Genomic DNA, 894,309 nt, shown 5'->3' with positions numbered 1-894,309 from the left:
GGCCACCGTCAGCACCCCGGCGCTGTTACAGCAACTGATCCAGCTCGGCACCTATCAGGGGCTGGAATACGAGATCCGCGGCCACCTCAACGTCGGCCGCGACTGGCTGCGCGACATCCGCGTTCCCTTCGAGGCACACGGCAATCTGGATTTCTGGCGTTTCATCGACGAACAGGCGATTCCCCGTCCCCTAAGCCCCGAGTGATGGCCGTTCCGCTGCGCATCGACGACCACCGCCGCGACAGCGCCGGATTCACCTATGTGTATCCGGTGGTGTCACGCCGGGCCGGGGGGGTCTCCATCGGCATCAACTTCAATCCCAACAGCGCCTGCAACTGGCGCTGCATCTATTGTCAGGTCCCCGGACTCAGCCGCGGCGCCGCCCCTCCCCTGGATCACCCCCGCCTGCGGCGTGAACTTAAGGCCATGCTCGACAGCATCGTCCACGGCGACTTCTACCGCCGTTTCCAGGTACCCGCGTCCCACCGCAGGATCTGCGACGTCGCCATCTCCGGAAACGGCGAGCCGACCACGCTCAAGGATTTCGACGCCGCCATCGACACCGTGCTGGCCACCCTGACGGACTATCCATTGCCCGGTCTGGCCCGGGTCATCATCAGCAACGGCAGCCGGATTCACCAACCCGCCGTGCAGCGCGGACTCGGGCGCTGGGGCCGGGCCGGAGGCGTGCTGTGGTTCAAACTCGACCTGGCGACGCGCGCCGGCATCGCCCAGGTGAACCAGATCCATCTTTCTCCGCCGCAGATCCTGGAACGGCTGGAACAGGCGGCCGGCCTGTGCCCGGTCTGGATCCAGACCTGCTGGTTCGCCCTCGACGGCCATCCGCCCCCACCGCAGGAACGGCAGGCCTATCTGGAACTGCTGGCGCAGGCCAAACGCCGCGGCCTGCCCCTCGAGGGCGTCCTTCTGTACGGCCTGGCCCGCCCCTCCCGGCAACCGCAGGCGTCCCGGCTGTCGCGGCTGCCAGCGGAAATCCTGGAGGAACTGGCCGCCGACATCCGCCGCTGCGGCTGGCCGGTCAGGGTGACCCCCTAAACCTTTCAAAACACGTGGTATTATGATTTCCGCTTCGACACCCAGCCGAGGAAACATCATGGAACACAAAGTCTTCATCCACACCAATCACAAGCAGTGGCTCGGTGCTGTGGTCGCCGCCTACAGCATGAAGCGCAACTCCCCCAACGCCGACAAGTTCGAGGTGGAGATCATCCATCACAAGGATTATCCCTGGCTCCACCAGCGCGAAGGCCAGGAATATCTGCGTGACGGTCAGAGACGGGTCTGGCTCAACGATGACCTGCAGTCCTTCACGCCGCTGCGGTTCATGCCGCCGCAGCTGATGAACTATCAGGGCCGCGCCGTGGTGGTCGATCCCGACGTCTTCGCCGTCGGCGACGTGTGGGAGCTGCTCAGCCGCGACATGGGCGACGCCGGCATCATGTGCCGCCCCCGCACCGGCAAGAAAGGCAAGGAGGGATGTCTGGCCAGCAGCGTGATGCTGCTCGACAACGCCAAGCTCACCCACTGGAAACCGGAGGCAACCGTCGCCAAGCTGTTCGAGTTCGAGGTCGATTACATGGACTGGATCTGCCTCAAGCTGGAGCCGCGCGCGCTCATCGAGCTGTTCGAGGACGCGTGGAACGACTTCGACCACCTCACCCCCAGGACCAAGATGCTCCACACCACCAAGCGCAAGACCCAGCCCTGGAAAACCGGCCTGCCGGTGGACTTCCGCCCGGCGGAGAAGAAGAACCTCTGGGGGATGATCCTGCGCGCCCGCCGCCATCTGTTCGGCGAGTACGCTTTCCTCGGCCACTACAAACCCCACCCCGATCCCAACATCGAGCGCTATTTCTTCGGCCTGGTGAAGGAGTGCCTGGAAAACGGCCTGGTCACCGAGGATGACATCCGCCGGGAGATGTCCCTCAACCACGTGCGCCACGACGCCTTCGAAGTCCTCGAACGCATCGAGCCGCTGGCGCCGCCGCCAGGGCATCCGCTGGGCTGGGACAGCGCGGCCCAGAAACAGGCTGCCTAGGCCAGCAGGGCTTTCACCCGCGCCGCCGTCCGTGCCAGTTCATCCGGCAGCGGCGGCGACGGATGACGCAGCGTCTCGCCGAGCCAGGCGGCGTGACCGCCGTCAATCAGGGCCCGGTGCATGGGGCGGATGTCCCGGCGCAGGCGCTGCGGCGCCAATCGCAGGGCCAGATCGCTGCGCCAGGCTTTGAGCCGGCGGCGGTGCCACCACGGCAATTGCGGGAGGATTGGGGTATCCGGGCGCATCGCCCAGCGGCCATGGCCGAAGGGAAAGAGGAACACCGGCCTGCCGCTGGCGCAGGCTTCGGTGATCATGGAGATGCTGTCGCCAGTGACCACGACCGCCTCGGCCAGGCCCAGAAAAGCCCGGTAGGGATTGTCGCCCTGTCCGTAGCGGTGCAGCTGCATCGGCACCGTCACGGCTGCCTCGAAGGCGGAAACAGCCTCCGCCGACGTGCGGGCGCTGCTGGTCACCAGCAAGGAGGCTCCCTGCGCCGCTGCCAACTGACTGACCTGACGGGCCAGCTGCCGGGCCGCGGCGGCATCGAACAGATACGGACCGCTGTCGCCCCCCAGCAGCACGGTGACGAACGGCCCCGGCACCCGCAGGCGGGGACGCCAGCGCTCGGCCTCCTGCTGCAGCGCTGCCTGATCCAGATCGTGCAGCGGCAAGGTGTTGACCAGGACGTTGTCCCGGGGCGGGAGCCGATACTGCGGGGTGGTGACGATGAGGTCAAAACGCTCCAACGGCGCCCAGGGCCGTCCCACGTGAACGATGCGTACCGGCCGGCCGGCCTGTTTTCTGATCCATAGGGCGGCCGCCTCGTTGCGGCGGCCGGCGGTGAGCACCAGGTCGGGCCAGGGCGGGGTGAGCGCATCGCTGCGGCGGCGGTCGATGCCTGCCAGGGTGGCGCCGAAGCGCCCCACCAGCAGTTCGTAGGGGCGGTAGGTCAGGCGTTTGATCTCGTAAGGCCAGCCCAAGGCCCGCGCCAGGGCCAGAAGCTGGGCGTTGTCCCCGGCCTTGTGGCCGCACAGCAGCCAGACCTGCGGGGGGGATGGGGTATAATTCTCTACCATTTCACTGGGATTAGGTTCATGTCGCGGATCGCCACCCTGCTGCTGGGACTGCTTTTCGCCTTTGGCGTTCAGGCCGAAGCCGTCGTCCACATCGCCTTCCTCGGCAAGGAACCGGAGGACATCCGCCCCGCCACCGCCAACCTGGAGCCAGTCTATGCCGATGTGGGCCTCAGAGGAGCGGAACTGGGCATCGAGGATAACAACACCACCGGCCGTTTCACCGGCCAGCGCTTCCGCCTGCTGGGCGCCGTGCTCGGCCGGGACGAGGAGCCGCAACGGGCGCTCTATTTTCTGCTCAAGGAAGGCTACCGCCACATCGTGGTCAACCTGCCCGCCGCCGATCTGCTGGCCCTGGCGGACATGGAGGGGGCGGAAAACGTTCTATTGTACAATGCCGGCGCCTACGACGACGTCCTGCGCAATCAGCAGTGCCGCGCCAACGTCCTCCACACCCTCCCCAGCCACGCCATGCGCGCCGACGCCCTGGGGCAGTACCTGAAGAAGAAGCGCTGGGAAGCATGGTTCCTGGTGCCCGGCACCCGCGAGCAGGACAAGCGCTTCGCCGCCGCCCTCAAGCGCACCGCCAGGCGCTTCGGGCTGGAGATCGTCGCCGAAAAGCCCTGGATCTACGGTTTCGACGCCCGCCGCACCGCCCAGTCCCTGGTGGCCACCTTCACCCAGGGAGTCGATTACGACATCCTGCTGGTGGCCGACGAGGCCGGCCTGTTCGGCGATTACTTTCCCTACCGCACCTGGCTGCCGCGGCCGGTGGCCGGCACCCAGGGGCTGGTGGCCACCGCCTGGCATCCGGCCCACGAACAATGGGGCGCGGTACAGCTGCAGAACCGCTTTCGCGAGCACGCCGGCCGCCGGATGAAACCCCGCGACTATGCCGCCTGGCTGGCGGTGCGGGCCATCGGTGAGGCCGCTACCCGCACCCGGAGCGCCGATTTCGCCAAAATCCGGGAATTTCTCCTGAGCGACCAGCTGGCCCTTGCCGGCTTCAAAGGCCGGCCGTTATCCTTCCGCCGCTGGAACGGTCAGCTGCGTCAGCCCATCCTGCTGTCCGGCCCCCGGGCGGTGGTGGCAGTGGCGCCGCTGGAGGGTTTCCTGCATCCGGTCGATGAGCTGGATACCCTGGGTTATGATGAACGGGAATCCAGTTGCCATTTAGCGAGGAACTGACCTCATGTTGCAAATCATGCTCGCCATTCTGTGCATTTCCGCCGCCTTCCTGGTCCACGCCGACACGGTTCTAGTCACCCTGGAGAAGGACAACGCCCTGGCGGTGGTGGACGGCGATGCCCTGGCGCTGAAAAAGACCGTCAAGATCGGCCGCCGGCCGCGCGACATTAAGCTCAGCCCAGATTTCAAGAAAATCTACGTCGCCGCCAGCGACGACGACACCATCCAGGTGCTCGATGCCGAAACCTACAGGGTCATCGGCCATCTTCCCTCGGGCGAGGATCCGGAAACCTTCGCCATCGCCCCGGACGGCAAACGCATGTACGTCTCCAACGAGGACGACAATCAGGTCACCGTGATCGACCTGGAGACGGCGCAGGTGATCAAGGCGATCCCTGTGGGGGTGGAGCCGGAAGGCATCGCCGTCAGCCCCGACGGCAAGTGGGTGGTGAGCACCTCGGAAACCACCAACATGGCCCACTGGATCGACCCCCGGCGCCTGGAGATCGTCCACAACACCCTGGTGGACCCGCGCCCGCGAGCGGCCGCCTTCACCGCCGACTCCAAACAGCTGTGGGTCACCTCCGAGATCGGCAGCACCCTGACCATCATCGACACCGAAAGCAAGGCGATCGTCAAGAAAATCCGCTTCCAGATCCCCGGCGTCACCCAGGCCCTGGTGCAACCGGTGGGGGTCATCATCGATGACCGGCGCCGCTACGGCTACATCGCCCTGGGGCCGGCCAACCGGGTGGCGGTGATCGACGCCCAGAAGCTGGAAGTGGTCGATTATCTCATCACCGGCAAGCGGGTCTGGCACCTGGCCTTCTCCAGCGACGGCAAACGGCTGTTCACCACCAACGGCGCCAGCCACGACGTCACCGTGATCGACACCGGCAAGCTCAAACCGATCAAGTCGATTCCGGTGGGACAGTGGCCCTGGGGGGTGGCAGTCCGGCCATGACCACACCCGCCCTCGAAGTCGAACACGTCAGCTTCGCCTACGGTCCCCAAAAGGCCCTCGACGATGTCACCTTCAGCGTCGAGGCGGGCCGCTGCGCCATCCTGCTGGGGCCCAACGGCGCCGGCAAGACCACCCTGTTCAATCTCATCACCCGGCTGTTCGACAGCCCCACAGGCGCCATCCGCATCGCCGGCTACGACAACCGCAGGCAGCCGTGCCAGGCCCTGGCCCACCTGGGGGTGGTGTTCCAGCAACCGACTCTGGACCTGGACCTGACCGTGGCACAGAACCTGCGCTACCACGCCGCGCTCCACGGTCTGAGCCGGCGCGAGGCCGACCGCCGCATCGCCGCCGAACTGGAGCGGCTGGAGATGATCCAGTACCGCAAAACCAAGGTCCGGGCCCTCAGCGGCGGTTACCGCCGCCGGGTTGAGATCGCCCGCGCCCTGCTCCACTGCCCCGCCCTGCTGCTGCTGGACGAGCCCACGGTGGGGCTGGATATTCCCAGCCGCATGGCGCTGGTCGAGCACGTCCACGGCCTGGCCCGCGAGGGCATGGGGGTGTTGTGGGCCACCCACCTGATCGACGAGGTGGAACCCTCCGACGCGCTGATCGTACTGCATCGGGGCAAAGTGCGCGCCACCGGCATCGTCACCGAGGTGATCCGGCGGCTGGAGGTGACCACCTTGGCCGAGGTGTTCGAGGTGTTGACGGCGGAGGAGACGGCCTGATGCGTCTGCTCCATTACCTGCGGGCCCTGAACGCCATCGTCGGCCGCGAGCTGCTGCGTTTCCTCCACCAGCGCGGCCGCTTCGTCGCCGCCCTGGTGCGCCCCCTGGTGTGGCTGTTCATCTTCGCCGCCGGCTTCCGTTCCACTTTGGGGATCGCCGTCATCCCGCCGTATCAGACCTACATCCTCTACGAGGAGTACATCACCCCCGGCCTGGTGGGGATGATCCTGCTGTTCAACGGCATGCAAAGCTCCCTGTCGATGGTATACGACCGCGAGATGGGCAGCATGCGCATCCTGCTGGTGGCCCCGCTGCCGCGCTGGTATCTGCTGTCGAGCAAGCTGCTGGCGAGCACCTGCGTGTCCATCCTGCAGGCGTACGTGTTTCTGGCCATCGCCTATCTTTACGACATCCAGCCGCCGCTGCTCGGTTATCTGGAAGTGCTGCCGGCTCTGGTGCTGGTGGGCCTGATGCTGGGGGCGTTGGGGATGTTCCTGTCGTCGTTCATCAAACAGCTGGAGAACTTCGCCGGGGTGATGAACTTCGTCATCTTCCCCATGTTCTTCCTCTCCACCGCTCTCTATCCCCTGTGGCGGCTGCAGGAATCCAGCCCGCTCCTGGCCACCCTGGCCCGCTACAATCCCTTCTCCCAGGGGGTGGAGCTGATCCGCTTCGCCCTCTACGGCCAGTTCAACCGCTATGCCTTCCTCTATACTTTGGTTACCATGTTCATTTTCCTGGCCCTGGCCATCTGGGGCTACAACCCGTCCAAAGGACTCATGACCCGGAGAGGCAGATGACCCGACCCACCTGGCTGGTGACCGGCGGCGCCGGTTTCATCGGTGGCAACTTCGTTTTGAAGCAGATCCGCGAGCGCCGCGCCCGCATCGTCAACCTCGACGCCCTGACCTACGCCGGCAACCTCGACACCCTGGCGCCGGTGATGGACGGCCCCGACCACATTTTCGTCCACGGTTCCATCGGCGACCGGGAATTGGTCCGCCAGCTGCTGGCCGAGCACCGCCCCCAGGCGATCATCAACTTCGCCGCCGAAAGCCACGTGGACCGCTCCATCGACTCGCCGGGGGATTTCATTCACACCAACGTGGTCGGCACCTTCGAGCTGCTGGAGGCGGCCCGCGGCTACTGGCGGGAACTGCCGGCCGCCGAACGGGAAGCCTTCCGCTTTCTGCACGTCTCCACCGACGAGGTCTACGGCTCCCTGGGGGAGACCAGCAAGTTCACCGAAGAAACCCCGTACCGGCCCAATTCCCCCTACTCGGCCTCCAAGGCCGGTTCCGACCATCTGGTGCGCGCCTACCACCACACCTACGGCCTGCCGACCCTGACCACCAACTGCTCCAACAACTACGGTCCCTACCAGTTTCCGGAAAAGCTGATCCCGCTGATGATCCTCAACGCCCTCGAGGGCAAGCCCCTGCCGGTGTACGGCCAGGGACTCAACGTGCGCGACTGGCTCTACGTGGAGGACCACTGCTGCGCCATCGAGCGGGTTCTGGCCGCCGGCAGGCCCGGTGAGGTGTACAACATCGGCGGCAACAACGAGAAGAAGAACATCGAGGTGGTGCGAACCATTTGCCGCATCCTCGACGAACTGCATCCCGAGGGCGCCCCCCACGAGCGCCTCATCACCTTCGTCGCCGACCGCCCCGGCCACGACCTGCGCTATGCCATCGACGCCTCCAAGATCAAACGGGAGCTGGGCTGGAGCCCGCGGGAAACCTTCGATTCCGGCATCGAAAAGACGGTGCGCTGGTACCTGGACAACCGCGACTGGTGCCAACGGGTCTGCGACGGCAGCTACCGCCGCGAGCGCCTGGGGGTGGCGGTATGACGCGCCGGGGCATCATACTCGCCGGCGGCAGCGGCACCCGCCTCCATCCCCTCACCTACGCCGTCAGCAAGCAGCTGTTGCCGGTGTACGACAAGCCGATGATCTACTACCCCCTCGGCACCCTGATGCTGGCGGGCATCCGCGACATCCTGGTCATCACCACCCCCCACGACGCCCCCCTGTTCCAGCGCCTCCTCGGCGACGGCAGCCAGTGGGGGATCGCTCTGCATTACGCAGTCCAGCCCAAACCGGAGGGACTGGCCCAGGCCTTTGTCATCGGCGAGGACTTCCTCGCCGGCGATCCCAGCTGCCTGGTGCTGGGGGACAACATCTTCTACGGCCACGGCCTCACCGACATGCTCCAGCGCACCAGCGAACGCACCGAGGGGGCCACGGTGTTCGGATACTGGGTCAAGGATCCCGAACGCTACGGGGTGGCGGAATTCGATGACGCCGGGCGGGTGATCGGCCTGGAGGAAAAACCGGACCGCCCCCGCTCCCACTGGGCGGTCACCGGCATCTACTTCTATGACGGCCAGGTGTGCGAGCTGGCCAAATCCCTCAAACCCTCGGCCCGGGGGGAGCTGGAGATCACCGACCTCAACCGCCGCTATCTGCAGCAAGGCCGGCTTCACCTGGAACGCCTCGGCCGCGGCATCGCCTGGCTCGACACCGGCACCCACGAATCGCTCATGCAGGCCTCCCAGTTCATCCAGACTATCGAGGAACGCCAGGGGCTCAAGGTCTGCTGCCCGGAGGAGATCGCCTACGCCCAGGGCTGGATCGACGCCGAGCAGTTACTCCGCCAAGCCGAGAAGCTCAACAAGAACGAATACGGCGCCTACCTGCGCCGCATTCTGGAACAGGAACTACCATAACGCCGCAAGCAAAAATTCGCGAGGCATTGATGCCTGAAATCAGCCGATTCTTTGGTATCGTTATCGCCATGTTCTATAGTCTGGTGATGGAGTGGGCTGCCAGACACCAATCGGAGCTGATGGACAATTGGCAACGGGCGGAACGCTATGCCCCCTTGAAACCGATACCACCATTGGAGTGACCCATGCTCGTCGATCTCATTGAAGCCCGTCCGCTCGACAACCACCGTGTCTATTTACGCTTCGAGGATGGCCTTGAAGGCGCGCTGGATTTGGGGGCCTATCTTTCTTTCCGTGGCATCTTCGCGCCGCTGCGCGATCCTGAATGCTTCCGAAAACTTCGGGTGGACCCGACCTTGGGTACGATCTGTTGGCCCAACGGCGCCGATGTCGCCCCGGAAACGCTTTATTCCTGGCTTAAAAAAACGTTAGAAGAATACGAAAAAACCCAACCCGCATCCGCATGAAAATCGCCCAAACCAAACTCCCTGGCGTGCTGCTGATCGAACCGGACGTCTTCGGCGACCGGCGCGGTTTCTTCATGGAAACCTGGAACCGGCGCCGCTATGCCGAGGCCGGCCTGGACCTGGACTTCGTCCAGGACAACCTGTCCCTGTCGCGCCGGGGGATCCTGCGCGGCCTCCATTACCAGTGGCCCCAGCCCCAGGGCAAGCTGGTGCAGGTGCTTAAAGGGGCGGTGTTCGACGTCGCCGTGGACATCCGCCAAGGCTCGCCCACCTTCGGCCACTGGGTGGGGTACGAGCTTTCGGCGGACAACCACCGCCAGCTCTACGTCCCCGAGGGCTTCGCCCACGGCTTCTGCGTCCTGAGTGACGAGGCCCTGTTCGCCTACAAGTGCACCGACTTCTACAATCCGCAAACCGAGCACAGCCTGCTGTGGAACGACCCGGACATCGGCATCGACTGGCCGGTAACCGAACCCCTGCTGTCGGACAAGGACCGTCACGGACTGCGTCTGCGTGACATCGCGGCAACCGACCTGCCCCGCTATCACCCATGACCCGCCCCATTCTCGTCATCGGCCGCCGGGGCCAGGTGGCCTTCGAACTGCGCCGCGCCCTGCTGCCCTTGGGTCAAGTGATCGCCCTGGACCGCCGCAGCGAGCCGGCCGTCGATCTGGCTGATCCCGACAGCATCGTCGCCGCCCTGCGACAGATCAGGCCCGCCGTGATCGTCAACGCCGCCGCCTACACCGCCGTCGACCGGGCCGAGGCGGAACCGCAGCTGGCCGAGAAGATCAACGCCACCGCTCCCGGCATTCTGGCGGAAGAAACCCGCCGGCTGGGGACCGGGCTGATTCATTACTCCACCGATTACGTCTTTGCCGGCGACGGCGACCGCCCCTACCGGGAGGACGATCCCACCGGTCCCCAAAGCGTCTACGGGCGCACCAAACTGGCAGGCGAAGAGGCGATCCGCGCCAGCGGCTGCGACCACTGGATCCTGCGCACCGCCTGGGTCTATGGTGCGCGCGGCAAAAACTTCCTCCTTACCATGCTGCGGCTGCTGCGGGAAAAGGAGCGGATCGGCGTGGTGGCCGACCAATCGGGCACCCCCACCTGGAGCCGGGTCATCGCCGAAACCACGGCGCAGATGCTGGCCCGCCGGGCCGTATCCGACACCTGCGGCACCTATCACCTCACCTGCACGGGGGCGACCACCTGGCACGGTTTCGCCGACGCCATCCGCCGCCGGGGAATCGACGCCGGGCTGTTGCCGGAGACCGCCGCCCGGATTGACCCCATCACCACCGCCGACTATCCCACCCCCGCCCGCCGCCCGGCCTGGTCGGTCCTGGATACCGGCAAACTCACCGCCACCTTCGGTCTCACCCCGCCCGCCTGGGACACGGCCCTGGCGCTGTGCCTGGAGGAGCTGGCCGGACAGTCATCCCCACCGCAAACGCGCCTGTAACCTGCGGTAATCGGCGGCCGCCAGGGCGTCTTTCCAGACCGGCACGGCGAGAAAATCCCCCCGGTCCGTACGCCAGTGCAACACCGTGAGCCAGGGGCTCATCCAGGTGGAGGGACACAGCCGGGTGGCGACCGGACGCCCCCTGGCATCCTGCAGGCGCCATTGACCGTCACGGTAGCTGAGGCGCCAGCCGGCGAAGCGGTGGCGCGCGAACCACAAGCCGGCGGCATGGGCCAGCACCAGCAGCGTCAGTACTATGGGCCAGGGCGGCGGGATCGCACTCAACACCACGGCCGTCAGGACGAGGCCGTGACTGCCCAGCAGCCAGAGCGACTGCCAGCGGGAAGGGCGGAAACGGAGGTCTAGACCGAAGCGCGGATCCGACGGCACAGGGCGGTCAGCTCTTCGTCGGGTCCGGGGAGACCGGCCACCAGCCAGTCCCACAGCAGGGGATCGGGATAGCTCAGCAGCCGCGCAAAGGCCGCCCGTTCCACCGCCGTCGCCGTGTCCCAATGGCGCGCCAGCCACCTTTCCAGCAGGACGTCCAGCTCCCGCATGCCGCGGCGGCAGCGCCAGCGCAACGGTTGCGGTGCGGTCACAGCTTGCGTTCGATGAGAAGCTTCTTGATCTCGGCGATGGCTTTGGCGGGGTTGAGCCCCTTGGGACAGGTGTCCGTGCAGTTCATGATGGTGTGGCAGCGGTACAGCTTGAAGGGATCTTCGAGCTGGTCGAGGCGTTCGCCGGTGGCCTCGTCGCGGCTGTCGGCGATCCAGCGGTACGCCTGCAGCAGCACCGCCGGCCCCAGATACCGGTCGCCGTTCCACCAGTAGCTGGGACAGGACGTGGAGCAGCAGGCGCACAGGATACAGTCGTAGAGGCCGTCGAGCCGGGCGCGTTCCTCGGGGCTCTGGAGACGCTCGCGGTCGGCCGGCTCCGGGGTGAGGGCCTTGAGCCAGGGCTGGACTGAGGCGTACTGGGCGTAGAAGTGGGTCATGTCCACCACCAGGTCCTTGTGCACTTCCAGGTGGGGCAGTGGATAGAGGGTGAGGGTGTCGCCCACCTCGGCCAGCGGCTTGATGCAGGCCAGGGTGTTGCGGCCGTTGACGTTCATGGCGCAGGAACCGCACACCCCCTCGCGGCAGGAGCGGCGGAAGGCAAGGCTGGAGTCGATCTCGTTCTTGATGTGGAACAGGACGTCGAGCACCATCTTGCCGCAGCGGCTGCGGTCCAGCAGATAGGTATCGAGGCGGGGATTGTCGCCGGATTCGGGATCGTAGCGGTACAGCTTGACCGTGAGGATGTCCTTGGCCCCTTCCGGGGCGGGCCAGGTTTTCCCCGGCTTGACCTTGGCGTGGGGCGGCAGGGAGAATTCCACCATCTCAGTACACTCGCGGCTGGGGTGGGATGGGCGCGACGTCGGCGGTCAACGGCTTGAGATGCACCGGCCGGTAGGCGATGCGGGAAGCGTTGCCGTGGTCGAGCCAGATCAGGGTGTGCTTGAGCCAGTGGTCGTCGTCGCGCTCGGGATAGTCTTCTCGGGCATGGGCGCCGCGGCTTTCGGTGCGGTTGAGGGCGGCGGCGACGGTGACCAGGGCCTGGGGCAGCAGGTTGGCCAGCTCCAGGGCTTCCACCAGATCGGTGTTCCACACCAGGGAGCGGTCGCTGAGGCGGATGTCGTCGAAACTGGCGGCGATTTCCCTGAGCTGGTCCAGACCTTCCCGCAGCACCTCGGCGTTGCGGAACACGGCGGCGTGATTCTGCATGCAGCGCTGCATGCGCGCGCGCACCTCGGCCACCCGCAGGCTGCCGTCGGCGTGGCGGATGCGGTCGAAGCGGGCCAGCAGCGGCTCGAGCGCGGCAGCGGACAGCGTCTTGTGGGGACGGCGCGGCTTGACCAGCTCGGCGCAGCGGATGGCGGCGGCGCGGCCAAAGACCACGATGTCCAGCAGGGAATTGGAGCCCAGGCGGTTGGCGCCGTGGACCGACACGCAGGCGGTCTCGCCGATGGCCATCAGCCCCGGCACCGGGGTTTCCGGGTCGTCGTTCCTGAGGGTGACCACCTCGGCGTCGAGGTTGGTGGGAATGCCGCCCATGTTGTAGTGGGCGGTGGGAATGACCGGAATCGGCTCCCGGGTGACATCGACCCCGGCGAAGATGCGGGCGGTCTCGGCGATCCCCGGCAGGCGTTCGTGGATGATCTGCGGGTCCAGGTGTTCCAGGTGCAGCAGCAGATGATCCTTGTGGGGACCGACACCACGGCCCTCCCGGATTTCGACGGTCATGGCGCGGCTGACCACGTCGCGCGAGGCCAGATCCTTGGCGTGGGGGGCGTAGCGCTCCATGAAGCGCTCCCCCTCGGAATTGGTCAGATAGCCCCCCTCCCCGCGGACGCCCTCAGTGATGAGGCAGCCGGCGCCGTAGATGCCGGTGGGATGGAACTGGACGAATTCCATGTCCTGCAGCGGCAGGCCGGCGCGCAGTACCATGGCGTTGCCGTCGCCGGTGCAGGTATGGGCCGAGGTGCAGGAGAAATAGACCCGCCCGTAACCGCCGGTGGCGATCACCGTCATATGGGCGCGGAACAGGTGCAGGCTACCGTCCTCCAGGCACCAGGCCAGCACGCCGCGGCAGACCCCGTCTTCGTCCATGACCAGATCGAGGGCGAAGTATTCGATGAAGAACTGGGCCTGATGCTTGAGGGACTGCTGGTACAGGGTGTGGAGGATGGCATGGCCGGTGCGGTCGGCGGCGGCGCAGGTGCGCCGGGCCTCCCCCTTGCCGAAATGGGTGGTCATGCCGCCGAAGGCGCGCTGGTAGATCTTGCCTTCCGGGGTACGGGAGAAGGGCACCCCCATGTGCTCCAGCTCGATCACCGCCGGGATGGCCTCACGGCACATGTACTCGATGGCGTCCTGGTCGCCGAGCCAGTCGGAACCCTTGACGGTGTCGTACATATGCCAGCGCCAGTCATCCTCCCCCACGTTGCCCAGAGCGGCGCTGATCCCTCCCTGGGCGGCGACGGTATGGCTGCGGGTCGGAAACACCTTGGTGATGCAGGCGGTCTTGAGCCCCCGCGCCGCCATTCCCAGGGTCGCCCGCAGGCCGGCGCCGCCGGCGCCGACCACGACGGTATCATAAGTATGGGTGGTGATGGGATAGGCCGGCTTCATCCGGCACCTCCGGTGGCGATGATGCGAATCAGGGCGGCCACCCCCACGAGCACCACCCCCCCCATTCCCAACCTGACACCGATCAGGGCGGTCAGTTTGAGGGCCGGATGATGCACGTAATCCTCGATGACCACCTGCAACCCCAGGGCGGCGTGAAAACCGGCGGTAACCAGATAGGCCAGCAGCAACCCCGCCTGCCAGGGCCGGGCCAGCCAGGTCAACATCTCACTATGAGGTAGCCTGCTCAGCTGCACCAGAAACCAGATCAGCCAGCCGGTCAGCGGAACCAGGGCGATGGCGGTCAGCCGTTGCAGCCACCAGTGCCCGCTGCCGCTGTGGGCGCTGCCGAGGCCGAGCGCCCGGGCCAGGGGAGCGCGGAATGCAGTCCTCAAATCCATAACCAGGCCAGGCAGGTCAATCCCAGCGCCGCCAGCAGTTCCACCAGGCTGTGGCGCGGCAGCCGCTCGCGCTCGAAACCCAGGATCACGTCCCAGAGCAGATGGCGGATGCCGTGGCAGAAATGCAGAAACAGGGCCAGCAGCCACAGCAGCAACACTGTCTGACTCCAAAAACCGTGCAGAAACGCTTGCAGGGTCTGATAGCCCTCCCCGGCGCCGGCAATCACCAGCAAAATGCCCACCAGCACCACCAGGCCGAAACTGAGCACGACCCCGGTGATCCGGTGGGTGATCGACAGCCAGGCGGTCAGCGGCAGCCGGTAGATCTGCAGGTGCGGGGACAGGGGTCGGTTCACGGCCGGGCCTCGAATGCCGGGGGGATGAATTACACGGCGAAACGAAAGGAATTTTAGGGCCTCGTCCGCCGGGCCGCAACCCATTCTTCCAGAGGCTGGGGCTTGCCGATGCCGTACCCCTGGGCGAAATCGACGCCGATCTCACGCAAACGCTGCAGGATCTCGTCGTCCTCGACGAACTCGGCAATGGTCCGTTTGCCCATGATGTGGCCCACCTCATTGATAGTCTTCACCAAAGCATAATCGATGGGATCACGGACCAGATCCTTGATGAAAGAGCCGTCGATCTTGAGGAAATCCACCGGCATGTGCTTCAGGTAACCGAACGACGACATCCCGGTACCGAAGTCGTCCAAGGCGAAGCAGCAACCCAGATCGCTCAGGGCCGCGATCATGCAGCGGGCGTGCTCAATGTTGGCGATAGCCACGGTTTCGGTAATCTCGAAACACAGCTTGCTCGGATCGATACCGCTGGCTTTCACCTGACGCAGGATGAAATCGAGAAAATGGGTATCGGAAACCGAGGTGCCGGAAATGTTGATGGAGGCCAGTGCCAGATCCTCCTGATGCGCGGGATTTTCCCCCAGCCAGGCCAGGTAGGCCTCGATCACCCAGCGGTCGACGAGGCCAATCAGGTCGTAACGTTCAGCCGCCGGCAGGAAGGCTCCGGGCGGCACCAGCTTGCCGTCCTCGGTGTACATCCGCAGCAGGATCTCGTAGTGGTCGCCTTCCCCTTCGCCCCGCACCGGCACGATCGGCTGCACGTACAACGCGAAATCGTCCCGCTCCAGCGCCCGGTGGATGCGCGCCACCCAGTGCATCTCCTGGCACCGCTGCACCAGTTCGCGGTCGTCCGGCTGGTACACGTGGACCCGGTTGCGGCCTGCGTCCTTGGCGGCGAAGCAGGCCTGGTCGGCGGCGCTGAGCACGTCAGCGGGATTCTGCTCGGCGCCGCGGAAGGGCACCAGACCGATGCTGACCCCCACGGCGAAGGTGTTGCCCTGCCAGGGAAAACGGAAATCCTGGACCGCCTGACGCAATTTTTCGGCGCAGGCCAGGGCCTGTTCGAACGGACAGCAGGGCAGGATGATGGCGAACTCGTCGCCCCCGAGCCGGGCGAGAATGTCGCTGCGGCGCAGGCGCGCCTGCATCACCGCAGTCAGCTGCTTGAGCAGGGCGTCGCCGGCGGCATGGCCGCAGGTGTCGTTGACCACCTTGAACTGGTCGAGATCGAGATAGAGCAGCGCGTGCTCCTTGCATTCGAAGTCCTCGACCAGATCGCGCAGTTTCTGCTCGAAGGCCCGGCGGTTGAGCAGGCCGGTCAGAGGATCGTGGGTCGCCTGGTAATTCATTTCCTCTCTCATGTGCTGCTGCTCGGTCACGTCATGGAACACCAGCACCGCGCCGAGAACGACGCCCTCGCGGGTGCGGATCGGCGCCGCCGAATCCTCGATGACATACTGCTGACCGTCACGGGCATTGAGTTTGACATAGCCTTCGAGCAGCACCACGTCGTCCGCCTCCAGCGCCCGGCTGACGGGATCGTTTTCGATCCGCTCGCCGCTCTCACCGTCGACGATGAAGAACACCTCGCGAATGGACAGGCCGACAGCCTCGTCCCGGCGCCAGCCGGTCAGTTTCTCCGCGACCGGATTGAGATAGGTCACCCGCCCGTAACGGTCGGTGGTGATGACCGCATCGCCGATGGAGTGGAGCGTCACCTCGGCCAGTTCCTTGGCGGCATGGGCCTCATCCAGCGCCTTTTCGAGCGCCGCCTGCTGCCGGCGGCTCTGCGCCATCAGCTCGAGGGTCCTGTTGACCGTTTCCGTCAGCAGGCGCAGTTCCCGGCTGCCTTTCGGAGGCAGGCGGGAGCTGCCCTCCCCCCGGGAGAAAGCCTCGGCATGGCGGCAGATACGCCGCAACGGCCGCACCGCCAGCCAATGAACGATGGCGAGCACCAGGAACAGAAGCGCGGCCAGAGGGACGGTCGTCGCCAGCCAGACCCGCACCGTCCGGGCCTCCAGCTGCTGCCGGATACGTTCCGAAGTCCAGGCCAGGGAGATTTCGCCGAGCCGTTCCCCGTCGAACGCAACCGGCCCGCTGAAATGCAGCTGCTCGTCATGGGGGCCGGAACGGGACCATCGCACCAGCACGTCCCCGTCAGCATTGCGCACGACGATCTCGCACAGATCCGGGTCGGCACGGGCGACCCGTTCCACAACGGTCCGGATGACCGGAATGTCTTCACTCAGCAACGGTTCCAAAAGCGAGGCCGACAGCAGCGACAGCGTGCTGTCGCTGTGACGCGCCAGCTCGGCCTGAAGCTGTTCCCGATCCAGCCGGGCGGCGATCTGTCCGGCGGCGAACCCGACACCGATCACGGCAGCGCTCAGCGCCAGGAAGAGGACGAAAGGCAGGGAAAACCCGGAGCGGATCCGCGACCGCATCGTTCAATCTCCGAAAAAGCGCGCGCTTCGTTCGATGGCGTCACGAATGACCGCGAAATCGCCGTCATCACCGGGAAGAAAGGCTTCCGGCCCCAGCGACAGCATCGCCGCCCGCAGGCGCTGGAAAACCGCTTCGTCGAGCTGGGGGGCGGCGACCCAGGGTTTGGTGACGTTGGGGAACGTCGCCAGGATCCGCAACGGCGCCCCGGCCTTGACCACCTTGTTGAAAGTCGATTCCTTCAGCGCCCCGGCGTCGAACTGACCCATCGCCACCGCCCAGCCGACCTTGTCATGGCGGCCCAGGTATTCGAATCCGGCCAGATCGTCGGCACGGATGCCGTGATCGAGCAGGTAGGCCTGGGCCAGGTAACGGCCGATGGTGGAGCGGCGGTTGCCGAAGGCGAAGCGTTTGCCGGCCAGTTCCGCGACCGACCGGATCGGGCTGTCCTGCCGGACCGCGATGACGCCTTTGAAACGTGTTCGCCCCTTGCGGCTCTCCAGAGCCAGAACGCGGACGGCGGGATTGCGGGATTTGGCTTCCACATACGAGGCCGGTCCCAGGCGGGCGAAGTCCACCTTTCCCCGGAGCAGCTCGTCCAGCCCTTTCTCGTAGCTGGGCGCAATGCGATAACGCAGCACCACCGGCTCTTTCCCGGCCCCGTTCAGGGCCGCCTCCAGCGCCTTCAATCGCGGCTTGATTTTCTTCAGGGTCGTGGTCGGCTTGTCGGCCGCATAGGTGCCGAAAATCAACACCCGGGGCTCCGCGCCGGCCATTGAGGCCCACAGCAGCGCCAGCGCCGCTCCGAAACGGATCCATCGCATCATCAATCAGCCCCTCGTTGCATGCGGAAAAACATACCGGCCAAACCGCGGCCGGTATGTTAAGCCTAGCCCAATTTCCGCCACCCGTGATTCAGGCGGCGTCGAGCTGCGGCGGCATGACTTCCAGGGGCTCCCGGAAACGCAGGCCGTACTCCCCCGCCCCGGTCATCCGCACCACCTCCGCCGGCAGGGGCTGGTCGAGCAGATCGAGCGCGACCGTGACCACATCGCCCGGCGCCAGTCCGGCGTCGGTACGGATGCGGGCGCCGCTGCGGCTCATGTCGCGCAGCTCCGCCCCCACCCGGCGGCCACCCTGGATCACCGTCAGCGGCGCCTGCACCGGAATGCGCGGATCGACCCGCCGGTCGGTCAGCTTGACGATGCGGCCGTCGCGGCCGAGGCGCACCAACTCCCCGTCGCTCAGCTGGCGGGTCACGCTGGCGGCGCCGACGATGGCGGTGAGGTTGTATTCCCGCGCCACGATGGCGGCATGACTGAGCCACCCGCCCACCTCGGTGATCAAACCCTTGGCGCGGGCGAACAGCGGCGTCCAGGTGGGATCGGTGAAGCGCGCCACCAGGATATGGCCTTCGCGGAAGGTTTCCAGGTCGCGGGGATCGCGCACCACCTGGACCGGGCCGATGGCGTCGCCTTCCCCGGCGACCCGGGTGCCGCACAGCTCAGCGGCGCTGTCCCCGGCCGCGACATCCGCCTGCCCCAGGGTTTCGAGGAACGCTGCCGACAGGCGGGCCGGCAGTTCCCGGCTCTGCCAGCGCCGCTGCCGCTCGTCCCGGGCCGCCGCCAGCGCTTTCGCGCCGGCGGCGAAGCCGGGCTCGGCAAGCCGTTCGACTTCCGCCAGGGTGAGCTGGAACACCCCGTCGCCCAGGCCGAAGCGCGCGCCGATGGCGCAGAGCAGCCGGCGGAGATTGGCCAGCTGGCGCAGGCAGTCGTGCTTGGCCTCCTCCTTGAGGGTCTGGAAACGCCGGGCCCGCTCGACCGCCAGCGCCAGCACCTTCCCAGGAGGCGGCTCCACGGTTTGCGGCGGCCGGGAATGGCCGGCACGCTGGGCCAGCGCCGCCACCAGCTCCGGGTCCTCCCGGTAGCGCGGCTGGGCCAGCTCGTAGTCGTTGGGAGCGCGGTGGCCGAAGCACCGGAGGAAGGCTTCGAGCGCGGCAGGCTCCCGCTCCCTGCGGGCCAGCAGGCTCATGGCCTCGTGCACCACCGTGGCGTCGCTGACGGTCAGATAGCGGGCCGGGTCGAAGCCCGCCTTCTCCAGCTTGGCCGCGGCGGTCTTCCAGTAGAAATCGGCGGCGACATTGATGACCTCGGCCTGCACGTAGGTGCGGGTCACGAATTCCTCGACCCAGTCGTGCAGCAGTTCCAGCAGCTCCTGCTTGCCGAAGCGCCCCAGATCGAGCGCTTCCTGCAGGCGCATCTGTTTGTGGAACCGGGGCAGGAAGAGCTCCCTGAAATCCCGCTCGATCCAGTCCGCCCCCCGGGCGAGGCGGAAGGCGGCCGCCGCCCCCGCCCCCTTGCCGGCGCGGCGCCGGCTTTCGGGGCGGTTGACGTAGAGCGCTCCGGCCGGGTGACCGCGGGCGATTGCTCACCCGCGGTTCCCACAGATCCGGACGTGCCCGATTAAGGCATCCGGCTCCTCGGACTATGGCGTCGCTACGCAACGGGCAATTCCGTGAACCACGCGCGGTGGGGGGAGTGGGTATCGTTTGTACAGCCGCCCAAAATGGTCCCGGTTCATCCGTTCCCGGTTGCGGCGGGACAACCATTTGTACCAGCGCCGTCTGACCTCGTACAGGAAGCGGGCCAGCGATTGGCTGTTGCCGACGATCCCATAGTAGGCATAATGCCCCTTGAGTTTGCGGCTCAGGGCCGCTTGTTGGTCTGCAACCGGCCAGTGGCGGTGCATCCGGCACCAGTGGTTGATCGCCTGCAGGGAGCGGCTGAGCCGGGCTTGGGCGGTCTTGCGTTTGACGACCCAACGCCCTTTCCTTGAGCGTCCCCAGTAGTGGGTGAATCCCAGGTATTGGAAGCTCTGGCCTTTCCGTCCGGGTTTTCTGAAGTCGAGCAGGCGGGTTTTGTCCGGGTGCAGGCGCAGGCCGTATTTGGCCAGGCGCTTGCCCAGAACGGCCAATACCCGCCGGGCGTCTTCTTCCCGTTTGAACACCAGGACCGCATCGTCGGCGAACCGGACTTCGAAGGCGCTGCCTTGCAGTCGCGGTTTGACCGTCTGCTCGAACCACAGGTCGAGCACGTGATGCAGGTAGAGGTTGGCCAGCAGTGGGGAGATCACCCCACCTTGCGGTGTCCCTTGTTCGGGGTAGTGAAGCTGTCCGCCTTCCATGACACCGGCATTCAGCCATTTACCGATCACGCGGCAGATCACGCCGTCGCGCACCCTCTGCCCCAGAAAGTTCCGCAGCCGGTCCCGGTCCACATCGTCGAAGAAGTTTTGGATGTCCAGGTCGATGACCCAGCCACCGCCCATGGCCATCAGCCCGCCCCATAGCCTCTCCAGGGCCTGGTGGGCACTGCGTCCGGGCCGGAACCCGTAGGCGCAGTCGAGAAAGTCCTGCTCGAAGATGGGTTCCAGCGCCATCAGCACCGCCCGTTGCAGCACCTTGTCTTCCAGCGTGGGAATGCCGATCGGGCGGGTCTTTCCCGTTCCCGGCTTGGGCAGGTGGACGCGCCGTACCGCAGGCGCCCGATACCGGCCGGTCTTGAACCGTTCCAGCAGGCGCGTCAGGTTCTCCTCTAAGTCGGCTGCGTATTGGGATGCAGTCACGCCGTCCACCCCGGCGGCCCCGTCCTTGCGGGTGCGCCGCCAGGCTTCTTCCAGCCACACCACGTCGATGTGGTGGGCAATCGTGGTCAGTTCCAGCTTCGGTTCGATCCGGGCCAGTTCCGCTAGCTTCCGTTGTCGTGTTGAGATGTTCTCCTGGCTCGATGTCCCGGCCATCTGTCCCTCCGAAAGCCCCATCGTCCGACCTGCCGCTTCCCTCCATCGGGTCCCTTGGGGCAGGTTCCCCGACTTCCCAGGTACTATCGGCAGGCTCCGATTGCTCGATCACCTTCCCAGCGCGCTTCGTCGCCTTCGCGCGCCGGTACCCTGCTTCGTGTCCCGTTCGCTCCCATCGGCCGGACACCGCTCCGATGGGCCTGGGCCTTTTCTCACACGGCGCCCGCACCGCTCTTCCCGCAAGGAGTGATCGAGCCCTCCCAGGTTCCTGGGCGACCCTTGCCCTGCATGCCCCGCTCTTCGACCCCGGCGGAGGGATGATGCCAGGCCAGTACAGCACCACCCCTGTTGCCTTCCGTCCGTTCAACAACGTCGGCTCCGCATTCCGTACTTTCGAGGCTCCATCACGCGGCCTACAGGCCCCCTGTGTACGCTTCGCAGTCGGGATCGCTCCTCGACCACGCAACACTCGGTTCCGGCTGGTGGCCAGCCTTGGCCGGACAGGACTTGCACCTGTCAGGTCGCTCTGAAGGTTTCAGCGATGTCTTTCCTTCTACATAACTTCCTCCTTCTCCAGGCTTGGCCTGGCGCAAGCCGGGTGACCGCGGGCGATTGCTCACCCGCGGTTCCCACAGATCCGGACGTGCCCGATTAAGGCATCCGGCTCCTCGGACTATGGCGTCGCTACGCAACGGGCAATTCCGTGAACCACGCGCGGTGGGGGGAGTGGGTATCGTTTGTACAGCCGCCCAAAATGGTCCCAGTTCATCCGTTCCCGGTTGCGGCGGGACAACCATTTGTACCAGCGCCGTCTGACCTCGTACAGGAAGCGGGCCAGCGATTGGCTGTTGCCGACGATCCCATAGTAGGCATAATGCCCCTTGAGTTTGCGGCTCAGGGCCGCTTGTTGGTCTGCAACCGGCCAGTGGCGGTGCATCCGGCACCAGTGGTTGATCGCCTGCAGGGAGCGGCTGAGCCGGGCTTGGGCGGTCTTGCGTTTGACGACCCAACGCCCTTTCCTTGAGCGTCCCCAGTAGTGGGTGAATCCCAGGTATTGGAAGCTCTGGCCTTTCCGTCCGGGTTTTCTGAAGTCGAGCAGGCGGGTTTTGTCCGGGTGCAGGCGCAGGCCGTATTTGGCCAGGCGCTTGCCCAGAACGGCCAATACCCGCCGGGCGTCTTCTTCCCGTTTGAACACCAGGACCGCATCGTCGGCGAACCGGACTTCGAAGGCGCTGCCTTGCAGTCGCGGTTTGACCGTCTGCTCGAACCACAGGTCGAGCACGTGATGCAGGTAGAGGTTGGCCAGCAGTGGGGAGATCACCCCACCTTGCGGTGTCCCTTGTTCGGGGTAGTGAAGCTGTCCGCCTTCCATGACACCGGCATTCAGCCATTTACCGATCACGCGGCAGATCACGCCGTCGCGCACCCTCTGCCCCAGAAAGTTCCGCAGCCGGTCCCGGTCCACATCGTCGAAGAAGTTTTGGATGTCCAGGTCGATGACCCAGCCACCGCCCATGGCCATCAGCCCGCCCCATAGCCTCTCCAGGGCCTGGTGGGCACTGCGTCCGGGCCGGAACCCGTAGGCGCAGTCGAGAAAGTCCTGCTCGAAGATGGGTTCCAGCGCCATCAGCACCGCCCGTTGCAGCACCTTGTCTTCCAGCGTGGGAATGCCGATCGGGCGGGTCTTTCCCGTTCCCGGCTTGGGCAGGTGGACGCGCCGTACCGCAGGCGCCCGATACCGGCCGGTCTTGAACCGTTCCAGCAGGCGCGTCAGGTTCTCCTCTAAGTCGGCTGCGTATTGGGATGCAGTCACGCCGTCCACCCCGGCGGCCCCGTCCTTGCGGGTGCGCCGCCAGGCTTCTTCCAGCCACACCACGTCGATGTGGTGGGCAATCGTGGTCAGTTCCAGCTTCGGTTCGATCCGGGCCAGTTCCGCTAGCTTCCGTTGTCGTGTTGAGATGTTCTCCTGGCTCGATGTCCCGGCCATCTGTCCCTCCGAAAGCCCCATCGTCCGACCTGCCGCTTCCCTCCATCGGGTCCCTTGGGGCAGGTTCCCCGACTTCCCAGGTACTATCGGCAGGCTCCGATTGCTCGATCACCTTCCCAGCGCGCTTCGTCGCCTTCGCGCGCCGGTACCCTGCTTCGTGTCCCGTTCGCTCCCATCGGCCGGACACCGCTCCGATGGGCCTGGGCCTTTTCTCACACGGCGCCCGCACCGCTCTTCCCGCAAGGAGTGATCGAGCCCTCCCAGGTTCCTGGGCGACCCTTGCCCTGCATGCCCCGCTCTTCGACCCCGGCGGAGGGATGATGCCAGGCCAGTACAGCACCACCCCTGTTGCCTTCCGTCCGTTCAACAACGTCGGCTCCGCATTCCGTACTTTCGAGGCTCCATCACGCGGCCTACAGGCCCCCTGTGTACGCTTCGCAGTCGGGATCGCTCCTCGACCACGCAACACTCGGTTCCGGCTGGTGGCCAGCCTTGGCCGGACAGGACTTGCACCTGTCAGGTCGCTCTGAAGGTTTCAGCGATGTCTTTCCTTCTACATAACTTCCTCCTTCTCCAGGCTTGGCCTGGCGCAATGAACGGGTACCATCCATGCCACCCTGACCCCGCAGCAGGAAGCGATCGTCGTCTGTCTGCGCGAAACCCTGCTGCTGCCCCTGGACGACCTGCTGGCGGTCGTTCACCGCTTCATCCATCCCAAGATGTCCCGCTCGGCTCTGGACCGGCTGCTGCGCCGCCATGGGGTCTCCAATCTCAAGGAACTGATCGCTGCCAAGGAAGGGGAGAACGCCCCCGCCAAGGCCAAAAAGAAAGGCTTCAAGGACTACGAGCCCGGGTTTGTCCACATCGACATCAAGTACCTGCCCAAGATGCCCGATGAGACTCGGGGCCGTTACCTCTTCGTCGCCATCGACCGGGCCAGTCGCTGGGTCTACCTGGAAATCCATCCCACCAAGGAAGCCCAGGTCGCCGCCGCCTTCCTCGACCGCCTGATCGCCAAGGCCCCCTTCAAAATCACCAAGGTCCTGACCGACAACGGCAAAGACAAATCCGCCGGGAGCGGATTTGGACCGCGCAGCGGCCCCCGAAGGGGCGAACCCCAGGGATGGGGTGAGCAATTCACCGACCGCTTCTGCGCCACCGGGGAACGCGAACCGACCGGCCGTCACCTTTTCGACCAGACCTGCCAACGCCATGGCATCGAGCACCGCCTCATCCCACCCAAACATCCGCAGACCAATGGGATGGTAGAACGTTTCAACGGTCGGATCGCCGAGATCCTCAAAACCACCCGCTTCCGCAGCAGCCAGGATCTGGAACGGACCTTGATGCAGTATGCCAGTGTCTACAACCATCAGATCCCCCAGAAGGCCCTGGGACACATATCACCAGTACCGGCCCTCAAAGACTGGCAGAAGAAGCGACCGGAGCTCTTCAAAAAACGTGTATACAAGCTCACGGGGCTTGACAGCTACAGCCTTTCAGCATCTTTGGCTGTTCGGGATTCACGAGCGTTCCAGCGATGCTTCACTTTCGTTCGCCATACTCTCCGTCCCTAGCCCCCTGCCACGTGATGCTCGCAGCTCCGCTTCTCCCTCACGGGGTCCGCTTCACCCTTTCGGGATGGGGTGCATTGTCGGGACAGCTTCGGACCGGATCGTTGCCGATCCCGCCCGTGTCCCTAGGGAACCGATGGGAGCACATCGGGTTTTGTCATGCACTTCCTTTTGCAAGCAAAACAATCACTTACACGACTTCACGTCGCACTGAGCCCTTTCCCCCCGGAACAGATCACGGCAACGCAAGCCCCCGAATCCGCTGATACAGTTCCACCGCGTAGGAATCGGTCATGCCGGCGATGAAGTCGCTGGCAAGGAGTGCATGTTGATACGGCGAGAGGATGGCTGGGTCTGGCAAGGGACGGGGCATCAGTTGCAGCAGGGTGCGGCCGCGGTTACCGGCGCTGCTGCCCCTGCTGGCCTGGGGGTGGATAGAACGGCGAGGCGCGCAAATACTTGGCCATCACCGCCAGCATGGCACAAGTCATTTGCAGGCGGCCGGGATGGCCAAATTCTGCAGCACTGTCAGGGTAAGAAAGACCCGGGCGTAGTCCTCAAAGCACAGCAGATTCTGGCGTACACCCTCGGACAGGGTGTCCAGGCCCGACCAGGCGGCAAACCCACAGATGGACGTTCCTTCCAATTAGTACGGCGACGGATCCCGTCAAGAAGGGCCTGTCCTTGGAATCCAAAATACCGTATTCGAAACCAAATCGAGAGAGACAACCACCCCAAAAAGCAGCAAGACAGGCGCCTGAGTATCGCGAGTGCGAATGCCGCAGCCAGAAAAGGCGCCTGATACGGCCAGCCTCCGCATCCCCTACTGGCGACTGCAGCCGCATCAGACCTGCAACCTCAGTTTGGGCCAGTGCGTGCGAAACCTTGGGAACCAGTGTTCCTGAGTCAGGCTGTCACAGTTGAGCATCGCTTGCTTATTGAAATTTGGTTTGACATGTTAATGATAACCATTATCATTAACATTCAAAAGCAAGGAGGAGACCCATCATGACTCTGGTTACGGCAACCCACATCAAAACTGACCGTGCTCACCGGCGCAAAATCTGGCAACTGGAACACCGATTTCATTGCAGCGTGGCTGGCACCTGCATGACCCTGGATGAATTGATACAGCTTTGTCACAAAGCGCGCATGACGGTGCCGGCCGATTTCAGCGACTATCAACTGCATTGCGCCTTCGTGACCGCCATCTCCCAACCGGGGCCCTTGGCCAAGCTGACGCAGAAACATCTGGACCGCAAATATGCCAATGAACTGAAGCGTTTTCGCCAAGCCAAGGACGTTCAGGCGCTGGCCGAAATGTGGCAGGCGGCTTTTGCCGCCGGGGAGATCCCTGGTGCGTTCTGGGCCGGCATTACCCATCCTTGCGCGGATGAGGCGTTGATGTTCCGCTTGTTCGGGGATGTGCACATGCTGTCGCACCTGCAAGGTGCCAGTCTGCGCATCGATATGGAACGCTTCAACCGCTACCGACATTTGGTGCCCCGTCTGCAACGGGAGTTGCACAAAACCCGCAGCGACGCCCAGCGTCGTCTGCAGGCGAAAGAAAAGGAACTCATGGAACTCCGGCATCAACTCCGGGATTTGGCGGCATTGAGCCACCGCCTCCAGGCGACGGAACAGCGGTTGCGTAACGTGGAAACCGGAGAGGCGCACGCCCGCCTGCAAAAACGCCTCGACGAAGCCCTCGCTGACTGCCACCGCTTGGCTGCCCGCTGGCCGGGTGACCGCGGGCGATTGCTCACCCGCGGTTCCCACAGATCCGGACGTGCCCCATTAAGGCATCCGGCTCCTCGGACTATGGCGTCGCTACGCAACGGGCAATTCCGTGAACCACGCGCGGTGGGGGGAGTGGGTATCGTTTGTACAGCCGCCCAAAATGGTCCCAGTTCATCCGTTCCCGGTTGCGGCGGGACAACCATTTGTACCAGCGCCGTCTGACCTCGTACAGGAAGCGGGCCAGCGATTGGCTGTTGCCGACGATCCCATAGTAGGCATAATGCCCCTTGAGTTTGCGGCTCAGGGCCGCTTGTTGGTCTGCAACCGGCCAGTGGCGGTGCATCCGGCACCAGTGGTTGATCGCCTGCAGGGAGCGGCTGAGCCGGGCTTGGGCGGTCTTGCGTTTGACGACCCAACGCCCTTTCCCTGAGCGTCCCCAGTAGTGGGTGAATCCCAGGTATTGGAAGCTCTGGCCTTTCCGTCCGGGTTTTCTGAAGTCGAGCAGGCGGGTTTTGTCCGGGTGCAGGCGCAGGCCGTATTTGGCCAGGCGCTTGCCCAGAACGGCCAATACCCGCCGGGCGTCTTCTTCCCGTTCGAACACCAGGACCGCATCGTCGGCGAACCGGACTTCGAAGGCGCTGCCTTGCAGTCGCGGTTTGACCGTCTGCTCGAACCACAGGTCGAGCACGTGATGCAGGTAGAGGTTGGCCAGCAGTGGGGAGATCACCCCACCTTGCGGTGTCCCTTGTTCGGGGTAGTGAAGCTGTCCGCTCTCCATGACGCCGGCATTCAGCCATTTACCAATCGCGCGGCAGATCACGCCGTCGCGCACCCTCTGCCCCAGAAAGTTCCGCAGCCGGTCCCGGTCCACGTCGTCGAAGAAGTTTTGGATGTCCAGGTCGATGACCCAGCCACCGCCCATGGCCATCAGCCCGCCCCATAGCCTCTCCAGGGCCTGGTGGGCACTGCGTCCGGGCCGGAACCCGTAGGCGCAGTCGAGAAAGTCCTGCTCGAAGATGGGTTCCAGCGCCATCAGCACCGCCCGTTGCAGCACCTTGTCTTCCAGCGTGGGAATGCCGATCGGGCGGGTCTTTCCCGTTCCCGGCTTGGGCAGGTGGACGCGCCGTACCGCAGGCGCCCGATACCGGCCGGTCTTGAACCGTTCCAGCAGGCGCGTCAGGTTCTCCTCTAAGTCGGCTGCGTATTGGGATGCAGTCACGCCGTCCACCCCGGCGGCCCCGTCCTTGCGGGTGCGCCGCCAGGCTTCTTCCAGCCACACCACGTCGATGTGGTGGGCAATCGTGGTCAGTTCCAGCTTCGGTTCGATCCGGGCCAGTTCCGCTAGCTTCCGTTGTCGTGTTGAGATGTTCTCCTGGCTCGATGTCCCGGCCATCTGTCCCTCCGAAAGCCCCATCGTCCGACCTGCCGCTTCCCTCCATCGGGTCCCTTGGGGCAGGTTCCCCGACTTCCCAGGTACTATCGGCAGGCTCCGATTGCTCGATCACCTTCCCAGCGCGCTTCGTCGCCTTCGCGCGCCGGTACCCTGCTTCGTGTCCCGTTCGCTCCCATCGGCCGGACACCGCTCCGATGGGCCTGGACCTTTTCTCACACGGCGCCCGCACCGCTCTTCCCGCAGGGAGTGTTCGAGCCCTCCCAGGTTCCTGGGCGACCCTTGCCCTGCATGCCCCGCTCTTCGACCCCGGCGGAGGGATGATGCCAGGCCAGTACAGCACCACCCCTGTTGCCTTCCGTCCGTTCAACAACGTCGGCTCCGCATTCCGTACTTTCGAGGCTCCATCACGCGGCCTACAGGCCCCCTGTGTACGCTTCGCAGTCGGGATCGCTCCTCGACCACGCAACACTCGGTTCCGGCTGGTGGCCAGCCTTGGCCGGACAGGACTTGCACCTGTCAGGTCGCTCTGAAGGTTTCAGCGATGTCTTTCCTTCTACATAACTTCCTCCTTCTCCAGGCTTGGCCTGGCGCAATGAACGGCTGACGTTGCGTCTGGAGGCGGCGCAACAGACCCTGGAGGAACATCAGGCGAAGGCGCGTGCCCTGCAGGCCCGGTTAGAGCAGGAACAGCGGGAACGTCAGGCGCTGGAATGGATACTGAACGCCCAGGCGGAAGGAGAACGGCAGGTCAGTCTGCAGGGGCGGCGGATTTTGTATGTCGGCGGCCTCAAAAGTCACCTGGCCAATCTGCGCCGGCTGGTTCAGCGCTGGCAGGGGGAATTGATCGACCACGACGGCGGTCAGGAGGACAACCGCATCTTGCTGAGGGAGCTGGTGGCCCAGGCCGACTGGATCCTGTGCCCCCTGGATCGGGTCAGTCATGACGCGGTCCACCGCCTCAAACGGGAGTGCCGCCATCACGGCAAGCCCTGCCTGTTGCTGCCCCGCTCGAGCCTGAGCGCCTTCGTACAGGGATTGCAGGCACTGGCCGGGAAATCCACCGCCGAGGTGTCGTCGTGGCGCGCCGTCTCGATTTCATAGCTGCGCCCGTAAACGTGACCGTCGAGCCGGGATTGAAACTGGAACTGTCCCCGGCCACGGTGTTGCGGTTGTTGCGGGAAGGTCGGCTGCATGCGGCCGATTTCCGCTGTCTCGATCGCGAAACCCACCGCCGGGTCAGAACACTGTTGCTGAAAGCCTGTTCCCAGTCCCTGCGGCAGGGGCCGGGATCTTTGTCACAGGAGGGGAAACATGAGCCAGTCACCGGCAAAATCGGATCAGGCGCCGGACTTTACCGCCCTGATGACCGTCACCCAACATTTGATGACCTGCTACACCCTTCGGCCCTGCCCGGTACTGGCCAGAAAAGTGGCCTATCACCTGGGTGTGATCCTGAGTCCGCCCTATCGGGAGGCGCTGGGTGATTGGAGGGGCGCCATCGGCAAACTGCGGGAACAATGGCAGCGTTTGGCGACGCTCGACCACGAGCGGTTGCGGCGGCAGGCCGCGAAGGTGCCCGTAGGGGATATTCATTGGAATAGTAATGATTATCATAAGCTTTTGTAATTATGTTTGCCTTTCAACAAGGCATGCTGATCTCGGGTGAAGCGATCATGAAGCCAATACACCAAAAAAGTGCGGCAGCGGCGATACTGCTCGGCCTGTCCTGGCCCGCCCGGGCGGAGACCCCGGCCAACGTGATTCAACTGGAAGGCATGGTGGTGACGGCCAGCCGGGGTGCTTATGACGTGCTCGATCTGCCCGAATCGGCCACAGTGCTCGATGGCGAAGCCATCCAGCGTGAGCAGGCTGGTGATCTCGGTGACCTGCTGCTGGAACTGCCCAATGTCGACATTGCCGGTGGACCGAGAAATGTCGGCCAACGCACGGTGATCCGGGGTATCGGTGACGAACGGGTCTTATACCTGCTCGATGGTGCCCGGCAGAACTTCGTCCGGGGCCACAACAGCCGAATGTTCATCGATCCCGATCTGCTCAAGCGGGTCGAAGTCGTACGCGGGCCGGTTTCCGCCCTGTGGGGCAGCGGTGCCATCGGCGGCGTGGTCTCCTTGCAGACCAAGGACGCCGTCGATCTGGTGGCGCCCGGTCAGCGCTTCGGGGCAAAGGTCAAAGGCGGCTTTCAAAGCGTCAGTGACCAGGGGTTGGGCAGTGCGGCCGTCTATGGACTCTTGGGTGAGCGGTTCGATTATCTGTTCCATTTTGCCTTCCGGGGCAGCGAGGACATCCAGCTTGGGCGAGGACGCCTGGAACATTCCGGCTTCGATGCCTATTCCGGCCTGGCTAAATTCCGTTTCAGCCCCCATCCGGACCACTCCCTGAGTTTTTCCGCCCAGAGCCTGGGGCAAAACCAGCAGGTGCCCTTCAACCCCCAGTCCCGGGACGGGAGCGGGAATCCCCTGGTGGACCGGGAAACCCAACAGCACAATTTCATTTTCAACTATCGTTTTCAACCGCAGCATCCCTGGCTCGATCTCAACATGACCGCCTATCACAACCAGGTTTTCATCCGGGAAAAAACCCGAAGGGCGAACCGCCGGCGTGACGAGACCGATTTCACCACCACCGGCGTCAACCTGCTCAACCGCTCTGACCTGGGACAGTGGGGCGCCGTATCCCAGCGCCTGACCTACGGCATCGACTACTACCACGACCAGGGCAAGGCGGACCGAAACGGCGAGCCGCGTTCCAGCTTCCCGGATGCCGAATCCGATGTGGCTGGGATCTACCTTCAGGATGAGATGCGGATTTTCGACCCCCTCACCCTGTTCGGCGGGGTACGCTGGGATTATTACCAGCGCCAGAGCCAAAGGGGAGACCTGGAGCGGAGCGCCGGCGAGGTCACTTTCCGGGCGGGCGCGCTGTGGTGGCTCACCGACTGGCTGGGCTTGAGCCTCGCCTACAACGAAGCCTTCCGATCCCCGGATCTCAATGAACTGTTCGTTTCCGGCACCCACTTCACCTGCGGGCCCGGGTGTGCCAACCGTTTCCTTCCCAACCCCAACCTTGACCCGGAGAAGGCCCACAACAAAGAGGTGGGCTTGCGGATCAAAAAAAACGGATTGTGGTTCGCGGACGACCGCCTGCGAATTCGGGCCAGTTTCTTTCGCAATCAGGTGGACGATTTCATCGATACCATCGTGGTATTCTCGCCCCGCCCCATGCCGCCGCTCAATCCGGGGCCGGGCGGCTTCACCACGCACCGCAACGTTCGTGACGCCGAGCTGGAAGGGTTCGAAGCCGAGCTGAACTACCAACAGCGCTACGCCTGGCTGGGATTCGCCTATTCCCAGACCCGCGGGCGGGACAAAACCGAGCACCGGCCGCTGGCCAATGTGGCCCCGGACGAGTGGGTGATCCAGGCCGGCCTGCGTCATCCCGAGCTGGGTTTGTCCCTGGGCTGGCGGACCCGGATCGTCGAAGACCAGGACCGGGTGCCGGCCGGCATCGAAGACACGCCGGGGTTCACCGTGCACGATCTGCGTCTGTCCTGGCAGCCGCGCCATAAGGCACTGGCCGGCCTGCGGGCCGATTTCGCCATCGACAATCTGGGTGACCGGGACTACCGCGAACACCTGTCATTGCTCAAGTCCCCGGGCCGCAATTTCAAGATCAACCTGTCCTATCGGTTCTGACCCATGATGGCTCCCCACCCTTTCTGGCGCGAACATCCCTTAGCCCACCTGCGGCCTGCCATCCTGGAAGACCGGGTTCAGCGTTTGATCCAGGACTACCGCAGCGCACCGGATCCACGATTGGCAGGCACCATCGCCGCCCTCTATCGGTTGTTGTGCCTGCATCCGGATTTTCACACCGATGCCGTCACCTGGTGCCATTACCGCCACCAGGTCCTGTACTGGCAATGCCTGGCCCGCCGGGAGCAGGCCCGTTGTGACTTCAAAGCCCGAATCAACACATCGTAAGGAGGCCATACCATGACCATTGATCCTGAAGCAATCCGCCGCGAAGCCCTGGCCTATCCAGGCCACTTTCGCACCCTGTTCATCGCCAGCGTGGACCGCGAAGGGATGCCCCATGCCAGCTATGCGCCCTTTGTCGCCTTCGACGGCGACTATTACGTGTATATCAGTGACACGGTGCAGCGGACCCGCAACTTCATGGACACCGGCCGTGCCGGCATCCTGTTCGCCGATGACGAGCGCGACACCGTCAATCCCTTCGCCCGCCGACGGCTGAGTTTTCAATGCCAGGCCGAAGAGATCCCTCATGGAACGGAGCCGCATCGGCAGGTGGTGCGCTGTTTTCATGAAAGCTTCGGCAAGTATTTCAAACCGCTGGAGGAATTGGCCGATTTCCATCTGTTCTGCCTGCATCCCATCCGGGGACTGTACGTCAAAGGCTTCGGCCTGGCTTTCGCCCTGGAAGGCGTGGGATTGAGCGAGATCCGCCATCTGACCGGCCAGGGGCATCGGCGCCGGGATGGACAGCCTCTGCCTGATCCAGCCGCCTTATGATGGCGCATCCGGGCGTCGCTCACCGGGCCCTGCAGGTGAGCAGGGTGCTTTTTCTGGTGCTGTTCGGGCTTCCCGCCCTGGGCTATGAACGGATCGTCGTCGCCGGTGGCGCCCTGACCGAAATCGTCTATGCCCTGGGCGCCGAAGACCGGCTGGTGGGGGTCGACAGTACCAGCCGTTATCCGCCCCAGGCGGCGCGACTGCCCCAGGTGGGCTATCTGCGCAATCTGTCGACCGAAGGCGTTCTGTCGCTGCGGCCGGACCTGGTGCTCACCACCGAGGCGGCCGGACCGCCCCAGGTGCTGGATCAGCTGCGTGCGGCAGGAGTAAAGGTGATCCAGTTGAGCGAAGACCACTCCCCCAAAGGTGTCCTGGACAAGATCGCCCAGGTGGCGGCCATCCTGGGGCGTGAAGCCGAAGGGGAAAGACTGAAACGCCGGGTGGCCGAGGGTTTCGCCACCCTGGCGCGGCGTCTGGCGGCGATCGACCGCCGTCCGCGTGTCGTGTTTCTGTTGCATTTGGTCCGGGGTTCCCCTCTGGCGGCGGGCAAGGATACGGCGGCGGACCGGATGATCGTCCAGGCCGGCGGCGTCAACGCCCTGACGCACCGGGGGTACCGGCCGGTTTCCACTGAAGCGATGATCGCCGCTGCCCCCGAAGTGGTGGTCATCAGCGAACAGATGGCCGAAGCCCTGGGCGATCCGGAGACAGTCTGGCAATTGCCCGGACTGGCGCTGACGCCAGCCCACCTGTCCCGTCGGCTCGTGGTCAGGGACAGCCTGTATCTGCTGGGCTTCGGACCCAGGACGCCGCAGGCCGCTCTGGAACTGCTGGAAAAACTTCATCCGCCAAAACCATGAGCAGTTCGGTGCTTTCCAGCCGGAGGGCAATGCCGCGCCGCCCGGTTTGGATGTTGGGCGGTCTGATACTGATGGTGGCGCTGATCGTTCTGGTTTCCCTGGGGGTGGGCGCGGTGCCGATCGCCCCGCGGCAGGTGTCGGCCATCCTATCCAAAGCGTTGGCGGGGGTGGACAACGGTGATTTTGCGACAAACGTCGTATTGCTGGTTCGGTTGCCGCGGGTGATCCTGGGGTTGGCCGTCGGCGCCGTCCTGGCTCTCAGTGGCGCCGTCATGCAGGGGCTGTTCCGCAACCCGTTGGCCGATCCGGCCTTGATCGGTATTTCTGCCGGTGCGGCTTTGGGCGCAGTGGCCGCCATCGTACTGGATTGGCACCGTTTCGGCCCGGCCACGGTCTCTCTGGCCGCTTTCGCTGGCGGCCTGGGCGCGACCCGGCTGGTTCAGTTCTTCGCCAGCATTACCCGTCCCGGCGACACCGCCGGACTGCTGCTGGCCGGCATCGCCGTCAATGCCCTGGGCGGAGCGGTCACCGGTCTGTTTACCTATCTGGCCGACGACCAGCAGCTGCGGGCCCTGACTTTCTGGAGCATGGGCAGCCTGGGCGGTGTCACCTGGACGCAGTTGCGAGTTGGGCTGCCGCTGTTGCTCGCCGTCGTGATCCTGCTGCCTTGCTGGTCCAAGGCCCTCAACGCCCTGTTGCTGGGAGAGGCCGAAGCCGGCCATCTGGGCTTTGCGGTTCAACGGCTCAGGCGAACCCTGGTGGCCTTGGTCGCGCTGGGGGTGGGAGCGGCGGTGGCCCTGACCGGGATCATCGGTTTTATCGGTCTGGTGGCCCCACACCTGGTGCGCCTGTGGCTGGGGCCTGATCATCGCAGCCTTTTGCCCGGGGCGGCGTTGACGGGTGCCGCCCTGTTGCTGCTGGCCGACCTGGGCGCCCGCACCCTGGAGGCGCCGGCGGAACTGCCCATCGGCATTCTGACCGGATTGCTGGGTGGGCCGTTCTTTTTGTGGCTCCTGTACCGTAGCGGCCGGGGGCGGATGGAGTGCTGAAGGCGGACGGGATCAGCGTCGTTCGGGGGGGCCGACCCTTGCTGCAGGAGATCTCGGTTCATTTGACCGCCGGTGAGGTGATGGTGGTAGCCGGCCCCAACGGCGCGGGCAAATCCACCCTGTTGAAAGTGCTCAGTGGCGAATGGTCGCCCAGCGCAGGCCGTGTGTGGCTGGCGGACACCCTGTTGCAACGGTGGACTCCCAGGGCCTTGGCCCGACGGCGGGCGGTGCTGCCGCAACGCAGTGATCTCCAGTTCTCCTTCACCGCCCTGGAAGTGGTGCTGATGGGGCGCATCCCCCATACAACACCCGGCGACTACAATTTGGCGGTGGCCCGGACCGCCATGGCTCTCACGGACATTCAGGCGTTGGCCATGCGGCAGTACCCCACCCTGTCGGGGGGTGAGCGCCAACGGGTCCAGTTGGCACGGGTGCTGGCACAGATCTGGAACGATAACGGCCCCCGCTGGTTGTTCCTCGATGAGCCGACCGCTCCGCTCGACCTGGCCCATCAGCATCGCATCCTTGCCTCCCTCCGCCACTTCGCGCGCCGTCACCGGGTGGGAATACTGATCGTGCTTCACGACCTCAATCTGGCCGCCGCCTACAGTGACAGAATCATGATTCTCGCCGCCGGCCGCAAGGTGGCAGAAGGCGCACCCGCCGAAGTCTTACAGGAACCGTTGTTGTCGGAAGTGTTCGCCTGGCCGGTCAAAGTGCTGCCCCATCCCCTGGCCGAAAACCGGCCTTTGGTGGTGGTCGCCTGAAAGTTCCGCCGGCCGATTCGGGCACGATTCGGAAACAAATTTGTCCAAATTCAAAATAATTCTTGGTGTTGGGGGCAGCGGCGGCTTATGAAGCAAATCCGATGGTCGATACTGTTGATCGTTTCGTTTCTGGGGGTGGCGGCATCCGCTTCGGACGATACGCGCAAGACGGATGGAGCCCTTGTTGATAGCCAGCCATATGTCCTTGAAGCCTGCTTTGCCTATTACCGCGCCGGACCTGGAAAGTCCGATCTGGACGCGACGGTCAAAAAACTGGGCCGGTTCGACCGCTGGGAGTGGTATCTGATCCAGCAGCGGATGATCCAGGTGGGGATACGCAAAGAGGTGTTGGCCTGCGCCTACGGCAGACCGATGCTGGTCAGGCGGGCAAAACGTAGCTGGGGCCTCCATGAACAGTGGATCTATCCCAGCCCGTTCTATGGCCAGTACGTCTATCTGCGCAACGGCAGGGTCACCGCCTGGCAGGATTGGTAGCTCGCTACATCTGGGATTGCAGATAATTCTGCAGACCCACCTTGTCGATGAGATCCAGTTGGGTCTCCAGCCAATCGATGTGCTCCTCCTCTTCATGGAGCATATGCGCCAGCAGATCCCGGGTCACGTAATCGCGCACCGACTCACAGCAGGCGATCGCCTCCTGGAAATAATCGTGAGAGGACCGTTCCATCTCAAGATCGTTTTCCAGCATCTCCTTGACGTTCTCACCGACCATCAGCTTGCCCAAATCCTGGAGATTGGGCAGTCCTTCGAGAAACAGAATCCTTTCAATCAGCGCATCGGCGTGCTTCATTTCTTCGATCGATTCCTTGTAGGTGTGCTCGTTGAGCTCCGAAAACCCCCAGTTCTTGAACATACGGGCATGAAGAAAATACTGGTTGATTGCAGTCAGTTCGTTTTTCAGTGCGCCATTGAGATATTTGATGACTTCGCTGTTGCCTTGCATCGTTCTATACTCCGTCTAAGTTGCAAAAGCTTGAATACCGGGAAATGCGAAAGGCCGTTCCCCAGCATTGAAAACGCGCCTGTTTGTAAGATACTCCATCCGCCAAACCGGGAAAAGCAAAAATGGCCATAAATTGCTTTGAATACAAACAGTTATCATATGCATTTGAATTGCCGCCTCAAATGCATTTGACAATGATTCTCATTTGCACTATTAATACACTAATACAGTCAAATCATGTCGAAACGAATCATGTATGTATGCCTTTGCCATGGGGTGACGGACAGGGATATCAGGCAATCAGTCCATCAAGGGGCGACCACGATGTCGAAGCTGTGCAAACGGGTGGGTTGTGGTACCCAGTGTGGCAAATGTGTGGCCCATGTCCGGCAAGTTCGCGATTTGGCTTTAGCGGAGATCAACGACCGGATGGCCACTGAGGCCCGCATCGGCTGCCGGTTTCATACCACATAGCGTGCCGGCAGGCAGTCGTGACATTTTTGCTGCAGCTCCGGGTTGAGGGCCTGAATTCTAGGTGCTGCCGTCACGAGAATATGCGATTCTGAGTCCCCATGGGGGCACTGGGAATGATGGCCCCTGCACATCCTGGCCACAACATCTCAGACCGTGTTTGGCAGAACCCCTTACACCTGGCCGTCAAGGTGCCTGGGGTTGCGCGGAACAACCGGCAGTTCAACTTATGGCAACGCAATCCCCCGAATACGCTGATACAGCTCCACCGCGTAGGAGTCGGTCATGCCGGCGATGAAGTCGGTGGCGAGCAGCAGGCGCTGGTAAAGCGGCAGTCCGGCTGGGTCGGCCAGCGGCCGGGGCATGAGCTGCAGCAGGGTGCGGCTGCGGGAGGAGGGGCTGCCGCCGGCGGCGTCCTCGATGGCGTGGACGAAGGCATCGAGCAGGCCGGCGATGACCTCGAAACCGCAGGCTTTCACTTCCACTACCGGGCGGGCGTAATAGACCCGGGATTCGGCCACCTGTTTGAAGGCGGCGAAAGCGGCGGCCTGGTCGATGTGGTCGAGCAGCGGGGCGTCGAAGCGGCCGGTGAGGACCTCGTCGTAACGGCGCTCGAACACCGCAACGGCCTGGCGGATCACCCGGTCGATGGTGACCGAGCGGCAGTAGCTGGCCCGCTGGGCGGGGTCGTCCAGACGTTCGAGACGCTGGCGGTGGCGCTGTTCGAGAAAGGGATGGTGCAGTTGGTAAAGGGTGGCGAAATCCACCACGCCGGCCTTGAAGCCGTCCTCGATGTCGATGACGTGATAGCAGATGTCGTCGGCGGCCTCGAGCAGGAAGGCCAGCGGATGACGGTGCCAGGCCAGACCGCCGCCGGGTTTGGGCGGCAGGCCGACGGTTTCGGCCACCTCGCGGAACAGCCCGACCTCGCTCTGGAAGAAACCGAACTTGCGTCCGCCGGCTCCTTGCGCTTGGGCTGGATCGACCACCGAGGCGCGGGGATACTTGGCCATCACCGCCAGCATGGCGCAGGTCATCTGCAGGCCGCCGGGCTGGCCGGGGTTCTGCAGCACCGTCAGGATGCGGAAGCCCTGGGCGTTTCCCTCGAAGCGGAGCAGATCTTCCCGTTCGCCCGCCCCCAGCGTTTTCAACCCCGGCCAGGCGGCGAACCACTCGCGGATGGCGTCCTCGCCGGCGTGGCCGAAAGGCGGATTGCCGATGTCGTGGGCCAGGCAGGCGGCGGCCACCAGGGTGCCCACGTCCTGGGGCACGACTGTGTCCCGCAGGTCCGGCTCGCGGCGGCGGATCACCTCGGCGGCGAGCATCCCCAGGGAGCGGCCGACGCTGGCCACCTCCAGGCTGTGGGTCAGGCGGGTGCGGACGTAGTCGCTCTTGGCCAGGGGAAAGACCTGGGTCTTGTCCTGGAGGCGGCGGAAGGCGGAGGAGAAGATCAGGCGGTCGTAGTCACGGGCGAACTCGGTCCGCGGCGGCTGGCCGCCCGGGGCGGTGGACGCTTTGCCCAGGCGCCGGGTGGACAGCAGCCGGTGCCAGTCCATGCGCTTCAGTTCGGCCACAGGCGTTTCCACCAGGGTTCGGGCGGGTTCTTCAACCCCATCTCCCGGTAGATTTCCGCCAGCGGCCAGCCGGTCAGTTCGTGGAGGTTCTCCGCCTGCCGGCGCAGGCGCTGGGGCAGGATCTCGCCGCGGTACCGCCTGGCCTCGGGGCAGTCGTCGCTGCCATCCCAGGGGTGGCGTAGCACGTAGCGGGCCTGGAAGTTGCCGCGGTCGCCGGTCTGATGCAGGCGCAGGTCGTCGGGGAAGGTTTCGGCGTCATACTGCAGGTGCAGGCGGGTGACGAAAACATCCACCGGCCGTGGCGGTATTATCTGGGGCTTGGCGCGCGGCAGGGGACGGATGGGCGGTTCTTCGGCCAGCCACATCACCCCCAGCTCGCGCAGCTCGCTGCGGCTCAGGGGCTGGGCGGCGCAGGGATCGCACCAACCCATGTCCCAGGCGTATTCGGTGAACACCGCCCGGCCGCCGTGCTTTTCCACCTGACGGGCGAACAGGTCGCGGTAGAAGTCGGCGAAACGGTCCTTGACGTACAGCGGGATTTCCTGCCCGGAAGGGATCTTCACCGTCGGGTAGTTGGCGGTCTCCACCCGGCCGCTGCGGGTCAGGGTCCAGAGGAACAGCTCCTGTTTGCCGCGGGCGTTGAGGGTCCCCAGACGGATCGGCAGCATGAACTTGGGGCTCTCGTAGGCCACCTGCAGGGGACGCAGGTAGTTGAAGCCGGTCTTTTCGAATGCCTCCAGGTTGACCCTGGCGACGAAGAAGCGCATTCCCTGCCTGATGTAGCTGTTCACCACCGGTTCCGCCCCCTGCGGCAGGCGGTAACCGTTCTCCTTGAGCCAGGTGATCAGGCCGGCGCTCTCCTGGGCGGACAGGATCAGGATGTCGTATTCGCCCACGGTGTAGCGGGCCTCGATGGTCACCCCCAGGGCCCTGGCGCGGGCCGCCGCGCCTTTGTCCGCCGCCGCGCTCATGGCCTTCATTTCCAGGCGGTAGAGCCGCTGGCAGGGATTGGGATCGAAATACTCCACCAGGCGCGGTGCGGTGTAGGCGTCGAGATGATCGATCACCGCCGAGGAGCCCACGTGGATCTGCTCCCGCTCGATGAAAGTGGGCACCGGCACCACCACGGCAAAGTCCTTGACGTCGCCCTGGAAGTCGTTGGCCATGGTCAGCACCGTGCGCTCGCCGTCGCGCACCAGCACCACCTTGGAGGAACGGTTGAACAGACCGGTCCCGGCGCGGGCCACGTAGAAGCCGCAGAAGGCCTGGACCAGGGTCGGCAGCGACAGCAGAAACAGCAGCAGGATACGCATGGATCACCTCCTGGAGGGAACGCTCCGGGGCCAGCGATAGCGCACGCCCGGCAACCGGCGGTTGAGCAGCGGCGCCAGCGGCGCGGCCAGAGCCAGGGCGTAGAACAGGCCCTCGTTGACGTACAGATGGTATTGAAACACATAACCGGCCGCCGCCACGACCACCGCGAAGGCGATGCGGGCGGCGCGCCGGTCCGGCAGGGTCATGGGATCGGAGAGCATGAAGAAGGCGAAGATCAGCAGGGCGACGTTCTGCAGCTGCAGCCAGGGGATGGCGGGTGGATCGCCGAGCCACAGGGCGCGGCCGAACACCAGAGCGGCCCAGGAGGCCAGAAACGCCCAAGTGGCATCGCTCCTGCGGGTGCGGCGCAGCACCATCAGCCCGCCCAGCACCGCCGCAAGGGCCAGAAACGCCCCCAGCCCCCACTGCCCCGGCGACACCCAGGCCCGGTCGGTCAGCGAAATCGCGGCCACGATGCCCAGATTGGCGGGATTGAAGACGTGGCGACCGTCGATGCGGAGCAGGAACTTGCCGGCAATGGCGACAGCCGCCGCCGTCACCGCCCACGGCAGCGCCTGGGTGTGCAACAAAAGCCCCAGGGACAGCGACGTGATCAGCGGACTGCGGAAGTCGAAGGGCAGTCCCAGGGTACGGCAGAAAAGCCCCTGAGCCGTGAGCGCCGTCAGTGGATAGACGGCGTAGATCCAGAGCGGTCCTGGAAAATCGCGCCATCCCAGGCCATAAAGCAGCAGCCCGGCCAGAATCAGGATCTGGAAATGGCGCGGATCGCTCATGCCGCCTTGGTGAAAGCCCCCAGCTCCGCCCGCGCCAGCAGGCGGCGCAGATCGGCGCTGCGCAGCGACAGCGACCAGCCCAGCACCCCGGCGCCGATGAACACCCGCTCGTGGGCGAAGATGCCCTCGTCCACCAGAACCCTGAGATCCTCGGGTAGGGCGACGGGCGGCACCGCGCCCACGGGATAGCCGGTGGCCGCCAGCACCTGTTCGGATTCCGCCATGGTCAGACGGCGTTCGCCCGTGTGCTTGCGCAGCTTGCCCCAGTCGGCCCGCGCGGTGGCGGGTGCGGCCAGCAGCAGGAAGCCGCCGCTGCCGGTGCGGAACACCAGGCTGCGGACGATCTGGGCCGGGCTCAGGCCGCGGGCCTCGACCAGTTCCTCCAGGCTGCGGATCGGCTTGCGCTCCGGGTCCAACGGAATCTCCACCCATTCATACGCGATGCCTTCCCGTTCCAGCAGTTCGCTCACCGGCGACGACACCTCGCTCATTCGTTTCTCCCTCGTAAGTGGTTACAATGCGGAAAACCATGATAGGGCTTTCCAGGAGGCGATGCCATGACTTGCCTGCTCTACACCCACCCCGCCTGTCTGGAACACGACACCGGCCCCGGCCATCCGGAGCGCCGCGCCCGTCTGGAGGCGATTTTGCGGGCGCTGGATGCCCCCCGGTTTCAGGCGTTGATCCGCCGCGAGGCCCCGCGGGCCGATGACGGGCTACTGCGCCTGGTCCACACCGACGACCACATCGAAACCGTGTTCGCCGGTATTCCCAAACAGGGACACGCCTGGCTCGACCCGGACACCGTGGTCTCCCCCGGCTCCGGCGAGGCGGCCCGGCGGGCCGCGGGCGCCGTGTGTGACGCCATCGACGCCGTGCTCGGAAAAGAGGCCCAAAGCGCCTTCTGCGCTGTCCGCCCGCCCGGACACCACGCCGAACCCCGCCGGGCCATGGGCTTCTGCCTGTTCAACAACGTCGCCATCGCCGCCCGCCATGCCATTAACCTGGGTCTGGAACGGGTCGCCATCGTCGATTTCGACGTCCACCACGGCAACGGCACCCAGGCCGCCTTCGAGCGGGAGCCGAGGGTACTGTACTGCTCCACTCACCAGTATCCCTGGTATCCCGGCACCGGGGCGGAGACGGAAACCGGCGTCGGCAACATCGTCAGCGTCCCCCTGCCCGCCGGCACCGACGGCCCTGCCTTCCGCAAGGCGGTGGAGGACCGCATCCTACCCGCCCTCGCCCGCTTCCGGCCGCAACTGCTCTTGGTTTCCGCCGGCTTCGACGCCCACCGCCTCGATCCTCTGGGAATGCTGGAACTGGAAGAGGAGGATTACCGCTGGATCACCCGCCGCCTGCTGGATTTTGAGGTCCCCGTCGTCTCCGCCCTGGAAGGCGGCTACCATCTGCAAGCCCTTGCCGCCAGCGTCGCCGCTCATGTGGAAACCCTGCTTCGGAGCTGATAGAATATTCAGCTTCCTTGGAGAGGTGGCCGAGTGGTCGAAGGCGCACGACTGGAACTCGTGTACACCCTAACCGGGTGTCGAGGGTTCGAATCCCTCCCTCTCCGCCAAATAACCTCTCGAGCCCGCATCAAGCGGGCTTTTTTGTATATCTATTCGGGATAGCACCGGGCAGACGATGAGGAGGGACTTATGTGCACTGAAGTGACTGCCAGACGTATCCTCGAAGCGGTAAAAGACCTGCCTGAGGAGGAAGCCCTCGAGGTGTTGGATTTCGCCGAATTTCTGAAAGCCAGACAGCGGCAGGAGCGCCAGGAGGATATCGAGGAAGCCGGGGAGCTCTTACGGCGGGTCGAGCAAGGGGAGGAAGAAACCATTCCCTGGGACGATGTAAAGGCTGAATATGGCCTATAAGATCAGGTTGACAGCCTCGGCCAAGAAAACCTTGGACAAGCTGCCAAAAGACATTCAGAAGCACCTTGCCGTTGCCATCGACAACCTGTCACAGACACCCAGGTCGCCTGGAGCCATCAAGCTGACAGGGGCGGACCTGTACCGCATCCGCGTTGGTCATTACCGAATCATCTACCACATCCAGGACGACCGCCTGCTCGTGTTGATCGTAAAGATTGGACACCGACGGGAAGTGTACCGCTAGCCCAGCGGTGCCAACAGCACTTGCAGATCCTCCGCCGTCAGCGTAGGGGCGGTTTTGGCCTTCCTGCCGTAGATTCCCTGTGCCAATGCCTGTTTGCGGGCCTGTAGCTTGAGGATGCGTTCCTCCACCGTCCCTTCGGTGAGGAGCTTGTAGACGAACACCGGCTTGTCCTGGCCGATGCGGTGGGCGCGGTCGGTGGCCTGGGCTTCGACCGCGGGGTTCCACCAGGGATCGTAGAGGATGACGGTGTCGGCCTCGGTGAGATTGAGGCCGACGCCCCCGGCCTTGAGGGAAATCAGGAACAGATCGACGTCGCCACGCTTGAAGCGCTCGATGGCCTCGTCGCGCTTGCGGGTCTGGCCGGTGAGCTTGGCATAGGGGATGCCTTGGGGCTTGAGAATCGCCTCCTCGATCCGCCCCAGCATCGAGGTGAACTGGGAGAACAGCAGCACCCGCCGGCCCTCGGCCAAAAGCTCCGGCAGCATTTCGGCCAGCAGGTCGAGCTTGGCCGAAGGGACCACCTTGGCCTTGTCCAGTTTCACCAACCGGGGATCGCAGCACACCTGACGCAGCTTCAGCAGGGCGTCGAGGATGGCGATCTGGCTGCGGGCCAGTCCCTTGGTTTCGATGGCCTGGCGCACCTGGCTCTCCATCGCCACCCGAATGCTCTCGTAGACCGCCGCCTGCTTGGGGTGCAGCGCAACGCTGCGGACCATCTCGGTCTTGGGCGGCAGATCCTTTTCCACCTCGGCCTTGGTGCGGCGCAGCAGAAAGGGCGCGACCCGGCGCGCCAGACGCCGGCGGCAGTCCTCGTCGCCGTGCTTCTCGATCGGGGTACGGTAGAGACGGGTGAACTGTTCCAGGTCGCCGAGAAATCCGGGCATGAGGAAGTCGAATTGGGCCCACAGCTCCCCCAAGTGGTTTTCCAGCGGGGTGCCGGTCAGGCACAGGCGGTGACGGGCCTGCAGGCGGCGCACGATGCGGGCGGCTTGGGTGCGCGGGTTCTTGACCGTCTGGGCCTCGTCCAGAATCAGAAACGACCACGCCTGGGCCTTCAGCACTTCCTCGTCGCGGGGCAGCAGCGGATAGGTGGTCAGCACCAAGTCGTGCTCTCCGATCCGGGAGAAATGTTCGTGGCGCTGGGGGCCGTGGAGCACCAGCACCTTCAGATCCGGGGCGAAGCGTTCCGCCTCGCGGCGCCAGTTGCTCATCAGGCTGGTGGGAGCGACCACCAGGGCCGGCCGGTCCAGACGCCCCTGCTCCTTCTCCAGCAGCAGGTGGGCCAGGGTCTGGACTGTCTTCCCCAGCCCCATGTCGTCGGCGAGGATGCCGCCCAGCTCGTATTCGCGCAGGAACTGCAGCCAGCTCAAGCCGAACGCCTGGTAGGGACGCAGCTCGCAGCGCAGTCCCCGCGGCGGGGAAACCGGCGCCAGTCCCTGGAAATCCCGCAGCCGGCGGCCCAGCTCGCGCAGTTTTTCCGCTCCCTTCAGGCGCAGGCTGGCGTCCTCCAGCTCCGCCAGGCGGGCAGCGTCGTAACGGGACAACTGGAGCGAGTCGGACTCGCGGTCGTACAACTCGTAGAGGATCTCCAAAAACGGCCGCAGCTTCTCGGCCCGCAGGGTCAGAAAACGCTGTTCCCCCAGAGGCACAGTGACGGTCTCCGGCAGGTCCTCGGGACGGTCGTAACGCTCGAGCAGCGGCACCAGCAGCGGCAGCACCGGGACCTTCTGGCCGTCCAGGTCCAGATCGAAGCGCAGATCGAACCAGCCGGCCTCGTCCTCCTCTGTGCTGGCCTCCAGCTGGTCCTCGTCGAGGAAGCGAGGATTGAAACCGGCCTCGCGTTCGATCCGCCAGCCCTCCGCCTCCAGGCAGGGCAAAACCTCCTCGACGAAATGCCGCAGCCGACCGGCATCCGCGTCGGCGGGAACCAGCACTCCCTCCTGCTCAAGCACGAAACCGGCCGTCTCCAGACGGCCCAGGGCCGCCGTCTCGGCGGCTTCGTCCCGGCGGAAGCGGATCAGTTTGTCCTTGCCGCGAAACAGCCCTACCGCCGCGCCGCCTGCCATCACGCGGATTCCCTGATAGTCAAAACCCAGCCGCAGGCGGTAGGGCAGATCGCCTTCCCCGTGCAGCGCCAACGTCAGTTCCGGGACCGGCGTCTGTCCCTGGATCTCCTCCAGCGGCAGCTCCACCGGCGGCGGCACCGGCAGCTCGGGGAATTCCAGCAGCAACTGGGAGGTGAAACGGGGGATGTCCGTCTCCGGCAGGAAGGGGGCGGTCAGAAGTTCCGGCCGGGGCACCTGCGCCAGCGGCCCTGCCTCGCCCCGTTCCAGGTCGAGCCACAACGGCGGGTCGGTGGGAATCACCCGGGCTTCCGGTTCGGCGATTGCCTCCAGAATCTTGCCGCCGGACACCGGGCGCCATTGGAACCGCACCGGACGGACTTCCTCGGTCAAACGCAGCGGTCGGTCCACACCCCCGACGAAACAACGGCCGGTGTCGATCATCTGCCGCAACGCCAGACAGCCCAGACGGCCCTTCAGCAGCGGCAGGGAGAATTCCTCCCGCAGCGCGTCGATCAGATGCACGATGGGGCGGTCCTCCGGATTGACGTAATCGGGGAAATGGTACCGGCTGCCGTAGTAGGGATCGGACATCATCCCGGCTTTGGCCGGCCGCAAGGCGCCGGGCTGGCCGTTCTTGCGGATACGCGCGTAACACAACTCCACCAGCGGCGCCGCTTGCTCCCGGTCCAGGGTGATGCGGTAAAACAGCACCGTCTCCCCCGGCTGCCCGGGCCCGCCCACGGATTGGGGGGAACGGAGCAGATCGAGCGTCAACCGGGGGCGATCGCCGTACAGATTCAGATAACGGAAACAGGCGGCGACCACGTGCTTGCAGTTGTAGCCCACCGGGCAGGAACACTCGCCCTTCAGCGCCAGACTGCCGTAGCGCTCCTGGATACGGACGAACTGGCCGTAAACGCGCCCGCCGCTGCCACGCACCTGGGCGCGGAACACGATCAGATTGTCCGCTTCCCGTTCGACCTCGAGGGAGATGACCCGGCCCTGTTGGTAGTAGTCCCGCCCGCGCTCGAAATAAAGATCATCACAGAGGCGGCGGATCTTGGTATATGTGAGGTTCAATGGCATGATGATGGTTATCGCTTGCCCGGTGGTTTGACCGGTAAATTTTTTCAATTCTCCCACAAACGAGACAGAAGGACATCCATGCCCGCAATTCCGGAACTCATCCAGGCCGCACTGGCGGCCATCGACGCCCACGCCGAGGAGGTCACCGAACTGGACAAAACCCTGGGCGACGGCGACCACGTCACCAACCTGCAGCGGGGCCTCAAAGCCCTACTGGCGCAAAGCGACGAACTGGCCGCGCTGGACGACTGGAGTCAGGCGCTGCAAAAGATGGCCATGACCCTCATGAGCCAGATCGGCGGCGCATCCGGCTCCCTCTACGCCACCCTGTTCATGACCCTGGCGAAACAGCTGAAGGGCAAGGAGATGAATCTAGCCAACTTCGCCGAAGCCCTCGAAGCTGGGGTCGAGGCCATGAAACAGCGCGGCCGCTCCGATGTGGGGGAAAAGACCATGTTGGACACCCTGGTTCCCGTGGCCGCCTATCTGAAACGGGCCGCCGGGGAGGGCAAGGACCTCAACCAAGTATTGGAGGAAGTCAAAGCGGTGGCCACCGAAGGGATGGAATCGACCCGCGACATGCTGGCCACCAAGGGGCGGGCCTCCTATCTGGGCGAACGCGCCCGCGGTATCGTCGATGCCGGGGCACGGACCGGCCAGCTGATGATTTGCGCGGTTGCGGACAGGCTGGCGGAAGAGATGACGCGCTGAAGCCGTCGCTCGGCTCTGCGTTAAGCGGGCCCGTCCCGGTCTGCTTACCGACAGGGATAACTGGCTGGCAATGAAGCGCAGCGGAATTGCCAGTCCATGTTGACCCACTTGTTAGCTGTTGGGTCCCGTGTGATCATATCCCCAGCGCAACGCCGCCGTATGCACCGGCGCATCCCACAGGCGGATCATCTCGTCGTCAAGGCGGGTGAGGGTGACGGAGCATCCGGCCATGTCCAGGGCGGTGGTATAGTTGCCCACCAGGGAGCGGGCGATTTCCACGCCTTCCTGGTGCCAGAATTCGTGGGCCAGTTCATAGACCAGGTACAGCTCCATCAGGGTGGTGGCACCGAGGCCGTTGACGTGGAGCAGGACCTTGTCGCCCCGTTTCGGCTGCAGTTCCTCGTTGATGGCCTCCACCATGCGCTTGACGATCTCGGTGGCGCTGGCGAATTCGGCGATCTCGCGGCCGTGCTCGCCGTGGATGCCGACGCCGAATTCGATCTTGTCCGGCGGCAGCTCGAAGGTGGGGCCGCCCAAGGCCGGTACGTGACAGCCGCTCAGGGCCACGCCGATGCTGGCTGTGTTTTCCGCCACCCGGTCGCCGAGGGTCTTGAGGTCGTCGAGGGAGCGGCCTTCCTCAGCGGCAGCGCCGACGATCTTCTCGACGATGGTGGTGCCGGCCACCCCGCGGCGGCCGATTTCGTGCTCCTTGGGTAGGGCGATGTCGTCCTGCACCAGCACCGTGCGGCTGGGACAGTCGAGCATTTCCGCCGCCATCTCGAAGTTCATCACATCGCCGGCATAGTTCTTGACGATGAACAGCACCCCCTGATCGCCGGCGACCGCCTCGGCGGCGGCAAGCATCTGGTCCGGGGTGGGCGAGGTGAAGACCTGCCCCGGACAGGCGGCGTCGAGCATCCCCCTGCCGACGAAACCGGTGTGGAGCGGTTCGTGGCCGGCCCCACCCCCGGAAATCAGCGCCACCTTACCCGGGGCTACCTCCTTGCGGCGCACGAAACGCGGACTGAAGCTGACCTCCACCAGATCGGCATGGGCCTTGGCGAAGCCCCGCAGGCTCTCGTCGAGCAGGGTATCGACGTGGTTGATGAATTTTTTCATGTCGCCTCCCTTGGATTTATTCGAACGCCGGCCCCGGCCGCTTGCCCAGCTTTTTGAGCAGGATCGCCAGCGGGCAGAAACCGGTGAAGGCCGACTGCAGCATGTTGGCGCCGACGAAGGCCGTCAGCCACAGCCAGCGCTGGTCGTGAAACACCGCCAGCAGCACGGAGATCAGGATCAGGCTGCCGGCGACAGCGAGAACGATACGGTCGATGGTCATGGTTCCCCTCCTCTTGCAATGATCGTCCCGCCATTGTAATCCTTCCTATATCAACCTTCCTCCAGAACCCGGGTAACCTCGCGGATGTCGGCCAGAATCCAGTCGGGCCGGTAGTCCACCTGGGCCAGGTCGGCTTCCCTGGAGACGCCGGTCAGCACCATCAGGCTGCGGATGCCGGCCCGCACCGCGCCGAGGATGTCGGTCTCCAGCCGGTCGCCGATGGCCACCACGTCCTCCAGCGCGGCTTCGAGGCGTCGCAACGCCTGACGGTACAGTTCCGGTTCCGGCTTGCCGATGATGGTGGGCTCACGGCCGGTGGCGGCGGTGAGGGCGGCGAGGATGGCGCCGTTGCCGTGGCTGATGCCCAGCTCCATCGGCAGGGTGACGTCGGCATTGGTGCCGATGAACTCGGCGCCGCGGTTGAGGTTGAGGGTGGCGGTGGCGAGCTTGTCCCAGGTCAGGGTTTCGTCCTTGCCCACCACCACCACGTCGGCCTGCCAGTCCTCGCCTTCCTTGTGGCTGCAGGCCAAAGTGAAGCCTTCCTGCCGCAGCGGCTCGGTCAGCCCCGCCTCGCCGATGGCATAGACCCGGGTGGAGGCGGGATCGCGGCGCTGGGCCAGCCACGCGGCGGTGGCGATGCCGGAGGTGAGGATTTCATCCTCGCTCACCTCGACGCCCATGCCGGCCAGCTTGGCCACGTACTGCGCCGGGGTGGAACTGGCGTTGTTGGTGGCCAGGACGAAGGGCAGCCGCCGCGCCCGCAGGGCGGCGAAGAATTCCCGGATGCCGGGCAGCGGCTGACTGCCGTGCCACAGCACCCCGTCCATGTCGATGATGAGGGCGCGCGCGCCCGCCAAAGGTCGTTTCTTATCCACGTGATTGCTTTCTCCCGATTCAGATCGCACTATCATACTTCGCTATAATCGTCCCGCCCAAGCCACAAGGAGATCCTCATGACCACGCAGGACAAACCCTGGGGCGGCCGTTTCAGCCAGCCCACCGACAAATTCGTCGAGGAATTCACCGCCTCGGTCTCTTTCGACCAGCGCCTGGCCCCCTACGACATTCAGGGCTCCATCGCCCACGCCCGGATGCTGCACAAGATCGGCGTGCTCACGGAGGCGGAATGCCGGGCCATCGTTTCCGGGCTGCAGCGGATATTGGACGAGATCGAGGGGGGGGAATTCCAGTGGTCGGTGGCCTTGGAGGACGTCCACATGAACATCGAGGCGCGCCTGACCGAGCTGATCGGCGATGCCGGCAAGAAGCTCCACACCGCCCGTTCCCGCAACGACCAGGTGGCCACCGACATCCGCCTGTGGCTGCGCGACGAGATCGACCGGATCCTGGCCGAGTTGACGCGGCTGCAGACCGCCCTGCTGGACCTGGCCGAACGCGAGGCCGACACCATCATGCCCGGCTTTACCCATCTGCAGGTGGCCCAGCCGGTCACCTTCGGCCATCACCTCCTGGCCTGGTTCGAGATGCTCCAGCGCGACCGCGAGCGCCTTCTCGACTGCCGCCGCCGGGTCAACGTCATGCCCCTGGGCGCCGCCGCCCTGGCCGGCACCCCCTACCCCATCGACCGTTTCTACACCGCCGGGCTGCTGGGCTTCGAGCGGCCGGCGGCCAACTCCCTTGATGCCGTCTCCGACCGCGACTTCGCCATCGAATTTGCAGCCTGCGCCTCCCTGATCCTCATGCACCTGTCGCGCTTCTCCGAGGAACTGGTGCTGTGGACCTCGGCCCAGTTCGATTTCGTCGAGCTGCCCGACGCCTTCTGCACCGGCTCCTCGATCATGCCGCAGAAGAAGAACCCAGACGTGCCGGAACTGGTGCGCGGCAAGAGCGGGCGGGTGTTCGGTCACCTGATGGGACTTTTGACGCTGATGAAGGCCCAGCCGCTGGCCTACAACAAGGACAACCAGGAGGACAAGGAACCGCTGTTCGACGCCGTCGACACGGTGCGTGCCTGCCTGCGCGCCTTCGCCGACATGATGCCCCACGTCCGCCCCAAGCGCGAGCGGATGAAGGCCGCCGCCCGCCAGGGGTTCGCCACCGCCACCGATCTGGCCGATTACCTGGTGCGCAAGGGCGTGCCCTTCCGCGACGCCCACGAAATCGTCGGCAAGGCGGTACGGCAGGCGATGGAAGCAGGCTGCGATCTGGCCGAGCTGCCGCTGGCGGCGCTGCAGGCGCTGTGTCCGGCCATCGGGGAGGACGTTTATGAAGTGCTGACCCTGGAAGGCTCGGTCGCCGCCCGCCGTCATTACGGCGGCACCGCCCCGGAGCGGGTGCGGCAGGCGGTCGAGGAAGCACGGGCGCGGTTGGCACAGCTGCCGGGCGGCAAGCCCCCGCACGGGACTTGACCCCTATCTGAGCAGTTGTGCCATACTGTCAGAATCATCCGCATCTATGGGAAACTCCTCATGATCGTCACCCAAGATGACCTGAGCGTCGCGCTCGACAAGGCCCCCTTGGCTGTCCTCATCGTCCGCCAGAACCGGATCGCCTGGCTCAATCAGACCCTGGCCGATCTGGCCGGCCGCCCCAAAGGGGAATTCATCGGCCGCCCCTTGGCGGACACGCCGCTGAGTCTGTGGCGGGAGGATCTGGTGGAGGTCGCCACGCCCGACGGGATCCGCTGGTTCCAGCGCCACTCCGTCCATGCGCTTCCCGAAGGGGAAGCGCATTATTTCGCCGACGTCACCGAGCAGCGGCGCATGATCGACGAGCTTGAAGCGCTGCGGCAACGCCTCGAAACCCTGGAAACCCGCGATCCGGTCACCGGGCTGCAGAACCGCCGCGCCATCCTGCGGGAGCTGGACCGTCAGATCAGCCGCAGCCGCCGTTACGAGAACCCGCTGGCGGTCATCCGCCTCAGTCTCGAGATCGACAGCGACGAGGCCCGGCGCCGGGAGCTGATGCGGACGCTGAGCCAGGCGCTCAAGGACAAACTCCGCTGGGCCGACGAAATCGGCCTCCTGGACGACAACACCTTCCTGCTGGTGCTGCCGGAAACCGGCCTGGAGGATGCCCGCGAGCTGGCGGTCAAGCTCCTCAGCGACCGCGCCGCCGTCCAGCTCCAGGACGGCGAAGGCAAGATCCGCTACGGCGTCGCCGCCTGGAACAAGGGAGACGATCTGGGCAAGCTGCTCAAGCGGGTGTCCCAGGATCAGGAAATCGACCTCAGCGCCTTGCTGTCCTGAGCGCAACTTGAACCGGGCACGCGCCATCCGTCTGGCGGCGCCGGGCGGAGAAATCAGCCGCCGCGATCTCAACCACCTGATCCGGCGCTTCCTCCATTTCCACCGCCAGCGGCTGCAGCTGCTGGCGAACACCTTCAGCCCCCGCCAGCGCGACGCCCTGGCACTGCTGCCGCTGCTGCTGCACCAGCACCATCCCGCCCTGCCCGGCTACGATCTCGGCCCGGCTCCCGCCGGCATCCGCGACTATCGTCCCGATCCCTTCATGCGCCGGGCGGCCAGACGCCACTTTCCCGGCCTCGACCACCGCCTCCGCGGCCATTCCGAAGCCCCGCTGCTGGCGCTGTTTCTGATGGGCAGCGTCGGCAGCATCGCGTTTTCCCGCGGCAGCGACCTGGATCTGTGGATCTGCCACCGCAGCGATCTGGAGGTCGGCGATCTGGCGGCCCTGCAGGCCAAATGCCGCGCCATCGAGGACTGGATGGCCGGTTTCGGGCTGGAGCTGCACTGCTTCCTGGTGTCGCCGGAGGCATTGCGCCGGGGGATCCCGCCCGCGCTGTCCAAGGAAAGCGCCGGCAGTACCCTGCACATCCTGCTGCTGGAGGAGTTCTACCGCACCGCCATCCATCTGGCCGGGCAGCGGCCGTTGTGGTGGCTGGTGCCGCCGGAATGGGAAGGGCGTTACCGTGAATACGCCGATTTTCTCCTCGGCAAGCGTTTCATCGATCCCGGCGGCCTCATCGACCTCGGCGGCCTGGAACGGCTGCCGACGCAGGAACTGGTCAGCGCCGGCCTGTGGCATCTGCACAAGGCCCTCGACGCCCCCCACAAGGCCCTGCTCAAGCTGCTGCTGCTGCTCGACTACGCCGCCGACCACCCGCGGCCGCGCTGGCTCGCCACCACCATCAAGGCCGCGGTGCACGCAGGCACCCCCGATCCCTTCGCCCTCGATCCGTATCTGCTGCTGTACCGCCGCGCCACCGAGGCCGCCCAGCGGACGGGAGCGCCAGCACTGGTGCAGCTCACCCGCCACTGCTTCGCCCTCAAGATCGGCGACACCGAGCGGCATCCGGACTACCGCCGCCTGGCGGCGACCCTGGTACAACGCGGCGAACTGCCGCCACCCCGCCGTCGCGGCACGCTGACGATCACCCAGGCGCTGGAGGAATGGCAGGCGCTGACCGACGCCCTGGAGAACGCCTACGCCACGATCCGCCGCCTCGCCGGAGAACCGGAGACTCCCACGGCGGACATGCAGCTGCTGACCCGGCGCCTGCAGGCGGTGCTCGGCAGTCGCCCGGGCAAGGTTCCGGTCCTGCGCCTGCGCGCCGATCCGGAACCGTGGCTGCAGCTGTCCCGGGATCCGGAAACCGAACGGTGGCAGATCGCCCTTCCCGGCGAATCACCGACGCCGTTGCATCAGGCCGACACCCTTCTCGGCGCCCTGGCCTGGAGCTGGGTCAACCGGCTCGCCGTCCCCGCCACCCGCTGGCAACTGCCGCCCGAGACCCCGGTGACGGCGGCGGAACTGGCCGCCCTCAACCGCGAACTCCGGTGTTTTCTCGAGGCCGCCGGGGAACCGGAACTGGACGCCTTCGCACGGCCGGCAAGACTGCAGCGGGCCTTGCTGGCCGCCAATCTGGGCCGTCCCACCCGCCCCCGGCGCGGGGATTTCGAGATCGCCAGCGCCCGCTTCGATCCGCTCGACTACGGCGCCGAACGCCAATGCCTGCTCCAGACCCTGGAAATCCTCACCCTCAACACCTGGGGGGAATGGGAAAGCCACCGCTATCAGGAACTGGAAGGCTGGCTCGACGCCCTCTGCCGCCTGTATCAACAGGGCGGGGAGGCGCTGACGTTGCAATCCTTCTGCTTTTCCGCCCCGACGCTGGCCCGGCGGATAACGGCCTGCTACCAGCAGCTGAAGGAAGATCTGCCGGCCGGGCATCCTGCCGAGCTCACCGCCGCCGGCCGGCTTTACCGCTTTCAGCAGCGGCAGGGACGTCTGGTCTGGTACCCGGCGGACTAATTCCAACCGAAGCGCGCCAGCAGCCAGCGGCGCAGGATGGCGAGCTCCTCGGCGCATACCGAATGGGCCATGGGGAAGACGTGCCATTCCACGGGATAACCCAGCGCCTCCAGCAGGCGGCGGCTGTCCTCTGCCAAGGCCGGCGGCACGATGGGATCGAGGCTGCCGTGCATCATCAGGATGGGGGCCGCATCCGGCGGCGCCGGGGGGAATTCGTCCGCCAGGGCGACGTAGGTTGACAGGGCGACGATCCCGGCCAGGGGCGGGCGGCGGCGCACCCCGGTTTCCAGGGCGATCACCCCGCCCTGGGAGAAACCGCCGAGGACGATCCGCCCCGGCGGGATGCCGGCGGCGATCTGGGTGTCGAGCAGACGGTCGATCGACGCCTGGGACCGGCGGATGCCCGCCGCGTCCACCCGGAGACGCAGGTCGGGGCTGGCGATGTCGTACCAGGCCCGCATCGCCATGCCGCCGTTGATGGTCACCGGCCGCACCGGCGCATGGGGAAAGATAAAACGGACCGCCCCGGGCAAGTTCAGCTCCGCGGCGATGGGCTCGAAGTCGTGGCCGTCGGCCCCCAGCCCGTGCAGCCAGACGATGCAGGCGTCGGGATCGGGACCGGTTTCCACCACGACCGCTTCCAGGGAGGAATCCTGCATCGTGTTGACGCCTCTCAAGCGGGGGAGTAAAACGTTAGCGGAACTTCAACCGGGGGAATCCGCGCCATGATCCAGCTCGACCTCAGCGAAAAAGAAAGAAACCACCTCATAGAGGCCCTGGAAAGCTATCTGTCCGACCTGCGTTACGAAATCGCCGACACCGACTCGGCCGACTTCCGCGAGCGGCTCAAAGAGAAGAAGGCCGCCCTGGAAAAGGCGCTGACCCAGCTCAAGACGGCCTGAGCCTACAGGCTGCGCGCCCGCATGAAGGCGTATTCGGCGATGCCCGACCACGCCGACACCTGGCGGTGGAAGCTACGGTAGGAATCGTACACTTTGCGGGCGAAGGGGTCGCCGGCGGCGATCTCCTCCACCACCTGATCCGCCAACCGGTGCAGGGTCCTGAGCACCTCGTCCGGCAGCGCCTTCACCTGGACCCCGTGTTCTTTCACCAGGGTCTCCAGCGCCTGCTGGTTGCGGGCGGTCATCTCCGCCAGCATGTCGAGGTTGGCGGCCTGGCAGGCAGCCAGAACGATCTGACGCAGATCCTTGGGCAGCGTCTCGAACGCGGCCTTGTTGATGAAGCACTCGATCACCGAGCCGGGCTCGTGCCAGCCGGGATAGTAGTAGTACTTGGCCGCCTTGTAGAGCCCGAAGGCCAGGTCGTTGTAGGGACCGACCCATTCGGTGGCGTCGATGGTGCCTGACTGCAGGGCGGTGAACAGCTCGCCGCCGGGAATGTTGACCGGGGTGCCGCCGGCACGCTTGAGCACTTCGCCCCCCAGTCCCGGAATCCGCATCTTCAGTCCCTTGAGGTCATCGAGGGACTTGATTTCCTTGCGGAACCAGCCGGCCATCTGGGTGCCGGTGTTGCCGGCGGCGGTGGGCACCAGGCCGAAGTTGGCGTACAGCTCGCGCCACAGCGCCATGCCGCCGCCGTAATAGAGCCAGGCGTTGACCTCCTGGGGGGTGAAGCCGAACGGCACCGCGGAGAAGAACTGGAACACCTCCCCCTTGCCCTTCCAGTAATAGGCCCCGGCGTGGCCCATCTGGGCGGTGCCGCGGGAAACCGCGTCGAAGACCTCGAAGGCCGGCACCAGCTCGCCGGCGCCATAGACCTTGAGCCGGATGCGGCCGCCGCTCATGGCGGTGATGCGTTCCGCCAGGCGGTTGGCGCCGGTCCCGAGGCCGGGAAAGTTCTTGGGCCAGGCGGTGACCATCTTCCAGCGGAAGGTCTTTTTCGCCACTGCCACCGAGGGGGCGGCCAGGGTCGCCCCGGCGGCGAGGGCACCGGTTCCCAGTCGGCGCAGAAAACGACGTCGCTGCATAACGCGCTCCTTGGTGTCAAAGATTGGCAGTGGCAGCCTTGGGGCGGTCGTCGGCGCTAAAACGATACCCACGTTGGAGGCAATGGTCCAGCCACTTGTCGAGAAAATAGTTCATCTGCCACTTGTGCTCGAGCACCTGCCGGTCCACCGGCCCCCGGATCCGCAGCGGCGGGCGTTCGGCATCTTCCAGCACCTCCACCATGCCGGCATCGAGATAGACCCGCAGCCTGAGGGCCGGTTCGAACAGCGGCTGCGGCCCGTGATCGAAGCAGTAGCTCAGCTCCAGGGTCAGGGTGAAGGGCGCCTTCTCCAGCAGCCTGACGTGCAACGCCGGCTGGCCGTTCTGCAAGGCGACCGCCCCGCTTTCCAGCTGCCGGAGGCCGGGAATGAGGCGGCGCAGCTTGCGGTAGTTCGACTCGCACAGATCCTGCAGGGTGCGGAGCGGATGGATGGGTTTCAGACTGGGCATCGGTTTCAGCGCCGGTAACGCGCGCAGCTGGTGTCGGTCTCCCACAGCGCGACCTCCGTGACCGGATAGCCCTGCGCCTCGAGGTGTTCGAAGATCAGCCGCGCCAGCACCTCCGCGGTCGGATGTTCGGCCAGCGTCAGAAAGCGCTCGCCGGCGTCCCGCAGCAGCGGCACCAGCGGATCGGCCTCATGGAGCAGCAGGTTGTGATCCAGGGTTTCCTGGACGTATCCGGCGACCGCGCGTTTCAGATCGGCGAAATCGCACACCATCCCCTGTGCGTCCAGCGCGGCGGCGGACACCGTCACCGCCGCCCGCACGCTGTGGCCGTGCAGGTGGCGGCACTTGCCCGGATGGTTCATGAGCCGGTGTCCGTAACAGAACCGGATTTCCTTGGTGACCGAATAACTCATGTTCGCTTTGTCAGCCCTTGATGCCTTTGATTTCCGCCGCCACCGCGTATTCGCCGTCGCGCTTTTCCACCCGCAGCACCTCCACGAACGCCTCCAGCGGCGGCGTCACCGCACTTTCCGGTTCGATGCGGATTTCCAGCGCTTTGCCGACTTCGACGGCACGGTCGGTGGTGAACAGCACCCCCGCGCCGCTGAGATTGTGGCAGGTGGCGGTGAATTCCTCGTCGCTTTGAGGAATCCGGCAATGCATTTTACACCGGGCTTCCATGCGGATAAACCGGCGTCTTTCTCCGTGGTCGAGCATGGCGAAACCTCGTGGGGAAGTTGCTACAGTCCAGCTTTCATCATAGCCCAACGGCGACTGCCCAACAGCCGCCAAATCTGCTATGTTGAGGCTTCTGTCACGGAGAACGGTCATGCGTATTCTCATCGTCGAAGACGAAGCGCCGCTGCTGGCGCAGCTGCGGGACTTTTTCGCCGCCAAGGGCTATGCGGTGGACGCCGCCGCCAATGCCCGGGAAGGCCAGTATCTGGGGGAGGAGTATCCCGTCGACGTCGCCATCGTCGATCTGGGGCTGCCGGACATTTCCGGTCTTGAGCTGATCCGCAGGTGGCGTGCCGCCGGGCGCGATTTCCCCATCCTGATCCTCACCGCCCGGGGGCGCTGGCAGGAGAAGGTGGAAGGACTGGAGGCGGGGGCCGACGATTACCTGGTCAAGCCGTTTCACTTCGAGGAGGTGTGGGCCCGCATCAACGCCCTCATCCGCCGCGCCGCCGGCCAGGCCCGGCCGCAGGTAAAGCACGGCCCCATCACCCTCGACACCGCCGCCCAGACCGTCACCCGCGACGGCGAGCCGGTCGCCCTGACCGCCTTCGAATACAAGGTGCTGGAATACCTGATGCTGCATCCGGGCAAGGTGGTCTCCAAGGCGGAGCTGACCGAGCATCTTTACGACCAGGACTTCGAACGCGACAGCAACGTGCTGGAGGTCTTCGTCGGCCGGCTGCGCCGCAAGCTCGATCCCGACGGCACCCTCCAGCCCATCGAGACCCTGCGCGGCCGCGGCTACCGCTGGACGCTCGCCGAACGCCGATGACCCTGTCGCTGCACGCCCGCCTCGGCATCGCCGCCGGGGCGATCCTGATCGCGTTCCTGGGGCTGGCCGGCATCGCCTTGGAACGCGCCTTCCGGGAAGCCGCCGAGAAGGCTACCGAAGAACGCCTGCAGGCCTACATCTACACCCTGCTGGCCACCTTCGAGATCGATCCGGGCGGACGGGTGACCATGGAAACCCGCCGCCTCGACCGGCGTTTTTCCACCCCGGGCTCCGGACTCTACGGCTTCATCTTCCTCTACGACGAGGTGCTGTGGCAGTCCCCCTCCGCCCTGGGAATCTCCGTGCCTTCCGTCCGCCTCAGCGGCGGGCGGCGTTTCTTCACCCGTCTGGATGGCAGCCCCTCCCTGTGGGTGCTGTATCAAGGGATCACCTGGGAAACCGAGCGCGGCCATCCGGTTCCCCTGGTGATCGCCGTGGCCACCGATGCCGCCACCCTGGTCGCCGAGGTCAACGATTTCCGCCGCACCCTGTGGGTCTGGCTGGGCGGACTGGGGGTGCTGCTGCTGGGGACGCAGATCGCCATCCTGCGCTGGAGCCTCAAACCCCTGCGCACCATCGCCGGCGACCTGAGCGCCATCGAGGCCGGCCGCAAGCAGCGCCTCGAAGGCCGCTATCCCCGGGAACTGCAACGCCTGGCCGCCAACCTCAACGCCCTGCTCCACAGCGAACGCGCCCACCTGACCCGTTACCGCAACACCCTCGCCGACCTTGCCCACAGCCTCAAGACCCCGCTGGCCGTCCTCCGCGGCCTGGAGCGCGAGGCGCTGCCGGCGGACGCCCGCCGCACCCTCGCCGACCAGGTGGCGCGGATGCAGCGTCTGGTGGACTATCAGCTGCAGAAGGCGGCCGCCCAGGGTGCCGCCTCCCCGCTGCGATCGGTGCGGCTGCGTCCCGTGCTGGAACGGATCTGCGCCAGTCTGGACAAGGTCTATCGCGACAAGGGCGTGACCCTGACGCTGGACTGCGACGCCGAACTCCGCCTCCCGCTGGACGAGGGCGATCTGTACGAGCTGCTGGGCAACCTGCTCGACAACGCCTACAAGTGGTGCCGCCACCGGGTGCGGGTCGCAGCGGATGCCAGCGGCGGGGAGATCCGTCTGTGCATCGAGGACGACGGCCACGGCATCCCCCCACAAATGCGCCAGGCGGTGCTCGAACGGGGCGTGCGCGCCGACCAGTCCACCCACGGCCACGGCATCGGCCTGGCGGTGGTCAACGAACTGGTGCGGCTCCACGGCGGCACCCTGCGCTACCATGCCAGCCCCTGGAGCGGAGCCGGCTGGGAAATCCGGCTGCCGGTTTCAAGCTGAAGGTGAAGGAAAATGCGTTACGAATACGAGATCCTCGAAGAGGAAGTGGCCTACCGCGGTTTTTTCAACCTGCTGCGGCTGAAGCTGCGCCACCGGCTGTTCCGCGGCGGCTGGAGCCGGGTGCTGGTGCGGGAACTGTTCCAGCGCGGCAATTGCGTCGCCGTGCTGCCCTACGATCCCCGCCGCGACGAAGTGCTCCTGGTGGAACAGTTCCGGGTCGGACCACTGAAAAACGGCGACCCCGCCTGGATGCTGGAGATCGTCGCCGGCGCCATCGAGCCCGGGGAAACCCCGGAGGCGGTCGCCTGGCGCGAACTGCAGGAGGAGTGCGGCTGCCGGGCGCGCGCCATGACCCGCATCACCGAGTTCTACACCAGCCCCGGCGGCTCCTCGGAGAAGATCACCCTGTTCTGGGCCGACGTCGAGGCCGCTCAGGCCGGCGGCATCCACGGCCTGAGTTGCGAGGACGAGGACATCCGCGTCCACGTGCTGCCCTTCGAGGCCGCCTACGCCAAGGTGGAAGACGGCGAGATCGACTCAGCCATTCCCATCCTCGCCCTCCAGTGGCTGGCCCTGCACCGGGAGCGGCTGCGCGCCCTCAGCAGCCCTCCGGAGGATCGACCCTGAGAAAGATCCGCTGGTGCCGGCGCTCGGTGGTCTGCCGCAAACCGATCCCGCCGCCGGCCACCGTCCCCGCCCGGTCGCTGCCGCCCAGTTCGATCCAGCGGCCCGCGGGCACTTCCACCACGGTGGCCGCCGACCGCACCTCGATGCGGGCGTCCCCCAGATCTCCCGCCCGCTGCGACCAGGGGGCGATCTCCAGCCGCACCCGGCAGCCGACCACCCGGGGCACGACCCTGAAGCCGCTGGTGACCGGCTTGTAGGCGATACCGCCCATTACCGCCGGCGGCTGGCCCCCGACCCAGATCCTGGGGACCGGACGCTCCTCGCCCACGGCGATGAACGCCGGCTGGCCCTCGAGTACCTTGAGATGCTGGGCTTCGGCCACACCGCGGTCGGACTCGGTGCGGTAAACGTGGCCGCGGGCGCGGATCGGCCCCTCGGTGAGGGTAGCCGAAAACCCGCCGCCGGCCTCCAGTTCGTCCCGGGTCAGGCGGTCGCTCTGGATCACCCGGATGGTCAGGGTTCTGAGCGGCCGGTCCAGCTGCTTCACCAACCGGCGGATCTCCCCGACCCGCCCTTCCGGCGCCTTGACCACCAGGGCGTCGGGAACCGGCACCACCGCCTCGTCCCGTTCCAGCAGCGGCGCCAAGATGCGCGCCAGCTCGGCAGGCGGGCGGTGGGAAACCGGTATCGTCACCGTCGCCGCCTGCAGCGGCGGGAACCACAGCAACAGCGCCAGCATCCAAATTTTCGTCATCGCTCGACCTCGTGCGGGGTTTTCCTTTAACCTTATCCCAAATTCAGCGCCGATGGAGTTCACTATGACCGCAAACAGAACGTTTTCCCTCTCCGCCGTCGCCCTCATGGGGCTGATGGCCGCGACCCGTTTCCACCACTTCGGTGACTTTCAGACCCTGCCCGACGCCTCCCTGGCGGTGTTCTTCCTCGCCGGGCTGTTTATCTCCCGCCCGACTTTCTTCGCCGTGCTGCTGCTGGAAGCCGGCCTCATCGACTTCATCGCCATCCGCTACGGCGGCGTCAGCGGCTGGTGCGTCACCCCCGCCTACCTGTTCCTGATTCCCGCCTACGGCGTCCAGTGGCTGGCCGGATACGGGTGCCGGCGCCTGTCCCCGGACAACGCCGCCGCCGTCGCAGCGACTCTGCTGGCGGCGACCGCCGCCACCACCCTCGCCTTCGTGATCTCCAACCTCGGCTTCTACGGATTCTCGGGGCGCTTCGGGGAGATGAGCCTGACGGAATACGCCATCCGGGTCGCCCGCTACCTGCCATCCTACCTGGGCACCACCCTGGCCTATACCGGCCTGGCGCTCGCCGGGCGCTGGGCTGTGCGCCATTGGCGTAGCAGCGCAACCGCGCCAACCACACCCTGACTCATCTGTCACTTCTGCCCAAGGGGGCGGGAGAAGGGTCTGTCAGCGGCCAGGGAGGGCCGCGCCGGGCCTAAATTCACGGATGAATTTCGGTCCGGCAGACCCTTCCCCGACCCCAGAGGTAACAGGGTCCTGAGTTGCATTTCTCCCGCCACCCCCTACAATAGGCGCCCCTGCCAGGTGCTCTGCAAAGGGTGAAACGGGAAGCCGGTCGAAGTCCGGCGCTGCCCCCGCAACGGTAGGTGAGTCAAGGCGGCCAAGATGCCACCGGGTCAGGGAGACCCGGGAAGGCGGTCCGCCGGCCCAAGCGGCACTCACGAGCCCGGAGACCGGCCTGGTAGGTGGGTGCGGCGCCGCCGGCGCCGTGTCGATCCACCTTGGGGCGTGCGGTGGGCACGCCCGCTGGGAGACATGCCATGACTTGCAAACTTCGTACACTGCTGCTGGCCCTGCCGGCAACCGCGGCCCTGGCCGCCGATCCTCCCCCCAGCCGCCTCGACACCCTGACCGTCACCGCCAGCCGGATCCCGGTCCCGGTGCGTGAGAGCGGTAGCAGCATCACCATCATCACCGCCGAAGACATCGCCGCGCGCAAGGTCTTCACCGTCGCCGACCTGCTGCGCAGTGTGCCCGGCCTCGACGTGGTCCAGAACGGCGGCCTGGGCAGGACCACCTCGGTGTTCCTGCGCGGCGCCAATTCCCAGCACACCCTGGTGCTGATCGACGGCATCGAGGTCAACGACCCGGCCAGTCCCGGCGCCGGTTTCGATTTCGCCCATCTGACCGTGGATAACATCGAACGCATCGAAATCCTCCGCGGCCCCCAGAGCACTCTGTACGGCGGTGACGCCATCGGCGGCGTGATCCAGATCTTCACCAAACAGGGCCGAGGCCAACCCCGCTTCGGTTTCAATGCCGAAGGCGGCAGTTACGGCACTTGGAAGCTGGGCGGTAACGCCAGCGGCGGATACGACCGCCTGGGTTACAGCATCGCCGCCAGCCAACTGCACAGCGACGGTTTTTCCGCCGCCGACAGCCGCCTGGGCAACCACGAGGACGACGGTTACAAGAACACCACCGTCTCGGCCCGCGCCGACTGGCAGGCGCTGGACAATCTGAGCCTGGATGCGGTGGTGCGTTTCCATCACAGCGAGGCCGATCTCGACAACTGCGGCGGCCCCGGCTGCGACGATCCCAACTACCGTCAGGACAGCGATCAGGTCTTCGCCCGCACCCAGGGTACCCTGGATTTGTTCGACCACCTGTGGCGCCAGCAGCTGCGCCTGTCCTACAGCCGCACCGAACGCCACACCCGCGACCGCCCCGATCCGGCCGACACCTTCGTCGACAACAGCGCCTTCCGCGGCGAAAAGTTCAAGCTCGACTGGCAGAACACCGTCACCCCCACCGACTGGGATACCCTGGTGTTCGGCGTCACCAGCGAAACCGAATGGATGAACGCCGACACCCTCCCCACCCACTCGGCCACCATCAACGGCTATTACGGCGAGAACCGGGTCAAGTGGCTGGAGCGTTTCGTCACCAGCGCCGGGGTCCGCTTCGACGATCACGAACACGCCGGCGACAAGGTCACCTGGCGCGTCACCCAGGCGGTGCTGATACCGGAAACCGGCACCAAGCTGCGCGGCAGCTACGGCAAGGGCTTCAAGGCCCCGAGCCTGTATCAGCTGTTCGCCCCGGCCGGAGCCTTCGGCCCTGTCGGCAACCGCGACCTGGAACCGGAGCGCAGCCGCGGCTGGGAGGTGGGGGTGGACCAGAGCTTCTGGGACGAACGGATTCTTTTCGGGGCGACCTGGTTCCACAACCAGTTCAGCAACCTGATCGACTTCCAGTTCGGCACCGGCTACGTCAACGTTGCCAGCGCCCGCAGCGCCGGGCTGGAAACCTATGCGGAAATCCGGCCGCTGGATTTTCTAACCCTGCGCGGCACCTACACCTACACCAACACCGAGGACGACCAGGAGCAGCAGTTGCTGCGCCGCCCCCGCCACAAGGGCAGTTTCGACGCCGACCTGACCCTGACCGAGGCGGCCCACTTCCACGTCAACGTCCTGACGGTGGGCAGCCGCCGTTTCAGCGCCTTCAGCATCAAGCGCAAGCTGCCGGGCTACGTGGTGGTCAACCTGGCCGGCGACTACCGGATCAACCGCTGGCTGACCCTGTACGGCCGCATCGACAACGCCTTCGACCAGGAATACGAGGAAGTGCCCGGCTACGGCACCAGCCGGGTGGCGGGATACGGGGGATTCCGGCTGACCTTCTGAGGCGCGCCTCGGCAGTTGTTATTCAACTTGCGTCGGGGGGAAGGCCGCCCCGGACCTAAATTTACGGACGAATTTCGGTCCGGCGGGTCCTTCCCAGCCCCCTCCCGAAAGGTAAAATGTCGATGAAGACTCCTTACGAGGATTCGCCATGCCCACCGCCGCCCTGCCCCGGGAGACCCGCCGCTGGACCTACGAGGATTATCTGGCGCTGGACGATGAGCGCCGTTACGAGATCATCGCAGGAGAACTGCTGATGGTTCCCGCGCCTTCCTCGTTTCACCAATGGTACTCCCGCAATCTGGAAGTGCTGCTGTTCGAGTTCGTGCGGGAGCGCAAGCTGGGATACGTCTTCCACGCTCCCATCGACGTCATCCTCAGTCCCGAAAACGTCGTCCAGCCGGACATCCTGTTCGTCGCCCGGCAGCGCCGCGACATCATCCAGGAACGGGGCATCTTCGGCCCGCCCGACCTGGTAGTGGAGATCGTCTCCCCGTCTTCGGTCCACCGCGACTACGCCCTCAAGCAGCGCTTGTACGAACGCTTCGGGGTGCGGGAATACTGACTGATGGACCCGGGCAACCGGGCAGTGGACGTGCTGGGGCTGGACGGCGGCGCCTACGCTTCGGTCAGCTTCGCCAGCGGCGAGGGCACCGTGACCCCGAAAGTGCTGGACGGCCTGAGCGTGACCCTGGAAGCCGTCTTCCAGACCGAGATCTGACCCGCTTTCCGGCAAAAGCCGCACGGCTGCGGCAAAAGCCCCAGCGCCTCTCCCACAGCCGAAGCAAGTCCTTGATCTGTATGGCATGAATCCTGGCACGGTTCCCGCTTGGGAATCTATCCCCACCTGTGGACAGGAGCATCGCCATGCAGACCGCGATCAAGAATCTCCCGCCCCCGCGCAAACCGCTGTGCTTTCGCAGCGACGAACGCTACTTCTGCCGCAAGCGCAACTGCCCGCTGCGCCGGGAATGCCTCCGCCTGGTGGCCGTCTGGCGGCGCTGAGGCAGGAGAGAGTTCTCAATCCTGGTAGCGGGTCGGATCCGCCACCCCGGCGGCGCGGAAACCCTCGGCGCGGAAGCGGCAGGCGTCGCACTTGCCGCAGGCCCGGCCCTCGGCGTCGGCGGCATAGCACGACACCGCCAGACTGTAGTCGGCCCCCAGTTCGATGCCTTTGCGGATGATCTCGGCCTTGCTGAGCCGGATCAGCGGCGCGTGGATGGCAAAGCGCCCGCCTTCCACCCCGGCCTTGGTGGCCAGATTAGCCAGCCGCTCGAAGGCCTCGATGTACTCGGGGCGGCAGTCGGGATAACCGGAGTAGTCCACGGCGTTGACGCCGATGAAAATGTCGAACGCCCCCAACACCTCCGCGTATCCCAGGGCGAAGGCGAGAAACACGGTGTTGCGGGCCGGCACGTAGGTCACTGGAATCCCTTCGCTGGGGGTTTCCGGCACGGCGATGGCGGCGTCCGTCAGCGCCGAACCGCCGATATCGTCGAGGCCGATGCGGACGACCTTGTGGGCCGCGGCGCCGTACCTTTGGGCGATGCGCCGGGCCGCCTCCAGCTCGGCCCGCTGCCGCTGGCCGTAGTCGAAGCTGAGGGCGTGGCATTCGAATCCCTGCGCTTTGGCGATGAGCAGGGTGGTCATGGAATCGAGCCCTCCGGAGAGGAGGACGACGGCTTTTTTGCGTGCTACCATGAATCTTGTCTGACTGCTGCGTTGTGACAAAGCCGATGCTGAAACCGGAATATCTTCCCCACTATACTGTCACCGACTATCGCAAGTGGGAAGGCGACTGGGAACTGATCGAGGGCATCCCCTACGCTATGGTACCCAGTCCTTCTTTCCTCCACCAACGCATCGCCGGACGCCTGTTCGTGCAGATCGAAACTGCTCTGGAATCCTGCCCCGACTGCATCGCAGTTTACGAAACCGATTGGATCGTAAGCGATGACACCGTGGTCAAGCCGGACATCCTGGTGACCTGCGAACCGGTCAGCGAGGACTACCTGACCCACCCTCCCCGGCTGATCGTCGAGGTTTTGTCCCCGGCGACCCGCAGCAAGGATGAACAACTCAAGCGCCGACTCTACGCCAAGCAGGGCGTGCGTTTCTATCTCATCGTCGATCCCGCCGAACGCCGCCTCAGGGTGCTCGAACTGACAGGCCGGGATTACCAGGAACACCCTCCCGCCACCGCCGTACTGACCCTCGATCTTGCCCCCTGTGCTGTGAAGATCGACCTGCAGCGGCTCTGGCCCTGAACCTTCCCTCACCGTCCGGGCTGATCGCCCCATAACAGTTTGTGAAGCTGTAACTGGAACCGCACCGGCAGGCGGTCTTCCAGAATCCATTCGGCCAATCGCCGCGGCGGAAGTTCTCCCGCCACCGGCGAGAACAGCACCTGACAGCGCCCGGCCAGGGCGTGACGCGCCACCTGTTCCCGGGACCACTCGTAGTCACCGCGGTCGGCGATGACGAACTTGACCTGGTCGGCCGGCTGCAGGAAAGCCAGATTCTCCCAGCGGTTGCGCGCCGCCTCGCCGGAGGCGGGCGGCTTCAGATCCATGACCTTGACCACCCGCGGATCGACCCCGGAAACGTCCAGCGCCCCGCTGGTTTCCAGGGACACGGCAAAACCAGCGTCGGCCAGCCGGGTCAGCAGCGCCAAGCAGGCGGGCTGGGCCAGCGGCTCACCGCCGGTGACGGTGACATGGCGGACCCCATAATCACCGACCCGGGCGACGACGGCCTCAAGACTCAGGCGCTCGCCGCCCTGAAAGGCATAGGCGGTGTCGCACCAACGGCAGCGCAGCGGACAGCCGCTCAGGCGCACGAACACTGTCGGCCAGCCGGCCGTGTCCGCCTCCCCCTGAATCGAGAGGAAGATTTCCTTGATCTTCAGGGTTTCGCTCACAGACTCAAGGACGCGCTTGTTCCATCCGCGCCAGGCGTTCGGCGGCCAGTTGGGCGGCGTGGGCGGTGGGCCAGGTGTCGCGCACCTTCTCCAGATAGCGCCTGGCCGCCTGTCGGTCCCCTTGGGCTTCAGCGATGTAACCGAGCTTGAGCAGGGCGTCCGGCACCTTGGCGCTGTCCGGGAAGTGTTCCACCACCTGGCGGAAGGCATCGGCGGCGGCGCGGAAATCCCGCTTGACGTAATAGGCCTCGCCGAGCCAGTAGTAAGCGTTGGGAGCCAGGGGAGCATCGGGATGACGCTGCAGGAAGGTGGAAAAGGCGTCGATGGCGGCATCGTAATGCCCGGCCTGAAGCAGGTCGAAGGCCTGGCGGTAGGCCTGCCGGATCGCCTCGGGATCGGCCGGCTGGGCCTGTTCCTCAACGGCCGGGGGCGATGCCGCCGCGGCGGGAGGCACAGGCGGCGCCTCCGGCGCGGACGTCACGGTCGCCGGGGCTGCCCCGGCAGGGGCAGCCTGACGCAGCCGCTCCACCTCGTGCTGCAGCGCTTCCACCTGGCCGCGCAGAGCCTGGACCTCCCGCTGCAGGGTATCGACCCGCTGCAGCATGTCCATCAGCGCCTGGCTGGACAGGCGCTGCTCCAGCAGCCGGACCCGGCGTTCCAGGTCCTCGTCCCCGGCCAGGGCCGGAAACGCCGCCGCCAGCCCCAGCGCCAAAACCGCGCGCTTAACGGCCATAGACGATCTCCACCCGCCGGTTCTTGGCCCAGGCGGTCTCGTCGTGGCCCAGGGCCACCGGCTTTTCCTCACCGTAGGAAACGACGTGGATGCGCCGGGCCGGCACGCCGTTCAACTCCAGCAGCCGCGCCACCGCCTTGGCCCGGGCCTCGCCCAGGGCGACGTTGTATTCGCGCGAACCGCGTTCGTCGGTATGCCCTTCCAGAGTGACCTGCAACTGCGGGTGATCGACCAGATAGCGGGCGTGGGCCTGCACCACCGGCACGTCCTCCGGCCGCACCTGGGCGCTGTCGAAGTCGAAGTACAGGGTACGGCGCTGCAGCAGGGCGCCGGCATCGGCGCCGGGCCCTGCGTCTTCGGAAACGCCGCGCTGCACCTCGTAGAGAGTCGCCCCTTCCTCACCGGCCAGCCCCTGGGTGCGCGCCGCCTCGGCCTGCGCCCCCGCCGCCCGGGCGCCCGCCCGGGATTCCTGATCGCTCCCAGTCAGGGTCTTGCAACCTGCCAGGGCCAACACCAATCCGAGTCCCAACCATCGTTTCATCGTTTTATCCTCCGCTTCAAAACGGCGACCACGCCGGTTCGCGCACGTCCCCTTTCTCGGTCCCGAGCCGCTGCCGGACCCGGCCGTCCACCGACACCGCCGCCAACTGGCCGCGGCCACCCGCCTGGGTGGCATAGAGAATCATACTGCCATTGGGGGCGAAACTGGGAGATTCGTCCAGGGGGCCGTCGGTGAGGACCTGCAGCCGGCCGCTGGCCAGATCGAGCACGGCAATGCGATAGCCCTCTCCCCCGTGGACCAGAGCCAGTTTGCCGCCGTCCGGGGAGAAGGTGGCGCGGGCGTTGTAATTGCCCTGGAAGGTCAGGCGCCGCACCGCCCCGCCCTTGGCGGGGATGGTATAGATTTGCGGGCTGCCGCCCCGGTCGGAAGTGAACACCAGGGTCTTGCCATCCGGCGACCACGCCGGCTCGGTGTCGATGGCGAAGCTGTGGGTCAGGCGCCGCAGGCGGCGGCTGGCCAGATCGAGCACATAGATGTCAGGACTGCCGTCCTTGGAAAGGGTCAGCGCCAGCCTGCCGCCGTCCGGTGACCACGCCGGCGCGCCGTTGATGCCGGGGAAGGCGGCGATCTTCTCCCGCGCCCCGGTGGCCAGGGTCTGCACATAGATGGCCGGACGGCGGCGCTCGAAGGACACGTAGGCGATCTGCTGCCCGTCCGGCGACCATGCCGGCGACATCAAGGGTTCCGGGGAAATCACCACCGTGCGCGGGTTGTAACCATCGGCATCGGCGATCTGCAGCCGGTAGATGCGGCGGCCGTCCTCCTCGGTGACGGTGACGTAGGCGATGCGGGTGGCGAAGGCCCCCGGCCTGCCGGTGATCTTCTCGTAGATGAGATCGGCGATGCGGTGGGCGGTCTTGCGCAGGCCGGTGGATTTTGCCGGCAGACGGTAGCCCGCCAGCGCCTCCTTGCGGTAAACATCGAGCAGGTGGAACTGGACTTCGTAACGTTCCGGGCTGGGGGATTCCACCCGGCCGATGACCAGATAATCCTGTCCCAGGGTCTGCCACACCCGCCAGTTGACCGCCTCGGGGACAGCGGCGGGACGGGTGAGCATTTCCCGGGGCGGGAGGGGGCGGAACTGACCGCTGCGGGCCAGATCGGCCCGTATCACCGCCGCCACGTCCACCGGCGGGGGCGTGGGCCCCGTCCAGGCGAAGGGCGCCACGGCGATGGGAATGGCCCCTTCGATGCCGCGGGTGATCTCGATGGTCAGTTCGGCACGGACGGCGCTGCACAGCAACAGCGCCAGACCCAGCCACGAAGCCAAGAATCTGCGTCGCATGGAAGGTTATCCTATCGGATTGAACACTAAATTGAATTCCCGGAATTGTCCGGCCACCTCGGCGTCGTCCGGGATCGGCAGCGGCGAGGCCTTGCGCACCGCCACCTCGGCGCTGCGGTCGAAACGGGGATCGCCGCTGGACTTGACCACCCGCGCCCCGGTCACCCGGCCGCCCGGCGCCACCTGAACCCGAATTGTACAGGAAAGCCCGGGATGGAAACCCGGCGGCCGCAGCCACACCCGTTCCACTGCCCGGGCGATCCGGGCCATGGTCTGACTGACCTGCCTGTCCACTTCCTGGCGGCGCTTTTCCTGCTCCGCCCGGCGCTTGGCCTCGAGGGCCTTGCGGCGGGCTTCTTCGGCCTGGCGTTTTTTCTCCGCCTCGGCCCGGCGGCGGGCTTCCTCGGCCTGGCGTTTTTTCTCCGCCTCGGCCCGGCGGCGGGCTTCCTCGGCCTGGCGTTTTTTCTCCGCCTCGGCCCGGCGGCGGGCTTCCTCGGCCTGGCGCTTCCTTTCCGCCTCCCGGCGTTTCTGTTCCTCCAGACGCCTGCGCTCCGCCGCCTTGCGTGCTTCCTCCAGGCGCTTGAGGCGCTCGGCCTCCTCGCGCTGGCGTTGCTTCAGTTCCGCCAGACGCCGGGCTTCAGCTTCCGCCTTGCGGCGTTTGGCCTCGGCCAGCGCTTTGAGGCGCCGGCGTTCCTCCTGCTGGCGGCGGCGCAGCTGTTGCAGCCGCCGCTCCTCGGCCAGACGCTGGCGTCTGAGCTGCTCGCGGCGCTGGACTTCGGCCTGTTCCCTGGCTTTGAGACGCTGGAGTTGTTCCTGGACCGCGGTCTCGTCCACCGCCACCGCCTCGATGATTTCCGGCGGCTGCGGCGGGGCCGGGGGCGGTGTCGGCGCCGACCGCCAGCTCAGCAGCAGCACCGCCAGCAGCACGCCGTGCAGTCCCAGGGACTTGAGCCAGGGAATCAGCCAGTCCCTCATGACGGCGGCCGGGTCAGCAGTCCCACCTGTTCCACGCCGGCCCGCTGCAGCACCGCCATCACCTGGACCACCCGGCCGTAGGCCACCTTGTCGTCGCCGGCCACCAGAATCTTGGTGCCGGGCTTGTATTTCCGCACCGCCTGCACCTTGGCCAGCAGGGTCTTGACGTCCACGGTTTCCCGCTCTCCGCCCAGATCGACCCGGAAACCACCATCGGCCCCGACGGTGACGATCAGCGGCGGGGTGTCCGCGGGCGGAACCGGCTTGGCGGCCGCCTGGGGCAGGTTTACGTCCACGCCGTTCTGCAGCAACGGGGCGGTGACCATGAAGATGATCAGCAGCACCAGGGTGACGTCGATGTAGGGAACCACGTTGATGTCCGCCAGCGGTCGGCGGCGCGGCGTGCGGGATTTCATGGTTTTTCCAGAGCCTTGCGCTGCAACAGGCAGAGGAACTCGTCGGCGAAACGTTCGTAGCGGCGTTCCAGGCGGTCGATGCGGCTGGTGTAGCGGTTGTAGGCGATCACCGCCGGAATGGCGGCGAACAGCCCCATGGCCGTGGCCACCAGGGCCTCGGCGATGCCAGGCGCCACCAGCGCCAGGGTGGCCTGCTGCACGTGGCCCAGGGCGCGGAAGGCGTTCATGATCCCCCACACGGTGCCGAACAGGCCCACGTAGGGACTGGTGGAACCGACCGTGGCCAGCAGGGGCAGATGCTGGTCGAGGCGGTCCAGCTCGCGGCCGATGGCCACCCCCATGGCGCGTTCGACGTTCTCCGCCAGCAATCCCGCCGGGGCGTTCTGCCGGAACAGGCGGGCGAACTCCCGGTAGCCGGCGAAGAACACCGCCTCCATCCCGGCCACCTCCTCGCGCTTGGCCAGCTGGCGGTAAAGGTCCGCCAGATCGATGCCGGACCAGAACCGCGCCTCGAACGCCTCCGCCGCTCGTCCCGCCTCGCCCAGCTGGCGCGACTTGCGGAAGATCAGCGCCCACGAGGCCAGCGAGGCGGTCAAAAGCAGCGCCATCACCGCCTGCACCACCGGGCTGGCGCCGGTGATCAGATCCAGAATCGAATTGCTACCCATCAATAATCCTTTGTATCAGCGTGGGGGGAATCGGCCTGGGGCGGAAACTGCGGGCGTCGAGACAGGCGATCCGCACCGCCGCCTCGCACAATACCGTATCGCCGCGCCGCACCTGCTGGGAAAACGCCAGGCTGGCGCGTTTGACCTCGGTGACCTCGCAGCTCACCGTCAAAAGGTCGTTGAAGCGGGCCGGACGGCGGTAATCGGCCTGCACCGAGCGCACCACAAACAAAATCCCCTCCCGCGCGAGCAGTTCATCCTGTTCGAACCCCAGGGCGCGCAAAAATTCCGTCCGCGCCCGCTCGAAGAATTTCAGGTAATTGGCGTAATAGACCACGCCGCCGGCGTCGGTGTCCTCGTAATAGACCCGCACCGGCCAGGTAAATTCAGCCATCCTGCCTCCTTTGCAGTCCCTCGGCGGCCAGACGCCGCATCCTGGCCAGGTTGTCCGCCGGGCCGCCCTCGGGGTGGAACAGGCTGCGGGTGCCGGCCACCAGCCGGTCGGCCCCGGCCGCCACCAGATCGGCCAGATTGTCGAACCCGACCCGGCCGTCGATCTCGATGGCGACGTGGCCTGCCCCGCGCTTGTCGAGAAAACGGCGGCAGGCGGCCACCTTGCGCCGGGCGTAGGGCACCTGGGCCTCCCCCTTGTGACCGGCAAAGCCGGGGTTGATGAGCATCAGCAGGACGAAATTGATGCGCTCGAGGCAGTATTCCAGCACCCCCAGCGGGGTGGCCGGCTTCAGCGCCACGCCGGGCGCGACCCCGGCCGCCTGAATCGTCTGCAAGCGGCGGTCGATGTGGGGTTCGGCTTCCAGATGGAAGCACAGGCGCTGCACCCCGCAGTTGAGCAGGGCGTCGATGAAATAGTCATGGTCGGCCACCATCAGGTGGACGTCGAACGGCAGTTCGGTCTCCCGCCGCAGCTGTCTGACCGCCTCGATCCCCAGCGGCAGCGAAGGACTGAAGTGGCCGTCGAGAATGTCCACGTGCAGGCCGTCCACCCCGAGGGATTCCAGTTCCCGGACCGCATCGGAGCGGCGGTTGGGATCGGCGCAAATCAGGGAGGGAAGGATCTCAACCATCGAACAAATCCTCGCTGACCGCAGTCGGCGGCGTCAGGCCGAAATGCAGATACGCCCTGGGAGTCGCCATGCGCCCGCGGGGGGTGCGCATCAGGTAGCCCTGCTGGATCAGGTAGGGTTCGAGCACGTCCTCGATGGTGCCGCGCTCCTCGCCGATGGCGGCAGCCAGGCTGTCGAGGCCGACGGGGCCGCCGTCGAACTTGTCGATCAGGGTCTTGAGCAACTGGCGGTCGAGGGGATCGAAGCCGCAGGGATCGACCTTGAGCATTTCCAGGGCGGCGGCGGCGATCTCGCGGCTGACCCGGCCGTCGCTTTTTACCTGGGCGTAGTCGCGCACCCGCCGCAGCAGGCGGTTGGCGATGCGGGGGGTGCCGCGGGCGCGGCGGGCGATCTCCTCGGCGCCGCCCGCGTCGATCTCCAATCCCAGGATGCGGGCGGAACGGGTGACGATGCTGCCCAGATCGGCGACTGAATAGAACTCCAGGCGCTGGACGATGCCGAAGCGGTCACGCAGGGGCGAGGTCAGCAACCCCGCACGGGTGGTGGCCCCCACCAGGGTGAAGGGCGGCAGATCCAGCTTGATGGAGCGCGCCGCCGGGCCCTCGCCGATGACGATGTCGAGCTGGAAGTCCTCCATCGCCGGATACAGCACTTCCTCCACCACCGGGCTGAGGCGGTGGATCTCGTCGATGAACAGCACGTCGTGAGATTCCAGGTTGGTGAGGATGGCAGCCAGGTCGCCGGGTTTTTCCAGCACCGGCCCGGAGGTCTGGCGCAGGTTGACCCCCATCTCGGCGGCGATGATGTGGGCCAGGGTGGTCTTCCCCAGGCCCGGCGGGCCGAAGATCAGCACGTGGTCGAGGGCCTCGCCGCGCCCCCGGGCGGCCTCGATGAAGATCGCCAGCTGCTCCTTGAGCTGGGGCTGGCCGATGTAGTCTTCCAGCCGCCGGGGGCGGATGGCGCGGTCGAGGGCGGCCTCGTCGCGGCTTTGGACGGGGGTGACGAGGCGCTCCGCGGTCATCGGCTCCCCACCTGCTTCAACGCCAGCCGGATCAGTTCCTCCACCGAATCGGCCTCGTCTGCCACCTGCTTCAACAGCCGCCCGGCTTCGGCGGGTTTGAAGCCGAGGGCCACCAGCGCCTCGGCAGCCTCACCCACAGGATCGGCGGCTGTCCCGGCGGGCAGGGTGACGGTGGCGTCGGACGGTTGCGGGAGACGGTCGCGCATCTCGACGATGAGGCGCTCGGCGGTCTTCTTGCCGATGCCGGGAAGGCGCTGGAGGGTGGCGGCGTCGCCGAATTCGATGCAACGGTGGAAGTCCTCGCAGCTCAAACCGGAGAGGATCGCCAGGGCCATCTTGGCGCCCACACCGTTGACCCGGATCAGGGCGCGGAACAGGGCGCGTTCGGCCTCGGTGGCGAAACCGAACAGGGTGTGGGCGTCCTCGCGCACCACCAGATGGGTGTAGAGCATCACCTCTTCGCCGGTTTCCGGCAGCTGGTAGAAGGTGGACATGGGAGCATCCACCTCGTAACCCACGCCGCCCACGTCGAGCAGCAGGGAGGGCGGTTGCTTGAGAGCCAGACGGCCGCGGAGGAAACCGATCATGGGGATGGGCTCCAAAAAAGGTGGAGGGGATGTCCAGCTGCAGGGCGTACCCGGCCTGGATGGCCGGGTATCGAGCTTACAGGGACGTACTGGCAGCGTCCCGGAAGCTGGACATCCCCTCTGCCTTTCCTCATCGTGCCGACACCGCCAGCCGCTGCCGGGTCTGTTGATAATGGGCGTGGCACAGGGCCACGGCCAGAGCGTCGCTGGCATCCAGGGCCAGTTCGCCCCGGAAGTTGAGCAGCAGCTTCACCATGTACTGCACCTGCTGCTTGTCCGCCCCGCCCCTGCCCACCACCGCCTGCTTGACCTGGCGGGTGGCGTATTCGTGCACCGGCAGATCCCGCGCCAGACCGGCGCAGATGGCCGCCCCGCGGGCCTGACCCAGCTTCAGGGCGGAATCGGCGTTCTTGTGCATGAAGACCTGCTCCACCGCCAGCACCTCCGGCCGCCAGGTTTCCACCACGGCCAGGATGCCGTCGTAGATCGCCTTGAGGCGGGCGGGAAAATGCCTGGACGCGGTGGCCACACACCCTGCCTCCACCAATTGCAGCCGGGCGCCTTCGGCGTCGACGATGCCGTAGCCGGTGATCCGGGAGCCGGGATCGACACCGAGAATCCGCACCATCTAGGCGATCTTTTCCAGCACGTCCTCGCTGATGTCGGCATTGGAATAGACCTGCTGCACGTCGTCCAGATCCTCCAGCCGCTCCAGCAGACGGATCATCTTCTCCGCATCCCCCGCGCCGAGGCTGACGGTGGTGCTGGCGCGCATGGTCACTTCCGCCGACTCCGGCTTCAGACCGGCATCCTCCAGGGCTTTCTTGACCGCCTCGAAGTCCTCCGGCGCGGTCAGCACCTCGATGCTGCCGTCGTCGTGAACGACGACATCCTCAGCCCCGGCCTCCAGCGCCGCTTCCATGATGGCGTCCTCGTCGCTGCCGGCGGGGAAGTTGATCACCCCGGCCTTGCTGAACAGGTAGGCCACCGAGCCGTCGGTGCCCAGGTTGCCGCCCGCCTTGGTGAAGGCGTGGCGCACCTCGGCCACGGTGCGGTTGCGGTTGTCGGTGAGACAATCGACCATCACCGCCACCCCGCCGGGCCCGTAGCCCTCGTAGCGGACTTCTTCGTAGTTGCTGTCGTCACCGGCGCCCGTGCCCTTGTTGATGGCCCGCTGGATGGTGTCCTTGGGCATGTTGTGGGACAGGGCCTTGTCGATGGCGGCGCGAAGGCGCGGGTTGTTGGCCGGATCGCCCCCGCCCATGCGGGCGGCCACGGTCAGCTCGCGGATCAGCTTGGTGAAGATCTTGCCGCGCTTGGCGTCCTGCGCGCTCTTGCGATGGCGAATGTTCGCCCATTTACTGTGTCCTGCCATAGTCTCTCGTCACGGTTGGTTGGATTGGCCTATTATACCCGCCTGTAAGATGTCCACGCGAAGGAGACCACGATGCGCATCTGGCGACTGTTCCCGCTGCTGCTTATTTTGCTGAGCCCGGCGCTCGAGGCCGCCGATCTGACCCGTCAGCAGGTCATCGCGCTGCTGCACCAGGCCACGCCCGACAAACCGGCGGATCTGCGGCGCAAGGATCTCAAGCACGTCGACCTTTCCGGCCTGGATTTGCGCCGTGCCGATCTGTGGGGGGCCGACCTGCGTTACGCCGATCTGTCCCACACCAACCTCCAGGGCCAGAATCTGGATCTGACGGTGATGCGCGGCGCCAAGCTGGTGGGAGCCAATCTGGAAGGGGCGAGCATCTTCGGCGTCATCATGATCGACGCCGACCTTACCGGGGCCAACCTGAGGAACACTCGGGTCGTCGCCACTCTCGACCGGGCCAAGCTGGCAGGGGCGGACCTCGAAAACGCCTACTGGGGCGCCGACATGAAGAACCAGAGCATGGGCCTGATGCGGGCCAGCTGCAACAAGGCGGATTTCACCGGCGCCCATCTCAAAAACGCCGACTTCAACCGGGTGCTGCTGCGGTTTGCCAAACTGGACAAGGCCAATCTGGAGAACATCAATCTGTACCGGGCTGACCTATCCGGTGCCAGCCTGCGCCAGGCCAAGCTCAAAAACGCCGACCTGCGCGAGGCCCATCTGGACAACGCCGACTTCACCGGGGCCGATCTGCGCGGCGCCGGACTCGACGGCGCCTTGGGGCTGGACAGCGCCGTCGGCCTGAAGCGACCGTTTCCGAAAATCGTGATTCACTGAGGCTGCCGATCCGCCAGCAGCTGCGCCTGGGCCGAGAACGGCCTGCCCCGGCGCCGCACCCGGCGGTATTCGCCATCAGAACGCAGCTCCCAGGCGCCGGCGGTATCGCGCAGGTAATAGCGCAGCGCCTCGCGGATCGCCTGGCGCTTGAGGGGGCGGGGCTGGATGGGGAAGGCCACCTCGACCCGGCGGTGCAGGTTGCGGATCAGCCAGTCGGCGCTGGATCCGTACACCACCGGGTCGCCGTCGTTGCCGAAGTAGAACACCCGGCTGTGCTCCAAAAACCGTCCCAGGACCGAGCGCACCCGGATGTTCTCCGACAGTCCCTCGACGCCGGGCCGCAGGCAACAGATGCCGCGGACGATGAGGTCGATCCGCACCCCCGCCTGGGAGGCGGCGTAGAGGGCGTCGATGATCTCCGGATCCTCCAACCCGTTCATGCGGGCGATGATGCGCCCCTTGCGGCCCTGGCGCGCCAGTTCCGTCTCGCGCTGGATGCGGTCGAGGAGGAAGCAGTGGAGGCCGAAAGGCGCCTGGACCAGCTTGTTGAGCGCCACCGCGTGGCCCAGGCCGGTGAGCTGGAGGAACACCCGCTGTACGTCCTCGGCCAGCACCGGATCGGCGCTGAGCAGGCCGATGTCGGTGTAGAAACGGGCGGTGATCTCGTGGTAGTTGCCGGTGCCCAAATGGACGTAACGGCGCACCCCCTTCCCCTCGCGGCGGACGATCAGCAGCATCTTGGCGTGGGTCTTGTACCCCACCACCCCGTAAACCACGTGGACGCCGGCCTGATACAGCCGCTCGGCGAGACGGATGTTGTCGGCCTCGTCAAAGCGGGCCCGCAGCTCGATCACCGCGGTCACTTCCTTGCCGTTCCGGGCCGCCTGCACCAGCGCGTCGGCGATAGCCGAGCGCGAGGCGGTGCGGTAGAGGGTCTGGCGAATGGCGAGCACGTCGGGATCGGCGGCCGCCTGGCGCACCAGATCCACCACCGGGGTGAAGGCGTCGTAAGGATGGTGCAGCAGCACCTCGCCGCGGCGCAGGACGGCGAAATAGTCCTCCGCGTCTTCCAGCCGCGCCGGCAGCACCGGGGTGAAATCGGGAAACTTGAGATCGGGACGGGAAACGTCGTCATAGACCGATTCCAGCCGGTGCAGATTGACCGGCCCGTTGACCCGGTACAGGTCCTCCGCTTCCACCTGCAGCTGACGGCACAGGTATTCCGCCACGGCCTCGGGACAGTTGTCCGACACCTCCAGGCGCACCGCGCGGCCGAAGCGGCGCTGCTGTTCCAGCCGGCCCTGGAGCTCGCGCTTGAGGTCCTCCATTTCCTCCTCGTCGATGTAGAGCTCGGTGTCGCGGGTGACGCGGAACTGATAGCAACCCTCCACCGTCAGCCCCGGAAACAAGTCGCCGACGAAGGCGTGGATCACCGAGGAAAGGAACACGAAGGCGACGCCCTCCCCAGCCACCTCATCCGGCAGCTTCACCAGCCGCGGCAGGGTGCGGGGAATGGGAATCAGGGCATAGCGGTGGCTGCGCCCGAAGGCGTCCTTGCCGTGGAGGCTGACGATGAAGTGCAGATTTTTGTTGGCGATGCGCGGGAACGGATGGGCCGGATCGATGCTCAGGGGCGTCACCACCGGCAACACCCACTGGCGCATGTAATCGGCCAGCCAGGCGCGCTGCCGCGCGTTCCAGTGGTCCCGGCGCAGGAAGTAAATGCCCTCGCCGGCCAGGGCGGGAATCAAATCCGCGTTGAGCAGGCGGTACTGGTCGTCGATCATCGCCCGCACCCGCTGCCGCAATGCTTGCAGCAGGGCGACCGGATCGGCCTTGTCCACGCCGGTCTCGCGCACCCTGAGCGCGATCTTCTGCTTTACCGCAGCCACCCGCACCTCGAAGAACTCGTCCAGATTGGAACTGGAGATGCACAGAAAGCGCAACCGCTCCAGCAGCGGCAGGGACTCATCCTCGGCCATCGCCAGCACCCGGCGGTGGAAAGCCAGCAGGCTCAGTTCGCGGTTGAGATAGCGGGGTTCGGACATCGGGGCTCCCGGTTGCGGTTGACGGTGCCAAGTTTAACCGATGTTGGCGAACCTCGCCGTTACCCTGCGCCCTCAGAGGGCCTCGAGATAACGCCGCACCCAGCCGTACCCCACCCGCTCCTGCTCCAGCCGCACCCGCTCGCCGAGACGGTCGCGGCGCAGATCGCCGTAGAGGGCGCGTTCCTCCGGCGTCAGCCGGGAGAGATCCGCAGCCGTGGGGGACGGCTCCTCGACCCAGGCGTGGCGGTGGACCAGCAGGGTGGCGCGGTCCATGAGCAGGCTGTGGACTCGCGGCAGGTGGGCGCGCAGCCGTGAGAGGATGGCAAAGCCGTGGGTGTCGATGTCGCCCCAGTAATGGATGTCCCGCTGCTGCAGCCATCCGATCTCCCCCAGCACCGAGACGTTGAAGCCGCGACCGAAGATCACCAGCCCCCGCGCGACCGGCGGAAAGGCGAGAAAGTTGACCTCGTTCTCGGTGACGAAGAGCCGTTCCGCCTGAGGTTCCAGCCGGGCGAACTCCGCCAGGGGCACGGACAGATCGGTCAGGCCGTGCAAATACAACCCCGGATCCAGCAACCGGAACCGGATCAGGACCGGCTTGGGACGCAGGCCGTAGCGGGCCTCGAAGCCTGCGGCGCCGCGCTGGGTGGCATCGATGGCTTCCGGCGGCAGCACCCGGTCGAGCAGGTCCGCAAACAGCTTCCTGCGGGATTCGATGAACTTGGTGTCCACTCCGGGGATGTCGAGCTGGCGCAGGTACAGGCCGCTGCGGGGATGGTCCTTGAACCAGTCGAGGACGGCGAGCACTTTGTCCCAGTGCGCCGCCTTTTTCAGAACAGTTAACGGATGGCGTTGGAGCCAGTCGGCCAGTTCGGGGAAACGCTCCAGGGTTTCGGCCTCCAAGACCTCGAAACGGCGGGCGTCCTGCGCCGCCTGTCGTCCCAGAAAGCGCAGCAGCCGCGCCCGGTCGGCGAACACCACCGCCGCCGGCAGCCTTTGGCTGCCGATGGCGGCCCGGACGCTGCGCCATTCCAGTTCCAGGCGCCCTTCCTGCGCCTGCCAGTCCCGCACCCAGGCGCGCACCGCCTCGAACCGTCCGGTCACCGCCGCCGCCGTCGGCCCTTTCAGGGGCAGGCGCAGGGGGAAGGCCACCGCGCCGGTAAGAAAATCCCCCCGCCGCCAGCGTTTTTGCAGGCGCCGGCGCAGATCGGCGGGGGTGGTCCAGGTCGCCGCCGTCATTCTTCTAGCGATTGCCGGGCGTCACGCTCGGCCCGGTAGGTCTCCACCGTCAATTGGCGCAGCAGCGACTGGCGGCCCTCGCGGTTGAAGACGAAACCCACCGCCGCCACGTAGGGTTCGATGACGTGGATCTTCTGCAGCGGGGTGACGATCAGAAGCTGCAGCCCGAGACGCTGGAACAGCTCCAGGCCGTAGCGGGCCGAGTCGTCGGATCCGCGGCCGAAGGCCTCGTCGATGACCACCAGGCGGAAACTGCGGGGGCGGTGGGGAGCGGTGGCCAGACCGAACTGGTAGGCGAGGCTGGCGGCGAGGACGGTGTAGGCGAGCTTTTCCTTCTGACCGCCGGACTTGCCGCTGGAGTCGGCGTAGTGCTCGTGCTCGCTGTCGTCCTCGCGCCAGCACTCGGAGGCGGCGAACAGGAACCAGTTGCGCACGTCGGTGACCTGGGCGGTCCAGCGGCGGTCGCTCTCGGCGCTGCCCTCGCGCCCGCGGAAGCGTTCGATCAGGGCCTTGACCCGGAGGAAACGCGCCTCGGCCTCGGCGGGATCGTCGCCGGAGATGAGGGCCCCTTCGGTGCACAGGCGCAGCTCGTGGCGGAAGCCGCGGATGTCGGGATCGACATTGTCGCGGGCCTCGAGACGGATGTAGCGGCCGGGATTGTAGTCGATACCGCGGAGGGCCTGATTGATGGCATCGATGCGCTCGCCGATGGCCTGGCGCTCCTGGTGCAGATGGGCCTGGAAGTTGGCCACCTCGCGCAGGGTGTTCTCGTTGAGCAGGGCGCGGAAACGGGCCTCGAAGCGCGGCAGGTCGTCCCGTTCCAGGGCTTCCAGCATGGCGCGGTAGTCGCCGGCGGCGGCCGGGTCGGCGTCCACTTCCCGGGTGTCGGCGGGATAGGCGTGGCGGTAGTCGGTCATGGCGCGGACGATGCGTTCGCGCAAGCGGCCGATCTGCTTGTCGAGACGGTCGATGGCGGCCCCGAGCCAGGCACGGTAGTCGCGCTCGCGGGCATCGCAGGTTTCCAGGATTAGGCGGGCGTCTCCCAGGGCCTCGGCCTGCCACTGGCGCAGGTCAGCCAGGGCGGCCTCGGTTTCCGCGGGGCGGTCGGCCAGCAGCGTCTCGCACTCGGCCTGCTGCGCCCGGCACTGGTCGATCTGCACTGCCTTGGCCTGGATGTCGCCGAGGCAGTCGTCGCGCTGCTTCTCCACCGCCTTCAGTTCCGCTTCCAGCGCTTCCAGCTGGGCCTGGAGGGTGCGGAGCACGTCGGAGGCTGCCTTCAAAGCCTCGAACTGGCGTTGCAGCGCCTCGAGCTCCAGGGCCAGGGGCTGCCAGTCCAGAAGCTGGAAGTCGTCGAACTGGGCCAGCCGGGTCAAGGTGTCCTGGCGCGTCTCCAGGTCACGCCGTTCCTTCTCCAGGGCGGCGATGGTCTCGGCGGCCCGGTGGATCTGTACTTCCAGGGCCTCACGGTCCTGACGCAGGGCGGCGAGCTTGGCGGCGTTGCTCCAGCCCAGGACGTAGTGGCGGCGGTCGCCGATGGGGTGGCGGTCGTCCTTCTCGTGGCGGTCGCCGCCGCTCTTGACCTGACCGCTGGCAGTGACGGCGCGGTCGGCGCGGCGGAAGTCCGCCAGATCGTCGCAGCAGCGGTAGTCGAAACGGTGGGACAACTCCCGCTCCAGCCACGGATAGAAAGCTGAGTCGGGTTTGATCTCCAGCTTGTCCACCAGACTGTCGGGCTGGGTCCGTTTGCGGGGGGCGACCTGATCCCGCACCCGGTAATAGACCAGGCGGCCGCCGAGGTGGGTACGGTCCACCCAGGCGCTGACCGCCGCATAATGGGCATCGGGCACCAGCAGGGAAAGGCCGAACGGGTGCAGCAGGCGCTCGGCGGCCCCCTCCCAGGCGCGCTCGTCCTCGCGCACCTGGAGCAACTCGCCGGCGAAAGGCAGTTCCTCTTCCGCCAGTTCCAGGGCCTGGCACAACGCCTGACGCAGCCGCTGCATCTGCGCAGGGATGTTGGAGCGGCGCTGTTCCAGGGATTCGATCTCCGCGCTCAGCTCCCGGTGGCGCTCGTTGAGACGGCGGAATTCGACGCTGGCGTCGGTGTAGCGGTTCTGCAATTCGGCGCGGCGGTCCTCCAGCGCTTCGCGCTCGGCCGCGACAGCCCTGCGGTTGGCGACGAAAGTGGCCGCATCCGGCCGGGACGGGAGTCCCAGGGCGGCGGCCAGCTCGGCGTAGCGTTCGGACTGCCTGCGGCGCTGTTGGCATTCCCGGTCTTTCTGGCCGATGTTGTGTTCCAGGCGCGCCAGCCGGTCGCCGCCCTGTTCGGCGATGGCGTGGCGCAGTTCGTCGCGCTGGGCCTGCAATTCGCCGCGGCGACGGTCGAGCGCCGCCAGTTGCGCCTGGCCCCGGTCGCGCTCGACCGCCAGTTTCTCCAGGCGCTTTGCCAACAGCTCGCGCTTGAGGGCGGCGAAATGGAAACCCAGCGCCTCGCGGGCCCGGCGCAGTCGGCCGGCCTCGGCTTCCAGCTGCTGGTGGCGGTCGCAGTCGGCCACCAGGGGTTTGAGGCGTTCGATCTGGTCCCGGGCCTTGAGGATGGCCTGGTGGGCGCGGGTAAGGTCGTCGAAGTGGGCGACCAAAGCCTCGATGCGACGCTGCACCTGGGGCGGCTCCAGCATGTGGCGGCGGACGAAGTCGGTCAGGTTGCCCACCGACTTCATCGACACGGTCTGGTGGAACAGCTCCAGGGCCAGTTCCGAGGGGATGCCGAGGCGGCGGCGGAAAGCCGCCCCATAGGCGCTGAAGCTGTCGAACAGCTCGCAGCCGGACTGGCGCAGGCGCTTCTTGAGACGGCCGATCTCGCCGCCGAAACCGCCGAAATGTGCGGCGATGGCGAGCGCCCGCTCGGCCAGGACATAGAAACGCGCCGGCTGGCCCGCCGGGTCGCGGAACCAGAACACCTGCGCCAGAGTGAGATCCTGGTCCAGATCCTCGCTGCGGAAGTGGGCGAGAATGACGCTGCAGCAACCGGGGTCGCGCAGCGAAACCGGTTTGGCCCCCCTGACGCCCGCCGCCTCCTCGCTGCGGGCCGACTTGTAGTAGCCGAGCACGTAGCTTCGAAAATCGCGCTCCCTGGCCTCGGCCCCGGCGGCGCGGTTGTAGGCCAGCTTCTGGGGCGGCACCAGCAGGGTGGTCAGGGCGTCCACCAGGGTGGACTTGCCGGAACCGATGTCGCCGGTGAGCAGCAGATCGGCCCCGCTCGGTTCCAGTTTCCAGACCTTGTCGTGGAAGGTGCCCCAGTTGCGCACTTCCAGACGATGGAGCCGGAAACCGGGGCGGTCGCCGGCAGCGAAGGGGAGAAGTTCGATTTGAGCGGCCATGTCAGTCTTCCTCTTCCAAATGCTTGCGATACGCCGCCAGCCGTTCGTTGAATTCCCCCAGCCACTGGGCGTCGACGAAGCTCTTGAGAATCCGCTGCACCTCGAACAGGTGTTCCTGCCCCTTGAGGCGGCGCAGGAAGCCCAATTCCTCGATGCGCTTGAGGTCGCGGTCGAGGCGGTCGAGCAATTTGGCCTCGTTGCTGGATTCGGGCAGGAACACCCGCACCATTTCGGCGATGTCGTCGCGGTGCAGCACCAGGCGGGTGTCTGCGCCGCTCTGGTCGAATTCCAGCAGGCGGCGGCGCAGCAGCGCCAGCAGCAGGCTCACCGGAAAGCTCAGGGGGCGGCGCGGCACCAGCCGCGGCAACGGCGTTTCCTCCGCGACGAATTCCCGCTGGCGCAGGAAAGCGTGGCCTTCGGCCTCGTCGATGATCAGCTCCAGGCCCATGAGGCCCGTCACCTCGCGGATCCTCGCCTGCAGGTCCAAAAGCTTCTGCCAGCGGGGCGGGTCGGCCTCGGCATAAACCACCCCTTTGAGCAGCGGAATCAGCACCTGGGGCAACGGGTCTTCCATTCGGTTCCTCAGCGGCAGTACAGAATCAGGGGCACACGGGCGCGGCGGACGACGCCGTCGCCGCCGGTCCAGTCGATGGTTTCGCTGCGGCCGTCGTCCACCACCGCCCTGGGGTCGGCCTCGGCCAGCTCCAGATAGGTCAGCAGTTCCGCCAACCCTTCCGCCAGGGGGCGGGCCGCCACCACCTGGGCCAGGGACACCCGGGACTGGGAGCGCAGCAGGCGGCGGATGTGGTCCGCCAGCGCCTCGCGGTCGACGAAGCGCTGCTTGAACAGGGCCTCGTCAAGCGTCCCCGCCTCCCCTTCCACCACCACCCGGTCCTCGATGCGGATGCGGGCGGAAGGCTGGAACAGGGGGCGCTCCATCACCAGTTCGATGGCCGGGGCGGCGGCGTCCACGGTCATGAAATCCCCCGGCGGCGGGCACTCGCGGACGGCGATGGCGTGCTGCTCGATGTCGCGCAGCAGGGCCATGATGCGGCGGTTCTCCAGCCAGGTCTGGTCGTCGAGCCAGCGCCGCAGCTGCTGGGACAGCCGGGCGACGGTGCGCTGGGTGGCCTCGCCGGCCTCGAGCCAGTCGTAGTGGATACGGCGCAGGCGCGGGTCGGGGCGGAGCTGGCGGATCGGTTCCAGCGCCAGGATCTTTTCCAGCAAGCCGGTCAGCGTCTCCTGGCGCCGCGGGTCCATGAGGAAATCCCAGAAGGCGCGGAAGCTGCGGCCTTCGTCGGAATCGGCGATGGCGTCGGTATGGCCGAACACTTCCGCCAGCAACTCCCCCTTGCCGCCCTCCCAGGTGGCGATGCGCTCGCGCACGCGGCGGTCGAGTTCGCGGAAGTTCTGTTCCACGGCGCGGAAATCGGCCAGCAGGCGACGGGCGGTGTCCTGCATCTGCAGGAAACGGTCGCGCAGGCGGGTTGGGTCCATCAGTTCCAGCTGGCCGCTGCGGATGCGTTCGATCTCGGCGTCGATCTCGCCCCGGCGGCGTTCCAGCTCGGCGATGCGGGCTTCGGGGTCGGTCTCGCTGCCCTCGGCCATCTGCCGCAGCAGCTCGAAGACCAGCAGCAGACGCGATTCGGTGCCGACGAACTCGCGCCGCTGCAACCCGGCCACCCACTCCAACGCCTGCACCGCCGCCGGGGTCAGATCGTAGTGGGGCTCGTCGCTGTCCTCGGGATAGTACTTACGCAGCCAGCCCTTGTCGTCCCCGGCCCAGTCGTCCAGATAGGCGGCCGCCGCTTTGGGAAAGGCGTCCCCGCCCACCTGCTGGCGCAGGTCGAAAAGCAGGTCGTCGAGGAGGGCGATCAACTGCTGGCGGGGCAGAGCACGGCGGTTGGGAGCGATGAAGGCAGTATGCAGCAAGGTGAGCACCAAAGGCGCATGGGCGGCGGCCAACAGGCGCCAGGCCGGATGCTGCTGGCGCAGCAAGACCAGGTCATGGTAATCGGGAAAACGGCTGGAATCGGATGCCAAAGACGGAGCGCTGAAACGGATGAAATCGGCATTCTACCCGAATCCCCTGCCGGGCGACAGCTCGCCCTTGTGCTACCATACGGAGTCAAATCCCAAAGAATGGCAGCGACCGTCATGCCTTCCGTCATCGATCTTTACGAGCGCCTTGCCACCGCGCCGGACGACAAAACCCGCGCCAAGATCATCGCCGAGGCGTTCGAGGCGCTGGAGGAACGCTATCCCAACCTGGGGGACATGGCCACCCGCCGGGATCTGCGGGAAACCGAATTGAAGCTGCTCAGGGAGATCGAGCAGGTTCGCAAGGAAATCGAGCAGATCAGGGCGGAACTCCGGGTGGAAATCGAGCAGGTCCGGGCCGATCTCACTAAGGAAATCGGGCAGGTCCGCGCCGGTCTCAAGGTGGAAATCGAACAAGTCCGTACCGACCTTACCAAAGAGATCGAGAAAGTCCGCGCCGATCTCACCAAGGAAATCGAACAGGTTCGCGCCGATCTCACCAAAGAGATCGAACAAGTGCGGGCCGATCTCAAAGTGGAGATTGAGCAGGTTCGCACCGATCTCACCAAGGAAATCGAAAACCTCCGGCTGGAAACCGAAAAGGTGAGATCCGAACTCAAGGTGGAAATCGCCCGGCTGCGGGTGGATTTGAATTCCGATATCTCCCGGGCCCAGCTCACCTGGCTCAAATGGAGCTTCCTGTTCTGGATCTCCCAGTTCGGCGCCATTTTGCTGCTGCTGTGGCGGGTGTGGCCGAAATGAAGACCGAAGCCTTCGTTCTCGCCGTCACCGCCAGGGACCGTCCCGGCATCATCGCCGCCATCACCGAAGCGGTGTTCGCGCTGGGCGGCAACGTCACCGAGCTGAGCCAGACGGTGATGGGCGGCTACTTCACCCTGATCCTGCGCGCCGACCTGCCGGCGGGGCTGGACCCGGCCCGCATCAAGCAGGCCGTGGAACAGGCCCGCCCGGAACTGGGACTTGCGGTCCACGTGCGCCGCTATCGGCCCGAACCGCTGTTCCAGCCGGCAGAGGGCGCCCAGGTCCACTTCCTCACCGTCCAGGGACCGGACCGGCCGGGGCTGATCGCCGCGGTCACCCGGTTTCTGGCCGGGCATGACGTCAACATCGAGGATCTCTACACCCGCAGCGAGGCAGGGAACATCACCATGATCTTTCAGGTCCATCCCCGCAATGCCGCTGCCCTTGAGGGCCTGCGCACCGGGTTGCCGGCACTGGCGGAAAGGCTCGGCGTCGATCTCCACCTGCTCCACCGGGACATCCTCCGCACCACCAGCGAGGTGGGCGCCATCCGCCGCCTGGTGCAGCCATGATGCGCATCGAGGACATCCTCATGACCCTGCGCATGTTCCAGGACGAGAACTGCGACGTGCGCACCGTGACCCTGGGGGTCAACCTGATGGACTGCGCCGATCCCGACCTGGCCGCCTGCTGCGGCAAGGTGCGGGACAAGATCCATCGCCTCGCCGGCCGGCTGGTGACGGAGGGACGGGCGGTCTCGGACCGCTACGGCATCCCCATCGTCAACTACCGCATCGCCGTCACCCCGGTGGCCTGGTGGGCCGCCGGTCACGACCACGACGGGCTGGTGCGCATCGCCCGGACGCTGGACCAGGCGGCGGCGGACAGCGGCGTCGATTTCATCGGCGGCTTCTCCGCCCTGGTGGAAAAGGGGGAAACCGAGGCCGACCGCCGCCTCATCGCCGCCCTTCCCGAGGCCCTGGGAGACACCTTGCGGGTGTGCGGCTCGGTCAACGTGGCCTCCTCCCGCGCCGGCATCAACATGGACGCGATCCTGGCGGTCAGCCGCTCGCTTCTGGAACTGGCCCGGCGCACCGCCGAGGCCGACGGCTTCGGCTGCGCCAAGCTGGTGGTGTTCGCCAACGTCCCCGACGACAATCCCTTCATGGCCGGGTCCCTGCACGGGGCCGGGGAGCCGGAATGCGTCATCAACGTCGGCGTCTCCGGTCCCGGCGTGGTCAAGCGGGCGGTGGAGCGGCTGCGGGCGCATACCGCGCACCCCGATCTGGGGGAAATCGCCGAGGAGATCAAGCACACCGCCTTCCGCGTCACCCGCATCGGCGAGCTGATCGGCACCGCCCTGGCCCAGCGCCTGGGGGTACCCTTCGGTATCGTCGATCTGTCCCTGGCGCCGACTCCCAAGATCGGCGACTCGGTGGGGGAGATCCTCCAGGCCATGGGAATCGAAAACATCGGCGCCGCCGGCTCCACCGCCGCCCTGGCCCTTTTGACCGATGCGGTCAAGAAGGGCGGGGCCTTCGCCTCCTCGTCGGTGGGCGGGCTGTCGGGGGCCTTCATTCCGGTGAGCGAGGACACGGTGCTGGCCCAGGCGGCCGCCGCCGGCCATCTGGCCATCGAGAAACTGGAGGCCATGACCGCCATCTGCTCGGTGGGGCTGGACATGGTGTGCATCCCCGGCGACACCGCCGCCGAGACCCTCGCCGGGATCATCGCCGACGAATGCGCCATCGGGGTCATGAACCACAAGACCACCGCCTGCCGCCTGATCCCGGTCCCCGGCAAGGGGCCGGGGGAGGTGGCGGTGTTCGGCGGCCTGTTCGGCGAGGCGCCGGTGATGCCGGTGCGCGCCGGCGGCGAGGGCTTCATCCGCCTCGGCGGGCGCATCCCGGCGCCGATCCACGCCCTGCGCAACTGAGCCGCTGCCACGTCGCGGACGCCGCCAAGATCAAACCTCCGTCCTGTCTGCTGTCCTTTAACATCCCCCGGGTTTGGATACTGATGTTTGCAATCCCGAGAGTTTCAACGCCGGGGCGCGGAAGCCCAGGAACGCGACGCGGCCCTCGCCCGCCTGCTGCAAGGGCAGGAAACGGCCGAGATGAGATCCGCCGCCGGCTGAAAAGCCCTCAGCCTGCCACTGTCACAATCCGCTCCAGCGCCTGTTGCAGATTCTCCATGCTGGTGGCGATGGAAATGCGCACGTGTCCAGGGGCGCCGAAGGCCGAGCCGGGCACCAGGGCCACGCCCGCCTTCTCGATCAGGTATTCCGCCAGGGCCACGTCGTCGTCGATGCCATCGAGAGCGGCGATCATGCCTTCCACATTGGGAAAGACGTAGAAGGTGCCGTCGGTGGCCAGGCAGTCGATGCCGGGGATGCGGTTGAGCCGTTCCACCACGAAGTCGTGGCGCTGTTTGAAGGCCTTGAGCATTTCGGCGATGCAGGACTGGTCCCCCTCCAAGGCCGCCTGGGCGGCGGCTTGGGAGATGGAGGTGGGATTGGAGGTGCTCTGGGACTGGATCTTCTTCATCGCCTGGATGACTTCCTTGGGTCCCCCGGCGTAACCGATGCGCCAGCCGGTCATGGAATAGGCCTTGGAGACGCCGTTGAGCACCAGGGTGCGGTCGTACAGCTCGGGGCAGACGTTGAGGATGTTGCAGAAACCGCCCGCCTCCCAGACGATGTGCTCGTACATGTCGTCGCTGGCGATGACCACCTGGGGATGCTTCAGCAGCACCTCGGCCAATCCGGCCAGCTCCTCGCGGCTGTAGGCCTGCCCCGTGGGATTGGAGGGGCTGTTGAGGACGAACAGTTTGGTCCGGGGGGTGATGGCCGCCTCCAGCTGGGCGGGGGTGATCTTGAATTTCTGGTCCTGTCCTGCGGCGACGATCACCGGCTTGGCGTCGGCCAGCAGCACCATGTCGGGATAGGACACCCAGTAGGGGGCGGGGATGATCACCTCGTCGCCCGCGTCCAGCAGCGCCTGGGCCAGGTTGTAGAAGCTCTGCTTGCCGCCGCAGGACACCAGGATCTGGTCCGGCTGGTATTCCAGGCCGTTGTCGCGGCGGAACTTGGCGATCACCGCCTGTTTCAAAGAGGGAATCCCGTCCACGGGCGTATACTTGGTCATCCCCGCCCTGATGGCCTCGATGGCCGCCTGCTTGATGTGCTCGGGGGTGTCGAAGTCCGGCTCCCCGGCCCCGAGGCCGATGACGTCATGGCCTGCGGCGCGCATGGCGGCGGCGCGGGCGGTGACGGCGAGGGTGGGTGACGGCTTGATCCGCTGGACGCGCTGGGACAGTGGGATGGTCATAGGCTTGGCCCTGAATTCGTGACTGGAGTTGACAGATGAAATCCCCGGAAATCGGTTCCCGCCGCTCGGTCTATCGCAAGGTGCTGGACCGGACGCGGGAGCAAAGCGACAACATGATACCCGATGACGCCCGGGTGCTGAATCCCAAAACCGGCAGGCCCTTCAAACTCCACAGCCCCTACCAGCCCGCCGGCGACCAGCCCGAGGCGATCCGCCGGCTGGTGGCGGGACTGCGCCACGGCGAGCTGCACCAGACCCTGCTGGGGGTGACGGGTTCCGGAAAGACCTTCACCATGGCCCACGTCATCGCCGAGATGCAGCGCCCGGCGCTGATCCTGGCCCCCAACAAGACCCTGGCGGCCCAGCTCTACGGGGAGATGAAGCAGTTCTTCCCGGAGAACGCGGTGGAGTACTTCGTCTCCTACTACGACTACTACCAGCCGGAGGCGTATCTGCCGGCCTCGGACACCTACATCGAGAAGGACGCCTCCCTCAACGAACACATCGAGCAGATGCGCCTGTCGGCCACCAAGGCGCTGCTGGAGCGGCGCGACGTGGTCATCGTCGCCACCGTGTCCTCCATCTACGGCCTGGGCGAGCCGGCGGCCTACTTCGAGATGGTGCTGCACCTGCGCCGCGGCGACCTCATCGACCAGCGTTCGATCCTGCGCCGTCTGGCGGAAATGCAGTACACCCGCAATGACACGGAGCTTCGGCGCGGCACCTTCCGGGTCCGCGGCGACGTCATCGACATCTTCCCGGCCGAGTCCGAAACCGAGGCCCTGCGGGTGGAGCTGTTCGACGACGAGGTCGAGCGCCTGAGCCTGTTCGATCCCCTGACCGGCGAGGTGCTAAGTCCGGTGGCGCGCTACACCGTCTATCCCAAGACCCACTACGTCACCCCGCGCCAGACCCTGCTCAGGGCCGTGGACGCCATCAAGGCCGAACTGCAGCAGCGCCTGGAGGAACTGCGCCGCGACGGCAAGCTGGTGGAGGCCCAGCGCCTGGAGCAGCGCACCCGCTTCGACCTGGAAATGATCCTGGAGGTGGGCTACTGCTCCGGGATCGAGAACTACTCCCGCCACCTGTCCGGGCGCAAACCGGGCGAACCACCCCCCACCCTGTTCGACTACCTGCCCGACGACGGCATCGTCTTCATCGACGAAAGCCACGTCACCCTTCCCCAGCTGCGCGCCATGTACCGCGGCGACCGCTCCCGCAAGGAGACCCTGGTGAACTACGGCTTCCGCCTGCCCTCGGCCCTGGACAACCGCCCCCTCACCCTCGAGGAGTTCGAGGCCCGCGCCCCCCAGCGCATCTACGTCTCCGCCACCCCCGGCCCTTACGAGCAGGAACATTCGGGCGCCGTGGTCGAACAGGTGGTGCGCCCCACCGGCCTGGTGGATCCGGAGGTGGAAGTGCGCCCGGCCCTGACCCAGGTGGACGACCTGCTGTCGGAGATCAACCGGCGGGCGGCGAAAAACGAGCGCGTCCTGGTCACCACCCTCACCAAGCGCATGGCCGAGGATCTGACCGATTACCTGATGGAGCACGGCGTGCGGGTGCGCTATCTGCACTCGGACATCGACACCGTCGAGCGGGTGGAGATCATCCAGGACCTGCGCAAGGGGGAATTCGACGTGCTGGTGGGCATCAACCTGCTGCGTGAGGGCCTGGACATGCCGGAGGTGTCGCTGGTGGCGATCCTGGACGCCGACAAGGAGGGCTTCCTGCGCTCCACCGTGTCCCTGATCCAGACCATCGGCCGCGCCGCCCGCAACGTCCACGGCAAGGCCATCCTCTACGCCGACACCGTCACCGAGGCCATGCGCCGCGCCATCGAGGAGACCGAGCGCCGCCGCGCCAAGCAGATTGCCTACAACGAAAAGCACAGCATCACCCCCAAAAGCGCGGTCCGCTCCCTGGGCGACATCCTGGAGCTGCCGGTCCCCGGCGCCGGCGGCAGAAGATCCCGCAAGGTGGCGGAGCAGCCGGGGGACTACGAGGCCCTGCCCCAATCCCCCAAGGAAACCGCCCGCCTCATCAAGCAACTGGAGGAACGGATGTACCGCCACGCCCGGGAGCTGGAGTTCGAGGAGGCGGCCAAAGTGCGCGACCGCATCGCGGCCCTGAAAGCCCGCCTGGCGGCAGGCTGACGCCGATCCTAGAACGGGACCTGTGCTAGACTTCGGTTCCAATCCCCTTCGGGCTGACTGACACGGCGCTCGCCGAAGAAGACCTGAAACAGATCCGCGAGAAAGTCTTGCAACAACGACACAAGGAAAACGGCATGGGAAAGACCGCCACCCTACTCGTCATCGCCGCCCTGACCCTGTTCCTGGCCGGCTGCTCGAGCATCCGGGCCCGGGACGCCAGCCCGCTGGCGGAACGGACCGTCTATCCCGGCGTCCGCCAGGACCTGCGGGAAATGGCCGAGATCGTGACCGGCCAGCGCCGGGAACCGGTCTGGATTCAGACCCTGGTCGCCACCATCCTGACCGCCGATCTGCCGGTCTCGGCCGTGTTCGACACCCTTGTACTCCCCTACGACCTGTACTGGCTCCATGCCCCGGAAACGGACAGCCGGCAGTAACCCTCCCTTCGGCTGTTTCCTTTTCCGGCTCTGGCTTGCGCTGCTTTTCCTCGCCGCCGCCCTCCCCGCCCGTGCCCTCGACCTGACCCCCGAGGAGCGCGCCTTCCTCGACGCCCATCCGGTGATCCGCCTGGGCGTGGACGGGGATTACGCCCCCTATTCCTTCTTCGACGAGGAGGGGCGCTTCCGCGGGGTGGCGGCGGACTTCGCCGCCCGCCTGGAGGCGATGCTCGGCATCCATTTCCAGCCGGTGGCGGGGCTGGCCTGGACCGAGATCCTGGACGCCGTCCGCAAGCGCCGCCTCGACGCGGTGGCCACGGTGGTGAAGCTGCCGGAGCGGGAAAGCTATCTGGCCTTCACCGCAATCTACCTCCCCACCCCGCTGGTGATCATGACCCGCACCGACACCCCGCCCCTGCCCGGGCCCCAGGCCCTGACAGGGATGGAAACGGCCCTGGTGAAGGGCTATTCCTCGGCCCGCCAGGCCCTGGAGCGCTATCCCGGCATCGTCCCGGTGTGGGTGGACACCCCCCTGGCGGGGCTGCGGGCGGTGGCCGCAGGAGAAGCGGACGCCTACGTCGGGGTGCTGGGGGTCAACACCTGGCTGATGCAGCATTACGGCCTCACCAACCTCAAGGTCAACGCCGCCTTCGACATGGTGGAGAACGGCCAGCGCTTCGGGGTGCGCAAGGACTGGGGGATCCTGGCCCGCATCCTCGACAAGGCCCTGGCGGCCATCCCCCAGGCCGACCGGCAGGCCATCTTCCGCCGCTGGCTGCCGGTGGCGGCCGAGTCCATCCCGGTCCTGGGCACCGGGATCACCCTGGCGGAACAGCGCTGGCTGCAGCGGCTGCCGCCGCAGCGCATCGGCATCCCGGCCGCCGCCGCGCCTTTCGCTTTCATCGACGACCAAGGCAACCCCGCCGGCATCGCCGTGGACATGCTGCACTGGATCCAGGACCGCACCGGCCTGACCCTCGCCTACCGCCCCGCCCCCCACCGGGAAGCGCTGCTGGCGATGCTGCAGCGGCGCGAGCTGGAGCTGGCGGTGGTCGCCACCGCCGACGACACCCCCCTGCCCGGCGTGCGCCTCACCCCCCCCCTGCACCGCACCACGCTGATGATCTTCGGTGGCAACAAGCCCCACTTCAGCGGCGGTCTGGCGGAGCTGGCCGGCCGCCCGGTGGCGGTCTGCCGCCACGGCCCTGCCTACGACCTCCTGAAACGCCAGCCGGGCCTGCAGCTGGTGGCGGTGGAAAAGCCCGCAGAGGCGCTGCAGGCGGTGGCCCGGGGGCGGGCGGAGGCGGCAGTGATGGAGGTGACCCTGGGCCTGCAGGCGCGGGAGGCCGCCGGGCTGGAGGCGGTCCAGCCCCACGCCCCGGTGACCGAGGCGACCCTGACCCTGCGGCTGGCGGTGCGCGCCGACCGCCCCCGGCTGGCGGAACTGCTGGACCGCCTGGTGCGCGCCATTCCGCCTCCGGAGCGGGCCGCCATCCTGGCGCGCTGGCTGGGACTGCCCCGCCGCGGCCTCGACCCCCGGGTGCTTTGGTGGCTGGGCGGCGGCGCCGGGGCCGCGGTGGTGATCGTCCTGCTGGTGCTGCTGTGGAACTGGATGCTGCAGCGCGAGCTGGCCCGGCGCCAGCGCCGCGAGCACGAGCTGCTGGAACAGGCCCAGGCGCGCCGGGCGCTGCTGGAGGCCCTGCTGGATTCCATCCCCGACCTGTTCTTCCGTATCGGTCCCGACGGCACCATTCTGGAGGGACACAGTCCCAACCCCGACCTGTTCTATGTGCCGCCGCAGCAGTTCCTCGGCAAGACCATGCAGGAGGTCCTGCCGCCGCCGCTGGCGGCGCGCTTCAGCGAGGCCCTGGAACGGCTGCGGCAGGACGGGGGACCGGTGACCCTGGAGTACGCCCTCGAGGTGCCCGGCGGCAAACACTGGTTCGAGGCCAAACTCAGTCCCGTGCGCGGCAGCGACGAGGCCGTCGTCCTGGTGCACGACATCACCGCCCGCAAACAGGCCGAGGCGGCGCTGCAGGCCGCCCGCGACCGCCTGGAACAGCGGGTGGCCGAGCGCACCGCCGAGCTGAGCGCCGCCAACCGGGAGCTGGAGGCCTTCACCTACGCCGTCTCCCACGACCTGCGGGCGCCGCTGCGGGCCATCCAGGGCTTCGCCCAGGCCCTGGAGGAGGACTACGGTGAGGCCTTGCCCGCCGGGGCCGGGGAATTTCTGGATGAGATTGCCGCCGGCGCCCACCGCATGGGGGAGTTGATCGACGGCCTGCTGACCCTGTCGCGCATCAGCCGCGCCGAACTGGTATGCCAGCCAGTGCGGCTCGACCAGATCACCCACGAGATTTTCGCGGAACTGCGACGCCGCGAGCCCCACCGCCGGGTGCGCCTGGAGATCCCCGGCCCCCTGGAGGCGGAAGCCGACTTGCGCCTGTGCCGGATTCTGGTCCAGAATCTCTTGGAGAACGCTTGGAAGTACACAGCAGGCCGGAAGGACGCCTGGATTCGTTTCAGCGCCCGGGAGGAGGACGGCGAACGGGTCTTCTGCCTGGAGGACAACGGCGCCGGCTTCGACATGGCCTTCGCCGCCAAGCTGTTCGAACCGTTCCAACGCCTCCACGCCCAGAGCGAGTTTCCCGGGTTGGGCATCGGGCTGGCGACGGTGCAGCGCATCGTCCGCCGCCCCGGCGGCTGGATCCGCGGCGAGGGCACAGTCGGCGGCGGGGCGCGCTTCCTGTTCACCCTGGCCCCCAAAGGAGGGCAGCATCATGGACATCCGAACCCTACTGCTGGTGGAGGACAATCCCCAAGACGAGAAGCTCACCCTCCGGGCCCTGGACAAGATCCACGTGGCCAACCGGGTGGAGGTGGTGCGTGACGGCGCCGAAGCCCTCGACTATCTGTTCGCCACCGGCCCCTACGCCCACCGCGCCGGCAAGGAACTGCCCGCCGTGGTGCTGCTCGATCTGATGCTGCCCAAGCTCAGCGGTCTGGAGGTGCTGGCGCGGATCCGCGGCGATTCCCGCACCCGCCGCCTGCCGGTGGTGATCCTGACCTCCTCCGACGACGAAAAGGACCTGGTGCGCAGCTACTACCTGGGGAGCAACAGCTACGTGCGCAAGCCCATTGATCCCGGCGAGTTCACTCGCGCCGTCGCCCAAGTCGGGCTATATTGGCTCGCGCTCAACCAACCACCGCCTCCTTCCCAATGAACCCGGCCGACCTGAACATCCTGGTCATCGAGGACAGCGATGCCGACTTCCACCTCCTCGAGCGCCACCTGCGCAGGGGCGGGCTGCAGGCCAGACTTCACCGCGCCCGCGACGCCGCCGAATTGAAAGCCGCCCTGGAAACCCAGGCGTGGGACCTGATACTCACCGATTACACCCTACCCGGCATCGACATCCGCACCCGGCTGCAGTGGATCTTCGAGCATCTCCCCGAGGTCCCGGTGATCATGGTCTCCGGCACCGTGGGGGAGGAAACCGCGGTGGACCTGCTCAAGGCCGGCTTGGAGGACTTCGTCAACAAGGACAATCTCGCCTGGCTGCTGCCCGCCATTGACCGCGCCCTCAAGAGGGTCGCACTGCGGCGGCGGCAGCACCGCGACGAGGCAAGGCTGCGCCTGTGGGACACGGTGTTCGAACACGCCGCCGAGGGTATCTTCATCACCGATTCCGAGGGACACATCCTCCAGGTCAACCGTGCCTTCACCGAGATCCTCGGCTACGCCCCGGAGGAAATCATCGGCCAGACTCCGAGGCTGTGGAAGTCCGGCCGCCACGACCGCAGCTTCTACCAGAATCTGTGGGACAGCCTCAAGAGAACCGGCCACTGGCAGGGAGAGATCTGGAACCGGCGCAAGGACGGCGACCTGGTGGTGGAGTGTCTCACCATCAGCGCCGTGCGCGACCCGGGTGGCGCCACCACCCATTACGTGGCCATGTTCTCCGACATCAGCCGCCTGAAGCGCACCGAGGAGGAGCTGGCCTATCTGGCCTACCATGACGTCCTGACGGGCCTGCCCAACCGCGCCCTCCTCAACGCCCGCCTCAACGCCCGCCTCGACCACGCCCTGGAACACGCCCTGGAACACGCCCGGCGCCACCGCACCCAGCTGGCGCTGCTGCTCCTGGACCTGGACCGCTTCAAGCACGTCAACGACAGTTTCAGTCATGCGACCGGGGATACGCTGCTGCAACAGGTGGCCGCACGGCTGCGAAACTGTGTGCGCCAAGACGACACAGTGGCCCGCCTCGGCGGGGACGAGTTCGTCTTCCTGCTGGAGAATCTCCATGAACCGGAGAACGCCGCCCTGGTGGCCGACAAGGTGATCGCCGCGCTGAAGCGGCCCTTCCAGATCGGGGGGCACACCATCCCGGTCAGCGCCAGCCTCGGCATCAGCATGTTCCCCCGCGACGGCGAGGACGCCGCCACCCTGCTGCGCAACGCCGATGCCGCCATGTATCAGGCCAAATCCGAAGGTGCCGGCAGCTACGCCTTCTACACCCGGGAGATGACCGAGCGGGCACGGGAACACATCCTGCTGGAAAGCGCCCTGCGCCGGGCGCTGGAGGCCGGCGAGCTGCAGCTGCACTTCCAGCCCCAGGTGGACATGGACGACGGCCGCCCCATCGGCTGCGAGGTCCTGGCGCGCTGGCACCATCCGGAACTGGGGACGGTGTCGCCGGCGCGCTTCATCCCCCTGGCGGAGGAAACCGGCCTGATCCTGGAACTGGGGGCCTGGGTGCTGGAGAACGCCTGCCGGCTGGCGAAAGGCTGGCTCGACCGGGGGCTGGACTTCGGGCGCATCGCCGTCAACGTCTCCGGCTGCCAGATTCGCCACCGCGTCATCTGCGATCAGGTGGCCCAAGCGCTGGCCCGTTCCGGACTGCCGCCGTCCCGGCTGGAACTGGAGGTGACCGAGGGCTTCATCATGGAGAAGGCCGAGGACGCCATCGGTATCCTGGAAGCCCTGCGGGACCAGGGCATCACCCTGGCCATCGACGACTTCGGCACCGGCTACTCCTCCCTGGTTTACCTGAAGCGCCTGCCGATCCACTGCCTCAAAATCGACCAGTCCTTCGTCCGTGACCTGCCCGAGGACCGGGAGGATGCCGCCATCTGCCAGGCCGTCATCGCCCTGGGCCAGGCCCTGGGCCTGGAGACCCTCGCCGAAGGCGTGGAAACCGAAGCCCAGCGCCGCTTCCTGCTGCAACACGGCTGCCGGCTGGGGCAAGGGTATCTCTTCAGCCGCCCGCTGCCTGCAGAAGCATTCGAAAAATGGCTGACGCGATGAACCGCCCCGTCAACCTGACGCTATGGCACAAATAGTTCATACTTAAGGCGACTGGAAACCGAAGCCGATCTAAGGTTAAATCGCTCTCACCGACCATCAATCCGTCCACCATGCACAAAAACATCCGCTGGCACAACGCCACCGTCACCCGCCGCGACCGCGAGCGCCTCAACGGCCACCGAAGTTTCATCCTATGGTTCACCGGGCTTTCAGGCGCCGGCAAATCCACCCTGGCCCACCGGGTCGAGGAACTGCTGTTTCTGCGCGGCTGCCGCACCTATGTCTTCGACGGCGACAACGTCCGCCACGGCCTCTGCAGCGATCTGGGCTTCAGCGCCAAGGACCGCCACGAGAACATCCGCCGCATCGGCGAGATGAGCAAGCTGTTCGTGGACGCCGGGGTCATCGCCCTGACCGCCTTCATCTCCCCCTTCCGCCGCGACCGGGAAATGGTGCGCCAGCTGGTGGAGCCGGGCGACTTCATCGAGATCTACTGCAACACCCCGCTGGAGATCTGCGAGCAGCGCGACGTCAAGGGGCTGTACCAGAAGGCCCGCCGCGGCGAGATCAAGGATTTCACCGGCATCTCTTCCCCTTACGAGCCGCCGGAAAATCCGGAAATTGTGGTCAACACCGGCAGCGACCCTTTGGACGAATGCGCCCGCCGGATCCTTGATTACCTGGAAAAAAACGGCAAGATCGCCGCCATCCCCGAAGAACTCAAACAATGGGAGAAATGCCCGTGAAGCTCAGGAAAGCCGTCTTCCCCGTCGCCGGCCTCGGCACCCGTTTCCTGCCGGCCACCAAGGCCAGCCCCAAGGAAATGCTGCCGGTGGTGGACAAACCCCTGATCCAGTACAGCGTCGAGGAAGCCCAGGAGGCCGGCGCGGCGCTGATGGTGTTCGTCACCGGCCGCAACAAGCGCAACATCCCCGATCATTTCGACAAGGCCTTCGAGCTGGAAATCGAGCTGGAACGGCGCGGCAAGAGCCGGTTGTTGGAAATGGTGCGCAACATCCCGCCGGCCGGCGTCCGCTGCGCCTACACCCGCCAGCCGGAGGCGCTGGGGCTGGGCCATGCGGTCCTCTGCGCCCACCCCCTGGTGGGGGACGAACCCTTCGCGGTGCTGCTGGCCGACGATCTCATCGCCAACAACGGCGGCCCCGGCTGCCTGAAACAGATGGCGGACATCTACGACCGCCACAAGGGCTCGGTGCTGGCGGTGCAGGAGGTCCCCCGCGAGGCCACCGCCAGTTACGGCATCGTCGCGGTCGAGCCGGTGGACGACCGTCTCGGCCGCATCACCCACATCGTGGAAAAACCCAAGCCGGAAGACGCCCCCTCCAACCTGGCCGTGGTCGGCCGTTACATCCTCACCCCCCGGATCTTCGCGCTGCTGGAAACCACCCCCTGCGGCGCCGGCGGCGAGATCCAGCTCACCGACGCCATCGCCCGGCTGCTGGCCGAGGAGCCGGTCTATGCCTACCGCTTCGAAGGCAAGCGTTACGACTGCGGCTCCAAGCTGGGCTATCTGGAAGCCACAGTGGACTATGCCCTGCAGCATCCCGAGGTGGCCGGGGCATTTAAAAACTATCTTGCCGGTTTGAAACTTTAAAATTTCTCCCGTCAAGCGGAAGCATTGTTACGGGTCGCAAAAATACTCCACCGGTGGCTGGCCATTGTCATCGGCATCCAGATTCTGGCTTGGGTTATCGGTGGGATTTACTTCAGCTGGACCGATCTGGACTGGATCCACGGTGATCACCTGCTCCGGCGGCCCCAGCCGGTCGCCGCCGGGGAGATCAACCCCCGGGTGCTGGCCACCGTACTCGCGCACCTGCAGGCGCGCGAAAATATTCGTGCCTGGAAACGCATCGATTTCATCGAGCCGCTGGACAAGGCGGTCATCCGTATCCGCTATCGGAACGATGCAGGGGAACGAACCGCATTGTTCACAGCCGCGGATGGCCGCCGGCTGCCGCCCCTGAACCGGGATCAGGCGCGCAAACTGGCCGAGCGCGTTTTTGTGCCCGATGCCCCGGTCAGCCGGATCGACTATCTGACCGAGCTGCCGCCGGGACACGAATACCGCGGCCATCCGTTGCCGGCCTGGGCGGTCCACTTCGACCATCCCGGCCATCCGACCGTCTATGTGGCCGCCGAACTTGCCGCCGTCACGGCGATACGCCACGACGGCTGGCGGGTTTTCGACTTCCTGTGGATGCTCCACACCCTGGACTTGCACAGCCGCGACGACATCAACAATCCGCTGCTGCGGACCCTGGCATTGGCGGGTCTGGCGGTGGTCCTGAGCGGTTACGGCCTGTATCTGGCGCTACGCCGGTTTCAGGGACAGCGCCGCTCCCGCCGGGCGCAGCGCAGCCAGTAACGGGCCTGCCGGGCCAGTTTCCTGTGGCGGCTAGCGGCGCGCAAATGCCTTACGGCCAGAGAGTGGCGGCCGGCCCGCAGGGCGGCGATTCCCGCCAGCAGATGGGCTTCCGCCGGGTTCACGCCTGCCTGCAGGGCGTGTTCCGCCGCCGTCAGGGCTGCCGGCCAGCGCTCCCGCTCCAGCTCGATCCGGGCCAGGGCCAGCCAGTCCTCCCCGCGGCCGTAACGCTGGGCCAGGGTGGCATAGACTGTGGCGGCGCGGTCCCGCTCCCGGGCCGCCAGCCATAGTTGTGCCTCCAGCGACAGCGTCTTCAGGTCATCGGGCAGGCGCTTTTCCTCGCGCCACTGCCGCAACAGGCGGGCGGCCTTTTCCGGAATGCCGAGGTGGGCGTGGAGCTGGACGATCTCCATCAGCGTCTGCCGCTTCAGGTCACCGGCGTGCCAGGCCAGCACCAGGGCGGCCAGCGCCCGGTGGATCTGGTTCTCCGTCAGATACAGGGCGGTCAGCTGGCGCCACAGGGCGGTATCGCCGGGATGGCGCTGCAACAGAGCTTTAAGGGCGGTTTCCGCCTCCCGGTAGCGCTTGCTTTCCAGGTAACAGGCCAGCAGCAGCCGGTACCAGTCTTCCGGCGCCTGGGCACGCAGTTTCAGGGCCCGGCGCAGGTGGCCGATGGCGCTGGAATAATTCTTTACCCGGTAGCGGGCATAGGCGGCCAGATACAGCACCTGAGGATCGGGCTTCTCCATCGCTGTCAGGGCTTTTTCCAGCCATGCGGCCGCCTGGCGGAAGCGCCTCCGCTGCAGTTCGATCTGCCCCAGTAGCAGCATCAGCTGGGGACGCAGGTCTCCGGGAAGATCGGGCGATTCCAGCGCCCTGCGGGCGGCGGCCGCCGCTTTGTCCAGGTGGTTCAGCCCCAGCTCGGCGTAGGCCAGATAGGTCTGCACCAGGGCCCGTTCGAGGCCGTTTCCCGCCTGCCGCTCCAGCTTCCTGAGCCTTTCCAGGGAAGCGGCGTAGTCGCCCTGCTGCTGCAGCTTCTCCACCTGCTGCAGGCCCCGGTACAGGGTGGGCGAAACCGTCGCCGCCTGCGCTGCACCCAGCCACAGAAACAGCAGCAGCCAGACCCGCTTCATCGCCGCAGCCGGAATTCCAGTTTCTGCTGCGCCCGCACCGCCACCGGCCTGCCGTCCCACTTCTTTGGCCGGAAACGCCAGTGCCGCACTGCCCGCAGCACCGCCCGGTCGAACACCCCCGGAGGACGGGATTCGATGATTTTGGGGTTCTTGACTTCGCCGGTTTCGGTGACGGTGAATTCCACCACCACATAGCCCTCGATCCGCCTCCGCTTGGCTTCGGGGGGATAGACCGGCGGGATACGGGCCACGGGGATCAGCTCCGAAGCGGAGATGAATGAAGGTGGCTGCGGTGGCAGGTGAACCGGACCCGGCGGACCACTCGTCTCCCCCTCCACCAGCAGGGACGGCAACGCCGGCGCCGCCACCTTGACCGAAGCCGCCAGCGGCACTTCCACCTTGAGAGCCAGATCCGGCACCGGAAGTTGCCGCACCGTGCCCCGCACCGGGGCCGTGGGCTGCGATGACGGCGATGGCGGCCGGGACGGGGGCGGCGGTTCGGGAACCGCCCGCCGGCGCGGCGGGGGCGGTGCCGCCTCGGCCTCGGGAAGACGGATGAAGTCGAGACGGTGGACGTGGAGGATTGGCCGCGATCCCAGCCGGTGACGGGCGATCAGCCCTGCCATGAACTGGAACAGCAGCAGATTGAGAGCCAGAGCCAGTACGGCGCACAGGGTCACGCGCATGGCATCCTCCTGGTCATGGATACGCCAATGGCGTACAATCGGCATGCATGATCACCGTCGCTGAAACCGGCGTCTTCCAACGCAAGGCTGCCAGTCTGTTGACGCCCGAGGAAAAAGCCGCCCTGATCGCTTATCTGGCCGAGCACCCCCAGACCGGCGTTCTCATCCCTGGCACCGGCGGGTTGCGCAAACTCCGCTGGGGCCGGGGTGTCAAAGGCAAACGCGGCGGTCTCAGAATCGTTTATTACTATCACAATGCGACCATGCCGCTGTATCTGTTGACCGTCTTTGGCAAGAACGAGCGTGTAGACCTGTCCGCGGAGGAAAGAAAACGCCTGGCCGCGATGGTCGAACAACTGATTGCCCAATGGAGAAAGCATTATGACCAAAGCATTTGACGAAATCGCCGCCGGCCTTGAGGAGGCCATCGGCCATGCCCAGGGAAAACCGACTCCGACAACCTTGCACCAGCCCCACATACCTGACGTCAAGGCAATCCGCCGGCGTCTGGGCATGAACCAGGAAAGCTTTTGCGCTGCCTTTGGCATCTCTCTGGGCACCTTGCGTCACTGGGAACAGGGCCGCCGCCAACCTCGCGGCGCCGCACGGGTGCTGTTGCAGCTGATCGAACGCAATCCCAAGGCGGTTCTGGAAACGCTGCAGGATTGACTTCACGGCTTGACCGTCGCCGCCACCGCCACGTGCTCGGCCCCGGCCAGGCGGGCGGCGTCGAGCGCTTCCAGCACCACCCCGGTGGGGGCGCGCTTGTCGGCCAGAATCACCACCCCGGCCTTGGGGTTCTCGGCCAGGAGGCGGGCCACGTGGGACTGGACGTCGCGGGGATCGACCACTTTCTTCTCGATCCACACCCGGCCGTCGGCGGTGACGGCGATAAACAGGGTAGCGTGTTCCTGGACCACCGCAGTGCTGGCCGCCGGCCGCTCCACCTCGACCCCGGCCTCCTTGGTGAAGGAGGCGTTGACGGCGAAGAAGATCAACAGGATGAACACCATGTCGATCAGGGGGGTGATGTTGAGGCTCGGGGGCGCGGGCGGCTCGAAACGCTGGCGCGGCACGGCTCAGTCCTCCCCGCTCAGTTCCAGGGCCAGGCGGTCGCGTTCAGCGCGGGCCCGCTGCCGCAGATAGCTGGCAAGCCACAGTCCGGAAAGCGCGGTCACCAGCCCCGCCAGGGTGGTGATCAGGGCCTCGGAAATGCCCGCCGCCATGGCGCGGGCGTTGGCGGTACCGAACACGGTGAGAACGTCGAAGACCTTGATCATGCCGGTGACCGTGCCCAGCAGCCCCAAAAGCGGCAGCGCCTGGGTCAGGGCGTCGATCAGCACCAGGGGGGCCGCCAGCCGCACCTCGGCCTGCAGCAGCACCGCCTGACGCTTGCGCTCCGCCACCGCAGGCTTCATCGGCGGCCGCCAGTTTTGCAGGATACGGCAATGCAGCCGCGGCCACAGGCGGCGGAGGAAATCCAGCCGCTCCAGGATCAGGGTCCACAGCAGGCAGGACAGGGCCAATATCACCCACAGCAGGCTGCCGCCACGGTCGAACAGGGTCCACAGTCCGTCAGCCATGATCGGCCTCGCTGTAGCGTTCCAGCAGTTCGGCCCCGGCCTGACTCACCTCGGCGACGAGGCGGTCGGCGCGGCTGCGCAGCAGGCTGTGGATCAACAGCAGCGGCACCGCCACCGCCAACCCTTCCTGGGTGGTCACCAGCGCCTGGGAGATGCCGCCGGACATGAGCTTGGGATCGCCGGTGCCGAACAGGGCGATGGCGTCGAAGGTCTCGATCATGCCGGTGACCGTCCCCAACAGCCCCAACAGCGGCGAGATCGTCGCCAGCAGCGCCAGGAAGGTCATACCGGCATAGAGACGCCGGCTCTCCTGCTGGATCAGCTCGTCGAGATACACCGCCAGCGCCTCCTCGCCGCCGTGGTTGTGCCGGGTCAGGGCCAGCTGCAGGCGGCCCAGGGGGTTGTCCGGACGCGGCTCGTCGCTGCGGCGCTGGCGCTCGATGCGCCGGGCGACCCGGCCCAGGACCAGACCCCGCACCAGCGCCAGCAGCAGCCCCAGCGCCCCCAGGGCGAGGATCAGGTAACCGATCACCCCGCCCTGACGCAGGCGCTCGCGCCAGTCGGGCTGCTGGATCATCAGCGCCAGCAGGGCGCCGCGGGAAGGATCGAGCGCCACCGGATGCCAGCCTTGCTGGGCCTGCTCCAGTTCGGCGGCCAGACGGCGGAAGCGGGCCGGCGGCTGCTGAGCCGGCTCCAGCAGCCGATCGCTGCCGGCGAGATAACGCAGATAATGACCGCCGGAAAAGGCGTTGAACACCCCGACCCGCACCACCGCACGCTTACCCTCGGTGCCGTCGGGGGCGATGACCGGCGCCTGGAAGCGCACCACCCGGCCGGCCTCGGCGATCTCGTCCAGGAGCAGGTCCCAGAGCCGGCGCAGATCGGCCAAGGTGGCCCGGTGGCGGGGTTCGGTGAGGGCAGCGAGAAAGTCCAGCCGCCCCGGCTTTTGGGCGTTGACCAGGGAGCCGGCGAGCATCGTCTTGATGGCGCTGGCGTTCTGACGCGCCTGGGTGAAGAGGTCCTCCATGTCCCCGGCCTCCTGGCGCCACTTTTGGTCCAATTCGGCCAGTTTTTTCTCGTTGGCCTCGAACCGGCTACGGAGGGCATCGGCGCGGGCCCGGGCGGCCTCCACTTTGGCCTCGAGCTGTTTCAGCAGACGCTGACGCTCCTGGTGATGCTCGAGGAAACGCTGCAACCGGGCTTCCTGGTGGCGATGCTCCTGCACCCCCTCTTTGCGGATGGTCTCGATCAACTGTTCCAGGGTGACGGCCTGAATCTGCACGGGCAGCAACATCAGCAACCACCACAACCATAAGAAAGGTGGGAATACTCGGCCTGGACGGCCGAGTACCGAGCGTCCAGGGACGGATTCACAGCGTCCCTGGAACCGGATTCCCACCTTCCTGCCCCCCAAGCTCATGGGACCTCCGGCGCCGGCACGGGCAGCACCACCAGATCCGGCGGCGCCTGCTTGGCGGCGATTCGCAGGGCGTGATCCAGGGGACGGAGGAAATCTTTCCCCAGCCGGCGCCAACTGCGGGTGTTCTCGTCCCACATCCCGGCCTCGTGACCGTCGAGGGTCAGGTAATACAGCCCGGTGCGGCCGAAGCGCAGGAAACGCACCGTGCGTCGCCGGCCGTCGTTTACCAGCGGCCCCTCGTAGGTTTCGGTGTTGTGACCGTAACGGGCCTCGATGCGGAACGCCTCCATCAGACGGCGGTATTTTTCCGGCAGGGCCACGTCGGCGCGGTTCATCAGCTCGCGCAGCGCCTTCACCCGCTGGCGGCGCTCCTCGGTGAGGAAGGGTGTGTCCACCTCAACGATCTTTTCCAGCGCCGTCAGCATTTCCAGCATGAACGGAAACAGCCTGCGCTTGAGGGTCTCCAGTTCCGCCAGCTGGCGCTCGCGCAGGGCCAGCTCCTGCTGCTGGTCGGCGACCAGCTTTTCCAGCTGGCCGTTGTAGCGTTCCAGTTCGTCCAGCTCCGCCAGCTTGGCGCGGTATTCTGCCACCATCCGGCGGGTCTCGTCGTCGAGCTGGTCGATGCGCTTTTGGATCTTGGCGGAATCCTGCTGGGTCTGCACCTGAAGATCGATGGCGCGGCCGACCGGATCGGCCCAAACCAAAGCCGGCACCAGCCATCCCGCCAGCAGGATGCTTCGCGTCATCGTCAGCACCGCTGCAGCCGCAGGGAATTGAGCACCACCGACACCGAACTCAAGGCCATGGCGCCGGAGGCGATCATGGGATTGAGCCGGCCCAGGGCCGCCACCGGGATCGCCACGGTGTTGTAGCCGAAGGCCCAGGCCAGGTTCTGGCGGATGACCCGCAGGGTGAAGGCGGAGATGTCGATGGCCTCGGCGACCTTTTCGATGTCGCCCTGGACCAGGGTGATGTCGGCGGCGTGGATGGCGATGTCGGTGCCGCTGCCGATGGCGAAACTGACATCGGCCGCCGCCAGGGCCGGGGCATCGTTGATACCGTCGCCGATCATCCCCACCTTTTCGCCTTCGGCCTGGAGCCGGCGGATGATCCTGAGCTTGTCGTCGGGCCTGGCGTGGGCCACGACCTCATCGATGCCGACTTGCCGGGCAATGCAGCGGGCCGCGGTTTCCACGTCTCCGGTCACCATCAGGGTACGAATGCCCATCCGGTGGAGGCGCTCGATGGCGGTGCGGGCGTTGGGCCGGGGCCGGTCGGCGATGCCGATCAGCGCCGCCGGCCATCCGTCGAGGGCCGCCAGCACCGGGGTCTTGCCCTCGCCCGCCAGCCGCTCCATCGCCTCTTCCAGCCCCTCCAGGGGGATCTCGTGACGCGCCAGCCAGCTTTGGTTGCCGATCAGCAGCCGGTGGCCGTCCACTTCGGCAGCGATGCCCTCGCCGGGCCGGGTTTCGAAGTCTTCCGCCGGGGCCGGTTCCACGCCACGATCCTGGGCGTACTCGACGATGGCGCGGGCGAGGAAGTGTTCCGAGCGCACCTCGGCCCCGGCGATCCAGGCCAGCAGCGCGGTGGCGTCGACCCGGTCGCTCAAGGGGATGAAGTCAGTCACCTGGGGCCGGCCTTCGGTGATGGTGCCGGTCTTGTCGAAGACGATGGCGGTCAGATGGGCCGCCAGTTCCAGGCTCTCGCCGTTCTTGATGTAGATGCCGCGGCGGGCCGCCTGGCCGGTGCCCACCATGATCGCCGCCGGGGTCGCCAGCCCCAGGGCGCAGGGACAGGCGATCAGCAGCACCGAGATGGCATTGCCGAGGGCGGTGGTAAAGCGGGCCCCGGCCGCCAGCCAGCCGCCGAAGGTCAGGGCCGAGATCCCCATCACCGTGGGCACGAACACGGCGGAGATCCGGTCCACGGTCTTCTGGATCGGCAGCTTGCTGGCCTGGGCCTGGTCCACCATTTGGACGATGCCCGCCAGCACCGTGTCCGGCCCCACCGCGGTCGCCTTCATCTTGAAGGCGCCGGGGCCGTTGATGCAGCCGCCGATCACCTTATCGCCGGGATTTTTCACCACCGGCATCGACTCGCCGGTGAGCATGGATTCGTCGACGGTGGTGGTGCCCTCGATCACCTCGCCGTCGGTGGGAATGCGTTCGCCGGGCCGCACCAGGAGGATGTCGCCCACCTGGACCTGATCGATGGGGACGATCTCTTCCCTGCCGTCCCGGATCCGGGTGGCGGTCTCCGGCTGCAGGTCGAGCAGTTTGAAGATGGCCTCGTGGGCCTGGCCCTTGGCCTTCTCCTCCAGCCAGCGGCCCAGAAGCACGAAGGTGATGATGCCGGCGGCGGCCTCGAAATAGAGCTCGCGATGGCGCCCCAACAGCAGGGCCGGCACGCTGTAGCCATAGGCGGCGCCGGTGCCCAGGGCCACCAGGGTGTCCATGTTGGCGCGGCGCTGCTTGGCCAGGGCGAGGGCCTTGTCGAAAAAGGGCCGGCCGCTGCCGAAAACCACCGGGGTGGTGAGGAAGAACTGGACCCAGTGCCAGATCCGCGCTTTGGGCATGACCATGGCGATGACGATGGCGGGGGCGCTGAGCAGCGCGGCACGGACGCAGCGGCGTTTGGCATCTTCGATGCGCCGCCGCTCGCGTTCCATCAGCAGCTTGCGCTGGCTCAGGGTGTCGAGGGGGTGGGCGCGGTAGCCGAGCCTCTCGATCAGGCGGTAGATGTCCTCCTTGGGCAAGGCCCCGCAGACGGTGGCGGTCTCGCTGGCGAAGTTGACCTGGGCCTCGCGGATGCGCGGGTCGCGCTGCAAGAGCATTTCGATCAGCAGGGCGCAGGAGGCGCAGGTCATGCCCTCGACGGCGAACTGGGTCTCCACCACCGGGGCGTTGGGATCGACGGGCTTTTTCTCGACGATCTGCGGTTTGGCGGTGGCCAGGTTCTCGAGGATGGCGTCGCAGATCCTGAGCAGGTTCTCGGCCGGCAGGGCCTTGGGATCGAACCAGACGGTGACCGAGCCGATCTCCGGCACTGCCTTGACCTGCTTGACCTCCGGGCGCTTGGTGAGGAGGATCTCGAACAGGTAGGTCTTTTCCGGATCGCCCTTGAGCACGGGCGAGATGATGCGGATCCGTCTTCTCAAGCGGTGGGCGGTCTGGAAATGTTTCGGCATCGTATTTCCCCAATTCTGGGGCCGCAGGGAACGGGTGGAGGAGCGTACTCGGCCTGGATGGCCGAGTATCGAGCCCCAAGGGAAGGGTTCACGGCGTATCCGGAACCCATTTCCTGCGGCTCCACCACAGCGTGAAAATGGTTAATGCTTCGGCAGCCGTGACTTCACCAGCAGATAAGTCAGGTAGAACACTGCCGCCCAGTTGTAGCGGTTCCTGACCGGGTGGGGCAGCCAGTCGTGGACAATGCGGTGCCAGTGGACCTTGATGAGATACAGCACCAGCACGTCGTTGGCGAACTCGAAGGCGAACTTCCGCGGATCCTCGATGATGGCGCCGCCTTTTCCCAGCACTCCGCGGCGGGCGAGGATGCCGAAGGCGGTGGCGGTTTCCCTGAGCGCCTGGAGCTGATTGCGGATCCAGAGCACCGGGCGGCTTCCCTTCACCCGCGCCAGCAGCGGGCGGCGGGGCGCCGGCGAGCGGGCTTCCAGCTTGCCGCTGCGTTCCAGCTCGGTGACGATGCGGTGCAGGTGGCGGGCCAGCTCCTGGAAGGAAACGAAGGGCTCGTGATAGCGGATCGACAGCTTGTTGCCGCCAAGACGCACCCGATACACCCCGTCCACTTGGCGCAGCGCCGCCACCAGTTCCTGAGCCGCCGGCGGCCGACACAACTGCGGCGGCAGCTGAAAGCGCACGTGCCCGGGGGCGCGGTAGCGCAGAATGATCTTGCGGGTGAGCATCAGGACTTGGTTTCGCCTTCTTCCTGGGTTTCGGCGATGATATCCTCCAGATTCTCCTTGGCGCCGAGAACGAAGTCCTTGCCTTTCTCACCGACGCCGGCGACCGTGGCGATGATCTCCTTGCGGTACTTGTACACCACGACCCCGGCGACCACGCCGAGACCGAACATCAACAACGGGTGACGGGATAGACGACTCATCAAACCTCCTCCAGTGGTAACAACAGCGGCTTTGACCACATGGGCGCCGGGATTGCCGGCCCCATGCATCATGGGGTGCATTTCCATCATCATCGGGCCGTGGGGGCCGGAACCCATCGGACCGTGGGGACCGGGCATGACAGCCTTGGCAGCATGGGCGGCCGCCTCGGCCATTTTCTTCTTGTCGCCGTGTACGTGAGCCATGATTACCTCCTACTTGGTTTTTTCTTCCGCGGTCTGCGGATCTTCGACGATCTCGTCCTCGTGCAGCATGCGGTAGATCCCCAGACAGCCCTCGCAGCAGAAGCGCTTGACGCCGTCTTTGGTCTTCAATTCGAAATCGGGGATTTCCACCAGCAGGGAACAGAGATCGCAGCTGGGTTTTTCTTCGCTCATTCAAGCCACTTGGGGTTGCAATACCGACCCTGCAATTCTAACACCGACCCTGGGGGATAATAAAAAACGGGCGCCCTCCCTGGCGCCCTTCTCCAGCCGACAGGTTGGAAGATTAGAAACTCAATGACAACTGAAACCTCCGCCCACATCGCCGCATTCCTCGGTTTTGCCGCCGTTGACCGCCCGGCTCGAGGCGCGCATCAGCGCCATGCGCATCGCCCCGGTCAGGGCCGTGCCCAGCCCCAGCCGGGAGGCCACGGCAGGCACCAGGATCAGGGCGGCGACCGTCAGGGTCGTCCCCAGCAGCAGCGATCCGGTATCGTATTGGGATGCTTGGGAAACCGTGGCAATGGCTTTTTCACTCATGGCAGTCACCTCGTGAATACGGTCGATAACACTATCGACCTTATTAGGCACTAAATGTGCCGTATTTTTTAATCTATTGTTTTTATTAATGTTTTTATAAAATACCATGAAATACTTCCGGAAAAGACTGCGGCATATCCAGCAAAGTGCTGGATATGCCGCAGTCCTAGCATCCCGCTTTCCACAACTGCAGCCGCGAAACCGCTGGATTTCAGAGATTACATGATTCTTGCTTAACTCAAAGGTTCATCGCCGATCAACCACGGAGATTTCCGCCCCATGCCCGCAACGCTAAAACGCTGGCTCGGCTTGGCCTTTGGCCTGCTGGGCATTCTGTTCATCGTCTGGCTCGACGCCCGGTCGGGCTTTCACGGCCACCGCCCCCTGTCACAGGTCAACTACACCCTGGCGCTGATGATCGGCTTCATGACCAGTTTCCACTGCGTGGGCATGTGCGGCGCCCTGGTGCTCAGCTATACCACCCAGGATGCCGCCCTGGGAAGGCCCCGCTATCTCTCCCACTTCTGGTACGGTCTGGGAAAGACCCTGTCCTACACCGCCATCGGTGCGGCATTTGCCACACTCGGCGGCATTATCGCCTTCACCCCGGGGCTGAGGGGGGCGATCGCCATCGCCGCCGGGATCTTTCTGATCCTGTTCGGCCTCAACCTGCTGGGCATCATCCGCCTGCGGGTACAGCTGCGCACCCCGCCGGCGCTGATGCGCTTTCTCGGCCGCCAGTACAAGAAGCACAGCCACCCCTTCGTCATCGGCCTGCTCAACGGCCTGATGATCGTCTGCGGGCCGCTGCAGGCCATGTACATCCTCGCCGCCGGCACCGGCGACCCGCTCCAGGGGGCGGCGCTGCTGTTTTGTTTCGGCATCGGCACCCTGCCGCTCATGCTGGGTTTCGGGATCTTCGCCAGCACCCTGGCCAAGAGCGTCGGCCCGGTGCTGGTGAAATTCTCCAGCGTGGTGGTGATCCTGATGGGGGCGGTGATGCTCAACCGCGGCCTGATCCTGACCCGCAGCGATTACGATCTTGCCAGCCTGATCGCCCGCGCCGAAACCTGGGTGAGCCAGATGCGTTCCCCGGCAAAGCCGCTGCGGATCATCCGCATGCAGGTCAACGCCGAGGACTTCGAGCCGGATCACTTCGTGCTTCAGGTCGGCACGCCGGTACGCTGGGAAATCGAGGTGGCGGAAAACGCCTTCTGCCGCAGCGAGCTGGAAGTGCCCAGCTTCGGGCTGAAGATCGCGCTGACGCCGGGCAGCCATGCGGTGGAATTCGCCCCGCCGCGCACCGGGCTGATCCTGTGGCGCTGCACCGAACCCCAGCGCTGGGGGGCATTCACGGTTCAGTGATGATGGTGCTCATGCCCGGAAGCGTGGCTGTGGGGAACAATTTCGTGCAGCCATTCCCGGATCTCGTCCCAGGCGCTGCCGTGACGATGGCCTGAGGCACCGGGCGGCCAGGCCGGCACCGCCTTCACCCCGACGCCGTACTTGTACACCATCAGCCCACCGTAGTCAGCCGCCAGCACCAGATTGAGCACCATGAACAGCGCCAGCAGCAAATGGAACAGCCGGCCAAGCAGACAGAACCGCCCGCGGTTGAGAAAACGCCAGATCAGCAGCAGCCAAGCCAGGGCGGTGGCGTTGAGGGCGAAGTAACGGTGGGTTTCCAGGATCTCGTGGACCTGCGGCGGATGGGGAACGGTCAACGCCGCCTGCAGGCCGAAAGCAGCCGCGACGCTGGCTCCCAGCGCCCCCAGCCCCAGCAGCCAGTTGGCCACCACGAACAGGGGGCGGCTGCGCAAAACCGCCGCGAGCAGATCGACGAGGAAAAAGACGCTGAGAAAGGCGATGGGAAAATGCACCCAGAGGGGGTGCCAGTTCATCATCTCCCGCAAACCGGGAAAAATCTCTACAATGAAGGTCATGGCGCGCGCCCGTTTCCATCCGTTGCCGACAGCATAGCGGCCGCGCCGGGACCGGGCAAGCCGGGTGACGGCTTGCTAAGATAGGTCCCCGAATCCCATCCGATTCACGAGCAACAAGGAGTCATCATGCAGATACCATTGCAGGTCACCTTCCGCGGATTGCCGCATTCCGACGCCATGGAAGCCAAGATTCAGGAAAAAGCGCAGAAGCTGGAGCGCTACTACGACAAGATCACCAGCTGCCGCGTCATGGTGGAACGCACCCACCACAAGCATCAAAAGGGCGATCTGTATCACGTCCGCATCGACCTGACCGTGCCCGGCAAGGAAATCGTCATCAGCCGCGAGCACCACGACAACCACGCCTACGAGGACGCCTACGTCGCCATCCGCGACGCTTTCCAGGCCGCCGCCCGTCAGCTGGAGGAATACGCCCGTATCCAGCGCGGCGAGGTCAAGGGCCGGGGCAACCAAAAAGCCGCCCTGGGCTGATCCCCTCTCAACCCGCCCGTTCCGCCATCCAGACCGCCACTTCGGTCAGCAAGCGCTGGGGAACGGGCGGTTTCATGCCGTGCACCAGCAGCAGGCCGCCCCGAGGCCTTTCGGCTTCCCGCCACAGCAGGTGCAGCGGTTCCCGACGGTGGGGAACCGCAACGAAATAGCTCTCCCCCCAGCGGGGATAGGGGCGGGTGACCCACTGGCGGCAGGCGCTGTCCTTCAATCCCCTTCCCGGTCGATGTCACAGCAGTGGCGTTCGGTCACCAGGACGCTGCCGCGGACCGGATTGGGGCGATACGTGGTGCAACCCTTCAGACCCAGCTCGTAGGCGCGGTGATAGACGTCGCGGAAGGCTTCGAAGGGATAATCCTCAGGGATGTGGATGGTCTTGGAGATGGCGCTGTCCACGTGGCGCTGCAGCACCGCCTGCATCGCCAGATGGGCCTCGGGAGACAGTTCGGTGGCGGTGACGAAGAAATCCGGCAAGGCGCCGTCGCCGTAGCGCCGGCGCCACAGGGACCAGGCGGGGTCGGTCACCTCCACCAGGCGGCATTCCCTGCCCCCCAGCTGCAGGCGGCGCTGATAGCGCCAGGCGAATACCGGCTCCAGGCCGCTGGAGACGTTGCCCGCCAGCAGGCTGATGGAGCCGGTGGGGGCGATGGCGAGCAGATGGCTGTTGCGCAGGCCGTGGGCGGCAATGCCGTCGCGGATGTCCTGCGGCAACCGGGCGACGAAGGGACCCTGGGGATAGACCCGGGGTTCGAACAAGGGGAAGGCGCCCTTTTCCCGGGCCAGGGCGATGGAAGCCCGGTAGGCGGCGTGACAGATCGTCGCCATCACCTTCTCGGCCAGCCGGCGGGCGGCGTCGCTGTCGTAATGCAGCCCCAGGAAGATGAGGGTGTCGGCCAGGCCGGTCAGCCCCAGGCCGATACGGCGGGTGGCGCGGGCGCGGCGGCGCTGCTTCTCCAAGGGGAAGCCGGACAGGTCGATGACGTCGTCGAGAAAACGCACCGCCACCGGCACCAGGGCGGCGATGGCGTCCAGATCCAGCCGGGCCCGGTCGCTGAAGGGCTCGCGCACGAACCGCACCAGGTTGATCGAGCCCAGGTCGCAGGCGCCGTAGGGCGGCAGCGGCAGTTCGGAGCAGGGATTGGTGGTGTGGATGCGCTCGCAGTAATGGAGATTGTTGAGCCGGTTGATGCGGTCGAGAAACAGCACGCCCGGCTCGGCCACCTCGTAGGTGGCGTGCATGATCCGGTCCCACAGCTGGCGGGCCCTGACGGTCTTCAGAATCCGGCACGGCACCGGTTTGTCGTAACCGGGCCAGTCCCGCAGCACGCTGCCCTCGCCGCAGCCGGGGGTCAGCTGCTCGGCGGGAAACACCAAAGGCCAGTCGCTGTCCTGTTCCACCGCCGCCATGAAGGCATCGGACACGGTCACCGACAGGTTGAAGTTGCGCAGCACCTGCGGGTCGCGCTTGGCCTCGACGAATTCCTCCACGTCGGGGTGGTCGCAGCGCAAGGTCGCCATCATCGCCCCGCGGCGGCTGCCGGTGGACAGCAGCACCGCGCATCCGACATCGAAGATGTGCATGAACGACACCGGCCCGGAAGCCACGGTGCCGGCGCTTTCGGCCCGGGTGCCGCGGGGACGCAGGGTGGAAAAGTCGTAGCCCACACCGCCGCCCTGCTGCATGGTCAGGGCGCCTTCCTTGAGGGCCTCGAAGATGCCGTCGAGGCTGTCCTCCATCGGCCCCATGGCGAAGCAGTTGAACAGGGTCACCTGGCGGCGGATGCCGGCGCCGGCGAGAATGCGGCCGCCGGGGAGGAATTTGAAATCCGCCAGCAAATCCAGGAACCGGTCCTGCCACAGCGCCGGCTCCACCTCCACACTGGCCACCGCCTGCGCCACCCGCCGCCAGGTTTCCCGGATGTCGGCCTCGCCCGGAGCGCGGTACTTGCTCTCCCAGACGATGCGGGAGATTTCCTGGGGGAACGGCGCCCCGGTCACGGCCGCCACAGCCCTTCCCGACGCATGCGCTCCTCCAGCTCGGCCAGTTCGCGCTCGCGCTCCATGCCGGCGACGGCGTGGACCTGACCGTCCCTGACGAAATAGGCGATGAAATCGTATCCGGCCGGATCGCCGTCGTAGCGGATCTCGTCCCAGTCCGCGGCGTGGCCGAAATACTGCAGGGTGCGGTTGTACTGGCGGGTCCAGAAGTACGGCACGCCGCGGTATTCCAGACCGGCGCCGGCCACGTTGGCGCCGGCGAGGCGGCCGTGCTGGGCGGCCACGCGCCAGTGCTCGACCCGGATCGGCGCGCCGCTGCGCCAGTCGGGAAAGCAGGCCAGATCGCCGGCCGCATACAGTCCCTCCGCCGCCCGCAGGCCCGCATCCACCAGGACTGCGCCGTCGTCGGCCTTGCTGACGCCGGTGACGAAATCCGTCGCCGGGCGCACCCCCACGCCCACCACCACCAGATCGGCCGCCAACTCGCTGCCGTCGTCCAACGAAACCCGCTCGACCCGGCCGTCGCCTTCGAAAGCCTTTACCGTGCGTCCGAGGCGGAACGCCACCCCGTGATCCTCGTGCAGCCTGTGCAAGGCGGCGCCGATTTCCGGCCCCAGCACCCGTTCGAAGGGCACCGTCTCCGGCGCCACCACCGTCACCGCGATGTCCCGCCGGCGCAGGCTCTGGGCCACTTCCATGCCGATGAAGCCGGCCCCGACCACCACCGCCCGGCGGGCCGCCTCGGCGGCCTGGCGCAGCTGTTCGCCATCGTCCCGGGAACGCAGGAAAAAGACCCCGCCCAAATCGATGCCCGGAATCGGCGGCCGGCGGTTGACCGCGCCGCTCGCCAGAATGGCGGCATCGTAAGCGAGCGCCGTGCCGTTGCTGAGCGTCGCCTGCCGGGCATCGGCCGCCAGGGCGGTCACGGACGCCTCAACCACTTCGATGTCGCGGGCGGCATAGAAATCCGGCGTTCGCAGCGGCAGCCAGCTCTCCGGCGCCTCGCCGCTCAGATACCCCTTGCTCAGCAAGGGGCGGTCGATGGGGGGAAACTCAGCGCCGGTGACCCACACGATCCGGCCGCCGAAACCGTGGTCACGCAGTACTTCCACCGCATAGGCCCCGGCACAGCCGCCGCCGATCACCACGCACAGACGGGAATCGGCGGGATCGCGCCGCGACGGTGGCGGCGACTGGCTTTGCTCGGGGATCGTGACCCAGACCTCGCCGTCATCGACCCGCACCGGATAGACCGGCAGGCCATCCAGACCCGGCGGCTCCAGCAACGCCCCGCTGCGGGCGTCGAAGCAGGCGTGGTGCCAGGGGCAGACGATACGGCCGTCGCACAGGGTCCCGGCCGCCAGCGGCGCCTCGTAGTGGGGACACAGCGCCCCCAGGGCATGGAAACCGTCCTCCAGCCGCAGCAGCAGGACAGCGGTGGCGCCGGCCTGAACCTGTTTCATCCGGCCGACGGCCAGATCCGCTTCCCGGGCGACTTTGAATTCGGCCATGACGCACCTCCTCCGTTTACGGCGATTATCGTCCCGTCGCCGCCTTGCATCAAGGGCCGCAAGCCCGATGGAGCTGGGTGATCTGCGGTTCCGGAAGCTCAGTCCCTGCGGTATTCCGCCGTCACCGTGGTATAGATGCCGCCACGGACGTTGAACCTGGCCTCGATCCGCATCCAGCGCGGCCGGCAGGCGGCCACCAGGTCGTCGAGAATCCGGTTGGTGACGGCCTCGTGGAAGGCGCCCTCGTCGCGGTAGGACCACAGATACAGCTTGTAGGACTTGAGTTCGATACAGCGCTGGTCGGGAACGTACTCGATCAGAATGGTGGCGAAATCCGGCTGGCCGGTCTTGGGGCACAGGCAGGTGAATTCCGGCGACTCGATGCGGATGGTGTAGTCGCGCTGCGGGTTGGGATTGGGGAAGGTTTCCAGCTGCTTGCTCGGTTTGGCGGTCATGGTGTTTTCTGAAGGAATGGGAGAAAGGTCGATATAATAAGCGATTCTTCGCTTAGACGCCCTGCGGGCGGCACCATTCCATGCGCCTGGAAAAGATCAGACTGGCCGGCTTCAAATCCTTCGTCGATCCCACCACCCTCGTCCTGCCGGGGCGGCTGATCGGCATCGTCGGCCCCAACGGCTGCGGCAAGTCCAACCTCATCGACGCGGTGCGTTTCGTCATCGGCGAAAGCTCGGCCAAACACCTAAGAGGCAGCGCCATGAGCGACGTCGTCTTCAACGGCGCCGCCGGGCGGGCGCCGGCCTCGCTGGCGACGGTGGAGCTGATCTTCGACAACAGTGACGGCCGCGCCGGGGGCGAGTGCGCCAACTACGCCCAGATTTCGGTCAAACGCCAAGTGTCCCGTGAGGGCCAGTCCCAGTATTTTCTCAACGGCAGCCGCTGCCGCCGCCGCGACATCATGGACCTGTTCCTGGGCACCGGCCTGGGGCCGCGCAGCTACGCCATCATCGAACAGGGCATGGTGTCGCGCTTCATCGAAGCCAGACCCGACGACCTGCGCCTGTTCATCGAAGAGGCCGCAGGACTGTCCAAGTACAAGGAAAGGCGCCGCGAGACCGAACTGAAGCTGGAGCACACCCGCGCCAACCTGGAACGGGTCGCCGACGTCCGCGCCGAACTGCAGACCCAGGTCAACCGCCTCGCCCGTCAGGCCAAAAAGGCGGAGAAGTTCCGCGACCTGGCGCGCCAGATCCACATCTGCCAGCATCAGCTTCTGGCCCTGCAGTGGCGCGTGGCCGACGACGAATACCGCCGCACCCAGGCCCGGCTGGCCGAAAGGGAGCGCGACCTGAAGCAGCACGAGGCCGCCTGGCGGCAGGCCGAAGCCGAAGCCAGCGCCGCCCGGGAGCGGGTCGATCGGCTGGAGAAGCAATTGCAGCAATGGCAGGCCAAACGGTACCAGCTGGACGCCGACATCGGCCACAGCGAGCAGACGGTCAAGCATCTGGAGGAAAAAAAGGCCCAGCGCCGCCAGACCCTGGAAGAATGGCGCCGGGAACTGGAGCGCACCCGCGCCGCCCTGGCGCAGGACCGCCAGCAGCTGGAGGAACTGGCTCGCCAGCGCCACCAGCTGGAAACCGAGCTGGAAGAAGCCCGGAAGCAGGCCCACGCCGATACCGAGCGTCAGCGTCAGACCGAAGCCGAATGGCAGGAAGCCCGCCGCCGCTTCGCTCAGTTGCGCGACCGGCAACGCCAATACCGGCACGAAGCGCAGCTGGCGGAATCCGAAACCGGGCACCTGCAGCGCCAGCAGGCCCAGCTGCAAAAGCGCCTGCAGCAACTCGATGCCCAGCGCGAAGCACTGGAACAGGCCCAGGGCCGCTTCGATGCCGCCGCCTGGCAGCAGCGCCTCGACCAGGCCCAGAGCGCCCACCGCCAGTGCCGCCAGCAACTGGCGCAGCTGGCAGCCGAAATCCAGTCTCTCGAGCAGCAGCGGGAACAGCAGCGCCGGGAACTGGCCCGGCTGGAACGTGAAAGCCACCGCATTCAGGGCCGCATCAGCGCCCTGGAAACCCTGCAACGCCACGCCCTGGGCAAGGATCAAAAAGCGCTGCAGGACTGGCTGACCCGCCAGGGCTGGCAGGAACTGCCCCGGCTGGGGGAAACCCTGGAGGTGGAACCGGGGTGGGAACAGGCGCTGGAGGCCGCGCTCGGCCACTGGCTCGAGGCCCTGTGCCATGAAAGCCTGCCGATGCCGCCGGAGACGCCGCCGGCCAGCCTTTCCCTGCTGGCCACCGCGACCGCCGCCCCCCCGCAGCCAGACACCCTGGCGGCCAAAATCCTCAAGGGCCCGGTGCCCGCCTTCCTGAACCGCTTCCGCTGCTGCGCAGACCTCGCCACCGCCCTGGCCCGGCGCGACCGCCTCGCCCCTCACGAATGCTGGATCACCCCGGCCGGCGAACAAGTCGGTCCCGATCACTGCCACCTCCCCCGCCCCGCCGACGAGGAGGCCGGGGTGCTGGCGCGGCAGAAGACCCTGCGCGAGCTGCGCGACCGCCTGGGCCGGCTGCAGCGTCAGCACCGCAGCGTTCAGGCCGAACTGACCCGGCTGCAGGAAACCCTGCAAACCCACACCCGGCAGCAGGAAACCCTGCAGGCCCGCGAACGCGACCAACACGCCGCCCTGGCCCGGTTGCAGGCCGAACACCAGGCTGCCCAGCGCCAGCACCGGGAAACCGGCCAGCGCCTGGAACAACTGGCGCGCGAACGTCAGGAAACCGAACGGGAAAGCAGCCGGATCGACGCCAAACTGGCCTCCCTGGACCGCCGGATCGCCACCCTGCACCAACAGACCACCGAACTGACCGATCAGATCCAAGGCCACGAGGCCCGGCTCGACCGTTGCCGCCAGCACCACGAGACCGCTGCCGCCCAGGCCCGTCATAGCCGCGAACAGGTCACCCGGCTGGAAGCCGCGCTGGAACACGCCAAGCGCACCGCCGACCTGCTGGCCGGGCAACTACAGCGCGGCGACCGGCAATGCCGGGAACTGTCCCAGCGCCTGGCCGAGGCCGAAGCGCGCCAGGACGCGGAGGCCGAACCCCTCGCCCGTGCCCACGAGCAACTGGAGGCGTTGCGCGCCCGCCGTCCGGAACTGGAGGCGGCGCTGGCCGCCTGCCGGCGGGAACTGGAACAGGCCGTGGAAACCTTGCGGACCCTGGAAGGCCGGCGCCGCCAGCAGGAACAGGCCCGCGACCAGGCCCGTCAGCAGGTGGAGCAGGCCCGTCTGGCGGCCGAGGCGGCGCGGGTGCGTTTCGACGCCGCCCGCGCGCAAGTGACCGACGCGGATGTCGAGCTGGCACCCCTGCTGGAGACCCTGCCGCCCGAGGCCGATCCGGCCGTGTGGCAGCAGCGCCTCAAGCAGCTGGAACGGGATCAGGACCGCCTGGGGGACGTCAACCTGGCCGCCATCGAGGAACACAAAACCCATCGGGAACGGCTGGACTTCATCGACAGCCAGTATCAGGATCTGGAAGCCGCCCTGGCTCTGCTGGAGAAGGCGATCCGCACCATCGACCGCGAAACCCGGACCCGCTTTGGGGAGACCTTCACCGCTGTGGACGGTCATTTCCGCCAGCGTTTTCCCGCCCTGTTCGGCGGCGGCGAGGCGCGGCTGGAGCTGACCGGGGACGACCCGCTCGAAGCCGGGGTGCGCATCGTCGCCCGGCCGCCGGGCAAGCGCAACAGCTCCATCCATCTTCTCTCCGGCGGCGAGAAGGCCCTGACCGCCGTCGCCCTGGTGTTTTCCTTCTTCGAGCTCAATCCCGCCCCCTTCTGCATTCTCGACGAGGTGGACGCCCCGCTGGACGATGCCAACGTAGGTCGCTTCTGTCAGCTTCTGCAATCCATGGCGGAGCGGGTACAATTCCTGTTCATCACCCATAATAAAATCACCATGGAGATCGCCGACCAGCTCATCGGCGTCACCATGCGCGAGCCCGGGGTGTCGCGCATCGTCTCCGTGGATCTTAAACGCGCGGCCGAAATGGCGGCCTAGAGGGGAGTGGAGATGGAATCGCTGGACAAGACCACCTTGCGCATCGTGCTCGCCGTCGCCGGCGTGCTGCTGCTGGTGGGCGTCTTCCTGTGGGACTCCTGGAAGAAACGCCGCCGCGAACTGAAGGACACCTTCGAAACCCTGGACCGGGCTTTGCCGGAGAACGATTTTGAAGTGGACGAGATCGACGCCGTCTCCCTCAACCCGGCGGAGGAAAACCTCACCCCCGACGTGGACGTGGCCGACGCCGAGCAGGCCGAGGCGGAAGCCGCCGCGGAACCGGCGGACGAAACGCCGCCACCACCCGATCTGCCGGAAGTCATCCAGCTCAGCATCGCCGCCCCCAAAAATCAGCCGTTCCGGGGTCCGGAACTGCTGCAGGCGCTGACCGACCTCGGCCTCGAATACGGCGAGATGGAAATCTTCCACTACCGCCGTGGCGGCGAAACCCTGTTCAGCCTCGCCAGCCTGGTCAAGCCCGGCACCTTTCCCATCGAACGGATGGAGGAATTCCACACCCCCGGTGTGACCCTGTTCATGCAGCCTCCCCTGCTCAAGCGCCCCCTGGAAAGCTTCGAGATCATGGTGAAAACCTGCCACGCCCTCGCCCAGCGCCTCGGCGGCAGCGAATGGGACGACCGCCGCCAGCCGCTCACCGCGGTACGCCTGGCCCAGTGGCGCCGCCAGCTCAGAGGGGAAGCCTGAGTGGCGGTCCCGGAGGAGATCCGCAGGCGGGTCGAACAGCTGCGCCGCGAGATCGAATACCACAACTACCGCTATTACGTCCTCGACGAACCGGTCATCTCCGATGCCGAATACGACGCCCTGATGGCGGAGCTGCGGCGTCTGGAGGCACAGTATCCCGAGCTGATCACCCCCGACTCCCCCACCCAGCGCATCGGCGCTCCGCCCTCGGAAGCCTTCGCCCCGGTGCGCCACGAAGTGCCGATGCTGTCGCTGGACAACGCCTTCAGCGACGAGGACGTCATCGACTTCGACCGCCGGGTGCGCGAGCGTCTGGGGGTGGAACAGGTCATCTATTCCTGCGAGCCTAAGCTCGACGGCCTGGCCGTGTCCATCCTCTACGAGCACGGCAGCCTGACCCGGGCCGCCAGCCGCGGCGACGGCTACACCGGCGAGGATGTGACCGCCAATGTCCGCACCATCCGCTCCATCCCGCTGCGCCTGCGCGGCAGTGGCTGGCCGGAGCGTTTCGAGGTCCGCGGCGAGGTGTTCATGTCCATCGAGGGCTTCAAGAAGCTCAACGAATGGGCCCTGAAGCACGGGGAAAAGGTCTTCGCCAATCCCCGCAACGCCGCCGCCGGCAGCCTGCGCCAGCTCGATCCCAGGATCACCGCCCGCCGCCCCCTGGATTTTTTCGCCTACGGCTACGGCATCTTCCCCGAAGATCAGTTGCCCAAGACCCATCACGAACTGCTGGACCGGTTCCAGGACTGGGGCGTGCCGGTCGCGCCCGAACGCGAGGTGGTCGAAGCGGTGACGGGCTGTCTCGACTACTACCGCCGCATGCTCGCCAGACGCGAGTCGCTCCCTTATGAGGCCGACGGCGTGGTCTACAAGGTGGACCGTTTCGACTGGCAGCGCCTGCTCGGCTACACCGCCCGCGCCCCGCGCTGGGCTATCGCCCACAAGTTCCCCGCCCACGAAGCCACCACGGTGGTGGAGGCCATCGAGGTCCAGGTGGGACGCACCGGGGTGCTGACCCCGGTGGCCAAGCTCAAACCTGTGCAGGTGGGCGGGGTGACGGTGTCGAGCGCCTCGTTGCACAATTTCGAGGAGGTCAAACGCAAGGACGTCCGTGTCGGCGACACGGTCCTGGTGCGCCGCGCCGGCGAGGTGATTCCGGAAGTGGTCAAGGTCATCCTGGAGAAACGGCCGCCGGATGCCAAACCGGTTCAACCCCCGACCCATTGCCCGGTATGCGGCGCCGAGGTGGTCGCCGATCCCGGCGGCGTCATCCTGCGCTGCAGCGGCGGGCTCTACTGTCCCGCCCAGCTCAAGGCCTCGATCAAACACTTCGCCTCCCGCGAGGCGATGGACATCGAAGGGCTAGGGGAGAAACTCATCGATCAGCTGGTGGACAAGGGACTGGTCAAGGATGTCGCCGACCTTTACGATCTCACCTTCGACCAACTGATCCAGCTGGAACGTATGGGGCCGAAATCGGCGCAGAACCTGCTGAAAGCCATCGAACGCAGCAAGCACACTACCCTGCCCCGCTTTCTCTATGCCTTGGGGATCCGTGAAGTGGGGGAGGTAACCGCCCAGCTGCTTGCCGAACATTTCGGCTCCCTGGAACGGATCATGAACGCCGGCGAAGAGGAGCTGGCCCGGATTCCCGGCATCGGCCCGGTCGTCGCCCGCCACATCGTTACCTTCTTCCGCCAACCCCACAACCGCGAGGTCATCGAACGCCTGCGCCGTGCCGGCGTCCATTGGGAGGAAGGCGCGCCTGCGGAAAAACCCAAACCGTTGGCGGGCAAGACTTTCGTCTTCACCGGCACCCTCGCCGCCATGACCCGCGAGGAAGCCAAACGCCGGGTCGAGGCCCTCGGTGCCAAGGTGAGCAATTCCGTATCGAAGAAGACCGATTATGTGGTGGTGGGGGAAAATCCCGGCTCCAAGCTGGACAAGGCCCGCCAGCTGGGGGTGGAAATCCTCGACGAAAACGCGTTTCTCGACTTGCTGAAAAGGTATTCCTGATGAGCCAGGTGGATCCGGTGACGGAGATCGAAGCCCTGCAGACCGAACTCTGCATCCTGCAGAGCCATCTCGACCGGATGATCGAACGCATCCGCCAGAACGACGACAAGCTCCACCGCTTTCACACCCTGGAAACCGAGTTGCTCGCCCTCAACTCCCTGCGCGAACTGGTCGAGCACGTCCTGGCCGACACCCGGGCGGTGTTCGACCTGGCCCACGTCAGCCTGACCCTGATCGACCGCAAGGGGGAATTGCGCCAGTTCCTGATGGAAGACGGCCTGCAACCGGAAAAACTGCCAGGACTGATCCTGGTGGCGGAGGAAAACCCGCTCAAGGACTGGTTCGGCCGCACCTTCCGTCCTTATCTGGGGGATTGCAAAGCCCGCCACCGCCATCTGTTTTCCGGCGAGTGCCCCGCCAGCATCGCGCTGCTGCCGCTGGGGCGGCGCGGCCAGCTGCTCGGCAGCCTCAACCTGGGCAGCGACGAGGCGGACCGTTTCAGCTACGGCATGGCGACCGATTTCCTCGACCGGCTGCGCTCGGTGCTGTCGGTGTGCCTGGAAAACACCCTCAATTTCGAGCTGCTGCGCCGCACCAGCCTGATCGACACCCTCACCGGCGTCAACAACCGCCGCTTCTTCGAACAGCGCCTGAGCGAGGAGATCGATCGCGCCCAGCGTACCCGCGAACCGCTGACCTGCCTGTTCCTCGACATCGACCATTTCAAGAAAATCAACGACACCTACGGCCACCAGACCGGCGATCTAGTGCTGGCGGAGGTAGCCCAGCAGATCCGCACCCAGCTGCGCAGCAACGACGTCCTGGCCCGCTATGGCGGGGAGGAGTTCGTCGCTCTGCTGCCAGGCGCGAACCTCGAACGGGGCATCGAGGTGGCCGAGCGCATCCGCCAGCGCATCGAGAACCTGGAGATCGTCGACCACAATCAGAATACGGTTTCCCTCACCCTTTCCATCGGAGTGGCGGAATACGATCCCGAATTGGTTTCTCCGGTGGGCAAGGAAGATCTCATGCGCCTGTTGGAACTCGCCGACCAGGCCCTTTACGTCGCCAAGCGCGAAGGCCGCAACCAGGTGGAAAGCGGCGGGGTTCTGACCCGGCTCGAACACAAGGCGGCCGGATAGAAGAAAGGCGCCTGACGGCGCCTTTCCAAGCTTTTGGAATCCCCAGATTCAGGGCGTTGCGGTTTCGGCCGGCTGGGGCGCCGGGGCGGCCTCCTGCGCGGCGGTTTTCAGCTGGATGTCCGCCTTCTGTTTGAGTTCCTGAATGTGCTGCTGGATCAGCTTGCGCTTGAGCATCTGCTCGATCTGCGGCTTGACCTGTTCGTAAGGGGGCGGAGTCTTGGCCCGGGACTGTTCCCGCAGGATCACGTGCCAGCCGAAGCGGGTCTGCACCGGTTCTTTGGTGTATTCCCCGTCCTTGAGCGCAACCACCGCATCGGCGAAAGGCTTGACCATGCGCTGCGGCACGAACCAGCCCAGGTCGCCGCCGTTCTTGGCCGAGGGACCGATGGAGTACTGCTTGGCCAGCTCGGCGAAATCCTTGCCCTGGTCCAGCTGCTTGATGATTTCCTCGGCTTCTTCCTTGCTCTTGACCAGGATGTGGCGGGCCTTGAATTCCTGCTGTTTCATCGCCCCCACCAGGCGGTCGTATTCGGCCTTGATCTGTTCCTCGGTGACAGGATGCTGTTTCAGGTATTCCTGGGCGCCGGCCTGGGACAGCACCGCCCGCTCGGTATAGCGGATTCGGGTGGCCACATCCGGCTGACGGGGCAGCTGTTTCTGAACCGCTTCCTGGCGCAGCAGTTCGCGGTTGACCAGCTCCTCGACCAATTTATCTTCCGGGATGTTGATCTTGGCATGGGGATTGCCGCGGGTGATTTCCGCCTTGATGTAGTCGAGCTCCTGGCGCGAGATCGGACGGCCGTTGACGGTGGCGACGATGTCCTTTTCGTCCACCGGCGCCAGGGACAGACCCTCGGAAGCTTTGTTGCCGCCGGCGTTGCAGCCGCTCAGCATGGCGAAAGAGAGGGCGGTGAAAAGTAGCGTTTTCTTCATGGATTTCATCCTTTGGTTGCAAATTCTTCGGGGGTGTAGGCCTGGATGCTGAGGGCGTGGATTTCGCTCTGCATCATGTCCCCAAGCGCCTGATAGACCAGCTGATGGCGCTGGACCGGCCCCTTGCCGGCGAAAGCCGCGGAGACGATGGTGAGATAGAAATGCCCGGCGCCGCCCGCCTGGGCGTGGCCGGCGTGGGCGGCGCTGGCGTCCACAAGCTCCAGATGTTGCGGAGAGAGGGTCTGTTGCAAACGGTCCTTGATCCGCGCGACGCGATCGCTCATCTTGGAAATACCTGCAGGAAGGGTTTAACGATGACGCGGGCATAGACGCCCGCCTTGTGATAAGGATCGGCTTCGGCCCACGCCCGGGCCGCTTCCAGACTGGGAAATTCCGCCACGATCAGGCTGCCGCTGAAACCGGCCTCCCCCGGATCGGGGCTGTCGATGGCGGGATGGGGTCCGGCCAGCAGCAGACGGCCTTCCGCCTGCAGCGCTTCCAGGCGTTGCAGATGGGCGGGACGGTTCTCGCGGCGCAACCCCAGGGTGCCGGGGGCGTCCTCGGCAAGGATGGCGTACAGCATGGTCATTCCTGTTCTGATTCCGGTTCGGGCAGATAACGGGACAGGAAAGCCGCCTGCAGTATGACGAAGGCCAGGGTCAGCCCCAGCATCCCGAACAGTTTGAAATTGACCCAGGTGTCGGTGTCGAAGGTATAGACCACCACCAGATTGACCGCCCCCAGAAACAGGAAGAACAGCGCCCAGCTGAGATTGAGCCGGTACCAGACCGGCCGCGGCAGTTCGATGTTGCCGGCCATCATCCGCTGGATGAAGGGTTTGTCGCCGAAGAACTGGCTGGCGAGAAAAGCGATGCCGAAGAGCCAGTTGATCACCGTGGGCTTCCACTTGATGAACTGCTCGTCGTGGAGATACAGGGTCGCCCCCCCGAAGACCACGATCAGCGCCAGGGTGACCAGATGCATGGTTTCGACCCGACGGTGGCGCAGCCACATCCAGCCCACCTGGACGAAAGTGGCGGCGATGGCCACCACCGTGGCGGCATAGATGCCTTCGATCTTGTAGGCGACGAAGAACAGAATGATGGGGAAAAAATCGAACAATAACTTCATACGTAAACGTCCACGCCGAACAAGGTTGCCGCTGCGGTTTCCGGCGCGCTATGGCTCAGATAAGCCTCGAGCGCCTGACGTACCCGCCGGTCGGTGGGCAAATCGGTCAAGGCAGCGCCGGACCGCTGAACGAATTCGCTCAGCGGACGGCGCAAGTCCTCCTGAGGAACCGGCCGCACCGCTTCGACCGCCCTGACGGGAACCGGGTTCCGGCCTGCGTTATGCGGTACGGGAGCGTGAAAAAACCGGTCTATCCGCATACAGCTATCTGAATTGATCCGATCCGGCTATGCTATCCTGTCCCCTTCCCCTGTGCAACAATGGATCTTCCGAACCAACCTCCCCGGAAAACCATGATGGACGAACGACTCCAGACCGAAATCGAAGCGGCCGCCTTCCGCCGCCTGGTCGAACATTTGCGCAGTCATCCGGAGGTGCAGAACATCGAGCTGATGATCACCGCCGACTTCTGCCGCAACTGTCTGGCCAAGTGGCTGAAGGCCGAGGCCGAGGCCCGGGGCGTCGAACTGGACTACGAAACCGCAAGGGAGCGGATCTACGGCATGCCGTACGCGGAATGGAAGGCCAAATATCAGACCGAAGCGACCCCGGAACAGCGCAAAGCCTACGAAGAGCGGCAGAAACGCAAACAGGCATCCCAATGACTTCCTGAAGAGGTGACGACCATGAAACCGTTTTTCTGGCTGATTTTCATCCTGGGGCTGGCGCTCGGCGGCTGCAGCGAGGACAGCGGCAGCGTCACCGGCCGGGGTCCTGTAACCATCAAAGGGCTGGTCAGCGACGACAACGGCCCGGTGCCGCTGGCGGTGATCGAGGCGACCGACGAGGAAGGCCGTCTGTTGGCGACCGCGGATGCCGACGCCAGCGGCCGCTTCGAAATCACCCTCCCCGCCACCGCTCCCTATCCCCTGCTGCTGGTGGCCAAGCTGCCCAACGACAAACAACTGCTGGCGGTGGTCACCAGCAATCAGGCGGTGGAACAGGACATCAGCCCCTACACCGATCTGGTGGTGAAATCCGCCCGCCAGCTCGGGGGCCTGACCCCGGAGAACATCGCCAAGGCGGCCGGGGCGGCGATCAACATGCGCCCCAGCCAGGGAGGCAAACGCTCCTCGACCGGCTTCAAGGGCGACCTGACCAAGCAGTACGGCGGCTGGCACTGAGCCGCAAAGGGCCGGTCGCGACCGGCCCTTTCCTTCCCCGCTTTAGAACGTCCCGCCGTTCCAGCCCCAGAATTTCCGGGGAATGTCGATGAACTCGATATAGACCCGGTCCGGCGCGATTCCCAGCTCCTTTTCCAGAAAGACGCACAAAAAGCGCGACAGCGGCTGGGTCTGGCCTTCCGGCAGGCCGATGCTCTTCAGCTCCACATAGGCGGCCGGTTCCCGGCTGGCGTCGAACATCAGCGCCGCCCCGCCGGTCGCCTGCACCATCACGTAGCGTTCCGGCTTGCCCAGCTCCGCCGCGATCGCCTTGGAGGCGGCGGACAGCAAGTGGTCGGTCTTGGCGTCATCCAGCTCGACGTTGGTCTCGATACGCAGATACGGCATGGTTTCCTCCCTTCAGGCGTGACTGCCCGGCAAGATTATAGCCTCATTGCACCAGAAATTCGGTGAAAAACACGTCCTTGAGGCCGTCGCTGTCGGAATAGGTGTCGAGCAGTTTGCGGATTTCCGTCAGCGCCTTCTCCCGCAGCTGCTCGCGCTGGGAAATGTCGGCGACCTGCTCCGGCGGCAGACCGCTGAACAGCATGATCAGGGCATGACGGATCAGCGGCGTGTGCTTCTGGATCCGCTCCTTGTTGTCCTTGCCCTTGATCATCAGCTGCACATCGGCGCTCAGATAGTGGCGGCGGCCGGCCAGGTTGACGATCAGCTTCGGCTGCAGGGCCAGATATTCGATCTCCGGGGCCGCCTTCTCCCCCTCCTCCTCGTCGTCCCCGGCCCAGGCCGGCACGGCCAGAACCAGCAGCGCCAGCAGCCACCATCCGCTCAGGCGATAGGCGTGTCTCATTTCTTACTCCCGAAAAAATTGCTTCAGGAGAAGTATAGACCGCCGCGTCCCTGCCTGCGGGAGGAGGGCTGGGAAGTGTCTTCCCAACCTCTCGGAAAAGCAATGGAGGGGCGGGTCAGACCCGGTAGGTCGCCAGCCAGACGTCGTGCAGATTGCACATGCTGAGCAGGTAGATCTGCCCCCGGTAGGTGCCCAGGTTGAATTCGGACACCGGCACCTTGTCCTTTTCCGGGTCGAAGACGTGCTCGTCCAGGAAGCGGTATTTGCCGTCGAGAACCACGTGCTTGACGATGTAATGACGGCAACCGTCCATCGGGTGGGCGGTGGTCACCTGGATATGGAGGCCGCCGACCCGCCCCAGCACCTCCATCCGCGGCACATGGCCGGCCTCCTTGCCTTTCCAGCGACCCGGCAGGTCCTGGGTATAATAGACACCGCCGGCAGGCGACGGCGGGGCGGCCAGCACGGGCGGCACTGCCCCGGCGGCGGCCAGGGCGGCGGCGCCGGTCATGAAGTGGCGTCGTTTCATCGTTTCCTCCTCAAGGTTCACTTTGGAAACGCTGACTCTACTCCACCGTCACCGATTTGGCCAGATTGCGCGGCTTATCCACATCAGTGCCGCGGATCACCGCCACGTGATAGGCCAGAAGCTGCAGCGGCACGGTGAAGATCACCGGCGACAGCTCGTTTTCGGTGGGGGTCACGGTCAGCACGTGGGTATGGTCATCGGGTTGCACGTCCAGGGTCTCGTCGGCGAACACGTACAGCTCGCCGCCGCGGGCCTTGACCTCTTGCAGGTTGGATTTGAGCTTTTCCAACAGGGAGTTATTGGGCGCCACGGCGATCACCGGCATGTCGGCATCCACCAGCGCCAAGGGGCCGTGTTTGAGCTCTCCGGCGGGATAGGCTTCGGCGTGGATGTAGGAAATTTCCTTGAGCTTGAGGGCCCCTTCCATGGCGATGGGGTAGTGACTGCCCCGCCCCAGGAACAGGGCGTGCTGCTTGTCTGCGAAGCGTTCCGACAGCGCGCGGATCCGGTCGTCCAGTTCCAGCACGTCCTCGACCCGGGCCGGCAGGGCGAACAGCTGGGAGGCGATGCGCTTTTCCGTCACCCGGTCGAGGCGGTGACGCCGTCCCAAGGCGAGGGTCAGCATCATCAGGGCCACCAGCTGGGTGGTGAAGGCCTTGGTGGAAGCGACGCCGATCTCGGGACCGGCGCGGGTCAGCAGCACCAGGTCGGATTCGCGCACCAGCGAGCTTTCCTGCACGTTGCAGATGGCCAGGGAATGGAGCGCGCCGCGGCGCTTGGCCTCCTCCAGCGCCGCCAGGGTGTCGGCGGTTTCCCCGGACTGGGAGATGGTGACCACCAGGGTGTCGGGCAGCAGCACCGGATCGCGATAGCGGTATTCGCTCGCCACCTCGACGTTGCAGGGGATGCCGGCCAGGGATTCCATCCAGTAGCGCGCCACCAGGCCGGCATGGTAACTGGTGCCGCAGGCGAGGATCTGCACTGCCTTGACCCGGTCGAACACCGCCGGCGCATCGTTGCCGAAGGCTTCCTCGATCAGTTTCAGGCCGTTGAAGCGCCCCTCCAGGGTCTCGGCGATGGCGCGGGGCTGTTCGAAGATCTCCTTCTGCATGTAATGGCGGTATTCCCCCCGTTCCACCGCATCGAGCTGGACCTCGCTGTCCTTGACCGGCCGCTCCACCGGGTTGCCGGCTTCGTCGAAGATCCGCACGCCCTCCGGGGTCAGCTCGGCGATGTCGCCGTCCTCGAGGAAGATGAAGCGCCGGGTCACCGGCAGCAGGGCGGCGATGTCGGAGGCGATGAAGTATTCACCGATGCCGAGGCCGATCACCAACGGGCTGCCTTTGCGGCAGGCCACCAGTACATCCGGCTCGGTGACGCTGATCACCCCGATGGCATAGGCTCCCTCCAGTTTCGCGACCGTGGCCTGGACCGCCTCCAGCAGGGAACCGGTGCGCTGGAGCTGGTCGTAAACCGCATGGACCACCACCTCGGTGTCGGTCTCGGAGGTGAACTCATATCCGGCGGCGATCTGTTCCTCGCGCAGGGTTTCGTGGTTCTCGATGATGCCGTTGTGGACCAGGGCGACGGTGTTGCGGCACACGTGGGGATGGGCGTTGCGTTCGCTCGGCACCCCGTGGGTGGCCCAGCGGGTATGGGCGATGCCGATCCGGCCCTCGATGGGATCGGCCTCGATGGCGGCGGCCAGCTCGGCCACCTTGCCCTGTTTGCGGCGGCGGCGGATCTCGCCGTCCTGAATCACCGCCACCCCGGCTGAATCGTAACCGCGGTATTCCAGCCGCCGCAGGCCTTCGATCAGAATGGGAACCACATTGCGTTGCGCGATGGCGCCGACGATGCCACACATATTACTTGCCTCGCTTCAAGATTTCTTCTGGGGACGTTGCCAGTGTTCGACGGTGACCTGTTTGCTGCGGCTGAGGGTCAGCTTGCCGGCGGGGGCGTCGCGGGTGATGGTGGAACCGGCGCCGATGGTGGCGCCCTCGCCGACCTGCACCGGCGCCACCAGCTGGGTGTCGGAGCCGATGAAGGCGCCGTCCCCGATCACCGTGCGGTGCTTGTTGACGCCGTCGTAGTTGCAGGTGATGGTGCCGGCGCCGATGTTGACCCCGGACCCCACCTCGCTGTCCCCGACATAGCTCAGATGATTGATCTTGGAACCTGAACCGACGCTGGATTTCTTGATCTCGACGAAGTTGCCGATATGGACGTGATCGGCCAGCACCGTCTCCGGACGCAGGCGGGCGAAGGGACCGATGCGGCACCCGGCCCCGACGCGGACGCCGTCGATGACGCTGTAAGGCAGGATTTCAACGTCGTCGCCGATCTCGGCGTCGCGGATGACCGCACCCATCCCGATCCTGACCCGGTCACCGAGGCGGATCCGGCCTTCCAGCATCACGTTGGGATCGATCTCCACGTCGCGGCCGGCCTCGACTTCTCCGCGGACGTCGAAGCGCTCCGGATCGCGCAGGGTCACGCCCAGATCCATCAGTGCTTCGGCCTGACGGCGCTGCCAGACCCGCTCCAGTTCCGCCAATTGACGCTTGTTGTTGATCCCCTCGACTTCGTCGGGCTCGGCGCCGACCGTCTCGATGGGCACCCCGTCGGCCACGGCCATGGCGATGATGTCGGTCAGGTAGTATTCCCCCTGGGCGTTGTCGTTGTTCAGCCGCCCGAGCCAGACCTTCAGCGCCTCGGCCGGCACGGCCAGAATGCCGGTGTTGACCTCGCGGATGCGCTTCTCCTCCGGGGTGGCGTCCTTTTCCTCCACGATCCGCAGCACCTGGCCGGTACCGGAATCGCGGACGATGCGGCCGTAACCGCTGGGATCTTCGAGCTCGACGGTCAGCAATGCCAGCTTGCCGCCGGCGCCGGCTTCGAGCAGGCGCAGCAGCGTGGGTTTGCGGAGTAAGGGAACGTCGCCGTAGAGAATCAGCACCTGCCCCCGCTCCAGGTGGGGCAGGGCCTGCTGCACCGCGTGGCCGGTGCCTAACTGCCGGACTTGTTCGACCCAGTGCACCGGCCAGGCGGAGAACCGTCGTCTCACCTGTTCCCCGCCATGGCCATAGACGATGGTGAGCGAATCCGGCCGCAGGCTTGCCGCCAGCTCGTAGACATGCTGCAACAGCGGCTTGCCGCCGATGGTGTGCAGGACTTTGGGAAGATCGGAACGCATCCGCGTCCCCTGGCCGGCGGCCAGTATCACCACGTTCAACATGGGTATCGCCTTACTCGAATCGGAACAATTAGAAAGGTAGTCCAAAAGAAAAAGCCCGCCAAGACCTTTACTGGCGAGCCTTCGGAAATCGCAACTCCATGGCCGACAATCGCTATTTTTCGAAGCTCCCCTTGTGCTTCTTGTAGCGCTCGAGAATCTGCAGCTGTCGCACCGCTTCCGCCAACTCCGCCTGGGCCTTGGCGTAGTCGATCTTGCCGGAACGGTCCTTAAGGGCCTCCTCGGCCCGGCGCTTGGCCTCCAGGGCGGCGGCCTCGTCGATGTCCTTGGCCCGGATGGCGGTGTCGGCCAGGACCGTCACCACGTGGGGCTGGACCTCGATGATGCCGCCGGAGACGTAGAAGGGCAGTTCCTCGGAAGCCGACACCTTGACCCGGACCTCCCCCGGAATCAGGCGCGACAGGAACGGGGCGTGGCGGGGCGCGATGCCCACCTCGCCCAGTTCCGCCGGCGCGAAGACCATTTCCGCGGTCCCGGAATAAATCTCCGCTTCGGCACTCACGATATCCACATGAATGGTCATGGCCATGTTCCCTTACCTCAGGCAGCCAGTTTCTTGGCTTTTTCCAAGGCTTCGTCGATGGTGCCGACCATGTAGAAGGCCTGCTCGGGAACGTCGTCGTATTCGCCGTCGACGATCCCCTTGAAGCCGCGGATGGTTTCGGAGAGGGGCACGTACTTGCCCGGGGCGCCGGTGAACACCTCGGCGACGAAGAACGGCTGCGACAGGAAGCGCTGGATCTTGCGGGCCCGGGAGACGGTGAGCTTGTCCTCCTCGGACAGTTCGTCCATCCCCAGGATGGCGATGATGTCGCGCAGTTCCTTGTAGCGCTGCAGGGTGGACTGGACCCGGCGGGCGACCTCGTAGTGCTCGTGGCCGATGACCAGCGGATCGAGCTGACGGCTGGTGGAATCGAGGGGATCCACCGCCGGATAGATGCCCAGTTCCGCGATCTGGCGCGACAGCACCACGGTGGCATCCAGATGGGCGAAGGTGGTAGCCGGCGACGGGTCGGTGAGGTCGTCGGCGGGCACGTACACCGCCTGGATGGAGGTGATGGAACCGGTCTTGGTGGAGGTGATGCGCTCCTGCAGCATCCCCATTTCCTCCGCCAGGGTCGGCTGGTAGCCCACCGCCGAAGGCATGCGGCCCAGCAGTGCCGACACCTCGGTCCCGGCCAGGGTGTAACGGTAGATGTTGTCGATGAACAGCAGCACGTCGCGGCCTTCCTCACGGAAGTACTCGGCGATGGTCAGGCCGGTCAGGGCCACGCGCAGGCGGTTGCCCGGCGGCTCGTTCATCTGGCCGTACACTAGGGCCACCTTGTCGAGCACGTTGGATTCCTGCATTTCGTGGTAGAAGTCGTTCCCCTCACGGGTCCGCTCCCCCACGCCGGCGAACACCGAGTAACCGGAGTGCTCGATGGCGATGTTGCGGATCAGCTCCATCATGTTGACGGTCTTGCCCACGCCGGCGCCGCCGAACAGGCCCACCTTGCCGCCCTTGGCGAAGGGGCAGATCAGGTCGATCACCTTGATGCCGGTTTCCAGCAGTTCGGTGGCCGGCACCTGATCCTCGTAGCTCGGCGCCTTGCGGTGGATGGGCCAGCGTTCCTTCTCGCCGATGGGGCCCTTTTCGTCGATGGGCTGGCCGAGCACGTTCATGATCCGGCCCAGGGTTTCGGTGCCCACCGGGGTGGTGATGGGAGCGCCGGTGTTGGTGACGCCCATGCCGCGGCGCAAACCGTCGGTGCTGCCCATGGCCACCGTCCGCACCACGCCGTCGCCCAGCTGCTGCTGGACTTCCAGGGTCAGGTCGGCATCGTCCACCTTGAGGGCGTGATAGACCTTGGGCAGGTTCTCGCGGGGGAATTCGACGTCGACCACCGCGCCGATGATTTGTACGATCTTACCCGAACTCATGTGAAGTTCCTCTTGAAAGCTGATGTTGGTATCCGGTTACTGCTGAATCGCCGCCGCACCCGAAACGATCTCGGAAATCTCCTGGGTGATGGAAGCCTGACGGGCCTTGTTGTAGAGCAGCTGCAGCTCGTCGATGAACTTGCCGGCGTTGTCGGAGGCGCTCTTCATCGCCACCATCCGCGCTGCCTGTTCGCATGCCTTGTTCTCCACCACCCCCTGGAACACGATGGACTCAACGTAGCGCATGAGCAGCTCGTCGAGCACCTCCTTGGCGTCGGGCTCGTAGATGTAGTCCCAGTGATGCTTGAGCTGGTCCTCTTCCGCTTCCACCTCGGCCGGCAGCAGTTTTTGGATCACCGGCTTCTGGGTCATGGTGTTGACGAACTCGTTGAACACCAGATAGAGCTGGTCCAGCTCGCCAGCGTCGTACTTGTCGAGCATGACCTTGACCACGCCGATGATGTCCTCCAGATGCGGTTCGTCCCCCAGCTGGGTCTTCTGGGCCACGATGTTGGCGCCGACACCGGAGAAGAAGGAGGCGCCCTTCTGGCCGATGACGCTCAGCTCCAGCGTGTGGCCGTCGTCCTCCCATTCCTTCATCCGCCGCAGCAGACCGCGGAACAGGTTGGCGTTGAGACCGCCGCACAGGCCGCGGTCGGTGGACACCAGCAGGATACCGACACGCTTGCCGTCCCGCGGCAGCAGATAGGGATGGCGGTATTCCGGATGGGCGTGGGCCAGGTGACGGATGATCCGCTGCATCCGCCGGGCGTAGGGACGGGTGGCCTGCATGCGGTCCTGGGTCCTGCGCATCTTGCTGGCGGCCACCATCTCCATGGCCTTGGTGATCTTCTGAGTATTCTTGATACTCGAGATCTTGGTGCGAATCTCTTTGCCGACTGCCATGGACCGTTACCAAGCGTGGGTGGATTTGAACTTCTCGACCGCTTCCTTGAGCTGTGCGGCGATTTCGTCGTTGTAGTCGCCGCTGCGGTTGATCTCCTTGAGGAGAGCGGCGTATTCGGACCTGACGAAATCCTGCAGCGCGGCCTCGAAATCCTGGACCTTGTCGACCGGGACATCGTCCAGGTAGCCCTGGGTGGCGGCGAACAGCGACACCGCCTGCTCGGCGATGCTCATCGGCCGATACTGGGGCTGTTTGAGCAGCTCAGTGATGCGCTGGCCGCGTTCGATCTGCTTGCGGGTGGCCTCGTCCAGATCGGAGGCGAACTGGGCGAAGGCCGCCAGTTCCCGGTACTGGGCCAGGTCGAGACGGATCCCCCCGCCGAGCTTATTGATAATCTTGGTCTGGGCCGCACCACCGACGCGGGACACCGAGATCCCCGGGTTCACCGCCGGGCGGATGCCGGCGTTGAAGAGGTCGGTTTCCAGATAGATCTGGCCGTCGGTGATCGAGATCACGTTGGTGGGCACGAAGGCGGACACGTCGCCGGCCTGGGTTTCGATGATCGGCAGCGCGGTCAGGGAACCGGTCTTGCCTTTCACCTCGCCGTTGGTACGCTTTTCCACCTCGGCGGCATTGATGCGCGCGGCGCGCTCCAGCAGCCGCGAGTGGAGGTAGAAGATATCGCCGGGATAAGCCTCGCGGCCCGGCGGACGCCGCAGCAGCAGGGACACCTGACGGTAGGCCCAGGCCTGCTTGGTGAGGTCGTCGTAGACGATGAGGGCGTCCTCGCCGCGGTCGCGGTAGTATTCGCCCATAGCGCAGCCGGCATAGGGGGCGATGAACTGCAGCGCCGCCGATTCGGCCGCGGTGGCCGCCACCACGGTGGTGTATTCCATCGCACCGTGCTCCTCGAGCTTGCGGACGATGTTGGCGACGGTGGACTGCTTCTGTCCTACCGCCACGTAGATGCACTTCACCCCGGTGCCTTTCTGGTTGATGATGGTATCGACGGCGATGGCGGTCTTGCCGGTCTGGCGGTCGCCGATGATGAGCTCACGCTGGCCACGGCCGATGGGGATCATCGAGTCGATGGCCTTGAGACCGGTTTGCAGCGGCTGGTCCACCGACTGCCGGGCGATCACCCCGGGGGCGATCTTCTCGATCTCGGAAAAGTGTTCGGTTTCGACCGGCCCCTTGCCGTCGACGGGACGACCGAGGGCATCGACCACGCGCCCCAGCAGTGCCTCGCCCACCGGCACCTGGAAGATCTTGCCGGTGCACTTGACCCAGTCACCCTCGCTCAGGTGTTCGTAGGAACCCATGACCACAGCGCCGACCGAATCGCGCTCCAGGTTCAGGGCCATGCCGAAAGTGTCGCCGGGAAACTCCAGCATCTCCCCGTGCATGACGTCCTGAAGACCGTGGATGCGGACGATGCCGTCGGTAAGGCCGACGATGGTGCCCTGGGTGCGGGCCTCCACCGCACCTTCGAATGCCTTGATCTTCTCTTTGATGAGATCGCTGATTTCCGCAGGATTCAATTGCATAATTCTGTTCTCGCTCTAGCTGTAGAGTCTTTTTGCCAAACGCTCGAGCCGCCCGCGCACCGAGCCGTCGATCACTTTGTCACCCGCGCGGATGACCACCCCGCCGATCAGATCGCGGTCCTCGGCGAGCTGAAGACGTATTTTCCGGCCCAGGGCCTTTTCCAACGCCCGGGTCAGTTTGGCCTGATCCTCTTCTTCCAGGGGATAGGCGGTCCTGACCTCCACGTCCACGATCCCTTCGTGCTCGGCACGATAGCGCTCAAACAGCTCATGGATTTGCGGGGCCAACGTGATGCGGCCGTTGTGAACCAGCAACTTGACGAAATTCTGCCCTTCCTGATCCAGATAGCCCTTGCCGATGTCGAGCAGGATCTGGAGAAACCGCTCCTTGCCGATCTTGGGATTTTGGGCCAGCGCCGCCAGTTCGGGATCGGACAAGGCCGCGGCGAGGAAAGCGAGCATCTCGGACCACTGCTCGAGCTTGCCGCTCTCCAGGGCGTGCTTGAAAGCGGCCTCGGCATACGGTCTTGCCAGCGTGATCGGTTCGCTCATGGCACTTGTTCCAGTTGCTGGGTGACCTCTTCAAGGATACGGCGATGTTTGCCGGCGTCGATCTCTTCCTGGAGGATCTGTTCGGCTGCGGTCACTACCAGTTGGGAAACCTGCTCCCTAAGGCTCTCCTTGGCCCGCTGCATTTCCTGCTCGATCTCAGCCTTGGCCGTCGCGATCAGGCGCTCGCCTTCCTGACGGGCGGCTTCCTTGGCGTCGTCGATGATCTCGTTCGCCCGTTTCTGGGCCTTGTTGAGGATCTCGTTGGCTTCCTCGCGGGTTTCGCGCAGCAGCTCCTTGGCCCGTTTTTCGGCCAGTTCCATCTCTTGCTTGCCGCGCTCGGCCGCTTCCAGCCCCTCGGCGATCTTGCGTTTGCGCTCCTCAAGCGCTTCCATCAGGGGCGGCCAGACGTACTTCATGGTGAACCACACCAGAAGCGCGAAGGTGATCATCTGCCCCAGAAGGGTAATGTTGATACTCACGACCCTTTGCCTCGTTCAGTCGTTGATTAAGGGACGGTCAGTCCGCCGGCGGCGGACGCCCTCAGCCGCCGGTGACCGGCGCCAGGAACGGGTTGGCAAAGGTGAAGAACAGGGCCATCCCCACGCCGATCATGGTCACGGCGTCCAGGAGACCTGCGACGATGAACATCTTGACCTGCAGCATCGGCACCATTTCCGGCTGGCGCGCGGCACCTTCCAGGAATTTGCCACCGAGCAGGCCGAAACCGATGGCGGTCCCCAGGGCGCCCATGCCCAGAACCAGACCCACAGCGATGGCGGTGAGACCTTGAATGTCAGCGATCAGAGCCAGATTTTCCATCATTTCCTCCGTTTTGGATGTCGTGTCGTTGTAAAAATCAAATCAATGGGATGCGTGCGCCATGCTGAGATAGACGATGGTCAGCACCATGAAGATGAAAGCCTGCAGGGTGATGATCAGGATGTGGAACACCGCCCAGGGAAAACTGAGCAACGGCTGCAGATACCAGGGCATCAGGGCGATGAGGATGAAGATCAGCTCCCCCGCGTACATGTTGCCGAACAGTCGCAGGGCCAGGGAAACCGGCTTGGCCAGCTCCTCGACCAGACGCAGCAGCAGGTTGAAGGGAATGAACCAGACCCCGAACGGGTGCAGCAGGATATCCTTGAGATACTCCCACGGCCCTTTCACCTTGAAGCTGTAGAAAATGATGAGGAAGAACACCGTGATCGACATGGCGAAGGTGGCGTTCAGATCGGTGCTCGGCACCACCCGCAGATAAGGGATCCCTTCCAGGGCGGCGACGGTGGGCAGCAGGTCCACCGGAAGCAGGTCCATGGCGTTCATCAGGAATACCCAGCAGAAGATGGTGAGCGCCAGCGGGGCGATGACCGGATTGTGGCCGTGGAAAGTGTCCTTGACCTGGCTGTCGACGAATTCCACCAGCATTTCAGCGAAATTCTGAATCGGCCCCGGCACCCCGGCGGTGGCCCGCTCGGCGGCGAACTTGAAGGTCAACACGAAGGCCAGGCCGAGCACGGCGGAGAAGAACAGCGTATCGAGGTGCAGGGTCCAGAAACCCTCGCCCACGTGCAGGGGGGTCAGGTGGTGAACGATGTACTCGGTAGGACTTTTAGCCATGACGCCTCACTTGGTCTTCTTTTCCAGCAGCAGGGCGAGCCAGAACGCGCCCAAAACCGCCGCAAATCCTGCAAACAACGGCCCGAACTGCAGTCCGGGCATCCTCAGTACCAGAAAAAACAGGGTCGCGGTCAACACCAGCTTGACCACTTCCCCCAGGTAGAAGCCGCGCACGATCTGCTTCGGCGTCTGCCCGCGGCTGCGGGCGATCCTGAGGGCGAAATAAGCATTGGGAAGGAATGCGATCAAAGCCCCCAGCGCGCTCGATTTGGCCGCCGGCCAGCCCCAGAACAGTCCGATCCCCAGCGAAACCAGGCCTCCGACCGCCAGCTGCAGGATCAGAACCCGACCGACGGCGGCTGCGACGTTGATCGCCATCGCTTCCCCGCACACACAAGACCCGGATTCTATCGGCGCCTCTGATTGAAATCAAGGAGAACGACGACTTTATCTCATCCGGGTCAACAATCCCTCCAGCTGTTCCAGATCGCTGTAACGGATCACCAGGCTGCCCTTGCCGCCACGGCCGTGGCGGATGGTGACCGGCGCCCCGAGCAGGGAGGACAGCTCCTCCTGCAGCCGCAGGATGTCGGGATCAGGCCGGTCCTGCCGGGATTTCTCCCGGGGTTGTTGCAGTTTCTTCACCAGGGCTTCGGTGGCGCGCACCGTCAGTTTGCCGTCGGCCACCTGGCGGGCGATTTGCACTTGCTGCTCGCCGGCCAGTCCCAGCAGGGCGCGGGCGTGGCCCATCTCGATCCGGCCTTCGGCCAGCAACTGTCTGACCTCCGGTTCGAGATCGAGCAGGCGCAGCAGATTGGTGATGGTGGTGCGTGACTTGCCCACCGCTTCGGCCAGTTGCTGGTGGGTCATGTCGAATTCCTCCAGCAGCCGGCACAGGGCTTCGGCCTGTTCCAGCGGATTGAGATCCTCGCGCTGGATGTTCTCGATCAGGGCCAGGGCCAGGGCGGTGCGATCGTCGAGCCGGCGCACCACCACGGGAATTTCCGTCAGCCCCGCCAGACGCGAGGCCCGCCAGCGCCGTTCGCCGGCAATCAGCTCGTAACGGTCGTTTTCGCGGGGGCGGACCACGACCGGCTGGACCACCCCGTGGGCACGGATGGATTCAGCCAGTTCCGCCAGGCGCTCGGGATCGATGTCGCGGCGGGGTTGGAAGCGGCCCGGCTCGATCCGCTCCAGAGGCAGGGTCTGGGGCGACTCGGCCCGGGGCAGGGCCGCTTCTCCCAGCAGCGCGTCGAGGCCGCGTCCCAGGCCGCGTTTTTTTTTACCGGCCATGAGCGTTTTCTCCTTGGTGTCGGCCGACCAGCTCTCCGGCCAGGGCCAGATAGGCCAGGGCGCCACGGGAGGATTTGTCGTAGTGGAGTACCGGCAGACCGTGGCTGGGCGCTTCGGCCAAACGGATGTTGCGGGGGATGCAGGTCCGCAGCAGGCGGTCGCCGAAGTGTTCCTGCAGTTGTTCGGAGACGTCCCGGGTCAGGCGGCTGCGGGGGTCGAACATGGTGCGCAGCACCCCCTCGATCTGCAGGCGGGGATTGACGCTGCGGCGGATGTCAGCGATGGTTTCCAGCAGGGCCGACAGGCCTTCCAGGGCGTAATACTCGCACTGCATCGGGATCAACACCCCGTCGGCGGCCACCAGGGCATTGAGGGTCAGCATGTTGAGGGACGGCGGACAGTCGATGAGGATGTAGTCGTAACGGGACCGGACCGGCTCCAGGGCCTCGGCGAGGCGGCGTTCGCGGCGGTCGGCCTGCATCAGCCGGACTTCGGCGGCGGTCAGATCGGCGTTGGCGGGAATCAGGTCGAATCCCAGTTGCGGCCGCGGCGTCAACACCGCTTCGGCGCCGGTCTCCCCCAGCAGCAGATCGCAGCAGTTGGGCTCGGCCTCGTTCTTGTCCACCCCGCAGCCCATGGTGGCGTTGCCCTGGGGATCGATGTCCACCAGCAGCGCCCGGCGCCGGGTCGCACCCAGGGAGGCGGCCAGGTTGACGCTGGTGGTGGTCTTGCCCACCCCGCCCTTCTGGTTGGTGACGGCGATGATTCTGGTCATTCGGTTTTCGGTGTGATTTCGATCAAGTGGCGCCGGGCCTCCAGACCGGGCACCTGCAGGGGGATCACCCGGTGCGGGGCCTGGAGCGCCGCCAGTTCCTCGGCCGGATGGCGGCCCTTCATCACCAGCAACCTGCCGCCCGGCGCCAGCAGGTGACCACTCTGGGACAGGCTGCGGCCGGCTTCGGTGACGGCCCGGGTGACGATGGTAGAAAATCCCGCCGGGTCTGTATAGTCCTCCACCCGGGCGTGGACCGCCTCTACGTTGTTCAATCCCAGCTCCAGGGCCATCTGGCGCACGAAACGGATCTTCTTGGCCACCGCGTCCAGCAGCACAAAACGGCGCTCGGGAAAGAAGACCGCCAGCGGCAGGCCGGGAAAGCCGGCGCCGGTGCCCACGTCGAGAATCCGCCCGCCGTGCAGGTACGGATGAATCGCCAGGCTGTCGAGGACGTGGTGGGTGACGAACCGCGCCTCGTCTTCGATGGCGGTGAGATTGACTACCCGGTTCCAACGCACCAGTCCGCGGTAAAGCTGCTGGATGCGGCCGATGCGGTCGGGCGTCGGCGCCAGTCCCAGAGCCTCGATGCCGGCGGTCAGAATACTTGCGGCCATCAGGCGCTTTTCTTCCGGAGGTGAACCAGCAGCAGGGAGATGGCCGCTGGAGTCACGCCGGGAATCCGGGCTGCCTGCCCCAGGGTGGCCGGCTTGCGGGCCGCCAGTTTCTCCTGCACTTCCCGCGACAGACCGACCACGTTGCGGTAGTCGAGGCTTTCGGGCAGCCGCAGATCCTCGTAGCGGCGGGTGCGTTCGATCTCGGCCCGCTGGCGTTCGATGTAACCGGCGTACTTGGCCTGAATCATCACCTGTTCCACCTCCGCCGGCGTGTAAGCGGCGCTGTCCACCTCCGCCAGTTCGAGCAGGCGGGCGATGTCCACTTCCGGGCGGCGCAGCAGTTCCAGCAGGCTGGCTTCCCGCTGCAGGGGATTTTTCAGCACCGCCGCAAGCCGCTTGGCAGTCTCGCTGTCGGGTTGGATCCAGGATCGTTCCAGTTCGCCGCGCAAGGTTTCGATGTTTTCCACCTTGCGTTCGAAGGTCCGCCAGCGCGCGTCGTCCACCAGCCCCAGCTCCCGGCCCTTGGGAGTGAGGCGCAGATCGGCGTTGTCCTCGCGCAGCAGCAGGCGGTATTCGGCCCGGCTGGTGAACATGCGGTAAGGCTCGCTGGTGCCGCGGGTGATGAGATCGTCGATCAGCACGCCGATGTAGGCCTCGTCGCGCCGCGGCCACCAGGGTTCCAGCCCTTTGGCCTTGCGGGCGGCGTTGAGCCCGGCGATCAGGCCCTGGGCGGCGGCCTCCTCGTAGCCGGTGGTGCCGTTGATCTGGCCGGCGAAGAACAGATTTTCCATGGCCCTGGTTTCCAGGCTCGGCTTCAAGCCGCGGGGATCGAAGAAGTCGTATTCGATGGCATAGCCGGGACGGGTGATGTGGGCGTTCTCGAAGCCGCGGATCGAGCGGATAAAGTCCAGCTGGACATCGAAAGGCAAGCTGGTGGACACCCCGTTGGGATAGACCTCGTGGGTGTTGAGCCCCTCCGGCTCCACGAAAATCTGGTGGGAATCGCGCTCGGCGAAACGCACCACCTTGTCTTCGATGGAGGGACAGTAGCGGGGGCCGACGCCTTCGATGGCGCCGCTGAACAGGGGGGAGCGGTCCAGGCCGGCGCGGATGATGGCGTGGGTACGTTCGTTGGTGCGGGTGATGTGGCACGCCACCTGGGGGGGATGTTCTTCCGGCGTGCCGAGGAAGGAAAACACCGGCGTCGGCTCGTCCCCCGGCTGCGGGGTCATCGCCCGGTAGTCGAGAGTGCGGCCGTCCAGTCGCGGTGGGGTGCCGGTCTTGAGCCGGCCCACCTGGAAATCCAGCTCCCGCAGGCGGCGGGCCAAAGCGTTGCTGGGACTGTCACCGGCGCGTCCTCCCTCATAGTTGGCCTCGCCGATGTGGATTACCCCACCGAGGAACGTGCCCACGGTCAGGACCACGCAGCGACCTTGGAATCTCAGCCCCATCTGGGTGACGACACCGGCTGCCTGCCCCCGTTCGACGATCAGATCCGCCACCGTCTGCTGGAACAGCCACAGGTTGGGCTGGTTCTCCAGCGTCTGCCGGATCGCCTGCTTGTACAGAGTCCGGTCGGCCTGGGCCCGGGTGGCACGCACCGCCGGTCCCTTGGAAGCGTTGAGGATACGGAACTGGATGCCGGCACGGTCGATGGCCCGCGCCATCACCCCTCCGAGGGCGTCGATCTCCTTGACCAGATGCCCCTTGCCGATACCGCCGATGGCGGGATTGCAGCTCATCTGGCCCAGGGTTTCGATGTTCTGGGTCATCAGCAGTGTCCTGGCACCGGTGCGGGCGGCCGCCAGCGCCGCCTCGGTGCCGGCATGACCGCCGCCGACCACGATGACGTCAAAGACTTTGGGGAACTCCATAGATGTCCGGTAGGGAAAATTGGCTAAACATTATACAGTCTCCAGTCCCTCCATCTGACAACTCTTAGTCTTTGTCTTTTTTCTTGAAGAAAGATTTGGTTGTTGTAAGCCGGCGCGTTTTTCCGGGATAACCGGTTTTTTTCCTTATAAATCAAATTGATGTGTTACCTAAAAGTTGTCCACAAGGGTGTGGACAGGATGGGGAAGCCTGTGGAGGAATCGGGGATAAAATTTTCTCCCGTCTGTGTCCCCCGGTTATCCACAGGCTTGGGAACAGGTTGTCCCGCCTGTTTTCACATCACCAGCCAGGGCCAGAAATACCAGGCTGTAAGACAGATGACCAAGGTCGCCAGCCAGTAGCCCCAGTGATGGCGGGTGCGGTCGAGGGCGAGAAAGAAAAACAGACCGAAAGCGGTCGCCATCATGGCCCGCAGGCCTGCCCCCTGGAAATCGTCGAAGGTTAAACTGTAAAGGCCGGTCAGCAGACCATAGCCGCCGGCAAGGAGGACGGGATGACGGAAACGCAGGCCGGTCAGGGCCAGAAGAAACAGAACGATGACACCCAGCATGGAGAATCGCGCCTTGTGAGTCGGAACGACAACTTAGACGGCATCAAGGCGGTTTTATTCGATTTCGGCGGCGTGATCGCCGAGGAAGGCTTCCGCGACGGACTCAGGGCCCTGGCCCGGCAACAGGGGTTGGATGAGCAGTCCATCTTCGAGGCCGGCATGGATGCGGTGTACGACAGTGGCTGGGTGACGGGGCGGGGCACCGAGGCCGATTTCTGGCGCCTGATGGCCGAATGGACCGGTCTGAAGGGCGATCCCGTCTCCCTGCGGGCGGTCATTCTGGAACGGTTCCGGGTCCGGCTGTCGATGCTGGCCCTGGTGGACCGGCTGCGCCGTGCGGGATACGTGGTCGGCCTGCTGAGCGATCAGACCGAGTGGCTCGACGAACTGGACCGCCGCTACCGCATCTATGATCACTTCGATCGTCTCTACGTCAGCTACCGCCTCGGCAAGGGCAAGCGCGATCCTTCCCTGTTCGACGACATCGCCCGCGATCTGAATTTGGCCCCGGAGGAAATCCTCTTCATCGACGACAGCCCCGGCAACGTGGAGCGAGCCCGCCGCCGGGGCTGGCGGGCGCTGCTGTTCCAGGACGAGGCGGACCTGCGCCGCCGGTTGCGGGAGATGGGCATCCCTTTGCCTTGAGTGATAAGCTGAAGGCTTGTTTCTACGGTTGGAGGTTGGCGATGACTGCGTGCGACATCAACGATCCCTCCCTCGCTCCCCAGGGCTGGAAGCGGATCGAATGGGCCGGGGCGGAGATGCCGGTACTGGCTCGGATCCGCAAGGCGTTCACGGAGACGAAACCCTTGGCCGGCGTGCGCATCGGTGCCTGCCTGCACGTTACCACCGAAACCGCCAATCTGGTGCTGACCCTGCAGGCCGCCGGGGCCGAAGTGGCCCTGTGCGCCAGCAATCCCCTCAGCACCCAGGACGATGTCGCCGCCGCCCTGGTGGAAAAGGGCATCGCCGTGTTCGCCCGCCGCGGGGAGGACGAGGACACCTACTACGGTCACATCCGCAGCGTCCTCGACACCCACCCCCGGATCACCCTGGACGACGGCGCCGATCTTGTCACCACGTTGCACCGGGAGCGCCCGGAACAGCTGGCCGAGATCGCCGGCGGCACCGAGGAAACCACCACCGGCGTCATCCGTCTGCGGGCCATGGACAGGGACGGGGTGCTGAAATATCCCATCGTCGCCGTCAACGACGCCCTGACCAAGCACCTGTTCGACAACCGCTACGGCACCGGCCAGAGCGCCCTGGACGGCGTCATCCGGGCCACCAACATCCTGCTGGCGGGACGCAACTTCGTGGTCTGCGGTTACGGCTGGTGCGGCCGCGGCATCGCCATGCGCGCCCGCGGTCACGGGGCCCACGTGATCGTCACCGAGGTCGATCCCCTGCGGGCCCTGGAGGCGGCGATGGACGGCTACCGGGTGATGCCCCTGGCGGAAGCGGCCCGGATCGCCGATTTCATCGTCACCGCCACCGGCGACAAGCACGTGGTGGATGCCGAACACCTGGCGGTGATGAAGGACGGCTGCATTCTCGCCAACGCCGGCCACTTCAATGTGGAAATCAACATTCCCGCCCTGGAACGGCTGGCCGAAAACCGGCACCGCCCCCGTCCCCACGTGACCGAGTACCGCCTCGCCGACGGCCGCCGCCTGCGGCTTTTGGCCGAGGGCCGGCTGGTGAATCTGGCCGCCGCCGAGGGGCATCCGGCGGCGGTGATGGACATGAGCTTCGCCAACCAGGCCCTGGTGGTGGAATACCTGTGGCGCAGGCAAGGGCAGCTGCCGGTGGCGGTTCATCCGGTGCCGGCGGAAATCGACCAGGAAGTGGCAAGACACAAGCTCGATGCCCTGAATATCGCCATCGACACCTTGACGGCGGAACAGCAGGCCTATCTGGCTTCCTGGCAGGAGGGCACCTGAGATGCGTTCGCCGTTTTCGCTGCTGCACTTTCTGCTGTTCTTCTTCCTGCTGGTGTTTCTGCTGACCTTCATCCAGCTCCAGCTCATCACCCTGTCCTTCGAGCGCCTGGGGCTGTCCCCCACCGCCACCCTGCTGATGCTGCTGGGTTCCCTGCTCGGCAGCGGCATCAACATTCCCCTGTTCAGCATCCGCGCCGAGCCGCCGCCGGAGGTGATCGAAACCCCCTTCGGCCTGCTGCGGCCTCCGCCCCTGCCCTTCACCGGGCGGACGGTGATCGCCGTCAACGTGGGCGGCTGCCTGATTCCGCTGCTGTTTTCGCTGTACCTCATCACCAGACTGGACCTGCCCCTGCCGCCGCTCCTTTTGGGCACCGCCATCGTCGCCCTGCTCAGCTATGTCTTCAGCCGCCCGGTTCCGGGAATGGGGATCGGCATGCCGATGCTGCTGCCGCCGCTGATCGCCGCCACCGTGGCCGTGGTGCTGGGCGGGGAGGAATACCGGGCGCCGTTCGCCTACATCTGCGGCACCCTGGGCGTGCTGATCGGGGCCGACGTGTTGCACCTGCGGGACATCCCCCGGCTCGGAGCGCCCATGGCCTCCATCGGCGGGGCCGGCACCTTCGACGGCATTTTCATGACCGGGGTGCTGGCGGTTCTGCTGGCTTGAACCAGAACGTTTCCGCTCCGGCGCTAGCCCTTAATGCAGACCAGGGGCCGCAGCCGCGCCACCAGCCTGGCCAGTCCCGCCTTGTCCGCGGCCCTCACCACGGCATCCACCGGCTTGTAGGCCTGCGGCGCCTCCTCGGCGACCCCGCGCATCGACGGACTGCAGACGATGATGCCTTGGCGCTCCAGCTCCGCGATGACCTGCTGCCCTTTCCAGGTTTTGGTGGCCTGGCGCCGGCTCAGGCAGCGCCCGGCGCCGTGGCAGGCCGAGGACAGGGAGCGGCGTTCGCTCTCGGTGGTGCCCACCAGGATGTAGGAGCCGGTTCCCATGGAGCCGCCGATGATGACCGGCTGCCCCACCAGCCTGAACGCTTCCGGCAGGGCCGGATGGCCGGGGCCGAAGGCCCGCGTCGCCCCCTTGCGGTGGACGAAGACCCGCCGCCGCTTGCCGCCAACCTCGTGTTCCTCTTCCTTGCAGGTGTTGTGGGAGACGTCGTAAATGAGCTTGAGATCGTGGTCGGGGAAGAATTCGGCGAACACCTTGCGCACCAGGTGGGTGATGATCTGGCGGTTGGCCAGCGCGCAGTTGATTCCGGCGCGCATGGCGCCCAGATAACGCTGCCCTACCGGGGAGCGGATCGGGGCGCAGGCCAGCTCCCGGTCCGGCAGTTCGATTCCCGCCTCCTTGGCCGCCTTCTGCATCAGCTTGAGGTATTCGCTGCCGATCTGGTGGCCGAGGCCGCGGGAGCCGCAGTGGATGGTGACCACCACCTCGTCCGCCTCCAGGCCGAAGACCTTGGCCACGTCCGGGTTGAAGATCTCCTCCACCACCTGGACTTCCAGATAGTGATTGCCGGAGCCGAGGGTGCCCATCTCCCGGCGCTGGCGCTCGCGGGCCCTTTTCGACACCTGGGCCGGGTCGGCACCGGCCATGCAGCCGTGTTCCTCGATCCGTTCCAGGTCCTCCTCGCGGCCGTAACCCTGTTTCACCGCCCAGGTCGCTCCGCCCTTGAGCATGGCGTCCATTTCCGCATCGTTCAGGGAGATCGAACCCTTGCTGCCGACTCCGGCGGGAATGTGGATGAACAGCGCCTCGGCCAGGGATTTCTTCAGCGGTTCCACCTCCTCGCGCTTGAGGCCGGTGGTGAGGGTGCGCACCCCGCAGGAAATGTCGAAACCGACCCCGCCGGCGGAAATCACCCCGCCCTCGGCGGGATCGAAAGCCGCCACCCCGCCGATGGGGAAGCCGTAGCCCCAGTGGGCGTCGGGCATTACGTAACAGGCCCCGACGATGCCGGGCAGGGAAGCGACGTTGCCGGCCTGCTCGGCCACCTTGTCGTCCATGTCGCGGATCAGATCCTCGTCGGCATAGATCAGCACCGGTACCCGCATCTTGCCGGTGGCCGGAATGCGCCAGCAGGTTTCGTCGATGCGTTCGAGCTTGCTGATGTCCATCGCTTCACCTCGTCATACGTCCAGCACGCACTGGGCGACCCAGCGGCCGTCGTCGCTCCGGGTCACTTTCAGTTCGGTGAAGGTCGCTCCCTTCACTTCCACCGCCGGCTGGTGTTTGGCACGGTCGACCGGCTCGCCCCACAGGGTCGCCCGCAGGCGGCGGTCGTCGATCTCGACATCGAAGCGGCTGAACAGCATTTTGCGCACCGCCATCTCGTAGATGACGGCGTCGAGAAAGTCCACCAGCAACAGTTCCAGGTCGCCGTCGTCGTCGCGTTCCAGCTCGATGGTGACCGCCTGTCTGGGTTCGACCCGGGCCGGGTCGGTGACGACCGCGGTCAAGGCCAGGGCCGCTTGGGCGAAGGCTTCCTCCAGGGTGGGGCCCCAGCCGCGGACGCCGATGTCGGCCATGTGTTCGAAATGTTCCCAGCCTGCTTCGGCCATCCGTTCTCCCCCTGTTATGATGGCTTGCCCGTTTGTTCATCTTGGGGATGGCCGTGCTGGAATTCAAGCTGTTGTGCCTGCTGCTGGTGGCCAACGGTGCGCCGGTGGTTGCCTGGGATCTGTTCGGCGAGCGTTTCGCCTGGCCGGTGGATTTGGGGCGGCGCTGGCGGGACGGCCGTCCGCTGTTCGGCCCTTCCAAGACCTGGCGCGGACTGCTTGCCGCCCTGTTGGCCACGCCGGCGGCCGCCCTGATGCTCGGCCTGTCCTGGGAGACCGGTTTAATGGTGGCTTTGGGAGCGATGGCGGGCGATCTGCTGTCCAGCTTCCTCAAGCGGCGCCTGGACATCGAGCCCAGCGGCAAGGCCCGCGGCCTGGATCAGATCCCCGAAAGCCTGCTGCCTTTGTGGTGGATCCGGGAGCGGTGCGGGTTGCGCTGGGAGGACATCTTCTTGCTGGTGGCGGTGTTCTTCGTCCTCGAGGTGAGCATCTCCCCGCTCCTGTACCGCTTGGGAATCCGCAAGCGGCCTTATTGAGCCCGCAGGGTGTGGAGCGTCACTTCCGGCGGGCAGTTGAGGCGCACGTCCACCACGCTCACGCCGCAGCCGCGCGAGGTGTAACCCTGAAGTTTGTCGTAGCGCCAGGGGCCGTTGCAGAGGCGGTAGGGAGCGGCGGCGTTGCGCATCAGGGCGATGCCGCCGGGCAGGCAGATCTGGCCGCCGTGGGTATGGCCGCACAGGTACAGGTCGCAGCCGGCATAGGTGGCCTGGCGGTACAGTTCCGGGGAATGGGCCAGCAGCACGGTCACCTGCCCTTCCGGCACCGCATCCAGGGCCTTTTCCAGATTGTCGGCGCGGTAGTAATGGGGATCGTCGACGCCCGCCAGCCAGATCGTCTGTCCCTCCCGCTCGATGGTGACCGCCTCGTTCAGCAGCATGCGGATTCCCAGCGCCTCCAGCCCGGGAACCATACGCACCGTGTCGTGGTTGCCGAGAATGCCGAAGGCGGGTGCGGTCAACTGCGGGACGACCTGGGCCAGCGCCGCCAGCGCCGGTTTCCAGGGGCCGAAAGTGCGGGCGCGGAAGTCGCCGGTGAGCACGCAGAGGTCGTATTCCAGCCCGCTCACCGCGGCATTCAGGGCTGCCGGCAGATCGGGGCTCATGTCCAGATGCAGGTCGCTCAGGTGCAGCAGGGTGAAACCGTCGAAGGCGGACGGAAGATGTGGAATCGTCACCTCGTTGCGGATCACCCGAATGCGGCGGGCGTTGCGGCGGCCGCGTCCGTGCAGGCCCGCCAGCCGCAGGCAGCCGCGGATGAAACCGTGAACCGAGTACCAGTTCTCGAGGTGAAAGAAATTGCGCGCCAGACCGCCGAAGACCCGGCGTTCGAAGTCGGCCTCCATCCCCAGGCGCTGTTCCAGGTGGGTGCGGCCTAGGCGCAGCCTCAGCAGGGTCATTTCCTGGCTGTCAAGCCGTTTCGTCATTGCGGCTGCCCTTTGAACTCTTCACTACCCGAACCTGATTGCGTCCGCCTGTTTTGGCCTGATAGAGGGCCGCATCTACCTTTGCGAACAGGGAGACGAGATCGTCGTGACGCTGATAGCAGGCGACTCCGAAACTGGCGGTGACCGGCAGGTCCAGACCGAAATCGTGCTGTTCCACTGCTTTACGCAGTCTTGGCGCCAAGCGTTCGGTTTCTGTCAGATCGGTTTCCGTCGCTACGATCAGAAATTCCTCCCCGCCCCAGCGGCCCAATGTGTCTGTGTGTCGCAGATGTATTTCCAGAACCCGACACAGTTGCTGCAGCACGTGGTCTCCTTGCTGATGACCGTAAGTATCGTTGATATGCTTGAAATGATCCACATCGGTCAAGATGACGGAGAGCACCTTGTCGTAGCGGTCGCAGCGCAGTATCTCGTTCTCCAGCACTTGCTCCAGTTTGCCGCGATTGGCCACTCCGGTGAGGGTGTCGGTCGTGCTGAGTCTCTCCAGCGCCCTGTTTCTGGCCTCCAGCTGCTGATTCACAATCTCCAGTTGCCGGGTCCTTTCCGCGACCTGACGCTCCAGGTTGTGCTGAAGCTGTTCCAAGGCTTTCTTGCTTTCAGCTAGGCGTCCACCCATGCGGGAGAAAGCCCGGGCCAATCGCGCCACTTCGTCATCGCCATGGACAGGACCGAGTTGTTGCGCTAGCCGGTCGATCTGCTCCTTCCCCCGTTGCATCTCCGCCCAGTTCAGTTTGGAAATCCGGTCTTCCAGGGCATGAAGGGGTTCGCCGATGAGGCGGCGCCCGAACCAGCTCAGAATCATCCACAGGGCCAACGTCTTGAGGAGGGCGTTGCCGATCAGCACCAGATAAGGCCAACGCAGCCGCGCCAGGATGATGTCGGGTTCCGCGTACAGCGTCAGTTTCCCGATGGGATACGGCGGGTCCAGGTCCAGGAACAGCGTTTGGACATGGCGAGGCTGAAACCTTTCAATATGGCCCAGGCGTTTTTCATGCCCGGCGTATGTCAGGCTCACGCCAGCGATGGATGGCAGAGACAGCATGCCGCTCAGCAGGGCGTCGATCTGGGATTGATTGAGATCCCACACCGCCTTTTCCAGGGAATTCCGATAGGCCTGGGTCAGCAGCGCCAGTTCCCTGGCCAGGTTGCCTTGTTCCTGACGCCAGGAAACCGCCATTTGGATCGCTGTCAGAACCAGGGTGATGCCCAGATAGCTGGCGAAGGTCAGGCGGATGAGCTTTTGGACGACGGAGCGGGGTCGTTTCATTGGGACAGGCGGTGCCAGTAACGGGCGGGGATGGCACGGGTTTCCGGTGTCAGGGAGGGATTGGGAATTTCCAGTACGAGGCGATCGGTCAGGCGTCCTCGCGATAAGGATTCCCGGATCTCGGAACGTTGATAAAAGAAGCGTTCGAAACGGCCGCTGCGATAGGCCTTTTCGAAGCCCTGCCGCAAGGCGGCGGCGAGGCGGGGTTGGCTGGGGGAAACGAAAAAGAACATGGCGAAGGGATAATGTAGCGCCAGACGATCCTCCACCGCCAAATGGGGGTAGCGCTGCCGCCATTCGTCAAGCTCGGAAAAGATCTCCGTGACCCCCCGGGAAAAGTAGTCTATCCGGCCGGCATCGAGCAACAGGAACAGATCTTCGTAAAGGTGTTGGCGCTGTTTCAATCCCGCCTTTTCCAGAATGGCGACGTCGCTCCATCCAATTCCCTGACCGCCGATAAATTTCCCCAAGTCTTCCGCACTGCGAACGGAATCGAAATCGGTCTGGCGATCGTCGCGGATGAACAGCAGCCGATAGCCTAGCAAGCCGCGATCGATGGGATACCGTACCGGCAGTAGGCGACGTTCCAGTTCCGGCGAAGTGCCCATCCAGTACAGATTGATCAGTTTTCCCTGGGTCAGCTCGTGGATGATGCGGGCCTGGGAGAAGCGTACGGGGACGATCGTGATGCGATAATCGACGCCGGCCTCGTCCAGAAGCAGGCGCAGCAAAGCCCGTTGATAGGCGTCCCGGCTCTGGCCGGTGCCGGTCAAAGGCAGCCGGATCTCCAGCGCGGCGCGGCCCCGACCGTTGCGGCTAGCAGCAACGCGATGAGGATGAACAGCGCCCGCATACGGTTCCCCCTTTTATGACAGGGGCCTGCCGAATCCTTCCGCCGCCTGGCGATACAGAAGGTCGGGATTTTGCTGATGACGCGCGGAAAAATGAAACGGCACCAGGCGTTTGGCGCCGACACGCCGGGCGATGTCGCCCGCCTGCCAGGCGGTCAGATGATATTTTTCCCGTGCCATCTCCGCCTCCTCCTGGGAAAAGGCCGCTTCGATGTAAAGCCGGTCCACACCGGAAAGTATAGCCTGCAAATTTTTGAGGTTTTGCGGGTCGTAGCGGCAGTCCACCACATAGCCGACGCGCAGCCCGGGGACGATTCTGAGGATTTTCCGTTTCAGTTCGCCCAGGGTGAAGCGGCGTTCCCGGGGGATCGTTCCGTCGCGCCAGCGGGCGGTGATGATCAGGTCATCCGGTTTTCCGGCCAGAACGGCCTGTTTCAGTTCCTGCAGCCAGGGGCCGGTGGGAACGCCCAGTTCCTCCAGGCGGTTCTTCCAGATGTTGACGTGTTCGGTTTCCTCCAGACAGAAGGCTAGGCAGGGAATCTTGTGGTCGAGGACCGCGGCGCGCACCTTCAGGCCCGGCTCGGCCGCCAGGGTCCGGTCCTCGACCGGCACCGCGCTTAGGTTTTCCCGGGCAAAGGCCCGGCGGCAGCGAAAGCGGGCCCGGGCCATCGTCGTCCCGCCCTCCCATTCGTGGGCGATGAAGACCAGTTCGTCGGCGTAATTTTCCACCAGATTCCAGGTGTAGCCGCCGAGACGGTGCTCGACCCGGTCGATGAAACCTGCGGGGCCGTAGAGGCGGAGGGTCATCGCCCGCCCCAGGCACACCCGCAGCAGGTAGTCGAAGCCGTAGAAATGGTCCATGTGAGCGTGGGAGACGAAGACGTGGCTCAGGCGCAGCAGCTTGCGCGGGCTGAGGGCGTGAATGTCGCCGAGGTCGAACAGCAGGGCCCGTTTCTGGAACAGAAACTCCACGTACAGGGCCGGATCGCCGAAGGGATCGTTGACCAGTTGGGGCTGGAAGGTGGGTTTCACTAGGCCTGACGCTGCGTTTGCAGAATGGTTTTCAGGGGTACCGATTGACCGACGAAGAAACCTTGGGCGTAATCGACCCGCAGATCTATCAGTTGTTGCATGATCGCTTCGGATTCGACGAACTCGGCCACCGTCCGCTTGCCGAGAATGTGGGCGACCTCGTTGATGGAGCGGACCATGGCCAGGTCCACCGGATCTTGGCTGAGATTGCGGATGAACTGGCCGTCGATCTTGAGATAATCCACCGGCAGCCGTTTCAGATAGGCATAAGAAGAAAAGCCGGTGCCGAAATCGTCCAGCGCCAGACGGCAACCCAGGGATTTGAGGGTGGCGAGGAAGGGTTGGGTCTGGGCCAGGGGTCAAGCCAGTCCTGGCAGTTCCTCCCACGCCTGCCAGCGTAAGGTGTGCCAGTCATGGGTCCTTTCGATCAGGGTCCAGCCCTGGCGCACGGTCATCAGCAGAAGCATCAGGACCAGAAAACCGATGCGCCAGTCACGGATGCGGTGCCAGACCCGCAGGGAGACGAGGAAGGCGATGAGACGAATGCTGATGGAGAGAACCAGGATTGCGCTCACCGCCGCCTCATTGCTTTGCCCCTGTTTATTTTGGGGGCTCCTGGAGTATCCTGCCGCTGGCCGCGTCCACCCGGATGTGGCGGACCCGCCCGTTCGGGGTCAGGATGCGGATGACGTGGATCTTCCGTCCGTCTTCGGTGACGGTTTTGGCGCCCAGGACCCGGCCCTTGATCTGTTGCTGTACCGCCTTGGCGGCCTCCTCGACGGTGATCGCCGCCACCCCGGAGGCGATGAGGGCAAAGCCCAACGCCAGTGCGATGCGGATCGGCTTCATGGCCCCAGCCTCGCGCTGCCGACGGCTGCGGCCAGCATCGTTCCCAGCGAGGTGCCGAAACGCCGGGCCAGGCGTTCCCAGACGTTCTCCTCCGGGGTGAAGTCGACGATCTTTTCCACGCCGATCACCTCCCGGGCGACGCTGTAGGTGTCGCCGATGGCGTCGGCCAGTCCCAGTTCGATACCCTGGTGGCCGACCCAGATCAGGCCGGAGAAAATTTTGGGGTCGTCCTTGAGGCGCGGTCCCCTTCCCTGTCTGACCGCGGCGATGAACTGGCGGTGAACCTCGTTCAGAAGCCCCTGCACGTGGGCCTTTTCCTCCGGTTTGACCGGGGAGAAGGGATCGAGCAGCGCCTTGTGCTCCCCGGCGGTGAGCAGGCGGCGTTCGATGCCGAGCTTCTTCATCGCCTCCACGAAACCGAAACCGTTCATGATGACGCCGATGGAACCGACGATGCTGTAGGGGCTGACGTAGATCTTGTCGGCGGCGGCGGCGATGTAATAACAGCCGGAGGCGCACATGTCCTGCACCACCGCCACCACCGGCAGATCCGGCTTTTCCTTTTTGAGGCGGCGGATGGCGTCGTAGACCAGCGCCGCCTGCACCGGACTGCCGCCGGGAGAGTTCATCTCCAGCAGGATGCCTTTGGCGTTGGGCGCCTTCGCCGCCCGTCTCAGCCCTTCGATCAGCGCCTTGGCGTTGGCAGGCGAATCGGGCAGGAGGATGCCTTCCACCTTCACCTTGGCGGTGATCTGGGCGTTGCCGGCCAGCCCTTCCGGGGACCAGGGCTTCATCAGGCTCAGGGTGACGGCGATCAGGTAGGCGAGGAACACCAGGCGGATGGCGACGTTCCAGCGCCGGGCCCGGCGGCGTTCGGCGAGGGTCTCGCTCGCCAGGCGTTCCAGGACCTGGCGTTCCCAAGGGGTATCGGTGTCTTGGCTCATGGCGATCGCTTTTCTTGAATCCTGCTTCAACTGTAGCCCATCGGAAATGAATCGCGGCCAAACGTCAGCGGCGGTAGTCGATGCGGTAGATGACCCCGCGCAGGTCGTCGGAGACCAGCAGCGACCCGTCCGGCAGCTGGAGCACGTCCACCGGCCTGCCCATCACCCGGCCGTCCGGCCGCAGCCAGCCTGCGACGAAGGGGTGCTCGGCCACCGGCCGGCCGTGGTCGAATTCCAGCCACACGACCCGGTAGCCGACCGGCCGCGAGCGGTTCCAGGAGCCGTGTTCGGCGACGAACAGCTGCCCCCGGTAGCGCTTGGGAAAGCGGGCGCCGGTGTAGAAGCGGATTCCCAAGGGGGCGACGTGGGCGGGGAAGCGCCAGGCCGGCGGCTCGAAACGTTTGCAGTCCACGTCCCGGCCGAAACGGGGATCGGGGATGTCGCCGCCGTGGCAGTAAGGATAACCGAAGTGAAGACCGGGGCGGGGGGCGTGGTTGAGCTCGTCGGGCGGTCGGTCGTCGCCGAGCCAGTCGCGGCCGTTGTCGGTGAACCAGAGGGTGCCGGTCTCGGGGTGCCAGTCGAAACCGACGCTGTTGCGGACCCCTTTGGCGAAGATTTCCAGGCCGGAGCCGTCCGGGTTCAGGAGCACCAGGGTGGCGTAGATCTCGTCGGCCGGTTTGCAGATGTTGCAGGGGGCGCCGACGCCGGTGTAGAGCTTGCCGTCGGGGCCGAAACGCAGGTATTTCCAGCCGTGCCAGAGATCGGTGGGGAAGCCGTCGAAGACCACCTCAGGCCTGGGGGGATCGGCGAGGCGGCCGGAGATGCCGGGAAAGCGCAGAATGCGGGAGACCTCCGCCACGTAGAGCGCCCCGTCGCGGAAGGCCACGCCGTTGGGCAGGGTCAGGCCGCTGGCGATGACGAAGCGGCGCTCGGCCCTGCCGTCGCCGTCCTCGTCGCGCACCGCATAGACCTTGCCGGCCTTGCGGCTGCCGACGTAGACGGTGCCGTCATCCCCCAGGGCCAGCGAGCGGGCGTCGGGCAGGTCCCGGGCGTAGAGGTCGATGTGAAAGCCCGGCGGCAGTTTCAGCAGCGTGGTGACCGGATCGTTGAAGGCGTGGGCGGAAGCCAGCCAGCACCAGAGCAGAATCGTGAGACGCAACATGGATCGGCCTCCTCCGAAAGGGCGATGGCGGTTATTATCGGCTGTGCGGGCGGCGGCGTCCACCATCGCGGGGAGGTTGTGATAAGCTTTTGGGAAACAAAGGCTTGAATCCTGCGGTCATTGTCTTCATTCATCCCATTCGAACCAACGTTTCCATAAGGAGTGACATTCATGCTGCGTATCCTGTTGTTTGTGGCGACCAACGCCGCGGTGCTCGTCATGATCACCGCCCTGTTCCAGTGGCTCGGGTTGGGCGAATTCCTCGACCGTCAGGGCGTGCATCTGAACCTGAACGCCCTGTTGATCATGTCGGCGCTCATCGGCATGACAGGCTCCATCATTTCCCTGGCGCTGTCCAAATGGATGGCCAAGACCTCAATGGGAGTCTATGTCATCGACCGGCCCCAGAACCGCACCGAGGCCTGGCTGGTGAGCACGGTGGAGCGCTTGGCCCGGCAGGCGGGCATCGGCATGCCGGAGGTGGGCATCTTCCCCAGTCCCGATCCCAACGCCTTCGCCACCGGTATGGACAGGAACAACGCCCTGGTGGCGGTCAGCACCGGCCTTCTGGAAACCATGGACGCCGAGGAGATCGAGGCGGTGCTGGGGCACGAGGTCAGCCACGTGGCCAACGGTGACATGGTCACCCTGGCGCTGCTCCAGGGGGTGCTCAACACCTTCGTCTATTTCTTCGCCACCATCATCGGCCACATCGTCGACAGAACTCTGTTCCAGTCCGCCGACGAGGAGGGCAATTACTACGGCTACGGCCCCGGCTATTACATCACCCAGATGCTGGCCCAGATCGCGCTGGGGATTCTGGCGACCATCCTCGTCATGTGGTTCTCGCGCTGGCGGGAATTCCGCGCCGATGCCGGCGGCGCCCGGCTGGCGGGCCGCCACAAGATGATAGCCGCCCTGGAGGCCCTGCGCCGCTACGCCGAACCCCGGGATCTGCCGGGCGAGTTCGCCGCCTTCGGCATCAACGGCGGCATCGGCCGCGGGCTGGCGCGCCTGTTCATGAGCCATCCCCCCATCGAGGAGCGCATCGAAGTGCTGCGGCGGATGCGGGGGTAAATCTTCCTGGCATCCCGGCCTCATTCTGACCCCGGCGACAGCCGGGGTTTTTGCTTGCTTGTCATGTATCTTCCCGTCCTCCATAATCGGGGCAACGCAATTGTTCCCATGAAATCCTTCTGGGAAGGAGGACCTATCCGTGTCACGCGTATCGGCTTTCCTCCTGTGGGGGACAATGTTTTTCGCCGGCGGGGTTTGGTGCGCCCCGTCCTGTGACCGGTTGGCATGGATGCCAGAGCGCAGCCGCGGCGTCGTACCGCTGAGCGCCCGTTGTCCTCAGAAGCCACAGCTCGCGCTGGGAAGTATCCTGCAGCTGTTGCCCGGATCCCGCCTTTGGCTCCAGTCAGCGTCAGGCGAGGAAATGGTCTGCCAGAGTCGCTCCGATTCCCCTATCGCCCTGCTGATCAATCGGACAGATCCCCCCTGGTTCAGCTCCGCCCGCTTGCCCGATTGTCGTTGGCAGGAAAGGCGGTGGCGCTGTGGTGACGGGCGCGGGAAGATGCTGCTTCTTTGTGTGCTGGCGGAAAACCGGGGCGAAGAGAAACGAACCGATACCCCCCAGCCGGCGACTTCCCTCGTCTTGCGTTCTCCGCCCGGGGTGGCCGGACAGGACTGCCGGACCGTTCCCCAGGCGGTAAGGCGCGGTCTTCGCCTGTGTCTCGAACTGACGGGCAGGACCGATCCTGTTTCCCTGAGCTGGCAGACGGGGGAGGATGGCAGGGTGAAGGAAATTCACCTGCCCCCGTAATGGGAACGGGCGCATCCCCGGTCGGCAGCCTGCCTGGTCGATGTAATACGCAGTTTCCGTCATCCTCCCGCCTGTACCTTCCGCGAACCTGCCGATCAATGACATGGTCCTCCGGGTCGCGGCTCCGTTTGTCATCATGGCGTTCGGAGCCGGCATCGTGCTGGACGATTTGGGCATCGTTCCAGATCACTGGATCCACGATGCCGCCGTGGTTCATCAGGCACGCAGTGCTTGGCCCCATGTGGCCATCGTGGCGTTCGACAGGGACATCCCCATGCAGGTCGGTCGGCGTCAGGCTTTGCCGTTGGTTGCCAGGGCAGCGGAACGGTTGATCGAGGCCGGGGCCAAAGGGATCTTCCTGGACGTGCGTCTGGCCCGGGAGCAGGAACCGGCGATGCCTTACGCCCTTTGTCTGGAAGTGGACGGGAAGGTCCGCTGGTCCAGGCCGCGTTGTTTCGCCAGCGAAGCCGGTGTCTGCCGGTTGTCGGCCAGCGAGGCGGGCATGGCGCCTTTGGCCATGAGCCGTCAGACGCTGAGCCGGTTGTGGATCGCCCCCTTTCTGGACGGGCAGGAAGACTGGTCCAACTTTCTGCTGTTCGGACCTGCGGCCGAAGGTTTCGGTCGGCCGCTGACCGCCGACGATGTCCTGGTGGGGCGGGATCCATCGGTCATGCGGTGGATGCCGCTCGACGGTCGTCACGCGGTGGTGCAGATGGCTCGTTTGGCCGATCCTGCGGCCGCCGCCCAGGCATTGCGGCCCCGGCCGGAAGACGAACGCTGCCAGGCCGAGCGACGCTGCCGGCGGGTGCGTTTCAGCCCGCCCCTGCATCGTCTCCAGCCGGCCGGTTCGCGCACGTTTTTCCCCCTGAGCCGGTTGGCCGCCTGCGATGTGGAAACGGCCCGCCGGGCGGCAGATCCCTTGCGCGGGAAAGTCGTCATCCTGCAGCTGACCGGCCCGGCCGAAGCCACCGATCTGGTGGTGACCCCCATGACCACCGCCTGGAACAGCCCCCACATGCTCACTTCCGGTGCCCAGTATCTGGCCGATGCCATCGAGACGCTGTTGCACCTGGATCACCCTCGTTCGCCACCTGAGCCGGCCAAATGGGTGTTGTGGGCTGGGGTGGCAGGTTTCAGTGTCTGGCTCGGACTGCGGCGGGGAATGATCTGGCTGTGGGGATGGGGGGCACTGCTGGCGCTGGGTATGATGGCGCTGTGTTTTTGGGTTCCCCGGGTCCAGCTATGGCCGGTCAGCGCCACGCTGGCCACTTATCTGGTGGCCGCCGTCCAGGTCACCGGATTGCAGATTCTGGTCGGATTCCGGGAAGGACGGTTGATTCAGCGCTACATGCCACCCCCGGTCCACGATCTTCTGATCACCGCACCGGGTTGCCGTTTTCGCAACCAGCGTTACCGCGTCATCGTCCTTCAGTCCGATCTGGCCAACTACACGACCGTCACCAGCCTGCTTCAGGATCCGGTCCTGGTGCTGACCCTGATGAACGATTATCTGGAAGCCACCGCCCAGGTGCTGCAGTCGCGCTACCAGGGCTGGCTGGAATCCTACGTCGGGGATATGGTCTGCTACTACTGGCCGGTATGGCAGGACTGGGAGACCACCTGTCGCCATGCGCTGACCGGGGCGATGGAGTTGGCTGATCTGCAATCGCGTTTTTTCGACTCCCTCCCCGACCGCTATCAGGGCAGGCTGCCCCCCGGTCTCTTGAAAAGTCTGCGGGAACTGATCGATGCGGGTATCGGTCTGGCCGGAGGCATGGCGGTGATGGGGGATCTCGGCCCCCGGCACGGTGTAAGACGGTTCGGTCTTCTGGGTGATCCGCTCAATTTGGCGGCCCGGCTGGAAGCCCTGACCCGTCACTTCGGCGACACCATCCTGGCCGATGACTCCCTGGCGAGGATGGCCCCGCGATACGGGTTGTGTCGCCGGCGGCTGGGAACGTTCCGCCTCAAGGGACGTCCCGAGCCGGCCCGGGTCTTCGCTCTGGGAGCGGCAAGCTGGCCGCGATTCGCTCCCGATCGGATCGCCGGTTGGGAAACTTGGCTGACCGCTCTCGAACGCGGTCTGTCCCCCCTGCCCGATTGCCCGGAGATCTATGCCCGGGACCGGCACACTCTGCTCACTTGGTGGAAACAGGGCCGTTTGCGCGACGGGATTTGGGAGCCCGGGGAAAAATGAGTCAGCGGGTGCGTCCGGCCAGCAGGGCCTGGCGTAATAAGGGCCGTAACGCTTCGTCCAGCACCTGGTAGCTGAAATAACGCTGCGCGGTAAAATGGGCATAAGCCATTCCTTCGTCACCGCTGGCGTGGCTGATGACCAGGCGGGCCGGGTGGGACAGACGCCGCACCAGTTCGACCGAATGCTCGATTCCCTTGCGGGCGACCACCCGGGTGGGTTGCAGGATCAGCCATTCTCCTTCGCTGATGCCCAGCTGACGGCGCAACGTCTGCACTGCGGAAAGATTGGGCGGCGGTGGGTGGGCGAAATCCATGATATTGGGCACGACATGGCAGTACAGTCCGGTACGGCGGCTGAACTCTTCCGCTGCCATCTGGTTGATGACCACGTGCTGAATCCGTGGCAGGGCCGGGGGAAAAGCGTAACGCAGCAGGTCATCCACCTGGCTGTCCAGATAGCGCTCCCTCTCCCAGTAGAAATCGTGGTGATGGGCGATGCATCCCAGGGACAGTTCCTCCAGGGACCAGACCAGGGCGACTCCAAGCGGCAGGTTCATGGGGATGGTCAGGGCGTTCTCTGCGATGACCACATCGATGCCGAAACGCTGCAAAGCCTGATTGAGCGCGTCGCGGATCGCCCCTGCCCGCTGGAAGATGCGTTCGGTCAGGGCTGACGGCCGCCCACCCCGGCGGCCGAACGCCTCTGCGGTGATGGCGGTGATCTCCGGATGGCGAAAATGGGCGGCTTCGATGATTGCGCTGCGCTGATCCGGACGGTCGCATTCACCGGCTATGTAAAAACATTCCGCACCCAGTGCTTCCAGCACGGTCGCCCATTTCTCGATCTCCAGAGACACCCCGTCCTTGCCGGCGATACGGGTGGAAACGAAGGCCACCCGTAAGCCGCGGAATTCATGGTCCTGTCGTGATGTTGCATGCATGAAGTGATTCCCCCTCTGCGCCGGTTATGGCAGTATGGCCTCGAAAGCAGTACCGAATCAAGCGGCGGCATCGGAGGGATGGATCGTGACATTGCAGGAACTGTTCGAGGAATACGGCAGGCTGTGCCGTTATCGGGCCGGAGAAGTGATCTTCCAGGCCGGGGATGCAGGTGAGGAGATGTATCTGATCCGCCGCGGGCAGGTGGACATCCTCGACGGATCCCGCCTCATCCGCTCACTGGGGCCCGGGGCGCTGTTCGGGGAAATGGCCCTGATCTGCCACGAACCCCGCAGCGCCACTGCCCTGGCCCGCACCGACTGCGAACTGCTGCCGGTGGATGAAAGCCGCTTCCTGTTTCTGGTACAGCAGAGCCCTTACTTTTCCCTCTACGTGATGGAAGTGCTGGCCAGCCGTCTCCGGGACCGGCCGTGACGGCTCAATCGAACAGCGTCTCGGTGCCGGCGACCACGCCCTTCTCGAAGAACTCGACGGCGTTGCCGTCCGGATCGCGGCAGAACAATGCCCGGCGGCCGGATTTGCTCGGTGAATAGGGCCAACCGGCCGCCTCCAGGGCCCGGTGGATGACTTCCAGATCGGGCACCACCAGGGCGAAGTGACGGTCGCGGCCGCCGTGGGCCGGGCGGCCTTCCACCGGGTCGGGGCTGGGGAGTTCCAGCAGATGGATCTGCTGGTGTTCGGCGATCTGCAGCCAGGCGCCTGGAAACGGCAGCTCGGGGCGTTCGGTCTGCGCCATGCCGAGGATGCCGCAGTAGAAATCCAGCGCCCGTTGGGTGTCGGACACCAGCAGGCTGACGTGATGGAGATGGAAACGGTAACCGCTCATGATCGGGATTTCCTCGTTGCGATGACAGAGGATCCCATTTTACGCGGTTTCGCCGTCAGGCCGTCACCACCCGGTCCCGTCCCTGGCGCTTGGCGCGGTAGAGGGCGTCATCGGCGCGTTTGAGCATCTGCTCGGGGGTTTCCTCCGGGTGGTTGAGGGTCGCCACCCCGATGCTGGTGGTGATGCGCAGGTTGGGGGCGATGTCGCTGCAGTCCATGTCGCGGATGCGGCGCCGCAGGCGCTGGGCCAGCAGGGTCGCGCCCGCGGTGTCGGTATTGCTCAGCAGGATGACGAATTCCTCACCGCCGTAACGGAAAATGATATCGCTGGCGCGTACGCCCTGACGCAGACAGTCGGCGATCTTGACCAGGGCGGCGTCGCCTGCGGGGTGGCCGTAGGTGTCGTTGATGGCTTTGAAGTGGTCGATGTCGAGCACCAGGATCGACAGCGGGGTGTGCAGGCGCTGGGCCAGTTTCCATTCCCGCTGCATGGCGCTGTTCAGGGCGGTGCGGTTGTAAACCCCGGTCAGGGGGTCGGTATGGGCCGACTCCAGCGCCCGGTAGTAAAGCAGGGCGTTGCGCAACGGATAGAGGAGGCTGCAGAGCAGGGTCTCGAAGGTTTCCAGCTCCTTCTCGCTGAAGCGCTTGCGCCGCGTCAGGGTCAGTTCCCCCAGCGACTCGCCCTCCAGGGTCAGGGTGTAATGGCAGCTGTGGACCGCCCGCTCGCCGCCGCGGATCTGCAGCCCCAGATCCTGGTAGCGGTAGTGGAAACCGTCATGGGGAACCCATTGGCGGATCGATTGGCTGAAAATCTGCAGTAGCTGGTCGAGTACCAGCGTGGTCTGGAGGATGCCGCTCAGTTCCAGACGCTGGATCTGCTCCGGGGTGGCAACCTGCTCCTTGTGCTGGAAGGCCGGGTTGGGGATGACCTCCAAAGTGGCTTGTTCCTGTCGCATGACTCTCCCCTCTTGTATCGGGCCATTGTGTGCCGCAATGCTTCAAGGGGTGACTAGCGAAACCCGTGCCAAAAATTTTTTTCAATGAAATCAGTCTGTTGGAATCGGCTTTCGCCAGAGGGCGGCAAGCGACGGAAATTTGACTGCCTGAGGCTGGCAGCCGCTTGCCGCCTCAGATCATGCCCAGCTGCAGTTTGGCGGCCTCGGTCATCATGTCCCGCGACCAGGGGGGATCGAAGACGACTTCGACCTGGACCTCCTCGACCCCGGGGAGGTTCTTCACCGCCATCTCCACGTCTTGCTGGATCACCGGCCCCATGCCGCAGCCGGGGGCGGTCAGGGTCATGACGATCTCGACCCGGTTTTTGCCTTCCTCGATGGGCGTGACGCGGACGTGATAGACCAGGCCCAGATCGACGATGTTGACCGGGATTTCCGGGTCGTAGATGGTCTTGAGCACCTGCCAGACGTTGTGCTTGACGGTTTCCGGGTCGGTGCCTTCCTTGAGATCGGGGATGAGCGGCGGTTCCTTGCCGAGGGCGTCGGCGTCGCCCGCGCTGATGCGCGCCATGGTGCCGTCCTCGGTCAGCACCGTGTAACTGCCGCCGAGCGCCTGGTAGATGGTGACGATTTCGTCCTTGTGGAGCTTGACAGGTTCGCCGTCGGGAACGCGCACCGCCTCGACGTCGCGCTGGAGGACGATGCTTTCACCCTGACCGTAGAACATGATTCTCGTCCTGGAAAGTGAACACTTGGCCGCTGTGGTCCCGGCTTTCCGGCCCCAGCAGATAAACATACAGTTTTGCTAAGGAATGTGGACCGGTCAAGTCTTTTTCCGTTCCCGGGAAGGCCCGGTGGCGCATCGGGCTTGCCACCGGACCCGGCACCAGGACGTTGGCGCGCAGATGATCGTTGACCTGCCATTCCCGTCCCAGGATGCGGGCCAGGGTCTCCACGGCCACCTTGCTGACGCCGTAGGCGCCCCAGTAGGCTTCCGCCTGACGGGCGGAGGAGTCGGAGGTGAAAACGACGCTGGCGTCGCTGCTGCGCTGCAGCAGCGGCAGGAGATGGTGGACCAGGAGATAAGGCGCGTGCAGGTTGACCTGCAGACTCTGGAACCAGCGCTCGGGCGGCAGGCAAGCGATGGGTTCCAGATGGTCCAGGTGGGCGGCGCTGTGGAGCAGGCCGTCGAGGCAGGGGGCGTGGCGCTCCAGGGTGGCGGCCAGTTCCCGGTAGTGCTCGGGGCCGGCACCGGCCAGATCGAAGGGAAACAGACTCAAGGCCGCGCCCGGCTGGCGCGTCAGAATTTCGTCACGCAGGCGCTCCAGCGCCGGGACGTCGCGGTCGAGCAGGATCACCTCGGCGCCGGCGCTGAGGCACGCCGCCACCGCCACCCGTCCCAGGGCGCCGGCGGCGCCGGTGACCAGAATGACCCGGCCGGCGAGGGTGTCCGGGGTCGGCAGGGGAAGGGGAATCCGCATCAGGCGGCGCTGACGGTTCCGGCCGGGCGGGCCGCCGGCAGCCAGCCCTCCAGCAGGGAATGGATGTCGCCCGGTTGTTCGATCAGGTGGTCGGCGCCCCAGTGCTCCGGTTTGTCCCCCGGGGCCAGATAGCCGTATCCGACCGCCACCGTGATCATGCCGGCGCGGCGGCCGGCCTCTATGTCGCGGGCGGCATCGCCGATATAGACGCAGCGGGTCGCCTCCACGCCGGCTTCCCGGCAGGCCAGCCACAGGGGTTGGGGGTTGGGTTTGCCCAGGGGCGTATCGTCGCCGCAGACCACGGCATCGGTCTGCGCCAGCAACCCCAGTTCGCGCAGCAGGGGAATGGTCATGTAACGGCGCTTGTTGGTGACGATGCCCCATTTCAGACCCCGGCCTTCAATGTCTTCGAGCACCGTTTCCATGCCGGGGAACAGGTGGGTGCGGTCGGTCAGGTGGTCGAGATAGACTTCCCGCAGCCTGGCCATGCGGCGGGCGAAGTCTTCCTTGTCCTGGTCTTCGCCGAAGGCCAGCTGCACCATCCCCGGGGCGCCGTCGGAAACCGCCCTGCGGATGACCGCCTCGGCCAGGGGCTGGCGGCCTTCCTCGGTCAGCATGGTGTTCACCGCCAGGGCCAGGTCCGGCAGGGTGTCGAGCAGGGTGCCGTCGAGGTCGAAGAGGATGCACTGCAGGGTCATGACGCTTTCTCGAAAGCCATCAGGTAGTTGACGTCGATGTCGCCGCTCAGGGAGAAGCGCCGGGTCAGCGGATTGTATTCGATGCCGCGGATCGCCACCGGTTCCAGGTCCACCGCCCGCGCCCAGGCCGCCAGTTCCGAGGGGCGGATGAACTTTTCGTATTCGTGGGTGCCCTTGGGGATGATGCCGAGGAGGTATTCGGCGCCGACGATGGCCAGCAGATAGGACTTGAGGTTGCGGTTGAGAGTGGAGAAGAATACCTTGCCGCCGGGTTTGACCAGCCGGGCGCAGGCGGCCACCACCGAGGCGGGGCGCGGCACGTGTTCGAGCATCTCCATGCAGGTGACCAGATCGAAGCTTTCCGGCTCGCGTTCGGCCAGCGCCTCGGCGCTGATGCGTTCGTATTTCACGTTGTCCACCCCCTGTTCCAGGGCATGCAGTTCGGCCACGTCGATCAGTTCCGCGCTCAGGTCGATGCCGAGGACTTCGGCGGCCCCCGCCTTGGCCAGGGCCTCGCTGAGGATGCCGCCGCCACAGCCGACATCGACGATGCGCTTGTCTTCGATAGCGGCCGTTTCGCGGATAAATTGAATCCGCAGCGGATTGACCCGGTGCAGGGTCCAAAGCTCCCCTTCCGGGTCCCACCAGCGCTCGGCCTGATTGCCGAACTTGGAGATTTCCTCGGGATGGACGTTTTCCTGGCTCATGTGCTTTCCAAGGGTTGAGCGAGTCGAAGTTGCCATTCCGTCACGTTTTCCCGCAGGGCCGGCCAGTCGAGGGTGGTCAGCCGGCGTTCCCGCAGCAGGCGGCGGCCGCCGACCCAGACGTCGGTGACCTGCTCGCGGGTGGCGGCATAGACGATCTGGGAGACGGGGTCGTAACAGGGTTGGGTTTCCGGCCGGCCCAGATCGATGGCGACGATGTCGGCGTACTTGCCGGGTTCCAGGGAGCCGATGCAGTGGTCGAAATGCAGCGCCTCGGCCCCGCCCAGGGTGGCCATTTCCAGAACCCTGGCCGCCGGTAGCGCTTCCGGGTCGCCGGTCACCCCTTTGGCCAGCAGCGCCGCCGTGCGCATCTCGCCGATGAGATCGAGGTCGTTGTTGCTCGCCGCCCCGTCGGTGCCCAGCGCCAGCGCGGCGTTGCGGTCGGCCAGCCGGGCCACGGGGCAGAAGCCGCTGGCGAGCTTGAGATTGGATTCGGGGCAGTGGAGCACGTGGACGCCGCGCTCGGCGACGGTTTCGATTTCCTCTTCGGTCAGGTGGACCATGTGGGCCGCCAGCAGGCATTCGTTCACCAGTTCCAGCCGCTCCAGGCGGGCCAGGGGGCGCTCGCCGTAACGGTCCAGGCTCTCGTGGATTTCCTGCGTGGTTTCGTGCAGGTGGAGGTGCACCCGGAGATTGGCGTGATCGGCCAGTTCGGCGATGCGTTCGAAGGTGGCGTCGCCGACCGAATAGGGGGCATGGGGCGCCAGCAGCCACTGGACTTGGTCGTCGGCCGGAAAGCGCTGCAGCAGCGCCCGGTTCTTCTCCAGATACTCCTCCGGGCAGCGGGCCCAGGGGGTGGGAAAGTCCACGAAGATCAGCCCCAGGGCGGCGCGGATGCCGGTTTCCCGCACCATCTCATAGGCGGCATCGGGGAAGAAGTACATGTCCGCGAAGCAGGTGGTGCCGCCCCGCAGCATTTCCGCCACCGCCAGGCGGGTGCCGGTGCGGACGAACACGGCATCGACCCAGCGCACCTCCCGCGGCCAGATATGGTCGTTAAGCCATTCCATCAGCGGCACGTCGTCGGCGATGCCGCGCAGCAGGGTCATGGCGGCGTGGGTGTGGGCGTTGACCAGGCCGGGAATCAGGGCGTGGTCCGGCAGGGACACGGTTTCCGCCGCTCGGAAGCGGCGTGCGGCTTCCTCCCGGCTGCACAGGGCGACGATGCGGCCGTCCGCGACGGCCACGGCGCCGTCCACCAGTAGCTCTCCGGCGGGGACGACCGGTATAATCCAGCCGGCCTGAATCAGGATATCTACGGGTTCCATAGGGGGCCTCGGGTTTCAGAGCCGACAGACTTTAGCACGGAAAGCCGCGACATGCATCCATCCGCACACGACCGGGTCCGTCCCCTGCGTTGGACCGGAACCGCTCTCGAAGTGCTCGACCAGCGCCTGCTGCCCGACCGCTGCGCGTATCGCCGCTGCACCACCGCCGCCAAAGTGGCCGAGGCCATCGCCGCCATGCAGGTGCGCGGGGCCCCCGCCATCGGCATCGCCGCCGCCTACGGCGTGGTCCTGGCGGTGTGTCAGCGCTTCCGGGAGGCGCCGCAAACCTGGCGCCAGGCCATCGAGGCCGATTTCGAACGCTTGGCCCGTTCCCGCCCCACCGCGGTCAACCTGTTCTGGGCCCTGGAACGGATGCGTCGCGTGGTGCTGGCGGCCGAAGGGGATCCCTGCCCTGCCGCGCTTGCCGAAGCCGAAAGGATCCATGCCGAGGATGTCGCCGCCAACCGCCGCATGGGGGAACTGGGGGCCGAGGTCATCGGCGACCTGAGCGGCATTCTGACCCACTGCAACACCGGCTCCCTGGCCACCGGGGGGTTCGGCACCGCCCTGGGGGTGATCCGTACCCTGTGGCAGCGGCAACCCGGTTTCACCGTCCACGCCACCGAAACCCGCCCCTGGAACCAGGGCGCCCGTCTGACCCTGTGGGAACTGGAGCAGGACGGCATCCCGGCGATGCTGATCGCCGATTCCGCCGCCGCCTTCCTGATGCGCCAGGAGCGGGTCCAGTGGGTGGTGGTGGGTGCCGACCGCATCGCCGCCAACGGCGACGTCGCCAACAAGATCGGCACCTACGCCCTGGCGGTGGCGGCGCGCCGTCACGGGGTGAAACTGATGGTGGTAGCGCCCACTTCCACCATCGACTGGAACACCCCTCACGGCGGTCTGATTCCCATCGAGGAACGCGATCCGGCCGAACTGCTGCCGGCCTACTACCAGCGGGAGGACAGCCTGGCGGGCGCCTGGAATCCGGTCTTCGACGTGACCCCGGCCGATCTCATCAGCGCCATCGTCACCGAGAAAGGCGTGGTGCGGCCGGGCCGGGATACGCTGGAGACCCTGCGGGACTGATGTTCGACGTCGTCCTGCTGGAACCGGAGATCGCCCCCAACACCGGCAACGTCATCCGCCTGTGCGCCAACACCGGCTGCCGCCTGCACCTGATCGAACCGCTGGGTTTCGATCTGGAGGAAAGGAAACTGCGCCGCGCCGGTCTCGACTACCACGATCTGACCGTGGTCCGCGTCCACCGCAGCTACGCCGCCTTTCTCGATGCGGTCGCCCCGCACCGGATTTTCGCCTTCACCACCAAGGCCCGGCGCCGGCACACCCAGGCGGCTTTCGAACCCGGCGACGCCCTCCTGTTCGGCCCGGAAACCCGCGGTCTGCCGCCGGCACTGCTGGAAACGTTTCCCGAGGGGCGGAGGCTGCGCCTGCCGATGGTGCCTTCGAGCCGCAGTCTGAATCTGTCCAACGCCGTGGCGGTGGCGGTTTACGAAGCCTGGCGGCAGCAGGGGTTTGGCGGGGCTTGCTGATAACGTACGTTGGCGATAAGATGGCGTACGAATCAAACGGATCGCTATTTCATGATCGAAGCGTTCACACCCTCCCGGTTACGGGCGAATCTGTACCGCATCCTCGATCGCATCCTGGAAACCGGCCAGGCGGTGGAAATCAAGCGCAAAGGGCGGCGCTTGCGCATCGTCCCTGAGCGGAAGATCAAACTGGAACTGCTCAAGCCCCATCCGGATTATCTGAAAGTCCCTCCCGATGACATCGTTCACATGGACTGGTCGGAAGAATGGCGTCCCTGATTTATCTCGACACCCATGTGGTCGTGTGGCTGTATGCCTTGGGGAAAGACGCCGTCCCTCCGTTGGTAATGGAAAGATTGCTGGCGACCGAGGAAATACGCATCTCGCCGATGGTTCGGCTGGAATTGCAATATCTGTATGAGATCGGGCGCGTCTCCCAGCCGCCTTTGCCGGTACTGGACACTTTGACCACAGCCCTCGATCTGCAATTTTGCCCCGCCCCTTTTGCGGCGGTGATCAGGGAGGCGGAATCCCAAACCTGGACCCGTGATCCTTTCGATCGCCTCATCGTCGCGCAGGCAGCGCTTTTCGGTGCCATGCTGATCAGCAAGGATTCCACGATTCAGGATCACTATCCACACGCTTTCTGGGAGTAAGTCCATGGCCAATCTCCTCATCACCGGCATCGGCTCCGGCCTCGGCAAGGCCCTGGCCGGGTATTATCTGAACCGGGGCGATCGGGTCTTCGCTCTCAGCCGCCATCTGCCCGACGATCTTGCCGGCCGTCCCGGACTGCGCTTCCAGCCCTGTGACCTGCAGCAGTTGGAGGCGGTCGGCCCGGCCCTGCACAAGCTGCTCGCCGACGCCGAGCGGCTCGATCTGGTGATCCTCAACGCCGGGGTGCTCAGCGCCATCAAGGACATGACCGCAACCCCGCTGTACGAAATCGACTGGGTGATGACGGTCAACGTCTGGGCCAACAAGGTGCTGCTCGACACCCTGATCGACCTGGGGCTGCCGGTGGAGCAGATCGTCGGCATTTCCTCGGGGGCGGCGGTCAACTGCAACCGGGGCTGGAACGCCTATTCCCTGTCCAAGGCCGGTCTCAACGTCCTGCTCAAGCTCTACGCCCGCGAGATGGCGGGCACCCACCTTACCGCCTTGGCGCCGGGCATCATCTGGACCCCGATGCTGGCCAAGGTGGTGGAGACGGCGGACACGGAGAAATACCCTTCGGTCAGGCGCATCCGGGAGGTGGAGAAGCTGTCGCCGGAGGAAGCGGCCGAACGGCTCGCCGCCACCTTCCCCCGGCTCAAGGAATACGAAAGCGGCTCGTTCCTGGACGTGCGCACCCTATGAGGCGGGCTCGGCTTCGGCGGTGATGCCGAACACGTCCAGGTCGATCAGCACGAAGGCGGCCAGCCACAGGAAGGAATCCCAGAAATCCAGGAACTCCCCCTTGACGCCCCAGAAAACCGCCCCGCCCAGCAGCCCCAGGTAAAGGACCGCCTTGATAATCTCGCTGGTCTTGAGCACCCAGCCTTTGAGTCTGTCCCGCTCCTTGAGGTAGACGTCCAGTTCCAGGATGGCGACCACCAGAAGCCAGGTGGTGGCATAGAGCACGTCCACCCAGGCCATGAAACGGGTCTCCTCCAGGGTCGCCGGGTCGGCGACGATACGGGTGCCGGCGATCAGCGCCAGGGGCAGCTCCCGCAGACGCTGGCAGCTTGCCGCATCCAGGGGTAGGTATTCGTCCAGTCCCTGCAACCAGGTGTAGCCCCGCCCTGCCAGTTCGCAGACATCGGCCGCCGGCAGCGGCGCCGTGTGCGTGAACAGCAGGTATTTGGCGATGTAGCCGTAGTAGGACGACAGCACGAAGAAGTAGCACACCGCGCGGATGCCGTGGAGCAGCCACGACACCCGGCCGCGGAGCTTCTCCGGCGGCAGCCACACGGTTTCCACCTCGAAGCACAGCAGCAGCACCAGCCACGAGGTCACATCGATAGTGATGGCGAAGCTCTCAACGAACTGGTGATAGCTGAAGCCACCGCCCAGAATCTGGCGGCTGGCGGCATAGTCCTGCTGGAAGTACTGCCAGGCATCGTAGGCCAGCAGCAGATAGATCAGGTATTTGAGGGTGTGGAAGACGGTCGTTCTGGACAGGTGCGTCATCGCCTTTCCCCACGAAAAAAGGCGGACCGAAGCGGTCCGCCTTCCTGATGGTTGCGGCCGCCGCGGTCAGCGCAGCTGATGCAGCGGTGTCAGCTTCCAAATGTCCTGATTGTATTCGCTGATGGTGCGGTCGGTGGAGAACCGCCCGCTGGCGGCGGTGTTGAGAATGCTGGAACGGGTCCAGGCCTTCTGATCCCGGAAGCGGGCGGCGGCCTGCTTCTGGGCCTCCACGTAGCTGCGGAAGTCGGCGGCGGTCATCCACGGATCGTGGGGGTTTTTGACCGAGCCGATGATGTCGTCGAAGATTCCCGGTTCGAAGCGGTTGAAATGACCGGTTTCCAGCAGGCGCATGACCCGGCTCAGATCCTCGTCGCGGTTGATGAAAGCCATCGGATCGTAGTGGCGGCGCATTTCCTCCACCTGCGCGGCGGTGAGGCCGAAGAGAAAGAAATGCTCCTCGCCCACTTCCTCGAGGATCTCGATGTTGGCGCCGTCCAGGGTGCCGATGGTCAGGGCTCCGTTCATCATGAACTTCATATTGCCGGTGCCCGAGGCCTCCTTGCCGGCGGTGGAGATTTGTTCCGACAGATCGGCGCCGGCACAGATCACCTCCATCGCCGAGACCCGGTAGTTGGGCAGGAACACCACCCGCAGCAGCCCTTCGGTGTCCGGGTCGCTGTTGACCACCTGGGCGACGTTGTTGATCAGCTTGATGATCTTTTTGGCCATCAGGTAGCCGGGGGCGGCCTTGCCGCCGATGATCACCGCCCGCGGGGTCCAGTCGGCCACGTCGCCGCGCTTGATGCGGTCGTACAGGTGGATGACGTGGAGGATGTTGAGGAGCTGGCGCTTGTACTCGTGGATGCGCTTGACCTGGACGTCGAGCATGAAGTTTGCGGGGATTTCCACGCCGGTTTCCCGCGCCACGAAGTCGATCAGCCGCTGGCGGTTATGCTGGCGGATTTCCTGCCAGCGCTTCTGGAACTTGGGTTTGCCGGCCAGCGGCGCCAGTTCCCGCAGGCGGTTCAGGTCGGTGACCCAGCCCTCCCCCAGCGTCTCGGTGATCAGCGCGCTCAGCTCGGGGTTGGCCCAGGCCAGCCAGCGCCGCGGGGTGATGCCGTTGGTCTTGTTGTTGAATTTGTGGGGCCACAGTTCGTAGAAGTCGCGGAACAGCCCCTCGGTGAGCAGGCGCGAATGGAGGGCGGCGACGCCGTTGACCGAGAAGCTGCCGACGATGGCCAGATAGGCCATGCGCACCTGGGGTTCGTGCCCCTCCTCGATCAGGGACATCCGCGCCAGGCGCTCGCCGTCGCCTGGCCAGCGTTTGTCCACTTCAGCCAGAAAGCGGGCGTTGATCTCGTAGATGATTTCCAACAGCCGCGGCAACAGCTGCCGGAACAGCCGCACCGGCCACTTCTCCAGCGCCTCCGGCAACAGGGTGTGGTTGGTGTAGGCCATGGTGCGGGTGGTGATGCTCCAGGCCTCGTCCCAGCCCAGCCCGTGCTCGTCCATCAGCAGGCGCATCAGTTCCGGCACCGCGATGGCCGGGTGGGTGTCGTTGAGCTGGAAGGCGTTCTTGTCGGCGAACTGGCTGAAATCCTCGCCGTGGGTCCAGACCCAGCGGCGCAGCACGTCCTGCAGGCTGGCCGAGGCGAGGAAATACTGCTGGCGCAGGCGCAGTTCCTTGCCGTTCTCGCTGGTATCGTTGGGGTACAGCACCAGGGAGATCTGCTCGGCCGTGTTCTTTGCTGCCACCGCCTCGGGGTAGTCCCCGGCGTTGAATTCCTCCAGGTCGAACTCGTCGGTGGCCATGGACTTCCACAGCCGTAGGGTGTTGACGGTGTCGTTGTGGTAACCGGGGATCGGCACGTCGAATGGCACAGCCAGGATATCGTGGGTATCGACCCAGCGCACCCGCTGGATGCCGCCGTTGCCGTCGCTGATGACCTCGGTGCGGCCGCCGAAGCGTAACCGCACGGTCAGTTCGGGCCGTTCCAGTTCCCAGACGTTGCCGTTGCGCAGCCAGTGGTCCGGCTCCTCCACCTGGTAGCCGTTGTCGATCACCTGGCGGAACATGCCGTATTCGTAGCGGATGCCGTAGCCCATGACCGGCAGTTCCAGGGTGGCGCAGCTGTCGAGGAAGCAGGCCGCCAGCCGTCCCAGGCCGCCGTTGCCCAGTCCGGCGTCCGGCTCGATCTCGATCAGCTCCTCCATCTCGATCCCCAGTTCGTACAGCGCCCGGGTGGCGACGTCCTTCAGCCCCAGGTTGAGCATGGCGTTGCCCAGGGTGCGGCCGAGGAGGAATTCCATCGACAGGTAATAGGCCTGCTTGCACAGAGAAGTGCTGCACAGATGGCGGGTATCGCGCCAGCGCTCCATGATGCGGTCACGCACCGCCAGCCCCAGGGCGGTGTAGGCGTAGTGGGCCGAGCGGCAGTCGCGGTCGCGGCCGAGGGTATAGTTGAAGTGGCGCTTGTAGTCGCGCTGAATCGATTCGGGATCCATCCCCAGCGGTTCCAGTTCGGTGATCGATTCACAGGGTTGGCTTTTGACCAAAGGTTGCACGGGCATAGGCGATTTCCGCTAAGGAGTTGATGAGTTGATAAGGAAAAACTTCCATTGTAAGCAATCCCGGGTGTTCGTGCCAAACCTCATATACGGAAAAAAGGTTGACAATCTGGAAACGAGTGCTTATATTTACGCACTCTCTGAACGCAGCGCCCGTAGCTCAGTTGGATAGAGTACCTGGCTACGAACCAGGTGGTCGGAGGTTCGAATCCTTCCGGGCGCGCCAATTGTAAGATACAATTCAGTTTCCACTCCCCGGTAGCTCAGCTGGTAGAGCAGGTGGCTGTTAACCACCGGGTCGGCGGTTCGAGTCCGTCCCGGGGAGCCAGATTACAATCCGCCAATTTGGGCGGTTCTTGGTTGACGCGAGACCCCGTCGGGATGACCCGGCGGGGTCTTTGCTTTTCTCCTTGATTGACTCGGGCCGTCCCTGGCCCTCGCCCCTTGCGGGGCGCGCCTTCGGCGCGTCCAAATCGGCCCTCCTGCCGATTTGTCACGCGGACTTACGGCCCCGCGTACATCCCCCTTGATTCTCCGGTTCGAGATGAAGCGCGTGGGGTCCAAGCGCAACCCCCAGGGTTGCAGGCGCAACCCACGCATATCCTCTTCGAACTCTCCGATTCTCCGTTTCACAGCCCGTCTTGTTTAACAGCCAGGTTGCAGGCACGGAACAAAGGATAGCTCCTTTTGGGGATATGATCACACGGGACCCAACATTCCACCGAGAACCGGGTGATCTCCGCCATCGGAATCTACTTCACCCGCAAGGACGCTTCCATCCCGGTCACCGTCCAGATCCGGGGCGTGACCACTGGCCTGCCCAACGAGGTGGTCCTGGCCGAAAAGGTGGTCTCGCCCGACGAGGTCAACCTGGGCGCGGAGACCAAGGTGGTCTTCGACGACCCCTTCTACGCCGAGGCCAACACCAGCTACGCGGTGGTGCTCCTGACCAACAGCACCGAGTACCGCGTGCGCATCGCCACGCTGGGCCAGATGGGCCAGAACGGCGTCATCACCCGCCAGACCTACGCCGCGGGCGTGCTGCTGGAGAGCTCCAACGCCGAGACCTGGACGCCCCTCAACGGCTCCGACCTCACCATGAAGATCTACGGCTACGACTTCCAGCCCACCGGCGAGGTCCGCTTCCTGCCCGTCACCGGCGTGCAGTTCTCCGACCTCAACCTGGACGAGTACTCCTCCATCCCGGAAGGGACCGGCATCGTGTGGGAATACTCCAACGACGGCGGCGCCACCTGGGAGCCGATGTCCATTGAGTCCACGCGGGAGATCGACCAGGAATGGACCGAGTACACCCTGACCCGCACCTTCTCCGACCCCACGGGAAACAAGGTCCGCTACAAGGCGGAGATGACCGGCAACAACCTGGTCTACCCGCGCATCCACACCCTCGGGGCGACGTTGAGCTGACGGAGGGAGCCGCATGATCGTCCGGCGACAAGGAGACATGACCGAGTTCATCCCCTCGCCCCGTGAGAAGCGGGAGGGGCTGATCCGCGACCACGCGCTCGAGCTCCTCGCCAACCTGGACGCCCGGCTGCGCCGCATCGAAAAGGCGCTCGGCCTGCCGCAGGAAGGCGCGAGGGCCTTCGCCGACGTCATGGCGCGTATCCGGCGCGAGGAACAGGAGACGCGGCTGATCAACCGGAAGCTGATGGACGCCGGGATAGCACACGGAGAGGAAGTATGACCATGAGCATCACCATCCAGAGCAACACGGACACCGTCCTGGAACTGCCCGGCCTGGCGGGCACCCTCGGGCCGGGGAAGACCGTGGCCGTACCGGCCATGACCGAAGACCTCGTGCGGGCCGTGGACCTCGGGCTCCTGCTGGTCCCTTCCGGGGCCGAGCCGCCGCCCGGGCTGCCGCCGGTGCTGTTCGAGCACCACTACCCGCACGTGCTGCCGCTTTCGGCCGACCGCGCCTACTACGTGCGGGTGCTCCGCGCACCCGGCGGCTTCCACGACGGGACCCGACCCAGGGACTTCGTGGCCTACTACGGCGACGGAGACGGCATGAGCTGCGCCTTCTCCGACGACGGGCTCGCCTGGGACAACGAGAAGAAGGTCTCCGGCATCGCGGAGAGCGGCTACCACGTGGTCTGCGCTCTCGAGACCCCGGACCGCCTGCGCATCCTCTACTGGGACCCGGACGTCCCCGACCAGCCCTACAACATGGCCGGTCTGAGGACCGCCGCGTGCAACCCGAAGACCGACGCGGCCGCCTTCACGGAGGACGCGGCCTGCACCGGGAACCTGGTCACCGCGGGCGGCGATCCCGCCTGGAACCGGGGGCACTACGGGCCGTCCTTCCTCTGGTACAACCCGGAGCCCACGTCCATCCCCGGCAGGCCATTCACCTGGCGCTACGCGCTCCTTTTCATCGCCACCACGGGCGGCAACGACAGCCTCGGGCTCGGGTGCTCGGACGACGCACTGGACTGGCGCCTGTACGGCGACGGCCCCGTCCTCTCCGGTCTGGTCGACACCCAGCCCTGGGAGGGCGACAACGGCTACGTCTCCGCGGCCCACGTGGAGCGCCTGGCCGACGGCCGGTGGTGGATGCTCTACTCCGGCGGCCCGGCCGGGAACGCCGGCATCGGCTACGCCTGGTCCTGGGACCGCATCCACTGGACGAAGGCCGCCTTCAACCCCGTCTTCCGCGCCGGCGGCGGGCCCTTCCTCGAGCGCTGCTACACGCCCAGCCTCGTGCGTGACGCCGACGGCTCCCTGCTGCTCTACCGCTCGGGACGCGACGACGCCTCCTACCGCACCTTCGTCTCGCGCCTCAGGGCCCAGACCCTCGACTGGCAGGACCTGCTGGCCGCCGACCACCTGGGCCAGGGACTCGCCCCCCGGAGCGCCGTCCGGCGCGGCAGGGGTTCCGAGGCCGAACGGGACGCCGCCATCCCCAACCCGGCCCTGGGCGACGAGTGGTTCAACACCGACCTCTCCGGCGGCGGGAAGTGGGAGAAGTTCACCGGGACCGATTGGAAGAGGACCTGAGGGCTGTTCTTTTTCCCAGGTCTCCCGAACACCCGCCCCGGGCAAGGGACCGCGCAAACCCCGAGTTTGATGCTCGCCGTCCCTGGCTCGCACCCCTTCGGGGCGGCCTGGCGGCCGTCCAAATCCGCTTTCCTGCGGATTTGTCCGCCGGTTGCGGCCCGATGTACAAAACACGTTGAAAACAAAGGACTTATCTTCGACGAAACCGGCGGAATCGCCTTGCTTTCTGTTCGGAAAGAAGCCTGTATGTGTGTGAACACGCGCCGGAACACCTTGCGGCGCAACGGCTTACAGAAGGCAAGGAGACGACGATGGACCTTCGGGAAATCAGTTTCGGAGTCGAGATCGAGACGGTCAAGCGCAGGCGCGAACGGGTGGCCCGGGCCATCCAGCCGGTGGTGGGCGGCGAGGTGCGCCACGTGGGCAGCCCGGCCTGCTTCGACCCCTGGGAGGTCACCGACACCCAGGGGCGCGTCTGGAAGGTGGTGGCCGACGGCTCGCTCATCAACGTACCCGGCCACCTGCGGGCCGAGGTGGTGAGCCCGGTCCTCGCCTACGAGGACATCCCCACCCTCCAGGAGGTCATCCGGGCGGTGCGCCGCTGCGGGGTCAAGGTGGACGAGAAGTGCGGCATCCACATCCACGTGGACGCCCGGCCCTTCGACGGGCGGACCCTCGCCAACCTCGCCAAGATCATCTACAAGCAGGAGGCGCTCATCCTCACGGCGCTCGGAGTCAACGAGAACCGGCTCCGCAACTACAGCAAGCCGGTGAGCGACAAGCTCATCAGGAAGATCGAGCGCAGCCGCCCGCGGACCAAGGACCAGCTCAACCGCATCTGGTACGGCTACCACAACCGCCGGCCCCAGCACTTCGACTCGACCCGCTACTACGGCGTGAACCTGCACAACGTCTGGTACCGGGGCACCGTGGAGTTCCGCTGGTTCGAAGGGACGCTCCACGCGGGCAAGGTCCGAGCTTACATTCAGCTGGTCCTGGCCGTAGCCGCCAAGGCCCTGAACGGTCGGGCCGCTTCCAGCCGCAAACGCAGCTACGACCCGCAGAGCGCCAGATACGACTTCAGGGTTTTCCTCCTGCACCTGGGACTCATCGGCGACGAGTTCAAGACGGCGCGCAAACATCTTCTTGCCGCTTTGCCGGGCGACTCGGCATTCAAGCGAGGAAGACCCAAACCCGAACAACAAACCGCCACCAAGGCGGAATCTCCCACGGAGGCCGGGCCACACAATTCGGCAGGACAGCCGAATTGGACGTGCCGAAGGCACGCCCGAAGGGGGCGAGCCATGGACGGCGAGCATCAAACCCGGCCTCCGGCGTTTTACAAGCCACGTCCTGTGGCTCGCCCTGCGGGCCCGCCTGCGGCGGTTCAAATCCGCTGTCCTGCGGATTTGTCAGGGGACGAACCTGCGGTGACGGATGATGGAGGTACGTCATGAAGGTTCTCATAAAGAACACCGCCCTGGACGGCCGCCCCCTCGATGGTGACGGTGAAGTTTTCACCGGCCGGTCCCCTCTCGATGTGGTCCTGGCCATGAAAGGGGCGACCCTGTTTTCCGACCATCGGGATTGCGAGGACTACATCGACATGGTCCTGCGCAACGCCAAGATGCTGGCCGGTATCGAACTGGTGGTCAAAGGGGAAACCATCGAGGAGAAGGCCGCGTCCTTCCTCGACGCCCTCGTGGCCGGCGGCCTGGCCGAGTTCCCGGACGACACCGCAAAGGAGGAAAGCACGGCGCGCCGGCACGTGCCCGGGGTGCGCGTTCCGGCGGCGGTGCTGGAGGGCATCCTGGCGGTGCGCCGCTGCGGCCTCACCAACATGCTGGACCGGCCGGTGGTGGCGGACCTGGCGGAGAAGCTCGGCTTCCCCGATGCCGCCCGCTGGATCGAGACCCATCCCAGGGACTACGCCGAGGGCGTGTTCCGGGGCTTCGAGGCCGAAGAAGGAGGTGGGCGCTGATGTGCGGGCTGGCGGGCGTCATCTTCGGGAAGAAGCGGCGGCGCGCCGAGGAACGGGAGTACCTGGCATGGCTCTTCACGCGGCTGCTGGTCATGAGTGAATGCAGGGGTCCTCACGCCACGGGTGTCGCCTGGCTCAACCGCGACGGCGAACACCGGCTCTTCAAGCGGCCGGCACGCGCCGGGCAGTTCGTTACGGACAAGGCATATCAAGAGGTATTGTCCGGCATCGACAATCGCACCACGATCCTGCTCGGACACACTCGGTGGCGCACCCGAGGGGATGAGCGCATCAACCGCAACAACCACCCGATCCGGGCCGGCGACGTCATCGGAACCCACAACGGCACGATCTACAACGCTGGCTACCTTTTCCGTCGGTTCAAACTGCGGCGCTTCGCCCAGGTGGACAGCGAACTGCTTTTCCGCCTGGCCCACAACGCCGTCCGGGACGACCGGATTGATATGGAGAGGTTCAGGGCGCGCCTGGAGCTCTGCCGGGGCCAGTTAACGGCGGTGCTCGCGTCCCGGCTCGATCCCGAAACCATCCTCGTGCTCAAGGGGAACAAACCGCTCGAACTGCGGGCCCACCGCCGGTACCGGGTGGTGCTCTACGCCTCGGACCCCGCCTTCCTGGACGCCGTCCTGACCGACGAGCGCGGCTGGCGGGAGCTGCCTGTTCCTGCCATGAGCATGGTTGTGTTCAGGCACGAGGATCTTATGGAGTTCTCGAGGGAGTCTCTCGAGTTCATCGCTCAGGCAAAAAGGGGGAAAGCACCATGACAGAATCGGCAATGAACCGAAGAGAACAGTCAATGAATCCCAATGAACCATCGAAGGAGAACACAACAGGCATCCTGAGACTCTTCGTCTACGGCACCCTCAAGCGGGGCTACTGGAACCACGACCGCTTCTGCCGGGGCGCGCTGCATGTACAGGAAGCTGTGGTTCGCGGCCGCCTATACGAGATGCCCTCCGGTATCCCCGTCCTGGAGGTGCCCGAGACGGACATCCTGGCCCACGGCACCGCCGACCCGCTCGCCGACGTGGCCACACAGGCGCGCCTGGCCGCGGAGTTCGCCGCACGCGCCGCACACCCCGACCCCGGGGAGAACGGCGCCCCGGGCGGCCGCTGGGGCCCCGTGTACGGCGAGCTCCTGACCTTCGACGATCCCGAGACCCGCCTCCCGGCCATCGACCGCCTCAAGGGCTTCCTGCCCGGCGGACTTTGTCTCTACGAACGCGTTCTCGTTCCGGCAGGTATTGAACGAGGCATGTTCCCGGCCTGGCTGTACCACGGCGGTGCCCGGCAGTGGCATGCCATGCGGTATCTGCCGACCGGTATTTGGATGGATTGAGGACGACGTCGAGAAAATCGCTTGACAGCAACTGACAGCAACTGTAAACTACGAGCTTGGTATGAGGTATAATTCGAGAACTATGCCTTGCGGCCAGAGAGGTGCTTCCGATGGATGAAAAACCAGGCGCCGTCCTGACCATTGACGAGTTGTCTGCCTACCTGAAGATACCGAAGTCGACGCTCTACAAGCTCGTTCGGGAAGGCAAAGTCCCGTGCCAGAAGATTGGCCGCCATTGGCGCTTCCGCAAAGTTGCCATCGACCGCTGGTTGGAAGAGACACACGGCGATACGACAAATCGGCAGGACAGCCGATTTGGACGTGCCGAAGGCACGCCCGAAGGGCGAGGGCCAGGGAAGGCCCGAGTCTAAGACGGAGGAAACGAGTAATGGCGGAGCCCTTGGCGGATCAGGTCCTGCGAAAGATCGGCGAGGTGTGCTCCCTCTATCACCGCCTGATCCTGATGGTGGGCCCGGCGGGAAGCGGGAAGACGTCCGCGTTGCAGGAGGTGTCGGCCTCGACCTCCGCACCGCTCATCAACGTCAACCTCGAGCTGTCTCGCCGGATGCTGGACCTGACCGGACGGGGGCGGGCTCTGCAGCTACCGCGGCTCTTGGGCGAAATCGTGGGTGAAGCCACAGGCGAGCTGGTTTTGCTCGACAACATCGAGATCCTTTTCGATGTTCACCTGAAGCAGGATCCTTTGCGTCTGCTTCAGGGATTGTCCCGGAACAAGACGGTCGTGGCCGCCTGGAACGGATCCATCGTGGATGGTCACATGACCTACGCCGTCCCGGACCACCCCGAATACCGCCGCTACCCGATTCGCGATTTTCTGGTGGTGAGTCCCTCGGTGACGACATGAAGGAAACAAGAAGCGAAGCTGCAAGGGGGCATGTGCAATGAGATACAAAGACCTGATCCAGTTCGAGCCCATCGAGTCCGTAGTCCAGCTACGGGATGCCGATGAGGCCGCTGCTGCCCGCCAGTTGGTCAGCACCTATGTCATCTCCGACGAGATGGCAGAGAAGCTGACCGGTCTTGTGATCCCCCAGCTTGGAGGCCATCTTCGACAGCCCCCGTTTCGCCTTCGTGGCCGACAGCATCCGCCGGGTCAAGGACCGCTTCGAGCAGATCCTCATCGCCCGCAAGGACGTGAAGTTCGTCGTCGCCGAGCGCCTGCTCAAGAAGACCGGCGAGCAGCAGGTCAAGATCCGCGAGTACCTCACACCGTTCGCCAAGTTCTACGGCCACATGAACGGGGAGCTGCGCGACGCGCTCTGTCTTTACCAGCCCGGCATCGAGGACCTGGGCGGAGACCCGGCCGACGACCTCCTTTTCCAGGTGGAAACTGTACCGATTCAAGCCTTTTATCCGCCAGGTCGCAAGAATATTTCCGACGAGGCGCTAGCAGTGAATGAACTGAGGACAGCATGAGCATGAATGTGTTGAAAGAACAAGAAATAGAAACCCAACTCATAGAGAAGCTGAAGGCGCTCAAATACACCTACTGCCCCGACATCCGCGACCGCGAGGCGCTGGAGCGCAATTTTCGCGAGAAGTTCGAATCGCTCAACCGGGTGACGCTGACCGATAGCGAGTTCCAGCGCCTGCTGGACGAGATCGTGACGCCCGATGTCTTCGCAAACGCTGAGCGCCTGAGAAACCGCAATACCTTCGAGCGTGAGGACGGCACCCCCCTGCACTACCAGCTTGTCAACCTCAAGGACTGGTGCAAGAACACCTTCGAGGTCGTCAACCAGCTGCGCATCAATACCAAAAGCAGCCATCATCGCTACGACGTCATCCTGCTCATCAACGGCCTGCCGTTGGTGCAGATCGAACTGAAATCGCTCCAGGTCTCGCCGCGCAAGGGGATGCAGCAGATCATCGACTACCGCAACGACCCCGGCAACGGCTACACCAACAGCCTGCTCTGCTTCATGCAGTTGTTCATCGTCAGCAACCGCAGCCAAACCTGGTACTTTGCCAACAACAATAACGAGCACTTCGCTTTCAATGTGGAGGAACGCTTCCTGCCGATTTACCGCTGGGCTGCGCCCGACAACAAGAAAATCACCCACCTCGACGCCTTTGCGGATGCCTTCCTCGCCAAGTGCACCCTGGCCGAGATGCTCAGCCGCTACATGGTGCTCATCCAGAATGAGCGCAAGCTCATGATGATGCGCCCTTACCAGATCTATGCCGTCAAGGCCATCGTTGACAGCATCCACGAGAACCGGGGCAACGGCTACATCTGGCACACCACCGGCAGTGGCAAGACGCTGACCTCCTTCAAGGCCTCTACCCTGCTCAAGGACAACGCCGACATCGAGAAATGCCTGTTCGTGGTCGACCGCAAGGATCTCGACAAGCAGACCCGGGAGGAATTCAACCGCTTCCAGTCGGGGTGCGTGGAGGAGAACACCAACACTGAAACCCTCGTGCAGCGGCTGCTCTCGGACGACTACAAGGACAAGGTCATCGTCACCACCATCCAGAAGCTGGGCCTGGCGCTCGATGCCAATCATCGCAAACAATACCGCCAGCGGCTGAAACCCTTGTGCGACAAGCGCATCGTGTTCATTTTCGACGAGTGCCACCGCTCCCAGTTCGGTGACAACCACAAGGCCATCCGCGAGTTCTTCCCCAGGGCCCAGCTCTTCGGCTTCACCGGCACGCCCATCTTTGAGCAGAACGCCACCTATCGGCGCATCGAAGGCGATGAGGCACGTCTGGCCACCACTAAGGACATCTTCGACAAGCAGCTGCACGCCTACACCATCACCCACGCCATCGACGACGGCAACGTGCTGCGTTTTCATGTGGACTACTTCAAGCCAAAGGGCGCCCCCGTCAAGCCGGGCGAAGTCCTCGCCAAGCGGGCCGTGGTCGAGGCGATTCTGGAGAAGCACGACGCCGCCACCAACGAGCGCAAGTTCAACGCGCTCTTCGCCACCGCTTCCATCGACGACGCCATCGAATACTTCCATCTGTTTCAAGAGATCCAGAACGAGCGGGCCGAGGCGGACGAGAATTTCATCCCCTTGAATATCGCCTGCGTCTTCTCGCCCCCCGCAGAAGGCAACCGTGACGTCGCCCAGCTGCAGGAGGACCTGCCGCAGGAGCTGGAAGACAACAAGGTCGATCCTAATCGTAAGAAAGCGGCGCTCAAGGAGATCATCGCCAACTACAACGCGCGCTATGGAACCAACCACGATCTGGCCAATTTCGACAGCTACTACCAAGATGTGCAGCAGCGCATCAAGGACCAGAAATACCCCAACAGCGACCTGCCGCGCAAGAAGAAGATCGACATCACCATCGTGGTGGACATGCTGCTCACCGGCTTCGATTCGCAATATCTCAATACCCTCTATGTGGACAAGAACCTGAAGTATCACGGCCTGATCCAGGCCTTCTCGCGCACCAACCGGGTACTCAATGACTCCAAGCCCTATGGCAACATCCTCGACTTCCGCGCACAGAAAAATGCAGTGGACGAAGCCATCGCGCTCTTCTCGGGCGAGGCGCCTGATCGGGCCAAGGAGGTCTGGCTGGTGGATCCCGCGCCCAAGGTGATCGAAAAGCTCGAAGAAGCCACGCAAAAGCTCAAGGAATTCATGGCCGCCCAAGGCCTGGACGCCCGCCCCGAAGAGGTGGCCAACCTCAAGGGCGACGAGGCCCGCGCCGGCTTTATCGAACGCTTCAAGGAAGTGCGCCGGCTCACCACCCAGCTGGGCCAGTACACCGACCTGGACGAAGAGCAAAAAGCAAAGATCGAGACGCTGATGCCCAGCGACGACCTGCGCACCTTCTCGGCCCAGTACCTGGAGACCGCCAAGCGCCTGCAGGAAGAGGGTAAAACGCGAAAGGACGACCCCGACGACCCCATCCAGCAGCTCGATTTCGAGTTCGTGCTGTTCGACTCGGCGCTGATCGATTACGACTACATCATGAAGCTCATCGCCCGCTTTAGCGGCCAGCCGCCCAAGAAGCAGAAGATGACCCGCGAGCAGCTCATGGGGCTGCTTGCCTCCAGCGCCCGGCTGATGGACGAACGCGAAGATCTGGAAGCTTACATCGCCACCCTCAAGGAGGGCGAGGGCCTGAGCGAAGAAGAGGTCCGCAAAGGCTACGAACAGTTCAAGGCCCGGCGCCAGGCCGAGGAGCTGGCTCGCATTGCCGAGAAGCACGAGCTCCCCGTCGAGGCGTTACAGGACTTTGTCGATCACATCCTGGATCGCTACATCTTCGACCCGGATGCGCTGACCGAACTGTTCCGGCCCAAGGGTCTGGGCTGGAAGGCTCGCGCTCGCGCTGAGCTGGCACTAATGGAAGACCTGATCCCGCTCTTGCGCCGCAAGGCCGAAGGGGGTGAGCTCTCTGGACTGGAGGTGTATGAAGATGCTTGAGAAGAAAAAGCCCGCCGTGCCCCGACTGCGCTTCCCCGAATTCCGTGATGCGGGGCCGTGGGAGGTGCGAACCATCGAAGACCTTTCCGAGAGAATTGCCCAAGGCGGTACGCCAAAGACGTCTGTATCCGCCTACTGGAACGGCGAAATCCCTTGGATTACGCCGGCGGAAATGGGCAACGACGCTGAGCACCACCATACGGAAAAGACAGCGCGCTCGATTTCGGCGGAGGGCCTGCGTAACTCATCGACCGAACTCCTGCCGGTCAACTCCGTAATCATCTCAAGCCGCGCGCCTATCGGATACGTCACGATCAACACGGTCGAAATGGCCACAAATCAGGGCTGCAAAGGGATCGTTCCGAAGAACGGCGTGTCCCACGAATTCCTCTATTTCAGCCTCTTGCGGGCGAACGCTCGGCTAAACGTTTTGGGCGCCGGCGCGGGCTTTAAGGAGATTTCAGCAGCGACGTTGCGGTCATTTGAGGTTCCAACCCCAACCTTTACCGAACAACAAAAGCTCGCCGATTGCCTCGGCTCGCTCGACGATCTTACTCGCGCCGAGGAGGCGCGGCTGGGGGCGCTGAAGGACCACAAGCGCGGCCTGATGCAACGCCTCTTCCCCCGCGAAGGCGAAACCACCCCCCGCCTCCGCTTCCCCGAATTCCGCAATGCGGGGCCGTGGGAGGTGCGAACCATCGAAGACCTTTCTGAGAGAATTGCCCAAGGCGGTACGCCAAAGACGTCTGTATCCGCCTACTGGAACGGCGAAATCCCTTGGATTACGCCGGCGGAAATGGGCAACGACGCTGAGCACTACCATACGGAAAAGACAGCGCGCTCGATTTCGGCGGAGGGCCTGCGTAACTCATCGACCGAACTCCTGCCGGTCAACTCCGTAATCATCTCAAGCCGCGCGCCTATCGGATACGTCACGATCAACACGGTCGAAATGGCCACAAATCAGGGTTGCAAAGGGATCGTTCCGAAGAACGGCGTGTCCCACGAATTCCTCTATTTCAGCCTCTTGCGGGCGAACGCTCGGCTAAACGATTTGGGCGCCGGCGCGGGCTTTAAGGAGATTTCAGCAGCGACGTTGCGGTCATTTGAGGTTCCAACCCCAACCTTTACCGAACAACAAAAGATCGCCGATTGCCTCACGTCGCTCGACGATCTGATCCGGGCGCAGGCCGAGAAGATCGAAGCCCTCAAGCAGCACAAGAAGGGCTTGATGCAGCAGCTCTTTCCGCAGGAGGTCGGTTGAGCCATGGCACAAGGAAATAGCGTTCAGACCTTTGCCAACCTTAACGCCCTCGCGGGCTATCTGCGCCAGCAGATCGAGGACAGGGCCAAGAAGGTCACGCTCATCTTCGCCCACAACGGCACCGGCAAGACGCGCCTGTCGATGGCCTTCAAGGAAGAGGGCAAGTCCTACGATAAGGATGGCCAGACCACGACGCGCGACACGCTCTATTTCAACGCCTTCACCGAAGACCTGTTCAGCTGGGACAACGACCGCGAGCGTGTCCTGCGAATGAATATGGCTTCCGCCTTCTTCGACGGCCTCGCCGAGCTGGAGATGGAAAACCGTATCCGCCCGCTGCTGCACCGCTATTGCGATGTCCAGTTCCAGATCGACTATGACGCGGGCACGGTGATGTTCTGGCGCGAGACCGAGAAGGATTCAGACGGCAATGACGTGCCCGTGCCGATCAAGATTTCGCGAGGCGAGGAAAACATCTTTATCTGGTGCTTCTTCCTGGCCATTGCCCAGCTCGCCGTCGACGGCCAGGAGGCCTATGACTGGGTAAAATACCTCTATATCGACGATCCGATTTCCTCACTCGACGAGAACAATGCCATCGCGGTAGCCGCCCATCTGGCGCAGATGCTCAAGGAGCAGGAGCAGCTGAAGGCGGTCATCTCCTCCCACCACACGCTGTTCTTCAACGTACTGTGCAACGAAATGAAAAAGGCGCAGCGTTACTTTCTGAACCATGACGAAGAGGGCTATCACCTGCGCGACACAAAAGACACACCTCGCTTCTACCACGTCGCCATGCTCAAAGAGCTACACGAGGCGGCGGAGACGGAAAAAGAAAAACTCTATACCTACCACTTCACCATCCTGCGTAGCATCATGGAAAAAGCCGCCACTTTCCATGGCTTCAACCATGTGGGGGATATCATCAAGCGCGATCCCGATGACGAGGATGGCACGCTGCACTTCCGCTATGTCCAGCTTCTGAGCCATGGGGGCTATTCGCTTTTCGAGCCGGTAGAGATGATGCCTGAGAATAAACGGATCTTCCGCAAGATACTGCGCAATTTTATGAATGATTACCGCTTCAACCCCGAGCTGTTTCCGGCGGTTGAAGCAGAGGAGGCAACTGCATGACAAAACAAGACCAAATACAACTGGGCAAGACGCTCTGGGCCATCGCCGATGAGCTGCGCGGCTCCATGAACGCGGACGATTTCCGCGACTATATGCTTTCGTTCCTGTTCCTGCGTTATCTCTCGGACAACTACGAGGAGGCCGCCAAGGCTGAGCTGGGCGCCGACTGGCCCGAACTGCCAGCGGATGACCGCCGTTCGCCGTTGGCGGTATGGTACGAACAGAACCCCGAAGACATCGAGGAATTCGAAAAAGTCATGCGCCGCAAGGTGCACTATGTCATCAAACCCGAATTCCTCTGGAGCTCCATCGCGGAGCTTGCACGCACGCAGAACGATGAGCTGCTGCATACCCTGCAGCGCGGATTCAAGTTCATCGAGAACGAATCCTTCTCCAGCAGCTTTCATGGACTGTTTTCCGAGATCAACCTCGACTCCGAAAAGCTCGGCAAGAACTACAAACAACGCAATGACCGCCTGTGCACCATCATCCAGAAGATTGCCGAGGGCCTGGCGGAATTTCCCAGCGAGCGCGACCTGCTGGGCGATGCCTATGAATACCTGATCGGACAGTTCGCCGCCGGCAGCGGCAAGAAGGCAGGCGAGTTCTACACCCCGCAGCAGATCTCCAGCATCCTCTCAGGTATCGTGACCCTCGACAGCCAGGAGCCTGCCACCGGCAAGCGGGACAAGCTGAACCGGCTCTATGACTTCGCCTGCGGCTCTGGCTCGCTGCTACTAAATGTCCGGCGGCACATGGGCAAGCACGGCGTTGGCAAGCTCTACGGACAGGAGAAGAACATCACCACCTACAACCTGGCTCGGATGAACATGCTGCTGCACGGCGTGCGCGATACCGAGTTTGAAATCCATCACGGCGACACCCTGGAAAATGACTGGGATATTCTGCGCGAGCCGAACCCGGCCAAAAAGATCGAGTTCGATGCCGTGGTGGCCAACCCGCCGTTCAGCTACAAGTGGAACCCCTCTGAGGAGATGGCCAAGGACTTCCGCTTCAAGGACTACGGGCTAGCGCCCAAGTCCGCGGCGGACTTCGCTTTTTTGTTGCACGGTTTCCATTTCCTCGCCAAGGACGGCACCATGGCGATCATCCTGCCGCACGGCGTTCTGTTCCGGGGGGGCGCCGAGAAAAAGATACGCACCAAGCTGCTCAAAGATGGCAATATCGACACCGTCATCGGCCTGCCGGCCAAGCTGTTCTATTCCACGGGCATTCCGGTCTGCATCCTGGTGCTAAAAAAGTGCAAACGCACCGATGACGTGCTCTTCATCAACGCTGCCGAACTATATGTCCCGGGCAAACGCCAGAATACCCTGTTGCCTGAGCACATCAACAAGATCATAGATACCTACCAGTACCGCAGGGAGGTCAGTGAGGAGCTGGATAACGGCTCCATATTCGCCTCCCGCTGCGTGAGCATGGAGGAGATCGAGGAAAACGACTTCAACCTCAACATCACCCGTTACGTGAGTACTGTCAAGCCTGAACCGGAAGTGGACTTGCAACAGGTGCACGCGGAACTCGTGGACTTGACCAGCAAGGAAAAAGAGGCGCAGGCCCGCCACAACGCGTTTCTGAGAGAACTCGGATTGCCGGAGTTGCCGTGACCGGTGCTTGCGCGGAGCGGACGCTAAGACAAAAGCCCCCTGGACTCGAAGAGCGCAAGCAGGTCCAGGACGCATTCGCCAAGGGTGCCCGCATCCTCATCTCGACGGACGCCGGTGGTGAGGGTCTCAACCTCCAGTTCTGCCATGTGGTCATCAACTACGACATCCCCTGGAACCCGATGCGCCTGGAACAACGCATCGGCCGGGTGGACCGCATCGGCCAGACCCACACGGTGCGCGCCATCAACTTCGTGTTTGAGGACTCGGTCGAACACCGTGTCCGCGAGGTCCTGGAGGAGAAACTGGCGGTCATTTTCGAAGAGTTCGGCATCGACAAGACCGGTGACGTGCTCGACTCTGCCCAGGCGGGCCAGATCTTCGATGATCTGTATGTGGAAGCCATCCTCAATCCCGATGTGGTGGAAACGAAGGTCGACGAGGTACTGAAAAGCATCCAGGAGCAGGCCCGGGAGTCCCGGCAGAGCGCTTCCGTGCTCGGCGAGACCTCGGACCTGGACCCTCGCGAGGCCCAGCGGCTGCTGGCCCACCCGCTCCCGCATTGGGTGGAGCGCATGACGGTAAGCTACCTGCAGGCTCACGGCGGCAAGGCTGAGAGAAAGAACGGCGCCTGGGATCTCACTTGGCCCAACGGCGAGCGACTGACCAATGTCGTTTTCAGCAGCAAGGAGGCTGAAGAGAAGCCTCTGAGCCGCCACGTGACGCTGGAAGATCCCAAGGTGCGTGGGCTGGCCATGCGCCTTCCTCCCTTTGCCCCGGGACAACCGGTCCCGGTCATCACGCTTCCTGGCCTTGCCCCAGAGATCATGGGTTTCTGGTCGCTCTGGCGAATCTCGATCTCGACCGCCGACCTGCCTGGCTGGCAGACAGGCTGGAATCGTCGCCGGATCATGCCTTTGTTCCTGGCCGACGACGGTCGGGTGTTTGCGCCGACTGCTCGGCACATCTGGGATCAACTGCTGGTCACGAAGCCCACGATCCTCCGGCATTTGGACGTCGAGACCTCGCATCAAGCCTTCGAGCGACTGCAGGAGGCGGCGGAACAACAGGGGAAGACGATCTACGACGAGCAGGTAGTCGCTCACCGGGAGCGCCTTGCTCGGGAGCGCGAAAAGGGCGAGTACGCCTTCGCTGCGCGACGCAGAGCCATCGAGCGCATCGGACTGCCCCAGGTCCGTAACCATCGCCTTAGACTCTTGGAGCAGGAGGAAGAACGCTTCCACGAACAACTCGAGCGCTGGGCACAGATCTTGCCGGAAATGGCGCCCCTGCTTCTCGTCCGCGTGGAGGGAGGCGCCCATGGGTAGTTGGTGTGACCAAATCCTGAGTGAGTTCACACCCCAGGTCGCCCGGCTTACCCTGGTCGCGGATCCGGATGGCCTGCTCCTTGAAGAAGGTGTCCTCGAAGGGATCCGAGAACGGGGCTTTGAGCTGATCCCGTTCGAGGATCATGTCGCCTTTCGCTATGCCTACGAATCCAAGTTCCGCTCCCGCTGGGACCGTGGCGAGAAAACCGATCTGGTGGTGGTGCTGAGATCGGCCTCACACAATCTCAATGCCTTGCCCTTTGATCTGCTGCAGGCAGGCCGTAAGCTCTCGTTCAACCTGGGCGATCTCTTCCCAAATCTCAGTTATCCCGTGGTCGCGGCGCTCGACCGGGCTGATCTCGACGCCTTGTACGATGCGCAATTGAAACACGCGCCGGGGCAGCTCGGCGACAATGCTACGAAGGATTTCGTCCTTCGTCATGTGTTCGAGATCGCGCCGGAACTCATCAAGCAGCCATCGGACCTGCTCCGGGTCTTGCTGCGCCGCCATTACCGCGGACAACGAATTCCGGCCATCCTCGATGAGCATTTCATCAAGATTCTTCGTCACAAATCGGCAGGACAGCCGATTTGGACGCCCGCAGGCCGCCCCGAAGGGGTGCGAGCCAGGGATGGCGAGCATCAAAACGGCCTGTTTGAGGATTGGCCTCTGGAAGCCATCATTCCGGACGCGCAAGCCTTCTTTGCGTTCCTGCAGGAGCGCTGGCCGGTGTTCCTGGATTCGCTCGCCAAGCCGAAGGACGATGCCGTTCCCGAGGACGCGGCGGACTACGACTTCGACCAATCTGCAGGACAGCAGATTGGGACGGCCGAAGGCCGCCCCGAAGGGGTACGAGCCAGGGATGGCGAGTATCAATTCCCAGGACCGGCGCTTTTGCCTTTCGATCACCACGATGTCCGCATTTACATCGACAACCTTTTCCTCGAGGGCCTGCTCCAGCCGGTTCCTCACGAGCAATCGCAAGCGCTCGCCAAGACCTGGGTGGCTTACGGCATCAAAGTCTCCCCCGTGGAGAACCGTCGCCGCCGCATGGAGGGGCTGCTGGATTCCATCGAGAAGACGATCCCCACGGTGCAGGCACGTCATGGGGAGTGGCTTCATTTCGCCTACCGTTGGGCGGAACTCGTCGCCTTGGAGCTGGAGCCGGACACCACCCTGCCGGAAGAATACCGGGAGCGCCTGGAAGCCTTGAGATCCCGGATCGATTCCGCGCTCACCGATTGGGTGATAAAGCGCTACGCGAGCCTGATCAACCTTCCGCCCGCGCCGCCGGTGATGCTGCATCACATCCCGCGGTACCTCGCCCGAAGCCTCGGAGACGACCGGCGCACGAAGATCGCATATCTCGTGGTGGACGGCCTCGCCCTGGACCAATGGATCGCCTTGCGCGAGGTACTCGGAGAGCAGGATGCGACGCTGCGGTTCCGTGAGGACGCCGTTTTCGCCTGGATTCCCACCATCACCTCGGTTTCCCGGCAGGCCGCCTTTGCCGGCAAGCCGCCCATCTACTTCCCGGCGAGTATCCATACCACAGACAAGGAGCCGAGCCTTTGGACGCAGTTCTGGGTCGATCAGGGGCTGACGCAGCACGAGGTGGCTTATGCCAAGGGGCTGGGCGAGTACCCGTTCATTGCGCCAGGCCAAGCCTGGAGAAGGAGGAAGTTATGTAGAAGGAAAGACATCGCTGAAACCTTCAGAGCGACCTGACAGGTGCAAGTCCTGTCCGGCCAAGGCTGGCCACCAGCCGGAACCGAGTGTTGCGTGGTCGAGGAGCGATCCCGACTGCGAAGCGTACACAGGGGGCCTGTAGGCCGCGTGATGGAGCCTCGAAAGTACGGAATGCGGAGCCGACGTTGTTGAACGGACGGAAGGCAACAGGGGTGGTGCTGTACTGGCCTGGCATCACCCCTCCGCCGGGGTCGAAGAGCGGGGCATGCAGGGCAAGGGTCGCCCAGGAACCTGGGAGGGCTCGAACACTCCCTGCGGGAAGAGCGGTGCGGGCGCCGTGTGAGAAAAGGTCCAGGCCCATCGGAGCGGTGTCCGGCCGATGGGAGCGAACGGGACACGAAGCAGGGTACCGGCGCGCGAAGGCGACGAAGCGCGCTGGGAAGGTGATCGAGCAATCGGAGCCTGCCGATAGTACCTGGGAAGTCGGGGAACCTGCCCCAAGGGACCCGATGGAGGGAAGCGGCAGGTCGGACGATGGGGCTTTCGGAGGGACAGATGGCCGGGACATCGAGCCAGGAGAACATCTCAACACGACAACGGAAGCTAGCGGAACTGGCCCGGATCGAACCGAAGCTGGAACTGACCACGATTGCCCACCACATCGACGTGGTGTGGCTGGAAGAAGCCTGGCGGCGCACCCGCAAGGACGGGGCCGCCGGGGTGGACGGCGTGACTGCATCCCAATACGCAGCCGACTTAGAGGAGAACCTGACGCGCCTGCTGGAACGGTTCAAGACCGGCCGGTATCGGGCGCCTGCGGTACGGCGCGTCCACCTGCCCAAGCCGGGAACGGGAAAGACCCGCCCGATCGGCATTCCCACGCTGGAAGACAAGGTGCTGCAACGGGCGGTGCTGATGGCGCTGGAACCCATCTTCGAGCAGGACTTTCTCGACTGCGCCTACGGGTTCCGGCCCGGACGCAGTGCCCACCAGGCCCTGGAGAGGCTATGGGGCGGGCTGATGGCCATGGGCGGTGGCTGGGTCATCGACCTGGACATCCAAAACTTCTTCGACGATGTGGACCGGGACCGGCTGCGGAACTTTCTGGGGCAGAGGGTGCGCGACGGCGTGATCTGCCGCGTGATCGGTAAATGGCTGAATGCCGGTGTCATGGAAGGCGGACAGCTTCACTACCCCGAACAAGGGACACCGCAAGGTGGGGTGATCTCCCCACTGCTGGCCAACCTCTACCTGCATCACGTGCTCGACCTGTGGTTCGAGCAGACGGTCAAACCGCGACTGCAAGGCAGCGCCTTCGAAGTCCGGTTCGCCGACGATGCGGTCCTGGTGTTCGAACGGGAAGAAGACGCCCGGCGGGTATTGGCCGTTCTGGGCAAGCGCCTGGCCAAATACGGCCTGCGCCTGCACCCGGACAAAACCCGCCTGCTCGACTTCAGAAAACCCGGACGGAAAGGCCAGAGCTTCCAATACCTGGGATTCACCCACTACTGGGGACGCTCAGGGAAAGGGCGTTGGGTCGTCAAACGCAAGACCGCCCAAGCCCGGCTCAGCCGCTCCCTGCAGGCGATCAACCACTGGTGCCGGATGCACCGCCACTGGCCGGTTGCAGACCAACAAGCGGCCCTGAGCCGCAAACTCAAGGGGCATTATGCCTACTATGGGATCGTCGGCAACAGCCAATCGCTGGCCCGCTTCCTGTACGAGGTCAGACGGCGCTGGTACAAATGGTTGTCCCGCCGCAACCGGGAACGGATGAACCGGGACCATTTTGGGCGGCTGTACAAACGATACCCACTCCCCCCACCGCGCGTGGTTCACGGAATTGCCCGTTGCGTAGCGACGCCATAGTCCGAGGAGCCGGATGCCTTAATCGGGCACGTCCGGATCTGTGGGAACCGCGGGTGAGCAATCGCCCGCGGTCACCCGGCCGGTCTTGCCAAGTGCCTGAAGATTCAGGAGAATGCGGGCCATGGAAAGACTTGATCTGGACCTGAGCCGCCCACCTCCCTTGCCCGAGACGGTGGAGGAATGCCACCGGGTGATCGAAGCGCTTTGGCGGGCGCTGGGAGAATTTCAGCAGATCCAGGCGCGGGTGGAAGAACTGGAGGAACAGTTGGCCTTGGGGTCCGACAATTCCTCCCAACCACCTTCCCAGGACAGCCCGAAGAAGCGCGCCGAGCGCAAGGGCAAGCGACCGACGGGACGCAAGAAAGGGGCGCAGGTGGGACATCCCGGGCACGAGCGGGCTCTGGTTCCGGCAGAAGCAGTGGACGAGGTCCGGCATTACTTTCCCCATGGCCGCTGCGAGTGCGGTGGGTCGGTGGCGGTGCGGGGATTCCGTCCCCATCAGGTGTTCGACCTGCCCGAGATTCGTTACCGGGTGGTCGAACACCGGGTGTATGAAGGCCGCTGTGGGTGTTGTGGTCAGAAGCACCAGGGGCGGCTACCGGATGAGGTGCCCCGCGGCCAGATGGGACCTGGGCTGGTGGCGTGGATTGGCTTGATGACGGGGCGCTATCACCTGTCGCTGCGGGAAGTCGAAGCGCTGCTGGAAGAACAATGGGGTCTGAGATTCAGCCTGGGGGCGATCAGCCAGAGCCAGATCCCGCTGCAGGCGTGGCTGGGTCCGGTCTACAACCAGATTGGCGAAGCGGTCAGAAAAGCGCTGATCGCCCATGCCGACGAGACCCGCCACTACCGGGGCCGCAGCATCTATTGGCTGTGGGCGCTGACGACCGATCAGATGGCGTATTTCCTGACCCATTATTCCCGCGGCAAGGGTGCGGCCGGTGAGCTGTTGGGGGATTTCCAGGGAATCCTGGTGACCGACCGCCACGGGGCCTACAACGACCATCCCCAGGACTCACACCAATACTGCTGGGCGCATCTCATCCGCAACCTGGAACGGATCGCCGGGCGCAAGGGACAGGCCGGCGAAGATGGCGAACGCCTGCTCCGGGCCGCCCGCCTGACGGTTCACTACGGCAAGCTCTGGCAACAGAGCCATTACCCATCCGACCGCTACCGAAGGCGATTGGAACGCCTCAAAGCCCTCTTCCGGCGCGAACTGGAACAGGCCGCCCAAAGACATGGCGACAACAAAACCGGTCGCAGCTGCCGCAAGTTGTTGGACGATTTTCCCAGGTTCTGGACCTTCCTGGACCATCCCGGGGTACCGATGACCAACAACACGGCAGAGCGTGCCCTACGCCCCTATGTCATCTGGCGCAAGACCAGTTTCTTCAGCCAGTCGCATCGCGGTGACTGCTTCCGACCCATGATCCTGTCGCTGGTCGAAACCTGCAAGCGCCTCAAGATCGGCGTCTATCAGACCCTGCGGACCATCTGCGCCCAGGGCATGGCAGAGGGCGAGGTCACCTTCCGCCTGCCCCTGCCGGAACCTCAACCACTTCCAGTGGCAAGCCCGTGAACGGTAACCTGGGCGACGGGGACCTGGACGAGGTCTCCGAGCTCCTCTCCCGGCCCAGGCTACGCGTGGTCGGACTGGTCATCGACAAGGTCGACCGGATCATGCACGGCATGGAGCTGGGTGCAGCGGGGATGCACAACCAGGTTCGGCAATGGGCCAGGCAGGGATTCATGCGGGACCTTCTTGGCCTGCTCCAGACCCAAGGTTTCCAGGTCTACCTTGCCTCGGACCACGGCAATATCGAGGCGAGAGGTGTAGGGCGGCCTGCCGAGGGGGCGGTCGCGGACCTGCGCGGCGAGCGCGTGCGTGTCTACTCCGATCCCAGGCTCAGGGCTCAAATCAAGGAGCGATTCCCGGAGTCCTTGGAGTGGCCGTCGGTGGGCCTCCCAGAGGACTACCTCGCCCTCATCGCGCCACCCCGGGCTGCTTTCGTGCGGGCGGGTGAAACCCTCGTCGGTCATGGAGGCATTAGTGTCGAGGAACTGCTCGTCCCTTTTGTCCAGATCGATAGGAGGGACCGATGACAAATCGGCAGGACAGCCGATTTGCACGGCCGAAGGCCGCCCGTAAGGATGGCGCACAGGGAGGTGCGCCATGAACAGTCGCCTGACCCAGATCGGTTTCAGCCAGCGGGTCCGTCTTGAATGGCTGGAGAGAACGGCCAACCTGGTGCTTGCCGGAAACGACGAGGCGTCCATCTACAACGCCCTCCAAGAGCTGCTCGAAGACAAGCTGTCTGTCGGCGGGAATGCCAAACGCGGCAATCGGGAGAAGGTGATCACCATCCTGATGAAGATCTGGGTCCGCCCCCCGCGCGACCTCCATCCCCTTCAGCGGGAAGGCCTCAAGCTTCTCTCACACCTGCCGCGTGAGGACCATATCGCGGTCCACTGGGGCATGGCCATGGCGGTTTATCCGTTCTGGGGGGCCGTAGCGGCCCATGTGGGGCGACTGCTCAGGCTCCAGGGAACCGCAAGCCATGCCCAGGTACGCAGGCGCATCATGGAACAATACGGTCAGAGACCGACCGTGAAGGATGCCGTGCGACGGGTCCTGCGTTCCATGGTCGACTGGAAAGTGTTGAGAGACGCCCAGACGCATGACGCTCGACGCAAAGGCGGCACATACGTGCCCGGGCTTTCACTCGCCATAGCTCAGGTGGAGCTTATCGCCTGGTTGGCCGAGGCCTTCTTGCACGCTCATCCCAACGGTTCGGTGGCTCTGAGAACGGTCCTCGATTCCACGAGCCTGTTCCCGTTCCGTCTCAGCCCAATATCCGCAGACCACCTGGTCGCGGTATCCGGAGGGCTCGATGTGCTGCGACACGGCCTTGACCAGGACTTGATCATGCTCCGCACGGAAAGCCTGCCAGCGGCGAAGGGAGGCGGATCATGACGCTCGTGCAATCCGCATCCCAGAAGCGCCGGGTCGTTCAAAGGGGCGTCGCGCGCTCTCACTTTCACGGTTTCCCAGACACGACCCTGTTTGAGTCGGGCGCACTTCCGATTGCCGACATCGCTGAACTTGCCATGCGGGAAGGTCAATGCACGAACCCGCTCTATCGGGTTCACCGCTGGTTCGCCCGACGCCTCGGTTCTCAGTTCCGGTCAATCTTGACCGGCCTTTCGCTTGATGCTGATGAAGCGAACCGCTTTTGGGACACCTTCCTGGGTGAGGTGCCGCTGGACGGCGCGGTGGTCCTGGATCCCTTCGTCGGAGGGGGAACCAGCCTGGTGGAAGCCATGCGCTGTGGCGCCCACGGCCGGGTGACCGCGGGCGATTGCTCACCCGCGGTTCCCACAGATCCGGACGTGCCCGATTAAGGCATCCGGCTCCTCGGACTATGGCGTCGCTACGCAACGGGCAATTCCGTGAACCACGCGCGGTGGGGGTAGTGGGTATCGTTTGTACAGCCGCCCAAAATGGTCCCAGTTCATCCGTTCCCGGTTGCGGCGGGACAACCATTTGTACCAGCGCCGTCTGACCTCGTACAGGAAGCGGGCCAGCGATTGGCTGTTGCCGACGATCCCATAGTAGGCATAATGCCCCTTGAGTTTGCGGCTCAGGGCCGCTTGTTGGTCTGCAACCGGCCAGTGGCGGTGCATCCGGCACCAGTGGTTGATCGCCTGCAGGGAGCGGCTGAGCCGGGCTTGGGCGGTCTTGCGTTTGACGACCCAGCGCCCTTTGTCAAGCGACACCAGAAATTGACCCTCTTGCGACACTTGGAACTTCCCCCCCTGGTTTACAAGGTTGTTGCGTTGGATTTCCCGGCTTGCTCAGTCCCGGGGAGGTGGGAAGCGGGCCTGATAAGGCCGGCCCGCCGTTTCTCCCGCAGGCGATAGCTTTCGCCGCGGATGGTGATGACATGGCTGTGATGTAACAGCCGGTTCAGGATGGCGGTGGCGACCACCGCGTCTCCGAAGACTTCTCCCCATTCGCCGACACTGCGGTTGCTCGTAATCAGCAGGCTGCCCCGCTCATAGCGCCTCGAGACCAGTTGGAAGAACAGGTGGGCTGCCTGGGATTCGAAAGGCAGATACCCCAGTTCATCGACAATGAGCAGCTTGGGTTTGCTGTAGTGCGTGAGACGTTCCTCCAGCCTGCCCTGGGCTTGTGCCTGGGTGAGGGTGGTCATCAGGGCTGTGGCGGTGGTAAACAGCACCGAATAACCTTTGTGGATGGCCTCACGGCCTAAGGCGACGGCCAGGTGGGTTTTGCCGACTCCCGGGGGACCGAGCAGCAGGAGTGCGTCGCCGTTGGCGATCCAGCGTCCTGTGGCCAGTTCCCGGATCTGTTTGGGATCGACCGACGGCTGGGCCTGGAAGTCGAACCCCTCCAGGGTGCGCACGTAGGGGAATTTGGCAATGCTGGTGGCCATGTGAACCCGGCGCTGGTCCTTCCTGGCGATTTCGGCTTCGCACAGGAAGGTGAGGGCCTCCCGCAGGTTGAGGTCTCTTCGGGCGGCCTCGTCGAGCAGGGTGTCGAGGCCGTCGCGAATGGCAGTGAGCTTGAGCCGGGTGAGCATGGCGTCGAGGCGGTCGTTGTTCACCAGGCACCTCCTGCGATCTGCTCATACTCGGCCAGGGGGCGTAACAGCTCGGAAGTGGCGGGCTCGACCGACGGGGATGGGGCCGGATGCGGGGAGCTGATCACGCCCTTGAGGTGGGCCGGATCGAGACGGCGCTGACGTTTGCCGACCGCTTCGGCATGGCAGGCGACCAGCACGCCGCCGTGGTAGATCTTCACCTGGCCGGTTTCGATCTGGACCTGGGTTTGCTGGCCGATCAGCCGCCAGGGAACGCTGTAGCGGTTGGTGTCCACTTCGACGCAGGCATCGGCGTGGACCTTGCGGCTCAACTCCCGGATCTGCTGGAAGGGCGCCCGGTCTTTCAAGGACCCAAGCGCCTGCCGCTCTTGTGCCTGGAAGCGGTCGATGGGACGCTCACCGGTGGTGCCATGGATGCGCACGTCGGCCACGGCCGCCATCCAGTGTTCCAGATGGGCCTGGAGCTCGGCAAACGAGCCAAACTCACGTCCGGCAATGGCGTTGCGCTTGACATAGCCGACACCATTCTCGCATTTGCCCTTGGTACAGGCGGGGCGCAGGCCTTGGGCGTCACCCCCCAGTAACGGCAGAAGGCATGGAAGCGCTCGTTGAAGCTGACTTCCCGGGTCACCGGATCATGCCGATCCACCAACGCCCGGGCATTGTCGAGCAAAAGCTGCTCGACAACCCCGCCAAAATGCCGGAAGGCCGCCTCGATCCCCGCCAGCCAGGAAGACTGGCGTTGATGGGTAAACGCCATCACAAAGCTCCGCCGGCTGTAACCCAAGGTCGCCACAAACAGATGCACCCGCATCTTCTCCCCGGCAATCACCACCACACATTGACCAAAGTCGATCTGCATCTGTTTGCCGGGCGGCGTCTCGAACCGCACCGTCGCCCTGCCCTCCGCTTCCAGGCGCCGGCGAAGACCTGCCACAGCCCGCTCCACCGTCCGCAAGGAAACCTCAACCCCATGCACCCGTTGCAACTCCTGGCGCACCACCTCGGCATTGCCGCGATGACGGCGGAACTGCTCCTCCACAAAGGCCTCCAACCCCTCCAACTTGCAGGATCGTTTGGGCTTGGCAGATGGTTTCCAACCCCCCTGGCGTACATAACGCCTGACCGTGTTGCGGCTCATGCCAAGTTCTTTGGCTATCCGCCGGCTCCCCCATCCCTTGGCATGTAAGCTCATCACCGCCGCTACCTCCTCTGGCAGCTTCATCTCTTCCCTCCTTTTTGCTACCGGGCAAAAAGGCAGGACCGTATCACTTTCTCTCTTCATTGACCTCTCCTCTGTCTCTTCAAGGGAGGGTCAATTCTTCGTGTCGTTATAGGGTCATTTTTGCATGTCGCCTCACAGGAACGACATGAATGGAGGTGAAACAATGCCAAGACGTAAGACTTACCATGTGACTCCTCGGACCGACGGCGGCTGGAACGTCAAAGAAGAAAATGCGTCAAGGGCGTCCAGCAGCCACGATACGAAGGCCGAGGCTATAGCCCGTGCCAGGGAATTGGCGAAGAAGCAGGCGCTTGGACAGGTGATCATTCACAAGCAGGACGGTACGATCCAGACGGAACACACATACGGCAAGGATCCGTATCCGCCCGAAGGGTAACAGGGACGTTTCGGATGAGCTTCCGCTTTTGGCGAAGAATCAGGATTGCACCAGGAGTAACCCTGAACCTGAGCAAGTCGGGCGGGTCACTCTCGTTCGGGCCGCGCGGGGCGAAGTTCACCGTCGGTCCGAGGGGCAAGCGGGCCACGGTGGGCATTCCGGGAACAGGCCTTTTCTACACGACCACGCTTCCGAGCGGGAGGTCCAGCGGTAAGAGGAGCGCGTCCTACTCCGCTCCGGCCGTTCCAACGGTCCGCCCGGAAGACCGGCTGACGCTGGGTTTCTTCAAGCGTCTCATCACGCCGGACGACGAGGAGGCCCTGGTGGACGGGTGCCGGGAGTTGGTCCTCGGCAACGAAGAGAAGGCCCTCGAACACCTCGAGAAGGCCGTCCACCTGGCCGACGGCGCGTACCTCGCCGGTTTCCTGGCGCTCAAGAAGGAGCGGCTGAATGAAGCCGCGAACTACCTGGCGATGGCCGCCGAGAAGCACAGCCGTCTGGGCCGATACTTCTCCAAGTACGGCATCTCCGCCACCATGAGCCTCCCCATCACAGACGAGGTATCCGCGCATGTGGGCCCGGATCTCCGCGGCGTGCTGTTGGGCCTGGTGGAGGTCTACCAGCGCCAGGAGCGCTGGGAGGATGCAATTGCCTGCCTGGAAAGGCTGCAACGGCTCGAACCCGACGACGTGGTGGTGAAGCTGTCCCTCGCGGAGCTGCTGTTGGACGCCCGCCCGGCCGACAAGACAAATCGGCAGGACGGCCGATTTGGACGTGCCGGAGGCACGCCCGAAGGGCGCGAGCCAGGGACGGCGAGCGTCAACGTCTGCCGGAAGGTTGTGCGGTTGGCCGAGGGCATCGAGAACGAGACGCCGGTCCACACCGCGCTGCTCTTGTACAAGGCCAGGGCCCTGCGCGGGCTCAGTCTCCTGGACGCGGCGCGGGAGACCCTGACGGGCGCCCTGCACCGGAGGAAAGCCCGCTCCGAGGAGCTGCTCCGGGCGCTCCGGTACGAACGGGCCCTGGTCTATGAGTACCTCGGCCAGCGCCGGCGGGCGCGCAGCGAGCTCGAGAAGCTCTACGTCGAGGACCCGGACTACGAGGATGTGGCGGCCCGGTTGGGACTGTAGCGGAAATCCGCATCAACGCCGTTTCCGCCCCCTCGGGAATGTGCCGCTCTTTGAAAAGATGTTGTGTATCAACGGGTTAGGTTATATCCTGGCGGTGGAGAGTGGTTATGAAGAGGGTTGCAAGCGGGGAGCCAAGCAGCAAAGGCCCATCCGTAGCCCTTCGGATGGGCCTTTCTTCTTTTAGCGCTTCCTTCGCTGCGCGATTCCCCAACCCAGCAACCCGATAAACAAGGTGGCGAGCGGCCAGTCGTGCCAGCGCACGTAAGGCGTGGCGCCCTGCAGGGGGACAAAGGTCGCCGTCAGGGAGGTGCGGACGAAAGGGGCGGCCTGGGCCAGAATGCGGCCGTGGGGACCGATGACCGCGGTCAGGCCGGTGTTGGTGGCCCGCAGCAGGTAGCGGCCTGCCTCCAGCGCCCGGGCCTGGGCCATCTGCAGGTGCTGGGCCGGGGCGATGGTGTCGCCGAACCAGGCGTCGTTGCTGACGTTGACGATGTAGGCCGCTTGCGGCAGGTAGCGCAGGGTGTCGCGGGGGAAGGCGTCCTCGTAGCAGATCGTCGGCGCCAGGGGGTGGCCGGCGGCCTGTAGCGGCGGCTGATCGTCGCTGCCGGGGGTGAAATCGCTCATGGGGAACTGGATCAGTTCGAGGAAGAAACCCAGCAGCGGCCGCAGCGGCAGGTATTCCCCGAAAGGCACCAGGTGGCGCTTGAAGTACATGCCGGGGGTCTTGCCCAGGCTGACGAGGGCGTTGTAGTAGCGGCCTTGCCCGTCCTTGACCGGGATGCCGATGAGCAGATCGGCGCCCTGTCTCAGGGCCTCCTGCTGCAGCGGGTCGAGCAGGTCCTTTTCGGCCTGATGGTGGAAGTAGGGCACGGCCGTTTCCGGCCATACGATGACGTCGGCGCCCCAGCGCTGGCGGGTCATCTCCACATAAGTGGCGACGATCTGCCGGCGGCTTTCCGGGCGCCATTTCATTTCCTGGGGGATGTTGCCCTGCAGCAGGCTGGCAGTCAGGGGCGGGCCGGCCGGTTCGCTCCAGTCGATCCGGTGCAGGCCGGCGCCGGCCAGCCAGAGGACGGCCACCGCCGCGACCCAGCGGTGCAACGGCCGGCGTCGCAGCAGCTGCACCAGGACGATGGCGGTCAGCGCCAGGACCCAGCTGGCGCCGAGGACGCCGAAGACCGGCAGATAACCGGCCAGGGGGGCGGCGGTCTGGCTGTAACCCAGCTGCAGCCAGGGAAAGCCGGTGAAAATCCAGACCCGCAGCCATTCCAGCGCCACCCAGGCGGCCGGGTAGAGCACCACCGGCCGCCACGGCGGGGTGTCGGCGTCCGCCAACCAGCGGCTCAAACTTGCGGCGAGCATGGGAAACAGGGCCAGCACGCTGACGAACAGCAGCGTCAGCAGGCCGGCCACCCCGGCCCCAGCTCCGGTATAGGTGTGCATGCTCACGAACACCCACCAGACGCCAAGGCCGAACAGGCCCAGTCCGAACAGGAATCCGTCGCGGGCGGCCCCGCCCACGCTGCGGGCGTGCAGCCACAGCCAGAACGCCACCGAGAGGGTGAGCGGTGCGATCCAGCTCTGATGGAACGGCGCGAAGGCCAGCGGCGTCAGAGCGCCGGTGCCGAAGGCCAGCAGCGGCCGCAGCCGGTCAGTCGGCACGGGACTCCTGTAGCTTGGGTTCCAGCAGCTTCACCTTGAGCAGGTGGATGCGGCGGTTGTCGGCGCGCAGGACCTCGAACTCGAAGCGGTCGATCTGGATCTTCTCGCCCCGCTGGGGCACGTGACCGAGGGTGTGGACGATGAGGCCGCCGATGGTGTCGAAGTCCTCGTCACTCAGATCGGCGTCGAAGTAGGCGTTGAATTCTTCGATGGGGGTGATGGCCTTGACGGTGTAGACCTTGTTGCTGCGGCGGAAGATGTATTCCTCTTCCAGGTCGTGTTCGTCGGCGATCTCCCCCACGATCTGTTCCAGAATGTCCTCGATGGTCACCAGACCGGCCGCGGCGCCGTATTCGTCGATGACGATGGCCATGTGCTGGCGCTGCTGGCGGAATTCCCGCAGCATGACGTTGAGGCGTTTGCTTTCCGGAACGAACAACGCCTTGCGCATCAGCTTCTTGACCGGCACCTGGAGGCTGCGGCGGTAGGCATAGGGCAGAAGGTCCTTGGCCAGCAGGATGCCGACCACCTGGCTGCGGTCCTCGCCGATGACCGGAAAACGGGAGTGATGGGTGTCGATGACGATGGGGAAGATGTCGCTGAGGGAGGCGTCCTGGTGAACCACGTCCATCTGCGCCCGGGGCACCATGATGTCGCGGACCCGGAGCTCCGAAACCATCAGGACCCCTTCGATCATCGACAGGGCATCGCGGTCGATGAGGTGACGCTTCTGGGCGTCGCGGAGAATGGCGAGCAGATCTTTGCGGTCCTTGGGCTCACCGGTGAAAAACTGACTGAGACGCTCGACCCAACTGCTACTGTCGGCGACTTGTTCGTTCATGATGACGTCGGTTCCTCGGTTTGATAGGGATCGGGGAAACCCAGGCGGGCCAATATCTCGCGCTCGCGCGCTTCCATGATTTCGGCCTCGCCCGGATCGATGTGGTCGAAGCCCCGCAGGTGCAGCACGCCGTGGACCACCATGTGGGCCCAGTGGGCCTGGGGTGTCTTGCCCTGTCGTTCGGCTTCCAGGTTGACCACCGGGGCGCAGATGACCACGTCCCCCAGAAAATCCAGGTTTACCCCCGGCGGGGCGTCGAAGGGAAAGCTGAGGACGTTGGTGGCTTTGGCCTGGTGGCGGTAGCGGGTGTTGAGATCGGTGATTTCGGCCTCGTCCACCAGGCGCAGGGAAACCTCGCCGCCCTTGCCTTCGAGGGCGGCCTCGGTCCAGCGGCACAGGTCTTCCGGTTCCGGGTGGGGGGCTGCGGTGGCGATCTGGACCGCCACCTCGGGAGGGTGGGTGTCCACGGCTCAGACGGCTCCGTCGGCTTGCGCCTGCCGGAGCTCGTGGGCCTCGTAGGCGGAGACGATGCGCTGCACCAGCGGATGGCGGACCACGTCGCGGGCGTCGAAATAGGTGAAGCTGATGCCCTCCACCTCCCGGAGCACCTCGAGCACATGCTTGAGGCCCGACTGGCGGTCGCGCGGCAGGTCCACCTGGGTGATGTCGCCGGTGATCACAGCGGTGGAACCGAAGCCGACCCGGGTCAGGAACATCTTGATCTGTTCCACCGTGGTGTTCTGGGCCTCGTCGAGGATGATGAAGGCGTCGTTGAGGGTGCGGCCGCGCATGAAGGCCAGGGGCGCGACCTCGATGACGTGGCGCTCGATCAGCTTGCCCACGCGCTCGAAGCCGATCATCTCGTACAGGGCGTCGTAGAGCGGGCGCAGGTAGGGATCGACCTTCTGGGCCATGTCCCCGGGCAGGAAGCCCAGGCGCTCGCCGGCCTCCACCGCCGGGCGGGTGAGGATCAGACGCTTGACCCGTTCCTCCTCCAGGGCCGCCACCGCACAGGCCACCGCCAGGTAGGTCTTGCCGGTCCCGGCCAGGCCGATGCCGAAGTTGACGTCGTGGGACTGGATGTTTTTCAGATACTGCTGCTGGTGGGCGCCGCGGGGCTTGATCACCGCCTTGCGGGTGCGGATGGTGACCGGCGCCTCCTCGTCTTCGTCCTGCAGCAGGGCATCGAGATGGGCCCTTTGCAGCGACAGATGGACCCGTTCCGGCGTGATGTCCTCGGAGGAGGAGACTTGGAACAGCTGTTGAATCAGGCGGGAGGCGGCCTCCACCGGTTCGCTGGCGCCGGCGATGCGGAAACGGTTGCCGCGGTTGGCGATTTCGACGCCGAGGCGCTGTTCGATCTGCTTGAGGTTTTCGTCGTACTGCCCGCACAGATTGGCCAGTCTCTGGTTGTCGGCGGGCTCCAGGGTGATCTGCAGGGTTGTGGCTTGTCGGTCTGTCAATGAAGTTGGGTTGAGCCCTTGACCGGGCTGGTTGAACACCTCTTGTGCGCGTGCCTTTCGGCTAGCATAGCTTAGACCAGACGGCCCCGCAAGGAGTTCGGCAGCGCCTCGGTGATGACCACCTCGGCGAAGCGGCCGATGAGCTGGGAGGGACCGATGAAGTTGACCACCCGGTTGTTTTCGGTCCGCCCGCACAGCTCGCGCGGGTTCTTGCGCGAGGTGCCTTCCACCAGAATGCGCTGGCGGCTGCCGACCATCTTTTCCGAAATCGCCCGGGCCTGGCGCTGGATCAAGGCCTGCAGCCGGGCCAGGCGTCGTTTTTTGACTGCCAGGGGCACGTCGTCGGCCAGTTCCGCCGCCGGGGTGCCGGGACGGGGGCTGTAGATGAAGCTGTAGGAATGGTCGAAGCCGACGGTTTCGATCAGGTCCAGGGTTTGCTCGAAGTCTTCCTCGGTCTCGCCGGGGAAGCCGACGATGAAGTCCGACGATAACGACAGGTTCGGGCGCACTTCCCGGAGCCTGGCGATGCGCCGCTCGTAGTCGCGGCGGGTGTAGCCGCGTTTCATCGCCGCCAGGATGCGGTCGCTGCCGGCCTGGACCGGCAGGTGGAGGTGATCGACCAGCTGGGGGATCGCGGCGAAGGCCTCGATCAGATTGTCGTCGAACTCGGCCGGATGGGAGGTGGTGAAGCGGATGCGTTCGATGCCGTTGATGGCGGCGATCTCGAACAGCAGCAGGGCCAGATCGGCCTCGTCGCCGTCTGCGGTCGCGCCCCGGTAGGCGTTGACGTTCTGACCCAGCAGATTGACTTCCCTGACGCCCTGGCGCGCCAGATCGGTCACCTCGGCGACCACGTCCGCCAGCGGGCGGCTGACTTCAGGCCCGCGGGTATAGGGCACCACGCAGTAGGTGCAGTACTTGCTGCACCCCTCCATCACCGACACGTAAGCCTTGGGGCCTTCGGCGCGCGGCTGGGGCAGGGAATCGAATTTTTCGATTTCCGGGAAGGAAATGTCCATCACCGGCCGCCGTTCGCTGCGGGCCTGCTCCAGAAGCTCCGGCAGGCGGTGCAGGGTCTGGGGACCGAAGACGATGTCCACGTAGGGGGCGCGGCGCTGGACTTCTTCCCCCTCCTGGCTGGCGACGCAGCCGCCGACGCCGATGACCACGCCGGGGCGCCTGCGCTTGAGGGGTTTCCAGCGCCCCAGCTGCGAGAACACCTTCTCCTGGGCCTTTTCCCGCACCGAACAGGTGTTGAGCAGGAGAACGTCGGCTTCTCCCGGATCGTCGGTCAACTCCAGGCCGTGGGAAGCTGCGAGCACGTCACGGATCTTGGCCGAGTCGTACTCGTTCATCTGGCAGCCGTAGGTCTGGATGTAGAGTTTTTGCGCCATGTTCGATCGACTCATTGCAGGGTAACGTGTAAATATACCAAATCGACACCGCCAGGGAGTGCAAAAGATGCGACGAATCCCCGAACCGGAACTGATGGACGATCCGGAACAGGCCGCCGCCTATGCAGCGGCCGATTTCAGCGACGCCAACCGTCTGTTCCTCGCGCTGTTCGCAGAAAAATTTCCCGGCCACGAACCACGGCAGGTGGTTGACCTCGGTTGCGGTCCCGGCGACATTCCCCTTGCTTTCGCCCGCCGTCACCGGGCCTGCCGGGTCGTTGGCATCGACGGCAGTGCGGCCATGCTGGCTATCGCCCGCCGGCAGCGGGAATCCTGTCCGGAATTGCGGGAACGGCTGGATTTCCGCTTGGCCAGGTTACCGGGGGCGGCGCTGCCGGCCGGTTTCGATACCGTGCTCAGCAACAGCCTGCTCCACCATCTGGCCGATCCCCTCGATCTGTGGAGGGAGGTCCGCCGTCTTGGCAGCCCTGGTGCGGCGGTGCTGGTGATGGATCTGATCCGTCCCCGAAGCGAAGGTGAAGCGCGGGATCTGGTGCACCGTTATGCCGTCGGGGCGCCGCCCGTTCTGCAGCGGGATTTTTTTCACTCCCTGCGGGCGGCCTATACGGTGGCCGAGGTTCGAAGCCAGCTGGTCGATGCGGAATTGGCCGGATTCGAGGTCGCTCCGGTGAGCGACCGGCATCTGGCGGTCTGGGGACGGCTGCCATGAAAGACGGGCGCCGGATGGCGCCCGTCCGTCGGTTGCAGCCTGCTGCGGGATTATTTGACGAAGTCGAAGGTTCTGCCCGGCGTGGCCGGCAGGCGCGGCAGGTCCTGTTTGGGGAACTGGCCGGTCAGGGCGTTGAGGAAGGCGACGATGTCTTCCACCTGCTGGTCGGACAGATCCTTGTTGAGCTGCAGCTTGGCCATCACCCGCACCGCTTCGTCCAGGGTCTTGACCGCGCCGTTGTGGAAATAGGGTGCGGTCAGGGCGATGTTGCGCAGGGTCGGGACCTTGAACAGGTGCTTGTCGGCCTCGTTCTTGGTGACCTCGTAGCGGCCCAGGTCATTCTTGAAGTCGTACTTGCCCTCGAAGTAGGGGTTGTCGAACATCGGGAATTTCTGGAACACCCCGGTACCCTGCCCCATCTGGCCGCTGAAGGCGGGCCCCGAATGACAGCCGATGCAGCCTACTTCGGCGAAGGTCTTCATGCCGCGGACCTGCTGTTCGGTCAGGGCCGACTTGTCGCCCTTGACGTAACGGTCGTAGGGGCTGTTGGGGGTGATCAGGGTGCGCTCGTAGGCGGCGATGGCTTTGACCGCGTTGTCCTCGCTGATTTCGGCGTCCGGGCCGAAGGCTTCCTTGAACAGCTGCGGGTATTCGGGAATCTGTTTCAGGCGGGCGACCACGTCGTCCCAGCTCTTCATCCCCATTTCGATGGGATTGGTCACAGGGCCCCGGGCCTGATCCTCCAGACTGGCGGCGCGGCCGTCCCAGAACTGGGTGGCGTTGAAAGCGGCGTTCCAGACCGTGGGGGCGCTGCGGCCGCCGGTCTGGCCGTGGACGCCAGCCGCCACCGGACGGTTGTCCTCACCCCCGGCCATGACGTTGTGGCAGGAATTGCACGATACGGTGCCGGTGGACGACAGCCGCGGGTCGAGATACAGCAGTTTCCCCAGCTTGACCTTGGCGGGGGTGGTGGGGTTGTCCGCCGGTTCCGGTGCCTTTTCCGGCAGGGCCTGCCACTGGGCGGCGCTCGCCAGCCCGGTCACGCCGGCGAGCGCCAGCGCTGCGACGATGGATTTGCGTTTGAACATGGATGCCTCCTCGAAACGGAATTGTTGTTGTGCAAAACTTGACGCAAGGTGCGAGGCGATATTGAAGCACAAGCGCAGGCAGCTTGCCACCGGGCGAGGCATTCAACGAAAAACCCGCTCCGAAGAGCGGGTTTTTCGGGAACAACGGTTAAGACCGTCGATCAGCGGCCGGAAACCGGGAAGTTCTTGACCTGTTCCAGTGCCTGCTTGATCTGCTCCTCGGCGCCGGCCAGATCGCCACGGCGGGCCATGCCGCGGGCGCGGCGCACGTTGGTCATCAGACGCTGCACCGGCATGCCGAACTGGTCGCCGGTGATTTCCTTGGCCGCCTGCTTGACCGCGCCCAGCGCATCCAGCACGGCGCGGGGGTCGGTGCCTTCTTGGGCCAGCTTCAGGGCCTCTTCCAGATTGGCCTTCACTGCGGCGACGGCGGCGGTCACGCCCTCGGCGGTTTCAGCGGCCAGCGGCGCGGTGGGATACGCGGTGATCACGCCTCCGGAGACGGCGATGATGGCGGCGGTCAGAACGGTCTTCATGGTTTTTTTCATAGTTAAACCCCCTCACAAGGTATTGGTTGTTTAGTGACGTACAGCGTCATTCAAAGGATCGCCCGATGCAGCTTAATCGATGCTTAATTCGTGATTTGGGCGTACGGGACCGATTCTATCACAACATGGGTGATTGCAAAGATTGTGGCCGGGGCTTCGTCGTCCATTCCAGCTGAGGCAGGCAGTCTGCTTCGAAAGACGCCGTCAATACCTCCCTGTAGGCTCCACGCCGGCCTCCCTGCCGGCGAGGCTTCCAAAGCAGACCGCCTGCCTCTTCAATCAATCCGTTACGGGTTCAAATGACCGGTCATGGGATTGCGGCAGCCATCGCGGCCGCACCGCCGGGGTTCGGTCCGTCAGCTCGGCACACCAGAGACCGGCCACGGCCACCAGTTCTTCTCCGAGATATACCAAGGGCAGGTGGTGCCGTTTCCACGGCGGAACCCTTTGCTCCTGAAGGAACTTTTTCAACGGGCGCCGGTGGCCGTGTTGGCGGAGGATTTCCCCGCCCCGGCGGTAGCGGACCGTGATGGGGCGCTCCTGCCACAGGGCAAGGGGAATGCCGCGTGGCGCCGGGACCGCTTCCAGCCGGGAGCCGTCGGGCAGCAGCAGCGCGGCGCGCCCGTCCCAGGGGCTTTGCCAGTCGGTAGCGGGCGGCGGCGGGGTGGCAAGAAAATACAACCGCCCCCGCCAGCGCCGCACTTCCCCGCCGCGCCAGCGGATACAGGGAATCCGGTCGCTTGCGGCCTGGCGGCACTCGCTGAGGATACGGTCGAGATAGACGGTGCTGGGTGGTCGCGTGCCCTGGCGTTTCAGCCAGGTCCGCAGCAGTCCGCGCTGTTGCGGTTCCGGGCGGGTCGTCAGCGCGGCGAAATCGAGACTGCCGTCCGCTGCCATCAGCGCATCCAGGGCGGGATTCGTTGCCGCCTCCAGCAGCGCGACCGTCTCGGCGCAGTGACGGGCGCTGCGGGCCAGGGTGCGGTCTGCAGCGGGCCAGCGCCGGCGCAGCAGCGGCATGACCCGGTGGCGGAGGAAGTTGCGGTCGTAGCGGGTGTCGGTATTGCTGGGATCGTCGATCCAGTGCAGTCCCTCAGCTTTGGCATAAGCTTGCAGGGTTTGACGTGGCACGTCGAGCAGCGGTCGCAGCAGCCATCCCTGACCCAAATCAGTGCAAGCCGGCATCCCCGCCAGACCGGCGGGACCGGCGCCCCGCAGCAGCTGCAGCAGCACGGTTTCGGCCTGATCGTCCTGATGCTGGGCCAGCAGCAGCGCCTCGTTCGCCCCTAGCGTTTCGCGGAAGGCCCGGTAGCGGGCCTTCCGGGCGGCTTCCTCCGGGCTTTGGCCGGGCCGTGGGGTGGCATCGACCTGTACGGCCCGGAACGGCACCTGGAGCGATTCGCAAATCGCCCGGCAGTGGTCCTGCCAGACCGGCGCATCGGGATGGAGTCGGTGGTTGACGTGGAGCGCGGCGAAAACGGGGCCGGTTTCCGCCCGTAATTCCGCACAGAGGTGCAACAGCACGTGAGAATCCAGTCCGCCGCTGTAACCGATCCAGTAGCGGCGGGCCGGATGGGCGTTTAGGAAGCGATGGAGCCGGTGGCGCAGTTCATTCACTCTCGTCGTAGACGCCGTAACGCATCAGGCGCCGGTAGCGCTCGTCGAGCAGGTGGGGCAGCGGCATCCGTTCCAGTTGTTCCAGATGCTTGAGCAGGGCGGCCTTGATGTTGGCGGCGGCCTGTTTCTTGTCGCGGTGGGCGCCGCCTAAGGGTTCGGGGATGATTTCGTCGATCAGCCCCAGCGCCTCCAGGCTTTCGGAGGTGATGCCCATGGCCTCGGCCGCCAGTTCGGCCTTGTCGGCGCTCTTCCACAGGATGGAGGCGCAGCCTTCCGGTGAGATCACCGAATAGGTGCTGTACTGCAGCATCAGCAGGCGATCTCCGACCCCGATGGCGAGCGCCCCCCCAGACCCCCCCTCGCCGATGACGGTACAGATGATCGGGGTCTTGAGCTGGGACATGACGTAGAGGTTGCGGGCGATGGCCTCGCTCTGGCCCCGCTCCTCGGCATCGATGCCCGGATAAGCGCCGGGGGTATCGATGAAGGTCAGCACCGGCAGGTGGAACTTCTCCGCCAGCTGCATCAGCCGCAGGGCCTTGCGGTAGCCCTCCGGGCGCGGCATGCCGAAATTACGGCGGATCTTCTCCTTGGTGTCGCGGCCCTTCTGGTGGCCGATCACCATCACCGGCCGCCCTTCCAGCCGCGCCAGGCCGCCGACAATGGCGGGATCGTCGGCGAAGGTGCGGTCACCGTGGAGCTCGTGGAAGTCGGTGAAGATCTGCTGGATGTAGTCCAGGGTGTAGGGCCGCAGGGGGTGGCGCGACAGCTGGGAGATCTGCCAGGCGGACAGATTGGAGAAGACCGAGGCGGTGAGCTTGCGGCTCTTCTCCTCCAGGCGGGCGATCTCCTCGGAGATATTGATTTCGTTGTCGAAGCCGACCCGGCGCAGCTCCTCGATCTTGGCTTCCAGTTCGGCAATGGGTTGTTCGAAGTCGAGATAGTTGAGGGGGTTTTTCATCGGGCGTTGAACAGTTCTTCCAGGAAGTTGCGCATTCCGATCCACGAGCGCCGGTCGGCGTCCGGGTTATAGACGGTGCCGAAATCCGGATCGTTCGCTTTGGGATTGGTGAAGGCGTGCATGGTGTGACCATAGACGTGCACCTGCCAGTCGCAGCCGGCCTTGGTCAGCTCGGTTTCCAGGGCGACCACGTCTTCCACCGGCACCATGGGATCGTCGTGGCCGTGGAGCACCAGCACCTTGGCCTTGATCGGGTTGCCGGCGGTGTTGCCCGGCGGCTTGAGCAGGCCGTGGAAGCTGACAACCCCGCCTACTTCGGTGCCGGTGCGGGCCAGATCGAGCACGCACAGGCCGCCGAAGCAGTAGCCGATGGCGGCGGTCTGGGCGGGATCGACCATGGACTGCTGGCGCATGGTCTCCCAGGACAGGATCATGCGCCGCTGCAGCAGGGCGCGGTCGTCGAGGAACGGCTGCATCAAGCGGGCGTTTTCCTCCGGGCCGCTGCCGGTCCTGGCGTCGCCGTAGAGATCCAGGGCGAAACCGGCATAGCCCAGCTCCGCCAGAGCCACGGCCTTGTCGCAGACGAATTGTTCGCGCCCGCCCCACATGTGGGCGATCAGCACCCCGGGCATGGGGATGGTGCGGGTGTCGTCCCAGGCGAGAAAGCCGACCAGACGGGTGTCGCCGTCGAAATATTCCACTTCACGGGTCTGAATCGTCATCGTTTGTCCTCCTCCGAGTCGGTTTCCAAACCGTTGCGCCAATGATGGTCGTCGCGGTCGAACAGGGCGCGGGCTTCCTCCGGCCCCCAGCTGCCGGCCGGATAGGTGGGGATGTAGTCGCGTTCCACCGCCCAGGTCTTGAGAACTGGGTCCACCACCCGCCACGCCCACAGTACCTCGTCACTGCGCAGGAACAGGGAGTGGTCGCCGGCGATCACGTCCAGGAGCAGGGTTTCGTAGGCTCCCAGGCGGTCGAGGTCGATGCCGCAGGTGGTGGCGTCGAGCTGGATCTTGCGGATTTTCATCGCCGTGCCCCGCTCGCGCACGTAAACTTCGGCGCGGATGCACTGGTCCGGCTGGATGCCGAGCAGGAGCCAGTTGGGTTCGAGGCGTTCGATGTGGGCGCTGCGGAACAGCTGCTGTGGGGGATGCTTGAAGCGGATGGCCACCAGGGCCCGGTCCCGGGCCAGGCGCTTGCCGGTGCGCAGGTAGAAGGGCACGCCGCGCCAGCGCCAGTTGTCCAGATAGAGCTTGAGGGCGGCATAGGTTTCGGTGGTGCTGTCGGGGGCGACACCTTCCTCCTCCAGATAGCCGGGCACTTCCCGGTCGCCGACCCGGCCGCGGGTGTACTGGGCCCGAAAGGCGTGGGCGTGGACCGCGTCGGGGCGGATCGGCCGCACCGACTTGAGGGCCTTGACCTTCTCGTCGCGCAGGGACTCGGCGTCCAGGCGCGGCGGCGGTTCCATCGCCACCATCGCCAACATCTGCAGCAAGTGGCTCTGGATCATGTCGCGCAGGGCGCCGGTGCCGTCGTAATAGCCGGCCCGGCCCTCGACGCCGGCGGTTTCCGCGTGGGTGATCTGGACGTGGTCGATGTGATTGCGGTTCCAGAGTGGTTCCAGCAGCAGGTTGGCGAAGCGGAACACCAGGATGTTCTGGACCGTTTCCTTGCCCAGGTAATGGTCGATGCGGTAGATCTGCGACTCGGCGAAATCGCGGTGCAGGCTGTGATCGAGAACGCGGGCGCTTTCCAGGTCGTAACCGAACGGTTTTTCCACCACCAGCCGGCGCCACCCCTGAACCTCGCGGTTGAGACCGTGGGCGGCGAGATGGCGGGCCACCTCGGCGTACTGTTGCGGCGGGATCGACAGATAGAACACCCAGTTGGGCGGAAAAGCCGCCTCGGCCACGGTGGCGGCCAGGTTGGCGAAGGTCTGCGGCCGGTCCAGGTCCACCTGGACGAAGTGCAGGCGTTCCAGGAAGCGGGCCAGGGCGGCCTCGTCGAGGGTCAGGCGTTCGCCGAGTTGCTCGGCGACGATGCCGCGCCAGGTGGCTGCGTCCCAGTCGCGGCGGCCGACGCCGACGATTCGGGTCGGCCCGCTCAGGCGTCCGGCCTCATCGAGGCGGTAGAGGGCCGGCAGCAGCTTGGTCCGGGCCAGATGCCCGGTGGCGCCGAAAATGGCGAAGGAGCAGGCTTGCGGTGTGGCCACGTCAGGGCGCCTGTCGCTGACGGCGTTCCTGTAAATGGGCGAGCAGACCTTCGCAGGCGTCTTCGATCATGTCGAGGACGCGGTCGAAGCCCGGTTCGGTGCCGTAGTAGGGATCGGGAAGGTTGCGGGTCTTGAGGTGGGGGGCATAGTCGAGGAGATAGCCCAGTTTGTGCTGATATTTGCGGGCGCTGGTGAACAGCAGGGTGTCGTAGTTCTGCTCGTCCATCACCAGGACCAGGTCGAATTCCTCGAAATCCCCCGGCTCCACCTGGCGGGCGCGCAGGTGGGAGATGTCGATGCCGCGCTCGCGGGCGGCGCGGATGGCGCGCTCGTCCGGTGCCTTGCCCAGGTGATAGGCGTGGGTGCCGGCGGAATCGATCATGACCTGATCGGCCAGTTCCTCCCGTTCCAGCAGTTTCTGGAACACCCCTTCGGCCATGGGGGAACGGCAGATGTTGCCCATGCACACGAACAGGATACGAATCATGACGCTTACCTCGAAATGGTGGTTTCAGCCCTGGCGCTGCCGCAGCACATGGTCCACCCTTTCCAGATCCTCGCGGGTGTCCACGCCCGGTTCCGGCGCATGTTCCACGCTCAGCACGACGATGCGCTCACCGTGCCACAGGATGCGCAATTGTTCAAGCGCCTCGGCCTGCTCCAGCGGTGCCGGCGGCCAGTGCACGTAGCGGTGCAGCAGCCCGACCCGGTAAGCATAGACGCCGATGTGACGCCAGTAGCAGGCGGCTGCGAGATCGGGGCGGTCGGTGGCGAAGGATTCGCGATGCCAGGGAATGGGGGCACGGCTGAAATAGAGGGCGTAGCCGGCCTGGTCCATGACCACCTTGACGGCGTTGGGATTGAAGATCTCGGTCTCGCTCGCCGGCGCCGCCAGGGTGGCGACCATGGCGTCCGGATGTTCATCCAGGTCGCAGGCCAGGCGGTTGACCAGGCGCGGGTCCAACAGCGGCTCGTCCCCCTGCCAGTTGACCACGATGGTGTCGTCGTCCCAGCCTTTGAGGCGGGCGGTCTCCTCGATCCTTTCGGTGCCGCTGGTGTGGGACGGGCAGGTCAGGACCGCCTCCACGCCGGCGCCGCGGGCGGCCTCGGCGATACGGGCATCGTCGGTGGCGACCACCACCTCGTCGGCGTCGGCCTTGAGCGCTTGGCGGCAGACGTGGGCGATCATCGGCTCGCCGGCCAGGTGCAGCAGGGGTTTGTCGGGCAGGCGCGAGGAGGCGGCGCGGGCGGGGATGACGATCTTGAAGCCGGTCATCGGTCCTTGAGACGGTCGTATTCCTCCAGGCTCAGCTTGCGGGCCTCCTCTTCGAGCATCACCGGGATATCGTCGCGTATCGGATAGGCCAGCCGGTCGGCCTTGCAGATCAGCTCCTCGGTCTCGGCGGCGTAGATCAGTTTGCCCTTGCAGACCGGGCAGACCAGGATGTCCAGGAGTCTCTTGTCCATCGGTTCACTCTTGGGTGGTTTCGGTGGCGAAGGAGATGTGGCTCAGGCCCAGCTGGCGGGCGGCGTCGAGCACCCGGATCACCGCCTGATGGGGAGTGCGCTTGTCGGCGACGATGACCACAACCGGCCGCACGCCCTGTTGCAGCGCCCGCTGCATGGCCCTTTTCAGGGTCTCCAGGCGGGTGTTGACCAGTTCGTGCTCGCCGATGTAGTAATGGCCGGCGGCGTCGATGACCACCTCCAGCGGTTTCTGCCGGGGGCTTTGGACCGCGCTTTTGGCCTGGGGCAGTTCGAGCTTGAGCTGGGCCTGGCGCTCGAAGGTGGTGGTGACCATGAAGAAGATCAGCAGCAGGAACACCACGTCGATCATCGGCGTCAGGCTCAGTTCGAGGCGCTCGCGCCGGGTGGTGCGGAAGTTCATTCCCCTTTCGGCTCCTCGTGGTCGGTTTCGCTGTACATAATGTCGATGAAGCGCAGGGCCTCGTTTTCCATTTTCAGCACCAGATCCTGCACCTTGGCCTGAAAGTGGCGGTAGAAGATCAGGCTGGGGATCGCCACCGACAATCCGGCGGCGGTGGTGATGAGGGCTTCGGAAATGCCGCCGGCGAGCACCTTGGGGTCGCCGACGCCGACGGCGGTGATGGCGCTGAAGACCTTGATCATCCCCATCACCGTGCCCAGCAGGCCCAGCAGCGGGGTGACCGAGGCGATGGTGCCGAGCAGATCGAGGAAACGCTCCAGCTCGTGGGCCACCTGACGGCCGACGTCCTCGATCGCCTCCTTCATCACCTCGCGCCCGTAGCGGTAGTTGCTCAGGCCGGCGGCCAGAATCGCCCCCAGCGGGGAGCTGGTCTGCAGTTGCCGGATGTGGTTCGCGTCCAGCTCTCCCTGGCGGAACATGCGCCAGACCTGGGTGACCAGGTGCGGCGGGATGATGCGGGTAGTCCGAAGGCTCCAGAAGCGTTCGCAGACGATGGCGGTCGCCAGCACGGAACAGGCCAGGATCGGCCACATGAGCCAGCCGCCCGCTTCGATGATTTCCAACACGCTCGGATCTCCTCGGGAAAAACCGGTTAATTGTAACCCAGTCTCGGCCGGCAGGCAGGCGGCAAAAAGCCCGCACGGAGGCGGGCTTTGCCGATGGGATGATCCGGCTGCGGCTTACAGCAGCAGACTGAAGATGTCGGCGACCCGGTTCCAGTGCTCGGTCTGGGGATTTTTCAGCGTCGGGTCGACGATCTTGAAGGTCTTGGCCATGGCGTAGGTCAGGCCGCCGACGATTTCCGGCAGTTTGGCTTCCACGTCCTCACCGTAAGCCAGTTCCAGCGGCGGCAGCTTGGCTAGCTGGTCCAGGATCGGCTGCAGCTCCAGGGCCAGGTCCAGCTTGCGGAACTGGTGGATGCTTTCCTGCAACCCCTTGGTGATCGGCAGGTCGTGCACCAGGATGACGTCGCGGCCGTTGGCCTTGGCGGTGGCCACGCCCATCAACAGCAGGTCGTGCAGTTTCTGGTTGATGAAGTCCGACAGGCGCTTGAGGTCGTTCTTGTCCACGTCCAGGGACGCGGCTTCACGGAAAAAGCGCTCGAACTGGCTGATGCCCATGATACTCATCAGTTGGATCTCCTTGGTTCTTTCAGAGTTGGCTACACGACAAATCTGGGGTCGGCCGGCCGTTTCTCAAGAGCGGCGAACCGGGAACTGCCGCCGGAACGGCTGAATTTTGTCATAATAACATCGCCGCAACCATTCAGCGTGACAAAAATTTTCATGACTACCCAACCTCTCGTCGGCGTGATCATGGGTTCCCAATCCGACTGGGACACCATGCACCACGCCACCGATATGCTGGAGCAGCTCGAGGTCCCCTTCGAGGTGCGCATCGTCTCCGCCCACCGTACCCCGGATCTGCTGTTCGAATACGCCGGCAGCGCCAGGGAGCGCGGCCTTCGGGTCATCATCGCCGGCGCCGGCGGGGCTGCCCACCTGCCGGGCATGGCGGCGGCCAAGACCACCCTGCCGGTGCTCGGGGTGCCGGTGCAGTCGCGCACCCTCAACGGCCTGGACTCGCTGCTGTCCATCGTGCAAATGCCGGCCGGGGTTCCGGTCGGCACCCTGGCCATCGGCCGCGCCGGGGCGGTCAACGCCGCGTTGCTGGCGGCGGCGATCCTGGCCCCGGAATACCCGGGGATCGACGCCGCGCTCGTTGCCTACCGCCAGCGCCAGACCGAAACCGTGCTGGCCCATCCCGATCCCCGCGAGGTAGCCTCATGAAGATCGGCATCATCGGCGGCGGCCAGCTGGCGCGGATGCTGATTCTAGCCGGTTACCCCCTGGGGCTGGATTTCGCCGTCCTCGACCCGGCCCCGGATGCCTGCGCCGGCCCCCTGGCCGAACACCTGGTCGCCCCCTATGACGATCCGGAGGCGCTGGCGCGGCTGGCCGACACCTGCCAAGTCATCACCTACGAGTTTGAGAACGTGTCCCTGGAAGGGCTGAGCAGGCTGCAGGACCGCACCCGCATCTATCCACCGCTGGCGGCTCTGGAAGCCAGCCGCGACCGCCTGCGGGAAAAATCGCTGTTTCGCAGCCTCGACATTCCCACCCCGCCCTTCGTCGCCATCGACAGCCGGGAGAATCTGGAGGAGGCGCCCAAGCAGCTGGGCTGGCCGTTCCTGGTCAAGACCCGCCGTTTCGGCTACGACGGCAAGGGGCAGTTTCTGATCCGCACCGCCGCCGACATGGATGCCGCCTGGGCCGAGCTGGCAGGCCGGCCGCTGATCGGCGAGGGCTTCATTCCCTTCGACCGCGAGGTTTCGGTCATCGCCGTGCGCCGCGCCAGCGGCGAGACAGCCTTCTATCCCCTCAGCGAGAACCTCCACAAGAACGGCATTCTTCATCTCGCCCGCTGCCGCCCGGGCGATCCCGCCGCGGTGCAGGCACAGGAATATGCCCGCTGCCTGCTTGAACGTCTCGATTATGTCGGGGTCTTAGCTCTGGAGCTGTTCGAGGTGAACGGCCGCCTGCTGGCCAACGAGATGGCGCCCAGGGTGCACAACTCCGGTCACTGGACCATCGAGGGGGCGGAAACCAGCCAGTTCGAAAACCACCTGCGCGCCATCCTCGACCTGCCCTTGGGCGGCACCGAGCCGGTGGGACATGCGGCGATAGTGAATTTCATCGGCGTGCTGCCGGCGCTGGCCGACGTGCTGGCGCAACCGGGTGTCCACTGCCATTTCTATGGCAAGGCCGAGCGCCCGGGGCGCAAGGTCGGTCACGCCACAGTGCGGGCGGCCTCGGCCAAGGCCCTGGAGGCGCGCCTGCACCACCTGTTGGCCCTGTTACCCTAGATCATCAGCCGAACGAGGTGAGACGATGGCACAGATCCCCGTGGAACGAATTTCCGGGCCGGAACCGGCCCCGCCCGCCAGCGTCCCGCCTCTGCCCTGGTACCGGCAGCGCCGGGTCCAGGTGTTCACCGCCGTCGCCGCCGCGACCCTGTTGCTGGGCTGGCTGGTCGTGTTTCTGCGCCCGGCGATCTATCAGGCCGGCGCCACCCTGCTGACCACTCCGCCGCCGGCGGCCGATGCCAACGAGATCGTCGTCGATCCCCAGCACATCGCCATCCAGCGGGTCCTGCTTACCGGCCAGCCGCTGCTGGAGGAAACCCTCAAACGGCTGGAATGGGATGGCCGCCTGCCGCCGGGCCTGACCCCGGCGGCGGTCAGGGAGATGCTGCGGGTGGAACCGGTGCCCGACACCAATCTGGTGCGCCTGATCGCCGAAGGCCCGGACCGCGACCTGCTCGCCCCCCTGGTCAACACCTGGGTCGAAGTCTACCGGGAGGCGCGGGCGCGGGAGATCGAGGCTTCCACCGGCGCCACCCTGCGGGCGCTGCGCGAACGGCTGGCGGCGCTTCAGGGCAAAATCGCCGCCCGCCGCAAGGCCCTGGAGGATTTCCGTCAGCGTTACGACATCGCTTCCCTGGAGCGCGGGGAAAACACCGTGCTCGCCCGTCTCAACGGTCTGACCGAGGCCCTCAACAAGGCCAACGAGGCGGTGATCGAGGCCAGGTCGCGGCTGGATGCGGTAAAAGCGGCGGTCGCCGCCGGCAAGCCCGTGGTCCCCGAGGAAGACCAGCAGGTGCTGGCGGTGCTGGAGCAGCGGGCCCAGGCGCTGCGGGAAAAGTTGACCGCCATGAAGCAGCGTTTCACCCCCCAGTACATCCGCCTCAATCCTGCCTACCGCAAGGTGCCGCAGCAGCTGCGGGAGGTGGAGGCCAAGATCGCGGCGCTGGTGGAACGGGGGCGCCGGGTGGTGCTGGCCCAGGCGCAGCAGGATTACGCCGCCGCCCTCCAGACGGTGGAAGAAACCCGGCGCCAGCTGGAGGCGCACAAACGCCAGGCGCAGGAATTCAGCACCCGCTTCGCCGAGCACGAGTCGCTGGTGAAGGACCTGGAACAGCTGGAAGAACAGCAGCGCGAGCTCCAGGCCCGCATCACCCAGCTGGAGGTCAAGCAGCTGGAACAGTATCCCCAGGTGGAGGTGGTCGAAAAGGCCTACACGCCGGAAAGCCCCATCCGGCCCCATTACTGGCGTGATGCCGGGGTGGTGGTGCTGCTCGCCTTCGGGCTGGGACTGGTGGCGGTCTGGCTGCTGGAATTCCTGACCCGGCGGGAGGCACGGCTGCCGGACACCCGGCTGACCCTCGCGGGGGTGCACGTTTATGCCGATCCCGGTCAGGCTCCCCTGTTTTCCCGACCGCCGCCGGCCGAAGCTCTGAGGACGGAAACGGTGCCGGAAAGGCTGCCTTCCCAGCCGCAGGAGCTCGATACCGGGACGCTGCAACGCCTGATCGACCACGCCGACCTGAAGACCCGCCAGACCATCGCCCTGCTTCTTAGCGGCCTGACCCCGGAAGAGCTGACCCGCCTGGAAACCACGGATGTGGATCTGGCCCATGCGCGTCTGCTGGTCCCGCCCCCGCACCGGCGCTCCCTGCCCCTGGCTCCGCGGTTGAAGACCTGGCTGGCGGCCAGCGGGGGGACGCCCCTGGTGCCCGGCGATCCGGAAGCGGTCCGCAAATCGCTCTATCTGGCCGCGGTCGAAGCCGGACTGGAAGATCCGGAAAGCGTAACCCCGGAAGCGCTTCGTCATGCTTACATCGTCCATCTGCTTCGCCAGGGATTGAAACTGACTCAGCTGGAAGCCCTCGTCGGTCCCCTGCCACTGGAGGAACTGAGCCGTTACCGGCCGCTCGCCATCGCGGCGGACAAAGACGTGGACCAGATCGACCCGGTTTATCCCTGTCTGCGCCCTTGAAGCCCATGTCCCGCACCGCCGCCCTGCCGCCGCGCCGCTACGACTGGCGCACCCTGATCCGCCTGAGCCTGCGTCACCGGCGCAAGCTGCTCCTGGCCCAGGCGGTGGCGCTGCTGGCGGCCCTGGCGGCGGTGCCGGTGCCGCTGCTGATCCCGACCCTGGTGGACGAGGTCCTGCTGGGACATCCGGGACCGGTGACCGCTTTCATCGACCGCTGGCTGCCGCCGCCGGCGGCGTTCCCCTGGGACCGGGCTCTGTGGTACATCGGCGCGGTGCTGGTGCTGTCGTTCCTGCTGCGGCTGGCGGCCCTGGGCTTCAACGTCTGGCAGACGCGCCAGTTCACCGAGATTTCCAAGGACGTCACCTACCGGCTGCGCACCGATCTGCTCAAGCGCCTGGAACGGGTGTCGATGGCGGAATACGAGTCCCTCGGCAGCGGCACCGTGGTCACCCACCTGGTCACCGATGTCGACACCCTGGACCAGTTTCTCGGCGCCACCATCAGCCGTTCCCTCATCGCCGCCCTCACCATCGTCGGCACCGCGGCGATCCTGCTGTGGATCCACTGGCCCCTGGCCCTGTTCATCCTCTGTCTCAACCCCCTGGTGATCTATTTCACCCGCGCCCTGGGAAAACGGGTCAAGCAGCTCAAGAAGCAGGAAAACGGCGCTCTGGAGGCGTTCCAGCAGGCCCTGACCGAAACCCTGGACGCCATCCAGCAGATCCGCGCCAGCAACCGCGAGCGCTATTACTTCGAGCGCCTGCGCGATCGCGCCGACCAGGTGCGCCACCGCGCCGGCCAGTACGCCTGGAAGAGCGACGCTCTCAACCGCTTCAGCTTCGTGGTCTTCCTCCACGGCGTGGATCTGTTCCGCGCCACCGCCATGACCATGGTGCTGTTCTCCGATCTCAGCATCGGCCAGATGCTGGCGGTGTTCGGTTACCTGTGGTTCATGATGGGGCCGGTGCAGGAACTGCTCGGCATCCAGTACGCCTTCTACAGCGCCCAGGCGGCGCTGGCGCGGATCAACCGCCTGCTGGCGTTGCGCCAGGAGCCGCGTTACCCGCATCAGGTCAATCCCTTCCGCGGCAAGCCCACGGTGTCCATCCGGGTCGAGGATCTGCACTTCCGCTACGACCGGGGGGACGAAGTCCTCAAGGGCGTGAGCCTCGACGTCGGCGCGGGTGAAAAGATCGCCCTGGTGGGCGCCAGCGGCGGCGGCAAGTCCACCCTGGTGCAGGTGCTCATCGGCCTCTACGCGCCGACACGGGGGATGGTCTATTACGACGGCGAGCCCATCACCCGCATCGGCATGGAAGTGGTGCGCGAACACGTGGCCACGGTGCTGCAGCAGCCGGTGCTGTTCAACGACACCATCCGCGCCAACCTGACCCTGGGCCGCGATCTGGACGACCGCCGCCTGTGGCAGGCCCTGGAGACCGCCCAGCTGGCCGACACCGTCGCCGCCCTGCCCGCCGGCCTGGACACCGTCATCGGCCGCAGCGGCATGCGTCTTTCCGGAGGACAGCGCCAGCGCCTCGCCATCGCCCGGATGATCCTGGCCGAACCCAAGGTGGTGATCTTCGACGAGGCCACCTCGGCGCTGGACACCGAAACCGAGCAGCGCCTCCACGAAGCGCTGTCCCGCTTCCTGGCGCGCCGCACCACGGTGATCGTCGCCCACCGCCTCAGCGCCGTGAAACAGGCCGACCGGGTCTACGTGTTCGAGGACGGCCGCATCTGCGAACAGGGCGGCCATGCCGATCTCCTGGCCCAGGGCGGCCTTTACGCCAGGCTGTACGGCAAACGCCAGCAGGCCTTGCCATGACCTCGGCGTTCGATCTCCACTGTCATTCCAGTGCCTCCGACGGTGCCCTGTCCCCGGCCCGGGTGGTGAGGCGGGCGGCGGAGAACGGCGTGCGTCATCTGGCCCTTACCGACCACGACAGCGTCGCCGGCATTGCGAGCGCCCGCCGCGCCGCCGAGGTGCTCGGTGTCCGCCTGATCGCCGGGGTGGAAATCTCCGTCACCTGGGAGAAGCGCTGCTTCCACATTCTCGGTCTGGGCGTCGATCCCGCCAATGAAACCCTGTGTCGGGGGTTGGCCGGCCTGCAGCGGATCCGCCGCGAGCGGGCGGCGGCGATGGCCGAGAATCTGGCCAGACACGGCATCGAGGGCAGTCTGGCGGCGGTGGAGGAAATGGCCGGTGAGGGCATGATCACCCGCACCCACTTCGCCCGCTTTCTGGTGGCCCGGGATTATGCCGCTTCGGTGGCCGAGGTCTTCGACCGCTATCTGGTGCGGGGCAAACCCGGTTACGTCGCCACCCGCTGGGCCGGGCTGGAAGAGGCCCTGGAATGGATCCGCGCCGCCGGCGGCGTCGCGGTGCTGGCCCATCCGCTGCGCTATCAGCTCACCGCCAGCTGGCTGCGGCGCTTTCTGTCGGCGTTCCAGTCCGCCGGCGGGGTGGGAATCGAGGTGGTCAACGGCAACAGCACCCCCAACCAGATCGCCACCTGCGCCGATTACGCCCGCCGTTACCGTCTGGCCGGGTCGGTGGGGTCCGATTTCCACGATCCGGCCTTTCCCTGGATCGATCTCGGGCGGCTGGAGCCGCTGCCGCCGGGCGTCGAGCCGGTGTGGAACGCCTTCAACCTGTAACCTTCGGCCGAGGAGATCGCTCAACTTGGGTCAGGAAATCGAACGTATCCGCTTCATGCCGGCGGATTTCGAGTGCTTCCGCCGCCGGGTCGCCGAAGAAACCCGCCTGCTGCGGGTGCTGGAGGACGAAGACCGTCTTTCCGGACGCGAGCCGGTGGGCGGCTTCGAAATCGAGGCCTGGCTGGTGGACCGCCGGTTGCGCCCGGCGCCGGACAACGTCCGCTATCTTAAGGCCCTGGCCGATCCCCTGGCCTCGGCGGAGCTGGCGCGCTTCAACGTCGAGCTCAACAATCAGCCCCGTCCGTTGCGTGAGGACGCTTTGCGCCGCTTCCATCACGAGCTGACGCAGCTGTGGCGCCGGGCCGATGCCTGCGCCCGCCGCCTCGACCTGGCGCTGCTGATGATCGGCATTCTGCCCACGCTGCGGCAGGCCGATCTCAGCCTGGCCAACCTGTCGCCGCTGAACCGCTATCTGGCGCTCAACGAGCAGATTCTGAAACAGCGGGGCGGCCAGCCGCTGCAGCTGGACATCCACGGCCTCGAACATCTCAAGTGCCTGCATCACGACGTCATGCTGGAGTCAGCCGCCACCTCGTTCCAGATTCATCTGCAGGCCCCCCGGGGGCGGGCGGTGGCCCTTTACAACGCATCGATCGTCGCCTCGGCGGCGACGGTGGCGGCCGGGGCCAATTCGCCGTTCCTGTTCGGCCGCGATCTGTGGGCCGAAACCCGCATCCCCCTGTTCGAGCAAGCCATCGAAGTGGGCGGTTACGGGGCGGCGGTGCGCGGCCCCCTGCGCCGGGTCGGCTTCGGCAGCGGCTACGCCCGCCGCCAGCTGAGCGAGGTGTTCGAGGAGAACCTGCGGCATTTTCCGCCGCTGCTGCCGATCTGCTTCGACACCCCGCCGGAGAAGCTGGCCCATCTGCGCCTGCACAACGGCACCATCTGGCGCTGGAACCGCCCGCTGGTGGGGTTCGACGCCGACGGCACCCCCCATTTCCGCATCGAGCACCGGGTGCTGCCCGCCGGCCCGACCCTGGTGGACATGATCGCCAACGCGGCGCTGTACTACGGGCTGGCCGAGTCCCTCAGCCACGAAAAGCCCCTGCCCTTCGCCGTCGCCCGGGACAATTTCTACCGCGCCGCCAAACACGGCTGGGACACGCGGGTGACCTGGACCGGGGGCCAGCGCTGGCACCTGTCCAGACTGCTGCGTGACGAGCTGATTCCGCGGGCGCGGGAGGGACTGCAGCGGCTGGGGATATGCCGCCGTGACCGCGAATTCTATCTCGACATCGTGCGCCAGCGGGTGCTGGCCGACCAGAACGGCGCCCTGTGGCAGCGCCGCTTCGCCGCCGCCCACGGGCGGGACTTCACCGCTCTGACGGCAGCCTATCTTCATCATCAACGCCAAGGAGACCCTGTCCATACATGGCCGATCTGACCCTGCATCAAATCGACTGCGTTCCCGAAGGTCTGCTCGACATCGAGGCCCGCGACCTGCACACCCTGCTGCCGGGCCCCACCCTGCTGCATCTGCCGGGCCGCGAGACGCGCCCCCTGTTCGTTTCCGTCCTGTTGCACGGCAACGAGGTGACCGGGCTGCAGGCGGTTCAGCGCCTCCTGCGCAAATACCGGGCTGCGCCGCTGCCGCGCTCCCTGTCGGTGTTCTTCGGCAATGTCGCCGCTGCGGCGGCGGGAATGCGGCGGCTCGATGGCCAGCCGGACTACAACCGGGTCTGGCCGGGAACCGACCACCCTGACTGCCCGGAGGTGCGGCTGATGCGGCAGGTGTGGGAGATCATGCGCCGGCGCCGGGTGTTCGCCAGTATCGACGTCCACAACAACACCGGCCGCAATCCCCACTACGCCTGCGTCAATAAACTGGAGCGGCCGTTCCTCCACCTGGCGGCGCTGTTCGGTCACCTGGTGGTGTATTTCCTGCGGCCCCGCGGGGTGCAGTCGCTGGCCTTCGCCGAACTGTGCCCGGCGGTGACCCTGGAATGCGGCAGGCCCGGGGTGGAACGCGGCGCGGTCCATGCCGCCGACTTCATCGACACCTGCCTGCATCTGCGCCAGGTTCCCGACAAACCCATCGGCCGCGGCGCCATCGACCTGTTCCACACCGTGGCCCAGGTCAGGATTCCCGACGACATCCGCTTCAGTTTTCACGACGAGAGCGCCGATCTGGTGCTGCGCGGCGACCTGGACCACCTCAACTTCACCAAGCTGCCGCCCGGCGTTGCCTGGGGCGAGGTGCACACCGAGCGGATGCCGGTGCAGGTGGTGGACGAGGAAGGCCGGGAGGTGACGGGGCGCTATTTCGCGGTGGAAGACAGTAGGCTGATCCAGTGCCAGCGGGTGATGCCGTCGATGCTGACCCTGGACGCGCGTGTCATCCGTCAGGACTGCCTGTGCTATCTGATGGAGCGTCTGGACGAGACTGATCCCTAAAGGATCCGGGGCGGCGGCCGCTAACGGCAAAGAGGCGGTTTCTACGGTGACGGGTATGCAGGTTCATTCCACCTCCCCGGCGTTTCTTCCCCACGTTCAGGTGGCCGGTGCGGATGCGGCGGCGGGCCGTGACGCCGAAAGCGAGGGCAAACCCAAGAGTGGTACGGAAAACCGCCTGCAGCTGGACCAGGCTCAGCTGCGGCAGGTGGAACAACTGCGCCAGCGCGACCGGGAAGTGCGGGCCCATGAAATGGCCCATCTGGCCGCCGCCGGTTCCTACGCCCTGGGCGGGCCGACGTTCGAGTACCAGGTGGGACCGGACGGCCGGCGCTATGCCATCGGCGGTCATGTCAACATCGACACCTCCCCGGTTCCCGGCGATCCCGAGGCGACCTTGCGCAAGGCGGAAACCATCCGCCGCGCCGCCCTCGCTCCCGGCGATCCCTCGCCCCAGGACCGCAGCGTCGCCGCCGCCGCGGCGGCGATGGCGATGAAGGCACAGATCGAGATCCAGCAGCGTCAGGATGGCGGCAACAATCCCCTGCGCCGGAACGTAGGGCAGGAAGCGGGCATCAGCGCCTACGGCTACGTTCGGGTTGCCGAAGCGTCGCTGGGGCTGGATCTTTACGGCTGACGGCTGTCCCTGACGCGGGGTTCTCGGTGGACTTTGATCAGCTCGAAGCGATCCAGGGCGATATAGTTGGAACCGATGTGCTGGTCATAGTAGCCCCGCGCCAGGGGATCGCCATCAACCACCTTGAGCCTGGCTTTGCCGTCGGCGGTGAGATCGACGATTTCGGCGATCAGTTTGTAGCGCTTTTTTTCCACCTTGATCTCGAAGGCCACCTTGTCGCCGATTTTGTAGGTCGTCCCTCCGACCTCGACCTCCGTGGCCGGCTGATAAGGCTCCAGAAACATCGGCTTCCAGAGATAGGGGGTGCACAGGATCGGTTGGGTGTCCTTGTCGAACTTGACCTCGTAACCGGTGGCCCGCACCCGTTTGATCCAGCCGCGCAGGTAGTTGTCCTGACAGCGGGCCAGCACCTTGTCCTTCTCTTGGTATTGCGCCTCCTCGCCGGAGAACAGGGCCCAGCCGACGATCACAGCCAGCCCAATGCCGCCGCCGATCAACCAGTGCTGCAGGGGCCGGTCCCACAGTTGTTTCGTTTCGCTCATCGCAGCGCTCCTCCAAAAATTCGCTTTTTCTTAAGGAAAATAGGGTTTTCGGCGGGGGAAATCAACCGCCACGGCGCAACCATACCACCATCAGTCCGTAGCCGGCGACGGTGACGGCGATGGCGATGGCCAGGCTGAGATAGAAATGCAGTCCCCGCTGCAACAGCAGCGGGAGGATCGCGAACAGCAGCAGGGACGGCAGCACCAGCCACAAGATGTCGCGGGCGAAGGCGGCGATCTGGGCCACGTCGTGCTGCTCGTGGTACATCCAGATCATCGCCAGTACCGAAACCAGCGGGATCGACGCCAGCACCGCACCGATCAGTGGGCTGCGCTTGGCTGCTTCGCTGGCGGCGGTGATGATGAGGGCGTTAATGACGGTTTTGGCGAGCAGATAGAGCACGGTGTCGTCTCCTGAGTCGGTGCCGCAGCCACAGCCACAGACCGGTGCAGGCCAGCAGCAGCGGCAGCAGGCCGGTGAGAGCCAGCAACGGCAGGGTTTCGGGCGGGACGGCTGCGCCGCTGTGAAGCGGGAACATCCAGCGCAGCAGCGTCTCCCGCCAGGTGGGCGGTGGCGCAATCCGGCCAGCAAGGCGGGCGTGCCAGGGATCGATCCAGACTTTGTCCCAGCTCGGCGGCGCGTCGTAGTCCCCCTGGCGGTGAAACTCCAGCAGCCAGGGATCGGTTTCGCTGCGCGGCGGCGACAGGGCCCGCAGTTCCAGGCGTGGATGGCGGCGGACGATGCGGGTCACCAGGGTGTCGATGTCCAGCGGTGCGGTGTCCGCCGGCTCCAGGACAGGCGGGCGTGGCTCGCTGACTATGGCCGGATACAGCGCCGGCAGCCAGGCGTGGGGGATGGCGAGATAGAGCCCGGTGAGGGTGCTGAACAGCAGCAGCGGGCTGCCCAGGGCCCCCAGCCAGCGGTGGCTGCCGGCCAGATCCAGGGGCAGGCGGCGGCGGGTCGGCCACCACAGGAACAGGCCGGTGGCGATGAGGATCGCCAGAACCGCCCCCAGGGCGGCGCTGAGCAGCTTTCCTTCCTCCAGCAGCCAGGTGGAATGGAAGCGGTACAACCACCCTTCGAACCAGTCCCTGTCCTTCTCGAAGGCACGCAGGACCTCGGCACGGTACGGATCGATCCAGACGATCACCTCCCCTTCCGGGCCTTCGAAGGGGTCGTCGCTGACATAGGTGGCCTTGGCCGGCTCGCCGGCTTGCGTGGGCAGCACCAGCCGCCAGGCGCCGGAGTCGGGGGGATACAAGGTGAAAGCGGCGTCGAGCAGGCGTCCCAAAGGCGCGGGCTGCTCCCTGATCTGAATCCGGGTCTGGGGATGCAGCAGCCGGTACAGCGGGTCGCGATAGACCAAGAGGCTGCCGCTCAGCCCCAGCAGCACCAGTAGCAGGGCGGTGCCCAGGGCGAGCCAGCGGTGCAGGCGGAAAGCCCACCGCCGGCCGGTGATCAGCCAGCGGTGGCTGTGGGATTTACGCCTGTGTGGCCTTGCGGGCGCCACGGAAATGGGAAATGAAGAAGATCACCATAGTGAAGAACACCACGATGGCGGCTGCCGCAGCGTATTTGATGAAGGGAATATGCGCCCAGGGTGAGGTCAGGGCCACGGTCAGAGGAATCCGCATGATGTCCTCCTCCAGCGCGTCCTCGCCGCCGAACTGGATGATCAGGGCGTAGTGTCCCTGCTTGTCGAAATCCACCCGCAGGTCGGCGACCCCCTGGGGATACAGTTTGGGCGGAACTTCCTTGATCACCCGTGTGACCTGCGACTTGCCTTCCTCGCCAGCGCCCGGTTTTTCCTCCACCACTTTCATGCTGATGGGCATCTCCCGCACGTCGCGGTCGATGAAGTCCATGCCGAGATAGGTGGTGCCGGTGCGCGGCAGCTCATGACAGTAGGGACGGAAGGCCTCCTTGCGCTCGGCGTCGGTTTCAGGCTTCTTGGCCGGGGGCTGGAAGGCCGAGAAGTGGACGATGTAGAAGTCGGTGGTCACCATGCAGGCGCGTCCCTTCATGTTGGGGGCGGCTTGTCCGGGAAGGGAGAAACCGGCGACCAGCAGCGCCAGCAGGGTGATGAAAATGCGCAGATTCATTGGTCATCCTCGACGACGGTGAACTGGAAACGGCCCGTGATGATGTGGGTGTCGGCGGACTGGACCCGGTAGCGGACCAGATATTTGCCCGGCTGGAGCGGTTCCTTGAAGCTCGCCCGCACGATGCTGGGATCGGTGAAATCCCGGTCGGCGTCCTTGGCGTCCACCCGCTTCTTGCGGCTGCGGTCGATCACTGCCAGCGCCAGGTAACGCTCACCGACGCCGGCGTCGAAGCGCAGCCAGATCTCCTTGGGCGCCTCGCTCACCTTGATGACCGATTTCGGAGCCGGATTGGCCTCTACCAGGATGGCGTGGGCTTGGGCCCACAGCGGCAGTAAGGCCGCCAGCCAGAACAGCAACAATCGCCTCGTAGCCATAAAAATCCCCTTAGATTCGAATCGCAGGATTGGATTGTCCGTGCGGAGGTTAGTTCCGGCTCCGATCCATCACCTCAGAAGAACAACTGCACCGTGCCGCGGAACTGCCGTGGCATGAACGGATGGAAGTGATAGTCCTCTACCCCCTGTGCGGGTTCGCCGGGCAGGCGGGAGGCATAGTAGTACTGGATCTCGGAGTCATCGCTGTCGGTCAGGTTGAGAATGTCGAGAGACACCCGCAGCCGGTCGCGCCAGCGCCAGCCGACCCCCATGTTGACGATGGTGGAACTGTCGGCATCGTGGGTGCCGCTTTCCTCCAGGGGCATGGCACCGAAGTGACGTACCCGAATGGAACCGAAGGCGCCGGTGGGATGATCGACGGTGATGCCGCCGGTGATGACGCGGCCGACGGAGTTGGGGACATTGTTGGCGTGGCTGCCGGCGTTGAGGAAGCGGGCCCGGGTCAGGGCCATGTCGAAGTCCAGGGTGAGCCAGTCGAGGGGCTTGTAGGTGTTGCTCAGCTCGATGCCGTAGCGCTTGCTCTCCCCGCTGGGCTCGGTGGTGCCGGCGTCACCCACGAACACCAGCTCCGAATCCAGTCGCAGCTGCCACAGCGCCAGGGTGGTGCTGAGGTTGGGAATCCAGTAGGTGCGAAGGCCGGCCTCGAAGCCGCGCGAACCGACGATGGGATCGACCGGCCGGACCGGTGCGCCGCTTTGGGGATCGACCTTGGTGACGGTACCGCGGGCGTCGTTGCTGTGGAAGCCGAAACCGTAGTTGAAATACAGTTCGGTGTCGTACCACGGCCCCAGGACGATGCCGAACTTAGGACTGATCTTGTAATCGGAGGTGTCGCCGCTGTTGGCGTCGATGAAGCGGTCCTGGACGTCGAAGAAGAAAATGTCGCCCCGCAGGCCGGCGATGGTGCGGACCTTCTCGTGCCAGCGGGTGTTGTTCTCCAGGAACAGGCCCACGTGGGTTTCGTTGACTTCGTCGATGCGGACCGGATTGATGATGCGGCGCCGCTGGGTGTGGTACAGGGCGACCTTGGGAATGAAGTCCTGGCGCACCTGGGCGCCGAGCTTGAAGCCGGCGTCGATGCCGTGGAACACCCAGTGCCAATGATGGCTCAGCTTGCCGCCGAGGACGAAACGGCGGTCCTTCTGGAAGATCTGGTCGCCGTGGACCGGATCGTCGAGAAAGTAGGTGAAATTGGAATACAGCCGCAGGTCGGAATAATAGGTGTACAGGGTCAGGCGGGTCTGGCCCCAGCGGGAATCGTTCCAGCCGTTGAAGGTGAGACCGAAGCGATGCACCTGGGCGCCATCACTGGGATCGATGGTCCCCAGACGGGAGATCAGGCCCTGCTGGACAGCGCGTTCCGGGATGTGGTCGGTGGAAGTCCAGTCATTGAAGTAGGCGTTGGCGCTGATGTCGAAGCCGCGGCCGATGCCTTCCCAGGAATATTTCAAAAAGCCCTTGTAACGCTGCATGTCCATGGGTGTGTCCCAAGGACCGTCGAAGAAGCCGATTTCAGTCGCCCCCAGCAGGGTCCCCTGGCCGATATCGATGGAGTCGGCGACCACGGTGCGGAAGTATTTGTCGCTGCCGAAGGTCTGTTTCAAGAAGCCTCTTTCCAACCGGTTGGCGGTGTGGAATTTGGCGTAGCCGGCGGAGGCGAAGTCGCCGATTTCGGAATAATAGGGCCCCTTGCCGTATTCGATGTAATCGATCAGCTCCGGGATCATGAAGTTGAGATCCAGCCACCCCTGCCCGTGTCCGTGGGTCGGCAGGTTGAGGGGGACGCCGTCGAGAAAGCCGGCGAAATCGGTGCCGTGGTCCAGGTTGAAACCACGCAGGAAATACTGGTTGGCCTTGCCTTCGCCGCTGTGCTGGGTCGCCACCATGCCGGGGACCACTTCCACCAGCTCCCCCACCCGCATCCAGGGGCGGAACTCGAATTCCGGCCGGCCGACGAAACCCTCGGACGCCGAAGAGGTCATCCCAAGCACGTTGCTGGCGCGGCTGACCACCTCGACGGTTTCCAGCTGCAGTTCATCGGCGGACGGAGCGAGCGAGACGGCAAGCAGGCCGGCGCAGGAAAGCAGCAGCGAGCCTTTTCTTGTAATCATGGGACGCGACTCCAATCGGGGATCGAACCAAAAGCCGCGATTATAGCAACGGGGAAACCGCGTTTGAAGTGGAGAAATAGGGCGGGAAATGGTCGGGGTGACTGGATTTGAACCAGCGACTTCCGCCTCCCGAAGACGGCGCTCTACCAAGCTGAGCTACACCCCGAATCTGGTCGGATTCAGTAAGACCGTTGCACCGAAAATTCGGCCACGGCAACCATCGCCTCCTTGAAGGGAGAGGCGGCGATGGGTGCCAGCGCCGCGATCGCGTTGCGCGCCTCGTCTCTGGCACGCATTTCAGTGTACGCGATTGCGCCGGTGGATTCAACGATTTTGTAGACCTCGGCGAATGCGTCGCGGTTCCCTTCCTCGATGCTGCGGCGGATGAGGCCGGCATCGTCCGCCCCGGCCTGCTGCATGGCGTAGATCAGCGGCAGGGTCGGCTTGCCTTCGGCCAGGTCGTCGCCCAGGTTCTTGCCCAGGCTATCCGGATCGGCGCGGTAATCGAGGGCGTCGTCGATGAGCTGGAACGCCGCGCCCAGATGCATACCGTAGCGGCGCAGGGCCTCCTCGGTGGCGGCGTCGCTGCCGGCGATGACCGCGGCCAGCTGGGCGGCGGCGCTGAACAGAATGGCGGTCTTGCGCCAGATCACCTCCAGATAGCGCTGCTCGCTGGTGGCCGAATTGTTGACGTTGAGCAGCTGCAGGACCTCACCCTCGGCGATGGCGGTGGTGGTCTTCGACATCACCTCCATCACCCGCATCCGTTGCAGCCGCACCATCATTTCAAAGGCGCTGGAATAGAGATAGTCGCCTACCAGCACGCTGGCGGCGTTGCCCCACACCGCGTTGGCGGTGTCGCGGCCGCGGCGCAGCTCGGATTCGTCCACCACGTCGTCGTGCAGCAGGGTGGCGGTGTGGATGAACTCGATGACCGCCGCCAGGGTGATGTGGTCCTCCCCTTCGTAGCCGAGGGCGTTGGCCGCGAGCAGATGCAGCAGCGGCCGCAGACGCTTGCCGCCGCTGCTGACGATGTAACGGCCGATCTGATTGATGAGCACCACGTCGGAACTGAGCTCCGCCAGAATCAGCCGGTCGACGGCCTCGACCTGGTCGGCGACCAGGGCACGGACCTGCTCGAAAGTTTGCTGCGGGGAGGCGGACGTGTTCTCGGAAACCGTGTCCGTCATTGCGGAAAAAACCGTGCTGCGATGGTCGGATGAGTCCCGGAATAATACAACAGGACTTTACCCTTGACCAAATTTAATCACGGCTATAAAATTCCCAGTTTACGTTGGAAGATTGCAACGGCTTGCCAAGGGAGCAGATAGCCATGTACGCGGTAATCAAAACAGGCGGCAAACAGTACAAAGTCAGCGCCGGCGACAAGCTCAGGATCGAGAAGCTGAACGCGGCCGAAGGCGACACGGTGGCGTTCGACAAGGTTCTGCTGGTGCGCGCCGACGACCGGGTCGAAACCGGCAAACCTTACGTGGAAGGCCGCAAGGTGGTCGCCCGGGTGATCGCCCACGGTCGCCACAAGAAGATCAACATTCTCAAGTTCAAGCGGCGCAAGCACCACATGAAGCGCCAGGGTCATCGGCAGTATTATACCGAAGTCGAGATCACCGACATTTCCTGATTTTCAGCGGAGGCAACCATGGCTCACAAGAAAGCGGGCGGCAGCAGCCGCAACGGCCGCGATTCGATTTCCAAGCGCCTCGGCGTGAAACGTTTCGGCGGCCAGCAGGTCAAAGCAGGCAACATCATCGTGCGCCAGCGCGGCACCCATTTCCACCCGGGCGAGAACGTCGGCCTGGGCAAGGATTACACCCTGTTCGCGCTGACCGATGGTAAAGTGGTCTTTCAGGTCAAAGGGCCGAAGAAGCGCAAGTTCGTCAGCGTCATGCCTGCCTGACGGCGCCACCCCCAAGCGAATCCCAAGGCCCTGTCATCGACGGGGCTTTTTTATTTGATGAACCCATGAAATTTGTCGACGAAGCGGAAATCAAGGTCGAAGCGGGCGACGGCGGCAACGGCTGCGTCAGCTTCCGGCGCGAGAAGTACATCCCCAAAGGCGGCCCCGACGGCGGCGACGGCGGGGATGGCGGGGACGTGTACCTGGTCGCCAGCGACAGCATCAACACCCTGGTCGATTTCCGCCACCAGCGTCTGTTCCGGGCCGGCCGGGGTGAGAACGGCATGGGACGGCAGATGACCGGCAAGCGCGGCGAGGACTGCCGCATTCCGGTGCCGGTGGGGACCCTGGTGTACGACGCCGACACCGGCGAGCTTATCGGCGATCTCACCGCGGCCGGTCAAACCCTGTTGGTGGCCAGGGGCGGCCGCCGCGGGCTCGGCAACGTCCATTTCAAAAGCAGCACCAACCGCACCCCGCGCCAGTCCACCCCGGGAACGCCGGGGGAGCAGCGGCGCCTGAAGCTGGAGCTGAAACTGCTCGCCGATGTCGGCCTGCTGGGGCTGCCCAATGCCGGCAAGTCCAGCCTGATCCGCCGGATTTCCTCGGCCCGCCCCAAGGTGGCCGACTATCCCTTCACCACCCTCCATCCCAATCTGGGGGTGGTGAAGGTGGATGCGCTGCGGCATTTCGTGGTCGCCGACATCCCCGGCGTCATCGAGGGGGCGGCTGAAGGCGCGGGTCTGGGGATCCAGTTCCTCAGGCATCTGGGCCGGACCCGGCTGTTGCTCCACGTGGTGGACATCGCCCCCTTCGACGGCCACGACCCTGCCGAGGACGTGCGCCAGATCGAAACCGAAATCCGGTGCTGGAGCGACGCACTGGCGCACAAGCCCCGTTGGCTGGTGCTCAACAAGATCGACCTGGTGCCGGCCGACGAGGTCGAATCCCGCCGCCGCGCCCTGGTCGAGTCGCTGGCTTGGGAAGGGCCGGTGTGCGCGATTTCCGCGGTCGACGGCCGCGGCACCCGCGAGCTGGTGCAGGCGGTGATGAACTTTCTCGGAGAGGCCGATGCGCAGCCGCAAAGCGCTTCATCGGGCCAATAAGATCATCGTCAAGATCGGCAGCTCGCTGCTGACCGCCGGCGGCCAGGGGCTCGATCACGCCGCCCTGACCCACTGGGCCGACCAGATCGCCGCGCTCTGGGACGAGGGTCGTCAGACCCTGCTGGTGTCCTCCGGGGCGGTGGCCGAGGGGATGGCGCGACTGGGCTGGCGCCGCCGGCCGCAGCAGCTCAACCTGCTCCAGGCCGCCGCCGCCGTGGGCCAGGCGGGACTGGTGCAGGCCTACGAATCCCAGTTCCAACGCCACGGCCGCCGCAGTGCCCAGATCCTGCTGACCCACGAGGATCTCGGCCACCGTCAGCGTTACCTCAACGCCCGCAGCACCCTTGCCACGCTGCTGGAATACGGCGTGGTGCCCATCGTCAACGAGAATGACACCGTGGTCATCGACGAGATCCGCTTCGGTGACAACGACACCCTGGCGGCCCTGGTGGCCAATCTGATCGAGGCCGAGCTGCTGGTGATTCTCACCGACCAGCCGGGGCTGTTCGACCGCGATCCCCGCGATGATCCGGAGGCCCGCCTGATCGCGGAGGCTTCGGTCAACGATCCGGTGCTCGACCAAGCGGCTGGGGAAAGCCGCAGCGGCCTGGGGCGCGGCGGGATGATCACCAAGATCCGCGCCGCCCGCCTGGCGGCGCGCTCCGGTACGGCGACGGTGATCGCCGACGGCAAGACCCCGAACGTGCTGCAGCGGCTCCTGGCCGGGGAGCCGTTGGGCACCTTTTTGATCCCCGACTGCGAACCGCTCGATGCCCGCAAGCGCTGGCTGGTGGGACAGCGTCAGCTTAAGGGAAAATTGTGGCTGGACGCCGGTGCGGTGACGGCGCTGCAGACGCAGGGAAAAAGCCTGCTGCCGGTCGGGGTGAAACGGCTGGAAGGGGATTTCCGCCGCGGTGACGTAGTGGCCTGTCTCGATCCGGAGGGGCGGGAGATCGCCCGCGGGTTGGTCAATTATGCCGCCGAGGAGGTGCGCCGGATCCAGGGGTGCTCCAGCCGGCATATCGCCGAGGTGCTCGGTTACGTGGACGAGCCGGAGCTCATCCACCGCGATAATCTGGTGCTGCTCTAGGCAATACGAAACCACCGCAGCGCCTGACGCTGCGGTGGTTGAAATTTCTGCCGGTTCGGCCTTAGGCGGAAGCCTGCTGTGCCAGCGCCTTCAGGCGGGCGTTGAGGCGGCTTTTCTTACGGGCGGCGTTGTTCTTGTGGATGATGCCCTTGTTGACCATCGAATCAATGACCGGCACCGCCTTGCGATAGGCTTCCTGGGCCGTCGCCAGATCACCGGCCTCGACCGCCTTGATGGCCTTCTTGATGAAGGTGCGCATGCGGCTGCGATGGGATTTGTTGAGCGCGTAGCGCTTCAGGTTCTGGCGCGCGCGCTTTTTTGCAGATGCGATGTTAGCCAAGTCGCTCCCCTATGATTGCCGTTGATTCAGGAAAAACCCTATTATCGTGGGCCGTGGGGGCGATGTCAAACGAAGGAAATGACCAGGGCAATCGCATGAATATACCCCACGAAGACGATGGTTTAAGATTCGATGACTTGCAGCAGATTACTTGCAGATTAGAGACTTCTTCTCTGAGGAGCATGCTTTTTGTGGGAGGCACAGATGCTGGAAAAGCCCCTGGCGCTGAGCGAGGTGTTCGTATCGATTCCGGACCCGCGACAATCATCGAAGGTAACCTACGATCTGGTGGAAGTGCTGGTGGTTGTGGTGTGTGCGGTGATCTGCGGTGCCGATACGTTGGTGGAGATTGAACTTTGGGGCAAAGAGAAGCTGGATTGGCTGCGTCGATATGTGCCCTTGCCGCATGGGATTCCGTCCCATGACACCCTGGGGCGGATTTTGGCGATGATCGATCCGGAAGCGTTCGGATCGGCCTTCCAGCGCTGGGCGGTGAGCGTGGTTCCGGCATTGGAAGGTCAGGTGATCGCCATCGACGGCAAGACCAGTCGGCGTAGCCGGTCCAAGGGGCAGGATCCCCTGCATCTGGTCAGTGCCTTTGCGGCTCAGTACCGGTTGGTGGTCGGTCAAGAGGCGGTGGCCGACAAATCCAACGAGAAGACGGCCATTCCCGCCCTGCTGGAGACCCTGGCCTTGAAAGGATGCGTGGTGACCCTCGATGCCATGGGGACCGATCCCAAGATTGCCAAGGCCATCCGTGACCGGGGGGCCGACTATGTACTGGCGGTCAAGGACAACCAGCAAGGTCTGGCCGAATCGATCCGGGATTTCTTCCAGGCCTTTCAGGACGCGCCAAAACCCCGCATCAGCAATGCGAGACGGTCGACAAGGCGCATGGTCGCCTGGAAGTGCGCCGCTGCTATGTGTTCGACCAGCTCGACAGCCTGGACCGGCCCCAGCGCTGGCCGGATCTGGCCTGCTTTGCCGTGGTCGAGTCCGAACGCACCGTCGCCGGCAAAACCACCCGGGAACGGCGTTTCTACATCAGCAGCCTGCCGGCCGATGCCGAACGGCTGGCCTCGGCGGTGCGCCAGCATTGGGCGGTGGAGAACCCGCTTCACTGGTGTATGGATGTCGTATTCAACGATGATCAGGTGCGCCTTCGAACCCGACATGCGGCTCATAACCTGGCGCTGCTCAAACAGATGGTGCTCAATCTCTTTCGCCTCGACCCCACCAAACGCCGCGGGGGCATCAAGGCAAGGCGGCTCCTGGCCGCCTCCAGTGACCACTATCGGGCTCAGTTGCTTGGATGGACGTAGCGTTCATGCGATTGCCCTGAGGAAATGACAAAAAACTTGGTTTTTTTTCCCATCGGAGTATGATGGGAGGTTAGTTTCCATTGTGCAATATAAGGTTCGTTTCATGCAAGTTTCTGAAAACAAAGTCGTTTCCATCCACTATACGCTGAAAAACGATGCCGGTGAGGTGATCGACAGCTCCGAAGGCCGCGAGCCGCTGACCTATCTCCACGGTGTCGGCAACATCATTCCCGGGCTGGAGAAAGCGCTCGAAGGCAAGGACGTCGGCGAACACGTGGATGTCAGCATCGCTCCGGAAGAAGCGTATGGGGAGCGGAACGACGCCCTGGTTCAGGCGGTGCCGCGCAGCGCCTTCGAAGGGGTGGACGAAATCAAGCCGGGCATGCAGTTCCAGGCCCAGACGCCGGCGGGTATGCAGATCCTCACCGTGGTGAAAGTCGAGGGCGACGAAGTCATCGTCGACGGCAATCATCCCCTGGCCGGTGAAACCCTGCACTTCTCCGTGGACATCGCCGACGTGCGCGACGCCACCGAGGAAGAAAAGCGTCACGGTCAAGTCCACTGACCGGCTGACCTTCCGACCGGAATTGTCATTATCCGGGGCGGGTTCTCCCCCCCGCCCCTCTCCTGCCCTTCTGCCGCCGTCTTTCTCCTTGTTTCCGTTTCCTTGACGTATTACCCTTAATTCCTTTTTGAACGTTTGCCGTAGGACAACAGGGGCGGCTATCTATGGGAATGGGTAACTGGAAGAGAGGGTTGATCGTCGCCTTCGGCGGTCTTTTGTTCCTGGCGCTGCTGCTGTTGGTGCTGGGGATTCTTTTCAGCCACTTTCTCATCGATCTGTGGTGGTATCTGTCCCTCAACTTCGGCGGCTATTTCTGGCTGCGCCTCCTGTACCGCTACATTCTCGCGGGCGGGGTGACGCTGTTTTTCTTCATTCTCTTCTTCGCCAACTTCTGGATCGCCTCCCGCTATCTGGGGCGCAGCGCCCGCGGCCGGGTTTCCAAAGGCTGGATCCACAAATTCCAGACCGGGGCGATGGAGGTCTATACGCCCCTGTCGCTGGTGATGGGGATCATTCTGGCGATCCCCTTCTACCAGCAGTGGGAAGCCGGGCTGTTGTTCTTCTTCGGCCCCGGGGCCGGGGTGGACGATCCGCTTTACGGCAACGACGTCTCCTTCTATCTGTTCCGCCTGCCGATCTTTTTGATGCTGCAGCGGGGGCTTCTGGCCACCTTCCTGATTCTGTTCGTGGGGGTGGGCTTCCTTTACTGGCTCGAGAACCGGGTGATTCCGGTCGAGCGCCAGGAATTTCCCGAAGGCGTGCGCATCCATCTGTCGATTCTCGCCTTTCTGTCGGCGCTGGTGCTTGCCTGGGGGCTGATGCTGCAGCGTTTCGCCCTCCTTTACGTGGACGATCACGAGCCGACCTTCTACGGCCCCGGTTTCGTCGAGGTTTACTATCATCTGCCGCTGATCTGGCTGGCGCTGCTCGCCTTTCTGATCGCAGCGGTGGCCTTCATCTTCTACGCCAATCTGCGCCGGAGCCTCTATCTGGTCATCGGCATCACCGGCGCGGTGGTGTTCCTGGTCGCGGCAGGACTGCGCCATGTCACGCTGATTCCAGAGATGTTGAATCAGTACATCGTCAAGGCCAATCCGGTAACCACCGAAGGCCGCTTCATGAAGAACAACATCGAAGCGACCCTGGCGGCCTACCGCCTGGACGGGGCCACGGCGGTGAACTTCGAGGTCAGTCAGCGGCCGGAAACGGACATCGGCGAAGATGTGGCCGACTACATCAACAACATTCCGGTCTGGGACGAGAACTTTCTCTATGACGTCTATCAGCAGCTCCAGGGGCTGCGGCCGTACTACCGCTTCTCGCCGGTGGACGTGGCCCGCTACACCATTCACGGCCGGGTGCAGCAGGTCAACCTGGCGGCCCGCGAGCTGAACCTGAGCAAGCTGCCGGCCTCGGTGGTGGAAAACTGGGAGAATATCCACCTGCGCTACACCCACGGCTACGGCGTGGTGATGACGCCGGCGGCCCAGGAAGGCGACCGGCCGATGGAATGGTACATCCGCGACCTGACCCTGTATTCGCCGGTCGGTTTCAAGATCGACACTCCCGACATCTATTACGGCCAGGAGAACCTGACCTACGCCATCGTGCCCAACAAGCTGGAAGTCGCCGAGCTGCCGGGAACGAAGGTAACACCGCAGCAATACCAAGGTGGCGGCGGGGTCGAGATCAAATCCCTGTTCCGCAAGCTGATCGCCGCGGTCTATTTCCAGGACCCCAAGATCTTCTTCTCCATCAACATTGGTGAGGAGAGCCGCCTGCGCATCCGCCGGAACATCATCGAACGGATTCGCGAGCTGACGCCCTACCTGATGATCGACAGCGATCCTTACGTGATCGTCACCGACGACCGGCTCTACTGGCTCATCGATGCCTACACCACCTCCGACTGGTATCCGATCTCCAAGCCCACCACCCTGGAGGGGCGGGAGCGGGAGATCAACTACATCCGCAATTCGGTCAAGATCGTCATCGACGCCTACGACGGCCACGTGGATTTCTACGTCGCCGATCCGGAAGATCCCATCATCCGCGCCTATGCCCGTGCCTTTCCGGGGGTGTTCAAGCCCATCGGCGCCATGCCCCACGTGATCCAGACCCAGTTGCGCTATCCGCGTGACTTCTTCCGCATCCAGATGCAGATCTACGCCAAGTACCACCAGCGGGAGCCGGAGCTGTTCTTCCAGCAGGCCGACACCTGGGACTTCGCCAAGGTCAAGGACGTGCCCAAACTGCCCTACTACCTGACGGTCCAGCTGGTGGAGAAATCCCACCCCCAGCTGCAGCCCTTCGTGCAGATCAGCCCCCTGACCCCGATCGGCCGCGACAACCTGCGGGCACTGGCGATCGCCGGGGTCCGCGACCTGACCGAAGGACCCTACGTGCCGGAGCTGGTGGTCTACCAGTTCAAGAAGGAAGTACAGGTGGACGGCCCGGCCCAGATCGACGCCCTCATCGACCAGGATCCGGAAATCTCCGCCGCCTTCACCCTGTGGAACCAGCAGGGCTCGGAGGTCAAGCGCGGCCGCATCATCGTCCTGCCGGTGGGACACTCGGTGCTGTACGTGCAACCGGTCTATCTGATCGCCGCCGGCGAGACCCGCATTCCGCAGCTGACCCGCATCATCGTCTCCATGGGCAATGTAGTGGTGATGGAGCGTTCCCTCAAGGAAGCGTTCGACAGGCTGCGTCAGGAGCTGATCGCCAAGACGATGCGGGAGCTGGAACTGCGCGGGCAGACCCTGGAGGGCGTCAATCCGGGGGCGCCCTTGCTACCATTGCCGGAACCTGCGCGCGAGGCCGTCTCCCCCTGAAACGCAAAAAGCCCGCGTAGCGGGCTTTTTGATGGGGGTTGGCGGGAGAAGGTCTAACGGTTCAGGGTCTTGACGCCATCCGGGGTGCCAAGCAGGACCACGTCCGCCGGCCGCAGGGCGAAGATGCCCACGGTGACCACGCCGGGAATGTTGTTGATGGTTTGTTCCATCTCGATGGGTTTGAGGATCTCCAGGTTGTGGACGTCGATGATCTGGCCGCCGTTGTCGGTGATGAAGCCTTCGCGCCACTGCGGCTGGCCGCCGAGTTTGACCATCTGCCGGGAGACGTAGCTGCGGGCCATCGGGATCACTTCGATGGGCAGCGGGAAGCGGCCAAGCACGTCCACATACTTGCCCTCGTCGGCGATACAGACGAACTTGCGGCTGGCGGCGGCGATGATCTTCTCCCGGGTCAGGGCGCCGCCGCCGCCCTTGATCAGCTGCAGATGGGGATTGATTTCGTCGGCCCCGTCCACGTAGACCTCCAGGTCGCCGACCGCATTGAGGTCGAGAACCGGGATGCCCAGCTTCTTCAGGCGTTCGGTGCTGGCCTCGGAACTGGAGACAGCGCCCTCGATCTGGTGCCTGAAATCGGCGAGCAGATCGATGAAATGGTTGACGGTGGAACCGGTGCCGATGCCGAGGATGGGAATGCCGCGCACGTATTCGAGGGCGGCTTCGGCGGCTTTGCGTTTGAGGTCGTCGGCAGAGCTCATGGACTTCTCCTTGGGTGGTTTCGGAATTCGGAGCCGACGATGATAGCGGCCGTGGCCGCCGCTTGGCAACGGAGGTTAGCGGCGGGCCAGTTCCAGCAGAAACCGCCAATGCTCCGGCGCCACCGGCATCACCGAAAGGCGATTGCCGCGGCGGAGCAGCGCCAGTCCCTCCAGGCGGTCGCTGTGGCGTTTGATCTCCGCCAGCGTGAGGGTGCGGGGGAAACGTTCCGTCAGGCGCACGTCCACCATGAACCAGCGCGGATTTTCCGGCGTGCTTTTGGGATCGTAATAGGGGCTGTCCGGGTCGAAGGCGGTATGATCAGGGTAGCTGGCGCGGACAATTTCCACGGTGCCGACGATGCCCGGCTCCTTGCAGTTGGAGTGATAGATGAAGGCCTGATCGCCCACCTGCATCCGGTCGCGGAGGAAATTGCGGGCTTGGTAATTGCGAACCCCGTCCCAATGGGTGGTCTGGTCCGGGCAGGCGGCCAGGTCGTCGATACCGAAGGTGGCCGGTTCGGATTTCAGCAGCCAGTAGCGGCAGGTGGATGGGCTCATGAAAGCGCCGATAGATAAGGAATGTATCCCCCGCCGGCGCCGTAACGTCCCTTTGCTCTTGAACCGGTCGGTTCAAGTGGGAGCTTCGGTGGCGAATCAGGCTTCCCGCACATGGCGGACGTGCACACCAGCGCCAGGCACCCGCTCCCAGGGTTTGGAATTAGGCTCAAGAGGTAACCCCGGGACGTTTCGCACGCTGCAGGGGATACTGGTTTAATTGTACACCAAGATGGCGGAACGGAAGTCAGGATGCGTCTTCTTCCTGCAAAATCCGGGTGACGATCCGGTTCAGATCCTGGGCCTGCTGCGTCAGCCGGCGGCGCAGATCGTCGTTTGCACGCTGCAGCAGCACCAGCTCGTGGGCGATGTTGAGGGCGGCCAGCAGCAGCACCCGTTCGTTGCCGATGAGTTGGGAGCGGCTCTGGATCTGCCGCATTTCCCGGTCGAGGCGGGCGGCGGCGGCAAGCAGGGCATCGCGCTCGTCCGGGGCGCAGCGGAGGCGGTATTCCCGGCCGAGGATTCTGACGCTGATCAGATCTTCGCCACTCATGTCCGGCTCAAAGTCTGCAGCCGTTCCAGCATGGCCTCGACCCGCTGCCGCGCCGCCTGGGTGCGCTGGTTGAAGTGTTCGCGTTCGGCCAGCAGCCGGTCGCGTTCGTCCCGCAGGGCGCGGTTCTCCGCCCGTAGCTGCTGACACAGCGTGGCCAGCTGGTCGAGCTGTTCGGCCAGACGGGCCAATTCCTGTTCCGGGTCGGGTACCGATGTCACGGGCGGGCTGGTTTCAAGCGATCAAAAACTAATGCTAGCATAAGACATCGCAACGATTGAGTGGAGACGATGACCAAAGCCGATGCCTATACCGAATTCGACGCCGCCCTGGCGGCCGCCGGCCGCCCGTGTTCCGCGGCCGAAGCCCACGGCCTTTGGAGCGGCTTGCTCTGCGGCGACGTGAACGTCCCGGCGGACCGGGCCATTGCCGCCCTGGACGACGAACCGGCCGTCGAGGCCGGCGTGGCCGGGCGGCTGCGGCCCCTGTTTGCGGCCACCCGCAAAGCGCTGGAGGACGACAGTCTGGGGTTCCAGCCCCTGCTTCCCGATGATGAAACCCCGCTGCCGGACCGGGCGCAGGCGCTGGCACAGTGGTGTCAGGGGTTCCTCTACGGCCTGGGGCTCAGCGGGCGGCAGTCGTGGCCGGCGCAGATCCAGGAGATCCTACGCGACTTTCAGGCCATCGCCCAGCTGAATCCGGACGCGGAAGGCGAGGAGGACGAGCGGGCCTTCGCCGAGCTGGTGGAATACCTGCGCGTCGGCACCCAGCTCATCTTTGCCGAGGGTCTGCTGGAGGACGAGCGGGAGGCCGGGAATGAATCCTGAGGTGTTCGCCCGCCGCCGGGCTGCTTATCTGGCGCGGCTGGGAGACGACGAGGTCGCCGTGTTCGCCGCCGCCCCGGACCGGCCCCGCAGCCGCGACGTGGACTACCCCTACCGCCAGGACAGCGATTTCTACTATCTGACCGGTTTCCCCGAACCTGATGCGGTGGCGGTGTTTCTGCCCGGCCGCAAGAAGGGGCAGTACGTGCTGTTCTGTCGTGAGTACGATCCGCACAAGGCTATCTGGGAGGGGCGCCACGCCGGCCTCAAGGGGGCGCGCAAGCAATACGGCGCCGATCAGTCCTTCGCCATCGACCAGCTTGACGAGGTGATGCCCGAGCTGTTGGCCAACCGTACCCGGCTCCATTATGCCCTGGGGCGGGATGCCGGTTTCGATCGCAAGCTGGCGGGCTGGCTCCAGGCGGTCAAGGCCCAGGTGCGCAAGGGGGTGCGGGCGCCGGAGGAGATCGTCGATCCCGACCGCGACCTGCACGAGATGCGCCTCGTCAAAGGGGCGGAAGAGATCGCGGCGTTGCGACGGGCAATGGAAATCTCGGCCCGGGCCCATGTCCGGGCCATGCAGGTCTGCCGGCCGGGTCTGTACGAGTATCAGATCGAGGCGGAACTGGTGCATGAGTTCATGCGCGGCGGTGCCCGCTCGCCGGCCTATCCCAGCATCGTCGCCGGCGGCGACAACGCCTGCATCCTCCATTACACCGACAACGATGCCCAGCTGCGCGACGGCGATCTGCTCCTCATCGACGCCGGTGCCGAATACGACTGTTACGCCGCTGACATCACCCGCACCTTCCCGGTCAACGGCCGCTTCAGTTCCCCCCAGCGGGCCATCTACGAACTGGTGCTCGAGGCCCAGCTGGCGGCGATCGACAAGGTCCGGCCCGGCAACCATTGGAACGAGCCCCACGAGGCGGCGGTGAAAGTGCTCACCAAAGGGCTGGTGAAGCTGGGCCTGCTCGAAGGTCGCCCCTCGCGGCTGATCAAGAAGGAAGCCTACAAGGACTTCTACATGCACCGCACCGGCCACTGGCTCGGCATGGACGTGCACGATGTCGGCCACTACAAGGTCGGGGACGCATGGTGCGAACTGCAGCCGGGCATGGTGCTGACCGTGGAGCCGGGCCTATATATAAGCAGGGATTGCAAGCAGGTCAACAAACGCTGGCGCGGCATCGGCATCCGCATCGAGGACGACGTGCTGGTGACCGAGGACGGCTGCGAGGTGCTGACCGCGGCGGTGCCGAAAACGGTGGAAGCCATCGAAGCGGTGATGGAGGCGGCCCGTGACTGAGGAATACGACGTCGTCATCGTCGGCGGCGGGCTGGCCGGCGCCAGCCTGGCCCTGGCGCTGCAGCCGACGGGATTGAAGGTGGTGCTGGTGGAAAGCCAGACCCCGGAGGCGAAATGGAATTCCCCCGCCGGGGACCGGGCCCTGGCGCTGGCGTTGGGATCGGTGGAGATCTTCCAGGAACTGAACGTCTGGCCCCGGGCCGCAGACAAAGCCACCGCCATCCGCCGGATCCACGTTTCCGACCGCGGCCATTTCGGCAAGACCCGGCTGGAGGCGGCGGACCTGGACGTGCCGGCCTTCGGCTACGTCATGCCGGCCCGGGAGCTGGAAAAGGCGGTGGCCGAGGCCTGTTCCAGCCAAGGGGTGGAGGTCATTTGCCCGGCCGAAGTGCAGGGCATGACCTGGCAAGGCAACCGGGTTGAATTGACCCTGGCTCGGGATACGGGGCCGCTTTCCTGCCGGACCCGCCTGGTGGTCGCCGCCGACGGCGGGCAATCGAAAGTACGCCAGTGGGCCGGAATCGGCCAGCAGGAGCGGGATTACGGTCAGGTCGCCGTCGTCACTACGGTAGAAGCGGAACGCCCCCACGAGGGAACCGCCTACGAACGCTTTACCGCATCGGGGCCGCTGGCCCTGCTGCCCCTGGGCCACCGCCGCGCTGCCTTGATCTGGACCCACGATCGCCGGGCCGCACGGGAGATCATGGCCCTGGAAGCGCCGGCTTTCGAGGCCCGCCTGCAACAGGCTTTCGGCTGGCGTCTGGGACGTCTGCGCGTGGTCGCCCCGGTGCGGGGATTTCCTCTGCGCCTGATCCGGGCCAGGCGCCTGTTCGGTGAGCGGGTGGCGGTGGTCGGGAATGCCGCCCATCAGCTGCACCCGGTCGCAGGGCAGGGCTTCAACCTGGGGCTGCGCGATGTCATGACCCTCGCCGGATTGCTCCGCCGCCACGTGCGCCAGGGTGGCGATCCCGGTGCCTTGATATTACTAGAGCGCTATGCCCATGCCCGGGCCCGCGATCACGACCGCGTCATCGGTTTCAGCGACCGGCTGATCGAGTGGTTCACCTCCCCTGCCCCGCCGTTGGCACTGGCGCGCAATCTCGGCTTGGTCGCGCTCGATCACTTGCCCCTGGCCAAACGCTGGTTCACCCGCCAGGCGATGGGCAAGGCGCAGAGGCTGGGTGTTCCCGAAAGGCAATGAACGACGAGCGCTGGAAACGCGGCCTTGGTGTCGCTGGCGTTTCCCCCTACGAGACGGTCCGGGCCAAGAGGCTGGGGCGATGGTTCGAATGGCCGATGCTGGCCCTGGCCGTCCTCATCCCGTTTCGCTGGTACTTCGAATTCAAGGGCCGTCTCGATCCCCGTCTGGCTTACGGGTTCGACTGGATCATCTGGGGGCTGTTCGTCCTCGAGGCGGTGCTAATCAGCCTGAACGTGCGCGATCCGAAACGCTATCTGCGGGAGAACTGGCTCAATCTTTTCATCATCATCGTCATCTTCCCACCCCTGTGGAAAATTTCCGCCCTGCCCGCCAGCCTGCGCCTGCTGCGCCTGGTGGTGCTGGTGGATTTGCTGCTCCGCCTGCTCAAGGTGATCTTCCAGGTGCTGCGGCGCAACACCCTGGGTGCCACATTGATCGCCGCCAGTGTCATCATCGTCGTCTCCGGGGTCGTTATGTCCGCCATTGATCCGGCCTTCGAGACGCCTTTCGATGGCATTTGGTGGGCCTGGGTCACCGTCAGCACCGTCGGTTACGGCGATTACGTCCCTGTCTCCACCTGGGGGCGGATACTCGCCATTTTCATCATTCTGCTGGGTATCGGCCTGTTCGCGCTGTTGACGGCACAGATCTCCGCCGCTCTGATCGGCCGGGTCGGGGAAAATCTGGGGGAGGTTGAGCGCGAGGTCCAGCGTCTGGAAATCGACGAGGCCGCGATTCATCTCCACATCGAACAACTGGAACGCAGGCTGGAGCGGATCGAGCGTCTTCTGGAGGCCCAAGTGGAGGCCGGCGGCAAAAAGAGGCCGCAGGCACTTGACGAGAAGAAAACGAATCCATAAAATGCTCCGTCTCTCAGGACTGTGTTCCTGAAGGAACGAGGCAAGGAGCCTCAGAAAGCGCAAAAACGCTTGACGTTTCATTTACAGGGATGTAAGATGTTTTGCTCTTTCGGCGGGAGGTCCGGGAGCTGTTTTTCAGGGAAGGGAACTTGTTGGCTGGGTGGGAGTCTCAGCTGTTGCGCCACAGGGAGGGGCGTCCCGGAGCAGGAATTTGGGTCCGGGTGTTGACACAGGGAGGGGGTGTGATAGAATTCTTCTTCTCGCTTCGGCGGGCAGTTCTTTAAAAAACAGATCGAATCATCCGTGTGGGTCCTTGATCGGGTCGTCCGGGCGGAAGAGAAATTTTTCTGCTTTGGATGAAGAGTTTGATCATGGCTCAGATTGAACGCTGGCGGCAGGCCTAACACATGCAAGTCGAGCGGTAACAGGCCCTTCGGGGTGCTGACGAGCGGCGAACGGGTGAGTAACGCGTGGGAACCTACCCCTCGGTGGGGGATAACCCGGGGAAACCCGGGCTAATACCGCATACGCTCTACGGAGGAAAGCGGGGGACCTCTTCGGAGGCCTCGCGCCGAGGGATGGGCCCGCGTCCTATCAGCTAGTTGGTGAGGTAACGGCTCACCAAGGCGACGACGGGTAGCTGGCCTGAGAGGGTGGCCAGCCACACTGGGACTGAGACACGGCCCAGACTCCTACGGGAGGCAGCAGTGGGGAATCTTGGACAATGGGCGAAAGCCTGATCCAGCCATGCCGCGTGAGGGAAGAAGGCCTGCGGGTTGTAAACCTCTTTCGGCAGGGACGAAGGGCTCTGGGGCCAATACCCCCAGGGTTTGACGTTACCTGCAGAAGAAGCACCGGCTAACTCCGTGCCAGCAGCCGCGGTAATACGGAGGGTGCTAGCGTTAATCGGAATTACTGGGCGTAAAGCGTCCGTAGGCGGCCTGCTCAGTCTGATGTGAAAGCCCCGGGCTTAACCTGGGAATTGCATTGGATACTGGCAGGCTAGAGTCTGGTAGAGGGTGGTGGAATTCCCGGTGTAGCGGTGAAATGCGTAGATATCGGGAGGAACACCAGTGGCGAAGGCGGCCACCTGGACCAAGACTGACGCTGAGGGACGAAAGCGTGGGGAGCAAACAGGATTAGATACCCTGGTAGTCCACGCCCTAAACGATGTCGACTAGCCGTTGGGCCCGATTGGGGCTTAGTGGCGCAGCTAACGCGATAAGTCGACCGCCTGGGGAGTACGGCCGCAAGGTTAAAACTCAAATGAATTGACGGGGGCCCGCACAAGCGGTGGAGCATGTGGTTTAATTCGATGCAACGCGAAGAACCTTACCTGCCCTTGACATTCCAGGAACCCTGCCGAGAGGCGGGGGTGCCTTCGGGAACCGGGTGACAGGTGCTGCATGGCTGTCGTCAGCTCGTGTCGTGAGATGTTGGGTTAAGTCCCGTAACGAGCGCAACCCCTGTCCTTAGTTGCCAGCGGTTCGGCCGGGCACTCTAAGGAGACTGCCGGCGATAAGCCGGAGGAAGGCGGGGATGACGTCAAGTCATCATGGCCCTTATGGGCAGGGCTACACACGTGCTACAATGGCCGGTACAGAGGGCTGCGAAGGGGCGACCCGGAGCGAATCCCAGAAAGCCGGTCGTAGTCCGGATTGCAGTCTGCAACTCGACTGCATGAAGCTGGAATCGCTAGTAATCGCGGATCAGCAATGCCGCGGTGAATACGTTCCCGGGCCTTGTACACACCGCCCGTCACACCATGGGAGTCGGCTGCACCAGAAGCCGGTAGCCTAACCCTTCGGGGAGGGCGCCGTCCACGGTGTGGTCGATGACTGGGGTGAAGTCGTAACAAGGTAGCCGTACCGGAAGGTGCGGCTGGATCACCTCCTTACTATTTTGCCCGGGCGTCTCGGTTTAGGGCCCACACGGATGATTCGACAAAGTCTGTCGGTGGCGCCAGGAGGCAGGAAATTCCAGGATGGAAAGGGCGACAGACCGAAGTTTATGGGTCTGTAGCTCAGTTGGTTAGAGCGCACCCCTGATAAGGGTGAGGTCGGTGGTTCAAATCCACCCAGACCCACCAGGATTGGGGCCATAGCTCAGCTGGGAGAGCGCCTGCCTTGCACGCAGGAGGTCGGGAGTTCGATCCTCCCTGGCTCCACCAAGGATAGATCTTTAACAATTTGGGTAAAACTGTACACTGTATCGATGTTCCTAGACCCTTTTGGGTTATAGGGTCAAGCGACTAAGCGCATACGGTGGATGCCTAGGCGGTAGGAGGCGATGAAGGACGTGGTAGCCTGCGATAAGCCTCGGGGAGCTGGCAAACAAGCTTTGATCCGGGGATTTCCGAATGGGGCAACCCGGCCACCCATAGGTGGTCATCCCGGCTTCGGCCGGGAGGCGAACCCAGGGAACTGAAACATCTAAGTACCTGGAGGAAAAGAAATCAACCGAGATTCCCTCAGTAGCGGCGAGCGAACGGGGAACAGCCTGGCACGATTTAGCCAACGCCCTAGTGGAACGGTCTGGAAAGTCCGACCTGAGAGGGTGATAGTCCCGTACACGAAAGGGCGTTGGTGGAACTAGGCGTGCGAACAAGTAGGGCGGGACACGTGTTATCCTGTCCGAAGATGGGGGGCCCACCCTCCAAGGCTAAATACTCCCTACCGACCGATAGTGAACCAGTACCGTGAGGGAAAGGCGAAAAGAACCCCGGAGAGGGGAGTGAAATAGAACCTGAAACCGTATGCGTACAAGCAGTCGGAGCCCGCTTCGGCGGGTGACGGCGTACCTTTTGTATAATGGGTCAGCGAGTTACTCTCAGTGGCAAGGTTAACCGTCGTAGGGGAGCCGTAGGGAAACCGAGTCTGATAAGGGCGCCAAGTCGCTGGGAGTAGACCCGAAACCGGGCGATCTACCCATGGCCAGGGTGAAGGTGGGGTAAAACCCACTGGAGGCCCGAACCGGTTGGTGTTGCAAAACCATCGGATGAGCTGTGGGTAGGAGTGAAAGGCTAAACAAGCTCGGAGATAGCTGGTTCTCCCCGAAAACTATTGAGGTAGTGCCTCGTGTGGACACTTCCGGGGGTAGAGCACTGTTTCGGTTGGGGGCCCCATCTAGGGGTACCCCGCCGAGGCAAACTCCGAATACCGGAAAGTGATGCACGGGAGACAGACGGCGGGTGATAAGGTCCGTCGTCGAGAGGGAAACAGCCCAGACCGCCAGCTAAGGTCCCTAAATCACCGCTAAGTGGGAAACGATGTGGGAAGGCTTAGACAGCCAGGAGGTTGGCTTAGAAGCAGCCACCCTTTAAAGAAAGCGTAATAGCTCACTGGTCGAGTCGGCCCGCGCGGAAGATGTAACGGGGCTCAAGCGGTGTACCGAAGCTGCGGATCTGCCCTTCGGGGCAGGTGGTAGGGGAGCGTTCCGTAAGCCTGCGAAGGTGTGTCGAAAGGCATGCTGGAGGTATCGGAAGTGCGAATGCTGACATGAGTAACGTTAAAGGGGGTGAAAAACCCCCTCGCCGAAAGCCCAAGGTTTCCTGCGCAACGCTAATCGGCGCAGGGTTAGTCGGCACCTAAGGCGAGGCCGAAAGGCGTAGTCGATGGAAAACCGGTTAATATTCCGGTACCTGCCGTGACTGCGATGGGGTGACGGAGAAGGCTAGGCGCAGCCGGGTGACGGATGTCCCGGTCCAAGCGTGTAGGGGGTGGCTCCAGGCAAATCCGGAGCCACGTCAACCCCGAGACGTGATGGGGAGCCCCATTAGGGGCGAACTGGCCGATGCCATGCTTCCAAGAAAACCCTCTAAGCTTCAGGTCACGGGAGGCCGTACCGCAAACCGACACTGGTGGGCGGGGCGAGAAGCCCAAGGCGCTTGAGAGAACCCGGGTGAAGGAACTAGGCAAAATGGCACCGTAACTTCGGGAGAAGGTGTGCCCGCATTAGGTGTAGGCCCTCGCGGCCGAAGCCGAGGCGGGTTGCAGTGACCAGGGGGCTGCGACTGTTTACCAAAAACACAGCACTCTGCAAACGCGCAAGCGGACGTATAGGGTGTGACGCCTGCCCGGTGCCGGAAGGTTAAGGGATCCGGTTATCCTTTTTGGAGAAGCCGGTGAACGAAGCCCCGGTAAACGGCGGCCGTAACTATAACGGTCCTAAGGTAGCGAAATTCCTTGTCGGGTAAGTTCCGACCTGCACGAATGGCGTAACGATGGCCCCACTGTCTCCACCCGGGACTCAGTGAAGTTGAAATCGCTGTGAAGATGCAGTGTACCCGCAGCAAGACGGAAAGACCCCGTGAACCTTTACTACAGCTTTACGCTGGATGCTGGGCTTGCCTGTGTAGGATAGGTGGGAGGCTGTGAAGCCAGGGCGCCAGCCCTGGTGGAGCCGCCCTTGAAATACCACCCTGGCAAGTCTGGTGTTCTAACCCAGGGAAGTCATCCTTCCCGGGGACAGCGTATGGCGGGTAGTTTGACTGGGGCGGTCTCCTCCCAAAGGGTAACGGAGGAGCACGAAGGTACCCTCAGCGCGGTCGGAAATCGCGCGGTGAGTGCAAGGGCACAAGGGTGCTTGACTGCGAGACCGACGGGTCGAGCAGGTGCGAAAGCAGGTCCTAGTGATCCGGTGGTTCTTCGTGGAAGGGCCATCGCTCAACGGATAAAAGGTACTCCGGGGATAACAGGCTGATACCACCCAAGAGTTCATATCGACGGTGGTGTTTGGCACCTCGATGTCGGCTCATCTCATCCTGGGGCTGAAGCCGGTCCCAAGGGTATGGCTGTTCGCCATTTAAAGAGGTACGCGAGCTGGGTTCAGAACGTCGTGAGACAGTTCGGTCCCTATCTGCTGTGGGCGTTGGAGACTTGAGGGGAGCTGCTCCTAGTACGAGAGGACCGGAGTGGACGGACCTCTGGTGGTCCGGTTGTCACGCCAGTGGCACAGCCGGGTAGCTAAGTCCGGACGGGATAACCGCTGAAAGCATCTAAGCGGGAAGCCTCCCCCAAGATGAGGTCTCCCAGGACCCTTAGAGGTCCCTGAAGGGCCGTTCAAGACCAGGACGTTGATAGGCCGGGTGTGGAAGCCCAGCAATGGGTGAAGCTGACCGGTACTAATTGCCCGTGAGGCTTGACCCTATAACACCAAAGGGGTCTGGGACGTCGATCCAAAGCAAGTGTACAGTTTTGCCAACCCGTTTTGCCTGGCGGCCATAGAGCGCTGGAACCACCCGATCCCATCCCGAACTCGGCAGTGAAACAGCGCTTCGCCGATGATAGTGGAGCAACCGCTCCGTGAAAGTAGGGCACCGCCAGGCGCCTTACATCCAAAACCCCCATCCAGTGATCTGGATGGGGGTTTTGTTTTTCCCTCCCCTGCCCTGTCACACCTGGGCTTCCACGCAGTGGTACAGGATTTCCTTGACGTTTGCCGGCTCGAACGGTTTGTCGCAGATGGCGGACACACCTGCCTGTTGTACTGCGCCCAGGCGGGTCTGGTTCTGCTCGCTGGTGACCATGATGATCGGCAGGAACGGATTGTCGAGCTGTTCGCGGATGAACTGGGTCAGCGCCATGCCGTCCATATGGGGCATGTTGTAATCGGTCACCACCAGATCGAATTCCTGCTCTGCCAGCAGTTGTACCGCCTGCTGCCCGTCCTCGGCTTCGGCGATGTTGTCCAGTCCCATGTCGTTGAGCACGCGCACGATGTGGCGGCGCGCCAGACGACTGTCGTCAACAACCAATACCCGCAGCTGTTCGACGTCGTAATTCTCCAGCTCGATTTCAGACGGTTCCAAATATTGCAGCGTCGCTATCAGCGCCCGGTGAAGATCGTTGCGGTTGAAAGGCTTGGTCAGAATGGCGACCACGCCAGCCTGACGGACCGGTTCGAGTTCACTCAGGCGGGTCTCGCTGGAAACCAGCATGAACGGCAGGCTTTGATAACGGGGTTCGGTGCGCAGCTGGGTGAGCAGTTCCACAGCGGTCATGTCCGGCAAATACATGCTGCTGACCACCAGGTCAGGAGTGTAATGCTCCAGCTGGGCCATGGCATCGTTGCCGTTGGCCACCCAGTCTACCTTCTCCACCCCCTCGTCATGCAGCTGGTCACGAATGATCTTGGCCTGGGTGTTCGAGGGTTCGATCAGCAACAGGGTGAGGTCTTCGATCGCCAGGGGTTCCACGTTTCGCTCCTTTTCGATGGTCCGATTCTTCTAAGCATAGTCACCTGGGGTGAATTTTGCCCCCTGCCCGCTCGCTGTGAGCCAACCGGAATCGCTGTGGGGCGGCATCGGTTCGCGTAAAATACCTCGGGAAACAACGTCGGGCGTCCCAGTCCCGGGATGACGGGCGCTTGGTCAGTTTCTCGTCACATCAGGGGGAAAGGCATGACCGTCGGGAATATCTGCAACCGCGAAGTGGTGATCGTCCACCGCGACGAAGATGTATTGGCAGCCGCCAGGTTGATGCGGCAATTCCATGTGGGCAGTGTGGTGGTCGTGGAGGAGCAGGACGGCAAACGCATCCCTGTCGGTATCGTGACCGACCGGGATATCGTCGTCAAGGTTCTGGCCCGTGGTCTGGAGCCTGCCCATCTGCGGGTGCAGGAAATCATGAGCGCCGGGGCGGAAACCGTGGCCGAGACGGCGGAAATCCTGCCCACCGTCGAACGCATGCGCGATGCCGCCATCCGCCGCTTGCCCGTGGTCGCCGCCGACGGCAGCCTGGTCGGCATCGTCACCCTGGACGATCTTATCGATTTGCTGGCGGAAATGCTGGGTGACCTGGCCCGACTCGTGAAGCGGGAACAGCAGCGTGAAGTCCGCACCCCGTGAAAGTTATGCACAGATCGCCAGGAGCTTCTTTCCTGCGTTTGTCAAGTCCTGAGCGGGTATTGGACGCATCTTGCAAGCCATTGATTTGAAGGTGGTAATTTGGGATGGCCAAAATTTTTACAATTTGAAGAAAGGCAAGGAAATGCGTTGTCTGGCGGCGATTTTCAGCAAGTTGTTCACAAAGTTTTCCACAGATTCTGTGGAAAATCGTGCCGCCTTCGGCACTGGCGTCATTCTCGGATTATCCACAATGAGATTTCAGCAAACGGCAGCGATATTTCTTTGTATATCGTTGATTTGAAAAATAAGTTTGTCCTTTACACCGTTTGCCGACAGTTTCCTCCCTGATTTTCCACAAAGTTATCCACAGGTTGCTCCATGTCTGACCTTCTCAACGGCCCTATTCAGATCACCCCCGACGGTGCCCTCGAGGTTCTGTCAAAGAAGGAAGTGGCGCTGCTGCTCGATAGTGCCCACAGCGAATTGTTCGAAACCTTCCGCAAGTGCGCCCTGGCGGTGCTCAACTGCGGCACCCATCTTGATGATTCCAAGGCGGTGTTCGAGCGTTACCGCGATTTCGCCATCCACATCCGCCAGCAGGAGCGCGGCATCAAGTTGGAGCTGGTCAACGCGCCGGCATCCGCCTTCGTGGACGGGCAAATGATCCGCGGGATCCGCGAACATCTGTTCGCCGTGTTGCGCGACATCGTCTATACCAGTCAGCAGATCGTCGAAAGCGGGGCATTCGATCTGAATTGTCCCGGTGACATCACCGATGCGGTATTCCACATTCTCCGCAACGCCCAGGTGCTCATTCCCCATCGCCCGCCTGATCTGGTGGTGTGTTGGGGCGGTCATGCCATCAGTCCGGCAGAGTACGACTACAGCAAGCAGGTGGGTTACGAACTGGGCCTGCGCGGGATGCACATCTGCACCGGCTGCGGTCCGGGAGCGATGAAGGGGCCGATGAAAGGGGCAACCATCGGTCATGCCAAGCAGCGTCTCTACGACGGCCGTTATCTGGGGATTTCCGAGCCCGGCATCATCGCCGCCGAGCCACCCAATCCCATTGTCAACCAGCTGGTTATCATGCCCGATATCGAAAAACGCCTGGAGGCTTTCGTCCGGGTCGGGCATGGGGTCGTAGTCTTCCCGGGCGGGGTCGGCACGTTCGAGGAAATCCTCTACCTACTCGGCATCTTGCTGCATCCGGCCAACGATGACCTCCCCTTCCCTCTGCTGTTCACCGGACCGGAAGCCAGCCGGGCCTATTTCGAGCGTATCAACGCCTTTCTGGTCCAGGTGTTGGGAGAGAAGGTGCGGACGCGTTACCGTATCGTGGTCGGGGACGCGGCCACCGTGGCCCGGGAGATGCAGAAAGGACTGCAGGCGGTGCACCGCTACCGGATCAAGGTGCACGGCGCCTATTACTTTAATTGGCGCCTGGTAATCGACCCGGCGTTCCAGCAACCCTTCCTCCCCACCCACGAAAAGGTGGCCAGACTGCGCCTGAGCCTGGATTTGCCGCCCCATGAGCTGGCGGCCGAGCTGCGCCGGGCCTTCTCCGCCATCGTCGCCGCCAATGTCAAGGAACTCGGCATCCTCGAGGTGGAACACCACGGTCCATTCGAGATTCGCGGTGACTGCCGCATCCTGGAACCACTCCAGCGCCTGCTGGATGATCTAGTGGCGCAGAAGCGCATGAAGCTGGCCGATCACTACGAACCCACCTACCGCCTGATTCCCTCGTGAAATGGACACCGACGCCTGGGTCAAGCTGCGCTGGGAGAAAGAAAGCCGTTATTACGAGGCCCATCTGCACCAGGATCTGTGGGGCGAATGGATCGTGACCCGGGTCTGGGGTCGGCGCGGCGGCCGCCTGGGCCGGGTTCTGCACGTGCCCTGCCCGTCCCGGGCCGACGGCATGAAACTGCTGCGGCAGATCGACCGCACCCGTCAGCGCCACGGTTACCGCTGCGTGCGTATCGACGGGCCTTATTCGGTAAACAGCGGCTGAGTTGGCTCCTGCGGCGCCAGACAGCGGGGATCGTCGTGGTGAGGGTTGTTGACGTAGGTGCTGACGGGATAGGTACGCAACAGCGTGTCCCGGCACGGCCTCAGCAGCGTCTGGGGAGCGGGGTGGGACGGATCGAGCCAGGTGTTCCAGTGCTCCGGTTCCAGCACCACCGGCATGCGGTGGTGCAGCGGCTTGAGGGTTTCGTTGGCATCGGTGGTGATGATGACGCAGGAGCGTACGGTTTCTTCCGTCTCCGGATTGCGCCAATCCTCCCACAGGCCGGCGAAAGCGATCAGGCGACCGTCGCGGGGGACGACAGCGTAAGGCTGTTTGCGCCGGCCGCTGCGGGCCCATTCGTAGAAGCCGCTGGCGGGAATCAGGCAGCGCCGTCGCCGCAGGGCGGCCCGGAAGGCGGGGCGCTCGTGGAGATTCTCGGCGCGGGCGTTGATAAGGCGCTGGCCGATCTGGGCATCCTTGGCCCAGAAGGGGATCAGCCCCCAGCGTGCCAGTTCGGCGAGGCGGCCGGGTGCGTCACGGCGCACCTGGGGAATCGGCTGCGACGGAGCGATGTTGTAACGCGGCTGCCAGTCGATGGTATTGACAGTGGCGAAAGTCCGGCGTATTTCCTCGCCGGAAGCGGTCAAAAAGAAACGGCCACACATTGATGTAACAGGACCTGATGAAAGCGTTGATCGTTGCACCTGATGACACTGCCCTGCAATGGCAGCGGGCGCCCCTGGCCGCGGATGATTACCAGCGGCTGCTCACTGCCGTGCGCCAGCTGGAAAGTCCGGGGTTGGCAGCACGCCTGTCCAATTATATCGGCATGCCCGTGGAAAAGGCGCTGGCGAGCCTGCCCGAAACCTGGGTCAAGCCGGTCACGCGCCTCACCCAGGAAGCCCTGGGAAAAGCCCTGGATGCCGCCCTGCTGACCATGCCCGCCGGGGCGGTGCCGCGGCCGGCTCCCAAACTGAGTCACAAGCTGTTGGCCGGTCTCAGCGGCGCGGTGGGCGGCAGCTTCGGTATCGCCAGCCTGGCCGTGGAGTTGCCGGTGTCGGCCACGCTGATGCTTCGCGCCATCGCCGCGACTGCCCACGAGCATGGCGAAGACCTGGATGACCCCCGGGTCCGCCTGGCCTGCCTCGAAGTGTTCGCCCTGGGCGGAAGCAGCCGCAGCGACGACAATGCCGAAATCGGGTATTACGCAGTCCGGGCTTTTCTCTCCAAAACCCTGGAGGAATCGGCCAAACATATCGTCAAAAAAGGCTTGGCCAAGGAAGGGGCGCCGGCGTTGGTAAGGTTCATGAGCGCGGTCGCCCAGCGTTTCAGCGTTCAGGTTTCACAGAAGCTGGCGGTTCAGTCGCTGCCGCTGCTGGGAGCAGCGAGCGGCGCGACGGTCAACGTCATCTTCATGGACCACTTCCAGAAAACCGCCCAGGCCCACTTCACCCTCCGCCGTCTGGAGCGCATCTACGGTCGGGGACGGATTCAGGCGGCATATCGGCAGGCAGCGCCAACCATTCAGTGAAACAAACCGGTCGCACCCTGTGGCGTTAAAAACGCCGGGCTGTTTGCGCCTAACATCGCGCATAGCCCCAAGAAAAAAGCCCTATCGGAAAGATCCGGTAGGGCTTTGATTTTATTGGTGGCCAGGGACGGAATCGAACCGCCGACACGGGGATTTTCAGTCCCCTGCTCTACCAACTGAGCTACCTGGCCAGAAAGAAAGAAAGTATTAAACTAGGCCGTTGGGATGCTGTCAAGTCCGATCGAGGGTTTCCGGCGGCGGTATGTAGCCTTCGGGCGTGGCGGTGCCGCCCCCGAAGAGGAATTTTTCCCGTTCGCGGGCCAGGAATTCCTTGGCCTCCGGTTCGAATACTACCAGCCGGTGCTCGTTGATGATCATGGTCTGGACCTGCAACCATTCTTCCCAGGCCTGTTTGGAGATGTTTTCGTAGATGCGCTGGCCTTCCGGGCCCGGGAAGGGGGGCGCGTCCAGTCCTTCGGCTTCGATCCCGAGTTTGGTGCATTTGACCGTGCGTGGCATGGTGAAGACTCCGTCGATTGAAACGAATCCGTTTATATTAGCATGCCGCTGTGTCCAATTCGGTGATCAGGTTCCGGACCGGGGCAGGCAGGGCCAGATCCAGCGCTTCTTGGGGGTAAAGCCAGTTTCCCGGGTGATCGTGACATTGGGTGACGGAAATTGCGTTCGCGATGACCGGGTGGTAGTGCAGCCGGAACTGGGTGAAGGTATGGCGCCGGGAGGGCAGCGGAGTCAGGGATTCGGGCGCGATGCCCAGACGATGGCAATGGTGCGTCAGCGCATCGGAATCCGGCCATTCGGGGAAGGCCCAGAGACCGCCCCATACCCCGGCAGGCGGGCGTCGTTCCAGATAAATTCGCCGCCGGGCGTCGCGCAGGACCAGCCAGTAAGCGGTGCGTTGCGGCAGTTGGCGCTTGGGCCGGGGGACGGGCAGCCGGGCTTCGATGCCGGCCTTTCTGGCCTGACAGGAAGGCTCGAACGGACATTCGTTGCACCGGGGCCGGGTGCGCGTACAGACCGTGGCGCCAAAGTCCATCAGCGCCTGGGTATAGTCGGCAGCCCGCTGTCCGGGCAGATGGATTTCACTGAGCTGCCAAAGACGGCGCTGGGTGGCGCTGTCTCCGGGCCAGGTGTCGATGTGGTAGAGGCGGCACCAAAGGCGCCTGACGTTACCGTCGAGGATGGGGGCCGGCTGCTCGAAACCGAGGCTCAGAATCGCTCCGGCCGTCGAACGGCCGATGCCGGGCAGCGCGGCTAGAGTCTGCGGATCGGCCGGAAGTTCGCCGCCATGCCTTTCGACGATCTGACGGGCGGCAAGGTGGAGGTTGCGGGCGCGGGCGTAATAACCCAGCCCGGACCAGAGCCCCAGCACCTCGTCGAGCGGCGCGTCCGCCAGGTCCTGGGGATGGGCGAAACGGGCGGTGAAGCGCTCGAAATAGGGAATGACAGTTGCCACCTGGGTCTGCTGCAGCATGATTTCCGAGATCCAGACCCGGTAAGGGGTGCGGGGATGCTGCCAGGGCAGGTCCTTGCGCCCGTGGCGGTCGAACCAGTCCAGCAGGCGGGTGGCGAATTCGGCCGGGGTCATGGTCCGAACAGTCCTTTCAGCAGCTGGCCGGCGCCCGGCCCCAGTTTTTTCTCCAATTTTTCACCGAGCTTCTGTTCCAGCTTGGCTTTCTTCTTCTCGATCTTTTCCCGGAATTTCTCCTGCGCCATCTGAACCAGATCGAGACGGTATTTCGGTTTGGCCAGGGGACCTTCAATGCGGACGATGATGGGCAGATCGCGGGCGATCTTGCCGAGTTTGCTGCCGGGCTTGCGGTTGCCGCTGGTGTGCAGGGCGCGGATGCGGTAATCCAGCCGTTCGCGGACCAGGTCCACCGTACCCGTGCCGGTGATCTTCAGTTTCGGATTGTCGATCAGCAGGCGCTCCGTTTGGATGACGCCGTCATCCATGTTGGCAAGAAAGTCCAGGGTGACGAAATCCAGCTGCTGAAGCTTTTCCGCCACCTGGACGGACTCGCCCCGGGCCTGCCACCAGGCCAGCCCCTGTTCGAGCATCTGCAGCAGTTCGCTGTTGGCGAGACGGCCGTTCTGCACCTGCAGGGCGATCCGGCCGTCGAGGCTCCGTTTCAGGGCTGTTTCCGTCTGGCCGTCTGCCCGGAGATTGAGATTCAAGTCCGCCGTTCCGGTCAGGGGTGGCTGCTTGGCGAGATAATCCTGCAGCAAGTTGCCGATCTTCACCTGTTCCAGTTGCGAGGTCAGGGCAAGGTGTGGGGTTTTCCTCCGGGCGTCGATTTGTAGCCGCCCCTGATAACGTCCCTGATAAAGTTGCAGTGAGGGTGTGAGGGTCGCAATCCCGTGGTCGCCCTTGAGCTTTAGGCGCACGTTTTGTATCTGCAGACGCTGCGCCTTGAGGCGATCTATCCGTACCACCCCGTCCACGCGCTGGGCGGCCAGGGCCGCCAGCGGCAACGGTTTTTCCAGGGCTGCTTTGGGGGCGGCGGCAGCCTTTCCGGCAGGTTCCAGTGCCGGTTTGGGAAGATAACGGTTCACATCCAGAGTATCGGCCTTGAGATCGAAACGAACGAACGGGTGGGCGAAGTTTGTCACCTTGAGCCAGCCACCGAGGGTAGTGTCGTCGAGTTTGGCCTGAAGGGCGTCGATGGCCATGTTCTGGCGTTCGGCCTGCAGTTTGAAGGCCAGTTGCAGCTGCTGCATCGCTTTGGGGTCGGCGGGGGCGATGGCGACGGCCAGTGCCGTCAGGGTTTCCTTGAGAGGCGCTTCCAGTTGGAACTTGCCCTGGAATTTTGGCGCGTCCACGATGGTGCTGCCCTCCAGTTCTCCCCGAAGCTGTGCCTTGGCGGCGGAAAGCAGCAGTTCCCTGGCCTCGAGGGTCTGGCGGGTCAGGTCGGCGATGATCGCCGCGGCACTCAGTTCGGCGCGGAGCTGTTTGCCGGGAAGGGATTCCCCTTCGCTATGGGAGTGGACTTCCAGTTGCGCCAGCTCGAAACGTTGCAAATCGGCGCCGACGGTGAGGCGGGTTTCCAGCGCCAGGGTCTCCTTGAGATGTGCTTGCGGCAATGTCAGCACAAAGCCGAGCGCCAGATCGGCAGGGCGGCCAAATTCGAAATCTCCGAGATCCAGATTGACATGCGCCAGCTGGATTTTCTTGCCGCTTTGGCGATCCTCCCAGAAGATCTCCCCGTCCTTGATCGTCAGGCCGCCGATGACCAGGGCTGGAAGCGGTTGCGGCCGGGTGCTTTTTTCCGCCGGGGCGGACGGCCGGGTTTCACCGGTGGAAAATTCCCAGTTCCCCCGTCCGCCGGCGTCTTTGATCAGATGGATGCGGGGAGCCGCAAGGACGATGCGGTCCAGTTCCACCTGTTTGTGCAGCAGGGGAAGCAGCTTGACCCGGATCTCCGCACCCTCGACCCGGAGCATGGGTTCATCCCCGAAACCGGGCGGATTGGCGAGCGCCAGCGGGCCGGTACGGATTCCCAGCCAGGGAAAGACGGACAGATGCAGATCGCCCTCAATGGTCAGAGCGCGGCCGGTTTTTTCTTCGACCACCCTGGCGATGTCGTCGCGGTACGCATTGGGGTCGACGAAAAGGGCCAGTCCGGCGACGGCCACGATGACCACGAGTATCAGACCGGCAAGGACGTACAGCAGGTATCTCATTTTTCCCTTCTCCTACGGCGGGGATTCCAACGGAGAACATCATCGGTCCGGCAGGCTGAATTCCGCCTGAAACTGCCCTATCATGTACGGGCTTATCATAACAAGCAAGAGAGGAGGCAGATTATGCTCGGAGGACTCGTTGCCCTGGCGATCGCCATCTGGTTCTACCGCACCGCGGTGGAGATCGACGACCCCAAACCCTTCATGTGGGCGGCCAATGGCGTCATCGTCTATTACATCGTCGTTTTTTTGTGGTGGTTTCTGGTGCTCAAGCCCGCCAGCGCCGCCTTGCACCATCAAAGCCAGGCCATGTTGGCGGCGCTCAAATACGGCGGTATTTTGGCAGGATTGGCAGTTGTCTGGTTCGTCCGCAGCCGCTGGGTGGCCAGCCAGCGCAAGCAGGATTCAGAGGAATGAAAAAAAGGCTGCCGAACGGGCGTTCGGCAGCCTTCCCTAAATAAAGCGGGTACGCAGGGATCAGAGTTCCTGCGCGTGCTTGGCCAGATATTCGGCCACGCCCTGGGGATCGGGCTTCATGCCCTCCTGACCCGGTTTCCAGTTGGCCGGGCATACTTCGCCGTGCTGTTCGAAGAACTGCAGGGCGTCGACCATGCGGATCAGCTCGTCCATGTTGCGCCCCAAAGGCAGATCGTTGATCACCTGGTGGCGCACGATGCCTTCCTTGTCCACCAGGAAGCTGCCGCGATAGGCCACGTGGGCGCCTTCGGCCTCCACGTCATAGGCACGCACCACTTCATGACCGATGTCCGCCGCCAGGGTATAGCGCACCGGACCGATACCGCCCTTCTCCACCGGGGTGTTGCGCCAGGCGTTGTGGGTGAACTGGGAGTCGATGGAAATGGCGATGACTTCGGTGTTGCGCTTGGCGAACTCGTCCACACGGTGGTCGAGGGCGATCAGCTCGCTGGGGCAGACGAAGGTGAAGTCGAGGGGATAGAACACCAGAACGGCGTATTTGCCCTTGGTGGCTTCGGAAAAGTTGAATTCGTCGACAATCTGGCCGTCGGCCAGGACTGCCGGAACGGTGAAATCAGGTGCCGGTTTGCCTACGAGTACGCTCATCGCAATCCCTCCAGATAGTTTTGGTTTCTTGTTGCAAAGTCCCTTCGTTGCAGGGACGAACGGATTGATTTTACACTAATTTACTCTGAAATGCGCCGCTTTGCGCATCAGGTCTTTCTGATGTTTGCGCGCGCCCGGCGATTTTTGTAAGATTATTCCGACAGCAGGCGACGCGAGCCGCCTGCTGTCCACAACAACAATAACCACTTAACTTTCAGGTTGGAAGATTATGGCTGAACATAAACACATCACCGAGCCCGATCCGTTCGGGTATCAGGTGCGAATCGTGCGCCGGGGGGTGGAACGGAGCCGTTATTTCTCTCACAAGCTGTGGGGCGGGAAGAAGAAATCCCTGCAGGCCGCCATCCGCTGGCGGGATCAGATGCTGGTGATCCTCAAAGGCAGCCGTACCCGCTTCATGAAGACCCCGCGCAACAAGATTTCCACCGGGGTGACCGGGGTTTCGCGGACGATCAAGTACGACAAGCGCAAGGACAAGAGCTACTTGTGTTACACCGTTTTCTGGATCAAGGACGGCAAACCGCGCAACAAGACTTTCCAGGTCGGCAACGTCAAGAGCGTGACCGCAGACCAGGAGCTGCACGCCTACCGGACCGCGGTGGCGTTCCGCAAGGCCTATGAGTATGCGATCGACCACGACCGTCCTTTCGACGATACCCTGTTCCGCAACTGGAAGCGGATCCGGCTTTACGAGCTTCCGGAAGAAAGCGCGGCGCGAAACGACCGTCTTTCTTCGCCGGTGGCGGTGCAATCGGCCATCGCCTGAGGCGGGTTCACTTCCACCGCGAAACTGACGGGCAGCGAAACAAAAGCCCCGGCACCTGCAAATGGTGCCGGGGCTTTTTTGCTGAAGTTTCTGGATTCCGGTCAGCGACTCAGTCGGCCCACACGGCCTGGTCTTCGCCGACGCGGGCAACCGCTTCGTCGTAGACCTCACCGCACAGCGGCTTGCCAATCAGATTCAGGAAGCTGGCAAAAACCTGCAGCAGCAGCCCCAGAATCGACAGCGCAAACCAGCCAAACACCACAAAGCCATAGTGCAGCGGCGCCACAAACAGCTCTTCCATGAACCAGAAGGTGTGACCCCATTCGTTCAGACCCACGTTCGGCAAAATCATGAACGGCCCCACCACCGTGATCAGGTACGGCAGCGACAGACCCTTCTTCTGATAGTTGAAGTACGGAAGACGGGTGTGCGCATAAATCATCGCCGCAAACCCGGTGATGATGTAGATCGGGTAGCTAAGATAGAACTCGATAATGTGGCTCGGCGTGAAGTCCGTGTCACGAACGATGGTCTGGTGCCAGGTGCCGTCCTGTTCGGTGAAGTAGCTCGCTCCCCAGTAAATCGCCCACGCATAGGCCACCAGCCAGATCAGGTGGGTGAAGTTGCGGCGCAGCTCTTCACGGGTCCCTTCCACCGCTTCAAGATTGCGGTCACGGGTCCGCCACAGATAACCCCACAGCACCGAGGCAGTGACCACCTCAGCCACAATCTCCGTGTACAGGAAGTTCATCCAGTAAGTTTCAAATTCCGGTGCAAAAGAGTCCAGACCGGCACTCCAGCCGTAAACCCCTTCGTACCACCGGACCCACAGATAAAACACGGTGTAAATGCTGATCGCAAAAGCAAGCCAGCCCTTGTGCACAAGGGGGGCTTCCTGCGTTGCGCTGACAGCTTGAGTTGTTGCAGCCATCTCTTACCTCCTATGGGAAGAATTGTCGGGTTGACGATTCTATGACTATATAATTTCGAAAAAGTTCCCGAAAACGTCACGGCTCGAAATCTTCCGGCGGGGAGGGCTGGCCGTCTTCGGCGGGCGGGCCGGGAATGTAGCGCTTTTCCGTCGCCCATTCCCCCAGGTCGATCAGCTTGCAGCGCCGGCTGCAAAACGGCCGGTAAGGATTGTCGCGGCGCCATTCCACCGGTTTGCGGCAAATCGGACAGGGAACTTGCATGGCTCAGAAAAGGCAGCGGGTGAGTTGGAAGGGAATATCGGCCTCGGTCTGACGCGGGCGCTCCTCGAACGCCGGTTCCATGAAGCGGATGGTGAAGCGGTGCTTGCCGCCGCTGATTTCCGCGAACACCGGCAGTTCCTCGTCAAGGGTGACGCGCAACATCTGGTACGGCAGGGAGCGGTCCAGGTTTTGCTGGAAAAAACCCGCCTGGGCCAGCTCGGTGGTCGGCAGGGCGCTGTGGCGGATGGTGTCGAGCACGAAGCCGAGGGCATCCTGAATGGGGCTGAAGGGGGCGATCCAGGCGCCTAGATCGGCCTGGCGCTGGCCGGCCGGTTGCTGCAGCCAGTAGTGGTAGCCGGGAATATCGAAGTTGCAGGTCCCCCCGGGGATGGCGCTGCGCTGGGCGATGCTCTTGAACAGGCCGTTGCTGTTCAGCTGGGCGCTCAGTTTGCCGTTGATGCTCCGCAGCCGCTCGCTGAGCGTGTCGATCTGTGCCACCACCGCCTGCAGCTTGTCGCGGTCGATGCCCTGGCTGCGGGCGATGCGGGCCAGTACCTTGTAATGGCGCTCCAGTTCCTTGAGCAGTTCGGAGCGGATGTCGTTGCGGCTGAAGATGGCGAGAATGTCCAGCAGGCCGTCCACCGCCGCACGGCTGTCGTATTCGGAACCGCCGCGGGCGAAATGGTGCAGGTGTCGAAACAGTTGCTCCAGGCGGATGAAAGTCCGCATCCGCTCGTTCAGGGGAAATTCGTAGGTGATATGGCCGTTCAACGTGACAGCGATCCGCTTGGGGGTGGAAGGTGAATGAAAAAATTATTGTAGAGCCTTTTCCGGGCCGGCGCAGCAAACTTAGAGGTTGAAGTTTTCGCCCAGGTACACTTCCCGCACCTGGGGATGGGCCAGGATCTGTTCCGGGGCGCCGGTGGTGAGAACCCGGCCCTGATTGATGATGTAGGCCCGCTGGCAGATCCCCAGGGTCTCGCGCACGTTGTGGTCGGTGATGAGCACGCCGATGCCGCGCTCGCTCAGATGGCGGACGATTTTCTGGATGTCGAGGATGGAAATGGGATCGACGCCGGCGAACGGTTCGTCCAGCAGCACGAAACGCGGTTCCAGCGCCAGGGCACGGGCGATTTCCAGACGTCGGCGTTCGCCGCCGGAAAGGCTGGCGGCCTGCTGCGGGGCCAGCGGGGTCAGGCCGAATTCCTGCAGCAGCTCGGCGGCGATGAGTTCCCGCTGTCCCGGGGTCAGTTCGGGACGCAGTTCCAGCACGCCCAGAAGATTGTCCATCACGCTGAGACGGCGGAAGACCGAAGCCTCCTGGGGTAGATAGCCGATGCCGAAATGAGCGCGGACGTGAATCGGCAGGGCGGTGATGTCCTGGCCGTCGAGGCGGATCCTCCCGTCGCTGGGGGCGATCAGGCCGACGATCATGTAGAAGGTGGTGGTCTTGCCGGCGCCGTTGGGCCCCAGCAGGCCGACGATTTCCCCGCTTTTGAGGGTCAGTGACACGCCATCCACCACGGTGCGACGACGGTAGCGTTTGACCAGCCGTTCGGCTTCGAGCAGCGCCGCCATCTCAGTCCTTCTTCGGTTGGAGCAGGATCTTGACCCGCTTGGTGTCCGAGGTGGGTTCGCCAGCCCTGATCAGGCCCTTGATCTGATCATATTCGATGCGGTCGCTGGCGTATTTGTTGCCGTTCTGCCAGACCACGGCATCGCCGATGAGGACGATCAGCTCCTTGTCCAGATAGTATTCGGCCTTTTTCGCGGTGCCGTGGATCTCCTCGTTGGGTTTGGGTTTCCGCCAGAAGCGGACCGGCTTGCCGTAGGCGATCACTTTCTGGACCTCACCGCCGGGGCTGTAGGCGACCAGTTTGTCGGCCTCGACCCGCAGGCTGCCCTGAATCAGGATCACCTTGCCGGTGTAGGTGCTGGTGTCGGTCTTTTCGTCGTAGTGGGCGCTGTTGGCCTCGATGTAGACCGGCTTTTCCGAATCGTCCTCCAGCGCCAGCGCCGGGTGCGGCGCCAGCAGGGCAAGACAGAGCAGCAGCCGCTTCATCGCAAGTACTCCCCGATGGCTGCATCCAGAGTCTGCTGTGCCGCCATGACGAGATCGCAAACCTCCCGGGCCGCGCCCCGGCCGCCGGGCAGTGCGGTGACCCAGTGGACATGACGCTTGACCACCGGGTGGGCGTCGGCCACGGCAATGGCCAGATGCACCCGGGTCAGCAGCGGCAGGTCGAGCACGTCGTCGCCGACGCAGGCCATCGCCTCCGGGGCGATGCCGGTGGCCTGCTGCAGGGACTGCAGCGCCAGGCGCTTGTCCTCGTAGCCCTGATAGACGTGCTCTATCCCCAGGCTCTCACAGCGCAGCGCCACCGAGCGGGAGGAGCGGCCGGAGATTACCGCCGTCGCCACGCCGCTGCGGCGCAGCAGTTTGAGCCCGTGGCCGTCGCGGGCGTGAAAGCCCTTGTACTCCCGGCCTTCGTGGTCGAAGAACAGCCGGCCGTCGGTAAGGACGCCGTCGACGTCGAAGATCACCAGGCGCACCCGCCTGGCCCGTTCCAGAATTTCGGCTCGCATCAGAACACTCCCGCGCGCAGCAAATCGTGCATGTTCAGGGCCCCCACCAGGCGGTTGTCGTCATCAACCACCAGCAGGGCGTTGATCTTGCGGTCCTCCATCAGCTTGACCGCCTCGGCGGCGAGCATCCCCGGCGGAGCGGTGGCGCAGCCCCGGGTCATGACCTCGCGGATCGGGGTGGTGTGGATGTCGCAGTCGCCGCGCTCGAACAGCCGCCGCAGGTCGCCGTCGGTGAAGATGCCCTGCACGCGGCCGTCCCCGTCCACCACCGCGGTCATGCCCAGTTTCTTGGCGGTCATTTCCAGCAGCGCCTGATCGAGGGTGGCGGTTTCGGGCACCCTGGGGATGGCGTCGCCGGTGTGCATGATGTCGTCGATCTTCAGCAGCAGCCGCCTTCCCAGGCTGCCGGCCGGATGGGAACGGGCGAAATCCTCCCGGGTGAAGCCGCGAGCCTCCAGGAGGGCGACCGCAAGGGCGTCGCCCATCGCCAGGGCGGCGGTGGTGCTGGCGGTCGGCGCCAGGCCCAGCGGACAGGCCTCCTGCGCCACGCTGACGTCGATGTGGACGGTGGCCTGGCGCGCCAGGGTGGAATCGGGGCGGCCGGTCATGGCGATCAGCGGCACCCCGAGGCGTTTGATCAGGGGGATGATGAAGACCAGCTCGTCGGTCTCGCCGGAATTGGACAGCGCCAGGACCACGTCCCTGGGCGTGATCATCCCCAGGTCGCCGTGACTGGCCTCGCCGGAGTGGACGAAGAAGGCCGGCGTGCCGGTGCTGGCCAGGGTGGCGGCGATCTTGCCGCAGATGTGGCCGGATTTCCCCATTCCGGTCACCACCACCCGTCCCTCGCAGCGCAGCATCAGCTGGCAGGCGCGGGCGAAGTTGGCGTCGATGCGCCGCGCCAGGCGGGCGACCGCCTCCGCTTCCAGGCGGATGACCTCCTGTCCCAGTTGGTACAGACGCTGATGTTGAGTTTCAGTCATGAATGCAGGCTACGGTAGAGCAGGAATTGATAGGTGCAGAAACCGGCCAGCAGCACCAGGCCGCCGAGGCGGCCGATCTGCGGGGAGCGGCGCCAGCCGTTGCCCAGTATCAGCAGGGCGACGGTGAAGCCGAGCATCCAGGGGAAATCCCGCCGGATCACGACCGCTTCCAGACGGCCCGGATGGATCAGGCCGGGCATGGCGAACACCGCCAGTATGTTGAACATGTTGGAACCGACGATGTTGCCGATGGCCAGATCGTCCTCCTGTTTGAGCACGCTGGCGAGGGAGGCGGCCAGTTCCGGCAGGCTGGTTCCCAGGGCGACGATGGTCAGGCCGATGATCAGATCGCTGATGCCGAAGGAATGGGCGATGCCGCTGGCCGACCACACCAGCAGCCTGGAGCTGAGCACCAGTCCGAACAGCCCGAAACCGAACCAGAACCAGGCCTGGCCGGTGGGAAGTGGGGCCGGGATTTCGCTTTCCACCTCCAGGGCCACCGGGGCGGTGGCCGGCGCCCGGCGCGCAATCCATCCCAGCCAGCCCAGGAAGGCGATCAGGGCGGCCAGCAACAGCCCCCCTTCGAGACGGCTCAGTTCCCCGTCGTAGCTGAGGCCGAAGGCCGTCAGGCAGGCGGCGAGGAGCATGGGGATCTCGCGTTTCAGGGTGCGCGAATGCACCGCCACCGGCGCCAACAGGGCGGTGCAGCCCAGAATCAGGCCGATGTTGGCGATGTTGGAGCCGATGGCGTTGCCCACCGCCAGGCCGGTGTTGCCGTGCCAGGCCGCCACCGAGGCCACCAGGATCTCCGGCGCCGAGGTCCCGAAGCCGACGATGGTCAGGCCGATGATGAGGGACGGCACCCCCAGATTGCGGGCGATGCTCGCGGCCCCGATCACGAAACGGTCGGCGCAGTAAACCAGGGCGATGAGGCCGACGACGAGGGCGTCGGCATAGATCCACAAGTCGGTCGTCATAAGCCGGTCATTATAACCAGTTGCCTTTTCCTCCGTGGGAATTAAGATGACCGCATCGTCACCGCAGGATTCCAGCCATGACCAATCCCCTGTTGCAAGCTTACGAGTTTCCCCCCTTTTCCCGTATCCGTCCCGAGCACGTGGAGCCGGCCATCACCCGGATCCTCCACGACAACCGCCAGCAGGTGGCGCGCCTGCTCCAGCGCGGCGGCCCCTACACCTGGGACAATCTCATCCGACCCTTGGAAGATCTGGACGACCGCCTCGACAAGGCGTGGTCGCCGGTGCGCCATCTCAACGCCGTGGTCAACAGCGAGGCGCTCCGCCAGGCCTACAACGCCTGTCTGCCGAAGCTGAGCGACTACGCTACCGACCTGGGCCAGAACGAAGCCCTCTACCAGGCCCACCAGACCATCGCCGCCAGCGAGGAATTCCAGCGCCTGGATCCGGCCCAGCGCAAGATCATCCAGGACGCCCTGCGCGACTTTCGCCTGGCCGGCGTCGCCCTGCCCCCGGAACGCAAGGCGCGCTTCAAGGCCATCGAGCAGCGCCTGTCGAAACTGGCGAGCCGCTTCGAGGAGAACGTCCTCGACGCCACCAACGCCTGGACCAAGCACGTCACCGACGAAGCCCGCCTCCAGGGCCTGCCGGAGACCGCCAAAACAGTCGCCCGCCAGGCCGCCGCCGCCCGGGGGCTGGACGGCTGGCTCCTGACCCTGGAGTTTCCCTGTTATGCGGCGGTGATGACCTTCGCCGATGACCGCGGTCTGCGTCGGGAACTGTACGAGGCCTACGTCACCCGCGCCTCCGATCAGGGCCCCCACGCCGGCCGTTGGGACAATACCGAGGTGATGGAGGAGATCCTGCAGCTGCGTCACGAAAAGGCCCGGCTTTTGGGGTATGCCAACTTCGCCGAGCTGTCGCTGGCCACCAAGATGGCGGAAACCCCGCAACAGGTGCTGGATTTTCTCCACGAGCTGGCGGCCCGCTCCAAACCCGTGGCCGAGCGTGATCTGACCGAATTGCGCCGCTTCGCCCGCGACCATCACGGGATCGACGAACTGCAGGCGTGGGACCTGATGTACTATTCGGAAAAGCTGCGCCAGCACAAGTTCCGGCTGTCCCAGGAGGAGGTCAAGCAGTACTTCCCCGCCACCCGGGTGGTGCCCGGGCTGTTCCGGGTGGTCGAGCGCCTGTACGGACTCGACATTCAGGCGCTGGAGGGGATCGACGTCTGGCATCCGGACGTGCGCTGCTACGAGATCCGCGACGCCCGGGGCGAGGTCCGCGGCCGTTTTTATCTCGATCTCTACGCCCGCCCCAAGAAACGCGGCGGGGCCTGGATGGACGAGTGCGTCGCCCGCCGCCGGCTCCAGGGCCAGGTGCAGGTGCCCATCGCCTTCCTCACCTGCAACTTCACCCCGCCGGCCGGAAACGATCCCGCCCTCTTGACCCACGACGAAGTCCTGACCCTGTTCCACGAATTCGGCCACGGCCTCCACCACCTGCTCACCCAGGTGGACTACAGCGGCGTTTCCGGCATCCGCGGGGTGGAATGGGACGCGGTGGAGCTGCCGAGCCAGTTCATGGAGAATTTCTGCTGGCAGCGCGAAACCCTCGATCTGATTTCCGGCCACTACCGCAGCGGCGAGCCCCTGCCGGAGGCGCTGTTCCAGAAGATGCTCGCGGCCAAGAATTTCCAGGCCGGCATGATGATGGTGCGCCAGCTGGAGTTCGCCCTGTTCGATTTCCGCATCCACCTGGAATACGATCCGGCCCGGGGCGGGCGCATCTACGAGATTCTGGAGGAGGTGCGCGATCAAGTGGCGGTGTTCAGGCCCCCGGCCTTCAACCGCTTCGCCCACAGTTTCTCCCACATCTTCGGCGGCGGTTACGCGGCCGGCTACTACAGTTACAAGTGGGCCGAAGTGCTGTCGGCGGACGCCTTCTCCCGCTTCGAGGAGGAGGGCATCTTCGACCCGGCAATCGGGCGGGCCTTCCTCCAGCACATCCTGGAAGTGGGCGGCAGCCGCCCGGCGCTGGAATCCTTCAAGGCCTTCCGCGGGCGCGAGCCGAAGATCGACGCGCTGCTGCGCCACAGCGGCATCAGCACCGAAGAGTGATCAGGCGCCGCCCTGCCGGCCTTGGTCCGTCAGCAGGGCTGTGACTTCCTCCTCAGGCACGTCGTACCAGTGGCGGTAGGCTTCGGCCACGGCGTAGACCCAGCCGCCGCGGACATTGGGACAGTAGATCCTGTCCACCAGCGGGGCGATGCGCCGCAACGCCTGCCGGTGGGCGGTGGGGACGGCGACGATGATTTTGCCGGCCCCGAGCCTCTTCAGCGCCCTGATGGCCACCTCCATGGTGTAGCCGGTGGCCAGGCCGTCGTCCACGAGGATGACAGTGCGGCCGCGTACCTCCGGCATGCCCGCCTCCCCCAGGAAGTTCCGGTAACGGCGGGCCACCTTGGCCCTGGCCTGGGCCAGTCCCTCGGCGACTTCCGCCTCGCTCAGCCCCAGCCGTTCGACGGCCTCGGGGTTGACAAGCTCGGTGCCGTCGAAGGCGACGGCGCCGAAGCCCACTTCGGTGTTCCACGAGGGCGTCGCCTTGCTGGTGACCAGCAGCGACAGGGGCGCCTTCAGCCGCCGGGCGATGACCGCCGCCACCGGCACGCCGCCGGCGGGGATGGCGAGGACGACCGGCTTTTCCCCGGCCAGCCCGGCGAGCATCTCCGCCAGCACCTCACCGGCCTCGGCGCGGTCCTCGAAGACGCCGACGGTGTCGCGCAGCTGCGGTTGGTCGATGACGTTGGCGGGCAGATCGGTCACAGGTTCATTGCCTCCTTTGGGTCGCAGGTTGGCCCATGCGCCGCTCCGGCAGGTATTCCACCGTCGGCATGCGCTTGACCGGCTGCGGGTACAGGCTCATGAGCTGCAGGAACTCCTCCGGCATGTCGGTGTTGACCGGCAGCCCCATCCGTTTGGCCTCGTCGGCGGTGATGGGATAGTCGTGGGTCCAGGTGCCGGTGGACAGCAGCTCGGCCAGTTCGCGGGCTTTGTCTTCCGGGAACTTGGGCCTGAGCAGTTCGTAGACCGCCTCGCGCACCTGACGAATGGCCTTTTCCGACTGGTCGGCGAGGATCAGGGTCTGGTCGTCGACCTCGTTGACATCCTTCTGCGATACCGCCTTGATGATGGAGGCGGCGGCGTACTGACCCAGCTGGGGATCGACCGGGCCGAGGACGGCGTGCTCGCACAGGATGATCTCGTCGGCGGCCAGGGCGATCAGGGTGCCGCCGGACATGGCGTAATGGGGCACGATGACCCGCACCCGACCCCTGTGGCGGGCGATGGCGCGGGCGATCTGGAGGGCGGCGAGCACCAGGCCGCCGGGGGTGTGGAGCACCAGGTCGATGGGCACTTCCGGATCGGTCAGGTGGATGGCGCGGATGACTTCCTCGGAATCGTTGACGTCGATGTAACGCACCACGGGGAAGCCGAGAAGATTCATGGACTCCTGGCGGTGGATCATGAGGATCACCCGGCTGCCGCGCTTGGCCTCGATGCGTGAGATCAGGCGGGCCCGACTGGCCTCCAGCATGCGCTGGTGAATGACCGGCTGCAGCGCCGACAGAATGAAGAACAGCCAGAACAGGGAAGCGAAATCCATCACGAGTCTCCTTTGAGTTTTTCTTTGGGTTCGTCCAGGGCGACATCCCAGGCGTTCTCGAAGGTAAATTCATCCTTGTAAAAGTGTTGACGCCGGTTGGGATCGAGGAACGGCTTGCACAGAATCATGCCGGCGATGAAACCGCCGATGTGGGCCCACCAGGCCACTCCGCCCACCTGTTCCGGCCCCAACAGGGCGGCGACGCCGGAGAACAGCTGGGAAAAGAACCAGATCAGGATGAAAGTGGCCGCCGGCAGGGCGACGAAGAGCGGATAGAAGAACAGCGGGATCAGGGTGATGATGTGGGCGCGCGGATAGAGCAGGAGATAGGCGCCCATCACTCCGGCGACGGCCCCGGAGGCACCCACGGTGGGCACCGGGGAATGCAGGTTGGTGGCCCAGTGTACGATGCCGGCGATGACGCCGCACAACAGATAGAAGATCAGGAACCGCCACGGGCCCATGCGGTCTTCCACGTTGTCGCCGAAGATCCACAGGGCCCACATGTTGCTGATGAGATGGAGCCAGCCGCCGTGGAGGAACAGGCAGGTCAGGAGGGGCCAGTAATTGTCCACCGGCAGACCCAGGATCATGGCCCATTCGGGATGGGTGTAGCGGGCCGGGACGATGCCGAACCAGTAGAACATCGCCTGCAGCTGTTCCGGCGGCAGCGCCAGTTCGAACAGGAAGACCCCGCAGTTGGCGCCGATCAGCGCCCAGGTCATCAGCGGCGGTGAATGGCTGGAAATGGTGTCGCGTACCGGAAACATGGGCTTGCCCCCCTATTGTCGTTTGCCTGCCATTGTAAAACAGGCCCTCTCGTTTCTTGGCCTATAATTTCGACCTTCGTGACATTCGAGCGGAGCAACATGTCCGACTATCGCCGCGCCCCCCTGGCCATCCCGGAAATGCCGCCGGGCATCCCCTTCATCGTCGCCAACGAGGCGGCCGAGCGCTTCAGCTATTACGGCATGCGGGCGATCCTGGTGGTGTTCATGAGCCGGTATCTGAGCGATTCCCTGGGCCGCCCCGATCCCATGACCGAGGAGGAGGCCAAGGGCTGGTTCCATCTGTTCGTGTCCGCGGTTTATCTGACCCCGCTGCTGGGGGCGCTGCTGGCCGACGGCCTGTGGGGGAAGTACCGCACCATCGTCACCCTGTCGCTGGTGTACTGCCTCGGGCATTTCGTCCTCGCCCTCGATGCCACCCGCACCGGCCTGCTGCTGGGCCAGTCCTTGATCGCGCTGGGGGCCGGCGGCATCAAACCGTGCGTCTCCGCCCACCTGGGGGATCAGTTCGGCGCCAGCAACCGCCATCTGCTCGGCCGGGCGTTCGGCTGGTTCTACTTCGCCATCAACCTCGGCGCCTTCAGCGCCATGCTGATCACCCCTTACCTGCTGCACCGTCACGGTCCTGCGGTGGCCTTCGCCGTGCCCGGCATCCTGATGGCGCTGGCCACGCTGATCTTCTGGCTCGGCCGCTACCGTTACGCCCACGTCCCGCCCCAGGGCATGGGCTTCGTGCGCCAGGTGTTCAGCCGCGAGGGGTTGCAGGTGGTGGGGCGACTCAGCCTGGTCTACGTTTTCGTCGCCATGTTCTGGGCCCTGTTCGATCAGACCGGCTCGTCCTGGGTGCTGCAGGCCGAACGCATGGACCGGCACCTCTGGGGCTACGAGGTGCTGCCCTCCCAGATTCAGGCCAGCAATCCCCTGCTCATCATGCTCCTGGTGCCGCTGTTTTCCTACGTCATCTATCCCGCCGTGGGGCGCCGGGTGGAACTGACGCCGCTGCGCAAGATCGCCGCCGGCCTGTTCGTCACCGCCCTCGCCTTCGCCCTGGCGGCCTGGCTGCAGGAAAGGATCGACGCCGGCCAGACTCCGTCCATCGCCTGGCAGCTGCTGGCGTACGTGATCCTGACCTGCGCCGAGGTGATGGTATCGATCACCTGCCTGGAGTTTTCCTACACCCAGGCGCCCAACGCGATGAAGTCCTTCATCATGGCCTTCTTCATGCTCTCGGTGGCGGCCGGCAACCTGTTCACCAGCGCGGTCAATTTCCTGATCCGCAACCCCGACGGCGGCAGCCGCCTGGCCGGGGCGGACTATTTCTGGTTCTTTACCGCGGCGATGCTGGTCACCGCCCTGTTGTTCCTGATCGTGGTGCGCCACTACCGCGGGCGCAGCTATGTTCAGATCGAAATCCCCCTGGAGCGGCTATGAGCCTGACACCCCCTTCCCCGGCCAACGCCTGGCTGGCGGAGCACACTGAACGGCTGCGGCGCAGTTTCCGTCACTGGACCGGGCGCGATCTGGTCGATCCGGCGCTGGATCCGGTGGCGGCGGCGCGCCGGCTGTACCGGGCCCCTTTCGCCCTGGTGTCCCACGATGACCAGGCCGATCCCCGCTTCGATTACGCCAATCTCACCGCCCAGCGTCTGTTCGAACGCCGCTGGGAGGAATTCGTCGGCCTGCCTTCACGCCTTTCCGCCGAGGCACCCCTGCGTGAGGAGCGTCGGCGCTTGCTGGAGCAGGTGTCGCGCCACGGCTACATCGGTGATTACCACGGTGTCCGCATCAGCCGCAGCGGCCGCCGTTTCCTCATCGAGCAGGCGACGGTCTGGAACGTGCTCGACGCCCAGGGGCGCCTCATCGGCCAGGCCGCCTGCTTTTCCCGCTGGCGCTGGCTCGAGACGCCATGACGGGCGGGGCTGGTTGATTTCGCCTGGGTTTGCACCTAAGCTGCTGCGCAGCCATGAGAAAAACCACAACGGAATCCCGGAGGAGAGGTTTATGCAGGAAGGAGTGGTCGATATCCAACTGGTCGTCTTTCAGTCGCTGGTGGTGCTGTCCCTGCTGGTGATCCTGGTCGGGGTGCTCCGGCCCCAGTGGTTCCTGGGGTGGATGAAAAATCCCAAGCCCGTCTATATGTTCGCCGCCGGTTCGCTGCTGTTTCTGGTCAGCTATTTCTTTTTCAGTCTGCGCCTCGGCAATCCCTGGCAGGTCGCCGCCATCCACGCGGTGGTGCTGTTTTCGGTGATCTTCCTGATCTTCGGATTGATCAATCCCCGCTGGGTCTTCGGCACCGACAGGCTGGACCGCCTGTGGGTGATGGCGATAGCGGCGGCGCTGTTCATGGGCTTCATGACCCTGCTGGGAATGTACTACGGCCCCAGGAACAAGCGCCGGGTGCCGCCCCCCGGCCGCAAGCCGGCGGTGACGGCGCCGCAAGCGAACCAAACCCCCGCAGCGCCCGCCCCCGGACCGGCCGATGAGGCGCCGGCGCCATGAAACGTGCGCTGATCCTCGCCCTGATGCTGGGGCTGTCCGCCTGTTCCCTCGATCCCCTGTTCACACCGGGGCCGGTGGTGCAGCCGCAACCGCGTTACCCGGCCCCGCCGGCCCATCCTGCGCCTCAGGCCCGCCAGTCCGCCCCGCCGCCACCGGCTAGTGCAGCGCCTCCACCGCCGGTTCGCGCAGAAGCGCCCCCGCCGGCGGTGGTGGCGCTCGTGGCACAGGCCCGGGAGGACCGCCGCCGCGGGGACCTGGAGCGGGCCGCCGGGCGCCTGGAACGGGCTTTGAGAATCCAGCCGGAAAACGCCCGGCTGTGGTACGAACTGGCCGTGGTGCGGCTGGAACAGGGCCAGCCGCGGCTGGCCGAGGAACTGGCCAAGAAATCCCTGCAGCTGGCCCGGGGCGACGTCGAATTGCAGCAGCGCGACTGGCGCCTGATCGCCGAGGCCCGCCGCCGCAGCGGGGATGCCTCCGGAGCGCGCGAGGCCGAGCGCCACGCCGCCGGTTACTGATTGTCGAAGCAGGCGAACCATTGCCCCGCCCCGCCGGGGCCGGCGGGATCGTAATGCAAGGTGCGCAGGGTCAGGTGGCCGGCCGGTCCCAGTTCCGGCCCCGGCACCATGGTGCGGAACGCCTCCCCGCCCATGAGCTGATGGGTGATGGTCTGATACAGTCGCTGCAGGTGGCCGCTGCGCACCACGGTGTCGAGCATGGCGGGGCCGGCGATGAGATAGATACTGCGAAAGCCCAGTTCCCCCAGGATGGGGATCAGGCGGCGTCCTTCCACCAGGGTGTCGCGGCCGGCGAAGATGACCGGATACCCTTCCTTGCGCCAGGCGGTCACCTTGTCGGGGTCGGCGCCTTCCCCGGTGAAGATGAACACCTGCTGGCGGTGCGTCCGGACCGAGTCGGGAATGACGAAATCCAGGCTGGCGCTGGCGATGGCGATGGCTGGCTGCGGCGCCAGCCCCTGCTGCCGGCGCCACGGGACCAGATCCGCCCCGCTGGGATGGGTGCCGATCTGGAGGATGTTGCCCAGCCTCCCTTCCGCGAGGGCCCGCAGATAGCCGCCGTGGGTGATGAGACAGTCGGCCTGGGCCTCCAGCTCCAGAAACAGGCGGAAGTCGGCCGGGGTGGTCAGGCTCTTGGGCAGATAGGGCTGGCCCGTGTGCAGATCCTCCAGGGCGATGCGGCCGTCGAGGCTGGCGAGGAAATTGGCATAGACGAAAGGCTTTTGCGGCGATCCCAACGTGAAGACCCGGTGCTGCAGATACAGCCCGGACAGCGGGACTTCCGCAAAGGGCGCGGGATAGAGACGAAAAATTTGTTTTTGCATATCGGCCACGTAATAATTGGTGAAATCTGCCGTCTGCGGCGCGCTGCAACGGTTTCCGGTCAACAAGAACAAGAGTCCGTCCGATGGAAAAACCCTACATCCTTCACATGCTCACCACGGAGAAGAATCTCAGCCCCTTCGATGTCAACATGGCCCAGGACGCCGGCTGGCAGGTAACCATGCCGTACCTGCAGGTGGAAGAAGGCGAGGTTCAGGGCCTGATCCAGGATGCGATCTTCTCCCGTGGACCCAAGGGCGTCAAGCGCACCGCCGCCTTCATCGGCGGGCGCGATCCCGAGGCGGCGATGAAGATGCTCGAGACCGCCCGCACCTCGATGGTGCCGCCCTTCGAGATTTCGGTCCTGGCCGATCCCTCCGGTGCTTTCACCACCGCCGCCGCCATGGTCGCCGCCGCCGAGCGCGAACTTGCGGACAAGTTCGACACCACCCTGAGCGGTTGCAAGGTGCTGATTCTCGCCGGCACCGGTCCCGTGGGCCAGATCGCCGCGGTCCTGTGCGCCAAGGCCGGCTGCGACGTGAGCATCCTTGGCCGCCAGCAGGAAAAGTCCGAGCGTATTGCCAAACTGTGCAATGAGTTCTTCGGCCAGGGCCAGACCCGCATCAAGGGGCTGGGCAACGACAAACTGCCGGAGCTGTTGCCGGAGGCCGAGGTCATCTTCGCCACCGGGGCGGCCGGCATTCAGTTGCTGACCGCCGAACAGGTCACCGCCGCCACCAAGCTGATGGTAGCCGCCGACGTCAACGCGGTGCCGCCGCCAGGGATAGCCGGCATCGACCCGCAGGCCGACGGCGCGCCGATCGAGGATTCCCCCTCGGGGGCGGTGGGCATCGGTGCCCTGGCCATCGGCAATATCAAATACCAGACCCACGCCCGCCTGCTCAGACAGATGCGTGAAACCGAAAAGCCGGTCTATCTAGCCTTCGACGAAGCCTTCGCAACGGCCCGGGAAATCGTTCAAGCCAAACGAGGATAATGCCGATGACCACGCGCACCGTACTCCACATGCTCAGCCCCCGGCCTCAGGTCAGCCCGTTCGACATCAACATGGCGGTCGATGCCGGTTTCGACATGATCTTCCCCCACGCCAATGTCGAACCGGATCAGGTTTACGGGCTGACCCAGGACATCATCTTCTCCCGCGGACCCTCCGGGGTGAAACGGACCGCCATCTTCATCGGCGGCCGCGACATCGGCCTCGCCCTCGACATGATGGAAACCGTCCAGAAGGCGATGGTGCCGCCCTTTGAGGTTTCTGTTCTGGCCGACCCGTCCGGGGCTTTCACCACCGCCACGGCGCTGGTGGCGGCGGTGGAGAAGCAGCTCAAGGAAAAACACGGGCTGGAGATGCAAGGCTGCCGTGCCATCGTCTTCGGCGGCACCGGGCCGGTGGGGATTTCCACCGGCGTCATCGCCGCCCTGGCGGGGGCCGACGTCACCATCGTCGATCACCTGAGCCTGGACACGGCGATGCAGATCGCCTCGGAATACAGCCGCCGCTGCGGCTGCAACATCAAGGGAACCTTCGCCAGCTCCGGGGCCAGCAAGGCCTGGCTGGTGAGACGGGCGGACATCATCTTCAACACCACCAAGGCCGGAATCCAGGTCCTCGACGAGGAAATCCTCGAAGACGCCCGCCGCCTCAAGGTAGTCGGCGACGTCAACGCGGTGCCGCCGGCGGGGATCGCCGGCGTCAAACCCCGCGACATGGGGACGCCGCTGAGCACCGCCCCCAACAGCCCCGGCGCGGTGGCGGTCGGTCCGCTGGCGGTCGGCAACCTCAAGTACAAAATCCAGAACGCCATGCTGCGCGATCTGCTGCAGACCGAGAAACCGGTTTACTTCGACTTCCACGAGGCCTTCAACCGCGCCCGCAAGTGGGTGTGAGCCCGCTACACCAGCAGCACCGGGCAGCGCGCCACCTGCGGTAACCGCGCGGCCCGGGGCTGACTGCGGGGGCAGACGACGGCGCTGCATTCCCGGCCGGCGAGGAAGTCGGCCAGCTGTTCGGGAGGAACCGGCGTCACCGGTTCCGGCAGCTCGGGATGCTGCTGGGGCGGGGCGACGACCCTCAGCGGACAGCCTTCGGCGGCGGCCAGTTCCCGGGCCAGCCGCAAGGCCCGTTCCCCCGCCTCGCTGCCGTCGTACCAGACCCAGACCGGCGGCTGGGTGCGGGCGGCGTATGACGCCGGGGTGGCGAGCACCAGCAGGTCGCTGTCCCGGCTCCAGGCCAGGGCGGTTTCCGGATAGCGGCCGGTTTCGATCCGCATTTGGCCCGGCAGGGCGTGGCGGGACAGCCAGCGTTCGATTTCCTGACGGCGCTGTTGCCACCAGCGCCGCAGCCTTTGGGGATCGAAAGGTTGCAGGCTGGCCGACAGGCGGTCGATCTCCCGCACCCAGGGCAGTTCGGCGGCCCGCTGCAGGTCCACGCTTTCGATGAGGAGCACCGTCAGCTCGCGGCGCTGGATCAGCGCCAGGCGGGCGCCGATCTCCAGGGCCCGGTACTGCCGGCAGTGCAGATCGATGGCGACGATGATCCGGTTCATGCCTCTTCGCCCCCGCGATTGTCCTGATCCTTACTCTTGGCGAAGCGGCGCCGCAGTTCGGCGAATTCCTGCAGCTGCCGCTCCACTCGGCCGTTGACCGTCTCGGGCGGGAAGCGCCCGTCGGGACCGCGTTCCCCGGCGGGCACGCCGAGCAGCAGCTCCAGGGCCTGATCCACGGTGGCGACGGCGTGGATGCGGAATTTGCCGTCGCGGGCCGCTGCCACCACGTCCTGGCGCAGCATCAGGTTCTGGACGTTGGCTTGGGGGATGACGACCCCTTGGGTGCCGGTCAGCCCCTTGCGGCGGCAGATGTCGAAAAAGCCTTCGATCTTCTCGTTGACTCCGCCGATGGGCTGGACCTTGCCGTGCTGGCTGACCGAGCCGGTCACCGCCAGATCCTGGCGCAGCGGTAGGTCCGCCAGCGCCGACAGCAGTGCGCACAGTTCGGCCAGCGAGGCGCTGTCGCCCTCCACCGGCCCGTAGGATTGTTCGAACACCAGGCTGGCGGCCACGGACAGGGGCTGGACCCGGGCATAGCGGGCGGCCATGAAGTTGGCCAGAATCATCACCCCTTTGGAATGGATCGCGCCCCCCAGCTCGGTTTCGCGTTCGATGTCGATGACCTTGCCGTCGCCGAGACGGGCGGTGGCGGTGATCCGCGACGGGCGGCCGAAGCTGAAATCCCCCAGGGAGATCACCGACAGTCCGTTGATCTGGCCCACCTGGCTGCCTTCAGTGTCGATCAGCAGAACGTCGCGCTCGATCAGTTCCTGGATACGCTCGCGCAGGCGGCTGTTGCGATCGATACGGGCGTCGATGGCCGCCTCCACGTCGGCCCGGGTGATGTGTCCGCGCCCGGCCTGGCGGGCGCGGAAGTCGGCTTCCTTGAGCAGATCGGTAACGCCGCGCAGATGGGCGCTGACCTTGTGGGCGTCCTCCACCTCGCGGGCTCCCTGCTCCACCATGCGGATGACCGCATCGCGCGCCAGCGGCAGCAGTTTCTCCTTGCGCGCCAGGGTGGCGAGCACGCGGGCGTAGAGCTGGTGGGTTTCCGGGCTGCGGGGCAGGTCCTCCTCGAAATCGGCGGCGACTTTGAACAGATCGCGGAATTCGGGATCGAGGGCGTCGAGCAGGTAGTAGAGCAGGCGGTCACCGAGCAGGATCACCCGCACGTTCAAGGGGATTGGCTCCGGTTCCAACGGCACGGTGCTGATCAGGCTCAGGGTGCGTTCCAGCGATTCGATCCGGATCTCGCCGGCCTGAAGGGTGCGCTTGAGGGTGTCCCAGGCGTGGGGCTGAAGCAGCACCTTGCGGGCGTCGAGGATCAGGAAACCGCCGTTGGCCCGGTGCAGGGCGCCGGGTTTGATCATGGAGAAGTCGGTCACCAGGGTGCCCATGAAGGCGCGGTAATCGATGCGGCCGATCAGGTTGGTGTGGTTGGGGAGCGCTTCGTGGACCACCGGGGCGCCGCGGGTTTCGCTGTGATCCACCAGCAGGTGGACCCGGTAGTGCTTGAGGCGTTCCTCGGCCCGGTTGATGAGGAAGGGCAGCGGGATGGGCGGGGCCGGCTGGGGCAGGAAATCCTCCAGGTGGTCGACGATGTCCTGCTGGATCGCCTCCAGGTGGGCCAGCACGCCCTCGAATTCCCGGTACTTCTCCCGCAGGTCCTCGATCAGATGGCCGACGGCGTTCTGGGTGACCTGGCGGTTGAGCTGGCGCAGCTTCTCGCGCATTTCCTTACGCCAGGCGGGGAACTGGCGCACCACCTTTTGCAGTTCCTGCTGCAGTTCGGCGACCGTGGCCTCGATCTGCTTCTGCACCTCCGGCGGCAGCTGGTTGAAGACCTGGGGCGGCATTACCTGACCTTCGTGGGTCAGGGGGGCGAAGGCGAAGCCGGTGGGGGTTTCCAGCAGGGCGATGCCCTTCTCCCGGGCCTTCTGGCGCAGTTCCTCGATGGCCCTGGCTTCGCGCTCGCGGGCGGACTGCTCCAGTTCCTCCACCCGGGCGCGGTATTCCTCGCCTTCGAAAGCGGCCGGAATGGCGGTGCGCAGCTCGTCGATCAGTTCCTGGATGTCCTGCTGCAACCGGCGGCCGTGCCCGGCCGGCAATTGCAGCCGCTTGGGTTTGAACGGGTCCTTGAAGTTGTGCAGGTAGCACCAGTCCGGAGGCGCCGGTCGCTGGGCGGCCCGCTGGCTCACCACGTCCGTGACCGCGGTCTGCTTGCCGACACCGGTGGGGCCAGGCACGAAGACGTTGAAGCCGGGATCGGCCATGTCCACGCCGAAATGCAGGGCCTCCATGGCGCGGCGCTGGTCGAACACCAGGGGAACGTCGGGCAGTTCCTCGGTGGTGGAGAAAGGGAAGTCGGCCGGGTCGCAGGCACGGTAAAGCTGATCGGGGGAAAGCGGTTCGTGCGGGTCCATGGGCGCTCCTCCGTGATGTTTTCCCTGGCATTGTAGGTTTGCGCCGCCGGCGGGGCAAACGCTATGCTGAGATTCGGAGATTTTCCAGGGAAACGACATGGAAGACTATCTGATCCTGTTCCGCAATCTGCTGATCGCTCTGGCGCTGGGGTTCCTCATCGGTCTGGAGCGGGGGTGGTCCAAGCGCGAGCTGGAACCGGGGCGGCGCATCGCCGGCATCCGCACCTTCGGCCTCATCGCCCTGCTCGGCGCCCTGACCATGCTGCTGGCGCGCGAGTCCAGCCTGTGGGTGATCACCCTGGCCTTTGCCGGCCTGGGGGTGCTGATCGCTGCGGTCACTTACGTGGAGGCCCAGAAGACCGGGGAATACGGCATCACCACCGAGGTGGCGGCCTTCATCGCCTTCGTCCTGGGGGCGCTGACGATGACGCCGCATGTCAAACTGGCTGCCGCCGCCGCGGTCATCACCACCATCGTCCTCGGCACCAAGCCGGTGCTGCATGCCTGGATCCGGCGGCTGTCGCCGGAGGAACTGCAGGCGGTCTTCAAACTGCTGCTGATCTCGGTGGTGCTGCTGCCGATTCTGCCGAACCGGACCTTCGATCCCTGGAACGCTCTCAACCCTTACGAGATCTGGTGGATGGTGGTGCTGATCTCGGCGATCTCCTTTCTGGGCTATTTCGCCATCAAGATCGCCGGTCCCGGCCGGGGCGTCCTGCTGACTGGCCTGCTGGGCGGGCTGGTTTCCTCCACCGCCGTGACCTTGAACCTTTCGCGGCTGGCCCGCCTGCAGCCGGGAAGCGAGCGTTTGCTGGCGGGCGGGATCGTCATCGCCTCCACCACCATGTTCGTGCGCATCCTGATCGTCACCTTGCTGCTGCGGCCTTTGTTGACGGAGTATCTGGCCGCGCCGTTGCTGGCCATGACCGCTGCCGGCTATCTGGGGACCTGGCAGCTGGTGCGCCGCCGGGACGGGCAGGCAGCGGTCTCCGGGGCCCAGAGCGGGCTGCGCAATCCCTTCGAGCTGGACACCGCCTTGGGATTCGGTCTCTTTCTCGCCTTCATCCTGTGGCTGACCCAGGTGCTGCGCCAATGGATCGGCGAGGCCGGGGTCTATCTGACGGCGGTGCTGTCGGGGCTGACCGACGTGGACGCCATCACCCTGTCGCTGACACGGCTGGCGGAGGATCCGGCGCTGCTGGCGGTAGCGGTGCGGGGGATCCTGCTGGCGGCAGTGGTCAACACCTTGGTGAAAGGCGGCATGGCGGCGGTCATTGGCGGCTGGCGGCTGGGAACGGCCGTCGGCGGCGTGTTCCTGGGGCAGATCGCCGTCGGCATCGCGATATTGCTGTGGCAGGAATGGGCTTACAATTGACGGCAGGCCATTGTTTGAGGAGGTCCGCCATGAGCTTGCCCAAACGCGACGATGCCCGCCATACCTACGGGGAATACCGCCAGTGGACGGAGGATGCCCGCTACGAACTGATCGAGGGGGTGGCCTACGCCATGGCCCCGGCGCCTTCCCGGATTCATCAGGAAGTGCTCGGCGAGCTGTTCCGTCAGGTGGCCAACGCACTGGTGGGCCATCCCTGCCGACCGTTCATCGCCCCCTTCGACGTGCGTTTGCCGAAGGGGAACGAGGCCGACGACGAGATCGACACCGTGGTGCAGCCGGATCTGTCGGTGGTCTGCGATCCCGACAAACTGGACGCGCGCGGCTGCCGCGGGGCGCCGGACTGGATCGCGGAGGTGCTGTCGCCGGCCACCGCCGGCCACGACCACATCCGCAAACGCGCCGTCTACGAGCGCGCAGGGGTGCGCGAGTACTGGCTGGTGCACCCGGTGGACCGGATCGTGACCATCTACCGCCTGGAAGACGGCCGCTATGGCGTCCCCGAGGTGCGCGAGCTGCGGGGGCGGCAGCAGGTCGCGGCAGTCGAGGGGGTAGAAATCGACTGGGAATCGTTTGCGGAGTTTTCAGGCGATTGAGGCCCTGAATCCATCGGGCCTTTCCGGATTACCAACAGTCAGCGACCGTGACACCACTGGCGGCATCCTTGATGCCTTTCTGACCGATGTGGTTGAAAGTGAGTTTGCCGCATTTGTCGTTGGCCTGGTCGTTCTGGGGGGCAGCCTGAAGATTGAAGGCAGTGCTCGTCAACCCCAAAGCGCTGATCGTGTAATAGCCTTCGTCGGTGCTGGTGTAGGCAGTAGCGAGCTTGGTGTTGTCACTGTCATCCACCGCCGCGCAGCCGGTGTCGTTGTAGGCGCTGTACTCGGTGTAACAGCGCTCCAATACCTGGGCGGTTTTCAGCAGCGCCGCGATCGCGTCGGATCTTCGGCTCTTGCGCACCTGCTCCAGATAGCTGGGGTAGGCGATTGCCGCCAGGATGGCGGCAATCGCAACGGCGAGCATCAGCTCGATGAGGGTGAAGCCCCGGTTTGTCATGTCCAAGCTCCATCAGTCTCCGATGACCTGACGCCAGGAAAGCCGGCCGCTGGTTCCCGGTGCCTTGCTTTCCAGAACCGATGCCACGTTGCCGCTGCTCTGGCTGATCAGCTTGACCTCGGTTCCCGCATCCTTGTCGATCGGCGCCGGCGTGGTTGGGATGGCTGCCATTTTTTTGCCGGTGGGCGGGATCAGCTCGTTGGCCCCATCGCCGTCCCGGTCGTAGGCGACCTTGTCGCTGTCATCGATTTTGTCATCGCCGGTGAAATCGAAAGGCGGGATCGGGAGTTCGGAGCCATCTAAATAGTCCAGCTCCATCAGCCAGCCATATCCGCCCGCAGCACAGGGATCGGAGGAATCCGGCACCAGGGTCACGAACACGAAGCGCTGGTCGCGGGCGATGGGATTGTAGGCCACCCGCTCGCCGCTGTCCGGCAGGTCCATGAACCAGCCGCGGTCGCTGCTTGAACTGACCGCACCGCTCGAATTGCGGGAATAAGCCGCGCTGTTGTTGGAAGTCAGGCGCAGGTCCTGGCCCGAAATGGTTTTTACCGTCAGAACGGTCTGTTCCACCAGCTTGCTGCGGCCGGAGACGGCGGTCACCCCGCCACCCGGCTGGTCATCCCAGATGCCGTACAGGGTCTGGGGGGATGTGTCGGTAAGGTCGGCGTGTTCCAGGTATTTGCCGGTGCCGAAGCCGACCATGTAGCCCCCGTTGGGATGGGGCACCACCATCGGCGCGGTGGTGATGGGCTGGGGATTGTTGCTGGCGTCCTTGGCGGTGAACAGCTTGCGCGTGGTCCAGTTGGCCGGATCGGTGTCGGTCAGATCGAATTTCCACAGGTTGCCTTCCAGATCGCCGGCATAGGCGATGTCGATGTCGCCGTCGCCGTCGGTGTCCACCGGCATCGGCGTCGCCAGGCCGTTGGGCGTGGCGGTCGAGCCGACGCCGGTGTCGATCTTGACGTAATCGCCGCTGTCGGTCCAGTCGCCGTCCGTCCCGCCTTCCAGGAACAGCACGAACAGCACGGCATGCCCCGTGGTCGAGGCATGGCCGTCGGCCTCGCTGTTGTTGTAGCCGTTGCCGACGATGAGCGCCCACTTGCCGTTGTTCATCTTGGCGATCTGGGCCGACTGGCGGGTGAGAAAATTCAGTGGCGGCTGGTTGTAGGTATAGCCCAGATCGGCATCATCCTCGTCAGTGAACTCCCACAGCACCAGACTGGCGGCATTGGCCTCGGAAAAATTGGCCGGGTCGGTGACGTCGAGGGCGTAGTAGCCCTGGCCGCCGCCGTTGAGCCCCCCGGCCAGCACCGTCTTCCAGCCGCTGGAGAATTTGGCGTCGGCCACCATGGGGGATCCATCCACAAAATAACGGTGGGGCACGCTGGACTGGCCGTAGTTGGAATCGGTCAGGCGGCTCAAATTCTTGTACACCGGCCCCGGCACGTAGGCGATCTTCTCCTCTCCGGTGGCGGCATCGAAGCCGTGCAGCATGCCGTCGTTGGCGCCGACGTAAACAATGGGGGTGCGAGAAGCGTAAGTGGACGCAAAGCTGGCATAGCTGCTGTCCAGGAATCCAGCCTTGGGCGGGCCGACATAGAAGGGGCGCGAATGGACGATGTCGCCCAGTTTGCTGCTGCGCACGCGGAAGCCGGAGACGTCACTGCCGCGCAGGAAGTCCACCCGATCGCTGCCTTGGCCGTCGGGGGCGCCGGAGGCGTTTTTGTTCAGATAATCCTTCTGGGTGGTGTCGCTGAGCCCGGCGATGGCCGACCAGGTGAAAGGAATGCCATCGTGACTGTCACGGCTGATGGTGAGGATGGTGCGGCTGGCCGGCGTCTGGGTGTCGATCACGTCCCCGGCATCCCAGTTGGGAGTGGAGCTGACGGTGCCGGCAAGATCGATGTCGAGAGACAGCAACTGGCCGCTCCAGTCACCGCTGTTGAAGCGGGCCTGGTAAACCACGCTGCCGGATACCAGTGAGGTGGAATTGGTGGCGGCGGAAGCTGCGGAGCCGGTTTTGGCCAAGATATTGTTGAACGCCTTTCCAAGTCCTCCCACCAGCTTGTCCGGGGTCGTCGCCATCACATAGTTGTCCGGTTGACCATCAGCGTCAGCATCCCATTCTTCTGCAAGATCAGGCTTGTTGTTTCCGTTAGAATCGTTGAATCCACCGTATTTTCCCGCAAGATATAGCATGTTGCGATTGCCATCTAAAGGGTTACTGTTGTATTCTTGGGTATCGATGAAAAAGCTGCTGACATTCTGGGTACCATCGAGGTCTGAACGCAAATCGGTTATATTGGCGTAATAGGCCAGTCCAGCAATGTAATAGGAATTTTCCTTGGGCGCATAGGGGCAAGTTCCCATGATCTCGGCTAGATTGCTTACAACCACGCTTTTCCCATTTTTGCACCTTCCGGCGTCGACATGAGCTGGGCTGAACAAGAATTTTTTCCCTGGCGCTGGGCGATGCCCGCCTGAACCGGCGGCTGTGCCGGGTGATAGAAGCGATGGCAAACGATCCGATGGCGAGCGTTCCCAACGTTTGCGGGGGTGGCTGGGCGGAGACCAAGGCGGCCTACCGGCTGCTGGACAATGCCAGGCTGGATTTTCGGGAGGTGTTGCGGGCCCACAGTGTGCCGACCCTGGAACGGATCCGGCAGCAGTCGCGGGTGCTGTGCCTGCAGGACACCACCGAGCTGGATTATTCCGGGCGGCCGTCGATGGCGGGGTTGGGACGGCTGAATTACGAGCAGCGTCAGGGGTTGTACCTGCATCCGACGCTGGTGATCAGTGAGGCGGGCGTGGCCCTGGGGGTGACCGACTGCTGGCACTGGGCGCGTTTGCCCAAGGGGGAACCGGACCTGGCCGAAAGCCTGCGTTGGGTGGAAGGTTATGAGCGGGTGGCCGAGATGGCCGCCCTGGCGCCCGAGACCCGGCTGGTGTATGTCGCCGACCGCGAAGGTGACCTTCGGGCCCTGATCGACCGGGCCGAACAGCTGGGCTTTGCCGCCGATTACCTGATCCGGGTGCAGCACGACCGTAAGCTCAATGACCCCCTCGATGGCAAACTGCGGGCCGCGGTCGAAGCCCAGCCGGTGTTGGGGACGATCGCCTTTGACCTGCCGGCCGGCGGCAACCGCCCGGCCCGGCAGGTCACACAAACAATCCGGCTCGCCCGGGTCGAACTGAAGACCCGAAGCGGCCCGGGTCCCCAAGTCACCGTCATCCTGGCCCGGGAAGAGGCGCCCCCCGAAGGCCAGGAAGCGGTCGAATGGTGCCTGATCACCAACGAAGAAATCACCACCCTGGAACAGGCCAGAGCGCGCATCGAATGGTACCGCAAACGGTGGTGGATCGAGGTCTACTTCCGCATCCTCAAAAGCGGCTGCCGCATCGAAGCCCTGCAACTTCGCACCCGGGAATCTCTAGCGGTGCCGTACACATATCCAACGGTGTCACTTCCGCTTGCATTATCTTGAGTCCAGGTGGTATGCAACCCTTCCATTTCACCGACCTGCTGGGTCAATGCGGCAACGTCAATGGAAGTGTCCGGATTACTGGGCTCGCCGCAGTCACCGGCTTGAAAACTACCTGGCAATCCTGTCTTGCCCGCCTTGTCACAAGTAAAGAAAGTACCCGGAAGCTTCTTATCGAGCCAGGGATTGGCATCATTGATGGCGACGATGAAGTTCTTCTGGCAGGAAAACTGGATAGGATCATTCCAAGTGGTGTAGATGGGAAAACTACCGCCCGGTGCTCCTGATGCATATTCCGGCGTTGGGGCAAGGTTTTTGAAATACCGAATTGCCTCGTAGAACATTTCACCTATTGGATCGTAAGACTTATAGCCATCATAGTGGAAGCGGTTGATGTAGTTGATCACCCCACTCCAACCGCCGGCTTCACCCAATGGGTTCTGGTAAATCTGCCCGGTTGCAGGATTGATTTCCCTGGTAGTGTTGGCAACGACGTTTCCGGAATTATCGATTTTCTTTTCGCCAACATAACGCATGGGTGCGCGCAATACACCTCCGTCGCGTGCTTTGGAGTTGTCGTTGGTATAGGAGAAAACCCCAAAGCGCATTGTCTCGGCATATTTTTGGATGAACCCTTCAGGCTTGTAAACAGTATTGCCGGTTGCGGAATCGGTATATTTATTACAATTGGCCTCAAGCCCCTTGCTTGGATCGCAGACTTTCACCTTGACATTAAATCTGCCTTTTTGGCTTTCTCCGCGCCTTGTGCCGACCTTGAACCGGTATCCACCAACACTGTGGTTGGTAATGTAAAGTTCACCGGTCCAGGGGGTGGCGCCTGATCCATCGGCCACATATTTGATCGGATACCAGGAAATGTTATTCTGCGCTCGTGCACGCTCCAGAACAGTCTCCGTCGGGCTGTCCACGATCCGGTTACCGCCGGTCATGGTCCAGATGAACATGTCGATGGCTGTCATCGTGGCCCAGTTGAGGAAATTGCCGCTCCATTTGCCGCCACTGCAGGTATGGCTTGATGCGGCGCTGTCCGGGTTAAACTGACCGCTACTATAAACGTAGCATTTGTCAGGATCAAAGATGCCTAAATAAGTATAATCTGGAAAATAACAGGCGCCCACCTCACCACCGCCCTTAGTTATCCGCCCTGAACAGCCGGGGGGGTTTCCCTGCTGGTCAGCATAGGCCGCCCCTCCCATGGGGGTTTCTACCGACATGTCGATGAGCACATTGGCCGAGGCTGGAGAGGTTAAAAACAAAGGAGACTGGGAAAGTGTCAGCAATGTGGCATGGGTGGAAGGGCTAATGAGCAGAATGCCTGCAATTGCCAGTGTGCGATTCCAGATCGATAATTTCATTGCGTATCTCCGAATCAAGGCGCAAACACTTCCTGCAACACCACCTGGGTGTTGGCGTTCCCCCCGCACCCGACCGCCGTGATGCGGTACTGGGTTTTCCACGAGGCGGCCCCCGCCGGCCAAGCCTGGTATCCCTCGATCCAGTATCTGGGCTGGCAGGCCACCAGCGCCAAAGAACCTGCGCCGGTATAGGTCCCCAGGGTGACGCCGTTGGGTCCCTTGGTAGCATCCTTCCAGACGTCGGAAAACCCGGCGGTGGCATCGCACAGGCCATTGGTGCAGTCAGCAGCGAAACCGGTCAGGCCGGAAATGATCCTTCCCGAAGTAGGGGTAATGTCGGCTTCGGCGTCCCGCAGCGCGGCTTCTGCGGCCTGGAAGGCCAGGTTCTGATCGCGGTAGTTGCCGGCCATCTTTTCTTCCAGCAGATTGGTCTGCATGGCGGCGACCCCGAGCACGGTCATCACCAGCAGCATCACCAGCCCTACGATCAGGGCGGCGCCGGTCTGAAAGCTTTTACAGTTTGTCATTCCGTTCCTCATGGCAGGCGGTTGCGCAGGCCGATGGTGGTGATGAACACCCGCCGCAGGCGGCGGTCCGCCGGCGTCACGGTGGCGCCGTTGAAGGTGTAGGTCTGGGGAGCGGTGGTGATGTTGTCCTCGGTTGACTGCAGCAGCAGGCTGATGCGGACACTGGCGACCCGGCTCCAGTCGGTCACGTCGTTGGCGCGCACGAACTGGTCGGTGACACCGTCGCCGTCGGAATCCTGGCCGAAGAGGATCTGCATGTTCTCGATTCCCTCCACCAGTTCCTCGGCGGCATTGCTGCCATCCTTGCGGTACAGGGCCGGGAAACCGGCCGGATTGGTGCGGATGTAGAAGGTGCGGGTGGTGATCTTGGCCAGTTCACCGTTGCCGGCGTAGCAGGCGCCCAGATCCTTGGTGGCGTTGCCGGGGGTGACCGAGCCGCCGGTGTTGTGGACCACGTTCATTCCGGCATTGACGTTGGTGATCTGGAAAATGGAGGCGCGGGAGCAGTTGCCGGCGATGACGATGTCGCCGTTGCTGAAGACCGAGGCATCGCTCACCTTCAAATCGGCGGTAAAGGAACTGGAATTGCCGCAGTCCCCTGAGTTGCTCGGCTGCCCCGTGACGGCCACCCCTTCGTCGAACATGCCCCGGATGGCGACGATGTCGCGTCCCCCAAGAGGACTGGTGATGCTGGAATCTTTTGTGGGCGTCCAGGCGCTGGCGCTGGTGGCCTCAAACCCGTATATAGCATTGCCGAAGTTGTACAGAAAAGAAGACGTGTCGTTGAGGGTGTTGACCAGAGTTCGGGCCTGTCCGGCGCAGCCCTGGTAACCGGCCATGCGGATGTCTCTGGCCAGCAATTCCATGGCGAAGCGGGCGTTCTCCTGAATTCTTGCCGAAGCCTCGGCGACCCGGTAAGTCTGCTTGTTGGCGGCGTAGATCTGGATCACCCCGGCGGTGAGGATCAGGCCGGTCACCAGGGCCACTAGGATCTCAACCAGGGAAACGCCTTGCTGCCTCGACATCTTCATGGCTGGAACACCGTCACGAAGCGTTTGATGACCGGATTGCCGGCGCTGTCGAATTCATCCACCCACCACAGCTTGACCACGTAGAGGCTGCCGTTGTTGTCGCAGGCGTATTCGCGCGTATCCACCGTGCCGTCACCATTCGTATCGTCGCCGTCATCGGGGGTGGCGTCGAGGCAGACCACCCCCACGCCCTGGGGCAGCCCTTGGCCCACGGCGGTATTCCATTCCCAGACATCGTGCTCAGCCATCTGCTGGGGAGTGCAGACGGAAGGCGCGTGGCCGTCCCAGACGCAGTTATGGTCGGCGGGGGTTGGATTGTTGTAAAAACCACCCTGGAAACCCGCCCGGTTGGCCCGCATCCGGTCGGTCATGTCGTAGGCCAGCAGGGTGGCCTGGGTGCGCAGGTTGGCGCCATGGCTGCTGTGGAGACCGAAGGTCTGCAGCTTGGCCAGGCCGAGCAGGCCGATGGCCAGGACCAGGACGGCGACCAGAATTTCAATCAGCGTGAACCCCCGGCATTTCACGGGCATGTCGAAGCCCCCTTGGTGACGGAAACCCTTCCTGTTGTGTTGATAGCGATGCTGCGGGCATCGGCGGTGTCTGTGCCGTGACACAGGCGGAAAGTACCGTTCGCCAGCCCCCCGTTGCCCCGACTGATGCCGGAAGGCAGGTAGCTGATCCAGTTGCTGAAGTTGCTGCCTGTCCGAAGTGTGAGTGTATCAGGCAGGGCGCCGTGGACCCGAAGAATGCACTCTTCACCGCTCTCGCAGGGCGTCGAGTCGCCATTGTCGGCGAAGGCACCGTCACTGTTAAGATCAGTGAACACGATCCACCCCTGTTCCCAGTAACCGGAAGTGGCACAGCTCTCTCCGTCGGCGCTTTTGCAGACGGTCACCCGTATCCCCCGCTTGACCGCCTCGCTGCGGGCCAGACTGAGGGTGCCGACCAGTTCGTTGGCGGCGGCGGTCAGGCGGTTGTTCTTGACCAGCGCCTGAAAGCCCGGCACCCCCACCGTCAGCACGATGGCGGCCATGGCTACGGTGACCATCAGTTCGATGAGGGTGAAGCCTGTGGCTCTGGAAAACATGAAACATCCGCTGATCCGGTTCAGGGTAATATGAAGCATAGTCCATCTGCGCGGAAGTTGAATGTGAGTCGTCTCACGAATCCGTTGATTCACTGGGTGCTCCTGACGCTGCTGTTGGTGGGGCTGCCTCTGGCCGGGGTGTGCTGGGGCAGCGGGACTCCGGTGGACTATCTCCGCTTCCCGCCGCGACCGCCGGCCCCGCCCGAAACGCCGTTTTCCTGGCCGCTGTTTCTGCTCCTGGCAGTGCTGGCGGTCGGCCTTTACGGGATGCTGGCGGGGCTGCTGCGCCACTGCCCGCCCCCGTCGCGAAGGATTCGACCGTTCCCGGGCTGGGGCTGGGCGGCGCTGGCCTGGCTGGCGGCAGCCTGGTGGCTGGCCTGGACCCGGCCGGACTGGCTGGGGCAGCTGCAGGACTGGACCTTCACGCCGCTGTGGCTGGGTTACGTCGCCGTGGTCAACGCCCTGTGCCTGCGCTGGCGCGGCTGGTGCCTGTTGACCCATCGCCCCCGGTTCTTGCTGGGTTTGTTTCCGCTGAGCGCCCTGTTCTGGTGGTACTTCGAGTATCTCAACCGCTTCGTCGGCAACTGGCAGTACCTGGGGGTGGAGGATCTGGGGGCCTGGGCGTATTTCTGGCGCGCCACCCTGCCGTTCTCCACCGTGCTGCCGGCGGTGGTCAGCACCACGGCGCTGCTGGGAGTTTTCTTCGGTCCTGCCCGTGGCCTGCCGCCCTTGCAGCTGTCCCATCCCCGCCGCTGGGCCTTGGCGGGGCTCGGTCTTGCCGGTCTGAGCCTGATCGGCATCGGAGTGTGGCCGCAGTGGCTGTTTCCGATGCTGTGGGTGGCGCCGCTGGTGCTGTTCGTCTCCCTTCAGGTATTGCTGGGTGAGCGGAGCTATTTCCATCCCCTGCGCGAAGGGCGCTGGGAAATCGTCGCCGTGCCGATGCTGGCGGCGCTGGTCTGCGGTTTCTTCTGGGAGATGTGGAATTACTGGAGCTGGCCCAAATGGGTCTATCACGTACCCTGGGTGGGCCGGTTCAAGCTGTTCGAGATGCCGGTTTTGGGCTATGCCGGTTATTTGCCGTTCGGATTGGAGTGCATGGTGGTGGCCGACTGGTGGGCCCGGCTGATCCAGGTGGACATGACCTCGACGATCTCCCGCCAAACCGCTTCCTCCGTGCGGCCGGCGCGCTTTGGCACCTTGAAGGAGTGATCGCCGCCTTCGATGACGTGGAGAGTGAGCGGCGCCGTCAGGGTTTTCAGGACGTCGCGCAGGCGGTCGAGATCGCAGAGGCGGTCGCGGTCGCCCTGGATGAACAGCATCGGGCAGGGGATGCGGGGCAGGTGGTCGGCGCGCAGCTTCTCCGGCTTGCCGGGCGGGTGCAGGGGATAGCCGAGGAAAATCAGGCTGTCGCAGGACTCGCCCTCGGCCGTCAGCAGGGAGGCGATGCGCCCGCCCATGCTCTTGCCGGCCAGATACCATTGGCGCGGGGCCAGTTCCCGGTCCCGGCGCACCGCGTCGATGACCGCTTTCCAGGTCGCCTGCAGCAGTGGCGCCCGGTCCGGCGCCTTGCGGCCCGCCTCCATGTAGGAAAAGTTGAACTTGACCGAAAGCAACCCCCGCGCCGCCATCTGCTCGTGGACGAAGGTGATGAACGGATGGTCCATGCCGGCCCCGGCGCCGTGGGCCAGGATCAGGCCGCGGCGGCGGTCGTAGCCGTCCGGGACCGCCCATACGCTGGTGACGGCCTTGTCGGCGGTGACCTGGATTTTGCGTTCGAACCGGTTCATGGTTTCTCCGCCAGCAGGATGGCCCGGCGCGGGGCCGGATAGCCTTCCACGGTGCGGTCGGGATCGCTCGGATCGAGGAAATCGGCCAGGGACTGGAACCGCATCCAGTCGGTGGCGCGTTGTTCTTCCGGGGTGGTGCGGCTGACGTCGATGCAGCGGATACGCTCGAAGCCGGCCCGTACCAGCCAGCCTTCCAGGGTCACCACGCTGGGTATGAACCAGACGTTGCGCATCCGGGCGTAACGGTCCCGGGGCACCAGCACCTCGCCTTCTCTGCCTTCGGTCACCAGGGTCTCCAGCACCAGCTCGCCGCCGCGGCGCAGGCAGTCCTTGAGGGCGAACAGGTGGTCGAAGGGCGAGCGGCGGTGGTAGAGGACCCCCATGGAGAACACGGTGTCGAAGGCCTGCAGCTTCGGTGGCAGGTCCTCCAGGGCCAGGGGGAGGATGTCCGCCGCCAGATCGCCGGCCAGGCGCTTGAGGGCCAGGAACTGGAACACGTAGCGCAGGGTCGGGTCGATGCCGATCACCCGGGCCGCCCCTGCCCCCAGCATCCGCAGGGCGTAGTAGCCGTTGCCGGCGCCGACGTCGAGGACCAGGCGGCCTGCCAGCGGGGAAACGGCGTGTTCCAGCCGGGCCCATTTGCGGTCGGAACGCCATTCGGCGTCGATGTGGATGCCGAACACCTCGAACGGACCCTTGCGCCAAGGATGCAGCTGGCGCAGGGCGGCCTCCAGCGCCGTGCGGGTTGCGGCGTCGCAGTCCGCCGGGGCGCCGATGCGCACGGTCGGGGCGGCGAGCGCCAGCGACGATGGCACAGGGCGGGGCAGTTCCGCCAGCAGCTGCCGCCAGTGGCGCAGATCACCGTGGCGCTGCGGAGCCAGGGCGGCGGCCAGCTGCCGGGGCAGCGTTCGCCCCCAGGGACGCAGGGCGGCGGGCAGGGCATCCAGGAGCGGCTGATAGCTTTCCAGGGGGCTCACGAATGCGGGACGGCCAGTTGTTCGACGCGGTTCTTGCCGGCCCGTTTGGCCCGGTAGAGGGCCTGGTCGGCGCGATTGATGAGGGACTCCAGATCGCTATCTGCCGCCGTCCGGCCGCTGACGCCGATGCTGACGGTGATGGAGAACGGCTCTTTCTCACCCAGTGGCGCATCCTCCACGGCCTTCAGCAACTTGTCGGCGGTGGCCAGGGCGCCGGCCACCGTGGTATTGGGCAGCAGCATGACGAATTCCTCGCCGCCCATGCGCCCGACCAGATCGCTGTCGCGGCAGTGTTCGCGCAGCAGACGGGCCACAGCCTGGATCGCCCGGTCACCCTGGCTGTGGCCGTAACGGTCGTTGACCTGCTTGAAGTCGTCGATGTCGAGCACCAGGGTCGAGAGCGGCTGGTCGTAGCGGCGGCTCTGGGTGAACAGTTTCCGGGCCAGGGCCATGAAATGGCCCCGGTTGGTCAGGCGGCTGAGGGCGTCGGTGGTGGCGAGGAAGTCGAGCCGGTCCTGTTGGCGGATGATATGGCGGAAGGCGGTGAACATGGCGAGGCTGAGGAGAGCCCCGAGAGAGAAGCTGACGGCGGTGTTCGCCAGCCACGGTCCCAGGACCGCGTCGGTACCCAGGCGGGCCTGGACGCCGAGGGGCGTGCCGGGGACGGCGGTGGCGGTTCCGAGCGTGTCGTCGAGGCCGAACCAGGCGCTGGGGCGTTCCCAGCGGGGCCGGGAAATCCCGTCCACGGTGAAATAGACGTTCCCGGTGTTGCTCTTCAGCTGGATTCGCAGATTGTCGAGGCCGGGTTCGACATAGGCACGGGGCAGGGTCTGCAGGTCCAGGATGGCGACGAGAATGTGGCGCAGGTGGCCGTCCGGCTCCCGGAAGGCGCGGCTGACGGCGAAGAAACGTTGCCCCTGGTGGACTTTGGACCATTGCGGCGGCCCCACGAACCACTGACTGTCGGGATTCTGCAGGTGGGCGGTGACGTAGCTGCGGTCGGTGACCGACGGCGGTGTGCCGGTGCCGGTCCAGTGGCGGATGCGGCCTTGGGTATCCACGACCAGCAGGTCCATGAAATCGGCCTCGCGCCGCTGCCGGTCCTTCAGCACGGCCTCGATGAGCGTGTGAGCCTGCGGGGAATCACCGAGCACAGTCAGGAGGTCCCCGATACCCAGGAACATCTGCTCGATGCCGTAAAAGCGCCGCTCCAGATCGTGGGCGACGTAATGGGCGGTCAGGCGGCTGCGCTCCCGGGCCTGGGTCAGAATCAGGCGGTAGTCGTCCAGGACGTGGATCAGCAGCAGGGCGCTGAGGCCGACCAGTATCGCGATGCCGAGTGCCTGGATGCTCAAGCGGAGGATACGGTTCGGTGACATGACGGCGGCTTCATGATGACCTTGGTGTCAAGGGTAACACAGTCATCACGGGATCAGCGCCAGGGCGCCGGGTCGAAGTGGCGGCGCAAGTATTGGAGTTTGTCGCGGAAGCCCTCGGCATTGCCGTAGTCGACGAACAGGGGATAGCGGCTGTGGACGGTGCGGGGGTGGCGGGCATGACGGATGGGGCACCAGTACTGCTCGGTGCGACCGGCGATTTCCTGAACGTAGGCGATCAGGCCGTTGAAATAGCCGCAGTAGACGCAATTGAGCTTCTCCAGCGGGTTGAGGTAGGGAAGATAATGACGGTCGATGACGATGTAGTCCGCCCGCTTTACCCGGGGAATGCCCCAGACCGGGAAGCAGATGGCCTGATAGGTGCTGACCCAGGCGTCCAGGATCACCGCCGGCACGATGCATGAATAGATCACCGGAGCGGTGAGCACGTGCTTGGGTTCGGCCCCGAACAGGTAGGCGACGAATTCCCCCAGCCCCGGTTTGAGGGCGGCGCGCCGTTCCCGGTCGAAGATCACCTTGCCCCGCTCCAGGCGGTAGGCGAAACGGTGCTGGGCCTGCTGCAGCTCGCGGCGGATCTCCTGCTGCAGGGCGTCGAGGCGGTGGTACAGTTGATCGAGGGGCGTGCTCAAAAGGAGGGACCTCAGCCGTCGGTTGCTGCCACTGTAAAGGCTGAAGCCGGTTTTGTCGATGCCGGGGCCTTGATCGCGATCAGCGACAGAAAGTTGAAGTACTGGAACCACACCTCGATGCTGGCAAATCCCGCATCTTCCAGGCGGCGGCGATGGACGGTGAGCGGTTCGGGGACCAATACATTCTCCAGGGCCGCGCGCTTGCGGGCGATCTCCAGCTCGCTGTAGCCCTGGGCGCGCTTGAAGGCGTGATGCAGGTCGGTGAACAGGGCCTGCTGACAGGGATCTTCGAGGGCGATCTTCTCCGACAGGATCAGGGCGCCGCCGGGGACCAGCCCTTCGTGGATGCGGGCGATCAGCTCGGCCCGCCGCTGTAGGGGCACGAACTGGAGGGTGAAATTGAGCACCACCAGGGAAGCGTTGTCGATGCGGACGTCGGCCAGATCGGCGCAGACGGGGCGGATGGGCGTTGGCAGCGGCTCCAGCGGAGCGAGGCGCCGGCGCATCTGCGCCAGCATCGGCCAGGCGTTGTCGACGGCGATGATCTCACAGCCGGGGGCGGTGATCCGCTGCGCCAGCGCCAGGCTCACCGCCCCCAGGGAGCACCCCAGATCGTAACAGCGGCTGTGGGGCGAAACCAGGCGTTCGCCGAGCAGGCCGGTGGCGGTGACGATGGTGCGGTAGCCCGGCACCGAGCGCGCGATCATGTCGTCGAAGACTCTGGCGACCCGCTCGTCAAAGCGGAAGGCGGCGACCGGGGCCTGGGGATCGGCGAACAGCCGGTCGCGGCTTTGGTTCAGGTCAAAATCCCGGGAAGACATTGTGCTAATCTAGCGGCTGCCGATGTCATTCAGTCAAAGGGAGGACGCATGAGTCAAGTCGATCTGGCAGCGGTCAAAGCGTATCTGCTGCAGCTTCAGGAGGCCATCTGCCGAAGCCTGGAAAGCGCCGAACCGGTTGCCCGCTTCCAGGAGGACCGTTGGGAGTACGAGCGCGGCGAGGGCGGCGGGCGTACCCGGGTGATCGCCGACGGCGAAACCTTCGAGAAAGGCGGGGTCAATTTCTCTCACGTCGTGGGGGAGCGGCTGCCTGCGGCCGCCACCGCCCACCGTCCCGAGCTGGCCGGGCGGCGGTTCCAGGCGGTGGGGGTGTCGCTGGTGATCCATCCGCGCAACCCCTACGTGCCCACTTCCCACGCCAACGTGCGCTTCTTTGTCGCCGAGAAGGACGGGGCCGAGCCGGTGTGGTGGTTCGGCGGTGGTTTCGACCTGACCCCCTATTATCCCTTCCGGGAGGACGTGATCCACTGGCACCGGGTGGCCCGGGAAGCCTGCGAACCTTTCGGCGCCGAGGTCTATCCGCGCTTCAAGCGCTGGTGCGACGAGTATTTCTATCTCAAGCATCGCGGCGAAACCCGTGGGGTCGGCGGCCTGTTCTTCGACGATCTCAACGACTGGGGGTTCGAGCGCTGTTTCGCGTTTCTGCGCTCGGTGGGGGACCATTACATCCCCGCCTATCTGCCCATCGTCGAGCGCCGCAAGGATCTGCCCTACGGGGAACGGGAGCGGGAGTTTCAGGCCTACCGGCGCGGCCGCTACGTGGAGTTCAATCTGATCTATGACCGCGGCACGATCTTCGGCCTGCAGTCGGGCGGCCGCACCGAATCCATTCTCATGTCGCTGCCGCCGGTCGCCAAATGGGCCTACAACTGGCGCCCGCCGGAAGGATCGAAGGAAGCCGAACTGTACGACTACCTACGCCCCCGCGACTGGCTGAACGAGGGCTGAGGCTTCGGGACCCTTCTCGAGCGCCTCGCGGTTGCGTTGCGCCAAGCGCTCGATGAGGGCGTCGAGGGAGCCGGTCTGGGCGATTTCCTGGGTGAAGGTGGTGCGGTAGTTCTTCACCAGATCCACCCCCTCGATGACGACGTCGTAGGCCTTCCATTCGTCGCCCTTGCGGATCATACGGAAGGCGACCTGCGCCGGCTGTTTGCCGGGCTGGACGAACTCGGTCTGCACCACCACCTTCTTTTTCTTCGGGCTCCAGTCGCGGATCGGTTTGAAGCGGATCTCCCAGTCGGCGTATTCCCCGTAGGCGGTGGCGTAGGTGCGGATCAGCATGGTCTTGAATTCCCGCTTGAAGCGTTCGCGCTGCGCCGGGGTGGCGGTGCGCCAGTATTTGCCCAGCACCAGGGCGGCGAAGCGGTCGAAATCGACGTGGGGTTCGATGTACTTGTCAACGATCTCCACCGCCTTCTTGAAGTCCACCTTGTAGTCGATCTGGCGCAGCTCGCGCTGGATCTGGTCGGAAACCTCCTTGATCAGTTGCTGTGGGGGTAGCAGGTCGTCCGCCGCCTGGATCGGCCCTGCCATGACCATCAGCCCCGCCAGGGTGAGCAGCCAGGCGAGCCAGGTTTTCGTGATCGTCAACTTTTGCATCGAACGCTCCCAAAGGTCCATATCGTGAGAGATTTTGCTTATCATAACCGCGGCGACCGGAATAAACTAGCACCAACGACGCAATCGGATCGACTAATGAATAGATATACTAATGAATAAATATAGCCTACGTTATCCCCGCCATCGCTCCCGGCGTATGCGCCGCGATGCTTTCAGCCGCCGGTTGATGCGCGAGCACGTGCTGACCGCCGCCGACCTGATCTGGCCGGTGTTCGTGTGCGAGGGTGAGAACGTCCGCGAGCCGGTTCCCTCCATGCCCGGCGTCGTGCGCCTCAGCCTCGACCGGCTGCTGCGGGAGGCCGAGGCGCTGGCGGCCCTGAAGGTGCCGGCCATCGCCCTGTTTCCGGTGGTGCCGGCGGAGAAGAAGTCTGACGATGCCCACGAGGCCTGGAATCCCGACGGTCTGGCGCAGCGCAGCGTGCGCGCCCTGAAACGGGCCGTGCCGGAGCTGGGGGTCATCACCGATGTCGCCCTCGATCCGTTCACTTCCCACGGCCAGGACGGTCTGATCGACGCCGCCGGTTACGTGCTCAACGACGAAACCGTCGCCGTGCTGGTGCGCCAGGCCCTGTCCCACGCCGAGGCCGGGGCCGACATCGTCGCCCCCTCGGACATGATGGACGGCCGTATCGGCGCCATCCGCACCGCCCTGGAGGAAAACGGCTTCACCCTGACCCGGATTCTGGCCTATTCGGCCAAGTACGCCTCCCACTTCTACGGGCCGTTCCGCGACGCGGTGGGCTCGGCGGCCAACCTGGGCGGTGCCAACAAGTTCACCTATCAAATGGATCCGGCCAACAGCGACGAGGCCCTGCGCGAGGCGGCGCTGGATCTGGAGGAGGGCGCCGACATGGTGATGGTCAAGCCGGGCCTGCCCTATCTGGACGTGGTCCGCCGGGTGAAGGAAACTTTCGGGGTGCCGACCTTTGCCTATCAGGTCAGCGGCGAATACGCCATGCTCAAGGCGGCGGGCCAGAACGGCTGGCTCGACGAACGCAAGGCCGTGCTCGAATCCCTGCTGGCGTTCAAGCGTGCCGGGGCCGACGGCATTCTGACTTACTATGCCAAGGAGGTGGCGGCCTGGCTGCGGGAAGATCCGCTGGCGGAAAGCATTTGGGAGTGACCGATGCGCGAAGAAGAACAAGAACAACCGCCGGAAACCGAAGCACCGCGCAAGGTGGTGGTCTGGCTCGACGAGGCGGTGCTGGTCGTCATGCTGCTGTTGTCGGTCGGCGGGGCGGTGATCACCGACTTCTCCCCGCAGGACGCCTATCTCTACTGGCTGACGATGCTCCCGCTGTTCGGGCTGGCAGCGATCGTCGCCGGCTGGGCCCAGGCACGGGTCAAAGGCGAAGTGCACGGTTATCCCATCGGTGCGCTGCTCAAGATTCAGGCGCTGCACTGGGGCGGGGTGCTGTGTACCGTGATCGGCGTCTTCGTGCTGCATTTTGCCCGGGTGCTGGACGAAGAGGCCGCCGCCCTGGTGATGCTGCTGATTCTGGGACTGGCCACCTTCCTTGATGGCATCCGCATCGGCTGGCGCTTCAGCCTCACCGGGGTTTTCCTGGGCGTTTCCGCGATGCTGATCGCGCTGGTGGAACAATTTCTGCCGCTCGTGGTCGGTTTGGCGGTACTGCTCATCGTCTACACCATCGTGCGCGGCCGCCGTGAGGCGCGCCGTCTGAGCGAACATGCCTGAACCGGACCGTTACGCTGTCTTCGGCCATCCCATCGGCCACAGCAGATCGCCCCAGATCCACCGTCTCTTCGCCGAACAGACCGGCGAGGCGCTCGTCTACACCGCCCAGGACGTGCCGCCGGAATGCTTCGCCACCGCGCTTAGGGTCTTCCGCGCCGGCGGCGGTGCCGGGCTCAACTGCACCGTTCCCTTGAAGGAGCAAGCCTTCGAGGCGGCACAGGTACTCAGCGACCGGGCCCGCCTGAGCGGGGCGGTGAACACTCTGTGGTGGGACCGGGACGATGTCCTGCACGGCGACAATACCGACGGCGTCGGCCTGGTGCGGGATCTGACCGTGAACCTGGAAGTGGCGCTGACCGGGAAACGGGTGTTGCTGCTGGGTGCGGGGGGATCGGCCCGGGGCGTTCTGGGACCGCTGCTGGCCGAGCGGCCGGAGGCGATCGTCATCGCCAACCGCACCGTCTCCCGGGCCGAGGAACTGGCGCGGCGCTTTGCCGCCCTGGGGCAGGTGGCGGCGTGCGGCTTTGCCGCGTTGGAAGGATGCCGCTTCGATGTGGTGATCAACGCCACTTCCACCAGCCTGCAGGGGGAATTGCCGCCGTTGCCGGATGACCTGCTGGCGCCCGGGGCGGTCTGCTACGATTTGATGTACGCCGATGTCCCGACGGCGTTCGTGCGCTGGGGCCTCGATCACGGTGCCGGTCTCAGCGTCGACGGCCTGGGGATGCTGGTGGAGCAGGCGGCGGAAGCCTTCCGCATCTGGCGCGGGGTCAGGCCGCAAACAGCGCCGGTCATCGCCTGCCTGCGCCGGTGAGGCTGCGGCGGCTGCTCCTGATCCTGGCGTTGCTGGCGGTGGCCGCCGTGGCGCTGCTGCAATGGTATTTGCGTCGCGCTCCGGCCGTTTTGCCCGGCTCCCAGCTGGAGCGTATCCGCCACGATGGCCGGCTGCGGGTGCTCACGGTTTATGGCGCGACCACTTACTATCCCGTCGCCGATGGGGGTTTCGCCGGTTTTGAATACGATCTCGTGCGTCGTTTCGGTCAGTGGCTCGGCGTCGAGGTGGCGTTCGTGGCCGCCGACTCGGTGGCCGAGCTGCTGGCCGCCATGCTGGCCGGCAAGGCGGACATGGCCGCCGCCGGCCTCACGGTGACCGAGGTGCGGCGTCAGTACCTGCGCTTTTCCGAACCTTACCAGTATGTCTCCGAGCAGGTGATCTATCGTCGGGGCGCCGCCCCCAGACCGCGCCGGATCGCCGATCTCGAGGACCGTTTCATCGAGGTCATGCTCGGTTCCAGCCATGCCTCCCGGCTTGCGCGTCTGCGCCGGAGCCACCGCGCGCTGCGCTGGCGCGAAAGCGATGCGACCAGTGAGGAAATCCTGCGTCGGGTCGATGTCGGCCTGACTGATTACACGGTGATGGATTCCAACCGGTTCCGGGTGCTGCAGCGTTTCTATCCCAGTCTGCAGGTGGGGTTCGATCTGACCGAGTCGGTGCCCTTGGCCTGGGCCTTCAATCCTGAGGAGGACGATTCCCTGCGGCAGGCGGCCAACCGTTTTCTCGCCCAGGCCCGTCGCGACCGGACCCTGGAATCGCTGCTGGAACAGTACTACGGCCATGTCGATGTCCTGGAATTCTTGGACGTTTGCACCTTCCAGCGCCATGTGCGCCAGCGCTTGAGCCAATATCTGCCCTGGTTCCGGGAAGCGGGAGAAAAATACGGCTGGGACTGGCGCCTGCTGGCCGCCATCGCCTACCAGGAATCCCACTGGAACGTCAACGCCCGTTCCCCCACCGGGGTAGCGGGCCTGATGATGCTGACCCGGGACACCGCCCGCCAGCTGGGGATCCGCAATCGCCGGGACCCCAAGGAAAGCATTTTCGGGGCGGCCCGTTACCTCAACCGGCTGAAGGCCAAGATCCCCGAGCGCATTCCCGAGCCCGACCGCACCTGGTTCACCCTGGCGGCCTACAACGTCGGTTTCGGCCATCTGGAGGACGCCCGGATCCTGACCCAGCAGGCGGGAGAGGACCCGGACCGCTGGATGGATGTAAAGAAATATCTGCCGAAGCTGGCGCAGAAACGCTGGTACAGCCGGGTCAAACGCGGCTATGCCCGCGGCTGGGAGCCGGTGCGCTACGTGGAGAACATCCGCAACTATTACGACCTGCTGCTGCCGCTCGACAACCCGGCGCTCAGCGCCGGGCGGCGAAGAACGTTCGCAGCGGTGCCGCGCATTCCTCGGCCAGCACCCCCGCCGTCACCGTCACCCGGTGGTTGAGGAAGTCGGCCTGGTGCAGGGACAGCACACTGCCGGCGGCACCGCGCTTGGGGTCGGCGGCGCCGAAGACCAGGCGTTGGATGCGGGCGTGGACGATGGCGCCCATGCACATGACGCAGGGCTCGAGGGTGACGTAGAGGGTGGTGTGGGGCAGGCGGTAGTTGCCGAGCGCCCGGCCGCCGGCGCGCAAGGCCTCGATTTCGGCGTGGGCGGTGGGGTCGCAGGCGGCGATGGGGCGGTTCCAGCCTTCGGCGACGATGCGGTCGTGTTTCACCAGCACCGCGCCGATGGGGACCTCCCCCTCGCTTTCCGCTTGGCGGGCCAGTTCCAGGGCCCGGCGCATCCACATCTCGTCGCGGGGAGTGATGGCGGTCATCGGGTACCGTGGGCGATGCGGACGGGGATTCGGTTGCGGAAACGCCGTGAATCCTTCCCTGGAGGCTTGGGACTCGGCCGTCCGGGCCGAGTACGTTCCGCAACCGAATCCCTGTCCTCGCAAAAGTCCTTCACTCCCACTCGATGGTCGCCGGCGGTTTACCGGAGACGTCGTACACCACCCGCGAAATCCCCTTGACCTCGTTGATGATGCGGCGGGAGACGGTGTCGAGGAATTCGTAGGGCAGCTGGGCCCAGCGGGCGGTCATGAAGTCGGTGGTTTCCACCGCCCGCAGGGCGATGACGTAGTCGTAGCTGCGTTCGTCCCCCATCACGCCGACGGACTTGATCGGCAGGAACACGGCGAACGCCTGGCTGACCTGGTCGTAGAGTTCGTGCTTGCGCAGCTCGGAGATGAAGATGTCGTCGGCCAGGCGCAGGATCTCGGCGTATTCCGGCTTCACCTCGCCCAGGATGCGCACCCCCAGGCCGGGGCCGGGGAAGGGGTGGCGGTAGACCATCTCGTAGGGCAGCCCCAGCTCCAGGCCGATCTTGCGCACCTCGTCCTTGAACAGTTCGCGCAGCGGCTCGATGAGCTTGAGCCGCATGGTTTCCGGCAGGCCGGCGACGTTGTGGTGGGACTTGATCAGCGACGCCTTGGAGGTCTTGGCCGCCGCCGACTCGATCACGTCCGGATAGATGGTGCCCTGGGCCAGCCATTTGACGTCCTCGAGCTTTTTGGCCTCCTCCTCGAAGATTTCGATGAACAGGTGGCCGATGATGCGGCGCTTTTCCTCCGGGTCGGTGACGCCCTTCAGGGCGTTGAAATAGCGTTCCGCGGCATTGACGCGGATGACCTTGACCCCCATGTGTTTGGCCAGGGCGGCCATGACCTGGTCGCCCTCGTGGAGCCGCAGCAGGCCGGTGTCCACGAACACGCAGGTGAGCTGATCGCCGATGGCCTTGTGCATGAGGGCGGCGACCACCGACGAGTCCACCCCGCCGGACAGGGCCAGCAGCACTTTGTCCTTGCCCACCTGACGGCGGATGTTGCGGACGCTTTCCTCGATGATGTTTTTCGGCGTCCAGACCGGCTCGCAGCCGCAGATGTCGTGGACGAAACGGCCCAGGATGCGCTGGCCCTGACGGGTGTGGGTGACCTCGGGATGGAACTGAAGGCCGTAAAACCGCCGCGCCTCGTCGGCCATGCCGGCGATGGGGGCGTCCTCGGTCAGGCAGATGACCTGGAAGCCGGGCGGCACTTCCACCACCCGGTCGCCGTGGCTCATCCACACGTCGAGCAGGGCCTCGCCGTCCGGGGTGGTGTGATCCTCGATGCCTTCGAGGAGGCGGGAATGGCCCCGGATCCTGACCTGGGCGTAGCCGAACTCGCGCTTCAACGCCGGTTCCACCCTGCCGCCCAGCTGGGCCGCCATGGTCTGCATGCCGTAGCAGATCCCCAGCACCGGCACCCCCAGCTCGAACACCACCTGGGGGGCGCGGGGGGTGAAGTCGGCGGTCACGGTCCGGGGCCCGCCGGAGAGAATGATGCCGCGGGGGGCGAAGTTGCGGATCTGTGCTTCGGTCCAGTCGAAGGGGTGGATCTCGCAGTACACCCCCAGCTCGCGCACGCGCCGGCCGATGAGCTGGGTGTACTGGGAACCGAAGTCGAGAATCAGGATCTTGTGGGCGTGGATGTCCATGCTCAGTCCAGACGGTAGTTGGGTGCTTCCTTGACGATGGCCACGTCGTGAACGTGGCTTTCCCGCACGCCGGCGCCGGTGATGCGCACGAACCGGGATTTCTCGTGCAGTTCGGCGATGGTGCGGCAGCCGGTGTAGCCCATGCTGGCGCGGATGCCGCCGAGGAGCTGGTGGATGATGGCCACCACGCTGCCCTTGTAGGGCACCCGGCCCTCGATGCCCTCCGGCACCAACTTCTCGATGGCGTCGGTATCCTCCTGGAAGTAACGGTCACTGGAGCCCTGCTGCTGGGACATGGCGCCCAGGGACCCCATGCCGCGGTAGGTCTTGTAGGAGCGGCCCTGGTACAGTTCCACCTCGCCGGGGGCTTCCTCAGTGCCGGCGAACAGGCTGCCGAGCATGACGCTGTGGGCCCCGGCAGCCAGGGCCTTGGCCACGTCGCCGGAATAGCGGATGCCGCCGTCGGCGATCAGCGGCAGCCCCGTGTCCTTCAATGCCTGGGCGACGTTGGCGACCGCGGTGATCTGGGGTACGCCGACGCCGGCCACCACCCGGGTGGTGCAGATGGAGCCCGGGCCGATGCCGACCTTGACCGCATCGGCGCCCGCTTCCAGCAGGGCCACGGCCGCCTCGCCGGTGGCGATGTTGCCGCCGATCACCTGGACGTCGGGGTAGTGATGCTTGATCCAGCGGACCCGGTCGATCACCCCCTGGGAATGGCCGTGGGCGGTGTCGACCACGATCACGTCCACGCCGGCTTCCAGCAGGGCGGCGACCCGCTCGTCGGTGCCGGCCCCGACCCCGACCGCAGCGCCGACCCGGAGGCGTTCCTGCTCGTCCTTGCAGGCATTGGGGTAGTCCTTGGCCTTCTGGATGTCCTTGACGGTGATCAGGCCGCGCAGGCGGAAGTCGTCGTCCACTACCAGGATCTTCTCGATCCGGTGCTGGTGCAGCAGGCGGACGATCTCCTCCTTGGGCGCCCCCTCCTTGACCGTCACCAGCCGCTCCCTGGGGGTCATGACCGCCGACACCGGGGCATCGAAACGGGTCTCGAAGCGCAGGTCGCGGTTGGTGACGATGCCCACCAGGCGGTCGCCGTTTTCCACCACCGGCACGCCGGAGATGTTCTTCTCCCGCGTCAGGCGGATGACTTCACCGATGGTGGTGTCGGGGGTGACGGTGATCGGCTCCTTGATGACCCCGCTTTCGTATTTCTTCACCTTGGCCACTTCCTGGGCCTGGCGCTCGACGGTCATGTTCTTGTGGATGATGCCGATGCCGCCTTCCTGGGCCAGGGTGATGGCCAGGCGGGCTTCGGTGACCGTGTCCATTGCCGCCGACACCAGCGGGATGTTGAGGGTGATTCCCCGCGTCAGCCGGGTGCGGATGTCCGCCTCTTTGGGCAGAACCGTGGAATGGGCGGGAACCAGGAGAACGTCATCGAAGGTGATGGCTTCTTCCAGAATGCGCATGGTGCTACCGTGATCGCTGAGTAAATTGCGGTATTATACCTTAATTTACCTGTATCCCGCGTCATGCCCCCGAGTCTGTACTGGTACGACTACGAAACCTTCGGCGCCGATCCGGTGCGCGACCGCCCGGCCCAGTTCGCCGGCATCCGCACCGACGAGGACCTCGAGCCCGTCGGTGAGCCGCTGGTGCTGTACTGCCGCCCGGCACCCGATTTCCTGCCCCAGCCGGCCGCCTGTCTGGTGACCGGCATCACCCCGCAGCTGGCGCGGGAGAAGGGTGTGTGCGAGGACGAATTCATCGCCCGCATCAACGCCGAGTTCTCCCGGCCGGAAACCTGCGTGGCCGGTTACAACAACATCCGCTTCGACGACGAGGTCACCCGTCACACCCTCTACCGCAACCTCTACGATCCCTATGCCCGGGAATGGCGGGGCGGCAATTCCCGCTGGGATCTGATCGACGTGGTCCGCCTCGCCTACGCCCTGCGTCCGGAAGGGATCGTCTGGCCCGAGCGGGAGGACGGGGCACCCAGCTTCCGCCTCGATCAGCTGACCGCCGCCAACGGCATCGCCCATGCCGAGGCCCACGACGCCCTGGCCGACGTGCGTGCCACCATCGCCCTGGCCCGGCTGGTCCGCGCGCGCCAGCCCAGGCTCTACGCCTATTGCTTCGACCATCGCCGCAAGGACGCGGTGCGGCAGTTGATCGATCTGGAGACGCTGAAGCCGCTGCTGCACGTGTCGGAGAAGTACCCCGCCCGCCGCGGCTGCCTGGCGCTGGTCGCCCCCCTGGGGTGGGACCCGGGCAATCCCAACGGGGTGGCGGTCTGGGATCTGAGCCTTGATCCGGCCATGCTGCTGGAATTGGAGACAGCGCAGCTGCGGCGGCTGCTTTACACGCCCTCGGGGGAACTGGCGGCGGACGAGACCCGGCCGGCGCTCAAGACCGTGCGCCTGAACCGCTGTCCGGTACTGGTACCGCCCAAGGCGCTGCGGCCGCAAGACGCCGAGCGGCTGGGGATCGATCTGGCCGTCTGCGAGCGCCATCTGGCCTGGTTGCGTCGCCACCGGCGGGCGGTCGAGGAGTTGCTGCCGGAACTGCTGCAATGGCCCGAGGCGGAGGCGGCGCCCTTGGACCCGGATCTGGCGCTCTACCGTGGCGGCTTCTTCAGCGACAGGGACCGGGCGCTGATGGCCCGGGTGCATCGCCTCGACCCTGAACAGTTGCGTCATTTCGAAGCGGATTTCGACGACCCCCGCCTGCCGGAGCTGCTGTTCCGCTTCCGGGCCCGCAACTGGCCCGAAACCCTGTCGGCCGAGGAGCAGGCGCGTTGGGAGCGCTTCCGTCTCGAGCGCCTGACGCGCCCGGAACGGGGGGCCTCGATCGTGTGGGAGGATTTCTGGCGGGAACTGGCGCGCCTGCGTTCAGAGGCGGTTCAGGGCGATGCGGCGATACTGGAGGCGCTTGAGGAGTACGCCCGGGAGATTCTCCCGGCTGCCGGCCGTTGCCTTCTGGAGAAAACGCTGTCATGATTTACGGTTTTGGTCGAATCTTGCAACCCTATCGTTGGAGGATCTGATGCGTAAACTCATCCCCCTGTTTTCCCTGCTGGCCCTGGTGTGGGCCGTCAGCACCGAGGCCCACGGTCCGAGCCGGCAGAAAGTGGCCGAAGAAGTCGTGATCGACGCCCCGGCGGCCAAGGTCTGGGAGATCGTCAAGGATTTCTGCAGCCTCGAGAAATGGCACCCGCAGGTCAAGGCCTGCACCCTGGAAGGCGACGGCACCAAGAAGGGCGCCAAGCGCAAAGTGACTTTGGCGGGCGGCGGCTGGATGGTCGAGGAACTGAAGAAGTACGATCCCAAGAAGCGGATGTACAAGACCTTCTGCGGCTGCACCCCGGACGAGGAAATCAGCACCGCCAAGACCATCACCTGGTCCGGCGCCGAGGTGAAGGTGCCGGTCATTCCGGTGGCGAACTATTCCAGCATCTTCGAGGTCAAAGAGGCCGACGGCAAGACCAAAGTGGTCTGGCGCGGCGCCTTCTACCGGGCCTACATGAACAACAACCCGCCGCCGGAAATGAATGAGGAGGCCGCCATCAAGGCCGTGACCGAATTCTACCGTCAGGGACTCGATCATCTGAAACAGATCGCCGAAAGCCAGTAACGCGACATGCTCCGTTCTCCATTGCTATCCACCCTGATTTTGGCGGCGTCAGCCGCCTTCTTTTTTGATGCCGTCAGCGCCGGGCCCTATGCCTTCATCACCAACCAGGGCGCCGACAGCGTCTCGGTGATCGACACCGCCACCGATCGGGTCGTCAAGACCCTCAAGGTGGGGAAGAAACCGGCCGGCGTGGCGGTCAGCCGCGACGGCCGCCGGGTGCTGGTCACCAATCCGGAGAGCCGGGACGTGACCGTGATCGACGGCGAGCGCCTGGAGGTGCTGGGTGCGATCCCGGTGGGGGAAGGGCCGGTCGGCTTGGCCGTGGATGCGGCAGGCCGGCGCGGTTACGTGGCCGACTGGTACGAGCACCGCGTCAGCGTCATCGATCTCGAGCGGCGCAAGGTCATCGCCAAGGTGGCGGTGGGCAAGTCCCCGGCCGGCATGGCGGTGAGCCGCGACGGCAAACGCCTCTATGTCGCCAACCGTGACGACGATGCGGTCGCGCTGGTCGATACCCGGACCTTCAAAACCCTCGCCAGCGGCAAGGTTGGCGTTCATCCCTTCGGCATCGCCCTCGACGAGAAACGCGGCCGTCTCTATACCGCCAACGTGATCAGCAACGATGTCAGCGTGCTCGATGCCGAAACCCTCAAGCCCCTCGCCACCATCAAGGTAGGGGACCGCCCCTACGCCATCACCCTGGCCCAGGGCGGCAGCCGGGTGGTGGTGACCAATCAGTACGATGACACCGTGTCGGTCATCGATGCCGACACCCTCAAGGTCATCGACACCCTGGCGGTGGGGGAATACCCGGAAGGCATCGATACCCATCCGGACGACCGGCGGGTGTATGTGGTCAACTGGTTCAGCAATTCGGTGTCGGTCCTCGACATGCACGATCTGAAACCTCTGAAGACCATCCCCACGGGCGAAGGCAGCCGCGGCTTCGGCAATTTCATCGGCCCATGAGCGATCCCGAGCGTCTTAATCGTGCCGCCGATCTGCTGCTGGAACTGGAGGCGGAGCTGCGCCGCTTGGGATTGTGGGAGGATGCCCGTCCCAGCGACGAGGCGCTCGCCAGTGCGTTGCCCTTTTGCTGCGATACGCTATCCTTTCCCCAGTGGCTGCAGTTCGTGTTTCTGGAGCGCATGAAACCCCTGATCGAAGCCGGCGGCCCGCTGCCCGGCCAATGCGGCATCGCCCCCATGGCCGAGGAATGGTTCGCCGGTTCAGGGATCGAAACCGGGCGTCTCCTCCGCCTGCTGCGCGACTTCGACAAATTACTGACCCGGGACTGAGCATGGCCGAAAAACCCGAAGAACTGACCGTCAACTACTACGAAGGCGACCTCCAGACCGTCAAGGAACTGGACAAGGTCATCCTCTCCAAGGGCGCCTGGACCACCATCCTGTTCCGCTATCAGGAATGGGACGCCCGCAAAGGCGAATACGGTCCGGAAAAATACACCATCCGCCGCTATCAGAAACGCGACGGCCAGTACCAGCAGCGTTCCAAGTTCAACATCTCCAGCCGCGACCAGGCCAGAAACATCGTCAAGGCCCTGCAATCCTGGCTGGAGAAGAACCCTGCCGACTGATTCAAATTTTTCCAGATTGGTCGTATAATCTCCCCTCTTAGCAGCCGGTGTAGCTCAGTCGGTAGAGCAACTGATTCGTAATCAGTAGGTCAGCGGTTCGATTCCGCTCACCGGCTCCAATCCTCCCCGAAAATCTAAGGTCGGCCGTATGCCGGCCTTTTTGCTTTCTTGCCTGCCCTTGCAATCCACCCTCCCGGCCCGCATATTGTGGCGACACCAACACAGGGGTGGGACGTCATGCGTAAGGTTCTGGGTGCCTTAACGGTGGTGCTGAGCGTCGCGCTGGTGTGTTCGTTCATGGTCACCGCGGCGGCGGTGCTGCTGGCGGAGCGGCAGGAGAGGAATCTGCGTCTGGAGCGGATTCGTCATATCCTGGCGGTCGTCGGCATCGAGGCGGCCGAACCGCTCAGCGCCTACCGTGAAGCGATCGATGCGCGCCTGATCGACCTGCACCGTGCCGAGCCGGTGCCGCTTCAGGGGTTGCCGCGCCATCTGCAGCCCGATGCGTTCGATTTCGACAAGGCCGCCCGCGATCCCCGTTATGGCGGGCCGATTCCGCCGGAACGCATCGGCCTCCGGCGCAGACCCAGGCTGATGCCGCTCTACGTCGTCAAAGGTCATGGCCCGGCCGCGGGGCGGGTGGCGCTGCTGCTCGTCGGCAAGGGGCTGTGGTCCACCCTGTACGGCTATCTGGCGCTGGAGAATGACCTGCGTCACATCGCCGGCATCACGTTTTTCGAACAGAAGGAAACGCCGGGACTGGGCGGCGAAATCGCCAATCCCCGCTGGCAGGCGCTGTGGCGCGGCAAACTGGCCTACGATGAACGCGGGAATGTGCTAATCCGCGTGGCCAAGGGCTCGATCCCGCCGGGATCGTCGACTGCAGCGTATCAGGTTAACGGCTTGAGCGGGGCGACGCTGACGACCCGGGCGGTGGACCGTCTGGTGCGGTATTGGCTGGGGCCGGAGGGGTATGGTCCCTATCTGGCCCGTCTGCGTCGGGAGGGTGAGCGATGACGCGCGAATGGTTGCAGGCGTGGTTGGCCCAGTCCGCCGAGGTATGGGCGCAGAAGGGGGATCTTATCCTGCTGGGTGTCGGCGTTTTCGTGGGCCTGGTGCTGGTGCTGAGCCTGCTGGTATTGCTGGCGAAGCTCTGGTTGGCCCCAGAGGGGGAGGTTCCGGTGGTGGTCAACGACGAACTGACCCTCAAGGTGCCTGCCGGGACCAAGCTGATGTGGGCCTTGGTGGAGCACGGCATCCACATCCCTTCGGCCTGCGGCGGGCAGGGGACCTGTGGCCAGTGCCGTCTGATCGTCGAGGGGGCGGGGCCGGTGTTGCCGACCGAGCGCGCCAGGCTGCCCGCACGCCTCCTCAAGGAAGGGTGGCGGCTGAGCTGTCAGATTCCGGTCAAACGCCCCTTGAAAGTTAAGGTGCCGCCGGAGGTGCTGGGCTCCCACACCTGGATCGGCACGGTGGTTTCCAACCGCAACCTGACGCCGCTGCTCAAAGAGCCGGTCATCGAGCTGCCCCAGCCGCCTCTGCGTTTCCGCGCCGGCCAGTTCATTCTCCTGGAAGCGCCGAGGGCGAGGATCCGTTTCGCGGATTTCGATATTGATCCCCGCTTTCGTGAGGACTGGGACCGCTTCGACTGGTGGCGTTATCAGGTGACGATCGACAAGCCCACCAGCCGGGCCTATTCCATGGCCAACGCCCCGGCCGAGGGCAACCGGGTCCGTCTCAACGTCCGCCTGCAGCTGCCGCCGCGGGACAAACCGGATGCGCCGCCGGGGCGGGTCTCCTCTTACGTGTTTTCTCTCAAGCCGGGCGACAAAGTGAAGCTGACCGGCCCGTTCGGAGAGTTCTACGTGCGCGAGCGCGATACCGAAATGATCTTCGTAGGCGGTGGGGCCGGCATGGCGCCGTTGCGCTCGATGATCGTCGATCAGCTCGAGCGGGTCCGGACGTCACGAAAAATCTCGATCTGGTACGGCGCCTGCAGCTTGCGGGAGCTGTTCTACGCCGAGGAATTCGAGCGCCTGGCGCGCGAGCACGACAATTTCCGCTGGCAGGTGGCCCTGTCGGAACCGGGCCCGGAGGATGACTGGCAGGGGCCGACCGGCTTCATCCACCAGGTGCTCTACGACCAGTATCTCAAGGATCATCCGGCGCCGGAGGAATGCGATTACTACCTTTGCGGCCCGCCTCCGATGCTCAAGGCGGTCTTAAAGATGCTGGATGAGCTGGGAGTCGAGCGCGACAATATCTTCTTCGACGATTTCGGCGGCTGATACGAGAACGCCCCCGGACCGGGGGCGTTCTCATGAGCGGCTCATTCGTCGGGAAATTCCGGCAGTGGCGGTGGGATGTATTCGGCCTCCCTGATGTCCGCCTCGGGATGATGCCTGCGGATGATCTCGCAGATCTCCTGAGCGCGGGACTTGGGAATGTCGATGAGAATGAGCAGCTGCCCCTGCTCGATGGCCTGCTCGTACTTGCGCACTTCCTCGCTGGGGATCGAAACGCCCACCAGCGCTGCCGACCAGGCGCCGATGGCCGCCCCCGCCAGGGTGGCGGCAAGAATCACGGCACCGCCGGCGGCGACCAGGCCCGTCGGCAGCAGTACCGCCGCCAGGCCCGCCAGCAGGCCGGTGGCGGAACCGGCCGCAAGCCCCCTTTTCATGGCGGGGATCAGGTCCGTCTTTTCCGTCAGGCCCGCCTCGGGCAGGCCGTCGAGCGGGACCCCCTCTTTGGCGATGATGTGGATTTCGTCTTTGTCCAGGCCCGCCAGCAGCAGGTCGGCGACAATCTTTTTAGCCGTCTCGACCTCGGGAACCAGCAAAACCAGTCTGATCACGGCTCACCCTCCGTTTGGTTGTTTTTCATCATCATAAAGCCTCGTCCCGTTGATTTCCAAGCATTTTCCCCCATATATCCCAGGCACGGCAGAAAACGTCGTTAACAATCAACAAAAGAGGCAAATGCGATGAATGCTGAAACGTCCACGAATCTGGAGGACCTGCCCAAATCCTGGAAGACCATGCTGGCACTGGGGATCGTGATGATGGTCCTCGGGGTGATCGGTATGGGGATGAGTTTCACCCTGACCATCACCACGGTGGTGTTCTTCGGGGCCTTCATGCTGGTCAGCGGCTGTATGCAGCTGGCTCACGCCCTTTTTGGCAAGGAAATCCAGGACTGGAAGGGCAAGGCGATGCACACCTTGAGCGCCGTTTTCTACATCATCGGCGGTCTGCTGACGGTGTTCAACCCGATCGCCGGTTCCTTCGTGCTGACGGCGATGCTCGCCGGCGTCTTCCTGGCGATGGGTGTCTATCGTGTCTATGTCGCCGTGGAACGGCGCAAGCAGGGCCAGCCCTGGGGGACTCTGGCGGCCGTCGGTATCGCCGACATCCTGATGGCGACCATCATCATGATGGGAATGCCGTGGACGGCGCTTTGGGTGCTGGGGCTGCTGATCGCCATCGAGCTGGTAATGAACGGCGCCATGCTGGTTGCGATCGCGCTGGAAAAGCGCAAGCTGGGAGCCTGAGATCATGACGCCACAAGAACTGCGCGAACTGATTGCGCTCAACACCCTGGTCTTCGAAACCCTGGGACAGCCGGAGAAGGAGCGGGAATTCCGGTTCAAGTCGCTCAAACGTTGGGGGCTGGATCTGATCGCCGGCCGCCGCAATGGTGAAACGACTTTCTTCACCGGCGCCGTCGATCGGCATCGCGCTCAGGACGTGTACGAGGAAGGCGGCAGCCGCTTCGAGGTGGAGGAGATTCTGACGGAGCTTCCCAAGAACAAGAAGTTGTATGCCCATATCGCTATGGCGGAGGGAACTGCCATGCTGATCGGGCAGTTGCGCGAGGGAGACGAGAACATCGAGATTCTACGGCTGCCGGCCGCTTCCCTGCTGATGGCCTACTGCAAGAAGCAGCGCCTGTCTCAGGTGGCCGAGGCCATCCGCAGCGTAGGGGCGGCGACGGAACTGGCCAAGCAGCGGGGGCAGGAAGGCAAGCCGGTTTCCTTCGAACAGCTGCCGAACGTCCCGCGGCGTTTCCTGCGCGAGGCCAAGAAAGTGGAGAAGGAAATGGGCTTCGGCCGGGTGGCGCTCGCGTACTTCGGCGAAAACAAGGACAGGGACGCCCGCTTCCGGCTGTCCTGGCTGGTCCCGACGATCGCGCTGTTCGAAATCGACATCGCGGAAAAGGTCGACAAACTGTTGGCCGCGTTCAAATGACTTTCACTGACCTGAAACCATCAATAGGAGGATTGTAATGCGTATGAAAACGTTTTGGCATCTGGCAGGACTGTCCCTGTTTCTGATCGCAACCGCGCCGGCACAGGCGGCGGGCAAGGACCATCAGGCCACCCGCCAGGAGGTCCAGCCGCAGGTGCGTGCGGAACAACAGAAGGCGATCAGCCGCGGCGAGGAGGCGGTGGTCAAGGAAGCCGCCGAGGCGGTGCTGGCCACAAATGCCGCTCTGGCCGCCTTGGAAGCCGGCAAAAGCAAGGAAGCCCTGGCCCATCTGGAAATCGCCAACGGCAAACTGTCGTTGCTCATCGCCCGCCGTCCGGAACTGGGGCTGATTCCCGTCGACAGCGAGGCGATCATCATCGATTTCGAGGGAGACCTGAAGGCGATCAGGAAAGTCGTCGACGAGGCCAAGGATCTGCTGGACGACGGCAAGGTGCAGGACGCCCGCGCTTTGCTCACGCCGCTGGCCAGCGAAATCCGCATCACCACCACCAATCTGCCGTTGGCGCTGTATCCGGACATCATCAAAAAGGTGGCCCCGCTGATCGACCAGGGCAAGATCAAGGAGGCCAAGGAAACCCTGATCGAAGCGCTCAACACCCTGGTGATCACCGAGTCGGTGATCCCGATTCCGGTCCTGCGGGCCGAGGCGATGCTGCGCAAGGCGGACGAACTGGCCCACGCCAAGCAGCCGAAGGGGGACGAAATCCTGCGCTATCTGGAAAACGCCAAATACCAGCTGCGCGTCGCCCAGGCGCTGGGTTACGGTGACATCGACAAGGACTACAAGCCCCTGTACAAGCAGATCGAAGATCTGGAAAAACAGGTCAAGCGTCAGAAGTGGGGTGAACGTCTGAACCAGATGATGGCCAAGCTGCGCAAGGCGGTGGGCGGCTTCCGCACCGAAGTGTCCAAGCCGCAGCGGGCAGAATAAGTCTGCCCCTCAGTGCGGAACAAAAGGGGGCGCCGAGCGCCCCCTTTTGTTTCACGTGGAACATTTCTCTCCGTGGCAGCTTGCCGCGGCGATGTTCCACGTGGAACATCGCTTAGGTTTCGGTCTAGGGATGTTCCACGTGAAACATTTCCTGCAGCCTTTCCAGGGCGCGCTGATGGATATTGCCGAAGCCGCTGTTGCTCATGAAAATCCAGTGGTCGCCGGGGCGTCTTTCGGCAAGCAGGTGATTCAGCAATGCCTCCAGGTTCTCGAAGCACTGCAGATTGGGATGCGTTCGGGTCAGGGGGCGGGGATCCCAGCCCAGGTCGGGTGGCGTATGGAGATAGACCACGTCGGCCGCGGCCAGAGACGGTCCCAGTTGTTCGTTGTGGACGCCCATGCGCATGGTGTTGGAGCGCGGCTCCAGGATCGCCACCAGCCGGTCATTGCCGATGCGGGCCCGCAGTCCCTCCAGGGTGGCGGCGATTGCCGTCGGGTGGTGGGCGAAGTCGTCGTAGATCCGCACGCCGGCGGCCTCGCCGCGCAGCTCGAGACGGCGTTTGACACCGGCAAAACTTCCCAGGGCCTCAATGGCGTCGGATGCCGGAACGCCGGCGTGGGCGGCGGCGGCGATGGCCCCCAGAGCGTTGGCGACGTTGTGGCGGCCGCTCAGTTCCCAAGCGACCTCGCCCAGCGCCTCTCCCCGGCGGCTCACCCGGAAACGGCTGCCGTCTTCGCGCTGCAGCTGCGCCTGCCAGTCTCCGGCCTGAATCCCGAAGCGTTCCACCGGGCTCCAGCAACCCCGGGCCAGTACCGCCTCCAGATTCTTGTCACCGGAAGCGACCAGTAGCCGTCCCTGGCCGGGTACGGTGCGGACCAAGTGGTGGAACTGGGTCTGGATCGCCGCCAGGTCGGGGAAGATGTCGGCGTGATCGTATTCCAGATTGTTGAGCACGGCGATCCAGGGCCGGTAATGGACGAACTTGGAGCGCTTGTCGAAAAAGGCGGTGTCGTATTCGTCGGCCTCGATGACGAACCATTCGCCGCTGCCCAGACGGGCCGAGCGGCCGAAATTCTTGGGGACGCCGCCGATCAGGAAACCGGGCGCTAAACCTGCGGCTTCCAGAATCCAGGCCACCATGGCGGTCGTGGTGGTCTTGCCGTGAGTGCCGGCGATGCCGATCACCCGCCGCGATTGCAATATCGTCTCGGCCAGCCACTGAGGGCCGGAAGTGTAGGGCAGGCACTGGTTCAGCACCGCTTCCACCTCCGGATTGCCCCGCGACAGGGCGTTGCCGACGATCACCTGATCGGGACGAGGGTGCAAGTTGGCGGGATCGTAGGGCGAAAGGCGGATGCCCGCCTCCTCCAGTTGGGTGCTCATGGGGGGGTAGACGTTCTGGTCCGAACCGCTGACGCTCAGCCCCAGTTCACGGGCCAGCAGGGCCAGCCCGCCCATGAAGGTACCGCAGATGCCGAGGATGTGGATGTGCATGGGCGGCTATGGTACCGGATTCAACCGGATTTTTCCTCCGCCTTCTGTTTCGCGGCGTCGGCTTTTGGGGCGGCTTCCTGTTTCTTGTCGCCCTCCTTTTTGCCGCCGCCGTCTTTCTGTTGGGCTTGTTGGGCGGCTTTGTCAGCCGTCCCGCCGTCGGCCGCTTTTTTGTCTTTGTTCTCGTCGCCCTGTAGCAGTTGGACGAGATCGGCGCGGCCTTTCTGGCGGGCGCGGTCGAGGGCGGTCAGGCCGCCTTGGTCCTTGGCCCCGACATCGGCGCCGGCGGCCAGCAGCCACCGGACCACCCTGGGCCAGCCGCCGGCCACCGCCTCCATCAGCGGCGTCACCCCGCGGTTGTCGGCGGCATTGACGTCGGCGCCGTAACCCAGCAGCAGGCGGACGACGCGCTCGTTGCCGAAATACGCGGCGATCATCAACGGTGTGCGTCCGGTTGCGGTCCGGCTGTCCACCGCGACCCCCTGACGCAGCAATGATTCCACCTGGCTGATCCGCCCCCGGGCGGCGGCGGAGAACAGTTCCGCCGCCGGTTCGGCCCGGCAGGCAAGGCTGAAAGACAATAGCAGTACGAGGTACAGCAGACGCATGGCGGTCGATTCCCGATGGATGGTGCCTGGGAATCAGTATAGCTGCATAAAAGAAATCCGGCAGACGCCGGCTTCAAGGAGAGGATGTTGGATGGAAGCTCAGTGCCTTTGCGGTTCCGGCGGCGCGGTCAGCAGATGCCGGATCTCGTCGAGCAGATAGCCGATGGAGGCGATGGCCATGAAGCCGGCGCTGTACACCAGGGTGGCAAAGCCGATGAGGCTCAGTTCCAGTTTTTCCTTGATGAAGGTGGTCATGGTTTTTTCTCCTGATCGCTTGCTTTCGGGAACAAGCATAGGCCGCCGTCGGTGGGAAAACTTTGAAGCCGTTGGCAGTTTCGCAAATTCTCCGCGGATTGATCTGCCGCTTCTGCCGAAGGGTCTGTCAATGGCCCGGTAGACCTTTTCCAGTACCCGGCAGCGCCAATGGACGGGTGCCAAGTGGATTCAACGCCCAACTTGCAATCTCCCTCCCGCTGGGGTACAAAGTGGCGCCCTTTCCATCGAACCCTTTCGGAGTCTCATTACCCATGGCGCATTACGCGATCGGGGACATTCAGGGTTGCTTCTTCGAGTTGCAGCAGCTGCTGGACAAGATCAATTTCGATCCGGCGGCGGACTTGCTCTGGTTCACCGGCGATCTGGTCAACCGCGGACCCCATTCGCTGGAGACTCTGCGTTTCATCAAGGCCCTGGGGGACCGGGCGGTGACCGTCCTCGGCAATCACGACCTGCATCTCTTGGCGGTGGCCCACGGCCAGGATTACAAGCACCGCCAGGATCTGGCCGACGTGCTCGAAGCGGACGACCGGGACGCGCTGCTCGACTGGCTCCGCCACCGGCCGCTGTTCCACTGCGACCAACGTTTCTGTCTGATCCACGCCGGCCTGCCGCCCCAGTGGGACATCGACACCGCCAGGCGCTGCGCCCGGGAGGCGGAGTCGGTGCTCCAGAGCGACCGGCTGGGGGAATTTCTCAAGCACATGTACGGCGACCAACCGGATAGGTGGTCCGAGGATTTGCAGGGCTGGGAGCGGCTGCGTTTCATCGTCAACTGCTTCACCCGGCTGCGTTATTGCGACCGCGAAGGGCGCCTGGCGCTCAGATTCTCCGGGCCGCCGGGAAGCCAGCCGCAGGGGCTGCTGCCCTGGTTCCAGGTGCCGGGGCGGCGCAGCGAGGGGCAGGAGATCATCTTCGGCCACTGGTCCACCCTGGGCTTCGTGGCCGAGCGGGGATGCTACGGTATCGACACCGGCTGCCTCTGGGGCGGGCAGCTGACCGCGCTGCGTCTGGACGGGGAGATGTACCGGATCAGTATCGACTGTCCCTGCTACCGCAAGCCGGGCTGATCCGCCGCAGGGTTACGAAGCGGTAAGGGTGTGGGAAAGCGGCCCCTGCCGCCCGTTCCTCCCGTTCGATTTCCTGCCACTGTTCCGCATCCCACGGAGGGAAGAAGGTATCGCCGGGGAAATCGGCGTCGATCAGGGTGAGATAGAGCAGATCCGCCTGCGGCAGCAGATGGCGGTAGACGTGGCTGCCGCCGATGACCATCAGTTCCTGGTCTTCAGCCAGTGCCAGCGCTGCTTCCAGAGAGCTCGCCACCCGGCAGCCGTTGGGACGGAAGTCCGGCGAGTGCGACAGCACGATGTTGAGCCGTCCCGGCAGGGGGCGGCCGATGGCCTCGAAGGTGCGCCGCCCCATCAGGATAGGCTTGCCCCAGGTGATGCGGCGGAAGCGCCTGAGATCCTCGGACAGGTGCCAGGGCATCTGCCCCCGGTGGCCGATGACCCGCCCCCGGGCCATGGCGACGATGAGGCTGATACGGCTCGGCCCCCTCATACCGCCACCGGCGCCTTGATGTGGGGATGGGCCCGATAGTCGTGGAGGCGGAAGTCCTCGAAGCGGTAAGCGAACAGGCTTGGCGGCCGGCGCAGGATCTCCAGCCGGGGCGGCGGGTAAGGCTGGCGGCCCAGCTGCAGCCGGGCTTGCTCGAGGTGGTTGCGGTAGAGGTGGACGTCGCCGCCGCTCCAGATCAGCTCCCCCGGCGCCAGGTCGCATTGCTGGGCCACCATGTGGGTCAGCAGGGCGTAGCTGGCGATGTTGAAGGGCAGGCCCAGAAACACGTCCACCGAACGCATGTTGAACAGGCACGAGAGCTTCCCTGCGGCGACGTAGAACTGGAAGCTGTAGTGGCACGGCGGCAGCGCCATGCGTCCTATGTCAGCCACGTTCCAGGCGCTCACCAGCAGGCGGCGGGAGTCGGGATCGCGGCGGATCGTCGCTACCACCTCGGCGAGCTGGTCGATGGTGCGGCCGTCCGGCGTCTCCCAGGCGCGCCACTGCTTGCCGTAGACCGGTCCCAGCTCGCCGTCGTCGTCTGCCCATTCGTCCCAGATGGTGACCTTGTGGTCGTGCAGATAGCGGATGTTGGTGCTGCCGGACAGGAACCACAGCAGCTCGTGGACGATGGAAGGCCAGTGCAGTTTCTTGGTGGTCAGGAGAGGGAAGCCCGTTGTCAGGTCGAAGCGCAGCTGGCGGCCGAACACGCTGAGAGTGCCGGTGCCGGTGCGGTCGTCCTTGGGAGTCCCGTGCTCGAGGATGTCCCGGAGAAGATCAAGATAAGGGCGCATGGGCGTTCTCCCGGCGATGGGCCCACCACAGCAGCAAGGTTCCGGCCACGATCATCGGCAGCGACAGCACCTGGCCCATGGTCACCCAGCCGAAGGCCAGATAGCCGATGTGGGCGTCGGGCTCGCGGATGAACTCCACCAGAAAACGGAAAACGCCGTAGCCCAGCAGAAACAGGCCGGAAACCGCCATCCTCGGCCGGGGTTTGGCGGAGTACCACCACAGGATCGCGAACAGGGCGATCCCTTCGAGCGAGGCTTCGTAGAGCTGGGAAGGATGGCGTGGCAGCGGGCCGCCGGTAGGGAATACCATGGACCAGGGGACATCGCTGACCTTGCCCCACAGTTCGCCGTTGATGAAATTGCCGATGCGGCCGAAGAACAACCCGATGGGAACGAAGGGGGCGATGAAGTCGGTCACCTCCCAGAAGGCGCGGCCGTACTTGCGGGCGAACAGCGCCACGGCCGCAAGCACCCCAAGCAGGCCGCCGTGGAAGGACATCCCGCCTTCCCAGACCCGGAAGAAACTCAGCGGATCGTGGAGCAGGGTCGGCAGGTTGTAGAACAGCATGTAGCCGGTGCGCCCGCCCAGCACCACCCCGAAGGCGGCGTAATAGACCAGATCGTCGATCTCCTCCTTGCGCCAGCCGAACCGCGGCCCCCGCCACCGAGCCAGCCACCAGGCGCCCAGCAGGCCGAAGACGTACATCAAACCGTACCAGTGGACCTTGAGCGGTCCCAGCTGGACGGCGACCGGATCGATGCGGGGGTAGGGCAGCATTGGCCTACACGTCCAGATTTTCGACGGCCAGGGCGTTATCCTCGATGAAGCGCCGCCGCGGTTCCACGTGGTCGCCCATCAGGGTGGAGAAGACCTCGTCGGCGGCCACCGCGTCCTCGATGGTGACTTGGAGCAGACGGCGGCTGTCCGGGTCCATGGTGGTTTCCCACAGCTGCTCCGGGTTCATCTCCCCAAGCCCCTTGTAGCGTTGGATCTGCTGACCCCTGCGGGCGTCGGCCATCAAGGCCTCGAACACCTGCTTGAAGTCGCGCACGCCGATACGTTTTTCTCCCAGCTGCAGCACAGTGTCCCCGCCGAACAGGCCACGGGTTTCCGTACCGAATCCGGCCAGCTTGTGATAGTCGGCCGACTGGAAGAACGACGGCGTGACTTCGAAGCTTTTGGAAACCCCGTACAGGCGCTTGGTGACGGTCGCCTTGAAGGCGGCACCGTTGTCCTCGAGGAATTCCACGGCGATGTGGTAGCGGGTGGGCTTGGTGGGGTCGCGGTTGAGATGGGCCTCTAAGGCTTCGAACCAGTGCCGGCAGGCGGTCGCGTCGGCCAGCAGGTGGTCCTCGAACGCCGGCAGTTCCACCAGGGCCTCGAGGAAAGCCTCGTCGTAATGGATGCTGTGGCGGCGGATCGCATCGGCCGCCGCCAGCCAGTCGCGCACCAGCCGTTCCAGGCCGGCGCCGCGGATCGGCAGGGTGGTCGCGTCAGGCAGCAGGACGGCCTTGTCCAGCGCCTGCTGCAGCAGGTATTCGTTCAGCTCGTCGTCGTCCTTGACGTAGTGCTCCTGCTTGCCCTTCTTGACCTTGTACAGCGGCGGCTGGGCGATGTACACGTGGCCGCGTTCGATCAACTCCGGCATCTGACGATAGAAGAAGGTCAGAAGCAGGGTGCGGATGTGGGCGCCGTCCACGTCGGCGTCGGTCATGACGATGATGCGGTGGTAACGGAGCTTGTCCGGATCGTAGTCCTCCTGGCCGATGCCGCAGCCGAGGGCGGTGATGAGGGTGGCGATCTCGTCCGACGACAGCATCTTGTCGAAGCGGGCCCGCTCCACGTTGAGGATCTTGCCTTTCAGTGGCAGGATCGCCTGGGTGCGGCGGTCGCGGCCCTGCTTGGCGCTGCCGCCGGCGGAATCCCCCTCGACGATGAACAGTTCAGAATGGGCCGGATCCTTCTCCTGGCAGTCGGCCAGTTTGCCGGGCAGGCCGCCCATATCGAGGGCGCTCTTGCGCCGGGTCATCTCCCGGGCCTTGCGCGCCGCCTCGCGGGCGCGGGCGGCGTCGATGATCTTGCCGACGATGGCCTTGGCCGCCTGGGGGTTCTCCAGCAGGAACTCCTGGAACTTCTCGGCGACGATGGATTCCACCACCGGCTTGACCTCCGAGGACACCAGCTTCTCCTTGGTCTGGGAGGAGAACTTGGGGTCCGGCACCTTGACCGACAGCACCGCGGTCAGCCCCTCGCGGATGTCAGACCCTTCCGGGTGGATCTTGTGCTTCTTCAGCAGTCCCTGGGATTCCATGTACTGATTGAGAGTCCGGGTCAGGGCGCCGCGGAAACCGGCCAGGTGGGTGCCACCGTCCTTCTGGGGGATGTTGTTGGTGTAGCAGAAGACGTTCTCCTGGTAGCTGTCGGTCCACACCATGGCCGCCTCCACGCCGATGCCGTCGCGTTCCCCCTGGCAGTAGAACACCTTGTCGAACAAGGGGGTCTTGTTGCGGGCCAGGTGCTCGACGAAGGCCTTGATGCCGCCCTCGAACTGGAACACGTCCTCGCGGTCGGTGCGTTCGTCGCGCAGGACGATGCGCACGCCGGAGTTGAGGAAAGACAGTTCCCGCAGGCGCTTGGCGAGGATGTCGTAGTGGAATTCGGTGTCGCTGAAGATCTCCGGGCTGGGCCTGAAACGCACCTTGGTGCCGGTATGCCTGGATTTGCCGATTACCTCCAGGGGGGTGACCGGGTCGCCCATGCGGTAGACGTGGCGGTAATGCTTGCCGTCGCGCTTGATCTCCAGGATCAGCTCTTCCGACAGGGCGTTGACCACCGACACCCCGACGCCGTGCAGGCCACCGGAGACCTTGTAGGCGTTGTCGTCGAACTTGCCACCGGCGTGAAGCACCGTCATGATCACTTCCGCCGCCGGCCGGCCTTCCTCCTCCAGGATGTCCACCGGGATGCCGCGGCCGTCGTCCTCCACCGACACCGAACCGTCGCCGTGGAGGGTGACGACGATGTTCTTGCAGTAGCCGGCCAGGGCTTCGTCGATGGCGTTGTCCACCACCTCGAACACCATGTGGTGCAGGCCGGTGCCGTCATCAGTGTCACCGATGTACATGCCGGGGCGTTTGCGGACTGCCTCCAGGCCCTTGAGGACCTGGATGCTGGAACTGTCGTAGGCGTGTGCGCTTGCTTTGTTCATCAGATAAGGTGGTTTCCTAAGGTTCTGCGGGACTGATGCGCCCATGTTCCACGTGAAACATGCGGTGCGGATGGGAAGTCAGAGCGGTCAGTGCCGCTGGCCGGGTGGCCGTGATAAAGATCTGCTCCTGGGTTTGGACGCTCAATTCGCTCAAAAGTGCCTGATTTTCCTGGTCTAATTCGGATGCCAGGTCGTCGATCAGGAGAATCCCCGGACGCTCCAGCAGCGTTCCCTGGATCGAGATCAAGGCATGTGCCAGCAACTTCATCTGACCGCGGGAGAGGCGTTGGCGCACGTCATGTCCTTCGATTGCGATGCGAAAGTCGTCCCGGTGCGGGCCGCTGTGGGTGCAGCCATGGCGCAGATCCCGGGGCAGATCTTCCCTGAGAACGGTGTCCAGGTCGGCGTCCGCGCGCCATCCGGGCAGATAACGTATGCCAGCCTCCTTTCCCAGCCCCAGTTTTTCGGCCAGCGGCGCCAGTCGGGCGGCGAAGACTTGCAAATAGCGTTGCCGGCTGCGGCTCACCATTTTACCGTATTTCCCCAGGCTTTGCCCCCACAGGGCGGCGCCTTCGGCGTCGCCGGCCTTGAGGGCGGCATTGCGCTGCTGCAGGGCGCGGCGGTAGGCCCGCCAGGCCGGCAGATAGTCGGGATCGAAGTAGAAGACGCCCCAGTCGAGAAAACGGCGCCGCCGGTGGGGGGAGGTCTCGGGCAGATCGTAAAGGGTGGGATCGATGATCCTTACCGGCATCAGCCGCAGCAGTTCGGCGCGGGCGTCCAGTTCGCGGCCGTCGAGGCGCAGGCGCCGCCGGACGCCTTCGAAGCCGATGCCCAGACGGTGTTCGCGCCCGTCCACGAGGAGACACCCCGAGACGGTCAGGGCCGACTGCCCGCTCTGAATCAGTGGCCGGGGATGGGAGGTGCGGAAGGACTGCGCCCGGCCGAGCAGATAGATCGCCTCCAGCAGTGAGGTCTTGCCGCTGGCGTTGGGGCCGACGATCAGGTTCAGACGCGGGTCGAATGCCAGTCGTGCCGGATGCAGGTTGCGAAGATTGGCAAGAGAAAGACGGGACAGATGCATCCATTCATGATAACGGATCGGCGCCGTTCATGGCTGGAGCGCATAGGCGCAGAAATCCCCGCTCCATTCGAGCAGGCGGCCGCTTTTCGCAGGGGCCGCGTCGATGAGAATCTCGGTTCCAAGCTTCAATCTGACCGGAGGCAGGAATACGAGGTTCCGGTCCGGCAAGCGGATCACCGGCTGTGGCCCCAGCTCCGGAACCAGCGCCTGGCCGCAGCACGGTTGTCCTTGGTAAAGGTCCAGACCGTAACGGTGGGGTTTGCCGAACTTGCCGGCGATACACCAGCGGACAACGCCCAGGGTCAGCCGCCCGTCGAAGCCTTTCAGGGCCAGCAGCCGGCCGCAAGGGAGCGTCCTGTCCACCTCCAGCACCGCCAACGAGTCCTGGGGGTGGTGGGACAGTTTGGCCTGGAGATAGCGGTGGATGCCCTTTTGTTCCATCGGGGCCGGGTCTTCGGCGGTCACCAGTTCCAGGGAGGGGACTTCGAGCCAGTTCAGGGTTTCAGTACTCTGGTAGCGGTGCTGCAGTTCTTCACTGATCCGGGCATGTCCCATCCAAATCTCTTCCACCCGGCGTTCGGCGGACAAGGTTGCGGCAGGCGATTGTCCCAGGTGATGCTGCAGCCGGACCGCGATACGGTCGGGCAGCCCTTCCACCTGTCGGAGACGGACGCTGAAGCCGTGCCACGGTCCGGAAGGAGGGCGGGTGTCGGGATGGCGGGGCGGGGCCGGCTGGTGGGGATCGAAGACCCATCGCGGTTCAGTCGGGTCACCCCGGATCTCCAGGCCGTCGCTCCTTTGCAGGTGCTGGTACAGCGTATGGAGATCGGCCGCTTCGAAGCGGCTCGCGGGCAGGGCAGCGAAGGCGAGGATGCGATACAGTTGTTCCCGCGGGCTCAAGCGGGTTCCCTGGACCGGGTCGTCGATGTGATGATCGAGCCCGCCGTTCGCCTGGGCGTCCCCAAGCCCACGGTAGAGGCGGCGCCAGAAGGCGGTGCCGGGAGGTTCGCCCAATTGATGGAAATGCAGCAGCATTTGTCCGAGCGAGGCCAGGATGCGCTGGTGCGCCAAAGGACCGGACAGGTGTTCGTAGCCGCTGGCCAGTTGGTGCTGCAGGAAAATGCAGAGCTTGGCCGTCTTGCGGGCCGACAGGTATGAATCCTTCATCTCCTGAAGGAGCACCCCGGCCAATGCCTGTGCGGCGGCGAACACTGGTCCCCGCAGGCGTTCCAGCTGCTGGAGGCGGGAATCGGCCTCGAGGTGTACGCCATTGAGTTGCTGGAGGCGCTGATAGAGTGCGCTGGCGCGCTTCTTGGGCGTGCTGTCCTCCAGCTCGATGAGCCAGGTCGGGTGGGTCGCCGGATCGAAAGTTGAAACCGCTGTTGTCATTTGCAGCTGTTCGTCGCTTGCCATGCGCAGAAAGTCCCTTTCTAAAGATAGATCACCTCGGCGGCGTCTTCAGGGAATGAGCACGATTTTTCCGATGACTTCACCTTCTTCCAGCAGGCGGTGGGCCTCGGCGGCCTGAGCCAGGGGCAGCACCTTGTGGATGATCGGCCGCACCTGGCCGCTTTCCAGCAGGGGCCAGACGTGCCGGTGTAATTGCCGGGCGATGGCGGCCTTCACCTCAGGCGGCCGCGGGCGCAGGGTGGAGCCGGTGATGGTCAGCCGCTTGAGGAAAACGGGCAGCAGATTGATCTCCCCTTTGGGGCCGCCCTGCACGGCGATGATGACGAGGCGGCCGTCCTCCGCCAGGGATCGAAGGTTGCGGGGCAGGTAGGGGGTGCCGATGATGTCGAGAATCAGATCGACGCCCCGGCCGGCGGTCAGTTCGGCGATGCGGGCGGCGAAATCTTCGCGGCGGTAACAGATCGCGGCCCGGGCGCCGAGGGTTTCGCAGAAGCGGCATTTTTCCGAGGTGCCGCAGGTGGTGTAGATTTCCGCCTGACGCAGCGCGCGGGCGAGCTGGATTGCGGTGGTGCCGATCCCGCCGGCGCCGCCGTGAACCAGGAAGCGTTCCCCCCGATGCAGCTGCCCGCGCTCGAACACGTTGTGCCAGACGGTGAAAAAGGTTTCCGGGATGGCGGCGGCCTGGACGAAATCGAGCCCTTTCGGGATCGGCAGACACAGGTCCGTCACGGCGACACAGTATTCGGCGTAACCGCCGCCCGTCACCAGGGCGCAGACCGCATCCCCGCGCTGCCACTGTGACACTCCGGGGCCAACGGCCGTGATGGTGCCGGCGACCTCCAGGCCAGGGATGTCGGGGGCTCCGGGGGGCGGCGGGTAAAGCCCCTGACGCTGGACCACGTCGGGCCGGTTGACCCCGGCCGCCTTGATCTGGATGAGGACTTCTCCCGGTCCCGGCCGGGGGACCGGTCTTTCCGTCAGCTGCAGGACCTCCGGGCCGCCGGGATGGATGATTTCTATCACCTTCATGCTGGATTCAAGTTGTTCGTGTTGCACGATTGTTCATCTCAAGGCCGATATGTCGCCAATCAGCGACATATCGGTTCTATTGGGAATCAAAGGCTTATGTTTCACGCCGGCCAAAATGTTTGGCATCGAATCGTATAGGGTGTCGCATTCCGGCGTCATCGACGGTTTCACAGAATCCTTGATGTTCTGTTACGCAGTTGTTTCCATTGTCATGGTATATTTTTTGCCCTAAATCACAGGGGGCATAAATCACCCTATTACCCACATCTCTCGCCCCTGTAGTAAGATATTGATTTCTTTGGATAGGCGTTGACATGAGCTGGGCTGAACAAGAATTTTTTCCCTGGCGCTGGGCGATGCCCGCCTGAACCGGCGGCTGTGCCGGGTGATAGAAGCGATGGCAAACGATCCGATGGCGAGCGTTCCCAACGTTTGCGGGGGTGGCTGGGCGGAGACCAAGGCGGCCTACCGGCTGCTGGACAATGCCAGGCTGGATTTTCGGGAGGTGTTGCGGGCCCACAGTGTGCCGACCCTGGAACGGATCCGGCAGCAGTCGCGGGTGCTGTGCCTGCAGGACACCACCGAGCTGGATTATTCCGGGCGGCCGTCGATGGCGGGGTTGGGACGGCTGAATTACGAGCAGCGTCAGGGGTTGTACCTGCATCCGACGCTGGTGATCAGTGAGGCGGGCGTGGCCCTGGGGGTGACCGACTGCTGGCACTGGGCGCGTTTGCCCAAGGGGGAACCGGACCTGGCCGAAAGCCTGCGTTGGGTGGAAGGTTATGAGCGGGTGGCCGAGATGGCCGCCCTGGCGCCCGAGACCCGGCTGGTGTATGTCGCCGACCGCGAAGGTGACCTTCGGGCCCTGATCGACCGGGCCGAACAGCTGGGCTTTGCCGCCGATTACCTGATCCGGGTGCAGCACGACCGTAAGCTCAATGACCCCCTCGATGGCAAACTGCGGGCCGCGGTCGAAGCCCAGCCGGTGTTGGGGACGATCGCCTTTGACCTGCCGGCCGGCGGCAACCGCCCGGCCCGGCAGGTCACACAAACAATCCGGCTCGCCCGGGTCGAACTGAAGACCCGAAGCGGCCCGGGCCCCCAAGTCACCGTCATCCTGGCCCGGGAAGAGGCGCCCCCCGAAGGCCAGGAAGCGGTCGAATGGTGCCTGATCACCAACGAAGAAATCACCACCCTGGAACAGGCCAGAGCGCGCATCGAATGGTACCGCAAACGGTGGTGGATCGAGGTCTACTTCCGCATCCTCAAAAGCGGCTGCCGCATCGAAGCCCTGCAACTTCGCACCCGGGAACGCCTGGAACGGGCCCTGGTGCTGTATCTGATCGTCGCCTGGCGCATCCTGATGCTGATGACGCTCGGGCGGGAACATCCCGAGTGGTGCTGTGAAGTGGTGTTCTCTGTCGAAGAATGGCAGACCGCCTGGGCCATCCACCATCGCACCCCGCCGCCCGCGACGCCGCCGGATTTGGGCACCATCGTCCGCATCGTGGCCGGCTTTGGCGGCTGGCTGGGGCGCAAGAACGATCCCCCGCCCGGTCCCAAAGCCCTGTGGCAGGGCATGACCAAACTGAGCGCCTACGTGGAGGCCGTGACCGCCATCCGGGCGGCCGAGATCAAGTTCCCTCAGAGAAAACGGATAAGACATTGATTCCTATGAGAAGGGGGAAGATACGGGTAATAGGGTGGGCATAAATTCCGCTAAGAAATTAAAGGGGAGGAATCCAATATGTTTGACGGACGCTACCGGGCGGTCATTGCCGATACCAAGGAGAGCAAATCCATCCACTATCGTTTGCGGTATCAGGTCTATTGCTTGGAAAAGCGTTTCGAGCCGGTCGAGCGTTTCTGCGACCAGCAGGAAATCGACGTCTATGATAGCCGTTCCGCGCATTTGTTGATCCAGCACCTGGCCAGCGGCGAGTGGGTCGGGACCGCCCGGCTGGTATTCGGTAAGCCGGAAAGCCTGCCGATGGCCCGGATCACCCGCTTTTCCCTCGATGGGGTCGAGACGGGAGGCAGATATTTTGCGGAACTGTCCCGTCTTTCCATTCTGAAATCTTACCGTCGTCACGGTGAGCGCCAGCAGGTCAGCGAGCCGGAGGTGCTGCTGGGTCTGATCCGTGCCGCCCGCGATTACAGTGCCCAGGTCGGTCTGGATTATTGGCTGTTTTTATGCCGGCGCTCGATCATGCGTATCGTTGGCAACCTGGGGATGCGTATGGACATCATCGGCGATCCCTGTGAGCACCGGGGAATCCGTTACCCTTATCTGGCAAAGCTTGCGACGGCGTTCGACGGCATCCCCGAGTGTTCCCAGGCGGTCCACGCCATGTTCAGCCGCAAAAATACCCTGTTGCGTTATTCGCAGTTGTATCCGGCCGATCGCCCGATGATGGCCGCCTGATTGGGCGGGGAAGGCGGTACAATGGTGCCCTTTGCAAACCGGAACCTCAAACCGCCATGGCCATCGACCGTTACGATACCCGCAAACTCAACAATCCCCTCTACGCCCTGCGGTGTCTGTGGCAAGGGCTCGTGCTGTTGCCCCGGCCAACCTTGCGCCGCTTCGTCCTCATCCCGCTGGCGATCAACTTCCTGCTCTACGCCGGCGCTTTCGCCCTGGCGAGCTACTACTTCGCCGATTTTCTCGCCTGGCTGATTCCATCCTGGCTCGACTGGCTGGAATGGCTGCTCTGGCCCCTGTTCGGACTGGCCTTCATCCTCATCACCTTCTTTAGCTTCACCCTGGTGGCCAACCTGCTGGCCTCCCCCTTCTACGACAAGTTGGCCGAGCGCACTGAGGAGCTGCTCACCGGGGTCGCGCCCCAGCCGCCGGAAACCAGCCTGACCCAGGCGGTGATGCGGGAAATGGGGGCGGAATTGAGGCGGCTGTGGTATTTCGTCACCCGGGCGATTCCGCTGGCCGTCCTTTCGGTCATCCCGGGGCTCAATCTGGCTGCCCCGTTCCTGTGGCTGCTGTTCAACGCCTGGTTCATGGGGTTGGAATACACCGCCTATCCGTTGGCCAATCACGGCATCCTGTTCCCCGAACAGCGCCGCCTGCTGGCCCGGGCCAGGCTGGGCAATCTGACCCTGGGCGGCGTGGTGATGTTCGGGATCGGCGTGCCGCTGCTCAATATCCTCGTGCCGCCGGCGGCGGTGATTGCGGCCACGGTCTATTTCGTCGGCGCCCGCAAGGAATAGGGTTTAAACCGGCTCGGCCACGAGCCGGTCGCCTTCCGGGGCCACCGCGGTAAGCCTGACGGTCTGAATCCGGTTGCTGAGATCGGTTCCCTCCGGCGCCGGTATCTGCACCCGCAGGTAGTGGGGGGTGTAGCCGCTGAACCAGCGCCGCCCGTCACGCCATTCCCCCTTTTCCCACAGCACCGCCGCGGTCTTCCCGACCCAGGCATCCAGAACCCGGCGGCGCAGCGCGGCTGCCAGGCGGTGGAGGCGGCTGCTGCGGTCCTTCTTGGTTTTCTCGTCCACCTCATGGGGAAAGGCCGCCGCCGCCGTCCCCTCGCGGGGGGAGTAGGGGAAGATGTGCACGTGGGCGAAGCCGATTTCCTCCACCAGCGCCAGCGTCTTTTGAAAGTCGGCCTCGGTCTCGCCGGGAAAGCCGACGATGATGTCGGTGGTCAGCACCAGATCGGGACAGTGGCGGCGCGCCGTCGAAACCAGCGTGCGGAAGTCCGCCACCCGGCAGCGCCGCGCCATGCGCTTGAGCACGGCGTCGGAGCCGCTCTGCAGCGGCAGGTGCAGATGGGGCATCAGCCGCGGGTCGCGGAACAGGGTAAAGAAGTCCTCGCCCAGCTCCCAGGGTTCCAGCGAACCCAGGCGCAGACGCGGCAGATCGGTCCGCTCCAGGACGGCGCGGAGCAGTTCGGTGAGCGAGCTTCCCAGATCGCTGCCGTAGCCGCCCAGGTGTACGCCGCTGAGGACCGCCTCCTGCACGCCCTCCCGGCGCAGCGCCTGGATTTCCGCAACCACCTCGGCCACCGGGCGGCTGCGTTCCTCGCCCCGGGCCACGGTGACGATGCAGAAGGTGCAGCGGTGGCGGCAGCCGTCTTGAACCTTGACGAAGGCCCGCTGGCGGCTGCGGGTGAAGCCCGGGGTTTCATGCCCGGTGGTTGCAGGGGCGGGGAGCAGCCGCCGGGCCAGTTCCACCAGCCGGTTCTTGTCGCGATTGGGGACGACCAGGTCCACCCCCAGCTCCCGGGCCACCTGTTCCGGCCGCAGGCTGGCATAGCAGCCGCTGACCACCAGGCGGGCGTCGGGATTGGCCCGCCTGAGGCGGCGGATCCACTGCCGGGATTTGCGGGCCGCCTCTCCGGTTACCGCGCAGGTGTTGAGCACCACCACGTCGGCCCGATCCGGTGGCACCACCCGGGCGCCGGCGGCGCGGAACTGGCGCGACCAGGCTTCGGTCTCGGCTTCGTTGAGACGGCATCCCAGGGTTTGAAAAGCGACTTGCATCCCCTCATCCACAGGTTGGTCGGTAACTGGTATTCTAACAGGGAATGAAAAAACCCCGGGAACTGCCGTCCTGTCGGCTCCCGGGGTTAGGTTGCCGCCGGCGGCGGTGGAGGGAGGAGGGGATAGAGGGCAGATTCACCGCCATCCGCACGACAACCATGGTCTTAAGTGTGGCAGAGAAACGGGATCGGGTTGTGACCCGGTTCACAGATTTCAGATCTGCTCCGCCAGCTGCCGTGCCAGGCCGGTGTAATCCGCCGGCGTCAGCGCCAGGAGGCGCTGTTTGGCCGCGTCGGGAATGTCCAGTTTGGCGATGAAACCCTTAAGGTTTTCGGCATCGATGCGGCGGCCGCGGGTCAGTTCTTTGAGCTTCTCGTAGGGCTGCTCGATGCCGTAGCGGCGCATCACCGTCTGCACCGCCTCCCCCAGCACCTCCCAGTTGGCGTCCAGGTCTTCGGCCAGCCGGGACTCGTCCACCTCTAGCTTGGCGATGCCCTTGAGGGTGCTCTGCAGGGCAATGCGGGTGTGGGCCACCGCCACGCCGAGGTTGCGCAGCACGGTGGAGTCGGTCAGGTCCCGCTGCCAGCGGGAGACGGGCAGCTTCTCCGCCAGATGGCGGGCGACGGCGTTGGCGACCCCCAGATTGCCCTCGGAATTCTCGAAGTCGATGGGATTCACCTTGTGGGGCATAGTGGAGGAGCCCACCTCGCCGGCGACGGTTTTCTGTTTGAAATAGCCCAGACTGATGTAGCCCCAGAGGTCGCGGTCGAAGTCGATGAGGATGGTGTTGAGGCGGGCGAGGGCGTCGAAGAATTCGGCGATCCAGTCGTGGGGCTCGATCTGGGTGGTGTACGGGTTCCAGGTCAGCCCCAGGCCTTCGACGAAACGTTGGGACAGGGCCGGCCAATCCACCTCCGGATAGGCGACGGTATGGGCGTTGTAGTTGCCCACGGCGCCGTTGATCTTGCCCAGAATCTCCACCTCGGCCAGCCGGCGGTGCTGACGGCGCAGGCGGTGGACGAAATTGGCCATTTCCTTGCCCAGGGTGGTGGGGCTGGCTGGCTGGCCGTGGGTGCGCGACAGCATCGGCACGGCGGCGGTGCGGTGGGCCAGGGTGCGGATTTCCTCGCTCACCTCGTCGATCAGCGGCAGCAGGGCCTCGTCGCGCCCGGCCTTGACCATCAGGGCATAGGCCAGGTTGTTGATGTCCTCGGAGGTGCAGGCGAAGTGGATGAATTCGGCGACCCTGGCCAGCTCCGCTTGGCCTGCCACCTTTTCCTTGAGGAAATATTCGATGGCCTTGACGTCGTGGTTGGTGGTGCGTTCGATGGCCTTGACCCGCTCGGCGTCGGCCTCACTGAAGGTCTCCAGGATTTCCTCCAGGAACCGGTGCGCCTCGGGTGACAGGGGCGGCACCTCGGCGATGGCCGGCTCGTCCGCCAGGGCCTGGAGCCAGCGCACCTCCACCAGCACCCGGTGGCGGATCAGCCCGTACTCGCTGAAGGCGGGCCGCAGGGTCTCGTTCTTGTCGGCGTAGCGGCCGTCGATGGGGGAAATGGAGGTCAGCGGGGTATGCATGTCAGGGGTTCCTCTCGTTGGACAGGGTTTCGATGACGCCGCCGCCGAGACAGACCTCGCCGTCGTAGAACACCACCGACTGCCCCGGGGTGATGGCCCGTTGGGGCTGGTCGAAGGTGACGCGCACGCGGTCGTCGCCGAGGCGCTCGACGCGGCAGGACTGGTCCGGCTGGCGGTAGCGGATCTTGGCAGTGCAGCGGAAGTCGCCTGTGGGCGGGCTGCCTTCCAGCCATTCCAGCTGCGCTGCCTCCAGGGTGCGGTGGAACAGCAGCGGATGATTGTGGCACTGGACCACGATCAGGGCGTTGTTCTCCAGATCCTTGCCGGCCACGTACCAGGGCTGGCCGGCGCTGCCGGCGCGGCCGCCGATGCCGAGACCCTGGCGCTGGCCCAGGGTGTAGTACATCAGCCCCTGATGCTCGCCGATGACCTCACCTTCCGGGGTAACGATGGGGCCGGGGCGGGCCGGCAGGTAACGCTGCAGAAAGTCGCGGAACTTGCGCTCGCCGATGAAGCAGATGCCGGTGCTGTCCTTCTTGGCGTGGTTGGGGAAGCCGGCCGCAGCGGCGATGCGGCGGACCTCGCTTTTCTCCAGGTGGCCGATGGGGAACCAGGTGCGGGACAGGGCCGCCTGTCCCATGGCGTAGAGAAAATAGCTCTGATCCTTGTTGGCATCACACCCGCGCAGCAGCTGATAGCGGCCCAGATGCCGGCGTACCCGGGCATAGTGGCCGGTGGCGATGACCTCGGCACCCAGGTCCAGGGCGTAGTCGAGAAAGGCCTTGAACTTGATGTGCTTGTTGCAGAGGATGTCCGGGTTGGGGGTGCGGCCGGCGCTGTATTCCTCCAGGAAGTGGGTGAAGACCCGGTCCCAGTACTCGGCAGCGAAGTTGACCGCGTAAAGCTCAATGCCGAGCCGGTCGCACACCTGCTGGGCGTCCTCCAGGTCGCGCAGGGCGGTGCAGTATTCGGTGCCGTCGTCCTCGTCCCAGTTCTTCATGAACAGGCCGGTGACATCAAAGCCTTCCTCCAGCAGTTTCAGCGCGGTGACCGAGGAATCGACCCCGCCAGACAGGCCGACGATGACTTTGGTCATGGATAGTGTCGCAGCAGACTCAGGGGGCAGCGTTGCCCCGATTCATAAGCATGGACGGAATCGAGGACCAATGGGCTGCGCAGACGTTTCCTTCGGTCCTCGATTTCGGCCCGGGTGAGCCAGTGGGTGGCGACGATGCCCTCGTCCAAGGGCTGCCCGGGACGGTGGTCGTGGACGTTACCGCAGAAGGTGAAGCGCAGGAAGGTCAGCGCGTCTGACACCGGCAGCAGCTGCACCGCCACCAGCGCCTCGGGTTCGAAGGCCCAGCCGGTTTCCTCGCGCACCTCGCGGCGGGCGGCATCCGGCAGCGATTCGCCCGGCTCCAGATGGCCGGCGGGCTGGTTGAAGACGCGGCGGCCTTCGATGACCTCCTCGACCAGCAGGTAGCGGCCGTCGTGCTCGACGACGGCGGCGACGGTGACGTTGGGCTTCCAGACCATAAAAGCTCCGTTTATTCAAACCCGATCATTTTACTGGATTTTGTCTTGCCAAACCCGGATGGGCGGCAAATAATGAGATTCGAATTCCATCTGCCCATTACCCAAGGATCTGTCATGACCTACGAACTGCGCAACCTGCCGTTTTCCGCCAAGGTGCTGTTCTCCTCCTATCTCATCATCATCGCCATCGGCTATTTCGTGGCGATGCTGCAGATTCTGTTCACCCACGGCCTGGCGGACGGCAAGTTCGGCCTCTCCATCGAGGACATCGTCTACAGTTATTACGGCAACCGTTCCGGTTCCAAGCTGGAGATCATGCTCAACGGTCCGATGAAGCCCTACGCCCCGCCCCAGGAGCGCTTCCAACTCATCCAGTGGGCGCGGGACGGCGCCCCGAAGAACGTGTACGAGAAGATCATCAAGCCGATCGTGGAAAAGCGCTGCGTGATGTGCCACAACGCCAACTCCTCCCTGCCCGATTTTCATCGCTACGAGGAACTGAAGGCGCAGGCCGAAACCGACACCGGCGCCACCATCCAGTCTTTGGTGCGGGTGTCCCACATCCATTTGTTCGGCATTTCCTTCATCTTCATGTTCGTGGGGATCATCTTCTGCTTCGCCTCCGGCGTGCCGGAATATCTCAAGGCGATCGCGGTGGCGATGCCGTTCATTTTTCAGATGACCGACATCGCTTCCTGGTGGCTTACCAAGCTGTCGCCCCATTTCGCCTGGCTGGTGGTGGCCGGCGGGGCCGGGATGGCGATGTCGTTCGTGTTCATGTGGATCGTGTCCATGTACGAGATGTGGATTGTGCCGCTGCGCGACCGCAGTGGGACCATCCGGACCGAGTCCTACAGCCGTTATCTGCGGCCGCGGCATTGAACCCTGCGGCGCTTGTCCTGTCGAATGCGGAGGTTGACGATGCGCGCTATCCTGCAACCGACAACAGGGAGATATCCAGAGCGAGCAATGTCGCAATATAATGACGATCAGCCCGAGGACGGCGGCACCGGCACCGCAGTCCAGACTGCGCGCCCGAAACTCAAACGGCCGCCGCTGTACAAGGTGATCCTCCTCAACGACGATTTCACGCCGATGGATTTCGTCGTCGAGGTGCTTATGCGGTTTTTCGCCATGAGCGAGGAAAAGGCCACCCAGATCATGCTCCACGTCCACACCCGCGGTGTCGGGGTGTGCGGCGTGTTCACCCGCGACGTGGCTGAAACCAAAGTGCAACAGGTCAACGAATATTCCCGTCGTCACCAGCATCCGTTGTTGTGTACGATGGAAGAAGCCTAAGAGATCAACAGACCGAACGGGTCCCGTCATGTTAAGCAAAGAGCTGGAACAGTCCCTCAACGCCGCTTTCAAATATGCTCACAACAAGCGCCACGAATACATCACCGTGGAGCACCTGCTGCTGGCGATGCTCGACAACGCCAGCGCGGTCGAGGTGCTGCGGGCCTGCGGCGGTAACGTCGAGCAGTTGCGCGAGGAGCTGGTCCAGTTTCTCGATGAGACCACCCCGCTGATCCCGCCCGGCGTCAACCGGGAAACCCAGCCGACCCTGGGTTTCCAGCGGGTGTTGCAGCGGGCGGTGTTCCACGTCCAGTCCTCCGGCAAGAAGGAGGTCACCGGCGCCAACATTCTGGTGGCGATCTTCAGCGAACAGGACTCCCACGCCGTCTATCTGCTCCACAAGCAGGACATCACCCGCCTCGACGTGGTGAACTACATGGCCCACGGCATCTCCAAGGTGAAGGACGAAAGCGAAGACAGCGAGCCTTCCGCCTCTGATATGGACGAGAACAGCGACGAGGCCCAGCCGGCCAACGCCAGCAATCCCCTGACCAAGTACGCCACCAACCTCAACGAGGCCGCCCGGGAGGGGCGCATCGACCCGCTCATCGGCCGCGAGGCGGAAATCGAGCGCACCATCCAGGTGCTGTGCCGCCGGCGCAAGAACAACCCCCTGCTGGTGGGGGAGGCCGGGGTCGGCAAGACCGCCATCGCCGAAGGGCTGGCGAAGAAGATCGTCGAGGAGGAGGTGCCCGAGGTTCTCAGGGGCGCGGTCATCTATTCCCTCGACCTCGGCGCCCTGGTAGCCGGCACCAAGTACCGCGGCGACTTCGAGAAGCGCCTCAAGGCCCTGCTGGCCCAGCTCAAGAAGCAGCCGGAGGCGATCCTGTTCATCGACGAAATCCACACCATCATCGGCGCCGGTTCCGCCTCCGGCGGGGTGATGGACGCCTCCAACCTCATCAAGCCGATGCTGGCCTCCGGTGAACTGCGCTGCATCGGCTCGACCACCTATCAGGAATACCGCGGCATCTTCGAGAAGGACCGGGCCTTGGCGCGGCGCTTCCAGAAGATCGACGTCCACGAACCCAGCGTGGAGGAAACCTTCGAGATCCTCAAGGGGCTCAAGACCCGCTTCGAGGAGCACCATCAGGTCAAGTACACCGAGGAGGCCCTGAAAGCGGCGGCGGAGTTGTCGGCCCGTTATATCACCGACCGCCATCTGCCGGACAAGGCCATCGACGTCATCGACGAGGCCGGCGCCCGCCAGCGCCTGCTCGACGAGGACGCGCGCAAGGCGGTGATCGACACTGGGGAAATCGAGCACATCGTCGCCAAGATCGCCCGCATTCCGCCGCGCACGGTGTCGGCCAACGACAAGGAAAAGCTGCGCGACCTGGAAAAGAACCTCAAGATGCTGGTGTACGGCCAGGACGAGGCCATCGAGGCGCTGGCGACGGCGATCAAACTGGCCCGCGCCGGGTTGCGCACCGAGAGCAAGCCCATCGGCGCCTTCCTCCTTGCCGGGCCCACCGGCGTCGGCAAGACCGAGGTCACCCGCCAGCTGGCCAGGCTGCTCGGTCTGGAGCTGATTCGCTTCGACATGTCCGAGTACATGGAGCGGCACACGGTATCGCGCCTGATCGGCGCGCCGCCGGGTTACGTCGGTTACGACCAGGGCGGGCTGCTGACCGAGGAGGTCAACAAGCATCCCCACGCGGTGCTGCTGCTGGACGAGATCGAAAAGGCGCACCCGGACGTCTTCAACCTGTTGCTGCAGGTGATGGACCATGGCACCTTGACCGACAACAACGGCCGCAAGGCGGATTTTCGCAACATCATCCTGGTGATGACCACCAACGCCGGGGCGGCGGAAAGCAGCCGGGCGTCCATCGGCTTCACCCCGCAGGACCACGCCAGCGACAGCATGCAGGTGATCGAAAAGACCTTCACCCCGGAATTTCGCAACCGCCTCGACGCCATCGTCCAGTTCCGGCCTCTGGGACGCAAGGTCATCGGCCAGGTGGTGGACAAGTTCATCTTCGAGCTGGAGTCACAGCTGGCCGAGCGCGGTGTCACCCTGCAGCTGACCCCGCAGGCGCGCGAATGGCTGGCCGAGCGCGGTTATGACCCCAAGATGGGGGCGCGGCCGATGGCACGGGTGATCCAGGAATACGTCAAAAAGCCGTTGGCGGAGGATCTGCTGTTCGGTCGCCTGACCGAAGGCGGGCACGTCAAGTTCTTCGTGCAGGGCGGCGAATTGAAGTTCTCGGTGGAGAGCGGCAAGCCGGTCACCCCCGCCTGAGGCGGGCGGGACAGCTCATTTGAGGCGGAAGGTGATCCGGCCCTTGGTGAGATCGTAAGGCGTCATTTCCACCTTGACCCGGTCGCCGGTTAGGATGCGGATGTAATGCTTGCGCATCTTGCCGGAGATGTGGGCGGTGATCACGTGACCGTTGTCGAGCTTGACCCGGAACATGGTGTTCGGTAGGGTCTCGATCACGGTGCCTTCCATTTCGATGACGTCTTCTTTGGCCATAAACCTTGTCTGCTGCTCGTTCCGGTTAAGGTAAAGTGCCCGAATCTTACCACGGTTACCGACGGGCGGCCAACGCCCTCCGCCGCGCCGCCGCCTTCTGGCGCTATTTCTGGCACCGCTTCGGCGAGAGCCACTGCACCCACAGCGCCGCCGCCCTCTCCTACACCACCCTGCTGGCGCTGGTGCCGCTGCTGGCGCTGTCCCTGGCGATCTTCACCGCCTTCCCCGCCTTCCACGAGATCAGCGACCGGCTGATGGACGCCCTGTTCGAGCAGCTGGTGCCGGCGGCGCGGGAGACGATCCAGCAGTATGTTTACACCTTTGCCGACAAGGCCAAGAAGCTCACCGGCCCCGGTATCCTGTTCCTGATCGTCACCGCCCTGATGCTGATGATCACCATCGAAAAGTCGCTCAACGAAATCTGGCGGGCGCCGCCTTACCGGGCGATTCACCGCCGGCTGCTGGTGTACTGGTCGGTGCTGACCCTGGGGCCGCTACTGCTGGGGGCGGCGGTGGCGGTCACTTCCAGGCTGATGGCCCAGGCCCATTGGGGGATGGTTGGGCCGGCCTTCGGGCTGCTGAAACTGCTGCCCTTCCTGTTTGAGGCCGTCGCCTTCACCCTGTTGTATCTGGTGGTGCCCAATGCCCGGGTCAAGGTCAGGCTGGCCGTCGCCGGCGGCGCCCTGAGCGCCGCCCTGTTCGAGCTGGCCAAGGCCGGATTCACCGCCTACATCACCCGCTTCCCCACCTACGAGGCCATTTACGGGGCGCTGGCGGCGGTGCCGATCTTTCTGGTGTGGCTGTACCTGTCGTGGATGGTGACCCTGGCAGGGGCCCAGTTCACCTTCTGCCTGCACACCTTCCGGGACGGCGCGGAGGAGAACGCCGTTCCCGTGCCTGAGCACGATCTCGATCTGGCCTACGGCCTGCTCAAGCGGATCTGGCGGGGCCAGCGCGACGACCGCTTGCCGACCGAGGCGGATCTGGCCCGCCACTGGCCGGCCCTGAATCCGGCGGCGCTGGACCGGATCCTGCAGATTCTCCAGGCTAATGGCTGGCTCGCCCGCGACGAAGGTGGCGCCTGGCTGCTGCGGCGCGATCCCCATCTCCATTCCCTGGCGGACCTCTACCACAGCCATCCTTACATCCTGCCATCACCGATCCGGGCGCAGGCCGAACTGCGGCCGTTGCTGACGCCGGTGGGCGATACGCTCGAGCGCAGCTTCGACGTCCCCCTGGCGCGCCTGTTCGAGGCGCCGCCTTGACGGCAAGCCAATCAATACAGTAGATTACTGGGCTATTTCTCCATAGGAAACCAGGTATCAGCGGTGGAACTGAGCGGCGCGCAAATCGTGGTCCAGGCCTTGAAGGACGAGGGGGTCGAATACATCTTCGGCTATCCCGGCGGGGCGGTATTGCACATCTACGACGCCCTTTTCGGCCAGGAAGACGTCAGGCACGTGCTGGTGCGCCACGAGCAGGGCGCCACCCACATGGCCGACGGTTACGCCCGCGCCACCGGCAAGCCCGGCGTGGTGCTGGCCACTTCCGGTCCCGGGGCCACCAACCTGGTGACCGGGATCGCCACCGCCTACATGGACTCGATCCCGATGGTGGTGCTCACCGGCCAGGTGCCGACGCCGGTGATCGGCAGCGACGCCTTCCAGGAATGCGACACCGTCGGCATCACCCGTCCCTGCGTCAAGCACAACTTCCTGGTGAAGGACCGCCGCAAGCTGGCCGAGACCATCAAAAAGGCGTTCCACATCGCCACCACCGGCCGTCCCGGCCCGGTGCTGGTGGACATTCCCAAGGACATCACCGACCCGAACATCAAGATTCCGTATCATTATCCGGAGTCCGTCTCGCTGCGCTCCTACAAGCCGAAACTGCACGGTAATCCGCGCCAGATCAAGAAGGCGGCGGAGCTGATCCTCGAGGCCAAACGCCCCATGATCTATGCCGGCGGGGGCGTGGTTCTGGGCGAGGCATCGGCGGAGCTGACCGAATTCACCCGCCTGCTGGGTTTCCCCATCACTCTGACGCTGATGGGGCTGGGCGCCTATCCGGGCACCGACCGCCAGTTCCTCGGGATGCTGGGGATGCACGGCACCTACGAGGCCAACATGGCCATGCACGAGTGCGACGTGCTCATCGCCATCGGCGCCCGTTTCGACGACCGCGTCACCGGCAAGCTGGACGAATTCTGTCCCTACGCCAAGATCATCCACATCGACGTGGATCCGGCCTCCATCGCCAAGAACGTGCCGGTGGACATTCCCATCGTCGGTCACGTGAAACCGGTCCTGGCCGACCTGATCGCCGCGCTGCGGGCCAGCGGCAAACAGCCGGATGCAGAAGCCCTGGCGGCCTGGTGGGAGAAGATCGAACGCTGGCGCGCCGTCGATTGCCTGCGTTACGACCGCGAAAGCCCGCTGATCAAACCCCAGTACGTCATCGAACAACTGTGGGAGGTGACCCGGGGCGAGGCCTATGTCACCTCCGACGTGGGCCAGCACCAGATGTGGACGGCCCAGTACTACAAATTCGACAAGCCGCGCCGCTGGATCAATTCCGGCGGCCTGGGAACGATGGGTTTCGGAATGCCGGCGGCCATCGGGGTCAAGCTGGCCCACCCCGACAGCGACGTGGTCTGCGTCACCGGCGAGGCCAGCATCCAGATGTGCATCCAGGAGCTGTCCACCGCCCTCCAGTACAAGACCCCGATCAAGATCGTCAATCTCAACAACCGTTACATGGGCATGGTGCGGCAGTGGCAGGAATTCAGCTACGAGAGCCGTTATTCCCATTCCTACATGGACACCATCCCCGACTTCGTGCGCCTGGCCGAGGCCTACGGCCACGTGGGTATGCGGATCGAGAAGCCCGAGGACGTGCGCCCGGCGCTGGAGGAGGCGATGCGCCACCGCGACCGGCTGGTGTTCCTGGACTTCATCACCGACCGCACCGAGAACGTCTATCCGATGGTGGAGGCCGGCAAGGCCCAGCACCAGATGCGCCTGCCGCCGTGGATCAACGTGGACCGGGAGCTGGCCTGATGCGTCACATCATTTCCCTGCTGTTGGAAAACGAAGCCGGCGCCCTGGCCCGGGTCGCCGGGCTGTTCGCCGCCCGCGGCTACAACATCGAGGCCCTCACCGTGGCCCCCACCGAGGACCCCACGGTGTCACGCATGACCATCGTCACCCGCGGCGACGAGCGCATCATCGAGCAGATCACCAAACAGCTCAACAAGCTCATCGACGTCATCAAGCTGCTCGACATCTCCGAATCCGGCCATATCGAGCGCGAGCTGATGCTGCTCAAGGTCCGCACCCACAACGGCCACGACCGCGAAGAGCTCAAACGCCTCGCCGACATTTTCCGTGCCCGCATCATCGACGTCACCCCCCGTTCCTACGTCGTCGAAATGACCGGCGACAGCGCCAAGCTCGACGCCTTCCTAGGCAACTTGTCGCCGAGTCAGATCATCGAGGTGGTGCGCTCGGGGCCGACGGGCATCCTGCGCGGCGAGCGCGGCTTACATCTATAAATAACCTATCAACGAACAGGGGACTTCCATGCAGGTTTACTACGACAAAGACGCCGATCTTTCCATCATCCGCGCCAAAAAAGTCACCATCATCGGTTACGGTTCCCAGGGCCACGCCCACGCCAACAATCTCAAGGATTCCGGGGTGGACGTCACCATCGGCCTGCGTCCCGGCTCCCAGTCCTGGGCCAAGGCGGAGAAGGCGGGGCTGACTGTCAAGCCGGTGGAAGAAGCGGTCCAGGGGGCCGACGTGGTCATGGTGCTGGCGCCGGACGAGCACCAGCCCAAGCTGTACAAAGAACAGATCGAGCCCAACATCAAGCAGGGGGCGGCGCTGGCCTTCGCTCACGGTTTCAACATCCACTTCCAGCTGATCGAGCCGCGCGCCGATCTCGACGTCATCATGATCGCCCCCAAAGGCCCCGGTCATCTGGTGCGCGCCACCTATACCCAGGGCGGCGGGGTGCCGACGCTGATCGCGGTGTACCAGGACGCCAGCGGCCAGGCCAAGGACATCGCCCTGTCCTACGCCTCCGCCAACGGCGGGGGACGGGCCGGCATCATCGAGACCAGTTTCCGCGAGGAAACCGAAACCGACCTGTTCGGGGAGCAGGCGGTCCTGTGCGGCGGCGCCACCGCCCTGGTGCAGGCCGGCTTCGAGGTGCTGACCGAGGCGGGTTACGCCCCGGAGATGGCCTACTTCGAGTGCCTCCACGAACTCAAGCTGATCGTCGATCTGATGTACGAGGGCGGCATCGCCAACATGCGCTACTCCATCTCCAACACCGCCGAGTACGGCGACCTGACCCGCGGCCCGCGCGTCATCAACGCTCAGACCAAGGAAGAGATGAAGCGCATCCTCAAGGAAATCCAGAACGGTGAATTCGCCCGGGAATTCATTCTCGAGAACCAGGCCGGCTGTCCCACCCTCAAGGCTAAACGCCGGCTGGGCAAGGAGCATCCCATCGAGGCAGTAGGCGAGAAGCTGCGGGCGATGATGCCCTGGATCAAGGCCAACCGGCTGGTGGATCAGGAAAAGAACTGATTGCGGCGGCAGTGGCGGTGCCTGGGTGGCGGGGACGGACCTGTGGGGCGTACCCGGCCTGGACGGCCGGATATCGAGCGTCCAGGGATGGATGTACCGCGTCCCCACAGGTTCGTCCCCGCCGCGCCTTGCAGGATGAGCGACCGATGAAGTGGTGGTAGAGGCTATGGCCGCTTCCCATTCCGGCAAACGCCGCCGCGGCATCTACCTGCTGCCGAACCTGTTCACCACCGGCTGCCTGTTCTGCGGCTTCTACGGCATCACCGCGGCCATGAACGGTCATTTTGCACTGGCGGCGACGGCCATCTTCGCCGCCATGATCATGGACGGGCTCGACGGCCGGGTCGCGCGCCTCACCCACACCCAGACCGCGTTCGGCGCTGAATACGACAGCCTGTCGGACATGGTGTCCTTCGGCGTGGCGCCGGCCTTGGTGATGTACCTGTGGTCCCTGTCGAGCCTGGCCAAGCTCGGCTGGTTCGCCGCCTTCGTCTATGCCGCCGCCACCGCGCTGCGGCTGGCGCGCTTCAACACCCAGATCGGGGTCGAGGACAAGCGCTACTTCCAGGGACTGCCCAGCCCCTCGGGAGCCGCCATCGTCACCGGGTTCATCTGGGTCGGGGAGACCTACGGCCTGCAGGGAGAGGCGATGCGCTACGTGGCGACGCTCATCACTCTGGCCGCCGGCCTGCTGATGGTCAGCAATTTCCGCTACTACAGCTTCAAGGAGTTCGACATCCGCCGCCGGGTGCCCTTCGTGGTCATCATCGCCATCGTTCTGGCGCTGGCGGTGGTCGCCACCCAGCCCCAGCTGGTGCTGTTCCTCGCGTTTGCGATTTACGCGGCCTCAGGGCCGGTGTGGACCTTCATCGAACTGCGCCGCCGCCGCAGTGTTGTCCGTCAGCGTCTCAAGCGGCGTCGGGAGCGGATATAGCATTCCGCATGACACAAAAGGAAAAATTGCTTGAAGCAATACGGCGCAATCCAAGAACGGTTCGGTTCACCGATGCCTGTCGAGCCGCTGAAATACTGGGGTTTACCTATGAGGGCGGGAAAGGCTCCCACCGTGTGTTCAAACGTCGAGGCGAGTTAGTTCAGTTGAACTTTCAGAACCGTGGTGGTTATATTCCTGTCTACCAAGCGCGTCAGCTAATCGCAATGATAGAAAAGTATGGAGCCAAGTGATGCCTTCCTGCCGCTATTTGATTGAAATATTTTGGAACGAGGAGGATCAAGGGTATATCGCTGTGGTTCCCGATTTACCGGGGTGCTCCGCTTTTGGCGAGACGCCGGAAACAGCATTGCGGGAAATCCAGGATGCAATGGAAGCCTGGATCGAGGCATGCCGGAAATCCGGAGAGCCCATCCCAGCGCCCCGCGCCCAGCCCCAGCAAGCTGCCTGAGCGGTTATCTTAAACCTCTCCCTCCCGCATCACCGGTACCACCCAATAACGAATTCCGCTGCCACCGAAATGGCGCGCCAGATCTGCCAGCAGCTCATCAAGGCGCGCCTGGTCCACGCACAGCTGAAACCGCACCTGGTGCTTGCGGCCGGCCACCTGCTCGGCCAGGCTCAGGTTTTCCAGGGCGCGGGAGTGGCCGAAAAGGTGGCTGCTGGTGAAGCCATAGCGGGGTTCGTGTTCCAGCAGCCAATCCACCACCGGCTCTTCCAGGCCTGGGTCGGCCACCAGCGTCAATTGGTATAGCTCGCTCATCAAAAAAACCTCTCGTTGGAATGGATGAGGAGGCAGGTGTGGCCCTTCGGGGTGTACGCGGCCCGGACGGCCGCGTTCAAGCCTCCAGGGAAGGATTCACGGCGTCCCCGAAGGGCCATACCCGCCTCCTGGTTCATGCATCCCCAAACCGCCGGTACAGAATCGGCAGCACGATCAGGGTCAGGGCGGTGGACGATACCAGGCCGCCGATAACCACGATCGCCAGGGGGCGCTGGATCTCCGAACCGGGGCCGGTGGCGAACAGCAGCGGTACCAGCCCCAAGGCGGCGATGCTGGCGGTCATCAGCACCGGCCGCAGCCGCCGCATCGCCCCCTGCACCACCACCGTCTCCAGCGGCTTGCCCAGCGCCCTGAGCTGGTTGAAATGGGTCACCAGCACCACCCCGTTGAGCACCGCGATCCCCAGCAGGGCGATGAAACCCACCGAGGCCGGCACCGACAGGTATTCCCCCGACATCCACAGTCCCACCACACCGCCGATCAGGGCCAGGGGGATGTTTCCCAGCACCAGCAGCGCCTGACGCACCGAGGCGAAGGTGGAAAACAGCAGCAGGAAGATCAGGCCGATGGCCGCCGGCACCACCAGTGCCAGGCGGCGGGCGGCGCGCTGCTGGTTCTCGAACTGGCCGCCCCACTCGAGGAAATAACCGGTGGGCAGCTCGATTTCCTCGGCGACGCGGCGTTTGGCTTCCTCCACGAAGCCTACCAGATCCCGGCCTTTGACGTTGGCGCGCACCACCGCATAGCGCAGCCCCCGTTCCCGCTCCACCGCCACCACCCCCTCCCGGGGTTCGAGGCGGGCCACTTCAGTCAGGGGCACCGTGCGGCCGTCGGGCAGCGCCACGGTCAGGGCGCGGAGGCGCTCGGGATCGCCGGGGCCCCGCAGCAGCAGCGGGGTGCGCTGGATGCCCTCCTGCACCACTCCCAGGCGCAGCCCCTCGATCTGGCTCCGTAGCAGGCGGGCCAGGGTGTCGGCGTCGAGGCCGAAACGGCCGGCGGCGCTGCGGTCGATGGCCACCTCCAGGAACCGCATCCCCTCGTTGCGCCGGGTCATCACGTCCACCGCCCCCGGCACCCGGCTGACCACTTCGACGATGCGCTCGGCGGTGCGGTTGAGCCGCTGCAGGTCATCCCCGAACAGCTTGATGGCCACGTCCCCCCGCACCCCGGTGAGCATCTCCGTCACCCGCATCTGGATCGGCTGGGTGAAGCCGTAGGCGATGCCGGGGAACTGCTCCATCACCCCGCGCAGTTTGTCGATCAGGGCCGCCTTGTCGGGCACGCTCCATTCCGCCCGCGGCTTGAGCACCAGGAAGTGGTCGGTTTCGTTGAGCCCCATGGGGTCGAGGCCGATCTCGTCGGAACCGACCCGGCTGACCACGCGCTCGACCTCGGGCACCTGTTCCCACAGCGCCTTCTGGATCGCCAGGTCCAGGCGCACGCTTTCGGTCAGATTGATGGAGGGTAGCTTTTCGGTCTGGATGACGATGTCGCCTTCGTCCATGACCGGCATGAAGGTCTTGCCCAGCTGCAGATACAGGCCGACTGCCACCAGCAGGGCCGCCGCCGCGCCCCCCAGCACCCAGCGGGGATGGGCCAGGCTCCAGTGCAGGATGGGGCGGTAGCGCTGGTGAAGCCAGCGCGGCAGCCACGGTTCCCGGTGGGGCAGCGCCTTGAGCAGATAGGAGGCCAGCACCGGGATCACCGTCAGCGACAGGAGCAAGGAGCCGCTGAGGGCGAAGACGATGGTCAGGGCCACCGGCGTGAACAGTTTGCCTTCCAGCCCCTGCAGGGTCAGCAGCGGCAAAAAGACGATGACGATGATGAGAATGCCGGCGGTGACGGGCGCGGCCACCTCCCGCACCGCCCGGTAGATGAGGTGCAGGCGCGGCAGGCGCGCGGTGCGGGTTTCATCCCCCAGCTGGGTGGCGATGTTCTCCACCACCACCACGGCGGCGTCCACCAGCATCCCGATGGCGATCGCCAGCCCGCCCAGGCTCATGAGGTTGGCAGAGAGGCCGAAGAAGCGCATCAGCAGAAAGGTGAACAGCGCCGCCAGGGGCAGGATCAGGGCCACGGTGAGAGCGGCGCGCAGATCGCCGAGGAACAGCACCAGCAGGATCAGCACCAGCACCACCGCCTCCACCAGCGCCTTGGTGACGGTGTGCACCGCGCGGTCCACCAGCTTGCCGCGGTCGTACAGCACCCGGATGCGCACCCCCGGCGGCAGGCCGGCCTCCAGCTGCTCAAGCTTGGCCCGCACCGCTTCCACCACCTGGCCGGCGTTGGCGCCCCGCAGGCTCAGCACCAGGCCCTCGACCGTCTCGCCCTCGCCATCGGCACTCAGGGCGCCGTAGCGGGTCAGGGCGCCGATGCGGACCTCGGCCACGTCACCGACGCGTACCGGCGCCCCGCCGCGTTCGGCCACCACGATGCGGCGCACGTCCTCCAGGGTCTGGATGCGGCCGCGGCTGCGGACGATCAGGGATTCCTCCCCGGTTTCCAGGCGCCCGGCGCCGTCGTTGCGGTTGTTGCTTGCCAGGGCGGCGGCCAGCCGGTCCAGGGTGATGCCGGCGGCGGCCAGTTTGGCGGGATCGGGTTTGACCTCGAAGCTGCGCACGTAGCCGCCGAGGACGTTGACATCGGCGACCCCCGGCACCGTGCGCAGGGCCGGGCGGATGACCCAGTCGAGCAGGCGGCGCCGTTCCATCAGGCTCAGGGATTCGCCGTCGAGGGTGAACATGAACATCTCCCCCAGCGGCGTGGTCAGGGGGGCGATGCCGCCCTGGACCCCCGCCGGCAGGTCGCCCCAGACGTTGCCGAGGCGCTCGGCCACCTGCTGGCGGGCCCAATAGACGTCGGTGCCCTCCTCGAAGTCGATAGTGATATCGGTGAGGGCGTACTTGGCGATGGAACGCAGCATCCTCTGGTGGGGAATCCCCAGAAGCTCCATTTCCAGGGGCAGGGTGATGCGGGACTCCACTTCCTCCGGGGTCATCCCCGGGGCCTTGACGATCACCTTGACCTGGGGCACGGAGACGTCGGGGAAGGCGTCGATGGGGAGGCGGCGGGCGGCGTTCCAGCCCAGGCCGGCGAGCACCACGGCGGCCAGCAGCATCAGCAGGCGCTGGGTGAGGGCGAAGCGGATCAAGGCAGCCACGTCATTCCTCCTCCCCGACGCCGAGCCAGGCGGCCTTGAGGGCGGCGGTGGCGCGCACCGCCACCTCCTCGCCGGGACGCAGCCCCGCCTTCACATAGGCCGTCTCGGTCCCCAGCCACAGCGGCGTCACCGGCCGCACCTCGAAGCCTTGGGGGGTGCGGACGAAGACGAAATGGCGGCTCTGATGTTCGATCACCGCGGCCCGCGGCAGTTTCACCGCGCCGTGGGCCGGGGCCGTCAGGCGCGCTTCGAGCCTGCGCCCCGGTCGCAGATCCGCGGGGCGGTCGAGCAGCGCCCGTACCGGGATGGTCTGGTTGGCCGGGTCCACCAGGGTGCCGATGCGGATCACCTGACCGTGGGCGCCGCGCCCGGGGATCTCCACCTCGATCTGCCCGCCGAGGCGGTCGGCCAGGGTCACCGGCACCGCCAGTTCCAGCCACAGGGGATCGGGAACGATCAGATGCAGCAGGGGATCGGCACGGGTAACCCGCTGTCCCACCTTGACGCGGCGTTCACGCACCACCGCCGCCGCCGGGGCGCGCAGTTGCAGGCGGCTGTCGAGGCGGCCGCCGGACAGCAGGCGGTCGATGGCGGCGGTCGTCAGCCCCATCACTTCCAGTTCGAGACGCGCCTGACGGTAGGCGGTGCGGGCCAGCTGCCAGCGTTTCTCCGTCTCCTGCCAACGGCTTTTGGGAATGACGCCGGCCGCGTAGAGCGGTTTTTCCCGCTGCCGGCGGGACTGGGCCACCTTGAGCTCGTGCCAGGCATCCAGCAGGTGCTGCTGGTGCTGAAGCAGTTCTGGACTCTCCAGGACCGCCAGCACCTGGCCGGCCCGTACTGCATCGCCCCGGTCCACCGTCACTGCCACGATCCGCCCGCCCAGGGGGGCGGTGACGAGGCGGTCGTTCTCCGGCGGCACCGTCACCTGCGCCGGCACCCGGCCCAGGGGCACCCGTTCCGCCTTGCGCACGGAGGCGACTTTCAGGCCCAGACGCTGCCATTGGTCGGTGGAGAGGTGCACTTCCTCGGCGAATGCCGCGGTGGTCAGAAACAGCAATGGAATCAGCAAGCGTCGCATGGCAAGACTCCCACGACCTGGTTGTAACGGGCGATAGCGCGGTCCCGGCGGAGGCGCCATTGGCGGGCGTCGCGCAGGGCCTCCTGGGCCAGTTTCTGAATGCGCAGCAGGTCGAGCAGGTCCATCTCCCCGGCGGCGAAGGCCTGGCGGGCCAGCTGCAGGTGCTCCCGGGCCAGCCGGTGGCGGGATTCGGCGGCTTCCAGCTGGAGCCGGTCCACTTGGAGCGCGTGTTCGGCTTCGTGCAGGTCCCGCTCCAGGCGTCGCTGCAGCTCGCCCCGCTGGCTTTCCGCCTCCGCCAGGGTGATGGCTTCGGCGGCGACGTTGGGGGCCTGATAGCGGCCGCCACCGAAGGGGATCGTGAGGTTGGCCATCAGTCCGTGGGTGGTGGGGCCGCCCCGTGCCGCCTTGGCGTGGGTGCCGCCCACGGTGAGATAGACCTGCTGGTTGCCGGTGTCGGACTCAAAGCGGGTCCAGCGCACCTTGGCCTTGAGTTCGGCGATGCGGGCGCCGGCGGCGGCCAGCAGGGGGTGGTCGGCCGGAATGGCGGTGACAGGCGCCCGGGTTTCCCGGAAGTTCTGGGGCACCCGGTCCAGGCGCACCAGATTCAGATAACGGCGGCGGGCGTGCATCCATTCGGCCTCGGCGGTCATGGCCTCGGCCCGGCGGTTGAGCAGCTCGGTCTGGGCCAGCAACAGATCGGCGCGGGCCAGATCACCGGCCTCGACCCGTTTGCGCACGGCCCCCACCAGTTTCTCGTCCACCGCCAGCAGCTGGCGCGCGGTTTCGTAGGCGCTGCGCTTGAGGCGCAGGTCCCACAGGGCTTTGCGCACCAGCCCCGCCACCTGCAGCGCCAGGGCCCGCCGGTAGGAAGCGGCGTGTTTGGCGGCGTGGTCTGCCACCTCGCGGGCGGCGCTGCGCTGGCCCCACTTCCACAGCATGAAGGTGAGGTCATTGTCGATTTCCCAGGCGCCGCTGTCCTCGCCCACCTGGTCGCCGCTGTAGGTGGTGCCGAACATCACGGGGCCTGCCAGAATCCCGCCAGCGCGCCGCCGCCAGGCCCGCGCCTCCTCGCGGAAGGCGGCCGCCAGACGGCTGCGGGGGAAGTTGGCCAGGGCGGTTTCCACCACCTGGGCCAAGGTCAGTTCGGAATCGTAATGGAGTTCGTCCCGGTGGGGGACCAGCAGATCCTCCTGGGCCCGTCCGCCGGCCGCCTGGACCAGCAGACAGGCGCAAAACAGCCAGTGACACAGTTTGCGCACGGTTCTTACCTGTCGGGAAGTTGAATCGCTTCCGGCAAAGCGGGCCGGAAAGCCGCAAGGGTATCAGGACGCCCGTGTGGGCGGGGCGCGACTCGGGGGGGAAGGCGGATGGAAGATGGAATAGAGGCTTAGTCTCCGGATGGGCAGCGGGTTCGTGCGGATCGGTGGAGGATGGGAGGGGCGCCTGCCGAGGACGACAGCCGATTCGGAGGGGAAGACCACTGTTCTTGGGCATACGCCTTTAGCAGCGCACACCAGCACCCCTTCGGCCGGGGCGGCCGACTGTCCGTAAGTAGCGATATGCTCGAGGCCGGGCAGGTGAACCACCGTCGGCGAAGCCTCCGCCCCCACGTGGGCGTGCAGCAGGGGCGCGAACACCTGCAGCAGGCAGAAAAACAGGGTGACGTGAAGGCGCAGCAGGTTCAATTTACGGGCCGGTCAAGATTGCGTCCGGGAAGCTTAGCATCGCCTGGAGGTGGGAACAAGACGACGGTGATCCGATCACAACCGGACCCACCTCAGCCGCAGGGCGTTGAGCACCACCGACACCGAGCTGAAGCTCATGGCCGCGGCGGCGATGATGGGAGAGAGCAGGATGCCGAAGAACGGATACAGCACCCCGGCCGCCACCGGCACGCCCAGGGCGTTGTAGATGAAGGCGAAAAACAGGTTCTGGCGGATGTTGCCCATCACTGCCCGCGACAGCCGCCGCGCCTTGGCGATGCCGCGCAGATCGCCCTTGACCAGGGTGATGTCGGCGCTTTCCATGGCGATGTCGGTGCCGGTGCCCATGGCGATGCCCACGTCGGTGGCCGTCAGGGCCGGGGCGTCGTTGATGCCGTCGCCGGCCATGGCGACGACCCGGCCTTCGGCCTGGAGCTGTTTGACGATCCCGGTCTTGTCCTCCGGCAGCACCTCGGCGTAGAAGCGATCGATGCCGAGCCTTTTGGCCACGGCTTCGGCGGTGGCGCGGCTGTCGCCGGTGGCCATGATCACCTCTATGCCCTCTTTCTTGAGGATTTCCAGCGCCTCGGGGGTGGTGGCTTTGATCGGATCGGCGACGCCGAGGAGGCCGGCGGGACGATTGTCGATGGCGACGAACAGGACCGTCTGGCCCTCGGCGCGCAGCCGGCGGGCTGTTTCCGTCAGCCTGCCAGGATCGATGCCCAGTTCTGTCAAAAGCCTCTGGCTCCCCACCGCAAGCTGGTGACCGGCCACCCTGCCGGTGACCCCGCGGCCGGTGAGGGAGTGGAAGTCTTCGACCGGTTCGGGTTTCAGCTTGCGCCTTCTGGCCTCCTCGACGACGGCGCGGGCGTCCTTGATCAGGATTCCTTCCAGGGCGCCGCGGCCGACCCCCACCATGATCGACATCGGGGTGGCCAGCCCCAGGGCGCAGGGGCTGGCGATGATCAAAACCGCCACCGCGTTGATGACCGCGTGGGCCAGGCGCGGCTCCGGCCCCCACAGGTTCCAGGCGACGAAGGTCAAAACGGCGACGATGACCACGGCCGGAACGAACCAGGCGGCGACGGTGTCGGCCAGGCGCTGGATCGGTGCCCGGCTGCGCTGGGCCTCCTGGACCTGGCGGACGATGCGGGCGAGCAGGGTGTCGGCACCCACCTTGCGGGCCTCGATCAAGAGGCTGCCGGTGCCGTTGACGGTGCCGCCCACCACCTTGTCACCGGGTTTCTTCGCCACCGGCATCGGCTCGCCGGTAAGCATGGACTCGTCCACGTGGCTCGAGCCTTCGATGACCACCCCGTCCACCGGGATCTTTTCACCGGGGCGGACCTGAAGGATGTCCCCGACCCGTACTTGGTCGAGGGGAACGTCGCTCACCTTACCCGCCTCCGTCACGCGGTGGGCGATGGGCGGGGCCAGGCCCAGGAGCATTTTGATCGCGGCGCTGGTTTGACTGCGAGCCTTCAGTTCCAGCACCTGACCCAGCAGCACCAGCACAGTGATGGCCACGGCGGCTTCGAAATAGACCGGCACCAGCCCTTCGGCGGTGCGCAGGGTGGCCGGAAACAGGCCGGGAAACAGCACCGCCACGGTGCTGTAGGTCCAGGCCACGCCGATACCGAGGGCGATCAGGGTGAACATGTTGAGCCGGCGCCGCACGACGGAGGCCCAGCCGCGGACGAAGAAGGGCCAGCCCGCCCACCAGACCACTGGGGTGGCCAGGATCAGTTCCAGCCACTGGAGCCTGCGTGGGGTCAGGACCTCCGGCAGCGCCCCTGGAGCCAAATCGTGAAGCATGGCCAGCACCACCACCGGCAGCCCCAGGATCAGGCCGATCCGGAAACGCCGTGACATTTCCACCAGCTCTGGATTTTCCGCTTCGGCGGCACCGGCCACCGGCCGCGGCTCCAGGGCCATGCCGCATTTGGGACACGGCTCCGGTTCCAACTGGCGCACCTCCGGGTGCATGGGGCAGGTGTATTCCACCCCCGGCCGGTATTCGGTGGTCGGCTCCAGGGGGCGGGCGCATTCCGGGCAGTAACCCGGCCTGTCGGAAACCACGTCCGGATGGGCCGGGCATTGACAGACTGTCCTGCAGGTGCAGCCTGGCAGTGCTGCCTGGATTGGCGTCCGTTTTGACCACGGTGCCTTCAAAAAGAAGTTGTAGAGCGGCACCCAGACGAGGGCGAAGTACCAGCCGTAGGCGTAGCTTTCCACCAGCCCGAGGAAGAATGACGGCCAGCTCAGCCAGGAAAACCCCGGCAGCCACTTCTGCCAGCTCAAGTAAAGCCGGTGTTCGGGAAATATCAAACAGCAAATGACGCAGAGGGTGTAGCTGAGCGCCAGGAACAGACCGGTGGCCTGGCCGGCGGTGCTTGTAGAGATTTCGTTTTTCATCTTCTGCCGCTTCTCCTGATTGAATGAATGGACCCTGCCCCCGCTTCCCTGATCCGCCCAGCGTTCCTCAGGGCGTCGTCGCTTCCCTCTGACGCCGTTCCTGCCACTGCAACACCAGGCTGTAGAGCACCGGAAACACCAGCAGGGTGGCGATCATGACCGTGGTCATGCCGCCGAAGACCGGCACGGCGATGGGGCGGGCCACGTCGCTTCCGGTGCCGGTGCTCCAGAAGATTGGCGCCAGTCCCAGAATGGTGGTGACGGCGGTCATGACCACCGGCCGCACCCGGAGCGACGTAGCCTCCTCCACCGCCGCCAGGATTTCCTCCCGATCCAGGGGCGCTCCCTTGGCCCGGCGGCGGGATTCCACCTCCACGTCGATGTATTTGAGCAGGACCGCACCGGTTTCGGCGGCGGTTCCGGCCAGGGCGATGAAACCCGCCACCACCGCCACCGACAGGTTGAAGTCGTACCCCCAGCACAGCCAGATGCCGCCCACCAGACCGACGGGAACGGTCAGCATCACCAGCAGCGGTTCGATGAAGTTGCCGAAGGTGAAATAAAGCAGCAGGAAGATCAGCCCCAGGGTGACCGGAATGATGACCCTAAGCCTTTTGGCGGCCCGCTCCATGTACTCGAACTGGCCCGACCAACTCACCGTATAGCCCGGGGGGATTTTGACCTGTTCGGCCAGCACCCGTTTGGCCTTGGCCACGAACCCGCCGATGTCCGAGGTCTTGATGTCCACGTAGATCCAGGCGTTGGGACGCGAGTCCTCGCTCTTGATCGACGGCGGGCCGCGCCGCAGTTTCAGGTCCGCCACCTGGGACAGCGGGATCTGGGCGCCGGTGGGAGTGGGAATCAGCACCCGCTTGAGTATCTCCAGGTTGTCGCGGAAGGCTCTGGGGTAGCGCAAGTTGACCGGATAGCGCTCCAGTCCCTCCACGGTCCAGGTGATGTTCATGCCGCCGATGGCGCTCTGGATCACGTCCTGGACGTCGCCGACGGTAAGGCCGTAGCGGGCCGCCTCGAAGCGGTCGATGTCGAAATCCACGTAGTAGCCGCCCACGGCCCGGTCGCCGAAGGCCGACAGGGTCTCCGGCATCGTCTTCATGGCCTGCTCGATGGCCTCGGAAAGCCGCTGCAGTTCGTTCAGATCCGGGCCGGATACTTTGATGCCGACCGGTGTCTTGATCCCGGTCGAAAGCATGTCGATACGGGTTTTGATCGGCATGGTCCAGGCGTTGGCCAGGCCGGGAAAGCGGATCGCCCTGTCCATCTCCGCCATCAGCTCCCGGGTAGTCTTGGCCGGATCGGGCCATTGGTCCCGGGGTTGGAGCCTGACCGTGGTCTCGATCATCGACAGGGGGGCCGGATCGGTGGCGGTTTCGGCCCGCCCCACCTTGCCGAAGACGTGATGGACTTCGGGAAAGGTTTTGAGGATCTTGTCGGTCTGCTGCAGGAGTTCACGGGCCTTGGTGATGGAAATGCCGGGGAAGGTGGTGGGCATGTAGAGAATGTCCCCCTCGTCCAAAGGCGGCATGAACTCGCTCCCCAGCCGGGAGAAGGGATACAGGGTGGAGGCCAGCACCAGAGCGAGCAGCGCCAGGGTGAGGTCCCGCCAGCGCATCGCCCCGCGCAGCAGCGGCCGGTGGAGAGCATGGAGCGCGCGGGCCACCGGGTTTTGCGCCTCCGGCAGAATGCGGCCGCGGACGAAATAGCCGAGCAGCACCGGCACCACCGTCACGGTCAGGACCGCCGCCGCCAGCATGGCGTAGGACTTGGTGAAGGCCAGCGGTCGGAACAGCCGCCCCTCCTGGGCCTGGAGCGCCAGGATCGGCAGAAACGCCACCATGATCACCAGCAGGGAAAAGAACAACGCCGGCCCCACCTCGCGCGCTGCCGCTCCGATCGCCTGCCAGCGCTCGGCGGCGGCCAGGGGCGCGCCCTTTTCCCGTTCGGCCCGTTCCAGATGCTTGTGGGCGTTTTCCACCATGACGATGGCGCCGTCCACCATGTCGCCGATGGCCACGGCGATTCCCCCCAGGGACATGATGTTGGCGCTGATCCCCTGCCAGCGCATCAGCACGAACGCCCCCAGGACGCCCAGGGGCAGACTGATGGCCGCCACCAGGGTGGAGCGGGCGTGGAGCAGGAACAGGCCGATGACCAGGCTAACGATGACCAGCTGCTGGCCCACCGCGGTTTCGAGGGTGGCCACCGCCCGCTCGATCAGATCGCCACGGTCGTACACCGGCACGATCTCCACCCCCTCCGGCAGGGCAGCTTTGAGTTCCTCGAGCTTTTCCCGCACCTTGCGGATGGTCTCCAGAGCGTTCTCGCCGAAGCGTATCACCACGATGCCGCCGGCCACCTCCCCCTCGCCGTTCAGCTCCGCCAGTCCCCGCCGCAGCTCCGGCCCGAGATGGACGTCGGCCACATCCTTGAGGCGGATCGGGGTGCCGTTCTCGTCCACCCCCACCGGGACGCTTTTCAGATCATCCAGGGTCTTGATGTAACCCAGGCCGCGCACCATGTACTCGGTCTCGGACATCTCGATCAGCCTGCCGCCGACGTCGTTGTTGGAGCGGGCAATGGCCTGTTTGACCTTGGCCAGGGGTAGACGATAAGCCAACAGGGCGTTGGGATCGACCTCCACCTGGTACTGCTTGACGTGGCCGCCGATGGAGGCCACCTCGGACACCCCGGGGACGGTCTGGAGGGGATAGCGCAGGGTCCAGTCCTGGAGCGAGCGGAGGTCTGCCAGATCGTGTTTGCCGCTTTTGTCCACCAGGGCGTACTCGTAGATCCACCCGACCCCGGTGGCGTCCGGCCCCAGGGAGGGCGTCACGCCCGGGGGCAGTCGCTTGCTGGCATAGTTGAGATATTCCAGTACTCGCGAGCGGGCCCAGTACAGATCGGTGCCGTCCTCGAAGATGATGTAGACGAAGGAGTAGCCGAAGAAGGAATAGCCGCGCACCACCTTGGCTTTGGGCACTGCCAGCATCGCCGTGGTCAGGGGATAGGTGACCTGGTCATCCACCATCTGGGGCGCCTGGCCCGGATACTCGGTGAAGATGATCACCTGGACGTCGGAAAGGTCGGGGATGGCGTCCAGGAGGATGGTCCTGAGCGCCCAAATCCCGGCCCCCAGGAGAAGCCCGGTTGCCAGCAGCACCAGGAAGCGCTCGCGCAGGGAGAGGGAAATGATTTTCTCAATCATGGCTGCCTCCATGCTGCATGCCGTCCATGCCCTTCATTCCCGGCATCTTCTCCATCTTCTGCCGCGCCGGCTCGGTGAACTTGGACAGCGCCTCCTGCAGTCTGGATTCGGAGTCGATCAGGAACTGGCTGGAGACCACCACCTCCTCGCCCTCGGAAAGCCCCGCCAGGACCTCGACCCAGCCGTCGGCGGGAACGCCCAGCTCGACGATGCGCGGTTCGAACCGGCCCGGACCCTTGACCACGAAGACATGATCCCTGAGGCCGGTGCGCACCACCGCCTCGCTGGAGATGGCCAGCACGCCGGTTTTGGGGCGGGTGTGGAGGGTGGCGTTGGCGAACAGTTCCGGCTTCAGAGTCAGGTCGGGATTGTCGAACTCAAGGCGAACCTTGATGGTGCGGGTCTTGGGATCGGCGTAAGGGTAGACGTAGACCACCTGCCCGTGGAACACCCGTCCGGGGACGGCGGTCAGGGTGATCTCCGCCGGATCGCCCACCCGCACCCAGGGCAGTTCGTATTCGTAGATGTCGGCATAGACCCAGACCTTGCTCAGATCCGCGATCAGATACAGCTCGGTCTGGGGGGTGACGTACTGGCCCTCGCGCACCCCTATGTGGACCACGTAGCCGTCGAAAGGCGAATGGATGTGGAGGCTTTTCATGATCCGGCCGCTTCGCTCCAGTTCGAGGATCTGGTGCTCGGGCACGTCCAGCAGCTCCAGCCGCTCGCGGGCGCTTTTCACCAGTTGACGGGCCCCGCGACTGATGTCCTTGAAGGGGCTGTCTTTCAGCAGCCGCAGGCTCTTTAAGGCCAGCAGATATTCCTGTTCGCTGGCCACCAGTTGCGGGGAATAGAGGCTCAGGAGCATGGCGTCGCGGGCGACGAAGGCGCCGGTGTCACTGACGTAGAGTTTTTCGATCCAGCCCTCGGTCTTGGGATGGAGGCGGGCGAGCAGGTCTTCGTCGTAGCTGACCCGGCCGACGGTGTGGATGGGGTGGGAGAAGTCGCGGCGGACCACCTTGGCGGTGCGTACGCCAATGGTCTGGACCACGGTGGGGTCGATGACGACGGTGCCCGGCGGGCCGCTGGCTTCGGCCGCAGCACCGGGACAGCCGGGCGGATAGACGGGAATGTAGTCCATGCCCATCTCATCCTTGGCGGGGGTCTTGGAGGTAATGGCCGGGTTCATGGGGTGGCGGTAGAACATGGGCTCACAGCCTCCGGCGCTGACGGACGTTGCCGTTTCGGGTTGGCGGGAAGCCAGCCGGTAGCCGGAACCCAGCCCCACGCTCAAGGCGATCAGCACGATCGCGATCCATTTCCACGGCATCATTTGTCTCCTTCTTGGCTTGTGACAGGTTTGCCGACGGCGGCTTCCAGATCCGCCAGCGCCTGGCGTGCTTCGGCCAGGGTCTTCCAGTACTGGATCTCGTAGTTGTAGAGCGTGATTTGGGCACTGACCAGATTGAGGAAATCCACCTTGCCCACCTGATAGCCGGCCAGCATCGAGGCCACCGTCTGGCGGGCTTGGGGGATGATGCCCCGGTCGAACAGCGCCACCTGGTCGCGGGCGCGGCGGTAATCGGCCAGGGCCGCCGAGATTACGGCGCGGACCCGGTTCCAGGTGTCCTGCCACTGGAACCGCTCGCGGATCAGTTCGCTCTGGCGCTGGTCCACCGCCCTGGCCTGCTTGGTGGCGAAATACAGCGGCACGCTCATGCTCAGCCTCAGGCTCAGAAAATCGGTACGGCTGGAGCCGTCCGGATTTCGGCCGCTGCGGAAACCGTGGGTGGCCCCCAGTTTGAAATCCGGGAGGAAGTCTTTCTTGGCGAGCGCGACCCGGGTCTTGGCGGCTTTGATCTGTTTGCGCACCCGCGCCAACAGGGGGCGGGTGTGCTCCGCCAAAGTGAACAGCCGGGCTTCCGCGGCCGCTTCCGGCAGCTGCCGGGGAGCGCTGGGGGGTAGTTGCACCGGGGAATTAGCCGGGCGGTCGATGAGGGCGTTGATCCGGGCTGCTTCCTGCGCCCGCAGCCCCTGCAGTTGCAGTTCCCGGTCGAGCAGCCGCGACAGTTCCAGCTGGGCCAGCAGCACATCCTGCTGCAGTCCCTGTCCCACTTTGTATTTGGTCTGGGCGATCTCGACGAACTGGCGCAGCAGATCCTGGTTGAGGGAAATGATTTCCAGGGCGCGGTCGAGATAGAACAGCCGCCACCACAGGCTTTCCACGTCGCGCCGCAGGCGCAGCCGCCATTCCTCCACGTCGTCGCCGGCGGCCCGGGCCTCCCATTCGGCCGCCTCGGCCTTGAGTTTCAGTTTGCCGGGGAAGGGGAATTTCTGGCTGATTCCCAGCTGCAACTGGGTCATGGCCTCCTGGGGGATGTCGAAGGTATCGACCGGCAGGTTCAGGGCGTTGAGGCTGATCTCCGGATCCGGCAGGGAACCGGCCTGGTCCGGTACCGCCCTGAGCGCCTCATAGCGGGCGCGGATCGCCGCCAGGGACGGATTGCGGCGCTCTGCCTGTGCCAGGGCCTGTTCCAGGCTCAGCGCGTCGGTCGTGTCGGCCCGGGCGATACCGAAGATCAGTATCAGGCCGAGCCACCAATGGGGTTTCATGCGGTTTCCTCGCTTGGGGAACGAAATCGGGGTTCGCAGGCGCGAACCGGCTTGTCACCGGCGCAGGGCCGGTGTCGTTGTCAAGCGAGGGTTCGGGGTGGTTTGCCGGGGGGCGGGGTGGTGTGACCGGGGAACGCCGGGAAGGAATCGATCCCGGGTAGGGATTCGACCCCGTCGGTGATGACGAAGCCTGCTTTTACCGGCAATGCCGCGACCCCGCAGCCGCAGGTGGACAGGCCCGTGCGGCAGCGCTGACAGTGGTGAGGGCAGTGTCCGGCAGGTTCTTGGATTGCTGCGGTCACGCTGACCGGGCGGGTGGCGGCGATTTCGGCGGACGCGGCCACAGGGCGCTCCCCCTCTCCGGCCCAGGCCAGGAGGGCGGAGCAAACCAACAGCAGATAGAACAGCGTCCTTGAAATCACCGTACTGGATCTTGGTTCCGGATGCCTGAATCATAGCGCAGTGGCATCTTGAAAACCAGCGGTGCGGACATCCTGTCTGGAGGAGAAATCCCGAACGCCGGATGGATTTTGGTTCTGATATACTTTCAACCTCAAGCATTTAACCTGATATTTGGCCTGCCATGCCCTTTGCCTAGGAAGACCTCGAACAGCTTCGCCGCCTGATCCGCGAGGAAGTGGATGCCCGCCTTCCGGCCGGAACGGTCCGTTACGATCTGGAATTGCGGGATCGAATCGTCCGCGTGGAGGAAGAACTCAAGCACCAGCGGGAGCTGATGGAGCAAGGGTTCCGCCTGATGGACAAGCGCTTCGAAGAGATGCGTGAGGACACGAACAAACGTTTCGAGCAAATGGACAAGCGCTTCGAGCAGATAATCGAGTACAGCCAGAAGCGTTTCGCCCAGATCGATACCCGCTTCGAACGACTGACCGAGCGTATCGATCGCTTCATGCGCTGGTCCTTCGCCCTCACCCTCACCGTCGGCGGTCTGGTGGTGGCCGCCATCAAATATCTGCCTTGAGTTTCCGCCGTCCGGACGGGTTCCCAGCCCGGCGGTTGATGACATAGCCACCCACCGGCGCGTTGAAAGGCAACAGCAGCATCCCCGGCAGCCACAGGATATGGCGCCGGCGGCGGATGCCGTGGATCCCGAGGGTCATGACCTCGTGACCGCGGCGGGGCTGGTCGCGGTAGGTGCCCAGCAGCCGGTCCCACCAGGGGAGGTTGAAGCCGAAGTTGCAGTTGGCCTCGTCATCGGCCACCGAATGGTGGACGCGGTGCATGTCCGGGGTGACCACCCACCAGCGCAGTATCCGGTCCAGCTTCCGGGGCAGGCGGACGTTGCCGTGATTGAACATCGCGGTGGCGTTGAGCAGCACCTCGAATACGATCACCGCCGCCACCGGCGCTCCCAGCAGCAGGACGGCTGCCGCTTTGATTCCCAGCGACAGCAGGATTTCCAGCGGATGGAAGCGGATGCCGGTGGTGACGTCGAAATCCACGTCGGCATGATGGACCCGGTGCAGGCGCCACAGTGTCGGCAGGGCGTGGAACATCACGTGCTGCAGGTAGATGACCAGGTCCAGCGCCACCACGGACAGGATCACCCGCCCCCAGGCCGGCAGGGACGTCAGGGCGAGCATCCCCCAGCCGTGACGTTCGGTGAAGGCGGCCACCCCCACCGCCGCCATCGGAAACAGCGCCCGCGCCAGCAGATTGTTGAGCAGCGCCAGTCCCAGATTGTTAAGCCAGCGCAGCGGACGGGGATGATGCCAGTGCCGCCTCGGGGCCAGGGTTTCCCACAGGGCCATCAGGGTCAGCACCGCCGTGAAGGCCGCCAGCCGGATGGGGATCTCATGGACCAGAAGTTCGTGTTGCCAGTCCAGCATTGGCATCTCGCGGTTGGGTGAAAACCCGGTCATTTTGCGACAACCGGCGGCGGAAAGGAAAAAGGCCGGGTGTTTCCCGGCCTTTTCCGTCTTATGGTGCCTTGCGGCTTACCGGGCCCGGCCGGCCTCGGTGGCTTCGGGCACTTCGATCAGGCGTCCGGTCTTGCAGTCGTAGATGTAACCGTAGACCGGAATTTCCGCCGGCACCAACGGGTGGGACTTGATCCGCACCACGTCATCGACCACGCTCTGTTTCTGGTTTTCGATGGTGAGCCAGCGGATGTACTTGCCCCAGGGCGAGCCGGGGCCTTCGCCCACGTCCTTCCAGCCCTCCTCGGTCAGCTGGGCGGTCTTGAGGCTGCTGGCGAGCAGGTTCTCCATGATCTGGTCGGTGAAAGTCTCCATGCCGCAGTCGGTGTGATGGATTACGAACCATTCCCGGGTGCCCAGCAGCTTGTAGGAGATCACCAGGGAGCGGATGGCGTCGTCGCTGGCCCGTCCGCCGGCGTTGCGGATCACGTGGGCATCGCCCTCGGACAGGCCGGCGTACTTGGCCGGGTCGAGGCGGGCGTCCATGCAGGTGAGAATGGCGAAGTGCCGCGCCGGCGGCATCGGCAGGTCGCCCTTGTCGAAGGGGGCGGCATACTGTTCGTTGGCTTTCAGGACTTCTTCGACGATCTTGCTCATGTCGGTTCTCCTCTGGTGAGTTATCGTTGTGGTCGGATGACGATCTTGCGACGGCGCGGCGTGGATTCTGCCTGCTTTTCGGGCGCCATCTCGAAGATCAACAGAACCGTCTCGCCGGCGGCGTTTTCCGCCACCATCGGCTTGCCGGTTTCCCAGAACACCTGTCCCTGGCGGTAGATTTTGGTGCCTTCCTTGTCGATGATGCGGATTTCTCCCGAGAGCACATAACGGGGCCCGGGGCCCTTGTGAATGTGCTCCGGGGTGCGGAATCCGGGCGGGAAGGTGACCCGGATCACCCGGGTGACGATATGGGTGTCCGGCAGGGTCACGGGGCGGGCCAGCAGCACGTCCCGTTGGGGCATGCCGGCCGCCCACGCCGTCGTGGCGATCAGCAGCGCCAGACTGGCCAGTGTCAGTATGCGTTTCATCATGGGGTTCTCCTCTAGGGGGGTGTTCCCGTCAACAGCGCCCAGATTACCAGAAGGATGCCGTTGGCGTGGGCCACAGTTCGGGGATCGAAAGCCAGCAGCCGCTCGCCGGCCAGCAGCAGGGTGATGGCCAGCATGGCCGCCGGCGTCATCATTCCCGCCCCCAGCATCGTCAGCATCAGCGCCCAGCAGCAGCCGAGGCAATGGGCGCCATACCGCCACCCCAGTTCCAGGCCGCCCTGCCAGCCGGGTTGCCGCAGCGCCAGCAGCTGCCTCAGGGGGGAGCGGCAGCGCTGCAGACAGGCCGCCTTCCAGGCGGAAAACTGATACAGCCCGGAGGTCAGCAGCAGGATCGCCGCCGCTGGCTGCGGCCAGCCCGCCGAACGCAATGCCGGTTGTACCCCTGCCAGCAGCAGGCCGAAGCCCAGGCAAACGCCAGCATAACCCCCGGCGAATCCCCAGGCCAGCGCCGGACTGCGGCAGGCGCGCCGCAGCAGGGTCAGGGTCGGCAGCGCCATCGGTGGCATCATCAGCGCCATGGCCGCCAGCCAGAGCCCTGCGGTCTGGATGAATGACCCATTCATGGCCGGTAGATGAAGGGGGAATAGAAGGCGTTGCGCCCCGAGAACTGCCAGCTGAAGTGGGCATCTTCGTAACGATAGCGTTGCGAACGGGCCACCACCGACGGATGGCTGGATACCACGCACAGGGGCGGGTTGTCGATGGTGGGCGGACCGCCGCGGATGCCTTCGAGCGCCTCGATCTCGGTTTCGGCCACCCCGGCCACCGTCAGGCGGCGGCGCCGGCCCTCGCCGTCGATGCGGATGTCGGCCAGGTGGATGCCCAGCACCTTGTCCACCAGCCCCATCAGCAGGGCGGGCTGGCCGCCTGCCTGGCCGCCGAAGATCTTTTCCAGCGCCAGCCACTGGTCGGCATCGACGCGCTGGTCCAGGTACAGCGCCACCTGCCAGCCGCCCTCGTGCATGGGGCCGTCGGCATAGCAGGCGAGGGCGACGTTGCGGTCCGCCAGGTCGGTGGCTCCGTAACGGCCCTTGCGGATGTGCCAGCCCACCAGCAGCTTGCATTCTCCCTCGCTGGGGGGCTGCAGCCAGATGCAGGGGCAGACGGTGGTGCAGTTGCAGCTTTCCAGGTATTCGCCTTCCAGGTACCAGTCGATGGTTTCGCTCATGTCAGAAATGCTCCGTCGCCGGTCTCAGGTCCAGTTCATGGGTCCAGGCATCGGCGGGCTGGCAGTGCAGCTGCCAGTAGAGCTCGGCCACCGATTCCGGGCGGGTCAGGCCGGAATCACCCTTGACCGCCACCAGTTCCGGAAACCGCCGCCGGGCCCGCTCGCCGTCCAGGACGCCATCGATGATCACGTGGGCCACGTGGATGCCCCGGGGGCCGTATTCCCGCGCCAGCCCCTGGGCCAGGGCCCGGAGGGCGAACTTGGCGGCGGCGAAAGCGGTGAAGGGCGGACGCGCCCGCAGCGAGGCGCTGGCGCCGGTCAGAATCAGGGTGCCCCGCCGCCTCGGCAGCATCCGGCGCAGCGCCTCCCGGGCCACCAGATAGGCGGCGAAGCAGTTGGCCCGCCACAGGGCCTCGAAGTCCTCCGGCGCCGTCTCCAGCAGCGGAGCCTTCAGGTTGAGATCCACGGTGCAGGTCACCAGCTCCGGGACGTATCCGAGATCCGCAATTTGGGTGAACAGTGTCTCCACCTGTTCAGGCACGGTGGCGTCTGCGACCAGCGCCTTGGCGCGGCCGCCGAGCTGTTCGATGTCCCCGGCCACCCGGCGCACCCGGGCCTCGGTACGGCCGACCGGGAACACCGTCAGCCCCGCCTGGGCGAAACGGTAGGCGAGGGCGGCTCCCAGTCCCTGGACCGGGCCGACGCCCACCACCACGGCAGCCGGCTTCATGCCCGCCGGAAGATCAGGGAGAAATTGTTGGCGGGCATGTCGAGCTGCTCCGCCAGCCGCAATCCCTGGGCTTCCGCGGCCAGGCGCAGGTCGGCCACATCCTTGAGGCCCCATTCCGGGACTCCGGCCGAGCGCAGCATCCAATGGAATTCCTCATTGGAGGGGGTGGTGAAGCGCCCGTCCACGCTGAAGGGGCCGTAAACCATGAAAAAGCCCGCTTCATCGAGCAGCGAGGCGGCGCAGGCCATCATGCCCTCGGCGATGCTCACCGGTGCCACCTGGAACACGTTGATGCAGAACATGGCCCGGTAGCTGCCTTCCCGGGGCCAGGTGTCCGGCGCCATCAGGTCGAGCACGATCGGATCGCGCACGTTCCGGTTTCCCTGCTCGTCGCGCAGTTTGCGGATGTGGTCGAAGGTTTCATCGTTGCGGTCCGAGGGCTGGAAGGTCAGATGGGGGAAATGGGGCGCGAAGTAGTTGATGTGCATCCCGCTGCCGCTGGCCAGCTCCAACACCTCGCCGCTGTCGGCCGGCAACAGGCTCTTCAGCGTCGCCAGGATGGGGTCGCGGTTGCGACGCCCGGCCCAGGCGACGTAATCGCTCAAAGGATGGGGATCGAGAGGGGGACGGTCTGCGTAGTCGTTCATGGTTGCCTCCGGGAAGTCGGTTTGAATCGTTGTTATGCAAAGACAATAGAGCAACCACCATGCCAGATTCTGATGCCAGCTAAAGGTTTGATTCAGCGACGTTGCAGGGCTATGATTTGAAATCAGATTTCAAACCAACGAAAATTGATTTCACATCCATGCCCGACCGTCCCTCCTTCACCCAGCTCGACCCGGTGTTCTTCCTCCAGACTTTCGTCCTGGAACTGCTCCACGCCTGCGAGCAGGAGGGCGGCCCCAAGACGGAATACATCGAACGCATCGCCCACAGCGCCGGCCGCTTCTTCGAGGAAGCGTACCGCAACGACCATGGGATCGACGGTCCCCTCGACCGGTCGCGTTACGTGGACCTGATCCTCGGTCTCAAGAACCGCATCGGCGGGCGCTTCTCCCTCGACTCCAGCGATGCCGCCTGCCTGCGGGTCCACAACACCCGCTGTCCCTTCGGCGATGGGGTGCAGAACTTTCCCGATCTGTGCCGCATGACTTCCAGCGTCTTCGGTGGCATCGCCGCCCGCAACTTCGGCTACGCCAAGGTGCACATTCCCCGCTGCATCGCCCGCGATCACGGTCACTGCCAGGTGGAGATCCACCTCGACCGCCGCCTGGCCGCCGAGGTGCCGGGCACCGAATATCTGCCGCCGGAGCAGCGCCGGCGCGAGCAGGAGGAAATCGGCACCCTGCAGTCCCGCATCGACAACCAGCTCCATAAACTGTGGCTGCGGCACTCCCGCCGCCGGGGAAAAGCCGGCAAGCCGCCCTTCATCGTCGCCGAATCCCCGTCCATGCGCCGGGTGCTGCGTCTGATCCACCGGGTCGCGCCCACGGACGCCCCCGTGCTGATCCAGGGGGAAACCGGTGTGGGCAAGGAGCTGGTGGCCCGCGCCGTCCACGCCCTCAGCCCCCGCGCCGGCCAGCCGTTCGTGGCCGTCAACTGCGGGGCGATTCCCGAGAGTTTGCTGGAGAGCACCCTGTTCGGTCATGAGAAAGGCGCCTTCACCGGTGCGGTGGACGTGCACCGCGGGGTGTTGGAGCGCGCCGACGGCGGCACCCTGTTTCTCGACGAGATCGACGCTTTGTCCCCCGCCGCCCAGGTGGGCCTGCTGCGTGCCCTGCAGGAAGGCGAGATCGAGCGCGTCGGCGGCCGCAGCACCCTGCAGGTGGACACCCGCGTGCTGGCCGCCTGCAACCGGGATCTGGCCCGGCTGGTGGAGGAGGGCCGCTTCCGCGAGGACCTCTACTACCGTATCCACGTGGTCCGGCTCGAAATCCCGCCGCTGCGCCAGCGCCCGGAAGACCTGCCGGCGCTGGTGAACCTGATCCTGCAACGTCTGGCGCACAAGTATGGTCGTCCCCAGCCCCGGGTGAACCGGGAGGCGATGGCCCGGCTGCGAAGCCACCCCTGGCCGGGCAACGTGCGCGAGCTGGAGAACGTGCTGGAGCGCGCCTTTCTGTTCTGCGAGGATGAGGAGCTGACGGAAGTGGAATTCGGTGCGCTTGTCGCCCCGGAGAGCGAAGACTGGTCCAAAATCCGCGCCCGGGTGCTGGAACAGGCCGAGAGAAGCTATCTGGAAACCGCCCTGCGCAACCACCAGGGCGACGTCAAGGCGATCGCCGCCGCCATGGGGCTGACCCCCCGGGCGGTCTATCACAAGCTCAAACGTTACCGGCTGAATCCGGCCGGCTATCGTGCCGTCCCATCCCGGTAGTCGCGGCGGATGCCGCTTCGGGTGGCTGTAATCGGCAGTTTGCGGGTTTGTCCGGCGGTGGTAAAGTGATCGGCTGATCTTGCTTTGAGACGGCCATGGCGCATCATCACCATCACCACCACGGCGACGTCCACGAAACCCGCCTGATCTGGGCGCTGCTGGTCAACGTGTTGCTCACGGTGGTGCAGATGGTGGGGGGGATCCTCTCCGGCAGCCTGGCGCTGGTGGCCGACGCCCTGCACAACCTGGCGGACGCCGGTTCCCTGGCGGTGGCGCTGGTGGCGCGGTGGATCGCCAAGCGGCCGGCGGACCAGTGGCGCACCTTCGGTTATCAGCGCGCCGAGCTGATCGGGGCGCTCATCAATCTGACCACGTTGCTGCTCATCGGCCTGTATCTGATCTACGAGGCGCTGCTGCGCTTCGTCAATCCCCAGCCCATTGAGGGATGGACGGTGGTGTACGTGGGCGCCTTCGCCCTGGTGGTGGATGTGGCCACGGCCCTGCTCACCTATGCGGGTTCCAAGCACAGCGCCAACATCCGCGCCGCTTTTCTGCACAACGTCGCCGACGCGCTGGGCTCGGTGGCGGTGATCGTCGCCGGCACCCTCGTCATCCGCTACGGCTGGCATCTGGCGGATCCCGTCTGTACCGTGCTGATCGCCGCTTACGTGCTGCGCCACGGCTGGGTGGAGATGAAACACACCATCCGTATCCTGATGCAGAGCACTCCGGCCGACATCAACTTGGCGGAGCTGATCCATACCCTGGAGAGCGTGGAAGGCGTCTGCGGCGTGCATCACGTCCACGTGTGGGAAATCGACGAGCACCGCCGCTCCCTGGAGGCCCACGTGGTCATCGATCCCGACGACGCTTCCCGCATCGAGGCGATCAAGCAGCGGCTCAAACGGCGGCTGGAGGAACGTTACCACATCGGCCATTCCACCCTGGAGTTCGAGCTGGCGACGCCGGAAACGGTGTCGGCCTGTCTGGCCAATCACGAAGCCTGCGGTCAGCCCAACCATGCCCAGGATCACGGCCACGCTCGGGTGCCTTTCCCCTGGGCGGCGCTGGGATGGGCCTTGGCGCTGCTGGCGCTGACGGCGGGACTAGCCTGGCGCTATCATCTCAGCGGCGACTGGCAGACCTGGCTGTCAGACCTGAAGACCCCGCGGCGCTGGTCCCATTACGAATGGACGGCCTACGGTCTGGCTTTGGTCGCCGTTCTGGCCGCCTGGTGGACAGGCAGGAAGCACACCCATGACGCTCACCCCTGAAACCGCCACCGCTTTCGCCCATGACTGGATCGCCGCCTGGAACGCCCGCGATCTGGTGCGCATCCTGGGCCATTACGCCGAGGACGTGCACGTTACCTCCCCGATCGCCGCCCGCCTGACCGGGCGGGCGGATGTCCACGGCAAGCCGGCGCTGGCCGCCTATTTCCGGGAAGGGCTGGCGCGTTATCCCAACTTGCATTTCCGTCTGGAACACGTGTTTTTGGGGGATGCCAGCCTGGTGCTCGGCTATGCCAACCAGGACGGCGCCCATGCAGCCGAATTCATGCGTCTGGATGAGCGGGGACAGGTGGTGCGGATGATCGCTCATTACGCTGCGGCGTGAAGCGCCGCGGGCCATCTGGCATAATGAATCCATGACCTTGTCATCCACCCGCTTCGTCACCGTCCTGCTGCTCCTGGCCAGCCTGCTGGCGCCCCAGCATCCGGTGTTTGCCTGCCAGTTGGACGGGATGCGCCATTACCGCTGCTGCTGTCACGATCACGGCCATTGTCGTCACGGCGGCGGTTGCCCCCATTACAAGCCCGGGAAAGGCTGCTGCGACGTGGATCACGAACCCGCCGATGCCGGTTTGCTGCCCTGGCAGGGCGACGGGCCGGCGCTCTTTTTGCCGCTGGCGAGCGTCTCTCTGGCGGCGCCGGTGTCGTTGCCGGCGGATGATTCCCGGCGGCAGGCGTGCCGTCTCGCCACCGATCCGCCGCCAAATCTGTTCCCTGTCGCTCCCCTCTATCTGACCTCCCGCCGCCTGCGGATCTAGACCGCCCTCCGCTGCCGTCCGGCGCACCCTGCATGGGTGCGGTCCCTTATTCTCTGGCAAGGAGGAGGTCATGCTTCATCCCCTGTTCCCGTTTTTCCTCTTGGCCCTGGCCGGTGCCAATGCCTGGGCCGATCCCTTCGACGGGCCGCTGACGCCCGCGGCACTGGTCCGCGAGGTGCTGGCCCGCAATCCCGATCTGCCGGCGATGCGCGCCGCCTGGGCCGCCGCCCGGGCACGCATCGCCCAGGAAAGCACCTTCGATGACCCGGTGGTGTCCTACGGTTTCGCTCCCGGCACTGTCGGTGAACCACAGCTGGATTTCGGCCAGACCGCCAGCCTGGCGGTGAAGCTGCCGTGGCCCGGCAAGCTCGCCCTGCGCGGGGATGCGGCGGCCCGGGAGGCCGAGGCGGTTGGCCAGTCGGTCGCCGAGGCGCGGTTGGCTCTGACCGAGGCGGCACGGCGCGCCTTTGCCGACTGGGTGTTCGTGCATCGGGCCCTGGCGCTCGACGGCGAGGACCGGAAGCGACTCGAACGTCTGCAGCAGCTGGCGGAAGTCCGTTACGCCAGCGGAAGGGCTTCACGCCAGGACGCCCTGCATGCCCGGGTGGAACTGGCGCTGCGGGATCACCGCCGTTTGGTTCTAGAGCGGCGCCGGCGGGAGGTGCGTACCCGTATCAACACTCTGCTGCTGCGCGATCCTCGCGCGCCGTTGCCCCCGCCGGGCGAGCTGCCGCCTCCGCAGGACCTGTCCGCCTTGGCGCAGCTGCGCGCCAGGGCGCTGGCGGCCGACCCCCGGTTGCGGGCGCTGGCCGCCCGTCTCGAGGCCGCCCACCGGCGCGTGCAGCTGGCACGGCGGGCGTTCTGGCCCGATTTCACCCTGGGGGGCGGTTACAACAGCCTGTGGACGGACACGCACAAACGCCTCACCCTCGGCGCCAGCATCAACATCCCCCTGCCGGGGCGGCGCCGCGCCCGCCTCGATCAGGCCCGGGCCGAGACCCTGCGTTTGGAGGCACGGCTGCGGCAGCGGCGGGCGCAAGTCCTTGAGGACCTGCAGGACGTCTACGACCGCGTCGGGGAAAGCCGGCACACGATCCGGCTGTACCGCACCCGGCTGCTGCCGTTGGCGCGCCAGTCCCTGGCGGCGGCGAAGTCGGCCTACGTTGCCGGCAGCGGTGATTTTCTCGATCTGCTGACGGCGGAGAAGGAGTGGATCGCGGTGCGCCTGCAACTGGCGCGGGCCGCCGTGACCATCTGCAGCGCCTGGCGGCCCTGGCGCGGGTCAGCGGCGGGGAGGTGGCGCCATGAGGGGGCTCTGGTGGCTGCTGATTTTCGCTGCGCTGGGGACGGGATGGGCGGCGGACAAGGGCTTTCTGCCTGCCGGACCCTATCAGGTCAAGGTGGTGGTCGAACCGGAAACCCCCAGGGTCGGACCCAATCGGGTGACGGTGTGGATTCGTGACCGGGCGGACCGGCCGGTGACCGGAGCCTGTCTCAAGGCAGTGGCCGTGATGCCGGCCATGGGGGCGATGCCCACCATGTACGCGCCGGCGCAGATGCGCGAAACCGGGCCGGGGCGCTACGAGGGAGAGTTCCGCCCCTCCATGGCCGGGGAGTGGCCCCTGACGGTGGAGATCGCAGGACCGGCCGGCAAGGCCCGCCTCACTTTTGACTTGGCCACCGGCCGCAAGGGCATCCGCTGCAGCAGTTGCGGCACGGCGGTCAGCCCGGTGGGCACCATCCGGGTGGACCCGGCGCGGCGCCAGCTCATCGGCATCCGCAGCGCCCCGGTGAAACGCCGCCCGCTGGTGGTGACCCTGCGTCTGCCCGGGGCGGTGAAACCCGATCCCGGCCGGGTGGTCGCCATCGCCCCGCGCTTCGGGGGCTGGATAGAAACCCTCGTTGCCGATACCGCCGGCCAGCCGGTGCGCCGCGGCCAGCCTCTGATGACTATTTACAGTCCGGAACTGATCTCGGCCCAGGAGGAACTGCTCGCCGCCCGCGGCAGCGCCACCCTGGTGGCCGGCGTTCACAGCCGCCTGCGACGCTGGGGGTTGCCGGCGGACTGGGTGCGATCCCTGCTGCGGCGCGGGCGGATTCAGGAGACGGTGCGGCTGCAAGCGCCCATTGACGGGGTCGTGCTCGGTGAGCCGTTGCCGGCCGGCAGCGGTTTCCGCGCCGGGCAGACGCTGCTGCAGCTGGCCGATCTGTCCCGGTTGTGGGTGGAGGCGGCGATCTATCCTCCGTGGCTGGATCAGGTCCGCGCCGGCATGGCGGCCGAGGTCGTGTTGCCCGGCCCGCCCCAACGCCGCTGGAAGACCCGGGTGGATTACGTCTATCCGTGGGTAGAGGAGACGAGTCGCAGCGGGCGGATGCGTCTGGTGCTGGAAAATCCCTGGGGGCTGCTGCCGGGCCACTACGTGACCGTGCGCTTGCGGCTCGATCTGGGGGACGGCCGCCTGCAGCCTCGCCGTATCGAGGCGGGGCGGCGCAACCGCGACTGGATCGAAGTCCGGTCCGGGTTGGCGGAAGGGGAGATGGTGGTGGTTTCGGGGGTGTTCCTGATCGCCGCCGAGAGCAAGTTGAAAGCGGGGGTGGCGGCATGGTGATTGAACGGGTGATCGCGTGGTGCGCCCGCCACCGCCTGGCGACCCTGCTGCTGACCGCGCTGGCGGCCTTCTGGGGGCTTCAGGGACTGCGGGGGGTGCCCCTGGATGCGGTGCCGGATCTGTCGGACGTGCAGGTGATCGTCCATGCCCGGTGGCCGGGGCGCAGCCCCGATCTGGTGGAGGACCAGATCACCTATCCGCTCGCCAGCGCCCTGCTGGCGGCGCCGGGGGTGCGCTCGGTGCGGGGGCAGAGCTACATGGGGCTGTCGTTCGTCTACGTCATCTTCGAGGACGGCACCAATTTCTACTGGGCCCGCTCGCGGGTGCTGGAATACCTCAGCGGCCTCCAGGGCCGCCTGGCGGCGGGTGTCCACCCGGCCCTGGGGCCGGATGCCACCGGCGTCGGCTGGGTGTATCAGTACGCCCTGGTGGACAAAAGCGGCAAACACGACCTGGCCGAACTGCGCAGCCTGCAGGACTTCAAGCTGCGCTACTGGCTCGAAGCGGTGCCGGGGGTGGCCGAGGTGGCCTCGGTGGGCGGTTTCGTGAAGGAATACCAGATCCATCTTGATCCGGCTAAGTTGGACGGCTACGGCATCTCCCTCAACCGGATCATCCGCGCGGTGCGCTGCTCCAATGCCGACGTCGGCGGCCGGGTGCTGGAGATCGCCGGTCACGAACACTTCATCCGCGGCCGCGGTTATCTGCACGGGACCGGTGATCTGGCCGAAATCGTGGTGACCCTGGGGGCCGACGGGACGCCGGTGCGTCTCGGGGACGTGGCCGAGATCACCCTGGGGCCGGCCCAGCGCCGCGGCCTGGCGGAGCTGGACGGGGAAGGGGAGACGGTCGGCGGCATCGTGGTGATGCGCTCCGGTGAGGACGCCCTGGCGGTCATCGACCGGGTCAAGGCGCGACTGGCCGAGATCCGCCCCGGCCTGCCCGAGGGGGTGGAGATCGTCACCGTCTATGACCGCAGCGACCTGATCCAGCGCGCCATCGCCACCCTGCGCACCACCCTGTGGGAGGAGGCACTGGTGGTGACCGCGGTGATCGCCCTGTTTTTGGGACAGGCACGGGCGGCGGCGGTGGCGGTGATCGGCCTGCCGGTGGCGATTCTGCTGACCTTCGGCGCCATGAAGCAGCAGCACCTGAGCGCCAACATCATGTCTCTGGGCGGCATCGCGGTGGCGGTGGGGGCGATGGTGGACGCCGCCATCGTGATGGTGGAGAACGTTCACCGCCGCCTGCGGGAAGCCCCGGGCGAGCGCTTGGAGACGGTGATCGCGGCGATGCAGGAGGTGGGGCCCAGCATCTTCTTCTCCCTGCTCGTCATCACGGTGTCGTTTCTGCCGGTGTTCAGCCTGGAAGGCACCGAGGGCCGTCTGTTCCGGCCCCTGGCCTGGACCAAGACCTACGCCATGGGCTTCGCCGCCCTGCTGGCGGTGACCCTGACCCCGGCACTGGCGGCCGCCCTGGTCGGTCGCCCCCGGCGCAAGCACCGGGACTGGTTCGCACCATTGGTGCGGGGTTACGGGATGCTGCTGGGGTGGATGCTGCGCCATCCCGGCTGGGTCAGCGGCCTGGCCGGGCTGGCGCTGCTGACGACGGTGCCCTTGTGGGAACGGTTGGGAACCGAGTTCATGCCGCCCCTCAACGAAGGCAGCATCCTGTACATGCCCACGGCGCCGCCGGGGATGTCGATCACCGAGGCGGGGCGGGTGGTCCACGCCATGGACAAGGAGCTGAAGTCTTTCCCCGAGGTGGCGCGGGTGTTCGGCAAGATGGGCCGTTCCACCAGCGCCACCGATCCGGCCCCCCTGTCGATGGCCGAGATCGTCGTCACCCTCAAGCCCCGCGACCGCTGGCGTCCGGGGATGACCTGGGACGGACTGATCGCCGAAATGGACCGCCGGCTCCGCTATCCGGGGATGCCCAATGTCTGGTGGATGCCGATCCAGACCCGTCTGGAGATGCTCGCCACCGGGATTCGTTCCAATCTCGGCATCAAGGTGTTCGGTGACGATCCGGCGGCCATCGAGTCTCTGGGGCTGAAGATCGCACAGGCCCTGCAGCGGGATTCCCGCACCGTGCCCTTCACCCGCAGCGCCTTCGCCGAGCGTCTCGGAGGCGGTTATTTCCTCGATTTCGACATCGACCGCGCGCGTATCGCCCGCTACGGTCTGACCGTGGCTGACGTAGAGGAGGCGATCCAGGCGGCGGTGGGTGGACTGACGGTGACCGAAACCGTCGAGGGGCGCGAGCGTTACGGCGTCACCCTGCGCTATGCCCGTGATTTCCGCGACGATCCCGAGACGCTGAAAGCCGTGCTGGTGGACACCCCCGATGGGGCGAAAGTGCCGCTGGCGCAGCTGGCGGACCTGCGTTTTCGCACCGGCCCGCCGATGCTGCGCGACGAGGACGGCCAGCTGGTGGGATACGTGTTCGTGGACGTGGCCGACACCATCGGTATCGCCGACTACGTGGCCCGGGCCAAGGCGGTGGTGGCGGAGCAGGCGAAACCGCCGCCGGGGATGCGGCTGGCCTGGGCCGGGCGGTTCCGCTATCTCGAACGCGCCCGCGCCCGGTTGCTGTGGATCGCGCCGTTGACGCTGGTGATCGTGTTCCTGATGCTTTATCTCCACCGCGGCTCGGTGGCCGAGGCGGCGCTGGTGCTGGCCACCATTCCGTTCTCGCTGGTGGGGGCGGTGTGGCTGCTGTGGGTGCTGGACTATCACCTGAGCGTGGCCGTATGAGTGGGGATGATCGCGCTGGCGGGCCTGAGCGCCGAGATGGGGCTGCTGATGCTGGTCTACCTGGACCAGGCCTGGCGTCAGGGACAGGCGGTGGTGGTCGGCGCCGGCTGCCGTCTGCGCCCCATGCTGATGACCGGACTGGCCTCGTTTTTGGGACTGGTGCCAATTCTGTGGAGCGATGGCACCGGCGCTGACGTCATGCGCCGCATTGCCGCGCCGATGATCGGCGGCATCGCCACCGCCCTGATCGTGGTGCTGCTGGTGTTGCCGGTTTGGTTCGGAGTCTGGAAACGATGGCGGGCAGGCGATCGAATGTAGTAAAAAATAATTATATTGTAAGCCAGGAGGAGTCGGAAGCTATGCCAAAGCTGTCCAGCCGTGAATTCAATCATAATCCCGGCAAGGCCAAACAGTCCGCGGCCCAGGGGGCCGTGGTCATCACCGACCGGGGCCGCCCGACCCACGTGTTGCTGACTTGGGCGGACTATCGGCGTCTTGTGCAGCGCCAGTCCAGGCTGGCCGCTGCGCTGGGGATGGAGGAAGCGGAGCCGATCGATTTCGAGTCGCCGAGACACGAGGCCGGATTCCACCGTTGCCCCGAGTTGGAGGATTGATGTATCTGCTGGACACCAACTTGGTTTCGGAACTCCGGAAAGCCCCTTCAGGGCGCGCCGATGCCCGCGTGGTCGAATGGGCCTCCCGCCAGCCGGTGACCGATTTCTTCCTTTCGGTCATCGCGCTGCTGGAGCTGGAGCACGGTGTGCTGCTGATGGAGCGCAAGGATGGCGTTCAGGGAAAGCGGTTGCGGCAATGGCTGGAAAATCAGGTCAAATCCCAATTTGCCGACCGGGTTCTGCCTATCGATACCGAGGTGGCAGTGTGCGCGGTCAGACTGCACGTCCCCGATCCCAGGCCCGAGCGGGATGCCCTGATCGCCGCCACCGCCATCGTGCACGGACTGACGGTCGTCACCCGGAATGCCAGAGACTTCCAGGGATTGCCGGTACCGGTGATCGATCCCTGGCGCGGCTGATCGTCTTTGTCTGCAGCTTGGCAATTGCGCCGTCTCGGGGTATATTTCCCGGTTGGAACGGATTGTTTCAAAGCCATGAACATTCAAGACAGAAAATTCAAAACCATTCCCTTCCCGTCCCCCGGTTTCCGTTCCTGCCGGCTGGCGGTACTGCGTCTGCCCCGTTAGGGGCATAGCGAACCATCGTCTTTCTTTCCGCATCCGCAGTCACCGCGACACTTTTCAGGAGCCAGCAGCATGAGCAAAGACCCGTTGATCATCTTCGACACCACCCTGCGCGACGGCGAGCAGAGCCCGGGCGCTTCCATGAACCGTGACGAGAAGGTCCGTATCGCCAAGGCCCTCGAGCGCCTGCGGGTGGACGTGATCGAAGCCGGTTTCCCCGCCGCCAGCCCCGGTGACTTCGAGGCGGTGCAGGCAGTGGCAAGCGCCGTGGACGACTGCCGCGTCTGCGGTCTGGCCCGGGCGCTGGCGCAGGATATCGACCGTGCCGGCGAAGCCCTGAAGGCCGCCAGGCAGCCGCGCATCCACACATTCATCGCCACCTCGCCGATCCACATGGAGCGCAAGCTGCGCATGCCCCCGGACCAGGTGGTGGAACGGGCGGTGGCGGCGGTCAAACACGCCCGCCGCTACACCGACGACGTGGAATTTTCCCCCGAGGACGCCGGCCGCAGCGAGGAGGATTTCCTCTGCCGCATCATCGAGGCGGTGATCGCCGCCGGGGCCACCACCATCAACATCCCCGACACCGTCGGCTACACCCTGCCGCACGAATTCGGCGCCCTGATCGCCCGCCTGATCGAGCGCATCCCCAATGCGGACCGGGCCGTCTTTTCGGTCCACTGCCACAACGACCTCGGGCTGGCGGTGGCCAATTCCCTGGCGGCGGTGTTGAATGGTGCCCGCCAGGTGGAATGCACCATCAACGGCCTGGGGGAACGGGCTGGCAACGCAGCGCTGGAAGAGGTGGTGATGGCGGTGCGTACCCGCCAGGACGTGTTTCCCTGCGACACCCGCATCAACACCCGCGAAATCGTGCCCTGTTCCAAGCTGGTGGCCTCGATCACCGGCTTCCCGGTGCAGCCCAACAAGGCCATCGTCGGCGCCAATGCCTTCGCCCACGAGTCCGGCATCCATCAGGACGGCGTTCTCAAGCACCGCGAAACCTACGAGATCATGCGCGCCGAGGACGTGGGCTGGAAGGCCAACCGCATGGTGTTGGGCAAGCATTCGGGGCGCAACGCCTTCCGCACCCGCATGAAGGAACTGGGCATCGAATTCGACACCGAGGAAGCCCTCAACGAAGCCTTCGCCCGTTTCAAAGAGCTGGCGGACAAGAAACACGAGATCTTCGACGAAGACCTGCAGGCGCTGATCTCCGAACAGATCCTCGAGGCCGAGGCGGAACGGGTGAAGCTGATCGCCCTGCACGTCTGCGCCGACACCGGGGAAACCCCCAAGGCGAAGGTGGTCCTCAAGGTCGACAGTGAGGAAAAGACCGGCGAGGCCGAGGGCAGCGGGGTGGTGGACGCCACCTTCAAGGCGATCGAGTCGATTCTGAACACCGGCGCGACCCTGCTGCTGTATTCCGTCAACGCTATCACCACCGGCACCGACGCCCAGGGTGAGGTGACCGTGCGCCTGGAGAAGGCCGGCCGCATCGTCAACGGCCAGGGGGCCGACACCGACATCGTCATCGCCTCGGCCAAGGCCTACGTCCATGCGGTCAACCGTCTGCTGAGCCCCGAGGCCCGCAAACATCCGCAGGCGGCGGACGTCTGAGACGGCGGTGGACCCGGTGCGGCTCAGATACCTGCAGGCGATGGGCATCCAGGCATGGGTGTTGCGCCAGCCCGTCGGTGAGGCCGATTCGAACGCCGCCCCGGCGGACGAGGACGAACTGTGGCGCCGCTTGCTCGACGAGATCGCCCACTGCACCGCCTGCGACCTGCACCAGACCCGCACCCACACCGTGCCTGGCACCGGCGACCACCACGCCGACTGGATGCTCATCGGCGAGGGGCCGGGTGAGCAGGAGGACCTGAAGGGCGAGCCCTTCGTCGGCCGCGCCGGCAAGCTGCTCGACGAGATGATCCGGGCCTTGGGCTACCGGCGCGAGCAGGTGTACATAACTAACGCCGTCAAATGTCGCCCTCCCGGCAACCGCGACCCCAAACCGGAGGAGGTGGCGGCCTGCGAGCCGTTCCTGCAGCGCCAGATCGCCTTGGTCCGGCCCAGAATCATCCTGGCGGTGGGACGGATCGCCGCCCAGGCCCTGCTCAGGACCAAGGTGCCGCTGGCGCGCCTCAGGGGCAAGGTGCACGACTACGACGGCATCCCCCTGATCGTGATCTATCATCCGGCCTATCTGCTGCGCAATCCGGCGGCCAAGCGTCAGGCGTGGGAGGATCTGAAATTCGCCTGGCGGGTCTATCAGCAACGACTTCAGGAGGCCGATGGATAAGCTTACCAGCATGAAGGTGTTCGCCAGGGTGGCCAAACACGGCAGCTTTGCCGCCGCTGCCAAGGAACTGGGCATCTCCCGGGCGATGGCCACCAAGCACGTGATGCACCTGGAAAACAGCCTCGGGGTGCGGCTGCTCAACCGCACCACCCGCAAGATCAGCCTCACCGAGGCAGGGGCCGCCTATCTGGAACGCTGTCAGCAGATCCTCGAGGACATCGAGGAGACCGAGCTGGCGGTGACCCAGCTCCAAACCGAGCCCCAGGGGCTGCTGCGGATCTCCACGCCGCCCTTTTTCGGCACTTTCCACCTGGCGCCCACCATCGCTGCCTACCTGAAGCAGTATCCCAAGGTGCGGGTCGATCTGGTGGTGCGCGGCGGTCTCGTGGACGTGGTGGCGGAGGGGCTGGATCTGGCGATCCGGCTGGGGGAGCAGCCCGACTCCAGCCTCATCGCCCGGCGTCTCGCCAGTTCGCCGCGGGTGGTGTGCGGCGCTCCGGAATACTTCAAAAAATACGGCCGGCCGCGCCATCCCCAGGATCTCAGAGAACACAACTGCCTCGTCAACTGGGGTTTCGAGCCCCACGATCTTTGGCGTTTCACCGATCCCGACGGTGAAGCCATCACCGTCAAGGTCGCCGGCAATCTCCAGGCCAACACCGCCGATCCCCTGCGTCTGGCGGCGATCCACGGCCTGGGGCTGGTGGTGCTGCCCACCTACATCGCCGGCCAGGATCTGGAGAAGAAGCGTCTGGAGCCGGTGCTGGAGGATTACGAAATGGCGCCGATGGACATCTATGCGGTCTATCCCCACCGCCGTCATCTGTCGGCCAAGGTGCGCACGTTTCTTGATTTTCTCGCCGAACGGTTGCACCCTGTGCCCTATTGGGAAAAGTGGCGCGCGGCCTGAATGGTTATGGATCGCAGGCGTTTTCTTCGCATTCACGTCGATTTACCCGGCACCGTCAGGCTGGCCTCGGGGATGGAGCTGCCGGTACGGGTGTTCGATGTTTCCGGCGGGGGGCTGCAGATCCACTGCGACGCTCTGGACAGCGAGATCATCGCCCCGGGCGGGGACTGCCTCGACCGTCACGGACGTCCGATCGAGGTGGATGTCTGCTTTCAGCCGGAAAGCCGGCCGCTGCAGCTTCACTGCCGCATCGTCTTCGTGCGCCGTCTCTCGCGCGACCGCTATTGTATCGGTCTCAGTTACGCCGATCCCTTGCAAAGCGACGTGATCGAGGTCGAGCGCGTGCTCCTGAGCACCGCAACCAGGCCCTCAACCCCGCCCTAACGCTGTGCTCAGACGCGCCGCCAGTTGCCGGCGGCGGTCTTCGGTCAGAGGCAGATTGCGGCGGTCGGTCAGATGGAAGACGTCTTCGGCCCGCTGTCCCAGGGTCGAGATCCGGGCCTCGTGCAGGCGCAGGCCGAATTCGTCGAAAATTTTGGCCACCGCTGCCAGCAGGCCGGGGCGGTCGGCGGCGACCAGTTCCATCACCGTGTGTCCCTTGGCGTCCTCGCTGAAGCGGATCTGGACGGGCAGGCTGAAGTGACGCAACTGGCGCCCCGGCCTGCGGGTGATCCGGAAACAGTGCGGGGTGGGGGTCTTGAGGCAGCGTTTCAGCTGTTGGACGATCTGCTGTTCCCGCGCCAGCTCGGTGATGGGGGTGCCGTCTCGTTCCAGCACCCGGAAGCTGTTGACCGCGTAGCCGTCGTCGGTGGTGTCGAGGCGGGCGGCGAGAATGGTGAGCCCCAGACGGTCGAGCAGGGCGACGGTGTGGGCGAAGATGCCGTCCCGGTCGCGCATATAGACGAAGACGTCAGTGCTGCCGCGGTGATCGTGGGGACGGACCATCACCAGGGGCAGGTCGTCATCCGCAGTGGCGGCGATGGCGACGGTATGCCAGACGCACTCGTCCGGGTGACAGCGGAGGAAATAGTCGTGGCTGAAGCGGTTCCAGACTGGCCGCACGGCCTCGGTATCCAGCCCCAGCTGTCTCAGACACTTGAGGGCAGCTTCGCGGCATCCGTCGATGCGGGCCTGGGCGTCGAGCGGCTGTCTTCCCTGGCGCAGGACCCGGCGGGTGGCCAGATAAAGCTCCTGCAGCAGGCTGTCGCGCCAGGAGTTCCACAGGGTGGGATTGGTGGCGCGGATGTCGCCCACGGTCAGCAGATACAGATGGTTGAGACGCTCCTCGCTGCCCAGCCGGCGGGCGAATTCCGCCACCACTTCCGGATCCTGGATGTCCTTGCGCTGGGCGGTGACCGACATCAGCAGATGATGGCGCACCAGCCAGCAGACCAGCTCCGTGCCGTGCCGATCCAGCCCGTGGCGGTGGCAGAAGTCGCGCGCCAGCCGCTCGCCGATCACGGAATGATCGCCCCTCTGGCCCTTGCCCATGTCGTGGTACAGTCCGGCCAGGTAGAGGATCTCCGGCCTGGGAAGCTGCGGAAATATGTCGGCGGCGAAGGGCACCTCGTCGCGGTGCCGGGGCAGCCCCAGGCGGCGCAGATTGCGGACGGTGAAGAGGATATGCTCGTCCACGGTGTAACTGTGGAACAGGTCGTACTGCATCTTGCCGACGATGCGGGCGAACTCCGGCAGATAGGCCGCCAGCACGCCGTAGCGGTTCATACGCCGCAGCTGGTGGGTGACCCCGGCGGGCTGACGGAAAATTTCCAGAAACAGACGGCAGGCCTTGGGATCGGCGCGGAAGCGGTCGTCGATCAGGTGCAGGTGGCGGCGGATGGCGCGGACGGTATCGGCGCGGATGCCTTTGAGCTCGGGGTGGCGCTGCAGCTGCAGGAAGACCTCCAGCAGCGCCAGGGGATCTTGCCGGAAAAGCTCGGGACGGCGGATCTCCAGATAGCCGTTGACGACCTGGAAGCGGTCGTCGAGGATCTGCGCCTCGGTCCGGAAACCGGGATTCAGCGCCTCGCTCAGCCGCTGCAGCAGGATCTCGTTGAGGCACTGGACGCTGCGGGCGGTGCGGAAGTAGTCCTGCATGAACGCTTCCACCGGGGCGTTGCCGTCGCCCCGGTGGCCGAACTGGCGGGCCAGATCGCGCTGGTAGTCGAACAGCAGCCGGTCCTCGCAGCGGCCGGCGAGCAGATGGAGGGCGAGGCGGACCTGCCAAAGATAGTGCAGGTCCCGCTGCAGTTCGGCGTATTCGGCCTCGTCGAGGAAACCGCGCGCCACCAGTTCCCGCAGGGTGGCGGTGTCGAAATGGCGCTTGATGACCCAAGCGACGGTCTGGATGTCGCGCAGGCCGCCGGGCCCTTCCTTGATGTTGGGTTCCAGGTTGTAGGCGGTGTCGTGATACTTGGTGTAACGGGCTTGCTGTTCGGCGAGCTTGGCACGGAAGAAGTCTTCCGAGGGCCACAGGCGTTGCGGGGCGATGCCCGCCTTCATGGCGGCGAACAGGTCGGGGTCGCCGTCGAGACGGCGGGCGTCCATCAGGTTGGTGACCACGGTCTGGTCGCCTGCGGCCGCTTCCAGGCACTGGGGTACGGTGCGCACGCTGTGGCCCGGTTTGAGGCCGATGTCCCATAGCAGAGTGAACAGGCGGCCGAGCTTTTCCGCCAGCGCCGGCGGCGGCGCTTCCGGAACCAGCACCAGCAGGTCGATGTCCGAATGTGGATGGAGCTCCCGGCGCCCATACCCGCCTACCGCCACCAGGGCAGCGGTGGCGGCATGATCGCCCAAGTGCCGCCGCCAGCAGCCGCGCAGCAGGGCGTCGATAAAATCGGCGCGGGCGTGGATCAGGGATTCGATGGGGGCGCCGGCCCGGAAACGCCGGGCCAGCTCGTCGTGAAAGGCCTGCAGGGTGTGTTTCAGCGCGGCCGGGGCGCTCATTCGCTGCGCAGGATACGGGGGAAGTCTTCCTCGTCGCGCAGGGTCAGAACCGCGACCCCGTCTTCGGTCACCGCCAGGGTGTGTTCCCACTGGGCCGAAAGACTGCGGTCTTTGGTGACGACGGTCCAGCCGTCCGGCAACAGTTTCACCTGACGTTTGCCGGCGTTGACCATCGGCTCGATGGTGAAGGTCATGCCCGGTTCCAGGATGACGCCGGTGTCCGGCTTGCCGTAGTGGAGCACCTGGGGCTCTTCGTGGAATTCGCGGCCGATGCCGTGGCCGCAGAATTCCCGCACCACCGAGTAGCCCTGGGACTCGACGTATTTCTGGATCACGTGGCCGATCTGGCCCAGGTCCACCCCGGGACGGACTTCGCGGATACCGCGGTACAGCGCCTCCTGGGCCACGTTCACCAGGCGCTTGGCCTTCATCGAGGGCTCACCGACGAAGAACATCTTGCTGGTGTCCCCGTGCCAGCCGTCCTTGATGACGGTGATGTCGATGTTGATGATGTCGCCGTTCTTGAGCCGCTTGTTGCCGGGGATGCCGTGGCACACCTGGTGGTTCACCGAGGTGCAGATGGACTTGGGAAAGCCGCGGTAGTTGAGGGGTGCCGGAATCGCTTTCTGCTCCTCGACGATGTACTCGTGGCACAGCCGGTCCAGTGTCTCCGTGGTCACCCCCGGTTTGACGTAGGGGGCGATGAAATCGAGCACCTCGGCGGCGAGTCGGCCCGCGACGCGCATCTTTTCCAGTTCTTCCGGGGTCTTGAGGTGAAAGTCGCGGCGCCGGCGGCGCAGGGGTCCGTGTTGCATAAGGCGTTGTCGCAAGATGGGGTTTCGTGGTATAAACTTCGGCTATTTTAACAGCAATCCACACACCTATCGACACGGCCGGCGGGGTGCTTGTTCCAGAAGATGGAACAGGTCGCCGGGCGGGATGGGTGGAGGCTTAACCCCAACCGACAATCAGGAGTGAATCCATGGTAGACGTCACCATGCGCGAGCTGCTCGAGGCGGGCGTGCATTTCGGCCATCAGAAGCGCTATTGGAACCCCAAAATGGCCCCCTACATCTACGGGGTCCGCGCCGGCATCCACATCATCAACCTGGAAAAGACCCTGCCGCTGCTCAAGCAGGCGATGAACTTCCTCGAGGACACCGCCGCCAACAAGGGCGTGGTGCTGTTCGTGGGCACCAAGAAGACCGCCCAGAAGGCGGTGCAGGAAGAGGCGACCCGCTGCGGCATGCCCTACGTGAACCACCGCTGGCTCGGCGGCACCCTGACCAATTTCAAGACCATCCGCCAGTCGGTCAAGCGCCTGAAAGAGCTGGAGGCCATGCGTGACGACGGCAGCCTGCAGCGCTTCAGCAAGCGCGAGGCCCTGGAGCTGATGCGGGAGCTGGAAAAGCTCGAGCGCAGCCTCGGCGGTATCAAGGACATGAACGACCTGCCTGACGTGCTGTTCGTCCTCGACGTCGGCCAGGAGTACATCGCCGTCAAGGAGGCGAAGAAGCTGGGCATTCCGGTGGTCGGCGTGGTCGACACCAACAACGATCCCAGCGGCATCGATTACATCATTCCCGGCAACGACGACTCCATCCGCGCCATTCAGCTGTACTGCCGCCTGGCGGCGACGGCGATTCTGGAAGGCAAGGCCAGCCAGGTGGAGATGGTCGCGGCCGCCGACGAGTTCGTCGAGGCGCCGGAAGAAAACGCCGCGGCGGAATCCGCCGCCCAGGACTGAAATCCAAGCGAGAGGTAAGCGAGAGATGAGCAATATTACCGCTGCCATGGTCAAGGCGCTGCGTGAGCGCACCGGCGCCGGCATGATGGAATGCAAGAAGGCCCTGGTGGAAACCGGCGGCGACATCGAGGCCGCCATCGAGCACATGCGCAAGGCCGGGCTGGCCAAGGCCGACAAGAAGGCCGGCCGCACCGCCGCCGAAGGCAAGATCGCCATCAAGGTGTCCGACGACGGCAAGCGCGCCGTGATCCTGGAGGTCAACAGCGAGACCGACTTCGTCGCCAAGAACGAGGACTTCCTCAAGTTCGTCGACAAGGTCGCCCAGCGCGCCCTGGAAACCGGCGTCGAGACCGTCGAGCAACTGCTCGAGACCCCGATCGAGGAGGGCGGTCCCACCGTCGAGGAGGCCCGCCGCGAGCTGGTGGCCAAGCTGGGCGAGAACATCGCCATCCGCCGCCTGATGAAGTTCGAGACCGAGGCCGGCAAGCTGGCCTGCTATCTCCACGGCAACCGCATCGGCGTGGTGGTGGAGATGGAGGGCGGCGACGATGACTTGGCCAAGGACATCGCCATGCACATCGCTGCCAGCAAGCCGGTGTGCGTGGAGGAGAAGGACGTGCCGGCCGAAACCCTGGAAAAGGAAAAGGAAATCTTCACTGCCCAGGCCGAGGCCAGCGGCAAGCCGGCCAACATCGTCGAGAAAATGGTGGAAGGCCGTCTGCGCAAGTTCCTCAAGGAGGTCACTTTGCTGGGCCAGCCTTTCGTCAAGGATCCCGATCTGAGCGTCGGCCAGCTGCTGGATCAGAAGGGCGCCAGGGTGGTCCGCTTCGTCCGCTTCGAGGTCGGGGAAGGCATCGAGAAGCAGCAGGCCGACTTCGCCGAGGAAGTGATGGCCCAGGTCCGCGGCGACTGACATGGAACCGCGCTACCGCCGGATCTTACTGAAGCTCAGCGGCGAAGCGCTGATGGGGGAACGGGAGTCCGGCCTCGACGCCGGCCCCGTCCGCCGTCTGGCCAGGGAAATCGTGCAGCTGCGCGGCATCGGGGTCGAGGTCGGCCTGGTGATCGGCGGCGGCAACATCATCCGCGGCGCCCAGCTGGCCTCCGAGGGGCTCGACCGGGTCACCGGCGATCACATGGGCATGCTGGCCACGGTCATCAACGCCCTGGCGATGCAGGATGCCATCGAGCACCTGGGGCAGCCGGTGCGGGTGATGTCGGCCCTGAAGGTCAACCAGGTGTGTGAGGACTACATCCGCCGCCGTGCCGTGCGCCATCTGGAGAAGGGGCGGGTGGTGATCTTCGCCGCCGGGCTCGGCAATCCCTTCTTCACCACCGATTCCGCCGCCAGCCTGCGGGCCATCGAGATCGACGCCGATCTGCTGATCAAGGCCACCAAGGTGGACGGCGTCTATAGCGCCGATCCCTTCAAGGACCCGGCCGCGGAGAAAATTCCCTATCTGACCTACGACGAGGCCCTCCAGCGCCGGCTGGCGGTGATGGACACCACCGCGCTGGTGCTGTGCCGCGATCACAACCTGCCCCTGCGGGTGATGAACGTGTTCGAACCGGGGGCGATTATGCGGCTGGTCCAGGGCGAGGACATCGGTTCACTCATCGACACGGGGAGGCACGATGATTGAGGACATACTCAAAGAAGCCAAGGCCAAGATGGAGAAGACCGTCGTGGCCATCAAGCAGGAGTTGGCCAAGATCCGCACCGGCCGCGCCCATCCCAGCCTGCTCGACCACATCAGGGTGAGCTACTACGGCAGCGAGGTGCCAATCAGCCAGGTGGCCAACGTCGCCGTGGAGGACGCCCGTACCCTGACTATCACCCCGTGGGAGCGCAACATGGTGGCGGTGATCGAGAAGGCGATCATGGAATCGGATCTGGGCATCAACCCCATGACCGCCGGAACCGTCATCCGGGTGCCGCTGCCGGCGCTGACCGAGGAGCGCCGCAAGGAGCTGGTCAAGGTCGCCCGCCACGAGGCTGAACAGGGCCGCATCGCCATCCGCAACATCCGCCGCGAGGCCAACCAGGAGTTGAAAGAGGCGCTCAAGGAAAAGCTCATCACCGAGGACGAGGAGCGCCGCGCCGAAGAGCAGATCCAGAAGCTGACCGACGACTACATCAAGAAGATCGACGCTGTCCTGGCGGAGAAGGAAAAAGACCTGCTGTCGCTGTAGCCATTCTGCATGACCCAAGCCCTGCCAGAGGAATCCACGTTGCCCCGTCACGTTGCCATCATCATGGATGGTAACGGCCGCTGGGCGCGGCGCCGTCATCTGCCCCGGACCGCCGGCCACCAGGCGGGGGTGACCGCGGTCCGCAAGACCGTGGAGCATTGCGCCAGGCGGGGCATCGAAGTCCTGACCCTGTTCGCCTTCAGCAGCGAGAACTGGCGCCGGCCTGCGGAGGAGGTCAGCGTCCTGATGCGGCTGTTCGAAATGGCCCTGGCCCGCGAGTCCCGCAAGCTCGGCGAGAACGGCATCCGCCTGCGCGTCATCGGCGACCGCAGCGCCTTCTCCCCCGCGCTGCAGGCGAAGATCGCCGAGGCCGAGGCGCTGACCGCAGGCAACGACCGCATGACCCTGCTCATCGCCGCCAACTACGGCGGCCGCTGGGATATCGCCCAGGCGGTCCGTAGGCTCGCCCGTGAGGTGGCGGAGGGGCGGCTGAGCCCGGACGACATCGACGAGAATAGGCTGGCCGCCCATCTGTCCTTTGCCGATCTGCCGGAGCCGGACCTGTTCATCCGTACCGGCGGCGAGCTGCGGATCAGCAATTTTTTGCTGTGGCAGCTGGCCTACACCGAACTGTATTTCACCGGAGTGCTGTGGCCGGACTTCGACGAGGCGGAACTGGACAAGGCCCTGGCCGAATACGCCCGCCGCGAGCGCCGTTTCGGCCATACCAGCGAGCAGGTGGCGCGCAGGCTGTCGGCATCGAGCGCCTGAATCTCATAACGATAAAGAAGATCAAGAGCCATGGCTGAAACCACCACCTCCCCATCTTCCCTCTGGAACCGCAATCTGATGTTGCGGGTCGCCACCGCCGCGGTACTGATTCCCCTGGTGCTGGGGGCGGCCTACTATCTGCCGGTCAAAGGCTTTCTCATCGCCTGGGGTGTGGTCATCCTCGCCGCCGCCTGGGAATGGAGCGCCCTGGCGGGGATCCGCAAAGTTCCGGGAAGGATCGTTTTCGTCGCCCTAGTGCTGGCGTTCCAGATACTGGCCTGGTACTGGCCCAAGCTGATCGGCTGGCTGGCGGCGACCACGGGGCAGTCGTGGCTGATGAAGGCGGTGTTGGCCCTCGACCACATTGTCTGGCCGGCGCTGCTGTTCTGGCTCGGCTTCGGTTTCTATCTGCGCACCTGGCCGGAGCGGCTGGTGAAGCAAGTCTGGTCCCGCGGGATGCGGGTCTTCGTCGCCTGGTTCGTCCTCTGTACCGCCTGGCTGATCATGGCGCGCCTGCGGGCCAATTTCGGCAACGCCTCCATCCTCTACCTGCTGCTGCTGGTGTGGATCGCCGACAGCACCGCCTATTTCGCCGGCCGCAAGTGGGGCCGGACGCCGCTGGCGCCGGCCATCAGTCCGGGCAAGACCCTGGAGGGCGTTTATGGCGCCCTGTTGGCCTGCGCCCTGTTCGCCGCCGGGATCGGCTATTTCTTCCTGGAGTTTTCCATCAAGGATGTGCTCGACTTTACCCTGCTGGCGCTGATCGCGGTGCTGGTTTCCGTTTGCGGCGACCTGCTGGTGAGCCTGTACAAGCGCTGGGCCGGGGTCAAGGATTCCGGCCGGCTGCTGCCGGGCCACGGCGGACTGCTCGACCGCATCGACAGCCTGCTGGCGGCCGGCTGTGTCCTCTATGCCGGCTTCTACGGACGGGAGATTTTCTGGTGAAAGGGTTGTGCATCCTCGGCGCCACCGGCTCGATCGGGGTCAGCACCCTTGATGTGGTGGCACGCCACCCGGAGCGATACCGGGTGGTGGCGTTGACCGGCCACCGCCGTATCGAAGACCTGTACCGCCAGTGCCTGCGCCACCGCCCCGCCTATGCCGTGGTGGGCGAGGAAGGCGATGCCGCCGCGCTGCAGCAGCGCTTGGGTGAGGCCGGGCTGGACACCCAGGTATTGCACGGCCAAGAAGGGCTGACCACCGTGGCCACCCTGCCTGAGGTCGATTACGTCATGGCCGCCATCGTCGGCGCCGCCGGCCTGCTGCCGACGCTGGCGGCGGCCCGGGCCGGCAAGCGCATTCTGCTGGCCAACAAGGAGGCGCTGGTGGTTTCCGGGCCGGTGTTCATGGAGGCGGTGCGGGAGGCGGACGCGGAACTGCTGCCCATCGACAGCGAGCACAACGCCATCTTCCAGTGCATGCCCGCCGGCTACCGCGCCGGGCATCCCCCGGCGGCGGTGCGCCGGATCCTGCTGACCGCCTCGGGCGGGCCGTTCCTCGACACGCCGCTGGAGCGCCTTCCCCACGTCACCCCGGAACAGGCGGTGGCCCACCCCAAGTGGGACATGGGCAAGAAGATCTCGGTGGATTCGGCCACCATGATGAACAAGGGCCTGGAGGTCATCGAAGCCTGTCTGCTTTTCGATCTGCCCCCGGAGCGCATCCAGGTGGTGATTCACCCCCAGAGCGTGGTCCACTCCCTGGTGGATTACGACGACGGCTCGGTGCTGGCCGAGCTGGGCAACCCCGACATGCGCATTCCCATCGCCTACGGCATGGCCTGGCCTGAGCGGATCGATTCCGGGGTGGAACCGCTGGATCTGTTCGATGTGGCGCGGCTGGATTTCCGCGAGCCGGATTTCGACCGTTTCCCCTGTCTTAAGCTGGCCTTCGAGGCCGCCCGTGCCGGCGGCACCGCCCCGGCCCTGCTCAACGCCGCCAACGAAGTGGCGGTGGCTGCCTTCCTGGAACGCCGCATCCCCTTCACCGCCATCGCCGAGGTCATCGCCGCCACCCTGGACGCCATCCCCGCCAGCACCGCCGCCGATCTCGACAGCGTCCTGGCGGCCGACGCCGAGGCGCGCCGTCATGCGGAAAGCCTGGTTGCCCGCTAACCCAATCCGCCGAGGTGGATCATGGACATCGCCCATAACATTTTCTTCTTCATCGTCGCCATCGGGGTCCTGATCACCTTCCACGAATTCGGCCACTTCTGGGTCGCCCGCCGCATGGGGGTCAAGGTGATCCGCTTCGCCGTGGGCTTCGGCCCCCCGCTGTGGCGCTGGCAACGCGCCCCGGAGGACACTGAGTTCGTCATCTGCGCCCTGCCCCTGGGGGGGTATGTCAAGATGGTGGACGAGCGTGAGGGGGAGGTGAAACCGGAAGACCTCCCCCGCGCCTTCAACCGGCAGCCGCTCGCCAAGCGGGTCGCCATCGTCGCCGCCGGACCCCTGTTCAATCTGCTGCTGGCGGTGATCCTCTACTGGGTGGTGCTGGTGACCGGGGAAACCGGTCTCAAACCCGTCGTGGGCGAGGTGCCCCCCGACACCCTGGCGGCCGCCGCCGGCTTCGAGCCCGGGGACGAGATCATCGCCGTGGAAGGCGAACGCACGCCCACCTGGAGCCTGGTCATCAGCAAGCTGACGGCGGAAATGCTGGAAAAGCGCAGGCTGCGCATCGAGGTGCGCCGTCCCGGTGGCGACCGCGAGATCCGCATCCTGGAGATTCCCGAGGCACTGGCGCAAAACCCCAATGAGCTCGGCGGCAAGCTCGGCCTTACCCCCTGGCAGCCGCCGATTCCGCCGGTCATCGCCACCGTTCAGCCGGGCAGCCCGGCGGATCAGGCCGGCCTCCAGCCGGGGGGCCGGATCGTGGCGGTCGATGGCCGGCCCATCGACGACTGGCGCGAGCTGGTCAAGATCGTGCGCGACAGCCCCGGCAAGCCCTTGACCCTGACGCTCGAGCGTGCCGGTCTGGAGGCCGAGGTCACGGTCATTCCCGAATCGGTGCCGGGGGCGGACGGCAAGCCGCGCGGCAGGATCGGTGCCGGAGTCAGGATCCCCGCTGAAGCCTTCGAGCGTCTCAAGGTCAGCTACCGTCTGGGACCTTTGGAGGCGATTCCGGCCGCCGTCGGCAAGACCTTCGAATACGCCTGGCTGACCCTGAAGATGATCGGCAAGATGCTGGTGGGCCAGGCTTCGGTCAAGAACCTTTCCGGTCCCATCAGCATCGCCCAGTATGCGGGCCAGTCGGCGGCCCTGGGGATGGACGCCTTCCTCAAGTTCATCGCCATCGTCAGCATCAGCCTGGGGGTGTTGAACCTGCTGCCGATTCCGGTGCTCGACGGCGGTCATCTGCTGTTCTACCTGATCGAAGCGGTGCGCGGCCGGCCCCTCTCCGACGAGGCCATGGCGCTGGCCCAGCAGATCGGCATGGCCATTCTGCTGGCGCTGATGACCCTGGCGATCTTCCTCGACATCCAACGCCTATTCCATTGAGGTTGCCATGAAGAAAATCCTCCTGCCCCTGCTTCTGTTGACCGCCACCGCCGGCGCCGAGACCCCACCGGACGCCCTGCGCCAGGCTTTGAGCCGGCAGCTGCCGGGAGCGACCATCGACGCCATCAGGGAAACCCCGGTGCCCGGCCTGTACGAGGTGGTCATTGGCCCGCACATTTATTACGCTTCCGAAGACGGCCGTTATCTCCTGCGCGGCCACCTGATCGATCTCAAGACCCGCACCGACCTGACCGAGGCCAAGCAGGCCAAGGCCCGCCTGAAGGCACTGGAAGCGTTGGGCGAGGACAAGATGATCATCTTCGCCCCCGAGCACCCGAAGCACACCATCAGCGTGTTCACCGACATCGACTGCGGTTACTGCCGCCGTCTCCATTCCCAGATCGATCAGTATCTGGCCAGGGGTATCCGGGTGCGCTACCTGTTCTTCCCCCGCGCCGGCAAGGGATCCCATTCCTACGACAAGGCCATCGCGGTCTGGTGCGCCAAGGACCGCCGCAAGGCGCTGACGGAGGCCAAGCAGGGCAAGGAAATCGAACTGAAGACCTGTGACCATCCGGTGGATCAGCATATGGCGCTGGCCCAGCAGTTCGGCGTCACCGGCACGCCGATGATCGTCACCGAAACCGGCGAGATCCTGCCGGGCTACGTGCCCCCGGACACCCTGGCGCGGCATCTGGAGGAAGCCGGAGGGCAATGACGCCGACAATCCTCCAGGAAGACGGTTATCGCTATTTCTTCTTTTCCCGGGAAGAACCCCGAATGCACGTACATGTGGTGTGTGCCGAGGGAGAAGCCAAATTCTGGCTGGAACCGCAGATCGACTTGGCGAAAAATTACCGCCTATCGCGACGGCAGTTGAAGCATATCGAGCAAGTCATCGAGGCCAACTATGCAACATTCGTCAACGCCTGGAAAACACACTTCAGGAATCGAAGTGACAGGGATCACTGAGCACGGAATCTGGATACTGTTCCATGGCCGGGAGTATTTCCTGGCATACGACGATTTCCCCTGGTTTCGTGATCAGCCGTCGGAGAGGATCTGCCATGTGCAGGAAATAACTCCCGGGCATCTGTACTGGCCCGATCTGGATGTGGATTTGAGCCTGGAAATCATCGAGCATCCGGAGCGTTTCCCCCTGTTGGCAACGTGAAACCCCGTTCCCGCCGTCACGGCCGGGTGCTGGTGCACACCGGCGAGGGCAAGGGCAAATCCTCCAGCGCCTTTGGGGTGGCGTTCCGCGCCGCAGGCTGGGGGATGCAGGTATGCGTGATCCAGTTCATCAAGGGCCGCTGGCAGACCGGCGAACAGCGCGCCGCGGCCTGCTTCGACAACATCGAATGGCACGTCAAGGGCGAGGGATTCACCTGGGACACCAAGAACCCGCAGCGTGACCGGGCCGTCGCCCGGGCGGCCTGGGACTTCGCCCGGGCGAAGATCCTCAGCGAGAAATACGATCTCGTCGTCCTCGACGAGATCAACTACTGCTGCGGTTACGGCTGGATTTCCGGTCGGGAGATCGCCGCCTTCATCCGCACGCGCAAGCCCGCCTGGCTGCATTTGATCCTCACCGGCCGCAGTGCCCCCCCCGAGGTGATCGAGGCGGCCGATACCGTTACCGAGATGCGCCTGGTCAAGCACGCTTATCGGCAGGGGATCGAGGCCGAGCAGGGGATCGAGTTTTGAGGTTCCGCCCGCGTCAGCCCACCCGACCAGCGTTTCAGGCAGCCTATTGGTGCAGGCGTTGTTCCTGCTGTTCGCGGCGGGCGATGGACTCCGCGTTCATCTGATTGAGCACTTCCATCACGCCCAGACTGCTCCTTTCCATCTTCTCCATCGCGGCGGTGATTTCGTCGATGAGGTGCTGGTTGGCTTTCCAGTCCTGGCGGGCCAGTTCCAGCGCCCGGTGGGCTGAGGTATGCACCTCCTCGTGGGGTGCCTCGAGCTTCTTGTAACTCGGCAGGCTGCTGAAACGCTCCTTGCCGACCCCCTCGTAGTACCATTTGCCGAGGCGGCAGGAGTGATCGTCCACGGCGATGGCCTTGCCCTCGTTGACGTTGGTTCCCGGATCGGCAACGGCAAGATAGGCGTTCTGCTTGTAGATGACGTGGTCCACCTTCACCAGGGTGCTGAAAGCGGTTTCCTGGGCATTGGTGGCCTGAACGATGGTGCGGTGCGAGGCCTGTTCGAACTCGCCGAAGCGGATACTGAAAGCCTGCACCAGCGGCTGCATCTGCTCGGCCAGGGAGACCGATTCGCTCGCCTCCCGGGAAATCGCCTCCACGCTGGTGCCGAAGCTCTGCAGGATCTTGGAAATCTCCACCGCCGCCTCTTTGGTGCGGTTGGACAGGGCCTTGACCTCGTCGGCGACGACGGCGAAACCGCGGCCGTATTCGCCGGCGCGGGCGGCCTCGATGGAGGCGTTGAGGGCCAGCAGGCTGGTCTGGTCGGCGATTTCGGTGATGATCGACAGGGAATTGATCACCTGTTTGCTGTTCTCGCTCAGATCGTTGATGATGCGGGCGGCGGAGGCGACCTTGTCAGCGATGTTGCCGACCGCCTCGCGCACCTCGTCCACCCCCGCCTTGCTCTCGGAGGCGGCGGTGGCGTTCTCGTCGGCGATCTTCACCACGTCTTCGAGGATCTGGGTGATCTGGACCATGTCGTTCTGGCACAGTTTGAGGTTGCTGACCAGATTGCCGGTGTTGAGGTCGTGGAGATTGTGGGACAGGCGGGTGGCCAGCTGGTGTTCGTGGTTCTCCTTCATGGTCTCCAGCGCAAGGTTGGCGTACTTCAGACTCTGGCGCAGCCGCCCCGGCAGGCCGTGGCCGAAGGCGCGGCGGTGGAAATCGCCGTTGCCGGCGCGGGTGAACACGGTGGTCATCTCGCGGAAATAGGCCTCGCACAGGTCGAGGAACTCATTCAGCTCCCAGGCTATCTGCCCCACTTCTCCCAGGGCATGGACGTGGGTGATGCGGTGATGGAACTCACCCTGGCGGCAACGCTTCAACACCTGGTGAACCCGGCCGATGGCATCGAGATAGCGGCTGATGGTGCGATGGCCGAACCAGGCGACGGCCGCCATGGCCAGCGGCAGCAGCGCCAGCGACACGTCCCAGCCCCGGCTGAATCCCTGCCAGATCATAAAGGCGAGCGGCAGCAGAACGACGGCGGCACACAGAAGGTTGATCTTGGTCCGCAGAAACGGTTGGTATTGGTAACGTTGGCTTTTGTCGGTCATGACTTTTCCCTTCAACCGTAGAGTTCCAGCGCGAATTTCTCGTAATCGGTGCCCTTGCCGGCAAGCAGGTCCTGCAGATAAGCTTGGGCCTTGGCGATGCCCTGCTTGACGCCGCCGGCGCTTTTTTCGATCCGCAGCATTTCCTGGTAGATGGGCTCAATGGTGCGGATGGCGGAAAGCGGCGGCTGACGCCGCACCGAGTAGTAACCCACCACCCGGCCGCCGTTGTCAATATCCGGGGTAACGTTGGCGAACACCCAGTAGTAGGAGCCGTCCTTGCACAGATTCTTGACGAAGCCGAAGAATTCCTTCTTCTCCTTGAGGGTGTCCCACAGCAGCCGGAACACCGCCCGGGGCATGTCGGGGTGGCGGATGATGTTGTGCTGCACTCCCAAAAGCTCCCGCTCGCTGTAGCCGCAGATTTCCATGAACACTCGGTTGGCGTAGGTGATCTTGCCGCTGGTGTCGGTTTTGCTGACGATGAATTCCTCTTCTCCGAGTTTGATCTCGTGGTTTTTTGGGGTCGGTCGCTCGCGCATCGTGATTGCTCTCCCTCGAAAAGGCGTTTACTGGCAAGTGTAGTCCAAAATCGGCCGCCTGCCGGCGTTGCGTCCGGGCTTTGGGGGGCTTATCCTTGGGGCGTCGATAACGATAAAGACCGAGACCCAAGGAGAACCAATTCATGCGTCACGAGATCCTGTGTTTGGCGGCCCTGCTCGTCGCAGGCTCGCCGTCGATGGCCGCCGAGGGGGAATACCCGGCGGCCAATTTCGAGCCCGAAGTGATCTACCAGGCGGAAACCGCCACCTCCCCAGCTGAGCCTGTTACCGCCACCGATCCCGACTATCCGGCGGCTGCGTTCACACCGCAGGTGATCTATCAGGACCCGGAGCTGATCGAAAAGGTCGGCCCCCAGGCGGTGCCGGAAACCCCGGCGGCGCCGGCGGTATCCGCGCCACCCAAGGACTCCGGGAATCCGGCGGTGCAGCGCGCGCCCCGTCCCCAGGGCACCCCGGGCGACGTTTCCCCGCCTTACACCGCCCTGTTGATCGCCTTGGGGGTCATCGCCCTGGCCTTCTGGTGGTCGCGGCGCGAGGCGGCGCCGGCCGGCGAAGCGGCGGTCGAGGTGGAAGAAGCGCCTGAAGCAGGCGATACGGAAGCGGCCGCCGATCCGGAGGCGGAAGCCGCCGCAGCCGAGGCGGAAGAAGAAGTGATCGAGGAACTGGCCGAGGATGCCGAAGCGCAATTGCGCCATCAGAACCGCCAGCGCGCCAACAAGACCAAGCGCACCCGGCGGCGCTGATCCCCCGGAGCCCGGCGTCCGTCAGGAACGGGCGCCGGCGTGCTGCTCCAGTCTTTCCTTCCATTCGTACAACAGCTGCAGGGCCTGGCGCGGGGTCAGACCGTCCGGGTCGAGCCGCTGCAGCTGCTCGTCGAGCCAGGCGCCCGCCGGCCGGGTGAAAAGATCCAGCTGCGGCGGGGGCGTTTCCGTATTGTCACGCCGGTTTTCCAATTCCACCAGTTTGCGCCGCGCCCGCTCGATCACATCCTGCGGCACCCCGGCCAGGGCCGCCACCTGCAGGCCGTAGCTCTGGCTCGCCGGCCCCTCGCGCACGCTGTGGAGAAACACGATGTGGCCGTCGTATTCGGCTGCCTCCAGGTGGACGTTGACGGCCCCTTCCAGCTGCTCGGTCAGGGCGGTAAGCTCGAAATAATGGGTGGCGAACAGGGTCAGGGCCCGGTTTCTGCCCAGGAGCCTTTCGGCCACCGCCCACGCCAGCGACAGGCCGTCGAAGGTGCTGGTGCCGCGGCCGATCTCGTCCAGCAGCACCAGGCTGTGTTCGGTGGCGTTGTGGAGGATGGTGGCGGTTTCGGTCATCTCCACCATGAAGGTGGACCGCCCTGAGGCCAGGTCGTCGGAAGCGCCGATGCGGGTGAAAATGCGGTCCACCGGGCCAATGACCGCCCGCTCGGCGGGGACGAAGCTGCCGAGGTGGGCCATCAGCACGATGAGGGCGTTCTGGCGCATATATGTGGACTTCCCGCCCATGTTCGGGCCGGTGACGATGTGCAGGCGGCGCTGCGGGTTCAGTTCCAGGTCGTTGGGCACGAAGTTGTCCACCTGGCGTTCCACCACCGGATGTCGGCCGGCCTCGATGCGGATGCCCGGTGTGTCCGTCAGCTGGGGGCGACGCCAGTCACAGGCGACGGCCCGTTCGGCGAGGTTGGCGAGCACGTCCAGCTCCGCCAGCGCCCGGGCGCGGGCCTGGATGGCCGGCACCTGGGGCGCCAGGGTCTGCAGCAGCCGCTCGTACAGGGCCTTTTCCAGCGCCAACGCTTTCTCCCGGGCGCTCAGGACCTTGTCCTCGAAGGCCTTTAGTTCCGGGGTGATGAAGCGTTCGACGTTCTTGAGGGTCTGGCGGCGGACGTAGTCGGCCGGCACCCGCTCGCTCTGGGTGCGGGGAATTTCCAGATAATAGCCGTGGACCTTGTTGTAGCGCAGCTTGAGACTGGCGATACCGGAACGTTCGCGTTCGCGCCGTTCCAGTTCCAGCAACCAGTCGTCGCCGTGCTGGCTCAGGCGCCGCAGTTCGTCCAGCTCGGCATCGTAACCGGGGGCTATGACGCCGCCGTCGCGGATCAGGGCCGGCGGTTCGGCGACGAGGGCCCGTTCCAGCAGCGCCTGAATTTCCGGAAGATCCGCCAACTCAGCCCGCAGATGGCGCAGGCGGGCGGTGTCGGAATCGGCCAGCAATCCGCGCAGGTCCGGCAGGGTCTCCAGGGTCTGGCGGATCAGCGCCAGGTCCCGGGGGCGGGCGGTCCCTAAGGCGATGCGGGAGGCGGCCCGTTCGATGTCGCCGGTCCGGCGCAGCGCCTCGCGCAGGGTCTCGTAGCGCCCGGTTTCGATCAGGGTCTCGACCGCATCCAGACGGGCCTCGATGGCGGCGCGGTCGCGCAGGGGGCGGTGGAGCCAGCGCTTCAGCAAACGCCCGCCGGCGGCGGTGACGGTGGCGTCGAGCACCCCCAGCAGGGTGAACTCGCGTTTGCCCGAGGGGTGCCGGTCCAGTTCCAGGTTGCGGCGGCTGGCGGCGTCCAGGCCGATGGTGTCGGCGCCGCTTTCCACCTGCAGTCCGGTGAGATGCGGCAGGGCGCTGCGCTGGGTTTCCTGCACGTACTGGAGCAGGGCGCCGGCGGCGGCCACCGCCAGCTCCAGCCCTTCGCAGCCGAAGCCGGACAGATCGCGGGTTTTGAACTGCGCCAGCAGCAGGCGACGACTGCCTGCGGGGTCGAAGTGCCACGGCGGGCGGCAGGTGATGCCACTGCGCTCGGCCAGACAGGCAGGCAGGTCCCAGTCCTCCGGCACCAGGATTTCCGCCGGATCGAGACGCTCCAGTTCCGCCGCCAGGGCCGCCTCATTTTCCACCTGCTGCACGGCGAAGCGGGCGCAGCTCAGCTCCAGGTGGGCCAGGCCGAAGCCGGTCCCGGCGGGGGCGACGGCCAGCAGCAGGTTGTCGCGGCGCTCCTCCAGCAGGGCCTCGTCGGTGGCGGTTCCCGGCGTCACCACCCGCACCACCTTGCGCTCTACCGGTCCCTTCGATTTGGCCGGATCGCCGATCTGTTCGCAGATCGCCGCCGACTCGCCCAGTTTCAGCAGGCGGGCCAGGTAGTTCTCCAGGGCGTGATAGGGAATCCCGGCCATCGGCACCCGCTGGCCGCCGGATTCGCCCCGGGAGGTGAGGGTCAGGTCCAGCAGCCGGGCGGCCTTGACCGCGTCGTCGAAAAACAGCTCGTAGAAATCTCCCATGCGGTACAGCAGCAGGGTGTCGGGGTACTCCGCCTTGAGGCGGAGGTACTGCTGCACCATGGGGGTGTGGTGTTCGAGGGGAAGGGTCGGGGTCATGCGCGCGGGCGGCGAAAATAACTGCTCACTGCGGCCATACCCGCCACAACAGCAACACGATGGCGCCGAACTGGCTCAGCCAGAACAGGAAACTCCATTTCAACCAGGCCGTGTGACTGTTGGCGATGTCCACCTTCAGCTCTGCGCGTACCTGCTCGATTGCCTTGACGAGACGCAACTCGGTTTCCTTCATTTCGGAGCGGATCGTCTCCATTTCCAAGCGCACCTGTTCGATTTCCTTGAGGAGACGCAGCTCGGTTTCCTTCATCTCGGAGCGGATCGTCTCCATTTTCAAGCGCACCTGTTCGATTTCCTTGAGCAGACGCAGCTCGGTTTCCCTCAGTTCAGAGCGGATGGCCTCCGTTTCCGAGCGTACCTGTTCGATCTCCTTGACGAGGCGCAGCTCGGTTTCCTTCAGCTCGGAGCGGATGGTTTCCGTTTCCAAGCGCACCTGTTCAATCTCCCTTACGAGGCGCAGCTCGGTTTCCCCTAGATTGGTACGGGTGGCCATGTCTCCAAGATGGGGATAACGCTCCTCCAGCGCCTCGAAAGCCTCGGCGATGATCCTGGCCCGCGCCTCGTCGTTGGGAGCGGTGCGGAGTCTGTCATACAGGTCGAGAACGGATGAGCTCATCGGTCACGGCTCCTGTCTGGCCGGGCACAAAACCGCAAGTCTGGCATTCCATTTAGCGGGAGGAGAGCTCAGGAATCGCCGGTGAACCGTACCGGTTTGCGTCCGGCCAAATGGTCAGGCGTGATGACGTAGGTGCCGCCCATGGTGGTCTGCCAGATCTCCCGGGCGACCCGCTCATCCCCGCCGGTGAAGGCCCAGGCCAGCCCGCCGGTCAATGCCCCCAGCCCGGCGAAGGTAAGCTTGAACGCCCCATAGACCGGTGTGACCAGGAAGCTGGCAAAGCCGGCAAGGAGCTCGGTGGCGACGTTGGTGTCGTGGCGGGCTGCCTGCTGGTGGGCGGCCGGGGGTGATGCCAGTGGGTAAGTCCGCGCAGGATAAATGGACTCGTCCGCTTGCGCGAACAGGGGGAGGAGCAGACAGAAAGCAACGATGAGATGTTTCATAGGACCGGCTCAAGATTTGTTAACCTAGATGTACCATTCTACCTTGCTTTTCGATTTAACAAGATTTGTGGGCGATGAACCAGCAGTATCATTTCCGCTCGCCGGTGGCGCAGCTCGCTGTAATCGCTTTGGCCGTCGCGGCGGCCTATGGCCATACCCTGGATGTGCCTTTTTACCTGGATGATTATCTGACTATCGAAACCAATGGGGCGTTGCGTACCTGGGATTGGCATGACTGGTCGCGCTTCAGCCCCAGGCGCATCGTGGCGACGGCCACCTTCGCGTTGGATCATCATCTTCATGGCTTGAACCCGGCCGGGTATCACATCACCAATATCATCATTCACGGGCTGGTCTCGTGGCTGGTTTGGGCGCTCGTGCGCGCTCTCCTGAGAACGCCGGCGCTGCGGGATCGGTGTCCGTCGGACTTCGGGATTTGGCTGCCATGGGTGACGGCCCTGGTTTTTGCATTGCATCCGCTTCAGACCCAGGCGGTGACCTATCTCACCCAGCGTATGGCTTCCCTGGCAGCGCTCTGGTACCTGGCCTCGGTGTGGGCCTACCTGGAGGCCCGGCTGGCCAGCGGCAGGGTCCGCCAGGGGCTCTGGATGGCCTTTGCTGTCGTCACCGCCGGACTGGCTTTTCACACCAAGGAGAACACCGTCACCCTCCCGTTGATCTGGCTATGGCTGGAGATCGTCTTTTTCAAGAGCCGTTGGGCGGGGATGGTCATGGTTTGCTGTTTGACGATCGGGCTGGGCCTGCTGGCCGCCATGAGCTGGGTGGATCATCCCTGGCTGCGCTGGCTCGATCATATGACCCGGGAAACCCTTTGGTTCGGCCGCGGCGATTATCTGGCGGCACAGATGAAAGTGCTGTGGTGGTACGTGCGCCTGTTTTTCTGGCCGGTCGGGCTACGTTTCGATTATGCTCTGCACCAGCCGCCCGCTTGGGAGGATGCGGGGGTCATCGTCGCAGCGCTGGGGCACATCGGTGTTCTGGGGGCGGCATTGGGGTATCTCAGGCGCTATCCTGTACCGGCCTTTTCGGTATTGTTCTATTACACGGCGCAGGTGATCGAATCCTCAGTTATTCCTATTCGGGACCTGGTTTTCGAGCACCGGACCTATCTGCCCAATTTCGGTCTGGCATTGCTGACGGCCTGGATACTGGTCGTCGGGCTGCCTGAGCGTCTGCCTGCGGCAAGGCGCTGGCAACCTGCCCTGGCGCTGTTGCTCGTGTGTGTGCTTGGCTGGACCACCTGGCAGCGGAATCAGTTGTGGCGTGATCCCATTGCTTTCTGGCGAGAGAATGCAGCGCTGACGCCGGAAGGCTATCGGCCGCTGACGGAACTGGGTTACGTCTATTTCCATGCTGGTCGTGAGGCAGATGCGAAACAGGTGGCGGCACAGTTGGTGACTTTGCTGGACCACAAGGGCTGGCAGCCGGGACAGGAGAACCTGACCTGGAGTGAAGTGCTCAACATCGCCCTGGCTTATTCTCTGGTGGGCCGGCATGAGGATGCCGCCCGGGTGGCCCGTCATTATCTCGACAGTTTCCCGGTAGCCCGGGCCCAGGGGATGTTCCATTTGCTGTTGGGTGATGCGGCGATGGTACAGAAGGATTTTTCAAAGGCTGAGCGTCATTACCGTCGGTCTCTGAAATATTTGCCGGAGAACCTGGATGCCTGGTTGTCGCTGGGAGAAGCGCTCGGCGCCCAGGGCCGCTTGGTCGAGGCGCGGGATGTTTTCCGCACCATTCTGAAGCACTGGCCCGGTCAGGCCCGCGCCCGCCGCAAACTGGCCCTTGCGGAATATCTGCTGCAACGCCGTGCGGGTTCTCCATCTCGGTAAGTACTATCCCCCCTTCGCCGGGGGCATGGAGCAGTTCCTCGGTGACCTGCTGCCGGCATTGCAGCGGGAGGGTATCGAGCCGGCGGCTCTAGTGCACGCCCATAACGAGGCAGAACGGCGGGAAAAGCCATTCCCGCTCTGGCGAGTGCCCAGTTGGGGCAGACTGCTGTATGCTCCGGTCAGTCCCGCCTATCCCCAGTGGCTGGCGAAGATGATCCAAAGCTTTCATCCCGACCTGCTCCACATCCATCTACCCAACCCCTCGGCTTTCTGGACTTTGGCCCTGCCGGCGGTCAGGCGTATTCCCTGGATCATTCACTGGCACGCCGATGTGGTGGCCTCTGAGATCGATACCAGACTGGCCCTGGCCTATAGACTGTACCGTCCCTTGGAACAGGCATTGTTGCGTCACAGCGCCAAAATCATTACCACCTCGCCGCCTTACCGGGATTCCAGCGAGCCGCTGAAAACCTGGCGGGCCAAAACCGAGGTCGTGCCGCTGGGGATCGATCCGGGCCGCCTGCCGCCACCCGATGCCGCCGACCTGGCCTGGGCTGAAGCGCAATGGCAGTCGGGCATACTGCGGGCGCTGTGCCTCGGCCGTCTGACCTATTACAAAGGCCACCGGGTTTTACTGGAGGCTGTGGCGCGGTGCAAGGACATCCACCTGATCTGTGTCGGTGGCGGAGAACTGCTGGAGGAACTGGAACACCAAATCAGGCAAAGATCACTGCAGGATCGGGTGCGGCTGGCGGGACAACTGCCGGAGCGGCAACGCAACGCCCTCCTGGCCAGTTGCGATGTCCTAGTATTGCCCTCGGTGGAACGCACCGAGGCCTTCGGCCTGGTACTGCTGGAGGCAATGGCCTACGGCAAGCCAGTAATCGCCACCCGGGTGCCGGGATCCGGCATGGGGTGGGTGGTGGAAAATGGGGAGACCGGCCTGCTGGTGAAACCGGACGATGCGGCGGCATTGGCACAGGCGTTTGATACTGTGAGAGAATATCCGGGCAGGAGGGGGCAAATGGGGGAAGCGGGCAGAGCACGGCTGGAGCAGCGATTCCACATCCGCGCCTGCGCCCGGCACCTCGCCCGGATCTACCAAACGATCCGTGGCTGATTGCAACAGCACCATAAACCTAAGGTAAATTATGCGATTGACGCCCGAGCAGGTGGCAACCATCCGGCGTGTTGTCCGGGAGACCGCCGCCAACCGGCATCTGGCGGTGGTCATGCCCGCCCGGGACGAGGCGGCTGTCATCGCCGGAGTGATCGCCTCGGTCAGTCGTCATCTGCCCGGAAGCCCGGTGATCGTGGTCGATGATGCCAGCGCCGATGGCACCGCCGCAGTGGCGGAACAGGCCGGCGCTGTGGTGCTGCGCCTGCCGGTTCCCCTGGGGGCCTGGGGGGCGATCCAGACCGGGATGCGCTACGCCCTCAAGCAGGGCTTCGACGCCGTGGTGACCATGGACGCCGACGGCCAGCACCTGGCGGAGGAAATTCCCAAGTTGTTGAAAATCCGAGATCAGGATGGAGCCGATGTGGTCATCGGTGCTTATCCCGAGCGCGGCAGCCGGGCGCGGCGTCTGGCCTGGAGCCTGTTCCGCCGGCTGAGCGGCTTTTCCCTCGCCGACCTGACTTCGGGATTCAGAATTTACAGCCGCCGGGCCTTGTGGCTGCTGGCCTCTCCCCGGGCCACCTTGTTAGAATACCAAGACTTGGGCGTACTCATCCTAATGCGGTCCAGCGGCTTGAAAATCGTCGAAACGGCAGTAATCATGCGCCCCCGGCTGGCGGGCAAGTCACGGGTGTTCAGCAGCTGGTGGCGGGTGGCACTGTACATGGCCCAGACTGTGCTGCTGCTGCTTGCCTGCGCCCATCATCGCCGCAGATTCAAATCCGGATGACCTATCAACTGACCTCCGCCCTGCTGGGGTTCACCCTGGCTGTCGTGATCCTGTGGCTGATCTACAAGGACCATATGCACACCCGCCACGCCTTCTGGTGGATGGCGGTCGCCGTGACCGTGTTCGTGCTTGGTTTCTTTCCCAATCTCGTCGATTGGCTCGGCCTGCGGCTGGGCGTCGCCTATCCCCCGGTGCTGGCCCTGGTCGCCGCCATCGGCGTGTTGCTGGTCAAGCTGCTGCTCATGGACATCGAAAACTCGCGCCAGGAACGGGCTCTGCGGCGGCTGATCCAGCGTATGGCCCTGTTGGAGGCGGAATTGAAAAGGTCCAGAGAGTAGGAATCATGAAGCAAATGCTACTGGCGTTGTGGCGCTTTCGCCATTTCGTGCTTGCCTCGATCAAGAGTGACCTCAAAGGCCGTTATGCCCGATCCCGACTCGGGGCGCTCTGGTTCATCCTGAACCCATTGGCTCAGGCGGCCATTTTCGCTTTGATTCTTTCCGAAGTGCTCGGGGCGAGACTGCCTGGCGTGGAAAGCAAATCCGCCTATGCGGTTTATTTGATGGCGGGGACGGCCGCATGGGGTTTGTTCAGCGAAATCGTCACCCGCAGCACCAACATTTTCATCGAATACGCCAACGTGATGAAAAAGATCACGTTTCCGCGGATCTGTCTGCCGGTGATCGTCGGCGGCAGCGCCTTGCTCAACCATGTGTTGCTGCTGCTGGCGATCTTCGTCGTGTTTGTTTTTTTCGGTCACCTGCCGGGAAAAGCGGTTCTGGTGCTGCCGCTGGGTATCGTGCTGATCACCCTGTTCGCCTTCGGGCTTGGTGTGTTGTTGGGGATTTTCAATGTCTTCAATCGGGATGTTTCCCAGGTATTGAATGTGGCCCTGCAGATCTGGTTCTGGCTGACTCCCATCGTCTATCCGGCCGAAGTGGTCCCCAAGCACATGCAATGGGCGCTACAGGTCAATCCCATGGCTCCTCTGGTCAGGCTTTACCAGCAGGCCATGCTGTATGGCCAGTGGCCGGAATGGTCCACCCTGTTCGTGCCCGCACTCTTTGCCTTGGGCTTTGGTTTGCTGACGCTCGTTGTCTTCATTCGTGCCAATGCGGATCTTGTGGATGCCTTATGACACGAACCGTTCTGTCAGTCGAAAGATTGGGTAAGTGTTACGTTTCCTATCCTTCCAACCTGCACCGCTTCGCTGAATGGTTCGGATTGCGGATGAAGCACCGCAACGAGTACTGGGCAGTTCGGGATGCCAGCTTTTCCCTCAAGTCAGGCGAGGCGCTGGCTCTCATTGGTCAGAACGGGGCCGGGAAAAGCACCTTGCTCAAACTCATCACCGGCACCGTCCGTCCCACCACCGGCCGAGTCCATGTCGCTGGCCGTATCAGCGCCATGCTGGAGTTGGGGCTCGGCTTCAATCCGGAATTCACCGGTCGCCAGAACGTGTATCTGGCCGGTGGGCTGATGGGGTTTTCCGTGCGGGAACTCGACGAACTTATGCCCGCTATTGAAGAATTCGCCGAATTGGGAGAATTTTTCGACCAGCCGCTTAGGGTCACCCTATTACCCACATCTCTCGCCCCTGTAGTAAGATATTGATTTCTTTGGATAGGCGTTGACATGAGCTGGGCTGAACAAGAATTTTTTCCCTGGCGCTGGGCGATGCCCGCCTGAACCGGCGGCTGTGCCGGGTGATAGAAGCGATGGCAAACGATCCGATGGCGAGCGTTCCCAACGTTTGCGGGGGTGGCTGGGCGGAGACCAAGGCGGCCTACCGGCTGCTGGACAATGCCAGGCTGGATTTTCGGGAGGTGTTGCGGGCCCACAGTGTGCCGACCCTGGAACGGATCCGGCAGCAGTCGCGGGTGCTGTGCCTGCAGGACACCACCGAGCTGGATTATTCCGGGCGGCCGTCGATGGCGGGGTTGGGAAGGCTGAATTACGAGCAGCGTCAGGGGTTGTACCTGCATCCGACACTGGTGATCAGTGAGGCGGGCGTGGCCCTGGGGGTGACCGACTGCTGGCACTGGGCGCGTTTGCCCAAGGGGGAGCCGGACCTGGCCGAAAGCCTGCGTTGGGTGGAAGGTTATGAGCGGGTGGCCGAGATGGCCGCCCTGGCGCCCGAGACCCGGCTGGTGTATGTCGCCGACCGCGAAGGTGACCTTCGGGCCCTGATCGACCGGGCCGAACAGCTGGGCTTTGCCGCCGATTACCTGATCCGGGTGCAGCACGACCGTAAGCTCAACGACCCTCTCGATGGCAAACTGCGGGCCGCGGTCGAAGCCCAGCCGGTGTTGGGGACGATCGCCTTTGACCTGCCGGCCGGCGGCAACCGCCCGGCCCGGCAGGTCACACAAACAATCCGGCTCGCCCGGGTCGAACTGAAGACCCGCAGCGGCCCGGGTCCCCAAGTCACCGTCATCCTGGCCCGGGAAGAGGCGCCCCCCGAAGGCCAGGAAGCGGTCGAATGGTGCCTGATCACCAACGAAAAGATCACCACCCTGGAACAGGCCAGAGCGCGCATCGAATGGTACCGCAAACGCTGGTGGATCGAGGTCTACTTCCGCATCCTCAAAAGCGGCTGCCGCATCGAAGCCCTGCAACTTCGCACCCGGGAACGCCTGGAACGGGCCCTGGTGCTGTATCTGATCGTCGCCTGGCGCATCCTGATGCTGATGACGCTCGGGCGGGAACATCCCGAGTGGTGCTGTGAAGTGGTGTTCTCTGTCGAAGAATGGCAGACCGCCTGGGCCATCCACCATCGCACCCCGCCGCCCGCGACGCCGCCGGATTTGGGCACCATCGTCCGCATCGTGGCCGGCTTTGGCGGCTGGCTGGGGCGCAAGAACGATCCCCCGCCCGGTCCCAAAGCCCTGTGGCAGGGCATGACCAAACTGAGCGCCTACGTGGAGGCCGTGACCGCCATCCGGGCGGCCGAGATCAAGTTCCCTCAGAGAAAACGGATAAGACATTGATTCCTATGAGAAGGGGGAAGATACGGGTAATAGGGTGGCTTAGGGTCTACTCCAGCGGCATGCAGGCAAGGCTGGCATTTTCCCTGGCGACATGTGTGAGGCCGGAGGTGCTCATTGTCGATGAGGTGTTGTCGGTGGGGGATAGCTATTTTCAACATAAAAGTTTTGACCGCATTCGTAGATTCAAGGAGGAAGGCACCACTATTCTTTTTGTCTCTCATGGGATGGAGACGGTTAAGGAAATTTGCAATCGAGTGATTTTGCTTGATAAAGGTCAAGTACTCAAAGATGGCCTGCCGGATGAGGTGGTGGATTATTACAACGCGCTCATTGCAGAGAGGGAAAATGCGAAACTCACCATCGAGCAGCGTCGGGAGAGAGGGGGGTGGTTATTAACCCGTTCGGGAACGGGGGAAGTTCGGGTTGCTAGATTATCCCTTGTGGATGCTGAAACCGGGGAAGAGGTCGCCACTGCCCGCGTCCGCCAGACGCTGTGCCTGATTGCTGAAGTCGAAATCGTAGAGCCCATTCCCAAGTTGGTGCTCGGTTACATGCTGCGTGACAAGCTTGGCCATGTGGTGTGGGGGACCAACACTTGGCACACGCGGCAGGTCTTGGAAGGCCTCAAACCCGGAGACCGGGTGATCTACCGGTTGCCCTTCACCTGCACCCTGGGACCTGGATCTTATTCGTTTTCCCCAGCATTGGTCAGCACTGACACCCATCTGGTCAACAACTACGAATGGACCGATAATGCCTTGGTGTTCGATGTGATTAACACGAATTATCCCTTCTTCATTGGATCGAGCTGGCTCGATGCGCAGTTCCAAATCTCCATTCAGGAAAAGGTGACCACATGAGCGGCATCATCTCCCATGCCCAGAATTTTGAAGATGTCATCCTCTGGCGGGCGTTGCAACAGGTGGAAAAAGGGTTTTATATCGACGTCGGTGCCCAGCATCCGGTGGTGGATTCGGTCAGTCTGACTTTTTATGAGCGGGGCTGGCGTGGCATCCATGTGGAGCCTTGCCCATACTATGCTGAACTACTACGCCGGGAACGGCCGGATGAGACTGTGATCGAAGCTGCTGTCTCCAATAGCAAGGGAACGCTGGCTTTCTATGAAATCCCCGATACCGGCCTGAGCACTGCTAATCCTGCGATCGCCGAGCGTCATCGGGCGGCGGGCCACCAAGTGCGTGAGACGGTGGTCCCAACTCTGACATTGGCAGACATCTTCGAGTTAGTCGCTGGTCGAGAAATCCACTGGCTGAAGATTGACGTCGAGGGTTGGGAAAAACAGGTTTTGGAAAGCTGGGGAAGTGCCGAGACGCGTCCATGGATCGTGGTGGTCGAGAGTACCTTGCCACTTAGCCAGGTGGAAACTCATCAGTATTTTGAGGAACAGTTGATCCAAAGGGGCTACAGGTTTGTCTATTTCGACGGTCTGAACCGGTTTTATATCCATGAAAGTTATAGGGAATTGCAACGGCACTTTGAGGCCCCGCCTAATATTTTTGATGATTTCCAATTGGCCCACACCACTCCGTATTGTGGTCTGTTACGGACTGAGAACGATGAGCTTGCCACACGGTTGGAACTGGCGCAGATGGACTGCCAGGCTCTGACCAAAGAGCTGCAGAATATCCGGCAGGCGTTGGCCGAAGAGCAGGCCAATAACCATCGGCTGACCGCTGAACTGGATGCAGCCAATGCCCAAGCCGAGCAAGCTCGCCAAGAGGCGCATTCATTCCGGGAAGAGCTAGGAAAGGCCCAATCCCGTCTCCAATGGCTCGAAGCCGAATGGCAGGCGGCCAAAGCCCGGATTGAAAAGCTGACGGGCGAGCTGGCGCTGTCTAAGGAGAGCTGCCGCACGCTGACTGAGGAACTGCAAAGTACCCGGCAGGCGCTGGCAGAAGAGCAAACGCGGCTTGCCGAAATCCAAGCCCACAACCACCGGCTTGAGGCCGAGCTGAATGCGGCCAAGACCAGAATCGAAGAACTCAACGGCCATGCTCACCACTGGCACGTGATTACGCAGGAGCGGGAGAAACAATTGGCCGCGATGTATGCCAGCTGGTCTTGGAAGGTGACCGCCCCGCTTCGGTTCGGCTACGATGTCGCCCGCTGGACGGTCCGGCAAATCGGAAAAGCCATCAGGCTGGGCTTTGCAGCGCTGCTCTGGCTTTTCCTGCTTCCATTTAAGACCCTCAAGGCTGTATTACTCTCGCCGCTGCTTTTGGCCATGCGCCGGGTGCTGGGTAACCCCGTGCTTGCCGATCGGATCAATCGGAAGCTTTTGCGTATTCCCTGGCTGCACAGAAAACTGAGAGTACTGGCTGTTCGTTATGGGCTAATTGAACCGACTTTTCCGGATTCCACTGAAAAGCCATCTCTGAAATCGCCAGATTCACCTGCTTCCAACCCGCTCTTGTCGGATGACTTTATTCCCATCAGTTTAAGAGATATGACTATTCATTTCCACAAAGGTCCTCTTGCTGATCAAAGAGGGATAGGCAGGGTATCCAGGGAAATCTTGGATCTGTTACGGAAAAAAGAAATTGAGTACAGAGATTCAAGCGGAAATTGTGGTGATTCTTCGAATAAAAATGTGTATTTTTATTCATCCATTCATTGGTGTCCTGAAAATTTGCCGCAGCCTTCAGTTGTCATGATCCATGATGTGATACCTTTGTTGTTTCCCGGCAGATTTCCAGAGTCTGTTGTGGATGAGTGGAAGACTCGTTACAAGAATGTTGCGCAGCAGGCGAAAGAGATAGTAACGGTAAGCAAGACCAGTGCAATGGATATTGCGCGGCTGTTGAATATTGATCAAGGTAAAATTCATGTTATTTATAATGGTGTGAGAAAGCTTCCAGTGGCTGAATCTGTTGATATAGACATCCCTGATAAGCCGTATATTGTGTATCTTGGTTCATACGACCACCACAAAAATATAGATATTATTTTTCGGTCACTTGGAGATCCCAGGATTTCAGATGTCAATATGATCATGATCGGGGATAATCTTGGAAGCAAGAGAATCGTGGCGAAATTGGGTTTATATGATAGAGTTCATTTTCTGGGGAGACAGCCAGATGAAATTGTCGCGTATGTGATTAAAAACGCACTGGCACTTGTATTTCCAAGCTTATATGAAGGATTTGGGTTGCCACCTATGGAAGCTGCACTTTTGGGAAACACCTAGTGTTTGCAGCAGAAGACCGGCGATGACCGAGTTATTAAAAGATGCTTGTTTGTTTGCGGACCCCGGTCTGCCGGTAGAGTGGGCAGATGCTGTTTGTAAATTGAAGGATAGCAATATCAGAGAAGTGCTTTCCCATAATGCGGCAAAACTCGTAAATCATAAAATATACGTGGGGGAGAGTGGTGGAACAATTAATCGCTGTATTAAGCACTCCGAAAAATTCTATGACATCAGGTGTGCATTAATGTTGGTGATGGCAATGATCAATATTAAAGAAAGTGATTCCATGTCATTGGTTCAGAGGGTTAGTTTTTGTGTCATGCCGCTGTTATTGATTGCTTTTTATGCGTTGACATCGATTTTTTATTATGAGAAGCGGGCTTTTTCTTTTGATGAGCCTCATTATTTGCTGGCGGCGCAATCAATTGCCAGGGATTTTGATTTTGATTTAAAAAACAATTACAACAAGGAAAGTTATAAAAACATATATTCTGGTATACTTGATCCGCATATATCGCCAAATTCACAAGGAAAGCATTGGTATTCAATTCATGGATATGGGTTGCCGGTGCTTTTGGCTCCTGGATATATTGCTGGGGAGGCGTTGGCGCCTTATGTAGGTGGCCTTAGGCGAGGTTTGGATATAGGTGTAGGTATCATTTTGATTACGCTTACGCTGTTTTCTTTTTTGCTTCTGTCCGATTCCGTGGATGCTGAGCTTTTTCTTTTGCGTGTCTGTGTTTTTATGTTATTTCTGGTGAAACCCTGTTTTGGTGTTTACCAAGTTTATTGCTGTTGAGGTTGTGGCATTTTTTTTTGTGTCTTTGCTTATATGGGCCTCCGTTAGGGAGAAGGTTTCACTATTGTGGGTCTGTTTAGTGTTTCTGATTGCAGGTGCCATATTGTGGGTTCATGTTAAATTTTTAATTTTATCAGTTGGTTGTTTGTTAGTTTATGTGCTTGTTAACCGTTCAAGGCTGAGTGGTGCCAAGATAATTCTGGGATCTGTTGTGTACCTGTTGTTTTTGCTGGGGCTTCTTTGCTTTAACTATATGCATTATGGTCATTTTCCTTTGATGCCCAATACCCCTCTGGGGCGCTTTCGCCGACATATTTGGTCCAGGGAATCATAGGTGTTCTTTTTGATGGGCATACCGGCATATTTTTTTGTGCTCCAATATATGGCGTAATGCTTGCTTACCTGTTCCGTCGCCTGAGGCTTGATAGAATCAATTTTATCCTGTTGCTCATTGTAGTAATAGCCGGCTTCCCATTGATGCTTGTTTCCAGTATGCATGTTCTCAAGTTAGAGGTGGCCGATATTTCGTATGATTTTATCCGTTCTTGGTTTATAGATGCTGGCGAGGTACCTATGTGGTTTCAAACTCCGGTGTCAAGGTTCTTTTACCCCATGATTCCTGTGGGTATTTTGTTTATGGCGCACAATTCCAGGCATATTTGGTGTGGTAATGTTGCCAGGGCGCTTGTAATTGCATTTTACATCATCACGTTTGGGCTGTCTTTATGGCAGGTCTGCAGTGTTCCTCATACTTTATTCAGGCCAAATGCAAATTTTGAAGGATTTGCCCCTGTTTATGGGGCGCTTTTCAGGCAGTATGTATGGGTTGTTTCCGAATTTATTGAGTTTCAAGTACCCAGTTGAGAACATTGCTCTTGCATTGCTGTGGTTGTTTTTATTGTTGGCAATGTTTTCACTTGCGTTTAAAGGTATCAAGTTGTCTCTTGCATTGCTGGCTTTGTGTGTTCCACTGGGCTTGCTTGGTCACGAAAAGGCTAAGGCTTATGATGTTGTCACCATAACGCCGGTTCAGATGTTTTCCGGTCTTTCATCTGATTACTTGGACAGCGATCATGTTCGTGTTTTTAAATTGGGTATGCCATTTTCGGGTGATATGCTGTACGGGCCTTATGTATATATTCCTTTTGGTCGCTATTGTATGAAAATGAATATGGATGTTGATGCTTCGTTTCAGCAATTGAAGTGGTATATATCGGATGCTTTCATCTATAAGGTGTATCAAATGGAAGAGATATTTAATTCTGAGCTGCATGGTGATTTCAATCCGTCTTTATGTTTCTTTAATGATGCGCCTCACTATCCAAAAGAGGTAAAGTTATATGGGAAAGGGTTTGTCGGCGAGATCAGGCTGAAAGACATTGTTTTTTTAAGGACAGCTCTGTAAGAATGTATTTTTATATATTGAGATTGATCCGCCCTCACCAATGGATCAAGAACGGTTTCGTCTTCATTGGTGTGCTGTTTGCCAAGCACTGGGATGTGGAAACCCTGACCCTTGCCGGGCTGGCCTTTTTGGCCTTCTGTGCGGTCTCCAGTGCCGTCTATGTCGTCAACGACATTCTCGATGTCGAGGCCGACCGCCAACATCCCGTCAAGAAGAACCGGCCCCTGGCCCGGGGCAGCATCTCCCTAACCACTGCTTGGCTGCTGGCCAGCCTGCTGTTTGCCCTCTCCTTGGCCATTGCCTGGCAGGTCACTGAATGGGTACTGGGTTTCATCGTTGCCTACGCCCTGCTCAACCTGGCCTATTCCTGGCGTTTGAAACACATTGCCGTGCTCGATGTCTTCATCATCGCCACCGGCTTCATGCTGCGGATTCTGGCCGGTACTGTGGGGCTTGGCATTCCGCCCTCCTCCTGGCTGCTGCTGTGCGGTCTGATGTTGACCTTGTTTCTGGGTTTTGCCAAGCGGCGGGCGGAGCTTTTGGCCATCGAGGATCTGCCCGGGGACCGGGCCATGACCCGGCGGGTGCTGGACGACTACACCCCGGCCACGATCGAGCAGTTCATGGCCATCAGCGCCGCCTGCGCCATTCTGGCCTACAGCCTTTACACCGTCAGCCCGGAGACCGTTTCCCGTCACGGCACCCCGAACCTGATCTATACCGTTCCCTTCGTGATCTACGGCATCCTGCGTTACATCCTGATCCTGCATACCCGGGACGCCGGCCATGACACCGCCCGCGACCTGTATTCCGATCCCCATATTCTCCTTACCGTCACCGGCTGGGCGGTGACCACGGTGTCGTTGCTGCTATGAAGCGGATGGCCCGCAACCGGCGCCTGACCGGCCTGATCCTGTCGGTGGTACTGGCTGCCGCCGGTTACCTGGCCTTTTCCCTGTGGGCCGGCTGGCGCGAGGTGCTGGCGGTGTTCCGCCAGGTGGAGGGGCCGGGGCTGGCGGTCCTGCTGGGGCTTTCGCTAACCAACTACCTGCTGCGCTTCCTGCGCTGGCAACTGTATCTGACCGCCCTCGGCCACCGTCCTCCTGTCGGGCTCAGCGCCCTGATCTATTTTGCCGGTTTCGCGCTCACCACCACGCCGGGCAAGGCCGGCGAGATGCTGCGCGGGGTGTTCCTGAAGGCCCGGGGCATGCCCTACGTCTCCAGCACCGCCGCCTTCGTCAGCGAACGTCTTTCCGACGTGGTGGCCGTGGCCCTCCTGGCCCTGGCCGGCGTCGGCCGGCTTTACCCGCCGGGGGAGCCGCTGGTGAAGTACGGCCTGGCGGCCATCGCCGCCGGCCTGGTGCTGCTGGCCGGTGCCGGCCGGTTGCGCCGGTGGCACGACAAGCTGCAACGCCACCCCGGCCGCCTGCTGCGCTTCGGGCGGCATCTGCTGGGCCTGGTACTTGACACTCGCCAGTGTCACCATCCCTTGCTGCTTCCCCCCGCCACCGGGCTGGGCCTGTTAGCCTGGTTCGCGGAAGGGTATGCCTTCTATCTGCTGCTGCACTGGCTGGGTTATGATGCCATCGACCTGGTGATCGCCTGTGCCATCTACGCCCTGGCCATGCTCGCTGGTGCGGTCAGCTTCCTGCCCGGCGGCATCGGCGGAGCCGAGGCCGCCATGACCCTGCTGCTGCTCTGGGTCGGGGTGGGCCAGGCCGATGCCGTGGCCGCCACCCTGCTCATCCGCCTGACCACCCTGTGGTTCGCCGTAGCGCTGGGAGCCGTGGCGCTGCTGGCCGGCGGCAAAGCCCTCAACCGACCACCCCAACCGTTGCCGCAAAGCCCATGATCCAGTCCTGGAACCGCTACCCCCGTGTCACCCACGCCCAGGTCATCGACCTGTGGGACCGCCACGCCCCGCTCCCCGGGACGGACCGTCCTTTACTGCCCCACGGCAACGGCCGCAGCTACGGCGATGTCTGCCTCAATGCCGGCGGCGTGCTGCTCCGCACCCGCCCCCTGGACCGCTTCATCGTCTTTGACCGTGCCACTGGGCGGCTGCGCTGCGAGGCCGGGGTGCTGCTCCGGGACATTTTGAACCTGACCGTGCCCCAAGGCTGGTTCCCGGCGGTCACTCCGGGCACCCAGTACGTCACTGTCGGCGGAGCCATCGCCAATGACGTCCACGGCAAGAACCACCATGTGGCCGGCAGCTTCGGCCATCACGTGCGCTGCCTCGAACTACTGCGTTCCGACGGCACACGCATGCTCTGCTCTCCGGAGAAAAACCCGGACTGGTTCCGGGCCACCGTCGGCGGACTGGGACTGACCGGCCTGATCACCTGGGCGGAACTGCAGCTGATACCCATCGCCAACCCGGCCCTGGTGACGGAAACCCACAGCTTCGCCACCCTGGACGGCTTCTGGGACCTGAACCGGGAACTGGAACGGCGCTGGCCCTACACCGTCGCCTGGATCGACTGCACCGCCCGCCTCGGCCGCGGCCTGCTGCTGGCCGGTGCCCATGCTCCCATGCAAGCGCACCCCTTCGCCTGGAGGTCTCGCTCCTGGCGCTTCCCGCTCGAGCCGCCCATCTCCCTAGTCAATTCCCTCAGCCTGCGCCTGTTCAACCAGATCTACTATCATCTGCCCCGGGGTAAGGGAAGACAGCTGAGCCACTATCAGCCCTTCTTCTATCCTCTCGACCGGATTCGGGAATGGAACCGCCTCTACGGCCGCCGCGGCTTCTTCCAGTACCAGTGCGTCCTGCCGCCGCAGGCAGCCCGCAAGGGGGTGGCCGAATTACTGCAGTGCATCGCCGCCAGTGGCAGCGGCTCGTTTCTGGCGGTGCTCAAGACCTTCGGCGACAAACCGTCTGCGGGAATGCTGTCCTTCCCCCGCCCCGGGGTCACCCTGGCCCTGGACTTCCCCAACCGGGGCCCTGAAACCCTAGCCCTGTTCCGGGAGCTGGACGCGGTGGTGCGCGACGCTGGGGGGGGCCTGTATCCGGCCAAGGACGCGCGCATGCCCGGGGAGTTATTCCGCCGAGCCTATCCCGAATGGGAAAACTTCCAGCGCTTCATCGACCCGCAATTTTCCTCCAGTTTCTGGAGACGTGTGACAGGAGAAGCCTGATGCAACGAATCGCCATCTTCGGCGCCACCTCCGCCATCGCCGGCCACTGCGCCCGCCTGTGGGCCGCCCGCGGCGACCACCTGGCCCTGGTGGGCCGCAATCCCGACAAGCTGGCCGCCCTGGCGGCCGATCTCCGGGTGCGCGCCGCCCCCGGCCAAACCATCCACACCTTCCAGGCCGACCTGGACCGGATCGACGACCACGAAGCCCTGCTGAACCGGATCGAGGCCACCCTGGGTCCTCTGGATGTCATCCTCGTTGCCCATGGCACCCTGCCGGACCAGCAGCGCTGTCAGAATTCGGTGACTGAAACCCTCAATGCCATTCACACCAACGCCCTCAGTCCCGTCTCCCTGCTGACCCTAGCCGCCAACCGCTTCGAGGCCCGCGGCCGCGGCACCCTGGCCGCCATCGCCTCGGTGGCCGGGGACCGGGGACGGCAGAGCAACTACGTCTATGGCTGCGCCAAGGGCATGCTGGACCTGTTTCTCCAGGGACTGCGCAACCGCCTGGCCAAAAAGGGGGTGGCCGTGGTGACGATCAAGCCCGGTTTCGTCGATACCCCCATGACCGCCGCCTTCCCCAAAGGCCCCCTGTGGGCCAAACCGGAAACTATCGCCCGCGGCATCGTCCAGGCCATCGACCGCCGACGCGACGAGGTCTATCTGCCCTGGTTCTGGTACTGGATCATGGGAGTGCTCCGCCATATCCCCGAGCGCCTCTTCAAGCGGCTTTCGCTGTGAAAACAACCGCCGCCCTGTTCGACTTCGACGGCACTTTGACCCGAGGTGACAGCCTGCTCCCCTTCCTGCGTCAGGTGCGGGGTCCTCTCCGGCTGGGAATGGATTTTGTCCGGACCTCACCCTGGCTGGCCGGCTACGCGCTCAAGCTGCTGGACAATGGCCGCGCCAAGGAAGCCCTGCTGGCCCGGACCCTGGGGGGATTGCCCTGGGAACAGGTCGCAGAACACGGGGCCCGCTTTGCCAAAGAACGAATCCCTGCCCTGCTGCGACCCGACACTCTCGAACGCCTCCACTGGCATCAAAGTCAGGGCCATCTCTGCATCCTGATCAGCGCCTCACTGGATGTGTATCTTAATCCCTGGGCTCAAAGCGCCGGCTTCGACTTCTGCCTGACCTCGGTCCTGGAACGGGACCGGCATGACCGCGTCACCGGCCGCCTCGTCGGCGGCAACTGTCACGGAGCGGAAAAGGTGCGCCGCATCGACACTCTGTTTGCACAGATCGGCCGGCCGGAGAAAATCTATGCCTATGGCGACAGCCCCGGCGACCGGGCGATGCTGGAACAGGCGGATGTGGGGATATGGGTATGATGCCCGACAGCAGAATAAAGGTTGTTTTGGCTACCGATGCGATTTTTAGCCCTCTCACTGGGGTGGGGCGTTATGCTTTCGAAATGGCAACCCACCTGTCTGAGCAGGCTGGGATTGGAAAAGTAAAATATTTCAACGGCATTGGTTGTAGCTCCACGCCAATCAAAGAACCTCCTCCCCGTTCCGATCAGGCCCGTGCTTTGCGTGCCTGGGCCCTGCATAACCGACTGGTAGTAGCCGCTTACCGCTTTCTGACCCCCGCTTGGCGCTGGGCGGTGCTACGCCGCTACGGCGATCATGTTTTCCACAGCCCCAACTACTTCCTGCCACCCTTTCCCGGCCCCAGGGTGGCCACCTTCCATGATCTCTCCCACGTGCGCCTCCCGGCATGCCATCCCCCCGAGCGCGTCCGCTTCATGGAACAGGAGCTTCCCATCACCCTGCGGCGCGCCGACCATATCATCACCGTCAGCGAATTCAGCCGGCGGGAAGTCATCGACCATTACGGCTGGCCGGCCGACAAGGTGACCGCCACCCCCCTGGCGGCCTCAGCGGAATATCATCCCCGCAGCCGGGAAACGTTGGCGCCGAAACTGGATGCCCTGGGGCTGGAACCGGGTGGCTATGCCCTGTTCGTCGGCACCATCGAGCCGCGCAAGAATCTCGCCGTCCTGCTGGAAGCCTATGCGGGGTTGCCGCTTTCCCTGCGTACCCGCTATCCCCTGGTCCTGGCTGGGGACCGGGGCTGGCGCAGCGAAGACCTGCACGCCCGCATCCAGAAAGCACAGCGCCAGGGCTGGGCGCGCTATCTGGGCTACGTGCCCGAGAAAATCCTGCCTGCTCTTTATGCCGGGGCGCGGGCGTTCGCCTATCCGTCGCGGTACGAAGGCTTCGGCCTGCCGGTGCTCGAGGCGATGGCCTCCGGGGTGCCGGTGGTCTGTTCCCATGCTGCCTCCCTGCCGGAGGTGGCCGGGGATGCGGCCCTGCAGCACGATCCCGACGATGTGAAAGGTCTGCGTGGTTTCTTGCGCAGGGCGCTCGAGGATGACGCCTGGCGGCGGGAGGCGATAGCAAAAGGGCTTGCCAGGGCCCAGACTTTCTCTTGGGAGCGGACGGTGGCAGAGACGGTGGCGGTATACCGACGGCTTTCTGTGTGATTTTCCTTGGAGGTTGAGAGACAATCGCAGATTCAATGATACCCCGCCCGACAATGTGCCTCGAATCCCGGCCGTGCGGGGTACGATCAGATTCGAACTGCCGATCAGCGGCAAATACCCGGCGCGTCGCGTGGTACGAGCAAGATTGTCTGTCCGGCAGAGTCAGGGTTTGGAGGATTGTGACAATATGAGCAACAGGGTGGTGATGACTGCTGCGACGTTTGATCGCTTTCTTTCCCTTGGGCTCGCCCTAGTCGGGCTGGGGATCGCTATGATTGCGCGATTAGGGCTGGAGTATCCTTGCTGTCCCACGGACGAGGGCAACTGGATCTCCATCCTCTACTACCTCGATGCGGGTATCGACTGGCCAGTGTCGGGGCCGGCCTATGTGGGCCTGCTGCGGTGGCTGGCGGCGGCTAGCGGCCTTCCCTACGAAACATTGATATCTGCCCTGGCGGTAGTCGGCGCCGCTTGGCTGCCACCACTGCTATATCTTTGTTACCGGTATAGCGGGTTAAATCTTCAGGAAGCCTTGGGCAGTGTGGGTACCCGTTCATTGCGCCAGGCCAAGCCTGGAGAAGGAGGAAGTTATGTAGAAGGAAAGACATCGCTGAAACCTTCAGAGCGACCTGACAGGTGCAAGTCCTGTCCGGCCAAGGCTGGCCACCAGCCGGAACCGAGTGTTGCGTGGTCGAGGAGCGATCCCGACTGCGAAGCGTACACAGGGGGCCTGTAGGCCGCGTGATGGAGCCTCGAAAGTACGGAATGCGGAGCCGACGTTGTTGAACGGACGGAAGGCAACAGGGGTGGTGCTGTACTGGCCTGGCATCATCCCTCCGCCGGGGTCGAAGAGCGGGGCATGCAGGGCAAGGGTCGCCCAGGAACCTGGGAGGGCTCGATCACTCCTTGCGGGAAGAGCGGTGCGGGCGCCGTGTGAGAAAAGGCCCAGGCCCATCGGAGCGGTGTCCGGCCGATGGGAGCGAACGGGACACGAAGCAGGGTACCGGCGCGCGAAGGCGACGAAGCGCGCTGGGAAGGTGATCGAGCAATCGGAGCCTGCCGATAGTACCTGGGAAGTCGGGGAACCTGCCCCAAGGGACCCGATGGAGGGAAGCGGCAGGTCGGACGATGGGGCTTTCGGAGGGACAGATGGCCGGGACATCGAGCCAGGAGAACATCTCAACACGACAACGGAAGCTAGCGGAACTGGCCCGGATCGAACCGAAGCTGGAACTGACCACGATTGCCCACCACATCGACGTGGTGTGGCTGGAAGAAGCCTGGCGGCGCACCCGCAAGGACGGGGCCGCCGGGGTGGACGGCGTGACTGCATCCCAATACGCAGCCGACTTAGAGGAGAACCTGACGCGCCTGCTGGAACGGTTCAAGACCGGCCGGTATCGGGCGCCTGCGGTACGGCGCGTCCACCTGCCCAAGCCGGGAACGGGAAAGACCCGCCCGATCGGCATTCCCACGCTGGAAGACAAGGTGCTGCAACGGGCGGTGCTGATGGCGCTGGAACCCATCTTCGAGCAGGACTTTCTCGACTGCGCCTACGGGTTCCGGCCCGGACGCAGTGCCCACCAGGCCCTGGAGAGGCTATGGGGCGGGCTGATGGCCATGGGCGGTGGCTGGGTCATCGACCTGGACATCCAAAACTTCTTCGACGATGTGGACCGGGACCGGCTGCGGAACTTTCTGGGGCAGAGGGTGCGCGACGGCGTGATCTGCCGCGTGATCGGTAAATGGCTGAATGCCGGTGTCATGGAAGGCGGACAGCTTCACTACCCCGAACAAGGGACACCGCAAGGTGGGGTGATCTCCCCACTGCTGGCCAACCTCTACCTGCATCACGTGCTCGACCTGTGGTTCGAGCAGACGGTCAAACCGCGACTGCAAGGCAGCGCCTTCGAAGTCCGGTTCGCCGACGATGCGGTCCTGGTGTTCAAACGGGAAGAAGACGCCCGGCGGGTATTGGCCGTTCTGGGCAAGCGCCTGGCCAAATACGGCCTGCGCCTGCACCCGGACAAAACCCGCCTGCTCGACTTCAGAAAACCCGGACGGAAAGGCCAGAGCTTCCAATACCTGGGATTCACCCACTACTGGGGACGCTCAAGGAAAGGGCGTTGGGTCGTCAAACGCAAGACCGCCCAAGCCCGGCTCAGCCGCTCCCTGCAGGCGATCAACCACTGGTGCCGGATGCACCGCCACTGGCCGGTTGCAGACCAACAAGCGGCCCTGAGCCGCAAACTCAAGGGGCATTATGCCTACTATGGGATCGTCGGCAACAGCCAATCGCTGGCCCGCTTCCTGTACGAGGTCAGACGGCGCTGGTACAAATGGTTGTCCCGCCGCAACCGGGAACGGATGAACTGGGACCATTTTGGGCGGCTGTACAAACGATACCCACTCCCCCCACCGCGCGTGGTTCACGGAATTGCCCGTTGCGTAGCGACGCCATAGTCCGAGGAGCCGGATGCCTTAATCGGGCACGTCCGGATCTGTGGGAACCGCGGGTGAGCAATCGCCCGCGGTCACCCGGCCGGTCTTGCCAAGTGCCTGAAGATTCAGGAGAATACGGGCATGGAAGGATTTGATCTGGACCTGAGCCGCCCACCTCCCTTGCCCGGGACGGTGGAGGAATGCCACCGGGTGATCGAAGCGCTTTGGCGGGCGCTGGGAGAATTTCAGCAGATCCAGGCGCGAGTGGAAGAACTGGAGGAACAGTTGGCCTTGGGGTCCGACAATTCCTCCCAACCACCTTCCCAGGACAGCCCGAAGAAGCGCGCCGAGCGCAAGGGCAAGCGACCGACGGGACGCAAGAAAGGGGCGCAGGTGGGACATCCCGGGCACGAGCGGGCTCTGGTTCCGGCAGAAGCAGTGGACGAGGTCCGGCATTACTTTCCCCATGGCCGCTGCGAGTGCGGTGGGTCGGTGGCGGTGCGGGGATTCCGTCCCCATCAGGTGTTCGACCTGCCCGAGATTCGTTACCGGGTGGTCGAACACCGGGTGTATGAAGGCCGCTGTGGGTGTTGTGGTCAGAAGCACCAGGGGCGGCTACCGGATGAGGTGCCCCGCGGCCAGATGGGACCTGGGCTGGTGGCGTGGATTGGCTTGATGACGGGGCGCTATCACCTGTCGCTGCGGGAAGTCGAAGCGCTGCTGGAAGAACAATGGGGTCTGAGATTCAGCCTGGGGGCGATCAGCCAGAGCCAGATCCCGCTGCAGGCGTGGCTGGGTCCGGTCTACAACCAGATTGGCGAAGCGGTCAGAAAAGCGCTGATCGCCCATGCCGACGAGACCCGCCACTACCGGGGCCGCAGCATCTATTGGCTGTGGGCGCTGACGACCGATCAGATGGCGTATTTCCTGACCCATTATTCCCGCGGCAAGGGTGCGGCCGGTGAGCTGTTGGGGGATTTCCAGGGAATCCTGGTGACCGACCGCCACGGGGCCTACAACGACCATCCCCAGGACTCACACCAATACTGCTGGGCGCATCTCATCCGCAACCTGGAACGGATCGCCGGGCGCAAGGGACAGGCCGGCGAAGATGGCGAACGCCTGCTCCGGGCCGCCCGCCTGACGGTTCACTACGGCAAGCTCTGGCAACAGAGCCATTACCCATCCGACCGCTACCGAAGGCGATTGGAACGCCTCAAAGCCCTCTTCCGGCGCGAACTGGAACAGGCCGCCCAAAGACATGGCGACAACAAAACCGGTCGCAGCTGCCGCAAGTTGTTGGACGATTTTCCCAGGTTCTGGACCTTCCTGGACCATCCCGGGGTACCGATGACCAACAACACGGCAGAGCGTGCCCTACGCCCCTATGTCATCTGGCGCAAGACCCGTTTCTTCAGCCAGTCGCATCGCGGTGACTGCTTCCGACCCATGATCCTGTCGCTGGTCGAAACCTGCAAGCGCCTCAAGATCGGCGTCTATCAGACCCTGCGGACCATCTGCGCCCAGGGCATGGCAGAGGGCGAGGTCACCTTCCGCCTGCCCCTGCCGGAACCTCAACCACTTCCAGTGGCAAGCCCGTGAACGGTAACCAGTGTGGTCTGGCTTTTCAGTACCAGCTACTTTCTCGCCCCTTTGCTGGAGGGGCGCCCTCAGCAGTGGGGAATGGGTCTTACGATGGCATCCTTCTTACTCTTTGTGGCTTTGCGGTACTGTCCTGCTCCTGCCCTCGCCCTGGGGTTTCTGGGGATTTACGGGGCGACCTTCCTGGTCCATCTGCTGAGCTTTCTGATCTTGAACGGCCTGTTGGTGGCGTATGGACTGTTAGAGCTGGGGAGGGGGCGGCGGCCGGGAATGGCCGAAGGCATGCTGCTGTTGGCAGGTCTGGTATGCCTTGAGGCTTTATGGTCCGACAGCGGACCCTACCGGGCGATGATGGCGGATCTGGCGAACTTCCACTTCCGCGCCTTGGCATGGCCATGGGTGGCGATGGCTGCCATCATTTCGGCTGCCGCCCTGATAATGGTTGGACGTTACTGGAAACGGCTGCAGGCCATATGCGTACTCCATCCGGTGCCGTGCTTGCTGGTGCTGGCAGCAATGCTGGCGCTTGCCTTTGCGGTTCAGGCGCTGCTGTTGCCGCCTGCTGCGCCTGCCTCTTACCAGGGGGATTTCTGGCGTTTCCTGATAGCGGAGAGCGGTAACCTCGTCTTTGCCCTCAGCTTCATCCGCGGTGGCTGGTTGTTGCTGCGGGAGGATAGGGGAACAGCGAGCTATGGAACTGCTGCCGCGATTTTAATGATAATGGGGGCAGGCGTACTCCTGCTTTCCCCTTGGATGGGGGCAAGAATGGCATGATCCGGGTGATGAACTATTGGACCGTGTTCGCCGCCCCCCTGGCTTGGCAGGGAGTCACCTCCCTGGGGACATGGGGGCGCTGGCTGGTGGTGGGCTGGTGGCCCGTTGGAGTGATGGTAAGCCTCGCCCACACGGTGCGTCCCCAAGGGTGGCTTGGGTGTTGAGATGGAGTGGACCACGCCTGGCGGCGGGAAGCGATAGTGATGAACCTTTCCAAACTTTCCCGGCAGGTGGGGGAGCGGCTGCGCGGCCAAGGACTGCTGCTGACCACGGCCGAATCCTGCACCGGCGGCTGGATCGCCAAGTGCATCACCGACGTGCCCGGCAGCTCCAGCTGGTTCGACCGCGGCTTCGTTACCTACAGCAACGCAGCCAAAATGGAGATGCTCGGCGTGAGGGCGGAGACGCTGGGTCGTTTCGGGGCGGTGAGCGAGGCGACGGTGCGGGAGATGGCCGCCGGGGCACTGGCCCGCAGCCGGGCCCGGGTGGCGGTGGCGGTCAGCGGGATCGCGGGGCCTTCGGGAGGGACGCCGGACAAACCGGTGGGCTCGGTGTGGCTGGCCTGGCAGATGAAGGGACAGGCGCCGGTGGCCCGTTGGTATCATTTCGACGGTGACCGGGAAGCGGTGCGCCGTCAGGCTGTTACGGCAGCTTTGCAGGGTATAATCGGGATTTGTGACAGGGTTTCCCCCGCACCGGACTGAATCGGTATGAGTCTGACTCAGGAAGATATCGAATTCATCAAGGCCCATCTTGGTGAGTGGCTGGCCGAGGCTTCGCTTGGCCGGCCTCCGGTAGTCTATGAAATCGAGTTGCGCGAGCGTCTGGTGCGGGTCGAGGAGGAGCTGAGCCATCAGCGTGAGCTGATCCAGCAAATCCTGGTGCAGATGGACAAGCGCTTCGAGCAGGTTGACAGGCGCTTCAATCAGATCGACAGGCAACTTGAGCAGCATGACAGGCGTCTGGATCAGGTCGACAGGCGTCTCGAGCAAACGGACAAGCGCCTTGAGCAGCTCGGCAGGCGTCTGGATCAGGTCGACAGGCGTCTCGAGCAAACGGACAAACACCTTGAACAGCTCGGCAGGCGTCTGGATCAGGTCGACAGGCGTCTTGAGCAAACGGACGAACATCTTGAACAGCTTGGCAGGCGTCTGGATCAGGTCGACAGGCGTCTTGAGCAAACGGACGAACATCTTGAACAGCTTGGCAGGCGTCTGGATCAGGTCGACAAGCGTCTCGAGCAAACGGACAAACGCCTTGAGCAGCTCGACAAGCGCTTTGATCAAGTCGATAAGCGTCTAGAGGAAGGCAACAGGCGCTTCGAGCAGGCACGTGCCGATGTGGAAATAGAAATTGCCCGGAGTCATGCCGCTTGGTTGAAATGGAGTTTTCTGTTCTGGCTCAGTCAGTTTGGTGCCATCATCCTGTTGCTGTGGCGCGTGTGGCCGGGGAGCCAGTGATCCGTGGAAGCCGGGACTCCCTCCAAAAGCCGCCTGTTCTTCGCCCTCTGGCCCGACGAGACGGTGATCGAGGCGGTCGAACGGGTGCGCGGGGAGCTGGGGCTGGATCAGGGGCGGCCGGTGCCGGAGGAGAACTTGCACATCACCCTGCTGTTTCTGGGAGACGTCCCCGACGAGGCCATCGATGACCTCAAGGCCCTGGCCGACCGCCTTGCCCTGGCACCCTGCGAAATCGTCCTCGACCGTCTGGAACATTGGGTCCGCCCCGCCGTCCTATGTCTGACCGCCTCCGAGGTGCCGGAGCCGGTGGCTGAACTGGTAAACCTGCTCAAACGCGGGGTGCGCAAGCTGGGGTTCAAACCGGAGAAGTGTCCCTTCCGCCCCCATCTGACCCTGGCGCGCAAGGTGCGGCGCCGGGTGGTGGAACGGCGGATCGAACCGGTCCGCTGGCCGGTGCGCGATTTTGTCCTGGTCAAATCGGAACGCGACGACCGCGGTTCCCGCTATACCATCCTCGGCCGCTGGCCCAGCAGCCGTGAGGCTGTGCCATAATTCCCCTATTTCCTGTTACGGAGACTGACATGCTGGACGAAAACAAACGCAAGGCCCTGAGCGCCGCTTTGCAGCAGATCGAGAAGCAATACGGCAAGGGCTCGGTGATGCGCATGGGCGATGCCGGTCTGGTGCGCGACATCGAGGCCATCCCCACCGGTTCCCTGGCCCTGGACATTGCCCTCGGCATCGGCGGCCTGCCCAAGGGACGCATCGTCGAGATCTATGGGCCGGAGTCCTCGGGCAAGACCACCCTGGCCCTGTCCACCATCGCCGAGGCCCAGAAACAGGGCGGGGTGGCGGCCTTCGTCGATGCCGAGCACGCCCTCGATCCGGCCTATGCCGAGCGCCTGGGCGTCAACCTGGACGATCTTTTGATCTCCCAGCCGGACACCGGCGAGCAGGCCCTGGAGATCGTCGACATGCTGGTGCGCTCCGGGGCGGTGGACGTGATCGTGGTGGACTCGGTGGCGGCGTTGACTCCCAAGGCCGAGATCGAGGGGGACATGGGCGACGCCCACGTGGGGCTGCAGGCGCGGCTGATGTCCCAGGCCCTCAGGAAGCTCACCGCCAACATCAAGCGCTCCAATGCCCTGGTGATCTTCATCAACCAGATCCGCATGAAGATCGGGGTGATGTTCGGCAATCCCGAAACCACCACCGGCGGCAATGCCCTCAAGTTCTATGCCTCGGTGCGTCTCGACATCCGCCGCACCGGCGCCGTCAAGAAGGGCGACGAGATTCTCGGCAACGAGACCAAGGTCAAGGTGGTCAAGAACAAGGTAGCGCCGCCTTTCCGCACCGCCCAGTTCGAGATCCTCTACAACGAAGGCATCTCCAAACTGGGCGAGCTGATCGATCTGGGGGTCGAGCACGGTCTGGTGCAGAAGTCCGGCGCCTGGTACAGCATCGGCAAAGAACGCATCGGCCAGGGCAAGGACAACGCCCGTCAGTATCTGAAGGAGCACCCGGAGCGGGCCGAGACGCTGGAGCGGCAGATCCGCGAGAAGGTGTTCGGGGTGCCTGCCGAAACCGGTGAAACGGCCCAGGCCGAGGAGAAAGAAGGCTGAGTCGAAGCGAAGATCGCGCTAAAATAGTCGATCTTTGCCTGAGGCTGCTGGCACGCCGCGAGCACAGCGCCCAGGAGTTGTTGCGGAAGCTGACGGCGCGGGGCTTCGATGCCGAATTGACCCGGGAGGTCATCGACGCGCTCCGGTCCCGCGGCTGGCAGGACGATGCCCGTTTCGTGGAAAGCTTCGTGCGCAGCCGCCTCCAGCGCGGTCACGGGCCGCTCAGGGTGCGCTTCGAGCTGCGCGGCAAGGGGGTGGACGATGCCGTGATCGAGGCGGTGCTGGCCGAGATGGCCCCCGACTGGTCCGAGGCCGCCGCGCGGGCCTGCCGGCGCAAATTCGGTGACGGGCCGGCTTCGGACCGCAACGAGTATGCCCGCCGCTGGCGTTTCCTGGCCCGGCGCGGTTTCGACAGCGAGCAGATTCGCAGCGTGTTGGACAAACCATGAAATTTCTGAAAACAGCCGAGATCCGAACCCAGTTCCTGGACTATTTCCGCCGCCAGGGCCACACCATCGTCCCCTCCAGCCCGCTGGTGCCGGAGCACGACCCCACCCTGCTGTTCACCAACGCCGGCATGGTCCAGTTCAAGGATGTGTTCCTGGGGCGCGAGACCCGGACCTACACCCGCGCAGCCTCGTGCCAGAAGTGCCTGCGCGCCGGCGGCAAGCACAACGATCTGGAGAACGTCGGCTACACCGCCCGGCATCACACCTTCTTCGAGATGCTCGGCAACTTCAGCTTCGGCGACTACTTCAAGCGCGAGGCGATCGGCTACGCCTGGGAATTCCTGACCAAGGGACTGGAGATCCCGCCGGAGAAACTGTGGGTGACGGTCTACGAGGAGGACGACGAGGCGGCTTCGATCTGGCTCGACGAGATCCGGGTCGATCCCAAGCGCTTTTCCCGCATCGGCGCCCCCGACAACTTCTGGTCCATGGGCGATGTCGGCCCCTGCGGTCCCTGCACCGAGATTTTCTATGACCACGGCCCGGAGGTGCCCGGCGGACCGCCCGGAACGCCCGAGGCCGACGGCGACCGCTACGTGGAAATCTGGAACCTGGTGTTCATGCAGTACGACCGCAGCGCCGACGGCACCTTGCGGCCCCTGCCCAAACCCTCGGTGGACACCGGCATGGGGCTGGAGCGCATCGCCGCGGTGCTGCAGGGCGTCCACAGCAATTATGACATCGACATTTTCCAGCATTTGATCCGGGCAGCCGCCAAGGTCGTTGGTACCGACGACCTTGCCAGCAGTTCCCTCAGGGTGATCGCCGACCACATCCGCGCCAGCGCCTTTTTGGTGGCCGAAGGCATCCTGCCCGCCAACGAGGGCCGCGGCTACGTGCTGCGCCGCATCATCCGCCGCGCGGTGCGTCACGGCTACCGCCTCGGCTGCCGCGACTTGTTCTTTTACAAGCTGGTGGCGCCGCTGGGCGAGGTGATGGGCGACGCCTATCCCGAGATCGTGGCAAAACGCGACCAGATCGAACGGCTCCTGCGCCGCGAGGAGGAACGTTTCGCCGAAACCCTGGAACAGGGCATGAAGATCCTCGAGGACAGCCTCAGGAAAATTCAGGGCAAACGCCTTCCCGGCGAGCTGATCTTCCGCCTCTACGACACCTACGGCTTCCCGGTGGACCTGACCCGCGATTTCGCCCTCGAACACGGCATCGAGCTGGATCTGGAGGGCTTCGAGCGCGAGATGGAGAAACAGCGCCAGCGTGCCCGTGCCGCCAGCGGCTTCGACGCCGGTCACCACAAGGTCATTCCCATCCACGCCCAGACCCGCTTCGTCGGTTACGACGCCCTGCGCTGCGACGCCAGGGTGCTGGCGCTGCTGAAAGACGATGCCGAAGCCGAGCGGCTCGAGGCCGGCGACAAGGGGGTGGTCATCCTCGACCGCACCCCGTTCTACGCCGAGGGGGGCGGTCAGGTGGGAGACAAGGGCCTGATCCGCGCCGGGGAAGGCACTCTGTTCCGGGTTGAGGACACCAAGAAGCAGGGCGACACCTGGCTCCATTTCGGCCACGTGGTTCAGGGGACGCTGAGCCGGGGCGCCGCCGTGGTGGCCGAGGTGGACGAGGAAGCACGCAACGCCACCGCCCTCAACCACACCGCCACCCATCTGCTCCACGCCGCCCTGCGCCGGCTGTTGGGCGAGCACGTGCAGCAGAAGGGGTCGCTGGTGGAGCCGGAGCGGTTGCGCTTCGATTTCTCCCACTTCGAGCCTTTGAGCCGGGCGCAGCTCGAGGAAATCGAACGCCTGGTCAACCAGCAGATCCGCCGCAACCTGGAAGTGAGCGCCGAAGTCATGGCCTACGATGCCGCGCTTGCCGCCGGCGCCATCGCCCTGTTCGGGGAGAAATACGGCGACCGGGTCCGGGTTCTCAAGGTGGGGGATTTCTCGGTGGAGCTGTGCGGCGGCACCCACGTGACACGCTCCGGCGATATCGGTTTTTTCAAGATCACCGGCGAGAGCGGGGTCGCCGCCGGGGTGCGCCGCATCGAGGCGGTGACCGGCGAATACGCCGTGCGCTGGGCCCAGCAGGCCGACCGTACCCTGCAGGCCCTGGGCGAGTTATTCCGCAGTCCGGTGGACAAGCTGGTGGACAAGGCGCGCCAGAGCCTGGAACACAGCCGCCGGCTGGAAAAGGAACTGGAACGCCTGCAGGCCAAGCTGGCGGCCCAGGCTGGCGGCGACCTGGCCTCCCGGGCGGTCGAGGTCGACGGCGTCAAGGTGCTGGCCGCCAAGGTCGAGGGCGGCGATCCCAAGGCGCTGCGCAACACTCTGGATCAGCTCAAGAACAAGCTCGGCAGCGTGGTCGTCGTCCTCGCGACCGAGAAGGACGGCAAGGTCACCCTGGTGGCGGGGGTGAGCAACGATCTGACTGATCGTCTCAAGGCCGGGGAGCTGGTCAACTTCGTCGCCCATCAGGTGGGCGGCAAAGGGGGCGGCCGGCCGGACTTCGCCCAGGCCGGCGGCACCGCGCCGGAAAAGCTGGATCAGGCGCTGGCGAGCGTGGTGGACTGGGTCAAGGAACGGTTCTAGTTATGGCATTGTACGTACACAAATACGGCGGCACCTCCGTCGGCACCGTGGAGCGGATTCGGCACGTGGCCGACAAGATCGTCCAGGCGCGCAGGCGCGGTGACGACCTCGTCGTGGTGGTGTCGGCCATGAGCGGTGAGACCGACCGCCTGCTGGGTCTGGCCAAGCAGATGCAGGAACGTCCCAACCCCCGCGAGCTGGACGTGCTCCTGTCCACCGGGGAGCAGGTCACCATCGCCCTGCTGTGCATGGCCCTGGAGGCCCGTGATTGTCCTGCGGTGTCCTATACCGGCGCCCAGGCGCGCATCCTCACCGACGCCGCCCACACCAAGGCGCGGATCCTCGACATCGACACCGCCAAAATCCGCCGCGATCTCGACCGGGGCAGGGTGGTGGTGGTGGCCGGTTTCCAGGGGGTGAGCGAGGAGGGGGACATCACCACCCTCGGCCGCGGCGGCTCCGACACCACCGCCGTCGCCCTGGCCGCCGCCCTTGATGCCGACGAATGCCGCATCTACACCGACGTGGACGGCGTCTACACCACCGATCCGCGGGTGGAGCCCAAGGCCCGCCGCCTCGACCGCATCACCTTCGAGGAGATGCTGGAGATGGCCAGCCTCGGCTCCAAGGTGCTGCAGATCCGCGCGGTGGAGTTCGCCGGCAAGTACAACGTTCCCTTGCGGGTGCTGTCCACCTTCGACGACGGCCCCGGAACCCTGATCACCTACGAGGAAGAGGACATGGAACAGGCCCTGATTTCCGGCATCGCCTTCAACCGCGACGAAGCCAAGCTGACCGTGGAGGGCGTGCCCGACCGTCCCGGCATCGCCGCCGCCATTCTCGGCCCGGTCGCCGACGCCAACATCGAGGTGGACATGATCGTCCAGAACGTCGCCGAGGACGACACCACCGACTTCACCTTCACCGTGCACCGCAACGACTATCCCAAGGCGCTGGAGATTCTGGAGGGGGTGCGGGAAGAACTGAACGCCCGCAAGGTCACCGGCGACGACTGCATCGTCAAGGTGTCCCTGGTGGGGGTGGGGATGCGTTCCCACGCCGGCATCGCCAGCAAGATGTTCCGGGCCCTGGCCCAGGAGGGGATCAACATTCGCATGATCTCCACGTCCGAGATCAAGATTTCCGTGGTCCTGGACGAGAAATATCTGGAACTGGCGGTACGCACCCTGCACGATGCCTTCGAACTGGACAAGGCGCCGGCGTAAGCTGCCTTGCCGTAGAAAATGGCGGTGTTATAATCGAATCCGGACTGCGGTCGCGCTGGACGCGTCACGCCAGGGCCGGCCCAAAGGCAACAGAAAGGACGATCCGTATGCTTATACTGACCCGCAGAGTAGGGGAAACGCTGGTCATCGGTGACAACATCACCGTCACCGTGTTGGGCGTCAAAGGCAATCAGGTTCGTATCGGCGTCAACGCCCCCCGGGACGTCGCCGTCCACCGTGAGGAAATCTACGAACGCATCAAGCGCGAACAGGGATCGGAAGCCGTCCAGCAGTCGCCTGCTTCCGAGCCGGAGACGCCGGACGTCGATTCCTCCGATCTGGAAGCCGGCCCGGAAGTCGAATAACCGCACGCAATCCCGGAGAGGTGGCCGAGCGGCTGAAGGCGCTCCCCTGCTAAGGGAGTATGGGTCAAAAGCCCATCGAGGGTTCGAATCCCTCCCTCTCCGCCATAAGTTTTGGAAAGACCCTGTTGGTCCGTTTGGAACCGCGGGGTTTTTTATGCCCCTATTTTATAATCCGCGGCCGCCGGGCCTGGCCGTTGTTGTCACAAAACCGATCATAAGATCGTCGCCTGTTTTTAACACTCTCCCCTCTATCCTTGTCCTTGCGCAAATTTGTTATCCGACAACAACAGGAGGATTTTCATGCGACTGAAGAAAACCGGGGTCACCGCCATGCTGGGACTGGTATTGGCAGGCCAGGGTGCGCTGGCGGCGGACCGGGAACTGCTCGACATCTTGCTCGCCAACGGCGCCATCACCCGCGACCAATACGATCGTCTGCTGAAGAAGAAAGAACCGCTGACCAAGAACGACGTCGAGATCAGTCTGAAAAAGGGCCTGCACTTTAAAACCGCCGACGGCAATTTCGAAACCAAGATCGGCGGCCGGATGCATCTGCAGGCCGCCTATCACGACCGGGACAACATCGCCGGGCAGAACATCGACGACGGCCTGGAAATCCGCCGCGGCCGTCTCTACGCCAAAGGGGTGCTCTACCACGACTGGAAGTACACGGCCGAATACGACTTTGCCGGTAACAAGACCCATATCAAAGATTTATGGGTGGCTTACACCGGCCTGAAATCCTATGGCCTGGACTTCATCGGCTTCGGCCACCAGAAGCAGCCTTACAGCCTGGAAGTGGAGATGAGCTCCAATGACATCCCTTTCATCGAAAGAGCATTGGATTACGGTTTTACCGAGGCGGTGGTCGACCGTGCCCTGGGGATGCGCTTGCAGACCCACGGCCATTACTGGTTTGCCGCAGCCGGTTTATATGGCGAGAGCATCGGCAAGGGCAACGACGAAGGTTGGGGAACCGCGGGGCGTTTTATCCTTGCGCCGCTTCACGACCAGGAAAAGGTGGTGCATCTGGGGGTGCGCGGGGCTTATCGTGAGCCCAACGATGACCGACAGCAGGATTTCCACTATAAGAGTACCCATCAGTCCAATCTTAAGCTTGTCAACACAGGAACGATGAGGAACGTGGACAACACGGCCCTGGTGGGCGCCGAGGCGGCGTTCGTTTACGGTCCGGTCTCCCTGGAAGGGGAATACACCCATGCCATGGTGGAACGGAAAAAGGGCCTGAGCGACCTGGATTTCGACGGTTTCCACGTCCAGGCCACCTGGTCCTTGACGGGGGAGTCGCGGGCGGCGGCCTATAAGCTCAAGGACGGCGAGTTCAAACGTCTCAAGCCCCATCAGTACTTCAGCCTCAGCCAGGGCGGCCTGGGAGCCTGGGAACTGGCGGCCCGTTACGCATGGATTGACCTCAACGATCAGGAGGTCAAGGGCGGCCGGGCCCAGGATTTCACCATGGCCCTCAACTGGTACCTGAATCCCAACATCCGCCTGATGTTCGACTGGACCCACCAGCTCAACAACAGCCGCATCAAGCAGGCCGAGGATCTGGACATCTTCCAGCTCCGCACTCAGCTGACCTTCTGATTTTTTCCAGTCATTCTCTCGGTAATTCCAGCCAACTGCTGACGCCCCGTCCCAGGACGGGGCTTTTTTTACCGCCTCCGTCCGAGGATTTCCCCCATGCGGACGGCCTGTCCCGCCTCCCGCACCCACTCGACCGTATCTTGCGGAAACAGCACGATCACCGTCGAGCCCATGTTGAAGCGCCCCAGTTCCGCCCCCCGTTGCAGGACGATTTCCCTGTCGTCGTAGCACCAGCGGCGTATTTCCCGGCCCGTGGGCGGGGTGACCGCCCCGTGCCAGACGGTTTCGATGCTGGCCACCAGCAGAGCGCCCACCAGCACCACCGCCATAGGGCCTGTCTCGGTATCGAACAGGCACACCACCCGCTCATTGCGGGCGTAGAGGTTCTCCACACCCTCGGCGGTGGCGTCGTTGACCGAGAACAGCCGTCCGGGAATGTGGATCATCTCCTGCAGCCTGCCGCGATAGGGCATATGGACCCGGTGGTAGTCGCGCGGTGACAGATAGACGGTGGCAAATTCGCCATCGGCGAAGGCGGTGCCCAGGGCTTCATCCCCCAGCAGGGCGGCGGCGGAAAAATCCCGGCCCTTGGCCTGGATCAGCCACTGGCCGGTCAGGCGGCCGATCTGGCTGATTTTGCCGTCGGCGGGACTGACGACGGCATAGGGATCGTCCGGCAGGGGGCGGGTACCGGATCTCAGGGCGCGGGTGAAGAAAGCGTTGAAGCAGGCATAGTCGTCCGGATCGGCGCTGGCGGCCTCTTCCAGGTCGATGCCGTAGACCTGGATGAACAGCCGGATCATGGTGTTCTTCAGCGGCCGCCAGCGGCAGTGGGTGATCTTTCCCACCAGGCGCGACAGGGCGTGGTGGGGCAGCAGATATTGGAGCAGGACGAAGAGGGTATCTTTGATGGCTCTCATGGATGGTTGAGTTGAATGCGGTGGATCTGATGGTTTTCCCCCAGGTGCAGGACGACGTCGGCGCGGGCCGGCATTTCCTCCAGCATCCAGCGCGTCAACCGTTCGTAGTGCTGGATGAAGCGGCGCAGTTGGGCCTCGTCCATGAGCCGCAGCTGGGCGGTCTGATTTTGGACCTGGGCGGCCAGGTGCCGCTCCTGCTGCAGGCGCCAGCGGAACACGCATTCCATGCTCGGCACCTTGAGCATGAGAAGACGGTCGAGCAGGGCGAAAAGTGCCTGGTACGGCCCCTTGAGCTGGTCGTTGACGTAACGCCGCCAGCGGCCGTCCGGGTCTTCCTCGCGCTCCAGGTCGTTGACGGGTTCCTCGAGGCGCGCCTCCGGCTCCGGCACCGCGCCCACGCACCAGCCCTCGAACAGCACCAGATCGCACCGTCCCTGCCACACCGGCCACTGTGCTTCCGGCAGGCGGTCGTCGATGGCCTTGTCGAAGGTGGGAATCGGAATCCGGTCGCCGGGGCCGGCCCGTTTCAGGGCCTCGATGGTGCGGATGCCCAGCGCCACGTCGTGGGTGCCGGGGACGCCGCGGGTGATGAGCAGGGGGTGGACGGTCCGGGCCAGGCATTCGCGTTCGGCGCGGGTGAGATAGATATCGTCGATGGAAAGGCCCGCGGCCCGCAGGCCGAAGCTGGCCTCCAGCAGGGTCTGCAGCAGCCGGGTGAGGGTGGACTTGCCGCTGCCCTGGGCGCCGTTGATGCCGATCACCCGCGCGCCCTGGGTATGGTGCTCGGCGATCCAGGCCGCCAGGGGCAGGTAGATCGGCGCCAGCTGTGGCGTCAGGTCGGTTTCCAGCTGCAGCTCGGTGCAGCGGCGGCGGAAGACCGGCTCGAGCCTTCGCGCCAGCTCGGTCAGGCGGGCGGGCGGCAGGGGCAGGCGGTCGGTGGGCCACATGGCGCTCACACCACCCGGTCCGGAGGCTCCCGGCCGGCAAGGAAGGCTTCCAGGTTGGCCAGCACCCGCCTTCCCATGGCCTCGCGGGTCTCGCGGGTGGCGCTGCCCAGATGGGGCAGCAGCACCACATCCTCACGCGCCAGCAGGCGGGGATCGATGTTGGGCTCGTTTTCGTACACGTCGAGGCCGGCGCCGCGCAGGGGGCCGTGGTCGAGGGCGGCGATGAGGGCGTCGGTGTCCACCACGTCGCCGCGGGCGGTGTTGACGAGGAAGCTGCCGGGTTTCATCCGCGAAAGGCGGGCGCGGTCGAGCAGGTGGTAATTTTTGGCCCCGCCGGGACAGTGGAGGGAGACGAAGTCGCACTGGGGCAGCATCGCCTCGAGACTGTCGCAGGCCTGCGCGTCCAGGCCGGCCAGATCTTCCGGTGCCAGGGGGCGGGGATGGACGTACAGGATGCGCATGCCGAAGCCGTGTCGGGCGCGGCGGGCCACGGCGCGGCCGATGCGGCCCATGCCGACGATGCCCAGGGTCTTGCCGGTGACCTTGGTGCCGAGCAGATGGGTGGGACGCCAGCCGCGCCAGCGCCCGGAGCGCACCTGCCGCTCCCCCTCACCGGCGCGGCGGGCCGTCATCAGCAGCAGGGTCATGGCCAGATCGGCGGTGCAGTCGGTCAGCACCCCCGGGGTGTTGGTGACCGTGATGCCGCGTTTTCTGGCGGTTTCCAGGTCGATGTGGTTGACGCCGACGCCGAAGTTGGCCAGCAGGCGGCAGCGCAGCGGTTCGACGCTCAACACCTCCCGGTCGAGGGGATCGACCACCGTGGGACAGACGATCTCGTAGTTTTGCAGGGCCTGTTTCAGTTCCTCACGGCTGAAGGGATGGTCATCCGGGTTGAAGGCAACCTCGAAGCGCCGGACCAGTTCGGCCTCCACCGCCTGCGGCCAGCGGGCGGTCAGGAGGATGCGGGTCATGACGGCGGCCCAAAGCGAGACAAGCCGCGCGGGGCGGCTTGTCGGTGACAGGATCGGGCCGGCATCATGCCTCCAGCGGCGGGGCGGTGTCGCGCCAGTATTCCATCGCCGCGGTGATGCCGCTGCCGGGCTTGACGTCGATGCCCACGTCGCGCATCGCCATCTCGGCGCCGACGATGGCGCTGGCCAGCATCAGCTCGTTGACGTCCCCCAGGTGGCCGATTCGGAACACTTTGCCGGCCACTTCCGACAGCCCCCCGCCCAGGGACAGGTTGTAGCGGTAGTAGGCCACCTTCATCACGTCGCGGGCGTCGAAGCCCTCCGGGACGACGATGGCGGAGACGGTGTCGGAATACCACTTGGGGTCGCGGGCGCACAGCTCCAGGCCCCAGCCGTCGAGCACCGCGCGGCGCACCCCCTCGGCCAGACGGTGGTGGCGGGCATAAACGTTGTCCAGACCCTCTTCCAGCATCAGGTCGATGGCCTTGCGCAGGCCGTGGAGCATCGGGGTGCTGGGGGTGTAGGGGAAATAGCCGTCTTTGTTGGCCTGGATCTGGTCCTCGATGTTGAGGAAGTTGCGCGGCAGCCTGGCCTCGTGACGCTTTTCCAGCGCCTTCTGGCTGAAGCAGACGTAGGCGTTGCCGGCCGGCAGCATCATGCCCTTCTGGGAGCCGGTCAGGGCCACGTCGATGCCCCAGTCGTCCATGCGGAACTCGATGCTGCCGATGGAGCTGACCCCGTCGATCATGAACAGGGCCGGATGGCCGGTGCGGTCGAGCACGTCGCGGATCGCCTTGAGATCGTTGGTGACGCCGGTGGCGGTTTCGTTGTGGCAGATCAGCAGGGCCTTGATCTCGTGGTTCGCGTCCTGGCGCAGCCGCTGTTCCAGGTGGTCCAGGGGGACGCCCTCGCCCCAGGGTACCTCGTGGTATTCCACGTCCAGCCCCATGCGCCGGGCCGACTGGATCCACAGATGGCTGAACTGGCCGAAACGGTAGGAAAGCACCTTGTCGCCCGGCGACAGGGTGTTGCACATCGCCACCTCCCAGCCGGCGGTGCCGGTGGCCTGGAAGATGAACGCCTGGCCGGTTTCGGTGCGGAAGATTTTCTTCAGATCCTCCAGCAGCGGCTTGACCAGCTTGGGGAAATCGGGGGCGCGATGGTCCTCCATCGGCACGTGCATGGCGCTGAGGACGGAATCCGGCACGTTGGTGGGGCCGGGAACGTAGAGATGGTTACGACCTGCCATTGATTGTCTGTCCTTGTTGGTTGGTGAGAAGAGCTGGTGCCTCGGGCCGGACTCGAACCGGCACGGGGTTGCCCCCTCGGGATTTTAAGTCCCGTGTGTCTACCAATTCCACCACCGAGGCGCGACCGCTTATTATTTCAGCCGCCGTTGCCGTTTAGCAAGCCGTATTTGGCCGCCAGGCGGGTCAGCTCCACGTCGTTGCGGATGCCCAGCTTTTCGAAGATGCGGTAGCGGTAGGTGCAGATGGTCTTGGGGCTGACGGACAGGAGGTCGGCGATTTCCTGGATGGATTTTCCCTGCAGGGTCAGCAGCGTCACCTCCATCTCCCGCTTCGACAGCCGGGTGAAGGGAGAGGGCTGGCCGTCGGCGTTTTCCAGGGCCAGATGGGTGGCGACGTCGGCGCTCAGATAGCGTTTGCCGCGGTACACACTCTTGACCGCCTGGATCATCTCCTGCGGCGGGCAATGCTTGGAGAGGTAGCCGTCGATGCCGGTTTCGAGCAGGTGGCGGGGAATGGGGCCGCCGGTATAGACGCTGAGGGCGATGATGCGGACGTCGGGATGGCGGCTGCGAATCCGGCGGCAGGCTTCCACCCCGCCCATGCCGGGCATGTTGACGTCGACGATCACGACATCGGGGGTCTTTTCCCCGACCTGCCGGAGCAGTTCCTCTCCGGTGGCGGCACTGCCGACGATCTGGATTTCCGGGTCCTCGCCGAGGATGTGTTCGATGCCGCTGCGGACCAGTTCGTGATCGTCCGCAACGATGACTTTGATCATGGGGAGTAGGGGAGTTGTAGTTCTTATCTGGCGGAGAGGGTGGGATTCGAACCCACGGAGGGTCTCCCCTCGCCGGTTTTCAAGACCGGTGCTTTCAACCGCTCAGCCACCTCTCCGATGGCACATAAGCATATCCCAAGCCCCCGGGATGCGCCAGTCTCACCCGTGCCTGAGCCACAGGCAGTTGCCCCCGCTGGCCTGGTCGATGGCCTCGAGGCGCTGGCGGTGGGCCTCCAGCTCGGCTTCGGGACAGGTGACGCGTTTCAGGGCCGGCCGCGGGCGGCTTCCCCGGGAGGCGCCGGCCGCGGCGGCGGTGGCGGCCGGCAGACTGTCAAGGCCGAGGGTGACCTGGCCGCCGGTCATGGCCAGGTAGACCGAGGCGAGGATCTCGGCGTCGAGCAGGGCGCCGTGAAGCTCGCGGTGGCTGTTGTCGATCTGGTACCGCTTGCAGAGGGCGTCGAGGCTGTTGCGCTGGCCGGGGTGCTTGCGCCGGGCGAGGGTGAGGGTGTCGAAGATGGTGCAGTGGTCCTCCAGGCGGCCGTAATCCGGGCCCAGGCGCTCGAGCTCGGCGTTGATGAAGCCGACGTCGAAGGGGGCGTTGTGGATGATGACCTCGCTGTCTTTGACGAAGGCGAGAAAGTCGTCGACGATGTCGGCAAAGCGGGGCTTGTCGGCGAGGAAGTCGTTGTCGATGCCGTGGACGTCCACGGCCCCCTGGTCGATCTCCCGCTCCGGATTGAGATAGACGTGGTAACGGTTGTCGGTCAGGCGGCGGTTCATCAGTTCCACGCAGCCGATCTCGATGATGCGGTGGCCCTGGGCGGGGTCTAGGCCGGTGGTTTCGGTGTCAAGCACGATCTGGCGCACGGGATTCTCCTTGCCGTAACAGTTCGTCGATGGCCTTGTTGGCGAGCCGGTCGGCGCGCTCGTTCTCCGGGTGGCCGCTGTGGCCGCGGACCCATTCCCAGCACACTTCGTGCGGCGCCATCGCCTCGAGCAGGCGCTGCCACAGGTCGACGTTCTTCACCGGGCTGCCGCCGGCGGTCTTCCAGTTGCGCCGGACCCAGTTGGGTAGCCACGCGCTGATGCCCTTCTGGAGATACTGGGAGTCGGTGCTGAGGACCACCTTGCAGGGGCGTTTCAGCGCCTCCAGCGCCCTGATGGCCGCCATCAGCTCCATGCGGTTGTTGGTGGTGTGGGGTTCGGCGCCGTAGAGTTCCTTTTCCCGGCCGCGGTAGCGCAGGATCGCGCCCCAGCCGCCGGGGCCGGGATTGCCGCGGCAGGCTCCGTCGGTGAAAATTTCCACGATTTCGGCATCAGCGTCGGGCATTCTTTCTTCTCTGGATGGTGGGCTCGACCATGCCGGGAACCCAGCCGAGGTTAGGCTCCGCGGCCGGCTCGAGCGGGATGACTGTGTAGGTGCGCTTGATCGCCCGGATCGCGTAGGCGACCGCCCACAGCGGGGCTCCGAGGCTGCGCCAGCGGCCCACTTCCTCGCAGGGGTGCAACAGGCGGAAATCGTACCACGCCGTGACCTCGCAACAGAAATTGAGCAGATTGAGCCAGTCCAGCAGGCGCCGGTGGCCGATGGCCCGGCCGCTCCAGGGGGCCGCATGGCGCCGCCCGGGCAGCCAGCGGTAGAGGCGGTAGAAACTCCAGGGCTGGAAGCCGAGGATGAACAGCTGTCCCTCCGGCTTCAACACCCGCTCGGCCTCGCGCAGGAGCTGGTGCTGGTCGGCGGTGAACTCCAGGGTGTGGAGCAGGATGAGGACATCGACACATTCGCTCGCCAGCGGCAGGGAGTCCAGATGGGCGGCGATGCTGCGGAAGGGCGTCCGGGGGGAGGTGCTTTCATCGACGATGATGAAGCGGTGCCAGTAACCGCTGTCCAGATAACGCCTCTCCCAGCCCATCGCCCCCAGCTGCACCAGCGTGAAGCTGTAGGGGACCTGAATGGCGCGGCTGAGGTACTGGCTTTCCAGCCGCTGGATCTTGCGTCCCAGCGGGGTCCGGTACCAGGCGCGCAGGGCGCTGAGACGGGAATTTCGGTTTGGCACGGAGGTGGCGGCGGAAGTCGTTTACCCTATAATACCTGGAAAACGTCTGAAAATAAGCGATCGCCGAACGGGGAGGTTACGATGAGAAGGTTGGGGGTTTTCGCGGCCGGTTGTGCCGGCCTGCTGCTGGCCGCCTGCAGTCAGCAGGCGATCAGACCCGAGCCGGCGGCACCGTCTGCTGCTGCCGGGAAACCTGAGATTCCGCCGTTGCGGGTCACCCTGCGCGAGCCGGTCGCCGAACCCGCCAAGGAAGCGGCCACGGAAAAAGAAACGGCAACCCAGGCGTCGGACGATCTTTGGCGCCGCCTGTTCTCGCTGTACCGCCTGCCGGAGATCGACCATCCGCGCATCGACGCCGAGCTGCGCTGGTACCAGGCCCATCCCGAATACATCGCCCGGGTGCAGCGCCGGGCCCGGCCGTACCTCTACACCATCGTCACCGAGATCGAACGCCAGCACCTGCCCGGAGAACTGGCCTTGCTACCGGTGGTCGAGAGCGCCTTCAAGCCCGATGCCTATTCCCACCGCCGCGCCGCTGGGCTGTGGCAGTTCATTCCCTCCACCGGGCGGCTGTACGGCCTGAAGCAGAACTGGTGGATCGACCTGCGCCGGGACGTCCACGCCTCCACCCGCGCCGCGATCCGTTACCTGAAGAAGCTCCATACCGATTTTCACGGCGACTGGCTCCTGGCCCTGGCCGCCTACAACGCCGGCGAGGGGACGGTGATGCGGGCGATCCGCCGCAACCGCCGCCTGCACCGGCCCACGGACTTCTGGCACCTGCGCCTGCCGCGGGAAACCCGGGCTTATGTGCCCAAACTGCTGGCGGTGGCGCGGTTGTTCGCCCATGCCAAGGAGTACGGCATCGCCCTGGAGCCGATTCCCAACCGCCCCTTGTATGCCGTCGTGGAACTCGACTCCCAGCTGGATCTGACCCTGGCGGCGAAACTGGCGGAGATGCCCCTGGAGGAACTCTACCGTCTCAATCCCGGTTACCGGCGCTGGGTGACGGCCCCCGACGGTCCCCACCGCCTGATCCTGCCGCTGGAGAAGGTCGAGCTGTTCGAGGAGCGGCTGGCTGAACTGCCCCAATCGGAACGGGTGCGCTGGGCCCGCCACCAGGTCCAGCGCGGCGAGACCCTCAGCCAGATCGCCCATCGCTACGGTACCCCGGTGGCGGCGATCAAGCAGACCAACCGCCTGCGCAGCCACCGGATCTATCCGGGGCAGCAGCTGCTGATTCCGGTCGCGCCCAAGTCGGCGGTGCTGGCCCGGCTGCGGCCGCCTCCGGTGAAGCGACGTTCCGCACCGGTGCGCCGGGTGCACGTGGTCCGCCGTGGCGATACCCTGTGGCAGATCGCCCGCCGCTATGGCGTCAGGGTCGGGCAGCTGGCGCGCTGGAACGGCCTCGACCCCCGCGATCCCCTGCGGCCGGGGCAGCGCTTGAAGATCCGCGGCGGCGCCGCGCCGATCCTTTACACCGTGCGCAAAGGGGACTCCCTGTATGAGATCGCCCGCCGTTTCGGCGTGCGGCTGCAGGACCTGCGTTCGTGGAATCAGGTCCGCCGCACCATCCACCCCGGTCAGCGCCTCAAGCTCTACGTCGAACAGGCCTCAAGCTGAGCGGGAACGGCGGCCCCGGCGCGCGTGAGACTGGCATCGCACCTCCTGGTCCGGGTCCTGCCTCTGGTGTTCGGCATTACCCTGACCGTGGCGGGAATCATCGGGGCGAGCGCGCTGCGTCACGACTACCGCCGCACCCTGGAAAATACGCACACCTTGGGCTCGGCCGTCACCGCTCTGGCCGCCGCGGCCCTGCGCCAGGGAGAGGCGGCTTCCTTGAGCCGCACCCTGACCGCCCTGGCGCAGTCTTCGCAATTGGGTTACGCCGCGGTTTACGATGCCGAGGGGCGGGCGCTCGTCCGCATGGAGGGCGCGCCTGCCCGCCTGGACCCCCGGAAGCAGGCCGCGGCACCTGCGTGGTGGCAGGTATTGCTCTCCGGGCAGGAGCGGCTGCCGCTGTGCCTGCCGGTCTTCGCCGTCCGTTCCGGGGCGCCCTGGCAGATCGCCGGTTATCTGGAGCTGGGGGTGTCGCTGGCGGAATTCCATCGTCACGCCCGGCACTATCTGGGCGTCGCCCTGCTGGCGAGCGCAGCGGCATCGCTGCTGGCGGCCGGTCTGATCCTGTGGCTGGCCCGTCGCCTCGGCCGGCCGCTGCAGCATCTGGCGTCCGCCGCGGCCGCAGACCGGACCATGCCTCCACCGCTGCCCGGGTGTCCGGTGGAGATACGCCGGTTGGCCGAGGCGCTCGGGCGCCTGCAGTACGATCTCCGACAGGAACGGCGGGCGCGCGCTGACCTGGAGGCCCAGGTGGCGCAGCGGGCCGAGTCCCTGCGTCAGATGATCGGCCATGCCCACACCCTGGCGCAGAAGGCGGAGGCAGCCAGTCAGGCCAAATCCCGCTTTCTGGCCAACGTGAGCCACGAATTGCGCACCCCGCTCAACGCCATCCTTGGTTTCATGGAGCTGCTGCTGGCCGGGGAGCTGCGCAGCGAAACCCGGAATTACGTCCGTCTGGCGCGGGAGGCCGCCCAGGCGCTGCTCCAGTTGATCGAGGATCTGCTCGACGTGGCCAGGATTGAGGCCGGCCGCCTGGAGCTGCACTGCCGCCCTTTCGATCTGGCCGCCCTGGTGGCCTCGGTGGTCGAACTGCACCGGCCCTTGGCGGAATCCAAGAACCTGTCCCTGAGTTGTCGCTATCCTGCGGATCTGCCCGCCTGGCGCCACGGTGACGCGGGGCGGATCCGCCAGGTGCTCAGCAACCTGGTGCACAATGCCATCAAGTTCACCGAATGGGGAAAGGTGGAAGTGACCGTGGCCGGAGAGGGCGATCGGGTGCGTTTGGAAGTCCGCGATACCGGCATCGGTCTGCAGGCGGAGGACTGCGAACGCATTTTCGAGCCCTTCACCCAGGTGGACGGTGGCTCGACGCGGCGCCACGGCGGCACCGGTCTGGGCCTGAGCATCTGCCGGCAGCTGGTCGAATCCATGGGAGGAACGATCTCGGTGACCAGTCAGCTGCACCGGGGAAGCTGTTTCGCGGTGGTATTGCCGTTGCCGGAAGCGCCGCCCGCCCCAATACCCGCGGCAACGGAGGCCGAAGCGCAAGCGCAATGTCTTCGAGGACGCGTGCTGGTGGTGGAGGACGACCGCCTCAACCGGGCGTTGCTGACGGAGATTCTGAAGCATCTGGGCTGTGAGGCGGAGGCGGTGGCGGACGCCGACGCCCTCTGGCCCCGCTGGCGGCGCGGCCGTTACGATCTGGTGCTGCTGGACTGTCAGCTTCCCGGCGTCGATGGTTTTGAAATCGCCCGGACGCTGCGGGAGCGTTATCCCGAGCGGGACACGCCGATCGTGGCGGTGACCGCCGACGTGAGTGACGGCATCGAGGTCCGCTGCCACCGTGCCGGCATGGATGACTGCCTCCACAAGCCGGTGACGCTGGAGCGCCTGCGGGCTTGCCTGAAGCGCTGGTTGCCGGAGAAGGCAGCGCTTGCGGAGACTGCCGAAGCCGGGCGCCGGCAGGCGCAGGGAGCCTTGTTCGATCCGGATACCCTGGCCCAGCTGCAGCGTCTGGAAGCCGGTCAGGCGGGGCTGCTCGAACGCCTGCTGTCCCTGTTCCGCCTGCAGGGGCGGCAGTGGTTGCAGGCTCTGGAGCAGGCCCGCAGGGAGGGGAATGACGCCAGGATCCGGCAGGTGGCGCACGGCTTCCGCTCGGCCTGCGTCCATCTCGGCATTCGGGATCTGGTGGCGATCCTGACCGAACTGGAAAAGGAGACGGCGGCGGCCGATCCCGAATGCCTGGCCCGGCTTTGGGCGGGTTATCGCCGGGTCTGCTGCCTGTTCGGGGTGGCCCGCCATGACTGAGGCGGCTGCCGCTGCCCCTGCGCCGTTGATCCTGGTCGCGGACGACGACCCCATGACCTGCCTGCTGGCGGAGGAAAGCCTGCGCGAGGCGGGTTTTCGTTCGTACGGGGTGCAGACCTGCCAGGCGCTGCGGGAAAGCATCGTCCAGCTGCAACCTGACGGGATTCTGGTCAATCCGGAGCTTCCGGATGGCGATGCCCTGGCGACGATTCGGGCGGCTGCCGCCGTCCCGCCGGCGCTCGTCGTCCTGACCGAAAGGCAGGTGACGGCGGCACAGCTGGAGGCGTTTTTCCGCCTCGGGATGGCGGATTTCATCGTCAAACCGGTGGCATGGGAATGGCTGGGGGTGCGCTGGCGGCAGGCGTTGCGGCGCCAACGGCTGGAGCGGGAGCATGCCCGGTTGCTCGCTGAGCAGGGCTGCCTGCACGAACTGGTGCGGTTGCTGGACGATCCGGCCCCCCTGCCCCGGACCGGCCGGACCGCCCTGGAACACCTGTTGGCATTGCCCTGGCCGACATTGCGCGGGGGCGGGATCTTCGCGATTGCGGAGGAAACCGCGGCGCTGCGGTCTCTGGCCCGGATCGATCTGGAATGGGAGGACGGCCGGCCGTCAGGACTCGACCTGCGGCAGCTGGCCGAACGGCGGGTACTGCATCCGGTGGGTCCGGATTCAGGGGGTACCGGCGTGAGCCGCCTGCCGCACGATCTTTGCGCCGTTGCGCTGGAAAAGCGCGGCGTTCTGTACGGAGCGCTGGTGCTGGCCTGCGTCCCCCGCTGCCGTTGGGATGCGTTGCAGCTGGCGTTCCTGCGGACGGTCGCCGCGCTGCTGGCCGAGTTGCTCGCCCGGCACGGATTTTCAGGCGTCAGGATCTGACCGGGCCAGAAGCCCCTTGCCCGGCAACGCCTCCAGCAGCGTGCGGGTGTAGGGGTGGCGGGGCTCGAACAACACCTGGCCGGTCTCGCCCAGCTCGACGATCCTTCCCTGCCGCATCACCGCCACTTGGTGGGCGATCTCCGCCACCACCGCCAGGTCGTGGCTGATGAACAGGTAACTGACCTGGAAACGCCGCTGCAGGTCTCGCAGCAGATCGAGAATCTGGCGCTGGACCGACACGTCCAGGGCGCTGGTGGGTTCGTCGCAGACGATCAGCTTGGGGTCCACCGCCAGGGCGCGGGCGATGCAGATGCGCTGGCGCTGACCGCCGGAAAACTCATGGGGGTAGCGCAGCCGGGCGTCCGGCGGCAGGCCGACCTGGGTCAGCAGGGTCTCCACCCGTTCGATGCGCTCCCGGCGGGACAGCTCCGGCCGCAGGGAAACCAAGCCCTCGGCGACGATGTCCCCCACCAGCAGCCGCGGATTCATGGCCGAGAACGGGTCCTGGAACACGATTTGCATGTCACGGCAGCGGCGTTTGCGGGGCAGCGTCGAGATCTCCTCGCCGTCGAAGTAGATCCGTCCGCCGGTAGCGGGGATCAGCTGCAGGATCGCTTTCCCCAGGGTGGTTTTGCCGCAGCCGGATTCGCCCACCAGCGCCAGGGTGTGCCCCCGTTCCAGGGTGAAGGACACCCCGTCCACCGCCTTGACGTAGCCTTTCACCCGCCGCAGCAGGCCCTTGCGGATCGGATACCATACCTTGAGATCGCGCACCTGCAGCAGCGGCGGGGTGGTTGCCACGCTGCGGCTGCGGGCGGCATCTAGCTGCGGCAGGGCGGCCAGCAGTTTGCGGGTGTAAGGATGCTGCGGCCGCTCGAACAATTTATCGCCCCGGCGTTCGAAGGTTTCCAAGATCCGCCCCTGCTGCATCACCGCGGCGCGGTCGGCCACGTCCGCCACCAGCCCCAGGTCGTGGGTGATGAGCCACAGCGCCATTTGCCGCTGCCGTTGCAAACGGGTCAGCAGGGCCATGATCTGTGCCTGGATGGTGACGTCGAGGGCGGTGGTGGGCTCGTCGGCGATGAGCAGGTCCGGTTCGCCGGCCAGGGCAATGGCGATCATGGCGCGCTGGCGCTGGCCGCCGGACAGCTGGTGGGGATAGCTGTCGATGCGGCGGTCGGGTTCGGGAATGCCCACCTGGTGCAGCAGTTCCAGCACCCGGCGGCGCCGCCCGGTACCGCGCAGGCCGAAATGCAGCGTCAGCACCTCGCCGATCTGTTCCCCCACGGTGCGCACCGGGTTGAGACAGGTCATGGGATCCTGGAAGATCATGGCGATGCGGCGGCCGCGGATGCGGTTCATGCGCCATTCCGGCAGGCGCAGCAGGTCCTCGCCGTGGAGATGCGCGCGGCCGTCGAGATAACGGGCCGCCGGCGGCAGCAGGCGCATCACCCCCAGGGCGGTGACCGACTTGCCCGAGCCCGATTCCCCCACTAGGGCGAAGGTTTCGCCCCGCCGCACCTGGAAGCCGATCCGGTCCACCACGGTTTCCTGGCGGAAGGCGATGGCCAGGTCCTGAACCTGCAGCACCACGTCGTTCATGGCGTCAACAGTTGCCGCAGGGTGTGCCAGTCGCCGCGGTCGATGCGGACATCGGCGTGCGCGCGGGCGATGGGATGGCCGTGGTAGGCGATGCCGAGGCCGGCCTGCCGGAGCATGGGGACGTCGTTGGCGCCGTCTCCCACCGCCACCACCTGCTGTGGGCTCAGTCCCAGTCGCCGGCGCAGTTCCTCCACGTAAGCGGCCTTGACGTGTTTGTCGACCACGGGTGGGATCACCCGGCCGGTCAGACGCCCGTTGCGGATTTCCAGGCGGCAGGCGCGGAAGTCGTCGATGGGCAGATGGCGCTGCAGGCGCTCCAGAAAGAAGGTGAAGCCGCCTGACACCACCGCAAAAGTGATTCCGCGCCGTTTGAGCCAGGCCAGGGTTTCGCGGGCACCGGGCTGGATCGCCGGCAGCATCCGGGTTTCGAACACCTGCTCCAGGCGTTCGCGCGCCAGCCCTTCCAGCAGCGCCACCCGTTCCTGCAAAGCGGCGGTGAAATCCAGCTCGCCGGCCATGGCGCGTTCGGTGATGGCGGCGACCCGCTCCTTGAGGCCCAGTTCGGCGGCCAGCTCGTCGATGGTTTCGATGCCGATGAGGGTGGAGTCCAGATCGCTGACCACCAGCCTGACCCGCTCCGGGTCGAAGTCAGTCGGCAGGGTGTTGACGTCGCAGCCCAGTTCGCTGGCCAGGGCTTCCGCATCCAGCGGGGTTCGGTGGCGCAGCAGGAAGTGGTCGCCACGGGGCGTCAGGCTGCCAAGGGACTGGAGCCGGGCGCGCTGGTCCGGAGTGAGGGTATCGGCGTGGATCAGGGTGGTTCGGTGCATGGGTGGTTATCGTTGTGGGTTGTAGCCTGCGTCATCCGTTTTCCTCCGCCCGGCGGGGGTCGAAGGCGTCGCGCACCACGTCGGCGAACAGGTTGGCGGCGAGCACGAAACTGAACATGAACAGGAAGGCGGCGGCCAGGGTCCACCAGACCACCGGCTCGCGCGCCAGTTCCAGACGGGCGCTGTTGATCATGTTGCCCCAGCTGTAGGTGGTGGGATCGACGCCGATGTTGACGTAGGCAAGCACCGCCTCGGCCAGTACCAGGCTGCTGAAATCCAGCACCACGGAAATCAAGACGATATGGAACAGGTTGGGGACGATGTGGCGCACCAGGATACGCCCGTGGGACACGCCCAGGGCGCGGGCCGCCTGGACGTATTCCATCTCCCGCAGCTTCAGGGTTTCCGCCCGCAGCAGGCGGCACAGGCCGGTCCAGCTGGTCACGCCCAGGATCAGACACAGGAAGAACAGGCGCAGATCCGCCCGCACCGCTACGCTGGTGAAGGATTCGGCGTGGGTGGCCATGTACACCTGCAGCATCAGGATGGCGGCGGCGATGAGCAGGACGCCGGGGATGGAATTGAGGGTGGTGTAGAGGTACTGGATCACGTCGTCCACCCAACCGCGGAAATAGCCCGCCAGCACCCCGAGGGCGATGGCGAAGGGCAGCATCACCAGGGTGGTGAGGGTGCCGAGCACCAGCCCGGTGCGGATGCTTTTGAGGCTCTGGTAGAGCACGTCCTCACCCACCTTGTCGGTGCCCAGAACGTGGTATTTGAGGCTCAGCCCGGCAACGGCGAAAGCGCAAATCGACAGCCCGGCGACGGTGGCGGCCACGGTTTTCCAGGGAAAATCCCGGGGCGGGCGGCCGCGGCGGGCCAGGGCGACGGTGAGGAACGCCAGGCACCACACCGCCAGTCCTTTGAGAGCGCCGATGGCGGTGGTGCGGGCGATGTCGGGCCATTTCTCCGCCGGGTCGCGCAGGTGGGCGCCGCCGTAGCGCAGGCGGGGATAGGTCCAGATCCGCCTACCCTCGACCACGAACCACTCGCGGCTGTAGAGATGGGTGGCGAAAGGCGCCGAATAGGTCTTCTCCATGTGGGTGCGCAGCGGCGTGGCCAGACGGTCGAACAGGCTCAGTACCTCGCCGCTGTCCGGGGCGCGGAAATGCAGCGAGTCGAGCAGGCCGACGGTGCTGAAGGCCGCCAGGATCACCAGGGACACCATCGCCACCCGGCTGCGGACTACCCGGCGCCAGGGGCGGCGCAGATGTTCCTGGCGCCGGGCGTAAAGCACCAGGGCCGCCAGCGCGGCCAGCAGCAGATACAGCAGGGCATCGGTCCACAGCGGCACCCAGGTCATTGCAGCCGCACCCGCGGGTCCACCAGGGTATAGGAAATGTCGGTGAGGATCAGGCCGGCGATGTACAGCACCGAGCCCAGAAACACCATGGCGCGGACGATGGCGAAATCCTGGCGCTGGATGGCCTCGATGGTGTAGCTGCCGAGTCCTGGAATGCTGAAGAACGACTCCATCAACAGATTGCCCATGAACAGCAGCGGCAGAATGGTCACCACCCCGGTGAGAATGGGGATCAGGGCGTTCTGGAACACGTGGCCGAACAGCACCCGGGGTTCCGACAGCCCTTTGGCGCGGGCGGTGCGGACGTAGTCCTTCTCGATCTCTTCCAGGAACAGGGTGCGGTACCAGCGCACCCCGGAACCGATGCCCGACACCACCCCCACCGTCACCGGCAGGATCACGAACTTGATCGCCGCCAGGCCGGTGTCGTAACCGGAGATCGGCACCAGTTTCATGAGCTTGCCGAACAGGTACTGGCCGGCGATGATGTAGAACAGCGCCGAGATCGACATCAGTCCCACGCACAGGGCCAGCCCGCTCCATTCCAGATAGGTGCGGCGGAAGAACACCAGCAGCAGGGCGCAGGTGATGTTGACCGCCAGCCCGAGGAGCAGGGTCGGCACCGCGATGGCCAGCGACGGCCACATGCGCTGGCGGATGTCGGCGCCGATGTCGCGGCCGCTGTCGGAGCGGCCGAAGCGGAACAGAAACAGGTTCACTGACTTCTGGAAGAAGATGGTGCGGGTGAAGCGCGCCGTCCCTTCGGCCCGGTCGTTGTAGAGCAGCGGCAGGTCGTAGCCGTGAGCGTGCTTCCACTGCTCGATGGCTTCCTGGGTGACGTATTTCTGCCCCAGCTGCATCCGCGCCATGGCGTCCGGCGGATTGACCACGAAGAACAGCACGAAGGTGATGAAATTGACGCCGATGAGGATGGGGACGGCGTTGAGCAGGCGGCGGAGCAGATAGGCGGTCATAGGGCGGTCGCTTGCATCCGTTTGCGGTAACGCAGCCAGGCGGGGATCACCGCCAGCGCCAGTCCCGCCAGCAGCACGAGCAGCGGCCACCACAGGGGGCGGTTCCAGCGGGCCCTGAGCCCGGCGCGCAGATCCGGATTCAGACGCAGGTATTTGACGGTGTTGTTGGCCATCAGGTTCGGCTTCAGATTGTAAAGCCACTGATGGTACAGGGCGAAGTTCTTGGGGTGGAAGCCGAACACCCAGGGGGCGTCGCGGCGGACGATGTCCTGCATCCGGTCGATGAGCGCCTGGCGCTCGGGACCGTCGTCCATGGCCCGCATGCGTTCGAACAGGCGGTCGAACTCGGGGTTTGCGTAGTTGGCGGCGTTTTCACCACCGTACTTGACCTTGCCGTTGGGGCCGTAGAGCAGAAAGAAGAAATTCTCCGGGTCGGGGTAGTCGGCGTTCCAGCCCCAGGTGAAGATCTGGGCGGCGCCGGTGCGCATTTTTTCCTGGAAGCGGTTGTAGTCGGTGGCGCGCACCACCAGCTGGATGCCCAGTTTGGCGAACTGCTTGCGGTACCAGTTGAGGCGGGCCTTGTCATCGGGGCCGCCGCCGGGAACGTCGAAGTAGAGCAGCAGCGGCGCGCCGGTCTTCGGGTCGCGGCCGTTGGGGAAGCCGGCCTCGGCCAGCAGGCGCTTGGCCTCGGCGATCGGTTTGCGTACCGGGCGGCCGTCCTGCCAGCGATAGACGTAGGGGTTGATGCCCTCGGGGCCGGGGCGGTAGCCGAATATCCCCGGCGGCAGCACTCCCTGAGCCGGGATGCCGCGGCCGTTGGCGAAGATGGCGATGTATTCCTCGTAGTCGATGGCGATGGACAGGGCCTGGCGCAGCTTGCGGTGGGACTCGTCGAGGCCGCCGACCACCGGGTCGAGCAGGTTGAAGCCCAGATAGAAGATCGACGGCGCCACCGCGGTCCGCAGTTGAATCCCCTTGGCCTGCATCGCCGGGGTCAACTCCGCCTGGCCGCCGCTGGAGAAACGGATCGCCTGCTCGAAACTGTCGGAGCCGATCCCCGAGCCTTCGTAATAGCCCTGGAGGAACTTGTTCCAGGCGGGAATCGATTCCCGTTCGCGGATGTAGTGGATACGGTCGATGAAAGGCAGGGGGCGGCCGGCGTCGGCGAGAAGGCCTCTGGCGGCATCGCCCGCTTCCCCGGCGGCGGGATAGGTCTCGCCGTGGAAGTTGGGGTTCCTGGCCAGCACCATGCGGCGGTTGGGATTGTTCTCCAGCAGCAGGTAAGGGCCGCTGCCCACCGGGAACCAGTCCAGGGTCAGGTTGCGCTCGATCAGCGGCCTCTGGTGGTAGAACACATCCGCCTCCCAGGGCATGGGGGCGAAGAACGGCATCGCCAGCCAGTACTTGAACTGGGGGTATTTGCCGTGGATGCGGATGGTGTAGGTGTAGCGGTCCACCACCTTCACGCCTTCGATGCCATAGGGGCGGACGTCGAAGAAACCGGCCGGTTTTTCCCGCTCGTAGCGTTGCCGCATGGCCCGGGCGAAATCTTTGAGCCCGACGATGTGCGTCTGCATCAGCCCGGCGATGGGGGAGTGGATCTGGGGGTGGACCAGGCGCTTGATCTGATAGACGAAGTCTTCCGCGGTGACCTCACGGCTGGCCTGATGGGGGAAATCGGCCGGCGAGGCGATGTCTTCCAGATCCGCCTCGCTGAGGTGGCGGTAGCGCAGCCGCCCTTCGGCGTCGCGGGCGAAGGCCGGATGCGGTTGGTAGCGCATGCCGGGGCGGATGTGGATGCGCCATTCGCTGTAGGCGATGCGCGGCGCCGGAGTATCGGCGGGCAGTTCGCGGCCGGCGGCGTCGAAATAGCGCACCTGCGGCAGTTCGCTGGCTGCCAGCGGCACCAGGGTGTAGGGGCGCTTCAGATAATGGTACTGGAGCGGCGGTTCGTAGATCTGGGCGATCAGGCGGTATTCGTCGCTGCTGTAGGCCACCGCCGGATCCAGGTGCTTGGGACGTTCGCTGAAGGAGGTGTAGAAAATGTTGGCCCGGCGTTCGCGGGCGGGATAGGGATCGTTGAGCGGCCCCTGGCAGCCCAGGGCCGCTATAATCCACAGTGCCAGCAACAGCAAATGGGTGAGTTTCATGGGCCGCTACTATACCATCGCTGCGACCGTGGGAGGATCGTCGTGATCCGGGTGTTGCTGCTGCTGTTGGTCCTGGGCGCGCTGCTGTGGGGGCTGCGCTGGTTCCTGCGCACCCCGCCGCAGGAAGTGGCGCGGGCCCTGAAGGGCAAGGGCGGGCTGGCGGCGCTCGGGCTGCTGATCCTGCTGGCGTTGCTGGCCCACAGCTGGCTGCTGCCCCTGCTGGGGGCACTGGCGGCGCTGGCCGCGCGGACGCTGCCGTATCTGCCGCGCCTTTGGCCGCTCATCGAGCGGCTGCTGCAACAGCGGGCCGGCACGAAGACCACTAACGCGGCAGGCGGCCGGGCGATGCCGGAAACCGTGGCCCAGGCCTACGAGATCCTGGGCCTGCGGCCCGGCGCCTCCCGCGAGGAGATCGTCGCCGCCCACCGGCGCCTGATGCAGAAGGTCCATCCCGACCGCGGCGGTTCCGACTTTCTCGCCGCCCAGATCAACCGCGCCAAGGAAATTTTGCTGCGGGAGACAAAATAATCCTTGCCTTTTCCCCGGTTGTTCACTAGGCTGTGCCCATAGGTTCGATTTTGCGCTTTATGAGTCTTTTCCCCGCCTTCTCCGGTTCGCAGACCGGACTATCCGCGGCCCCTGCCGGGCCCGCCCCTCTCTGCGAGAGGAATCCTGTTTTTGCATCCGTTTTTCGCTGCGTCTTCGCTCACCGCCCTGCCGGGCGCGGGCCGGGTCGTATGCGTCTGCTCACGGGCGACCGCCCGGAACTCGGCAGGCCGGTCTTCGCACCATTGGTTGGCCTGGCGAATCATGACGAAAATGGTGCGCTTTTTCCGTTAAGGGTATAGCAATGAAGAATATCTATGTTGGCAATCTGTCCTACCAGTTGAGCGAAGATGAGCTGCGCGATGCGTTCGCCGAATTCGGCGAAGTGTCTTCGGTTCGCATCATCAAGGATCGCTACACTGACCGTTCCAAGGGCTTCGGCTTCGTGGAAATGCCGGTGGACTCGGAAGCGGAAGCCGCCATCCAGAGTCTGAACGGCCAGGATCTCAAAGGCCGTTCGCTGCGCGTGAACGAAGCCCGTCCCCGCGACGACTTCCGCCCGCGCCGCGAATTCTCCTAAAAGCTGATGCTTTAGGCGATTCAGACGCCTTGCTGTCCTGATCCCGGGATGGCGCCCAGACAGGCCCGCAGCCGGTTCGTCCGCTGCGGGCCTGTTGCATTGGGGATCGGGCTTGGGTAGGCTGCGGGCGGGCAACATCGAACAAGGTGAGGAAACATGGCCGATACCTATGACGTCATCATCGTGGGCGGCGGGATGGTCGGGGCGACGCTGGCCGCCTCCCTGGGGCAGACCCCCCTGAAAGTGGCGCTGATCGAGAGCCGCCGCCCCCAGCCGTTCGATCCGGCGCAGCCGTTGGACCTGCGGGTGTCGGCGATCAGCATCGCCTCGCGGCGCATCCTCGAAGGGGTCGGCGCGTGGGAGAACATCGCCGCCATGCGCCTGTGCCCGTTCCGGCGCATGAAGGTCTGGGAAATGACTGATGGCACCGAGTTCCGCAGCCGCGACGTCCAGTACCCGGAACTGGGTTACATCATCGAGAACCGCCTGGTGCAACTGGGGGTGGGGGAGCGCCTGGCGGCGCTGGACAACGTCGAACGCCTGTGTCCGGCCCGTCCCCGGCGGATCGACTATGGCCCCGAAGGTTCGGAAATCGAGCTCGAGGACGGGCGGCTGTTGCAGGGACGGTTGCTGGTGGCCGCCGACGGCGCCCGTTCCCAGGCGCGCCAGGCGGCCGGCATCGGGGTCACCGCCTGGGACTACGAACAGTCGGCCCTGGTGCTGACGGTGGAAACCGCCTATGGCCAGCAGGACATCACCTGGCAGCGTTTCACCCCCGAGGGACCGCAGGCGTTCCTGCCGCTGCCGGGGCCGCACGCTTCGCTGGTGTGGTATCAGAAGCCGGAGGAGGTCCGCCGGCTGCAGGCGCTCAGTGACGGGGAGCTGCTCGATGCCCTGTACGCAGCCTTCCCCCGGGAATTGGGAGATGTGGTGCGGATCCTCGATCGCGGCAGTTTCCCCCTGCGGCGCCAGCACGCCCAGCGTTACGTCAAGCCCGGTGTGGCGCTCATCGGCGATGCCGCCCATACCATCCATCCCCTGGCGGGACAGGGGGTCAACATCGGCCTGCTCGACGCCGCTGCCCTGGCCCAGGTGGTGGTGTCCGCCCATCAGGCCGGACGGGACCTCGGCGCCCTCAAGGTGTTGCAGGAATACGAGGCCATGCGCCGGCGCGACAACCTGACCATGATGACCACGATGGATCTGTTCTACCGGGTCTTCAGCAACGCCTCGCTGCCGCTGAAGCTGGCGCGCAACCTCGGCCTGTCTCTGGCCCAGCGCCTCTATCCGGCACGGTTGGCAGTGATGCGTTACGCCATGGGGTTGGACGGCAACCTGCCGCGTCTGGCGCGGGGGGAGTCGTTGACGGCCTAGTGCTCGCGGGCCTGCTTTTCGGCCAGGAACTCACGCAGCCGCTGGCGGGTGATGGCGCTGAGGATGCGGTCGCCGTTGGCCAGTTTGACCGCGGCCCGCATGTGCCGCAGGGCCTCCTCCAGATCGCCGCGGGCATAGGCGTATTCGGCCAGATAACGGCGGGCTTCCGCCCTTTGTCCCAGCCCTGAATACGCCTGGGCCAGATATTTGAAAAGAATAGGTTGACGGGCGCCACGTTCCAGAATGTGGTCTTCCAGAAGCTGGCGGGCATTTTCGAAGCGGCCGCTTTCCAGCAGGGCCTTGGCGTATTCCAGCCGGAGCACGGAGGAGGCGGGGAAGCGCCGCAACGCCTGGCGGTAGCGCGCCAGGGCCGCTTCCGTCCGGCCTTGGGCCAGCTCCACGCCGGCCAGCCCGTGGATGAAGCGGGGCTGATCCGGGAACCGGGCCAGCAGTTGGGCAAAAATCCTGGCGCTGCGGGCGAGCCGGTGCCGGCGCTGGTCGATCAGCGCCATGCCATAGCGGGCGGCGGCGCGTTGCCAGACCGTTCCCTGGCGGGCGTGGTTGGCGAATGCCCGGCGCAAGGCCTTGAGATCGTCGCCGTTGAGCACCTGGAGTTTGACCTTGGTCAGCTGATAGGCGAAGGAATCCGTGTACTGGCGATAGGGGAATTCCACCGCCCGGGCGCGGGTGTCGGCGATGCGGCTGCTGGTGACCGGGTGGGTGCGGAGGAACTCGGGGATGTGGGCACCACTAAAGCGGGTGCTTTGCTGCAGGCGCTCGAAGAAACTTGGCATCGCCCGCGGGTCGAAACCGCTTTCGGCGAGGATCTGCAGGCCGATACGGTCGGCCTCCTGCTCGTGGCTGCGGGTGAAATTGATCTGGTGCTGCAGGCTGCTGGCCTGGAGCGCGATCAGCGCCGCCTGGGCCGCCTGGGGCGACTGGGTGCCGATGAGAATGGCCGCCAGCATCGCCGCCGCCATCGGCAGGGTCAGCTGCTTGGCGGCGGCGATGGCGCGCTTGAGATGATTCTGGGTGACGTGGGCGATTTCGTGGGCCATCACCGCCGCCAGTTCGCTCTCGTTGCGGGTCGCCAGGATCAGGCCGGAATGGACGCCGATGTAACCGCCGGGACCGGCGAAGGCGTTGATCTCCGGTTGCATCACCACAAAGAAGTAGAAGGGCCGCCCGCTGGCGTCGCTGGCGCGGCTCAACCGTGCCCCCAGGGAAGCGATATAATCCTGGATCTCCGGATCGGTGCTGATGTCCAGGTGCTGGTGCAGATTGCGGAAGAAGGCTTGTCCCAGGCGGCGTTCTTCGATCGGACTGATGAGGGCATCGGAGGCCGCGCCCATGTCAGGCAGAGGCGGCAGGTTGGCCGCTGCCTGGCCGGCGGCCAGCAGCCAGAGGAGGATGATTCGCGCCATATCAAAGGTCGAGACGAGCGATGATGAATGACCAGAAGACCTGTGCCGAAACCGATCGGTTCCTGACCTATACGCTGCAGGTCAACACGCCGCCTTACACGGCGGCCGCTGACCGGGCGTTCTGCTTCGCCGAGGCCCTGCTGCGCAGGGGGCACCGGTTGCGGCGGGTATTCTTCTATCGGGATGGAGTGTATCACGCCCTCGCCGGTGCCGAGCCACCGGCGGACGAGCCCGACCGCATCGGCCGCTGGTCAGCGCTGGCCGAGCGTCACGGCGTGGATCTGGTGATCTGCTCGGCCGCCGCTCAGCGCCGGGGGGTCTGGCGGGCCGCGGAGACGAGGGACCTGGCGCCGGGATTGCGGGTGGCAGGGCTGGCATTGCTGGCCGAATCGGTGCTGGACAGCGACCGCTGGCTGAGTTTCGGCTGATGCGCTTTCTGTTCGTGTTCCGTCATCCCCCCTATGCCGACAGCCGCGGCGGAGAGGCGCTGGACCTGCTCCTGACCCTGGCGGCTTTCGACCAGACGGTGGAAGTGCTGCTGCTGGACGACGGGGTGTGGCACCTGGCGCCCGGGCAGCAGCCGGCGCGGATCGGTCAGCGCCGGCTGCCGGATCTGTGGCAGGGGCTCGGGCTTTACGGGATCGAAAAAATCTGGGTGGGGCGGGAATCGCTGCAGCGGTGCGGGTTGACGCCCGAGCGGCTGATCCTGCCGGTCGGTCTCGTTGCCGAGGCGGCGCTGCCGCAATGGTGGGGTGGTTATGATCGGATCGTGGGGGACTGAGATGGGGGTGCTGCATCTGTTGTCACAGCCGCCGGGTCCGGTTTGGGAAAGCCTGGTCCCGCGCCTGGGAGACGGGGATCGGGTGCTGCTGCTGGGGGATGGGGTGTATGGTCTGAGGCACCCGCTGCTGGGGCGGCTGCAGGACACCGGCGCCGGGATTGCCGCCCTGGCGCCGGATCTGGTCGCCCGTGGGGTCGAGCCCCCCGGCGCGGAGGGTATCAGGGTGATCGATTACGAGGAATTCGTCGATTTGACGGTAGCCTGCGTGCGTATTCTGTCATGGTGATCGAAAAGGCGGGACGGGTCGTCGAAACCACGGAGGAAGGGTTTCTGGTGGACCTGCACGACTGGGACGAAGCGGTGGCGGCGCAGCTGGCCGCCGCGGAGGGAATCGAGCTGGACGCGGCCCGGTGGGAGATCGTGCGTTTCGTGCGGGCGCATTATCTGGCGTACGGGCATTTCCCCAACATGCGGGTGTTCGTCAAGGCGGTGGCGCAGGTGTTAGGGGAGGAAAAAGGCAACAGCCGTTATCTGCACCGGCTGTTTCCCCGGGGGCCGCTGAAATACGCCTGCAAGCTGGCCGGTCTGCCCAAACCGCCCCACTGTCTCTGACGGGGTTGCGTTTTCATCGGCGTGCCCCCATGTTTGCAGGTGAACTTCATCAACGGAGGAAAACGAAGATGGCAACGCGTGCTTTACCCAAGTCCGAATGGGAAGCGTATTTCGATCACGTTTCCAAACACCTGAAGGCGGAGACGGCGGAAATCGAAGTGGCCTCGATCAACCTGGGTGATCAGATCGAGGCGGAATGGGTGCCTTTCTACGGCGTCAGCTACGATCCCAAGGACGATGTGATCGAGTTCGTTCTCGAAGGGGTCGATCACCTGGTTCCTCATCCCAAGGAAGTCTATGTCGATGACAGTATCGAAGGGCTGCGCAGCATCAAGGTGGTCGGTGCCGACGGGGTGCGCCACATCGCCAAGCTGAAGGAGGTGCTCAAGCTGCCGCCGCCCGACGAATGCGTCTGATTTCCGCTTTCTGCCGATGACCAAAGACGGGCCCGTCCGGCTGTAGCCGGACGGGCCCGTTGCGTTCGGGGTGATCATCCCCTACTCTGTGCGCTTCCAGGCAATTCATCCAATTTTCAGACCCTGTTCGGGAGGCACACCATTCATGCTTTCGGATATCGAAATCGCCCGCCAGGCCACCCTGCGACCCATCGTCGAGCTGGCGCAGGACCGGTTCGGCATCGCACCTGAGCACCTCGATCCCTACGGCCATTACAAGGCCAAGCTGTCGTTCGACTACATCCAATCCTTGCAGGACCGTCCCGACGGCAAGCTGATCCTGGTGACCGCCATCAGCCCGACGCCGGCAGGTGAAGGCAAGACCACCACCACCGTGGGGCTGGGCGACGCCCTCAACCGGATCGGCAAAAAAGCCCTGATCTGTCTGCGCGAGCCTTCCCTTGGGCCCTGTTTCGGCATCAAGGGCGGGGCGGCCGGCGGTGGCCGGGCCCAGGTGGTGCCGATGGAAGACATCAACCTGCATTTTACCGGGGATTTTCACGCCATCGGTGTGGCCCACAATCTGCTCTCGGCGCTGGCAGACAACCACATTCACCATGGCAACGCCCTCGATCTGGACGTGCGCCAGATGGCGTGGAAGCGGGTCATCGACATGAACGACCGCAATCTGCGCCAGATCGTCGAAGGGCTGGGAGGGCGCGTCAACGGTGTGCCGCGGGAGGACGGTTTCGATATTGTGGTCGCCTCCGAGGTCATGGCTATCCTGTGTCTGGTGGACGACCTTGGTGAACTCAAGCGCCAGTTGGGAAAGGTGCTGGTCGGCCACAGCCGCGGCGGTGGCAAGGTCTTCGCCCGCGATCTGAAGGCTCAGGGAGCGATGGCGGCCCTGCTCAAGGACGCCATCCGTCCCAATCTGGTCCAGACCCTGGAGAACAATCTGGCTTTCGTCCACGGCGGGCCGTTCGCCAACATCGCCCATGGCTGCAACACCGCCATCGCCACCAAAACCGCCCTGAAAATGGCCGACTACGTGGTCACCGAGGCCGGTTTCGGCGCCGATCTGGGGGCGGAGAAGTTCATCGACATCAAATGCCGCAAGACCGGGCTGCGCCCCGATGCGGTGGTGCTGGTCGCCACCGTGCGGGCGCTGAAGATGCATGGCGGCGTGCCCAAGGATGCGCTCCAAGAGGAGAACCTAGCGGCCCTGGAGACCGGTTTCGCCAATCTGGAGCGCCATTTCCGCAACATCCGCGAACAGTTCGGCCTGCCATGCGTGGTGGCCATCAACCATTTCGTCAGCGACACCGAGGCCGAGATTCGCTTGTTGACGGAGAAGGTGGCCGCCATCGGCGGAAAAGCCCTCGTCTGCAGGCACTGGGCCGAGGGCGGCGCGGGCGCGGAGACGCTGGCCCGCGAAGTGGTGAATCTGGTGAGCGCCCCCAATCAGTTCCGTTTCCTGTATGAAGACGATCTTCCCCTGTGGGAAAAGATCAAAACCATCGCCACCCGGCTCTACGGCGCCGCCGGCGTCAGCGCCGATTCCAAAGTCAGGCGCCAGATTGAGGCGTTGGATCGGGAGTGCCGCCATTTCCCCATCTGCATGGCCAAGACCCAATACTCCTTCGCCTGCGACCCGGAGCTGCGGGGGGCGCCCACCGGTCACACGGTCACCATCCGCGAGGTGCGTCCGGCCTACGGGGCCGAATTCATCGTCGTCATCTGCGGCAACATCATGACCATGCCGGGACTGCCGAAATCACCGGCGGCAGAGCGCATAGACATCGACGAGAATGGGCAGATCAGCGGGTTATTCTGATCCGTGCCGCCATATCCCGCAGGCGGCTGTGGGATATGCCGCAAAGCCTCTTGACAACCCCTTGACCGATGCTAGACTGGCGGATACCGAAGGAAGGAGGTCACCTGCGGGCTTTAGGGGTTTGCAGGTGGAGCGTTTAGGGATGGAGCGAAACCCAACGAAAAACTTGATTGAGTGAACTTAAGGAGGTAACTCAATGGCTGCAACGACTCAAGCTGTTGGCGCAGAGCAGGAAGCCCCCCTTGTGCACAAGGGCTGGCTTGCTTTTGCGATCGGCATTTACACCGTGTTTTATATGTGGGTCCGGTGGTACGAAGGGGTTTACGGCTGGAGTGCCGGTCTGGACTCTTTTGCACCGGAATTTGAAACTTACTGGATGAACTTCCTGTACACGGAGATTGTGGCTGAGGTGGTCACTGCCTCGGTGCTGTGGGGTTATCTGTGGCGGACCCGTGACCGCAATCTTGAAGCGGTGGAAGGGACCCGTGAAGAGCTGCGCCGCAACTTCACCCACCTGATCTGGCTGGTGGCCTATGCGTGGGCGATTTACTGGGGAGCGAGCTACTTCACCGAACAGGACGGCACCTGGCACCAGACCATCGTTCGTGACACGGACTTCACGCCGAGCCACATTATCGAGTTCTATCTGAGCTACCCGATCTACATCATCACCGGGTTTGCGGCGATGATTTATGCGCACACCCGTCTTCCGTACTTCAACTATCAGAAGAAGGGTCTGTCGCTGCCGTACCTGATCACGGTGGTGGGGCCGTTCATGATTTTGCCGAACGTGGGTCTGAACGAATGGGGTCACACCTTCTGGTTCATGGAAGAGCTGTTTGTGGCGCCGCTGCACTATGGCTTTGTGGTGTTTGGCTGGTTTGCGCTGTCGATTCTGGGGCTGCTGCTGCAGGTTTTTGCCAGCTTCCTGAATCTGATTGGCAAGCCGCTGTGCGGTGAGGTCTACGACGAAGCGGTTGCCCGCGTCGGCGAAGACCAGGCTCAGTGGGCCGAATGAGGTCCGACTGGGTTGCAAAATCCCTGAAGGACTTGAAATGAGGGAGGCCGCCGGGGCGCCGGCGGTCCCCCTGCCAGGGAGGCGAAGAGAAGCCGACTTTGAGAGTTGGTGGTAAAGCAACAACAAGCGACTTTGGAGGTAAATAATGAGCACTGCTGAATCTGTTGTTCGGTCACATGCCGAAGCAGTTCAGGCCTCCAGGTGGGTAGACTACCTGGGCCTGTTCATCCTGTTTATGGTACTGACCGGTTCCTACCACATCCATGGCATGCTGACCATGGGTGACTGGGACTTCTGGGCCGACTGGAAAGACCGTCGTCTGTGGGTGACGGTGTATCCGATCGTCATGATCACCTTCCCGGCGGCGGTACAGGCCGTACTGTGGGAACGCCTGCGTCTGCCCTGGGGCGCCACGGTGTGCATTCTGGGGATTCTGTTCGGCGAATGGGTCAACCGCTACTTCAACTTCTGGGGTTGGACCTACTTCCCGATCAACTTCGTGTTCCCGACCGCCGCGGTCCACATGGCGATCTTCCTTGACGTGGTGCTGATGCTGTCCAGCAGCTACCTGTTAACCGCCGTGGTCGGTGGTCTGGGCTGGGGTCTGTTGATGTACCCGGGCAACTGGCCGATCATTGGCCCGCTGCACGTGCCGGTGGAATACAACGGCATGCTGATGTCGATTGCCGACATTCAGGGCTACCACTATGTGCGTACCGGTACCCCGGAATACATCCGCATGGTGGAAAAGGGCACCCTGCGTACCTTCGGTAAGGACGTGGTTCCGGTGTCTGCCTTCTTCTCCGGCTTCATGTCCATTCTGATCTACTTCATGTGGCACTTTGTGGGCCGCTGGTTCGGCACCGTGAAATTCGTCAAGAAGACCTGATGAATTTTGCGCGCATCGACATCGACAGACACATCTGAGGAGGAAATAGATGAAAACGATAAGAGATAGGCTCACCCGCTGGTCGCTGGTCGGCCTGCTGATGACCCTGGCGGCCGCGGTGATGTACACCCCGGCGGCTTCGGCCCACGGTGAAAAGTCGCAGGCAGCGTTCCTGCGTATGCGTACCATCCACTGGTTCGACCTGAACTGGTCCACCGACCAGCTCAAGGTCAACGAAGAGATGGAGATCAGCGGCAAATTCCACGTCTTCGAAGGCTGGCCTGAATCCGTGGATCCGCCCGAAGTGTCGTTCCTGAACGTCGGGATTCCTGGACCGGTGTTCATCCGCAAGGAATCCTACATCGGCGACACCTTCGTGCCGCGTTCCGTGCGCCTGGAAATCGGCAACACCTACACCTTCCGCGTAGTGCTGAAAGCCCGCCGCGGGGGTGAATGGCACGTTCACCCGATGCTGAACGTCCAGGGCGGTGGTCCGATCATCGGTCCGGGTAAATGGGTGATCATCGAGGGGAAACTGAGCGAGTTCAAGAACCCGATCACCACCCTGACCGGTCAGACCATCGACCTGGAAAACTACAACACTGCCAACACCGTGTTCTGGCACGTGCTGTGGTATGCCATCGGTCTGGCCTGGATTATCTACTTCGTGCGCAACCCGGTGTTCCTGCCGCGCATGGTGATGGTCAATGCCGGCCGTGGTGACGAACTGATCACCCCGACCGAAAAGAAAGTGGGCATGCTGTTTGGCGCCGCCACCATTCTGCTGTTGATCTTCGGCTACAGCAGCACCCAGAGCAAGTACCCGGTGACCATTCCGCTGCAGGCCGGTACCCTGCGTGGCATCAAGCCGATCGAAATGCCGGCTCCGAGCGTGGACGTCAAAGTGGACGAAGCCACCTACCGTGTGCCGGGCCGCGCCATGAAGATGGTGCTGACCGTCACCAACAAGGGTGATCGTCCGGTCCAGCTGTGCGAGTTCATGACCGCCAACGTGCGTTTCATGAATCCGGAAGTGTGCGAAGACGACACCGGCTATCCGGAAGACCTGCTGGCAGACGAAGGTCTGACCGTGGTACCGAACGATCCGATTGCTCCGGGTGAGACCAAGACGATCGAAGTGACCGCATCGGACGCAGCCTGGGAAGTGTATCGTCTGGCAGACATCATCTACGACCCGGACAGCCGGATGGGTGGTATTCTGTTCTTCTATGACGATGCCGGCAACCGCCAGATGGTGATGATTGACGCTCCGCTGATCCCGACCTTCATGTAAGGCAGGGACCGCGGCGTGGTCACCGCATAACAATAACAACAATCCCCAACTCAAAGCCCCCTCAAACGAGGGGGCTTTTTTATTTCGGGACAGAAATGCCCGCATCCAGCAGACGGTTTTTGCTTATACTTGAAAAGACTGAATCGGGCCACCGAGAAAAACTGCAAGGGGAATGTGTCGTGCTTCGGGCCGACTCATCTGTCAATGACAACGGGGATACAAAATGAGCAGGCGATATTTTGGTACCGATGGCATCCGCGGTACAGTGGGGGAACCCCCCATCACCCCTGACTTCGTGCTGAAGCTGGGCTGGGCGGCCGGGCAGGTGTTCCGTGAAGAAGGGCCATGCCACGTGCTGGTGGGCAAGGACACCCGGATCTCCGGCTATATGTTTGAGTCCGCCCTGGAGGCGGGGTTGGCGGCCGCCGGCGTCGATACCCACCTCCTGGGGCCGATGCCGACGCCCGGAATCGCCTATCTGACCCGGACCCTGAGGGCGCGAACCGGTATTGTCATCAGCGCTTCCCACAATCCCTATCCTGACAACGGCATCAAGTTTTTCTCCTCGGCGGGAACCAAGCTCCCGGATGAGGTGGAAATGGCCATCGAGGCCATGCTCGACAAACCCATGACCACGGTTTCTTCGGAGGGTCTGGGACGGGCGCTCAGAATCGGGGATGCCGCCGGCCGCTACATCGAATTCTGCAAGAGCACGGTGCCGGCGAGGATGGACCTCAGCGGACTTTCCATCGTCATCGACTGTGCTCACGGGGCAACCTATCACATCGCCCCCCACGTGTTCGGCGAGATCGGAGCCAAGGTCCATGCCATCGGTGCCGAACCGGATGGTTTCAACATCAACGAGGGGCGCGGCTCGACCCATCCGCAAGCGCTGCAGCGGGAGGTTGTCGCCCGTGGGGCCGATCTCGGAATCGCCTTCGATGGTGACGGCGACCGGGTGATCATGGTCGATCATACCGGTGAGATGGTCGATGGCGACGAACTGCTTTACATCATCGCCCGGTCGCGACAGGCGCGTGGACAGCTGCGCGGACCGGTGGTGGGGACCCAGATGAGCAATCTGGGGCTTGAGCACGCGCTTGCCGCACTGGGGATCGATTTCAGGCGTGCCAAGGTCGGCGACCGCTATGTCATGGAAATGCTGACCGCCGCCGATGGAATTCTGGGAGGGGAAGGTTCCGGTCATATCATCTGTCTGGACCGCACCACCACCGGTGACGGCATCGTCGCCGCGCTTCAGGTGCTGGCGGAGATGTGGGACTCGGGCAGGTCGCTGCGGGAGCTGCGGCAGGGGATGGACAAGTATCCCCAGGTGCTGCGCAATCTCAGGATCCGGCAGAAACCGGCCGATCTGGAAGCGATTGCCCCCCTGCGTGAGGCAAAGGAACGCGTGGAGCGCCGTCTCAACGGCCAGGGGCGGGTGTTGTTGCGGCCTTCCGGTACGGAGCCGGTGATCCGGATCATGCTGGAGGGACGTGACGCCTCCCTGATCGAACAACTGGCGGCCGAACTGGAGGAAACCGCCGCCCGCATCCTCAATGATCAGGGCAATCGCATGAACGCTACGTCCATCCAAGCAACTGAGCCCGATAGTGGTCACTGGAGGCGGCCAGGAGCCGTCTTGCCTTGATGCCCCCGCGGCGTTTGGTGGAGTCGAGGCGAAAGAGATTGAGCACCATCTGTTTGAGCAGCGCCAGGTTATGAGCCGCATGTCGGGTTCGAAGGCGCATCTGATCATCGTTGAATACGACATCCATACACCAGTGAAGCGGGTTCTCCACCGCCCAATGCTGGCGCACCGCCGAGGCCAGCCGTTCGGCATCGGCAGGCAGGCTGCTGATGTAGAAACGCCGTTCCCGGGTGGTTTTGCCGGCGACGGTGCGTTCGGACTCGACCACGGCAAAGCAGGCCAGATCCGGCCAGCGCTGGGGCCGGTCCAGGCTGTCGAGCTGGTCGAACACATAGCAGCGGCGCACTTCCAGGCGACCATGCACCTTGTCGACCGTCTCGCATTGCTGATGCGGGGTTTTGTCCGGCGCGTCCTGGAAGGCCTGGAAGAAATCCCGGATCGATTCGGCCAGACCTTTCTGGTTGTCCTTGACCGCCAGTACATAGTCGGCCCCCCGGTCACGGATGGCCTTGGCAATCTTGGGATCGGTCCCCATGGCATCGAGGGTCACCACGCATCCTTTCAAGGCCAGGGTTTCCAGCAGGGCGGGAATGGCCGTCTTCTCGTTGGATTTGTCGGCCACCGCCTCTTGACCGACCACCAACCGGTACTGAGCCGCAAAGGCACTGACCAGATGCAGGGGATCCTGCCCCTTGGACCGGCTACGCCGACTGGTCTTGCCGTCGATGGCGATCACCTGACCTTCCAATGCCGGAACCACGCTCACCGCCCAGCGCTGGAAGGCCGATCCGAACGCTTCCGGATCGATCATCGCCAAAATCCGCCCCAGGGTGTCATGGGACGGAATCCCATGCGGCAAAGGCACATATCGACGCAGCCAATCCAGCTTCTCTTTGCCCCAAAGTTCAATCTCCACCAACGTATCGGCACCGCAGATCACCGCACACACCACAACCACCAGCACTTCCACCAGATCGTAGGTCACCTTCGATGATTGTCGCGGGTCCGGAATCGATACGAACACCTCGCTCAGCGCCAGGGGCTTTTCCAACATCTGTGCCTCCCACAAAAAGCATGCTCCTCAGAGAAGAAGTCTCTAATCTGCAAGTAATCTGCTGCAAGTCATCGAATCTTAAACCATCATCTTCGTGGGGTATATTCATGCGATTGCCCTGCCTCAATGATTTGCCTTGAGGATGCGGGCGGGCTAAAATGCGGCAATTTGTTGAAGGGGGAATTCCATGCGTCAGCCTTTGGTCGTAGGAAACTGGAAAATGAACGGCACCCGTGCCAGCACCCGTGAGCTGGCGGCCGCCATCGCCGGCGGGTTGCCCGCCAACTGTCCCGTGGCGGTGGGCGTATGCCCGGCTTTCGTGTTCATCCCTGCGGTCGCCGAGCAGCTGCAGGACACGCCGGTGCAGGTGGGGTCCCAGAACGTGGCCGATCAGGACGCCGGTGCCTTCACCGGTGAGGTTTCCGCCCCCATGCTCAAGGAATTCGGTTGCACGCTCGCCATCGTCGGTCATTCCGAACGCCGCCTCATCTATGGTGAAAGCGATGCCCTGGTGGCCGCCCGTTACCAGAAAGCGATAGAGCACGGTATCTGCCCGCTTTTGTGCATCGGTGAAACGCTGGAGCAGCGGGAAGCCGGTGAGACTTTCGCTGTCGTGGATCAGCAGCTGCAGGCGGTTCTGGATGTCGCCGGCATCGATTCCCTGAAACAGGCGGTGATCGCCTATGAACCGGTATGGGCCATCGGTACCGGCCGCACGGCAACGCCGCAGCAGGCCCAGGAAGTCCACGCCCATATCCGCCGGCAGTTGGCGGCCCAAAGCGAGGAAATCGCAGCCCGGGTGCGGATCCTCTACGGTGGCAGCGTCAACGCCGACAACGCGGCCTCGCTGTTCGCCATGGAAGACATCGACGGAGGCCTGATCGGTGGCGCCTCCCTCAGGGCGGATTCGTTCCTGACCATTGTCAAGGCAGCAGCACAAACGGTGTGAGATGCTATACCAGGTTTTGATCGTTTTTCACGTTCTCGTTGCTGTTGGAATCATCGTGTTCGTCCTCCTGCAGCAGGGCAAGGGCGCCGATGTCGGTGCCGCCTTTGGCAGCGGCGCTTCCGGGACCGTGTTCGGTGCCCGTGGGTCGGCGTCATTCCTGTCGCGGACCACGGCGATTTTGGCAACCCTGTTCTTTCTCACTAGCCTTTTCCTTGCGTATTTCGCCGACCTTCAGGATAATAAGAAGGATTTCGTGGAAATCCTGAAGTCTGCAGAGGACGTCCCGCCGGTCAAAGAAGCCCCTGCGCCGACAGACACGCCGGTAGTCGTGCCGGTGGAAACACCCCAGCAGACCGAAGAAAACGCGCCTTAAGCTTTATTGCCTCGGTGGTGGAATTGGTAGACACGCCGTCTTGAGGGGGCGGTGGCGAAAGCCGTGCCGGTTCGAGTCCGGCCCGAGGCACCATATCATTGCAAAGCGCTGTCAGGAGACGGCGCTTTTTTACGTCTGGAAGGCGGCTCAAGGGTCTCAACGCGGACGGGGAAACTGCCGGATTTCCTGTCCCTCAGATAGGCTTCCAGCGTTCTTCTGACGGTGGAAAATGCCAGTTCCCGCCAGGGGATCTCCTTTCCCGGGAGCAGCGCAGTCTCAAGGCTTTCCTCGCCAGGGGCGTGACGGGGTTCTGCCATCCGGGCACGGAAGAACACGTGGACCTGGTCGACGTGGGGCAGGCTGAAAACTGTGTAGAGATCCAGCGCCTTTACCCGGGCGCAGGCTTCCTCCAGGGTTTCCCGGGCGGCGGCCTGTTCCAGGGTTTCCCCCAGTTCCATGAACCCGGCCGGCAAGGTCCAAAGTCCCTTGCGCGGTTCTATCGCCCGGCGGCAGAGCAGGATCCGGCCTTCCCATTCGGGGAGGCAGCCGGCAATGATCTTGGGGTTCTGATAATGGATGGTGCCGCAGCGCCCGCAGACGTGACGCAGCCGGTCCTCGCCCGGCGGGATCTGCAGGTTCAGGCGCGCTCCGCACTCACTGCAGAACTTCATCGACGCATGGCGGAAAGCAGTTTGTCTTCCAGCTCGATTCGGGTTGCAAGGGCCTCGCCGAGTTCGGAAAGCGCCTGATGGAGCACGTCGTGGTCGGTGAGATGGGCGTTCTCGTATTGGTCGTTGAACTTGAGGGCAACTTCGGTCGCCTCGGCGATGGCGGGATAGTATTTTTCCGCAGCTTCCAGCACTCGCTGCCGGCGTTCGGTGCCTTCGATGATGCGGCGGTAGACGCCGAAGTGACCGAGGGAAATGTAGTCGATCATGACCTGGCAGAAGCGGTCCAGGATCTGTTCCAACGGTTCCTTGTGCTTGTCGAACGGCTTCATTTCCGCCAGTTCCCAGTAGAGCTGCCACATCTGCCGGCGTTCGGCCAGCAGTTCCTCGATAATGTGGCTGGTCTGGAGACGGCGTTCGTTGCCGGAGACGGGATTTTGCGTCATGCTTGTCGAAGCGAAGAAATTAAGGAATTCAGTATACTTTATTGCATTCGGAGGCTGACGGCAACGCTCGGTGGCTTTCGGTTTCCATGGGGAGGATGAACATGCAGCATACAGTTTGGGGCTGGGTTTTCCTGTGTCTGTGGCTGGCGGCCTGCGCCACCTCGCCGACGGGAAGAAGCCAGCTGGTATTGATGCCCGAGGACCAGCTGGTACAGATGGGGTGGCAGGCCTTCGAGCAGATCAAGCAGAAGGAACCGGTCGAAACCGATCCGGCCGTCAATGCCTATGTCCGCTGCGTGGTGGATGCATTGACCCGCGATCTGGGCGGCCAGTGGGACGTGGTGGTGTTTCGTTCCGACCAGGTCAACGCTTTCGCCCTGCCCGGTGGGCACATCGGGGTCTACACCGGTTTGCTGCGGGTGGCGGAGAATCAGCATCAGCTGGCGGCGGTCATCGGCCACGAGATCGGCCACGTGCTGGCACGCCACAGCAACGAGCGGATGTCGCAGCAGTTCGCCGTGCAGCAGGGGCTGTCGCTGATCCAGGCCATCGCCAATCCGGGTTCGGCGACCGGCCAGCTGGCGATGGCGGCGCTGGGTCTGGGGGCCCAGGTGGGCATCCTGCTGCCCTACAGCCGGATTCAGGAGTCCGAGGCCGATCTGATCGGTCTGGAGCTGATGGCCAGAGCCGGTTTCGATCCCCGCGAGGCAGTCGCACTGTGGCGCAACATGGACCGGGCCGGCAAGGCGGCGCCGCCCGAATGGCTGTCGACCCACCCCTCCCACGAAACCCGCATCCGCGAGATAGAAGCCTATCTGCCTAGGGTGATGCCGTTGTACCAGCAGGCCCGGGCCCAGGGACGGAACCCCCGCTGCCGGCCGCCGGCGCGGCGGTGATCCCGGCCAGAGTGCGGGCGATGCGCCGGGCCAGTTCCTCGCACAATCCGCTCAGGCCGGTGGCGATGGCGGCATAATCGGCGTCCGCCAGCCGGCGTTCGATTTCCTCCCGCTGCCAGACACGGGTCGTTTGACCCTGCAGCAGGCGCCATTCGGCCAGCAGTTTCAGCCGCTCGGGCATGATCTCCAGTTCGTGGACCTGGAGCGCCAGGGTCCAGGCCGGGGCCACGTTGCGGGCCGGCAGGAGAACGATCCGGCTTTCATGCAGCTGCCGCGCCAGGGCTGTGGCCAGCACCCGGGTGAAGCCGGTATTCAGGGGTTCGGCCCAGCGGTGGAATTCCGCCAGCCGGGCCCGGCCCTGGCGGTCCAGGGTCACGATCTGGGGGTGGTCCAGATAGCGGGGCAGACGCACCGGTGCCAGCGCGATTGTGGTCGCCACGTTGGTTGTCGCTGCGGTTGGCCGCGGCGCTGGCAGCACGTAATAATGGCTCGCCGGGCTGCGGCCGCCGGTCAGCGCGCAACCGCCAAGCAGGAGCAGTGGGATCAGCAGGACGATGCGGGCATTCACAGATCACCTCCTTTGCCTTGCAGCAGCGCTTCCGGATGGGTTTGCAGGGTCTCGGACAGGACGCGCAGCTCCCTGGCGGCCTCCTGAAGCGCCTGGAGTGTTAGTTGGGCTTCCGTCGTCAGCGGCGCCTGCGGTCCGAAGCTTTGCTGTAACGCGCGGAAGGCCGCTTCCGCCTGTGCCAGCGCCTGCCGGGTCTGTCTCAGCGCAGCTTCCGATTGCATTGCCAGGGCCGGCAGGGCCTTGTCGATGTGCGTCAGGGTGCGTTTCGAGAGCCGCAGGTTCTCGTCCAGGTGGGTGACGCTGGCATCGAGATCCACCAGCAAGGTGTCGAGATGAGGGGCCAGTTCCCTGAATGCGGGCTGGGAGACCACCGCGTTGATGTGGGTCAGGGTGGAATCCAGCTTGGCGAACAGTTCCTGAAGCGGCAGCTCCTTGATCTGATTCACCAGGGAGGTGATGGTGTTTTCGATTTCCTCCTGGCTGGAAGGAATGGCCGGAATTTCCTCCAGGGCGTCGTTGTACTTGCCCACCAGGTTGACCGGGGTTTCAGGGCGGAAGTCGATGTCGACATAGAGCTGGCCGGTGACCAGACTTTGGAGTTTGAGCTGAGCCCTGAGCCCGGCCTGGATCAATGTATCCAGGGGCCGCTTTTCACCGCCCAGCTGCACGTGTCCCTTTTGGATTTCGACGACCACCCGGGTCAGCGGCTGCTTGGTTTCCGGGTCGAAGATCAGGCGGATTTCGGCGACTTTGCCAATCTGGACTCCCCGCATCTTCACCGGGGCGCCGATGTTGAGGCCGTTGACGGATTCGTGGAAGTAAATGACGTAGCGTTCGCGTTCCGACCACAGTTCGGCGCCGCCGAAGAGCAGCAGGGCGGCGAAGAACAGGAACACCGCACCGATGACGAACGCGCCGATGACGGTAGGATTGGCCCGTTTACTCATGCAGGGTTCCTCCTCGGGTCAGGAATTCTCGGGCTTTGGGATTGGGATGGTGCAGCAGCTCGCGGGGCGGTCCCTGGGCGATCATGGTCCTGGTTTCGGCGTCGAGGAAGACGGAATTGGTGCCGATGGCGAGAATGCTGGGCAGCTCGTGGGTGACGATGACCACGGTCGCCCCCAGGCTGTCGCGCAGTTCCACGATCAGGTCGTCGAGGCGTTTGGCGCTGATGGGGTCGAGGCCGGCGGAGGGCTCGTCGAAGAACAGGATCTCCGGGTCGAGGGCGATGGCGCGGGCCAGCCCGGCGCGCTTCTGCATCCCGCCGCTGATCTCGAAGGGATAGAAATCCTCGAATCCCCGCAGCCCCACCAGCGACAGCTTGAACGAGGCCAGCGCCCGGATCTCCGTTTCGGGCAGCCGGGTGTATTCCTCCAGCGGCAGGGAGACGTTCTCCGCCAGGGTCATGGAGCTCCACAGGGCGCCGCTCTGGTACAGCACCCCGATCCGGCTCAGGATGGCCTGGCGCTGCGCCGGCGGGGCGGCCCAGAAATCCACGTCGCCGTAGTAGATGTGCCCCCGGGCCGGCGGCAGCAGGCCGATGAGATGGCGCAGCAGCGTACTCTTGCCGCAACCGGAGCCGCCCATGATGATGAAGATGTCGCCGCGGTTGACGGTGAAGTTCAAGTCCCGCTGGATGATCCGGTCGCCATAGGCCATGGTCAGATCGCGGACGGTGAGGTGTGCCTCCGTCATGCCTCAGATGCCCAGGCGGGTGAAGAGAATGGTCAGCAGTGAATCGGCCACCACGATGGCGACGATGGCGGTCACCACCGCCGTGGTGGAGGCTTCCCCCACCGCCTGGGCGCTGCGCTGGCAGCGGATGCCCTGGAGACAGCCGGCGGTGGCGATCAGGATCCCGAACACCGCCGCCTTGACCAGGCCCACGATCACGTCCGAGAGCCCCAGGGAGGCGCGGGTCTGGGTGACGTATTCCAGCAGGGTCAGATCGAACACGGTCACCGCCGCCAAAGCACCGCCCAGCATCCCCACCAGGTCGGCATACAGGGTCAGAAGCGGCACCATGACGATGAGGGCGAGCATGCGCGGGATGACCAGAAACTCCATCGGCGACAACCCCAGGGTCCTGAAGGCGTCGACCTCCTCGTTGACCTGCATGGTGCCCAACTGGGCCGCATAGGCCGAACCGGTGCGTCCGGCCATGATGATCGCCGTCATCATCGCCCCCATCTCCCGCAGGGTGCCGATGCCCACCAGACTGGCGACGTAGATCTGGGCGCCGAACATCTGCAGCTGCAAGGCGCCGACGTAGGCCAGGATCAGACCCACCAGGAGGGCGATCAGGGTGACGATGGGCAGGGCGCCGGGGCCGCATTCCTGCAGCAGCAGCCACAGGTCCACAGGACGGTAGCGGGCCTTGCCGTGGACGAAACGCAGGGCGGCGAGGGTTGTCTCGCCGATGAAATGGACGAAGGCGTAGGTTTCGTCGAGGATCTGCAGCGCCGCCTGGCCGAGCTGGGCCAGCCAGCCGCGTTCCTGGTGCGGCGGCGCCGTGCGCGCCGGCGGCACCGCCGTGGCCAGTTGCAGCAGGCGACGCAGCCCCTCGGGCAACTGATCGATGTGCAGCTCCAGGCCGCGGGTCTGGCACAGGTCGTAAAGCTGCTGCAGCCACAGCGCCAGGCTGCTGTCCCAGCGGCCGATGCCTTCGTCCCGGACCGTCACGATACGGACCGGGGCGTCCAGCAGGGCAGCCACGGCGTCGATGCGGGGACGGGCGGGGGCCGACAACAGCCAATCACCGGCCAGACCGACGAGCAACCGTTCGCCCTCGCGCCGGTGGCTCAGTCTGGGGGAGCGGTCGTCAGCTTGCATGGGTGCGGGAACCGGGAGCGGAAAACATTGTATATTGGAGTAACGTCACTCATCTTACAGGAGCCCTCCATGTCCTACAACGCGATGCGCGCCATGGTGCTGGAACGCCCGGGCCAGCCGCTGCAGCTGCGGCAGTTGCCGGTTCCCGTGCCCGGGCTGGGCCAGATCCGGGTCAAGGTCAAAGCCTGCGGGGTCTGCCGCACCGATCTGCACGTGGTCGACGGCGACCTGCCCGCCCCCAAACTGCCCGTCATTCCCGGTCATGAAGTGGTCGGGGCAGTGGATGCCTTGGGCGCGGGGGTCGAGGGCTTCCGTCCGGGGCAGCGGGTCGGGATTCCCTGGCTGGGCCACACCTGCGGTCAGTGCCGTTACTGCCGCATGGGGCGCGAGAATCTCTGCGACCGGCCGGGATTCACCGGCTACACCGTGGATGGGGGCTATGCTGAATACGCGGTCGCCGATGCCCGGTACTGTTTTCCGCTGCCGGACCGCTATGACGATCTCCACGCCGCCCCGCTGCTGTGCGCCGGTCTGATCGGCTACCGTTCCTATGCCCTGGCCGGAGAGGCGCAGCGGCTCGGTCTCTACGGTTTCGGGGCCGCCGCCCACATCATCGCCCAAGTGGCGCTGCAGCAGGGACGCGAGATTTACGCCTTCACCCGTCCCGGAGACACCGAGGCCCAGCATTTCGCCCGCGAGCTCGGTGCCGTCTGGGCCGGCGACAGCACCGAACTCCCACCGGTGGAGCTGGATGCGGCGATCCTCTACGCCCCTGTGGGCGCCCTGGTGCCCCAGGCGCTGCGGGCGGTGCGCAAAGGCGGGCAGGTGATCTGCGCCGGCATCCACATGAGCGACATTCCGGCTTTCCCCTATTCCATCCTCTGGGGCGAGCGCAGCGTCTGCTCGGTGGCCAACCTGACCCGCCGCGACGGCGAGGAATTCCTGGCCCTGGCGGCGACGCTGCGCATCCATACCGAGGTCCACCCATACCCCCTGGAAGACGCCAACCGCGCCCTCGACGATCTGCGCCACGGCCGTTTCCAGGGCGCAGCGGTATTGGTGCCCTGACGATGCGCTGGCTGCTGCTTTGGGGATGGCTGGGCGTGGCCTGGGCCGGCGGCAACGCCCTGGAAGAATCCCGGCTGCTGGAAGGGCTGCATCTGGACGGCGGCGCCAGGGCGTTGACCCTGACCACGCCGACGGGGCCGTTTCAGGCCATTCTCGACGAGGCCGCCACCCGGGAGAGGAAGGGGGTGGCGATTCTGCTGCCCGAGGCCGGTGCGCGTGCCGATGCCGGTGTGTTGCGGGCGCTGCGGCGGGGACTGCCCCCCCACGGCTGGAGCACCCTGAGCCTGCAGCTGCCGGTCCTGGAGGCCGAGGCCGAACCGCAGGAATACTGGGATCTTCTGCCCCAGGCGGCGGCCCGGGTCGCTGCGGCGGTGGTGCGCATGAAGGCGGCCGGGTACACCAGCATCGCCCTGGTAGGGCACGGCTTCGGCGCCACGGCGGCCCTGCGCTATCTCGGTCAGGGCGGCGACGACAGCGTGCGCGCCGCCGTCCTCCTCAGCCCCTGGTGGCCGGCGGCCCACAACGATGAACTGGCAACCTGGGGCAGGGCTGCCGCAGTGGCGGTGCTGGATGTTTACGGCGAACGTGATGACCGCGCAGTGCTGCGCAGTGCGCCGCGCCGCCGGTTGCTGTTCAAGGATCTGGACGGTTTCCGCCAGTGGCGCATCAGCGGAAGCGGGCACGGTTACCGGGGCCGGGAGGCGTGGCTGGTGGAGCGCATCTACGGCTGGCTGCAGCAAGTGGGGCCGGAACAGGAGGTGGGTGATGACGGATGAGGAAGACGAGCTGTTCCGGGCAGCGATGGCCGACGCCCGGCCGCTTCGTTGTGACAAGGTGCCGCTGCGGCGCGCCGCCCGCCCGACCCCGGGACAGGACTACCGGCGGGAGGCGGCCAGGCGGCAGCTGGACGATCCCAACTTCCTGCCCACCAGCTTCATCGAGCCGTTGCCGCCGCACGCGATTCTGGAGTACCGCCGGCCGGGGCTGCAGGACGGGGTGTTTCGCAAGCTGCGGCGCGGCGAATATCCGGTCGAGGCGCTGCTGGACCTGCACGCCATGACGGTCGAGCAGGCCCGGCGCGAAGTTTATCACTTCGTCCAGACGTGCCTGCAGCAGTCGGTGCGCTGCGCCCTCATCATCCACGGCAAGGGGACGCCGCAATCGCCCGGCCTGCTCAAGGGTTGCCTGCTGCGGTGGCTGCCGCTGCTGCCGGAGGTGATGGCGTTCCACAGCGCCTCCCGTCATCATGGCGGCAGCGGCGCGCTCTACGTGCTGCTGAGGAAAAGCGAGCTGGAGAAGGAACGCAACCGCCGCCGCTATCAGCTGGCGGAGCGATGACCGATCCGGCCGCCGTCGCCGCCCGTTTCGCCCTGCCGGGGCGCGTCGTCGCCGTCGAGCCTCTGGGGCGGGGGCTGATCAACGACACCTGGCGGCTGGTCACCACCGAGGCGCGGGGTGTGCTGCAGCGTCTCAACGGTGCCGTCTTTCCCCGGCCTGATCGGATCATGGCCAATCTCCGCATCGTCTCCCGCCATCTGGCCGCCGCCCCGATCCGCCTGCCGCAGCCGATCCCGCCCGTGGACGGCGGCGATCTGGTGGTCGCAGACGGCCACGCCTGGCGTTTGCTCGAACACCTCCCCGGCATCACCCTGACCGCGCTGCGGGATCTTCATGACGCCGCCGCCCTCGGCCGCAGCCTGGGGAAGTTGCACCGGGGGCTGGCCGATCTCGATCCCGGCCGCCTCCACGACACCTTGCCGGGATTTCACGAAATGGCCCATTACCTTTCCCAGTTTGACCGGCAGCTGACCGACGGCCCCGTCGATGCGGAAACCGCCTCCCTGATCGAATTCATCGAAGCCCGCCGGGCCCGGGCCTTGGCCCTGGAGGAGACCGGCTCGCCCCGGCGGGTGATCCACGGCGATCCCAAGCTCGACAACGTGCTGTTCGATCCCCGCTCCCGCACGCCTTTGGCCTGGATCGATCCGGACACCCTCAAACCCGGCCTGTGGCTGTGGGACGTGGGCGATTGCGTGCGCTCCGCCTGTGGCGCCGGCGGCCGTTTCCGTCTCGAGCGGGCGCTGGCTCTGCTGGGGTCCTGGTGGCGGGAGGTCCGGCCGGTGCTGACGCGTGCCGAACGCGATTGGGTGCCGGAGGCGGTCTGGCGCCTGCCGTTCGAGCTGGGGGTGCGGTTTCTGATCGATCACCTGGCCGGTGACCGTTATTTCAAGGTGAATTACCGCGGGGAGAATCTGGAGCGGGCCCGCGGGCAGTTCGCCCTGACGGCGGCCATCGAGCGCCAGGGCGGGGAATTGGCGCGGGAATGGCGCCGGCTCAGCGCAGCACCTGGAAGATGAGCGAACGCGCCTGGGACTGCAGCAGTTCCAGCTTGTTGTTGGCGCAGCAGCGGGCGTTGAGCTCGTCGAGATTTTCCAGCGCCAGCCTCAGAACCTTCTCGGTGACGCCGGGGCAATAGGCCTCGATCTCCATCAGGTTGGAGAAGGGCAGGGCATAGACCAGCCGCGCAATGTGGTTGGCGAGGATGGCGATGGTGGTGGGATAGATGTGGTTGCCGGTGATCTGCTTCAGGGCCAGCACGGTGGCGGTGTAGGAATCGCCGCAGCCGGTGGCGTCCTTGTGGCTGATGTCGCAGCCGGCCTCCTGGATGATCCGGTCAATGCGCTCGCCGGTTTCCTTGTCGATGATGGGGATGTAATACTGGACCTTCTTGCGCACCCCCTCCTTCTTGTCCTCGTACTTGAAGCTGGCGATGGTGGGGTTGCCGCCGTCGGTGATGAACACGCTCTCCTTGACCCCGAAGCGGTGGAGAATGTCAGCGCAGCGCTGGGCGACGATGCGGCGCTTGATCGGATCCTCCGGCAGCACCAGGGTCTTTTCCTTCTGCTGCAGCTCGGTCTTGAAGATCCCGAACAGGCGCACGAAACTGACCCGGCCCGCGCCCGACTTGGTCGGCTCGCCATTGTGGTATTCCTCTAGGTAGCGCAGCAGGACGTCGTCGTCACGGATGTAGCTGGAGCTGGATTTGCGGATCCAGGCCAGGGCTTCCCCCAGGTTCAGGGTCATGGTCTCGCACACCCCGATGGGGGAGGCGTAGGGGTCGATGCCGTCGCGGATCTGGTTGGAGCCGACGCTCCAGACCACCGAATGGTCCTTGAGATCGTTGCGGACCCGCACCGCCACGTCCCAGAAGATGCGGTCGTCCGGCTGGTTGTGGAGTAGCAGGAAGCGCGGGGTGCGCATCGACGGAATCGGCCGTTTGGGGTTGATCTCCCCGTAGGGGGTGCTGAAGTAGATTTCCTCGCCGCTGTCCTTATTCTTGATGAACACCGAGCGGCGCGGTTTGCCGTCCACCCAGATGATGTCCAGATTGGGAAACGGTTCGGCCTGTTTGCGCACCTGATCGGCCTGGTCCTCCGGCAGGGTCAGGTAAAGGTGGGCCTTGGGAAGATTCTGCTCCGGCAGCCCCAGGGCCCGGCACAGGGCCAGGTTGATGATGGCGCTGTCCACCGTGGTGTTGAAGGCGCCCCCGCCGAGGCCGCGGTGAATCTCGGTTTCTCCCTTTGGAAAGCTGAAGTTCAGGGTCACCGGGCGGTCGTCGTCGCTCGTCACCGTCAGCAGGATCCGGCCGCCCTGCTCGACGATGTCGATGGATCGCGCCGGCAGTTTGGGGATGCCTTGGGCGATCTTCTCCTGGATGCTGGGCGAACGGGTGGTGTTGACCTTCTGTTCGGCGTCGCGGAACACCGTATCCGGCACTTCGATGCGAATGTCCTCCACCGTGCCGCATTCGATCGAGGTGGAAACCACGTCGCAGTCATCGAGCTCACGCTTGACGACGTGGCTCAGGCTTTGCGGAATGTCAGCGGTCAACGGCGTGGCGGAGGCGTTCTGCTCGGTCATCGGATACTTACCTGAAATTCAGTGAAAAGGCTGGAGATCAGTCGGATAACGTTACCCGTTCGGCAAGCGGCTTGTCAAGGCGGGGTGCCGCCCGGGGCCAGGGGAAAATCGTCTTAAATCATGAGCTTAGCCGTTAGGCAGCGGCCTTCTGGCAAAGGCCGTCAACAGCACCGCCGCGCAGCCCAGGGCCAGCAGCCCCTCGGTGTCGCTGGGACGCCAGCTGGCCGATATCCACGGCACCCCGGGCAGCAGCAGCCCCAGCAGCGACAGGCCGTTACCGGCCATGTGGGCGGCGATGGTGACGTACAGGCTGCCGCCGCGGGCGACGTAGTGGGCCAGCATCCAGCCCAGGGGCAGGGCGGCCACGATCTGCACCGGTTTGATGTGCACCAGGGCGAACAGCACCGCGCTGCCCAGCACCGCCGTCGGCAGATGGAAATGCCGCCGCAGCGCCGCCAGCAACACGCCCCGGAACAGCAGTTCCTCCAGGGTCGGGGCCAGGATCACCGCCACCGTCCCCAGCGCCAGCCATTCCCAGAGACCGGCGGGATGGAAGCTGGCCAGATAGCTTCGCACCAGCGCTGCCGGCGCCAGCCACAGCACCACTGCATCCATGGCGATGGCGATGGCCTGGAACCACAGCACCACGACCACTCCTTCCCGCCAGCCCACCGGCCGCAATCCCAGGGCGTGCAGATCGTAGCGGCGCAGGAACGGCGCCAGCCAGGCCAGCAACACGGTTTCCCCCAGCAGCAGGCTGCGCCAGAACCACAGAGAGCCCAGCAGGGCGGCGATCACCGCGCTGGCGATCTGCACCCCGACGGCGTAGAGGGCGATGAGTGCCAAGGCGGTGCCGATGCCGGGGATCACGGTACCACCCGGCCGGGGGCGCGCTTGGGAAACAGGCTCTGCAGGGTGGCGGCGCCCGGATCGTACCAACCGCTGCCCAAACCGAAGCCGCGGTGGCGGACGATGACGAAACCGCGGCGGCAGCGGTGGGCCTGGGCGGCGGCCACCGCGAAGGTCCCGCGGCCGAAGTAGGCGGGCAGCTGCGCCGTCTCGAGATCGACCACGTTGGCCTGCGCCTGCGGCGCCAGCAGCAGCGCGCCGGCGGTGGTGACCTTGGGTGGACGGGTGGCGGTCTTGAGTACCTCCACCCCCATCACCTCCGGCTCGGGCCGTGCCGGCGGCCGGTGGTCGCGCTGGACCACGTGGATGCCGCGGCTGCTGTGACGGCAGGGCAGCCAGTCTTCCATACAGTCCGGGGGCAGGTCGTGGTGGCAGCGCAGCCAGGTTTCCAATTCGGGCGCCGCCAGCTGCGGCGGGTGGGCGGGGGCGGCCCGGGGGGCTTCCGCGTCGGGCGCCTTTTCCAGCACCGCGGCGAAGAAACCGCCGGTGTCGTTGTGGTGGGGCCACAGGCGCAGGCAGTGGTCCACCTGGGGGTCGAAACGTTGCCCGTTCCAACGGGAGACGCCCGGGGCGGTACGCAGACCGGCCACCGCCTGCGGCACCACCCGCACCACTCCATCGCTCTGGCGCAGCACCGCGTCGATCACTGCTTCGTTCTCCTCCGGGGCGAAGGTGCAGGTGGAATAGACGATGCGCCCGCCGGGGCGGCACAGGGCGATGGCGCGTCGCAGCAGGGCCTGCTGCAGGCGGGCGTAACGGGACGACACCTCGGCGCCGTAACGTTCCAGGGGATCGTGGCGGCGCAGGGTGCCCTCGCAGGAGCAGGGCGCGTCCACCAGGATGCGGTCGAAGGCCCCGGCGGCGTTGGGATAACCGGCCCCGTCACGCAGGGTCAGGCTGACGTTGAGGAGGCCGAGACGCTCCAGATTGGCCCGCAGCGGCCGCATCCGCCCCAGGATTACGTCGTTGGCCACCACCGTGCCGCGCCCGTGGAGGATCATGGCGATCTGGGCGGTTTTGCCGCCGGGGGCGGCGCACAGGTCGAGAATGCGCTCCCCCGGCAGAGGGTCGAGGAGCCGGACCGGTAGCAGAGAAGCCTCCTCCTGGGCGTGAGTCAGACCGGCGAAATACCACCAGCGCCCGCCCACCGGCGTCCCCGCCGGCAGCCGCAGCGCGCCCGGATACCAGGCGACAGGTTGCGGCGCCAGCCCCTCCTCCCGTAGCAACCCGGCCAGGGCGGCGGCGTCGAGGCGCAGCGGGTTGGCCCACAGCACCCGGGGCAGGGGCCGGGCCAGGGCGGCGGCGAAGGCGTCCCAGTCGTCGATCAGGGGGCGGTAGCGCTGCAAGGGCATGGCGATTGAAGGATGGGCGTATCGAGGACACGGAATTATATCTCGCTCCGCTTTGTGCTAGATTGATTCACCGACGCCATGTACAAGACAGGGGGATACCATGCGTAAGTTCGGATTGTGGTTGTGGTTGCTGCTGATGCTGACCGGCCTGAGCGGCTGCCCCAAGGCCTTCAAGGGGAACGAGGCCAATCTGCCCGCCGGCGTGGCCATCGGCGATCACTTCTACACCCAGTATTCCTTCCAGTACGAGAAGAACCGCCACCGTACCACCAACTACCGCCGCGGCCTGCTGGTGCCGATCAACACCGAGGTGGAGCTGGTGAGCTGGGGGCGCAAGGGCTTTCAGATCCGGGTGCTGCCCTCCGGCCCGGTGATCGAGATCGAGAACGTCCAGAAACACACCGGCGACACCGTCGAACATGCGTTCCACAAGATGCTGGCGCGCCGGCCGGTGAACCTGCACCGGTTCACCCCCAAGGAGCGCAAGCTCATCAAGGCCGGCAAAGTGGCGGTGGGGATGCGCAAGCAGGCGGTGATCGCGGCCATCGGCTATCCGCCGGTCACGGCGACTCCGACCCTGGACCTGGATGAGTGGCGCTACTGGTCCTCGCGCTTCGACACCTTCATCGTCCGCTTCCGCAATGGTAAGGTAGTGGCCATCATCAATTGACGGAAACGTCCATGGCCGAAACTGCACTGATCGACGAACTCAAATCCATGCTGATCGAGGGGTTGCATCTGGAGGATGTGACCCCCGACGACATCGACCCCGAAGCCCCCCTGTTCGGCGATGGCCTCTGGCTCGATTCCATCGACGCCCTGGAGATCGGCGTGATGCTGGACCGCCGCTACGGCATCAAGATCACCTCCGACGACAAGCGCAACCCGCAGATTTTCGCCTCCCTCGTTTCCCTGGCCGACTTCGTCGCTGCCCACCGCCAGCGATGAAACCCCAGCTGCCGCCCACCGTCGCCGTCCTGTTCCTGACCGGGGTGTTCGCAGCCTCGTGGCCCGGCGGACGCAGCTTGTTGCCCTGGATGCTGGCGGCCTGGCTGGGGGTGCGGGCGGTGCGTGAACCCCGCCGCGCTTGGCGGCTGCTGTGGCTGGGCTTGGCCGCCGCCCTGGCCGCCGGCGCCTGGTGGCAGGGGGCGGCGGTGGTGCGCTGGGTGCCGGCGGTGACCTTTCTCCTCCTGGCCTGGCTGTTCGGCCGCACCCTGTGGCGGCCGCCGCCGCTGATAGAGCGCATGGTGCGGCTCCAGTTCGCCGTCATTCCGCCGTATCTGCTGGCCTACCTGAGCCGCCTGACCCAGGTCTGGACCGGTTTTTTCGTCGCCGCCGCCCTGGTTTCCGCGATCCTGACCCTGCTGGCAAGCCCCAAGGTCTGGGCCGGGTTTCACGGCATCGGTATCTGGCTGGCGACGGGACTTTTGGTCGGCGGCGAATATCTGTACCGGCGCCGGCGCTTCCCGGAGCTGGAGCGGATGCCGCCGCCCCAGGAAACCTTCCGTGAGATCGTCCGTTATGGCAAGGCGTTCTGGTTGGATTGAAACCGGTTGCTGGCTGCTGCTGTGGCTCTGCGTGTCGCCGGTCTGGGCCGGTGACCTGGCGGCGAAACTGGCGCTCGACCAGCCGCGCCAGTTCCGTTACCAGGAAACCCGTCATCTGGCCCTGCTGGCCAAGCCCTGGCGCGGCAGCGGCTTTATGATCGCCGACCCTGACGGCACCCTGGTGAAGCTGCAGCTGCTGCCCGAGCGCCTCGTCCTGATCGCCACTCCCGAGGAACTGCTGTACTACGATCCCGTCGCCAGCGAGCGCCGCCGTCTCGCCCTGCCCAGTTCCCTGCCCCAGGTCCAGGGCATCGTGCTGTTGCAGCATCTGCTGCGCGGCGATCTCGAGGCCGTTTCCCGGGAGTTCAATCTGGAGGAGCAGGAAACGGAAACCGGCTGGCGCCTGGTGTTGACGCCCAAGCGCCCCGATAGCCCGTTCCGCCGCGTGATCCTGGGCGAGGACGACAAAGGGCGCTATCTGACGGTGGAGGAACGCGACGGTGACTGCAGCCTCACCCGCCTGACGCCGGACGAGGCAGGCGCCCGCCTGAAGGTCAGGATCGCCCGCCTGCTGCAGCAGGCCAAGGGGGAATGAGGCGGCGTCTGGCCGCCGTCGGGCTGCTGCTGGTGCTGGCCGGGGCGCTGGCGGCCCAGCTGCGGCTAGAAACCCGGCTGACGGTGTTCTTCCTCGGCACCGACGGGGAGGCCGGCATGCTCGGGCGGCTGCAGCAGACCCGCTTCGCCCGCCGTTACCTGCTGCTGATCGAACCGGCCCGGGGAGAGCAGGCGGTGGCGCCCTTCGCCCGCCGGCTGCGGCGGCAATTGGCCCGGGTCGAGGGCGTCGCCCGGGTGTGGTCCCTGTCCGAGCCGCCGCTGGCGTTCCTGGATCTGCTGCGGGAGTACGCCGATCACGCCGAGGTTATCTACAGTCTCGAGCCGGCGCGTGAAGCCCCGCAATTGTTCGATCCCGCCACTCTGCCCAAGCGGGCCGAGAACCTCAGGCGGGCATTGCTTTCCCCCTACGGCGACTGGGTCCAGGCCATCGCCCGCCGCGATCCCCTGCTGCTGACTCTCCACGCCCTCGAGGACTGGCGCGACCGCCTGCAGCCGCGCCGGCACGGGAATTTCGAGGTGCTGGTGATCGAATCCGAGGCCGATGCCTTCGCTCTTGAGCGTCAGCGGGCGCTGCAGCAGCGCCTGCGGCAGCTGTTCGATACCCCGGAGGCCGGGACTTACCGGCTCACCCTCACCGGGGTGCCGGTGTTCGCAGTCCGGACCCAGGAACGGATCCAGCGGGACGTGGCCCGGGTCACCGCCGCCTCCACCCTCGGCGTGCTGGCGGTGTTCCTGGGGCTGTTTCGCACCCTGCGCAGTCTGCTGGCGGTGGCGGTGGTGCTGGCCTTCGCCGCCGAGGCCGGGGCGCTGGCGACCCAGCTGGCCTTCGGCTACGTCCATGCCCTGACCCTGGCCCTGGGTGGCACCCTGGTGGGGGTGTGCATCGACTATCCCATCCACGTCCTGGCCCACTGCGGCGGTCGGGAGCCGCGGGCAGTGGTGCGGCGGCTGTGGCCGGCACTGGCGCTGGGCGGCGGTACCACTCTAATCGGTTATCTGGCCCTGGGCGCCACCGGCTATCCGGGTTTCGAGCAGGTCGCCGTCTTTGCCGGCGCCGGCATCGTCGCCGCCCTGCTGGCGACCCGTTACTTCCTGCCGGACTTCATCGCCGCCGTGCGCCTGCGCCGCCCCCGTTTGCGGCCGCTGACGGCCTGGCGCGGTTTCGCCTGCCGTCACCGGAGGGGCCTGCAACTGGTCGCGGTGCTGGCCGTGGCCGCCGCGGGGGCGGCGTGGCCGCGGCTACAGTGGCTCGACGACCTGGAAAAGCTGGCGGCGGTCGATCCCGCGCTCAGGCGCCAGGACCGCCAGCTGCGCGCCCGGCTGGGGGGCATCGAACCGGGACGGGCGGTGCTGGTCGCAGCCCCGGACCTGGAAACCGCCCTCCAGCGCGCCGAGGCCGCCACGCTGGTGCTGCGCCGGCTCAGGGAAACAGGGGCGCTGGCCGGCTTCCAGCCCCTCTATCCTTGGTATGTCTCCCAGGCTCTTCAGGCGCGCAACTGGCACCACTACCAAAACCACGTGACCCCGGAATTCGTCGCCGCCTGGCGCCGCGCCCTGGCAGCCGCCGGTCTAGCGGTGGAGCCGTTGTCGCAGCTGGCGCGCAGCGAGCCGCCGTGGCTGAAAACCTTTGACCCGCGGCTGGCGGAGCTTATGGTGGGCCAGGTCCAACTTTCCCCCGGACGGGCCGAGCTGGCCATCTGGCTCGGCAGTCACGACCCGGCCGCCGTGCGCGCCGCCCTGGCGGGGCTGGAGGGAGTGCGCTATTTCAGCCAGCACGACCACGTCAACCGCCTGGCGCAGCAGTACCGCCGCCGGGCCCTGAAGACCCTGGCCGCCGGCGTCGCCGTCATCTGGGCGCTTCTGGCCTGGCGCTACCGCAGTCCCCTGGCCGCTCTGCAGCTGCTGGCGCCGCCCCTGCTGGGCGGGACCACCATTCTGATCGGCTTTGCCGCCGCCGGCTTTCCCCTCAGCTTTTTCCACCTGCTCGCCGCCCTGCTGGCCATTGCCATCTGCGTGGATTACGCTATCTTCTACCGGGAACGACGCGGCGGCGATGCCGCCGCCACCTATCAGGCCATGGGGGCCTCGATGCTGACCACAGTGACCGCCTTCGCCGCCCTGGGGCTGGCGAGCCAGCCGGTGCTGCAGGCTCTGGCGTTGGCGGTGACTGCCGGAGTGGTGAGCGGCTTTCTCTGGTGTCCGGTGCTGGTCGTCCCGCTTTCCGAGTCGAAGGAGTCCTGATGCGTTTCGTCTGTCTGCTACTGCTTACCCTGCTGGCCGCCTGCGGCGGCCCCACCGTCGCCCCCCGTGATCTGGCCCGGGACCTGGAGGCCGGCCAGGCGCCCCTGGTGCTCGACGTCCGCTCCGAGGGGGAATACCGCAGCGGCCACATTCCCGGTGCCGTTCACGTCCCCTTCACTGAAGTGGCCGCAAAGACCCCGCCCGAGGTGCTGCGACGCTGCCGCAACGAGCCGGTGGTGGTGACCTGCGAGCACGGGCCGCGGGCGATGTACGCGGCCTCCAAACTGCGGGATCTGGGCTGCCAGGCAGTACTGTTGCTGGAAGGTCACATGGCCCGCTGGCGCAAGTTGGGGCTGCCGACGACCAGCGGGGCGCCATGAATCCGGTCGCCATCACCGCCTGGCAGGTTTTGGGTGCCGCCGGCGCTGGACGGCAGGCGCTGCTGGCCGCCATCCGGGCCAACAAGCCCTGCCTGCGGCCGATCCGGCTGCTGCCGCTGCCGTTTCCCACCCTGGTGGGGGAGTACCCCGGCCCGCTGCCGCCTCTGCCGCCGGGACTGGCGCGCTACGACTGTCGCAACGCCCGCCTCGCCCGGGCTGCCCTGGAACAGGACGGTTTCCGCCGCCGGGTCGAGGCCGCGCTGGACCGTTACGGCGCGGCGCGGGTCGGGCTGGTGCTGGGGACCAGCACCTCGGGTATCTACGATTCCGAAGCCGCCTACCGCCATTTCGTCGCCCACGGGGAAATGTCGGCGGACTTCGACTTCATCCACCGCCACGCGGTCCACGCCACCGCCGAGGCCCTGGCCTCGGACCTGGGTCTCGCCGGCCCGGTGGTGGCGGTGTCCACCGCCTGTTCCTCCAGCGCCAAGGCCCTGGGCACGGCCCGGCGGCTGCTGCTGACCGGCATCTGTGATGCGGTGCTGGCAGCCGGAGTGGACACCCTGTGCAGCCTGACCCTGTTCGGTTTCCACAGCCTCGGCCTAGTGGCTGAAGCCGCCTGCCGGCCACTGGACGCCGACCGCCGCGGCATCAGCATCGGCGAGGCTGCGGCCCTGCTGCTGCTGGAGAAAGCCAGCGCGGCGAACCGGGCCTGCCCCCGGCTGTTGGCGGTGGGCGAATCCTCCGATGCCCACCACCTGGCCGCCCCCGACCCGCAAGGCCGCGGCGCCGAGGCGGCGATGGCGGCGGCCCTGGCCGGACTGGATCCGGCGCGGATCGACTATGTCAAGCTCCACGCCACCGCCACCCCCCTCAATGATCTGGCCGAGGCCCAAGCCGTCGAACGCCTGTTCGGCGACCGGGTGCCTTGCGGCGGCCTCAAGGGCCTTCTGGGGCACACCCTGGGCGCTTCGGGGGCGCTGGAGACGGTGGCCCTGCTGGAAGCCCTGGAACACGGCTGGCTGCCGGGCACCTGCGGGCTGGAGACCCCCGATCCGGCCTGCCGTCTGAACCTGCAGCGCCAGCCCCGACGGCAGCAGGCGGGGCGGGTGCTGGGCAACGCCTTCGGCTTCGGCGGCAGCAACGCCAGCGTGCTGCTGGGGCGGGAGGCCGATGCTGTCACCGAGCCGGTGGTGGCGGTCGGGATCGGTGTGAAGGTGACGGTGGTCTGTACCCCGGAAGAAGCGTGGGCGGCATCCCTGGATGTCGAGACGGCTTTGCCGGACCCCAAGCGCATTCCCGCCGCCATCCGCCGCCGCACCGGCGAGGCGACCCGGCTGGCGCTGTGCGCCGGGTTTCTGGCCTGCGAACGCGCCGGGGTCGATCCCCGGGAGCTGCCGGCGGTGTTCGCCAGCGTCGGCGGCGAGATGCAAATCACCGATCGCCTGCTCGTCGAGCTGGCCAAGCCCGAGGGCTGCGTCTCGCCCACCGCCTTCCACAATTCAGTCCACAACGCCGCCTCCGGCTACTGGAGCATCGCCACCGGCAGCCGCCAGCCCGCCACCGCCCTGGGTGCGGGGGAGGCCACCTTCGCCATGGCCTGGCTGGAAGCCTGGATCCGGCTGCTGACCGAGGCTGAGCGGGTGCTGTTGGTCTGCTACGAGGAACGCTGGCCGCCGCATCTGCAGCCGGGCATGGGACGTCATCCCGCCGCTCTGGCCTGGGTGCTGGAACGGGGCGGGCGGATCGGTCCGCCGGAGCAGACCGGGACAGATTTGCCGGCGGATTTGCAGCCGCTGGCGGCTTCCTCGCCGGTGCTGGCGGGGCTGGCGCTGGTCCGGGCCCTGGGGAACGAAAACCGGCGAACCGTGGCCTTGGGTGGCGGATGGAGCGTGGAACTGCGATGAACTACGACGTCATCATCGCCGGCGGCGGCCCTGCCGGCTGCACCGCCGCCACCCTGCTGGCCCAGTATGGCCACCGGGTGCTGCTGCTGGAAAAGGACCGCCACCCCCGTTTCCACATTGGCGAGTCGATGCTGCCCTACAGCGAGCCGGTGATCCGCCGCCTGGGGCTGGATTGGAGCCAGGGCAACGTGTTCAAGGCCGGGGCGGTGTTCATCGACGAGGCCACGGGCCAGGAGATGTTCTTCCAGCTCAGCGGTGAGCACCGGGCCTACCAGGTGGAACGCAGCGAGTTCGACCGCCGGCTCTGGGACAACGCCGCCCGCTTTGGGGTCGAATGCCGCGACCGCTGTCCGGTGGCGGCTGTCGAGTTCACAAGTGACCGGGTGGCGGTGGCGACCCCTGAAGGCCGGTTCCAGGGCCGCTACTTCGTCGATGCCACCGGCCGCACCGCCCTGTTGGGCCGGCGCCAGCGCGCTGTCGAACGCATCCGCCACCTGGGCCGTTTCGCCCTCTACAGCCACTACGCCCCGGTGCGGGGGGAACTGGCCGACGCACTCTACGCCCACGGCAACATCTGGATTCTGATGGTGGACATCGGCTGGATCTGGGTGATCCCCCTGGCCGGGCGCAAGGTCAGCATCGGCCTGGTGTCGGACCGGGGGCGCCCCCAAGGGCTGTCCACCGAAACCCTGTTCCAGCGCTACGTGGCTGCCTCCCCGCGGCTGCGGCGGCTGCTCGATGGCGCGCGACGACAGCTGCCGGTCCAGGCCGAGGCCAACTTCAGCTACCTCAACCGCCGTCGCTACGGTCCCCGCTTCATCAGCGTGGGCGATGCCGCCGGCTTCCTCGACCCGGTATTCTCCTCCGGGGTGTTTTTGGCCCTGACCTCCGCCGCCCGCGCAGCCGACCGCATCCACCTCGGCCTGAAAAGCGGCACCGAGGCCGATCCCGACCTCCACCGCCCCGACGACCCGGCCCACGCCCTCGGCTTCAACACCATGTACGCCTTCGTCGAACGCTTCTACCAGTCGGACCTGATCCACAACGTCTTCTTCGAGGCCCACCGCGACGCGGCCATCAAACAGGCCATCAGCGAGCTTCTGGCGGGAAATCTGTGGAGCGGGGGCAATCCGTGGCAGGAGACGCTGCTTAGGGGGCGGTTTGGGCGGTAGATCATCGTCTGAATGTAGTAATCGAGCCAGATGCGCATCCTGCCTACTCGTAGGATTGAGGATTAATTTGCCGCCTTCCTCTCCGAACGGCAGTGAAAAAAGTTAACCCAGAATGCATAGGTGCGCAGCCCCGGCGCCAGGTACGGAAGTGGTTGATACCCTGCGGTCGAAGGTAACGAAACGGCCCTTGTGGTGTACCGCCAGGGCAAGCAGGTAAGCGTCAGTGATCTGCCGGTGGCCCAAAATCTTCTGCCAGTCCAACGACTGGCCATCGAGCAAATTTACGTCCGCCGCCCAAAACTGGTGGGAGGGATGGGCGACTGCTTTGCTCAGACGCAAGGCTACATCCACCGGGGTGAAATTTCCTGGATAGGCAGGAGAAGACATGATGCGAACACAACCGTTCTGGGTAATGGGGCAGGAAGCCCAGCCGCGTCCTTGGTCCAATTCCGCCGCAAGCCACTGCTTGGCTAGGCCATGATGGCTATGGGCGCCGTCAAGCAAGGCGATCAGTACGTTCACGTCCAACAGTGCCCGCATCAAACGCCTTCCTCGTCACGTAGCCGTTCCACCAGGTCATCGGTGACAATCCGTCCTTCCCCGGGAAAAGGTTCGAAGCCGGCGATGCCGGGTTCCTTTCCTGGCGTCGTGCGCTGCAGCGCCAGCCGTATCAGCCGGGAAGCCTCTTTCCCCATGGAAACCCGGTGGCGCCGGGCCATTTCCCGGAGCAGAGCGAGCACATCTTCATCCAAATCCAAAGTCGTGCGCATGGTAATCACTCAACGGTAGGCAATGATGTTCTGATGATAACACATCGCAGAATCCCTTTCCCAGCACCTCCCGGTAGAGGAACAACAAAGCACTGAAGGCCTGGTTCTGGGTCGCGGCCGCCGCATTCCGATCGACCGCCAGATGGGTCAGAAACGCCTCGACCTCGGCGCTCCCCATCTCTGTTGGATGGCGTTTGCCGTGGAACACAATGAACCGCCGGATCCAGTCCACCCAGGCCTGTTCGGTGCGGATGCTGTAATGCCTCTGGCGGATCTTCATCCGCACCTGGTTGAGCAGTTTGGGCTTGTCTGTCATGTAAAAAAAGGTTAAAAGGAGACAGGAAATGGGGGAGATTTATAGCCCAGCATGCAAGGAATCACAGTGACTTGAGTCACAAAAGGTGTGTGTAGATGTTAGATGTGACGTAATGTAAGGCGTTATTTAGGATGTCTGCTAAAAGTTGAACTAAACCGCTTCGCGGTAGCCTTTTTCCCTCACCTCTATAGATTTCCCTTTCATTGACGGTTTGTCGGACACTCATTCTGACCGCTTTTGGTCGCGATCAGAGGAGAAGAGTGATGACACCGTTACGTCAAAAGATGATCGATGCCATGCAGATGCGTGGTTTTTCGGTACGAACCCACCGTAGTTATCTCGATGCGGTTGCCCGCCTTGCGAAGTACTATCGACGCTCGCCTGATTCATTGTCCGGAGAGGAACTGCAGGCGTATTTCCTGTATCTGGCCAAGGACTGCGGCCTGTCCGGGGCGGCCTGCCGGCTGTATCTCAATGCGATACGGTTTTTTTATCTGCAGGTGCTGGGACGTGATTCCTTCGGGGTCACCCTGGTGGTCCCCAAGCGGGCCCAGCGCATCCCGGAGCTGTTGACGCGGGGCGAGGTGGGCCGGCTGTTGTCGGCCTGCCGGAATCTCAAGCACCGGATGGCCCTGACGACCTGTTACGGCTGCGGTTTGCGGGTCAGCGAGCTGGTGGCGCTCAAGGTGCGCCACATCGATGGCGAGCGGCACCTGTTAAGGGTGGAGCAGGGGAAGGGGGCGAAGGATCGCAATGTCGTTGTGTCGGCTACCCTGTTGCAATGTCTTCGCCGATACTGGCAGGTGATGCGACCGCCCGAATGGCTGTTCCCGGGACGGGAGGTTTCGAGCCCTTTGAGCCTCACCAGTATCCAGAAAGTGTATACCGCCGCCAAGCGCCGTGCCGGCATCGACAAGGTGGGTGGCATCCATGCCCTGCGTCACGCCTACGCGACCCATCAGCTGGAAGCCGGGATGCCGGTCCATCAGCTGCAGCGGCTGCTCGGGCATCAGGATATCCACTCGACCCTGCGCTACGTGCATTGGATCCCGGACCACCGGGAAGGACGCAGCGGCGCGGATCTGATTGCAGGACTGGAGGTGGGCCATGGCTGAGGGATTACAGTCGGTCTTCGGCCACTTCCTGGACGCTTACCGGCAACACCATGACCTCAGCCCGGCTCAGGCCAAGGCCTGTCGTCATATCGAGCAGTGCCGCACCGAGGCCATGGGCGGCCTGCTGCAGCATTGCGACCGGTGTGGCCATGAGGCACCCCAGTACCATTCCTGCCGCGACCGTCACTGCCCCAAATGCCAGGGGCGTGCCCAGCAGGCCTGGTGCGAAAGGCAAAGACAGTCGATCCTGCCGGTGACCTACTATCACCTGGTGTTCACCCTGCCCCATGAGCTCAACGGCTGGGTGGAGTTGCACCCGGAAGTGATCTACCGGTTGCTGTTCCAGAGCGTCTGGGAGACCTTGAATGCCTTTGGCCGGGATTCCAAAGGGTTGAATGGCACCCTGGGCATGACCGGTGTGCTCCACACCTGGGGCCAGACCCTGTGCCGCCATGTGCATCTGCACTGCCTGATACCCGGCGGGGCGCTGACCGATCAGGGGCAGTGGCACGAGACCCAGGGCAACTATCTGTTTCCGGTCAGGGCGCTGTCGCGCCGTTTTCGTGGCGTCATGGTCGGTGCCCTGCGCCAGGCGGCCAATCACGGTCAACTGCACCGGGTCACCCGGCCCGGGGAAATCGACACCCTGCTCGATGGGCTGATGAAAACCGACTGGGTCGTCTATACCAAGGCCTACCTGAAACAACCGGAGACCGTGGTGGACTATCTCGGCCGCTACAGCCGCAAGGTTGCCCTCAATGACCGGCGGATTCTCGGTATCGAAGATGATCAGATCAGGCTGCGCTATCGGGACTACCGGGACCAGTGTCCCAAGGTGATGACCCTGGGCGGCGAAGAACTGATCCGGCGGTTCCTGCTGCACATCCTGCCCCAAGGCTTCATGCGCATCCGCCATTTCGGCTTTCTCGCCAACCGCTGCCGGAAAAGCAAACTGGCCAGAATCCGCGCCTGCCTGGATGCTCCTGAGCCAGTTGAACCCGGCCAAGGCGAAGACAGCCAACCAGACAGGGGCGAATCCCTGACCTACAAGTGCCCGCACTGCAAAGTCGGACACCTTATCGTGAGCTCTGAAATCGCGCCGAGGCGTACAGAATATGGTTGACTGAGCTCACGCTGAAAGCAGGATCGGACTTGAAGTGCATTCATCGGGCCCCGAGGGTCTGCAATGTCACTCGGCCCAAGGCAATCGAAACAGATAAAAAGCGCTTTATGATCAACGAAGAACGAGAAAAATCATGGCGGGGAACGCAGATCTACCTGATCAAATCGTCCCGTTCACAGAGACTGACGGCAAAAAGTCAACAATTCTCTTCGACAATCCGGCCCTCCCACAATACAATCCCCTATAAATAGCACGCCGTGGTGGCGGCATAGTTCAACAGACATTTATCTGCCATGCTGCGCACGGCAGATAAAATGCTTATATGTTATGTGTCAAGCCCCGTGAGCTTGTATACACGTTTTTTGAAGAGCTCCGGCCGCTTCTCCTGCCAGTTTTTGAGGGCCTGTACCGGTGATCTGTGTCCCAGGGCCTTCTGGGGGATCTGATGGTTGTAGACACTGGCATACTGCATCAAGGTCCGTTCCAGATCCAGGTCTGTCTTGAATTCACTGTGGAACTGCTCGCAGGTGGCGTGATCCTTGTACAAGGCAATGATGGTGGCGTCATCGTAGTTTTCATCCAGGGTGGTCCACCAGCCCTCCAGTTCGATGTTCGGCACCATCCATTGGCCATGTTTGTCCAGAGTGCGTTCGGTGATCCGGATCACCCGCCGGAAATGGTAGGTCTTTTTCTTGTATACCTGGGTCACCGTTTCGGAAAATACCGCCACCCGTTTGCCTTCGCGAGGGTGTTCCCAACACCCCAACTCGTCCGCCCGGGCCATGAAGTCTTCGGGATCGATACCCCTAGGGTTCCACTTGATCAGAAAATCCACTTCGTCTTTGGCCAACTCTCCCCGAGTCTCGAGGGCATCATGGGCACTGTCGAGACGGACCAGGATCGGCGTGCGTCCCGCCAGGCGCTTGGCATTGGGCAGTACCCGCTCCAGCACGTAGGTAAATTCCTTTTGGCTGTGCTGACTGCCAGGACGCAACTCATTGGCCAGGCACCAGCCTTCCAGACCCAGATAGGCACCGATCGGGGCATAGCCATCATAACCGTGATAGGTTCGGGAAACGCCTTCCTTGTGGGTATCGGAATTGTCCATCGGATAGACATCCATATCCAACGGCACATGGCCGGTCTTGAGGGGGGTGATAGGAACCTTGGCCCGAGCCAGAAAATCGATGTTGTTGGCATACGCCAGGGGCAAATAGGCCTCTGCCTGGGCATCGAGTCTCTGGCGCAGGCTGGCCGAAGAAGGCACCTGGCCGATGTCCAGAGCGTGGCGGAAATAGGTGTCCTTGCGATAGTTCTCCACCGCATCAAAATCGCTCTTGCCAAGACACAACAGGCCAATGTAGGTTTTCAACATATCCCCGTGCGTCATGCCATGCCGCAAAGGAATCGCTTTCAGGGCCATATCGATTTCCGCATATTAATTCAGACAGGCACCCGCCAAAGCCAGTCCGGAATGGGAGGTATAAAATTCGCGATCCGATTGCTCCAGAATAAAATGCCTCATGACTCACCTACTGGGTGAATGGTTGGATAGCCATATTTTAACACTTATTATCTTTGTAATCATGAGGTTATAGAGATATCCTTGATCCCCGGATAGGTCTGGGACCCTAGCAGAGAAAAGGCGCACGCTACAGGGAGTTACGGCAAAATGCCAAGTAACCAAACCCACACCCCACAGGTGCGCCGATGACAAGCCTACAACCAATGCCGGCCAAGATCGAGATCGACTTCACCGACGAGAAGCTGACCAGCCATGGGGGATGGATATTTCTCGGTCGCTTGTTCAATCGGTTGAGGCTCGGTGAGCGCATCGGAGAGACACTTCGCCTGAAGCAACGCGCCCGTGGCGCGAGTGATGCGCAGATGCTGTTATCGCTGGTGGCTTCCCAGGTGGCCGGTGGTGGGGCGTTGTCGGATGTGGACGTCTTGCGGGTCGATGCGGTGGGAAAGCGGTTGCTGGGGTTGTCGGAAGTGCCTGACAGCCGGAGATGAGGCGAGTATCTCTGCCGTTTCGATGCCCACTCGATCGAACGCTTGGAGTTGCTGGTGCAATCGGTGGCCGCTGAGGTGATGCCGGCGGTCATTGCTCATGAACTCGATCAGCGAGGTTATCTTCCTCTGTTCGTCGATGGCAGCGCCATCGAGGTGTCGGGACGTTTATTCGAGCAAGCGGCCAAGGGCTACAACGGCCAGGATCAATACTGGCTGCATGGCGTCTTCCTCGGCACCGCCTGGGGCGCGGCCCGGTTGCATCCGGGCGGCGTGTCGGTCACGGAGGGCTGGCGGGAACAGCTGGCCGCGGTGGCGTCCTGGATCGCCCCAGAAACCCCGGTGTGGGTTCATGTGGACAATGCCTATTACAGCAAGGACTTCGTCGAGGACTGCCATCGCCGGGGCTGGGACTACTCCATCAGCGTCACGCACGAAGGCTTTCGGCGCCCGGTGCTCGACTCGATCGAGGGTCTGACCGACGAGGCCTGGACCGACATTGGACTGGGGGAAGAGGCGACGCTGACCTACCATCGTCCCCAGGGGTGGCGGGAACATCCCTATGTGGTGATCCGTCGGACCCATGACGGCGCACAGAAACGCCTTCAGCCGGCCTATACCGTCATCCTGGTCTCACGTGACGATCTGCCAGTGGACGAACTGGTGCGTCGGCATCGCCAGAAACAAGGCCAGGAAAATGCCTTCAAGGGGCCGTTGATCGATCTCGATCTGCATCATCCACCCTGCCGCGCCTTCCATGCCAATCAGGCCTATTACCTGTGTGGCCAGCTGGCCCAGTTGTTGTTACGGATGATCCAGTATCAGCTGTTGCCGCCGAAGGCCAGAGGGCATGGCATTCGTCCCTTGATCCGCCATCTGATCCGTTCCACGGCACGCCTGGTCTGCCATGCCCGACGCTGGCGGCTGGACTTCGCCAAGACAGCCTTCCGGCTCGACTGGCTGTACTACGCCAGTTGTCAGTTGGAATAGCCATCCCTTCGCTGCTTGAGTCGTCTTTACTCCGTCGATGCGCCACCTGCGCAGAATGGCGCTTGTCTTGAGCACGCCTGCGGCCCGGTAAGCAGCCCCGCAGTGGCACCTTTTTCACCCTCAGAGATGCCCACCGCCCTGCCTCGAGAGCATTTTTAGAGACAACCCCATCTGTATCATGGTAATACAGACCCATTTCCCGCAGGTTGCAGGCTTATCAGGGAATCTGGGAGAGATATCAAGGGATGTGAAATCACGGATTCAGGTTTTTATAATAATTTCATGCACGTTATGATATAACGTATAAAATATTTGGATTGGATACAAGGGGGGAGACATGTCTGGATCCAGATTTTTGTTGGTGCTTTTTTCCGGTGCCGCCTTTGCCCACCAGGCTACGGTTAGGCTGACTCCACTGACGGTCACTGCTGCCCATGAACACGGTCCGGGTCGCACCGTATTGGAAAAAGAGGTCTTCCAGCGCACCCTGCGCCGAAACTTGGGGGAGATGCTTGAGCAGCTCCCCGGTTTTTCCAATCAATCCTACGGTCCTGGTGTGGGGCAGCCGGTGATTCGAGGACAAAGTGGTCCACGGGTACGGATATTGCAAAACTCCCTGGGGGTCAACGATCTCTCCCGGATAAGTCCGGACCACGCCATTGGTCTCGAGCCATTGCTCACTGAAAAAATCGAAATCCTGCACGGACCGGATGCCCTGCGTTACGGCAGCGGCATCGTTGGTGGCCTGGTCAATGTTCTGGACGGCCGCATCCCTGAGCAACTGCCTACCAGACCAGTGACAGCAATCGGCGAGTACCAGTACGACTCGACTGCCGACGAGCATGCCGGGGTTGCCCGCCTGACCGGAGCGATCGGACCGATGGTTCTCAGTGCCGGCGGGGCACGCCGGGCGCGCGGCGATCTGGTCACTGGTGCCGGACGGTTGCAGGGCACTGACGGTGATGACCGCAATGGCAGCCTGGGACTCTCCTGGATCGGCGGGTGGGGCTTCGTCGGCGGCGGCCTTCAGCGCCTGGAAAAAGATTACGGGGTGCCCTCCCTGGAAGCAGCAGACCACGATGAGGCGATAACGTTACACGAGGATGAGCATGAACACGAGGCTGGGCATACACATGAGGATGAGCCCGGGCACGAAGAACACGAAGATGGCAAAATCCGCATTGACCTCAAACAGAACCGGTACGATTTTCGGGCCGGCATCCAGAATCCCTGGGGGTGGGCCGAGGATTTGCGCCTGGGCTACGGCTACACGGACTACCGCCATCTGGAATTGGAAGGCGGCGAACGCGGCACCCTTTGGACCCAGCGCAGTCACGAAAGCCGGCTGGAACTGCACCATGTGCCTTGGGGACCGGCTCGTGGCAGTCTGGGCTTTCAATCCCGAAATGGCACGATGGAGGCCGAAGGGGAGGAAGCGGTGGTCCCCGAAACCGACACCGCCAGCTACGCAGGATTTATCGCCGAGCATCTGGACCTCTGGCCATTCGAGCTGGACTTGGGAATGCGGATCGAACATCTGACCACTGAGGCGCAGGGATTCAACGAAAGACACGATCTCCCGGTCAGTGGTGCAGCCAGCCTGACCTGGAACCCCGCCGACCGGCACCGCCTGAGCCTGGCATTCACCTCCACCCAGCGGCCGCCGGCTCCCCAGGAGCTTTATTCGTTTGGTGTTCACCACGCTACCCAAGCCTTCGAGATCGGCAATCCCAACCTGGACATGGAACATTCGAACCAGCTTGAGCTCGGCTACCGCTTTGAACATCCGAGGATGACGGCGGAAATCAACTTTTTCCACTATTGGGTCAACGACTACATTTTCTTCCGCAATACAGGGCGGATCGATGCAGGCTCCGGGCTGCCAATTTTTACCGCCAAACAGCAGGATGCCCGTTTCAAAGGCTTTGAGGCCCAGGTGCATCTGCCGCTGTATGCCAGCAACTATGGGGATTTGGATCTGATCCTGTTTGGCGACTATACCCGCGGCCGTTTCGCAAGCGGCGGGGATGTTCCCAGGATGCCGCCACTGCGCTACGGCTTTGAATGGAAATTCCACCGTGAAGAAGGAGAGATTTTCCTGCGCCTTACCCGCGCCGAACCCCAGAAACAACCGGGTGAAAACGAAGCATCTACCCCTGGCTATGTGCTTTTGAACCTCGGCGGTGAGTACCGAGTGCTGGTCAAGGACCGCGCCCGGGTCATAATCTTTGCCCGGGCGACCAACCTGCTCGACCAAGTGGTGCGCAGTTCGGTTTCTAACCTGCGTACTGTCGCTCCGGAGCCAGGGCGTGGCGCCCAGGTGGGGATGAGGATCGCGTTTTAGCAAGGACCGCGGGAAAAGTATTGGACAGCAATTATTCTTGACCGGTATGGAGGTTTGTTTGCCTTAAGACGCTGTGAGTGGAGATGGTCAAGTTAAAAACTCCTAAGCAAACCGTCGCACTGATCAGCCTATTCAAAAGGGTTCGGCCGAACTTACCGCGCCCTCCTGGTTCAGTCTCAACCGCAGACGGCCGAAGCAGGGTTCACGGCCAGCGACACAGCCGGAACCTTCCATCAGGATTTCTTCGAAGGAGACCGTCACAATGACTTCTTTCCCGTTCACTTGCTCGATCTCGAAACATAGGGTGTCATTGTCGATCCAGCCGTTCTGGGTGCAGAACAGGTTGAGTCCGGGCCATGTACGGAGAAAACGATCAACCAGCCGGTACAAATCTGTGTTGTTTGCCACGTCTTTCTGAAAATTCAAAAATGGCCACTCCCTGATTTCGGGTCTGGCCATTGACACTGTCTGTTATGACCTCGCTGAATGATATGTTGCGGCATGCCTATTGGAGCCCCCCGGAGTAATCTTGCCATGGCACCACCGCAAAAAATCTCGAACAACTTATAACAGATAAACGTTACTCTGACCCCAAATATTCTTTTTTCTTGCACAAATGTTGACCAATCTGCCCCGATCAGGGGCGGATGTGAAGCAAGGAAAATGGAAATGGATCTGGAAATCCGTTCACATAGCGGGCTGTCAGCCTCAGGCCGCGCAGGCAGGCAATGGCCAGATAAGCGAAATCCTGACCCACACCGCGGCGTTGGGAGAAGATCTCAAGCAAAGGTGTGCAGACTGTGGTGAGTAAGCGGTCATTCCAGACCGTTACTTCCCTGGAGATCTATAGGACACCCATATTCCTTGATCTGCCATAGTCGGCCAGAACCTCGGCATCCAATGAGATCTATAGGACACCCATATTCCTTGATCTTGTTTCTAACCTACGCTATTCTGTCCATCGAAAATCAATGAACAAGGCACTCCATCATGACCCAGCCCCGCACCTCTTTGGTTTCCCTTGACGACACCCCCTGGTACCACTGCGTCAGCCGCTGTGTGCGAAGGGCCTTTCTTTGTGGCGAGGATGCGGTCACGGGAAAAAGTTTCGACCACCGCCGGGGCTGGATCGCCGAAAGGATCAAGCAGCTGGCCGGGATCTTCGCCATCGATGTGGCCGCCTACGCGGTGATGAGCAACCATTACCACATCGTGGTGCGCATCGACCGGGACCGGGCCCTGGGCTGGTCGGTGGAGGAAGTATTGCGCCGCTGGACGGCCTTGTTTTCCGGCCCGCTGTTGGTGAGGAAATATCTGACCGAAGCCCGTAAGGAGATGGGGGCGGCGGAAATCGCCAAGGTGGCGGAACTGGCCGAAGTCTATCGGGCCCGGCTGTATGACTTGTCCTGGTTCATGCGCACCTTGAACGAGTACATCGCCCGCCGCGCCAATGCCGAAGACGGAGTCAAGGGCAGGTTCTGGGAAGGGCGGTTCAAGAGCCAGGCCCTTTTGGACGAGGCAGCCCTATTGGCCGCCATGGCCTATGTGGATCTCAATCCCATCCGGGCCGGGATCGCCGACACTCCGGAGAGTTCGGACTACACCTCGATTCAGGAGCGGATCGGCGGATTACCGCAAACGGTGGAAATCGAGGACGCACCTCAAACCGAGGCCGAGTCTCTGGAGAACGCCCCCTTACCGGAAGCCCGGGTCCAATCCCTGCCCCCGGCCCCGCTGCTGCCCTTCGACGCCACCGGCAGAACTCCCTGGGCGGTTCCCTTCGACTTTCAGGACTATCTGGAACTGGTGGACTGGAGCGGCAGAGCGATCCGCGACGGCAAGCGCGGCCACATCCCCGCCCATCAGCCAAAAATCCTGGTCCGACTGGGGATCGATGGGAATCGGTTCATCGCCCATGCCGACCGCCTGCTGAAGCAATTCGGCACCGCGGTGGGAGCGCCTTCCTCGCTGGTGGACCTGTGCGCCCGGCGCCGGCGCCGGCGCCGTTATCTTCGCGGCATACAGACCGCGAGGCGGGTGTTTCCCGGACGGCGGGCGGCGTAATCGACAGCGGATGAGCGGGCCGCCCCGTCACTGCGACATCGCCGTCATCGGCGCCGGCCCTGCCGGCAGCAGCGCTGCGGCATTGCTGGCCCGGGACGGGTTCGACGTGGTGGTGCTGGAGCGGGCCCGGCATCCGCGGCCGATGGTGGGGGAGAGCCTGATTCCCCACTTCTGGAAATACACCGATCTGACCGGCGCCACCCCGGCGATCGAGGCCGAGGGCTTCGTCGCCAAGGCGGGCGGTATCACGGTGTGGGAGGGGGAGATCCACCGCATTCGCTTTGCCGACTTCGGCTTTGAGCGTCCGGCGCTGCACGTGGAGCGCGACGTCTTCGACCACCTGCTGCTGCGCCACGCCGAGCGCTGCGGGGCGCGGGTGTTCGAGCAGGTGACCGTCACCGACGTGGCGCCCGGGGAGGAAATCCGGCTGCGCTGGGCGGACCGCCGCGCAAACCCGCCGGCACAGGGCTTTCTGCGCTGCCGCTATCTAGTGGACGCCAGCGGCGCCTCGAGCCTGGTGGCGCGCCGCCTCGGCCGCCGCCATTTGGCCCGATCCCCCCATCAGTTCCTGTCCTTCTGGGGCTATTTCGAAAATTCCCGCTTCATCGACGGCGAGGGCCGGGCGCGGGATTTTGAGGAGCTGAAGGCCGTGCGACCGGTCACCTTCGTCTGTGCCTACGAGGACGGCTGGATCTGGCACATCCCGCTGCGCCGGAGCACCAGCGTCGGTCTGGTGATCTACCGCGACCGGGTGCGGGGCCTGGAGGGGGCGGCGCGCCAGCGTTACTTCCTGGAAACCTGCGCCCGGGCGCCCTATCTGCGGGAGCTGCTGGCCCCGGCCCGCTTCGTCGAAGGCTCCTTGAGCGGGCGGCCGGACTTTTCCTATCACGTGGCGCAGGTGGCCGAGGACAATCTCTACTGCATCGGCGATGCCGGCGGTTTCGTCGATCCGATTTTCTCCCACGGCGTGCTCAACGCCTTCTACGGGGCGTTGCTGGCCGCTCTGGCGATCCGCGAATCCCTGCGCGATCCGGCCCGGCGGCAGCGCCACGCCCAGCTGTGCGCCCACCGCCTGCACCAGTTCTACAGCTTCTCCCGCGCCCTGGCCCTGGGGGACGTCGGCGGCAACGGCGTCGATTTTGAGCTGGTGAAGCGCTTCATGCGCTCGGTGCCGCAGCGGGAGCTGGAACTGATGCTGGCGGTGTCCCACATCACCCACCGCACCCGCCATTTCCGCCGCCTGATCGAGGCCTCGGGGTTGACGGCGCTGGGCGGGCGGCTGGAGGATAAAGCCAGATTATTGCCGAGACTGTGGATTTGATCCGCCGATCCCGGGCCGGTAGCCTTCCCCGGTTCCCAGCAGCGCCGCGATCAGGTTCTTCAGCACCTCGTCGGAGCCGGAAAACAGCCGCCCGGCGGCGGCGTCGTTGAGCCACGCGCTCATGCCGCCGGCTTCCTCCAGCCCCCGGGCGCCGAGGATGTGAACGGCGTCCAGGGTCGATTCCAGGAAGGCGCGGGAGGCCACCAGCTTGGTCTGGGCCGAGGCCAGGGTCAGGCGCAGGCCGGCGTCGGCCAGGCGGGCGCATTCCCGCAGCCACAGGTGGACGGTGTCGAGGCGGGTGCGCATGTCGGCGATGCGGTGGGCGACGGCCTGATGACGGCCCAGATGGGCCGCGCCGCTGCGGCGCTTGCGGCTGAAGGCGATCACCTGTTCCAGCTGCCATTCCATCACCCCGGCGATGCCGGCGAAGATGAAGGCCCGCTCCCACTCCAGCGCTTGCTGAATCAGCGCCAGACCGGCGCCGGGTCTGCCCAGCAGGCGGCCGGCAGGAAGCCGGCAGTCCTCGAGCACGACCTCGCCCATCGGCGCGCTGCGGCAGGCGGCCACGGCATAGTCCTGGCGATAGTGCGCGCCGGGGTCGTCCTTCAACACCACGAAGGCGGACACGGCCCCGTCGAGACGGGCGTAGACGATCAGCAGGTCAGCCGCCGGCACGTTGGTGATGTAATACTTTTCCCCATCGAGGCGGAAGCCTTCGCCGCAGCGGACGGCCCGGGCCGTCATCGCCGCCGGATCGGAGCCGCCCTGGGGTTCGGTGATGGCGTGGCCGCCGAGCCACTGCCCGCTGACCAGCTGCGGCAGCCAGCGGTTTCGCTGGGCATCGTCGCCGTGACGCAGCAGGGGGAACAGCGCCCCCCACAGGTGGGCGCCCGCTGCCAGCACCAGGCCGGGATCGCGGCTTTCCCGTCCCAGGCGGATATGGGCCTGGAGCAGCCCGGCAAAGCCGTCCCCCAGACCGCCCCAGGATTCCGGGACGGCGTGACGGAACAGGCCGGTGCGGCCGAGGGCATAAAAGTTCATGGCCATCGGGAGAATTTTACCGTCCGGGTCCGTGTAAGAAAGGCAAGAGAACAGATTTCGCCGCGTTGCTTCATTGAACCTCCTCCCCCTCCCTCGGCCTGTCCCCGTGACCGGCTTTTCTTTTTTCCACCAGCTGCCGGACGGCCTCCAGATCCGGCTTGCCGTTGGCGAGCCGGGGCAGGGCGGGCAGGCGGGTGATGCGGGCGGGAACCATGTAGCCGGGCAGGCGGGCGCGCAGCGCCAGGCGCAGGGCCGCGGGGGTGCCGTCGCCGACCACGGCGGCGTGCAGCTGGGGGCCGTCCGGGGTGTCGCAGGCGACCACGGCGGCGGCCGTCACCCCGGGCAGGGCCAGCAGCGCCGCCTCCACCTCGGCCGGCTCCACCCGGTGGCCGGCGATCTTCACCATGCGGTCGAGGCGGCCGCGCCAGACGTATTCCCCGTGCTCGTTGACTTCCACCCGGTCGCCGGTGGCGTACCAACCCTCACGATCCAGCGCCGGCCGCAGGCGGCCTTCCCGCCAGTAACCGGACAGCAGGGTGGGGCCGCGGACCTTCAGCTCGCCGCTGCCCGGATCGACCTTCAACGCGTCGCCGCAGGCGGGGCGGCCGATGGGAATCGGATCATCGGTGTCGAGACGGCGGCGGTCCACCGGCCAGCAGCAGCAGACGTTGGTTTCCGTGGGACCGTAGAGGTTGAACAGCGCCGCCTGGGGCAGGGCGTCCGCCAGCCGCTTCAGCGACGGGGTGGGAAACGGCTCGCCGGCGAAGAGGAGGAAGCGCAGGCCGGGCAAAGGGATCTCCGCCAGCCCGCCCTTGCAGGCCCAGAATCCCAGCAGGGAGGGGATGGTGTAGAAGCCGGTGATGCCGCGGGCGGCCAGCCACTGGGTGAAACGGCGCGGGGCCATGGCCAGGCCGTCGGGGAGGAAATCGGCACAGCTTCCGGCGCCGAGCACCGAAAACAGGTCGAAGGTGGACAGGTCGAACGCCAGCGGGGCGATGGCGGCGATGCGGTCGGCCGGCGTCAGCGCAACCTGGGTGCGGGCCCAGTCGGCGAAGGCGGCGATGGCGCCGTGGCTGAGGGCGACGCCCTTGGGGCGGCCGGTGGAGCCGGAGGTGTAGAGGATCGCCGCCAGGGCTTCCGCCGACCCCGGGCCGGTAAGGGGCGCGTCACGCTCTCCCCGGGGGAGTACGGTGGGCAGTTCCGCCCAGTTTTCCCGGGCGACGACGGCGCCGGCGCAGGCGTCGGCCACGATGGCCCGGCGGCGGGCCGGCGGCGCCTTGGGGTCGAGGGGCAGATAGGGATGGCCGGCGGCGAGGATGCCCAGCACGGCGCAGGCGGCGTCGATGCCGCGGGGCAGGTCGATGGCCACCGGCGTGCCCGGCGGCAGGCGCAGGCGGCCGAGTTCGGCGGCGATGGCGGAGTCCCGGCGGGCCAGTCCAGCGTAGCTGAGGGTCCGGTCGCCCTCCCGCAGCGCGGGGGCGTCGGGGTGCCCGGCCGCCCGGGTGAGAACAGGCCCCAGTAAGGGGGAGGCTTCAGCCGGAAAGGAGTTCATCGTGCAGACACCTGCGGAAGCGCGCCGCCCAGGCGTCGTCCAGGTCCGGGGCCAGATGGTTGATGGCGGCCTGGAGGCGGCCGTCGAAACGGGCGAACAGCACCGCCAGCGAAGGCGGGGCGGTGACCTGGCAGGCGTGATGGACGCCGGTGACCGGGGCGCCGAGAAAATCCGGGCAGCGCAAGCGGGTTTCGCCCACGTCGGAGAACCAGGCCGAAGCCCGTTCGCCGCCGGACTTCTGCCGGCGCAGGATTTCCGCGTAGCGGTCCAGGGACAGCCACTGCCCCAGCCACATCAGGGGCAGATAGGCCAGATCCAGCTCCTGCCGGAGGGCGCTTTCGTGCTGGGCCCGCAGGTGGCGGAACAGGGCGTCGCGGTCGGCGGTGACGGCGTGCCCGGCCTGGGCGAACAGCGCCGCCACCTGGTTGCCGGTCACCGGCGCCGGGGCGTTGCCAAGGCGCAGGTCAAAGGCGTAGGGAATGCACCAGGCATCGCGCCGCTCGGCCGGTCCGGCGGCCTCCAGCGCCCGCATCAGGCAGCCGATGAGATAGAGGGTCTGGCCGCCGAGGCCGACCCGGCGGCGGGCGCTTGCCAGCACCGCTTGGGTTTCGTCCCGGTCCAGGAGCAGCACGGTATGGCGCAGCCGGCGGGGGGCTGTGGCCGTCCGGGCCGGCTGGCTGCTGGCGAGGCGGTCGATCCAGTCGTTGTGGCGTTTGCCGCGCCACAGCAGTTTCAGGCGCCGGGGCCAGGACCAGCCGCGCCACTTTTGCAGCACCAGGGCGGTTTCCCGGCCGTGGTAGCAGTCCCGTGCCTGCGGTTCGGCCGCCAGATAATCGAGCAGGCGTTTGACCCCGCCGGCGTCGAGCAGGGGGTGCAGCCAGCGGACCACCAGCAGGGTGCGTTCCGGGGCGGTCAGGCAGTGGCAATCCAGGGGCGGGGAGGCGAAGGCATCGCCGGCGCCGTTGAGCAGGTCCGCCAGTGCGGTGCTGAGGTCGCCGTCCCAGGAGCGGGTGTGCAGGGGAATGCCGCGGCCCTGGGGCTGCCAGGCGAAACGCCGTCCCCGGGACACCAGCCGGGCGCCGAGAGTGGGAAAATGACGGGCCAGTTCGGCCAGTCCGCTTTCCAGGGCAGCGGTGTCCGGTCTGCCCGCCAGTTCCAGGGCGAAGGCGCACCAGGCGCCGGGCAGCCCGGCCTTGCGGATCTCCCGGTCCATCGCCAGCAGGAAGTGGTCGGCCGGATTCAGCGCAACGGGGGCCGTCATCGGCGGTGGGCTTCGATCCAGCGGCTCAGGCGTTCGAGGGTGCGGACGGTGTCAGGCTCGATGTCGGTGTCGGGCAGGGTGACGTCGAACTCGCGTTCGGCGAACATGATCAGGCGCATGATGCCGAGGCTGTCGAGGCCGGCCTCGAGCAGATCGTCGTCGTCGCCGAAGGCGTCCGGGTCTTCGCAGTAAACCAGCTCGCCGAGGACGAAATCGCGCAGGCGGGATTTGATGTCGTTCATGGGACCGATGTTCTTTCCGCTTCGGGCAAGATACCATATCCGCTCGATATCACAACCAAGAAAAGGGGGAGAACATGCGAATTCGGTTGTTGCTGCTGGGCGCCTGTCTGGGACTGGCGGTGGGCGGCTGCGCCAGTCAGGGCGGTCACGCGGACGCATCGCAGGCGGCCGCGGGGTCTTCGGTCAAACGGAACGACGGGTCTGTCGCCACGCCGGAAATACCGGCCGACAGCCCGCTGGCTAAGATCCAGCCGGGCATGAGCGAAGGCCACGTGTACGACATTCTCGGTCAGCCCACCGAAACCAAGACCTATCTCACCGGCAAGCAGTGGATTCCGTTCTATTTCGGTCCCGACGTCCACCGCAAGGAGGCCTACTTCAAGGGTCTGGGGCGGGTCGTGTTCGTGCCCAGCGGCGCCATGGGGACAGGGGTCTACAAGGTCCATCAGGTCATCTACGACCCCACCGAGGACGGCTACGCCGATTGATGCAGGCCGGCTTTCACCGGGAATCGCGGCGGCATCGCTACGACGCCGTGGTCGTCGGCGCCGGTATCGGCGGGCTGACGGCGGCGGCGATTTTGGCCCGCTGCGGGCGCTCGGTGCTGGTGATCGAACGCCACGACCGCCCCGGCGGTTACCTGCACGGCTTCCGCCGCCGCGGCATCCAGTGTGACGCCGGTGTGCACACGGTCGGCGGTTGCGCCGCTTCCGGCCCGCCGCACCGGCGGGTGCTGGGGATGCTGGTGGAGAGCCTGGGGCTGGACGGCCGGGTCCGTTTCCTGGCGGTGGACCCGGTGGCCCATGTGGCGTTTCCGGACGGACGCATCGCCCTTCCCCAGGGGCTGGGCGCCCTGCGGGAATCTCTGGGGGAACGCTTCCCGGTCCAGCGCCGGGGGCTGGAAGCGTTTCTCGATCTGGCCGCGGAACTGGCGGACCAGGCCTGCCGCGCCGCCGCCGGCCAGGGACAGGACTTTCCCCTGCTGGCCCGTTTCCGCCAAGCCACCCTGGCCCAGGTCATGGCCGATCATTTCTCCGATCCCCGCCTGATGGCAGCACTGGCGGGACTGTGGCCCTATCTGGGGCTGCCGCCGGGGCGGCTGTCGTTTCTCTACTGGGCGCTGATGTTCATGGGCTACGTCCGGGACGGGGCCGGTTACTGCCAGGGTTCGTTCCAGCGTCTGGCCGACGCGCTGGCCGGGTGCATCGAGGCGGCCGGCGGCGAGCTGCTCTACCGCACCGGGGTGCGCCGGATCGTGCTGGACGACGGGCGCGCCGCCGGAGTGATGACCGAAACCGGTCAGGACATTGAGGCTGGCGTGGTGATCGCCAACGCCGATCTGCGCCACACCATGGAACACCTGGTGCCGGCCGACCGGGTTCCGTCCCGTTACCTGCAGCGGCTGCGGCGGATGCAGCCGTCCCTGTCGGCCTTCGTCACCTACCTCGGTGTCGATTCCCTGCCGCCGACCACCGCGGCGCACGAGGTTTTCTTCTATCCCGGCTGGGACCACGAACGGGCCTTCGATGCCACCTGCCGGGGGACGCCGGACTGGTTCTCCGTCACCTGCCCGACCCACACCGATCCCGGTCTGAGCCGCGACGGCGGTCACCTGCTGATGCTGACCACCCTGGCCCCCTACCGGCTTTCCGAGGACTGGCGCGTGCTGAAATCCCGTTTCCAGCAGCGTCTGCTGGCCCGGGCCGAGGCGCGGCTGCCGGGGCTGGGGGCGCGCATCCGCTGGCTGGAGTCGGGCACCCCGCGCACCATGATGCGCTATACCTTCAATCACCAGGGCGCGGCCTACGGCTGGGCCGCCTTGCCGCGCCAGGTGGGGCCGGGACGGCCGGCGGTGGAGACACCCCTGCCGGGGCTGTATCTGGCCGGTCACTGGGCCGCGCCCGGCGGCGGGGTGTACGGGGCGGCGCTGTCGGGGGTGATGGCGGCCCAGGCCATCCTTGGCATTGAGGATCAGGAAAGCCTGTGGCGCCGGGTCAGCGGCGGCGCAGGCGGCTGAGCAGCGCCTCCAGGTCGGCCTGTCTTACCTTGCCGGTGGGCGTGCGGGGAATGGCTTCGACGAACAGCAGCGGCCGCGGCAGGAACACCGGATCGATGCGCTGGCGCAGCCGGGCGAGGAGGGTGCGGCGGTCCAGGCGGCTGACCACCAGGGCGCCGACCCGGTTGGTTTCGGTGGGAAAGAACAGGCCGTCCTCGACGCCGTCGATGGCCTGGAGGTGATGGTTCAGTTCTCCCAGGGCGATGCGCTTGCCGCCCACCTTGATCAATTCCTGGCTCCGTCCCAGCAGCCGCAGGCGGCCATCGCCAAGCGGCTCGAAGCGGTCCGCCAGGACGACGGGGCGGGGCAGCCAGGGCGCACGGACGGTGACGCCTTCGGTGCCGCAGTCCAGCCGTACCCCGGGATAGGGGCGCCAGCCTTCCTCGCGGGCGGGGTGGCGCCAGGCGAGCGACTGGGTTTCGGTGCTGCCGTAGATTTCCCACACCGGCCGGCCGGTGGCGGTTTCCAGTTCCTGCGCCAAGCCGGGATCGAGCGGGGCGGTGGCCGACAGGATACCGGCCAGGTTGCGCCAGCGCGGCGCCGAGCCCAGGCAGGCGCGCAGCTGCAGCGGGGTGGAAACCAGCAGGACCGGCCGGGGGCTGCGGGCCAGCAGGCGGCGGATGTCCTCGGGATAGAAGGGGCGGGCGGCGGTCAGCCGCAGCCGGGAACAGAGCGGCCAGATCACCGCAGTTTCCAGGGCGAACAGGTGCTGGGCTGGGGTGGTGGCGACCACGTCCCAGTCCCGCTCGCCCAGACCCAGGGCGGCGAGGGCGCAGCGGGCGCCGCGGACCAGCATCGCTCCGGTCTTCTCCCAGGCCGCCGGCCGGCCGCTGGAGCCGGAGGTGAAACACATAAGCCGCAGCCGAACGCGCCAGCGGCGCAGGGGCGGCCAGGGAGAAGGCAGGCAGGGAAACGCGGGGGCGGGATCGACGGCGTCATCGGTCACGAGGACGGCATCGGGAAAGCGGGCCTGCAGTTCCGCCACGGCGGCGGGGCTGTGGGTGGGCGGCAGCAGGCAGCGTTGCCGCCGGCAGGCGGCGTGCAGCAGGACCGCGGTGAAACGGATGCGGTCCCGGCACAGGTTGACGAGGGGGCGGCGGCGCGGCAGCCCCGGCGCCAGGGCGGCAATCCGGCGTTGGAGTTCTTCGGGCGGGGTTCCGGAACCCATGGGTGGCGGTTTCATGATGTAGGTGGCATTGTGCCACAGCCCCGACCGCGTTGCATTTCCCCGGCGGGCATGAAAAAATCTGCCGTCAACCGCATCGAGATGCCGTGAACTACCCGCCCCGACGTTTCCCCATCACCGAGTTGTTGCCCCAGCGCGGCGTCATGCGCTTGGTGGACGAGGTGGTGGAGATCACCGACGAGACTGCCCGTACCGCCCTGACCGTGCGCGATGATCCGCTGTTTCTGCTGGAGCCGGGCCGTGTCCCGGCCTGGGTGGGGCTGGAGTACATGGCCCAGACCGTGGCCGTCTGGTCCGGCTATCATTGCCTTCACCGGGGGGAGCCGATCCGGGCCGGCCTGTTGCTGGGAACGCGACGTTTCGAGGCAGCGGTGGATCATTTCCCGGTGGGGCAGAAGCTTTGCGTGCGGGCGCGGCGGGTGTTCCGGGCCGCCAACGACATGTGCGTGTTCGACTGCGCCATCGAAGCCGGCCGGCCGCTGGCCGATGCCCGTCTGAACGTGCTGCTGCCGCAGGATCTGAAAGCCTATCTGGAGCGAGCTGATGAAGTCTGAAACCGTCCTGGTCACCGGTGCCAGCCGCGGCATCGGCCGCGCCATCGCCGAGCGCCTGGCGCGCGAAGGGTACGACCTGGTCCTGACCTGCCGCCGCAATCGGGAACTGCTCGAAGCGCTGGCGGAGGCGTTGCGCCGGAACCACGGCGTCACCGTGCGCTGCCTGGCCTTCGACGTGGCCGACCGGGCCGCCGCCGCGGCGGCTCTGGAGGCCGATGTCGCCGCTCACGGGGCCTATTATGGCGTGGTCTGCAACGCCGGCCTGACCGCCGATGCGGTGTTTCCCGCCATGACCGGGGAGGAATGGGACCGGGTGGTGCACACCAATCTGGACGGTTTCTACAACGTGCTCCGTCCGCTGGTGCTGCCCATGATCCAGCGCCGCCGGCCGGGGCGGATCGTCACCCTCGCCTCGGTGGCCGGCCTCCTGGGGAACCGCGGCCAGGTCAACTACAGCGCCGCCAAGGCCGGCATCATCGGCGCCACCAAGGCGCTGGCCCTGGAACTGGCCAAGCGCCGCATCACCGTCAACTGTGTCGCCCCCGGCCTGATCGAGACCGACATGGTCGCCGACTTGCTCCTGGAGGAGATCAAGGCCCACATTCCCCAGCGCCGTCTCGGCAAACCGGGGGAGGTGGCGGCGCTGGTGGCGTTCCTGCTGTCGCCGGAGGCGGCCTACGTTACCCGCCAGGTCATCGCCGTCGACGGAGGGTTGAGCGGATGAGACGGGTGGTGGTCACCGGCATGGCGGCCATCTCCCCCCTGGGGTCGGATTGGGCCACGGTGCGGGAGCGGCTGCGGCAGCGGCGCAACGCCGTGGCCCGGCGCGACGACTGGGCGGCCTACGAAGGGTTGCATTGCTTGCTGGCGGCACCGGTGACCGATTTCCAATTGCCGGACCACTATACCCGCAAGCGCACCCGCAGCATGGGGCGGGTGTCGCTGCTGGCGGTGCGCGCCAGCGAGCTGGCGCTGGCCGATGCCGGCCTGCTGGACGACCCCATCGTCGCTTCCGGGGAAACCGGCGTGGCCTACGGATCCTCGGTGGGCTCCACCGACGCCATCGCCGATTTCGGCGCCATGCTGCTCCACCACCGCCTCGGCGGTCTCAACGCCGGCACCTATCTCAAGATGATGGGACACACCACCGCGGTCAACGTTGCCCTGTTCTTCCAGGTGCGCGGCCGCATCATCCCGGCGGTGAGCGCCTGCACTTCCGGCAGCCAGGCCATCGGTTTCGCCTATGAGGCGATCCGAACCGGGCGCCAGACGGTGATGATCGCCGGTGGCGCCGAGGAACTGTGCCCCACGGAAGTGGCGGTGTTCGACACCCTGTACGCCGCCAGCACCCGCAACGAGGCGCCACAGGCGACCCCCCGCCCCTTCGACCGCGACCGCGACGGCCTGGTGCTGGGCGAGGGAGCCTGCACCCTGATTCTGGAGGACCGTGACCACGCCCTGGCGCGCGGCGCCCGCATCCACGCCGAAATCGCCGGCTTCGGCACCAATGCCGACGGCGCCCACGTCACCCAGCCGTCGCGCCCCACCATGCGCCGGGCGATGGAGCTGGCGCTGGAGGACGCCGGCCTGCCGCCGCAAGCGGTGGGTTACGTCAGCGCCCACGGCACCGGCACCCGCCAGGGAGACGAAGCCGAGAGCTGGGCCACCTGGGACGTCTATGGCGAGCGCACGCCGGTCAGCACCCTCAAGAGCTACACCGGCCACACCCTGGGGGCCTGCGGGGCGCTGGAAGCCTTGGCGGCGATCGAAATGATGCGCGAGGGCTGGTTCCATCCCAATCTCAACCTGGAGCATCCCGATCCTGCCTGCGCGCCGCTGGACTATCTCACTGGCGACGGCCGGAGGCTCGACTGCGAGGTGGTGGCGAGCCACAATTTCGCCTTCGGCGGCATCAACACCGCCCTGATCCTGCGCCGCCACCCCTGAGATGGAACGGGGCTTGCGCTTTGCCGCCACCGTGCTCAGCTATCTGGTCTACGGGCTGGGCGCGCTGCTGGTGTGGTGGCTGATCTATCCGGCCACCGCCTGGCGTCATCCCCCCGCCGCCCGTCCGGCCTACGCCCGCCGTCTGAGCCGGCGGGCGTTTCGCTTTTTCGTTGAATGGATGCGCCGGACCGGGGTTTGGGACTTCCACCTGGAAGGTGCGCAGCGCCTGCGGGGCCGGGGGCGGGTGATCGTCGCCAACCACCCCTCGTTTCTCGACATCGTGCTGCTGTTCGCTTTCGTGGAGGACGCCGTATGCGTGGTCAAGCCGTCGCTGGCGCGGGTGCCGCTGGTGGGCCGGCCGATCCGCTGCTGCGGCCACATCCTCGCGGACGATTCGCAGACCTTGCTGCCGGCGGCGCTGGCCGCGCTGCGGCAAGGCGCCAACCTGATCCTGTTCCCCCAGGGAACCCGCACCCCGCCGGAAGCGGCGTGGCGGTTCCAGCGCAGCGCTGCCCGCATTGCCCTGGAGACCGGTGCGCCCATCGTGCCGGTGTACCTGCGTTACCGGCCCCTGTTGCTGGGCAAGGGGCAGTCCTGGCATCAGGTGCCCGAGTATCGACCTGCGGTGACGGTGACCGTGGGGGCGGAAATCGATCCTGGAAAGGTCATGGACGCGGGGCTGCCCTTGTCTGTGGCCGCCAGGCGTTTGACCCGCCATCTGGAACGGCTGTATTCGGATTGGCATGAGCGAGATGCTTCGAGAGCGCCTGCCGGGAGGCGTTGAAGCGAAGGTGACACCCGGCGCTTGCATCCTTGGTCGCTTTCTCTCCTTGCGCTACAATCAGGGAAATCGCAGCTCCCGTTCAACCGGGGAGACACCCTTTGATGAAGGACACGATGACAGACCGGGATGCCGTTTACGCCACGCTGTGCCGCCTGCTCGAGGAACTGTTCGAGATCGACCCGGCACAGGTCACCCCCGAGACCACCTTCCAGGAACTGGACATCGACAGCATCGATGCGGTCGATCTGGTGGTCCGTCTGCACGATCTCATCGGCAAGCGCATCCCGCCGGATGACTTTCGTCAGATCCGGACCGTTGGCGACGTCGTCGATGTGGTGCAGCGCCTCAGCCGCCCATGAGCCGCCGTCCGGGGCGCGGATGGTGGTTGGCCGTCCTCGTCGCTCTCACCCTGCTGTATCCGCTCCTGGTGTGGTTGTCCCTCGGCCGCATTGATCCCCGCTGGCTGCTGCTGGCGTTGCTGGGGCTGATGGGGCTGCGGGCCTGGTGGCTGAGAGGGGGCTGGCCGTTTTGGGCCCTGACCCTGGCTGTGGCAGGCCTGCTGCTGTGGGGGCGGGAGGGATCGCTGCTGCTTTATCCGGTGCTGGTCAACGGGGTGTTTCTGGTCTGGTTTCTGGCGTCGCTGTGGTGGTTTCCGCCGCCGGTGGTGGAGCGGCTGGCGCGCCTGCTGGACCCTGATCTGCCTCCCGAAGGGGTGCGTTACACCCGCACCGTCACCTGGGTCTGGTGCCTGTTCTTCGCCGTCAACGGCGCTATCGCCGCCTTCACCGTCTGGTACGGGGACCTGCGCCTGTGGACGTTTTACAACGGTCTGCTCGCTTATCTGCTCAGCGGCGCCCTGATGGCGGTGGAATACGGGGTGCGGCGCTGGACGATGCGGCGCAACGGCCATGCCTGATCCCCGCCCGCTGCCGCAGATTCTGGCCCGCCGGCGGGAAGACTGGCGGGTGGACTACCGCCTGTATCTGCCGGCGGATCTGGCCTGTTTCCAGGGCCATTTTCCCGGTTTTCCCCTTCTTGCCGGGGTGGTGCAGATCCACTGGGCCGCAGCGCTGTTTCTGGAGGAATTCGCCCTGCCGCTGTGTTTCCGGCGGATGGAGAACATCAAGTTCAAGCGCCTGGTGGTGCCGGAGATGACGCTGGAATTGCGCCTCGATTACGATCCCGAACGCAAGCGGCTGGCCTTCCGTTACCGCACTGGGGAAGGGGAGTGCAGTTCCGGGCGGCTGTACTGGGAGTGACGATGGCGTTCGAACCCTGCGCGGTGATCCCCGTGTACAACCACAGCGACCGTCTCGGGACCATCGTTGCCGCATTGCGGTCCCACGGCCTGCCCTGCTTTCTGGTGGACGACGGCAGCGATCCCGCCCACCGCCGCGTCATCGACAGCCTGGGCGATGAGGGCGGGGTGACGGTGCTGCGCCATGCCCGCAACCGCGGCAAGGGGGCGGCGGTGAAGACCGGCCTGCGGGCGGCGCGGGCGGCCGGTTTCAGTCACGCGCTGCAGATCGACGCCGACGGCCAGCACGAGCTGGCCGACGTGCCGGCCTTCCTGGAGGTGGCCCGGTCCCGGCCCGAGGCGGCGGTCTGCGGCCGGCCCCGTTTCGACGCCTCCATGCCCCGCAGCCGTTATTATGGCCGCTGGCTCACCCACGTGTGGGTGTGGATCAACACCGCTTCCCTGGCGATTCCCGACGCCATGTGCGGCTTCCGCGTCTATCCGCTGGCGGTGCTGGAACCGCTGCTGGAGAAAGTCCGTGGCGATCGCATGGATTTCGACATCGAAATCCTGGTGCGGCTGCACTGGGCCGGGGTGCCGATGGTGTGGCTGCCCACCCGGGTGCGCTACCGGGCCGATGGCGTGTCCCACTTCCGCGCCTGGGAAGACAACTGGCGCATCAGCCGGATGCACGCGCGCCTGTTCCTGCAGCGTCTGGGAGGGTGGCGGTGAGCGGGCACTGGGCGGCGATGGAGGAACGCGGCGTCCTCTGGGGGATGCGCTTCCTGCTGGGGGTGTATCTGCTGCTGGGCCGGCCCTTCTTCCGGCTGTTTCTGTATCCGGTGGTGGGCTACTACTTCGTGGTCAACCGCCGGGCGCGGGCGGCCTCGCGCGATTACCTGCGCCGGCTGCACCGCTTCGCGCCGCAACTGGGGCTGGACGGCGGTCTGTGGCACAGCTACCGTCATTTCCTCAGCTTCGCCGAATGCCTGCTGGACAAGATCGTGGTCTGGCTGGGACGCTTCGATACCGCCGCGGTGGCCTTCCACAACCGCGAGCTATTCCTGCGGCTGCTCGATCAGGGCCAGGGCGGCCTGATCGTCACCGCCCATCTCGGCAACCTGGAGGTTTGCCGGGCGCTGGCCGACTTCCGCCGGCGCCTGCGCCTCAACATCCTGGTGCACACCAAGCACGCGGAGAAGTTCAACCGCCTGCTCGGCAGCGTGGACCGCTCCCACCACATGACCTTGATTCAGGTGACCGAGATCGACCCGGCCACGGCAATCCTGCTGCAGGACAAAGTGCGCCAGGGCGAGTTCGTGGTGCTGGTGGGGGACCGAGTTCCGGTGAGCAGCCCCCAGCGGGTGGTGCAGCTGCCGTTTCTAGGCGCCCCGGCCCCGTTTCCCCAGGGCCCCTGGCTGCTGGCCCACCTGCTCCAGTGCCCGGTGTTCACCCTGTTTTGCTATCGCCGCGGCGACGGCTATCACATCCACTTCGACCCGCTGCACGAACAGGTCCAGCTGCCGCAGGAAAGGGCGGAGCGTTTGGCGTCGATCCGCGCCTACGCCCGCCCCTTCGTCGAGCGCCTGCAGCGCCACTGTTTGCAGGCGCCGCTGCAATGGTTCAACTTCTACCCCTTCTGGGAGGCGCCATGAGCGGGCTGCCCGAGACCGAGGTGACCCTAGAGGTGCCCTTCTTCGATGCCGACATGCTCGGCATCGTCTGGCACGGCCATTACCTCAAATACTTCGAAATCGCCCGCTGCGCCTTGCTCGAAACTATCGATTACGACTACCTCACCATGAAGGCCACCGGCTACGTGTGGCCGGTGGTGGATCTGCAGGTCCGCTATCTGGCCCCGGCCCGCTTCGGCCAGACCCTGCGGGTGAAGGCGAGAATGCTCGAATACGAATACCGCCTGAAGCTGGCCTACGAGATCCACGACACCGAAGGCCGCCGCCTGGCCAAAGGCACCACCGTCCAGGTGGCGGTGGAACTTGACAGCGGCGAGATGTGTTTCGGCTCGCCGCCGGTGCTGCTGGAGCGTATCGCGCGCTGGCGCGAGCGCATCAGTCCTCGAGACGGAAGCCGATCTTGAGCACCACCTGGAAGTGGGCCACCTTGCCGTCCTCGATGTGCCCCCGGGTTTCCACCACCTGAAACCAGTTCAGGTGCTTGAGGGTTTTGCCGGCGCGCTCGATGGCGTTGCGGATGGCGGCATCGGTGCTCTCCGTGGAGGAACCGACGATTTCGATGACCTTGTAGACGTGTTCGGACATGACGGATCTCCCTGTTACGATTGCCGGTTCCCGATGATAGAGGATTACCGGGAGATCCACCAGGCTTCGCGGGGACGGCCGTCACGGAGCAACACCGCCCAGTTGCCGCAGGTGACCACGGTGCCCTGGAAAATCCGCCGGCGGCGCAGCGGTTGGGGACAGGCACGGGCGACCGCTTGTTCGCTGCTCGGCAGGCCGGTACGGGTCACCTGCAGCTGAAGATACTGATCCATTTCCATCACCTCCGCGGTGTGATGGGGTACCCGGTGGATGAAGCCATAAAGCTTGGCCCGGAACCAGTCGAAGGGAATCGACTCCCAGCCGGCGAACAGACGGGCGCGCAGGGAAGGGGTGACCAAGGTGCCGCCGCTCTGCGGGACCGGCCATGACCAGGGCAAGGGGGCGGTACCGCCGGCCGACGGAGGAGTCAGACACTGGGGTTGAGGCTGGACCCGCTGGCGGCGGCAGACCTGTTCCCGGATGAGGCGGGGCAGACGGGGAGCGAGGGCGGCCAGCTGATTCCAGTGTTGGTCGGCGTCGCTGTTGCGGGGGCGCATGTCCAGCAGCCGGGCCAGGTTGTAACGCCAGGCCGGTGGCATGTCGGTGCGGGTCTCCAGCCGTTTGACCGCTGCAGGCCACAGATCGATGTCAGCATCGCTTTGCTCGTAGAGCGCTAGCGCATCCAGCATCTGGGCCTGCCAGTCGTCCGGGGCGAGCTTCAACGCCTCGGCCAGCGCGGCCCGGGCTTGATGGGGGCGGCCAAGGTAGAGTTGCACGGTGGCCAGATTGATGCGGGCGGGCAGGTAGTCGGGGGCGGATTCTGCGGCCCGTTCCAGATAGTCGGCGGCATCGCGCAGATAGCCGGTCACCGTCCCGTTCAACGGGAAGTGCTTCAGGAACCGGTATTCGTCTTCGGGGAGCGCGGCCCGGGTACGGGGCATGCGGGTGTCCAGATCGAGCAGGAACGGCAGCCAGTAGAAGTGTGCCTGCCGGGGCGGCATGGCCTGGCGGGCCTGCTGCAGGGCACAGACGCCCAGGTCGTTGAGCACCGCAGGTCCCGGGAACACCTGTTGAAATTCCCGCAGAAAGTAGATGGCGTCGCTACAACGGCCGAAGTGGACAAGGCGCGCTCCCATGTCGAAGAAGGCGACCTTCTCCTGCAGCATGCGCAGGCGCTCCCGCAGCAGGGCGGCCCGGTCTTCCGGGAAGGGATGGGAGGCGCTGATGCGGGCCTGGGTCTGCTGCATCCAAAAAGTGAAGAAATCGGTCTTGGTATCGTTCCGCTCCAGCAGAAGGTGGACGGGATAACCGGCCATGGCGGCGTAGATGTACCCTTTGTCGTCGGCGGCCAGTTCCTTTTCCCGGACCTCGAAGTTCTGATCCAGGAAATGCGCGATGCGTTGGGTGTCCGGCGAAGCGGCCAGAAACCGCTCCACCTCTTCGTGCCAGTAGTCGTCGTGGGCCAGATGGGCCAGCTCGTGGCCGAGAACGAAGGCGAGGCGGGTGCGGGCCAGATTCTCGTCGGCCTGTTTGAAGCACAAGGCTACCGCCTTGCGGGACAGAACGATGTGGCCGCTGGGCAGGGCGATGGCCCAGGCGTTGGTGTCGCCGCCGATTACCACCAGCCTTGGGGGCCGGTGGCGGGATTGGTCGGCGGCGGCCCGTACCCGCTCGAACACCCGATAGGCGATGGCGATTCGAGGATCGTCTTCCGGTGTGAGTGCGCCGTAGCTTTCCACATAGAAGTCGATGCTATCCTCGGTGGGGACGGCGGCGGCCGTCCCTGTCGCCAACAGCCCGGTCAGGAGGATAAGGATCAACCTTGCCATCGGCCGATGATCAGGAGCAGCTTGCGTTGCAGACGGGTCCGCTGGACAGCGTCCGGCGTTTCAGCCAAAGGTTCCATCATGGTCTGGACCGTGTGCAGGTCCGCCAGTGCCTGATCCCGTTGGGGGGAGGGCGGCAGTTTCTCAAATTCTGCCGCCAGGCTCTGGCCGTATCGCCGGAACACTTGCCAGACATTCGGATCGGAGTCCTCCTTCTGAGTCATGGCCCAGGCCAACAGCAGCCATTGGCCCAGGCTGCGGTAGGCCCGTTTCTCCGGCGTGTCGTGGGTTTCGTCCCTCAGGTCCACCTGGTCGGGATGTTCGATCCAGAAGCGGGCGTCTCGCAGCCCCTGGGCGACTGTCTCCTTGGCCGGATCGGCCGCTGTATCGTTGAAGGCAAACGGTGCTTCGGCACGTGGAAGTCGGTCAGCAGGGATTTCCTGTCCCTTAGGCAGAGCGGCGATGATCCGGTGGGGCGGCCATTTGCCCGCTATCGGCTGCTGGACCAGCACCACGGCCACCGCCAAACCGGCGGTCACGGCCACGGTCAGGGGGATGATCCAAGGGCGGGGGCGCAGACGCGCCCACAAGCGCTGCCACCACGCAGGCCGTTGGATCGGCGTCTCCTCCGGTTGGGCTTCTTCCAGGGCGGCCGCGCTGTGCAGCCATTCCTGATAGCAGCATTCGCAGCGGTTCAGATGGGCCATGACCGCCTGCCGCTGGGAGGGGGGCAGGCGCTGTTCGATGAAGGCAGTCAGCACTTCCGGCGGCGGATGGTCTTCTTCGGTTTCTTCCCGGCGGGTGGCTGCCAGGCCAAGCAGGCTGATCAGCCGTTCGTCTCCTTTCATAGGGGCGTTTTCGTTCATTGTATCGATTCAATGTTGAGAATTAAAGGATACCGGCCGCTTCACAAGCTTGTTTGAGGCGGGTCAAGATTTTGTTGAGGCGCTTGTATGGATCGCCCTTGATTCCCAACAGTTTGGCGATCTGGGCCATCTTCATGCCCTCGCAGAAGCGTAGCCGCAGCAGCAAACGCTCTTCATCGCTCAGTTCCAGGTGGGCCTGCAGCTTTTCCAACAGGGGACGGGCCTCGTCGGGCAGGTCGCCCTCTCCGCGGATGTAGCTTTCCAAGGCTTCCAGCAGCGCCCGGGGCTGGGGTTCCAGCTCGGCTTCCGGTGAAGGTGCCTCGCTGGCCGGTTCGGCGATACTGTCGATGGCGATCCCCTGGCTGTCCTGATAACGGTGCCGGGGCGGACAGTGGCCGATGACCTCGGAGACGATGCGTTCCAGCGTGGTGCGGTCCCGGTCCGGGTGGTTGGTTTCCAGGAGGGAGACGGCTTCCTGACGCTCGAAGCGATCCAGGATCAGGATGCGATAGGCTTCCCGCCAGATCGGATCTTTCTTCTCGGTCAGCCACTTGGGGGGACGCTGATGGCCGTATATCTTGCGTACGTAGTCGGTCATCAGACGGCCGGTCAGCACGCCGAGAAACGTGGAGAACTTTCCTTTGCCTTCCCAGCTTCGGATGCGGTGCCAGCCCTCTTCCTGGAGCTTTTCCAAGACGAAGTCCAGGGCCAGGTGGGCCGTGTTGTCATCGTTGGGGAAACGGCGTCGGGCCAAGTGCTGCAACAGATCCCAATGGCTGAAGACCAGTTTGCGGGCGGTTTGTTCAGATAAGGGAAAGCGCAGTTCTGGGATGGGTGTCGTCATTGTTGTTTCATCCTGCAGGTTCCGGGGGACGCAAGGCACTGCTGCCGGATGAAGGGCCTGTACACAGATCATGACCGGGATTCCTTTGGTCGTTGTTGTGATTACCCTTCATGCACGGACATTGCTCCCGTTTTTTGCCGGTTCGGGGCGCCAACGTCGTGGCGGCGGTCACGACGGCACGCCATATTTCCTCCGCTGGGCAGTCGTGCCCCGTTCCAGGGGCGATCAGAAGGCGGGCGTTCGGCTGGCGTGCCGCCTCGGTGGCTATCAAGTCTGCCGGGATATTATCGTCCAGTTGGCCGGCGATATGAATCTGAAAAATGTCACCGGGCAGGGGTGGCTGGCGTGCAGGGTCCAGGGAACCCGTCAGAAGACTGTATCCATGTAGGCGGCGCCATGCAGCCACGTTCAGGTTTCCCGCCAGGGTGATGACGCCGATCACGGAGGGCAGGCGGGCGGCCAGCAGCATGGCCAGCGTGCCGCCGCCGCTGTAACCCACCAGGATGATAGGTCGTCGGAAGTCATCCGTCAGTGCCTGCAGAGCGGCCTTCATGCTGGCGACGACGGCGGGCGCGTAACGGTCCCGGGTCCACAGGAGGGGATGGCAGCCCGGCGCCTGGGCCTGCCCGTGGTAGCAGGGACGGCCCAGATAGGCCACATTTCCTGGGGTTTCGGCCATCCGGGTCAGCAGGAAGCTGTGCGGAGGGGTCGGCTCGCGGGCGACGCGATCGCTGGACAGCCAGGCCAGGCCGTCTCCCTCGAGAAAGACCCACAACGGTCCCGGGGCGCCGTCACCGGAGGTGCGAAAATAGACCCGGTGGCGGAATCCGGAACCCTCTACCCAGGCGCTGTGGAATCCCAATTTTTCCGCTTGGCGATCGAGCTGGACGTAACGAGGGCTGCAGCCGCTGAAACCGATGCTGGCGAGGATGATCCAAGGGAGTATGATGCGTCTGAGGATGGATTTCTCCGCCGGAAGTACGTCCTTATTCATAATGAAGACGAATTTGGAGATCCGAGGATGAAAGCATCGCGTTGGCTTGCCCAGTTGTGGATGTTCGGTGCCGCCTTTTTGACCGCTATGCTGGCCGGCTGTGCCTCCACGCCGATGGACGAGGTGGCCGTCGGTCCCGGACAGGTGGACAAATTGTACGTAGTGGATTGCCTGTTGCCGGCCCAGGTGCGGCAGTTGGGGCAGCATATGACCTACCTGGCCGCCCGCAAGGCGGTCCGGACCACAGCCATCGACTGTGAGATCCGCGGCGGCGAGTATGTGTCCCACGATCGCAGCAATTATGCCACGGCCCTGAAGATCTGGCTGCCCCAGGCCAAGGCCGGGGACGCCAAGGCCCAGACATATGTGGGGGAAATCTACGAAAAGGGGCTTGGTCTGGCACCGGACTACCAGGCCGCCGCCCACTGGTACCGCAAAGCGGCGGAACAGGGTTATGCCCCTGCCATGATCAACCTAGGCTTCCTTTACGAAAAGGGCCTGGGCGTGCCCAGGGATCCGGTGGCGGCGCTCAACTGGTATCGCAGGGCTTCCGGTCTCGACAAGACCGACATCGCCTTTGCCGCTTCGGTGGAAGTCTATGAGCGCAAGATGGCTGCCTTGCGACAGGACGCGGACAAATACCGCCGGGAGGCCGCCGGACTGCGGGAGAAACTGGCCGCGCTGCAGTCAGAGCACCGACAGACCCTTAAGACCCTCCGGCGTTACCAGGCCCAGGTCCGGGCCAGCCGACGGGAGATCCAGCGATTGCGGCGTCAGTTGCAACGTTTGCCGACGGGAAGCAGTTCCGAGCTGAAGCAAAAGCTCGAAGAGCAGATCCGCCGCCTGCAGGAGAAGGAACAGATGGTGGGGCTGCTGGAAAAGGAATTGCAGCGTCAGAACCAGCAGCTTCACACTCTGCAGACCAGTACTTCCCAGACCCTCCAGGCCAAGGAAAGCCGCATCCAGCAATTGGAGCGGGAACTGGCGCAGCGCAATCGAACGGTGGAAGACCTCCGACACCAATTGGATCAGAGCCGCCAGCGCCTGCAACGCTTGCAGCAGCAGGTCGCCCAAGGAAACCAGCAGTTGGCCGACCAGATAGCACGGCTGGAAGCACTGAAGCGCCGGGTGGCGGAGAAGAAGGCCAGCGGTCAGACCGATACGGCTGATTGGCGCCGCCTGCAGGCGCAGTTGGCCGCCAAGCAGGCAGAAGTGGCGCGCAGCCGCCAGGCCTTGAGCGATGTGCAGGCGGAAATGGTTCGTCTGCAGCGTCTCAATCAGAGTCTGGCGAGCAAACTGGCCGACCGTCAGCGCCAACTGGCCCGGTTGGAGCAGCGCTTGAGCGGTGCCCAGCAAAAGGTTCAGAGCCAAGCCGAGCAATTGCAGACTTTGAACCGCACCCTGGCGGAGAAGGAACAGGCGATTCAGGACCTGCAGCAGCAACTGCAGGCGGCCAACCGCCGGCTCTTGTCGCAACGTCAGGACATTGAAGCCCTCAAGCGCCAGTTGGCCCGGAAAAAGAAAGACGGACACACCGGCGAAGCGGAACTGGCCCTGCTGTCCGGCCAGTTACAGGCCAAACAGGCGGAACTGGCCCGCCAGCAGGCGCAGATACAGCAGCTGCAGGCACAGCTGGTCGATCTGAAACGCCAGGCCGGCGACCAGCCGGTGCCGCTGGTGGCGCGGGCGGAAACCAAGGCCGCCGGTGGTCCCAAGATCGAGATCATCGATCCTCCGCTGCGGCCCCAGCGGGGGAACCTGATGGTAGTCACCCGTGGGCTGGTGGAGGCGAGGACCGTGGTTGGCCGGGTGCAGGCGGAAAAGGGATTGTTGGCATTCCTGGTCAACGATCAGGAGTTTCCGGTCGATCCTAGTGGCACCTTTAAGGTCAAGGTACCGCTCAAGGGTGAAAAGACGCCCGTCCGGCTGGTGGCGATCGATCGGGCCAGTCGCCGCAGCGAACTGGAATTCATCATTCTTCGTGACATCCAGACTGCGGCGCCGGTCCCGCTCGAGGCGGGTTCCGAGGTGGAAGATGAATTGTCCAAGCGTGTGGTCGACTCCCTGCCACGGGAAATTTTCGGTCGTTATTACGCCTTGATCATCGGCAACAACGCCTATCGGCATCTGCCGGTGCTCGATACGCCGATCAACGACGCCAAGGCGCTGGCCCGGGTACTGCGTACCCGCTATGGTTTCCAGACCAAGGTCCTGCTCGATGCCACGCGTTACGACATCCTCAAGGCCCTCAACGAGTACCGCAAGATTCTGACCGAAAAGGACAGCCTGCTGATCTACTACGCCGGGCACGGTACTCTGGAGAAAGTCACCCAGCGGGGATTCTGGTTGCCGGTGGATGCGGAGATGGAGAATACCGCCAATTGGATCTCCAACCAGGACATCACCGACCTGCTGCGCATCATGAACGCCGCCCATGTGATGCTCATCGCCGATTCCTGTTATTCGGGATCTCTGACGCGCAGTTCGGTGGCGCGGCTGGAAGCGGGCATGAGCCCGGAAAAAAAAGCCGAGTGGATCAAGCTGATGCTCAAGGCAAAGTCACGCATGGCGCTGACTTCCGGCGGCTTGAGTCCGGTTCTCGACAGCGGGGGGGGCAACCATTCGGTGTTCGCCAAAGCGTTGATCCAGGCTTTGGAGCGCAATGACGGCGTTCTGGAATCGTTCCGCCTGTATGCGCAGGTATCCGCGCTGGTGGCAGGGCAATCGCATGAATATACCCCACGAAGATGATGGTTTAAGATTCGATGACTTGCAGCAGATTACTTGGAGATTAGAGACTTCTTCTCTGAGGAGCATGCTTTTTGTGGGAGGCACAGATGCTGGAAAAGCCCCTGGCGCTGAGCGAGGTGTTCGTATCGATTCCGGACCCGCGACAATCATCGAAGGTAACTTACGATCTGGTGGAAGTGCTGGTGGTTGTGGTGTGCGCGGTGATCTGCGGTGCCGATACGTTGGTGGAGATTGAACTTTGGGGCAAAGAGAAGCTGGATTGGCTGCGTCGATATGTGCCCTTGCCGCATGGGATTCCGTCCCACGACACCCTAGGGAGGATTTTGGCGATGATCGATCCGGAAGCGTTCGGATCGGCCTTCCAGCGCTGGGCGGTGAGCGTGGTTCCGGCATTGGAAGGTCAGGTGATCGCCATCGACGGCAAGACCAGTCGGCGCAGCCGGTCCAAGGGGCAGGATCCCCTGCATCTGGTCAGTGCCTTTGCGGCTCAGTACCGGTTGGTGGTCGGTCAAGAGGCGGTGGCCGACAAATCCAACGAGAAGACGGCCATTCCCGCCCTGCTGGAGACCCTGGCCTTGAAAGGATGCGTGGTGACCCTCGATGCCATGGGGACCGATCCCAAGATTGCCAAGGCCATCCGTGACCGGGGGGCCGACTATGTACTGGCGGTCAAGGACAACCAGAAAGGTCTGTCCGAATCGATCCGGGATTTCTTCCAGGCCTTTCAGGACGCGCCGGACAAAACCCCGCATCAGCAATGCGAGACGGTCGACAAGGCGCATGGTCGCCTGGAAGTGCGACGCTGCTATGTGTTCGACCAGCTCGACGGCCTGGACCGGCCCCAGCGCTGGCCGGATCTGGCCTGCTTTGCCGTGGTCGAGTCCGAACGCACCGTCGCCGGCAAAACCACCCGGGAACGGCGTTTCTACATCACCAGCCTGCCGGCCGATGCCGAACGGCTGGCCTCGGCGGTGCGCCAGCATTGGGCGGTGGAGAACCCGCTTCACTGGTGTATGGATGTCGTATTCAACGATGATCAGATGCGCCTTCGAACCCGACATGCGGCTCATAACCTGGCGCTGCTCAAACAGATGGTGCTCAATCTCTTTCGCCTCGACCACACCAAACGCCGCGGGGGCATCAAGGCAAGACGGCTCCTGGCCGCCTCCAGTGACCACTACCGGGCTCAGTTGCTTGGATGGACGTAGCGTTCATGCGATTGCCCTGGCGCTGGTGGCCGATGCGGCGCGGGAACAGGATTTCCATCAGGTGCCGGAGTTCGCGCCGATCCGTCATGCCGGTCACGAAGCGGGAGAATTCTTCTTCGTGCCAGCGTCCGGTACGGTCCAGGCCGGGCTGTAAGAAGAGGCCCCACGCCCGGGCGTGGGGCCTGCGAAACGATCAGAACTGGACGCGGGCGCCTAGGGTGACGCGGTGGCTGCTGATGCGGTCGTAGCCCACCAGGGCTTCGTAACCGACGAAGGCGGAAATCCCCTGAGCGAAGGTGGCGGTCAGGTCGCCTCCGAAGATGGCGTAGTCTTCATCGGGATGAGGCACGAATATGGAGAACTTCTGGCCGAGCGGGTCCCCCACGAAACTGGCTTTGATGGTACGGCTGGGATCGCGGAATTCATGGTGCCATTCCCCCCGTGCCTGGGGTACCACCACTCCCCACGGCAGGCTGATGGCATAGGCCAGACGCCCCCCCACGATGCTCTTCATCGATTCGATGTCCTGACTGTCGAAGCGCAGGGCCCAACCCTGACCGCCCCGTTCCCGGTAGTTGTCGATGTCCAGCTTGAGATAGCTGAAACGGGCGTAAGGCGTGAACTTGACCGACTGCCAATGGAAATTGTAGCCGGTGCTGAGGGTCAGGCCCCACTGGCGGCCGTCGGTGTCACCCTTGGCCTTGGTGTTCACCACATCGAAGTTGTCAGGATCGGTGGAGGAGGCGAGACGGTAGCTGATCTTGCGGTCTATGTCGAAATTGATGTGGCCGTAGGTACCCAACACATCCACGTAAAGGTTCTCGATGGGGTAGAAAGAGCCATAAAGAGAGCCAATATAAGAGTCGTTGTCCGACTCCCCTCCTTTGTGCTTGAAATCGTTATCGGAAGTGATGTAGGTGAAGGCGCCCCCCACGACCACGGATTCCAGAATCTTGTAGTCGGCCCCGGCGGTCACGCTCCAATTTTTGAAAGTGAAACCCTTGACATCCCGGGTGGAGTCCACTTCCCCCAAATGATAGCTACCATTGAGCCAGACCCCCAGTTTGCCGAAGGCCTCGCTGCCGGCATTGCCGCCGCGCAGAGGCTGACCGTCCTGGTACAGCTGAACACCGGCGAACCGGACCGAGTCCAGACCGGCGTGGAGGGTTTGCAGGCGTCCCAGGACCGAAGTATTGACCACATTGATGTTGCTGGCCATGGTGCGGGTGGCCTGCAGGCCATATACCAGCAGCTGTTCAGGACCAACCCGGAAGAGGGCGTTGCCCACTTCCGCAGGATTTGCGCTTTCATCTAGCGCGGTGCCGACCAGGGCATTGCAGCGATTGCGGAATTGCTCTTCCAATTGCTCTTCCAATTGCTCGTTGCGTTGGCTGCAGGCCTCGAATATCACGTCGGCCATGGTCTTTTCGGTTTGATTGAGGGCCTGCTGTTCCATCAGCAGGGGGTTGTAAGCAGCGAGGAGCTGTTGGCGCCAGTCGGGGGTCAACAGGGCAATGGTACCGCATAATCCTGCTAGTCCTGCGGTGGTTATTTTCCCCAGAAGCGCAGATGATCGGCGTGTTTTTCTCATGAGTTACCTCTCGGTCAATTTTTGTTTTCATTGGCCGCAATGTTGATCGCTGCTCATCAAACCAATTATGGTCAGCAAAGTCAACCCTACCCATTGGCGCCACAGACTGAGCTCAAACAGGGCGGCAATGGAGAAACCGGCAAGCGCAGCAATAAAAGCATATTCGAATAAGCTTTTTTCAGGAAAAGCAAGCAGGTTTCTTAACGGCAGGGAAACCAGCCCCAAGAAACTCAGGAAACCGACCAATCCCAGTTCTGCCAGCAGCTCCAGATACAAATTATGGGCCCAGGGAGTGAGCCGTTGATCGAAGACGATCCAGGCGGGTAAATCGGCAGGATCAAGGTATTGCCGATACAGGCTGAGATAGCTGCCTGTACCGTGGCCAAGCCCCGGTGCGTCGAGAAACATGCGCCAGGCCGTCAGCCACAGGGGCAGACGGCTGCTCCAGGTTGACAGGAACTTTCCGGACAGGCGGAATCCCAGCACGCCGTCGAGGACCAGGACGGAGACGGCCAGAAAGGCCAGCCCCCGGAGCAATTGCCATCGTTTTCCTGCCAGAAGGAAGAAAGTGCCGACCGTCACGGTGCTGACCAGAAGCGTCAGGCGGCTACGATAGATTACTGTGAGCAGGAGAACGACAGCCAACGCGCTCCAACAAAGCCAGCGGCTGCGATGACCGGCTCCATCAAGCAGAGCGAGCGGAAAAGGCAGCAAAATGGCGAACAGGACGATGTCGTTGGGAACCCGGAAGGCTGTCAGACCACTGGCGATTACCCATTCGGGAGGTGATTGACCGGGGTGCAGAATGGCAGTGATCAGCAACCAACCGCCCAGATCCAGGATGAGGGCGGTCAGTACCCAGGCCAGGGTGGATGTGTGGCGGCGCTCGAAGTACCCTGCCAGCAGAAGATAGATCATGGTGGCGGGAATCAAAGCCAGCATCAGGTGCAAGGCCCTGGTCTGATCCGGGCTGAGCAAGCAACCCAGCCCGGCTGACAAGAGAAAAGGGGGCAGGCCGAGCCATGCCGGATAGGAAAAACGAGGCGCCCGGCTCAAGGCAGCATGACTGCCGCAAACGGCCAGCCCGAGCAGACCCAGGTCGATGGGCAGCGGCAGGGCGAAAGTGAGTAGATAGAAAAATATCCCGCTTTCTGCGCTGCCGGGCGGTTTCCACTTCAAGTTCAAGGCTGTTGCAGAATGGTCAGGCGGTAAAGATTGCCCTGTTGATCGAAAGCCTGAATCCACCCGTTCTTGGTTACTTTCCCGTAAATGTACTTTTGTCCCTTTTCTGTGTGAGCACCGTTTTCTTTGTTCTCAGGTCGCTGATAATCTTGTGATTTGTCAGGGGGTTCTTTTGCAGGGTTCTGGCTGTACACATAACCGGCGACCTTGGAGCGGTTCACTATCTGAACGGTGCCGTAAAAATACTTCGATCCGGAATAACCGGCCACCTTGAACCATCCTTTGGAGCGGTGGGGGCGATCGAATTTCTTTAGTTTGACCTTGGGCGGTGGCTTTTGACGCTTGGGGGGGGCGGTCTGGAAATCCAGGGTGGTCCTGACCAGGAAGGGACTCCCTTCCCCTTCCGTTGCCAGTGCGAGTAGCAGGATGAGCGGCCACCGCATCGGATCAGTCCATCGCTTCCACATCCCCGGCTCCCGAAATATGCGTGATCACCTGGGCAGGATGGCCGTAGTAGGAAACATCCCCCGCCCCGGATAGATCCACCTCCAAGCGCTGGCTGGCGTGGACGGTCACATCGGCGGATCCACGCAGCCGGATTTTTACTGCTTCGGCCCGCAGCCGCCCCAGATCCAGATCACCGCTGCCATCGACGGTCAGATCCAGGCGTCCGACCCGGCCTTCCCCGCGAATGTCGCCACTGCCGGCCACTTGTACGGACAGTTCAGGGGAATGAATGCCGTTCAGATAAACGTCTCCTGAGCCCTGAATCGTCAGTGCCCGAAGATCGGGACTGGTCACACGGGCCCGCAGGATGCCATCAGTCTGGAAGGATCGGCGGGTGCGGATCTGAAGGCCACCGCCCGTCACCCGGGTTTCGATCAGGGGTAACAGATTGCTGTCCCCCTCCAGGATGACTTCGCACCGTTTGCCGGGTGTATATTCCAGATCGATGCTGGCCTCGAGGCGGATGTGATCGAAACAGGGCAACCGGCGCCGTTCCGTGGCAAAGCGGTGATCGCCCCGCGTGACCCCTTGGCCGTACTCGATGCCGTCGATCACGATCTTGCCGGTATTGGTGCCGGCCGCCGCGGGGGCGATCAACAGCGGAAATAACAAGGGGGAAAGCCAGTGGGTACGCATGTCAGTTTATCCGATGAAGTTCGACCCGGCGATTGAGCGGATCGTTGGGATTCTTGCCGGGAAGGGGCCGGTGTTCCCCGCGGCCAACCACGCGCAGCCGGTCCGGAGCGATGCCGAAATGGCTGACCAGATACTGTTTGACCGCCTTGGCCCGCTGGCGGGAAAGCCAGTCGTTGGAGCTTTCCGGGCCGATGGCGTCGGTATGTCCTTCGATCAGCAGGCGTTCTCCGCGAAACTGCGCCATGGTCAGCATTCGGCCGATTTCATCCAGAAACGGTTTGGCATCATCCCGAATGGTGGCGGAGTTGAAGTCGAACTGGATCGGCAAAGCGATGGCGATCGACTCTTTGGGAGCGCTTTGCGTTTCCACCGGACTGAAAGCCAGGGATCGGGTCTTGGGTTTGGCGGCTTTTGCAGGGAAGAGCAGTTTTCCCATCTCTTCCGCAGAAGGCGGGTTCTGGAACAATTTGACCTCTTCCCCATAGGTGATGGGGGGCAGAATGGTAAGTCCCAGGGCAAACAGTCGGAATAACCATTGCGTATGAGTCAGTTTCTTGGTCATCGTTAACCTCACGTGGTTGTTCATTTCGGTTCCCACCTTGTTACACGGCCATCCGGGCCGAAAAACACCACTTGGGTTCGATATTCCCAGGATTCACCCCATTCGCCTTTCTTGGTTCCCTGGCAGGTATAGCAGCGCCGTCCCCAGGCGGCCCGGACCTGTTCCTTGGTCATGCCCTTGGCGATCATGCCGGCCCGGATCAGGCGCACCATTTCCGGATCCCATTCCGGATGCTGGGCGATGTAGTCCTCCCGGCGGACGGGGGCGGTTTCACAGGCTGTCAGCCCTGTCAGGGCGACGATGAGAAGCAAGGCGGTTTTTTTCATGGCTGGTCTCCCGTCTTTACCGCGGCTTGGCTGGCGCCGTTGGGCAGAACCTGAAACGCCTCTTCGGCGAAGGCGAAACGCTTCCCTCTTCCTTCGGCGACCACGTGCCCCTGGTCATCCAGCGGAAGGGAATCGGCGGGGATGGGGTTGACCGAAGCGATGGCGTAAATGGTATCCGTCCCCACGGGGGCCCCTACCGTCAATTTCACCGGAGCATTGGCGGGTGGAATCCGATAGACCTTTCCAGGGCGGGCGAAATTGTCATTCTGATAGGGGTTGGGAAATAGGGTGGCCATCTTGCCCACCGAATTGATGGTGATGATCCGTACGAACATCGGTTCGGTCACTTCGAAGAAGATTTCCAGTGGCTCGCCGATCTGGTAGGCCGATTTGCTCAGCCACACCCGCACGTCGCCCAGGGATTTCTTCTTCTCGGGTTCGGCCGGTCGCGGTTTCTTTTGCCCGATACGAGGTGTCGCTTTGGATGGCAGCGTTTGCGGTTCGGCGGCGGCGGTCGGAGCTGCCTGGGCCTGGAAGGCCAGTTCACGCAAGCGCTGGTTATAGGCCGCCAGCAGCCTGTCAACCCGTTGGCGACGTGCGAGCGTCTCCCGACCCAGGGGAACGCTCTCGAACAATGCCAAGTAAACGGCTTCGCTCACATCCGGAGCGGCAAGGTTCTTCTCTTTTTTGAACTGTGAGATGGCATTGCGGGTCCTGGCATCGAGCATACCGGTGATTTCCACGTCTTTTCCATACAGGTACAGCAGCTCCTGGATTTTTGCGATCCGGTCCGGCTGTTCCATGCGGTAAAACTCGTCGCGCAGGGCGTCGAGTACCACTGGATCCGGCTCGGCATTGGGAATCAGCCGCCAATAGGGTAATTTTTGGTATTTGCCAATAATTTGCAGGATGCTGAGCTGGACCAGCAGGCGGGTGGCAGCATGGCGTCCCTGGATTTTCTTGATATTGCCCCGAAGCCCCAGGGTTTGGCCGTAGACGGTGAATCCCAGCTGATCGACGCCGAGTCCTTTGTGAACCTGAATGGAGTTAACCGCTTGCATGAAGGGAATGCCGGTAAAAGTCTTGAAATCCAATAGGTTGAAATCGAGCGTAATGCGGGCCAGAGAGCTTTTGCGAGTATCCTCGAAGTCAAGCCCCATGGGGACTCCCAATTCTTCAGCGCTGCCACTGACATCAGCGCCTTCTTCCTTGGTAACCAGGCCCCGATCGAATTCGGTCAGTCCTCCCACCAGGACTACATTGGGTAGCAATTTGTCGCCCCATTCTGAATAGCCGGTCTGAGCGGTATTAAGCATGAATTCCGGATCGTATGGCACATACCAGATACCACCTCCGATGGCGTTCAGGCTGCTTTTCACCATTTCTGAAATATCTTGGGGGATTTCGCCTTGGGTGGGAAGAGATGTGCCGGTACGATCGAAGGCCGGTTTTGCCATAATATAGAGCGGATCCCTGCCATAGATGGCATTGAGACGGCCCAGATTATGGATTGCTTCGCTAAAAACGGTAGTTTTAACTTCAGGCAAGGAAGTATTCAAATCCAGGTCTACATCCTGGGGGTTAATGCCGCAGGCAGAGATGAAGCAGGCTATCCCAGTGGATAACAGAACATGGCGAAGCGGGTAGAGGAAAGATGGCAGGCAGGCTTTCATGAGGTGTCACCGTATCGGTTCAGCGGGATATGGCATTGGAGTTTTTGATCTCAGATGAGTTAATGATTGTAGTGCCGGGCGCGATTTTACTGCCAATACCGAAAGTGATGTTGCCCTGTCCCTGTTCGCCCTGGGTGATGACCGGGCGTGAAGATTTCAAACCTTTCTTGGATCTTAATTCGGCCGCCTTGGCCTTCATGAGAATAAAGGGGACGTTTAGAGTAGGCTTCAGTGAATCATCGATCGGGTCGTCGATAGCAATGCCATCGTTGAGATCGTTGGCCATCGCCAGAGAAACAGCACCAGGCGCTAGCGCTAAAGAACACAAGATCAATCTGTTGGCGATCGATTGGAAGTTGCGGTAAGTCATGGTGTTTACCTCGAATCATTTAATCACAATAGAACCCTGATTGGATTCGTTGGTGCCCAATAAACCGCCAATTCCCATGGCATCTACAGCGATGTTAGCAGAATTCTTGATGTTAGCGTTGTTTACGATAGTCACTCCGTTCAGAGATCGCTTGATTACCACCGATCCCTGATTGGCCCGGGCACTGCCGCCTGCACTGATGGCGACGTTGGCGGAATTGGTGACCTTGGCCCGATTGATGACTGTGACGTTATTCAGACGGGCGCCTTTGACCTGGATGCTAGCTTGATTGGCTTCTGCTTTGCCGGCGCCGCTGATGGTGAGGTTGGCGGCGTTCTTGACCGTGGACTTGTTGGTGACGGTCGAGTTCTTGATTTTGGAGCCGGCTGCGAGAACGGTTTTTATTCCGGCGAATGCCAGGCCGATGCTTATAAGGAAAATCAGAATTCGTGTCCGCATGGGGAGATCCTCCAAGGAAGACGAGGCCATCCTTGGCCCCGTTACGTTTCCTGATCATTCGATGTCGATCGAGCCTTGGTTGGCCTTGGTGCTGCCGAGGCCGGTGCTGATGGCGAGGTTGGCGGCGTTTTTGACCGTGGACTTGTTGGTGATGGTCGAATTCTTGACCGTGGAGCGTTTGATCTTGATGCTGCCCTGGTTGGCTTCCGCCTTTCCTACCCCTGTGCTGATGGCGAGGTTGGCGGCGTTTTTGACCGTGGACTTGTTGGTGATAGTCGAGTTCTTGATTGTGGAGCCGGCAGCCATGGCGCCAGAAGCCAGAGTCAAACCCACGATAGCGGCGGTCAGTGCAGTGATGGTCTTGGTCATGATCGTATCTCCTGTTTGAAATCAATACTGTAGGTTGCCTTTCGGCCTGTTTGGTTGTGATCGAGTCTCAATGTTCGTTAGCTGAACATCTCACTCGCCTGTGATACACGGACCTGTTCTGTTTTTTCTGTCAGTCATATAGATAACTATTTATCATATCCATATGCTTTTTCTTGGTATGGCCTGGATTATGGCTTACCGACCAAATTTAAGGAAAAAATCAGAGGTCGTGTCCGTGTGGTTGAGGCCATCCTTGGCCTCGTTACGTTTCCTGATTATTCGATGTCGACTGAGCCTTGGTTGGCCTTGGTGCTGCCGAGGCCGGTGCTGATGGCGAGGTTGGCGGCGTTTTTGACCGTGGACTTGTTGGTGATGGTCGAATTCTTGACCGTGGAGCGTTTGATCTTGATGCTGCCCTGGTTGGCTTCCGCCTTTCCTACCCCTGTGCTGATGGCGAGGTTGGCGGCGTTTTTGACCGTGGACTTGTTGGTGATAGTCGAGTTCTTGATTGTGGAGCCGGCAGCCATGGCGCCAGAAGCCAGAGTCAAACCCACGATAGCGGCGGTCAGTGCAGTGATGGTCTTGGTCATGATCGTATCTCCTGTTTGAAATCAATACTGTAGGTTGCCTTTCGGCCTGTTTGGTTGTGATCGAGTCTCAATGTTCGTTAGCTGAACATCTCACTCGCCTGTGATACACGGACCTGTTCTGTTTTTTCTGTCAGTCATATAGATAACTATTTATCATATCCATATGCTTTTTCTTGGTATGGCCTGGATTATGGCTTACCGACCAAATTTAAGGAAAAAATCAGAGGTCGTGTCCGTGTGGTTGAGGCCATCCTTGGCCTCGTTACGTTTCCTGATTATTCGATGTCGACTGAGCCTTGGTTGGCCTTGGTGCTGCCGAGGCCGGTGCTGATGGCGAGGTTGGCGGCGTTTTTGACCGTGGACTTGTTGGTGATGGTCGAATTCTTGACCGTGGAGCGTTTGATCTTGATGCTGCCCTGGTTGGCTTCCGCCTTTCCTACCCCTGTGCTGATGGCGAGGTTGGCGGCGTTTTTGACCGTGGACTTGTTGGTGATAGTCGAGTTCTTGATTGTGGAGCCGGCAGCCATGGCGCCAGAAGCCAGAGTCAAACCCACGATAGCGGCGGTCAGTGCAGTGATGGTCTTGGTCATGATCGTATCTCCTGTTTGAAATCAATACTGTAGGTTGCCTTTCGGCCTGTTTGGTTGTGATCGAGTCTCAATGTTCGTTAGCTGAACATCTCACTCGCCTGTGATACACGGACCTGTTCTGTTTTTTCTGCCAGTCATGCAGATGGCAATTTTTTATATCCATATGCTTTTTCTTGGGCGCGTCCTGGATTGTGGTGTCGGTCGGGCGGGAGTTCATTTTTTGTAGTCGCGGTCGGTTTCAAAGATAATAGTCACCCTTTCACTGTCAGAGATCATGAAAGACCAGCTGCGAAGTTTGTTGGAGAAGGCGGTCGATCGTCTGCAACGGCAGGGTATGTTGCCGTCCGACGTTCAGGCCGTCGTCAAAGTGGACCGCACCCGCGATGCCGCTCACGGGGATTTCGCCACCAATGTCGCTTTGGTTCTGGCCAAGGCGGCGGGGAAACCGCCCCGGCAACTGGCGGAGGCCATCGTTGCGGCGTTGCCCCGGGAATCGTGGATTCGCAAGGTCGAGATCGCCGGCCCCGGCTTTATCAATTTCTTCATCGATCCGGCGGCCCAGTTCGCCATCGTCGGTAGGATCCTGGAACAGGGCGGGCGCTTTGGCCACAGCGACATCGGCGGGGGGCGGCGCGTTCACATCGAGTTTGTCTCCGCCAACCCCACCGGGCCCCTGCATGTCGGCCACGGCCGCGGCGCCGCCTACGGGGCCAGCGTCGCCAATCTGCTGGCCGCGGCCGGTTTCCGGGTGCACCGGGAGTATTACGTCAACGATGCAGGCCGTCAGATGGACATCCTCACCGTCAGCATCTGGATGCGCTATCTGCAAGCGTGTGGCGAGGCGGTGCCGTTTCCCGCCAACGGTTACCGCGGTGATTACATCCGCGACATCGCCCAGGCGCTGCACGCGCGCGTCGGCGACCGCTACCGTCGCCCGGCGGCCGAAGTGCTCGCCGGTCTGCCGCCGGACGCCCCGGAAGGGGACAAGGAAGCCTACATCGACGCCCTGATCGTGCGGGCCAGACAGCTGTTGGGAGAGGCGGCTTACGAGGACATCTTCCAGACCGGCCTGCAGGCGATCTTGGCCGACATCCGCGAAGACCTGGAGGCCTTCGGCGTTCACTATGACCAGTGGTTCTCGGAACGGTACCTGGTCCGCGCCGGGCGGGTCGAGCAGGCGCTGGAGACGCTGCGCCGGGGCGGCTGGCTGTACGAGCAGGACGGCGCCGTCTGGTTCGCCTCCAGCCGGCTGGGGGACGAGAAGGACCGGGTGGTGGTGCGTGACAACGGCCAGTACACCTATTTCGCCTCCGACATCGCCTATCACCTGGACAAGCTCGAACGGGGGTTCGAACATCTGATCGACGTCTGGGGCGCCGACCATCACGGTTACGTGCCCCGGCTGAAGGCGGCGATCCAGGCCCTGGGGGCCGATCCGGACGTCCTGGAGGTCAGACTGGTGCAGTTTGCCGTCCTCTACCGCGGCAAGGAGAAGGTGCCCATGTCCACCCGCGCCGGGGAATTCGTCACCCTGCGCCAGCTGCGGGAGGAGGTCGGCAAGGACGCGGCCCGCTTCTTCTACGTGATGCGCAAGCCGGAACAGCATCTGGATTTCGACCTGGAGCTGGCGGTGTCCCAGTCCAACGACAATCCGGTCTATTACGTCCAGTACGCCCACGCGCGGGTGTGCAGCGTGTTCCGCCAGTTGCGCGAGAGGGGCTGGGAATGGGACCGGGAGGCCGGACTGGAGAACCTGCCGCGGCTGACCGAATCCCACGAGCAGGCGCTGCTCGCCACCCTCGGGCGCTATCCGGAGGTGGTCGAGCGCGCCGCCCTGCTGCGCGAGCCCCATCAGCTGACCCACTATCTGCGCGAGCTGGCGGCCGAATTCCATACCTATTACAACGCCCATACCTTCCTGGTGGAAGATGCCACCTTGCGCGATGCCCGCCTGTGCCTGATCGCGGCGGTGCGGCAGACGATCGCCAACGGTCTGGGGTTGTTGGACGTCAGCGCCCCCGAGTCGATGTAGATGGCCCGCCGTCCGCCGCCCCGCCGCCGTCCCGTCTCCCGTTCCCGCCGTCCGCCGCGGCGGGAACGGCGGGTGCCCTGGTGGCTCTGGGGCGCAGTGCTGGTGGTGCTCGGCGGTTTAGGCTACTTTCTCTATTACCTGTCCCGGGAGGCGCCCCCCGCACCGGCCGAGAAGAAGCCCCAGGCAACCCCCCGGCCGAAGGCGGCCGAAGGCGGCAAGGCCAAGGAACCGCGCTTTACCTTCTATACCCTTCTGCCGGAAAAGGAGGTCATCGTGCCGGAGGGCGAGGTCCGCACCCGCAAGCGCGAGGAACAGCTGGGGCGGGCCGCCAAAGGGCGTTATTTCGTTCAGGCCGGGTCGTTTCGCAGTTTGCGCGATGCCGACCGGCTCAAGGCGCAGCTGGCGCTGCTCGGGGTCGAATCACGGGTCGAGCCGGCCCAGGTTCGGGGGGCGACCTGGTACCGGGTGCGGCTGGGGCCTTTCACCTCCATGACCGAGGTGGAGCGGATTCGCGCCCGGTTGCGCCGGCATCGCATCGACAGTGTGGTCCAGACGGCGAAGCGATGATGCGCTGGGTGCTGCTGTTATGGCTGGCGGTTGGGTTACCGGGGTGCGGCACCGTGGCACCGCCGCCCCGCCACGACATCGCCGCGCCCGTCGAGCTGCGGGCGGAAGAAGGTTACGGCTGGTGGTACGCCGCTTTCCGCTTCCATTGGCCTAAGGGCGGGGCACCCGCCTGGCACCGGGATCTGATGGTGGCCCACCGCATCGTGGCGCCGGTGCTGTCCCGTCATCTGCGGGAGATCCGGCTTTGGCGGATTCATCGCCGCGCCGCCCGTGACGGGGCCGGCCACCAGTTCAGCTTCATTTTCTACGCCACCCCGGCAACGGCCCGGCGGATCTACGCCGAAATCGAGGCCGATCCTGATCTGGCCGAGCTGCGGCGCCGGGGTATCGTCGAGGCGGTCCGGCTCGACGACACCGCGCGGATCACCCGCCCCGGTCTGGCCGACACCAGCGATCCGAACTGGAACGAGGTGATCCAGATCACCTGGCCGGCGTACATCATGGGAGTCAGCGCCATGTGGCTGGAACTGGTGCAGCGCCTGGCTGCCGAGCAGGCTGTGCACGGATTGGCGGAAGATGACTACCGCCGAATCTCCGCCGTTCTGGACCGGCTCTGGGCCGACCACGCGCGCCACGCCTTCCTGCATCATCTCAACGCGGTTTACGGCTACCAGCCGTTCTGGGACCGCTATTGAACTTTTTCCTTGTGGCAGGTATGGCTTTGGGCTACACTCAAACATGCTTTCTGAATGTTTCCGCATTGAGAAAGGCCGCCGTCAGGGCGGCTTGTTTTGTTTTTGATTTCCGGTTTTTTCTTCATGTTTGGACTCTTTGAACTCCCCTGGTGGGGTTACCTGCTCGTCATCCTCGCCCTCACCCACGTCACCATCGTCTCGGTCACCCTCTACCTTCACCGTTGCCAGGCCCACCGGGCCATGGATCTGCACCCCCTGGTCAGTCATTTTTTCCGTTTCTGGCTGTGGCTGACCACCGGCATGCGCACCAAGGACTGGGCGGCGATCCACCGCAAGCATCACGCCCGCTGTGAAACCGAGGAGGATCCCCACAGCCCCCAGGTTCTCGGTATCCGGAAGGTGCTGTTGGAAGGGGCCGAGCTTTACAGCCAGGCCCGTGCCGATCGCGAGGCCATCGAGCAGTATGGCTGGGGAACGCCCGAGGACTGGGTCGAGCGCCACATCTACAGCCATCCCCGCCTCGGCGATCTGGGCATCGCGTTGATGCTGGTGATCGATCTGGTCTGCTTCGGCGTCCTGGGCCTGACCGTGTGGGCGGTGCAGATGCTGTGGATCCCGGTCTGGGCCGCCGGGGTGATCAACGGCTTGGGGCATTACGTCGGCTACCGCAATTTCGAGACCGACGACGCCGCCACCAATCTGATCCCCTGGGGCATCCTCATCGGGGGTGAGGAACTGCACAACAATCATCACGCCTATCCGTCCTCGGCCAAGCTTTCCCTGCGCTGGTGGGAATTCGATCTGGGGTGGCTGTACATCCGTCTGCTATCGCTGTTCGGGCTGGCCAAGGTGAAGCGCGTCGCGCCCAAGGTGAGGATCGAGGCTGCCGCTGGCGAGCCGAGCGCCGAGACGATCAAGGCGCTGATGCGCAACCGCTGCCATGTCTTGACCCTTTATGCCCGCAAAGTGATCCTCCCGGTCCTGCGCCTGGAGGCCCGCCGCGCCGACCGCCGCCTGCGCCGCCTGTTCCGACAGGTCAGGCCGCTGCTGGTACGGGAGGATCTCACCCTCGACGGCGAGCGGGAGCGGTTGCTGCAGCAGGCCATCGAGGCCAGCGACACGCTGGAGACGGTCTACGACTTCAAGAACCGCCTCAAGACGATCTGGGCGCGCAATCTGCCCCACCCGGAAGTGCGCCTGCAGCAGCTCAGGATCTGGTGCCAGGAAGCGGAGCAGAGCGGCATCGACACCCTGCGGGAATTCGCCGCGCTGCTGCGAGGCTACCGCCTGCAGACCGTGGCCTGATGCGCTTTGTCAAACCTTCCGGGTGAGGGTAAAGTAATGGGGATTGGCAGATACTGAAGAGGGCGAGATGACGCCGATACGCATTGCAGTGACCGGGGCCGCCGGACGGATCAGTTATTCCCTGCTGTTCCGCATCGCTACAGGGGAATTGCTGGGACCGCAGCAGCCGGTGATTCTGCAGCTGCTCGATGTCGAGGCGATGGACCGGGTGATGCAGGGCGTCGCCCTGGAATTGCTCGATTGCGCCTTCCCGCTGCTGGCGGGAGTGACGACCACCCACGTTCCTGACGAGGCCTTCGCCGACGCCGACCTGGTGTTTCTGGTCGGCGCCCGTCCCCGGGGGCCGGGGATGGCGCGCAAGGATCTGCTCCAGGCCAACGCCCGCATCTTCGCCGAACAGGGGCGGGCGCTCAACCGGGTCGCGGCCAGGGAGTCCCGCATTCTGGTCGTCGGCAATCCGGTCAACACCAACGCCCTGATCGCCATTCACAACGCCCCCGATCTGGACCCCCGCCAATTTTCCGCCATGACCCGCCTCGATCACAACCGCGCCCGCAGCATGCTGGCGGCCCGCTGCCAGGTGCCGGTCACCGCGGTGCGGCGCATCTCCATCTGGGGCAACCATTCCGCCACCATGTTTCCCGATCTGCTTCATGCCGAGGTGGAAGGGCGGCCGGCGTTGGAGCGGGTACCCTGGGACTGGTACGTGAACACCTTCATTCCCCAGGTCCAGCACCGAGGCGAGAACATCATCGATCTGGAAGGGCGTTCCAGTGCGGGGTCTGCGGCCCACGCCGCCATCGAACACATGCGCGACTGGGTGTTTGCTACCCCGCAAGACGACTGGGTCAGCATGGCGGTTTGGAGCGACGGCAGTTACGGCATCGCCAGGGACATCGTGTTTTCCTTCCCGGTGACCACGCGGCAGCAGGATTGGCAGGTGGTTTCCGGTCTGGAGCTGGACGACTTCTGCCGAGAGCATCTGGCCGCGACCGAGAAAGAGTTGCTGGAAGAGCGAGACGCGGTGCGGGAATTGTTATAATTGATAGGTTGTTTTTTGTCCGTTTGGGGGAGTGACAAGTCTATGAACAAGAAAACCTTTTTGGGAGCGGTCGGCGCTTGGCTGCTGGTGGCGGGTGCGGTACAGGCGGCAGGCGATCCGGCTGCCGGCAAGGAAAAGTTCTATACCTGCGAGGGGTGTCACAGCATTCCCAGCTATTCCAACGCTTATCCCAGCTACCATGTGCCCAAGATCGGCGGCCAGACCGAACCCTATCTCGTCAGCGCCCTGCAGGCCTACAAGACGGGAGCCCGCAAGCATGCCAGCATGAACGGCAACGCCGGCAGCCTGAGCGAACAGGATATCGCCGACATCGCCGCCTATCTGACCCAGCTGGAGGGCAGGGAACAGGAGGGGCCGGTCACCGGCGACGTGGACCAAGGCAAGCAGGTGGCCGCCAAGTGTGCCAGCTGTCACGGCGAGGACGGCAACCCGCCGGCGCCCAACTTCCCGCGTCTGGCCGGTCAGTACGAAAGCTATCTGGTCAAGGCCATCCAGGATTATCAAACCGGCAAGCGCGCCAACCCGGTCATGCAATCCATGGTACAGGGCTTGTCGGAAGAGGACGTCAAGAACGTTTCTGCCTATTACGCCAGCAAGGTGGGGCTGAGCGTGGTGAAGGACTGATCCGACATCAGCCGCCAGTCCAGACAAAGGCGCCCCCTCGAGGGGCGCCTTTTTTAGTGCCCGGTTTTCTCCACCCGGCAGCGCAGCCGTCCCCGTGCCAGCTCTACCTCGACGGCATCCCCGGGGCGGACCTGGTCCGCCGCGGTCAGGACGTGTCCCTGTTCGTCGGTGACCAGGGCGTAGCCTCGTTCCAGTGTCGCCAGCGGACTGACCGCCGCCAGGGCCCGGCTGAGTGTGCTCAGGCGGGTGCGGGCCAGGGAGAGCCGTTGCGCCTGACTCTGATACAGGCGCTGCCGCAGGGTGAGCAGGGATTGTCGGTGCCGCTGCAGTCGTTGCTGCGGGGGGTGGCGCAGCAGCCGATGGCGGAGAACCTGCCACCGTTGCCGCCGTTCCCGGAAGTAACGGCTCTGTGCCCGCAGCAGCCGGGCCTCCAGTTCGTCGAGGCGCTGGGCGTGATCGCTCAGCCGCCGCCGGGGATGGAGGGCGTGCAACCGGCGCGCCAGCCACGCCGTATTGCGCTCGAGCCGGCCCAGCTGCTGCCGCATGGCCCGCTGCAGGCGTTCCCGCAGGCGGCGGATCTGGATCGTGACCACTTCGCCGTCCGGGCTGACGGTTTCGGCCGCGGCCGAGGGTGTCGGGGCGCGGTGGTCGGCGGCGAAGTCGGCGATGGTGAAGTCGATCTCATGGCCGATGCCGGTGACGACCGGAATCCGGCTGGCGCGGATCTCACGGGCAACCTGCTCCTCGTTGAAGGGCCAGAGATCCTCCAGGGAACCGCCGCCGCGCACCAGCAGCAGCACGTCGCAGACGCCGTGGCGGTTGGCGCGATCCAGGGCGGCGACGATTGCTTTCCCGGCCTGCTCCCCCTGGACCTGACACGGGTAGAGGATCACTTCCAGGGCGGCGAAGCGCCGTTGCAGCACCGTGAGCACGTCCCTGATCGCGGCGCCCGTCGGTGAGGTGATGACGCCGATGCGTTCCGGCCAGGCGGGGAGGGTCCGCTTGTGTTCGGCGGCGAACAGTCCCTCGGCCGCCAGGCGCTGCTTGAGGGCCTCGAAGGCCCGCCGCAGGGCGCCGTCGCCGGCAGGTTCCATGGTCTCCACCAGGAGTTGGTAATCTCCCCGCGGTTCGTACAGGCTCACCTGGGCTTTTACCAGGACCTGGAGGCCGTCTTCCGGCACGAAACCGAGGTCCTGATTGTGGCGCCGGAACATAGCGCAGCGCACCTGGGCCTTGGCGTCCTTGAGGCTGAAGTACCAGTGGCCGGAAGCTGGACGGGCCAGGTTGGAGATTTCCCCCTCGACCCAGAGTTTGGGAAAGCTGTCTGCCAGCAGCCATTTGACTTCGCGGTTGAGACGCGAGACGCTGTAAACGTCCCGCGCCTGATGGGACGGATCGACGACCGCCGCCATCAGTCCGCCCCCCGCTTGAAGCGGTGGATCAGGCGGCGCTGTTTCTTGTCCGGGCGGCGCTGGGGTTGGCCTGCAGCCTCCCGTTCGGCACGCCGGCGGGCCACCTCTTCCTGGCGGCGGGCGTGGCTTTCCGGGGTTTCCTCGTAGAGCAGGGCTGCCTCCTTGGCCGGGCGCCGCCGGGTTTCGAGGGCGACCACGGTGATCTCCCAGGTGTAGGGTTCCTTGGTGATCTCGATCCGGCTGCCAACGCCGATTTCCTTGCTGGGCTTGACCCGGTGACCGTCCACATGGACCTTTCCGCCCTTGATGGCTTCGGCGGCCAGGCTGCGGGTCTTGAAGAAACGGGCGGCCCAGAGCCACTTGTCCAGGCGCATGCGTTGAGAGGATTCGGACATGAGGAACGCCCCGGGGTTGTCGGCAGATTCCAGGTTTTGGCCTCCGAGGGCGGCTTCAGGTTCCGGGGTCAGTGCATTTCCGCCACGGCCGCCGCCGCCCAGCGCAGGCTTTCCAGATACAGCTCCCCCAATACCGGCAGGGGGAGATCGCGAAATCGGACGGCGTCCATTTTCCAATTTTCGTAGGCCAGGACGCAACCCAGCGCCTCGCCGCCGGGTCCCCGACCCAGCAAACCTTCGGCGACCGGCTTTGCCAGGGGTAGATGGGGCAGAATGTCCGCCATGGGTTTCTGGAGCACGCTTTCCAATATCGACAGCAAGCCTACCAGAAAGAAGCTGGCGGTGTCCGCCATATTGGCGGTTTCAGCCAGGCGTTCACACATTCTGGCACGGCAGAGAGAGAGGCGGAGCGTGTGGCCGGGAGATTCCGTGATCGCTTCGCTGAGCATCAGCAGGGTGGCCCAGCGTTTCAGTTCCGCCAGACCGAGGAGAACGATGGCGCGCTCGATGGAATCGACCCGTCCCGGCAGGGCGAAGCGGGCGGAATTGATGAATTTGAGCAGCTTGAAGCTGAGCCCTGGATCGGTGCGGACGATGGCGGCGAGGTTTTCGACCGTCACCTTGGGGTCGTTGATGGCTGCCAGCAGGCGCAGCTGGGCCAGACGGCCGGCGTCGATGCGTTTGCCGCGGACCAGTTGCGGTTTCTGCAGATGATAGCCCTGGAAGTAGTGAAAGCCGAGTTGGTGACAGCGTTGCAGGACAGCTTCGGTTTCCACCTTCTCCGCCAGCAGACGGACCCCGTAGGGCCGGAGTCTGCGGACCAGGGTTTCCAGTTCGCCGGCAGTATGGGCCAGGAGATCGACTTTGACGATACGGGCGAGTCGGACCAGGGGTTCCCAGGCCGGCTCGAAGACGAAGTCGTCCAGGGCGATGGTGTAGCCGGCTGCCGCCAGATCCCGGACCGCGGCGACCAGCTCGGCATCCACGGTCACGTCCTCCAGGATCTCCAGCACCACCCGCTCCTTGGGGAGGGCCCGGACCGCATTGGACAGCACGTTATCACGGGTGACATTGACGAAGGCGTAACCGTCGCCACACAGGGCATCGAGGCCGTATTCCAGCACGGCATCGACCAGCAGGCGTTCGCTGGCGCGGTCGCCGTCCGTCTCCGGAGACAGCCCCGGATCGGGGTCGCGGAACAGCAGCTCGTAACCGAATAGGCGCTGCTGGCGATCGAAAATGGGCTGGCGGCCGATCAGCAGGGGGCGTGACATCGAAATTCACTCCGGAGTTTTGCACTGTCGTAGGATTAAGGATAGTCGACGGATTCCGCTGTGGCGGCAAACGCGCGATAATGCGCCTTTCCCAAATCGGCCGCGAGGTAGCGCATGAATCTGGAAAAAGTCATCTTCGGTTTCTTCATCGTCCTGGCGTTGACCCTCAACTTCGGCTTTTTCCTCGGTGAGATGGACAATCCGCAGTATCACAACGCCTACGAATTGTTCGTGCTGGTGGTGGTCAACCTCATCGCCACCGGCCTGAAGCTGGGGGACCGGACCCAGATCGGCGCCATTCTCCTCTCCACCAGCCTGGTGGCGGATCTGGAATTGATCGCGGCGGCCATCTACTGGACCGTGGTGGTCCACGTGACCGAAACGGGGATGACCCCGGACGTGACCGCCAGCATTGTTTCCCTGAGCGGCGGGGCGCTGGTGGCCAACATCGTGTCGGTGGTGATGGTGGTGGCCGAGACCCTGATGCTGCGGCGCTGACCGGCCATGGCGATCCGTCCGCGACCGGTGAACAACCCGGTCATCTTCATCATCCTGCGCGAGATGCGCACCCCCATCCTGGTGCTCATCTGCGTCTATGCGGTGGCGATCCTCGGCATGGCGCTCATCCCCGGCCGCGACGGCGAGCCGATGAGCATCTTCCATGCCTTCTACTTCGTCATGTACACCGCCACCACCACCGGTTTCGGCGAGATTCCCGAGCAGTTCAGCGACGCCCAGCGCCTGTGGGCCATCGTCTGCCTGTTCGTCACCGTCATCACCTGGCTGTATTCCATCGGCGCCATCATCCGTCTGTTGCAGAACCGCTTCTTCCAGCTGGCGCGGGAGGAATGGCGTTTCATCGCCGCGGTGCGGCGTATCAGTGAGGATTACTACATCCTCTGCGGCTTCGGCGACACCGGCAGCCTGTTGGCCCGGGGCTTGAGCGACGCCGGCATTCCGGCGGTGGTGCTGGACAAGGACGAAAACCGCATCCGGGCGCTGAGGCTGCGCGACTACAACGTGCCGATGCCGGGGTTGTGCTGCGATGCCAGCGTGCCCCGCTTTCTCATCGACGCCGGGGTGCAGGCGCCCAACTGCAAGGGGGTGATCGCCCTGACCCACGACGAGGAGGTCAATCTCAAGATCGCCGCTGTCTCCCGCCTGCTCAACCCCAACATCCGTATCATCGCCGTGTCGGCCTCCCAGTTCCACGAAGAGACCCTGGCCACCCTGGGACATGACACCCATTTCGTGGATCCGTTCAAGGTATTCGCCCGGGGGCTGGGGGCGGCGATCGTCAACCCGCCGCTTTACGTACTCAACGAGTGGCTGTCCCACGCCCGGGGCGTGACCCTGGACATGCGTTTGCGGCTGCCGCCGCCGGGGCGCTGGATCATCTGCGGTTACGGCCGCATGGGGCGGGAGGTTCACCAGGTGTTGCACAGTTTCGGGGTGGAAACGGCGGTGATCGACCCGCATCCCCCCGAAGAGGACATCGACATCTACATCCGCGGCCGGGCCACCGCCAAGACCCTCAAGGCGGCGGGTATCCGCAAGGCGGTCGGGGTGGTGGCCGCCAACGACGACGACGGCCACAACCTCAGCATCATCATCAACGCCCGGGGGCTCAACCCCGGGGTGTTCATGATCGTGCGCCAGAACCGCCATGAGAACGAGGTGGCGTTCAACGCCGCCAATGCCGACATCATCATGCAGCCGTCGCTGGTGACGGCGCGCAAGATCCTGTTCATGATCACGGCGCCGTTGCTGCGGCCGTTCTTCAGCTTTCTGCTGCGCCGCCACCGCCTCGATGTCCGGTTCATGGAGCGGTTACTGACCCGCCTCAAGGAGACCATCGGCGACGAGTGGCCGCAGCTCGGGTCGGTGGTGCTGTCCGAAAAACAGGCGCCCGCCCTGTACCGGGCCTGGGAGGAGGGCGCCCGGATCCGCCTGGTGGATCTGCTGCGCGATCCGCGGGGGCGGGAGGCGCGTCTGGCGATCGTTCCCTTCGTCCTCCGTGGCCCTGATGAAAGACTGGCGTTCCTCCCGGAGGACGACGTGGAGGTGCGAGTGGGCGACGAGCTGCTGCTGTGCGGCACCGAGGCGGCCCTCACCTGGCTGGAGGCGACCCTCAACAACGAGCACCTGTTGTTCTATGTGGTGACCGGTCGCGACCTTCCCCACGGCTGGTTGTTGCGCTGGTTGTACCGCCAGCGTTACGGTGCCGCCGCCCTGTGCTGGTCACCGGCGGCCGAAACGGGCGCTTAGGCGGACTGGCGCAGCCCCTTGGGGATGGAGAACACCACTTTTTCCTCCACGCCGGGGGTTTCCTCCACCGTCTCGCCGCCCCATTCCCTGAGCCGGGCGATGACCTGCTGGACCAGCACTTCCGGCGCCGAGGCGCCGGCGGTGACCCCGACGGTGCGGGCGCCTTCGACCCACTCGCGCCGCAGCTGGGCGGCGTCGTCCAGCAGATAGGCCGGCGGGCCCAGCTTTTCGGCGATTTCCCGCAGGCGGTTTGAGTTGGAGCTGTTGGGAGAGCCGACCACCAGGACCACGTCGCACTGTCCGCCCAGTTTCTTCACCGCGTCCTGGCGGTTCTGGGTGGCGTAGCAGATGTCATCCTTCTTGGGGCCGACGATGTTGGGGAAACGGCGCTTGAGCGCGTCGACGACGGCCTTGGTATCGTCCATCGACAGCGTGGTCTGGGTCACATAGGCGAGATTGTCCGGGTCGTTGACCTGGAGCCTGTCCACGTCCTGTGGGGTTTCCACCAGGTAGATGCCGCCTTTGGGATTGTCGGTCTGGTACTGCCCCATGGTGCCTTCCACCTCCGGGTGGCCGGCGTGGCCGATGAAGATGATTTCCCGCCCTTCCCTGGCGAGGCGGTGGACCTCGATGTGAACCTTGGTCACCAGCGGGCAGGTGGCGTCGAAAACCTTGAGATTGCGCCTTTCGGCCTCTTCCTGCACCTGTTTGGAAACGCCGTGGGCGCTGAAGATCAGGGTGGCGCCCTCCGGGACCTCGTACAGCTCCTCGATGAAGATGGCCCCGCGGCGGCGCAGGTTGTCGACCACATAACGGTTGTGGACCACCTCGTGGCGCACGTAGACCGGTGCGCCGAAGGCGTCGATGGCGCGTTCGACGATTTCGATGGCCCGGTCGACACCGGCGCAGAAACCTCTGGGATTGGCGAGCAGAATTTGCATGGACTTGAACCTTGAGAATGGCTGATGGATGGGTTGAGGGAAAACTTTTCAACCTGGATCGCGTCTATGATAATGGCGCATGGCCAATTTGAATAGAATCTGTTTTAATACAAGCCATCCTTCCCGGGCAAAACAATAAGGAGAATTGCGGATGTCCAAAGGCCAGAATCTACAGGATCCGTTCCTGAACACGTTGCGGAAAGAGCACATTCCCGTCTCAGTCTATCTGGTCAACGGGATCAAGTTGCAGGGCAAGATCGACTCGTTCGATCAGTACGTCATCATGCTGAAGAATTCCGTCAGCCAGATGGTGTACAAGCACGCCATTTCCACCATCGTGCCGGCCCGGCCGGTGCGCATCCCCCACGGCAATCCGGACGAAGGCGGTCCCAGAGAATGAATGCGCCCCGATAGTCCGACCGGTTGATGCAGCTTTTCGAGCGTCCCGGCGCCGGTGAGCGCGCCGTTCTGGTTCACATCGCCACCACCTTCGACGAAGAGGATCTCGCCGAACTGGACGCCCTGGCCCGGGCCGCCGGGGCCGAGCCGGTGGCGACCGTGTCGGGCAGCCGGCAGCGTCCCGACCCCCGCTTCTTCATCGGCCGCGGCAAACTGGAGCAGTTGCGCCAGACCGTCGCCGCCCACGAGGCCGAACTGGTTCTGTTCAACCACGCCCTGTCCCCCAGCCAGGAACGCAACCTGGAACGCGAGCTCAAGGTCCGGGTGGTGGACCGTACCGGCCTGATCCTGGACATCTTCGCCCAGCGGGCCCGTTCCTACGAGGGCAAGCTGCAGGTGGAGCTGGCCCAGCTGCGCCACCTTTCGACCCGCCTGGTGCGGGGCTGGACCCACCTGGAGCGCCAGAAAGGCGGGATCGGCCTGCGCGGCCCGGGGGAAACCCAGCTTGAAACCGACCGCCGCCTGATCGGCCAGCGCATCCGCCAGATCCGCCAGCGTCTCGAACGGGTGGACAAGCACCGCGCCCAGGGGCGCAGCGCCCGCAGGAAGGCGGACCTGCCCACCATCGCCCTGGTGGGCTATACCAACGCCGGCAAGTCCACCCTGTTCAATGCGCTGACCGGCTCGGGGGTCTATGCCGCCGACCAGCTGTTCGCCACCCTCGATTCCACCCTGCGCCGCATCGAACTCGACAGCGGCGCGGCGGTGCTGGCCGACACCGTCGGCTTCATCCGCCACCTGCCCCACGAGCTGGTGGCCGCCTTCCGTTCCACCCTGCAGGAGACCTGCGAGGCCGAGGTGGTGCTGCACGTCATCGACGCCAGCCACCCGCGCCGGCGGGAGAACATCGAGGCGGTGTACGACGTCCTCGACGAACTCGGCGTGGCGCGGGACCGGGTGCTGGAAGTCTACAACCAGATCGACCGCCTCGACCGGCAGCCGCGGCTGGAGCGGGACGCGCAGGGCCGGCCGCGGCGGGTGTGGCTGTCGGCGGCCACCGGCGCCGGCCTGGAGCTGCTGAAGGAGGCCTTGGCCGAACGTCTGGGCGAGCACGTTTTCCGCGCCCGCGTGCATCTGCTTCCTGCGGAAGGATGCGTGCGCGCCCGGCTGTTCCGCCTGGGCAAAGTCCTGCGCGACGAGGTCGATCCCGACGGCGGCTGGAACATGGAAGTGGAGTTGCCCGAGCGTCACAGGGGCGTGCTCAGTCACCTGGCCGGGTATAATGGGGCCTCAAATGCGAATGAATGCTAAACTAGCGCCATTTGCGACCGCTGGGCGGTCGATTTTCCAAGAATCACAATCAGGAGCACAAATCCATGTCCTGGAATGAACCGGGTGGAGGCAAGAAAGACCCCTGGAGCGGTCAGGAGCCGGGCGGCAGTCCGCCGGACCTGGAGGAAATCATTCGGTCGCTGCAGGAAAAGATCGGCCGCCTGTTCGGCGGTGGCGGCGGTGGTGCTGCGGCATCGGCGTTCGTCGTCTGGGCGCTGGTCGGCATCGTCTTCATCCTGTGGCTGCTGTCCGGTTTCTACATCGTCGACGAGGGCAACCGTGGGGTCGTGACCCGTTTCGGGCGCTACACCGAGACCACGATGCCGGGGCTGCACTGGCACATTCCCTATCCGGTGGAGGCTGTCGACATCGTCGATGTGGAACACCAGCGTTTCCTCGAGGTGGGTTACCGCACCGGGGTCGGGTCGGTGCCCCAGGAAGCCCTGATGCTCACCGGGGATGAGAACATCGTCGATGTGCGCCTGGCGGTGCAGTACACCATCAGCAGCGCCCGGGATTTCCTCTTCAACATCAATGACCCGGAAAAGACCCTGCGTGAAGTGACCGAAAGCGCCTTGCGTGAGGTCGTGGGACAGCACACCATGGATTTCGTCCTCACCGAAGGCCGCAGCGAGATCGCCGCCGACGTGAAAAAGCTGGTGCAGCAGATCATGAACAGTTACGGTTCCGGCATCGCCGTCGAAACCGTCAACCTGGTGGACGCCCAGCCGCCGGAGGAAGTGCAGGCTGCCTTCGAGGACGCCATCAAGGCCCGGGAGGACAAACAGCGCTTCATCAACGAAGCCCAGGCCTATGCCAACGAGGTGATTCCAAAGGCCCGCGGTCAGGCCGCGCGCATCCTCGAGGAAGCCCAGGGGTACAAACAGAAGATGATCGCCAAGGCCCAGGGTGAGGCCAGCCGTTTCGAGCAGATCCTGGCCGAGTACGAACAGGCGCCGGAAGTGACCCGGACCCGCCTGTATCTCGACGCCCTGGAGGCGGTGTTCAGCAAGACGGAGACGATCATGGTGGACGTGAAAGGGGGCAACAACCTGCTCTATCTGCCGCTCGACCGCTTCAAGGCGGCACCGGCGCCAAACCTGCCCCATTCGCAGCCGGTCCTCAGCGGGCCGGCGGCGGCCCAGCAGATGCTGCAGCGCCAGCCGCTGCGCCGGGTGGTGCGCAGCCGTGAAGGGAGGGGACGCTGATGGCACAGTCGAAATGGGGATTGGGCCTGCTGGTCCTGCTGTTGTTCCTCGGTTACAACTCGGCATTCACCGTCCACGAAACCGAAAAGGCGATCAAGTTCCGCTTCGGTGAGATCGTCCGCTACGACTACAAGCCGGGCCTGCACTTCAAGGTGCCGGTTCCGGTGTGGAACAGCGTCAAGAAGTTCGATGCCCGCATTCTCACCCTGGATTCGAAGCCGGAGCGCTTTTTGACCTCGGAGAAGAAGAACGTCATCGTCGATTCCTTCGTCAAGTGGCGGATCAAGAACGTCAAGACCTTCTACATCACTGTCGGCGGCGATCCGCGTCAGGCCAACATCCGCCTGGACCAGATCATCAAGGACGAGCTGCGCAGCGAGTTCGGCAAGCGCACCATCCGCCAGCTGGTGTCCACCGACCGCGAGGTGATCCGTCAGATTCTCCTCAAGGCGACCAAGCCGATCGCCGAAAAGCTGGGGATCGAGATCATCGACATTCGCATCAAGCGCATCGATCTGCCGCCGCGGGTGTCCAGCTCGGTGTACGAGCGGATGCGTTCCGAGCGTTCCCGGGTGGCCAAGGAATTCCGCTCGCAAGGGATGGAAGCGGCCGAACGCATCAAGGCCGATGCCGACCGCCAGCGCGAGGTGATCATCGCCGAGGCCCGCCGCGATGCGGAAAAGATCCGCGGTGAAGGGGACGCCGTCGCCTCGGACATCTACGCCAAGGCCTACGGCAAGAACGAGGAGTTCTTCGCCTTCTATCGCAGCTTGAACGCCTATCAGAAGTCGTTCGACCAGGAGCGGGACATGATCGTCCTCGAGCCGGCTTCGGACTTCTTCCGCTACTTCAAGCACGAGAAGCCGACGCACTGAGCGTCCCGGCTGAACCGGGTGCCGGTTCCGATGTCAATCGGGACCGGCCTTCGTTTGTGGATTCGGAGTCGCCATTCATGCCTCAAGGACTTCCCACCGACCGCTGGCTGCTGCCGGCCGGCATCGAGGAGCTGCTGCCGGCGGAAGCCGCCCGCCTGGAAACCTTGCGCCGCCGCCTGCTCGACACCTGCGGCGCCTGGGGATACGAACAGGTGGTGCCGCCGCTGATCGAGTTCCTCGACGCCCTGCTGACCGCCAGCGGTCACGATCTGGAACTGCAGACCTTCAAGCTGACCGACCCCTTGAGCGGCCGCCTGCTGGGGGTGCGCGCCGACATGACCCCCCAGGTGGCGCGCATCGACGCCCACAATCTCAAGCGCGAGGGACCGACCCGGCTCTGTTACGTGGGCACGGTGCTGCGGGCCTACGGTGATCCCCTCGAGCCCTCGCGTAGCCCGGTGCAGATCGGCGCCGAACTCTACGGTCACGCCGGTCTCGAGGCCGACCTGGAAATTATCCGCCTGATGCTGGCGCTTCTGGCCGAGAGCGGCATCACCGACGTCCACCTGGACCTGGGGCACGTGGGGATCTATCGCTATCTGGCGCAGGCCGCCGGCCTGGACGCGGATAGCGAGGCGATGCTGTTTTCCATCCTGCAGCGCAAGTCCCGCCCCGATCTCGATGCCTTCCTGGGCGGACTCGACATTCCGCTGCCGCTCCAGGCCCAGCTGGCGGCGCTGATCGAGCTCAACGGCGGCGATGAGGTGCTTTCCGATGCCCGGGCCCGCCTGAGCGGCGATGAGGTTGCCGGGGCGATCGACGCCCTGGCCCGGGTGGCGCAATCGCTGCGGCGTGTGCATCCGGGGCTGCCGATCCACTTCGATCTGGCCGAATTGCGTGGCTATCACTACCATACCGGTCTGGTGTTCGCCGCCCTGGTGCCCAACGTGGGACGGGAGATCGCCCGTGGCGGGCGCTACGACGCCATCGGCGCCGTGTTCGGCCGGGCGCGGCCGGCGGTGGGTTTCAGCGCCGATCTCAAACAGCTGATGCGCCTGGGTGAACTGCCCGACGCTGGCCCGCGGCGCCGGGTATGGGCGCCGGCGGGCGACGACCCCGAGCTGCTGGAGGCGATCCGTCAACTGCGGGCCGAGGGTTGGCAGGTGCTCCAGGCCCTGCCGGGACAGGCCGGGGCGGAGGCCGATTGCAACTGGCGTCTGGTGCGGCAGGACGGACGTTACCGGACACAACCGATAATCGACTGACTTGTACGAGCACATGGGAAAGAACGTCATCATCATCGGCACCCAGTGGGGTGACGAAGGCAAGGGAAAGATCGTCGACTGGCTCACCGACCGGGTCGATGCGGTGGTACGCCCCCAAGGGGGGCACAATGCCGGCCATACGCTGGTCATCGACGGCCATAAGACCGTGCTCCACCTGATCCCCTCCGGCGCTCTGCACGTGGGGGTGGAGTGCCTCATCGGCAACGGTGTGGTGCTGTCCCCCCCCGATCTGCTGGCGGAGATCGAGAGCCTGGAAAAAGCCGGTGTGGAAATCCGCCCCCGTCTCGGGATCAGCGCCGCCTGCCCCCTGCTGCTGCCGGTGCACGTGGCCTTGGATCACGCCCGTGAAGCGGCCCGCGGCGCCAAGGCCATCGGCACCACCGGACGCGGTATCGGGCCGGCTTACGAGGACAAGGTGGCCCGCCGCAGCCTGCGCGCCGAAGACTGGTTTCATCCGGAGCGGCTGGCGGAGAAGTTGAACGAGTTGCTGGATTATCACAATTTCATGCTGACCCGCTTCTACGCTCAGCCGGCGGTCGATCCCGCCCGCGCCCTTGACGAACTGCTGGCCTGGGGGGAGCAGCTGCGGCCCCTGGTGATCGACGTGGGCGCCCGGCTCGACGCCCTGCGGCGCCAGGGTGCCGACCTGCTGTTCGAAGGCGCCCAGGGCGCCCTGCTGGACATCGACCACGGTACCTATCCCTTCGTCACCTCCTCCAACACCACCGCCGGCGTGGCGGCCTGTGGTAGCGGGGTGGGGCCGCGGGATTTCGACTACGTCCTTGGCATCACCAAGGCCTATTCCACCCGGGTCGGCAACGGGCCGTTCCCGACCGAACTCCACGATGCCGTGGGACGGCATCTGGCGGAAAAGGGGCAGGAATTCGGGGCCACCACCGGGCGGCCGCGGCGCTGCGGCTGGTTCGATACGGTGGCGATGCGCAAATCCGTCCGCCTCAACAGCCTGTCGGGCATCTGCCTGACCAAGCTCGACGTGCTCGACGGCCTGGAACAGGTCGCCCTGTGCGTGGCCTACCGTCTCGACAGCCAGGTGCTGGACCACACGCCGCTGAGTGCCGAGGATTACGCCCGTTGCGAGCCGGTTCTGGAAACCCTGCCGGGCTGGCGGGAAAGCACCTTCGGCCTCACCCGCCTGGAGGATCTGCCGGCCAACGCCAGGGCTTATATCCGCCGTATCGAGGAACTGCTGGCGGTGCCGGTGACCATCCTCTCCACCGGGCCGGATCGTCAGCAGACCATCGTGCTGGAACATCCCTTCGACTGAAGGGCCGCTCTGGAACAGACAAGGGGGGAAGCATGACCGTGCATCCACACCATCTGGACGAGATCGACGTCGAAGTGCTGCTGGAGCTTTACCGCCAGGCGTGTATCAACGCCCGCGCCTACATCCGGCTGCGTTATCTGCGCTTTGCCATCTTCGTCGCCATCAACGCCGTGGTCGGGGCCGCCACCTTCGCCATCGCCGAGTTGCATCCCTATCACATCTACATCGCCCTGTTCGGCATCGTGCTCACGGTGCTGTTCTGGATCCTCGACAGCCGGACCCAGAAGTTCTACGACCTCAAGTGCCGCCGGATCCTGGCCTGCGAGAAGCTGCTGGGGGTGGCGGACTATTTCGTTCCCTTCACGGAAGAGGCGCCGCCCGGACTGCCGATCCGGATATTGATGCATCTGATTTTCGCCACCATCCTGGCTGGTTGGCTGGTGCTGGAGCTGCTGATCGTCCTGCAGCCCTGACGGCGTCACAGGTCCATCGGCTCGGGCGTATGCCGCCGCTGGGGGGACGGCCGCCGGGGGAACAGCCTTTTCTCCAGCTCGCGGGCCGTCTCCTCCATCTGCCGGTAAAGTTCTTCCAGCTGGCGCTGCAATTGCCGGAACTGCGGCGATTCGGGCAGGCGCTGCAGTTCCTTCAGCGCCTGCTCCATGTTCTGCAACAGGGGGGAAAGGAAGTCGGCGGGCACCTCCGTCCCCTCCACGACGGCGCCGTCACGCAGGGGCTTTCCCTCCGGGGCGGGGACGATGTAGAGGCAGCGGCGCCCGGGCCGGCCCGGATCGGGCTGGGCGCGGAACAGCGAACCGGTCGTCACCTGCCGGCGGAATCCGGATGCGATCTGCACCTGCACCCACCAGCTGCCGTCTTCGACGCGCTTGACAGCCACGACCTTGCCCGCCTGACGTCCCGCCAGCAGCACCCGGTCTTCCGCCTGCAGCCCGGGCGATTGCCCGAAGCGGACGTAAAAGTCCAGATCGCCCAGCTGGCAACCGAGCAGCACCAGAACCAGGAGGAGCCAGACGTTCTTTGGTTTCATCGCATCAACCTTCGGAAGTCAACAAAGTGCGCAGTTCGGCCGCCGTCTGGGGGCGTTTTCCCGGCTCCAGCGCCAGGCAGCGGTCGATCGCTTCGAGGAAAGGGCGTGGGCGCTGCCTCGCCGCGGTGGCGGCGAGGGGCGCGAGCGGGTCCTGTTCCAGGCGGCGGGAGGCTTCGGGCAGGGGGCGTCGTTCCAGGCAGTAGCGCAGGGTGGCCCCGAGGCCATAGAAGTCGCTCCAGGGTCCCAGGGGCCAGCGGTTGCCATACTGTTCGGGCGGTGAGAATCCGGGGGTGCGGACCTTGCCCGGGCGACGCCAGTCGGCTGCGGCGGGAAACGGGCGGGCGGCGCCGAAGTCGAGCAACAGGGGGCTGCCGTCGGGACGGATGAGGATGTTCTCCGGCTTCAGGTCCAGATGCACGAAACCGTGACCGTGGATGCATTCGAGGGCGGACAGCAGCGCCAGGGCCAGCTGTCGCAGGAAGGCGGTGTTCAGCTGCCGGGGACGGTGTTTCAGGTGCCAGGAGAGCAGTTTGCCGTAGTCGTAGCTCATGACCATGTAGACGGTCGCGTTGGCGTGGAAAAAACTGTTGACCTCGACGATGTTGGGATGTTTCAGGGTCGCCAGCATCTGCGCCTCGGCCACGAACAGTTTCCGTCCCCGCAGGAAGGCGCTGCAGCAGTCCTCGTCGTTGGGGACCACGGCGCCGTTCCAGTCGCGGTAGGCGAGACGGCGGGGGAGGTACTCCTTGATCGCCACCTGGGTCATGTCTTCCAGCCGCCGGGCCAGATAGACCGCGCTGAAACCGCCGTCGGCCAGCGGGCGCTCGATGACGTATCGGTCCACCACCAGCCCGCTGGGGAGGTGGTCGAAGGGGCGCTCGGGCGGCGGCTCGGGGCGGCGGGCTTTCATCTGTCGTGGATTGCGCTTACCATCATGTCCCTTAAGCATAGATGGAAGAGGCCATGATCAAAAGCATGACGGCGTTTGCCGAGGCCCAGGCGCGGGCCGAACCTTACGCGGTGCGCTGGGAAATCCGCTCGGTCAATTCCCGCTATCTGGATCTGATCCCGCGGCTGCCGGAAAATTTCCGCTTCCTGGAGCCGGAGATCCGCCAGCGCGTCTCCCGGCGGCTGAAACGGGGCAAGGTGGAGTGCGCCCTGCGTCTGGATCCCCTGCCGGATGTGGAGTGGACCTTCGCGCTCAACCAGCCGCTGGTGACCGCGCTGGTGCGGGCGCTCGTGGGCATCGAGGCCCGGTTGCCGGCCTCGACCCCGCCTTCCCCGACCGACGTGGCGCGCTGGCCCGGGGTGCTGAAGGAGCCGGAGGTGGACCGCGAGACCTTGGGAGGCGCCATTCTGGAGGCGCTCGACCAGGCCCTGACGCAGCTGGTTGCGGTCCGGCAGCGGGAGGGCGAGCGGCTGGCGCAGTTCCTGCGCCAGCGGGTGCAGGAACTGCGCCTCTGGGGGGCCGAAGCGCGGCAGCGTCTGCCGCAGGCCCTGGCCGCGCTGCGGGAGAAGCTGACCGCCCGCATCGAGGAAGTCTGCGCCGAACCGGACCGCGACCGCCTCGAACAGGAATTGGTGTATCTGGCGCAGAAACTGGACGTCAGCGAGGAACTGGACCGGCTCGATACCCATCTGGACGAGGTCGAGCGCCTCCTGACCCAAGATGCGCCGGTGGGGCGGCGGCTGGACTTTCTGTGTCAGGAAATGAACCGCGAGGCCAACACCCTGGCCGCCAAGGCCGCCTCCACCGCCCTGACCCAGTGCGCCCTGGAGATGAAGGTGCTGATCGAACAGATGCGCGAACAGGTACAGAACATCGAGTGAACCATGAGCAAAGGAACCCTTTTCATCGTTTCCGCGCCTTCCGGGGCGGGCAAGACCAGTCTGCTCAAACGCCTGCGGGAGGAGATGGACCGTCTGGTCATCTCGGTTTCCCATACCACCCGCCCCATCCGTCCGGGTGAGGTCGACGGGCGCGACTATCATTTCGTATCCCGCCAAGTTTTCGAACGCATGATCGCCGAGGGGGCGTTTCTCGAATACGCCAGGGTGTTCGACCACTACTACGGCACCGCCCGCCAGCCGGTGCTGGACGAGCTGGAGCGGGGCTACGACGTCATCCTGGAGATCGACTGGCAGGGGGCGCGTCAGATCCGGGAGAAACTGCCGGAGTGCCGCTCGATCTTCATTCTCCCCCCCTCCCGGGAGGTGCTGGAACAACGCCTGCGCCGGCGCGGCCAGGACAGCGAGGAAACCATCGCCCGGCGCATGCGCGACGCCAAGGCCGAGATCGCTCATTACGACGAATACGACTTTCTGGTCGTCAACGACGATTTCGATCAGGCCCTGAGCGCGCTCAAAAGCATCATCGTCGCCGACCGCCTGCGGCTGTCACGGCAACGGGAAGCATTGGCCGATCTGCTCAGGCAGTTGCTGGCCTGAAGTGTCAGAATTTTTTACAGCTGTCGGAAAGGATTACCGGAATTCGTGGGGTGGTATCGATTTTGCCCTTCGAATCAGCAGGACAATCACTTTGCGGACGGCGATGAAATCCTGGCAGTGTTGGGTTCTCCTGGGGTGTCTGTTGGTCTCCTGGCCGTCAAGGAGCCAGGAGGGTGGGCTGCCTGCCGCACGCTTGCGCCAGGCGGCCCACAGCTTCGAACTGGGAACCGCAGGACGGCAGGATCTGGGGCGGGCATACCGCCTTTACTGCCTTGCGGCCGCATTGCACGACCGCCGGGCCATGTTCCGCCTGGGCTGGCTCCGTTTCAACGGCCGGGGGGTGAAGCGCAATCCCCGCATCGCCCTGGGATGGTTTCGGCGCGCCGCCCGCCACGGTGACGGCTATGCCCTGCGGATGGTGCGCCGGCTGCGTGGTCTCCGGCCGGCCGCGGATCCGGGCTGTCCCCTGACCCGGGATCCCGGGCGTTTCGACAGCCGCCGGGTGGTTGCCTGGGCAAAGCTGCTGGGCACCGAACTGGGGGTCGACCCCCGTTTGGTGGTGGCGGTCGTCAAGGCCGAGTCGGATTTCAATCCCACCGCCCTGTCCCCCAAGCTGGCCTACGGGCTGATGCAGCTGATGCCGGAGACGGCTCGGCGTTTCGGGGTGAACCGGTTCGATCCGGTGGAGAATCTGATCGGCGGGGCGCTCTATCTGCACTGGCTGCTGCGCCATTTCAAAGGCGACGTGGGGCTTGCGCTTGCGGCCTACAACGCGGGGGAAGCGGCGGTCCGGCAGCACCGGGGCATTCCACCCTATCGGGAAACCCGCCGCTACGTGCGGAAGATCCTGGCGGACTACCGCCGCCGGCGCCACGCGATCCCCCGGCCGCTGCGCTTCTGAGCCTGCGGCTTCAGCGCAGCAGCGCCAGCGTTTCCTGGATCTCGGCCTTGGCCTCGTGTAACACCTTGAGGGAATATTCCGGTGACAGGCGGCCGTCGCGCAGTTTCTGGCCCGCCGGGATGGCGCTGATCATGGGAACCTGATCCCGTTGGCCCTGTTCCATGCAGTAATGCAATTTGGACAGCATCACCAGGTCGCTGAGGGTCAGTTCAGGGCCGCTGTCGTAGTGCCAGGCCTCGGCCAGCAACGGCACCTGAGCGAGTTCGTCGGCAAATCCCCAGGTTTTCAGGAGGTAGTGTCCGACAGGTCCCATAACGGCCTTCAGGGTCCGGTCCAGATCTTCCTCGGTATAGTGGTCCCGGGGAAAGTCGCTGACGAACACCAGGAAGGGAATGGCGCCGATCTCGCAGATCAGCCCGGCCAGCAATGCCTCTTCCGGATCGGGCCAGCGATTGTCCTTGGCAAGCACGTAAGTCAGGGCGGAGAGATGCAGCCCGTCCCGCCAGATCCGTTGCATCCGTTTCCGCAGCCGGGGATCGCGGCACTGGAACAAATCCTTCAGGCACAACGACATCACCAGATTGCAGGTGGCCTTCAGTCCCAGGCGGTTGACCGCCTCCAGGCAGTTGGTCACCGGCCTGGCCGCCAGGTACAGGGGGCTGTTGGCAACCTGGATGAGGCGGGCGGCGACGCTGGCATCCAGCTGGACGATCTTGGCCGCTTCGGCGACGCCGATGTCGTCCCAGTCGATGGCCCGGCGCAGGCGCGCGGCAATGTCTGGCAGCATCGGCAGTTTCGTTTCCTCGTCGGTCAGATATTGGCAGAAAGCCTGATAGAGGGTGGTTTTGCGCATCCAGTCCGGGACGTCCCAGTTTTCCGGCTGCGACAGGCGGTCGTCGTCAAGGACCAGATTCTTGTGCATGACGCGGGCGGAGACCCGCAGAACCTCGACGTCGGTTTTGGCGATGGCGGTGGCCTTGTGGGTGTCTCCGTGGGACAGGGGGAAGCGGGATTTGGCCGAGCCGGCGACGACCTCGTATTCCTGGCTTTCGCCCAGGACCATCGTCACCGTGCCGTTCAGCAGATAGAGCACGGTGTCCTCCGGGGTGCCCGCTTCGAAGAGGATGGAGCCGGCGCCGTAGGTTTCCGTGCTCTGGTTCAGGGAGAAGGCGAGCAACTCCTCCTCGGACAGGTTGCGGATCGGGATCAGTTGCTGCAGCTCCGCCAGCGTCACCGGTCTGGGAGCGAGAGTGGCAGCCGGTTTGCGCCGGGTGCCGGCTTTTTTCAACAGGCGTTTCAGCATGGAAGACACCTTTAAAATGCCGTTCCAGATCGGCAGGGCGGTTCTTTGTCGAAGAAACTCACTGGCATGGCAGGCTCAAAAAGAAAATTCTGGCGCGGTGCCAATAGCTCGTCTCCTTCAAGTGTAGTTGAATTCGCGTTCCGGAAGAAAAGCACGGATGCCTGCCAGGCCGCGGGCGCCGCAGCGGCGCGCCCGGCTCAGATGCCGCTGCTTCAACCCCCCGAGGAGGTAAACCGGAAGATTGACCTGCTGCAGCCAGTCGCCAGCGGTATCCCAGCCTAGGGGACGGGCGTCGGGATGGGTGGGCGTGGCCAGGACGGGGGAGAGGACGGCGAAATCCAGCCCCAGGGACTGGGCCTGCTGAAGCTCGGCCAGGGTGTGACAGGCCGCGGCGACCCAGCGCCAGCCCGCCGGCCGCTGGCGGCAGCGTGCCAGGGCAGTGCGGTCCAGGTGCAGCCCCAGCCCCAGCCCCGGAGCGGGGGGGATTTCGAGATCAGCGCGCAGCATCAGCGTGGCGCCGGCCTGCCGGACCCGGGGCAGGAAGCGCTCCAGCAGCTTGCGGTAAGCTTCAGGATCGAGGTCCCGGGCCCGCCAGTAGATGAGCGTATGCTCTGTCGCCAGCAGGTGCTCGAGCCAGTATTGATAACGCGCTGCCGTCCGTCCGCCTTCGAGGATGGGATAGCGGGGCGGCAGGCGCAGGGCGGTGACGATGGGGCGGTCGGCGGCCGGCAGGGGATGGCGGTCCAGTTCCTCCAGCGCCACCCAGGCCAGGGGTTGGTTTTCCCGGCCTTCGGGAATGCCCTCGAAGCCGGTGACTTCGAAAACGTCGAGCAGGACAGAGCGGTCCGGATAGCGGTGGCGGACCTGGATCAGGGGTTCGGCGGCGGTCACGGCGATCCCCAGTTCTTCGGCCAGCTCCCGGATCAGCGCCTGGCGGGCGGTTTCCCCCGGCTCGCACTTACCGCCGGGAAATTCCCACAACCCCCCCTGATGGACGTGCTGCGGCCGCCGGCTCAGCAGCACCCGCCTGCAGGCGTCTCGGATCACGCCGGCGGCGACGTGGGGCCAAGGGTCAGGTGCGGTATTCGGCGTTGATGCGGACATAGTCGTAGGACAGGTCGCAGGTGAGGATTTCCGCCCCGGCCTGTCCCCGTCCCAGCAGAATGCGGACGCCGATCTCGTCACGCGCCATCACTTGCTGCCCGGCCGCTTCGGTGTAGTCCGGGTCGCGGCCGCCGGCGCGGACGATGCGCACCGCGTCGAGCCAGATCTCCACCCGGCCGATGTCCAGACCCTCGATGCCGGCGCGTCCCACCGCGGCCAGGATCCGCCCCCAGTTGGGGTCGCCGGCGAAGAAGGCGGTCTTGACCAGGGGAGAGTTGGCGACGGTGAAGCCGACCCGGCGGGCCTCGTCCTGATCTGCGGCTTGTTCCACCCGGATGCGGATCAATTTGGTCGCGCCCTCGCCGTCGCGGACGATGGCCTCGGCCAGCTCGCGGCAGACCCGGGTGACCGCAGCGGCGAACCCGCCCCAGTCGGGATGGGCAGGGGCCAAGGGGGAAGTGCCGGCCTGGCCGGTGGCCATGAGAACGCAGGCATCGTTGGTGGAGGTGTCGCCATCGACGGTGATGGCGTTGAAACTGACTGCCACCGCTTCCCGGAGCAGGGTCTGGAGCGCGGCCGGATCGACGCGGGCGTCGGTGCCCACGTAGGCCAGCATGGTGGCCATGTTGGGGGCGATCATGCCGCTGCCCTTGGCGATGCCGGCGACCGTGACCGGCCGGCCTTCGATGCTGCAGGTGGCTGCCGCGCCCTTGGGTCGGGTATCGGTGGTCATGATCGCCCGGGCCGCCGCTTCCCAGCCGGCGGCATCGAGCCGGGCCAGGGCAGCGGGGAGGGCGGCGGTCAGCTTCACCACCGGCAGGGGTTCGCCGATGACGCCGGTGGAAAAAGGCAGGACCTGACGGGGTGTGCCGCCGGTCAGTTCCGCCAGGGCGGCGCAGGTGGCGCGGGCGGCCGCCAGCCCCTCGGTGCCGGTGCCGGCGTTGGCGTTGCCGGCGTTGATCACCAGCCAGCGGATGTCGCCGCCGTGCGCCAAGTGTTCCCGGGCCACGCGGACAGGAGCGGCGCAGAAGGCGTTGCGGGTGAAGGTGGCCGCCACTGCAGTGCCCGGGGCCAGTTCGATGACGGTGAGATCGTCAGCCTCAGACTTGCGGATGCCGGCATGGGCCGTACCCAGGCGGATGCCGGCGATGGCCGGCATGGCGGGAAAGGTGTCGGGGCCGACCGCCATCAGCTCAGCCTGCCGTGGCAGTGCTTGTACTTTTTGCCGCTGCCGCAGGGGCAGGGTTCGTTGCGGCCGATCTTGCGCCCCGCGCGCACGAAGGGCTTCTGCTCCACCGCCACTCCGCCGTTGTCTTCCTCCAGCAGCGCCGTGGCTTCCTCTTCCTCGAGGGGGGCGATTTCGGCGTGCTCGAAGTGCATTTCCTGCGGGGTCTCCTCGCGGCGTTGCTCGTCGATGACCTCCACATCGGCCTCGCTCTGGACCTGCACCCGCGACAGGGTGCTGACGGTTTCGTGCTTGATGTTGTCGAGCATCGACTTGAACATCTGGAACGCCTCGCGCTTGTATTCCTGCTTGGGATCGCGCTGGGCGTAGCCGCGCAGGTGGATCCCCTGGCGCAGGTGGTCCATGGCCGCCAGGTGCTCCTTCCAGGCGTGGTCGAGGATCCGCAGCATCACCGATTTCTCGAACTGGCGCAGGACCTCGGGACCGACCTGCCGTTCCTTCTCCTTGTAGCGCTGCTCCGCCGCCTGGATGATCGCTTCCTTGAGATCCTCGATCTGCAGGTTGGGGTCCGCCTCCAGGCGCTGCCTGACCGGGAAGTCGAGGTCGAAGTCGTTTTTGAGGGTCTGTTCCAGCCCGTCCAGGTCCCACTGTTCCTCGAAGCTCTGGGGCGGGATGTGCTTGTCCACCACTTCGGCGATCACGTCGCGGCGGACGGCGTCGAGGATGTCGCTGATGTCCTCGGCCTCCAGCAGTTCGTTGCGGAGTTCGTAGATCACCTTGCGCTGGTCGTTGGCGACGTTGTCGTATTCGAGCAGCTGCTTGCGGATGTCGAAGTTGTGGGCCTCGACCTTGCGCTGGGCGTTTTCGATCGCCTTGGTGACCCAGGGATGTTCGATGGCCTCGCCTTCCTCCATGCCGAGGCGCTGCATCAGGGCGGCGACGCGGTCGGAGGCGAAGATCCGCATCAGGTTGTCCTGCAGCGACAGGTAGAAGCGGGTCGAGCCCGGGTCCCCCTGCCGTCCGGAACGGCCGCGCAGCTGGTTGTCGATACGGCGCGACTCATGGCGTTCGGAACCGATCACGTGAAGGCCGCCGGCGGCCACCACCTGGTCGTGACGCTGCTGCCATTCCCGGCGCACCTTTTCCTTGGCTTCCTCCGGGGCGTCCTCGCCCAGTTGGGCCAGTTCCGCTTCCAGATTGCCGCCGAGGACGATGTCGGTGCCGCGGCCGGCCATGTTGGTGGCGATGGTCACCGCCCCCGGACGGCCTGCCTGGGCGATGATCTGGGCCTCGCGCTCGTGCTGCTTGGCGTTGAGCACTTCGTGCGGGATCTTGCGGCGCTTGAGCAGTTGGGACAGGTACTCGGAATTTTCGATCGAGGTGGTGCCCACCAGCACCGGCTGGCCGCGTTTGTGGCAGTCCTCGATGTCCTTGACGATGGCGTCGTACTTCTCCTGGGCGGTGAGATAGACCAGATCGCTGTGGTCCTTGCGGATCGCCGGCCGGTGGGTCGGGATCACCACCACTTCCAAGCCGTAGATCTGATGGAACTCGTACGCCTCGGTGTCGGCGGTGCCGGTCATCCCCGCCAGCTTCTCGTAGAGGCGGAAGTAGTTTTGGAAGGTGATCGATGCCAGGGTCTGGTTCTCCTGCTGGATCGGCACCCCCTCCTTGGCCTCGATGGCCTGGTGCAGTCCCTCGGACCAGCGCCGCCCCGGCATGATGCGGCCGGTGAACTCGTCGACGATGATAACCTCACCGTCCTTGACGATGTAGTCCACGTCCCGGTGGTAGAGGGCGTGGGCCCTCAGGGCCGCGTTTAGATAGTGGAGCAGGCGGATGTTGTTGGCGTCGTAGAGGCTTTCACCCGCCTGGATCAGGCCGTGTTCCACCAGCAGCCTTTCCACCTTCTCGTGGCCGCGCTCGGTGAGGAAGACCTGTTTGGTCTTCTCGTCCACGGTGTAGTCGCCGGGCTTGGTAACCTCCTCTTCCTTTTCCCCGCCTTCCTGTTTCTCCAGCTGGGGCACCAGTTGGTTCATCTTCACATAGAGGTCGGTGCGTTCCTCGGTGGGGCCGGAGATGATGAGCGGGGTACGGGCCTCGTCGATGAGGATCGAGTCCACCTCGTCGACGATGGCGTAATGATGGCCGCGCTGGACCTGCTCGGCCTTGCTGAAGGCCATGTTGTCGCGCAGGTAGTCGAAGCCGAATTCGTTGTTGGTGCCGTAGGTGATGTCGGCCGCATAGGCCTCACGGCGCTGGGCCTGGTCCATGTTGCTGACGATCACTCCCACCTTCATGCCGAGGAACTGGTACAGCTTGCCCATCCACGCCGCATCGCGCCGGGCCAGGTAGTCGTTGACCGTGACCACGTGCACGCCCTTGCCGGGGATGGCGTTGAGGTAGGCCGCCAGCGTCGCCACCAGGGTCTTGCCTTCGCCGGTGCGCATCTCGGCGATCTTGCCGTCGTGGAGCACCATGCCGCCGATGAGCTGGACGTCGAAGTGGCGCATGCCGAGCACCCGGCGGCCGGCCTCGCGCACCGTGGCGAAGGCTTCCGGCAGCAGGTCGTCGAGGCTTTCGCCGTCCTGATGGCGCTTTCTGAATTCGTCGGTCTTGGCGCGCAACTGGGCGTCGCTCAGGGCCTGGAACTGCGGCTCCAGGGCGTTGATCTTGTCGACGATCTTGCGTTTCTGACGGATGATGCGGTCGTTGCGCGACCCGATGACTTTCTTGACCAGCTTGCCTAGCATTGTGGTTAAATTCCGAGATTGATGGGAACGGCGACCCGTTGACTGCCCGCCATTTTACCTTACCGGAGAGGCGGGCCGGAAACCGGATCATCGCCTTTTTGGACGCTTCAACCTTAAAAACGTTCAGGAAATGGTGGCCGGAAAATCCCCCAGGCCGGTACGTGACTGGCTCCGCAGCGCGGCCGGAAACCGCGGCCTGCAGGGCCGCCTGGCGCTGCATCAGCGGCTTTTGACGGCGCTGCGCCAGTGTTTGCCGTCAGCCCTGCGCGATCATTGCCTGGCCTGCGTGTTCGGGCGCGACGGGACGCTGATCCTCTACACCGATTCGCCGGCCTGGGCCACGCAGTTGCGCTATCTTCAGCCCCGCCTGTTGCCTGCGCTGACGGCCATCGCGCCCGTCACCCGACTGCGGACCCGGGTGCTGCCGCCGTCACCTCCGCCCGCCATGGCGGCGGCGCAACCGCGCGTGCCGCCGCCGGAAATCGTCGCCCAGCTGCGCCAGCAGGTCGCCTGGGTGGCGGACGAGGGGGTGCGCACCTCCCTGCTGCGGTTGCTGGAGACCTGGTGCTCTGAGGGGGGTGAGGGATGACGCCATTACCGGAAACACCCCGGATCACACCAATTTATCAGCGTCTCGGTGAATTGCTGGCGCTTGCGGCGGGGCATTTCCGCTGGCAGGTGCTGCCGGCCTTCGAGGTGGCCTTCGACCTCAGAGGCAAGGCGGCCGGGCAGATGGTCGCCGGTCGCGGCGGGGTGCGTCTGCGCTTCAATCCGGTGCTGATGCGGCAGAATTGGGAGGATTTCCTGCATAGGGTGGTGGCCCACGAACTGGCCCACGCGGTGGTCTGGTGGCAATACGGCAGGCGGGCCAAACCGCACGGACCGGAATGGCAGGCGGTGATGCGACTGTTCGGTCTGGAACCGCAGCGTTGCCACGATTACGACGTCGCCGGGGCCCAGGCCCGCCGCCTGCAACGGTTCCGCTACCGCTGCGGCTGCCGCGAGCACGAGCTGACCTCGATCCGCCACGGGCGGATTCAGCGGGGGGAACGGGAATACGTCTGCAAATCCTGCGGGCAGCGGCTGGAATGGACGGGCGCTTGAACTGGGACCGGCTGGCCGGCCTCCTGGAGCGGGTCGATGGCCTGACCTGGGGGGTTGTCGCCGTCAATCTGGTGTTGATTCTGTTCGCCCGCCATCTGGTGCGTCTGGCCTCCGGTCATGACACGCCACCGGCCCTGCTGCGTCTGCGGGTGCATGTGTTCCAGAGCCTGAACCTGGCCATCGTCCTGGGTTTCGTCTATTGGCATTTCTTCAGCGGCGACGCCCAGGGGCACTGGGCGCGGACCGCCCTGGGAATCCTGGTTCTGATCTACTTGGCCTATCTGGTGGCCCATCTGCTGGGGATCTGGATTCTGCGCCGCTTTGGGAAACGCAAACAGATCCGGGGGGAGTGGCGCTGGGTGGAAACCTACCAGTCGCGCCTGTTGACGCTGGTGTCCCGTCTGCTCGTGTTCGTGGTCACGCTCATCACCCTGGTGCGGATGCTGGGTTTCGAATCGTTGCTGGAGGCCGGCGGCGTTCTGGGATTCATCGGCGTGCTGCTAGCCATGACTCAGGCCACCTGGGCGCCGGATTTGTTCAGCGGCCTGATTCTGCTCAACAGCAATGTGCTGGAGGAGGGGGATGTGCTCCGTATCGGTGGGGAGGATGGCTTCCTGGGGGTGGTGTTCAAGACCAAGATGTTCCACACCGAGATTCTCGACCTGGTGGCCAACCACCGCCTGCTGGTGCGCAATGCCGCCCTGCGGGACCGGGTGATCCACAACCTTTCCAAGTTCGCCTCCGCCCGCGGCGTCCGCGACCGGCTGGCTTTCAACATCGGTTATGACGTTTGCCCCGCGCAGGTACGGGCGATGCTGGAAGACGCCTGGAGCCAAGTGGTGGAGGACCAGGCGGAGGGGGTGGAAATCCAGTTTCCTCTGGAGACGGGGTTGGAGAACACCGGCGATCACGCCCTCGAATGGGGGTTGTTCTACTACACCAAGACCCCGGAACGGATCCCGGCAATACGGCGAACCCTCAACGAATATGTCCTCGAGGCGGCCAATCGTCACGGGATTTCCCTGGCCACCCCACTCACCCATGAAGTGCGGCTGCAGGGCAAAGATGTGGCGCCGGAGTTGGGTCCTGACCGGCGGGCAGGGTAGAATCCCATTTTGTATCAACCAAACGGGGTCAAAAAATGCGTTGATATGCCATTCTGCCCGCACTGGCGGGAATGAGTCTTGCCGTAGGCTGTGCCGGTCAGGGAGGAAATTCCGGGGCGGCAGCGGCCGCAGGTGTGAACGGTTGGGGCAATGCCGTCCAGTCGGCAGCGAATGTCAGCCAGGCCAGCGGGCGCAGCGGAGCCGCCCTGCGCACGGCCGGATCGCTCGCCGGTCACCCCCTGGTACAGCAGCTGACCCGGCAGCTGGGGGACGCGCCGGAGCAGGCCGCCGGCGGTGCCGGCTTGTTGTTCCAGACCGCCAGACAAAGGATGGCGCCGGAACAGTTCAAGGCTTTGGAGCACTCGGTGCCGGGCGTGGACCGGCTGATGGCGGCGGCACCCCAGACCGGCGGCCTTTCCTCGCTCATGGGGGGCGCCGGCAGTACGGTGAATCAGGCCGCCAATCTGATTCAGGGTTTCAGGCAACTGAACCTGTCTTCCGACATGGTCAACCAGTTCATCCCGGTGGTGGTGAATTACGTCAAGGAAACCGGTGGCAACGCCCTGGCCAGCGCCCTGCAGGCGGCGCTGGTAGGCGGTTGATCAGGGTTCGTTCCCGGTCACCGTTTCGAAGACGCAGGAATAGTCCTCGAAACGGTGATGTTGCAGGGCCTGGCGGTACAGGGCTGCGGCGGCCGCCGGCAGCTTTCCTTCGAGACCCTGGGCTTCGGCCAGGAACAGGTCGATGTCCTTGACCAGGTGTTCGGTGGGGAAGTTGGGATCGGCGTAGTCGTGGACCAGCATCCTCGGAAGTTTCTTGTCGAAGGTGGGAGCGTACAGGGCGCTGGCGCGGAGGATGTCCATGAAGGTGTCCACCGGCACCTGGTGCTTTTGCACGAAGCCCTGGGTGGTGGCGAAGGCCGTCGTCAGGGTGGCGATGAGCTGGTTGAGGGCGAGCTTGAGGGCCGCCGCCTGTCCCACCGGGCCGATCAGGCGGATTTCCTTGCCGAGGATGGCCAGCAACGGCCGCACAGTGTTGAAATCGCTGTCACGGCCGCCGGCCATGATGATCAGGGTGCCGGCCTTGGCCTCGGGAATGCTGCCGAGGACTGGCGCCTCCAAATAGCGTCCGCCCGCCGCCTCGACCTGCGCTGCCAGGCGCTGGCTCTGTTCCACCCCCAAGGTGGCCATCTGCACCAGGATTCTGCCCTCCAGCGGCAACCCCGTCAGCACGCTTTCGGTGACGGGGTAATCGCTGAAGGTGGTGAACACGATCCCGGCCGGGGTCATCGCGGCCGCCGCTGTGGGTTCGGGACGGACGCCGGCGGCGGCCAGCGCTTCGGCTTTCGCGGGAGTGCGGTTCCAGGCGTGGACGGCGAAACCGTGCTGCGCCAGACGGGCGGCCATCGGCGCGCCCATCAGGCCGGTGCCGAGCCAGGCGATGACGGGGCGGTCGCTCATGCTTCCTCTCCTTTGGGGGTTACTGCAAAGAGGGCCCGGGCCTGCTGGTCGGCGTGATAGGAGGAGCGCACCAGGGGGCCGGAGGCCACCTGGCGGAAGCCCAGGTTCCGGGCGTGTTCGGCCAGGCGGTCGAATTCCTCCGGCGGTACGTAGCGGCGCACCGGCAGGTGGTCCGGCGACGGTTTCAGGTACTGCCCCAGGGTCAGCATCTCCACGCCGTGGCGGCGAAGATCCTCGAGCACGGCGACGATTTCCGCTTCCGTCTCCCCCAGCCCCAGCATCAGGCCGGATTTGGTGGGAACCGCCAGTGTTTCTTTGGCCGCCTGCAGCAGCCGCAGCGATCCCTGGTAGTCGGCACCGGGGCGGGCCTGACGATAGAGGCGGGGGACGGTTTCCAGATTGTGGTTGAAGACGTCCGGCGGCTGGCGGGCCAGCAGCGCCAGGGCCTTGTCCTCGCGGCGGCGGAAGTCCGGGGTGAGGATCTCGACAAGGGTGTCCGGGGTCTGGGCGCGGAGGGCGGCGATACAGGCGGCGAAGTGGCCGGCGCCGCCGTCGCGCAGGTCGTCACGGTTGACCGAGGTGATCACCACGTAGCGCAGCCCCAGTTCGGCCACGGCCCGGGCCAGGTGCTGCGGTTCTTCGGGGTCGGGCGGTTGCGGCCGGCCGTGGGCGACGTCGCAGAAGGGGCAGCGGCGGGTGCACAGGTCGCCGAGGATCATGAAGGTGGCGGTGCCGTGGCCGAAGCATTCCCCCAGGTTGGGGCAGGCGGCCTCCTCGCACACGCTGCTGAGGCGGTGCCGGCGCAGCAGGCGCTTGACCCGGACCACGTTGGGATCGCTGGCGATGCGGATGCGCAGCCAGGCCGGCTTGCGCAGGGGGGCTGCGGCCGGTTCCACCTTCACCGGGATCCGCGCCAGTTTGGCGGCGCCGCGCTGGTGGGTGTCGGGGCGGCGGCGTGAGGGGGCGCGCAGTTCGTCAAGCGGGTCGGTCATGGCGGATGTCCTCGTCGGGCAGGTTGTCAAGGCGGGTGCTGACGGACGCCAGGCCCAGGCGCTCCAGCAGCGCGGCCAGCAGGGGCACGGCTGCCTCGTGGACCCCGGCGCCGACGCCGAGATCGGCCAGCCGGGTCATGGCCAGGCCGCGGTAGCCGCAGGGGTCGATGCGCTGGAACGGGGCCAGATCCAGATCGACGTTGAGGGCGAGACCATGGTAACTGCAGAAGCGCCGCACCCGGATGCCGAGGGAAGCGATCTTGGCGCCGTCCACATAGACGCCGGGGGCGTCGCGGCGGGCGTGGCCGGCGATGCCGTACTGGCGCAGCACGTCGATGGTGGCGGTTTCCAGGGCGGTGACCAGGTCGCGCACGCTCAGACCCGAGCGCGCCAGATCCAGCAGCGGGTAAGCGATCAGCTGGCCGGGACCGTGATAGGTGATGAGGCCGCCGCGATCGGTGGCGATTACCGGGATGTAGCCGATGCGGCGCAGGGCGCGGTCGCCGCGCACCCCGACGGTGTAGACGGGTTCGTGCTCCAGGAGCCAGATTTCGTCTTCGGTCTCCCGGGTGCGGGCGGCGGTGAAGCGCTGCATCGCCCGCCACACCGGCAGATAGGGGCGTCGTCCCAGCCAGCGCAGCCGTACCGTGTTCACAGGGTCATGACCACGTCAGGGTGGGCCCGCAGTTCGGTGTACAGGGCTTCGAGCTGCGCGCGGCTGCGGGCGCGGATGGTGACGGTGACCACGGTGTATTTGCCGTTGCGGCTGGGGCGGGTGGTCACCGCGTTCTCGCGCAGGTCGCCGGCGTGTCGGCGGACGATGCTCACCACGTCCAGTTCGAAAGCCTCGGTGCCGGGGCCGAAGGCCTTGACCGGCCACTCGCAGGGAAATTCCAGTCCGGTGACTTGGCTCATGGCGCTTGCTCGCGGAAACGGCGCTTGTAGTCCTGAAACGCCCGGTAAAGACGGCGCCACAGCGGGCCGGGGCGGCTGTCCCCCACCGCCTCGCCGTCCAGTTCCACCACCGGCACCAGCTCGCGGGTGGAGCTGGAAAGCCAGATTTCCTCGGCGCGGGCCAGCTCGGCCGCGTCCAGATCGCGCTCCTGGCAGGGAAGTGCCAGTTCCCGGGCCAGTTCCAGGATCAGGTCGCGGGTGACGCCCGGCAGCAGGTGCGGCCCTTTGGCCGGGGTGACAATGACGCCGTCGACAACGGCGAAGACATTGCTGGCGGCACCCTCGGTGATGCGGCCGTCGCGGATCAGGATTGCCTCCTGGCAGCCGCGTTCCGTTGCCTCCTGGCGCAGGAGGACGTTGGCGAGCAGGGTGATGGCCTTGATGTGGCACCACTGCCAGCGGATGTCCTCGTGGGTGATGGCTTTGGCCGGTGCGGGGGCGGCGGTGCCGATGGCGAAGGCCCAGGCCAGCACCGTCGGTTCCACGACCGGCGGAAACGCGTGGTCGCGTTTCGGCGCCACCCCGCGGGTTACCTGGAGATAGACCGCCTGGTCGGCAGCGCCGTCGAGCAGCTCGGTCAGGATCTCCCGCCACTGCGCCCGCGTCAGGGGCGGCTCAAGGCGGATGGCGCGCAGGCTGTTTTCAAGCCGCTCAAGATGCTGGTCGAGGCGGAACAGACGGCCGCCGTAGGCGGGAATGACCTCGTAGACCCCGTCGCCGAACAGAAAGCCGCGGTCGAGCACCGGCACCCGGGCCTGGCTCAGGGGCAGAAACTGACCGTTGAGATAGGCGCGCGTATCATTCATGGCCGCGCTCCGTCCGCCACTGATCGAACAACAGCCAGCCTTCGTCGATGAGGCGGCTGGCCAGCCCCCCTTCAGGCGCGTCCTCCAGGGCGACCAGCGAATGCTCGGCGATGGTTTCGTCCCCCAATTTGACCTTGAGCACGCCGACCGTCTGACCCTTGGCGACCGGGGCGGTCAGCCACGGCTCCACGACGATTTCGCTCTCCAGGGCGTCGGCCTTGTCTTTGGGGATGGTGACGTACACCGGGGCGCTGACCCCGACCGGCAGGGTCTTGCGGTCACTCTTGTAGACTCTGACCTCCTCCAGGGGCTTGCCGGCATCCACCAGACGGCGGGTGAAGAAGAAGCGGAAGCCGTAGTTCAGCAGCGCCTGGGAGGCGCCGGCGCGGGCGTTCTCGCTGGCGGTGCCCATCACCGCCGAAATCAGCCGCTGGTCGCCACGCTTGGCCGAGGCCACCAGACAGTAACCGGCCTCCTCGGTATGGCCGGTCTTGACGCCGTCCACTGTGGGATCGCGCCACAGCAGCAGGTTGCGGTTGCGTTGGGTGATGCCGTTGTAGGTGAACTGCTTGAGTTTGAACCACTTGTAATACTGGGGAAATTCCCGGATCAGCGCCCGGGTCAGGACGCCCAGGTCGTGGGCGGTGGTGTAGTGGTCCGGGTCCGGCAGGCCGGTGCTGTTGACGTAGTGGGTGTCGGTCAGCCCTAAGCGCCGGGCGTGCTGGTTCATCAGTTCGGCAAAGGTGCGTTCGTCCCCGGCGATGTGCTCGGCCAGGGCGATGCTGGCATCGTTGCCCGACTGGACGATGATCCCCTTGAGCAGATCCTCGACCCGGACCTGCTTGCCCACTTCGATGAACATCCGCGAGCCCGGCGCCCGCCAGGCCTTCTCGCTGACGGTCACCTTGTCGTCGAGCTTGAGATTGCCCTGTTCCAGCTCATGGAAGGCGACATAGACGGTCATGATTTTGGTCAGGCTCGCCGGCGGCAGGCGCATCGTGGCCGCCTTGCCGGCCAGGGCGCTGCCGCTGTGGAAATCGATCAGCTGGTAGCTCTTGGCCGCCAGCTGAGGCGGTGGGGGGATCACCGCCCGGGCCGGCAGTGCCAGCCACAACAGGGGAAGCAGGAACGGAAGAAGTCGTCGCATGGCGGATTTCCGGAAATTCAGGGATGGACGATCAGGGTGGCGTTGAGGCCGAGCTGATGCAGTTTACGGTCCAGGGCGGCCAGCTCGGTTTTCGACTGCAGCGGCCCGAGGCGGACGCGATATATGGTTTTGCCGTCCCGGCTGACGGCGGCGAGATGGGGGTTGGGCAGGCGGTGGCGCCTGAGCTGCTGCAGCAGCCGGTCGGCGTTGTCGCGGGCGGTGAAAGCCCCCACCTGCAACAGCCAGGCCCGCCCGGCTGCAGCGGGAGGCTCCAGCGCCCGGATTTCCACCGGGGCGGTGCCGCTTTTGTCGATGCCGAGCTTGACCGCGGCGGCGTAGGAAAGATCGATCAGGCGGTCTGGGTGGAACGGCCCGCGGTCGTTGACCCGGACCACCACCTTGCGGCCGTTGCGCAGATTGGTCACCTCCACGTAGCTGGGGATCGGCAGGGTGCGGTGGGCCGCGGTCATGGCGTACATGTCGTAGGGCTCGCCGCTGGCGGTGGGACGGCCGTGGAACTTCCTGCCGTACCAGGAGGCGATGCCACGGGCGCGGTAGCCTCTGGCGCTGCGCATGACCCGGTAATGCTTGCCGGCGACCCGGTAACTTTCGGGATTGAGCGCCGGGCGGAAGGGCTCGTAGCGGGGCACCGCATCGGTGACGGCGCTCAGATCCCGGGGGTCTTCGGGTGGGCCGTCGGCCTGCTGGAGGCTGCAGCCCGCGAGGATCAGGGCGAGGGGCCAGAGTATCCTTTTCATTGCGCTCCCTCCATGCGCTGCCTGATGGCCTGGCTCAGCTGGTGGACCGCCATGGCGTAGAGGCGGCTGCGGTTGTAGCGGGTGATGACGTAGAAGTTGGGCAGGCCCAGCCACGCTTCCGGGCCGGATTCGCCGTCGAGGACGACGACATTCCCCCGCAGGTCCTTCGGTATGGATTGCTGCGGCAGTTTCAAGCCTTTGGCTTCCAGTTCCGCCAGGGGATATTTGGCTTCCAGGGTTTCGTCCCCGAATTTTGCCGCCTCCGCCGGCAGGGGGAGGGCGACCGGCTGGCCGCCCCGCCAACCGTGTTCGACGAAGTAGTTGGCCACGCTGGCGGCCACATCGGCGGGGTTGGTCCAGATGTCGCGCTTGCCGTCGCCGTCGAAATCGGCGGCATAGCGGCGATAGCTCGAGGGCATGAACTGGGGCCAGCCCATCGCCCCGGCGTAGGAACCCACCGGTTCGGTGGGCGGCAATCGTTCCTCCCGGGTCAGCAGGAAGAACTGTTCCAGTTCGCGGCGGAAGAACGGGGCCCGGCGTGGATAGGAAAACCCCAGGGTGGCGAGGGCGTCGAGCACCCTGAAACCGCCGGTGCGGGTGCCGTAGAAGGTTTCCACGCCGAGAATGGCGACCACGACCTCGGGTGGAACGCCGTACTTTTGCGCCACCTGATCGAGCAGCCGGCGGTGCCGGCGCCAGAATTCGACCCCGCCGGCGATGCGCTCCTCGGTGAGGAAGATCTTGCGGTAACGGTGCCAGGGCAGCCCTTCCGCCGGGCGCTGGATGGCTTTCAGGATGCCGGCATCGATCCGGGCCTGTTCCAGCGCTTGGGTGAGGGTGTCGCGGTCGAGGCCGTGGCGGGCCGCCATCGTGTCGATGAACTGCCGGGCCTCGGGATATTCAGCGAGCGGGAGGCCGAAGGCCGGGGCGGCGGCCAAGACCAGGGCGAGCAGGTTGCAGCGGGCGGCGGCGTTCATCAGGAAGGCACCAGTTTGCGATGGGTGTGCAGGGACATCATGATACCAAAGCCCGCCATCAGGGTGACCATCGAGGTGCCGCCATAGCTGACCAGCGGTAGCGGCACCCCCACCACCGGCAGCAGGCCGATGACCATGCCGACGTTGACGAACACGTAGACGAAAAAGGTCAGGGCCAGGCCGCCGCACAACAGGCGGCTGAAGGTGTCCTGGGCCTCCAGGGCCATGGCCATACCGCGGCCGACGATGAACAGGTACAGCCCCAGCAGGGCGGTGCAGCCGACGAGGCCGAATTCCTCGGCCAGCACCGCGAAGATGAAGTCGGTATGCGGTTCCGGCAGGAATTCCAGATGGGATTGGGTGCCGCCGAGCCAGCCCTTGCCCTGGAGGCCGCCGGAGCCGATGGCGATCTTGGCCTGGATAGTGTGATAACCGCGTCCCAGGGGATCCTGCTCCGGATTGAGGAACATCAATACCCGGTCGCGCTGATAATCGTGCAGCAGCATCCACACGACCGGCAGGGCGGCGAGCACGGTGCCGGCGAGCACCGCCAGCAGCCGCCACGAGACGCCGGCATAGAATACCACCGCCCCGCCTGCCGTGGCCACCAGCAGGGCGGTGCCCAGGTCCGGCTGTTTGGCGATCAGCAGCACCGGCAGCGCGATCCACAGCCCCGCCCAGGCCAGGGTTTTCAGCCCCGGCGGCAGCGGTTGCTGGGCCAGGAAGCGAGCCACCAGCATGGGGGTGAAAATCTTGACGAATTCCGAGGGCTGGAAGCGGACGAATCCCAGATCCAGCCAGCGCCGGGCGCCCTTGCCCACATCCCCGACCCCAAGCACCGCGACCAGCAGCACGATGCCGACGGCGTACAGGTAGGGACTCCAGCGATAGAGGGTACGGGGGTGGACCTGTGCCAGTGCCAGCATGACCGTGAAGGCGATGCCGAGGCGGGCCGCCTGTTTATAGACCAGCACCGGATTGCCGCCGCCGGCGCTGTAAAGGATCAGCAGACCGGTGCCGGCCAGCAGCAAAAGCCCTCCCAGCAGCCAGGGGTCGATGTGCAGGCGCAGCCACAGGCTGCGCGATGGGGTCGAATAGGTGTCCAGGGTGGCGTTCATGGCTGGTTGAGATGATGGAGAATGAGACGGCGGGCGATGGGGGCGGCCACCGAGCCGCCGTGGCCGGCGTGTTCGGCGATCACCGCCACCGCGATCCTGGGGTGGTCCGCCGGGGCGAAGGCGATGAACAGGGCGTGGTCGTGGAGTTCCTTGGCGAGCTTGCTGGCCCGGTATTCCTCGTCCTGTTTCACCGTGAACACCTGGGCGGTGCCGGTCTTGCCGGCGATGAGGAAGTCCAGATCCTTGCCGATGCGGCGGGCGGTGCCGCGGGGGCCGTGCACCACCGCGATCATGGCGTCGACGATGGTGTGGAGGTGGCGGGGATCGAGGGCAATGCGGCCTTCGCCGGGATCCGGGAACAGCGGCGCCGAGCGCTCCCCGCTGACCTGGTAAGCGGCGACATGGGGACGGATGAGCCGGCCCCGGTTGGCCAGGGCGGCCACCGCCCGGGCCAGCTGCAGGGGCGTCACCTGCAGGAAGCCCTGGCCGATGCCGGCGATCAGGGTTTCCCCCGGATACCAGGGCTGGTGGAAAACCTTGCGTTTCCAGTCCCGTGACGGCAACAGCCCGGCCTTTTCCCCCACCAGATCGATGCCGGTGCGGCGGCCGAAGCCGAAGCGGTCCAGGAAATCGTGGAGGCGGTCGATGCCGAGGTTGTGGGCCAGATCATAGAAATAGACGTCGCACGACTGGGCGATGGCGTCTTTGAGGTCGATCCGGCCGTGGCCCCATTTCTTCCAGTCGCGGTAACGGTGCGAGACGCCGGGAAGCTGGTAGTAGCCGGGGCAGAAGATCTCCCGGTGGGCGTCGATGACCCCGTATTCCAGCCCCGCCAGCCCCACAAACGGTTTGATCGTGGAGCCGGGCGGATAGCGGCCCCGCAGGGTGCGGTCGAACAGGGGGCGGTCGGGGGAGCGTTGCAGCGCCTGGTATTCCTGACGGCGGATGCCGTAGACGAAGGCGTTGGGGTCGAAGCCCGGTTTGCTCACCAGGGCCAGTACCTGGCCGCTGGCCGGTTCGATGGCGACCACGGCGCCGTTGTGCTCCCCCAGGCCCTCATAGGCGAGACGCTGCAGATCGATGTCCAATCCCAAGTGGAGATCGGCGCCGGGGCGGGGATCAACCTCACGCAGCACCCGCAGCGCGCGGCCGCGGGCGTTGGTTTCGATCTCGGCATAGCCGGCCTGGCCGTGGAGCAGGTCCTCATAGGCGCGTTCGATGCCGATCTTGCCGATGTGGGTGGTGCCGCGGTATTCAGCCGGATCGAGACGTTTGAGCTCGCGTTCGTCGATGCTGCCGACGTAGCCCACCACGTGGGAGGTCAGTTCCCCGTAAGGATAATGACGCACCAGCCGGGCGTGGATGTCGACGCCGTGGAAGAAAGGCCTGCGGGCCGCGAAGCGCGCCACTTCGGCGTCGCTCAGATGGAGCTTCAAGGGGATGCTGTCGAAGCGCCGGTGGCGCCGCAGCTGCTGGCGGAAACGGGCGATCTCCTCCGGGGTGACGGCGAGCAGCCGCTGCAGGCGGGCGAGGGTCGCTTCCATGTCCTCAACCTGCTCGGGCACGATTTCCAGACTGTAGACCGGGACGTTTTCCGCCAGGATGCGGCCGTGGCGGTCGTAGATCAGCCCGCGGGTCGGGGGCAGGGGCGCGATCTTGACCCGGTTGTCGCGGGCCAGCATGGCGTAGTGTTCGTGGCCGAAGATCTGGAGGTAGACCAGACGGGCGACGAGCGCCAGGGTCAGCGCCAGCACCACGGCGGCGGACGTCAGGATCCGCTGCCGGAACAGGCGGTTTTCATGAACGGCGTCTTTGAGGCGGAAATGCGCCATGTCAGCCCAGAAAGCGGTGTTTCAGGCGGCGGCACAGGGTTAGAACCAGTGGCCAGGCCAGCGTGCCCGTCAGTGATGGGAGCCAGTAGGTCCAACGCAGTCCGCTTCGTCCCTGCAGGAACTGGAAACAGAAAGTCATGAGCTGGGCGGCGAGGAGAAAGGCCAGAACCAGCAGCATCTGCTGGCTGAGCGGAAAGACGCGCAGGCGGGCGTGGAAACGGACGCAGATGAAGGCGGCGACCGCATAGACGAGGGCGTGCTGCCCCAGCAGGCTGGCGGTGGCGGCATCGGTCCAAAGGCCGACGATCCAGGCCAGCCCCACCCCAAGCCGCTGCGGCAGAGCCAGGCTCCAGTAGATCAGCGCCAGCATCACCCAGTCGGGATTGAAGGGGACGATGGCCTCGGGCAGGGCCAGCAGCCGCAGCCACAGCGCGCCGACCAGGGTCGCCGCGATCAGGGGATAGGGACTGGGTTCAGGGGCGGGCTGCATCGGCGGTCGGCGGCAGGAACGGGGAAGGTGTGTTCTGGCTCCAGGTGATGAGGACCTCGCGGATGCGGTCGAGGGCGGTGGTTGGTTTGGCCTCTACCCTGGCGAAGTGTTTGCCCGGTTGCGGCGCGACCGTCGTGACCCGGGCCACCGGATAGCCCTGGGGGAACACCCCGCCGAGGCCGGAGGAAACCAGCAGGTCGCCGGGGCGGATGTCCACGTTGTTGGGCAGGTTGGGCAGCACGAGACGGTCGTACTCGCCGCTGCCGACGGCGATGGCGCGCAGACCGTTGCGGTTGACCTGGACCGGAATGGCGTGGTTGGGATCGGTGATCAGCAGCACCTCCGCCGTCAGCGGCGTGACGCGCACCACCTGACCCACCACGCCGTCGACGCTCACAACCGGCTGGCCCACGTGCACCCCGAACTGGCTGCCCTTGTTGACCAGCACCCGATGCTCGTAGGGAACCAGGTTGACCGCCAGCAGCTCGGCCACCAGCATCTGCTCGCCCAGTTTGAAGGAGTTGTCCAGAAAGGCGCGCAGGCGGTCGTTTTCCTTCTTAAGTGCCTCGTACTTGAGGGTGCGTCGTTTGAGTTCGGCGACCTGGCGTTTGAGGGCCCGGTTTTCTGCCACCAGCACCTGATGCGCGGCCAGCTGTTCGGCCAGCGCCTTTCCAATCCGGGCCGGCGTGCTGGCAAGCCACTGGACCGGATAGGCGGTCAGCGCCAGTCCCTGGCGCAGCCGGTCGAGATGGCGGTGGTGGTCCGCCGCCATCAGGGCGAGCGAAGCGATCACGCATAGCGCCAGCCGGGCCGGAAGCGACGGGCCGCGGGTGAAGATGGGTTTAGCGGTCAAGGTGCGGTGCCGTCATTCCAGGGCGAAAGCGGCCGGTCCCTTTGCGTCTATCCGTTCCAGAATGGTGCCGCCGCCGCGGGCGACGCAGGTGAGGGGATCCTCGGCGATGGAAACCGGCATGCCGGTCTCCTCGGCGATCAGGCGGTCGAGATCCTGAAGCAGCGCGCCGCCGCCGGTGAGGACGATGCCCTGTTCGGCGACGTCGGCGCCCAGATCCGGCGGGGTCTGCTCCAGGGCCACCCGCACCGCGCCGACGATTCCGGCCAGCGGTTCCTGCAGGGCCTCGAGGATCTCGTTGCTGTTGAGGGTGAAGCTGCGCGGCACGCCCTCGGCCAGGTTGCGGCCGCGGACCTTGATTTCCCTGACCTCGGTGCCGGGATAGGCGCTGCCGATGGCATGCTTGATCTTCTCGGCGGTGGCCTCCCCGATGAGGGTGCCGTAGTTGCGGCGCACGTAGTTGATGATGGCCTCGTCGAACTTGTCGCCGCCGATGCGCACCGACTGGGAATAGACGATGCCGTTGAGGGAGATCACCGCCACCTCGGAGGTGCCGCCGCCGATGTCGATGACCATTGAGCCGCGCGGCTCGTCCACCGGCAGGCCGGCGCCGACCGCGGCCGCCATCGGTTCCTCCACCAGATAAACCTCGCGGGCGCCGGCCCCAAGGGCCGATTCCTTGATCGCCCGCCGCTCCACCTGGGTGGAGCCGCAGGGCACGCAGATCAGCACCCGGGGGCTGGGTTTGAGCAGCTTGCTCTCGTGCACCTTGTGGATGAAGAACTGGAGCATCTTCTCGGTGACGGTGAAGTCGGCGATGACGCCGTCCTTAAGCGGGCGGATGGCGGTGATGTTGCCCGGCGTGCGCCCCAGCATCTGCTTGGCCTCCTGGCCGACGGCGGCGATGGTCTTGTTGCCGCGGAGCTTTTCCTCGCGGATGGCGACGACCGAAGGCTCGTTGAGGACGATGCCCTGGCCGGGAATGTAGATCAGGGTGTTGGCGGTGCCGAGGTCGATGGAAAGGTCGTTGGAGAAAAAGCCGCGCAGATGTTTGAACATGGACTTTTGACCTGAGAAATGGCGTTACTTTAACAACCGGATAGGGGATCGGGCAAGGGATGGATTATCATACCTTGATCCCCGGATAGGTCTGGGACCCTAGCAGAGAAAAGGCGCACGCTGCAGGGAGTTACGGCAAAATGCCAGGTAAGCAAACCCACACCCCACAGGTGCGCCGATGACAAGCCTACAACCAATGCCCGCCAAGATCGAGATCGACTTCACCGACGAGAAGCTGACCAGCCATGGGGGATGGATATTTCTCGGTCGCTTGTTCAATCGGTTGAGGCTCGGTGAGCGCATCGGAGAGACACTTCGCCTGAAGCAACGCGCCCGTGGCGCGAGTGATGCGCAGATGCTGTTATCGCTGGTGGCTTCCCAGGTGGCCGGTGGTGGGGCGTTGTCGGATGTGGACGTCTTGCGGGTCGATGCGGTGGGAAAGCGGTTGCTGGGGTTGTCGGAAGTGCCTGACAGCCGGAGATTAGGCGAGTATCTCTGCCGTTTCGATGCCCACTCGATCGAACGCTTGGAGTTGCTGGTGCAATCGGTGGCCGCTGAGGTGATGCCGGCGGTCATTGCTCATGAACTCGATCAGCGAGGTTATCTTCCTCTGTTCGTCGATGGCAGCGCCATCGAGGTGTCGGGACCTTTATTCGAGCAAGCGGCCAAGGGCTACAACGGCCAGGATCAATACTGGCTGCATGGCGTCTTCCTCGGCACCGCCTGGGGCGCGGCCCGGTTGCATCCGGGCGGCGTGTCGGTCACGGAGGGCTGGCGGGAACAGCTGGCCGCGGTGGCGTCCTGGATCGCACCAGAAACCCCGGTGTGGGTTCATGTGGACAATGCCTATTACAGCAAGGACTTCGTCGAGGACTGCCATCGCCGGGGCTGGGACTACTCCATCAGCGTCACGCACGAAGGCTTTCGGCGCCCGGTGCTCGACTCGATCGAGGGTCTGACCGACGAGGCCTGGACCGACATTGGACTGGGGGAAGAGGCGACGCTGACCTACCATCGTCCCCAGGGGTGGCGGGAACATCCCTATGTGGTGATCCGTCGGACCCATGACGGCGCACAGAAACGCCTTCAGCCGGCCTATACCGTCATCCTGGTCTCACGTGACGATCTGCCAGTGGACGAACTGGTGCGTCGGCATCGCCAGAAACAAGGCCAGGAAAATGCCTTCAAGGGGCCGTTGATCGATCTCGATCTGCATCATCCACCCTGCCGCGCCTTCCATGCCAATCAGGCCTATTACCTGTGTGGCCAGCTGGCCCAGTTGTTGTTACGGATGATCCAGTATCAGCTGTTGCCGCCGAAGGCCAGAGGGCATGGCATTCGTCCCTTGATCCGCCATCTGATCCGTTCCACGGCACGCCTGGTCTGCCATGCCCGACGCTGGCGGCTGGACTTCGCCAAGACAGCCTTCCGGCTCGACTGGCTGTACTACGCCAGTTGTCAGTTGGAATAGCCATCCCTTCGCTGCTTGAGTTGTCTTTACTCCGTCGATGCGCCACCTGCGCAGAATGGCGCTTGTCTTGAGCACGCCTGCGGCCCGGTAAGCAGCCCCGCAGTGGCACCTTTTTCACCCTCAGAGATGCCCACCGCCCTGCCTCGAGAGCATTTTTAGAGATAACCACATCTGTATCATGGTAATACAGACCCATTTCCCGCAGGTTGCAGGCTTATCAGGGAATCTGGGTTATCATATGCGGTTGCTGCATGAAAAACGCTTTCGAGCAGGAGTCCGTCATGTCCCTTTCCATCGAAGAAGTCAAGCAGATCGCCTGGCTGGCCCGCATCGGCATCGACGACGGGGCCGCCGCCAAGTACGCCCACGACCTGTCCGGAATCCTGGACTTCGTCGCCCAGATGAACGCCGTCGATACCGAATCCGTCGAGCCCATGGCCCATCCCCTCGACCTGCCGCAGCGGCTGCGGCCCGATGAGGTCACAGAACCGAACCAGCGGGAAAAGTTCCAGGCTGTCGCCCCGGCGGTGGCAAACGGCCTGTATCTGGTGCCCAAAGTCATCGACTGAACTTAATTCCAAGGAGCGCCATGCACACCAAAACCCTGGCCGAACTGGCCCAAGGACTGAAAAACAAGGAATTTTCCAGCCGTGAGCTGAGCGGGCATTTTCTCGCCCGCATTGAGCGCCACCAGCCGCAGCTCAACGCCTTCATCACCGTCACCGCCGAGCGGGCTCTCGCCGATGCGGAGGCCGCCGACGCCAGGCTGGCCAAAGGCGAGGGCGGGCCGCTCACCGGCATCCCCCTGGCGCAGAAGGATATCTTCTGCACCGACGGCATCCGCACCAGCTGCGGCTCCAGGATGCTCGACAATTTCCCCGCCCCCTACGATGCCACCGTGGTGCGGCGGCTGGCCGAGGCCGGCACCGTGCTACTGGGCAAGCTCAACATGGACGAGTTCGCCATGGGCTCGTCCAACGAGACCAGCTATTACGGCCCGGTGCGGAACCCCTGGAATCCGGAGCGGGTGCCCGGCGGTTCCTCCGGCGGCTCGGCGGCGGCGGTGGCGGCAGGTCTGGTGCCGGCGGCCACCGGCACCGACACCGGCGGTTCCATCCGCCAGCCGGCGGCCTTCTGCGGCATCACCGGGCTCAAGCCCACCTACGGGCGGGTGTCGCGCTGGGGGATGATCGCCTTCGCCTCCAGTCTCGACCAGGGCGGTCCCATGGCCCGCAGCGCCGAGGACTGCGCCCTGCTGCTGCAGGCTATGGCCGGCTTCGACGAACGTGACTCCACCAGCGTGGACGCGCCGGTGCCCGACTACGCCGCCGCCCTCGACCTGGACCTGAAGGGTCTGAAAATCGGCCTGCCGACCCAGTTCTTCCGGGATCTCGATGCCAAAATGGCCCGGGTGCTGGAGGCGGCCGTCGCCGAATACCGAAAACTGGGGGCCGAGTTCCGGGACATCGATCTGCCCAACATCGGCCTGTCGGTGCCGGCCTACTACGTCATCGCCCCGTCGGAGTGCTCCTCCAACCTGGCCCGTTACGACGGGGTGCGCTACGGCTACCGCTGCGAAGATCCCAAGGATCTCGAGGACCTTTACCTGCGCACCCGCGCCGAAGGTTTCGGCGCCGAGGTCAAGCGCCGCATCCTCATCGGCACCTACGCCCTGTCGGCCGGTTACTACGACGCCTATTACCTCAAGGCCCAGAAGATCCGCCGCCTGATCGCCGACGACTTCAAGCGCGCCTTCGAGGAAGTGGACCTGATCCTCGGGCCCACCACCCCCACCCCGGCCTTCCGTCTCGGGGAGAAAACCGGCGACCCCTTGTCCATGTATCTGTCGGACATCTACACCATCGCCGTCAACCTCGCCGGGCTGCCGGGGATATCGCTGCCGGCCGGTTTCATCGACGGCCTGCCGGTGGGCATGCAGCTGATCGGCGCCTATTTCGACGAGGCCCGCCTGCTCGGCGCCGCCCACCGTTATCAACAGGTGACCGACTGGCACCGGCGCCTGCCGGAAGCCTTCGCCTGAACCAATCGCAGAGGAATCGACACGATGGAATGGGAACCTGTCATCGGGCTGGAGATCCACGTCCAGCTCCTTACCAAATCCAAGATCTTCTCCGGGGCTTCCACCGCCTACGGGGCCGAGCCCAACACCCAGGCCTGCGCCCTGGACCTGGGGATGCCCGGTACCCTGCCGGTGCTCAACGAAAGGGCGGTGCGCCTGGCGGTCCGGTTCGGGTTGGCGGTGGAGGCGGAAATCGCCCGGAGGTCAGTGTTCGCGCGCAAGAACTACTTCTACCCCGACCTGCCCAAAGGCTATCAGATCAGCCAGTACGAGCTGCCGGTGGTGGGCAAGGGCCATCTGATGATCCATCTGGACGGCCGGGAAAAGCGCATCGGCATCACCCGCGCCCATCTGGAAGAAGACGCCGGCAAGTCCCTGCACGAGGATTTCCAGGGCCTGACCGGCATCGACCTCAACCGCGCCGGCACCCCGCTGCTGGAGATCGTCTCCGAGCCGGACCTGCGCTCGCCGCAAGAGGCGGTCGCCTACATGAAGAAGCTGCACCAGCTGGTGGTGTGGCTCGGCATCAGCGACGGCAACATGCAGGAAGGATCGTTCCGCTGTGACGCCAACGTCTCGGTGCGGCCGAAGGGGGCGGCGAAATTCGGCACCCGCACCGAAATCAAGAACGTCAACTCGTTCCGCTTCGTCGAGCGGGCGATTGCCTACGAGATCGAACGTCAGATCGAAGTGCTCGAATCGGGCGGCACCATCGTCCAGGAGACCCGTCTCTATGACGCCGACAAGGATGAAACCCGTCCCATGCGCACCAAGGAGGAAGCCAACGACTATCGTTACTTCCCTGACCCCGATCTTTTGCCCCTGGTCATCAGCGACGACTTCATCGACGAAGTGCGCCGGGAGCTGCCGGAGCTGCCGGAGCAGCGCTACCACCGCTTCATCGACCAGTACGGTCTCAAACCTTGCGATGCCGAGGTGCTCACCGCCACCCGCGGGATTTCCGACTACTATGAGCAGGTGGTCAGAGAATCGGGCGTCGATCCCAAACTGGCCGCCAACTGGGTCATGGTGGAGCTGTCCGGCGCCCTCAACAAGGCCGGCCTCGACATCGTGGCGAGCCCGGTGAGCGCCGACCGCCTCGCCGGTCTCCTCAAACGTGTCGCCGACAACACCATCTCCGGCAAGATTGCCAAGCAGGTGTTCGAGCTGATGTGGGAGACGGGCAAGGACGCCGATACTCTGATCGATGAGAAAGGCCTCAAACAGATCACCGATACCGGTGCCATCGAAAAGATCATCGACGAGGTGATCGCCGCCAATCCCAAACAGGTGGAACAGTACCGCGCCGGCAAGGACAAGCTGTTCGGCTTCTTCGTCGGCCAGGTGATGAAGGCCACCGGCGGCAAGGCCAATCCCAAACAGGTCAACGAACTGCTGCGGAAGAAGCTGCAGGAAGGCTGAGATGGATGCGCGGCGGCAGGTGCTGTTGGCCCTGGCCGGCGACGAGGTGCCGCCTGACTCGCCCCTGGCGCGGCATCTGCCGGCCGCCCGAGCCGCTCTCTATGCCTTCTGCCGGGGGGACGATGCGGCCATGGAGGCGGCGCTCAAGCAGCTTCCCTTTCGCTCTCCTTACCGGGACCTGCGTTGGTGGTTGGCGGCGCTGGCCTGTCAGCCCCGGGAGGAGCATCGGGCCGAAGCATGGCTGGCGCGCATCGGCCCGGATTCGCCTTTCCGGGAACCGGCCCGGCTGACGCCGCCATTCCTGAAATCCCTGCGCCCTGCGGAGACCGACGACGAGGCGCTGTTCCGCCGGCCACTGGCCCGCGCCCGGGAGGATGACGATCCGTCCTGGCAGAATCTGCTGAAGCAGCTGCTGGTCCACTGTCCCCAGTGCCGGGAAGATTACGAGCGCCATTTCGGCCCCCTGGACGAGGCGGACCGCCTGCGCCTGCAGGCTTTGCATCTGGAGCGTTACGGCGATCCCCGGGAAGCCTTCCAGACCTGGGTCCAGCTGGGCAAAGTCTATCAGACCCGAGGGGATCGCCTTGAGGCCGCGGCCGTGGCCCGGCACCGGGCCGAGCTGGCGCGGCGACATTTCGGACCGGGGGCCGAGGAGATCGAACAGAGTCTGATTCCGGCCTGCCAGCTGGATCCCGGATGCCGCCAAAGCTGGCAGGATCTGGCCGATTACTACCGCCTGCGCGGGGACCGGCAACGCCGCCGCCGGGTGCTGGAGGCGGCCCTGGAGGCATTCCCGGATGACGACGCCTTCCTGACCGCCCTGGCGGAGGCGGCCTTCGAGCGCGGTGCCTACAAGAAGGCCATCCGCCTGTTCGGCCGGGTTCTGGCCCGCAATCCTCTCGACCGCGAGGCGCGCCGCCGTCTGTTCGATGCCGTCGTCGCCCAGGTGGGCAGGCAGCTGGCGGCCGGCCGCAGCGATCTGGCGCGCAAGGAAGTGGCCGCCGCCGAACCTTTGGCCGAGACGCCCAAGGACCGCGCCCGCTGGCTGGCCCTGGAAGGCATCATCCGCCAACAGGCGGGACTGGCCTCGGCGGAAATCCAGTTTTACCGTGCCCGCGAGCAGGTACCGGCGCCCTGGGGGGACTGGCTCATCGCCCTGCTGCAGATCCGCCTGGGGCGGCCGGAAGCCGAACTCCAGATTCAGCGCAAGGCATTGAAGCAGGCGATGGACCTGGCCGCCCGGCAGCCGCCTGACAAGACCCAGGTGCTGGCTCTGCTTGATGAGGCGGCCGTGGTGGCGGCACAGCATCCGGAAGCCGTCTCGCGCCTGTTTTCAGTCAGCGGGCGCTACTTCAGGCGGGCGCTGACGCTGTCCTGGACCTGGGATGAACTGCGGGACTTGGGCGAACGTTTGCTGACCTTGGAGTGCTGGCAATGGCTGCGGGATCTGGTGCGCCGGCACCCGGCCTGGGGCGAAGGTGATCCCCGGCTGGTTTATTGCGATCTGGCGGCCAAGAGCCGCGGGGTTCCCGGCAATCTGGATCTCATCGAGGTGCAGCGCCTGGTGCGGGCATCGGAAACGGCGGCCGTCCAGGGACAGGATTGGCTGATCCCCCGCATCGACGCTTTGCTGGCGGCCAATCCCGCTCCGCCGGTGCCGGCGGAGGTGCCGGTTTCCGTGCCGGCCCCGCAGTCGCCTGCGGAAATGCTCGAAACCGCCCGTGTATGGGTGATGGACTGGATCAAAAGCGTGAGATCGAAATGAAACCACTGGACCCTTATGTCGTGCTGCAGGTGGGGCCGGAGGCCGATGACGAAACCATCCGCCGCGCCTATTTGGATCAGGTGCGCCGGCATCCTCCCGAACGGGATCCCGAAATCTTCCGGCAGATCCAATGGGCCTACGAGCAGATCAGGGACGAACGCAGCCGCATCCACCACCGGCTGTTCCACGTGATGGAACCGGAGGAGATCGCCGCGGCGTTGCCAGCCGGTCGTCCTTCCCTGGCGCAACTGCGGGCGCTGTTGCGAGACTGCGCCCAGGTGCAGGACGATGGATAGGGCTGAACTGCTGGCGGCCTTCGAGCGTCTGCTCGAGGAGCAGCCCGAGCCGCCGGAAGCGGAAGTCGGCCTGGCCCAATTGTTGACCGAAATGGCGGCGCTGCGCACCGAGGTCCGCGGCGAACGCCGTCAGGCCAGACAGGCGCTCACCAGCCTGCAGCAGGCAGTGGAAACCCTGACGCGGGAAAGCGCCCGTCACGAGGATGAGATCGCCCGCGCCCAACGCCGCGCCCTCGAACCTCTGCTTCGGGAAGTGCTCGACTGGCGCGACCGTTTCGCCGCCGGGGTCGAGGCCCTGGAGCGCTGGCGTCCCGGCTGGTTCCGGCGCTGGCTGCTGGGAAAGGAACTCGAGCGACTGCTGGCCATCATAGCAGGACAGCGCCTGACGCTGACGCGCCTCGATCAGGCCCTGGCGGGCATGGACGTGCACCGCCTTGAAACCCTCGACCGGCCCTTCGAGCCCCATTGCATGCGGGTGGCGGAAGTGGTGCACGATGCCGGCCGCCCGGCGGGCGAAGTGGTGGCCGAGATCCGGTCCGGCTACCGCTGGGGCGGGGAAATCCTGCGGCCGGCGGAAGTCGTCGTCAACCGAACGGAACAGGAGTAAAGCATGACCGACATCATCGGCATCGACCTCGGCACCACCAATTCCGAGGTCGCGGTGCTGGAGAACGGCCGTCCCAAGGTGCTGACCGATGCGGCAGGAAACGCGCTGCTGCCTTCGGTGGTCGGCATCGATGACCAAGGCCGGCTCCTGGTGGGCGAGCCGGCCCGCAACCAGCATCCCCTCTATCCCGAGCGCACGGTCAAGTCTGTCAAGCGCCACATGGGCAGCGACACCCGCTTCCACCTTGGGGGACAGGACTATACGCCTCAGGAGATTTCCGCCATCCTGCTGCGGACCCTGAAACAGCGCGCCGAGGACCATCTGGGCCGGCCGGTGACCCGGGCGGTCGTCACCGTGCCGGCCTATTTCAACGACGCCCAGCGCCAGGCCACCCGCGAGGCCGGTGAGATCGCAGGGCTGACGGTGGAGCGGCTGCTCAACGAGCCCACCGCCGCCGCCCTGGTGTACGAAAGCGATCTCGATCGTCCCCGTCAGGTGCTGGTGTACGATCTCGGCGGCGGCACCTTCGACGTCTCCATCGTCCGTATCCAGCACGGTGTGGTGGAAGTGATCGCCAGCCACGGCGACAACCGCCTCGGCGGTGACGACTTCGACCGTGAGCTGGTGGAACTGCTGGCGGAACGGATCCAGCAGGAAAGCGGCGTGGACGTGCGCAACGATCGCAGGATCATGGTCCGCCTGCTGCGGGTGGCGGTGACGGCCAAGCACGCCCTCTCCGAGCGGCCGTTCGTGGCGATCCGCGAAGAATTCCTGTTCGAACGCGACGGCACCCCCTGGCACCTCCACACCGAAGTGGCCCGCGATGAATACGAGGCCCTCATCGCCCCCTACCTCGACCGCACCCTGGAGGCGGTCCACACCGTCCTCAAGAGCGCCGGGCTGGGCAGCGGCGACATCGAGGAAGTCCTGCTGGTCGGCGGCGCCACCCGCACCCCGCTGGTGAGCGAGCGCCTCGAGGCCGTCCTCGGTCAGACCCCGAAGGCCACCGTCGATCCGGACCTGTGCGTCGCCATGGGGGCGGCGGTGCAGGCCGGGATGCTCGCCGGGGAGACGGTGGCCTCGGTGCTGGTGGACGTCACCCCCTACACCTTCGGCACCGGCGCTCTGGGAGAGCTGGACGGCCGGCCGCATCCCAACGTGTTCGTGCCCCTGATCCGCAAGCACACGCCCCTGCCCGCCTCCAAGAGCGAGGTGTTCTACACCGTCCGCGACGGTCAAACCCGCGTGGATGTACGCGTCTATCAGGGGGAGGATCCGGAGGCCGACAACAACACTTTGGTGGGCGAGTTCAGCGTCGAGGGGCTGCGGGGGGTGGCCGACGATCCGGTGGTGCTGCGCTTCGATCTCGACACCGACGGCATCCTCCAGGTGACCGCCACGGAGAAAGCCACCGGCCTGGAGAAAAGCGTCCGCATCGAACGCGCCGTGCCACCGCTGGACCGTCGGGCGCTCGGCGCTGCCCGCGAGCGCGTCGCCGGCCTGCTGGGGGAAACGGCTGCAAGACCCTACGCGCAAACATTGCTCGCCCGCGCCGAACGGCTGTTGCCCCAGCTCGAGGGGGAAAACCGTGAAGACCTGGAAACCCTCAGCCAGGCGCTGCGCGAGGCGCTGGAGGCCGGGGACGAACAGGCGGTTTCCCGGGCCGAAGCAGCCCTGGAAGACCTCCTCTATTACCTGGAGTCCTGATGGACCGCTGTCCCGTCTGCCGCGCCCACCTCACCGATCCGGTCTGTCCCCGCTGTGGCAGCGATTTCACCACCGCCGAGCAGGCCTGCCGCCAGGCCCGGGCCCTGATGCGCCAGGCCGTGGAACAATTGCAGGCGGGGGAGCCGGCCCAGGCCCGCCACCTGCTGCAGCGGGCCAGACAGCTGGATGGCGCGGACGAACTGGGCGTCTGGCTGGCGGCATTGCTGGAGCGCCCCTGGCAGTATGCCGCCCCGGCGGACGCCCGCCTGCAGGCGTTGGCTAAGGGGATGTGGCAGGCTGCCTGCCGGGTGCGTCACGCACTGGGGCCGGGATTGCGAACGCCCGTGTACCGGGCGGCGCTGACCCTGGAGCTGGCCAACCGGTCGCTGCCCTTCCGCGCCGACGTGGCGGTGGAAGCCGAGTACGGCGGTGGGCGTTTTTCGACGCCTTACCGCATCGACTGGCTGCTCGACGGCCGCCTTGCCGTGATTCTCACGGAAGCCGATAATCTCCCCCAATGCATCCGTGATCTCAGCGCCATCGTCCGTCTCGTCGGCCTGGAGGCCGGCCTGTGGCTGCACTGCGGCGGCGCGGCGGTGGCACTGGGCTGGGTGCTTCCCGCAACGATACCGGAGGAGAAGCATGTGGCAGCGTAAGATGATCGCCGGACTCGTGCTCGGCAGCTTTCTGATGCTGACCGGCGCCTGTACCACCAATCCCTACACCTATCAGGGCGGGACCACCGGAGCGGCCATCGGAGCGGCGGCCGGGGCCTTGATCGACAAACACAACCGCTGGCGCGGCGCTGTGATCGGCGGCGCCCTGGGAAGCGCTCTGGGGGCGCTCACCACCGAGATCGCCGCCCGTGCCGCCCGCGAGGCGGCGATGAGCAACCGGCCGGTGGCTTACCAGAGCACCGACGGCTGGCAGCGGGTCGAGGCCCAGCCGCTGGGCTACGACGCCAAGACCCGCTGCCACAAGGTCCACGAGCGGATTTGGCAGGGAGGGCGGTTGGTGAAGGACCGCATCCGCGAGGTCTGCGAAGGCGAAAAATTCACACCGGGATACTGACACGACAAGGGAGAACGCGCATTGAAAATACTGATCGTCGGCAGCGGCGGCCGTGAGCACGCCCTGGCCTGGAAGATGGCCCGCTCCACCGGGGTGAAGCGGGTCTATGTGGCGCCGGGCAATGCCGGCACCGCCCTGGAGCCCAACATCGACAACGTAGCCATCGGCGCCACCGATCTGCCTGATTTGGCCGATTTCGCCGCCTCCGAGGGCATCGATCTCACCGTCGTCGGCCCCGAGGCGCCGCTGGTGGCCGGGATCGTCGACGTGTTCCGCCAGCGGGGGTTGCGCTGCTTCGGCCCGACCCGGGCGGCCGCCCGCCTCGAGGGCTCCAAGGCCTTCTGCAAGGACTTCATGCAGCGCCACGGCATTCCCACCGCCCGGTATGCGACTTTCACCGAGCCGGAGGCGGCCATCGCCCACATCCGTCGCTGTGGGGCGCCCATCGTGGTCAAGGCCGACGGTCTGGCCGCCGGCAAGGGAGTGGTGGTGGCCCGCAGCGAAGACGAGGCCATCGCCGCGGTGCGCGACATGATGGCCGCAGGTGTGTTCGGCGAGGCCGGCCGCCGGGTGGTGGTAGAGGAGTTCCTCGAAGGCGAGGAGGCCAGCTTCATGGTCATGGCCGACGGCGAGAACATCCTCACCCTGGCCACCTCCCAGGACCACAAGCCGCTGCTTGACGGCGACCGCGGCCCCAACACCGGCGGCATGGGGGCCTATTCGCCGGCGCCGGTCGTCACCCCGGAAATCCAGCGGCGCATCCTCGACGAGGTTATCCATCCCACCATCGCCGGCATGGCTAGCGATGGCGTGCCCTACACCGGCTTCCTCTACGCCGGGCTGATGATCACCCCCGCCGGTGAGCCCAAAGTGCTGGAGTTCAACTGCCGCATGGGCGACCCGGAAACCCAGCCGATCCTGATGCGGCTGCGCGGCGATCTGGCGGAAATGTGCCTGGCCGGGGTCGAAGGCAATCTGGCCGGCCTGGATCCCGAATGGGATCCCCGCTTCGCCCTCGGGGTGGTGATGGCGGCGGCGGGCTATCCCGGCAAGGTCCGCACCGGCGACGTCATCGAGGGCCTGCCCGCCGAGGAGCGCGATGACCTCAAGGTGTTCCACGCCGGCACCCGGCTGGTGGACGGCAAGGTGGTCACCGCCGGCGGCCGGGTGCTGTGCGTCACCGCCCTGGGAGGAACCGTTGCCGAGGCCCGGCGCAAGGCTTACGCCTGGGTGGAACGCATCCACTGGCCCGGCGTGCAGTACCGCCGGGACATCGGGTGGCGGGCGCTCAACCGCTGACCGGCAGCAGCGGGCAGGCGAAGAAACGTTCCAGCACCCGGATCATCCAGGCGTGATCGACGACCCCGGCGCTCTCGCGCACGCTGTGCATGGCCCACAGGGGATTGCCCACGTCGATGCTGCGCACCCCGAGCCGGGCCGAGGTCAGGGGGCCGATGGTGGAGCCGCAGGGCAGATCGGTGCGGTGGACGTAATGCTGCCACGGCACTTCGGCCTCCTCGCACCAGCCGATGAACAGGGCCTGTGACAGAGCTTCGGTGGTGTAGCGCAGGTTGGCGTTGGTCTTGATGACCGGGCCGCCGTTGACCCGGACTTTGTGTTCGCCGTCGTAGCCCTGGGGAAAATTGGGCTGATAGGCGTGGGCCATGTCGGCGCTGACGAGGAAACTGGCGGCCAGCGCCTGCTGGCGGGCCGGGCCGTCCAGCCCCAGGGCGGCGCCGATGCGTTCCAGCACGTCGCGCAGGAAGGCGCCGGCGGCGCCCTTGAAGCTTTCCGAACCCACCTCCTCGTGGTCGAACAGGGCGCAGACCCGGGTCGCGGCGGTTTCCTCCTCGGCGATCAGGGCGCGGATGGCGGCGTGGCAGGAGGCCAGGTTGTCGAGGCGGGCGGCGGCGAGGAATTCCTGCGCCGGTCCCCAGAAGGCCCCCTTGTGGGTGTCGTACACGGACAGCTCCCAGCTGACGATGGCCTCCGGTCCGCACTCGAGCCGCTCGGCCAGCAGTTGGCGGAAGCGCGCCTGCGGCGGCAGCTCGTCGGCGAGCACTTCCAGCAACAGGGGCAGTTCGGTCTGTCTGTCCAGCTTCAGTCCTTCGTCGTTGACCTTGCGGTTCATGTGGATGGCGAGGTTGGGCAGCCGCAGCAGCGGTGCGCCAAAGTCCACCAGGCACACGCTCGGCGGTTCGGACCGCAGCACTACCCGGCCGGCCAGGCTCAGATCGCGGTCGGTCCAGGTGGCCAGGATCGGCGAACCATAGACCTCCACCCCCAGGCGCAGCATGGGATCGGCGGCATGGGGTGCCTGGGGCTTGAGGCGCAGCCCGGGTGAGTCGGTGTGGGCGCCGACGAGGCGGAAACCGGCGCGGACCGGGTCGTCGTTGCCGACGATGAAGGCGATCAGGGAGGAGTCGTCCCGCAGCACGTAATGGCGCCCCCCCGGTGCCAGGATCCAGGGGCTGCGTTCGTCGAGGGCGCTGAAGCCTTCCTCCTCCAGCCATTCCACCAGGGCGGCGGCGGCGTGCCAGGGGGTGGGGGAGGCGTCGATGAAGCGCAGCAGGTGCTGGGCGGGACGGCGCAATTCCGGATCAATCGAGGGCATCGGGGCATTCCTCCTTCAGGGCTTGGCGGTAGGCGCGATAGGTATGATCGTCGAAGCATACCAGATACACCGCCTCGATCTGCGGCTGGCTTTGCAGTCCTTCGCGCAGGGTGCGGATGGCGATGCGCGCCGCCCGCTCCACTGGAAAGCCGTAGGCGCCGCAGGAAATGGCGGGAAAGGGGAGGGTGCGGACGCCGTATTGCTTTGCCAAATGCAGGCATTCGCGGTAACAGGAGGCCAGCAGTTCGTCCTCGCCCCGGTCGCCGCCGTGCCACACCGGGCCGACGGCGTGGAAGACGTATTTGGCCGGCAGGCGGTAGCCTTGGGTCGCCTTGGCCTTGCCGGTGGGGCAGCCGCCCAGTTTGCGGCATTCTTCCAGCAGTTCGGGGCCGGCGGCCCGGTGGATGGCGCCGTCCACGCCCCCGCCACCCAGCAGGGAGGAGTTGGCGGCATTGACGATGGCGTCCACTTCCATGCGGGTGATGTCGCCCTTGACCAGGCGGAATTTGTTGCAGGCCGGATCGGTCATGGTCACCTCCTTATGAAAATCGGGGTTGACAGAAAATCGCTGGTGCTTAAAATAGCACGTCGTTCAACGCGGGAATAGCTCAGTTGGTAGAGCACAACCTTGCCAAGGTTGGGGTCGCGGGTTCGAGTCCCGTTTCCCGCTCCAGTTTCAGGAAGAAGCCGCCGCCATGCGGCTTTTTTCTTCTGTTCTCAAGGCGGCGTGGCAGAGTGGTTATGCAGCGGCCTGCAAAGCCGTGTACGCCGGTTCGATTCCGACCGCCGCCTCCATTCTTCTCCTGCCCTTCCTGCCTTCAGCCAGGAATCCCTGTTTCCGCTACCGCCGTGGCTGCTCTGAGCGCGGTTGGACGATCAAGCGTCCTTCCATGCCCCGTGCCCGCTGACTTTTGAAGAACAAAAACCGCTTGCTGCAATGAACGACTCCCACCAACCATAACGGTATGGCGCGAGTTTCGCGATTTTACGGGAGCGCCGGATTGCCCGGAAGGCTCGCCGGTCTTACCTCCCTTCACGCCTCGGCCGGTTCCCGGCTGCCAATCTGTTCCATGACCCAGGCCATAAGCACCCTGGCGGCATTCTCATCACGAGAACAAGATGCGCCACAAGGGCAATCATGCCAGCATTGCGACAGGGGCTTTTTCTTTACCTGTCCAGTCCCAGTTCGTTGATTTTCCGGGTCAGGGTGTTGCGGCCGTAGCCGAGGAGCCGGGCAGCGTCCTGGCGGTGCCCGCGGGTATGGTTCAGGGCGGTGCGGATGAGGATGCGTTCCGCCTCGGTGATCGCCTCCTTGGCGATGTTGGGGCGCCCCTCGGCCAGCGCCTGTTCGGTCCAGCAGGCCAACGCCTCGGTCCAATGGTCGGTGGCGGGTGCGGTTTCGAGGGTAGGCCGGCGCAGTTCCGGCGGCAAATCTTCCATGTGGACCACGTTGCCCGGGGCCATCACGGTCAGCCAGCGGCACAGGTTTTCCAGCTGGCGCACGTTGCCGGGCCAGTCCAGCCGGCTCAGGAAGGCTTCCACGTCCGGGCGCAGGGTTTTGGCTTCGGTCTGCAGTTCCGCCGCCGCGCGCTTGAGGAAATGGTGCAGCAGCGCGGGGATGTCCTCGCGGCGCTGGCGCAGGGGCGGCAGGGGGATGCGGATGACGTTGAGGCGGTGGTAAAGGTCTTCGCGGAAGCGTCCCTCGGCGACCAGGGTTTCCAGGTTTTGATGGGTGGCGGCGATGATGCGCACGTCCACCTTGCAGGGGGTGTGGGCCCCGAGCGGATAGAATTCCCCTTCGGCCAGGACGCGCAGCAGGCGGGTCTGCAGATCGGCGGGCATGTCGCCGATCTCGTCGAGGAACAGGGTGCCGCCGTGGGCCTGTTCGAAGCGGCCGCTGCGGCGCTGATCGGCGCCGGTGAAGGCGCCTTTCTCGTGGCCGAACAGTTCCGACTCCAGCAAATCCTTGGGGATGGCCGCCATGTTGAGGGCGATGAACGGTCCGCCGGCGCGGGGACTGTGGCGGTGCAGCGCTCGCGCCACCAGCTCCTTGCCGGTGCCGGATTCGCCGGTGATCAGTACGGTGACCGGCGAGCGCGCCAGCCGGCCGATGGCGCGGAAGACGGCCTGCATCGCCGGGGCGGCGCCGATGATTTCCGGGGTGTCGGTTTCCGGCGGGGAGGTCTCGCCGGAGCCGTGTTCCTGACAGGCGCGCCGGACCACCTGCACCATTTCGTCCAGGTCGAAAGGTTTGGGCAGGTATTCGAAAGCCCCGCCGTGGAGGGCGGCGACGGCGCTGTCGAGATCGGAATGGGCGGTCATGACGATGACCGGCAGTTCCGGGTGGCGCTGCCGGATCTGCCGCAGCAGCATCAGGCCGTCGGTGCCCGGCATGCAGATGTCGGTCAGAAGCACGTCGGGGCGGGTGTGGCGCAGCAGGCGCTCGGGTTCCGAGACCTCGGCAAAGGGACAGACTTTGAAGCCGGCCTTGCTCAAGGCTTTTTCCAGTACCCAGCGGATCGACTGATCGTCGTCGATGACCCAGATTTCACGGCTCACGAGGGGAATCCTCCAGGGGCAGATAGACGGAGAAACAGGTATCGCCGGGGCGGGAGCGGTATTCGATCAGGCCGCCGTGGCGGGTGACCAGGGCCTGGGCGATCGACAACCCCAGGCCGGTGCCTTCGGCCTTGCCGGTGATCATGGGGTAGAAGATCCGCTCGCCCAGTTCGGCGGGAATGCCGGGGCCATTGTCGGCAATGTCGACGCGCAGCACCAGGCGGTGCATTCGGCCGCGGATGGTCAGGCGGTGCTCGATGCGGGTCCGCAGTTTGACTTCGCCCTCGCCTGCCACGGCCTGGGCGGCGTTGCGGGCGAGGTTCAGAAACACCTGGATGAGCTGGTCGAAGTCTCCTTCCAGAAGCGGCAGGCTGGGATCGTAGTCGCAGTGGAACGCCAGCGCCGGATATTCGGCCGCCAGCAGCTGGCGGACCCGCTCCAATACCTGATGGATGTTGAGGCGCTGTTTCCGGGGTGGTCGGTGGGGCGTCAGCAGACGGTCGATCAGGGTGCCGAGGCGGTCGGCTTCCTGGAGGATGACATCGGTGTATTCGCGCAGTTGGGGGCTGTCCAGTTCCTGGGCGAGGAGCTGGGCGGCGCCCCGCAGGCCGCCGAGCGGATTCTTGATTTCGTGGGCGAGCCCCCGCAACAGTTGGTTGACGGCGGCCTGCTGGTGTTGGGCCTGGTGGTCGCGGGAAAGGTGGCTGTAATTCTCCACCGGCTCGATCTCGACGATGGCGGCCGCGACCCTGTCTCCTTCGAACAGAGGGGTGATGGTGCAATGCACCGTCTGGGTGCGTTCCCCCTGCTGGAGCGGCACATGGCGCTCGACCAGCGGCGCGCCGGTCTGGAGCGTCGTTCTCAGGTTGCGGGCGAGGTGTTGTCCCAGGGAACCGAACAGGAGGGCGGGCGGTTGGCCGAGCGCCTTGGCGACGCTGGTATCGAGCAGCATTTCCCCGGCAGGATTGAGAAAACGCAGCCGCAGCCCGCGGTCGAACAGCAGCACCGCATTGCCAAGGTTGTCCAGAATCTGGCGATAGAGGTTTTCAGGGTTCATACGGGAATGAAAGCAATATATATGCCTGAAATTTTGCATCGTGCCGGGCATGAGAACGGCCCGGTTGCACCAGACTGGTGCAGCCGGGTGTGCGGAGAGCGGCGGCACGCACGTAGCGGGATTGTTTCCCTTTGGTACGATAGCTGCATCAGCTAGATTGTCTGTCAATATCAGAGTGAGGCATCGTCATGAAATTGGTCACGGCTGTGATTAAACCGTTCAAACTGGATGACGTGCGGGAAGCCTTGTCGGAAGTCGGCATCGCCGGTTTGACGGTGACCGAAGTCAAGGGTTTCGGGCGCCAGAAGGGCCATACCGAATTGTACCGGGGGGCCGAGTATGTGGTGGATTTTCTGCCCAAGGTCAAAATCGAGGTGGCCGTCGCCGACGAGCGATTGGAGCCGGTGCTGGAGGCGATCCAGCAGGCGGCCCGTACCGGAAGGATCGGGGACGGCAAGATCTTCGTCACGCCGCTGGAGGAGGTCGTCCGCATCCGAACCGGGGAAACCGGGCCGGATGCGCTGTAAGGGGCGGTAAAGCACCAAACATCAGGAGGAAAAAATGGAGAAAGTGATAGAAGTCAGCTACGCGCTCGATACGCTGTATTTTCTGGTCATGGGGGCGCTGGTCATGTGGATGGCCGCCGGTTTCGCCATGCTCGAATCGGGTCTGGTACGTTCCAAAAATACGGTGGAGATCCTGACCAAGAACGTGGCCCTCTATGCCATCGCCTGCATCATGTATCTGCTGATCGGTTACAAGCTCATGTATCCCGATGCGGCGGTCAATGCCGTCTGGCCCGGCATCGGTTTTCTGATCGGCGAGGACCACACCCTCGACGAAGTGCTCAAGAGCAACGGCGAAGTCTATTACTCGGTGATGGCCGACTTCTTCTTCCAGGTCGTCTTCGTCGCCACCGCCATGTCCATCGTCTCGGGTGCGGTGGCCGAGCGCATGAAGCTCAGCGCCTTCCTGCTGTTCGCGGTGGTGATGACCGGTTTCATCTATCCGCTGCAGGGCTACTGGAAGTGGGGCGGCGGTTTTCTGGATCAACTGGAATTTCTGGATTTCGCCGGTTCCGGCGTGGTGCACCTGTGCGGGGCGACCGCGGCCCTGGCCGGGGTGCTGCTGCTCGGTCCCCGCACCGGCAAATACGGCCCCGACGGGGAAATTTACCCGATACCGGGGTGCAACCTGCCCCTGGCGACCCTGGGGACCTTCATTCTGTGGCTGGGCTGGTTCGGTTTCAACGGCGGTTCGGAACTGAAGGTTTCCAACGTCGAGGAGGCCAACGCCGTGGCCCGGGTGATCGTCAACACCAACATGGCGGCCGCCGGCGGTGCCGTGGCGGCGCTGCTGACAGACCGCCTGCTGTTCGGCAAGGTGGACCTGACCATGATGCTCAACGGGACCCTGGCCGGCCTGGTGGCGATCACCGCCGAACCGCTCACGCCCACCCCGCTGCTGGCGACGATCGTCGGCGCCGTCGGCGGCGTCATCGTGGTGTTCTCAATCATGGGGTTCGACAAGCTGCGCATCGACGATCCGGTCGGGGCGCTGTCGGTGCACGGTGTGGTCGGCATCTGGGGGCTGCTGGCGGTGTGCCTGTCCAACCCTGACGCCAGGCTGGGAGCCCAGCTGATCGGCATCGTGACCATCTTCGCCTGGGTTTTTACCGCCAGCTTCATCGTCTGGTACGTCCTCAAGCTGACCGTCGGCATCCGTCTCAGTCCCGAGGACGAATACAACGGCGCCGACTACGCCGAGTGCGGCATGGAGGCCTATCCGGAATTCACCGGCAGCGGGCGTTGAGCCTCATCCGAGCACAGGGGGATGCCTGTCCCCCTGGCGTGCATTCCGTTTGGCTGCTATCCTGGTTTGCAAAAAGGCAACAAATGGTTGTGAAAAATTGACAACAGAGAGGATCGAACGATGAACGAACGTGTTTTCAAACCCACCGCCCTGGCCGTCGCCCTGGCTGCCGCCACCGGTGCCGGCGCCCATGAACTGACGGAAGGTGTCATCCCGGAGCGGATTCACAGCGCCGACGGTGTGGTCGAGGCCCTGACCGGCTACGACATCAATGAAACCCAGTTCATGAAATCCCTGGGACTGCGTGCCGGCGGCTGGATCGACTTCGGCTATACCCACAACTTCGAAGATCCGCGCAACGATCTCAACGATCCGGTCACTTTCAATTTCCGCTACGACCACGTGATGCTGAACCAGGTCAATCTGTTCGTCGAACGGGCGGTCAGCACCGACGGCGGTTGGGACCTCGGTGGCCGGGTGGACTTTATGATCGGTACCGACTCGCCCTTCACCCAGGCGCTCGGTCTGGAAGTCTCCGACGCCGGCAAGCAGAAATGGGTCGGGAACACCAATGCGATGCACAATCTCAACAAGATGGCCCTGCCGCAGGCTTATCTGGAAGTGTATGCGCCGGTGCTCAACGGCATCACCGCCAGAGTGGGGCATTTCTACACCATCATCGGCAATGAAGTGGTCACCGCGCCAGACAACTTCTTCTATTCCCACGCTTATACCATGCAGTACGGCGAACCCTTCACCCACACCGGGGTGCTGTTCTCCATGCCGCTCATCAACAATCTCAGCATTACCGTCGGTGCGGTCAACGGCTGGGACAGCTTCACCGCCGACATCGACGATGCCTGGAATTTCATCGGCGGCCTGACCTGGGACAACGGCGTCGAGGGCGCCGGCGCCCTGTCGCTGGCCCTGACCTCCACTCACGGAGCCATCGTCGGCAACAACGGCCGCTCCGATAAACTGACGCGTTCCCTCTACAGCATCGTGCTGAACCACGATGTCACCGACGCGCTGCACTTCACCCTCCAGCACGACCACGGTTGGGAGGAACAACTGGGTACCGATGACGACGCCCACTGGTACGGCGTCAACAGCTACCTGACCTATGATGTCAACGACATGGTCTCGCTCGGCACCCGCATGGAGTGGTTCCGGGACGAGGGCGGAACGCGCGTCTCCAGCCTCTATGGCGGTCAGGGGGTGCGGCCCGGAAAATCCGCCAACTTCTACGAAATGACCTTCGGGGTCAACTTCAAGCCGACCCATTGGGCCAAGATCCGCCCCGAAGTGCGCTACGATTGGGCGGAAAACACCAAGCCCTTCGACGATGGCAGCCAGGACGACCAGCTGCTGTTCGCCGTGGATGTGGTGGTGATGTTCTAAACCTCCGCGGCGCGAAGAAAGAGAACGGCGCGGGATCTGACGGTTCCGCGCCGTTTTCGTATCCGGCCTCAGCTTCGGGATGCGAGCAGCCGGCCCAGCTTTTGGGCGGCTTTGCGTTTCAGGCGCTGTGCGAGATAGGGCTGGTCGGGATCGCCGGAAAGCTGCAGCACCTTTTCGAAATGGGCCTGGGCGGCTGCGGTCTCGCCGCGGTCGTGAAGATAGCGGGCGTAGTAGTAATGGGTTTCGATGCCGTCCGGATTCAGCGCCAGGGCCTTGCGGAAATAAATTTCCGCCTTGTCGCGGTCGCCAAAGGACAGCGGCCAACCCGGGAGTTTGTAATACAGGCAGGCCAGGGTCAGATAGGCCGCTCCGTCGAGGGCCCGGGGGTCGAGGGCGATGGCCCGCTCCAGCAGCTTGCGGGTCTGCTGCAGTTGCCCGAGAACGGACAGGTTCGGGGACAGGCTCGCGCGGCTGACGGTGACGATCGCTTCCCAGATGAGAAGATCAGCCTGATCCGGCTGCTGTTGCCGCAGGGCGCGGATTTCCGCCAGTAGCCGGGTCAGGCCGGCCTCACGCCGGGCCTTGGGCCAGTGGTAGGTGATTTCGTCCCAGCGGGCGCCGATACGGTCGGCCGCAACCGCAAACCCCTGGAGCGGGACGGCCAACAGCAGGACCAACAGTGCGGTCCGGAGCATGGAAACCGGTTTCATTGTTGCCCTAAAACAATTGTTTTTGTATCGGAGCAACAGATTATAAGGAATTTTGCTAAATGAAGACAGGTGGCGGCGAGCATGGGTCGTTTTGACCCATTGTGAGAAGATAGGACGGGTGCCGAGAATGTTTTCCGAAGATAGCGAGCGTTTTCCATGGATGCACCCATCAATCAGCAGATCCAGTCGATCTACGGCCTCGTCGAGACGGTTCCGTTAGGGCGTTTCAAGACGGCGGCCTTCGCCTGCATCAGGCAGGTGCTGCCCTTCAACGCCGGGTTGTGGATCGAGGGGGAGGCGGAAACCCAGACGCCGCATTCGGCCCATTTTCACAATCTGCCTGCGGATCTTCTGGAACACTATTATCCCTATGCCGGGGATGACCGGCTTTACGAGGCCATCGTCGCAAATCCCGGGCGCACGTACCTGATGAGCGACTTTTATTCCCTGGAGGAGATACTGCAGTTGCGCATCTACCGGGAGTTCGGGCGCCATTACGGGATCTTCCACGCCGCCGCCACGGCGCTGGTCCATAAGGATCTGGGGCTGTACTCCTTCATCGCCTTCTACCGTGACCGCCATGACCCGCCCTTCACCGAGCGGGACCTGCGGTTCAAACAGGCGCTGACGCCGCATCTGCTGACCGCTTACCGGCTGAAGCTGTTTCAGGCCCTTCTGGCCGAGGAAACCTGCAACGACCACCAGAGCGTCACCGCCGTGATGGACCGGCAGGGAGTCATCCATCACGCATCTCTCTCCCTGGCACCGTTCCTGCGGGAGGCGTGGCCGGGGTGGCGGGGCCCCTGTGTGCCGGAGGCGGTGCTGCAGGCTGTCGCCGGGGGGCGCAAAAGTTTCTTTGTCGACCATCTGTTCTTTGATGCCTCCACGTTGCCGAACGATCTGATTTTCCTGCGGGGGCGGCGCATGAACCATCTTGACGTGCTGAGCGTGTCGGAGAGCCGGGTGGCGTTCCTCCTCAGCCAGGGCTGGACCTACAAGGAGGTCGGGCGGGACCTGGGTATTTCGCCCTCCACGGTCACCAATCACGTCAACCACATTTACCGCAAGCTCGACATCCACTCCAAAAGCGAATTGCGGAGGTTTTTCCGCTCATGAGCGATACCGCCGGCCTCATCGCCTTCTACCGGATGCGCCTGGAGATACAGAAGGCGCTGTCGCGGTTTTGCAGCGAAACCGAACTGTGTCAGCAGATCTGCGATGCGGCGGTGGCGACCGGGGAGATCCAGCTGGCCTGGATCGGCCTGCGGCGACAGTCGCGGCTGAGGCCGGTGGCGGCGGCCGCCCAGCCGGCGTCCCTGCTGACCCGGGCCTGGCCGTGTCCCGACATCGGCCTGCCGCTGTTGGCGAGCCGGGCGGTGGCGACCCGCACGCCCCAGTGGTTGGGGCGGGGCAACGCCCTTCCGCCCGGGGTGGCGGTGGCGGGATTTTCCTCCGCCTGCGCGCTGCCGCTGACCATCGAGGGGGATCTGTACGGCGTGATGGAGTTCTATGCCCGGCCGGCGGATTTCTTCACCCCGGAAAGGCAGGCTCTGCTGGCGGATCTGCCGGCGGAGGTGGAGGCGGTGCTGGGGCAGCGGGCGGACCTGCAGCGGCGCAACCATCAGCTGCGGCGGATCGCGGCGCTGGCCTACCGCGATCCTTTGACCGGCCTGCCCAACCGCCGCTATCTGGAGGTCTATCTGCCTCGGGTTCTGGCCAAGGCGCGGCGCAAATCCCGTCCGCTGGCGCTGTTCATGATGGATCTGGATGGCTTCAAGGGGGTCAACGACCGTTTCGGCCATGCCACCGGGGACCGGTTGCTGATACAGGTCGCTGGTGTGCTGCGGGGCCGGCTGCGGCGCGGGGATCTGCTGGTGCGCCTCGGGGGGGACGAATTCGTCGCCGTCGTCGGCAGCATGCTGTCGCCCGAGGACGACGCCCGGCTTGCGGCCGATCTGATCGGGACGGTGGCCGGGGCGGTGCCGCCGGAGCAGGATGTGGGGCTGAGCATCGGGATCGCCCGTTATCCCGAGCACGGGACCGAGGCTGCCGGGTTGCTGCAGCGTGCCGACCAGGCCCTGTACCGCGCCAAGGCGGACGGGCGGCGCTGCTGGCGGCTTTGCAGGGGCTGAAACGAAGACACCCCGCACGCGGCGGGGTGTCTTGGTCGCAGTGCTGGTTTTAGCCTTACAGGCTGTAGTACATGTCGAACTCGACCGGATGGGTGCTCATCCGCAGGCGGGTGACTTCCTCCATCTTCAGTTCGATGTAGGCGTCGATCATGTCGTCGGTGAACACGCCGCCGGCCTTCAGGAATTCCCGGTCCTCGTCCAGCGCCTTGAGGGCCTCGTCGAAGGAGAAGCACACCTTGGGAATGTTGGCTTCCTCTTCCGGCGGCAGGTCGTAGAGGTTCTTGTCCATGGCGTCGCCGGGATGGATCTTGTTGAGGATGCCGTCGAGGCCGGCCATCAGCATGGCGGAGAAGGCCAGGTACGGATTGGCGGTGGAGTCGGGGAAGCGCACTTCGATACGGCGGGCCTTGGGGTTGGCGATGAAGGGCACGCGGATGGAGGCGGAACGGTTACGGGCCGAGTAGGCCAGCATCACCGGCGCCTCGAAGCCCGGCACCAGGCGCTTGTAGCTGTTGGTGGAGGCGTTGGTGAAGGCGTTGATGGCGCGGGCGTGCTTGAGGATGCCGCCGATGTAATAGAGGGCGGTTTCCGAAAGCCCCCCGTACAGGTCGCCGGTGAACAGGTTCTTTCCGTCCTTGGCCAGGGACTGATGCACGTGCATGCCGCTGCCGTTGTCCCCCACCAGGGGTTTGGGCATGAAGGTGGCGGTCTTGCCGAAGGCGTGGGCCACGTTCATCACCACGTACTTGAGGATCAGCACCTCGTCGGCCTTCTTCACCAGGGTGTTGCAGGCGACGCCGATCTCGCATTGGCCCGCGGTGGCCACTTCGTGGTGGTGCACCTCGGTCTTGATGCCGACCTCCTCCAGGGTTTCGCACATGGCTGAGCGCACGTCCTGGAGCTGATCCACCGGCGGGACCGGGAAATAGCCGCCCTTGGGGCCGGGCCGGTGGCCGATGTTGCCGCCTTCGTAGACCTTTTCGGTGTTCCAGCCGGCTTCCTCGGAATCCACTTCGTAGAAGCAGCGGTGGATGTCGGCGCCCCAGCGCACGTCGTCGAAGATGAAGAATTCATTTTCCGGGCCGAACAGGGCGGTGTCGGCGATGCCGGTGGACTTCATGTAGGCCTCGGCGCGTTTGGCCAGCGACCGGGGGCAGCGTTCGTAGCCTTCGCCGGTGCTGGGTTCGACGATGTCGCAGCGCAGCACCAGGGTGGGGGATTCGAAGAAGGGATCCTCGAAGGCGGTGTCAGGGTCGGGCATCAGGATCATGTCCGATTCTTGGATTCCCTTCCAGCCGGCGATGGAGGAGCCGTCGAACATCTTGCCGTTTTCGAAGAAATCCTCGTCGATGGTGTGGGCCGGAACCGTGACGTGCTGTTCCTTGCCCTTGGTGTCGGCGAAGCGCAGATCGACGAACTCGATTTCTTTTTCTTTGATGATTTCGAATACCTTGTCCACGGACATTGGGTTACCTCGTTGAGATGAAAAGACAACAAAAGGTGTTCTTAGCAGACACCATGCCAGTTAAAGCATCCGCCGGCGGCCGGCCTGGAAGAAACCGTCTCGCTCAATTGCACCCAAATGGTGCGTCCCGCACCGGGTTGGTGCGACCGGGCGGTTCGGCCGTGAAATGGACCCGAACCGAACCGATAAAGTTAAAGGGTTTGACCGCCGCGCGCAATTCCGCCGCGATCTTTGCCGGATCGGCGCCCGTCTGGATCAGCTGCACCGGCAGATAGACCTCCACGTGAATCTTGCCGCCGAGATAGTGCAGATGGATGCGCTCGATCCGGTCGGCGTAGGGCAGATGGCGCCAGGCCCGGCACAGGCGCTCGACCACCTCGCGCCGCAGGGGTAATTTCAGGGCGGGCTGGTCGAGGTCGCGTTCGGCGTCGATGTGGACAGTGACGTCGGTGATGTCCTCGAATTCCTGCAGCAGGCGGTCGCGCACCTTGTCGGCGATGGCGTGGCCCTCGGAGACGGAGATGTCCGGCGGCACCTGGATGTGGACGTCCACCAGGGCCTCGCCGCCCATCTGCCGGGTTCGCAGCGAGTGCAGGGAGCGCACCCCCTCGGTGTCGCGGATGGCTGCCTCGATGGCCTTGACCTTGTGGGCGGGCAGGGCGGTGTCCACCAGTTCGCGGGTGCTTTCGATCACCAGGCCAAAGCCGATCTTGGCGATCAGCAGGCCGACGACGATGGCGGCCACCGCGTCGGCGAAGTGATAGCCGTACAGCACGCCCACTACTCCGGCCAGGACCACTACCGAGGAGATGGCGTCGGAGCGGTGGTGCCAGGCATTGGCCTGGAGCAGGCGCGAGCGGGTCTTGAGGGCCACGTGACGGGTATAGTGGTACAAAGCTTCCTTGGCCAGGATCGACACCGCCGCCGCCGCCAGGGCCCAGACGTTGGGATGCCACAGGGGCGCTTCTCCCTGGAGCCGCTGGGCCGCGTCCCACACCACCCCGCCGGCGACGCCGATGAGCGCCAGCCCCAGCAGCACCGTGGCGATGGTTTCGAAGCGGGCGTGACCGTAAGGGTGGGATTCGTCGGCCGCCTGGCCGGCGATGCGCAGGGTCGCCAGCACCAGGACGTCGGTCAGCAGATCGGAGAGGGAATGGATGCCGTCGGCGATCAGCGCCTGGGAGCGGCCATAGCAACCGGCGACGATCTTGCCGATCCCGAGCAGCAGGTTGACCAGCGCCCCTACCAGGGTGACCCGGCGTTTGGCGCGGGACTGCTGTTGGCGCAGGTCGGTGGCGCTCATTTCCCCACGATCAGGACGACCCTGTATTCATCCCTGCCCTTCTCGGTCTTCACCACCTGGTGGCCATGGACCCGGCACCAGGCGGGGATGTCGTGAAGGACGCCGGGATCGGTGCCGATCACCTCCACCTCGGTCCCCGGGGTGAAATCCCGGAGCGCCTCCTGGAGGCGGATCACCGGCAGCGGGCACAACAGCCCCCTGGCGTCGACGGTCTCCCGGCTCACAGCACCCACTCCGGCGGGATTTCGTGGGGCTTGAGGGGGGCGACGGTGCATTCCTTTTCCTCCCCTTCGGGCGTGACCGCCTTGACCGTCACCTGATCGGCGTTGCGGCCCTGGCTGTAGCGGGCCACGATCCGGGCCGCCAGTTCCAGGTCCTCATCGGCGGGCTGGCCGTCGATCAGGGTCAGGGGGCCGGAATGGCTGGTGGGGAACAGATGGACGAAGCGGTTTTTGTACCCTTGCAGGAAGCGGCCCTCCCCCTCCTCGCGGGCGACGATGAGCTTGAAGTGGGGCCGGGGGCGGAGGTGGCGTCCCACCTTCAGCAGCATGATGTCGTCCAGTTCGTAATCGCGGTGGCCGCGGGCCTGCCACAGATCGGCGAGCTTGCGCGAATAGTTCTCGTCGGTGAGGAAGCAGCAGCCGCCGGCGGGCTGGGCGTAATCCACCAGCCCGAACTGCCTGGCCAGCGCCATCTGCGGCTTGCGGGTGCGGCCGGAGAAATCGTAGAGCTTGTCCCGGTCCACCCAGCCTTCCCGCTCCGGTTTGGTGGGTGGCAGGTTCTTGGCGCACAGGGGGCGCAGCAGCAGGTCGCCGACCCCGGATTCGCGCGCCACCACCGGCATGGTGTCCTTGCGCTGGGACTTGGGACGCTGGCCGATCACCTCGCCGGTGATGATGAAGTCGAAGCCGTTTTCCCGCATCCACTGGTATGCCTTGCCGACCATGAAGATTTTGCAGTCGAGGCAGGGATTGAGGTTGGCGCCGTAGCCGTGCTTGGGATTGATCACCACATCCTTGTATTCCTCGATGATGTCGATGATGTGGAGTTTGATCCCCAGCTGCTCGGCCACCCACAGCGCGTTGTTGCGCTTGGGTTTTTTCTGGTCGCGCTTGCGGATCGCGTGGGTGTGGCCCTCGACGCAGAATCCGGTGAAGAAATTGATGCCCTCCACGTGGATCCCCTGTTCCATGATCACCTTGGCAGCGAGCATGGAATCGAGACCACCGGAAATGAGGGCGACTGCCTTGCGTGGTTGGCTCATGTGCAGGTCACGTCCTTAAAGTTCGGGAATTCTATCACGCCTGCTCATACCCGGCGGCACACGCCGCCGCGGCGCGGATCGCCGGCGCCCTCGAACCCCTCCGGGCCGCGGGCGACCGCATGGACGCCGCCGAAGAACAGATTGGGGGCCGGCCAGGCTTTGACTTCGTAGTTGGACGCCAGCCGGGCCACGGCGGTTTCCTCGAAACCCGGTTCCAGGTTGACGACGCTTTCCTCCAGATGCAGGCGCGGGGCGGCGACCGCCTCGGCCAGAGGCATCCGGAAGTCGATCAGGTTGACCAGCACCTGCAGGATCGCGGTCCTGAGGCGGTTGGAGCCGCCCGAGCCGAGGGCTACGGTGCGCCCGGGCAGGCGCGCCAGGGAAGGGGCCATCATCGAGGTCATTCGGGTGTCGCAGGGCCACTGGAAGAAACCGTGGGGGTTGAGGTCGGCCTCGCCGAGCATGTTGTTGAGCATGATGCCGGTGCCCGGGATCAGCCAGCCGCAGCCCTCCCCATTGCTGGTGGTGAGGCTGGCGCAGTTGCCCTCCGCATCCATGACGCTGATGTGGGTGGTGCCGCGGCGGCACAGGGGATGGCCCCGCAGCCGGGCCAGATAGCGTTCCACGACCGCAGGCGCCAGCAAGGCGGGATGACGGCCGGGATGGGTGTCGTCCAGGTCGAGCTCGTTGCGGACCTGCCGGGTCAGATCCTGAACCGCGGCCAGCAGACCGGCGTGGCCCGGGCCGCCGAAGCGCAGGGTGTGCAAATTGAAATGGGACAACAGTTCAAGGGAGAAGGCGATGAGGATTCCGCCGGAGCTGGGCGGGGGATTGGTGAGGATTTCGGCGTTGCGGTAACGCAGCCGCAGGGGCTGGCGTTCGATGACGGGATAGCTCTGCAGATCGGCCCGGGTCAACAGCCCGCCTTCGGCACACAGCGCGGCGACGGCGGCGGCGATCTCGCCCTCGTAGAACAGCGCCTCCCCCTCGCGGGCCAGCGCCTCGAGGGTGTCGGCCAGGTGCGGTTGGCGCAACCGCTCCCCTGCCTGCACCAGTTTGTCCGGATGATTCGGGCTCCGGTACGCGGCGAAGGTTTCCGGTCGGGCCCGGTAGATGGGGGCGACGATGTCGAAGATGTAGGCCTGGAAGTCATTGACCACAACCCCGTGGCGCGCCAGCTCGATGGCCGGGCGCGCCACCTCCGTCATCGGCAGCCGGCCCAGGCGGCGCTGGATCTGCCACAGTCCCCGGACTACACCCGGGGTGGCGATGGCGCCGCGGCCGATGTGAAATTCCTGGCGGGTGGTGCCGAAATCGGCGTGGATGGGGAAGAATTCGATCTCCTCCGGGGGGCGCTTGCACTTGGGCGTCTGGACGAAGAAATCGAACAGCCGGGCCTGACGGCCGTCGTGACTGAGTAGATAGCCGCCGCCGCCCAGGGAGGCCAGTACCGGCTCGGCAACGCAGGCGGCCAGGTGGGCGGCCACCGCCGCGTCGAAGGCGTTGCCGCCGGCGGCGAGGATCTCGGTCGCCGCCGCGGCGGTGTCGGGATGGCCGGCAGCGACGATGCCTTTGGGAAGCGTGGACATAGCGTGGGCAAAAAGTTCATTATACAAGCCGGGCGTCCGTTGTTTGCACCCTATCCTGCCGTTTGCCGGCAGACTTCGGGGGCAACCGGGAGCGAGGTTTTGGGACGGTCGCGGTTGTGTTATGTTTGCGCCTGACAGAGGAGGGGACGTCATGAGCGACGACAATGAAGACATTCGCACCGATTTCGACGAACGTCTGCGCCAGGCGACGCGCAAGCGTCAGGAGCGGCAGGCGGCGGAGGGCGCCGACTGGGAGCCGGAGGACGACAGCCTGAGCCTCTCCTCCCAGCGTCCAGGGAAGCCCAGGGATGACGTCTTCACCGCCCGGCGGCCGGCGCCAGCGGCCGGTGGCGACGACAGGCTGCTGTGGGTCGCGGTTGGTCTGGGCGGGGCCGCGCTGGTGCTGGTGCTGATCCTCGGGGTGTTGCTGCTGCGCCAGGGCAACCGGGTCGAACAGCTGCAGGAATCGCTCGCCCTGCTGGAGGAGCAGGCGGAGGCCCCGGCTGCCGACGAGGCGGCCTTGCGGTCCGAAATCGCCCAGCTGAACGCCCGCCTCGACGAACTGGCCCGGCAGAGCCAGACGCCCGCGGCGATCGACGAGAGTGCTCTGGCGGATCTCAGGGCGCGGGTGGCGAAGCTGGAAGCCGGGTTGCAGGAGATCCCCCCGCGCCTCGAGCAACTGGAAAAATCCCTGAAGACCGCGAAAGCAGGCCGCCAACAGGTCGCACCGGCGGCCAAGCCGCCGCCGGTCACGAAGAAACCTGCGGGCGGCTGGTACGTGGTGATCGCCTCCCTGGGTGACCGTCAGGCGGCGGAAAAGCTGCGCCAGCGTTACCTCGGTCAGGGTGTCAGGGCGGAAATCCATGCGGTCACGATCAAGGGCAAACGCTGGTATCGGCTGCGCGTCGGTCCGTTCCCGAGCCAGCAGGCGGCCAAACGCGAGGCGGCCCGCCTGAAACGGACCCTGAAGCTGGAATCGGCATGGCTGAGCCGATGAGCAAAGGCCGTTTCCTCGCCCTTGCCACCGCATTCGAGGGTGGGCTTTTGGTGCTGGCCTTTCTGCTGGGCTGGTGGCTCGAGCGCAACCCCCTGGCGGGTCTGCGCTGGCAGGGGAGGGCGCTGAGCCTCGGGCTGCTGGGCACGCTGCCGCTGCTGCTGTTCTTCGGCGTCGCCTACCGGCTGGAAATCCCCCAGATGGAGCGCATCAAGCGGATGTTGCTGGAAACCCTGGGGCCGCTGCTGTCCCGGTGCCGCTGGTATGAGCTGGCCTACGTGGCGGCCTTGGCAGGAATCTGCGAGGAGGCGCTGTTCCGCGGCCTGCTGCAACCCTGGTTCGAATCCCTGTGGGGGCCGTGGCCGGCTCTGCTGCTCAGCAACGTGCTGTTCGGGCTGGCGCATTCGGTGACGCTGCTGTACACCGTTCTGGCGATGCTGACCGGCATCTATCTCGGCTGGCTGTTGCAGGTGAGTGACGGCAATCTGCTGGTGCCGGTCCTGGTGCATTCCCTCTACGATTTCGCCGCGTTCCTGGTGGTGGTTCTGGGTTATCGCCAGCAGCGCGCGGCTGCGGACTGAGAACCTGATCGCAAAAAGTGAACGCCACCGGCCCGGGTGACGGAGATTTTCCGTAGCCGTTTTCCGGTCCCGTAGCTGTCGCGATTTTCCCAATCTTTGTCGCTTTTCGGTCACGCTTGACGAAGGGTGAGCGGCTTCTTTATAGTGCCCGCAACGCGTGGGGAATTGTGCAGGCAAGTGGGGAATCCGTTCCGCGGCATCCATATCCTGAATCTGGACAGCAAAGGCCGGGTGGCGATCCCGGCCTGCCACCGGGCGGATCTCGGTGGTACGCGTCTGGTGGCCACCATCGCCATCGACAACCGTTGTTTGTGGCTGTATCCCTGGCGCCAGTGGCAGGCACTGGAGCGTCAGCTGTTGGCGTTGTCCAGCCTGAACCGCCGTTCCCGGCGTTTGCAACGCCTTCTGATCGGGCACGCCCAGGAGGGGGAGCTGGATGGCCAGGGACGTTTCCTGTTGTCCACGCCGCTTCGCAAATACGCCAATCTGACCAAGAGCGTGGCCCTGGTCGGCGTGGGCGCCAAGTTCGAGATCTGGGACGAGGAAGCCTGGGACGTGCGCCGCAACGTGTGGATGGAAGAAGAGAGCCTGGAAGATCTGGCCGCTTCCCCCGATTTGAACGACTTGCAACTTTGACGATGGATGCGATGGTACATCTGCCGGTCATGCTCGAGGCCGCCCTGGAAGGGTTGGCGCTCGCGCCTGACGGTGTCTATCTCGACGGTACCTTCGGCCGGGGAGGGCACAGCCGGGCGATTCTTGAACGGCTGGGGCCCGAAGGGCGCCTTGTCGCCCTCGACAAGGATCCGGACGCCGTCGCTTCCGCCGAGGCGGAACGGCTGCGCCGGGACCCCCGTTTCACCCTGGTGCAGGCGGATTTCCGCGACCTCGGCGCGGTGGTGCGGGAGGCCGGCCTCTGGGGCCGCGTGGCCGGCATGTTGCTGGATCTGGGGGTGTCGTCCCCGCAGCTGGACACCGCCGCCCGCGGCTTCGCCTTCCTCCAGGAAGGGCCGCTGGACATGCGCATGAATCCCGCCGTGGGGGTTTCGGCCGCCGAGTGGTTGGCCCGGGCCGACGAGCGCGAACTGGCCGATGTCATCCACCGCTACGGCGAGGAGCGTTACGCCCGCCGCATCGCCCGCACCATCGTCAGGGCGAGGACGGAAACGCCGCTGCGGACCACCCGCCAGCTGGCGGAACTGGTCGAGCGCGCCGTCCCGCGGCGGGAGCGCCACAAGCATCCGGCGACCCGGACCTTCCAGGCGATCCGCATCCACGTCAATCGCGAGCTGGAGGCGCTGGAGGCCGCGCTGGCCCAGTCCCTGGAAGTGCTGGCGCCCGGCGGCCGCCTGGTTGTCATTGCCTTCCATTCCCTCGAGGACCGTATCGTCAAGCGCTTCATCCGCCGCCATTCCCGTCCGGCGCCGCTGCCCCGCAAGCTGCCGGTGGTGGTCTCCGAACTCGACCTGCCGTTGCGGGATCTGGGCAAGCGCCGTCCGGACGCCCTGGAAATCGCCCGCAACCCGCGGGCCCGAAGCGCCGTTCTGCGCGTCGCCGAACGTCGATGAAGCGAATGGCCGTATTGACAGGGATTCTGGGGATGGCGGTGATCGCATCGGCGGTGGGTGTGGTTTACGGCAAGTACCGCAGCCGCATGCTGTTCAACGAAATCCAGCGCCTGACCCGCCGCCTCGACGCCCTGGCGGTGGAGCGGGAACAGCTGCTGCTGGAGGAGCACGTCTGGGCCGACCCGGCCCGCATCGAACGCCTGGCGCAGCAGCGTCTCGACATGGTGGTGCCGGAAGCGGACGCCATCGTCTATCTGACGGTGCCGCGGCGATGAACCCCCGGGCCGCCCCAACCCTGGTCGCCCCCTGGCGCCGCTACCTGCTGCTGGGCACCTTCGGCCTGGCGCTGGCCGGCCTTCTGGCGCGGGCCTTCTACATCCAGGTGTGGGCGCGGGATTTCTACCGCCGCTACGGCGACCGCCAGCAGATCCGCACCGCGGTCCTGCCGGCCCACCGCGGGCGGCTGCTGGACCGGCAGGGGGTGCCGCTGGCGCTCAGCGCCCCGGTCAAGGCGGTGTGCATCAATCCGCGCCGGTTCCACGCCGAACCCGGTCAGCTGCGCCGGCTCGCCCGGTTGCTGGGGATGCGGCCGCAGGACCTGGAAGACAAGATCGCGGCCCACCGCCAGCAAGCGTTCCTCTACCTCAAACGCCAGCTGGCCCCGGCGCTGGCGGAACGGGTTCTGGCCCTCGATCTCGACGGCCTGTTCCTGCGCTCCGAATTCCGGCGTTACTATCCGGCCGCCGAGGTGACGGCCCATCTGCTGGGCTTCACCGATATCGACCAGCATGGTCAGGAGGGGTTGGAACGCCGCTTTGACACCCAGCTGACCGGCATGGCGGGGCAGGTGCGGGTCATCCGCGACCGCAAGGGGCGGCTGATTGAGGCGATGGAGAGCCTGCAGGCGCCGCGTCCCGGGCACGACGTCCGCCTGAGCATCGACCGGCGGCTGCAGTACTGGGCCTATCTGGAACTGAAGCGCGCCGTGGCCCGCCACCACGCCAGGGCGGGGATGCTGGTCCTGCTCGATGCCAGGACCGGTGAGGTGCTGGCGCTGGCCAACCAGCCCACCTTCAACCCGAATCTGCGCGACGGCCGCCGCCGCGCCGCCTGGCGCAATCGGGCGGTCACCGACGTGTTCGAGCCCGGCTCCACCCTCAAACCCTTCGCCATGGCCTGCGCCCTGCGCGAAGGGGTCGCCCGCAGCGGCGAACGCATCGACACCGCCCCGGGGTGGCTGCGGGTGGGACGTCACGTGGTGCGTGACCATCACCGCCACGGCGTCCTCGATCTGGCCGGGATTCTGGTCAAGTCCAGCAACGTCGGCATCACCCGGGTGGCCCTGCGGCTGTCGCCTGCCCGCTTTACCGCCTGTCTGCGCGATTTCGGCTTCGGGCAACCTACCGGGATCGAGTTTCCCGGTGAGGCGGACGGTTTCGTGCCGGCAGCCCGCGGCCTGGGCCGTTTCGAACAGGCCACCTTGGCGTTCGGTTACGGCCTCAACGTCTCCACCCTGCAACTGGCGCGTGCCTACACGGCGCTGGCCGACGACGGAATGCTCCATTCCCTCACCCTGCTGCCCCGCAGCACCGATCCGCAGCCCCGCCGGGTCCTGCCCGCCGGGGTGGCGCGTCAGGTACGTCACATGCTCGAAGGGGTGGTGACGCCCGAGGGGACGGCCCGGCGGGCCCGGGTTTCCGGTTACCGGGTCGCCGGCAAGACCGGGACCGCCAAGGTGGCCGTCCCCGGCGGTTATGCCGAGGACCGCTACCGCGGCCTGTTCGTCGGTATGGCGCCGGCCAGCGCTCCCAGGCTGGTGCTGGCGGTGGTGATCGAGGAGCCCCGGGGCAAGGCGTATTACGGCGGTCAGGTGGCGGCGCCGGTGTTCTCCCGGGTGATGGGGCTGGCGCTGCGCCTGCTCGGCATCCCTCCGGACGAGATTCCGGCGGCGCCGCCGCTGCTGGCGCGCGCGGGAGGGCTGCAGTGATGCGGCTGCGCGACTGGCTGCCCGACGTTGCCGGGCCGGATGTCGAAATCACCGGCCTGGCGGAACACGCCGCCGAGGTGCGGCCGGGGGATGCCTTCATCGCCCTGCCGGGACGGCGGCGCCACGGGCTGGATTTCGCCACCGAGGCCGCGGCAAACGGCGCGGTGGTGGTGCTCCACGAGCCCGGCGATGCCGTGCCGCCGCTCCCGGTCCCGGCGGTGGCGGTGGCCGGGCTCGGCCGTCGCCTCAGTGCGTTGGCGGCCCGCTTCTACGGCCATCCCAGCCGGGAGATGGAGATCATCGGCGTCACCGGCACCAACGGCAAGACCTCCTGCAGCTTCTATCTGGCCCAGGTGCTCGGCGGGGCGGTGATGGGCACCCTGGGCTGGGGCCGGCCCGGAAGCCTGCATCCCAGCGCCCACACCACCGCCCCGGCGGTCGCCACCCAGCGCCGCTTGGCGGCGCTGCGGGACGCCGGCGTGACCACGGTGGCGATGGAGGTTTCCTCCCACGCCCTCGATCAGGGCCGGGTGGCGGAAGTGGCCTTCGATGCGGCGGTGTGGACCAACCTCAGCCGCGACCACCTCGACTATCACGGTGACCTCCAGCGCTATGCCGCCGCCAAGCGCCGCCTGCTGGCGTGCCCCGGGCTGCAGGCGGCGGTCGTCAACCTCGACGATCCGGTCTGGCCCACAATGCGGGAAGCCTGTACCGGAGAGGTGATCGGTTTCGCCTGGCGCACCCGGCCAGCGGCGGATTTCCCTGTGGTTCAGGCCCGGCAGGTCCGCTTCACCGCGGCGGGGATCGAATTCGGGGCGGTCTTCCAGGGAGACTCACACCCGGTCCGGGTGGGGCTGCTGGGGGAAGGCAACCTGGAAAACGCGCTGGCTGTGCTGGCGCTGCTGTTGGCGCAGGGGTGGTCGCTGCCCCGGGCCGCTGAGGCTCTGGGGCGGCTGGTGCCGGTGCCGGGGCGGATGGAATGCTTCCGGGCCCCGGGCCGTCCCCTGGTGGTGGTGGACTACGCCCACACCCCGGCGGCGCTGGAGATGGCGCTGACCAGCCTGCGGCGCCACTGCCGCGGGCGGCTGTGGGTGGTGTTCGGCTGCGGAGGCGACCGCGACCGCGGCAAGCGGCCGCTGATGGGGCGCATCGCCGAGCGTCTGGCCGACGCGGTGATCCTCACCGACGACAACCCGCGCACCGAGGACGGCGCGGCGATCGTCGCCGCCATCGCCGCCGGCATGGCGCGTCCGCCCCGCATCGTCCGCGACCGGGGGGAGGCCATCGACCGGGCCTTGGCCGAAGCCGGCGAAGGCGATGTAGTGCTGGTGGCCGGCAAGGGCCACGAAACCTGGCAAGATGTCGGAGAGCGGCGCCTGCCTTTCAGCGACCGCGAATGGATTCAGAACCGTTTGGCAGAGGAGGCGACATGCGTTTGAGCGAAGTGGCTCCGGTGCTCGGGGGGCGGCTTTTGGGAGAGGATGCGGACTTCGAAGGTGTCGGCACCGACACCCGTCAGCCGTTGCGCGGCGCCCTCTACGTCGCCCTGCAGGGCGAGCGCTTCGACGGCCACGACTTTCTGCCCCAGGCGGCCGCCGCCGGGGCCGCCGCCGCCCTGGTCTCCCGGCCGGTTGACTGCGGACTGCCGCAGCTGCAAGTGAGAGACACCCGCGCGGCGCTGGGACAGCTGGCGCGCCACTGGCGCCGCCGCATTTTCCGGGGACGGGTGATTGGGGTCACCGGCAGCAACGGCAAGACCACGGTAAAGGAAATGATCGCCGCCGCCCTGGGCGGGGAACCGGCGGTGCTCAAAACCCAGGGAAACCTCAACAACGACATCGGCGTGCCCCTGACCCTGCTGCGGCTGACGGCGGCACAGCGCCATGCGGTGGTGGAGATGGGGGCCAACCATCCCGGCGAGATCGGCTACTGCGCCGCCCTGGCGGAACCCGACGTCGGCGTCATCACTCAGGCGGCGCCGGCCCATCTGGCGGGTTTCGGCTCCCTCGAAGGGGTCGCCCGCACCAAGGGGGAGCTGTTGGCCGCGCTGCCGCCCGACGGAACCGCGGTGCTCAACGCCGACGATCCCTTCTTCGATCTGTGGCGGCGCCTGAGCGGGGGGCGGCGGGTTCTCAGCTTCGGCTTCGGCAAGGCCGACGTCCGCGCCGTCGAGGTGGCACCCCTGGCGTTCGCCGCCGGCCGCTTTCACAACCGCTTCGAAGTCGAGGCACTGGGGCGGCGTTTTTCCCTGGATCTGGCGTTGGCCGGACGGCACAACGTCGCCAACGCCCTGGCGGCGATCGCCGCCGCCCTGGCGGCCGGAGGCGATCCGGAGGTCATTCGCGCCGGTCTGGAAGGCTTGGGTCCGGTGCCCGGCCGCCTGCGGCCGTTGCCCGCCCGGGAAGGCGCCTGGCTGCTCGATGACTGCTACAACGCCAATCCGGCTTCCTTCGCCGCCGGTCTGGAAACCCTGGCGGCGCTGGGGGGGGAGCCGTGGGTGGTCCTCGGCGCTTTCGGCGAGCTGGGGCCGGAAAGCGCCTATTGGCACCGCCAGGCGGGGCAGCTGGCGCGCCGCCACCGGGTCGCCTATCTGCTCGCCGTGGGGGAGGAGGCCAAGGCGGCGGTGGCCAGCTTCGGCGGCGGGGGGCAGTGGTTCTCCTCCCGTGAGGCGCTGATCGAGGCAGCGCTCAAACACCTGCACAGCGGCGCCCGGATTCTGGTCAAGGGTTCCCGCAGCCAGGGATTGGAACACGTGGTCCGCGCGCTGGAGGCCGCCTGATGCTGTACGAGCTGACCCAATGGCTGAGCGACTGGTACGGACCGTTCCGGGTCTTCCAGTACCTGACCCTGCGGGCCATCGTGGCGGTGCTGACGGCGCTGATCCTGTCCTTCCTCATCGGTCCGCCGTTGATCCGCCGCCTGGGGCGCTACGCCCAGCCGATCCGCGACGACGGTCCCCAGAGCCATCTGAGCAAGGCCGGCACCCCCACCATGGGCGGGTTGCTGATCCTGATCGCGGTCACCGTGACCACGCTGCTGTGGGCCGATCTCGCCAACCGCTTCGTCTGGGTGGTGCTGGGGGTTACCCTGGCCTACGGGGTGATCGGCTTCGTCGATGACTACAAGAAGTTGGTGCTGGGCAACAGCAAGGGCATCTCGGCGCGCCAGAAGCTGTTCTGGCAGACGGCGGTGGCGGCGGCGGCGGCGGTTTTCCTCTACCGCAGCGCCCAGGTGGCGGCGGAATGGACCTACATCTTGCCCTTCTTCAAGGACATCCGCCTGGACCTGGGCTGGGGTTACGTGCCGATCACCTGCCTGGTGGTGGTCGGCACCAGCAACGCGGTCAACCTCACCGATGGTCTCGACGGCCTGGCGATCCTGCCCACGGTGCTGGTGGGCGGGGCCCTGGGGGTGTTCGCCTACGTTTCCGGCCACAGCCATTTCGCCGACTATCTGGCGGTGCCGTACATCCCGGGGGTCGGCGAGCTGGTGGTGTTCTGCGGCGCCCTGGTGGGGGCGGGGCTGGGGTTTCTGTGGTTCAACGCCTATCCGGCCCAGGTGTTCATGGGCGACATCGGCGCCCTGGCCCTGGGGGCGGCGCTGGGCATCCTGGCGGTGCTGGTGCGTCAGGAAATCGTACTCATGATCATGGGCGGGGTGTTCGTGATGGAGACGGTGTCGGTCATCCTCCAGGTGGCGTCCTTCAAGCTCACCGGCCGGCGCATCTTCCGCATGGCGCCGCTGCACCATCATTTCGAGCTCAAGGGCTGGCCCGAGCCCAAGGTGATCGTGCGCTTCTGGATCATCACCGTGATCCTGGTGCTGATCGGACTGGCAACGTTGAAACTGAGGTGAGCCGTGATGACCGGACTGGATGCCTTGCTGGGAAACGAGCCGCGGGTGGCGGTGGTGGGCCTGGGCCGCACCGGCGTGTCGGTGCTGCGTTACCTGCATGCCCGCGGCATCGACTGTCTGGCGGCGGACACCCGCGACCGGCCGCCCGGGCTGGAAAGCGTGCGTCAGCTGCCCGGCGTCAGCGTGTTCACCGGCGGCCTTTCCGCCAGCATCCTGAGCTGGGCCACCCATCTGGTGGTCAGTCCCGGCGTGCCCCTGGACCGTCCCGAGATCCGCGCCACCCTGGAACGCGGCGTCGCCCTGGTGAGCGACGTCGATCTGTTCGCCGCGGCCGCCGGCGCCCCGGTGGTGGCGGTCACCGGCTCCAACGGCAAGAGCACGGTCACCACCCTGGTGGCGGAGATGGCCGCCGCTTCCGGTCTGCGGGTGCGGGCCGGCGGCAATCTGGGGGTGCCGGCGCTGGACCTGCTGGACGATGCGTGTCAGCTGTACGTGCTCGAGCTGTCGAGCTTCCAGCTGGAACGCAGCCGGTATCTGCGGCCGCTGGCGGGCGCGGTGCTCAACCTCAGTCCCGACCACCTGGACCACCACCGCAATTTCGCTGCCTACGCCGCCGCCAAGGGCCGCCTGCTGCGCTGGAGCCGGTGGCGGGTGGTCAACACTGACGACCGTCAGGTGATGCAGCTGGCCGGACGTCAGCCGCAGCGGCTGGTGCAGTTCAGCCTCGATGCCGGGGCCGACTGGCACCTTCAGACCCAGGGGGGGCAGACCTGGTTGGCCCGCCGCGGCGAACCGCTGCTGGCGGCGGCGGAGATTCCCCTGCGCGGGCGCCACAACCTGGCCAACGCCCTGGCGGCGCTGGCGCTGGCGGAAGCGGCGGGCCTCCCCGGGGAGGCCGCGTTGAGCGCCCTGCGCGGCTTTGCCGGCCTACCGCACCGGATGCAGACGGTAGCCGAAATCGACGGCGTGACCTGGATCAACGACTCCAAGGGCACCAACGTCGGCGCCACCGGGGCGGCCATCGCCGGTCTGGCGGGGCCGATCGTGCTGCTCGCCGGCGGCGACGGCAAGGGGGCGGATTTCACTCCGCTGCGCGCCGCGGCCGTCGGCAAGGTGAAGGCAGCCATCCTCTACGGCCGCGACCGCCAGCGCCTGGCGGAAGCCCTGGCGCCGGCGGTTCCGGTGACGCTGGTGGAGGACCTGGATCAGGCGGTGGCGGTGGCGCGGCGTCAGGCCTGCGCCGGCGACACGGTGCTGCTGTCGCCGGCCTGCGCCAGCTTCGACCAGTTCCGCGACTATCAGGACCGTGGCGACCACTTTACCGCGTTGGTGCAGCGATGGCAGTCGGCAGCGTAACCTTAAGCCCTCCCCGCGCCGCCCCCGCCTGCGACGGGCCGTTGCTGGCGCTCGGCGCGGCGCTGACCGGGCTGGGTCTGGTGATGATGACCTCGGCTTCGGTGCACCTGCACGGCGGGGGGCTGGATTTCGCCGTGCGCCAGGTGCTGCATCTGGGGCTGGGAGTGGCGCTGGCCTGGATGGTGTGGCGCTGCCCGCTGCGTTTCTGGCAGCGGACCGGGCCGCTGTGGCTGCTGCTCGGTCTGGCGGCGCTGGTGGCGGTGAAGCTGCCCGGAATCGGGGTCACGGTCAAGGGCAGCACCCGCTGGCTCGACGCGGGGGTTATGCGACTGCAGGTGTCGGCGCCGTTCAAGCTGGTGGCGATGATCTATCTGGCCGGTTATCTGGTGCGTCACGGCGAGGCGCTGCGGCGCGAGTCCCTGGCGCTGCTGCGCCCCCTGGTGCTGCTGGGGCTGGGGGTGGGGCTGCTGCTGTGGGAGCCGGATTTCGGCGCCGCCGCCGTGCTGCTGGCGGCCGCCGCCGCCCTGTTGTTTCTGGCCGGCGCGCGTCTGCTGCCGGTGCTGGGCCTGTTCGCCCTGCTGGGCGGCGGTGCGGCGCTGCTGGTGATCTTCGAGCCCTATCGCATGCGGCGGGTGATCGGTTTTCTCGATCCCTGGGCCCATGCGCGCGACGAGGGGTACCAGCTGGTGCAGGCGCTGGTCGCCTTCGGCCTGGGCGGGCCTTTCGGCGTCGGCCTGGGCAACAGCGTCCAAAAGATGTTCTATCTGCCCGAGGGGCACACCGATTTCATCCTCGCGGTGATCGGCGAGGAGCTGGGGTGGATCGGCGTGGCGGGGATCCTGCTCGCCTTCGCCGCATTGCTGTGGCGGATCTTCCGCACCGCCGAACTGGCCGCCCGCGCCGGCGAGGCCTTCGGCGCCTGGCTGGCCTATGGCATCGGGTTGCTGCTGGGACTGACGGCGCTCATCAACATGGGGGTCAACCTCGGCGTCCTGCCCACCAAGGGACTGCCTCTGCCGCTGGTCAGTTACGGCGGCAGCGCTCTGGTGTGCGACCTGGTGACCCTGGGGCTGGTGCAGCGGGTGTATGCCGAGGCGCGGGAAACGCTGGCGGCGACGCCGGGGAGGAAGCCGTGGCGCGGGTGATGATTCTCGCCGGCGGCACCGGCGGTCATGTGTTTCCGGCCCTGGCGGTGGCCGAGTGGCTGCGCGGCCACGGTCACGAGGTGGTGTGGATGGGCGGCGCGCGGGGGCTGGAGCAGCAGGTGGTGCACGCCGCCGGCTTTCCCCTGGACGCCATCACCGTCGGCGGGTTGCGGGGCAAGGGTGTGGGAAGACTGGTGACGGCGCCGGCGATGCTGCTGCGGGCCCTGTGGCAGGCCGGCCGGGTTCTGCGGCGCCGCCGTCCCCAGGTGGTGCTGGGAATGGGGGGATATGCCGCCGGCCCCGGTGGGGTGATGGCCCGGCTGCAGGGAATCCCGCTGGTGATCCACGAACAGAACCGCGTCCCCGGCACCACCAACCGCTGGCTGGCGCCGTGGGCGAAGCGGGTGCTGGAGGGCTTTCCCGGCACTTTCGCCGACAGCCTCAAACCCTGCTGGACCGGAAATCCCTTGCGCTGTGAGATCGCCGCCCTGGGCCCGAAGCCGGATCACGACGGCCCGCCTCGGCTGCTGGTGGTCGGCGGCAGCCTGGGGGCGCAGATCCTCAACGAGGTGGTCCCCCAGGCGCTGGCCCAGATGGGTTCACCGCTGCAGGTGTGGCACCAGTGCGGCCGGGGGAACGCAGCGGCGGTCGAGGCCGCCTACCGCCGGGCCGGCGTCGCAGCCAGGGTGAGCGAATTCATCGACAACATGGCGGCGGCGTGGCGGTGGGCGGATCTGGCGGTCTGCCGCGCCGGGGCGATGACCGTCAGCGAGCTGGCGGCCGCCGGGGTGGCGGGGGTGCTGGTGCCCTACCCCCACGCCATCGACGACCATCAGGCCCGCAACGCCGAATATCTGGTGCAGCGCGGGGCGGCGCGGCTGTTGCCCCAGGACCGGCTCACCCCGGCCCGTCTGGCGCAGACCCTTGCCGAGCTGGCGGCCGCGCCGCAGAGGCTGCGGGAGATGGGCGCCGCCGCCCGCCGCGCCGCCCGTCTGGACGCCACCGAAACCGTGGCCCGAATTTGTCTGGGAGAGATCGATGGTACCCAAAATCCAAGTGCCTGAGGCCCGGCCATTGGCGGCCGGCAATGAAGCGGTGCGGCAGCGCATGGCGGCCATCGGCCGCATCCATTTCATCGGCATCGGCGGGGTCGGCATGAGCGGCATCGCCGAAGTGCTGGCCAATCTCGGCTACCGGGTGTCCGGCTCCGATGCCCGCGACAGCCTGGTGCTGCAGCGCCTGCGCAGCCTTGGGATCACAGTGAAGGTAGGGCACGACGCCGCCCACGTCGTCGGCGCCGACGTGGTGGTGGTATCGAGCGCGGTGGATCCGGCCAATCCCGAATGGGCGGAGGCCCGCCGCCGCCGGATTCCGGTGATCTCGCGGGCGGAAATGCTCGCCGAGCTGATGCGCTTCCGCTTCGGTATCGCCATCGCCGGCACCCACGGCAAGACAACCACCACCAGCCTGGTGGCCAGCATCCTGGCCGAGGGCGGGCTGGATCCCACCTTCGTCATCGGCGGCCGTCTCAACAGCGCCGGCAGCAACGCCGGGCTCGGCGCCAGCCCCTACCTGGTGGCGGAGGCCGACGAGAGCGACGCTTCCTTCCTCCATCTGGCGCCGATCATGGCGGTGGTGACCAACGTCGACCGCGACCACATGGGCACCTACGGGGGCGACTGGCGGCAGCTGCAGGACACCTTCGTGGCATTCCTCCACCAGCTGCCGTTCTACGGCCTGGCGGTGATGTGTCTGGACGATCCCGGGGTGGCGGAGATCCTGCCGCGGATCCACAAGCCGGTGTTGACCTACGGCTGCCATCCCCAGGCCGACCTGCACGCCCGCCGGATCGAGCCGTCGGGGCTGAAGACCCGCTTCGTGGTCAAGGGCCGGGGACTGGCGCGGCCATTGCCGGTGGAACTCAACCTGCCCGGCCGTCACAACCTGCTCAACGCCCTGGCCGCCATCGCCATCGCCCTGGAACTGGGGGTCGGTACCGCGGCGATCCAGAAAGCCCTGGCGGGGTTTGCCGGCATCGGCCGGCGCTTCCAGGTGGCCCATCTGCCCTGGAAAGGCGGGGAGATCGTGCTGGTGGACGATTACGGCCATCACCCGAGGGAACTGGAGGCGACCCTGGCGGCCGCCCGCCAGGCGTGGCCGCAGCGGCGCCAGGTTCTGGTGTTCCAGCCCCACCGCTACAGCCGCACCGCGGAGCTGTTCGACGATTTCGTCCGCGTGCTCGCCGATGTGGACGAACTGCTGCTGCTGCCGGTCTATGGGGCGGGCGAGGCGCCCCGTCCCGGCGCCGACAGCGAGGCGCTGGCGCAGGCCCTGCGGGAGGCCGGGAAGGCGGTCATCGAGGTGGCGGACCTGGCGGAGGTCCCGGCGGTTCTCGAGTCCCGGCTGCAGGCCGGGGACGTGGTCCTGACCCTGGGGGCGGGAAGCATCGGCCGTCTGGCGCCCCGGTTGCAGGAGATCTGGTCATGAACGCGGTCGCCCGGGCTGCCCTTTCCGAACTGCGGGGAACCCTGGAATACCGGGTGCCGCTCGCGTCCTTCACCACCTGGCGGGTGGGCGGGCCGGCGGAACGCCTGTTCAAGCCGGCGGACCGTGACGATCTGATCCGCTTTCTGCGCCGGCTGCCCCCGGACGAGCCCCTGACCTGGCTGGGCCTGGGAAGCAACGTGCTGGTGCGCGACGGCGGCGTGCCGGGGACGGTGATCATTGCCGCCAAACGGCTGGGCGACATGCGTCTGGAGGCCGACGGGCGGGTGTACGTGGAGGCGGGGGTGCCCTGCGCCCACGTGGCCCGCTTCTGCAGCCTGCACGGTCTGGGGGGGACCGAATTCCTCGCCGGCATTCCGGGCACCTTCGGGGGCGCCCTGGCGATGAACGCCGGCGCCTTCGGCGGTGAGACCTGGGTGTGGGTGGACGAGGTGGAGACGCTCGACCGCCGCGGCCGGGTCCAGCGCCGCAGCCCCCGGGAATACCGGGTCGGTTACCGCCGGGTCGAGGGGCCGCCGGGGGAATGGTTCCTGGGTGCCTGGCTGAAGCTGCAACGCGGCGACATCGGCACGGGCCAGCGCCGCATCCGCGAGCTGCTGGCGCGCCGCAACCGCACCCAGCCGACCCGCTGGCCCAATTGCGGCTCGGTGTTCAAGAACCCGCCCGGAGAGCACGCGGCCCGTCTGATCGAAGCCTGCGGCCTAAAGGGACGGCAGATCGGCGGCGCCAGGATCTCGCAGCAGCACGCCAACTTCATCATCAACACCGGTACCGCCACCGCTGCCGACATCGAGAACCTGATCGAGCTGGCCCGGGCCGAGGTCGAGGCGCGTTTCGGTATCGTCCTGGAACTGGAAGTGCGCATCATCGGAGTCGCTCCATGAAGATCGACGATCCCCGGCAATTCGGCAAAGTGGCGGTGGCCATGGGCGGCACCAGCGCCGAGCGGGAGATTTCTCTCACCGGCGGCCGGGCGGTGACCGCCGCCCTGCAGCGTCAGGGGGTGGACGCCGTCGCGGTGGACATCGGTGACCGGCCGCTGGCGGCCCTGGGCGGCAAGGGCTTCGACCGGGTCTTCAACCTTGTCCACGGCCGCGGCGGCGAGGACGGTGTGCTGCAGGGACTGCTGGAGGCGCTGGGATTGCCCTATACCGGCAGCGGTGTGCTGGGATCGGCCCTGAGCATGGACAAGCTGGCCACCAAGCTGTGCTGGCGCGGGGCCGGGCTGCCGACACCGGACTGGGTAGTGCTCCGGGAGGCGGGCGATCTGGCGGCGTGCTCCGGGCGGCTGGGTTTCCCGCTGATCGTCAAGCCGATTCTGGAAGGCTCCAGCATCGGAATGAGCAAGGTGGAGATGGCGGCGGAACTGCAGGACGCCTGGGAAGCAGCCCGGGACTATGGTCCGGTGATGGCCGAAGCCTGGATCGACGGTGAGGAATACACCGCGGCGATGCTGCAGGGCGAAATGCTGCCCCTGATCCGTCTGGAAACGCCGCGGGCCTTCTACGACTTCGAGGCCAAGTACCGGGCCGACGACACCCGCTATCTGTGTCCCTGCGGTCTGCCGGCGGCCGAGGAGCGGGCGCTGCAGCAGCTGGCCGCCCGGGCCTGCGAGGTGCTGCGGGTGAGCGGCTGGGGCCGGGTGGACCTGTTCCGCGACCGTCAGGGGCGGCCGTGGCTGATCGAGGTCAACACCGTGCCGGGAATGACCGACCACAGCCTGGTGCCGATGGCGGCGCGGGCGGCCGGTCTGGATTTCGAGCGTTTGGTATGGCGTATCCTGGAAACCAGTGTCGCGCGCTAAAACGGTCCTGTGGGGACTGCTGTTGATCGGTATGATAGGAGGCATGGTGGAGCGAATGCGGGAAACGGACAGGGTGCCGGCCCAAGTGCGGATCGTCGGGCCGCTGCGCCACGTCCGCATGGCGGCGCTGAAAAGGGTCGTCATCCCGCACCTGCACGGCTACTGGGAGACGGATCTGACCGCTTTAGCCGCCGCCGTGCGCCACCTCCCGTGGGTGGCGGCGGTGCGGGCCGAGCGGATCTGGCCCCGGACCTTTCAGCTCGATCTCAAGGAGCAGCGTCCGGTGGTGCGCTGGGGGGAAACCTCCCTGCTCAATGCCCGGGGGGAGAAGTTCACCCCGGCCGACGACGTCCACGAGTACGCCGGTCTCCCCCAGCTGAGCGGTCCGGAAGGCTATGAATTTCGCCTGCTGACCGCCTACCGGCGCATGGCGGCGGCGCTTTCGCCGCTGGGCTGGCACATCGCCCGCCTGCAGGTGGATGCGCGCCGCAGCTGGCGCCTGGAAACCCGCGAGGGGATGACCCTGGTGCTCGGCCGGATGCGTCCCGAGGCTGCCTTCGAAGGGGTGGCGCGGGCGCTGGGGCAGCTGACGGCGGATGTCCGCCGCCGCATCGACTACGTGGACGCCCGTTACCACCACGGCTTCGCGCTGCGTCTGCGCGAGCCTGCCACCGAAGTGAAACACACGCAAGCGCAGCATGGCTAAACGCAAAGACCAGAACATCCTCGTCGGCCTCGACATCGGCACCTCCAAGGTGGCCGCCATCGTCGGCGAATACAATCCCGAAGCGGACGAGATCGAGATCGTCGGCATCGGCACCCATCCCTCCACCGGTCTCAAGAAGGGCGTGGTGGTCAACCTCGAAGCCACGGTCCAGGCGATCCAGCGGGCGGTGGAGGAAGCCGAACTGATGGCCGGCTTCCAGATCCATGCGGTCTCCGTCGGCATCGCCGGCAGCCACATCCGCAGTCTCAATTCCCACGGTATCGTCGCCATCAAGGACAAGGAGGTTACAGCGGCCGATGTGGAGCGGGTGCTCGATTCCGCCAAGGCGGTGGCGATTCCCGCGGACCAGAAGCTGCTCCACGTCCTGTCCCAGGAATACATCATCGACAGCCAGACAGGCATCAAGGAGCCGGTGGGCATGGCCGGCATCCGCCTGGAAGCCAAGGTCCACATCGTCACCGGAGCGGTGAGCGCGGCCCAGAACATCGTCAAATGCGTGCGCCGCTGCGGTCTGGAAGTGGAGGACCTCATCCTCGAGCAGCTGGCCTCGGCCCATGCGGTGCTGAGCGAGGACGAGCGCCACCTCGGCGTGTGCCTGGTGGACATCGGCGGCGGCACCACCGACATCGCCATCTACACCGACGGCGCCATCCGCCACACCGCGGTGATTCCCATCGCCGGTGACCAGATTACCAACGATATCGCCGTCGCCCTGCGCACCCCCACCCACCACGCCGAACGCATCAAGATCGAACACGCCTGCGCTCTGACTCAGTTGGCGGACATCGACGATATGATCGAGGTGCCCAGCATCGGCGACCGCCCGCTGCGGCGGATCTCGCGCCACAACCTGGCCGAGATTGTCGAGCCCCGCTGCGAGGAGCTGCTGATGCTGATCCAGGCCGAACTGCGCCGCAGCGGCTTCGAGGATCTGATTCCCGGCGGGGTGGTGCTCACGGGCGGCAGCGCCAAGCTGACAGGCCTGGTGGAGCTGGCGGAGGAGATCTTCCACATGCCGGTGCGGCTGGGAATGCCGCGCCATGTGACCGGGCTCACCGACGTGATCCGCAATCCCGCCTATGCCACCGGCGTGGGGCTGCTGCTGTTCGGCCGCCGGCACCAGCGGCTGCCGGGATTGGCCGACGAGGTTTCCGGCCTGCGGGCGCTGTGGCGGCGGATGGGCAGCTGGTTTCAAGGGAATTTTTGACAGGTTTTGAGATGGTTTCGAAAAACACGAGCGTGGAGGAGCAATACCATGAAATTTGAAATGGTGGACGATTACGGGCAGAACGCCGTCATCAAGGTGATCGGCATCGGCGGCGGCGGCAGCAACGCGGTGGACCACATGGTCAACAGCAACATCGAGGGGGTCGAGTTCATCTGCGCCAACACCGACGCCCAGGCCCTGCGCAAGTCGGCGGCCAAGCACGTGCTGCAGATCGGCGCCGAGCTGACCAAGGGACTGGGAGCCGGAGCCAACCCGGAGGTGGGCAAGCAGGCGGCGATGGACGACCGCGACCGCATTCAGGAGATGATCCAGGGGGCCGACATGGTGTTCCTGACCGCCGGTATGGGCGGCGGTACCGGCACCGGCGCGGCGCCGGTGTTCGCCGAGATCGCCAAGGACATGGGCGTGCTGACGGTGGCGGTGGTGACCAAGCCGTTCCCCTTCGAGGGCAACAAGCGCCGCGCCATCGCCGAGCAGGGCATTGAGGAACTGAGCCGCTACGTCGATTCCCTCATCACCATCCCCAACGAGAAGCTGCTGCCGGTGCTCGGCAGCCAGGCGTCACTGCTGCAGGCCTTCGCCGCCGCCAACGACGTCCTGCTGGGGGCGGTGCAGGGGATCGCCGAGCTCATCACCCGTCCCGGCCTTATCAACGTGGACTTCGCCGACGTGCGCACCGTGATGTCGGAGATGGGCATGGCGATGATGGGCACCGGCAGCGCCAGCGGCGAGGAGCGGGCCCGCAAGGCGGCCGAAAGCGCCATCGCCAGCCCCCTGCTGGAGGACATCAACCTCCAGGGCGCCAAGGGCATCCTGGTCAACATCACCGGCGGTCTGGACCTGTCCATCGGCGAGTTCGACGTCGTCGGCAATACGGTCAAGGAGTTCGCCTCCGAGGATGCGGTGGTGGTCGTCGGTACCGTCATCGATCCGGAGCTGCAGGACGAGATCCGCGTCACCGTGGTGGCCACCGGTCTGGAAGGCGGCCGCAGCGCGGCGGCCGAACCGCCGGTGCGGCTGGTGGAAAAGAAGGCCGATGGCGAGGTCGATTACGAGGAGCTCGACCGCCCGGCGGTGATCCGGCGCCAGCCGGAACGGGTGCGCAAGCTCAACGTGCCGAGCGGCACGCCGGCCGCCCAGGAGGACGATCTCGACTACCTCGACATTCCCGCCTTCCTGCGCCGGCAGGCGGACTGACGGCATACGGAGGCCCCGGCCGGGGCCTCCCGCACTGGAGCTGGAGCGCTATGATGCAGGACCGAATCGAGCGGGCGATCGCCGCTTTCTGCCGTGATCCGGCCCCGTTGCCCCTGTTCTGCGGGGTGCAGCATTACGCCTGGGGGGATCCCGACTACATCCCCCGGCTGCTGGGAATCCCCAATCCCGAACGCAAACCCTTCGCCGAACTGTGGATCGGCGCCCATCCCGATCTGCCGGCCCAGGCAGTGATCGATGGCGTCAAGGTGCCGCTGGACCGGCTGCTGGCCGCCGCGCCGACGCAGTTGCTGGGGGAGCTGGCCGACAAGTATCACGGCCAGCTGCCCTTTCTGCTCAAGATCCTGGCGGCGGCCCGGCCGTTGTCGATCCAGGTGCATCCCAATAAGCGGCAGGCGGAAGCTGGCTACGCGCGGGAGGAGGCGCAGGGTATCCCGCTGGATTCGCCCCGGCGCAATTACCGCGACCGCAATCACAAGCCGGAACTGCTGAGCGCCCTGACGCCCTTCTATGCCCTCAAGGGCTTCCGCCCTGAGGCGGAGATCGAGGCGGAACTGGCACGTATTCCCGAATGGGCGGGACTGCTGCGCCAGCTGCGGGAATGCGGCCTGAAACGCTTCTACGAGGCGCTGATGACCTTGCCCCAGGCCGAAGTGGACGCCCTGCTCGGGCCGGTGCTGCAGCGACTGCGGGGGGAAGGCCCGTGGTCGAAAGAACAGCGGGAATTCTGGTTTCTGTGGGCCGATGAACTTTACTCCCAGGCGGGCCGCCACGACCGGGGGCTGTTTTCCATCTTCCTGCTCAACTTTCTCCGTCTGCGGCCGGGGGAGGCGATCTTTCAGGCCGCCGGCGAACTCCACGCCTATCTGCAGGGGGTGGGGGTGGAGGTCATGGCCAACTCCAACAATGTCCTGCGCGGTGGCCTGACCCCCAAGCACGTGGATGTGCCGGCGCTGCTGGAGATCGTCAGGTTCGAGGGACGGCCGGCGGAAATCCTGCGGCCGGTGTCGCACGGCGTGGAGGCCGTCTATGAAGCCCCGGTGGACGAGTTTCGCCTCAGCCGTATCGAACTGGCCGGCGGGGACGTTTTCGACGCCTCGGGGGCTTTGCGCCTCGGCATCGTGCTCGAGGGCCGGTGCCGAATCGCCTGGCGCCGGGGACAGATTCCGTTGCGCCGCGGCCAGTCCTATCTCATTCCCCACGGGGTTTCGTGCCGTTTCGAGGCCGTCGAGCCCGTGACCATCTACCAGGGAGCGTGCCGGCGCTGAATCGCCTGGCGCCCGTCAATTTGCGCCTTCTCAGCCTCCTCCGGCAAGGTGGACGATGGGGCATCCGACCATTGTTTCCCTGCCCTTGAGCGGCTACAATTAGCCGTTTATCACGGCGAATGTTCCCATTCGCTCCTTGCTTTACTACATCGGGTAGAAAGCTTTTCAAACCGTAAGGAGCCATTATGCGACACTACGAAATCGTGTTCCTGGTCCATCCGGACCAGAGTCCGCAGGTGCCCGCCATGCTCGAGCGCTACCGCGCCATGATCGAGGACAAGGGCGGCAAGATCCACCGGCTGGAGGACTGGGGCCGGCGCCAGTTGGCCTATTCGATCCAGAAGCTGCACAAGGCCCATTACATCCTGATGAACATCGAGTGCGATCAGGAAACCATCGCCGAGCTGCAGAGTCATTTCCGCTTCAACGACGCCATCCTGCGCGAGCTGATCATCCAGCGCGACGAGGCGGTCACCGAACCGTCGCCGATGGCGAAGGCCAAGGAAGCCGAGGCGGCCGAGCGCCGGCCCGAGCCCAAGCCGGCCCCGGCTGAAGAGAAGCCGGCCGAGGCAGAAGCCGCGGCCCAGTCCAGCGAATCCTGAATCGAACACGAGGTAAACCATGGCACGTTTCATCCGCCGCCGTAAGTACTGCCGCTTCACCGCGGAGGGAGTCAAGGAGATTGACTACAAGGATCTCGACACCCTGAAGGAATACATCACCGAAACCGGCAAGATCGTCCCCAGCCGTATCACCGGCACCAGCGCCAAGTATCAGAGGCAGCTCGCCAAGGCCATAAAAAGGGCCCGCTATCTGGCGCTGCTGCCGTATTGTGACGCCCACAAGTAAGCCAACCTGCGGCAGCGTCGATGCGCTTTCTCGCCAGCTTCATCATGCAGGGCCGGATGCAGGCCATCGCGGTGGCCGCAACCGCCCTGATGCTGTCGCTGCTGTTTCCGCCCCTGAGCCTGCTGGCGGCGGCGGTGGTGGCGCTGGTGACCTTGCGTCTGGGCTGGCGCGAAGGGCTCAACACCCTGCTGGCGGCGAGTCTGGCCGCAGGGCTTTTGGGGGCCATCGTGCTGGGGAATTTCGTCCTTCCCGCCGCCTACGGCCTGCTGCTGTGGCTGCCGGTGTGGGGGACGGCCCTGTTTCTGCGCCTGAGCCGCGACCTGGGGCTGACGCTGGCCCTGCTGACGGTGATCGGCATGGCCGGGGTGATTCTGGTGTACGCCGTCATGAACGATCCGGCGGATTTCTGGTATCAGCGCCTCCAGGCCGTGTTCGGACCGGTCTGGCGCCAGGCCGGCGCCGATACCGCCCTGTGGCAGCCGCAGCTGGTGACCATGGCCCGTTACATGACCGGCATCATGGCGGCCGGGATGGTTTCCAGCCTGGCGTTGAGTCTGATCTGGGGACGCTGGTGGCAGGCGCTGCTCTACAATCCCGGTGGTTTCCGCCAAGAGTTCCTGGCGCTGCGCCTGCGCCCCTCCCTGGCCTGGTTTACGTTCGCCCTGGTGGGTGCTGGGGACTTTTGCCGACGGCAAGCTGCACGAGGTGCTGGTGAACGTAGGGATCGTGCTTTTCGTCCTCTACGTGTTCGCCGGCGTTGCCGTCCTGCACGCCATCCTCGCCGCCCGCGGCATGCGCGGCTGGCTCTATGGCCTTTACATCCTGATGGCGCTGGTGCCCCACGTTTTCCTGCCGCTGGCGCTGGTGGGCCTGAGCGATGCCTGGTTCGACTGGCGCGGCCGTTTTTTGCCGGCTGAATAATTCATTGACTTCGAGGTACAAGACCCATGGAAGTGATTCTGCTTGAAAAAATCGCCAATCTGGGCGATCTGGGCGACCGGGTTGACGTCAAACCCGGTTATGCCCGCAACTATCTGATTCCCCAGGGCAAGGCCGTACGGGCCACGCCCGAGCGCATCGCCGAGTTCGAGCAGCGCCGGGCGGAACTGGAACGCAAGGCCGCCGAGGCGTTGCAGGCGGCCCGGGAGCGGGCCGAGAAACTGGCCGAGCTGGAGGTGGTCATCACCCAGAAGGCAGGTCCGGAAGGCAAGCTCTACGGTTCCATCGGCACCCAGAATCTGGCCGAGGCCATCACCGCCGCCGGGGTGCCGGTATCGCGTCAGGAAGTGCTGCTGCCGGAAGGGCCGCTGCGCCAGACCGGCGAATACGAGGTGGAGCTGCGGCTCCATCCGGACGTGACCGCCACCGTCAAGGTGGTGGTGCAGCCGGAAGCCTGAGCCTCCCCGGTATCCGGAAGCGAAAAGGCGGATCGCAAGATCCGCCTTTTTGGTACAGAAAATGCGGTCACAGTCTCTGACCGCCTTCAAATCCACCTTGTCACGATGGCTGCAACACGTCTGGTTTCAATTATAGGCACTTTGCCGGCCGTGGTTTTGACGTGGATCAAATTCGGGCGCGTGCCGCCTCCCGCAGCTGGCGGCGCAGCACTTTGCCGATGGCGGATTTGGGCAGCTCATCCAGGAACACGATCCGCCGGGGGCGTTTGTAGGCGGTCAGGCGCTCGCGGCACCACGCCCGCAGTGCCGACTCGTCGAGATCCGGGTCCTGGCGGACCACGAACAGCATGACCGCCTCGCCGGTATCGGGATCGGGCACGCCCACGGCGGCACATTCGCGCACCCCGGGGTGCTGTGAGACCACCGCCTCGATCTCGCTGGGGTAGACGTTGAAGCCGGACACCAGGATCATGTCCTTCTTGCGGTCGACGATGTAGAAGAAGCCGTCGGCGTCCATGCGGGCGATGTCGCCGGTGCGCAGCCAGCCGTCGGCGGTGAAAGTGGCGGCGGTTTCCTCCGGGCGGTTCCAGTAACCCTGCATCACCTGCGGCCCGCGCACACACAGCTCGCCCGCCTCCCCGGGCGGGGCGTCTTCGCCGTCGCGGCGCAGCCGGCAGTCGGTGCCGGGAAGCGGCAGCCCGATGCTGCCGTTGTAGCGTTCCAGATCGAGCGGATTGAGGGTGACCACCGGGGATGCCTCGGTGAGCCCGTAGCCTTCTATGACCGGACAGCCGGTCACCGCCTGCCAGCGCTCGGCCACCGTCGGGTGCATGGGCATGCCGCCGGCCACGGTCAGACCCAGGTGGGAGAAGTCCAGCCGCGCGAAGCCGGGGGCCCGCAGCAGATGGTCGAACAGGGTGTTGACCCCGGTGATGGCGGTGAAACGGGAGCGCCGCAGTACCCGGACCAGATCGCGCAGGTTGCGGGGATCGGGAACCAGCTGGTTGTGGCTGCCGATGCTCAGCCCCACCCACAGGTTGGCGGTGAGGGCGAAGATGTGGGACAGGGGTAGGGCGGTGACCAGCCGTTCCCGCCCCGGACGCAGCGGCCGGCGCCAGCCGCTGCAGGTGAGCCACAGCCGTACCTGCTCGACGTTGGCGAGCAGGTTGGCGTGGCTGAGCACGGCACCCTTGGGCGTGCCGGTGGTGCCGCCGGTGTACTGCAGGAAGGCCGGGTCTGCCGGTGACAGGGGGACCGGTACGGGATCGGTGCGGGTCTGGAGCAGTTCGTGGAAGGCGAGCGCCTGTTGCGGCCAGCGGGGCCAGCTGCGGCCGCGCCAGCGGGCCAGCCAGTCGGCCGCCGGGCGCTTCCAGGCTTCGAGCAGGTCTCCGGCCCGGACCACGATCTGCCGTCGGGGACGGTATGCGGCAGGCACTTTTGCCAGTTTGGGAAGGAGCTGCTCGAGGATGACGAGGGCGTCCGGCCGCGCGTCTTCCAGTTCCACCGTCAGCTCCCGGGGGGGGTGAACAGCGGGTTGAGGTTGACCACCACCAGCCCGGCCCGCAGGGTGCCTGTCAGGGCCACCGGGTAGCTGAGGAAATTGGGCAGCATGATCGCCAGGCGCTGGCCTTTTTCCAGTCCCAGCTGCTGGAGGGCGGCGGCGAAACGGCGGGACAGGTCGTGCCAGCGGCGGTAGCTCAGAGCGGTGCCGAAGTTTTCCAGGGCCGGCCGGTCAGCGAAATGGCGGCAGCAGCGGTCGAACAGGGCGATCAGGGAGGGGTCGCGCCGGGGCGGCAGTTCGGCGGGCAGGCCGGGCGGGTAGTGGGCGAACCAGGGACGGTCGGTCATGGCGGCACTGCGTAAAGGTCGAGGAAATGGAGGATGGTGTCGTGGCTCCGCAGGGTATTGCGGAACACGATGTCGTGGCGGCGGGAAGGCACCAGGGCCAGGAATTTGGTCTGGCTTTTCAGGTGGGCGAGCAGGCGGCGGGCGCTGTCTGGGTCGACCACCGGGTCGCGGTTGCCCTGCAGCAGCAGGACCGGGCAATGGACCGTCGCCGCCGCCTCAGGGGTTTCCTCCATGAGCTGGTGCAGCTCGTGCAGCGCCCGCAGGGGAACCTGGGTGTAGTTGGTTTCCGGGTGTCCCGAAGGGTTGTGGACGAATTCCGACACACCGCCGTCGCTCATCCACTGGATCAGGCGGTTGGCCTGATAGACCAGGGGGATCCAGCGCAGCGTCCGCTGGCGGAAGCGCAGGGGCGCGGAAACGGCGACCACGGCCATGAGTCGGTCCGGCTGGATGGCGGCCAGCTGCAGCGCCAGCAGCGCCCCGGTGGCAAAGCCTACGATGGCGGTCTGGGGGCAGAGGTCGGCGAGGATGCGGTGACCGCGGCGGACCGATGCCAGCCAGTCCCCGCGGCTGCGTTCGCGCAGATCGCAGGGGGAGGTGCCGTGTCCCTTCAGGCGCACCCCCAGGACCGTGTAGCCCGCCCGGGCGAGATTTTCCCCCAACGGGCGCATCACCGCTGGGGAGGCCAGCAAGCCGTGAACCAGGAGGACGCCGCAGTCGTTGCGGTGGGGTGGGTCGAGCAGGAACGGCCGGCCTTCCCGCTTGGGGCCCTCGCGGCGGTTGATCTCGGCAAAGCACCGGGCCTGGTAGAAACGCCGGTCCCAATGCCAGGACTGCACCTCGTCGTCGAAACGCCAGCGGGCCAGGGCGGCCGGCCCCGCCTGCCCGGCTTCGTCGATGGCGGCCGTCACCGCCCGGCGCACGGCATGCACCGGCGCGGCCTCGTTGGCATAGACGGTGATCGGGTTCTCCAGGCGGATGCTGTCGAGGCCGAATTCCTGTCCCAGCTTGGGAAGGAAATGCAGCCGCCCCCCTACCGGTTCGATGAGGCCGGCAGCGGCGGCGGTGCAGAGAAACTGCTCCAGGGGCGGGGGGCACAGCGTCCGGCAGTGACTGGTAATTTTCCGGATTGGCCAGGCTGCGGTGCAGGTGAACCTGCGGCTGGCGCTGCAGGTGCTTGATCGCCAGATACAGGATGCGGCGGAAGCGGGAGCGGTCGATGGCGTCGTGACCGGCATGGAACCAGTGTTGAATCAGGGTGGCGGCCAAGTGGCACAGGTTGACGCTGACCGCCTGGTACATCGCCGCCATGTAGCAGTCGCGGATGGTTTCGGCGTGGCGGCGGAGACGCCAGGCCAGCCAGCGCTGCAGCGGCGAGGGGCTTTGGTGCCAGCGATAGATCGTGTCCAGGTCCGTGGTCCGGGGCGCCAGGGCGAGTTCCCAGGGGCGCCAGAATTGGCGCACCGAAATCGGCGCTGCCAGCTGCACGTCCATGTCGGTCTCCCGTAGCAGCAGGTTGCCTTCGATCAGCAGCTCCTCCAGATGGCGGCGTTTGAGGCCGGGGCGGAAACGCCGGGCCACCTCCAGCAGCCAGTTGGGTTCCAGGCGCAAGGGGAAGAAGGTGATGTTGGCCGGCACGATCCGGGTCGGGGTGCGGCAGCGCTGCAGCAGGGTCTCGGTGTCCTCCAGCCCAAGCGCCCGGTACCAGCGCTGCAGCTGGGCATCGTCGCCGTCGGCGGCGGCCCGCAGGACGGTTTGTTTGAACAGGTCCAGCCCCAGGGCGAGGACCGCGGCGCCGGTGTGCTGCTTGCGCCAGCGGCGGGCGGTGCGGGAGTAGATGCGGTAGCGGCCGCGGCGGTCGATCACCCGGCGGTCCTTGACCATGCCGCCTTCGGGAAAGACGATGACCTTGTGGCCCTGGAGGATCTTCCGGGCCAGCAGCGGCAGCAGCCGGGGATGGTCGTGGGGCACGGCGCCGGTGGCGCGCAGCAGCTGTGTCAGGTTGGGGTCGATTTCGAACAGCTCGCGGTGGGCGATGGCATAACAGTAAGCCCCGCAATGCTCGTAGAGCAGGTATTGGGGAATCAGGGTCTCGAAGCGGGCGAAATGATTGAAAACGAAGATCTGGCCCTGCCGGACGTAGTCGTCGGGATCGTGAAGCTTGATGTGCAGGCGCAGAAAGCGCCGGGCGAAGCGGAACAGGCGGACCGCGCGGTCGTAGAGGCGGGTGTCGATGTCGAAATCTCCGGCCGTTTCGGGCCGGGACGGCATGTCCATCGGATGTCCTCTGCAGCCGGGGGGATTTCAGTGTGCAGCCTCGCCGCCGCGAAAGCAAGCACCGGAAAAGAAGAAGGCGGACCCGCGGGCCCGCCTTCTCTGGCGCCAAAGCGGCCTGAAAGGCTCAGTAGGGCGGGACCCCCATGACCTTCATGGCGATGTAGAGGGTCAACCGCAGAATGCCCAGCAGCGTGGCCAGGGCCAGGGCGGTGGCGAGCACCAGCAGCAGGGTGGAACCCATGTCGCCCATCTTGGCCTGGAACCAGCCGTTGAGCTTCTCCCACACGGCGGCGATCTTGTTCGAGAAGAACTTCAGGCCCACGGCGGTGGCGATCACCAGGACCACGATCATCGGCGGGATCAGGTTCTCGACCTGGATTCGCACTTCCTGGTCCAGGTTTTCGCCATAGACGGCAAAGTAGTTGACCAGGAACGCCAACGACTGCACCGTCACCATCGACAGGCCGAAGGAGAGGATGAACTTGTCCACCGCCGGGTTCTCGCTCAGCTTGAGATCGTCCAGATACAGTTTGACGATCACGTAGCCGGGCAGGAACATGATCAGGATGGCGCTGAGGATCTTTTTGGCCAGGTCGATGGGCGAGGTGGTGGTGAAGATCGAGAAGATGACGATGAAGATGATGCTCACCACCAGAATCCCGGCCCACATGATGAGATCGCTTTTGTACTTGCTCTGAAGCGTTTCGGTTTCGTTGGACATGGTTGCGGCCTCCTAGACTGGAAAAGATTACTGACGCTTGAAGAAGTAGAAACCTTCGACACCGCCTTGCAGAACCATGCGGTCGTCCTGCAGGTCATAGACCCGGTAACGCAGCTTCTTGCCGGGACGGCCGGGCACATCGCTGACGATCATGCAGTTTTCGATCTCGTAGTGGAAGGTCTGGGTGTCGTTGCGTTTGAAGTGACGGTTGTAGCCGGAAGTCACCAGGGTGCCGTCGGGACGGAATTCCCAGGTGCGGTTTTCGGCAATGCGCTGACCGCTCGCCCGGGGGGCGACTTCCACCAGGGTCCATTTGCCCAGGATGGGTTTGGCGTCCTGAAGACAGACCGGATTGCGGCTGCTCTTGTCGGCGGCGGCGGTCTGTTTGCGGATCGTGACCGCCTGGCTCACGCTGGCGATGCCCAGAAGGGCGGCGAGCAAGATGAGACTGATGTGCTTGTACATGGTAGTTCTCCTGACTGGATCGTTCTTTTGATTGTATAAACCGTTGCCATTATCGCAAAACTGCCGATAAAAATTGAGGCAATCCTCCCGAAAACCCGTGGTAAAGTTCCCCGGTTCCATCCATACAAGACTGCGATCGACCATGACCGATTCCGTTTCCACCCGCATCCGCCAGCAACTGCAGCGCCGCATCCTGCGTCTCGACGGCGCCATGGGCACCATGATCCAGCGGTACGCCCTGAGCGAGCCCGACTACCGCGGCGCGCGTTTCGCCGACTGGCCTTCGGATCTCAAGGGCAACAATGACCTTTTGTCCTTGACCCGCCCGGAGATCATCGGCGAGATCCACCGCCAGTATCTCCAGGCCGGGGCCGACATCATCGAGACCAACACCTTCAACGCCAACCGCATCAGCCTGGCGGACTACGGGATGGAGGCGCTGGCGCGGGAGATCAACCTGGCCTCGGCGCGCCTGGCCCGGCAGGCGGCGGATGAATTCACCACCGAGGACAAGCCCCGCTTCGTCGCCGGGGTGCTCGGTCCCACCAACCGCACCGCCTCCATCTCCCCGGACGTCAACGATCCCGGTTTCCGCAACCTCACCTTCAGGGAGCTGGTGGACGCCTACACCGAAGCCCTGGAGGGGCTGATCGAGGGCGGCGCCGACCTGATCCTGATCGAGACCGTGTTCGACACCCTCAACGCCAAGGCGGCGGTGTTCGCCGTCCTCGATTACTTCGAGCGCACCGGCACCGAGCGGCCGATCATGATCTCCGGCACCATCACCGATGCTTCCGGCCGCACCCTGTCGGGCCAGACCGCAGAAGCCTTCTGGAATTCCCTGCGCCACGCCCGCCCCCTGTCCTTCGGCTTCAACTGCGCCCTGGGACCGGCCGAGCTGCGCCAGTACGTGGAGGAGATTTCCGGCTATGTGGATACCTTCGTCTCCGCCCATCCCAACGCGGGTCTTCCCAACGAGTTCGGCGGCTACGATCTGACCCCGGAGGACATGGCGCAAGAGATCCGCGAGTGGGCCGAGTCCGGCTTTCTCAACATCGTCGGCGGCTGCTGCGGCACCACCCCGGACCACATCCGCGTCATCGGCGAGGCGGTGGCAGGTCTTCCGCCGCGGCAGGTCCCCAGGCCTAAGGTGGCCACCCGGCTGTCCGGGCTGGAGCCGCTCAACATCGATGAGGACTCCCTCTTTGTCAACATCGGTGAGCGCACCAACGTCACCGGTTCCGCCCGTTTCCGCCGCCTGATCCAGGCCGAGGACTACGACACCGCCCTGGAGGTGGCCAAGGAGCAGGTGGAAAACGGCGCCCAGATGATCGACGTCAACATGGACGAGGGCATGCTCGACTCCAGGGCGGCGATGGTCAAATTTCTCAATCTGGTGGCCGCCGAACCCGACATCGCCCGGGTGCCGGTAATGATCGACTCCTCCAAGTGGGAAGTGATCGAGGCCGGCCTGCAGTGCATCCAGGGCAAGGGGGTCATCAACTCCATCTCCCTGAAGGAAGGCGAGGAAACCTTCCTGCAGCACGCCCGCCTGGCGCGGAAATACGGGGCGGCGGTGGTGGTGATGGCCTTCGACGAGGCCGGCCAGGCCGACACCTTCGAGCGCAAGGTGGAAATTTGCACCCGCGCCTACCGGCTGCTGCGGGAAAAGCTCGATTTTCCGCCCGAGGACATCATCTTCGATCCCAATGTGTTCGCGGTCGCCACCGGTATTCCCGAACACCGCCGCTACGGCTTGGACTTCATCGAGGCGGTGGCGGCGATCAAACGGGATCTGCCCCACGCCAAGACCTCCGGCGGCATCTCCAACGTTTCCTTCTCCTTCCGCGGCAACAACTACGTGCGCGAGGCCATCCACGCGGTGTTCCTCTACCACGCCATCAAGGCCGGCCTTGACATGGGCATCGTCAACGCCGGGCAGCTGGCCATCTACGAGGAAGTGCCCCGGGACCTGCGCGAGGCCATCGAGGACGTGATCCTGTGCCGCCGTGAGGATGCCGACGAGCGCCTGCTGGAGATGGCGGAGAAATACCGCGGCGAAGGCGCCGGCAGTACCAAGGAGGATGAAGAATGGCGCACCTGGCCGGTGGAAAAGCGCCTCGAGCACGCCCTGGTCAAGGGCATCACCGACCACATCGACGAGGACACCGAGGAGGCCTACCGCAAGCTCGGCAGCCCCCTGGCGGTGATCGAGGGGCCCCTGATGGCGGGGATGAACGTGGTCGGGGATCTGTTCGGCGCCGGCAAGATGTTCCTGCCCCAGGTGGTCAAATCGGCCCGGGTGATGAAGAAGGCGGTGGCCTATCTGTTCCCCTATCTGGAGGCCGAGCGCAAGGCGGGGGAGACCGCCGGCAAGATTCTCATGGCCACGGTCAAGGGTGACGTCCACGACATCGGCAAGAACATCGTCGGCGTGGTGCTGCAGTGCAACGGCTTTGAAGTGGTGGACCTGGGGGTGATGGTGCCCGCCGACCGGATTCTCCAGGAGGCCCGGGAAAAGCAGGTGGACATCATCGGCCTGTCCGGTCTCATCACCCCGTCCCTGGACGAGATGGTCCACGTGGCCAAGGAAATGGAGCGGCAGGGATTCGACATCCCGCTGCTGATCGGCGGCGCCACCACCTCCCGGGTCCACACCGCGGTCAAGATCGATCCTCACTATTCGGGGCCGGTGGTGTACGTCACCGATGCCTCCCGCGCCGTGGGGGTGGCCGGCAGCCTGCTCAGCGCCGAGCTGGGCGAGCCCTACCTGGCCCGGCTCAAGCAGGAATACGACCAGGTGCGCGAGCGCCATGCCAGAAAGCAGGACCGCACCCAGCTGCTGCCCATCCTCGAGGCGCGGCGCAACCACTTCCAGGGCGACTGGACCCGCTACCGGCCGCCGGCGCCGAAGCGGCCGGGCATCCACGTCCTCGACGACTATCCCCTGGACCGGTTGGTGCCCTACATCGACTGGACCCCGTTCTTCCATGCCTGGGAACTGGCCGGCAGCTACCCGAAGATCCTCGACGACGAGATCGTCGGCGCCGAGGCCCGCAGGCTGCTGGCCGACGCCCGGCGGATGCTGGAACGGATCGTCGCCGAAAAGTGGCTTAAGGGCCGGGCGGTGTTCGGCCTGTTTCCCGCCCAAAGCCTGGGCGACGACATCGCCGTCCAGACCGAGGCCGGGGAGGTGATGCTCCACCACCTGCGCCAGCAGCACCAGAAGCCTGCCGGTCAGCCCAACTACTGCCTTGCCGACTTCATCGCGCCCAAGGAGAGCGGCGTGCAGGACTGGATCGGGGCGTTCGCGGTCAACGCCGGCATCGGCATCGACGCCCACATCGAACGTTTCGAGGCCGAGCACGACGACTACCACGCCATCCTCCTCAAGGCCTTGGCGGACCGCCTGGCAGAGGCCTTCGCCGAGCACCTGCACGAGCGGGTGCGGCGCGAGTTCTGGGGTTACGCGCCGGACGAGAAGCTGACCAACGAGGATCTGATCGCGGAGAAATACCGCGGCATCCGCCCGGCGCCCGGATATCCGGCCTGCCCGGACCATACCGAAAAGCGCGCCCTGTTCGATCTGACTCAGGCGGAAAAGAACGCCGGTCTGATATTGACCGAAAGCTTCGCCATGGTACCCACGGCGGCGGTGAGCGGCTGGTATTTCTCCCATCCCCAGGCCGTCTATTTCAATGTCGGCAAAATCGGCCGCGACCAGGTGGAAGACTACGCCCGCCGCAAGGGCTGGACGCTGGAAGAGGCGGAGAAATGGCTGGCGCCGAATCTGGCTTATACGCCCGATTGAAGCGCTATTCCTGGATAGTGTCGTCACAAGATTGATGCCCAAATGGCGATACAGCGGATATGCACGGCGGCAAGGAAGGAAGCCGTATTTTTGGCATAACGGGTGGCGATACCCCGCCAGCGCTTGAGATGCAAAAAGGCGTTCTCGACCAGATGGCGCAGACGATACAAATGCTTGTCGTATTCACGCCGATGCCTGCGATTCCTGCGGGAAGGGATGACAGGCTCCATCCCTTGCTCTTTGGCCTGGGCGATGAGGGCATCACTGTCGTAACCTTTGTCCGCCAACAGGTACTTGGCGTCGATTCCCTCGATCAGGGTTGCAGCCCAGGGCAATCGCATGAATATACCCCACGAAGACGATGGTTTAAGATTCGATGACTTGCAGCAGATTACTTGCAGATTAGAGACTTCTTCTCTGAGGAGCATGCTTTTTGTGGGAGGCACAGATGCTGGAAAAGCCCCTGGCGCTGAGCGAGGTGTTCGTATCGATTCCGGACCCGCGACAATCATCGAAGGTAACCTACGATCTGGTGGAAGTGCTGGTGGTTGTGGTGTGTGCGGTGATCTGCGGTGCCGATACGTTGGTGGAGATTGAACTTTGGGGCAAAGAGAAGCTGGATTGGCTGCGTCGATATGTGCCCTTGCCGCATGGGATTCCGTCCCATGACACCCTGGGGCGGATTTTGGCGATGATCGATCCGGAAGCGTTCGGATCGGCCTTCCAGCGCTGGGCGGTGAGCGTGGTTCCGGCATTGGAAGGTCAGGTGATCGCCATCGACGGCAAGACCAGTCGGCGTAGCCGGTCCAAGGGGCAGGATCCCCTGCATCTGGTCAGTGCCTTTGCGGCTCAGTACCGGTTGGTGGTCGGTCAAGAGGCGGTGGCCGACAAATCCAACGAGAAGACGGCCATTCCCGCCCTGCTGGAGACCCTGGCCTTGAAAGGATGCGTGGTGACCCTCGATGCCATGGGGACCGATCCCAAGATTGCCAAGGCCATCCGTGACCGGGGGGCCGACTATGTACTGGCGGTCAAGGACAACCAGCAAGGTCTGGCCGAATCGATCCGGGATTTCTTCCAGGCCTTTCAGGACGCGCCAAAACCCCGCATCAGCAATGCGAGACGGTCGACAAGGCGCATGGTCGCCTGGAAGTGCGCCGCTGCTATGTGTTCGACCAGCTCGACAGCCTGGACCGGCCCCAGCGCTGGCCGGATCTGGCCTGCTTTGCCGTGGTCGAGTCCGAACGCACCGTCGCCGGCAAAACCACCCGGGAACGGCGTTTCTACATCAGCAGCCTGCCGGCCGATGCCGAACGGCTGGCCTCGGCGGTGCGCCAGCATTGGGCGGTGGAGAACCCGCTTCACTGGTGTATGGATGTCGTATTCAACGATGATCAGGTGCGCCTTCGAACCCGACATGCGGCTCATAACCTGGCGCTGCTCAAACAGATGGTGCTCAATCTCTTTCGCCTCGACCCCACCAAACGCCGCGGGGGCATCAAGGCAAGGCGGCTCCTGGCCGCCTCCAGTGACCACTATCGGGCTCAGTTGCTTGGATGGACGTAGCGTTCATGCGATTGCCCTGGCCTGGTGGAGAGCTGAGAGGAAAATTCCGGCCCGGTCGTGTAAAATAGCACAGTTCCCGGAGAGGTGCCGGAGCTGGCCGAACGGGCCTGACTCGAAATCAGGTGTGCGCGCAAGCGCACCGAGGGTTCGAATCCCTCCCTCTCCGCCATTACACGAAAACGCCGGTTCTCTGAAGCCGGCTTTTTTGTGCCCGGAGTCCCGTCGTTCCGGGCCCTCCGGCCCATGCAACCGCACCTCGGCCTCGCCACGCCATCCCGCCATTCTCCCGCTCTGGCTCTCTCACGGGCCGATATTCTCTGCCACCACCCCTCGGAAGCGTACCCCCTCAAGTGCTGTTGTGACGCTTGGTCCTGTAAGGGAGATCAACAGGTTGCAGTGGTCTGTATGGTGATGTTCGATTTGCGTGAACAGTACCGCCAGCTCGATGCGAACCAGCGGGACGCTTGTTTCTGAGTGCCAGTGTCGGTTTAGCCCACCCTATTACCCACATCTTCCCCCTTCTCATAGGAATCAATGTCTTATCCGTTTTCTCTGAGGGAACTTGATCTCGGCCGCCCGGATGGCGGTCACGGCCTCCACGTAGGCGCTCAGTTTGGTCATGCCCTGCCACAGGGCTTTGGGGCCGGGTGGGGGATCGTTCTTGCGCCCCAGCCAGCCGCCAAAGCCGGCCACGATGCGGACGATGGTGCCCAAATCCGGCGGCGTCGCGGGCGGCGGGGTGCGATGGTGGATGGCCCAGGCGGTCTGCCATTCTTCGACAGAGAACACCACTTCACAGCACCACTCGGGATGTTCCCGCCCGAGCGTCATCAGCATCAGGATGCGCCAGGCGACGATCAGATACAGCACCAGGGCCCGTTCCAGGCGTTCCCGGGTGCGAAGTTGCAGGGCTTCGATGCGGCAGCCGCTTTTGAGGATGCGGAAGTAGACCTCGATCCACCACCGTTTGCGGTACCATTCGATGCGCGCTCTGGCCTGTTCCAGGGTGGTGATTTCTTCGTTGGTGATCAGACACCATTCGACCGCTTCCTGGCCTTCGGGGGGCGCCTCTTCCCGGGCCAGGATGACGGTGACTTGGGGACCCGGGCCGCTGCGGGTCTTCAGTTCGACCCGGGCGAGACGGATTGTTTGTGTGACCTGCCGGGCCGGGCGGTTGCCGCCGGCCGGCAGGTCAAAGGCGATCGTCCCCAACACCGGCTGGGCTTCGACCGCGGCCCGCAGTTTGCCATCGAGGGGGTCATTGAGCTTACGGTCGTGCTGCACCCGGATCAGGTAATCGGCGGCAAAGCCCAGCTGTTCGGCCCGGTCGATCAGGGCCCGAAGGTCACCTTCGCGGTCGGCGACATACACCAGCCGGGTCTCGGGCGCCAGGGCGGCCATCTCGGCCACCCGCTCATAACCTTCCACCCAACGCAGGCTTTCGGCCAGGTCCGGTTCCCCCTTGGGCAAACGCGCCCAGTGCCAGCAGTCGGTCACCCCCAGGGCCACGCCCGCCTCACTGATCACCAGCGTCGGATGCAGGTACAACCCCTGACGCTGCTCGTAATTCAGCCGTCCCAACCCCGCCATCGACGGCCGCCCGGAATAATCCAGCTCGGTGGTGTCCTGCAGGCACAGCACCCGCGACTGCTGCCGGATCCGTTCCAGGGTCGGCACACTGTGGGCCCGCAACACCTCCCGAAAATCCAGCCTGGCATTGTCCAGCAGCCGGTAGGCCGCCTTGGTCTCCGCCCAGCCACCCCCGCAAACGTTGGGAACGCTCGCCATCGGATCGCTTGCCATCGCTTCTATCACCCGGCACAGCCGCCGGTTCAGGCGGGCATCGCCCAGCGCCAGGGAAAAAATTCTTGTTCAGCCCAGCTCATGTCAACGCCTATCCAAAGAAATCAATATCTTACTACAGGGGCGAGAGATGTGGGTAATAGGGTGGGTTTAGCCAACCTGTGAGTCGTCTGGTCGGTTAGTCAGAACTCCCCTTCGCGGACGATGTTGTTGCTGTGGATTTCCTTCACGAGTTTTGGTTCCACCGGAGCATTGTCTTTTGGCGGTTTTCCTGTTTTTTCGATCGCCTTTGCTGCCAGACTGGTAAGTCCACTCAGGATTTTCGACCCTTCGAGAGCCTTCGTGTCAGCGTAATAGTCAAACCACGGTAGGCCAGCGGCGGTGTATTCTCTGGCTGTGGGCGGTTCGTGAGGGGGCTTGCGACCGACGATGGTTTCATAAACCGCGCTGTTGGCGATATGCACGAAGCAACGCGAACCGTGTTCCTGGTCCCAACTGTCGATGCCATATTCGTCTTCATAGATTTTCTGCTTCATCAAGCCGCCAGGAGCCAATCCCATTTCCATATCCATGCTCAGGCTGTAACAGCAGAGATCTTCCACTACCATCTGTTTTCGTGAGCGGTACTGCTCATAGGCCTCTGGCTTCATTGGATAGACGATGATCTGAAGCCCGCCATATTGTGCTTCGTCCGTAATCTGCTCTTCCGCCGTGTAGCCTTCCCCCAGAGGCATTGCAACGAATTGTCGTATGTGGTCCTCAGATACGTTGAAACCATCAAGCCAGGGTTGCTCAGGGATGACCACATAATCCTGGGGGTCGGCCGAGAGCTCGTTGGACCATGCCTTGCCGGAAACCGCATTGATTTTGCCGGCAGCGATCTTCACGGCGCAGGGGTATTTGCCTGAGAAATTGACCCACATGGCCTCAGACTGATACATAGGGATCATCACGCCTCCATGTTGTCGCCAGGACTCTGGAAGGCGCTCGGCAAAGTCGTCCACGTGCTCCACTGGAAAACGTCCAAGACCGGGAGGCAGAGGGTATTCCCGGTTGTCGTCCGGTATCCTGAGCGTGCGTTGAAAGTCGATGGTGCAGGTGGCCTCTGAATGGACTTCCGGAAAACGGAAGACCAGGGCGTTATTTATCAGCTCGATCATGATATTTCTCTTTGAATTCAACTCGTAAGTGCAACTCAACCTGGAGGTGAGAGGGTAAGCCACGATAGCATCATGGCTTACTCTAACTGTCAAGTCCCGCATGGTTATAAACCTTCTTCACAAAAATCTCGGGGCGTTTTTGTTGCCACTGCTTGAGCGCTTGGATGGGCGTGACATGGCCCAGGGCACGCTGCGGGATGTGATGATTGTAGACCTCCCGGTAGTTGAGGAGGGTTTGTTTGAGATCCTTGGATGAATCGAACCGGGTGGTCTGCAAAATCTCGGCGATTCGCCCGTTGAATCGCTCGACCATGCCGTTGGTCTGTGGCCTCCTGGGCTTGATGAGACGGTGCTCAATGCCGTGGGCCTGGCACAGGACATCGAACGGATGAGTGCCTGTGGGTTTGCGTTCTCCGGCGGCAGAGAAACGATCCGTGAAGGCCCTGTCGTTGTCGGTGAGGATCTTCTGGATCTTGAAGGGGGCGGCCTGGATGAGTTTGTTTAGAAAGGCACGCGCAGAGCGGGCCGATTTGTCCTTGCGGATCTCCAGATAGACCCACCGCGTCGCCCGGTCGATGGCGACGAACAGATAGCTGCGAGCGCTTTCGTCGGCCATCTGAGGCAGATACTTGATGTCACCCTATTACCCACATCTTCCCCCTTCTCATAGGAATCAATGTCTTATCCGTTTTCTCTGAGGGAACTTGATCTCGGCCGCCCGGATGGCGGTCACGGCCTCCACGTAGGCGCTCAGTTTGGTCATGCCCTGCCACAGGGCTTTGGGGCCGGGTGGGGGATCGTTCTTGCGCCCCAGCCAGCCGCCAAAGCCGGCCACAATGCGGACGATGGCGCCCAAATCCGGCGGCGTCGCGGGCGGCGGGGTGCGATGGTGGATGGCCCAGGCGGTCTGCCATTCTTCGACAGAGAACACCACTTCACAGCACCACTCGGGATGTTCCCGCCCGAGCGTCATCAGCATCAGGATGCGCCAGGCGACGATCAGATACAGCACCAGGGCCCGTTCCAGGCGTTCCCGGGTGCGAAGTTGCAGGGCTTCGATGCGGCAGCCGCTTTTGAGGATGCGGAAGTAGACCTCGATCCACCACCGTTTGCGGTACCATTCGATGCGCGCTCTGGCCTGTTCCAGGGTGGTGATTTCTTCGTTGGTGATCAGGCACCATTCGACCGCTTCCTGGCCTTCGGGGGGCGCCTCTTCCCGGGCCAGGATGACGGTGACTTGGGGACCCGGGCCGCTGCGGGTCTTCAGTTCGACCCGGGCGAGACGGATTGTTTGTGTGACCTGCCGGGCCGGGCGGTTGCCGCCGGCCGGCAGGTCAAAGGCGATCGTCCCCAACACCGGCTGGGCTTCGACCGCGGCCCGCAGTTTGCCATCGAGGGGGTCATTGAGCTTACGGTCGTGCTGCACCCGGATCAGGTAATCGGCGGCAAAGCCCAGCTGTTCGGCCCGGTCGATCAGGGCCCGAAGGTCACCTTCGCGGTCGGCGACATACACCAGCCGGGTCTCGGGCGCCAGGGCGGCCATCTCGGCCACCCGCTCATAACCTTCCACCCAACGCAGGCTTTCGGCCAGGTCCGGTTCCCCCTTGGGCAAACGCGCCCAGTGCCAGCAGTCGGTCACCCCCAGGGCCACGCCCGCCTCACTGATCACCAGCGTCGGATGCAGGTACAACCCCTGACGCTGCTCGTAATTCAGCCGTCCCAACCCCGCCATCGACGGCCGCCCGGAATAATCCAGCTCGGTGGTGTCCTGCAGGCACAGCACCCGCGACTGCTGCCGGATCCGTTCCAGGGTCGGCACACTGTGGGCCCGCAACACCTCCCGAAAATCCAGCCTGGCATTGTCCAGCAGCCGGTAGGCCGCCTTGGTCTCCGCCCAGCCACCCCCGCAAACGTTGGGAACGCTCGCCATCGGATCGCTTGCCATCGCTTCTATCACCCGGCACAGCCGCCGGTTCAGGCGGGCATCGCCCAGCGCCAGGGAAAAAATTCTTGTTCAGCCCAGCTCATGTCAACGCCTATCCAAAGAAATCAATATCTTACTGCAGGGGCGAGAGATGTGGGTAATAGGGAGACTTGATGTCTACATGCACAAAGCCGGGTTCGTAGTCCTTGAACGACTTGTAGGGCTTACCAGAAGCCGCCTCACCCTCCTGCTCGCGCAGCATCGCCTTCAGATTGCTTACGCCGTGTCGCCGCAGGCAGCGGTCCAGGGCGGAGCGGCTCAGATTGGGATTAAGAAACTCCCGGGCCACTACCAGCAGGTCATCGAGGGGCAGGAGCAGCAGTTCCCGAACCGCCACAACAACCGCCTCCTGCGCCTCGGTCAGGGTGGTATTCAGCCGATGCGGGCGATGCGAGCCGTCATGCACCTGATCACGATGCCGCCACTTGGCAACGGTCGCCTTGGTGACGCCAAATCGCCTGGCAAGCGCCGCGTTGCTCACACTCGGTGGCGCCGCCTGGATCTCGGCGCGAATCTTGGGGGTAGTCCTGGCGTTGGCGTGGATGGTTGCAGCCATGGTCTCTATACTGCCTCCTCACAGGAAAGGAACACATCGATCAGCTCTCGAGCCAAGAATAACCGTTCATTGCGCCAGGCCAAGCCTGGAGAAGGAGGAAGTTATGTAGAAGGAAAGACATCGCTGAAACCTTCAGAGCGACCTGACAGGTGCAAGTCCTGTCCGGCCAAGGCTGGCCACCAGCCGGAACCGAGTGTTGCGTGGTCGAGGAGCGATCCCGACTGCGAAGCGTACACAGGGGGCCTGTAGGCCGCGTGATGGAGCCTCGAAAGTACGGAATGCGGAGCCGACGTTGTTGAACGGACGGAAGGCAACAGGGGTGGTGCTGTACTGGCCTGGCATCATCCCTCCGCCGGGGTCGAAGAGCGGGGCATGCAGGGCAAGGGTCGCCCAGGAACCTGGGAGGGCTCGATCACTCCTTGCGGGAAGAGCGGTGCGGGCGCCGTGTGAGAAAAGGCCCAGGCCCATCGGAGCGGTGTCCGGCCGATGGGAGCGAACGGGACACGAAGCAGGGTACCGGCGCGCGAAGGCGACGAAGCGCGCTGGGAAGGTGATCGAGCAATCGGAGCCTGCCGATAGTACCTGGGAAGTCGGGGAACCTGCCCCAAGGGACCCGATGGAGGGAAGCGGCAGGTCGGACGATGGGGCTTTCGGAGGGACAGATGGCCGGGACATCGAGCCAGGAGAACATCTCAACACGACAACGGAAGCTAGCGGAACTGGCCCGGATCGAACCGAAGCTGGAACTGACCACGATTGCCCACCACATCGACGTGGTGTGGCTGGAAGAAGCCTGGCGGCGCACCCGCAAGGACGGGGCCGCCGGGGTGGACGGCGTGACTGCATCCCAATACGCAGCCGACTTAGAGGAGAACCTGACGCGCCTGCTGGAACGGTTCAAGACCGGCCGGTATCGGGCGCCTGCGGTACGGCGCGTCCACCTGCCCAAGCCGGGAACGGGAAAGACCCGCCCGATCGGCATTCCCACGCTGGAAGACAAGGTGCTGCAACGGGCGGTGCTGATGGCGCTGGAACCCATCTTCGAGCAGGACTTTCTCGACTGCGCCTACGGGTTCCGGCCCGGACGCAGTGCCCACCAGGCCCTGGAGAGGCTATGGGGCGGGCTGATGGCCATGGGCGGTGGCTGGGTCATCGACCTGGACATCCAAAACTTCTTCGACGATGTGGACCGGGACCGGCTGCGGAACTTTCTGGGGCAGAGGGTGCGCGACGGCGTGATCTGCCGCGTGATCGGTAAATGGCTGAATGCCGGTGTCATGGAAGGCGGACAGCTTCACTACCCCGAACAAGGGACACCGCAAGGTGGGGTGATCTCCCCACTGCTGGCCAACCTCTACCTGCATCACGTGCTCGACCTGTGGTTCGAGCAGACGGTCAAACCGCGACTGCAAGGCAGCGCCTTCGAAGTCCGGTTCGCCGACGATGCGGTCCTGGTGTTCAAACGGGAAGAAGACGCCCGGCGGGTATTGGCCGTTCTGGGCAAGCGCCTGGCCAAATACGGCCTGCGCCTGCACCCGGACAAAACCCGCCTGCTCGACTTCAGAAAACCCGGACGGAAAGGCCAGAGCTTCCAATACCTGGGATTCACCCACTACTGGGGACGCTCAAGGAAAGGGCGTTGGGTCGTCAAACGCAAGACCGCCCAAGCCCGGCTCAGCCGCTCCCTGCAGGCGATCAACCACTGGTGCCGGATGCACCGCCACTGGCCGGTTGCAGACCAACAAGCGGCCCTGAGCCGCAAACTCAAGGGGCATTATGCCTACTATGGGATCGTCGGCAACAGCCAATCGCTGGCCCGCTTCCTGTACGAGGTCAGACGGCGCTGGTACAAATGGTTGTCCCGCCGCAACCGGGAACGGATGAACTGGGACCATTTTGGGCGGCTGTACAAACGATACCCACTCCCCCCACCGCGCGTGGTTCACGGAATTGCCCGTTGCGTAGCGACGCCATAGTCCGAGGAGCCGGATGCCTTAATCGGGCACGTCCGGATCTGTGGGAACCGCGGGTGAGCAATCGCCCGCGGTCACCCGGCTTGCGCCAGGCCAAGCCTGGAGAAGGAGGAAGTTATGTAGAAGGAAAGACATCGCTGAAACCTTCAGAGCGACCTGACAGGTGCAAGTCCTGTCCGGCCAAGGCTGGCCACCAGCCGGAACCGAGTGTTGCGTGGTCGAGGAGCGATCCCGACTGCGAAGCGTACACAGGGGGCCTGTAGGCCGCGTGATGGAGCCTCGAAAGTACGGAATGCGGAGCCGACGTTGTTGAACGGACGGAAGGCAACAGGGGTGGTGCTGTACTGGCCTGGCATCATCCCTCCGCCGGGGTCGAAGAGCGGGGCATGCAGGGCAAGGGTCGCCCAGGAACCTGGGAGGGCTCGATCACTCCTTGCGGGAAGAGCGGTGCGGGCGCCGTGTGAGAAAAGGCCCAGGCCCATCGGAGCGGTGTCCGGCCGATGGGAGCGAACGGGACACGAAGCAGGGTACCGGCGCGCGAAGGCGACGAAGCGCGCTGGGAAGGTGATCGAGCAATCGGAGCCTGCCGATAGTACCTGGGAAGTCGGGGAACCTGCCCCAAGGGACCCGATGGAGGGAAGCGGCAGGTCGGACGATGGGGCTTTCGGAGGGACAGATGGCCGGGACATCGAGCCAGGAGAACATCTCAACACGACAACGGAAGCTAGCGGAACTGGCCCGGATCGAACCGAAGCTGGAACTGACCACGATTGCCCACCACATCGACGTGGTGTGGCTGGAAGAAGCCTGGCGGCGCACCCGCAAGGACGGGGCCGCCGGGGTGGACGGCGTGACTGCATCCCAATACGCAGCCGACTTAGAGGAGAACCTGACGCGCCTGCTGGAACGGTTCAAGACCGGCCGGTATCGGGCGCCTGCGGTACGGCGCGTCCACCTGCCCAAGCCGGGAACGGGAAAGACCCGCCCGATCGGCATTCCCACGCTGGAAGACAAGGTGCTGCAACGGGCGGTGCTGATGGCGCTGGAACCCATCTTCGAGCAGGACTTTCTCGACTGCGCCTACGGGTTCCGGCCCGGACGCAGTGCCCACCAGGCCCTGGAGAGGCTATGGGGCGGGCTGATGGCCATGGGCGGTGGCTGGGTCATCGACCTGGACATCCAAAACTTCTTCGACGATGTGGACCGGGACCGGCTGCGGAACTTTCTGGGGCAGAGGGTGCGCGACGGCGTGATCTGCCGCGTGATCGGTAAATGGCTGAATGCCGGTGTCATGGAAGGCGGACAGCTTCACTACCCCGAACAAGGGACACCGCAAGGTGGGGTGATCTCCCCACTGCTGGCCAACCTCTACCTGCATCACGTGCTCGACCTGTGGTTCGAGCAGACGGTCAAACCGCGACTGCAAGGCAGCGCCTTCGAAGTCCGGTTCGCCGACGATGCGGTCCTGGTGTTCAAACGGGAAGAAGACGCCCGGCGGGTATTGGCCGTTCTGGGCAAGCGCCTGGCCAAATACGGCCTGCGCCTGCACCCGGACAAAACCCGCCTGCTCGACTTCAGAAAACCCGGACGGAAAGGCCAGAGCTTCCAATACCTGGGATTCACCCACTACTGGGGACGCTCAAGGAAAGGGCGTTGGGTCGTCAAACGCAAGACCGCCCAAGCCCGGCTCAGCCGCTCCCTGCAGGCGATCAACCACTGGTGCCGGATGCACCGCCACTGGCCGGTTGCAGACCAACAAGCGGCCCTGAGCCGCAAACTCAAGGGGCATTATGCCTACTATGGGATCGTCGGCAACAGCCAATCGCTGGCCCGCTTCCTGTACGAGGTCAGACGGCGCTGGTACAAATGGTTGTCCCGCCGCAACCGGGAACGGATGAACTGGGACCATTTTGGGCGGCTGTACAAACGATACCCACTCCCCCCACCGCGCGTGGTTCACGGAATTGCCCGTTGCGTAGCGACGCCATAGTCCGAGGAGCCGGATGCCTTAATCGGGCACGTCCGGATCTGTGGGAACCGCGGGTGAGCAATCGCCCGCGGTCACCCGGCTTGCGCCAGGCCAAGCCTGGAGAAGGAGGAAGTTATGTAGAAGGAAAGACATCGCTGAAACCTTCAGAGCGACCTGACAGGTGCAAGTCCTGTCCGGCCAAGGCTGGCCACCAGCCGGAACCGAGTGTTGCGTGGTCGAGGAGCGATCCCGACTGCGAAGCGTACACAGGGGGCCTGTAGGCCGCGTGATGGAGCCTCGAAAGTACGGAATGCGGAGCCGACGTTGTTGAACGGACGGAAGGCAACAGGGGTGGTGCTGTACTGGCCTGGCATCATCCCTCCGCCGGGGTCGAAGAGCGGGGCATGCAGGGCAAGGGTCGCCCAGGAACCTGGGAGGGCTCGAACACTCCCTGCGGGAAGAGCGGTGCGGGCGCCGTGTGAGAAAAGGCCCAGGCCCATCGGAGCGGTGTCCGGCCGATGGGAGCGAACGGGACACGAAGCAGGGTACCGGCGCGCGAAGGCGACGAAGCGCGCTGGGAAGGTGATCGAGCAATCGGAGCCTGCCGATAGTACCTGGGAAGTCGGGGAACCTGCCCCAAGGGACCCGATGGAGGGAAGCGGCAGGTCGGACGATGGGGCTTTCGGAGGGACAGATGGCCGGGACATCGAGCCAGGAGAACATCTCAACACGACAACGGAAGCTAGCGGAACTGGCCCGGATCGAACCGAAGCTGGAACTGACCACGATTGCCCACCACATCGACGTGGTGTGGCTGGAAGAAGCCTGGCGGCGCACCCGCAAGGACGGGGCCGCCGGGGTGGACGGCGTGACTGCATCCCAATACGCAGCCGACTTAGAGGAGAACCTGACGCGCCTGCTGGAACGGTTCAAGACCGGCCGGTATCGGGCGCCTGCGGTACGGCGCGTCCACCTGCCCAAGCCGGGAACGGGAAAGACCCGCCCGATCGGCATTCCCACGCTGGAAGACAAGGTGCTGCAACGGGCGGTGCTGATGGCGCTGGAACCCATCTTCGAGCAGGACTTTCTCGACTGCGCCTACGGGTTCCGGCCCGGACGCAGTGCCCACCAGGCCCTGGAGAGGCTATGGGGCGGGCTGATGGCCATGGGCGGTGGCTGGGTCATCGACCTGGACATCCAAAACTTCTTCGACGATGTGGACCGGGACCGGCTGCGGAACTTTCTGGGGCAGAGGGTGCGCGACGGCGTGATCTGCCGCGTGATCGGTAAATGGCTGAATGCCGGTGTCATGGAAGGCGGACAGCTTCACTACCCCGAACAAGGGACACCGCAAGGTGGGGTGATCTCCCCACTGCTGGCCAACCTCTACCTGCATCACGTGCTCGACCTGTGGTTCGAGCAGACGGTCAAACCGCGACTGCAAGGCAGCGCCTTCGAAGTCCGGTTCGCCGACGATGCGGTCCTGGTGTTCGAACGGGAAGAAGACGCCCGGCGGGTATTGGCCGTTCTGGGCAAGCGCCTGGCCAAATACGGCCTGCGCCTGCACCCGGACAAAACCCGCCTGCTCGACTTCAGAAAACCCGGACGGAAAGGCCAGAGCTTCCAATACCTGGGATTCACCCACTACTGGGGACGCTCAAGGAAAGGGCGTTGGGTCGTCAAACGCAAGACCGCCCAAGCCCGGCTCAGCCGCTCCCTGCAGGCGATCAACCACTGGTGCCGGATGCACCGCCACTGGCCGGTTGCAGACCAACAAGCGGCCCTGAGCCGCAAACTCAAGGGGCATTATGCCTACTATGGGATCGTCGGCAACAGCCAATCGCTGGCCCGCTTCCTGTACGAGGTCAGACGGCGCTGGTACAAATGGTTGTCCCGCCGCAACCGGGAACGGATGAACCGGGACCATTTTGGGCGGCTGTACAAACGATACCCACTCCCCCCACCGCGCGTGGTTCACGGAATTGCCCGTTGCGTAGCGACGCCATAGTCCGAGGAGCCGGATGCCTTAATCGGGCACGTCCGGATCTGTGGGAACCGCGGGTGAGCAATCGCCCGCGGTCACCCGGCCGGTCTTGCCAAGTGCCTGAAGATTCAGGAGAATGCGGGCCATGGAAAGACTTGATCTGGACCTGAGCCGCCCACCTCCCTTGCCCGAGACGGTGGAGGAATGCCACCGGGTGATCGAAGCGCTTTGGCGGGCGCTGGGAGAATTTCAGCAGATCCAGGCGCGGGTGGAAGAACTGGAGGAACAGTTGGCCTTGGGGTCCGACAATTCCTCCCAACCACCTTCCCAGGACAGCCCGAAGAAGCGCGCCGAGCGCAAGGGCAAGCGACCGACGGGACGCAAGAAAGGGGCGCAGGTGGGACATCCCGGGCACGAGCGGGCTCTGGTTCCGGCAGAAGCAGTGGACGAGGTCCGGCATTACTTTCCCCATGGCCGCTGCGAGTGCGGTGGGTCGGTGGCGGTGCGGGGATTCCGTCCCCATCAGGTGTTCGACCTGCCCGAGATTCGTTACCGGGTGGTCGAACACCGGGTGTATGAAGGCCGCTGTGGGTGTTGTGGTCAGAAGCACCAGGGGCGGCTACCGGATGAGGTGCCCCGCGGCCAGATGGGACCTGGGCTGGTGGCGTGGATTGGCTTGATGACGGGGCGCTATCACCTGTCGCTGCGGGAAGTCGAAGCGCTGCTGGAAGAACAATGGGGTCTGAGATTCAGCCTGGGGGCGATCAGCCAGAGCCAGATCCCGCTGCAGGCGTGGCTGGGTCCGGTCTACAACCAGATTGGCGAAGCGGTCAGAAAAGCGCTGATCGCCCATGCCGACGAGACCCGCCACTACCGGGGCCGCAGCATCTATTGGCTGTGGGCGCTGACGACCGATCAGATGGCGTATTTCCTGACCCATTATTCCCGCGGCAAGGGTGCGGCCGGTGAGCTGTTGGGGGATTTCCAGGGAATCCTGGTGACCGACCGCCACGGGGCCTACAACGACCATCCCCAGGACTCACACCAATACTGCTGGGCGCATCTCATCCGCAACCTGGAACGGATCGCCGGGCGCAAGGGACAGGCCGGCGAAGATGGCGAACGCCTGCTCCGGGCCGCCCGCCTGACGGTTCACTACGGCAAGCTCTGGCAACAGAGCCATTACCCATCCGACCGCTACCGAAGGCGATTGGAACGCCTCAAAGCCCTCTTCCGGCGCGAACTGGAACAGGCCGCCCAAAGACATGGCGACAACAAAACCGGTCGCAGCTGCCGCAAGTTGTTGGACGATTTTCCCAGGTTCTGGACCTTCCTGGACCATCCCGGGGTACCGATGACCAACAACACGGCAGAGCGTGCCCTACGCCCCTATGTCATCTGGCGCAAGACCAGTTTCTTCAGCCAGTCGCATCGCGGTGACTGCTTCCGACCCATGATCCTGTCGCTGGTCGAAACCTGCAAGCGCCTCAAGATCGGCGTCTATCAGACCCTGCGGACCATCTGCGCCCAGGGCATGGCAGAGGGCGAGGTCACCTTCCGCCTGCCCCTGCCGGAACCTCAACCACTTCCAGTGGCAAGCCCGTGAACGGTAACGGCCATCGCTGCCTCTACCAGGGGGGGATTCCATTCCAGACCGACGTATCGTTTACGTTCCAGGGAAAGACGTCGGTTCAAGGTTTCGTACATGCCACCACGGCCCACCCTATTACCCGTATCTTCCCCCTTCTCATAGGAATCAATGTCTTATCCGTTTTCTCTGAGGGAACTTGATCTCGGCCGCCCGGATGGCGGTCACGGCCTCCACGTAGGCGCTCAGTTTGGTCATGCCCTGCCACAGGGCTTTGGGACCGGGCGGGGGATCGTTCTTGCGCCCCAGCCAGCCGCCAAAGCCGGCCACGATGCGGACGATGGTGCCCAAATCCGGCGGCGTCGCGGGCGGCGGGGTGCGATGGTGGATGGCCCAGGCGGTCTGCCATTCTTCGACAGAGAACACCACTTCACAGCACCACTCGGGATGTTCCCGCCCGAGCGTCATCAGCATCAGGATGCGCCAGGCGACGATCAGATACAGCACCAGGGCCCGTTCCAGGCGTTCCCGGGTGCGAAGTTGCAGGGCTTCGATGCGGCAGCCGCTTTTGAGGATGCGGAAGTAGACCTCGATCCACCACCGTTTGCGGTACCATTCGATGCGCGCTCTGGCCTGTTCCAGGGTGGTGATTTCTTCGTTGGTGATCAGGCACCATTCGACCGCTTCCTGGCCTTCGGGGGGCGCCTCTTCCCGGGCCAGGATGACGGTGACTTGGGGACCCGGGCCGCTTCGGGTCTTCAGTTCGAGCCGGGCGAGCCGGATTGTTTGTGTGACCTGCCGGGCCGGGCGGTTGCCGCCGGCCGGCAGGTCAAAGGCGATCGTCCCCAACACCGGCTGGGCTTCGACCGCGGCCCGCAGTTTGCCATCGAGGGGGTCATTGAGCTTACGGTCGTGCTGCACCCGGATCAGGTAATCGGCGGCAAAGCCCAGCTGTTCGGCCCGGTCGATCAGGGCCCGAAGGTCACCTTCGCGGTCGGCGACATACACCAGCCGGGTCTCGGGCGCCAGGGCGGCCATCTCGGCCACCCGCTCATAACCTTCCACCCAACGCAGGCTTTCGGCCAGGTCCGGTTCCCCCTTGGGCAAACGCGCCCAGTGCCAGCAGTCGGTCACCCCCAGGGCCACGCCCGCCTCACTGATCACCAGCGTCGGATGCAGGTACAACCCCTGACGCTGCTCGTAATTCAGCCGTCCCAACCCCGCCATCGACGGCCGCCCGGAATAATCCAGCTCGGTGGTGTCCTGCAGGCACAGCACCCGCGACTGCTGCCGGATCCGTTCCAGGGTCGGCACACTGTGGGCCCGCAACACCTCCCGAAAATCCAGCCTGGCATTGTCCAGCAGCCGGTAGGCCGCCTTGGTCTCCGCCCAGCCACCCCCGCAAACGTTGGGAACGCTCGCCATCGGATCGTTTGCCATCGCTTCTATCACCCGGCACAGCCGCCGGTTCAGGCGGGCATCGCCCAGCGCCAGGGAAAAAATTCTTGTTCAGCCCAGCTCATGTCAACGCCTATCCAAAGAAATCAATATCTTACTACAGGGGCGAGAGATGTGGGTAATAGGGTGACCACGGCCGGCGCCACAATCCAGAACCTGACCGGAGACATCATTTCCCAAGACCGCGCATATTTCCCCAATTGGGGAACTGTAGGCTTGCCGCATGGTTCGCTGGTAGAGATTCTTGAAATAGCTATGCAAACCCATTCAGACACCTCCCTCAATAACCTCTAAAGTCAGAACTCTCCCCCGAGACATGAGGATCACCATGAATGAATCACTCCAGAAAATTCGCCAGTTCTACAACGACACTTATTATTCCAATGCCCGTTCGCCCGGCGGGATCACCGCTCACTTGCAGAGTCTGGCACAGCGAACTGGCATCCAGTCCGGCCAAGATGTCCTCGACGTTGCCTGCGGAGCGGGAGAATGGCTCATAGCCTGCCGGGAACGCGGCGCCCGGATTGCCGGGATCGATCTGTCAGACCGGGCAATCGAAATTTGCCGGCAATCCTTTCCGGACGGAGAATTTCACGTCACAGCAGCAGAATCCCTCCCCTTCGAGGACAACCGCTTCGATGTAGTGACCTGCCTTGGCTCTTTAGAGCATTTCATCGATCCCCTCAGGGCCTTGGCAGAAATGCGCAGAGTCGCCAAACCAAATGCCACAATCATCATCCTGGTACCCAATGCCGATTTTTTGACCAGACGACTCGGCCTGTTCTCTGGAACCCATCAAACCGCCGCTAAGGAAGACGTCAAAACCCTGGAGGAATGGCAACAGCTCTTCAACGCAGCGGGATTCGATGTGATTGAAAGATGGCGGGATCTGCACGTGCTTTCATGGTCCTGGATCAGTCTTGCCGGCTTGCGAGCGGTTCCGCTGCGAGCGATGCAGGCACTGGCACTGGCCTGCTGGCCCCTGCGCTGGCAGTATCAGGTTTATCATAAATTGCGCATTCGCTGAGCCGCATGGATGCTCCTGCCGTCTGGTTCCCCGCCGTGCGTGCTGGAAGTGGTGCCGACGTTTTCACCGAGCGCCTCTGCGCCGGACTCAACGCCCGCGGCCTCCGTGCCGCGATCACCTGGCTGCCGCACCGGGCCGAATACGCGCCCTGGAGTGTGCCGGTGCCGAAGCCGCCGGCATGGGCCAACATCGTTCATGTCAATTCCTGGCTCCATCCGCGTTTTTTGCCTCAGGGGCTGCCGATCGTCAGCACCTTGCACGCCTGCGTGCACGACGATGCGCTCAACCGCTACAAAAGCCGGTTACAGTCACTCTATCACCGCTATTGGATCCGCCCTATCGAGGCCGCCACTCTCCGGCGGGCAACCCGGGTGGTAGCCGTCAGCCGCTATACGGCAGGGATGGCGGAAAAGGCTTTTGACGTTTCCGGCATCAGAGTCATTTACAACGGCATCGACTGCAGCCGCTTCACCCCCATTGAGCGTGACCATCCCCAGCATCCCTTCCGCCTGCTCTATGTCGGCAACTGGAGCCGGCGCAAGGGCGTTGATCTACTGGCACCGATCATGGAGGCGCTGGGCGATGGTTTCGAGCTGGCCTACACCGCCGACCGCGAGGGCGCCCATGAACGCTATGCACTGCCTCCCAACTGCCGCAATCTCGGGCGGCTTTCCGGAGAGTCACTCGTTACCGCTTACCAGCAAGCCGACGCATTACTTTTCCCTTCAAGGCTGGAAGGCTTTGGATTGGTGGCGGCAGAGGCAATGGCGTGTGGTTTGCCGGTGATCGCGGCCAATACCTCTTCGCTGCCGGAGGTGGTCGAGCATGAACAAACCGGCTTGCTGTGCCCGGCGGACGCTATTGATGCATTTGTCCAGGCAGCGCGCACGCTCGCAACCGATATTGCCCGTTGGCGGATGATGCGCCAGGCGGCGAGACAGCGGGTCATCAATTTATTCGATGCAAGCCAACAAGTGGACAAATATATTGAACTGTATTCCGGAACGAGAAACATCACGTCAACCTAGAGATCAAATCATTAACAGACTTTTCATATTCTCGGCGGTATTCTGACGAAAACATAAGCGCGGCTTTGGACAAAGCGTTACATGCATCTGCATCAGACAATAATTTTATGAGTTGAATCGCGAAATTTTCAGCATCATCCGCCACTAGGAAGGCTTCGTTTATCCATCTTTTTAATCCCTGCGCCCCGACAGAGGTGGTCACCAGAGGCTTGCCCATAAACAATGCTTCAATATTTTTTATCTTCAATCCAGTGCCGATGCGCACAGGATTGATGACAATATAGTCATCCCGGTAAAAAGAGGATAAATCATTCACAAGATAATGAAGGTGCACATTGTCATCGTCATCCACCCTCCTTCTTATATAATGACAGATACCACCAACTACATGCAGTTGCACAGCAGGATGGCATCTCAAAACACGAGGCCACACATTATCGAGAAAAAAATCCATTGCATCTTGATTTGGAACGGTGTTTGTAGCCACATATAGCGACCGATGAGGGGGCGCCCTAAGAAAACCTACTGGATTTTCTGCATTCATCTTAGGGCAATGCCCGACTGTGATCACATCAACATCGCTCAATTCTGAAATAAACTCGGCATCCTCATCCTGGATAGCCAATACTAAATTTGCACGAGAAAAGCCTTTGGCTTCTTCTTCTGGAGAGGTATAAAAGAATACAGGCGCTTTCCCCCTATCCTGGAAACAAACATGCCGATTAGAAAAGATATCATGGGCATCAATTACCTTTACAACCCTGTCATCAAACAATTCCAACACCTTGGAAAGGTATACGTACTCCACCAATACCACATCAAAGGCGTTTTCTTTTTTCAATTTACATACAATTTCATCAATTGAGCTATCATACCACGCATCTATTTGCAGCGGATCATATTTTCCATGAGATGGCAATCTAGATATCAGGCTATCTATAAATCCTAAGGAACCAGGAGCAATATCACCCAATAATCTTTTCGAAAAATAAACCAATTTTCCTTTAAACCCTTTTCCATACACCTTTCCATAAAAACCATCCCACTCCCCCCGCATAGCCCTATAATCACACCCATATCCTTTATCCAAGAACAACAAGCAAACCTCAAATCCTTCATCTTGGAATTTCTTCAGCAAATGATACAACCTAGATCTATTGCCAGAATCCGAAGGATGCGTTGGGATTGGAGAAACTACCAAAATAGACTTTGATTTTGTCATAACCAACAAAAAACTAACGCCCTGCTTAACGCTCAAACCAATTTAGACCAATAAGGAGGCTGCCCCATAAGTTTTCTCTTAGCATCTAACAAGAAATAGCAACACCTTTCCCCCATTATAGAAATCATGATTGACCTAAGATAATTTCCAAAAACCATGGAAAGGAATACTGCAGAAGGCATAATTCGGTGCATTCTATGTATTTTCCATGTCTCCCTCATAATAATCATGCGTCCTTTATGAGTAGAACTCACCCCCCCCAATCCCATTCCAGAAAACACAACATCGTCCGCATAGATGACTTCCTCATCCGACCAACCCCTAATAAGAAGCTCATAATCCCCAGATACACAAAACGATGAATCGAAACAGCCATATTTATCAAACCAAGAACGATGGTGCAACAAGCCTTGATGATAAATAGACATAGAACTCCACATGGCCTTTTTTATGCGACCAGGAGAATCATTCTTATAAAACAAACAATTATTACTTTTATCGCAGACAGCAACCTTACCACAAACAAGCTTAACCGACTTTCTATATGCTTCCTGCAGGTAGGGAATAATTTTTTCCATCGCTTTGGCATCCCATAAAAAGTCATCCGCCCCCAAAAAACAAATCCAATCCCCCCTTGCATGGATAAGCGCCTTGTTCCAGGCGTCATAAATACCCCGATCCGGCTCGGACACCCAGTAAGCAAGCTTGGGGGTATGCCTTTCAAGAATATCGACGGTGCCATCCGTCGAACCACCATCAATGATGATATGCTCACGATTTCCATACGTCTGCCGATGGACGCTTTCAATGCATTTTTCGATGGTTTCAGCACCGTTGAACACGGCGGTAATCACAGATATTTTTGGGGACATGGTCAATCCACCCTCCGGTACCATTCGTAAACCTGCTCGATTCCCTCGGCCAGGCCGATTTCAGCCCGCCATCCCAACGCGTTGATTCGGCTGACATCCACCAGCTTTCTGGGGGTGCCGTCTGGTTTCGATGCATCCCAAACCACTTCCCCATCGAAACCGACGATCCTTCGCACCTTATTCTGTCCGGTTCCGTGAGCTTATATGCACACTTGTTAAACAACTCCGGTCGTTTCGACTGCCATTTTTTAAGGACCTGGACGTGTGAAATATGGCCCAGGGGTTTTGGGGGATCTAATGATTGTAGACCTTGGCGTACTGCAACAAGGTAATCTTCAAGAAAAGCCACTCACCCTGTTGGACAGCTGAGACATGCAAGTTATGCAACAATGCCATTCACTGATGCTCTTTGTATTCGATCACTTATAACCTGAGAAGGCTTCTATTAAAACAGTGCAATATATCTTTATCGGGAACAACTGCAAAATCATACTCTACCAACCTTTTTAATAATGGCACAGAAGATCTTGGCAATCCAAAACGATCATGTACTTCTATAGTCATAAAACATGTTCTAGACATCCATTCAACATTGTTTGACATTAACTCCTCCTCACCCCCTTCGATATCGATTTTTACTATCATTAAACCATTATTATCAGAGCAATAATTATCAACTATATCATTAATCTGTACCCTGCACCTAGAAATTTCTACAGCTTCCGATGAAAAATCTAAGCGCTTATTTTCAATATTCTTTTGATCTACTACTGCCGTAGGTGCGAATGTACCAGAAGCACTAATACCATAAGGCAAGCGAAAAGAAGAGACGTCATCCCCATCTCCCTTTCCAGAAGATGCCACTCCCCATTTAGCATGAAACCTACAGCCTGCTTGCCTTTTATCGATCACATGTTTCTGTGCAAACCTATCACCCCACAAATTATAATTTTTATCAAGAATCAAATAATTTTCCTTCTCCGCCTCGATACCAACAACTGTCACAAGACTTTGAAACTGATGAGCCAACGCCAACGAACTCATGCCAATATTAGCACCAACATCGATTAGTACGGTTGGTCGCATCCGACGAACATTATTAAGGAAGTTTATCTTTGGAATATAAATATGATTTGTGTATTCGATAATTCGCGCAAAATCCGAAAAGGTCGGCCGCACAAAGCACTCATGGATATTTATGCGGGCTCAATTTCCGATGAAGCAAACGCTGGATATATTTGTTAAATCTATTTTTCATATTCAGTATAGGCAAGTATCTTCAAATACAACCGTCAAAAACAGGCAGAGTGTTCGAAAGTCATTTTTTATTCAGGATCATACAAACGGCAGCCAATCCCACCATCGATGCTAATGCAAGCGCCGTGTAGGAAGTTCATTCCGCCCTCAACTATAGCAAGCGCAAGACTGGCAACTTCTTCGGGTTGACCGATGCGCTGTTGCGGATGACAGCGCTCAAGTTGAGTATAAATCTCCGGCTTGCCGGTAAAACCGGCCTTGAGCATCTCGGTCTCAATAGCAGCAGGTTCAATAGCATTAACACGCACGCGTGACCCAAGATCAATGGCCAAAGCGCGGGTCATACCGGACAAGGCGGCCTTGCTGGTAGCATAGGTAACAAAGTTCCTCTTGGTCTGGCGTGCGTGGATGCTACCAATATTAACCACGCAACCCTTCGCAGCTTCCAACTCAGGAAGCAACGCCTGAATTAGCAGGAAAGGGGCTAGCAGGTTGACATCCAGGGTGGTACGCCAGTCCTGGCGGGTTAGGCTTTCGGCCCCGCCTAGAATCTGAACAGCGGCATTGTTGATTAAGACATGCAGGCCTTGTCCATTCAAGGCTTGGTGAAGATCAGCAATAACTTTTGAAGCATAGGTTTCGTCTTCGGCAAAACGTGCCAAATCCGCTTGCACATAGCGCGAATAGGTTAGTGAATCAGGTTTGACTCCGATATCCGTGGCAATGACGCAATAGCCTACTTCATGAAAAGTTTTCACCAAAGCACGACCGATGCCACCGGCTGCGCCGGTCACTAGACAAGTGCGTATTGACTGATTAGCAGCTGACACCTAGGAACTCCATAAGTTTATCGATGGCTATTTTGCTGGTCCGTGTAACAGCATCGACGGTATTGGAAGCATTGTGCGAGCCGAAGATACAACGTGGATGAGTGCGAAAATTGGAATCCATCGGCAGCGGTTCGATTTCGAAGACATCGAGTGCTGCAGAATATACTTTGCCAGTTTTGAGGGCAGATTCGAGAGCAGACTCGTCAATGACAGGACCACGTCCAACGTTGACGATGCGTACACCATCCTTTGCTCTGGCAAAAACATCGGCATTGATCATGTGATAGCTGCTAGGGGTAAGCGAGCAGGTGACGACGATGAAATCGGCTTCTTCGACGCGGTTGGGCCATTCTGCGCGCTCAACAGCGACAAATTCAGGGCTATCTGGGGCAACGGGGTCGTAGGCAATAACTTTCATGTCGGAAGCCAACAAACGCTTGGCCGTGTTTTTGCCAATGTCGCCATAACCAATAAGGGCCACGGTCTTGCCAGCAAGGGAAATACCACGCGGCTTGGGCCACAAACCCTGTCGGACGCCAGCGTCGATCTGGAAAGTTTCGCGCGCAAGGGCAATGACATAGCCCATGGCGATATCCGCGACTTCAGCACCAAACATATTGGGGGTGTTGGTGATAGGAATGCCGAGATCCTTGCAGGCGGCGAAGTCAACATTGTCTACGCCGATGCCCCATTTCACGGCGGCCTTGAGCTTGCCCGCCTTGCCGGCGGTGAAGACTTCGCGTGTTGCAGGGTCGTCGCCGATAATCCAGCCGTTGTGCTGCGGTACAAGCTTCTTGAGTTCTTCGACGCTGAGAGTCTGCACCACCTTGGGAGCAGTCACTTCAACACCGTATTTTTCGAAGATAGGCCGAAAACTATCGATCATCCCCAACATGGGAGGACAGGTGACCAGGACTTTCATATTTGTTACTCCACTTTTCTTCGTTCATGCAAGTACCGAGCGGCAACGACGGCGAAATCCCAATCGTCCGAGGTGTCGATGTCGATTGATTCGAAAGGGGGAGTTTCGCACATCATCGGCTGCTTGCCAATGCGGGCGTTGGTCTTGGCGAAACTGTCACGGGTAAAGATGTAGAGATTGGAGTTTTCTTCGAACCAGGGTTCTAGGTGCTGGGTGGGAATGAGATTGTCCGGATCGTGGTTCACTGGGCTGCAGTCGGCACGGTAAAAGCGGGTTTGTACCTTGTTGACGGTGAAGAGCGAATCGGCCTTGCCAGTGGCATGGGCTTCCATGAATGCCGCAAGTGCCTTGCGGATGGTGTCAGCGCTCAACAATGGGTTGGTAGTATGGGTCATCAGGTAAATATCGGCCGGCACATTGGCAACGTCGTCGGCAAGAATGAGATTCATACTAACCAGATCACCACAGAGTTCTGGTTTTCGGTCGCGGATCACAATGCGGTCAGTTTCGACCAGCCCGTTCTGCGCCAAAATATGACGGGCATCGGTATTGATGATGATCTGATCGATCTCTTCCACTGTAGACAACGTATCGAGAATCCAGCGGAACAGCGGCTTGCCGCAGAAGTCACGGAAATTCTTGCCCTTGACGCGCTCGCTATTAGCCTTCATCGGTAGCAGAGCAACGATACGGGGTCTTTGAGTCATTTTTGGCTCCTTATTAATCGGGAAAGAAGTATTTTTCCTTTTCAGCGTGCGAAAGTTTGCGGTGTTCGTGGTTGCCTTTCCAGGTACCCCAGTATTGGTTCCAGCGGTAGAGGAAAATATCACACAACTCAACCTGTTCCCCTTCCTTCCTAGCGCAGCGCCAGTCCCTCCAGATACTGCTAGCGATGTAGCGCAGGGTATCGAAAAGACTAACGTGTACCTGAGGCATGATCTTCTGCAAAGCGATGGCCTCACGTTCGAAACGCCGACGCACTTGCGGCCAGGTTTCATTGTGATGATGGTAGACAGCCGCTTCGGCCACGTAAGCGACCTTGCCTCCTGCCTTGACGAGACGTTGGGCTAGTTCCATGTCTTCAAGACCAGTGAGCTCTTCATCAAAGCCATACTCTGCCCAAGCGCTCTTTAACAAGGCAGAGTTAGCGTTGTTGCAAAAGAAGCCTTCCTGGGGAATACGCGATTTTTCGGGAAAATACTTGGCGAAAATGCGACGTTCGCTATAGTGGCTTTCCGGCCCGCTGATCTGACGCCCGTAGGTGTATTGGGCCTGGCCGTCAAGAATGGGCTGACAGAGGTGCTGCAACCAGCGATTATTGGCTGGAACGCAGTGACCACTGATGAAAACAAGAATTTCGCCGGCGGCCGCTTCGCATCCTATATTGAGCGCACGGCCAAAGGAAAATTCTTCGCGGGTGATATGGTAGATGCGGCAGCCATGGCGTTCGGCGATTTGCAACGTGCCATCGGTAGATCCGGAATCGACAAGAACGACTTCGTAGGTAATGCTGTCGATTTCCTGACGAGCGATGACGGTGAGCAATTCATCGAGGTATCGTGCTTCGTTGAGCGTGCGGATGATGATGCTGACCTGCACGTTGCCAAGGTTGAGATGAGTTGGCCTGATCAGCAGGGCAAAGCCCGGGTTCATACGCTGGTGAATCAGGCGAATTTCGTCCGGATCGACAGCGTTGGCGGCGAACATATCCCAATGCACCGGAACAACTTGCCTGGCGCCGATTTCCTGGGCGAACTGAAAAGCCTCTCGCACTGACATGTTGCCGATAATGCCGCGCCGGCCACGGAAGAAATTATGTTCATTGACGGGTAGGAAAGCGGTATGCACCGGACCGTCGGCAACTAGCGTGTCGATGATTTTCTGCCTGACTGAGGTATCGCCGGCAAGGTAAAGCTTCCGCCCGGCGTAGTCGATGAGGTAACCGACACAGGCAAGGTTGCCATCGGAGTCGCGCTCGATTTCCGGATGGGCAGCAGGAATGGCGCGCAGTCGGAGATCAGGAGCAAGTTCCTGCCATGCTTCAGTCGCAAGCATAAGCCGGTTGGCTGCAATACCCCACTCTGCCAGTCTGTTGAGCACCGGGACAGGACCGACGAAACGCGCCTGTGGCGAAGCCAGGGCCAATTGGGGTAGCGTGTGCGGATCACAGTGATCGATGTGGGCGTGGGTGATGAGGACGATGTCGGCGTCGGTGACTTTTTCCGGAAGGTATGGAATCGGTATCTGTCTTTCCAGATCATGATCATGCGCATCGAGCAGTTGCACTGAGTTTGAAAGATAGGGATCCATATAAATGGTTGTATCGGGAAATTCGAGACGGCAACCCGACTGGCCGAGCATCTGGACCGGGATGCGCATACTGGTCATACGTTCAACCCACCCTATTACCCACATCTTCCCCCTTCTCATAGGTGTCAAGCCCCGTGAGATTGTATACACGTTTTTTGAAGAGCTCCGGCCGCTTCTTCTGCCAGTCTTTGAGGGCCTGTACCGGTGAGATGTGTCCCAGGGCCTTCTGGGGAATCTGATGGTTGTAGACACTGGCATACTGCATCAAGGTCCGTTCCAGGTCCTGGCTGCTGCGGAAGCGGGTGGTTTTGAGGATCTCGGCGATCCGACCGTTGAAACGTTCTACCATGCCGTTGGTCTGCGGGTGTTTGGGTGGGATGAGGCGGTGCTCGATGCCATGGCGTTGGCAGGCCTGGTCGAAAAGGTGACGGCCGGTCGGTTCGCGTTCCCCGGTGGCGCAGAAGCGGTCGGTGAATTGCTCACCCCATCCCTGGGGTTCGCCCCTTCGGGGCCCGCTGCGCGGTCCAAATCCGCTCCCGGCGGATTTGTCTTTGCCGTTGTCGGTCAGGACCTTGGTGATTTTGAAGGGGGCCTTGGCGATCAGGCGGTCGAGGAAGCCGGCGGCGACCTGGGCTTCCTTGGTGGGATGGATTTCCAGGTAGACCCGGCGACTGGCCCGGTCGATGGCGACGAAGAGGTAACGGCCCCGAGTCTCATCGGGCATCTTGGGCAGGTACTTGATGTCGATGTGGACAAACCCGGGCTCGTAGTCCTTGAAGCCTTTCTTTTTGGCCTTGGCGGGGGCGTTCTCCCCTTCCTTGGCAGCGATCAGTTCCTTGAGATTGGAGACCCCATGGCGGCGCAGCAGCCGGTCCAGAGCCGAGCGGGACATCTTGGGATGGATGAAGCGGTGAACGACCGCCAGCAGGTCGTCCAGGGGCAGCAGCAGGGTTTCGCGCAGACAGACCACGATCGCTTCCTGCTGCGGGGTCAGGGTGGCATGGATGCGATGGGGCCGGTGCGGGGCGTCCTCGACCGAATCGCGCTGGCGCCACTTGCGGATGGTATGACGATGAGCGCCGTATTTCCTGGCCAGGACCGTGGCCGGCAGATCGGAGTTCTGGATCTCCCGGCGGATCTCAGGGGTGGTGCGGGCTTTCTTGTGAAGACGGATGACCATAACTTCCTCCTCGTCCGTCAGGCTTGAGTCGTCTTTCTGGCCTGGGCCTCTGCCATCAGCTCACTCAGAATATCCCAGGCACGGAACAAAGGATAGCTCCTTTTGGGAATATGATCACACGGGGCCCAACAAACGAGTCGATCCCTGGCATTGCCACCAGATGGTGTTTGTGGCGCGTAAGTAGCAATGCCGCCTCCGCCGGTGCCGATTTCCAGGAATTTGAGTGGCTCGGCGGCGGGGGCGAGTTCAAGCAAGCGTTCGATCTCGGCGGCTTTCCAGGCCCGCGAGGGCAGGTCGAGGACGGCGTGGGGTTGGCGTGGATTGCGGTTCATGGCTGGGGAACGTGGGCCAGGAACCACTCCAGCAGGCGGATCAGGGCGATGATGGCGCCGATGGAGCCGATCACCCACAGGGTCTGGCGGTGGATGGCCTGGGTCAGGCGTACTTCCACAGCTTTGATCTCCAGCCGAACCTGGTCGATTTCCTTTTGCAGTTCCAGTTTTACCGACTCGATTTCTTTTTGCAGCCTAAGTTCGGTTTCCCTGATCTCTCCCCGGACCTGCTCGATTTCTTTCCGAAGGCTCAGTTCGGTTTCCTTGAGTTCCGCGCGGACCTGCTCGATTTCCTTGGTGAGGTCGGCTCGGACCTGCTCGATTTCCTTGGTGAGGTCGGCTCGGACCTGCTCGATTTCCTTGGTGAGGTCGGCCCGGACCTGCTCGATTTCTTTTTGCAGCCTGAGTTCGGTTTCCCGGAGGTTCTGCCGGGTGGCGACGTCGGCAAGGTTGGGATAGCGTTCTTCCAGGGCTTCGAAGGCCTCGGCGATGATTTTGGCGCGGGCCCTGTCATCCGGGGCGGTGGAAAGCTTCTCGTAAAGGTCGATCACGGAAGGCATGACGGGATTCCGGCTATTGCGAAAACGGCAAGTATAACACCGCCGGTTTACCTGCCCGGGCGGGCGGAGAAGAGATGGGCGCTATTCATGAAACCGGTAGTGCAGCGACGAGATCTGTTCGGAAACGATGCCCATCATGAACACGAACAGGCTGCCGAGGAAGAGGATTACCGACATGTTGGTCAGTTTGTGCCACATGTAGAAAGTGTAGCCGTAATACCCTGCCCCCAAGAGGAAAATCACGCCGCTGACCGGCAGGAACAGGCGCATTGGGGAGAACAGGGCGCCGATCTTGAGGATGATGACGAAAAAGCGCAGGCCGTCGCGCAGCAGGCGGATGTGGCTACGGCTGTTGTCGGCGCGTTTGCCGGCGTGGATGGGCACGTAGGCCACCGGGAAGCCGGCGCGTAAGAAGGCCATGGTGCTGGTGGTGGGATAGGAAAAGCCGTTGGGCAGCAGATAGAGAAACTTGCGGAAAGCTGCAGCGTCGGCGGCGCGGAAGCCGGAGGTCAGGTCCTCGATCCGGTGGCCGGTCATGGCCGAGGCCAGGCGGTTGTAGAAGTGATTGGCGAGGCGCCGCAGCCAGGAAGCCTGCGAGCTGGGGTGGCGGGCGCCGACCACCATTTTGAAGCCCTGGCGGAATTTCTCCAGCAGGCGGGGGATGTCGTCGGGATCGTGCTGGCCGTCGGCGTCCATGAACACCAGGATCTTGCCCCGGGCGGCGCGGGCCCCGGCCTTGACGGCGGCGCCGTTGCCCATGCTGTAGGGATGGCGCACGACCCGCGCCCCGAGGGAGCGGGCGATGTCGCCGGTGCCGTCGTCGGAGCCATCGTCCACCACCACGATTTCCGCCTCCGGCACCACCCGGCGGATTCTGGGGATCAGATCGGGCAGGGCGGCGGCCTCGTTTTTGGCCGGCAGCACCACGCTGATGGGGCAAATGCCGGATTTTTGCGCTTCTGACTGTGGCATATGACGTACTTTCGGCGGTTCAACGGTCGCTGTGGCCCAGGGATCTTTCCGGGGCGATCGCATCGCGGACGCGCTGTTTGATCTCCTTCGCCTCCGGGAAACGCCCCTCGGCCTTGCGGTCCCAGAGCGGCCGGCCGTCGAGGCGGATGACGAAGACGCCGCTGCCGCCGGGCTGGAGGGCCACTTCTCCCAGTTCTTCGCTGAAAGTATTGAGCAATTCCTGGGCCATCCAGGTGGCGCGGAAGAGAAAATTGCAGCGGGTGCAGTATTCGATTTCGATGCGGGGGGATCTTACGGCCACGGTATCACCCGGTAGAACTGGGCCTTGAGGTATTCGGTCTCGGGGATGGCCGGATGGGCCGGGTGGTCGGCCGCCTGGCCGCCGCGGGCGAACAGGGCGCAGGTGCGGGCGATGCCGGCGGCGCCGCTGACCAGCTGCTGCAGGCGGGCGGCCTCCAGATGGTGGGAGCAGGAGCAGCTCACCAGAATCCCGCCCTCCCCAAGGCGGGCCAGGGCCAGTTTGTTGAGGCGGCGGTAGCCCTCCATGCCCCTGGCCACGTCCTTGCGGCGTTTGATGAAGGCGGGCGGGTCGGCGACGACCAGGTCGAAGCGGGTCTTTTCCTGTTTCAGCAGCTTGAGGTGCTCGAAGACGTCCGCCTGGACGAAGGCGACCCGGTCCGCCACGCCGTTGAGGCGGGCGTTTTCCCGGGCCAGCGCCAGGGCGGCGGCGGAGCTGTCCACGCAGACGACTTCTTTCGCGCCGGCGGCGGCCAGTTGGATGCCCCAGGCGCCGGTGTAGACGAACAGGTCCAGTACCCGGCCGTCTTTGGCCAGGCGGGCGGCGCGGGCGCGGTTGTCGCGGTGGTCGAAAAACCAGCCGGTCTTCTGGCCGTGCACCGGGTCGGCCAGGAAGCGGCAGCCGTTTTCCTCCACGGTGACGTGCTCCACCGGGGCCCCGATCACTTCCACTTCCGTCGCCAGCCCCTCCAGGGTCCGGGAGGGGCTGTCGTTGCGCAGGACCAGGGTCTTCGGCCGCAGCAGCCGGTCGAGGGCGGCGAGGATGTCGTGTCGGTGGCGCTCGATTCCGGCGGTGTTGAGCTGGGCCACGCACACGTCGCCGAAGCGGTCGATCACCAGGCCGGGCAGCCAGTCCCCCTCGCCGTGGACCAGGCGATAGTGAGGCCTCGGGAACAGTCGCTCGCGCCAGGCCAGTGCCTGTTGCAGCCTGCGCAGCCAGAAATCCCGGTCGACGCTTGCTCGCGGATCGCGGCTCAGCAGGCGGGCGCAGATCAGGGCGTTGGGGTTGACGTAGGCGATGCCCAGCGCCTTGCCGCCGGCGTCTTCGACGACGGCCGCTTCCCCCGGCTCGAAGCGTTTGAGCGGCGTGGCGCGGGTGTCAACCTCGTTGCTGAACACCCACAGATGGCCCTGGCGCAGACGGCGGTCTTCGTGGCGTTTGAGGCGCAGGTTCGGCAGGGTCATGACAGGAGCTCGAATTGGAAGCCCCCCACTTCCCGCTTGGGGGCGGCCAGTCGCAGTTCGACGAAGATCATCCGGTAGGGGGGCATCAGGGGGGGATTGCGGGTCTTCAAGTATTCCTCCGGTTTGAAGATGCGGGTGGCGATGGGGCTGCCATCCAGGGCGGTCAGGGTCAGTTTCAGGAGCGGGTAAGGTTGGGGGTAGGGTGCCTGGTTGACGATGACCAGGTAGAGATCGTACGCGTTGGCCCGCTCCCTGGCGGGATAGAGGGCGCGGTCCACCACCTGGATTTCGTTCAGGTTGCGGAAAGGCGGCAGCCGGCAGCCGAGGCCGTGGCAGAGGGTTTCCAGCACGGGGCGCAGCTGCGGCATCTGCGTCAGCCGGTCTTTCGCGACCAGGAAGATCTGGACCAGCAGCAGCACGCCGAGCGCGGCAGCAGCGGCAGGCCAGTACCAGTGGCCGCCGCCGGTTGGGGCGGCGTCTTCGGTTTCGGGCAGGGGGGATTCCTTCACCGGGGTTTCCTCTGGGATTTCCACCGTCGTTTCCTGGGCCGGCCCCGGTTCCGGGGTGACGGCGACCGCCTCGGCGGCGCCCAGTTCCGGCAATTCCAGCAGGCAGCCGCTGTGATCCGCCAGGGCTTCTTCCACGTGCTCCCCCAGGCTCTCCAGGGCGCCGAAGATGATGCCGCAGCGCTGACAGATCGCCTCGCCCCGGCCCTGACGCAGCTGCCGGGCTTCGATGCGATAGACCGTTCCGCACTGGGGGCAGCGGGTGTACATCAGTATTTTAGACCGTGCAGCCGTCCCCAGCCTTCCAGCACCGCCGGCACGTCGAAGTCGAAGTGTTCCCGGTAAGCCTGCCGCACCGCCGGCAGCTGACTTTCGAGCAGGCCGGAGAGCACCAGCCGGCCACCGCTTCGGGTCAGGGCCGTCAGCCGGGGGGCGAGTTCCACCAGCGGGCCGGCGAGGATGTTGGCGATGACGATATCGGCCGCTTCCCCGGGCATCCGCTCGGGATCGCAGCAGTGCAGGCGGTCGGCGACCCGGTTCTTGAGGGCGTTGTCGTAGGTGGCGCTCAGGGCCTGGGGGTCGATGTCGCAGGCGACGGCCCGCTCGGCCCCCAGCAGCAGGGCGGCGATGGCGAGGATGCCGGAGCCGCAGCCGTAGTCGATCACGGTTTTGCCGGCTAGCGGCGCCTCGGCGAGCCATTCCAGGCACAGGGCGGTGGTGGGATGGGTGCCGGTGCCGAAGGCCAGGCCGGGGTCGAGGGTCAGGCAGACGGCGTCCGGGTCGGGTGGGGTCTGGCCGCTGGGACAGACCCACAGGCGGCCGAAGTTCAGCGGTTGGAAGTGTTCCAGCCAGGCCCGTTCCCAGGGCTGGTCGGCCAGGGTTTCGTGGAGCCAGTCCTGGAGCTGGGGGAATTCGGCTTGGAGCTGGTCGGCGATGGCGTGGGTGTCGGTGTCTGGATCGAACAGGGCGGTGGCGCGGGTCTGCTGCCACAGCGGGGTTTCGCCCGGCAGCGGCTCGAAAAGTTCCTCGTCGCCACCCTCGGAGAAGGTGACCGCCTGGGCGCCGAGCAGGTCCAGGCGGTCGCTGACCTCGTCGGCCAGCGCTTGCGGCAGGGTGAAGGAGAGCTGACGCCAGGCCATCGTGGTTCCGTTCCGTATTAATCCAACCACAGGTGTCGCAGGCCGTCTCCCGCCGCCTGAGGATTCTCGTCACTCCCGCAAGCCGAGCAGGTCTTCCAGATAATGGATGGTCTGGCCGCCGGCGCGGAAACCGCTGTCGCTGACGATGCGCGCCAGCAGGGGAACGTTGGTCTTGATGCCGGTGACGATGGTTTCGCTCAGGGCCGTGCGCATCCGCGCCAGGGCGCTGTCGCGGGTTTCGCCGTGGGCGATGAGCTTGCCGATCATCGAGTCGTAGTAGGGCGGCACCTTGTAGCCGGCGTAGATATGGGTGTCCACCCGGATGCCGGGGCCGCCGGGCAGGTGCAACTGCTCGATGGGGCCGGGGGAGGGCATGAAGGTTTCCGGATCTTCGGCGTTGACGCGGCATTCCACCGCATGGCCGCGGATGACGATGTCCTGCTGGGCGTAGGACAAAGGCTCGCCGGCGGCGATGCGCAGCTGTTCCTTGATCAGATCCACCCCGGTGACCATCTCGGTGACCGGATGTTCCACCTGGATGCGGGTGTTCATCTCGATAAAGTAGAACTCCCCGTCCTCGTACAGGAACTCGAAGGTGCCGGCCCCCAGGTACCCGATCTCCCGGCAGGCCTCGACGCAGCGCTCGCCGATGAAGCGGCGCTGCTCTTCGGTGATGCCCGGGGCCGGGGCCTCCTCGATGACCTTCTGGTGGCGGCGCTGCATGGAGCAGTCGCGTTCCCCCAGGTGGATGACATTGCCGTGGCTGTCGGCCAGCACCTGGATCTCAATGTGGCGCGGCTTCTCCAGGAATTTCTCCATGTAGAGCTCGTCGCTGCCGAAGGCGGTGCGGGCCTCGCTGCGGGTGATGGTGATGGCGTTGGCAAGCGCCGCCTCCGAGTGCACCACCCGCATGCCGCGTCCCCCGCCGCCGGCGGCCGCCTTGACGATGACCGGAAACCCGATTTCCCGTGCCAGGCGCAGGTTTTCGTCCAGGTCGTCGCTCAGGGGGGCGTCGGAGCCGGGCACGCAGGGCACCCCGGCCCGCTTCATGGCCTCCTTGGCGGAGATCTTGTCCCCCATCAGGCGGATGGTTTCCGGCCGCGGGCCGATGAAGATGAAGCCGCTCTGGATCACCCGTTCGGCGAAATCGGCGTTTTCGGCGAGAAAGCCGTAGCCGGGATGGATGGCGACCGCATCGGTGACCTCGGCGGCGCTGATGATGGCGGGGATGTTGAGATAACTGTCGGAGGATGGCGGCGGGCCGATGCACACCGATTCGTCGGCCATGAGCACGTGCTTGAGGTCGCGGTCGGCCTCGGAGTGGACGGCGACGGCGCGCACCCCCAGTTCGCGGCAGGCGCGCAGGATGCGCAGGGCGATCTCGCCCCGGTTGGCGATGACGATCTTGTCGAGCATGTCGGGCATCCCTGTCTTATTCGATCACGAACAGCGGCTGGTTGTACTCCACCGGCTGGCCGTCCTCCACCAGGATTTTGGTGACGACGCCGGATTTGTCCGCCTCGATCTGGTTGAGGATCTTCATCGCCTCGATGATGCACAGGGTGTCGCCGACGTTGACGTGCTGGCCTACCTCGACGAAAGGCTTGGCGCCGGGGGCGGGGGCGCGGTAGAAGGTGCCGACCATGGGGGAGCGGACGATGTGGCCCTTCAGTTCCTCCTCCTCGCTGGCGGCTTCGGCGGCCGGGGCCTCTTCCGCCGGGGCGGCCGGCTGGACCGGCTGCGGAGCCGGCTGGATTTCCGCCGCCGGCACCTGCACCACGGTCTGCTGGGTCTGGCTGACGCGGGTGATGCGGACCGACTCCTCCCCTTCGTGAATCTCGATTTCGGCGATGCTGGTGTCTTCGAGCAGTTCGAGCAGCTTTTTAATTTTTCTAATGTCCATACATAACCTCAGGTCTCGCGGATGTGATGAATGGCGGCTTGCAGCGCAAGTTCGTATCCCAGGGCCCCCAGCCCGCAAATGACGCCCCGGGCGATGTCGGACAGGTAGGAGTGATGCCGGAACGGCTCGCGGGCGTGGATGTTGGAGAGGTGCACCTCGATGAAGGGGATGCGGGTTGCCAGGAAGGCGTCGCGCAGGGCCACGCTGGTATGAGTGAAGGCGCCCGGATTGATGAGGATGAAGGCGACCTGACGACGCCAGGCCTCATGAATGGTTTCCACCAGCACGTGTTCAGCGTTGCTTTGCTGAAAATCCAGTTCGTGCCCCTGACGCCGGGCCTGTTCACGCAGGCGCCGTTCGATGTCAGCCAGGGTGGTGGTGCCGTAAACCTCCGGTTCGCGGGTGCCGAGGAGGTTGAGATTGGGGCCGTTGAGAACGGAAATGCGCGCCATCGTGTGCGGAAAAGGTGAAAAAATCGGGGTTATTGTGCAGAAGTGGCCGGATTTTGTCCAGAACGGCGGCTACTTGGGTAAGGGTCGAGGAGGCAGGAATAGATGGAGCCCTGGGCCCTCAGGCGGGGCAGCGCCGGGGCAGGCTCCGCAGATGACGCAGGAAGGCCTCCGCATCGACGTAGCCGACCAGCCGCGCCGCGCGGCATTCCCGCCCCTGGGGATCGAAAAAGACCAGCGCCGGCGGGCCGACGAGGTCGAACTGTCGCAGCAGGCGCCGCTGGGCTTCGCTGTTGGCGGTGACGTCGGCCTTGAGCAACCTCAGGGTGGCGAGGGCCTGGCGGACGCCGGGATCGGTGAAGGTCTGGTGCTCCAGCTCCTTGCAGGAGATGCACCAGTCGGCATAGAAATCGAGCATCGTCCAGCGTCCCCGGGCTTGGGTCAGGGCCTGCTCGAGCTCGGCGGGCGAGGCGACGGTCTGAGGCTGCAGGGAAGCGGCCGCAGGCATCCGGGCCTGGACCATCAGCCCCTTGAGGGGTTGGAAGACGTCGCGGCTGCCGGCGGCCAGCCCCACCAGCAGCAGGATGCCGTAGGTCAGCATCACCACTCCCAGGGCCTTTCCCAGCCGGCGGCTGTGGGAGGCCGTCTCCGGCAGCGGTGTGGCGGCGCCCAGGTAGATGGCCGGCACGATCAGCCACAGGGCCCACAGCAGCAGGGTGAGCGCCGGCGGCAGGATGCGCGCCAGCATCCAGATCGCCACCCCCAGCATCACCACTCCGAACACCGCCTTGACCGTGTTCATCCACAGCCCGGCTTTGGGCAGCAGGCGGCCGGCCGAAGTGCCGACCGCCAGCAGTGGCAGCCCCATGCCCAGCCCCATGGCGAACAGGGCCGCGCCGCCCAGCAGGGCGTCGCCGGTCTGGCCGATGTAGATCAGCGCCCCGGCCAAAGGGGCGGCGACGCAGGGGCCGACGATCAGGGCCGACAGCACCCCCATCACCGCCGCGTTGACCAGGCTGCCTCCGTGACCCTGGAGGCGGCTGAGGCGGGTCTGCCAGCTGGCGGGCATCTGCAGTTCGTAGAGGCCGAACATGGACAGGGCCAGGGCCACGAACAGGGCGGCGAAGGCGGCGATAACCCAGGGATGCTGGAAGACCGCCTGCAGGTTGGCGCCGAACAGGCCCGCCAGCACCCCGAAGACGGTGTAGGTCAGGGCCGAGGCCAGCACGTAGGTCAGCGACAGGAAGAAGGCGCGCGCGGTGGTGATGCGGTGGCCGTGGCCGACGATGATGCCCGACAGGATCGGCAGCATCGGAAAGCAGCAGGGGGTGAACGCCAGCAGGATGCCGAAGCCGAGGAAGCTCGCCAGGGTCAGCCAGAAGCTCTGATTGCGGATGGCGCGGGCGATGCGGTCCTGCTCCGCCAGCGGGGCGGCCGTATCGGGGGCGGTTGCCGCCGGTGCGGTCCGGGCCGCCGGCGGCAGGGTCAGACGCACGGTTTTGGCGATGGGCGGATAGCAGATGCCCTTTTCGGCACAGCCCTGATAGCGGACTTTGAGCCTCAGCGCGGTGCCGTCCGGCGGGCGTTGCCGCAGCGGCAGGATGCTCTCCACCCGGCCGTGGTAGATTTCCACGCTGCCGAATTCAGGATCGGTCTTGGGAAGGCCGGGCGGCAGCCGCAGCGGACCGGGGGTGACCGCCGGGGTCAGCGACTCGGCGCGAAGCCGGTCGCGGTAAAGATAGTAGCCGTCGGCGATCTGCCAGCGCAGGACGACGGTGTCCGGGGCGCGCACCTCGGCCTCCAGGCGGAAGGCTTCGTCCGCCGGCAGCAGTTCGTCCTGGAACAGGCTTAAGCCCAACTTTTCCAGCGGGTTGGCCGCCTGCAGCAGCGGCGCCGCTACAAGCAGCAGCAGAATCAGGAAGCGTCGAGCCATGAATCGATCCATTGCAGATAAGGGGAATCGCCCTGTTCGATGGGGACCGCGACGATTTCCGGAAGTTCATAAGGGTGATGGCGGCGGAGGTAGTCGGCCAGGGCCTCGAAGCGGTCGGCGCGGGTCTTGGCCAGCAGCAGGACTTCGTGGTCGGTTTCGATCCTGCCCTGCCAGGCATAGACCGAGGTCAGCCCGGGGACGACGTTGACGCAGGCGGCCAGCCGCGCCTCCACGAGCCGGCGGGCCAGCCCGGTGGCGGTGTCCGGATCGGGGCAGGTGCACAGGACGATGCGGTAGTGTGTGGGCATTGGGAAAATGTCATAATGAAACGATCATCAATCGCATCATCATAACCCAAAAATCATGCACCCCTTCCGCCTGCTTTTCCTCCTCTTTCTCATCGTCCCGCTGATCGAGATTTATCTGCTGCTGGTGATCGGCGGCATCATCGGACCCATTCCCACCATCGCCATGGTGGTGTTCACCGCTGTGCTGGGGGCGTGGCTGCTGCGCATCGAGGGCTTCCACACCTGGTTCCGGCTGCAGCAGGCCCTGGCCCAGGGCAAGATTCCGGCCCTGGAGATCGTCGAGGGTCCGATTCTGCTGGTGGGCGGGGCGCTGCTCCTGACGCCGGGCTTTTTCACCGACTTTCTGGGTTTTCTGTGCCTGCTGCCGACCACCCGGCGGCGCATCGCCCGGTACGTGCTCAAACGCTGGCTGATCCAGCGCCCGCCCTCCGGCCCGGGCAGCGGTGGCCGCGGGCCGACGGTGATCGAGGGGGACTATCAGCGCCGCGACTGAGCGAAATGCTGGCGCAGCAGACCGCGTTCCCGGTTGTCGGGAGTAAGTATCGTCGAGGATGGAGAGGGATGAGGAATGCGCGCGTCCCTGCGCTGGGGGGGATGGCGTCAGTGGGCGTGTCCGTGGTTTTCGCCGCCGCAGCAGGCGTGTTCACCGGCTTCGGCCTTCTTTTCCTCGCCGCCGCAGCAGCCGTGGGACTCTTTTTCCTTCATCTTGCCAGCGCAGCACGGCGGCAGGGTGCTCCTGCCCATTCCGGCGTAGATCGGGCAGAATCGCGTGAAGCCGGATACCAGCAGCGCGATGCCCAGCAGCAGCAGCGGAATGCTGCCCAGAAACAGTGAGATCAGGACGGACAGGGCGCCGACACCGTAGCGGATCTGGCGGTCCCGGTCGCCGACGTTGCGTTCGTACTTGAACATGCGCTTGAAATCGAATTCCATGACGTACCTCCGCAAGCGGTTGTGAAACTGGGCGGTAGTATAACGCAAATAGTGGGGTCCCGGTCCGCTAAAATAAAGCCCTCATGGACATCACCGCAATCCTCGATCCCCTCAACGACGCCCAGCGCGAGGCCGTCTCCGCCCCCCTGCAGCCGGTGCTGGTGCTGGCCGGCGCCGGCAGTGGCAAGACCCGGGTGCTGGTCCACCGTCTGGCCTGGCTGATGGAGGTGGAGGGCATGCGCCCCCACGCCCTGATGGTGGTCACCTTCACCAACAAGGCGGCACGGGAGATGCGCGGCCGGGTGGAGGCCCTGCTGGGCATCGACACCCGCGGCATGTGGCTGGGCACCTTCCACGGCCTCGCCCACCGCCTGCTGCGCCGCCACGCCGCCGAGGCCGGCTTGCCCGACGGCTTCCAGGTGCTCGACAGCGATGACCAGTACCGCCTGATCCGCCGCATCCTGCGGGAAATGAAACTGGACGAAGGCCGCTGGCCGCCGCAGCAGATCCAGTGGTACATCAACGCCCAGAAGGACGAAGGTCGCCGCCCCCAGCATATCGTCGCCGGCGACCTGTTCGAGCGTCAGATGCTCGACATCTACCAGGAATACGAGCGCCAGTGCCAACGCGCCGGTCTGGTGGACTTCGGCGAGCTGCTGCTGCGGGCCCACGAGCTGCTGCGCGACCGGCCGGCGCTGCTGGAACACTACCGCCGCCGCTTCGGCCACGTGCTGGTGGACGAGTTCCAGGACACCAACACCATCCAGTACGCCTGGCTGCGCCTTCTGACCGAGACGCGCGACAACCTGTTCGTGGTCGGCGACGACGACCAGTCCATCTACGGCTGGCGCGGGGCTCGGGTCGAGAACATCCGCCGCTTCCAGGCCGACTGCCCCGGCCACCGTCTGGTGCGGCTGGAGCAGAACTACCGTTCCACCGCCCACATTCTCGACGCCGCCAACGCCCTCATCGCCCATAACAGCGGCCGCTTAGGCAAGAAACTGTGGACCGCCGGCGACAGGGGCGAGCCGATTTCGGTCTATGCCGCCTTCAACGACCTCGACGAGGCCCGTTTCGTCGTCGGCCGCATCCAGCAGTGGCTGGAATCCGGCCGCCGCGGCGGCGAGGCGGCGATCCTGTACCGTTCCAACGCCCAGTCGCGCCTGTTCGAAGAACAGCTGCTCGCCGCCGGCATCCCCTACCGGGTCTATGGCGGCCTGCGCTTCTTCGAGCGCGCCGAGATCAAGAGCGCCCTGGCCTATCTGCGCCTGCTCGCCAGCCGCGACGACGATCCCTCCTTCGAACGGGTGGTGAACCTGCCCACCCGCGGCATCGGCCCCCGCACCCTCGATGCGGTGCGCGAACACGCCCGCAACCGGGGCCTCTCCCTGTGGCGGGCCGCCGAATCCCTGTGCCGTTCCCAGGATCTGCCGGCCCGGGCCCGCAACGCCCTGGGGAAATTCCTGCAGCTGGTCGATGCCCTCGACGAAGCCACCGCCGCGCTGTCCCTGCCGGATCAGGTCAGGCAGGTGGTGGAGGGAACAGGACTGCTGGCCCACTATGCCAGGGAAAAGGGCGATCAGGGCGAGGTCCGGGTGGAGAACCTCAAGGAACTGGTCAACGCCGCCCGCCAGTTCGCCCTCAGCCACGAGGACGAGGAGCTGTCGCCCCTGGATGCGTTTCTCGCCAACGCCGCCCTCGAGGCCGGCGAAACCCAGGCCGGCGAGAACGAGGACAGCGTCCAGCTCATGACCCTGCATGCGGCCAAGGGGCTGGAATTCCCCCTGGTGTTCATGGTTGGGATGGAGGAGGGGCTGTTTCCCTCCCTGCAGTCGCTCGAGGACGCCGGCCGCCTGGAGGAGGAGCGCCGCCTGTGTTACGTCGGCATGACCCGGGCGATGGAGAAGCTGTACCTGACCCACGCTGAATGCCGCCGCCTCTACGGCCGCGAGACCTATCCGCGCGAATCCCGCTTCCTGCGCGAGATCCCCGCCGAACACCTGGAGCAGATCCGCGAAACCGCCCGCATCACCCGTCCTGCAGCCGTCACCCCGGCCGCTGCCGAGGCGAGCGGCCTGCGGCTGGGGCAGCGGGTGGTCCATGAAGCCTTCGGCGAAGGCACGGTGCTCCAGTGCGAGGGACAGGGCAAAAACGCCCGGGTGCAGGTGAACTTCGACGGTGCAGGTGTCAAGTGGCTGATGCTGGCGTATGCTAACCTGGAACCGGCTGCCTGAGGAGGTGGAGATGATCGCTCCGGAACTGCTGCCCCATTACACCTGGGAGGACTGTCGCCGCTGGGAGGGGGACTGGGAGCTGATCGCGGGGATTCCCTACGCGATGGCGCCTGGTCCGACGGCGCGGCATCAACGCCTGTCCCTCAAGATCGCCCGTCAGCTGGATGAACAGCTGGAGCGCTGTGATGACTGCCAGGTCCTGTTCGAAACCGACTGGATCGTCCGTGACGACACCGTGGTCCGCCCTGACGTGATGGTGATCTGCGGCGGGATCGAGGGCGACTGGCCGACGCGGACGCCGAGGCTGATCTTCGAGGTCGTCTCTCCCTCCACGGCGCTCCGGGACGAAAAGCTCAAGTTCGAGCTCTATCAGGACGAAGGGGTGGCGCATTACGTGCTGGTCTATCCCGATCTCAGGACAGCTAAGGTCTGGCGGCTCCGGGACGGCCGTTTCGTCAAGCGGGCCGACGCGGTGAACGAAACCCTCGATTTCGATCTGGCAGGCGACTTCCGCATCGCGTTCGACTTTTCCCGGATCTGGCCGTGAACCTGACCCTGCAGGCGTCTCTGGAGATCAGGTAGTTTGCCTCGGCCTCGAATACCACTGACGGGAGAAGTCCCATGCCCATCGTCAAACGCAACGTCAAGCTGAGCATCGAGGAATACCTGGAGGGTGAGCAGTATTCCGACATCCGCCACGAGTACGAACACGGGGAAGTGGTGGCCATGGTCGGCGCCAGCCGCAACCATGGTCGCATTGCAGGGAACATGTTCGCTCTGCTGCACGCCCATCTGCAAGGCACTCCCTGCGAAGTGTTCATGGCCGACATGAAAGTCCACGTGGACGATTGCTTCTTCTACCCCGGCGTGGTGGTCGGCTGCGATCCCGACGACGACCATGATTTCTATCTGGAGCGGCCGGTGCTGATCGTCGAGGTGCTGTCGGAAACCACCGCCCAGCGCGACCGTACCGTCAAGCGCCTGGCCTATCAGGCCATCCCCACGCTCCAGGAATACCTGCTGCTGGAGCAGGCGCGACCGCGGGCGGAACTATACCGCCGCAGCGTTACGGGCTGGGATCTGGCGATCTACGGGCCCGGGGAACAGATAGATCTGGCTTCGGTCGGCCTGAGCCTGGCGCTGGACGAGGTGTACCGGGGCGTGCGTTGCAGCGGCAGCTAGAGCGCCGGCCAGCGGGCCAGCAACTGGCGCAGCGCCTGGCCCCGGTGGCTGAGGCGGTTCTTCTCCTCCGGCGGCAGTTCGGCGGCGGTGCAGCCGCGGTCCGGCAGCCAGAACAGCGGGTCGTAGCCGAAGCCGCCTTCCCCCCTGGGCGCCTCGGCGATCCGCCCTTCCCAGGTGCCTTCGGCGATCAGCGGGCTGGGATCGAAGGGGTGGCGCACCAGCACCAGCACGCAGCGGAACCGGGCGCGGCGCTCCTCTCCCTGGAATTCCGCCAGTGCCTCCAGCAGTTTGGCGTTGTTGAGGCGGTCATCGGCGTCGGGACCGGCATAGCGGGCCGAATGTACCCCGGGAGCGCCGGCCAGGGCTGCCACTTCCAGACCGGAATCGTCCGCCAAAGCCGGCAGGCCGGTGTAACGGGCGGCGTTGCGGGCCTTGATGAGGGCGTTCTCCACGAAGGTGGGGGCGGTCTCCTTCGCTTCGGCCACCGCAAAGGCGGTCTGGGGCAGCACCCTGACCCCGTGCGGGGAAAGCAGGGCCTGAATCTCGCGGAGCTTGCCGCGGTTGCCGCTGGCCAGGACCAGGCGCACGGCGCTCACGCCACCCCGGCCAGGGCCAGCGCCTGGCGTTGGTGTTCCAGCAGTTCGGCGATGCCCTTGTCGGCCAGGTTCAGCATCGCTTCCAGTTCGTCGCGGCGGAAGGGGTGGCCTTCGGCGGTGCCCTGGATCTCCACGTAGGCGTTGCCGTCGTTCTTGACCACGTTCATGTCGGTTTCGGCCTCGCAGTCCTCAAGGTAGTCGAGATCGAGCACCGGCACGCCGCGGTAGATGCCCACCGACACCGAGGCGATCTGGCCGTGGAGGGGATTCTTGCGGATCCTGCCTTCCTGCAGCAGTTTCTCCACCGCCAGACCTAAGGCGACGAAGCCGCCGGTGATGGCGGCGGTGCGGGTGCCGCCGTCGGCCTGGAGCACATCGCAGTCGACGATGACGGTGCGCTCTCCCAGCGCCTTGAGGTCCACCGCCGCCCGCAGGGCCCGGCCGATGAGACGCTGGATCTCCAGGGTGCGCCCCTGCTGGCGGCCGCGGCTGGCCTCGCGGTGGGTGCGTTCGTGGGTGGCCCGGGGCAGCATGCCGTACTCGGCGGTGACCCAGCCTTGGTTCTGGCCGCGCAGGAAGGGGGGCACCCGTTCGTCCACGCTGGCGGTGCACAGCACCCGGGTGTCGCCGAATTCCACCAGCACCGAGCCTTCGGCGTGCTTGGTGTAGTGGCAGGTGAAACGGATCGGTCGCAGTTCGTCGGGCTTTCGGCCGCTGGGTCGCATGGGGGTTCCTTGCTGAGGTTGGGGGTGGGAAAGTATACCGCGTATTGCTTTTTGGGCGGCACCCTTCTCACTTAGCGCCTCCTGCCGGTGGCTTTTGGTCTCGGCGGCTGCCAGGCGTTGGGTGGAAAAGTTGCACTGAAGCGCTATACTTGCGTTTTGATCGTTCCAGGCAGACTGGTTGTCATGGAATTGTCACCGGGATGAAGTATCATCTGCAGCAGGATGTGCCGCGCTGAAGTTCAATGTTAGAATCACGCGCCGCCGAAAACGGCGCGGAAATTCGCCAACGACAAGGAGGACCGGTTTTGAGACGCTTGGTTAGCATCCTGACGCTGCTGCCGTTTTTGCTCGCTGCCTGCAACTTTGCGGCGCTCTCCCGCGAAGAGCGGGTGGCCCGGCGGGCCCAGGCCCGCTGGGACGCCCTGATTCGGGGGGACATAGAAACCGCCTATGCCTATCTGGCTCCGGGCTACCGCAAGATCAAGTCCCTGGAACGTTATCGTCGCGGGATTCACGGCGTCGGCAAATGGCGTGAAGCCCGTGTCGAACGGGTAACCTGCCCGGAAAAGGACGTCTGCAACGTGGATATGCAGGTCAAGGTGCGGCTGATGGTCCCCCGCATGGGAGAGCCGATCGAATCGGTCAATCCGGTGCGCGAACGCTGGATTTATAAGGCAGGTGAATGGTGGTACGTGCCGGAAAGCTGACCGTCGCTGAATCCTTGTGTTGTGTCGCTGCAACACAGTTGCCCCGCCGGTTGCGTAGATTCGGGTATTCCGTGACAGATTTCGGGAAGAGTTGTTGTGTTCCCGCTAAACTGTGCTAACATTGAGCCTCGACAATTAGGCAGATTGATCGTGGTGAAAAAGCAACGAGGGGGTAGGGGATGTGGAAGCGGAAGTCGCTGGACTTTTCGCTTGCAGTCCGCGGAGAAACCTCCTAAGCTTCAGGCATCGGATTAGTGGTGCCGCCTCTGCGTGAAGCGTCGTCTTAGGGAGGAGGCGTTTGAGGCGGTGGCTGAAAACCTATATATTTGCCTAAACTTTTGGTTCGTTAACTCAATAAGGAGCTGACTCATGAGGAAGTTCAAACTCTCCAGGATCGCCTTGGCAGTGGCGGCGGCTGGTGCCGTCGGCAGCGCTTCCGCGGTGACCGTGAATCCGGATCGTACCGGCCAGGTGATCATCCTGCCGTACTACAACGTCAACAACAATTTCGTCACCAATGTCGAGATCGTCAACACCCAGGACGAATACAAGATCGTCAAGGTGCGCCTGCGTGAAAGCGGCAACTCCCAGGACGTGCTCGACTTCAACATCTACATGTCGCCTCATGACGTGTGGAAAGGGGTGATCCGTCCGGTGCAGCGCACCGTCAACGGCGAGACCGTGACGCGGGCCAATCTGGTGTCGGCCGACACGACCTGTACCCTGCCGCGCAACGACGCCCCCCTGACCATCAACGGCGTCTCCGGCCTCACGCTCAACAGCACCGGCTGGGACATGAACGTGGTCTATCCGGACGTGACCGATGCCGACGCCCGTGAGGGTTACATCGAGATCATCGAGGTCGGCACTATCGACACCGATACCTATGTCGACCTGGATGGTGACGGCGCGACCACCGATGATAGCGAAGGCGGCGCCATCAAGCTGACCGACGCCATCAAGCATAAGGACGGCGTGCCGCCCAACTGCCAGGCCATCGAAGCGGCCTGGACCAACGGGGTTACCAAAAGTAAGGAGTCTTCAGGTGCCGAGGTCGAAAACTGGGGAAGCTACGCGCCCAATAGTATCGAGTACGTTGGGGATGAGGATGGCGCCCTCAGCAAACCGACCGGCGGCATCTATGCCTTCGAAGTGCTGCTGAACACGCCGACCGGTTCGGCCTTCATCGCCGAAGGTACCGCGATCGATCACTATTCGACCCGCAGCCAGCACTACCGTCCCGACGACCCGGTCAACTTCCTGTTGCCGTCGCTGGCTTCCGGCGATGTCGACAGCACGCTGGTGGTGGACGCGAGCACCGACGGCGCCCTGCTGCTGAGGAACTGGCCGGAGACCTATGACGCCACCCTGAACGACGGCGACACACACACCCCGCGTTCGGGCACCAACCCGCTGCCGATCGCCCACGTGCTTCAGGCCGAGGCGGTGATGAACTCCTACTTCGTCAACCCCGACTTCGACGGGGCCACCGAGTGGGTGCTCACCTTCCCGATGAAGAAGCACGGTATCTTCAACGGCAAGTGGCACAACGGCGTGCTGCTGTTCGACGACCAGACCGGCGAGTACACCTGCAGCAACCCGGTGGGCTCGCCCGTCTCGGGAACCGGTACCACCGAGGGTGAGAACGTCTGCTTCAAGGACCGTGACAAGGACGTGGAGGTTTCGGTGGCGGTCTACGACTACGAGGAAGGGACGATCAAGCAGGAGGATACCGGCTTTACCGTCTCGCCGGTGCTCGAGCCTGAAACCAACAAGATCATCCTGTCCCGCGAGGTCAACATCCTGACCTTCGCCGAAAGCGGCAGCTCCATCCTCGGGGCGACGGAACGCACCAACATCAACCCGGGCGTGGACTTCAAGGCCGGCTGGGCCAAGATCAGCTTCGTCGACAGTGCCACCAACGGTATCTGCCTGGAGAATGCTGATTTGAGCGATGATACAGTGCCTGGCTTCATCCAAGATGGCGATCCGGCTACCGTCACCTGCGGTGTGCCGGTCGTTGGCTTCGCTGCCCTGCAGGGCAGCGACTTCAACATCCAGTCCGGCACCTACTTCGGCGAAACCCTCGAGCACCGTTTCGAGCGCTCCATTACGCCGACTGTGGATGCCGATGATGATGGAAATAACCTGGAATGATGGAAGTAACCAGACTCCGGCACCCCAATACGGCGGTCATCCTGGCATGACCTAGGGGGCTGTCTGGCAGCCCCGATGCGGAAGGCGGGCTCATGCCCGCCTTCCCCTTTTGTGGCGGATGAGCAAGATGACGGAAGCAAGATGCAAAAGAGACTGAAACGCGGACTGGCCGCCAGCGTGCTGCTGGCCCTGGCGTCCTGGGGCAGGGCCGAGGACTGGTCGGCGCCGCTGGCGGGCGGTGAGGGGCTGCAGGTGCCGTTGGGCTACCTGGAGGTGCAGCTGCGCCGGCTGCCGCCCGAGGCCCAGCGCAAGGCCCTGGAGGATCCAAAGCGCCTGCAGGAGCTGATCTCCAAACTCTACCTGGCCCGGCTGCTGGCCAAAGAGGCCGAGGCTGAAGGGCTCGACCGTGATCCTTTGGTGCAGGCGGAGCTGGAAAGCCACCGGGACCAGGTGCTGGCCCACGAATTGCTGAAAAAGGTCCGCGAAACCCCGGCACCGGACATGACCGAGGCGGCGCGGGAGTACTACCGGGCCCATCCGGAGGAATTCAGAACCCCGCCCCAGGCCGAGGTGTCCCACATCCTCATCGAGGCCCGGGGCAAGCGCTCTTTGGAAGAAGCCCGCCGCCTGGCCGAGGAGGTGCTGGCTCAGGCCCGGCAGGGGGCGGATTTCGACCAACTGGTGCTGAAGTATTCCGACGCCCCCAAGGCGAAGGAGAACCGGGGACGGCTGGGCTGGATCACCCCGAACCGTCTCAAGCCGGGCTTCTCCCGTCAGGTGTTCGCCCTCGGCAAGGGGGAGGTCGGCCTGGTGGAGCGGCCCTACGGCTATCACGTGGTCAAGGTCTGGGACCGCAAGCCGGCCCGCCTGCTGCCCTTCGAGGCGGTCAAGGCGCGCATCGTTGCGCGCCTGGAGGGGGACTACCGCCGCGACCGGGTCAACCGGTTCCTGGAGGCGCGCAAGAACCGGACATTGAAGATCAACCAGCCGCTGCTTGATGCCTACGTGGAAAGGAAGCGCCGGGAACTGGCGCAGCAATCACCGGGACAGGCCGATAGCGACTGAACGAATGCGTCTTAGCCTAAGGCAAGATATCGTGTCTCCCCTCCGCGAGCTGGGGGCGCTGCGCTGGGCCTTGTGGCAACTGTTGCGGCGCCAGGTGCTCAGCCAGTTCCGCGGTTCGGTGCTTGGGCTCGGCTGGCTGATCCTGGAACCCGCCTTCCTGTTCGCCCTCTACCTTCTAGTGTTCGGCCGTTTCCTGCAGGTGCGCTTTGGGGTCGGAGACGGGCTGGGAAACTTCGCCCTATACCTCTGGTGCGGGCTGGTTCCCTACAACAGCCTGCAGCAGGCGGTGTTGGCCGGAGTAGGGGTCCTGCCCGGCAACCGGCCGCTGCTGATCCACACGCGCTTTCCCGGCTGGATGCTGCCGTTGGTGGAAGTGCTGGCGAGCGCCCTGGCGGAGGGCATCGGTCTGGCCATCCTGATGCTGGGGGTGGTGGGTTACCACGGGACGGTGTCGCCGTGGTGGCTGCTGGCGCCGCTATTGGTGGGGGTGCGTCTGGCACTGACCGCCGGACTTACTTGGATCGCCAGCATTCTGGCGGTTTTCCAGCCGGATTTCGGACGTTTGCTGGGGCTGTTGCTGACCTTGGGTTTCTTCATGACCCCCATCATCTATCCACCGCAGCTGGTGCCCGAGTCGTGGCGCTGGCTGCTGCAGGTCAATCCGTTTCACTGGCTGGTGGCGGCCTACCGGGCCGTTCTGATCGAAGGGTCACCGCCGCCGCCGGAATTCTGGGGGCTGGCCTTGGGAAGCTTGGCTCTGGCGGTGGCGGCACTGGTCTTCTTCAATCGGGCGTTGGCCCGTGCCAAGGACTTTCTATGACCGCTGCCCTGACCGCCTGGAACCTGGGCAAGAGCTATCGCCGCTACGCCCGCCCCTTCGACAGCCTGCTGGAGATGTGCCTGCGGCAGCGGCGCCATACTCTGTTCCACGCCCTGGCCGGGGTGTCGTTCCAGCTGGACTATGGCGAGACTTTGGGGATCGTCGGCGACAACGGCGCCGGCAAGAGCACCCTGCTGAAGATTCTGTCCGGCACCATCGCGCCCTCCGAGGGAACGCTGGAGACCCACGGCCGGGTCAGCGCCATCCTGGAGCTCGGTGCCGGATTCCATCCGGAGTTCTCCGGGCTGGACAACCTACGCCTGGGGCTCGCCCTTATGGGGCTGAGCGAGGCGGAAGCCGAGGCCCGCATCCCCGAGATCATCGAATTCTCGGAACTGGAGGCGTTCATTCACCAGCCGGTCAAGGCGTACTCCTCCGGCATGTACGTGCGCCTGGCCTTCTCCCTGGTGACCGGCGTCGATCCGGACATCCTCATCGTCGACGAGGCCCTGGCGGTAGGCGATGCACATTTCCAGAAGAAATGCATGGATCGGATGATCTCGTTTCGTGAGCGCGGCAAGGCGCTGCTGTTTTGCTCCCATTCCCTCTATCAGGTGCGTCATCTCTGTGACCGTGTCCTGTGGCTGGACCACGGGCGGATGCGGATGCTGGGGCCGGTGGAGACGGTGGTGGACGCCTACCAGGATCACGTCCGCCGCCAGGATCGGCGCCATCCCGCTGCTGCCGTACCGCCTTCGCAAACACCTGCCGCATTACCGGATGTCAAACCGGCCTGGATCGAGGACGCCCGGCTGCTCGTTCCGGCGGGAGCGGGGGTGCCTGTGTGCGAGACCGGGCACCCCCTGCGCCTGATGGTGGAGGCAGCCCCAGGGCAGGTCTCCCCGGAGGATCTGCACGTGGGCGTGGTGATTCGGCGCAACGATGGAGTCGCCTGTTTCGGCGCCAGCACGGAACTGGATGGCGTCTCCCTGGTTCCCCAAGGGCGGGGGCGGCTGGGAATCGTATATGAAATTCCCAGTCTGCCATTGCTGTCGGGCGAATATGCCTGTGACCTGTATCTGCTGGACCGGACCGGCGTCCACATCTACGATTGCCGGCCGGGGCAGCTGCGTTTCCGGGTGCGTCAGCGGGGCAAGGAACTGGGACTGTGCTGGATGGATCACCGATGGCTGCCACCGCAGAGCTGACTTCCAAAACTGGCCACTTACGGATCGGGCCGGTGGATTCGCTCAATGATTCCCGCGTTCATGCGCTGTTCGAGGAGGTGTTCGGGGTGGTCAAAGCCCGGGCCTGGTGGCAGTGGAAGTACGGCGACGGCCGCGGTTTTGCTTTCGGCGCCTGGCGTGATGAGACGCTGGTGGCCCACTATGCCGCCTTCCCCCGAAGGATCCATTGGCGCGGCGAAGTGATTCCCGCCTTCCAGGTCGGCGACGTCATGGTCAAGGCCAGTGAGCGGGGCGTCCTGACCCGCCGCGGTCTTTTCCAGCGCTGTGCCGCGGCGTTTCAGGAAACCTGGGTGGGCTATGGGCGGCCCTTTTTGTTGGGCTTCGGCTTTCCCAACCTGCGTGCCATGAGACTGGCCGAGCGCCTCGGGCTGTACGCCCGGGTGGACCGCATGCACGAGTTCCGCTGGCCACCGTTGCCGGACCGGCCCCGCTGGCGCAGCCGCATTCGTCATTTCCGCCCGGAAAGCGATGCGCCTCTCGTCGACGCCCTGTGGGCGCGAATGCGGCATGATCTGAATGGATGCTTGACCGGAGAGCGCTGTTTCCCTTTCCTCGTGCACCGCTATCTTCACCATCCCGAGCATCGTTATGAATGTCTGCTGCTGGAGGCGCGCCTGCTGCGGCAGCCGTTGGGATTGATCGTGCTGCGGCGCGATGGCGACCGCTGGCTGTGGGTAGACTGGCTGGGCGGGGCGGCCGATCTGGGCGAGGCGCTGGCCCAGGCCCGGCGCATGGTGACCCGTTTGGGTGGAAAGGAATTGTATACCTGGGCGAGCACGGTGCCGGCCGGGCGGTTGACAGCGCTGGGCGGTACCGCCACGCCGCTGGAGGTACACGTGCCGACGGGTATCTGGACCGAAGGTCCGTCTCCGGAATCCCTGCGGGAACGTTGGTGGCTGATGCCCGGCGATACCGACTTTTTCTGAATGGAAAGCGTCGAATCCCTTCTGATCGTGACCCGTGAACGGCCTGATGACCGCCGCTTCGGTCTCGGCCGCAGTCTCGACCCGGTGGTGGCCGAGCTGCACCGGCGGGGGGTGCGGGTGGCCTATCTGTCCCAGGAGGACGCCGGATCCCGCGGCCTGGCGTGGCTGCAACGCTGGCGACCCGGGTTCGCCCGTTGGTTAAAGCGGCGCTTTCCGGGGACGGACGCCCAGGCCCTGGCCGGCGGTATTCTCGAACGCCTCAACATGGGGCGGCTGGCGGCAAAGGTGGCCTTTCGCGACGAAATCAGCCACGTCCATTGCCACGACCCGATTATTACCGCCGGATTCCAATGGTGGCGCTGGTGGTATGGAGGACTGCGGGCGCGTCAGGTACGCCACGGCCTGACTCAGCATGGTTTCGGCAGTTACACCCAGGCGCTGCACGAGGATGGCGCTCCCCTCGACGCCGGTGCGATGGCCTGGCTGCGGCGCTGGGAGGCAGGGATCCTGCGCCGGGCCGACTGGGTGATGACGCCGACTCAGGCAGGACGTGCGCAGCTGGCGCGGGATCTGGGCGTCTATCCGCTACCGGCGCATTGGCAGGTCGTGCCCCATCCCCGCCCCGCCCTGTCGTTTCCACCGCGCAATGAGGCACGGGCGCAACTGGCGTGGGACCCGGACTGGTTCGTCGTGCTGGGGGTCGGGCGTGATGCGCCGCTGAAGCGCTTCGTCGATCTCATTCATGCCTGCGCCCGGATAAACGACGAACGGTTGCGTCTGGTGCTGCTGGGGCCCGGGGAAAGCGTTGCGCTGCGCCGTATCGCCGCAGATGCAGGGCTGGGAGCACGGTTGATTCTGGCTGCCAGCTGGGAGCCGGCGGTGTATTACGCGGCGGCGGATGTCTACGTCAGCGCCTCGGAAACCGAATCCTTCGGCTTGGCCAATGTGGAAGCCCTGGCGGCCGGGTTGCCGGCGATCGTGACTGCCGTCGGCGGCGTTCCCGAGGTCGTGGGCAATGCCGCCTGGCTGGTGCCGCCGCGCCAGCCGGTCCTGATCGCTGATGCCATCACCTGCCTGCTGCGGTCACCGGAGGAACGCCGGGCCTGGTCTGATCGGGCGCAGGCAAGAATGCGGCAGTGGCCCGATGCCGCAGCGGTGGCGGAAGGCTATCTGCAGGTTTACCGTGGCGCCCCGGTGACGCCGGGGCTAAGCCGGCAGTTGCCTCTGGAAATGCCGGTAAGCAAGCCATTATCGGTCTATCCGTTGCCCCGGCGTTTGGAAATCACTGCCAGGCGGCTGTTGGTGTTAGCCCCCCACCCGGAGACGAGACTCTGGGGGTGGGAGGGCTGCTCGCCGCCACCCGTGCCGTGGGTGGGGAGGTTCGGGTGGTGGCGGTCAGCGCCGGTGAGGCAGGCGATCCCGAAGGCCGGTTTGACGAACCTGCGGCTCATCTCCGCAGCGGGGAATTGTGTCGTGCGCTGGCGGTGTTGGGTATCGAAGACCTGGTCCAGTGGTACGAACCCGACGGCGATTGCCAGGATTCTTCCGGATTACGGCGGCGTATCCGGCAAATGATCGACAGCTACGGACCGGACTGGATTTTGGCTCCTTCGCCCCTGGAACGGCATCGGGACCATGTGGCCGTCGCCGAGGCGGCGATCTGCGCCTGGCAGGCATCCGCCACCGAAGCGGAATTGTTTCTTTATGAGGTGAGCCAGCCGGTGGCGGCAACCCATGTGGTGGATGTGACCCCGTGGCAGGATCGCAAGCGGAAGGCGCTTTCGGTCTATCGGCTGCCGTTGGCGTATTGCGATTACGAGACCATCAGCCGTTCCCTGATGGCTTATCGTGCGCATTGCCTGGCTCCAGGCGCGCAGGCGGTGGAGGCGTTGCAGAGGGTCGACCGTGCGCAGGGATTGCGGTTGTTGGCGGCCATGAGACGGTTACGGGAGGCGATGGAATGAGCACACCGGTCTTCATCGGCGGTTTCCGCAGTGGTTCCACCTTGTTGATCAATCTGCTCGGGTTGCATCCGGAAATCGCTCCCTGGTTCGAAACCAAGGAGTTGTGCGAGGCATTGCGTTGGTTGCGGGTTTTGACGAATCCGGCGGTCTTTTCTGAAGAAGCCGCGTTGATGCAGCCCATCCACCCGGCAGGTTTCGATGCGGCGGCTGTGGCAGCGAGGATGCGCTGGCATGTGGATTACAATTTCCGTCGTCTCAGCGGCGCTGAAGCAAGCGGCAAAGCCGCATACGAGCGTTATCCGCTTGGCGCCGACTGCATCCTGTATTCCCGGGAAGAGGCGCTTCAGGCTGTCAGACGGTGGGAGCTGCAGGCCGACACTACGGACCTTCAGCGAATCGGGCAGGTGACTGGATGGCTGATCCGGTTTCTTGGCAAGCGTCAGGCCGAATTGATGGGACGTCCGCTATGGATCAACAAGACCCCGGAAATCTCCCGTTTCGGGGATGTGCTCTGGGACAGTCTGGGACCTTGCCGCGTTATTCTGTTGATCCGGAATGGTTGGGATGTAGTGCGTTCAGCGGCAGCTCTGGGCTGGGGGGACGTCGGGAAGCTCTCTCAGTGGTGGAAGGGCCTGATCGTGCAGAGCCGTAAGGTGGCCCGGGAAGGATATTATCTGGAGATTCGCTATGAAAATCTTGTAGATCGTCCCGAGGAAACCCTGTGGACAGTATTGCGTTTCCTGAACCTTCCGCAGGACAACGATGATGTGTTTTTTCAGCGTTGCCGGGCACAGATGATGTTCGGGAATCAGCGTGCCCGACATTCTTGTTGTTTCCACGAAGCGGATCGGGCGATTTTCGACCGCGTCGCTGCTGATCTGATGCATAGTTTGGGATATCATTGAGACATGCCGAATATTGGAAGACTCTTCAGACAACCTTTGATTTCCGTCATCATCCGGACCCATGACCGCCCATCCCTGCTGGGTCGTGCACTGGCCTCCATCGCCGAACAGCGCTACAGAAACATTGAGGCGATCGTGGTCGATGACGGCCTGCATTCTGCGCGGGTTGTAGTCGAGTCCTTCAGGCGCACATTCAATGGACGGCTCCGGTATGTACGCATCGTGGTCGGGCGAGGGCGGTCCCATGCCGCCAATGCGGGATTGATGCGTGCCCGCGGCCGGTTCATTTGTTTTCTTGATGATGATGACTGGTTGACACCGGATAGTTTACAGAAGCGTGTCTCCCAATTCAGGCAGGGCGTGGATCTGGTCTATGGCCGTATAGAAACCACCGGAGATAAGCCGCAGAGCTTTGGCCGGACCTACGATCCCGTACTGTTGCGGACTGAAAATTACATTCCGATTCATGCGCCGCTCATCCGGCGATCGGCTATCGCATCGTGTCGTTTTGATGAAACCTTCGATTTGTTCGAAGACTGGGATTTCTGGCTCCAGATCCAGGCGCGGGGAGGGAATTTTCAATATCTGGATGAAGTGGTCGGAATTTATGATGTTTCCGCCTCGGGTAGCGGGGTAGGTGCAGACCAGGTGGAAATGTCAGAAGTGCGCGGCGCATTCATCCGCTTGTTGGAAAAATGGGTACCCGTCTGGGGGGGGGAAGGCATTGCCGACATCATCGCACGCATGCGCCTTCTGGCCCGACATCTTGAACGTCGACATCATCAGGTAAGGCAACATGAGCAGATACAACATGAATTGAATATGCGCATTGCACTGCTGCAGGACCATTTGGAACAACATAAAGCTGGGATTGCTTCTCTCAAGCAGCAGTTGATTTCCGGTTCGGAAGCGTATGAGAGTGAGATTGCTTCTCTCAAGCAGCAGTTGATTTCCGGTTCGGAAGTGTATGAGAGTGAGATTGCTTCTCTCAAGCAGCAGTTGATTTCCGGTTCGGAAGTGTATGAGAGTGAGATTGCTTCTCTCAAGCAGCAGTTGATTTCCGGTTCGGAAGCGTATGAGAGTGAGATTGCTTCTCTCAAGCAGCAGTTGATTTCCGGTTCGGCAGCGTATGAGAGTGAGATTGCTTCTCTCAAGCAGCAGTTGATTTCCGGTGCGGCAGCGTATGAGAGTGAGATTGCTTCTCTCAAGCAGCAGTTGATTTCCGGTGCGGAAGCGTATGAGAACGAGATTGCCCAGCTAAAACAGAATCTTCTATTTGTTGACCAGAGACTGAAGACCGCACAGCAGCAGAATGCGCATTTGACTCAGGAAGTTAAACGGTATCAGATGCAGCTGGCACAGATTTTGGGCAGCCGATCATGGAAAATCACGGCACCCCTGCGCGAGCTGGGCCGTATCATCCGCGGGGAATCCACATGGCGGGACAGTATCTGGAAACTGGCCTCCGGGGTCTATCGACAGCCTTCGCTGCAAGGGGTGATCAGGCGGCTTCCTTTCCCCGTGAAGCAACGCATCAAATCCTGGTTGACGTCCCATAAGCCCGTTCCGGTAGAAGTGCGGGCAACGCCCGGCCGGCAGGGAGCGCCTAAGGTCAGCTTGATTATTCCTGTCTACAACCATGCCGAGTTTTTGCCCCGCTGTCTGGAGAGCGCCATGGCCCAGACCTATGAGAATCTGGAAGTGATCGTGTGTGACGATGCTTCTCCCGATCAGCGGGTGAAACCGATTCTGGAAGAAATCTCCCGGTCCCGTTCAGAGAAGCTGGAGGTCATTTACAATGAACAGAACCTTGGCATCGCTGAAACGCAGAACCGATTATTGGAAAAAAGTTCAGGGGATGTGATCGCCTTCCTGGACTGTGACGATTATCTGGTTCCCCATGCCATTGAGCGATGTATGGAAGCCTGGCAGCAGGATACTGTGTACCTGCACACTGGAAGAATAAATGTCGATGAGCAGGATCGGGAGGTCAGCCGTATTTCCTTCGAGCATCTGCCCCGGCAAGACTATTTCCGGGAAAATCTGGAGAGAATGTATGCTACGCATTTGAAATTGATTGATCGTACCGCGATCGCCCGGGTGGGGCTTTTCGATCCACGGTTTAATGCTGCTCAGGACTATGATCTGCTCATGCGGATTGCTTTTCATTATCCAAGTCAGAGCTTTGTGCATCTTCCGGAATTCCTCTATTACCACCGTTTCCACTCTCGCCAGACGACACACGAACAACAGTCCCGTCAGCAGTGGGCGACGGAACGCATTCAACAGGAAGCTCGGTTAAGGGCGGATATCCAGGAAGGAAAATTCGACCGGTTTTTATCCATAATTATGCTTTCCTTTGGTAAGCCGGAACAGACATGGGAGGCTTTGTTGAGTCTCAGGGATACGGTGGTTGTTCCGCATGAGATCATACTTTTCGATAATGGCTCCGATGCGGATACGGTGCGCTTTCTCAAGCAAAAAGTTGCCGGTTATTTTGATAATGTGCGCCTGTTTTTCTCCTCCGAAAATTTGGGGCCGGCGTTGGGCCGGAAAAAAGCCTTGGAGCAGGCGAAAGGCGACTGGTTTCTGGTGTTCGATAATGATGAAACGGCAGAACCGGGGTGGTTGGAGGAGATGCTGGTACGGGCGCAGGTGCAAGACAATGTGGGATCGGTCTGTGCAAAAGTGCTCTTCCCTGATAGGACGCTGCAGTTCTCAGGGGGATATCTGGAAACACAGGAACCGGGGATTGTCCGTGTGGCATTGTATGATCGGGGGAAATTCGCTTATGACATGGGGAGCGCACGTTTTCGTGAATGTGATTGGAATCCCATTGGCGCAACCCTGTTTACCATCAACCCGGCTCCTTATCTTCATAGCGGTTATCCCAATGTTTTCGAGGATGTCGGAGTTTCCATGGCTCTGCGCCGAAACGGATATGCCTGTCTCAATGCACCTGGCGCTTGGGTGATCCATCATCATTTTACCTATCGCCAACAGTTCGGCATGAAAAAGCGGTATATCCAGGATCGCTACAATCCCGAGAAAATGCTGGAAAGTCTGCGTAGTTTTTACCGTGAAACCGGGCTGTTGATATTCGACGAGTATATTTGGCGAGAGAACAGTTTGACCGGCCTTTCTCGTGAAGAAGTCATCGAACGCCTGGGCTGCTGATGCAAGGATGAGGACGGCAGATCAGGAGGACCCCCTTTCCGAATCCATCTATATTCCAGCAAACCATCTTGCGGTCTCCATTGTCCTGCATAAGTCACCCATTCCGATATTGCAGCGCTGCCTTGCGAATTTGCAGGCGGCATTGGTCCGGCTCCTGGAAACACAACCCCGGATGACAACAACTGTGGTGCTTGTCGATAACGCCTCTGGCAGGACCTACATAGCGAAGTTGCACGCATTGATTCAGGCATTCGGATTTCCAGTGGTGATTCACTGCAATGATGGAAATCTGGGTTATGGTGCCGGCCATAATCAAGCACAAGGGAAAGATGTGGATTTCCGCCTGATTCTCAACCCGGATGTATTTCTGGAACCGAACGCCTTGGTTCGGGCGCTGGCTTTTTTGGCGGCCAATCCGGATGTGGGTCTGGTGGTTCCCCATGCCCGGGATGAACGGGGACGGCAGCTGTACTTATGCAAACGTTACCCGACGGTTCTGGTGCTCGCGCTTCGGGGGGGGGCGCCACCTTGGCTTCAAAAACGCTTTTCCGCTTATCTGGAAAAATATGAGATGCGGGATCTAGACTGGAGTGTGCCTCGTTTTGATCTTCAGCTGATCAGCGGTTGCTGCTTTCTGATCCGGGAGACAGTCTGGCGCGCAATCGGCGGTTTTGATCCTGGTTATTTCCTTTATTTCGAAGATTTCGACTTGGGGTTGCGGGCCCGCAGGGTCACGCGTCTTGCTTACTTGCCTGATTTTGTTGTCACCCACCTAGGGGGAGGGGTTGCCAGAAAAGGGTGGCGACACCGCGTCTGGTTTGTGGCTTCGGCGTGGCGTTTCTTCCAGCGATACGGTTGGCGCTGGGTATAATTGTTGGGTTCCGTGTGATCATAGTTACCGTTCCAATGCCGGAACCACGCTCACCGCCCAGCGCTGGAAGGCCGATCCGAACGCTTCCGGATCGATCATCGCCAAAATCCGCCCCAGGGTGTCGTGGGACGGAATCCCATGCGGCAAGGGCACATATCGACGCAGCCAATCCAGTTTCTCTTTGCCCCAAAGTTCAATCTCCACCAACGTATCCGCACCGCAGATCACCGCGCACACCACAACCACCAGCACTTCCACCAGATCGTAAGTTACCTTCGATGATTGTCGCGGGTCCGGAATCGATACGAACACCTCGCTCAGCGCCAGGGGCTTTTCCAACATTTGTGCCTCCCTCAAAAAAGCATTCTCCTCAGAGAGGATGTCTCTAATCCGCTCCAAGTCAATCGAATCTTAAACAATCATCTTCGTGGGGTATATTCATGCGATTGCCCTGTATGGCCGATCTTGCTAGATGCTGTCGTCACGAGTTTGTGAGATACTGAACGTCTGTTTGGACTTTATCACAGGACCTGCGCCATGACGACACCTGCACACCGCCGCCACGATATTTCCGACCGGGTTTGGGAGCTGTTGGAACCGCATCTTCCCGGGCGCCGAGGCGCCTGGGGCGGGGTGGCCAGAGACAACCGGCAGTTCATCAATGCGGTGTTTTGGATTCTGCGCACCGGCGCCCCCTGGCGGGATCTGCCACCGGATTACGGGGATTGGAAGAACGTCCATCGAAGGTTCTGCCGCTGGCGGGACAAGGGGGTGTGGGAGAAGGTTCTCGAGCAGCTGATCGATGAACCGGATTACGAATGGCTGATGATCGATGCCAGCCATGTGAAGGTACACCCTCATGCGGCCGGCGCCAAAGGCGGCAACCAGGACATGGGGCGCACAAAAGGGGGCTCAACACCAAGATACATCTGGCCGTGGATGCGCATGGTATGCCGGTCAGAATGGTTGTCACAGCAGGTCCCACAGCGGATTGCAGCCAGGCTGCAACCCTGATCGAGGGAATCGACGCCCAGTACCTGTTGGCGGACAAAGGCTCCTCTCTCTTGGCAGATTGAGTAAGCCGTGATGCTACCGCGGCTTACCCCTCTGCTCTAGGTAGAGTTGCACTTACGAGTTGAATCCAAGAGGCAAACCGGCCAGCCTAATTGAGAGTGGCTCAAATCGCGGCCGGAAACGGCTCCGTGCTTTTTCTGAGCGCGGGTATAATTAGCGTCTTTCACAACCCTGGGAGCAGCAATGGGCCCCATCCGAGGCACCACCATCCTCTCCGTCCGCCGTGGCGACCGCGTGGTCATCGGCGGTGACGGCCAGGTTTCCATGGGCAACACGGTGATGAAGGGCAACGCCCGCAAGATCCGGCGCCTGTATCACGATCAGGTGCTGGCGGGTTTCGCCGGTGCCACCGCCGATGCCTTCACCCTGTTCGAGCATTTCGAGGGCAAGCTGGAAAAACACCGCGGCAATCTGGTGCGGGCGGCGGTGGAGATGGCCAAGGACTGGCGCACCGACCGCGCCCTGCGGCGGCTGGAGGCGTTGTTGGCCATCGCCGACGCCAAGTCCTCGCTGATCATCTCCGGCACCGGTGACGTGATCCAGCCCGAGCACGATCTCATCGCCATCGGCTCCGGCGGTTTCTACGCCCTGTCGGCAGCCCGGGCCCTGCTGGAGAACACCGAGCTTCCGGCGCGCGAGATCGTGGAAAAGTCCCTCCACATCGCTGCCGACATCTGCATCTACACCAACCACAACCTCACCATCGAGGAGCTGGAGTCGCGCCCATGACCATGACCCCCCGCGAGATCGTCCACGAACTCGACAAGCACATCATCGGCCAGCAGGACGCCAAGCGCGCCGTGGCCATCGCCCTGCGCAACCGCTGGCGCCGCAGCCGGGTGCCGGAGGCGCTGCGCGACGAGATCACCCCCAAGAACATCCTCATGATCGGCCCCACCGGGGTGGGCAAGACCGAGATCGCCCGCCGTCTGGCGCGGCTGGCCAATGCGCCTTTCATCAAGGTGGAGGCGACCAAGTTCACCGAGGTGGGCTACGTGGGCCGCGACGTGGAGTCCATCATCCGCGATCTGGTGGAGGTGGCCGTCAAGCAGACCCGCGAGGCGGAGATGGAGAAGGTCCGGGCGCGGGCCGAACGGGCCGCTGAGGAGCGCATCCTCGATATGCTGGTGCCGCCGCCGTCGAGCTGGAGCGAAACCCCGGCGGACAGGGAATCGGCCGCCCGCCAGCGTTTCCGCGACCGCCTGCGGGCCGGGGAGATCGACGACATGGAGATCGAGATCGAGGTCCAGGCCCCGCGGATGGGGGTGGAGATCATGGCGCCACCGGGGATGGAGGAGATGACCAGCCAGCTCCAGGGCCTGTTCCAGAATCTGGCCAGCGGCAAGACCAAGCGCCGCAAGATGAAGATTAAAGACGCCCTTGAGGCCCTGCGCGAGGAGGAGGCCGCCAAGCTGGTCAACGAGGAGGAGATCAAGTTCCGCGCCCTGGAACGGGTGGAACAGCACGGCATCGTCTTCCTCGACGAGATCGACAAGATCTGCCGCCGCTCGGAGATGGGCGCCAGCGCCGACGTCTCCCGCGAGGGGGTGCAGCGCGACCTGCTGCCGCTGGTGGAGGGCAGCACCGTGACCACCAAGTACGGCATGGTCAAGACCGATCACATCCTCTTCATCGCCTCCGGCGCCTTCCATCTGGCCAAGCCCTCGGACCTGATTCCAGAGCTGCAGGGCCGCTTCCCCATCCGGGTGGAACTGAGCGCCCTGTCGGTGGAGGACTTTGTCCGCATCCTCACCGAGCCCGACGCCTCGCTCACCGAGCAGTACAAGGCGCTCATGGCCACCGAAGGGGTGGGGCTGGAATTCACCGCCGACGGCATCGCCCGCATCGCCGAGATCGCCTGGCAGGTCAACGAAACGGTGGAAAACATCGGCGCCCGCCGCCTGCACACGGTGCTGGAGAAACTGCTGGAGGAAATCTCCTTCAAGGCCCCCGAGCTGGCCGGTGAGACGGTCACCATCGACGCCGCCTGCGTGGACGAGCATCTGGGGGAACTGGCCCAGGACGAGGACCTGAGCCGCTACATCCTTTAATCTGCCGAGGTGGGATCTGCGTGAACCGTTCCATCGCCCTGAGTTTCGAATTCTTTCCGCCCCGTTCGGCGGAGATGGCCGCCCAGCTGCGCGACACCTACCGGCAGCTGGCCCAACTCGAGCCGGTCTATTTCTCGGTCACCTACGGCGCCGGGGGCAGCACCCGCGACAAGACTTTCGAAACCGTGCTGGAAATCCAGTGCGAGACCGGGATCGAAGCGGCGCCCCACCTGTCGTGCATCGGCTCGACCAGAGCCGAGATCCGCGCCCTGCTGGACCAGTACCGCGCGCGGGGCATCCGCCGCATCGTCGCCCTGCGCGGCGATCTGCCCTCGGGGATGCGCGCCGACGGCGATTTCCGCTACGCCAGCGATCTGGTGGCCTTCATCCGCGCCGAAACCGGCGACCATTTCCACCTGGAGGTGGCCGCCTATCCGGAAACCCATCCCCAGGCGCCCAGCTATCCGGACGACCTGCAGCACTTCGTCACCAAGGTCGAGGCCGGCGCCGACGGGGCCATCACCCAGTACTTCTACAACGCCGACGCCTACTTCCACTTCGTCGCCGACTGCCGCGACCTGGGGGTGACCATCCCCATCGTCCCCGGCATCATGCCGGTGACCAACTACGCCCAGCTGGCGCGCTTTTCCGATCTGTGCGGCGCCGAGATCCCGCGTTGGATGCGCAAACGCCTGGAGGCCTTCGACGGCAACCTGGCAGCGATCCGCGCCTTCGGCATCGAGGTGGTGACCAAGCTGTGCCAGCGTCTCATCGAAGGGGGCGTGCCCGGCCTTCACTTCTACACCATGAACCGGGTCGAGCCGACCCTGACCATCTGCCGCAACCTGGGACTGGCATGAAGTGCTACATCTACCGCTCCCGCAAGCGGGACGAAATGTATCTCTACCTGCGGGACAAGGACGACTTCTCGCCAGTGCCCGCCGAGCTGATGCGCCATTTCGTCAATCCGGTGTTCGTCTTCGAGCTGGATCTGACGCCGGAGCGCAAACTGGCCCGTGCCGACGTCGTCCAGGTGATGGCCAACCTGCGTGAGCACGGTTACCATCTCCAGCCCCCGCCACCCAAGGAACCCCTCGGCTGAGTGCGCCGCGTCCGCCTTTATCTGCCCCAGCCGCTCCAGGCTGATTCTGAAATTGTCGTCGGGGATGAGCGGGCCCACTACCTGCGCACTGTGCTGCGCCTGCGCCCCGGGGCCGCCCTTACAGTCTTCAACGGCGGGGGCGGTGAATTCGAGGCCGAAGTCCTAGCCTTGGGCCGCAAGGCGGTGCGCCTGTACATCGGTCCCTGGCACGAGCGGGAGGCCGAATCGCCCCTGAAGATCCATCTGGGCCTTGCCATCGCCAAGGGCGAGCGCATGGACTGGGCGGTGCAGAAGGCGGTGGAGCTGGGCGTGGCGGCCATCACCCCGCTGCTGACCGCGCGCTGTAACGTCCGGCTTGAAGGCGACAGGGCCGAACACAAACGCCGCCACTGGCAGGCTGTCGCCGTCGCCGCCTGCGAGCAGTGCGGCCGCAACCGGATGCCGGCGATGTTGACGCCCCGGACTCTGGCCGACTGGCTGCCGGGCCGCCGGGGTCTGGTGCTCGATCCGGCCGGCCGCTCCCTTGCCGCCTTGCCTTCCCCGAAAACGGAATTGAGTCTGCTGATCGGTCCGGAAGGGGGGTTGACACCCGAAGAGCTGGACCACGCCAGGCAGGCCGGTTTCGTCCCGGCGGCCCTGGGGCCGCGGATTCTGCGGGTGGAGACCGCCGCCGTGGCGGCGCTGACGGCGGTGCAGCTGCGGTGGGGGGATTTGCGGTAAGGCGGGGAAGCCCCCTCTTGCGAGGGGGCCGAAAGGTTATGCGGGCTGTGCGGTTTCTTCCGTTACGGGCTTGTGCAGAGACGCTTCGGCGGCCTTGGCCCCGTCCCTGAAGCCGCGTAGGGCGCTTTCCGGCAATACATTGGCCACCGTCAGAGCGGCGAAGGTGGCGCCGTAGGAAACCCCGTAACAGACGCCGTAAATCCCCTTGCCGCCGAGCTGCCCCACCTTGGCGAACAGATGGCGTGCGCTTTCACCGGCATCGACAGCGCCGCTACGGACACCTTCCGCCGCTTTGGCCACTATGGATACCTTGTTCTCCGCTTCGTCCTGGACCGGCGTTTCGGTTTTGATATCGGCCATGATTGTCCTCCTGTCATAAGATTTTCATGAAAAACCCGGATAATTGGACAGATTGGCATCCGAATGTTCCCCGACTGCGGCGAAAACTTGATGGAGATCAAGACAGACCCCGATTTTCCCCCGAGAGAAATCCCACAGGACGATCCGGAGATTGGAAGCCTGACCGTGCCGGCACCGCTGGTGATCCGGGGCGATGAGCCGTTGGCGTCTGTATTGGAGCGCTGCCGCCAGGATGCGTCAAGCTGTTTGCGGGCACCGGCGGTGGTCGTTTGCGATGATCAGGGCAGGTATCTGGGATTGCTGCTCCCCGAAGATCTGGATCCGGATTCGGCTTCTGTGCGTGCGAAAGAGAAAATGCGGCCTGTTCCCGCCGTGTCGATGGCTGCGGCAGTGGATGAGGTGGTCCAGGTTGCTTTGGATCACGGGGTGGGAACGGTGGCCGTCGCGGATCAAAAGGGCAGGCTGCAGGGTTTGATTCCGCCGCCGGCGCTCTTGAAACTGCTGCATCATGCTCACATCGAGGATATGAACCGTTTCGTCGGTATTTGGAAGAACAATACCGAGCAGGCGCTCAACGCCATCGAAGGCAACCCGATCAAGCGCGCCTGGCATCGGCTGCCCTGGTTGTTGGTCGGTACTGCAGGGAGCGTTCTGGCCACCGGGTTGATGACGGATTTCGAGACCGAACTCAAAGCCCAGGTGGCGGTGGCTTTTTTCATCCCGGGTCTGGTTTATCTGGCGGACGCCATCGGCACTCAATCGGAAGCCATCGCCGTGCGGGGGCTTTCCTTCAGCCGGGCGTCCCTCGTCCATCTTTGGCTGGGAGAGACCGTCACCGGATTGCTCCTGGGTTTCATTCTGGCAGGGCTGCTGTTTCCCTTGATCTGGCTGACCTTCGGACTGCAGCTGGCGCTGGCGGTCTGTACGGCACTGGTAGCCGCAAGCGCCTTTGCGACCAGTATCGGCCTGTTGTTTCCCTGGGTTTTGAGCCGGCTGGGATTGGACCCGGCCTTTGGCAGCGGACCGGTGGCCACCATTGTTCAGGATATTCTCAGCCTGGCGGTGTATCTCATGACGGTGCGTTGGATGCTCTAACTGTCAAAAAACGGTAATGTTGGCATGCTTTCATGAAATGTTGATGAAACTTTGGACGGTGCATTTTTATGAGTCCTCCCGTTGTTGCCCTTACTCCCGCTGACAGGGACAGTCTGGTCGAAGCTTACCGTCTGATGGAATTTCCCAGTCTGGCAGCCCGTCTCACCCACGCTATCGGCAAACCCGTGGAACTGGGGTTTCAGCATCTGCCGGCGAACTGGTACGAACTGATCCATGGTGCTGCCCGCACGGCGGTCGAAAAAGCGTTGGACTTCGCCCTGTCCACGCTCGCTGCGAACAAGCGTGGCCGAACCCGGTGTGCGCTCTATCAGTGGGGGAGTGGTGCTTGTGGAGCGCTGGGGGGCTTTTTCGGCCTGCCTGCGCTTGCTGTGGAACTGCCGTTTTCCACGGTGTTGATGTTGCGGAGCATTGCCGCAATCGCCCGGGATCAGGGCGAGCGCCTGGATGATCCGGAAACCCGCCTGGCCTGTCTCGAGGTCTTTGCCCACGGCGGTCGCAGTCATACGGACGATTCCGCCGAAACCGGTTATTATGGGGTCCGGCTGGCGCTTACCCTGCCGGTGGCCGAAGCGTTGAGTTATCTGCAAACGCACGGATTGCAACGAGAAGGTGCGCCTGTGCTGTTGAAATTGATCACCAGTGTGGCCGATCGGTTTGGCATCGCTCTGTCGCAGCGGGCGGCCGCTTTGGCGATCCCCATGGTCGGCGCCGCGGCGGGGGCCGCCGTCAATGCCGTCTTCATGCGGCATTTTCAGGACATGGCCAAAGGGCATTTCACCCTGCGCCGCCTGGAACGGAAGTATTCGCCGGAACTGATCGAAGCCGAGTACCGCCAGCTCCATCTGACGGTCCGGGGCGCGCGGAAATATCGGGAGGCAGCCTGAATGAGATGAAGGATGAAACGCTCAAAGGGATCGCTATCGGGGTGGGATTGACCGCAGCTGCTCTGGCGGCCCGTTCCGCCCTGAGGGGGGACACAGGCAGGCTCCTGTTGCGCGCCACTCTCAAATCGGGGATTTTGGCCTATGAAAAGGCTCGGGAGACCTTGGCCGAGGTCGCCGAAGATGTGGAAGATATCTATGCCGAGGTCCAGGACGAACTGCGGCAGGCCCGCGCGGCGGCAGAAGATACGGCCCCCGGCGATTCCGATGAAACCCCATGACCGTCCGGGCATACGTTTCCCACGTGGCAAGCAATCGCTTCCGTTTGCGCATTCCTGACAAGCGGGGCCTGGATGACTATTTCCAGGCCCTCGGCCAGGTTTTGGCGGCACGTGCGGAAGTAAGTGCGGTGGAGGTCAATCCGCGCACCGCAAGTGTGCTGCTGTGCCATGACGGCTCCCTCGACTTGGCAACTCTGGCCCGCCAGGCCAGAGAACAGGGGTGGTTTGAGCTGGACCTCGCCGCGCCGCAGCATCCTTCTCTGGATGTCCTCGTCAGTCAGCAACTGCGGCAGTTCGACGACAGCTTGAGACGATGGTCCAATGCCCGCCTCAACAATCCTTCCCTGATTTTTGTGTTTTTCACGATCTTCCTGTTCCGCGAACTGGCCAAAGGCCATGTGGCGCCACCGGCGCTGACCTTACTTTGGTATCTTTACGAGTTGCTGAATCGGCCCCGTTCCTGATCAACCTTTCAGTTCCGCGGCCTTGTCGGTGCGCTCCCACGGCAGTTCGGTAAAGGAAGCGCCGAAGTGCCCGGCCACAGGCAGGTGGCGATAGAAACCTTCGGGATAGCGCGACGGCAGTTGGCGGAGCTGCAGGTCCCGAATGATCGCCCCGACACGGAAATCGAAGACTTCTTCCAGCCTTTTGGCGATGACTTCATCCTTTAGGGTGCCGGTGCCAAAGGTGTCGACTTCGACGCTGACCGGACGGGCCTGGCCGATGGTATAGCTGAGTTGCACTTCACAAGCCTCGGCCAATCCGGCGCTGACCACATTTTTAGCGGCATAACGGGCGGCATAGGTGCCGCTGCGGTCGATGCGCAGGGGATCCTTGCCACTCAAGGCGGCGCCGCTGTGACGGGCGTAAGCGCCATAGGTATCGTTGGCGGTCTTGCGCCCGGTCATGCCCGAATGTGTCGCCGGGCCGCTGCGGATGTGGGCGCCCAAGGGGTTGATGAGAATGCGGGTTTCCGGATCCAGACTTAGTTGCATCGATTGCAGGACCGGTTCGATGACCTGGGTTTTGAGGGTTTCCTGCAAACGATCCGGCTTGATGATCTGGCCCGCCTGGAAACCGCAGATCAAGGCGAGGGTATGCAGGCGCCGGGGGATTCCGCCCGCCAATTCCACGCCGACCTGGATGGTGCCGTCGGGAGACAGACAGGCCAGCTCTTCGTGTGTCCGGGCGGCGCTCAATTGATTGGCCAGATGGCGGGCCAGCGTGATGGGCAGAGGCATCAGGTCCGGGGTGTGGGTGCAGGCGAAGCCGAAGACGGTGGTCTGATTCTGAGCGACGATCCGGTCGATTTCGGCATCGCTCAGCAAGCTTTCGTCCTGGCAGCGTTGCTCCACCGGCATCTGGATGATGCTGGTGACGACCGTGCAACCTTCGGCATCGAAGTCTTTGGGGTGATAGCCGATTTCCCGGATCACCGAGCGGGCGGTTTCCGGCAGGTCGATCATGACGTCAGAAGCCAGCCGGGCGGCGATGAACACGACGCCCTTTGAGATGGCGCATTCGGTGATCACCCGTGAGCCCGGATCCTGGCATAGGAAACGATCGACAATGGCATCGCTGATGCTGTCACATAGGCGGTCCGGATGACCGGCGGTGACTGCCTCGGAGGTGAATAAAACGGTGTGCTGGTTCATGTCTGGATCACACGTTTGCTGGTTTCGTTGACGAGCAGTGGCAGGGTGGCACCGGCAGCGACCGCCCCCATGTCCGCCAGGGTGGGAGGCGGTAGGGACAGCAATCGGCGCAGCGGTGGCACCAGGGTGCCCAGTTGCAGCGCCAGGCTTCCTCCCATGGCGGCATTGAGGTACGGGTTGCCGAAGAAATGCCAGGCGGTCTTTTCCGAGCGGCAGCTAAAGCTGTGGAGCAATTGAGCCACGGTCAGGGTCTGGAACGTCAGGCCGCTGGCTGCCTGGGGCGATGCATGACGGCTCTTGGCATACGCATAGGTGGCAAAGGCCCCGCCGGTGATCACCGCTCCCTCCCGGGCGATGTTCCACAAGTGTCTACGACTCAGGATGGGCTCTTGCGGATCCCGAGGCGGCTTTTCCATGACATCCGCTTCCGGGGGCTCGAGCGCCAGGGCCAAACCGGGGAAGATGTCGGTGAACAGGTTGATCCACAGAAGCTGCATCGGGGTCAGCACCTCGCCGGCGCCAAGGATCACTCCCAGCAGCATGACCTCGATTTCGCTCAGATTGGTGGAGAGCAGGAAGCGTAGGCTTTTGCGGGTATTGTTGTAGAGGGTCCTTCCTTGTTCGATGGCGATGTGGAGGGTGGCGAGATTGTCGTCCTCCAGGACTACGTCTGCCGCCAGCCTGGCCACGTCGCTGCCGCGCTTCCCCATGGCAACGCCTACGTCCGCAGCCTTCAGCGCCGGTGCGTCGTTGATGCCGTCACCGATCATGGCCACCACCTTGCCGTTAGCCTGTAGGGCCTGGATGATCTTGAGCTTATGGGCCGGGCTGACCCGGGCGAAGACCGTGACATCTTGCACCAGGTTGCGCAATACCTCCGGTTCCACTTGATCCAGGCGGGTGGAATCAAGGATTTCCAGCGGCTTGTCGCCGCTCAGATTCAGGCGTTGGGCCACCGAAGCGGCAGTGGCGCTCTGATCGCCGGTGATCATGACCGTGTCGATGCCGGCGCGGTGGAAGCGGGCGATGAGCTCTGCGGTGCCGGGGCGAATGGCATCCTCCATGCCCACCATGCCGAGCCAGGTCAGATGGCCCAACTCGCCTTGGGGATCGTCGGTCTGACCAGCCGCCACGCCCAGAACCCGTAGCGCCTGTCCGGCCATGGCTTCATTGGTGGCGAGAATGGCCCTGCGGGCTTCCTCGGTGAGGGGCTGCCTAGAGCCGTCTTGGAGTTGCCACCGACACAGCGCCAGCACTGTCTCAGGGTTTCCCTTGACCGCGATGCGAAAGGTGCCGTCGTCATTGCGGTGCCATGTGGCCATGTAAGGCCGATTGTCGGCCCGATGCAGTATTCGCACCCGGGGATGGCGTCGGTGGAGTTTGCCGGTATCGATTCCCGCGTCCCGGGCGCATTGATACAGGGCCTTTTCCGTGGGCGATCCGTCTAGTTCACCGCCGTTTTCGGTCACTTCGCTGCACAGGACCCCCGCTTCCAGAAGCTGTGCGAGGGCCGGATCCTCATCCGGCGCGACAGCCTTTCCCTCCAGGAACAGGCGGCCGGATTCGGCTTTCAGGATACCGGCGGCGGTGGCGATCCGGGTGACATACATGCGATTGAGGGTCAGTGTGCCGGTCTTGTCGAAGCACACCACCTGGACCGCCCCCAGGTTTTCTACCGCATTGAGCTGGCGGATCAATACTTTTTGACCGCGCATGCGGCGGACTCCGAGCGCCAGGGTGGTGGTGGCGACGGTGGGCAGCCCTTCGGGAACCGCGGCGACCGCCAGGGAAATGGCGGCACGGAGCATTTCCAGAAAAGGCAGCCCCCGGACTACCCCGACGACGAAGACCAAAACGCAGATCCCGCTGCTGAGCAGGGCCAGTTCCATGCCCAGGCGGTCGAGCTGCCGCTGCATGGATGTCTGGGGCGGGGTGGCTGCCTGCAGCAGGGATTGAATGATGCCGATCTCGGTGGCGGAACCGGTGGCCACGACCACGGCCTTGCCGCTGCCGCCGGTGACCACAGTGCCCCGGAATACCAGATTGCAGCGGTCTGCCAGCGGGATCAGGGGTTCCAGGACCGCCTTGGCCTGCTTGGATACCGGCAGGCTTTCACCGGTCAAGGTCGACTCGTCCACGGTCAGATTCGCGGCTTCCAGAAGCCTGGCGTCGGCGCCGATGTAACTGCCAGGGGTCAGGCAAATCACGTCGCCCGGCACCAGTTCCTCTATGGGTATCCGCATGGGTCGGCCGGCGCGGATGACGTCGGCATAAAGCGGCGTCAGCGAGTCGAGGGCGTGGATGATCCGTTCCGAGGTGCTCTCGGTGAAATAGCCGATGGCGGTATTGATCCCCACGACGGCGATAATGACGCCGGCGTCCAGCAGCCCCCCTGTCAGAACCGAGATAACCGCGGAAACCCCCAGCAGAAGCACCGGAGGTGTGGCCACCTGTTCCCACAGGATTTCTGCGGTGGAACGCCCGGTTCCGCTTTTCAGCACATTGGATCCGTAGTGACGCAGGCGTTGCCGGACCACCTCCGGGCTCAGCCCCTGGGGAGAGGTGTCGAGCATCTCCAGGACTTGGGCCGGCGTCATGGCATGCCAGCGGGCGGTGGGTTGCGGCGCCCTTCCCGGGTGCGCCGCAACAGGATGAAATGAATTGACGACAGGGCTTTGAAGCAGCTTGCTGAGCTGTTCGAGTACTTCCTGCCGGTGGGCGGGATCGAACTCCACGGTTAGGGTGGCAGTGCGGGGGTTGACCCGGATCCGGCGGGCGAGCCGATGCAAGCCCTTTTCCAGATGCGCGCCCAGTTCCGGGCGGCGATAGAGGCGGTTGTGTCTCAGCCGCAGCCGCCCCGGCACGCGGTCGTGGAGAACCTCGATAGCGGCCGTCATGGAGTCAGCGAGGATCCCTCAGGGCATCCAGGGCGCCCAAGAGGTCTATGAGATCCTGGTGAGTGGAACAGACGTACTCCGGGTCAAGCGTGTGGGGCCGCTTTTCCTCGCGGGCGGCGGTTTGATCTTCTTCTACTACTTCTGCTTGTTTCGTGTCAGGCACAGGGTTTTGGTCTTCCATCTTCAAGTAGCCTCGGGTTGACGTTTATCGAGTGCAATATATCAGATTTGCTGTTGCAGGAAGATGACGCTTCAGGAAGAGGGCACTTCATCGGACTGTCATCGTTTGTTCACGGAAATGAAACATGGCGTTGCTAATTTGCCTCCGTCCATCCAATCCGGGATGGACACATGCACAACGAACTCGCTTCGGAGGCTTACTGAAATGAGAAAAAAACTTGTCGCAATCGCAACGTGCTCGACCTGTGGTTCGAGCAGACGGTCAAACCGCGACTGCAGGGCAGCGCCTTCGAAGTCCGGTTCGCCGACGATGCGGTCCTGGTGTTCGAACGGGAAGAAGACGCCCGGCGGGTATTGGCCGTTCTGGGCAAGCGCCTGGCCAAATACGGCCTGCGTCTGCACCCGGACAAAACCCGCCTGCTCGACTTCAGAAAACCCGGACGGAAAGGCCAGAGCTTCCAATACCTGGGATTCACCCACTACTGGGGACGCTCAAGGAAAGGGCGCTGGGTCGTCAAACGCAAGACCGCCCAAGCCCGGCTCAGCCGCTCCCTGCAGGCGATCAACCACTGGTGCCGGATGCACCGCCACTGGCCGGTTGCAGACCAACAAGCGGCCCTGAGCCGCAAACTCAAGGGGCATTATGCCTACTATGGGATCGTCGGCAACAGCCAATCGCTGGCCCGCTTCCTGTACGAGGTCAGACGGCGCTGGTACAAATGGTTGTCCCGCCGCAACCGGGAACGGATGAACCGGGACCATTTTGGGCGGCTGTACAAACGATACCCACTCCCCCCACCGCGCGTGGTTCACGGAATTGCCCGTTGCGTAGCGACGCCATAGTCCGAGGAGCCGGATGCCTTAATCGGGCACGTCCGGATCTGTGGGAACCGCGGGTGAGCAATCGCCCGCGGTCACCCGGCCGGTCTTGCCAAGTGCCTGAAGAACCAAGAGAATACGGGCCATGGAAAGACTTGATCTGGACCTGAGCCGCCCACCTCCCTTGCCCGGGACGGTGGAGGAATGCCACCGGGTGATCGAAGCGCTTTGGCGGGCGCTGGGAGAATTTCAGCAGATCCAGGCGCGAGTGGAAGAACTGGAGGAACAGTTGGCCTTGGGGTCCGACAATTCCTCCCAACCACCTTCCCAGGACAGCCCGAAGAAACGCGCCGAGCGCAAGGGCAAGCGACCGACGGGACGCAAGAAAGGGGCGCAGGTGGGAGATCCCAGGCACGAGCGGGCTCTGGTTCCGGCAGAAGCAGTGGACGAGGTCCGGCATTACTTTCCCCATGGCCGCTGCGAGTGCGGTGGGTCGGTGGCGGTGCGGGGATTCCGTCCCCATCAGGTGTTCGACCTGCCCGAGATTCGTTACCGGGTGGTCGAACACCGGGTGTATGAAGGCCGCTGTGGGTGGTGTGGTGAGAAGCACCAGGGGCGGCTACCGGATGAGGTGCCCCGCGGCCAGATGGGACCTGGGCTGGTGGCGTGGATTGGCTTGATGACGGGGCGCTATCACCTGTCGCTGCGGGAAGTCGAAGCGCTGCTGGAAGAACAATGGGGTCTGAGATTCAGCCTGGGGGCGATCAGCCAGAGCCAGATCCCGCTGCAGGCGTGGCTGGGTCCGGTCTACAACCAGATTGGCGAAGCGGTCAGAAAAGCGCTGATCGCCCATGCCGACGAGACCCGCCACTACCGGGGCCGCAGCATCTATTGGCTGTGGGCGCTGACGACCGATCAGATGGCGTATTTCCTGACCCATTATTCCCGCGGCAAGGGTGCGGCCGGTGAGCTGTTGGGGGATTTCCAGGGAATCCTGGTGACCGACCGCCACGGGGCCTACAACGACCATCCCCAGGACTCACACCAATACTGCTGGGCGCATCTCATCCGCAACCTGGAACGGATCGCCGGGCGCAAGGGACAGGCCGGCGAAGATGGCGAACGCCTGCTCCGGGCCGCCCGCCTGACGGTTCACTGCGGCAAGCTCTGGCAACAGAGCCATTACCCATCCGACCGCTACCGAAGGCGATTGGAACGCATCAAAGCCCTCTTCCGGCGCGAACTGGAACAGGCCGCCCAAAGACATGGCGACAACAAAACCGGTCGCAGCTGCCGCAAGTTGTTGGACGATTTTCCCAGGTTCTGGACCTTCCTGGACCATCCCGGGGTACCGATGACCAACAACACGGCAGAGCGTGCCCTACGCCCCTATGTCATCTGGCGCAAGACCAGTTTCTTCAGCCAGTCGCATCGCGGTGACTGCTTCCGACCCATGATCCTGTCGCTGGTCGAAACCTGCAAGCGCCTCAAGACCGGCGTCTATCAGACCCTGCGGACCATCTGCGCCCAGGGCATGGCAGAGGGCGAGGTCACCTTCCGCCTGCCCCTGCCGGAACCTCAACCACTTCCAGTGGCAAGCCCGTGAACGGTAACGGAAACGTAATCAGGTAGAAATTTTAGCGTCATAAATCTATGGAATCATCATTTTTCCTTTTTACAACATACCGAGGAGGGAAAAATGAAGATTCTGTTACTGCTATTGGGATTGGTTGCGATTCCCTATCAACTGTCCCATGCTGACAGTCAGGAAAACCGCTTTTATCCATCTAGATTGAAGGGCGAAGCATTTTCCTTTGCGCTGATTGGTGATTTGCCTTATGGCGACGATCAGGTAGCGCGCTTCGACAAACTGGTCGAGAATGTAAACCGCGACCCCAGGGTGAAATTCGTGCTCCACACTGGGGATATCAAAGGCGGCGGCGAACGCTGTGACGATGAGCGGATTCTGGCCCGTTTCCGGCAATACCAGCAGTTTACCCGGGCCTTCGTCTATACCCCTGGGGATAACGAATGGACCGACTGCCACCGGGTCAGCAATGGTAGCTTTAATCCATTGGAGCGATTGGCTTTTCTGCGCCAGGTTTTCTTCTCCGATCCGGATCGTTCCAGCGGCGGCCACCCTATCTTCGTTCACAGCCAAGCCCGTATGCCTGGGTTTGAAACATTCATCGAAAATGTTTGGTTCCAGCGTGCCGGCGTTGTCTTCGGGACGGTGCATGTAGTCGGCAGCAACAACGACCTCAAACCTTGGCTTGGCTTTGATCCGGCCGATTCGGTGGACAACCCTCGAGCCGATCGCATCGCCGAATTCGAGCAGCGCCGCGATGCAGCCATCGCTTGGCTGGATCAAATCTTCGATCAAGCAGAACGGCACAATGCCAAGGGAGTATTTTTGGTCATGCAAGCCAACCCCCGTTTTGATTTGCCGGAAGACGATCCAGCGCGGGCAGGTTTTAAAGATATCATCGATCATTTGCGAGCACGGGTGGCGGACTTTGGGAAGCCCGTAGTGCTGGCACACGGAGACTTCCACGAATATCTGGTGGACAAGCCTTTCGACAGCTTCGAGGACAATCCCCGCCTGCCCAACTTCACCCGCGTGCAGACTTTCGGCAGCCCAAGGGTGAACTGGATCAAGGTGCATGTCTTGCCTAATACTTCGGCAGTGTTTCTATTCGAACAGCAGATTTTGGCAGATCCGTCTGTACAAAACTGAACCGGTATCTATAAATGAGGAGGTATGCTCAATGAAACGGTTAATTTCGATTGTTGTCGTCGGTATGATTGCCATGCTTTTCGATTGCGGGGCGTTGTCCTATGCCGATACAGTCCAAGATCTTTCAAACGTAAGCAACACTACCACTGTCCTTCCCGTTACTCACGGTGTGACGGTCGGCGATGTTACCGCCAGCTCGGTGGTGATCTGGTCCAGAACCGATGCCGAGGGCTTCATGAATGTCCGTCTGATCGGTCCCAGGGGGCGGATTAAAACCGTGAGGGTGGAGTCCGCCAGAGACTACGCCGGCAAGCTTGTCTTCAATCGTCTGCGTCCCGACACCCGTTACCGCTATCAGGTTTGGTTCAGTAAAAGGCGGTTCGGAGGAAATCCGGCCAGCGGCGCCCGCGGTGAATTCCGGACCGCGCCTGAATCGATGACGGCAAAGCCGGTCACCTTCGCCTGGGGCGGGGATGTGGGCGGCCAAAATGTCTGCCGCGATGCCCTGCTTGGTTATCCTCTATTTCGGACCATCGATGCGATGGAGCCGGATTTTTTCGTCGGTCTTGGAGACATGATCTATGCCGATGGTATCTGTGAGGAGCAGGGCCGTTATGGTAACGCCCAGATCGCGGGCGATTTTGACCGCTCGGCCACGCTGGAGGATTACTGGGGACACTGGAAGTACAACCGGGGCGATGAAAATTTCCGTGAGCTTCTCGCCCATACGCCTTACGTTGCCATCTGGGATGATCACGAAGTGGTGAACGATTTTGGGCCGCTTCATGATACCCGGGATACCCCGCCTTACACCCCAGGCGTACATCTGCTGCCGATGGGGTTGAAGGCATTTCTCGACTACAATCCCATCGTCGAGGATCCCCGGACCCCTAAACGTCTCTATCGTTCGATCCGTTGGGGTAAGCACCTGGAGCTGATCGTACTCGACACGCGCCAATACCGCGACGCAAATAGTCAACCAGACAATGCCCGGTTTCCCAAAACCATGTTGGGGCGGGAACAGCTGACCTGGTTGAAGGAGACCCTGCAAAAGAGCGACGCCACCTGGAAGGTAATCGTTTCCAGCGTGCCACTGTCGATTCCCACCGGCTTCCCACCGGAAAATGGGCGCGACGGCTGGGCCAATTTCGATCAGGACACCGGATTCGAGCAGGAACTGCTGCAGCTGGTCAATTTCTTGCACGACCGCGATATCCGCAATGTAGTCTTCATCACCACCGATGTCCATTTCGCCGAAGTGTTCCGTTATCGTCCTTTCGTCCAGGATCAGGATTTCGAGATCTACGAGTTCGTTTCCGGGCCGTTGAATGCCGGATTGTTTCCCAACCGGGATTTTGACGGCACCCTGGGAACGGAGCGGCTGTTTTTCTTTGGTCCTGAATCGGCCTCGGAGGTGACCAGCTATGAAGAAGCGCTTGAATGGTTCAATTTTGGTCTGATCCGGATCGATGAGGATGGGCGCCTCCATGCCAGCATCGTCAGTCAAGAAGGCCCGGTTTATCAGAAGGCGCTCGAACCCCGTTGAGGCTCAGCTCGATGGTTGTCGATGTAACCTGTTTGAAATCAAACTGAAATAGAGCAGAAACATAAATTAGTTACATTAGCATCTCCATTCCAATCACAAGGAGTTACCACTATGAAAACATTCAAGAACCCATCAAAACTACTCGGCTTGGCGATTGCCGCCGGCATGGCCGCGCCTGTTCTGGCCGCCAACGATTTTGGCGCCAAGGTGGAACATCTACTGAAAGCTCAGGCTTTCAAGTATTTTGGAATTGTCAAACCGCTTCCCGAAAGCGCATCAACTCACGTGGCACGTGAGCCTGGCCAGACTGCTGAAGATCTCATCGAGCTGGCCCCGGGATTGAAAGGGACAATACTGACCCGGCAAGCTGGAAATAAAGCGGATATGTTTGCTTTCTGGCCATCCAAAGAAAACCCTACTCACACTATCTGGTGTATTGAAGGAGCCAGGGAAGAAATTGCCCCTGGGAAATTTAACCCGTCAGTTCAGGCCATCGACATCAACACCGGCACTGTTACGACACTGGTTTCCGGCATGAGCCGATGTGATGGTATCCGCCTGACGCCATGGGGTACGATCCTGGCCACTGAGGAAGCCACCGATGGTGGCGCCTACGAAATTCTTGACCCGCTGGGTACCAACGCTACCATCATTGACCGTAATACCGGTGCCAATGATGATCCAACGCACGTCGTCAAACGTACCAACCTGCCTACCATGGCTTGGGAAGGTCTCACAGTCCTCGAATCCGGTGTGGTCATCGCTGGGGATGAACTCCGCCCGGGTACCGGTACACCTGATAAGGATGGCGGGGCAATTTTGAAATTCGTGCCTAGTGTTCCCCATACAGGAGGGCCTATCCAAGATCTAACTGAATCGCCACTGGCTTCAGGTACAGTCTATGCGATGCAAGTGAGCTGTAGAGATAGCAAACAGCAATTCGGTCAGGGTTGTGAAGTGGGAAATGCCGCTTGGGTAGAAGTGACCCCCGGCAATGCAAGGGATGATGCCGATGCCGTTGGCGCCACCGGTTACTACCGTCCCGAAGATCTGCATCGGGATCCAACTTACCAAGGTCCTGGCGTCCGCTTCTGTTGGGCTAATACCGGTAATGAAGGCGCAAAAAATTATGCGGAGGTTGTGTGTGGGGTTGACAGCGACCCTCTGTTGGCCGATCCCGATACCCGCAGCGTAGTTGTCAATCGTTTTATCGAAGGGGATGAAGATTTCAATTCCTTCGACAATCTGGCTTTCCAGCCCTTGAGTGGTAATCTTTATGTGATCGAGGACCATTCTCATGGAGACATTTTCGCCTGTCTGCCGGATGGTGCCGATCGGAACATCAAGTCTGACGGTTGCATAAAAATCCTGTCCGTTCGGGATGAAACCGCCGAACCTACCGGTTTCGGTTTCTCAGCTGACGGTAAAACCGCCTACTTGGCCATTCAGCACTCCAATGACAGCAACTGCCCACCCGGAAGTGACTGTGGTCCGGTCGATGATTACAACACCGACGATATCATCAAAATTACCGGATTCAAGATCCATCCGGGCATGCTGCCTGCGCCGCAAGGCCAGTAAATCACTTTGACGACAGCCCCGCCCACCTTTGGGCGGGGCCTTTCCCTTGGTCAATCAATTGTTAGGAGTATTCAGAATGAAAAGTCTTAAATCCGTTATTCGTCAGGGCCTGTGGGCGACTGCCGTTGTGCTCACCAGTGCCAGTAGCTGGGCAGCCACGGTCAGCAGTTCGGCGTTTATCGATATAACCTCGCTGACCGTCACACCGCAGTCCGGCAGTGCCTCGTTGTCATTCAATCCTGATTATAGTTACAGTTTGGTCGAAACCGACATCAATGGCAGCAATGATTTTCTCGACGGTAGTGACCCGGTGTCGCTGTTTTCCGACAATGGCTCGTTTACCGAAGCCTCGGCATATGCCGATCAGGAGATGGTCGTAAGCCAAACCAGTGTCGGAGATCCAAGTGGTTGGGCGGATGCTCTTTCGATCCATGAACTGGAATATACTGCCAGCGGCAGCGGAAAGGTTCTGGTGCAGGTGGATTATGATCTGGATCTGGGAATAATCGATCCGGCCGGCAGTATCGTGTCGGCTTTTGCTTTCGCCGAATTGCTCGATGAAGATTCTGGCAATAGTGATTCTATCGATATTTTCAGTACAGGACTGCCGGGTGATCCTTCCACGGCAGTCGGGAGTCTGAGTATTTTGCTGGATGTTCAGGATGGCCAAGTCGGCTTCCTGCAACTGACCGCGCTCTCCGACAGCTTCGCCGAACGGGCAACGGTACCACTGCCGGCCACTTTTTGGTTGTTGGCGCCGGGGCTGGGGTTGGTGCTGCGGCTGGGCAGACGCGCCAATTAAACCGTCATTTTGCCATTGAATGAGGGGGGGCAGGCGTTCCCCCCTCAGTCTTGAAACAAACACCAATGAGGCGAGCATGATCACCCTGGATTCGATCAAGAAACAGTTTTCAATCGGTACACTATTGGCCTTGACCCTTAGTATTATCCACCCATTGCCCGCCGCTGCCGACTCTCAAGGGCATCATCTGCGAGGAAAGATCCAACGGATCCAGCTCGGCCCGCGTCCTTTTTTCCTGATCAACGACATGAACGAGGGGCCACTCAAGGAAAAACTGCAACGCTGTGCCAAGCAAAGGCCGATATTCAGAAAAACCGATTTTTCCATCGGTCACCGCGGCGCCGCGATGCAGTTTCCGGAGCATTCCCGGGAATCCTATGAGGCCGCTGCCCGCATGGGTGCCGGCATCGTCGAGTGCGATGTCACCTTCACCAAGGACAAGGAACTGGTCTGCCGTCACTCACAGTGTGACCTGCACACCACGACCAATATTGTTGCCACGCCTTTGGGCGGTAAATGCAGCGAGCCGTTCCAGCCAGCCCAGTTCGATGCCGATGGCAATCTGATCCAGCCAGCAACCGCCAAATGCTGCACTAGCGACATCACCCTGGCGGAGTTCAAAACCTTGAAGGCCAAGATGGATGGCGCCAACCCACGGGCCAGGACACCCGGGGAATATCTCCTGGGCACCCCCGACTGGCGGACTGACCTGTATAGCTATGGAACGGTGATGACTCACCAGGAAAGCATCGAATTGTTCAAACAGTTGGGTGTCAAGTTTACGCCCGAGCTGAAAAGCCCCAGCGTGCCGATGCCCTTCGATGGTTTGACTCAGGAAGATTACGCCCAGAAAATGATCGACGAATACAAGGACGCCGGCATTCCTCCCGGTCATGTGTATGCCCAATCGTTCAATCTCGGCGATATCGTCTATTGGATCAATCACGAACCCGAATTCGGCGAACAGGCGGTCTATCTCGACGGGCGCTACGACGATCCGGCTTTCGATCATACCGACCCGAGCACGTGGCATCCGACCATGGAAGAGCTGGTCGCACAAGGCGTCAAAATCTTATCTCCCCCCCTATGGATGCTCCTGGCCCTGGACAGCAATGGTAAAATCGTCCCCTCGATCTATGCCAAAAGTGCCAGGGCCGCCGGATTAGATATCATTGCCTGGACCTTCGAACGGTCCGATTTGCGCCAGGGCGCCGTGGATGACAATGGCAACGTCACGTGGTATTACCAAACCATTGGCGAGGCCATCCAGAAACAAGGAGATATGTATGAGGCTCTGGATGTGTTGGCTAAAAAGGTAGGCATCCTAGGGATTTTTTCGGACTGGCCTGCCACCGTTACCTTCTATGCCAACTGCATGAAACTTGATTAAAGGCTAAGGACGACATGTTGCCAGGGAAGGCTTTTTTTCCGATCCAGCATTTTTCGTCAACTGAAAATAAAGTGAATATTTTCAATCCATTAACTCTGATGTCGGCGAGTCTTTTGGCTGCATGCTCACCCATCGCTCCCCTTCAGACGCCGTCAGCCGCTGATTGGTATCTGGCGGGTGCCCAGGCCGTTGAAGCGGCCGAAGGTCACCCTATTACCCACATCTCTCGCCCCTGTAGTAAGATATTGATTTCTTTGGATAGGCGTTGACATGAGCTGGGCTGAACAAGAATTTTTTCCCTGGCGCTGGGCGATGCCCGCCTGAACCGGCGGCTGTGCCGGGTGATAGAAGCGATGGCAAACGATCCGATGGCGAGCGTTCCCAACGTTTGCGGGGGTGGCTGGGCGGAGACCAAGGCGGCCTACCGGCTGCTGGACAATGCCAGGCTGGATTTTCGGGAGGTGTTGCGGGCCCACAGTGTGCCGACCCTGGAACGGATCCGGCAGCAGTCGCGGGTGCTGTGCCTGCAGGACACCACCGAGCTGGATTATTCCGGGCGGCCGTCGATGGCGGGGTTGGGACGGCTGAATTACGAGCAGCGTCAGGGGTTGTACCTGCATCCGACGCTGGTGATCAGTGAGGCGGGCGTGGCCCTGGGGGTGACCGACTGCTGGCACTGGGCGCGTTTGCCCAAGGGGGAACCGGACCTGGCCGAAAGCCTGCGTTGGGTGGAAGGTTATGAGCGGGTGGCCGAGATGGCCGCCCTGGCGCCCGAGACCCGGCTGGTGTATGTCGCCGACCGCGAAGGTGACCTTCGGGCCCTGATCGACCGGGCCGAACAGCTGGGCTTTGCCGCCGATTACCTGATCCGGGTGCAGCACGACCGTAAGCTCAATGACCCCCTCGATGGCGTACCCGTTCATTGCGCCAGGCCAAGCCTGGAGAAGGAGGAAGTTATGTAGAAGGAAAGACATCGCTGAAACCTTCAGAGCGACCTGACAGGTGCAAGTCCTGTCCGGCCAAGGCTGGCCACCAGCCGGAACCGAGTGTTGCGTGGTCGAGGAGCGATCCCGACTGCGAAGCGTACACAGGGGGCCTGTAGGCCGCGTGATGGAGCCTCGAAAGTACGGAATGCGGAGCCGACGTTGTTGAACGGACGGAAGGCAACAGGGGTGGTGCTGTACTGGCCTGGCATCATCCCTCCGCCGGGGTCGAAGAGCGGGGCATGCAGGGCAAGGGTCGCCCAGGAACCTGGGAGGGCTCGATCACTCCTTGCGGGAAGAGCGGTGCGGGCGCCGTGTGAGAAAAGGCCCAGGCCCATCGGAGCGGTGTCCGGCCGATGGGAGCGAACGGGACACGAAGCAGGGTACCGGCGCGCGAAGGCGACGAAGCGCGCTGGGAAGGTGATCGAGCAATCGGAGCCTGCCGATAGTACCTGGGAAGTCGGGGAACCTGCCCCAAGGGACCCGATGGAGGGAAGCGGCAGGTCGGACGATGGGGCTTTCGGAGGGACAGATGGCCGGGACATCGAGCCAGGAGAACATCTCAACACGACAACGGAAGCTAGCGGAACTGGCCCGGATCGAACCGAAGCTGGAACTGACCACGATTGCCCACCACATCGACGTGGTGTGGCTGGAAGAAGCCTGGCGGCGCACCCGCAAGGACGGGGCCGCCGGGGTGGACGGCGTGACTGCATCCCAATACGCAGCCGACTTAGAGGAGAACCTGACGCGCCTGCTGGAACGGTTCAAGACCGGCCGGTATCGGGCGCCTGCGGTACGGCGCGTCCACCTGCCCAAGCCGGGAACGGGAAAGACCCGCCCGATCGGCATTCCCACGCTGGAAGACAAGGTGCTGCAACGGGCGGTGCTGATGGCGCTGGAACCCATCTTCGAGCAGGACTTTCTCGACTGCGCCTACGGGTTCCGGCCCGGACGCAGTGCCCACCAGGCCCTGGAGAGGCTATGGGGCGGGCTGATGGCCATGGGCGGTGGCTGGGTCATCGACCTGGACATCCAAAACTTCTTCGACGATGTGGACCGGGACCGGCTGCGGAACTTTCTGGGGCAGAGGGTGCGCGACGGCGTGATCTGCCGCGTGATCGGTAAATGGCTGAATGCCGGTGTCATGGAAGGCGGACAGCTTCACTACCCCGAACAAGGGACACCGCAAGGTGGGGTGATCTCCCCACTGCTGGCCAACCTCTACCTGCATCACGTGCTCGACCTGTGGTTCGAGCAGACGGTCAAACCGCGACTGCAAGGCAGCGCCTTCGAAGTCCGGTTCGCCGACGATGCGGTCCTGGTGTTCAAACGGGAAGAAGACGCCCGGCGGGTATTGGCCGTTCTGGGCAAGCGCCTGGCCAAATACGGCCTGCGCCTGCACCCGGACAAAACCCGCCTGCTCGACTTCAGAAAACCCGGACGGAAAGGCCAGAGCTTCCAATACCTGGGATTCACCCACTACTGGGGACGCTCAAGGAAAGGGCGTTGGGTCGTCAAACGCAAGACCGCCCAAGCCCGGCTCAGCCGCTCCCTGCAGGCGATCAACCACTGGTGCCGGATGCACCGCCACTGGCCGGTTGCAGACCAACAAGCGGCCCTGAGCCGCAAACTCAAGGGGCATTATGCCTACTATGGGATCGTCGGCAACAGCCAATCGCTGGCCCGCTTCCTGTACGAGGTCAGACGGCGCTGGTACAAATGGTTGTCCCGCCGCAACCGGGAACGGATGAACTGGGACCATTTTGGGCGGCTGTACAAACGATACCCACTCCCCCCACCGCGCGTGGTTCACGGAATTGCCCGTTGCGTAGCGACGCCATAGTCCGAGGAGCCGGATGCCTTAATCGGGCACGTCCGGATCTGTGGGAACCGCGGGTGAGCAATCGCCCGCGGTCACCCGGCCGGTCTTGCCAAGTGCCTGAAGAACCAAGAGAATACGGGCCATGGAAAGACTTGATCTGGACCTGAGCCGCCCACCTCCCTTGCCCGGGACGGTGGAGGAATGCCACCGGGTGATCGAAGCGCTTTGGCGGGCGCTGGGAGAATTTCAGCAGATCCAGGCGCGAGTGGAAGAACTGGAGGAACAGTTGGCCTTGGGGTCCGACAATTCCTCCCAACCACCTTCCCAGGACAGCCCGAAGAAGCGCGCCGAGCGCAAGGGCAAGCGACCGACGGGACGCAAGAAAGGGGCGCAGGTGGGACATCCCAGGCACGAGCGGGCTCTGGTTCCGGCAGAAGCAGTGGACGAGGTCCGGCATTACTTTCCCCATGGCCGCTGCGAGTGCGGTGGGTCGGTGGCGGTGCGGGGATTCCGTCCCCATCAGGTGTTCGACCTGCCCGAGATTCGTTACCGGGTGGTCGAACACCGGGTGTATGAAGGCCGCTGTGGGTGTTGTGGTGAGAAGCACCAGGGGCGGCTACCGGATGAGGTGCCCCGCGGCCAGATGGGACCTGGGCTGGTGGCGTGGATTGGCTTGATGACGGGGCGCTATCACCTGTCGCTGCGGGAAGTCGAAGCGCTGCTGGAAGAACAATGGGGTCTGAAATTCAGCCTGGGGGCGATCAGCCAGAGCCAGATCCCGCTGCAGGCGTGGCTGGGTCCGGTCTACAACCAGATTGGCGAGGCGGTCAGAAAAGCGCTGATCGCCCATGCCGACGAGACCCGCCACTACCGGGGCCGCAGCATCTATTGGCTGTGGGCGCTGACGACCGATCAGATGGCGTATTTCCTGACCCATTATTCCCGCGGCAAGGGTGCGGCCGGTGAGCTGTTGGGGGATTTCCAGGGAATCCTGGTGACCGACCGCCACGGGGCCTACAACGACCATCCCCAGGACTCACACCAATACTGCTGGGCGCATCTCATCCGCAACCTGGAACGGATCGCCGGGCGCAAGGGACAGGCCGGCGAAGATGGCGAACGCCTGCTCCGGGCCGCCCGCCTGACGGTTCACTACGGCAAGCTCTGGCAACAGAGCCATTACCCATCCGACCGCTACCGAAGGCGATTGGAACGCCTCAAAGCCCTCTTCCGGCGCGAACTGGAACAGGCCGCCCAAAGACATGGCGACAACAAAACCGGTCGCAGCTGCCGCAAGTTGTTGGACGATTTTCCCAGGTTCTGGACCTTCCTGGACCATCCCGGGGTACCGATGACCAACAACACGGCAGAGCGTGCCCTACGCCCCTATGTCATCTGGCGCAAGACCCGTTTCTTCAGCCAGTCGCATCGCGGTGACTGCTTCCGCCCCATGATCCTGTCGCTGGTCGAAACCTGCAAGCGCCTCAAGATCGGCGTCTATCAGACCCTGCGGACCATCTGCGCCCAGGGCATGGCAGAGGGCGAGGTCACCTTCCGCCTGCCCCTGCCGGAACCTCAACCACTTCCAGTGGCAAGCCCGGCCGGGTGACCGCGGGCGATTGCTCACCCGCGGTTCCCACAGATCCGGACGTGCCCGATTAAGGCATCCGGCTCCTCGGACTATGGCGTCGCTACGCAACGGGCAATTCCGTGAACCACGCGCGGTGGGGGGAGTGGGTATCGTTTGTACAGCCGCCCAAAATGGTCCCAGTTCATCCGTTCCCGGTTGCGGCGGGACAACCATTTGTACCAGCGCCGTCTGACCTCGTACAGGAAGCGGGCCAGCGATTGGCTGTTGCCGACGATCCCATAGTAGGCATAATGCCCCTTGAGTTTGCGGCTCAGGGCCGCTTGTTGGTCTGCAACCGGCCAGTGGCGGTGCATCCGGCACCAGTGGTTGATCGCCTGCAGGGAGCGGCTGAGCCGGGCTTGGGCGGTCTTGCGTTTGACGACCCAACGCCCTTTCCTTGAGCGTCCCCAGTAGTGGGTGAATCCCAGGTATTGGAAGCTCTGGCCTTTCCGTCCGGGTTTTCTGAAGTCGAGCAGGCGGGTTTTGTCCGGGTGCAGACGCAGGCCGTATTTGGCCAGGCGCTTGCCCAGAACGGCCAATACCCGCCGGGCGTCTTCTTCCCGTTCGAACACCAGGACCGCATCGTCGGCGAACCGGACTTCGAAGGCGCTGCCTTGCAGTCGCGGTTTGACCGTCTGCTCGAACCACAGGTCGAGCACGTGATGCAGGTAGAGGTTGGCCAGCAGTGGGGAGATCACCCCACCTTGCGGTGTCCCTTGTTCGGGGTAGTGAAGCTGTCCGCCTTCCATGACACCGGCATTCAGCCATTTACCAATCGCGCGGCAGATCACGCCGTCGCGCACCCTCTGCCCCAGAAAGTTCCGCAGCCGGTCCCGGTCCACGTCGTCGAAGAAGTTTTGGATGTCCAGGTCGATGACCCAGCCACCGCCCATGGCCATCAGCCCGCCCCATAGCCTCTCCAGGACCTGGTGGGCACTGCGTCCGGGCCGGAACCCGTAGGTGCAGTCGAGAAAGTCCTGCTCGAAGATGGGTTCCAGCGCCATCAGCACCGCCCGTTGCAGCACCTTGTCTTCCAGCGTGGGAATGCCGATCGGGCGGGTCTTTCCCGTTCCCGGCTTGGGCAGGTGGACGCGCCGTACCGCAGGCGCCCGATACCGGCCGGTCTTGAACCGTTCCAGCAGGCGCGTCAGGTTCTCCTCTAAGTCGGCTGCGTATTGGGATGCAGTCACGCCGTCCACCCCGGCGGCCCCGTCCTTGCGGGTGCGCCGCCAGGCTTCTTCCAGCCACACCACGTCGATGTGGTGGGCAATCGTGGTCAGTTCCAGCTTCGGTTCGATCCGGGCCAGTTCCGCTAGCTTCCGTTGTCGTGTTGAGATGTTCTCCTGGCTCGATGTCCCGGCCATCTGTCCCTCCGAAAGCCCCATCGTCCGACCTGCCGCTTCCCTCCATCGGGTCCCTTGGGGCAGGTTCCCCGACTTCTCAGGTACTATCAGCAGGCTCCGATTGCTCGATCACCTTCCCAGCGCGCTTCGTCGCCTTCGCGCGCCGGTACCCTGCTTCGTGTCCCGTTCGCTCCCATCGGCCGGACACCGCTCCGATGGGCCTGGACCTTTTCTCACACGGCGCCCGCACCGCTCTTCCCGCAGGGAGTGTTCGAGCCCTCCCAGGTTCCTGGGCGACCCTTGCCCTGCATGCCCCGCTCTTCGACCCCGGCGGAGGGATGATGCCAGGCCAGTACAGCACCACCCCTGTTGCCTTCCGTCCGTTCAACAACGTCGGCTCCGCATTCCGTACTTTCGAGGCTCCATCACGCGGCCTACAGGCCCCCTGTGTACGCTTCGCAGTCGGGATCGCTCCTCGACCACGCAACACTCGGTTCCGGCTGGTGGCCAGCCTTGGCCGGACAGGACTTGCACCTGTCAGGTCGCTCTGAAGGTTTCAGCGATGTCTTTCCTTCTACATAACTTCCTCCTTCTCCAGGCTTGGCCTGGCGCAATGAACGGTAACCTCGATGGCAAACTGCGGGCCGCGGTCGAAGCCCAGCCGGTGTTGGGGACGATCGCCTTTGACCTGCCGGCCGGCGGCAACCGCCCGGCCCGGCAGGTCACACAAACAATCCGGCTCGCCCGGCTCGAACTGAAGACCCGAAGCGGCCCGGGTCCCCAAGTCACCGTCATCCTGGCCCGGGAAGAGGCGCCCCCCGAAGGCCAGGAAGCGGTCGAATGGTGCCTGATCACCAACGAAGAAATCACCACCCTGGAACAGGCCAGAGCGCGCATCGAATGGTACCGCAAACGGTGGTGGATCGAGGTCTACTTCCGCATCCTCAAAAGCGGCTGCCGCATCGAAGCCCTGCAACTTCGCACCCGGGAACGCCTGGAACGGGCCCTGGTGCTGTATCTGATCGTCGCCTGGCGCATCCTGATGCTGATGACGCTCGGGCGGGAACATCCCGAGTGGTGCTGTGAAGTGGTGTTCTCTGTCGAAGAATGGCAGACCGCCTGGGCCATCCACCATCGCACCCCGCCGCCCGCGACGCCGCCGGATTTGGGCGCCATCGTCCGCATCGTGGCCGGCTTTGGCGGCTGGCTGGGGCGCAAGAACGATCCCCCGCCCGGTCCCAAAGCCCTGTGGCAGGGCATGACCAAACTGAGCGCCTACGTGGAGGCCGTGACCGCCATCCGGGCGGCCGAGATCAAGTTCCCTCAGAGAAAACGGATAAGACATTGATTCCTATGAGAAGGGGGAAGATACGGGTAATAGGGTGGCCGAAGGTCTGCGCCCCAATCGCGGAAAGGCCAGCAACGTCATTCTGTTTATCGGTGACGGCATGGGTATTTCCACTGTCACGGCAGCCCGGATTTTTGAGGGCCAACGGCGCGGTGAACCGGGAGAGGAGAATTTCCTCAGCTTCGAAAGGTTCCCTTATCTGGCGCTGTCGAAAACCTACAATACCAATCAGCAGACGCCTGATTCTGCCGGCACCATGACGGCCATGATGACCGGGGTCAAAACCAAGGCCGGCGTCATCGGTGTCGATGAAAATGTGATCCGTGGCGATTGCGCCAGCGCTCGAGGCCACGGACTCAGAACCTTTCTCGAAGAAGCGGAAATGGCCGGTATGGCCACCGGGGTGATCTCCACCGCCCGGGTGACTCATGCCACACCGGCGGCGACCTATGCCCACGTCCCGGAGCGCAATTGGGAGGACGACCATAACATGCCGGAGGCTGCCAAGGCTGCAAGATGCAAGGATATTGCCCGCCAGTTATTGGAGTTTCCCTATGGTGATGGGATCGAGGTGGTTTTGGGAGGGGGGCGGCGCGGTTTTCTGCCCCACACGAAGGCCGATCCCGAATATCCCGGTCAGGCCGGCGAACGCGAAGACGGACGCGACCTGACCCGGGAATGGCTCTCACGCCATCCGAATGCAGTTTATGTCTGGAATCAGGCCCAGTTTCAGGCAGTCGCCCCGGCCGGGGTCGAGCATCTCCTGGGACTGTTCGAACCCTCCCATATGAAATACCACCATGACCGCCCTGCCGACGCCGGTGGCGAACCCACGCTGCCGGAAATGACGGCCAAGGCAATTGATATCCTGCAGAAAAATCCCAAGGGGTATTTTCTGATGGTGGAAGGTGGGCGGATCGACCATGCCCATCACGCCGGCAACGCTTTCCGGGCCCTGGATGAGACCATCGAGCTAGCCAAGGCCGTGAGGGTGGCGATGCAGAAAACCGATCCTGCCGAAACCCTCATTATCGTCACCGCCGATCACAGTCACGTGTTGACGATCGGAGGTTATCCCACCCGCGGCAATCCCATCCTGGGCAAGGTGGTGGGTAATGATGCCTCTGGTAATGCGAAATCGGAACCGGAACTTGCCGCCGACGGTTTGCCCTACACCACGCTGTCCTATGCCAATGGACGTGGATTCGCGTTCCTGAAGACGGGGGGCGACAGCCGTTATGAATACCCCATCGCTGCCGGCCGCCATGACCTGAGTGCCATCGATACCACTGATGAGGGCTATCATCAGGAAGCGCTTGTTCCTCTGGGGGCGGAAACCCATGCAGGTGAAGACGTGGCCATCTATGCCACAGGTGCGGGGGCTTATCTTGTGCATGGCGTGCAGGAACAGAATGTCATCTTTCACGTGATGAGGGCCGCATCCCGCATTGATCCAGCCGCAAGGCGGCGATGAGGCGAATTCTGGTAAGCACAAGGATAAAAATTTTCTGCGACTACAATGACGGAAAGTTCTCCCCAGGCACATTGGTAATCTTTGGCTGGCGCCCCCGGAGTTCTCAGAAAAATCTGTGCAAAGAGATCAATTTCAGGCTTCACTTGACAGGCTTCTCAGACGCCTCCCCGCTGAAACGGTTTCTTCATCTTAACTTCATCCACCTGTCAACAAAAGGTGGTTCAATGCTCACCGTCAGGCCGTTGCCTGGTCTGACGATGATCTCCACAAATCCCCAAAGGGTGATCGTTATGCTGGAATCCTTCATGTTGGCTTTTGTGTTCCTTTGCCTCCTGTCGACGATCCACCTCTCTTCCAAGAGCGCTTAAAGCCTCCATCCCGGCCAGGGAAGGCCTTTTTAATCGAAGGCCCAGATTCAGGTCTCGACATCTCTTAATGAGGTTGCCATGCTTGAATTCCGCACCGTTTGCATTTCCGACGTTCATCTCGGAACCCGCAGTTGCAAAGCCGAATATCTGCTGGACTTCCTGCGTCACGTCCAGTGCGAAAGACTCTATCTGGTGGGAGACATTCTCGATCTCTGGCGCCTGCGAAAAGGGGGCTGGTATTGGTCCGATTTGCACCAAGCCGTGGCGCAGAGATTTTTCAACATGGCCCGTAGCGGCACGGAGGTGATCTACATTCCCGGTAATCATGACGAACTGCTGCGTGGTTATCTGGGAACGGAGTTCAATGGCATCCAGTTACGGGAACGCTGCGTGCATGAGGCGGTCAACGGGCGCCGTCTGCTGGTGCTGCATGGGGACGAATACGACACCGTCATCACTGCCGGCGGCTTGTTGAGCGTCCTTGGCTGCTTCACCTACGATACCCTGGTGGAAATCAATCGCTGGGTAAACCTGTACCGGGCGCGTCGGGGGCTTCCCTACTGGTCGCTGGCCGGCTTTCTGAAGTCGCGGGTCAAAAACGCCCAACGCTACATCGCCGACTACGAGGAAGCCCTGCTGCACAACGTCAGCCGCCGTGGATACGATGGTGTGATTTGCGGCCATATCCATCATCCGGCGCTGCGCGAGGATCGCGCCGGATTCTATGGCAACTGCGGCGACTGGGTCGAGAATTGCACAGCGCTGGTGGAAGATGTTCAGGGACGTTGGCGCCTGATTCACTGGGTGACGGAGAGCGCCCGGTTGCTTGAAGTCAAGGAAAAAGCAGACCTGGCGCTGGCCGGTTAACCGGCCAGCCTCTCGGGGAAGGTGGCGGCGATGAGATCTCGGGCCCGGTCCGCCAGAATCCGGCGCCGGCCGCCGCGCAGCGGTGGATGCCACCGGCAGCGGGCTTCCACGCGGGACAGCCGCAGAATCCGCCAAAGGGAGGCAAGAAAGGTGTCGTCGCCAATAAAGGGCGCTGCCGTTGCCGTCTCGCCCGGATATTGGAGGGTGACCGGCTGCACCGGCGCTCGGGCGTCGATGGCGGCCTGCAGCAAGGCGCTGGTGAAAGGCAGTACCTGGTTACCGGGGGTGGTGGTCCCTTCGGGGAAGATCACCACCCGCTCGCCGTTTTGCAGGCGCTTTGTGACCGCCTGATTCACCTGGCGGATGTTGCGAAGATCGCGGCGGGCGATGAACAGCGTGCCGCTGTGGCGGGCGAGAAATCCAAGCAGGGGCCAGCTTGCCACTTCGGCTTTGGCGACGAAGGTCATCGGGGCCTGGCAGCCGAGGACCACGATATCCAGCCAGCTGATGTGATTGGCGACCACCAGCACCGGGCCGGAGGCGGGCCTGCCGCAGGTCTCCAGGCGGAGGCCCAAAATCCGCCCCAGGCCCCGGAACCAGGATAGACGGATGGCGTCACGGCGCCGGGGGGAATGGCGGAGCCAGGGAAACACGGCCACCAGGACGACGGCGCCGCCGCTCAGCCACAGCAGAATCAGCCCGCCCCGTCCCAATGCCCTCGGGAGATTACGCATGGCCACGGATTTCCGCGGGATGACGGATGAAACGGCGTGAGTACCGGGCCTTGAGGTGCTTTAAGGGCAACAGGATGAAGACGTCCATACAGTTGAAGTCTTCATCCCAGTAAGGATCGCCGCACACCCAGGCACCCAGGCGCAGATAGGTCTGCAGCAACGGTGGGACGCCGCAATCGTCCCGCTCGCAGCGAAGGTAATCGGGTACCGGCCGCAGGGATTGTACGTTCAACCATTGCGGGCCCTGTTGCTCCGGGGTGAGCCGGCGGTAAAACGCCTTGACGGCGAAACCGCCCGGCCCCGGCGGAATGCTGGCGCAACCCATGAGGTAGTCGAAACCCCGTTCGATGGCGAAACGCGCCAGTCCGGACCACAGCGTGGACAGCACGGCACCGCCGCGGCAGTCAGGATCGATGCAGGTGCGTCCCACTTCGAGAAAACGTCCTTCCAGGGTCAGTACCGTATCGAGATCGAATTCCTGCTGGGAGTAGAAACCGCCGCTGCGGCGCGCCGCGGCATCGCTGAGCAGGCGGGTGGTGCCGACGATGCGGTCCTCCCGCTGGTCGTGGACGACCAGGTGATCGCAGTAAGGATCGAAGCGGTCATGATCCAGCCCGTCACCCGCCAGGCGGGCGCCCATTTCCTCGGCGAACACCCGGTAACGCAGCCGGCAGGCCGCCTCCACGGTTTGGGGACTGAGGGCGACGAACGACTGGTAACGCCGTGGGGAAGGGGCGGACCATTGCCAGTTGCCGGTGGGAAGGTCGTTTTTCATGGCAGTTTCCCTTGAGTTGTGGATTTTCCGGCAACCATAGAGAGGCGATGTGACAGGCATGCGAAGAATGCATGACGGTTTCGTGGCAGTGTACGGTCAAGAATCGGTAACCAAACGGTGATCGTTTTGTCATCTTCGGGCGCTATCTTCGAGCAGGTTCAAGCCGAAAGGAGCGTGCGCCATGCGTTTGTTGCAATCCCTGCAAAGCTACGATGAGGCCCTGTTTCTCTGGTTTCTTAAGCGCCGCAGCTACCAGTTGCTGGTGACCGCCAGCCGCTGGATCTCCCGCAGCGGCGACGGGGGCTGGTACATCCTGCTGGGCTGCTGGCTGTGGTGGGTCGACGGGGCGCGGGGCGAGTGGTTCCTGACCGCCGGCATCGCCACCTTCGCCCTTGAGCGGCCGCTGTATTTTCTGCTCAAGAACAGCTTAAAGCGGGGGCGGCCGCAGACGCGCCTGGCCGGCTTCCGCAGCCATATCGTCCCCTCCGACGAATTCAGCTTTCCCTCCGGCCACACTTCAGCCGCCTTCGCCACCGCCATTCTGCTGGCCTGGTTCTATCCCGTGGTCTCGCCGGCGGTCTTCCTGTGGGCGGTACTGGTAGGGCTGTCGCGCATCTTTCTCGGTGTGCATTATCCTGCCGACATCGCCGCCGGTGCGTTGATGGGGAGCCTCTGCGCCCTGGCCACCCTCGGCTGGATGGGCGGATGAGGATACTCTACGGCGTTCAGGGAACCGGCAACGGTCACCTGACCCGCGCCCGGGTCATGGCCCCGGCCCTCAGGGCCGCAGGGATCGAGGTCCAGTATCTGTTCAGCGGCCGGCCGCGGGAAAAGTTTTTCGACATGGAGGTCTTCGGCGACTGGTGGTGGCGCCGCGGCCTGACGTTCGTCTCCCGCAAGGGGCGGATCGATTACCTGCGCACCCTGGCCAGGGTGCGGGATTTGCCCGGCTTCATCCACGATGTCCAGGCGCTGGATCTGCGCGGTTTCGATCTGGTGCTCAACGACTTCGAGCCGGTGTCGGCCTGGGCGGCCCGCCTGGACGGCGTGCCGGTAATCGGCCTCGGCCATCAGCAGGCGTTCCGTTACGCCATTCCCAAATGCCGCGGCGGCTGGCACGCACGGTTGCTGCTGCGCTGGTACGCGCCGGCGCCGCTGGGACTGGGGCTGCACTGGCATCACTTCGGTCAGCCGATTCTGCCACCGCTGGTGGAACCGTTACCGGTGCAGGCAACCGATCCACGCCGGATCCTGGTCTATCTTCCCTTCGAGTCGCTGGCCGACATTCGCCGCCTGCTGCTCAACTTTCCCCGCTGGCGTTTCCATGTTTACCACAGCCAGGTGCCCGTCCCCTACGCGGACCGCAACCTGCGTTTCCATCCCTTTTCCCGCGACGGTTTCCAGCAGGATCTGGCGGCCTCCGCCGGGGTGATCTGCAACAGCGGTTTCGAGTTCATCTCCGAGGCATTGGCGGCCGGCAAGAAGATCCTCAGCAAACCCCTGAAGGGCCAGTGGGAGCAATGCTGCAACGCCAAGGCGCTGGCGGAACTGGGCTGGGGGACGGTGATGGCGCGCCTCGACCAGGACACGGTGGCCGCCTGGCTCGAAAGCGGCAGGGCGGTGCAAGTGCGTTATCCGGACGTGGCCGCCGCCATCGTCGCCTGGCTTAAGGCGGGCTCGGGACGGATCGATCCGGACTGGATTGATGCCATCTGGCGGCAGGTTGAGGTGGTCGCACCAACCGGGCAGTCGGCACCGAACCGAGCGTCTATCTCTCAAAACAGGCCCAGAACTTGAGGCTGGAAACCGGGGAAGACGGTCTTTAGATCGCTCACGCCCAGGGTAACTGTCACCGCTTCCGCCAGCACGGAACGGTAGTCGGTGGTCACCGGCAGATCTCCGGGGCCGTACAGGTCGCTGAGATCCGGCCGGTCTCCATAGATCTTTCCCCCCTGAACCCCGCCCCCGAGCACCAGCATGACCCCGCCATGGCCGTGATCGGTGCCACCGGAGGCGTTCTCCGCGACCCGGCGCCCGAATTCGCTCATGACCACCACACAGGTGTTGGTCATCTGCGCTCCCAGATCGGCGTGAAAGGCCGCCAGGGAGCGGGCGAGATCGTCGAGGCGGGCAGCCAGGGTGGCGGCCTGATTGGCATGGGTGTCCCAGCCGCCGCTGTCGAGACAGAAGGCCCGCAGGCCGATGCCGCTCTTGATGAGCCGGGCGGTCTGGGCCAGATCCCGTCCCAGGGAAGAATCAGGATAATCGCTCCCTTGGGGCGGCAGAGAGGCGTTGCCGATGAAGTTCAGCGCCGCCAGCGTCTGCTGTCCGGCCTGGCTCACCAGGTTTCCCCCCTCATACAGCTGGGTCAGGGCCGACATGTGTTTGGCTGGCAAGCCGAAACGGTCCAAATCCCGGATGGCGACGGCGCTGGCGCCGCTAAGCGCAAAGGGCAGGCGTCCGCCGAAACCGACTGCCGCTACCGGCGTTGGGAGATCGGTCTGGGCCAGGGCGCGGGCGAGCCAGCCGTCGCCGGGAACCGGGATCCCGTCGCCACCGGCCTCCATCCACCGCTGGCGGTCGAAGTGGGAGCGGCTGTCGTTCCCAAGGCCGCACAGGGACACCAGGGCAAGATCGCCGGATCGGTACAGGGGCAACAGCGGTTCCAGGGTTGGAGGCAAGCCCAGCTGGCTGTCCAGGGGCAACACGCCCCCCGCCACCCCTGGTTCCGGAAGGGCCAAAGTGGGCCGCAGTTGGCGGTAAAGGGGGTCGGCATAGGGTGCCAGCAGGTTGACCGCATCGGCGCCACCGCGCAAAAACAGACAGACGAGCGCCCTGTTTTGCCTTGCCGTCGGTTCCTGCGCCCATCCAAGCCGCGGCGTCCAGGGCGACATCCCGGCGACCGCCATCACTTTGATGAATTCGCGTCGGTTCAGAGACATGGGGGAACCTCCTTCAATAAACCTGAAACGCCGGGCTGGCCAGCGCCAGGGCAACGGCAGCCGCGATGCGCCGATCCCGGTCGCTGCCCAGGGGTTGAGCAGGATCGGTCCCGCGGGCCAATACATCCACCATCTGCCGGCGCAGCCCCTCGGGTATGCCGTCGGGAAACAGATTGACCTCCAGGCGTTCGATGATGGCCGCCGGCGTCCGGGCGCCGGCGGTCAAACGTTCCCGGTCCAGCCGGAACCCAGGCAGTTGGTCCCGGGCGAGCCGGAGGCTGAAGCGCCAGCGCTGCAGCAGGCCGTCGGCGCCCAGCCAAGGGGCGGCGGCGTCGGGATAACCGTCCGGCGTCGGATGGTCGAAGGAGGAGTGTCCCAGGCGGCGCAGCACCTTGAGCAAGGTGGCGGTCGCCTGCAGCAGGTCGCCGATTTCAGCTCCCGTCTGACGCAGGGCACTGCAGACGAAGTGAAGCGGCCGCTTGACCTTGGGAATGGCCTGGCTGAAGAATGCCTCGGAGCGCAACAGAAACGCCAGGGTTTCGCGGATGTCGCCGTCCGTCTCTTGCCAACGGCGGGCGATCCGGCCAACCAATTGCGGTGGGGGTTCGTCAGCCACAAAACGGCGGCAGAGCTTGGTGGCGATGAGGCGGGCGTTGGCCCGCAGTTCCGGCCCTTCGGGGTGAGGCACCTGGAGCAAATGCGCCAGTACCTGAAGGCCGTCCTCCATGCCCCCGCCGGCGGGTATTTCCAGGCCCATCACTGTCTTGGCGCCGTCGTCGTGGCGCCGAGGGTAGAAGCGAAACGCCCCGGTCTGGCGATCGACACCCCAGCCGGTGAAACAACGGGCAACGGCCTCCACGTCCGCTTGGGAGTAGCCGCCGTCGCTGCCGACGGTATGCAGTTCCATCAGCTCGCGGGCATAGTTTTCGTTGGGGCCGCGGCGTCTGTTGCGGTGATTGTCCAGATACACCAGCATGGCGGGGCTGGTGGCCGATGCCTGCAGCAGGTCGGCGAAACGGCCCAGGGCATGCCGGCGGACGACCTCGCGGTCGTCCACCGTTTTCAGGAACTTTACCGGACCGTCCCGGTGGTAGATGTTGAAGTGGTCGCTCCAGAATTCCACCATCACCTCGAACAGCTGGCGGCGGCTGAACAAGGCCAGCAGCAGGCGGGCCGCTTTCAGTTCCAGCATCGTGCGTCGCAGGCGGTTTCGATCACGGGTCGCCAGCGCCCCGGCGGTTTTGTCGAGGGTGGGGAAGAAGCGCTTGAGTTGATCGTCCACCGCTGAATCGTCGATGGTTTCCGGAGACAACTGGTTTTCCAGCCAGGTCTGCCAACCCATCTCTTTGGCCTGACGCAACTCTCCGGCCCGGATGCCGAAACCGGTGCGCCGCAGCAGATGGACGGTGGGATCGCCAGCATGCATGTCAGAACGGCCATTTGCGGCCATGGCCCTTGGCGCGTCCCTGGCCGGCGGCAACGCCGCGGCCGCGGGCGGCGCCTCGGCCGATGGCGATGCCCTGTCCGGAAACGGTGCCTTCACCTTTGCGATAGCGCCACTGACCATTCTGTCGATAGATCACCAGGCCGCGGCCGGAGGCGGTACCCCGGCCGGCGACGATACCGTGGCCCTGGACCGCTCCGTGTCCTTTCATTGCGCCAGGCCAAGCCTGGAGAAGGAGGAAGTTATGTAGAAGGAAAGACATCGCTGAAACCTTCAGAGCGACCTGACAGGTGCAAGTCCTGTCCGGCCAAGGCTGGCCACCAGCCGGAACCGAGTGTTGCGTGGTCGAGGAGCGATCCCGACTGCGAAGCGTACACAGGGGGCCTGTAGGCCGCGTGATGGAGCCTCGAAAGTACGGAATGCGGAGCCGACGTTGTTGAACGGACGGAAGGCAACAGGGGTGGTGCTGTACTGGCCTGGCATCATCCCTCCGCCGGGGTCGAAGAGCGGGGCATGCAGGGCAAGGGTCGCCCAGGAACCTGGGAGGGCTCGATCACTCCTTGCGGGAAGAGCGGTGCGGGCGCCGTGTGAGAAAAGGCCCAGGCCCATCGGAGCGGTGTCCGGCCGATGGGAGCGAACGGGACACGAAGCAGGGTACCGGCGCGCGAAGGCGACGAAGCGCGCTGGGAAGGTGATCGAGCAATCGGAGCCTGCCGATAGTACCTGGGAAGTCGGGGAACCTGCCCCAAGGGACCCGATGGAGGGAAGCGGCAGGTCGGACGATGGGGCTTTCGGAGGGGCAGATGGCCGGGACATCGAGCCAGGAAAACATCTCAACACGACAACGGAAGCTAGTGGAACTGGCCCGGATCGAACCGAAGCTGGAACTGACCACGATTGCCCACCACATCGACGTGGTGTGGCTGGAAGAAGCCTGGCGGCGCACCCGCAAGGACGGGGCCGCCGGGGTGGACGGCGTGACTGCATCCCAATACGCAGCCGCCTTAGAGGAGAACCTGACGCGCCTGCTGGAACGGTTCAAGACCGGCCGGTATCGGGCGCCTGCGGTACGGCGCGTCCACCTGCCCAAGCCGGGAACGGGAAAGACCCGCCCGATCGGCATTCCCACGCTGGAAGACAAGGTGCTGCAACGGGCGGTGCTGATGGCGCTGGAACCCATCTTCGAGCAGGACTTTCTCGACTGCGCCTACGGGTTCCGGCCCGGACGCAGTGCCCACCAGGCCCTGGAGAGGCTATGGGGCGGGCTGATGGCCATGGGCGGTGGCTGGGTCATCGACCTGGACATCCAAAACTTCTTCGACGACGTGGACCGGGACCGGCTGCGGAACTTTCTGGGGCAGAGGGTGCGCGACGGCGTGATCTGCCGCGTGATCGGTAAATGGCTGAATGCCGGTGTCATGGAAGGCGGACAGCTTCACTACCCCGAACAAGGGACACCGCAAGGTGGGGTGATCTCCCCACTGCTGGCCAACCTCTACCTGCATCACGTGCTCGACCTGTGGTTCGAGCAGACGGTCAAACCGCGACTGCAAGGCAGCGCCTTCGAAGTCCGGTTCGCCGACGATGCGGTCCTGGTGTTCAAACGGGAAGAAGACGCCCGGCGGGTATTGGCCGTTCCGGGCAAGCGCCTGGCCAAATACGGCCTGCGCCTGCACCCGGACAAAACCCGCCTGCTCGACTTCAGAAAACCCGGACGGAAAGGCCAGAGCTTCCAATACCTGGGATTCACCCACTACTGGGGACGCTCAAGGAAAGGGCGTTGGGTCGTCAAACGCAAGACCGCCCAAGCCCGGCTCAGCCGCTCCCTGCAGGCGATCAACCACTGGTGCCGGATGCACCGCCACTGGCCGGTTGCAGACCAACAAGCGGCCCTGAGCCGCAAACTCAAGGGGCATTATGCCTACTATGGGATCGTCGGCAACAGCCAATCGCTGGCCCGCTTCCTGTACGAGGTCAGACGGCGCTGGTACAAATGGTTGTCCCGCCGCAACCGGGAACGGATGAACTGGGACCATTTTGGGCGGCTGTACAAACGATACCCACTCCCCCCACCGCGCGTGGTTCACGGAATTGCCCGTTGCGTAGCGACGCCATAGTCCGAGGAGCCGGATGCCTTAATCGGGCACGTCCGGATCTGTGGGAACCGCGGGTGAGCAATCGCCCGCGGTCACCCGGCCGGGCTTGCCACTGGAAGTGGTTGAGGTTCCGGCAGGGGCAGGCGGAAGGTGACCTCGCCCTCTGCCATGCCCTGGGCGCAGATGGTCCGCAGGGTCTGATAGACGCCGATCTTGAGGCGCTTGCAGGTTTCGACCAGCGACAGGATCATGGGTCGGAAGCAGTCACCGCGATGCGACTGGCTGAAGAAACGGGTCTTGCGCCAGATGACATAGGGGCGTAGGGCACGCTCTGCCGTGTTGTTGGTCATCGGTACCCCGGGATGGTCCGGGAAGGTCCAGAACCTGGGAAAATCGTCCAACAACTTGCGGCAGCTGCGACCGGTTTTGTTGTCGCCATGTCTTTGGGCGGCCTGTTCCAGTTCGCGCCGGAAGAGGGCTTTGAGGCGTTCCAATCGCCTTCGGTAGCGGTCGGATGGGTAATGGCTCTGTTGCCAGAGCTTGCCGCAGTGAACCGTCAGGCGGGCGGCCCGGAGCAGGCGTTCGCCATCTTCGCCGGCCTGTCCCTTGCGCCCGGCGATCCGTTCCAGGTTGCGGATGAGATGCGCCCAGCAGTATTGGTGTGAGTCCTGGGGATGGTCGTTGTAGGCCCCGTGGCGGTCGGTCACCAGGATTCCCTGGAAATCCCCCAACAGCTCACCGGCCGCACCCTTGCCGCGGGAATAATGGGTCAGGAAATACGCCATCTGATCGGTCGTCAGCGCCCACAGCCAATAGATGCTGCGGCCCCGGTAGTGGCGGGTCTCGTCGGCATGGGCGATCAGCGCTTTTCTGACCGCCTCGCCAATCTGGTTGTAGACCGGACCCAGCCACGCCTGCAGCGGGATCTGGCTCTGGCTGATCGCCCCCAGGCTGAATCTCAGACCCCATTGTTCTTCCAGCAGCGCTTCGACTTCCCGCAGCGACAGGTGATAGCGCCCCGTCATCAAGCCAATCCACGCCACCAGCCCAGGTCCCATCTGGCCGCGGGGAACCTCATCCGGTAGCCGCCCCTGGTGCTTCTGACCACACCACCCACAGCGGCCTTCATACACCCGGTGTTCGACCACCCGGTAACGAATCTCGGGCAGGTCGAACACCTGATGGGGACGGAATCCCCGCACCGCCACCGACCCACCGCACTCGCAGCGGCCATGGGGAAAGTAATGCCGGACCTCGTCCACTGCTTCTGCCGGAACCAGAGCCCGCTCGTGCCTGGGATGTCCCACCTGCGCCCCTTTCTTGCGTCCCGTCGGTCGCTTGCCCTTGCGCTCGGCGCGCTTCTTCGTGCTGTCCTGGGAAGGTGGTTGGGAGGAATTGTCGGACCCCAAGGCCAACTGTTCCTCCAGTTCTTCCACTCGCGCCTGGATCTGCTGAAATTCTCCCAGCGCCCGCCAAAGCGCTTCGATCACCCGGTGGCATTCCTCCACCGTCCCGGGCAAGGGAGGTGGGCGGCTCAGGTCCAGATCAAGTCTTTCCATGGCCCGCATTCTCCTGAATCTTCAGGCACTTGGCAAGACCGGCCGGGTGACCGCGGGCGATTGCTCACCCGCGGTTCCCACAGATCCGGACGTGCCCGATTAAGGCATCCGGCTCCTCGGACTATGGCGTCGCTACGCAACGGGCAATTCCGTGAACCACGCGCGGTGGGGGGAGTGGGTATCGTTTGTACAGCCGCCCAAAATGGTCCCAGTTCATCCGTTCCCGGTTGCGGCGGGACAACCATTTGTACCAGCGCCGTCTGACCTCGTACAGGAAGCGGGCCAGCGATTGGCTGTTGCCGACGATCCCATAGTAGGCATAATGCCCCTTGAGTTTGCGGCTCAGGGCCGCTTGTTGGTCTGCAACCGGCCAGTGGCGGTGCATCCGGCACCAGTGGTTGATCGCCTGCAGGGAGCGGCTGAGCCGGGCTTGGGCGGTCTTGCGTTTGACGACCCAACGCCCTTTCCTTGAGCGTCCCCAGTAGTGGGTGAATCCCAGGTATTGGAAGCTCTGGCCTTTCCGTCCGGGTTTTCTGAAGTCGAGCAGGCGGGTTTTGTCCGGGTGCAGGCGCAGGCCGTATTTGGCCAGGCGCTTGCCCAGAACGGCCAATACCCGCCGGGCGTCTTCTTCCCGTTTGAACACCAGGACCGCATCGTCGGCGAACCGGACTTCGAAGGCGCTGCCTTGCAGTCGCGGTTTGACCGTCTGCTCGAACCACAGGTCGAGCACGTGATGCAGGTAGAGGTTGGCCAGCAGCGGGGAGATCACCCCACCTTGCGGTGTCCCTTGTTCGGGGTAGTGAAGCTGTCCGCTCTCCATGACGCCGGCATTCAGCCATTTACCGATCACGCGGCAGATCACGCCGTCGCGCACCCTCTGCCCCAGAAAGTTCCGCAGCCGGTCCCGGTCCACGTCGTCGAAGAAGTTTTGGATGTCCAGGTCGATGACCCAGCCACCGCCCATGGCCATCAGCCCGCCCCATAGCCTCTCCAGGGCCTGGTGGGCACTGCGTCCGGGCCGGAACCCGTAGGCGCAGTCGAGAAAGTCCTGCTCGAAGATGGGTTCCAGCGCCATCAGCACCGCCCGTTGCAGCACCTTGTCTTCCAGCGTGGGAATGCCGATCGGGCGGGTCTTTCCCGTTCCCGGCTTGGGCAGGTGGACGCGCCGTACCGCAGGCGCCCGATACCGGCCGGTCTTGAACCGTTCCAGCAGGCGCGTCAGGTTCTCCTCTAAGGCGGCTGCGTATTGGGATGCAGTCACGCCGTCCACCCCGGCGGCCCCGTCCTTGCGGGTGCGCCGCCAGGCTTCTTCCAGCCACACCACGTCGATGTGGTGGGCAATCGTGGTCAGTTCCAGCTTCGGTTCGATCCGGGCCAGTTCCACTAGCTTCCGTTGTCGTGTTGAGATGTTTTCCTGGCTCGATGTCCCGGCCATCTGCCCCTCCGAAAGCCCCATCGTCCGACCTGCCGCTTCCCTCCATCGGGTCCCTTGGGGCAGGTTCCCCGACTTCCCAGGTACTATCGGCAGGCTCCGATTGCTCGATCACCTTCCCAGCGCGCTTCGTCGCCTTCGCGCGCCGGTACCCTGCTTCGTGTCCCGTTCGCTCCCATCGGCCGGACACCGCTCCGATGGGCCTGGGCCTTTTCTCACACGGCGCCCGCACCGCTCTTCCCGCAAGGAGTGATCGAGCCCTCCCAGGTTCCTGGGCGACCCTTGCCCTGCATGCCCCGCTCTTCGACCCCGGCGGAGGGATGATGCCAGGCCAGTACAGCACCACCCCTGTTGCCTTCCGTCCGTTCAATAACGTCGGCTCCGCATTCCGTACTTTCGAGGCTCCATCACGCGGCCTACAGGCCCCCTGTGTACGCTTCGCAGTCGGGATCGCTCCTCGACCACGCAACACTCGGTTCCGGCTGGTGGCCAGCCTTGGCCGGACAGGACTTGCACCTGTCAGGTCGCTCTGAAGGTTTCAGCGATGTCTTTCCTTCTACATAACTTCCTCCTTCTCCAGGCTTGGCCTGGCGCAATGAACGGGTACTTTCACTGTTCTGGGGCGTCCTGTCGGTCGCTTCGCGAGGATCGTCTACCGAAACGGCCAGACCGATCAGACCGATCTGGTGCTGGAACTGGCCGCGCTGGCGGGCGCCTGAGATGGCCTGGACCCAGGCCGACCGCGAGGCCCTGGAGCGCGCCCTGGCCCGGGGCGAGCGGCGCGTGACCTTCGGCGACAAGACGGTGGAGTACCGCTCGGTGGCCGAGCTGCGCGCGGCGCTGCGCGAGATCGATGCGAGTCTGGCCCGAGATCAGGGACGGACGCCGGTGCGCCAGATCCGCCTCACCACGGACAAGGGCTTCTGAGATGGGCTGGTTCCAGCGCATCCGCAGCCGGCTCAAGAGCCCGCCCGTGCACGAGGCGGCGGGCCGCGGGCGACGCAGTGTCGTCTGGACGCCCGGCAATCCCGGCGCGGTGGCCGCCATGCTCGCCACGAACAGCGAGCTGCGCGCCAAGTCCCGCGACCTAGTGCGCCGCAACGCCTGGGCCTCGGCCGCCGTCGAGGCCTTCGTGGCCAACGCCGTCGGCACCGGCATCAAGCCGCAGAGCCTGGTCGAGGATGCCGAGCTGCGCAAAGCGATCCAGTCGTTGTGGTGGGTCTGGACCGAGGAGGCAGACAGCGCGGGGCTCACCGACTTCTACGGCCTGCAGGCGCTCGCCTGCCGGGCCATGCTGGAAGGCGGCGAATGCCTCGTGCGGCTGCGCCCGCGCCGTCGCGAGGACGGCCTGTCGGTGCCGCTCCAGCTGCAACTGCTGGAACCCGAGCATTTGCCGCTGACCCTGAATACCGAGGCGCCCAACGGCAACCGGATCCGCGCCGGCATCGAGTTCGACAAGCTGGGCCGGCGCGTCGCCTACCACCTCTATCGCGTCCACCCGGAGGACGGCACGCTGAGCCCCGCTGGCAGCGCCGATAGGGAAACCGTGCGGGTGCCGGCCGCCGAGATCATCCATCTGTTCCGACCCCTGCGGCCGGGACAGATCCGGGGCGAGCCCTGGCTCTCGCGGGCGCTGGTCAAACTCAACGAACTCGACCAGTACGACGACGCCGAACTGGTGCGCAAAAAGACCGCCGCCATGTTCGCCGGCTTCATCACCCGCCAGAGCCCGGAGGACAACCTCATGGGCGAAGGGGAAGCGGATGCCTCCGGCGTGGCGCTGGCCGGACTCGAGCCCGGCACCCTGCAGATTCTGGAGCCCGGCGAGGACGTCAAGTTCTCCGATCCGGCCGACGTGGGCGGTTCTTATTCGGAGTTCCTGCGCACCCAGTTCCGCGCAGTGGCCGCCGCCATCGGCGTCACCTACGAGCAGCTGACCGGGGACCTCACCGGCGTGAACTACTCCAGTATCCGCGCGGGGCTGCTGGAGTTCCGGCGCCGCTGCGAGGCGATCCAGCACGGCGTGATCGTGCACCAGTTCTGCCGTCCGGTATGGCGCGCCTGGATGGAACAGGCGGCGCTGGAAGGCGCGCTGCCATTGCCCGACTTCGCCCTCCGCCGGCGGGAGTACCTCAACTGCAAGTGGATCCCGCAGGGCTGGCAGTGGGTGGATCCCGAGAAGGAGTTCAAGGCGCTGCTCACCGCCATCCGTGCCGGGCTCATGAGCCGATCCGAGGCGATCTCCGCCTTCGGCTACGACGCCGAGGACGTGGATCGCGAGATCGCCGCGGACAACCGGCGCGCCGACGAGCTGGGACTGGTGTTCGACTCCGATCCGCGGCAGCAGACGGCGGCGACGCAAACCGCCAAGGGCTGAGCCTCAGCGTTTGAGATCGCGATAGAAGTTCTCGTGCGGCCCCATGGCCTCGAGCCAGATCAGGCGCACTTCGTCTTCCCGGGTGTAGCCCAGCAAATAGAGCTGGCCCTGGCTGCGGAATTTGTAGACCCAGAGCCGGGCGAGATCGCCCTTTTTCTTCTCGCTGATGTCGGGATCCTCGGCGATCGCGGCGACCGCCGCATCCACATCCGCGGCGATGTTGTCATGCAGTTTCTTGTAGGCCCGGGCAAAGCGGCGCGTTTGCCGCACCTCCCAGGTCATTTGGATTTGCGAGTACGCGGCACGAAGGGTTCGGCCTGCTCGCGCGGCTCTTTCATCGCCATCAGGCTCTCGGCGATGAAGCTGGCCGGCAGGTCCGGGTTGTCCAGGGCGGCCCGGCCCACCTTGGCCCAGAACTCGATTTGGCCTTGGACCGTGCGGAATTCGGCCTTGGCGGCGGCGCGGGCCTCTTCCACCAGGGTGTCGTCGATGCGGACGGAAACGCTCATATCAATACCCTCGATCCATTTACCACAATTGTAGTCACGCCTGGAGATTTTGCAACCATGCGCTTGCCCCATCTCGCGGCCCGCATCATCGGGACGCCGCTGCTGATCGCTCCGGAGAAGCTGGAAATCATCCTGGCCGTCCTGGGGGAGCGTATCGGCTGGCCGGAGCGCGGACTGAAGCCCCAGCCTTTCGAAACCAGTCCCAGACGGCCATCGTCCCTGCAGCAAGGCGACATCGCCGTGATCCCGATCCACGGGACCCTGTTGCGCCGCGCGCTGGGTCTGGAGGCGGCCTCGGGGCTCGCCAGCTACCAGGAGATCGGGGCTCGGATCGACCGGGCGGTGGCGGACCCGGCGGTGGCCGGCATCGTGCTGGACATCGACAGCCCGGGCGGCGAGGCCGGCGGCGTCTTCGAACTGGCCGAGCGCATCCGCGCCGCCACGCGTGACAAGCCCGTCTGGGCCGTAGCCAACGACCAGGCCTTCTCCGCCGCCTACGCGCTGGCGGCGGCAAGCGACGAGGTGTTCGTCACCCGCACCGGCGGCGTCGGCTCCATCGGTGTCATCGCCATGCACGCCGACCAGTCGCGAAAGGACGAGCAGGACGGCTACCGCTTCACCGCCATCTATGCCGGTAGCCACAAGAACGACTTCAGCCCCCATGCGCCGCTCTCGGATGACGCCCGCGCCGCGCTGCAGGCCGAGGTGGATCGCCTCTACGGCATCTTCACCGAGTCGGTGGCCCAGCACCGGGGGCTCACTGTCGAGGCGGTGCGGGATACCGAAGCGCGGCTCTACTTCGGCGGTGACGCGGTGGCCGCGGGGCTCGCCGACCGGATCGGCACCCTGCGTGACGCCGTCACGGCCATGCGCGCGGAACTCGATCCCCCGATTCACACAACCTTACCCCAACCCCAGGAGGCACCGACCATGGAGCACCATGACCCTGATCCCGCTGCTTGCGATCCTGTTGCAGCGGATCCGACCGAACCGGAAGAAACGCGGATCGCCGCGGCGGTAGAGGCCGCTCGCAATGAGGCCCGGGCCATCGCCGATCTCTGCCTGCTCGCCGGCTGCCCGGAAAAGACGGCGGGCTTTCTTGCGCAAGGCATGACCCAGGAGGCGGTGCGCGAGGCCCTGCTCGAATACCGCGCCCAGGCGCCCGAGATCGCCAGCCACATCGACCCGCAGCGCACGAGTCCCGCCGCGAGTCTGGATGACAACCCCGTCGTAGCCGCCGCCCGCCAGCGCGCGGCCAAGGAGGTGTGAGATGCCCGTGATCACCGAAGGCATGAACCTCGGGGACCTGCTCAAGTACGAGGCCCCCAATCTCTATTCCCGCGACCAGGCCACCGTTTTGGCAGGCCAGAACCTCGCCCTGGGCGCGGTGGTGGGCATCGTCTCCGCCACCGGCAAGGTGAAGGCGCTGGATCCGGCGGCCACCGACGGCAGCCAGACCGCCGCCGGCATCTTGTTGCAGCCGGTGGACGCCACCGCCGGCGATCGCGACGACGGCATTCTGCTCGCCCGCCACGCCATCGTCGCCGATCACGCCCTCGTGTGGCCCGCCGGGATCACCAACGCCGAGAAGGCCGCTGCCGTAGCCCAGCTCAAGGCCATCGGCATCCTCGTTCGCAAAGGAGTCTGACCATGGCCATGAACAATCCCTTCGAGTCGCCGGCCTTCTCGATGACGGCGCTGACCGCCGCCATCAACCTGCTGCCCAACAACTACGGCCGGTTGGAGCAGATGGGCCTGATGCCCGAGAAGCCGGTGCGCTTCCGCTCCATCGCGGTGGAGGAGAAGAACGGCGTGCTGACCCTGCTGCCGACCCTGCCGGTGGGCGCCCCGGGCACCGTGGGCAAGCGCGGCAAGCGGGCCCTTCGCACCTTCACCATCCCGCACATCCCCCAAGACGACGTGGTGCTCCCCGAGGAGGTCCAGGGCGTACGCGCCTTCGGCGCCGAGTCCGAGGTGCAGACGATCGCCCAGGTAATGGCCGAGCATCTGCAGACCATGCGCAACAAGCACGCCATCACCCTCGAGCATCTGCGCATGGGGGCGCTCAAGGGCGTGATCCTGGACGCCGACGGCTCCACGCTCTACGACCTGTACCAGGAGTTCGGCATCACCCCGAAGGTGGTCAACTTCAACCTGGGCAACGCCAACACCGACGTCAAGAAGAAGTGCCTCGCCATCAAGCGCCATCTCGAGGACAACCTCAAGGGCGAGCGCATGACCGGCATCCACTGCCTGGTCTCCGAGGAGTTCTTCGACGCGCTCACCTCGCACCCCAAGGTGGAGAAGGCCTACGAGCGCTGGCAGGACGGCGCGGCCCTGCGCACCGACATGCGCGCGGGCTTCACCTTCGCCGGCATCACCTTCGAGGAGTACCGCGGCCAGGCGGTGGACGCCGACGGCAACACCCGCCGCTTCATCGCCGCGGGCGAAGGACACTGCTTCCCGCTCGGCACGGTGGACACCTTCGCCACCTATTTCGCGCCGGCGGACTTCAACGAGACCGCCAACACCCTCGGCCGGCCGCTGTACGCCAAGCAGGAGCCCCGCAAGTTCGACCGCGGCACCGACCTGCACACCCAGAGCAATCCGTTGCCCATGTGCCACCGCCCTGGAGTATTAGTCAAAGTGGTGGCCTAAGCTGACCGTGGATCTCGAGTCGCTGTATGACGCGGCAAGTGCCGCCGGCCTGCTCACCGAGGTGATCGTCGGCGGCGCGGCCGTCATGGCCGAGTTCCGGGCTCCGGACGAGCCCGTGCTCGACGGGCTCGCGCTCTCCACCGAGTACGCCATCCGCTACCCGGCATCGCGCCTGCCGGGTCTTGCCGCCGGGCACACGGTGCAGATCGCTGGCCGCGCCTACCAGGTGCGCGAGGTCCACGCCCTCGGCGATGGAACCGAACGCCGGGCCACGCTGACCCGTCTCTGAACCCGCCATGCCCAATTCCATCCGCGAGCAGATCCTGCAAGCGGCGGTGAGCCGTATTGCCGCGAGTCTCGCGCCTCTGGGCGCCGAGGTGCACCGTTCGCCCACCGTGGCGCTGACCCGCGAGCAGGCGCCCGCGGTGGTCGTCTTCCCCGAGAGCGACGAGGTAATCGACCGGCCCAACGACCGGGTCGAGCGGGAGCTGGTGATCCGGGTGGTGGCGCTGGCCCGTGCGGTACCGCCGGCGGCGCCCGAGACCGAGGCCGACGCGCTGCTGGTCGCGGCCCATGCGGCGCTCATGGACGACCCGGGCCTGAACGGGCTCGCGCTGGCCGTACTCGAGCTCGACTGCGAGTGGGAGGTGGAGGACGCAGATAGCGTTGTGGCCGCCATCCCCGCCCGCTACGCGATCCGCTACCGCACCCGTGCCCATGATCTCACCCAGCGAGGATGAAACCCCATGAAGATCGAACTGTTGAAACCGCATACCCATGCCGGCAAGCGCCGTTCGCCCGGGGAGCGCCTCGACCTCGACGAGACCTCGGCCAAGTGGCTGGTCGACGTCAAGGCAGCACAAGCCAACCTCGACGCCCTGGAGTTGAAGTGGCGCTTGACCGCCGAGCGGATGCGCAACGCGCAGGAGGCCATCCGCATCCAGCAGCAAGCGGGACTGCTCACCGAGGCCCAGGCGCGCGAGCAGATCGTCCGTCTCCAGCGGCAATCCGCCACCGAGATGGAAAAACTGCTGCCGCTCATGGAACAGGCGGCACGGGCCATCGGCCCGGAGGCGGTCGCCCGGGTGCAGGCGTGGAAGAACGAGCTGGCCCGGACCAGGCTCGTGGTCGATGAGGTGGGCGTTCGGGTCAAGGGTCAGGTCCAGGACGCCTTCGCCACCATGTTCGAGAGAATCGGCTCCGGCGCCAAGTCGGCCAAGGAGGCGTTCCGCGACTTCGCCCGATCGGTCATCGCCTCGATCAACCGCATCGCCGCGCAAAAGCTGGCCCAGTCGCTGTTCGGGGGGCTGAGCGGTAGCATCGGTGGGCTCACTGGCGCCTTATTCAAGGGTTTTGCCACCGGCGGCTATGTCACCGGCCCCGGCACGTCCACCTCCGACTCCATACCGGCGCGGCTTTCCGCCGGCGAGTACGTGATCAATGCCGCCTCGGTGAAGAAAGTGGGCGTGGCCTTTCTGGACGCGATCAACGGCGGGGCCTTCGCGCCACGCTGGCGGGGGCCAAGTCTTGCTTTTTCCACGGGCGGGCTGGTGCCGGGTGCGAGAGGCCAGGAGAAGCCCCAGGTCAACGTCCGGGTGGTCAACGCCGTGGACGAGTCGCTGGTGGGCGACTTCCTGGCCACGCCCGCGGGCGAGCAGGTCATCACCAACGTCATCCGGCGCAACGCCGCCACCGTCCGGCAATATCTGGGAGGCTGACATGGCACTGTTGTTCGTCGACGGCTTCGATCACTTCGATCCCCAGGCCCTCAAGCCCGACGGCGTGCCCAACTACGGTTACGCCAAGGCCCAGTACGCGCCCCAGTGCGAGCGGGTTCCCGGACGCCGGAGTGCCTCGTCCGCGCTTCGCTTTCCCGCCAATACCCAGGGCGTGGCCATGGTGCGAGAGATCGGCTACGGCGTGAGCCGGATCATCCTCGGCTGCGCCTTCCGTCTCGATCTGCTGCCGCCGGACCGCTTTCCGCTGCTGTTCGTGCGCACCGCCGGCAACCAGCGCTACGAGGTGTCGGTCAATGCCATCGGGCTGCTGGGCATCGGCCAGGGCGGATTCCCGACGGGCCAGTCCCTGCGGGCCATCTCGGCCCAGACCTGGAACCACCTCGAGCTGAAGGTGGTGGAGGGCAACGGCACCGGGCTGCTGGAGCTGCGGGTCAACAGTCAGACCTGGCTGACGATCAGCGGCCAGAACATCGCTACCGGCGGCAACCTGGTCGCCGGCGGTGTCTGCTGGGCCGACCAGCCGTACCCGGTGGAGCTGCTGTTCGACGACTTCTATCTGGCCGACGGTTCGGGCACCCGCAACAACGACTACCTGGGCGACGTGCGCATCGACGCCCTGCATCCGACCGGGGCCGGCAGCTTCAGCCAGTGGACGCCCTCGGGTGCGGGGCATAACTGGGAGATGGTCGACGAGCCGCTGCCCGATCACAGCGACTATGTGACCGCCGCCAACACGGGCGACCGGGACAGCTACGCCTTCGAGCCGCTGCCGGCGATGAACACGCCCACGGTGCTGGGGGTGCAGGTCACGGCCCTGGCGAAGAAGACCGACGCCGGCGCCGGCACCCTCAAGGCCCTGACCCAGTCCGGCGCCACGGTGGCCACCGGCGCGGCGCAGGCGCTGACCACCGATCCCACCTATCTGACCACGGTGTTCGAGCAGACTGCCGCGGGCGTCGACTGGACGGAGACGGAACTGAACGCCGCCGAGTTCGGGGTGGAGAAGGGATGAGCCCGGAACCTTCACCAGCCGGACAGCGCCGGTATCCATAACTTGCAAGCGGTACAGCAATGAGTGCATGCAGTCATCTGTCAAACATGCCGAGTGGACGGCGCTGTCCTATCCCAATTCCTGCGGTTTCTCGCTCGCTGGTGCTTGATGTTCGCTCAGCCGATAGCTATGGCTATCGCCTTCGCTCCACATCGTCGCCCCAGCGGCTGCGAATTCCGCAGGCTCTCGGGATGCTGGCAAAGGTTCCGGGCTAAATGGCCGCGCAGGTCGATCAGGTCGCGATCGAGCCGGCGAGCAAGGGGGTAGCCGGAACCGAACTCGATCAGGCGCTGCTGGAACCGGCGGCACGGCCGCTGCCGCCGTCGGATCTGCTTCAGCAGGTCGTCGAGCCCGCGGTCCGGCCCGATCCGCTGGCTCAGGTCGATGCCCTCGACGCGGAGGCCACGGCCCGGCCGGATCCACCCGTTGCGCTGCTCGCCACCCTCATCGAGGTGGTCTGGCGCGAGCCGCCGCCGCGGGGGATCTTCGCCTTCCGGCACGACTGGTCGCAGCCCTGGGTGGAGCGGTGGGAGTGGAAGACCCAGATCCTGCGTTCGCGCGACGGCACCGAGTCGCGCATCCGTCTGCGCCGCCATCCGCGCCGGGCCGTGGAGATGCTGGTCACGGCCTGGGATGCCGGGGCCATCGGCCTGGATGCCTGGCTCACCGGGCACCAGGGCCGCGAGGCGTTGTTTCCGGTCTGGCCGGTGGCCCGCCGGGTGACAGCAAACGCGGCCGCAGGCAGCACGACCGTCCCGCTCGATGCGGTGACCGAGCCCCTGATGCGCGCCATCCAGACCGAGGCGCTGGATAGCTGGGGCCAGGGACCGGCGCTGATCCGGGCGCCCGACGGTGACGTGCAGCAGGTTATGGTCACCGGTTTCGACACCGCACAGAAGCTGGCGAACCTGACGCTGCCCTTGGCCCGACCGGTGGAAGCCGGTTCGACCTTCGCGCCGCTGGTACGGGGCGTTATTCCTGATGCCACCACCGCCCGGCGCCACTGTGCCGCAGTGACCTCGCAGCCGGTCGAGATCCGGCTCGATGAGCGGGTGTGGGAATGGCCTTTCACCCCGGAACTCACCCTCGAGAGCGTGCCGGTCATCCATGATGCCGAGCAGTGGCAGCCGGAGCCCTCCATCGAGTACCAGGCACGGATCGAGCGGATCGACAACCGTCTCGGCCGGCCGTGGATCCGACGGGTCGATGATCGACCCTCCCGCATCCTCAGCCGCCGCTGGCTGGCGGCGGGCCAGTCGGCCACCAACCGGCTGCTGGGACTGTTCGAGTATCTGGCCGGACGCCTCAACCCCGTCTGGCTGCCGGACGAGTTCACGGGGCTGGCGTTGGCGCAGACAGCCATGGCCGGGGACGACTATTTGCTGCTGCGCCGGGCCCGGCTGCCCTGGCACTGGGAAGACCCCGGGCTGGGACTGCTGATCCGACCTGCGGGCCAGCCGCCGGTGGCTGTGCGCATCTCGCGGTTGGAGGCCGAGTCAGAGACCAAGGCGCGTTTGCTGCTGGCCGATCCGCTGCCGGTGGACGTGCCGGTGGGCACGCCCGTCACGCCTTTGCACTTCGCCCGGCTCGACCAGGACCGGGTGGAGTTCACCTGGCACACCAATGAGGTGCTGGAAGTGGCCGCGCGGTTCATGACCCTGGCGCGCTGCCATCCCTACCTGCGTGGCGGCGGGGACATTCCGTTCTGACAGGAACCACAGACGATGCCGATCCCGATCGGCCGGCCGCCGGGCGGCGAGATCCCGTCCGGCCCCGGCTTCCACTGCTACACCGACGACGTCACCGAGCTCTACCGCTTCACCCGGGGAACCACTGCCTGGTACTACACCTCGGCCAGCCGCGAGGTGGTGGCCAACGTGGACTGGAACGGCGACCGGACCTATCGGCCCGCGGCCATCTCGCGAGGCAGTCTCGGGCTGGGCCCGGAGGCCGGCCGGCGCTCCATCGACCTGCGCTGTCCGCGGGACCTGGACCTGGTGCGGGACTATCGCGGCGCGCCGCAGCCGCAACCCATGGGCGTGAGCATCTACCGCCGCTTCGGCAGCGACTGGGGCTGGGCACTGGTCTGGACCGGGCGGGTGCTGCAGGTGATCTTCGAGGAGCGGGAGGCGCGCATCCGTTGCGAGCCGGCCAGCATCAGCCTCAAGCGGCTGGGCTTGCGCCGGCTCTATGCCCGGCGCTGTCCGCACGTGCTCTACGGCGCCGAGTGCCGGGCGACGCCGGTGGCTGAATCCTTCACCGTGTCGCAGGTGGACGGACGGCTCATTTGGTTCGAAGGGGCGAGCTTCCCGCCGGACCGCTTTGCGGGCGGCTATCTGGAGCGCGCCGACGATACCCGGCACATGATCGAGCACAGCGACTATTACGGATCGGGCATCACCCTGATCTATCCGGCGCCGCTGCATCCGGGCGAGACGGTCAACCTCTACGCCGGCTGCGACCACACCCTGCAGACCTGCCAGAGCCGCTTCGGCAACGCCGACAACTTCGGCGGGTTCCCCTGGATCCCGCGCAAGAACCCGTTCAACGAAAGCGCATATTGAGAAGGCAATCCCATGTGGGTACAGCTGGTCTTGTTCGTCGTCTCGGCGCTGATCCAGATCGCGCTCACGCCCAAGCCGCGGGTCGAGAACGCCAAACCCGCCAGCGACTTCAGCGCGCCGGTGGCCGAGGAAGGCGTGCCCATCCCGGTGGTATTCGGTGAGGTGCTGATCGAGGCACCCAACGTGGTCTGGTACGGCGACAGCGAAGCACAGCCCATCTACTCCGGCGGAGGCGGCAAGAAGTGAGCCTGATCGTCACCATCGAGGACGTGCGCCTCGCCGGGCTGTGCATCCCCGGCGCGCGGCTCTGGTGCAAGCAACACGGCATCGACTGGCACCGGTTCCTGAAAGAAGGCGTGGAGGCCGCCCGCCTGATCGAAACCCGCGACGCCATGGCCGTGCGCGCGGTGGAGACGGCCCGCAGGAGGCGCGATGGGCGGTAGCAGCGGCGGCAGCAAGCAGATCGTCGGCTACCGCTACTACATGGGCATGCACCTGGTGCTCTGCCACGGTCCGGTGGACGACATCACCGAGCTGCGCATGCAGGGGCGCACTTTCTGGAGCGGCAGCGTGGCGGGCAGCAATCCGAAGCGCTTGCAGATCGACCGGCCCAACCTGTTCGGCGGTGAGAAGCGCGAGGGCGGTATCAGCGGCGCCATCGACGTGCTGCTGGGCGAGGCGACCCAGACGGCCAACGACTACCTGCAGTCCCGCATGGCCGGCGGCGGCACCGTGCCGGCCTTCCGCGGCGTGGTGGGGCTGGTGCTGCGCAAGTGCTACCTGGCTGCCAACAACCCTTACCTCAAACCCATCGCGGCCCGGGTGCGGCGGTTCCTGTCGGGCTGGGATCCGGCCGCGCCCAGTCCGTTCAGCAGCTACCAGGTGCAACTGGCCAACGGCATGAACCCGGCGGCCATCCTCTATGCCTGTCTGACCGACACCCGGTGGGGAATGGGCTACCCGCCCGACATGATCGACACCGGCAGCTTCTCGTCCGCCTCGTGGACGCTCTACAACGAGTCCTTCGGCCTCAACCTGCTCTGGACCCGACAATCGCCCATCGAGCAGTTCGTGCAGCAGGTGCTCGACCACATCGGCGGTGTGCTGGTCATCGACGCCAGCGGGCGGTTCACCCTGCGCCTTATCCGCGAGCCGGACCTGTGGAACGCGCGCCACTTCGGGCCGCACAACATCATCGCACTGGAATCGTTCGAGCGGCCTGACTGGGCGGAGACGGTCAACGAGCTGACCGTCAACTACACCGACCGGGACACCGGCAAGCCCAAGTCGCTCACCGTCCACAACCTCGCCAACATCGAGGCCCAGGGCGGCGTGGTAGCGGAAAAGCGGGACTATCCGGGCATCACCGACGACGCCCTGGCGGCAAAAGTGGCCCTGCGCGACCTGCGCTCGCTCTCGATACCGCTGGCCCGGGTCAAGCTGAAGATCAATCCCCGTGGTGACAGTTCCGCTTCAGGCCAACCCCTACCGGGGGACGTCATCGTGCTCGACTGGCCGGAACTGGGCATCGCCGAGATGGTGCTGCGGGTAGGCGCCATCGACCTGGGCGATCACACCGACCACAGCATGACGCTCACCTGCGTGGAGGACGTCTTCGCACTGGGGCAGAACGCCATCATCGGCGACAACGACACCAACTGGGTGCCGGACGACACCTCGGCACAAGTGCCGACGATGAGCGTGGCGATCGAGGCGACGTACTGGGATCTGGCCCACACCCTGAGCCGGGCAGAGCTCGGTGTGGTGGAGGACACCGACACCTACGTCGCCGCGCTGGCGGTTCGCAATGGACAGGCCCAGAGCGAGTGGCGGCTCTACTCCGGCGACACCGCGGGTACGGCTGAGTATCGCAACACCGCCGGCTACAGTCCGGCCGCGCGGCTGGGCGCCGATCTGCCCCAGGCCGTGGATGACGTGACGGTAGCGGTCACCGATCTGACCGACGCCGCCCTGTTCGCCGATTGCGACTATGCCTGGCTGGTCACCACCGCAGGCAAAGCCGCCGAGGCGGTCGGAGTGCTCGCGGTAGACGAGACCGCGGGCACCGTCACCCTGCAACGGGCGGTGCTCGATACTGTACCTGTGGCGCATACGGCCGGCACCTGGCTGATCGGCGCCGGACCCTCGCCGGGGTATGACGGCACCGTTCGCGCCCCGGCGACCAGCATCGGGGTCTGGCTCGAGCCTCACACCGTGACGGACGTGGGCAACAAGGTCGCGGTGACCGGCGGGCCGACCCTCAACCTCACGGGCCGGCAGGGCCTGCCGTTCCCGCCGGGCAATGTACGCATCAACGGCGCGTCCTATCCAGTCGCCATCGTGGGGCCCGTGACGCTCGCCTGGTCCCATCGCGACCGCACCCAGCAGACCGCTTACCTGGTGGCCCAGACCGACGGCGACATCGGCCCCGAGCCGGGCGTGACCTATCGCGTCCGCTACTACGGCGAGGCCGGCACGCTGCTGCGCACGCGCGCGGGCCTCACTGCGACCACCGACGGCTGGCCCGAGGAGGCAGCCGACAGCGCGCTGCCCGGCGGACGGCTCAACGGCCACCTCACGGTGGAGATCGATGCCCAGCGCGGTGCCCTCGACAGCCTGCACCGGCACCGCATAGAGGTGGACCGCGCCGGCTACGGCTACCAGTACGGCAATTACTACGGAGGCATCTGATGGCCAACACCGATCCCAATCTCGGGCTCACCTACGGCTGGGCGCTGGGCGAGTCCGGCTGGCACACCGCAATGGATGCCAACCTCAAGCGCCTCGGCGCCGTGGTCGGCCTGTCGGTCAAGAGCCGCTCCCTGACCGCGCCGCCGGCCAGCCCGATCGACGGCGACCGCTACATCGTGGCGGCCGGGGCAACCGGCGCCTGGACGGGCCGTGACGGCGAGATCGCCGTTCGGATCGGCGGGACCTGGGAATTCCACGCGCCGAGGGTCGGCTGGCTCTGCTACGTCGAGGATGAGGACCTGCTCTCGGCCTACAAGGTCACGGGCTGGAGCCCTGGCATCAGCGTCTAACCCATCTCCCATTCGCATCACCGGACCCGCCCCCGTGGCGGGTTCGTCGTATCTGGACCGAAGAATGACCCCGCCCAACATGCGAGACGGCATGGTCGTCATGCCGCGCGAGGAATTCGAGAAGCTGCTCGAGCAGGCCGCCGAGCGAGGCGCCAGGCGGGCCCTGGCCGACGTCGGCCTCGACGGCGAAGACGCAGCCCACGACATCCGCGAGCTGCGCGGTCTGCTCGAGGCCTTCAACACCGCCAAGCACACCGCCTGGCAGACCCTGATCCGCATCACCACCACCGGCCTCATCCTGGCGCTGATGGCCGGTGCCGCCGTGAAACTCAAGCTCTTTGGAGGACAGTGACCATGCTGACGCTACTTGGCAGCCTGCTGGGATTCATATCCAGCGCCTTTCCCGACCTGCTCAAGCTCTGGCAGGACCACCAGGACCGCAAGCACGAACTGGCCATCCTCGACCGCCAGATGGAACAGATGCGGCTGGGCCACACCCAGCGCCTGGAGGAGATCGCCGTCGAGGCGGACATCGCCGAGAGCAAGGCCCTCTACAAGCACGACAGCCGGCCATCGGGCGTCAAATGGGTGGACGGACTGCGTGCCTCCGTGCGCCCGGTAATCACCTACGCCTTCTTCCTGTTGTTCACTGCGGTGAAGCTCAGCGCCCTGCATGCCCTGATGGCCGACGAAGGCCTCGCATTCACCATCGCCTTGCCCCGGATCTGGGACCCGGAGACCCAGGCCCTTTTCGCGGCCGTCATGAGCTTCTGGTTCGGCCAGCGGGCCCTGGCCAAGGCGCGGGGCAAGTGAGATGCGGCACATCACCCAGGAAGACCTGGAGCTCATCAAGCGGTTCGAGAGGTTCAGTCCTACGATCTACATCTGCCCGGCGGGCTATCCGACCATCGGTTATGGCCATGTGGTGCAGGAGGGGGAGTGGAAACGATTCGAGGACGGCATCAATGAGCAAGAGGCGGAGGAACTTCTGCAAAGGGACGTACGATGGGCCGAGGGGGGCGTGCTGCGGCTGATCGACGTACCACTTACTGACGGCCAGTTCGACGCGCTGGTATCTTTCACCTTCAACCTTGGCACCGGGGCACTTCAGCGGTCCACCTTACGGCGGAAGGTGAACCGGGAGGAGCATGCCCAGGTGCCAAGGGAGTTCATGCGGTGGGTGTGGGCGGGAGGACGTCGTCTTCAAGGGCTCATTAAACGCCGCACTGCTGAGGCAGCAAATTACTCTTCATTGGCCTATTGAACAATCCATTCCCTGCATAATACTTCTGCCTGCTCAAGAACCAATTCGGTTGCCCGCTCCTGTTTATCCGGTGGGTATCCGAACCGCCGCAGAATCCGCTTGACCATGACGCGAATCTTGGCGCGGGCGTTTTCCCGCTGGGTCCAATCCACGGTGACGCTGCGTCGGACCGATTGCACCAGTTCCTGGGCAATCTTTTTCAGGGTTTCGTCACCCAGCACCTTCACCGCGCTGTCATTGACCTCGAGAGCGTCATAGAAGGCGATCTCGTCCTCGGAAAGCCCCAGATTCTCGCCCCGCCTCGAAGCTTCCCGCATTTCCTTCGCCAGATTGATCAGCTCCTCGATCACCTCTGCGGCAGCAATGGCGCGGTTGTGATACTTGTTGACTGCCTCCTCCAGCATTTCCGAGAAGGCGCGCGCTTGGACGACATTCTTGCGCATGCGGGTGCGGATTTCGTCGTTGAGCAGCTTCTTGAGCAGTTCCAGCGCGAGGTTGCGCTGGGGCAGTTCCCGTACTTCGGCCAGAAATTCGTCGGAGAGAATGGAGATGTCCGGTTTGTCCAGGCCGGCGGCAGCGAAGATGTCCACCACCTCGGTGCTGGATACGGCCCGGGAAATCAGTTGCCGGACGGCGGCCTCCATCTCCTCCGGTGAACGCTCGGCGTTGCTCACCGTGGCCTTCACCAGGTTGGCGCGGATCTCCTGGAACAAGCCCACTTCGTCACGTATGGCCAGTGCCTCGTCGTGGGGCACCGCCAGGGCAAAGGCCTTTGACAAGGCGGTGACAGCCTGGAGATAGCGTTTCTTGCCGTCTTCCTGTGCCAGGATGAATTCCATCGCCTGTGCAATCCCGCTCATACGTTCGGCTGTCGGCGCGGAAAGCAACGCTCGATAGTCGAAGCCGTGCAGCAGCCCGCACACGACCTCGTATTTTTCCTTCATCACCGCCACCGCCTCGTTCTGGTCGAGTGTGGCCTGCCCCTTGCCCCCACTGGCCGTGTAGGTGGCCAGCGCACGCTTGAGCGAGTCCGCTAGGCCCAGGTAGTCCACCACCAGGCCTCCCGGCTTGTCCCGGAAAACGCGGTTGACCCGGGCGATCGCCTGCATCAGATTGTGCCCGCTCATGGGCTTGTCCAGATACATGGTGTGCATGCAGGGCGCGTCGAAGCCGGTGAGCCACATGTCGCGCACGATCACCAGTTGCAGTTCGTCATCGGGATCCTTGAAGCGCTTGGCCAGGGCCTCCCGGCCCGCCTTGTTACGGATATGCTTCTGCCAGTCGAGATGGTCGGTGGCCGATCCCGACATCACCACCTTGATCCGGCCCTTGTCATCTTCATTGCTGTGCCATTCGGGGCGCAGTCGGGTGATGGCGTCGTACATCTCCACACAGATACGGCGGCTCATGCAGACGATCATCGCCTTACCCACCATTGCCTCCTGCCGGCGCTCGAAATGTTCCACCAGATCCTTTGCGATGAGCTCAATGCGCCTGGGCGCGCCGACTAGCGCCTCCAGCGAGGCCCATTTGCTGCGCAGGCGCTGTTTGCTGATTTCCTCCTCCTCGGCCTCGGTGATGTCCTCGAATTCCGCATCCAGGTGTGGCTTTTCCGATTCATCCAGTTCGATTCGGGCCAGTCGGCTCTCGTAGTAGATGGGCACAGTGGCGCCATCCTCCACGGCCCGCAGGATGTCATAGCGGTCGATGTAGTCGCCGAAAACGGCAGGCGTGCTGCGATCGTCCTTTTCGATGGGGGTGCCGGTAAAACCGATGAAGGAGGCATTGGGCAGGGCGTCGTGCATGTGACGGGCGAAGCCGTCGATGAAGTCATACTGGCTGCGGTGGGCCTCATCAGCAATCACCACGATGTTGCGCCGCTCGGAAAGCAGCGGGTAGGTGTCTCCCTTCTTCTCAGGCAGGAACTTCTGAATGGTGGTGAAGATCACCCCGCCCGAGGCTACTTTCAGCAATTCACGTAGTTTGGCCCGGCTTTCCGCCTGGACTGGCGTCTGGCGTAGCAGCAGCCGGTTGGCGGCGAAGGTGCCAAAGAGCTGATCGTCCAGGTCATTGCGGTCCGTAATGACAAGGATGGTCGGGTTCTCCATGTAGGGATGGCGGATCACCTTGCTGGCGTAGAACAGCATGGAGAGGCTCTTGCCCGAGCCCTGGGTGTGCCAGACCACACCGATGCGGTGGTCGCCGAACTGGCGGTGGTATTGACCGCGTTCATCCTCGACCCGGAACGGGTCACCCTGTTCCGCCTCCAGGAACCGCCCGTAATGGATGCCGGCAGGGGCCTCGATACCGCAGGCCTCCAGGGTAAAGCCCACCGCCTTGTTGACCGCATGGTACTGGTGGTAACCGGCTGCCTTCTTGGCGATACGACCGGTGTCGCCACCGTCGTCCTCGAAGGTGATGAAATTCAGGAAATAGTCCTGGAACCGGGTGGGATCGAACATGCCCCTGAGCAGCGTGGTCAGCCCCGGCTGCACCTCGCCATCGGTCTGCTTCTCGTTGCCGGGCTCTCGGTACAGATCGGTGCCGTCGATGGTGCGCCAGGGCATGAACCGGTCCCAGCCCGCTGTCAGGGTCCCGAAGCGGGCCTGCATGCCGTCGGAAATCACGAGCAGCGCGTTGTACACGAACAGCGAGGGGATCTGCTCCTTATAGGTCTGCAACTGGTTGAAGGCATGGCGCAGGGTGGCGTTCTCGTCAGCCGGGTTCTTCAGCTCGATCACCGCCAGCGGCAGGCCATTGACGAACAGCACGATGTCCGGCCGCCGCTCGTGTTTGTTCTCGATCACGGTGAACTGGTTGACCGCCAGCCAGTCGTTGTTGGCGGGATTTTCCATATCCACCAGCCAGACCTTGCCGTGACGCTCTCCCTCAGGAGCCATCCAGGAGACATCCACCCCGTCGGTGAGCATCTGGTGGAAACGGCGGTTGTTCTCGATGAGCGCGGGGCTCTCGGGCGTGAGTACCTTGCGGGTGGCTTCCTCAATGGCCGCCTGTGGTAATCCAGCATTGATGCGCGTCAGGGCGCTGCGGAGCCGTTCCACGAGCACTACATCGCCGTAGCTGGCCGCGGGGTCACGCTCGGGGTTGGGGCCGTCGAAGGCGATGTCCGGGCCATGGGCGACATTGAAGCCCAGCGCCTCGAACTGGGAGAGGGCCATCTGCTCAATACTGTCCTCGGTGGTCTTCGTGTTCATAAGTTATTGTTTATGAAAAAATAGTCTGTTTCATCCGGGGATTTCTTATCTAGGACAGCAGAAGATTCCATTCCTTCGGAGCTTGAAATCTCGGGCGCCAGAGCTCATCCTGTGTTCAAAGGACTGGGGATTCCCGGTCGACAATTGGCCTCGATGGAAGCATCAGGGCCTTTTGTTTTTCAAGGGAAGCATTTCAACCCCCACCCATCCCGCCGGCCATTCCCATCACAGTAGAACTTCTGGTGGAATGGCCGCCACATCCAGCCCTTCGATCCCCGCCGCTCGCACCACATATTCTCCACTCATGCGCTACGCTCCAGAACAAACCGCGCCCGTTCGTGCCGCAGCATCTCGAAGGGCGTCATCACCTTGAGTCCAACCCCCACGCATACATTGGGGATCTTGACCTTGTTCAGCGTATCTGCGGGGCGCTCGTGGGTCACCACGACGAAATCGCCGGTCAGGGCGTGGGCGATGAGCCAATAGTCCGCCACCTGAAAGAAGGTGTTCTTGGCGTCCGGCGTGTAGCCGTTGTCGTTCACCCAGTTGGTCACCTGACCCATGGCGGTGAAAATGCCGCTATCCGGCTTGAGGAAGAATCGCTCATCCTGTGCCTTGGCCCATTCGGCCAGTTCATCGTCGCCCGCCTCGATCTCGTCCTTGACCTTGTCGATACTGAAGACCTGCCCGGCCTGGTTGCGGTCGATCAACCAGTCCCAGAAGGCCGGGCAGAAATCCAGGCCGTAGTGCAGATTGTTGGCCGCCATGAAGACATTGGCATCCAGCAAATACCTCATCCCTCAACTCCCAGCCGCCGCGCCTCCTCGTAGAAGGTCTTGCTCTTTCGCACGCCAAGCAGGCGGAAGGCGTCGGTGAAGGGGGTCTGTCCCTCCAGGGTGCTGACGATCACCGCCCGCGCCAGGCGCTTGCCGACATGGGCGCCCAGGGTGTTGTAGAAATCACCGCCCGGGCCCGCGGGCACGAGCCGTTTCAGTCGTTCCAGCTCCGCTTGCCAGGTGGCGTCCAGGGTTTCACGGTCGATACGGCCCGCATCGAACAGCCGCCGCAGGATGACCAGGGTGCTGACCTTGAAGTGCCGTGCCAGCCGTTGCAGCGTATCGGGCAGGGGCTCCTGCTCGACCAACGCGGCCTGTACCGCTTCCAGAGGCGCCAGCAGTTCCGCCGCGACCGCGTTGCACCAGCGCTCGGTCTGCTCGTCGGGCGCAATGCGCGCTTCGCTGTTGGAAACACCGGAGGCACCCAGCCACAGATGGGCCAGCTCATGGGCCAGGGTAAACATCTGCGCCGCCTTGCTGTCCTTGCCGTTGATAAACACCAGCGGCGCCCGTTCATCGGCCAGGGCAAAGCCGCGAAACTCCGAAACGTCCAGCGGCCGGCGCGTATTGCTGCCGACAATGCCGCTGACCATCACCAGCACCCCGGCCGCCTCGGCCAGGCGGATGAATTCCCGCAGCGCCTCGGTCCAGGTGGCCATCCGGCGGCGGGCCTCGATATCAAAGTCGAGCTGTTGGCGCATGTGGTCCGCCACATTAGCGGGCGGATCCTCCAGGGTTGCCGAGCCAATGAAAGCCACAGGTGGCTCGCCTTGCAGGCGGGCGTGGTCCCGATACCAGCTCTGGCGTTGCTGGCACAGATAGATCGTCTCCAGCAGATCGACGCTGGGTGGCCGGTTGCGGGCCGCCGGCAAGGTGCGGAAATCCGGAATCGGCAGCGCCTCTTCCGGCGGCTCGGGCAGAAAGAAATAACCAATGGCCGTATGGGTGGCGCGGGCGAAATCCTCGAGCTGATTCAGGGTAGGTTGCAAGCGGCCCTCGAGCCAGTCGCCCAGCTTTTTGAAGCGGCCGGACAAGCCCTCCGGCGTGCGGCCGGAGCGGCGCAGTGCCCAGTGCAACAGTTCAGGGTTGACCGGCACCCGCAGGCTCACAGGGCATCCTCCAGTAGTTTTTCTGCATCCGGCACGCGCAGCTCGCCGGAGATGAGTTTGGGGAGGAGGGTGTCGCGGAGTTTTGCTAATGTCTGCATTTCATCCTCATTTGTTCGGATGTTCTCATCTATTGGGTAGGCGAGATTTTCGAAAATGGTGATAATATCCGGCGTCACTTTCATACTGGACAGACTCTGGAATTGCTTCTTATTGATTGAGCCAAAAACCGTTCCCTCTGCTTCAAATCTTTTGAATCGTTCTCTCAAGAATTGCATCGCATAATATGTATACGATCGACTACCTGACTTATGACGCACGGCAGCCACCCCACGACCAATACAACATGTTTCATAGGCCATATTGATGTCACCAACAGGCGCTCGCACACTCACGAGTGTATCGTCTTCATTTGCAATTCGAGTCGGGGATGTGCAATACACACGGAGCGAAGGATAGCGAAATCCGAAATCTCGCCGCCCTTGGAAAAAAGGCATTCCATTGCCGTTCTCGTTGTATGTTGTTCCCGGTGGTGACTGCCCCATTGTTAAATCAAATTCAGCGCCGATAGTAGACAAATTCCACCCCTCCGGTATCGGCCCCAGTTCGGAGTCCTGGAAGCGATCGGGGAACTGGCGCAGGGTGTCTGCGGGCAGGCTTAAGCGCTCGGGATTGTCGCGGTAGTGGGCGGCGCGTTGGGCGAATTTTTCGGGGACGGGGTTGCCGGCGCGAAGGGCGTTGACCACCACCGGATCGAAGTCGATGAACCAGCTCTTGAACAGCGCCTGAGCCATGGCCTCCAGCGTTTCGTTCATCTTCCGGTTTAGCTCGATCTTGTCGTCCAGCGTGCCCAGGATGTGGGCAATGGCGCGTTGTTCGGATAGACTTTCAGGGACTGGTGCAAGAAATTTAGCTAGGGAATCAGCAGGGACACGCTGGCGACCTGAGCTGCCAGTCATCTGCGAAATAGCAAACTGGCGAAATTCTTCCCACTTCGTCAAGTAGTAGGCGTAATCGTTATCAGTTATCCCTTCTCGTCCCCGGATTACGATGAATTCGGTTGATCCGAACGCTGGGCCGTCAACGCCTTCTGAAGGGATGTACCGAGCTATCTTCCCATTTTCTAGGCAAGGAGTGATTCTTGCCATCAAGGTGTCAAAGGGCATGAATCGTGCGCCACCACTTTTAAATTCCCTGAACTCCGACTCAGATGCGCCACGGCTCGATGATTCGACAGCCTTCATGTCCACAAAGGGATATATTTTTCCCCTCTGTAGTGGAACAGAAGGGTTCACCTCTACTGCTTCGGTAAAGGGGAGGTAATTCCATTTATTCCCCATACCCCAACACCTCCAGGTTCTTCTTGATTGTGGCTTCCAGCGCGTCACTCTTGGCGAACTGCTCATAGAGCTGCGCGGTCAGTTCGGCCATTTTCTCCTCGAAGGGCACGCCATCGTCTTCCTGTTCCTCGGCGCCTACGTAGCGGCCCGGGGTGAGCACATAGCCATGCCCCTTGATGTCCTCCAGCGTCGCGGATTGCCACCAGCCGGGCTTGTCTTCGTATTCGCCGCCTTCGCTTCGCCAGGCATGATAGACACCGGCGATGGTGTCGATGTCTTCCGCGGTCAGTTCCCGGTGCACCCGATCCACCAGTTGCCCCATGCGGCGGGCGTCGATAAAGAGCGTCTCGCCGCTGCGGTCGCGGTAGCCTCGTTTGGGGTCGGCCTTCTTGTTGCGGGCAAGGAACCAGAGACAGACCGGAATCTGGGTGGTGTAGAAGAGCTGGCCCGGCAGGGCGATGATGCAGTCCACCAGGTCGTCCTCGATAATCCCCTTGCGGATGGCCAGCTCCGCGGTGGTGGAGGTGGACATGGAGCCGTTGGCCATGACGAAGCCGGCGATGCCGTTGGGCCCCAGGTGGTGGATGAAGTGCTGGATCCAGGCGTAGTTGGCGTTGTTCGCCGGCGGTACGCCGTATTTCCAGCGCACGTCCTCCTTGAGGCGTTCGCCGCCCCAGTCGGACATGTTAAAGGGCGGATTGGCGAGGATGTAGTCGGCCTTCAGATCCTTGTGCAGATCGTTGTGAAAGCTGTCGGCCTGATGGGGGCCGAGGTCGGCGTCGATGCCGCGGATGGCGAGGTTCATCCTGGCCAGCTTCCAGGTGGTGGGGTTGGACTCCTGGCCATAGACGGCAATGTCGCCCAGCCGGCCGCCGTGTTCCTCGACGAACTTCTCGCTCTGCACGAACATGCCGCCGGAGCCGCAGCAGGGGTCGTACACGCGGCCCTTGTAGGGCTCGATCATCTGCACCAGCAGTTGCACCACGCACTGGGGGGTGTAGAACTCACCGCCCCCCTTGCCCTCGGCGGCAGCGAAGCGCCCGAGGAAGTATTCGTAGACCCGGCCCAGCGGGTCCCTGACGCCGGATTCCCTGGCCTTCAGGTCGATGTCGCCCACCAGCTTGACCAGCTCGCCAAGGCGGGTCTTGTCCAGGGTGGGCCGGGAGTAGTCCTTGGGCAGCACGCCCTTGAGGCTGGGGTTTTCCCGCTCGATGGCGGTCATGGCCTCGTCGATCACCTTGCCGATGGTGGGCTGGGGCGCCTGGGCCTGGATCTTCTCCCAGCGGGCTTCGGGCGGCACCCAGAAGATGTTGTCGGCGAGGTATTCGTCGCGGTCTTCCGGGTCGGTGTATTCCGTCTCCGCCGTGGCGGCCAGCTCGTCGTACTTGTGTTGGAAGGCGTCGGAAATGTACTTGAGGAAAATCAGCCCCAGCACCACGTGCTTGTATTCCGATGCATCCATGTGGCCGCGCAGCTTGTCGGCCATCTCCCACAGCTTGCTCTCGAAGCCCAGGTTGGCGCCATTGTTGGCCTTGCTCATTCCTTCCTCCCATGACATGAACCGCAAAAGCCGGAAGGGCCTGTACTCCCTTCCGGCACAAAATCGGGACTGGCGTCAGCGCCTGGATGCGTTGCTCTGCTGCTTGATCCAGTGATCGATATCCGCCCGGGTAAAACGCCACGCGCCGCCTACCTTAAAAGCAGGGATCTTCTTCTCCGCCACCAGCCGGTAGATGGTGCGCTTGCCGACCTTCAGATACTTGGCCACTTCGTCTAAGGTGAATATCTCACCGATTTTCTCGGACATAGGACTTGCCGTTGACGGGATCTCGACCGGTAATTTTGGCAATCATACGACAACGAAAGGCATATTGAAACAGTAGCTTAGCTGGATGTGGCTGAGCGCAGGCAGGACTCCTCGTAGGCTTCGATATCCACAAGGCGATAGAGGATACGCCCCGGTAATTTCAATTAGTTGGGAGTGTAGCCCTGGTGGCTGACCAAGGGGGCTACTTCCCAACCATCATCCGGACTGCGAGGCCCAGCGGCAGCTTTCCGGGCCGAAGGCGAAGCTCACCGTTGACGACACAATATTTCAGCCCCTCGTTGGTATACCGGAACTCGGGCGGGATACGGAGGCTGAGCAGGTCGCCACGGACTTCGGCGTCGGCCGTGTGCCACTCTGGATCCGACAGGCTTACCGGTGGAGCGGAGCGAGAGATTGCTGGTGGTTCTGCGTCGTCGGCTTCTCCAGGGGGTGCTGCACGTTGTCTTGAGCGGGTGGATTCGTAAAGATGTTCGGCCTCGTACTCGAGAATATCCTCAACCCGATAGACCACCCGCCCGCCGATCTTGATGTATCTTGGCCCCCAGCCAATCGAGCGCCACCGTTCGAGCGTGCGGGCGGAGATTCCCCAGTATTCGGCCAGCTGCTGCTGGTTCATGTGGCTGACCATAGCGTGCTTGTGCTTCATGGCTCTGTCCTCCTGCAGTCCGTTCAGGCGCCATGAAGGCTCATAAGGCATTGAAAGGCAAGTTGATCCGAGCCAGAGGGGGAATGACGGCCGATGAGTATTTGCGTATTCAAGCGGTGCGGGCTGTTGGCTACCAGTGGGCGTTCTCGTAAGACGGCACTGGATGGTAAGGTCTGGTTCGTCAACGATTTCTATGAGAGATGCCTTCCCACCGAACTCCGCCACCCCCACTCGGAGGCCCTCGCTGGTCCGCAAAAACCGACACGGACCCGATCTGGAAGGAAGGACAGGATATTGAAAAGGTAGGAGTTACTCGCTTGCTCTACCAGATGGCAAGCGTACCTTGGAGGGATCCTGGAGCATTGTAACGCCCATTTGTCAAATTTCCACCTTGGCGGCTAGTGCGTAACCCCTCGTAATCCTTTCGGTTTTCCGTGGCGGCGGCTGGCTACTGGTGGATACCTGAGATGAAGATTTCGTTTTGCAGACCGAATTCAATGGAGGCGAGGTTTCCTTTAGTCAGAAAACTCCGTTTGAAGGTACGCTTCCACCGCCAAAAGATAGAAGAACCCCCGGCGGTCGCCTGAACCACCGGGGTTTTTTCGTGCTCAATCCTCTCCCTCGAACTCCGCGCTATCGAACTTCAGCACATTGCAGTTTTCCTTGACGATGCGCTGAAGTGACTCATCGAAGCCTTCCTTGCTCTGCGCCTGAATCTCGACCGAGATTTTCACATCCACACCTGGCTTGGCGGTGAACTGCTGCACGACTTCATCGATGAGGGTGGCGAAATCCATCTTGGCCTTGATCGGATCGAGGGTGACCGTGCCGTAAAACTGCTTTTTGACGGAAGCAGCTTTGCTGCCGATCCCTTTGTCACCAGGCCGGCCTGGTGTTTTCTCTTCCTCTTTCTTGGAACGACGGTCGCCTTCTTCTGTGTGAGGCTGCCTGATTGACTCGATCCTCTCGCGCCAGGCCAGCGCCGCTTCCCGCTCGATGAGCAGCGAAGATTCGGTCAACTGGATCGAAGCAGGCTGCCCGAAGACAAAACCAAGATAGCGGTCACCCTCCTTGCCGGAGGCAAAGCCGAAATAGTCCTCGGTCTCGACCCCCTTGGCGATGGCGTCCCGAAAGACTTGGTCGTTGAGCAGGCGGGGCAGATAGAGATAATGGCAGCTGTCCTGCCAGACCTTGAGGGCGCTCACTTCCGTGACGTCATCCTTGAAATACCATTGTTTGAGCAGATGGCGCAGGTGAATGGGCGACCATTCGTAAATCACCCACTCCTCCTCCCGGAGCTTGTCCTCGATCGCCTCGACGAGATTGGGTGCGGTGGACGGGATCGGAACTGCTTCCCAGTCCAGTTGCGGCTTGCCCTTGACGAACTCCTCGACCGGGGCGATCAGCCATTTCCAGGTCTCCCGAATCAACTGATCCAGGGCCTGGTCGGCGTTGTCCCGGCTGCGCTTGGACTGGTTGAGATGGGAGATGTCCTGATTGAGGACGCCGCTTTCGATATCGGTGACGATGGAATCCCAGGCCAGAAAAGTCTTGGCCTGATCTTTGGTCCGCCCGAGCACGTCAAAGTCCGGCGCCAGAAAGACCAGCCGGTTCTGTTTTTGCCGCGGTTGATCGCCACGATTGCGCAATATTTCCACGGCGGCCGCGAACGCCGGATTGTCGGCGCTGCGACTGTATGGCGCATCGGGAGATAGCACCACCAACCTTGGACCGCTGCCGTATTCGTCGGGAATGTCGCTTGAGGGGGTAAACACATGGATACCGGCAAAATGGTGGTTACGACCGAACATCCGGGTCAGCCGGCGCTGGAGCAGTTCCTCCATTTCCCGACGGTCCACGTTCCGCTTGCGGCTCTCCATCTCCCGGCGCAGGTTGGGCTTGGTGTCGAACCAGTAGCGGTCGCGGTCCGCATAGAGGTAATGGAGGCGGTCGCGCAGACGCTTGAGCACGTCCTCGAACACCCCGATCGTTTGCCCCGGCTGGACGGCGCCGAGGAGGATGCGGCGGGTTTCGATGCCGCGGACCGCCTGGTTGGCCGCCGCCGGCGCGCTGCCGAGGAAGATGGTGCGGGCGGTCCGGCGCGCTGCCTGCACGCTGCCGAAGCGGGTGTCGTGGCCGTCGATTTCGGCCGGCACCGAGTGGGGCCGTCAACCTCACGTTCGATCACCGCTTCCCAGCCCTGGGGCAGGTAATGGATGCTCTTGGTGCGTACGTTGGGGTCGTCCAGCGGCAGGGTGCCCGGCATGATGAGGGCGTCGCGGTTGTCGCTGTTCCAGAGGCGGTGGATTACGATGGCCAGGTACTGGAGGACGCCGCGGGTGCGCTGGAATTTCTCCAGGGTGGACCAGTCCTCGTAGAGGCGGTCGAAGATCTCCGGGTGAATGGGGTAGGAGCGACAAAGGCGCTCGAAATACGCGTTGGACTGGGTTTCCACCGGGAACTTGTCGCCATGCTGGCGGTAGAAGTCGGCGAACCGGCGGCAGATCTCCGCCACTTCATCCCGGTCGCCGGGGTTCTCGAACAGGCGCCGGCGGACGATCTCGAAGGCCTCCTCGGTGGCCACCGGTTTCCACACCGACTCCACCCGTGCGAAATACTTCTCCAGCGCTTCCAGGGCTCGCTGGCCCATGGTTCCTCCTGCCTCCACCTCCGACTCGGGAAGGGAGGCCAGCAGGATGGCGTTGGGGACGGCCTTCATGGCTTCGGTGAGGGCCTGGATGAAGCTCACGTTGCTGTCGAAGGTGCCGGCGGGATAGCTTTTGCCGATCTCCAGCTGGCGGATGAAGGCCACCAACTCGTCCATCAGGATCACGCAGGGGGCGGCCTGGCGGATCAGCTCGGTCAGGCGTTCCTTGCCCGGCGAGGTGCCGTCCCGGTCGCTGGCGGCGAGCTGCTCGAAACCGGCCTCCCCCAACAGCTGCCAGGCCATCTCGCCCCACAGGGTGTTGATGGTGTGCCTGCCGTACCGGCGGGGCTGGCTGGGCGAAAGCTTGATGCCGTCGATCACCGCCACCCGGGCTGCGGGCAAGTCGGTGATGCCGGCCTCGTCTAGCAGCGGCGGAATCCCGGCAAGGCGGGCGGTGGGCACCTTGCGTGAGGCCAGGTGATAGACCGCCAGCAGGGTGTGGGTCTTTCCGCCGCCAAAGGCGGTCTGCAGCTGAATCACCGGATCGCCCCCCTGCCCCGCCAGGCGCTGGGCCACCGAGATCAAGAGCAGGCGCATGCCCTCGGTGATATAAGTGCGGGCGAAGAACTGCTCGGCGTCCTGGTATTCTGCCGGTGCTGTGCCGCTGGCCACCTGAGTGATGTCGGCGGCGAACTCCGACTGTTTGAAGGTGCCGGCCAGGACGTCTTTGTGAGGGGTGGCGATCTCGCGCCAGGGTTTCAGGGACATGATTCAGGTTCCTGTACTGACTTTTTCGGTTGCAGCACGATGTGGTTGCTGCGGATGTTTTCCCGGAACGATTCGGGCAAATCGTCCCACAGAAACAGATCCACCCGGAAAGGGAGATCGCTTTCTTCGAAGGCCTCCCGCAGCTCCGCCACCGCCCGGCGGTGTTCCGCGCCGGCCAGAACGACCAGATCCAGGTCGGAGGCCGGGCGGGCCTTGCCGGTGACGCGCGACCCGTAAGCCCAGACTTCCACGCCGTCCAAATGACGCTGTAACAAGGCGCGGATCAGGGCTTCCTGCGCCGGGGTCAGCTGGAGGGGCATTTTCCCCCTCCGCTGGTCAAGGTGCGATACAAGGCCTTGGCGTCGCGGATGAACGCCTCCATCACCGCCAAGGCGGCCTTGGCCTTTTCGCCGCTGTAATCATCGGCGGTGGCGATGCGTACATTGGCGTATTCTATCCAACGCTCGATGGGGCTCGGCAACAGGGCGTTTTCGTTGGCGAGGCGAAACACCGGCTTGGGGCTGTTCGGCACCTCCGGCAGGCCCAGCGCTTCCTGAAGGTAACGTCTGAGCACCTTCCACAGGCAGTCATAGCAGGTCTCGAAACGCTGGATAACCGATTCCGCCACCGCCTCGTGCATCCAGTCCGGCAGCTTCGGGTCCAGCGTCTGGAGATGCCCGTACTGGGATTCCAGAAGCGCCAAGGCGCGTTTGAATTTGCCGAAGTCGATCATAGGTTCAGTCCCTGCTGCTCGCCCCTGTGGCCCACCTCGTGGGAAGCGGTGACGATGGCATGCCAGGACTGGATCAGTTCGTTGTAGGCATAGGCGTCCTGATATTCGGCTAGTGCGGTGCCGCTGGCCACCTGGGTGATGTCCGCGGCGAACTCCGACTGCTTGAAGGTGCCGGCGAGGACGTCTTTGTGGGGTGTGGCGATTTCACGCCAGGGTTTCAGGGACATATTCCAATACCTGTGACAGTCCAGTTCATGGTGCGGTGCAGCCTGTGTCGATTGACAACAAGCGGATGAGGATCGATCGCCCCGATCTTTTGCTTCAACTTCTGCTGGAGCTTCGCCGGATCTGCCGCCGTGGGGAACAGTTTTGAACGATTTGTTGGCTGCTCAAGATGCAAGACGACCCTCAGGCGCCTCTTTTGCAGTGCGCGCCGGGCCAAATTTTTTTCGGCGGCCTCATTAGCATTGAGTTTCGCGGCGACGATACCGGCGAGGGTGTCGCGCACCTTGAGGGCAATCTCGTCGGCCAGATCTATTGTCTTGATCGTGGGATGGCGGCGATAGTCCTTGACTTCAATCAACCAAGTCTCATCGCCATCCACAAAGATAAAGTCGACGGCCTTGTTTCCGTTACAGATTTTCTCGAACTGAGCCCGGTAGAAACTCCATTCATCATATTTGGTTGCATCGTCTCCGTCGAAGTCGAATTGCAGCCGTCCCTCCGTTAAGCTCGTCACCGCTGGCCCTCCATTTCCATGTAGCGGTCGGATTGCTGGAGCTCCTCATCGAGCAGGACCAATGTCTCCAGCTCCTCGACGGCATCACCCTGTTCCACATCGACTCCCGCTTCACCGGGTGTCAGCGCGAAATAGCGGGACCGGAGTCGGGAGAAATGCTTTTCTTTGGAAAGCACCTCGAACTCGCGCAGCAGAAACAATGAATGCGTCGCCACGAATACCTGAATCCCTTCACGACACAGCTCCAGAATGGCACGGGCAACCAGGCGAATCAGACGTGGGTTCAGGGTTGTTTCCGGCTCGTCCCAGAACAAGACGCCTTTATCCAACAGGGAACCCGTGGCGATCAGCCGAATCAACATGGCCAGTTTCCGCAGCCCTTCAGCCACCAAGGGCATTTCCATGTTCCCCTGGCCTGGTATCTTGAGGTAGAAACGCCCGTTCTTGTCCAGCACCACCTTGCCGCCGATGGCTTCCTCCAGCGGCACAAGCAATCGCGCCGCCCTTTTCTCCCGCGGCCCTTTCAGCGTCGGGCGACCCAGTAGGAGGCAGGTGTCCCGATAGGTCTCCTCAAATTCGAGATAATGACTCTCATACAAAGGCACGAAGCCTGGATAAAGGGTCATCAGCTCGCGCGTGGGCAGAAAGACAGGCGCTTTCTTCTGCCATTGGGCAGGCAGTTGCTCTATGTTGACCTCGCTCTTGCTGTTCGTTGAAAAGCTCAACTCGCAATTCAGCGCAGGGTCATCGAAGTCGAAGCGCAGTTCGCAGCGTTCCCTGCCTTGGCGGCGACGCGACAGGCGTCCAAGGGTTTCGGGGCGCAAGACATGCACCAATTTGTCGGCATAGGCCACCCTATTACCCGTATCTTCCCCCTTCTCATAGGAATCAATGTCTTATCCGTTTTCTCTGAGGGAACTTGATCTCGGCCGCCCGGATGGCGGTCACGGCCTCCACGTAGGCGCTCAGTTTGGTCATGCCCTGCCACAGGGCTTTGGGACCGGGCGGGGGATCGTTCTTGCGCCCCAGCCAGCCGCCAAAGCCGGCCACGATGCGGACGATGGTGCCCAAATCCGGCGGCGTCGCGGGCGGCGGGGTGCGATGGTGGATGGCCCAGGCGGTCTGCCATTCTTCGACAGAGAACACCACTTCACAGCACCACTCGGGATGTTCCCGCCCGAGCGTCATCAGCATCAGGATGCGCCAGGCGACGATCAGATACAGCACCAGGGCCCGTTCCAGGCGTTCCCGGGTGCGAAGTTGCAGGGCTTCGATGCGGCAGCCGCTTTTGAGGATGCGGAAGTAGACCTCGATCCACCACCGTTTGCGGTACCATTCGATGCGCGCTCTGGCCTGTTCCAGGGTGGTGATTTCTTCGTTGGTGATCAGGCACCATTCGACCGCTTCCTGGCCTTCGGGGGGCGCCTCTTCCCGGGCCAGGATGACGGTGACTTGGGGACCCGGGCCGCTTCGGGTCTTCAGTTCGAGCCGGGCGAGCCGGATTGTTTGTGTGACCTGCCGGGCCGGGCGGTTGCCGCCGGCCGGCAGGTCAAAGGCGATCGTCCCCAACACCGGCTGGGCTTCGACCGCGGCCCGCAGTTTGCCATCGAGGGGGTCATTGAGCTTACGGTCGTGCTGCACCCGGATCAGGTAATCGGCGGCAAAGCCCAGCTGTTCGGCCCGGTCGATCAGGGCCCGAAGGTCACCTTCGCGGTCGGCGACATACACCAGCCGGGTCTCGGGCGCCAGGGCGGCCATCTCGGCCACCCGCTCATAACCTTCCACCCAACGCAGGCTTTCGGCCAGGTCCGGTTCCCCCTTGGGCAAACGCGCCCAGTGCCAGCAGTCGGTCACCCCCAGGGCCACGCCCGCCTCACTGATCACCAGCGTCGGATGCAGGTACAACCCCTGACGCTGCTCGTAATTCAGCCGTCCCAACCCCGCCATCGACGGCCGCCCGGAATAATCCAGCTCGGTGGTGTCCTGCAGGCACAGCACCCGCGACTGCTGCCGGATCCGTTCCAGGGTCGGCACACTGTGGGCCCGCAACACCTCCCGAAAATCCAGCCTGGCATTGTCCAGCAGCCGGTAGGCCGCCTTGGTCTCCGCCCAGCCACCCCCGCAAACGTTGGGAACGCTCGCCATCGGATCGTTTGCCATCGCTTCTATCACCCGGCACAGCCGCCGGTTCAGGCGGGCATCGCCCAGCGCCAGGGAAAAAATTCTTGTTCAGCCCAGCTCATGTCAACGCCTATCCAAAGAAATCAATATCTTACTACAGGGGCGAGAGATGTGGGTAATAGGGTGGGCATAGGCCTTTTGCATAACCGACTTGGTCGGCGGTTCCTTGCCATAGCGCCGCCCCTGCTCCTCGCTGGCCGCGATGACCGAGTAGATGGTTTTCAGCAGGTGAGACTTGCCGGTTCCATTCTCACCGATAACGACATTCAGGCCAGGAGAAAACTGGAGGTCTGCCGCCTGGAACACCGTCAGGTTCTTTATTTGGTAGCGTTTGAGCATAACGATTCCCTTTACAGATCCAGTTCCAGCGACTCGCCCTTGTGCCCCACCTCATGGGAAGCGGTGACGATGGCATGCCAGGCGCCGATGAGTTCGTTGTAGGCGCGGGCGTCTTCGGCTTTGCCTGCGCGTTCGCAGAGGGTGTAGAGGTGGTAGGCGAGTTGGCGCAGGGGTTCGCCCTTTTCCGGCATGCGGGCCAGCAGTTCGCCGGCGGCGGTTTCTCCTTCTTCGTTCAGGCGGCGGATCATGTGATGCAGGGCCTCCCAGACCGGGGTGCGGTCGTCGCGGGTGGGGTCCCAGCCTTGCGGGTATTCCTTCCACCGGAGCAGGCGAACCTTGCCGCCGCCGGCTTCCAGCACACCGGCCCCGGCCACGCCATCCACGCTGGTGCCTTTGGCGCGGGCGAGCACGTCGGCCTCGCCGAAGGGGCCGCTCTTCCAGCCATACTGCTCGAACCAGGCCGCGCAGAACTGGGTGTCGGCATCGAAGCTGCCGGATTCGGGCGAGAGGTATTCGGTGATGGCGCGGTTGACGAGGATGAGCGCGTCGTGCACCGTCATGCGCGAGCCGTCCTGGTTCAGCACCGCCTCGTATTGGGAATAGATCGCCATGCCGGGGCCGATGGCGGCCTGGGCCAGGTCCACCGGGGCGATGGGCGAAGCGCCCTCGGAGCCGCCGATCATCGCCTCCAGCGCCTCGGGCATCTCGCGGCGGAGCTGGCGCTGGAACTCCTTGCGGGAGATGGACTCGGCCTGCGCGGGGCGCCGGCGGCAGACGAGGACGACGGAGGAGGCCAGGGCGTTGGTGCCAATACCAATACTTCTTGCGCTCCTTTCTGTACGTAAAGGCCAGGTTCCATCTATGGTGAAACCCGCCTGAATTACGGCCTCTAGGAATGTTTCCCAGCCGGTGCTAGTGGTGCTGCCTTCCTTGGTCTCCGACTGCTTGAAGGCGTAGTAGATGGTAACCGGAAAGGCCGGATGGGCCTGCTCCGCCAGATTGTGCAGCGCCTTCTTCATCCCTTCCAGAAAGAATCGCTCGGCCTTCTCCTTGCTTCCGTGGCGATAGGGCGTGGCCACCAGCTCCTCCGCCTTGGGCACCGCCAGGGTGGCGAACAGCTCGGGGAAGACCGGCCGCAGCGCGCGGCGAAGCCAGACATAGAAGAAGTCGGACAGGTCGGCGAAGCCGATATTGTCGTAGTAGGGGGGATCGGTTGAGACGACTTTATCTTTGCTGATTGACTGGGTGGCAGCATCATACTGGGCGACGAATCCAACTGGTTTCGAAGGAGCCTGCTGCAAGAATTTGAACACCCAGGCAAGCAAGCTTTCGAAATTACCTGTCGAATTGGAAAAGACGTTGCCTTCTGCATAATTCCATGTCATAGGAATTGCTTGTCGCCCAAAGGTATTTCGAATCTTCGTATATCCCGTATCCCATCCACAAATTGTCGTGCATCTGTCTGCAAGACGATCTACCCCAAATGCCAAATACACCGCCACCGCGTCGCCATAGGCGGTGGCGCCGGTGCCGCCGGCGTCGAGGCCCTGGCCCACCCTATTACCCACATCTCTCGCCCCTGTAGTAAGATATTGATTTCTTTGGATAGGCGTTGACATGAGCTGGGCTGAACAAGAATTTTTTCCCTGGCGCTGGGCGATGCCCGCCTGAACCGGCGGCTGTGCCGGGTGATAGAAGCGATGGCAAACGATCCGATGGCGAGCGTTCCCAACGTTTGCGGGGGTGGCTGGGCGGAGACCAAGGCGGCCTACCGGCTGCTGGACAATGCCAGGCTGGATTTTCGGGAGGTGTTGCGGGCCCACAGTGTGCCGACCCTGGAACGGATCCGGCAGCAGTCGCGGGTGCTGTGCCTGCAGGACACCACCGAGCTGGATTATTCCGGGCGGCCGTCGATGGCGGGGTTGGGACGGCTGAATTACGAGCAGCGTCAGGGGTTGTACCTGCATCCGACGCTGGTGATCAGTGAGGCGGGCGTGGCCCTGGGGGTGACCGACTGCTGGCACTGGGCGCGTTTGCCCAAGGGGGAACCGGACCTGGCCGAAAGCCTGCGTTGGGTGGAAGGTTATGAGCGGGTGGCCGAGATGGCCGCCCTGGCGCCCGAGACCCGGCTGGTGTATGTCGCCGACCGCGAAGGTGACCTTCGGGCCCTGATCGACCGGGCCGAACAGCTGGGCTTTGCCGCCGATTACCTGATCCGGGTGCAGCACGACCGTAAGCTCAATGACCCCCTCGATGGCAAACTGCGGGCCGCGGTCGAAGCCCAGCCGGTGTTGGGGACGATCGCCTTTGACCTGCCGGCCGGCGGCAACCGCCCGGCCCGGCAGGTCACACAAACAATCCGGCTCGCCCGGGTCGAACTGAAGACCCGAAGCGGCCCGGGTCCCCAAGTCACCGTCATCCTGGCCCGGGAAGAGGCGCCCCCCGAAGGCCAGGAAGCGGTCGAATGGTGCCTGATCACCAACGAAGAAATCACCACCCTGGAACAGGCCAGAGCGCGCATCGAATGGTACCGCAAACGGTGGTGGATCGAGGTCTACTTCCGCATCCTCAAAAGCGGCTGCCGCATCGAAGCCCTGCAACTTCGCACCCGGGAACGCCTGGAACGGGCCCTGGTGCTGTATCTGATCGTCGCCTGGCGCATCCTGATGCTGATGACGCTCGGGCGGGAACATCCCGAGTGGTGCTGTGAAGTGGTGTTCTCTGTCGAAGAATGGCAGACCGCCTAGGCCATCCACCATCGCACCCCGCCGCCCGCGACGCCGCCGGATTTGGGCACCATCGTCCGCATCGTGGCCGGCTTTGGCGGCTGGCTGGGGCGCAAGAACGATCCCCCGCCCGGTCCCAAAGCCCTGTGGCAGGGCATGACCAAACTGAGCGCCTACGTGGAGGCCGTGACCGCCATCCGGGCGGCCGAGATCAAGTTCCCTCAGAGAAAACGGATAAGACATTGATTCCTATGAGAAGGGGGAAGATACGGGTAATAGGGTGGCCCTGGCCGTCATCGTCCCAGCCGGATTTGCGGGCGTCTTCGATAACCTTTTCGCGGGCCTCCTGCACCAGATCGGAGAAGGTGGTCAGCGCCACCAGTTGGCGGGGGGTGAAGAGGTCGCCGTAGGTGGTCAACCCATAATCAACCGTCCAGAAACTCCTTGGGTCATCAGGCAGCGATGTCTCGGGTTTCCATTCGGGCTGCGCATGGCTGGCAATGGCTTCATGTGTCTCGATGGGCGACAGATAAACTCGTCTTCGATTTCCTTCGGCCACAATAGCCATCAATCGTGCCCCCATGCGACCAGCTCGCCCTTCCGCCTTCACATACTTCGGATCAATCGGGCTTCCCGAAAGCAGGCAGCGGAAATTTGCGCCACGCCCAGCTTGGTGCCATTCTTCGCCTCCGCCGGCGGCTTGCCCACACGCACCTTGAAGCGATAGCGGTCACCCTCGATGATCGGCTCCACCCCGGCCTCCTTGCCCTTCTTGCTGGAGAGCACGAAGCTGGAGGCCAGCGGCACGTCCACATGGGAAAAGGCGGGGTTGGGGCTCTTGACCGTGCGCGCCCAGAGCCAGGCGATGACGGTGAGTTCCTGCCCTTCGTATTGCTTGAGGTCGGGCCGCTCCGCGACCATCTCCGGGGTGATCTTGACCTTGGGGTAGAGATGGCCGATGCGCTTTTCCGCCTGCTCGCGCATCCAGTGGCCGTAGCGGCGCACATCCTCGGCCAGCCTCGTGGCGCCCGGCCAGTCGTCGCTGAGTTTTGGTTGCTTCTCGCCTTCGGGGATTGGCCCCACCGGTGCGCGTCCGGCGAATTGGGGCGGGATCTCGATCATGGCCTTGTTGATCATCACCGCCACCGGGTTGAGGTCGGAGGCGTAAGATTCCAGCCCCAGCCGCTGCGCCTCCAGCGGCAGCGCACCGCCGCCGGCGAAGGGATCGTGGAAAGCGGGCAGCTCGTCCGGATTGAACAGCTCGGCGGCCTGGGGGTGGTCCTGGTTCAGCGCGCAGATCTCGCGCCAGCTTTTGCGGATCTCTTTGCGGGCGCGCTCCAGCACTTCTTCGTTGTTGGTGTTCTCCCACTTGACCAGCTCGCGGATGATATCGAACAGCGCCTCGCGGCGTTTGGCCGCCTCTTCCTTGTTGACGCCATACTTGAACCCGCCGCCCTGCTGGTAGCCGGGGTCGTTGACCATCTGCGCGAAGATCACCGCCCGCGCCGCCTCGCGGTTGATGTCGTCCAGCGGCAGGGCGACTTCGATGAGTTTTTTGGGGGATTTGACTTCGGTCATGTCAATTCTATTTACCTTCTGCAGCTGGCAAAAATAGGCCATACAGACCAGATCGGATATCTTGATGTGCTTTTGGTCCAAGAAGCTCTTCGAACTGTTCTGGTGATTCTACTGGCGGTGAATTAAACCCAGATTGTGGTCGACCTACCGGGATGCCGGTGAGAATATCCGGTAACGGAAAGATGGGCTCATCAGCGCGCCGAGGATCAACTCACCCTATTACCCACATCTCTCGCCCCTGTAGTAAGATATTGATTTCTTTGGATAGGCGTTGACATGAGCTGGGCTGAACAAGAATTTTTTCCCTGGCGCTGGGCGATGCCCGCCTGAACCGGCGGCTGTGCCGGGTGATAGAAGCGATGGCAAACGATCCGATGGCGAGCGTTCCCAACGTTTGCGGGGGTGGCTGGGCGGAGACCAAGGCGGCCTACCGGCTGCTGGACAATGCCAGGCTGGATTTTCGGGAGGTGTTGCGGGCCCACAGTGTGCCGACCCTGGAACGGATCCGGCAGCAGTCGCGGGTGCTGTGCCTGCAGGACACCACCGAGCTGGATTATTCCGGGCGGCCGTCGATGGCGGGGTTGGGACGGCTGAATTACGAGCAGCGTCAGGGGTTGTACCTGCATCCGACGCTGGTGATCAGTGAGGCGGGCGTGGCCCTGGGGGTGACCGACTGCTGGCACTGGGCGCGTTTGCCCAAGGGGGAACCGGACCTGGCCGAAAGCCTGCGTTGGGTGGAAGGTTATGAGCGGGTGGCCGAGATGGCCGCCCTGGCGCCCGAGACCCGGCTGGTGTATGTCGCCGACCGCGAAGGTGACCTTCGGGCCCTGATCGACCGGGCCGAACAGCTGGGCTTTGCCGCCGATTACCTGATCCGGGTGCAGCACGACCGTAAGCTCAATGACCCCCTCGATGGCAAACTGCGGGCCGCGGTCGAAGCCCAGCCGGTGTTGGGGACGATCGCCTTTGACCTGCCGGCCGGCGGCAACCGCCCGGCCCGGCAGGTCACACAAACAATCCGGCTCGCCCGGGTCGAACTGAAGACCCGAAGCGGCCCGGGTCCCCAAGTCACCGTCATCCTGGCCCGGGAAGAGGCGCCCCCCGAAGGTCAGGAAGCGGTCGAATGGTGCCTGATCACCAACGAAGAAATCACCACCCTGGAACAGGCCAGAGCGCGCATCGAATGGTACCGCAAACGGTGGTGGATCGAGGTCTACTTCCGCATCCTCAAAAGCGGCTGCCGCATCGAAGCCCTGCAACTTCGCACCCGGGAACGCCTGGAACGGGCCCTGGTGCTGTATCTGATCGTCGCCTGGCGCATCCTGATGCTGATGACGCTCGGGCGGGAACATCCCGAGTGGTGCTGTGAAGTGGTGTTCTCTGTCGAAGAATGGCAGACCGCCTGGGCCATCCACCATCGCACCCCGCCGCCCGCGACGCCGCCGGATTTGGGCACCATCGTCCGCATCGTGGCCGGCTTTGGCGGCTGGCTGGGGCGCAAGAACGATCCCCCGCCCGGTCCCAAAGCCCTGTGGCAGGGCATGACCAAACTGAGCGCCTACGTGGAGGCCGTGACCGCCATCCGGGCGGCCGAGATCAAGTTCCCTCAGAGAAAACGGATAAGACATTGATTCCTATGAGAAGGGGGAAGATACGGGTAATAGGGTGGGATCAACTGGGTCCGACCGCAGAAGCAAGAACGCTATCGTCTCATCGCTCATAGTATGACGGTGTATGATGAACTGGGTTCTTTGGCAGAAACAGCCAAATAGCGCGCATCCACTGTTGGGTTTTATTACGTGAGCTGGATTGCTCGACCCGTTGAGATAGAGGCGTTTGTTTGACGAATCTAACGTAAGTGTTCTTGTATTCGGGGAATTAGTCGGAAAAAATGGCGCAAGATCTTGGCAATTCGTCCACCAGCTTTTCTCTATTAAGCATGGATAGCTATTTGCCGTCCTTATATCTTGGGCTTCGGGAAACACATAAAATGTACTATTGGGATGATGGCGGGCAACATTGCTGAGGACATCCCACTGTTCTTTTTCCAGGAGATACGTAGGATAACCGCTTACTCTTCTGCACGCCTTGAACTGAAAGACAATTAACCGCCCGCCCCTTCTGAGCATAGCGTCAATGCCCGCTTTCCGTTCCTGCGCCTGAGTGAGGCCAAACCACTGTGGGTTCCTGTTGAATGGCATCAAGGCCGCTGACAGGGAAGCGCAGAAACGTATTTCGAAGGATTTCTCTGAAAACCTCACCTCAGTAACTCCTGCTGCGGGGACATGGCCCTCCCTAATAGGTCATCCAGGCTGTAATTGATGCTGGCCACCCCGAAATCCGGTTCCGCGCTGAAGGGGTTGCGGATGTAGCACGGCCCATCGATATCGTCGCCATCGACGATGACAATGGCCAGGATGAACTTGTCGGCCTGGTTCAGCGCGTAGAGGATCTCGTTGCGGCTGACGGTGATGGTGGTCTGGCCGCGGGCTCGGCCCTTGACCTCGATGTGGCGGTCGGGTCGGATTGAGCCATCGGAATTGCGTGGTGGACGGGCGGTGATGTCCCAGCCGCATTTCTCGGCGGAGACGTCCCAGACCTCATGCCCAAAGCTCCGCTCCGCCTCCATGACCGCTTGCATGGCGATTTGCTTGATGCGGGAACGGGCCTCGGCATCGGCAGTGAAGGTCGCCTCACTCTTGCGGCTTGCCAGCAGGCCTTGCGGGATGACCAGTGCGCCGCCGATGACCACGGGGGTGCTGGACACCACGTTTTTCATGGCCTCCAGTTCCCGCTTGCGTTGTGCCAGCCGCTCGGTTAGTTCGTCCACCCGGCGGCGGGCCATTTCCGGCTGCATGCGGGGCTGCTTGCCGGCGGCGACATCCTCGCTGAGCTTGATGTAGCGGTCGGACCAGTAGTTGATCTCCTTGACCAGGCGGTCGTTGACCGCCGCCAGGATCTTGTCGGCCTGGCGTTCTCGGCGGGACTTCACCTCCTGGTAGTGCTCTGGCACCAGTTTCTGGCTGGCATAGTTGATGGCCAGGCCTTCCAGGTTCTGTTTGACCCAGGGTGAGTCCAGCACGTCGCTGATCAGGGCCTTGTCGGATGCATCTATCGGTTGTAAGTCGAGATGGGGCGCCCAGCCGGCGAAGGTGGTGTTGCCGTGTTGGTCGATGGCCACGAACTGGAGTCGGCGTGATACGGTGCGAGGGTTCTCCGCGCTGACCTCCCGCACTTCGTGGTCGATCATGAACAGGATACGTGGTTCGGTACCATCGTCGTTGGGGTCGACCAGAATGGCGCCCTGCTTCAGCTTGGGGCGGTGGGCCGAGAGGATCAGGTCGGTGGTGGCATGCATCAGGGGGTGAGCCGGATGGACCAAGTCGGCCATGGGCTTGCCGTGGATGCGGACCTTGTCCTTCTCGAAGCAGATGCGCTCGTATTTCTTCAGCACGGGGGTGCGGGTCTCGCCGACGACCCGGTCGCGCTCCCGGATGGCGGCGGGTACATGACGGATCTCGAATCGTCCCGGCTCACGAGGACGCATCTCGCCGCCCAGCGACTGGAAGGCCTCGGTGAAGAAGGCGCGAATGAAATAAGGCTGCAGCTTGCGCGCCTCGGCCTTTTCCATCTCCTCCTTGACGTGGTAGAGGTCCTCCAGCGTCAGGTGTTGATCCACCAGGGCGTTGCGGCGGATGATTTCTTTCAGATGTTCGGTATCCAGGGCGCCTTCGATCTTCTGCTCCAGGCGGGCCTTGACCTCAGGCGATTCGCCATAGCGGATGGACTCAATGAGCAGGTCCTTGAGCGAGACGCCCTCGAAGGCCTCGCCCAGGATGTCGAACACCTTGCCGCCCAGCGCCTGCTTTTCCACCTCCAGCTTCTCGAACAGCTTCTGGAAGACCTCACCCTCGCGGGTGCCCCTGGCCACCAGGTTCCAGAGATGGCAGACCTCGGTCTGGCCGATGCGGTGGATGCGCCCGAAACGCTGCTCCAGGCGGTTGGGGTTCCAGGGTAGGTCGTAGTTGACCATCAGGTTGGCGTTTTGCAGGTTGACGCCTTCGCCGGCGGCGTCGGTAGCGACCAGCACCAGTACATCGGGGTTGTTGCGGAACTGTTCCTGCGCCTTGCGGCGGTCGTCGCGGTTGGTGCCCCCGTGGATGGTGATGACCGCATCGGGATTGCCGAGCATGCCGGCGATGCGCCCCTTGAGGTAATGAAGGGTGTCCTTGTGCTCAGTGAAGATGATGAGCTTGCGGCGGCTGCCCGAGGTGGTGTACATCTCCGGGCGGTCCTGCAGAAGGTGGGAGAGTTCCTCCCACTTCTTATCCTGTCCAGACTGCACGACATTGAGGGCCTGTTGCTCCAGGCCCTTGAGGATCTCGATTTCGGCCTGGAGTTCGGGGATGGTCTCGGCCGCCGTGGCCTGGTCGACTACCTGGTCGGCGTACTGTTCGTATTCCTCCGGGGTCAGCTCTTCTTCCAGCACGTCAAAGTTCTCGGGCAGATCGATCGGCTTCTTGACGACATATTCGCCAAGGGTTTCCGCCACGCCGTCCTGGCGTAGCTTTTCGCCCCGGGCGATCAGCTTCATCTCTTCGAGCCGGGATTCCAGGCGCTTGCGGCGTCGCTTGAGCGACTGGTAGATGGCCTCGGGGCTGGAAGCGAGGCGGCGCTGGAGCTGGGTGAGCGCGAAGCCAACGGTGTTCTTCTTGTTGCCATTTAGCCTGTCGGCCCGGTTCATCTCGTTGCGGACGTAATCGGTCACTGCCGCGTAGAGGGCGGCCTCTAGGTCGGATAGTTCGTAGTTGGCCGTGTAGGCCCGGCGTTCCGGAAACAGCGGCGTGCCGTCGAACTTGAGTAGCTCCTCCTTGACCATGCGCCGCATCATGTCGGAGATATCCACCTTGTGGGCGCCTTCGCGGAACTTGCCGTAGAAGCGATCGGTGTCGAGCAGGGAGAGCCAGATCTGGAAGTCCTCTTCCTTGCCGTTGTGCGGCGTGGCGGTCATCAGCAGGAAGTGGCGGGTGATGGACCCCAGCAGCTCACCAAGCTGGAAGCGCTTGGTCTTGTTGACCTTGTTACCGAAGTAGTTGGCGGAGAGCTTGTGGGCCTCGTCGACGACGATCAGGTCCCACTCGGTGGCCTTGAGCTTTTCCTGGTAGTCTTCGTTGCGCGAGAGCTGGTCCAGGCGGGCAATGACGAGATCCTGCTCATCGAACCAGTTTCCGGAGGCGCATTGCTCCTGTTTCTGGCGGCTGAAGATCTCGAACTGGATGCCGAACTTCTCCAGCATCTCGTCCTGCCACTGTTCGGTCAGGGCGCCGGGTGCCACGATTAGGATGCGTTTGGCGTCGGCGCGCATTAGCAGTTCATTGCGCCAGGCCAAGCCTGGAGAAGGAGGAAGTTATGTAGAAGGAAAGACATCGCTGAAACCTTCAGAGCGACCTGACAGGTGCAAGTCCTGTCCGGCCAAGGCTGGCCACCAGCCGGAACCGAGTGTTGCGTGGTCGAGGAGCGATCCCGACTGCGAAGCGTACACAGGGGGCCTGTAGGCCGCGTGATGGAGCCTCGAAAGTACGGAATGCGGAGCCGACGTTGTTGAACGGACGGAAGGCAACAGGGGTGGTGCTGTACTGGCCTGGCATCATCCCTCCGCCGGGGTCGAAGAGCGGGGCATGCAGGGCAAGGGTCGCCCAGGAACCTGGGAGGGCTCGATCACTCCTTGCGGGAAGAGCGGTGCGGGCGCCGTGTGAGAAAAGGCCCAGGCCCATCGGAGCGGTGTCCGGCCGATGGGAGCGAACGGGACACGAAGCAGGGTACCGGCGCGCGAAGGCGACGAAGCGCGCTGGGAAGGTGATCGAGCAATCGGAGCCTGCCGATAGTACCTGGGAAGTCGGGGAACCTGCCCCAAGGGACCCGATGGAGGGAAGCGGCAGGTCGGACGATGGGGCTTTCGGAGGGACAGATGGCCGGGACATCGAGCCAGGAGAACATCTCAACACGACAACGGAAGCTAGCGGAACTGGCCCGGATCGAACCGAAGCTGGAACTGACCACGATTGCCCACCACATCGACGTGGTGTGGCTGGAAGAAGCCTGGCGGCGCACCCGCAAGGACGGGGCCGCCGGGGTGGACGGCGTGACTGCATCCCAATACGCAGCCGACTTAGAGGAGAACCTGACGCGCCTGCTGGAACGGTTCAAGACCGGCCGGTATCGGGCGCCTGCGGTACGGCGCGTCCACCTGCCCAAGCCGGGAACGGGAAAGACCCGCCCGATCGGCATTCCCACGCTGGAAGACAAGGTGCTGCAACGGGCGGTGCTGATGGCGCTGGAACCCATCTTCGAGCAGGACTTTCTCGACTGCGCCTACGGGTTCCGGCCCGGACGCAGTGCCCACCAGGCCCTGGAGAGGCTATGGGGCGGGCTGATGGCCATGGGCGGTGGCTGGGTCATCGACCTGGACATCCAAAACTTCTTCGACGACGTGGACCGGGACCGGCTGCGGAACTTTCTGGGGCAGAGGGTGCGCGACGGCGTGATCTGCCGCGTGATCGGTAAATGGCTGAATGCCGGTGTCATGGAAGGCGGACAGCTTCACTACCCCGAACAAGGGACACCGCAAGGTGGGGTGATCTCCCCACTGCTGGCCAACCTCTACCTGCATCACGTGCTCGACCTGTGGTTCGAGCAGACGGTCAAACCGCGACTGCAAGGCAGCGCCTTCGAAGTCCGGTTCGCCGACGATGCGGTCCTGGTGTTCGAACGGGAAGAAGACGCCCGGCGGGTATTGGCCGTTCTGGGCAAGCGCCTGGCCAAATACGGCCTGCGCCTGCACCCGGACAAAACCCGCCTGCTCGACTTCAGAAAACCCGGACGGAAAGGCCAGAGCTTCCAATACCTGGGATTCACCCACTACTGGGGACGCTCAAGGAAAGGGCGTTGGGTCGTCAAACGCAAGACCGCCCAAGCCCGGCTCAGCCGCTCCCTGCAGGCGATCAACCACTGGTGCCGGATGCACCGCCACTGGCCGGTTGCAGACCAACAAGCGGCCCTGAGCCGCAAACTCAAGGGGCATTATGCCTACTATGGGATCGTCGGCAACAGCCAATCGCTGGCCCGCTTCCTGTACGAGGTCAGACGGCGCTGGTACAAATGGTTGTCCCGCCGCAACCGGGAACGGATGAACTGGGACCATTTTGGGCGGCTGTACAAACGATACCCACTACCCCCACCGCGCGTGGTTCACGGAATTGCCCGTTGCGTAGCGACGCCATAGTCCGAGGAGCCGGATGCCTTAATCGGGCACGTCCGGATCTGTGGGAACCGCGGGTGAGCAATCGCCCGCGGTCACCCGGCCGGATTAGGAGACCGGCCATGATAGTCTTTCCGGCACCCGGGTCATCCGCCAGCACGAAGCGCAACGGCTGTTTGGGCAGCATGGCTTCGTACACGGCCGAGATCTGGTGGGGGAGTGGCTCGACGTTGGCGGTGTGCACCGCCATCATGGGGTCGAACAGGTGGGCCAAGCGGATGCGCAGGGCCTCTAGACCCAGCCTGAAGTTGGCACCGTCTGCATCGAAGGTCCAGTGGCGGCCCGCCTGGGCCAGCTCCAGGCGAGCCTCGTCCGGGCGGAAGAGCATCTGTTCCCCTAGTCGCCCCTGGTTGTCCCTGTAATAGACAGTGACGGCGTTGTCGCCCACAGGCTCGGTCAGCACCACCCGCACGATCTCATCGGGCACGATGCCGCAGATTAAGGCGTCTTTCTTGATGTCTTCGAGTTTGAGCATTCTTTGACCGCCTGCGCGCATTCGTTCCTTAATCCTCGCGGATAAAACGACCGATTTCAACTTGGTTTCGGTTGTAAGGTGCTTACGTCTGAGGCGGCGGCGGACGTATACTGCAGCCTGCGAAGTTGACGATCCCAGGTTTCGCCTAAATGATCAAACTTCCCTATTTCGATGCCCTGCTGGCATCGCTGGAGCGTGGCGATCCGGTTGTGGAGCGGGCCTTCGGCCGCCATGTCCACTGGGGCTACTGGCCCGAGCCGCAGGCTGCGGAACTGACGCCAGAGGCGTTCGCCGCGGCGGCGGAAGCCCTGACCCGGGAGGTGTGCCGGGCGGCGGCGATCGGGGATGGGCAGCGGGTGCTCGATGCCGGCTGCGGTTTCGGCGGCACTGTGGCCAGTCTGAATGAAAACCACGCTTACATGGACCTCTGCGGCCTCAACATCGACCGGCGCCAGTTGCGCCGTGCCCGCCGGCAGGTGGCGGCGAGGCCCGGCAACCGCATCTGCTTTGTGGCCGGCGATGCCTGTGCCCTGCCGTTTGCGGATCGTAGCTTCGATGCGGTGGTTGCGGTCGAGTGCATCTTCCATTTTCCCGACCGGCGCCGGTTCTTCGCAGAAGCCCGGCGGGTCCTGAAGCCCGGCGGGCGGCTGGCGCTGTCGGATTTCGTTTCCACCGCGCCGCTTTTGCCCGTCACCCTTTGGTCCCGGTTGGGGATCGGCGGCGGTTTCTACGGCCGCTGCGATCTCAGCTACACCCGCGGCGGTTACCGAAGGCTGGCGGAGGCGGCCGGCTTCGTCGTCGAAACGGAACGCGACATCACCGCAGGCACCCTGCCCACCTATTCGTTCCTGCGGCGTTTCGGCGGCGCGCTGCAGGTGGATGCGGCGGCGATCGCCGAAACCGGTTTCGCAGAGCTCGTCAGCCGCTTGCGGCTGCTGCGCTACATGATCTATGGCTTCCGGGCGCCGGACGGGAACGGCTGAGGGCGTGGCCCGGGCGGTGGGAATCCATGCTATTCTTTAACCCTTCCACGGGATGCAGACGTCATGTGGGTGCAGAAACGACTCGTCCTTTCCCCCAGGCCGCGCGGGTTTCATCTGGTCACCCGCGAGTTGCTGGAACAGCTGCCGGAGATCCGGGATTTCCGGGTCGGGCTGGCCCATTTCTTCATCCAGCACACCTCCGCCTCCCTGACCATCAACGAGAATGCCGATCCCACCGTGCGGGCCGACATGGAGGCGCATTTTCGCCATTTCGTCCCTGAGGACGCCCCCTACTACCGCCATACCCTGGAAGGGCCGGACGACATGCCGGCCCATATCAAGGCGTCGCTGCTGGGATCCTCGGTGACCGTCCCCATCGGCGGGGGACGGCTGCTGCTGGGCACCTGGCAGGGCATTTATCTGGGCGAACACCGTAACCACGGCGGGCGGCGCACCGTGATCGCCACCCTGCAGGGCGAATGAAGCGGCTGCTGGCGGGGGACATCGGCGGCACCAAGACCTGGCTGTGTCTGGCCGAGGTGGCCGGCGGCCGGGTGCGGGTGATCGCCCGCGAGCGTTTTCCCAGCGGGGATTTCGAGCGTTTCGAGGCGGTGCTGGCGCGCTTCCGCGCCCGCTGGCCGGCGCCTGTGGATGCCGCTTGCTTCGGGGTCGCCGGGCCGGTGAAGGATGGCGTCTGCCGTACCACCAATCTGCCCTGGGTGCTGGATGCCGCTGTTCTGTCGCGGCAGTTGGACGGCGCTCCGGTGGCGCTGCTCAACGATCTGGAGGCGGCCGCCCACGGCATCCTGGCACTGCCGCCGGATCAGTTCATAGCCTTGAATCCCCGGGCCCGGGAACGGGCTGATGCCCATCGGGCGGTGATCGCCGCCGGCACCGGCCTGGGGGAGGCGCTGCTGATCCGCAGCGGCGACGGCGTCACCGTGGTGGCGACCGAAGGCGGTCACTGCGATTTCGCCCCCCGCGATGCGCGCGAGGACGCGCTGCTGGCGTGGCTGCGGCGCAGCTATCCGGACCACGTCAGTTACGAGCGGGCGGTGTCCGGGCCGGGGCTGGCGCTGTTGTACCGCTTCCTGCGCGAGCGGGAACCGGCGCGGGAGAGCGCGCAAGTGGCGGCGGCGATGGCGACGGCCGATCCGGCTGCCGTGGTCAGCCGCGGGGCGCTGGAATGGGGCGATCCCCTGTGCCTCGAGACGCTGCGTTGGTTCGCCGCGCTTTACGGCGCCGAGGCGGGCAATCTGGCCTTGAAAAGCCTGGCCTTGGGCGGCATTTATATCGCAGGCGGGATCGCACCGAAGATCCTGCCGGTATTGCAGCAGGGCCATTTTCTCGCCGGCTTCACCGCCAAGGGGCGCTACCGGGAACTGCTGGCGGAGGTGCCGCTGCAGGTGGTGCTGTTCACCGAGGTGGTGCTGCTCGGCGCGCTGGCCTGGGGCTGCCGCCATCTGCTCGGTGTGGGGGAGGCGGCGGTGTACAATGGTCTGCGGGAATCTGAATCACTGACACAAGGAGAAGCCGATCATGAAGAAAACGTGGGTCGTCGTCGCTGAAGGCAGCCGGGCGCGGATCTTCGAGGCCAACAGCCGCGTCAAGCCGATGACGGAACTGGAAGATCTGTCCCATCCCAAGTCCCGCGCCAAGGTGCTCGACATCAACGCCGACAACGCCGGCAAGGTGTACGATCGCATGGGCCAGGGCATCCATCACATGGAAAGCGAGGTCGATCCCAAGACCCACGAGGCTGACATGTTCGCCAAGGAGGTCGCCGAACACATCGAAAAGGCCCGGGCCACCAACCGGTTCGAAGAGCTGGTGCTGGTCGGCGAGCCCAAATTCATCGGCATGGTGCGCAAGCACCTGCATGCGCCGACCCTGAAGACGCTGGTCAAGACTGTGAGCAAGAACCTGATCCGGGCGGATGAGGAAACCATCCGCAAGGCCGCCATCGAGCTGGAATGATGCGGGTCGGGGTTCCGAAAGAAACCAAGACCGAGGAGTACCGGGTCGGCCTCACGCCCGCCGGTGTGCGCGCCTTGATTCAGGCCGGTCATGCGGTCACGGTGGAGCGTGGCGCCGGCGAGGGTTCCGGTTTCGAGGACGCCGCCTACCGGGATGCCGGTGCCGAGCTGGGCGATGCCGCCGCGGCCTGGGGTGCCGATCTAGTGGTCAAGGTCAAGGAGCCGCAGCCTGACGAATACGGCTATTTGCGCGGCCAGATCGTGTTCACCTATTTTCATCTGGCCGCCGCCCCCCGCGAATTGCTCGACGCCCTGCTCGGGAGCGGCACCACCGCCGTCGCCTACGAAACCCTGGAGGACGAACAAGGGCATCTGCCCCTGCTGGCTCTCATGAGCGGGGTGGCGGGCAACATGGCGACCCTGATGGGCGCCTACTATCTGGCCCGCTTCAACGGCGGCCGCGGTACTCTGCCGGCCAAGGTACTCGGCGTCGGTTACGGCCGGGTGCTCATCATCGGCGACGGCGTGGTAGCCCATCACGCCGCTCAGCGTGCCTGCGCCATGGGCACCGAGGTGGTGATGGCCGGGCTCGATTCGTCCCGGGCGGCGGATCTGCAGGCCCAGTACCCCGATTGCTTCCGTTTCGTCCATTCCAGCCCGCAGACCATCGCCGCGGAGATCACCGCAGCCGATCTGGTCGTCGGTGCTGTGCTGATCCGCGGCGCCCGGGCGCCCCATGTGGTCACCGAAGACATGGTCAGACGCATGGCGGCCGGTGCGGTGATCGTCGATGTCAGCATCGATCAGGGCGGCTGCGTCGCCACCTCCCGTCCCACCACCCACGCCGATCCCGTCTATACCGTCCACGGCGTCATCCATTACTGCGTCACCAACATGCCCGGCGCCTATCCGCGCACCTCCACCCTGGCGCTGACGCGGGCCACCCTGCCTTACGTGCTGCGCCTGGCGGAGCAGGGCATCGAGGCGGTGCGGGGCGATCCGGGTTTCGCCAAGGCGGTCAATACCTACCGGGGCTGGATCACCTGCCGGCCGGTGGCCGAATACTGGGGGCTGCTGGAACGCTACCGGTCTCTTGATGAACTGCTGGGAGAGAGTCCGTGAGCGTCACTATCGATTCCCGCAAGTGGTGTCAGGGCCGGGTGGTGGAGCTGTACCGCTGGGCCGAGCGTCTCTACTCCCTGCGGGTGGAGGCCGACATCGAACCGTTCGTCGCCGGCCAGTTCGGCCGTCTGGGTCTGGAAATCGAGGGGGAATTCGTCTCGCGGCCTTATTCCTTCGTCAACGCGCCCGACGAGCGTCCCCTGGACTTCTACTTCATCGTCATTCCCGAGGGCAAGCTGACGCCGAAGCTGGCCACGCTGCAGCCGGGGGATTCGGTCTGGGTGGCGCGCAAGGCCGCCGGCTTCTTCACCCTGAACCAGGTGCCCGAAGGCCGGCACCTTTGGATGCTGGCCACCGGCACCGCCTTGGGTCCCTTCCTTTCCATCCTCAAGACCGAGGCACCCTGGCGACGTTTCGAACGGATCGTCCTGGTCCACGGGGTGCGCACCGGCGCCGAACTGGCCTACCAGGACACCATTCAGGGCTTCCGCCAGGACCATCCGGAGCAGTTCCGGTTTTTCGCCAGCGTCACCCGCGAAGCCGTGCCGGGGGCGCTGCCGATGCGGATCACCCAGGCCATCGAATCCGGCGAGCTGGAGCAACGCGCTGGCCTGAAGATAGACCCGGCCGACAGCCAGGTGATGATCTGCGGCAATCCGGCGATGGTGAAGGATACTGTCGCGCTGCTCAAGCGCCGGGGCCTGAAGGAGAACCTGCGCAAGGAGCCGGGGCAGATCACCACCGAGCGTTACTGGTAAGTTAAGCGGATCCGGCAGCGTCCGTCTTCGCGCTCCACCTGGAAACGCAGCGGCAGAAACTTTTCGATCACCGCGATATTGGTGGTGGTGTGGCGCGTGGGGGGCAGGGTCAGAAATTCCCCGCCGCCGGCCAGGGCCAGCGGCACCAATAGCTGGTCGGCCAGGTACGGTCCCACCGGCACGCCGGCTGCCAGATAGCTCTCCACCTCGTCCGCCAGTCGGCTGGCGACAGTCTCCGCCGGAACGCCCTTCTCGCCGAAGCCGGTGAACAGCTCGGTGATGTGGCGGCTGCGGATTGTTACCGTGACCACGTTGCCGATGCCGCAGCTGCGCAGTTCCTCGATGGTCAGGGCCGGGTTGGCCAGTTCCATGCGCTGGGCCAGCACGCCCAGTTCGCGGGCGGCGATGTGGCGGGGCAGACCGGCGACCACCGCCTTGGCGGCGATTTCCAGCACTTCCCCCCGCCGGAGGCGGGTGATGGGGTTGAGTCGTTTCACCGGCTCGATGTGGGCTTCCAGGACACCGCCGCCGCGGGGGTAGAAGCCGGGGCGGACCAGCCGCAGCGTGACCTTCGCCCCCATCTTGTGCAGCTGCGGCAGCAGGACCTGATCGAGAAAGTCGAAAGGCGGGGCGTGGGGATTGTGGGTGCCGCCCTTGAGGGTCAGTCGGCTGGGACCGTCGGCGAGCAGCAGCGGGGGCAGGATGGCCTGGAGCAGCAGAGTGGTGCTGCCGGCGGTGCCGATGTCGAAGGTGTAGTCCCCGGGCCGCACCGGCCCCGGCCGGAAGCGGATCGCCTGCGAGCCCACCTCGGCGCCTTCCACCTGGCCGCTGCTGATTGCGGCGGCGGCGAGGACGCAGGCCAGATGCTGGCGCCGCAGTCCCGGCGGGCGCCGCCTGGCGCGGATGTTGACCAAGCGCACCGGCTGTCGCAGATGCACCGCAAGCGCCAGGGTCGTGCGCAGGATCTGGCCGCCGCCTTCGCCGAAGCTGCCGTCGATCTCCAGTTCGTTCACGCCTCTTCCATCACCAGTTCCACTTCCTCCGGCTGCCGGCCCTCGAGACGGAAGCCGCGGATTTCCAGCACCCCTTTGGTGTTCAGGGAGATGATCAGGCTCAGGGCTTCGGGATAGCTGACCGCTTCGAGATCCTCGCTGGAGGGAAAGGGCGGGGCGTGGGGATGGGAGTGGTAGATGGCGAACAGGGTCTCGCCCCGCTGGCGCATGGTTTTCATCGCCCGGATCTGGCCGGCGGGGTCCATTTCGAAATGGCGCCCGGGATCGGCGGCGACGTTGGCCACCGGATAGACGTTCACCGGTTTGCCGTCGCGGGCGCCGATGAGGCCGCAGACCTCGTAATCGGGGCGGCTCTGGGCCTGATGCAGCAGACGGGTGACCAGGGAACGGGGCAGGACGATGGTGTCGGGCATTCAGGGGCTCCTCTGTGCCTCGGTGACTCGGATGTGGCCTTGCAGGTCGGGGTGTCCGCTGATGTTACGGAAACCGGCCTGTTTCAGCAATTCCGCCACCGCCTCGTGCTGGTCGTGGCCGTGTTCCAGCAGCAGCCAGCCGCCGGCGCGCAACACCCGCCGGGCCTGGGGGATCAGGGTGCGGTAGGCGGCAAGGCCGTCGGCCCCGGCGACCAGGGCCTGGGGAGGCTCGAAGCGGATTTCCCCCCGCAGATGGGGATCGCCGGCGGGAATGTAGGGCGGATTGCTGACGATCAGGTCCAGGCTGGCGGTGGCGATGGGGGCGAGCCAGTCGGCCTGGATCAGGGCGATCCGGGCGCCGAGGCGGCGGGCGTTGCGCCGCGCCAGATGCAGGGCGGTGAAGGAGCGGTCGGTGGCGAGGACGAAACAGCGGGGGCGTTCCCGCTGCAAGGTGACCGCCAGGGCGCCCGACCCGGTACCGGCGTCGGCCAGCCGCCACTCGGCTTCCGGAGGGATGTGATGCAGGGCCCGTTCCACCAGCAACTCGGTTTCCGGGCGAGGGATCAGCACCCCGGGACAGACCTCAAAGGTATGGGACCAGAATTCCCGCCGGCCGGTGAGATAGGCTACCGGTTCCCGGTGGCGGCGGCGTTCCAGCAGTTCCAGGTAGCGCCGGATCTGTGCCGGTTCCGGTTCCCGTTCGGGCCAGGCCCGCAGATGGCTGCGCGGCTTCCACAGGACATGGGCCAGCAGCACCTCGGCGTCCAGTTCCGGGGTAGGCGAGACATTCCGCAGGCGCTGGCAGCCCTGGCGTAGCAGTTCGGAGATGGTGGGCATCAGGCAAAGGTTTCCGCCAGCAGTTCGGCCTGGTGGTGCTGGAGCAAGGGTTCGATCAGTTCGTCGAGGTTGCCCTCGAGAATCTCGTCGAGCTTGTACAGCGTCAGGTTGATGCGGTGATCGGTGACCCGGCCCTGGGGGAAATTGTAGGTGCGGATGCGTTCGGAACGGTCGCCGGAGCCCACCTGGTGCCGGCGCGAGCGGGCCTGCTCGGCCTGCTGCTTGGCCTGTTCCGCCGCCAGCAGGCGGGCCTGGAGCAGGGCCATGGCCTTGGCCTTGTTCTGGTGCTGGGAGCGCTCGTCCTGACATTCGACCACGATGCCGGTGGGAAGATGGGTGATGCGCACCGCCGAGTCGGTGGTGTTGACGTGCTGGCCGCCGGCGCCGGAGGAGCGGAAGGTGTCGATGCGCAACTCCGCCGGGTTGATTTCCACCTCGTCCACCGCCTCCACTTCCGGCAGCACCGCCACGGTGCAGGCGGAGGTGTGGATGCGTCCCTGGGATTCGGTTTCCGGGACCCGCTGGACCCGGTGGGTCCCGGCCTCGAACTTGAGGCGGCCGTAGACGTCCGGTCCGGAAATTTTGAGAATGACTTCCTTGTAGCCGCCCAGTTCCCCGGGGCTTTCGCCGATGATTTCCACCTTCCAGCCGCGCTTTTCCGCATAGCGGCTGTACATGCGCAAAAGATCGCCGGCGAACAGGGCCGCTTCGGCGCCGCCGGTACCGGCGCGGATCTCCAGAAACACGCTGCGCCGGTCGTGGGGATCCTTGGGCAGCAGCAGAATCCGCAGCTCCTGTTCCAGGGTGGCCAGGCGGGCTTTGGCGGTGGCGATTTCCTCCCGGGCCAATTCCTTCAGTTCCGCATCGCCTTCCGCCAGCAGGGCTTCGGCCTCGGCCAGGGCGGCGGCGGTCTGCTGGTAATCGCGGTAAGTGGCGATCAGGGGTTCGAGCTGGGCGTATTCCTGGCTCAGCTCACGGAAGCGCCGGGTGTCGGTCTGCACTTCCGGCAGGCTGAGGAGGGCGGTGATTTCCTCGAAACGGTCGCTGAGCTGGTCGAGGCGGGTGCGGATGGAATCTTGCATCAGGTAAGCTTGAACAGTTCACGGGCCGCGGCGATGAGGTCGTGACGTTCGTGACTGCCGGCCTGCTTGAGTTGGACGCTGGGGGTATGGAGGAGTTTCTGGGTCAGGGTGTGGGCCAGCAGTTCCAGGGCTTCTTCCGGGGATGCGCCCCGCTGCAAGGCCCGGCGGGCCCGCTCCAGGGCCGCCTGTTTGTGGTCCTCGGCCTGGCGGCGCAAAGCGCGGATGGTGTCGCCGGCGCCCTGGGCTCGGAGCCAGGCGAGAAAGTGCTCCACCTCCATGTCGATAATCTCTTCGGCCTCGAGGGCGGCCTCGCGGCGGGCCTGGCGGTTCTCCTCGACGATGTCCTGGAGATCGTCCACGGTGTAGAGATAGACGTCGTCAAGGGTCTCCACCTCGGGCTCGATGTCGCGGGGCACCGCCAGATCGACCATGAAGATGGGCTTGTGGCGGCGTTTTTTGACCGCCCGCTCGATCGCCCCCTTGCCGAGGATCGGCAGCTGGCTGGCGGTGGAGGAAACCACGATGTCCCCTTCATGCAGATGGGCCGGCAGTTCCCGCAGGGCGATGGCGTAACCGCCGAACTGGGCGGCCAGCGCATGGGCCTTGTCGAAGGTGCGGTTGGCGACGATGATGCGGCCGATGCCCTGTTGGTGCAGGTGGCGGGCGGTCAGTTCGATGGTTTCCCCGGCGCCGATCAGCAGGGCGGTCTGCTCCCCCAGGCCGTCGAAGATCTGCTGGGCCAGGCGCACCGCGGCGAAGGCCACGGAAATGGGACTGGCGCCGATGGCGGTGTCGGTGCGTACCTTCTTGGCGGCGCTGAAGGTGTGCTGGAACAGCCGGCTGAGAATCTTGCCCAGGGCCCCGGCCTGGCGGGCGGCCTGATAGGCATCCTTTATCTGTCCCAGGATCTGTGGTTCGCCCAGGACCATCGAGTCGAGGCCGCAGGCGACCCGGAACAGGTGGCGGATGGTGGCGGCGTCGGTGTGGACGTACAGATAAGGCTCGAAGTCCTCGGGTTCGATCTGCTGGGTCTCGGCGAGCCAGTTTACCAGGAGTTTGGGATCGGGGTGTTCGGTGCGGCAATAAACTTCGGTGCGGTTGCAGGTGGAAAGGAGCGCCGCCTCCTGAACGCCCGGCAGCCTCAGCAGGGTGCGTAACACTTCGGTGGCGCGGTCGCCGGGAAACGCGAGGCGTTCGCGTACCGCCACCGGCGCCGTGGTATGGTTGAGTCCTAAGGCAAGCAGCGTCATGGGATGAAACGATCCAAGATAAGATTATTCTGCATTGTAAAAACAAAATATAATTAAACCAACTGTTCGCCCCGTCCTGCGGGCGGACCCGCCCGCATCAGGATAAGGAAGCTGTCCGTGATCATACGCCTCGTTTCCCTTTTCATTGCCGTTCTCGTGTTTTCCGGCTGTCAGGCGCTCAAACGCGAAACCTCGCCGCCAGCCTTTGCCGAGCCGATTCTGGAGATCAAGCACGTCGATAAGGCTTCCGCCATCAAGAGCGACATTCTCTACGCTCTGTTGGCGGCGGAACTGGCGGGCCGGCGGGGCGATTATCCGCTGGCCCTGAAGCTTTACCTGCAGGTGCTGGACAAAGTTCCCGATCCCCGGGTCGCCGAACGCGCCGCCCGCATCGCCCTGTATCTGAAGCAATACGACAAGGCGGCCGAGGCGGTCAGGCGCTGGCTGCAGCAGGCGCCCGATTCCCCGGACGCCCACGAGCTGGCGTTGATACTGGCGCTGCGTCAGGGAGAGGCCGACGCGGCCGCCGCCCATTTCATCCGCCTCCTGACCCTGACCCCGCCGTCCCGGCGCACCGAGGTGCTGATGGAAATCCTCCGTTATATGGACCGCAGCGTGGACAAGAAGGTGGCGGCGGCGGTGATGGCGCAGGTGAGCCGGCATTTCGCCGACGCTCCGGAAGTGCTGTACGCCCACGCGATGCTGGCGCTGCGCCAGGGGGACGTCCGCAAGGCCCTGGCGCAGGTGAGCCGGGCGGTGAAACTGCAACCGGAGTCGACCCGCCTGCGGTTGTTGCAAAGCCATCTCCTGACCCAGCTCGGGGAATCCGACAAGGCCCGGCGGATATTGCGCGACCTGGTGCGCGAGCATCCCGACGATCTGCAATTGCGTCTGCTTTACGCCCAATTGCTGCTGAAACTCAAGGATTTCGAGGCGGCCGAGGCGGAACTGAAACGGATCCTCAAGCGCGATCCGGACCATCCGGACGCCCTCTACGCCTACGCCCTGGTAAATCTGCAGCAGGGCAGGGACAAGGTCGCGGAGACAACACTGCGGCGCCTGCTCAAGCAGCCCAAGTGGCGCGTCGAAGCCTATTCCTATCTGGGGCGGATCGCGTTGCGTCACCACCGCTATCAGGAAGCGCTGGCCTGGTTCGACAAGGTCAAGGACGATAAGCTCGGCTTCGATGCCCGCGTCAACGCCGTGATGGCCCTGGCCAAGCTGAAGCGGATCGACGAGGCGCTGCGGCGCATCGAAACCCTGTACGACCGCTATCCCAAATTCCGCCTGCAGCTGCATCTGCTCAAAGCGGAGATCCTGACCCAGGCCCGGCGGCTGCAGGCCGCCTTCGATGCCCTCACCCAGGCCCTGGCGGATTTCCCCGCCCACCCCGACCTGCTCTATGCTCGCGCCCTGGTGGCCGAACAGATGGGCAAACCCCACCAGGCCATCGCCGACCTGCGGGCGGCGCTGGAGAAGAAGCCCGATGATCCCAATCTGCTCAATGCCCTGGGCTACACTCTGCTGGAATATCAGGGGCCGCTTGACGAGGCCAGAACCTATCTGGAGAAGGCCATCCGCCTCAAACCCGACGATCCCGCCGTCCTCGACAGCTACGGCTGGCTGCAGTACAGGCTCGGCCATTATTCCCAGGCGCTGGAATACCTGCAGCGCGCCTATGCCGCCAATCCGGATCCGGAGATCGCCTACCACTTAGGCGAGGTCTACTGGGCCCTGGGGCAACGCGACAAAGCCCGGAAGGTATGGCGCAAGGCGCTTGCCGAAGCGGGCGACGATCCGCGGGTGGCCAGATTCCGCAAACGGGTGGCGGACCGCCTGGTACCGTGAACCGCATTCCGCTGTTGTTGCTGCTGTTGGCGCTGGCGGGTTGCGCCGGCTGGCACAAGCCTCCTTTGCCCGCTGTGGGCGAGGCCGAGCGCCGCTGGCGTTCCGGGCTGATCGAGCATCCCTGGCAGCTGCAGGGCCGGATCGGTGTCAGCGGCGGCCGCGACAGCTGGCACGGCCATCTGCGCTGGGAACACGGGCAGGGGTTGGACCGTCTGGTTCTGAGCGGTCCCTTCGGCCAGGGTGGGGCGGTGGTCGAGGCGGGCCCCGGCTGGATCCGGCTGCGCTATCCCGATGGCCGGATGCTGGAATCGGCCGATCCCAACCATTTGCTGCACCAGGTGCTGGGCGTCGCCGTGCCGCTGACGGCATTGCGTTACTGGGTTCTGGGGCTGGCCGCACCCGGCCCGGCCGCCGTCGAGCACGACCCGGCCGGGCGGTTGCGGCGGCTGCGGCAACAGGGTTGGGAGGTCGACTATCTGGCCTATGGGGTCGTTACCGCAGGAGCGTTGCCGACGAAACTGCGGTTGTTGGGTCCTGATGGGGTGCGTGTGAAATTGTTGATCGATCGCTGGGAAATCGACCGTGACCGAACTTGAAAACTGGCCGGCGCCTGCCAAGTTGAACCTGATGCTGCGGATCGTCGGCCGCCGGCCCGACGGTTACCACCTGCTGCAGACGGTGTTCCAGTTCGTCGATTGGGCCGACAGCCTGCACTTTCGCTGGCGCGATGACGATCAGGTGGTGCTGGCGACGCCGCTGCCGGGGGTGCCTCCGGATCGTGATCTGACCGTGCGCGCCGCCCGCGCGCTGCAGCGTTTGACCGGGGTGCGGCGCGGGGTGGAGATCCGCTTGGACAAGCGCCTGCCCATGGGCGGCGGGCTGGGGGGCGGCAGCTCCGATGCGGCCACGGTGCTGGTGGCGCTCAATGCCCTGTGGGGGTTGGGATTGAGCGAGACAGCATTGCTGGAAGTGGGGGTCGAGCTTGGCGCCGACGTGCCGGTTTTCATCAAGGGGGTGGCGGCCTGGGCCGAAGGGGTCGGTGAGCGGCTGACGCCGGTGGAACCTCCCCAGCCCTGGTACGTGATCCTCGTCCCTCCCTGCGAGGTGGCGACAGCGGCGGTGTTCGGGGCGGAAGATTTGACAAGAAACAGCCCGCCTGCCAAAATATCCGACTTTCTCGCCGGGCTGTGTGGCAACGACTTCCTGCCGGTCGTGCGGCGGCTGTATCCCCAGGTGGATGCGGCGCTGGCCGACCTGGCGCGCCATGGTCAGCCCCGTCTGACGGGCACCGGTGCCTGTGTGTATGCGGCGTTTCCGGAGCGTGACCGGGCGGAAGCGGTGGCTGCGGCGTTGGCGCGGCGTTGGCGGGTCCAGGTCGCCCGAGGTTTGAATCGCTCGCCGTTGCTCGACAAACTGGCACAGTTACGATGAAAGATCCAATGGGGCGTCGCCAAGCGGTAAGGCACGGGGTTTTGATCCCCGCATTCCCAGGTTCGAATCCTGGCGCCCCAGCCAATCCTGTCCATTCATCCCGCAATGCATTCGGCAGAGGTGGCGTCATGGGCGATGCCAGCTTCATGATTTTTTCCGGCAACGCCAACCGGCCTCTGGCGCAGCACATCGTCGAGCGGCTCGGCATGCGGTTGGGGCTGGCGTCGGTGGGACGTTTCAGTGACGGCGAGATCGCGGTCGAGATCGAGGAGCACGTCCGCGGCCGGGAAATCTTCGTCATCCAGTCCACCCACATGCCCCATGACAACCTCATGGAACTGCTGATCATCGTCGACGCCCTGCGGCGGGCCTCGGCGGGGACGATCACAGCAGTGATTCCCTATCTCGGTTATGCCCGTCAGGACCGGCGGCCGCGGTCGGCGCGGGTGCCGATCACCGCCAAGCTGGTGGCGAAGATGATTTCCGCCGCCGGGGTGGACCGGCTGTTGACCGTGGACCTGCACGCCGACCAGGTGCAGGGGTTCTTCGACATCCCGGTGGACAACGTTTACGCCTCGCCCCTGCTTTTGGGCGACATCTGGCGGCAGAAGTACGACAACCAGATCGTGGTGTCGCCGGACGTGGGCGGGGTGGTCCGGGCCCGGGCCCTGGCCAAGCGCTTGGGAGACGCGGACCTGGCCATCATCGACAAGCGCCGGCCCAAGGCCAACGAGGCCCAGGTGATGAACATCATCGGCGAGGTCGAGGGGCGGACCTGCATCCTGGTGGACGATCTGGTGGATACCGCCGGCACCCTGTGCCAGGCGGCGGCCGCGCTCAAGGCGCAGGGGGCCGTGCGGGTGGTGGCCTACTGTACCCACCCGGTGCTGTCAGGGCCGGCGGTGGACAACATCGGCGCTTCGCAACTGGACGAGCTGGTGGTCACCGACACCATTCCGTTGCGCCGCGAGGCGGCGGCGTGTCCCAAGATCCGGCAGCTGAGCGTGGCGGACATGTTGGCCGAAACCATCCGCCGCATTGCGGTTGGCGAGTCGGTCAGTTCTTTGTATGTGGATTAAGTTTTTTTGGGAGCGATCAAGATGGAAGTGAGTTTCGAGTTCGAGGCGGAAGTCAGGTCCGAGGCCGGCACCCGTGCGGCCCGCAGGTTGCGGCGTGAGTTGAAGATTCCCGCAGTGTTGTATGGTGGTGAGGAACAGCCGTTGCCGCTGACGCTGTCCAAGCCTCAGGTGGACAAGAACCTGGAACAGGAGGCGGTGTATTCCCACATCCTGACCCTGAAGATTCCGGGCCAGGCGCCGGTGCAGGCGATTCTGAAGGAGGTCCAGCGGCATCCGAGCAAGGAGGCGGTGTTGCATCTGGACTTTCAGCGCGTCTATGCGGACGAGGAGATCCGGGTCCATGTGCCGCTGCATTTCGTCAACGAAGATACGTCCGTCGGCGTAAAGAAGGGCGGTATCGTCAACCATCACTTGGTGGAAGTGGAAATCGCCTGTCTGCCCGGCCAGTTGCCTGAGTTCATCGAAGTGGATCTGGCGAATCTGGATGTCGGCGAATCCATCCACCTGTCCGAGCTGAAGCTGCCGGAAGGGGCCAAAGTGGTTGAGCTGCTGCACGGTGCCGACGCGCCGGTCGTCACCATTCTGCCGCCGCGGGTCGAAACCGAAAGCGGGGAAAGCGGCGAAGGCGAAGAAGCCGCTGGTGAAGCCTGAGTTTGACCGGAATTGTCCTGATTGCGGGGTTGGGGAACCCCGGCAGACAGTATGAAAGAACCCGGCATAATGCCGGGTTCTGGTTTGTGGACGAGGTGGCCCGGCGCGAAGGGGTGGATCTGCGCTGGGAGGCGCGTTTCGGCGGTTGGTTGGGGCAGTTCTTTCACCACAGCGAGGCGGTGCGTCTGTTCAAGCCGGGCCAGTTCATGAACCGCAGCGGCGGGCCGGTCACGGCGGTGTGCCGTTATTTCGGCATCGAGGCGCCGCAGCTGCTGGTCGCCCACGATGAGCTGGATTTCCCCGCCGGCGAGGTGCGCCTCAAGGTGGACGGCGGCCACGGCGGGCACAACGGTCTCCGCAGCATCGTGCAGCATCTGGGGCGACGTGACTTTGTGCGGCTGCGGATAGGCATCGGCCGTCCCCGTCACGGTTCGGTCACCGACTACGTTCTGGGGCGGCCCTCCAATGAGGAACGGGCGGCGATCACGGCGGCCATCGCGCGGGCGGCGGACTGTCTGCCACTGTTGCTCGATGAAGGGGTCGAGAAGGCCATGAATCGCCTTCACGCGCAAGCGGCGCAGAAATTCGGCCCAAAGGGTTGACAGCCACGCGGGGATCGGAAACAATAATGCGCTCTTTAGTCGGGAGGGGTTCCCGAGCGGTCAAAGGGACCAGACTGTAAATCTGGCGGCTTCGCCTTCGGAGGTTCGAATCCTCCCCCCTCCACCAGATTGGGAAGGTTTGTGCGGGTGTAGTTCAATGGTAGAACCTCAGCCTTCCAAGCTGATGACGTGGGTTCGATTCCCATCACCCGCTCCAAAATGCGGGGTTTGCGTTTCACAGCCCATATAGCTCAGTCGGTAGAGCACTTCCTTGGTAAGGAAGAGGTCACCGGTTCAAGTCCGGTTATGGGCTCCATTTTTTTATCGATGCCATCGTAAGATAATTAAGAGGATCGAGTTCTCATGGCCAAGCAGAAGTTTGAGCGGACCAAGCCGCACGTGAATGTGGGGACGATTGGGCACGTGGACCATGGCAAGACGACGCTGACGGCGGCGCTGACCAAGGTGTCTGCGGAGCATTTCCAGGGTGCGGAGTTCAAGGACTACAGCCAGATTGACAACGCCCCGGAAGAGCGTGAGCGCGGGATTACCATCGCCACCGCCCACGTGGAATACGAGACCGCCAAGCGTCACTACGCCCACGTGGACTGCCCGGGTCACGCCGACTACGTCAAGAACATGATCACCGGAGCGGCGCAGATGGACGGTGCCATTCTGGTGGTGTCCGCGGCGGACGGTCCCATGCCCCAGACCCGCGAGCACATTCTGCTGGCCCGCCAGGTGGGGGTTCCCTACATCGTCGTTTACCTGAACAAGGCCGACATGGTGGACGACGAAGAACTGCTCGAACTGGTCGAGATGGAAGTGCGCGAACTGCTCAGCAGCTACGACTTCCCGGGAGACGACGTGCCGGTGGTGATCGGCAGCGCCCTCAAGGCCCTGGAAGGGGACCAGAGCGAGATCGGGGTGCCCTCGATCCTCAAGCTGATGGAAGCGATGGACGAATACATTCCCGAGCCGGAGCGTCCCATCGACCAGCCCTTCCTGATGCCGATCGAAGACGTGTTCTCGATTTCCGGCCGCGGCACCGTGGTGACCGGCCGAATTGAACGCGGCAAGGTCAAGGTGGGTGACGAAGTCGAGATTGTCGGCCTGCGTCCCACCACCAAGACCACCGTCACCGGCGTGGAAATGTTCCGCAAGCTGCTGGACGAAGGGGTGGCCGGCGACAACGTAGGCGTGCTGCTGCGCGGCACCAAGCGTGACGAAGTTGAACGCGGCCAGGTGCTTGCCGAACCCGGCAGCATCACCCCGCACACCCACTTCGAAGCCGAAGTGTACGTACTGTCCAAGGACGAAGGTGGGCGTCACACCCCGTTCTTCAACGGCTACCGGCCGCAGTTCTACTTCCGGACCACTGACGTGACCGGCGCGGTGGAGCTGCCGGAAGGTGTGGAGATGGTGATGCCTGGCGACAACGTCAAGATCACGGTGAAGCTGATTGCGCCGATTGCCATGGAAGAAGGCCTGCGGTTTGCGATTCGCGAGGGCGGCCGCACCGTCGGCGCCGGCGTGGTTTCCAAGATCATCGAGTAATTGTTAGCACACAGGCGCCGCCGCTTCCCAGGCGGCGCCACAGGTTGAGGCGATACAGGTCAGTAGCTCAATTGGTAGAGCAGCGGTCTCCAAAACCGCAGGTTGGGGGTTCGAGTCCCTCCTGGCCTGCCATTTTTTATTGGGTATCGGTTCTCCTCCCACCACACGGTTGATTCCATGACAACACAGGCCCAGTCTCAAGATTTGTCACTTTCCCCTTTCGATCTCGTCAAGGTGATTCTGTCCGTCCTGCTGCTGACGGCAGGCGTGGTGGGCTTTTACTGGTATCCGGAGTATTCCGTCCTCTATCGCACCCTGGCGCTGATCGGCATAGTACTGGTGGCGGCGGGGCTGTTCTTCGCTACCGCACCCGGGCAGATGCTGTGGAGCTTCATTCAGGAAGCACGCGCGGAGCTGCGCAAGGTGACCTGGCCGACCCGCCAGGAAACCATCCATACCACCCTGATGGTGGTGGTGATGGTGGTGATCGTGGGCCTGATCCTGTGGCTCTTCGATTCCCTGTTCCTGTGGCTGGTGAAGCTGCTGACCGGTCAGGGGGGGTAAGTCCGTGGCGATGCGTTGGTACGTCGTACATACCTATTCAAACTACGAGAATCAGGTCAAGCGCTCCCTGGAAGAGCGTATCAAACAAGCGGGCCTGGAAAAGTATTTCGGCAAGATTCTGGTGCCGACTGAGGAAGTGATCGAGATGCGCATGGGCCAGCGGCGTAAGACCGATCGCAAGTTCTTCCCCGGTTACGTGCTGGTGCAGATGGAAATGAACGACAAGACCTGGCACCTGGTGCGCAGCATCCCCAACGTGCTGGGATTCATCGGCGGCACGCCGGAGAAGCCGGCGCCCATTTCCGACGAGGAAGCCGAAGCGATCCTGGCCCGGGTGGAGGAGGGTCTCAGCAAGCCCAGGCCCAAGGTGTTGTTCGAGCCCGGCGAGGTGGTGCGCATCATCGAGGGGCCGTTCAAGGATTTCACCTGCGTGGTCGAGGAAGTCGACTACGAAAAGAACAAGCTCAAGGCTTCGGTCGTCATCTTCGGCCGGCAGACGCCGGTTGAGTTCGATTTCAGTCAGGTCGAGAAGGTCTGACTGCCATCCGGGGAGCCGCAAGGCGTTGGTACCCATCCTAGGAGAGTCGTAACATGGCAAAGAAAGTAGAGGCTTACATCAAGCTGCAGGTCAAGGCCGGGGAAGCCAATCCCAGCCCGCCGGTAGGCCCGGCGCTGGGCCAGCACGGCGTCAACATCATGGAGTTCTGCAAGGCGTTCAACGCCCAGACCCAGGGCATGGAGAAGGGGTTGCCCCTGCCGGTGATCATCACGGTCTACAACGACCGCAGCTTCACCTTCATCATCAAGACCCCGCCGGCCTCATATCTGCTGAAGAAAGCCGTGGGCGCGGAAAAGGGAAGCTCGGTGCCCAATCTGGAGAAGATCGGCACTGTAACCCGCGAGCAGCTGGAAGAGATCGCCAAGATCAAGGAACCGGATCTGACGGCCGCCGACATGGACGCCGCGGTCCGGACCATCGCCGGGACCGCCCGCAGCATGGGCATCGACGTGGAGGGGGTGTGACATGGCCAAGCTGTCCAAACGCATGAAGATGATCCGCGAGAAAGTGGATCCCGCCCAGGTCTATCCCGTCGAGGAAGCTATTAACCTGCTGAAGGAGCTGTCCTCGGTCAAGTTCACCGAGTCCGTGGATGTGGCGGTCAACCTCGGGGTCGATCCGCGCAAGTCCGACCAGGTGGTCCGGGGTTCCACGGTGCTGCCTCACGGAACCGGCAAGAGCGTGCGGGTGGCGGTTTTCGCCCAGGGGGCCAATGCCGAGGCGGCCAAGGAGGCCGGCGCCGATGTCGTCGGCATGGAAGACCTGGCCGAAGAGGTCAAGAAGGGCAATCTGGATTTCGACGTGGTGATCGCCAGTCCCGACGCGATGCGCATCGTCGGTCAGCTGGGGCCAATTCTGGGGCCGCGCGGCCTGATGCCGAATCCCAAGGTGGGCACGGTGACGCCGGATGTCGCCACCGCAGTGAAGAATGCCAAGGCCGGCCAGGTGCGTTACCGCACCGACAAGGCGGGTATCATCCACTGCACCATCGGCAAGGTGGATTTCGACGTCAATGCCCTGAAGGAGAATCTCGAGGCCCTGCTTGCCGACCTGAAGAAGGCCAAGCCGGCCAGCAGCAAGGGAACCTATCTGAAGAAAGTCTCCCTTTCAACCACCATGGGGCCAGGCTTGACCATCGATCAGTCCACCCTGGATATCTGATTCTGACGACTTTGGATTGCCGGATGACCGGTGATCGTCAAAGACCGCAGGAGCGCGTGAGCGCTTAATCGCCTGCGCAGACGGTGAACCGGACCAGAAGGACGGGGAGCCGTAACGGGAGCGCCCTTTATGGGTGCGTGAGTGATCCCCCGGTACTGCCGGGGGAGGCAAACGGAGGTATCACGTGGCACTGAGACTGGAACAGAAAAAGGCCATCGTGGCCGAGGTCTCCGAAGTCGCCGCCAAGGCCCATTCCGCCATCGCCGCGGAATACCGGGGTCTGACGGTGCCGGAAATGACCGAGCTGCGGAAGAAGGCCCGGGAGTCCCAGGTGTACCTTCGCGTGGTGAAAAACACGCTGGCGCGTCGTGCGCTGGAGGGTACCGACTACGCCTGCATGAACGACAAGCTGGTCGGTCCCCTGCTGTATGCGTTTTCACTGGAAGAACCGGGTTCGGCTGCCCGTGTCATCAAGGAATTCCTGAAAGAACACGAGCACCTGCAGCCCAAACTGGTCGCCGTGGGCGGCAAGGTTTACGGTCCGGAGGAACTGGAACGTCTGGCCAGCCTGCCCACCAAGGAACAGGCCATCAGCATGCTGATGGGCGTGATGAAGGCGCCGGTGGAGAAACTGGTGAGAACGCTGGCCGAGCCCCACGCGAAACTGGTACGGACCCTCGCTGCCGTGCGCGATCAAAAGCAGGCGGCGTGATCCGGGCATTGGGTTGTCATTAAAACTGTTGCAAATTTTGGAGTGTAAAAACAATGGCTCTGTCTAAAGAAGAAATCCTGGATGCGATCGCGAACATGACCGTCATGGAAGTGGTGGATCTGATCGAGGCCATGGAAGAGAAGTTCGGTGTTTCCGCGGCAGCCCCTGTGGCGGCGGTCGCCGTTGCCGGCGGTGGCGAAGCCGGCGGTGCGGCCGAGGAAAAGACCGAGTTCGATGTCGTTCTGACCGGCTTCGGTTCCAACAAGGTGGCGGTCATCAAGGCGGTCCGTGGCATCACCGGCCTGGGCCTGAAGGAAGCCAAGGCGCTGGTCGAAGGCGCCCCGGCGCCGGTCAAGGAAGGCGTCAGCAAGGAAGAGGCAGAAGAAATCAAGAAGCAACTGGAAGAGGCGGGCGCTTCTGTCGAAATCAAATAAGCGCATTTCCACGCGTTGCTTTTAGGGATGGCTGGCAGTTTCGACTGCCGGCCTTTTCCCGCTTGAATGACAGAAACAACACGGAGGCAGCATGCAGCATTCGTTAGGTTGAGCGAGCGCTTGTGGTCAAAGACGATCTCACTGTATTTCATACCGGCGGACTGACCATCCCCCAGGCAACCCAATTCTTCGCAGGATCTTAAGGAACCGCTATGGCCTATTCGTTCACCGAGAAAAAGCGACTTCGCAAGAGCTTTGCCAAACGTCCCGAAGTTCTCGACGTTCCCTATCTGCTCCAAACCCAGATTGAATCATACCGGCAGTTCCTCCAGGCGGACAAGCGTCCTGATCAGCGTGCCGACAAGGGGCTGCACGCGGCCTTCAAGTCGGTGTTTCCGATCGAGAGCCACAACGGCTACGCCGCGCTCGAATACGTGAGTTACCGCCTGGGCGAGCCCACTTTCGACGTCAAGGAATGTCAGCTGCGCGGGGCGACCTATGCGGCGCCGCTGCGGGTCAAGGTGCGCCTGGTGCTGTACGACAAGAATTCACCGGCAAGCAGCAAGGTTGTCAGGGACATCAAGGAGCAGGAAGTCTACATGGGCGAACTGCCGCTGATGACCGAGAACGGCACCTTTGTCATCAACGGCACCGAACGGGTGGTGGTGTCCCAGTTGCACCGTTCGCCGGGGGTGTTCTTCGACCACGACCGGGGCAAGAACCATTCCTCCGGCAAGCTGTTGTTCAACGCCCGGGTGATTCCCTATCGCGGTTCCTGGCTCGATTTCGAATTCGACCACAAGGACATCGTCTACGTGCGTATCGACCGCCGCCGCAAGCTGCCGGCGACGGTACTGCTGCGGGCGCTCGGTTTCGACAACGAGCAGATGATCCGCATGTTCTTCGAGACCGACACGTTCCACCTGAGCAAGGACCGGATCGTTCTCGACCTGATTCCCGAGCGCCTGCGCGGGGAGATCGCGCCTTTCGACATCAAGCTCGACGACGGCACCGTACTCGTCGAGGAGGGGCGGCGCATCACCCCCAAGCACATCCGCCAGATGAAGAAGGCCGGACTCACACAGTTGGTGGTGCCGCCGGAATACCTTTACGGCAAGATCCTGGCCCATAACCTCGTTGACCGGGAAACCGGGGAGCTGATCGCCGCGGTCAACACCGAGATCACGCCGGAGTTGCTGGAAACCCTGATCGAAAAGGGAATCGACAGGATCGAGACCCTCTACGTCAACGAGCTCGACCGCGGGCCGTACATTTCCAACACCCTGAAGATCGATCACACCACCACCCGGCTGGAGGCGCTGGTCGAGATCTACCGCATGATGCGTCCGGGCGAGCCGCCCACCCAGGAAGCGGCTGAAACGCTGTTCGAGAACCTGTTCTTCTCCCCGGAGCGCTACGACCTCTCCGAAGTGGGGCGGATGAAGCTCAATCTGCGCCTGGGACGCAAGGAAACCGAAGGTCCCCGGGTCCTGACCCAGGAGGACATCATCGATGTTCTCAAGGAACTCATCAACATCCGCAACGGCAAAGGCCAGGTGGACGACATCGACCATCTGGGCAACCGCCGGGTGCGCAGCGTCGGTGAGATGGTGGAAAACCAGTTCCGCATCGGCTTGGTGCGGGTCGAGCGGGCGGTGAAGGAACGCCTGACCCTGGCCGCCAGCGAGGATTTCACGCCCCAGGAGGTGATCAATACCAAGCCGGTGGTGGCGGCAATCAAGGAATTCTTCGGCTCCAGCCAGCTGTCCCAGTTCATGGACCAGAACAACCCGCTGTCGGAAGTGACCCACAAGCGCCGGGTCTCGGCCCTGGGGCCGGGAGGGCTGTCGCGTGAGCGTGCCGGTTTCGAGGTCCGCGACGTGCATCCGACCCACTACGGCCGCCTGTGTCCGATCGAAACCCCGGAAGGCCCCAACATCGGCCTGATCAACTCCCTGGCGGTCTACGCCCGGGCCAACGAGTACGGCTTCCTGGAGACCCCCTACCGCAAGGTGGTGGACGGCAGGGTGACCGACGAGATCCATTATCTTTCGGCCATCGAGGAAAGCGAGTACATGATCGCCCAGGCCGGCGCCACGGTGGATGAGGAAGGACGCCTCGTGGACGAGATGGTGTCCTGCCGGCACAAGAACGAATTCACCCTGGCCTCGCCGGAGATGATCCAGTACATGGACGTCTCCCCCAAGCAGATCGTCTCGGTGGCGGCCTCCCTGATTCCGTTCCTGGAGCATGACGACGCCAACCGTGCCCTCATGGGCTCCAACATGCAGCGTCAGGCGGTGCCGATGCTGCGTTCCCAGAAGCCCCTGGTGGGGACCGGGATGGAACGCATCGTCGCCCGCGATTCCGGTGCCACGGTGGTGGCACGCCGCGGGGGCGAGGTGGTGTCGGTGGATGCGGCCCGCATCGTGGTGCGGGTCAACGACGACGAAACCGAGCCAGGCGAACCGGGGGTCGATATCTACAATCTGACCAAGTACACCCGCTCCAACCAGAACACCTGCATCAACCAGAAGCCGCTGGTGACGCCGGGTGACCGCATCGCCCGGGGCGACATCCTCGCCGACGGTGCCTCCACCGACATGGGGGAACTGGCCCTGGGGCAGAACCTGCTGGTGGCCTTCATGCCCTGGCACGGTTACAACTTCGAGGATTCGATCCTGATCTCCGAGCGGGTGGTGGAGGAGGACCGTTACACCACCATTCACATCGAGGAGAAGACCTGCGTCGCCCGCGACACCAAGCTGGGACCGGAGGAGATCACCGCCGACATCCCCAATGTCAGCGAGGCGGCCCTGGCCAAGTTGGACGAGTCCGGCATCGTCTATATCGGTGCCGAGGTCAAGGAAGGCGACATTCTGGTGGGCAAGGTGACCCCGAAAGGGGAAACCCAGCTGACGCCGGAGGAGAAGCTGCTGCGGGCCATCTTCGGTGAGAAGGCCTCCGACGTGAAGGACACCTCCCTACGGGTGCCTTCCGGGATGGCGGGGACGGTGATCGACGTCCAGGTGTTCACCCGCGACGGGGTGGAAAAGGATGCCCGCGCCAAGGCCATCGAGCAGGCGCAGCTGGAGAAGGTACGCAAGGACCTCGACGACCAGCTCAAGATCGTCGAGCAGGACACCTTCGAGCGGGTGCGCCAGATGCTGCTGGGCAAGGTGGCCGAGCAGGGGCCGAAGGGGCTGGCGCCGGGAACCGAGATTACCCAGGACTATCTCGATGGCCTCAAGCCGGAGGAATGGCTGCGGATCCGCCTTCAGGATGAAGACATCAATGTCCAGCTCGAGGCGGTGGCCGAGCAGCTGGAGAAACTGCGCAAGGAGATGGACCAGCGTTTCGAGGAGAAGAAGGCCAAGATCACCATGGGCGACGATCTGCCGCCCGGGGTGTTGAAGATGGTCAAGGTCTATCTCGCGGTCAAGCGCCGCATCCAGCCCGGCGACAAGATGGCCGGCCGCCACGGCAACAAGGGGGTGATCTCCCAGATCGTGCCGGTGGAGGACATGCCCTACCTGGAGGACGGCACCCCGGTGGACATTGTCCTCAATCCCTTGGGGGTGCCCTCGCGCATGAACGTGGGGCAGGTGCTCGAAACCCACCTGGGCTGGGCCGCCCGCGGTCTGGGGCTGAAGATCGGCCGCATGCTCGAGGCCAAGGCCAAGGTGCATGAACTGCGCGAATTCCTGGAGCAGGTCTACAACCGGACCGGCCGCAGGGAGGATCTCGACAGCCTCAGCGACGAAGAGATCGTGGAACTGGCCCACAACCTCAAGGAGGGGGTGCCGATGGCGACGCCGGTGTTCGACGGCGCTACCGAAGAGGAGATCAAGTCCATGCTGCGCCTGGCCGATCTTCCCGACAGCGGCCAGACCCGGCTGTTCGACGGCCGTACCGGCGATGCCTTCGACCGCGACGTCACCGTGGGCTACATGTACATGCTCAAGCTGAACCACCTGGTGGACGACAAGATGCACGCCCGTTCCACCGGGCCTTACAGCCTGGTGACCCAGCAGCCGTTGGGGGGCAAGGCCCAGTTCGGCGGTCAGCGGTTCGGGGAGATGGAGGTCTGGGCCCTGGAAGCCTACGGGGCGGCCTACACCCTGCAGGAGATGCTCACGGTCAAGTCGGACGACGTCACCGGTCGCACCAAGATGTACAAGAACATCGTCGATGGCGACTACCGCATGGAAGCCGGTATGCCGGAGTCCTTCAAGGTGCTGATCAAGGAGATCCGTGCCCTGGCCATCAATATCGAACTGGAGCAGGACTGACGGTCCGTGATCGAGTTCCGAGTTCACCAATCTAGCGGGAGCTGAAGCTTTGAAAGATCTGATCAAAATCCTGAAGAAGCAGAGTCAGGTGGAAGAGTTCGATGCCATCCGCATCGGACTGGCTTCTCCGGACATGATCCGTTCATGGTCCTACGGCGAGGTCAAGAAGCCGGAGACCATCAACTACCGCACCTTCAAACCGGAGCGGGACGGCCTGTTCTGCGCCAAGATCTTCGGCCCGATCAACGACTACGAATGCCTGTGCGGCAAGTACAAGCGCCTCAAGCACCGCGGCGTCATCTGCGAGAAGTGCGGGGTCGAGGTAACGCTGGCCAAGGTCCGGCGCGAGCGCATGGGGCACATCGAGCTGGCCAGCCCGGTGGCGCACATCTGGTTCCTCAAGTCGTTGCCGTCGCGCATCGCCCTAATGCTCGACATGACCATGGTGCAGGTGGAGCGGATCCTCTATTTCGAATGCTTCGTGGTCACCGATCCGGGCCTGACCCCGCTGGAACGGGGCCAGCTTCTCACCGATGAGGAATACCTGGAGGCCGTGGAGCAGTACGGCGACGACTTCAAGGCCGGCATGGGCGCCGAAGCGGTCCAGGAACTGCTGCGCACCATGGACCTGAAGGCCGAGGCCGCCCGCATCCGCGAGGAGATCGAGGCCACCGGCTCGGAGACCAAGATCCGCAAGCTGTCCAAGCGTCTCAAGCTGATCGAGGCCTTCATCAACTCCAACAACCGGCCGGAGTGGATGATCCTGACGGTGCTGCCGGTGCTGCCGCCGGACCTGCGCCCCCTGGTGCCCCTGGACGGCGGCCGTTTCGCCACTTCCGATCTCAACGATCTGTACCGCCGGGTGATCAACCGCAACAACCGCCTGCGCCGGCTGCTGGAGCTCAACGCCCCGGATATCATCGTCCGCAACGAGCGCCGCATGCTCCAGGAGGCGGTGGACGCCCTGCTCGACAACGGTCGCCGCGGCCGCGCCATCACCGGCACCAACAAGCGTCCGCTCAAGTCCCTGGCCGACATGATCAAGGGCAAACAGGGGCGGTTCCGCCAGAACCTGCTGGGCAAGCGCGTCGACTACTCCGGCCGTTCCGTGATCGTGGTGGGGCCGACCCTGCGCCTGCACCAGTGCGGCCTGCCCAAGAAGATGGCCTTGGAGCTGTTCAAGCCGTTCATTTTCGGCAAGCTCCAAGCCCGCGGTATCGCCACCACCATCAAGGCCGCCAAGCGCATGGTCGAGCGTGAGGAGCCGGAGGTGTGGGACGTGCTCGACGACGTCATCCGCGAGCACCCGGTGCTCCTCAACCGCGCCCCGACCCTGCACCGCCTCGGCATCCAGGCGTTCGAGCCGGTGTTGATCGAGGGCAAGGCGATCCAGCTTCACCCGCTGGTGTGCACCGCCTTCAACGCCGATTTCGACGGCGACCAGATGGCGGTCCACGTGCCGCTGTCGCTGGAGGCGCAGCTGGAGGCCCGGGCGTTGATGATGTCCTCCAACAACATCCTCTCGCCCGCCAACGGCGAGCCCATCATTCACCCGACCCAGGACATCGTCCTCGGGCTCTATTACATGAGCCGCGAGCGTGTCAACGCGAGGGGCGAAGGGATGGTGTTCGCCAACGTGGATGAGGTGCGCCGCGCCCTCGACCACAAGGCGGTGGACCTGCACGCCAGGATCAAGCTGCGGATCGACGAGAAGGTCAAGGAGGAAGACGGCAGCATGACCGAGCGCCGCCGCCTTGTGGATACCACCGCAGGCAGGGCGCTGATCTGGGACATCGTCCCCGAGGGGCTGCCCTACGACCTGATCAACCAGGATATGACCAAAAAGGCGATCTCCAACGTCATCAACGTCTGCTACCGCAATCTGGGCCTCAAGGCCACGGTGGTGTTCGCCGACCAGCTCATGTACTTAGGGTTCCTGCAGTCCACCCGCGCCGGGGTGTCCTTCGGTATCAACGACATGGTGATCCCGCAGGAAAAAGAGCAGATCATCCGCGAAGCGGAAAAGGAGGTCATGGAAATCCAGCGCCAGTACGAACAGGGGCTGGTGACCGACGGGGAGCGCTACAACAAGGTGGTGGACATCTGGTCGCGGGCCAACGAGGAAGTGGCCAAGGCGATGATGAAGGCGCTGGGCGAGGAGGAAGTGACCGACGCCGAGGGCAACACGGTGCGGCAGAAGTCGTTCAACTCCATCTTTATGATGGCCGACTCCGGCGCCCGTGGTTCCGCCGCCCAGATCCGTCAGCTGGCGGGGATGCGCGGTCTGATGGCCAAGCCTGACGGTTCCATCATCGAGACGCCGATCACCGCCAACTTCCGCGAAGGGCTGAACGTCCTCCAGTACTTCATTTCCACTCACGGCGCCCGCAAGGGCCTGGCGGACACTGCCCTCAAGACCGCCAACTCCGGCTATCTGACCCGGCGCCTGGTGGACGTGGGCCAGGACCTGGTGGTGACCGAGAAGGACTGCGGCACCACCCGGGGGATCACCATGCAGCCGATCATCGAGGGGGGGGACGTGGTCGAACCCCTGTCCGAACGGGTGCTGGGCCGGGTGGTGGCTGAGGACGTGCGCGACCCCAAGAGTCACGAAGTACTCGTCCCGGCAGGCACGTTGCTGGACGAGCGCTGGGTCAAGGTGTTGCAGTCCCACAGCGTCGAGGAGGTGCTGGTGCGTTCGGTCATCACCTGCGAAACCCGCTACGGGGTCTGCGCCATTTGTTACGGCCGCGATCTGGGCCGCGGGCATCTGGTCAGCGTGGGCGAGGCCATCGGGGTCATCGCCGCCCAGTCCATCGGCGAGCCGGGGACCCAGCTGACCATGCGCACCTTCCACATCGGCGGGGCGGCGTCTAGGGCGGCGGCGGTCTCCAGCATCGAGGTCAAATCCTCTGGCGTCATCCGTCTCAGCAATCTCAAGACCGTGCGCAACCGCGAAGGCAAGCTGGTGGCGGTGTCGCGCTCCGGCGAGATCAGCGTCATCGACGAGCAGGGCCGCGAGCGCGAGCGTTACAAGGTGCCTTACGGGGCCATCCTCAACGTCGAGGACGGCTCCCAGGTCAAGCCCGGTGACGTGGCGGCCGCCTGGGATCCCCACACCCACCCGGTGATCACCGAAGTGAGCGGGATCGTCCGGCTCGAGAACTTCATCGAAGGGGTCACGGTACGCGAGCAGGTGGACGAGGTCACCGGTCTGAGTTCGATGGTGGTGCTCGACCCCAAGGTGCGTCCGGCGGCCGGACGCGATCTGCGGCCCATGATCAAACTGGTGGACGAGGAAGGCAACGACGTTTACATCCCCGGCACCGAGATTCCGGCGCAGTATTTCCTGCCGGGCGGCGCCATCGTCAACATCCGCGATGGTGACCGGGTGGAAGTGGGGGATATCCTCGCCCGCATCCCGCAGGAGTCGAGCAAGACCCGCGACATCACCGGCGGTCTGCCGCGGGTGGCGGACCTGTTCGAAGCCCGCAAGACCAAAGATCCGGCCATCCTTGCCGAAGCTACCGGGACGGTCAGCTTCGGCAAGGAAACCAAGGGCAAGCGGCGCCTGATCATCACCGATGCCGAGGGCAATCAGCACGAGATCCTGATTCCCAAGTGGCGCCACATCACGGTGTTCGAGGGCGAGTTCGTGGAACAGGGGGAGACCCTCGTAGAAGGCGAGCTTACCCCGCACGACATCCTGCGCCTGCGTGGCGTCGAGGCATTGACTGCCTATCTGGTGAAGGAAATTCAGGACGTCTATCGTCTCCAGGGGGTGAAGATCAACGACAAGCACATCGAGGTCATCATCCGCCAGATGCTGCGCAAGGTCGAGATCACCGATCCCGGCGACACTTCGTATCTGGCCGGCGAGCAGGTGGAGCGTTCGCGGATCCTGGAGGAAAACGAGCGGCTGGAAAAGGAAGGCCAGCGTCCGGCGAAGTTCGAGCCGGTCCTGCTGGGGATCACCAAGGCTTCGCTGGCGACCGAGTCCTTCATCTCCGCCGCCTCCTTCCAGGAAACCACCCGCGTGCTCACCGACGCGGCGGTCCGCGGTCTGCGCGACGATCTCCACGGCCTCAAGGAGAACGTCATCGTCGGCCGCCTGATCCCGGCGGGTACGGGACTGGCCTATCACCGCGAGCGCCGGCGCAAGCGGGCCATGGCAGTGCCGACGGCGCCCGAGACGGAGGCGCTCGATGTGGAGAAGGTCGAGGAGGCGTTGAAGAAGGCGCTCAACCCCGACTGATCCCCCATCGGGGTCCCGGTGTGATTCCAGCGCCCGCTGTTGACAGCGGGCGCTTTTCTTTCTAGAATACCCGGCTTTCAGCTGGAAGCCGCTTACACCCCTAAGCGCTTGATCTGACGAGAAGGAAAGCAGGAAGGGGGTTAAGCGCTTTTTACGCTTGAAGAATTTATCCGTTTCAGTGCCGTTCGAAGGTTGTAGGGAGTTTTAACAGGTATGGCCACAATCAACCAGTTGGTTAGAAAACCTCGGGTCCGCAAGAAGGAAAAGAGTAACGTTCCTGCGCTGGACGCCTGTCCCCAGAAGCGCGGCGTCTGTACCCGAGTCTATACCACCACGCCAAAAAAGCCGAACTCCGCCCTGCGCAAGGTGGCGCGTGTGCGGCTCACGAACGGTGCTGAAGTGACCAGTTACATCGGGGGCGAGGGGCACAACCTGCAGGAGCACTCCGTGGTGCTGATCCGCGGCGGTCGTGTCAAGGACCTGCCGGGTGTGCGTTACCACGTCATTCGCGGCGCCCTGGACTGCGCCGGTGTCGACGGCCGGCGTCAGGGGCGTTCCAAATACGGCGCCAAGAAACCCAAAAGTTAATCCATTTCGAGTAGGCAGCGATGAGAAGAAGGGCAGCAGAGAAGCGGCAGATCCTGCCGGATCCGCGTTTCGGTGACGAAACCGTGGCGAAGTTCATCAACATGGTCATGGTCAGCGGCAAGAAATCGCTGGCCGAGCGCATCGTCTACGGCGCGCTCGACATCATCGAAAGCAAGGGGCACGAAGATGCCCTGGGTGTGCTGGTCAAGGCGCTGGAAAACGTGCAGCCGGTGGTGGAGGTCAAATCCCGCCGTGTGGGTGGGGCGACCTACCAGGTTCCGGTGGAGGTGCGTCCCGACCGTCGCCGCTCTCTCGGTATGCGCTGGATCATCGATGCCGCCCGCAAGCGCAGCGAGAAGACCATGCCCCAGCGCCTGGCCGGTGAGCTGCTGGACGCCGTGGAGAACCGCGGCGCCGCCGTCAAGAAGCGCGAAGACACACACCGGATGGCGGAAGCCAACAAGGCTTTCTCTCATTATCGCTGGTAATTTGTTTCAAGTTTTTAAGGTTTAGCAGCAGTGGCACGCACAACTCCCATCGAAAGATATCGCAACATCGGCATCATGGCCCACATCGATGCCGGTAAGACGACCACGACCGAGCGCATTCTGTTCTACACCGGGGTTTCCCACAAGATCGGCGAGGTCCACGATGGTGCGGCCGTCATGGACTGGATGGAGCAGGAGCAGGAACGCGGCATCACCATCACCTCGGCCGCAACCACCTGCTTCTGGAGCGGCATGGAACGCCAGTTCCCCGAACACCGCATCAACATTATCGATACCCCGGGACACGTGGACTTCACCATCGAGGTGGAACGTTCCCTGCGCGTGCTCGATGGGGCCTGTGCCGTGTTCTGCGCCGTGGGCGGGGTCGAACCCCAGTCCGAAACCGTCTGGCGCCAGGCTAACAAATACGGCGTGCCGCGGCTGGCCTTCGTCAACAAGATGGACCGCCAGGGTGCCGACTTTCTGCGCGTGGTCGGCCAGATCAAAGACCGTCTCGGGGCCAATCCGGTGCCGCTCCAGCTGCCCATCGGCGCCGAAGAGAATTTCGAGGGCGTTGTCGATCTCATCAAGATGAAGGCCATCTACTGGGACGAGGAAACCAAGGGCAACCGCTTCGAGGAGCGCGACATCCCGGAAGACATGGTCGCCGCTTGCGAGGAATGGCGCGAAAAGATGGTCGAGGCCGCCGCCGAAGCCGATGACGAGCTGATGGACAAATATCTCGAGGAAGGCGAGCTGACCACCGAGGAAATCAAGCGCGGCCTGCGCGCCCGCACCCTCGCCGGCGAGATCGTTCCGGCCCTGTGCGGCAGCGCCTTCAAGAACAAGGGCGTGCAGGCGCTTCTGGATGCGGTCATCGAATACCTGCCGTCGCCGGTGGACATCCCGGCGGTGAAAGGCACCGACGAAAACGGCAACGAGGTGGAGCGCAAGGCCAGCGACGACGAGCCCTTTGCCGCCCTGGCGTTCAAGATCGCCACCGATCCCTTCGTCGGTGCCCTGACCTTCTTCCGGGTCTATTCCGGGGTGGTCAACTCCGGCGACACCGTCTACAACTCCCTCAAGCACAAGCGGGAGCGCATTGGTCGAATTGTGCAGATGCACGCCAATCACCGGGACGAAATCAAGGAAGTGCGCGCTGGTGACATCGCCGCCGCCATCGGCCTCAAGGATGTTGCCACCGGCGACACCCTGTGCGATCCCAAGGCTGTCATCACCCTGGAGAAGATGGAGTTCCCAGAGCCGGTGATCTCGGTGGCGGTGGAGCCCAAGACCAAGGCCGACCAGGAGAAGATGGGCGTGGCGCTGCAGAAGCTGGCCCAGGAGGACCCCTCCTTCCGCGTCCACACCGATGAGGAATCCGGCCAGACCATCATCTCCGGCATGGGCGAGCTGCACCTGGAGATCATCGTCGACCGCATGAAGCGGGAATTCAACGTCGAGGCGGCCGTCGGGGCGCCCCAGGTGGCCTACCGGGAAACCATCCGCAAGTCGGTGGAGCAGGAAGGCAAGTTCGTGCGCCAGACCGGTGGCCGCGGCCAGTACGGTCACGTCTGGCTGCGCATCGAACCCCAGGAGCGCGGCAAGGGTTACGAGTTCGTCAACGCCATCGTCGGCGGCGTGGTGCCCAAGGACTACATCCCGGCCGTGGACAAGGGGGTGCAGGAGGCGATGGAAAGCGGCGTGATCGCCGGCTATCCGGTGGTCGACGTCAAGGTCACCCTATTCGACGGTTCCTACCATGAGGTGGACTCCAGCGAAATGGCCTTCAAGATCGCCGGTTCCATGGCCTTCAAGGAAGGCGCCAAGAAGGCCGATCCGGTCCTGCTGGAGCCGATCATGCGGGTCGAGGTGGTGACGCCGGAAGAATACATGGGCGACGTGGTCGGCGACATCAACCGCCGCCGCGGCATGGTGCAGGGCATGGAGGACGTTCCGACCGGAAAGGTCATTCGCTGCGAGGTGCCGCTGGCCGAGATGTTCGGCTACGCCACCGACCTGCGCTCCCTGACCCAGGGGCGGGCGAGCTACACCATGCAGTTCGAGAAGTACGCCGAGGCGCCGGCCAGCGTGACCGAGGAAATCGTCAAGAAGGCGTCTTCCTGAGACAGTTTTTGCAAATCGTTGGATCTTTGAGTTAAGAGAGGTAGAGCAGTGGCCAAGCAGAAGTTTGAGCGGACCAAGCCGCACGTGAATGTGGGGACGATTGGGCACGTGGACCATGGCAAGACGACGCTGACGGCGGCGCTGACCAAGGTGTCTGCGGAGCATTTCCAGGGTGCGGAGTTCAAGGACTACAGCCAGATTGACAACGCCCCGGAAGAGCGCGAGCGCGGGATTACCATCGCCACCGCCCACGTGGAATACGAGACCGCCAAGCGTCACTACGCCCACGTGGACTGCCCGGGTCACGCCGACTACGTCAAGAACATGATCACCGGAGCGGCGCAGATGGACGGCGCCATTCTGGTGGTGTCCGCGGCGGACGGTCCCATGCCCCAGACCCGCGAGCACATTCTGCTGGCCCGCCAGGTGGGGGTTCCCTACATCGTCGTTTACCTGAACAAGGCCGACATGGTGGACGACGAAGAACTGCTCGAACTGGTCGAGATGGAAGTGCGCGAACTGCTCAGCAGCTACGACTTCCCGGGAGACGACGTGCCGGTGGTGATCGGCAGCGCCCTCAAGGCCCTGGAAGGGGACCAGAGCGAGATCGGGGTGCCCTCGATCCTCAAGCTGATGGAAGCGATGGACGAATACATTCCCGAGCCGGAGCGTCCCATCGACCAGCCCTTCCTGATGCCGATCGAAGACGTGTTCTCGATTTCCGGCCGCGGCACCGTGGTGACCGGCCGAATTGAACGCGGCAAGGTCAAGGTGGGTGACGAAGTCGAGATTGTCGGCCTGCGTCCCACCACCAAGACCACCGTCACCGGCGTGGAAATGTTCCGCAAGCTGCTGGACGAAGGGGTGGCCGGCGACAACGTAGGCGTGCTGCTGCGCGGCACCAAGCGTGACGAAGTTGAACGCGGCCAGGTGCTTGCCGAACCCGGCAGCATCACCCCGCACACCCACTTCGAAGCCGAAGTGTACGTACTGTCCAAGGACGAAGGTGGGCGTCACACCCCGTTCTTCAACGGCTACCGGCCGCAGTTCTACTTCCGGACCACTGACGTGACCGGCGCGGTGGAGCTGCCGGAAGGTGTGGAGATGGTGATGCCTGGCGACAACGTCAAGATCACGGTGAAGCTGATTGCGCCGATTGCCATGGAAGAAGGCCTGCGGTTTGCGATTCGCGAGGGCGGCCGCACCGTCGGCGCCGGCGTGGTTTCCAAGATCATCGAGTGACCTATCCATGGATAAACGCCAACGTATTCGTATTCGGTTGAAAGGTTTCGACCATCGTCTGGTCGAGCAATCCACCCAGGAAATCGTCGAAACCGCGAAGCGGACCGGGGCCCAGGTGCTGGGTCCCATCCCGCTGCCGACCCGAAAGGAGCGCTATACGGTCCTGATCTCGCCGCACGTCAACAAGGACGCGCGTGACCAGTACGAGATCCGGACCCACAAGCGTCTGATCGACATCGTCGAGCCCACCGACAAGACCGTAGACGCGCTGATGAAGCTCGATCTGGCGGCGGGTGTCGATGTGCAAATCAAGCTGAATTGAGGATGGGTGCCATGACGATTGGAGTAGTCGGGCGTAAACGGGGCATGACCCGGATCTTCACCGAGGATGGTCAATCCGTACCGGTCACCGTGATCGAGGTTGACGTCAACCGCGTCACCCAGCTGCGCACCGAGGAAAAGGATGGCTATCGCGCGGTCCAGGTGACCGCGGGCAGCAAGAAACCGTCGCGGTTGACCAAGCCGGAAGCCGGGCATTTCGCCAAGAACGGCGTCGAGCCGGGGCGCGGCCTGTGGGAATTCCGTCTCGAGGCGGGCGAGGGTGAGGATCTGGAGGTTGGCGCCACCATCGGCGTTGAGATCTTCAGCGAAGGTCAGCTCATCGATGTCACGGGTACCACGATCGGTAAGGGTTTTGCCGGCACGATCAAGCGCCACAATTTCAACAGTCAGGATGCCAGTCACGGCAACTCCCTGTCCCACCGGGTTCCCGGCTCCATCGGCCAGTGTCAGACGCCGGGACGGGTGTTCAAGGGCAAGCGCATGGCCGGGCATCTGGGCAACGTCCGCCGTACGGTGCAGAATCTGAAGGTCGTGGCTGTCGATAAGGATCGCAACCTGCTGTTGGTCAAAGGCGCCGTGCCGGGTCACAAGGGGGCCGATGTGCTCGTGCGGCCGGCGGTCAAAGCGAAGAAGGGATAACCAGCCATGAGTGTAGAAATTCCAGTTATTCACGCAAAGGACTCGGCGCAGCCGGTCAGCGTTTCCGAGGCCGTGTTCGCCCGGGAGTTCAACGAGCCGCTGGTTCACCAGCTGGTGACGACCTACCTGACCAACGGTCGTGCCGGTACCAAGGCCCAGAAGAACCGCTCTGCTGTCAGCGGCGGCGGCAAGAAACCCTGGCGCCAGAAAGGCACCGGCCGGGCCCGGGCCGGCAGCATCCGCAGCCCGATCTGGCGTGGCGGTGGTGTGACCTTCGCAGCTTCCCCGCGCACGTTTCACCAGAAACTGAACAAAAAAATGTACCGGGCCGGCATGCGGGCCATTCTGTCCGAGCTGCTGCGCCAGCAGCGGCTGGGCGTCAGCGCCGACCTGATCCCCAGCGAGCCTAAGACCAAGGTTATTGCCGGAAAGTTACGGGAATATGAATTGGGCCGCCGGGTGTTGATCCTGGTCGAGGCGGAGAATCCGGTACTGGAGCGGGCGGTGCGCAACGTGCCCAACGTGCAGGTCAGCGAAGCCGCCCGCGTCGATCCGGTTTCCCTGGTTGCGGCGGACAAGGTGGTGATGACCGCGGCGGCGGCCAAGATTCTAGAGGAGCGTTTGGCATGAGTCAGCTAGAACTGATGAAGGTGCTGGTGGCGCCGGTCATCTCGGAAAAGAGCACCCGCCTGGCGGACAGCGAAAACTGCTTTGTGTTCAAGGTTCGCAGGGATGCTACCAAGTTTCAGGTGAAGAAGGCGGTGGAACAGCTGTTCGATGTCGAAGTCGATGAAGTGCGTCTGCTCAACATGAAAGGCAAGACCAAGCGCTTCGGCCGCATCATGGGTAAGCGTCCCGACTGGAAGAAGGCCTATGTGCGCCTGAAGCCGGGACATGAAATCGATCTGTCCGCAGCCTGATGCGGCGGATTCCAAGGTAACGAGGCGAGAGACCGATCATGGCAATTGTCAAATGTAAGCCGACTTCTCCCGGGCGCCGTTTCGTGGTGTACGTCAAGACCGAGGGGTTGTGGAAGGGAGAGCCCTACGAACCTCTGGTGGAGAAACTGACCAAGAGCGGCGGGCGCAACAACGCCGGCCGGATTTCCACCCGCCATCGCGGTGGTGGCCACAAGCGGCGTTATCGGATCATCGATTTCAAGCGCGACAAAACCGGCATCCCCGGCAGGGTGGAGCGGATCGAATACGATCCCAACCGCAGCGCCCACATCGCTCTGATCCTGTATCGGGACGGCGAGCGCCGTTACATCATCGCGCCCAAGGGGCTTCAGGTGGGGCAGGAAATCCTGTCCGACCGCGAAGTACCAGTGAAGGTGGGCAACTGCATGCCCCTGCGCAACATGCCGGTGGGTACCCAGGTGCACTGCATCGAGCTCAAGCCCGGCAAGGGCGCCCAGCTGGCCCGCAGCGCCGGGGCGTCGGCACAGCTGCTCGCCAAAGAGGGCATCTACGCCACCCTGCGGCTGCGCTCCGGCGAGATGCGCAAGGTTCACATCGACTGCAAGGCCACCATCGGTGAGGTGGGCAATTCCGAGCATAATCTGATTTCCCTGGGGAAGGCAGGGGCCAGCCGTTGGCGTGGCCGCCGGCCCACGGTGCGCGGGGTGGCCATGAACCCGGTCGACCATCCGCACGGCGGGGGTGAAGGCCGCAACAAGGGCAAGCACCCGACTTCGCCCTGGGGACAGCCGACCAAAGGTTACAAGACCCGCCGCAACAAGCGTACCGACAAGATGATTGTGCGGCGGCGCAAGGCGAAGTAATTCAAGTTGAGAGGAAAAGGCAGTGCCACGTTCGGTTAAAAAAGGTCCGTTTGTCGATCATCATCTGATGAAGAAGGTCGAGCAAGCGCTCGCAACCAACAGCAAAAAGCCGATTAAGACTTGGTCGCGGCGGTCCATGATCGTGCCCGAGATGATCGGTCTGACCATCGCAGTGCATAACGGCCGCCAGCATGTGCCGGTGTTGATCACCGAGAACATGGTGGGGATGAAGCTGGGCGAGTTCGCCCCGACCCGCACTTTCCGCGGCCACGCGGCGGACAAGAAATCCAGGTAAGGAGGAAGACCGATGGAAGTCGCAGCCAAACTGCGTTATGCCCGGATCTCGGCGCAGAAATGCCGTCTCGTCGCCGATCAGATTCGTGGCCTGCCGGTGGACAGGGCGCTGGACATCCTGCGCTTCAGCAACAAGAAGGCCGCGGGGCTGGTCCGCAAGGTGCTGGAGTCGGCGATCGCCAATGCCGAACACAACGAAGGCCTGGACATCGACGAACTCAGGGTCTCGACCGTCTGCGTCGACGAAGGGCCGACGATGAAGCGTTTCAAGGCCCGGGCCAAGGGGCGTGCCAGCCAGATCCTGAAGCGTACTTGCCACATCACCGTCAAAGTAGCTGAGAGCGAATAATCATGGGACAGAAAGTACATCCGATCGGTATCCGGTTGGGCTATATCAAAGACTGGAATTCGCGCTGGTATGCCGGTAACAAGGATTATTCCCGCCTGCTGCTCCAGGATGTGGAAGTGCGCGATTTCATCAAGAAGAAACTGGCGCATGCTTCCGTCAGCCGGATTCACATCAGCCGCGCGGCCAACAACGCCCAGATCACCATTCACACCGCCCGCCCCGGCCTGGTGATCGGAAAAAAGGGCGAGGACATCGACCGCCTGCGCCGTGAAGTGGGCGCCAAACTGCAGATTCCGCTGCAGATCAACGTCGAAGAGATCCGCAAGCCGGAGCTCGACGCCCAGCTGGTGGCTGAAGGCGTCGCCCAGCAGCTGGAGAAGCGCATCATGTTCCGCCGGGCGATGAAGCGGGCGGTGCAGAACACCATGCGCCGCGGTGCCGAAGGGATCAAGATCAACGTCGCCGGCCGCCTGAACGGCGCCGAAATCGCCCGCAGCGAATGGTACCGCGAAGGGCGGGTGCCGCTGCACACCCTGCGTGCCGACATTGACTACGGTTTCGCCGAGGCGCGCACCACTTACGGCGTGCTGGGGGTGAAAGTCTGGATCTTCAAGGGCGAAGTGTTCGAAGACACCGGCTGGTCCGAAGGAAAATAAGGAGTACAGGAGAGCGGCATGCTTCAGCCTAAACGAACCAAATATCGCAAACAACAGAAAGGCCGCAACACCGGCCTGGCGCTGCGCGGAAACAAGGTCAGCTTCGGCGAGTTCGGTCTCAAGGCGGTGGGCCGGGGCCGGATCACCGCCCGCCAGATCGAGGCGGCCCGCCGGGCGATCACCCGTCACGTACGCCGCGGCGGCAAGCTGTGGATTCGCATCTTCCCGGACAAGCCCATCACCAAGAAACCGCTCGAAGTGCGTATGGGTAAGGGCAAGGGCAGCGTCGAGTACTGGGTGGCCGAGGTCAAGCCGGGAACAGTGCTGTACGAAATCGAGGGGATTCCCGAGGATGTGGCCCGGGAAGCGTTCCGTCTGGCGGCCGCCAAGCTGCCGGTGAAAACCACGTTTACGGTACGGACGGTGATGTGATGAAGGCGAGCGAACTGCGGCAGAAGACGAAGGAAGAACTCGAAAACCTGCTGGTCGAGCTGCACAAGGAGCAGTTCAACCTGCGGATGCAGAAAGGCACGGGGGCTTTGACCAAGCCCGACCTGTTGCGTAAGGTCCGCCGCGACATCGCGCGGGTGAAGACGATATTGGGCGAAATGGCGAGAGCGGAAGCATGAGCGAGAAAAAGATTCGGACGCTGACCGGCACCGTGGTCAGCAACAAGATGGACAAGACCATCACGGTGCGGGTGGATCGCTTGGTCAAGCATCCTTTGTACGGCAAGTACATCAAGCGTTCGACCAAGCTGCTCGCCCACGATGAGGACAACGCGTGCCAGGAAGGTGATGTGGTCGCCATCACTTCATCCCGTCCCCTGTCCAAGCGCAAGGCATGGACGCTGGTGAAGATTCTGGAACGAGCCAAATAAAGGAGAACCGTCATGATCCAGATGCAGACGAAGCTCGAGGTGGCGGACAACAGCGGTGCCAAAAAAGTCCAGTGCATCAAGGTGCTGGGCGGATCGCACCGGCGCTACGCTAACATCGGCGACATCATCAAGGTCAGCGTCAAGGACGCGATTCCACGGGGCCGGGTCAAGAAGGGCGATGTCTACAACGCCGTGGTGGTACGGACCAAGAAAGGCGTGCGCCGTCCGGACGGTTCTGTCATCCGCTTCGATACCAACGCGGCCGTGTTGTTGAACAACCAGATGCAGCCCATCGGAACCCGCATCTTCGGCCCGGTGACCCGCGAATTGCGTAGCGAGCGGTTCATGAAGATCATCTCGCTGGCGCCGGAAGTGCTTTAAAGCAGGTAGGTTAAGGGAAATGCGCAAGATCAAGAAAGGCGATGAAGTGATTGTCCTGGCCGGTAAGGACCGGGGCAAACGCGGTACGGTCAAACAGGTGCTGGCCGACGATCGGGTGATCGTCGAAGGCATCAATATCGCCAAGAAACACCAGAAGCCGAACCCGGCACGAGGGATTCCCGGTGGCATCATCGAGAAGGAGATGCCCCTCCACGTTTCCAATGTGGCGATCTACAATCCGCAGACCGAAAAGGCCGACCGGGTCGGATTCCGGGTTCTGGAAGACGGCCGCAAGGTGCGGTATTTCAAATCCACGAACGAAGTGATTGACGTTTAAGCGGGCGGTGGTATGGCTAAACCAAGATTGGAAACCGAATACAAAGAGCGGATCGTGCCGGAACTGATGAAACGCTTCAATTACAAGTCCGTCATGCAGGTGCCCAAGATCACCAAGATCACCATCAACATGGGGCTGGGTGAAGCGGTGGCGGACAAGAAGGTCCTGGAACATGCCATGGAAGACCTGGCGCTGATTGCCGGTCAGAAAGGGGTGGTGACCCGGGCGCGCAAGTCCATCGCCGGCTTCAAGATTCGCGAAGGCATGCCCATCGGCTGCAAGGTGACGCTGCGGCGCGAACGCATGTACGAATTCCTCGATCGTCTGATCAACGTGGCGATTCCGCGCATCCGCGACTTCCGCGGTCTGAGTCCCAAAGCTTTCGACGGCCGCGGCAATTACACGATGGGGGTGAAGGAACAGATCATCTTCCCCGAAATCGATTACGAGAAGATCGATGCCATCCGGGGAATGGACATCACCATTACCACCAGCGCGCGTGATGACGAAGAGGGGCGGGCTCTGTTAGAATCATTCAATTTCCCATTCAGGAGCTAGGTTAGGATATGGCGAAGAAGTCGATGATCGCACGCGAAGTGCGGCGCCAGAAGCTGGTGGCCAAGTATGCCGCCAAGCGGGCCGCGCTGCGGGCGATTCTGAAAGATCCCGAAGCCTCCTTCGAGGCCAAAATGGAAGCCCAGCGCAAGCTGCAGGAACTGCCGCGCGATTCCTGTCCGGTTCGGGTCCAGAACCGCTGTCAGTTGACCGGGCGGCCCCATGCGGTCTACCGCAAGTTCGGCCTGGGGCGCAACAAGCTGCGCGAGCTGGCCATGCGCGGTGACGTTCCGGGTATCACCAAGGCGAGCTGGTAAAGGGGTGGCGCTATGAGCATGAGTGATCCTATCGCCGATATGCTGACCCGCATCCGTAACGCCCAGCAGGCGGGGATGGAAACCGTCTCCATGCCTTCCTCCAAGCAGAAGGAAGCCATCTGCCAGGTGTTGCAGGATGAAGGTTACATCGAAGGATTCGACGTCGAGCGGGAAGGCAACAAGGCCTTTCTCACCATCCGTCTCAAGTATTTCGAAGGCCGTCCCGTCATCGAGCACATCCAGCGGGTAAGCAAGCCCAGCCGGCGGATCTATCGCGGCAAGGAAACGTTGCCGAAGGTCCGGGGCGGTTTGGGAATCGCCATCGTTTCCACCTCGAAAGGGGTGATGACCGATAAAGCCGCACGCAAGCAGGGATTCGGTGGTGAAGTCATCTGTGTCGTCGCCTGATGTGAGGGTTAGGAAGCAATGTCGAGAATAGCGAACAAGCCGATCCCCGTCCCCCAGGGGGTGGAAATCAAGCTTCAGGGGCAGGACATCGCCGTCAAGGGTCCCAAGGGTAACCTGTCCTGGCAGGTCCACGACACCGTGGAGGTGATCATGGAGGATGGTGTGGTTCGGGTCCGCCCCCGGATCGAGGCCAAGCAGGCGGTCGCCATGGCCGGGACCATGCGTGCCCTGATCAACAACATGGTGACCGGCGTCAGTCAGGGCTTTGAAAAGAAGCTGCTGCTCCAGGGCGTGGGTTATCGCGCCCAGGTTCAGGGCAGAAAATTGAATCTGACCTTGGGATTCTCCCATCCGGTGGTTTACGAGGTGCCCGAAGGCATTACCATCGAAACCCCCAGTCAGACGGAAATCGTGGTCAAGGGTGCCGACAAGCAGAAGGTCGGTCAGGTGGCTGCGGAAATTCGCGCTTTCCGGCCCCCCGAGCCCTACAAGGGCAAGGGCATCCGTTACGCGGATGAGCACGTGGTTCGTAAAGAAGCGAAGAAGAAATAACCGAGGTAGACATGGACAAGAAAGCATCGCGTATGCGCCGTGCGGCCAAGGCACGCGCGCGGATCCGGCGGTTGGGCATCCACCGTCTGACGGTGCACCGGACACCGAAGCACATCTACGCCCAGATCACCACGGCGGATGGCTCGAAAGTCTTGGCAGCGGCGGCGACGGTCCAGGCCGATATTCGCAGCCAGGTGAAAAGCCCCGGCAATATCGAGGCGGCCAAGCTGGTGGGGGCGGCGATCGCCGCCAAGGCCAAAGAGGCAGGTATCGAGGAAGTGGCTTTCGACCGTTCCGGTTTCAAGTATCACGGCCGGGTGAAGGCGTTGGCGGATGCAGCCCGCGAAGGCGGATTACGATTCTAGGAGCGAGAAGATGGCAAACGGAACGATGGAAACGGGCGGCGAACTGCAGGAGAAGCTGGTTGCGGTCCGCCGGGTCGCCAAGGTGGTCAAGGGCGGTCGCCAATTCGGTTTCACCGCGCTGACCGTCGTCGGCGACGGCAACGGCCGGGTCGGTTTCGGTCTCAGCAAGGCCCGCGAGGTGCCGGTGGCGATCCAGAAGTCACTGGAGCAGGCGCGCAAGAACATGGTGCACGTCAAATTGCGGGGCGACACCCTGCAGTATCCCATCACGGTGACCGAAGGCGCCGCCAAGGTCTACATGCAGCCGGCCGCCGAGGGGACCGGCATCATCGCCGGCGGCGCCATGCGTGCGGTGTTCGAGGCTGTCGGGGTCCACAACGTCCTGGCCAAATGCATCGGCACCACCAATCCGATCAACGTGGTGCGGGCGACGATCAAGGGCTTGGCGGAAATGCACGATCCCAAGTACGTGGCAGCCAAGCGTGGCAAACCGGTGAAAGAGATTCTGGGCTGAAGCGATGGCGGAAAAAACACTTAAAGTTACCCTGGTGCGCAGTACAATAGGCCGGATCAAGTCCCACCGCGATACCGTGCGGGGGCTGGGATTGCGGCGGATGCACCAGACCGTGGAGCTTCAGGACACCCCGGAGATCCGCGGTATGATCAAGAAAATCGCCTACCTGTTGAACGTCGAGGAAGTAGGATAATGCGACTGAATTCGTTGAAGCCGGCACCGGGCAGCAAGCACGCGCCCAAGCGTGTCGGTCGGGGAATCGGCAGCACGCTGGGCAAGACCTGCGGCCGGGGGCACAAGGGTCAGAAGGCCCGGTCCGGCGGTTATCACAAAGTCGGCTTCGAAGGCGGCCAGATGCCGTTGCACCGGCGGCTGCCGAAAGTGGGGTTCCGCTCCCGCACCAAGCGGTTCGTGGATGAAATCCGCCTTCACGAACTGAACCAGGTGCCGGGGGACGTGATCGACCTGAAGGCCCTGCGTCAGGCCGGTCTGATCACTTCCATCGTCAAACGGGTGAAAATCATCGCTTCCGGTCAGCTGGAGCGTGCCGTGACGGTCAGGGGGCTGGCCGTGACCAAGGGCGCGCGCCAGGCCATCGAGGCGGCAGGTGGAAAGGTAGAGGATTCGTGAGCACTCCGAGCGCGGCGATGCTGGGGCGGTTCGGTAACCTGACCGAACTGCGCCAGCGCTTGCTTTTTCTACTGGGGGCCCTGGTGGTGTTCCGCTTGGGCGCGCACATTCCTGTGCCTGGAATCGATCCCCAGGCGCTGGCGTTGATGTTCCAGCAGCAGGGCGGATCGATTCTCGACATGTTCAACATGTTTTCCGGCGGTGCGCTCAAGCGGTTGAGTATCTTCGCCTTGGGGATCATGCCGTACATTTCGGCCTCCATCATCATCCAGCTGCTGACCGTGGTGGTGCCGAAGCTGGAGCAGCTGAAGAAGGAAGGCGAATCCGGGCGGCGCAAGATTACCCAGTACACCCGCTATACCACCTTGGTGTTGGCGACCTTCCAGTCCATCGGGGTGGCGATCGCGTTGCAGAATCAGACCGCAGGCGGGTTGCCGGTGGTCATCAATCCGGGGCCGCAGTTCGTCTTCCTCACCACGGTGACGCTGGTGACCGGCACCATGTTCCTGATGTGGCTTGGCGAGCAGGTGACTGAACGCGGCATTGGCAACGGCATTTCGATGATCATCTTCGCCGGGATCGTCGCCGGTCTGCCGTCCGCGGTGGCGGCGACCCTGGAGCTGGCCCGCACCGGGGAGATGAGCCCCCTGACGGTGGTGATCCTGTTCATCCTGGCGATCGCGGTAACCGCGTTCGTGGTCTATATGGAACGGGCCCAGCGGCGGATTCCGATCCATTACGCCAAGCGCCAGGTGGGGCGCCAGGTTTATGGCGGTCAGCGGAGCTTTCTGCCCCTGAAGCTGAACATGGCAGGGGTGATTCCGCCGATTTTCGCTTCCAGCATCATCCTGTTCCCGGCCACGGTGGCCAGCTGGTTCTCCAACGCCGAGGGCATGGAATGGCTCCAGGATGTCGCCGATGCACTGTCGCCCGGCCAGCCGCTTTACATCATTTTCTATTCGGCGGCAATCATCTTCTTCTGCTTCTTCTATACCGCGGTCGTCTTCAACGCCAAGGAAACCGCGGAGAATTTGAAGAAGTCGGGCGCCTTCATCCCCGGCATCCGCCCCGGCCTGCAGACGGCTCAGTACATCGACCGGGTGCTCACCCGCCTGACCCTGATCGGGGCGTTGTACATCACCGCGGTCTGTCTGTTGCCGAACTTCTTGATCATGTACTGGAACGTGCCGTTTTATTTCGGCGGGACCTCGTTGCTGATCATCGTCGTGGTGGTGATGGACTTCATGGCCCAGCTGCAGACCCATCTGATGTCGCAGCAGTACGAAGGGCTGATGCGCAAGGCGAACCTGAAGAAGGGGCGTGGGGGTTCGCCGAGCACCGGATTTATCCGTTGAAGAATTTTTAGGAGTAAGCAATGAAAGTACAGGCATCGGTCAAGCGGATTTGCCGCAACTGTAAAGTGATTCGCCGCAAGGGCGTTGTTCGGATCATTTGCAAAGAGCCCCGGCACAAGCAGCGCCAGGGCTGAAATCATCGAACGGAATTTAGGAGAATAGGTGCATGGCGCGTATTGCGGGAGTTAACATTCCGGTCCACAAGCATGTCGTGATCGCATTGACGGCGATCTACGGCATCGGCCGGTCACGGGCTAAAGAGATTTGCGAGGCAACTCAAATCGATCCGACCACCAAGGTCAGGGATCTGACCGACGAGCAGGTCGACAAGATTCGAAACGAAGTGGGGAAATACACGGTCGAGGGCGATCTTCGCCGTGAAGTCTCCATGAACATCAAGCGTTTGATGGATCTGGGTTGCTATCGTGGCCTGCGGCATCGCCGCGGTCTGCCTGTGCGCGGCCAGCGCACCCGTACCAATGCCAGAACCCGCAAGGGTCCACGGCGTCCAATCCGCAAGTAATCGTCTGGTTTGAGAGCAAAGAGGTATCCGAATGGCGGCTCCGAGTCGTAGTCGTAAGCGCATCAAGAGAGAAATCTCCGACGGGATTGCGCATATTCACGCATCCTTCAACAACACGATCATCACCATTACCGATCGCAAGGGGAACACCTTGGCCTGGGCTTCTGCCGGCGGCAGCGGTTTTCGCGGTTCCCGCAAGAGCACCCCGTTCGCGGCCCAGGTGGCGGCGGAGAAGGCCGGCAACGTGGTCAAGGAATACGGGATGCGCAATCTTGACGTTCAGGTCAAGGGCCCCGGTCCGGGCCGCGAATCGGCCGTGCGCGCCCTGCACAACCTGGGCTTTCGCATCGTGCAGATTGCCGATGTGACCCCCATTCCCCACAACGGCTGTCGTCCGCCGAAGAAACGCCGCGTCTAAGGAGGAAAAGCACGATGGCAAGATATCTGGGACCGCGCTGCAAACTGATGCGCCGGGAAGGGACCGACCTGTTTCTGAAGGCCCGCGGCGCTTCGCTGGACAAGAAGTGCAAGCTTGACCAGCCTCCGGGCCAGCATGGCCAGCGGCGGCGGGCGCGTCTGTCCAACTATGCGATGCAGCTGCGCGAGAAGCAGAAAATCAAACGCATCTATCAGGTACTGGAGCGCCAGTTCCGTAACTATTACAAGAAGGCGGCACGCCAGAAAGGCTCCACCGGTGAGAACCTGCTGTTCCTGCTGGAAAGCCGCCTGGACAACGTGGTCTATCGCATGGGCTTTGCCTCCACCCGGATCGAGGCGCGTCAGCTGGTTGGGCACAAGGCCATCACTGTCAACGGCAAGGTGGTCAACATTCCGTCTTATCAGGTCAAGCCCGGCGATGTGGTCGCGGTGCGGGAGAAGGCCAAGAACCAGCAGCGGATCCAGGACGCCCTGACGGTGGCGGAACAGTACGGCTTCCCTACCTGGGTGGAAATGGATGTGAAGAACCTGTCCGGCGTCTTCAAATCGCTGCCTGACCGCGCTGACCTGGGTTCCGACATCCAGGAACAGCTGGTGGTCGAGCTGTACTCCAAGTAATCACCTTAAGTGGTCGAAACGTCTATGGTAGATTTTTTGTTGGATACCCACAAGCCCCGCATCGTCAGTATCGACACCGACACCGAGCAGCACCGTTCGCGTATCGCGATCGAGCCGCTGGAGCGGGGTTACGGTCACACCCTGGGTAATGCGCTGCGTCGGGTACTGTTGTCCTCCATTCCCGGCAGCGCCGTGACCGAGGTCAGGATCGAGGGCGTGCTGCACGAATACATGCCGATCGAAGGGGTGCAGGAGGATGTCATCGACATCCTGCTGAACCTCAAACAGCTGGCGGTCATTCTCCATCAGGGGGAATCGGTTGAGCTGACTCTGAGCAAGAAAGGCCCAGGGGCGGTGACCGCGGGTGACATTCGGGTCACCCACGATGTGGAGATCGTCAATCCGGAGATGGTGATCGCCCACCTGACCGACGTGGGTGAACTGAACATGACCCTGAAGGTGGAGAAGGGACGCGGCTATCAGCCGGCCTCGAGGGATCACGCGGTGGAAGAGGAAAGGCCTATCGGTACCCTGCGTCTGGATGCCTCCTTCAGTCCCATCCGCAAGGTGGCCTACCGGGTCGAGAGTACCCGTGTGGATCAGCGCACCGATCTGGACCGTCTCATCCTCGAACTGGAAACCAATGGGACGGTGGATCCGGAAGGCTGTGTCAAACTGGCGGCCAGGATCCTTAACGAGCATCTGGTGGTGCTGGTGGATCTCAAGGAGGAAGCCCGCGAGGAGCCCCAGGAAAAGCAGCCGAAGTTCGCCCCAATCCTGTTGCGGCCGGTGGACGATCTGGAGCTGACGGTCCGTTCGGCCAACTGCCTCAAGGCGGAAAACATCTTCTACATCGGCGACCTGGTGCAACGCACCGAGGTGGAACTGCTCAAGACGCCCAATCTGGGTAAGAAGTCCCTGACCGAAATCAAGCAGGTACTGGCGGATAAGGGCCTGTCCCTGGGAATGAAACTGGAAGGTTGGCCGCCGGAGGATCTCAAGCGCCCTGAAGAGGCGAAGAAGGGCGAGAAGGCCAAAGCCTCTTAAAAAGATACGGATCGAAATAAACGGAAGGTAAAGGAAAGTGCGTCATCACAAAGCCGGAAAACATCTCAACCGAACCAGCAGCCACCGGCAGCTGATGTTCCGCAACATGGCGGCGTCGCTGTTCCGGCACGAGCTGATCAAGACGACCCTGCCGAAGGCCAAGGAGCTGCGGCGTATCGCCGAGCCGCTGATCACCCTGGCCAAGGAGGACAACACGGCCCGCCGCCGGTTGGCGTTCGCCCGTCTCCGGGACAAGGAGATGGTGACCAAGCTGTTCGAGGAACTGGGTCCCCGCTACCGGGAGCGTCCGGGCGGGTATGTTCGGATTCTGAAATGCGGTTACCGGGCCGGTGACGCCGCGCCGATGGCCTATGTGGAGCTGGTCGACCGTCCCCAAGCGGAGGAAGCGTCCGAATAATCCGGTCTGCGGTTCAGATGCGAAAAAGCCGGGAATTTTCCCGGCTTTTTCGTGTATGGTTACCAATCCTTCTTGAGGAACTTCAGCTTCCCCGGCTTGCCGTTCCATTCGTCGGCATCGGGAAATGGCTCCTTGACCTCGGTGATGACCGGCCACTTTTTGGCCAGCTCGGCGTTCAGCTCGATGAAGACCCGCTGATCCTCAGGAACCTCGTCTTCCGAGAAGATGGCGTTGGCAGGACATTCCGGCTCGCACAGGGTGCAGTCGATGCACTCGTCCGGATCGATGACCAGCATGTTGGGCCCTTCATGGAAACAGTCGACCGGGCACACGTCCACACAATCGGTGTATTTGCAGTTGATGCAGTTTTCTGTGATGACAAACGCCATGGAACCGTCCTGAAATGATGTTTGTGAATCGGAAATTATACCAGAGCCCCCTGCAAACTGAAGCGGACCCCCAGCACCAGCAGAATCACCGCCACCAGGGGGCGTAGCCAGCGGTCCGGCAGGAATTTGCCCACCAGACTGCCGAGATAGATAGCCGGCAGGCCGCCAGCAAGCAACCCCAGCAGCAGGAACCCGTCGACGCTGCCCAGCTGCCAGTGGCCGAGCCCGGCGACGGCGGTGAGCGGAACCGCGTGGGCAAGATCGGTGCCGACGATGGTCACCGTGCGGCGGTTGGGATAAAGCAGGAACAGCAGCGCGGTGCCGATAGCGCCCGCTCCCACCGAAGACAGGGTCACCAGGATGCCGAGAAGGAAGCCCATGAGGGTGGTGATGCCGCCCCGGTGGCGCTTCAGGCGGCCGACGCATGAATCCTGCCGTTCCAGGTTCCGGTACAGAAAGGCGAGGATCTGGCGCCGGGCAAAGACCACCAGGGAGGTCAGGATCAGCATGACGCCCAGGGTCGCTGTCATGAGGGGTTCGTAGGCGAAGCCTTGGCGCTGCAGCCAGTGAATGGCGAAGATGGTGGCGGCGACAGCGGGCAGGCTGCCCAGGGCCATGCGTGCGGCGATGCCCCACTCGATGGAACCCTGGCGATGGTGGAAATAGACCCCGTTGGCCTTGGTGAGGGCCGCATAGAGCAGATCGGTCCCAACCGCCGTGGCCGGATTGATGTGAAATCCCAGGATCAGGATGGGGGTCATCAACGAACCGCCGCCGACACCGGTCAGGCCGATGACGAAGCCGACGACCGCGCCGGCGATGATGAAGCCGATTTCCATGCAAATAACCTTTTGCTTTATCCTTATTGAATTATCGGAGAATCGTCTTATAATTAAAAGTATTAAATAATTATTTTTCTATTCTGAATTGAAATATGAAGCTGCAACAGTTGCGCTACATCTGGGAAGTCGCCCATCATGACCTCAACGTCTCGGCCACGGCGGAAAGCCTGTATACCTCCCAGCCAGGAATCAGCAAGCAGCTCCGTCTGCTGGAAGAGGAGCTGGGGGTGCAGATCTTCGCCCGCAACGGTAAACAGTTCATTGCGCCAGGCCAAGCCTGGAGAAGGAGGAAGTTATGTAGAAGGAAAGACATCGCTGAAACCTTCAGAGCGACCTGACAGGTGCAAGTCCTGTCCGGCCAAGGCTGGCCACCAGCCGGAACCGAGTGTTGCGTGGTCGAGGAGCGATCCCGACTGCGAAGCGTACACAGGGGGCCTGTAGGCCGCGTGATGGAGCCTCGAAAGTACGGAATGCGGAGCCGACGTTGTTGAACGGACGGAAGGCAACAGGGGTGGTGCTGTACTGGCCTGGCATCATCCCTCCGCCGGGGTCGAAGAGCGGGGCATGCAGGGCAAGGGTCGCCCAGGAACCTGGGAGGGCTCGATCACTCCTTGCGGGAAGAGCGGTGCGGGCGCCGTGTGAGAAAAGGCCCAGGCCCATCGGAGCGGTGTCCGGCCGATGGGAGCGAACGGGACACGAAGCAGGGTACCGGCGCGCGAAGGCGACGAAGCGCGCTGGGAAGGTGATCGAGCAATCGGAGCCTGCCGATAGTACCTGGGAAGTCGGGGAACCTGCCCCAAGGGACCCGATGGAGGGAAGCGGCAGGTCGGACGATGGGGCTTTCGGAGGGACAGATGGCCGGGACATCGAGCCAGGAGAACATCTCAACACGACAACGGAAGCTAGCGGAACTGGCCCGGATCGAACCGAAGCTGGAACTGACCACGATTGCCCACCACATCGACGTGGTGTGGCTGGAAGAAGCCTGGCGGCGCACCCGCAAGGACGGGGCCGCCGGGGTGGACGGCGTGACTGCATCCCAATACGCAGCCGACTTAGAGGAGAACCTGACGCGCCTGCTGGAACGGTTCAAGACCGGCCGGTATCGGGCGCCTGCGGTACGGCGCGTCCACCTGCCCAAGCCGGGAACGGGAAAGACCCGCCCGATCGGCATTCCCACGCTGGAAGACAAGGTGCTGCAACGGGCGGTGCTGATGGCGCTGGAACCCATCTTCGAGCAGGACTTTCTCGACTGCGCCTACGGGTTCCGGCCCGGACGCAGTGCCCACCAGGCCCTGGAGAGGCTATGGGGCGGGCTGATGGCCATGGGCGGTGGCTGGGTCATCGACCTGGACATCCAAAACTTCTTCGACGATGTGGACCGGGACCGGCTGCGGAACTTTCTGGGGCAGAGGGTGCGCGACGGCGTGATCTGCCGCGTGATCGGTAAATGGCTGAATGCCGGTGTCATGGAAGGCGGACAGCTTCACTACCCCGAACAAGGGACACCGCAAGGTGGGGTGATCTCCCCACTGCTGGCCAACCTCTACCTGCATCACGTGCTCGACCTGTGGTTCGAGCAGACGGTCAAACCGCGACTGCAAGGCAGCGCCTTCGAAGTCCGGTTCGCCGACGATGCGGTCCTGGTGTTCAAACGGGAAGAAGACGCCCGGCGGGTATTGGCCGTTCTGGGCAAGCGCCTGGCCAAATACGGCCTGCGCCTGCACCCGGACAAAACCCGCCTGCTCGACTTCAGAAAACCCGGACGGAAAGGCCAGAGCTTCCAATACCTGGGATTCACCCACTACTGGGGACGCTCAAGGAAAGGGCGTTGGGTCGTCAAACGCAAGACCGCCCAAGCCCGGCTCAGCCGCTCCCTGCAGGCGATCAACCACTGGTGCCGGATGCACCGCCACTGGCCGGTTGCAGACCAACAAGCGGCCCTGAGCCGCAAACTCAAGGGGCATTATGCCTACTATGGGATCGTCGGCAACAGCCAATCGCTGGCCCGCTTCCTGTACGAGGTCAGACGGCGCTGGTACAAATGGTTGTCCCGCCGCAACCGGGAACGGATGAACCGGGACCATTTTGGGCGGCTGTACAAACGATACCCACTCCCCCCACCGCGCGTGGTTCACGGAATTGCCCGTTGCGTAGCGACGCCATAGTCCGAGGAGCCGGATGCCTTAATCGGGCACGTCCGGATCTGTGGGAACCGCGGGTGAGCAATCGCCCGCGGTCACCCGGCCCGAAATCACCCCGGCCGGCAAACTGATCATTCAGCTTGCAGGGGAGATTCTCTCCAAGGTGGATGACATTCGTCACGTCGCCGACGAGTTCCGGGACGAGCGCAGCGGAACGCTGGCCATCGCCACTACCCATACCCAGGCCCGTTACGCCCTTCCCAGGGTGGTGCGGGCGTTCATGCAGCGTTATCCCCAGGTCAGCCTGACCATGCACCAGGGAACGCCGGTGCAGATCGCCGACATGGTTTCCAAAGGGGAGGCGGATCTGGCGATCGCGACGGAGGCGATGGAGCTGTTCGACAACCTGGTGATGCTGCCCTGTTACCGCTGGAACCGCTGTATTCTGGTGCCGCGGGGGCATCCGCTGGCGGAGAAGGAAGGGCTGTCACTCCAGGACATCGCCCAGTATCCCCTCATCACTTACGTGTTCGGTTTTACCGGCCGCTCCAAACTCGACGAGGCCTTCTCCCGGGAGAACCTGCAGCCCAAGGTGGCGCTGACTGCGGTCGATTCTGATGTCATCAAGACCTACGTCCGTCTCGGCCTGGGGGTGGGGATCGTGGCCCACATGGCCTACGATCCGCAAGCTGATGCGGATCTGGTCGCCCTGGACGCCAGCCATTTGTTCCGCGACAGCGTCACCCGCATCGGTCTGCGGCGCGACAGCTTCGTGCGGGGGTACATCTTCGACTTCATTCACGCGTTCGCCCCCCACCTGAGCCGGGAGGTGGTGGAGCGGGCGCTGAAACTGCGCGACAAACAGGAGATAGACGCCCTGTTCGCCGGGGTTTCCCTGCCGCGTTACTGAGGTTTGCGGTGGAGGCCGCATTCCTTCTTGGCGCTTTCCTCCCACCACCAGCGTCCTTCCCGTTCCGGCTGGTGCGGTAGGGTGGGGCGGGTGCAGGGTTCGCAGCCGATGCTGCGGAAGCCGTGGCGGTGCAGTGCGTTGTAGGGGACTTCGAAGGCTTCGATATGATCCCAGACCTGCTGTGAGGTCCAGTTGCACAGGGGGTTGAATTTGATCAGGCGGCCGTGGCGCCCTGCGAAGGCGCTATCCGCCTCCACCTCCACCAGGGTGGCGCGGGTGTCGGGATTCTGATCGCGGCGCTGGCCGGTGATCCAGGCGTCCAGCGTCGCCAGCTTGCGTTTCAGGGGGCCGACCTTGCGGATGGCGCAGCATTCCTGATGGCCGTCGCGGTAGAAGCTGAACAGCCCCTTGCGGCCGACCAGATCACGAACAGCCTCGGCATCGGGATAGAGGACATCCAGCTCTATCGGGTAACGCTCGCGCACCTGTTCGATGAAACGGTAGGTTTCCGGATGCAGGCGGCCGGTATCCAGGGTGAAGACCTGGACGTGGTCGTGGAGGCGGCAGGCCAGATCGATAAGCACCACGTCCTCGGCGCCGCTGAAGGCGATGGCGATATTCTCGAAGTGTTCGAAGGCGGCCCTCAGGATGGCGTTGGGTTTTTTGCCCGCCAGTACCGTCTGCCAGTGTTCCAGATCGAATTCCACCTGGCTCATAGGGGTTCGTTTCCGTTTGCTTGCTCAATGAGGCGATTATACTAGGCTGCCTGACAGGTTTCGCTGAAATAACGCCGCAGGAATTCCTCGAAGCTGAGCCGGTCCTCCTGTTCCAGACGGTGCTGGTCGGCCCACGAGCGCTGCGCCTGCTGCTCGAACCAGCGGCGCCGCTCCTCTGGCAGCGGACGCTGGCGGAAGTGGTCGGCATGGGCCTGGGACAGGCGCAGGGCGAAGGCGGTGAACGGTTCGCTTCGGGAGGTCATTTCGGCGATCATGCGCGCCGAGGGGGTGTGTGCGGCATCGGCCACCTTGCGTTGCTGGTCGGCCAGCGCCTGTCCGTAGGCGCCGGCGCCGCCCTGTTCGTCGAACAGGCGGCTCAAGGGTTCCAGGCAGGCTAGAATCCGTTCGGCCCACTGCCGCAGCGGGATCTCCCCGCCGTCGTCCCGGAGGCGCAGCTGCGGATCCCGGCCCCGCTGGGCGGTCAGCAGCAGATTGTGCTGGCAGCATTGGTGTTCCTCGCGGTCCAGCGGCGGGCTGTCCTGCAGCAGGCAGAACCACAGGAACAGTTCGAGGAAACGCATCTGCCCGACGCCGATCCCCAGCGGCTCGAACGGGTCGAGATCCAGGGCGCGCAGCTCCACGTAGCGGACCCCGCGTCGCTTGAGCGCCAGGGTGGGCTTTTCGTACGGCCGGGCGATCTGTTTGGGACGGATGGGGCTGTAGTATTCGTTCTCGATCTGGAGGATGTTGGCGTTGAGCTGACGGTAGCGGTCACCGACCTTGACGCCGATCGCCTGATAGGGCGGGTGGGGGGTTTCGATGGCGTGGCACAGGCTGCGGACGTATTCGTCCAGGGTGTTGGTGGAGATGAACAGGGCTGCCTGGGTCTTGTTCTTGTAGCCGATGTCGCTCATCCGCAGGGAAGTGGCGAAGGGCGGCGCGAACGTGTCGGGCGTCAGCTCCTCGAAGCCCTGGGGAATGCCGCCGCGGCAGGTGAGAAAGCGACGATCCACCGCCGGCGAGGCGCCGAACAGGTAGAGCAGCAGCCAACCGTAGCGCAACACGTTGCGGATGAGGGCGAAATAGGCCGCCGCCTGACTGGCCCGGGAGGCCGGTCCCAGTTCCAGCAGCGGGCTGAGCGCCGGCCACAGCGCGGTCGGCAGCGAATAGTTGAAATGGATACCGGCGATGGCCTGCATCGCCCGGCCGTAGCGGTAGGCCAGCCCGACCCGGTAGATGTGTTTCATCCGCCCGATGTTGGAGTCCCCGTAACGGGCGATGGGGATGTCCTCGTCCCGTTCGAAGCCGATGGGCATGCTGGTGCACAGCAGCAGTTCGTCCTGCGGCAGGACGGCGTAGACGAAGCGGTGAATCTCGTCGAGAAAACCCAGGCCGGTCTCGGGAAGTTCGGCCGGAGGGGTGATGAACTCCAACAGCGCTTCCGAATAATCGGTGGTGATGTGCGGGTGTGTCAGCGCCGATCCCAGGGCCTGTGGATGCGGCGTCCGGGCGATGCGGCCGTCACGGGTGACGCGCAGGCTCTCCTTTTCCAGCCCCTTCAGGCCCAGGACAGGGGACAGCGGCAACGGCAGCGTGGCCAGGCTTGCCAGACGCTGCTGGAAGCGGTGGGTGTTCAACGGTTGAATTCTCCCGGAGGAATACGCGACAGGCGGCCATTATAGCCTGTCCGGAAAGCGGGCAATAAAAAACCCGGGGATCGCTCCCCGGGTCGAATCGCGTCTTGTCGTTATTGTTATCAGATTGGGCGTTGGGATTCTGAATCAGGCAGCGGTGCTGTGCTCGACGTCAGCGCTGGAAAGACGCTGCTTGTTGGTGGGTTCACCGGCCGGATCGCAACCCATCAGGCTGACGGAAATCATCGCCAGGGCCAGGATGCCAAGAATTTTCTTCATGTTTTCCTCCTCGTCGTATCGTCGTGAACGATTGTTATTGAGTGCTCAATGCACGGGTGTGGTTATAGCGAAGATGAGGAAATAATTCAACACCTGTTGTCGATCAATACCATATCGCCGCGATATGTTTTTGATCTAAAACCAGATTTTATAGGGAGCTCCGGGGCTTTCGCGCGCCAGACGGGGTGTGAGATAGCCGGGCAGGCGGCGGCGGAGGGCCTCGTAGAGCTCCCTGGCCCGCAGCGCCTCCACCTCAAAGTGGTCGGTTCCCCGCGTGCGGTCCAGCAGGTGCAGGTAATAGGGCAGGATCCCGGTGGCAAAGCACTGCTCCTGCAGGGCGACGAGCGCTCCCAGGGTGTCGTTGACGCCGGCCAGCAGGGTGCCCTGGTTGAGGACGGTGATGCCCGCCTGGCGCAGCCGGGTCACCGCCGCCGCGACATCGGCGTCGATCTCGTTGGCGTGGTTGACGTGCACCACGATCACGCATTGTAGGCGGGATGCGGCCAGCCGCTCGGTCAGCGCCTCGGTGATCCGGCTGGGCAGGACCACCGGCAGGCGGGTGTGCAGGCGCAGGCGGCGCAGCTGGGGAATGTCCTCCAGAGCCCGGATCAGCCCGCTCAGCCGGGCATCGGCGAGCATCAGCGGGTCGCCGCCGCTGAGGATGATCTCGCTGATCTCCTCATGACGCCGCAGATAGTCGAGCGCTGGCCGCAGGCGCGCGGGGGTCAGCTGCGCCCGGGAATAGGGGAAATGACGCCGGAAGCAGTAGCGGCAGTGGATCGCGCAGGCCCCGGTGGTGACCAGCAGGGCGCGGCCGTGATATTTGTGCAGCAGTCCCGGGGCGGCCCGGGCGCGGCCGTCCCCCACCGGGTCGCTGACGAATCCCGGGGCGACCGCGTTCTCCGCCGCCAGCGGCAGTACCTGGCGCAGCAGCGGATCGTCGGGATCGCCGCGGCGCATCCGCCGGGCGAAGGCCCGGGGGACGCGCAGGGGGAAATCCCGCTGCGCGGCCGCATCCCAGCCGCTGGCGGGCAGCCCCAGGAAGGCGAGCAATTCCTCCGGGCGCTTGAAACCCTCAGCCAGTTCCCGGCGCCACGCCGGCAGGGGGGAGGGCTGGGTTATAATGGAGGCCATTTTCGATCAACCCTAACACAAGGAAGCTGATTTCATGGCGAGCTATAGTACCAACGAATTCAAGCCGGGGCTGAAAGTGTTGCTGGACGGCGATCCCTGCGTCATTCTCGAGAACGAATTCGTCAAGCCCGGCAAGGGGCAGGCCTTCAACCGGGTCAAGTTCCGCAACCTCAAGACCGGCCGGGTGCTCGAGCGCACCTTCAAGTCGGGGGAAAGCATCGAGGCCGCCGACGTTCTGGAGGTGGAGATGCAGTACCTCTACAGCGACGGCGAGTTCTGGTATTTCATGGACCCCAACACTTTCGAGCAGGTGGCCGCCGACGCCAAGGCGGTCGGGGATGCGGCCAAGTGGCTCAAGGAGCAGACCACCTGCACCGTCACGCTGTGGAACGGCCAGCCCATCGCCGTGACCCCACCCAATTTCGTCGAACTGCAGATTGTGGAAACCGACCCGGGGGTGCGCGGGGACACCTCCAGCGGCGGCGCCAAGCCCGCCAAGCTGGAAACCGGCGCCGTGGTGAGGGTGCCGCTGTTCGTGCAGGAGGGCGAGGTCATCAAGGTGGACACCCGAACCGGTGAATACGTCTCCCGCGTCACCAAATAGCTGGCAGCCCGGCTGCGATCTCAAGGCGCTGCGGGCCCGCGCCGGGCTTCTGGCTTGCGTTCGCCGCTTCTTCGCCGAACGGGGGGTGATGGAGGTGGAAACCCCGCTGCTGGCGCCGACGGTCAGCACCGACCCGCAGCTGGATTTCTTCGCCGTTCCCGATGCCGGCCGGACCCGTTATCTGCAGACCTCGCCGGAACTGCTGATGAAGCGCCTGCTGGCCGCCGGTTCCGGCCCCATCTACCAGATCTGCAAGGCCTTCCGCCGCGGGGAGGCCGGGCGCTGGCACAATCCCGAATTCACCCTGCTGGAGTGGTATCGTCCGGGTTTCGAGCTTGCGGACCTGATGGACGAGGTCGCCGACCTGCTGCGGATCCTGCTGCCCCCCCTGGAGGACAGCTGCCGCCTGTCCTATACCGAGGTGTTCGAGCGCTGGGTCGGGGTTTCCTGGCATGCGCCGCTGCCAGCGCTGGCCGAACGCGCCCGGCGCCTGGGGCTGCCGGAGGCTGCCGCCCTGTGCGGCGAAGACCGCAGCCTGTGGCTGGATCTGCTGTTCTCCCACCGGGTGCAGCCCAATCTCCCCCGCCACCGGCCCGTCTTCGTCTGCGACTATCCCGCCCCGCTGGCGGCGTTGGCGCGTTTGAACGAGGACGGCCGGACCGCCCGGCGCTTCGAGGTCTTCTGTAACGGCGTCGAGCTGGGCAACGGCTACGACGAACTGACCGATCCCGAGGAACAGCGCCGCCGTCTCGAGGCCGACCGGAACGCCAGACGCCGGCAGGGACTGCCGGTGCCGCCGCTGGACGAGGCTTTCGTCGCCGCCCTCCGCGCCGGTCTGCCCCGTTGCAGCGGCGTCGCCGTCGGTCTCGACCGTCTGCTCATGCTGCGGCTGCAGCGCCGCGACATTGACGCGGTCGTCAGTTTTTCCTGGCAGCGACTCCATTGAAGCGCCTGCGTTTTCCCTCCCTATCCGTGCTGCTGCTGGTCAGCTTCATCCTGGTGCTGGCGCCGCTGATCCTGGCGCTGGGTTCCGCGCTCTACTCCCTGGAACAGCTGACCGGCCAGAGTCAGAGGGTGGTCTATCAGGCAGTCAGCCTGACCCAGGCGAGCCGCATGTTGCTGGAACGCCTGACCGCGATGGAGCGCAGCGTCAAGCAGGCGCTGATTCTGGAGGATGCGGCTCTGTTCGAGCATTACCGGAAGCTGCGCCAGACTTTCGTCAGCGAACTGCAAGGCTTGGCGAAAATGTCCGCGGGAGAGCCGGAACTGCGCCGCCTGCTGCGCCGCCTGGAAGGCGACGAATTTGACCTGTATGCCCAGCTGAGCGACCCCAAACTCGATCGGCAGACCAAGCTGGCGGTCGCCGATCAGCTGGCGCAGCTGCGCCAGCTGGCCGAACGCATCTGGGAACTCAGCATTCAGCTGGTGGGGCGTCATCTCCAGAACCTGGAGGAGCGCTCGCGCCAGGCGCGCCAGCAGACCATGCGCCATCTGGTCATCCTGTTGCCGGTCGCCCTGGGGCTGGTCGCCGTTTTCATCTATCTCATCACCCGGCCGATGAAGCAGCTGGATGCGGCCATCCGCAAACTGGGGGACCGCGACTTCGACCAGCCGATCGTGGTACAGGGCCCCCGGGACCTGGAGTCCCTCGGTCAGCGTCTGGACTGGCTGCGTCTCCGCCTGCGCATGCTGGAGGCGGAGAAACGCCGCTTCATGCGCAACATCTCCCACGAACTGAAGACCCCGCTGGCCAATGTTCACGAAGGGACGGAATTGTTGGCCGACCGGGTGGTCGGAGATTTGAACACCGAACAGGAAGAGATCGTCCGTATCATCGGCGTCAACGCCGGCCGCCTGTATCGGATGATCGAGGATCTGATCCGTTACAGCCAGTTGCAGAGCACCGAAACCGTGCAGAAGCCGCAGCAGGTGGACATGCACCGTCTGGTTGATGACGTGCTCGAGGATTACCGGGTCCGTCTCCGGGTCAACGAGATTCAGGTGCGCAAGCAGCTCGAATCCTGTCAACTGTTCGGGTTTGCGGAGCAGCTGCGCTCGATGATCGACAACCTGTTGTCCAACGCGGTCAAATACTCCCCCCGGGGGGGGGTGATCGAGCTGAAGCTGCAGCGGCGCAAGGGGAATGTGATCTTCGAAATCCGCGACCAGGGACCCGGGATTCCGCCCGAGGAACGCGAACGGGTCTTCGATGCCCTGTACCAGGGGCGGCTGGGGAAACGGATGGGGATCGAAGGGACGGGGCTGGGCCTGTCGATCGTCAACGAATGTGCGATGATTCATCGTGGCAGGGTTGAAATCGTCGATGTGGAAGGGTGGGGCGCCTGTTTGCGGGTGACGCTGCCGGTGGATGGAGTACGCATTTGAAACCTTGGTTTGGCATCGGGTTGCTCTGTCTGATTCTGGCCGGCTGCGGAGGCAGCCGGACGGTGACGGCAGAGGCGCCCAGACCGCAGTTCCAGGAACCTGACTACGAGGCCGTCACGCTGACCGAGCTGAGCGGCTATCTGGGTTATCTGGCGGGGCTGCCGCCGTTGCAACGGCGGGATGAGTGCCGCTGGCTGCACGATTTTGTCACCGAAGCGCCGAGTCTCGGGGGGCGGTTGCACCTGGCGCTGGCGTTGTTGGTCACGCCGGACTGTCTGGCGGAACAGGACGAGCTGCGCGTCGCCCTCGAGTTGCTGGATGAGGCCGGAAAACAAGTGCGCCCGGCCGATCTGCGGGCGTTTCTGGCCTATCAGCGTCTGATCGCCCAACGCCTGTTCAGCAGCCGCCGTCACGAGCGGGAATGGAGCCGCAAACTGGCCCGGCTGCGGCGGTATTGCCGGCAGCAGGGGCAACGGCTGCAGCGCTGTCAGACCACCCTCAGCCAGTGCCAGAGCAAACTGGAGGCGCTCAAAGCCTTGGAAAAGAGTCTCAATCATCACGGGGTTCCCTGAATGGATCAGGACATTCGCAAACGCATCCTGGTGGTCGACGACGATGAGAGCTTCCTGCGGCTGCTGACCATGCGCCTGAGCGCGGCGGGTTTCACCGTCAAGCCGGTCGGCAGCAGGGAGCAGGCCCTCGACGATCTGCTGCGGTTCCGGCCCCATGTGGTGGTCACAGACCTGATGATGGATGGAATGGACGGGATGGCGCTGTTCGACGAGATCCACCGCCGCTGTCCCACCCTGCCCATCATCATCCTCACCGCCCATGGCACGATTAACGATGCCGTGGACGCCACCAAGAAAGGCGTGTTCGGTTTTCTGACCAAGCCGGTGGACAACAAGGCGCTGCTGCACCATGTCACCCAAGCGCTGGAAATTTGCCAGGGCGTCGATGCCGAGCCGGAGGAAGAGGGCGAAGACTGGCGCCGCCGCATCGTCACCCAGAGTCCGGGCATCGAGGACCTCCTCAACCAGGTGGCCAAGGTCGCCCGCGGCCGCGCCAGCGTCTACATTCACGGGGAAAGCGGCACCGGCAAGGAATTGCTGGCCCGGGCCATCCATGAGGCCAGTCCCCGGTGCGAGGGACCTTTCATCGCGGTCAACTGCACCGCCATTCCCGAACATTTGTTCGAATCGGAACTCTTCGGCCACAAGCGGGGGGCGTTCACCGGCGCGACCCAGGACCATCCCGGCCTGTTCCAGGCCGCCGACGGCGGGACCCTGTTCCTCGACGAAGTCGGCGACATGCCGAAGATGTTCCAGGTGAAGCTGCTGCGGGCGCTGCAGGAAATGGCCGTCCGCCCGGTGGGCAGCACCCAGACCGTGGCCGTGGATGTGCGTGTCGTTTCCGCCAGCCACGTGGATCTGACGGCGGCGGTCGAGGCAGGCGATTTCCGCGAAGACCTCTATTACCGCCTCAACGTCGTCACCCTCAAGGTGCCGCCCCTGCGCGAGCGTCCCGAGGACATCCCCTTGCTGCTCGACCATTTCCTCAAGCAGGTGGCCGAGTCCTATGGCAGCAAGGTCAAGGGTTTTTCCCCGGAAGCGCTGGAATACCTGGTGCGTTACGAATGGCCCGGCAACGTGCGCCAGCTTCACAACCTGGTGGAGCAGTGCGTGGCCCTGACCAACACGCCGCTGATTCCCCTGAGCCTAGTGCAGCGGGCGATCAGCGGGGAGGCAGGCGAGGCGACGCTGCCCCCCCTCAAGGAAGCCAAGCGCCGCTTCGAGCGCGAATATCTGGTCCGTCTGCTACAGATCACCCGCGGCAACGTCACCCACGCGGCCCAGCTGGCCAAGCGCAACCGCACCGAGTTCTACCGCCTGCTCAACCGCCATCAGCTTGACCCGCGGGAATTCAAGCACTGAAGCACGGCTTCGATGTCGAAGCCCCGGCTGGTGTCGATGGAGACGGCCCCGGCGCGCTCTGCTTCGCTCAGGGGCTGATGGTGGCGCAATTGGTAGGCCAGCACCTGAAGGTCGGCCTCCGAGGGATCGCGGCGCTGCCGCAGCCGCTGTTCGATCCGGGCCCGCAGCACGGTTTCGTCGGCCTGGAAGTCGAGCATGCGCCAAGGAACATGCAGACGTTCGGCCAGCGCCTGGAACCACTGGCGGTATTCCCGCTTCAGGAACGTGGCATCCACGATCACCGGCCAGCCGGCCGCCAGAATCGTCTCGGCGTCGCGCAGCAGCTTGGCATACGTGCGGCGGGTGAAATCGGCCCCATAGATGCCGCGCTCCAGCCCGGCATCGGTACGGGCTTCGGCCGGGAGTCCCGCCAGGCGCTTGCGCTCCACGTCCGAGCGCAGGTGGATCGCCCCCAGACGGGCCGCCAGCCGGCGGCTGGCGTAGGACTTGCCGCTGCCGGAAAAGCCGTGGGTGACCAGCAGCAGCGGGCGCCGGGACTGGCGGAAGTACTCGGCCAGATCCAGGTAACGGGCGCACGCCTCCAGAGATTCTCGGGTTTCGGGGTGCTGGCGCGCGCTCAACCAGGCGATCTTGGCCCGCACCATGGCCCGGTAGATCAGGTAGTAGCGCAGCAGGCGCACTCCCTCGTAGTCTCCGGTAAGGCTGAGCCAGTCGTTGAGGAACAGGAAGCCCAGGGGGCGGCGGCCGCGGGCGGCCAGGTCCATGACCGTGAAGGCGATCTCGCTGACGACGTCGATCCAGCGCAGCTGGGGGTTGAATTCGATGCAGTCGAACGGCAGCGGCTCCCCCTGCCAGAGGACAATGTTTCCCAGGTGCAGGTCGCCGTGGCATTCGCGCACCCAGCCGTCGCGTTTGCGCTGGGCCATGCAGGACGCCAGCGGTTCGAACGCAGCCTCGGTCCAACGGCGCAGCGCGTCCAGCCGGGCGGCGCGGGCGGGATCGAGGGCCCCGGCGTCGATGCTCCGGAAGTTTTGCAGCGCGGCGCTCTGGATCGTCTGCGGTTCACCGTAGGGGTCGCCGGCGCCTGCCCGGGTGACGCTTTCGTGAAAGCGGGCGATGCGTGCGGCCAGGGTTTCGAGGTGGCTCTCCCGCAGCCGGCCTTCTTCGGTCATGCGGCTGAGCAGGTCGCGGTCGGCGAACTGGCGCATCTTCACCACGTATTCCAGGGGCTCGCCGTCCCCGTCCAGACGGGGGTTTTGCGGGGTGCCGGTGACCGTCACCACGGCCAGGTACAACTGCGGCGCCAGGCGGCGGTTGAGACGCAGTTCCTCGTGGCAGTAGAAGCGGCGCTTTTCCAGGGTGGAAAAGTCGATAAAGCCGAAGTCCACCGGCTTTTTGAGTTTGTAGGCGTAGGGGCCGGTGAGAATGACCCAGGAGATGTGGGTTTCGCGGTAACGGAGATTCTCCGTCGGATGGGGATAGACCGCCGGATTCAGCAGCGCCCGGATCAGCGGCGGCAGCGTCATGCGGCGGCCTCGTCCAGCACCGGCTCGCCGCCGACCACCCGCAGATGCCGCCGGCCTTCCAGAAACGCCACCAGATCGTCGCCGATCACCTGCTGGCGCCAGCCCTGGCACAGGCGCGATCCGGCCGGGTCGGCGAGGAATTTCTCCAGGTCCTTGCGGCTGGCCAGGGCGTTGGGATGAAGATTCTGGGCTTCGGCCCGAAGCCGCACCACGGCGCTGAGCAGATCGAGCAGGGCTTCCTGCCGGGGGGTGCGGGCGGGCGGCCGGGGCGGGGCCTTTTCCGGCGCATCGTCGCAGGCGGCGGCGACCTGGGCGCAGATGTCCTGCCCGTAACGGGCGACGGCCTTGTCGCTGAGGCCGCGCAGCTGTTTCAGTTGCTGGGGATTCTGCGGCTGCAGGCGGGCGATGTGGCACAGAAGATCGTCCTTGACCACCCAGCCGCGGGGCAGGTTCTCCCGCCGGGCGGTTTCCTCGCGCCAGGCCGCCAGGCGTTTGAGGGCCGCCAGCTGCCGTCCCTTGAGGCGGCGGGTGCCCTTGATGCGGCGCCAGGCGTCCTGGGGCGGATTGCGGTAGGTTTCCGGCCGGGTCAGGCGCTCGAAGTCCTCGCTCAGCCAGTCGACCCGGCCGCTTTCCTCCAGGCGGCGGCGCAGTTCCAGATACAGGGGGACCAGATAGCGGACGTCGTCGGCGGCGTAGTCGATCTGCTGCGGACTCAAGGGGCGGCGGCGCCAGTCGGTGCGGCTGTGGCCTTTTCCCAGGGTCACCCCCAGCACCTCCTCCACCAGCTGGGCGTAGCCGATCTGGTCGCCGTAGCCCAGCAGCGGGGCGGCCAGCTGGGTGTCGAAGACGGGCGCGGGCAGGCGGCCGTGCAGGTGATGGAAGATTTCCAGGTCCTGGAAGCCGGCGTGGAAGACCTTGGTGGCGTCCGATTCGTACAGCAGTTGCCAGAGCGGGTCGAGATCGGGCAGGCGGATGGGGTCGACGCAAGCCACCTGATCGGCGGCGGCGATCTGCAGCAGGCAGAACTGCGGGTGGTAGGTGGATTCGCGCAGGAACTCGGTGTCGAGGGCGAAGAACGGGCTGTCCTTGAGTCGGTCGCAGAGCCGGCGCAGCTGCACGGGGGTGTCGACGTAGCGTACCGGGGCTTTGGATAGGGTGGTCATGGGGTTCCTGGGTGGATTTCGATAAAGCACGGGCTGCGGCAAATATACCAAAAGACCGGGAAGGCGGTATCCTGTTGCCTTCATTCCATAGACGTGGGAGAGATACCGATGTTCAAACGCTCGCTTTTGCTGTTGCTTCTGCTTTCCGGCCTGGCCCAGGCGGCCGGGGACGCGCGCCTGGCGCAAAACATCACCGCCCTAGAGGCTTACGACAGGCTGATGACCGGGGGCGGTTCGGTCTATCTTCTCGACGTGCGCAGCCCGGAGGAGTACCGGCTGGTGGGCCATCCGCCCATGGCCTACAATATTCCCTTCGTTTTCTTCCGCGGGGGGCCTCACCGCAACCCTCATTTCGTCGAGGACGTGGCCAGCCGCTTCAAGAAAACCGACACCCTGCTGGTGATCTGCCGCAGTGGCGGACGCAGCGCCCCGGCGGCCGATGCCCTGGTGCAGGCCGGTTTCAAACATGTCTACAACGTCCGCGACGGTTTCGAGGGCGCTGCCTTCACCGGCCGCACCCCGGAGGAGAAAACTTTGCTGCGCAAATACAGTCCCTTCTATGGTAACCGGGGACGGGTGGAAGGCTGGCAATACGACGGCCTTCCGTACACCTACGAATTGAAGGACGAGCTGCTTTACCGTCCCTACGACGCCGCCAAACACCGCTGATCTCCGGTATCGAAAACGCCGGTCCCATCCGGAAACGCCATGAGCCAAGACCGCAAACGCCTCGTCCTGGTGGACGGGTCCTCCTTCCTGTACCGGGCCTTCCACGCCCTGCCGCCCCTGAGCAACGCCCGCGGCGAGCCCACCGGCGCCATCTACGGCGTCGCCAACATGCTGCGCAAGCTGCTGGAGACTTACGACACCCCCTGGTTCGCGGTGGTGTTCGACGCCCCCGGCAAGACCTTCCGCAACGACCTGTTCGCCGCCTACAAGGCCCACCGCCCGCCGATGCCGGACGAGCTCAAGGTCCAGCTGGGGCCGCTGAAGGAACTGATCCGGGCCATGGGGATTCCAGTGGTGGAGATCGAGGGCGTCGAGGCCGATGACGTCATCGCCACCCTGGCGCGCCGGGCCGAGCGGGAGGGATTCGACGTGGTGGTGGCCACCAGCGACAAGGATCTGGCCCAACTGGTGGACGACCACATCCTCCTCGACAACACGATGTCGGAAACCCGCCTCGACCCGGCCGGGGTGATGGCAAAGTTCGGCGTCCACCCCGACCAGATCGCCGATTACCTGGCGCTGGTGGGGGATACTTCCGACAACGTCCCCGGCGTTCCCGGCATCGGCCCCAAGACCGCGGCCAAACTGCTGCGGCAGTATGGCTCCCTGGACGAGATCATCGCCCACGCCGGCGAGATCAGGGGCAAGGTGGGGGAGAACCTGCGCGCCCATCTGGACCGGCTGCGGCTGTCGCGCGAACTGGTCAAGGTGCACGATGACCTCCCCCTGGATCTGAATCCGGAAGATCTGAAACGGCGGCCGCCGGACACCGCCCGGCTGATCGAGCTGCTCAAGCGTTTCGAATTCACCACCTGGCTGCGCCAGCTCGATCTGCCCACGACCCAGGGGGAATCGGCCCAGGATGGCGATCCCGCCGATTATCAGGCGGTGCTGGCCGCGGATCAGTTGCGGACCTGGCTCGAGCGCCTGGAGGCCAGCCCCCTGTTCGCCTTCGATACCGAAACCACCGATCTCGCCTATCTCGACGCCCGGCTGGTGGGGCTGTCGTTCGCGGTGGAGGCGGGGGAGGCCGCCTACGTGCCGGTGGGACACGACTATCCCGCGGCCCCGGCGCAGCTGGACCGTGAGGCCGTTTTGGAGAGACTGCGGCCGCTGCTGGAGTCGGAAGATCATCCCAAGGTGGGCCAGCATCTCAAGTACGATGCCCACGTGCTCGCCAACCACGGGATCGAATTGCGCGGCATCGCCCACGACACCATGCTCCAGTCCTACGTCCTCAATCCCACCGCCACCCGGCACGACCTCGATTCCCTGGCCCTGACCTATCTGGGAATCAAGACCGTCAGTTACGAGGCGGTGGCCGGCAAGGGCGCGAAGCAGGTGAGCTTCTCCCGGGTGGCCCTGGACCAGGCGGCGCCCTATGCGGCCGAGGACGCCGACATCGCCCTGCGCCTGCACCAGGTGCTCTGGCCCAAACTGGAAGCCGAGCCCAAGCTCAAGCGCCTGTACCAGGAGATCGAGATGCCGTTGGTGCCGGTGCTGCTGCGCATGGAGCGCTGTGGGGTGCTGGTGGACCGGGACGAGCTGGCCCGTCTCAGCGCAGAGCTGGCCGAGCGCATGGCAAAGGTGGAGGAACAGGTTCATTGCCTCGCCGGGGAGGCGTTCAACCTGGGCTCCCCCAAGCAGATCCAGCACATCCTTTACGACAAACTGGGCCTGCCGGTTTTGAAGAAGACGCCCAAGGGTCAGCCTTCCACCGCCGAGGAGGTGCTGCAGAAGCTGGCGGAAGATTTCGAGCTGCCGCGGCTGATCCTGGAATACCGCTCCCTGAGCAAGCTCAAGAGCACTTACACCGACAAGCTCCCCCAGCAGATCCATCCCCGCACCGGCCGGGTCCACACCTCCTATCACCAGGCGGTCACCGCCACCGGGCGGCTGTCTTCCTCGGATCCCAATCTGCAGAACATTCCCATTCGCACCGAAGCGGGGCGGCGCATCCGCCGCGCCTTCATCGCTCCGCCGGGCTGCAGGCTGGTGGCGGCGGACTATTCCCAGATCGAGCTCAGGATCATGGCCCACCTGTCCGAAGACGCCAATCTCCTGGCGGCGTTCGCCGCCGGCGCTGACGTCCACCGGGCCACCGCCGCCGAAGTGTTCGGGGTGGCGCCGGAGGCGGTCACGGACGAACAGCGCCGCCGCGCCAAGGCCATCAACTTCGGTCTGATCTATGGCATGTCCGCCTTCGGTCTGGCCAAGCAGCTGGGGATCGAGCGCGAGGAGGCGCAAAGCTACATCGACCGCTATTTCGAGCGCTATCCCGGGGTGCGCGAGTACATGGAACGCACCCGCCGTCAGGCCTACGAGCAGGGCTACGTGGAAACCCTGTTCGGCCGCCGCCTGTACCTGCCGGAGCTGCAGTCACGCAATCCCCAGCGCCGCCAGTATGCCGAGCGCACCGCCATCAACGCGCCGATGCAGGGCACCGCCGCCGACATCATCAAGCGGGCGATGATCGCCGTGGACGCCTGGATCCGCGGCAGCGGGGCGCCGGTGAAGATGATCATGCAGGTGCACGACGAGCTGGTGTTCGAGGTTGCCGAGGATCGGCTCGAGGAAGCCTGCCGGGCGATCCGCGAGCGGATGGCGTCGGCGGCGGAACTGAGGGTGCCGCTGGTAGTGGATGTGGGCATCGGGGTCAACTGGGACGAGGCCCATTGACCCGACTCGGAGGGGCGGGGTGCCGGCGGGAGCGGGGCTGAGGGGCGTACCCGGCCTGGATGGCCGGGTATCGAGCGCCCAGGGATGGGTTCACAGCGTCCCCGAAGCCCCGCTCCCGCCGGCACCGTAGGGGCCAGGGTCGGGTGTGGAACTTTTGCCGTCGGGGGCAGTCTTAAGGGTACGTGTCGGGAACGACGCCCAACCTACTCATTTCCTCCCTTATGAGTAGCGAGCCGCTCCGGTTCCCCCAAGCCGGAGCCTGACTGACCCCGAAGCCTCTCCCCCTTGGCTTCGGGGTTTTTTTTGTCGCCGGTCGCCAGCCAGCGGTCCAGCACCGCATGGGCCTCGTCCACACCCATGCGCTTGGGCGCGGAGAACAGTTGCACGCTCGGTTGCAGCGGCAATTCGGCCAAGGCCTTTTCCACCTGCAGCAGCGTGCTTTTGGCCCGGCCGTACTTGAGCTTGTCCGCCTTGGTGAGCAGGATGTGCAGCGGCAGGTCGTAGTAGCCGCACCACTCGATCATGCGCCGGTCGAATTCCGTCAGGGGATGGCGGATGTCCATCATCAAAAACACCCCCCTGAGGCACCGGCGTGACCGCAGATATTCCTCCAGGGCCCGGCGCCAGCGCTGCTGGGTTTCGCCCCCCACTTTGGCGTAGCCGTAACCGGGAAGATCCACCAGGCGCCGCTCTGCGTCGATCTCAAAGAACACCAGTTGCTGGGTCCGGCCCGGCGTCTTGCTGGTGCGGGCCAGGGACTTCTGGTGGGTGATGACGTTGAGGGCGCTGGACTTGCCCGCGTTGGAACGGCCGGCGAATGCAACCTCGAAACCCTTGTCGGGGACGTCGCGGGCGAAATTCAGGGTGCTGAGGAGAAAGCGGGCGCGGTGGTAAAGCGGATTCATCAGACTTCAAGGGCAAAATGGGTACAATAACCCGACAATACGAATCGGGAGGGAACGATGCAGTTTAAAACTATACTAACATTGATTGGAATGGTTGCTTTGACCGGCGCTGCACTTCCAAGTGCTGCCCGAGTGTCGGCGGCCACGAAGGAGAAGGCGGCCCAGTGCGCCGGCTGTCACGGTGAGGCTGGAAAGGGGGCGATGCCGGTGTTTCCCAAGCTGGCGGGACAGAATTTCAAGTATCTGAGCAAGCAGCTGCGTCAGTTCAAGGATGGCACCCGGCAGGTGGCGGCGATGAACGCCATCGCCGCCGCTTTGAGCGATGACGACATTGCCGAACTGAGCGCCTATTTCGCAGCGCAAAGCCCCGAGCCGGAAGCCGAAGAGGCCGATCCGCAAGGCGAGCGGATCTACCGTTTCGGGATCGCGGAGAAAAAGGTCCCCGCCTGCAGCGCCTGCCACGGCCCGGAGGGGCAGGGCAATGCGCCTGCCGGTTTCCCGCTGCTGAAGGGACAATTCGCCGCCTATACGGTCAAAGCGTTGACAGATTACGCCAAAGGCGCGCGCGGTGGCGGGAAGACGCCGATGCGCCAGATCGCCGCCCGTATGACCGAGGATGAAATGAAAGCGGTGGCGGCCTATATCGCCACCTTGAAATGAAGGAGACAGGATGAAAGCGATGCTTCGAACCCTCTTCGCCGGCTGGCTGCTGCTTCTGGCGCTGCCGGCCTTTGCCAAGCCGTATCTCGAGCTCAATCCCCCCAAGGCCACCGAGGATTCAGGCAAGGTGGAGGTGATCGAATTCTTCTGGTACGGCTGTCCCCACTGTTACCGCTTCGACCCCTATCTTGAAGCCTGGCGCAAGAAACAGCCCGCCGACGTGGTGTTCAAACGCCAGCCGGCGATCTTCGGTCCCCACTGGGCGCCGCAGGCCAGGGCCTATTTCACCGCCGAAACCCTGGGGGTGGTGGACAAGATCCACAAGGACTTCTTCGACGCCATGCACAAACAGAAAAAGCGCATGGCCAGCGAGGAAGAACTGGCGGCATTCTTTGCCGCCCACGGCGTGGACCAGGAGACTTTCAAGAACCCCTTCCATTCCTTCATGGTGGACATGAAGATGCGTCAGGCCGAGGCCATGGCGCCTGAATACGGCATCACCGGGGTGCCGGCGCTGGTGGTCAACGGCAAGTACCTGATCACCGGCCGTACCGCCGGCAGTTTCGAGGATATGATCAAAGTGCTCGATCAGCTGGTGGCCCAGGAGCGCCAGAAACTGGCCGCCGCCAAACCCTGATGCCGACCCTGCGGCTGGCCAGCTTCAACGTCCAGACCGGCATTCACACCCGCCGGTTCGAGGACTATCTGCTCAAAAGCTGGCAACACCTGTGGCCTTGCGACCACCGTTTCACCAATCTGGCGCGTATCGCCGACTTCCTGCGGCCTTTTGACATCGTCGGGCTGCAGGAGGTCGACGGCGGCGGCGCCCGCAGCCGGTATGTGGTCCAGACCGAATACCTGGCCCGCCAGGCCGATTTTCCCTTCTGGTACAACCAGGTCAACCGCCGCTTCGGCCGTTTGGCCCTGCACAGCAACGGGCTGCTCAGCCGGATTCCGCCCGCTTCGGTCTATACCACCTCGCTGCCGGGGCTCCCGGGGCGGGGGGCGTTGCTGGCGCGCTTCGGGGAAGGGGAAACCGCCCTGCACGTGGCGGTGGTGCATCTGGCGTTGGGCGCCAGAACCCGCTCCCGCCAGCTCGATTTCATCGCCGAGCGGCTCCAGGGCCTGCAGCACGTGGTCGTCATGGGCGATCTCAATTGCGCTCCCCGTTCCCGCAGCCTGCGGCGTTTTCTGGCCCGTACCGGGCTGCGGTCCCCCGAATCGGCGCCGACCTTCCCCAGCTGGCGTCCGCAACGTCAGATCGATCACATTCTCGTCAGCCCCACCCTGGAGGTGAACTGGATGCAGGCGTTCGATTTCGTCTGCTCCGATCACCTGCCGGTGGGCGCCGAGATCCTGGTCCCTGAAACCGTTTCAGCGCTGGCGGCATGACGGAAACCAACCCCTGGAAGCAGAAGGCCGTCGATCTGGCCCGGGAGCTCGACGAACAGCAGGCCCTGCAGGCGCGTAACGAAAAGCGCCTGGCCCGGGCCCTGATCCGGCTGACGCTGGCCTGCGAAGGTTGCCGGCCGGAGGCCGATCCCGGGTTGGTGCAGTTGCGGGAGATTCTGCGCCAGGGGATTTTGAATCAGCAGCGTCTGGAACAGGTCGACGCCTTGAGCGAGCAGATCCTGCGTCAGAAGGAAGCGGAGGGGGATGGAGCCCCTCCTTCCTGGCAGCAGGAAGTGATCGCTTTCCTGTGCGAGTGCGCTCCCGACGCGCGTGAACGCCAGCATCTCGAGGCGCTGGCCGGCAAGACGTATCCCGATGGCGCTGCGTTGCGCGATGCGCTTCGTGACCTGTTCGCCGCCCCGCCCAGCTCCCCCTGGCAGTGCCTGAGGGAATGGTTCGGGGGGCGCCGCCGGAAAGACGACGGTATCGCTTCGTTGCAGCGCCAGCTGCGGGAATTGCTTGCGGAGATCGAGATTCCTCCCGATCTGGCCGAGGCGGGCGAGCGCCTGACCGGTCTGTTGACGCAGGAGGGGGCGGTCGCCGAAGCCTTGGAGGGAACCGCCGAACTGCTCAACGCCATCAACATGCGGCTGCGGCAGGAGCAGGCGGCGATTGAAAGTTTCCTCGAGCAGCTGAGCGGCAAGCTGCAGACCCTCGAATCCCAAACCCTGGACGTGAGCGAGCTGCTGCTGAGGGAAGGGGGGCGCTGGAACGAGAAACTGTCCATCCACGTGGATCATCTGCGGCTGCACACCCTGCAGGAAACCGATCTGGAAGCCCTCAAGCAGGCGGTGGCCGAACGGCTTGATATCCTGACCGCACAGCTGCAGGCGTTTCGCGAGGCGGAACAACGTAGCAACCAGGCGGCCGAGCGCCGGATCGCCGAGCTGACCCGGCGTCTGCGGGAGCTGGAACAGGAGGCGGAAGATCTGCGTCAGCGCCTGCGCCTGGCTCATCACCAGGCGCTGCATGATCCCCTCACCGGCCTACCGAACCGCCAGGCGGTCGATGAGCGCCTGGCGCAGGAATTCGCCCGCTGGCGCCGCTTCGGGGAGCCTTTCAGCCTGCTGCTCTGGGATGTGGACCATTTCAAGCGTATCAACGACCGCTTCGGCCACCGGGCCGGTGACAAGGCACTGCGGGTGGTGGCCCAGGTGTTGCGGGAGGAAATCCGCGAGGTGGACTTCGTCGGCCGCTACGGTGGCGAGGAATTCCTCATGCTGCTGCCGGAAACCGGGCGCGAGGGTGCGCTCAAGCTGGCCGAGAAGGTGCGTCAGGCCGTGAAGCAATGCGGTTTCAACAGCCGCGGCAAGCCGGTGCCGATCACCATTTCCTGCGGCCTGACCCAGGTGCAGGAGGACGATACCCCGGAAAGCCTGATAGAGCGCGCCGATCAGGCGCTCTACGAGGCCAAGGAACGCGGCCGCGACTGCTGCATCGCCCGTTAGCCGGTGTTGTCCCGGGGTGGCGGCGCCGGTGTGCCCCCGAACCTCCGTCCCAGCCAGGCGAACACGCCCCGGATCGCCGCCCACAACCGGGGCAGCAGCCAGATCATCAGCAGGATGAAGATCAGCAGCACCCCCAGAAACAGCCAGGGGTGGTGCAGCGAGGCCCAGATGCCGGCGAAGACCGCCACGTCTTCGGTCACCGAGGCGGTCCAGTTGCTGAAAGGTTCGGGAGAGGTATTGATGAGCATCCGGGTGCTCATCTTGGTGGCGTGGGTGCCGGCGGCGATTCCCCCGCCGACGATCGCCGCCGCCAGCTCCACCGCGGGATTGAGGTCGCCGATGGCGCCGGCCGCGAGCATGGCGCCGGCGGGAATGCGGATGAAGGTGTGCAGGCTGTCCCAGCCGGTGTCGACGCCGGGGGTCTTGTCGGCGACGAATTCCACCAGATACATGAAACCGGCGGCGCCGATGACCAGCGGATTGGCGAGGATCTGCAGGTCCGGCGGCAGCTGCAGGTTGCCGGTCTGGGCCAGGATGCCGAGCGCCAGCAGGGTGGCGTACAGATTGAGGCCGCTGGCCCAGGCGGCGCCCATGGACAGGGCCAGGGTCTGGGTGATCTGGTCTAGGGTTTCCATCGGAGGCTCCGAACAGATGGACAGTTCCCAAGGATAACCCAGCGGCGCTGAATCGTCATTGAACGGTTGCGGCCGGCAATTTCCTCCCGGCCCTCGAAAGCGCAAATCAACGGGTGCCAGGTGCGACCAGCCGCCGCAAGGCCTTGATCCTGAGCGGGTCGGGCAGAGCTGCGAAGCGGCGCTCCAGAACCTGCTGGCCGGGTGGTGACAGGGCGTGCCGGGCCAGTTCAACGGTTTCCTGCCGGTCGGAACGGATGTGAAGGTAGAGGTAGTGGGTCAACGGATAACGGCCTTGGCGCAGGGTGATGCGGTTCGGCGGGACCGGCCGCCCGCCGGGATGCCGTGCCAGCGCCAAGGCCCGAACGCCCGCCGCCGCTGCCAGGCTGGCGCTGGCGAAACCGATGGCCCCGGGGGTGGCCGCCACGGCATCGATTACGTCCCTGTCCCGTGACAGCTGTGTGACAGCGGTGGCGAGCGCCCTGCCGCAGCCGACCTTCGCGCTGAACTGGAAATGCCGGGCGCTCGCCGCCGCCAGCCCGAAACGCCGGGAAAGGGAGACGGGCGGCGCGGCGGGATGGCAGCGGTTGGCGGCGAAGAACAGGCGTTCCAGCGCCCCCAGGCTCAGGGACTGCAGGGGAGCGTCGCGGCGCACGTAGAGGGCGATCCCGTCGAGGCCGACGGGAAGCGACAGCACCGGCCCGGGGAGCAGCCGCCGCTCCGCCGGCGTCAGGGGCCGGGCGATGGCGGCGGCATCGGCGCGTCCCTGGATCAGGGCCTGAACGGCCGTGAGGGCGTTGGCGGTTTGACGGCTGGCATCGGGTAGGGATTCGATCCAGGCGGCGGCGACGGGCGCCAGCAGTGGCTCTGTCACCAGCCGCAGGGGCCGGGCGCTTGCCGCCGGACCCAGGATTATCCAACCGAGCAGAACGGTCAGGACGAAACAGCGTCTGCCGCGCCTCACCGCTGCACCCGGGCAGCGGGAAAGCGGCAACGGAACACGCTGCCCCGCCCGACTTCGCTTTCGATCTCCAGCCGACCGCCGTGGCGGTTGAGCACGTGCTTGACGATCGCCAGCCCCAGACCGGTTCCGGTGGGATTGCGGGCATCGGCTTCCGGGACCCGGTAGAAACGCTCGGTCAGCCGCGGCAGATGTTCGGCCGGGATGCCGGGGCCGGTATCGGCGACCTCCAGGTAGGCCTGGTCGCCGTCGTCGTACCAGCGGACCGTGATTTTCCCTTCCGGCGGGGTGTAGTGGACCGCGTTGACCACCAGGTTGGAAAAGGCGCTGCGCAGTTCCTGCTCGTTGCCGAGAAGACGGGCGGAAGATTCGATCTCAAGACGGATGGGGGCGGTTTCGGTCCGGATGCGGGCAGCGTCGTGGCAGATATCTTCGAGCATTGCCGCCACTTCGACGGGGTTGTTTTGGCTGGCCTGGCAGCGATCGGTCTCCAGCCGGCTCAAGTAGAGGAGGTCGTCGATCAGGTACTGAAGCCGGCGGATCTGTTCATCCATGCGCGGCAGCACCGGGCGCAGGGGTTCGGCCACCGCCTCGCTGTCCATGAGGGCTTCCAGATAGCCTTTGAGCACCGTGATCGGGGTGCGCAGTTCGTGGGAGGCGTGGGCGACGAAATCCCGCCGCTGCCGCTCCAGCAGGCGGATCTGGGTGATGTCCTGGGCGATGAGCAGATAGTGATCGGCGGTATAGGGAACGACGCGGATTTCCAGCTGCAGGCGTTCGTTGCCGGGTGCGGGCAGGGTGACCGGCCGGTCGAAACGGCGGGCCTTGAGGTAGTCGATGAACTGCGGCGAGCGCAGCAGCGCGTCGATCCGGAGGCCGATGTCCCGGCGCCGTAGCCCTAACAGTTGGGCGGCTACGGGATTGAACCATTCGATGGTGAAATCTTCGTCCAGCACCACGGTGGCGTCCGGTAATGCCTCGGTGGCCTGGCGAAAGCGTTTTAGCATCTTCCCCAAGCGGCGTTTGCGCCGCTGGTGGCGGCGCTGCAGCAACCGTTGCCGGTGGAAAATTTCGCTCCAGATGCCGTTGCCGTCGGGAAGTTCGGTCTTGCGGTCGCCCAGCCAGGCCAGCAGCTGGGCGGCGTAGTACAGATGGCGGCCCAGATAGAGAAGCAGGAAAAGCGTCAGGGTGAGAAAGAGGTGCTGCTCGAGCCAGCCGACCAGCAGCGCCGCCAGCGATCCCCAGAAAACGATCGGGCCTTCCGTGCGCCAGAGCAGGGTGTTCAAGTGAACTTAAAGCTGTGCCGTGAAGCGGTAGCCGAAACCGCGAACCGTCTGGATCATAGCATCGCGGCCGAATTCCGCCAAGATCTTGCGCAGGCGGCGTATGTGGACGTCCACGGTGCGTTCCTCGATATAGGCCTCCCGCCCCCAGACCCGGTCGAGCAGCTGGGTGCGGCTGTAGACCTTGTCGGGATGGGTGAGGAAGAATTCCAGCAGGCGGTATTCGGTGGGGCTGAGATTGACCGGGCGGCGGTCGATCTTCACCTGGTGTTCTTCGGGGTTGAGGGTGATGCCGCCGATATGGAGGATGCCGGGTTTCTCCCCCTTGCCGAAGCGGCGCAGCACGGCGTTGATGCGGGCGATCAGTTCCCGCGGGGAGAAGGGTTTGGTGACGTAGTCGTCGGCGCAGTCGAGGCCGGCGATCTTGTCCTCCTCCTCGCCGCGGGCGGTCAGCAGGATGATGGGCAGGTCGCTGAAATCGGCATCACGGCGCAGCCGCCGGGCCCAGTCGATGCCGCTCTGGCCGGTGAGCATCCAGTCCAGCAGGATCAGGTCCGGGCGTTTTTGGGACAATTGACGACTCGCCTGGCAGGTGTCGGGGGCTTCCTGGACCTCGAAGCCGGCCTGTCTGAGGACCATCCGCAGCATTTCCCGGATGGGGGTCTCGTCCTCGACGATCAGAATATCGACGTTTGCCATGACAGTTGGAAAACAATCAGCCTAACCACCAGTTTATTCCCGGCAGATGACAATTGTGTGACCTGCGGGGGCTTGGCTTCAGCGCTGCATCGGCCGGATGCGGATCTCCACCCGCCGGTTCATCGCCCGGCCCTGGGGGGTCGAATTGTCGGCGATGGGCATGCTTTCCCCCATGCCGCGGGCGATGATGCGGTTGGGGGCGACCCCCTGGGCGATGAGGTACTGGGCCACCGCCTGGGCCCGGCGTTGGGACAGTTGCAGGTTGTATTCCTCGCTGCCGGTGGAATCGGTATGACCGGTGATTTCGATCAGGGTTTCCGGATATTCGCGCAGGACCAGAGCGATGGCGTTGAGGGTGGAATAGAACTGCGGGGCGATTTCCGAGGAATTGGTGGCGAAGGTGATGTTGCCCGGCATGATCAGGCGCAGGTTATTGCCTTCGCGCGCCAGGCGCACCCCGGTGCCTGCCAGCTTCTGACGCAGGATGGCTTCCTGGCGGTCCATGTAGGCGCCGACGCCCATGCCGGCAAGCGCCCCGACCCCGGCGCCGATGGCGGCGCCCGTTCCGGGCTTGCCGGCAATGGCGCCGCCGGCGGCGCCCAGAGCCGCGCCGGCCGCCGCGCCCCCCAGGGTACCGATGACGGTCTTGCTGACCTGGGGTTCGCCGGTGTAAGGATTGGTGGTACAGCCGGCCAGCAGCATCAGGCCGGGAATGAGCACGAGTTTTTTGTTCATGGCGTTCTCCTTGGTGATGGCGTTGGAATAAGCCGAATCATGCAGCATCGGGGTGAATCCGTCATGAATCCCGTTCAGCCGGCGATGAGGGATTCTCATTCCGGATTTCCCGATTGCTGCTACATTTTCAGTTAGAATAGCGTGATTTGGCGCGGATTGCCGCATTTCGTCGATTTCCAAGCTCAATGACAAGAAGGTTTTCAGGGTGAGCCAAGACTTTATTTTTACCTCCGAATCGGTTTCCGAAGGGCATCCGGACAAGATCGCCGACCAGATCTCCGATGCCATGCTCGACGCCATTCTGGCCCAGGATCCCAAGGGCCGGGTCGCCTGCGAGACCCTGGTCAAGACCGGCATGGTACTGCTGGCCGGGGAGATCACCACCAGCGCCTGGGTCGATGCCGAGCAGCTGGTGCGCGAGGTGGTGCGGGACATCGGCTACGACGACCCGGCCATCGGTTTCGACTGGCAGTCGTGTGCGGTGCTCCAGGCCATCGGCAAGCAGTCGCCGGACATCGCCATGGGGGTGGACGAGGCCGAGAACAAGGATCTGGGCGCCGGCGACCAGGGGCTGATGTTCGGCTACGCCTGCGACGAAACCGAAGTCCTGATGCCCGCCCCGATCTATTACGCCCACCGGCTGGTGCAGCGCCAGGCGGAGCTGCGCAGGGCCAAGGTGCTGCCGTGGCTGCGTCCCGACGCCAAGAGCCAGGTCACTCTGCGCTACGAGGACAACCGCCCGGTGGCCGCCGACGCCGTCGTGCTGTCCACCCAGCACGCGCCCGACATCCCCCAGAGCGCCATCCGCGAGGCGGTGATCGACGAAATCATCCTCAAGGTCATCCCGCGGGAGTGGATCCACAAGGACACCAAGTTCTACGTCAATCCCACCGGCCAGTTCGTCATCGGCGGGCCTGTGGGGGACTGCGGCCTCACGGGACGCAAGATCATCGTCGACACCTACGGCGGCATGGCCCGTCACGGCGGCGGCTGCTTCAGCGGCAAGGATCCCACCAAGGTGGACCGCTCTGCTGCCTACATGGGCCGCTACGTGGCCAAGACCATCGTCGCCGCCGGACTCGCCGAGCGCTGCGAGATCCAGGTTTCCTACGCCATCGGCGTGGCCGAGCCCACCTCGATCACCATCGAAACCTTCGGTACCGGCAAGATCGCCGAATCCCGTCTGGTGGAGATCGTGCGCGAACACTTCGACCTGCGTCCGCGCGGCCTGATCGAGGAACTCGACCTTTTGCGGCCGATCTACCGCAAGACCGCCGCCTACGGCCACTTCGGCCGCAGCGAGCCTGAATTCACCTGGGAGCGCACCGACAAAGCCGAGGCTTTGCGCGAGGCCGCCGGCTTGCCGCCCCGTTCCTGAACCTGTTTTCTTGAGGAAATCACCATGAACCAGCCAGCTGCCAATCTGCAACCGGATTACAAAGTCGCCGACATCTCCCTGGCCGACTGGGGCCGCAAGGAGATCCGGATCGCCGAAACCGAAATGCCCGGCCTGATGGCCCTGCGCGAGGAGTACCGCGACCAGAAGCCCCTGAAAGGCGCCCGCATCGCCGGCTGCCTGCACATGACCATCCAGACCGCGGTGCTAATCGAGACGCTCGTGGAACTGGGCGCCGAGGTGCGCTGGTCCTCCTGCAACATTTTCTCCACCCAGGATCACGCCGCCGCCGCCATCGCCGCCGCCGGCATCCCGGTGTTCGCCTGGAAGGGGGAAACCGAGGAGGAGTACTGGTGGTGCATCGACCAGACCCTGTTCGGACCGGGTGGCTGGCGCCCCAACATGCTGCTCGACGACGGCGGCGACCTGACCCAGGTGGTGCACGAGAAATATCCGCAGCTTTTGGAGGACATCCGCGGGGTTTCCGAGGAAACCACCACCGGCGTCCACCGCCTGTACGAGATGATGAAGGAAGGCACGCTCAAGTGCCCGGCCTTCAACGTCAACGACTCGGTGACCAAGTCCAAGTTCGACAACCTCTACGGCTGCCGCGAGTCCCTGCTCGACGGCATCAAGCGCGCCACCGACGTGATGATCGCCGGCAAGATCGCCGTGGTCCTGGGTTACGGCGATGTGGGCAAGGGCTGCGCCCAGTCCCTGCGCGGTCAGGGGGCCACGGTGTGGGTCACCGAGATCGACCCCATCTGCGCCCTGCAGGCGGCGATGGAGGGTTACCGGGTGGTCACCATGGAGGACGCCGCGCCAATCGCCGACATCTTCGTCACCGCCACCGGCAACTACCACGTCATCACCCACGAGCACATGCAGGCGATGAAGAACAACGCCATCGTCTGCAACATCGGCCACTTCGACAACGAGATCGATGTCGCCAGCCTCAGGCAGTATGAATGGGAAAACATCAAGCCCCAGGTGGACCACGTCATCTTCCCCGACGGCAAGCGCATCATCCTCCTCGCCGAGGGCCGGCTGGTGAACCTGGGCTGCGCCACCGGCCATCCCAGCTTCGTAATGTCCAACTCCTTCTGTAATCAGGTGCTGGCCCAGATCGAGCTGTGGAACAATCCCGGCAAGTACGAGAACAAAGTCTACGTGCTGCCCAAGATTCTCGACGAGAAGGTGGCGCGCCTGCACTTGCCCAAACTGGGCGCCAAACTGACCCGGCTGACCGAGGCCCAGGCCGCCTACATCGGCGTGCCGGTGGACGGGCCGTACAAGCCGGATCATTACCGCTACTGAGAATCGATGCGCGACGACAAGCAAACCACCCACTTCGGCTTCCGCCAGGTTCCGGTCACGGAAAAGGCCAAGCTGGTCCGCAACGTGTTCGATTCGGTGGCGGACCAGTACGATCTGATGAACGACCTGATGTCCTTCGGCATCCACCGTCTGTGGAAGCGCCTGACCATCTTTCTCAGCCAGGTGCGTTACGGCGAGCGGGTGCTGGATCTGGCCGGCGGCACCGGCGATCTGACCCGGCTATTCCACCCCCGGGTGGGGGACAAAGGCGAGGTGGTGCTGGCCGACATCAACGCCGCCATGCTGCGCCGCGGGCGCGACCGCCTCACCGACGAGGGCATCGTCCGCGGCGTGCGCTACGCCCAGGTGGACGCCCAGTGTCTGCCCTTCGAGGACGACACCTTCGACTGCATCACCATCGCTTTCGGCCTGCGCAACGTCACCGACAAGGACAAGGCCCTGGCCTCCATGTACCGGGTGCTCAAACCCGGCGGCCGCCTGCTGGTGCTGGAATTTTCCAAACCCACCAGTGAATTGTTCGGCAAGGTTTATGACCTGTATTCCTTCAAGCTGTTGCCACTGATGGGAAAGCTCGTGGCCGGCGATCCCGACAGCTACCGCTACTTGGCCGAATCCATCCGTATGCACCCGGACCAGAACACCCTCAAGGGGATGATGACCAAGGCCGGCTTCGAGCGGGTCGAATACTTCAATCTCACCCAGGGGGTGGTGGCCATCCACCGGGGGTACAAGTTCTGATGCCGGCGGTGATGGGTGGCGGGAGCGTGGCCCACGCCCTGGCCTCCCAGGCAGTGGAAACGGCGCTGGCCCGACTGCTGGCTCTCGATCCGAATGCCGCCCGGTGGCTCAAGCCGTTGGCGGGCAAGGTCATCGTGGTGGAGCTGGCGCCGTTTCCATTGCGCTTCTGCTTCAGCCCCACCGATACGACCATGCTGGTGCTCGCCGAGTGCCCGGAAAGGGCGGACGTGATCCTGCGCGGCACACCCTTCGGTTTCCTGCGCCTGCTGCTGGCCGAGCGTCCTGAAACCGGCCTGTTCCAGGGGGTAGTGCAGGTCGAGGGGGACATGGACACCGCCAAGCGCCTGCAGAACCTGTTGCGCCGCCTCGATCTGGACTGGGAACGCTGGCTCACCGACCTGGCCGGAGAAAGGGCCGCCAATCTGCTGCGGGGCGTCATCGCCTGGCACCGCCATGCCTGGCGCAGTTTCCAATGGAACCTGGCCGAGTTCCTCCAGGAGGAAACCCGTGCCCTGCCGGCGCCGCTGGAAGCCGAAGACCTGTACCGCCGGATCGCGGAACTGCGCGATGATGTGGCGCGCCTGGAGGCGCGCATAAATCGCCTTCTTGGCATGCAGTCCCGGATATGAAATGTACCCGTTATTTTCAAACGGTGCGTCGGAGCCACGATCGGGCCATCATCAAAAAGGAATGGATCGTTCGCGTCATGACCTCACCGGTTAAGGAAGAAGTCCAAGCGGACGGTCGTATTCGTCGTTGGGCACCCATTCCCGAAATGGGAGGCAGATATCTTCGGGGTGTTCTGTTGGAAGACGGTGAAACCGTACACAATGCCTTTTTCGACCGCCGGTTCAAACCATGAAGATCCAGTATTTCAAGGATACGGACACGCTGTATATCGAGTTCCGCCCCGGTGATATCGTGGAAACCCGGGAACTGGACGAGGATACCTTATTGGATCTAGACGCCCGGGGACAGGTTTGCGCCATCACCTTGGAGCATGCCAAAGAACGGGCCGATATCGACCATTTGCATTTCGAGCAGATTCCCGCGTGACCGGGATTTTCCTCTTCTGGCGTCTGCTGCAGATCCAGCGCATTCTGCTGCGCCACGGCCTGGACGAACTGATCCTCGGTCTGCCGTGGCTGCGGCCGGTGCGTTTTCTGCGCTGGCTGTCTCCCAATGCCTGGCGCCGCTGTCATCGGGGGACGCGCGGAGAGCGCATCCGCCGGGCGTTGGAGGAGCTGGGACCGATCTACGTCAAGTTCGGACAGGCGGTGTCCACCCGCCGCGATCTGCTGCCCGACGACATCGCCGACGAGCTGGAAAAGCTCCAGGACCGGGTGCCGCCGTTCCCCGGCGATCAGGCGCGGGCGATCGTCGAGGCGCAGCTGGGCCGGCCGGTTTCCGAAATCTTCGCCGAGTTCGATGAGACCCCGCTGGCCTCGGCCTCCATCGCCCAGGTCCATCCCGCCCGGCTCCGCAGCGGGGAGGCGGTCGTGGTCAAGGTGCTGCGTCCCGGCATCGAGGCCCGCATCCGGGAGGACGTGGCGTTGATGGCGCTGTTCGCCACCCTGGTGGAACGCTTCATCCCCGAAGCCCGACGGCTGCGCCCCCGGGCGGTGGTGGCCGAGTTCGACAAGACGCTTCACGACGAGCTCGATCTGGTGCGCGAGGCCGCCAACGCTGCGGAACTGCGGCGTCATTTCGAGGATTCGGAGATTCTTTACGTTCCCAAGGTGTATTTCGACTGGACCCGGCCGCAGGTGCTGGTGATCGAACGCATCCACGGCATCCCGGTCACCGATGTCGAAGCGCTAAGAGACGCTGGGGTCGATTTCAAGCTGCTGGCCGAGCGCGGGGTGGAGATCTTCTTCACCCAGGTGTTCCGCGACAATTTCTTCCACGCCGACATGCACCCGGGCAACGTGTTCGTCGATCCCCGCTTCCCAGCCAGGTACATGGCGGTGGACTTCGGCATCGTCGCCAGCCTTTCGGAAGCCGACCAGTATTATCTCGCGGCCAACCTGCTGGCCTTCTTCAACCGCGACTATCGCCGGGTGGCCGAGATGCACGTGGCCTCCGGCTGGGTGCCGGCGGACGTGCGGGTTGAGGCGTTCGAGGGGGCGATCCGGGCGGTGTGCGAGCCCATTTTCGCCAAACCCCTGGGGGAGATTTCCTACGCCCAGCTGCTGCTGCGCCTGTTCCAGACCGCGCGCCGCTTCCGCATGGAAGTCCAGCCCCAGCTGGTATTGTTGCAGAAAACCCTGCTCCAGATCGAAGGGCTGGGACGGCAGCTCTATCCGGAGCTGGACCTGTGGCAGACCGCCAAGCCGTTCCTGGAGGACTGGTTCAGGCGCCGTGTCCATCCCCGCACCCTGCTGTACAAGACCTGGCGGCAGCTGCCGCAGTGGGCCGAGCAGTTGCCGGAGGTGCCCACCTGGGCCCTGCGTCTTATGGATCAGGCCAGCCATGGCAGGCTGCCATTGCAACTGCCCCAGCTGGAGGCCTGGCAGCTGCAGCAGCGCCGGCAGCAGCGTCGCACCGTCGCCGCCATCGGCGGCGGGGCGATGATGATCTCCGCCAGCGTGCTGATCGGGGTGGGGTTGCTGTCGCCCCTGACCCTGGGGCTGGCCGGGCTGGGGGGCGTGATGGTGTTGCGAGCCTACTGGGAGGGAGGCTCGGACTGATCGGCCTCGGTTGCAATGGCCGGGGTGGATTCCGTTTCTGGATGCTCGTTTTCGCTATCGGCTTCAGCCTCGTCTCCCGGTGTAGAGTTGTCTAGGGCAGACGCCCTCTCCCCAGCGGGTGTTTCCTCCGGCGCTTCAGGCGTATCTGAGAAAACTTCGATTGCGGCGTCATCTTCCAGGATAGGGTCGTCCTCCGGGGAAGGCGCTGCAGTGTTTTCCACCAAAAGTTCGGCGACGGCCTCTTCAGGCGCTGCTTCCTCTGTTTCCCCGGCAGAGAGGGAGGGAGACAGATGTTGCGAGAGGCTTTCCAGGCAACGGTCGAGACAGCGGTGGAACGGATCGGGCAGCTTGCCGAGGGCCTCGGGGCCGGGGCGCAGCTGGGTGGCGACGGCTGCGTGCCAGAATTGCCTTTCCGCTTCGAGCCACTGGCTGGCGATGGCATCGGCATTGGATTCGTCCAGCGCCAGATGCCGTTGCAACCATTCCTGATAATGGCTGCGGCGTTGCGGCAGAGTGGTTTCGAGCCGGTTGAGCAGGGCTTCCAGGGCAGCGTCCTGGCGCCGTTTGCGCCGCAGGGTCAGAAACAGCAGCCCGCCGGGGATCAGAATCAGCAGCAGGCCCAGCTCGGCCGCGAGAATCCAGGTCGTTGCGTTCATGATTCGCTCACCTCGATGATCAGGTCGTCGTCCAACGTTTGTGGCGGCCGCATCTTGGCCTCGTTGCGCTTCAACATTTCCACGATGCGCCGGCGGCTGGCCTCCAGCTCCTCGCGGCTGCGGTCGGGGGCGAACATGCGGGTGTATTCGGCCGACAGCGTATCGATGGTTTCCAGGGCCGTCTGCAGCTGGTCGGCAAGCTGCTGCGTCTCCGCCTGAAGCGCCTCGATTTGGCGCTGGGCCTCCTGCAGGGGGCGGGAGTCGGCTTCGGGTTTCGGGGCGGCGGCGACCTCCTTGAGCAGCTGCCGATAGGGTTCCTGAAGGGCGCGGATGTGGCCTGCCAGTTGGCCCAGCCTGTGGCTGTCGCGGCTGAGAAAGAGCTGGAGAACCTGGTGATAAAGGGCTTTTTCGCGCTCGATCAGTTCGCCGATTAACGCTTCCTGCTGACCCTGCGGCAGTTGTTCGAAGGCTGCCAGCAGTTCCCCCAGAGCGGCGGAATGATCCGGCGCGGCTTTTTCCACCTGGGAGATCAGGCGGCGGGCGGCTTCGGTTTCCTGGCGCTGGTGCCGCAGCCAGGTGTGCAGGATCCAGCCCAGGACCAGAAGCAGCAGGGCGACCGATTCGACGAGAAAGGCCAGGGTCAGGGTGTGGGTGTCGATCATGTTCCTCCCAGCCGTTGCAGCAGTGCTTCATGTTGTCTCCGGGCGCGGCGCTGCAGCCAGCGCCAGAGCAGAAAGCCGGCGAGGGCGAGCGTCAGATTGGCGCCGCCGGCGATGGCGGCCGCGGCCCACCAGTGCCCGCTTTCTGTTTCCTCCTCCAGCAGTTCTTCTTCCAGGGATTCCTCGTCCACAGCCTCCTCCTCCGCCGTGGCCGTCTCTTCGGCAGGGGCTTCCTCCGGCTGCACTTCGAGGGTCAGGGGAGTGAAGGCGACCGGCAGGGAATGGCCCTGGCTGTCTGTGGCCTCCACCTGCAGGTTGACGGTGACCGGGGCCTCACCCACGGGAATCCGGCTTTCCCACTGGCCTTCGCCGATGGATTGGAAAGGCCGGCTGTCGCCGTTCTCCAGCACGGCGGTGGCGTGAAAGCCGTGCAGATCGATCACCGTGAGATCCGGAATCAGGCGCAGCACGGCGTCTTCGCCGGGACGGTGGGGCAGGGTGGTTTCCAGGCGCACCGGGTTGGTGATGACCTCTACGCTCTGTTCCCGGCGGCGTTCGAAAGTCCTGCTGCTGGCGGTGACCTGCAGGGTGTAGGTGCCCGGTTCCAGGTCCGTCACCGTCTGGGTGTAGGTGCCCGTCTCCTCGCCCGGGAACAGGGGGACGGGTTCTGCTGTGGTGTCCCGCCGGAACTGGAAATCGACCAGGCGCAGAAAGTTGGCCTCGGTGATGCGTTTGCCGTGCTCGGTCAGTTCGGCGACAAGGGTGAGGGAATCCCCGGCGAGCACGTAGTTGGGCAGGGGGGCGACCTTGAGCTTGAGATCGGTGACGATCATGACCTGGTTGTCGGGATCGGCTTTGGCCACCAGCTGCCATTCCCCGGGCATGGGGTTGGTGACGGTGACGAGATCGTAGCCGCTTTCCCGATGCCAGCGCACGTTGTCGGGATGTTGGGCGGCGGTCCAGTGTTCGCCGCTGGGCTTGACCAGTTCGGTTTCCGGGCTGTCCGGCTGATGGAACACCAGCAGGGTGTATTCCCGCACGCTGGTGTCCACCTTGAAGCGGTTTCCCTCCAGCGGTACGGCATCGCGGGGGACCACCTTCTTGAAAATCCTGAGAAAAACGCGCTGCAACTGTTCGGCCGAGCGGGTGGTTTCGTTCCAGCCGTCGGTGGCCACCGCCAACTGCTTGAGCAGCGCATGGTCCGCCTGGTCGGACAGGGCGATGGTGTAGAGGTGAACCTGCCGGTCTTGCAGTGCGGGCAGCAACCGGCCCAGCAGGCGCTCACGGGAAGCCTGGTCGGCGGCCGCACCGCCTTCCACGTCCACCATGCCGTCGGTGAGCAGGATCAGATGACGGCTGCCGGCCTCGGGGGCTTTGTCCCAGTCGGCGGTGGCGGCTCGCAGGGCGGCCTCGATGTCGGTGTAACGGCCGCGGGAATGGATCTTGGCGCTGGCGGCCGCCGCCTTCCGTTTCCAGGCGTCATCGACCGACGCCGGCGACAGCAGCGGTTCGGGCTGGTCGGCGAACAGCCACACCCCGGCGCGGGTTTCCGGCGGCAGCAGCTCCAGCAGCAGCTTGAGGGCCGGGACCCGCAGGTCCTGCGGGTCGGTTTGTTTCATGCTGCCGGAGACGTCGATGAGAACGCGCACCGCGTCGGCCGCAGGGACGGCGGCCGAGCAGAGCAGGAGCAGCAGTAGGGCAAGCGAACGCACGAACGGTCCATCCTTCGGTTTTTTACTGAAGCATAGACCAGAACGGCAAAAGCGGTGGAAGCGTTGCCGCTCAGCTTTTCTGTATGGCGCGGATGAAGATGTCGGCCTCGGCGATGGCGCGCTCCATCTCCCGGATGAGGCTGGCGACGTTGTCCTGGATCTGGTCCAGCTCTCCCTGCAGGGAGGCGATGGCGCGGGCGTTGAGATTGTGTTTGAGGAACAGCACCCGGTCGTGGAACATCGCCAGGACCGGGTCCATTTTGGCGGCGGCCCGTTTCATCGCCGCGATCAGGCGCCGGTAGCGGCGTTTGGTTTCCGCCAGCTGACGGGCGCTCTGGGACCGCATGGCGGCATTGTGGTACTGCTCGAGCTCCTCTTTCCACTCCTCGAACAGGGCTTCGGCCACGTCCTCGATGTCAGCGATGCGCCGCCTGACCGCCTCGGCCTTCTCCGCGCTGGCCTCGTAGGCAGCGTTCAGTTCCTCGTATTTGTCCTGCAGATCGCCGCCGTGGAAGTCGGTCAGGGCGGCGAATTTTTCCAGCGCGGTCTTGAACTGTTCCTTGGTCTCCGCCTGCTCCTCCCGGGCCTTCTCGATCCGGTGGACCAGGATGTCGCGCTTGTGGAAGCCGACTTTTTCCATGGCCCCGTAATAGGCGCTGGAGCAGGACGTTAAAAGAAGAAACAAGAATAGGTATGGCATGGCGGCATGTATCGAAGTGATTGAACAGCTTGAACTGTAGCCGATGGGAAGCGCACCGGGCAAGGCAGCTTGCAAATCTATCGCCCCAGACTATGTTTGGAGTTATGAGAAACGAAATTGTGATCGGGTTCTTGTTGACGGCCTTGCTGACCGGTTGCGCCGGGCAGATGCCGTTGAAACCGCAGCCGGTCCGTCATCTTCATTCACCTGCAGCAGTAGTGGGTGAGGTACCGGCGCCGGTAACGCCGTTGCCGCCGCTGCCGGAGACGACGGGGCATCCTTCATCCAAGCGTTTTTCCGCGGTGGTGACCGACGTGCCGGTACGCCGGTTCCTGTTCGCTCTGGCGCGTGACGCCCAATTGAATCTAGATCTGGCGCCCGGTGTGGAGGGCAAGGTGACCCTCAATGCCATCGACCAGACCCTGGAGCAGATTCTTGCACGCATCGCCGATCAGCTGGGGTTGCGTTACCAGCTGCAGGGACATTATCTCAAGATCGGGCCGGATGCCCCCTATTTCGAACACTATCCCATTCCTTACGTCAATATCGTCCGCGACAGCGTCAATCAGGTCAGCGTCTCCAATAAAATCGGGGGAGAAAATGGGAAGCAAGGCGGCGAAGAGAGCGACAACGGATCGGCCACCCAGGTTGCCAGTCAATCGAAGAATCATTTCTGGGAGCGGCTGGTAAATAACACCGCAGCCATTTTGGGGGTCAGTCCGCCGCAGCAGAACGGCAAAAAAGCACAAGGGGCGTCGCCGATCATTGCGCATCCCGAAAGCGGACTGCTCAGCGTTAAGGCCACCGCCCGCCAGCACCGCAAGATCCGCCGTTATCTGAATCAGGTTTTGCGCCGGGCGCAGCGCCAGGTTTTGATCGAGGCCACCGTGGTGGACGTGAGTCTCAATGACCGTTATCAGGCCGGGGTCGATTGGGAGGCGGTCAACGTCAAACTGGGCAGCGACAAGCGCAAGATCGACATTGTCCAGAACATGCTCGGGCAGGCCCTTTCCGGCCCGCCGGCATTGACCATCGCCTATGCCGGCAAGGACCTGGCCGCCACGGTCAAATTGCTGAGTGAATTCGGGGACACCCGGGTCATCTCCAGCCCCAAGCTGATGGTAGTCAATAACCAGACCGCGGTGTTGCGGGTAGTGGAGAATCAGGTTTATTTCACCGTCGAGGTGGACACCAATCAGACTCAGGGCGTCAGTGTCACCACCACCGAGACCACACCTCACACCGTGCCGGTGGGTTTCGTCATGAGCGTCACCCCGGCCATCGATGATCAGGACAACGTGCTGCTGCACGTGCGTCCCACCATTTCCCGAATCACGGGGTTCGTCAAGGATCCCAATCCCATGCTGGCTCAGGCCGGCACCGAAAGCCGGGTGCCCCAGATCGAGGTGCAGGAAATGGAATCAATGCTGCGCCTTCACGATGGGCACATCGGCATCATCGGTGGATTGATGCAGGACGATATCGCCCGTAAGACCCAAGGGATCATCGGCCTGTCACGCATTCCCTATGTGGGGCCGTTGTTCAGTTACAAGAATGATCAGGGGCGGAAGTCGGAACTGGTGATCTTCATTCGTCCCACAGTGATCCGCAGCGCCAGCCTCAAAGGCGATCTCAAGAACTACCGTGATTTTCTGAAAGCGACTTCGGCGCCATGAACCGTGCTAAGGTACTGCTGCTGATGTTGTTGGCCGCGGAGATGTTGCCCGCCCAGGCTGACTGTCCGCCGCCGCTTGAAGAACGCGCTGCCGAGGAGGAGATCCGTGCCGGCGCCCTGAAGATCATACGTTCGCCCCGGGCAGAGACGGCGGCTTGCTGGGTTGGGCAGGGGCGGGCGGCGTATAGGCGGGGGGATTGGGAAGCTGCTTACCAGGCTTTTTCCCACGCGCTTGGGTGGCGGCAGGATGCCGTTGAAGCCTGGCTGGGGTTGGCTGCGGCCGCCCTGAAATTGGGTCGCCGTGATATGGCCGAGCACGGATATCATCAGGCGCTGGCACTGAGTCCGGACGAACCGCTGGCGCTGGCGGGTCTGGCGGTATTGCATCCGCAGGATGAGCGTCTGCTGGCTGCACTGGAACAGGCCGCCTCGGAGCGGAGCCCCACCGCCTGGTTGTACGCCGTGCTCGGTGACCTATATGCCCGCCGTAACGATTGGCCTAGAGCCCAGCAAGCCTACTTCCATGCCCATCGCATCGATCTGACGCATCCTGATTATAGCTACGATCTGGCGGTGACCCTGGATCACTTGGGACAGTATCGCCTGGCGCGCAGTTTCTACACCGAAGCTTTGCAGTTAGCCCGGCAGCGCAAGGCCGCCTTCGACCCGGAGGTGGCGGCCCGGCGCTTGCGCCAATTGGAGGAGATGGCCCGGTGACTCCCCAGAAGAAACGCCTGGGTGAATTGCTGATCGAGGAAGGCATCCTCACGCCCGATCAGTTGGAGATCGCCCTGCTGGAACAGAAGAACAGTCCCGGGCGCGAACCCTTGGGCAAGATCCTCGTTCAGCTCGGTTTCGTCACGGAAGAGGTCATCCGCGACCAGTTGGGACGCTCTCTGGGCCAGGAAAGCGTCGATTTGAAGACCTGGGTGCCGGACGCCGAAGCCCTCAAACTGATAGACCAGGAAACCGCCCGCCGTCTGCGGGTGGTTCCGGTGGCCTATAACGCCGAGGCGGGTACGCTCAAGGTCGCGATGGCGGACGTGTTCGACATCGTCACCCTCGACCGTCTCAGTGTGCTTCTGGGAGGACGGCTGGAAATCGAACCAGTGTTGGCCGGAGAAGCCGAACTGGAAGAGGCGATCGACCGGTTTTACGGCTACGAATTGTCCCTTGGCGGCATTCTCCGTGAGCTGGAAACCGGTGAACAGGAGACCGAGCTGGGGCTGGAGGGCGAGCGCTACAGTCACCCGCTGGTGCGCCTGGTGGACGCCCTGCTGGCGGATGCGGTGCGCCAAGGCGCCTCTGACATCCATTTCGAGCCGGAGGAAGGTTTCCTCCGTATCCGTTACCGCATCGATGGGGTGCTGCATCAGGTGCGGGTGCTGCACAAGCGCTATTGGTCGGGCATGCTAGTACGTCTCAAAGTGATGGCGCAGATGAATATCGCCGAAACCCGCAGCCCCCAGGACGGCCACATCCAGCTCACCGTCGCCGGCCGTGACATCGATTTCCGCACCGCCACCCATCCCACCCTCCATGGCGAAAACCTGGTGCTGCGCATTCTCGACAAGCGCAAAGGGATCGTGCCCCTGGACCGGCTGGACGTGGCCGCCGATACCCTGGCGCTCCTGAAAGCCATGGCCGGTCGTCCCGAGGGGCTGCTGCTGGTCACTGGGCCTACCGGCAGCGGCAAGACCACGACGCTCTATTCCCTGCTCGCTTACATCAACAATGAAAGGGTCAACATCATGACCCTGGAGGATCCGGTTGAGTATCCGCTGCCCGGGGCGCGGCAGAGTTCCCTCAATCCGGCAGCCAAGCTGGATTTCGCCGGCGGGATTCGTTCATTGTTGCGCCAGGACCCGGACGTGATCCTGGTGGGCGAGATCCGCGATCAGGAAACCGCCACCATGGCACTTCGGGCCGCCATGACCGGGCACCAGGTGTTTTCCACGCTGCATACCAACTCGGCCGTGGGGGCGCTGGTCCGCCTGCGGGACATCGGGGTTTCCACCGACCTGATCGCAGGCAACCTCATCGGCGTCATCGCGCAGCGTCTGGTGCGGCGGCTTTGTGCCAAGTGTCGCCGCCCGGTGACCCCTTCCCTGGAAGATCAGGCCCGCTGGGGTTGGGAGCCGGATGAGGCCAGGGTCATCTATGAGGCCGGACGCTGCGCCGCCTGTCAGTTTCACGGATACCGAGGGCGTACCCTGATCATGGAGGTGATTCCCTTTGATGCCGAACTCGATGCCTTGGTGGCCAAAGGGGCGTCGATGCCGGAGATCGAACAGGCCGCCCGGCGCAAGGGCTACCGTTCGCTGGCTGAAGATGGTCTGCGCCAGGTAGCCGCGGGAGTGACCTCCCTGGCGGAGGTACGTCGGGTGACCAATCTGAATCCGGCAGGATGAGATGCCCCGTTACCGTTATACCGCCGTCGATTCCCAAGGCCGGCGTTGCCACGGTCTGGCGGAGGCCGATAACGAGGACATGCTCGAGTCCCGTCTGGGCGCCCGGCGGCTGACCCTGATTCGCGCTCGGGTCGTGCGCGAGCGGCGCGGTTCTCTGGGCTTCAGGATGCGGGTGGGGCGACGCGAGTTGATCCACTTTTGTTTCCAGTTGGAACAGATGGTCAATGCCGGCATCGGCGTGCTCGACGCCCTGCGGGACTACGCTGAGACCCTGCCGCCAGGGAGGCTGCGTGACGTGGTCAGCGGGGTGGCGGAGAAAATCGAGGCGGGCAGTGCCTTCTCCGATGCGTTGGCCGCCTATCCCCGGGTATTCTCGGCGCTGTTCGTCGATCTGATCCGTGCCGGGGAACGTAGCGGTGAGCTGGGATCGGTGCTCGCACATCTGACCGAATCCCTCAAATGGCAGGACGAGATGATCGCCCGTACCAAGAAGGCGCTTGCCTATCCCCTGTTCTCCAGCATCATCGTTCTGGGAGCGGTGACCTTCATGATGGTATATGTGGTTCCCCAGGTGACCGGCTTCATCCTGTCGATGGAAGGGGAAATCCCCTGGCATACCCGGCTGTTGATCGCCGTCTCCCACGCCATGGTGGCTTACTGGCCCTGGTTGCTCGGCATGCCGGTAGCGTTCCTGGTGTTGGCGCGTTTCATCCTGGCCAGGAGCGTTTCGGCCCGTCTTTGGTTCGATGCCCTCAAACTGCGCCTGCCGCTGCTCGGACCGGTGCTGGAAAAGTTGGTCATGGCCCGCTTCGCGCATTACTTGGCCCTGCTGTTCCAGGCGGGGCTGCCGGTGCTGGAATGCTTCGAATTGTGTGTCGGCGTGGTGGGCAACGCTTACGTGGCCAGGGGACTGGCCCAGGCCCGGGAGGCGATCGCCCGCGGCGAGCCGGTCAGCGAGGCGTTGGAAGATATGGATTTGTTCCCCCGTCTGGTGATCCGCCTGATCAAGATCGGCGAGCGCACCGGCGATCTGGGAAAGGCGCTGGCCAGTGTGGATTATTTCTACCACCGCGATGTGGACGAGGCCATCGAGCGTATGCAAGCCCTGATCGAGCCGACGCTCAATCTGGTCATCGGTGCTCTCATGGGGTGGGTGATGCTCTCGGTGATGGGGCCGATTTACGACCTCATCAGTCAACTGGAGTTCTGATGGCCTGGGTGCTGTATCTCGGTAACGACTGTCAGCGGTTGTATCGGACCGGCCTGGGTCGCTGTACGTGCGTATGGGAAGGCCGGGAAGCCCCGGCTCAGCCTCCCCCTGCTTGGAAATCGGTACGAAAGTTGAGGCTGGTGGTGGACCTGATTGAGGAGGAGTTCCGTCTGGAGCATTTACCCCACGTGGGCGGCAGGGACCACCAGGCGTTGGTCAGGCGTAGGGCGCGTCAGCTGTTCCAGGATGTGGTTTGGGTGCGGGCTGAGAAATTGGGACGAGAGTCTTCCGGGCGGCGCGACGATCAGATGTTGTTCACCGCCATTCGTGGCTCCCAGGTGCTGGAAGGATGGTTGGCATGCCTGGCGGACTGGCGGGTGCAGGTCTTGGGGCTCTGGTCGCTGCCGCAGCTGGTGGAAGATGCGCTGTTGCCGAAGCGTTTCGAGGGGTTGCGGCTGCTGGTCTATACCCATGCCGAAGCCTTGGCCTTGCGCCACGATTTCATCCGGGGCGGCCGGCTTGCCTTCAGCCGCCTGACCCTGGTCTCCCGCCGGGAGGCGCTGGTGGAGGAGGTCGTCGAGGAGAGCGATCGTACCTGGCGCTATCTGAGCCGCCTGCTGCATCTTCCGGAGGAGAAGAAGATTCAGTTCGCGGCCGCGCCGGCCCTGCTTGAGGAACTCGCTGCAGCCGCCGAAGCCCCCGGTTGGCAGGTGGAAGAATATCCGCTGGCGGCAAACGACCTGCCCGGTGCGGCCGCCTGTCTGCTGGGGAGGAAGCTCTGGCGGCGACCCCATTATCGTTATCGGCAAGGCACGGCGCTTTTCCCCGCCGGCGTCTATGGCGTGTCCCTGTTGGCGCTGGTGGGAGCGGGTCTTTATGCCGGCTATGCCTGGGATCGGTTGCAGACGCTGGCGCAGGAAGCCGCGCGTTTGGCGCGCCAGCAGGCAGCGCTGCGGCGTAGTCTGGAACACATGCCCCCCGTTCCTTCGGTGGATGGTTTCACCCCCCGGCAGATAGAAGATTTTCTGACACGTTACGACCGCCTCCAGCAGGCGCGCATCACGCCGGATCGCGTGTTGGAACCCTTGGCGCATGTACTGGACCGCTTTCCCCGCTGGACGCTGACCGATCTGGTCTGGGAGACGGAAAAGCAGGGGGAGGAAGAAGAGGAAGACGGGATGCGCGTGATCTTGACGCTGACGCATCCTTCCGCCGCAGACCCGCGCCGTCTTGCCATTGATCTGAACCACCTGATTCAGGCGCTGGCGAGCCAGCCAGGATTGGCCGCCGCCCGGTTGCTGGAAAGCGATCCGCCCCTGACGGAGGGCGTTTCCCTGTCCGGGGAAATCGGCGCCGGACAGAAAGGAGATGCGGGGATGGCGACCTTCAAAATTCAAGTTTCCCTGGTTTCCGCCGATGAAGGGGAATAGGAAACGCTGGTTTCCCTGGATCGTGGCGCTGACAGCACTGACGGTCGCGGGAATGGTGGGTTACGGTGCCTGGATGCGGTTACAGCGGGCCGAAGACCAGCTACGGCGTCAGCAACATATGCTGGAATCATTGGAAGATACCTTGGAAGAAAGGACTGAAGCTCTGGCCATCGTTGAATCCTCCGGGGCGCGATTTCATCGCGTGTGGCCCCGAAGCGGCGGGAGCAGCAGTCGTTTGGACTGGATCGCGACGGTCGGAGCGCTGGCGCCGGAACTGCAGGTGCCGGTACTGAAATATACCCTGGGTCCGCGGACATCCATTGAAGAACAAGAAGACATCCGGTTGTGGCGCGTCGACATCGATTTGCAACTGGGGCTGGTGCATGAAGGTGCCTTGCTGGCTTTTTGGCAGGCGTTGGAATCCTCGAATCTCGGGATCTTTGACCTGCGTGCCTGCCGGATCGCTCGCCGCAGCGAGCCGCCGGCCCCGCAGGCGGTCAATCTGGAAGCCGCGTGTCGGCTGGCATGGTATGGGTTTTCCCAGGATGAAGTCTCTGAGAATGATCGTGATGACGATGGCTTGGTCGATGCTGCAGACGGCCCCTGATGTACAGGCGCTGGGACGGCTGTTCTTCACCCCGGCCCAACGCCAACAGCTGGAATCCTCTCCGGTCTCGCCAGAGGGTGAAGATGCCTCCACAGCGGATGAGTTGCACGCCAATGGTTGGCTGCGGGCGCAAGGTGATCGTCCCCTGTTCTGGTTCGATGGGCGGCTCTATCGGGAAGGGGAGCCGGCGTTGCGTCCCAGATTGGAAGCAGGCACCGAAACGCTGTTGTGGCGCCGCCGTCGTCTCCGGCTGCGCCCCGGACAGACGGCGCGTTTACAGACCGACGGCGCTTTGATTGTGAAGGATTTGACGGATGAATAGGCAGGCGGGTTTTTCCCTGGTGGAGATGGCCGTTGTCCTGGCGGCATTCAGCCTGATGCTGGGTGGGATGCTGGGCCCCTTGGCCAAACAATCCCGGTTTCGCAAAGAGCGGGAAGCAGAGCGGCACTTGGCCGCCATCACCGAAGCGCTGTACGGCTATGCCCTCATCCATGAAACCCTTCCGGACCCTGAGGGTAAAGACGTGCTTCCTTGGCGCTTGTTGGGAGTGCCGGAAACCGATCCCTGGGGACGCCCCTGGCGTTACCGAAGCACGGCCAGGACTGATCCCTGCGATCCAGGGAACGACATTCGGGTGAGGGATAAAGAGGGTGTTTTGGTGGCGCAGGTGACGGCAGTGGTGCTCTCGGAAGGCAAGTTCCGCTACGACAGCAAGCCCGAACAGGAAAACCGCGACGGGGATGACAATTTCGTCAAGGACGATCCCCAACCGGAGCGTTTCGACGACCTCGTCGCTTGGGTGAACCCCGCCGTGTTGAAGAACCGGGCGGTTCTGGCGGGTGTGTGCGCAAAGAATTGAGGAAAAGGTGGTCAGGGAGACCAATCCGTTAATTTTAGACATCAACGAGGTGAGTACGATGAAAACGAGGATTGAAGTGAAAGAAAATCAGGCAGGATTCACGTTGGTGGAAATCGCCATCGTGCTGGTCGTGGTCGGTTTGCTGCTCGGCGGCGTCATGAAAGGTCAGGAGATTGTCAAGAACGCCAAGATCACCAGCCTGCAGAACGCCGTCAAGGAAGTTTCCGCGGCGATGTTGACCTATCAGGATCGCTACAAAGCCCTGCCGGGGGATGACAAAAAGGCCTCTGAACATCTGGGGATAGCGAAGAAGTTCAATGCCAAAGGCAAACAAGCAGGAGATGGCTACATCCATGGAAGCTGGAATAGCAAGAAGAAACGCGATGAGTCCCGCCTGTTTTGGAAGCATTTGCGGGCGGCCGGGTTGCTGTCGGGTTCAGGCGCCGAGCAGCCGCAACATGCCTTCGGTGGCAAGATGGGCGTTCAGGGCAGTGCCTGGAATATGCGCGGTCCGGTACTGTGTTTCGGCGGAATTCCCGGGGACGTGGCCGCCATTCTGGACAACAAGCTTGACGACGGCAAGGCCGATTCCGGCAGTGTTCGGGCCAGTACGAAAGATGCGGCCTACGATTTAGAAAAGACTTATACGCCCTGTGCCGCGTTATGACCGAGCAGCGTCGCGACCCCCGGGTTCCGCTGCCGGGCCTGCAGATTGAGATCCACCGCAGTGGTTGGAAGCCTGCGTCAGGTCATCAGTCGTGTCGTTTGGTGGATCTGGGGCCCAACGGTCTGGCGTTCGTTACGCATCATGCTGATCTGAACCCCACCGACAAGGTGGGGTTCCGCTTGCTGCTTCACGGCCGTGAGGCAGCAGGACGGGCGGTGATCTGTTATCGGCGCCAGCAGGGCGCCGGGTTTTGGCGTTATGGCGCGATGTTTCTGAGCGTTGCGCCGGAAGTACAAGAACTGCTGCAGGAAGCCGAGCAGGACCCGGCGGAAGTGAGGGCGGCGGCCCGCTCGATGGCCGAGGAAATGGTGCTGGCGCGCTGCCGTGATGCCGGGGAACGCGAGTTGCTGTACCGTCAATGGCTGCTGCAGGAGGCGGTCAATGCCTGGCTGGGCCGGTTGGCGGAATTGAACCACCGCCTGCCGGTGCAGGTGCTGGTGGATCGCCGGGGCGTGGTGCGCATCGACGGCCCGGAGCCGGTGACCATCGCCGCGGTTCCGGGCCGCAGCGGTTATGCCAGCGCCCGGGGCCAGTATTTCGCCACCGTGTTCGACGTGTTGGAATATCTGCGCCAGACCCTGGGGAAGTAGGGAGATTGTCCGGGCTTCCCTCGCCGTGTTCCGGCCTCAGCCGAATCGCCCGGTGATGTAATCCTCGGTCAGGGGATGACGCGGATTGGTGAAGATCTGCGAGGTTTCCCCCACCTCGATCAGCTTGCCCATGTGGAAGTAGGCGGTGCGCTGGGACACGCGGGCGGCCTGCTGCATCGAGTGGGTGACGATGACGATGGTGTAGCGGGTGTGAAGTTCGTCCATCAGTTGTTCGATGGTGGCGGTGGCGATGGGGTCGAGGGCGGAGCAGGGCTCGTCCATCAACAGGATTTCAGGGTTGACCGCGATGGCGCGGGCGATGCACAGCCGCTGCTGCTGGCCGCCGGACAGGCCGGTGGCGGGATGGTTCAGGCGGTCTTTGACCTCCTTCCACAGGCCGGCGCGCTTGAGGGAGGTTTCGACGATCTCGTCAAGTTCGGTACGGTTGGCCACCAGGCCATGAATCCTGGGGCCGTAGGCGACGTTGTCGTAGATCGACTTGGGAAAGGGATTGGGTTTCTGGAACACCATGCCAACCCGGGCGCGCAGCAGCACCGGGTCGATATCAGGGCCGTAGATGTCCTCGTTGTCGAGGCGGATCTCCCCCGTTACCCGGCAGCCCTCGATGATGTCGTTCATACGGTTGAGACAGCGCAGGAAGGTGGACTTGCCGCAGCCCGAGGGACCGATGAGGGCGATAATCTCACGCTTGCCGATATCCAGGTTGATGTCGAACAGCGCCTGTTTGTCGCCGTAGAAGACATTGACGTCGCGGCAGGTCATGCGTGGATCGGGAACGGTGTAATCGCCCACCGGTAACTTTTCACTTTCCTCAATCGTCACAGGTGTTTGTCCCGCTGTGGTGGAAGCTTTGGTACCGGAAATCTGGAAGGATTCAACCATATCGTGCATGAAAACCTCTCAAACATGGTTTACCAGCGGCGTTCCATGCGTTTTCTGAGCCAGATGGCGGCGAAATTCATCAATCCCAGGAACGCCAGCAGGATGATGATGGCCGCGGCGGTGCGTTCGATAAAGCCCCGTTCCGGCGTATCGGCCCACAGATAGACCTGCACCGCCAGGGTGGTGGCCGGATCGGTGAAACCGTTGGGCGGATCGACGATGAAGGCCACCATGCCGATCATCAGCAGCGGCGCGGTTTCGCCCAGGGCCTGGGCCATGCCGATGATGGTGCCGGTGAGCATGCCCGGCAGGGCCAGGGGCAGCACATGATCCGTCACCGTCTGCATTTTGGAGGCGCCTACCCCCAGGGCAGCCTCGCGGATCGAGGGCGGCACCGCCTTGAGGGCGGCGCGGCTGGCGATGATCACGGTCGGCAGGGTCATCAGCGTCAGCACCAGTCCTCCCACCAGCGGCGTCGAGCGCGGCAGGACGAAGAAATTCAAAAATACCGCCAGCCCGAGGAGACCGAAGACGATGGAGGGCACCGCCGCCAGATTGTTGATGTTGATCTCGATCAGATCGACCCAGATGTTTTTCTGGGGGGCGAATTCCTCCAGATAGACGGCGGCGGCGATTCCCAGGGGGAATGACAGCAGAAAGGTCACGATCATGGTGTAGAGCGAGCCTTTGAGCGCCACCAGAATTCCGGCCTGTTCCGGTTCGCGGGAATCGCCGTTGGTAAAGAACCAGCGGTTGAACACCAGTTTCAGCCGCCCTTCCTCTTTGAGACGTTGCAGCCAGGCAAGCTGATAATCCTTGAGGCGGCGTTCGGACTCAGGCGCGCCGGGATCTATGTAGCCCTTCATGTAAAGGTCGACATCGGCTCCGGCCAGTACGTCGATGGAAACTGTCTGCCCGAGCTTTTCCGGATGGGCCAGGACGTAGTCCCGCAACTGATAGCCGGCAGCGGAACTGGCCAGCTGATAGAGGGCGCGTTTCCGGTGCCGATCCCTGATTCCCGGAAAGAGCTCGCGCAGGGACTGTTTGATCATGCCCTGGAAGTCAGCCTTGGCCAGATGCTCAGGGGTCGGCGGGGCGAGCTCGGCCGGGTCCAGATAGACGTCCAGGCTGATCACGGTCTGACGGAAAGCACCGGCACCGAGGATGACGATGCTGGTCAGCAATACCGCCAGCAACAGCAGGGCGCAGGCGATGGCGATGCGCCCGTACCAGAGAAAACGGCGCTCGCGCCGATGGCGGCGGGCCAGACCCGACTGAATGCGGGCGACAGAAGCGTTGCCATGATTATTCATAGGTCTCACGGTATTTGCGCACCACATGGAGCGCGATCAGGTTGAGCAGCAGGGTGATGAGGAACAGAGTCAGTCCCAGCGCGAAGGCCGCCAGGGTCTTGGGGCTGTCGAATTCCTGGTCGCCGACGAGCAGGCCGACGATCTGCACGGTGATGGTGGTGACGGAATCCAGCGGGTTGAGGGTCAGCTTGGCGGTCATGCCTGCCGCCATCACCACGATCATGGTTTCCCCCACCGCCCGGGAAACCGCAAGCAACAGGCCGCTGACGATGCCGGGCAGGGCGGCGGGCAACACCACACCGGCGACGGTTTCGGCCCGGGTGGCCCCCAGCCCCAAGGCGCCTTCCCTGAGCGACCGGGGCACGGCGGTGAGGGCATCGTCGGTCAGGGAGGAGATGAAAGGAATGATCATGATCCCCATCACCAACCCCGCCGCCAGGGCGCTCTCCGAGGAAATCGTCAGCCCCATGGCGTCCCCGAGATCGCGTATTGCAGGGGCGACCAGAAGCGCGGCAAAAAAGCCGTAGACCACCGTGGGGATGCCCGCGAGCACCTCCAGCAGGGGTTTGATGACGGCGCGGGTGCGAGACTGGGAGAATTCTGCGAGATAGATGGCGGAAAAAAGCCCCACCGGGGTGGCCACCAGCATGGCGATGGCGGAAATCAGCAGAGTTCCGGTCAGTAGCGGTATGAACCCGAATGCTCCGGAAGCGCCGACCTGATCGGGACGGATCGCCATCTGCGGGCTCCAGTGGAGGCCGAAGAGGAATTCTGTCACCGGGACCTGCTTGAAGAAGCGCAGGGCCTCGAACAGCACCGACAGTACGATGCCGATGGTGGTGAGGATGGCCAGGGTCGAACTGAGAATGAGCGCGACGAGGATGGCCCGTTCCACGGCATTGCGGGCGCGCAGCTGTGGGGTGATGCGGGTTTTGGCGTAGACCAGGCCGGCGGTTGCCAGCGCCAGAACAGTCGCCGTCAGGGCCTGATAGCCGAGGCTTTTGAGTTGCCGATAATGTTCGGCCGCCTGTACCAGAACCGGATCCACCGTCCCGGGCTGGCGCTCCCCGGCCAAAAGATTGCGAATCAGGTTGATCACCAGGGACAACCTGTCCTCGGGCAGGTTGCGGTAAGATTCAGGCAATTGCGCCAGCACCCACTGCAGGATGAGGTGATCGTCCAGGGCCAGCCACAAGCACAGCACCAGGAAAGCCGGCAGGCCGCACCACAACGCCACGTAGTAACCGTAATAGTCCGGCAGGGAATGAAGGGACCGGATGTGGCCGCCGCTGACCTGATAGGCCCAGCGCTTGCCTAGGATGTAGGCCAACGCGCTGAAGGCGAGCAGTATCCAAATCAGGGAGTGAGGCTGCATGGGCGATGCCGGTTGTTCCGAAGCGGGGCTATTGTAAAACAGGGTGACCGAATCACCAACGCAAAGCCGAACCGTCCCTTCAGGAGACGGCTCGGCTGTCTTGGAGCGCGGGTTTGGCGCTTAAAGGGACTTGAGGGGGATCAGTTCCCGGGCGATCTTGCGGTATTTCTCCCGCTCTTCCTTGGGCATCGGAATCAGGCCCTTGTCGGCTAGATAACCCTCGTCGCCCCAGGCCTTTTCGCTGGTGTACTCATCCAGGAACTGGGGAATGCCGGGAATCAGACCCACGTGCGCCTTCTTCACGTAGATGTAAAGCGGCCGCGACACCGGATATTTGCCCTCGGCGATGTTTTCGAAAGTCGGCTCCACGCCGTCCACCCGGGCGCCGGCGATCTTGTCGATGTTCTGGTCGAGGAAGCTGTAGCCGAAAATCCCCAGGGTAGTGGGATCGGCTTCCAGTTTTTGCACGATCAGATTGTCGTTCTCGCCGGCTTCCACATAGGCGCCGTCCTCGCGGATACCGTGGCAGATCTCCTTGTAACGGTGCTTGTCCTCGTGTTTGAGGGCCTTGATCCAGTCGAAGGTCTTGCAGCCGCCTTCCATCGCCAGTTCCACAAAGGCGTCACGGGTGCCGGAGGTGGGCGGCGGGCCGTAAACCTTGATGGCGATGTCGGGCAGGGACGGGTCGATCTGGCGCCACTTCTGGTAAGGATTGGGAATCAGCTTGCCCGGCTGTTTGGGGTCGGGAATCTGCTTGGCCAGCGCCAGGAAGATCTGACGGCGGGTCAGGTCCCACTTGAACGGCGCCCGGCGCGAGTGGGCCAGGACGATGCCGTCATAGCCTATCTTGACCTCGACGATGTCCTTGACGCCGTTCTTCTGGCAACGATCGAACTCGGATTTCTTGATCCGGCGCGAGGCGTCCTCGATGTCCGGATGCTGGACGCCGACGCCGGCGCAGAACAGCTTCATGCCGCCGCCGGTGCCGGTGGACTCCACCTTGGGGGTGGGGAATCCGGTCGCCTTGCCGAAGTGCTCGGCCACCGTGGTGGTGAAGGGATAGACGGTCGAGGAACCGACCACGTAGATGTAATCACGGCCTGCGGCCAAGGCTTGCAGCGCCAGCAGCCCCAGGGCGGCGGCGGTTACGGTCTTGAGCAGTCTCATCGTCTGCAAACTCCTGATAAGTCGATCTTAATAAGTCGATCTTAATAAGGATAAAGCGCTTCTGTTACTGGATTGTGACAGGACACTCAGCAGGCATCTTTGCCCCGCAGGCTGCGGTCGATCATCCGCTCGCGCTGGAACACCAGCACCGCCGAGGTTCGAAGCGCCCCCAACACCAGCAGCAGGGCGCTCAAGGAGAGGATCAGTTCGATGGTGAGGCTCTTCTGGAACAGGCCGATCATTACGTCGCGCAGCACCGAGACGATGGCGGCGTCGGCGATGAAGGTCAGGCGCAGGCGCTGGACGTGGAAGTATTCGGCCAGGGACCGGGCCAGTTCGATGATCACGAACAGCGACAGCACGTCGGTGATGATGTCGATGTAGCTGCCGGTGACGGTCCCGCTTTTGACGAGCGGCCACAGGTGCAGGAACAGCTTGCCGACCCCGAGCAGGATCGCCAGGGACAGGAAGGCCAGCATCACCGCGAACACCGCGTCGGTGAAGCGGAAAAACGCCTTGAGCGGGAGGCTGGGCACGGCGTCAGCCCTCCAGGGCCTTGGTGACGATCTCGAACAGATCCTTGGAAATGTCGGCCTGGCGCAGCCGTTCCAGTGCCTGGTGCATCCGGCGCGCCCGCTGGGGATCGTAGCGGCGCCAGGCGGTGAGCGGCTGGGCCAGGCGGGCGGCGACCTGGGGATTGATCCGGTCCAGATTCAGCAGCCAGTCGGCCAGCAGCTGATAACCGCTGCCGTCCCTGGCGTGGAAGTGGACCGGATTCTGGCGTGCGAACACCCCCAGCACTGCGCGTACCCGGTTGGGGTTCTTGAGGTCGAAGTCCGGATGGGCCAGCAATTTCCTGACCCGTTCCAGAGCACCGGAGGAGGGATCGGCGGCCTGGAGAGCGAACCACTTGTCGATGACCAGCGGCTCATGCCGCCAGCGGTCGTAGAAATCCGCCAGTGTTTCCGTCTTGGCCGGATGGGCGTCGCAGACGATGGCCCGCAGCGCGGCCAGCTGGTCGCTCATGCAGCGGGCGGTGCGGTACTGCTGCAGGGCCAAGTCGTGGCTGGCCGGATCGTCCAGGGATGCCAGATAGCTCAGGCAGGTGTTCTTCAGCCGTCGCCGGCCGATGGCCGCGGCCGAGGTGTCGGCCCATTCTTCGGGGCGGTGGTGGGCGTGATAGCAGCTCAGCCAGTCGTCCCGGAGCGCGGCGGCCAGTTCCCGGCGGGCGGTTTCCCGCACCCGGTGGATGCCGTCCACGTCGATCACGTCCATCTGTTCGGCCAGATAGTCTTCCTCCGGCAGCTGCAGCAGCAGGGCGGTGTAGGCGCGGTCTGCCAGCGGTTGCTGGAGCAGGGGCGCGAAGCCTTCCACCAGGTGGGGGTCGAGCACGGCGGCGTTGCGGTCGATCTGTGCCAGCAGCACCTGCGAGATCAGGGTCTGGCCTGCGTCCCAGCGGTTGAAGGGATCGGTGTCATGGCGCCAGAGGAAGTGCCATTGATCCAGGGGGCGGTCAAGCATCAGCTTCACCGGGGCGGAAAAGTCGCGCAGGATCGACAGCACCGGCGGCCGCTCCACGTTGACGAAGCGGAATGCGTGATGGGCCTCGGACAAGGCCAATACCCGTTCGCTTCCCTGCGGGGCGGCCTCCCCCGCCAGCTGCAGGGGTATCTCCCGCCCCTCGGGGTCGAGCAGGACGACGGTGACCGGAATCAGGAACGGTTCCTTCTCCGGCTGCCCCGGAGTCGGCGGGCACCACTGGTTGATGTTGAGCTGGAAGGTGCGGGCTTTGGCATCGTAATGGCAGGCCACCTCCAGGCGCGGGGTGCCGGCCTGGGTGTACCAGCGCAGGAATTGGGAGAGATCGACGCCATTGGCGTCCTCCATGGCCTTGAGGAAATCCTCGCAGGTGACCGCCTGGCCGTCGTGGCGTTCGAAATAGAGGTCCATGCCCTTGCGGAAGCGTTCCCACCCCAGCAGGGTGCAGAGCATGCGGACGACTTCCGCGCCTTTCTCGTACACCGTCATGGTGTAGAAATTGTTGATCTCGATATACGAATCCGGCCGCACCGGGTGGGCGAGGGGGCCTTCGTCCTCGGGAAACTGGCGGGTGCGCAGCAGATTGACGTCCTCGATCCGGCGCACCGCCTTTGATGCCTCGTCGGCGCAGAACTGCTGCTCGCGGAAGACCGTCAACCCTTCCTTGAGGGAGAGCTGGAACCAGTCCCGGAGGGTGATGCGGTTGCCGGTCCAGTTGTGGAAGTATTCGTGGCCGACCACAGCGAGGACGCGCTCGAAGTCGTCGTCGGTGGCGGTTTCCGGGCGGGCGAGGACGCACTGGCTGTTGAACAGGTTGAGCCCCTTGTTCTCCATCGCCCCCATGTTGAAATGGCTGACGGCGACGATCATGTAGCGGTCCAGATCGTACTCGCGCCCGTATTTCCGCTCGTCCCAGGCCATCGCGCGTTTGAGGCTGTCCAGGGCGTGGTCGCACTTGTCCAGATCGTGAGACTCGACGTACAGTTCCAGCAGCACCTCACGGCCCGACATCGTGGTGAAGGTGTCGGTCCGTTTCTCCAGTCGTCCGGCCACCAGGGCGAACAGGTAACTGGGTTTGGGGAAGGGGTCTTCCCAGACGGCGAAGTGGCGGCCGTCGTCGAGCATTCCCTCGTCGAGCAGGTTGCCATTGGCCAGCAGCACCGGATAGCGGGTCTTGTCGGCCTTCAGGGTGACCCGGTAACGGGCCATGACGTCGGGGCGGTCGGGGAAGTAGGTGATGCGACGGAAGCCCTCGGCCTCGCACTGGGTGCAGAGCATCCCTTCGGAGAGGTACAGTCCTTCCAGGCGGGCGTTGGCCGCCGGATGGATCAGCACCTCGGTTTCCAGGGTGAAGCGTTCGGGAACCCCGGGAAGGATCAGCCGGTCGGCTTCTAGGCGGTAGCGGGCCGGTTCCAGTGGCCGGCCGTCGAGGCGGATGCGCTGGAGTTCCAGGTCCTCGCCGTTGAGGATCAGATCATTGGGATCGCTTGATGCGGGATTCCGGCGCACTTCCAGGCGGGCCTGCACCCGGGTGGTGTCGGCATCGAGATCGAATGCCAGCGCGACCCGGTCCACCCAGTAGACCGGTGGGCGATAGTCTTCAAGGCGGATCGCTTTGGGGGTGCCTTCACGCATCGTTTCCTCTCCAACATTGCCAGGCCAACAGCAACCAGGCGGCGATCAGCGCCAGGCCGCCGATGGGGGTGATCATCCCCAGCCAGCGCCAGCCGCTGAGCACCAAAAGGTACAAGGTGCCGCAGAATACCACGATTCCCAGCAGCATCAAGCGCACGCTCCAGCGCAGACTTGGCAGTTCCTCTGCCGCCACGGCGATCAGGCCCAGCCCCAGGGCGTGCCACATCTGATAGCGCACCGCGGTCTGCCAGACGCTCAGGAAATGTTCCGACACCCGGGACTGCAGGCCGTGGGCGCCGAAAGCCCCCAGCATCACCGCCAGTCCCGCCAGTCCGGCCGCCAATCCCAACAGCTGCCGGTTCATTCACAATCCCAGGGGTGAGACGCCGAACAGGCGCGCGTGGCCGTGGAGGAAGCCAAAGTACAGCACCAGGGCGAGGACGATGCGCCCCCAGCCGATCTCCTGCCAGACCAGCTTCTGCCTGCCCTGGAGGATAGCCTGGAACGGCAGGTTCGAGGTCTGTTCCATGTACCGCCGCCAGTGCTCGCCGAACTGCCGGAGACGCTTGCGGTCGATGTCGAAGCTGCCGCCGACGGCCAGCACCAGGAAGGTGGCGAAGAAAATGACCGAGGACACGTCGCCGTTGGCGAGCAGATGCAGCAAGGCCCACAGGGCGATGCCCCACAGCACCGGGTTGCGGGTGATGCGCAGGATGCCGATGGGTTGGAAATCCTCGGTCAATGCGCCTTCCTGTCCCAGGCGCGCGGGGTTCTTGGTGGTGAGGCCGGCGACGATGAAAAAGAAGGCCAGCGGCATCAGCGCCACCGCCAGGTAGCGGAACACCGCAGGCGATCCCCACAGGTTGATGAAAGGCGCCTGGCGCCAGGCATAGACCAGGAAGACCAGTCCCAGCAGCGCCGAGACCGCAAAGCCGATGCGGTAGGGAACCGGGCCGAAGCGTTCGATGAGTCGGTCACGCAGCGGGGTGGCGGCGACGCCGAAGTGGAGTCCCAGGAAGAACAGGGAAGCGAGAATCAACAGGCGCATGGCAGCCCTCCGTATTCGTGTTATTCGTGCAGGCGGCCCATCAACTCTACCAGATTGCAGGGCCGGGTGCGGTAGTCCAGTTGTGCCTGGATCAGTTCGTCCCAGGCGGTGGCGCAGGCGTTCTTGGAGCCAGGCAGGCAGAAGACGTAGGTGCCGTTGGCCACCCCGGCTAGGGCGCGGGACTGGATGGTGGAGGTGCCGATCTGCCGATAGGAGATCATGCGGAACACCTCGCCGAAGCCGTCGAGCACCTTGTCCAGCAAGGGGGTGACCGCTTCAGGGGTGCCGTCGCGGCCGGTGACGCCGGTGCCGCCGGTGGTGAGGACGGCGTTGATTTCAGGGTCGGCGATCCAGCCCGAAACCACCGCGCGGATGCGGTAGATGTCGTCGGGGACGATGCGTTTCTCCGCCAGCCGGTGGCCGGCGCGTTGCAGCCGTTCCGCCAGCAGCCGGCCGGAGGTGTCGGTTTCCTCGGTGCGGGTGTCGGAGACGGTGAGAACGGCGATGGCAAGGGGGATGAATCGGCGGTCGTTCATGTCGTGGTTGCACTCCGGTCGGGAATGGTTATGCTAGCGTTAAATTCAACCACATGCACAAGCTCATGGCACGCATCTTCCAGATTCCACTCAAAGAGCACCCGGAAATCCTTCTCAACAAGGCCGCCCGCATGGCCCGGGAAAATGCAGTCCATTTCGTCGCCGACCAGGTGGAAGGGCACTTCGCCGGCAAGGGGTTGGAAGGAAGCTACCGTTTCGAAGGGGACATGCTGGTGGTCAGTGTCTCCAGGAAGCCGCCGTTCGTCACCTGGGGGATGGTGGAGAAGATGCTCAAGCAGTTTTTCGCCTGAGGAGGCCGGCGATGACGCAGCACGCCCTGATCGAAACGGTTTCCGTGGCGGACTACCTGAGCGGGGAGCAGGCAAGCGCCATCCGTCACGAGTACGTCGCCGGCCAGGTATTCGCCATGGTGGGGGCGACCCGCGCCCACAATGTGGTGACCCTCAACATTGCCGCCTTCCTGCGCCACCACTTGCGCGGCACGCCCTGCACCGCCTACATGAGCGACATGAAGGTCTGCGTCGAGGCCGCCGATGCTTTCTATTATCCCGATGTGGCGGTCAGCTGCGAGCCGCTGCCGCCCCAGGGGATGTTCCTCAGCGAACCGGTGCTGATCGTGGAGGTGCTGTCCCCCTCGACCGCAAACATCGACCGGCGCGAGAAGCGTCTCAATTATCAGAAACTTTCCAGCCTGCGGGAATACGTGCTGGTTTCTCCCGAGGAAATCCGGGTGGAGGTCTATCGCCGCGGCGGTGAGGGGTGGGCGGAACTGGACGTCTATGAAGCCGGGGACGAGACCGTGGCGCTCAATTCTGTGGCGGCGAAAGTGCCGCTGGCGGAAATCTATCTAGATGTACTGTAAAAAGTCGGGTGAGGGAGCGTAGAGACAGGCGCTCCCTCCCCACGCGTTTCCACAGTGGTTTTTACACCTTGCGGTAAATCTCCGCTCCCTGCTGCAGAAATTCCTTGGATTTTTCCTGCATCCCGATTTCGATCTCCTGCTCGGCGTAGTCGCGCACTTCCTGGCTGATCTTCATGGAGCAGAAATGCGGCCCGCACATGGAGCAGAAGTGGGCCACCTTGGCCGACTGCTGGGGCAGGGTTTCGTCGTGGAATTCCTGGGCCTTTTCCGGGTCGAGGCTGAGGTTGAACTGGTCCAGCCAGCGGAATTCGAAGCGGGCCTTGGACAGGGCGTTGTCGCGGTACTGGGCCGCCGGATGCCCCTTGGCCAGGTCGGCGGCGTGGGCGGCGATCTTGTAGGTGACGATCCCTTCGCGCACGTCCTCCTTGTCCGGTAGCCCCAGGTGCTCCTTGGGGGTGACGTAGCAGAGCATGGCGGTGCCGTACCAGCCGATGTTGGCGGCGCCGATGGCGGAGGTGATGTGGTCGTAGCCGGGGGCGATGTCGGTGACCAGCGGCCCCAGGGTGTAGAAGGGGGCCTCGTAACATTCGGCCAGTTCCTTGTCCACGTTCTCCTTCACCAGGTGCAGGGGCACGTGGCCGGGACCCTCGATCATCACCTGGACGTCGTGCTTCCAGGCGATCCGGGTCAGCTCGCCCAGGGTTTTGAGTTCGGCGAACTGGGCCTCGTCGTTGGCGTCGGCGATGGAGCCGGGGCGCAGGCCGTCGCCGAGGGAGAAGGCCACGTCGTAGGCCTTCATGATCTCGCAGATTTCCTCGAAGTGGGTATAGAGGAAGCTTTCTTTGTGATGGGCCAGGCACCACTTGGCCATGATCGAGCCGCCGCGGGAGACGATGCCGGTGACCCGGTTGGCGGTCAGGGGGATGTAGGCCAGGCGCACGCCGGCGTGGATGGTGAAGTAGTCCACCCCCTGTTCTGCCTGCTCGATCAGGATGTCGCGGAAGATTTCCCAGGTCAGCTCCTCGGCCTTGCCGTCCACCTTCTCCAGGGCCTGGTAGATGGGCACGGTGCCGACGGGGACCGGCGAGTTGCGGAGAATCCACTCGCGGGTTTCGTGGATGTGCTTGCCGGTGGACAGATCCATGACCGTGTCGGCGCCCCAGCGGATCGCCCACAGCATCTTCTCCACCTCCTCCTCGATGTCGGACACCACCGGCGAGTTGCCTAAGTTGGCGTTGACCTTGACCAGGAAGTTGCGGCCGATGATCATCGGCTCCGATTCGGGATGGTTGACGTTGGCCGGGATGATGGCGCGCCCTGCGGTCACCTCCTGACGCACGAACTCGGGGGTGATCTCCTCCGGCAGGTGGGCGCCGAAGGGCTGACCCGGGTGGATGCGCTGGCCGTAGGCTTCTTTCATGGCCTGGAGATTCTGGTTCTCGCGCAGGGCGATGAATTCCATCTCCGGCGTGATGATGCCGCGCCGGGCGTAGTGCAGTTGGGTGACGTTGGCACCGGCCCTGGCGCGACGCGGGCGGCGCGGATTGGGAAAGCGCAGGTGGGCGGTGGTCGGATCGTCGAGGCGCTTGCGGCCGTATTCCGAGGTGAGATCCGGCAGCACTTCGGTGTCGCCGCGCTCCTCGATCCAGCGGGCCCGAAGCGGCGGCAGCCCTTTGGTCAGATTGACCTCGACCTCGGGGTCGGTGTAGGGGCCGGAGGTGTCGTAGACGTACACCGGCGGATTTGCCACCGGCCCCTGGCTGGTCTGGGTCGGGGATTGGTCGATGCGGCGCAGCGGCACCCGGATGTCTGGGCGGCTGCCCTGAAGGTAAATCTTGGTCGAGGCGGGGAAGGGCTTGATGGCGGCCTTTTTGGCCTGGACGCTTTGCAGGAACTGTTCGGGGATCGCGTTCATGGGTCTCTCCACAGCGGGAGGCGCAGGGACAGACCCGGGCTTCCCTACGCCGGCATTAACCGGAATCAGGTTCGAAGGGTCTCTCTCAGCACCGCTCCCGGGCCCGAGCGGTGCACCCCTAGCCCATGGCGCAAAACTATCCCATCGCTGGAAGCAATGCAAGCCTTCTATTCCTACTGAAATGGTAGGGAAAAGCGGCGTTTCACCTTCGTGGGGATGATGCTACAATCCATCGCTATTCCAGCGTCGCCGCTTCCGCGCACTTATGACCACAGACACCCAACCCCATCGGCCCGCCGTGGAAATCAAGGGGACGGCGGTCACGCTCCCCGTGCTGTTCCTGCACAGTTGCGACATGGCGGCTGTGATGGCCCAGTTGCAACAGCATCTGGCCAAAGCACCGGAGTTTTTCCGCAGGGCCCCGGTGGTCGTCGACGCCAGCCGGCTGCCGGCAGGCGAGTCCCTTGATCTGTCCCAGTTCGTCACCCGGCTGCGGGCGCTGGAGCTGATTCCCGTGGCGCTGCGCGGCGGGGAAACATCGCTGCAGGCGCAGGCGGTCACCTGTCAGCTGGCGGTGCTGCCTTCCGGCCCGGTTCCGGAAAGCAGCGCCGAACCGGCCCCCAGGGCTAAACCGGCAACTGCCGAACCGCCCTCCCCGCGCCGGGCCATGTGGGTGGAGCAGCCGGTCCGTTCCGGCCAGCGTATCTACGCCCGGGGCACCGATCTGATTGTGACCGCTTCAGTAGGGTATGGAGCGGAAATCATGGCCGACGGTCATATTCATGTCTATGGGACGCTGCGGGGCCGGGCCCTGGCCGGGGTGCGGGGGGATACCGAGTGCGCCATTTTCTGCCGCGATCTGCAGGCGGAACTGGTGTCCATCGCCGGCCATTACCAGGTCAGTGAGCAGTTGGACGCGGTGCGCGGCAAATCGGTACGCATTCGGCTGCGTGGGGACTCCCTCATTGTCGAACCTTTTTGAATGTTGAACCAGACGGGCAGATCGCTTCAGGAGGATACAGAACGTGGCAAGAATCATCGTGGTCACCTCGGGCAAGGGCGGGGTCGGCAAGACCACCACGTCCGCATCCCTAGGGATGGGGCTGGCCCTGCGTGGGCACCGCACGGCGGTGATCGACTTCGACGTCGGCCTGCGCAACATAGACCTGATCATGGGTTGTGAGCGCCGGGTCGTCTATGACTTCGTCAACGTCATCAACGGCGATGCCAGCCTGCGCCAGGCGCTGATCCGCGACAAGCGCTGCGACAACCTTTACATCCTGCCGGCCTCCCAGACCCGGGATAAAGATGCGCTGACCAAGGAGGGCGTCGGCCAGGTACTGGAGGAGCTGGCGGAAGAATTCGACTATGTGGTCTGCGATTCCCCCGCCGGGATCGAGAAGGGCGCCTACTTGGCGATGTATTACGCCGACGACGCCATCGTAGTGAGCAATCCCGAGGTTTCCTCGGTCCGCGACGCCGACCGCATGGTCGGCATCCTGGCGAGCAAGTCGCGCCGCGCCGAACTGGGCGAGGAACCGATCAAGGAGCATTTGCTGCTGACCCGTTACGATCCCCGTCGGGTCGAGAAGGGTGAAATGCTCAGCGTCGACGACGTTCTGGAGATCCTGGCGCTGCCGCTGTTGGGCGTCGTCCCCGACTCCCAGGCGGTGCTCAACGCCTCCAACGAAGGGGTGCCGGTGATCCTCCACGAGGACAGCGACGCCGGTCAGGCCTACCGCGACGCGGTCGCCCGCTATCTGGGGGAAGAGGTGCCGCACCGCTTCATCCGTCCGGAGAAGAAGGGGCTGCTGGGCCGCCTGTTTAGAGGAGGGTGAGATCATGGGCTTATTGAGTTATTTCCGCTCGTCGCGCCCCAAGAGCGCTCAGGTGGCCAAGGAGCGTCTGCAGATTCTGGTCGCCCACGAGCGCAAGCTGCGCGATGCCCCCAGTTACCTGCCACAGATGCAGCAGGAGATCCTGGCGGTCATCCGCAAATACGTCGCCGTGGACGAGGATGCCATCTCCATTCAGATGGAGCAGGACGCCGAACACGAAATTCTCGAGGTCAACATCGTCCTGCCGGAGGACGGGGCCGGTGGCAAGGTTCATTCACAGCCGTTGAGGTGAGCAACATGGCGAAGCTGAAACAGTCCCGGGGGGAGGAAATCGGCCTGGCGGCCGGCGAGATCTGGCGTTACCTGAACCAGTATGGTGAGGCCAGCCCGTCCAAACTGGCGTCGGCCACCGGCCTGAGCACCAAGGAAGTGCAGCGGGCGATCGGCTGGCTGGCGCGGGAAGGGAAGCTTATCATAGAGACCGACGGCCGGACGGAGATTTTCCGCCTGGCCTGAGTCCGTTACAACAATACTATGAGGAGGAGGAGTGTTATGCGCAAGACATTGCTAAATCTGGTCATTGCCGCATCGATGATGGGAGCGGCCGCCTGGGCTGCGGAAGACGGCGTGGACGCCGGCGGCGTGCGCCTGAAGATCCGCCCCCAGCCCCAGGGGCAACAAGCTCCCATGCAGGGCGGTATGAACATGCAGCAGGGTGGCGGCATGGGCATGCAGGGTGGCGGTATGATGGGCGGCGGCAACATGATGGGGATGAGGCGGCAGTTCCATCAGAACGTGCTGGCCCGCCTGGATGCGATCGAGAAGAAAATCGATCATCTGGGTGAGGAAATGGACCACACCCAGGAGGAAATCGATCACATCCTTAAGGAGCGGGAGAAGGAATCCCACCAGCAGCTCAAGGAGATCGAGAAGAAACTCGAGCACATGGGCAAGGAGATCGACCACATCCTCGCCGAGCGGGAAAAGGAGTCCCACAAGCAGCTGGCGGCCATCGCCGACAAACTCGAGCATATGGGCAAGGAAATCGACCACATCCTCAAGGAACGGGAGAAGGAATCCCATCAGCGCCTCGAAGCCATCGAGAACAAGCTGGAGCACATCCTGCGCGAGGAGGAACGGGAAGTGCACCCCGGCCGCTGATTTTCCAGCATTGAATTTACACCCGGCGCCCCGCTTTTGCGGGGCGTTTTTGTTACCATCGATGGCGATCGTCTATTGGAGGGAGGATTGGCCATCGGCCGTGCCTTCTTGCGTCAGTTGCTTGCCAGCGCCCTTGATCTGGCGCCGGTACTGCTCGTCATCATCCTGTTCCAGATGGGGGTGGTGCGTCAGCCTCTGCCGGATCTGGCTGGTTTGCTCGCCGGCATCGGCCTGACCGTGGCGGGGCTGACCTGTTTCGTGCTCGGCCTGGAACAGGCTCTGTTTCCCCTGGGGGAATCGCTGGCCTATGCCTTCGCCCGCAAAGGCAGTCTGTTCTGGCTCTGCGTCTTCGCCTTCTGTCTCGGTTTCGCCACCACAGTCGCGGAACCGGCGCTGATCGCCGTGGCCGGACAGGCGGCGGAAATCGCCGCCGCCGGCGGGCTGATCGCCGCTTCCCCGGCGGCGCAGGCCGGTTACGCCCTCGGCCTGCGGCTGGCGGTAGCGCTGGCGGTGGGTGTGGCGCTGGTGGTCGGGGTGCTGCGCATCGTGTACGGCTGGTCGCTGGCGAGGCTGATGATCCTGGGATATGTGGCGGTGATGGCGGTGACTGGCCTGGCCCCGGCGGAAATCATCGGCATCGCCTACGATTCCGGCGGGGTGACCACTTCCACCATCACCGTGCCGCTGGTGACCGCGCTGGGGGTGGGGCTGGCCCATTCGATCCGGGGTCGCAATCCCCTGGTGGATGGTTTCGGCCTGATCGCCTTCGCCTCCCTGACGCCGATGATCTTCGTCATGCTTTACGGGATCGCAATGCAATGGCTTGGTTGAAGGATTTGCTGGGAGCGATGACCGACCTCATGCCGATTGCAGTCACCATCGGCGTGTTCCAGCTCGGAGTCATTCGCCGCCCGTTGCCCCAGTGGCGCCGGCTGCTGGGCGGTCTGGCGCTGGTGGTGGTCGGCATGGCCTTGTTTCTGCGCGGGCTGGAGTCGGCCCTGTTTCCGCTGGGGGAGCTGATGGCCCGCCAGCTCACCGGCCCCGGCTTCATTGATCCGGCGCAGGGGACGCTGGCCTATGGCTGGGTGTATGCGTTTGCCTTCTGTCTGGGTTTCACCACCACCCTGGCGGAACCGGCCCTCATCGCCGTGGCCCTCAAGGCCCAGGAAATCTCCGGCGGCGCCATCCATGCCTGGGGGCTGCGCCTGGCGGTGTCGCTGGGGGTGGCCATCGGGCTGGTGCTGGGGGCCTACCGCATCGTCAGCGGCGCCAGCCTGTTCGCCTTCATCGTCGGCGGTTATGCGGTGGTGGTGGTGCAGACCGCTTTCGCGCCCCGGTCGATCGTCGGTCTGGCCTACGATTCCGGGGGGGTGACCACCTCGACGGTGACCGTGCCTCTGGTCACGGCCCTGGGATTGGGGCTGGCCCGGGCGGTGCCGGGGCGGGACGTGCTGGTGGACGGTTTCGGACTGATCGCCTTCGCCAGCCTGTTTCCGATCATGACCGTGCTGGGGTATGCTCAACTGGCCGAATGGTCGGCACGACGAGGACATTGACCCATGCGTTTCAAACTGATCGTGGTTTTCGTGGAGGATGACAAGACCGAGCTGGTGCTCGAAACCGCGCGCGAATACGGCGCCACCGGGGCCACCGTCATCACCAACGCCCGCGGCGAGGGCACGGTGCGTCCGCGCACCTTCCTGGGACTGAGCCTGGAAACCCAGCGTGACGTGGTGCTGATGCTGGTGGAGGAACACCTGAGCCGCACCATCCTGGAGGCGGTCGCGCGGGCGGCGGCATTCGACGACACGCCGGGAACCGGCATCGCTTTTCAGATCGACGTGGAGGACGCCGTGGGGGTGCGCCACCAGGTGGAGAAGCTGGTGCCTCTGATCGAAGGAGAGATCTGATGAACGGGATTCGAACCATCATCCGGGTGCGCGACATCATGCGCACCGACTTCGGCACGATCGACGGCATCGCCACCGTGGACGAGGCCCTGCGGACCATGAAACGGCTCAAGACCTCGGTGCTGCTGGTGAACAAGCGCCACGAGGACGACGAGTACGGCCTCATCACCTCCGCCGACATCGCCCGTCACGTGCTCGCCCGGGACCGCTCCCCCGAGCGGGTCAACGTCTATGAGGTGATGGAGAAGCCGGTGATCGCAGTCCACCCGGACATGGACATCCGCTACTGTTCGCGCCTGTTCGCCCGCTACCGCCTGGTGCGCGCCCCGGTGATCGAGAACCGGATGGCGATCGGCATGGTGAGCCCCAATTCCCTGGTGCTCGACGGCCTGTATCAGCTGCTGAAGTAGATTCAGTCCTCCTTCAGCCGTACTGCCAGCACGTCGCACTTGGCGTGAAGGATGACGCTGGAGGCGGTCGAACCCAGCAGGGTCCCCAGCCCCCGGCGGCTGTGGGAGCCGACCACGATCAGATCAACGCCCTCCTCCTCGGCGACGCGGACGATCTCCACCTTGGGACTGCCGACTTCGACCCAGCGCCGCTCCGGCGGCACCCCCAGGGTTTCTCCCATCTTGTCGAGCTTTTCCTTGGAGGCGGCGATCAGCTGTTCGGTGATATCGGTGTCGAAGGGAATGATGGGACCGTAGATGGAGTCGGTCACCGGCAGATTGTCCACCACGTGGAGGAGACTGAGCCTGGCCTGGTAGCGCTCGGCCAGATCCCTGGCGCGTGCGGCGACCAGTTCCCCGTGTTCGGAAAAGTCGGCGGCGATGAGAATGTGCTGATACGGCTGCATGGGGTTTCCTCCTCGAGGGTTTCGGGATGGGGAAATCATAACAGAGCGGCCATTCCAGCGTCAGACCTGGGTCCGGCGGGCCTGTTCCAGCCTTTCCTCAGCCGCCAGCCAGGCCGCTTCGGCTTCGGCTAGTTGCCTGTCGATTTCCCCCTTGCGTTTGAGCAGGGTTTGCAGCTGTTCCCGGGCGTCTTCCTGGTACAGCCCCGGATCGGCCAGCTGCGCTTCCAGCCCGGCCTGTTCGGCGCTGAGGCGTTCGTAGTCGGCTTCGGCCTTTGCCAGGGCCTGTTTGAGAGGCTGGAGCTGCTGGCGGCGGCGGGCCTCCTCGCGGCGCAGATCCCTGCGGGAGGGGGCGGCGCGCTGAGGTTTGGGGGCGTCGCCTAAGTTCCGCTGCTGCAGCAGCCAGCGGCGGTAGTCCTCCAGATCGCCGTCGTAGGGGCGTACCCGGCCGTCGGCCACCAGCCAGAAGCGGTCGGTGGTGGTGCGCAGCAGATGGCGGTCGTGGGATACCAGCACCAAAGCCCCTTCGTAGTCCTGCAGGGCCAGGGTAAGGGCGTGGCGCATCTCCAGATCCAGGTGATTGGTGGGCTCGTCCAGCAGCAGCAGGTTGGGGCGCTGATAGACGATCAGCCCCAGGGCGAGCCGGGCCTTCTCGCCGCCGGAGAAGGTCGCCACCGGGGTGGTGGCGCGCTCGCCGCTGAAGCCGAAGCCGCCCAGAAAGGCGCGCAGCTTCTGTTCCTCGGCGCTGCGGTCGAGGTGTTGCAGGTGTTCCAGGGCGGTGCGGTCCGGGTCGAGCTGCTCCAGCTGATGCTGGGCGAAATAGCCGATCTTCAGCTGCTCGGCGGTTTCCAGTTCGCCCGCCAGAGGCGGAAGCCGGCCGGCCAGAGTCTTGATCAGGGTGGATTTTCCGGCGCCGTTGGGACCGAGCAGACCGATGCGGTCGCCGGGGTCGAGATGGAAATCCACCTCACGCAGAATGGTGCGCGCGGGATAACCGGCGCGCACCCTCTCCAGCCGCAGCAGGGGGAAGGGCAGATGTTCGGGGCGCCGGAGGCGGAATCGGAAGGGGGAGTCCACGTGGGCCGGGGCGATCTCCTCCAGGCGTTCGAGCATCTTGATCCGGCTCTGGGCCTGGCGGGCCTTGGTGGCCTTGGCGCGGAAACGGTTGACGAACTGCTGCAGGCGCTGGCGTTCCTGTTGCTGGCGGCGCCAGGCGGCCTGCTGCTGGGCCAGGGCCTGGGCGCGCAGTTTTTCGAAGGCCGAATAGTTGCCGCTGTAATGGCGCACCTGACCGTGGTCGATGTGGAGGATGTGGTCGCAGGTCTCGTCGAGAAAGTCCCGGTCGTGGGAGATCAGCAGCAGGGTGCCGGGATAGCGGTTGAGCCATTCCTGCAGCCAGATCACCGCATCCAGGTCCAGGTGGTTGGTGGGTTCGTCCAGCAGCAGCAGGTCGGAGCGGCACATCAGGGCCTGGGCCAGGTTCAGGCGCATGCGCCAGCCGCCGGAAAATTCCGCCACCGGCCGTGACAGATCGTCCTGGGAAAAACCGAGGCCGGCGAGCAGGCGGGCGGCCCGGGCTTTGGCCTGATAGCCGCCGATGGCTTCGAGGCGGGCGTGGAGTTCGGCCTGGCGCAGGCCGTCGCCGTCTGCTTCCGCTTGGCGCAGCTCGGCTTCCAGCCGGCGCAGTTCCCGGTCGCCGTCGAGGACGAATTCCAGCGCCGGGCGTTCGAGGGCGGCGATCTCCTGGGACACGGCAGCGATCACCAGGCCGGGCGGCATCCGGATGTGGCCGCTGTCGGGCGTCAGCTCGCCGCAGATCAAGCCCAGCAGGCTGGATTTGCCGGCGCCGTTGGCCCCCACCAGGCCCGTCTTGTCGCCGCGCTGTACGGTGAAATCGGCGTGCGCGAACAGCAGCCGGGCGCCGCGGCGCAGGGAAACGTCATGAAAGCTGAGCATCAGATGCCAAGATAGCGGTTTTTCAGTTCCACGTAATGGTCGGCGGAATAGCGCAGGAATTGCCGTTCCTGGTCGTTCAGGGGCCGCTGCGGGCGGGCCGGGCTGCCGACATAGACCTGGCCGGAGGTCAGCCGTTTTCCCGGCGGTACCAGAGCGCCGGCGCCGAGGATGACCTCGTCCTCCAGCACCGCCCCGTCCATGACGATGGCGCCGATGCCGATCAGGCAGCGGTCGCCGACGGTGCAGCCGTGCAGCACCGCCCGGTGGCCCACGGTCACCTGGTGGCCGATCCGCAGCGCAAAGCCGCCGGGACTGTAGGGGCTGTCGTGGGTGACGTGGAGGACGCAGGCGTCCTGGATGTTGCTGGCCCGGCCCACGTGGATGTGGTGGATGTCGCCGCGCAGCACTGCCTGAGGCCAGACGGAGACGTCCTCGTCGAGATGAACGTTGCCGATGACCAGGGCGGTGTCGGCGACATAGACCCTGGGGCCGAAATAGGGAACCTTGTCTTCGAATGTCTGGCGCTTCAAGGCGGTCTCCTCCTGACTATACTTTGAGGACGTTGTCTTCACCCACGGAGCCTGCCATGCTCGTTTTCGTCGCCGTCCTGGCTGCCGCCCTCATTATCGTGTTTGTTTACGGGGTTGTCATATACAACCGCCTGGTCGATCTCAAACACGCCGTCTCCCAGGCCTGGTCGAACATTCAGGTGCTGCTCAAACAACGTCACGACGAACTGCCGAAACTGGTCGAGGTTTGCAAACGTTACATGAAGTTCGAGCAGGCCACCCTGGAAAAGGTGATGCAGGCGCGCAACCGCGTGTTCCAGGCCCAGCAGCAGGGGGATCTGGAGCGGCTGGGGGCGGCCGAGGGCCAGCTGCGTCAGGGACTGATGAACCTGTTCGCGGTGGCGGAGAACTACCCCGAGCTCAAGGCCGACCGCGCCTTTCAGCACCTGGAGAGCCGCATCACCGAGCTGGAGAACGCCATCGCCGACCGGCGGGAATTTTACAACGCCGCCGTCAACGCCAACAACGTCCGCATCGAGCAGTTTCCCGACGTGATTCTGGCGCGCTGGTTCAACTTCAAGCCCTTCGAACTGCTGCGCTTCGAGGCCGACGAGATCCGCGACGTCGAGCTGGGCTCCCTGTTCGGCTGATGGCCGCCTTCGCCGCCTGGCTGCAGACCCTGCCGCCTTGGCAGTTCCAGGTTCTGATCGCGGCCGCGGCCGTGGTGACGCTGACCGCGTTGTGGCTGGGCGTCCGGAAACTGCGCCTGGCGCGCCTGATCGAGGACACCCAGACCGCCCGCGTCCGTTCCGCACCCCAAGGATTCGTGGAACTGGAAGGGCGGGCGGTGATGCTCGAGGGAGAGCCGGTCATCGCCCCGCTCAGCGGCAGGTACTGCGTCTGGTACCGCTACCGGGTGGAGGAATGGCGTCAGGGGTTCAGGCAGCGGGGCCACTGGCGCGTGGTCGAAGCGGGCGAGAGCGAGGCGCTGTTCGCCCTGGAGGACGGCAGCGGCCGCTGCATCGTCGATCCGGCCGGAGCCCAGGTGGTAACGCACCACGAGGACAACTGGCGCAGCGACGAACGGCTGCCGCCGGGCCACCACGATCCCTTCGGGACCTACCGCTATCGGGAAAGCCGGCTCGAAGCGGACGACCCGCTGTACGCCCTGGGCTGGTTTCAGACCCTCCGGGGGGCGGGGGACGACAGCCTGAAGGCGGAAACCGCCCGCTTGCTGCGGCGCTGGAAGGCCGACCGGGCGGCGCTGTTGCAGCGTTTCGATATCAACCGCGACGGCAAGATCGATCCGAAGGAATGGCAGCTGGTGCGCAAGCAGGCGGAACAGACAGTGCTGCGCCAACGCCTGCAGCGGGAGACCCCGGATGCGGTGAACCTCCTGCGGCAGCCCCCGCGGCGCGGTCAGCCTTATGTGCTTTCAAGCTATCCCCAAGCGCATTTGAGCCGGCGTTACCGCTGGCAGGTATGGGGCGGGCTGCTGGCTTTCGTCCTGCTCGCCGCCTTCATTGCCTGGTGTCTGCAGCAGCGTCCAGTTTGATGCCCTCCAGAGTGAACAGATCGTAGGCCGGCGAACTGTCGAGCCGCTGGCGCAGATTGAAGGTGGCCTTGCGGTGGCGGGTGTAATAGATGTCCACCCATTGGCCGTGGCACCAGGTCCGGGCCGGCACCAGCAGGCAGGTGTCGCGTCCGATGGCTGGCTGGGCCGGTGTCAGGACCGCCCAGCTGTATTGGGGTTCGGGTCCGTCCTCGGCGATGTCGGGGACGAAGCGGCTGGCGACCACCAGCTGGGCGCTGAAGCTCAGCAGCTCCACGCCCAGGCTGATCAGTCGCTCACCCTGGGCGTGGAGCCAGCGGATGGTGGCGATTTCCGGTTCCCCGTCCTCCCACACGAGACTGAGAATTTCTCCGGGGCGTAGGCGGGGACAGGCTGAGCCGTGCCAGTGGAGCCGGTAGCCGCGGGCCGAGACGTCCGCCAATTGGGCGGAAAATTCCATGACGGTTTCCGGGGATGTTGCCACGGGATTTCCCCAAATGTCTTCCGGGCGGATCTGGGCTTTGTTGGTGTCCAGGATATGAAGCGCGTCCACTTCAGAATAGCGCGCCTCGTCTTTTTCTCCGGCGCCTGCCGGCGTTTCCAGGGAGAAACCGGGTTCCGGATTCTCCAGGGTGGCCGCTGTCCGCATCAGCGCCTCAAGATCGGTGTCCTGGTGTTTGCGGAGAAAGACCACGAGCTCTTCCAGCCCGACGATGGCCCGGCAGTTGCGCGACTGGCGGCGCCGGAGCCAGCGGCGTTGTTTCGGGGCGCCCAGGGAATGGGCCAGTCGCAGAGCAAGCCGGCGGGATTGGCAGAACGGGAGGGTTTCGACTCCGCTGGGCTCCTCCGTTTTGACGTAATCCAACAGCTGCCGTATCACCGGCTGGGTGAAAAGGAAACGGCGGTCTGCCCGGGGACGCTTGAGCTCCGGCAGACGCTTGCGGGGGCGCGGCGGGGTCGGGTCGAGATAGTCGAAGGCGAAACCGGCGCTCCGGTCCCGATGGCGGGGGTCCGGGTGAATGATCAGGGAACGCCCGAACCGGCGCAGCAGACGGTCGATCTGGCGCAGTTCCCGGGGGCGGAAGCGCGGCGGGTTGCAGACGGCGAAAAGGAACAGGACGTGCAACGGTTCGCGAACCGGCTCGGCAGCAGGATGGAGCAGGAGTTCGTGGCGCTCGATCAGCTGAAAGAGATGATAGACCGTCTTCCAGAAGGCGGCGCCGGGCGGCGCATAGATCTGTGCCCGATGAAGACCGAGGCGGGCCAGCCAGTCCAGGGCGTGGTGCAGGATGGGCAGCACCGCGTCCGCCGAAGTGGGGGCGCTGGCCCAGATATCGGCGAGCAGGCCGTAATTGCGGGCCATCAGTTCGCACAGATCCACCAGCAGCTGCGCCTTTTCCGCCTCGGTCGGGGGCAGGGGCAGGGATGCGTCGAACAGGCTCTCCTCGAGCGTGGCGGTGAGCATCAGCAGATGCGGTTGATAGCATTGCAGCAGCAGCGCCCGTTGGCGGGGGACGAGGGGCCGTTCCGCCAGTTGGCACAGCTGTTCCCGCAGGCAGCGGGCCACCCGTGGTGTATCCACCCAGGGCAAATCCTGAAGCCAGCTTCGCAGGGCTTGCGGTTCGAGCAGGGAAGACTCCGCCGGTATGGGCACGATGCGTTCCTCGATGAAAGTTGTCACGACTCAAGGAGCAAGTGTAGTTCAGGCGGCGCAAAGAGAGGGGAGAGCCGGCCTGTAAGCCGGGTTCTGTCGGGGGCAATCATTCGTCTAGGACGCCTGTCACCAGACGCCTCCAGCGATCTACCCGGGAGCGGCGTGCGGGCCACACGCATGGTGCTCCCCTATTTGATCTTGCTCCGGGTGGGGTTTGCCGTGCCGCGGTCGGTTGCCCGCCGCGCGGTGCGCTCTTACCGCACCGTTTCACCCTTGCCTGTGCCCGAAACGGGCCATCGGCGGTCTGTTCTCTGTGGCACTTTCCGTCGCCTCGCGGCGCCCAGGCGTTACCTGGCACCCTGCCCTGTGGAGCCCGGACTTTCCTCTCCCGCCCGGGGGGCGGCAGCGATTGCCCGGCCGACTCTCCAAACGTTATTAGACCAGAAAACGCCGTCAGGTTCCCGGCTTTTGCCGTTCCAGCGCCGCCTGGTAGAGCAATTTTTTCCGCGCCCCGGTGATTTTCTCCGCCAGGGAGACGGCGGTTTTGAGGGAGCATTCTTCCAGCAGCAGGTCCAGCACGCGGCGCTGCTCCGCCGACAGGCCGGTCTTGTCCCGGGGGGCACCCTCCAGAACCAGGACGAATTCCCCCTTCAGCCGGTCGGGATGGTCCCGGAAGCGCAGCGCCGCCCCGGCGACCTCGCTGATGATGAAGCGTTCGTGCACCTTGGTCAGTTCCTTGGCGATGACCAGGCGGCGCTGCGGCGGAAAGGTGGCGGCCAGATCCTCCAGGCAGGGCAGGAGGCGGTGGCAGGATTCGTAGAACACCAGCGTGCGCGGCTCGTCGCGCAGACCCTCGAAGAAGCGGCGGCGGGCGCTCGAAGTCCGGGGCGGGAAGCCCTCGAAGGCGAAGCGGTCGGTGGCCAGTCCGGCGGCGGAGAGGGCGGCGATGGCGGCACAGGGACCCGGAACCGGACTGACCCGGATGCCGGCTTCGTGGGCGGCCCGGACCAGCAGAAAGCCTGGATCGTTGATGAGCGGCGTGCCGGCGTCGGAAACCAGCGCCACATCGCTGCCGGCCCGGAGGCGGTCCAGGATGCCGTCGACCCGGGCGCGTTCGTTATGATCGTGCAGGGCCGTGACCGGTGTGGAAATCCCGTAGTGGTTCAGCAGCTGTTGACAGTGGCGGGTGTCCTCGGCGGCGATCAGGTCGGCCTGGCGCAGCGTCGCCAGCGCCCGCTCGCTGATGTCGCCGAGATGGCCGATGGGGGTGGCGACCACATAAAGCGTGCCGCTCATTCAATCGCGGAAACCGGCTTGCGGCTGCCCAGGCGGGCCAGCCGGCGGCAGGCGAGGTAACCCCATTGGCGCAGCACCAGCCAATAGATACCCAGCAGCAGTCTGGCGATGGTGAAATAACCGGAAATGCGTTTCATGGTGGCGTTCCTGTAGAGAAAAGGATTCAGAAACATAAAAGCAAACCTTGAGCCAGTTGATGAAAAACAATGGGGTGGAGCTGCCGGGCACAGGCGCTGTTCAATTTTTCGACATAGGATTGTCTGGCAGCCTGCCAAGACTGTCAATGTAACCGCGCCAGGTGACCGTTTGATGAAGACTGGAGCTTCCTCCTGTGACCGGGCATGGTTTACCATGGTTCCGGTATGTGCGATTGCAAAGGGGGAGTTTGATCGTGACCACGCCGACCGCCTTGCCTGCCTGGAACGCGTTGCAGGCGCACTGGCAGGAAATTGCCGGCCAGCATCTGCGCGACTGGTTCGCCGCCGACCCGCAGCGTTGCCAACGCTTCTCTCTGCGCTGGGGGGACATCCTGTTCGACTATTCCAAGCACCGGATCACCGACAAGACCCAGGGATTGCTGCTGCAACTGGCCCAGCAGAGCGGCCTGGCGGCTCGCATCGAGGCGATGTTCGGCGGCGAGAAGATCAACATCACCGAAGACCGGGCCGTGCTGCACGTGGCCCTGCGCAATCGCAGCGACCGGCCCATCTATGTCGACGGCGAGGATGTGATGCCGGCGGTGCGGCGGGTGCTGACGCAGATGCGCCGTTTCAGCGAGCAGGTGCGCGGCGGTCAGTGGCGCGGTTTCACCGGGAGGCCGATCACCGACGTGGTCAATATCGGCATCGGCGGCTCGGATCTGGGGCCGCGCATGGTCACCACCGCGCTGACCCCCTATCACAAGGAAGACCTGCGAGTGCATTACGTCGCCAACGTGGACGAGGCGGATCTGATCGAAACCCTCAAGGGGCTGGATCAGGAGACCACCCTGTTCCTGGTGGTCTCCAAGACCTTCACCACCCAGGAAACCATGACCAACGCCCGCTCGGCGCGGGACTGGCTCCTGACCGCCGCTGGGGGCGATGAGACCGCCATCGCCCGCCATTTCGTCGCCGTTTCTACCAACCGCCATGCGGTGCAGGCCTTCGGCATCGACCCCGACAACATGTTCGAGTTCTGGGACTGGGTCGGGGGGCGTTATTCACTGTGGTCGGCGGTGGGCCTGTCCATCGCCCTGGCGGTGGGCATGGACCGCTTCGAGGAGCTGCTGCAAGGCGCCTTCGAGATGGACGAGCATTTCCGGACCACGCCGTTCTCCCGTAACCTTCCCGTCATCATGGGGCTGCTGGGCATCTGGTATGCGAATTTCTTCGGTGCCGAATCCCACGCGGTGCTGCCCTATGATCAGTATCTGCGCCATTTCCCCGACCACCTCCAGCAGCTCGACATGGAAAGCAACGGCAAGCGTGTCGATCTGGAGGGGCGGGTAGTCGATTACGCCACCGGGCCGATCGTCTGGGGGCAGACCGGCACCAACGGTCAGCATTCCTTCTTCCAGCTGCTGCACCAGAGCACCCACCTGGTGCCGTGCGATTTTCTGGTGGCGGCCCACAGCCACCACGAACTCGGCGACCATCACCGCATCCTGGTGGCCAACTGCCTGGCCCAGGCCGAGGCCCTGATGCGAGGGCGCACCTTCGAGGAGGCCCGGGCCGAGCTGGAAGCCGAAGGGGTGCCGGAGGACCGTCTGGACCTGCTCGCGGCGGCCAAGACCTTCCCCGGCAACCGTCCCTCGAGTCTGTTCCTGTATCCCAAGCTGACGCCCAGGATTCTGGGAAGCCTGATCGCCTGCTACGAACACAAGGTGTTCGTGCAGGGGGCGATCTGGAATATCAATTCCTTCGACCAGATGGGGGTGGAACTGGGCAAGCAGCTCGCCAGGCGGATCCTGCCCGAGCTGGAGGGCGGCCAGATCGGCGAGCACGACGCCTCGACCCGGGCCCTGATCGAGGCCTATCGCCACTGGCAGACCCGGCCGTGAACCGGGAACGCCGGATTTTCCCCGATCCCGAAACGGCCTGCGAGGCTCTGGCGCAGGATTTCGTCACCACGGTAGCACGCGCCCTGGAAAAGGCGGCGCGTTTCACCGTGGCGCTGGCCGGGGGGGTGACCCCGGCCCGTTTCTATCGGCTGCTGGCTCAAGCCCCCTACCGGGAGCGGCTCGCCTGGGAAAGGCTGCACGTGTTTTTCGGCGACGAGCGCTTCGTGCCCCCGGATCATCCCGACAGCAATTACCGCATGGCCCGCGAAACCCTCCTCGACCACGTGCCGATTCCGGCGGCCAATGTTCATCCCATGCCGACCCAGGGGTTGACATTGCCGGCCGCCGCCCAGCGGTACGAAACCCATCTGCTCGAATGCTTCGCCGGTCCGCCGCAGCTGGACTGGGTGCTGCTGGGGCTGGGGGAGGACGGCCATACCGCCTCGTTGTTTCCCGGTTTCGAGCCCCCGCCGGAGGTCTGGGTGGCCGCGGTCGCATCCGCCCCCAAACCGCCCCCCCAGCGTCTGACCCTGACCTACCGGACCTTCAACCAGGCCCGCCAGGCCGTCTTTCTGGCGACCGGGCCGGGCAAGGCCGAGATCGTCGCCCGGGTCTTCACCCGGCCGGAGCTGAATCTGCCGGCCCAGCGGATCGTTCCCCGGGAGCAGCTGTCATGGTACTTGGACGAGGCGGCCTCGGCGCATCTGAGCACTTGACCTGCTGCAAAGGAATGGGTCACAGTCTCTTGCGCATTCAGGCCAAGACTGATAAGTTGTCGATAAGCATATTCTAATTAGAACGGCGAGTTGAAGAGGTGCCATCATGAGCGAAAAAATCGATCTGAAACGGCGGCGGTTGTTGCAGGCGGCAGGTGCGGGGATGGCGCTGGCGGCGGCGGGGCCGGCATTCCCCATCATTTTGAAACGGCAGGCCTTCGGTCGTCCAAAGCGGGAGGCGACGGCGGCGTTCTTCCCGGACGTGGAGATAGAACTGGTCGCCGCGCCGGGAGAGGCGCAGATCCTGCCGGGGCCAGCCACCCGGGTATGGCGGTTCCGGGGCCGGGTGGTAAAGGGCGACCCGGATGCGGTGATTCCCATTCCCGATACCTACCTGGGCCCGATCCTCAAATTCCGCAAGGGACAGCGGATCCGCATCACCCTGCACAACCGCCTGCCGGCGAAGTTCATCACCCACTGGCACGGCATGCACGTCCCCTTCGAGGCCGACGGGCATCCCAGCTACGCCATCGACCCGGAAGAAACCTACGTTTACGAATTCACCGTCGAGAACCGGGCTGGAACCTATTGGTATCACCCCCATACCAACATGGTGACCGGCGCCCAGGCCTATTCCGGACTGGCGGGGCTGATCATTGTCGAGGACGATGAGGAAAAGGAAGTGCCGCTGCCGCGGGGGGAATACGATCTGCCCCTGGTGCTGCAGGACCGCACCTTCGATGAGACCAACCAGCTGCTTTACGACCGCCGGGGTCCCATCGGCATGTTGGGCTTCCTCGGGGAGAAGATTCTGGTCAACGGTCATCCGGCTTTCGCCTTGAAGGTGGCTTCCCGCTCCTACCGCTTCCGGGTGCTCAACGGTTCCAACTCCCGCATCTACAAGCTGGCCTGGAGCGATGGTGAGCCCGTCACCGTCATCGGTACCGACGGCGGCCTGCTGGAGCGTCCCGTCACCCGGCCCTATCTGATGATCGGCCCGGGGGAGCGCTACGAACTGTGGCGTGACTTCTCCAAATCCAAGGGGAAGGAAGTCAAACTGGCAAGCCGGGAATATCACGGCATCATGCCGCCGCCTTACGAACGCTTCCGCCGCGGCGGTGGCGACATGATGGGCATGGGCGGCATGATGGGAGGCGGCATGGGCCGCGGCGGCCGTATGGGTGGTATGGGACGGCGCGGCGGCATGGGTGGCGGTATGATGGGCGGCATGATGGGAACCCAGACCATCAGCGGCCCGGAAGGTATGATGGGTGCCATCGGTCCGATGATGCTTATGGCCCGTCACATTCCCCAGGGCAGCCACTTCACCATCGCCCGTTTCCAGGTGACGGAAAAGCCCAGAACCCTGGATAACCAAGAACTGCCGTCCAAGCTGCGTCCTCTGCCGCGTCTGCGCCTGGATGACGTGGTCAACCCCGACAAGCCGCGTCCCATCGCCATCGGCAATCACGGCCGTCAGTTCACCCTCAACGGTCAGGCGTTTTCGATGACCGGCGCACTGCCAGTCGAAACCTTCCCGATCAATACCATCCACCTGATGGAAATCTTCCACGAGCACGGCGGTATGGAAATGGAAGGGGAGCACGGCGGTGAAAGCGAACACGGCGGCCGCCGGGCCATGCAGGGCATGGGGAGCGGCATGAGCATGGCGATGATGATGGCCATGGTCCATCCGATCCATCTCCACGGCCATTACTTCCAGATTATCCGCCGCACCCCGCCGGAAGCCGGCGGCATGCACGGCAGCAGCGAAGGTTACGAAACCGTCAAGGAGGGCCTGGTGGATGAAGGCTATCAGGATACGGTGCTGGCGATGGCCGGAGAGCGCATCCAGCTCATCAAGCCCTTTGACAAGTACAAGGGGCTGTTCCTGTACCACTGCCACAACCTCGAGCACGAGGATGGCGAGATGATGCGCAACTTCAAGGTGGTCTGAGCCAAATCACCGCCATGATGAAAAGCCCCGCGTCGCGGGGCTTTTCTTTACAGCCGCATCGGCATGATGATGAAGCGGGTGCCGGGATCTTCCGGATCTTCCGCCAGACAGCTGAAGTTTGGGTCAGCGAAGGACAGGCGGATGGTGTCGGCGTCCAGGTGGGTCACTGCATCGGTCAGGTAGGCGGCGTTGAAGCCGACGCTGAAGGGCTCGCCCTTGTACTGCACCTGCAGCGCCTCCTCGGCCTCTTCCTGGTCGGGATTGTGGGCCGAGAGGCGCAGGCGGCCCGGTTCGACGTCGAGGCGGATGCCGCGGTACTGTTCATTGGACAGGATCGACACCCGCGAGATGGCCTCCTTCAGGGGCTGACGGTCGGCGGTGAGCACGCGGCTGACTTCGCTCGGGAACACGCGCCGGTAATCGGGATAACGGCCGTCGATGAGCTTGGCGGAGAAGGTCGCCTCCGGCAGTTCCAGGCGGATGGCGTTGGCCGTCAGGCGGATGCCGATGGTGTCCTCCCCCTCCAGCAGCCGTGCCAGTTCCTGCACCCCTTTGCGTGGCAGGATCGGCTGGCGCACGCCTTCGACGGGCGCCTCCAGCCGCGCTTCGCTGAAGGCCAGGCGGTGGCCGTCGGAAGCCACCGCGCGCACCGCCTCCCCGTCCAGCTCCAGCAGCAGGCCGTTGAGGTAGTAGCGCACGTCCTGCAGCGCCATGGCATAGGTCGTCTTGGCCAGTAGCCGCTGCAGGGTTTCGCTGTTGATCCCGGTGCGGGTTTCCTCCCCCTGGAGGCGGAACTCGGGGAAATTCTCGCTGCCGAGGGTGGCGAGCGCAAAGCGGCTGCGGCCGGCTCTCACCTCCAGATTCCTGCCGTCCCTGAGGCGGCACTGGATCGGGGTGCCGGTGGGCAGCAGGCGGCAGATGTCTAGCAGCTTGCGGGCCTGTACTGTGGTCTCGCCGTCATCGCCTTCCACGGCGATGGCGGTGACGAGTTCGACCTCAAGATCAGTGCCCACCAGGGTCAGGCGGCCGTTTTCGACCCGCAGCAGGACGTTGGCCAGGATCGGCAGGGTGGAGCGGCGCTCAATGACGCCGGCGACTTTCTGCAGGGCTTCGAGCAGGGGCTCGCGGACGGTGGAAAAACGCATGGCTTCCTCAGTTGGTGAGCAGGTGGAGCAGGGTGGCGTAGTCCTCGGCGATCTTGCTGTCGGCTTCCTTCAGTTCCTCCACCTTGCGGCATGCGTGCAGCACGGTGGTGTGGTCGCGGCCGCCGAAGTATTCGCCGATCTCCGGCAGGCTGTGGTTGGTCAGTTCCTTGGCCAGGGCCATGGCGATCTGCCGCGGGCGGGTGATCGAGCGGGTGCGCTTGTTGGAGAGCAGATCCGACACCCGGATCTTGTAGTATTCCGCCACCGTCTTCTGGATGTTCTCCACGTTGATGAGCTTGTCCTGGACCGCGATCAGATCGCGCAGGGCTTCCTTGGCGAAGGCCAGGGTGATCGGCTCGCCGGTGAACTGGGCGCGGGCGGTGACCCGGCGCAGGGCGCCTTCCAGCTCACGGACGTTGGAACGGATGCGCTTGCCGATGAAGAAGGCGACCTCCTCCGGCAGCTCGACCCCCCATTGCTGGGCCTTCTTCATCAGGATCGCCACCCGGGTTTCCAGGTCCGGCGGCTCGATGGCCACCGGCAGGCCCCAGCCGAAGCGGGACTTGAGCCGCTCCTCCAGCCCCTCGATCTCCTTGGGATAGCGGTCGCAGGTCAGCACCACCTGGTGCTTGTTCTCCAGCAGGGTGTTGAAAGTGTGGAAGAATTCCTCCTGGGAGCGTTCCTTGCCGGCGAAGAACTGGATGTCGTCCACCAGCAGGGCGTCCACGCTGCGGTAGTATTCCTTGAAGGCGTTGATGGCGTTGTGCTGGAGCGCGGTGACCATGTCGGAGACGAAGCGCTCCGAGTGCAGATAGACCACGTTGGCCTTGGCGTTGCGGGCCACGATCAGGTTGCCGATGGCGTGCATCAAATGGGTCTTGCCCAGGCCCACGCCGCCATAGATGAACAGGGGGTTGTAGGCCTGGCCCACGTTTTCGGCCACCTGCATGGCGGCGGCCTTGGCGAACTGGTTGGACTTGCCTTCCACGAAGGTGTCGAAGGTGAAGGCCGGATTCAGATTGCTGGTGGCCGGTTTCTTGCGCCTGGCCCTGGCGGCGCCGAAGTCGGGGCGGTCGGGGGGGACTTCGGCTTCCTGGCGGGTGCCGACTTCCAGGATCAGGCGCGGGGCGCCGTTGCCGTTTCTGGGCAGGGCTTGCTCGATGTGGTCGATGAAGTGGTCACGTACCCAGTCGAGCACAAACTGGTTGGGGGCGAGCAGATGCAGTTCACCGCCGTTCTCCACCGCCTGCAGGGGGCGGATCCAGGTGTTGAAATCCTGGGGCGGGATTTCGTGTTCGAGTTTCTGAATACACTGATTCCAGAGATCGCTCATAAAGTTCGGGCCTGATGGATGGGTCGAGAGAATATCGATCCCGGAGGGCAAAAACCGAGCTTGCCGCAGCGCCGGGCAAAATACTATACCGGAATCGCCG

Annotated in this window: 905 protein-coding genes, 20 tRNA genes, 3 rRNA genes, 2 other RNA genes, 18 pseudogenes and 2 riboswitches (1 of these 950 only partly in view); of the genes and pseudogenes, 526 read left to right on the top strand and 422 right to left on the bottom strand. The window is 64.3% G+C overall.

Features of this window, described 5'->3' with window-relative positions:
* The 3 genes in view from MCIT9_RS04735 to MCIT9_RS04725 are tightly spaced (at most 58 nt apart) and all read left to right on the top strand, a layout consistent with a single transcriptional unit that may run on beyond the window.
* A protein-coding gene (locus MCIT9_RS04735) for an LEA/WHy family protein (protein ID WP_317706265.1) crosses the window boundary here: on the top strand, positions 1–205 show its end. It extends 287 nt beyond the left edge of the window; only the last 205 of its 492 coding nucleotides appear in the window; its start codon lies beyond the left edge, outside the window; it ends in the stop codon at positions 203–205.
* On the top strand, positions 205–1,056 hold the full coding sequence (locus MCIT9_RS04730) for a radical SAM protein (RefSeq protein WP_317706264.1): 852 nt from the start codon (positions 205–207) through the stop codon (positions 1,054–1,056). Before MCIT9_RS04735 ends, MCIT9_RS04730 begins: the two co-directional genes overlap by 1 nt.
* Before the next feature lie 58 nt (positions 1,057–1,114).
* Positions 1,115–2,059, top strand: coding sequence for a hypothetical protein (locus tag MCIT9_RS04725; RefSeq protein ID WP_317706263.1), 945 nt, complete (start codon positions 1,115–1,117; stop codon positions 2,057–2,059).
* Here the strand turns inward: MCIT9_RS04725 and MCIT9_RS04720 are convergent.
* A complete protein-coding gene (locus tag MCIT9_RS04720) occupies positions 2,056–3,135 on the bottom strand; it encodes a mitochondrial fission ELM1 family protein (RefSeq protein WP_317706262.1) in 1,080 nt (359 codons plus the stop codon). The two genes, MCIT9_RS04725 and MCIT9_RS04720, sit on opposite strands and share 4 nt — an antisense overlap.
* Positions 3,136–3,153: 18 nt before the next feature.
* Between MCIT9_RS04720 and MCIT9_RS04715 the strand changes: the two genes are divergently transcribed.
* Genes MCIT9_RS04715 through rfbD form a run of 10 tightly spaced genes read left to right on the top strand, consistent with a single transcriptional unit; the run spans position 3,154 to position 10,683 of the window.
* Positions 3,154–4,320: an ABC transporter substrate-binding protein gene (locus MCIT9_RS04715; protein WP_317706261.1), complete on the top strand. Its 1,167-nt coding sequence runs from the start codon at positions 3,154–3,156 to the stop codon at positions 4,318–4,320.
* A 4-nt stretch (positions 4,321–4,324) separates the two neighbouring features.
* Complete coding sequence (locus tag MCIT9_RS04710) at positions 4,325–5,284, top strand: PQQ-dependent catabolism-associated beta-propeller protein (protein WP_317706260.1); 960 nt, start codon at positions 4,325–4,327, stop codon at positions 5,282–5,284.
* The gene (locus MCIT9_RS04705; protein WP_317706259.1) at positions 5,281–6,015 is read left to right on the top strand and encodes an ABC transporter ATP-binding protein; all 735 of its coding nucleotides are present in this window, start codon (positions 5,281–5,283) and stop codon (positions 6,013–6,015) included. Before MCIT9_RS04710 ends, MCIT9_RS04705 begins: the two co-directional genes overlap by 4 nt.
* Positions 6,015–6,815, top strand: coding sequence for an ABC transporter permease (locus tag MCIT9_RS04700; RefSeq protein WP_317706258.1), 801 nt, complete (start codon positions 6,015–6,017; stop codon positions 6,813–6,815). Before MCIT9_RS04705 ends, MCIT9_RS04700 begins: the two co-directional genes overlap by 1 nt.
* Positions 6,812–7,870 carry a dTDP-glucose 4,6-dehydratase gene (gene rfbB, locus MCIT9_RS04695; RefSeq protein WP_317706257.1) on the top strand — a complete coding sequence of 353 codons (1,059 nt, stop codon included), beginning with the start codon at positions 6,812–6,814 and terminating at the stop codon, positions 7,868–7,870. Before MCIT9_RS04700 ends, rfbB begins: the two co-directional genes overlap by 4 nt.
* Complete coding sequence (gene rfbA / locus MCIT9_RS04690; protein WP_317706256.1) at positions 7,867–8,748, top strand: glucose-1-phosphate thymidylyltransferase RfbA; 882 nt, start codon at positions 7,867–7,869, stop codon at positions 8,746–8,748. The genes rfbB and rfbA overlap by 4 nt, the downstream gene beginning before the upstream one ends.
* A gap of 29 nt (positions 8,749–8,777) precedes the next feature.
* Positions 8,778–8,930, top strand: coding sequence for a DUF4160 domain-containing protein (locus tag MCIT9_RS04685; RefSeq protein ID WP_317706255.1), 153 nt, complete (start codon positions 8,778–8,780; stop codon positions 8,928–8,930).
* A gap of 3 nt (positions 8,931–8,933) precedes the next feature.
* Positions 8,934–9,215: a DUF2442 domain-containing protein gene (locus MCIT9_RS04680; protein ID WP_317706254.1), complete on the top strand. Its 282-nt coding sequence runs from the start codon at positions 8,934–8,936 to the stop codon at positions 9,213–9,215.
* Positions 9,212–9,769 carry a dTDP-4-dehydrorhamnose 3,5-epimerase gene (gene rfbC / locus MCIT9_RS04675; RefSeq protein WP_317706253.1) on the top strand — a complete coding sequence of 186 codons (558 nt, stop codon included), beginning with the start codon at positions 9,212–9,214 and terminating at the stop codon, positions 9,767–9,769. The genes MCIT9_RS04680 and rfbC overlap by 4 nt, the downstream gene beginning before the upstream one ends.
* Positions 9,766–10,683, top strand: coding sequence for a dTDP-4-dehydrorhamnose reductase (gene rfbD / locus MCIT9_RS04670; RefSeq protein ID WP_317706252.1), 918 nt, complete (start codon positions 9,766–9,768; stop codon positions 10,681–10,683). Before rfbC ends, rfbD begins: the two co-directional genes overlap by 4 nt.
* Here the strand turns inward: rfbD and MCIT9_RS04665 are convergent.
* The 11 genes from MCIT9_RS04665 to ltrA (MCIT9_RS04615) all read right to left on the bottom strand — a co-directional run bounded on the left by MCIT9_RS04665 (position 10,657) and on the right by ltrA (MCIT9_RS04615) (position 22,858).
* Positions 10,657–11,073 carry a protein YgfX gene (locus tag MCIT9_RS04665; RefSeq protein ID WP_317706251.1) on the bottom strand — a complete coding sequence of 139 codons (417 nt, stop codon included), beginning with the start codon at positions 11,071–11,073 and terminating at the stop codon, positions 10,657–10,659. The two genes, rfbD and MCIT9_RS04665, sit on opposite strands and share 27 nt — an antisense overlap.
* Positions 11,046–11,282, bottom strand: coding sequence for an FAD assembly factor SdhE (locus tag MCIT9_RS04660; protein ID WP_317706250.1), 237 nt, complete (start codon positions 11,280–11,282; stop codon positions 11,046–11,048). The genes MCIT9_RS04665 and MCIT9_RS04660 overlap by 28 nt, the downstream gene beginning before the upstream one ends.
* Positions 11,279–12,061 carry a succinate dehydrogenase iron-sulfur subunit gene (locus tag MCIT9_RS04655; RefSeq protein ID WP_317706249.1) on the bottom strand — a complete coding sequence of 261 codons (783 nt, stop codon included), beginning with the start codon at positions 12,059–12,061 and terminating at the stop codon, positions 11,279–11,281. Before MCIT9_RS04655 ends, MCIT9_RS04660 begins: the two co-directional genes overlap by 4 nt.
* Position 12,062: 1 nt before the next feature.
* Entirely contained in the window at positions 12,063–13,853 is a 1,791-nt protein-coding gene (gene sdhA, locus MCIT9_RS04650; protein ID WP_317706248.1) for a succinate dehydrogenase flavoprotein subunit, read from the bottom strand.
* Positions 13,850–14,245 (bottom strand): succinate dehydrogenase, hydrophobic membrane anchor protein, encoded by a 396-nt coding sequence (gene sdhD, locus MCIT9_RS04645; RefSeq protein WP_317706247.1) that lies wholly within the window; start codon positions 14,243–14,245, stop codon positions 13,850–13,852. Before sdhD ends, sdhA begins: the two co-directional genes overlap by 4 nt.
* Positions 14,242–14,607, bottom strand: a complete 366-nt coding sequence (sdhC, locus tag MCIT9_RS04640) for a succinate dehydrogenase, cytochrome b556 subunit (RefSeq protein WP_317706246.1) — start codon at positions 14,605–14,607, stop codon at positions 14,242–14,244. The genes sdhD and sdhC overlap by 4 nt, the downstream gene beginning before the upstream one ends.
* A gap of 53 nt (positions 14,608–14,660) precedes the next feature.
* A complete protein-coding gene (locus MCIT9_RS04635; RefSeq protein ID WP_317706245.1) occupies positions 14,661–17,054 on the bottom strand; it encodes an EAL domain-containing protein in 2,394 nt (797 codons plus the stop codon).
* A gap of 3 nt (positions 17,055–17,057) precedes the next feature.
* Positions 17,058–17,879 carry a PhnD/SsuA/transferrin family substrate-binding protein gene (locus MCIT9_RS04630; RefSeq protein ID WP_317706244.1) on the bottom strand — a complete coding sequence of 274 codons (822 nt, stop codon included), beginning with the start codon at positions 17,877–17,879 and terminating at the stop codon, positions 17,058–17,060.
* A gap of 88 nt (positions 17,880–17,967) precedes the next feature.
* On the bottom strand, positions 17,968–19,311 hold the full coding sequence (locus tag MCIT9_RS04625; RefSeq protein WP_317706243.1) for a PEP-utilizing enzyme: 1,344 nt from the start codon (positions 19,309–19,311) through the stop codon (positions 17,968–17,970).
* Between the two features lie 225 nt (positions 19,312–19,536).
* A complete protein-coding gene (gene ltrA / locus MCIT9_RS04620; protein ID WP_317704477.1) occupies positions 19,537–20,871 on the bottom strand; it encodes a group II intron reverse transcriptase/maturase in 1,335 nt (444 codons plus the stop codon).
* A gap of 652 nt (positions 20,872–21,523) precedes the next feature.
* Positions 21,524–22,858 carry a group II intron reverse transcriptase/maturase gene (gene ltrA / locus MCIT9_RS04615; protein ID WP_317704536.1) on the bottom strand — a complete coding sequence of 445 codons (1,335 nt, stop codon included), beginning with the start codon at positions 22,856–22,858 and terminating at the stop codon, positions 21,524–21,526.
* Between the two features lie 584 nt (positions 22,859–23,442).
* Between ltrA (MCIT9_RS04615) and MCIT9_RS04610 the strand changes: the two are divergent.
* Positions 23,443–24,324, top strand: a pseudogene (locus tag MCIT9_RS04610) (integrase core domain-containing protein); the annotation flags it as partial.
* A gap of 322 nt (positions 24,325–24,646) precedes the next feature.
* Here MCIT9_RS04610 and MCIT9_RS13660 read toward each other — a convergent pair.
* The 3 genes from MCIT9_RS13660 to ltrA (MCIT9_RS04600) all read right to left on the bottom strand — a co-directional run bounded on the left by MCIT9_RS13660 (position 24,647) and on the right by ltrA (MCIT9_RS04600) (position 27,565).
* Positions 24,647–24,784, bottom strand: a complete 138-nt coding sequence (locus MCIT9_RS13660) for a hypothetical protein (RefSeq protein ID WP_422880192.1) — start codon at positions 24,782–24,784, stop codon at positions 24,647–24,649.
* A 611-nt stretch (positions 24,785–25,395) separates the two neighbouring features.
* On the bottom strand, positions 25,396–26,133 hold the full coding sequence (locus MCIT9_RS04605; protein ID WP_317706242.1) for a hypothetical protein: 738 nt from the start codon (positions 26,131–26,133) through the stop codon (positions 25,396–25,398).
* 97 nt (positions 26,134–26,230) lie between these two features.
* Positions 26,231–27,565: a group II intron reverse transcriptase/maturase gene (gene ltrA, locus MCIT9_RS04600; RefSeq protein WP_317706241.1), complete on the bottom strand. Its 1,335-nt coding sequence runs from the start codon at positions 27,563–27,565 to the stop codon at positions 26,231–26,233.
* Positions 27,566–28,123: 558 nt separating this feature from the next.
* On the opposite strand from ltrA (MCIT9_RS04600), the gene MCIT9_RS04595 reads away from it, so the two are divergent.
* The 9 genes and pseudogenes from MCIT9_RS04595 to MCIT9_RS04555 all read left to right on the top strand — a co-directional run bounded on the left by MCIT9_RS04595 (position 28,124) and on the right by MCIT9_RS04555 (position 35,268).
* Positions 28,124–28,645, top strand: a complete 522-nt coding sequence (locus MCIT9_RS04595) for a DUF2325 domain-containing protein (protein WP_317706240.1) — start codon at positions 28,124–28,126, stop codon at positions 28,643–28,645.
* Positions 28,646–28,855: 210 nt separating this feature from the next.
* A complete protein-coding gene (locus MCIT9_RS04590; RefSeq protein WP_317706239.1) occupies positions 28,856–29,170 on the top strand; it encodes a hypothetical protein in 315 nt (104 codons plus the stop codon).
* 47 nt (positions 29,171–29,217) lie between these two features.
* Positions 29,218–31,257, top strand: coding sequence for a TonB-dependent hemoglobin/transferrin/lactoferrin family receptor (locus MCIT9_RS04585; protein ID WP_317706238.1), 2,040 nt, complete (start codon positions 29,218–29,220; stop codon positions 31,255–31,257).
* A gap of 3 nt (positions 31,258–31,260) precedes the next feature.
* On the top strand, positions 31,261–31,545 hold the full coding sequence (locus MCIT9_RS04580; protein ID WP_317706237.1) for a hypothetical protein: 285 nt from the start codon (positions 31,261–31,263) through the stop codon (positions 31,543–31,545).
* A 12-nt stretch (positions 31,546–31,557) separates the two neighbouring features.
* The gene (locus tag MCIT9_RS04575; RefSeq protein WP_317706236.1) at positions 31,558–32,097 is read left to right on the top strand and encodes a HugZ family pyridoxamine 5'-phosphate oxidase; all 540 of its coding nucleotides are present in this window, start codon (positions 31,558–31,560) and stop codon (positions 32,095–32,097) included.
* The gene (locus tag MCIT9_RS04570; RefSeq protein ID WP_317706235.1) at positions 32,094–32,957 is read left to right on the top strand and encodes a heme/hemin ABC transporter substrate-binding protein; all 864 of its coding nucleotides are present in this window, start codon (positions 32,094–32,096) and stop codon (positions 32,955–32,957) included. Before MCIT9_RS04575 ends, MCIT9_RS04570 begins: the two co-directional genes overlap by 4 nt.
* 29 nt (positions 32,958–32,986) lie before the next feature.
* Positions 32,987–34,006, top strand: coding sequence for a FecCD family ABC transporter permease (locus MCIT9_RS04565; protein ID WP_317706234.1), 1,020 nt, complete (start codon positions 32,987–32,989; stop codon positions 34,004–34,006).
* 53 nt (positions 34,007–34,059) lie between these two features.
* Positions 34,060–34,773 (top strand): annotated as a pseudogene (locus tag MCIT9_RS04560) (heme ABC transporter ATP-binding protein); the annotation flags it as partial.
* Positions 34,774–34,860: 87 nt separating this feature from the next.
* Positions 34,861–35,268 carry a hypothetical protein gene (locus tag MCIT9_RS04555; protein ID WP_317706232.1) on the top strand — a complete coding sequence of 136 codons (408 nt, stop codon included), beginning with the start codon at positions 34,861–34,863 and terminating at the stop codon, positions 35,266–35,268.
* A gap of 4 nt (positions 35,269–35,272) precedes the next feature.
* On the opposite strand, the gene bfr is transcribed toward MCIT9_RS04555, so the two are convergent.
* Positions 35,273–35,737, bottom strand: a complete 465-nt coding sequence (gene bfr, locus MCIT9_RS04550; protein WP_317706231.1) for a bacterioferritin — start codon at positions 35,735–35,737, stop codon at positions 35,273–35,275.
* 237 nt (positions 35,738–35,974) lie between these two features.
* On the opposite strand from bfr, the gene MCIT9_RS13655 reads away from it, so the two are divergent.
* On the top strand, positions 35,975–36,211 hold the full coding sequence (locus tag MCIT9_RS13655; RefSeq protein ID WP_422880191.1) for a (2Fe-2S)-binding protein: 237 nt from the start codon (positions 35,975–35,977) through the stop codon (positions 36,209–36,211).
* A gap of 224 nt (positions 36,212–36,435) precedes the next feature.
* Here MCIT9_RS13655 and MCIT9_RS04545 read toward each other — a convergent pair whose 3' ends face one another.
* Genes MCIT9_RS04545 through MCIT9_RS04530 form a run of 4 tightly spaced genes read right to left on the bottom strand, consistent with a single transcriptional unit; the run spans position 36,436 to position 40,381 of the window.
* Positions 36,436–37,782, bottom strand: coding sequence for a deoxyguanosinetriphosphate triphosphohydrolase (locus tag MCIT9_RS04545; RefSeq protein ID WP_317706230.1), 1,347 nt, complete (start codon positions 37,780–37,782; stop codon positions 36,436–36,438).
* Positions 37,770–39,095 carry a DUF2330 domain-containing protein gene (locus MCIT9_RS04540; RefSeq protein WP_317706229.1) on the bottom strand — a complete coding sequence of 442 codons (1,326 nt, stop codon included), beginning with the start codon at positions 39,093–39,095 and terminating at the stop codon, positions 37,770–37,772. The genes MCIT9_RS04545 and MCIT9_RS04540 overlap by 13 nt, the downstream gene beginning before the upstream one ends.
* 3 nt (positions 39,096–39,098) lie before the next feature.
* Positions 39,099–39,890: an RnfABCDGE type electron transport complex subunit D gene (locus MCIT9_RS04535; RefSeq protein WP_317706228.1), complete on the bottom strand. Its 792-nt coding sequence runs from the start codon at positions 39,888–39,890 to the stop codon at positions 39,099–39,101.
* Entirely contained in the window at positions 39,887–40,381 is a 495-nt protein-coding gene (locus MCIT9_RS04530) for an aminoacyl-tRNA deacylase (RefSeq protein ID WP_317706227.1), read from the bottom strand. Before MCIT9_RS04530 ends, MCIT9_RS04535 begins: the two co-directional genes overlap by 4 nt.
* Positions 40,382–40,447: 66 nt before the next feature.
* Between MCIT9_RS04530 and MCIT9_RS04525 the strand changes: the two genes are divergently transcribed.
* The 4 genes from MCIT9_RS04525 to MCIT9_RS04510 all read left to right on the top strand — a co-directional run bounded on the left by MCIT9_RS04525 (position 40,448) and on the right by MCIT9_RS04510 (position 42,014).
* Positions 40,448–41,356, top strand: a complete 909-nt coding sequence (locus tag MCIT9_RS04525) for a histone deacetylase family protein (protein WP_317706226.1) — start codon at positions 40,448–40,450, stop codon at positions 41,354–41,356.
* Positions 41,357–41,375: 19 nt separating this feature from the next.
* Positions 41,376–41,466, top strand: a tRNA-Ser gene (locus MCIT9_RS04520).
* Positions 41,467–41,548: 82 nt separating this feature from the next.
* Positions 41,549–41,770, top strand: a complete 222-nt coding sequence (locus MCIT9_RS04515; RefSeq protein WP_317706225.1) for a DUF2281 domain-containing protein — start codon at positions 41,549–41,551, stop codon at positions 41,768–41,770.
* The gene (locus tag MCIT9_RS04510) at positions 41,760–42,014 is read left to right on the top strand and encodes a type II toxin-antitoxin system RelE family toxin (RefSeq protein WP_317706224.1); all 255 of its coding nucleotides are present in this window, start codon (positions 41,760–41,762) and stop codon (positions 42,012–42,014) included. The genes MCIT9_RS04515 and MCIT9_RS04510 overlap by 11 nt, the downstream gene beginning before the upstream one ends.
* Here the strand turns inward: MCIT9_RS04510 and MCIT9_RS04505 are convergent.
* Entirely contained in the window at positions 42,011–45,166 is a 3,156-nt protein-coding gene (locus tag MCIT9_RS04505) for a DEAD/DEAH box helicase (protein WP_317706223.1), read from the bottom strand. The two genes, MCIT9_RS04510 and MCIT9_RS04505, sit on opposite strands and share 4 nt — an antisense overlap.
* A 78-nt stretch (positions 45,167–45,244) precedes the next feature.
* On the opposite strand from MCIT9_RS04505, the gene dhaL reads away from it, so the two are divergent.
* Positions 45,245–45,877 carry a dihydroxyacetone kinase subunit DhaL gene (gene dhaL, locus MCIT9_RS04500; RefSeq protein ID WP_317706222.1) on the top strand — a complete coding sequence of 211 codons (633 nt, stop codon included), beginning with the start codon at positions 45,245–45,247 and terminating at the stop codon, positions 45,875–45,877.
* A gap of 111 nt (positions 45,878–45,988) precedes the next feature.
* On the opposite strand, the gene dhaK is transcribed toward dhaL, so the two are convergent.
* Genes dhaK through MCIT9_RS04485 form a run of 3 tightly spaced genes read right to left on the bottom strand, consistent with a single transcriptional unit; the run spans position 45,989 to position 48,091 of the window.
* Complete coding sequence (gene dhaK / locus MCIT9_RS04495) at positions 45,989–46,996, bottom strand: dihydroxyacetone kinase subunit DhaK (RefSeq protein WP_317706221.1); 1,008 nt, start codon at positions 46,994–46,996, stop codon at positions 45,989–45,991.
* 16 nt (positions 46,997–47,012) lie between these two features.
* Entirely contained in the window at positions 47,013–47,216 is a 204-nt protein-coding gene (locus tag MCIT9_RS04490; protein WP_317706220.1) for a YgaP family membrane protein, read from the bottom strand.
* Positions 47,217–47,266: 50 nt separating this feature from the next.
* Entirely contained in the window at positions 47,267–48,091 is an 825-nt protein-coding gene (locus MCIT9_RS04485; protein ID WP_317706219.1) for an HAD-IIA family hydrolase, read from the bottom strand.
* A 78-nt stretch (positions 48,092–48,169) separates the two neighbouring features.
* Here MCIT9_RS04485 and argH point away from each other — a divergent pair, with 78 nt between their 5' ends.
* Genes argH through MCIT9_RS04470 form a run of 3 tightly spaced genes read left to right on the top strand, consistent with a single transcriptional unit; the run spans position 48,170 to position 52,451 of the window.
* The gene (gene argH, locus MCIT9_RS04480; protein WP_317706218.1) at positions 48,170–49,585 is read left to right on the top strand and encodes an argininosuccinate lyase; all 1,416 of its coding nucleotides are present in this window, start codon (positions 48,170–48,172) and stop codon (positions 49,583–49,585) included.
* A 60-nt stretch (positions 49,586–49,645) separates the two neighbouring features.
* A complete protein-coding gene (locus MCIT9_RS04475; protein WP_317706217.1) occupies positions 49,646–50,425 on the top strand; it encodes a GGDEF domain-containing protein in 780 nt (259 codons plus the stop codon).
* Positions 50,426–50,432: 7 nt separating this feature from the next.
* Complete coding sequence (locus MCIT9_RS04470) at positions 50,433–52,451, top strand: class I adenylate cyclase (protein ID WP_317706216.1); 2,019 nt, start codon at positions 50,433–50,435, stop codon at positions 52,449–52,451.
* On the opposite strand, the gene MCIT9_RS04465 is transcribed toward MCIT9_RS04470, so the two are convergent.
* A complete protein-coding gene (locus MCIT9_RS04465) occupies positions 52,448–53,110 on the bottom strand; it encodes an alpha/beta hydrolase (RefSeq protein WP_317706215.1) in 663 nt (220 codons plus the stop codon). The genes MCIT9_RS04470 and MCIT9_RS04465 overlap by 4 nt on opposite strands.
* Before the next feature lie 66 nt (positions 53,111–53,176).
* On the opposite strand from MCIT9_RS04465, the gene MCIT9_RS04460 reads away from it, so the two are divergent.
* Positions 53,177–53,353: a hypothetical protein gene (locus MCIT9_RS04460; protein ID WP_317706214.1), complete on the top strand. Its 177-nt coding sequence runs from the start codon at positions 53,177–53,179 to the stop codon at positions 53,351–53,353.
* A gap of 2 nt (positions 53,354–53,355) precedes the next feature.
* Here MCIT9_RS04460 and MCIT9_RS04455 read toward each other — a convergent pair whose 3' ends face one another.
* The 4 genes from MCIT9_RS04455 to MCIT9_RS04440 are packed head-to-tail and all read right to left on the bottom strand — an operon-like array spanning position 53,356 to position 55,621.
* A complete protein-coding gene (locus MCIT9_RS04455; RefSeq protein ID WP_317706213.1) occupies positions 53,356–54,438 on the bottom strand; it encodes a TRAP transporter substrate-binding protein in 1,083 nt (360 codons plus the stop codon).
* Positions 54,439–54,454: 16 nt separating this feature from the next.
* Positions 54,455–54,907: a DUF1249 domain-containing protein gene (locus MCIT9_RS04450; RefSeq protein WP_317706212.1), complete on the bottom strand. Its 453-nt coding sequence runs from the start codon at positions 54,905–54,907 to the stop codon at positions 54,455–54,457.
* 5 nt (positions 54,908–54,912) lie between these two features.
* Positions 54,913–55,317, bottom strand: coding sequence for a 6-pyruvoyl trahydropterin synthase family protein (locus MCIT9_RS04445; protein ID WP_317706211.1), 405 nt, complete (start codon positions 55,315–55,317; stop codon positions 54,913–54,915).
* 10 nt (positions 55,318–55,327) lie between these two features.
* Positions 55,328–55,621: a PilZ domain-containing protein gene (locus MCIT9_RS04440; RefSeq protein ID WP_317706210.1), complete on the bottom strand. Its 294-nt coding sequence runs from the start codon at positions 55,619–55,621 to the stop codon at positions 55,328–55,330.
* 112 nt (positions 55,622–55,733) lie between these two features.
* Between MCIT9_RS04440 and MCIT9_RS04435 the strand changes: the two genes are divergently transcribed.
* Genes MCIT9_RS04435 through MCIT9_RS04425 form a run of 3 tightly spaced genes read left to right on the top strand, consistent with a single transcriptional unit; the run spans position 55,734 to position 58,372 of the window.
* Positions 55,734–56,414 (top strand): response regulator transcription factor, encoded by a 681-nt coding sequence (locus tag MCIT9_RS04435; protein ID WP_317706209.1) that lies wholly within the window; start codon positions 55,734–55,736, stop codon positions 56,412–56,414.
* The gene (locus MCIT9_RS04430; protein WP_317706208.1) at positions 56,411–57,745 is read left to right on the top strand and encodes an ATP-binding protein; all 1,335 of its coding nucleotides are present in this window, start codon (positions 56,411–56,413) and stop codon (positions 57,743–57,745) included. The genes MCIT9_RS04435 and MCIT9_RS04430 overlap by 4 nt, the downstream gene beginning before the upstream one ends.
* Positions 57,746–57,757: 12 nt before the next feature.
* Positions 57,758–58,372 (top strand): NUDIX domain-containing protein, encoded by a 615-nt coding sequence (locus MCIT9_RS04425; protein WP_317706207.1) that lies wholly within the window; start codon positions 57,758–57,760, stop codon positions 58,370–58,372.
* Here the strand turns inward: MCIT9_RS04425 and MCIT9_RS04420 are convergent.
* Positions 58,344–59,126: a secretin N-terminal domain-containing protein gene (locus tag MCIT9_RS04420; RefSeq protein WP_317706206.1), complete on the bottom strand. Its 783-nt coding sequence runs from the start codon at positions 59,124–59,126 to the stop codon at positions 58,344–58,346. The genes MCIT9_RS04425 and MCIT9_RS04420 overlap by 29 nt on opposite strands.
* Before the next feature lie 64 nt (positions 59,127–59,190).
* Between MCIT9_RS04420 and MCIT9_RS04415 the strand changes: the two genes are divergently transcribed.
* The 5 genes from MCIT9_RS04415 (at position 59,191) to MCIT9_RS04395 (ending at position 63,047) form a co-directional block, all read left to right on the top strand.
* On the top strand, positions 59,191–59,760 hold the full coding sequence (locus MCIT9_RS04415; RefSeq protein ID WP_317706205.1) for a hypothetical protein: 570 nt from the start codon (positions 59,191–59,193) through the stop codon (positions 59,758–59,760).
* A gap of 161 nt (positions 59,761–59,921) precedes the next feature.
* A riboswitch (cobalamin riboswitch) is annotated at positions 59,922–60,112 on the top strand.
* A gap of 64 nt (positions 60,113–60,176) precedes the next feature.
* Positions 60,177–62,045, top strand: coding sequence for a TonB-dependent receptor plug domain-containing protein (locus tag MCIT9_RS04410; RefSeq protein WP_317706204.1), 1,869 nt, complete (start codon positions 60,177–60,179; stop codon positions 62,043–62,045).
* 148 nt (positions 62,046–62,193) lie between these two features.
* Positions 62,194–62,607: a Uma2 family endonuclease gene (locus MCIT9_RS04405; RefSeq protein WP_317706203.1), complete on the top strand. Its 414-nt coding sequence runs from the start codon at positions 62,194–62,196 to the stop codon at positions 62,605–62,607.
* Between the two features lie 3 nt (positions 62,608–62,610).
* Entirely contained in the window at positions 62,611–62,763 is a 153-nt protein-coding gene (locus tag MCIT9_RS04400) for a hypothetical protein (RefSeq protein ID WP_317706202.1), read from the top strand.
* Between the two features lie 146 nt (positions 62,764–62,909).
* Positions 62,910–63,047, top strand: a complete 138-nt coding sequence (locus MCIT9_RS04395) for a hypothetical protein (protein ID WP_317706201.1) — start codon at positions 62,910–62,912, stop codon at positions 63,045–63,047.
* Between the two features lie 15 nt (positions 63,048–63,062).
* Here MCIT9_RS04395 and queC read toward each other — a convergent pair whose 3' ends face one another.
* Positions 63,063–63,743, bottom strand: coding sequence for a 7-cyano-7-deazaguanine synthase QueC (gene queC / locus MCIT9_RS04390; protein WP_317706200.1), 681 nt, complete (start codon positions 63,741–63,743; stop codon positions 63,063–63,065).
* 35 nt (positions 63,744–63,778) lie between these two features.
* Between queC and MCIT9_RS04385 the strand changes: the two genes are divergently transcribed.
* Positions 63,779–64,309 (top strand): Uma2 family endonuclease, encoded by a 531-nt coding sequence (locus tag MCIT9_RS04385; protein ID WP_317706199.1) that lies wholly within the window; start codon positions 63,779–63,781, stop codon positions 64,307–64,309.
* Positions 64,310–64,317: 8 nt separating this feature from the next.
* On the opposite strand, the gene queE is transcribed toward MCIT9_RS04385, so the two are convergent.
* The 13 genes from queE to MCIT9_RS04320 all read right to left on the bottom strand — a co-directional run bounded on the left by queE (position 64,318) and on the right by MCIT9_RS04320 (position 73,669).
* The gene (gene queE / locus MCIT9_RS04380; protein WP_317706198.1) at positions 64,318–64,962 is read right to left on the bottom strand and encodes a 7-carboxy-7-deazaguanine synthase QueE; all 645 of its coding nucleotides are present in this window, start codon (positions 64,960–64,962) and stop codon (positions 64,318–64,320) included.
* Positions 64,963–64,966: 4 nt separating this feature from the next.
* Positions 64,967–65,695 carry a tol-pal system protein YbgF gene (gene ybgF, locus MCIT9_RS04375; RefSeq protein ID WP_317706197.1) on the bottom strand — a complete coding sequence of 243 codons (729 nt, stop codon included), beginning with the start codon at positions 65,693–65,695 and terminating at the stop codon, positions 64,967–64,969.
* The gene (gene pal, locus MCIT9_RS04370; RefSeq protein ID WP_317706196.1) at positions 65,685–66,236 is read right to left on the bottom strand and encodes a peptidoglycan-associated lipoprotein Pal; all 552 of its coding nucleotides are present in this window, start codon (positions 66,234–66,236) and stop codon (positions 65,685–65,687) included. Before pal ends, ybgF begins: the two co-directional genes overlap by 11 nt.
* A 16-nt stretch (positions 66,237–66,252) precedes the next feature.
* Positions 66,253–67,542 carry a Tol-Pal system beta propeller repeat protein TolB gene (tolB, locus tag MCIT9_RS04365; RefSeq protein ID WP_317706195.1) on the bottom strand — a complete coding sequence of 430 codons (1,290 nt, stop codon included), beginning with the start codon at positions 67,540–67,542 and terminating at the stop codon, positions 66,253–66,255.
* A 6-nt stretch (positions 67,543–67,548) separates the two neighbouring features.
* The gene (gene tolA, locus MCIT9_RS04360) at positions 67,549–68,517 is read right to left on the bottom strand and encodes a cell envelope integrity protein TolA (RefSeq protein ID WP_317706194.1); all 969 of its coding nucleotides are present in this window, start codon (positions 68,515–68,517) and stop codon (positions 67,549–67,551) included.
* Entirely contained in the window at positions 68,514–68,933 is a 420-nt protein-coding gene (gene tolR / locus MCIT9_RS04355) for a protein TolR (protein ID WP_317706193.1), read from the bottom strand. The genes tolA and tolR overlap by 4 nt, the downstream gene beginning before the upstream one ends.
* On the bottom strand, positions 68,930–69,601 hold the full coding sequence (gene tolQ, locus MCIT9_RS04350) for a protein TolQ (RefSeq protein WP_317706192.1): 672 nt from the start codon (positions 69,599–69,601) through the stop codon (positions 68,930–68,932). The genes tolR and tolQ overlap by 4 nt, the downstream gene beginning before the upstream one ends.
* Positions 69,594–69,995, bottom strand: a complete 402-nt coding sequence (gene ybgC, locus MCIT9_RS04345) for a tol-pal system-associated acyl-CoA thioesterase (protein WP_317706191.1) — start codon at positions 69,993–69,995, stop codon at positions 69,594–69,596. The genes tolQ and ybgC overlap by 8 nt, the downstream gene beginning before the upstream one ends.
* Entirely contained in the window at positions 69,988–70,686 is a 699-nt protein-coding gene (locus tag MCIT9_RS04340; RefSeq protein ID WP_317706190.1) for a ribulose-phosphate 3-epimerase, read from the bottom strand. The genes ybgC and MCIT9_RS04340 overlap by 8 nt, the downstream gene beginning before the upstream one ends.
* Positions 70,679–71,707, bottom strand: coding sequence for a Holliday junction branch migration DNA helicase RuvB (gene ruvB / locus MCIT9_RS04335; RefSeq protein WP_317706189.1), 1,029 nt, complete (start codon positions 71,705–71,707; stop codon positions 70,679–70,681). Before ruvB ends, MCIT9_RS04340 begins: the two co-directional genes overlap by 8 nt.
* Positions 71,704–72,294: a Holliday junction branch migration protein RuvA gene (gene ruvA, locus MCIT9_RS04330; protein ID WP_317706188.1), complete on the bottom strand. Its 591-nt coding sequence runs from the start codon at positions 72,292–72,294 to the stop codon at positions 71,704–71,706. The genes ruvB and ruvA overlap by 4 nt, the downstream gene beginning before the upstream one ends.
* 130 nt (positions 72,295–72,424) lie before the next feature.
* Entirely contained in the window at positions 72,425–72,922 is a 498-nt protein-coding gene (gene ruvC, locus MCIT9_RS04325) for a crossover junction endodeoxyribonuclease RuvC (RefSeq protein ID WP_317706187.1), read from the bottom strand.
* A complete protein-coding gene (locus MCIT9_RS04320) occupies positions 72,923–73,669 on the bottom strand; it encodes a YebC/PmpR family DNA-binding transcriptional regulator (protein WP_317706186.1) in 747 nt (248 codons plus the stop codon).
* 72 nt (positions 73,670–73,741) lie between these two features.
* Between MCIT9_RS04320 and MCIT9_RS04315 the strand changes: the two genes are divergently transcribed.
* Positions 73,742–74,509: a pentapeptide repeat-containing protein gene (locus MCIT9_RS04315; protein WP_317706185.1), complete on the top strand. Its 768-nt coding sequence runs from the start codon at positions 73,742–73,744 to the stop codon at positions 74,507–74,509.
* On the opposite strand, the gene ppk1 is transcribed toward MCIT9_RS04315, so the two are convergent.
* From ppk1 to MCIT9_RS04290, 5 genes are all read right to left on the bottom strand, one after another.
* Positions 74,503–76,557, bottom strand: coding sequence for a polyphosphate kinase 1 (gene ppk1 / locus MCIT9_RS04310; RefSeq protein ID WP_317706184.1), 2,055 nt, complete (start codon positions 76,555–76,557; stop codon positions 74,503–74,505). The two genes, MCIT9_RS04315 and ppk1, sit on opposite strands and share 7 nt — an antisense overlap.
* A 72-nt stretch (positions 76,558–76,629) precedes the next feature.
* Positions 76,630–77,796: a Wadjet anti-phage system protein JetD domain-containing protein gene (locus MCIT9_RS04305; RefSeq protein WP_317706183.1), complete on the bottom strand. Its 1,167-nt coding sequence runs from the start codon at positions 77,794–77,796 to the stop codon at positions 76,630–76,632.
* Complete coding sequence (locus tag MCIT9_RS04300; protein WP_317706182.1) at positions 77,793–81,173, bottom strand: ATP-binding protein; 3,381 nt, start codon at positions 81,171–81,173, stop codon at positions 77,793–77,795. Before MCIT9_RS04300 ends, MCIT9_RS04305 begins: the two co-directional genes overlap by 4 nt.
* Position 81,174: 1 nt before the next feature.
* Positions 81,175–81,747 carry a DUF4194 domain-containing protein gene (locus tag MCIT9_RS04295; RefSeq protein ID WP_317706181.1) on the bottom strand — a complete coding sequence of 191 codons (573 nt, stop codon included), beginning with the start codon at positions 81,745–81,747 and terminating at the stop codon, positions 81,175–81,177.
* Between the two features lie 8 nt (positions 81,748–81,755).
* Positions 81,756–83,216, bottom strand: a complete 1,461-nt coding sequence (locus MCIT9_RS04290) for a DUF3375 domain-containing protein (RefSeq protein WP_317706180.1) — start codon at positions 83,214–83,216, stop codon at positions 81,756–81,758.
* Between the two features lie 99 nt (positions 83,217–83,315).
* Here MCIT9_RS04290 and MCIT9_RS04285 point away from each other — a divergent pair, with 99 nt between their 5' ends.
* From MCIT9_RS04285 to MCIT9_RS04275, 3 genes are read left to right on the top strand one after another with little or no spacing between them, the layout of a single operon-like run.
* Positions 83,316–83,975, top strand: a complete 660-nt coding sequence (locus MCIT9_RS04285) for a coiled-coil domain-containing protein (RefSeq protein ID WP_317706179.1) — start codon at positions 83,316–83,318, stop codon at positions 83,973–83,975.
* A complete protein-coding gene (locus MCIT9_RS04280) occupies positions 83,972–84,547 on the top strand; it encodes a glycine cleavage system transcriptional repressor (protein WP_317706178.1) in 576 nt (191 codons plus the stop codon). The genes MCIT9_RS04285 and MCIT9_RS04280 overlap by 4 nt, the downstream gene beginning before the upstream one ends.
* A complete protein-coding gene (locus tag MCIT9_RS04275; RefSeq protein ID WP_317706177.1) occupies positions 84,544–85,911 on the top strand; it encodes a PFL family protein in 1,368 nt (455 codons plus the stop codon). Before MCIT9_RS04280 ends, MCIT9_RS04275 begins: the two co-directional genes overlap by 4 nt.
* A 208-nt stretch (positions 85,912–86,119) precedes the next feature.
* Here the strand turns inward: MCIT9_RS04275 and MCIT9_RS04270 are convergent, their stop codons facing one another.
* A complete protein-coding gene (locus tag MCIT9_RS04270; RefSeq protein WP_317706176.1) occupies positions 86,120–87,304 on the bottom strand; it encodes a pyridoxal phosphate-dependent aminotransferase in 1,185 nt (394 codons plus the stop codon).
* A 113-nt stretch (positions 87,305–87,417) separates the two neighbouring features.
* On the opposite strand from MCIT9_RS04270, the gene uvrB reads away from it, so the two are divergent.
* The 8 genes from uvrB (at position 87,418) to MCIT9_RS04230 (ending at position 97,597) form a co-directional block, all read left to right on the top strand.
* Positions 87,418–89,460 carry an excinuclease ABC subunit UvrB gene (gene uvrB / locus MCIT9_RS04265; RefSeq protein WP_317706695.1) on the top strand — a complete coding sequence of 681 codons (2,043 nt, stop codon included), beginning with the start codon at positions 87,418–87,420 and terminating at the stop codon, positions 89,458–89,460.
* A 107-nt stretch (positions 89,461–89,567) separates the two neighbouring features.
* Positions 89,568–89,897: a YceK/YidQ family lipoprotein gene (locus MCIT9_RS04260; RefSeq protein ID WP_317706175.1), complete on the top strand. Its 330-nt coding sequence runs from the start codon at positions 89,568–89,570 to the stop codon at positions 89,895–89,897.
* Positions 89,869–92,787, top strand: coding sequence for a transporter substrate-binding domain-containing protein (locus MCIT9_RS04255; RefSeq protein WP_317706174.1), 2,919 nt, complete (start codon positions 89,869–89,871; stop codon positions 92,785–92,787). The genes MCIT9_RS04260 and MCIT9_RS04255 overlap by 29 nt, the downstream gene beginning before the upstream one ends.
* Positions 92,678–93,121 (top strand): response regulator, encoded by a 444-nt coding sequence (locus MCIT9_RS04250; RefSeq protein ID WP_317706173.1) that lies wholly within the window; start codon positions 92,678–92,680, stop codon positions 93,119–93,121. The genes MCIT9_RS04255 and MCIT9_RS04250 overlap by 110 nt, the downstream gene beginning before the upstream one ends.
* Entirely contained in the window at positions 93,118–95,208 is a 2,091-nt protein-coding gene (locus MCIT9_RS04245) for a putative bifunctional diguanylate cyclase/phosphodiesterase (RefSeq protein ID WP_317706172.1), read from the top strand. The genes MCIT9_RS04250 and MCIT9_RS04245 overlap by 4 nt, the downstream gene beginning before the upstream one ends.
* 110 nt (positions 95,209–95,318) lie before the next feature.
* On the top strand, positions 95,319–95,954 hold the full coding sequence (gene cysC, locus MCIT9_RS04240) for an adenylyl-sulfate kinase (protein ID WP_317706171.1): 636 nt from the start codon (positions 95,319–95,321) through the stop codon (positions 95,952–95,954).
* The gene (gene galU, locus MCIT9_RS04235; RefSeq protein WP_317706170.1) at positions 95,945–96,823 is read left to right on the top strand and encodes a UTP--glucose-1-phosphate uridylyltransferase GalU; all 879 of its coding nucleotides are present in this window, start codon (positions 95,945–95,947) and stop codon (positions 96,821–96,823) included. The genes cysC and galU overlap by 10 nt, the downstream gene beginning before the upstream one ends.
* Positions 96,824–96,847: 24 nt before the next feature.
* Complete coding sequence (locus tag MCIT9_RS04230; protein WP_317706169.1) at positions 96,848–97,597, top strand: PepSY domain-containing protein; 750 nt, start codon at positions 96,848–96,850, stop codon at positions 97,595–97,597.
* On the opposite strand, the gene MCIT9_RS04225 is transcribed toward MCIT9_RS04230, so the two are convergent.
* The gene (locus tag MCIT9_RS04225) at positions 97,555–98,727 is read right to left on the bottom strand and encodes a tetratricopeptide repeat protein (RefSeq protein WP_317706168.1); all 1,173 of its coding nucleotides are present in this window, start codon (positions 98,725–98,727) and stop codon (positions 97,555–97,557) included. The genes MCIT9_RS04230 and MCIT9_RS04225 overlap by 43 nt on opposite strands.
* Positions 98,724–99,413, bottom strand: coding sequence for an energy transducer TonB (locus MCIT9_RS04220; protein ID WP_317706167.1), 690 nt, complete (start codon positions 99,411–99,413; stop codon positions 98,724–98,726). The genes MCIT9_RS04225 and MCIT9_RS04220 overlap by 4 nt, the downstream gene beginning before the upstream one ends.
* Before the next feature lie 47 nt (positions 99,414–99,460).
* Here MCIT9_RS04220 and MCIT9_RS04215 point away from each other — a divergent pair, with 47 nt between their 5' ends.
* Both MCIT9_RS04215 and nadS read left to right on the top strand, forming a co-directional pair.
* The gene (locus MCIT9_RS04215; RefSeq protein WP_317706166.1) at positions 99,461–99,811 is read left to right on the top strand and encodes a transcriptional regulator; all 351 of its coding nucleotides are present in this window, start codon (positions 99,461–99,463) and stop codon (positions 99,809–99,811) included.
* Positions 99,795–100,082 (top strand): NadS family protein, encoded by a 288-nt coding sequence (gene nadS / locus MCIT9_RS04210; RefSeq protein WP_317706165.1) that lies wholly within the window; start codon positions 99,795–99,797, stop codon positions 100,080–100,082. Before MCIT9_RS04215 ends, nadS begins: the two co-directional genes overlap by 17 nt.
* Positions 100,083–100,084: 2 nt before the next feature.
* On the opposite strand, the gene MCIT9_RS04205 is transcribed toward nadS, so the two are convergent.
* The 9 genes from MCIT9_RS04205 to MCIT9_RS04165 form a co-directional block, all read right to left on the bottom strand.
* Complete coding sequence (locus tag MCIT9_RS04205; protein WP_317706164.1) at positions 100,085–100,489, bottom strand: ExbD/TolR family protein; 405 nt, start codon at positions 100,487–100,489, stop codon at positions 100,085–100,087.
* Positions 100,490–100,492: 3 nt separating this feature from the next.
* Entirely contained in the window at positions 100,493–100,996 is a 504-nt protein-coding gene (locus MCIT9_RS04200) for a MotA/TolQ/ExbB proton channel family protein (RefSeq protein WP_317706163.1), read from the bottom strand.
* Entirely contained in the window at positions 100,989–102,290 is a 1,302-nt protein-coding gene (locus MCIT9_RS04195) for a MotA/TolQ/ExbB proton channel family protein (protein ID WP_317706162.1), read from the bottom strand. The genes MCIT9_RS04200 and MCIT9_RS04195 overlap by 8 nt, the downstream gene beginning before the upstream one ends.
* A gap of 122 nt (positions 102,291–102,412) precedes the next feature.
* Positions 102,413–103,162 (bottom strand): DUF3450 domain-containing protein, encoded by a 750-nt coding sequence (locus tag MCIT9_RS04190; RefSeq protein WP_317706161.1) that lies wholly within the window; start codon positions 103,160–103,162, stop codon positions 102,413–102,415.
* Positions 103,163–103,164: 2 nt separating this feature from the next.
* Positions 103,165–105,603, bottom strand: a complete 2,439-nt coding sequence (locus tag MCIT9_RS04185) for a heavy metal translocating P-type ATPase (protein ID WP_317706160.1) — start codon at positions 105,601–105,603, stop codon at positions 103,165–103,167.
* A 141-nt stretch (positions 105,604–105,744) separates the two neighbouring features.
* A complete protein-coding gene (locus MCIT9_RS04180; RefSeq protein WP_317706159.1) occupies positions 105,745–106,341 on the bottom strand; it encodes a hypothetical protein in 597 nt (198 codons plus the stop codon).
* Positions 106,341–106,745 (bottom strand): hypothetical protein, encoded by a 405-nt coding sequence (locus tag MCIT9_RS04175; RefSeq protein WP_317706158.1) that lies wholly within the window; start codon positions 106,743–106,745, stop codon positions 106,341–106,343. Before MCIT9_RS04175 ends, MCIT9_RS04180 begins: the two co-directional genes overlap by 1 nt.
* Positions 106,746–106,754: 9 nt before the next feature.
* Positions 106,755–106,937 (bottom strand): metal-binding protein, encoded by a 183-nt coding sequence (locus tag MCIT9_RS04170; protein WP_317706157.1) that lies wholly within the window; start codon positions 106,935–106,937, stop codon positions 106,755–106,757.
* A 120-nt stretch (positions 106,938–107,057) separates the two neighbouring features.
* On the bottom strand, positions 107,058–107,303 hold the full coding sequence (locus MCIT9_RS04165; protein ID WP_317706156.1) for a hypothetical protein: 246 nt from the start codon (positions 107,301–107,303) through the stop codon (positions 107,058–107,060).
* Between the two features lie 279 nt (positions 107,304–107,582).
* On the opposite strand from MCIT9_RS04165, the gene MCIT9_RS04160 reads away from it, so the two are divergent.
* Positions 107,583–108,668: an urease accessory protein UreH domain-containing protein gene (locus MCIT9_RS04160; RefSeq protein ID WP_317706155.1), complete on the top strand. Its 1,086-nt coding sequence runs from the start codon at positions 107,583–107,585 to the stop codon at positions 108,666–108,668.
* On the opposite strand, the gene MCIT9_RS04155 is transcribed toward MCIT9_RS04160, so the two are convergent.
* On the bottom strand, positions 108,662–109,246 hold the full coding sequence (locus MCIT9_RS04155; protein ID WP_317706154.1) for a DUF2231 domain-containing protein: 585 nt from the start codon (positions 109,244–109,246) through the stop codon (positions 108,662–108,664). The genes MCIT9_RS04160 and MCIT9_RS04155 overlap by 7 nt on opposite strands.
* A gap of 126 nt (positions 109,247–109,372) precedes the next feature.
* Here MCIT9_RS04155 and MCIT9_RS04150 point away from each other — a divergent pair, with 126 nt between their 5' ends.
* The gene (locus MCIT9_RS04150; RefSeq protein ID WP_317706153.1) at positions 109,373–109,738 is read left to right on the top strand and encodes an HPF/RaiA family ribosome-associated protein; all 366 of its coding nucleotides are present in this window, start codon (positions 109,373–109,375) and stop codon (positions 109,736–109,738) included.
* 7 nt (positions 109,739–109,745) lie between these two features.
* Here the strand turns inward: MCIT9_RS04150 and MCIT9_RS04145 are convergent, their stop codons facing one another.
* The 4 genes from MCIT9_RS04145 to queF form a co-directional block, all read right to left on the bottom strand.
* The gene (locus MCIT9_RS04145) at positions 109,746–109,967 is read right to left on the bottom strand and encodes a hypothetical protein (RefSeq protein WP_317706152.1); all 222 of its coding nucleotides are present in this window, start codon (positions 109,965–109,967) and stop codon (positions 109,746–109,748) included.
* The gene (locus MCIT9_RS04140; protein ID WP_317706151.1) at positions 109,964–111,763 is read right to left on the bottom strand and encodes an adenosylcobalamin-dependent ribonucleoside-diphosphate reductase; all 1,800 of its coding nucleotides are present in this window, start codon (positions 111,761–111,763) and stop codon (positions 109,964–109,966) included. Before MCIT9_RS04140 ends, MCIT9_RS04145 begins: the two co-directional genes overlap by 4 nt.
* On the bottom strand, positions 111,751–113,265 hold the full coding sequence (locus tag MCIT9_RS04135) for an FAD-dependent oxidoreductase (RefSeq protein ID WP_317706150.1): 1,515 nt from the start codon (positions 113,263–113,265) through the stop codon (positions 111,751–111,753). Before MCIT9_RS04135 ends, MCIT9_RS04140 begins: the two co-directional genes overlap by 13 nt.
* Before the next feature lie 98 nt (positions 113,266–113,363).
* On the bottom strand, positions 113,364–113,720 hold the full coding sequence (gene queF / locus MCIT9_RS04130; RefSeq protein WP_317706149.1) for a preQ(1) synthase: 357 nt from the start codon (positions 113,718–113,720) through the stop codon (positions 113,364–113,366).
* Positions 113,721–113,800: 80 nt separating this feature from the next.
* Between queF and smc the strand changes: the two genes are divergently transcribed.
* From smc to MCIT9_RS04110, 4 genes are read left to right on the top strand one after another with little or no spacing between them, the layout of a single operon-like run.
* Positions 113,801–117,280 (top strand): chromosome segregation protein SMC, encoded by a 3,480-nt coding sequence (gene smc / locus MCIT9_RS04125; RefSeq protein WP_317706148.1) that lies wholly within the window; start codon positions 113,801–113,803, stop codon positions 117,278–117,280.
* A gap of 12 nt (positions 117,281–117,292) precedes the next feature.
* Complete coding sequence (gene zipA, locus MCIT9_RS04120; RefSeq protein WP_317706147.1) at positions 117,293–117,985, top strand: cell division protein ZipA; 693 nt, start codon at positions 117,293–117,295, stop codon at positions 117,983–117,985.
* The gene (gene ligA, locus MCIT9_RS04115; RefSeq protein ID WP_317706146.1) at positions 117,986–120,004 is read left to right on the top strand and encodes an NAD-dependent DNA ligase LigA; all 2,019 of its coding nucleotides are present in this window, start codon (positions 117,986–117,988) and stop codon (positions 120,002–120,004) included.
* A complete protein-coding gene (locus tag MCIT9_RS04110; RefSeq protein ID WP_317706145.1) occupies positions 120,004–121,146 on the top strand; it encodes a GGDEF domain-containing protein in 1,143 nt (380 codons plus the stop codon). The genes ligA and MCIT9_RS04110 overlap by 1 nt, the downstream gene beginning before the upstream one ends.
* Before the next feature lie 48 nt (positions 121,147–121,194).
* Here MCIT9_RS04110 and MCIT9_RS04105 read toward each other — a convergent pair whose 3' ends face one another.
* From MCIT9_RS04105 to MCIT9_RS04085, 5 genes are read right to left on the bottom strand one after another with little or no spacing between them, the layout of a single operon-like run.
* Positions 121,195–122,079: a peptidylprolyl isomerase gene (locus tag MCIT9_RS04105; RefSeq protein WP_317706144.1), complete on the bottom strand. Its 885-nt coding sequence runs from the start codon at positions 122,077–122,079 to the stop codon at positions 121,195–121,197.
* A 5-nt stretch (positions 122,080–122,084) separates the two neighbouring features.
* Entirely contained in the window at positions 122,085–122,363 is a 279-nt protein-coding gene (locus MCIT9_RS04100) for a BolA family protein (protein ID WP_317706143.1), read from the bottom strand.
* Complete coding sequence (locus MCIT9_RS04095) at positions 122,360–122,662, bottom strand: YciI family protein (RefSeq protein WP_317706142.1); 303 nt, start codon at positions 122,660–122,662, stop codon at positions 122,360–122,362. The genes MCIT9_RS04100 and MCIT9_RS04095 overlap by 4 nt, the downstream gene beginning before the upstream one ends.
* A gap of 2 nt (positions 122,663–122,664) precedes the next feature.
* Positions 122,665–123,210, bottom strand: coding sequence for a septation protein A (locus MCIT9_RS04090; RefSeq protein ID WP_317706141.1), 546 nt, complete (start codon positions 123,208–123,210; stop codon positions 122,665–122,667).
* Complete coding sequence (locus tag MCIT9_RS04085; protein WP_317706140.1) at positions 123,207–123,365, bottom strand: hypothetical protein; 159 nt, start codon at positions 123,363–123,365, stop codon at positions 123,207–123,209. Before MCIT9_RS04085 ends, MCIT9_RS04090 begins: the two co-directional genes overlap by 4 nt.
* Before the next feature lie 201 nt (positions 123,366–123,566).
* On the opposite strand from MCIT9_RS04085, the gene MCIT9_RS04080 reads away from it, so the two are divergent.
* Both MCIT9_RS04080 and MCIT9_RS04075 read left to right on the top strand, forming a co-directional pair.
* Positions 123,567–123,875 carry a DUF1244 domain-containing protein gene (locus tag MCIT9_RS04080; protein ID WP_317706694.1) on the top strand — a complete coding sequence of 103 codons (309 nt, stop codon included), beginning with the start codon at positions 123,567–123,569 and terminating at the stop codon, positions 123,873–123,875.
* Between the two features lie 21 nt (positions 123,876–123,896).
* Positions 123,897–124,394, top strand: coding sequence for a carboxypeptidase-like regulatory domain-containing protein (locus MCIT9_RS04075; protein WP_317706139.1), 498 nt, complete (start codon positions 123,897–123,899; stop codon positions 124,392–124,394).
* Between the two features lie 42 nt (positions 124,395–124,436).
* Here the strand turns inward: MCIT9_RS04075 and MCIT9_RS04070 are convergent, their stop codons facing one another.
* The 19 genes from MCIT9_RS04070 to MCIT9_RS03980 all read right to left on the bottom strand — a co-directional run bounded on the left by MCIT9_RS04070 (position 124,437) and on the right by MCIT9_RS03980 (position 140,706).
* Positions 124,437–124,781 carry a phenylpyruvate tautomerase MIF-related protein gene (locus tag MCIT9_RS04070; RefSeq protein ID WP_317706138.1) on the bottom strand — a complete coding sequence of 115 codons (345 nt, stop codon included), beginning with the start codon at positions 124,779–124,781 and terminating at the stop codon, positions 124,437–124,439.
* A gap of 43 nt (positions 124,782–124,824) precedes the next feature.
* Positions 124,825–125,244 carry a flagellar basal body-associated FliL family protein gene (locus MCIT9_RS04065; RefSeq protein WP_317706137.1) on the bottom strand — a complete coding sequence of 140 codons (420 nt, stop codon included), beginning with the start codon at positions 125,242–125,244 and terminating at the stop codon, positions 124,825–124,827.
* Positions 125,245–125,359: 115 nt separating this feature from the next.
* Positions 125,360–125,773, bottom strand: coding sequence for a desulfoferrodoxin family protein (locus MCIT9_RS04060; protein ID WP_317706136.1), 414 nt, complete (start codon positions 125,771–125,773; stop codon positions 125,360–125,362).
* Positions 125,774–125,810: 37 nt separating this feature from the next.
* Positions 125,811–127,640, bottom strand: a complete 1,830-nt coding sequence (glmS, locus tag MCIT9_RS04055) for a glutamine--fructose-6-phosphate transaminase (isomerizing) (RefSeq protein ID WP_317706135.1) — start codon at positions 127,638–127,640, stop codon at positions 125,811–125,813.
* Between the two features lie 15 nt (positions 127,641–127,655).
* Positions 127,656–129,014, bottom strand: coding sequence for a bifunctional UDP-N-acetylglucosamine diphosphorylase/glucosamine-1-phosphate N-acetyltransferase GlmU (gene glmU, locus MCIT9_RS04050; protein ID WP_317706134.1), 1,359 nt, complete (start codon positions 129,012–129,014; stop codon positions 127,656–127,658).
* A gap of 112 nt (positions 129,015–129,126) precedes the next feature.
* The gene (locus MCIT9_RS04045) at positions 129,127–129,561 is read right to left on the bottom strand and encodes a F0F1 ATP synthase subunit epsilon (protein WP_317706133.1); all 435 of its coding nucleotides are present in this window, start codon (positions 129,559–129,561) and stop codon (positions 129,127–129,129) included.
* A gap of 11 nt (positions 129,562–129,572) precedes the next feature.
* A complete protein-coding gene (atpD, locus tag MCIT9_RS04040; RefSeq protein ID WP_317706132.1) occupies positions 129,573–130,955 on the bottom strand; it encodes a F0F1 ATP synthase subunit beta in 1,383 nt (460 codons plus the stop codon).
* Between the two features lie 36 nt (positions 130,956–130,991).
* Entirely contained in the window at positions 130,992–131,861 is an 870-nt protein-coding gene (gene atpG / locus MCIT9_RS04035) for a F0F1 ATP synthase subunit gamma (RefSeq protein WP_317706131.1), read from the bottom strand.
* Between the two features lie 6 nt (positions 131,862–131,867).
* Positions 131,868–133,409 (bottom strand): F0F1 ATP synthase subunit alpha, encoded by a 1,542-nt coding sequence (gene atpA, locus MCIT9_RS04030; protein ID WP_479724333.1) that lies wholly within the window; start codon positions 133,407–133,409, stop codon positions 131,868–131,870.
* Between the two features lie 15 nt (positions 133,410–133,424).
* Complete coding sequence (locus tag MCIT9_RS04025) at positions 133,425–133,961, bottom strand: F0F1 ATP synthase subunit delta (protein ID WP_317706130.1); 537 nt, start codon at positions 133,959–133,961, stop codon at positions 133,425–133,427.
* Complete coding sequence (locus tag MCIT9_RS04020) at positions 133,958–134,440, bottom strand: F0F1 ATP synthase subunit B (RefSeq protein WP_317706129.1); 483 nt, start codon at positions 134,438–134,440, stop codon at positions 133,958–133,960. Before MCIT9_RS04020 ends, MCIT9_RS04025 begins: the two co-directional genes overlap by 4 nt.
* A gap of 61 nt (positions 134,441–134,501) precedes the next feature.
* Positions 134,502–134,780 carry a F0F1 ATP synthase subunit C gene (gene atpE, locus MCIT9_RS04015; protein ID WP_422880190.1) on the bottom strand — a complete coding sequence of 93 codons (279 nt, stop codon included), beginning with the start codon at positions 134,778–134,780 and terminating at the stop codon, positions 134,502–134,504.
* A gap of 42 nt (positions 134,781–134,822) precedes the next feature.
* Positions 134,823–135,581, bottom strand: coding sequence for a F0F1 ATP synthase subunit A (atpB, locus tag MCIT9_RS04010; RefSeq protein ID WP_317706128.1), 759 nt, complete (start codon positions 135,579–135,581; stop codon positions 134,823–134,825).
* Positions 135,582–135,587: 6 nt separating this feature from the next.
* Positions 135,588–135,959, bottom strand: a complete 372-nt coding sequence (locus MCIT9_RS04005; RefSeq protein WP_317706127.1) for an ATP synthase subunit I — start codon at positions 135,957–135,959, stop codon at positions 135,588–135,590.
* 69 nt (positions 135,960–136,028) lie between these two features.
* Positions 136,029–136,874 (bottom strand): ParB/RepB/Spo0J family partition protein, encoded by an 846-nt coding sequence (locus MCIT9_RS04000; RefSeq protein ID WP_317706126.1) that lies wholly within the window; start codon positions 136,872–136,874, stop codon positions 136,029–136,031.
* Positions 136,864–137,649 (bottom strand): ParA family protein, encoded by a 786-nt coding sequence (locus MCIT9_RS03995; RefSeq protein ID WP_317706125.1) that lies wholly within the window; start codon positions 137,647–137,649, stop codon positions 136,864–136,866. Before MCIT9_RS03995 ends, MCIT9_RS04000 begins: the two co-directional genes overlap by 11 nt.
* Positions 137,646–138,263: a 16S rRNA (guanine(527)-N(7))-methyltransferase RsmG gene (rsmG, locus tag MCIT9_RS03990; RefSeq protein ID WP_317706124.1), complete on the bottom strand. Its 618-nt coding sequence runs from the start codon at positions 138,261–138,263 to the stop codon at positions 137,646–137,648. The genes MCIT9_RS03995 and rsmG overlap by 4 nt, the downstream gene beginning before the upstream one ends.
* Entirely contained in the window at positions 138,263–140,137 is a 1,875-nt protein-coding gene (gene mnmG / locus MCIT9_RS03985) for a tRNA uridine-5-carboxymethylaminomethyl(34) synthesis enzyme MnmG (protein WP_317706123.1), read from the bottom strand. Before mnmG ends, rsmG begins: the two co-directional genes overlap by 1 nt.
* A gap of 293 nt (positions 140,138–140,430) precedes the next feature.
* Positions 140,431–140,706, bottom strand: a complete 276-nt coding sequence (locus MCIT9_RS03980) for a hypothetical protein (protein ID WP_317706122.1) — start codon at positions 140,704–140,706, stop codon at positions 140,431–140,433.
* Positions 140,707–140,721: 15 nt separating this feature from the next.
* Here MCIT9_RS03980 and MCIT9_RS03975 point away from each other — a divergent pair, with 15 nt between their 5' ends.
* The 3 genes from MCIT9_RS03975 to MCIT9_RS03965 are packed head-to-tail and all read left to right on the top strand — an operon-like array spanning position 140,722 to position 143,316.
* Entirely contained in the window at positions 140,722–141,351 is a 630-nt protein-coding gene (locus MCIT9_RS03975) for an HAD family hydrolase (RefSeq protein WP_317706121.1), read from the top strand.
* A gap of 41 nt (positions 141,352–141,392) precedes the next feature.
* The gene (ahcY, locus tag MCIT9_RS03970; protein ID WP_317706120.1) at positions 141,393–142,649 is read left to right on the top strand and encodes an adenosylhomocysteinase; all 1,257 of its coding nucleotides are present in this window, start codon (positions 141,393–141,395) and stop codon (positions 142,647–142,649) included.
* A gap of 1 nt (position 142,650) precedes the next feature.
* Complete coding sequence (locus MCIT9_RS03965) at positions 142,651–143,316, top strand: DUF1614 domain-containing protein (RefSeq protein ID WP_317706119.1); 666 nt, start codon at positions 142,651–142,653, stop codon at positions 143,314–143,316.
* 23 nt (positions 143,317–143,339) lie between these two features.
* Here the strand turns inward: MCIT9_RS03965 and MCIT9_RS03960 are convergent, their stop codons facing one another.
* Both MCIT9_RS03960 and MCIT9_RS03955 read right to left on the bottom strand, forming a co-directional pair.
* The gene (locus tag MCIT9_RS03960; RefSeq protein ID WP_317706118.1) at positions 143,340–144,770 is read right to left on the bottom strand and encodes an RtcB family protein; all 1,431 of its coding nucleotides are present in this window, start codon (positions 144,768–144,770) and stop codon (positions 143,340–143,342) included.
* 12 nt (positions 144,771–144,782) lie between these two features.
* Positions 144,783–145,214, bottom strand: a complete 432-nt coding sequence (locus tag MCIT9_RS03955) for an archease (RefSeq protein WP_317706117.1) — start codon at positions 145,212–145,214, stop codon at positions 144,783–144,785.
* A gap of 47 nt (positions 145,215–145,261) precedes the next feature.
* On the opposite strand from MCIT9_RS03955, the gene MCIT9_RS03950 reads away from it, so the two are divergent.
* A complete protein-coding gene (locus tag MCIT9_RS03950; protein WP_317706116.1) occupies positions 145,262–145,747 on the top strand; it encodes a CDP-archaeol synthase in 486 nt (161 codons plus the stop codon).
* On the opposite strand, the gene MCIT9_RS03945 is transcribed toward MCIT9_RS03950, so the two are convergent.
* The 9 genes from MCIT9_RS03945 to MCIT9_RS03905 all read right to left on the bottom strand — a co-directional run bounded on the left by MCIT9_RS03945 (position 145,741) and on the right by MCIT9_RS03905 (position 152,820).
* Positions 145,741–146,694, bottom strand: a complete 954-nt coding sequence (locus MCIT9_RS03945; RefSeq protein WP_317706115.1) for a metallophosphoesterase — start codon at positions 146,692–146,694, stop codon at positions 145,741–145,743. The two genes, MCIT9_RS03950 and MCIT9_RS03945, sit on opposite strands and share 7 nt — an antisense overlap.
* On the bottom strand, positions 146,678–147,892 hold the full coding sequence (locus MCIT9_RS03940; protein ID WP_317706114.1) for a GGDEF domain-containing protein: 1,215 nt from the start codon (positions 147,890–147,892) through the stop codon (positions 146,678–146,680). Before MCIT9_RS03940 ends, MCIT9_RS03945 begins: the two co-directional genes overlap by 17 nt.
* An 86-nt stretch (positions 147,893–147,978) precedes the next feature.
* A complete protein-coding gene (locus MCIT9_RS03935) occupies positions 147,979–148,755 on the bottom strand; it encodes a hypothetical protein (RefSeq protein WP_317706113.1) in 777 nt (258 codons plus the stop codon).
* Between the two features lie 93 nt (positions 148,756–148,848).
* Positions 148,849–149,865 (bottom strand): ribonuclease Z, encoded by a 1,017-nt coding sequence (locus MCIT9_RS03930; RefSeq protein WP_317706112.1) that lies wholly within the window; start codon positions 149,863–149,865, stop codon positions 148,849–148,851.
* Positions 149,865–150,221 (bottom strand): EAL domain-containing protein, encoded by a 357-nt coding sequence (locus MCIT9_RS03925; protein ID WP_317706691.1) that lies wholly within the window; start codon positions 150,219–150,221, stop codon positions 149,865–149,867. Before MCIT9_RS03925 ends, MCIT9_RS03930 begins: the two co-directional genes overlap by 1 nt.
* Positions 150,222–150,224: 3 nt before the next feature.
* On the bottom strand, positions 150,225–150,440 hold the full coding sequence (locus tag MCIT9_RS03920; protein WP_317706111.1) for a hypothetical protein: 216 nt from the start codon (positions 150,438–150,440) through the stop codon (positions 150,225–150,227).
* 25 nt (positions 150,441–150,465) lie between these two features.
* Positions 150,466–150,714 carry a PepSY domain-containing protein gene (locus tag MCIT9_RS03915; protein ID WP_317706110.1) on the bottom strand — a complete coding sequence of 83 codons (249 nt, stop codon included), beginning with the start codon at positions 150,712–150,714 and terminating at the stop codon, positions 150,466–150,468.
* Positions 150,711–151,658 (bottom strand): signal peptide peptidase SppA, encoded by a 948-nt coding sequence (sppA, locus tag MCIT9_RS03910; protein ID WP_317706109.1) that lies wholly within the window; start codon positions 151,656–151,658, stop codon positions 150,711–150,713. The genes MCIT9_RS03915 and sppA overlap by 4 nt, the downstream gene beginning before the upstream one ends.
* Positions 151,659–151,722: 64 nt before the next feature.
* Entirely contained in the window at positions 151,723–152,820 is a 1,098-nt protein-coding gene (locus MCIT9_RS03905; protein ID WP_317706108.1) for a PQQ-dependent sugar dehydrogenase, read from the bottom strand.
* A gap of 171 nt (positions 152,821–152,991) precedes the next feature.
* On the opposite strand from MCIT9_RS03905, the gene htpX reads away from it, so the two are divergent.
* The 3 genes from htpX (at position 152,992) to MCIT9_RS03890 (ending at position 156,842) form a co-directional block, all read left to right on the top strand.
* The gene (gene htpX / locus MCIT9_RS03900; RefSeq protein WP_317706107.1) at positions 152,992–153,897 is read left to right on the top strand and encodes a protease HtpX; all 906 of its coding nucleotides are present in this window, start codon (positions 152,992–152,994) and stop codon (positions 153,895–153,897) included.
* A gap of 499 nt (positions 153,898–154,396) precedes the next feature.
* Entirely contained in the window at positions 154,397–154,645 is a 249-nt protein-coding gene (locus tag MCIT9_RS03895; RefSeq protein WP_317706106.1) for a hypothetical protein, read from the top strand.
* Positions 154,646–154,781: 136 nt separating this feature from the next.
* Positions 154,782–156,842: an adenylate/guanylate cyclase domain-containing protein gene (locus MCIT9_RS03890; protein ID WP_317706105.1), complete on the top strand. Its 2,061-nt coding sequence runs from the start codon at positions 154,782–154,784 to the stop codon at positions 156,840–156,842.
* Between the two features lies 1 nt (position 156,843).
* On the opposite strand, the gene MCIT9_RS03885 is transcribed toward MCIT9_RS03890, so the two are convergent.
* Positions 156,844–157,782: a hypothetical protein gene (locus MCIT9_RS03885; protein ID WP_317706104.1), complete on the bottom strand. Its 939-nt coding sequence runs from the start codon at positions 157,780–157,782 to the stop codon at positions 156,844–156,846.
* Between the two features lie 85 nt (positions 157,783–157,867).
* On the opposite strand from MCIT9_RS03885, the gene MCIT9_RS03880 reads away from it, so the two are divergent.
* A complete protein-coding gene (locus MCIT9_RS03880) occupies positions 157,868–158,215 on the top strand; it encodes a cyclic nucleotide-binding domain-containing protein (RefSeq protein ID WP_317706103.1) in 348 nt (115 codons plus the stop codon).
* Between the two features lie 4 nt (positions 158,216–158,219).
* On the opposite strand, the gene MCIT9_RS03875 is transcribed toward MCIT9_RS03880, so the two are convergent.
* The 7 genes from MCIT9_RS03875 to MCIT9_RS03845 all read right to left on the bottom strand — a co-directional run bounded on the left by MCIT9_RS03875 (position 158,220) and on the right by MCIT9_RS03845 (position 163,793).
* Positions 158,220–158,627 (bottom strand): VOC family protein, encoded by a 408-nt coding sequence (locus MCIT9_RS03875; RefSeq protein ID WP_317706102.1) that lies wholly within the window; start codon positions 158,625–158,627, stop codon positions 158,220–158,222.
* Between the two features lie 55 nt (positions 158,628–158,682).
* Positions 158,683–159,582: a GGDEF domain-containing protein gene (locus MCIT9_RS03870; RefSeq protein ID WP_317706101.1), complete on the bottom strand. Its 900-nt coding sequence runs from the start codon at positions 159,580–159,582 to the stop codon at positions 158,683–158,685.
* Positions 159,583–159,754: 172 nt separating this feature from the next.
* A complete protein-coding gene (gene sufT / locus MCIT9_RS03865; RefSeq protein ID WP_317706100.1) occupies positions 159,755–160,309 on the bottom strand; it encodes a putative Fe-S cluster assembly protein SufT in 555 nt (184 codons plus the stop codon).
* Positions 160,290–161,063 carry an SDR family NAD(P)-dependent oxidoreductase gene (locus tag MCIT9_RS03860; RefSeq protein WP_317706099.1) on the bottom strand — a complete coding sequence of 258 codons (774 nt, stop codon included), beginning with the start codon at positions 161,061–161,063 and terminating at the stop codon, positions 160,290–160,292. The genes sufT and MCIT9_RS03860 overlap by 20 nt, the downstream gene beginning before the upstream one ends.
* Positions 161,063–161,761 carry an HAD family hydrolase gene (locus MCIT9_RS03855; RefSeq protein WP_317706098.1) on the bottom strand — a complete coding sequence of 233 codons (699 nt, stop codon included), beginning with the start codon at positions 161,759–161,761 and terminating at the stop codon, positions 161,063–161,065. The genes MCIT9_RS03860 and MCIT9_RS03855 overlap by 1 nt, the downstream gene beginning before the upstream one ends.
* On the bottom strand, positions 161,758–162,468 hold the full coding sequence (gene ubiG / locus MCIT9_RS03850; RefSeq protein ID WP_317706097.1) for a bifunctional 2-polyprenyl-6-hydroxyphenol methylase/3-demethylubiquinol 3-O-methyltransferase UbiG: 711 nt from the start codon (positions 162,466–162,468) through the stop codon (positions 161,758–161,760). Before ubiG ends, MCIT9_RS03855 begins: the two co-directional genes overlap by 4 nt.
* Positions 162,465–163,793 carry a TRZ/ATZ family hydrolase gene (locus MCIT9_RS03845; RefSeq protein ID WP_317706096.1) on the bottom strand — a complete coding sequence of 443 codons (1,329 nt, stop codon included), beginning with the start codon at positions 163,791–163,793 and terminating at the stop codon, positions 162,465–162,467. Before MCIT9_RS03845 ends, ubiG begins: the two co-directional genes overlap by 4 nt.
* A gap of 51 nt (positions 163,794–163,844) precedes the next feature.
* On the opposite strand from MCIT9_RS03845, the gene mtnA reads away from it, so the two are divergent.
* Genes mtnA through MCIT9_RS03820 form a run of 5 tightly spaced genes read left to right on the top strand, consistent with a single transcriptional unit; the run spans position 163,845 to position 166,705 of the window.
* Positions 163,845–164,882: an S-methyl-5-thioribose-1-phosphate isomerase gene (gene mtnA, locus MCIT9_RS03840; protein ID WP_317706095.1), complete on the top strand. Its 1,038-nt coding sequence runs from the start codon at positions 163,845–163,847 to the stop codon at positions 164,880–164,882.
* The gene (locus MCIT9_RS03835) at positions 164,882–165,346 is read left to right on the top strand and encodes a tRNA (cytidine(34)-2'-O)-methyltransferase (protein WP_317706094.1); all 465 of its coding nucleotides are present in this window, start codon (positions 164,882–164,884) and stop codon (positions 165,344–165,346) included. Before mtnA ends, MCIT9_RS03835 begins: the two co-directional genes overlap by 1 nt.
* Before the next feature lie 51 nt (positions 165,347–165,397).
* The gene (locus tag MCIT9_RS03830; RefSeq protein WP_317706093.1) at positions 165,398–165,625 is read left to right on the top strand and encodes a hypothetical protein; all 228 of its coding nucleotides are present in this window, start codon (positions 165,398–165,400) and stop codon (positions 165,623–165,625) included.
* Positions 165,613–166,002: a type II toxin-antitoxin system VapC family toxin gene (locus tag MCIT9_RS03825; RefSeq protein WP_317706092.1), complete on the top strand. Its 390-nt coding sequence runs from the start codon at positions 165,613–165,615 to the stop codon at positions 166,000–166,002. Before MCIT9_RS03830 ends, MCIT9_RS03825 begins: the two co-directional genes overlap by 13 nt.
* 4 nt (positions 166,003–166,006) lie before the next feature.
* The gene (locus MCIT9_RS03820; protein WP_317706091.1) at positions 166,007–166,705 is read left to right on the top strand and encodes an SDR family NAD(P)-dependent oxidoreductase; all 699 of its coding nucleotides are present in this window, start codon (positions 166,007–166,009) and stop codon (positions 166,703–166,705) included.
* On the opposite strand, the gene MCIT9_RS03815 is transcribed toward MCIT9_RS03820, so the two are convergent.
* Together MCIT9_RS03815 and MCIT9_RS03810 are read right to left on the bottom strand one after the other, a co-directional pair.
* Positions 166,700–167,518 carry a hypothetical protein gene (locus tag MCIT9_RS03815; protein ID WP_317706090.1) on the bottom strand — a complete coding sequence of 273 codons (819 nt, stop codon included), beginning with the start codon at positions 167,516–167,518 and terminating at the stop codon, positions 166,700–166,702. The genes MCIT9_RS03820 and MCIT9_RS03815 overlap by 6 nt on opposite strands.
* 66 nt (positions 167,519–167,584) lie before the next feature.
* Complete coding sequence (locus MCIT9_RS03810; protein WP_317706089.1) at positions 167,585–170,089, bottom strand: glycogen/starch/alpha-glucan phosphorylase; 2,505 nt, start codon at positions 170,087–170,089, stop codon at positions 167,585–167,587.
* Positions 170,090–170,235: 146 nt separating this feature from the next.
* On the opposite strand from MCIT9_RS03810, the gene MCIT9_RS03805 reads away from it, so the two are divergent.
* The 24 genes and pseudogenes from MCIT9_RS03805 (at position 170,236) to MCIT9_RS03690 (ending at position 193,178) form a co-directional block, all read left to right on the top strand.
* Positions 170,236–170,312, top strand: a tRNA-Arg gene (locus tag MCIT9_RS03805).
* 26 nt (positions 170,313–170,338) lie between these two features.
* Positions 170,339–170,414: transfer RNA gene (locus MCIT9_RS03800), tRNA-Asn, on the top strand.
* Between the two features lie 404 nt (positions 170,415–170,818).
* Complete coding sequence (locus MCIT9_RS03795) at positions 170,819–171,514, top strand: hypothetical protein (RefSeq protein ID WP_317706088.1); 696 nt, start codon at positions 170,819–170,821, stop codon at positions 171,512–171,514.
* Between the two features lie 37 nt (positions 171,515–171,551).
* Positions 171,552–171,794: a VrlD gene (locus tag MCIT9_RS03790; protein WP_317706087.1), complete on the top strand. Its 243-nt coding sequence runs from the start codon at positions 171,552–171,554 to the stop codon at positions 171,792–171,794.
* Between the two features lie 2 nt (positions 171,795–171,796).
* Positions 171,797–173,110, top strand: a complete 1,314-nt coding sequence (locus tag MCIT9_RS03785; RefSeq protein ID WP_317706086.1) for a glycoside hydrolase family protein — start codon at positions 171,797–171,799, stop codon at positions 173,108–173,110.
* A gap of 311 nt (positions 173,111–173,421) precedes the next feature.
* Positions 173,422–174,567: an amidoligase family protein gene (locus MCIT9_RS03780; RefSeq protein WP_317706085.1), complete on the top strand. Its 1,146-nt coding sequence runs from the start codon at positions 173,422–173,424 to the stop codon at positions 174,565–174,567.
* Positions 174,564–175,091 carry a DUF5049 domain-containing protein gene (locus MCIT9_RS03775; RefSeq protein ID WP_317706084.1) on the top strand — a complete coding sequence of 176 codons (528 nt, stop codon included), beginning with the start codon at positions 174,564–174,566 and terminating at the stop codon, positions 175,089–175,091. The genes MCIT9_RS03780 and MCIT9_RS03775 overlap by 4 nt, the downstream gene beginning before the upstream one ends.
* Entirely contained in the window at positions 175,091–175,873 is a 783-nt protein-coding gene (locus tag MCIT9_RS03770) for a class II glutamine amidotransferase (protein ID WP_317706083.1), read from the top strand. Before MCIT9_RS03775 ends, MCIT9_RS03770 begins: the two co-directional genes overlap by 1 nt.
* The gene (locus MCIT9_RS03765; RefSeq protein ID WP_317706082.1) at positions 175,870–176,448 is read left to right on the top strand and encodes a gamma-glutamylcyclotransferase family protein; all 579 of its coding nucleotides are present in this window, start codon (positions 175,870–175,872) and stop codon (positions 176,446–176,448) included. Before MCIT9_RS03770 ends, MCIT9_RS03765 begins: the two co-directional genes overlap by 4 nt.
* Before the next feature lie 110 nt (positions 176,449–176,558).
* Entirely contained in the window at positions 176,559–176,819 is a 261-nt protein-coding gene (locus MCIT9_RS03760; RefSeq protein ID WP_317706081.1) for a helix-turn-helix domain-containing protein, read from the top strand.
* 17 nt (positions 176,820–176,836) lie between these two features.
* Positions 176,837–177,313 carry a BREX-3 system P-loop-containing protein BrxF gene (gene brxF / locus MCIT9_RS03755; RefSeq protein ID WP_317706080.1) on the top strand — a complete coding sequence of 159 codons (477 nt, stop codon included), beginning with the start codon at positions 176,837–176,839 and terminating at the stop codon, positions 177,311–177,313.
* A gap of 37 nt (positions 177,314–177,350) precedes the next feature.
* Positions 177,351–177,458: pseudogene (locus tag MCIT9_RS03750) on the top strand (hypothetical protein); the annotation flags it as partial.
* A gap of 46 nt (positions 177,459–177,504) precedes the next feature.
* Positions 177,505–177,885 (top strand): DUF6079 family protein, encoded by a 381-nt coding sequence (locus MCIT9_RS03745; protein ID WP_317706079.1) that lies wholly within the window; start codon positions 177,505–177,507, stop codon positions 177,883–177,885.
* Between the two features lie 2 nt (positions 177,886–177,887).
* Entirely contained in the window at positions 177,888–180,863 is a 2,976-nt protein-coding gene (locus tag MCIT9_RS03740; RefSeq protein ID WP_317706078.1) for a type I restriction endonuclease subunit R, read from the top strand.
* The gene (locus MCIT9_RS03735; RefSeq protein WP_317706077.1) at positions 180,850–182,127 is read left to right on the top strand and encodes a restriction endonuclease subunit S; all 1,278 of its coding nucleotides are present in this window, start codon (positions 180,850–180,852) and stop codon (positions 182,125–182,127) included. Before MCIT9_RS03740 ends, MCIT9_RS03735 begins: the two co-directional genes overlap by 14 nt.
* 3 nt (positions 182,128–182,130) lie before the next feature.
* Positions 182,131–183,261, top strand: coding sequence for an AAA family ATPase (locus MCIT9_RS03730; protein WP_317706076.1), 1,131 nt, complete (start codon positions 182,131–182,133; stop codon positions 183,259–183,261).
* A complete protein-coding gene (locus MCIT9_RS03725; RefSeq protein ID WP_317706075.1) occupies positions 183,258–184,889 on the top strand; it encodes a type I restriction-modification system subunit M in 1,632 nt (543 codons plus the stop codon). Before MCIT9_RS03730 ends, MCIT9_RS03725 begins: the two co-directional genes overlap by 4 nt.
* Positions 184,886–186,214, top strand: coding sequence for a helicase-related protein (locus MCIT9_RS03720; protein ID WP_317706074.1), 1,329 nt, complete (start codon positions 184,886–184,888; stop codon positions 186,212–186,214). The genes MCIT9_RS03725 and MCIT9_RS03720 overlap by 4 nt, the downstream gene beginning before the upstream one ends.
* Positions 186,207–187,943 carry a BREX-3 system phosphatase PglZ gene (pglZ, locus tag MCIT9_RS03715; protein WP_317706073.1) on the top strand — a complete coding sequence of 579 codons (1,737 nt, stop codon included), beginning with the start codon at positions 186,207–186,209 and terminating at the stop codon, positions 187,941–187,943. Before MCIT9_RS03720 ends, pglZ begins: the two co-directional genes overlap by 8 nt.
* A 495-nt stretch (positions 187,944–188,438) precedes the next feature.
* Positions 188,439–189,773 carry a group II intron reverse transcriptase/maturase gene (gene ltrA, locus MCIT9_RS03710; protein ID WP_317706072.1) on the top strand — a complete coding sequence of 445 codons (1,335 nt, stop codon included), beginning with the start codon at positions 188,439–188,441 and terminating at the stop codon, positions 189,771–189,773.
* Between the two features lie 121 nt (positions 189,774–189,894).
* Entirely contained in the window at positions 189,895–191,355 is a 1,461-nt protein-coding gene (tnpC, locus tag MCIT9_RS03705) for an IS66 family transposase (RefSeq protein WP_317704479.1), read from the top strand.
* Positions 191,352–191,879 (top strand): PglZ domain-containing protein, encoded by a 528-nt coding sequence (locus tag MCIT9_RS03700; protein WP_317706071.1) that lies wholly within the window; start codon positions 191,352–191,354, stop codon positions 191,877–191,879. Before tnpC (MCIT9_RS03705) ends, MCIT9_RS03700 begins: the two co-directional genes overlap by 4 nt.
* Positions 191,880–191,949: 70 nt before the next feature.
* Positions 191,950–192,750, top strand: a complete 801-nt coding sequence (locus tag MCIT9_RS03695; protein WP_317706070.1) for a hypothetical protein — start codon at positions 191,950–191,952, stop codon at positions 192,748–192,750.
* Positions 192,747–193,178, top strand: a complete 432-nt coding sequence (locus MCIT9_RS03690) for a hypothetical protein (protein ID WP_317706069.1) — start codon at positions 192,747–192,749, stop codon at positions 193,176–193,178. Before MCIT9_RS03695 ends, MCIT9_RS03690 begins: the two co-directional genes overlap by 4 nt.
* A gap of 18 nt (positions 193,179–193,196) precedes the next feature.
* On the opposite strand, the gene MCIT9_RS03685 is transcribed toward MCIT9_RS03690, so the two are convergent.
* The 3 genes and pseudogenes from MCIT9_RS03685 to istA all read right to left on the bottom strand — a co-directional run bounded on the left by MCIT9_RS03685 (position 193,197) and on the right by istA (position 195,686).
* Positions 193,197–193,553 (bottom strand): hypothetical protein, encoded by a 357-nt coding sequence (locus MCIT9_RS03685; protein ID WP_317706068.1) that lies wholly within the window; start codon positions 193,551–193,553, stop codon positions 193,197–193,199.
* A gap of 44 nt (positions 193,554–193,597) precedes the next feature.
* Positions 193,598–194,404, bottom strand: coding sequence for an IS21-like element helper ATPase IstB (gene istB, locus MCIT9_RS03680; RefSeq protein ID WP_317706067.1), 807 nt, complete (start codon positions 194,402–194,404; stop codon positions 193,598–193,600).
* Positions 194,401–195,686: pseudogene (gene istA / locus MCIT9_RS13650) on the bottom strand (IS21 family transposase). The gene istB and the pseudogene istA overlap by 4 nt, the downstream one beginning before the upstream one ends.
* 103 nt (positions 195,687–195,789) lie before the next feature.
* Between istA and MCIT9_RS03665 the strand changes: the two are divergent.
* Entirely contained in the window at positions 195,790–196,023 is a 234-nt protein-coding gene (locus MCIT9_RS03665; RefSeq protein WP_317706064.1) for a DUF2188 domain-containing protein, read from the top strand.
* A 14-nt stretch (positions 196,024–196,037) separates the two neighbouring features.
* Positions 196,038–197,153, top strand: coding sequence for a DUF4236 domain-containing protein (locus tag MCIT9_RS03660; protein WP_317706063.1), 1,116 nt, complete (start codon positions 196,038–196,040; stop codon positions 197,151–197,153).
* Positions 197,154–197,333: 180 nt separating this feature from the next.
* On the opposite strand, the gene lnt is transcribed toward MCIT9_RS03660, so the two are convergent.
* The 5 genes from lnt to miaB form a co-directional block, all read right to left on the bottom strand.
* Positions 197,334–198,815 (bottom strand): apolipoprotein N-acyltransferase, encoded by a 1,482-nt coding sequence (gene lnt / locus MCIT9_RS03655; protein WP_317706062.1) that lies wholly within the window; start codon positions 198,813–198,815, stop codon positions 197,334–197,336.
* Positions 198,805–199,656, bottom strand: coding sequence for an HlyC/CorC family transporter (locus tag MCIT9_RS03650; RefSeq protein ID WP_317706061.1), 852 nt, complete (start codon positions 199,654–199,656; stop codon positions 198,805–198,807). Before MCIT9_RS03650 ends, lnt begins: the two co-directional genes overlap by 11 nt.
* Positions 199,653–200,123, bottom strand: coding sequence for an rRNA maturation RNase YbeY (gene ybeY / locus MCIT9_RS03645; protein ID WP_422880189.1), 471 nt, complete (start codon positions 200,121–200,123; stop codon positions 199,653–199,655). Before ybeY ends, MCIT9_RS03650 begins: the two co-directional genes overlap by 4 nt.
* A gap of 3 nt (positions 200,124–200,126) precedes the next feature.
* Positions 200,127–201,119, bottom strand: a complete 993-nt coding sequence (locus MCIT9_RS03640) for a PhoH family protein (RefSeq protein WP_317706060.1) — start codon at positions 201,117–201,119, stop codon at positions 200,127–200,129.
* Positions 201,120–201,190: 71 nt separating this feature from the next.
* Positions 201,191–202,513, bottom strand: a complete 1,323-nt coding sequence (gene miaB, locus MCIT9_RS03635; protein WP_317706059.1) for a tRNA (N6-isopentenyl adenosine(37)-C2)-methylthiotransferase MiaB — start codon at positions 202,511–202,513, stop codon at positions 201,191–201,193.
* Between the two features lie 67 nt (positions 202,514–202,580).
* On the opposite strand from miaB, the gene MCIT9_RS03630 reads away from it, so the two are divergent.
* A complete protein-coding gene (locus tag MCIT9_RS03630) occupies positions 202,581–203,243 on the top strand; it encodes a class I SAM-dependent methyltransferase (RefSeq protein ID WP_317706058.1) in 663 nt (220 codons plus the stop codon).
* Positions 203,244–203,293: 50 nt separating this feature from the next.
* Here the strand turns inward: MCIT9_RS03630 and MCIT9_RS03625 are convergent, their stop codons facing one another.
* The 12 genes from MCIT9_RS03625 to MCIT9_RS03570 all read right to left on the bottom strand — a co-directional run bounded on the left by MCIT9_RS03625 (position 203,294) and on the right by MCIT9_RS03570 (position 212,744).
* Positions 203,294–204,331 carry a cytochrome-c peroxidase gene (locus MCIT9_RS03625; RefSeq protein ID WP_317706057.1) on the bottom strand — a complete coding sequence of 346 codons (1,038 nt, stop codon included), beginning with the start codon at positions 204,329–204,331 and terminating at the stop codon, positions 203,294–203,296.
* A 161-nt stretch (positions 204,332–204,492) separates the two neighbouring features.
* Entirely contained in the window at positions 204,493–204,879 is a 387-nt protein-coding gene (locus MCIT9_RS03620) for a hypothetical protein (RefSeq protein ID WP_317706056.1), read from the bottom strand.
* Positions 204,880–205,158: 279 nt separating this feature from the next.
* Positions 205,159–206,493 (bottom strand): tRNA lysidine(34) synthetase TilS, encoded by a 1,335-nt coding sequence (tilS, locus tag MCIT9_RS03615; protein ID WP_317706055.1) that lies wholly within the window; start codon positions 206,491–206,493, stop codon positions 205,159–205,161.
* The gene (gene accA, locus MCIT9_RS03610; protein ID WP_317706054.1) at positions 206,486–207,454 is read right to left on the bottom strand and encodes an acetyl-CoA carboxylase carboxyl transferase subunit alpha; all 969 of its coding nucleotides are present in this window, start codon (positions 207,452–207,454) and stop codon (positions 206,486–206,488) included. Before accA ends, tilS begins: the two co-directional genes overlap by 8 nt.
* A complete protein-coding gene (locus MCIT9_RS03605) occupies positions 207,451–208,176 on the bottom strand; it encodes a dienelactone hydrolase family protein (RefSeq protein ID WP_317706053.1) in 726 nt (241 codons plus the stop codon). Before MCIT9_RS03605 ends, accA begins: the two co-directional genes overlap by 4 nt.
* Positions 208,173–209,666, bottom strand: a complete 1,494-nt coding sequence (gene zwf / locus MCIT9_RS03600; RefSeq protein WP_317706052.1) for a glucose-6-phosphate dehydrogenase — start codon at positions 209,664–209,666, stop codon at positions 208,173–208,175. The genes MCIT9_RS03605 and zwf overlap by 4 nt, the downstream gene beginning before the upstream one ends.
* 1 nt (position 209,667) lies before the next feature.
* Positions 209,668–210,153 (bottom strand): low molecular weight protein-tyrosine-phosphatase, encoded by a 486-nt coding sequence (locus MCIT9_RS03595; protein WP_317706051.1) that lies wholly within the window; start codon positions 210,151–210,153, stop codon positions 209,668–209,670.
* A 24-nt stretch (positions 210,154–210,177) separates the two neighbouring features.
* Entirely contained in the window at positions 210,178–210,942 is a 765-nt protein-coding gene (gene kdsB / locus MCIT9_RS03590) for a 3-deoxy-manno-octulosonate cytidylyltransferase (protein ID WP_317706050.1), read from the bottom strand.
* Positions 210,939–211,133, bottom strand: a complete 195-nt coding sequence (locus MCIT9_RS03585; RefSeq protein ID WP_317706049.1) for a Trm112 family protein — start codon at positions 211,131–211,133, stop codon at positions 210,939–210,941. Before MCIT9_RS03585 ends, kdsB begins: the two co-directional genes overlap by 4 nt.
* 4 nt (positions 211,134–211,137) lie before the next feature.
* Positions 211,138–211,554, bottom strand: a complete 417-nt coding sequence (locus MCIT9_RS03580) for an ExbD/TolR family protein (RefSeq protein ID WP_317706048.1) — start codon at positions 211,552–211,554, stop codon at positions 211,138–211,140.
* Positions 211,551–212,180: a MotA/TolQ/ExbB proton channel family protein gene (locus MCIT9_RS03575; protein ID WP_317706047.1), complete on the bottom strand. Its 630-nt coding sequence runs from the start codon at positions 212,178–212,180 to the stop codon at positions 211,551–211,553. Before MCIT9_RS03575 ends, MCIT9_RS03580 begins: the two co-directional genes overlap by 4 nt.
* 114 nt (positions 212,181–212,294) lie before the next feature.
* Entirely contained in the window at positions 212,295–212,744 is a 450-nt protein-coding gene (locus MCIT9_RS03570) for a DUF1931 family protein (protein WP_317706046.1), read from the bottom strand.
* 156 nt (positions 212,745–212,900) lie between these two features.
* On the opposite strand from MCIT9_RS03570, the gene purE reads away from it, so the two are divergent.
* The 8 genes from purE to MCIT9_RS03530 are packed head-to-tail and all read left to right on the top strand — an operon-like array spanning position 212,901 to position 222,202.
* Positions 212,901–213,404: a 5-(carboxyamino)imidazole ribonucleotide mutase gene (purE, locus tag MCIT9_RS03565; RefSeq protein WP_317706045.1), complete on the top strand. Its 504-nt coding sequence runs from the start codon at positions 212,901–212,903 to the stop codon at positions 213,402–213,404.
* Entirely contained in the window at positions 213,401–214,480 is a 1,080-nt protein-coding gene (locus MCIT9_RS03560; RefSeq protein WP_317706044.1) for a 5-(carboxyamino)imidazole ribonucleotide synthase, read from the top strand. The genes purE and MCIT9_RS03560 overlap by 4 nt, the downstream gene beginning before the upstream one ends.
* A gap of 25 nt (positions 214,481–214,505) precedes the next feature.
* Complete coding sequence (locus tag MCIT9_RS03555; protein WP_317706043.1) at positions 214,506–216,452, top strand: GumC family protein; 1,947 nt, start codon at positions 214,506–214,508, stop codon at positions 216,450–216,452.
* A gap of 5 nt (positions 216,453–216,457) precedes the next feature.
* A complete protein-coding gene (locus MCIT9_RS03550) occupies positions 216,458–218,281 on the top strand; it encodes an ABC transporter ATP-binding protein (protein ID WP_317706042.1) in 1,824 nt (607 codons plus the stop codon).
* Complete coding sequence (locus MCIT9_RS03545) at positions 218,278–219,114, top strand: PHP domain-containing protein (RefSeq protein ID WP_317706041.1); 837 nt, start codon at positions 218,278–218,280, stop codon at positions 219,112–219,114. Before MCIT9_RS03550 ends, MCIT9_RS03545 begins: the two co-directional genes overlap by 4 nt.
* 25 nt (positions 219,115–219,139) lie before the next feature.
* Entirely contained in the window at positions 219,140–220,558 is a 1,419-nt protein-coding gene (locus MCIT9_RS03540; protein WP_317706040.1) for a glutamate-cysteine ligase family protein, read from the top strand.
* Positions 220,546–221,568 carry a M14 family metallopeptidase gene (locus tag MCIT9_RS03535; protein WP_317706039.1) on the top strand — a complete coding sequence of 341 codons (1,023 nt, stop codon included), beginning with the start codon at positions 220,546–220,548 and terminating at the stop codon, positions 221,566–221,568. The genes MCIT9_RS03540 and MCIT9_RS03535 overlap by 13 nt, the downstream gene beginning before the upstream one ends.
* 55 nt (positions 221,569–221,623) lie before the next feature.
* The gene (locus tag MCIT9_RS03530) at positions 221,624–222,202 is read left to right on the top strand and encodes a putative metalloprotease CJM1_0395 family protein (RefSeq protein ID WP_317706038.1); all 579 of its coding nucleotides are present in this window, start codon (positions 221,624–221,626) and stop codon (positions 222,200–222,202) included.
* Here the strand turns inward: MCIT9_RS03530 and MCIT9_RS03525 are convergent.
* From MCIT9_RS03525 to ispB, 8 genes are all read right to left on the bottom strand, one after another.
* On the bottom strand, positions 222,193–222,744 hold the full coding sequence (locus tag MCIT9_RS03525; RefSeq protein ID WP_317706037.1) for a hypothetical protein: 552 nt from the start codon (positions 222,742–222,744) through the stop codon (positions 222,193–222,195). The genes MCIT9_RS03530 and MCIT9_RS03525 overlap by 10 nt on opposite strands.
* A 61-nt stretch (positions 222,745–222,805) precedes the next feature.
* Positions 222,806–223,147, bottom strand: a complete 342-nt coding sequence (locus MCIT9_RS03520; RefSeq protein WP_317706036.1) for a DUF3147 family protein — start codon at positions 223,145–223,147, stop codon at positions 222,806–222,808.
* Positions 223,116–224,255 (bottom strand): PepSY-associated TM helix domain-containing protein, encoded by a 1,140-nt coding sequence (locus tag MCIT9_RS03515; protein WP_317706035.1) that lies wholly within the window; start codon positions 224,253–224,255, stop codon positions 223,116–223,118. The genes MCIT9_RS03520 and MCIT9_RS03515 overlap by 32 nt, the downstream gene beginning before the upstream one ends.
* A complete protein-coding gene (locus MCIT9_RS03510) occupies positions 224,227–224,847 on the bottom strand; it encodes a hypothetical protein (RefSeq protein ID WP_317706034.1) in 621 nt (206 codons plus the stop codon). Before MCIT9_RS03510 ends, MCIT9_RS03515 begins: the two co-directional genes overlap by 29 nt.
* Positions 224,844–225,224, bottom strand: a complete 381-nt coding sequence (locus MCIT9_RS03505; RefSeq protein ID WP_317706033.1) for a copper resistance CopC family protein — start codon at positions 225,222–225,224, stop codon at positions 224,844–224,846. Before MCIT9_RS03505 ends, MCIT9_RS03510 begins: the two co-directional genes overlap by 4 nt.
* A 74-nt stretch (positions 225,225–225,298) precedes the next feature.
* A complete protein-coding gene (locus MCIT9_RS03500; RefSeq protein WP_317706032.1) occupies positions 225,299–227,356 on the bottom strand; it encodes a TonB-dependent receptor in 2,058 nt (685 codons plus the stop codon).
* Between the two features lie 89 nt (positions 227,357–227,445).
* Positions 227,446–227,522 (bottom strand) — tRNA-Pro (locus tag MCIT9_RS03495).
* 13 nt (positions 227,523–227,535) lie between these two features.
* Positions 227,536–228,546, bottom strand: coding sequence for an octaprenyl diphosphate synthase (gene ispB, locus MCIT9_RS03490; RefSeq protein ID WP_317706031.1), 1,011 nt, complete (start codon positions 228,544–228,546; stop codon positions 227,536–227,538).
* A gap of 143 nt (positions 228,547–228,689) precedes the next feature.
* On the opposite strand from ispB, the gene rplU reads away from it, so the two are divergent.
* The 4 genes from rplU to proB all read left to right on the top strand — a co-directional run bounded on the left by rplU (position 228,690) and on the right by proB (position 231,470).
* Positions 228,690–228,998 carry a 50S ribosomal protein L21 gene (gene rplU, locus MCIT9_RS03485; protein WP_317706030.1) on the top strand — a complete coding sequence of 103 codons (309 nt, stop codon included), beginning with the start codon at positions 228,690–228,692 and terminating at the stop codon, positions 228,996–228,998.
* An 18-nt stretch (positions 228,999–229,016) separates the two neighbouring features.
* On the top strand, positions 229,017–229,274 hold the full coding sequence (gene rpmA / locus MCIT9_RS03480) for a 50S ribosomal protein L27 (RefSeq protein WP_286293456.1): 258 nt from the start codon (positions 229,017–229,019) through the stop codon (positions 229,272–229,274).
* Between the two features lie 65 nt (positions 229,275–229,339).
* The gene (cgtA, locus tag MCIT9_RS03475; protein WP_317706029.1) at positions 229,340–230,380 is read left to right on the top strand and encodes an Obg family GTPase CgtA; all 1,041 of its coding nucleotides are present in this window, start codon (positions 229,340–229,342) and stop codon (positions 230,378–230,380) included.
* Entirely contained in the window at positions 230,346–231,470 is a 1,125-nt protein-coding gene (proB, locus tag MCIT9_RS03470; RefSeq protein ID WP_317706028.1) for a glutamate 5-kinase, read from the top strand. The genes cgtA and proB overlap by 35 nt, the downstream gene beginning before the upstream one ends.
* 61 nt (positions 231,471–231,531) lie before the next feature.
* Here the strand turns inward: proB and rpsT are convergent, their stop codons facing one another.
* Positions 231,532–231,810 carry a 30S ribosomal protein S20 gene (gene rpsT / locus MCIT9_RS03465; protein WP_317706027.1) on the bottom strand — a complete coding sequence of 93 codons (279 nt, stop codon included), beginning with the start codon at positions 231,808–231,810 and terminating at the stop codon, positions 231,532–231,534.
* Between the two features lie 288 nt (positions 231,811–232,098).
* Here rpsT and MCIT9_RS03460 point away from each other — a divergent pair.
* The 3 genes and pseudogenes from MCIT9_RS03460 (at position 232,099) to MCIT9_RS03450 (ending at position 236,531) form a co-directional block, all read left to right on the top strand.
* Positions 232,099–233,132, top strand: a pseudogene (locus MCIT9_RS03460) (ISAs1 family transposase).
* A 103-nt stretch (positions 233,133–233,235) separates the two neighbouring features.
* Complete coding sequence (locus MCIT9_RS03455) at positions 233,236–233,697, top strand: FKBP-type peptidyl-prolyl cis-trans isomerase (protein WP_317706026.1); 462 nt, start codon at positions 233,236–233,238, stop codon at positions 233,695–233,697.
* 170 nt (positions 233,698–233,867) lie between these two features.
* Complete coding sequence (locus tag MCIT9_RS03450; RefSeq protein ID WP_317706025.1) at positions 233,868–236,531, top strand: UPF0182 family protein; 2,664 nt, start codon at positions 233,868–233,870, stop codon at positions 236,529–236,531.
* A 53-nt stretch (positions 236,532–236,584) separates the two neighbouring features.
* Here the strand turns inward: MCIT9_RS03450 and rpiA are convergent, their stop codons facing one another.
* The 5 genes from rpiA to MCIT9_RS03425 form a co-directional block, all read right to left on the bottom strand.
* Positions 236,585–237,247 (bottom strand): ribose-5-phosphate isomerase RpiA, encoded by a 663-nt coding sequence (rpiA, locus tag MCIT9_RS03445; protein ID WP_317706024.1) that lies wholly within the window; start codon positions 237,245–237,247, stop codon positions 236,585–236,587.
* Between the two features lie 75 nt (positions 237,248–237,322).
* Positions 237,323–237,805, bottom strand: coding sequence for an EVE domain-containing protein (locus tag MCIT9_RS03440; RefSeq protein WP_317706023.1), 483 nt, complete (start codon positions 237,803–237,805; stop codon positions 237,323–237,325).
* Positions 237,806–237,828: 23 nt separating this feature from the next.
* Positions 237,829–238,013: non-coding RNA, 6S RNA (ssrS, locus tag MCIT9_RS03435), on the bottom strand.
* A gap of 36 nt (positions 238,014–238,049) precedes the next feature.
* On the bottom strand, positions 238,050–238,355 hold the full coding sequence (locus MCIT9_RS03430) for a cell division protein ZapA (protein WP_317706022.1): 306 nt from the start codon (positions 238,353–238,355) through the stop codon (positions 238,050–238,052).
* Positions 238,352–238,573 (bottom strand): hypothetical protein, encoded by a 222-nt coding sequence (locus MCIT9_RS03425; RefSeq protein ID WP_317706021.1) that lies wholly within the window; start codon positions 238,571–238,573, stop codon positions 238,352–238,354. Before MCIT9_RS03425 ends, MCIT9_RS03430 begins: the two co-directional genes overlap by 4 nt.
* Positions 238,574–238,642: 69 nt before the next feature.
* Between MCIT9_RS03425 and MCIT9_RS03420 the strand changes: the two genes are divergently transcribed.
* From MCIT9_RS03420 to rrf, 9 genes are all read left to right on the top strand, one after another.
* The gene (locus tag MCIT9_RS03420) at positions 238,643–239,179 is read left to right on the top strand and encodes a UPF0149 family protein (RefSeq protein WP_317706020.1); all 537 of its coding nucleotides are present in this window, start codon (positions 238,643–238,645) and stop codon (positions 239,177–239,179) included.
* Positions 239,169–240,485: a Xaa-Pro aminopeptidase gene (gene pepP / locus MCIT9_RS03415; protein ID WP_317706019.1), complete on the top strand. Its 1,317-nt coding sequence runs from the start codon at positions 239,169–239,171 to the stop codon at positions 240,483–240,485. Before MCIT9_RS03420 ends, pepP begins: the two co-directional genes overlap by 11 nt.
* Positions 240,478–241,686 (top strand): 2-octaprenyl-6-methoxyphenyl hydroxylase, encoded by a 1,209-nt coding sequence (ubiH, locus tag MCIT9_RS03410; RefSeq protein WP_317706018.1) that lies wholly within the window; start codon positions 240,478–240,480, stop codon positions 241,684–241,686. Before pepP ends, ubiH begins: the two co-directional genes overlap by 8 nt.
* Positions 241,683–242,546 (top strand): potassium channel family protein, encoded by an 864-nt coding sequence (locus tag MCIT9_RS03405; protein WP_317706017.1) that lies wholly within the window; start codon positions 241,683–241,685, stop codon positions 242,544–242,546. Before ubiH ends, MCIT9_RS03405 begins: the two co-directional genes overlap by 4 nt.
* 353 nt (positions 242,547–242,899) lie before the next feature.
* Positions 242,900–244,443: ribosomal RNA gene (locus MCIT9_RS03400) — 16S ribosomal RNA — on the top strand.
* A 115-nt stretch (positions 244,444–244,558) separates the two neighbouring features.
* Positions 244,559–244,635 (top strand) — tRNA-Ile (locus tag MCIT9_RS03395).
* 5 nt (positions 244,636–244,640) lie between these two features.
* Positions 244,641–244,716 (top strand) — tRNA-Ala (locus MCIT9_RS03390).
* Positions 244,717–244,787: 71 nt separating this feature from the next.
* A 23S ribosomal RNA gene (locus MCIT9_RS03385) occupies positions 244,788–247,693 on the top strand.
* Between the two features lie 64 nt (positions 247,694–247,757).
* Positions 247,758–247,872: ribosomal RNA gene (gene rrf / locus MCIT9_RS03380) — 5S ribosomal RNA — on the top strand.
* The 16S, 23S and 5S rRNA genes sit together here with 2 tRNA genes alongside, the layout of an rRNA operon.
* 66 nt (positions 247,873–247,938) lie before the next feature.
* Here rrf and MCIT9_RS03375 read toward each other — a convergent pair.
* The gene (locus MCIT9_RS03375) at positions 247,939–248,742 is read right to left on the bottom strand and encodes a response regulator (protein WP_317706016.1); all 804 of its coding nucleotides are present in this window, start codon (positions 248,740–248,742) and stop codon (positions 247,939–247,941) included.
* Between the two features lie 204 nt (positions 248,743–248,946).
* Between MCIT9_RS03375 and MCIT9_RS03370 the strand changes: the two genes are divergently transcribed.
* From MCIT9_RS03370 to MCIT9_RS03355, 4 genes are all read left to right on the top strand, one after another.
* A complete protein-coding gene (locus MCIT9_RS03370) occupies positions 248,947–249,393 on the top strand; it encodes a CBS domain-containing protein (RefSeq protein WP_317706015.1) in 447 nt (148 codons plus the stop codon).
* Positions 249,394–249,463: 70 nt separating this feature from the next.
* A complete protein-coding gene (locus MCIT9_RS03365) occupies positions 249,464–249,694 on the top strand; it encodes a hypothetical protein (protein ID WP_317706014.1) in 231 nt (76 codons plus the stop codon).
* A gap of 77 nt (positions 249,695–249,771) precedes the next feature.
* The gene (ppnN, locus tag MCIT9_RS03360) at positions 249,772–251,145 is read left to right on the top strand and encodes a nucleotide 5'-monophosphate nucleosidase PpnN (RefSeq protein ID WP_317706013.1); all 1,374 of its coding nucleotides are present in this window, start codon (positions 249,772–249,774) and stop codon (positions 251,143–251,145) included.
* Position 251,146: 1 nt separating this feature from the next.
* Positions 251,147–251,410 carry a WGR domain-containing protein gene (locus MCIT9_RS03355; protein ID WP_317706012.1) on the top strand — a complete coding sequence of 88 codons (264 nt, stop codon included), beginning with the start codon at positions 251,147–251,149 and terminating at the stop codon, positions 251,408–251,410.
* On the opposite strand, the gene MCIT9_RS03350 is transcribed toward MCIT9_RS03355, so the two are convergent.
* Entirely contained in the window at positions 251,389–252,072 is a 684-nt protein-coding gene (locus MCIT9_RS03350; RefSeq protein ID WP_317706011.1) for an SOS response-associated peptidase, read from the bottom strand. The genes MCIT9_RS03355 and MCIT9_RS03350 overlap by 22 nt on opposite strands.
* Positions 252,073–252,089: 17 nt before the next feature.
* Between MCIT9_RS03350 and MCIT9_RS03345 the strand changes: the two genes are divergently transcribed.
* Positions 252,090–252,938 carry an EcsC family protein gene (locus tag MCIT9_RS03345; RefSeq protein WP_317706010.1) on the top strand — a complete coding sequence of 283 codons (849 nt, stop codon included), beginning with the start codon at positions 252,090–252,092 and terminating at the stop codon, positions 252,936–252,938.
* Positions 252,939–253,053: 115 nt separating this feature from the next.
* Here MCIT9_RS03345 and MCIT9_RS03340 read toward each other — a convergent pair.
* The 4 genes from MCIT9_RS03340 to MCIT9_RS03325 form a co-directional block, all read right to left on the bottom strand.
* Positions 253,054–253,129: transfer RNA gene (locus MCIT9_RS03340), tRNA-Phe, on the bottom strand.
* 40 nt (positions 253,130–253,169) lie between these two features.
* Positions 253,170–253,457: an oxidative damage protection protein gene (locus tag MCIT9_RS03335; protein ID WP_317706009.1), complete on the bottom strand. Its 288-nt coding sequence runs from the start codon at positions 253,455–253,457 to the stop codon at positions 253,170–253,172.
* A 37-nt stretch (positions 253,458–253,494) separates the two neighbouring features.
* Complete coding sequence (gene mutY, locus MCIT9_RS03330) at positions 253,495–254,544, bottom strand: A/G-specific adenine glycosylase (RefSeq protein ID WP_317706008.1); 1,050 nt, start codon at positions 254,542–254,544, stop codon at positions 253,495–253,497.
* Positions 254,541–256,640, bottom strand: a complete 2,100-nt coding sequence (locus tag MCIT9_RS03325) for an AsmA family protein (RefSeq protein ID WP_317706007.1) — start codon at positions 256,638–256,640, stop codon at positions 254,541–254,543. Before MCIT9_RS03325 ends, mutY begins: the two co-directional genes overlap by 4 nt.
* A 123-nt stretch (positions 256,641–256,763) precedes the next feature.
* On the opposite strand from MCIT9_RS03325, the gene MCIT9_RS03320 reads away from it, so the two are divergent.
* Positions 256,764–257,057: a hypothetical protein gene (locus tag MCIT9_RS03320; protein WP_317706006.1), complete on the top strand. Its 294-nt coding sequence runs from the start codon at positions 256,764–256,766 to the stop codon at positions 257,055–257,057.
* A 60-nt stretch (positions 257,058–257,117) separates the two neighbouring features.
* On the opposite strand, the gene MCIT9_RS03315 is transcribed toward MCIT9_RS03320, so the two are convergent.
* Positions 257,118–257,723 (bottom strand): peroxiredoxin, encoded by a 606-nt coding sequence (locus MCIT9_RS03315; RefSeq protein WP_317706005.1) that lies wholly within the window; start codon positions 257,721–257,723, stop codon positions 257,118–257,120.
* Positions 257,724–257,952: 229 nt separating this feature from the next.
* Here MCIT9_RS03315 and MCIT9_RS03310 point away from each other — a divergent pair, with 229 nt between their 5' ends.
* Positions 257,953–258,510, top strand: coding sequence for a hypothetical protein (locus MCIT9_RS03310; RefSeq protein WP_317706004.1), 558 nt, complete (start codon positions 257,953–257,955; stop codon positions 258,508–258,510).
* A 109-nt stretch (positions 258,511–258,619) separates the two neighbouring features.
* On the opposite strand, the gene amoC (MCIT9_RS03305) is transcribed toward MCIT9_RS03310, so the two are convergent.
* From amoC (MCIT9_RS03305) to MCIT9_RS03270, 8 genes are all read right to left on the bottom strand, one after another.
* Positions 258,620–259,441 carry a bacterial ammonia monooxygenase, subunit AmoC gene (gene amoC, locus MCIT9_RS03305; protein WP_317706003.1) on the bottom strand — a complete coding sequence of 274 codons (822 nt, stop codon included), beginning with the start codon at positions 259,439–259,441 and terminating at the stop codon, positions 258,620–258,622.
* 76 nt (positions 259,442–259,517) lie between these two features.
* Positions 259,518–259,703, bottom strand: a complete 186-nt coding sequence (gene yacG, locus MCIT9_RS03300) for a DNA gyrase inhibitor YacG (protein WP_317706002.1) — start codon at positions 259,701–259,703, stop codon at positions 259,518–259,520.
* A gap of 3 nt (positions 259,704–259,706) precedes the next feature.
* Positions 259,707–260,474, bottom strand: a complete 768-nt coding sequence (zapD, locus tag MCIT9_RS03295; RefSeq protein WP_317706001.1) for a cell division protein ZapD — start codon at positions 260,472–260,474, stop codon at positions 259,707–259,709.
* Between the two features lie 78 nt (positions 260,475–260,552).
* Positions 260,553–261,281, bottom strand: a complete 729-nt coding sequence (gene lptB / locus MCIT9_RS03290) for an LPS export ABC transporter ATP-binding protein (RefSeq protein ID WP_317706000.1) — start codon at positions 261,279–261,281, stop codon at positions 260,553–260,555.
* A 1-nt stretch (position 261,282) separates the two neighbouring features.
* Positions 261,283–261,765 (bottom strand): lipopolysaccharide transport periplasmic protein LptA, encoded by a 483-nt coding sequence (lptA, locus tag MCIT9_RS03285; protein WP_317705999.1) that lies wholly within the window; start codon positions 261,763–261,765, stop codon positions 261,283–261,285.
* Positions 261,762–262,289, bottom strand: coding sequence for a KdsC family phosphatase (locus MCIT9_RS03280; protein WP_317705998.1), 528 nt, complete (start codon positions 262,287–262,289; stop codon positions 261,762–261,764). The genes lptA and MCIT9_RS03280 overlap by 4 nt, the downstream gene beginning before the upstream one ends.
* On the bottom strand, positions 262,289–263,272 hold the full coding sequence (locus MCIT9_RS03275; RefSeq protein WP_317705997.1) for a KpsF/GutQ family sugar-phosphate isomerase: 984 nt from the start codon (positions 263,270–263,272) through the stop codon (positions 262,289–262,291). Before MCIT9_RS03275 ends, MCIT9_RS03280 begins: the two co-directional genes overlap by 1 nt.
* On the bottom strand, positions 263,269–264,249 hold the full coding sequence (locus MCIT9_RS03270; protein WP_317705996.1) for a calcium/sodium antiporter: 981 nt from the start codon (positions 264,247–264,249) through the stop codon (positions 263,269–263,271). The genes MCIT9_RS03275 and MCIT9_RS03270 overlap by 4 nt, the downstream gene beginning before the upstream one ends.
* Positions 264,250–264,326: 77 nt before the next feature.
* On the opposite strand from MCIT9_RS03270, the gene prlC reads away from it, so the two are divergent.
* Positions 264,327–266,372 carry an oligopeptidase A gene (gene prlC / locus MCIT9_RS03265; RefSeq protein WP_317705995.1) on the top strand — a complete coding sequence of 682 codons (2,046 nt, stop codon included), beginning with the start codon at positions 264,327–264,329 and terminating at the stop codon, positions 266,370–266,372.
* Here prlC and MCIT9_RS03260 read toward each other — a convergent pair whose 3' ends face one another.
* Genes MCIT9_RS03260 through MCIT9_RS03250 form a run of 3 tightly spaced genes read right to left on the bottom strand, consistent with a single transcriptional unit; the run spans position 266,373 to position 268,688 of the window.
* The gene (locus MCIT9_RS03260; RefSeq protein ID WP_317705994.1) at positions 266,373–267,077 is read right to left on the bottom strand and encodes a phosphoribosyltransferase; all 705 of its coding nucleotides are present in this window, start codon (positions 267,075–267,077) and stop codon (positions 266,373–266,375) included. It lies immediately after the preceding gene.
* A gap of 4 nt (positions 267,078–267,081) precedes the next feature.
* Entirely contained in the window at positions 267,082–267,918 is an 837-nt protein-coding gene (locus MCIT9_RS03255) for an SDH family Clp fold serine proteinase (protein ID WP_317705993.1), read from the bottom strand.
* On the bottom strand, positions 267,918–268,688 hold the full coding sequence (locus MCIT9_RS03250) for a rhomboid family intramembrane serine protease (RefSeq protein ID WP_317705992.1): 771 nt from the start codon (positions 268,686–268,688) through the stop codon (positions 267,918–267,920). The genes MCIT9_RS03255 and MCIT9_RS03250 overlap by 1 nt, the downstream gene beginning before the upstream one ends.
* A gap of 99 nt (positions 268,689–268,787) precedes the next feature.
* On the opposite strand from MCIT9_RS03250, the gene MCIT9_RS03245 reads away from it, so the two are divergent.
* The 4 genes from MCIT9_RS03245 to MCIT9_RS03230 all read left to right on the top strand — a co-directional run bounded on the left by MCIT9_RS03245 (position 268,788) and on the right by MCIT9_RS03230 (position 271,720).
* Entirely contained in the window at positions 268,788–270,137 is a 1,350-nt protein-coding gene (locus MCIT9_RS03245) for a POT family MFS transporter (RefSeq protein WP_317705991.1), read from the top strand.
* Entirely contained in the window at positions 270,134–270,616 is a 483-nt protein-coding gene (locus MCIT9_RS03240) for an MEKHLA domain-containing protein (protein ID WP_317705990.1), read from the top strand. Before MCIT9_RS03245 ends, MCIT9_RS03240 begins: the two co-directional genes overlap by 4 nt.
* A gap of 91 nt (positions 270,617–270,707) precedes the next feature.
* The gene (locus MCIT9_RS03235; protein WP_317705989.1) at positions 270,708–271,205 is read left to right on the top strand and encodes a hypothetical protein; all 498 of its coding nucleotides are present in this window, start codon (positions 270,708–270,710) and stop codon (positions 271,203–271,205) included.
* The gene (locus MCIT9_RS03230; protein WP_317705988.1) at positions 271,202–271,720 is read left to right on the top strand and encodes a tetratricopeptide repeat protein; all 519 of its coding nucleotides are present in this window, start codon (positions 271,202–271,204) and stop codon (positions 271,718–271,720) included. The genes MCIT9_RS03235 and MCIT9_RS03230 overlap by 4 nt, the downstream gene beginning before the upstream one ends.
* On the opposite strand, the gene MCIT9_RS03225 is transcribed toward MCIT9_RS03230, so the two are convergent.
* Positions 271,714–272,544 carry a RibD family protein gene (locus MCIT9_RS03225; protein WP_317705987.1) on the bottom strand — a complete coding sequence of 277 codons (831 nt, stop codon included), beginning with the start codon at positions 272,542–272,544 and terminating at the stop codon, positions 271,714–271,716. The genes MCIT9_RS03230 and MCIT9_RS03225 overlap by 7 nt on opposite strands.
* 83 nt (positions 272,545–272,627) lie before the next feature.
* Here MCIT9_RS03225 and MCIT9_RS03220 point away from each other — a divergent pair, with 83 nt between their 5' ends.
* Together MCIT9_RS03220 and MCIT9_RS03215 are read left to right on the top strand one after the other, a co-directional pair.
* Entirely contained in the window at positions 272,628–273,539 is a 912-nt protein-coding gene (locus tag MCIT9_RS03220) for an NAD(P)-dependent methylenetetrahydromethanopterin dehydrogenase (RefSeq protein ID WP_317705986.1), read from the top strand.
* 5 nt (positions 273,540–273,544) lie between these two features.
* Positions 273,545–274,450, top strand: coding sequence for an NAD(P)-dependent methylenetetrahydromethanopterin dehydrogenase (locus tag MCIT9_RS03215; protein WP_317705985.1), 906 nt, complete (start codon positions 273,545–273,547; stop codon positions 274,448–274,450).
* A gap of 5 nt (positions 274,451–274,455) precedes the next feature.
* Here the strand turns inward: MCIT9_RS03215 and MCIT9_RS03210 are convergent, their stop codons facing one another.
* Both MCIT9_RS03210 and MCIT9_RS03205 read right to left on the bottom strand, forming a co-directional pair.
* A complete protein-coding gene (locus MCIT9_RS03210; protein WP_317705984.1) occupies positions 274,456–275,109 on the bottom strand; it encodes a hypothetical protein in 654 nt (217 codons plus the stop codon).
* Complete coding sequence (locus MCIT9_RS03205) at positions 275,106–277,532, bottom strand: Lon protease family protein (protein WP_317705983.1); 2,427 nt, start codon at positions 277,530–277,532, stop codon at positions 275,106–275,108. The genes MCIT9_RS03210 and MCIT9_RS03205 overlap by 4 nt, the downstream gene beginning before the upstream one ends.
* 97 nt (positions 277,533–277,629) lie before the next feature.
* Between MCIT9_RS03205 and MCIT9_RS03200 the strand changes: the two genes are divergently transcribed.
* Positions 277,630–278,907, top strand: a complete 1,278-nt coding sequence (locus MCIT9_RS03200; protein ID WP_317705982.1) for an MgtC/SapB family protein — start codon at positions 277,630–277,632, stop codon at positions 278,905–278,907.
* A 29-nt stretch (positions 278,908–278,936) separates the two neighbouring features.
* Positions 278,937–279,521, top strand: a complete 585-nt coding sequence (locus MCIT9_RS03195) for a Uma2 family endonuclease (protein ID WP_317705981.1) — start codon at positions 278,937–278,939, stop codon at positions 279,519–279,521.
* A 28-nt stretch (positions 279,522–279,549) separates the two neighbouring features.
* On the opposite strand, the gene MCIT9_RS03190 is transcribed toward MCIT9_RS03195, so the two are convergent.
* On the bottom strand, positions 279,550–279,981 hold the full coding sequence (locus MCIT9_RS03190) for a type IV pilin protein (protein WP_317705980.1): 432 nt from the start codon (positions 279,979–279,981) through the stop codon (positions 279,550–279,552).
* A gap of 12 nt (positions 279,982–279,993) precedes the next feature.
* The gene (locus MCIT9_RS03185) at positions 279,994–282,069 is read right to left on the bottom strand and encodes a pilus assembly protein (protein WP_317705979.1); all 2,076 of its coding nucleotides are present in this window, start codon (positions 282,067–282,069) and stop codon (positions 279,994–279,996) included.
* A gap of 365 nt (positions 282,070–282,434) precedes the next feature.
* Between MCIT9_RS03185 and MCIT9_RS03180 the strand changes: the two genes are divergently transcribed.
* Positions 282,435–283,469 (top strand): IS4 family transposase, encoded by a 1,035-nt coding sequence (locus MCIT9_RS03180; protein WP_317706689.1) that lies wholly within the window; start codon positions 282,435–282,437, stop codon positions 283,467–283,469.
* Here the strand turns inward: MCIT9_RS03180 and MCIT9_RS03175 are convergent.
* The 10 genes from MCIT9_RS03175 to cmoA all read right to left on the bottom strand — a co-directional run bounded on the left by MCIT9_RS03175 (position 283,352) and on the right by cmoA (position 293,098).
* Positions 283,352–284,842: a hypothetical protein gene (locus MCIT9_RS03175; protein ID WP_317705978.1), complete on the bottom strand. Its 1,491-nt coding sequence runs from the start codon at positions 284,840–284,842 to the stop codon at positions 283,352–283,354. The two genes, MCIT9_RS03180 and MCIT9_RS03175, sit on opposite strands and share 118 nt — an antisense overlap.
* A 14-nt stretch (positions 284,843–284,856) precedes the next feature.
* The gene (locus MCIT9_RS03170; protein WP_317705977.1) at positions 284,857–285,369 is read right to left on the bottom strand and encodes a pilus assembly PilX family protein; all 513 of its coding nucleotides are present in this window, start codon (positions 285,367–285,369) and stop codon (positions 284,857–284,859) included.
* 8 nt (positions 285,370–285,377) lie between these two features.
* A complete protein-coding gene (locus tag MCIT9_RS03165) occupies positions 285,378–286,394 on the bottom strand; it encodes a PilW family protein (protein WP_317705976.1) in 1,017 nt (338 codons plus the stop codon).
* Positions 286,395–286,396: 2 nt separating this feature from the next.
* Positions 286,397–286,930 carry a type IV pilus modification protein PilV gene (gene pilV, locus MCIT9_RS03160; protein WP_317705975.1) on the bottom strand — a complete coding sequence of 178 codons (534 nt, stop codon included), beginning with the start codon at positions 286,928–286,930 and terminating at the stop codon, positions 286,397–286,399.
* Positions 286,921–287,487, bottom strand: coding sequence for a GspH/FimT family pseudopilin (locus MCIT9_RS03155; protein WP_317705974.1), 567 nt, complete (start codon positions 287,485–287,487; stop codon positions 286,921–286,923). The genes pilV and MCIT9_RS03155 overlap by 10 nt, the downstream gene beginning before the upstream one ends.
* A gap of 1,070 nt (positions 287,488–288,557) precedes the next feature.
* Positions 288,558–289,274 carry an alpha/beta hydrolase family protein gene (locus tag MCIT9_RS03150; RefSeq protein ID WP_317705973.1) on the bottom strand — a complete coding sequence of 239 codons (717 nt, stop codon included), beginning with the start codon at positions 289,272–289,274 and terminating at the stop codon, positions 288,558–288,560.
* Positions 289,271–290,200, bottom strand: a complete 930-nt coding sequence (cmoB, locus tag MCIT9_RS03145) for a tRNA 5-methoxyuridine(34)/uridine 5-oxyacetic acid(34) synthase CmoB (protein ID WP_317706688.1) — start codon at positions 290,198–290,200, stop codon at positions 289,271–289,273. The genes MCIT9_RS03150 and cmoB overlap by 4 nt, the downstream gene beginning before the upstream one ends.
* Positions 290,201–290,247: 47 nt before the next feature.
* On the bottom strand, positions 290,248–291,630 hold the full coding sequence (locus MCIT9_RS03140; protein WP_317705972.1) for a GGDEF domain-containing protein: 1,383 nt from the start codon (positions 291,628–291,630) through the stop codon (positions 290,248–290,250).
* Between the two features lie 53 nt (positions 291,631–291,683).
* The gene (locus MCIT9_RS03135; RefSeq protein ID WP_317705971.1) at positions 291,684–292,277 is read right to left on the bottom strand and encodes a hypothetical protein; all 594 of its coding nucleotides are present in this window, start codon (positions 292,275–292,277) and stop codon (positions 291,684–291,686) included.
* An 11-nt stretch (positions 292,278–292,288) separates the two neighbouring features.
* On the bottom strand, positions 292,289–293,098 hold the full coding sequence (gene cmoA / locus MCIT9_RS03130) for a carboxy-S-adenosyl-L-methionine synthase CmoA (protein ID WP_317705970.1): 810 nt from the start codon (positions 293,096–293,098) through the stop codon (positions 292,289–292,291).
* Positions 293,099–293,146: 48 nt separating this feature from the next.
* Here cmoA and hemF point away from each other — a divergent pair, with 48 nt between their 5' ends.
* A complete protein-coding gene (gene hemF / locus MCIT9_RS03125) occupies positions 293,147–294,064 on the top strand; it encodes an oxygen-dependent coproporphyrinogen oxidase (protein WP_317705969.1) in 918 nt (305 codons plus the stop codon).
* Here hemF and MCIT9_RS03120 read toward each other — a convergent pair.
* Entirely contained in the window at positions 294,032–294,715 is a 684-nt protein-coding gene (locus MCIT9_RS03120; RefSeq protein WP_317705968.1) for an MlaC/ttg2D family ABC transporter substrate-binding protein, read from the bottom strand. The two genes, hemF and MCIT9_RS03120, sit on opposite strands and share 33 nt — an antisense overlap.
* Positions 294,716–294,827: 112 nt before the next feature.
* On the opposite strand from MCIT9_RS03120, the gene hemB reads away from it, so the two are divergent.
* The 4 genes from hemB to mltF are packed head-to-tail and all read left to right on the top strand — an operon-like array spanning position 294,828 to position 298,715.
* Complete coding sequence (gene hemB, locus MCIT9_RS03115; protein ID WP_317705967.1) at positions 294,828–295,859, top strand: porphobilinogen synthase; 1,032 nt, start codon at positions 294,828–294,830, stop codon at positions 295,857–295,859.
* A 3-nt stretch (positions 295,860–295,862) separates the two neighbouring features.
* On the top strand, positions 295,863–296,435 hold the full coding sequence (locus tag MCIT9_RS03110) for a hypothetical protein (RefSeq protein ID WP_317705966.1): 573 nt from the start codon (positions 295,863–295,865) through the stop codon (positions 296,433–296,435).
* Positions 296,428–297,249 (top strand): shikimate dehydrogenase, encoded by an 822-nt coding sequence (aroE, locus tag MCIT9_RS03105; RefSeq protein ID WP_317705965.1) that lies wholly within the window; start codon positions 296,428–296,430, stop codon positions 297,247–297,249. Before MCIT9_RS03110 ends, aroE begins: the two co-directional genes overlap by 8 nt.
* Positions 297,246–298,715, top strand: a complete 1,470-nt coding sequence (gene mltF, locus MCIT9_RS03100) for a membrane-bound lytic murein transglycosylase MltF (protein WP_317705964.1) — start codon at positions 297,246–297,248, stop codon at positions 298,713–298,715. Before aroE ends, mltF begins: the two co-directional genes overlap by 4 nt.
* Here mltF and tadA read toward each other — a convergent pair.
* The 3 genes from tadA to guaB form a co-directional block, all read right to left on the bottom strand.
* Positions 298,630–299,091, bottom strand: coding sequence for a tRNA adenosine(34) deaminase TadA (gene tadA / locus MCIT9_RS03095; RefSeq protein ID WP_317705963.1), 462 nt, complete (start codon positions 299,089–299,091; stop codon positions 298,630–298,632). The genes mltF and tadA overlap by 86 nt on opposite strands.
* Positions 299,092–299,221: 130 nt before the next feature.
* Positions 299,222–300,793 (bottom strand): glutamine-hydrolyzing GMP synthase, encoded by a 1,572-nt coding sequence (guaA, locus tag MCIT9_RS03090; protein ID WP_479724332.1) that lies wholly within the window; start codon positions 300,791–300,793, stop codon positions 299,222–299,224.
* Between the two features lie 2 nt (positions 300,794–300,795).
* Entirely contained in the window at positions 300,796–302,265 is a 1,470-nt protein-coding gene (guaB, locus tag MCIT9_RS03085; RefSeq protein ID WP_317705962.1) for an IMP dehydrogenase, read from the bottom strand.
* A gap of 63 nt (positions 302,266–302,328) precedes the next feature.
* On the opposite strand from guaB, the gene sbcB reads away from it, so the two are divergent.
* The 8 genes from sbcB to nqrF all read left to right on the top strand — a co-directional run bounded on the left by sbcB (position 302,329) and on the right by nqrF (position 308,317).
* Positions 302,329–303,798, top strand: a complete 1,470-nt coding sequence (gene sbcB / locus MCIT9_RS03080) for an exodeoxyribonuclease I (protein WP_317705961.1) — start codon at positions 302,329–302,331, stop codon at positions 303,796–303,798.
* A 46-nt stretch (positions 303,799–303,844) separates the two neighbouring features.
* Complete coding sequence (locus tag MCIT9_RS03075) at positions 303,845–304,432, top strand: SRPBCC family protein (protein ID WP_317705960.1); 588 nt, start codon at positions 303,845–303,847, stop codon at positions 304,430–304,432.
* A 6-nt stretch (positions 304,433–304,438) separates the two neighbouring features.
* Complete coding sequence (locus MCIT9_RS03070) at positions 304,439–305,401, top strand: YVTN family beta-propeller repeat protein (protein ID WP_340681278.1); 963 nt, start codon at positions 304,439–304,441, stop codon at positions 305,399–305,401.
* Entirely contained in the window at positions 305,398–305,730 is a 333-nt protein-coding gene (locus MCIT9_RS03065) for a YqcC family protein (protein ID WP_317705958.1), read from the top strand. The genes MCIT9_RS03070 and MCIT9_RS03065 overlap by 4 nt, the downstream gene beginning before the upstream one ends.
* 2 nt (positions 305,731–305,732) lie before the next feature.
* Complete coding sequence (locus MCIT9_RS03060) at positions 305,733–306,029, top strand: hypothetical protein (protein WP_317705957.1); 297 nt, start codon at positions 305,733–305,735, stop codon at positions 306,027–306,029.
* A 43-nt stretch (positions 306,030–306,072) separates the two neighbouring features.
* Positions 306,073–306,148, top strand: a tRNA-Thr gene (locus MCIT9_RS03055).
* Between the two features lie 118 nt (positions 306,149–306,266).
* Positions 306,267–307,046 carry an NADH:ubiquinone reductase (Na(+)-transporting) subunit C gene (nqrC, locus tag MCIT9_RS03050; RefSeq protein WP_317705956.1) on the top strand — a complete coding sequence of 260 codons (780 nt, stop codon included), beginning with the start codon at positions 306,267–306,269 and terminating at the stop codon, positions 307,044–307,046.
* Positions 307,043–308,317, top strand: a complete 1,275-nt coding sequence (gene nqrF / locus MCIT9_RS03045; protein WP_317705955.1) for an NADH:ubiquinone reductase (Na(+)-transporting) subunit F — start codon at positions 307,043–307,045, stop codon at positions 308,315–308,317. Before nqrC ends, nqrF begins: the two co-directional genes overlap by 4 nt.
* 41 nt (positions 308,318–308,358) lie before the next feature.
* On the opposite strand, the gene MCIT9_RS03040 is transcribed toward nqrF, so the two are convergent.
* Positions 308,359–308,883 carry a DUF1269 domain-containing protein gene (locus MCIT9_RS03040; RefSeq protein ID WP_317705954.1) on the bottom strand — a complete coding sequence of 175 codons (525 nt, stop codon included), beginning with the start codon at positions 308,881–308,883 and terminating at the stop codon, positions 308,359–308,361.
* 129 nt (positions 308,884–309,012) lie between these two features.
* Between MCIT9_RS03040 and MCIT9_RS03035 the strand changes: the two genes are divergently transcribed.
* Genes MCIT9_RS03035 through MCIT9_RS03025 form a run of 3 tightly spaced genes read left to right on the top strand, consistent with a single transcriptional unit; the run spans position 309,013 to position 311,228 of the window.
* On the top strand, positions 309,013–309,579 hold the full coding sequence (locus MCIT9_RS03035; RefSeq protein WP_317705953.1) for an HdeD family acid-resistance protein: 567 nt from the start codon (positions 309,013–309,015) through the stop codon (positions 309,577–309,579).
* 4 nt (positions 309,580–309,583) lie between these two features.
* Positions 309,584–310,276: a TIGR00703 family protein gene (locus tag MCIT9_RS03030; RefSeq protein WP_317705952.1), complete on the top strand. Its 693-nt coding sequence runs from the start codon at positions 309,584–309,586 to the stop codon at positions 310,274–310,276.
* A gap of 43 nt (positions 310,277–310,319) precedes the next feature.
* Positions 310,320–311,228 carry a YfdX family protein gene (locus tag MCIT9_RS03025; protein ID WP_317705951.1) on the top strand — a complete coding sequence of 303 codons (909 nt, stop codon included), beginning with the start codon at positions 310,320–310,322 and terminating at the stop codon, positions 311,226–311,228.
* Between the two features lie 124 nt (positions 311,229–311,352).
* Here the strand turns inward: MCIT9_RS03025 and mpl are convergent, their stop codons facing one another.
* The 3 genes from mpl to MCIT9_RS03010 all read right to left on the bottom strand — a co-directional run bounded on the left by mpl (position 311,353) and on the right by MCIT9_RS03010 (position 313,583).
* Positions 311,353–312,723 (bottom strand): UDP-N-acetylmuramate:L-alanyl-gamma-D-glutamyl-meso-diaminopimelate ligase, encoded by a 1,371-nt coding sequence (gene mpl / locus MCIT9_RS03020; protein ID WP_317705950.1) that lies wholly within the window; start codon positions 312,721–312,723, stop codon positions 311,353–311,355.
* A 20-nt stretch (positions 312,724–312,743) separates the two neighbouring features.
* A complete protein-coding gene (locus MCIT9_RS03015) occupies positions 312,744–313,328 on the bottom strand; it encodes an ankyrin repeat domain-containing protein (RefSeq protein WP_317705949.1) in 585 nt (194 codons plus the stop codon).
* A gap of 99 nt (positions 313,329–313,427) precedes the next feature.
* Positions 313,428–313,583 carry a hypothetical protein gene (locus tag MCIT9_RS03010; RefSeq protein ID WP_317705948.1) on the bottom strand — a complete coding sequence of 52 codons (156 nt, stop codon included), beginning with the start codon at positions 313,581–313,583 and terminating at the stop codon, positions 313,428–313,430.
* Between the two features lie 272 nt (positions 313,584–313,855).
* Between MCIT9_RS03010 and MCIT9_RS03005 the strand changes: the two genes are divergently transcribed.
* Positions 313,856–314,674: a symmetrical bis(5'-nucleosyl)-tetraphosphatase gene (locus MCIT9_RS03005; RefSeq protein WP_317705947.1), complete on the top strand. Its 819-nt coding sequence runs from the start codon at positions 313,856–313,858 to the stop codon at positions 314,672–314,674.
* Here MCIT9_RS03005 and MCIT9_RS03000 read toward each other — a convergent pair.
* Genes MCIT9_RS03000 through MCIT9_RS02970 form a run of 7 tightly spaced genes read right to left on the bottom strand, consistent with a single transcriptional unit; the run spans position 314,637 to position 322,684 of the window.
* Positions 314,637–315,164 (bottom strand): dihydrofolate reductase, encoded by a 528-nt coding sequence (locus MCIT9_RS03000; RefSeq protein WP_317705946.1) that lies wholly within the window; start codon positions 315,162–315,164, stop codon positions 314,637–314,639. The two genes, MCIT9_RS03005 and MCIT9_RS03000, sit on opposite strands and share 38 nt — an antisense overlap.
* The gene (gene thyA, locus MCIT9_RS02995; RefSeq protein ID WP_317705945.1) at positions 315,161–315,955 is read right to left on the bottom strand and encodes a thymidylate synthase; all 795 of its coding nucleotides are present in this window, start codon (positions 315,953–315,955) and stop codon (positions 315,161–315,163) included. The genes MCIT9_RS03000 and thyA overlap by 4 nt, the downstream gene beginning before the upstream one ends.
* Positions 315,939–316,733 carry a prolipoprotein diacylglyceryl transferase gene (lgt, locus tag MCIT9_RS02990; protein ID WP_317705944.1) on the bottom strand — a complete coding sequence of 265 codons (795 nt, stop codon included), beginning with the start codon at positions 316,731–316,733 and terminating at the stop codon, positions 315,939–315,941. The genes thyA and lgt overlap by 17 nt, the downstream gene beginning before the upstream one ends.
* Positions 316,734–316,737: 4 nt before the next feature.
* Positions 316,738–319,164: a DNA topoisomerase (ATP-hydrolyzing) subunit B gene (gene gyrB, locus MCIT9_RS02985; protein ID WP_317705943.1), complete on the bottom strand. Its 2,427-nt coding sequence runs from the start codon at positions 319,162–319,164 to the stop codon at positions 316,738–316,740.
* Positions 319,165–319,180: 16 nt separating this feature from the next.
* Positions 319,181–320,245 (bottom strand): DNA replication/repair protein RecF, encoded by a 1,065-nt coding sequence (recF, locus tag MCIT9_RS02980; RefSeq protein ID WP_317705942.1) that lies wholly within the window; start codon positions 320,243–320,245, stop codon positions 319,181–319,183.
* A gap of 27 nt (positions 320,246–320,272) precedes the next feature.
* Entirely contained in the window at positions 320,273–321,658 is a 1,386-nt protein-coding gene (locus MCIT9_RS02975) for a hypothetical protein (protein ID WP_317705941.1), read from the bottom strand.
* A 45-nt stretch (positions 321,659–321,703) separates the two neighbouring features.
* Positions 321,704–322,684, bottom strand: coding sequence for an NAD(P)H-quinone oxidoreductase (locus tag MCIT9_RS02970; protein ID WP_317705940.1), 981 nt, complete (start codon positions 322,682–322,684; stop codon positions 321,704–321,706).
* 334 nt (positions 322,685–323,018) lie between these two features.
* On the opposite strand from MCIT9_RS02970, the gene MCIT9_RS02965 reads away from it, so the two are divergent.
* The 3 genes from MCIT9_RS02965 to cysZ all read left to right on the top strand — a co-directional run bounded on the left by MCIT9_RS02965 (position 323,019) and on the right by cysZ (position 325,909).
* Positions 323,019–324,353, top strand: a complete 1,335-nt coding sequence (locus MCIT9_RS02965; protein ID WP_317706671.1) for an IS4 family transposase — start codon at positions 323,019–323,021, stop codon at positions 324,351–324,353.
* A 78-nt stretch (positions 324,354–324,431) separates the two neighbouring features.
* Positions 324,432–325,109, top strand: coding sequence for a PEP-CTERM/exosortase system-associated acyltransferase (locus MCIT9_RS02960; protein WP_317705939.1), 678 nt, complete (start codon positions 324,432–324,434; stop codon positions 325,107–325,109).
* A gap of 56 nt (positions 325,110–325,165) precedes the next feature.
* Positions 325,166–325,909 carry a sulfate transporter CysZ gene (gene cysZ, locus MCIT9_RS02955; protein WP_317705938.1) on the top strand — a complete coding sequence of 248 codons (744 nt, stop codon included), beginning with the start codon at positions 325,166–325,168 and terminating at the stop codon, positions 325,907–325,909.
* A 3-nt stretch (positions 325,910–325,912) separates the two neighbouring features.
* Here cysZ and mtaB read toward each other — a convergent pair whose 3' ends face one another.
* From mtaB to MCIT9_RS02935, 4 genes are all read right to left on the bottom strand, one after another.
* Positions 325,913–327,181, bottom strand: coding sequence for a tRNA (N(6)-L-threonylcarbamoyladenosine(37)-C(2))-methylthiotransferase MtaB (gene mtaB / locus MCIT9_RS02950; protein ID WP_317705937.1), 1,269 nt, complete (start codon positions 327,179–327,181; stop codon positions 325,913–325,915).
* A gap of 213 nt (positions 327,182–327,394) precedes the next feature.
* The gene (gene purB, locus MCIT9_RS02945) at positions 327,395–328,759 is read right to left on the bottom strand and encodes an adenylosuccinate lyase (protein WP_317705936.1); all 1,365 of its coding nucleotides are present in this window, start codon (positions 328,757–328,759) and stop codon (positions 327,395–327,397) included.
* A gap of 1 nt (position 328,760) precedes the next feature.
* On the bottom strand, positions 328,761–329,855 hold the full coding sequence (gene mnmA / locus MCIT9_RS02940) for a tRNA 2-thiouridine(34) synthase MnmA (RefSeq protein WP_317705935.1): 1,095 nt from the start codon (positions 329,853–329,855) through the stop codon (positions 328,761–328,763).
* Positions 329,852–330,295 (bottom strand): NUDIX hydrolase, encoded by a 444-nt coding sequence (locus tag MCIT9_RS02935; RefSeq protein WP_317705934.1) that lies wholly within the window; start codon positions 330,293–330,295, stop codon positions 329,852–329,854. Before MCIT9_RS02935 ends, mnmA begins: the two co-directional genes overlap by 4 nt.
* A 114-nt stretch (positions 330,296–330,409) precedes the next feature.
* Between MCIT9_RS02935 and MCIT9_RS02930 the strand changes: the two genes are divergently transcribed.
* From MCIT9_RS02930 to clpA, 3 genes are all read left to right on the top strand, one after another.
* Entirely contained in the window at positions 330,410–331,177 is a 768-nt protein-coding gene (locus tag MCIT9_RS02930; protein WP_317705933.1) for an elongation factor-1 alpha, read from the top strand.
* A gap of 87 nt (positions 331,178–331,264) precedes the next feature.
* A complete protein-coding gene (gene clpS / locus MCIT9_RS02925; protein ID WP_286293399.1) occupies positions 331,265–331,594 on the top strand; it encodes an ATP-dependent Clp protease adapter ClpS in 330 nt (109 codons plus the stop codon).
* Positions 331,595–331,622: 28 nt separating this feature from the next.
* On the top strand, positions 331,623–333,899 hold the full coding sequence (clpA, locus tag MCIT9_RS02920; protein WP_317705932.1) for an ATP-dependent Clp protease ATP-binding subunit ClpA: 2,277 nt from the start codon (positions 331,623–331,625) through the stop codon (positions 333,897–333,899).
* Positions 333,900–333,914: 15 nt separating this feature from the next.
* On the opposite strand, the gene infA is transcribed toward clpA, so the two are convergent.
* Positions 333,915–334,133 carry a translation initiation factor IF-1 gene (infA, locus tag MCIT9_RS02915; protein WP_286293397.1) on the bottom strand — a complete coding sequence of 73 codons (219 nt, stop codon included), beginning with the start codon at positions 334,131–334,133 and terminating at the stop codon, positions 333,915–333,917.
* Positions 334,134–334,168: 35 nt separating this feature from the next.
* Between infA and MCIT9_RS02910 the strand changes: the two genes are divergently transcribed.
* The 7 genes from MCIT9_RS02910 to MCIT9_RS02880 all read left to right on the top strand — a co-directional run bounded on the left by MCIT9_RS02910 (position 334,169) and on the right by MCIT9_RS02880 (position 340,134).
* The gene (locus tag MCIT9_RS02910; protein ID WP_317705931.1) at positions 334,169–335,398 is read left to right on the top strand and encodes a YihY family inner membrane protein; all 1,230 of its coding nucleotides are present in this window, start codon (positions 334,169–334,171) and stop codon (positions 335,396–335,398) included.
* Positions 335,399–335,461: 63 nt separating this feature from the next.
* Positions 335,462–337,192, top strand: coding sequence for an acetolactate synthase 3 large subunit (locus MCIT9_RS02905; RefSeq protein ID WP_317705930.1), 1,731 nt, complete (start codon positions 335,462–335,464; stop codon positions 337,190–337,192).
* Positions 337,192–337,686 (top strand): acetolactate synthase small subunit, encoded by a 495-nt coding sequence (gene ilvN / locus MCIT9_RS02900; RefSeq protein ID WP_317705929.1) that lies wholly within the window; start codon positions 337,192–337,194, stop codon positions 337,684–337,686. Before MCIT9_RS02905 ends, ilvN begins: the two co-directional genes overlap by 1 nt.
* 28 nt (positions 337,687–337,714) lie before the next feature.
* Positions 337,715–338,731: a ketol-acid reductoisomerase gene (ilvC, locus tag MCIT9_RS02895; RefSeq protein WP_317705928.1), complete on the top strand. Its 1,017-nt coding sequence runs from the start codon at positions 337,715–337,717 to the stop codon at positions 338,729–338,731.
* 166 nt (positions 338,732–338,897) lie between these two features.
* The gene (pssA, locus tag MCIT9_RS02890) at positions 338,898–339,665 is read left to right on the top strand and encodes a CDP-diacylglycerol--serine O-phosphatidyltransferase (RefSeq protein WP_317705927.1); all 768 of its coding nucleotides are present in this window, start codon (positions 338,898–338,900) and stop codon (positions 339,663–339,665) included.
* A gap of 8 nt (positions 339,666–339,673) precedes the next feature.
* Positions 339,674–339,916: a type II toxin-antitoxin system HicA family toxin gene (locus MCIT9_RS02885; RefSeq protein WP_317705926.1), complete on the top strand. Its 243-nt coding sequence runs from the start codon at positions 339,674–339,676 to the stop codon at positions 339,914–339,916.
* Positions 339,916–340,134 carry a type II toxin-antitoxin system HicB family antitoxin gene (locus tag MCIT9_RS02880; RefSeq protein WP_317705925.1) on the top strand — a complete coding sequence of 73 codons (219 nt, stop codon included), beginning with the start codon at positions 339,916–339,918 and terminating at the stop codon, positions 340,132–340,134. The genes MCIT9_RS02885 and MCIT9_RS02880 overlap by 1 nt, the downstream gene beginning before the upstream one ends.
* 9 nt (positions 340,135–340,143) lie before the next feature.
* Here MCIT9_RS02880 and MCIT9_RS02875 read toward each other — a convergent pair whose 3' ends face one another.
* From MCIT9_RS02875 to MCIT9_RS02835, 9 genes are all read right to left on the bottom strand, one after another.
* Positions 340,144–340,446: a DUF3240 family protein gene (locus MCIT9_RS02875; protein ID WP_317705924.1), complete on the bottom strand. Its 303-nt coding sequence runs from the start codon at positions 340,444–340,446 to the stop codon at positions 340,144–340,146.
* 133 nt (positions 340,447–340,579) lie between these two features.
* Positions 340,580–343,627, bottom strand: a complete 3,048-nt coding sequence (locus tag MCIT9_RS02870) for an efflux RND transporter permease subunit (protein WP_317705923.1) — start codon at positions 343,625–343,627, stop codon at positions 340,580–340,582.
* A 1-nt stretch (position 343,628) separates the two neighbouring features.
* Positions 343,629–344,705, bottom strand: a complete 1,077-nt coding sequence (locus tag MCIT9_RS02865) for an efflux RND transporter periplasmic adaptor subunit (protein WP_317705922.1) — start codon at positions 344,703–344,705, stop codon at positions 343,629–343,631.
* On the bottom strand, positions 344,690–345,964 hold the full coding sequence (locus MCIT9_RS02860; protein ID WP_317705921.1) for a TolC family protein: 1,275 nt from the start codon (positions 345,962–345,964) through the stop codon (positions 344,690–344,692). The genes MCIT9_RS02865 and MCIT9_RS02860 overlap by 16 nt, the downstream gene beginning before the upstream one ends.
* A 501-nt stretch (positions 345,965–346,465) precedes the next feature.
* Complete coding sequence (locus tag MCIT9_RS02855; RefSeq protein ID WP_317705920.1) at positions 346,466–348,823, bottom strand: HAD-IC family P-type ATPase; 2,358 nt, start codon at positions 348,821–348,823, stop codon at positions 346,466–346,468.
* A gap of 67 nt (positions 348,824–348,890) precedes the next feature.
* Positions 348,891–352,046 (bottom strand): efflux RND transporter permease subunit, encoded by a 3,156-nt coding sequence (locus MCIT9_RS02850; RefSeq protein WP_317705919.1) that lies wholly within the window; start codon positions 352,044–352,046, stop codon positions 348,891–348,893.
* A complete protein-coding gene (locus tag MCIT9_RS02845; RefSeq protein ID WP_317705918.1) occupies positions 352,039–353,376 on the bottom strand; it encodes an efflux RND transporter periplasmic adaptor subunit in 1,338 nt (445 codons plus the stop codon). Before MCIT9_RS02845 ends, MCIT9_RS02850 begins: the two co-directional genes overlap by 8 nt.
* Positions 353,376–354,659, bottom strand: a complete 1,284-nt coding sequence (locus tag MCIT9_RS02840; protein WP_317705917.1) for a TolC family protein — start codon at positions 354,657–354,659, stop codon at positions 353,376–353,378. Before MCIT9_RS02840 ends, MCIT9_RS02845 begins: the two co-directional genes overlap by 1 nt.
* Positions 354,660–354,739: 80 nt before the next feature.
* Positions 354,740–355,081: a hypothetical protein gene (locus tag MCIT9_RS02835; RefSeq protein ID WP_317705916.1), complete on the bottom strand. Its 342-nt coding sequence runs from the start codon at positions 355,079–355,081 to the stop codon at positions 354,740–354,742.
* Positions 355,082–355,296: 215 nt separating this feature from the next.
* Between MCIT9_RS02835 and MCIT9_RS02830 the strand changes: the two genes are divergently transcribed.
* A complete protein-coding gene (locus MCIT9_RS02830) occupies positions 355,297–355,641 on the top strand; it encodes a hypothetical protein (RefSeq protein ID WP_317705915.1) in 345 nt (114 codons plus the stop codon).
* Here MCIT9_RS02830 and MCIT9_RS02825 read toward each other — a convergent pair.
* The 7 genes from MCIT9_RS02825 to MCIT9_RS02795 all read right to left on the bottom strand — a co-directional run bounded on the left by MCIT9_RS02825 (position 355,625) and on the right by MCIT9_RS02795 (position 360,190).
* A complete protein-coding gene (locus MCIT9_RS02825) occupies positions 355,625–356,509 on the bottom strand; it encodes a sterol desaturase family protein (RefSeq protein WP_317705914.1) in 885 nt (294 codons plus the stop codon). The genes MCIT9_RS02830 and MCIT9_RS02825 overlap by 17 nt on opposite strands.
* A gap of 108 nt (positions 356,510–356,617) precedes the next feature.
* Positions 356,618–357,196 (bottom strand): beta-class carbonic anhydrase, encoded by a 579-nt coding sequence (locus MCIT9_RS02820; protein ID WP_317705913.1) that lies wholly within the window; start codon positions 357,194–357,196, stop codon positions 356,618–356,620.
* A gap of 20 nt (positions 357,197–357,216) precedes the next feature.
* Positions 357,217–357,627, bottom strand: coding sequence for a cupin domain-containing protein (locus tag MCIT9_RS02815; RefSeq protein ID WP_317705912.1), 411 nt, complete (start codon positions 357,625–357,627; stop codon positions 357,217–357,219).
* Positions 357,628–357,638: 11 nt separating this feature from the next.
* Positions 357,639–358,208: a DUF2182 domain-containing protein gene (locus MCIT9_RS02810; RefSeq protein ID WP_317705911.1), complete on the bottom strand. Its 570-nt coding sequence runs from the start codon at positions 358,206–358,208 to the stop codon at positions 357,639–357,641.
* Complete coding sequence (locus tag MCIT9_RS02805; RefSeq protein WP_317705910.1) at positions 358,205–358,813, bottom strand: DUF1326 domain-containing protein; 609 nt, start codon at positions 358,811–358,813, stop codon at positions 358,205–358,207. The genes MCIT9_RS02810 and MCIT9_RS02805 overlap by 4 nt, the downstream gene beginning before the upstream one ends.
* Position 358,814: 1 nt before the next feature.
* A complete protein-coding gene (locus MCIT9_RS02800; protein ID WP_317705909.1) occupies positions 358,815–359,543 on the bottom strand; it encodes an SDR family NAD(P)-dependent oxidoreductase in 729 nt (242 codons plus the stop codon).
* Positions 359,540–360,190: a DUF938 domain-containing protein gene (locus MCIT9_RS02795; RefSeq protein WP_317705908.1), complete on the bottom strand. Its 651-nt coding sequence runs from the start codon at positions 360,188–360,190 to the stop codon at positions 359,540–359,542. Before MCIT9_RS02795 ends, MCIT9_RS02800 begins: the two co-directional genes overlap by 4 nt.
* A gap of 158 nt (positions 360,191–360,348) precedes the next feature.
* Here MCIT9_RS02795 and MCIT9_RS02790 point away from each other — a divergent pair, with 158 nt between their 5' ends.
* The 13 genes and pseudogenes from MCIT9_RS02790 to MCIT9_RS02730 all read left to right on the top strand — a co-directional run bounded on the left by MCIT9_RS02790 (position 360,349) and on the right by MCIT9_RS02730 (position 374,126).
* On the top strand, positions 360,349–361,917 hold the full coding sequence (locus tag MCIT9_RS02790; RefSeq protein ID WP_317705907.1) for a sigma 54-interacting transcriptional regulator: 1,569 nt from the start codon (positions 360,349–360,351) through the stop codon (positions 361,915–361,917).
* 95 nt (positions 361,918–362,012) lie between these two features.
* Positions 362,013–363,191, top strand: coding sequence for a cation diffusion facilitator family transporter (locus tag MCIT9_RS02785; RefSeq protein WP_317705906.1), 1,179 nt, complete (start codon positions 362,013–362,015; stop codon positions 363,189–363,191).
* Positions 363,175–363,534: a nuclear transport factor 2 family protein gene (locus tag MCIT9_RS02780; protein ID WP_317705905.1), complete on the top strand. Its 360-nt coding sequence runs from the start codon at positions 363,175–363,177 to the stop codon at positions 363,532–363,534. Before MCIT9_RS02785 ends, MCIT9_RS02780 begins: the two co-directional genes overlap by 17 nt.
* A 31-nt stretch (positions 363,535–363,565) precedes the next feature.
* Positions 363,566–363,967, top strand: coding sequence for a hypothetical protein (locus tag MCIT9_RS02775; protein ID WP_317705904.1), 402 nt, complete (start codon positions 363,566–363,568; stop codon positions 363,965–363,967).
* Positions 363,968–364,037: 70 nt separating this feature from the next.
* Entirely contained in the window at positions 364,038–365,429 is a 1,392-nt protein-coding gene (locus MCIT9_RS02770) for a TolC family protein (protein WP_317705903.1), read from the top strand.
* Positions 365,371–366,576, top strand: coding sequence for a FixH family protein (locus MCIT9_RS02765; RefSeq protein WP_317705902.1), 1,206 nt, complete (start codon positions 365,371–365,373; stop codon positions 366,574–366,576). Before MCIT9_RS02770 ends, MCIT9_RS02765 begins: the two co-directional genes overlap by 59 nt.
* Positions 366,570–369,650, top strand: a pseudogene (locus tag MCIT9_RS02760) (efflux RND transporter permease subunit). Before MCIT9_RS02765 ends, MCIT9_RS02760 begins: the two are co-directional and overlap by 7 nt.
* Before the next feature lie 41 nt (positions 369,651–369,691).
* Complete coding sequence (locus tag MCIT9_RS02755) at positions 369,692–369,946, top strand: type II toxin-antitoxin system prevent-host-death family antitoxin (RefSeq protein ID WP_317705901.1); 255 nt, start codon at positions 369,692–369,694, stop codon at positions 369,944–369,946.
* Positions 369,946–370,365 carry a type II toxin-antitoxin system VapC family toxin gene (locus MCIT9_RS02750; RefSeq protein WP_317705900.1) on the top strand — a complete coding sequence of 140 codons (420 nt, stop codon included), beginning with the start codon at positions 369,946–369,948 and terminating at the stop codon, positions 370,363–370,365. Before MCIT9_RS02755 ends, MCIT9_RS02750 begins: the two co-directional genes overlap by 1 nt.
* 237 nt (positions 370,366–370,602) lie before the next feature.
* Positions 370,603–372,150 carry a 2-isopropylmalate synthase gene (locus MCIT9_RS02745; protein WP_317705899.1) on the top strand — a complete coding sequence of 516 codons (1,548 nt, stop codon included), beginning with the start codon at positions 370,603–370,605 and terminating at the stop codon, positions 372,148–372,150.
* Positions 372,151–372,166: 16 nt separating this feature from the next.
* Entirely contained in the window at positions 372,167–372,832 is a 666-nt protein-coding gene (locus MCIT9_RS02740; RefSeq protein ID WP_317705898.1) for a uracil-DNA glycosylase, read from the top strand.
* Positions 372,825–373,742 carry a LysR family transcriptional regulator gene (locus MCIT9_RS02735; protein ID WP_317705897.1) on the top strand — a complete coding sequence of 306 codons (918 nt, stop codon included), beginning with the start codon at positions 372,825–372,827 and terminating at the stop codon, positions 373,740–373,742. Before MCIT9_RS02740 ends, MCIT9_RS02735 begins: the two co-directional genes overlap by 8 nt.
* 6 nt (positions 373,743–373,748) lie before the next feature.
* The gene (locus MCIT9_RS02730; protein WP_317705896.1) at positions 373,749–374,126 is read left to right on the top strand and encodes a PilZ domain-containing protein; all 378 of its coding nucleotides are present in this window, start codon (positions 373,749–373,751) and stop codon (positions 374,124–374,126) included.
* On the opposite strand, the gene glnD is transcribed toward MCIT9_RS02730, so the two are convergent.
* Together glnD and map are read right to left on the bottom strand one after the other, a co-directional pair.
* Positions 374,112–376,688: a [protein-PII] uridylyltransferase gene (gene glnD / locus MCIT9_RS02725; RefSeq protein WP_317705895.1), complete on the bottom strand. Its 2,577-nt coding sequence runs from the start codon at positions 376,686–376,688 to the stop codon at positions 374,112–374,114. The genes MCIT9_RS02730 and glnD overlap by 15 nt on opposite strands.
* Entirely contained in the window at positions 376,685–377,503 is an 819-nt protein-coding gene (gene map, locus MCIT9_RS02720; protein ID WP_317705894.1) for a type I methionyl aminopeptidase, read from the bottom strand. Before map ends, glnD begins: the two co-directional genes overlap by 4 nt.
* Positions 377,504–377,670: 167 nt before the next feature.
* On the opposite strand from map, the gene rpsB reads away from it, so the two are divergent.
* Genes rpsB through cobO form a run of 12 tightly spaced genes read left to right on the top strand, consistent with a single transcriptional unit; the run spans position 377,671 to position 386,603 of the window.
* A complete protein-coding gene (gene rpsB, locus MCIT9_RS02715) occupies positions 377,671–378,435 on the top strand; it encodes a 30S ribosomal protein S2 (RefSeq protein WP_317705893.1) in 765 nt (254 codons plus the stop codon).
* A 25-nt stretch (positions 378,436–378,460) separates the two neighbouring features.
* Positions 378,461–379,348, top strand: coding sequence for a translation elongation factor Ts (gene tsf, locus MCIT9_RS02710; protein ID WP_317705892.1), 888 nt, complete (start codon positions 378,461–378,463; stop codon positions 379,346–379,348).
* 1 nt (position 379,349) lies between these two features.
* Positions 379,350–380,078, top strand: a complete 729-nt coding sequence (gene pyrH, locus MCIT9_RS02705) for a UMP kinase (protein ID WP_317705891.1) — start codon at positions 379,350–379,352, stop codon at positions 380,076–380,078.
* Positions 380,071–380,628 carry a ribosome recycling factor gene (gene frr, locus MCIT9_RS02700; RefSeq protein ID WP_317705890.1) on the top strand — a complete coding sequence of 186 codons (558 nt, stop codon included), beginning with the start codon at positions 380,071–380,073 and terminating at the stop codon, positions 380,626–380,628. Before pyrH ends, frr begins: the two co-directional genes overlap by 8 nt.
* Before the next feature lie 9 nt (positions 380,629–380,637).
* Positions 380,638–381,399 (top strand): polyprenyl diphosphate synthase, encoded by a 762-nt coding sequence (uppS, locus tag MCIT9_RS02695; protein ID WP_317705889.1) that lies wholly within the window; start codon positions 380,638–380,640, stop codon positions 381,397–381,399.
* Between the two features lie 30 nt (positions 381,400–381,429).
* On the top strand, positions 381,430–382,344 hold the full coding sequence (locus MCIT9_RS02690) for a phosphatidate cytidylyltransferase (protein WP_317705888.1): 915 nt from the start codon (positions 381,430–381,432) through the stop codon (positions 382,342–382,344).
* Positions 382,341–383,513 (top strand): 1-deoxy-D-xylulose-5-phosphate reductoisomerase, encoded by a 1,173-nt coding sequence (ispC, locus tag MCIT9_RS02685; protein WP_317705887.1) that lies wholly within the window; start codon positions 382,341–382,343, stop codon positions 383,511–383,513. The genes MCIT9_RS02690 and ispC overlap by 4 nt, the downstream gene beginning before the upstream one ends.
* Positions 383,514–383,534: 21 nt before the next feature.
* Entirely contained in the window at positions 383,535–384,896 is a 1,362-nt protein-coding gene (gene rseP, locus MCIT9_RS02680) for an RIP metalloprotease RseP (protein ID WP_317705886.1), read from the top strand.
* A 7-nt stretch (positions 384,897–384,903) separates the two neighbouring features.
* A complete protein-coding gene (locus tag MCIT9_RS02675) occupies positions 384,904–385,614 on the top strand; it encodes a DsbC family protein (RefSeq protein ID WP_317705885.1) in 711 nt (236 codons plus the stop codon).
* Positions 385,611–385,868: a DUF4160 domain-containing protein gene (locus MCIT9_RS02670; RefSeq protein WP_317705884.1), complete on the top strand. Its 258-nt coding sequence runs from the start codon at positions 385,611–385,613 to the stop codon at positions 385,866–385,868. Before MCIT9_RS02675 ends, MCIT9_RS02670 begins: the two co-directional genes overlap by 4 nt.
* Positions 385,807–386,070 carry a DUF2442 domain-containing protein gene (locus MCIT9_RS02665; RefSeq protein ID WP_317705883.1) on the top strand — a complete coding sequence of 88 codons (264 nt, stop codon included), beginning with the start codon at positions 385,807–385,809 and terminating at the stop codon, positions 386,068–386,070. The genes MCIT9_RS02670 and MCIT9_RS02665 overlap by 62 nt, the downstream gene beginning before the upstream one ends.
* A complete protein-coding gene (cobO, locus tag MCIT9_RS02660) occupies positions 386,067–386,603 on the top strand; it encodes a cob(I)yrinic acid a,c-diamide adenosyltransferase (RefSeq protein WP_317705882.1) in 537 nt (178 codons plus the stop codon). Before MCIT9_RS02665 ends, cobO begins: the two co-directional genes overlap by 4 nt.
* A 43-nt stretch (positions 386,604–386,646) precedes the next feature.
* On the opposite strand, the gene MCIT9_RS02655 is transcribed toward cobO, so the two are convergent.
* Positions 386,647–388,158 (bottom strand): methyl-accepting chemotaxis protein, encoded by a 1,512-nt coding sequence (locus tag MCIT9_RS02655; protein ID WP_317705881.1) that lies wholly within the window; start codon positions 388,156–388,158, stop codon positions 386,647–386,649.
* A gap of 11 nt (positions 388,159–388,169) precedes the next feature.
* Positions 388,170–388,697 carry a PAS domain-containing protein gene (locus MCIT9_RS02650; RefSeq protein WP_317705880.1) on the bottom strand — a complete coding sequence of 176 codons (528 nt, stop codon included), beginning with the start codon at positions 388,695–388,697 and terminating at the stop codon, positions 388,170–388,172.
* 143 nt (positions 388,698–388,840) lie between these two features.
* Here MCIT9_RS02650 and MCIT9_RS02645 point away from each other — a divergent pair, with 143 nt between their 5' ends.
* The gene (locus MCIT9_RS02645; protein ID WP_317705879.1) at positions 388,841–389,461 is read left to right on the top strand and encodes a hypothetical protein; all 621 of its coding nucleotides are present in this window, start codon (positions 388,841–388,843) and stop codon (positions 389,459–389,461) included.
* Between the two features lie 21 nt (positions 389,462–389,482).
* Here the strand turns inward: MCIT9_RS02645 and mutS are convergent, their stop codons facing one another.
* The 3 genes from mutS to MCIT9_RS02630 form a co-directional block, all read right to left on the bottom strand.
* Entirely contained in the window at positions 389,483–392,059 is a 2,577-nt protein-coding gene (gene mutS / locus MCIT9_RS02640) for a DNA mismatch repair protein MutS (protein WP_317705878.1), read from the bottom strand.
* 25 nt (positions 392,060–392,084) lie between these two features.
* Entirely contained in the window at positions 392,085–392,693 is a 609-nt protein-coding gene (locus MCIT9_RS02635) for a hypothetical protein (protein ID WP_317705877.1), read from the bottom strand.
* Between the two features lie 68 nt (positions 392,694–392,761).
* Entirely contained in the window at positions 392,762–393,136 is a 375-nt protein-coding gene (locus MCIT9_RS02630; protein ID WP_317705876.1) for a hypothetical protein, read from the bottom strand.
* A 74-nt stretch (positions 393,137–393,210) separates the two neighbouring features.
* Here MCIT9_RS02630 and MCIT9_RS02625 point away from each other — a divergent pair, with 74 nt between their 5' ends.
* The 31 genes and pseudogenes from MCIT9_RS02625 (at position 393,211) to MCIT9_RS02475 (ending at position 425,077) form a co-directional block, all read left to right on the top strand.
* A complete protein-coding gene (locus MCIT9_RS02625; RefSeq protein WP_317705875.1) occupies positions 393,211–394,989 on the top strand; it encodes a tetratricopeptide repeat protein in 1,779 nt (592 codons plus the stop codon).
* Positions 394,967–396,109 (top strand): glycosyltransferase, encoded by a 1,143-nt coding sequence (locus MCIT9_RS02620; protein ID WP_317705874.1) that lies wholly within the window; start codon positions 394,967–394,969, stop codon positions 396,107–396,109. The genes MCIT9_RS02625 and MCIT9_RS02620 overlap by 23 nt, the downstream gene beginning before the upstream one ends.
* Positions 396,110–396,140: 31 nt before the next feature.
* The gene (locus MCIT9_RS02615; protein ID WP_317705873.1) at positions 396,141–396,896 is read left to right on the top strand and encodes a glycosyltransferase family 2 protein; all 756 of its coding nucleotides are present in this window, start codon (positions 396,141–396,143) and stop codon (positions 396,894–396,896) included.
* The gene (locus tag MCIT9_RS02610; protein WP_317705872.1) at positions 396,893–397,234 is read left to right on the top strand and encodes a DUF2304 domain-containing protein; all 342 of its coding nucleotides are present in this window, start codon (positions 396,893–396,895) and stop codon (positions 397,232–397,234) included. The genes MCIT9_RS02615 and MCIT9_RS02610 overlap by 4 nt, the downstream gene beginning before the upstream one ends.
* A 5-nt stretch (positions 397,235–397,239) precedes the next feature.
* Positions 397,240–398,034: an ABC transporter permease gene (locus MCIT9_RS02605; RefSeq protein ID WP_317705871.1), complete on the top strand. Its 795-nt coding sequence runs from the start codon at positions 397,240–397,242 to the stop codon at positions 398,032–398,034.
* 122 nt (positions 398,035–398,156) lie between these two features.
* A pseudogene (locus MCIT9_RS02600) lies at positions 398,157–398,510 on the top strand (ABC transporter ATP-binding protein); the annotation flags it as partial.
* 41 nt (positions 398,511–398,551) lie between these two features.
* Complete coding sequence (locus MCIT9_RS02595) at positions 398,552–399,886, top strand: IS4 family transposase (RefSeq protein WP_317706686.1); 1,335 nt, start codon at positions 398,552–398,554, stop codon at positions 399,884–399,886.
* Positions 399,887–399,993: 107 nt separating this feature from the next.
* Positions 399,994–400,746 carry a Wzt carbohydrate-binding domain-containing protein gene (locus tag MCIT9_RS02590; RefSeq protein WP_317705869.1) on the top strand — a complete coding sequence of 251 codons (753 nt, stop codon included), beginning with the start codon at positions 399,994–399,996 and terminating at the stop codon, positions 400,744–400,746.
* Positions 400,743–403,094 (top strand): FkbM family methyltransferase, encoded by a 2,352-nt coding sequence (locus tag MCIT9_RS02585; RefSeq protein ID WP_317705868.1) that lies wholly within the window; start codon positions 400,743–400,745, stop codon positions 403,092–403,094. Before MCIT9_RS02590 ends, MCIT9_RS02585 begins: the two co-directional genes overlap by 4 nt.
* 22 nt (positions 403,095–403,116) lie before the next feature.
* Positions 403,117–403,893, top strand: coding sequence for a hypothetical protein (locus MCIT9_RS02580; RefSeq protein WP_317705867.1), 777 nt, complete (start codon positions 403,117–403,119; stop codon positions 403,891–403,893).
* 766 nt (positions 403,894–404,659) lie between these two features.
* Entirely contained in the window at positions 404,660–405,298 is a 639-nt protein-coding gene (locus MCIT9_RS02575) for a hypothetical protein (protein ID WP_317705866.1), read from the top strand.
* Between the two features lie 2 nt (positions 405,299–405,300).
* The gene (locus MCIT9_RS02570; RefSeq protein WP_317705865.1) at positions 405,301–406,173 is read left to right on the top strand and encodes a decaprenyl-phosphate phosphoribosyltransferase; all 873 of its coding nucleotides are present in this window, start codon (positions 405,301–405,303) and stop codon (positions 406,171–406,173) included.
* 5 nt (positions 406,174–406,178) lie between these two features.
* On the top strand, positions 406,179–407,150 hold the full coding sequence (locus MCIT9_RS02565) for a lysylphosphatidylglycerol synthase transmembrane domain-containing protein (protein WP_317705864.1): 972 nt from the start codon (positions 406,179–406,181) through the stop codon (positions 407,148–407,150).
* Positions 407,147–408,436, top strand: coding sequence for an FAD-binding oxidoreductase (locus MCIT9_RS02560; protein ID WP_317705863.1), 1,290 nt, complete (start codon positions 407,147–407,149; stop codon positions 408,434–408,436). The genes MCIT9_RS02565 and MCIT9_RS02560 overlap by 4 nt, the downstream gene beginning before the upstream one ends.
* Positions 408,436–409,179 (top strand): SDR family oxidoreductase, encoded by a 744-nt coding sequence (locus MCIT9_RS02555; RefSeq protein ID WP_317705862.1) that lies wholly within the window; start codon positions 408,436–408,438, stop codon positions 409,177–409,179. Before MCIT9_RS02560 ends, MCIT9_RS02555 begins: the two co-directional genes overlap by 1 nt.
* Positions 409,176–409,769, top strand: coding sequence for an HAD-IB family hydrolase (locus tag MCIT9_RS02550; RefSeq protein ID WP_317705861.1), 594 nt, complete (start codon positions 409,176–409,178; stop codon positions 409,767–409,769). Before MCIT9_RS02555 ends, MCIT9_RS02550 begins: the two co-directional genes overlap by 4 nt.
* Positions 409,760–410,926: a glycosyltransferase family 4 protein gene (locus MCIT9_RS02545; protein WP_317705860.1), complete on the top strand. Its 1,167-nt coding sequence runs from the start codon at positions 409,760–409,762 to the stop codon at positions 410,924–410,926. The genes MCIT9_RS02550 and MCIT9_RS02545 overlap by 10 nt, the downstream gene beginning before the upstream one ends.
* A 1,128-nt stretch (positions 410,927–412,054) precedes the next feature.
* Positions 412,055–413,389 (top strand): group II intron reverse transcriptase/maturase, encoded by a 1,335-nt coding sequence (gene ltrA / locus MCIT9_RS02540; protein WP_317704536.1) that lies wholly within the window; start codon positions 412,055–412,057, stop codon positions 413,387–413,389.
* A 120-nt stretch (positions 413,390–413,509) separates the two neighbouring features.
* Positions 413,510–414,970, top strand: a complete 1,461-nt coding sequence (gene tnpC / locus MCIT9_RS02535; RefSeq protein ID WP_317705859.1) for an IS66 family transposase — start codon at positions 413,510–413,512, stop codon at positions 414,968–414,970.
* A 93-nt stretch (positions 414,971–415,063) separates the two neighbouring features.
* Positions 415,064–415,744 carry a hypothetical protein gene (locus MCIT9_RS02530; protein WP_317705858.1) on the top strand — a complete coding sequence of 227 codons (681 nt, stop codon included), beginning with the start codon at positions 415,064–415,066 and terminating at the stop codon, positions 415,742–415,744.
* An 8-nt stretch (positions 415,745–415,752) separates the two neighbouring features.
* Complete coding sequence (locus MCIT9_RS02525) at positions 415,753–415,908, top strand: hypothetical protein (RefSeq protein ID WP_317705857.1); 156 nt, start codon at positions 415,753–415,755, stop codon at positions 415,906–415,908.
* Positions 415,909–415,947: 39 nt separating this feature from the next.
* Entirely contained in the window at positions 415,948–416,448 is a 501-nt protein-coding gene (gene pncC, locus MCIT9_RS02520; protein ID WP_317705856.1) for a nicotinamide-nucleotide amidase, read from the top strand.
* 6 nt (positions 416,449–416,454) lie between these two features.
* Positions 416,455–417,204, top strand: a complete 750-nt coding sequence (locus tag MCIT9_RS02515; RefSeq protein WP_317705855.1) for a hypothetical protein — start codon at positions 416,455–416,457, stop codon at positions 417,202–417,204.
* A gap of 3 nt (positions 417,205–417,207) precedes the next feature.
* Positions 417,208–417,756, top strand: a complete 549-nt coding sequence (gene thpR, locus MCIT9_RS02510; RefSeq protein ID WP_317705854.1) for an RNA 2',3'-cyclic phosphodiesterase — start codon at positions 417,208–417,210, stop codon at positions 417,754–417,756.
* Between the two features lie 32 nt (positions 417,757–417,788).
* Positions 417,789–418,826 carry a recombinase RecA gene (recA, locus tag MCIT9_RS02505; RefSeq protein WP_317706685.1) on the top strand — a complete coding sequence of 346 codons (1,038 nt, stop codon included), beginning with the start codon at positions 417,789–417,791 and terminating at the stop codon, positions 418,824–418,826.
* On the top strand, positions 418,823–419,275 hold the full coding sequence (locus tag MCIT9_RS02500) for a regulatory protein RecX (protein WP_422880203.1): 453 nt from the start codon (positions 418,823–418,825) through the stop codon (positions 419,273–419,275). Before recA ends, MCIT9_RS02500 begins: the two co-directional genes overlap by 4 nt.
* Positions 419,272–421,878 (top strand): alanine--tRNA ligase, encoded by a 2,607-nt coding sequence (alaS, locus tag MCIT9_RS02495; RefSeq protein WP_317705852.1) that lies wholly within the window; start codon positions 419,272–419,274, stop codon positions 421,876–421,878. Before MCIT9_RS02500 ends, alaS begins: the two co-directional genes overlap by 4 nt.
* Positions 421,879–421,880: 2 nt before the next feature.
* Complete coding sequence (locus tag MCIT9_RS02490) at positions 421,881–423,104, top strand: aspartate kinase (protein ID WP_317705851.1); 1,224 nt, start codon at positions 421,881–421,883, stop codon at positions 423,102–423,104.
* A 107-nt stretch (positions 423,105–423,211) separates the two neighbouring features.
* Positions 423,212–423,388: pseudogene (gene csrA / locus MCIT9_RS13645) on the top strand (carbon storage regulator CsrA); the annotation flags it as partial.
* Positions 423,389–423,483: 95 nt separating this feature from the next.
* Positions 423,484–423,574: transfer RNA gene (locus MCIT9_RS02480), tRNA-Ser, on the top strand.
* 195 nt (positions 423,575–423,769) lie between these two features.
* On the top strand, positions 423,770–425,077 hold the full coding sequence (locus MCIT9_RS02475; protein WP_317705849.1) for an OprO/OprP family phosphate-selective porin: 1,308 nt from the start codon (positions 423,770–423,772) through the stop codon (positions 425,075–425,077).
* A 68-nt stretch (positions 425,078–425,145) separates the two neighbouring features.
* On the opposite strand, the gene asd is transcribed toward MCIT9_RS02475, so the two are convergent.
* The 10 genes from asd to MCIT9_RS02425 all read right to left on the bottom strand — a co-directional run bounded on the left by asd (position 425,146) and on the right by MCIT9_RS02425 (position 432,000).
* The gene (gene asd / locus MCIT9_RS02470) at positions 425,146–425,997 is read right to left on the bottom strand and encodes an archaetidylserine decarboxylase (RefSeq protein ID WP_317705848.1); all 852 of its coding nucleotides are present in this window, start codon (positions 425,995–425,997) and stop codon (positions 425,146–425,148) included.
* Positions 425,994–426,944 carry a hypothetical protein gene (locus tag MCIT9_RS02465; protein WP_317706684.1) on the bottom strand — a complete coding sequence of 317 codons (951 nt, stop codon included), beginning with the start codon at positions 426,942–426,944 and terminating at the stop codon, positions 425,994–425,996. The genes asd and MCIT9_RS02465 overlap by 4 nt, the downstream gene beginning before the upstream one ends.
* Positions 426,945–426,949: 5 nt before the next feature.
* Positions 426,950–427,915, bottom strand: coding sequence for a 2-hydroxyacid dehydrogenase (locus MCIT9_RS02460; RefSeq protein WP_317705847.1), 966 nt, complete (start codon positions 427,913–427,915; stop codon positions 426,950–426,952).
* 64 nt (positions 427,916–427,979) lie between these two features.
* Entirely contained in the window at positions 427,980–429,164 is a 1,185-nt protein-coding gene (locus MCIT9_RS02455; protein WP_317705846.1) for an aminotransferase class V-fold PLP-dependent enzyme, read from the bottom strand.
* Positions 429,165–429,198: 34 nt separating this feature from the next.
* Positions 429,199–429,285: transfer RNA gene (locus tag MCIT9_RS02450), tRNA-Leu, on the bottom strand.
* A 16-nt stretch (positions 429,286–429,301) separates the two neighbouring features.
* Positions 429,302–429,943 (bottom strand): response regulator, encoded by a 642-nt coding sequence (locus MCIT9_RS02445; protein ID WP_317705845.1) that lies wholly within the window; start codon positions 429,941–429,943, stop codon positions 429,302–429,304.
* 28 nt (positions 429,944–429,971) lie between these two features.
* Positions 429,972–430,059 (bottom strand) — tRNA-Ser (locus MCIT9_RS02440).
* A gap of 43 nt (positions 430,060–430,102) precedes the next feature.
* Positions 430,103–430,810, bottom strand: coding sequence for a DNA polymerase III subunit epsilon (dnaQ, locus tag MCIT9_RS02435; protein WP_317705844.1), 708 nt, complete (start codon positions 430,808–430,810; stop codon positions 430,103–430,105).
* The gene (rnhA, locus tag MCIT9_RS02430) at positions 430,791–431,273 is read right to left on the bottom strand and encodes a ribonuclease HI (RefSeq protein ID WP_317705843.1); all 483 of its coding nucleotides are present in this window, start codon (positions 431,271–431,273) and stop codon (positions 430,791–430,793) included. Before rnhA ends, dnaQ begins: the two co-directional genes overlap by 20 nt.
* Positions 431,260–432,000, bottom strand: coding sequence for a class I SAM-dependent methyltransferase (locus tag MCIT9_RS02425; protein ID WP_317705842.1), 741 nt, complete (start codon positions 431,998–432,000; stop codon positions 431,260–431,262). Before MCIT9_RS02425 ends, rnhA begins: the two co-directional genes overlap by 14 nt.
* Positions 432,001–432,081: 81 nt before the next feature.
* Here MCIT9_RS02425 and MCIT9_RS02420 point away from each other — a divergent pair, with 81 nt between their 5' ends.
* Genes MCIT9_RS02420 through MCIT9_RS02410 form a run of 3 tightly spaced genes read left to right on the top strand, consistent with a single transcriptional unit; the run spans position 432,082 to position 436,801 of the window.
* A complete protein-coding gene (locus MCIT9_RS02420) occupies positions 432,082–433,623 on the top strand; it encodes a LysM peptidoglycan-binding domain-containing protein (protein ID WP_317705841.1) in 1,542 nt (513 codons plus the stop codon).
* 24 nt (positions 433,624–433,647) lie between these two features.
* Positions 433,648–435,927: an ATP-binding protein gene (locus MCIT9_RS02415; RefSeq protein ID WP_317705840.1), complete on the top strand. Its 2,280-nt coding sequence runs from the start codon at positions 433,648–433,650 to the stop codon at positions 435,925–435,927.
* Complete coding sequence (locus MCIT9_RS02410) at positions 435,920–436,801, top strand: response regulator (RefSeq protein ID WP_317705839.1); 882 nt, start codon at positions 435,920–435,922, stop codon at positions 436,799–436,801. Before MCIT9_RS02415 ends, MCIT9_RS02410 begins: the two co-directional genes overlap by 8 nt.
* Here the strand turns inward: MCIT9_RS02410 and MCIT9_RS02405 are convergent.
* Genes MCIT9_RS02405 through MCIT9_RS02385 form a run of 5 tightly spaced genes read right to left on the bottom strand, consistent with a single transcriptional unit; the run spans position 436,784 to position 443,717 of the window.
* A complete protein-coding gene (locus MCIT9_RS02405; RefSeq protein ID WP_317705838.1) occupies positions 436,784–438,403 on the bottom strand; it encodes an ABC transporter ATP-binding protein in 1,620 nt (539 codons plus the stop codon). The two genes, MCIT9_RS02410 and MCIT9_RS02405, sit on opposite strands and share 18 nt — an antisense overlap.
* A complete protein-coding gene (serB, locus tag MCIT9_RS02400) occupies positions 438,400–439,230 on the bottom strand; it encodes a phosphoserine phosphatase SerB (protein WP_317705837.1) in 831 nt (276 codons plus the stop codon). The genes MCIT9_RS02405 and serB overlap by 4 nt, the downstream gene beginning before the upstream one ends.
* A gap of 31 nt (positions 439,231–439,261) precedes the next feature.
* Positions 439,262–440,593: an ABC transporter permease gene (locus tag MCIT9_RS02395; RefSeq protein WP_317705836.1), complete on the bottom strand. Its 1,332-nt coding sequence runs from the start codon at positions 440,591–440,593 to the stop codon at positions 439,262–439,264.
* Entirely contained in the window at positions 440,590–441,567 is a 978-nt protein-coding gene (locus MCIT9_RS02390) for an ABC transporter permease (RefSeq protein ID WP_317705835.1), read from the bottom strand. The genes MCIT9_RS02395 and MCIT9_RS02390 overlap by 4 nt, the downstream gene beginning before the upstream one ends.
* The gene (locus MCIT9_RS02385; protein WP_317705834.1) at positions 441,564–443,717 is read right to left on the bottom strand and encodes an ABC transporter substrate-binding protein; all 2,154 of its coding nucleotides are present in this window, start codon (positions 443,715–443,717) and stop codon (positions 441,564–441,566) included. Before MCIT9_RS02385 ends, MCIT9_RS02390 begins: the two co-directional genes overlap by 4 nt.
* Before the next feature lie 42 nt (positions 443,718–443,759).
* Here MCIT9_RS02385 and MCIT9_RS02380 point away from each other — a divergent pair, with 42 nt between their 5' ends.
* From MCIT9_RS02380 to MCIT9_RS02370, 3 genes are all read left to right on the top strand, one after another.
* Positions 443,760–444,245, top strand: coding sequence for a DnaJ domain-containing protein (locus MCIT9_RS02380; RefSeq protein ID WP_317705833.1), 486 nt, complete (start codon positions 443,760–443,762; stop codon positions 444,243–444,245).
* Positions 444,246–444,567: 322 nt separating this feature from the next.
* On the top strand, positions 444,568–444,843 hold the full coding sequence (locus MCIT9_RS02375; RefSeq protein ID WP_317705832.1) for an RNA recognition motif domain-containing protein: 276 nt from the start codon (positions 444,568–444,570) through the stop codon (positions 444,841–444,843).
* A gap of 156 nt (positions 444,844–444,999) precedes the next feature.
* A complete protein-coding gene (locus MCIT9_RS02370) occupies positions 445,000–446,217 on the top strand; it encodes a UbiH/UbiF/VisC/COQ6 family ubiquinone biosynthesis hydroxylase (RefSeq protein ID WP_317705831.1) in 1,218 nt (405 codons plus the stop codon).
* On the opposite strand, the gene MCIT9_RS02365 is transcribed toward MCIT9_RS02370, so the two are convergent.
* Complete coding sequence (locus MCIT9_RS02365) at positions 446,214–447,641, bottom strand: beta-barrel assembly-enhancing protease (protein ID WP_317705830.1); 1,428 nt, start codon at positions 447,639–447,641, stop codon at positions 446,214–446,216. The genes MCIT9_RS02370 and MCIT9_RS02365 overlap by 4 nt on opposite strands.
* A 20-nt stretch (positions 447,642–447,661) precedes the next feature.
* On the opposite strand from MCIT9_RS02365, the gene tusD reads away from it, so the two are divergent.
* The 10 genes and pseudogenes from tusD to glmM all read left to right on the top strand — a co-directional run.
* Positions 447,662–448,069 (top strand): sulfurtransferase complex subunit TusD, encoded by a 408-nt coding sequence (gene tusD / locus MCIT9_RS02360; protein ID WP_317705829.1) that lies wholly within the window; start codon positions 447,662–447,664, stop codon positions 448,067–448,069.
* Positions 448,069–448,422: a sulfurtransferase complex subunit TusC gene (tusC, locus tag MCIT9_RS02355; RefSeq protein ID WP_317705828.1), complete on the top strand. Its 354-nt coding sequence runs from the start codon at positions 448,069–448,071 to the stop codon at positions 448,420–448,422. Before tusD ends, tusC begins: the two co-directional genes overlap by 1 nt.
* Entirely contained in the window at positions 448,400–448,708 is a 309-nt protein-coding gene (tusB, locus tag MCIT9_RS02350; RefSeq protein ID WP_317705827.1) for a sulfurtransferase complex subunit TusB, read from the top strand. Before tusC ends, tusB begins: the two co-directional genes overlap by 23 nt.
* Positions 448,702–449,034 (top strand): TusE/DsrC/DsvC family sulfur relay protein, encoded by a 333-nt coding sequence (locus MCIT9_RS02345; RefSeq protein ID WP_317705826.1) that lies wholly within the window; start codon positions 448,702–448,704, stop codon positions 449,032–449,034. The genes tusB and MCIT9_RS02345 overlap by 7 nt, the downstream gene beginning before the upstream one ends.
* Before the next feature lie 68 nt (positions 449,035–449,102).
* Positions 449,103–449,450, top strand: coding sequence for a DUF5335 domain-containing protein (locus MCIT9_RS02340; protein WP_317705825.1), 348 nt, complete (start codon positions 449,103–449,105; stop codon positions 449,448–449,450).
* A 145-nt stretch (positions 449,451–449,595) separates the two neighbouring features.
* Positions 449,596–451,266, top strand: a complete 1,671-nt coding sequence (locus MCIT9_RS02335) for a formate--tetrahydrofolate ligase (protein WP_317705824.1) — start codon at positions 449,596–449,598, stop codon at positions 451,264–451,266.
* Between the two features lie 196 nt (positions 451,267–451,462).
* Positions 451,463–452,284 (top strand): bacterial ammonia monooxygenase, subunit AmoC, encoded by an 822-nt coding sequence (gene amoC, locus MCIT9_RS02330; RefSeq protein ID WP_317705823.1) that lies wholly within the window; start codon positions 451,463–451,465, stop codon positions 452,282–452,284.
* Between the two features lie 145 nt (positions 452,285–452,429).
* On the top strand, positions 452,430–453,173 hold the full coding sequence (gene amoA, locus MCIT9_RS02325; protein WP_317705822.1) for a bacterial ammonia monooxygenase, subunit AmoA: 744 nt from the start codon (positions 452,430–452,432) through the stop codon (positions 453,171–453,173).
* A 49-nt stretch (positions 453,174–453,222) separates the two neighbouring features.
* On the top strand, positions 453,223–454,467 hold the full coding sequence (gene amoB, locus MCIT9_RS02320) for a bacterial ammonia monooxygenase, subunit AmoB (RefSeq protein ID WP_317705821.1): 1,245 nt from the start codon (positions 453,223–453,225) through the stop codon (positions 454,465–454,467).
* Positions 454,468–454,690: 223 nt separating this feature from the next.
* Positions 454,691–456,019 (top strand): annotated as a pseudogene (glmM, locus tag MCIT9_RS02315) (phosphoglucosamine mutase); the annotation flags it as partial.
* Between the two features lie 31 nt (positions 456,020–456,050).
* Here glmM and MCIT9_RS02310 read toward each other — a convergent pair.
* Positions 456,051–457,172, bottom strand: a complete 1,122-nt coding sequence (locus tag MCIT9_RS02310; RefSeq protein WP_317705179.1) for an ISAs1 family transposase — start codon at positions 457,170–457,172, stop codon at positions 456,051–456,053.
* 187 nt (positions 457,173–457,359) lie between these two features.
* Between MCIT9_RS02310 and tpiA the strand changes: the two genes are divergently transcribed.
* From tpiA to MCIT9_RS02295, 3 genes are all read left to right on the top strand, one after another.
* Positions 457,360–458,121 (top strand): triose-phosphate isomerase, encoded by a 762-nt coding sequence (tpiA, locus tag MCIT9_RS02305; RefSeq protein WP_317705820.1) that lies wholly within the window; start codon positions 457,360–457,362, stop codon positions 458,119–458,121.
* A 16-nt stretch (positions 458,122–458,137) separates the two neighbouring features.
* The gene (gene secG / locus MCIT9_RS02300) at positions 458,138–458,494 is read left to right on the top strand and encodes a preprotein translocase subunit SecG (RefSeq protein ID WP_479724331.1); all 357 of its coding nucleotides are present in this window, start codon (positions 458,138–458,140) and stop codon (positions 458,492–458,494) included.
* 8 nt (positions 458,495–458,502) lie between these two features.
* Positions 458,503–458,587, top strand: a tRNA-Leu gene (locus tag MCIT9_RS02295).
* A 2-nt stretch (positions 458,588–458,589) separates the two neighbouring features.
* Here the strand turns inward: MCIT9_RS02295 and MCIT9_RS02290 are convergent.
* Together MCIT9_RS02290 and MCIT9_RS02285 are read right to left on the bottom strand one after the other, a co-directional pair.
* Positions 458,590–459,165: an NUDIX hydrolase gene (locus tag MCIT9_RS02290; protein WP_317705818.1), complete on the bottom strand. Its 576-nt coding sequence runs from the start codon at positions 459,163–459,165 to the stop codon at positions 458,590–458,592.
* Positions 459,162–459,608 carry an Rsd/AlgQ family anti-sigma factor gene (locus MCIT9_RS02285; protein ID WP_317705817.1) on the bottom strand — a complete coding sequence of 149 codons (447 nt, stop codon included), beginning with the start codon at positions 459,606–459,608 and terminating at the stop codon, positions 459,162–459,164. Before MCIT9_RS02285 ends, MCIT9_RS02290 begins: the two co-directional genes overlap by 4 nt.
* Before the next feature lie 101 nt (positions 459,609–459,709).
* Between MCIT9_RS02285 and MCIT9_RS02280 the strand changes: the two genes are divergently transcribed.
* Complete coding sequence (locus MCIT9_RS02280) at positions 459,710–460,504, top strand: M48 family metallopeptidase (protein ID WP_317705816.1); 795 nt, start codon at positions 459,710–459,712, stop codon at positions 460,502–460,504.
* On the opposite strand, the gene MCIT9_RS02275 is transcribed toward MCIT9_RS02280, so the two are convergent.
* From MCIT9_RS02275 to MCIT9_RS02260, 4 genes are read right to left on the bottom strand one after another with little or no spacing between them, the layout of a single operon-like run.
* Positions 460,428–461,072, bottom strand: a complete 645-nt coding sequence (locus tag MCIT9_RS02275; protein ID WP_317705815.1) for a PqiC family protein — start codon at positions 461,070–461,072, stop codon at positions 460,428–460,430. The two genes, MCIT9_RS02280 and MCIT9_RS02275, sit on opposite strands and share 77 nt — an antisense overlap.
* Positions 461,069–462,019, bottom strand: a complete 951-nt coding sequence (locus MCIT9_RS02270) for an MlaD family protein (RefSeq protein ID WP_317705814.1) — start codon at positions 462,017–462,019, stop codon at positions 461,069–461,071. The genes MCIT9_RS02275 and MCIT9_RS02270 overlap by 4 nt, the downstream gene beginning before the upstream one ends.
* A complete protein-coding gene (locus MCIT9_RS02265) occupies positions 462,012–462,767 on the bottom strand; it encodes an ABC transporter ATP-binding protein (protein WP_317705813.1) in 756 nt (251 codons plus the stop codon). The genes MCIT9_RS02270 and MCIT9_RS02265 overlap by 8 nt, the downstream gene beginning before the upstream one ends.
* A 3-nt stretch (positions 462,768–462,770) precedes the next feature.
* Positions 462,771–463,904, bottom strand: a complete 1,134-nt coding sequence (locus MCIT9_RS02260; protein WP_317705812.1) for an MlaE family ABC transporter permease — start codon at positions 463,902–463,904, stop codon at positions 462,771–462,773.
* A gap of 69 nt (positions 463,905–463,973) precedes the next feature.
* Between MCIT9_RS02260 and MCIT9_RS02255 the strand changes: the two genes are divergently transcribed.
* From MCIT9_RS02255 to MCIT9_RS02240, 4 genes are read left to right on the top strand one after another with little or no spacing between them, the layout of a single operon-like run.
* Positions 463,974–464,972 (top strand): zinc-dependent alcohol dehydrogenase family protein, encoded by a 999-nt coding sequence (locus tag MCIT9_RS02255; RefSeq protein ID WP_317705811.1) that lies wholly within the window; start codon positions 463,974–463,976, stop codon positions 464,970–464,972.
* 2 nt (positions 464,973–464,974) lie between these two features.
* Positions 464,975–465,748 (top strand): DUF3530 family protein, encoded by a 774-nt coding sequence (locus MCIT9_RS02250; RefSeq protein ID WP_317705810.1) that lies wholly within the window; start codon positions 464,975–464,977, stop codon positions 465,746–465,748.
* Positions 465,738–466,310 (top strand): DNA endonuclease SmrA, encoded by a 573-nt coding sequence (gene smrA / locus MCIT9_RS02245; protein ID WP_317705809.1) that lies wholly within the window; start codon positions 465,738–465,740, stop codon positions 466,308–466,310. Before MCIT9_RS02250 ends, smrA begins: the two co-directional genes overlap by 11 nt.
* Positions 466,307–467,329, top strand: a complete 1,023-nt coding sequence (locus tag MCIT9_RS02240) for a phosphotransferase enzyme family protein (protein WP_317705808.1) — start codon at positions 466,307–466,309, stop codon at positions 467,327–467,329. Before smrA ends, MCIT9_RS02240 begins: the two co-directional genes overlap by 4 nt.
* On the opposite strand, the gene MCIT9_RS02235 is transcribed toward MCIT9_RS02240, so the two are convergent.
* The 3 genes from MCIT9_RS02235 to MCIT9_RS02225 all read right to left on the bottom strand — a co-directional run bounded on the left by MCIT9_RS02235 (position 467,307) and on the right by MCIT9_RS02225 (position 471,154).
* Complete coding sequence (locus tag MCIT9_RS02235) at positions 467,307–468,893, bottom strand: hypothetical protein (RefSeq protein ID WP_317705807.1); 1,587 nt, start codon at positions 468,891–468,893, stop codon at positions 467,307–467,309. The two genes, MCIT9_RS02240 and MCIT9_RS02235, sit on opposite strands and share 23 nt — an antisense overlap.
* A gap of 126 nt (positions 468,894–469,019) precedes the next feature.
* Positions 469,020–469,763, bottom strand: a complete 744-nt coding sequence (locus MCIT9_RS02230) for a CPBP family intramembrane glutamic endopeptidase (RefSeq protein WP_317705806.1) — start codon at positions 469,761–469,763, stop codon at positions 469,020–469,022.
* Positions 469,760–471,154 carry an RsmB/NOP family class I SAM-dependent RNA methyltransferase gene (locus MCIT9_RS02225; protein ID WP_317705805.1) on the bottom strand — a complete coding sequence of 465 codons (1,395 nt, stop codon included), beginning with the start codon at positions 471,152–471,154 and terminating at the stop codon, positions 469,760–469,762. The genes MCIT9_RS02230 and MCIT9_RS02225 overlap by 4 nt, the downstream gene beginning before the upstream one ends.
* 100 nt (positions 471,155–471,254) lie before the next feature.
* Here MCIT9_RS02225 and MCIT9_RS02220 point away from each other — a divergent pair, with 100 nt between their 5' ends.
* The 8 genes from MCIT9_RS02220 to MCIT9_RS02185 are packed head-to-tail and all read left to right on the top strand — an operon-like array spanning position 471,255 to position 479,016.
* Positions 471,255–471,824, top strand: coding sequence for a hypothetical protein (locus MCIT9_RS02220; protein WP_317705804.1), 570 nt, complete (start codon positions 471,255–471,257; stop codon positions 471,822–471,824).
* An 11-nt stretch (positions 471,825–471,835) separates the two neighbouring features.
* A complete protein-coding gene (locus MCIT9_RS02215) occupies positions 471,836–472,102 on the top strand; it encodes a phosphopantetheine-binding protein (RefSeq protein ID WP_317705803.1) in 267 nt (88 codons plus the stop codon).
* Positions 472,099–472,701, top strand: coding sequence for a COG4648 family protein (locus MCIT9_RS02210; RefSeq protein WP_317705802.1), 603 nt, complete (start codon positions 472,099–472,101; stop codon positions 472,699–472,701). Before MCIT9_RS02215 ends, MCIT9_RS02210 begins: the two co-directional genes overlap by 4 nt.
* Entirely contained in the window at positions 472,676–473,296 is a 621-nt protein-coding gene (locus MCIT9_RS02205) for a LolA family protein (protein ID WP_317705801.1), read from the top strand. The genes MCIT9_RS02210 and MCIT9_RS02205 overlap by 26 nt, the downstream gene beginning before the upstream one ends.
* A complete protein-coding gene (locus MCIT9_RS02200) occupies positions 473,293–475,557 on the top strand; it encodes an MMPL family transporter (RefSeq protein ID WP_317705800.1) in 2,265 nt (754 codons plus the stop codon). Before MCIT9_RS02205 ends, MCIT9_RS02200 begins: the two co-directional genes overlap by 4 nt.
* A complete protein-coding gene (locus MCIT9_RS02195; RefSeq protein WP_317705799.1) occupies positions 475,557–475,937 on the top strand; it encodes a rhodanese-like domain-containing protein in 381 nt (126 codons plus the stop codon). Before MCIT9_RS02200 ends, MCIT9_RS02195 begins: the two co-directional genes overlap by 1 nt.
* Entirely contained in the window at positions 475,934–477,844 is a 1,911-nt protein-coding gene (locus tag MCIT9_RS02190) for a beta-ketoacyl-ACP synthase (protein WP_317705798.1), read from the top strand. The genes MCIT9_RS02195 and MCIT9_RS02190 overlap by 4 nt, the downstream gene beginning before the upstream one ends.
* A complete protein-coding gene (locus MCIT9_RS02185; RefSeq protein ID WP_317705797.1) occupies positions 477,841–479,016 on the top strand; it encodes an NAD(P)/FAD-dependent oxidoreductase in 1,176 nt (391 codons plus the stop codon). Before MCIT9_RS02190 ends, MCIT9_RS02185 begins: the two co-directional genes overlap by 4 nt.
* Before the next feature lie 102 nt (positions 479,017–479,118).
* Here MCIT9_RS02185 and MCIT9_RS02180 read toward each other — a convergent pair whose 3' ends face one another.
* The 3 genes from MCIT9_RS02180 to MCIT9_RS02170 are packed head-to-tail and all read right to left on the bottom strand — an operon-like array spanning position 479,119 to position 480,102.
* Entirely contained in the window at positions 479,119–479,556 is a 438-nt protein-coding gene (locus MCIT9_RS02180) for a TA system VapC family ribonuclease toxin (protein ID WP_317705796.1), read from the bottom strand.
* The gene (locus tag MCIT9_RS02175) at positions 479,556–479,756 is read right to left on the bottom strand and encodes a hypothetical protein (protein ID WP_317705795.1); all 201 of its coding nucleotides are present in this window, start codon (positions 479,754–479,756) and stop codon (positions 479,556–479,558) included. Before MCIT9_RS02175 ends, MCIT9_RS02180 begins: the two co-directional genes overlap by 1 nt.
* Before the next feature lie 4 nt (positions 479,757–479,760).
* Entirely contained in the window at positions 479,761–480,102 is a 342-nt protein-coding gene (locus MCIT9_RS02170) for a phage integrase N-terminal SAM-like domain-containing protein (RefSeq protein WP_317705794.1), read from the bottom strand.
* 263 nt (positions 480,103–480,365) lie between these two features.
* Between MCIT9_RS02170 and MCIT9_RS02165 the strand changes: the two genes are divergently transcribed.
* Complete coding sequence (locus MCIT9_RS02165; protein WP_317705793.1) at positions 480,366–481,217, top strand: tyrosine-type recombinase/integrase; 852 nt, start codon at positions 480,366–480,368, stop codon at positions 481,215–481,217.
* A complete protein-coding gene (locus MCIT9_RS02160; protein WP_317705792.1) occupies positions 481,210–482,340 on the top strand; it encodes an IS91 family transposase in 1,131 nt (376 codons plus the stop codon). Before MCIT9_RS02165 ends, MCIT9_RS02160 begins: the two co-directional genes overlap by 8 nt.
* Positions 482,341–482,665: 325 nt before the next feature.
* Here the strand turns inward: MCIT9_RS02160 and MCIT9_RS02155 are convergent.
* A pseudogene (locus MCIT9_RS02155) lies at positions 482,666–482,827 on the bottom strand (IS481 family transposase); the annotation flags it as partial.
* Positions 482,819–483,763, bottom strand: a pseudogene (locus MCIT9_RS02150) (IS1380 family transposase); the annotation flags it as partial. The pseudogenes MCIT9_RS02155 and MCIT9_RS02150, both read right to left, overlap by 9 nt.
* Before the next feature lie 305 nt (positions 483,764–484,068).
* Here MCIT9_RS02150 and MCIT9_RS02145 point away from each other — a divergent pair.
* The 3 genes from MCIT9_RS02145 (at position 484,069) to MCIT9_RS02135 (ending at position 487,687) form a co-directional block, all read left to right on the top strand.
* Complete coding sequence (locus MCIT9_RS02145; protein WP_317705791.1) at positions 484,069–484,356, top strand: hypothetical protein; 288 nt, start codon at positions 484,069–484,071, stop codon at positions 484,354–484,356.
* A 54-nt stretch (positions 484,357–484,410) separates the two neighbouring features.
* Positions 484,411–485,343 (top strand): transposase, encoded by a 933-nt coding sequence (locus MCIT9_RS02140; RefSeq protein WP_317705790.1) that lies wholly within the window; start codon positions 484,411–484,413, stop codon positions 485,341–485,343.
* Between the two features lie 337 nt (positions 485,344–485,680).
* Positions 485,681–487,687: a TonB-dependent receptor gene (locus tag MCIT9_RS02135; RefSeq protein ID WP_317705789.1), complete on the top strand. Its 2,007-nt coding sequence runs from the start codon at positions 485,681–485,683 to the stop codon at positions 487,685–487,687.
* A gap of 132 nt (positions 487,688–487,819) precedes the next feature.
* On the opposite strand, the gene MCIT9_RS02130 is transcribed toward MCIT9_RS02135, so the two are convergent.
* Positions 487,820–488,146, bottom strand: a complete 327-nt coding sequence (locus tag MCIT9_RS02130; protein ID WP_317705788.1) for a hypothetical protein — start codon at positions 488,144–488,146, stop codon at positions 487,820–487,822.
* A 531-nt stretch (positions 488,147–488,677) separates the two neighbouring features.
* Here MCIT9_RS02130 and MCIT9_RS02125 point away from each other — a divergent pair.
* Complete coding sequence (locus tag MCIT9_RS02125) at positions 488,678–489,751, top strand: transposase (protein ID WP_317705787.1); 1,074 nt, start codon at positions 488,678–488,680, stop codon at positions 489,749–489,751.
* A 10-nt stretch (positions 489,752–489,761) separates the two neighbouring features.
* A complete protein-coding gene (locus tag MCIT9_RS02120) occupies positions 489,762–491,072 on the top strand; it encodes an NAD(P)/FAD-dependent oxidoreductase (protein WP_317705786.1) in 1,311 nt (436 codons plus the stop codon).
* On the opposite strand, the gene MCIT9_RS02115 is transcribed toward MCIT9_RS02120, so the two are convergent.
* The 4 genes from MCIT9_RS02115 to MCIT9_RS02100 all read right to left on the bottom strand — a co-directional run bounded on the left by MCIT9_RS02115 (position 491,049) and on the right by MCIT9_RS02100 (position 495,168).
* Positions 491,049–492,119, bottom strand: a complete 1,071-nt coding sequence (locus tag MCIT9_RS02115; RefSeq protein WP_317705785.1) for an acyl-CoA dehydrogenase family protein — start codon at positions 492,117–492,119, stop codon at positions 491,049–491,051. The genes MCIT9_RS02120 and MCIT9_RS02115 overlap by 24 nt on opposite strands.
* A 64-nt stretch (positions 492,120–492,183) precedes the next feature.
* The gene (locus MCIT9_RS02110; protein ID WP_317705784.1) at positions 492,184–493,665 is read right to left on the bottom strand and encodes an amino acid adenylation domain-containing protein; all 1,482 of its coding nucleotides are present in this window, start codon (positions 493,663–493,665) and stop codon (positions 492,184–492,186) included.
* A complete protein-coding gene (locus MCIT9_RS02105; RefSeq protein ID WP_317705783.1) occupies positions 493,646–494,926 on the bottom strand; it encodes a hypothetical protein in 1,281 nt (426 codons plus the stop codon). Before MCIT9_RS02105 ends, MCIT9_RS02110 begins: the two co-directional genes overlap by 20 nt.
* Entirely contained in the window at positions 494,923–495,168 is a 246-nt protein-coding gene (locus tag MCIT9_RS02100; protein WP_317705782.1) for an acyl carrier protein, read from the bottom strand. Before MCIT9_RS02100 ends, MCIT9_RS02105 begins: the two co-directional genes overlap by 4 nt.
* 74 nt (positions 495,169–495,242) lie before the next feature.
* Between MCIT9_RS02100 and MCIT9_RS02095 the strand changes: the two genes are divergently transcribed.
* The gene (locus tag MCIT9_RS02095; RefSeq protein ID WP_317705781.1) at positions 495,243–495,656 is read left to right on the top strand and encodes a hypothetical protein; all 414 of its coding nucleotides are present in this window, start codon (positions 495,243–495,245) and stop codon (positions 495,654–495,656) included.
* Complete coding sequence (locus MCIT9_RS02090) at positions 495,656–497,185, top strand: phytoene desaturase family protein (RefSeq protein ID WP_317705780.1); 1,530 nt, start codon at positions 495,656–495,658, stop codon at positions 497,183–497,185. Before MCIT9_RS02095 ends, MCIT9_RS02090 begins: the two co-directional genes overlap by 1 nt.
* Here the strand turns inward: MCIT9_RS02090 and MCIT9_RS02085 are convergent.
* Positions 497,163–498,407: an AMP-binding protein gene (locus tag MCIT9_RS02085; protein WP_317705779.1), complete on the bottom strand. Its 1,245-nt coding sequence runs from the start codon at positions 498,405–498,407 to the stop codon at positions 497,163–497,165. The two genes, MCIT9_RS02090 and MCIT9_RS02085, sit on opposite strands and share 23 nt — an antisense overlap.
* Positions 498,408–498,496: 89 nt before the next feature.
* On the opposite strand from MCIT9_RS02085, the gene MCIT9_RS02080 reads away from it, so the two are divergent.
* The 10 genes from MCIT9_RS02080 to MCIT9_RS02035 all read left to right on the top strand — a co-directional run bounded on the left by MCIT9_RS02080 (position 498,497) and on the right by MCIT9_RS02035 (position 505,030).
* Positions 498,497–498,964 (top strand): hotdog family protein, encoded by a 468-nt coding sequence (locus MCIT9_RS02080; RefSeq protein ID WP_317705778.1) that lies wholly within the window; start codon positions 498,497–498,499, stop codon positions 498,962–498,964.
* Positions 498,954–499,688, top strand: coding sequence for a 3-oxoacyl-ACP reductase FabG (gene fabG / locus MCIT9_RS02075; RefSeq protein WP_317705777.1), 735 nt, complete (start codon positions 498,954–498,956; stop codon positions 499,686–499,688). Before MCIT9_RS02080 ends, fabG begins: the two co-directional genes overlap by 11 nt.
* A complete protein-coding gene (locus MCIT9_RS02070; RefSeq protein WP_317705776.1) occupies positions 499,685–500,911 on the top strand; it encodes a beta-ketoacyl-ACP synthase in 1,227 nt (408 codons plus the stop codon). Before fabG ends, MCIT9_RS02070 begins: the two co-directional genes overlap by 4 nt.
* A 1-nt stretch (position 500,912) precedes the next feature.
* The gene (locus MCIT9_RS02065) at positions 500,913–501,695 is read left to right on the top strand and encodes a lysophospholipid acyltransferase family protein (RefSeq protein WP_317705775.1); all 783 of its coding nucleotides are present in this window, start codon (positions 500,913–500,915) and stop codon (positions 501,693–501,695) included.
* A gap of 113 nt (positions 501,696–501,808) precedes the next feature.
* On the top strand, positions 501,809–502,054 hold the full coding sequence (locus MCIT9_RS02060; RefSeq protein ID WP_317705774.1) for an acyl carrier protein: 246 nt from the start codon (positions 501,809–501,811) through the stop codon (positions 502,052–502,054).
* Positions 502,051–502,611 (top strand): COG4648 family protein, encoded by a 561-nt coding sequence (locus tag MCIT9_RS02055; protein WP_317705773.1) that lies wholly within the window; start codon positions 502,051–502,053, stop codon positions 502,609–502,611. The genes MCIT9_RS02060 and MCIT9_RS02055 overlap by 4 nt, the downstream gene beginning before the upstream one ends.
* The gene (locus MCIT9_RS02050) at positions 502,604–502,954 is read left to right on the top strand and encodes an ApeI family dehydratase (protein WP_317705772.1); all 351 of its coding nucleotides are present in this window, start codon (positions 502,604–502,606) and stop codon (positions 502,952–502,954) included. The genes MCIT9_RS02055 and MCIT9_RS02050 overlap by 8 nt, the downstream gene beginning before the upstream one ends.
* Before the next feature lie 2 nt (positions 502,955–502,956).
* Positions 502,957–503,664, top strand: a complete 708-nt coding sequence (locus tag MCIT9_RS02045) for a glycosyltransferase family 2 protein (protein WP_317705771.1) — start codon at positions 502,957–502,959, stop codon at positions 503,662–503,664.
* The gene (locus tag MCIT9_RS02040) at positions 503,661–504,587 is read left to right on the top strand and encodes an LpxL/LpxP family acyltransferase (RefSeq protein ID WP_317705770.1); all 927 of its coding nucleotides are present in this window, start codon (positions 503,661–503,663) and stop codon (positions 504,585–504,587) included. The genes MCIT9_RS02045 and MCIT9_RS02040 overlap by 4 nt, the downstream gene beginning before the upstream one ends.
* Positions 504,584–505,030, top strand: a complete 447-nt coding sequence (locus MCIT9_RS02035) for an acyl-CoA thioesterase (protein WP_317705769.1) — start codon at positions 504,584–504,586, stop codon at positions 505,028–505,030. Before MCIT9_RS02040 ends, MCIT9_RS02035 begins: the two co-directional genes overlap by 4 nt.
* On the opposite strand, the gene MCIT9_RS02030 is transcribed toward MCIT9_RS02035, so the two are convergent.
* Genes MCIT9_RS02030 through MCIT9_RS02010 form a run of 5 tightly spaced genes read right to left on the bottom strand, consistent with a single transcriptional unit; the run spans position 505,002 to position 509,741 of the window.
* Positions 505,002–505,211, bottom strand: coding sequence for a dodecin (locus tag MCIT9_RS02030; protein WP_317705768.1), 210 nt, complete (start codon positions 505,209–505,211; stop codon positions 505,002–505,004). The two genes, MCIT9_RS02035 and MCIT9_RS02030, sit on opposite strands and share 29 nt — an antisense overlap.
* A gap of 44 nt (positions 505,212–505,255) precedes the next feature.
* Complete coding sequence (locus MCIT9_RS02025) at positions 505,256–507,040, bottom strand: M48 family metalloprotease (protein WP_317705767.1); 1,785 nt, start codon at positions 507,038–507,040, stop codon at positions 505,256–505,258.
* Complete coding sequence (locus MCIT9_RS02020) at positions 507,028–507,885, bottom strand: anti-sigma factor (protein ID WP_317705766.1); 858 nt, start codon at positions 507,883–507,885, stop codon at positions 507,028–507,030. Before MCIT9_RS02020 ends, MCIT9_RS02025 begins: the two co-directional genes overlap by 13 nt.
* 40 nt (positions 507,886–507,925) lie before the next feature.
* Positions 507,926–508,747, bottom strand: a complete 822-nt coding sequence (locus tag MCIT9_RS02015; protein WP_317705765.1) for an RNA polymerase sigma factor — start codon at positions 508,745–508,747, stop codon at positions 507,926–507,928.
* A gap of 7 nt (positions 508,748–508,754) precedes the next feature.
* Entirely contained in the window at positions 508,755–509,741 is a 987-nt protein-coding gene (locus MCIT9_RS02010) for an alpha/beta fold hydrolase (protein WP_317705764.1), read from the bottom strand.
* A gap of 27 nt (positions 509,742–509,768) precedes the next feature.
* On the opposite strand from MCIT9_RS02010, the gene MCIT9_RS02005 reads away from it, so the two are divergent.
* The 3 genes from MCIT9_RS02005 to MCIT9_RS01995 all read left to right on the top strand — a co-directional run bounded on the left by MCIT9_RS02005 (position 509,769) and on the right by MCIT9_RS01995 (position 513,854).
* Positions 509,769–512,492, top strand: coding sequence for a caspase family protein (locus MCIT9_RS02005; protein ID WP_317705763.1), 2,724 nt, complete (start codon positions 509,769–509,771; stop codon positions 512,490–512,492).
* A gap of 86 nt (positions 512,493–512,578) precedes the next feature.
* Positions 512,579–513,700: an ISAs1 family transposase gene (locus tag MCIT9_RS02000; RefSeq protein ID WP_317705762.1), complete on the top strand. Its 1,122-nt coding sequence runs from the start codon at positions 512,579–512,581 to the stop codon at positions 513,698–513,700.
* Positions 513,687–513,854: a hypothetical protein gene (locus MCIT9_RS01995; RefSeq protein WP_317705761.1), complete on the top strand. Its 168-nt coding sequence runs from the start codon at positions 513,687–513,689 to the stop codon at positions 513,852–513,854. Before MCIT9_RS02000 ends, MCIT9_RS01995 begins: the two co-directional genes overlap by 14 nt.
* 39 nt (positions 513,855–513,893) lie before the next feature.
* Here the strand turns inward: MCIT9_RS01995 and MCIT9_RS01990 are convergent, their stop codons facing one another.
* From MCIT9_RS01990 to MCIT9_RS01935, 12 genes are all read right to left on the bottom strand, one after another.
* Positions 513,894–515,207, bottom strand: a complete 1,314-nt coding sequence (locus MCIT9_RS01990) for an autotransporter outer membrane beta-barrel domain-containing protein (RefSeq protein ID WP_317705760.1) — start codon at positions 515,205–515,207, stop codon at positions 513,894–513,896.
* Between the two features lie 111 nt (positions 515,208–515,318).
* Positions 515,319–516,470, bottom strand: coding sequence for an O-antigen ligase family protein (locus MCIT9_RS01985; protein WP_317705759.1), 1,152 nt, complete (start codon positions 516,468–516,470; stop codon positions 515,319–515,321).
* Positions 516,471–516,472: 2 nt separating this feature from the next.
* A complete protein-coding gene (locus MCIT9_RS01980) occupies positions 516,473–516,940 on the bottom strand; it encodes a hypothetical protein (protein WP_317705758.1) in 468 nt (155 codons plus the stop codon).
* On the bottom strand, positions 516,921–517,616 hold the full coding sequence (locus tag MCIT9_RS01975; protein WP_317705757.1) for a head GIN domain-containing protein: 696 nt from the start codon (positions 517,614–517,616) through the stop codon (positions 516,921–516,923). Before MCIT9_RS01975 ends, MCIT9_RS01980 begins: the two co-directional genes overlap by 20 nt.
* Position 517,617: 1 nt before the next feature.
* Positions 517,618–518,178, bottom strand: a complete 561-nt coding sequence (locus MCIT9_RS01970; protein WP_317705756.1) for an OmpA family protein — start codon at positions 518,176–518,178, stop codon at positions 517,618–517,620.
* Positions 518,179–518,198: 20 nt separating this feature from the next.
* On the bottom strand, positions 518,199–518,504 hold the full coding sequence (locus tag MCIT9_RS01965) for a hypothetical protein (RefSeq protein WP_317705755.1): 306 nt from the start codon (positions 518,502–518,504) through the stop codon (positions 518,199–518,201).
* Positions 518,501–520,177 (bottom strand): DUF4384 domain-containing protein, encoded by a 1,677-nt coding sequence (locus MCIT9_RS01960; RefSeq protein WP_317705754.1) that lies wholly within the window; start codon positions 520,175–520,177, stop codon positions 518,501–518,503. Before MCIT9_RS01960 ends, MCIT9_RS01965 begins: the two co-directional genes overlap by 4 nt.
* Before the next feature lie 19 nt (positions 520,178–520,196).
* A complete protein-coding gene (locus MCIT9_RS01955; RefSeq protein ID WP_317705753.1) occupies positions 520,197–520,547 on the bottom strand; it encodes a hypothetical protein in 351 nt (116 codons plus the stop codon).
* A 15-nt stretch (positions 520,548–520,562) separates the two neighbouring features.
* The gene (locus tag MCIT9_RS01950; protein WP_317705752.1) at positions 520,563–521,006 is read right to left on the bottom strand and encodes a hypothetical protein; all 444 of its coding nucleotides are present in this window, start codon (positions 521,004–521,006) and stop codon (positions 520,563–520,565) included.
* 54 nt (positions 521,007–521,060) lie between these two features.
* Positions 521,061–521,375, bottom strand: coding sequence for a hypothetical protein (locus MCIT9_RS01945; protein WP_317705751.1), 315 nt, complete (start codon positions 521,373–521,375; stop codon positions 521,061–521,063).
* Positions 521,376–521,650: 275 nt separating this feature from the next.
* Positions 521,651–521,965 carry a hypothetical protein gene (locus tag MCIT9_RS01940; protein WP_317705750.1) on the bottom strand — a complete coding sequence of 105 codons (315 nt, stop codon included), beginning with the start codon at positions 521,963–521,965 and terminating at the stop codon, positions 521,651–521,653.
* Between the two features lie 275 nt (positions 521,966–522,240).
* Entirely contained in the window at positions 522,241–522,555 is a 315-nt protein-coding gene (locus MCIT9_RS01935) for a hypothetical protein (protein WP_317705750.1), read from the bottom strand.
* Between the two features lie 274 nt (positions 522,556–522,829).
* On the opposite strand from MCIT9_RS01935, the gene argS reads away from it, so the two are divergent.
* The 6 genes from argS (at position 522,830) to MCIT9_RS01905 (ending at position 528,841) form a co-directional block, all read left to right on the top strand.
* A complete protein-coding gene (argS, locus tag MCIT9_RS01930) occupies positions 522,830–524,587 on the top strand; it encodes an arginine--tRNA ligase (protein ID WP_317705749.1) in 1,758 nt (585 codons plus the stop codon).
* A complete protein-coding gene (locus MCIT9_RS01925; RefSeq protein ID WP_317705748.1) occupies positions 524,588–525,154 on the top strand; it encodes an SPOR domain-containing protein in 567 nt (188 codons plus the stop codon). It abuts the gene before it with no gap.
* Complete coding sequence (locus MCIT9_RS01920) at positions 525,151–525,849, top strand: hypothetical protein (RefSeq protein WP_317705747.1); 699 nt, start codon at positions 525,151–525,153, stop codon at positions 525,847–525,849. Before MCIT9_RS01925 ends, MCIT9_RS01920 begins: the two co-directional genes overlap by 4 nt.
* 123 nt (positions 525,850–525,972) lie before the next feature.
* A complete protein-coding gene (locus tag MCIT9_RS01915; protein ID WP_317705746.1) occupies positions 525,973–527,154 on the top strand; it encodes a DesA family fatty acid desaturase in 1,182 nt (393 codons plus the stop codon).
* 67 nt (positions 527,155–527,221) lie between these two features.
* Positions 527,222–528,196: a malate dehydrogenase gene (locus MCIT9_RS01910; protein ID WP_317705745.1), complete on the top strand. Its 975-nt coding sequence runs from the start codon at positions 527,222–527,224 to the stop codon at positions 528,194–528,196.
* A 42-nt stretch (positions 528,197–528,238) separates the two neighbouring features.
* Positions 528,239–528,841 (top strand): c-type cytochrome, encoded by a 603-nt coding sequence (locus MCIT9_RS01905; RefSeq protein ID WP_317705744.1) that lies wholly within the window; start codon positions 528,239–528,241, stop codon positions 528,839–528,841.
* A gap of 53 nt (positions 528,842–528,894) precedes the next feature.
* Here the strand turns inward: MCIT9_RS01905 and xseA are convergent, their stop codons facing one another.
* From xseA to MCIT9_RS01890, 3 genes are all read right to left on the bottom strand, one after another.
* On the bottom strand, positions 528,895–530,253 hold the full coding sequence (gene xseA, locus MCIT9_RS01900; protein ID WP_317705743.1) for an exodeoxyribonuclease VII large subunit: 1,359 nt from the start codon (positions 530,251–530,253) through the stop codon (positions 528,895–528,897).
* Entirely contained in the window at positions 530,253–530,648 is a 396-nt protein-coding gene (locus MCIT9_RS01895; RefSeq protein ID WP_317705742.1) for an RNA-binding S4 domain-containing protein, read from the bottom strand. Before MCIT9_RS01895 ends, xseA begins: the two co-directional genes overlap by 1 nt.
* Before the next feature lie 68 nt (positions 530,649–530,716).
* The gene (locus MCIT9_RS01890; protein ID WP_317705741.1) at positions 530,717–531,922 is read right to left on the bottom strand and encodes an EAL and HDOD domain-containing protein; all 1,206 of its coding nucleotides are present in this window, start codon (positions 531,920–531,922) and stop codon (positions 530,717–530,719) included.
* Positions 531,923–532,036: 114 nt separating this feature from the next.
* Here MCIT9_RS01890 and MCIT9_RS01885 point away from each other — a divergent pair, with 114 nt between their 5' ends.
* Together MCIT9_RS01885 and MCIT9_RS01880 are read left to right on the top strand one after the other, a co-directional pair.
* On the top strand, positions 532,037–532,420 hold the full coding sequence (locus MCIT9_RS01885) for a DUF6394 family protein (protein WP_286293155.1): 384 nt from the start codon (positions 532,037–532,039) through the stop codon (positions 532,418–532,420).
* A 6-nt stretch (positions 532,421–532,426) separates the two neighbouring features.
* A complete protein-coding gene (locus MCIT9_RS01880) occupies positions 532,427–534,190 on the top strand; it encodes a potassium channel family protein (RefSeq protein WP_317705740.1) in 1,764 nt (587 codons plus the stop codon).
* Here MCIT9_RS01880 and ispH read toward each other — a convergent pair.
* A complete protein-coding gene (ispH, locus tag MCIT9_RS01875; RefSeq protein WP_317705739.1) occupies positions 534,187–535,131 on the bottom strand; it encodes a 4-hydroxy-3-methylbut-2-enyl diphosphate reductase in 945 nt (314 codons plus the stop codon). The two genes, MCIT9_RS01880 and ispH, sit on opposite strands and share 4 nt — an antisense overlap.
* A gap of 151 nt (positions 535,132–535,282) precedes the next feature.
* Here ispH and hfq point away from each other — a divergent pair, with 151 nt between their 5' ends.
* From hfq to MCIT9_RS01840, 7 genes are all read left to right on the top strand, one after another.
* Entirely contained in the window at positions 535,283–535,531 is a 249-nt protein-coding gene (gene hfq / locus MCIT9_RS01870; RefSeq protein WP_317705738.1) for an RNA chaperone Hfq, read from the top strand.
* A 26-nt stretch (positions 535,532–535,557) separates the two neighbouring features.
* Positions 535,558–536,841, top strand: coding sequence for a ribosome rescue GTPase HflX (gene hflX, locus MCIT9_RS01865; protein ID WP_317705737.1), 1,284 nt, complete (start codon positions 535,558–535,560; stop codon positions 536,839–536,841).
* Positions 536,842–536,906: 65 nt separating this feature from the next.
* On the top strand, positions 536,907–538,070 hold the full coding sequence (gene hflK, locus MCIT9_RS01860; RefSeq protein ID WP_317705736.1) for an FtsH protease activity modulator HflK: 1,164 nt from the start codon (positions 536,907–536,909) through the stop codon (positions 538,068–538,070).
* Positions 538,070–538,945, top strand: a complete 876-nt coding sequence (gene hflC / locus MCIT9_RS01855; protein ID WP_317705735.1) for a protease modulator HflC — start codon at positions 538,070–538,072, stop codon at positions 538,943–538,945. Before hflK ends, hflC begins: the two co-directional genes overlap by 1 nt.
* Before the next feature lie 77 nt (positions 538,946–539,022).
* Positions 539,023–540,210, top strand: a complete 1,188-nt coding sequence (locus MCIT9_RS01850; RefSeq protein WP_317705734.1) for an ATP phosphoribosyltransferase regulatory subunit — start codon at positions 539,023–539,025, stop codon at positions 540,208–540,210.
* A 13-nt stretch (positions 540,211–540,223) separates the two neighbouring features.
* Positions 540,224–541,516 (top strand): adenylosuccinate synthase, encoded by a 1,293-nt coding sequence (locus MCIT9_RS01845; protein WP_317705733.1) that lies wholly within the window; start codon positions 540,224–540,226, stop codon positions 541,514–541,516.
* A gap of 32 nt (positions 541,517–541,548) precedes the next feature.
* Positions 541,549–541,989, top strand: coding sequence for a RipA family octameric membrane protein (locus MCIT9_RS01840; protein ID WP_317705732.1), 441 nt, complete (start codon positions 541,549–541,551; stop codon positions 541,987–541,989).
* Between the two features lie 5 nt (positions 541,990–541,994).
* Here MCIT9_RS01840 and MCIT9_RS01835 read toward each other — a convergent pair whose 3' ends face one another.
* Complete coding sequence (locus tag MCIT9_RS01835) at positions 541,995–542,561, bottom strand: MlaD family protein (RefSeq protein WP_317705731.1); 567 nt, start codon at positions 542,559–542,561, stop codon at positions 541,995–541,997.
* A gap of 4 nt (positions 542,562–542,565) precedes the next feature.
* Positions 542,566–543,471 carry a serine/threonine protein kinase gene (locus MCIT9_RS01830; protein WP_317705730.1) on the bottom strand — a complete coding sequence of 302 codons (906 nt, stop codon included), beginning with the start codon at positions 543,469–543,471 and terminating at the stop codon, positions 542,566–542,568.
* 53 nt (positions 543,472–543,524) lie between these two features.
* Here MCIT9_RS01830 and MCIT9_RS01825 point away from each other — a divergent pair, with 53 nt between their 5' ends.
* From MCIT9_RS01825 to MCIT9_RS01815, 3 genes are all read left to right on the top strand, one after another.
* Positions 543,525–544,391: a YicC/YloC family endoribonuclease gene (locus MCIT9_RS01825; protein WP_317705729.1), complete on the top strand. Its 867-nt coding sequence runs from the start codon at positions 543,525–543,527 to the stop codon at positions 544,389–544,391.
* Positions 544,392–544,394: 3 nt separating this feature from the next.
* Positions 544,395–545,009: a guanylate kinase gene (gene gmk / locus MCIT9_RS01820; protein ID WP_317705728.1), complete on the top strand. Its 615-nt coding sequence runs from the start codon at positions 544,395–544,397 to the stop codon at positions 545,007–545,009.
* A gap of 142 nt (positions 545,010–545,151) precedes the next feature.
* The gene (locus tag MCIT9_RS01815) at positions 545,152–545,910 is read left to right on the top strand and encodes a lytic transglycosylase domain-containing protein (RefSeq protein WP_317705727.1); all 759 of its coding nucleotides are present in this window, start codon (positions 545,152–545,154) and stop codon (positions 545,908–545,910) included.
* A 10-nt stretch (positions 545,911–545,920) separates the two neighbouring features.
* Here MCIT9_RS01815 and MCIT9_RS01810 read toward each other — a convergent pair whose 3' ends face one another.
* The 4 genes from MCIT9_RS01810 to secA form a co-directional block, all read right to left on the bottom strand.
* On the bottom strand, positions 545,921–547,213 hold the full coding sequence (locus MCIT9_RS01810) for an HDOD domain-containing protein (RefSeq protein ID WP_317705726.1): 1,293 nt from the start codon (positions 547,211–547,213) through the stop codon (positions 545,921–545,923).
* Positions 547,214–547,330: 117 nt separating this feature from the next.
* A complete protein-coding gene (locus MCIT9_RS01805; protein WP_317705725.1) occupies positions 547,331–548,317 on the bottom strand; it encodes a Nudix family hydrolase in 987 nt (328 codons plus the stop codon).
* Positions 548,286–549,506, bottom strand: coding sequence for a bifunctional glutamate N-acetyltransferase/amino-acid acetyltransferase ArgJ (gene argJ / locus MCIT9_RS01800; protein WP_317705724.1), 1,221 nt, complete (start codon positions 549,504–549,506; stop codon positions 548,286–548,288). Before argJ ends, MCIT9_RS01805 begins: the two co-directional genes overlap by 32 nt.
* On the bottom strand, positions 549,506–552,256 hold the full coding sequence (secA, locus tag MCIT9_RS01795) for a preprotein translocase subunit SecA (RefSeq protein ID WP_317705723.1): 2,751 nt from the start codon (positions 552,254–552,256) through the stop codon (positions 549,506–549,508). The genes argJ and secA overlap by 1 nt, the downstream gene beginning before the upstream one ends.
* A gap of 133 nt (positions 552,257–552,389) precedes the next feature.
* Between secA and MCIT9_RS01790 the strand changes: the two genes are divergently transcribed.
* The 4 genes from MCIT9_RS01790 (at position 552,390) to MCIT9_RS01775 (ending at position 555,068) form a co-directional block, all read left to right on the top strand.
* Positions 552,390–552,845, top strand: a complete 456-nt coding sequence (locus MCIT9_RS01790; protein ID WP_317705722.1) for a DciA family protein — start codon at positions 552,390–552,392, stop codon at positions 552,843–552,845.
* A complete protein-coding gene (locus tag MCIT9_RS01785; RefSeq protein ID WP_317705721.1) occupies positions 552,842–553,360 on the top strand; it encodes a SprT-like domain-containing protein in 519 nt (172 codons plus the stop codon). Before MCIT9_RS01790 ends, MCIT9_RS01785 begins: the two co-directional genes overlap by 4 nt.
* Positions 553,345–554,466 carry a mechanosensitive ion channel family protein gene (locus MCIT9_RS01780; RefSeq protein ID WP_317705720.1) on the top strand — a complete coding sequence of 374 codons (1,122 nt, stop codon included), beginning with the start codon at positions 553,345–553,347 and terminating at the stop codon, positions 554,464–554,466. Before MCIT9_RS01785 ends, MCIT9_RS01780 begins: the two co-directional genes overlap by 16 nt.
* A gap of 71 nt (positions 554,467–554,537) precedes the next feature.
* Positions 554,538–555,068 (top strand): DUF2780 domain-containing protein, encoded by a 531-nt coding sequence (locus MCIT9_RS01775; protein ID WP_317705719.1) that lies wholly within the window; start codon positions 554,538–554,540, stop codon positions 555,066–555,068.
* Here the strand turns inward: MCIT9_RS01775 and MCIT9_RS01770 are convergent, their stop codons facing one another.
* From MCIT9_RS01770 to MCIT9_RS01710, 13 genes are read right to left on the bottom strand one after another with little or no spacing between them, the layout of a single operon-like run.
* Complete coding sequence (locus MCIT9_RS01770) at positions 555,069–555,926, bottom strand: NAD(P)-dependent oxidoreductase (RefSeq protein ID WP_317705718.1); 858 nt, start codon at positions 555,924–555,926, stop codon at positions 555,069–555,071.
* Positions 555,923–556,918, bottom strand: coding sequence for a lipoyl synthase (gene lipA / locus MCIT9_RS01765; protein ID WP_317705717.1), 996 nt, complete (start codon positions 556,916–556,918; stop codon positions 555,923–555,925). The genes MCIT9_RS01770 and lipA overlap by 4 nt, the downstream gene beginning before the upstream one ends.
* The gene (gene lipB, locus MCIT9_RS01760) at positions 556,902–557,573 is read right to left on the bottom strand and encodes a lipoyl(octanoyl) transferase LipB (RefSeq protein WP_317705716.1); all 672 of its coding nucleotides are present in this window, start codon (positions 557,571–557,573) and stop codon (positions 556,902–556,904) included. The genes lipA and lipB overlap by 17 nt, the downstream gene beginning before the upstream one ends.
* Positions 557,570–557,833, bottom strand: coding sequence for a YbeD family protein (locus MCIT9_RS01755; protein WP_317705715.1), 264 nt, complete (start codon positions 557,831–557,833; stop codon positions 557,570–557,572). The genes lipB and MCIT9_RS01755 overlap by 4 nt, the downstream gene beginning before the upstream one ends.
* On the bottom strand, positions 557,830–558,678 hold the full coding sequence (locus MCIT9_RS01750) for a D-amino acid aminotransferase (RefSeq protein WP_317705714.1): 849 nt from the start codon (positions 558,676–558,678) through the stop codon (positions 557,830–557,832). Before MCIT9_RS01750 ends, MCIT9_RS01755 begins: the two co-directional genes overlap by 4 nt.
* A complete protein-coding gene (locus tag MCIT9_RS01745) occupies positions 558,671–559,825 on the bottom strand; it encodes a D-alanyl-D-alanine carboxypeptidase family protein (protein WP_317705713.1) in 1,155 nt (384 codons plus the stop codon). The genes MCIT9_RS01750 and MCIT9_RS01745 overlap by 8 nt, the downstream gene beginning before the upstream one ends.
* A gap of 17 nt (positions 559,826–559,842) precedes the next feature.
* Positions 559,843–560,583, bottom strand: coding sequence for a septal ring lytic transglycosylase RlpA family protein (locus MCIT9_RS01740; RefSeq protein ID WP_317705712.1), 741 nt, complete (start codon positions 560,581–560,583; stop codon positions 559,843–559,845).
* Entirely contained in the window at positions 560,580–561,560 is a 981-nt protein-coding gene (mltB, locus tag MCIT9_RS01735) for a lytic murein transglycosylase B (protein ID WP_317705711.1), read from the bottom strand. Before mltB ends, MCIT9_RS01740 begins: the two co-directional genes overlap by 4 nt.
* Positions 561,560–562,678 carry a rod shape-determining protein RodA gene (gene rodA, locus MCIT9_RS01730; RefSeq protein ID WP_317705710.1) on the bottom strand — a complete coding sequence of 373 codons (1,119 nt, stop codon included), beginning with the start codon at positions 562,676–562,678 and terminating at the stop codon, positions 561,560–561,562. Before rodA ends, mltB begins: the two co-directional genes overlap by 1 nt.
* Positions 562,675–564,510: a penicillin-binding protein 2 gene (gene mrdA / locus MCIT9_RS01725; protein ID WP_317705709.1), complete on the bottom strand. Its 1,836-nt coding sequence runs from the start codon at positions 564,508–564,510 to the stop codon at positions 562,675–562,677. The genes rodA and mrdA overlap by 4 nt, the downstream gene beginning before the upstream one ends.
* A gap of 1 nt (position 564,511) precedes the next feature.
* Positions 564,512–565,000, bottom strand: a complete 489-nt coding sequence (gene mreD / locus MCIT9_RS01720; protein WP_317705708.1) for a rod shape-determining protein MreD — start codon at positions 564,998–565,000, stop codon at positions 564,512–564,514.
* Positions 564,984–565,853, bottom strand: a complete 870-nt coding sequence (mreC, locus tag MCIT9_RS01715) for a rod shape-determining protein MreC (protein WP_317705707.1) — start codon at positions 565,851–565,853, stop codon at positions 564,984–564,986. Before mreC ends, mreD begins: the two co-directional genes overlap by 17 nt.
* Positions 565,854–565,865: 12 nt before the next feature.
* Positions 565,866–566,909, bottom strand: a complete 1,044-nt coding sequence (locus tag MCIT9_RS01710) for a rod shape-determining protein (protein ID WP_317705706.1) — start codon at positions 566,907–566,909, stop codon at positions 565,866–565,868.
* A gap of 196 nt (positions 566,910–567,105) precedes the next feature.
* Here MCIT9_RS01710 and MCIT9_RS01705 point away from each other — a divergent pair, with 196 nt between their 5' ends.
* From MCIT9_RS01705 to purD, 11 genes are all read left to right on the top strand, one after another.
* Entirely contained in the window at positions 567,106–568,380 is a 1,275-nt protein-coding gene (locus MCIT9_RS01705; RefSeq protein WP_317705705.1) for an IS1380 family transposase, read from the top strand.
* Between the two features lie 281 nt (positions 568,381–568,661).
* A complete protein-coding gene (gene gatC, locus MCIT9_RS01700) occupies positions 568,662–568,949 on the top strand; it encodes an Asp-tRNA(Asn)/Glu-tRNA(Gln) amidotransferase subunit GatC (protein WP_317705704.1) in 288 nt (95 codons plus the stop codon).
* Between the two features lie 20 nt (positions 568,950–568,969).
* On the top strand, positions 568,970–570,421 hold the full coding sequence (gene gatA / locus MCIT9_RS01695) for an Asp-tRNA(Asn)/Glu-tRNA(Gln) amidotransferase subunit GatA (protein WP_317705703.1): 1,452 nt from the start codon (positions 568,970–568,972) through the stop codon (positions 570,419–570,421).
* 24 nt (positions 570,422–570,445) lie between these two features.
* Complete coding sequence (gene gatB / locus MCIT9_RS01690; RefSeq protein ID WP_317705702.1) at positions 570,446–571,882, top strand: Asp-tRNA(Asn)/Glu-tRNA(Gln) amidotransferase subunit GatB; 1,437 nt, start codon at positions 570,446–570,448, stop codon at positions 571,880–571,882.
* 1 nt (position 571,883) lies between these two features.
* Complete coding sequence (locus MCIT9_RS01685; protein ID WP_317705701.1) at positions 571,884–573,647, top strand: tetratricopeptide repeat protein; 1,764 nt, start codon at positions 571,884–571,886, stop codon at positions 573,645–573,647.
* On the top strand, positions 573,644–573,943 hold the full coding sequence (locus tag MCIT9_RS01680; RefSeq protein ID WP_317705700.1) for a J domain-containing protein: 300 nt from the start codon (positions 573,644–573,646) through the stop codon (positions 573,941–573,943). Before MCIT9_RS01685 ends, MCIT9_RS01680 begins: the two co-directional genes overlap by 4 nt.
* Positions 573,936–574,550 (top strand): nucleotide exchange factor GrpE, encoded by a 615-nt coding sequence (locus MCIT9_RS01675; RefSeq protein WP_317705699.1) that lies wholly within the window; start codon positions 573,936–573,938, stop codon positions 574,548–574,550. Before MCIT9_RS01680 ends, MCIT9_RS01675 begins: the two co-directional genes overlap by 8 nt.
* A 3-nt stretch (positions 574,551–574,553) precedes the next feature.
* Positions 574,554–576,257: an Hsp70 family protein gene (locus MCIT9_RS01670; protein WP_317705698.1), complete on the top strand. Its 1,704-nt coding sequence runs from the start codon at positions 574,554–574,556 to the stop codon at positions 576,255–576,257.
* Positions 576,257–576,913 (top strand): GxxExxY protein, encoded by a 657-nt coding sequence (locus MCIT9_RS01665; protein ID WP_317705697.1) that lies wholly within the window; start codon positions 576,257–576,259, stop codon positions 576,911–576,913. Before MCIT9_RS01670 ends, MCIT9_RS01665 begins: the two co-directional genes overlap by 1 nt.
* Positions 576,900–577,328 carry a YMGG-like glycine zipper-containing protein gene (locus MCIT9_RS01660; protein ID WP_317705696.1) on the top strand — a complete coding sequence of 143 codons (429 nt, stop codon included), beginning with the start codon at positions 576,900–576,902 and terminating at the stop codon, positions 577,326–577,328. The genes MCIT9_RS01665 and MCIT9_RS01660 overlap by 14 nt, the downstream gene beginning before the upstream one ends.
* 21 nt (positions 577,329–577,349) lie before the next feature.
* Positions 577,350–578,627 carry a phosphoribosylamine--glycine ligase gene (purD, locus tag MCIT9_RS01655; protein ID WP_317705695.1) on the top strand — a complete coding sequence of 426 codons (1,278 nt, stop codon included), beginning with the start codon at positions 577,350–577,352 and terminating at the stop codon, positions 578,625–578,627.
* Here purD and MCIT9_RS01650 read toward each other — a convergent pair.
* Together MCIT9_RS01650 and MCIT9_RS01645 are read right to left on the bottom strand one after the other, a co-directional pair.
* The gene (locus tag MCIT9_RS01650; RefSeq protein ID WP_317705694.1) at positions 578,617–579,942 is read right to left on the bottom strand and encodes a M18 family aminopeptidase; all 1,326 of its coding nucleotides are present in this window, start codon (positions 579,940–579,942) and stop codon (positions 578,617–578,619) included. The genes purD and MCIT9_RS01650 overlap by 11 nt on opposite strands.
* Positions 579,929–580,471, bottom strand: a complete 543-nt coding sequence (locus MCIT9_RS01645) for an O-acetyl-ADP-ribose deacetylase (RefSeq protein WP_317705693.1) — start codon at positions 580,469–580,471, stop codon at positions 579,929–579,931. Before MCIT9_RS01645 ends, MCIT9_RS01650 begins: the two co-directional genes overlap by 14 nt.
* 68 nt (positions 580,472–580,539) lie before the next feature.
* On the opposite strand from MCIT9_RS01645, the gene MCIT9_RS01640 reads away from it, so the two are divergent.
* Positions 580,540–580,615, top strand: a tRNA-Gly gene (locus tag MCIT9_RS01640).
* A 48-nt stretch (positions 580,616–580,663) separates the two neighbouring features.
* Positions 580,664–580,737, top strand: a tRNA-Cys gene (locus MCIT9_RS01635).
* A 372-nt stretch (positions 580,738–581,109) separates the two neighbouring features.
* Here MCIT9_RS01635 and ntrC read toward each other — a convergent pair.
* Both ntrC and glnL read right to left on the bottom strand, forming a co-directional pair.
* Positions 581,110–582,510 carry a nitrogen regulation protein NR(I) gene (gene ntrC, locus MCIT9_RS01630; RefSeq protein WP_479724338.1) on the bottom strand — a complete coding sequence of 467 codons (1,401 nt, stop codon included), beginning with the start codon at positions 582,508–582,510 and terminating at the stop codon, positions 581,110–581,112.
* Positions 582,491–583,558, bottom strand: a complete 1,068-nt coding sequence (gene glnL / locus MCIT9_RS01625; protein ID WP_317705691.1) for a nitrogen regulation protein NR(II) — start codon at positions 583,556–583,558, stop codon at positions 582,491–582,493. The genes ntrC and glnL overlap by 20 nt, the downstream gene beginning before the upstream one ends.
* A gap of 188 nt (positions 583,559–583,746) precedes the next feature.
* On the opposite strand from glnL, the gene glnK reads away from it, so the two are divergent.
* From glnK to MCIT9_RS01610, 3 genes are all read left to right on the top strand, one after another.
* The gene (glnK, locus tag MCIT9_RS01620) at positions 583,747–584,085 is read left to right on the top strand and encodes a P-II family nitrogen regulator (protein WP_317705690.1); all 339 of its coding nucleotides are present in this window, start codon (positions 583,747–583,749) and stop codon (positions 584,083–584,085) included.
* 34 nt (positions 584,086–584,119) lie between these two features.
* The gene (locus tag MCIT9_RS01615; protein WP_317705689.1) at positions 584,120–585,370 is read left to right on the top strand and encodes an ammonium transporter; all 1,251 of its coding nucleotides are present in this window, start codon (positions 584,120–584,122) and stop codon (positions 585,368–585,370) included.
* Positions 585,371–585,490: 120 nt separating this feature from the next.
* Complete coding sequence (locus MCIT9_RS01610) at positions 585,491–586,771, top strand: porin (protein ID WP_317705688.1); 1,281 nt, start codon at positions 585,491–585,493, stop codon at positions 586,769–586,771.
* Positions 586,772–586,839: 68 nt separating this feature from the next.
* On the opposite strand, the gene MCIT9_RS01605 is transcribed toward MCIT9_RS01610, so the two are convergent.
* A complete protein-coding gene (locus tag MCIT9_RS01605; protein ID WP_317705687.1) occupies positions 586,840–587,466 on the bottom strand; it encodes a TRAP transporter TatT component family protein in 627 nt (208 codons plus the stop codon).
* A gap of 171 nt (positions 587,467–587,637) precedes the next feature.
* Here MCIT9_RS01605 and MCIT9_RS01600 point away from each other — a divergent pair, with 171 nt between their 5' ends.
* Positions 587,638–588,597: a helix-turn-helix transcriptional regulator gene (locus tag MCIT9_RS01600; protein WP_317705686.1), complete on the top strand. Its 960-nt coding sequence runs from the start codon at positions 587,638–587,640 to the stop codon at positions 588,595–588,597.
* On the top strand, positions 588,594–589,613 hold the full coding sequence (locus tag MCIT9_RS01595) for a diguanylate cyclase domain-containing protein (RefSeq protein WP_317705685.1): 1,020 nt from the start codon (positions 588,594–588,596) through the stop codon (positions 589,611–589,613). The genes MCIT9_RS01600 and MCIT9_RS01595 overlap by 4 nt, the downstream gene beginning before the upstream one ends.
* Positions 589,614–589,668: 55 nt before the next feature.
* On the opposite strand, the gene glnA is transcribed toward MCIT9_RS01595, so the two are convergent.
* The 5 genes from glnA to MCIT9_RS01570 form a co-directional block, all read right to left on the bottom strand.
* A complete protein-coding gene (gene glnA / locus MCIT9_RS01590) occupies positions 589,669–591,078 on the bottom strand; it encodes a glutamate--ammonia ligase (RefSeq protein ID WP_317705684.1) in 1,410 nt (469 codons plus the stop codon).
* 103 nt (positions 591,079–591,181) lie between these two features.
* Positions 591,182–592,381, bottom strand: coding sequence for a cation diffusion facilitator family transporter (locus MCIT9_RS01585; RefSeq protein WP_317705683.1), 1,200 nt, complete (start codon positions 592,379–592,381; stop codon positions 591,182–591,184).
* On the bottom strand, positions 592,378–592,605 hold the full coding sequence (locus MCIT9_RS01580; RefSeq protein WP_317705682.1) for a sulfurtransferase TusA family protein: 228 nt from the start codon (positions 592,603–592,605) through the stop codon (positions 592,378–592,380). The genes MCIT9_RS01585 and MCIT9_RS01580 overlap by 4 nt, the downstream gene beginning before the upstream one ends.
* Positions 592,602–593,645, bottom strand: a complete 1,044-nt coding sequence (locus tag MCIT9_RS01575; RefSeq protein WP_317705681.1) for a tRNA (5-methylaminomethyl-2-thiouridylate)-methyltransferase — start codon at positions 593,643–593,645, stop codon at positions 592,602–592,604. The genes MCIT9_RS01580 and MCIT9_RS01575 overlap by 4 nt, the downstream gene beginning before the upstream one ends.
* Before the next feature lie 44 nt (positions 593,646–593,689).
* On the bottom strand, positions 593,690–595,234 hold the full coding sequence (locus MCIT9_RS01570) for a gamma-glutamyltransferase family protein (RefSeq protein WP_317705680.1): 1,545 nt from the start codon (positions 595,232–595,234) through the stop codon (positions 593,690–593,692).
* Between the two features lie 151 nt (positions 595,235–595,385).
* Between MCIT9_RS01570 and MCIT9_RS01565 the strand changes: the two genes are divergently transcribed.
* From MCIT9_RS01565 to rplI, 23 genes are all read left to right on the top strand, one after another.
* Positions 595,386–596,231 (top strand): SPOR domain-containing protein, encoded by an 846-nt coding sequence (locus tag MCIT9_RS01565; protein ID WP_317705679.1) that lies wholly within the window; start codon positions 595,386–595,388, stop codon positions 596,229–596,231.
* On the top strand, positions 596,228–596,809 hold the full coding sequence (locus MCIT9_RS01560; RefSeq protein ID WP_317705678.1) for a CPBP family intramembrane glutamic endopeptidase: 582 nt from the start codon (positions 596,228–596,230) through the stop codon (positions 596,807–596,809). Before MCIT9_RS01565 ends, MCIT9_RS01560 begins: the two co-directional genes overlap by 4 nt.
* A gap of 177 nt (positions 596,810–596,986) precedes the next feature.
* A complete protein-coding gene (gene mraZ / locus MCIT9_RS01555) occupies positions 596,987–597,445 on the top strand; it encodes a division/cell wall cluster transcriptional repressor MraZ (protein WP_317705677.1) in 459 nt (152 codons plus the stop codon).
* Between the two features lie 2 nt (positions 597,446–597,447).
* Entirely contained in the window at positions 597,448–598,377 is a 930-nt protein-coding gene (gene rsmH / locus MCIT9_RS01550; protein WP_422880185.1) for a 16S rRNA (cytosine(1402)-N(4))-methyltransferase RsmH, read from the top strand.
* Between the two features lie 5 nt (positions 598,378–598,382).
* Positions 598,383–598,652 (top strand): cell division protein FtsL, encoded by a 270-nt coding sequence (gene ftsL / locus MCIT9_RS01545; RefSeq protein ID WP_317705675.1) that lies wholly within the window; start codon positions 598,383–598,385, stop codon positions 598,650–598,652.
* Positions 598,649–600,364, top strand: a complete 1,716-nt coding sequence (locus MCIT9_RS01540; RefSeq protein WP_317705674.1) for a peptidoglycan D,D-transpeptidase FtsI family protein — start codon at positions 598,649–598,651, stop codon at positions 600,362–600,364. Before ftsL ends, MCIT9_RS01540 begins: the two co-directional genes overlap by 4 nt.
* Positions 600,364–601,803, top strand: coding sequence for a UDP-N-acetylmuramoyl-L-alanyl-D-glutamate--2,6-diaminopimelate ligase (locus MCIT9_RS01535; protein ID WP_317706683.1), 1,440 nt, complete (start codon positions 600,364–600,366; stop codon positions 601,801–601,803). Before MCIT9_RS01540 ends, MCIT9_RS01535 begins: the two co-directional genes overlap by 1 nt.
* Entirely contained in the window at positions 601,794–603,143 is a 1,350-nt protein-coding gene (locus MCIT9_RS01530) for a UDP-N-acetylmuramoyl-tripeptide--D-alanyl-D-alanine ligase (protein ID WP_317705673.1), read from the top strand. The genes MCIT9_RS01535 and MCIT9_RS01530 overlap by 10 nt, the downstream gene beginning before the upstream one ends.
* A complete protein-coding gene (gene mraY / locus MCIT9_RS01525) occupies positions 603,143–604,219 on the top strand; it encodes a phospho-N-acetylmuramoyl-pentapeptide-transferase (protein ID WP_317705672.1) in 1,077 nt (358 codons plus the stop codon). The genes MCIT9_RS01530 and mraY overlap by 1 nt, the downstream gene beginning before the upstream one ends.
* Positions 604,220–604,225: 6 nt before the next feature.
* A complete protein-coding gene (murD, locus tag MCIT9_RS01520; protein WP_317705671.1) occupies positions 604,226–605,575 on the top strand; it encodes a UDP-N-acetylmuramoyl-L-alanine--D-glutamate ligase in 1,350 nt (449 codons plus the stop codon).
* Positions 605,557–606,720: a putative lipid II flippase FtsW gene (gene ftsW / locus MCIT9_RS01515; protein ID WP_317705670.1), complete on the top strand. Its 1,164-nt coding sequence runs from the start codon at positions 605,557–605,559 to the stop codon at positions 606,718–606,720. Before murD ends, ftsW begins: the two co-directional genes overlap by 19 nt.
* Positions 606,708–607,784 (top strand): undecaprenyldiphospho-muramoylpentapeptide beta-N-acetylglucosaminyltransferase, encoded by a 1,077-nt coding sequence (murG, locus tag MCIT9_RS01510; protein ID WP_317705669.1) that lies wholly within the window; start codon positions 606,708–606,710, stop codon positions 607,782–607,784. The genes ftsW and murG overlap by 13 nt, the downstream gene beginning before the upstream one ends.
* 43 nt (positions 607,785–607,827) lie before the next feature.
* Positions 607,828–609,207 (top strand): UDP-N-acetylmuramate--L-alanine ligase, encoded by a 1,380-nt coding sequence (murC, locus tag MCIT9_RS01505; protein ID WP_317706682.1) that lies wholly within the window; start codon positions 607,828–607,830, stop codon positions 609,205–609,207.
* Complete coding sequence (murB, locus tag MCIT9_RS01500; protein WP_317705668.1) at positions 609,204–610,109, top strand: UDP-N-acetylmuramate dehydrogenase; 906 nt, start codon at positions 609,204–609,206, stop codon at positions 610,107–610,109. The genes murC and murB overlap by 4 nt, the downstream gene beginning before the upstream one ends.
* Entirely contained in the window at positions 610,106–611,029 is a 924-nt protein-coding gene (locus tag MCIT9_RS01495; protein WP_317705667.1) for a D-alanine--D-alanine ligase, read from the top strand. The genes murB and MCIT9_RS01495 overlap by 4 nt, the downstream gene beginning before the upstream one ends.
* 55 nt (positions 611,030–611,084) lie before the next feature.
* The gene (locus MCIT9_RS01490; protein WP_317705666.1) at positions 611,085–611,735 is read left to right on the top strand and encodes a cell division protein FtsQ/DivIB; all 651 of its coding nucleotides are present in this window, start codon (positions 611,085–611,087) and stop codon (positions 611,733–611,735) included.
* Positions 611,728–612,963 carry a cell division protein FtsA gene (gene ftsA / locus MCIT9_RS01485; protein WP_317705665.1) on the top strand — a complete coding sequence of 412 codons (1,236 nt, stop codon included), beginning with the start codon at positions 611,728–611,730 and terminating at the stop codon, positions 612,961–612,963. Before MCIT9_RS01490 ends, ftsA begins: the two co-directional genes overlap by 8 nt.
* A gap of 48 nt (positions 612,964–613,011) precedes the next feature.
* Positions 613,012–614,181: a cell division protein FtsZ gene (ftsZ, locus tag MCIT9_RS01480; RefSeq protein WP_317705664.1), complete on the top strand. Its 1,170-nt coding sequence runs from the start codon at positions 613,012–613,014 to the stop codon at positions 614,179–614,181.
* Positions 614,182–614,231: 50 nt separating this feature from the next.
* Positions 614,232–615,467, top strand: a complete 1,236-nt coding sequence (gene manA / locus MCIT9_RS01475) for a mannose-6-phosphate isomerase, class I (RefSeq protein WP_317705663.1) — start codon at positions 614,232–614,234, stop codon at positions 615,465–615,467.
* Positions 615,468–615,652: 185 nt separating this feature from the next.
* Positions 615,653–616,069 carry a 30S ribosomal protein S6 gene (gene rpsF, locus MCIT9_RS01470; RefSeq protein ID WP_317705662.1) on the top strand — a complete coding sequence of 139 codons (417 nt, stop codon included), beginning with the start codon at positions 615,653–615,655 and terminating at the stop codon, positions 616,067–616,069.
* A gap of 19 nt (positions 616,070–616,088) precedes the next feature.
* A complete protein-coding gene (gene rpsR / locus MCIT9_RS01465; RefSeq protein ID WP_286293048.1) occupies positions 616,089–616,316 on the top strand; it encodes a 30S ribosomal protein S18 in 228 nt (75 codons plus the stop codon).
* A 20-nt stretch (positions 616,317–616,336) separates the two neighbouring features.
* Complete coding sequence (locus MCIT9_RS01460) at positions 616,337–617,233, top strand: hypothetical protein (RefSeq protein WP_317705661.1); 897 nt, start codon at positions 616,337–616,339, stop codon at positions 617,231–617,233.
* Positions 617,234–617,263: 30 nt separating this feature from the next.
* A complete protein-coding gene (rplI, locus tag MCIT9_RS01455; RefSeq protein WP_317705660.1) occupies positions 617,264–617,713 on the top strand; it encodes a 50S ribosomal protein L9 in 450 nt (149 codons plus the stop codon).
* 166 nt (positions 617,714–617,879) lie between these two features.
* On the opposite strand, the gene MCIT9_RS01450 is transcribed toward rplI, so the two are convergent.
* The 6 genes and pseudogenes from MCIT9_RS01450 to MCIT9_RS01425 form a co-directional block, all read right to left on the bottom strand.
* Positions 617,880–619,217, bottom strand: a complete 1,338-nt coding sequence (locus MCIT9_RS01450; RefSeq protein WP_317705659.1) for an AMP-binding protein — start codon at positions 619,215–619,217, stop codon at positions 617,880–617,882.
* 2 nt (positions 619,218–619,219) lie between these two features.
* Positions 619,220–619,561 (bottom strand): AMP-binding protein, encoded by a 342-nt coding sequence (locus MCIT9_RS01445; RefSeq protein ID WP_317705658.1) that lies wholly within the window; start codon positions 619,559–619,561, stop codon positions 619,220–619,222.
* Positions 619,558–620,799 (bottom strand): alpha/beta hydrolase, encoded by a 1,242-nt coding sequence (locus MCIT9_RS01440; RefSeq protein WP_317705657.1) that lies wholly within the window; start codon positions 620,797–620,799, stop codon positions 619,558–619,560. The genes MCIT9_RS01445 and MCIT9_RS01440 overlap by 4 nt, the downstream gene beginning before the upstream one ends.
* Positions 620,800–621,400: 601 nt before the next feature.
* Positions 621,401–621,832: pseudogene (locus MCIT9_RS13635) on the bottom strand (1-acyl-sn-glycerol-3-phosphate acyltransferase); the annotation flags it as partial.
* A gap of 130 nt (positions 621,833–621,962) precedes the next feature.
* The gene (locus tag MCIT9_RS01430; protein WP_317705655.1) at positions 621,963–622,559 is read right to left on the bottom strand and encodes a hypothetical protein; all 597 of its coding nucleotides are present in this window, start codon (positions 622,557–622,559) and stop codon (positions 621,963–621,965) included.
* Positions 622,560–622,586: 27 nt separating this feature from the next.
* A complete protein-coding gene (locus MCIT9_RS01425; protein ID WP_317705654.1) occupies positions 622,587–623,024 on the bottom strand; it encodes a hypothetical protein in 438 nt (145 codons plus the stop codon).
* A gap of 142 nt (positions 623,025–623,166) precedes the next feature.
* Between MCIT9_RS01425 and metH the strand changes: the two genes are divergently transcribed.
* Entirely contained in the window at positions 623,167–626,835 is a 3,669-nt protein-coding gene (gene metH / locus MCIT9_RS01420; RefSeq protein WP_317705653.1) for a methionine synthase, read from the top strand.
* A 23-nt stretch (positions 626,836–626,858) separates the two neighbouring features.
* Here metH and MCIT9_RS01415 read toward each other — a convergent pair.
* A pseudogene (locus tag MCIT9_RS01415) lies at positions 626,859–627,161 on the bottom strand (transposase); the annotation flags it as partial.
* Between the two features lie 206 nt (positions 627,162–627,367).
* Between MCIT9_RS01415 and MCIT9_RS01410 the strand changes: the two are divergent.
* Both MCIT9_RS01410 and MCIT9_RS01405 read left to right on the top strand, forming a co-directional pair.
* A pseudogene (locus tag MCIT9_RS01410) lies at positions 627,368–628,401 on the top strand (ISAs1 family transposase).
* A gap of 78 nt (positions 628,402–628,479) precedes the next feature.
* Positions 628,480–628,570: transfer RNA gene (locus MCIT9_RS01405), tRNA-Ser, on the top strand.
* A gap of 362 nt (positions 628,571–628,932) precedes the next feature.
* Here MCIT9_RS01405 and MCIT9_RS01400 read toward each other — a convergent pair.
* From MCIT9_RS01400 to MCIT9_RS01380, 5 genes and pseudogenes are all read right to left on the bottom strand, one after another.
* On the bottom strand, positions 628,933–630,252 hold the full coding sequence (locus MCIT9_RS01400; protein ID WP_317706681.1) for an IS4 family transposase: 1,320 nt from the start codon (positions 630,250–630,252) through the stop codon (positions 628,933–628,935).
* Between the two features lie 134 nt (positions 630,253–630,386).
* On the bottom strand, positions 630,387–631,364 hold the full coding sequence (locus MCIT9_RS01395; RefSeq protein ID WP_317705652.1) for a hypothetical protein: 978 nt from the start codon (positions 631,362–631,364) through the stop codon (positions 630,387–630,389).
* Positions 631,365–631,446: 82 nt separating this feature from the next.
* Positions 631,447–632,001, bottom strand: a pseudogene (locus MCIT9_RS01390) (integrase core domain-containing protein); the annotation flags it as partial.
* 36 nt (positions 632,002–632,037) lie between these two features.
* On the bottom strand, positions 632,038–633,357 hold the full coding sequence (locus MCIT9_RS01385) for an IS4 family transposase (protein ID WP_317706680.1): 1,320 nt from the start codon (positions 633,355–633,357) through the stop codon (positions 632,038–632,040).
* Positions 633,358–633,436: 79 nt separating this feature from the next.
* Positions 633,437–633,904: pseudogene (locus MCIT9_RS01380) on the bottom strand (transposase family protein); the annotation flags it as partial.
* 641 nt (positions 633,905–634,545) lie between these two features.
* Between MCIT9_RS01380 and ltrA (MCIT9_RS01375) the strand changes: the two are divergent.
* The 4 genes from ltrA (MCIT9_RS01375) to tnpC (MCIT9_RS01360) all read left to right on the top strand — a co-directional run bounded on the left by ltrA (MCIT9_RS01375) (position 634,546) and on the right by tnpC (MCIT9_RS01360) (position 641,436).
* A complete protein-coding gene (gene ltrA / locus MCIT9_RS01375; RefSeq protein WP_317704536.1) occupies positions 634,546–635,880 on the top strand; it encodes a group II intron reverse transcriptase/maturase in 1,335 nt (444 codons plus the stop codon).
* 652 nt (positions 635,881–636,532) lie between these two features.
* Complete coding sequence (gene ltrA / locus MCIT9_RS01370) at positions 636,533–637,867, top strand: group II intron reverse transcriptase/maturase (protein ID WP_317704536.1); 1,335 nt, start codon at positions 636,533–636,535, stop codon at positions 637,865–637,867.
* A 652-nt stretch (positions 637,868–638,519) separates the two neighbouring features.
* On the top strand, positions 638,520–639,854 hold the full coding sequence (gene ltrA, locus MCIT9_RS01365; RefSeq protein ID WP_317705651.1) for a group II intron reverse transcriptase/maturase: 1,335 nt from the start codon (positions 638,520–638,522) through the stop codon (positions 639,852–639,854).
* Positions 639,855–639,975: 121 nt separating this feature from the next.
* A complete protein-coding gene (gene tnpC, locus MCIT9_RS01360; protein ID WP_317704479.1) occupies positions 639,976–641,436 on the top strand; it encodes an IS66 family transposase in 1,461 nt (486 codons plus the stop codon).
* A gap of 150 nt (positions 641,437–641,586) precedes the next feature.
* On the opposite strand, the gene MCIT9_RS01355 is transcribed toward tnpC (MCIT9_RS01360), so the two are convergent.
* Positions 641,587–642,906, bottom strand: a complete 1,320-nt coding sequence (locus tag MCIT9_RS01355) for an IS4 family transposase (protein ID WP_317706674.1) — start codon at positions 642,904–642,906, stop codon at positions 641,587–641,589.
* 298 nt (positions 642,907–643,204) lie between these two features.
* Between MCIT9_RS01355 and MCIT9_RS01350 the strand changes: the two genes are divergently transcribed.
* Complete coding sequence (locus MCIT9_RS01350) at positions 643,205–643,903, top strand: class I SAM-dependent methyltransferase (protein WP_317705650.1); 699 nt, start codon at positions 643,205–643,207, stop codon at positions 643,901–643,903.
* Between the two features lie 5 nt (positions 643,904–643,908).
* On the top strand, positions 643,909–644,931 hold the full coding sequence (locus tag MCIT9_RS01345; RefSeq protein WP_317705649.1) for a glycosyltransferase family 4 protein: 1,023 nt from the start codon (positions 643,909–643,911) through the stop codon (positions 644,929–644,931).
* On the opposite strand, the gene MCIT9_RS01340 is transcribed toward MCIT9_RS01345, so the two are convergent.
* The 21 genes from MCIT9_RS01340 to cutA form a co-directional block, all read right to left on the bottom strand.
* Positions 644,918–646,069 (bottom strand): glycosyltransferase, encoded by a 1,152-nt coding sequence (locus tag MCIT9_RS01340; protein ID WP_317705648.1) that lies wholly within the window; start codon positions 646,067–646,069, stop codon positions 644,918–644,920. The two genes, MCIT9_RS01345 and MCIT9_RS01340, sit on opposite strands and share 14 nt — an antisense overlap.
* A gap of 116 nt (positions 646,070–646,185) precedes the next feature.
* Positions 646,186–647,025 (bottom strand): glycosyltransferase family 2 protein, encoded by an 840-nt coding sequence (locus tag MCIT9_RS01335; protein WP_317705647.1) that lies wholly within the window; start codon positions 647,023–647,025, stop codon positions 646,186–646,188.
* Between the two features lie 2 nt (positions 647,026–647,027).
* The gene (locus MCIT9_RS01330; protein ID WP_317705646.1) at positions 647,028–647,201 is read right to left on the bottom strand and encodes a hypothetical protein; all 174 of its coding nucleotides are present in this window, start codon (positions 647,199–647,201) and stop codon (positions 647,028–647,030) included.
* Between the two features lie 247 nt (positions 647,202–647,448).
* Positions 647,449–648,111 carry an FkbM family methyltransferase gene (locus MCIT9_RS01325; RefSeq protein WP_317705645.1) on the bottom strand — a complete coding sequence of 221 codons (663 nt, stop codon included), beginning with the start codon at positions 648,109–648,111 and terminating at the stop codon, positions 647,449–647,451.
* A 239-nt stretch (positions 648,112–648,350) separates the two neighbouring features.
* Complete coding sequence (locus MCIT9_RS01320) at positions 648,351–649,112, bottom strand: SDR family NAD(P)-dependent oxidoreductase (RefSeq protein WP_317705644.1); 762 nt, start codon at positions 649,110–649,112, stop codon at positions 648,351–648,353.
* Positions 649,099–650,034, bottom strand: coding sequence for a phosphoglycerate dehydrogenase (locus MCIT9_RS01315; RefSeq protein WP_317705643.1), 936 nt, complete (start codon positions 650,032–650,034; stop codon positions 649,099–649,101). Before MCIT9_RS01315 ends, MCIT9_RS01320 begins: the two co-directional genes overlap by 14 nt.
* Positions 650,035–650,039: 5 nt before the next feature.
* A complete protein-coding gene (locus tag MCIT9_RS01310; RefSeq protein ID WP_317705642.1) occupies positions 650,040–650,741 on the bottom strand; it encodes an acylneuraminate cytidylyltransferase family protein in 702 nt (233 codons plus the stop codon).
* A gap of 13 nt (positions 650,742–650,754) precedes the next feature.
* Positions 650,755–652,422 carry an MBL fold metallo-hydrolase gene (locus MCIT9_RS01305; protein WP_317705641.1) on the bottom strand — a complete coding sequence of 556 codons (1,668 nt, stop codon included), beginning with the start codon at positions 652,420–652,422 and terminating at the stop codon, positions 650,755–650,757.
* Positions 652,423–652,426: 4 nt separating this feature from the next.
* Complete coding sequence (locus tag MCIT9_RS01300; protein WP_317705640.1) at positions 652,427–653,524, bottom strand: integrase core domain-containing protein; 1,098 nt, start codon at positions 653,522–653,524, stop codon at positions 652,427–652,429.
* A gap of 17 nt (positions 653,525–653,541) precedes the next feature.
* Positions 653,542–653,856 (bottom strand): hypothetical protein, encoded by a 315-nt coding sequence (locus MCIT9_RS01295; protein WP_317705639.1) that lies wholly within the window; start codon positions 653,854–653,856, stop codon positions 653,542–653,544.
* On the bottom strand, positions 653,853–654,416 hold the full coding sequence (locus MCIT9_RS01290) for a hypothetical protein (RefSeq protein ID WP_317705638.1): 564 nt from the start codon (positions 654,414–654,416) through the stop codon (positions 653,853–653,855). The genes MCIT9_RS01295 and MCIT9_RS01290 overlap by 4 nt, the downstream gene beginning before the upstream one ends.
* Positions 654,417–654,497: 81 nt before the next feature.
* Complete coding sequence (locus MCIT9_RS01285) at positions 654,498–655,388, bottom strand: glycosyltransferase family 2 protein (protein WP_317705637.1); 891 nt, start codon at positions 655,386–655,388, stop codon at positions 654,498–654,500.
* Positions 655,389–655,407: 19 nt separating this feature from the next.
* Positions 655,408–655,689: an Rdx family protein gene (locus MCIT9_RS01280; RefSeq protein WP_317705636.1), complete on the bottom strand. Its 282-nt coding sequence runs from the start codon at positions 655,687–655,689 to the stop codon at positions 655,408–655,410.
* Positions 655,680–656,870, bottom strand: coding sequence for a class I SAM-dependent rRNA methyltransferase (locus tag MCIT9_RS01275; RefSeq protein WP_317705635.1), 1,191 nt, complete (start codon positions 656,868–656,870; stop codon positions 655,680–655,682). The genes MCIT9_RS01280 and MCIT9_RS01275 overlap by 10 nt, the downstream gene beginning before the upstream one ends.
* Positions 656,867–657,646, bottom strand: a complete 780-nt coding sequence (locus MCIT9_RS01270) for a DUF3426 domain-containing protein (RefSeq protein WP_317705634.1) — start codon at positions 657,644–657,646, stop codon at positions 656,867–656,869. The genes MCIT9_RS01275 and MCIT9_RS01270 overlap by 4 nt, the downstream gene beginning before the upstream one ends.
* Complete coding sequence (prmA, locus tag MCIT9_RS01265) at positions 657,646–658,515, bottom strand: 50S ribosomal protein L11 methyltransferase (protein ID WP_317705633.1); 870 nt, start codon at positions 658,513–658,515, stop codon at positions 657,646–657,648. The genes MCIT9_RS01270 and prmA overlap by 1 nt, the downstream gene beginning before the upstream one ends.
* Before the next feature lie 69 nt (positions 658,516–658,584).
* Positions 658,585–659,931: an acetyl-CoA carboxylase biotin carboxylase subunit gene (gene accC / locus MCIT9_RS01260; protein WP_317705632.1), complete on the bottom strand. Its 1,347-nt coding sequence runs from the start codon at positions 659,929–659,931 to the stop codon at positions 658,585–658,587.
* A gap of 16 nt (positions 659,932–659,947) precedes the next feature.
* On the bottom strand, positions 659,948–660,418 hold the full coding sequence (gene accB / locus MCIT9_RS01255) for an acetyl-CoA carboxylase biotin carboxyl carrier protein (RefSeq protein WP_317705631.1): 471 nt from the start codon (positions 660,416–660,418) through the stop codon (positions 659,948–659,950).
* Between the two features lie 8 nt (positions 660,419–660,426).
* A complete protein-coding gene (gene aroQ / locus MCIT9_RS01250) occupies positions 660,427–660,870 on the bottom strand; it encodes a type II 3-dehydroquinate dehydratase (protein ID WP_317705630.1) in 444 nt (147 codons plus the stop codon).
* A 118-nt stretch (positions 660,871–660,988) separates the two neighbouring features.
* Positions 660,989–662,800, bottom strand: a complete 1,812-nt coding sequence (gene dsbD, locus MCIT9_RS01245; RefSeq protein WP_317705629.1) for a protein-disulfide reductase DsbD — start codon at positions 662,798–662,800, stop codon at positions 660,989–660,991.
* On the bottom strand, positions 662,782–663,108 hold the full coding sequence (gene cutA, locus MCIT9_RS01240) for a divalent-cation tolerance protein CutA (protein ID WP_317705628.1): 327 nt from the start codon (positions 663,106–663,108) through the stop codon (positions 662,782–662,784). The genes dsbD and cutA overlap by 19 nt, the downstream gene beginning before the upstream one ends.
* A gap of 55 nt (positions 663,109–663,163) precedes the next feature.
* On the opposite strand from cutA, the gene MCIT9_RS01235 reads away from it, so the two are divergent.
* Positions 663,164–663,601 (top strand): FxsA family protein, encoded by a 438-nt coding sequence (locus MCIT9_RS01235; RefSeq protein ID WP_317705627.1) that lies wholly within the window; start codon positions 663,164–663,166, stop codon positions 663,599–663,601.
* Positions 663,602–663,708: 107 nt separating this feature from the next.
* Here the strand turns inward: MCIT9_RS01235 and MCIT9_RS01230 are convergent, their stop codons facing one another.
* Positions 663,709–664,041, bottom strand: coding sequence for a YgaP family membrane protein (locus MCIT9_RS01230; RefSeq protein WP_317705626.1), 333 nt, complete (start codon positions 664,039–664,041; stop codon positions 663,709–663,711).
* Positions 664,042–664,124: 83 nt separating this feature from the next.
* Between MCIT9_RS01230 and uvrD the strand changes: the two genes are divergently transcribed.
* From uvrD to MCIT9_RS01215, 3 genes are all read left to right on the top strand, one after another.
* Positions 664,125–666,275 carry a DNA helicase II gene (gene uvrD / locus MCIT9_RS01225; RefSeq protein ID WP_317705625.1) on the top strand — a complete coding sequence of 717 codons (2,151 nt, stop codon included), beginning with the start codon at positions 664,125–664,127 and terminating at the stop codon, positions 666,273–666,275.
* 10 nt (positions 666,276–666,285) lie between these two features.
* Positions 666,286–666,822 (top strand): Uma2 family endonuclease, encoded by a 537-nt coding sequence (locus MCIT9_RS01220; protein ID WP_317705624.1) that lies wholly within the window; start codon positions 666,286–666,288, stop codon positions 666,820–666,822.
* 74 nt (positions 666,823–666,896) lie between these two features.
* A complete protein-coding gene (locus MCIT9_RS01215; RefSeq protein WP_317705623.1) occupies positions 666,897–667,457 on the top strand; it encodes a Uma2 family endonuclease in 561 nt (186 codons plus the stop codon).
* Here MCIT9_RS01215 and rdgB read toward each other — a convergent pair.
* Together rdgB and rph are read right to left on the bottom strand one after the other, a co-directional pair.
* Positions 667,454–668,053 (bottom strand): RdgB/HAM1 family non-canonical purine NTP pyrophosphatase, encoded by a 600-nt coding sequence (rdgB, locus tag MCIT9_RS01210; RefSeq protein WP_317705622.1) that lies wholly within the window; start codon positions 668,051–668,053, stop codon positions 667,454–667,456. The genes MCIT9_RS01215 and rdgB overlap by 4 nt on opposite strands.
* Positions 668,050–668,778: a ribonuclease PH gene (gene rph, locus MCIT9_RS01205; RefSeq protein WP_317705621.1), complete on the bottom strand. Its 729-nt coding sequence runs from the start codon at positions 668,776–668,778 to the stop codon at positions 668,050–668,052. The genes rdgB and rph overlap by 4 nt, the downstream gene beginning before the upstream one ends.
* Before the next feature lie 305 nt (positions 668,779–669,083).
* Here rph and MCIT9_RS01200 point away from each other — a divergent pair, with 305 nt between their 5' ends.
* The 11 genes and pseudogenes from MCIT9_RS01200 (at position 669,084) to MCIT9_RS01150 (ending at position 682,617) form a co-directional block, all read left to right on the top strand.
* Complete coding sequence (locus tag MCIT9_RS01200) at positions 669,084–669,485, top strand: hypothetical protein (protein ID WP_317705620.1); 402 nt, start codon at positions 669,084–669,086, stop codon at positions 669,483–669,485.
* 369 nt (positions 669,486–669,854) lie between these two features.
* A complete protein-coding gene (locus MCIT9_RS01195; protein WP_317705619.1) occupies positions 669,855–671,642 on the top strand; it encodes a hypothetical protein in 1,788 nt (595 codons plus the stop codon).
* 141 nt (positions 671,643–671,783) lie between these two features.
* Positions 671,784–672,707, top strand: a complete 924-nt coding sequence (locus MCIT9_RS01190; RefSeq protein WP_317705618.1) for a peptidylprolyl isomerase — start codon at positions 671,784–671,786, stop codon at positions 672,705–672,707.
* 31 nt (positions 672,708–672,738) lie between these two features.
* On the top strand, positions 672,739–673,527 hold the full coding sequence (locus tag MCIT9_RS01185) for an ABC transporter permease (RefSeq protein WP_317705617.1): 789 nt from the start codon (positions 672,739–672,741) through the stop codon (positions 673,525–673,527).
* A complete protein-coding gene (locus MCIT9_RS01180) occupies positions 673,524–674,735 on the top strand; it encodes an ABC transporter ATP-binding protein (protein WP_317705616.1) in 1,212 nt (403 codons plus the stop codon). Before MCIT9_RS01185 ends, MCIT9_RS01180 begins: the two co-directional genes overlap by 4 nt.
* 32 nt (positions 674,736–674,767) lie before the next feature.
* Positions 674,768–675,700 carry a GNAT family N-acetyltransferase gene (locus tag MCIT9_RS01175; protein WP_317705615.1) on the top strand — a complete coding sequence of 311 codons (933 nt, stop codon included), beginning with the start codon at positions 674,768–674,770 and terminating at the stop codon, positions 675,698–675,700.
* A pseudogene (locus MCIT9_RS01170) lies at positions 675,701–676,852 on the top strand (glycosyltransferase family 4 protein); the annotation flags it as partial.
* Positions 676,837–677,664: a PIG-L deacetylase family protein gene (locus MCIT9_RS01165; protein ID WP_317706679.1), complete on the top strand. Its 828-nt coding sequence runs from the start codon at positions 676,837–676,839 to the stop codon at positions 677,662–677,664. The pseudogene MCIT9_RS01170 and the gene MCIT9_RS01165, both read left to right, overlap by 16 nt.
* Positions 677,661–678,569, top strand: coding sequence for a sulfotransferase (locus MCIT9_RS01160; RefSeq protein WP_317705614.1), 909 nt, complete (start codon positions 677,661–677,663; stop codon positions 678,567–678,569). The genes MCIT9_RS01165 and MCIT9_RS01160 overlap by 4 nt, the downstream gene beginning before the upstream one ends.
* A 3-nt stretch (positions 678,570–678,572) precedes the next feature.
* Positions 678,573–681,746, top strand: coding sequence for a glycosyltransferase (locus MCIT9_RS01155; protein WP_317705613.1), 3,174 nt, complete (start codon positions 678,573–678,575; stop codon positions 681,744–681,746).
* 7 nt (positions 681,747–681,753) lie between these two features.
* The gene (locus MCIT9_RS01150; protein ID WP_317705612.1) at positions 681,754–682,617 is read left to right on the top strand and encodes a glycosyltransferase family 2 protein; all 864 of its coding nucleotides are present in this window, start codon (positions 681,754–681,756) and stop codon (positions 682,615–682,617) included.
* Positions 682,618–682,641: 24 nt separating this feature from the next.
* Here MCIT9_RS01150 and MCIT9_RS01145 read toward each other — a convergent pair whose 3' ends face one another.
* Positions 682,642–682,959, bottom strand: coding sequence for an ISAs1 family transposase (locus MCIT9_RS01145; RefSeq protein ID WP_317705611.1), 318 nt, complete (start codon positions 682,957–682,959; stop codon positions 682,642–682,644).
* A 195-nt stretch (positions 682,960–683,154) separates the two neighbouring features.
* On the opposite strand from MCIT9_RS01145, the pseudogene MCIT9_RS01140 reads away from it, so the two are divergent.
* The 6 genes and pseudogenes from MCIT9_RS01140 to MCIT9_RS01115 form a co-directional block, all read left to right on the top strand.
* Positions 683,155–683,672 (top strand): annotated as a pseudogene (locus MCIT9_RS01140) (IS5 family transposase); the annotation flags it as partial.
* Between the two features lie 202 nt (positions 683,673–683,874).
* A complete protein-coding gene (gene hslV / locus MCIT9_RS01135; protein ID WP_317705610.1) occupies positions 683,875–684,420 on the top strand; it encodes an ATP-dependent protease subunit HslV in 546 nt (181 codons plus the stop codon).
* 2 nt (positions 684,421–684,422) lie between these two features.
* Positions 684,423–685,742 (top strand): ATP-dependent protease ATPase subunit HslU, encoded by a 1,320-nt coding sequence (hslU, locus tag MCIT9_RS01130; RefSeq protein ID WP_317706678.1) that lies wholly within the window; start codon positions 684,423–684,425, stop codon positions 685,740–685,742.
* Positions 685,743–685,762: 20 nt separating this feature from the next.
* Entirely contained in the window at positions 685,763–686,602 is an 840-nt protein-coding gene (gene metF / locus MCIT9_RS01125; RefSeq protein WP_317705609.1) for a methylenetetrahydrofolate reductase [NAD(P)H], read from the top strand.
* Positions 686,599–686,844, top strand: a complete 246-nt coding sequence (locus tag MCIT9_RS01120) for a YcgL domain-containing protein (RefSeq protein WP_317705608.1) — start codon at positions 686,599–686,601, stop codon at positions 686,842–686,844. The genes metF and MCIT9_RS01120 overlap by 4 nt, the downstream gene beginning before the upstream one ends.
* The gene (locus MCIT9_RS01115; protein WP_317705607.1) at positions 686,845–687,564 is read left to right on the top strand and encodes a 16S rRNA (uracil(1498)-N(3))-methyltransferase; all 720 of its coding nucleotides are present in this window, start codon (positions 686,845–686,847) and stop codon (positions 687,562–687,564) included.
* A gap of 36 nt (positions 687,565–687,600) precedes the next feature.
* Here the strand turns inward: MCIT9_RS01115 and MCIT9_RS01110 are convergent, their stop codons facing one another.
* Entirely contained in the window at positions 687,601–687,924 is a 324-nt protein-coding gene (locus MCIT9_RS01110; RefSeq protein WP_317705606.1) for a hypothetical protein, read from the bottom strand.
* Between the two features lie 90 nt (positions 687,925–688,014).
* Here MCIT9_RS01110 and MCIT9_RS01105 point away from each other — a divergent pair, with 90 nt between their 5' ends.
* From MCIT9_RS01105 to MCIT9_RS01090, 4 genes are all read left to right on the top strand, one after another.
* Positions 688,015–689,019, top strand: coding sequence for a magnesium transporter (locus MCIT9_RS01105; RefSeq protein WP_317706677.1), 1,005 nt, complete (start codon positions 688,015–688,017; stop codon positions 689,017–689,019).
* Between the two features lie 185 nt (positions 689,020–689,204).
* Positions 689,205–689,924: an EcsC family protein gene (locus MCIT9_RS01100; protein ID WP_317705605.1), complete on the top strand. Its 720-nt coding sequence runs from the start codon at positions 689,205–689,207 to the stop codon at positions 689,922–689,924.
* A gap of 5 nt (positions 689,925–689,929) precedes the next feature.
* Positions 689,930–690,202: a DUF5132 domain-containing protein gene (locus MCIT9_RS01095; protein WP_317705604.1), complete on the top strand. Its 273-nt coding sequence runs from the start codon at positions 689,930–689,932 to the stop codon at positions 690,200–690,202.
* The gene (locus MCIT9_RS01090; RefSeq protein ID WP_317705603.1) at positions 690,199–690,666 is read left to right on the top strand and encodes an HMA2 domain-containing protein; all 468 of its coding nucleotides are present in this window, start codon (positions 690,199–690,201) and stop codon (positions 690,664–690,666) included. Before MCIT9_RS01095 ends, MCIT9_RS01090 begins: the two co-directional genes overlap by 4 nt.
* Here MCIT9_RS01090 and metK (MCIT9_RS01085) read toward each other — a convergent pair whose 3' ends face one another.
* Both metK (MCIT9_RS01085) and MCIT9_RS01080 read right to left on the bottom strand, forming a co-directional pair.
* A complete protein-coding gene (gene metK / locus MCIT9_RS01085) occupies positions 690,667–691,857 on the bottom strand; it encodes a methionine adenosyltransferase (protein ID WP_317705602.1) in 1,191 nt (396 codons plus the stop codon).
* The gene (locus MCIT9_RS01080) at positions 691,854–694,754 is read right to left on the bottom strand and encodes a cation-translocating P-type ATPase (RefSeq protein WP_317705601.1); all 2,901 of its coding nucleotides are present in this window, start codon (positions 694,752–694,754) and stop codon (positions 691,854–691,856) included. The genes metK (MCIT9_RS01085) and MCIT9_RS01080 overlap by 4 nt, the downstream gene beginning before the upstream one ends.
* Positions 694,755–695,168: 414 nt before the next feature.
* On the opposite strand from MCIT9_RS01080, the gene MCIT9_RS01075 reads away from it, so the two are divergent.
* The 10 genes from MCIT9_RS01075 to tnpC (MCIT9_RS01030) all read left to right on the top strand — a co-directional run bounded on the left by MCIT9_RS01075 (position 695,169) and on the right by tnpC (MCIT9_RS01030) (position 708,226).
* Positions 695,169–695,777 (top strand): reverse transcriptase domain-containing protein, encoded by a 609-nt coding sequence (locus tag MCIT9_RS01075; protein WP_317705600.1) that lies wholly within the window; start codon positions 695,169–695,171, stop codon positions 695,775–695,777.
* 121 nt (positions 695,778–695,898) lie between these two features.
* Positions 695,899–697,359, top strand: coding sequence for an IS66 family transposase (gene tnpC / locus MCIT9_RS01070; protein WP_317705599.1), 1,461 nt, complete (start codon positions 695,899–695,901; stop codon positions 697,357–697,359).
* Between the two features lie 93 nt (positions 697,360–697,452).
* On the top strand, positions 697,453–698,490 hold the full coding sequence (locus MCIT9_RS01065; RefSeq protein ID WP_317705598.1) for a metallophosphoesterase: 1,038 nt from the start codon (positions 697,453–697,455) through the stop codon (positions 698,488–698,490).
* 31 nt (positions 698,491–698,521) lie between these two features.
* Positions 698,522–700,036, top strand: coding sequence for an alkaline phosphatase D family protein (locus tag MCIT9_RS01060; protein WP_317705597.1), 1,515 nt, complete (start codon positions 698,522–698,524; stop codon positions 700,034–700,036).
* Positions 700,037–700,147: 111 nt separating this feature from the next.
* A complete protein-coding gene (locus tag MCIT9_RS01055) occupies positions 700,148–701,617 on the top strand; it encodes an alkaline phosphatase PhoX (protein ID WP_317705596.1) in 1,470 nt (489 codons plus the stop codon).
* A 76-nt stretch (positions 701,618–701,693) separates the two neighbouring features.
* Positions 701,694–702,419 carry a hypothetical protein gene (locus tag MCIT9_RS01050; protein WP_317705595.1) on the top strand — a complete coding sequence of 242 codons (726 nt, stop codon included), beginning with the start codon at positions 701,694–701,696 and terminating at the stop codon, positions 702,417–702,419.
* Between the two features lie 76 nt (positions 702,420–702,495).
* Complete coding sequence (locus tag MCIT9_RS01045) at positions 702,496–703,809, top strand: glycerophosphodiester phosphodiesterase family protein (RefSeq protein ID WP_317705594.1); 1,314 nt, start codon at positions 702,496–702,498, stop codon at positions 703,807–703,809.
* Between the two features lie 290 nt (positions 703,810–704,099).
* Positions 704,100–704,771 carry an IS4/Tn5 family transposase DNA-binding protein gene (locus MCIT9_RS01040; protein ID WP_317706676.1) on the top strand — a complete coding sequence of 224 codons (672 nt, stop codon included), beginning with the start codon at positions 704,100–704,102 and terminating at the stop codon, positions 704,769–704,771.
* 532 nt (positions 704,772–705,303) lie between these two features.
* Positions 705,304–706,638 carry a group II intron reverse transcriptase/maturase gene (ltrA, locus tag MCIT9_RS01035; protein ID WP_317704536.1) on the top strand — a complete coding sequence of 445 codons (1,335 nt, stop codon included), beginning with the start codon at positions 705,304–705,306 and terminating at the stop codon, positions 706,636–706,638.
* 121 nt (positions 706,639–706,759) lie between these two features.
* Positions 706,760–708,226 (top strand): IS66 family transposase, encoded by a 1,467-nt coding sequence (gene tnpC / locus MCIT9_RS01030; protein ID WP_317705593.1) that lies wholly within the window; start codon positions 706,760–706,762, stop codon positions 708,224–708,226.
* A 71-nt stretch (positions 708,227–708,297) separates the two neighbouring features.
* Here tnpC (MCIT9_RS01030) and ltrA (MCIT9_RS01025) read toward each other — a convergent pair whose 3' ends face one another.
* Positions 708,298–709,632: a group II intron reverse transcriptase/maturase gene (gene ltrA, locus MCIT9_RS01025; protein ID WP_317705110.1), complete on the bottom strand. Its 1,335-nt coding sequence runs from the start codon at positions 709,630–709,632 to the stop codon at positions 708,298–708,300.
* 571 nt (positions 709,633–710,203) lie between these two features.
* Here ltrA (MCIT9_RS01025) and MCIT9_RS01020 point away from each other — a divergent pair.
* The 3 genes from MCIT9_RS01020 (at position 710,204) to MCIT9_RS01010 (ending at position 713,647) form a co-directional block, all read left to right on the top strand.
* A complete protein-coding gene (locus MCIT9_RS01020; protein WP_317705592.1) occupies positions 710,204–710,938 on the top strand; it encodes an IS4 family transposase in 735 nt (244 codons plus the stop codon).
* 34 nt (positions 710,939–710,972) lie between these two features.
* Positions 710,973–712,412, top strand: coding sequence for an alkaline phosphatase family protein (locus MCIT9_RS01015; protein WP_317705591.1), 1,440 nt, complete (start codon positions 710,973–710,975; stop codon positions 712,410–712,412).
* A gap of 446 nt (positions 712,413–712,858) precedes the next feature.
* Positions 712,859–713,647, top strand: coding sequence for a UDP-2,3-diacylglucosamine diphosphatase (locus MCIT9_RS01010; protein WP_317705590.1), 789 nt, complete (start codon positions 712,859–712,861; stop codon positions 713,645–713,647).
* On the opposite strand, the gene MCIT9_RS01005 is transcribed toward MCIT9_RS01010, so the two are convergent.
* Positions 713,644–714,381 carry a lysophospholipid acyltransferase family protein gene (locus MCIT9_RS01005; RefSeq protein WP_317705589.1) on the bottom strand — a complete coding sequence of 246 codons (738 nt, stop codon included), beginning with the start codon at positions 714,379–714,381 and terminating at the stop codon, positions 713,644–713,646. The genes MCIT9_RS01010 and MCIT9_RS01005 overlap by 4 nt on opposite strands.
* The gene (locus MCIT9_RS01000; RefSeq protein WP_317705588.1) at positions 714,374–715,156 is read right to left on the bottom strand and encodes a GNAT family N-acetyltransferase; all 783 of its coding nucleotides are present in this window, start codon (positions 715,154–715,156) and stop codon (positions 714,374–714,376) included. The genes MCIT9_RS01005 and MCIT9_RS01000 overlap by 8 nt, the downstream gene beginning before the upstream one ends.
* A 181-nt stretch (positions 715,157–715,337) precedes the next feature.
* On the opposite strand from MCIT9_RS01000, the gene MCIT9_RS00995 reads away from it, so the two are divergent.
* Together MCIT9_RS00995 and MCIT9_RS00990 are read left to right on the top strand one after the other, a co-directional pair.
* Positions 715,338–715,865: a phosphatase PAP2 family protein gene (locus MCIT9_RS00995; RefSeq protein ID WP_317705587.1), complete on the top strand. Its 528-nt coding sequence runs from the start codon at positions 715,338–715,340 to the stop codon at positions 715,863–715,865.
* Complete coding sequence (locus tag MCIT9_RS00990) at positions 715,862–716,953, top strand: MJ1255/VC2487 family glycosyltransferase (RefSeq protein ID WP_317705586.1); 1,092 nt, start codon at positions 715,862–715,864, stop codon at positions 716,951–716,953. Before MCIT9_RS00995 ends, MCIT9_RS00990 begins: the two co-directional genes overlap by 4 nt.
* Here MCIT9_RS00990 and MCIT9_RS00985 read toward each other — a convergent pair.
* Genes MCIT9_RS00985 through MCIT9_RS00975 form a run of 3 tightly spaced genes read right to left on the bottom strand, consistent with a single transcriptional unit; the run spans position 716,932 to position 719,753 of the window.
* On the bottom strand, positions 716,932–718,098 hold the full coding sequence (locus tag MCIT9_RS00985; protein ID WP_317705585.1) for a DUF1501 domain-containing protein: 1,167 nt from the start codon (positions 718,096–718,098) through the stop codon (positions 716,932–716,934). The genes MCIT9_RS00990 and MCIT9_RS00985 overlap by 22 nt on opposite strands.
* A 13-nt stretch (positions 718,099–718,111) precedes the next feature.
* Positions 718,112–719,524, bottom strand: a complete 1,413-nt coding sequence (locus MCIT9_RS00980; protein ID WP_317705584.1) for a DUF1800 domain-containing protein — start codon at positions 719,522–719,524, stop codon at positions 718,112–718,114.
* 1 nt (position 719,525) lies between these two features.
* Positions 719,526–719,753, bottom strand: coding sequence for a hypothetical protein (locus MCIT9_RS00975; protein WP_317705583.1), 228 nt, complete (start codon positions 719,751–719,753; stop codon positions 719,526–719,528).
* A 571-nt stretch (positions 719,754–720,324) separates the two neighbouring features.
* On the opposite strand from MCIT9_RS00975, the gene ltrA (MCIT9_RS00970) reads away from it, so the two are divergent.
* Positions 720,325–721,659, top strand: a complete 1,335-nt coding sequence (gene ltrA / locus MCIT9_RS00970; RefSeq protein ID WP_317705582.1) for a group II intron reverse transcriptase/maturase — start codon at positions 720,325–720,327, stop codon at positions 721,657–721,659.
* A 71-nt stretch (positions 721,660–721,730) separates the two neighbouring features.
* Here the strand turns inward: ltrA (MCIT9_RS00970) and tnpC (MCIT9_RS00965) are convergent, their stop codons facing one another.
* Both tnpC (MCIT9_RS00965) and ltrA (MCIT9_RS00960) read right to left on the bottom strand, forming a co-directional pair.
* Positions 721,731–723,197 (bottom strand): IS66 family transposase, encoded by a 1,467-nt coding sequence (tnpC, locus tag MCIT9_RS00965; RefSeq protein ID WP_317705581.1) that lies wholly within the window; start codon positions 723,195–723,197, stop codon positions 721,731–721,733.
* A 121-nt stretch (positions 723,198–723,318) separates the two neighbouring features.
* Positions 723,319–724,653 (bottom strand): group II intron reverse transcriptase/maturase, encoded by a 1,335-nt coding sequence (ltrA, locus tag MCIT9_RS00960; RefSeq protein ID WP_317705580.1) that lies wholly within the window; start codon positions 724,651–724,653, stop codon positions 723,319–723,321.
* Positions 724,654–725,349: 696 nt separating this feature from the next.
* On the opposite strand from ltrA (MCIT9_RS00960), the gene MCIT9_RS00955 reads away from it, so the two are divergent.
* A complete protein-coding gene (locus tag MCIT9_RS00955) occupies positions 725,350–725,556 on the top strand; it encodes a phage head-tail joining protein (protein ID WP_317705579.1) in 207 nt (68 codons plus the stop codon).
* Position 725,557: 1 nt separating this feature from the next.
* Positions 725,558–727,006: a phage portal protein gene (locus tag MCIT9_RS00950; protein ID WP_317705578.1), complete on the top strand. Its 1,449-nt coding sequence runs from the start codon at positions 725,558–725,560 to the stop codon at positions 727,004–727,006.
* A 3-nt stretch (positions 727,007–727,009) separates the two neighbouring features.
* Here MCIT9_RS00950 and MCIT9_RS00945 read toward each other — a convergent pair whose 3' ends face one another.
* Together MCIT9_RS00945 and MCIT9_RS00940 are read right to left on the bottom strand one after the other, a co-directional pair.
* Positions 727,010–727,288 carry a type II toxin-antitoxin system RelE/ParE family toxin gene (locus MCIT9_RS00945; protein WP_317705577.1) on the bottom strand — a complete coding sequence of 93 codons (279 nt, stop codon included), beginning with the start codon at positions 727,286–727,288 and terminating at the stop codon, positions 727,010–727,012.
* Positions 727,285–727,515: a TA system antitoxin ParD family protein gene (locus MCIT9_RS00940; protein WP_317705576.1), complete on the bottom strand. Its 231-nt coding sequence runs from the start codon at positions 727,513–727,515 to the stop codon at positions 727,285–727,287. The genes MCIT9_RS00945 and MCIT9_RS00940 overlap by 4 nt, the downstream gene beginning before the upstream one ends.
* A gap of 57 nt (positions 727,516–727,572) precedes the next feature.
* Here MCIT9_RS00940 and MCIT9_RS00935 point away from each other — a divergent pair, with 57 nt between their 5' ends.
* The 7 genes from MCIT9_RS00935 to MCIT9_RS00905 are packed head-to-tail and all read left to right on the top strand — an operon-like array spanning position 727,573 to position 732,924.
* Positions 727,573–728,784: a S49 family peptidase gene (locus MCIT9_RS00935; RefSeq protein WP_317705575.1), complete on the top strand. Its 1,212-nt coding sequence runs from the start codon at positions 727,573–727,575 to the stop codon at positions 728,782–728,784.
* A gap of 1 nt (position 728,785) precedes the next feature.
* Positions 728,786–729,163, top strand: a complete 378-nt coding sequence (locus tag MCIT9_RS00930) for a head decoration protein (RefSeq protein WP_317705574.1) — start codon at positions 728,786–728,788, stop codon at positions 729,161–729,163.
* A 2-nt stretch (positions 729,164–729,165) separates the two neighbouring features.
* Entirely contained in the window at positions 729,166–730,173 is a 1,008-nt protein-coding gene (locus MCIT9_RS00925; RefSeq protein WP_479724329.1) for a major capsid protein, read from the top strand.
* Between the two features lie 7 nt (positions 730,174–730,180).
* Positions 730,181–730,462: a head-tail joining protein gene (locus tag MCIT9_RS00920; RefSeq protein WP_317705573.1), complete on the top strand. Its 282-nt coding sequence runs from the start codon at positions 730,181–730,183 to the stop codon at positions 730,460–730,462.
* Positions 730,463–730,469: 7 nt separating this feature from the next.
* Positions 730,470–730,913 carry a hypothetical protein gene (locus MCIT9_RS00915; RefSeq protein WP_317705572.1) on the top strand — a complete coding sequence of 148 codons (444 nt, stop codon included), beginning with the start codon at positions 730,470–730,472 and terminating at the stop codon, positions 730,911–730,913.
* A gap of 6 nt (positions 730,914–730,919) precedes the next feature.
* Positions 730,920–731,891 carry a DUF7210 family protein gene (locus tag MCIT9_RS00910; RefSeq protein ID WP_317705571.1) on the top strand — a complete coding sequence of 324 codons (972 nt, stop codon included), beginning with the start codon at positions 730,920–730,922 and terminating at the stop codon, positions 731,889–731,891.
* Position 731,892: 1 nt separating this feature from the next.
* Positions 731,893–732,924, top strand: coding sequence for a hypothetical protein (locus MCIT9_RS00905; protein WP_317705570.1), 1,032 nt, complete (start codon positions 731,893–731,895; stop codon positions 732,922–732,924).
* Between the two features lie 155 nt (positions 732,925–733,079).
* Here the strand turns inward: MCIT9_RS00905 and MCIT9_RS00900 are convergent, their stop codons facing one another.
* Positions 733,080–733,463, bottom strand: coding sequence for a hypothetical protein (locus MCIT9_RS00900; protein WP_317705569.1), 384 nt, complete (start codon positions 733,461–733,463; stop codon positions 733,080–733,082).
* Positions 733,464–733,481: 18 nt separating this feature from the next.
* Between MCIT9_RS00900 and MCIT9_RS00895 the strand changes: the two genes are divergently transcribed.
* The 9 genes from MCIT9_RS00895 to MCIT9_RS00855 all read left to right on the top strand — a co-directional run bounded on the left by MCIT9_RS00895 (position 733,482) and on the right by MCIT9_RS00855 (position 739,832).
* Positions 733,482–734,672 (top strand): hypothetical protein, encoded by a 1,191-nt coding sequence (locus MCIT9_RS00895; protein ID WP_317705568.1) that lies wholly within the window; start codon positions 733,482–733,484, stop codon positions 734,670–734,672.
* A gap of 15 nt (positions 734,673–734,687) precedes the next feature.
* Positions 734,688–735,527, top strand: coding sequence for a phage BR0599 family protein (locus MCIT9_RS00890; protein WP_317705567.1), 840 nt, complete (start codon positions 734,688–734,690; stop codon positions 735,525–735,527).
* Between the two features lie 12 nt (positions 735,528–735,539).
* On the top strand, positions 735,540–735,773 hold the full coding sequence (locus tag MCIT9_RS00885; RefSeq protein WP_317705566.1) for a hypothetical protein: 234 nt from the start codon (positions 735,540–735,542) through the stop codon (positions 735,771–735,773).
* On the top strand, positions 735,770–735,970 hold the full coding sequence (locus tag MCIT9_RS00880) for a hypothetical protein (protein ID WP_317705565.1): 201 nt from the start codon (positions 735,770–735,772) through the stop codon (positions 735,968–735,970). The genes MCIT9_RS00885 and MCIT9_RS00880 overlap by 4 nt, the downstream gene beginning before the upstream one ends.
* Positions 735,960–738,218 carry a phage tail protein gene (locus tag MCIT9_RS00875; RefSeq protein ID WP_317705564.1) on the top strand — a complete coding sequence of 753 codons (2,259 nt, stop codon included), beginning with the start codon at positions 735,960–735,962 and terminating at the stop codon, positions 738,216–738,218. Before MCIT9_RS00880 ends, MCIT9_RS00875 begins: the two co-directional genes overlap by 11 nt.
* The gene (locus MCIT9_RS00870) at positions 738,218–738,568 is read left to right on the top strand and encodes a DUF2793 domain-containing protein (RefSeq protein WP_317705563.1); all 351 of its coding nucleotides are present in this window, start codon (positions 738,218–738,220) and stop codon (positions 738,566–738,568) included. Before MCIT9_RS00875 ends, MCIT9_RS00870 begins: the two co-directional genes overlap by 1 nt.
* Positions 738,569–738,632: 64 nt before the next feature.
* The gene (locus MCIT9_RS00865) at positions 738,633–738,920 is read left to right on the top strand and encodes a DUF6127 family protein (RefSeq protein ID WP_317705562.1); all 288 of its coding nucleotides are present in this window, start codon (positions 738,633–738,635) and stop codon (positions 738,918–738,920) included.
* Between the two features lie 2 nt (positions 738,921–738,922).
* A complete protein-coding gene (locus MCIT9_RS00860; protein WP_317705561.1) occupies positions 738,923–739,381 on the top strand; it encodes a hypothetical protein in 459 nt (152 codons plus the stop codon).
* 1 nt (position 739,382) lies between these two features.
* Positions 739,383–739,832 (top strand): lysozyme, encoded by a 450-nt coding sequence (locus MCIT9_RS00855; protein ID WP_317705560.1) that lies wholly within the window; start codon positions 739,383–739,385, stop codon positions 739,830–739,832.
* Here the strand turns inward: MCIT9_RS00855 and MCIT9_RS00850 are convergent.
* From MCIT9_RS00850 to MCIT9_RS00770, 17 genes are all read right to left on the bottom strand, one after another.
* Positions 739,826–743,047, bottom strand: coding sequence for a type I restriction endonuclease subunit R (locus MCIT9_RS00850; RefSeq protein WP_317705559.1), 3,222 nt, complete (start codon positions 743,045–743,047; stop codon positions 739,826–739,828). The genes MCIT9_RS00855 and MCIT9_RS00850 overlap by 7 nt on opposite strands.
* Before the next feature lie 302 nt (positions 743,048–743,349).
* Complete coding sequence (locus tag MCIT9_RS00845) at positions 743,350–743,844, bottom strand: DUF4411 family protein (RefSeq protein ID WP_317705558.1); 495 nt, start codon at positions 743,842–743,844, stop codon at positions 743,350–743,352.
* Positions 743,841–744,992, bottom strand: a complete 1,152-nt coding sequence (locus MCIT9_RS00840) for an ImmA/IrrE family metallo-endopeptidase (protein WP_317705557.1) — start codon at positions 744,990–744,992, stop codon at positions 743,841–743,843. Before MCIT9_RS00840 ends, MCIT9_RS00845 begins: the two co-directional genes overlap by 4 nt.
* On the bottom strand, positions 744,989–746,233 hold the full coding sequence (locus MCIT9_RS00835; protein WP_317705556.1) for a restriction endonuclease subunit S: 1,245 nt from the start codon (positions 746,231–746,233) through the stop codon (positions 744,989–744,991). Before MCIT9_RS00835 ends, MCIT9_RS00840 begins: the two co-directional genes overlap by 4 nt.
* A gap of 85 nt (positions 746,234–746,318) precedes the next feature.
* The gene (locus tag MCIT9_RS00830; protein ID WP_317705555.1) at positions 746,319–747,869 is read right to left on the bottom strand and encodes a class I SAM-dependent DNA methyltransferase; all 1,551 of its coding nucleotides are present in this window, start codon (positions 747,867–747,869) and stop codon (positions 746,319–746,321) included.
* A 75-nt stretch (positions 747,870–747,944) separates the two neighbouring features.
* A complete protein-coding gene (mads1, locus tag MCIT9_RS00825) occupies positions 747,945–748,136 on the bottom strand; it encodes a methylation-associated defense system helix-turn-helix domain-containing protein MAD1 (protein WP_317705554.1) in 192 nt (63 codons plus the stop codon).
* Positions 748,137–748,338: 202 nt separating this feature from the next.
* Complete coding sequence (locus MCIT9_RS00820) at positions 748,339–748,803, bottom strand: helix-turn-helix transcriptional regulator (RefSeq protein WP_317705553.1); 465 nt, start codon at positions 748,801–748,803, stop codon at positions 748,339–748,341.
* Between the two features lie 608 nt (positions 748,804–749,411).
* Positions 749,412–750,647 (bottom strand): hypothetical protein, encoded by a 1,236-nt coding sequence (locus MCIT9_RS00815; protein WP_317705552.1) that lies wholly within the window; start codon positions 750,645–750,647, stop codon positions 749,412–749,414.
* Positions 750,620–752,218, bottom strand: coding sequence for an ATP-binding protein (locus MCIT9_RS00810; protein WP_317705551.1), 1,599 nt, complete (start codon positions 752,216–752,218; stop codon positions 750,620–750,622). Before MCIT9_RS00810 ends, MCIT9_RS00815 begins: the two co-directional genes overlap by 28 nt.
* Positions 752,209–752,538 (bottom strand): nucleotidyltransferase family protein, encoded by a 330-nt coding sequence (locus MCIT9_RS00805; RefSeq protein WP_317705550.1) that lies wholly within the window; start codon positions 752,536–752,538, stop codon positions 752,209–752,211. The genes MCIT9_RS00810 and MCIT9_RS00805 overlap by 10 nt, the downstream gene beginning before the upstream one ends.
* Positions 752,523–752,951 (bottom strand): nucleotidyltransferase substrate binding protein, encoded by a 429-nt coding sequence (locus MCIT9_RS00800; protein WP_317705549.1) that lies wholly within the window; start codon positions 752,949–752,951, stop codon positions 752,523–752,525. Before MCIT9_RS00800 ends, MCIT9_RS00805 begins: the two co-directional genes overlap by 16 nt.
* Positions 752,948–753,178, bottom strand: coding sequence for a hypothetical protein (locus tag MCIT9_RS00795; RefSeq protein WP_317705548.1), 231 nt, complete (start codon positions 753,176–753,178; stop codon positions 752,948–752,950). The genes MCIT9_RS00800 and MCIT9_RS00795 overlap by 4 nt, the downstream gene beginning before the upstream one ends.
* A complete protein-coding gene (locus MCIT9_RS00790; protein WP_317705547.1) occupies positions 753,169–753,690 on the bottom strand; it encodes a hypothetical protein in 522 nt (173 codons plus the stop codon). The genes MCIT9_RS00795 and MCIT9_RS00790 overlap by 10 nt, the downstream gene beginning before the upstream one ends.
* Positions 753,687–754,544, bottom strand: a complete 858-nt coding sequence (locus MCIT9_RS00785) for an AAA family ATPase (protein WP_317705546.1) — start codon at positions 754,542–754,544, stop codon at positions 753,687–753,689. The genes MCIT9_RS00790 and MCIT9_RS00785 overlap by 4 nt, the downstream gene beginning before the upstream one ends.
* 34 nt (positions 754,545–754,578) lie before the next feature.
* Positions 754,579–755,898, bottom strand: a complete 1,320-nt coding sequence (locus MCIT9_RS00780; protein WP_317706674.1) for an IS4 family transposase — start codon at positions 755,896–755,898, stop codon at positions 754,579–754,581.
* 36 nt (positions 755,899–755,934) lie between these two features.
* Positions 755,935–756,210, bottom strand: coding sequence for an AAA family ATPase (locus MCIT9_RS00775; RefSeq protein ID WP_317705545.1), 276 nt, complete (start codon positions 756,208–756,210; stop codon positions 755,935–755,937).
* An 11-nt stretch (positions 756,211–756,221) separates the two neighbouring features.
* Positions 756,222–757,523 (bottom strand): DUF1156 domain-containing protein, encoded by a 1,302-nt coding sequence (locus MCIT9_RS00770; protein WP_317705544.1) that lies wholly within the window; start codon positions 757,521–757,523, stop codon positions 756,222–756,224.
* Positions 757,524–757,847: 324 nt separating this feature from the next.
* Here MCIT9_RS00770 and MCIT9_RS00765 point away from each other — a divergent pair, with 324 nt between their 5' ends.
* Together MCIT9_RS00765 and MCIT9_RS00760 are read left to right on the top strand one after the other, a co-directional pair.
* Complete coding sequence (locus tag MCIT9_RS00765) at positions 757,848–758,957, top strand: IS4 family transposase (RefSeq protein WP_317706673.1); 1,110 nt, start codon at positions 757,848–757,850, stop codon at positions 758,955–758,957.
* A 3-nt stretch (positions 758,958–758,960) separates the two neighbouring features.
* Positions 758,961–759,182 (top strand): IS4 family transposase, encoded by a 222-nt coding sequence (locus tag MCIT9_RS00760; RefSeq protein WP_317706672.1) that lies wholly within the window; start codon positions 758,961–758,963, stop codon positions 759,180–759,182.
* Here the strand turns inward: MCIT9_RS00760 and MCIT9_RS00755 are convergent.
* A complete protein-coding gene (locus tag MCIT9_RS00755) occupies positions 759,148–759,504 on the bottom strand; it encodes a hypothetical protein (RefSeq protein ID WP_317705543.1) in 357 nt (118 codons plus the stop codon). The genes MCIT9_RS00760 and MCIT9_RS00755 overlap by 35 nt on opposite strands.
* A 38-nt stretch (positions 759,505–759,542) precedes the next feature.
* Positions 759,543–760,514 carry a DUF1156 domain-containing protein gene (locus MCIT9_RS00750; RefSeq protein ID WP_317705542.1) on the bottom strand — a complete coding sequence of 324 codons (972 nt, stop codon included), beginning with the start codon at positions 760,512–760,514 and terminating at the stop codon, positions 759,543–759,545.
* A gap of 296 nt (positions 760,515–760,810) precedes the next feature.
* Here MCIT9_RS00750 and MCIT9_RS00745 point away from each other — a divergent pair, with 296 nt between their 5' ends.
* Entirely contained in the window at positions 760,811–762,145 is a 1,335-nt protein-coding gene (locus MCIT9_RS00745; protein ID WP_317706671.1) for an IS4 family transposase, read from the top strand.
* Between the two features lie 626 nt (positions 762,146–762,771).
* Here MCIT9_RS00745 and MCIT9_RS00740 read toward each other — a convergent pair.
* Positions 762,772–765,903, bottom strand: coding sequence for a helicase-related protein (locus MCIT9_RS00740; RefSeq protein ID WP_317705541.1), 3,132 nt, complete (start codon positions 765,901–765,903; stop codon positions 762,772–762,774).
* A gap of 558 nt (positions 765,904–766,461) precedes the next feature.
* Here MCIT9_RS00740 and ltrA (MCIT9_RS00735) point away from each other — a divergent pair.
* From ltrA (MCIT9_RS00735) to MCIT9_RS00705, 7 genes are all read left to right on the top strand, one after another.
* Positions 766,462–767,796 (top strand): group II intron reverse transcriptase/maturase, encoded by a 1,335-nt coding sequence (gene ltrA, locus MCIT9_RS00735; protein ID WP_317705120.1) that lies wholly within the window; start codon positions 766,462–766,464, stop codon positions 767,794–767,796.
* A gap of 660 nt (positions 767,797–768,456) precedes the next feature.
* Positions 768,457–769,290, top strand: coding sequence for a class I SAM-dependent methyltransferase (locus MCIT9_RS00730; protein ID WP_317705540.1), 834 nt, complete (start codon positions 768,457–768,459; stop codon positions 769,288–769,290).
* A 63-nt stretch (positions 769,291–769,353) separates the two neighbouring features.
* The gene (locus tag MCIT9_RS00725; RefSeq protein WP_317705539.1) at positions 769,354–769,773 is read left to right on the top strand and encodes a secondary thiamine-phosphate synthase enzyme YjbQ; all 420 of its coding nucleotides are present in this window, start codon (positions 769,354–769,356) and stop codon (positions 769,771–769,773) included.
* Positions 769,770–770,858, top strand: a complete 1,089-nt coding sequence (glk, locus tag MCIT9_RS00720; protein ID WP_317705538.1) for a glucokinase — start codon at positions 769,770–769,772, stop codon at positions 770,856–770,858. The genes MCIT9_RS00725 and glk overlap by 4 nt, the downstream gene beginning before the upstream one ends.
* Entirely contained in the window at positions 770,830–771,267 is a 438-nt protein-coding gene (locus MCIT9_RS00715) for a host attachment protein (protein WP_317705537.1), read from the top strand. Before glk ends, MCIT9_RS00715 begins: the two co-directional genes overlap by 29 nt.
* Positions 771,264–772,388, top strand: a complete 1,125-nt coding sequence (gene ald / locus MCIT9_RS00710; RefSeq protein WP_317705536.1) for an alanine dehydrogenase — start codon at positions 771,264–771,266, stop codon at positions 772,386–772,388. Before MCIT9_RS00715 ends, ald begins: the two co-directional genes overlap by 4 nt.
* Positions 772,385–773,146, top strand: coding sequence for a ferredoxin--NADP reductase (locus MCIT9_RS00705; RefSeq protein WP_317705535.1), 762 nt, complete (start codon positions 772,385–772,387; stop codon positions 773,144–773,146). Before ald ends, MCIT9_RS00705 begins: the two co-directional genes overlap by 4 nt.
* Here MCIT9_RS00705 and rtcA read toward each other — a convergent pair.
* The 5 genes from rtcA to hemA are packed head-to-tail and all read right to left on the bottom strand — an operon-like array spanning position 773,137 to position 777,741.
* A complete protein-coding gene (gene rtcA / locus MCIT9_RS00700; protein ID WP_317705534.1) occupies positions 773,137–774,159 on the bottom strand; it encodes an RNA 3'-terminal phosphate cyclase in 1,023 nt (340 codons plus the stop codon). The two genes, MCIT9_RS00705 and rtcA, sit on opposite strands and share 10 nt — an antisense overlap.
* The gene (locus MCIT9_RS00695; protein ID WP_317705533.1) at positions 774,156–774,572 is read right to left on the bottom strand and encodes a M67 family metallopeptidase; all 417 of its coding nucleotides are present in this window, start codon (positions 774,570–774,572) and stop codon (positions 774,156–774,158) included. Before MCIT9_RS00695 ends, rtcA begins: the two co-directional genes overlap by 4 nt.
* Positions 774,573–775,409, bottom strand: coding sequence for a peptide chain release factor N(5)-glutamine methyltransferase (gene prmC / locus MCIT9_RS00690; RefSeq protein ID WP_317705532.1), 837 nt, complete (start codon positions 775,407–775,409; stop codon positions 774,573–774,575).
* Positions 775,409–776,491 carry a peptide chain release factor 1 gene (gene prfA, locus MCIT9_RS00685; protein WP_317705531.1) on the bottom strand — a complete coding sequence of 361 codons (1,083 nt, stop codon included), beginning with the start codon at positions 776,489–776,491 and terminating at the stop codon, positions 775,409–775,411. Before prfA ends, prmC begins: the two co-directional genes overlap by 1 nt.
* Positions 776,491–777,741 carry a glutamyl-tRNA reductase gene (gene hemA / locus MCIT9_RS00680; protein WP_317705530.1) on the bottom strand — a complete coding sequence of 417 codons (1,251 nt, stop codon included), beginning with the start codon at positions 777,739–777,741 and terminating at the stop codon, positions 776,491–776,493. Before hemA ends, prfA begins: the two co-directional genes overlap by 1 nt.
* Positions 777,742–777,858: 117 nt before the next feature.
* Between hemA and MCIT9_RS00675 the strand changes: the two genes are divergently transcribed.
* The 52 genes from MCIT9_RS00675 to rplQ all read left to right on the top strand — a co-directional run bounded on the left by MCIT9_RS00675 (position 777,859) and on the right by rplQ (position 814,732).
* Positions 777,859–779,589 (top strand): tetratricopeptide repeat protein, encoded by a 1,731-nt coding sequence (locus MCIT9_RS00675; RefSeq protein WP_317705529.1) that lies wholly within the window; start codon positions 777,859–777,861, stop codon positions 779,587–779,589.
* Positions 779,586–780,185 carry a lipoprotein insertase outer membrane protein LolB gene (gene lolB / locus MCIT9_RS00670; RefSeq protein ID WP_317705528.1) on the top strand — a complete coding sequence of 200 codons (600 nt, stop codon included), beginning with the start codon at positions 779,586–779,588 and terminating at the stop codon, positions 780,183–780,185. Before MCIT9_RS00675 ends, lolB begins: the two co-directional genes overlap by 4 nt.
* The gene (gene ispE / locus MCIT9_RS00665) at positions 780,172–781,020 is read left to right on the top strand and encodes a 4-(cytidine 5'-diphospho)-2-C-methyl-D-erythritol kinase (RefSeq protein ID WP_317705527.1); all 849 of its coding nucleotides are present in this window, start codon (positions 780,172–780,174) and stop codon (positions 781,018–781,020) included. The genes lolB and ispE overlap by 14 nt, the downstream gene beginning before the upstream one ends.
* Positions 781,021–781,029: 9 nt before the next feature.
* A tRNA-Gln gene (locus MCIT9_RS00660) sits at positions 781,030–781,104 on the top strand.
* Between the two features lie 44 nt (positions 781,105–781,148).
* Positions 781,149–782,099 carry a ribose-phosphate diphosphokinase gene (locus MCIT9_RS00655; RefSeq protein WP_317705526.1) on the top strand — a complete coding sequence of 317 codons (951 nt, stop codon included), beginning with the start codon at positions 781,149–781,151 and terminating at the stop codon, positions 782,097–782,099.
* A 21-nt stretch (positions 782,100–782,120) separates the two neighbouring features.
* Positions 782,121–782,750 carry a 50S ribosomal protein L25/general stress protein Ctc gene (locus tag MCIT9_RS00650; protein ID WP_317705525.1) on the top strand — a complete coding sequence of 210 codons (630 nt, stop codon included), beginning with the start codon at positions 782,121–782,123 and terminating at the stop codon, positions 782,748–782,750.
* 11 nt (positions 782,751–782,761) lie between these two features.
* Positions 782,762–783,352: an aminoacyl-tRNA hydrolase gene (gene pth / locus MCIT9_RS00645; RefSeq protein ID WP_422880202.1), complete on the top strand. Its 591-nt coding sequence runs from the start codon at positions 782,762–782,764 to the stop codon at positions 783,350–783,352.
* Between the two features lie 42 nt (positions 783,353–783,394).
* Positions 783,395–783,479 (top strand) — tRNA-Tyr (locus MCIT9_RS00640).
* Positions 783,480–783,495: 16 nt separating this feature from the next.
* Positions 783,496–783,569, top strand: a tRNA-Gly gene (locus tag MCIT9_RS00635).
* A 23-nt stretch (positions 783,570–783,592) separates the two neighbouring features.
* Positions 783,593–783,668, top strand: a tRNA-Thr gene (locus MCIT9_RS00630).
* A gap of 47 nt (positions 783,669–783,715) precedes the next feature.
* The gene (gene tuf / locus MCIT9_RS00625) at positions 783,716–784,909 is read left to right on the top strand and encodes an elongation factor Tu (protein WP_317705514.1); all 1,194 of its coding nucleotides are present in this window, start codon (positions 783,716–783,718) and stop codon (positions 784,907–784,909) included.
* 56 nt (positions 784,910–784,965) lie between these two features.
* Positions 784,966–785,041 (top strand) — tRNA-Trp (locus tag MCIT9_RS00620).
* Positions 785,042–785,113: 72 nt separating this feature from the next.
* Positions 785,114–785,473, top strand: coding sequence for a preprotein translocase subunit SecE (gene secE / locus MCIT9_RS00615; protein WP_317705523.1), 360 nt, complete (start codon positions 785,114–785,116; stop codon positions 785,471–785,473).
* Positions 785,474–785,477: 4 nt separating this feature from the next.
* Entirely contained in the window at positions 785,478–786,011 is a 534-nt protein-coding gene (gene nusG, locus MCIT9_RS00610) for a transcription termination/antitermination protein NusG (protein WP_479724328.1), read from the top strand.
* A gap of 53 nt (positions 786,012–786,064) precedes the next feature.
* Positions 786,065–786,496, top strand: a complete 432-nt coding sequence (gene rplK, locus MCIT9_RS00605) for a 50S ribosomal protein L11 (protein ID WP_317705521.1) — start codon at positions 786,065–786,067, stop codon at positions 786,494–786,496.
* A gap of 1 nt (position 786,497) precedes the next feature.
* Positions 786,498–787,193, top strand: coding sequence for a 50S ribosomal protein L1 (rplA, locus tag MCIT9_RS00600; protein WP_317705520.1), 696 nt, complete (start codon positions 786,498–786,500; stop codon positions 787,191–787,193).
* Between the two features lie 184 nt (positions 787,194–787,377).
* Complete coding sequence (gene rplJ, locus MCIT9_RS00595; protein ID WP_317705519.1) at positions 787,378–787,905, top strand: 50S ribosomal protein L10; 528 nt, start codon at positions 787,378–787,380, stop codon at positions 787,903–787,905.
* A gap of 53 nt (positions 787,906–787,958) precedes the next feature.
* Positions 787,959–788,339, top strand: a complete 381-nt coding sequence (rplL, locus tag MCIT9_RS00590; RefSeq protein ID WP_286294075.1) for a 50S ribosomal protein L7/L12 — start codon at positions 787,959–787,961, stop codon at positions 788,337–788,339.
* 212 nt (positions 788,340–788,551) lie between these two features.
* Positions 788,552–792,631: a DNA-directed RNA polymerase subunit beta gene (gene rpoB / locus MCIT9_RS00585; protein WP_317705518.1), complete on the top strand. Its 4,080-nt coding sequence runs from the start codon at positions 788,552–788,554 to the stop codon at positions 792,629–792,631.
* Positions 792,632–792,680: 49 nt separating this feature from the next.
* Entirely contained in the window at positions 792,681–796,886 is a 4,206-nt protein-coding gene (gene rpoC / locus MCIT9_RS00580; RefSeq protein ID WP_317705517.1) for a DNA-directed RNA polymerase subunit beta', read from the top strand.
* A gap of 213 nt (positions 796,887–797,099) precedes the next feature.
* Entirely contained in the window at positions 797,100–797,474 is a 375-nt protein-coding gene (gene rpsL, locus MCIT9_RS00575; protein WP_286290979.1) for a 30S ribosomal protein S12, read from the top strand.
* Between the two features lie 20 nt (positions 797,475–797,494).
* On the top strand, positions 797,495–797,962 hold the full coding sequence (gene rpsG / locus MCIT9_RS00570) for a 30S ribosomal protein S7 (protein ID WP_317705516.1): 468 nt from the start codon (positions 797,495–797,497) through the stop codon (positions 797,960–797,962).
* A 30-nt stretch (positions 797,963–797,992) separates the two neighbouring features.
* Positions 797,993–800,089 (top strand): elongation factor G, encoded by a 2,097-nt coding sequence (gene fusA, locus MCIT9_RS00565; protein ID WP_317705515.1) that lies wholly within the window; start codon positions 797,993–797,995, stop codon positions 800,087–800,089.
* Positions 800,090–800,137: 48 nt separating this feature from the next.
* A complete protein-coding gene (gene tuf, locus MCIT9_RS00560) occupies positions 800,138–801,331 on the top strand; it encodes an elongation factor Tu (protein ID WP_317705514.1) in 1,194 nt (397 codons plus the stop codon).
* 7 nt (positions 801,332–801,338) lie between these two features.
* Positions 801,339–801,653, top strand: a complete 315-nt coding sequence (rpsJ, locus tag MCIT9_RS00555; RefSeq protein WP_286290983.1) for a 30S ribosomal protein S10 — start codon at positions 801,339–801,341, stop codon at positions 801,651–801,653.
* An 11-nt stretch (positions 801,654–801,664) separates the two neighbouring features.
* Positions 801,665–802,312: a 50S ribosomal protein L3 gene (gene rplC, locus MCIT9_RS00550; protein ID WP_317705513.1), complete on the top strand. Its 648-nt coding sequence runs from the start codon at positions 801,665–801,667 to the stop codon at positions 802,310–802,312.
* 6 nt (positions 802,313–802,318) lie between these two features.
* On the top strand, positions 802,319–802,942 hold the full coding sequence (gene rplD / locus MCIT9_RS00545) for a 50S ribosomal protein L4 (RefSeq protein ID WP_317705512.1): 624 nt from the start codon (positions 802,319–802,321) through the stop codon (positions 802,940–802,942).
* Entirely contained in the window at positions 802,939–803,232 is a 294-nt protein-coding gene (gene rplW / locus MCIT9_RS00540) for a 50S ribosomal protein L23 (RefSeq protein WP_317705511.1), read from the top strand. The genes rplD and rplW overlap by 4 nt, the downstream gene beginning before the upstream one ends.
* A 38-nt stretch (positions 803,233–803,270) precedes the next feature.
* The gene (gene rplB, locus MCIT9_RS00535) at positions 803,271–804,095 is read left to right on the top strand and encodes a 50S ribosomal protein L2 (RefSeq protein ID WP_317705510.1); all 825 of its coding nucleotides are present in this window, start codon (positions 803,271–803,273) and stop codon (positions 804,093–804,095) included.
* A gap of 22 nt (positions 804,096–804,117) precedes the next feature.
* Positions 804,118–804,390, top strand: coding sequence for a 30S ribosomal protein S19 (rpsS, locus tag MCIT9_RS00530; protein ID WP_286290990.1), 273 nt, complete (start codon positions 804,118–804,120; stop codon positions 804,388–804,390).
* 12 nt (positions 804,391–804,402) lie between these two features.
* On the top strand, positions 804,403–804,738 hold the full coding sequence (gene rplV / locus MCIT9_RS00525) for a 50S ribosomal protein L22 (RefSeq protein WP_317705509.1): 336 nt from the start codon (positions 804,403–804,405) through the stop codon (positions 804,736–804,738).
* A 2-nt stretch (positions 804,739–804,740) separates the two neighbouring features.
* Complete coding sequence (gene rpsC, locus MCIT9_RS00520; RefSeq protein WP_317705508.1) at positions 804,741–805,394, top strand: 30S ribosomal protein S3; 654 nt, start codon at positions 804,741–804,743, stop codon at positions 805,392–805,394.
* A gap of 18 nt (positions 805,395–805,412) precedes the next feature.
* Positions 805,413–805,826, top strand: coding sequence for a 50S ribosomal protein L16 (rplP, locus tag MCIT9_RS00515; protein WP_286290995.1), 414 nt, complete (start codon positions 805,413–805,415; stop codon positions 805,824–805,826).
* Complete coding sequence (gene rpmC / locus MCIT9_RS00510) at positions 805,826–806,023, top strand: 50S ribosomal protein L29 (protein ID WP_317705507.1); 198 nt, start codon at positions 805,826–805,828, stop codon at positions 806,021–806,023. The genes rplP and rpmC overlap by 1 nt, the downstream gene beginning before the upstream one ends.
* The gene (gene rpsQ / locus MCIT9_RS00505; protein ID WP_317705506.1) at positions 806,020–806,274 is read left to right on the top strand and encodes a 30S ribosomal protein S17; all 255 of its coding nucleotides are present in this window, start codon (positions 806,020–806,022) and stop codon (positions 806,272–806,274) included. Before rpmC ends, rpsQ begins: the two co-directional genes overlap by 4 nt.
* Positions 806,275–806,286: 12 nt before the next feature.
* Positions 806,287–806,655 carry a 50S ribosomal protein L14 gene (gene rplN, locus MCIT9_RS00500; protein WP_286291000.1) on the top strand — a complete coding sequence of 123 codons (369 nt, stop codon included), beginning with the start codon at positions 806,287–806,289 and terminating at the stop codon, positions 806,653–806,655.
* 19 nt (positions 806,656–806,674) lie between these two features.
* The gene (gene rplX, locus MCIT9_RS00495) at positions 806,675–806,992 is read left to right on the top strand and encodes a 50S ribosomal protein L24 (protein WP_317705505.1); all 318 of its coding nucleotides are present in this window, start codon (positions 806,675–806,677) and stop codon (positions 806,990–806,992) included.
* A 12-nt stretch (positions 806,993–807,004) separates the two neighbouring features.
* On the top strand, positions 807,005–807,550 hold the full coding sequence (gene rplE, locus MCIT9_RS00490) for a 50S ribosomal protein L5 (RefSeq protein WP_317705504.1): 546 nt from the start codon (positions 807,005–807,007) through the stop codon (positions 807,548–807,550).
* An 8-nt stretch (positions 807,551–807,558) separates the two neighbouring features.
* Positions 807,559–807,864, top strand: a complete 306-nt coding sequence (rpsN, locus tag MCIT9_RS00485) for a 30S ribosomal protein S14 (protein ID WP_317705503.1) — start codon at positions 807,559–807,561, stop codon at positions 807,862–807,864.
* Between the two features lie 18 nt (positions 807,865–807,882).
* Positions 807,883–808,272 (top strand): 30S ribosomal protein S8, encoded by a 390-nt coding sequence (gene rpsH, locus MCIT9_RS00480; RefSeq protein WP_479724327.1) that lies wholly within the window; start codon positions 807,883–807,885, stop codon positions 808,270–808,272.
* A gap of 18 nt (positions 808,273–808,290) precedes the next feature.
* Complete coding sequence (rplF, locus tag MCIT9_RS00475; RefSeq protein ID WP_317705501.1) at positions 808,291–808,824, top strand: 50S ribosomal protein L6; 534 nt, start codon at positions 808,291–808,293, stop codon at positions 808,822–808,824.
* 11 nt (positions 808,825–808,835) lie between these two features.
* On the top strand, positions 808,836–809,189 hold the full coding sequence (gene rplR / locus MCIT9_RS00470) for a 50S ribosomal protein L18 (protein ID WP_317705500.1): 354 nt from the start codon (positions 808,836–808,838) through the stop codon (positions 809,187–809,189).
* A 10-nt stretch (positions 809,190–809,199) separates the two neighbouring features.
* Positions 809,200–809,703 carry a 30S ribosomal protein S5 gene (gene rpsE, locus MCIT9_RS00465; protein ID WP_317705499.1) on the top strand — a complete coding sequence of 168 codons (504 nt, stop codon included), beginning with the start codon at positions 809,200–809,202 and terminating at the stop codon, positions 809,701–809,703.
* Positions 809,704–809,707: 4 nt separating this feature from the next.
* Entirely contained in the window at positions 809,708–809,896 is a 189-nt protein-coding gene (rpmD, locus tag MCIT9_RS00460) for a 50S ribosomal protein L30 (protein ID WP_286291012.1), read from the top strand.
* Complete coding sequence (gene rplO / locus MCIT9_RS00455; protein WP_317705498.1) at positions 809,896–810,333, top strand: 50S ribosomal protein L15; 438 nt, start codon at positions 809,896–809,898, stop codon at positions 810,331–810,333. Before rpmD ends, rplO begins: the two co-directional genes overlap by 1 nt.
* Positions 810,334–810,350: 17 nt before the next feature.
* Positions 810,351–811,688 carry a preprotein translocase subunit SecY gene (gene secY, locus MCIT9_RS00450; RefSeq protein WP_317706670.1) on the top strand — a complete coding sequence of 446 codons (1,338 nt, stop codon included), beginning with the start codon at positions 810,351–810,353 and terminating at the stop codon, positions 811,686–811,688.
* Between the two features lie 20 nt (positions 811,689–811,708).
* Complete coding sequence (gene rpmJ, locus MCIT9_RS00445; RefSeq protein WP_286291016.1) at positions 811,709–811,822, top strand: 50S ribosomal protein L36; 114 nt, start codon at positions 811,709–811,711, stop codon at positions 811,820–811,822.
* Between the two features lie 32 nt (positions 811,823–811,854).
* Entirely contained in the window at positions 811,855–812,211 is a 357-nt protein-coding gene (rpsM, locus tag MCIT9_RS00440; protein ID WP_286291017.1) for a 30S ribosomal protein S13, read from the top strand.
* A gap of 31 nt (positions 812,212–812,242) precedes the next feature.
* Entirely contained in the window at positions 812,243–812,629 is a 387-nt protein-coding gene (gene rpsK / locus MCIT9_RS00435) for a 30S ribosomal protein S11 (RefSeq protein ID WP_317705497.1), read from the top strand.
* A gap of 14 nt (positions 812,630–812,643) precedes the next feature.
* Positions 812,644–813,267 (top strand): 30S ribosomal protein S4, encoded by a 624-nt coding sequence (gene rpsD / locus MCIT9_RS00430; protein WP_317705496.1) that lies wholly within the window; start codon positions 812,644–812,646, stop codon positions 813,265–813,267.
* Between the two features lie 24 nt (positions 813,268–813,291).
* A complete protein-coding gene (locus tag MCIT9_RS00425) occupies positions 813,292–814,314 on the top strand; it encodes a DNA-directed RNA polymerase subunit alpha (protein WP_317705495.1) in 1,023 nt (340 codons plus the stop codon).
* Positions 814,315–814,351: 37 nt separating this feature from the next.
* Entirely contained in the window at positions 814,352–814,732 is a 381-nt protein-coding gene (gene rplQ, locus MCIT9_RS00420) for a 50S ribosomal protein L17 (RefSeq protein WP_317705494.1), read from the top strand.
* A gap of 59 nt (positions 814,733–814,791) precedes the next feature.
* On the opposite strand, the gene fdxA is transcribed toward rplQ, so the two are convergent.
* Both fdxA and MCIT9_RS00410 read right to left on the bottom strand, forming a co-directional pair.
* Positions 814,792–815,121: a ferredoxin FdxA gene (gene fdxA, locus MCIT9_RS00415; protein WP_317705493.1), complete on the bottom strand. Its 330-nt coding sequence runs from the start codon at positions 815,119–815,121 to the stop codon at positions 814,792–814,794.
* Between the two features lie 35 nt (positions 815,122–815,156).
* Positions 815,157–815,960, bottom strand: a complete 804-nt coding sequence (locus MCIT9_RS00410; protein ID WP_317705492.1) for a sulfite exporter TauE/SafE family protein — start codon at positions 815,958–815,960, stop codon at positions 815,157–815,159.
* 95 nt (positions 815,961–816,055) lie between these two features.
* Between MCIT9_RS00410 and MCIT9_RS00405 the strand changes: the two genes are divergently transcribed.
* From MCIT9_RS00405 to cysB, 3 genes are all read left to right on the top strand, one after another.
* Positions 816,056–816,301 carry a LysR family transcriptional regulator gene (locus tag MCIT9_RS00405; protein WP_479724326.1) on the top strand — a complete coding sequence of 82 codons (246 nt, stop codon included), beginning with the start codon at positions 816,056–816,058 and terminating at the stop codon, positions 816,299–816,301.
* A 495-nt stretch (positions 816,302–816,796) separates the two neighbouring features.
* Positions 816,797–818,131: a group II intron reverse transcriptase/maturase gene (gene ltrA, locus MCIT9_RS00400; protein WP_317704477.1), complete on the top strand. Its 1,335-nt coding sequence runs from the start codon at positions 816,797–816,799 to the stop codon at positions 818,129–818,131.
* Positions 818,132–818,171: 40 nt separating this feature from the next.
* Positions 818,172–819,017, top strand: coding sequence for an HTH-type transcriptional regulator CysB (gene cysB, locus MCIT9_RS00395; protein WP_479724325.1), 846 nt, complete (start codon positions 818,172–818,174; stop codon positions 819,015–819,017).
* Here the strand turns inward: cysB and MCIT9_RS00390 are convergent.
* The 4 genes from MCIT9_RS00390 to epmB form a co-directional block, all read right to left on the bottom strand.
* On the bottom strand, positions 819,011–819,733 hold the full coding sequence (locus tag MCIT9_RS00390; RefSeq protein WP_317705491.1) for a phosphoadenylyl-sulfate reductase: 723 nt from the start codon (positions 819,731–819,733) through the stop codon (positions 819,011–819,013). The genes cysB and MCIT9_RS00390 overlap by 7 nt on opposite strands.
* Positions 819,734–819,774: 41 nt before the next feature.
* The gene (gene gshA, locus MCIT9_RS00385; protein ID WP_317705490.1) at positions 819,775–821,370 is read right to left on the bottom strand and encodes a glutamate--cysteine ligase; all 1,596 of its coding nucleotides are present in this window, start codon (positions 821,368–821,370) and stop codon (positions 819,775–819,777) included.
* 144 nt (positions 821,371–821,514) lie between these two features.
* Positions 821,515–821,646, bottom strand: coding sequence for a hypothetical protein (locus MCIT9_RS00380; protein ID WP_317705489.1), 132 nt, complete (start codon positions 821,644–821,646; stop codon positions 821,515–821,517).
* 135 nt (positions 821,647–821,781) lie between these two features.
* Entirely contained in the window at positions 821,782–822,780 is a 999-nt protein-coding gene (epmB, locus tag MCIT9_RS00375) for an EF-P beta-lysylation protein EpmB (protein WP_317705488.1), read from the bottom strand.
* Positions 822,781–822,814: 34 nt separating this feature from the next.
* Here epmB and efp point away from each other — a divergent pair, with 34 nt between their 5' ends.
* From efp to MCIT9_RS00350, 5 genes are read left to right on the top strand one after another with little or no spacing between them, the layout of a single operon-like run.
* Complete coding sequence (gene efp, locus MCIT9_RS00370) at positions 822,815–823,384, top strand: elongation factor P (RefSeq protein ID WP_317705487.1); 570 nt, start codon at positions 822,815–822,817, stop codon at positions 823,382–823,384.
* Positions 823,356–824,330: an EF-P lysine aminoacylase EpmA gene (gene epmA, locus MCIT9_RS00365; RefSeq protein ID WP_317705486.1), complete on the top strand. Its 975-nt coding sequence runs from the start codon at positions 823,356–823,358 to the stop codon at positions 824,328–824,330. The genes efp and epmA overlap by 29 nt, the downstream gene beginning before the upstream one ends.
* A 26-nt stretch (positions 824,331–824,356) precedes the next feature.
* The gene (locus tag MCIT9_RS00360) at positions 824,357–825,769 is read left to right on the top strand and encodes a sensor histidine kinase (RefSeq protein WP_317705485.1); all 1,413 of its coding nucleotides are present in this window, start codon (positions 824,357–824,359) and stop codon (positions 825,767–825,769) included.
* Positions 825,766–826,341, top strand: coding sequence for a hypothetical protein (locus MCIT9_RS00355; RefSeq protein WP_317705484.1), 576 nt, complete (start codon positions 825,766–825,768; stop codon positions 826,339–826,341). Before MCIT9_RS00360 ends, MCIT9_RS00355 begins: the two co-directional genes overlap by 4 nt.
* On the top strand, positions 826,342–827,703 hold the full coding sequence (locus MCIT9_RS00350; protein ID WP_317705483.1) for a sigma 54-interacting transcriptional regulator: 1,362 nt from the start codon (positions 826,342–826,344) through the stop codon (positions 827,701–827,703). It abuts the gene before it with no gap.
* Here MCIT9_RS00350 and MCIT9_RS00345 read toward each other — a convergent pair.
* Together MCIT9_RS00345 and rnd are read right to left on the bottom strand one after the other, a co-directional pair.
* Positions 827,673–829,229: a bifunctional aminoglycoside phosphotransferase/ATP-binding protein gene (locus MCIT9_RS00345; RefSeq protein ID WP_317705482.1), complete on the bottom strand. Its 1,557-nt coding sequence runs from the start codon at positions 829,227–829,229 to the stop codon at positions 827,673–827,675. The two genes, MCIT9_RS00350 and MCIT9_RS00345, sit on opposite strands and share 31 nt — an antisense overlap.
* Positions 829,226–830,392, bottom strand: coding sequence for a ribonuclease D (gene rnd / locus MCIT9_RS00340; RefSeq protein WP_317705481.1), 1,167 nt, complete (start codon positions 830,390–830,392; stop codon positions 829,226–829,228). The genes MCIT9_RS00345 and rnd overlap by 4 nt, the downstream gene beginning before the upstream one ends.
* A gap of 108 nt (positions 830,393–830,500) precedes the next feature.
* On the opposite strand from rnd, the gene MCIT9_RS00335 reads away from it, so the two are divergent.
* On the top strand, positions 830,501–831,061 hold the full coding sequence (locus MCIT9_RS00335; RefSeq protein WP_317705480.1) for a rhodanese-like domain-containing protein: 561 nt from the start codon (positions 830,501–830,503) through the stop codon (positions 831,059–831,061).
* A 39-nt stretch (positions 831,062–831,100) separates the two neighbouring features.
* Complete coding sequence (gene polA, locus MCIT9_RS00330) at positions 831,101–833,800, top strand: DNA polymerase I (RefSeq protein ID WP_317705479.1); 2,700 nt, start codon at positions 831,101–831,103, stop codon at positions 833,798–833,800.
* 203 nt (positions 833,801–834,003) lie between these two features.
* On the opposite strand, the gene yihA is transcribed toward polA, so the two are convergent.
* Positions 834,004–834,705 carry a ribosome biogenesis GTP-binding protein YihA/YsxC gene (gene yihA / locus MCIT9_RS00325; protein WP_317705478.1) on the bottom strand — a complete coding sequence of 234 codons (702 nt, stop codon included), beginning with the start codon at positions 834,703–834,705 and terminating at the stop codon, positions 834,004–834,006.
* Positions 834,706–834,837: 132 nt separating this feature from the next.
* On the opposite strand from yihA, the gene MCIT9_RS00320 reads away from it, so the two are divergent.
* Genes MCIT9_RS00320 through MCIT9_RS00305 form a run of 4 tightly spaced genes read left to right on the top strand, consistent with a single transcriptional unit; the run spans position 834,838 to position 838,265 of the window.
* Positions 834,838–835,365, top strand: a complete 528-nt coding sequence (locus tag MCIT9_RS00320; protein ID WP_317705477.1) for a c-type cytochrome — start codon at positions 834,838–834,840, stop codon at positions 835,363–835,365.
* Between the two features lie 19 nt (positions 835,366–835,384).
* Positions 835,385–836,002, top strand: a complete 618-nt coding sequence (locus MCIT9_RS00315; protein ID WP_317705476.1) for a thiol:disulfide interchange protein DsbA/DsbL — start codon at positions 835,385–835,387, stop codon at positions 836,000–836,002.
* Positions 836,002–836,757 (top strand): endonuclease/exonuclease/phosphatase family protein, encoded by a 756-nt coding sequence (locus MCIT9_RS00310; protein WP_317705475.1) that lies wholly within the window; start codon positions 836,002–836,004, stop codon positions 836,755–836,757. Before MCIT9_RS00315 ends, MCIT9_RS00310 begins: the two co-directional genes overlap by 1 nt.
* On the top strand, positions 836,754–838,265 hold the full coding sequence (locus MCIT9_RS00305) for a GGDEF domain-containing protein (protein WP_317705474.1): 1,512 nt from the start codon (positions 836,754–836,756) through the stop codon (positions 838,263–838,265). Before MCIT9_RS00310 ends, MCIT9_RS00305 begins: the two co-directional genes overlap by 4 nt.
* On the opposite strand, the gene MCIT9_RS00300 is transcribed toward MCIT9_RS00305, so the two are convergent.
* The 5 genes from MCIT9_RS00300 to MCIT9_RS00280 all read right to left on the bottom strand — a co-directional run bounded on the left by MCIT9_RS00300 (position 838,262) and on the right by MCIT9_RS00280 (position 842,575).
* Positions 838,262–838,900 carry a DUF4126 domain-containing protein gene (locus tag MCIT9_RS00300; RefSeq protein WP_317705473.1) on the bottom strand — a complete coding sequence of 213 codons (639 nt, stop codon included), beginning with the start codon at positions 838,898–838,900 and terminating at the stop codon, positions 838,262–838,264. The two genes, MCIT9_RS00305 and MCIT9_RS00300, sit on opposite strands and share 4 nt — an antisense overlap.
* A 106-nt stretch (positions 838,901–839,006) precedes the next feature.
* Positions 839,007–839,861, bottom strand: a complete 855-nt coding sequence (locus MCIT9_RS00295) for a substrate-binding domain-containing protein (protein ID WP_317705472.1) — start codon at positions 839,859–839,861, stop codon at positions 839,007–839,009.
* A complete protein-coding gene (phoR, locus tag MCIT9_RS00290) occupies positions 839,858–841,144 on the bottom strand; it encodes a phosphate regulon sensor histidine kinase PhoR (protein WP_317705471.1) in 1,287 nt (428 codons plus the stop codon). Before phoR ends, MCIT9_RS00295 begins: the two co-directional genes overlap by 4 nt.
* 6 nt (positions 841,145–841,150) lie before the next feature.
* Positions 841,151–841,840, bottom strand: a complete 690-nt coding sequence (gene phoB / locus MCIT9_RS00285; RefSeq protein ID WP_317705470.1) for a phosphate regulon transcriptional regulator PhoB — start codon at positions 841,838–841,840, stop codon at positions 841,151–841,153.
* Positions 841,841–841,918: 78 nt separating this feature from the next.
* Positions 841,919–842,575 (bottom strand): YiaD family glycine zipper/OmpA-like lipoprotein, encoded by a 657-nt coding sequence (locus MCIT9_RS00280; RefSeq protein WP_317705469.1) that lies wholly within the window; start codon positions 842,573–842,575, stop codon positions 841,919–841,921.
* A 205-nt stretch (positions 842,576–842,780) separates the two neighbouring features.
* On the opposite strand from MCIT9_RS00280, the gene metK (MCIT9_RS00275) reads away from it, so the two are divergent.
* The 6 genes from metK (MCIT9_RS00275) (at position 842,781) to ubiB (ending at position 848,737) form a co-directional block, all read left to right on the top strand.
* The gene (metK, locus tag MCIT9_RS00275) at positions 842,781–843,953 is read left to right on the top strand and encodes a methionine adenosyltransferase (RefSeq protein WP_317705468.1); all 1,173 of its coding nucleotides are present in this window, start codon (positions 842,781–842,783) and stop codon (positions 843,951–843,953) included.
* A 24-nt stretch (positions 843,954–843,977) separates the two neighbouring features.
* Complete coding sequence (gene ahcY / locus MCIT9_RS00270; RefSeq protein WP_317705467.1) at positions 843,978–845,288, top strand: adenosylhomocysteinase; 1,311 nt, start codon at positions 843,978–843,980, stop codon at positions 845,286–845,288.
* A gap of 6 nt (positions 845,289–845,294) precedes the next feature.
* Entirely contained in the window at positions 845,295–846,047 is a 753-nt protein-coding gene (gene ubiE, locus MCIT9_RS00265) for a bifunctional demethylmenaquinone methyltransferase/2-methoxy-6-polyprenyl-1,4-benzoquinol methylase UbiE (RefSeq protein WP_317705466.1), read from the top strand.
* A 26-nt stretch (positions 846,048–846,073) separates the two neighbouring features.
* Positions 846,074–846,676, top strand: coding sequence for a ubiquinone biosynthesis accessory factor UbiJ (locus MCIT9_RS00260; protein ID WP_317705465.1), 603 nt, complete (start codon positions 846,074–846,076; stop codon positions 846,674–846,676).
* Between the two features lie 229 nt (positions 846,677–846,905).
* The gene (locus MCIT9_RS00255; RefSeq protein WP_317705464.1) at positions 846,906–847,103 is read left to right on the top strand and encodes a DUF2283 domain-containing protein; all 198 of its coding nucleotides are present in this window, start codon (positions 846,906–846,908) and stop codon (positions 847,101–847,103) included.
* Positions 847,100–848,737, top strand: a complete 1,638-nt coding sequence (gene ubiB / locus MCIT9_RS00250; RefSeq protein WP_317705463.1) for a ubiquinone biosynthesis regulatory protein kinase UbiB — start codon at positions 847,100–847,102, stop codon at positions 848,735–848,737. The genes MCIT9_RS00255 and ubiB overlap by 4 nt, the downstream gene beginning before the upstream one ends.
* On the opposite strand, the gene MCIT9_RS00245 is transcribed toward ubiB, so the two are convergent.
* The 4 genes from MCIT9_RS00245 to MCIT9_RS00230 form a co-directional block, all read right to left on the bottom strand.
* Positions 848,713–849,393: a hypothetical protein gene (locus MCIT9_RS00245; RefSeq protein ID WP_317705462.1), complete on the bottom strand. Its 681-nt coding sequence runs from the start codon at positions 849,391–849,393 to the stop codon at positions 848,713–848,715. The genes ubiB and MCIT9_RS00245 overlap by 25 nt on opposite strands.
* The gene (locus MCIT9_RS00240; RefSeq protein WP_317705461.1) at positions 849,390–850,055 is read right to left on the bottom strand and encodes a hypothetical protein; all 666 of its coding nucleotides are present in this window, start codon (positions 850,053–850,055) and stop codon (positions 849,390–849,392) included. Before MCIT9_RS00240 ends, MCIT9_RS00245 begins: the two co-directional genes overlap by 4 nt.
* A complete protein-coding gene (locus MCIT9_RS00235; protein ID WP_317705460.1) occupies positions 850,052–851,764 on the bottom strand; it encodes a VWA domain-containing protein in 1,713 nt (570 codons plus the stop codon). The genes MCIT9_RS00240 and MCIT9_RS00235 overlap by 4 nt, the downstream gene beginning before the upstream one ends.
* Before the next feature lie 70 nt (positions 851,765–851,834).
* Entirely contained in the window at positions 851,835–852,404 is a 570-nt protein-coding gene (locus MCIT9_RS00230; RefSeq protein ID WP_317705459.1) for a DUF2959 domain-containing protein, read from the bottom strand.
* Positions 852,405–852,568: 164 nt separating this feature from the next.
* Between MCIT9_RS00230 and mshL the strand changes: the two genes are divergently transcribed.
* From mshL to MCIT9_RS00180, 10 genes are all read left to right on the top strand, one after another.
* Positions 852,569–854,140 (top strand): pilus (MSHA type) biogenesis protein MshL, encoded by a 1,572-nt coding sequence (gene mshL / locus MCIT9_RS00225; RefSeq protein ID WP_317705458.1) that lies wholly within the window; start codon positions 852,569–852,571, stop codon positions 854,138–854,140.
* Positions 854,137–854,856, top strand: a complete 720-nt coding sequence (locus MCIT9_RS00220) for a tetratricopeptide repeat protein (RefSeq protein ID WP_317705457.1) — start codon at positions 854,137–854,139, stop codon at positions 854,854–854,856. The genes mshL and MCIT9_RS00220 overlap by 4 nt, the downstream gene beginning before the upstream one ends.
* Entirely contained in the window at positions 854,853–856,550 is a 1,698-nt protein-coding gene (locus MCIT9_RS00215; RefSeq protein WP_317705456.1) for a GspE/PulE family protein, read from the top strand. The genes MCIT9_RS00220 and MCIT9_RS00215 overlap by 4 nt, the downstream gene beginning before the upstream one ends.
* A 1-nt stretch (position 856,551) precedes the next feature.
* The gene (locus tag MCIT9_RS00210) at positions 856,552–857,760 is read left to right on the top strand and encodes a type II secretion system F family protein (RefSeq protein ID WP_317705455.1); all 1,209 of its coding nucleotides are present in this window, start codon (positions 856,552–856,554) and stop codon (positions 857,758–857,760) included.
* 143 nt (positions 857,761–857,903) lie between these two features.
* Positions 857,904–859,190, top strand: coding sequence for a hypothetical protein (locus tag MCIT9_RS00205; RefSeq protein ID WP_317705454.1), 1,287 nt, complete (start codon positions 857,904–857,906; stop codon positions 859,188–859,190).
* Between the two features lie 22 nt (positions 859,191–859,212).
* The gene (locus MCIT9_RS00200; RefSeq protein WP_317705453.1) at positions 859,213–859,797 is read left to right on the top strand and encodes a hypothetical protein; all 585 of its coding nucleotides are present in this window, start codon (positions 859,213–859,215) and stop codon (positions 859,795–859,797) included.
* Positions 859,751–860,119: a hypothetical protein gene (locus MCIT9_RS00195; protein WP_317705452.1), complete on the top strand. Its 369-nt coding sequence runs from the start codon at positions 859,751–859,753 to the stop codon at positions 860,117–860,119. Before MCIT9_RS00200 ends, MCIT9_RS00195 begins: the two co-directional genes overlap by 47 nt.
* On the top strand, positions 860,112–860,657 hold the full coding sequence (locus tag MCIT9_RS00190) for a type II secretion system protein (RefSeq protein WP_317705451.1): 546 nt from the start codon (positions 860,112–860,114) through the stop codon (positions 860,655–860,657). The genes MCIT9_RS00195 and MCIT9_RS00190 overlap by 8 nt, the downstream gene beginning before the upstream one ends.
* Before the next feature lie 7 nt (positions 860,658–860,664).
* A complete protein-coding gene (locus MCIT9_RS00185; RefSeq protein ID WP_317705450.1) occupies positions 860,665–861,324 on the top strand; it encodes a prepilin-type N-terminal cleavage/methylation domain-containing protein in 660 nt (219 codons plus the stop codon).
* Entirely contained in the window at positions 861,321–861,974 is a 654-nt protein-coding gene (locus tag MCIT9_RS00180; RefSeq protein WP_317705449.1) for a PilZ domain-containing protein, read from the top strand. The genes MCIT9_RS00185 and MCIT9_RS00180 overlap by 4 nt, the downstream gene beginning before the upstream one ends.
* Before the next feature lie 36 nt (positions 861,975–862,010).
* Here the strand turns inward: MCIT9_RS00180 and pstB are convergent, their stop codons facing one another.
* The 9 genes from pstB to moaB all read right to left on the bottom strand — a co-directional run bounded on the left by pstB (position 862,011) and on the right by moaB (position 871,490).
* Positions 862,011–862,757, bottom strand: a complete 747-nt coding sequence (gene pstB / locus MCIT9_RS00175; protein ID WP_317706669.1) for a phosphate ABC transporter ATP-binding protein PstB — start codon at positions 862,755–862,757, stop codon at positions 862,011–862,013.
* 149 nt (positions 862,758–862,906) lie between these two features.
* Complete coding sequence (gene pstA / locus MCIT9_RS00170) at positions 862,907–864,190, bottom strand: phosphate ABC transporter permease PstA (protein ID WP_317705448.1); 1,284 nt, start codon at positions 864,188–864,190, stop codon at positions 862,907–862,909.
* Entirely contained in the window at positions 864,183–865,565 is a 1,383-nt protein-coding gene (gene pstC, locus MCIT9_RS00165; RefSeq protein WP_317705447.1) for a phosphate ABC transporter permease subunit PstC, read from the bottom strand. The genes pstA and pstC overlap by 8 nt, the downstream gene beginning before the upstream one ends.
* A gap of 120 nt (positions 865,566–865,685) precedes the next feature.
* Positions 865,686–866,732 carry a PstS family phosphate ABC transporter substrate-binding protein gene (locus tag MCIT9_RS00160; protein ID WP_317705446.1) on the bottom strand — a complete coding sequence of 349 codons (1,047 nt, stop codon included), beginning with the start codon at positions 866,730–866,732 and terminating at the stop codon, positions 865,686–865,688.
* 86 nt (positions 866,733–866,818) lie between these two features.
* The gene (locus MCIT9_RS00155; RefSeq protein ID WP_317705445.1) at positions 866,819–867,268 is read right to left on the bottom strand and encodes a phosphate-starvation-inducible PsiE family protein; all 450 of its coding nucleotides are present in this window, start codon (positions 867,266–867,268) and stop codon (positions 866,819–866,821) included.
* Between the two features lie 4 nt (positions 867,269–867,272).
* Positions 867,273–869,906, bottom strand: coding sequence for an aminopeptidase N (gene pepN, locus MCIT9_RS00150; protein WP_317705444.1), 2,634 nt, complete (start codon positions 869,904–869,906; stop codon positions 867,273–867,275).
* The gene (locus MCIT9_RS00145; RefSeq protein WP_317705443.1) at positions 869,899–870,270 is read right to left on the bottom strand and encodes a DUF423 domain-containing protein; all 372 of its coding nucleotides are present in this window, start codon (positions 870,268–870,270) and stop codon (positions 869,899–869,901) included. The genes pepN and MCIT9_RS00145 overlap by 8 nt, the downstream gene beginning before the upstream one ends.
* A complete protein-coding gene (locus MCIT9_RS00140) occupies positions 870,271–870,954 on the bottom strand; it encodes an NnrU family protein (RefSeq protein WP_317705442.1) in 684 nt (227 codons plus the stop codon).
* 20 nt (positions 870,955–870,974) lie between these two features.
* On the bottom strand, positions 870,975–871,490 hold the full coding sequence (gene moaB / locus MCIT9_RS00135; RefSeq protein ID WP_317705441.1) for a molybdenum cofactor biosynthesis protein B: 516 nt from the start codon (positions 871,488–871,490) through the stop codon (positions 870,975–870,977).
* Positions 871,491–871,555: 65 nt separating this feature from the next.
* On the opposite strand from moaB, the gene MCIT9_RS00130 reads away from it, so the two are divergent.
* Both MCIT9_RS00130 and MCIT9_RS00125 read left to right on the top strand, forming a co-directional pair.
* On the top strand, positions 871,556–871,801 hold the full coding sequence (locus MCIT9_RS00130) for a hypothetical protein (protein WP_317705440.1): 246 nt from the start codon (positions 871,556–871,558) through the stop codon (positions 871,799–871,801).
* A gap of 11 nt (positions 871,802–871,812) precedes the next feature.
* Entirely contained in the window at positions 871,813–872,373 is a 561-nt protein-coding gene (locus MCIT9_RS00125; protein WP_317705439.1) for a Uma2 family endonuclease, read from the top strand.
* Positions 872,374–872,434: 61 nt separating this feature from the next.
* On the opposite strand, the gene thiC is transcribed toward MCIT9_RS00125, so the two are convergent.
* Positions 872,435–874,288, bottom strand: coding sequence for a phosphomethylpyrimidine synthase ThiC (gene thiC, locus MCIT9_RS00120; RefSeq protein ID WP_317705438.1), 1,854 nt, complete (start codon positions 874,286–874,288; stop codon positions 872,435–872,437).
* A 24-nt stretch (positions 874,289–874,312) separates the two neighbouring features.
* Positions 874,313–874,418, bottom strand: a riboswitch (TPP riboswitch).
* A 135-nt stretch (positions 874,419–874,553) separates the two neighbouring features.
* Here thiC and minC point away from each other — a divergent pair.
* The 9 genes from minC (at position 874,554) to MCIT9_RS00075 (ending at position 879,607) form a co-directional block, all read left to right on the top strand.
* Positions 874,554–875,270: a septum site-determining protein MinC gene (gene minC, locus MCIT9_RS00115; RefSeq protein ID WP_317705437.1), complete on the top strand. Its 717-nt coding sequence runs from the start codon at positions 874,554–874,556 to the stop codon at positions 875,268–875,270.
* A gap of 43 nt (positions 875,271–875,313) precedes the next feature.
* On the top strand, positions 875,314–876,126 hold the full coding sequence (gene minD / locus MCIT9_RS00110; protein WP_317705436.1) for a septum site-determining protein MinD: 813 nt from the start codon (positions 875,314–875,316) through the stop codon (positions 876,124–876,126).
* 4 nt (positions 876,127–876,130) lie between these two features.
* Positions 876,131–876,418 carry a cell division topological specificity factor MinE gene (gene minE / locus MCIT9_RS00105; protein WP_317705435.1) on the top strand — a complete coding sequence of 96 codons (288 nt, stop codon included), beginning with the start codon at positions 876,131–876,133 and terminating at the stop codon, positions 876,416–876,418.
* 5 nt (positions 876,419–876,423) lie between these two features.
* Entirely contained in the window at positions 876,424–876,642 is a 219-nt protein-coding gene (locus MCIT9_RS00100) for a winged helix-turn-helix domain-containing protein (RefSeq protein WP_317705434.1), read from the top strand.
* 36 nt (positions 876,643–876,678) lie between these two features.
* On the top strand, positions 876,679–877,287 hold the full coding sequence (locus MCIT9_RS00095) for a hypothetical protein (RefSeq protein ID WP_317705433.1): 609 nt from the start codon (positions 876,679–876,681) through the stop codon (positions 877,285–877,287).
* Between the two features lie 87 nt (positions 877,288–877,374).
* Positions 877,375–878,118 (top strand): DUF1538 family protein, encoded by a 744-nt coding sequence (locus tag MCIT9_RS00090; RefSeq protein WP_317705432.1) that lies wholly within the window; start codon positions 877,375–877,377, stop codon positions 878,116–878,118.
* Positions 878,106–878,843 (top strand): DUF1538 family protein, encoded by a 738-nt coding sequence (locus MCIT9_RS00085; RefSeq protein WP_317705431.1) that lies wholly within the window; start codon positions 878,106–878,108, stop codon positions 878,841–878,843. Before MCIT9_RS00090 ends, MCIT9_RS00085 begins: the two co-directional genes overlap by 13 nt.
* 3 nt (positions 878,844–878,846) lie before the next feature.
* Entirely contained in the window at positions 878,847–879,197 is a 351-nt protein-coding gene (locus tag MCIT9_RS00080; protein ID WP_317705430.1) for a P-II family nitrogen regulator, read from the top strand.
* Positions 879,197–879,607 (top strand): CBS domain-containing protein, encoded by a 411-nt coding sequence (locus MCIT9_RS00075; RefSeq protein ID WP_317705429.1) that lies wholly within the window; start codon positions 879,197–879,199, stop codon positions 879,605–879,607. Before MCIT9_RS00080 ends, MCIT9_RS00075 begins: the two co-directional genes overlap by 1 nt.
* 2 nt (positions 879,608–879,609) lie before the next feature.
* Here the strand turns inward: MCIT9_RS00075 and MCIT9_RS00070 are convergent, their stop codons facing one another.
* From MCIT9_RS00070 to MCIT9_RS00060, 3 genes are read right to left on the bottom strand one after another with little or no spacing between them, the layout of a single operon-like run.
* Positions 879,610–880,053, bottom strand: coding sequence for a universal stress protein (locus MCIT9_RS00070; protein WP_317705428.1), 444 nt, complete (start codon positions 880,051–880,053; stop codon positions 879,610–879,612).
* 60 nt (positions 880,054–880,113) lie between these two features.
* Positions 880,114–882,006: an ATP-binding cassette domain-containing protein gene (locus MCIT9_RS00065; protein ID WP_317705427.1), complete on the bottom strand. Its 1,893-nt coding sequence runs from the start codon at positions 882,004–882,006 to the stop codon at positions 880,114–880,116.
* Complete coding sequence (locus tag MCIT9_RS00060; RefSeq protein ID WP_317705426.1) at positions 882,006–882,536, bottom strand: gamma carbonic anhydrase family protein; 531 nt, start codon at positions 882,534–882,536, stop codon at positions 882,006–882,008. Before MCIT9_RS00060 ends, MCIT9_RS00065 begins: the two co-directional genes overlap by 1 nt.
* 56 nt (positions 882,537–882,592) lie before the next feature.
* Between MCIT9_RS00060 and MCIT9_RS00055 the strand changes: the two genes are divergently transcribed.
* Positions 882,593–883,165: a LemA family protein gene (locus MCIT9_RS00055; protein WP_317705425.1), complete on the top strand. Its 573-nt coding sequence runs from the start codon at positions 882,593–882,595 to the stop codon at positions 883,163–883,165.
* Positions 883,165–884,070 carry a GIDE domain-containing protein gene (locus MCIT9_RS00050; protein ID WP_317705424.1) on the top strand — a complete coding sequence of 302 codons (906 nt, stop codon included), beginning with the start codon at positions 883,165–883,167 and terminating at the stop codon, positions 884,068–884,070. The genes MCIT9_RS00055 and MCIT9_RS00050 overlap by 1 nt, the downstream gene beginning before the upstream one ends.
* On the opposite strand, the gene MCIT9_RS00045 is transcribed toward MCIT9_RS00050, so the two are convergent.
* The 4 genes from MCIT9_RS00045 to MCIT9_RS00030 form a co-directional block, all read right to left on the bottom strand.
* Complete coding sequence (locus tag MCIT9_RS00045) at positions 884,036–885,748, bottom strand: hypothetical protein (RefSeq protein WP_317705423.1); 1,713 nt, start codon at positions 885,746–885,748, stop codon at positions 884,036–884,038. The genes MCIT9_RS00050 and MCIT9_RS00045 overlap by 35 nt on opposite strands.
* A 39-nt stretch (positions 885,749–885,787) precedes the next feature.
* An RNA gene (rnpB, locus tag MCIT9_RS00040) (RNase P RNA component class A) lies at positions 885,788–886,146 on the bottom strand.
* Positions 886,147–886,174: 28 nt separating this feature from the next.
* Positions 886,175–887,017, bottom strand: a complete 843-nt coding sequence (gene rsmI / locus MCIT9_RS00035) for a 16S rRNA (cytidine(1402)-2'-O)-methyltransferase (protein WP_317705422.1) — start codon at positions 887,015–887,017, stop codon at positions 886,175–886,177.
* Positions 887,014–887,154, bottom strand: a complete 141-nt coding sequence (locus MCIT9_RS00030) for a hypothetical protein (RefSeq protein ID WP_317705421.1) — start codon at positions 887,152–887,154, stop codon at positions 887,014–887,016. The genes rsmI and MCIT9_RS00030 overlap by 4 nt, the downstream gene beginning before the upstream one ends.
* Positions 887,155–887,408: 254 nt before the next feature.
* On the opposite strand from MCIT9_RS00030, the gene pgi reads away from it, so the two are divergent.
* The 3 genes from pgi to MCIT9_RS00015 all read left to right on the top strand — a co-directional run bounded on the left by pgi (position 887,409) and on the right by MCIT9_RS00015 (position 891,731).
* Positions 887,409–889,058: a glucose-6-phosphate isomerase gene (gene pgi, locus MCIT9_RS00025; RefSeq protein ID WP_317705420.1), complete on the top strand. Its 1,650-nt coding sequence runs from the start codon at positions 887,409–887,411 to the stop codon at positions 889,056–889,058.
* A complete protein-coding gene (gene pgl / locus MCIT9_RS00020; protein WP_317705419.1) occupies positions 889,055–889,774 on the top strand; it encodes a 6-phosphogluconolactonase in 720 nt (239 codons plus the stop codon). The genes pgi and pgl overlap by 4 nt, the downstream gene beginning before the upstream one ends.
* A gap of 106 nt (positions 889,775–889,880) precedes the next feature.
* Positions 889,881–891,731 (top strand): multicopper oxidase family protein, encoded by a 1,851-nt coding sequence (locus tag MCIT9_RS00015; protein ID WP_317705418.1) that lies wholly within the window; start codon positions 889,881–889,883, stop codon positions 891,729–891,731.
* Positions 891,732–891,778: 47 nt separating this feature from the next.
* Here MCIT9_RS00015 and dnaN read toward each other — a convergent pair whose 3' ends face one another.
* Both dnaN and dnaA read right to left on the bottom strand, forming a co-directional pair.
* Complete coding sequence (gene dnaN, locus MCIT9_RS00010; protein WP_317705417.1) at positions 891,779–892,876, bottom strand: DNA polymerase III subunit beta; 1,098 nt, start codon at positions 892,874–892,876, stop codon at positions 891,779–891,781.
* Between the two features lie 7 nt (positions 892,877–892,883).
* Entirely contained in the window at positions 892,884–894,209 is a 1,326-nt protein-coding gene (dnaA, locus tag MCIT9_RS00005; RefSeq protein ID WP_317705416.1) for a chromosomal replication initiator protein DnaA, read from the bottom strand.
* Positions 894,210–894,309 lie beyond the last annotated feature (100 nt).

Origin of the sequence: Methylomarinovum caldicuralii (assembly GCF_033126985.1) — a bacterium.
In the GTDB taxonomy this organism is placed as follows: Bacteria; Pseudomonadota; Gammaproteobacteria; order Methylococcales; family Methylothermaceae; genus Methylohalobius; species Methylohalobius caldicuralii.
Note: the sequence above shows the minus strand (reverse complement) of the source record. Positions and strands in the feature narration are given on the sequence as shown.

Bases quoted from the DNA above. Each gene is read 5' to 3' on its own strand.
- MCIT9_RS04730 (WP_317706264.1), top strand. From the start codon at position 205: ATGGCCGTTCCGCTGCGCATCGACGACCACCGCCGCGACAGCGCCGGA.
- MCIT9_RS04725 (WP_317706263.1), top strand. From the start codon at position 1,115: ATGGAACACAAAGTCTTCATCCACACCAATCACAAGCAGTGGCTCGGT.
- MCIT9_RS04720 (WP_317706262.1), bottom strand. From the start codon at position 3,135: ATGGTAGAGAATTATACCCCATCCCCCCCGCAGGTCTGGCTGCTGTGC.
- MCIT9_RS04715 (WP_317706261.1), top strand. From the start codon at position 3,154: ATGTCGCGGATCGCCACCCTGCTGCTGGGACTGCTTTTCGCCTTTGGC.
- MCIT9_RS04710 (WP_317706260.1), top strand. From the start codon at position 4,325: ATGTTGCAAATCATGCTCGCCATTCTGTGCATTTCCGCCGCCTTCCTG.
- MCIT9_RS04705 (WP_317706259.1), top strand. From the start codon at position 5,281: ATGACCACACCCGCCCTCGAAGTCGAACACGTCAGCTTCGCCTACGGT.
- MCIT9_RS04700 (WP_317706258.1), top strand. From the start codon at position 6,015: ATGCGTCTGCTCCATTACCTGCGGGCCCTGAACGCCATCGTCGGCCGC.
- rfbB (WP_317706257.1), top strand. From the start codon at position 6,812: ATGACCCGACCCACCTGGCTGGTGACCGGCGGCGCCGGTTTCATCGGT.
- rfbA (WP_317706256.1), top strand. From the start codon at position 7,867: ATGACGCGCCGGGGCATCATACTCGCCGGCGGCAGCGGCACCCGCCTC.
- MCIT9_RS04685 (WP_317706255.1), top strand. From the start codon at position 8,778: ATGCCTGAAATCAGCCGATTCTTTGGTATCGTTATCGCCATGTTCTAT.
- MCIT9_RS04680 (WP_317706254.1), top strand. From the start codon at position 8,934: ATGCTCGTCGATCTCATTGAAGCCCGTCCGCTCGACAACCACCGTGTC.
- rfbC (WP_317706253.1), top strand. From the start codon at position 9,212: ATGAAAATCGCCCAAACCAAACTCCCTGGCGTGCTGCTGATCGAACCG.
- rfbD (WP_317706252.1), top strand. From the start codon at position 9,766: ATGACCCGCCCCATTCTCGTCATCGGCCGCCGGGGCCAGGTGGCCTTC.
- MCIT9_RS04655 (WP_317706249.1), bottom strand. From the start codon at position 12,061: ATGGTGGAATTCTCCCTGCCGCCCCACGCCAAGGTCAAGCCGGGGAAA.
- sdhA (WP_317706248.1), bottom strand. From the start codon at position 13,853: ATGAAGCCGGCCTATCCCATCACCACCCATACTTATGATACCGTCGTG.
- MCIT9_RS04635 (WP_317706245.1), bottom strand. From the start codon at position 17,054: ATGCGGTCGCGGATCCGCTCCGGGTTTTCCCTGCCTTTCGTCCTCTTC.
- MCIT9_RS04630 (WP_317706244.1), bottom strand. From the start codon at position 17,879: ATGATGCGATGGATCCGTTTCGGAGCGGCGCTGGCGCTGCTGTGGGCC.
- MCIT9_RS04625 (WP_317706243.1), bottom strand. From the start codon at position 19,311: ATGCGCCTGCAGGAAGCGCTCGATCTGGGGCGCTTCGGCAAGCAGGAG.
- ltrA (WP_317704477.1), bottom strand. From the start codon at position 20,871: ATGGGGCTTTCGGAGGGACAGATGGCCGGGACATCGAGCCAGGAGAAC.
- ltrA (WP_317704536.1), bottom strand. From the start codon at position 22,858: ATGGGGCTTTCGGAGGGACAGATGGCCGGGACATCGAGCCAGGAGAAC.
- MCIT9_RS13660 (WP_422880192.1), bottom strand. From the start codon at position 24,784: ATGCCCCGTCCCTTGCCAGACCCAGCCATCCTCTCGCCGTATCAACAT.
- ltrA (WP_317706241.1), bottom strand. From the start codon at position 27,565: ATGGGGCTTTCGGAGGGACAGATGGCCGGGACATCGAGCCAGGAGAAC.
- MCIT9_RS04590 (WP_317706239.1), top strand. From the start codon at position 28,856: ATGAGCCAGTCACCGGCAAAATCGGATCAGGCGCCGGACTTTACCGCC.
- MCIT9_RS04585 (WP_317706238.1), top strand. From the start codon at position 29,218: ATGAAGCCAATACACCAAAAAAGTGCGGCAGCGGCGATACTGCTCGGC.
- MCIT9_RS04580 (WP_317706237.1), top strand. From the start codon at position 31,261: ATGATGGCTCCCCACCCTTTCTGGCGCGAACATCCCTTAGCCCACCTG.
- MCIT9_RS04575 (WP_317706236.1), top strand. From the start codon at position 31,558: ATGACCATTGATCCTGAAGCAATCCGCCGCGAAGCCCTGGCCTATCCA.
- MCIT9_RS04570 (WP_317706235.1), top strand. From the start codon at position 32,094: ATGATGGCGCATCCGGGCGTCGCTCACCGGGCCCTGCAGGTGAGCAGG.
- MCIT9_RS04565 (WP_317706234.1), top strand. From the start codon at position 32,987: ATGCCGCGCCGCCCGGTTTGGATGTTGGGCGGTCTGATACTGATGGTG.
- MCIT9_RS04555 (WP_317706232.1), top strand. From the start codon at position 34,861: ATGAAGCAAATCCGATGGTCGATACTGTTGATCGTTTCGTTTCTGGGG.
- bfr (WP_317706231.1), bottom strand. From the start codon at position 35,737: ATGCAAGGCAACAGCGAAGTCATCAAATATCTCAATGGCGCACTGAAA.
- MCIT9_RS13655 (WP_422880191.1), top strand. From the start codon at position 35,975: ATGTCGAAACGAATCATGTATGTATGCCTTTGCCATGGGGTGACGGAC.
- MCIT9_RS04540 (WP_317706229.1), bottom strand. From the start codon at position 39,095: ATGCGTATCCTGCTGCTGTTTCTGCTGTCGCTGCCGACCCTGGTCCAG.
- MCIT9_RS04535 (WP_317706228.1), bottom strand. From the start codon at position 39,890: ATGAGCGATCCGCGCCATTTCCAGATCCTGATTCTGGCCGGGCTGCTG.
- MCIT9_RS04530 (WP_317706227.1), bottom strand. From the start codon at position 40,381: ATGAGCGAGGTGTCGTCGCCGGTGAGCGAACTGCTGGAACGGGAAGGC.
- MCIT9_RS04525 (WP_317706226.1), top strand. From the start codon at position 40,448: ATGACTTGCCTGCTCTACACCCACCCCGCCTGTCTGGAACACGACACC.
- MCIT9_RS04515 (WP_317706225.1), top strand. From the start codon at position 41,549: ATGTGCACTGAAGTGACTGCCAGACGTATCCTCGAAGCGGTAAAAGAC.
- MCIT9_RS04510 (WP_317706224.1), top strand. From the start codon at position 41,760: ATGGCCTATAAGATCAGGTTGACAGCCTCGGCCAAGAAAACCTTGGAC.
- MCIT9_RS04505 (WP_317706223.1), bottom strand. From the start codon at position 45,166: ATGCCATTGAACCTCACATATACCAAGATCCGCCGCCTCTGTGATGAT.
- dhaL (WP_317706222.1), top strand. From the start codon at position 45,245: ATGCCCGCAATTCCGGAACTCATCCAGGCCGCACTGGCGGCCATCGAC.
- dhaK (WP_317706221.1), bottom strand. From the start codon at position 46,996: ATGAAAAAATTCATCAACCACGTCGATACCCTGCTCGACGAGAGCCTG.
- MCIT9_RS04490 (WP_317706220.1), bottom strand. From the start codon at position 47,216: ATGACCATCGACCGTATCGTTCTCGCTGTCGCCGGCAGCCTGATCCTG.
- argH (WP_317706218.1), top strand. From the start codon at position 48,170: ATGACCACGCAGGACAAACCCTGGGGCGGCCGTTTCAGCCAGCCCACC.
- MCIT9_RS04475 (WP_317706217.1), top strand. From the start codon at position 49,646: ATGATCGTCACCCAAGATGACCTGAGCGTCGCGCTCGACAAGGCCCCC.
- MCIT9_RS04465 (WP_317706215.1), bottom strand. From the start codon at position 53,110: ATGCAGGATTCCTCCCTGGAAGCGGTCGTGGTGGAAACCGGTCCCGAT.
- MCIT9_RS04460 (WP_317706214.1), top strand. From the start codon at position 53,177: ATGATCCAGCTCGACCTCAGCGAAAAAGAAAGAAACCACCTCATAGAG.
- MCIT9_RS04455 (WP_317706213.1), bottom strand. From the start codon at position 54,438: ATGCAGCGACGTCGTTTTCTGCGCCGACTGGGAACCGGTGCCCTCGCC.
- MCIT9_RS04450 (WP_317706212.1), bottom strand. From the start codon at position 54,907: ATGCCCAGTCTGAAACCCATCCATCCGCTCCGCACCCTGCAGGATCTG.
- MCIT9_RS04445 (WP_317706211.1), bottom strand. From the start codon at position 55,317: ATGAGTTATTCGGTCACCAAGGAAATCCGGTTCTGTTACGGACACCGG.
- MCIT9_RS04440 (WP_317706210.1), bottom strand. From the start codon at position 55,621: ATGCTCGACCACGGAGAAAGACGCCGGTTTATCCGCATGGAAGCCCGG.
- MCIT9_RS04435 (WP_317706209.1), top strand. From the start codon at position 55,734: ATGCGTATTCTCATCGTCGAAGACGAAGCGCCGCTGCTGGCGCAGCTG.
- MCIT9_RS04430 (WP_317706208.1), top strand. From the start codon at position 56,411: ATGACCCTGTCGCTGCACGCCCGCCTCGGCATCGCCGCCGGGGCGATC.
- MCIT9_RS04425 (WP_317706207.1), top strand. From the start codon at position 57,758: ATGCGTTACGAATACGAGATCCTCGAAGAGGAAGTGGCCTACCGCGGT.
- MCIT9_RS04420 (WP_317706206.1), bottom strand. From the start codon at position 59,126: ATGACGAAAATTTGGATGCTGGCGCTGTTGCTGTGGTTCCCGCCGCTG.
- MCIT9_RS04415 (WP_317706205.1), top strand. From the start codon at position 59,191: ATGACCGCAAACAGAACGTTTTCCCTCTCCGCCGTCGCCCTCATGGGG.
- MCIT9_RS04410 (WP_317706204.1), top strand. From the start codon at position 60,177: ATGACTTGCAAACTTCGTACACTGCTGCTGGCCCTGCCGGCAACCGCG.
- MCIT9_RS04405 (WP_317706203.1), top strand. From the start codon at position 62,194: ATGCCCACCGCCGCCCTGCCCCGGGAGACCCGCCGCTGGACCTACGAG.
- MCIT9_RS04400 (WP_317706202.1), top strand. From the start codon at position 62,611: ATGGACCCGGGCAACCGGGCAGTGGACGTGCTGGGGCTGGACGGCGGC.
- MCIT9_RS04395 (WP_317706201.1), top strand. From the start codon at position 62,910: ATGCAGACCGCGATCAAGAATCTCCCGCCCCCGCGCAAACCGCTGTGC.
- queC (WP_317706200.1), bottom strand. From the start codon at position 63,743: ATGGTAGCACGCAAAAAAGCCGTCGTCCTCCTCTCCGGAGGGCTCGAT.
- MCIT9_RS04385 (WP_317706199.1), top strand. From the start codon at position 63,779: ATGCTGAAACCGGAATATCTTCCCCACTATACTGTCACCGACTATCGC.
- ybgF (WP_317706197.1), bottom strand. From the start codon at position 65,695: ATGGCCGTTAAGCGCGCGGTTTTGGCGCTGGGGCTGGCGGCGGCGTTT.
- pal (WP_317706196.1), bottom strand. From the start codon at position 66,236: ATGAAACGATGGTTGGGACTCGGATTGGTGTTGGCCCTGGCAGGTTGC.
- tolB (WP_317706195.1), bottom strand. From the start codon at position 67,542: ATGCGACGCAGATTCTTGGCTTCGTGGCTGGGTCTGGCGCTGTTGCTG.
- tolA (WP_317706194.1), bottom strand. From the start codon at position 68,517: ATGAGGGACTGGCTGATTCCCTGGCTCAAGTCCCTGGGACTGCACGGC.
- tolR (WP_317706193.1), bottom strand. From the start codon at position 68,933: ATGAAATCCCGCACGCCGCGCCGCCGACCGCTGGCGGACATCAACGTG.
- tolQ (WP_317706192.1), bottom strand. From the start codon at position 69,601: ATGGGTAGCAATTCGATTCTGGATCTGATCACCGGCGCCAGCCCGGTG.
- ybgC (WP_317706191.1), bottom strand. From the start codon at position 69,995: ATGGCTGAATTTACCTGGCCGGTGCGGGTCTATTACGAGGACACCGAC.
- MCIT9_RS04340 (WP_317706190.1), bottom strand. From the start codon at position 70,686: ATGGTTGAGATCCTTCCCTCCCTGATTTGCGCCGATCCCAACCGCCGC.
- ruvB (WP_317706189.1), bottom strand. From the start codon at position 71,707: ATGACCGCGGAGCGCCTCGTCACCCCCGTCCAAAGCCGCGACGAGGCC.
- ruvA (WP_317706188.1), bottom strand. From the start codon at position 72,294: ATGATCGGTTTCCTCCGCGGCCGTCTGGCTCTCAAGCAACCGCCCTCC.
- ruvC (WP_317706187.1), bottom strand. From the start codon at position 72,922: ATGGTGCGGATTCTCGGTGTCGATCCCGGCTCCCGGATCACCGGCTAC.
- MCIT9_RS04320 (WP_317706186.1), bottom strand. From the start codon at position 73,669: ATGGCAGGACACAGTAAATGGGCGAACATTCGCCATCGCAAGAGCGCG.
- MCIT9_RS04315 (WP_317706185.1), top strand. From the start codon at position 73,742: ATGCGCATCTGGCGACTGTTCCCGCTGCTGCTTATTTTGCTGAGCCCG.
- ppk1 (WP_317706184.1), bottom strand. From the start codon at position 76,557: ATGTCCGAACCCCGCTATCTCAACCGCGAACTGAGCCTGCTGGCTTTC.
- MCIT9_RS04305 (WP_317706183.1), bottom strand. From the start codon at position 77,796: ATGACGGCGGCGACCTGGACCACCCCCGCCGATCTGCGCCGGCGCCTG.
- MCIT9_RS04300 (WP_317706182.1), bottom strand. From the start codon at position 81,173: ATGGCCGCTCAAATCGAACTTCTCCCCTTCGCTGCCGGCGACCGCCCC.
- MCIT9_RS04295 (WP_317706181.1), bottom strand. From the start codon at position 81,747: ATGGAAGACCCGTTGCCCCAGGTGCTGATTCCGCTGCTCAAAGGGGTG.
- MCIT9_RS04285 (WP_317706179.1), top strand. From the start codon at position 83,316: ATGGCAGCGACCGTCATGCCTTCCGTCATCGATCTTTACGAGCGCCTT.
- MCIT9_RS04280 (WP_317706178.1), top strand. From the start codon at position 83,972: ATGAAGACCGAAGCCTTCGTTCTCGCCGTCACCGCCAGGGACCGTCCC.
- MCIT9_RS04275 (WP_317706177.1), top strand. From the start codon at position 84,544: ATGATGCGCATCGAGGACATCCTCATGACCCTGCGCATGTTCCAGGAC.
- MCIT9_RS04270 (WP_317706176.1), bottom strand. From the start codon at position 87,304: ATGACCATCCCACTGTCCCAGCGCGTCCAGCGGATCAAGCCGTCACCC.
- uvrB (WP_317706695.1), top strand. From the start codon at position 87,418: ATGATACCCGATGACGCCCGGGTGCTGAATCCCAAAACCGGCAGGCCC.
- MCIT9_RS04255 (WP_317706174.1), top strand. From the start codon at position 89,869: ATGCCCCGGAAACGGACAGCCGGCAGTAACCCTCCCTTCGGCTGTTTC.
- MCIT9_RS04250 (WP_317706173.1), top strand. From the start codon at position 92,678: ATGGACATCCGAACCCTACTGCTGGTGGAGGACAATCCCCAAGACGAG.
- MCIT9_RS04245 (WP_317706172.1), top strand. From the start codon at position 93,118: ATGAACCCGGCCGACCTGAACATCCTGGTCATCGAGGACAGCGATGCC.
- cysC (WP_317706171.1), top strand. From the start codon at position 95,319: ATGCACAAAAACATCCGCTGGCACAACGCCACCGTCACCCGCCGCGAC.
- galU (WP_317706170.1), top strand. From the start codon at position 95,945: ATGCCCGTGAAGCTCAGGAAAGCCGTCTTCCCCGTCGCCGGCCTCGGC.
- MCIT9_RS04225 (WP_317706168.1), bottom strand. From the start codon at position 98,727: ATGAAGCGGGTCTGGCTGCTGCTGTTTCTGTGGCTGGGTGCAGCGCAG.
- MCIT9_RS04220 (WP_317706167.1), bottom strand. From the start codon at position 99,413: ATGCGCGTGACCCTGTGCGCCGTACTGGCTCTGGCTCTCAATCTGCTG.
- MCIT9_RS04215 (WP_317706166.1), top strand. From the start codon at position 99,461: ATGATCACCGTCGCTGAAACCGGCGTCTTCCAACGCAAGGCTGCCAGT.
- nadS (WP_317706165.1), top strand. From the start codon at position 99,795: ATGACCAAAGCATTTGACGAAATCGCCGCCGGCCTTGAGGAGGCCATC.
- MCIT9_RS04200 (WP_317706163.1), bottom strand. From the start codon at position 100,996: ATGGCTGACGGACTGTGGACCCTGTTCGACCGTGGCGGCAGCCTGCTG.
- MCIT9_RS04195 (WP_317706162.1), bottom strand. From the start codon at position 102,290: ATGTTGCTGCCCGTGCAGATTCAGGCCGTCACCCTGGAACAGTTGATC.
- MCIT9_RS04190 (WP_317706161.1), bottom strand. From the start codon at position 103,162: ATGACGCGAAGCATCCTGCTGGCGGGATGGCTGGTGCCGGCTTTGGTT.
- MCIT9_RS04185 (WP_317706160.1), bottom strand. From the start codon at position 105,603: ATGCCGAAACATTTCCAGACCGCCCACCGCTTGAGAAGACGGATCCGC.
- MCIT9_RS04180 (WP_317706159.1), bottom strand. From the start codon at position 106,341: ATGCTCACCCGCAAGATCATTCTGCGCTACCGCGCCCCCGGGCACGTG.
- MCIT9_RS04175 (WP_317706158.1), bottom strand. From the start codon at position 106,745: ATGGCTCACGTACACGGCGACAAGAAGAAAATGGCCGAGGCGGCCGCC.
- MCIT9_RS04170 (WP_317706157.1), bottom strand. From the start codon at position 106,937: ATGAGCGAAGAAAAACCCAGCTGCGATCTCTGTTCCCTGCTGGTGGAA.
- MCIT9_RS04165 (WP_317706156.1), bottom strand. From the start codon at position 107,303: ATGAGTGAAAAAGCCATTGCCACGGTTTCCCAAGCATCCCAATACGAT.
- MCIT9_RS04160 (WP_317706155.1), top strand. From the start codon at position 107,583: ATGCCCGCAACGCTAAAACGCTGGCTCGGCTTGGCCTTTGGCCTGCTG.
- MCIT9_RS04155 (WP_317706154.1), bottom strand. From the start codon at position 109,246: ATGACCTTCATTGTAGAGATTTTTCCCGGTTTGCGGGAGATGATGAAC.
- MCIT9_RS04150 (WP_317706153.1), top strand. From the start codon at position 109,373: ATGCAGATACCATTGCAGGTCACCTTCCGCGGATTGCCGCATTCCGAC.
- MCIT9_RS04135 (WP_317706150.1), bottom strand. From the start codon at position 113,265: ATGGCCGAATTCAAAGTCGCCCGGGAAGCGGATCTGGCCGTCGGCCGG.
- queF (WP_317706149.1), bottom strand. From the start codon at position 113,720: ATGACCGCCAAACCGAGCAAGCAGCTGGAAACCTTCCCCAATCCCAAC.
- smc (WP_317706148.1), top strand. From the start codon at position 113,801: ATGCGCCTGGAAAAGATCAGACTGGCCGGCTTCAAATCCTTCGTCGAT.
- zipA (WP_317706147.1), top strand. From the start codon at position 117,293: ATGGAATCGCTGGACAAGACCACCTTGCGCATCGTGCTCGCCGTCGCC.
- MCIT9_RS04110 (WP_317706145.1), top strand. From the start codon at position 120,004: ATGAGCCAGGTGGATCCGGTGACGGAGATCGAAGCCCTGCAGACCGAA.
- MCIT9_RS04105 (WP_317706144.1), bottom strand. From the start codon at position 122,079: ATGAAGAAAACGCTACTTTTCACCGCCCTCTCTTTCGCCATGCTGAGC.
- MCIT9_RS04100 (WP_317706143.1), bottom strand. From the start codon at position 122,363: ATGAGCGATCGCGTCGCGCGGATCAAGGACCGTTTGCAACAGACCCTC.
- MCIT9_RS04095 (WP_317706142.1), bottom strand. From the start codon at position 122,662: ATGCTGTACGCCATCCTTGCCGAGGACGCCCCCGGCACCCTGGGGTTG.
- MCIT9_RS04090 (WP_317706141.1), bottom strand. From the start codon at position 123,210: ATGAAGTTATTGTTCGATTTTTTCCCCATCATTCTGTTCTTCGTCGCC.
- MCIT9_RS04080 (WP_317706694.1), top strand. From the start codon at position 123,567: ATGGACGAACGACTCCAGACCGAAATCGAAGCGGCCGCCTTCCGCCGC.
- MCIT9_RS04075 (WP_317706139.1), top strand. From the start codon at position 123,897: ATGAAACCGTTTTTCTGGCTGATTTTCATCCTGGGGCTGGCGCTCGGC.
- MCIT9_RS04070 (WP_317706138.1), bottom strand. From the start codon at position 124,781: ATGCCGTATCTGCGTATCGAGACCAACGTCGAGCTGGATGACGCCAAG.
- MCIT9_RS04065 (WP_317706137.1), bottom strand. From the start codon at position 125,244: ATGAGACACGCCTATCGCCTGAGCGGATGGTGGCTGCTGGCGCTGCTG.
- MCIT9_RS04060 (WP_317706136.1), bottom strand. From the start codon at position 125,773: ATGAAACGACGCCACTTCATGACCGGCGCCGCCGCCCTGGCCGCCGCC.
- glmS (WP_317706135.1), bottom strand. From the start codon at position 127,640: ATGTGTGGCATCGTCGGCGCCATCGCGCAACGCAATGTGGTTCCCATT.
- glmU (WP_317706134.1), bottom strand. From the start codon at position 129,014: ATGTTGAACGTGGTGATACTGGCCGCCGGCCAGGGGACGCGGATGCGT.
- MCIT9_RS04045 (WP_317706133.1), bottom strand. From the start codon at position 129,561: ATGGCCATGACCATTCATGTGGATATCGTGAGTGCCGAAGCGGAGATT.
- atpD (WP_317706132.1), bottom strand. From the start codon at position 130,955: ATGAGTTCGGGTAAGATCGTACAAATCATCGGCGCGGTGGTCGACGTC.
- atpG (WP_317706131.1), bottom strand. From the start codon at position 131,861: ATGGCAGTCGGCAAAGAGATTCGCACCAAGATCTCGAGTATCAAGAAT.
- atpA (WP_479724333.1), bottom strand. From the start codon at position 133,409: ATGCAATTGAATCCTGCGGAAATCAGCGATCTCATCAAAGAGAAGATC.
- MCIT9_RS04025 (WP_317706130.1), bottom strand. From the start codon at position 133,961: ATGAGCGAACCGATCACGCTGGCAAGACCGTATGCCGAGGCCGCTTTC.
- atpE (WP_422880190.1), bottom strand. From the start codon at position 134,780: ATGGAAAATCTGGCTCTGATCGCTGACATTCAAGGTCTCACCGCCATC.
- atpB (WP_317706128.1), bottom strand. From the start codon at position 135,581: ATGGCTAAAAGTCCTACCGAGTACATCGTTCACCACCTGACCCCCCTG.
- MCIT9_RS04005 (WP_317706127.1), bottom strand. From the start codon at position 135,959: ATGGCGATCAACGTCGCAGCCGCCGTCGGTCGGGTTCTGATCCTGCAG.
- MCIT9_RS04000 (WP_317706126.1), bottom strand. From the start codon at position 136,874: ATGGCCGGTAAAAAAAAACGCGGCCTGGGACGCGGCCTCGACGCGCTG.
- MCIT9_RS03995 (WP_317706125.1), bottom strand. From the start codon at position 137,649: ATGACCAGAATCATCGCCGTCACCAACCAGAAGGGCGGGGTGGGCAAG.
- rsmG (WP_317706124.1), bottom strand. From the start codon at position 138,263: ATGGCCGCAAGTATTCTGACCGCCGGCATCGAGGCTCTGGGACTGGCG.
- mnmG (WP_317706123.1), bottom strand. From the start codon at position 140,137: ATGGAGTTCCCCAAAGTCTTTGACGTCATCGTGGTCGGCGGCGGTCAT.
- MCIT9_RS03980 (WP_317706122.1), bottom strand. From the start codon at position 140,706: ATGCTGGGTGTCATCGTTCTGTTTCTTCTGGCCCTGACCGGCCTGCGT.
- ahcY (WP_317706120.1), top strand. From the start codon at position 141,393: ATGACTGCGTGCGACATCAACGATCCCTCCCTCGCTCCCCAGGGCTGG.
- MCIT9_RS03965 (WP_317706119.1), top strand. From the start codon at position 142,651: ATGCGTTCGCCGTTTTCGCTGCTGCACTTTCTGCTGTTCTTCTTCCTG.
- MCIT9_RS03960 (WP_317706118.1), bottom strand. From the start codon at position 144,770: ATGGACATCAGCAAGCTCGAACGCATCGACGAAACCTGCTGGCGCATT.
- MCIT9_RS03955 (WP_317706117.1), bottom strand. From the start codon at position 145,214: ATGGCCGAAGCAGGCTGGGAACATTTCGAACACATGGCCGACATCGGC.
- MCIT9_RS03950 (WP_317706116.1), top strand. From the start codon at position 145,262: ATGGCCGTGCTGGAATTCAAGCTGTTGTGCCTGCTGCTGGTGGCCAAC.
- MCIT9_RS03945 (WP_317706115.1), bottom strand. From the start codon at position 146,694: ATGACGAAACGGCTTGACAGCCAGGAAATGACCCTGCTGAGGCTGCGC.
- MCIT9_RS03940 (WP_317706114.1), bottom strand. From the start codon at position 147,892: ATGGCGGTTTCCTGGCGTCAGGAACAAGGCAACCTGGCCAGGGAACTG.
- MCIT9_RS03915 (WP_317706110.1), bottom strand. From the start codon at position 150,714: ATGAAGCCGATCCGCATCGCACTGGCGTTGGGCTTTGCCCTCATCGCC.
- sppA (WP_317706109.1), bottom strand. From the start codon at position 151,658: ATGAGCCAAGACACCGATACCCCTTGGGAACGCCAGGTCCTGGAACGC.
- MCIT9_RS03905 (WP_317706108.1), bottom strand. From the start codon at position 152,820: ATGTTGCGTCTCACGATTCTGCTCTGGTGCTGGCTGGCTTCCGCCCAC.
- htpX (WP_317706107.1), top strand. From the start codon at position 152,992: ATGCTGCGTATCCTGTTGTTTGTGGCGACCAACGCCGCGGTGCTCGTC.
- MCIT9_RS03895 (WP_317706106.1), top strand. From the start codon at position 154,397: ATGCTGCTTCTTTGTGTGCTGGCGGAAAACCGGGGCGAAGAGAAACGA.
- MCIT9_RS03890 (WP_317706105.1), top strand. From the start codon at position 154,782: ATGGCGTTCGGAGCCGGCATCGTGCTGGACGATTTGGGCATCGTTCCA.
- MCIT9_RS03885 (WP_317706104.1), bottom strand. From the start codon at position 157,782: ATGCATGCAACATCACGACAGGACCATGAATTCCGCGGCTTACGGGTG.
- MCIT9_RS03875 (WP_317706102.1), bottom strand. From the start codon at position 158,627: ATGAGCGGTTACCGTTTCCATCTCCATCACGTCAGCCTGCTGGTGTCC.
- MCIT9_RS03870 (WP_317706101.1), bottom strand. From the start codon at position 159,582: ATGCGACAGGAACAAGCCACTTTGGAGGTCATCCCCAACCCGGCCTTC.
- sufT (WP_317706100.1), bottom strand. From the start codon at position 160,309: ATGTTCTACGGTCAGGGTGAAAGCATCGTCCTCCAGCGCGACGTCGAG.
- MCIT9_RS03860 (WP_317706099.1), bottom strand. From the start codon at position 161,063: ATGCGGATTCCCCTTCCCCTGCCGACCCCGGACACCCTCGCCGGCCGG.
- MCIT9_RS03855 (WP_317706098.1), bottom strand. From the start codon at position 161,761: ATGACCCTGCAGTGCATCCTCTTCGACCTCGACGGCACCCTGCTCGAC.
- ubiG (WP_317706097.1), bottom strand. From the start codon at position 162,468: ATGAGCCAGGAAAACGTCCATCCCGAGGAAATCTCCAAGTTCGGCAAT.
- MCIT9_RS03845 (WP_317706096.1), bottom strand. From the start codon at position 163,793: ATGGAACCCGTAGATATCCTGATTCAGGCCGGCTGGATTATACCGGTC.
- mtnA (WP_317706095.1), top strand. From the start codon at position 163,845: ATGCATCCATCCGCACACGACCGGGTCCGTCCCCTGCGTTGGACCGGA.
- MCIT9_RS03835 (WP_317706094.1), top strand. From the start codon at position 164,882: ATGTTCGACGTCGTCCTGCTGGAACCGGAGATCGCCCCCAACACCGGC.
- MCIT9_RS03830 (WP_317706093.1), top strand. From the start codon at position 165,398: ATGATCGAAGCGTTCACACCCTCCCGGTTACGGGCGAATCTGTACCGC.
- MCIT9_RS03825 (WP_317706092.1), top strand. From the start codon at position 165,613: ATGGCGTCCCTGATTTATCTCGACACCCATGTGGTCGTGTGGCTGTAT.
- MCIT9_RS03820 (WP_317706091.1), top strand. From the start codon at position 166,007: ATGGCCAATCTCCTCATCACCGGCATCGGCTCCGGCCTCGGCAAGGCC.
- MCIT9_RS03815 (WP_317706090.1), bottom strand. From the start codon at position 167,518: ATGACGCACCTGTCCAGAACGACCGTCTTCCACACCCTCAAATACCTG.
- MCIT9_RS03810 (WP_317706089.1), bottom strand. From the start codon at position 170,089: ATGCCCGTGCAACCTTTGGTCAAAAGCCAACCCTGTGAATCGATCACC.
- MCIT9_RS03790 (WP_317706087.1), top strand. From the start codon at position 171,552: ATGACCGAGTTCATCCCCTCGCCCCGTGAGAAGCGGGAGGGGCTGATC.
- MCIT9_RS03785 (WP_317706086.1), top strand. From the start codon at position 171,797: ATGAGCATCACCATCCAGAGCAACACGGACACCGTCCTGGAACTGCCC.
- MCIT9_RS03780 (WP_317706085.1), top strand. From the start codon at position 173,422: ATGGACCTTCGGGAAATCAGTTTCGGAGTCGAGATCGAGACGGTCAAG.
- MCIT9_RS03775 (WP_317706084.1), top strand. From the start codon at position 174,564: ATGAAGGTTCTCATAAAGAACACCGCCCTGGACGGCCGCCCCCTCGAT.
- MCIT9_RS03770 (WP_317706083.1), top strand. From the start codon at position 175,091: ATGTGCGGGCTGGCGGGCGTCATCTTCGGGAAGAAGCGGCGGCGCGCC.
- MCIT9_RS03765 (WP_317706082.1), top strand. From the start codon at position 175,870: ATGACAGAATCGGCAATGAACCGAAGAGAACAGTCAATGAATCCCAAT.
- MCIT9_RS03760 (WP_317706081.1), top strand. From the start codon at position 176,559: ATGGATGAAAAACCAGGCGCCGTCCTGACCATTGACGAGTTGTCTGCC.
- brxF (WP_317706080.1), top strand. From the start codon at position 176,837: ATGGCGGAGCCCTTGGCGGATCAGGTCCTGCGAAAGATCGGCGAGGTG.
- MCIT9_RS03740 (WP_317706078.1), top strand. From the start codon at position 177,888: ATGAATGTGTTGAAAGAACAAGAAATAGAAACCCAACTCATAGAGAAG.
- MCIT9_RS03735 (WP_317706077.1), top strand. From the start codon at position 180,850: ATGAAGATGCTTGAGAAGAAAAAGCCCGCCGTGCCCCGACTGCGCTTC.
- MCIT9_RS03730 (WP_317706076.1), top strand. From the start codon at position 182,131: ATGGCACAAGGAAATAGCGTTCAGACCTTTGCCAACCTTAACGCCCTC.
- MCIT9_RS03725 (WP_317706075.1), top strand. From the start codon at position 183,258: ATGACAAAACAAGACCAAATACAACTGGGCAAGACGCTCTGGGCCATC.
- pglZ (WP_317706073.1), top strand. From the start codon at position 186,207: ATGGGTAGTTGGTGTGACCAAATCCTGAGTGAGTTCACACCCCAGGTC.
- ltrA (WP_317706072.1), top strand. From the start codon at position 188,439: ATGGGGCTTTCGGAGGGACAGATGGCCGGGACATCGAGCCAGGAGAAC.
- tnpC (WP_317704479.1), top strand. From the start codon at position 189,895: ATGGAAAGACTTGATCTGGACCTGAGCCGCCCACCTCCCTTGCCCGAG.
- MCIT9_RS03695 (WP_317706070.1), top strand. From the start codon at position 191,950: ATGAACAGTCGCCTGACCCAGATCGGTTTCAGCCAGCGGGTCCGTCTT.
- MCIT9_RS03690 (WP_317706069.1), top strand. From the start codon at position 192,747: ATGACGCTCGTGCAATCCGCATCCCAGAAGCGCCGGGTCGTTCAAAGG.
- MCIT9_RS03665 (WP_317706064.1), top strand. From the start codon at position 195,790: ATGCCAAGACGTAAGACTTACCATGTGACTCCTCGGACCGACGGCGGC.
- MCIT9_RS03660 (WP_317706063.1), top strand. From the start codon at position 196,038: ATGAGCTTCCGCTTTTGGCGAAGAATCAGGATTGCACCAGGAGTAACC.
- MCIT9_RS03650 (WP_317706061.1), bottom strand. From the start codon at position 199,656: ATGAACGAACAAGTCGCCGACAGTAGCAGTTGGGTCGAGCGTCTCAGT.
- miaB (WP_317706059.1), bottom strand. From the start codon at position 202,513: ATGGCGCAAAAACTCTACATCCAGACCTACGGCTGCCAGATGAACGAG.
- MCIT9_RS03630 (WP_317706058.1), top strand. From the start codon at position 202,581: ATGCGACGAATCCCCGAACCGGAACTGATGGACGATCCGGAACAGGCC.
- MCIT9_RS03625 (WP_317706057.1), bottom strand. From the start codon at position 204,331: ATGTTCAAACGCAAATCCATCGTCGCAGCGCTGGCGCTCGCCGGCGTG.
- MCIT9_RS03620 (WP_317706056.1), bottom strand. From the start codon at position 204,879: ATGAAAAAAACCATGAAGACCGTTCTGACCGCCGCCATCATCGCCGTC.
- accA (WP_317706054.1), bottom strand. From the start codon at position 207,454: ATGAAAAACCCCCTCAACTATCTCGACTTCGAACAACCCATTGCCGAA.
- MCIT9_RS03605 (WP_317706053.1), bottom strand. From the start codon at position 208,176: ATGACGATTCAGACCCGTGAAGTGGAATATTTCGACGGCGACACCCGT.
- MCIT9_RS03595 (WP_317706051.1), bottom strand. From the start codon at position 210,153: ATGATTCGTATCCTGTTCGTGTGCATGGGCAACATCTGCCGTTCCCCC.
- kdsB (WP_317706050.1), bottom strand. From the start codon at position 210,942: ATGACCGGCTTCAAGATCGTCATCCCCGCCCGCGCCGCCTCCTCGCGC.
- MCIT9_RS03585 (WP_317706049.1), bottom strand. From the start codon at position 211,133: ATGGACAAGAGACTCCTGGACATCCTGGTCTGCCCGGTCTGCAAGGGC.
- MCIT9_RS03580 (WP_317706048.1), bottom strand. From the start codon at position 211,554: ATGAACTTCCGCACCACCCGGCGCGAGCGCCTCGAACTGAGCCTGACG.
- MCIT9_RS03570 (WP_317706046.1), bottom strand. From the start codon at position 212,744: ATGAGTATCATGGGCATCAGCCAGTTCGAGCGCTTTTTCCGTGAAGCC.
- purE (WP_317706045.1), top strand. From the start codon at position 212,901: ATGACTACCCAACCTCTCGTCGGCGTGATCATGGGTTCCCAATCCGAC.
- MCIT9_RS03560 (WP_317706044.1), top strand. From the start codon at position 213,401: ATGAAGATCGGCATCATCGGCGGCGGCCAGCTGGCGCGGATGCTGATT.
- MCIT9_RS03555 (WP_317706043.1), top strand. From the start codon at position 214,506: ATGGCACAGATCCCCGTGGAACGAATTTCCGGGCCGGAACCGGCCCCG.
- MCIT9_RS03550 (WP_317706042.1), top strand. From the start codon at position 216,458: ATGTCCCGCACCGCCGCCCTGCCGCCGCGCCGCTACGACTGGCGCACC.
- MCIT9_RS03545 (WP_317706041.1), top strand. From the start codon at position 218,278: ATGACCTCGGCGTTCGATCTCCACTGTCATTCCAGTGCCTCCGACGGT.
- MCIT9_RS03535 (WP_317706039.1), top strand. From the start codon at position 220,546: ATGGCCGATCTGACCCTGCATCAAATCGACTGCGTTCCCGAAGGTCTG.
- MCIT9_RS03530 (WP_317706038.1), top strand. From the start codon at position 221,624: ATGCAGGTTCATTCCACCTCCCCGGCGTTTCTTCCCCACGTTCAGGTG.
- MCIT9_RS03525 (WP_317706037.1), bottom strand. From the start codon at position 222,744: ATGAGCGAAACGAAACAACTGTGGGACCGGCCCCTGCAGCACTGGTTG.
- MCIT9_RS03510 (WP_317706034.1), bottom strand. From the start codon at position 224,847: ATGAATCTGCGCATTTTCATCACCCTGCTGGCGCTGCTGGTCGCCGGT.
- MCIT9_RS03505 (WP_317706033.1), bottom strand. From the start codon at position 225,224: ATGGCTACGAGGCGATTGTTGCTGTTCTGGCTGGCGGCCTTACTGCCG.
- MCIT9_RS03500 (WP_317706032.1), bottom strand. From the start codon at position 227,356: ATGATTACAAGAAAAGGCTCGCTGCTGCTTTCCTGCGCCGGCCTGCTT.
- ispB (WP_317706031.1), bottom strand. From the start codon at position 228,546: ATGACGGACACGGTTTCCGAGAACACGTCCGCCTCCCCGCAGCAAACT.
- rplU (WP_317706030.1), top strand. From the start codon at position 228,690: ATGTACGCGGTAATCAAAACAGGCGGCAAACAGTACAAAGTCAGCGCC.
- rpmA (WP_286293456.1), top strand. From the start codon at position 229,017: ATGGCTCACAAGAAAGCGGGCGGCAGCAGCCGCAACGGCCGCGATTCG.
- cgtA (WP_317706029.1), top strand. From the start codon at position 229,340: ATGAAATTTGTCGACGAAGCGGAAATCAAGGTCGAAGCGGGCGACGGC.
- proB (WP_317706028.1), top strand. From the start codon at position 230,346: ATGCGCAGCCGCAAAGCGCTTCATCGGGCCAATAAGATCATCGTCAAG.
- MCIT9_RS03455 (WP_317706026.1), top strand. From the start codon at position 233,236: ATGCAAGTTTCTGAAAACAAAGTCGTTTCCATCCACTATACGCTGAAA.
- MCIT9_RS03450 (WP_317706025.1), top strand. From the start codon at position 233,868: ATGGGTAACTGGAAGAGAGGGTTGATCGTCGCCTTCGGCGGTCTTTTG.
- rpiA (WP_317706024.1), bottom strand. From the start codon at position 237,247: ATGAGCTCTGCCGACGACCTCAAACGCAAAGCCGCCGAAGCCGCCCTC.
- MCIT9_RS03440 (WP_317706023.1), bottom strand. From the start codon at position 237,805: ATGAGCCCATCCACCTGCCGCTACTGGCTGCTGAAATCCGAACCGGCC.
- MCIT9_RS03430 (WP_317706022.1), bottom strand. From the start codon at position 238,355: ATGAGTGGCGAAGATCTGATCAGCGTCAGAATCCTCGGCCGGGAATAC.
- MCIT9_RS03420 (WP_317706020.1), top strand. From the start codon at position 238,643: ATGACCAAAGCCGATGCCTATACCGAATTCGACGCCGCCCTGGCGGCC.
- pepP (WP_317706019.1), top strand. From the start codon at position 239,169: ATGAATCCTGAGGTGTTCGCCCGCCGCCGGGCTGCTTATCTGGCGCGG.
- MCIT9_RS03405 (WP_317706017.1), top strand. From the start codon at position 241,683: ATGAACGACGAGCGCTGGAAACGCGGCCTTGGTGTCGCTGGCGTTTCC.
- MCIT9_RS03370 (WP_317706015.1), top strand. From the start codon at position 248,947: ATGACCGTCGGGAATATCTGCAACCGCGAAGTGGTGATCGTCCACCGC.
- ppnN (WP_317706013.1), top strand. From the start codon at position 249,772: ATGTCTGACCTTCTCAACGGCCCTATTCAGATCACCCCCGACGGTGCC.
- MCIT9_RS03355 (WP_317706012.1), top strand. From the start codon at position 251,147: ATGGACACCGACGCCTGGGTCAAGCTGCGCTGGGAGAAAGAAAGCCGT.
- MCIT9_RS03350 (WP_317706011.1), bottom strand. From the start codon at position 252,072: ATGTGTGGCCGTTTCTTTTTGACCGCTTCCGGCGAGGAAATACGCCGG.
- MCIT9_RS03345 (WP_317706010.1), top strand. From the start codon at position 252,090: ATGAAAGCGTTGATCGTTGCACCTGATGACACTGCCCTGCAATGGCAG.
- MCIT9_RS03335 (WP_317706009.1), bottom strand. From the start codon at position 253,457: ATGCCACGCACGGTCAAATGCACCAAACTCGGGATCGAAGCCGAAGGA.
- mutY (WP_317706008.1), bottom strand. From the start codon at position 254,544: ATGACCCCGGCCGAATTCGCCACCCGCCTGCTGGACTGGTTCGACCGC.
- MCIT9_RS03325 (WP_317706007.1), bottom strand. From the start codon at position 256,640: ATGAGATACCTGCTGTACGTCCTTGCCGGTCTGATACTCGTGGTCATC.
- MCIT9_RS03320 (WP_317706006.1), top strand. From the start codon at position 256,764: ATGCTCGGAGGACTCGTTGCCCTGGCGATCGCCATCTGGTTCTACCGC.
- MCIT9_RS03315 (WP_317706005.1), bottom strand. From the start codon at position 257,723: ATGAGCGTACTCGTAGGCAAACCGGCACCTGATTTCACCGTTCCGGCA.
- MCIT9_RS03310 (WP_317706004.1), top strand. From the start codon at position 257,953: ATGGCTGAACATAAACACATCACCGAGCCCGATCCGTTCGGGTATCAG.
- amoC (WP_317706003.1), bottom strand. From the start codon at position 259,441: ATGGCTGCAACAACTCAAGCTGTCAGCGCAACGCAGGAAGCCCCCCTT.
- yacG (WP_317706002.1), bottom strand. From the start codon at position 259,703: ATGCAAGTTCCCTGTCCGATTTGCCGCAAACCGGTGGAATGGCGCCGC.
- lptB (WP_317706000.1), bottom strand. From the start codon at position 261,281: ATGGCGGCGCTGCTCGAAGCCGAACGGCTGGTCAAACGCTACCGTCGT.
- lptA (WP_317705999.1), bottom strand. From the start codon at position 261,765: ATGAAGCGGCTGCTGCTCTGTCTTGCCCTGCTGGCGCCGCACCCGGCG.
- MCIT9_RS03280 (WP_317705998.1), bottom strand. From the start codon at position 262,289: ATGCGAGCCGAAATTCTGGAACGGGCCAGGCGGGTGCGCCTGGTGATC.
- MCIT9_RS03275 (WP_317705997.1), bottom strand. From the start codon at position 263,272: ATGACTGAAACTCAACATCAGCGTCTGTACCAACTGGGACAGGAGGTC.
- MCIT9_RS03270 (WP_317705996.1), bottom strand. From the start codon at position 264,249: ATGACGACCGACTTGTGGATCTATGCCGACGCCCTCGTCGTCGGCCTC.
- prlC (WP_317705995.1), top strand. From the start codon at position 264,327: ATGACCAATCCCCTGTTGCAAGCTTACGAGTTTCCCCCCTTTTCCCGT.
- MCIT9_RS03255 (WP_317705993.1), bottom strand. From the start codon at position 267,918: ATGGATTTCGCTTCCCTGTTCTGGCTGTTCTTCATTCTGTCGGCGCTG.
- MCIT9_RS03250 (WP_317705992.1), bottom strand. From the start codon at position 268,688: ATGTTTCCGGTACGCGACACCATTTCCAGCCATTCACCGCCGCTGATG.
- MCIT9_RS03245 (WP_317705991.1), top strand. From the start codon at position 268,788: ATGTCCGACTATCGCCGCGCCCCCCTGGCCATCCCGGAAATGCCGCCG.
- MCIT9_RS03240 (WP_317705990.1), top strand. From the start codon at position 270,134: ATGAGCCTGACACCCCCTTCCCCGGCCAACGCCTGGCTGGCGGAGCAC.
- MCIT9_RS03235 (WP_317705989.1), top strand. From the start codon at position 270,708: ATGCAGGAAGGAGTGGTCGATATCCAACTGGTCGTCTTTCAGTCGCTG.
- MCIT9_RS03230 (WP_317705988.1), top strand. From the start codon at position 271,202: ATGAAACGTGCGCTGATCCTCGCCCTGATGCTGGGGCTGTCCGCCTGT.
- MCIT9_RS03225 (WP_317705987.1), bottom strand. From the start codon at position 272,544: ATGCAAAAACAAATTTTTCGTCTCTATCCCGCGCCCTTTGCGGAAGTC.
- MCIT9_RS03220 (WP_317705986.1), top strand. From the start codon at position 272,628: ATGGAAAAACCCTACATCCTTCACATGCTCACCACGGAGAAGAATCTC.
- MCIT9_RS03215 (WP_317705985.1), top strand. From the start codon at position 273,545: ATGACCACGCGCACCGTACTCCACATGCTCAGCCCCCGGCCTCAGGTC.
- MCIT9_RS03210 (WP_317705984.1), bottom strand. From the start codon at position 275,109: ATGAACCGGATCATCGTCGCCATCGATCTGCACTGCCGGCAGTACCGG.
- MCIT9_RS03205 (WP_317705983.1), bottom strand. From the start codon at position 277,532: ATGGACCCGCACGAACCGCTTTCCCCCGATCAGCTTTACCGTGCCTGC.
- MCIT9_RS03200 (WP_317705982.1), top strand. From the start codon at position 277,630: ATGGAAGACTATCTGATCCTGTTCCGCAATCTGCTGATCGCTCTGGCG.
- MCIT9_RS03195 (WP_317705981.1), top strand. From the start codon at position 278,937: ATGAGCTTGCCCAAACGCGACGATGCCCGCCATACCTACGGGGAATAC.
- MCIT9_RS03190 (WP_317705980.1), bottom strand. From the start codon at position 279,981: ATGACAAACCGGGGCTTCACCCTCATCGAGCTGATGCTCGCCGTTGCG.
- MCIT9_RS03185 (WP_317705979.1), bottom strand. From the start codon at position 282,069: ATGGCGACGACCCCGGACAAGCTGGTGGGAGGACTTGGAAAGGCGTTC.
- MCIT9_RS03175 (WP_317705978.1), bottom strand. From the start codon at position 284,842: ATGAAATTATCGATCTGGAATCGCACACTGGCAATTGCAGGCATTCTG.
- MCIT9_RS03170 (WP_317705977.1), bottom strand. From the start codon at position 285,369: ATGACAAACTGTAAAAGCTTTCAGACCGGCGCCGCCCTGATCGTAGGG.
- MCIT9_RS03165 (WP_317705976.1), bottom strand. From the start codon at position 286,394: ATGTCGAGGCAGCAAGGCGTTTCCCTGGTTGAGATCCTAGTGGCCCTG.
- pilV (WP_317705975.1), bottom strand. From the start codon at position 286,930: ATGCCCGTGAAATGCCGGGGGTTCACGCTGATTGAAATTCTGGTCGCC.
- MCIT9_RS03155 (WP_317705974.1), bottom strand. From the start codon at position 287,487: ATGTTTTCCAGAGCCACAGGCTTCACCCTCATCGAACTGATGGTCACC.
- MCIT9_RS03150 (WP_317705973.1), bottom strand. From the start codon at position 289,274: ATGAACCGGTTCGAACGCAAAATCCAGGTCACCGCCGACAAGGCCGTC.
- MCIT9_RS03140 (WP_317705972.1), bottom strand. From the start codon at position 291,630: ATGTCACCGAACCGTATCCTCCGCTTGAGCATCCAGGCACTCGGCATC.
- cmoA (WP_317705970.1), bottom strand. From the start codon at position 293,098: ATGTCTTCCCGGGATTTTGACCTGAACCAAAGCCGCGACCGGCTGTTC.
- hemF (WP_317705969.1), top strand. From the start codon at position 293,147: ATGAGTCAAGTCGATCTGGCAGCGGTCAAAGCGTATCTGCTGCAGCTT.
- MCIT9_RS03120 (WP_317705968.1), bottom strand. From the start codon at position 294,715: ATGCAAAAGTTGACGATCACGAAAACCTGGCTCGCCTGGCTGCTCACC.
- hemB (WP_317705967.1), top strand. From the start codon at position 294,828: ATGAATAAATATAGCCTACGTTATCCCCGCCATCGCTCCCGGCGTATG.
- MCIT9_RS03110 (WP_317705966.1), top strand. From the start codon at position 295,863: ATGCGCGAAGAAGAACAAGAACAACCGCCGGAAACCGAAGCACCGCGC.
- aroE (WP_317705965.1), top strand. From the start codon at position 296,428: ATGCCTGAACCGGACCGTTACGCTGTCTTCGGCCATCCCATCGGCCAC.
- tadA (WP_317705963.1), bottom strand. From the start codon at position 299,091: ATGACCGCCATCACTCCCCGCGACGAGATGTGGATGCGCCGGGCCCTG.
- guaA (WP_479724332.1), bottom strand. From the start codon at position 300,793: ATGGACATCCACGCCCACAAGATCCTGATTCTCGACTTCGGTTCCCAG.
- guaB (WP_317705962.1), bottom strand. From the start codon at position 302,265: ATGCGCATTCTGGAAGAAGCCATCACCTTCGATGACGTTCTCCTGGTT.
- sbcB (WP_317705961.1), top strand. From the start codon at position 302,329: ATGCCCCCGAGTCTGTACTGGTACGACTACGAAACCTTCGGCGCCGAT.
- MCIT9_RS03075 (WP_317705960.1), top strand. From the start codon at position 303,845: ATGCGTAAACTCATCCCCCTGTTTTCCCTGCTGGCCCTGGTGTGGGCC.
- MCIT9_RS03070 (WP_340681278.1), top strand. From the start codon at position 304,439: ATGCTCCGTTCTCCATTGCTATCCACCCTGATTTTGGCGGCGTCAGCC.
- MCIT9_RS03065 (WP_317705958.1), top strand. From the start codon at position 305,398: ATGAGCGATCCCGAGCGTCTTAATCGTGCCGCCGATCTGCTGCTGGAA.
- MCIT9_RS03060 (WP_317705957.1), top strand. From the start codon at position 305,733: ATGGCCGAAAAACCCGAAGAACTGACCGTCAACTACTACGAAGGCGAC.
- nqrC (WP_317705956.1), top strand. From the start codon at position 306,267: ATGCGTAAGGTTCTGGGTGCCTTAACGGTGGTGCTGAGCGTCGCGCTG.
- nqrF (WP_317705955.1), top strand. From the start codon at position 307,043: ATGACGCGCGAATGGTTGCAGGCGTGGTTGGCCCAGTCCGCCGAGGTA.
- MCIT9_RS03035 (WP_317705953.1), top strand. From the start codon at position 309,013: ATGAATGCTGAAACGTCCACGAATCTGGAGGACCTGCCCAAATCCTGG.
- MCIT9_RS03030 (WP_317705952.1), top strand. From the start codon at position 309,584: ATGACGCCACAAGAACTGCGCGAACTGATTGCGCTCAACACCCTGGTC.
- MCIT9_RS03025 (WP_317705951.1), top strand. From the start codon at position 310,320: ATGAAAACGTTTTGGCATCTGGCAGGACTGTCCCTGTTTCTGATCGCA.
- mpl (WP_317705950.1), bottom strand. From the start codon at position 312,723: ATGCACATCCACATCCTCGGCATCTGCGGTACCTTCATGGGCGGGCTG.
- MCIT9_RS03015 (WP_317705949.1), bottom strand. From the start codon at position 313,328: ATGCGTCTGCTGTACCTCGTACTGCTATTGTCTTTCAGCCTTGCCTGC.
- MCIT9_RS03010 (WP_317705948.1), bottom strand. From the start codon at position 313,583: ATGACCACCTTCATCAAGGAAAAACTGGAACTGAGCCTCATCGGCTTT.
- MCIT9_RS03005 (WP_317705947.1), top strand. From the start codon at position 313,856: ATGGCGCATTACGCGATCGGGGACATTCAGGGTTGCTTCTTCGAGTTG.
- MCIT9_RS03000 (WP_317705946.1), bottom strand. From the start codon at position 315,164: ATGAGGGGGCCGAGCCGTATCAGCCTCATCGTCGCCATGGCCCGGGGG.
- thyA (WP_317705945.1), bottom strand. From the start codon at position 315,955: ATGCGCCCTTATCTTGATCTTCTCCGGGACATCCTCGAGCACGGGACT.
- lgt (WP_317705944.1), bottom strand. From the start codon at position 316,733: ATGCTGCCCTACCCCCGCATCGATCCGGTCGCCGTCCAGCTGGGACCG.
- gyrB (WP_317705943.1), bottom strand. From the start codon at position 319,164: ATGAACAAAGCAAGCGCACACGCCTACGACAGTTCCAGCATCCAGGTC.
- recF (WP_317705942.1), bottom strand. From the start codon at position 320,245: ATGCATCTGTCCCGTCTTTCTCTTGCCAATCTTCGCAACCTGCATCCG.
- MCIT9_RS02975 (WP_317705941.1), bottom strand. From the start codon at position 321,658: ATGGCAAGCGACGAACAGCTGCAAATGACAACAGCGGTTTCAACTTTC.
- MCIT9_RS02970 (WP_317705940.1), bottom strand. From the start codon at position 322,684: ATGAAGGTGATAGAAATCATCCATCCCGGCGGCCCGGAGGTCCTGCAG.
- MCIT9_RS02960 (WP_317705939.1), top strand. From the start codon at position 324,432: ATGTTTGACGGACGCTACCGGGCGGTCATTGCCGATACCAAGGAGAGC.
- cysZ (WP_317705938.1), top strand. From the start codon at position 325,166: ATGGCCATCGACCGTTACGATACCCGCAAACTCAACAATCCCCTCTAC.
- mtaB (WP_317705937.1), bottom strand. From the start codon at position 327,181: ATGCAAGTCGCTTTTCAAACCCTGGGATGCCGTCTCAACGAAGCCGAG.
- purB (WP_317705936.1), bottom strand. From the start codon at position 328,759: ATGCATACCCCGCTGACCTCCATTTCCCCCATCGACGGCCGCTACGCC.
- mnmA (WP_317705935.1), bottom strand. From the start codon at position 329,855: ATGACCAAAGTCATCGTCGGCCTGTCTGGCGGGGTCGATTCCTCGGTC.
- MCIT9_RS02935 (WP_317705934.1), bottom strand. From the start codon at position 330,295: ATGGTCTGGAAGCCCAACGTCACCGTCGCCGCCGTCGTCGAGCACGAC.
- MCIT9_RS02930 (WP_317705933.1), top strand. From the start codon at position 330,410: ATGACCTACGAACTGCGCAACCTGCCGTTTTCCGCCAAGGTGCTGTTC.
- clpS (WP_286293399.1), top strand. From the start codon at position 331,265: ATGTCGCAATATAATGACGATCAGCCCGAGGACGGCGGCACCGGCACC.
- clpA (WP_317705932.1), top strand. From the start codon at position 331,623: ATGTTAAGCAAAGAGCTGGAACAGTCCCTCAACGCCGCTTTCAAATAT.
- infA (WP_286293397.1), bottom strand. From the start codon at position 334,133: ATGGCCAAAGAAGACGTCATCGAAATGGAAGGCACCGTGATCGAGACC.
- ilvN (WP_317705929.1), top strand. From the start codon at position 337,192: ATGCGTCACATCATTTCCCTGCTGTTGGAAAACGAAGCCGGCGCCCTG.
- ilvC (WP_317705928.1), top strand. From the start codon at position 337,715: ATGCAGGTTTACTACGACAAAGACGCCGATCTTTCCATCATCCGCGCC.
- pssA (WP_317705927.1), top strand. From the start codon at position 338,898: ATGGCCGCTTCCCATTCCGGCAAACGCCGCCGCGGCATCTACCTGCTG.
- MCIT9_RS02885 (WP_317705926.1), top strand. From the start codon at position 339,674: ATGACACAAAAGGAAAAATTGCTTGAAGCAATACGGCGCAATCCAAGA.
- MCIT9_RS02880 (WP_317705925.1), top strand. From the start codon at position 339,916: ATGCCTTCCTGCCGCTATTTGATTGAAATATTTTGGAACGAGGAGGAT.
- MCIT9_RS02875 (WP_317705924.1), bottom strand. From the start codon at position 340,446: ATGAGCGAGCTATACCAATTGACGCTGGTGGCCGACCCAGGCCTGGAA.
- MCIT9_RS02865 (WP_317705922.1), bottom strand. From the start codon at position 344,705: ATGCGACGCTTGCTGATTCCATTGCTGTTTCTGACCACCGCGGCATTC.
- MCIT9_RS02855 (WP_317705920.1), bottom strand. From the start codon at position 348,823: ATGAAAAACGAAATCTCTACAAGCACCGCCGGCCAGGCCACCGGTCTG.
- MCIT9_RS02850 (WP_317705919.1), bottom strand. From the start codon at position 352,046: ATGATTGAGAAAATCATTTCCCTCTCCCTGCGCGAGCGCTTCCTGGTG.
- MCIT9_RS02845 (WP_317705918.1), bottom strand. From the start codon at position 353,376: ATGCCGTGGAAATGGATCGCGATCGTGCTGATCGCCTTGAGCGTGGGG.
- MCIT9_RS02840 (WP_317705917.1), bottom strand. From the start codon at position 354,659: ATGAAACCCCATTGGTGGCTCGGCCTGATACTGATCTTCGGTATCGCC.
- MCIT9_RS02825 (WP_317705914.1), bottom strand. From the start codon at position 356,509: ATGCTGGACTGGCAACACGAACTTCTGGTCCATGAGATCCCCATCCGG.
- MCIT9_RS02820 (WP_317705913.1), bottom strand. From the start codon at position 357,196: ATGAGCAAGATCGTCGAAGAAGTCCTGAAAGCCAACGAACAGTATGCC.
- MCIT9_RS02815 (WP_317705912.1), bottom strand. From the start codon at position 357,627: ATGATGAAACGCATACTGACACTGGCCAGTCTGGCGCTGCTGATCGCC.
- MCIT9_RS02810 (WP_317705911.1), bottom strand. From the start codon at position 358,208: ATGAATGGGTCATTCATCCAGACCGCAGGGCTCTGGCTGGCGGCCATG.
- MCIT9_RS02805 (WP_317705910.1), bottom strand. From the start codon at position 358,813: ATGAGCGAAACCATCGACTGGTACCTGGAAGGCGAATACCTGGAAAGC.
- MCIT9_RS02800 (WP_317705909.1), bottom strand. From the start codon at position 359,543: ATGAAGCCGGCTGCCGTGGTGGTGGGCGTCGGCCCGGTCCAGGGACTG.
- MCIT9_RS02795 (WP_317705908.1), bottom strand. From the start codon at position 360,190: ATGAACGACTACGCAGACCGTCCCCCTCTCGATCCCCATCCTTTGAGC.
- MCIT9_RS02790 (WP_317705907.1), top strand. From the start codon at position 360,349: ATGCCCGACCGTCCCTCCTTCACCCAGCTCGACCCGGTGTTCTTCCTC.
- MCIT9_RS02785 (WP_317705906.1), top strand. From the start codon at position 362,013: ATGGCGCATCATCACCATCACCACCACGGCGACGTCCACGAAACCCGC.
- MCIT9_RS02780 (WP_317705905.1), top strand. From the start codon at position 363,175: ATGACGCTCACCCCTGAAACCGCCACCGCTTTCGCCCATGACTGGATC.
- MCIT9_RS02775 (WP_317705904.1), top strand. From the start codon at position 363,566: ATGACCTTGTCATCCACCCGCTTCGTCACCGTCCTGCTGCTCCTGGCC.
- MCIT9_RS02770 (WP_317705903.1), top strand. From the start codon at position 364,038: ATGCTTCATCCCCTGTTCCCGTTTTTCCTCTTGGCCCTGGCCGGTGCC.
- MCIT9_RS02755 (WP_317705901.1), top strand. From the start codon at position 369,692: ATGCCAAAGCTGTCCAGCCGTGAATTCAATCATAATCCCGGCAAGGCC.
- MCIT9_RS02750 (WP_317705900.1), top strand. From the start codon at position 369,946: ATGTATCTGCTGGACACCAACTTGGTTTCGGAACTCCGGAAAGCCCCT.
- MCIT9_RS02745 (WP_317705899.1), top strand. From the start codon at position 370,603: ATGAGCAAAGACCCGTTGATCATCTTCGACACCACCCTGCGCGACGGC.
- MCIT9_RS02735 (WP_317705897.1), top strand. From the start codon at position 372,825: ATGGATAAGCTTACCAGCATGAAGGTGTTCGCCAGGGTGGCCAAACAC.
- MCIT9_RS02730 (WP_317705896.1), top strand. From the start codon at position 373,749: ATGGATCGCAGGCGTTTTCTTCGCATTCACGTCGATTTACCCGGCACC.
- glnD (WP_317705895.1), bottom strand. From the start codon at position 376,688: ATGAGCGCCCCGGCCGCGCTGAAACACACCCTGCAGGCCTTTCACGAC.
- map (WP_317705894.1), bottom strand. From the start codon at position 377,503: ATGCAACACGGACCCCTGCGCCGCCGGCGCCGCGACTTTCACCTCAAG.
- rpsB (WP_317705893.1), top strand. From the start codon at position 377,671: ATGGTAGACGTCACCATGCGCGAGCTGCTCGAGGCGGGCGTGCATTTC.
- tsf (WP_317705892.1), top strand. From the start codon at position 378,461: ATGAGCAATATTACCGCTGCCATGGTCAAGGCGCTGCGTGAGCGCACC.
- pyrH (WP_317705891.1), top strand. From the start codon at position 379,350: ATGGAACCGCGCTACCGCCGGATCTTACTGAAGCTCAGCGGCGAAGCG.
- frr (WP_317705890.1), top strand. From the start codon at position 380,071: ATGATTGAGGACATACTCAAAGAAGCCAAGGCCAAGATGGAGAAGACC.
- uppS (WP_317705889.1), top strand. From the start codon at position 380,638: ATGACCCAAGCCCTGCCAGAGGAATCCACGTTGCCCCGTCACGTTGCC.
- MCIT9_RS02690 (WP_317705888.1), top strand. From the start codon at position 381,430: ATGGCTGAAACCACCACCTCCCCATCTTCCCTCTGGAACCGCAATCTG.
- rseP (WP_317705886.1), top strand. From the start codon at position 383,535: ATGGACATCGCCCATAACATTTTCTTCTTCATCGTCGCCATCGGGGTC.
- MCIT9_RS02675 (WP_317705885.1), top strand. From the start codon at position 384,904: ATGAAGAAAATCCTCCTGCCCCTGCTTCTGTTGACCGCCACCGCCGGC.
- MCIT9_RS02670 (WP_317705884.1), top strand. From the start codon at position 385,611: ATGACGCCGACAATCCTCCAGGAAGACGGTTATCGCTATTTCTTCTTT.
- MCIT9_RS02665 (WP_317705883.1), top strand. From the start codon at position 385,807: ATGCAACATTCGTCAACGCCTGGAAAACACACTTCAGGAATCGAAGTG.
- MCIT9_RS02655 (WP_317705881.1), bottom strand. From the start codon at position 388,158: ATGACCGACAAAAGCCAACGTTACCAATACCAACCGTTTCTGCGGACC.
- MCIT9_RS02650 (WP_317705880.1), bottom strand. From the start codon at position 388,697: ATGCGCGAGCGACCGACCCCAAAAAACCACGAGATCAAACTCGGAGAA.
- MCIT9_RS02645 (WP_317705879.1), top strand. From the start codon at position 388,841: ATGCGTCACGAGATCCTGTGTTTGGCGGCCCTGCTCGTCGCAGGCTCG.
- mutS (WP_317705878.1), bottom strand. From the start codon at position 392,059: ATGACCCCGACCCTTCCCCTCGAACACCACACCCCCATGGTGCAGCAG.
- MCIT9_RS02635 (WP_317705877.1), bottom strand. From the start codon at position 392,693: ATGAGCTCATCCGTTCTCGACCTGTATGACAGACTCCGCACCGCTCCC.
- MCIT9_RS02630 (WP_317705876.1), bottom strand. From the start codon at position 393,136: ATGAAACATCTCATCGTTGCTTTCTGTCTGCTCCTCCCCCTGTTCGCG.
- MCIT9_RS02625 (WP_317705875.1), top strand. From the start codon at position 393,211: ATGAACCAGCAGTATCATTTCCGCTCGCCGGTGGCGCAGCTCGCTGTA.
- MCIT9_RS02615 (WP_317705873.1), top strand. From the start codon at position 396,141: ATGCGATTGACGCCCGAGCAGGTGGCAACCATCCGGCGTGTTGTCCGG.
- MCIT9_RS02610 (WP_317705872.1), top strand. From the start codon at position 396,893: ATGACCTATCAACTGACCTCCGCCCTGCTGGGGTTCACCCTGGCTGTC.
- MCIT9_RS02605 (WP_317705871.1), top strand. From the start codon at position 397,240: ATGAAGCAAATGCTACTGGCGTTGTGGCGCTTTCGCCATTTCGTGCTT.
- MCIT9_RS02585 (WP_317705868.1), top strand. From the start codon at position 400,743: ATGAGCGGCATCATCTCCCATGCCCAGAATTTTGAAGATGTCATCCTC.
- MCIT9_RS02580 (WP_317705867.1), top strand. From the start codon at position 403,117: ATGACCGAGTTATTAAAAGATGCTTGTTTGTTTGCGGACCCCGGTCTG.
- MCIT9_RS02575 (WP_317705866.1), top strand. From the start codon at position 404,660: ATGCAAATTTTGAAGGATTTGCCCCTGTTTATGGGGCGCTTTTCAGGC.
- MCIT9_RS02570 (WP_317705865.1), top strand. From the start codon at position 405,301: ATGTATTTTTATATATTGAGATTGATCCGCCCTCACCAATGGATCAAG.
- MCIT9_RS02565 (WP_317705864.1), top strand. From the start codon at position 406,179: ATGGCCCGCAACCGGCGCCTGACCGGCCTGATCCTGTCGGTGGTACTG.
- MCIT9_RS02560 (WP_317705863.1), top strand. From the start codon at position 407,147: ATGATCCAGTCCTGGAACCGCTACCCCCGTGTCACCCACGCCCAGGTC.
- MCIT9_RS02555 (WP_317705862.1), top strand. From the start codon at position 408,436: ATGCAACGAATCGCCATCTTCGGCGCCACCTCCGCCATCGCCGGCCAC.
- MCIT9_RS02545 (WP_317705860.1), top strand. From the start codon at position 409,760: ATGGGTATGATGCCCGACAGCAGAATAAAGGTTGTTTTGGCTACCGAT.
- ltrA (WP_317704536.1), top strand. From the start codon at position 412,055: ATGGGGCTTTCGGAGGGACAGATGGCCGGGACATCGAGCCAGGAGAAC.
- tnpC (WP_317705859.1), top strand. From the start codon at position 413,510: ATGGAAGGATTTGATCTGGACCTGAGCCGCCCACCTCCCTTGCCCGGG.
- MCIT9_RS02530 (WP_317705858.1), top strand. From the start codon at position 415,064: ATGGCATCCTTCTTACTCTTTGTGGCTTTGCGGTACTGTCCTGCTCCT.
- MCIT9_RS02525 (WP_317705857.1), top strand. From the start codon at position 415,753: ATGAACTATTGGACCGTGTTCGCCGCCCCCCTGGCTTGGCAGGGAGTC.
- pncC (WP_317705856.1), top strand. From the start codon at position 415,948: ATGAACCTTTCCAAACTTTCCCGGCAGGTGGGGGAGCGGCTGCGCGGC.
- MCIT9_RS02515 (WP_317705855.1), top strand. From the start codon at position 416,455: ATGAGTCTGACTCAGGAAGATATCGAATTCATCAAGGCCCATCTTGGT.
- alaS (WP_317705852.1), top strand. From the start codon at position 419,272: ATGAAATTTCTGAAAACAGCCGAGATCCGAACCCAGTTCCTGGACTAT.
- MCIT9_RS02490 (WP_317705851.1), top strand. From the start codon at position 421,881: ATGGCATTGTACGTACACAAATACGGCGGCACCTCCGTCGGCACCGTG.
- MCIT9_RS02475 (WP_317705849.1), top strand. From the start codon at position 423,770: ATGCGACTGAAGAAAACCGGGGTCACCGCCATGCTGGGACTGGTATTG.
- asd (WP_317705848.1), bottom strand. From the start codon at position 425,997: ATGAGAGCCATCAAAGATACCCTCTTCGTCCTGCTCCAATATCTGCTG.
- MCIT9_RS02465 (WP_317706684.1), bottom strand. From the start codon at position 426,944: ATGTGGCCCACCGACCGCCTGCCCCTGCCGCCCGCCCGCCTGACCGAG.
- MCIT9_RS02460 (WP_317705847.1), bottom strand. From the start codon at position 427,915: ATGACCCGCATCCTCCTGACCGCCCGCTGGCCGCAGGCGGTGGAGGCC.
- MCIT9_RS02455 (WP_317705846.1), bottom strand. From the start codon at position 429,164: ATGGCAGGTCGTAACCATCTCTACGTTCCCGGCCCCACCAACGTGCCG.
- MCIT9_RS02445 (WP_317705845.1), bottom strand. From the start codon at position 429,943: ATGATCAAAGTCATCGTTGCGGACGATCACGAACTGGTCCGCAGCGGC.
- rnhA (WP_317705843.1), bottom strand. From the start codon at position 431,273: ATGCCCGACGCTGATGCCGAAATCGTGGAAATTTTCACCGACGGAGCC.
- MCIT9_RS02420 (WP_317705841.1), top strand. From the start codon at position 432,082: ATGAGAAGGTTGGGGGTTTTCGCGGCCGGTTGTGCCGGCCTGCTGCTG.
- MCIT9_RS02410 (WP_317705839.1), top strand. From the start codon at position 435,920: ATGACTGAGGCGGCTGCCGCTGCCCCTGCGCCGTTGATCCTGGTCGCG.
- MCIT9_RS02405 (WP_317705838.1), bottom strand. From the start codon at position 438,403: ATGAACGACGTGGTGCTGCAGGTTCAGGACCTGGCCATCGCCTTCCGC.
- serB (WP_317705837.1), bottom strand. From the start codon at position 439,230: ATGCACCGAACCACCCTGATCCACGCCGATACCCTCACTCCGGACCAG.
- MCIT9_RS02395 (WP_317705836.1), bottom strand. From the start codon at position 440,593: ATGACCTGGGTGCCGCTGTGGACCGATGCCCTGCTGTATCTGCTGCTG.
- MCIT9_RS02390 (WP_317705835.1), bottom strand. From the start codon at position 441,567: ATGACCGCCTATCTGCTCCGCCGCCTGCTCAACGCCGTCCCCATCCTC.
- MCIT9_RS02385 (WP_317705834.1), bottom strand. From the start codon at position 443,717: ATGAAACTCACCCATTTGCTGTTGCTGGCACTGTGGATTATAGCGGCC.
- MCIT9_RS02375 (WP_317705832.1), top strand. From the start codon at position 444,568: ATGAAGAATATCTATGTTGGCAATCTGTCCTACCAGTTGAGCGAAGAT.
- MCIT9_RS02370 (WP_317705831.1), top strand. From the start codon at position 445,000: ATGGCCGATACCTATGACGTCATCATCGTGGGCGGCGGGATGGTCGGG.
- MCIT9_RS02365 (WP_317705830.1), bottom strand. From the start codon at position 447,641: ATGGCGCGAATCATCCTCCTCTGGCTGCTGGCCGCCGGCCAGGCAGCG.
- tusD (WP_317705829.1), top strand. From the start codon at position 447,662: ATGATGAATGACCAGAAGACCTGTGCCGAAACCGATCGGTTCCTGACC.
- tusC (WP_317705828.1), top strand. From the start codon at position 448,069: ATGCGCTTTCTGTTCGTGTTCCGTCATCCCCCCTATGCCGACAGCCGC.
- tusB (WP_317705827.1), top strand. From the start codon at position 448,400: ATGATCGGATCGTGGGGGACTGAGATGGGGGTGCTGCATCTGTTGTCA.
- MCIT9_RS02345 (WP_317705826.1), top strand. From the start codon at position 448,702: ATGGTGATCGAAAAGGCGGGACGGGTCGTCGAAACCACGGAGGAAGGG.
- MCIT9_RS02340 (WP_317705825.1), top strand. From the start codon at position 449,103: ATGGCAACGCGTGCTTTACCCAAGTCCGAATGGGAAGCGTATTTCGAT.
- MCIT9_RS02335 (WP_317705824.1), top strand. From the start codon at position 449,596: ATGCTTTCGGATATCGAAATCGCCCGCCAGGCCACCCTGCGACCCATC.
- amoC (WP_317705823.1), top strand. From the start codon at position 451,463: ATGGCTGCAACGACTCAAGCTGTTGGCGCAGAGCAGGAAGCCCCCCTT.
- amoA (WP_317705822.1), top strand. From the start codon at position 452,430: ATGAGCACTGCTGAATCTGTTGTTCGGTCACATGCCGAAGCAGTTCAG.
- amoB (WP_317705821.1), top strand. From the start codon at position 453,223: ATGAAAACGATAAGAGATAGGCTCACCCGCTGGTCGCTGGTCGGCCTG.
- MCIT9_RS02310 (WP_317705179.1), bottom strand. From the start codon at position 457,172: ATGTTGGAAAAGCCCCTGGCGCTGAGCGAGGTGTTCGTATCGATTCCG.
- tpiA (WP_317705820.1), top strand. From the start codon at position 457,360: ATGCGTCAGCCTTTGGTCGTAGGAAACTGGAAAATGAACGGCACCCGT.
- MCIT9_RS02290 (WP_317705818.1), bottom strand. From the start codon at position 459,165: ATGAAGTTCTGCAGTGAGTGCGGAGCGCGCCTGAACCTGCAGATCCCG.
- MCIT9_RS02285 (WP_317705817.1), bottom strand. From the start codon at position 459,608: ATGACGCAAAATCCCGTCTCCGGCAACGAACGCCGTCTCCAGACCAGC.
- MCIT9_RS02280 (WP_317705816.1), top strand. From the start codon at position 459,710: ATGCAGCATACAGTTTGGGGCTGGGTTTTCCTGTGTCTGTGGCTGGCG.
- MCIT9_RS02270 (WP_317705814.1), bottom strand. From the start codon at position 462,019: ATGAGTAAACGGGCCAATCCTACCGTCATCGGCGCGTTCGTCATCGGT.
- MCIT9_RS02265 (WP_317705813.1), bottom strand. From the start codon at position 462,767: ATGACGGAGGCACACCTCACCGTCCGCGATCTGACCATGGCCTATGGC.
- MCIT9_RS02260 (WP_317705812.1), bottom strand. From the start codon at position 463,904: ATGCAAGCTGACGACCGCTCCCCCAGACTGAGCCACCGGCGCGAGGGC.
- MCIT9_RS02255 (WP_317705811.1), top strand. From the start codon at position 463,974: ATGTCCTACAACGCGATGCGCGCCATGGTGCTGGAACGCCCGGGCCAG.
- MCIT9_RS02250 (WP_317705810.1), top strand. From the start codon at position 464,975: ATGCGCTGGCTGCTGCTTTGGGGATGGCTGGGCGTGGCCTGGGCCGGC.
- smrA (WP_317705809.1), top strand. From the start codon at position 465,738: ATGACGGATGAGGAAGACGAGCTGTTCCGGGCAGCGATGGCCGACGCC.
- MCIT9_RS02240 (WP_317705808.1), top strand. From the start codon at position 466,307: ATGACCGATCCGGCCGCCGTCGCCGCCCGTTTCGCCCTGCCGGGGCGC.
- MCIT9_RS02235 (WP_317705807.1), bottom strand. From the start codon at position 468,893: ATGACCGAGCAGAACGCCTCCGCCACGCCGTTGACCGCTGACATTCCG.
- MCIT9_RS02225 (WP_317705805.1), bottom strand. From the start codon at position 471,154: ATGCCCTTGCAGCGCTACCGCCCCCTGATCGACGACTGGGACGCCTTC.
- MCIT9_RS02220 (WP_317705804.1), top strand. From the start codon at position 471,255: ATGCGTAAGTTCGGATTGTGGTTGTGGTTGCTGCTGATGCTGACCGGC.
- MCIT9_RS02215 (WP_317705803.1), top strand. From the start codon at position 471,836: ATGGCCGAAACTGCACTGATCGACGAACTCAAATCCATGCTGATCGAG.
- MCIT9_RS02210 (WP_317705802.1), top strand. From the start codon at position 472,099: ATGAAACCCCAGCTGCCGCCCACCGTCGCCGTCCTGTTCCTGACCGGG.
- MCIT9_RS02205 (WP_317705801.1), top strand. From the start codon at position 472,676: ATGGCAAGGCGTTCTGGTTGGATTGAAACCGGTTGCTGGCTGCTGCTG.
- MCIT9_RS02200 (WP_317705800.1), top strand. From the start codon at position 473,293: ATGAGGCGGCGTCTGGCCGCCGTCGGGCTGCTGCTGGTGCTGGCCGGG.
- MCIT9_RS02195 (WP_317705799.1), top strand. From the start codon at position 475,557: ATGCGTTTCGTCTGTCTGCTACTGCTTACCCTGCTGGCCGCCTGCGGC.
- MCIT9_RS02190 (WP_317705798.1), top strand. From the start codon at position 475,934: ATGAATCCGGTCGCCATCACCGCCTGGCAGGTTTTGGGTGCCGCCGGC.
- MCIT9_RS02185 (WP_317705797.1), top strand. From the start codon at position 477,841: ATGAACTACGACGTCATCATCGCCGGCGGCGGCCCTGCCGGCTGCACC.
- MCIT9_RS02180 (WP_317705796.1), bottom strand. From the start codon at position 479,556: ATGCGGGCACTGTTGGACGTGAACGTACTGATCGCCTTGCTTGACGGC.
- MCIT9_RS02170 (WP_317705794.1), bottom strand. From the start codon at position 480,102: ATGACAGACAAGCCCAAACTGCTCAACCAGGTGCGGATGAAGATCCGC.
- MCIT9_RS02165 (WP_317705793.1), top strand. From the start codon at position 480,366: ATGACACCGTTACGTCAAAAGATGATCGATGCCATGCAGATGCGTGGT.
- MCIT9_RS02160 (WP_317705792.1), top strand. From the start codon at position 481,210: ATGGCTGAGGGATTACAGTCGGTCTTCGGCCACTTCCTGGACGCTTAC.
- MCIT9_RS02145 (WP_317705791.1), top strand. From the start codon at position 484,069: ATGCCGGCCAAGATCGAGATCGACTTCACCGACGAGAAGCTGACCAGC.
- MCIT9_RS02135 (WP_317705789.1), top strand. From the start codon at position 485,681: ATGTCTGGATCCAGATTTTTGTTGGTGCTTTTTTCCGGTGCCGCCTTT.
- MCIT9_RS02130 (WP_317705788.1), bottom strand. From the start codon at position 488,146: ATGGCCAGACCCGAAATCAGGGAGTGGCCATTTTTGAATTTTCAGAAA.
- MCIT9_RS02125 (WP_317705787.1), top strand. From the start codon at position 488,678: ATGACCCAGCCCCGCACCTCTTTGGTTTCCCTTGACGACACCCCCTGG.
- MCIT9_RS02120 (WP_317705786.1), top strand. From the start codon at position 489,762: ATGAGCGGGCCGCCCCGTCACTGCGACATCGCCGTCATCGGCGCCGGC.
- MCIT9_RS02115 (WP_317705785.1), bottom strand. From the start codon at position 492,119: ATGGCCATGAACTTTTATGCCCTCGGCCGCACCGGCCTGTTCCGTCAC.
- MCIT9_RS02110 (WP_317705784.1), bottom strand. From the start codon at position 493,665: ATGAACTCCTTTCCGGCTGAAGCCTCCCCCTTACTGGGGCCTGTTCTC.
- MCIT9_RS02105 (WP_317705783.1), bottom strand. From the start codon at position 494,926: ATGACGGCCCCCGTTGCGCTGAATCCGGCCGACCACTTCCTGCTGGCG.
- MCIT9_RS02100 (WP_317705782.1), bottom strand. From the start codon at position 495,168: ATGAACGACATCAAATCCCGCCTGCGCGATTTCGTCCTCGGCGAGCTG.
- MCIT9_RS02095 (WP_317705781.1), top strand. From the start codon at position 495,243: ATGCGAATTCGGTTGTTGCTGCTGGGCGCCTGTCTGGGACTGGCGGTG.
- MCIT9_RS02090 (WP_317705780.1), top strand. From the start codon at position 495,656: ATGCAGGCCGGCTTTCACCGGGAATCGCGGCGGCATCGCTACGACGCC.
- MCIT9_RS02085 (WP_317705779.1), bottom strand. From the start codon at position 498,407: ATGAAACCGCCACCCATGGGTTCCGGAACCCCGCCCGAAGAACTCCAA.
- fabG (WP_317705777.1), top strand. From the start codon at position 498,954: ATGAAGTCTGAAACCGTCCTGGTCACCGGTGCCAGCCGCGGCATCGGC.
- MCIT9_RS02070 (WP_317705776.1), top strand. From the start codon at position 499,685: ATGAGACGGGTGGTGGTCACCGGCATGGCGGCCATCTCCCCCCTGGGG.
- MCIT9_RS02065 (WP_317705775.1), top strand. From the start codon at position 500,913: ATGGAACGGGGCTTGCGCTTTGCCGCCACCGTGCTCAGCTATCTGGTC.
- MCIT9_RS02060 (WP_317705774.1), top strand. From the start codon at position 501,809: ATGACAGACCGGGATGCCGTTTACGCCACGCTGTGCCGCCTGCTCGAG.
- MCIT9_RS02055 (WP_317705773.1), top strand. From the start codon at position 502,051: ATGAGCCGCCGTCCGGGGCGCGGATGGTGGTTGGCCGTCCTCGTCGCT.
- MCIT9_RS02050 (WP_317705772.1), top strand. From the start codon at position 502,604: ATGCCTGATCCCCGCCCGCTGCCGCAGATTCTGGCCCGCCGGCGGGAA.
- MCIT9_RS02045 (WP_317705771.1), top strand. From the start codon at position 502,957: ATGGCGTTCGAACCCTGCGCGGTGATCCCCGTGTACAACCACAGCGAC.
- MCIT9_RS02035 (WP_317705769.1), top strand. From the start codon at position 504,584: ATGAGCGGGCTGCCCGAGACCGAGGTGACCCTAGAGGTGCCCTTCTTC.
- MCIT9_RS02030 (WP_317705768.1), bottom strand. From the start codon at position 505,211: ATGTCCGAACACGTCTACAAGGTCATCGAAATCGTCGGTTCCTCCACG.
- MCIT9_RS02025 (WP_317705767.1), bottom strand. From the start codon at position 507,040: ATGGCAAGGTTGATCCTTATCCTCCTGACCGGGCTGTTGGCGACAGGG.
- MCIT9_RS02020 (WP_317705766.1), bottom strand. From the start codon at position 507,885: ATGAAAGGAGACGAACGGCTGATCAGCCTGCTTGGCCTGGCAGCCACC.
- MCIT9_RS02015 (WP_317705765.1), bottom strand. From the start codon at position 508,747: ATGACGACACCCATCCCAGAACTGCGCTTTCCCTTATCTGAACAAACC.
- MCIT9_RS02010 (WP_317705764.1), bottom strand. From the start codon at position 509,741: ATGAATAAGGACGTACTTCCGGCGGAGAAATCCATCCTCAGACGCATC.
- MCIT9_RS02005 (WP_317705763.1), top strand. From the start codon at position 509,769: ATGAAAGCATCGCGTTGGCTTGCCCAGTTGTGGATGTTCGGTGCCGCC.
- MCIT9_RS02000 (WP_317705762.1), top strand. From the start codon at position 512,579: ATGCTGGAAAAGCCCCTGGCGCTGAGCGAGGTGTTCGTATCGATTCCG.
- MCIT9_RS01980 (WP_317705758.1), bottom strand. From the start codon at position 516,940: ATGTGGAAGCGATGGACTGATCCGATGCGGTGGCCGCTCATCCTGCTA.
- MCIT9_RS01975 (WP_317705757.1), bottom strand. From the start codon at position 517,616: ATGCGTACCCACTGGCTTTCCCCCTTGTTATTTCCGCTGTTGATCGCC.
- MCIT9_RS01970 (WP_317705756.1), bottom strand. From the start codon at position 518,178: ATGACCAAGAAACTGACTCATACGCAATGGTTATTCCGACTGTTTGCC.
- MCIT9_RS01965 (WP_317705755.1), bottom strand. From the start codon at position 518,504: ATGAAAAAAACCGCCTTGCTTCTCATCGTCGCCCTGACAGGGCTGACA.
- MCIT9_RS01960 (WP_317705754.1), bottom strand. From the start codon at position 520,177: ATGAAAGCCTGCCTGCCATCTTTCCTCTACCCGCTTCGCCATGTTCTG.
- MCIT9_RS01955 (WP_317705753.1), bottom strand. From the start codon at position 520,547: ATGACTTACCGCAACTTCCAATCGATCGCCAACAGATTGATCTTGTGT.
- MCIT9_RS01950 (WP_317705752.1), bottom strand. From the start codon at position 521,006: ATGCGGACACGAATTCTGATTTTCCTTATAAGCATCGGCCTGGCATTC.
- MCIT9_RS01945 (WP_317705751.1), bottom strand. From the start codon at position 521,375: ATGACCAAGACCATCACTGCACTGACCGCCGCTATCGTGGGTTTGACT.
- MCIT9_RS01940 (WP_317705750.1), bottom strand. From the start codon at position 521,965: ATGACCAAGACCATCACTGCACTGACCGCCGCTATCGTGGGTTTGACT.
- MCIT9_RS01935 (WP_317705750.1), bottom strand. From the start codon at position 522,555: ATGACCAAGACCATCACTGCACTGACCGCCGCTATCGTGGGTTTGACT.
- argS (WP_317705749.1), top strand. From the start codon at position 522,830: ATGAAAGACCAGCTGCGAAGTTTGTTGGAGAAGGCGGTCGATCGTCTG.
- MCIT9_RS01925 (WP_317705748.1), top strand. From the start codon at position 524,588: ATGGCCCGCCGTCCGCCGCCCCGCCGCCGTCCCGTCTCCCGTTCCCGC.
- MCIT9_RS01920 (WP_317705747.1), top strand. From the start codon at position 525,151: ATGATGCGCTGGGTGCTGCTGTTATGGCTGGCGGTTGGGTTACCGGGG.
- MCIT9_RS01915 (WP_317705746.1), top strand. From the start codon at position 525,973: ATGTTTGGACTCTTTGAACTCCCCTGGTGGGGTTACCTGCTCGTCATC.
- MCIT9_RS01910 (WP_317705745.1), top strand. From the start codon at position 527,222: ATGACGCCGATACGCATTGCAGTGACCGGGGCCGCCGGACGGATCAGT.
- MCIT9_RS01905 (WP_317705744.1), top strand. From the start codon at position 528,239: ATGAACAAGAAAACCTTTTTGGGAGCGGTCGGCGCTTGGCTGCTGGTG.
- xseA (WP_317705743.1), bottom strand. From the start codon at position 530,253: ATGGCGGCGGTCGTCGATCCGTCCCATCAGGCGCGGGACGTTTACAGC.
- MCIT9_RS01895 (WP_317705742.1), bottom strand. From the start codon at position 530,648: ATGTCCGAATCCTCTCAACGCATGCGCCTGGACAAGTGGCTCTGGGCC.
- MCIT9_RS01890 (WP_317705741.1), bottom strand. From the start codon at position 531,922: ATGTCACGCCCCCTGCTGATCGGCCGCCAGCCCATTTTCGATCGCCAG.
- MCIT9_RS01885 (WP_286293155.1), top strand. From the start codon at position 532,037: ATGAATCTGGAAAAAGTCATCTTCGGTTTCTTCATCGTCCTGGCGTTG.
- MCIT9_RS01880 (WP_317705740.1), top strand. From the start codon at position 532,427: ATGGCGATCCGTCCGCGACCGGTGAACAACCCGGTCATCTTCATCATC.
- ispH (WP_317705739.1), bottom strand. From the start codon at position 535,131: ATGCAAATTCTGCTCGCCAATCCCAGAGGTTTCTGCGCCGGTGTCGAC.
- hfq (WP_317705738.1), top strand. From the start codon at position 535,283: ATGTCCAAAGGCCAGAATCTACAGGATCCGTTCCTGAACACGTTGCGG.
- hflX (WP_317705737.1), top strand. From the start codon at position 535,558: ATGCAGCTTTTCGAGCGTCCCGGCGCCGGTGAGCGCGCCGTTCTGGTT.
- hflK (WP_317705736.1), top strand. From the start codon at position 536,907: ATGTCCTGGAATGAACCGGGTGGAGGCAAGAAAGACCCCTGGAGCGGT.
- hflC (WP_317705735.1), top strand. From the start codon at position 538,070: ATGGCACAGTCGAAATGGGGATTGGGCCTGCTGGTCCTGCTGTTGTTC.
- MCIT9_RS01850 (WP_317705734.1), top strand. From the start codon at position 539,023: ATGCCTCAAGGACTTCCCACCGACCGCTGGCTGCTGCCGGCCGGCATC.
- MCIT9_RS01845 (WP_317705733.1), top strand. From the start codon at position 540,224: ATGGGAAAGAACGTCATCATCATCGGCACCCAGTGGGGTGACGAAGGC.
- MCIT9_RS01840 (WP_317705732.1), top strand. From the start codon at position 541,549: ATGACCGTGCATCCACACCATCTGGACGAGATCGACGTCGAAGTGCTG.
- MCIT9_RS01835 (WP_317705731.1), bottom strand. From the start codon at position 542,561: ATGAAACCAAAGAACGTCTGGCTCCTCCTGGTTCTGGTGCTGCTCGGT.
- MCIT9_RS01830 (WP_317705730.1), bottom strand. From the start codon at position 543,471: ATGAAAGCCCGCCGCCCCGAGCCGCCGCCCGAGCGCCCCTTCGACCAC.
- MCIT9_RS01825 (WP_317705729.1), top strand. From the start codon at position 543,525: ATGATCAAAAGCATGACGGCGTTTGCCGAGGCCCAGGCGCGGGCCGAA.
- gmk (WP_317705728.1), top strand. From the start codon at position 544,395: ATGAGCAAAGGAACCCTTTTCATCGTTTCCGCGCCTTCCGGGGCGGGC.
- MCIT9_RS01810 (WP_317705726.1), bottom strand. From the start codon at position 547,213: ATGCTGAAACGCCTGTTGAAAAAAGCCGGCACCCGGCGCAAACCGGCT.
- MCIT9_RS01805 (WP_317705725.1), bottom strand. From the start codon at position 548,317: ATGTCCGCATCAACGCCGAATACCGCACCTGACCCTTGGCCCCACGTC.
- argJ (WP_317705724.1), bottom strand. From the start codon at position 549,506: ATGGCGGTCGGCCCCGACACCTTTCCCGCCATGCCGGCCATCGCCGGC.
- secA (WP_317705723.1), bottom strand. From the start codon at position 552,256: ATGCTAGGCAAGCTGGTCAAGAAAGTCATCGGGTCGCGCAACGACCGC.
- MCIT9_RS01785 (WP_317705721.1), top strand. From the start codon at position 552,842: ATGACGCCATTACCGGAAACACCCCGGATCACACCAATTTATCAGCGT.
- MCIT9_RS01780 (WP_317705720.1), top strand. From the start codon at position 553,345: ATGGACGGGCGCTTGAACTGGGACCGGCTGGCCGGCCTCCTGGAGCGG.
- MCIT9_RS01775 (WP_317705719.1), top strand. From the start codon at position 554,538: ATGAGTCTTGCCGTAGGCTGTGCCGGTCAGGGAGGAAATTCCGGGGCG.
- MCIT9_RS01770 (WP_317705718.1), bottom strand. From the start codon at position 555,926: ATGAGCGACCGCCCCGTCATCGCCTGGCTCGGCACCGGCCTGATGGGC.
- lipA (WP_317705717.1), bottom strand. From the start codon at position 556,918: ATGACCGACCCGCTTGACGAACTGCGCGCCCCCTCACGCCGCCGCCCC.
- MCIT9_RS01755 (WP_317705715.1), bottom strand. From the start codon at position 557,833: ATGAGCCAAGTCACCGGACTGGAATTTCCCTGCGAGTGGCCGGTCAAG.
- MCIT9_RS01750 (WP_317705714.1), bottom strand. From the start codon at position 558,678: ATGAATGATACGCGCGCCTATCTCAACGGTCAGTTTCTGCCCCTGAGC.
- MCIT9_RS01745 (WP_317705713.1), bottom strand. From the start codon at position 559,825: ATGCGACGACTTCTTCCGTTCCTGCTTCCCCTGTTGTGGCTGGCACTG.
- MCIT9_RS01740 (WP_317705712.1), bottom strand. From the start codon at position 560,583: ATGAAAAGGATACTCTGGCCCCTCGCCCTGATCCTCGCGGGCTGCAGC.
- mltB (WP_317705711.1), bottom strand. From the start codon at position 561,560: ATGAACGCCGCCGCCCGCTGCAACCTGCTCGCCCTGGTCTTGGCCGCC.
- rodA (WP_317705710.1), bottom strand. From the start codon at position 562,678: ATGAACGCCACCCTGGACACCTATTCGACCCCATCGCGCAGCCTGTGG.
- mrdA (WP_317705709.1), bottom strand. From the start codon at position 564,510: ATGGCGCATTTCCGCCTCAAAGACGCCGTTCATGAAAACCGCCTGTTC.
- mreD (WP_317705708.1), bottom strand. From the start codon at position 565,000: ATGCAGCCCGCCCCTGAACCCAGTCCCTATCCCCTGATCGCGGCGACC.
- MCIT9_RS01710 (WP_317705706.1), bottom strand. From the start codon at position 566,909: ATGTTCAAACATCTGCGCGGCTTTTTCTCCAACGACCTTTCCATCGAC.
- MCIT9_RS01705 (WP_317705705.1), top strand. From the start codon at position 567,106: ATGCCCGCCAAGATCGAGATCGACTTCACCGACGAGAAGCTGACCAGC.
- gatC (WP_317705704.1), top strand. From the start codon at position 568,662: ATGTCCCTTTCCATCGAAGAAGTCAAGCAGATCGCCTGGCTGGCCCGC.
- gatA (WP_317705703.1), top strand. From the start codon at position 568,970: ATGCACACCAAAACCCTGGCCGAACTGGCCCAAGGACTGAAAAACAAG.
- gatB (WP_317705702.1), top strand. From the start codon at position 570,446: ATGGAATGGGAACCTGTCATCGGGCTGGAGATCCACGTCCAGCTCCTT.
- MCIT9_RS01685 (WP_317705701.1), top strand. From the start codon at position 571,884: ATGGATGCGCGGCGGCAGGTGCTGTTGGCCCTGGCCGGCGACGAGGTG.
- MCIT9_RS01680 (WP_317705700.1), top strand. From the start codon at position 573,644: ATGAAACCACTGGACCCTTATGTCGTGCTGCAGGTGGGGCCGGAGGCC.
- MCIT9_RS01675 (WP_317705699.1), top strand. From the start codon at position 573,936: ATGGATAGGGCTGAACTGCTGGCGGCCTTCGAGCGTCTGCTCGAGGAG.
- MCIT9_RS01670 (WP_317705698.1), top strand. From the start codon at position 574,554: ATGACCGACATCATCGGCATCGACCTCGGCACCACCAATTCCGAGGTC.
- MCIT9_RS01665 (WP_317705697.1), top strand. From the start codon at position 576,257: ATGGACCGCTGTCCCGTCTGCCGCGCCCACCTCACCGATCCGGTCTGT.
- MCIT9_RS01660 (WP_317705696.1), top strand. From the start codon at position 576,900: ATGTGGCAGCGTAAGATGATCGCCGGACTCGTGCTCGGCAGCTTTCTG.
- MCIT9_RS01650 (WP_317705694.1), bottom strand. From the start codon at position 579,942: ATGCCCTCGATTGATCCGGAATTGCGCCGTCCCGCCCAGCACCTGCTG.
- MCIT9_RS01645 (WP_317705693.1), bottom strand. From the start codon at position 580,471: ATGACCGATCCGGCCTGCAACAAATTCCGCCTGGTCAAGGGCGACATC.
- glnL (WP_317705691.1), bottom strand. From the start codon at position 583,558: ATGAACCCTGAAAACCTCTATCGCCAGATTCTGGACAACCTTGGCAAT.
- glnK (WP_317705690.1), top strand. From the start codon at position 583,747: ATGAAATTGGTCACGGCTGTGATTAAACCGTTCAAACTGGATGACGTG.
- MCIT9_RS01615 (WP_317705689.1), top strand. From the start codon at position 584,120: ATGGAGAAAGTGATAGAAGTCAGCTACGCGCTCGATACGCTGTATTTT.
- MCIT9_RS01610 (WP_317705688.1), top strand. From the start codon at position 585,491: ATGAACGAACGTGTTTTCAAACCCACCGCCCTGGCCGTCGCCCTGGCT.
- MCIT9_RS01605 (WP_317705687.1), bottom strand. From the start codon at position 587,466: ATGCTCCGGACCGCACTGTTGGTCCTGCTGTTGGCCGTCCCGCTCCAG.
- MCIT9_RS01600 (WP_317705686.1), top strand. From the start codon at position 587,638: ATGGATGCACCCATCAATCAGCAGATCCAGTCGATCTACGGCCTCGTC.
- MCIT9_RS01595 (WP_317705685.1), top strand. From the start codon at position 588,594: ATGAGCGATACCGCCGGCCTCATCGCCTTCTACCGGATGCGCCTGGAG.
- glnA (WP_317705684.1), bottom strand. From the start codon at position 591,078: ATGTCCGTGGACAAGGTATTCGAAATCATCAAAGAAAAAGAAATCGAG.
- MCIT9_RS01585 (WP_317705683.1), bottom strand. From the start codon at position 592,381: ATGAGCGCCACCGACCTGCGCCAACAGCAGTCCCGCGCCAAACGCCGG.
- MCIT9_RS01575 (WP_317705681.1), bottom strand. From the start codon at position 593,645: ATGAGCCAACCACGCAAGGCAGTCGCCCTCATTTCCGGTGGTCTCGAT.
- MCIT9_RS01570 (WP_317705680.1), bottom strand. From the start codon at position 595,234: ATGTCCACGCTTCCCAAAGGCATCGTCGCTGCCGGCCATCCCGACACC.
- MCIT9_RS01565 (WP_317705679.1), top strand. From the start codon at position 595,386: ATGAGCGACGACAATGAAGACATTCGCACCGATTTCGACGAACGTCTG.
- MCIT9_RS01560 (WP_317705678.1), top strand. From the start codon at position 596,228: ATGAGCAAAGGCCGTTTCCTCGCCCTTGCCACCGCATTCGAGGGTGGG.
- rsmH (WP_422880185.1), top strand. From the start codon at position 597,448: ATGGATGCGATGGTACATCTGCCGGTCATGCTCGAGGCCGCCCTGGAA.
- ftsL (WP_317705675.1), top strand. From the start codon at position 598,383: ATGGCCGTATTGACAGGGATTCTGGGGATGGCGGTGATCGCATCGGCG.
- MCIT9_RS01540 (WP_317705674.1), top strand. From the start codon at position 598,649: ATGAACCCCCGGGCCGCCCCAACCCTGGTCGCCCCCTGGCGCCGCTAC.
- MCIT9_RS01535 (WP_317706683.1), top strand. From the start codon at position 600,364: ATGCGGCTGCGCGACTGGCTGCCCGACGTTGCCGGGCCGGATGTCGAA.
- MCIT9_RS01530 (WP_317705673.1), top strand. From the start codon at position 601,794: ATGCGTTTGAGCGAAGTGGCTCCGGTGCTCGGGGGGCGGCTTTTGGGA.
- mraY (WP_317705672.1), top strand. From the start codon at position 603,143: ATGCTGTACGAGCTGACCCAATGGCTGAGCGACTGGTACGGACCGTTC.
- murD (WP_317705671.1), top strand. From the start codon at position 604,226: ATGACCGGACTGGATGCCTTGCTGGGAAACGAGCCGCGGGTGGCGGTG.
- ftsW (WP_317705670.1), top strand. From the start codon at position 605,557: ATGGCAGTCGGCAGCGTAACCTTAAGCCCTCCCCGCGCCGCCCCCGCC.
- murC (WP_317706682.1), top strand. From the start codon at position 607,828: ATGGCGGCCATCGGCCGCATCCATTTCATCGGCATCGGCGGGGTCGGC.
- murB (WP_317705668.1), top strand. From the start codon at position 609,204: ATGAACGCGGTCGCCCGGGCTGCCCTTTCCGAACTGCGGGGAACCCTG.
- MCIT9_RS01495 (WP_317705667.1), top strand. From the start codon at position 610,106: ATGAAGATCGACGATCCCCGGCAATTCGGCAAAGTGGCGGTGGCCATG.
- MCIT9_RS01490 (WP_317705666.1), top strand. From the start codon at position 611,085: ATGCGGGAAACGGACAGGGTGCCGGCCCAAGTGCGGATCGTCGGGCCG.
- ftsA (WP_317705665.1), top strand. From the start codon at position 611,728: ATGGCTAAACGCAAAGACCAGAACATCCTCGTCGGCCTCGACATCGGC.
- ftsZ (WP_317705664.1), top strand. From the start codon at position 613,012: ATGAAATTTGAAATGGTGGACGATTACGGGCAGAACGCCGTCATCAAG.
- manA (WP_317705663.1), top strand. From the start codon at position 614,232: ATGATGCAGGACCGAATCGAGCGGGCGATCGCCGCTTTCTGCCGTGAT.
- rpsF (WP_317705662.1), top strand. From the start codon at position 615,653: ATGCGACACTACGAAATCGTGTTCCTGGTCCATCCGGACCAGAGTCCG.
- rpsR (WP_286293048.1), top strand. From the start codon at position 616,089: ATGGCACGTTTCATCCGCCGCCGTAAGTACTGCCGCTTCACCGCGGAG.
- MCIT9_RS01460 (WP_317705661.1), top strand. From the start codon at position 616,337: ATGCGCTTTCTCGCCAGCTTCATCATGCAGGGCCGGATGCAGGCCATC.
- rplI (WP_317705660.1), top strand. From the start codon at position 617,264: ATGGAAGTGATTCTGCTTGAAAAAATCGCCAATCTGGGCGATCTGGGC.
- MCIT9_RS01445 (WP_317705658.1), bottom strand. From the start codon at position 619,561: ATGACCGACCGTCCCTGGTTCGCCCACTACCCGCCCGGCCTGCCCGCC.
- MCIT9_RS01440 (WP_317705657.1), bottom strand. From the start codon at position 620,799: ATGCCGGTCACGACGCCATCGACCGCTCCCGCTTCCGCCGCATCCTGT.
- MCIT9_RS01430 (WP_317705655.1), bottom strand. From the start codon at position 622,559: ATGTCCAACGAAACCGAAACGCTTCAGAGCAAGTACAAAAGCGATCTC.
- MCIT9_RS01425 (WP_317705654.1), bottom strand. From the start codon at position 623,024: ATGTACAAGCACATCAGTCTCATCTTGCTCGCCGCCCTTCTGGGCATC.
- metH (WP_317705653.1), top strand. From the start codon at position 623,167: ATGACCGATTCCGTTTCCACCCGCATCCGCCAGCAACTGCAGCGCCGC.
- MCIT9_RS01395 (WP_317705652.1), bottom strand. From the start codon at position 631,364: ATGATCGAGCTGATAAATAACGCCCTGGTCTTCCGTTTTCCGGAAGTC.
- ltrA (WP_317704536.1), top strand. From the start codon at position 634,546: ATGGGGCTTTCGGAGGGACAGATGGCCGGGACATCGAGCCAGGAGAAC.
- ltrA (WP_317704536.1), top strand. From the start codon at position 636,533: ATGGGGCTTTCGGAGGGACAGATGGCCGGGACATCGAGCCAGGAGAAC.
- ltrA (WP_317705651.1), top strand. From the start codon at position 638,520: ATGGGGCTTTCGGAGGGACAGATGGCCGGGACATCGAGCCAGGAGAAC.
- tnpC (WP_317704479.1), top strand. From the start codon at position 639,976: ATGGAAAGACTTGATCTGGACCTGAGCCGCCCACCTCCCTTGCCCGAG.
- MCIT9_RS01350 (WP_317705650.1), top strand. From the start codon at position 643,205: ATGAATGAATCACTCCAGAAAATTCGCCAGTTCTACAACGACACTTAT.
- MCIT9_RS01345 (WP_317705649.1), top strand. From the start codon at position 643,909: ATGGATGCTCCTGCCGTCTGGTTCCCCGCCGTGCGTGCTGGAAGTGGT.
- MCIT9_RS01335 (WP_317705647.1), bottom strand. From the start codon at position 647,025: ATGTCCCCAAAAATATCTGTGATTACCGCCGTGTTCAACGGTGCTGAA.
- MCIT9_RS01325 (WP_317705645.1), bottom strand. From the start codon at position 648,111: ATGCGACCAACCGTACTAATCGATGTTGGTGCTAATATTGGCATGAGT.
- MCIT9_RS01315 (WP_317705643.1), bottom strand. From the start codon at position 650,034: ATGAAAGTCCTGGTCACCTGTCCTCCCATGTTGGGGATGATCGATAGT.
- MCIT9_RS01310 (WP_317705642.1), bottom strand. From the start codon at position 650,741: ATGACTCAAAGACCCCGTATCGTTGCTCTGCTACCGATGAAGGCTAAT.
- MCIT9_RS01305 (WP_317705641.1), bottom strand. From the start codon at position 652,422: ATGACCAGTATGCGCATCCCGGTCCAGATGCTCGGCCAGTCGGGTTGC.
- MCIT9_RS01300 (WP_317705640.1), bottom strand. From the start codon at position 653,524: ATGGTCATCCGTCTTCACAAGAAAGCCCGCACCACCCCTGAGATCCGC.
- MCIT9_RS01295 (WP_317705639.1), bottom strand. From the start codon at position 653,856: ATGAACCGCAATCCACGCCAACCCCACGCCGTCCTCGACCTGCCCTCG.
- MCIT9_RS01290 (WP_317705638.1), bottom strand. From the start codon at position 654,416: ATGCCTTCCGTGATCGACCTTTACGAGAAGCTTTCCACCGCCCCGGAT.
- MCIT9_RS01285 (WP_317705637.1), bottom strand. From the start codon at position 655,388: ATGCCACAGTCAGAAGCGCAAAAATCCGGCATTTGCCCCATCAGCGTG.
- MCIT9_RS01275 (WP_317705635.1), bottom strand. From the start codon at position 656,870: ATGACCCTGCCGAACCTGCGCCTCAAACGCCACGAAGACCGCCGTCTG.
- MCIT9_RS01270 (WP_317705634.1), bottom strand. From the start codon at position 657,646: ATGTACACCCGCTGCCCCCAGTGCGGAACGGTCTATCGCATCGAAGCC.
- prmA (WP_317705633.1), bottom strand. From the start codon at position 658,515: ATGGCCTGGCGTCAGCTCTCCTTCACCCTGCCGCAAGCGCTGGCCGAC.
- accC (WP_317705632.1), bottom strand. From the start codon at position 659,931: ATGCTCGACAAGATCGTCATCGCCAACCGGGGCGAGATCGCCCTGCGC.
- accB (WP_317705631.1), bottom strand. From the start codon at position 660,418: ATGGACATTAGAAAAATTAAAAAGCTGCTCGAACTGCTCGAAGACACC.
- aroQ (WP_317705630.1), bottom strand. From the start codon at position 660,870: ATGGCGCGCATTTCCGTTCTCAACGGCCCCAATCTCAACCTCCTCGGC.
- dsbD (WP_317705629.1), bottom strand. From the start codon at position 662,800: ATGGCTCGACGCTTCCTGATTCTGCTGCTGCTTGTAGCGGCGCCGCTG.
- cutA (WP_317705628.1), bottom strand. From the start codon at position 663,108: ATGCCCACACACTACCGCATCGTCCTGTGCACCTGCCCCGATCCGGAC.
- MCIT9_RS01235 (WP_317705627.1), top strand. From the start codon at position 663,164: ATGCACCCCTTCCGCCTGCTTTTCCTCCTCTTTCTCATCGTCCCGCTG.
- MCIT9_RS01230 (WP_317705626.1), bottom strand. From the start codon at position 664,041: ATGGAATTCGATTTCAAGCGCATGTTCAAGTACGAACGCAACGTCGGC.
- uvrD (WP_317705625.1), top strand. From the start codon at position 664,125: ATGGACATCACCGCAATCCTCGATCCCCTCAACGACGCCCAGCGCGAG.
- MCIT9_RS01220 (WP_317705624.1), top strand. From the start codon at position 666,286: ATGATCGCTCCGGAACTGCTGCCCCATTACACCTGGGAGGACTGTCGC.
- MCIT9_RS01215 (WP_317705623.1), top strand. From the start codon at position 666,897: ATGCCCATCGTCAAACGCAACGTCAAGCTGAGCATCGAGGAATACCTG.
- rph (WP_317705621.1), bottom strand. From the start codon at position 668,778: ATGCGACCCAGCGGCCGAAAGCCCGACGAACTGCGACCGATCCGTTTC.
- MCIT9_RS01195 (WP_317705619.1), top strand. From the start codon at position 669,855: ATGAGGAAGTTCAAACTCTCCAGGATCGCCTTGGCAGTGGCGGCGGCT.
- MCIT9_RS01190 (WP_317705618.1), top strand. From the start codon at position 671,784: ATGCAAAAGAGACTGAAACGCGGACTGGCCGCCAGCGTGCTGCTGGCC.
- MCIT9_RS01180 (WP_317705616.1), top strand. From the start codon at position 673,524: ATGACCGCTGCCCTGACCGCCTGGAACCTGGGCAAGAGCTATCGCCGC.
- MCIT9_RS01160 (WP_317705614.1), top strand. From the start codon at position 677,661: ATGAGCACACCGGTCTTCATCGGCGGTTTCCGCAGTGGTTCCACCTTG.
- MCIT9_RS01155 (WP_317705613.1), top strand. From the start codon at position 678,573: ATGCCGAATATTGGAAGACTCTTCAGACAACCTTTGATTTCCGTCATC.
- MCIT9_RS01150 (WP_317705612.1), top strand. From the start codon at position 681,754: ATGAGGACGGCAGATCAGGAGGACCCCCTTTCCGAATCCATCTATATT.
- MCIT9_RS01145 (WP_317705611.1), bottom strand. From the start codon at position 682,959: ATGTTGGAAAAGCCCCTGGCGCTGAGCGAGGTGTTCGTATCGATTCCG.
- hslV (WP_317705610.1), top strand. From the start codon at position 683,875: ATGGGCCCCATCCGAGGCACCACCATCCTCTCCGTCCGCCGTGGCGAC.
- hslU (WP_317706678.1), top strand. From the start codon at position 684,423: ATGACCCCCCGCGAGATCGTCCACGAACTCGACAAGCACATCATCGGC.
- MCIT9_RS01120 (WP_317705608.1), top strand. From the start codon at position 686,599: ATGAAGTGCTACATCTACCGCTCCCGCAAGCGGGACGAAATGTATCTC.
- MCIT9_RS01110 (WP_317705606.1), bottom strand. From the start codon at position 687,924: ATGGCCGATATCAAAACCGAAACGCCGGTCCAGGACGAAGCGGAGAAC.
- MCIT9_RS01105 (WP_317706677.1), top strand. From the start codon at position 688,015: ATGGAGATCAAGACAGACCCCGATTTTCCCCCGAGAGAAATCCCACAG.
- MCIT9_RS01095 (WP_317705604.1), top strand. From the start codon at position 689,930: ATGAAGGATGAAACGCTCAAAGGGATCGCTATCGGGGTGGGATTGACC.
- MCIT9_RS01090 (WP_317705603.1), top strand. From the start codon at position 690,199: ATGACCGTCCGGGCATACGTTTCCCACGTGGCAAGCAATCGCTTCCGT.
- metK (WP_317705602.1), bottom strand. From the start codon at position 691,857: ATGAACCAGCACACCGTTTTATTCACCTCCGAGGCAGTCACCGCCGGT.
- MCIT9_RS01080 (WP_317705601.1), bottom strand. From the start codon at position 694,754: ATGACGGCCGCTATCGAGGTTCTCCACGACCGCGTGCCGGGGCGGCTG.
- tnpC (WP_317705599.1), top strand. From the start codon at position 695,899: ATGGAAAGACTTGATCTGGACCTGAGCCGCCCACCTCCCTTGCCCGGG.
- MCIT9_RS01065 (WP_317705598.1), top strand. From the start codon at position 697,453: ATGAAGATTCTGTTACTGCTATTGGGATTGGTTGCGATTCCCTATCAA.
- MCIT9_RS01060 (WP_317705597.1), top strand. From the start codon at position 698,522: ATGAAACGGTTAATTTCGATTGTTGTCGTCGGTATGATTGCCATGCTT.
- MCIT9_RS01055 (WP_317705596.1), top strand. From the start codon at position 700,148: ATGAAAACATTCAAGAACCCATCAAAACTACTCGGCTTGGCGATTGCC.
- MCIT9_RS01050 (WP_317705595.1), top strand. From the start codon at position 701,694: ATGAAAAGTCTTAAATCCGTTATTCGTCAGGGCCTGTGGGCGACTGCC.
- MCIT9_RS01045 (WP_317705594.1), top strand. From the start codon at position 702,496: ATGATCACCCTGGATTCGATCAAGAAACAGTTTTCAATCGGTACACTA.
- ltrA (WP_317704536.1), top strand. From the start codon at position 705,304: ATGGGGCTTTCGGAGGGACAGATGGCCGGGACATCGAGCCAGGAGAAC.
- tnpC (WP_317705593.1), top strand. From the start codon at position 706,760: ATGGAAAGACTTGATCTGGACCTGAGCCGCCCACCTCCCTTGCCCGGG.
- ltrA (WP_317705110.1), bottom strand. From the start codon at position 709,632: ATGGGGCTTTCGGAGGGACAGATGGCCGGGACATCGAGCCAGGAGAAC.
- MCIT9_RS01020 (WP_317705592.1), top strand. From the start codon at position 710,204: ATGAACGGTAACCTCGATGGCAAACTGCGGGCCGCGGTCGAAGCCCAG.
- MCIT9_RS01010 (WP_317705590.1), top strand. From the start codon at position 712,859: ATGCTTGAATTCCGCACCGTTTGCATTTCCGACGTTCATCTCGGAACC.
- MCIT9_RS01005 (WP_317705589.1), bottom strand. From the start codon at position 714,381: ATGCGTAATCTCCCGAGGGCATTGGGACGGGGCGGGCTGATTCTGCTG.
- MCIT9_RS01000 (WP_317705588.1), bottom strand. From the start codon at position 715,156: ATGAAAAACGACCTTCCCACCGGCAACTGGCAATGGTCCGCCCCTTCC.
- MCIT9_RS00995 (WP_317705587.1), top strand. From the start codon at position 715,338: ATGCGTTTGTTGCAATCCCTGCAAAGCTACGATGAGGCCCTGTTTCTC.
- MCIT9_RS00990 (WP_317705586.1), top strand. From the start codon at position 715,862: ATGAGGATACTCTACGGCGTTCAGGGAACCGGCAACGGTCACCTGACC.
- MCIT9_RS00985 (WP_317705585.1), bottom strand. From the start codon at position 718,098: ATGTCTCTGAACCGACGCGAATTCATCAAAGTGATGGCGGTCGCCGGG.
- MCIT9_RS00980 (WP_317705584.1), bottom strand. From the start codon at position 719,524: ATGCATGCTGGCGATCCCACCGTCCATCTGCTGCGGCGCACCGGTTTC.
- MCIT9_RS00975 (WP_317705583.1), bottom strand. From the start codon at position 719,753: ATGAAAGGACACGGAGCGGTCCAGGGCCACGGTATCGTCGCCGGCCGG.
- ltrA (WP_317705582.1), top strand. From the start codon at position 720,325: ATGGGGCTTTCGGAGGGGCAGATGGCCGGGACATCGAGCCAGGAAAAC.
- tnpC (WP_317705581.1), bottom strand. From the start codon at position 723,197: ATGGAAAGACTTGATCTGGACCTGAGCCGCCCACCTCCCTTGCCCGGG.
- ltrA (WP_317705580.1), bottom strand. From the start codon at position 724,653: ATGGGGCTTTCGGAGGGGCAGATGGCCGGGACATCGAGCCAGGAAAAC.
- MCIT9_RS00955 (WP_317705579.1), top strand. From the start codon at position 725,350: ATGGCCTGGACCCAGGCCGACCGCGAGGCCCTGGAGCGCGCCCTGGCC.
- MCIT9_RS00950 (WP_317705578.1), top strand. From the start codon at position 725,558: ATGGGCTGGTTCCAGCGCATCCGCAGCCGGCTCAAGAGCCCGCCCGTG.
- MCIT9_RS00945 (WP_317705577.1), bottom strand. From the start codon at position 727,288: ATGACCTGGGAGGTGCGGCAAACGCGCCGCTTTGCCCGGGCCTACAAG.
- MCIT9_RS00940 (WP_317705576.1), bottom strand. From the start codon at position 727,515: ATGAGCGTTTCCGTCCGCATCGACGACACCCTGGTGGAAGAGGCCCGC.
- MCIT9_RS00935 (WP_317705575.1), top strand. From the start codon at position 727,573: ATGCGCTTGCCCCATCTCGCGGCCCGCATCATCGGGACGCCGCTGCTG.
- MCIT9_RS00930 (WP_317705574.1), top strand. From the start codon at position 728,786: ATGCCCGTGATCACCGAAGGCATGAACCTCGGGGACCTGCTCAAGTAC.
- MCIT9_RS00925 (WP_479724329.1), top strand. From the start codon at position 729,166: ATGGCCATGAACAATCCCTTCGAGTCGCCGGCCTTCTCGATGACGGCG.
- MCIT9_RS00915 (WP_317705572.1), top strand. From the start codon at position 730,470: ATGCCCAATTCCATCCGCGAGCAGATCCTGCAAGCGGCGGTGAGCCGT.
- MCIT9_RS00910 (WP_317705571.1), top strand. From the start codon at position 730,920: ATGAAGATCGAACTGTTGAAACCGCATACCCATGCCGGCAAGCGCCGT.
- MCIT9_RS00905 (WP_317705570.1), top strand. From the start codon at position 731,893: ATGGCACTGTTGTTCGTCGACGGCTTCGATCACTTCGATCCCCAGGCC.
- MCIT9_RS00890 (WP_317705567.1), top strand. From the start codon at position 734,688: ATGCCGATCCCGATCGGCCGGCCGCCGGGCGGCGAGATCCCGTCCGGC.
- MCIT9_RS00885 (WP_317705566.1), top strand. From the start codon at position 735,540: ATGTGGGTACAGCTGGTCTTGTTCGTCGTCTCGGCGCTGATCCAGATC.
- MCIT9_RS00875 (WP_317705564.1), top strand. From the start codon at position 735,960: ATGGGCGGTAGCAGCGGCGGCAGCAAGCAGATCGTCGGCTACCGCTAC.
- MCIT9_RS00870 (WP_317705563.1), top strand. From the start codon at position 738,218: ATGGCCAACACCGATCCCAATCTCGGGCTCACCTACGGCTGGGCGCTG.
- MCIT9_RS00865 (WP_317705562.1), top strand. From the start codon at position 738,633: ATGACCCCGCCCAACATGCGAGACGGCATGGTCGTCATGCCGCGCGAG.
- MCIT9_RS00860 (WP_317705561.1), top strand. From the start codon at position 738,923: ATGCTGACGCTACTTGGCAGCCTGCTGGGATTCATATCCAGCGCCTTT.
- MCIT9_RS00855 (WP_317705560.1), top strand. From the start codon at position 739,383: ATGCGGCACATCACCCAGGAAGACCTGGAGCTCATCAAGCGGTTCGAG.
- MCIT9_RS00850 (WP_317705559.1), bottom strand. From the start codon at position 743,047: ATGAACACGAAGACCACCGAGGACAGTATTGAGCAGATGGCCCTCTCC.
- MCIT9_RS00845 (WP_317705558.1), bottom strand. From the start codon at position 743,844: ATGAGGTATTTGCTGGATGCCAATGTCTTCATGGCGGCCAACAATCTG.
- MCIT9_RS00835 (WP_317705556.1), bottom strand. From the start codon at position 746,233: ATGAAGGCTGTCGAATCATCGAGCCGTGGCGCATCTGAGTCGGAGTTC.
- MCIT9_RS00830 (WP_317705555.1), bottom strand. From the start codon at position 747,869: ATGAGCAAGGCCAACAATGGCGCCAACCTGGGCTTCGAGAGCAAGCTG.
- mads1 (WP_317705554.1), bottom strand. From the start codon at position 748,136: ATGTCCGAGAAAATCGGTGAGATATTCACCTTAGACGAAGTGGCCAAG.
- MCIT9_RS00820 (WP_317705553.1), bottom strand. From the start codon at position 748,803: ATGAAGCACAAGCACGCTATGGTCAGCCACATGAACCAGCAGCAGCTG.
- MCIT9_RS00815 (WP_317705552.1), bottom strand. From the start codon at position 750,647: ATGGAGGAACTGCTCCAGCGCCGGCTGACCCGGATGTTCGGTCGTAAC.
- MCIT9_RS00810 (WP_317705551.1), bottom strand. From the start codon at position 752,218: ATGTCCCTGAAACCCTGGCGCGAGATCGCCACCCCTCACAAAGACGTC.
- MCIT9_RS00805 (WP_317705550.1), bottom strand. From the start codon at position 752,538: ATGCCCCTCCAGCTGACCCCGGCGCAGGAAGCCCTGATCCGCGCCTTG.
- MCIT9_RS00800 (WP_317705549.1), bottom strand. From the start codon at position 752,951: ATGATCGACTTCGGCAAATTCAAACGCGCCTTGGCGCTTCTGGAATCC.
- MCIT9_RS00795 (WP_317705548.1), bottom strand. From the start codon at position 753,178: ATGTCCCTGAAACCCTGGCGTGAAATCGCCACACCCCACAAAGACGTC.
- MCIT9_RS00775 (WP_317705545.1), bottom strand. From the start codon at position 756,210: ATGCTCAAACGCTACCAAATAAAGAACCTGACGGTGTTCCAGGCGGCA.
- MCIT9_RS00755 (WP_317705543.1), bottom strand. From the start codon at position 759,504: ATGGCTATTGTGGCCGAAGGAAATCGAAGACGAGTTTATCTGTCGCCC.
- MCIT9_RS00750 (WP_317705542.1), bottom strand. From the start codon at position 760,514: ATGACCGAAGTCAAATCCCCCAAAAAACTCATCGAAGTCGCCCTGCCG.
- ltrA (WP_317705120.1), top strand. From the start codon at position 766,462: ATGGGGCTTTCGGAGGGACAGATGGCCGGGACATCGAGCCAGGAGAAC.
- MCIT9_RS00730 (WP_317705540.1), top strand. From the start codon at position 768,457: ATGATCAAACTTCCCTATTTCGATGCCCTGCTGGCATCGCTGGAGCGT.
- MCIT9_RS00725 (WP_317705539.1), top strand. From the start codon at position 769,354: ATGTGGGTGCAGAAACGACTCGTCCTTTCCCCCAGGCCGCGCGGGTTT.
- glk (WP_317705538.1), top strand. From the start codon at position 769,770: ATGAAGCGGCTGCTGGCGGGGGACATCGGCGGCACCAAGACCTGGCTG.
- MCIT9_RS00715 (WP_317705537.1), top strand. From the start codon at position 770,830: ATGAAGAAAACGTGGGTCGTCGTCGCTGAAGGCAGCCGGGCGCGGATC.
- ald (WP_317705536.1), top strand. From the start codon at position 771,264: ATGATGCGGGTCGGGGTTCCGAAAGAAACCAAGACCGAGGAGTACCGG.
- MCIT9_RS00695 (WP_317705533.1), bottom strand. From the start codon at position 774,572: ATGCCCGACACCATCGTCCTGCCCCGTTCCCTGGTCACCCGTCTGCTG.
- prmC (WP_317705532.1), bottom strand. From the start codon at position 775,409: ATGCCCACCATCTCCGAACTGCTACGCCAGGGCTGCCAGCGCCTGCGG.
- prfA (WP_317705531.1), bottom strand. From the start codon at position 776,491: ATGCAAGATTCCATCCGCACCCGCCTCGACCAGCTCAGCGACCGTTTC.
- hemA (WP_317705530.1), bottom strand. From the start codon at position 777,741: ATGACGCTGCTTGCCTTAGGACTCAACCATACCACGGCGCCGGTGGCG.
- MCIT9_RS00655 (WP_317705526.1), top strand. From the start codon at position 781,149: ATGGGCGATGCCAGCTTCATGATTTTTTCCGGCAACGCCAACCGGCCT.
- MCIT9_RS00650 (WP_317705525.1), top strand. From the start codon at position 782,121: ATGGAAGTGAGTTTCGAGTTCGAGGCGGAAGTCAGGTCCGAGGCCGGC.
- tuf (WP_317705514.1), top strand. From the start codon at position 783,716: ATGGCCAAGCAGAAGTTTGAGCGGACCAAGCCGCACGTGAATGTGGGG.
- rplK (WP_317705521.1), top strand. From the start codon at position 786,065: ATGGCAAAGAAAGTAGAGGCTTACATCAAGCTGCAGGTCAAGGCCGGG.
- rplA (WP_317705520.1), top strand. From the start codon at position 786,498: ATGGCCAAGCTGTCCAAACGCATGAAGATGATCCGCGAGAAAGTGGAT.
- rplL (WP_286294075.1), top strand. From the start codon at position 787,959: ATGGCTCTGTCTAAAGAAGAAATCCTGGATGCGATCGCGAACATGACC.
- rpoB (WP_317705518.1), top strand. From the start codon at position 788,552: ATGGCCTATTCGTTCACCGAGAAAAAGCGACTTCGCAAGAGCTTTGCC.
- rpsL (WP_286290979.1), top strand. From the start codon at position 797,100: ATGGCCACAATCAACCAGTTGGTTAGAAAACCTCGGGTCCGCAAGAAG.
- rpsG (WP_317705516.1), top strand. From the start codon at position 797,495: ATGAGAAGAAGGGCAGCAGAGAAGCGGCAGATCCTGCCGGATCCGCGT.
- rpsJ (WP_286290983.1), top strand. From the start codon at position 801,339: ATGGATAAACGCCAACGTATTCGTATTCGGTTGAAAGGTTTCGACCAT.
- rplC (WP_317705513.1), top strand. From the start codon at position 801,665: ATGACGATTGGAGTAGTCGGGCGTAAACGGGGCATGACCCGGATCTTC.
- rplD (WP_317705512.1), top strand. From the start codon at position 802,319: ATGAGTGTAGAAATTCCAGTTATTCACGCAAAGGACTCGGCGCAGCCG.
- rplW (WP_317705511.1), top strand. From the start codon at position 802,939: ATGAGTCAGCTAGAACTGATGAAGGTGCTGGTGGCGCCGGTCATCTCG.
- rplB (WP_317705510.1), top strand. From the start codon at position 803,271: ATGGCAATTGTCAAATGTAAGCCGACTTCTCCCGGGCGCCGTTTCGTG.
- rplV (WP_317705509.1), top strand. From the start codon at position 804,403: ATGGAAGTCGCAGCCAAACTGCGTTATGCCCGGATCTCGGCGCAGAAA.
- rpsC (WP_317705508.1), top strand. From the start codon at position 804,741: ATGGGACAGAAAGTACATCCGATCGGTATCCGGTTGGGCTATATCAAA.
- rplP (WP_286290995.1), top strand. From the start codon at position 805,413: ATGCTTCAGCCTAAACGAACCAAATATCGCAAACAACAGAAAGGCCGC.
- rpmC (WP_317705507.1), top strand. From the start codon at position 805,826: ATGAAGGCGAGCGAACTGCGGCAGAAGACGAAGGAAGAACTCGAAAAC.
- rpsQ (WP_317705506.1), top strand. From the start codon at position 806,020: ATGAGCGAGAAAAAGATTCGGACGCTGACCGGCACCGTGGTCAGCAAC.
- rplN (WP_286291000.1), top strand. From the start codon at position 806,287: ATGATCCAGATGCAGACGAAGCTCGAGGTGGCGGACAACAGCGGTGCC.
- rplX (WP_317705505.1), top strand. From the start codon at position 806,675: ATGCGCAAGATCAAGAAAGGCGATGAAGTGATTGTCCTGGCCGGTAAG.
- rplE (WP_317705504.1), top strand. From the start codon at position 807,005: ATGGCTAAACCAAGATTGGAAACCGAATACAAAGAGCGGATCGTGCCG.
- rpsN (WP_317705503.1), top strand. From the start codon at position 807,559: ATGGCGAAGAAGTCGATGATCGCACGCGAAGTGCGGCGCCAGAAGCTG.
- rpsH (WP_479724327.1), top strand. From the start codon at position 807,883: ATGAGTGATCCTATCGCCGATATGCTGACCCGCATCCGTAACGCCCAG.
- rplF (WP_317705501.1), top strand. From the start codon at position 808,291: ATGTCGAGAATAGCGAACAAGCCGATCCCCGTCCCCCAGGGGGTGGAA.
- rplR (WP_317705500.1), top strand. From the start codon at position 808,836: ATGGACAAGAAAGCATCGCGTATGCGCCGTGCGGCCAAGGCACGCGCG.
- rpsE (WP_317705499.1), top strand. From the start codon at position 809,200: ATGGCAAACGGAACGATGGAAACGGGCGGCGAACTGCAGGAGAAGCTG.
- rpmD (WP_286291012.1), top strand. From the start codon at position 809,708: ATGGCGGAAAAAACACTTAAAGTTACCCTGGTGCGCAGTACAATAGGC.
- rplO (WP_317705498.1), top strand. From the start codon at position 809,896: ATGCGACTGAATTCGTTGAAGCCGGCACCGGGCAGCAAGCACGCGCCC.
- secY (WP_317706670.1), top strand. From the start codon at position 810,351: ATGCTGGGGCGGTTCGGTAACCTGACCGAACTGCGCCAGCGCTTGCTT.
- rpmJ (WP_286291016.1), top strand. From the start codon at position 811,709: ATGAAAGTACAGGCATCGGTCAAGCGGATTTGCCGCAACTGTAAAGTG.
- rpsM (WP_286291017.1), top strand. From the start codon at position 811,855: ATGGCGCGTATTGCGGGAGTTAACATTCCGGTCCACAAGCATGTCGTG.
- rpsK (WP_317705497.1), top strand. From the start codon at position 812,243: ATGGCGGCTCCGAGTCGTAGTCGTAAGCGCATCAAGAGAGAAATCTCC.
- rpsD (WP_317705496.1), top strand. From the start codon at position 812,644: ATGGCAAGATATCTGGGACCGCGCTGCAAACTGATGCGCCGGGAAGGG.
- MCIT9_RS00425 (WP_317705495.1), top strand. From the start codon at position 813,292: ATGGTAGATTTTTTGTTGGATACCCACAAGCCCCGCATCGTCAGTATC.
- fdxA (WP_317705493.1), bottom strand. From the start codon at position 815,121: ATGGCGTTTGTCATCACAGAAAACTGCATCAACTGCAAATACACCGAT.
- MCIT9_RS00410 (WP_317705492.1), bottom strand. From the start codon at position 815,960: ATGGAAATCGGCTTCATCATCGCCGGCGCGGTCGTCGGCTTCGTCATC.
- MCIT9_RS00405 (WP_479724326.1), top strand. From the start codon at position 816,056: ATGAAGCTGCAACAGTTGCGCTACATCTGGGAAGTCGCCCATCATGAC.
- ltrA (WP_317704477.1), top strand. From the start codon at position 816,797: ATGGGGCTTTCGGAGGGACAGATGGCCGGGACATCGAGCCAGGAGAAC.
- MCIT9_RS00390 (WP_317705491.1), bottom strand. From the start codon at position 819,733: ATGAGCCAGGTGGAATTCGATCTGGAACACTGGCAGACGGTACTGGCG.
- MCIT9_RS00380 (WP_317705489.1), bottom strand. From the start codon at position 821,646: ATGAAGAAAATTCTTGGCATCCTGGCCCTGGCGATGATTTCCGTCAGC.
- epmB (WP_317705488.1), bottom strand. From the start codon at position 822,780: ATGGCCTCCATTATAACCCAGCCCTCCCCCCTGCCGGCGTGGCGCCGG.
- efp (WP_317705487.1), top strand. From the start codon at position 822,815: ATGGCGAGCTATAGTACCAACGAATTCAAGCCGGGGCTGAAAGTGTTG.
- MCIT9_RS00350 (WP_317705483.1), top strand. From the start codon at position 826,342: ATGGATCAGGACATTCGCAAACGCATCCTGGTGGTCGACGACGATGAG.
- MCIT9_RS00345 (WP_317705482.1), bottom strand. From the start codon at position 829,229: ATGACGCTGCCGCCGCTGATCCGGGCGCTGCTGAATCCGGCGGTCTAT.
- rnd (WP_317705481.1), bottom strand. From the start codon at position 830,392: ATGACCACCCTATCCAAAGCCCCGGTACGCTACGTCGACACCCCCGTG.
- MCIT9_RS00335 (WP_317705480.1), top strand. From the start codon at position 830,501: ATGTTCAAACGCTCGCTTTTGCTGTTGCTTCTGCTTTCCGGCCTGGCC.
- polA (WP_317705479.1), top strand. From the start codon at position 831,101: ATGAGCCAAGACCGCAAACGCCTCGTCCTGGTGGACGGGTCCTCCTTC.
- yihA (WP_317705478.1), bottom strand. From the start codon at position 834,705: ATGAATCCGCTTTACCACCGCGCCCGCTTTCTCCTCAGCACCCTGAAT.
- MCIT9_RS00315 (WP_317705476.1), top strand. From the start codon at position 835,385: ATGCTTCGAACCCTCTTCGCCGGCTGGCTGCTGCTTCTGGCGCTGCCG.
- MCIT9_RS00310 (WP_317705475.1), top strand. From the start codon at position 836,002: ATGCCGACCCTGCGGCTGGCCAGCTTCAACGTCCAGACCGGCATTCAC.
- MCIT9_RS00305 (WP_317705474.1), top strand. From the start codon at position 836,754: ATGACGGAAACCAACCCCTGGAAGCAGAAGGCCGTCGATCTGGCCCGG.
- MCIT9_RS00300 (WP_317705473.1), bottom strand. From the start codon at position 838,900: ATGGAAACCCTAGACCAGATCACCCAGACCCTGGCCCTGTCCATGGGC.
- phoB (WP_317705470.1), bottom strand. From the start codon at position 841,840: ATGGCAAACGTCGATATTCTGATCGTCGAGGACGAGACCCCCATCCGG.
- MCIT9_RS00280 (WP_317705469.1), bottom strand. From the start codon at position 842,575: ATGAACAAAAAACTCGTGCTCATTCCCGGCCTGATGCTGCTGGCCGGC.
- ahcY (WP_317705467.1), top strand. From the start codon at position 843,978: ATGAACCAGCCAGCTGCCAATCTGCAACCGGATTACAAAGTCGCCGAC.
- ubiE (WP_317705466.1), top strand. From the start codon at position 845,295: ATGCGCGACGACAAGCAAACCACCCACTTCGGCTTCCGCCAGGTTCCG.
- MCIT9_RS00255 (WP_317705464.1), top strand. From the start codon at position 846,906: ATGAAGATCCAGTATTTCAAGGATACGGACACGCTGTATATCGAGTTC.
- MCIT9_RS00245 (WP_317705462.1), bottom strand. From the start codon at position 849,393: ATGAACGCAACGACCTGGATTCTCGCGGCCGAGCTGGGCCTGCTGCTG.
- MCIT9_RS00240 (WP_317705461.1), bottom strand. From the start codon at position 850,055: ATGATCGACACCCACACCCTGACCCTGGCCTTTCTCGTCGAATCGGTC.
- MCIT9_RS00230 (WP_317705459.1), bottom strand. From the start codon at position 852,404: ATGGAAAAAGTCGGCTTCCACAAGCGCGACATCCTGGTCCACCGGATC.
- mshL (WP_317705458.1), top strand. From the start codon at position 852,569: ATGAGAAACGAAATTGTGATCGGGTTCTTGTTGACGGCCTTGCTGACC.
- MCIT9_RS00220 (WP_317705457.1), top strand. From the start codon at position 854,137: ATGAACCGTGCTAAGGTACTGCTGCTGATGTTGTTGGCCGCGGAGATG.
- MCIT9_RS00210 (WP_317705455.1), top strand. From the start codon at position 856,552: ATGCCCCGTTACCGTTATACCGCCGTCGATTCCCAAGGCCGGCGTTGC.
- MCIT9_RS00195 (WP_317705452.1), top strand. From the start codon at position 859,751: ATGATCGTGATGACGATGGCTTGGTCGATGCTGCAGACGGCCCCTGAT.
- MCIT9_RS00190 (WP_317705451.1), top strand. From the start codon at position 860,112: ATGAATAGGCAGGCGGGTTTTTCCCTGGTGGAGATGGCCGTTGTCCTG.
- MCIT9_RS00180 (WP_317705449.1), top strand. From the start codon at position 861,321: ATGACCGAGCAGCGTCGCGACCCCCGGGTTCCGCTGCCGGGCCTGCAG.
- pstB (WP_317706669.1), bottom strand. From the start codon at position 862,757: ATGACCTGCCGCGACGTCAATGTCTTCTACGGCGACAAACAGGCGCTG.
- pstA (WP_317705448.1), bottom strand. From the start codon at position 864,190: ATGAATAATCATGGCAACGCTTCTGTCGCCCGCATTCAGTCGGGTCTG.
- pstC (WP_317705447.1), bottom strand. From the start codon at position 865,565: ATGCAGCCTCACTCCCTGATTTGGATACTGCTCGCCTTCAGCGCGTTG.
- MCIT9_RS00160 (WP_317705446.1), bottom strand. From the start codon at position 866,732: ATGAGACTGCTCAAGACCGTAACCGCCGCCGCCCTGGGGCTGCTGGCG.
- pepN (WP_317705444.1), bottom strand. From the start codon at position 869,906: ATGCGTGAAGGCACCCCCAAAGCGATCCGCCTTGAAGACTATCGCCCA.
- MCIT9_RS00145 (WP_317705443.1), bottom strand. From the start codon at position 870,270: ATGAACCGGCAGCTGTTGGGATTGGCGGCCGGACTGGCGGGACTGGCG.
- MCIT9_RS00140 (WP_317705442.1), bottom strand. From the start codon at position 870,954: ATGCGCCTGTTGATTCTCGCTTCCCTGTTCTTCCTGGGACTCCACTTC.
- moaB (WP_317705441.1), bottom strand. From the start codon at position 871,490: ATGAACGACCGCCGATTCATCCCCCTTGCCATCGCCGTTCTCACCGTC.
- MCIT9_RS00130 (WP_317705440.1), top strand. From the start codon at position 871,556: ATGGCACGCATCTTCCAGATTCCACTCAAAGAGCACCCGGAAATCCTT.
- MCIT9_RS00125 (WP_317705439.1), top strand. From the start codon at position 871,813: ATGACGCAGCACGCCCTGATCGAAACGGTTTCCGTGGCGGACTACCTG.
- thiC (WP_317705438.1), bottom strand. From the start codon at position 874,288: ATGAACGCGATCCCCGAACAGTTCCTGCAAAGCGTCCAGGCCAAAAAG.
- minC (WP_317705437.1), top strand. From the start codon at position 874,554: ATGACCACAGACACCCAACCCCATCGGCCCGCCGTGGAAATCAAGGGG.
- minE (WP_317705435.1), top strand. From the start codon at position 876,131: ATGGGCTTATTGAGTTATTTCCGCTCGTCGCGCCCCAAGAGCGCTCAG.
- MCIT9_RS00100 (WP_317705434.1), top strand. From the start codon at position 876,424: ATGGCGAAGCTGAAACAGTCCCGGGGGGAGGAAATCGGCCTGGCGGCC.
- MCIT9_RS00095 (WP_317705433.1), top strand. From the start codon at position 876,679: ATGCGCAAGACATTGCTAAATCTGGTCATTGCCGCATCGATGATGGGA.
- MCIT9_RS00085 (WP_317705431.1), top strand. From the start codon at position 878,106: ATGGCTTGGTTGAAGGATTTGCTGGGAGCGATGACCGACCTCATGCCG.
- MCIT9_RS00080 (WP_317705430.1), top strand. From the start codon at position 878,847: ATGCGTTTCAAACTGATCGTGGTTTTCGTGGAGGATGACAAGACCGAG.
- MCIT9_RS00075 (WP_317705429.1), top strand. From the start codon at position 879,197: ATGAACGGGATTCGAACCATCATCCGGGTGCGCGACATCATGCGCACC.
- MCIT9_RS00070 (WP_317705428.1), bottom strand. From the start codon at position 880,053: ATGCAGCCGTATCAGCACATTCTCATCGCCGCCGACTTTTCCGAACAC.
- MCIT9_RS00065 (WP_317705427.1), bottom strand. From the start codon at position 882,006: ATGCTCAGCTTTCATGACGTTTCCCTGCGCCGCGGCGCCCGGCTGCTG.
- MCIT9_RS00055 (WP_317705425.1), top strand. From the start codon at position 882,593: ATGCTCGTTTTCGTCGCCGTCCTGGCTGCCGCCCTCATTATCGTGTTT.
- MCIT9_RS00050 (WP_317705424.1), top strand. From the start codon at position 883,165: ATGGCCGCCTTCGCCGCCTGGCTGCAGACCCTGCCGCCTTGGCAGTTC.
- rsmI (WP_317705422.1), bottom strand. From the start codon at position 887,017: ATGAGCGGCACGCTTTATGTGGTCGCCACCCCCATCGGCCATCTCGGC.
- MCIT9_RS00030 (WP_317705421.1), bottom strand. From the start codon at position 887,154: ATGAAACGCATTTCCGGTTATTTCACCATCGCCAGACTGCTGCTGGGT.
- MCIT9_RS00015 (WP_317705418.1), top strand. From the start codon at position 889,881: ATGAGCGAAAAAATCGATCTGAAACGGCGGCGGTTGTTGCAGGCGGCA.
- dnaN (WP_317705417.1), bottom strand. From the start codon at position 892,876: ATGCGTTTTTCCACCGTCCGCGAGCCCCTGCTCGAAGCCCTGCAGAAA.
- dnaA (WP_317705416.1), bottom strand. From the start codon at position 894,209: ATGAGCGATCTCTGGAATCAGTGTATTCAGAAACTCGAACACGAAATC.